Below are 922,746 nucleotides of genomic sequence, written 5' to 3'. Positions count from 1 at the left end.
ATATCCGGATGCCGGATTGAGGATCGGTTGGGTATGATCAGCATCCTGATAACCTGTAATGATGGGTTCGCCTGTAGCCTGCATGTCGTAACTGTCTACCAGTTCCTGCGTAGGGGTGGCCCCTACTTTAAACATTCCCGGCTTACTGGGTATACTGTTGATGATGCTGAATACCGGATCTATCTGGGGTTCAAATATTTCATAAATAGTTTCTTTATCTCTCGGTGAACTACTGATGTCAGTTTTACTTAAAAAGTAATCCCCATAATTATCCACCAAAGTATAACCTTGCGTAGTCAGCGCATTGATGGCACTTTGAGCGGCCAGCGATGCTGCTTCCCATTTACTTTTGTCGTTACCGCTATTCCATAAAGGGCTCGCATTGTACAGCAATGCCTGAGATTTTACAGCATAGGCAACCGCCTTGGTAAATCGTCCGCGCTCCGCTTCTATCGTGATACGTACAGGTATATTGTCGTTGGCAATGACTTCATCGCATTCTTTCACAATGAAATCAACACATTCCTGGAAGGTAGGACGCTTCAGGGAAGTATAATCAAAATCATTGGTAAATGGAGCAGTCACTATCGGCATTGGGCCATATTCTTTTATGAGTTCCCAGAAATAAAAAGCCCTTAACATTTGGGCTTCACCCCGAAAACGTGCCCGGTTGCCGGCGCTTGGGATATTGGCCGTTGCTACATTTTCAAGGAACATATTGGCATCCCGGATTCCGGCCCAGAAGGTGCCATAATGATAAGCACCTTTACCTCGCTCCTGGTGGGTATGTAAAGGGTTACCACCGGAATTCAGCACCCCGGCTGACCAACCCATTACTGCCCCGCTGTAAGCATAAGCTTCGTCAGAAAAAGGAGCCAGAAAATCAAAAAAGCCGTATTTCCAGAAGTAGCTGGGCATCTGTCCGTATACCCTGTTCAGGTATGCCTCGGTGCGTTTCTCATCTTTAAATATATCATCGAGTGTGGTCCTGCCATCGGGTGTGATGTTCAGGTAATTTTTAGTACAGCCTGTTGCCAGTAAGGCAAGCAACATAAAAATGCTTAAAATATGTTTCATCTTGGTTACTGATTAAAATGTGAAGTTTACGCCCCAATTATAGAGCCTTGTAATCGGGTAAACGCGACTGTTTGTCAGCTCCGGATCAAACTCTTTGGTAGGTAGTTTATCCCAGGTAAGGAGATTGAGACCGTTGGCGTAAATACGCAAACGTTTTGCGCCGATTGCCTTGCTCCATCTGGCAGGGAAAGTGTAGCCTATTTCCATATTTTTTAAGCGCAGGTAGCTTGCGTTGAGAATAAAAAAAGAATTTGGCCTTTCATTAGGATTAGCCTGTGTAGAAAGGCGGGGATAATTGATAGGCATTCCGCTGGCAGCACGTTCTGCAGTCCAGCTTTCCAGGTGCCTGGCTACATAATTTTTATCCCCAAAAACACCCTGATCGCTGTAGTAGTTGGAAACATTTGAAATGCCCTGGAACAGGACGCTAAAATCCAATCCTTTGTAGGTCAGGTTAAACGCCGCACCATATTGGTATTCCGGAACGTTGGAATAGCCGATAGGAGCTATATCGCGTTCGTTGATAACACCATCATTGTTCAGGTCTTTGTATTTAAAGTCACCGGGCCTGGATTCATGTCCGCCCACATTTTGTACCGGAGATTTGGCGATGTCGTTCTGATCAGCGAAATACCCGTCTACAATGTACCCGAACATCTGCCCGATCCGGTAGTCAGTTTCTCTGTACCGGTAGGCGTAGTCTTGCGGCAGCAAAGGCTCATCCGCATAAATTTGGCGGTTCGTTGCATAGTTCAGGTTGATACGGGCCAGCAATGACAGGTCTTTGCTAAAGGCTTTTTTGTAATTCAGTTCTATTTCATATCCTTTGTTTTCTACCACACCAATATTGACTGGTGGCAATACCTCCATTGGAAGGCCATTGAGTTCAGGGATGATACCTCTGTTGCGCAGGATATTATCTCTCTTCTCATAAAACACATCAGCCACCAGGTTAAACTGGTTAAATAAACCAACTTCTAAACCCAGGTTATATTTTTTGGCCACCTCCCATTGTAACTGCGCATTTTTCAGGAGGTTATAATTGATGGTCTGTCCATTGCCCAGGCTTCCGGAAAAGCCACCACCTACCACCTGGATATCATCGAGGTATAAGAACCTCCGGTTGCCGATACGGTCGTTGCCCACTTTACCAAAAGAACCTCTCAATTTCAGCAAATTGAATATTGAATTGTCATGCAGGAAGGATTCATTAGAAATGAGCCAACTGGCAGAAACGGCTGGAAAGAATCCAAAACGCTGTCCTGCTGCAAACTGTTCTGAACCATTGTACCCTGCATTAAATTCCAGGAAATACCTGGCATTATAGCCATAAGTAACACGGGCAGCCATCCCCATTAATTTGAAGGGCAATTCGTTATTGATAATATTATTTTGTTGCTGGTACAGTAACATACCCGACAAATCGTGCTTACCGATAGTTTTGGCATAATTTACAAACCCCTGAAAATTAGAGAGCGTTTCAAAGCTTCGTCCGCCGCCAATAGTTAAAGGGGTATTCTGGTCATTGTTGAATGGCCGGTAATAAACACTGTCCCTGCCATCAACTCCCTGCAGGTTAGGGTTAATGATCTGTATATACTTTTCGTATTTCCTGGTAGCTTCCAGATTATTCACGGTGCGGGCATCAAATGAAACGATCGCCTTTACAGATAATCCTTTGGTAATAAAATCAAGATTTTGTTCCATACCGTAGGTGGCCAATACGTTACTTCTTTTTTGCTGGGTATAACCGGAACGGTTAATCAGGCCATAGGCAGGATGATCAATATCCGAATAGGTAATAACCTGCCCATCGGGGGTAAGCGGTCCTGGCACCACTGCAGGCATACGGTTCATAAAGTAAATGATCCAGTCTATCGGGTTATCCCCCCCTACAGCATAAGGACTGTTGCGTTGCTCCAGGTAACCGGCCACATTTAGAAATGCTTTCAGATTTTTGTTAAGCTGAATATCAATATTAGATCTGAAATTGTAGCGGTTGAGTTTAAAGCTTGGATCATAGTTGAGATCTCTTTCAGTATTGAACTGTCCGCCCTGGTTCAGGTAGCCGGCATTTACAAAATACCTGGTGTTTTTACTTGCTCCCGAAACATTCAGGTTATAGCGTTGCTGATAAGAATAGTTTTTAACCAGCAGTTTACGCCAGTCTGTATTAGCATAACGTAAGAGATCTTCCTGACTTTTATAATATTTCAGCGCGTCTGCAGAATATTCAGCAGGCAGGCCATCGTTGGTCAATGCGAGATTTCTCAGGGAGGCAAAGTCGTAGGCATTGACCGGAGTGATGAAACGTGGAAAGTCTTGTGCGCCGGCTTCTGCAACAAAGTTGATTTCAGGCTCTTCGGAGGTACCCCGTTTTGTTGTCACCAGAATAACCCCATTGGCACCCCTCACCCCAAAAATGGCGGTAGAGGAGGCATCCTTTAAAATGGTAATAGACTCTACCTCATTAGGATCAATATACGTCAGGTCGCGTTCAATACCATCTACCAGGATGATCGGGCTTTGGGCATTTATTGTTCCCTGTCCCCTGATAAACAGCTGCGTGATATCCCGCCCTGGCTGACCACTCCGCTGAATGGAGGTTAGGCCGGGTAATCTTCCGGCCAGGGTTACGGCTAAGTTGGCTGCCGGGCTTTGTTTAATTTCTCTGGTCCGGATGGAAGCTATTGCGCCGGTAACCGTTTCTTTCTTTTGCGTACCATAAGCAATAACGACTACTTCATCCAGCCCACCGGGCACTGCGAGCAGCGATACATTGATTGGATTTTCCGAACCTACGGTAACTTCCTGCGTCTGGTAGCCGATATACCTAAACACCAATACAGATCCGGAGTTGGCCGCAATCGTATATTTTCCCTGCGCATCGGTAACGGTACCTGTCTGGGTTCCCTTTACCAAAATAGATACCCCGATCAGTATTTCGCCTTTTTCATCTGTTACACTACCGGTAATGCTTTTTTGCTGCACCTTTATAACCGGTTTATCTGCCGAGGGTTTGATGATCACAGTTTTGTCCTTGATCTGATAAATCAGGGGCTGCACGGCAAAAATCTTGTTGAGGGCCTCCTCTATGGTAGCCTCAATGAGCTCTTCCGTAACAGGTTTAGCCCTGCTGAGCACCTCTTTTTTAATATACAAAAAATTGTAGCCGCTTTGTTTTCTCAACTGTTCAATGACATCCTGCATATTGGCATTCTGTACCGACAGGTTGATCCGCTGTGCAACGCTTTTAGCACTTACCTGCATGAGCCCCATCAGCAATAGCAATACAGTTATCCTCATAACTGATAATATTTTTTTATATCGGCCAGTTATGTGCATAACTAGCTTGATAAAAGCATTTAAATTCATACTTTTGGTTGTTTGGGTTTATTCAAGATTTCTTTTCTAGTATTTTATACGGATAGAATCCAGGTATTGAATAGCCCAGGCCTATTAACGTGGAAGTGGTGACACACTTTCACGTTTTTTATTGCACTAAGCTTCCGTAAACAAAGTCACATAGCTTTTATTTTCATATCTCTTTAAAATTTTGGTTAATATATTTGGTTACTGGCTGACTATAATTTTGTTTTGGCTGACCTTGAATTTTACCAGTCCGGTAGATTGTAACATGTCTAATAACCGGGTGATGTCCTGATAACGTGAAACGGTACCTTCTAATCCGCTTTGTGGAATTTCTCCTTTGTATACTACCTCTACGTTGTACCAGCGTGCTACTTTGCGCATGATGCTCTGGATATTTTCGTCCCTGAATTTAAAGAAGCCCATTTTCCAGGCGATGGCTTCCTCGATGTCTGCCTGCTGCACACTGAACACCTGATTGGTCAAAATAGCTTGTTGTCCGGGCTTTAGGATCACCTGTGCCGGGGTTTGGGTTGAGCTGAGGCTTTGCACCTTTACACTGCCTTCTATTAATGTTGTTTTTGTATGGTCTTCATTGTCATAAGCATTCACATTAAAATGCGTACCTAAAACCGCGATCTGCTGTGCTTTACTTTCTACAATAAAAGGGTGTTTCATATCTTTTGCAATCTCAAAATACGCCTCTCCGATCAGCTCCACCTTTCTATTGGCGCGATTGGCAAAGCTTACCGGATACTTAAGCGTAGAAGCCGAATTAAGCCAAACCTCACTCTGATCGGGTAACCGTATCCGATAAGTTTCTCCATTTGAGGTAGAAAGGGCATTCCATTGATCGGTGTTACCCGCTGCCCCCCCTATAATTTCGTAAATGATTTGCCCACCGGCAGATTTTGAGATCTTTACACCAGCCTCTTTTGCCAGCTCGCCATTTGCAGCATCAGAAAGGAAGATTTTTTTCCCATTGGCGAGGGTAAGCGTAGCACTATTTTTTCCGGGTACAATGGTATAGGCTGTATCAGCCTGATGTTGTGGCAAGGTATTACGCTGCAGGAAAAAGAATAGCCCCGTAGCTACGATGAGCAGGATGCTGGCTGCAGCAGCCAGGTATTTATAGGTACTGGATTTTTTATGGCTTGCTTTGCTATCAGGAAGTACACGCTGGGCAAGGATGTTATGGAGGATTTCCTGTTCATTACGGATCTGTAAAGCAGACTTATCTTCCGCCAACACTTCGGGCCATTGCTGGTCCCAATACATTTTAAGGGCTTCTTCCGCCTGTTCATCTTGTAACAACTGGTCAAACTCCCGCTGTTCTTCTTCAGAAGCGGTTTTTCGTTTGATTTTTTGGTATAGCAGTATAATTCTATTTGGTTCCATTACTTAAAAGACACCACCTAACATGGCATCGGGGGTATAGGACACAAAATAAATTTAAAGCGGGTTAAAAGAGTTTTAAGATGGTCAGTATGACTGTGATCCCGGTGTAGTTTCGCATGGTATTGCGCATGGTGTTCCGTACGGAGCGCAGGGCGATTTTCATGTAAGATTGTACAGTTAAAACAGAAATATTGAGCTTACTGGCAGCTTCTTCGTATTTAAGACCCTGGATCTGGCACAGGTTATATACCTCACGCTGCTGTGCAGGTAACCTGGCAATAGCCTCTTCCAGCAGGTTCCTGGCATCGTTTAAGAAGATACTTTCTTCGGTTTCATTGCTCCCTTCCTGCCAGTCTGCCGCTGCCATTTTATTTTTACCGGCTTCACGTCTTAACTGCCGCAATTGGTTGTAACAACGGTTTCTGCACATGACACGCAGGTAATTACCAACATGTTCTATCCGGAGCAGCTCATCCCCCATCATCCATATCTTCAACATGATTTCCTGCATCAGCTCCTCAGCCAATGCTTCCGAATCAAGAATACGGTAAGCAAAAAGATAAATTGTTTTGTTGTACCTATAATAGAACAGGGAAAAGGCATGCTCATCTCCTAGCGCTATCTTTTGAAGCAGCTCCATATCGCTATAGACCGGCTTTAAAAGCATACCAAATAATATGTGCTATCAATCAAATGCAAAGGCATAACGTGGGAGTGGCAGCATTGAACAATTCCTAAACGACAAACTTACACATTTTTAAACAATGATACATATTATTTGCCGCAAATTGGAGGAGGAGGAGTAATCAGCGTTTATACCGGCTTTGCAGCTTATATTATTATTTTTTTCACTCATTTATAAGGATAAGGTGCCCATTTTTATTTATTCCTCTCCCTTGATTTATATCATATTTCACCTCCTAAGGAAGTGTTAATTTTGTCCTATCTTTTTTGCATCATCCTATACCACACAAACCTGGTACTCTTTGCTGGTCAATGCTTTAAGCATATACACACGCAAGACTTCCGTTTGTGATTAGAAAAATCTAATGCCGGAATTGCCAAATAGTTTCTTAATTCGTGGAAGTGAAATAAACATGGCTTGATTTTGGCAGAATTACGGGCAGTAACCATTAAATAACAAACAACAGCTATATGAAACTTAAGCATTTATTATTTGTCGTGCCATTTTCTATGGTATTGTTTTCCTGCGTAAGTACGAAGAAGTTTAAGGCATCTGAAGCCAGATATGCCCAGCTGAACGGTAATTACTCGGATTTACAAGGCAAGTTGCGGGATTGCGAACAGAATGGAAGAGATGCTAAAAACTCTTATGAAGCACGTATCAAATCATTATTAGAGCAGATGGAAGCACTGAAGGGCAACAACAGTCAGATGCTCAATCAGCTGAAAGACCTTTCTGTGATCTCCAACTCACAGGCAGAAAGTATCAAGAAATCACTGGATAATATCGGCGCCAAGGATGCCTACATCCAGAACCTGCAATCAGCGATTGCCCGGAAAGATTCCCTGAATATGGCCCTGGTAATGAACCTGAAGGGTGCTATCGGTAACCTGGACGATCAGGATATCAACATCAAGGTAGAAAAGGGAGTGGTGTATATCGACATTTCCGACAAACTGCTGTTTAAAAGCGGTAGCTACAACATCACCGACCGCGCCAGTGAAGTATTGGGTAAGGTGGCCAAGGTGTTGAATAACCAACCGGATATTGAATTCATGGTAGAAGGTCATACCGACTCCAATCCTTACAAATCCGGCGTATTGCTGGACAACTGGGATCTGAGTGTAAAACGTGCTACTGCCATTACCCGGGTATTACAAAACCAGTATGGTATTGCTCCCGCCCGTATTACCGCTGCGGGTAGAAGTGAATACATCCCGGTAGCGAGCAATGATACACCGGAAGGCCGTGCAGCCAACCGTCGTACCCGCATTGTGATCCTTCCTCAGCTTGACCAGTTCTTCAAGTTGCTGGAAACAAAATAGTTGAAGCCAACATTTAGTGTTAAAGAGGGCTGATCCTAACTGGATTGGCCCTTTTTTTACTTAAACAAATGTGAAATTGCAGGAAATAATCACCGTTATATGCTCAGGTGACGTAATTTCGTATTCTGGAACCTGTTTGCCCTTTAGTCATAAAAATACCCATCTTAAAAATCGTTCGTTATGGACAAAAATCAGATCCGCGAAGCCTATAAATTATACCTGCTGGAACATGGTAAAAAACCTGTTTCCGTTTTTGCATTCTGCAAAACACTGGACCTTCCGGAATCCACTTTCTATGACTATTATGCTTCCTTTGAAGCCATAGAAAAAGATATCTGGTTAGCTATTTTCCAGGACACTGTAAATCAGTTGCAGGAAGATGAAACCTATCAGCAATATGCTGCACAGGAAAAGCTGCTGGCCTTCTATTTTTTATGGGTACAAAAGCTGAAGGAAAACAGGAGCTATATCCTGCAGCTGCATAGCAGGTCTGCTTTCCCCACCCTGCACCGCGAGAAACTGGAACTGTTTCGCCGGGCCTTCCTGGTATATGCCGGCAACCTGGTCAAAGAAGGTTATCTGTCTAACGAGATCAAGGAGCGCAAGTATGTATCTGACAAATACGTACACGGCTTCTGGCTGCAGGCGCTTTTTGTGCTCAAATACTGGATTGATGATACCAGCGAAGGTTTTGAAATGACAGATGCCGCCATTGAAAAAGCAGTAGCGCTCAGTTTTCAGCTTATCAGTTCCAATACGATAGACAGCTTGCTGGATTTCGGGAAGTTCATTTTTACCAGAAAATAAGGAGGATACCGACATGAAGGAACAATCGAACATTCCTACCACCAAGGTAGAGAGGGCGGGACGCTTTGTTACAACCGGACTGAAAGTAGGAACCAATTATATCAAACATTATACGCGCAAACTCATGGATCCCTCCATCAACAAGGATGCATTACATGAGGACAATGCCGCCGATATATACGACACCCTGAGCAGCCTGAAAGGCAGTGCCTTAAAAGTAGCGCAGATGCTGAGCATGGATAAAGGTATGCTTCCCAAAGCTTACTCTGATAAATTCGCCATGTCGCAATACAGTGCCCCTCCCTTATCCGGCCCACTGGTAATAAATACCTTCATGAAAACACTGGGGCAATCACCTACCCAGCTGTATGATAAATTTGAACTCAAAGCCGCCAATGCTGCCTCTATTGGCCAGGTACACAAAGCCTGGAAATGGGGCAACCCACTGGCCGTAAAAATACAATACCCCGGGGTAGCCAATAGTGTGAAGTCTGATCTCCGTCTTGTAAAACCTTTTGCCATCCGCATCGTAGGTATGAATGAAGTAGATATGGACAAATACTTTGACGAGATAGAAAGTAAACTGCTGGAAGAAACAGATTACAAACTGGAGCTGCAACGTTCCGTGGAACTGTCCGGGCAGTGTGCTCATATTCCCAACCTGGTGTTTCCCGGCTATTACCCTGCCCTATCCAGTGACCGTATCATTACGATGGACTGGCTGGAGGGACAGCATCTGAAAGAATTTTTATTGCAAAACCCTTCCCAGGAAGCGCGTAACAAAATAGGTCAGGCCCTCTGGGACTTTTACCAGTTCCAGGTACACCAGCTCAGAAAAGTACATGCCGATCCGCATCCCGGTAATTTCCTGATGCGGGAAGATGGTACCGTAGGTATTTTTGACTTTGGCTGTGTGAAAGAGATCCCGGAACACTTCTATGTGAATTACTTTAAACTGGTAGACAAGGAAATACTAAAAGACGAAGTGCAACGCCGGGAGATTTATACCAACCTGGAAATGATCCATCCCACTGATACAGAAAAAGAGATCACTTTCTTTTCCGGTCTTTTTCAGCAGATGATCGACCTGCTTACCCTGCCTTTTACCCAGGAACGTTTTGATTTTGGTAATGAAGCCTATTTCCGGGAAATCTACGATTATATGGATTATCTCTATGGGTTGAAAGAAATAAAAGAATCAAAGGTAGCCCGCGGCTCCCGCCATTCTTTATACATCAACAGGACCTATTTTGGGCTGTATTCAATTTTAAGCGATCTCAAAGCGGATATTATTACCGGTCCGCACCGCATAGCTGATCTGATGGCCGAACAAACACCTGCTACCGTATACTAAGCGGTATTAACGGACCATTATCACCCGCTGGCAGCAAAAGCCGTCAGCCTGTAACCAGTATATTTCTATCAAAGTATATCGGGATTATCTCCCCTCTTTTCCACGTCCCTTGTTGCCCCACTGTCCGGCATAAGCCTTGGCTTATTTCCCCCCATCCTACCCGTTTTTTTGCTATGGTTGTAAGTTTTTACCTTTTTATGCAACTAATAAAGCAAAACATAACTGCCTATGTATAATATTTGCATTATCACATTTACCATCGTACAGCGTGGTATCCTTGTTACTTTCCATAAAACAGCAGGACATGAGTGAACAGGATTTTTTACAGCTCCTTCATCAGCACCAGGCCATCCTGCATAAAATCTGCCGGCTGTACAGGGATCAGCAAGAAGACCGGGAGGATCTGTTCCAGGAAATCATCTTTCAACTGTGGAAGTCCTACCCTGGTTTCAAAGGGGCATCCAAGATAACCTCCTGGATGTACCGCATTGCCTTAAACACTGCCATGGCTGCTTTTCGGAAACGGAAGCCTCCCATCATTTACGGGGCCAGTTTGCCGGAAGATATTCCAGATACTTCCGGAGATAGCCTCCACCTCCAGCAGGAACAGTTTTTTAATGCCCTCCAGCAGCTGGATGATGGAGAAAAGGCCCTGATTACCTTGTACCTGGAAGACCTCAGTTACCAGGAAATGGCAGAGATCTCCGGCATCAATGAAAACTACATCGGCGTTAAACTGAACAGGATCAAAACTAAAATTAAAACCATCTTAAATCTCCCAACACATGAACGAAGATAATTTCAAATCTACCTGGAAAGGTATTCATACAGCGAGCACTACCCCGGAAGCACTGGGCAAAATGATACAGGAAAACCGTCACCCTGTTTTAAAAGGAATCAGACGTCAGCTGATCATTGAAACTATTGGCTGGGGCGCTTTCCTGCTGGTGTATTACGACTTTTTTGACGGTGATAAAAAACCATTTTATGCCAATGTATTGCTGGTAGCCGCTATTGGATTCATGCTGCTGCACAGTGTAGTGGGATATATGGTGCACCGGAATAAAATATCCGGTATCAACTTAAGCCAGTCCCTGCAACAATACCTGTCTGGTCTGAAGAACTATGCACGCATCTCCATCCTTTCCAGGGTGGTTAGCATAGGCGCATTTTTGTTGTTCTTCCTCATCACGGTACAATGGACCCCACACAAATACTGGCTCCTTGCTTTACTGGGTTTGCTCCCCGTGCAGGTATTCCTGTTATATAAAGTATGGGCCTCCCGCATCAGGCAGATCAGCCATAATATTGCCTCACTGAACAGCTGATTAAACAGGTGGAATGCTGTAATTTTACAGCACCCATCAAAACATTTGTACCATGAATTGGAGCAGTATACTGAAAGACCAGCTAAAAGTACAATACCCCGTGATCCAGGCACCTATGCTGGGTGTCACTACCCCGGCTATGGTAGCCGGAGTATCCAATGCAGGAGGTCTTGGATCATTACCGATAGGCGGACTCAGCAAGGAAGAAAGCAGCCAACTGATAAGCGCTACCCGCCGGCTTACCCAACAGCCATTTGCAGTGAACCTCTTTATGCACACGTTGCCCGCCAGTACTGCTGCGGAGATCAATACGATGAAAACATTGCTAACAGCAATAGCAGGTAAATATGGGATCAATGATGAAGCACTGATTAGCGAAGAAGCGCCCTTTTACACTTATCACGACCAGCTATCCTTATTACTTGAGCAACATGTTAATATTGTCAGCTTCACTTTCGGCATCCCGGATGATGCAAGTATCCGGCTATTAAAAGACGCCGGGGTATATCTTATTGGTACCGCTACCTGTGTAGAAGAAGCACTGATACTGGAGCAAAAAGGTATCAACGCCATTGTAGCCCAGGGTATTGAAGCTGGTGGGCACCGGGGTAGCTTTTTGCCAGGAAGCCCCTTGCCACAGGTAGGCAGTATGGCACTTATTCCGGAGATAACAGACCACGTATCCGTACCTGTTATTGCCGCCGGTGCCATCGCAGATGCACGTAGTATAATGGCAGCGCATATATTGGGTGCACAGGGATTTCAGCCAGGTAGTATCTTTCTGCGATGTGCAGAAAGCAAAGCAGCACAGCCCTATAAAGATGCGGTACAACGCAGCCGGGATACCGCCACACAACTCACCAATGTTTTTACAGGACGCTGGGCCAGGGGCATCTCCAATGATTTCATGCAAACGGTAGCGGCGGCCGGTATAAAGATTCCACCCTACCCCGTACAAAATATGCTGACGACCACCTTACGAAAACATGCTGCTGCCGCTAATAAAAGTGAGTTACTCTCCTTATGGGCAGGACAACGGGCAGCAATCGCCACAGATAAAACTGCGAAAGCAATATTTGAACAACTTATTGCAGATATGGAAGCACTGGCAAAAAAGGGGTAATATGATGCATGAATTGCCGGTCTGACAACAGCTACTCCTGCTATCCGAGTACTTATAAATAACAAAGGAGGGCTAGCACTCTCCTTTGTTATAAATTATCCTTTACAAATGTGCGGCTATAATCTTTGATCTGTTGTCTTACCTCCCGGAAAACATCCATGATCTCGTCCGGCGTACCGGTAGCTTTGGCCGGATCGGGGAAGTTTTCATGGAATCTTTTCGCTGCGGCCGGAAAGAAGGGGCACCTTTCTTTTGCATGATCACATACGGTAATTACAAAATCAAAGTCTACCTCCCGGTATCCGTCAATATGGTTAGAAGTATGCTGCGAGATATCTATCCCATCTTCCGCCATCACGGCGATGGCCTTAGGATTTACACCATGCGTTTCCACCCCCGCGCTATATACCTTTGCCTTAGTGCCGGCAAAATGTTGCAGATATCCTTCCGCCATCTGGCTGCGGCAACTGTTGCCGGTACATAATACTAATATACGTTTCACGCTTCAGGAGATTTGATGATAATTACTGAGGTCCCCCAATCAGCAACAGCCCGGAGGACAGCAGGCTGTAGGTTTTTGTGCAAATACCGTAATGCTGAAAATACCAGTACCTGAAGTACGGAAACCGGCTATTTCATCTGCACTTAAATATTGTTGCAGGATATCATCCGGAATGGTAATGATCTTTTCCTTTTGAATGGAGATATTTTCAAAACCATTTTTTTCTATCAGCGATAAGTATTCCGCTTTCAATATAGCACCACTCACACAGCCTGCATACATTTCTGCCGCCTGCTGTATAGCCGGAGGTAATGTTCCTTCCAGCACAATATCGGATATACTGAAGTGCCCACCAGGTTTAAGCACCCGGAAAATATCCTTTAGTACACCATCTTTATTGGGCACCAGGTTCAGCACACAATTACTGACTACAACATCCGCCATGTTAGCGCTTACCGGCATATTTTCAATATCACCCTGGCGGAATTCCACGTTGTGGAATTGTAGTTTCTCCGCGTTGGCACGTGCCTGTGCAATCATCGCCGGTGTGAAATCAATACCAATTACCTTTCCTGTTTCCCCGGTTTGATGACGGGCAATAAAACAGTCGTTACCGGCACCGGAGCCCAAGTCAATGACAGTATCTCCCTTTTTAATTTTTGCAAATTCAGTTGGCAGACCACAACCAAGCCCAAGGTCGGCAGCTGCATTATACCCTTCCATCTGGGTATAATCATCGCTCATGATATTATACACTTCTGTAGAGCAACCACCCGCGCCACAGCAGGAGGCCTGGTTCATGGCCCTATCCTGCAAGGCTATTTCACTATACTTCTGCATCACGATAGCCTTCTTTTGTTCATCGGTAGACATACGTTTTACTATTATTGTATTATTGCAATATTGCGATTAATCAAACTAAAAAAACTAGCAACACTTATTTTCCAGCGTCACCTCTTTAAAGAAGCTGTTAAACAGTTCTTTGTACTGTTTCCATACTTTGGGAGCTATACAATAACAAACACTGGCTCCTTCAACAGTGCCCTGTATAATACCCATGCTCTTCAATTCTTTCAGATGCTGTGAAGTGGTGGCCTGTGCCAGTCCCAGCTCCTCTACCAGGTCGCCACATACGCAGGCATTCTTTTTAACCAGGTATTGCAGGATGGCAATCCGCGCAGGATGTGCCAATGCTTTGGCCATAGCTGCTATTTCATTTTGCTCCCTGGTAAACAGGGCGGCTTTTGTTGCTCCCATTATCCATGCTTTTATTACATCGCAATATTACGATAGAAAGTTTATCTGACCAATTTTTTTTACATAGCAGACATAGCAGGCTAGTGCGCCCGGCTACGCTCCTCCTCATTACCCGTATTATGGGTGTTGGATTTCAGTGCATTGTTACCAAACTTGTAGGTGAGCGACAAGGTTACGTTACGATTTACCTGGAAGTTGGTAAATGTTTGCCGGATATTATTGACCGTTGTATACATTACGGAGGCGCTAGACCTTAGCAGATCGTTGGCATTCAGCGCAATGGCCAGTTGTTTTTGCAAGGCCAGCACCTTTATACCCAGATCCAGCTTGTAATAGGTATTGGATGTACTGATATGATTTACTTCGGGAAACTGGCACCAGAAATTCACAGCACCCGTAAAAGTTTTAGCCTCATTGAAAGTAATGGTATTGTTGGTAGAGATATAACAACCCCAGTCAGATAGCTCTTTTACATTAGGGATAGCTGACCGGGCATTGGTATAGTACACATTAACCATATTCATACTTTCCAGCCAGGACCATGGTGTAATACTGATGGTTTCACTAATGCCATAGCGGTAGCTGGTTAAAAAGTTGATAGGTCTTTTAAACACTACATTGGTATCACTGTTGGGCATCCAGATATTTTCAAAGCCGTTGTTGGTAATGTTTAGAAAAGCAGTGGTGGTGAGCAATGATTTGAAAGTATGTGAAAGCTCAAAGTTGCTGTTGTATTCCGGTTGCAGATAAGGATCTCCTTCAAAGTAACTGTAAGCGGTTAACAGGGATTTATAAGGATTCAGTGTCCAGAAAGTGGGGCGGTTGATCCTTTTGCCATAAGTGAAAGCGTAGGTATTATTGTCATCCTGCCTATAGCTTACAAACACCGAAGGGAATATTTTAAAATATTGGTTAGTGTTAGTTTGCAACAGTGTATGTGAATAACCGTTTGTTTGGGTAAATTCTCCACGAATGCCTGCCTGCATAGTCCATTTCCCCAGTTCTTTACTGGCACTGGCATATAGCGCCTGTGTATTTTCTTTGTAGGTAAATTCACTGCTTCTGGTACTGTCATATACATGTGTTTGCTCTAGGATCCGGTAATACAAAGCATTGCTGTAATTGTCAATGAACCCTATTTTTCCGCCAAGCATGAATTTTGCAAACGTAGTTGGCAGTTCTATATCTGCTTTGAAGGTGTAAATATTAATATTCTGTTTAGCAGTATTGTAGTACAGGTTTTTGCCCCAGGGAGTGATCTCTCCTTTGCCGGTATAACTATTGCTTTCAAAGTCGGATTGGTCTTCCCGGTGATAATTAAAAAAGTCGGCATCCATGGATAGCTTTTTGCCCTTATTATCCAGGTTGGTCAGGTAGTGCAGGTTGACTGCATTATTGACCCATACCGGCTGATATACCGCATAGGTGCGCAAGGTAGAATCCAGTTGACCGTTGAGATTATAGATAGGATTCTGTACATGATCAGAACCGTCATAACGGCCGGTGCCCCCCATATATACCATCCCGATAGAAGACTTTGAACTCAACTGATAGTCAGCTCCAAGGGTACCATGTACTTCTTTTATTTTATAATCACCCGTATCAGATTGCATCCAGGTTTGTGCAGGGTAATAAAGATCTGTTTTAAATCCTTCGAGGAAGCGGCCTTTAGTAGCTCCTAAATTACCATATAAAGACCAGTTGCCAGCGTTGTAATTCATGTTGCCCCCCAGCTCTCCTGTTCCATAATAATCCGCCTGTTTATATCCTCCCTGTATGGTACCGTTATATCCCTGTTTCCGGTTTCTCTTCAGCACAATATTGATCAGGCCCGCATTACCCGCCGCATCGTAACGTGCCGGGGGATTGGTCATTACTTCTATGCTCCCGATATCATTGGCAGAGAGAGATTGGAGATAGCGTGTCAGGTCTTCGCCGGAGAGTTGCAGCAAACGATCATTGACCATTACCTGAACAGCCCCTTTTCCTACCAGGCTGATGCTGTTGTCGGCCACTTTTACTCCCGGCGCTTTACTGATTGCCTCCAGGCCATTGCTGCCTATCGCTGAAATGCTCTGCCCTACATTAAACACCACCCGGTCTGTTTTTCGCTCTATCAAAGGTTTTTGCTGTACTACTTCCACTACGCCCAGCTGGCTGCGAACGATAGCCAGCAGCGGATTTATAGTTGTATCATGATGCAGATTGAATGCCTGTTTATAAGGTGCATACCCCATGGAGGCTATCGTGAGCGTATAAGTGGATGTTTTCAGCTGGCTGATCATAAACATCCCAGCACTGTCTGCCAGCGCAGTGGCTGCCACACTGCTATCAGCATTTGACAGGACAATGGTAGCAAACGGCACCTTGTTTTGATCCTGATCTCTTACCGTACCTTGTATCTTATGCTGACCCACACTATAATTTATCAGAAAGAAAAATGACAACAGCAAACATGGTATCCTTTTAGCAACAATATTCAGGTGCATTGCGATTGGGTTGTTAGATAGAAACGGTTAAAAACGGGGCGTAAAGTAATAAAGCGACCGCTTTTTTTCTGATTACTTATACAAACGGTAAAATATTTCCGTTCCTCTTCCCACATGATCTGCGCCAGGCAACTATTAACTTATCATGAATTCACCATATCATTTGCATCATTGTTGCATTTATTACTATCTTTGCCTCACAAATTCCTAAGCTTCATTAAATAAATCATATGTCAGACAATATCCTGGATGTAATCATTATTGGCGGCAGTTATGCCGGGCTTTCCGCAGCCATGACCTTGGGCCGGGCAGGCAGACAGGCATTGGTAATAGACAGTGGGTTGCCTTGTAACCGGCAAACACCTCACTCCCATAACTTCCTTACCCAGGATGGCAGCACTCCAGCGGCCATTGCTGCCCTGGCCAAAGAACAGGTATTGCGGTACCCTACCATCAGGTTGCTCTCCGATACCGTCACCGGGGCCAGCCGGCAAGCAGCCGGATTTAGTATCACAACGGCTTCCGGGCAATCACACACTGCTCATAAATTGTTATTTACCACCGGTATCCGTGATACCATGCCCCCTATACCAGGCTTTGCTGATTGCTGGGGGATTTCCGTACTGCATTGCCCCTATTGTCATGGCTATGAAGTAAAACAGCAACCCACCGGAATATTGGCCAGCGGAGATACTGCTTTTGAATTTGCCAAACTCATCCTCAACTGGACACCCGACCTGACGGTGTATACCAATGGTCCAACGGGATTTACCCATGAGCAGCAAGCCAGGCTGGCACAACATCAGATACGGGTCATCTCCAGCCCTGTGGCTCATTTTACCCACCACAATGGCTATATACAATCAATTACATTTGAGGATGGCAGCACCGCTTTCCTGAAAGCGTTATATGCACGGCTACCCTTTACACAGCACTCTCCGCTTCCCGCCTCACTGGGTTGTGACTTTAATGAAATGGGCTTTATTACGGTAGATGTACTTCAACAAACCACCGTACCCGGTATTTATGCAGCGGGAGATAATACCACCCCTTTCCGGGCGGTATCCGGAGCAGTGGCCGGTGGCTCCATGGCAGGAGCAGCTATTAACAAAGCGCTCATAGAGGAACAGTTTTAAAACGGTACAGGAGGTATGATAAATGTGGTGTATTGATTAAATTGCAGGTAATCAACACCCAAATTATGAAAATATCCACCCTGTTTTTGTTATTCGCTGGTGGCCTGGCTACTGGCTGTAATCAGCCCACAGCATCTCAATCCGGCGAAACGGACTCCGTGACAACCACTGCTACGACTACGGTTCCGGCCACAACGACCTGCTTTATTAAAGCCATCGGCCAGGATACTGTTTTATTACAGCTGGTGGTGAGCGACAGCCTGGTAAACGGTCACCTTTCCTACAACTTCTTTGAGAAGGACAAAAATACAGGTGAGATAAAAGGAAGTATCAAAAACAACATTATCCGGGCTACTTACCAGTTTATGAGTGAAGGTGTGGAAAGTACCCGAAACGTTGTATTCAGGTTATCCGGCAATCAGGTATTTGAAGGTGTTCCGGACAACTTCAGCAAGGAAGGCGCACCGATTTTTAACAGTGATGATGCTGCACTTAAATTTGATACCGTTCCCATGGAAACCAGGGCCTGCGAATAATATTTCACCGACCATACTATAAAAAAGCCCCGGAAGATTTACTTGCCGGGGCTTTACAATTTGCTACAGTAATTTTTCTATTTAACTAACCGGGCATCGGTACTATGCTGTCGTTTAATAATAATATCTGCCAGCTGATCGTACAACTTTCTCACCTCCACATCTTTACTCCGGAACATATCCAGCCATCCGGACCCTCCTTCGTAATAAGCTACGGGCAAGTTTTCCCACACCCCATAGTTTTGAAACTCCCTGATATAAGCACTGTACCGGCTACGGAATTCGGGCTGGTCTACTACCCTGCTGTCGAACTCCATTTCCAGCGCCATTTTATGCTTCTTTGCAAAATTAAGCGCCCCTGTCAGGATATCGTAAGGCGTTATGGTATTAAAGAAATAATTAGGCTGCTGGTAAGCGATGTCAAAACCCATTTCTTTCCACTGGCCTGCCCCTTCTGCACCATAGTAAGGAATCCAGTAAAAACGTTTATCCTTTTGATGAATAAACCTGGATACTTCCGGTAATATTTCTGCAGCCCCTGTGTTATGTTCTGCTACCCAGTAAAAACCCATTAATTCCAGGTGTTTAAAGTTAGCGGTTTTCCATTTCTCCAGCGCTGTTTCGATATACCATTTACAAGCATTCAGCCGGTGGCTGGCAGAGTCAAAATCAAGGCTGGAATGATTTATTCTTCCCCAATCCTTAAAGCCTACAATTGGCTCCGGCAACGTAAGCACTACCTTACGTTTACGGGCTGGTATCTGCTTCAATCTGGCCAGGCTGTCCAACACCCCATCCAATGCAGCAATCGCCTTGTCCTTTTCAAAATTTCTGTTCAGCAACCATTCCCATTCCACTTTTCCGGCCGGACGTTCTGCATAACCTTCTGCATATTCATGCCCCAGGTTATCTTTAAACTCTATAAACAGGAACCCGTCAAACAACCAGTCTATTTTGCCGGGAGTCTCACTCCGGTAAATATATGGCTGGAGCTGGTCTTTGTACCAGGGCAGGCGGTGTGTGCCGCCCTGGTAAAGTAAAGCCAGATCAGAAATGTAGGTGGTAGTGTCTTCACGTGGCGTATATACTTCCGGTTTATTCTGATTAATCGCTCTTTTACAGGCAGTGGTACCGGATACTACTCCTGTAAACAGGAGTAGCCCCAGGTAGTACCATTTATTTTTCATCATTATTTCCTTTTATTAAAATATAATCACCTGCTTTATGCATCAAGGCAACTTAAATAGCTGGATATCCTGTATACGGAAACCCTGTGCTCCCCAATCGGTGAAAGTCATGATCATCCCCAGTGATACTTGTGTGGGAGCATCCAGGGTAAATTGCGTGAAGGCAGTTTCCTTATCTACAAAAGAAGTGTAACTTAATGCATCAGTTACATTGGCCACATCGGGAAGTGTATTTCCCAATGCTGCTACCAGGAACCTGGGATTACTTCCGATCTTGTAACCATTAGGATTTCCGGCGGTAATAAAGCCGAATTCATAGTTGCCCGCAGGCAAGGTAATTGTTTGATAAGCCTTTCCGTTTTCAATGGAGGTTTCTCCGTCCCATTTTTCAAAGCAGAAAGCAGCATCCCCAGCCATATTATCATAGCCGCCATATCCTCCTCCGCGGTTCTTTGCAGCATCATTGATCACCCAATCTTTTAAAGTACCCCAGCGATTGCCATCCCATTCAGAACGCTCAAAAGGACGTTTATAGTTTTTTAAATACTGACTGGTCACATTTTCCTTTGCCCCTCTTACTACCAGCGGAGCATAAAATGTATCAATGGTCAGCGTATCAGGTTTGAAAAGGGTACGATATTCAAAAGTGGTACCACCCTTAAACTGTTCCAGTACTGTTTGGACACTGGTAGCCGGGGTCAATACTTTTTTCCGTTCCCCGCCAGTGTTGGTATAAGTTACTTCCATGCCTATCACCGTTTCTTCCTTTACCCCCCAATCAATGATCACATTACCGTCCTGCATTAGTTCGGCGTGATTCATTCCTCTATTTAACAGGGAGCCTGTATACTGATGCCCATATGACTTTCCCGTGATATATGCAGGAACAGAGCGGCTCCCTTCATTGTTCCAGGTATAGATGACAAAGTTATAGGTACCTTCCGCAAAATCGTTGAAAGTATATTTCATGGTATCTATCCCGGTTGATCTTTTTACAGGGATCACCACAGAGTCTCGGTTATTATTCCAGTAAACAGTAACCCCTGTTATTTTAGGATCCGCTATGAGAAGCCAACTTAATTCTATTCTTTGATTACCACTGTGGAGTTTAAGAGAATCTACCTTACCTGTATAGGAAATCTCTTTTCCGTTTGTAAATTTTTTGTAGTCATCCATTTTAGTACAGGCTACAATATTACCCAGGAGGAACAGTCCTAAAAATATGTATACGGTATTTACAATTTGTTTCATCGGAAAATTTTAGTGTTAAGCATTATAAGCCTATTGGGCATCTCCCCAGAAAGTGATTTCAGAAAAACACAGGTTACCATCCCCTTTCCAGTTTTCCAGGCAGCGTATCCTGATATACCTGAATTCGGGCATTCCCGGAGGGAAGTTAGCCTGATCTCCCTTGAGCCATTCCACAGCATCGGCGTCATTGTATTGTTCACCTGGTAAGCCAGACGGTTTGATCTGTTCGTAAGTAAGGATTTTGGTCCATCCATTCCAGCTACCATCTGCAGGCGGATTTACAGCACCCCAGATTTCATATTTCCGCATCGCCACATTGATGTATTTATAATAGTTGTTTAACCTGAACCTGCTGATATGAACGGTTACACCGAGGTCCATGGTAATATGCATGGGAGTACCATCAAAGGCACCATCGGTGGATACGTTTAGCCAGTTGTTGCCATTACCATCATATGGGTAGTTAAAGTCTGACGACCATCTGCCATCCCAGATATTGCGCAGTGCAATATTCCATTGTGAAGTATTGATAGGTGCATCACCCGGGAATCTTACTTCTCTGAATTTGGATTTATCCAGCATCTTTTCATATAGGGGTGTCAGTTCTGCAAATGTGGTATCTGAAGTATTCCCGAATTTATCCTTGATAAATACGCCAAACCTTCTCTTTTCGGCGGCCAGTCCGCGAAAGGTATAGTTACCCGATTTCAGGTTGGTATAATAATTATCGATCAGCAATGGTACCCCCAGGGAATCTCCGCAAAGGCCAATTACCAGATCTGCCAGATCGGGATTTTCAAATTTCAGATTTACCCCTCCAAAATCACCCATTAATTCAAATGACTTGAATACCTTTGAAAAGGGTGGTTCCATGGGATGGATAGTTACCACCACCGGTTCGGAACGTTTTTCACTTTTATTAACAGAATACAATTTTACCTCATACGGATCTGTATCACTCAGGCCATCAATTACCAGGCTATTGGTATAATAAGACGCTTTAAAATCTCTCAGCTGGCCACGTTTGTTTTTTACCTCGGCCATCACATATAGCAGATTAGCACTGCCCGGCAAGGCATAAGTTATTTTGGCACCGCCTGGCATAGGCAGCACCACCGGATTAAGAATTTGTCCCGGAGGTGTAGGATCATTTTCCAGTGGAAGTAAATGATCTTCTTTGCAGGCATTAACGGCTGCCAATAAAATGAAGAGGAAGAGTGTTTTTATATATCGCATCATGATAGTAATGATTAGGATAAAGAATTATTTACCATCCGGGATTTTGCACCAGGTTAGGATTAATGGTGAGATCATATTCTTTTAATGGCCAGAGATAATCCCTTGGGGCCACAAAAGTTTGGTTGAACAATGTTCTGGGACGATAATATTCTGTGGTCAGTCGCTGAAATACATCCCATCCCTGCACCGGTCTGTTTTGCAACACTACGGCTTCTTTCCAGCGGCGCAGATCCCAGAGTCTGGAACCTTCAAAAGCCAATTCGATCTGTCTTTCCTGCCGGATAATTTCCCGCAGACCCTCTTTGTTGCTAAACTTCTGCGGGCGATTGGAGTAAGCGCTCCAGGAAGCTTTCACTCCTTTCAGACCTGCTCTTTTACGGACACGGTCCAGCCATTCAATAGCATCATTGCCCCTTCCTATTTCATTCAATGACTCAGCATACAACAGATAAAGATCTGCCAGGCGCATTTCCGGCCAGGGATATCTTTCTGTACTCCAGCCGTCCGATGTTTGTTCAAACTTCCAGTTAACAAGTTTTTTAGCCCAGTATCCCGTTGCAGAGTAAAATTCATCTCTTTGCTTCCCTTGTGGCTGACCCATTTTGGCTTGTATATAGAATCCATTTTCATCCGATTTACCCGGGGAGCTATTCAGATACCATACCGCACCATCAAAAGCCATACTGGCATAGAACCTGTTTTCACGGTTAAAGTGCAGTCTCGCGGTAGTATAACCTTCTTTTACATTTAAGCGTTCTTCGTGCGTAGCTGTGCGCAGATCAAACCTGCGGGCATAATCCCAGGATTTATCTTCATTAATAGGCACCCCATTTTCACTATAGAATGTTTCCGCCATCCTGAGTGTGGGAGCCAGATAGGAACCCCAATAAGTTGCTTTTGAATTATTTGGGTCGATCCGGTCGGCCATCATGTACTGTTGCAGGGTCAGGTTATCGCCAGCCTCATCCCCCGGAATTCCCCATATCAACTCCGAATTCCACTTTTCCGTGACGCTGCCCCGAATGCTCAATTGAATGGCAGTAGCAGGAGAAATCGCGGCAAATGCGTCTACAAATTCATGTAGTTTAATACCTGCTCTTTCAGTCACTTCCAATGCATCATTACAGGCGGCAGCAGCTTTTTCCCATTTTTGTTGTTCAAAAGAAGGATTAAACAATAACTGTCCATCTTTATCCTTAAAACCAGCATAATCAGAATTCCCATTGAACAAAGGGCTGGCGGCCATTACGAGCAGCCTGGCCTTCAGCATCAATGCCGCTGGCTTCGTTACTCTTCCCAGTTCTGTATTTCTTTTGGGCACATCATCCGGCAATAATGCAGCAGCCTCATCCAGCTGGCCGGAGATATAATCTACCACCTTATCAAACGGATCGCGCTTTACTTTTACCTCTTCCGGACTAGCGGAAATAGGGAGATTTTTATCTGTAATCGGAATAGGTCCATACATCCGTAACAGGTAAAAATGGTAGTATGCTTTGAGAAACAGGGCTTCACCTATCCACCTTTTTTGCATATCAGGACTCAAGTCGGTAATACGTTTGTATCCCTCTCCTGTCTTCATATTTTCCAGGAAAATATTACAATCCCGGATAGCCCGGAAGAATGGTCTTCCATGGTTGTCTCCGTCCCAGAAATTCACATAGGGGTTTACAATATTCTGTTCTCCCAATGCGATTTTCCAGGGCGACTGATAGGAATAATTATTAAAATAATAGGTCCACATATCATCAGATCCAATAAAAAGAATATTGGATACAGGCCCCATAGTAGGCAGGTAGGAGTAGCAGGTATATAAAAATTTTTCTGCTTCCACTCTGTTGGAGAATGCATTATCAATAGTAGGTATATTATCCGGTACAATATCCAGGAAACTCTTTTTACACGAGGCAGCACCTGTAAGTAAAAAAGCCGTCGCGATCAGGGCTCCCATTCCTCTTCTGCATTTCCCCAGCCACCGCATATTGTTTAAAAAGGTATATTTCATTTCAACATCGATTAATCGTTAATACAAATTAAAACCCAAGGCTGATCCCTGCATTGATGACACGCTGAACAGGGTAATTCAATCCGTTACCTCCCATTTCCACATCCCACATTTTGAACTTGCTGATAGCAAAAAGATTCATACCGCTCAGATAAATACGGCAGGTAGTTAAACGTAATTTTTCCATTTGTCTGACAGGCATATTGTATCCCAGTTCTAATGTTTTCAGGCGGAGAAAAGCACCATCACGCATCCACCAGGTAGAAGTTTTCAGGTTATTTTCAACAGGCTGTGCAGACAAGCGGGGCCAAAAAGCATAGAGGTCACGGTTATTTTCTGACCAGTGATCGTTAGCAACCACATTCAGTAATCCATTTTCATTGATAAATGGTGTGATTTCGCCCGGGCTGATGAACAGAGAAGAGCGTGCACTACCCTGGAAAAACGCACTGATATCAAATGCATGGAATCCAAAGGAGAAACCAAATCCATATATAATTTCGGGCATGAGAGGATAACCGATTGGTACTTTATCCTGATCGGTGATTTGTCCATCCCCATTCATGTCCCGGTATTTGATATCCCCCGCCATGTATTTGCCGTAATTTTGTTTTGGCGAGTTGGCGACTTCATGTTCATCTATAAAATAACGTTCTGCAATAAGTCCTGTTATCTGTGAAACAGATAGGCCCAAACCAGATAAATAGCGCAGGTGTGCTGGATAATCCGGTTCCTCTTTGGCAATTACCTTACTGGTAGCATAGGTAAAATTACCACGAACGGTCAGCCATACATCTTTATTGAATGACTTTTTGTAATCAAGTGACATATCCATTCCCTTTCCTTCTGCTATCCCTACATTAGCCTGTATAGGAGCAGACAACCCCATTGTAGTAGGAACAAAGTTCCTGGTCATCAGAATATTGGTTCTGCGTTCCTTAAAGATGTCTACTTCAATATTCACATCATTAAACAACCCTATTTCCAATCCTACGTTGGCTTTGTATGCCTTTTCCCAGGTAATGTCTTTATTTTCATACCGGCTTACACTAATCCCCGGTTTACGCTGGTTAAAGTTTTCACCAAAAGTGTAGGCTTTTCCCCAATCTGACATATTAACGTTTGACAGATAGAAAAAGCGATCCCAATCATTACCAATCTGATCATTACCCACCAAGCCATAGGTACCTCTCATTTTCAAATTGGATATGGTATTCTTTACTGGTTCCCAGAACTGCTCCTTACTAATATTCCATGCGGCTCCGATGGAAGGGAAAAAACCATACCGGTGGGTGGTATGAAAGCGTTCGGATCCGTTATAGCCAAAATTAAATTCTGCCATATAACGGCTTTGAAAGTTGTACGTCAACCGGCCTGAAACCCCTTGGTTACGATGTGGCAGAGAGCTTTGCAAATCGCGTACATTGGGATTGATACTGTTGCTCATAATAGTAATCAGCATTCCGGTAATTTCATGCTTTTCCTTAATGACCTTGTTATAATTTACAGCAGCTTCCAAATAGGTATATGTATTCAGCGACTTATCACCCGGGTAAAAACCCAGATATTCTGTAGCACTTCCTTCATTCAACAAAGAAAGCCCTCTGGCACCTTCCTCCGGATCTACACTTACTGCATAGAAAAACGGATTGTATTTACGGCTCATATCGAAAGAAGAATAGCGCTTAGTATAAGTCATTAACCTCGCGCTCAAGCCTGGTGTAAAAAACTTCAGGTCCTGCTTTAACTCAATTTGGGCAATCAGTGTAGAATTACTTTCCTGCTGAAAACCCGACACTACATTTGCAAAAGGGTTGGAATACAGCCCTGTATTTTTACGGGCATTACCAAACAATGGATGTTTTACATCCGGTAACATATTTTGAGGGAAAAGAATCGGGAATGCAACAGGGTTGGACCACATCACCTGTTTGAATACGTTTCCACCACCACCGATAGGGCCATTATAATCGCTGAAGCGTCCGGAAGTTCTTATCACTGCATCTGTAGTGGGGGTGAGTTTAATATTTACGTTAGAGCGAATCTCGTAATTATTGGACCTCACATTACTATTAAAATTGCTCCCTGAAATGGTTTTCAAGATACCATTATCAATATTGTAGGTACCAGCAATGTAGTATTGCGCGCGGTCATTTCCCCCATTCAGGTTCAGGTTAAAGCGCTGGTTGGAAGTATTTTCCTTGAACATCAATTTCATCCAGTTATTATCAGGATATAATAACGGATCAGCCCCCGCAGCAGTGCGGTCAATTTTACTTTGAGGATAGGGCACCGGAACTAATGGATCCCGTGTAATGGATGCCTCATTGGCCAGATTCATATAAGTAATATTATCTGCCAGTTTAAAGTTCCTGGTATTGGAAGACATCGAATTTTCCACGCGGAATGTGAATTTCGTTTTCCCTTTGGTACCTGATTTAGTAGACACCAGCACTACCCCGTTTGCGCCTCTGGCCCCATATAAAGAGGATGCAGTGGCATCTTTCAGGATAGAAAACCCGGCCACATCATCGGGCTGAATCCGGGCAAGATCTGCTGTGGAACTTTCCATCCCATCGATCAGGATGAGTGGGTTCACTTTACCGGTACCAAAAGAGGTAACCCCCCGGATAAAGAACTCCGCGTTGTCTTTTCCGGGTTCACCACTGCGCTGGTATGCAATTACACCCGATATTCTTCCGGCCAGCATGGTGGTCATATTACTGGTGGGGCCTTTCAGTTCTTTAGGATTGATGGTAGTAACAGATCCTACCATGCTGGTTTTCTTTTGGGTGCCGAAGGCCACTACCGCCACTTCTCCCAGTTGGCTATCTGAAGAAGACAACACCACATTCTTTACATTTTTACCATCCAACGGCACTTCTTTTTTCTCATAGCCAATAAAGCTAAATACGAGTATTCCTCCTTTAGAAGGTACTTTAAACGTATACCGTCCGTTAGCATCTGTTTGCACCCCTTTTTTGGGATCAGATTTTAATATAACAGATACGCCGGGTAATGCCGTTCCCAGCGAATCTGACACTTTTCCCGTAATAGTAATACTGGTATCCGCCACTGGTGCGTTGATAACGGGAACGATGGGGGATTCTTTTTCTTTAATAACAATAGTCTTATCAATAATGGTATAGGAAAAAGGGAGATCATCGAGGCAAGCCCCCAAAGCAGCATCCAGGGAGCTATTATTAATATTGATATTGATACCGCCTGTACTTTGCAGCATTTGCCGGTCGCCCACAAAATGAGCGCCTGTTTGCTTCCGGATGGCTCTGAGCACCTCCAGGAGCGTGGCATTTTTCTTGTTCAGCGTTACTTTCTGGGCATGAACGCCCGCAGTAACGTGGAGCATGGCTGTAAGTAACAGGACTAGCGTCAATTTCATAAACAGCGGAATTTTAGCGGGCAGGCAGCACACCCATAGGCCAACTTTGGCCTTTAGTTTTAAATTCATAATTTTGATCAGCTTGGTTTAATTGTTAAGGTTTCATTCACTCCAATGATTGAATAGATTAATCCAGGCATAGAACCACCGGGCGCGTTGCAACCGCGCCTGGTTTTTTTCATTGTCCCAGGATTTTTACAGGCTTATTCCCGCCACTTTTTGTGTATTACATTTTGGTTGACATGTTGACTAATGATCTGTTTTATGGCATTACGACAATCTTTCTGTTTTCTATTTTAAAATGGATTTTACCGGTTAGTTCCAACATCTTTAATACTTCTTCTACCCTTTCTGTCCGTGAAATATCACCTATAAATGCCTTGTTGCTGATATTCCCTGCATATTCTACTGTTACATCATACCACCGGGCTATCTGGCGCATGATACCTTGTATATTATCATTGAATACAAAACGGCCATCTTTCCAGGCTACGTCCTGCTCTACATCTACTGTTCTTATATCAAAAACATGTTCCCCTTTGGTTAAAAGTGCCTGTTGTCCGGGGAGCAGCTGTTTTACTACAGCCCCTTTGGACACCATAACGGCCCCTTCTATCAGTGTTGTACGTGTATTAAATTCGTCCGGATAGGCCATTACATTAAACTGGGTACCTAAAACGGTGATATCCATATCATTTACAGCTATAGTGAATGGCTGTTGGGTATTTTGAGCTACTTCAAAATATACCTCTCCCGTCATTTCCACATTTCGCTCCTTGCCGGTAAAAGCAGTAGGAAAGCGTAAAGAAGATGCTGCATTCAGTATGGCTTTTGTACCATCCGGCAATACCAGTTCATACTGGCCTCCACGGGGGGTATGTAAGGTATTCCAGGAGGGCGTGGCTCCTTTCGTACTGGCTCCCGCATTGTAGCTCAGCTGGCCCGTATTTAATTTTATAATACTGGTATTTCCCTGTTGTGCCAGGGGCCCATTGGCCACACTATCCAGTTCGATGGTAGAACCATCTGCCAACTGTAATACTGCACGTGCCCCACCCGGTTGGATCGCTTTCACCACCTGCTGATTAGCAGGCTGGGGGGGTTGTTGCTGCTGATACCAATAAGTACCTCCGGCAAATAATAACAAGACAGCAGCAGCGGCATAAGCCAGTCTTCTTTTCCAGGAGTACACCGGTACTACTTTAGGGGCAGGCATTTTCTCCTTTTCTTCCAAGCTGTTCACGATACGCTGAAACAGCTGTTTATCAGCCGGCAAATGCACCGGATGTTTTTCCAGCAAAGCCGTATACTCATCCAGCAGGGGCTGTATATCCTCCATGGGCTGCTCCAATAACCATTCCTGGAAAGCCTGATGACTGGCCTCCGAATAGTTATTCTCCGCGTATTTTTCTACAAACTCCCTGGCTTCGTTTTTATTCATAAAGAAGAAGATAATTTAATTCCCCCGTCTATATAAGACACGGCAGTTTAAGTATTAGACAGGTGGGTGTTAAAATATTTTTAAAATTAAGGTTGATATCGGCCGGAAACGGCTTACTGGTCGAATAATGTGAGGAAAATAAATAATGTAACAGTGATCTCTCCGTGTTTCTGCAGGTAACTACGTATGAAGTCGGAAGCGGCGTATAGGTGCTGTTTCACCGCCGAGGAAGAAATGCCCAGCTGACTGGCTATCTGATGCATATCCAGGCCCTGTTCCAGGTTGAGTTTAAACACTTCTTTTCTGCGGGTAGGCAATTTATCAATCGCATCTTTGGCAATGGCATAATACTGCTTAAACAATAACTGTTCATTCAGGTCATCCATATCTCTGCCTTCTCCGGTGGCCAGCTGATGGTGCACCCTCATTTTCACTTTTGTATTCCGTAAATAGTTGAGCACCTGATTGCGGGACGCCCTGAACAGGTAACTGCGAAGAGATATGATGTCTGGAAGCGTATCATTCTTTAACCAGATATTCGTGAAAACATTTTGCAGGATATCCTCTGTATCTTCCTTTGAACGGACGAACAGATAAATATACCGGTACAGCTCTCCGGCATACTGTTCATATATTTGCTGAAAGGCAAGTTTTTCCCCTTCACCCGCACGCTGCAAAACCTCTATCTCTGAAGATAAATAACTCATATCCGGTACAACGCTTTTAGGGAGAACGCTGGTGTATTCTCCTGCCTTTAATCATTGGTTTTAATAATATCAAGGGCTAAATTTAACTAAAAGCGGCAAAAAACCAAATTCAATGAAAGGAGCGATCAATTAATTGTATAAAAGACATATTGCTGTATGCAAGACATATTAAGATAATCTGGCTTTTATTTCCAGCATTTTTTGTTTCAGTGTATCAGAAGCATGTGGATTGTTCAACACCGCATCAGCCAGTTGCATTTGTTCATCATTGCTCATCTTCGTTATCCTGGTTTCCTCATTATTAAGGATTTTTTGTAATACCGGATCAGTGAGGATCAGCTGCATCAATTCTGTTTCGAGCATTTCATCTTCCATTTCTTCTTCCGGTTTTCTCAGGCCAAGGATCAATTTAAGAAATGGAAAGAAAATTTTATCACGGGGTTGTTTTTCCAGCGTATCTGGTCCAGCCACCGGGATATCCAGCATTTTTCTTGCCTGCAGGATGCCATTACCAAAAAACTTTTCACAATCACTTGCCTCGTAAGGTGGCGCTATTTCCTTTTTGGCGGTATCAAACAAAGCCTTGCGGATAGCCTCTACTCTCATCCATGGTTCCGGTAATGCCTCCAGTGCATCATAATTTTTAATATAATAAAGCGCAGCTGCTGCTGCTATCTGGGGAGTAGCAGAAGAGGTACCATCACCACGGATCCCCACTACCCCGGGGTATTTGTAGGTGGCCCAGATAACATTAGGCGTGAACGCAGCGACAGCAGTGCCCATCAGTGAAGTAGGACCATAGTTCCCTTCCATGATACGCAAACCTCCTTCCCCATGCGGCTTGGCATAAGGTGTTTTGTCGTACGTAACCCCGCAGGCGGCTACTACCCGGTTAAACCGTGCAGGATATACCATGGTACGGGCTGGCAGTTTGCCAAAGTTATTCCCTGCTGCCGTGACCATAAAGATGCCCTTTTCATAAACCTCATTCACCATTTGCGCCCAGGCTTTGGAGGGCAATCCTCCCATACTCATCGTGATCACATGTATGCGGGTTTCTTCCTTCGCATTTAGCTCATTGATAATATAATCCAGCGCCTTTACAAACCCGGAGGATTTAAACAGTACCACACTTTTAGCAATGCGGATAGGTACTATTTCAATCATGTCATGCAGCCCCAGGTAATCATCAAAACCATATTGCGGGATAGCAACTTTGGTACCGGCCAGGATACTGAGTGTACCAGTACCATGACCAGGCATCTTCAAAGTACCATCTACCAGCGCATCTTCCGCATTGTTGATATGTTCCTCTTCTCCTTCTGCAAAGTTGCGTTGCAGTTCTGTGTTGATAATATCTTTAGGGAAAGAAATATGTTTGGAAAAGTAACCTGTATCCAGGTGAGCTATCCTTACCTTTTTCTTAGCGCCGGATGCCCGCAGCAATTCCCGCGCAGCGCGAAGGCCGGAGTAGTCATCTTCCAGGTGCCAGAGCTCCGGTTTTTCCGGATGAGGCCAGTAATCAATATAGGAATAATACGCACTCTCTGCCTCTCCCAGTGTTTGTTGTTCTGCTGCCATCGACTGCTCCATATATGTATCCTGGGAAAGTACATCCGGTTCTGCAAAGTCTACTTCCGCATCATTTTTTACCAGTGCATGCGCCTGGTCCCATAAGTGGCGTTGTGTATCTGCCGTATCAACAATCTGCAACGGAACAGGATTATCATCACTTAAATTCTGTGCATGATCCATCCCTCTTCTTTTTTGGAGTACCTGTTTGTTTTTTAATTGTACGATCAATTTTGGGGTAGTGGCTGTCATAACTTTTTAGATAAGAAGATGATTGAATAATTATTGTACCAGCTTTGCATTGGGATAAGCATACACCGTATAAGCCAGCCAGGTAGGATCACCAGCATCTTTAATCTCCCGTCTTGCCTCCTGTGCTGCCCTGGCTACTGTTGCTCCTGCCAGCATTCCTTCATAGAATTTTATGGCAAACTGATACGCTGCCTTATCATAGATAGACCAGTAAGCTCCGATAAATCCGGATGCGCCCACCTCCAGAAATTTTTGTGCCCAGCCCCCAATACCGGTAAGCCCCATAGCACTCTGCCCTATCTGACAGGCATTGTAAAATATAAAGGGCTGAGACTGTCCCAGTATTTTTACCAGGTTAATATTTTCCGGGGTAAAGCGTTGCCCCTCTTCCAGGATCATACATGTTTTTTCCGGGTTTCCTCCTTCCATTACCGCACCATGACCGGTAAAATGCCAAAGGGTGTTGGTACCTTTCTTAAAATTGTTGACCAGCTCCAAAAAGGAGGCCCGCACATTCATCACCATGCAGCCCTGCCTCTTGAGCATCGTGGTGAGATCATCTCTTTCATCATTGGCATAAGGTAATTTGGAATCCGCCGGCACCACCAGCGCCGCCTTGCTGAAGCTGATGCTTTCTTTAGGAGAATTAGTGCCTGTAAGCCACCTGGAAGTTTCAAATATTTCACAAAAGAATCCCCCCTCCTCATTCGCTTCTCCTTCTGCAGAAAAATAACAAACCTCCCAGGGAATCCAGGGCTCTTCCGAATTAATAATCACCGTTTTAATCCGGTCTTTCAGTCCCCACAGATGCTTACGTAATGCTTCCGGGATCAGGGCAGCATATAGCTCCATGCCTTTGGACTTCAGCTGTAGTTGTGCTATTTCCTTTTGTTCTTTAGTGGCCAGGTCCAGCGCTTCAATATCTTTAAAGAAGTCCTGGAAGTACTTAACGGGGTCCTTTTCCAGTATTACCGGACCAAACTTGTTAAAGTACAGTCCGGGTGATTTAATTCTGAAATACAGTTGTTTTTGCCCATTCACAGCTGTTTCTTCTGTAATCAGCAAGGTAATGTCCGGTTCCGTTTGTGGTTTTGCTAATGCAATACCTTTGCTGGCAGAAGTAGTTACCTCATCATTATCCACTGGTAGTTTTTCCGCAGATACCTGTACCAGCAAGTCCATCCTGGCAATTTCCATCCCATCCAGAAAAGCAAACACTGCAATATGTGCTTCTCCCGCAGTAGTAGCTGTCAGTTTAAAATAACATTTTTTGCTTTCCTCCTCCCCGGTTACCTTAATGACTGCATGGTCTCTTCCATTAATCAGGAATCCACTTTTGGGGGAGACTACAATTTCCACTTCTGCCCCTGTTACCAACAACAGTGCAGGCGCTGCTGCAGTAGTACTTTTTCTGTCTATACTGACAAACAGGGATATTTCTTCTTCCAGGGCAGCTTTATCCTTACAGGAAGCATTCAGATAATAAGTAGATGGTCCTGGTGTATCACCCGGAGGCTCACCAGGAGGCGTTCCACTGCCACCACCTGCAGGCGCACCACTGCCGGTTTCAACCCCCCTGGAAGGCATTCCCTTTTCTGAACCAACGTGGATTGGTGGAGCCGGTGCAGTAACCCTGGGAGGTATATCCGGAATATTTGCCGCACCGCGTGACCCACCGGACATCTCCCGCATCATCTTTTCTACTATAGACTCTTCCAGTGTACCACCCCTATGAATGCTGCCAGGCAATACCGGATTAACAATACAAATCACCTTTCCCTCTTCTACTACTAAAGCCTCTTTTTTAAATCCTTTAATAACACCTTTTATACCGATAACAGGTGCTTGTTCCAGATCCATTGCCTGCAGAAAAGGTCTTAAATCATCTGTACCCAACATACCTTTTAGTGCAGGTAAAGCCTCCTGGCTCTGCTGCAGATAATATTTCTTTTTCTTGGGATCTTCTATCACCAGGTAGTCTGGACGATCGGACTTTATAAACTCAATGACCGTCTTCACAGCTGTATTGATATCAATACTTGCAAAGTTTTGATTGACGAACTCATTTTTAGGTATCATAATATCGATGATATTTAGGAATAAGGGGAAAGCGCACGAGTAACATCGTTTCTTTTTGGAGTGTTTGGGATTACCAGTATTTACCTATCTGTTATGTTTATTGCCTGATGGCCATGTCCGGACGAAATGCTCTTGTATACCAAGTTAAGCATAAGCCATGAGAACTTCAAATTTTGCCTGTATGGTCTTACCGGGGACTGCATAAAAACGGTATGGGGCAAGCAATATTACTATTGCCAGCCCCATACCGTTCAGGGAGTAAAATGGATCAATTAAAAGCTATCATCATCTGCACTGGGGCCATAGCTACCTGGGATAGGCACATCCAATAAACGCAGGAATACCCCCAGTTGCGCACGATGATGCACGATCTGGCAATAAGCCATCCTGATCACTTCGCCTTTTGAAGAAGTGCTGTATATCTGATCTCCGTTACGCAGTACCCAGGTACCTTCCAGCTGTTCATCGGTGGCCTTTTCCAGTTCTGCCCTACCTGCTGCCAGGGATTGCTCAAAAAATGCCAGCAGGTCTTTTGTGTTGGTAACAGGCCTGGAGTCATAAGGATTCTCAGCAAAATCCAGTCCCTCTGTGGTTAATGCCATTTGTACCCAGGAAGGCAACTCCGCAATATGTGTAGCTAACTGCTTAATGCTCATACTTTTAGGATGAGGCTGCCAATCGTACTTATCATCAGGCACACGTTCCAGCATTTTACGGGTAGTTTGCGCTTCTTGTGCCATTTCTTTCAGGAGGATGTTTGTCAATGTCATAGTAGTATGTTTTTAGTTTGTATTGTAAAGTACACACCATGAAGTGACAACCTTATGTCAGGAGGATTTAAGCATATGAAAAAAAGTTTTCTGTGAAACATTTGTTAAAGCACCCGATTTCTTTATGGAAATCTGCTATCCCTTCATCTAACCTCAAAACCATTCATTCACCCAAAAGAATTTCCTCATGCCGCAGCTCATTCCTTTCCTTGGCAGTATAGCTATTTGTGCTTTTTTTGCATCGTGCGTATCATCAGGTGCCCGCTCTCCCGGTAACAATTCCGGTAATGGCATTCCTCTACAGCCTGTTAGTACAACTGACCCACAAAACAACTTTCCACCTGGTGAATTTGATGCCAGCAAACTGGTCAACTGGTATGCCAAACCTGGTAATGCCTGGGTATTGCAAAACAACCCGGGAGAGATATATCTGTACATCAATATACAGAGTGGGCAACCTGCTACAGAACAGCCACGTGTACCGCTTAACATTTCCCTGGTACTCGACAGGAGCGGCTCTATGGAGGGAGAAAAAATTGACTATGCCAGGCGCGCTGCCAAATTCCTGGTAGATCAATTGAGTCAGGACGATTATCTTTCCCTTGTTAATTATGACGACCGGGTGGAAGTTACCAGTCCTTCCCAACCTGTTAAAAACAAGGAAGCCCTGAAACATGCCATAGACAAAATCACTGACCGGGGCAGTACTAACCTCAGCGGAGGTATGCTGGAAGGATATTCGCAAGCAAAGCAAACACGTAAAGACGGTTATGTCAACAGGGTATTGTTACTTACCGACGGACTAGCCAATGATGGTATTACAGATCCCCTGGAGCTGAAACGCCTGGTGGAGAAAAAATATAACGCGGAAGGGATAGCGTTATCCACTTTCGGGCTGGGGGCTGACTACAACGAGGATCTGCTAACAATGCTGGCGGAATCCGGCCGTGCTAATTATTACTTTATAGACAGTGCAGATAAAATACCTGCTTTATTTGCCCGGGAACTAAAAGGACTGTTGAGTGTGGTAGCTCAGAATGCCCTGGCACAGATAAGCATTCCGGAAGGCATGCAATGTGAAAAAGTATATGGCTATCCATTTGAAGTAAAAAACGGACAGGTACAGGTACGGTTTAACGATATCTACGCGAATGATGAAAAAGCTATCCTGATCAGATTAACATCAAAAACACCTGTGCAGAAAGACCTCCGGTTTAAGTGTACCCTTAGCTATATTGATGCCCAGAAATTTGATCCGGTAAATCTGGAAAAACAGGTCACTATAAAAGTAACTGATAATAAAACATTGATCGAAAAAGGACAAGACAGCACTGTGCAGGAAATGCTGGCACTTTTTGAATCAACGGAACAATTTGATGAGATGATGGCGCGGGTGGATAAAGGAGATTATGATGCAGCCCGTAGCAGTGGCAAGGCAGCCATTGCTGTGCTTAAACAAAAGGAACAATTATATAAATCTCCCAAACTAAAAGAACAGTTTAACAAAATGTCGTCTTATCTGAACAATATAGATAGTGTAAAAACTATGGAAGCAGCTGAAAGAAAGCTCTTCCAGAAATCCAGCAAATCAGTTAACTACGAAGTTAAAAAGCAAAAAAAAATTTAGACAGATCATATCCTAAAGCCTTAATTTAGGTACTCAATTTCAGCAGTATGACACGCAAAGCAGCTACAGCCACAATCAGCAGGTGCCACTGGTGTGGCACAGACCCACTATATATAAAATATCATGACGAAGAATGGGGACAGGAAGTACATGATGACCGTATCCTGTTTGAATTCCTGTTACTGGAATCTGCACAGGCCGGGTTAAGCTGGATTACCATATTACGCAAGAGAGCCAACTATAAAAAAGCCTTCGCCGGATTTGACCCCGCGAAAGTGGCCCGATTTACCGAGAAAGATGTAGCCCGCCTGATGCAAGATGAAGGGATTATACGGAACCGGTTAAAAATCCTGGCTGCTATCAGCAATGCCCAACATTTCCTCGAAGTGCAAAAGGAATTCGGCTCTTTTGACACATACCTCTATTCCTTTATGCCAGCAGGTAAACCGATAAGGAACGCTCCCAAAACACCTAAAGAGATACCTGCATCCTCCGGTATCTCGGACGCTATCTCCAAAGACATGAAAAAGCGTGGTTTCAAATTTTTTGGCACCACGATATGTTATGCTCACATGCAGGCTACCGGCATGATTAATGATCATCTCACCACCTGTCACCGGCATTAAAGATCGTGAAAGACAAAAAAGCACTTTAAATAGCTGCCGCTGATAGAATTTTGAGATATCTTTATGGCAAAACAACTTATATGCAACGTTTAGCAACTTTAGCTTTCTTTGGAGCAACATTTGTGCTGATGTCATTTAGCGCTCCAGTGCTTAAGAAAGATAAACATGAACCAACCACCTTATCCCCCACCCGTGCTACTACTTTTGTTGTAGACAATCAGCAAAGCAAACTTACCTGGACCGCCAAAAAAGTAACAGGCGAACATAGTGGTACCATCAATGTTGCAGAAGGTACTATTCACGTCGAAAATAAAGCAATAAAAGGTGGTAATTTTTCGTTGGATACCCGTAGTATTGCTGTAACGGATATTAAAGACCCGGGAATGAATGGCAGACTGGTAGGACACCTGAAAAGTGATGACTTCTTTTCTGTTGAAAAGTTTCCGGCGGCCAACTTTATTATTTCCAGTGTTACCTCAAAAAGTAGCGGCGAATATGAAGTAACCGGCAAACTGACCATCAAAGGCATTACCAATCCCATCACTTTTCCGGCTACCGTTGCTATAGATGGAAATAAACTGACTGCAAAAGCAGCTATCAAAATAGATCGCACCAAATATGATATCAAATTCCGCTCAAAAAGCTTTTTTGAAAATCTGGGCGATAAAACCATCTATGACGATTTTGACCTGAACGTATTACTGATAGCAAATGCCAAATAACGTGTTTATTACTTACCCATTATATTCAAAAGCACCGGGGCCGGCCTTTCAGGCTGGCCCTGATGCTTTTAAATAACTGTTAGCTTAATACGGCGAATGCTTAAAGTGAAAATATGCATAGCTTTAGAAAGCTTTTACAATGCATTAACTATCTGCTTTAACTACTTCATTTCCAGCTTATAATCAGCTGGCTTCGCCACAAATGCCGTTTTGCACTCCTGGGAACAGAAGCCAAGCACCTCATTTTTATAATGTGCAGTATCATGCACTCCCATCCTTACCGGCATCCGGCAAACAGGGTCTTTCTTATTAGCTACCAAGGCAGTATCATAAGTGATCTCCGCTTCACTTGTCATCATACCGGCAGTATCCATCGCTGCTTGTTGTTGCTCTCCGTGATTACTGTTGTTGCTTTGGCTGTTACAGGCCAATACGACCATTGCCACCATCATAATTCCCAAAAGTCTGTTCATATCCATTGTTTATTTTAGAATAAATAAGTCAGATGTACCATGCCCCTGTTCCCTGCTTTAACACGCATATCCGCCATTTTTTGTGATACAGGAGGCTGAAAATTACCACCAATAGAAAAACTGTTCCAGGTAATCTCTACTCCTGTAGTAGCTAAGAGGGAATAGCCACCCGAAACATCCACCGGGAATTTTTTGTCTTCCTGATCCTTCGCCGCAGTTTCATACAATACCCCTGCATTTGGCGCTACCGTTACTTTCTCTGCTATCCTGATTTTGTAGTATGCCAGCACATTGGCTGTAAACTTATTCCCATAACGGTAATCGTATTTATTAGCCGTATTCAGCTTATAGCTCACATTGGCATTCACACCAAAATCCATCAACCGGATATCATACATCGCATTCAGGGTAAAATCAGTACTGGCTGTACCCAATTGAAAGCTATTCGGCGTTTCTTCGTTTTCTTTTCTTTCTTCCTGCTCATACTTACCGGAGGGTAGTTTTATCCCTCCTCCTATCCACAATGACTGTACCAATAGTTTACTATTCAGGATAGTCTGTTGTTTATCCAATAGCTGATAATATCCTACCACTGCAATATCGCCAATTCCCTGTTTGCTGTTACGGATTCCCTGGTTGCTCCGTTCATTAAAATTCACCGGCACAAAGCCCAATACGCGAAAGCGTTTGCCAATGTTCCAACCACCCCAGAGCTCTGCAGTCTGATAAGTTTCATCTGTAGTCAGATAAGACGTCGTTCCTCCCGGTCCTAAATGCGTACGCAGTGTTTTATACTGGTAACGCAAACCTACGAACCGTTTTTTGAAATCCGGCAGAATCCCGATATAATAACTCCCAACGCCACAACCACAAATATCACATGCCCGGGATTCATAGATTCCTATCGCCAAAAAAATGATTAACACAAGTGCTTTTTTCATATCCCTCTTTAAGTAAATGATAAAATATTACTGCGCCTGTTCTGAAAATCTGCGGTCAGTAATAAATTCCTTGTCATTCAATGTATTCAGAAAAGCAAGCAGCTGTTTCTTTTCCTCCGCAGTTAAACTGATACCCAATTTTCCATTTTGTTTTAACAACGGGTCCAGCGTGGGCATATCCTGTACTTCTGCAGTATAATGTTCTAGTACGCCATCCAGGGTATAAAATCGCCCATCATGCATATAGGGCGCAGTATAAGCCAGGTTGCGCAAGCTGGGCACTTTAAACTTATACTTATCTCCCGCATTTAAGGTAATAGCATATCGTCCTTCGTCGTTATTAGGACCAGCACCAATCCCATTATTCCTGAAGGAATAATCACTGAATAATGGTTCTTTATGACAAGCATTGCATTTCTCCTGAAACAATTTATACCCTGCCTGTTCTGCTGCTGTGAAAGTTTCTCCTTCCTTACGCATCACCTTATCATATTTAGCATGGTCGCTTACCAGCATCACCATAAATTGCGATAAGGCTTTCATCATCCGGGCGGTAGAGATTTCTTCTGATCCAAAGGCTTTTTTAAAAAGTGCAGGGTACTGTGGATGTTCCCTGAGCTTCTTCAGTACATTATCCAATGTTTCATCCATTTCCACCTCATTTGTAATAGGAGCTATGGGCTGAAGGTCCAGGTCAAATACACCTCCATCCAGCATAAAGGTAGAGTGCCATGCCAGATTCATCATAGGAGGTGCATTTCTGCTACCCAACCTGTCATCAATACCGTGGCTCACGTCATGTCCGTGATGCGTAAAAGCAGCTGTTTGTATGTGGCAATCACCGCAGGAAATAGTATTGTTGCGGGACAGGCGCGGTTCGTAAAATAATTTCCGGCCTAGCTCAAATCCCGCCTGCGTAATCTGGTTCCCTGCAAGATTATATGCTGGCGCCGGGAAGTTGGATGGCTGCTTAAATCCTATAAAAGCAGCCACCACCTCACTTTTACTGCAAGCATATAATCCCGCGGCCAGCAGCAGTAATATGATCCGGTATTTTTTAGTCATAATTTATCATTAAAAGCCAGCCGGCTTAATTTTCTGTATGGTCATGTGAAAACATATTGGCATAGTTGTTAGCCAGAATAGTACTAAGTTCACCGAACATCACGGTAGGGTTTTTGGCAATGCTGAGATTGGTGGTTCCGTTCATCATTTTTAAAATATCTACCATCAGATGTATGTTTGCTTCCCTACCCTGTCTCACTCTTGGCATTCCTCCTGCCTTCAGATCTATCTTAATAGTTTTGATATTATTGATAGTAGGGGCATTATATCCACCAAATCCACCGATGTGATACCGGAATTTATGCTGGCCACTCGGATCTTTAGGTGCCACCGCTGCAATACCTTCCATTTTAAAGAAAATATATCCACTGTTCCAAACCCAATACATACCCGTGCCCAATTCAGTAGAAGGGTCCAATACCCCCTTACGATCACGGATATCCATCGTACTGCGTAAACTGTCTACGCCTAATACAAAACTGATGGAAGCATATTCCCCTTCAGGTACTTTTACTTTCACAAACTGGGAAGCACCATCCGCTTCTGATATCAGGAAATAACTGCTATCCTGGGGTACTACATATTCTTTTCCTGCCACAGAGGTCAGCTTAATATTACTGATATAATATTTTAATAAATCAACGCTAAACTGTTCTCCGCTGGCATTCACATAACTACCGGTATTCAGCTGAAGATTTTTCCCTCCCATGATATTATCAAACTGGATGGATAAAGTAGCTTTAACGCCTGTATTTTCAGAAGGTGTTGTATCATCCTTTTTACACGATGCCATCAACAATATGATTGTGGTAGATAAGAGAAGAAACTGTTTCATAATTTGTATAATTCGAAAATGAATAATTCAGATAGAAATGTTATTGAATAATGCCGGAAAGTAAAGGCAATAAGAAGCTTGCTCTCCCTACACCGGAAAAGTTGTATTTGAAAACTAAATAGCTATTGATTACCGCGATACAGGTATGACCATGCAGCCAGCTTTTATACAAAGCCAGTGCGTCATAAGTTACGCAATGCGACAGGTATGCTGCTATTGTTAAATACTATTACAGTAATAACCATAACAATACCTCCAAAGTAATTTCAGAATAAAAATGTGTCTTTAAGGCGCTTAAACGGCCGGTGGATGGAAGATTACAGCAGGTTGGTCTATCGGGGTTCCAATACAATCAGGATGAGTATATATGGTATTTATAGTTTCAGGTTGAGGAACGGTCCTGTTCTCTGTGATCAGTGGATAAAAAATCTCACTTCTGTTTTCAGCCTTACGTTCAGGATTTTCCTGATTCTTTCTGTCTTCTTCATTTAACTTCTTTTTCAAGCTACACTTACCATTACAGTGCATTTGCGGTTTGTCCCTGTTAATACAAAGATTCTTGGCAATGTAATTCTGGTTAATGTAAAAGTCCAGCATCACAAAATAACGGCCTGACAGCTGGCAAAGCCAGATCAGCATTAGTAGTACCGTTATTGATTGTTTCCGCATTGCTTAAAACGCTGTTAAAGTTCCTGCAAAGCTATCAATAAAACATCAATTCTTCATTATTAATTCCTATTAATTCGCGAGCGGGAGTGATATATAGAAAGTACTGCCGATCCCCTTGTTGCTTTCAAACCATATTTTACCACCCTGTGCTTCTGTATATTCCTTACAGAGGAACAGTCCCAGTCCTACCCCCTTTTCATTATTGGTGCCGAAAGTTGACTGCATTTTTAATGAAAAGATATCTGGTTTATTAGTTTCCTCAATACCATTTCCATTATCTCTAACTACTATCAGACAATCGTTTTCTGAACGCATCGCCTTAATATAAATGTTTCCTCCCGATGGGGTAAATTTGATAGCGTTCCCAATGATATTCCTGACAATAAGCTGGAGCATATTTATATCTGCATTCACTGATATGGAAGGATCAATGTCATCTTCCAGTTCAATAGTCTTTTTCAGCATCAGCATTTTTTTAACTTCTACTACAGGTTGAATGACTCTGGCAACATTGGTGGGCACAATATTCACTTTCACTCCATCCATCTGATTTTTTGACCAGGATAACATATTGTACAACATCTCCTGTGTACCATTTACCATACTCAGCAACTCCAGCTCTATCCGGTCTTTATCTTCCTGATCCAGTGCGGCCTCTCTCATCAGTTCCAGATACCCCTGGATGGAATGCAGCGGGCTTCGTAAGTCATGGGAGATAATAGAAAAGAGCTTGCTTTTTTCGGCATTCATTTTTTCAAGTGCCGCTGTTTTTTCCTGTACTGTTTTCTTTTCTGTATTATACGCTCTTTTGATATACAAGGTACCGATAAAAATAACGGCAACGTTGATCAGGTAGGTAGAAGTCATGTCCACAAAAAGCTCCTGCCTGGAGCCATACATCGTCACCACCAAATCTGCATTATAATATTCGGCAACAATAATTCCGATAACGATCACCAGGTTCAAAATAAGCCACCAGACGTAATAACGTACCGGAGATGCTACCATGATCAGAAAAAAGGTAAGTGTGAAGGAAAGCAGGGAGGCTCCCCTGATTCCTGAACTGAAGAAATAATTGATGGCAAAAAGCAGGCTGGCTGATATCGCGGCAATGCTGATGGCAAGTGTTAGTTTATGTTTAAAGCGCGACCAATAATACATCATGCCAAACACTGTCAGAAACACCATGAATATCAGGGAGGTTTCTTTAAGCCCTACCAGATAATTGAAAGGAACATTATAGCCTAATACTACCAACAGAATTACACATATCGCATTAAAAACACGATGTTCCAATGTAAACTGCTCCGGGTTTCCAATAAGAAAATAAAAGGTCCTTCTCATTGCATCAACAATATTTCCCATGTAAAGGCATCGTAAATGTGCAAAATTACGGCATATAAACATGTTAAAACACATAATATTTCAAACGGTTTATCTCCTGCTGACGTAGTGAAAGTCCTGTTTTTTTATTTTATATTAGAGTAATGCTACTCCTATCGATTTAAATATTCCCGTTATGACAGCCAACACATTCTCTATAAATGGCGCAGGTACAAAAGACAACACATTTGATGTTATTGTTATTGGTTCTGGCATCAGTGGCGGATGGGCTGCCAAAGAACTCTGTGACCATGGCCTGAAAACATTGGTATTGGAAAGAGGCCGGCACGTAGAGCATGTCAAGGATTATCCGACTGCCACTAAAGCGCCCTGGGAATTCAAGCACCGGGGCCAGATGACCAGGGAATTCCTGCAGGAAAATCCATTGATCAGTAAAGCGGCTGGCTTTGGAGAAGATACTGCCCATTTTTTCATTAAAGACAAGGATCATCCTTATATACAGGAAAAACCCTTTGACTGGATACGAGGCTATCAGGTAGGTGGCAAATCACTTACCTGGGGACGTGCCTGCCAACGATGGAGCCCATATGAATTTACCGCTCCCACCCGCTATGGCTACGGAATAGGATGGCCCATCGACTATAATACGGTAGCTCCCTGGTATACACACGTGGAAAAGTTTATTGGTGTATGCGGTACCCGCGATGGTATTGAAGCCATGCCGGATGGAGATTTTTTACCTCCATTTGAGTTTAACTGCGCGGAAACACATATCCAGGAAAAGATCCGGGCACATTATAAAGACCGGCACATGGTACACGCAAGATGGGCGCATCTGACTGTTCCCAAAGACATCCATATACAGCAAGGCCGGGTGAAATGCCAGGCTAGGAACCTTTGTATGCGTGGCTGCCCTTTCGGTGGTTATTTCAGCTCCGTTTCCTCCACCCTGCCTTGGGCGATGAAAACCGGACATCTCACCGTACGCCCTTTTTCTGTGGTACATTCTATCATCTATGACGAGCAAAAAGAAAAAGCAGTGGGTGTAAGAGTGATTGATGCCAATACCAAACAAATCACTGACTTTTTTGCCAGGGTCATTTTCGTAAACGCTTCTGCCCTGAACAGCAACCTGATATTACTGAATTCCACTTCTTCCCGCTTTCCTCAGGGACTTGGTAATGACAATGGCTTGCTGGGAAAATATGTTGCCTTCCACAATTACCGGGCTTCCGTAAGTGCAGACCTGGATGGAATGGAAGATAAATACTATTATGGACGTAACCCTACAGAACCGATTATTGCCAATTACAGAAATCTGCGGCAGCAAGACACTGACTACGTAGGTGGTTTTACTACCTTCATGGGAGCACACCGCTACCGTACAAACGAAACTGCACTTACAGATGAATCCATAGGCGCTGCATATAAAACGGCAATTACAGAACCCGGCGGCTGGCAAACATATATGTACATGCAGGGGGAAACCATCCCTAAAGAAAGTAACCATGTAAGGTTAAGCACGGATAAAAAAGACCAATGGGGTATCCCGCTATTAATCATGTCTGTGGATTATGACGACAATGATGAAAAAATGATCCGGGATTTCCTCACACAAAGTGCTGAAATGCTAGATAAAGCAGGATGCAGAAATATACAGCAGCATGATAACAAACAGGCGCCGGGACTGGATATTCATGAAATGGGGGGATGCAGGATGGGATCTGATCCTAAACAATCTTTACTAAATGAATGGAACCAGCTGCATCATTGTAAAAATGTATTTGTAACTGATGGCGCCTGCATGGCCAGCACCGGTAATCAAAGCCCCTCCATCCTTTACATGGCCCTGACTGCCAGGGCTGCTAACTATACTGTCAGTGAAATGAAAAAAGGTAACCTGTAAAGAGGAATATCGCCTGTTTGCACTGCTTTTTCTGAAAAACATGTATGTCGACGGCTGTATTTCCGGACACCTGAACATCGGAAATCCAGCCATCAGCACCACACCCTTTTACAAGGGCACCTCCTATCTTCATGATCGCTACCAGACTACATTACACCACATTTCTCTATTCCTCCGGCCGCCGCAGATGATAACTGTTTTTAAAAAAATCCTATACTTTGAACGTCGTATTTTCCCCAGGATAATGTTTGGTACAAGCAGTTGTTTGTCGTAGAATGCTGATTATTTATTACACTGCCATGAATAAAAATGTGTTAACAAATGTTCCGGTTATCAGGCCAATCAAGAATGGGCATTTGCTGTATGAGCATCTTGGCATATTTACAGCAGACTGGCATGAACATACCCAGGGGCAATTAATTTATGCCGAAAATGGCCTGCTCCACTTGTATGTAGCGGATTATCGTTTATTAATCCCAGCCCGGTATTGTGCATGGGTACCAGCACATACCAGGCATAAATTAATATCTTATTCGGCCGACCTCCTGATCAATACTATCTTTCTGGAAGTGGCGCAGGAAGATCATCCTTTTTATAAACAAACCGGTATATACCAGGTCCACCCATTACTGGATGAACAACTCCGCTATGCCAAACACCGGCAATACCATACACCGGATGAACAAACAGAAAGTTGTTTTTATCATCAGCTTAAAAAGCTGCTACCCATCCTGTGTACGGAAAAGTTATTGTTGGCATTACCTGCTCCCCAATCTATCCAACTATCCAAAATAATAACTTACCTGTCTGAAAACATTTTGCTCAGGCATTCCACATCAGAGGTGGCCCGGCAATTTGGCATTTCAGAGCGTACCCTCTCCCGCTTATTTCAAAAAGAAATGGGGATGTCTATGTGCTTTTTTTTAAAGACCTTCAAAGTGATGAAAGCACTGGAATTGCTGGATGCCGGAAAAGACAATATATGCCAGGTAAGTTATAAACTGGGATATGATAGTGTTGCTGATTGCTGTAATTTTTTCCAGGAAATACTAGGGTATTCTCCACAAATTCACCTGCAAAAGAAATTACCGGTATTACAATAAGTAAGTCCATCCTACATGCACTTAAATAATTTAATGTTATATTTATTACAGGTAGTTTACCTGTTTTACAGATAAGCCATATCTGGATTAACTCCGGTATTTAAACCCAGACGTTGGTGCTATTACTTTAAATATTTGCATCTTTGGCTACTTCCAACAAATCGATTTATACTGCGCTGACCGCTAATTTGTTAATAGCAGTCATTAAATTCATTTCGGGAATAACTACCAGCAGCTCCGCTATGATCTCTGAAGGAGTACACTCCCTGGTTGATACTGCCAATCAGTTACTGCTACTGCTGGGTATCCGGCTAAGTAAAAAATCACCTGATGCCAGACGCCCTTTTGGTTATGGCAAAGAACTCTACTTCTGGTCCTTTATTGTTTCCATACTTATCTTCGGAATAGGAGGCAGTATTTCTATTTACCAGGGGATCATTCATTTAAGGAACCCACCGCCATTAGAAGATCCTACCTGGAATTACATTGTATTGGTTTGCTCCCTGTTTTTTGAAGGCACTTCTTTATATGTTGCTGCCAGGGAGTTTAATAAAGTTCGTGGAGATCAGTCATGGTGGGGCGCTATTAGGTTAAGCAAAGATCCTCCTAGCTTCCTGGTGCTTTTTGAAGACAGCGCAGCAGTACTGGGACTGATCATAGTAGGTACCCTGATCTACCTCGGGCATCACTTCAATAATCCTTATCTTGATGGGATAGCCTCCTTGCTGGTAGGTATCTTGCTGACCATCGTTTCCATACTCCTGGCCCGCGAAAGCAGAAGTTTACTAATGGGAGAAGGTATTGACCCTGCTACTCACAAAAAAATCGCTCAACTGGTTGGAAAAGATCCGGCTGTAAAAAAGGTAATCAATCTATTTTCTACCTATCAATCCCCGGAAGAGGTGATGCTGCTTATTGTAGTCGCTTTTAATGAACTGGATACTGATGAAATAAATGAGGCTATCAGCCGGATACGTGCTTCGATACAGGAAGTATATCCCCTGGTACATTATATTATTATTCAGCCGGCTCCGGCTTAAAAAACATCCTCTGCCTCCTGCCCTTTACCAGCGGGTAATGTCAGGGTAAAAATGCTGCCCTTCGACACCTCACTTTCTATTATTATTCTCCCACTGTTTTGCAAGGCAAATTCATGACAGAGTAACAGCCCTAATCCTGCCCCCCGCTCTCCTGCAGTTCCATATGCCGGTGCTCCTTTAAAATTAAACAGGGAAGCTATTTTATCTGCAGCGATCCCCACCCCATTATCCGCTATACTGAATACAATATCCTCTCCCTGATCACTACCTTTCATCTGTATCATTCCTCCGCCGTGGCTAAATTTGATAGCATTGCCCAGCAGATTACGGATAATCACCACCACCTGATCTTTATCAGCATATAGCTGCAGGTTTTCCGGAAGATCCATATTCACTGTCAGTTTTTTTTCCAGGATATTCGATTCAAATAATTGCAGTACTTCTAAAACAAGCGGGGACAAAGAAAAAATGACGGGCTTGGTGGCAATGCCCTTCATCTGCGTAGCACTCCAATGCAGCAGGTTATCCAGCGAGCCTCCCACCTGCTTTACTTTTTCATTTAATGAGGCAGCTGCAATTTTCATTTCAGCCTCTCCATACTCCCCTTTCCGGAACATTTCCAGCAATACCTCCAGCGTAGCCAAAGGGCTGCGGATATCATGGGCAATGATGGAAAACAGCTTTTCCTTATCCCGGTTCATCGCATCCAAAGCCTTCCGCTGTATTTCTGTCTGCTCCTGGTAATCCTCATGTACCTTCTTAAAATAAGTCAGGGCGATAATAATAAACAATATGGCGATAATAACATTCACGGCAATTCTCGATGCCGGCACTGGTACTGCCGGCCCCCAGTTGACAGGAAAAAAGTGTGCATACATAAAACAGGCTACCAGTACTATCGCACCTCCTGTCAATAACCACTTATTGTCATAGATTAAAAAGATCAGGATAAGAACCGTCAGCAGAAAAAATTCTACCCCATTATGAAAGTACAGGGCGGATACTGTATACAGGACAAGATTATAAACAATCAGCCACACCCTGGCGCTCAGGTAATACCGCTTCTTGTTAAAATAAAATACCGCCAGGCTCCCGCACATCGTCATTAAATTAATCAGCGACAACAGGAATCTTCCCTGGCAAATATTCAATACTAAAAAATACGCAGTGAAAGGTACACCTGGCAATGACATCAGGTTTAATACCTTGGTACGTCGTGCCTCTATAAATGGCATCCCGGGGTATACCCCTATATTAATAATACGGTTCCAATAGTCGGAAATGGTACTCAGGATCTTACGAACATAATGTTGGGCCATAGCAGCGGCAAAGATATATAATCTGAAATTTTCCAAAGCTTCTTCTTGTTTTCTATCCTGTTCAGTGCCAGGGCCTCAGATCATACCTTATCCCCCATAATGGCGCTTTTTTAAAAATATTTTACCCGAAAAGCTTGCTTACTTAAACGTTTAAGCATACTTTTAATCCATGAAGAAGGTTTCGTTGAAAGATATAGCTACCGAGGCGGGGGTTTCAACTGCACTGGTATCTTACGTGCTGACCAATAAGGAGAAAGAAGCGAGGATAGGCAAAGAGATGGCGGAAAAGATCCGGGAAATAGCCAGAAAACTGAACTATCAGCCTAATCATATTGCCCGCAGCCTTAAAAGCGGCCGCTCTTATACGATCGGATTGATTGTGGCGGATATCTCCAACCCTTTCTTCGGCAACATTGCCCGCACTATTGAAGATGAGGCAAAACGCAACAATTACACGGTCATCTTCGGCAGTTCAGATGAGAATGTAGATAAATCAAGAGACCTGATCAGTGTATTGTTAAACCGGCAGGTAGACGGGCTGATCATCACACCTACAGAGGGATCGGAGCAACAGATAGCGCAACTGAAAACCATGAATGTTCCTTTTGTGCTGATAGACCGCTATTTTCCTGAAATCCCTGTCAGTTACATCACAATTAATAACTACCAATCGGCCTACGATGCGGTATCCCATCTTATTAAAATGGGAAAGAAACAGATCGGAATGGTAGCATATAAAACATCCTTACAGCATATCAATGAACGTAAACGTGGGTACCATGAAGCCTTACGTGATCATGATCTGCTGCCAAAGAACAGCCTGCTTAAACTGGCCCGGTATGCTCATCTGAAGGAAGACCTGAAAACAGCAATAGATCAGCTGCGTAATGCCAAAAAGCCGGCAGATGCCCTGTTCTTTGCTACCAATACCCTGGCTATTGAAGGATTGAAATATATTAATACACTTGGTATACGCGTGCCGGAAGATCTTGCCATAGTCACCTTTGATGAAGGAGAAGCACTGGATCTGTTCTACTCTCCTGTCACATTTGTAAGACAACCGATTATGGATATGGGAAAAGCAGCGGTGCGGGTGTTGCTTGACCAAATCATAGCGGCTAAAAAAGAAACCGCTGTTATTTGTATGGATACGGAGCTGGTGATTAGAAAATCTTGTGGGAACCACTAAGGAATCCCCATTTATCCACGTATGACTCAGGCAAAGGCGGCATTGGTGGCCCTTTTGCTTAAACGATAAAGCCAATTGAAAAAAAAACGTTATGCCCGATTACTGATCACTCAGGTCCAGAAAAAATATCAGTAATATACCTCGGAATTGTACCGGGTAATTGGGATCATGAATTTTATAAACTAAACACTTTATGAAAAAACTGCTCCTACTCACTTTAGCTTCCTGTTTCAGCTGGGCTGCCTATGCCCAACAGCCATTCAATGGTCTTGATATGAACATGGGTAACCTCTACCGCATGTCTGATGCCAAAACCCGCTCCATCAGCCCTGAAAACTTTACCGGTGAACCCGGCAAGGGAGGCATGGCTACCCTGGACCAGGGCACTGCCCGTGGTGCCGCCAGAGAGCTGGGACAAGGCTGGAAAGTAAACCCCTATATTCATATTGAACCCGGAAAAACAATTACCCTGGCAGAAATTACCGGACCAGGAGCCATACAGCATATCTGGATGACTCCTACCGGCGTTTGGCGCTACTCTATCCTCCGTTTTTACTGGGACGATGAAACAACTCCTTCTGTAGAAGTACCTGTGGGCGACTTCTTTGGAATGGGATGGGGAGAATATGCCCCCTTGAATTCACTGCCAGTATGTGTCAATCCCGGCAGCGCTTTTAATTGCTACTGGGCGATGCCTTTCCGTAAGAAATGTAAGATCACCATGGAAAACATCAATACAGAAAGAATGACCCTTTACTACCAGGTAGACTATACGCTTACCAATGTGCCTGAAGATGCGGGTTACTTCCACGCGCAGTTCCGCCGGAATAATCCGGTGAAAGGTGCGGAATTTACGATGGTAGATGGGATTAAAGGCAAAGGCCAGTACGTAGGTACCTATATGGCCTGGGGGGTGAACAATAATGGCTGGTGGGGTGAAGGAGAAATTAAATTCTTCATGGATGGAGATACGAAATACCCTACCATTTGCGGCACCGGTACGGAAGACTATTTCTGCGGTTCTTATAATTTTGACAACAAGGGGCGTTACCAGGAGTTTTCCACACCATATACCGGCTTACACCAGGTAATACGGCCCGACGGATTATATAAATCACAACAGCGTTTTGGCTTATACCGCTGGCACATCATGGATCCGGTCCGCTTTGAGAAAGAACTGAAAATCACCATACAGGATCTGGGCTGGCGCAGTGGCGGCCGTTACCTTCCACAACAATCAGATATCAGCAGTGTTGTTTTCTGGTACCAGCGGGAGCCGCATGCCCCCTTCCCAAAACTGCCGGTGATGAATGACCTGGAGGTTAATTAAACATTGCCAAACTATATACACTTTATAAATAAAATATCGGAGCGATGAGTCAAACGGAGTTAATAGGATCACAGATCATTGGAAATGATTTTTCCGGCAAAGGCAGCCAAACCTTTAAAGCATTTAATCCACAGCAGCAGCAATGGCTACCACAGGAATTTAAAGAGGCGGCACCGGAAGAAATAGATGCAGCGGTAAATCTGGCCGCACAAGCATTTACACAGTACAAAAAAGTACCTGCACTGCAACGGGCTGCATTCCTGAATGCTATTGCAGAAGCGCTTGTTGCGCTGGGCGATGAACTGCCTCAGGTAGCATCGTCAGAAAGTGGTTTACCACTGGCACGCCTGCAGGGAGAACGCGACCGCACCACCGGCCAGTTACGCCTGTTTGCCAACCTGATCACGGAAGGCTCCTGGGTAAATGCCCGGATTGATAAAGCCACCCCGGACATCAGGCAAATGCAGATACCCGTTGGCGTGATAGGCATCTTTGGTGCCAGCAACTTCCCCCTGGCATTTTCAGTGGCTGGTGGGGATACGGCTGCGGCACTGGCTGCAGGATGTACAGTTGTATTTAAAGCCCATCCCGCACATCCGCATACTTCCCACCTGGTGGCTAATGCTATCCGCAAGGCGGCCATCAGTACCAATATGCCGGAAGGGGTATTTTCAATGATCCACGGTGCATCACATGAAACCGGACAACACCTCGCCCAGCATCCGCAACTGGCAGCTATTGCATTTACCGGTTCCTTCAGAGGAGGCAAGGCACTATATGATACTGCTACACGCAGAGCGGTTCCCATTCCTGTTTTTGCAGAAATGGGCAGCGTAAACCCGGTATTCTTTCTACCTGGCCTGCTAAAAGAAAAAGCAGCGGCACTGGCTACACAATTCCTGCAATCCATTACAATGGGCGTAGGACAATTTTGTACCAACCCCGGTATGTTCATCACACCGGATAAAACAACAGCTGCGGCTTTTGTATCAGCTTTACAGGAGGGAATTGCCGGACTGCCTACCGGTTATATGCTCACACCAGGTATTCTGGAAGCATATAATAGCGGTATTGCCCACCTGCGCAGTCAGGGTGCCAAGTTGTTGGGAGCAGCAGGTACTGCGGACCATCAGGCAACTCCTTATCTCCTGCAGGTAAGTGCGGCGCAGGCTATTGAAAATCCGGCTATCTGTCATGAAGTATTCGGCCCATCCTCTCTCCATATCAATGCGGATACCAAAGAAGAATTATACAACCTGGCACGTGGATTGGAAGGTCAGCTAACGGTTACCATCCATGGTACTGAAGAAGACCTGCAACAACATAAAGACCTGATAGATATCCTGCGGGAAAAAGCCGGCCGGCTTATTATCAATGGATTCCCTACAGGCGTTGCCGTTAATCATGCCATGGTACATGGTGGTCCGTGGCCGGCAACGACACCTGCAGCAGGTACTTCGGTGGGGTCTGCAGCTATTTACCGCTTCTGCCGACCAGTATGTTTCCAGGACTTCCCCGGTTACCTGCTCCCTGCGGAACTGCAGGACCAGAATCCGCTGAACATCTGGCGCTTATTAAATGGTAATTTCTCAAAAGATGCGATATAATCTCTGGCTAACAGCTCATCCCTATACCATACCAACACCGGATGAATGCAGCATGGATAAAACCGCAATTCTATCATAGCAACTTATAAAATATCGCACATTTTATGGATCTGGGTTTAAAAGATAAGATCATCATCGTAACGGGAGGGGCCAAAGGCATTGGGGCGGCTATTTCAGCAGTACTTGCGCAGGAAGGGGCTTTTCCGGTGATTATTGGCCGTAATGAAAAAGACAACCTGCAACACCTGGCCCTCATCGAAAAAGCCGGTGGAAAAGGCTGGCAGGTAGCTGCGGAACTTACCAATCCGGCTGCCTGTGAGCAGGCAGTGGCGGCAATTGCGGCCCAATTTGGCCGCATCGACGGGCTGGTAAATAATGCTGGCATCAATGATGGAATAGGCCTGGAAAAAGGCTCCTACGAGCAATTCATGCAATCCCTGCACCGCAACCTCGTGCACTATTACCTGATAGCACATCACGCGCTTCCCTATCTGAAAACCAGTAAAGGGGCGATTGTAAATATTACATCCAAAACAGCAGAAACCGGGCAGGGTAATACTTCAGCATATGCGGCTGCCAACGGCGGACGAAATGCACTTACCCGTGAATGGGCTGTAGAACTACTCCCCTACAGCATCCGGGTAAATGCCATCGTGGTGGCAGAATCATGGACGCCGCTCTATGAAAACTGGATCAACACTTTTGCCGATAAGGAAGCGAAACTGGCCAGTATTGTAGCGCGTATTCCACTGGAAAAACGGATGACCACACCGGAAGAAATTGCACAGATGACCGCATTCCTGTTATCTGAAAAATCAAGCCATACCACCGGACAACTGATCCACGTGGATGGCGGATACGTGCACCTCGACAGAGCCCTGGTTTAATATCATTCAATCATTATTCATTATATCAAAAAATGAGTCAGACAATCTTAAAGATACATTCAGACGATAACGTATGGGTGGCTTTGCAGGATATTGCTGCAGGGACCAGCCTTACCTGTGATGGTGAAACAGTTACTGCCATACAGAAAATAGCGGCCAAACATAAAGTGGCCGGGCGCACTCTTCCTAAAGATACACCGGTGATCATGTATGGTGTGCTGGTAGGTATTGCCAATGAAGATATCGCTGCCGGTGATCTTATCACCACAAAAAATATTCGTCATGCATCGGGACAATTTGCGGTGCAGGAAGAACGCCGTACCCAATGGGCTGCTCCGGATGTAACGCCCTGGAAGAACCGGAGCTTTATGGGGTATCATCGTGCAGATGGCCGCGTGGGTACAGGCAATTACTGGGTGATCATCCCCCTGGTATTCTGCGAAAACAGGAACGTACAGCTATTACACGAAGTACTGACCAAAGAATTAGGCTACAAGAAGTACAATGCCTATGAAACAATGCTGCAACAGCTGCTACAGGGTTTCAAAGAAAATGGCGGTACTGCTGATCCCGCTGCAGCAGCTGATAAAAATACCGTTACGCTTAATACCCGTGCCTTTCCCAATGTGGACGGCATCAAACTATTGACACATACGCTGGGTTGTGGTGGTACCAAACAGGATGCACGTACCCTTTGCGGCTTGCTGGCAGGCTATATCACACATCCCAATGTGGCGGGTGCTACTGTACTCAGCCTGGGCTGCCAGAATGCCCAGATAGATATGCTGAAGGAAGAAATTGAAAACAGGGTGCCAGGCTTTGACCGGACTGTTATCTACCTGGAACAGCAAAAAATTGGTTCAGAAAAAGAACTGATGAGCCAGGCATTGCAACAAACTTTTGAAGGACTGGCAAAAGCCAATACCATGCAACGCCAGCCAGCTCCGCTGAGCAAATTGTGCATTGGTATGGAATGCGGTGGCTCCGATGGGTTCTCCGGCATCTCTGCCAACCCCGCTGTTGGCCGTGTATCTGATATGCTGGTAGCGCTGGGTGGTTCTGTCATATTATCAGAATTCCCAGAACTATGCGGAGTAGAACAGGAACTGAGTGATCGCTGTGTGAATACGGATCTGGCTGCACGTTATTTACAACTCATGCGTGACTACGCCAGCAGAGCGGAAGCCGTTGGATCCGGATTCGATTCCAATCCTTCTGCCGGGAATATCCGCGATGGACTTATCACAGATGCCATTAAATCCGCAGGAGCAGCCAAAAAAGGAGGCTCTTCACCAGTTACAGATGTAATAGACTACCCTGGCTGGGTACAACATCCGGGCCTGGCATTATTATGTACACCTGGCAGCGATGTGGAATCTACTACGGCTGAAGTTGGGGCCGGCGCCAACGTTGTGCTCTTTACTACCGGCCTGGGCACCCCCACCGGTAACCCCGTTACGCCGGTAATTAAACTTTCTACCAACAGCATCCTTGCTGACAAAATGAAAGATATCATCGACCTGGATACCGGTACGATTATCAATGGGGAAGAATCCATCAATGAAGTAGCCAACCGTATCCTGGAACTGGTGATCAATACGGCCAGCGGGCATTATACGGCAAAGGCACAACTGCTGGAACAGGACGATTTTATTCCGTGGAAGAGAGGGGTATCATTATAAGTATATCATTTTTCATTATAATCCACAGTTATGAAGTATAACATTATTGTTGGTAGTCTGATAGCAGGTCTGATAGCTTGTAACGGCGCCGGAACTCCACAAGAACAAAATAATAGTAAACCCATGAACTTTGGTGAAGATGTATCCTTTCTGCAAAAACATTTGCAAAATGTAGTCGTACTGCAACGCAACGGCGATAGCAGTGGCCTGGTGGTAACCGGCGACTACCAGGCGCGTGTTATGACCAGCACCACCGGTGGCAGCCAGGGAAAAAGCTACGGCTGGATCAATTACGACCTGATTGCTTCCGGAAAACTGGTACCGCATATCAATGCCTTTGGTGGTGAAGAACGTTTCTGGCTGGGGCCGGAAGGCGGCCAATATGCGCTGTACTTTCCACCGGGAAAACCATTCAACTTTGATAACTGGCAAACACCGGCGCTGATAGATACTGTACATTTTGCTGTAAAGTCACAATCTGATACAGAGATCACTTACCAACAGGCGGGTACTTTACAAAACTACAAAGGCACTGTTTTTAACATTGATATCAACAGAACTATCCGGCTACTGGACAATAATACAGTGGCTGCGCGGCTGGGCTTTACCTTACCTCCGGGGCTTAAACAGGTGGCTTATGAAACAGAAAACACCGTGATCAACAAAGGTGACAGTGCCTGGCAGGAAGAAAACGGCCTGCTCAGCATCTGGCTGCTCGGCATGTTTAAACCTTCTGATCAGACGGCAATTATTGCTCCTTTTAAAGGGATCACCAATGCCCGCCAGCATATCACGGACGACTATTTTGGTAAGATTCCTGCAAAAGACCTGCTGGTAAAAGACAGTATGCTCCTGTTCAGAGCCGATGGTAAGTCGCGCGGCAAATTAGGCCTGGCTCCGCAAGTAGCCAAAGCCGGTGCAGGCAGTGTAGACCTGGAGAACAATACCATTACCGTACTCCTTTATGAAATAGTGCCCCAGGGCCGCTATGTAAATTCAAAATGGGAAATACAAAAAGAACCCTTCAAAGGTGATGCGGTCAACTGCTATAATGATGGGCCACTGGCCGATGGTTCGCAAATGGGACCCTTCTATGAAGTAGAATCCTCCTCCGATGCACGGGCATTAAAACCAGGTGAATCCCTTACCTACCGTCAGGTAACCATGCACTTTGAAGGCGATCATCATGCACTACAGACGCTTGCCCAACAACTGTGGCAGCTGCCCCTGGAAGAAGTACAACATTTTCTCAGCAACAAATAAACACTACATGGAAATTATCCGTATTTATAAAACATCCGGCGTTCTGGTAATAGCATACCAGGAACAGTACTACAGTATTAATGCCAACTGGAACGACTTTGTAAACAGAAAAGGGTTGTTCAATCAGGTAGTGGCCGATCTGAAAGGATTGTCACCTATGGAAAAAAAGACAGCGGAAGCATTACTGGCTAATCAGTTGGTAGCTCCTATTGGTACCCAGGAAGTTTGGGCGGCAGGCGTTACCTACTACCGTAGCCGCACTGCCCGCATGGAAGAATCAGAAATTTCCGGTGGCGCTACTTTTTATGATAAAGTATATGTGGCTGAAAGACCTGAACTCTTTTTTAAGGCTACGCCACACCGCGTATCCGGTCATGGACAAACCGTATACATCCGGGAAGATTCTTCCTGGGATGTTCCGGAGCCGGAACTGACACTGTTCATCAGCAGTGAAGGTACGATTGAAGGTTATACGGTAGGTAACGATATGAGTTCCCGCAGTATTGAAGGGGAAAACCCATTATACCTGCCACAGGCAAAAGTTTATGAGAAATGTGCAGGCCTGGGCCCTTGCCTCATGGTAACTGATACGCCTATCCCACCGGATACGATGATTAATATGTCTATCTTCCGCAATAATGAGATTCAGTATAATGACAGTGTGCCGATCAGCCAGATGAAACGCGGGCACCAGGAACTGGTTGGTTTCCTCTACAGGGGCTGTGCCTTTCCGGAAGGTTGTTTCCTGATGACCGGCACCTGCCTGGTACCAGACAATAGCTTTACGCTGCAGGATAATGACCGTGTAGAAATCAGCATAGACCACATAGGCAAGCTGACCAACCATGTACAAACTTACCGTTCATAAAAACCGTTTTAAACGGTACTACCCAACAATTGCTTACTGATCTGCTGCTTTCTTCATAAAAGGCGCTAAAGATCAGTAAGCAGTTGTGCTGGTGTTCTACGGGAGAGCCCGAAATACACTTTCTGCCCCGGCGCATAACTTTCTCTTAACTCAAAATTTTCAAACGAAGGACCACCGGGAATATTGATATAATCTGCTGCATTCCGGCTACCACCACTCCAGTATTTAGCCCTGCCATTGACCCGTACCTGTAAAGAGGCCTGACGCCCTGCATCATCTTTACGCCAGTATTGTGTAAGCATATAAAAAGGCCGGTACCGCCAGTTCCATCTCGCCAGATAGGCCGGTTCCTGCGGCCAGGAGGCCAGCTCTGCGAAAGTTTCCCCTGCTGTGGCCATCGCTACAAAACCTCCCTGCCTGGTACGTGCAAGTACCTCCGCAGCATAAGGCGCTTTTTCTATAAAATCAATATCCTGATATCCTGCATATAATTCCCTCGCATCTATTACTTTATCTTTCAGGTAAAGCTGCCTTAACCTTCCATAATTTCCCATCGTGGCGGTAATGCCACAACGTTCCATGGGTGCACTATCAGCGTGATGAAATACTTCAATAACCAGTTCTTCCGGCCGGGACCTCCGGATACTGAGCCGTAAATAAGGGTGAGCGCCGTTGGAGAACTTCTCCATAAAAACATACCAGCTCAGTGTCTCATCAGTGGGATCATCCAGCTCCTGTAGCACTCCGCGGGTACCTGCGGCTGGTGTAAAATGTCCGGTACGCACCGTATCTCCCGCCCACATAAATTTTCCCCATTTACCATCTACCTCAGAAGGAGATATTTCGCTAAACTCCATCTTCCCTTTTACAACAGGTTCTATCGCTATGTAATTAATATGGTAGATCATCCCCATAAACTCATAGCCTATACGCAACAAACCCCTGGGGCCTCCATCCGATCCTTTTTTACCAGGTTCAATGGCAGCGGGCCATATTCCTGCTACAATCCCATTCCGGATACCCCATATACCAGGGCTTTTTTCATCTGCCGGCCTGATCCACGACGCGTTGGTACTTTTATCCTGGCCCCTGACCCTATTACCCATGCCCAGCAGGCAACATATTATACCTGCTGTAAAAAGACCACGATACATTCGGTTAATACACGTGCTCATCCCCTTGTTTTTTTATACGCTGCGATCCAGGCTGATGCTTTTACCCGACACCATCGCTTTTTCAGCTGGTATGCTACCATACACTACATCGAGTGAGGGTATCCCCTTCCGTAAACTGACGGTACCAAAACCCTTATTGGTGGAAATAAAGCTGGTAAAGTCCCCCACCTGGGAATCAATGTAAAGTGTTTTATCTACCGCATCATAACGCACACCTGTTAATCCCTGCAACATGCCATAACTCGACATAGCTCTCGCATACCAGTGACCGCATTCATATTCATTAAACGGATTGCGTACGCTACCATCATAGCGGTTCCTGCATGCCCTTACAATATCAAGCCCTTTAGCTACTTCTCCCATAAACATCAAATGAGAGGCTACCTGGTATTCAATGCCTGTCCACACTTCATTACTGTATACAAAAGGCAGGGATAACATGCCTCCTTGGGGCCAGGAGCACAACAGCAGTCCTGCTTCATTTCCTAAAGCATAGGTAGAACGCTGCGGATTAACATGCATACTCAGGTCCTGCTTAAGGTTATACTTATGCACTGCCAGCAAATGGCTTTTAGTTTTCCGGGCATCTACCGGCTCTTCCATTCCACACACCCGTGCTATCCACGAGCCCAGGATACCATCTGAAAGACACCCTGTGCCATATTGATACTTCGGTCCCTCTTTTTTCAACAGGGCTATTGCTTCTGCTGAATATTGAGTATGAAATGACTGCGACTTTACCGGATCCGGGGCGTTTAATCCGGTCCATTGGATTTTTTGTGTGAAATATTCTCCGTTGTAAAGGGTGGTTTCCAGGTATTGTTTTCCTTTCTGATAAAGGGTGTCATATACCGCTACCTCCTTATCCAGGAATTTACCCATCTGTGCTATCGCACGCAGTGCGCCCAGGTAAAAACTGGTACACATACTGGTAGGTCCCCAGAATTCGATATCATAGGTATTATGATGTGGTTCTTCAACAATCCCTTTTTGATGAGGGTCCCACGTACGGATACAATAATCCATACTCGTTTTTACCGAAGGATACAATTGTTTTAGCCATTCATTGTCACCACTGATACGCCATTCCCGGTATACTTTCATGATCCCTCCCAGCTGCCCGTCGGCTGCAGCATGAAAATTATGTACCAAAGGAGAAATGGGGATATTGGCCCGGAATCCCTGATGCCCTTCCGCATTCTGGTTTTCATTGAACTCTGTGTTCCGCAAACTTCTTTCCAGCGCCGGAAACAGGTGTGGTACGGCCTGCGCGTAGTTCCACACATGTGTACAGGAACCATGACAGCTTCCCCAGTTATCCCCCGAGCCTTCCCAACACCAGAACCGCCCGTCATATTGCCGCATTACTGTAGCTGATTTTAATATTGTCAGGTTAGCGGCTACTGCTTCCACCACTTCGGGAGGCAGCGAGCTTTTATAGAAAGCATTACTGAAAAGCAGTGATTTTTTGAACAGGTCATCATAGTTGCCCGTCCAGTAATCCGCTACCGCTCCTATGCTGTTGAACTTGCTGCTGTACCAGGGCCGGTGATACCTGGATGCCGGGTCATTCTTTCCGGAGGTATCATCTCCAATACGTAGTTTGGAATCAGGCACATACCACGCCATCATCAGGCGGATCACTTTTTTTTCGCCAGGTTCCAGCCGGAAGGGTACAAATAATGAACCACCGGGAGCATCTTTTTCCACCGGTTCATTGCTTTTTAATGTGCCATCCTTTATCGTATTCCATATCATGGTTAAGGGATCAAACCATCCCCCTCTGAACCAGCAATGATCTACTACCGTAGCAGGATCTGTAGTATAGATGGCAAAGTGCCCTTGTTTCTCTGCCGCATCCGGGGTGGCTTCCTGTGTTAATACAAATCCGTTTTTAATGGGCTTGATAGTATGCAATACTTCTGCCTGCTTCATAAAATTGCGGGCATTGTAAGAAAAAATGTAGTCCTCCGCTTTTTTGCCGGTATTGGTAAAATGATATTCCAGTGCGCCTACCGGCAGGCTTGAGTTATCTTCATCCGTAGGAATAAAAGGACTCCATCCTTTGATCTGCACAGCTACAGGTAATGCAGCATCATGCAGCTTAATATCGGCAAAAGGAAAACGTGCCGTAAATTCAGCCGCTGCAAAACGGGGTAGCCCCCAGGTAGCGCCACCCGTTCCTCCCAGACCGGCATCCCGCTGTCCAAACTTCTTCCATTCCGGCACATTCCTTTCCAGCACCCTGGCACCATGAGCCATTCCCTTAATGCTGATGGCTGCAAACATAGCCGGCTCGAAAAACATCTCCGGATTATGGCGGATAGACATATGTGAGATGGCACCTGTTCCCTCCAGGCAAAACATACCCGCTCCTATCCCTCCCACCGGGAAAGCGATGCGGTTATTATACTGTCCTTTATATGCCTGATTATAGCCACGCTCCCGTGCGGGAGCTGCAGCCTGCTGTACTCCTCCCCCAACGTCCGTTGCCGGTGCATCCGGCTGCCTGGCCAATGCAATCCCAGGCAATGCAGAAGCGCCCAGACATCCTAACGTGATATTCTTCAGAAAAAACCGGCGGTTGCTGTTTTGTTTCATGATTTTATACATTTGAATAGCAATAACACACCCAGACCAGGTGTTCTATAATAAAAAAGAGATTGGCTGAAACGGTTCAGTTTAACGTGGAAAATATGGTATCCTGCATGTCATGTATCACCATCTGCTTACAAACACCATCTGCTGCTATGCATTAATTATCCCAGACCTGTCAGATTATTTATACGCCCTGCAAAAAGTAATCCTGCCGGGTAGTATTACGTGGAAACACTTACTCTTAAACGTTTAAGCAAACAAGTACAAAAGCAAAAAACATTACTTAACTGAAAGTAAAATATTTTATCCTGGGATCCAAATTTTTTATACCTGTTGTCCGGAAGTGCACCGGTTACTTATCTTTATCCTGCCAAGGTACCACGTCGCTCTCCTCCACTTCTTCCTGAAAACAGGAAGGATCTAATAAAAAGGAAATACTCCTTTCTATTAAATCCTCCATTATAATGAAGCCAACGTGTGCGTCAGTATTATTCCATCAGTGTGCCCAGCTTTTATTTATACAAAGCATACAACTTCCCCTCTCCCGGGAGGAAAGTATCGGCCAACTGACTTCCAGCTGTATAACTGGTTCCTTCTTCCTTTCCGTTCACTTTAGAAATCCGTTTTACGGTCTTCACCGTATTACTGATATTAAAGGTAAACGTATGATTATCGGACAATGACTTGTTCACAACCATAATATATTCCCGTTTACTTTCAGGGTCTGTGAAATGGGTGATCAGCATCGCTGCATTTTCATCCGCAGCTTTCCATACAAAACCAGCCGGTGGCAACTGCATCCCATCAGGAATAGCCTTTCCCGTATGATACACCGCAATAGCATCCAGCCTGATCAATACTTTGCCCAGCTGTTTCATTTCCAGGTTCACTACTCTGAAAGGTTCATATAAATCTGTTTTATCCCCTTCCGGCGTTACAATAGCATGTGTAAACTTTTCACTGGATCCTATGGGCGACCAGTACGTAAACCATACCGGCAGCTTGATACCATAAGCCAGGTTGGTATAGGCGCTATACCGCAGCTCGTTGGCATTGGGTCTTCTAAGACCGATGGAACTGCCGATGGACTGTAAGTAAGCAGAGGTTGGAATTTTATATTTCAGGCCTGCCTTCCGGATGATCTCCAGATTTTTATAATAAGGTGCTTCCCGGAGGGTGCCATCTTCCATAAACGGATAGTTATCAAAAGAAAGGTATTTCAGATTGCCTGCTCCTACCATCGCAATCCATTTTTCTACATATTCTTTTTCATAATCAATATTGGGTAATGCGCCCGTAGCATAGTTAGGCAGCAGATTTACATGCGGCACTTTATCCGGGTCCAGTGTCAGAATCCGTTTATACTGTGTTGCTACCCGCTCCAGATCAGCTATTACAGGTTCATCCCGGATATAATAACCTGCAGTAGCATCCAGGAATTGGTAATCATTCACCATATCCGCCATTTGCTTATCTGTGCCATTTACCCGCTCATCTGCCACAAACATTTTCAGCCCATATTTGGCGGCCATCTTCAGCATGGATATTTTATCTGCAGGCGCTATATGCAGGGAAATATCCTGAATAAGGTCCACATTCGCTTCCATGATGGTACGGTAGTATTCATCTTTTGTATAGTTCAGTCCCGGTGCTACGTAAATACCTATCTGCATGCCGGCACCTGGCTTAACAGTGACCGTATCTTCTATAACCGGTACTTCCTGTTTTTTTACATCTTTACTGCAATTCGTCATACCTGCCATTAACAGACAGGAAAATATTGCGGGTATTATTGACATCCTGATTTTAAATTGCATGGTGAATAAATTATACTGATACTATCATTGCGGTAGTACTTTTCTGATCCGTTGGTTAAACCTGTCTAATACATAGATAGCTCCTCCACTTCCCAACGCGATGCCAGTAGGTACGGTAAACCTGGCAAGGTTACCCGCACCGTCCACATATCCCTGGGAAAGTCCGGCTATGGTGGTCACCTTATTAGTGCCCGCTTCAATCCTCCGGATACTGGATGCAGAATCTGCAATAGTAGGAGCATCAAATAAATGACCACATCCGGCTACATAGATATTATCACTAGCATCCACGGCAACACCCCAGGGGTGTTCAAAACGGGCTGCGCTGCCTACCCCATCCGTCTGGCCCGTTTGGCCGGACAATCCGGCTACCGGTGTAACCACCCAGGTGCTTGTATTTACTTTATAAATAGAAGAACTGCCATTATCTGCGATCACCAGGTTGCCCTGGCTATCCATAGCAATACCACCGGAAAGCACCGGCACACTTAACGTTCTGGTGGTCATCACCCCTGCGGGAGACACTTCATACAATTTGTTCTGGCTTACAGCCGGCAATGCGCTGACAGCATATAGCTTACCGTTGTTTTTGTCAACCGTGATTCCCTGAGGGAAAGGAAGTACCCAGGTAATGACCGTAGTTACCACTCCTGCCGGCGTGATCTTTCTGATCCCCCAGTTCCAGGTATCTGCCACGAATACATTATTATTGGCATCTACAGCTACTGCAGAAGGATGATCAAATAAGGCAGCTGTACCAGTACCATCTGTTTTTCCGGCTACCCCCGGATTACCTGCCAGGGTACTGACCAGTCCGGCGGGTGTAATCTTTCTGATACAATGGTTATTCACATCTGCTACATAGATATTGCCGTTGGCATCTGTGGCCATGCCAGTATTGGTGGTAAAATTAAATTTCGCTGCAGTGCCTTGTCCATCATTAAACCCTGCGATACCAGCTCCTGCCAGGGTGCTGACCATCGTAGTGAAAGGGGCTTTTTCCAGCGCATATAATTTACCTTCTCCAGGCAAAAAAGTATCCGACATGGTATGAGTGGCCAGTACAAAATTAGTAGCCTCTTCCAGCGAAGTTACTTTGGATACCACCTTTACATTAGCTACGGTACTGGCTATTGTAAAAGCAAAAGTATTATTGCTGGTAAATGATTTGTTGACCACCATGATATATTCCTTACCTGATACCGGATCAGTAAGCTGGCTGATGATCATAGCCTGGCTGGCATTCTGCGGCTGCCAGACAAAATTGGCCGGTGGCCTGACCGTACCAGCAGGTATGGCAGTACCGCTATGATACACTTTAATGGCATCCAGCCCTACCAATGTTTTCCCCAGCTGTTTCATTTCAAAATTCAGTGCCTGAAATGGTACATACAGGTCTGTTTTGTTGCCGGAAGCATCTACAATAGCATTGGTATAAGTTTCCGAGCCTCCGGTAGGGGTCCAGTAAGTAAACCATACCGGCCTTTTCACACCATAGGCCAGGTGAGTATAAGCACTGTAACGCAGTTCGTTGGCATCAGGTCTTCTCAACCCGATAGAACTGCCGATGGATTGCAGATAGGCGGAAGTTTTAATATGGTACTTCAGCCCCACTCTACGGAGCACATCCAGGTCATTGAAATAAGGTACTTCCCTGAAGGTACCGTTGGATAAAAAAGGATAATTATCCAGCGACAGGTATCGCAGATTGGCAGGTTCTACTTTCTGTATCCACGCTTCAATATAGTCCTGTTCATAATTGATACTTCCCAAAGCGCCGGTAGCATAGCTGGGCAACAGGTTTACATGCGGATCATGGTTATTATCCAGTGTCAGTAATTTCTGGTAACGGTTAGCTGCATCCTGCAACTGGCTGACCACAGGTTCATCTCTCACGTAATAACCTGCCAGGGCAGGGTGATTCACATAATCATTCACCAGTGCGGTAATATCTGCGTTGGTGCCGTTTATCCGGTCATCTGCCACCACCATTTTTAAGCCATGGTTTGCTGCCATATCCAGCATGGTCAGTTTATCTACCGGTGCTATCCATCCGGCAATATCCTGAATGATATCTATGTTGGCATCCCTGATGTACTGGTATTGCACATCCAGTGTATAGTTAAAAGGCGGTGCCACATAGATCCCGATAGGCATATCATTGCCAGCACCGGTGAGCAACGCCCCGGCATGGGGCATCTCCTTTCCTGCCATCAGCAGTTTGGTTTCCAGTTTATGACATCCCGTTATAACGGCAAATACTATACTCAAAAGCGATACGATAAAGGCACTTCTTTTTACGTTGCATTTTGTGTTCATAATACTGGAATTAAAGGTTTACGGATAAGGCAAATAACCCGGAAAGCCAGTTGCATACCAGGCAGGCAGCACCTGGCTTTCCGGCATCAGATCAGGCTTATATTATTCAGATATGATTTTACGTATCCTGTGGTTGGCTTTATCCAACACATAGAGTATCCCATCTTTTCCTACAGCAATTCCGGTGGGTACGGAAAAACGGGCCACTCCACCCAAGCCATCTGCATAACCCTGTACATCCCCTCCTGCAATAGTGGTTACCTTGCCGGTATTAGCCGCAATCATGCGGATATTGGAAGCGGTGGCGCTGATGGTAGGCGCATCAAACAAGTGACCGCAACCAGCCACATAAATATTATCTGCTGCATCTATCGCTACTCCCCAGGGGTGGTCAAAGCGGGCCACTTCTCCGGCCCCGTCTACCCAGCCCTGCTCTCCTGCTGCACCAGCTATCAATGTAGTGGTCCAGTTTGCCGTATTTACCTGGTAGATAGCAGAGCTGCCATTGTCTGCAATTACCAGGTTGCCTTTACTGTCTATCGCAATACCTCCGGCAATGATCTTTACATCCAGCTGGTGTTCCGTCATCACACCGGCTGGAGACACTTCATAGATCTTTCCCTGTGTAACCGCAGGCAATGCGCTGACCAGGTACATTTTGCCGGTTTTATCATCGATCGTCATGCCTTGCGGAAAGGGCAATACCCAGCCCAGCACAGTGGATACTGTTCCGCCAGGGGTAATCTTACGTAAAGCCCAGTTCCACGTATCTGTTACTAAAACATTATTGTCTTTATCCACCACCAGACCTGTAGGATGATCGAATAAGGCTGCAGTACCCTGCCCATTCACATTGCCTGCCACCCCAGGCTTTCCGGCCAGGGTGGTTACCGTACCATCAGGTGTTATTTTCCGGATACAGTGGTTGTTGATATCCGCTACATAGAGGTTCCCGTCGGAATCTGTATCCATGCCGGCGTTGGTAATAAAATTAAACTGTGCAGCAGCACCTTTGCCATCTGCATATCCCGCTACACCGGAACCAGCTAATGTGCTGACGGTCCTGCTGGGTACGTATTCAAATGCTTCCTTACTCTGGATGCTTTGTCCGCCTATGGTTACTTCAATATTACCGGTGCCGGCTCCTTTAGGAATCTTTACCAGTATCCTTTTTCTGTTGGAGCCTATTACGGTAGCGTCTATCCCGTTTACTTTTACAGTAACCGATTTGGGGTCTGTACTGTAATTATCTCCATAAATAATTACCTCTGTGGCCTCACTACCCACTGCAGGGGCAAATCTTTCCAGCAGCATAGGTAATCCGGCATTATGTATATAGCTATCGTCCAGCTGTTTAAAAGCACCCTCTTTACAGGATATCACAGTAGTGGCGATGAGTAGGATGAATATATAGCAAGCGCTATGCAGGAATCGTGATGTTGTTTTCATATAAGTTCCTTTAATCAGTTATAACCAGCGTTTTGAGTCAATGCTGCATTTCTGTTCCGTTCAGACTGCGGGATAGGGAAAAGGTCAAATGCAGGCTGGTATATCCTCGCTTCTATCACAAAAGGTGTGTAGGTGTAGGTGTTCTCTCCTGTTTTTTCAGCACGCATCCCTCTTGCTTCTTTCATCACGGATGTGCCAATTCTCCATCTGCGGATATCCCAGAAACGATGCCCTTCAAAGGCCAGTTCTATCCTGCGTTCATGGCGGATCCGGTCTCTCATCTGGCTTTTAGACAATCCGGTGGGCAATTGCGGCATATTCACGCTGGCGCGGGTACGTACATCGTTCACCGCTTTGTATACTACTGCGTCTGGTGCAGCAAGTACTTCATTCAAAGCCTCTGCATAGTTCAGCAACGCTTCTTCATACCGCATAAAGATCCAGTAATGATCTCCCGGACGGTTGTCTGGCGAAACACTGCCATTTTCATCGATCAGCTTGCGGAGATAATAACCGGTTTGAGTAAGTGCCCCTTCTGCAGAAGTAAGCCCATCATCTCCACCTACGTAAGTTCCTATCGTTGCACCTTTCCACTGGCTACCGTTATAGATTATTGAAGCTGCGAGCCGGGGGTCTCTGTTGGCATAAGGGTTGCTGATATCATACCCTGAACCGTCTTCCGTAATCTTTTTACCATTTTTCATTTCATAATCATCCACCAGGTTTTGCAAAGGTTGTATCCAGGCCAGGCCATTCTGACTAGGTACAAACATTTGTTTGAGCCAGGTGGTATTGTTTACGGTAGACTGGAAGATAACGTTAGGCGTGTTGCGTTTATGGAATAATCCGTTATAATCACCATCTACCTGGTATACATCCAGATCTATGACCGCTTTTGCAGCATCAGCCGCTTGCTTCCATTTAGCGGCATCATTAGCCGGGTTATGCAGCAGGCTGGCAGCATACAGCAATGTTCTGGCTTTCAGCATGAGGGCAGCCCCCTTGGTAGCACGACCGGTATTCACGGTATTGTTCACCGGTAATAACAGGCTGGCGGCCAGGTCGCAATCGTCTGTAATAAATTTCAGCACTTCCGCTTCTGTATTCCGTGGCAGCTGCAGGTTGTCTGAAATCTGTAACACTTTATCCAATACCGGTACTTCACCATAACGCTTATACAGTTCACTGAAAAACCAGGCCCTTAAAAAGTACCCTTCCCCTTTCATCCTGCTTTTGCCACTTACCTGGGTAGCATTTACAGTAGGTACTTCATCGATCTTTGAAATAAAGAAGTTTACTTTCCGGATAGCGGCATACATGCTGGCCCAGCTATCAATAGGATTAAACGTGGGAGATAATAATCCTCTGGTATATACCTGGGGGCCATTAAAATATACTACCGGGCATTTCGCCTCATCAGCAGCCGCTGCATAGGTAAAACTCTGGTTAGGCATCCATTCATTTGAGATAGACGCGTAGATATTAGCGAGATAACTTTCTGTTTGTACATAATCTCCAAATACCTGTTTCTCGGTAAGCCCACCTGTTTCTGCCTTGTCCAAATAGCTATCGAATTTAGAACATGCCGTAAAACTGGTAATGGCAACGATGTATATAATTATTATTCTGAACTTCATTTGAATACTTTTAGAGGAGGATTAAAAAGTAACGGATGCACCAAAATTCACTACCTTCTGTGCAGGATAGATGTTGCCAATGGTATTAGCGGCCCAATACTCCGGATCTAACAAAGCCTGTGCTCTGGACCAGGTATACAGGTTATTGGCATTAGCATAGATCCGGCAATTGGTAAACCCGGTTTTTTTGGTGATATGCACATTCTTAAAAGTATATCCGAGCTCAATATTCTTCAGCCTGATGTAACTGTTATCCTCCAGAAATAAAGAGGATACACGGTGGTTGTTACTGTTGCCTCCATAATGCAGCGCTGGCCAGGTAGCGGTGGCAGCGGTTTCCGGTGTCCAGCGGTTCAGGTGTTCTTCCCGTACCTTTCCACCTTCATAGAATTCCCAGGCCATACCACCTACCATCGTACGGCTGCTGTTGCCAGCTCCCTGGAACAGAAAACTGAAATCAATATTTTTCCAACTTACAGATCCGGAAATACCAAAGAACAGTTCCGGTATATTACTTCTGCCAATAGGTCCTATATCATTGTCATCAATTACCCCGTCATTATTTCTGTCCAGGTATTTTACGTCACCGGGGATCAGTTTACCATATTGTGCCGGGCTTAACCGGATATCTGTTTCATCTTTAAAGAAGCCTATTGCTGTAAGCCCCATTACCTGACCCAGGGGGTGGCCTGTTTGATACATATAGTCATAGGCTTTATTTTCTTCATCCTGGAATATGATCTTGTTCCTTGCATAAGACAGATTACCACTCAGCATATAGGTTACCTTATTGATCATATAACGATGGGATACCTCTACTTCAAATCCCTGGTTATTCACCTTTCCGAAATTGGCTGGTGGCAGTTCATTGTCGGTCATTCCAATCATGGAGGGTACAGAGTTACGGGTAATGAGGATATCATTACGTTTTTCTGTAAACACATCTGCTGTAATCGCAAACAGGTTCTTCCATAATTGCAGTTCAAATCCAATGTTGGCTTTGCGGGCAGTTTCCCAGGTAACAGCCGGGTTAGCCATTGCTCCTTCTTTGATACCACCAATACCATACAGCTGATCGCCATATAAGTAACCGGGTGCATTTTCCCGCGTAAATTCTGAAGTAAACAACCATCTGCGTCCTGGCAACTGGTCGCTACCAGTGAGTCCATAAGATCCTCTCACTTTCAGGAAATCAACGGCATGACTTCCTTTCAGGAAAGATTCTTCAGACAATACCCAACCTGCGGATACTGCCGGAAAAAAGCCATACCTTTTTTCCCTGGCAAAGTTATCTGTACCATTATAGCCGGCATTAAACTCCGCAAAGTATTTTGATTTATAGCTATAGGCCAAACGGGATACCAATCCTTGTGATACATAAGGGATTAAGTTGCCTAATACTTTTTGCGTACGGTTTACCAGTAATAATCCCGTCACCTCATGTGGTCCAAAGGTTTTGTTATAGTTCAGGGAAGCATCCATCCAGATATCCCGGCGCTGGCTATAGGAAGAGGAAGGCGCTGTTAACGGCACATCATTACCCAGGTAGGTATAGCTGTTCATATCATTATAATCGCCCGAACCTTTGTACACTGCTCTCCTCACTTGTTTGTCCCTTCTGAAACTATTCTGAAAATAGCCATCAAAAGAATAGTTTCCTTTCACTGACAAGCCATCTGTAATAAAATTCAACTTCCTGGTGAGGGATAACATACCGGATAAAGAGGAGTTAAATGCTTCTTTGAAACCGGTTTGATTCAATAAGCGGGCAGGATTCAGGAAAACGCCATTCTCTCCGTAAATGCCGGTGGGATACATCACAGGAAATGCGTTGGGCGGTACCTGGTTCAAAGTCCAGAACAGGTCTGCAACAGACACATTAGGGTCCCGTTTATTTTCTATGGCACCAAATAAGTTGAGTCCCAGGGAAAAATTCTCGTCAAAATCGATATCTATATTTGAGCGGAAGTTATAGCGTTTGAAATCTGATTTAGGATTGTATTGATCATTCTTTGTTGTTTTATAAATCCCTCCCTGGTCAGTATATCCAACGTTTACAAAGTAGCGCGCCTGGGTACTACCACCACTGATATTGAAGTTGGCCTGCGTTTGTACAGCAGGTTTCATCATTTCTCCCAACCAGTCCACATTAGGGTATTTCAACGGATCGGACCCGGTACGGTAGGCTTCCAGTGTAGTAGCATCATAAGGTGCTACACCGCCCGGATGATCATTCAGGTATGCCTCATTGGCTAACATGGCATACTCATAAGAGCCCAGGTATTTGGGAAGCCGGGTACTGTTCTGTACCGCTCTTTGTGCGGTGATGGAAATAACGGGCTTGCCTACTTTTCCACGCCGGGTAGTAACGATGATTACCCCGTTGGCCCCTTTTACACCATACAATGCAGTGGCGGAAGCATCCTTCAATACGGTGATGTTTTCAATTTCATTCACATCCAGCAAGGCAATAGCACTATAGTCTTTTTGAACACCATCAATAGTAATCAATGGTTCCTGGCCATTGAGTGTAGCCCTGCCACGAATCAACAGCTGTGATTTATCGTTACCAGGCTCACCACTGATCTGTATCGCAGTAAGACCAGGCAGACGGCCTGCCAGCGCATTCGTAATATTGGCTACTGGGCTTTGTTTTAATTCTTTGGTAGATATAGAAACAGTAGAACCAGTTTGCGCTATTTTCTTCTGTGTTTGTCCAAAACCCAATACCACTACCTCATTCAATCCCTGTCCATCTGCAGGCGTCAGGACTACCGTTAAGGATTTCCGTTCGCCCACAGGAAGGACCAGGGTATTGTAACCCATGAAGGAGAATGACAGGCTGTCTTTACTGCTTACGGTCAGACTAAACATACCATCTGCATTAGTAGTGGTACCCCGTGCAGTACCCATCACTTTGATGGATACACCGGGCAAAGCCACCCCATCATTCTTTGCTGTAACCTTGCCGGTAATAGTAGCGGCAGCTGTAGTATCCTGCATCTGCTGACGCGGAGTACTGTTCTCTGCAGGTTTTCCCGGTACAATAAAGATCTTGTTATTATCGATCTTATAACCAAATGGCTGCCCGTTAAACGACTGCTGCAAGGCTGTTTCCAAAGAAGCATTCTTCAGGTCTACATTTACCTTCTTCGCGTTTTTCACGACACTGGCACTATAGATCACATGAAAATTACTTTGCTGTTGTATCGCAGCAAAGAGTTGTTCAATGGGTGCATTTTTAAGCGACAGGTTAAACTTTGCCGCTTGTGCATGTACCTGTACACTCAGCAATAATAATGCGGCTGGTAATACCAGCAGGTGGAAAGAACAGGCAATAGTTTTCCTGGCCCGCCGCCAGGCGTGTGAGATTCTCTTCATATGTGGTTTGTATGGTATTGGCTGATAAATGGCCTGCGGTCAACGCACGCGGCCGTTAATAGAACTGATGATTACTTATATGGCAATATGGTTACGATATTATCTTTTATACTAAATCTGGCCAGGCCAGTTATTTCCATCATTTCCAGCAATTGACGGATAGGAATGTTACGTTCCACCTGTCCGGTAAAGTAATTGCTGTAGGCATGCATACCAGGGGCATATACCACTTCTACGTTATACCACCTGGACAGTACGGCGAACAGCTCTCCAAAGCTGGCCTGGTGAAAAACAAAGTTGCCGTTTTTCCAGGCGGTGATCGCTTCCAGGTCGGCAGCCGACTCTTTTACCTGGCTACCATTGATCGTCAGCATTTTTCCCGGCTGCAGCACTACCCCGTTTTTACCGGCGCCTACTTTGATAGCACCATTCACCAGGGCGGCTTCCCATTGTACTTCTTCGGGGTATGCTTTTACATTAAACGCAGTCCCCATTACCTGGATCTCTTTATCTCTTACTGCCACAATAAATGGTTTGGCGGCATCCTTTGCTACATCAAAATACACTTCTCCGGTGACCGTTACCCGGCGTTCCTTTCCGGTAAAACGGGTGGGAAAATGAATAGAAGATGCTGCGTTGAGCCATACTTTTGTCCCGTCATCCAGTTGCATATGGTATTCACCACCTTTGGGCGTAACCAGTGCCAGCTGCTGTACAGCGTTGTTATCATGAACACTGTTGCCGTAAGAGAATACCCCTTTTTGCTGATGTATCTGTGTATTATCCACCAGGGTAAAAGACGTATCTGTACCCGTGCCCAGCGCTACACTGCTACCATTGGCCATTACCAGCTGAGCTTTTTGTGTACCCGGTAGTATCTGTTGGCGAACAGGCTTTTTATTATCAGCCAACTCTGCTTTTTCTCCGTTAGTCATTTGCATCACCATCAGCACCCCCGCGATGAGTAGTGCAATGGCAGCTGCGATACTATACGCCACCATTCCGGTCCTTTTCCTGCTGCGGTGTTCAACAGTACGTTTTACTCTTTCATAAGCAGCATGGCTGTTCACGTAGGGGTGTGCGTCCGGTTGTCCTTTTCGGGCCACGAGTTCTTCAAATAACTGTTTATTACCTTCACTGGCAGCAATCCATTGCTGCAATGTTTCCCGGTCTTTTTCAGGCAGCCTGTTTTCCAGGTATGCGCTGATCAAACCGGCTATTTCCAGTGAATGTATAAGTTGCTCTTTCGCCATGAACGCTACTGTTAATAATTAAAACTTGTAAATAAGGCTGCTTAATGCACTTGCTTACGTAGTATTAACTGGCTCCTATCTGATAAAAACGACACGAAATCAATTTCATCTCAAAAAAAGCCAATTATTTTTTTAGTGCCGGTGCAGCCAATAGAGCAGGAGTATTTCCAATGCGCCACCAGTAAGTAATTTGCGCAGCAATGCGAGTCCTCTCGCCTGTTGATTCCGGACGGTGCTTACCGGCATACCGGTAATTGCGGCGATCTCCCCGGCTTTCAGGCCCTCATCAAAAGCCATTTGGATCACGCTGTTATAGCGGGCAGGTAGTTGCTGGATGGCATGGGATATTTCACGCTGCACCTCTCCTTTTATGATCGTATGCAGGATTTCTTCTTCCGTGGAACTGGTAAGATATAACAAGTCTTTATAATGCTGCCGGCCACGTTTCTGCTTTTTCAGATGGTCCAGGCAACTGTTGCGGGTAGCGATGTACAGGAAGGCTTTTACCGACTGAAAGCTGTCGAAACGGGCCGTCCGTTCCCATAATTTTACAAATACATCCTCTGCTATTTCTTCTGCGGTACAGGAATCCTGCACCAGGCGGTTGGCGAAATTAAACAGTACAGGATAGAAATCATGGAAGAGCATCGCAAACATATCTTCATTCCCTTGTTGCAATGCATCTATTGAAAAACCGGCTGGTGCTGACTTCAAATCATCCATAACGTAAAATATTAATGAAATCCGGCAATCATTTGTTGCCAATTGTTTCGGTTGATTTTAAAGCCAGTATATTATCAAATAAGTGTGGGTGTACCCTAAAGCATTAAGCAGCTATGAACAAAAATAAAAAAATATTGGATTATACCAAGGTATTTTTAGGAGAGTCGTTTTGGGGGGTAACAATGATACTATCGCATGATAACTAATCCTAATAGACTTTTAATCATGCGATAGTATCAGTATACATTATTTCTTTAATGCTTCCAATTGTTTAGCCTGTTCAGCTATTACCTGCTGCTGCGCTGTTACTTTTTTATCAAGCTGAATGAGGTGTAAGGTCAGCTCCTCAATCTTTTGTAATAATTGCGTTTGATGTTCCCCGAGGTCCACACCTTCTTTTTGCATTTGTGCTGCAGGTGCGATACCGGGTAAATGACGATGTTGCAGAATATACATTTCCAGTTCCTGCAACGCAGGTAATTTATAATCCGGCTCAAATACAAAGTCCGCGCCGGTAGTATTTACCACTATCTTATTAGCACGTATATTGCCGTTCACGTCCAGCTTATAACTGGTATTGGTTTGAGAGGTTTTTCCAATCAGTACATTCCCATTATCTGAATTAATATATAGCCTGGCCCCGCCCCACAAACTATCAGACTTTCTCCATCCCCCAATTGCAAAATCACGTGCATGATAAGTGATGGCCAGTATATTCGGTGTCGCACTCCATCCGCCGGTGGAGAAGGCCCCCCGTCCTATAAACCCGATCTTATCCGTTCCCTCCCACATCCCCAACATTTTTCCTTTTATTGCCCCGTTCACATCCAGCGTTGATGTAGGGCTGTTGGTACCTATCCCTACACTACCATCCGCCTTTACCAATACCAGGTTTTGATTCGCATTATTAATCGCCAGTATATTATTATTAACCAGCTTGGTACCAGTTTTACTTCTTCCATCCAGCATCACTGCGCCATACGATATATCTAATCCCGATGGTGTAATATCTTCTACTTCTGCAATCAAGGTTAAGGCAAATGGCCTGCTTGCATTACTCCTACCTACGATAGACGGTACAAATGTGTTGGGATCAGCAACATTGCTTTTGATATTCAGATAAGCATCTCCAAATGGAATATTTGACTGTGTAAACCTGGCCACTGTACTATTGGGTACTGCATTCACATGCAGTAAACTTTGCGGACTGGTGGTGCCAAGCCCTACATTACCTGTATTGGTATTATATATACCAGTTCCACTGGTTGCCCACTGTGCCTTGGATACTGTACTGGCAGCCATCATGAAAAGGATTAACGAAACAGTTTTAAACTTACGATTCATAAAATAGGGTTTAGGGAGTATAAGATTTCATTACTTACTTTGCTTTACTGCTGAGATGCTCGATAGTTTTCTTCATTTGATCCATCTGCTTTTGCTGCTCAATCAGATACAATGTCAGCTCCTCAACTTTCTGTACCAGCTTCTTATTCATTTCTGCCACGTCCAGCCCGTCGGCAGCCACTTCTTTAGCAGAAGGCATGTCGGGTAAATGCTGATGATCTGCAATATACTTTTCAATATATTCCAGGCGGGGTAATTCATAACCTGGGGTAAATACATAATCCGGCCAGGCAGTCTTTATCTTCACTTTGATCTTTTCTGCGATCATACTACCACCTATTGCCAGGAGATATCCTTTAGTATCTGTTGCTCCTATTCCTACACTCCCATCTGCTTTTACTATCATCAGGTTTTGTGTGTAATTATTAACCGCCAGTATATTATTGTTATTTAGCTTAGATCCCACTTTACTCCTTCCATCTAGTACAATGGCAGCAAAGACCGCGTCTGCTCCTGCTGGTATAACATCTACAGTTTCTGCTGTTATAGATAACCCAACTGGTCTGGGCGTATTACTACGGGCAGCAATAAGTGGCATTAATATTCCACTGGCACCGGTTGAATTACCAATACTTAAATAAGCATCTCCGGCAGGTACATTGGATTGTGTAAACCGGGCAAAGGCGGTGCCTTGCGCTGCATCTACATGCAACTTTGCGGCAGAGGCATTATTCCCTACTGCCAAGCTTCCTTGAATTAAAACAGGTTCATTGGGGGTAAACGGCGTTACATTAGTAGCCTCCCCATTCGTAATAATCAGCAATGATTCATTATTCGCATATCCGGTGAAAGAGAAATTCGTCATTCTGAAACCACTGATTATTTCCACAGCCATATAGGCGGTATCATTATATGTTAGGGTAACTAACCGGGCAGGTTCATTGTAACTAATAATGCTACCCCGGTTGGCATCATAAGCGGAAGAAGTATTTACCTCTACCGTCCACTTTCTGTTAAATGCAGCAGCACTTCCGCGAACACCGGAAATCTTTCCCATTACATGCCGGTCTATCGACAATGTACCAGTATATATCTTGTGCAGCAACATATAATTAATACCCTGCGCATCCAACGTTTGCCCTGGAATTGCCTTGTTCACATAATAATTACGGCCATTGTCTACTACATGGAGTTTACCAAGCGGGCTGCTGGTGCCAATACCTACTGCTCCGGTGGCCGGCCAGGGGGATGTATTATTCTGCCCCCAAACAATACTGCCTGAAATAAACTGAAAGAGAATTCCCCAAACCAGGAATTTAAAATGTACTGACATAAATAGAATTTATAGGTAATAAGGGATAGATCGTTATGTTGGTGATAGGTTAACATCCATCTAGCTACGCAATAAATATACAAACTATTTTAAATTTCATACAATAAATCAGGGAGGCTACAACAAAGTAACTCCTGCCCAACAGCCATCGCTGTCAGACAGGAGTTTTCATGTTCCGTTTATTCTGTAGACAAGTGTTAAAACAGCATTACATAAAGAAATGCTCTTCCACGATCTTCCCGTCTTTCACCTGGTATACACATAATTCCCCCATTTGTCCACGGGGTTGCCCTTTCATGGTCATATCCATGTTCATCACAAAAGCAATACTATTGCCGGCTACCAGGGGTTGGGATACATCACAGCTATGCATTGTTTCTACCATCCCTTCAAATTTGTGTCCTTTCTCAATAATAGCCTGCAGGCCTTTGGTTTCCTTGGCAAAGGCCGGTGATGCTTCCGGCTCAATACTCACAGCATTATCTGCATACAATTCTTTTTGTGCAGCTTCAAACTGACCATTGCGGCAATACTCCGCCAAACGGGTAGCAATTTCTGGTGTAGTCATCGTTTTGAGGTTTTACAGATTACCCCACAATTCCCTTGCCAGCTTTACCTATTTCCCTGGATCAAAACACACCTGATTGCGATACAAATTAATCCCCGCTTCCTGATGCACCGGGATCACGGTAAACATCCATTTGGGTGGCAATTACCAGATAGTTAAAAATAGAGAGGACACTGCATATAGTTCCGCTATTTAGTCACCTCTCCCCAAAACTTAATGTGATTCAAGATCTTACTAAAAAATAAAATATCTTTTTTACAGATACCTGCACTTAACTGCTTTTCCCCTTCAGGTCCCTCCCAGGTATTTATACCGCAAATCCTGCCATGGGCCTATGTTTCGCTAGAGATATCCCGTATATATTCCGTAGATGTTCCGTATATATCCCGTAGATGTTCCGACAATGGAATTAGTCGGGATATCTACGGAACATCTATGGAATATCTGTGGATTATTTTCGGATCAGTCTTAAACCATTTATATTTTTTTGTAGTGATTTATCAGTATATTGCTTATGTAAAAGTTGAATTGCTAACCATTTAAACTTAACTCCAAAAATGGCTATCCTAAAGAATGCCTTGCAGTTCACTGGAGGAATCAGTGGCCTGTCTGCTTATACTATGAAAGGCAGTGATAAGATCATCTTGCGTACAAAGGGTGGGCCTACCAAGGCACAGATCAAAAAATCGCCCAACCATTCAAATACCCGGCTATACATCAGTGAATTTGGTGGTGCTTCAAAAGCAGCGAGCTGGATTCGTTATGCTATTACTCCGGTCAAGCACCTCAACGATTATCGTTATGGAGCTGCATTAACAGCTTTGTGCAAACATTTACAGCGTCTGGATAAAGTGAGTGTACTGGGGGAACGTGGTATTGCGGTTTCGCAGCATCGTTATCTGCTGGAAGGATTTCATTTAAACAAGCAGCATACCCTGGATCATGTGATCCGGCATCCACTCACGTATGCGATACAACGTGATACTGGTGCTGCTACCATACATATACCACAACTACAACCAGGTATTAATCTGCATATTCCCTGGCAACAAACACATTATCGGTTTATCATCAGCCTGGGAGTAGTCAGGGATTGTACCTATAGAGCGGACCATGCATATAATTCCCCGGATTCATTTCCGGCGCTTTCTACAGCACATCTCCATTCCTCCTGGCATAGTGCAGAACAGCCGTTGGAGGCACAGTCATTCACGCTACAGCTCAATCGTCCGGAACCCCTCCAGGATAATATGTCTGTCGTTTTAGCCTTTGGTATAGAGATGGGGCCTGTTTTGTATCCCAACAAACGCAGGAAAGACATACCAGGATGTGCTAAGATTATTGCGGTGGGGTAAACAAATCATAAAAAAATCAGCCGGATATACTACCCGGCTGATCTGTATTATTCTATGTTGCAATAACTATTTATCTTCTTTCAGTGATACCTGGTATCCCGCTGCTACATAGGCTTCGGCAGTAGCCGTGGTGATTACCTGGAGATAGGAATTGCCGGGTGCAGGATCCGTGAGTTTATAATGAATCTCCGCCTGTCCTTTTGCCGGAAAAACAATGCTGGTGATCATGATCTGGTAACCAGAGTTAGGTTTTTCGCCTCTGGATAACACCACCCGGTTCACGCTGTCATTTACCGGGGTAGACTGGAAAGTTACTTCATCTTCCGTTTGGGGAACAGCCGCTTCCACTGGCTTATGTGCTTTAATAAAAGCTACTGCTTTCTTTACCATGGTAGCTGCCTCCAGCTCCGTGATCAGTGCTTTGGGACGGTAACTTCCCTTCTCCAAAGTCACTACGTTAAACTTCACCAGCGTTTGTACTGCATTCAATGCGTCTGGGGAGAACGCTGCTTCATCTTTAATAATCAGCCAGTTTAATGTGACCGGATAGTTTCCTGTGGCCAGGATGGCTTCGTGTAACCGCGTCGCAAACTGTTCTCTGGTCATCTTTGTTTCCATCCGCATATCACGGTCCAGCTTGATCCCGTTATTGGCAGCAATGATGATCGACTTCGCATAAGCAGCTTTATTATTGGCATGCACGCAATAGTCGGTAGCCTTAGGCTCCTTGACAAACCGGATATGGTCTATGTTTAGCCCTATCCCCTTTATGATCATGTCAATACCCTGCGAAAAAGCAATGCTCTTTTTAGGCTTAGCATGTTCCCCCGTAAAAACCAGGACACCAGGAGTATGTTCAGCAACCTCGCTGATGAAGGTTAATGGGGTATGCAATTCTTTAGCGGGTAATGCCTGGCTGGACATCGCCAGTAAACAGGCTGGTAATACTAATGCAGCAGGTAAATTCATATAGATGGATTTAACGATACTGCGAATGTAACTATTCCGGTTTAAATCAGACGTTTTGGAGGTTATATTGTTTTAATCCGGATTTTAAAAAAAGTAGTTCCACAATGAGCAATATCGATACTGCCATTGTGGAACTGCTGATTAACTATCCCTCTATTTTGTACTGATCAGGAAGTTTAACAATGCATAAAAATCCTGTTCCGTGATCGTTTTCCTGAACTGATCCGGCATGAGTGTATATTTGGACACTTTCTTTTCTTTAATCTCATGCTGCCCTACTGAAAATTCCTTGCCGGTAAGATCAGCAAACACGAGGGCTTCCCCTTCTGTTCTGCGATACAAGCCCGTCAGCATTTTTCCGTTCTTCAGCGTAATGTTATAGTTACGGAAGGATTCAGAGATATTCCGGTTAGGGTCCAGTATCTTTTCAGTGAGTGCTTTAGGTCCCCAGTTGCCGATACCATCCAGTTGAGGGCCTACCACGCCGCCATTACCTTTTATCTGGTGGCACATGCTGCAATTTTGTATAAAGATATTTCTGCCGCCGCTGCTGAGGGCAGTATCCACCTTAAATCCATCAATGCGGGCAGTGATCAGTTTTTGCCTTTCTTCCCGTTCATTGACGCTGCCAGCGGTAAGTGCATTTAACTGTTCCTGCTGACGCTTCTGGCTGTTAGCTGCCAGCCGTTCTTTTACCGGCAGTTCATCCAGTACATCTGCATTTACATCGCCGGCTTTCAGTGCCCGTAATAAATAATCTATCCCATTAGTTGAATTGGCCAATACGGTAGCAATCACCACCTGGCCATTGCGGGCACTACCGGAAAATCCTTTTTCCAGGATATCATAGACTGCCGGTGAAGGGGCCTGTCCTAATGCAGTAGCCAATTTCTCTTTTACAACGGGCAGCTCTCCCATCGACTGGAATACCTTCCCAAGTATATTCATATTCCTTTGAGGCGAAAGGTTCATCAACGCACTTGCAGCCGCGATACGTACTTTATAATCTTCCCATGGAGCAGCTACCAGTTGCCGCAAAGCAGGCTCCAGACTGGTTATTTTAAAATCACCGGCCAGTTCTGCTGCCTGCACTCTTCTTTCTGCTATTTCCGACGGGCTTTTTACAGGTATTTCCAGTATTGCCGGCTCCAGCTTGCCGATACCAACAGAACCGGTATGTGTGCTATCTATTACCTCTATATATCCCAATTTGCCCTGACAGGCAGACAAGTCAAAATCTACTTTTTTGATCAGGTCTTTCCATTGTGCCGTTTGATCCATTTTTAAACGATACTCTCCCACTATCTGCCCGCTACCGGATAACCTTATACGTACTACATTCTTTGACACTCCTTTCTTTTCTTTACTGTTATCCACATCGTTATCAAAAACGTTCATGCTTAAATGCGCCGGCAGTTTAACCGGGATGGAATAAAGAATACCGGTAGGATCATACCCTTGTTTTTCGCTAAAGATAATCCTGAACGCAGGCATAACATCTGTCAGAAAACTTTCTGAAATAATCCAGGGGCTAACCGGCTCTCCGGTTCTTTGAAGTGGTTTATTTTTCCAGGTATCTCCTGTTTCGGAAATATTTTCCAGGAACCGGTGGGCCATCGCTACTCCCCATTGCTGCATCCGGCTGGTCAGATGTCCCCCGCTTTGTGTAACACCGCTCCGGATGATATTGAATAACCGGAACTGCGTATCCATATCACCGGAAAACTTTTTCTGGATCAGTGCGATTAGCGGGTCCTGGCTGGCAGCACCACCATAACGGCCAATATATTCCAGACTAGCTAATAGCTGCGGAGGAGGTAATTCGTGGGTACGGAGGTAATTTAAAACAAATGTGGCGGCTTCCTGACCAGGAGCATCCAGCATGGCTTTGGTAAGTACCTCCAGTTGTTTGTCGTCCCATTTACGGGTAGCTACCTGTTGCATCACCTGTTTATTACGCAGGTTATCACGTATACCTAACAGTGCCGTATACTTTAAATGCGTATCTGCATCCCCTGTCTGATTGTATAAAGCCAGCAGCGGAGTAAGCTGGTCAATCCCGGTAAAGCGGGTTAGTATTTCCGCAGCCATACGCTGTATATGCGGATTTTTATTGGTGGTAGCAGCTATGATTACATTACGCTGCTGCTCATTAATGTTACCAGTTTCTTCCAGGATACGGAAAGCATGTACCTGTATCATAGGATCACTATGCTGCAGGGCATTGTCCAATAACCCAGCAGGCAAGGCATGCAACCGGTGTAATATCCACAAGCCCTGTATAAAAGCATGGGTATCCGGCTTGCCGGTAGTCATCATCGCCGTAACGGGCGCTACTGCTTTTTCCTTCCATACATCTACCAGCCGGTCTGCTATTTTCATCCGTACATTTAGTTGCGGATGTTGCAGTCCTTTGATGAGTTCCTCCATAGAAGCCTTTGCCCAGTTTTTAACCTGCAGGTCTTCATGTGGCTGGTCACCCCGGTAAGTAATTCTCCAGATACGTCCACTTACCCGGTCTCTTCCCGGATGATCCAAAGGCACTTCATAATGCCCGATAATCCGGTTATAGAAATCGGCCACATACATGGCGCCATCCGGCCCTATTTTTATGTCTACCGGCCGGAACCAGGGATCATCACTTACCAGAAAATCTTCTTCCCGTTTTGTTTCAGGAGTACTCCCATGCAGTGTCATGGTATTCCTGTTGATCCGGCAGGTCACCACATCCCCGGAATAAAAACTGTTGCGGTATGCTTCCGGAAATTGTACGCCAATGTAATAGGCCAGTCCGGCGATAGCGGTAGAACCCAGTTCGTAATGCATCATTTCGGGTGCAAAACCAATGCCCGGAGATTTTTTCCCGAAGTGCGGGTATTCCCCGCCGCGGATCAGCTGATAAATTGGTTTGGAATGACAGTCTGCCGAATAGAGGTACCCCCATTCATCAAAAGCATGGCCAAAGGGATTAACCCTTCCGAACGACGTTTGTTCTACCCGACTGCCATCCGGGCGGAAGCGGAAGGTATTCCCCGACACCATCCTGATAGAATCACCATCGGTACCCGCTATTGTAGAAGCATTGGTAAATCCGTGGCAGGCATAGATCCAGCCGTCAAAACCACGGACCAGGTTATTGACCATCCCATGGGTATCCTGGTGCCCAAATTCGCCAAACAATACGGCCTTTTTATCCGCTTTTCCATCATCATTACTATCCGTATAGCGGAAGAGGTTAGGTACACTATAAGCAATAGCGCCATCCGCCATCGGCATGATACCGATGGGGATGTTGGCACTATCGGCAAAATGGGTAAACTTGTCGGCCTTGCCGTCACCATCGGTATCCTCCAATATGGAAATACGGTCCTGTCCCTTGCCGGGAGCCGCTGCCATAGGATATGCGGATGACTGGGAGACCCATAATCTTCCTCTGTCGTCAAATTCTATATTAATAGGTTTGCTGATATCAGGTTCGGCGGCGAAAAGGGTGACTTCAAACCCGGGCGGAAGTGTAAACCCTGCCTGTTCTTCGGCAGGTGTCTGAAACTCCGTAGTACGCACATGCTCTGCAAATTTTTCCTTGGGTGTATCGTGGTGCTTTTTCTTTTGAAAGCCGGCGCATCCCACCATAAAACATACATACAGCGGGAGCACCAGCCCTTGAAAGAACCTGTGAGTCATAAGTGGAAATATTTTAATGATGACAGCTAACCGCTGTTATGTGATAAATTGGATAAAGAAGGTTATGTAAAAATCAAAGCGCTGCTGATTCCAGTTCTGGTCGATATAAACGGAAAATAAACATTTACTGTTTAGATACTGTCCTATACTTACCCATTAGGTGGGGCAACAGCCATCCTGTATTTTAATTCCTGATTGTGAAGCTATATTACTTTGCTTTCAGACCGTTTAGATCAGACAGTTTTTGCTCCAGCTGCTGCGTTTTACGGGATAGTTCGTTCACCGTTTGGCTTAATTCAATGATATATAATAACTGTTCCTCTACTTTCTGTAATAAGAGCTTATTCATTTCACCGAGGTCCAGGCCCTTTTCTTTCACTTCCTTTTCAGAAGGAATACCAGGCAAATGTTTATGGTGCTGAACAAAAAGTGATACCTCCTGCAAGGAAGGAAGTTTATAATCAGGATGAAAGACAAAGTCGGCCCAGGTTTCCTGTGTTACTTTCACTTTTCGCGCACCAATCGTTCCTTCAACAGCCAACTTATAACCAGCGGGATTAGGCGTACCGATGGCCACGTTACCATTACCCTCTATGCTGAATAAAGTACCATTTGCGTTTACTAATGTCATCAATCGCCAGCCAGTACTGAGTCCATTGTCAAGATACAATCCTCTTTTATTCGTACCCGATGTTTCTGAAGAAGTACCTGGGCCTAAAAAAGTGACAGGGCCGTTCGACCTGGTGATCCCGTTTACATCCAACGAAACTTTTGGGTCATTCGTTCCTATCCCCACATTACCAGTTAATGGCAAATGATTGACTTGAGCATAAGTACTAACAAAAGATAAAAGAATAATAGCAGTAATAAAAAGCGTTTTCATGATTTTAATTTATAGGTTATCAGGGAAATTGTTTCAACAGTAAAGGGTACAGATTAACAATCGGGTTTTACTCCTGCAATCTAAATATTAGGCGGAATAAATCAAAGCAGCCCGCGTATTTCCCCCTGAATAGGACAGCACAGGATACCTTCCCGTGAGGATAATGATAATTTGTATGATCAATAGCTATTTGATCAATCAAAAAAAATTTATTTACACAGCCACGTAGTGTAAAAAACAGCTAAGTATTACAGCATATACGTTATGAGTACCATCCACTGCATCAGGCCATACAGTGTGTTGGGTATAAAACATTCAAACCCATCAAATTTTTAATCCTATGCGAAATAAACAATTCTCGCGAAAGCTTCTTTTTGGGGTACTACTGATCAGCGGATTCGGCTTTTCAGTGGCGGCTTCAAATCACGATTCCCAGGCTGTTGCAAGCAGCACAAATGGGGCTATAAAAAACGATTCCCTGCCTGTAAAACAAAAAGGTGCCGGGGCAAATGATCAGTACTACCGGGATATCTATGCGGATACCTGGGTAGGATCTGATGCCTTGGGAAGAACGATGCCTGACTTTCAGAAAGTGGGGGCAGTAAAAAAAGACCAGCGTCGCGTAGTGGGGATGTTCTATATCACCTGGCACAGTGATAATAATGCCCTACCTAAACGAGATTATGCTGCCGACGTTACCAAAGTGCTGGCCAAAGACCCGGCTGCCCGCCTGGATGCCAAACACCCGCTGTGGACAGAAGGCTCTTATCACTGGGGAGAACCAGAAATGGGCTACTTCTTAAGTAAAGATGAATACGTTATCCGGAAGGATATGTCTATGCTGGCAGATGCAGGCGTAGATGTACTGGTAATGGATGTGACCAACGCTGTCAGATACTGGGATGAATGGGAAGTATTGTTTACCACCATGCAGAAAATGAAAGCAGAAGGCAACAAGGTACCCCAGTTCTGCTTCTGGGCCTTTAATGGTCCGGTAATCACCGTCGTACAGGATCTTTACGACCGCATCTATAAAAACAACCGCTTTAATGACCTTTGGTTTTATTGGGATGGTAAACCATTACTGCTTTACAATGGCAATCCCAAATATGATGCAAACGGACAGGATGCCAAACAACCCAATCCCCATTATGACTCTCTGGCTAAAACAGATGCCAGTCATCCGCATTACAATGATCCTGATTATACTGAAGCATTTTATAAAGATTATACCAAGGAAGTAAAGCGTTTCTTTACGCTACGCACCATGTGGTGGGGGTATCATAAATGGGCAGGAAAACGTTTTATCGGCACGGAAGATAACTGGAGCTTTGGTTACGACCTGGGTAATGAAAAAGTGAAAGCCATGCATCCCGACAGCCTGGTATCTTTACATAAGGGGAAAAGAGAAGAAGCCGCTGTAACACCGGCCCAACATCCTTCCAGTCTGGTGGGAAAATCATGGACGCGGGAAAAAGGTGAGCCTCAGCTTAATCAATACGATCTCCCCGAGCCCACTTATGTACCCTGGCTCAAAAAAACAGTGAGCAACCCGGAAGGATATGGTATTTATTTTCAGGACCGGTGGGAAGAAGCGCTAAAATCAGATCCACAGTTCCTCTATATCAATGACTGGAATGAATGGACGGCTGGGAAATATCAACCGGAAGGCGGGAAAACTTTTTCCTTTATGCGCAGGAACAGCCCTTATTTTTTTGTTGACCAGTACAATGCCGAATTTAACCGGGCTATCCAGCCTATGAAAAACGGCTATACCGACAACTACTATATGCAGATGGCGCAGAATATCCGCCGGTATAAAGGAATACGTCCTATCCCGCAGTTAAAGGGATTATCCAACGTAAAAATAGACGGGAATTTTGCTGATTGGAAAAAGGCGCAGACAGAATACCGGGATACCAAAGGAGATATCTTTCACCGGAATTACAAAGGATATGGGGGAATTGATTATACAAATAATTCCGGAAGGAATGATATCATTACCGGCAAGGTAATGGTAGATCCTCAAAACATCAATTTCTATGTTCAAACAGCTGACCCTCTTACTGCTCACACAGATAATAACTGGATGCTCCTGTTCATTGACGCCGACAATAATCCGTCAACAGGCTGGCATGGATATGATTTTATCCTGAACAAGGAGGTGAAAGATGACAACACCACTACCCTGATGCGTTACGATGCTGCTAATACCAATGCTCCCTGGCAGCAGGTAGCAACTGTAAAATTCCGCTATGCAGGCAATGAGCTGGAAGTAGCTATACCACGTACTTTGCTGGGACTTACCGGCAATCAGTTTGTATTTGATTTCAAGTGGAGTGATAACGCAGCCGGTTTAAAAGACCCGATATCCTTGTGTATAGATGGAGATACCGCACCTAACAGAAGATTTAACTACCGCTGTATCTGGAAGAAGTAAACAATTGTTTTGGGTATAAAAAAGGGGGACCGGTACTGGTCCCCCTTTTACAAACTTCGATACCAAACTTACTTATTCAATATACCCTCCTTTCATACGTTGTTTAATAGGCTTACCGGATGGTGCAGTCAGCTTTATTACCGTCATATACTTATCTTCTTCCTGATCCGGTATATTCAACGTAAACCACCCATAACATCCGGGTATGCCTCCACTTTTTGCCGGCACCAGAGTACCACTGCCTATAATGCTTGCCGTTATATTCCTGTCAACACCATTTAAGTTGACCACTTTATTACCATGCGGCACAAATACAAACAAAGCTGCTGAATCTTTGGAATAAGTGGTCGGGAATCCGCATACTTCAAAGCCTATCCCTTCTTTTGTACCATAGATAGCCTCCTGATGCTTGTTGATCCAGCCTCCGATCTCTTCCAGGCACTTTGTTTGAGCAGGAATAATTTCTCCGTTGCCATCTGGTCCTACATCAAATAAAAAATTACCTCCCTGAGCAAGCACACGGGCAAACAATGTAATCAATGTGCCTGGGTCTGACGCTTCGTTCATACCTGCCCGGTATCCCCATTTCCCTTCCGTTACCGGTATAGCAAATTCCCAGTATTTGTCTGCAGGGCGTGCAGCAAAGAGGTCCTGTTCCGGATTGTTATAGTCTCCATGCTCTGCCAGCCTGCTGTTGATAACCACATGCGGGTTTTCTTCCAGCAACATCTTACGGGTAGCTGCCGCCTGCATCATGTCCGCATTATACTCCGGCATATCAAACCATAACAGATCAGGTTTATATCCCTTCATCAATTCCTGCAGCTGTCCTTTGTAAAACGAAATAAACCTGGCCCATCTGTCGGGCACCCGGGCAGGGTCATACCTTACACTATCTTTAGTATAACGCGGGTAATCAGGATAGCTCCAGTCGGGGTTTGAAAAATAAGCCCCGCACTTAATCCCTTCTTTCCTCAGTGCGTTAAACAAAGGTGCAATGATGTCCTTCTTATAAGGCGAATGAGCGGGGATACTCAATGCCCTGGCTTGTCTGGTATTCCATAAAGCCACACCATCGTGATGCTTGGTGGTCATTACCACATACTTTGCTCCTAATGTCTTAAATAACGCTGCCCATTTTTCAGGGTTATAATTCCGGGGATTAAACCGGTTGAGCTGTGTCATATAGGCTTTGGCCTGCTTTACACCATCCTGCATGGGCCAGGATTCTACGGTGCCATCCACTGCATAAATCCCCCAATGAATAAACACCCCTACTTTGGCATCCGTAAACCATTCTTTCATTTTATCATCCACCTGTTCTGGTGGAAGTATTTTCCGGGCCATTCCAAACTGTCCCAAAGCGGTCAGGCTACACATACTGAGTATGGCAGATAAAAAAAACTTAGACATATCATCTCTTTAAATAAATACTCAATACCCCTCATTCTGGATGATCTGGGATGTTTTTATTTCATTTTGCGGAATAGGCCACAAATAATCCCGTTGTTCATTAAACTTACGGGTTTGCACCACTACTGCTTTTCCGGTAGCCGGGTTAGTAGCGCCTTCCACACTGCCACGCATTACCAGGGCACCTATTTTCCATCTGCGGATATCGAACAGCCGGGCACCTTCCAGTGCAAGCTCTACCCTTCTTTCCCTTTGATAGAGCTGACGTAACTTCTCCTGTGTGTTGTATACTGCCACGTTTACATTGGGCATACCAGCACGGTTTCGGATATCATTCAGGTATTGTATTACTGCCGGATCCTGCCAGTCATTACTTTCTACTTTAGCTTCTATATAGGTCAGTAAGATCTCTGCATAACGAATAATCATAAAATCAAGGGTGCTGCTTTCTGTAGCTCCCTTGTCCTGTGGATCCAGGTATTTCCTCATCCAGAAGCCGGTAGCCGAACCGGTAGGGCCACCAATCCGGTCAGAATTGTTGGGATCAGCATTGAAAGGTTCCAGTTTTCTTCCTTCAAATACTTCGTTTGGATAAAGCAAGGTGTACTGTAATCTGGGGTCTCTGTTGTTTTTGTAATTTGGTTCTTTCTTGTAAATATCCATACTGTCGTTGCCAAGTTCTGCCAGTGTTTTCCCCTGCAGTGTTTCATAACTGTTTGCCAGCGCCTCTGTAGGGTTGGTAGCTGCCTGTGCGGGGCCGGGCGGCACCCCAGAAGGTGCATTCCTGAACCAGATATCATTGAGCCCATTGGTCCGCATAAAGATCCGCTCCCGGTTAATCTTCCCGTTGTAGGAAAACAGATCTGCATAGCTGTTTCTGTCAGGAGCGCCACTGTTATGCAATCTATATACGGCAGCCCCATTCTCATCTTTCAGGTCTATCACCTGCCGGGCAGCAGTAGCAGCTTCGCTGTACATACGTGCGTTCAGGAAAGCAATAGCTCTCATTGACAAACAGGCCCCTTTGGTAATTCTTTTAGCCTGATCATTATTGTATGATACCGGCAATTTAGCCGCGCAGATTTCCAGCTCGGAAGTGATAAAATTGACTACTTCCTGAATCGAACTCCTTTTAAGACCTCCCGATTCAACAGGCGTCACAGCTTTGGTTATAATTGGGATAGCTCCGAAATACAGGTACAGGTCCAAATGATACCAGGCCCGCATGGCCCTTGCTTCATAGATATAACGGGTTCTTAAAGTAGAATCCATATAAGCCCGTTCTGCATTTTCAATGAATCGTGAAGCCATTCTGATGCGGGCATAATTATTTTCCCACACACCTGAATAAGGCCATCCCAGGCTGGGATTTCCGTCGCCGAGTGCTACTGTATTCAATGAACCATAAAAATTTCCGTTCCAGTAAGCATCATCCGTCATGGTAGAAAAAAAGATACGGCCATTGGGATTGCCTGCATATCCCCCCTGTGGTACGGAAGCATAAATGTAGTCCAGCGCCCCATCCAGTTGTGCCTGTGTGCGCCACCAGCTTTCATCTGTGGTGGAAGTTGGATTATTTCTGGTCAGATAATCCTTGTTACAGGCCGATAAGACCAGGATTACAGGTAATATAAGATGAATGATAGATTGCTTCATGATACTGATTTTAAAATACTGCCCTGTTTTAGAATCTTGCACTAACACCAAAAGTATAAACACGCATAAGCGGATAGGTGGTTTCTCCTCCTTTGCTTTCCGGATCCAGGAATCCCATTTTGGTAAATGTGAAAGGGTTTTGTGCATTCGCATAAATGCGGAAACCACTTAACCTGAAGCGTTGCAGTAAATTTGTGTTGAAGTTGTAGCCCAACTGGATAAAACGGATCCTGGCATAAGCGGCATTCTCAAACCAGAAATCTGAAAACCTGGTTACGTTGGAACTGGTGAGGCTATTAGGGACTATCCTTGGAAAACGTGCATTTGTATTAGTAGGGGTCCAGTAATTTGTTTGAAATTCCATAGGCTTGGCACCAGGATCTGCCACATCCAATGGCGCTGCTATGCGTCCACGATACACCGCAGTATGCGCCCCATATCCATTCAATTGTACCTCCAGGTCAAAGCCTTTAAAACTTCCTCCCAGGTTAATAAAATAATTCACTCTCGGCTCAGGATTACCTATGATGGTACGATCGTCATCATTCAGTACCCCATTACCATCATAGTCTACATATTTAATATCCCCCGGCTGTTGTCCTGAAAAAACAGGTACACCCGCGTCCAGGTCTTTTTGCTGGAGCAGCCCATTTGTCTTAAATCCATAATACATGCCCAGCGGATCACCTTCTCTATGAATGGCATTGGTAGGGTAATATGGTCCACCCCAAAGAGAAAGAATCGTGTTCTTATAAGCGGAGAATCCTGTTCGGGTAAAGATAGTTGCCTGCTTACCTATTTTCCGGTTAACGTCCAGTGCAAATTCCCATCCCCGGTTGCGCACCTTCCCTGCATTCAGTGAAATGGCTTTTAAACCGGAGGCAGCAGCAACTGGTGGTGCCAGCAAAATATCATCCGTTGTTTTATCATACCAGTCAATAGTCAGATGCAGGTTATTATTAAAGAATCCAAGATCCGTTCCGATATCCAGCATCTTCACCTTTTCCCAGGTAATATCCGGATTACCAAAAGTGTTTTCCACCCCATTACCTGTATTAATGGTAGTTTGATATTGGTAATTACCTACGTTCTGGTTATTTCCCAGCATGCCGTAAGAAGCTCTCAGCTTCCAGTTGTCCAGGGCTTTCATCCCTTTCAGAAAATGCTCATTGCTGATATTCCATCCCAATGCGACAGAAGGGAAACTGCCCCATTTATTACCAGGACCAAAGCGGGAAGAACCATCACCACGAAGGGCTGCTTCGAGTAAATACTTGTCGTTATAGGAATAGTACAACTTAGCGAATACGGAACGGAGTGTACTGATATTCACGGCATCCGGGCTGTCAAACTCCTGCGAAGCGCCACCGAGCAGGAATATACGATGCTTGTCGATATTCCGCTCATAGTCCAATGTACCGCTGAGGTAGTTATAGGTACTTCTGTCTGAAGAGGTCCCTGAATTGGCTCCAAATACATACATCAGGTTGCTGTCAAAATAATTCAGGAAATTAAAAGCATCCCGTGAAGTAGTGGTGGTAGTGCTTCTGATCCGGAAGTTATATTGCATCTTTAAATTCAGCCCAGGTACGATTTCCCACTTGGGTTGAAAATTTACCTGTACATTGTCGGTCATATTTTTCTGCACACCGCCTACTTCCAGGTGAGCCAGCGGGTTCCTCATTTCACCAAATTGTCCGTAAGTCACCAATCCATCCTCCCTTACCGGATATTTGGCCATCACGTTTGGAGGAATACCATAAGTCATATACAGCATCCAGTCCATGTTTCCCCGGCCATCGGCATAGGGCAGCGTCTGGTTGCCACGGGTAGTATTAAGGTCCAGGAACATGATAATGTTCTTCCGCAGGGTAACACTCGTATTGGCACGCAGCATAAACCTGTCGAAACTGGTATTATCCATGATACCATCCTGTTTGAGATAAGTAGCGGTTACTGCAAAACGAGCCACACTGTTTCCACCGCTTACCCCCAGGGTATGATTGGTGATAAGTGCACTCTTCTTCAACATAATGTTAGTCCAGTCCGTATTAGGATAATGTAAGGGATCGCTGCCATTACGCGTGGTCGCTATTGCCTCATCCGTATACTGTTTATCACGGCCCACATTACTATTTGCCTCGTTTACGATTTCCATGTACCTGGCAGCATCTACAAACTTGGGGACATAAGTAGGATTTTGCATACCTACATACCCATCATAGGTAACCTGTACTTTACCAGGTACTCCCCTTCGGGTAGTTACCAGGATCACCCCATTGGCCGCTCTGGCCCCATAAATACTTGCTGCAGCCGCGTCTTTAAGAATCGTGATATTTTCTACCGTAGTAGGATCTACGTTGTTAATATCAAAGGGCACACCATCTACCAGGATCAAAGGGCTGGTATAGCCCAGGGTATTGATACCCCTTATTTTGATGGTAGCCGCATCGCCTCCCGGCAAGCCGGAGCCCTGCTGTACGGTGAGGCCGGTAACACCACCCTGCAATGCCTGGGACAATTGCGTGATGGGTTTTGCCTGGATATTGGCAGGGTTAACTGTTGCCAGTGAACTCGCCAGGTTCTTTACCTTTTGGGAAGAGTAACCTGTTACCACCACCTGTTCCAGGGCGCTTACATTCTGCTGCAGGGAAATAGTAATGTTATCCTGTTTTCCAACAACATATTCCACCTGCTTATATCCCATGAAGGAGAAAACAAGGACTTCTCCCGGGCTGGCCTTTATTTCAAAAGAGCCATCCGATTCTGTAGCGGTACCCCGGCTGGTACCTTTTACAGCCACACTTACCCCGGGTAGCGGAGCCGGAGGATCTGCCTGATCAAAAACCCTTCCCCGGATACGTACAGGCGCGTCCATCTCATTGCCGGAAGTGCCAGCGATGTTCTGTGTAATGATAATATGATTACCGGATGCTTTCCATTTAAAATGGCGGGGTAATAATAACCTGTTTAATACGTCTTCCAACGTTGCATCCCGCTCTACCAGGGTAATATCTTTTTCTCCGTTTACCTGACTGCTGGAATAAACGAATTGCGCTCCACTGGCAGATGCTATCATATGGAATATCTGCTTAAGATCCTGATTGTATGCCGTGATACTGATCTTTTCTGTGGTAATTCGCTGCCCATCAGCTTCTGAAGCCAGCACTATTGTAAAGCTGGCACAAATAAAGCATGTAAAGAATAATGAACACCTCATTATAAACTGTAGTTTCGGATGAAGACCATACCGGAAAAGCAAAAAAAGTCGCCACTTCCCGGCGATCGCTGGAAGAAAATGCATAAATTCGTCTTGTTTTAAATGTTTGACGTTTAATTCGAATCATTCACCGCTCCGTCTTAGACCCGGAGCGGTTTTTTTGTGGAATAAAAAGGCGCATAATGCTGCCCCCCGCGCTAAAAATCGCAGTAAACTTGCCTGATCATCTTTGTAAATTTTGGTTGTTAATTATTACAATGCTTTCCCTTAAAAACAACTGATTTATTGACCGCATCCAGGTCGTATTGTACATTACTTACCTGGCGCAGTATATCCAGTAAATCTTTTAGTGGAATGGTGTTTTCAAAGCTTGCGGAATACCGGCATTTTTTCAGCTGGTCATATTCAAAACTAAATTTGTACCCATACCATCTTTCCAGTGTGGTAGCAATTTGTTCCATAGAACAATCATCAAATTGCAGCTTACCTTCTTTCCAGGCGCCCAGGGCATCGGCCGACACCTGTGCGGTAACTACCTTTCCGCTGGTCCGGTAATAACTCAATTGCTGGTCCGGTGCCAATACCCCCAGCACCTTACCGGATGATGATATGGCTACTTTGCCGGTTAACAGGGTGATGGCCATCGTGTCCAGCTCTCTATAAGCATTTACATTAAAAGAGGTGCCTAACACACGAGTGGTAATCTCCTGACAATGGACTAAGAAAGGCCGTTTGCTTTCCGGCCTGATTTCAAAGAATCCCTCTCCGCTGAGGAAAACTTCCCTTGCGGTATCAGAAAAATCAGGCAGATATTGTATTTCACTGTGGGAGTTTAGCCATACAACAGAGCTATCAGGCAATAGCACCTGCCGTACCTGGCCAGCGGCATTCTTTACAATGATACGGGCACTCACCCGGGGCGTATATAGAAAAAAATAAGTAGCTACCCCTGCAAACAATAACACCACTGCCGCCGCGGCTATCCTGGTCCACCCCATACGCCGCTTCATTTGTACAGGTTGCCGGGCAGGAGCTGCGGAGAGCTGCTGCCGGATAAGGGCCAGGCTTTTTTGCGCAGAAGCAGCGATCTTAGCTGCATCGCCATTATAGAAGTTTGCGGTGTAATCATCGAAACCGGCATACCACTGCTCTACTTTTTCCCTTTCCTCTTGTGTAGCCGTACCTTCCAGGTATCTTTCAATTAACTCCGTCAGTTGTTGTTCATTCATGTTTGCAAGTATTGCCTGTGAGATAATATTGCAGTAAAAACAATTGTCCCCCACCCCATTCCTGGCTTTTTTCTAAAATGTTAAAAAAAGATCAGGAAATATCAAATAACCATGATTCAAAAAATATCGGGCACGATACTCAGAAATATCCTGTAAAGACGATACTTTTAGTTTGCGGGAAGCAAATACAGTTACTTTATTCAGACTAAAATCTATTGCTATAATACCATACCAGGCATATACAGACCATGATCTCCTGAAGCGGATCCAAGCCGATGATGAGCGTGCATATGAAACATTGTACTACCGTTACTATAGCTACTTATGTAATAAGGCCTATAAGCGGATTCCTACAGAAACAATTGTGGAAGAGCTGGTACAGGATGTTTTCATCAACTGCTGGCATAAAAGGCATAGCCTGGACGTGAGTGGGAATATTGCTGCATGGCTCTTTGCCACCCTGCGCAATAAAGTACTTCATGAGCTTCGCAGCAGCTATCACCGCAATATGCATACTGCAAAACTGAAAGCCTTATCCGAGGGTTGTACCGAAAATGAAGTGCCTGATTACCTGGATGCTAAAAGCCTGGAAGCTAAAATCATGGATATTATCAACACCCTGCCGCCGCAGTGCCAGGAGGCCTTCCGGCTAAGCCGTTTTGAAGGGATTACCTACAAGGAAATTGCAGTACGCATGAATATCTCCGCAAAAACGGTAGAGAAACATATCAGCAGGGCGTTGCTGGTATTAAAAAACGAATTGCATGAATACAATCTCGGGCTTATCCTGTTATTTTGGGCATTAAGCTAAGCATTTGCTTTCACCGGTATCTCCCGGAGTATATGCAGCAAATAGTCATAGAACCTGCCCACGGAAGATATTTGTACCCGCTCATCCGGAGAATGTGCCCCATGAATAGTAGGACCAAACGAGATCATATCCAGTCCTCCCGCAAAGTGAGCGCCCAGGATCCCACATTCCAGGCCCGCATGACAAGCCCCCACTTTAGGAGTATGTTTAAAATGGTCCTTATACAAATCCAGCAACAATCTTAATACTGCGGAATCTGCATCTGGTTTCCATCCGGGATAATCCCCTCCCTGTACTACTTCGCACCCGATATTTTCAAATGCTGCTTTCACCCCATTCGCCACATCTTCCTTGGTACTTTCCACACTGCTCCGCTGAAGGGACTGTGTAACAAAAACGCCCTCTTTAACAATCACCTTTGCCAGGTTAGTAGAGGCTTCTACCAGGTCATCTATATCAGGGCTCATCCGGAATACGCCATTAGGCGCAGCATAGATAGCACGCAGTATTTTAATGAAATAACCAGCTTCCATCACTTTAGCAGGGGTAGCAACAGCACGTAATTCCAGCTTAAGCCCTGGCTCAATTGTCTTATACTCTTCTTCGAGGGTAGCCATAAATGTTTTTACAAAAGCGGCAAACGCGGCCTGGTCTTTTTCCGGTATGATCACCTGTGCCACGGATTCTCTGGGTATAGCATTCCGGAGACTGCCCCCATCGAGGCTGGCCAGCTGTATATCAAAAGATTGCACCGCCTTATACAGGCACCTGTTCATGAGCTTATTCGCATTGCCTCTTCCTTTATGGATATCCATGCCGGAATGCCCACCCATCAGTCCGCTAAGCTTCAGCTCAAAAGAAACAAATCCATCCCCCACCGGTACTTCTGTGTATTGTCCACTTGTATTGGTATCCAATCCTCCGGCACATCCGATGGTCAGTTCATCCTCCTCTTCTGTATCCAGGTTCAGGAGAATGGTACCCGAGAAATTGGCCGGGTCCAGTTCTTTAGCGCCCGTCATTCCGGTTTCTTCATCTATTGTAAACATGGCTTCAATAGCAGGGTGCTGCAGCGTCTTATCTGATAATATCGTCATAATAGCAGCTACCCCAATCCCATTATCCGCTCCCAGCGTGGTGCCTTTTGCTTTTACCCAGTCGCCGTCCACATACATCTCAATTCCCTGTGTATTAAAATCAAATACAGTATCCCCGTTTTTCTGGTGCACCATATCCAGATGGGATTGTAATATCACCGTCTGACGGTTTTCCATTCCTGGGGTAGCCGGCTTCTTAATCACCACATTGCCGATAGCATCTTTTTTTGTTTCCAGGCCTAAGCTTTTACCAAAGTCCATTACAAAACCAATCACCTGTTCTTCCTTTTTGGAAGCCCTGGGCACCGCATTCAAAGCGGCAAAATGTTTCCACAGCTGCTGTGGGGCCAAGTCTTTTAGTTCCATACCATTATTTATTAAATGTTGGTCATCATTTGCAGTGATAATAAGTGTTTCCTGTACTATAGTATCCACAATCAGTAATGACTTATTATCTTCGTCAAAGTAATAGCAATCATTCCAAACTGACAAAACTTCCTGGCAGATGCCGATGCTTACCCGGATGTATCAACTGATCAAACAGGATTCCCGGTTCATTAAGATCCTGCTGGAAGATTAATTATTCCAGGATCAACCGGATTTCATTGTTCCTGCGCATATCCGTACTGAGGTTCAGTGTTTTTGTTTTCCGGCCATACCTGATCTGTAGTTCTGCTGTATTGGGAGGAATTGATCCGAGATTATCTGCTGTAAATAATAGTATATTCTCCCCCTTTTTTAACCTGATAGCAATTGTCTGTACGGCACTTTTAACAGGAAATCCCCTGGCTATCCATTCGCCGTTCAAACAAAGGGAAATACTATCCGCATCCTGTATCCTGGCATCTCTGAGGGCTAATATGACATCCCGTGTATTCACCGGAATAGTGGCAACGGGAATGGAAGTACGCTGGATAATGTTGCTGATCACTGTATCATTCCCCGCCGGAGCGCGATAAATATTTGCGACCAGGAAAGTAGCATACCCGTTAGGGCGGTCACTGAAATCAAAACCGTAAGGCTTGTTGTTAATCGTAGACTTCAAGAAGCCCGTATTAGGTGGCAGCCCGCCATAATTGTCGGCAAAGAAAACAAAGAGATTCCGGCCGGTATCGAGTGGCACACTCAACTGCCGGTTCTGATCATTGATCTGTTCCCGGGTAAACAATGGTTTGCCATTATGTAAGAGGGTAACGGTGTCTTTATCGTATTTTTCCTGGTCTTCCAGTAGCAGAGGAATGATACTATCTTTCGTTACAATACGCTCATACATACCAAAATATATGTTGATACTATCCTGGCGTAGTATTCTTTGCAGGCTGGAATCCGGAAGTGGTTTATTACCTGATCTTGTCAGTGAGAGGGCATCCCTGTATAACACATCGCGCAAGGTGACTTTTGAGTGTACATAAATTTCATCTTCATCATAAAGGCCGTACATCCATATATTAAACCGGTCTATCCACATCCGGTTTACGGATATCCGTGTATCCTGATAGTCCAGGGTACCATTGAGGTACCACATCCAGGGTCCCAGTTTATAAGGTGTTTCCTTTACAGGATATTTATTGCGGCCTATTCCCAGCTGATGCTCATTTTTCTTTGCCAGCAGCATTTCATAGATACCTGTAAATTCTCCGTATTGCAATTTTAAGACAGCAGGATATAAGACTCCTTGTACCGGGTCGCCGATATGCCATTCAAAGTTAATAACTGAGGATTGGGGCCATGGCTTTACAGACGTCCGCCAGATGCCTGTCCATTTGTCCGCCTGTGCCATTACAGCCGTTGCGGTACAAGTTAACCATACAAACAATATGAGTATCCTGCCATTCAATGCTACAAAAATAGCAGCTAATACGGTACCATTTACTTTTTGCGGTTATTTATTGTTGTCCGGGAAGATTCCAGGTTAAACTGGTTGACCGCAGTAACAGCAAAGCTGTCTGATTTTTTCACAGGTGTACTGATCAAAAACCTGCTCTCCGGCAAGATCACCGGGATGGCATTATCACCATTGAGATCAAACGTCTGGTATTCGCCCGACTCCGGAAAACGGCCAATCAGTTGTTTGTTTCTATACACATTAAAGTATTTGATAGGAGATTCTACATCCCCGTATACCTGCCAGGTGAGATAGGCAGTGTCGGCAGTGCCTGCGTACATTTTCAACGCCACCGGTGCAGGAGGTGGCGTTTTATCTGCTACCGTACCGGTAGTCACATATTCTTTCCATGTGGCAGCAGTAGTAGCATCAGGCAACAGGCACATGCCTTCCCGGCTTTTTTTATATGCTGTTAACTTATACACCTGGTTGGTCAGTGTATCGCCTAACCAGGCGCGGGTAGTATCCATATCTTTCAACAGGGACGAGCCTTGTTCGGGCAGTCGTTGTGCCAGTACGGCCTCAAAGAAAGGGATCGCCATATAACGCACATAGCTGAGGTTATGTGTTTGCCCCGGTGTATAGGCCAGGCTGGCAAAACTATTCAATGCCCTGAATTTCAGAAAAGCATGTGTGGCAGTGGGCCAGCAATCAATCACATCCTCAGCCCCTGCATGCCGGAGTATCACCGGTATCTTCCCCGTTTCAGGAGGATAGGCGATGTTAGGATCAAATGCCGCAGAGTAGCAAAAAGCGCCCATAATACGGGAAGGATAGGCCCCCATCATTTTAAGCACCCAATGTCCACCACCGGAATGGCCCCACAGTAACCAGGGAACGTTATTCAGTTCCGGATGGTCTGTGAGTCCTGCAAAATTCCGTAGCGCATCCAGGAGCGCTGCCCCCGAGCCATCCTCCGGGCTGATCCAATCTCCGCAACTGGAACCTTTTTGCGGATACAGATCGGGGCCTATTACTGCGAGGTGCCATTTCCTGGCAAAAGCCTGGTATTGCAGATCATGTGCAGTAGCGGCGCCTGTACCTTCCATCGTACAGCCATGCTGATGTATCAGAATTCCTTTGATGTATGGCACGCCATCCGGTATAAAAATGGAGTAGTTGGCATGTTCAAATTTATAGGCAGGGTTTTTAATAACCGTACGGTAAATGCGTCCAGCGGTAACCGCATATGAAGGATCTATCTCCAGGCTCCGGGTTGTTTGTGCTATTACCCCGCTCCATTGGAGTACCATAAGCAATACTGCTACGCCATATATTCTTGTACATCTCATATTAAGGAACTTAAAAGCAGTTTACCACTTATCTGTTCTGAATGGCATCAGTGGCAAACCATTTACATCAAATATATTAGGCATCGCAGCATTGGAAAAACAGTAACGTACCGCCACTGGTTCAGGCACTACCCTGGAAGTAACAGAAATATTACCATTCTTTTCAATCCTCGCCTGCGCAGGGTGGAATACTTTGTCTTTCCCTGCTATTTCAAAGTTGATAATCTCTTTATTGTTGCTGGCGAGCTTGCCCACGGCAGCCGTATAAATCACCGCGGTTTGTTTATTAATTTCCATCTTAGCGAAACGGGGAGAATAGGGTTGCAGGGTTTCCACGCCGTATTGTTCTTTCAGCACCACATTTGCCAGGCGTTTGCCTACACCTGCTTTCAATCTCGGGTGAATATCTTTCAGTGAATCAACCAGGTCACCAATGGTAATTACACCGGTATTGGGCAGTACCAATGCCGTTTCCTGCTGTTCCCGCAGGTATGCCGCCGCATCTTTAGGATAATAGCCGTCAAAAGGTGCAATCTGCACGATATAAAAAGGCATTTCCTTTTTAAATGCAGTACGCCAGCCATTGATCATTCCTCTCAGCATTTTTCCATAAACTCTTGCTTCCTGATCTACGCAGGCATTTGTTTCACCCTGATACCAGATTACGCCAGACAGTGTATAAGGTGCCAGCGGATGAATCATACCATTATATAAGACAGAAGTACCCTGCGGCACCCAGGAAGCACCAATATTTTTGCTTACCCTGGCCAGCTCTGCATCGTTTTCTATAGCGTACTTAGGCATCCAGGGTTGAATACGGGTAGCCCCCATATACGCACCAATCATGCCCATAGGCACATGTAGTTGTTTTTGCAGCGTATTGCCAAAGAAATAGCCCACTGCACTGAACCAGGCCATTGTTTCCGGCTGGCATACTACCCACTGGCCTTTACAATCAGACCTCAGATTGGTATCATATACAAACTCCGGTACAAAAAAACGCATTTCATTATTGCGTGGCGCTTTCAGTGCATCACCGCCATCGAGGATATCTGCACTGCAAGACAAAGCCATATTGGATTGTCCCCCGCATAACCACACTTCTCCGATTAAAATATCCTGGATGGTCACTACATTGGTACCATTGATAAACTGGATGGTATATGGCCCACCTGCTTTAGGCGTACGTATTGCCGCCGACCAGGTACACTCATCTGCTACCAGTGCTCTCACCGTATCCTGTGGCGCCCAGCTGGCCACAATCTTTATTTTCTTGGTAGCCGGCCCCCATCCCCATAATTTCACGTCTGCCGATTGCTGTAATACAGCATGATCACTGATAATGGAAGGCAATTTGATAGGCATATCCTGTGCATACAGCGCGGTAGAAAATGCCGTCAGTATTACAACTATAATTCTTTTCATGCGGATGTTATTATATAGGTTCCTGCTTTGAGCTCAAATTTGTAAATCCCCTCCTTATTTACTACCGGAGAAAAAGTGTTACCCGTATTCACCTGTTTTACCTGCAATTTGCGGGCATACTTAGCGGGCAACTGGAAAGTACCTACGCTGCCAGCCGGTACTGTGATATTAAAGGTGCTGGTATTGCCTTTCTTATCCCAATTGGCCACAATGGTACCCTGGGGCGACTCATAATTACATCTCACCTGAGAGAGACCAGCGGGTAATACAGGAGCAATCATAAACTGCTTAAAACCGGGTGTAACCGGCCGGACCCCTGCCAGCCATTTATAAAACCATCCGGATACAGAACCAAACATCGGATGACAGTTGGAATAAACATCATCACTTTCCTTCCAGGTTTCCCATTGTGTGGTGGCCCCTCTTTTTACCATAAAACCCCATCCCGGATATGCGGTACTGTTTACGATATCAAATACCTTATCTGCATGTCCATACATGGAAAGTGCTTCCAGTACATACCTGGTTCCAAAAATACCGGTGGTGAGGTGCCCAGCCGGAGCCTCATCTACAGCTTTCAGCAATAGGTTTACCACCTTCTTTTTATCTTTTTCCGGAATGATATTGCAGGATAACAGCAATGCATAATAGGTCTGTTTGTTAAACGCTTCTTTTGTGTTGTTGAGCCTTATGATAGCTGCTTCCTTCTCTTTTTCGGGGAGGGTATTGATATATATCATGGAGGCCTCCCTTGATTGCCTGTCGATCAGATCACCGGGAGCGTTCCCCGACCAGTACATATCCCTTAAGCTGTGCCGGATCTTTTCTTCCAATGCAGCAAAACGTTGTTCATTGTCCTTCTGATGCAGGATAGCAGAAAAGTCCTTCATCACCTGTGCTGCTTTGAGATAAGCAGCGGTACCCATTAACTGCACGGGTACATTGACCAGGGATTCATGATCGCTCAGCCCTTTGTCCACTATACCGGAAGGATGGATACGAGCCGCCTTGTCCATCCATTGCAGGTTAAAATCGTATAATTCCCGTATCAGGGCAGTATCTCCATAATATTGATACAGGAACTCCTGTAAATCAAAAATGGCAGATTCCCAGTTGAGGCCGCAGTATTTTAAGCCTACATAGGGAGCCGCATCAACAAATACAGAATCCTGGTAAGCATCTACCCAGTCGTACAATGTTTTCTTATAAAAGGACTGCATCTGGTAGTTGTAAATGAAAGCTTCGCTGGTAGCTTTCATATCTCCCGCGTAGCTGAACTTTTCCCGTCCCGGGCAATCTGACTGTACACTCATCAGGTTGCTCAGGAAAGTGCGGCTGATCATCTGCTGAATGGAGTTGATCAGGCTATTGGAAGTAGTAAAACTATTTTTCCGGTCTACATTGGAACTCAATGCCAGGCCTTCAATATCTTTCGGATCCGGTGCATTGCGGAGTCCTGTGATTTCCATGTACCGGTATACCCTATAGGAAAACACCGGGCTGTATTCTACCACACCTTCCTTTCCGAAGATGTACATGCCGCCCTGTGCCGCCAATGCAGGCGCTCCGGGGCCACCCCTGCCCTTTTTCTTGATCTGGCCAGCCACCGCAGTCATCGGGTTCAGGGTGTTATTATCATAGATTCTTTCACCAAAACGGAACCTGACCGTATCTCCTTCCTTACCATACAATTTAATTTTGAAGGTGCCGGTAAAGTTAACGCCCATATCCACTACGTAGGTGCCTTTAGGCGCTTCCGTTATTTTCACAGGATGTTTTACATCAATGACCTGTATCGGTTCAAAAAATGCAGCCTGTAATTTTCCACCCGGGCCTTCTTTCTCCACAGCAGCCTTCCACTGGGTATCATTAAAGCCGGGCAGTGCATTTCCCTTTACCTCTTTGCGGGCATCATATACTTCGCCCAGGTACACATTATTACGCATAACAGGCCCTGTAGCATACTTCCAACTATTATTGGTCACTACTTCAGCGGTTTGCCCGTTTGTGTATACTATTTTGATTTTTGCGGTAAACATTGGCCTGCCTGTAGCCAACGCTTCCCGCAGGTTATATTGTCCCCAGAATTTCATGGGCAGGGAATTATAAAAGCCATTACCCAGCATCACGCTGATACAGTTCTTTCCCTGCTGCAACTGTTCTTTAATATCATAGGTGGTATAATACACCCGCTTCCTGAAATCCGTCCAGGCAGGATCACAATAGTTATCCGCCAGCGTTTTCCCGTTAATAGTAGCGCTGTAATATCCCGCCGCAGTAATATAAAGTGTAGCAGACCTGATGGTTTGGTCTGCTACAAATTCTTTCCTGAATATGGGTGCCGGATCATCTTCATACATCAATGAATCCACGGTAGGTGTTGTCCTGGCATCTCCGATCCATGCTGCCGTCCATGGGTCTTCCCTGCCAGTATTAATATTCATCGCTGTTCCCTGACCCCGTGCACTGCCGATGCCAACACCCCAGCAAAAAATCAATATCCATCCTGATTTCTTCCAATTATTCATATAATACCTGCTTAAAAATACATTTAGCTAGTCCACGCCTGCTTAAATATCCATATGTGCTTAGTAAGGATTAAAACAGAACAAACGGCCCTCTCCGGGAGCAAAAGTCAGTGTAACCTGCCAGCCCGGGATTGCCACTGCACTCTCCGTACCATTTGTTTTGGAAATTTCTCCCATATAAGTGATCCATCCTGCCACATTAAAAGTAATCGTCTTACTCTGTGTAAGTGATTTATTAACGATCATGGCATAATTCCTTCCGCTTCCTTCATACCAGTTTTTACACCTGGTGATCAACAAATCGTTATTCGCGTTCACAGGTTGCAGGAAGTAATCACCCGGCAGTGTAGCCACACCGCTTGGCGTATTAGGCCCTGTATGATACACATCATACACTGCCAGTTTTGCCAGGCGCTTTCCCAGGTTCTTCATCTCCTTGTTTAACTGTACAAAAGGATTATACAGGTCTGTGGTATCTCCCGTTGGCGTTATAATCGCATTTGTAAATGTTTCAGAAACGCTGTTCGGGGGAGTAAAATACGTAAACCATACCGGATATTTAACCCCATATGCCAACATAGAATACACATTGTAGGTAAGCTCGTTGGCATTAGGCCGCCGGTAAGCCCCCGGGATCCCAATTGACTGCAGGTAAGCAGAGGTTTTTATATTAGAATTGGCCAATGCTACCCTTCTTAACCGATCAAGCTCAGGATAATACCTGTTATCAAATGCCCCACTAGCCTGGAATGGATAAATATCCGTAGCCAGGTACTTCAGATTAGCACTACCCACGGTATTGACCCACCGCTGCATATAGTCTGTTTCATAATTCACCCCCGCAAAAACGCTCGCAATACTAGGTAACAAATTTACATGCGGTAGGTGTACAGCGTCATAGGATAATATTTTATTGTATATCCTGGCTGCCCAATTCAGGGTATCCGGAAACGGTTCATCTTTGATGTAATATCCGCCCAAACCTGGATTGGTGTGGTAAGCATTCACCATATCGGAGATATCGGTATCCGACCCGTACACCCTGGCATCAAAAATGATTGCCTTCAGATTATTAGCCGCACATTTACCCAGTATGGTGAGGTTCTGGCTTTCCGTATAGGTAATAACGTACTGCAACATATCTACACCTGTTCTGCCAAGCCGCTGGAACTGCAGATCATTAACATAGTCCCAGGTTGGAGGCCAGAAAACGCCTATCGAAATATTAGCGGTATCTAAACTCAATATGTTAAGCATTGATGCAGCTGTTCTGTCTATCCCCGCACCTTCCATCTTCTCCTTCAGCAACAGGTTGTTTTTGGTACAAGCCATTGCAATTATGCAAATGACAAAAGCTGTTAAGGCTGTTTTATATTTAGACATAATGATCAGGATTAATTAGTTAAAAATCGTTGATACATATAACTAAGCAGCAGGCGGGACCAGCATTATTTGAGCATTATTTTTCCGGAATCATATAGATGGCAGCATCACCCGGTTCTACCTCCATGGTACTGGTATAAAAGCTGGCAGGTACTACCGTGCCATCCTTCAATACCTTTTTCAGGTTTTCATCCCCAAAGATGGTCAGCTGCATGCTTTTCTTAAAGCTGCTGTTCACCACTACCACAAAGGTGTTTTTGCCATTCTGCAGGGTAGATACAGCGGCACTTGCCCCATTGGTGTCCAGTACTTTGATCCCCTCCGGCAGCTTACTCAGGCGCCGAGTACCTTTTGGTGTGGCTTCACCGGTATGGCGTACAGAAAGCACTTTGGAGCCATAAAACACACCGGACAGGTTCTTCACCTCTTCATTCATTTGTTTGAGTCTATCATAAGTGACAGTGCGTTTACCATCCAATCCGATAGGGCCTTTATAAAAATCCCATACGTTATTTTCCTCCGGACCTGGTGTCCAGTAGGTAAAGTATTGGACACCCTGGGCGCCATAGGCCAGGATACTATAAATTTGTAAACGTAATTCGGCTAATGTAGGAGGAGGGAAATTTACCGGTAAAGAAGAGCCGGTAGTAAGCCCGAATGCCCAGAAATCCTTGCCCACCTGTTTACATTCATCCGCCATAATTTCCAGGTTTTCATAGTAGTTGGCTCGCAGACTATCCCCGATGATACAATAGGCATCATAGCTGATAAATTGCATAGGCACCTCTTTGATAAACGTTTTCAGGTATTCCCGGTAAGTCAGGGAAGTTAGTGTATCCTGTTCCGTGGCTGTTTCAAACTGCCAGTTTTCTGCATAGATAGGCAGTGTATTAACGTAACAGAAATGTTTATCGTCTACCGACTGTACTCTTTTGGCCCATTTAGCCAGGTCAGCAAATTCACTTCTGGAAGGTTCATCCCGCAGAAAATAGCCGGCGATGGCAGGATGGTTCATAAACTTCTTCACCGTTTTTTCCGGTTCCGTTCTTAATTCCGGACAGGACAGCACTACTTTTATCCCTACCTTTTGTGCCATGTTCAATGACTGTTCTGCATCTGCCATGGACTGAAAAAAAGAAAAGTTAATGGTAATACCCGCTTCTTTCAACTCTTCGTACCGCTGTAAATTAGTTTCCTTAGCGGGCACACTGTACCATGCCAATCTGGGAATGGTGCCCTTTGAGGGGAGCTTTTCAGCTCCCCCTCTTTTGGCGGGCGGGTCATTATTAATAACAAAGGATATCAACCCCACCCAGATCAGTGGTAATATGCATAGTATATAGTACTTCTTCATTTTTAATTAATTAGGTCAGCCAATCGTTACTTGTATCCAGGGTTTTCCACCAGGTTAGGATTTTGCTGGGTTCTGGCATTAGTGATTGGTAAATAGTAATTGAACGATTCAAATACCGGCTTCACATTTGCACCCCCATCTACATTCTGTAATATCTCCAGCTCCAGTTTACCGGAAGCGAAGTCGCGGACATATCTTAAACCGGTTTGGCGTTTAGTCAGCTCAGTGGTAGCAATCCTCCAGCGTCTTACATCCCAGTAGCGATGTCCTTCAAAAGCCAGCTCTGCTTTCCTTTCCTTTTGAATCAATGGGAAAGTAATAGCAGTTCTGGTCTGAACACCTGCCCTGCTGCGGATAGCATTCACTGCTGCAAGCGCTTCATCAGGTTTGTTCAGCTTGAAAGCAGCCTCTGCATGGTTCAATAGCACTTCTGCAAAACGGAATACCATCCAGTCCTGGCTGGACGCGAAATCGTACACCATGTTATTGTGTTTCTCATCCAGGTATTTCAGCACACCAAAGCTGGTAAACGGACCTGATTTTTGTCCTTGCAGCCCTATATGTGGCACCCCCTGGTAAGCACCGTTAGGATCCGTCAGGTACTGGCCATTCACTTTTAAAGCCTTATGCCAGTCGATCGGTGCTCCCAGCCAGGTAGTACCATTTGTATAGATAGTAGCGTAAAAACGGGGTTCCATACCGGCCCAGATCTCATTATCATTCCACAGCTTCCCTGTTAAAGTAGCCTCGCTCAGGTCGGGCAGGGTACCATCCGCCTTTTCATAGGTGGAAGCAATAAATGATAAATAGGGCATGTTCTGGTTACCATTGTACCATGCGTTAGGCATAGGCCCCTGCATGAAGTCGTAATACCAGCCGTTACCACCCGCAGAAATCATATCCTTGTCATTGTGGGCCACTACAAATATGGCTTCCACACTGTTTTTTGCCAGGAAGAGATCTCTGAAGTTTTTGGCTTTATTGGCATCTACATTATAAAGGCTGTTTACCCCATCATCAATGATGATTTTGGAGGCATCATAACTTTTCTGGTAGTATGCCTTTGCTTCCCCGGCAGGGATACCCAGTAGTCCACCCAGCTGTACTGTACCATACTCTGCAATACTGCCCGCATATAATGCAGCACGTGATTTTAAGGTAAGCGCCGCATATTTGGAGGCCCGTCCGGAAATTGCTTTAGGCGGGAGATCGTTATAAACCGCATCCATTTCACTGATCACAAAATCATACAGCTCCTTTTCAGAATTCCTTTTGGGATACAACTTTTCATATGGCTCATTAATGGATTGTGCATTTAAAATCAATGGCACGCCACCATAACGTTTCACCATAGAGAAGTAATTAAAAGCTCTTAAAAAACGGGCTTCTGCCAGTAAGCTCTTTTTCGATTCTTCATCGATGGGTGATTGTGGTACTTTTTCAATAAAATCATTCAGCTGACGCAAAATGATATAGGCATTTTCCCACCACTCCAGTAATCCACCGTTAATGGTAATCCCGCTGCTTCTGAAATTGCTCCATTGCGGGTACATGCCCCAGGTAGCTTCATCCGTAATATTATTGATCAGGGTTACGCCCACCTGTGCTTCCAGGGTCCATCCCACACCAGGCCTGATACCGATATATTTATCCGGTGTTTCATTTTCCAGCACACTCATCATACTGTAGCTACCAGCCAGGTTTGCCTGAATAGCCTTGATGTCCTTCCACACAATATTATCTGCAATTCTATCTAAAGGTTGTTTATTCAATATATCTTTTTGACAGGAAGTAGACAGAAGCACTCCTGATAAGAAAAGGATCGCTATTCTTTTCATGTTCATGCAATTTTTATAATGAGATGTTTACACCCAGCATGATCGTTTTCATCTGCGGGTAATAAGAAGTGGTAGGCTGACCATCCTGAACGGAGAAAGGAGATTCCGGATCGATGTTAAACTTATTCAGTCCGGAAATGGTAAACAGGTTACTACCACCCACATAAAACCTGACATTCTGTAAATTGATTCTTTGCAGCAATGCTTTAGGTAAGGTATATCCGATAGCGAAGGTTTTTAATCTTGCATAGTCTGCTTTCCGGTAGTTGCGACCAGACAACAGGCCATTGGTTCCTGTTCCGCCCAGGCGGGGAATGAGTGCACTGCCATCATTCGTTTCTTCAGTCCAACGGTTGTCGAAGAAAGTTTTTGTAAAGGAACCTAATGTTACCAGTTTGTAATATCCAAATGCACCTTGCACCAATGCAGACAGGTCAAAATTCTTGTAGGTGAGGTTGATATTCAAACCACCCATCCATTGCGGCACCTGTCCTTTACCGATCTCTATCTGATCTTTCCAGTCCAGCACACCATCCTTGTTATTATCCACATAACGTACATCTCCCATTTTCAATACCGGGTTGCCGGGATAGGTGAATCCCAGTTTATCTATCTGGTCCTGGCTGGTAAACAACCCATCAGATATATATCCCATGGTACGGTCTACCCATTGACCGGATAACTGGTACAATCTTTTTGAGTCAGGATCAGTGTAAGTAATTTCTTCCACGTGTCCCCACTTAGCTCTCTGCCAGGAAATATTAGCGCTCACATCCCATTTCCAGTCTCTGCTGGCTCCCATGGTACCTACCTTCAATTCAAAGCCCCTATTGTTCTGGCTGTTCAGGTTTTCCAAAGGCAGTTCCGCACCAAAGCTGGAGGGCAGGCTTACTGTCTTCTTTGCAGGCATACCATCTCTTTTACGGTAAAACACTTCTGCTTCCCCGTATAATGCCCGGTTAAAAAAGGAATAGTCCAATCCAATATTATAGATGGTGATTCTTTCCCATGACAAAGTAGGATTGGCCATACCCAGTGGCGCAATACCCATCACTGGTGTGCCACCCCACAATGCAGGCATTAAAGTAGCACCATAACCTGCCAGGTATTGGAAATTACCGATACCATCATTTCCGGAAGCACCGTAGCTGGCACGCAGCTTCAACTCATCCAGGTTATTGTATTTTTTCATGAAGTTTTCTTCATTCAAGCGCCAGCCGAGCGATACACTAGGGAAATATCCCCATCTGGAATCAGCCGGGAATTTAGCAGAAGCATCTGCACGAAGGATAGCGCCCAACAGGTACTTTCCTTTGTATCCATAGTTTAAACGGCCTACATAACTGGTACGGCTCATTTCACTGGCAGAGCCATTATTGCTCACGGTACTCAGGCTACCTGCAAACATCTGATCCAGTGTGGGGAAAGTGAAGTTGGCCCTTCCCGCAGAAATAAAATCGGTCTTCAAGGTATACACTTCATACAGGGCCATGGCATTTATCTGGTGGTCCTCGTTGATCGTGCGGTTGTAATTCACAGAAAACTGTCCGGTTAAGGTAGTGGACACAGATTTCTGTTGTGTCAGTTGTGTATTGGAATTATACTGAGAAGCTAATGTGTATTCTTTTGTATCAATGTTATAAGTGTACAGGTCTACTGGTCTAGCGTAGGATTTTTGGTTATCGTTTATCTGTATATAGTTGCCAAAAGCTTTTAAGGAAAGTCCTTTTACCTCTTTAACATCATAGGTGAGAGAAGCGGTTTGGTTAAGCGTCTGGAAATGCTCATCGGAGTATCCGCCCAGGTCTCTGTTTGACTGCACCAATGCACCACCTGTAGCAGAACCGCTATAAGGGATTTTAGATGGATCAGGCAGGCTGGCAGGGTACATGGGTTTATTATTGTACAGGTCGGCAAACAGGTAACCACCGCCATTCTGAGGTCTGTTGGTGGAATTGATCCGGTCTACGATACTGGACATGGTAATGCTCATCGTCAGGTTATCCAGGATATTTGCGTCCACATTTGACTGGAAGTTGTAGCGTTTATAGTCGCCGCCGTTGCTTTTCCAGAAAGAGCCCTGATTGAGTGTACCCAGAAAAGCGTAGTATCTGATCTTTTCACTACCACCGCGGATAGATGCATTATAATTCTGCATAGGTGCCCAATCGCGTACAATCAGGCTTTGCCAGTTAGTGTTATAGTATCCGGGTTCTGTAGCTGCATAATATTTAGCGATCTGCTCTTTCGTATAAGGCACGCCGTTGGCAGGTTGTCCGGATTGCAGATATTCTTCTGATACCAGGGTAGTATACTGGCCGGAAGAAAGCATTTTCTGGAAATAGGTAGGACGTTGTAACGTGGTGGTCGCATTTACTGTGATCACCGGTTTGCCTACCTTCCCTCTTTTGGTGGTGATCAGTACCACCCCGTTACCAGCCCTGGAGCCATAAATGGAAGCAGAGCCATCTTTAAGGATGGTTACATCTTCAATCTGGCTGGCATCAATATTCTGGAAGTTGGCTTCTACCCCATCCACGATGATCAGGGCATTACCGAAACCACGGATGTTCAGGCTGGAAGCATCCGCACCTGGCTGTCCGCTGGCCTGCATCGCAATCAAACCGGGCAGCTTACCTACCAGGGCATTGGTTACAGAAGAAACAGGCACTTTGGCCAGGTCGTCTGATTTGATGGTAGAGAGCGCACCGGTCACGTCTTTCTTTCTAACGGTACCATATCCCACTACAACGATATCATTCAGTCCGGACACCGCTTCTTCCATCACCACATTAATGGTTTGCTGGCTACCTATCCGGATGGTTTGTGTTTTATAGCCAATAAAAGAAATAATCAGTTCGGCATCCTGCCCTCCGGTCACGGTCAGTTTAAACGCCCCCTCTCCATCGGTAGAGGTACTTACCTGTGTTCCTTTCACCACAACCGTTGCACCGGGCAGGGGTTTACCTGCCGCATCCGTTACCTTACCGGTAATGGTGGCAGCCACTTCCGCCAGTGCCACGTTTCCTGAAAGTGAAGGCGGTATTGTGTATTTCTTTTTCCGGATCCTGATGATACCGTTTCCCATAGTATATTCCAGGGGATATCCTTTCAGGCATTCATCCAGCACTTGTTCCAGGCGTGCTTTTCTGACGTCCATACTTACAGGAGAAGCGCTTTTCAGATCACTGTCATTATACAGGATGGAAATATTGGCCTGTTTGGAAATCTTTTTAAAGACACTCTTCAGTGGTTCGTTTTTTACGGAGAGGGTGATCTCCTGGGATAAGCCGGTAGCACTTACATGCATACAGGCGATAAGCATGAAAACTGAAATCATTCTCATAATCCGCAGTATTTTTCTTCGGTTCTCTGATACATCCGCAAATGTGCTCGCGCTTAGTTTGGCCGATAAGCGTTCTGCCCGGCACAGAACTTTGCTGGTAAAGTCAAATTGCATACTTTTATAAGGTTTGGTGATTCTTAAATAATCGATGGATTGATTAAACAGGAACTTGCCAGACTATAGCCAGGGGTGTTGGACGCACTCCTGGTTTTTTTATTGGCATCCTGCAACAGGTGTATACGATTGTATATGCTTATATTTTGGTTGCTTTGGTCATGTGCGTCATTTACGCCTGCCCCTCCTCCTACAGGGGCGCTGTTCGTGGAATTATCCGGTGTATTATTAATTGCTTTGAAAGATTATCTGGGTAACACGATCACCTGCTTCCCTTCTACCTTGAATTGCACTTCATTTCCTGCCAGTGCCTGTAACACATCCTGCAGGCGCAGATTACGGCTGATGCGCCCGCTTAAAGCCTCTGAGCGGACATTAGCTTTATACACGATTTCCACATCATACCACCTGGCAAGTTGTCTTAAGATGGTAGACAGGTCTGTACCATCCAGCTCAAAAAAGTCGGTCCTCCAGGCAGAAACCATATCAATATCCGCCTGCTGTACAGACAGCTGATCTGTTTTATTATCCAGGATTGCCTGCTGTCCGGGCTTCAGCCGTTGTTGCTGCCCGCCTTTTACAATATTAACCGCTCCCTCCAGCAAAGTAGTATTGACACTGCTTTCATCACTATAAGCCATGACATCAAAGTGGGTACCTAGCACCTGTACTTCTACCCCATTAGCTTTTACTTTAAATGGTTGATTGGCATGTTGTGCTATTTCAAAGTATCCTTGTCCTTCCAGTTCCACTACCCTTTCCTTTCCAACAAATGCGGTGGGATAGCGCAATCTGGAAGCAGCATTGAGCCACACCGTTGTACCATCCGGCAGGGCCAGCTTATACTGTGTACCACGTGGTACGGTGAGTGTATTATAACTAAGGGTAGTTTCATTTCCTTCCAATGTATATTGGAGTTGTCCGTTATGCTGATGTACCGCAACATTCCCCTGGCGGATCACCTGGTTGCCTGCACTATCCAATGTGATAGTAGCCCCGTCTGCCAGCGTCAATGTAGCTTTGTTATTGGGCTGGGTATTGGGTTGACGCACCACAACAGGTGCTTCATGCGTTGTTTTCCTCATCAGGAAATAAGCGCCGGTACCTAAGATCAAAACCACCGCCGCAGCCGCCCGCAGCCATCCGCTACGAAGAAAACGTATCCGGGGCGCAGTAGTAGTACCATCCTCATGCACTGCATCCACACTGATGATCTTTTCAAAAGCAGCATCCTCCATAGCATCGCTGATATACCGGGGCTGTTCCGCTTCCCGGGCTATCAGTTCGGCCATCAGTCTTTCTATCAGTTCACTATCTTCATGGACCTTCAATTCTTCCAGCTCCTGGAGTTCCTTCGCGGTAAGCGTTCCTTCCAGTTCTCGTTCTAACAAATAAGATATTCTTTGTTGGTCCATATAGTATTTTATTGTTGCCGCTGCAGGCAATCAGGGTTTGTATTTATTATATGATCCCGCAACTTCAAAAACGTCACAGGCAAAACAAATATTTCTGTAAAAAAAGAGAAGCAAGTAATGATTATAGAGAAGATATCATGCCTCCGGGGAAAAGAGATTCACGGATCTCCTTATTGGCAGCAGATAAATGGTTCTTTACGGTACCCACCGGCATAGATAATACCCTGGCTATTTCCGCAGGTTTTCTACCTTCTTCCCGGTTCATGCGGTAAATGGTTTTTCTTTGTGGGGACATGCGCTGTAACACACTCCCTATTGCTCTTTTTATTTCTTCGAGTTGCAGAAAATCAAATGGCGTACTCACATTATTATCCCGCAATTCAATCCCCTTTTCCAACTTCTTCTGTTCGTTCTTTTTTTTCCGGAAATGCTGCAGGCAAATTTTGGCAGTAATGGTATAAATCCAGGCCTGTATATTATCAATAGCGGGGATTTTATCTCTGGAAAGCCAGATACGCATGAAACTGGTTTGCAGGATATCTTCTGTATCTGCTTCTGACTGGGTGGTTTTCCAAACATATGCACGAAGTTTCGGAGCGTACTTCTTGTAAAAAGTATAAAACGCCCTCTCATCTCCTTCTGCCACAAGCATCAATAGTTCCTTTTCAGAAAAAGGAACACTATCCATGCCTGAAGAAAGCATTTCAACATGATTGGTTACAGGCAACAGCAAGCAGGCATCTGGCATCTCAAAACATTAGCTATTAATATAATCTTATCCAGTATCTGTTCAGCGTTGATTCCATTGTGCAGTGGTCTTTCCTCCAAATTATTCCGGAATTATTCCGCCTGCGTGCATGCACCGGACACCTTTTATGCATCCGTTTACATGCTTACGTGGAACCGCTACTCATTATATGATCCCGCATCGCTCAAAACGTCACGGTTAAAATGAACTTTTTCTTATAAAATTGTTAAGATAAGGAAATTATGGGCAAAATGCGGGATTTACGGGAACAGGTTAAAGCAACTATTCCAGGTACCGTAAATTATACAGGGCGCTTCCCCTCCAGAAAAAACCGCTTATACCGGAGCGGATTCATTTGATAATGATGCAGGAACTGCCGGTTGAAATTCGAAATATTATTATAGCCGCAGGCGTAGCAGACCTCAGTAACGGACAGCTCACTTTCTACCAATAGTTTAGCCGCCTTCTGCAAACGTAACTCCTGGACAAACCCTGAGAAGGTTTTCCTGGTACGCAATGAAAAAAAACGGGAAAAGGCGTTTTCATTCATCTCTGCCACTTTCGCGGCTTCCGACAAGCGGATATCATTTTCAAAGTTGGTCACTATCCAGTCTAATACATTACACAGCCGGCCGGATTCTTTTTCATTATAACCAATATGGGGAGATTTCGTAATGGGCACCAGCGTTTTTGACTCGGCCATATCCAGTAATATCTCTACCAGGCAGATCCAACGTCTTAAGCCCGACAGTCCCACGATATCATGCAGTTTTTTACTGACTTTCCGGTTAGTGGTATCCAGGACGTCCAGGCCGCATAAAGACCGTTCAAATAGTTTATTCAGCCGGGCCGCTTCCGGTAACTGCAGAAAATCTTGTCCCAGGGAGGCTTCAGAAAAATGGATGACAATAGAACGGGCCCTCAGGGTAGCTCCTTCTTCCAGGTATTTATCATCATTCCTGTAATAGTGTGGAATATTAGGCCCTAAAAATGCCAGATTACCGGGCTGAAAATCGGCTATATTATCTCCTACAAAACGTTTCCCGGTGCTCTCTGTTACCAGTACAATTTCATATTCCGGGTGATAGTGCCAGGGCGTTGGATAGTAGTTGTAATCAAAGTCCCTGACCACAAAAGAATGGTCCTGTTCTTTAGGTAAATGTTCCAACGCCGGCTTCATCCTCTAAATGATTCTATCATGTTCTTAAGTTAGCATATATCCCTCATATTTTGCTATTAAAGTATAGGATTCATCGGTTAAAATGGTGGTTTTACTTTACTCCGACAGTTAGCTTTGTCATACCACATCACAGACTGCCAACATCAACTCATTAAACATATAAATACATCAATAAAAGTTTTCAATTATGATTCGATGCGGACTCGTTACCGGGGCTATTATTATTTATAGTATGCTTGCGTTGGCGCAACCTAAAAAACAAGCGGCCACTCATACTTATCCCAACGCTATTGCACCTGTGGGAGTAATTAAAGGGCTCAGCGATGAAGCGTTGCTGGAAACGGTACAAAAACAAACCTTCCGGTACTTCTGGCATGGTGCACATCCGGTAAGCGGGCTGGCATTGGAGCGGAGTAATACCGTACTGGCAGAACACTACTGGGATTACATCAATGAAGCGTGGGGCGAGCCTAATTTCAGCAAAACAAAATTTGGTCCGGATGCCGGTGCTATCGGTGGAACAGGTTTTGGTATCATGGGTACTATTGTGGCTGTAGAAAGAGGTTGGATAGGCAGGGATACTGCGGTAAAAAGGCTGATCCAGATCGCAGACTTTCTGATTAATGCCGATTGTTATCATGGCATTTATCCACACTTCATGGATGGCCGTACCGGCAAAACCATCCGGTTTGACCGGCTGGATGATGCCGCTGATATTGTGGAAACATCTTACCTCCTTATGGGCTTTCTTTGTGCACGGGAATATTTCACGAATGATACTCCCCGTGAAAAATACCTGCGTAAACGGGTAGACCAGATGTGGGGAGCCGCCAACTGGAACTGGTTCACCAACAATCAAGACACCCTCTTCTGGCACTGGAGTCCCAACAATGGTTTTGATATGAACTTCCCGGTTTGGGGGTGGAATGAATGTCTGATCACCTATATTATGGCAGCGGCATCTCCCCGCCACGGCATCTCAAAAGAAGTATACAATGGCTCCTGGGCAGGCAGCAAGGGATTCAGGAATGGCAACACCTATTATGGCTACAAATTACCACTTGGAAATTTTGACAAAGGTGGCCCTTTGTTCTTTGAACAATATACTTTCCAGGGCATAGACCCCAATGGCTTAAAAGATTCCCTTGGGATTGACTATATGGAACAGGCACGTAATCATACACTCATCAACCGGGCTTACTGCATAGAGAATCCCAAAAAATATAAAGGATATAGTGAACAATGCTGGGGACTTACTGCCGGCGACAGCCATAAAGGTTATGCCGCCCATTGCCCGGATACCGACCTTGGCGTAATTCAACCTACTGCAGCCATTTCTTCTATGCCATATACCCCTAAGGAAAGTATGCAGGCATTGCGTTATTTTTATGAAGAAATGGGAGATAAATTATGGAGTAAATATGGTTTTATTGATGGGTTCAGCCTTCATTATAACTGGTATGCGCCATCTCATCTCGCTATTGACCAAGGACCTATTATAGTAATGCTAGAGAATTATCGCACCGGATTACTCTGGAAACTTTTCATGAAAATCCCGGACATTCAGCAGGGAATGAAAAAGCTAGGTTTTCAAAGTCCATGGATAAAATAAAAGTATCATAAACACTACTTATTATGGCAAACTTTCAGTTAACCGCCAGTCAGATAGCTGACTACCACAGAGACGGGTACATCATTGTAAAGGGTTACCTAAACGTTGCGGAAGTGCAAAAGCTGCAGGAAATTGCTTTTGCAGATGGGATAATGCGGCAGCATGCGTTTGACCTGAATGATCAGTCCGGAAAAAAAACAAAGCTTACCTTGTGGTATACACCAGGGAATGATGCCTATGGCTTACTGACCAAGAGTAACCGGATGGTAGCATCAGCCCATGAATTGATGGAAGGTACCAGTGCTGTTTGTCATTTTCATAGTAAACTCATGCAGAAAGAGCCTAAGGTGGGCGGCGCCTGGGAATGGCATCAGGATTATGGTTACTGGTATAAAAATGAGTTTTTATTTCCAGATCAGATGCTGTCTGTCATGGTGGCCATTACCGATGCCAATAAAGAAAACGGATGTCTGCAGGTAATCAGGGGCACTCATAAAATGGGTCGTATAGAACATGGATTTGCCGGGGAGCAGGTAGGTGCTGCTATGCATTATGTATCACTGGCGCTGAAAACGATGCCATTGATATATGTAGAACTAAAAGCCGGAGATGCCTTGTTCTTTCATCCCAACCTCCTGCATCGTTCGGAAGCCAATGAGTCTGACCTGGCCCGCTGGTCATTGATCGCTGTATACAACAGGGCAGATAATGTGCCGTATAATGAGCCATCCCAATCAAGTACCATCCCTATAAAAATGGTACCGGATGAAGCCTTACTGGAATGGGAGGCAGAAAGTTTATCTGACAATGCCAGCTTCCTTGATAAAGAAAAAGATGAAGCATTGAAATAGATACTTAGTTTCATGGGTCAGCTCACTAAACCAACTATTCGTTGAATAATTTTCAGCAATATCATGATGACCAACTGGTTCAACTGATCAGAGATGATGATAATATAGCTGCTTTTGAAGTATTATACAACCGCTATTGGGAAAAACTGCTAATCCAGGCAAAATGGAAGACCGGCTCTGAAGAGGATGCAGAAGAAATTGTACAACAGGTATTCATGAATATCTGGAAAACAAGAAAGAATCTTCACCTGACGCACTCCTTCTACACCTATATTGCTTCCTGTGTAAAATATGAGATCATGGCTACTATTGCCAGGAAGCAAAAACAAAAAACAGCACATCACAATTTCTATACCGCCACCGGGCAGGAAGCGGATAATAATACAGCTGAATGGATAGATTATGAGTCTACACGGCGACAATTGGAAGACACTATACAGCAGCTGCCAGAAAAGTGCCGGTTGGTATTTCGCCTTAGCCGGGAAAACGGATTTACAGAAAAACAGATTGCTGAAAAACTAAGCATTTCAAAGAAAACGGTGGAAGCACATATGACGCGGGCACTGAAAGCACTACGCCTCATTCTTCATCAGCGCATTCCATTTTTTTAAAGCCCACCTTCCGTTTCTACTATAAAGTTGCAGTATAAAAAATTATCCGGGTCCACCCCTTTTATACCTGCCAGTTTTTCGGAAGCCAGCTGCATAGGAATGGTACCAATAACAGGACATAACAAATGAGGTAATGGAGGCATCTCTATTTTATGGCCTTTCAGTTCCAAAGGTAAATTACTGCCGACAGCTATTACATTCACCTGTTTTTCTACCAGGTCATTCACCAGTTTACAATCATAATTGCGGGCAGTTTCATTTCCTATCCAGATAGCTATATGAATACCATTATTAATAATTTCCTGTGGTCCATGCCGGAAAGCCCCCGTGGTCAGCGCCGTAGCCGGCTGTTTGGCCGCTTCCTCCCACAATAGCCTGCTTTCATGTGCACAGGCCACCTCAGCCCCCCGTGCCATAAAATAGGTAGCCTTGCTGCTGTTTAACCAGCCGGCAGATGCGATCACTGACTGCCATACCGGTATACTGCTGTTAATTGTCTGTATTGTATTCGCAAACACATCCACTGAAGCTGTTCCGGTATCCAATGGTTTGATCAATTGTGCCAGCAGTACCCCCGTCAGGATAATGGAGGAATAGGTACTTACAGAAATGCTGTTATCAAATCTTACATTGGTGAACAAACATACAGTAGAATACCTGGCCAGTTCACTAGATGGCGCATTGGTAATACTGACAATAACAGCATTTGCAGCCTTGCACTTCGGTATTGCATTTACAATTTCTATGCTCTTGCCACTGCGGGATAAAAAGATGACCACCGCCCTGGGAGGAATCCTGGTAAAGTAAAGAAAATCTGCTGCATCACATAAAACGGCTTGTACACCTGCTTCATTGAAAGCTACCTGAACCGCCATCCCTGCACACCAACTTGCACCGATAGCCACAATAAAAACATTTTCAGCCGGCCTGATTAAGTCTGCCGCTTGTTTCATGAACCTGCTCCCCTCATGCAAACTATAATCCATGGAATGCAGCAGTTGATCCGGTTGATCCAGAATATCTTTCAGGAATCGCGTCATAACTTCAGGTCTGTTTTATTTACAATTTGTTTGGCTATCCCACCTAATCCGGTTAAACTGGAGACTGCACACCGGAATGCATTTTCAATACAGCTGCTTTCTGCTGCACCTGACAACCAGGAGAAGATAAAACCCGCATCAAAATTATCACCTGCACCGGTAGTGTCAACAATATGAAGCGCTGCAGTAAGCGAAGCAGGGAGTGGATAATAATTTTCATTCCCCTGCTTAAAAACCATGGCCCCCTGTTCACCCATTTTGATCACTACCAGCGGGCATACTTCTGCCAAAAACAGGCCAGCCTCCGTAATATTCTTTTTTCCACTGATTGCCATCGCTTCTGCTTCATTGGGCAGGAAAATATCTATCATTGGCAAAAGGGCATATACATTCTCCCATTTCCCTGAAGGATCCCAGTTGGTATCCAGTGAAATACTTACCCCCTGCGCTTTGAGCGTTTGTACCCATACCGGCCAGGTATGGATTAACTCCCGGAGTAAGAAATACCCTCCAATATGCCAGTGTTTTGCCTTATGTGACAGTGCTGCCGAGAAAATGGCAGGAATGCTTTGGTCCATTACACCAAGGCAGGTAAGCATGGCACGGTCTCCCTTACAAAACAGGTTTAATCCCATCGCTGTTTTTTCCCCATCATAAACAGAGATCAAACTGGTTTCCACACCTGCACCTTTCAATCTATCGATTATAATCTGTCCGGGAATATCCTTACCTACATTTCCAAGTAAAGCAATAGTGCCACCCAGTTTGGCAAACTGGCATGCAAAAATGCCAACAGATCCGCCCAGATCAATTATATAATCATCCACCAACAGCTCCACCTGGTTGAACTGAGGTGCATCAGGCCCGCTGATGATAATATCAAAACACAGATCGGCCATTGCCAATATATCAAATCTGAATGTTGGGGAAGACACAGGCATATTACCATTCATTGTAAACACATTTAACTACGGGTTTGTAAAACTTTCCGGGATACTTCAGCTAACAAATCTTCTAACAGGGATATACAGCTCTCACATCCGGTACCTGCATTTGTCATCTTTTTTACTTCATCCAGGCGGGTGAGATTATTTTCCAGGATATCTGCTACAATCGTTCCTTTGCAAACGCCCTCACACAAACAGATGATGGTATTATCCGGGAAGTCTGTAATTTTCTCTTCATTTGTTTCAGTTTTTGGAGCAATCAATTCAGCAGGTAGTCCGGTAATCTTAATCCTGTTTCTCAGCATATGAAAAAGCGTTGCATAACACCCGGCCTCTCCCACCAATATCCCCCCCAGCACATATTGCTGATCCGGAGAAATATTTATTCTTTTGTAAACGCCCGTTTCCTCATGCCGATATACAAGCGGGATGTGAGGATGTTTTCCCAATGCATCCCCAAAGGAAACAACTTTTACTTCCAGCACTTTGAGTTTTGTCAGCAATACATTTGCACTAAAAACTTTATAGATCTTTGCCAGCCGTGCAGCTACAACCTCTGCCATCTCATAACATGGTGCTGCCAGCCCCCATATCCTATCAGCAGCAAGGGCACATTCCCCTATAGCGAAGATGTTTTCATCTGATGTAAGATTGTAATTATTTACCACAATACCACCGTTAGTTCCGATTTGCAAGCCGCAACGCACTCCCAGTTCATCACGTGGACGTATCCCTGCAGAAATAATTACTACATCAGCCGTTAAACAGGTGCCATCTGCACAGGTAATACCCTTTACTTCTTCCGTTCCCAATATTTTTGTCACCTGCTTACTGCAATATACTGACAATCCCAATTGTTCCACCTGTTGCTGCAAGATGGCAGCCCCTTCTACATCCAGCTGCCTTGGCATCAGGTGTGGAGCTATTTCTATGACTGTAGTCTGCAGTCCGGCATACAACAATGCCCTTGCCGCTTCCAGCCCCAGGATACCGCCACCAATGACGATCGCCTTATGTTCTGGTTGAATATACGACTGAATAGCAGTAATATCATCTATGGTCCTATATACAAATACACCAGGTAGCTCCCTGTTCTCTAATGAGGGAATAAAAGGGGCTGATCCTGTAGCCAGAATAAGTTTATCATATTGCTCCACTGCCCCGTTGCTGGTTTTAATCAATCTTTGCTTCCGGTCTATCTCTACTACCTGCTGTCCTGTTTTAAGGGTGATCTTATTTTGTGTATACCAGGAAACAGGTGCGAGGACCAACTTTTCTATTACACTGTCTTCAAAATGCCGGGTCAGGTTGATCCTGTCATACGCAGGATAATGCTCTTCCCCGTATACTACCAGGTCAAACTGTTTTTCCAATCTGTACTTTACAAACTTCTCACAGAATTTAAACCCGGCAGGGCCATTCCCTATTACTACCAACTTACTTTTTTTTACCGGGGCGACCGCTGTTCTTTTCATACTACTGATTTTTCATCACTCCCTTACGCATCCTGTTAAGATACCAGGTATGAAAGTTTACCACATCCTCTTCAGAGGGCGCCATGGGACCTGGCTCATATCTGACAGAGCGTATCCCTTTCTGATTATTTTCACAAAGGTGCCAGTCCTGCTCCCCTGTAATTTTCCAGAACTCAGTAAGTCTTTCTATATCATAGTCTACTCCTTCCACCGCTTTACCATCTACCAGCCAGGTGAGATCCACCACAGCGCGCAAAGCATCAATAGGCGTAATACGCATGCACCAGATATAATCACTTACCCCATCCATCCAGAAATTGGGATAGTTAATCAGCCCCACGACCCCATTATCGTATTGTTTATACTGCCCCATCGGCAGGGCCGCAGGTTTTCCATCCAATGTATAACTTTCCATACCTGGACGAAGCGGATAACGGGTAGCATAATGACTGGCATCTCCTGTATTTTCAATTGTATCAACCGCTAGTCCCTGCTGCTGCCAGAGGACTTTACTTTCCGCCACTACCGCCTCCCGGTCTTCGACCAGGTTGGCACCAACCACCACACTGCAGTACTCAATGTGTACCGGGCCGCAATGATAACATTCCCTGAAATTTTCACCGATCAGTTTCCAGTTGGCCTCCAGTTCATAACGATCCCGGTAAGCCACCTTCGCATTATCCAGCTGATAAGGCCGCAGATAAGGAGAAAGCGCTGCTATCTCCTGAGAAAAGTCCGGTGGCTTATCTGCCAGGGAAATAAAGATGGCGCCTTCTATCATTGCAACATGAACAGGATGTAAGCCTAACTGGCTTTTATCAAGATCATCCGGCATTAAACGCGCACTCCGCAGGCTACCATTTTTATCATATACCCAGCTATGATAGGGGCATTTTAGTTTGTCTTCATGGCCTCTTTCTTCCAGGCAGATTGCAGAACCTCTGTGCCTGCAGGAATTATGATGCGCATATATCTGTCCATCGTCATCCCGGATTATAATTACAGACTGGTCCAATACCATATAGGTCAGATAATCACCTGATTCAGGAATTTCACAGGAGAATCCTGCAAATAACCAATGCTGTTTCCAGATATATGTCATTTCCTGCTCAAATACCTCCTGGCTGGTGTAAAATTCCCGTTCCAGGCTCCACCCCTTTTTATATTGTTCCAGCAATAGTTGCAGCGTATTCATATAATAATAATTTTAAGCACTATAATGATGAAATATTCAGGCTACATTTTGTACCATCAATGGTTTCGTTTTGGAAGGCTTTACAAAAAGCAGCAAAGAGAAGATTCCTGTAATAAAAACCACTATGCTGAATATGCCGAATATCTGCCTCATAGGCATTGTTTCATAAAGGCTGCCTATGAGTACATTGCCAGCCACTGCACCAGCACCAAAATACATAGCCCATAGCAGTGACTGTCCAGTGGTTCTCCATTGAGCAGGTACTTTTTCATTCACAAATTCTACAGAGGAGATCCATAGTAAAGTCCAGGTGATCCCATTGAGGCTCTCTATACTGATTACCATATAGGGGTTGCCATTAAGATAATACAGTAAAAACCGGAGTGCGGTACCCCATATTGCAATGACCAGCACTTTCCCCGCGTTTGTTTTCCGTAACAACCAGGCAGCTATGAAATAAAAGGGTAATTCACTGAGTGACTGTACCCCTATGGCAGTCCCGGTAATGGAAGCAGCTGCTCCAATTTCACGCATATACACTGTCAGGAAAAAAGAGCTGGCCGATTGGGTGATGGATACCAGCATAACCACCAACAAAAAGCTGAACAGGATACCGTTGTTAAGTGTTTGCCCCAGCCCCTTAAAGCTAAGATCCGCAGCAGCTACCACGGCGGGAGGAGGTTCCAGTTTGCGCGCTATCAGCCAGGCACTAAGCAAAAAAGCAGCAGTCAGATAAAACGACACGTCACTGCCATAGGTTGTTGAAAGTATCCCGGTAAGCCATGCCCCCAATCCAAATCCGGGAGCCCCCCAAAATCTTAACCTGCTATAAGATATGGTATGATCCATTGCAGCATGATCCAATGTGATGCTATCCAGCAAAGGCAGCACAGGTGTTTGAAATACAGCAAAACAGCATGTCATTATCCCAATCCACATGCTGGCTTTAGCTAATAAAGGAAAAATTCCAAATAACAATGCTGCCAACAATACAGACAGCCGGAAACAATATATTTTACCTGTTTTATCTGCCAATATTCCCCAGAAGGGTTGTACCAGCAGCATCACTAACCAGGGAATAGCAGCCAGGAATCCCATTGCTGTTCCTCCCATTCCCTGATCTTGCAGCCATATATTAAAACCAGGCATCCAGCTTCCCAGTGAAGCAAAACTGCACAGGAATACCAGCCGGAAACGATTATTTTCCGTTCGCAGCTTTTGCCACCAGGAGATGCGTTGATCTGAAATTGTGTTCATACTATACCACTACCGGCCAGGGAAAAGAAGATACGAGGTCAATTCGTTTACCAGTACGTTGTGATTCCCGGGAAGCTTCTATGATCTCCAATACGTGTAAGGAATGTTCCACATTGATCAACGGCTTTTTGCCGGTAGCCATATGTTCACAAATCACAGAAGCCCCCTCCTGCCAGACATAGGTACCTGCATCACGCACAAAACGCTGTGTCTGGGGATTGGCGCTGGTAGCCATGTCTACCCCTGCAGGCATCCAGTCGTACCCTACCATATGCATATTTCCTTTAGACCCGTATACAGAAATTGTGGGGCGCTCCTGCCCTGTCCCCTGGTGTCCATAAGGATCGAAATAATTGAAGCCGCACTGGATATGTGACAGTACCCCGCTTTTATGCTCAAAAAGTACCTGGGCATTATCTTCCGCCACAACCGGAATCGTACCTTTATCATCTACGGTACGGGTAGGGGTAATCACATTCGTCATCGCCACTACGGATTTAGCAGGGCCAAATAAACCGGTCAACGTAGCAATATTATAGACGCCCAGGTCTGGCAGACTCCCTCCATTTTCTTCATAGAAAAAAGCAGACCAACCAGGTCCTTCATGCCCATAATGCCCATGCGCAGCGGCAATTCTTCCCAGGTTACCTTCATTTATCTGTTTGGCCATGAAAGCAAACTGAGGGCTATTGACTACTGCCGGAGCCCCCCAGATCTTTACCCCTTTTGCTTTTGCCATATCCAGAATTTCACGTCCTTCGCGGTAAGTGTTAGCCAGTGGTTTTTCGCACCAAACATTTTTTCCTGCAGCAATGGCAATTTTGTTCAGCCTCCCATGTTCCTGCATGTTAGTAGTGTTTACCAACAGATCAAACGGTACTCCCGCCATCATTTTATCGATATGCGGATACCAGTTGGCACCATTAATTTTTTTTGCCGCTTTCTGGGCACGCTCCGGTTTAATGTCACAGAGGCTTACCACTTCAGCATAAGGGCAAGTAGCCAGATGTGGCAGATAAACACCAGACACACTACCACAACCGATCAGCCCTACTCTTATTTTTTTATTTACAGGAAGGATGGCCGGACCTGTTTGGGCCTTAGACCCCGTTGATCCTAATACGGCAGGAGATATAAAAGCAGCAGCACCTAACACCCCAAAATTGCTGATGAAACTTTTTCTGGTCATCTTTTTCATGAATACAAGTTTTAACACCTGGATTTCCAGGTATGATGATGATTTAAAAGCGTATATTTTTGTTTACAGGATCAGTTAATACCCCGGATTTTGTTTCAGTTTGTTATTTGCGTCGATAGCCGCCTGTGGAATAGCATACAGCAGATACTTGGGATCACTGGTATTAGGCTTGAATGGAGGTCTGGGCAAAAGGAATTTATTATACCGGATCATATCCTGCCGGGTAAACCCTTCCCAGGCGAGTTCAAACCTTCTTTCTTTATAGATATCCTCCAGTGTTACAGCAGTGTATAATTTTGAGGGGTCTGCAAATGCCCTTGCACGGATCGTATTCACCAGGCTGGTAGCTTCACCGTTGCTGCCCCCACTGCGGAGCAACGCTTCTGCTTTCATCAGGTACACATCCGCCAGGCGGAAGATGTGGAAGTCATTTTCCATACTGGTACTCAACCCTGGCTCAAACTGCCATTTTTTAATCCTGGCACCCTCTTCCTGGTTAATCCATCCCCAGCCATCCGGACCTACTTCATTCAGTACCATATCTATCGTGTGGATCAATGGGCGGCCATGTGGGGTCATGATAATTTCTCCCGCAGGATTTTTCATGGGTCCGATTAAAAAAGAGGCAGCAAACCGGGTATCTGCCGGATCAAATTCTTTAACATAAGGTGGGTTTGCAGCAATACCATTCCAGGGAGCAATGTTTAAACCAAGTGCAATCGGATCAAAATAATGCAGGGTATTAAGTGCTATATTATTTTGCCGGCCACTGCCACCAGCTCTGAAAACAGCTGAAAAGATCGCTTCCCGCGAGATATTATTGTTGGAAACAAAGTTGATATCCCATTTTTCCAGCTGATAAGGCATGGCCAACACCGTATCGCATGCCTTCACACAATCTTCCCATTTATTACCTCCTGCCGGATTCCATACAGCCGCATTGAGATACATTTTAGCCAATAAGGTATACGCAGCACCGCGGGTCATTTTACCATAGCTGGCAGGCGTTGCCACATCATTCCGTAGCTTGTCCTTGATGTCATTCAGTTCATTAACGATGAAGGTGAATACTTCCTGCCGCGTTTTTGTTTCGGGTTGCGATTTGTCCAGAAAATCTGTGACAATAGGTACATTACCATAGTGATCACAAAGGATATAATACCAGAATGCACGCACTCCCCTGATCTCAGCCAGAATCTGGTCTTTTAATTCGGGCACGATGGCTTTGTTAATATCAATCTGGTAATAAATCTGATTACACAATGATATACTGGCAGAAGGTTCAAAGTAAGAGGCATTAAATCCGCTGCTGCTGGCATTCCATTTATGCTGCATGGTTTCCTTGTACATCGGCTCACTCCAGTCGCCTCCTTTAAAACCCGGAATAGCAATCATATCCGAAGACAACCCATCCATTGTCAGGTAAGTATCCCAGTCAATGCAATGCAATTTCAAACTGCTGTAAATAGAACCAACCAATGCATTGATCTGTTCTTCACTTTTCCCGAAATCATCCACCGGCACCTGTGTATAGAGTGTTTCATCCAGCCTGGTACAAGCGGGTCCCATGGAAATCATCAGCAATACAATCAGTATAGAAGCTTTGAAATTTTTCATAATCCTTGATTGTTTCAGTTTAGAAATTAATATCAACACCAAATGAATAAGTACGTGCTCTGGGCACAAATACATTTTCCATTACTCCTGGTGCCAGGCCGCTCATATTCACTTCCGGATCAAGCCCTTTAAAGTTGGTAATCACAAACAGATTTTGTGCGGATACATACAGGCGCAGTCCGTTAATTCCCTTAAAGCCTTTCTCAATCAGATTATAGGAAAGACTGAGGTTGTCCAACCTGAGAAAAGAACCTTTCTCAATATAATAGCTGGAATACTTAGGATCATCGTTAATACCGTTAGTCAATGCTTCTTTCATAACGTTGGATCCCGGTAGCCACTTTTTATTACCATATTGTAATCTTGGATTGTTCAATACATCATTGCCATATACTCCCCTGAAAAAGACGGAAAAATTAAAGCGCTTGTAAGTAACTGCATTATAGATACCATATGTAAAACGTGGCATAGCCTGTCCGATGTAAGTATAATCAAGACTGTTAATCTCCCCATCCTTATTGATGTCTTCAAAAATGTACTTCCCGTTATTATCCAGTCCTAGTGATCTCCAGCCATAAAACGTACCTACCTCCCGGCCTTCCTCAATAATATGGCTGGTAAGATTACCGGAACCACGCAGGCTGATACCCCCGGTTTTAATACTCTCCGTCTGATACAGCTCATTAGACAACCTGTTCACCACATTTTTATTGGTAGCAAAGTTCAGGGAAGTGGTCCATTTCAGGTCTTTGGTACGGATGTTTTCTGTATTGATGGTCAGCTCAAAACCTTTGTTAGTCATATCCCCTACATTGGCCAGCGTAGTAGGATATAAGTTGGGAGGTACCGGCACATTATATACATACAGCAGATCACTTGTTTTCTTCACGTAATAATCCATAGCACCAGACAAGCGGCCACCAAAGAGCATATAATCAAATCCCACGTTCATAGTAGCAGTTTCTTCCCATTTCAGATTGGGGTTATCATTCTGCGCATATTTATACGTATTTCTCCATCTGCCATTGTCATAGTATTCATCTCCTTTTCCATATAATGCAATAGAGCTGTAAGGGCCAATACCTTCCTGGTTTCCTACTATTCCGTAACCTGCTCTGAATTTCAGTTCATCGATCACTTTACTTTCCCGCAGAAAGGCTTCATCTGAAATGGTCCAGGCAGCAGATGCGGAGGGAAAAAGTCCCCATTTGTTCTGGTTACCGAATTTTGAAGAACCATCTCTGCGTAAGGTTCCACTAACGGTATATTTGCCATCAAAGCTATAATTTGCCCTTCCGAAAAAGGAGATCAGTTTACTGAGTTCCTTCATAGAACCTACATCACCCGGAAAGAGATTTTCGCCTCCTCCCAGGTTATTGTATTCAAACTGGTCCGTGATAAAGCCCCTGTTGGCCGCCCTCATATACTGCGTATAGTTCTCTTCATATGAATACCCTGCGAGTAGTTTCAGGTTATGCTTGCCAAAACTTTTGTCATAATCTCCTGTTATCTCCATCAGATTTTTATCCCACACGCTATTTGCGCGGAAAGCATATCCCCGGTCTGTCCTGCCAGCCTGCGTAGTGATTGCATTGTAACGGCTGCTATCCTGTGTAGACCGTTGCTTGAACAGGTTAATGCCGGCTGTAAATCCGTCAAACAGTTTCGCTTTAATATTACCGTTTCCGTACAATTGGCTTGATTTAACAAGGTTCCGGTTTTCTGCGATGTTATGTACCGGGTTGCCCTGTTCCCAATCAAATTTTTCAAACCAGGTACCATCGGGGTTTTTAATATTGTAAACCGGCAGCATGGTATAAGCCAGTACAGTATTAAAACTGTTTGTAGGAGAGAAATCGCTTTGTACCGCACCTCCTACCAGTGATAAGGTTACCTTACCATCCAGTATTTTCTGATTAACAGCAAAGAGCAGATTGAGCCGCTTCACGTCATTGTCTCTCATAATACCTTCCCTGTTCAGATAGTTTACTGAAGCCCGGTAATTACCTTTATCCGAGCCGCCAGACAGGGACAGGCTATGATTATGGGAAACACCGGTACGCATAATTTCCCTGAACCAATCAGTATTACCTCCTACATCCAGCCCGGTTACATCCATGCCATTGTCTTTCGTATATGCACGCCATTCACCTGCTGTCAGTAACCTTGGTTTATTAGACACCTGATCTACTGCTATGTAGCTGTTCAGCTGGATTTTTTGTTGTCCGGCTTTTCCCTTTTTTGTGGTAATCAATATCACACCACTAGCCGATCTGGAACCATAGATGGCGGTGGCAGCCGCATCTTTGAGAACACTGATAGATTCAATGTCCTGTGGCGCCACTGAATTCATGTCCATGCCCGGCACCCCGTCTATCACTACAAATGGTGCACTTGATCCTGTAAGGGAGGAAGTACCCCTTAACCGGATTGTTTGTTTAGCTGTTACATCCCCCGTTTCCGTTGTTATCGTTAACCCGGCAACCTTACCTTGCAGCAAGTCCGCCACTGTTTGCGTAACCCCTTTGTTAAAATCCTTTTCCCCAACCACGGCAACAGATCCCGAAATGTCTTTTTTCAATTGCGAACCATATCCAATTACCACCAGTTCGTTCAGTTTGGTTTCCAACCTCGCCATCTGAATATTCACCACTGTTTTGTTATTCACAGCAATTTCCTGTGGCGCAAACCCGGTATATGAAAATACCAGGGTACTATTTTGAGGTACCGTAATTACATACTTTCCTGAAGCATCTGAGCTGGTACCTGTTTTCGTCCCTTTGAGCTGAATACTCACTCCTGGCAAAGGGGCACCTGTTTCATCCACTACTGTTCCCCTTACCTGAATAGGATCTGCCTCCATGTTTGTCTGTATCATATTTCCACCATCCCTGGGTATCACTACAATCGTTTTCTCCACTATTTTATACGTTACAGGCTGTTCTTTAAAACAAAGGTTAAGCACATAATCAAGGGAGGCATTCTTTACGTTAATCGTTACATTCCTGGTATTTTCCAGTTGTTTGCTGCTACATATAAACAAGTATCCGCTTTGTTTCTTTATCTCTGCAAATATCTGCGCCAGAGATGCATCCTTATAGGAAAACGTAAGTTGTTGTGAATAGCTAACAGCACTCACCTGGAGGGTTGATACCAACAGCAAAGCAAAAATGATTCTTTGAACATGCAAGGCAGGGATACGCCGCATCCGCCGGCATGGAACGCCATGGCGAGAGGTGTCAATTTTCATAATGTGGGAATTATTGGTTTACGTGGTAACTGTCATTTCAAAACGTGTCATCATTATCAGAAAGGATATACAACGATTTTTTCCCCTTCCTGTCTGAACCTTACTTCCTTTGTCATTGATAGCATTTCCAGCACTTTTGCCAAATCGGTATTTCTCGATATTGTTCCGGAAAAACGTATGTCCTCCAGGTCTTTTTCAAACCGGACCTCCACATCGTACCATCGGGCCAGTTGTGCCATTACGGTGTGTACATCCGAATTATCCATCTTGAATAATCCGTGCTTCCAGGCCATCACCGCTTCCAGATCGGGCATTTTATTAAGCAGGATAATTCCAACAGGCTTCACCTCTGCCTGCTGTCCCGGTTGCAGTAATTGTTCCTGCGCAGCAGGATTGCTTACCCGCACCGCCCCTTCCAACAGGGTCACCAATACTTCCTCCGGTTTTTCATAGGTATTTACATTAAAATGGGTACCCAGTACCTCTGTTGTAGCCCCTTCCGTTTCTACCAGGAACTTCCTCGAAGCATCCTTGCTTACTTCAAAATAGGCCTCTCCGGTAACCCGGACTTTTCTTTCCTTGCTGGAGAATGCAACAGGAAAACGTAAGGTACTTTCCACGTTCAGCCATACTTTACTGCCATCAGACAGCATAACAGATGATAATCCGCTCCCCCTGGGTATAGTAAGGGTATTGTACAGTTCTCCTGTTTCGTTTGAACCTGGTTCATACACAATCTCTCCATCTTCATTTTTATATACCGAAGTACTACCCTGTAAAACGATCTGGTCCGTTTTCATGCTATCTAACTGAATAACGGTACCATCAGACAGGGTAAGAGTTGCCTTTGTCTTACCTGTCATTATTGCTCCGGTGCTGATACCCGCAACAGGCATTTGCCTGGTAGTTGTCTTATTATTGCTGATATAGAAATAGATAACCGTACTGCCTAACAACATCAGTACCGCTGCTGCCACAGATACCCTCTGCCTCCATTTAGAGCGACGAGGCATGTCAATAACCGGGGCTTCTTCCGGTATTGCCGGTGTTGTTTCCAATCTGGAAATGATAGACAGAAAGATTTTTTTGCGTAATTCATCTGCTGTTTCATCCTTTAGCCATTCTATGCTAAGTCCTGGCTGGCGGTTATACCAGTCTTCGAACTGCTGTTTTTCTGCAGGGGTAATGGTACCATTTAACCATTTTTCCGCCAGGGAACTGATATCTGGTTGATCCTCCATGTGAAATTGTTAGGCTTATACAGATATAGAGGGAATTTTTCTTCCCTACCCTTAGTGGTCAAAAAAAAATTTCAGGTACTGCCTGGTCAATGGCTATAAAGAAGAAAGACAAAGGAAACTGATGGATATAATAAAAATCTACAGATATGGTTGTTAACCGTAACACTATTGTTTATCCAGGTATGGTTGATTTTCATCTGGTGTTGTTCCAAATCTCAGGATATGACCATCAGGGTCCTGTACATGCATTTCCAAAGCCCAGGAATAGTTCTGAGGCGGGGTTCTGATAGTTACCTCTTTTAATAATAAGGCTTGATACAAGGCAAAAATATCTCCTGAAAAGCCAACCCACAGCCATGTTCCTGGCACACCTTGTGCCCCCTTGCATAAATAGATACAAAAACCATCCCTGGAAATACAGGTAAAAATATCATCCCCCCATTCGTCTTCCTCAAAACCAAGTAGCTTTACATAGAAATTCCGGCTCACCGCCATATCCTTAACATACAGGATGGGATTTATGGATTCAATTTGAAAGGGAGTATCAGACATGGTGCATAGTTTAAATAGTTTGATAAACAACAGCTTAAAGAAGGAAATCAGCAGGGGAGCTACGTACGGACAGTCTATTATTCATTTTTGGGAGTCTTGCTGCCATTACCTGAAACAAAATTAAATAAAATCCCAACATTTTACGATGGCTCCTGACATAAGGTTGTCACCTGGGCTATTTACTTTTAGGGGTATAAATCGCTTATCAGATGCAGGCTGAAATATTAACCATCTATGATTCATCACTGTGTTCCGTGCATAATTTTCTGTGCCGTTGTCAGGATTGCAGTGTATCTGAAAAAGAATACCAGGAAAATTTTTCCATTGCTTATATCCGTAAGGGTAACTTTAAGTTCAATGTATTCCGGAACGATCTCGATGCATATAGTGGGCTGTTTCTGATCTGTAAGCCCGGCTATGAATATCATGTGGGCCATATCCATAATATGCCGGACGAATGCACGATCTTCTCCTTTTCACCCCATAGTACCTCCTTATTGCTCGCGCAGACAGACGCCTTTTCATTCTTTTTTAATAATCCGGATATGCAGTCTCTCCTGGTAAAGGCCACCCCTGAAATGGAATACCTGCATTTTTGTATTTTCAACCTGTTATCCACCTCCCGTTGTCCGCAATTGTATGTTGAGCAATTAATGGTGGAACTCTTTATAATGATATTATCTGCAGGATCAACAACACACCACAAAACGCATCTTACAGAAAAACAAAAAAGATATTATCTCCCGGTCATTGAAACCGTAAAGGAATTTATCAACGGGCATTATACAGAAGAGATTTCTTTGCCTCAGCTGGCTGCTCTTGGCCATATGAGTCCTTTTCATTTTAACCGGCTATTCAGACAATTCACCTTATCCTCTCCTTATGGTTATCTGCGGCAAATCAGGTTAAAAGAGGCACAGTTACAGATCAGCCATACGAAATCCTCCATCACTGCAATTGCTTTTGCTACAGGCTTTAATAGCCTGGAACACTTTTCAGCTGCCTATAAAAAACATTTTGGGCAATCTCCGGTAGCCATGCGGTCCTGAAAAACAGCAATTTTCCTTAAACCTCCCATAGTAAGGCAAGCTAGTTTTGTGCTATCAAACTTTTATACAATGAAAACACAAATCTTAGCTACACTGGAAAATGCAAAGCAATATACCCTGGCAGTAGCGGACGGAATGCCAGCTGAGCATTACCATTTTAAACCTGCAAGCGAGGTATGGGATTTTAACGAGCTGATGCATCACATTGGGTATGGCATTTACTGGTGGGAAGAAAACCTGATCCGGCAGCAGGAGTCCGACTGGCAGCCACCCAAAGTAACTTCCAGTAAAAAGCAAACTATTGCCTACCTGGAAAAGGCTTTCGACTTTTTAAAGCAGCAAGTGGAAACCATGGCAGGGGATAAAACTGCAATACAGGGGTTCCATGCCACCATCGACCATATCACCCATCACAGGGGCCAGGCTACCATACACCTGCGATGCAAAGGTATTGAACCACCAGCGTACAGATATTAGCTGATGGGGTAGGCGATTTCATGCTATAATCCCTGTATACAGCCGCCGCACTGATAAAGCTGATATCGTCCAGCTTTATCAGTGCCTTTTTTATATCATCGTGAACAGAAAGTTGTACCGGCTCCGGTGCGTTTCATTTTCATTTTCCTTTTGTTAACCCGCCCCTCCCCATCTGCCAGATTATAAAAATCGTTATCTTCGCACCCGTAATCATAATATATTTCAGGTATAAAATTTCCCCCTAATAAGTAGGCTGGTATGGCCTATGCATATAGAGAGAATAACAATCAAATACGCCCAATTATACATGCGTAATGCAAATATCAAAAAAGCAGCTATTAAGGCATTAAAGATTTTCTCCATATCGATTGCTTCCATTATTCTTTTGTTATTTTTATTGCCGGTTCTCTTTCCCAAAACGGTATCTGACAAGATAAAAACATGGACAAACAATAGTATCACGGGTGACCTTAACTTCTCAAGTGCGCGGCTATCTTTTTTCAACCATTTTCCTGCACTGACACTCACCTTATACGATTTCAGCCTGAAAGGAGCAGCCCCTTTTAAAGAAGACACCCTAATATCGGCCAATGAAGTAGCATTAGGTATCAACCTATCCAGTGTTTTCTCAAACGCTATCCATATTGACGAGATCTATCTGACCAAGGGGAATATTCATGTGTTGATAGATACCGCCGGGCATCCTAACTATAATGTTTACCAATCCAGCCCACCATCAACACAGAGCCAGCCCGACAGTGGCAGTGCATCTCTGAAAATAGAACGTATTCAGCTGGAACATTGCAATATTATATACGATGATCAGTCGCTCCCTATGTTTATCCAGGCCAAAGAAGTGAATTACCTGGGTAAAGGAGATCTTAGCAAAGCACAATTTGATCTATACTCGAAAATACGTATAGGCTCCTTTGACCTCAGTTATGATAATACCCAGTATATTTTATCCAAACAACTGAATGGAGAACTGATCACAAAAATCAATACTAATTCCCTGGATTTCATTTTTGAAAAAAATGATTTAAAGATAAATGAGTTACCCGTACGGCTGAACGGTGCATTTGGGTTCCTTAAGAATGGTTATAAAATGGACTTCCGGCTCAGCTCAATGGAATCAGCACTCCATGCCATCTTTGGCGCTTTGCCTCCTGAGTACGCAAAATGGGCAGCACACATGAATATCAGTGGTACAGCTGATGTAAATGCAACACTCATCGGGCAGTATATCGCTGAAAGCAATACCATGCCAGACCTAACCTTCAATATGAAAGTCAGAAATGGTATCATCACCCATGACAAGGCCCCTGCTCCTGTAAAAAACCTGTTCCTTAACTTTCAGTCAACATTGGCGCAGCTAAATACAGACAGCCTGTATATCAACGTAGATTCTATTTATTTCAATATCGACAAAGATTATTTCAGTTCTGTAATCCGTATCAAAGGCCTTAAAACACCGGACATTCACGTTAAGATGAATACGGATATAGACCTCGAAAAATGGAGTAAAGCAACAGGGCTTAACTCGCTCGAACTGAAAGGAAGACTACAGGCGCATCTTCAGGCTGATGGGAAATACGCTACAAGTGTGGTTTATAAAGGATTACGCAAACAGGCTGATACCATCATCAGTAGCATCCCTGTCTTTAATTTCCAATCCACCCTCCGAAACGGTTATTTTAAGTTAGCTGCAATGCCCGAAGCGGTAAACAATGTCAGTTTTAATGCACAGGCATCCTGTCCGGATGGTAATTATACTCATACACATTTCAATATAACTGATATCAATGCTAATATGCTGAGCAATTATATCAAAGGCTACTTACGGGTCAGCAATGCCCAACAGCCGTTGATTGATGCCAAGCTGGAATCTGTGCTGCATATGAGTGATATTCAAAAAGTGTATCCAATGGACAGCCTGAATATGACAGGTGACCTCGCCATCAATGTAGTTACAAAAGGCACCTATCTTCCGGCCAAACGGTTGTTTCCTGTTACTACCGGCAAGCTAACCATGAATAACGGAACGGTACAAACCAAATACTATCCCCACCCCCTAGAGAAAATAAATATTGACGCTACCATTACTAATACTACCGGTACGATGCGTTCCCTTAAGGTTGATCTTAAACCGGTATCCTTCGAATTTGAAGGCGCCCCTTTTGTGCTGAAAGCCAACCTGAATAACTTCGATAATCTGCAATATAATATTGCTTCCAACGGGATAATCAATCTTGGACGTATCTATCAGGTATTTGCGGTAAAAGGGTATGACCTGAAGGGGCTAATAAAAACAAACTTACTGCTGCGTGGCACACAAAACGATGCCACCACCGGACAGTATAACAAACTAAGCAACAGCGGTACCTTAATCGTAAAAGACATTGCCCTGACATCTGAATTATTCCCCCTCCCCTTCTTAATAAATAATGGGGTTTTCCGTTTTGACCAGGATAAAATGTGGTTTGATCAGTTTAAGGCCAGCTATGGAAAATCACTTATTAACCTGAATGGATATCTGAGTAATGTAATTGGCTATGCTACACAACCCCATCAATCTCTCCAGGGCACTTTTGATCTGAAAAGTGGCTACATTCTGGTTGATGAGATGATGATCAACGGAGATAAGGATAACAACTCTTCCGCCCCAGGTACCTCTGCTGCCTCTTCCGGTGTTGTGATGATACCAGGCAATCTGGCACTTACCCTTAATGCCTCCGCAGATAAGATCCGGTTCAAAGATATTGACATCAACGACTTCCACGGACAACTGGTAGTTGATAGCAGCAAGCTGAAATTAAACAAAACAGGCTTTACTATTATCGGTGCACCGGTAGAAATGGATGCCACCTACATTAGCCTGCAGCCGGAAAAGGCAACATTTGATTATCATATCAGCGCAAAAGAATTTGATATCAAAAGAGCTTATAATGAAATAAAGCTCTTTCATGATATGGCCTCCTCTGCCTCTTATGCCAGCGGCATTGTTGGACTGGATTATAGCCTGAGCGGAAGGCTTGATAAAAATATGAATCCGGTATATCCATCTCTGAAAGGAGGCGGTGTACTGTCTGTTAAAAAGATAAAACTGAAAGGTTTTAAGCTGTTAAATGCGGTAAGCAGCAGCACCGGTAAAGGAGACCTCAAAGATCCTGACCTTTCAGAAGTGAATATCAAAACTACTATCAATAATAACATCATCACCATTGACAGAACCAAAATGCGCATTGCTGGTTTCCGGCCGCGCTTTGAGGGGCAGGTAAGCCTTGATGGAAAGCTGAACCTAAAAGGCCGGCTGGGACTTCCCCCCTTTGGTTTATTCGGCATTCCCTTCAATGTAACCGGTACACAGAACAATCCTACTGTAAAACTACGCAGGGGAAGCGATAAAGATAAGCTGGAAGAAACAGCCGATCCGGATGAGGAAGATAAAACACCTTAATAACAAAGCCTTCACCCATCTTTTCCGGTATAAGATTTCCTGATTGCGCAAGTACTTTTCCCGATCAGAGCATCCACCTGTCTTATAAGCATTCATCTTTGTGGCAATTTTTATATAAATACTGACACAACCATGAATCTAATATTGCGGTGCATATCGCTCCTTTGCTTAACAGGACCAGCCGTTTTTGCGCAAAGCACCAACCCAAAAGACAACGACTATTCCTATCAAACAAGTGATTCTACCAGGTTATTAAAAGAGTTGATGGTATATGGTCAAAAACGCCAGATCGCCTCTATCAACAAAACACTGACTCCATTAATAGATCTGCCCATTTCTGTACAGCTCATTGATAAAAAACTAATCGAACAACAACAGATAACGGATATACGGGATGCTATTAAAAATGTAAGCGGTATTACTGTTACCGGCACTTACGGTGATGGTTATGCCATGTTTAACGGCCGGGGATTTGGGATGAACTTTAATTCCAACTTCAGATGGAATGGCATACTGATGCAAACTATCGGCAGATTATATGGCGATAATATTGAGAGAATAGAAGTTCTCAAAGGGCCGGCATCCATACAATATGGGGATGTGGCGCCGGGAGCGGTCATGAACTTTGTATCTAAAAAGCCACTCGATTACGATTATCGCAGATTTGAACTAAAGGTAGGAGAATATGGTTTTCTAAGGCCTACACTGGATCTTAGCGGTGCTTTAACATCTAAAAAGCAACTCCTGTACCGTTTAAATGCTTCTTATGAATCCGGCAATCATTTTATCGATAAAATAAATAGCAAAAGCTATTTGTTTGCACCTAGTATCACCTGGAAAATCACGACGGCATTGGAATGGAATGTTGAAATGACGGCGAAAAATGATAACCGCACCTTTGCGCCGGGCCTGGTATCCCCGGATGGTACTTTTGAAGGGCTGAAAAAGATTCCAAGGGGTCTTTTTCTTGGGGAACCGGACAACAGGCACCGAAGCGATGAGCTAAGCGGCTACTCCACGCTAAGTTATAAAATCAATAACAATCTATCTATCCGTAACGTTTCCTATTACTCCAAAGCACGGGAACAGGAAGAAGCTGTATTTTTCCCCGATCGCAAAGCAGACGAAAATGGTAATCTGAACAGGACCACAGAATTCTTTCAGACCTTCACCAAAATTGCCGGCACGACTTTGGACCTGGTAGGTAAATTCTCTACATTTGGTGTTCATCACGATTTTGTGATAGGCGCAGATTACACCCAACGGTACTATACCATGTTTTATAATGACCCCGTTGAACTGAAGCCTTTTAACATGTATCGCCCGGTATATGGTGAAAATGTTTTACCTAAAATTATTGGGTACGATGGAGATCCTGATAAACCCAGACAATATATAACCAGATATGGACTATATGCACAGGATCAGCTGAAAATGTGGGATGAAAGAATACATCTTATGCTAGGACTACGTTTCAATAAAACAGTGCAGGGAACTAAATATACTGCTGCAAATCCGGTACCTGCAAATTACAAAGATGATGTAAAACAGCCTGTTTCTCCCCGCATTGCCCTCTTGATAAAGCCCTTAAAAGATTTATCCGTATACGCTTCCTATACCCAATCCTATGAACAAAACGGCTGGGATGAACTTACAAACATCATGTTGCAGTCTACCGATGCCAAACAGATTGAGTTTGGTGCAAAGTCTAATATCTTCAGTGGCAAGCTGGGCATTGGGTTATCCGTATTCCAGATAGATAAGAAGAATATTGTTGGTTATGTGTTTGGATTAGACGCAGCGCCGGAATGGCCTCACCTCGCATATAACGAATATTATAAATGGGCTATGTACCAGGGGGGCCATCATCGAAGCCGGGGGGTAGAACTGGACATCAATGGAAAAATCACGCCACAGCTGAGCATCAATGTGGCTACCTCTTATATCAATGCCACCGTAATAAATGATCCTGCCTTTAAAACAGGCAATCAACTGGAAGGAAATGCAAAACAAACATTTAATATCTGGGCCAATTACGCGTTGGATAAAGGCACACTAAAAGGATTAGAATTGGGCTATGGCTTTTTCTACAAAGGTAAATTCTATGCTTCCACGGAGAATCTACCAGATGAAGTAGTAAAATCTTACTGGAGTATGGATGCCAGCATAGGCTATACTTACCGTAATTTCTTTACCAGGTTTAATGTGTCCAACTTTACCAATAATATTGGCTACCTGGCGAGAAGAGGAATGTATGAGCCATTATGGGTACGCAGATCTATGCTGAGTATAGGCGTAAGGTTTTAGGTCTTATCCGGGATAGATTATAATATGCAAGTTCTTACCGTTATATTTATAGGACGTGACAGCTGCCATAACACTGCTCTTATGATATAATATGCAATGATGAAACAAACTGTAAAGATTTCAATTGTATGCTTTCTGGTAACGTTTGCCCTGCACACTACGGGCATACAGGCACAGTCCAGCCAGTCGGTAAAGGAACCTACCTATCAAAATCCGTTGCCGGTAGAGTTTGGGGACCCATATGTTATGCATGTAAAAGGAGATAAATATTACATGTATGGAACCGGAGGCATTGCAAAAAATGGTTTTGCAGCTTATTCCTCTACCGATCTGGTAAACTGGAAAGATGAGGGACAAGTATATTATGCCAGTAACAGCGGTGGCTGGAGTGATTCCACCGCTGCATGGAATGGCGCCTACTGGGCACCGGAAGTGTATGAATACAAAGGCCGGTTTTATATGTTCTACAGCGCCCAATGGAAAGAGAACCCCAATAATGAACTTGAAAATTTCCGTATCGGGGTAGCTGTAGCAGACCGCCCTACCGGGCCATTTATTGACATTAATAACGGGCCTGTTTTTGATCCCGGCTACCCTATCATCGATGCCAATGTGCTGTTCGAAAAAAATGGCAAATGCTATCTTTATTACTCCCGTTGCTGCTACAAGCACCCGGTAGAAAGTGAAGTAGCTACCTGGGCAAAACAAAAAGGATGGTTTGACACTATCGAAGAAAGCTGGGTATATGGGGTTGAGTTGAAACCCGATTTCAGTGGGGTAATAGGAGAACCGGTACTATTGTTACGTCCCCCTGTAAAAATGAATGATCAACAGGCTGAATGGGAAAGTCGCTCAGTTACGTCCAAGGAAGTTAACCGCAGGTGGACAGAAGGGTCTGTTGCTTTTAAAAAGGGGAACACTTACTATATGATGTACTCTGCCAATTACTTCGGTGGCAAGAATTATGCAGTAGGCTATGCCACCTCCAAAAGCCCGTTAGGGCCGTTTATCAAAGCAGCGAATAATCCTGTATTGCAAAAAAATATTGAAACAGGTGGTGTAGTGACCGGAACAGGGCATAATAGTATTACCTACTCCCCTGACGGAAAAGAAATGTTTTGTGTATATCATGCCCGGACTTCTTTGACGGGTGAAAAACGCGTTGTTTTTATTGACAGGATGAAAATATTAAAAGACCACAGGCTTGTTGTAGAGGGCCCTACGACCACACCACAAAGCGTACCAACAAGCAAATGATATTAGGTGGGTTGATATAAAGCTTACCCGGTAAGCTGGCATAAAAGTGCTGCCCCATTTAAGAAAACATTCCGTAAAATATTATTTACGGAATGTTTTCTTTTTAAAGAAGGTGAACACCTAATAAGCTGCTCTTTAGTTCCAGTTATCAATTTTGATATCAATAGGATTAGGTTTGCCTTTTCCCGTTTCTATCAGCGACTTGAGGCTCATTAGAAATATAGCCCACTTGGTACTGCAATGGTGCATGAACTCTATAGGTTCCTTCCAGTTCAGATGCCTGAATAGTACGATAACATAATCGCCATCCTGCTTAAGTTCAAAATTTATGATGGTGCCTATCCATTCCTCCGGACCATCTGCTACTTCCCATTCTACCAGATCAGGCGCATTGAGTTTCCGGACTTTCATATCGAACCCTCCAGCACCAAACCGGAACGCTATGATATTCCCCACCTGGGTACCTTCTCCTTTAGTATCGGTAGTCCACCAGTCAGCTAGACCGTCTTGGGTAGTCAAGGCACGGTATACTTCATCAATAGACGAAGTTTTGATTCCTACCCGATGTAAGATGTTTGCCATAATTGATTATTTTTTTCAAAGGTACCGGCTTACGCAAACTTTCATAGTGTGCAGAATGGACAATTTCAGAGGCGATCCGGACAATCTGCTAGACTTTCAGTTCCTGGCGCGCATCAGTGAGGATGATGCAATATCCACATCAGCAAATTGCCATGCTTTGTCGAATGCTGACTTAACTTTTTGCGCTTCACTATGTTTGTTTTGAGGCATTAACGAATTATATAATCCTATCAATGCCCAGCCGTTATTTCTCCATGTTTGTAAATCCTCCCGATAAATACTTTCCGCTTCACTGTGTTTTCCGGCATCCAGCAATGCTGCTCCCAGATAATGCCTTACAGAAAAAAACCAGTCGGGTGGTTCATTATAATTCAGTTTGTCTTCTAAAGCGACAGCTTCCCGGAGCAAGGGAATGGAGACATCTAAATGATTTTGTTTTGCAGCTACTTCGGCAGACAATACCTTTAAGGCTATTAGTGCAAGATCGGCTGTGGTATTTATGTTCCAGACAGTAAGCTGTTGAAGTGAAGAGTCGGCCGCCAATATTTTCAGACTGTCCAGTTCTTTTTGTGCATCGGAGATCTTGTTTTTACCTCCCAAAGCCATCCCCCTCGCATAACGCCACATTGCCTGCAAATACACCAGATCTTCTGCTGGTTGAGGAATAGAAAGAATAGTATCCCACATACCAAATTTTACAGCAATATAATAAGGTATCGTATAATAATGTTGCAAAGTACCCCATCCAGGCAAACGCATAATATCCTCTGCGGTATCATCCTGAAGTTTTTTTGCAGAATTCCATGCCAATGCAGAATTCCCCTCCAGTGTTGCCATTGCTGCCAGGAAATGGTAATTATGCGGGTAATAGGCAAGTGGGTATGCCCCTTGGGCATGACAGGCAGTTACGTAACTGCTGTCTACCTGCACTGCACGGATATTGCCAAGTACACCAAGATGATAATCACCTGTATTGATATAAATATGGGAAGGCATATGTACCAAATGCCCGGCTCCGGGCACCAATGTATCCAGTGAGCGCGCACTTGCCAGGGCTTTTTCAGGTGTAGCGGATGCCTCTACTGCATGAATATAGAAATGATGTGCTCCAGGATGTACCGGATTAATTTTGATCAGGTGCTCCAACACCGCCAGTAATTCCGGCGTCCAGGCCCTGGGCTTTTTTGTCTTCTTCTCATACAAGTCCCATGGATGGACATCCATCAATGCCTCTGCATACAAGGCCCCAATATCAGGGTCTGTCGGATATTGGGCATATACTTTCTTCATAGCTGCTGCATAGGCACTATCCAGGGCGCTACGGTCCGACGGCGCAGGCATTTCATAACGGTAAGTCAATGCATCAATCAATGCTTTTTCCTTTTGCGTACACTTTGCCCGCAATGACTTTGCCTTTGCAGTTGCCTCATAAGCCCGCTGAAAATTGTCTTCTTCCATGCCTGCATTATAATTAGGCCCCAGTACATAAGCAAAACCCCAATACGCCATCGCACAGGTAGTATCCAACCGGGCTGCCTCGTAAAAAGACCGTGCTGCTTCTGCATGATTAAATCCATAAAGCAACATCATTCCCTGGTTAAAATATTCCTGCACTTCCTTATTACTCGTTGAAATCCTGAAGTTTATACCTTGCAGGCCTTCAAACTTAGGCGCCTTTTTACCTGAGGCATACCAGTCCTTGTCTGTTATTCTTCCGGAATAACAGCGCATATCCTGTGATTTTTTAGTGGTTTCCTTTGTCCCCCTTGTTTTAGAGCTGTTATTGCATGCAAGGAGTAATAAAATTGAGATAAATGTCAGATAGTTTTGTTTCATCAGCAGCTTATTTAATTGATTAGTATTTAATAAGCTCTGCATTACTTTTAACGTATTACCAAAGAATTGGTATCGCGTATTTTTTAGCCCATCCTAATTTACAAAAAAAACCGGAAAGACGGTTAAATAGTAGCATACAAATATCCGTAACCGTACTAACCCCGATGCCCAAAGAAAACTGTTGAAAAAGTTAAACGGGAATATCCAAACGTAAAAATTATTGTTCCGGGCCACGGAGAATACGGCAACAAAAAATTGCTGGATTATACGATTCATTTATTTAAAACTAAATAATCGACCAGCTGCTGCGGGAGTATATCTACCCCATCCTAGCATTCATTTACTGGAAAAGATTGGTGTTGCCATAAAAGTGGTTTGTATATTACCTTTGCGACGACATAAATAAGAAACATGAGTCAATTTCCGCATATAAACCTGCCATTAAAAGATAAACTGACATTCACTGCCAATCCGGTAAATGTAGTATCATTACCCGATGGAGAGATTCTGATGAACTTTGCAAGTCAGCCGCTGATTACCAAGCTCAATGCAAATCTTGAAATTGTTTGGGAAAAAATCATCCAGGGGGAGCATACGAACTATGTAAGCAGTAAACTCGCAGCCTCTTCTGATGGCCGCCTGATTGCTATTGCAGGTATGACCGATATTCGTATTCTCGATGCAGAAGGCACTGAAGTATTACATTCCGTAGCTCATCGCTCCTGGGGCTGGTTTCTGGGTGCAGCCTGTTATTTCAGCAGGGATAATAAAACGATCTGGTATGTATTACCAGGTGATGAAAATGAAATGGATGAACTACAGGTAATGGATGTCACTACTTTTGAAGTAATTGCCTCTTACCCGCTGCTGGAAAGCCATCAGTACACCTATGCATTTCATGCTACCCCCTGCAATCACATTATCCTGCTGGAAGCCTCGGCGGGCCAGGAGGAATCCAGGTTGATGCAGTTACAGCTGACTGATGGTATTGTTTCCCTTACTAAACTTACCCAATGTGATAATATGATCATGGGCAATTTTGCACCATCCGGAAAAGAGTTTACTATGGCTCCTCATTATGATGAACCATTAGCGATCTACTCCTTCCCTGAAATTGCCAGGATAGCGGAGCAGGATCAGGTAGCTATTTTCGATGGTAGTAAAGATTTTCCTGCTACTGAACCGGATAATATCAACTACAGTGTATTTTTTGTAGATGATAATAACCTCCTGATAGTTTCCCAGTTCGGGAGGTTGTTATTGCTGGACAGCAAAGATTTACATTGTAAGGCAGAAGTAATGCCAGAGGGTATCGCATTTACCGCATATGACCTGGATGGCAATCCTACTACCAACCCGGATTATACCTATGATTACAGCAGTAATATTATCAACGTAATAATGGTACATGACAAGCTGTTGCTGACAACCGGTGATGGCCAGTTACGCTGTTATGATCTGCCTGTATGATAACATTTACCACATTCGTTTTAGGGATACCAGTATAAGTTTGAAAAGATAAATTTACTTTTGAAAAAAGAAGGATTTTATGTAATATTATCTTGAGCTTTACATTGTTATACCCATATGAAACCTATTTATTTAAAAACCCTTACAGCACTTATAATTTTATCACAGTACTGCAATGGGCAACAGACTAATACGGAAGCAGTAATCAAGAGCAACAACCCCTTAAAAACGCCGCTTGACAGCCTGGTACAGCGGGCAGCTGAGCATTACATGCAATCTCCGGCAACCTTTGATTTGTCTATCGGTGTAATTAAAAACGGGATACCCCATCAGTATACCTTCCATCGTGGAACGGGTGCTTTAAGCCAAAATACTACCTTTTTTGGTCTAGGTTCCATCGCAAAAACTTTTGTTGGGATAATGCTTGCCCAGGCAGTCATTGAAAAGAAAGTACAACTAACCGATGACATCCGTAAGTATTTACCTAGTGACTACCCTAATTTACAATATCAGGGGCATCCCGTTCGCTTGGTAGATCTGGCAAATCATACCTCAGCTTTACCCGCCATGTCAAGGGACTACGATGATAAATATCTTGACAGCATTACCAAATTGAAACCCGAAGCGTTCCGGGATTTTTATCGCGTTTATACGGTTGATAGCTTGTTCAGGGATATGCACCAGTTTACACTTGACACTATTCCAGGAACTAAATACCGTTATAATGGAAATGCGATGATGGTACTTATCGCTATATTACAACGTGTCTACCATATGCCTTACCATCAGCTTGTTACTTCATTTCTGAAAAAGCAGATCGGAATAGTAAACACCACTCCTCAGTTGACTGCAAGAGAAGAAAAACAACTTATTGCCGGCCACGATGAAAATGGCAAAGTATTAACTTTTATTCCTGATAATGGTTTCAGAGCAGCGCCTTCCATGTATTCGACACCAGCAGATATGCTTACCTATGCTACGGCTAACCTAAACAAGAAAAATCCTGCTATTAACCTAAGTCATAAAATTACCTTTACAAAACCTGATGGCATGAGTATGGGGCTAAGCTGGATGTTGGATAAGGAAGACAATGGTTTACCTTTTATTATGCATACAGGCAGGGATGGATGTGGCTTTATTTCCCTGTGCTACCTTTATCCTGATAATGAAGCCGCCATTATTATATTGGTAAATGACAGCAGTGGCCAGGAAAGGGTGGCTGATTTAAAGCATGAACTTATTTCCAATCTGTTGCAATTGTAGTATCTTCTTCAAACTCCTTGAATTATTTATATTGAACAAAAAACGGGGTTGAATTTCTACCTGGAAGGTTCCAGCAGGATTAAGGAAAAAATCCCAATACACTACTACTAGGCGATAATAAATTATCATCACCAATAGATTGGCAAAAATTGGCAATGATAACAAGCAACAGCCTTGATACTATCGTGAAATTTCAGCGAGTACCTGGTCTCTGCGATTCGACAAAGTGCCACTTACTTCAATCGCCTCTATGCTTAAATCTCCAATCCAATCATACAACAAATCATTAACCCGGCTTCTGAGCTTTGGCTGATCTGTCTGATGACCGGATATCAGGTCTGGCTCTTCTATAGGAACAAACACCAGCAGATCGATTTCAGCAATTATTTTTTGGGCTGTTTCAAATAGTAATTGAATATTCCTGCCTGGATCAATAACATGAAGATATGCCAGGATATCAATAACACATCTGTCGAATATTACATTGCCTTCGCTTTTGGAAACCAATTTGACCGAACAATTAAACTGTTCTATAAAATCCTCTACAGTAGGAATTTCTGAAAATTCATACCCTGAAGCTTCCAATTGATAATATGGTTCCATTTCGAGTGTATAGCCTGGAAGATGCTCCAGGAGTTCTTCCGCCAATGTCGTTTTACCAACCTTGTGAGCACCTACTATCGCTATTCTCATATTTCAGTTCGATTTGTGATATGACAAAAGTAAAACAGGTTCGTGAATTCGAACCTGTTTTATTTTGTGATCCCGCTGGGACTATATCAAAGGCTTAATTGCCGCTGCTTTCCGAGGAGTTATTGGCTACTGTAGACGATTTTGTAGACTCGTGAAATAGCTTACTTTGTGGGGATTTGAAAGAACTTGTAAACAGTACGAAGATACGAAAAGCCTTGCTAAATAATCACAAAACATAGCAGAGCAGATAAAAAACCCTTCTTAGTAATTCAATCTTTTCTAAAGCTAACATTATTAATGTGACAGCATTTATTAGTTTAGTTTAACATACGTACTGCATTTTCTATTTAGTTTTCAATATAAATTTTAAATTTATATTGAAAAACACGTTATTCTGTACTAAAACCCACTATACTAGTCTATATGGCAAGCAAAAATACTAAGGCCCAAAGCAAATTTCGTGACGATCTAGTTAAAAGTTGGGAGAATACTGACGGAGTGAATTTTGCTATAGCGTTAGCACGAATGACAGGTTGGCTTCTTCATGTAGATTGGTGGGGAACTGATAATACCCAAACTGAAAATAATATGGTTCCCTTAAGAGTTTATGTTGGAACAGATCGCGACATTATTTACGACTTTACAGGGAAGCGACGTATTGAAGCATTCAATCAGTACGTGATTTTACCGATTGCAAAAAAAAGGGCCCATCCTCCTATTGGCGCTGTTATAACAAGATTCTATAGTGAAGAAAAGCTTTTGAGCCTACCGTTAAGGGTTAAGGCCTCTGAAATTGAAATTACTAAGGCCGAAGATGCAATTAAAAATAATAAGAGTTTTTTAGATAAAATTATTGTACGACTAAATCCTCATATTCCAGCTGAATGGGCTGCACAATTTTCATTTGGATGGTGTACAGTCTATGCAGCTGCATTAGAAGATGTAAGAGGGTATCAGGCAACCGCCATTATAGTGTCAAGATATACTGAACAATTTCAGAATACAAAACCCGGTTTTTGCCATTGTGTTATTGTTCATCCTGATGGTGAAATGGAAGATTCCTGGGGAAAACAACCGGTCCAAAACGTCCTTGAGAGATTTGGCATCGAAGGGTATAGCCTAAGTAGGGAGGAGTATCAAAAAGCGTTAGAAAGCATCAAGATAAATTCCCATGAAAGATATGATGCAGCATACACAAAAGCATCAAACTTTCTTAAAGTTTTATAAGCTACTATAATTAAACCAACGCAATCAAATGGAAATAATTGCAGCGATAGAGCCCCTTTATAATGACCTGAAAGAATTAGGATTTCCCAAACTACTTAATGAAAATGAATTCGTAAGAATTACTAATAAGTTGAATCTGACCAATGAATTTTCGGAAGCATCTCAGGGCATCAAAAAGAGCAATGACCCTTTTGACTTCATGAATTTTTTCAACAAATCGGAAGATGAAGTCCTAGCTCGTTTCCTAAATAAGCAACTAACCATCTCCCGGGACCATTTTTTTAAGACCATAACCAATCTACTCGAAAATACAATTCCTCTTTTACAGTATATTCCGTCAATTGACGCTGTAATAGAGGACCTAGAGTCCATTGGTATTCAGACAGAATATATTCAAAGACTTCGATCTGCTTGGCAGAAAAAGGATGCAGACTATAAACAGAAAACTCACTACTTCACATCCCTACTAATAACAAGGTCTCAAAACATACCCGTTCAAGAATCTCATTACACGAAACTAAGACAAGATTTGTTAAATCATTCAGTGCTTTCCCCTCATGTCCCCGATTACATTATAAATAGCCCAGAGCTACAACATTTTTGGGAATTTATAAAATGCCAAGGCGGCTACCGTCCCCGAAGGGAATACCTTAACGATACTTTAAGTGCTCTCATTTCAGAATCCGATCAGCTAAGTGCCGTTCTGGCACATGACTTACTACAAAAGATCAAAGTCGAAATTAATCTAAACTATATAAATGAGTCATGGAGTAAATCGTTAATTAGATTAAATGCCGATCCCGATGGTGCAATAACATCAGCAAGATCCCTCTTAGAGACGGTTTGTAAGCACATTTTAGAAAATCTAAATATCGAATACGATGAGAATTTAGAATTAAACAAGTTATATAAGCAAACTGCAACAAACTTAAACCTATCACCAGAACAACATACGGAACAGATATTTAAACAAATTTTAGGAGGGTGCCAAACGGTGGTTGATGGATTAGCTGGGATTAGAAACAAGCACGGAGACGCTCATGGCTCAAATAGCAAAAAACTTAAGCCGTCGTCAAGACACGCTGAACTTGCTGTGAATTTATCTGGATCAATGTGTAAATTTTTACTAGAAACCTTCTCAGCAAGGAATAATAATCTATCCTTAAAAGTATAGAGTAGCGCTTTATACATGCCTAATATGGGTTTCAAACTGCCATCACGTTTAAACAAGAAAATCTCTTGCCAGATTCAGATCGATGCCAGCAAATTGACAAAACTCAACCACTGTTACCATATCTCCCTTTTTCTTACCTGTTGTCTGCCTTATCTGCTGCAGTATCTTCCTAGCTGTGCACTCACTTCTGCCAGTGATATTCATCACATCTTTTGCATAAATCACTATGCGGTTAGGTACTATTTTCTGCGAAAATGGCATAATCGGAATGGAAATTTTTCTGGGTTAAAATGCCGGCTTAGGTTTGGGGTGGTTACCGCAAATGTACTGCATCCTGCGCAGATGTGAGCCTAACGGGCTTGGCTATGTAAACAGCCCATTCTATCATTCAATTGTTTCTATATGGCAAGACAAAGTGGAATCATTCCCCTGAAAGGAACAATCGGCAATATCACCTTTTACAAAACGAAAGCCGGACACCTGGCACGTGAGAAAGGCGGCGTAGATGCCAGCCGGATTGCAACAGATCCGGCGTTTATCCGGACCCGTGAAAACGGCGCGGAATTCGGTCGTGCCGGCAAAGCCGGTAAGCTGTTACGTACAGCCTTCCGGGCGCTGCTCCTGAACATCGGGGATAGCTATATGTCATCCCGCCTGACCCGTGAAATGGTGAAGGTGATCCAGGCAGATGCAACCAATGTACGCGGTCAGCGCAACGTTATTGACGGTGAGGCGGAACTGCTCAAAGGTTTTGAGTTCAACAGTAATGCCCGATTGGGCGGTACGTTATACGCCCCGTTCACCACGGCCATTGATCGCGCTGCCGGTACCCTGGTTGCCGATATTCCGCCGTTCGTTCCTGTCAACATGGTGGCCGCTCCTGCAGGTGCCACCCATTTCAAAGTTTTGGCAGCTGGTGCGGAAATCGACTTCGAGGCAGAAACGTTCATCAACGGCAGTGCAGCAAGTGCTGAATTGCCCATCGATGCCACGGCTACTGCTGTCATGGCTTTGACAGTAAACGTGACAGACAACACTACTAAGCCGTTGTTCCTGGCTTTGGGTGTAGAGTTTTACCAGCAAGTTAACGGGGCTTTATATAGCCTTAAAAACGGCGCTTACAACGCGCTGGCACTGGTAGACATCTCCGGTATACCGGCAGCACCAAACCCATAATAACCGGCCTGTATGGGCCGGCTTTTCTTCACTTCTAAAATTGTGCGTATGAAACTTGCACAACGACTCACCGCATCGACACCACCTTTTTTCAGTAAGGTGCGCAATATAGGTTTGATCCTGACAGCGATTAGCGGCGCCCTGATGGGTATTCCCGCCATCCCCGCCATCATCGTGAAAATTGCCGGTTATATCGCTGTTGCCGGTACTGTCATGAGCGGGGTCAGTCAGACAGCAGTGTCAAAAGAAGGCGGTTAGACCGCTGTTAAATCGTTTCCCGGCTAAGGTGTGGTTACCTTTGGGATTTGTTTGGTTGTAAAGGCTTCCGCGCAAGCGGGAGCCTTTATCTTTTGCCCTGTAATTTCTCTTTAGCTTCAAATGCTTCAATTACAGCCATAACGTATTCTCTATTGATCGGTGAAAGTTGTTTGATTTTCTCTGCTAGTACGTCTTCTCGGTTAATATCTCTTATCAAAAAGTCCAGTGAACTATCCAGGACTTCCGCAATTCTGGCGGCTATTTCAATTGAGGGTTTTGATTCATCGCGTTCATACTTTCCTATAATATCCCGCGATGTGCCAGTCGCATCGGCCAGCTCCGTCTGTGTTAACTTTTTTTGTTTTCTGGCTATGGTAACTTTTTCACCAAACGTCATAATGGATGATTTTCGCGCTAAACTACTGATTTAAAATTTAATATGAAGTAGAGGCATCATGACGAACTAGCAAAGCCGGAAAAGTAGATTATTATCAACTTTTTATGACAATAAAATGACCCAAAACTCTACAAAACACGACATTTAAAGACTACTATTATCTACATTTTAGTTATATTTGTAGAAAATTATCAACTTTATGAAAAACCAGCCAAATGAAAGAAAAGCCAAACTGCATTATAAAAGTTCGGAGCGGCTCTGTCACTGGATAAAAGTGCCATGGTTAAACCTATCCGGCATATGGCTGCAAAGAGCCGGCTTTGATATTGGAGATAGCATCTCTATTGCTATCGAAAACCGAAAACTGATCATTACAATTACCCGCAAAGCGCCTCCAGAAAAACCATTTTGGCAGAAATAGGACAGCTCCACCTGAACACCAGGTGACTGAGGGCGGACTGTATCATGAACCGCCGCCCACAGGAACCCGGCAATTAACTGTTAACCCAAAACCATATTTAATGAAACACCGCAAAGCGCCGACTTAGTCCGGCAGCGAAAACCGTATTCTAATAGTTACCCCAACAGAATACAAACCAGGAATGCAACATTGTTTTTAACCTCTCCAACCATTTTTATGATTCATGTTTATACTGACACCTCAGTTATTGGAGGTTGTTTTGATAAGGAATTTAAAGAACACAGCAATGCGCTGCTTAATGAGTTCAGATTAGGTATAAAAAAGCTGCTTTTGTCTGATATAGTGATGATGGAGCTGGACCCTGCGAAAGATGAAGTAAAGGCCAAATTGACAGAAATTCCGAACCGTTATAAGATTGAGATCAAAGGCCATCCCAAAGCGATTAAACTGGCGGAAACCTATATTGCGGAAGGAGCTTTGAGCAATAAATGTTATAACGATGCACTACATATAGCGCTGGCTACGCTGCACGGTGCTGATATCCTCGCCAGCTGGAACTTTAAACATATTGTAAACCTTGACCGGATTAAACTCTATAATTCTATAAATTTGCGTATGGGGTACCGCATAATTGAAATCAGGACCCCGCGCGAAATCTTAAAGCCAAATGACCATGAAAAAAAGTAAAAAGTATGACGCAGTGGCTGAAGTAAGAAAAATCAGGGAAGAGTTAAGCCTGAAGTACTGGGGCCATCCTGATTTATTGTTGAAAGACCTGAAAGAAGCCAGGGAAAAATTTCACCTGGAACAAAAAGCCCTAAAAAGGCGCTAACCCTCCCCACCTCCTTTTTCCCAAATTCACAACAGCATTAGTAAAGGCTTGCCGGTATGGCAGATCGGCAATATTTTGCTGTGCCGGTAGGCTTTATGATAATTCACCTGTTTAGCCAGGTGCGGGGGCCGTGTGTTGGCGAGGCCGGGGCCGATCCATTGGGGGGACCACTGCGGTCTGGAGGCTGCCGAGCGTGAAAGAACCGCTTTTTCAAAGGAAGTAAACAGATAGGCCCGGGATAATCCCGGGCCTATCTGTTTACGGCATTAGTTTTATGCTGTTTACGGCTGCAAAGTACACTGTGACGACCTGCCGGCAGGTCAACTCCGGAAACTCCCGGGCAACGGCTTCCTGCTCGCGTGTGGTGAGCAAACGGCTGGCGCCATTAGCACAATTGTAGATGGCCCAGTAGGTAACAAACTTTTTAATGTAAAACATAATGGTTGTGTTTAGGGGGTTAAAAGGTTGGTGTTCAACGCTCCGGGGGGCAGCTTTTAAAAGAAAAAAGGGAAAAAAAGAAAGCCCTCTTCGCACCCAGCGCAGGTGGATCTACCAAAAGGAAACGGAATAAATGCGTGGGTGATGTCGTCCGATGGCTTGGTGTCGCTGGTGCAGGATAAAATGCTGAGAATATATTCTAAAGCTTTATGCCGTAGTCTTTTGGTAGATCCACCTGGTGCTGGGTATTTTTGCTTTCTTCTTTTTCGCTTTTTTCATTTAAATGCTGTCCCATTATGATCTCCGCTTTATTCTCCCCGTTCATCTCCCAGCTGTTGATCAGGGTACAAATGTTGGGCAGCTATAATCTCCCGCTAAATAGGATTACTGTCGCCCCGCCCCCGCCGCCCTTCCACCCCCGGCCGCTGCGGCGGCAGCCAGAGCGCAGGCCCTGGAGCGCAGCGGAAGGGCCAAGCGAGGGCGAGCCGCAGCTGGCCGCGCCTTCGACCTATGTCTGGCCGGGAGCGCCAGCGGACGGCAAAATCAAAAATGAAAGGCCGGGGGTGGCGGGCGGGGGGCGGACAAAATGGGCAGCGGAGGGATGGCAGGCATAAAGGCCACCAATTGTAAAAACAGCCCTTAGCCAGACCGGGAGCTGCCCGAACGAAGGCGGAGGGAGCGCGAAAAGGGTGACAGGACGGAGCGCAGCCCCTGTAGCGCAGCGGAAGGGGCAAGCGAGGGCCTGGCGCCCTTTTTGCCGACTGACGCCGGAGTGAGACCTTATTTCCCCTATTAATCTATTGGATATATATTCAGTATAAATTTGTATATTGTTCAAGCATAATGTTGTGAACATTAGCTTCATTTTTCAGTTATTTCATATATCAGATTGTGAACATGGACCTGTGAATTAGCCTTTTGTACAAATTAAATCAGGGATAGTTCCTATATTATTGAGATTTACCCTATATATCAATATTATACCCCTCTATTGAACATAGGTTATCTGAAAGCTGGTTTAATCACACCGTAGATATCTGGCAACAAAAAAGTAAAATAAAAAATTCCTCGAATGCCCATTTTATACTTTGATAATTTTAGAGGTTTTCAATCTACCTTTCTATCTCTGAAAGAGGTTAATTTTTTTATTGGAGAAAATAGTACCGGAAAAACTTCCGTTTTAAAATTACTAACTATCCTCTCTTCTCCCGGATTTTGGTACTACCAAAAATTCAACAACACAGAGATAAGTTTAGGTAGTTTTTCTGAAATTATTAGTTCTGATACTAATAAAGAGTTTTTTCAATTGGGTATCTTTAGTGAGGAAATCAATGACAATAATATTGCTATTAAGTTAAAGTTCATTGATGAAAACAATTTGCCAAGTCTTAAAGAAATTCGATTTAGAAATGATACCATTGACTTGCAAGCCTCAATTGATGGTCGTTTCCTCAAGTATCGATATGCTATTATAGCGGATGAAAAATTTAAAGGCTTAACTGTCGAGCAGTACTTTAAGAGTTGGATTGATAATAACGAATTGGATAATGATTTATTTTACCGGGAAGAAATTCAATTTACAGGAATTGAATCTATATTATCTACACTTCAAACAATAATTACTCGCAGAATAGAAAATGAAAAATCAACAAAATTATCATCGTCATTAGTTAAAATTACTAAACCCCAATTTTTAAATCCGATTGCCTATACTGCTCCTGTTCGTGCAGAACCTAGAAAAACCTATGATGACTTCACTCTGTCTTTTAGCTCAAGAGGAGAACACATTCCATATGTCTTAAGTGAGATTTTAGTTACTGGAGGTCCGGTAGAAGACATTCTTAAAAAATTCGGCTATGATAGCGGTCTTTTCGAAGACGTAAAAATAAATTTGCTTAATAGCAGTTCTGATAAGGGTATGTCTATTGAAATACTCATAGGGATTGGTGGGCGATTCGTTAATATAGCTAATGTTGGATTTGGAGTATCTCAAATATTACCCATACTTATCGAAATTATTGCGAGACCTAAGGAAACATATTTTGCCATTCAACAAACAGAGGTACATCTACATCCTAGAGCACAAGCCGCTTTGGGTGATTTTTTATTTAAGTCTAATAATCGTGATCATCAGAAATTCATTATTGAAACACATAGTGATTACACAATTGATAGATTTAGGCTTCGGGTAAATAGGGAATATCGAGAGAATTCATCAGCCACTATAGGTGACATTTCACAGGTTGTCTTCTTTAAGAGAGTAGGCGTAAATAACACATTGGATGTTATTGAGATTAGAAGCGATGGTTCATATTCAGAAGAACAACCTAAAGAATTTAGGGAATTTTTTATAAAAGAGCAACTAGACCTTTTAACAATTTAACCTTTATGTGCATTGTAGTAGATACAAATACATTAGCAAGTGTCTTTTCTCGTAATTCTGACAACCACGAAGAATTTGAACCTGTATTTACCTGGTTGATGGAAGGAAGGGGGAAAGTGGTATATGGAGGATCGAAATATGTTAAAGAGTTAAAGGAAAACTATTTGCGGCTGTTTGTTACTTTGAGAAGTATTCACAAGGCCGTGTATATAAGCAATGCTAAAGTCGATGCTTTAGAAGCGAACGTTTCACAGCAAATCGAACATCCTGATTTTGATGATCAACATTTAGTTGGCTTATTGATTGCCTCTGGATGCAAATTGGTCTGTTCGTTAGATAAACGAGCATACCCGTATTTTAAGCACAGTCTATTTTTTTCAAATACATCCAGCAGGCCTAAGATATATAGGTCACGTAATAATAAAGCTCTCTTGTCAGATGCGAATATTGCTGAGATTTGTAAGCCATGTATATCTACAACTAATGCTCAGCGAGAAAAACTTACAGCAGCACAAAAAATATTTGAGAAAAAATAAAATATAAAAACTATGGGAAGTACAGGTAGCGGATCTTTTAGCGATTACTCTCGGCATAAGCCGACCAACTCAGAAGGAGCTAACGGGGGATCAAGTGGAAAAGACAAATGTGGTGAAGCATTCAGTTGCTCATTGGAAGAAGTGGGACGATGTTTTTATTTTATTAACTATGGAAATGTCCCGCCAGTTGAAACAGAGGTTTTTGTTTCCTTTAATGGGGTTCGATTAGTTGTTGAAAATAAATTGAAGGAAGAGATTGGCTACCTCCCAACAAAATTTAATTATATTAAGTATTGTCTGGACGACAAATTTAAGTACGGAGGAACTGTAACAGCCTCATCAATTACTTCGACGCCTTCAGTGAATGTTGATATAGTTCCATTATTATGACAAGAAAAAAGATTTGCCTTATTGGAGATATTCTTGTTGATGTTACCTTAAAGACATTGACAACAGATGTTAAGCTTCGAATGGGAGGGATTGTACATGCTGCAAGGACTTTGTGGAGCTTGGATATTCCTTTCGGGGTTGCCTATTTTGCGCCATCTTATTTAGACAATTCTGTTTTTAAGTATCTGAATTCCCTTGGTTGCCAAGAAATAACTAAGCTAGGTAACGTGGTTGGATCGCCATATGTTTTTTTAATTTCAGAAGCTAAAGAAACAGGAGATCAGGGATACGAGTTTTTGTTGCGAGATGAGATTCAAATCGAATATGATGAGTCCGCATATGAAAAGATAAGAAGTGCAGATTATACAGATTATTTATTGATATCAGGTAATTATGATATGATAAATTTGATCGGGGCTTTGAATGGTCAAATCCATGTAGATGTCGCAAACAATATCGGTGACATTTCATTTTTCAATAAACTTTCTAAAAAGCTGAGCTCTATTTTTGTCTCTACCTCTTCGAATTTGTTTAAAAGTTTATTTGAAAATAATTTGGATGATTTCTTTAATCAGTTTCAAGATTATACGGATACGATAATTTTGAAGGAAAACAGGGGAGGTAGCCGTGGATTGGATTTTATTAGGAAAGAAAGTGCCTTTGCACCATCTCAAACTCGTCCAATCATGCATTCTGTTGGTGTAGGTGATGCTTATTTCGCAGCCTGTGTAGTAAAGCATAATCCTAGCAAGCTAAAAGAAGCAATGATTTTATCTTCATGGATTGCAGCAGAATATGCGGGAACAACATTTCCAGATGATTTTAAGAATAATGTAACGAGAATTCTCAAATCCAATTTGGTGGATCTGACTAATTTAGGTGGTACTTTCCTTCCTTGGGAAATTAGAAAAAAAATCAATATTTATATAGCAGCTCCTGATTTTGATTTCATAGATACAACTCCCATAAATAAATTAGTAGAAAATCTCATTTATCATAATTTCACACCTCGTAGACCTATAAAAGAAAATGGTCAAATGGAAGTGAATGCTACAAAAGCGCGAAGACAAGAACTTTTTGCCAAAGATATGGTTATGCTAAGTGAATGTTCTGTTCTAATCGGAGTACTGTTATATGATGATCCTGGCACTCTTCTAGAAATAGGCTGGGCGGCTGCGAAAGGTATACCAAGTATAGTTTATGATCCGTTTAATAGAGCTACAAACTGCATGTTAACAGAATTACCAGATGTAATTTCAAGCGATTTAGACGTAATAATTTCAGAAGTATTTATAAAAAGTAGTAATATATTTCGGTATGGGAAATAAAAATGGAGTCCTTTTAGCGTCTGGCGGGCTAGACTCAACGACTATGGCATATTGGCTGCTAGCCCAAGAAATTGACTTTGTTCCGCTATTTATTAATTACGGACAACATTGCGCCGAAACTGAGTTTGAAACATTAAGGAAGGTTATGCCCATTAACAAAATAGAAGAAATAGAATCAATTGATATTCAATCAGTTTATAAAAAATCAAAATCTAAATTTATCAAAGCCGCCGATCTCTGGAATGACGAAATTTCTGCGGACGATCTTTATATTCCTTATCGAAATTTATTATTATTAACAATTGGTGCTACATTTGCGCGCAATATTGGCTATTCTTATGTGTACTCGGCATTCATAAATAGTAATCATGCCAAAGAAATAGACTGTTCGAATGAATTTTTTGAAAAAATGGATGGCTTATTGAGTGATTACGGGTCAGTAAAAATAAGCATGCCATTCAGGTATAAATCAAAATATGAAGTTGCTAAACTTGGTATTGAATTGGGTGCTCCAATAGGAATTACATTTTCATGCCAGGCGTCCGCAATAATTCCGTGTGGAGCTTGCCCAAACTGCGTAGATAGACTAGAAGCTATAAGACAGATTGAACAAGAATATTAAAATAAAACAATATGAATTGCGCAAAAGATGCTAGAAAACTAGCTAACTTTATCACAGATTTAGGCGAAGAATTTACTGTATATAAAAAGAGTAATAACCTTTGCTACAATCACATTGGCGCACTTTATACCGACATTATATTACAATCGAGTTTGAATTACAAAACTGTTGTAAAGCCTAGAGTTGAAAGAGTACTAACCTTGTATCCTAATGCAAACACCGTAAATAAATTTGGAAAGCTTATTACCTCAGAAGGATTAGAAAACATTATAGTATGGAAAAATTCCACGAAATTGAATAGAATTAAGAGCGTCCTGGTATTTTCCCAAAAAAACAAAATAAATACGTGTACTGATCTAAAGCACTATCTAACCTTCCCTGAAAATCAGTTGAAGTTTCTGGAATTGAATGGAATTGGTCCCAAAACGTTAGACTACCTATTAAAATTACTTGACTTTGATACTGTGGCAGTTGATAGACATATATACTCTTTTGTTGAAATGGCGGAAGTAACAATAAACGACTACTACTCCACCAAAAAAGTAGTTGAATATGCCGCAGATTTTCTTGAAATTTCAAGATCCTCTTTGGACTACAGCATATGGCATTTTATGTCAACTAAATCTTCTATTAAAAAATCACAACTTGAACTTGAATTGGCCTAAACTTATCGAATACCAATTACAGGCAAACTATTACATTTCCCCGTAATTGGTATCATTTTAGAACCTAAAATTCATCAATAATTTCAACTACCTCCTGGGCAAATGGACTCTTATCAATTTGCATTTGGAGAACCCTCCTGAAATTATTTAATTCTCTTTGCTCAATGATCTCCTGCATCTTAGATCTTCCTTGATAATTTTTCTGCAAAATCATTTCTATTGCATCGTCTATTCCAGTCAAGGTACTGGGCATATCATAAAGGAAGGCATGCGGAGCATTTGAGAGATCAAGTTGAAACCAAGCCGGGTGCTTTCTAAACTTAGTTTCTATTGCATTTTCGACCAATCGATGACGTTTGTAAAATTGATGAGCTTTTTCTCGAATATTGCCCTTCAAATCACTCGGAATAACAACTCGTAATTTAAAATCTGTAAATTCCTTACCATCAAACCTCAATGGATTAGCAGAGCTAACACTGTCTACAAGACCTTTAACAAAGTTCTTATAGTAACCAATTGCCAGGGCCGTTGTAGGATACAAACTTAGATGTCCAAGTGCATAGTGCTCTTCGATTTTCTTAGCATATTCAGAGCACGCCGCTTTAATACTCGCCTCATCTTTCGGATTAAATCTAGGCATGTATATGCCATTAAAGTCAGTTGGCAACTTTATTCCCTCTTCGACCAACAAAAATGACTTATCGCGTCCCATCGCCCCTAAAAACAATGTCATTTCTAGTATTACATTATCTCTTGCTTCAAAAACCAAGCTACTATTAGTCAACGTCAAATCGTCCGCGGTAGCGACAAAAACACCAAAGTCAAAATACCCAACCATTCTGAGTAAGTTGTCAAATGTACTCCTGTTGACTTCCCAGACACCTGGATCTTGCCATAAGATGCAATCTCCGACGTTACTCAATTCGTCTCGAACAAGTTCTGCTACCTTATATGCACCCTTAGATGATCCTATAAAAATTTTTGGCTTATGATTCATAAAACTGTACTAATATGTGACTAAAGCATTTTTAACCGACCAACTACCTCGAATTTCTTTCGAAGCGTCTTCTATAAGTGTATCCAAATCCTCCTTCAACAACCTCAAATCTTTGACAATCATAGAATCTCCAAATGGTTTTTCACAACCATTTGGACTTTGAATACTAGTCCGATAATCAGGGTTATTAATAATAACATTGAGATGTCCAGATACTGCCTGCGCAATATCTATATCCTTCCCAGGACGATAATAAAGTAGGTTATTATCCATAGAATGAATAACTGAGGTAAGCTGAAAGCCTTTCAACAATTCCAAATCATTATCAGAGTCAGCTTTTAAAGTTTTGAGTAATCTGATTGCTCTCCTCGCCCCATCCATTGTCGCATCTCCCTTTTGATTTACCTGGTACAAATGCGCAAATGGATAGTCTGGCGTCAGGCTGGAGGCTTTAAACTTAATACCTCTATAATATTCATTACTAGTCCTTTCATATTCTTCGGTGTTATACCAGAAACAGAAAACGACATCAATCTTTCTCCATAAAGCTTTGTTGAAGACAGTAATACATTTTTCGTTAGAATCATCTACCTCATCATATATATCTCTCAAAATCTCCAATGCCTGCTTCCTCAATAGTTTTATATCATCCGGCGGACTCGAAAATGTATATGGGTTTGTATTAGGACGGCTGGGGTCCTGATAAACGTATCTATCAATAATGGTAAGCAGATCAATATCGCTATGCGCCTTGATATTAGTTCGTGTCGGCACAGAGCCCTGTTTTCTATACGCCCTCCCAAAGTGCAATCCAAACCCATCCTCCAAGTGCTTCATTATCCTATCAGCCGCCAATATTGTTCTGTCATTATACTTCTTATCGATAGGCTTCATTGACTCTAAGAAATATTTAATATTATCGGGAAGCCCGCTCGTTGAAAAGGACTTTGAGATAATTGACTCATTCAATTCTCTATCATACCTTCTGCTTTGGAGGTTTGATAACCTCTTTGAGTAATTCAAAATAGCCATAATTCTTTGTTGTGTTACGGGCATAGTAATCCTATATTACCTAAATAGTGAGTTTCACATTTAGCATAACATTACCTGAACCAATAATATTGGTACCCCGAAAGTTGTTAGTAATAAAAAAATGATGAAAAATAGATTGGCAAATAATCTAAGAATAGATTTACTGCGCAATGTAATATGCACCCATTATTTGAAGTTAAGTTTTGAGTCGAATGGGTGACAAAAGAGAACATTCACTAACCGCTTAATATCTTCATTCAATACATTTTTCGTCACTTCAACCTTTAGCGTCGGCATTGAAAATTTCCGGACAACTTGCGATTAAACAAAAAAAATGTATCTTGTCGCAAAAACCACCTTCAAACATACCATGTATAACATACATGGACTGCCTTCCCAAGCAATTTGAAGATTCGGAAAGCGGAGATTGTTGTCACATCTTCGCTTTTTTCATATAGCTAGAGTCTTTTTTTTATTAAATCTATTACCACTTTTAGTTCCTTTATAGTATCCTGTAATTCCTCACCCGCTTTCAGATACTCTAAAGGGAAATCCTTCTTAAGATATTCCATAAGTAGAAAATAAATTGGTCTCAGCATTGTTTTAAAATCAACTCTAGACTCTTCAAACAAAGACAAACACGCGCTATATCTTTCTTTGGCAATCAATAAAAACATATAGTTTGAGACCTGGTTGAGGACTGAATTAACAGATGAAGACAAATCTTTATCCTCATTATCAGTTTCAGTTATAACCTTCGATAATTCCTTATAAGTATTTTGAAAATAATGCAAGGCCTCTTCTTCCCGATCATTCCACAGCAGAATGCGTGCATACAACAATTTATCGGACAGATCCAGCTCTTCGAATGGAGGAAGATGTTTTTTAAATAAGTGTAGGGCATACTCTTTTTTATTCGCCCGGCCACTTGCATAAATACTACCTATAAAACAAGTGACTCCGTTTCCACTCTCAAGTTCTAACGACTTTTCAAACATTTCATCTGACGCTTCGTAATTTTTATTATCGCTATATATGTGTGCCAATTGATGTGCTGATTCAGCATCTTTATGCTGAACACCCAATTCAAACATTTCTATTGCCTTTCTTGCATCCTTCAATTCCTCCATATATAGATCCCCTAAAAGACAGTAGGCTTTTACAATCCCCGCATCAATAGCCTTTTTGAAATAGAACTCGGCCTTGGAGAAATTTGGGCGCCTCCTAACACGGTACCAGATACCCATATTTATGAGAGCATCTTTTTCATTCAATCTTATAGCCTCATTGAAATACTTTTTAGCATTCTTTGTATCATTAATTGTTGCATATAAAATACCCAGCTTTGAATTCGCACTCTCAACTTTTGCAATAATAGCCTCAGAATACAGTTTTTGGGCCTTGTCAAATTCTTTCTCACGAAGAAATATATCCCCAAGAAAAATCAGAGAAGACTTGAAATTCTTTTTAATTGCCTGTCTATGATACTGCTCCGCCTCTACAAGATCATGCCTGTACTTATAAGCTATATTCCCCATTCTACTTGCAGCGTACGGATGAATAGTCTTCTGCTGAAGGCTATTTTTAAGATAATACTCGGCTTTTTCAATATCACGTATATGATCCTCATAAATAATCCCCAGTATAAGAGCAGCACTAGCATCGTTCTCATCAAAAGATAATACATACTCTGCGGCCTGTACACTTTTACTATAGTTTCCTGTGACCAAAAAAAGCCATGTTGCAATTCTATAATACTGTATATCTTTCGTTGTTACCTGCTCCAATAGTTCAAGAGCCTGATCAAATTTCTTCTCTTCCGTAAGTGATTGAATTTTTTGATAAATAAAATCACCAGGGGCAAATGACTTAGCCAACCTTTCTGGAAGTTTAGATTTAGTCTCTTTGTATAGGAGCATTTTTAGCTCTTGAGGAACATTTTCACAAGATAGAAAGGTATTTCCCATATCAATTGCGGCATTAACATCGAATTCTCCCCCCTTCAAATTATCTATGTGCGCAGCGACCCTTTTAGCTAGCTCGGTCTCATCACACCAGGCATCGAAGAATCTAACAAGCCAGATAATACTATCTTTATCATGCTTCCTACCAAAACGCATGAGATACCATATATTCATAAAGCGTTCACGGATTCGATACAAATGATTCTTTGTATTTGTACGTACAATTTCTATCATTTGATTTTTCTCTAAGGCAGCAAGAATAGATGATACATTCTTACTTTCGAAACGTGTAAGCCTGGTTATCTCTTTTACAGACACGGCATCCCATTTTCTGGCAATGACATCAACTACTTTTTGTTGCTGGGGTGACAACTGGTCTAATTCTGCTTTATATAAAAAAGTAAGAGTATCTATCAATATGTATAGATCATTTATCGCCTTACCATTTTCGTTGTCAAGAAAAATCTGGAATAGATATGAAATAGTTCTCGGAACTCCTCCGGTCAACCTTCTCAGAGCCTCAACTCTACCTGGATGATTCTCGATTATATAACGTATATCCTCCTCTGCTCCATATTGGCTTCCAATTCTGAGTAGCATAACCTCACATTCTTCACGACTTAGGCCAGCCAATGTTGTTATATCAAAATAGTTGTAAGGAGGTTCCTCATAATTGATATATCCATCAAAATAAGAAGTCGAAGAAGCCAATAAATGAAAATTTAAATTGGTTGTGAATACCTCTTTAAATTTTTCTCTCGCCTGTTGATCTAATTTCCTCAAGAAAATGCTTATATTCTCAATAAATAAAACAACGTTCCTGTCTTCTTTTTTTAACCGCTTATCCAATAGATCAAACACTAAAGGTTCATAACCTTTAGCGTTGTTAGTGAGAATTTTCTCAATTTCCCTATAGAAACCAATCCAGCCAAAATTATCCTCAAGTACGCTTGCAACTGTCTCCCACAGATTCACCAGTTCTGACAAATTATATTGTTCTTCAGTTAGCATGATGGGAAACAACCTACCCTTTAAATCCTGATCGGACTCGATTTGATATTTCAATCTATATAAAAGTGTTGTTTTACCGGCACCACGTTGTCCTATTACCAAATTCGGCCGCAGCTTAACATTTCCTCCCCCCAACCGTTTGATATTGTTGTATATCTGTTCAAACTCCTTGATTCGAATTACAAACCCCTCTACAAGAATTTCCCTTGACTTATTTCCGGTGTTGTTTCTAAAAAGCAAATCCTCTTTCTTGGCCTTAGCAATCATATGACGATTATTTTCTCGTCAAAGGTAATGACGATTATTTTCTTGTCAAAATATTTTGACATTTTTTTTATCGTCAAAATAAAATATACAATTAACATAAATTATAATTTATTTATTTTAAACAAATTATCTCTTATCTTTTGAAATAGTGTCAAATGACAGGAGATTAAACATCGCCCGCATCCTGCTCCTCAACCTATTCCCATATACCTCCTCCAACTCCTGGCTATTCAGATTCGTTGTGATATGAGTGAGCATCTTATTGGAAATAAACAGGTCATACCGCGACAGCAATATCTCCCCCATCACATTACAGTTATTCCCCCAGTAGTTCACCGTCTGCGCCACGCCCAGGTCATCAAAGCAGTGTACCCGCGGCACATTGGTATACGGAAAAAACGCGTTGGTGCTATACCGGCTGATAACATCGTACCCGATTTTGCTGAACTCAAAGCTGATCTGCCGGCAGGATACCATATGCGGCCGGTATGACTCCGATGCCAGGGCTCTCATGAGCGTCATGAGGGAGGTTTTACCGCATCCGATCTTGCCGGTAAGGAGTATGCCTTTATGCAGGTCGATCCCTTCCGCAGCGGCTATTGCTTCGTCCTGCAGAAAGTAAGCCAGTAGTTTGACCACCACCGGCCGGTCCACATCATCGAGCCAGAACCGGGGACCATAAATATTCTTTCCATGTTCCTCCAGCTGCTGGAAGAGCTGATAGTAATCATAGGGGCTCTGAGTAGCTTTTGTCTTCATTGGTGTGGAGCCTTCCTGCCCCGGTTGATGGTCTGATATGTTTGTCATGATGATCGGGTTTGGGTGGGTGAATGTTGAGAATCCATTTGTGGGCGGCGGCCTGCCAGTCGGTGATCAGCGTTTTACCGCCCTGCCGCCAGCCATTGGCCTGGTAGTGATGGAAGAATTTGCCGGCTTCCACCTCCGGGTACCGGCAGGCGGTAAAGAATTCCTGCACCTCGGACAGCGAGGGAAGAATCCGCGCGGCGCCGGGTAGATTTTCCGCGCCGGGTGCATCCGGATCGTGCTGGAGGTTTTTAGTTTCATTTTTAATTTTTTTAGTTGGGGGCGGGAGCCTGTTTTCTCTCCCACGTTTACTATTGTTTATATGTTTATTAAAGTGGCCCACTTTTGGGCCTGTATGTGGCCCGGAATTGGGCCATGTGTCAGGCTCAATATTGGGCCTCCTATGTGGCCCAGTTTTGCGCGGGTGCTGTGGCTCACTTTTGGGCCTCATGGAGGCGGCTTTAGGGTCTTGGAACAGAAACAGCTGTTCAGGGTGGGGATCGGCGATAAAATCGGCCAGGGGAATGATGGACACGTAACTGGCGGCATAAGCCTGCCGGGCCTGTGCGTAGATGACGTAGCGGCAATGGTCCAGGTGCTTCAGGCAACGTACATAGGTGCTCCGGGAGCCGATGCAGGAAAGGCTCATGACTTCTTCGCGCAGGATGGGAAAGGGATTCTGGAAACGGTGATAGTTCCAGACCTGAAACAATGCCAGGTAGAGGCTTACATGATTAGCCTGTAAGCGGGTTTCTTTCCGCACCTGTGCGAAGAAAGCATTGAGGTGTCTGATGTAATTGGTATGAGCTGCTGGCGCCGGCATCAGGAACGCTTAACAGATTTCCGGGTGCCTTCCATGAGCTGGAGGATGTCGTCGTAGTCGTAGAAGATTAAGCCGCCGATTTTGGTGAAGGACAGCGTACCGTTGATACGCATGTTTTGAAGGGTGCCGGGAGAAATGCCCAGCATGTCGCGGACTTCGTAAGTTTTAAGCCATTTCTTGGGTTGGAGGGCCGGGGCGTTGACGAGCTCCCGTAATTCCCGGAATAATTCTGTTTTGAAGATCGCCAGATCTTCGCGGGTGAGAATTTCTGCTGCCATAAGGTTTGGGTTTGTTTGTTATGGCAGCAAAAGAAAAATTATTACACACGCAAGAATAGTTACAGGGGTTTTACAACCCCTTGTAACTATTTGATTTTCAAAAGAAAGAATTTTATATAATTATTTTTACAATATTGGAATCGGTGCACGATATACAAAATCAGAATTGTTGCAGGAGACAATCGAGGATTAGGTAGGCTACGACGCTTAGCCCTTTATTTGACTGGTTGACCAGCTGCATCAGGATATCGCGTACAGACTTTGACACGGCGGCATTGTCGTTGTAAAAGTTGTTCCGGAGGCTACTGGGAGAAATACTGTCTTGCTTTACGGAAGTGAAGAAATAGGAAAAGAAGTCCAGGACTTCCGCCCTGTTTTTGTTGACATAAATACCGCTATCCAGCAGCAGCTTTAGAATGTGGCCAATCTGGGAAACAGAAAAAATGGTCTGCACCTTAAAGTCTTTCCAGCGACTTAATTCCTCCGGCAGGTGCGCTGCGCCCGATGAGGCGTTGATTTCCTTATGGTAGGCAATTTCTTCTGCCAGCCACGATTGCATTTTATATTGAAGCGGAGAACGCCGGGAATTGAATACAAACGCGGGTTTCTGGGAGGCCTGGCTAGTTTTCTTCTGAAGAAACATGAGCCGTTCCAGCTTTTCCCGGAAGGTAGAATAGGTTTTCAGTTCTTCGGTAATCATAGCGCACCAGTATTCAAAATAATGGACGCTGTTAAAATTGATAAACAGTAACAGGTCGTGCAGCTTTTGCGGGAATATGGATTGCTCTCCACTGACATCGAGCAACTGAAATAACCGTTTATTCATTTCCGTTAGATAATGCAGCTGCCGGTAGGTGATCGGGAAACTGGTATGGTTGTTCTTTATTAGCTCTACGAAAGGCATAAATACAACATTTTGCAGTTGCTCATCTACGCCGGAAGATAGAAAGCCGACTTTCAGTAATGGTACGTCTTCCCGGAATTTCGTCTGGGCTTTTAAATGGTAGGATGGCGGGACTTTGCAGTCAATGTCGAGATACCGTTCAAATTTTTGCTCAAGATGTGCCAGTAGTTCGGCCAGATGGAGATAAAGGATTTGGTAGAGGTTTGACCAGGTGTTCTTCCCTGTGGACATGGCATCATCGACAAGACTCTCTGCCGGCAGGCTTTTGGCTACGCTATTCATCAGCGCGACCAGCTGTCGCTGGCTTTGTTGTATGAACCTTCCAATCTGCTTTTCCTTTCGGAGGTCGTACAGGTACTTGCCGGTGCATTCCAGGATCTTGTTTTTTTCGTTGATGATGTCTTTAACGGCTTGCGTGTAAAACTGTTCGTCGGGGTGTTTTTGTTCGGTTGAGGCCTGTTGCAAATCAACATGAATAAATTTTTCAAAAAAGGATAATGGATAATACTGTTGCATATTGTAGGTTTTAGAATGCGCGCGAGTATGGTTCTGGTTGTGTAATGGCCATTCAAATATCACATGATCGGGGTTGTGATACACTGAGTATCAACAGGGGCTGCAATAAATAATTTTAGGAGGATAGAAACCGTTAATCAATTGTTAATGTCGAATTTGTAATAGTCGGGAACCCGCTCTGGTCCCCGACCTTGACAAGTTAGATTCACGCTACAGCCTTGCTCAGCATGGATTCCGGCAATTTAAGGTTAAACCGTTGCTTCAGTACCTGCATATCTTCACTTACTTTACTAGCTACTATCTTAGCATATATCTGCGTAGTGCGTATGGATTTATGCCCCAGCATAGCGCTTACTGTTTCGAGTGGTACACCATTGGCCAGCGTAACAGTGGTGGCAAAGGTGTGCCGCGCGGTGTGCGTGGTAAGGTTCTTATCTATGCCGCAGAGATCAGCTATTTCCTTGAGGTATCCGTTAAAGCGTTGATTACTTTTGATGGGCAGCAACACATTGTTGGCAACGCAGTACGGATGCTCGCGATATTTCCGCAATATCTCTTTGGCTAACGGTAACAAGGGAACGTTTTCACGGCACCAGGTCTTTTCCCTGTTCTTCACAATCCAGTCTTCCCCGTCGAAATATTTAGCGATGCTGTCGGGAGTGAGCAGCTGGGCATCTTTATAGGCGTAGCCGGTAAGCGTCATGAACACATAGGCGTCTTTTGCTTCCTGCAGGCGGGGAATGGTGAATTCTTTATGATACAGTGCGCTGAGTTCTGCCACGGTGAGTATATCCCGCTCCGGGTTAATATAGGAACACACATAATCCTGCAAGGGGTTACATTGCAACCATTTCCGCTGGACTGCCAGTTTTAACAGCTGCTTGGTGTTCTTCAGGTATTTCATAGCGGTGTTATCCTGGATACCTTCCGTAAGGGTGAGATAGTCGAAGAAATCTTCCGCAAAGGAAAACTCAATTCTTTCGAGGGGGATATCTTTCATTTTGAGAACACCAGAAAGAAAGGCGGTAATCTTATCCTTGGTAGTGAGCCATTTTTTGTAGGTGCTGTTTTCCCGCTTTCCCTTGTCTACTTTTTCTTTAAACTTCCCATTGTGAAAATCTACGACCTGCAGTAGTGTTTGTTTTTCCTGATGAACACCCAGGTAAGCATTTTTAATCATAGTGGGGGTAACGGTTGATCCCTGCTTCTTCAACAGGTTGTAGTGACGGAGCAGTTCACCTTTAACGTGTTGAATCTGGTTATTGATTTCAATGACCTCCGCTGATCTGCCAATTACAGCGCTGGCTCTCTTATCAAATTTGGAAGGGTCAACCTGATAGCCGATAGAAAAGCCATCTTTAGGTAATCCGGTAACAGTCATACGGACGCAGATAGTTGCTTTGCCGTTTGGATTCAAAGTGTCGTACCGGAGATAAAAGAGGATTGATAAATCTTGACTTACTTTCATAGTCTACTAAGTTTTGGTTACCGATTTTTGGTGTTGTTTGGTGTTTTTTGGATTGGTTTACAAGTCGCCAAACCCTTTGCCGGTAAGCATCTCCGAAAAAATCGTCTACAGTAAATTAAAAAATTTTACTGTAGACGATTTTGTAGACTCTCAAAATCGTTTGATATGATTTATCTTTTCATACCAAAAGCAGAAAAGCCGCTTAAATCCTACGATTCAAGCGGCTTTAATTTCCTTTGATATTCTTGTGGTGATCCCGTTGGGACTCGAACCCAAGACCCATACATTAAAAGTGTATTGCTCTACCAACTGAGCTACGGAATCTTACCATTTATTTTTTTGTCTTTTTTTGACACCCCGTTTGTTATTGGGAGTGCAAAGATATGAATTATTCTATTCCAGCCAAATATTCTATCAATATTTTTTAATTATTAGGTATTTTTATTTTCTGCACATGGTTATTTACCAGCCAAAAACACTGTCTTATAGCGGATTCCAGGATCATCACTTTCTTTCGGATCAAAAACATGTAATAAATAATATTTCCCATTTACCCAGTCTGTGATGCTATTATCATAATACGGACTCCCAGGGTTACCACTCTGTCCGCCGGGATAAATACCATAAGCTTCCGTTTTATCAGCAAGCTCTATGATCATTCTCCAGGAAGGGCCATGCGTTTGTTTTGTAGCATTTACAATATGTTGGCCCCCACCGGTATATAAGTGCATATGGCTGAAAGCAGGCAGGCTACGGGTAAGATGCCGGATATCGGTCCCTCTGTATCTGCCCCAGGCCAGCTTTCCTTCCTTGTCAAGTGCAGCTGCATTGTTAGCAGCATATACAAATGCAGCCCGTACTAATTGTGAAAGGGTTTCTTTTTCAGGTGTATGTATATCATCGATAAAATGCATAGCCGAATCGCGTACCAACCATAGTAAGGTTGTTTTAGACTGGGGATATTCCAGTACGGCACTATCAGCAGGATGCAAATCATCATTCCACAGCAGGTATTCCAATTGTGTCCAGCAGTTGTCAAATATGGTAGCAGCTTTACTGTCCGGATTGTTTTCACAGTTCCAGTCAGACAATATCTTCCAGTACTGTTGTTGTGTTGCACTAAGGGATGCAGTATCCAGATGTTTGCGGAGTAATGGCATCGCGGTTTGTGCAAAAAGATTTTTATTATCGTTCTGCAATTGCTTCATGTCCTGTGTAGTGATCTGGCTCATGCGGGACAGCTCTTCATTGATGCGCTTTCCTCTGAAAAGATCATAATAGCCAAAATAATGATACGGATACGTACTATCGGTAGGCTGTTGATTGGCAGAGCTTACAAAGCCCCTGTCAGGGTTTTTAATATGCGCATTTTCCGCCCAGGGTATAAATCCCTGCCAGGCATAGGTACTGTCGCCGCCCGGCATTACCCACTTGCCCTGATCTTTCCAGCGCAAGGGATATTGCCCGTTATGCCAGATACCGATATCTCCGCTTTTAGCTGCAAAAACAAAGTTCTGGGCAGGACAGGTATAATGTTGCAATGCAGCCAGGTAATCATCGTAATTACGTGCATGATTCAGCTTATAAAAAGCGAGTAATTCATTGGAAGGGTCCAGTGCTTTCCAGCGCATGGATAAAAAGGAGTTGCCCGAGGTTTTATCCGGGAAACTATTATCAAATATGGTAGGTCCCCATACGGTATAGGCTACGGTATCATAAAATGTTTTCCCACCTCTTACTTTGATGGGCTCAATCCGCAGATCAGCATCCCGGTAAGCACCATTAAAAAGATATTGCTGCCGGCCGTTTCTGAACTGCATGCGGTAATAATCCTTTACATCTTCAGAGCCATTCGTTACTCCCCATGCTATCGCATCATTAAATCCGATGATCACACCGGGCGCACCAGGCAAAGACACCCCATATACATTCATATCGGGTGTATGCAATTGAATTTCGTACCAGAGCGAGGGCAGACTTAGTCCCAAATGGGGATCACTGCAAAGGATAGGTGCACCGGAGCGGGTTTTACTACCACTTACCGCCCAGTTGTTACTCCCATTGTCCGGATCTGGTTTTTCCATTTTAAATTTCATGAATGCTTCATCCGCCTGCAGGATACTATCCGGAGGAGGTACTGCTTTCATGGAAGCCGCCTCAAAATGTGTTCCTCTTGGGATCACCGGGTCCAGGCTATCGGAAAAATCGGGATACATGAGATTAAAATCGCGCAGTCCGAATATGCGGCGTGCATTCGTATATTCCAGGTCGTTAGCAGCACCTGCCAGATCATGCGACATATACTTCAGCAGCAACCCTGTTTTCACCACTGTCCATTGTTCCGGGCGGTAATCCAGCAGTTTATATTCCAGTGGCAAGCTGGCAGTGCTCAGGGTATTAATGTAGGCATTAATGCCATCCCTGTATGCTTCTACAGCTATTTTGGTAACAGGATCAGCTTCCATTTCCTTTGCAGCTACTTCTGCTGCATAAATCATCCCTCTGCGTCGCTGCAGACGGTCGTATTCCAGCATATTAGGGCCCAATATTTCTGACAAACGGCCTGCCGCAGCAAAAACCTGCAGCTCCATTTGCCACAGCCGGTCGCGCGCATGCAAATATCCCTGTACATAAAAGGCATCCGCTTCATTGGCTGCAAATACATGCGGTACCATCCGGTCATCCAGCCATACCTCCACCTTTCCCTTTAAACCGGGTACTTGTAGTTGTGCTGGCGGCTCCTCTCCTATAGGTTCCGCATTTTGCCAAAAACCTTCCTGCGGGCTTAATAGCCGGCCTACAGGCGGTAATGCCCCCCATTTCTTATTGAGGGCTACAATCAGCAGCAATGTAATGGAGGCGGTGATAGCAAAGGGTATAATTCTCATTGTGCAAGGCTAATGGAAGGTAAATATTAATTGCTACCTGTAATATACTAATTCAATCACGGATGCACAAATATGAAAACATGATTCTCCAGACCCCTGTTCTGATTATGGAGCGCCGGACTATCCTGATAAAACCGGGTTACAATAACAGGAATTATTCCAGTAATACCGCTACCAGCTGGTCTACCTCTTCAATCGTATTAAAGCTATGCATTACAATACGCAGGCGTTCTTGTCCTCTGGGTACGGTAGGATGTAAAATAGGGCGCACATCCAGTCCGGACTGTTGCAGCTTGGCTGCGGCGGCCCGTGTTATTTCATTGCCGGGCGTAAGCAGTACCTGTATAGGTGTTTCGCTGGGCAGCAATAATAACCTGCTTACCCCACTTCTGAAATGTTTTACCAACGCTGTCAGTTGTGCCCGGGCTTCCTCCATATACGGAAAAAGACTGTAGCTGGCTACAATAGCGGCAAGCGACGTAGGGGGTAATGCGGTAGTATAAATAAAGGAGCGGGAAAAATTAATCAGAAAATCACGTAATACGGCAGTACCTACGATAAGTGCACCATGACATCCGGCTCCTTTCCCGTAGGTATACACCCTAGCAAAACAACTTTCAGCCAGGCCCAGCAATTGGACCAATCCCTGCCCTTTCGGACCTATTACTGCGGTAGCGTGTGCTTCATCCACGATCAGGTGAGCACCGGTTTGGCCGCATAGCGCAGCTATTGCCTGTAAGGGCGCCATATCCCCATCCATAGAATATACAGATTCTACCGCCACGAAGATATTGCCGGTAACATGCTGTATTTTCTTTTTCAGGTCATCCACATCATTGTGCAGGAAAGAAAATGCCTGTGCCTTTGATAGGCGTATCCCATCACGGATAGAAGCATGTATGAGCTGGTCATAAATGACGGTATCTCCTTTCTGGGGCACACAGGAAAACAGCCCCAGGTTTGCATCATAGCCGGAATTATAGATCAGTCCGGCCGGCGCTTCGTGAAATACCGCGAGGTCTCTTTCCACCTCTTCTATCCAGGCATAATTACCTGCCAGCAACCGGGAGCCGGTGCTGCCATGCATATACGGCCGCTCCTGTAACAGGCGGTGAACCGCCTCCTGCATAGCTGCACTACGTGCCAGGCCCAGGTAATCATTAGAACAAAAATCTACTTTATCTTCCGGCAATTTTAAGGTGCGGAATGCATGCTGAGCTTTACGCTGTTCCAGCAATTGTTGCAGAAAATCTTCCTTTTGCATACACAAAACTAAGTAACTTTGCCGAATGCCAAACATGGAACCTCCCGGAAAAAGAGGTCCTGTTACATCAAAAGTATTTATATAAGATGAGTAAAGTTGCGATACTTGGTTTGAAATTACCCAGTGATCCCCGTTGGGTGAACCTGGCGGCCATTTCCCTGGAAGATGTGCTGACGGATCATGCTTTTTGTGAACAGAAAGCGGCTACTTCCTGTATTTCGCTGATCCAGCGTTATCCGGAAAAAGACCGCCTTGTTCAGGAGCTGGCACCTATCGTTACGGAAGAATGGGGGCATTTCCGGCAGGTACTTGCAGAAATGAAGAAACGTGGTTTTACATTGGGCAAGCAGCGCAAGGATGTTTATGTAAATGCTTTGAAAGAACACCAGGTAAAAGGGGGCAGTGAAGAAGATGTGCTGCTGGACCGCCTCCTGGTTTTTGCATTGATTGAGGCCCGCAGCTGCGAGCGGTTCCGGCTATTGAGTGAAGGATTGGAAGACGATTATTTAAAAGAATTTTACCGCAAGTTCATGATCTCTGAAGCAGGGCATTACCGCCTGTTCATTGACCTTGCCCATGAATATATACCTGAAGAAAAAGTAAAACCCCGCTGGCAATACTGGCTTAAAACCGAAGCCGCAATATTAAAAGAGATGGAAATCAGGGGAGACCGGATCCACTAAAAGTTAAATCCAATATTTACGTATGCTTTCAACCTGCCTGCCTGGTCGCTATACATCAGGGAACCTTCTATAGGGCCCAGCCTGGTAGAATAACCTACTGTCAGCCCGTACCCGCTCAGGTATTTATACTGACTTTCCACGCTGCCGTTAAAGTCATACATCGCTACGTTTATACGTGGTATAGCAAAAATATTCCGGAGTACTTCCTGCTGGTACCCAACCTGTACAATTGCGGCACTGGAAGTAATGATCTCCCCTTCATACAAGCCAGCAAATGGGAGTTGGTTGCGTGCGACATCCGTCATCCCTCCTATCATAAAATCATTTACAATAGACTGGTTGTAATTGAAATTGATGCCGCCACGCCCATGAAACTGCACGGAAGACTTACGACCCACCGGCAAATAGTAGCTCATTTTAAGCAGAGCACGCTGGTAATTTCTGAAATGTACCCCCAGGCTGTCAGGCCTTATAATAGTACCATTAGCCGCTATTTTAAAATCAGGACGCTGGCTGTGTATCCATCCTGTTTCAAATTGCAGATCCATTCCATGATTGGGATAAATCTTCCGGTCCAGGGAATTAATACCAAAATAGAGATAAGAATTCAGCTGTTTGGTATTTCCATTTATTTCTACCGACTGGGTAATTTGTGGCTTCAAGCGTATATATTCCCAGCGGGTACCCATTCCCATTGCCATATCATGCCCTATGCTATATTGTACTGTCATTCCCACAGCAGCATATTTATTCCGGTAACGTTGCAGTTCCTTAAAATCTTCATACAGGGAAAAAACGTTATTCTCATAATTAGCGTTTAGACCAAAACCAAAGTTACGCTTTGGCCCCAGGTATTTGAAGTACTCTGCTTTAAGCCGTGGGTTTTCACTAATCCCTACGGAAACAAAGGAACGGGAATTGGGAACGATAAAATTGCGTTGCGTAATATTGGCAATCAGGCTGGCATTGGTAAACGTATTATAGTTGAGGGCTACCTTTACATAAGTAAGAGGATTTTCTTCTACAGCAACCTTCATTCTGAACTTACCATATCCTTCTGGTACCAGGTCATAGGTGATCAATTTATAAAACCGGGTACCATAAACATTCAGGATGGCTTCATTCAGGTGCTGGATGTTATAGCAGCCTCCTTTTTTTAACGCCAGCCTGCCCCGGAAGAATTTCTCATCAGAATGGACCAGCCCTTCCACGTCAATATCCGATAGCTCTACGTCAGTAGGAAAAGGCAGCCTGTTTGCCGGTAGCGGTCCGGTGCCTTGTATCGCATGTAAGGAATCCGCCAGTTTTTTAAACTGTGGATACAGTTCCCTTCCTTTCCGTTTGCCTATTTCAATAATAGAATCCGCACTACCAAACGCAGCTGCAGAATACTTTTCGAGCTCATCCACAAAAGGAATATAAATATTACACAGTTCCCTTGCCTTCTTAAAATCTTCTGCATCTTTATAAAATCCCAACTGATAAAGGATGTCAATAGGTGTTACCAGCTGATCCGCTTTGCGTAATCCACCACTCACATTGGAGCCGATAACCAGATCGGCCCCCATTTCCTTGGCAGTAGAAACGGGAAAGTTACGGACTACACCTCCATCCACCAGTTTTCTGTCGCCGATCTTTACAGCAGTAAAGATGGAAGGAATGGCCATACTAGCACGCATACTCGTAACTATTTCCCCCTTATCCAGGGTTACAATATCGCCGGTAGCCACATCTGTGGCAATACATTTAAAGGGAATACTAAACCTGGAGAAGTCTTTTACATTCTTTACCGGCCAGCTAAGACGGGCAAGTTCCAGCCACAATTGCTCCCCGGATATTACACCGGAAGCCAGTTTGGGTTTACCGTATTCAAAAGGAATCTCTATAATGTATTTGTTATACTCTGCCTTTTCTTCATAAGAAACATCAGTAAGTACAGGCTGATTAGAGAATAAGTTGTTCCAGTCCAGTTCACGGGCCAATACCTCAATACTGTCTCCCGAATACCCCATCGCATACAATGCCCCTACAATGCTTCCCATGCTCGTACCCGTAACATAATCTATTTTAAGGCCGGCGCTGTCCAATGCTTCCAAAATGCCTATATGTGCAAGTCCTCTGGCCCCTCCACCACTTAGAGTAAGCCCAACCTTGGTTCGCTTGTCCCCCGACTGTTGTGCATGTAACTGGTCATTGAGGAAAAGGAGGCATATCAATAAGCAGAAAGCCTTTGTGCGGATGTATAACTGTCCAGAAACCATATTAAAAAGCAGTAAGCTAAAGATAACGGATTTTAACCAGTATGCGGACCTGATTCCTGACAGAAAAAGGCGGCTCACGATAAATACAGCAGTACAATAAGGAACAGCATATAAATAATTTGACTTTCTTTATTATCTTATGCCGCTAAATCTTTATAAACCCACGTATGCAAAACACAAAGGCTGCACAAAACATCTGGCAGGTGATCATGGCTTCGTCCGCCGGCACTTTAATTGAATGGTACGATTTTTACATTTTCGGCAGCTTGTCTGTCATCATTTCAGAGAAATTCTTTCCGGCCAGTAACCCTGACCTGGCTTATATAGCTACACTGGCAACATTTGCGGTAGGGTTTATTGTACGTCCGTTTGGTGCCATTGTATTTGGCCGGCTGGGCGACATTACCGGGCGTAAATATACCTTTATGCTAACCCTCCTCATTATGGGAGGCTCTACTTTTGCCATCGGATTGATACCGAGTTACAGCAGTATAGGCTACACCGCTCCTATTCTCGTACTGTTATTAAGGTTATTACAGGGGCTGGCCCTGGGAGGTGAATATGGAGGTGCCGCCACCTATGTAGCAGAACATTCTCCTGCACACCGGCGAGGTTACTATACCAGTTTTATCCAAACCACGGCTACCCTGGGGCTGTTTGTATCCCTGGCAGTGATCCTGGTTACCCGCACAATGATGTCGCCGGAGAGCTTTAATGACTGGGGCTGGCGTATTCCTTTCATATTGTCCGTATTACTGGTGATCCTGTCTTACTACATCCGGATCCGTATGGAAGAATCTCCTTTATTTGCCCAGTTGAAAGCAGAGGGTAAAACATCCAAAAATCCTATCCGGGAGAGCTTTGGTAAAAAGGAAAACCTCCGCCTGGTACTACTGGCACTCTTTGGTGCTGCGATGGGTCAGGGAGTTGTATGGTATACCGGCCAGTTTTATGCATTGTCCTTTTTACAAAAGACCATGCATATTGAATTTGTACAGTCTAACGTCATCATTGCGATTGCGCTGCTGTTGGGTACCCCTTTGTTTATTTACTTTGGCCACCTGTCTGATAAAATAGGCCGTAAAAAAATAATGATGGCGGGCATGCTGATTGCCGCCCTGGCTTATTATCCTATTTATAGTGTCATGGACCGTACAGCCAATATCAGCCTGAAACAGGAAATTACGGACCAGTATAAAATTGAGAGTAATATCGTTCACAATGAGGGGGTTACTGTTACCACTACCTCCCGCGTACATACTTACACGGATGGTACGGTACTGAAGGAAACCGAAGTCCCCGTGAAAGATGGTCAGCCGGAAATTAAAAAAGAGCTGACCGTAAGTACACCAGCCGTAGCGCTGCTGGTATTCCTCGTATTTCTGCAGGTAGTGTTCGTTACGATGGTGTATGCACCTATTGCTGCTTTCCTGGTAGAGTTGTTCCCTACCCGCATCAGATACACTTCCATGTCACTTCCTTATCACATTGGTAATGGTATATTCGGCGGGCTGCTGCCTACGATTGCCACGATCCTGGTGACCAGTTCCGGTAATCACCTGGCAGGGCTTATTTATCCAATTGCCCTGGCCCTGATCTGCTTTGTAATAGGGATGGTGTATATCCGGGAAAAGCCTATCGGAGAACTTACAGCGTAGTATTTCCCACACCTTGCTCAGGCAGAGATTCAAAATATTTCAGCGCAGCATCCAGCCTCAGGTTTGGATGCTGTTGCATTAAAAGCCTTACCTTCATTGCATACACTTGCAGGAACTGCTGATGTCCGGGCGTTTGTGGATGAAATGGCCGGTGCTGCATGGCCCGGTTAACATCCGCCACAGCTTTCAGCAACTGCTGGCCTTCGGGGTGAATACAGTATTTTGCAAATTGCTCCCATACATAATTTACAGCTGCCGCTGATGGATGCACCAGATCATCTTTATAAAAGCGGTAATCCCGTAAATCGTCTATCACCAGCTCATAGGCAGGAAAATAATACAGCCTGTTGAACTTGTTCACCATATGATGAACCGCCTGTATCAGGATGGCCTTACTCAGGTTATTAGCTACTACCCCATCCCGGGCATAACGTACCGGGCTGATCGTAAACAGGATGTTTACTTTCTTATTTCTGAAAAACAGGCGGTGCATTACATTATCCAATGCTGTAATTACTTCTTCCAGGGTCAGCAATCGTTTATAGAAAGCATCTGCTGCTACTTTATGGCAATTGCCTACCAACCGGTTATTTTCTTTCAACACATAGGCATGTGCTGAGCCTAAGGTAATGATTACCCAATCTGCGGTTTCCAGGGTTTTCACAGCAGCTTCCTGCGCTGCGTTGATACCTGCCAGTGCAGCTTCCGGTGTTAAGGCAGAAAAGCGGCTATGATGGTCCCAGCTATGCCACAGGTCTTCATGCATAAACAGGTCCTCTTTCTGATATACCTTACCATCCAGGTAGCTGTGCATTGCCTGGGTGATGCTCAGTGGATTATATAAAATGCCATGGGGGTTTACCTGGGCATTCAGGTGATGTTGTTGTAATTGCGCTCCTATCTCTTCTGCAAAGCAGGACCCCATCAGCAATAACTGATCCTGGTACTGCATGGCAGGCGTCAGGGGTTCAATAGGAAATGTTAAACGAAAATCCATATCAATGAGGAATTGTCTGTCAAAAAGAGATCAGTAAAATATGCTATCTGCTATTTGCTGTGCAGTTTGTAAAGCCTGGAAATTTAATGGTAATGGCTCCCCTTTAGCCTGGCAGAAAGCCAGCAGGTTTTCAGTTGCCAGGTTGCCTACCAGCTCATCCTTAGCCATAGGGCAGCCACCTATCCCTTTAATGGCACTGTCAAAACGTTTACATCCCTGCACATAGGCAGCGGCTACTTTTTCTTCCCAATTATGGGGAGCAGAATGGAAGTGTGCCCCGAACTCCACCTTAGGATAGGCAGGTATTAATTGTGAAAAGAGCCAGGAAATATTTTCCGGATTAGCCACACCTACCGTGTCTGCCAGGGAAATCGTGTGTATTTCCACTTTCGTCAGTTCCTCCACCCATTGCATCACAATATCTGCATTGTACGGATCGCCATAGGGATTACCAAATCCCATGGAAATATATACTACCAGTGTTTTCCGGTTTTTGATACATAATTCCTGCATGGTATGCACCTGTTCCAATGATTCAGCGATCGTTTTATTGGTGTTTCTGAGCTGGAATGTTTCTGAGATGGAAAACGGGAAGCCCAGGCAGTCTATTTCATCAAATGCGACCGCTTCTTCAGCACCGCGTACATTAGCAACGATGGCCAGTAATTTACTTGTGGAACCGGATAGCTGCAGTTGCGGGATCAGCGCTTTGGTATCGGCCATTTGCGGGATAGCCTTAGCCGATACAAAACTGCCAAAATCTATGGTATCAAACCCTACCTGCAACAGGGCGTTCAGGTAGTTAATTTTTTCTTCCGTACTGATCAGCCTGTGCCAACCCTGCATAGCATCGCGCGGGCATTCTATGAGTTTAAGCATCTTTATCCGGTTAGATTCTTCGGGTATTAATGATTTCTTTGCTTCATAGCTTCATACAAAATAATTCCTGCCGCTACTGATACATTAAATGACTCAAAATTATTTTGCATAGGAATATGAAAATGTACGTCTGCTGCTTTCATCAGTGCAGGATAAACGCCTTTATCTTCTGACCCCATGATCACTGCTACCGGCTCACTGAAATCACAATCGTAAAGTCTGGTAGTTGTTTCCATTTCGCTGGCCATCACCTTAATACCGTTCAGGTGCAAAGTATCAATCGCTTTCAGCAGGCTGTTGACCCGGCATACTGCAATCTTTTCCAATGCTCCTGCCGAGGCTTTCACCGCTTCTTCATTCAGGGAAGCAATGCCTTTATCCGGAATAATAATGGCCTGTGCACCACAGCATACGGCGCTACGTGCAATAGCGCCTATATTACGCACATCAGTAATACTGTCCAATATTAAAAACAAAGGTACCTGCCCCTGCTCAGTAACATGTGAAATAACATCCTGCAAATCCAGGTAAGTAATATTGCCGGCAATAGCGATACATCCCTGGTGGTTGGCCTGGGTAAGCCCATTCAGTTTTTCCACCGGCACCAGGTTAATCGGTATCTGCAGCTGCATGGCCTGCTCTTTTATCTGCGGGATAATATCGCCGGTGGCAGTGCGGAGCATAAAAATACGCTCTATCGCCTTTCCACTTTTCATGGCTTCCATTACCGGCTGACGCCCAATAATAAGCGAGGATTGTTTGGGCCGGGGATTAGATGGCCTTCTGGAAGCACCGCTTCCCCCTTTTCTTTCGCCCTGGAAAGATTTAAATTTTCTTTCATTCATCCCTGCAAAGAACGGAATAAATCAGCTAATCAGCTAATTTCTTCCCGGCATTTCCCCTTCCAGCATCATCAGCCTGATCTTTTGTATGGCTGCGATGGAAAGTGAATCGGTTATCTTAAAATCTTTTACCAGCTGATAGGCTTTTTCAAATGGCACTTTCCGCACCAGGAGTTGTTCTGTTTCTTCCGGCGCTGCGGTGCGTTGTTCCAGACCGGTGGCCAGGTACACAATCCCGGCTTCATCGGATACGGAATTAGAAAGATGCATGCGTACGATAGGGGTCCAATAACGTGCTACCAGTCCTGTTTCTTCCAGCAGTTCCCTTTTGGCCGCATCCAGGGTATCTTCGTCCAGCGGACCTCCCCCTTCCGGTATCTCCCAACTGAATTGCTCCAGCGGGAAACGGTACTGCCCCACCAGGTAAATGTGTTGCGCCTCATCCATCGCTACAATACCTACCGCTACATTCTTAAAATGCACTACGCCATAAATGCCGGGTCCTCCATTAGGGTTCAATACTTCATGTTGGGTAACCTGTATCCATTTATTCTGATACTTTACCTCACTACCTAATATTTTCCACGGGTTTTCAGTTGTTTCCATCTGGCAAAGAAAAGAAAAATGCGTGACGGATAAATGATGTGCAGATAAGGTATTGTTAAATTATACTTCCCGGTAGTAATAGTAGCAGGTGGTATCTCTTACATACCCTTTCTTTTCATACAAAGCCTGCGCATTGGTATTGGTAATATCGGTCTGCAATAAGATCCAGCCTGCCCCGGTATCTTCAGCCAACCGGGCAGCCTTATCCAGTAATGCACTGGCAGCACCTTTACCCCGGTGTGCCTCGAGTACATACAAATCATTTAACAACCAGCTTTTTTTCATACGTACAGAAGAAAAAATGGGGTATAACTGGGTAAATCCCACGATCTCTTCTCCCTCCATGGCAATATAGATCACACTATCCTGCAACCGTAGCCTGTCGTCTATATATGCCAGTGCTCCGTGAAAATCGGGCTCCTGATGATACCAGGTACGGTAGGCATCAAATAACACGGCTACCTCATTTAAATGCATTGCTGTTGCCTGTACTATTTCCATATATCAATATTAGCGTATTTCTCTCAATCGGCGGCCATGTTGCCCAGCTCCATTTCCATTTGTATGTTACAGCGGTCGTATTTACCCGCTTCTACTTCCACCTCTTTAAAGCCCATTTTTCTGTACAACTGAATAGCCGGGGTGAGTGCAGTATTGGAATACAGGATCATTTTGGAAAATCCCATTTTCCTGGCCGTTTCTATAATAGCCTGTCCCAGTACCCAACCAATTTTCCGGCCCTGGTAAGCTTCATCTACCGCCATTTTGGTCATTTCCACCGTATCATCATCCACTTTCCTGATGGCTACTGTACCTACTATACGCTGTCTGATAGCCGCAAAGATAATCTGTCCTCCGGGATCAATAATATGTGGTTCCGGATGTTCCAGCACTTCAATATCAATGGGTTCTAACCGGAAATATTTTTCTATCCAGACTTTATTCAGCCGTTCAAAGTGAGGCTGATAAGATGAGTGATATTCAAGTATATGTATTTCGTCAGGCATTGTTCAAGGCTTTTTTACTTTTATTAAACGCATTATTTACCAGATACACTCCCAAAATGGTGACCAGGCAGGAAAAGCCCATCATCCAGTTTAATTTTTCACGGAGCAATATCCATCCCAGCAATACTGCTACAATCGGATTAATGTAGGCATAAATGGCTACCAGCGATGAAGGCAGTTTATTCAATGCAAATATGTAGGCAGAGTAAGTGAGTATGGAACCTATCAAGATCAGATATAAGAGGCTTCCTAATAACTCACCGGTAAAATTTCCTACGGGCAGATGTTCGCCCATTAAAAAAGAGATGATCAGCATCATGATACCACTGAATACCATTTGGAACCCCGCACCATACAGTACATTAATACTTAATGCCCACTTGGCCGTAAGCACGGATCCTAATGCCCAGAGTATACTGCCAATGACAGCCAGTATAATACCAAAGCGAAAATCGGGGTTCATCAGACTGGACAAATAATCGTAGAAGATGCCGCCTACTCCGATAAATCCCAATGCCATTCCGATGATCAGCTGCACGCTGAACTTTGTTTTTTGTACCAGGAAATAACTGAAAAGCGTGATCCAGATAGGTACTGTAGCCGCTATAATAGCTCCCAGCCCGCTGGGAATGTACCGCATAGCCATAGTGAGCAATCCGTTACTACCGCAAAGCATGATCATACCGATGACAAACAAACGCGACAACACCACCTTCTCCGGCAGCTTATACCCTTTCAATAAAAAGAATCCTGTTAATAACGTCCCTGCTATAGTTTGACGGATACCCGCCAATACCAAACCATGTACATGTCTTACTCCAATACTGGCTGCGAGATAGGTGGTGCCCCAGAAAATACTGACTATCACCAATGCCATGTAGGCATTTGTATTTGGCTTCCGCATATATTATGTTATAAAATTCAATGACTGCAAATAGCGTTACCAGCAGCTATACCGGTTACGCCTGTACATTTATGGTTTCAAATACAGCTTCCATTTCTTCAAAAGCCACTGTTACATCTTCTTCTACCGTACGCCAGTTGACCAATGCCGCGCGTATTGCGGGCGTTCCATTGTAAACGGTTGCTGTCATATAAACGACTCCTCCCGCATTCAGCTTTTCCAGAAACGCCTGTACTGTTTCGGCATGTGCTGCCTGTGGTACATCCAGCGTAAAGCATACCACACAAAGCCTTACCGGCGCCAGCAGTTTAAAGTGTTTACTTTTTTCAATCAGCTGCCCCAGCTGCTGTGCCAGGCGGATATTATTTTCCACGATATCCCGGTACCCTGCTGCCCCATATGCCATCAGGGAAAACCAGGCAGGCAGGGCACGAAGCCGGCGGGAATTTTCCGGCACATAATTAATAAAGTTGAAATCTTTGGCAGGATCGCCGAGGTAGGCTGCCCCTGCGTTCTGAAATACCGCCGACTGTAGTGCCGGGTGACGGCAAAAAACCATGGCGCTGTCATAGGGTACATTCAACCATTTATGCGCATCTATGGTGATACTGTCTGCCAGTTCCCATCCGGACAACAGGTGCCGGTAAGTATCGCTACAGGCAGCAAATCCACCAAAGGCAGCATCCACATGCAACCAGAAACGGTGTGTTTGTTTCAATGCTGCCAGCGCAGCTATATCATCAAAATCCACTGTATTTACTGTGCCTGCGTTGGCCACATAAATAAAAGGGCCTTCATTCGTTTCCAGCCAGGCTTTTAGTGCGTTGATATCTACCGCCTCCCGGTCTGGCAATGCAGGTATTTTCACCCAGGCCTCCCTTCCCAGTCCCAACATGGACAATGCTTTTAATACACTGGAATGCGGAGCTGCGGACAACACTTTTATGGGGCCCAATGCGGCCAGTCCGGCTTTTCCAATATCCACTCCCCGTTCCATACCTACCCATTGACGGCCAATAGCCAGCCCGGTAAAGTTGGACATTGTAGCTCCACTGATGAAAAAGCCGGAGAAGGCCGTGGGTAATCCCAATAAATTGCGTAATAAAGCAATGGTTTCCGTTTCTATATGATAAGACACCCCACTCTTATCGGCTGCATTCATATCTACTGCCGTAGCCAGCCAATCGCCGGTAATAGCAGCAGGTGTGACGCCCCCCGTTACAAAACCCCAATAACGGGGTCCTGCACTGGCCGACAGGTAAGGTGCATATTGCTTTAAAAAATAAGCCCAGGTATCAGCACCACCCATACCTTCTGCAGGTAAAACAGCCTGCGGAAATGCCGGCGTTGCTTTACTTACCGGCATAGTATCGATGGCAGATAAGAAAGAAACACTTACATCTTTTGCCGATTCTAATAAATAAGGAATTTCTTCGTGATCTTTTTTTAACCGGAAGTACATGGATACAGCTGTTTTACTATCGTGAATGTATCTGCAAAATTGATACAAATAAACGAGCAAAAACAGATTCAGTTTTATAATTTTAGAGCATATCAGATTAAAAAGAGCGGGGTTATCTGATCTGCTTCCGGGGTAACAAAATCATATGCTTCAGGTCAGAACAGTTGCTGTTCGCCATATTTTACTTTCCGTTCGTGTTCCAGCAGCCATTTCTTGCGCCACAGACCACCAGCATAACCCGTAAGGCTGCCATCACTACCAATTACCCGGTGACAAGGTACTATAATAGCCAGCTGGTTCTTTCCGTTTGTAGTGCCCACCGCACGTATACTTTTAGGGTTATTCAGGTCTTTAGCCAGTTGCATATAAGAAATGGTACGTCCATAAGGGATAGTGACCAGCTGGTTCCATACACTTTGCTGGAAAACAGTACCTGGCTGTGCGATAGCAAAATCAAAAACCTGCCTGTTGCCGGTAAAGTATTCTTCCAGTTGCGTGATACAGGTTTGCATCAAGGCAGGCACTGTTTCATCAGCGGTTACTGCGTGGTCAATAAAATTTACTTCGCTTATAAAATCGGCAGTACCCTTTATGACCAATGTGCCTATCGGGGTTTCCATATTACATTGATAAAACTGTAATTCTTCCATAGTACCTTGTTGTTTGCTTTAAATAATCGGGTATTGTTTTTATCAACTTCCATATAACGATCTCCACAGATAAAAAGTAGCATACGCCGCGTGCTGCTGCCAATGTGCCGTATACGCCTTCACATCCGAAAGCCCGGGTTTTATTGTCAGCTGTAACTGTTTTTTAATAGCATTATGTAAACCTGCATCTTCCAGCGGCAATGCCTGGGGGAAGCGACTGAACTTCATCAATACATAATTGGCCGACCAGTTACCGATCCCTTTTAAAGACACCAGCTTTTCGCGGGCAGCTTCATAATCCATTTGCTGCAATGCCCTCTCTTCCAGATTACCCATTGCCATTTGCCGGGCTGTTTCAATAATATACACCGCCTTACTTCGAGAAAACTGCATGGGGATCAGCTGTTCCGGCGATAGCGCTGCCACTACAGCGGGGTGTGGGTATAAATAATAATCTTTCCCTGCAATGACCGTATGGTATCCGAATGCCTGTACAAACCGTTGTCTTAAAGTATAAGCAAATGACAGATTGATCTGTTGTCCGATAATACTCCAGGTAAGCGCTTCAAATAATTCAGGGATACCTATCAGGCGGAGCCCGCGGTACTGTTTTGTTAAGGGAGCCAGCATCGGATCTTTAGCAGCAAAACGGTAAAAGTCGCCCAGGTCTGTTTGCAAGTGTAGCCAATGTGATACATATTGCCGGACCACCGTCTCATCTACCGGCTGTCCGTTTACAGGTGTTGCAGCTGCTACCAACGCCTTTTTTTGCGGATCTTCACTGATTTCCAGCAATACCGGCTGTTCTGCTATGGCAATCATTCTTTGCAGCTTTCCCTCTTGGATATAATGCATGCACTCTTTATCAGAACGTCCGAGGAAAAGCAGGCATTCTGCAAAAGTAAAGTGCTTATAATCTGATACCGGAATTGTAATCATGCAAATGGTAATTATGGGGTACAACGTTTACAGGCCCGGTAATTATTCCGGAGCGCCTCTTCGCGGTTGAGATAAAAAATGACGTTATCCGGCCTGGGATTAGCCGGACAGAAAGGGCGGCAAAAAATGCCCGTGGTTTTTACAGCAATATAAAACAGGGTATCAAAATCCTTGTCCTTACTCAACATAGCCTGCAGCATTACCGGATAAGTAAGGGGATCTCCCTTTTTGTAGGTGCTATGCTCCAGGAATACACCATGGTCATTATCCAGGGAGGCTCTGTCCTGATCCAGGTAAGCCTGCAACCACTCCCGCATAGCATAAAAAGCTGCTTTGTTAAGATACCCGTAACGCTCACGTCCTGCCTGATAAATTTTGATCCAGGCACATGCTTCCAGGATATTGAGGTGCTTTGACACCGCCTGCCGGCTGATATCCCCGAAATGTTCATTAATCTGATTTACATTCAGCGGCTGTTTCAGCAAGAGCTCCAGCATCTGTCTGCGCACAGGATCTGCCACTCCTTTAAATAGCTCATCCATATTTATGCAACTATTGAGTTGCTAAATTAAATGCAATTATTAAGTTGCACAAATGTTTTTTTTTGAGCTACCAGCTGCATTAGACAAACAGCTGTATTTTTATTACTTTTGACCATATCAGATAATAGCCATCATGTTAAAAACTGCAGATCATTTATACTTACAGGTAGCCGATAAGATAGCGCAACTGATTGAAAAAGATGTCCTTAAAATAGGTGAAAAACTGCCTTCTGTCCGCACATTAAGTAAAGCGCAGGGGATCAGCCTGAGCACTGCCTTCCAGGCTTATTATCACCTGGAAGCCAAAGGGCTCGTGGAATCCAGACCTAAATCAGGGTATTACGTAAGATTTTGTGCTAATAAACTGGCAGAGATACCTGAAACTTCCCTGCCGGTGAAAAAGGCAACGGAAGTGACGGTCCATGAAATGATCGCAGATGTGTTTCAGCATATTACCAATGAGCATATTCTCAAATTCTCTATTGCCACCCCACCGGATAGTATCCTGCCAGCAGCCAAGATATCCAAGGCCATGATACATGCGATGCGCAATACTCCTGCCAATGGTATCGGCTATGAGCATGTACAGGGCAACCTGCTCCTGCGCAGGCAGATAGCCCGCATGAGTATGCACTGGGGCGGCGCAATCAGTGAAGACGATGTAGTAACTACTGCTGGTTGTATGGATGCACTGACGTTAAGTTTATACGCCACTACCAAACCCGGTGATACCATCGCACTGGAAAGCCCCGCTTATTATGGGGCATTGCAACTGGCAGAAAGCCTTGGCCTTAAAGTACTGGAAGTGCCTACCCATCCTATTACGGGGGTAGACCTTGACTACCTGGACAAAGCGATACCCCGGTTCAGGATAAAAGCATGTCTGTTTGTTACCAACTTCAACAATCCGCTGGGGGCATGTATGCCAGACCTTCACAAACAAAAGCTGGTAAGCATCCTTGAAAAATACGATATCCCGCTTATTGAAGACGACATTTATGGCGATATCTACTTTGGGAAACAACGTCCTGCGGCCTGTAAAACTTTTGATAAAAAGGGGCTGGTATTACTTTGTAACTCTATCTCCAAATCACTGGCACCCGGTTACCGGGTAGGTTGGGTAATACCCGGACGATACAAAGAAAAAGTGCTGCGCATGAAACAGCACCATTCTATAGCCTGCGCCTCTCTCCCACACGCCGCTATTGGTTACTTCCTGGAAAACGGGCGTTATGAAAATCACTTACGCAATATGCGCAATATGCTTCATACCCAATCCCTGCGTTATCTGCAGGCCATTGCGGATTATTTTCCGGAAGACACCCGTGTATCCCGCCCACAAGGAGGTCTGGTGTTATGGATCGTTTTAAACGAAAACATTAATACCTACGAACTGTATGAGCTGGCACTCAAGCACAAGATCAGCTTTGCTCCCGGCCGCATATTTTCCTTGCAGAACTGCTACAACAATTGCCTGCGACTTAGCTATGGAAATCCATGGAGCAAACAGGTAGAAGATGGTATTAAAACCCTGGGCAAACTAATCCGGAAAATGAATGCCTGACCAGGCGTTATCATAAGACAAAAGCCGGAATATGACTATCCCGGCTATTGCTAAACCTACAACTGTTACACTGTTACAAAAACAGCACTATTTAAAAAAGGTTCTGCTGCTATTACACATTGTTTTTATACTGTTTTGCGATAATTCCGGATGGCTATCAAATTCATTACTATGGCAGCCCCCAACATGGCCAGCAAGCTGAACTGGATATCCACCCAGCCGCTTCCTTTCAACATTACCATCCTTATGATTTTTACGAAATAGGCAATGGGATTAAACCAGGTAATCACCTGTGCCCAGTGAGGCATACTTTCTACCGGTGTAAACAAACCGCTCATCAACATAAAGATGATCACAAAAAACCAGGAGATAAACATAGCCTGTTGTTGTGTATCTGTTACGGTAGAAATAAGCAGTCCCATCCCCAGCATCACCCAGAGATAAATGGCCGCAAACAGAAATACCCAACCAATATTTCCGGCTACCGGAATATGGAATAAAAGTTTACCCACCAGCAGGCCAAATGCCAGTTCAAACAATGCCAGGATCCAGAACGGCAGGAGCTTACCTAATATAAAATGATGCTTACGTATGGGGGTTACATTCAATTGTTCTATAGTACCCATCTCTTTTTCTCTTACAATGTTCATTCCGGAAAGAAAAGCGGCAATCATCGTCACCAATACCACCAGGATACCTGGCACCATAAATACTTTATAATCCATGCGCGCATTAAACCAATTGGTGGAAGTAACTGCTATTACGGAAGGGCCTTCCAGTTTATCCAGCGCCAGCCATTCCACCCTAATCTGCTGATTAAAATCCCGGATAATGCTGGCAGCATATCCATTCGCCAATCCCGCCTTGCTCCCATTAATAGCATTTACTACCAGCTGTATAGCCGCCTCTCCTTCTCTCACCAGGTTACGCTCAAAATGAGCAGGGATCGTTAAGATGAGGTCTGCTTTATCCGCCTTTATATCTTCATACGCTTCCCGCTGGCTGAACGTTTGCCGGTTTAGCCTGAAATAACCGGACGACAATAATTTGTTTACCAACCGTTGTGACCAGGGCGACATATCCTGGTTCACCACATCAATGGCGATGTTCTTAATTTCATAATTAGCTGCATTAGCCAATACGATCAACTGCACGATCGGTACCACCAGTATGATCCGCAGCATTGCCTTGTTGCGGAAAATCTGGATAAACTCCTTTTGTAATATGAATAGAATCGTCCGCATTAGCCTAACCTGATTTTAAAGTTCCGGATACTCAGCACAAGAAATACAAATGCCATTCCTGCCAGCACCACTGTTTGCAGCCATAGATCCCGTAGTCCTGACCCTTTGAGCATAATGTCTTTCAGGATAATAATAAACCACTTTGCGGGAAGTATATTAGACAGGATTTGTAAGGGTTGAGGCATGCTTTCCAATGGGAACACAAAACCAGACAACAACACGGTAGGCATCAGTAGCCCCATCATAGAAGCCATCATGGCAGTTTGCTGGCTATTAGTGAGCGAGGAAATAAAAATTCCTAATGATAAGGCAGTAAGTACAAACAGGATGCATTCCATCAATAACAATACAATGCTTCCTTTTACCGGCATACCAAAAATCCATACCCCCATACTCAATATCACAATAGCGTTGATAAATGACAGTAAAATATAGGGCACTACTTTTCCTGCAATAATCATTACCGGGGGCAATGGAGATACCAGCAATATCTCCATAGTACCGATCTCTTTTTCTCTGGCAATCGTAATAGAGGTCATCATAGCTGATACGAGCAATAATATCAGCGTCATTACCCCCGGCACAAAAAGGTATACACTTTTTAAAGCCGGGTTGTAAAGCATCCGCACCGAAGTATCAATTGTAAGCGGTAGTTTGGTTTGCCGGTTCAGGTCCTGCTGATAGGTCCCAATAATAGCATTCGCATAATTCAGTAAAGTAGTAGCCGTATTAGGATCACCTGCATCTGCCAGTAATTGCAATGGTGCTTTTTTAAGATGGAAAAAAGACTGCCCGAACTCAGGCGGTATTACTATCGCCATCTTAATATCGCCTTCCTTAAATGTGGGTTCAATCTGATCATTATGCTGGAGATAATGGGTCACTTTAAAATATCCGGAGGCAGTCATACGCTGGATCAGTTGCCTGCTATATACATCTCCCGATTGATCCAGTACCGCTATACTTGCATTTTTTATTTCGTTGGTGATAGCAAACCCGAACAGGATGATCTGCACAATGGGCATCCCAAACAGGATAAGCAGTGTACGCTTATCCCGGAAAATGTGGTAAAATTCTTTCTGTGCAAAAACCAGGAATTGCTTCATTTCCATTAAAAATTAACCATGATGAATTACAACCATTGCGGTATTACTTTCCTCTTGCCAATTGCAAAAACACATCGTTCATGGTAGCAGCCCCGAATTGATCTTTCAATACCCTCGGCGCCCCCAGTGCCGCTATTTTACCATCTACCATGATCGATACCCTGTTACAGTATTCTGCCTCATCCATGTAATGTGTGGTTACAAAAACGGTAACACCTCTGTCGGCCGCCTCATAGATCAGGTCCCAGAACTGCCGGCGGGTAATCGGATCTACCCCACCCGTTGGCTCATCCAGGAATACGATAGACGGGTTGTGTATAATTGCGATAGAAAAAGCCAGCTTCTGCTTCCAGCCCAATGGCAATGCACTTACCAGCTGATTAGCCACCTGTGGAATACCCAGCTTCTCCAGTAATTGTCCTGTCTTATCCTTTATCTCCTGATTACGCAAACCGTAGATACCTCCATAAAAACGGATATTTTCCTTCACCGTCAGGTCTTCATACAAGGAAAATTTCTGGCTCATATAACCAATACTCTTTTTCACCTGTTCCGTTTGGGTGTACACATCGTATCCCGCTACCTGTGCGGTGCCGCTCGTAGGCTTCAGCAGTCCGCACAGCATGCGCATGGCCGTCGTTTTACCGGCACCATTGGCCCCCAGGAATCCAAAGATTTCTCCCTGTTTCACTTCAAATGTGATGGCATTGGTAGCGATAAAATCGCCGAATTTTTTAGTAAGTGCTTTGGTAACTATCGGATCCATGCTGATAACTAAATAAGTAATGATCAAATAATGTACTTAACGGCTTTCCATCATTTCGATAAAACAATCTTCAATACCCGCAGCAATTGGAAAGATGTCCAGATCTTCATGCTGCTTCCCTTTCAGATAATCCCGCAGCAGCTGTTCATCCGCCTGATCATTTTGCAGGGTCAGGTGCAGGTATTCTCCAAATGCATAGCAGCTGTGGGTATGTTCAAACCCGCGCAGCTCCTGCAGCAAATGATACATGTTTTTAGCCCGTAATGCCCACATGGGTTTGGAGAACTGTGCCGTAATATGCTGAGGTGTATCAATCCCCATTATTTCCCCTTTTTGTATCAGGGCTACACGGTCGCATAAGATGGCTTCATCCATATAAGGCGTAGATACGAGGATAGGAATACCTTTTTGCTTCAGCCGTTGCAGCATCTCCCAGAACTCTTTACGGGAAACGGGGTCCACCCCGGTAGTAGGTTCATCCAGGAATAATACTACCGGTTTATGAATCAGTGCACAACATAATGCCAGTTTTTGTTTCATTCCTCCCGATAACTTCCCGGCAGGCCTGTTTTTAAAAGGTTCAATCTGCACATAGATGTCGCGGATCAGGTCATAATTGGCAACAATGGTGGTATTAAAAATGGTAGCAAAAAAGTGCAGGTTTTCTTCCACCGTAAGATCCTGGTAAAGAGAAAACCGCCCCGGCATATACCCTACTATCTTTCTGATTGCTTTATAATCTTTTACCACATCCAGGCCATTTACCGTAGCATTACCTTTATCCGCCAAAAGTAAAGTGGTGAGTATGCGGAATAAGGTAGATTTCCCTGCACCATCCGGCCCTATCAATCCAAACAATTCCCCCGGCTGTACATCAAAAGAAATATCCTTTAGTGCCTGTACAGCGTCAAATTTTTTATATACACCGGTTACTTGAATAGGAGTTCCCATGGTATTATGGTTTTGAGAATTGTAGTTCTCCCGGCATGCCTATTTTGATACTGCCATCATTCTTTACTTTTACCTTAACAGCATATACCAGGTTGGTCCTTTCTTCTTTGGTCTGTATTACTTTAGGCGTAAATTCTGCTGCAGCAGACACCCAGGTGATGGTCCCCTTCCATTCCCGGTATTTCCCTTCCGGCGCATCCGTCAGCACTGTTACAGGCGCTCCTATTTTTACCTGTCCCAATTGTTCTTCACCTACATAGGCTCTCAAAATAATTTCGGACAGGTCAGCTATTTTATAAAGTGCTTTACCATAGTTTACCACCTCTCCTTTTTCCACATATTTAGTCAGCACTGTTCCGTGGAGGGGATTGGTGATGCGGGTTTGTGACAGTTGGTCATTTACCTGTGCCACCTGTGCCTGTAAAGGTTGCGTTTCGGAAGTAAGTCCGGTGGTTTGTGTTTGCAAAGAAGAGGCCAGGGAGGTATATTGTTTTTCCAGCACTGCTATCTGTGCATTGATATCATCCAGTTGTTTTGATGTTGCAGCGCGGGCATTGAGCAGGTTGGTAATACGTTGCTGTTCTCTTTTCTGTGTAGCGATCTGTTCGCGGATTACCTGCAGTTGCGGACCTGCATCTGGTCTTTTGCTGAGTACTGCTTTAATATTTGCCTGCAGCTGCGTCTTTTTCAGGTGCAGCTGTGTAGAATCAATCCAGCCTACAATAGTATCTGCAGGTAATATCATGCCTTCTTCCACACCAAACACTAATATTTTGCCGGTACCTTCTGCGGAAACAATGGTTTCTACTGCCTCAAAATTCCCGTAGGCATCTGCTTCATGTTTATTGGACTTGCAGGCCATTAAGGCAGTAGCCAGTAGTATTCCCGTAAATGTTGTTTTCATGATGACGTGTTTTTACAAAAACAGTGAGTGCTTAATATCCCTGAATAAGCTGGTAGTTGATATGTGCCATAGCCAGCTGTATTTCGTGTGTGCTTTGATTGATGTGGGCCTGTGTTTCCGCATTCAGGTCCGACAGGTAATCGTGTACGGTGATCACGCCATTATCCAGCTGAGCTGCCGCAGCTTCCTTTACCCTGACACGCAGCGTAATGATCTCCCGGTCTTTATCCAGTATTTGTTTCAGCTGGTCTATTTCTGCCGCCTGCTGTGCCAGCTGCACCCTGGTATTGAGCGTAAAAGTAGCTGTCTGGCTGGCAATATTCTTTTGCTGTAATGCCAGCACCTGTTGTTCATTCCGCTGATACCGCCAGTTCCATAATGTCCAGTTGAGCCGTACACCACCCGTATAAAAAGCTGCAAAATCAGTATTCAGCATATTTAATCCGGGACGGCCGTATCCTCCCTGTACAAAGGCGCTGATACGCGGCAACTGCTTGCTACCCGTTAATGCAGATTGTTGTTTGAGTACATCTGATTGTAAGCGATACAATTGCAGTTCCGGCCGGTTGAGTGTATCCGCAGGTGTAGCTATTACTACTCCGGGCATTACCAGTTTTATTGCAGACACTACCTGCTGGCCGATAAGCAGCTTTAGCACTTCTATCGAGGAGCCTTTGGAGGATTGCGCTGCAATCTCCTGCTGGTTTATCTTTAATAATTCTGCCTGTAAAAGGTCTACATTAGAAGGCAACACAGTACCATTATTGACGCCTGCAGTCAGCTTTTCTATTCTTTGTTGCACATCTGCCTGCGCCTGACGGGAAGCAGCGATATACTCTTCCGCCAATAATGCACTGAAGTACACCTGCGTTACCTGTTGTTTCAGGCGATATAGTTCCACTTCTACTTTCTGTTGCTCTGATTTTTGCTGCAGGGATTGTAATGCTTTTTGTTCACGGGTAAATCCGCCGTCATACAGCAGCTGCTTTATATCTATGGTGGCTCTGTACTGGTCTTTAGGCAATACAGGAATCGTCATGTTAGGAAGTTTGATGGGGATCTGTGTTACATCAGACTGATAAGTAGCTTGTCCGTTTAATTCTGCCTGTGGCAGATAGGCCGTGTTGCTGTTTTTGTTTTGCCATTGCAGGATCTGGTCCAGCACCGTTTGCTGCTTCAGCAATGGGTAGTTTTCCCTGGCCAGTTGCTGGCATTGCTCCAGCGTAAAAACAGTGCTATCCTGAGCGCTGGTTTGAGTAGCTACTAACAATAAGCACCAAACGAACTTTTTCATTATCAACTATTTTATTTAACTAAATGGTTAATAAGCAAATAAAAAAAACTACGGCCTCAACGCCGCCAGAATAAACTCTACCAATACCCGTTTGCGATCTTCCATTATCATACGGAACTGCACATCATCTATCTCAGCCACTGCCTGAAACAGCGGTTTGGCAACAAATGGAAATACGCTCATGGAGAGGATATTCATCACCAGCTGCACCGGACTTATTTTCCGGATAGTGCCCTTTTCACCTTCTTCCACAATTTCTCTCATAAAAGCAGCTACATTAGGAAATCCTACCCTGGCTTTCAATTCCCTGATGAACATTTCCGGATTCTGCGTGATTTCATGCAGAACAAATAAGGGGAGTTGCGGATTAGCCGTTAAAGCTGTTATGTAATTCTCTATAATTGCCTTAATCTTTTCCGGAAAAGGCATCTTCGCTGCCAGGATAGTATTCAGATTGGTCATGACCTTATTGATCGCTTCGTTAAATACTATTTCAAACAGCTTATCCTTGCTCCGGTAGTAATAATGCAGCATTGCTTTATTAATCCCGGCCTCATCTGCAATATCCTGCATACGCGCACCTGCCAATCCTTTTTTTGTAAAGATCTTCTTGGCTGCTTCAATAATCTGTTCTTCCGTATTTTTTTCCGCGTTCATATCAACTAATATGTTTAACCATTTGGTTAATACAAAAGTAATACTAATTCCTAATCTGCCAACTTTTTTTTGAAAGGGCTATTCAGGGATTAGAAATTGGGCACATTTATGATGTAATAATTAAAAAAACTACCAGTCAACACAATAATATCGCAGGTACCCACTAATTGTTTTTTAAATATTTAAGGTTAAATTTGCGATATCCTTATACTGTATTTGAACAACCTGTAAACAGGTCATTTAAAAGACCATACTATTATTCCATGAAGTATTACCAACTTTTGCCAATTATCTTGATTTGCCTTGCCGCTTGCCATCAGCCCGATCAGTCAGCACAGGAAAATGCCACAGACGTTCCGCTGGCAGCACAAAGTACCGCTGCGTCAGGAACTTCCAATATAATTACCATTACTACTCCCTGTGCTATTTTCTGTACACCGGACAGTACAAAAATTGAAGCCATAGAAAAAACAAATACAGACGAAGCTTTTTATACGCTGGCTGATGACAATCTCAATTACATGGCTGCCGACAAAGAATTGCTGGAAAGCAAAGGCATTAAAATCATAGATGTTACGAATAATAACACTTTACATTTTAAATTGTCGGATGGCACCTCTCATAAAATAGATATGAATGATCCGAAGTATGGCTGGGAAATATTTTTGTTTGACGGAAAAACAATGCCTTTCAGGGCTAATATCAATGATATTCCAGCCAGCCTGAACAGCTATAATATGGAATAGGATCTTAAAAATTAATGATATTTAAAAAGTCCGGTAGCATTTTCATCTACCGGACTTTTTATTTTAATCAATACATCAGGCTCCTTAAGTCCTCTGCTCTCCTTTTATGAATTACCTGCTACACCTGCTTTTATCATGGATTATTATTAGTCCATAAAATTTATAGACTATTATTTGGAAAATAAAATAACCCCACCTATCTTTGCACTACCACTCTAATTAATCACCACCATTAATTAGTTAATTTATACAGAAGAAGGGAGAGTCAGGCTCTGCGAACTTCTAGCAACTTTCCTACCCTGGAATAAGTGCTAACCTGGTAACGATATGTAAAATATAAATTGACTAACCATGAACAACAATCATTACCACCGCAACTGCCACCGATGTTGCATTTACTTCACCCGGCCAGGGAGCGCTTGTTGCTAAAAAGCCTTTCTCCGTTTATTCAGGATGTGTGAGCATGCAGGAATGCTTGTGTCCTATCTATTTGCCATTCCGCATCAGGAATGAACGGAGTAGCTATGGCCACAATCTACTCCCCTGAAAACCAAAGTCATTTAATCCAATTAAAAAATCAACTATGAAAATTAGTAACCGTCTTGCTGTAGCAAGCCTGCTGGCTGCTTCCGTATGGAGTACCGCCGCACTGGCTTCCCCCAAAAAGCCCTTTATAAAAGAAGGTATCTGGCGTGGGGTATTTACCATTAGTGAATCTGAAGTTCCCTTTAATTTTGAATTAAAAGGGAAAGATCCTGAGCATGCTGTATTTACCCTGCTGAACGGATCCCGTCGGGATGAGTTCCATGTAAAGCGCATTGGTGATGATTCACTCTTCATTAAAATGAATACATATGATGCCGCACTGGTAGCCAGGATAGCATCTGATGGAAAAATCACAGGGGAATACCGCAGCCTGGTGCCCAACTTCCGGGGCAATGCATTGCCTTTCACCGCAGAGTATGGCAAGTCTTACCGCTTTGCTGAACCAGGCACAGCCAACCCGCCTGCGTATGACCTGTCTGGTAAATGGGACCTGAAAATATATAGTAAAGAAGCCACTCCAAACAGAATAGGGTTATTAAAACAAAATGGTAATAAGCTCACCGGGGTGATCCTGTCTGTGGTAGGCGACAGCCGTGAACTGGAAGGTACGGTACAGGGAGACGAATTTGTATTATCCGGCTTTACCGGCCCCAGCCCCATCTATATTAAAGGAAAGATTAATGATGATAAATCCCTTTCAGGGGAATTAAGCCTGGGTATTTACAACAATATCAAATTTGATGGTGAAAAAAATGCTGCTGCCGAACTTCCTGATCCCTACAAACTTACCTACCTCAAAGAAGGGTATAAAAAACTTGACTTCACTTTACCCGACCTGAATGGGAATAATGTATCTCTCAGTGATGAAAAGTATCAGGGAAAAGTAGTCATTGTGGAAATCATAGGTACCTGGTGCCCTAACTGTACCGATCAGACCTCCTTCCTGGCGCCCTGGTTTCATAAAAACAAAGACCGTGGCGTAGAAGCCATTGCCATTGGGTTTGAACAAAAGGATGATCTGGAATATGCCCGTTACACCTTGGGTAAACTGAAAGAAAAATACAATATAGAATATGATATTTTGTTTGGCGGTATTGCTGATAAGAAAGTGGCTTCAGAAAAGCTCCCCGCGCTCAACCGTATGATGGCGTTTCCAACCACGATCATTATTGACCGCAAGGGAGAAGTACGTCAGATCCATACGGGCTATACCGGAGAAGTTACCGGCACCTATTATAAAGAATATGTAGCCAAATGGAATAAAGATCTGGATGCGCTGCTGGCAGAACCCATACCTGCAGAAAAAACAGTAGTGGCCAGCAATGGACATTAATGCGAAAGCGCCCCTGATCTGTCTGGTAGTTTCCTTTTTCCAAATCCTGTAAGGCTGTTCCGATAGCCTTACAGGTACTAGCAACACCAACATTCATTCGATAATATTTATATCACCACCAGCTAACAATACCATATATGCAACGCTTAAATTCTCTTGCCCTGATTGCTGTAATATTTGTTTTAATGGCTTTTACCGTTCAGATATCCCGGCAACCAGCTGCACATAAAAGCACCGTTAACAATCCCGCTCCTGCTAAAATCACTACTTTCCTGGTAAACAACCAGCAGAGCAAACTTACGTGGACAGGCAAAAAAGTGACCGGCGAACACTCCGGTAACATCAACATCAACGGAGGTACATTACAGGTAGAAAACAATGCCCTTAAAAGCGGCACCTTTACCCTGGATACCCGCACTATTACCAATACAGATATTACAGACCCGGAAACCAGGAGTAAATTGCTTACCCATCTGAAAAGTGATGACTTTTTCTCCGTAGAAAAATTTCCTGTTGCCGAATTCACTATCACCGGTGTTACTGCAAAAGGTACGGGAAAATACGACGTTGCCGGTAAGCTTACGATTAAAGGTATTACCAACAACATCACTTTTCCGGCAACTATTGCTGTGGCCAACAACAAACTTTCCGCAAAAGCGAATATTAAAATAGACCGTACCAAATACGATATCAAATTCCGTTCAAAAAGCTTTTTTGAGAACCTGGGCGACAAAGTTATCTATGACGATTTTGACCTGGATGTTGTACTGGTAGCAAGCGCACAATAAACACTGTATAAAAACCAACCATTATCTAAGCAGGTTGTTATCATACCCCTGGAGTAACATATCATTCCAGGGGATATGCTAACACATCCGGAATCCCCCTGAAGCAACTTCCATTTTACATCCTGTTTAACAGGCAGGATATACCTGCCCTAAAAGGCTGCAAAGCCTTTAACAGGAATCGTATTGCCTGAACTCATCAACCATTGCTAAGCATGATCATAAGAAGAATGATATTTCTATTGCTGGGTGGCCTATCAATAGCCACACTATTGGCAGGTTTTCAAACAAGCCGGAACAACAATACGCCGGTTACCAAAGCTCAGTTGGGAGAACAATTGTTTTTTGACAACATCCTCTCTAAAGACAAAACGCTCAGCTGTGCCTCCTGTCATTTGCCGCAATATGCTTTTGCAGATACGGTTGCCTTCAGTAAGGGAATTAATGGTACACCCACTACCCGCAACACACCTGCTATTACCAATTTATCCGGCAGGCCTAACTATTTCTGGGATGGCAGGGCAGCTACCCTGGAAGAACAGGCATTACAACCTATCATTTCTCCTGCAGAGATGGGCTTACCTATACAGGAAGCAGTTGACCGGCTCAATGCAGATGTAGTTTACCAGCAAGCTTTCCGGCAGGTATTCAATACCCCCGTTACAGAAAAGAACCTGCTCCAAGCTATTGCAGCATTTGAACGTACCCTGGAAACTGCCAACAGTCCGTATGACAGGTATATCAACGGGGACGATCATGCGATGTCCCCCGAAGCCATCCGGGGCAGGTTATTGTTTATTGGTAAGGCCAACTGTAACAACTGTCATTCCGGTGAAGATTTTACCGCAGACCGCTTTAAAAACATCGGTTTGTATAATGGTAAAAACCTACTGGATGCAGGCAGATTTGATGCCACCAGGGATACTGCACACATGGGCTTTTTTAAGGTACCCGGCTTAAGGAATGTAGCTGTTACAGCACCATACATGCATAATGGCATGTTTAAAACACTCCGGGAAGTGATTGCATATTACAATAAACCGGATGTAGTTGTTCATGATGGCATTAACCGCGACCTGTCACTTAATGCACCACTAAATCTCAGTGAGCAGGAAGTCAGTGATCTGGAAGCATTCCTGGTAGCACTTACAGATGACCGTTTTGTGAAGAGGGTCGCTCATTAAACCCAGGAAACATCAGGCATTGCCAACAAAACATCATTGCTCATAGCTAGCAGCTCTAAAAAAGATACACATGAAACAAAAAATACACCTCCTTTTTTATACGCTATTATTCATCATACCAGCTATTGCACAGGAAAAGGTTATCACCGGTGTGGTAGTATCTGCACGGGACAATACACCACTGGCTGGTGTTTCGATCGTAGTAAAAGGTACGGGGCAGGGAGTAAGCTCCCGTAATGATGGCACCTTCCAATTAAATGCCCCTAAGGATAGTGTGCTTATTTTCTCCTTTATCGGATACCATTCCCAGGAGGTCATTACCGGTAATAACAAAAGACTCTCTGTATCCTTACAGGAAAACAGTAAGGCCCTCAGTGAAGTACAGATTGTGGGGTCTCGCAGTGCTAACCGCACCAAGCTCAATTCTCCGGTACCGGTAGACATTATAGATATCAGGACATTACAGGAAACAGCCCCACAAACCAGTATTACACAGTTATTGCAGTATGTATCACCTTCCTTTCATTCCGTAAATGGTAGCAACGCCGGTGATGCCGGTTCAGCACTCAATCTGGTACAATTAAAAGGGCTGGGAGTAGATCAGTTATTAGTACTGGTAAATGGTAAAAGAAGGCATAAAAGTTCCAATGTAAACTGGGGTGGATTAGGTAATGGCGCTACCGGTTACGATCTGAATGCTATTCCTGCAGGTGCCATAGAGCGTATAGAAATATTAAGGGATGGCGCAGCAGCGCAATACGGTTCTGATGCCATTGCTGGTGTGATCAATATTGTGCTCCGGAAAAAGACAGATGAGCTGACAGTAAGTAGTACTGCCAGTACCCGCCGACGGGGAGATGGATTAAGCACGCGTACCAGCGCCAATTACGGTGTAAAAATCGGAAACAATGGCGGGTACCTGAATACTACTGCAGAATTTGCTACCCAGGCAATATCACTGCAGCCCGGCCGCGATGATGCGGGTCTTTATAACGGACCGATATATGGCGGCGGAGCTAATACCAGGCCTTACGATGCAATCTATACCCGCGAAATAGACGAAGCCATCCTGAAGGCAAGAGGAATAGACCGGCATCATTTTGATCAACGTGGCGGTGGCTCTAATAAAGCTAAAGATGCTTTGCTGTTTTTCAATGCAGTGGTACCAGTTAAAGCAGACTTTGAAATATATGCCTTTGGAGGGATCAGTCATCGTAATTCCCAGTTTACCGCAGTATACCGCTTACCGGGATGGACGGAACGGAATAATTCCTTTCTTTATCCGGACGGCTTTTTACCTGCTATGGACAATGACATTACAGATAAATCGCTGGCCCTTGGCATACGCGGAAAAATTGGCCGCTGGCAGGTAGACCTTTCCAACGTATATGGCAAAAATAATTTTGGTAACGTCATCTCCAATTCATTGAACGCCAGCCTGGGATTAAAGAGTCCCACTACCTTTGACGCCGGAAAGTACAATGCCTCCCAGAACACCGCCAGCCTGGATTTCAGCCGTTACTTCGACAAGACACTTCATGGCGTAAATGTGGCTTTTGGCGGACAATACCGTGTAGAAACGTACCAGATCATTGCAGGAGAAGAGGCTTCCTATATTAAAGCCGACCTGCGTCCCATTTACAAAATAGATACCTCAGCCGCAGGCATTCCCTATCAGTCTGATGCAGGTTTTCTTGCATTGAACGGACTTTCTCCGGGGTCGCAAATCCACGCGGGGTTTCGTCCGGGCAATGAAGTAAATGTAAACCGTGCTATTGTAGCAGGTTATGTGGATATAGAAGCCAATATCACTAAAAACTGGCTGGTATCTGCGGCGGTACGTGCTGAAAACTTTTCAGACTTTGGCAACGTTACCACCGGAAAAATCGCCACCCGGTACAGCTTTGCAAAATGGCTGGGGATCAGAGGAGCAGTCAACTCCGGTTTCCGGGCGCCAGACCTGGCACAGTTCTATTATACGGAAACCTCTACCAGCTTTCAGCAAGGCAGGGCAATTGATCAGGTAACGGCCTCTAATAAAAGTGCAGCTACACGTGCCCTTGGTATTCCGTTGCTCAGGCCGGAAAAGTCGCGTGGCTATACGGCCGGCCTCACTTCCCAGCCAGCTGCCAATGTGGAACTGACCGTTGATGCCTACCTGATAGACATCGACAACCGGGTAGGCAACACCGGCAATTTCTCCGCTACAGATGCTAACCTGCCGGCAGAAGTAAGGAATCTCCTTTTACAAACAGGTACCACACAGGCGAAATTCTTCTACAATGCTTTCAGTACAAGCACCAAAGGAATAGAATTTACCGGCAGTTACAAGATACCCATACGTACCGGTAGTATCCATTTCATCGCCGGAGGTAATTTTGTAAAAAATGAGGTTACCCAGGTCAATACCCCTAAAGAGCTGGAGAAATACCGTTATGTTATTTTCAGTGAAGCAGAAAAGGCCCGGGTAACGACTAACATCCCCCGGCAAAAGATTACGCTCCAGGCATTGTATAACGGACGCCGGTTTAACTACCTGTTACGTACGGTATATTTTGGATCAGTTACGACAGCCACTGCACAGAATGCCACTTTCCCCCAACCTGATTATTACTTTCAAAAACTACATGCCATATGGGTAACGGATATCTCTGCTGGTTACCGCATCACGCCTGAAATACAGGTAACACTAGGCGTAAACAATGTATTTAACGTGCTGGGCGACTATTCCAGTCCGATAATCTCAGGGCTGAGAAATCCGACAGTAGTGGGTATTCAGAATGGCAGCGCCGGCATTCAACCTTTTGCAAGATTATTAGCCCGCTTTTAAACTTATATGAACCATGAAACAAATCAACGATATCATCACCTATCTGCCTGCCAAAACAGGCATCCGTTATAGCAAGCTCTTATTATTCAGCAGTTTATCAGGGCTGTTACTAACAGCCTGTAACAAAAATGAATACCTGGATGTTAATGCAGCAGAAAGGCCGCCACTCAGCGCTAAAGTGAGTTTTGTAAATGCCAGGCCAGTCAATGCCTCCCTGCAGTTTCTCACTTTTACAACAGTGGTAACCACGAAACCTGTTGAGATCAACCAGGCCTCCCCCTATTTGCCTGCTACTTTCGGCAACGTACAGATTAATTTTACGGAGGGCAACAGTACCAGTTATAAAGTATCCCGGCAATTTGGTAATCAGGCCACTTTTTCTGCTTCCGGAGGGCCTAATGGCCCTATACCGGGCTATTATCATTCCGTATTTGCGGCACGCAAAAAAGAGGATCTCTCCCAGGATACCCTGATCCTGTTTTATGATAACCTGGAAGCCCCGGCAGCAGGCAAAACAAAGCTCCGGTTGGTACATCTGGCAGCCGGTATACCTGCCGTCAGTGTCACACAAAAAGGTCCTGAGAAAGATCATCTGCTATTTACCAGCATTGCATATGGCAGTGCCGGAGGCGCCGTACTTTCCGGCGACAAGCTAAATGCCTTTTCCATTGGTCCTTTTTTCTCTATTGATGCAGGGATAACCACCCTGGTGATTAAAAAAGCAGCAGATCAAACGATTATTCCGATTGCCTCAGATGCTTTGTCGCATCTGGATTTACAAGCAGGAAAGATATATACGATCTTTTTGAATACACTTCCTGGCAATAAACAAACAGTAGGCGCTTACGTAATAACACATAATTAAAAAATCAACTTTGCAATCATGAATAGCAGCGCTACTGATAAACGGTGAGCCAGGTATTATTCACTGTTATAGGTTTATAAAATGCAACTAAAAAAGCTCGGCCTATTTTAATATTTTTATCTCCAAATAAGGAGATGAAGTGAACAAACCGATATTAGTAATAAAATTTGGGACTGCTTCCATTACCCGCGAAAACGGGGAATTGGATGAGGGAGTTATGGCGGATATAGCCCGGCAGGTAGCTGCAATACATGCCAACTACCAGGTAGTACTGGTGTCTTCCGGAGCAGTGGCAGCAGGTAAAAAGCTACTGCATCATTACAGCGGAAGTATCAGCGAGCGTAAGGCTGCGGCTGCTATTGGCAATCCTTTATTGTTGAATAAATATTCCCAATATTTTGCGCCCTATGGCATTTCTATTGCGCAAAGCCTGTGCGAGCGCCAGCATTTTTCCAATCGTGATCAGTTTTTGCAGCTCAAGAAGACTTATGAAGAGTTATGGGCCAATAACATTATCCCCATTGCCAATGAAAATGACGTGGTGAGCAGCCTGGAACTGAAATTTTCTGATAATGATGAACTGGCTACCCTCATTGCAGTAGGGTTTGGCGCCTCTCTCCTGCTCTTCAGCACCTCTGTTGCAGGCGTATTAGATAAATCGGGTCAGGTAGTTCCCCAAATAGATGTAATTGATAAAGAGGCCCTGGGCCTGGCAGACAAAGAGAAATCAGCACTGGGCTTAGGCGGTATGGTTTCCAAGCTTACTTTTGCCCGGCTTGCTACCCGTATGGGTATTAAAGTGGTGATCTTCGGTATCCGGACAGCAGATGGTATTTTAAATGCTATTGCAGAAAAGACCGGTACCCTCTGTTTGCCGCAGCCCTGTAGTATGCCCGCCCGTAAGAAATGGCTGGCCAGCGGCAGCCTGGTGACAGGCAGATTGCAGGTGGATGCTGGCGCCAACAATGCCTTGCAAAAACGCCACAGCCTGCTGGCAGTAGGCGTAAAGGCTGTGCTGGAGAAATTTGAGTGCGGAGAGGTATTTGAAATACTCGATGAAGAGAATAATGCCATCGCAGTAGCCAGGGCTAAAATATCCTCCGATACACTTGCTGCCAGCAGCAAGGCCCAGAATGTAGAAGTAGCACATGCAGATGATATCGTGCTGCTCTGATCCCTAACATTTAAATCACAGGTAAATGGAATCCATACAACCTTTATTGGAACAGGCACAACGGGCGTCACAATCCGTAAAGGCACTGCCTGATATACAAAAACAAGCACTGCTGGAAAGACTAGCTGTGATGCTGGCAGCTAATACTACAGCAATTATTGCCGCCAATCAGCAGGACCTTGATCAAATGTCTGATCAGGATCCAAAAAAAGACCGGCTGTTGCTCAATGAGGCCAGAATCCAGGACCTCTGTACCAGCCTCCATGATATTGCCCGACTTCCTGATCCGGCCAACCAGCTGATCCTGGAAAACAAGCTAAAAAACGGCCTACTGGTGCAAAAGAAAACAGTGCCTTTGGGAGTAGTGGGTGTGATCTATGAGTCAAGGCCCAATGTAACGATAGATGTGGCAGCGTTATGTATACGCTCCGGTAATGTATGCGTGCTTCGCGGAGGTACAGATGCATTTTTCACCAATACCTGCCTGGTCGGTATTATACAGGAGGCGCTGAAGGAATTTAATGTATCCGTGCATGCTGTGCAGCTACTGCCACCCGACCGGAGCCTGATTGCAGAAATGCTGACCGCTGTAAAATATATTGACATTATCATTCCCAGAGGGTCGCAGCAGTTAATAGAGTATGTACGCGAAAACTCCAGGGTACCTGTTATTGAAACCGGTGCTGGTGTTTGTCATACCTATGTGGAAAAAACAGCCAATCTTCAGCAGGCAGCGGCCATTGTCACCAATGCCAAGGTATCACGCCCTTCTGTATGCAATGCCTTAGATACGGTATTGGTAGATGCGCCGGTAGCCAATGATTTTCTGCCGCTACTGGTACCTGCTTTATCGGCCTACCAGGTAGAAATATACGCAGACCCTGTTGCATTTGATATCCTGGAAAAAGCGGCTTATCCTTACCTGTTTAAAGCCACGCCGGAAGACTTTGGCCGGGAATTCCTCGATTTCAAATGCTCCGTTAAAATAGTAGCGGATGCAGATACCGCTTTAGAACATATACGGGTATTTTCTTCCAAACATTCGGAAGCCATTATATCAGAAAACACCGCTATCAGTGAACGTTTTTTACAGGAAGTAGATGCTGCAGCCGTGTACGTGAATGCGTCTACGCGCTTTACCGACGGTGGTGTATTCGGGCTGGGAGCTGAGATAGGGATTTCTACACAAAAACTACATGCCAGAGGGCCTTTTGCGCTGGAAAAATTAGTAACGGAAAAATGGTTCATTCATGGAAACGGGCAGGTGAGATAACAGCAGGAATATCCTTCAATTCAAGCAGGATAAATTCCTCTCCATCCGTATTTCCCGTTTCCAGCTGCTGCCAGCCATTTTGCCGGTAAAAGGCCAGTGCAGCTTCATTCCGTACCAAACATTTCAACCGGTAAGGCAGGGGAAGCCAGGCCAGCAAGCTGTTTATCAACCGCTGTCCTATCCCCTGCCGCTGATATGCCGGCAGTATAAACAGGTGGTGAATAAAACAGGCATTCACCCAAACAGCTATAAAACCAACCACCTCCCCGGTAGGGCTCGCTGCCAGGAACACCCGCTCTCCTTCCGTTTGCGCACTAAAATCTGACAGAGAAAAACTACCTGGATCCATCCAGTCAAAAGTACTTTGGCGGGCAACCAGAAATATATTGGCCAGCACCGGGCTGTCGGCAGGGGTCGCTTCGCGGATAATTATCTCTCCGGCATGCTTCATTCGTCTTCTTGCTTTGATGTAAAGTAGGAATATAATGAATATTTTTGCAGATGTTATCATACCGCAGACAGCTACAATATTAAATAAATGAGTAAACCCACCGGCATAGTCTATGTTTTATTAGTGATAAATGCGCTGCTGTTTTTAGCCCTTTCTATCCTGCATATTTACTGGGCATTTGGAGGCAAATGGGCGATGGCCAATGCAGTGCCTCAAAAAGCAGGAAAGGACCAGAAAGCCTTTATACCAGGCAAGGGAGCTACCCTCCTGGTAGCAGCAGGATTACTGGGGTTTGCCCTACTCCATGCAGCCCACCTCTTTACCATTGATCAACTACTGCTCCGCAATATTTCCCGGTACGGACTTCTTGTTGTTGGATGCATCTTTTTACTCCGGGTTATTGGCGATTTCAACTATGTTGGTTTAACCAAAAGCGTCCGTTATACTGCGTTTGCCAGACTGGATAACAATGTTTACATCCCATTATGTGCTTACCTGAGTATCTCCAGCCTGTTTTGTTACTGGTGCTTATTCTGCTAAACCCCTTTTTTCCATTTTGACGTAATGCCGCTGCATAACTGTCGTATATACATATACCGGGCACTTTTTTCATCAAGACAACTAGAATTGCATCGCACTGCATTCAAGCCCTTATCCCGCTATAAATCCATGATCATTTTATGCCGCAAAAGCTTGGCTTTCCGCAGCATTTTTTGTACTTTTACACCCTATTTCAATGTCCATTTCCGGACATCATTTTTCATCAAAAAAAGCCTGGTTTCCTGACGCTCCACATCATCTTTCCGACGCTTTTTCACCACCTGATTTAACAGGAAAAAAGTATTCATTTAATGAGAATGAGGGTCCTTTTTATTGCCATGGATCAGCTATCCATTGGGGAACCAGGCAGCAATTACTATGGAAGAAAAAGTTGTGAAGCCCACCTTCAGGGAAGCCTTTATGTTTTGGTGCAGATTAGGCTGGATTAGTTTTGGTGGTACTACAGGACATATTGCCATTATGCATGATTTTTTAGTGGATCAGAAAAAATGGATCAGCAACAGCAAGTTTCTCCATGCCCTGAATCACTGCATGGTACTGCCTGGCCCGGAAGCACAACAATTAGCCATTTATATCGGATGGAAATTACATGGCAAAAAGGGAGGTATTACAGCAGGTACCTTATTTGTGCTCCCCTCCATGTTTATCTTACTTGCCTTAAGCATGATATATGTACTTTATGGGAATATCCCCTGGGTACTTGCTATGTTCAGTGGTATGAAACCCGCTGTTATTGCCATCATATTGATTGCCACTTATAAAGTGGGGCAAAAGGCGCTGCATGGGGTGCTTCATTATTTTGTGGCCGCTATGGCATTTGTTGCTACCTACTTTTTCCATCTCTCCATGATTCCGATTATTGCCGGCACTATCACGCTTGCTATCATCATCAGATATCTCCATCCATCCCTTTTGCATGTAAAAAACAAACATATTCAGGAGGATAAAAACGAACACCTGTATTACCTCAATAAACATTCGTCAGATGCCGGTCATGTCTTTAAAACAAAGACCGTATTAAAACAATTAGGTGTTTTTGTGCTGATCTGGCTGCTCCCGTTTGGCCTGTTTATACTCTTCCTAACAGACTTCCATTTCTGGAGGGATATGGGCCTGTTCTTTACGCAGACCGCCTTTGTAACTATAGGTGGGTCCTACACTGTCATTCCCTATGTGGCGCAGTTCAGTGTGACTAAATTGCAATGGCTAAGCAAGGTACAGATGATTGATGGCTTTGCATTGGCGGAAACGACACCAGGCCCCCTGATCATTGTTCTGTCCTATGTAGGTTTCATGGCCGGATACAATCATTTTAATGAATCACTCCTAATGGGTACTGCTGGTTTGCTCGCTACTACCTATTTTACTTTTCTACCCAGCTTCATGTTCATTTTTGTTGGAGCACCATTTATAGAGAAAACGCAGGGAAAGCTGACCATTGAAAGCATATTGTCTTTAGTAACGGCTACCGTAGTAGGCGTTATCATGAATCTGACATTTTACCTTGGAAAAGATATCCTGTTTCCACACGGCGTAGCCCTTTCCAAACTGGACCTGATAGCGTTGATATGGGTTATTATTTCGCTGGTATTAATCCAACGATTTAAAATCAATATTTTGCTGCTCATACTGCTTAGCATCGTATATGGCCTGGTACACCATTTTCTTATCTAAAGCCTTACATAAGTAGCAATTTGTGCTATATGAAAAGTAGTGCGTACACTTCCTGCCCCCGAAACAAACTGGTTCAGGTATCCGCCTTCCACATCAAACTTGGGGCTGAACCGGTAGCCTAAAGCCAGATAAGCCCGGTTTTGATCAAAAGCTTTACCATTTGTCCGGGTAGGGTCTCCAAAATTGAGGAACAATTCATTCTGTACCGCTGCGAAGGCTCCTTTTTCGAATGTTTTAGCGCCATCAGCAGGAATTATTCCCCTTAAAAAGTAGCGGAAGCGGTTGGCCAGTTCAAATCCGTCATTCTGTAATCCGTTGCCATGCACAACACTTTTAGGCATAAAACGCTGTTCTACCCTGAACCGGTGCTGCAATGGGACAAAAGCTACCTTATGGTTGATGATAAACTGCTCCCATATACGATGCTCCGACAGGTAATCATAATCGATCTGGTTGGCCGTATTTGAATAAATGGAGCGTAAATTTACCCAGGCGTAGCCTACGGTAGCAATCATATTTCCACTTAAATGGTAATTGATGCCGGGACGTACGATAAATGTCTGAAAAGCTTCGAACTTATCAGCAGAACGTACCGCTGCATCCAGATGCACGCTGAATTTGGAAGAAGGAATACGGAAAGTATTAAATGCAGCAAACCAGCCCGCAGATTGTTGCTGTTGCGCATATACCTTCAGCATGGTAAAAAGGAAAATACCGGTAGTCAATATATATTGCCTCATAAAGATCATTTCTTTTTATACTGGTCCAAAAATAAAGACCAGCCCGCACTATTCAAATAAATAATGCAAAATTTCACTTGCCAGTCCCTGCTGAGGAAATCCGACAAAGCAACCACACTGCAATCAGTAAGCAGCAATTATATAAAAACGGGGAATCATTTTTTAGCTCGCGGATTGGGCATGTAATAAAAATGCCCGTCCTCTGCTCCCACCAGCAGGTCTCGAATACCATCCTTGTTCCAGTCTACAGTAGTAGGACTGGTGTCATGACCGGCCAATTCAATGGCTGATACAGGTTTGGCATTCGTATTAATTTGCACCATCCCATCTGTTATCCCGGTATTTCTCAACACATTTACGTTCAAACTATTTACCAGGATATCAGGTCTTCCATCCCCATCCCAATCCGCAATGGTGAACTTCCTTCTGCCGCTGGCACCAAACGGTCTTGTATTTAACCTGAGTGTATCCGGTGTTGTTACAGTAGGCCAGTGATTGGGGTCAAAGCCGCCAATTTCACTGCCATAGAATATTCTTTTACCTGGTTTTAATATTTTTTCCTTTCCTTTTTTAAAGCCTTCAAAATAGGCCAGGTAGCCATCATGATCCAGCATAACAAGGTCCATGACACCATCCTTATTCCAGTCAATCGCATGGGGTGTAGTTCTCCATTCCGTAGCCAGCATTCCAGGCATCGGTTTCCACCACATCCAGGATGGTTTGGGGATAGCAGCATTGCCCCAGTCTACTTTAACATATGCTTGTTTGGCCAATTTTGGTGCACGTTTGCTACCGGTGTTTTTAAACCACACCACCTGTCCCCAAATAGAGTTTACGATCACATCCTTTAGGCCATCGCCATCCCAATCTGCCACGGATAATGTTGTATATCCCCATTTAGCCTCTGCCGGGCCCTGTATGGAGCCATTATTGCCAGCCTGGATCCTGATAACCTTTCCTTCACTTTCCAGTAATTTTGGCGCGGCCCATTTGGGTGTTGCTCCGTTTCCACCCAGGTTCTCAATAAAAGCAATGTATCCGGCAGAATTCCCGGTGATAAGATCTTCATCCCCATCACCGTCCCAGTCTACGCTTACCGGAGTAGCCAGCGCTCCAAACTTTACATTATCTGCCTCCTGCTTAAAATATACCGGCGACTCAAATACCGGCATTCCCTGCTTAAACTTACCAGTATGTCTGATGAGTGCTACTCTCCCATCTTCATCTCCTACCACCAGATCAGTAAAACCATCCTTATCCCAGTCTACCGCCACCGGAACAATCATTTCCAGGTCCATCTTAATAATTCCAGATGCGTTTTCCAACAGCCTGCCTTTAGCATATACAGGTTTACTGCGGGTACCTATATTCTCGAAGTAAGTGAACTTATCCAGAAACTCTCCGCAAATAAGGTCCAGGTCACCATCTCCATCAAAATCTGCAAAGTTCGGGGAGGGGGCACCGTATACATCAATATCCTCACCGGCTGCCTGTATTTTCTTTTTAGGGAGATACTTTCCATCTTTATTTTCAATCAGGAAAACATACCCATGCAATGGACCATTTGTCCATTGCCCTTCACTATTATATGCATTATCCCAACCGTAATCAGACCAATCATCAATTCCTATAATAATATCTTCATCCCCATCATTATCATAGTCTACCAGTTTCCATTGATTAAAGCGTGGTTTCTTCTTTAATCCTTCCAATACAGCATCAACAGCCAGCAATTGTTTTTCTTCTTCTCCAAAAGTGGTGGTAAAGTTGATGATTTCAGCACCTGGCACCAATATCCTGGCTTTACCATTTACATAAGATACCTGCGCATCCTTCAGCGATTTCCCCAATCTTACAGGAGGTGCAAATACCGGATTTTTATCTCCGCTTTTATTTTCAAAAAAGTAAACACCGTTGAATGGTTTATCCGGACAGGAAACCAGCAGATCCATATCACCATCATTATCAAAATCCATAGGAATAGGCCAGGCCCAAAGCCCAACACCTAAATCTACGACAAGGCCAGGATGATTATATTTAAGAATCTGCAGCTCCGGGTTAGCAGGCTGTGCCATCACAAGTGTCCGTTTGCAGATAATTGTTGCCACCATCATGCAGCAGATAGCCAGTGTTTTACTATAAACATGGGTCATTATAACGTAGCATTTGTTTTTTAAATAGATAACATACTTTTTAGTGCGGTATACTTTTCTCTCAGTGCATCCACCTGCTGCTTAACCTCACTGGTAAATCTATTCGCCTTACCAGTCCTCGCAAATGTAGAAATTTTTAATCCACCTTGCTGCAAATAATACTTAGCCGACATAGGATAGATATGGTGCATCGATGGTGCCTCCGTAATGAAAAACTGCTGGGCTTTATTTACTTCCTCCGCTAAACGGGCGTTATTATAATTTTTACAAAGCCATACTGTGAGCTCCGGGAAAAAATTACCCTCAATGGGAGATAATCCTGCGGACCCTGCCTTTAATGATGCCACCGCATGCGCCATATACACATCATACAGACCAAAATCTTTATGCGTAGCACAAACCTTATTCTTCGCCTTGATGGCATCCAGGTCCAGGCTGGTATCCTTATGATAAATGATTCTTCCGGTATCAACAAAACGGCCCAATTGTTCAGCAGAAAGTACTCTTTTATAAGGCACCGGGCATTCATAAAAGCCCAATGGAATTTGCCCGGTCAGTTCCAGCAAACGAAAGATATTCCGGTCCAATACTTCATCTGATTCATTCTTTTGGGCCAGGATACCTGTTATCATGATTACTGCAGCGACCCCTTTATCATACATCCGTTTCATGAATCCAGCCTGTTCTTCAGGCGGGCTTTTAAAAGTACCGGTAGCCACTACCGTTACCCTGCCATTCACCACTTTAACAACATGTTCTACCAGCTGTAATCTTTCTTCACTGGTCAGGTTATACATTTCACTGGACAGACAATTGGCAAACAATCCGGATGCACCCGATGCCAGATAATATTCTGTTAATTCCGTAAGTCCGTCAAAATCTATTGCTCCATTATCCTTAAATGGTGTCAGCATTACCGGGATAAATCCCTTTCCTTTTTCGATCATGGATATAGCTCATATTTATCTCCTACGAAGTTATCAGCTAACAGGCCGTTTTTTTTATACCATTTTGACCACACATTGTACGATGTTATCGGAGAATCCTCACATGAAGATAAATTTCGTTTTCCCCCGCCGGAGAATATTCCCGAGCTGGCCATAGACATTCACAGAAAATTCTCCCACCACTACCCATAAATATTTTATTACTTTTAGCGCATCCCGATGCGGGCCCAACAACTGACAAACTATGAAACTGAAACCATTATTAATTGCAATACCGCTATTGGCTGGTCTTGCAGTAAAAGCAACGGAACCACCACAGCAAGTAGATATTTGTGTATATGGTGGTACTTCTGCAGGTGTCATCGCCGCCTATACTGCCAAAAAACTGCATAAGACGGTGTTACTCATCTCGCCCGACAAACAGCTTGGGGGCCTTACCACCGGAGGACTGGGATATACCGATATTGGTAATAAATCTGCCATCACCGGTATTTCCAGGGATTTTTACCGGAAGATAGGTACCCACTACGGGCGCTTCGAACAGTGGATTTTTGAACCACATGTGGCTACGCAAACCTTTGATCAGTATATCAAAGCTGCCGGTCTGCCAATAATGTACGGGTACCAGCTGGATAAGGTGGAAAAAAACAACGGCGCAATTACCTCCATAACATTAACTGGAAAGCACACACGCATTATCCGCGCAAAAATGTTCATCGATTGCTCTTATGAAGGAGATTTGATGGCGAAAGCCGGTGTAGAATATACAGTAGGCCGTGAAGCCAATAGCTTATATAACGAAACTTACAATGGCGTACAACTGAAAGATAAACACCAGTTCCCCGATGGTATTGACCCTTACAAAGTACCTGGTAAGCCAGAGAGTGGGCTGCTCTGGGGTATCAGTCCGGCAAAACTGGATGAGCAGGGTGCAGGCGACAAAAAGTTGCAATCCTACAACTTCCGGATCTGTCTGTCTAATGTACCGGAAAACAGCATCCCCATTACCCGGCCTACAGACTACCAGCCAGAGCGGTATGAGTTACTTATCCGGGTGCTGGAGAAGATCCATGCGAAAAACCTGAATGCCATCCTGAAAATAGATCATATGCCCAATGGCAAAACAGATATCAACAATAATGGCGCTTTCTCCACGGATATGATAGGTGAGAATTATGACTACCCGGATGGGGATGCCGCTACACGGAAGCAGATTATCCAGCGTCACGAAAGTTACACAAAAGGGTTGTTGTACTTCATTGGTCATGATCCCCGCGTACCGGAACATCTCCGTAAGGAAATGCTGCAATGGGGTTATCCAAAGGATGAATATACCGCTAACGGACACTGGTCACCACAGCTATATGTACGGGAAGTACGCCGCATGGTAGGCGCATATGTGATGACGCAGGCCAACTGTGAAGGCAAGGAAAAAGTGACTGATGGCATAGGTATGGCAGCATATACGATGGACTCTCACAACTGTCAGCGTTTAGTCGTAAATGGTATGGTTAAAAATGAAGGAGACGTACAAATCGGAGGCTTTGGGCCATATCCGGTTTCCTATCGCGCTATCATACCTAAAAAGGAACAATGCAGCAACCTCCTGGTACCGGTTTGCCTGTCGGCCTCGCATATCGCCTATGGCTCTATCCGTATGGAACCTGTTTTCATGGTGCTGGCGCAGTCTGCCGCCACCGCTGCTACGGTAGCCATCAATGACGGTGCTACGGTACAGCAGACTGATGTGGCCAAAGTGCAGCGGATGTTAGCGGAAAACCCGCTTGCAGATAACAGTACTCCCGAGATCCTGGTAGATGACAACGACCCCACACGGGTAACCATAACAGGAGATTGGCAGACGGAACGCCACGGTGGCTATGGCCCTTCTATGCTGGTGGACCATAGCGGCGGTGAAAAGCGTGTACACTATGCACCGGAAATAAAGAAAGCAGGCAGGTACAAAGTATATACTTACGTACCGCGTGTACAAGGCCAGGCCCCACATACGGCAGTAACCATTTATGACGGGAAAACATCTCATGATACCAGTATTGATGCGGGTAGTATTAAAGTAGAAGGGCAAACCTCCGGAGAATGGGTACAGCTGGGTACTTATGAGCTGACAGCTGGAGCCTGGGTAGAATTTCGCACGGGTAAATCACCTGGCACCGTAGTGGCAGATGCGGTATTGTTTGTACCGGTAACACGGAATTAAGAAAAAAGATGTTTCTCGTAATTATACCAGCACGGGAAACATCCTTTTTTTCAACGATCCCCCGGAATTTATAATCTTCAGCAGGATTTTGCTACTTTAGCAACAGGGGTTTTCCGGCATGCATGCGCAATCATACGACGATAAAGAATTATTTCAGGCCATCTCTGAAGGAGATGAAACCGCTTTCCGGCGGCTCTTTCATAAATATGTGCCTCAACTCCGTGCACTAGCTCTGCATATCACTAAAACAGCTGCTGTTACCGAAGATATTATCCAGGAAACATTTCTGCGGCTATGGATCAGCCGCGACAAACTGCCCGAAATAGCCCAACCACGATCCTGGCTACTCCGTATCGTTTTCTACCAGTCATTTACCTATCTGAGGAAACAGGCAGTCCATCATAAAGCGATGGATACTCTGACACCCACCGAACCGGCCTTCAGTATAGAAGAGAACATGGTCTTTACTTCCATGATTAAACAGGTAGCTATTGCCGTTGCCCAACTTCCACCACGGGCAAAACAAATATACCTGCTCAGCAGGGAAAAGGGCCTGAAGATACCTGAGATCGCCACGGAACTGTCTCTCTCCTCCAATACCGTTAAAAACTCCCTGGTACGGTCATTACAGTTCATCCGCAAGCAACTGGAAGCTGCAGGTCACCTGATACCCGCCCTGATACTGTGGTTGCTGAAGCTATAATTTTTTTTTTAGTCCAATAGGTCCTAAATAATTGTTGGCGCGTCTGTATGTATAGAGGGGACCTTTTCACGTTATAAAATACTACGTCCACGTTCGAAAAACTATAAAAAACAACCAAATTGTTTATCCAGGACCGTCTTACGTACCTGCTCCGGCAGGCATTGAACCACTCCGCTACTGACACTGAGTTGCAGGAATTATCCAACCTGGTCAAAGAAGACCAGACAGGTGATATTTCCCGGCAACTGGAAGAGCTGTTAATGGAAGAACTTTCCACAACACCCACCAGCGCCTATGACAGCGAATATTGGGATGATATTGCAGGAAAGATACTGTCATCAGATCATGTGGAGGTAACGCCCCAGGCACCAGCTGCTCCTGTTATCCGGCGTTTCAGTTTACGGTGGATACCAGCAGCTGCCGCGGTATTACTGCTTTTATCAGCCGGATTATATTGGCTCTTACGCTCTGCGGAGCCATCACCCATGGTTACCACCACCACAGCGGCTATCGAAAACGACGTTGCGCCAGGTAGTAACAAAGCAGTACTTATATTGGCAGATGGTACACAGCTACCACTCGATAGCGCCGGTAGTGAGCTACTCACGCAGCAAGGCAATACCCGGATCAGCCGGCCCACAGGCGGGCAACTGATGTACTCCGCACTCCCTGGTGCGCGCCCCTTGAGCACTGCACCATCTTATAACACCTTACGGACGCCAAGAGGCGGGCAATTCCAGGTAACCCTGCCAGATGGCACCAAAGTATGGCTGAATGCAGCCAGCTCCCTGACATACCCCGTTGCCTTTAATGGCCCTATCAGGCAGGTACAGCTTACCGGAGAGGCCTATTTTGAAGTGGCACAACATGCTGACATGCCTTTTAAAGTAAAGGTGCAGACCGGAGCTGATAGCCTGGAGGTGTTAGTGTTAGGTACGCAATTTAATATCATGGCCTACGAAGATGAAGCCACCGTAAATACCACACTGCTGCAGGGTGCTGTGAAAGTAAACAGCAACAATAACAGTAAACAGCTGTCGCCCGGACAAGGGGCTTACCTGAACAAACAGGATCATATACTGTCTGTCATACCACATGTAAATACAGAAGAAGCAGTAGCCTGGAAGAATGGATTCTTACAACTCGAAGGGAATGACATTGCAGCTACCATGCGCCTGATAGCACGCTGGTACAACATGGAGGTGGTGTACAAAGCTCCTGTTGCTGTACATTTCCGCGGCCTCATACCGAGGAACGTACCAATATCAAAAGTGTTGAAAATGATGGAAATGACAGGGGAAGTACATTTCGAAATCAGGGGAAAACAGATCATCGTATCGCCCTGAGTTTTTACCTATACATCTAAAAAAACTGATACTATGAGTCCTTAAATTCCACTTATCTCTTTACACATACAGGACTAAAAAAACCGGAAGCGTTTGCACCGCTCCCGGAAAAGCCTGAGTCTGTATGTACAATCGCTGACAGCAATTATTCATTATTTACCCAAACCATACAAATGTATGCAATTGATGCTTTTTTCCCAAGGCAGGCTTATGTGCGCTGCATGGGGCAAAAATTTCCCGCGATTATCTACCAAAACGTTACTGATCATGAAATTAACGGTACTTTTGATGACCATTACCCTGCTACAGGTACATGCAGCCGGGTATGCACAAACAGTTACCCTTTCACAACGTAACTCTTCCCTGGACAAAGTTTTTCAGGAAATACGAAAACAGACCGGTTACACATTTCTCTATACAGACGAACAACTGCTGCAAGAGCGCAAAGTAAGTCTGCAATTAAAGGATGTCCCCCTGGAACAGGCACTGGAAGCCTGCTTTCTGAACCAGCCGCTGACCTGGTCCATATCAGACAAGGTAATCATTGTAAAAAGGAAGCCCGCCACAGACCAGCTCCCTGCAACAATTGAAAAAGAAGTAAGTGGCAAGGTATACAACGAAAAAGGGGAGTTACTGCCAGGAGTTACCATTCAGGTAAAAGGCACCAGCAAAGGCGTGGTGACCAATGAAAAGGGCGAGTATAACATTACTGTACCAGATGATAATGCCATTCTGATAATTTCTTCCCTTGGTTATAACAAAATGGAAATACCGGTAGGTAGCAGAAAAGAAATAACCGTCACCCTCCAGCCCTCTGCCTCCAATATAAATGAACTGGTAGTAGTGGGATATGGTGAACAGCGAAAGGGAAGCCTCAGCAGTGCTATTTCCTCTATCTCTTCCAGGGATTTCCAGGACGCCCCGGTGAACCGCCTGGATCAGGTATTACAGGGGCGGGCAACAGGTGTACAGGTCACTAATTCTGCCGGTTCTCCCGGTGGTGGCGTGCGTATTCGCATACGTGGCTCCAACTCCATCAATGGCAGCAACGATCCGCTCTATGTAGTGGATGGTTTCGTAGGTGCAGAATTCTTTGCCATTAATCCGGATGATATCGAATCCATCCAGGTATTGAAAGATGCTGCCGCCACAGCTATTTATGGCAGCAGAGGTGCTAATGGGGTAATTCTGGTGACTACTAAAAAAGGGAATAAAGGTGGATTGAAAGTAAATTTCACTACCCGTCTATCTTCCTCCACCGTCCTGAAAAAACTGGACCTGCTGAATGCGGCCGACTTTGCAGAAACTGCCAATGCACATGCGGTAGCTGTAGGCACCACCCCCAAGTTCACAGATGCTCAGATCGCGGAATTCCGTGCCAAGGGCGGTACCAACTGGCAGGATGAAATATTCAGAACAGCTCCCAGCCAGGAGTATTTGCTCAACCTGTCCGGTGGAAGCGACAAATCCAGCTACTTTATCTCCGGCAACTATCAGAACCAGGATGGTATCATCAATAACTCTTTCTACAAAAGATACACCCTGCGTTCCAATATTAATTCCAACCTGTCTGACAGGGTATCTACTTTTCTGAATATCACGGCTTCTTACAGTACTGCTCAGAATGTGGATATTCCCCCTGATGGTCCCAGCAGTCCACTGGCACAGGCAATCACCTGGGCGCCCACTACACCGGTGTATAATGCAGATGGCAGCTTTGTTATCAGTGACCCGGTTGGTTCCATTTCTTACAATCCCGTTGCGCTAACGGTCAACAGGCTCGCGGTAAAAGACCGGATGCTGGCCAATATGATAGGTGGCTTCAAGTTCCGTATCATACCAGGGCTTACCTTCAACCTGCAGTATGGCGCCAACTACCTGGCCTCCGATGATAAAAGCTTTGCTGGTAAGATCACCAACAACAATACTTCCACAACGGGTATCCGGTCTGGCAAGGAAATCGTGCTGCAGAATACCAATACCCTGAACTACCGGAAAGTATTTAATAAGGTGCACAGCTTGGATCTCACTGCTGTAATGGAATATCAGCAATCTACCTATAACTATTCGTCTGCCGGCGCCTCCAATCTTACCTATGAAAATTTCCAATGGTATAACCTGTCACTGGCCACACCTGGCACACCTGCTTCCGGTTATTCCAAATGGGCACTGTTTTCATTGGTAGGACGCGCCAATTACGCCTATAACGATAAATATCTGCTATCGGCTGCGCTTCGCCGTGATGGCTCTTCCAAATTCCAGGGCAACAATAAGTACAGCTATTTCCCTTCTGTTTCGGCGGGATGGGTGCTGAGCAATGAACCATTCATGCAGCAGGTGCCCGCCATCAGCAACCTGAAACTTCGTGGCAGCTGGGGCCTCACGGGCAACCAGGCCATCAGCCCCTACAGTACACTTTCCTCCTATTCTAATATACCAGCATCATTTAACAACAATAGCCATCTGGTGGGGCTGGCAATGGGCAACATCGGCAACCCCAACCTTAAATGGGAAACCACGGAACAAAAAGATGTAGGTATAGACATTGGATTGTTTAAAGGCAGGATAAATGTTACCGCTGATTATTTTATCAAAGACACACGTGACCTGCTTTTAAAGGAAACTGTACCGATGTACCTGGGCAGTAACAGCATTACCAGAAACGTAGGATCTGTACAGAACAAAGGCTGGGAATTTGCTATCGAAGGCGATGTACTCAACGGACGTGCTGTTACCTGGAATACAGGATTCAATGTGTCTTTCAATACCAACAAGGTCATCTCCCTTGGTGAAGGTAAAACCAGGATCTTTGATCCTAACAACTGGAAAATAGGTGGGGGTATGTCGCCCCAGTCCGAATTCGTTGTAATGCCTGGTCAGTCTATCGGTGCTATCTGGGGGCTTACCTACCTCGGCACCTGGAAACCCGGTGATGAGAAGGCCAGCGAATACGGCGCCAAAGCAGGCGATTCCCGTTACCTCGACCTGAACAACAGTGGAACAATAGATGCCAACGACTACCATGTGATCGGCACAGGTATTCCCAAAACATCCATCGGGTGGAATAACACCGTTGCCTATAAAGCCTTTACCCTGAACCTGCTGTTCCAGGGGCTCTTCGGATTTGACAGGCTCAACTACAACAATGCGGCAGCCATGTACTATGGTGGCGATGCCCGGGAAGCAACGTTATCGGAGATCAAAAACCGGTATATCCCGGGTGTAAATGAAACCTCCGATATACCTGCCTTCAGCACCACCAACCGGAATTTCACACAAAGCAGCCGCTTTCTGGAGAAAGGGGATTTCATCCGCCTGAAAAATATCAGTCTGGCATACACCCTACCCAAATCAGCATTAAAGAATACGGTAGGTATAAAGCTATTTGTGAGCGCTACCAACCTGCTGACGATCACCGACTATTCCGGCCTGGATCCTGAAAGCAACTCCTCTGCCGGAGATATCCGACAGGGTATTGATTTTGGCACCTATCCAAATGCAAAAACCATTACCGGGGGAGTTACCCTGAGCTTTTAAAACCTAACTGCTATGAACAAACGACACTACATAAAACATGCAATATATCTTGTACTCTGCCTGGCCTTGTTGGCAGCATGCAGTAAAGAACTGACGGAAGAGCCCCGTGGCCTGGTAGTCGGCAAAGAAGCCCTGAGTAGCCAGGCAGGACTGGAAACCGTTCTCTCCGGGGCATACGGCAGCCTACTGGTGCCATGGACAAGCGGCTTTACCACCGTGGCACAGATCGCCATGACCATGGGCGCTGATGACCTCACCACACACCCCGGTTCTAATAAGGAAGAATTCAGGGAATTTGACCGCTTTACCGTATCATCGCTGAATAGCAGGATGCCCCCGATCTGGCTGGGATGTTACAAAACCATACAAGCCACTACCAACATCATCAACAATTATACTTCGGTGCAGGGCGGTAATCCGGACTCCATCCGTATCATGGTGGGCGAAGCCAGCTATCTCCGCGGACTTTGTTACTATTGGCTCACCAGATTGTGGGGAGAAGTACCTATTATCCCTTCCGAAATATACTCTCCGGATTATCTGACACTTAAAAAGAGTAAACCCGCAGAAGTGTACACTTTGATAGAAGCAGACCTGAAAAGAGCAGAAGAGTGGCTACCCAATGCCCGTCGTAGTTCAGGGAGGTCCAATAAAGGCGCTGCAAAAGCGCTGCTGGCAGACGTATATCTTACTGAAGCCGGATGGCCGCTGAAAGACCAGACCAAATTTGCCCTGGCAGCTGCCAAGGCTAAAGAAGTAATAGATAACAAGGCAGCTTATGGTTTTGATCTTTACCAGGGCGACTATCTGAAGATATTTGCCGGTGGTACCGTAGAAGATGTGTTCGCCCTCTTTACCCGCGGACAGTGGATCACCTACAATTCTTTCTACGGACTTTCTACAATGCCGGAAGACGAAGGCGGCTGGAGCGATTTCTTTCCTGAACTGAACTTCTTCAACAACTTTCCGGCAGGTCCCCGGAAGGACGCGACCTTCAGCACAACATTCACGGGTAGCAATGGTACCATCTCCTGGCAGCAAACGACTACCAAACATCCCTATTACAAAAAGTTCACTATTCAATCAGGAGCCAAAACGGTGTATATGTCCGCTAACCCTGTGATCATGATGCGATATGCCCATGTATTACTGATCTATGCAGAAGCGCAGGCACGCGCTACCGGGACACCTGATAATAACGCCTATGTGGCTATCAATGCAGTCCGCAAGCGTGCAGGACTACAGGACCTGCCAACAGGATTATCCGGTAAGGATTTCGCCACTGCGGTAGTGAATGAGCGCGCCTGGGAATTTGCTGGAGAATGGAACCGCTGGTTTGACCTGGTAAGATTGGAACAGGTAGAAGCTGCCAACGCCAATAAAAACCCTGGCGACCTGCAACCCGGCAACATCACCAAGGCCAATTACTGGATGCCCATACCCGGCGCAGATGCCGTGATAAACCCGAATCTCTGACCGTACTCATACTGGTGTTGTGCATGTTGTTATGCAACCATACGAGGAAATGTATTACGGCAGCAGAAAACAAATACCACTCAGCATACCGCCCTGAAACAAGGGCGGTATGCTGTTTTTCAAGCAGTAATACACTACTTGGCGATTAGAATTTTATATCAAACCATTTTTTTAACGGTAAACAATCTCCCGTTACCTGAAAAGAGTAAGGTATACCCATTGCTTTCTGTGACATGTTAAGCCGGAAGGTAACCGTATTGTCATTTAGCTCTGTTCCTGAAACAGTCCCCCCCAGCGCTTTCAGTCTAATGGATCCAATTTGCGCCCTTTCACTTGCAGGATTCCATGGTGCAAACAATTTCACCTTTACTTCCAATTGCTTTGCTTTATCCTGTTGCATGGTAACAATAGGCAATGGGGGGCAAGCAGGAAAAGGAAAAAGTACTGCTGAAACAGGGTTCTCTAACCGGATGAAAAGGCCGTCATTATTTCTGCTAATCTTTATTGCTTTCATAGAGGTAGTCGCAATATCAAATTCAAAAGCATATTGAATTTCCGGTGGTAATTCCGGCAACCTGACCAGCACACCTCCCGCTGCCAGCGGCGTAGCATCCTCATGTCCACCAGTCAGCAACCAGTAGTTGCTATCTTTCCATAAATGCCCCATCCACTTGGGGTCATTCAGCGCAACGGGATCCCAATCTGTAACATTTCCAGCAGTCAGTGCAGAAGCAAAAGAAGGGTAAAGCTCATGCCAGCGTAATATCTGCCCTGGCCCCTCCGGATAATCTTGAGGCCGCGAAGTGCCCACATGTGCCCAGGCCCAGTTTTGCCTGTGGCTTTCCAATTTGCTCATAACAGCCCCTGTAATGGCTGCTTCTGCGGCACCTGCGTGGTATGACAATGCCAGATAAGATGGCATTGCCACCTTCATCACATCTAACTCATCTCCGCTGGCATCCATGACCAATGCCCCGTTTGTATAAGTATGAAAATAATCCATAAAAAACTCTGTGGAAATGACGATGTCTGGATTGATCCTATCTACTGCTTCCCTTACCCTGCGCAGATACTCCCGCATCCAGCGATGGCAATCATAAGGACTCTCATGATGATGATCCTGGTTAAAACATGGCCTGAAAGGAAATCCCAGTTCATCCAGCCGTATTTCATCCACACCAGCACCAGCCAGCATAGTACATACCCTGACAATATTATCCTGCCAGGGCTTATACCCCGGGCAGGTAAAAATCCCGAATACCTCGTCATCTTTTTCCCCTCTGTATTCAAAACTGATTTCTCCCTGTGGGTTTTTCATAATGGCCCATTTTTTCCAGTCATCCCCTTTAAATAAAGGACTGGTTGTTCTGATACCATATCCGGCAACATACATCGCTACTTTCCGCCCTTCACGATGTACATTCTTTACTCCTTTTACAAATGCCTCACGTCCTCCCAGATCTGACCGGAAATCAAGGAATCCTGAAGACATCCAGGGGCCATAGGTTTCCGGCCACAGATTTACGCCTTCATTCCACATAGCTATTTCCAGACAATCTATGTAACCACCTGCGAAAATCTTCGGGAGTGCTTCAAAAGAAGTAATGACGCCAGCCCCTTTCCCTGATTGCGCTTGTGCTACCAAATCTTTAGTGGGTAGCCACGTGCTGGATCGCATCGCAACCTCCTTCGTATACCATGCAGGCACTGCCCTTGGCTGCATATTTTCATTTACCCATGAACGGTATTCCATTGCTGCTGTACGCCAGTTACCATTAAACACAATGACCCTAGCTGCTGGCCATTCACGTGTCTGGTTCTTACGAATAGTTTCTTTGTCAAAATACAATGATTGCATACCGCCACCAGGAAAACAAGTAAGGATCTTATTACGGTAAGTCGTATCCATTGTAATAAAAGCAAGACCTTCTTTTAATGTAGGTTCATAAACACACTGCCACTGCATCTGTACATCCCGTCCATAAACACCACCACTATTGGCTTCCCAGGCTTTTATGCCTGGATATCCTCTATCCCACATATTCAACGCCAGATTGGTAGTGGGGTTTTCACCTAAACTAATGCCCGACAGATAAGGAAAGGAAGAATAAACGGTATAAGGCGTATTCTTTTTATTGGTAACCGCCATTTTACAGTCAAAATAGAATGCTGTATCTGGCAGTGTTATTGTCAATGCTATCGCCAGCGATTGTTCTGCTATTATTTTTAAGGTCAATACTTGTGTTTGCTCTCCGACCGCTAAAGAAAAATCTTTTAACACACAGGATGAGGCATCTATCAGCTGTCCACCATAGCTATTATTATGCGGGCCAGCTGATAGTGCCGGCATGGCTGTTGTGTTTACATATAATCGGAACAGATTACCCCCGGATGGGTTTTTAAGATAGTTGTCCCCTGTGATTTTATTGACAATGCTGCTCAGCATGCCTGTTTTTTTATTGAATGCCAGCGTAAGCTGTTTATTCCCTATAACAATGTTATCAGTTTCCTGGCTAATCGATGTACCTGAAACAGAAAGATGGAAAAGCAGGCTACAACAAACCGTACACAATAAGAATAATTTTTTTATACCTAGCATGAATGTTTTATTTTATCAACTTTGAGCATCCGGGGAGTTCACTATCTCCCCGGATGCTATCTGAAAATTTAGTCTCTAACATAACGTGCAGACAATCCCACACAACCTGGCCAGTTATTCCACCGGCCGGTTCCATCGCCAGGAGGGAAAAACCGATAATACGGACTGGAACCAGGTCCTGCATTATCATCAATGGCTGTCCAGTAGAAGCCCATACTTTGAAAATCCTGAAAAGCACCTCCACACCACTGTTTACCCCCGGGATGTAAATTAAATTCCATAGCATCCGTATCTTCTCCCGGCCACAGGTTCGACTTTAGTTTTCCATTTGTTCCTCCTCTCCATTCAACACCATCCGCTTCCGACCTTGACATACCGGTGAGCATTTCCAGCTGTTTCCATTCTTCGTCTGTAGCCAGGTGCCATCCTTCCGGCGCTACCGCAACAGCTTTGTCATAAGTATACAAGCAACCGTAATCCCTGTAATACTTACTCTTTTTCGCTGCTGCCGCATCATTACCATTGTAATCCTGCAGCCATATTTCCGTACCGAAGCCAGTAGCCGGGATGTGGCGTAAGTTCTGTGTCATCCATACTGCATTACCATATTGCCTGATTGTATACTCCTCTCCATCACGTGGATCAGTGAATGTAGGTGGCAGAAATATGACTACCAGCTGTTCACTGTAAGCTGTACCAAAACGATTAATAGCATATGCTCTCACATAGTACTTTACAAACGAAGGAAACGGAGGGAGGGTATCTGTAAAGGTACCTTGTCCGGTACCGAGGCTGACCTTACTATCCGATATCTCTGGATTTTCATGGGTGCTCCATACAAATCCCCGTTCTGTTACTACATCTCCGCCTACAGCTGTTACTTCTCCGGTGATTACTGCTGCAGAATCCCCCAGGTTAATATAGCTTTTGGCCAAAACAGCTACCGGAGGTACCAGTTTGGATGAACGGAATAATACAGATTCACCAAATGTTATCCCGGCTTCATTAGCAGCATATGCTTTTACAAAATAGGTGGTATCAGTAGCCAATCCGTTGATGACTGCCTGAAAATCTCCTTTTGTCAACGCTTCTACCTTTGCTCCGTTTTTTACCACAAGGCTATCTACTACCTTCATATTGAGTTCCCCCCTTGTATTATACATAGCAGGAGAAACGATTATTGTATAGAATCCCTGGCTGCTGATGCTTTTTCCCCCTGTAAGAGATGTACCTGTCAATGTAGCTGATGTGGCAGTAACATTCACCGGATAATTGGTCACTACAGCCGGTGTTACACCTGGATTATATTTTATCTTATCCTTACCACATGCACAGATGAGCATGATTACGCCAGATAATAGGATGTGTATATTTTTCATTTTGCTTTTATAAGAGGTAAATATTATTGCTGCCATTTATCACCAGCATTTTTATACATGTGGCTTTTATATAGCCACCTTTACTCTGAAGCCAATATTTTTTGCAGTAGTCTGAGGGATCTTGTGGTAACGCCGTGTGGTACTGATCGCAGGCTCCAGGTAAGATCCTCCACGCAACACCTTCTCCGTACCTGAAGATGCACCTTCCGGGTTTTTAATTCCACTGCCACCATAGTAATTGGCACCATACCAATCCTCGCACCACTCCCATAGATTCCCGTTCATATCATAAGCACCAATTTCATTGGTACCTTTTCCAGCCCCCTGGTGTAACTTATTTGCAGCATTATCTACAAACCAACCTATATCGCCAGGAGTATTACTTCCAGCATACTCATAGCCTTTCGACGTTATCCCACCTCGTGCCGCAAACTCCCATTCCGCTTCCGTGGGGAGCGTTCCCCCAATCCAGTTGCAATAGGCCTTTGCCCCATACCACGATACACTTACGGCAGGGTAATTCTCAAATCCGGCGATAGGAGTAAACTGGCTGCCATTGTGAGCAATCAGCGTTTCCGGATTTCCAATATCAATATATTTCAGATTGCCGCTGGCACCATCTGTCCCCACTTCTATGGTATTGAGGAATTTACAGTACTCGATATTGGTTACTTCTTTAGCAGAAATAAAATAGTTGTCCAGCGTAACCATATGTACAGGCTTCTCATCATCATCTCCCAGTATATTCCCCATTTGAAAATCTCCTCCTTCAACAAAAACGAATCCATCCAGGATCTTAGGGGTACGAACAAGTACGGGGTAACTATATTTCACACCATTGCTGTTTTTTGCATAGAAAGAAGCAAAATAAGCGGTATCAGGTACCAATCCACGGATACGAACATTTACAAGTCCGGTATTTCCATCCAATTGCATCGTATCATTTTCAACAGTTGGCCATTGCATTACCTCTGCTGAGCCAGCTGTATTTTTCAATACCCAGCAAACACCTCTCTGTTCAATAGGTGTACCGCCCTCCACATATACCCTACCTTGTAAATCTGCATAAGTGGGGCCTACGCCTTTCAGATATGTTTTCGAAATCATTGGAAGGGTTGTATCTTTTTTCGTACATCCTCCTATGATAAAAAAAATGAACCCAATAAATGATAATCTTATTAAAAGATGATTGTTAAACATCGCAGAAGCTTTAAAATAATGAAGGAATGTCCACTCACAAAGACTGATAAATTAAGTACACCCTGGTTTAATAATATCCCGGATTCTGCACCATATTCGGATTGGAATTGATCTCACTCTGGGGAATAGGCCATAGATAATCTCTGGCAGGATTAAACTGTCTGTTATCAATCACCAGTGATTCATATTTCCAGAAATTGGAAGTACCCATTCCGTCTCCAGGATAGGTGATCAGCTTAGTATTATCATATCCATGGACGTTCACCATTACTTCCGGTCCTATTCTCCAACGCCAGATATCCGGCAGCCGCAGCCCTTCAAATGCGAGTTCAACACGCCGTTCGTTTCTGACAACTTTACGCATTTCTTCTTTCGACATGCCTGGCATGGCTTGCGTCAAAGTAGTCATGGCCACTCTCCTTCTGAGTTGGTCAATAGCTCCATAGGCATTGGCAGGACCATTTGCTTCATTCTCTGCTTCGGCATAAGTCAGCAATACTTCCGCATATCTTAAAAAGTACTTATTACGGCCTTCTTTCGTTGCTGCTGTTAATGTTCCGTCAAAATGTTTTTTTGCCCGGAAGCCGCTTACATTCAACAGCCAGGTGGGTATCAGAATGGAATCCTTTGATACAGCAGGATCAGGCGCTTTGATCATAAAGTTCAGGTACCTACATCCAGGATAAAAAACAGTGGCATTCAATCGCGGATCCCTGTTCATGTGTGGATTCTTTGGATCATAACCAGACTTTGCATTGTCAATCGGCAACCCATTTTTCATGTAATAGGCATTCACCAATTCCAGCGTAGGAGAAAAAGCAGGGTATTCGCCAATCGGATAATATAAGAAGGAAGGCATAATATCCGGTGTATAAAAAACCTGCAGCATTATTTCCTGATCAACGGAAGCCTCATTCTTTTCTAGAAACAATCCCTGGTAGTCAGGGTATAAACTATATACTCCTAAATCCATCACTGCTTTAGCAGCAGCCGCTGCTTTTTCCCATTGGGAATTGTACAACAAGACCCTTGCTTTAAAGCCCATTGCCGCTCCCTTTGTAATCCTCCCCCTGTCACGATCATTATCATACTTAAGCGGCAGTACTTCGATCGCCTCATCAAGATCTTTTAATATCTGCGCTACCACTTGTACTTTTGGTGTCCGGGAGGGTTGACTGTTACTTAAATCACCAGGAAGCAATATCAAGGGAATATCTCCGTAATAAGTAGCTAGGTCATTATAAAACCAGGCGCGAAGGAATTTTGCTTCTCCGGCATAACGTTTGGTATTATTGGATTTTAGGTCCACCTTAGCGATAGAGGTTAGAAATACATTCGCCCTGGCAACTCCCTGATAATTGAGATCCCACTTCCACCTGGCCCATGGGCTGTTTGGATTCCCCTGTCCTCTCGCCCATTCCGTAGTATTATGCCAAGGTTGCGCATCAAACACATCATCAGACATTGTATCGAAATGCACCGGAAACATCCGTTGGTTTTCATTGGTAGTGCCTATGAAGTCCAGGCAATTGTACACCCCATTCAACAAAATTTCTGCCTGTGCTTCATTGGTCAGATAGTTATCAGGAGAGATAAAATCTTCCGGTACTCTTTTTAAAAAATCTTTACTGCAGGATATCAATAGTAGCAGTGCGCTCATCAGCACTATATGTGGTATTAATTTCATGTTCATGGCGTTTAAAATTTAACATTTACACCCATTGAATAAATACGTGTCTGGGGGTATTGCAACGTATTTACAATCGTAGAAGGTTTTTCCGGATCAAAACCAAACCTCATCTTTGTCCATGTTATTGCATTCTGGATATTTCCGTAGATTCTCACGCTTGAGCTTCCCGTATTCAGGCCAACTTTTCTTAACCACAAGGCTGGTAGTGTATATCCCAGCTCCACATTTTTCAAACGTAGATAAGAAGCGTCTTCCATGTAGTAGTCAGACACAATAGAAAATCTGGAAGGATCACTATATACCCGTTGAATTGTTTTACTTGGATTAGCTTCCGTCCACCCATCCTTATACCAGGCACCGGTATTGGCTTCTCCGCCAAGGAAGGGCGCAGTAACCATACCTTGGTTGAGCGAATTAATCCCATAAACCCCCTGAAAGAATAAGGACAGATCCACCCCTTTCCAATCAAAGGCAAACGTGGTAGAAAAAGTCCAGTCGGGATAAGATTTTCCCATCAGCACTTTATCTTTCTCATTAATAATACCGTCTCTCGAATCTGGAATGCCATCCCCATTAGTATCTTCCGTTATCTGGTCTTTAAACCTGATATCACCTGGTACTGCAATTAATCCTGCATAAGCATTTACAGGGTCCCCATCTTTAGTTTTAGAGATCAGGTGATGATTGATTTCATCCTTTGATTGGTATATTCCTTCGGTCTGATAACCATAAAACGAATTATATGCGTAGCCTTCTTTCCATATAAGATCACCATTAATGATAGGATTACGTCCAGCCAGGTCTGATACCCTGTTCTTCACATGGGATGCCATTACAGCGGCAGTCATCCCTATAGGGCCTATATTTCCGTTGTATTTCAGATTCATTTCAACACCCTGGTTCTTCATTTTTCCAACATTTTGGAAAGGTGTAGTCGAAAGGCCCAATGTACTGGAAACAGGTATTTGCATTAAAATATCATAGGTATGCTTGATAAAGTAGTCTACACTTCCGGAAAACTTACTATTCAGTACATCAAAATCAAGCCCCCAGTTATACTGTTCTGCTGTTTCCCAGGAGGTATTGCGATTGGCAAGTTTAGTTACCCCACCAGCAGACACCAGCTGATTGTTGAAATTCATCAGTAAATTCAGATTAAGCTCATCAGAAGCAGCGTAAGATTGTCCAATACTTTCATTTCCCAAACGCCCCCAGGAAGTACGGAATTTCAGGTTATTAATGATACCCAGGTGCCTTTTCATGAAAGGCTCTTCCGATATCCTCCAACCTGCTGACACAGATGGAAACAATCCCCATTTTTTCTCAAACCTGGAGCTGCCATCATAACGTAAATTAGTTTCTAACAGGTATTTTCCTTTGTAGTTATATCCCAGCCTGGTAAATTCTGAAAGCCATGCCAGGGACGATGCACCGCTGTTATTCAATTGCGTAGTAGGATCTCCAAAACCGAACTGGGGGATATTAACGGATAAATTTGTACGCGAGAGGCTGTGGTCTGCATCGCTAAATTCCCTGGATTCAAAACCCACCATAGCAGAAACATTATGACCTCCACGGATACTTTTTGAATAGTTGGTATATACGTTAAATGTTTTCGTGATGGCATCGTAGCGGCTCAGTGACAGGTCAGAAACACGGGGAGTGGGTAATACCACGGAACCATCATCATTTAATGCCATGAGCTGCACAGTAGGACGGAATATCTTTTGCTCACTAAATGATTTATAGATACCATAAGATACGTTCACTTCCAGGCCTTTTACTACATTCAGCGCCACGGCTCCTCTAAGGTTAATCGGGCCGGATTTGATCTTATTCATCCCACCTGCAGCTTTAGCACCATAACTATATCCAAAGTTGCTATAGCCCACTCCTGGTATTTCCAACCTGATCGTGGGAGGGGCAACATAAGCGGCATAGATTGCAGAACTCATACCATCCACCAGGTCGTCAATCGTTTGCTCATGGCCAGATACTTGTATATTTATCCGTAAACGATCCTCCCAAAAATGGGAAGATAAGTTAGAACGGAAAGTAAGCTTCTTAGTATTATTACCGATAGCAATACCATCCTGGTTGAGATAACCAATGGAAGTGGCATGCTGAAAGTTTTTTGAACCACCGGAAACGGATACGTAATGGTCCATCATCGCAGCTGGCTTGAAAAGTGCACTTACCCAGTTAACATCCAATGGAAACATGATAGGGTCCACATTATTCCTGAAATTATCCATGTATTGATCGGTATACCAGGTAGGCGAACGTCCGTTGGTGTTTTTGTATGCGGCAGCCTTTAACTCAAGATAATCAAGCCCCTGTAGTACCTTTGGCATGGAAGTTACCTGTTGGCTCGCATAATATCCTGTGTATTCCACATTCAATTTATCCACCTTTCCACGTTTTGTAGTAATCAAAATCACACCATTGGCAGCTCTGTTACCATATATCGCTGCAGAGGCAGCATCTTTCAATACCGAAATGGTGGCTATATCTTTGGGGTTCACATCATTCAAACTTGCATCGATACCATCAATAATAACCAGGGGGGATGCATTATTGAAAGTACCGATACCCCTGATACGAATCTGAGCATTATCGTAGCCGGGCTGTCCTGAATTCTGTGAGATAAAGGCTCCGGCGACCTTACCCTGCAATGCTGCACTGGAATTAGAGAGCGGCCTGCTTTTAATATCATCCAGGTCCAGTGTTTCAATAGCTCCCGTGAGGTTTACCTTCTTCTGGGTACCATATCCTACTACCACTACCTGGTCAAGGTTACTTTCCGCTGCCTGGAGGATGACATCAATCACCGGCTTTCCGGCTACAGGGACCTCCTTTGTCTGATAGCCAATAAAGGAAAATACCAAAACATCATCCTCTGCGGCTTCAATAGTGTACTTTCCGTTGACATCTGTTCCGGTACCTGTTTTACTGTTCTTCACCTTTACGGTAGCACCTATCAGCGGTTGTCCCGATGCATCAGACACCTTTCCGGTAATTGTAGTTGCTATAGGTACAGACAAAGGTTCTTCCGTTCTCCTGATAATAATATTTTTATCAACGATGGTGTAGGCCAGCGGTTGATCCTTTAGCGATAGTTTTAATACCTCCTCAAGGGTGGCTCCTTTTACCTGGAGACTTACCTTACCGGTATTATCCAACATCTTCCTGCTATAGAGAAACAGGTATCCTGTTTGGGTACGTATATCCCTGAAAACTGTTTCCAGGGGTACCTCTTTTACGGATAAGGAGATCCGTTGTGCATAAACGCTGGCACTTACCTGCAAGGTAGCAGCCAGCAAAAGAACAACCGTTAGCTTCATTCTCAACAGTGTTTGGGCATTTGGAAACCACCTTGCCTGGAGCAGGTATTTCCAAAGAACAGTTAATTGCATACTTTTGCTTTGTTTGAGTTCAATAAATTCAATCCCGTTCCGATAGTCATCAGAATATGGGAGAGCAGTCCTGGTTGATTGTTTTAATGCATTGACTCAAATATTTCCCGGGTCCGACCCCCATCGGATCCGGTTTTTATTTCAGCCAATGAGTTTATTCATACCTGCGCATAGCATTGGCACAAAAAATTCATACGTGTACTGTTTTTTATGGTGAGTTACCCTGATGTCTTTATCAGGGGATGATATGGATGGTATTATTCTCCATGCGAAAACGGACCAGGTGGGTAAGTTCCAGCATGCTCAATACTTTGGAGACATTTTCCTGTCGCGAGATAGCACCGGAAAACCTAATGTCCGGTATTTTTCCATCATAGACCACCGCTACATTGTACCATCGTTGAATTTGTTGCATCACAGAGGTGATGGAGTTATCCTCAAACTCAAACCGGCCATTTTTCCAGGCTGTAGCAACATCCAGGTTAGCTTTTTTAATGAGTGTCATTTCTCCCGCTTTATCTACCTGTGCCTGTTGTCCGGGGCTTAACAACAAAGACTGATGTTCTCCTGTTACTTTCACTGCACCTTCCACAAGTGTGGTCCTGATACTACTTTCGTCTGTATAGGCATTGATATTAAAATGTGTTCCCAATACGGCTACTTCTATACCATTAACAATTACCTTAAAAGGTTTCCCGGGATCTCCGGCCACTTCAAAGTAGGCTTCTCCTGTCAGCTCCACTCTTCTTTCATCCCCATTAAATGCAGTTGGGAAACGCAACGACGAAGCTGCATTGATCCATACCTTACTGCCATCTGCCAGTTGGAGAGCATATTCTCCCCCACGGGGTGTTGCAATAATATTATACAGCACTTCTTTTGCTCCTGGTGCTCCCGTATTATAAGCCAGCTGACCATCTTCCGGCTTGGAAATATCGACGGTTCCCTGCCTGATCAGGGTACCGTTCTTTGCACTATCAAGTACAATTGTACTACCATCTGCAAGCGTTAACACCGCCTTACTCCCACCAGGAGGTACATCATTGAGCTGCAAATGCGTGTTGCCGGATATTTTTGCAGCATCAACAGATGGTGACCGCTGGCTGAAGTAAAAGTAGCTTCCACATACCAGTAAAGCGATACCGGCAGCAGCAACCCAGCGGTATACAGATAAAAGCCTCACTCTAGCAGGCTTTGCCAGGGGCTCTTGCCGCTGGATAGATGCCTCTATACCTGCCCTCATATCTTCCCGAAGCTTCAACCATTGATCAGGTACCTCAGAGGGTATCTCTACTTCATCATCATTGAAAGACCTGAACCAGTCATTAACCTGCTGTTTTTCCAATGGCGTAGCAATACCGGCCAGGTAATTATCCACTGCCTTTTTTAAGTGTTCGGGAATCTGCATAGTCCTTGTTGTATAATGTAAGTGATACAAACAACGTTTTACACGTATGTCATCCTGAACTTTTTTTTAAAATAGTATCATAACCAGCAAAAAAAGTGGGCCATCTTGCTCTTAAATGACTTCCGCAGGTGACGTAAGGCTTTGTAGATCTGTGTTTCAACAGTACGGGGGGATATTTGGAGTTGATCGGCTATTTCAGCAACCGTCATACTATCTTCACGGCTGTATTTAAATATAAGCCGGCATTTTTCAGGAAGCTGGTTGGTTTCTTCCTGCAATAACTGAAGCAAGTACTTATAATGAAGGTCGTACTCTATAGTACTTGTGGTGGCAGGCATCTTAGTAGTCTCATTGCAGAATGTATCCACACGGTCTGCTTTACGCAGATATGCCAGCGAAAGGTACTTAATAGCAGTAGCAAGATAGTTTTTTAACGAGCGTAAGACTATTTTATTCCGGTTGAGCCACAAACTGGTAAATAAATCCTGTACAATATCCTGGGCAGCTGGCACCTCCTTCACCCTGTTGTATGCAATAGCAAAAAGCATTTCACAATACCGATTATAGATCTCGGTAAAGGCAGCATCATCGCCCTTTTGTAAGCGCACTAGTAATTCATCATCTGAGCTTGCTTGGTATTTACCCATTATATATGAAATTCTTAAATACCGGATACTGACAATAGATGGACTCTTTTTAACTATTAACTATTGATATGCCAGCGATATAAATCGCTATTAGTAAGCGTAGATTTTAGTTGACACAAGTATAATGCAATAGTTTCAGATATCAAAACACCTCTGGAGAATTAAACAACATGATCAACCAGGCTGTTTTTTGGGTAAAATACTTTTTTGAATTTTCACGTGAGAAACTATACCATCAAAGATTATTCCCCCCAATCTATACTACAGTCAGAAGCACCTGCGGGAATACTTACTTTCTTTTTACAAAAAACAGTACAAGCGTTCCTAACACCAGAAATGCGACTACAAAAAAGGCCCACAGATTTGTTTTTTTAGACGACGCCTCCATGGTATAATCCCCATTTAGCAGCCTGTAAGCATCTATTCTCCAACTCAATGTATCCTGAGACAGGATACCATCCGATGTAATAATATCGCCTGGCATCACCAGTTTGTAGTCGATAATCACACTAAAATAATCTGACAGATGCTTATACGTTTCCGGCTCATTGATCTGTGCTACCAGGCTATCGTTACCTGCTTTGGCAAAGTTGCCAAATGCCTGTGTTTTAAATGCCTTATCCAATATTGGCATCAAATCATATTTAGCCTGCTCACTGGTATACTCAGAAAAATACAAGGCAAAGACACTATCCTTTTGGGTATCCATGGTGGCTTTAGCAGGATGGTTGGCAATTAATTCCAGGTGCTTTAACAACTCACTGTATTGCATCTCAAACAAATTGTGGATTAACCATTTTCCGGCTCTTTTCTCAATGTTGTTCAATACATCTACTGCCTCTACCCCATTCATACCTTTCAGGATATCAGGCTTACCAGTCAGCCAATAGCCTGCTTCCTCAGCACTCAGATACCTGCTCACGGGTATGACTTGCGTTATTGGTAGTTTGGAAAATGATTCTTTATAGTCATAGTAAGTATAAAAAAAGCGGAACCTTTCTTCCAACACCGGCTTTATTCTTATATCGCTCCAGGCATTTGATGGTTTTATCCGGAATTCTTCTGCCATTTGTTTTACAGAGTTATAGTGCTTATGGGCTATTGCGGTAATAGTTGCGGCACTATCCGGCGGGTCTTTCTTCCAGTCTTTTACAGGCCAGTCATTTCTTATTTTTTCTCCTTTAAATTTCCATTTAATATCCCAGCCATTAAGATCCATAATAAACGGATGTTCGGTGGTGTCTCCCTGTATAAACTTTTCATTTACCGTGGCAACTAATACCCTATCGCAACTTCCATTGCTGTTGAGAACAGTAGTCATATTCGCATTAGGGCTGCAGGCTGCCAGCAGGGCACTGGCCAGTATTACTATATTTCTGATTGTTGTTTTCATGATATTACTTTTTTCCTGACATTTGATGATATTGTTCTCTGAAACCGGCTATAGTACTTTTATCTTTTTGGAGCTGCCAATAATGGTCCAGCAGTTCACTCATGGATTTCGTTGGAGGTAAGCTGCCCTGATTCCTGGCAATCTTTTTATAATAAGGATTATAAATAACCCCTGATTGATGTTCATCTGATTCAGCAACCTGTTGATACAAAAGAAAAACAAGCAACAGGATGGCAGCTGCAGCAGAAATAGTTTTAGCCATACTAAGCAGCTTACCACGGGTTTTGCTTACTTGCTTTTTATTTGCAATACCAGCCATAATGCTGTTTGTAAGTTTAGCCGCATCCTCTTCATTCAATGCAGGCTGAAGCGCCTGTAATGCAGCCAATATTTGCGCTGTTTTTTCATCACTTTTCATAGATCTTCATTTTGCGTAATACTTCCTTTATACCTTTCTTTGCCAGATACAGGTTGCTTTTCACTTTTTCCGCACTCAGTTTCGTAATCATGGTTATTTCTGCTGTTTCCAGACCTTCCAGATATTTTAGCGTAAACACCAGTCGCTGTTTGGGAGTAAGGTTATGTGTAAGCTGTGCAATAACAGCAGCGATATTCCTGTTCAGCAACTGTTGTTCGAGGTCGGAGTTAACCAACTGGTCACTCAGCAGGATCATATTTTCTTCCGCATGCAGTATTAAAGGTTTTTTTGCATGCAGGTAGTCATAGCTGCAATTGGTAGCAATAGTATACAGCCAGGTACTGAACCGGAACTTCAGGTCATAGGTTTTACAATAAACCCATGCCTTTAAAAAAGTTTCCTGTACCACGTCCTTTGCATCAGCGTCATTGCCCACCAGTCTGAATACATAAGCAAAAATCCTGGGCTGATATACAGCTACTATCTGCCCGAATGCAACCGCATCACCTTGCTGACATTGTACTATCCATTCGTTAAGGTTATGCTCGTGCATGAACTTATCCATTTGTAATATTATACTGCGATATTCTGGAAAAAGTCGAAAAAAAACACAAAATAGTTTCCTGTTCAAATAACGGGGATGCTCTTACGCAACTTTTTCCTTTAGCTGCTGTAGTGGGAATCTATCAGCAGAACGTTGCTCAAAATAAAAAGAACCTGCACTTTAAAGGCTGGTTGAGTGCCTTTTGGTTATCGGGGCGAGTAATGAACTTTATAGCAGTATCAGGCAAACATAAAAATTGGGATTGAACATCACCTTGATGATCAGTCCCAATCTGAGGCATTATACTTTGCTTTTTCTAAGAGGTTACAATTAAGTGGGCCTTATTTCTGATCCGGCAAAATCAACTATTCAGCGATCCCATATGTCGGTAAGTATTCAGGAGTACGCCCGTTGGGGTAACTTTAGTACTGACAAATTCGAGCTTGCGGGCATCAAAACCGTCTGACAAAAGCCGTCTGCCGCGGCCCAGTAATACGGGGTATACTATCAGGATAACATCATCTGCCAATCCCGCATCAAGTAACAAAGATGTGAGAGAAATACTTCCCGAGAGCACCAGGTCAGGGCCGTCTGTTGATTTAAGATGACGTATCTCCCCGATGACATCCCCTCCCAGCGCTTTCACCGGCCCCCATGGGAGGTGCTCTGGTCGGTGGGTGACTACATATTTGGTGGCAGTATTTATAGCGTTTGCCATCGGGAAGTCCCCGGCATTTGGCCAGTAGCCCAACCACTCGTCGTATGTGCGGCGGCCAATCAGCAGGTCAAAGTTGTGGCCATATACATCAAGCAGCATGGCCATCCCTTCAGGGGTCCGGTATGGAGTAGTCCATGCCGGATATGCATAATTTTTGTCGTGCTCGATCACGCCGTCAAGTGATGCGTGTTCGAAGATCCTGATCTTTCTCATTTATTTTCTATTTAGTTTAATGACTGTTCAAAATTAAAGAGACCAGGCTAATTGTATGGGGGGCAATCACGACATTATCAGGGTGTTTTTAACATGTCTTGCAGACCAGCTCGCTGCCTCCTGGGCATCCCTAACGACGGTAATAGATGTCATTAAAAAACTTAGTATAACCAATTGTATGCGTTTACTCTTTTCCAAATAATTTTTCCAGGTAATCATGGAGATCTCCCCCTCTAAGGTTTTTGGCAATGATTAATCCGTCTGGATCCAGCAAAAAGTTCTGAGGAATGGCCCCTACATTATAGGCAGCTACTACCGGCGATTTGCTTCCCTTTAAATCGCTTACCTGCTGCCAGATACCAGTTTCGTCCTTTTCAACCGCTTTCAGCCAATTCTCCTTACCCTTATATTGATTCGCATCATCCAAAGAAATACTGAGGATATCAAAACCGTTATCCCTGTATTTGGCAAATGCGGACTTTAAATGAGGTGCCTCCAATCGGCAGGGGCCACAGCCCGAACTCCAGAACTCCAGTAATACATACTTACCGCGGTAATTTTTCAGGTCAACCAGCTGTCCCTTTATATTAGGCAGTTGAAACACCGGAGCCGTTGATCCCACCTGCACATTCCTCATATTACTTAAACGCTTCGCAATGCTGGTACCACCCGTCGACTCTCTGATGTTTTGATCCAACTGCAAAAAAAGGTTATTCATCTTAACAAAGTCTGCCCCCATTTCCTGCATTCTCCTCCTCAATGCATACAGGCTGATCCAGGAAGAGGGATTTTTGTCAATAAATGTTTCATAGGCATCGTAGAGCCCTTGCCGGGCAGCTTGAAACCGCTTTATTCCAAACTGCTGGTACTCTTTCGTGTTCAAAATGTCGGGGGGTACTTTTTTAGTTTCCGCTATATATCTAAGATGGATATCATCAGCGTATTTCCTCCCCGGCGCAGTCATTTCATTTAAGCGCAGGTGATCATAATTGATGGGCGAATTAAATATGCGTGCATTTTTTAAAGAATCTTCACACAGTAGCAGGATGGAGTCGGGAGCAACAAATAGTTCTACAGTGCTCGTCCAAATCCAATTCCCTTTTTGGTCTTTTAGCCTCAGATAAGCAAAGCTGGGTTCTTTATCTTCCTTTAGATGGAACTGAAAACCGCCATCCTTTATCAGCGCAGAATCGGAAGTCAGAAATTGGTGATTAACCATATCGTACCGGAGTAAATAAACCTTACTAAACTCGCTTACCGGTCCTTCAAATTTAGCCGTCAATAATTGGGCCATCGAAACCGTCGACAAAAGAATGCAAATGCAGGTGATAACAATATGTTTTTTCATCAGATTTGTTTGAAGTTAAAAATTCAGCGGTCGTAATAAACCAGCACCGCTGTTGGCCGGTATTCTTCCGCCACCGCTATTCCCAATGCATCCAGAGATCCAAACAGGGCATTCAAATAATTTCTACCTGAATGGCCCCCGATATGACTTTCAACCGCCATGTCCACCAAAGTATTATCATCAGACTCCACCACACAGGGCAGTGGCCGGTAGCCTTCCACATCGGATAATAAACCCCGGTCCGTTAAGGTGCCGGCGATATCTTTTAATACGTTCTTTACCGGCGTATTCGTAAATCTTGTAGTATAACCGGTGTTTTTGTCAGGAAACTGCTTGTTCTTTTTCCCGCCTTTCGACAGTGGTAATGCCGCAGGATTTTTAATCCGAAAAACCCGGGTCAGACGTGGCCGTGTTTCTATACGGGCGTTGATCCCCAGCTTTTGCCCGATATACTGGTTCAGCTCCTGCCACATGATCGATGGCAGGACGGCCTCCTGCGATAACGGCAATTCTATTTCGTAACAAAACCGATTCCGCCGGTAGTATCCATCTATCTCCCCTTCGTTATCCGGCATCAAAAAATATTGCGGGTAAGCCATCTCAAACACCGTTACCCAGGGCTTTGCATCTTGTCCGAAAATTTTCTGACCCAGCTGCAGTGTACTGTAAAAAAGTTGGTCGTAACTGTAATTCATAAAGCTGTAACGCACCGTGCCACGCGAGGAATCAACCACCCGCCCCGACTGAAGACCGTATATATTAGCACCTTCCCCAGTGTAGATCGTTGAAAAAATGCTGTGATCTGTGGAGTCTGACTGACGTTTATCCAATACCGTTCTAAGTTTTACAGTTTTAAGATTATGGAAAAAAGAAGAAGCCATGATGATATCCAGTTCACCGGTTTCGATCATTTTTTCGATGACCTTACTGTTGGTGTTATGCGGAACGGATATCCCGATTACCTTGCCCTTTCGATCGATCCAAACCTGCTGGCCCAGTGTGGGAAAAGGGAACAGGCTATCCCACCTGTTATCGCCAATAATCGAGGGCAGGTCTGGCAGGTATACTCTTTGGGCAATGGATGGGTGGGTCGTCCGCCGCTTCATTTCTTCCTTCGTTTCGTAAGGGTTTAGCATAATCGCCTGAAAATCTTTTTCAAAGCGTTTTTGCAGCCCTACGAGCCGTTTGAACCCGGAATAGCAGGATATACAGCCGGAAGCCCAGAAATCGAGCAACAGGTATTTACCCCTGAACTCACTCATTTTTACATCTTGCTTCGTATAATTTTCGATATCCTTTATCAGCAGATCAGGTAACTGATCCCCCACCTTCAGTGGCCGGAGTGGGCTTTGATGGGTTTGGGCTATGGCGGAAGACTTCACTAGTCCCATCACCACAATACATGACAAAACAAGACACGTGCAACGCATCCAAAAATACTTCAACATAACTACCGGATTATTTTAAGTTATTCTGTTCGATTCCTGTTAAATCGATTACAGTTTTTGGTATAGGCAAAGCATACCGGTTGCTGCCAGGGCGGAGTGTTGCTGTGAATGTTTGCCCATTGACCGTAATCGTTCGTTCCAATGTAACAGCAAATCTCGGATCGTTCCCCAGCCGCCGTAGGTCCATGGCGCGGAGTCCGCGAAAAGGCAATTCCTTTTTTCTTTCGGTTATTACTTGCATCAGTGCATCATCCGCACCCGATGCAGTACGGAGTTGAAAGTGCTCTTTTTTGTACCGGTGTTGCAAGAGATCATTCAAATCTTTCATGGCTTTATCCGCATCTCCTCCCCTGGCCCAGCACTCGGCCCTTATCAACAACATTTCAGGAACTGTGGTACCGACAAACATTGCCGCACTAACCCATCCGGTGTAACTCCCTTTAAACACGATATTATCGGGTGCATTGACGGTAAAAAGACCTGTTTTTCTTAAATCGTCCTCATCATAGCTTTGATAAAACGCCGGGGTCACCAGCGACTTTCTTGGGTCCGAAAACATAGGTCCAACTCCACTATGCGGAATGATGATTTCTTCCATGTTATAATTAAAAGGCAGCGGCAGTCCAAGGTCCCGGGTATTATAATCATCCACATAAGATGTAACACTGAGCACCTCGCTGGCGTGGTCCCGCGCTTTATCATATTCTCCTCTTACCAGGTAAATGCGGGCCAGGACAGCATGGGCGGCCAGTTTATCGGGCCGGGTCAACAGCGGTTCCCGGGCTGGCAATAAACGCACGGCCTCATCAAGATCCTCCAATATACTTTTATACGACCCGGCTACCGTAGACCGTACGGTTTTGTCGCCTTCTGCCGGATTCTTTTTAATGGGTATCCCAGGATCCTTATCTGCCGTTTCTTTATTGTAGGGCATGGAAAAATGTTCCAACAGCATAAAATGTGTAAACCCCCTGTAATACAAAGCATGCCCTTTTAATTGTAGCCCCCGTTGGGTAAGGCCATCCTTAACCGTTGGCAGCAGGTCGAGCACCACATTGCAGCTGAATATTTTTTTGTAGGCACTGGTCCAGGTACTCGAAACGGTAAGATCTTCCGGCTGCACATTGAACAGGTATTCATTTCGTTCTTCATCCGACAATGCGGCAAAAGCATCAGGTGTAAGGATACTGTAATCGGATATCCGCTCCTGCTGTGCAGGTATGCTATTCAAAGCCACAACTGCCGGATTGTCCATGATAGCTTCCAGCTCGCTAACCCGGTTAGGAATGATGGTGGAGCTGGAGTTCTTGACATCCAGGTATTTATCGCAACCTGCCAACAGCAATGCCGGCAGTAGTACGGCAGTGCTCAGTATATTTAATAATCGTTGTTTCATGAGTGTCTTTTTAAAAATTTGCACTAATTCCCAGCGAATAATTTCTGCCGGGCGGCGTATTCCTGTAATCTGCATCCAGGTGCTCATCGTTTGCAGTCCATAACAGCGCTGCATTGCCCATAGTACCATAAAGCTGTACCTGCATGGCTTTACCTGAACTTCTGATTTTTATCGGTCTACTGTAAGACAGTCTGATGTCCCGCAGTTTGATCTGATCACCTTTCCTGACATTATCTTCCGAGCGCTGGTAAAAAGATTCCCTGTTGGAAACCGCTGGATAGATCATGGAAGGTACCCGGGTATTGCGCTCATCTCCGGGTTGCTGCCAGCGTTTATTAAAATCGGGGTGCCCCTTGTAATTCGCGAACAGCATGCTATAGTTCAGTCCTTCCCGCTGGAAATAGTAGTTGAATTTATAAGTAAAATTTGCTGATAATGCGAAGCCACGCCAGGAAACATCTTGCCGCAAGAAACCGTACAGCCGGGGTAGCGCCGATCCATGGTAGACCAGATCACTCAACGACCCCCTGAAAATATTAGTATAGTCTTCACTTACCTTATCACCGATATATCCCCTGGGATTGCCGTTTTCCGGATTTAGCCCTGCCGATCGATAGCTAAAAACAGGATACAGCTGGTACCCTTCCATAGGATACATACCACTTCCGTCTGCTCCAGCCAGGAAATCAATATTGTATTTAGACCCGTAATATTTATGCACTACATCCTTTACATGCGAAAGCGACCAGGTGGCCGACCACCGTACGGCCCTGCGAAGAATATCTGCACTAATCTGAATATCTACCCCCTTCCCTGTTAAGGTGGCTATATTCTTATCCAATTGCACAAATCCATTGGTGGGATCAACCATGGACGACGAGATCAAATCGGTCGATTTTTTACTGAAATATTCCAGCGAGCCGCTTAACCGTCTGTTCCATAAACTAAAATCAACCCCCATATTGAACATGCCAACCAGCTCCCACCGCAAGTCCGGATTGGGAGGCCCCATCACCAGCCCAATGGGCGTATTAGTATACTCGGAAACCGAATTATACATGATGATCTTGGTTTTGGCCGACATACCTCCTGAGTTGCCACTGTGGCCATAAGTAACCCGCAGCTTAAGATTATCAAAAGCCGATTGCTGTAGAAACCGTTCCTCGGAGAGGATCCAGGAAAGCCCCCCAGACCAAAGCGGTTTCCATTTATTATTGGTGCTTACACCAAATATATTGGCGGCATCACGGCGGGCGCTTGCCGTAACAATGTAGCGGCTTTTGTAGGTATAAGACAAGTTGGAGAAAAATGAGACGCTGCGGTTGCGTAGTTCATTAAACCCCTGTCCGCTGGAAATTTTACCGATACTTGATACACCATCCGATATGGGATAATAATTCACCGCATCCACCACGCCTGCAATCTTAAGATCAGGATCATACCCATAGTAATTGTTTGACGTGGAATTGCTTTGGTTATCACTAGTTTCACCTCCTCCTATAAAGTCGATCCGGTGAAGGCCCTTCCAGCTCAGATTATAGCTGAGCTGCCCCCGGATATTATTACCACGCATCCGGTCATGCTGATATTCCAGGATACTACCGCGCGGAACAATATAAGTGACCTTATCGTCCTTCAATTGGGTAAACCGGTTGATCATATTCCGGGTGCTATAAGCCTCTTCGCGTTTCAGGAACTCCGTGGTACCGTTTAGCCTTTCATGCTTGTAAATAATACTTAGCTCCAGGTTTTTAACCGGCTTGTACCCGATCTTCACCAGGATATTATTGTGAAGAGAACGTACATCCCTGGTGCTGTTGAACAGCTCGTCGTATGGACGTAACCGCCAGTCGAGGAAACGGCCTCCACCCAGTGTATCGATATAGTCGGGATTATAGGTCATAGGAACAGCAAGCGCGTTGCCACCGTCATCCACCAATTGCGCGTAGGGCCAAATAGATCCCATACCTCCGCCAACTGTAATCGGATGACTGTAAAAGGAACCTGAAGTGGCATTGGCGGATAACAAACTCATTTCCGCTGATACCTCCAGGTTTTTTAACGGGCGAAAAGAGAGTAACGATCGGAGATTCATACGCTGATTATCGGCATTCACCATTTCTGACAAACCGCGCACCAAACCACCAGACACCATAAAGCTGTGTTTACTACCTCCGCCGGACAAATTCAGACTGTATTGCTGCGTGACTGCATTCCTGTAAAAATATTTTTCATAATCCTGCCGTACATCCTGCTGCTCCCAGGCAGCGATTTGCGCATCGGCCGCTTCCTGTGTGATCTGGTTATTGCGGAGTTGGTTCAACAACTGCACCTGCGGCGACAGGATAATCGTTTTCTTGTTGGGATTAGTCAACCTGGCATCATAATGGCCCTTATCAAACAACCAGCGCTCCACCCCCATCAGCTCGGGTACTGTCATGTTCTTTTTATAGTACAGATCGATAGGTTCCTGTATCGTTACATTGCTGTTAAAATCTACCCGAAACGGTTGGCCTATGGTCGATTTTTTCCGGGTAATCACAATTACACCGTTCCCGGCTTTGGCCCCCCAGATACTGGCTGCGGCAGCATCTTTCAATAAGGTAACACTTTCAATATCGTTCGGGTCAAGGTCATTTACCTCACCGTAGTAGGGAAAATTGTCGACCACTACCAGGGGTTGTGTAAACGTAAAAGAATTATAACCCCTGATATTGAATCGTTGATTTGGCGTTCGTTTGTCGAACTGTATTCCGTTGGCATTGCCATCCAGCAGCTCGATAACGCTGGTGCCTACCCGGCGGTTGAGCTCTTTATTACTTAAATAAACAAAACTACCCGTTGCCCGCTCCTTTGGTATTTTCTGATACCCTGTATTCACCACCACTACCGCGGCCTCCAGCACATGCACATCCGCCAGCAATCGAATGGTAATGGTTTGCCGGCTTAATACATCTGCCGTTACCTTTATACTTTGTGATTCATAGCCCACAAAAGAAATAAATAGTACATCCGCTTCTTTCACATTGATTGAAAACTCCCCGTTGTCATTCGCAGTTGTGCCAATATGGGTGCCTGTTATTTTTACCGAGGCACCGGCCAGGGGGGCGCCTGTACTGTCTATGATGCGCCCCTGTAATTCGATCTGCTGTATCTGCGGAGCATCCTCCTGGGATTGGCTGTTGGTTGCCGGCGGTACTGCGGCCTTTGACAATATGATCGTTCGCTTGCGGATATTGTATTGTATGGGCTGGCCGGCAAACAGCTTTGTCAGAAATGATTGTAAAGGCATGTTTTGCGCCTCAATTGTTACGGGTAGTGCTGATCGTAACAGTTCTTCATTACCAAAGATTGTATATCCCGTCTGTTTTTTGATCACCTGAAACACCTGCTCCAGCTTCACGTCATGCCCTGCATAGGTGATCGTTTGTGAAGATACCCTGGCGCTTACCTGTAAGCAAAAGATGAATAGTATGGCTGTTGTAAGTTTCATCACACGGACAATCAAGTTCTTTTCCTGAAAAGCATTCATTCCGGCTCCTCGCCTCAGCGGGATACTAATCCCGACGTATTTTGGTTGTTGCAAGTCATTTCCGTACACAGAAATGCAGGCTTTACTAAATGCAAAATTTTGCATACTTTTATAGTCTGATTTTGTTTTGATAAAACAGTAAATTCCTTCAAGTATTTCATTGTGAGATCAATTCAAAATAGCCGCCGGCAGTGTTCCTAGCACTTCCGGCTTTTTTTTGAAATCCCTTCATTTCTATTTCATGACATCATATGAGCTGGTTTTTGGAAGTGAATAATGTATGCTTTAATCAATTGTTACTATTTTACCTTCCAGGCGGCAACGAATTCCTGCATCTTTTAGGCTCTGCAGTACTTCCTGTAGGCTCAGATCCCGTCCCATCTCTCCGAATAAACGGGCAGTGGGTTTCCCGGATTGGTATTCCACCTTTACGTCGTACCAATTTTCAATCTGGCCCATTACCTCGTCTATGCCCAGCTGATCAAAATTGAACACCCCGTTTTTCCAAGCCATGACCTGGTCGAGGTTGGGAGAAGCATTTACTTTCATACTTCCTTTTCCTGCCACGGCCTGCTGACCAGGCGCAATAACAACCGTTCCATCCTTATTTCCCGTTCTTACCGCCCCTTCCAATAAGGTTACTTTAATTACTTGTTCATTGCTATATGCATTCACATTAAAATGCGTACCCAGTACTTCTGTTCTAACGCCATCAGACGAAACAATAAATTTCGCCGCTTTGTCTTTGGCCACCTCAAAGTATCCCTCTCCATGCAATTCCACCTTACGCTCATTCCCTGTAAATGCTACCGGATAAGTAATAGATGAACCGGCATTCAGCCACACCTGGCTTCCATCCGACAACCGGATATCTATTACTTTGCTGCCCCGGGGATTACTCAGTGTATTGTACTGTAATTCTTTTACTATCTGCCCTTCGGAAGTTTGATAAGCAATCTGTCCGCTGGCCAGCTTTACCAGTTTCATGGCTCCCTGCTGTGCTAATTGACCATTACCCGCGCTATCCAAATCCACCCTTCGCCCATCTGCCAGGGTAATTGTCGCACGGTTCCCGGTTGGCGCAGGAATATCTGTGATAGGAACGTTTGCTATCGGGCCTGTATCGGGCCCGCGCATATTAAACCACCAAAGTAAGGTTCCCAATGCCAATAAAAAACAAGCTGCTGCGACCAGCCGCCATCTTCTGAGCATCCTGAAACCAACAACCCTTTCTTCCTCTTTTTGCAAGATGGACCTCAAAACCGGCTCCCATTTTTCTTTTGTAAATTCAGCATCGGGAGCGCTGTTTCTAAACACCTCTTCCAGATAAGGATACCAATCCATATCTGGATGGGAGTTATTCAGCGCTAGTAACTCCTTTACCTCTTCCGGCGTACTTTCATCATCCAGATATTGCTGTAGCAGCTTTTCTATGTCCTGTTTAGATTTCAATAGTTACAGTTTTAACACTACGATTTCAGGTGTTATTCAAGATAAGACACACAACTTTGTTGCAGGTACTGTTCAACCGAAAAAAAAATTACAGGTATTTCAAAAGAATCAGTGCTATATAAACACCAAAATCCTTTTGGACTGTTTCCTGGATGAAACGCAGGGCAATTCGCAATTGGTCTTTAACTGTATTTTCGGATATATTAAGATATGCTGCAATTTCAGCGCGGGACAGCCCTTCTTCCCGGCTTAGCTGGTAGATTTTTCTTCGCTGGTTGGGTAAGGCACCCACTGCTTTATTAATCAATTCCCTTAAATCTTTTACAGCAACAGCATCTTCCTGGTTGATAGTGTCATCCGGAGAATAAAGGTATAGCTGTCTAATGGCATGGTCTCCATTCTTCTCCTTACGTAGCTCATTAAATGCAATATTCGTGGCTGCTCTATAGATATAGCCGGAAAGGTTGGATATTTCCGGAAGACGGGCCCTGTTAAGCCATAGCTTTAAAAAAACCTCTGCAATGACATCTTCTGTAACAGCAGCGCTTTTTACAATTTTTAAAATAACCGGATTTATGATTGCCCCATAATGATAAAAGAGGCTGGAAAATGCATCTTCATCACCTTTGGCTATTAGCGCAGCAATTTTAAAATCATCAAAAACTTCCAAGGTACTCAATTACAAACAGATTTCTTCTCCTTGCAAAATAAACAATCAACCGCAATTAATTTCTGTTGTATTTCAAATCACCTGTTTAATAAATAAGATAGGATGATAGCACTTTGTTGAGAAAACACCTGAGCCCGCAGTATAAGGTGTTAGAATTTCCTTCAGGTATACAAACAAAAATTCCCGGTTAATAACCGGGATAATTTCAGCGGGGCCCGGTATATTAAGCGATCGCTCTTAATAAACCGACCACTACAAACCAATAATATAAATATATTTTTTCAAAAAATATTAAATTTCTCCATGCAATTTTCATTATAACTTAGCTTTTCTTTTCGGCTTTTTATATTTTTCAACTGAAAATATTACTTAAGAAAAGTGAACATCATACACATCACTGATGAGAAGGAACTGTTGCGCAGATTGCGGGATGGTGATGAACCTGCGTTTAAGACACTGTATGAGCACTATGCACCTCGACTGGCTGCCAGGCTAATCCAATTACTACGGTCAGAAGAATTGGCAGAAGATGTTCTGCAGGATCTGTTTATAAAAATTTGGGAGATAAGGCTGACGATCAATCCCGAGCTTAGTTTTGGTGCTTTATTATATAAAATAGCAGCCAATCTTTCAAAGAATGTATATAGAAGAAGTGTCTATGATCAGCTGATGCGTAAGCAGATCAATCCGGATGAAGGTCATAATCCCATAGAAACATCTCACGACCAATCCGAAGCCAAAGAATTGCTGCAGGCAGCTTTAAGTAAGCTTACTCCAAGACAAAGGGAGGTATATGTCATGGCCAAGATAGATGGCCTTAGCTACCAGGAAATAAGCAAGCGTTTAAATATTAGTACCTCCGCCATCAACCATCACATACAAGAGGCTAATAAACAATTGAGAAATATATTAAAACGCAACCACATATATATCCTCGCAGTATTAATTCCCATTTTTTTTGAAAAATAATGCCTGAAGGGGTGCTATTTTTTATTTCTCGTGTGTATTTATTGTAATCAGGCATTAACAGGACTATTGCTAAGATGGAAAACACTCATATAGAAGAACTTTTTAAAAAATATTTGTTAGGCATAATAACTGAACAGGAATTGGCCTATCTGTATGATTTTTTTCAGCAACAGGAAAACCAGCAGGAACTGGATGCCTTATTCATTAACTTTTTTTCAGAAGAGTTAGTCGAATCACCACCCTTGGCTACCAAAGCCACAATAGTTAAAGATCTCGCCTGGCAAGGCATTGAGAAGCGACTGGGCATGACGACATCTGGTCAAAAATTTAGACGGATGTCCTGGTGGAAAGGAGTTGCAGCGGCAGCAGGATTATTGCTTGTATTGTCAAGCGGATTTTACTTTTATAGGGAATATGCAGGTAACCGTACTGCTACAACGAGATTTGCAAACCTTGATATCCCACCAGGTACAAACCGGGCTACGCTCACCACATCTAATGGAACGGTATATCAGTTGAATGGTGAGAAAGAAGAAATTGTCATAGACAAAGAAAGTATTCGCTACAAAGATGGAGATATACTGCCTGTAAAAGATGTTATCCAGCTGGTAACATTAAATACTCCAAAAGGAGGACAATACCGCGTAACATTAAGTGATGGCACAAGGGTTTGGCTGAATGCAGCTTCTTCATTGTCATATCCAACCTCATTTAATGGGAAAGACCGTGAGGTAACACTGCATGGCGAAGCTTATTTTGAAGTATCACAGCATGCTTCCCAACCATTCATTGTGCATACACCAAAACAGGATATTAAAGTACTGGGCACTGAATTTAATATTAATTGTTACCAGGACGAGGGGAAAACAGTGACCACATTGGTAACCGGCAGCGTGAGATTAGAAAGCAGCGGAGGCCTGCCGTTACAAATGCGTCCTGGTGAACAGGCTTTGCTGGATAAGGAAGATTTTAATGTAGCAATGGTAGATGTATCATTATACACAGCATGGAAAGATGGAGATTTCAGGTTCAGGGCCACACCATTGATAGAAGTATTACACCAGCTGGAACGTTGGTATGACCTGGATATAGACTATAATGGTATTCCTGAAGATATTAAAATTCATGCATCCATCAGGAGAGATAAAAAATTGTCAACTGTGCTTCATGCACTGGAAAAAATAGGGGATATAAAATTTGACGTAAACGACAGGAGTATTAGAGTAATCCATTAGTAAAACTACTAAAATCATTTATTGGGTTTCCGCTTGTAGCAACGTGTGATGTATACGTTAGCCGTGGGGAACTTTATACCTATAATCAACCAAAAACCAACCCTTTCATTTATGGGCTATTTCCTTTCTCTTAGGAACAAAGGAAGGTATGTGTTGTACTGTGAGCATTTCGCAAAGAACAATGATGGTACCACATTTTCACTTCCGTACAGATTTTTAGTTATTCTTATTCCAATGATGGTGCTGCAACTGTTTGCAAAGGCGCAGACAGTCACTTTGGATGTAAAAAATGCCCCTTTTGTACAGGTGGCAGAAGAGATCAGCAAGCAGACAAAGTATGATTTCTCTTACAATGACCGCATTCTGAAAAAGACAAAGCCGGTCACACTCAAACTGGTGAAGGAGCCACTTTCCAGTGCTCTGCAGAAGCTCCTTTCAGAACAGCCGCTCAGCTTTGAAATCAGGGATGGTTTGATCATTATTACAGAAAAGGTTGCAGCTGTTGCTGACCAGAACGTTAATTTACAATCAGACGTTAACGGTCGTATCACTAACGAAGCTGGTCTACCGCTGGAGGCTGTAGCTATCAAAGTGAAGAATAAAAATTTTGGTACCAGAACAAACAAAAACGGTGAATTCTCTATTCCAGGCAGATATGCCAATGACATGCTGCAGATACATCTGCTGGGGTATGCAGACATGGAAATAGGTGCCCAGCGGGCCCGTGTAGTAACCCTCACATTGTCTACTGCTGATCTGAACGAAGTGAACGTGGTTGTCAACACAGGTTACCTGAAAATAGACAGGCGCCATCTGACCAGCGCCGTCACCACCATCAAAATGGATGATATAAGAACCCCTGGTGTCAATACCATTGACAGGTTACTGGAAGGAAGGGTACCCGGCATGATGTTCATGCAGAACTCTGGCCAGGTGGGTGCTGCACCTAAACTAAGAATAAGGGGTACATCCACCGTTCTTGGTAACCGGGAGCCACTGTGGGTACTTGATGGTATTGTACTGACCGACCCTGTTAATGTGGATCCTCAACAGATCAACGACCTGGATTTTGTGAACCTGTTGGGTAATGCCATAGCTGGTCTGAATCCTGAAGATATAGAGCAGATAGATGTGCTGAAGGATGCTTCTGCCACTGCCCTATATGGTGCAAAAGCAGGTAATGGCGTAATTGTGATCACTACGAGAAAAGGTAAACCGGGAAAACCCATGATATCATATACCCTGTCGTCCGGCTATACCCGGCGGCCAAGGTATTCAGACAGAAGCATGTATATGATGAACTCCCGGGAGCGCATGGATGTATCCAAAGAAATGGTGGAACGTGGGATGCAGTATAATAACATCACCCAATGGTCAGGCTATGAAAGAGCTTTGCAGGATTACTACGGTGGTAAGATCGATTACAGCGAGTTCAAACGTTTGAGTGATTATTATGCTAATGTGAATACCGACTGGATGGGGTTGCTCACCCAGGATGCCTTTACGCAGAACCACACATTGAACCTGTCTGGTGGATCCAATGATATTAAATATTACTCGTCTATCGGTTACCTTAACGAAACCGGCGTGATCAAAGGAGAAGGTAACAAGCGGTATTCTTCTATGCTGAATGTAACTGCTGACTATAAAAAATTCATGGCGCAGATCGCATTCAATGGAAGCTACCAGGTAAGGAACTATTCACCTTCCGATCTTGGAGTGATGAACTATGCTTACAACACCAGCCGTACATTACCTGCTTATAATACGGATGGCAGCTTATTCTATTATCCACAGGTCAATGGAGCACTAAAGTATGATTACAATATCCTGAATGAGCGTAACAATAGTAATGATCATACAGATCTTATTGCAGCCAATATCAGGGCCTTACTGAGATTGCGGGTCATGAGGGGGCTGGATGTAGAAGGTACTTTTGCCGTGGGGGTGAGCAGCAACTCCAGGGAATTATACTATACAAAAGACTCCTACTACATATTTAAACTGCGTGCAGACCAGACAACCAGGTGGGACCTGGCACCTGTAGGCGGTGAGCTGCAAAAAGAAGATACACGCAACAGGAATTATACCGGTCGTTTACAGGTAAACTACCTGACCACAATGGGACCATCAGGCAAGCATTCTTTAACTGCTACTGGTGGAGTTGAAGTCAAATCCAATGCTTACAATGGATTCAACATTACCAGGAGAGGCTATTTTACTGAAATGGGCGGGTATTTTGATATTATACCCACTACCTACACCGGCTACTATCAGCAGTGGATGACCACAAAAGCTGCTTTAGGTTATTTTAACCGCCAGCTTACAAACGATTTTGCCTGGTTCAGCACAGCTGGTTACTCCTATGATAACAGGTATATGCTGAACGTACACATCAGGGGTGAACAATCCAATCTTTTTGGTGCCAGAACCAACAATCGCTTCCTGCCTATATGGGCAGTGTCCGGTCGCTGGAATATGAAAAATGATGTATTCCACAATGTTTCCTGGATCAATGATATGGCATTGAAAGGTTCTTGGGGCTGGCAAGGGAATATGTTGCCTGGTCAGTCCGCGAATATGGTGATCCGCCAGAATCTGGCTACCAATCCCTACTATAATGAAACCTCATCCAACATCGTAAATTATCCTAATCCTGATCTGAAATGGGAAAGAACTTCATCATTTAATGCAGGAGTGGAATTTTCGATCCTGAAAGGTAAACTGAATGGTTCATTTGCCTATTTCTATAAAAAAACAAAAGATGCATTCCTGGACAAAACAGTGTCGGAGGTCAATGGCGTAGAAAAATATGTTATTAACAGTGGCAACCTGGAGAACAAAGGTATAGAAGTGTCCTTGTCAATCCGGGCTATTGATAATACCTCCCTGGGCAGTACAAAACGCGGTTTCGTATGGCGCATAGACCCTCAGTTAGGTCAGGTACTGAACAAAGTATTGAACAGGGCTATCAATAACAGGAACAATGTACTGGTGGACAACATCACTTACAACAACTTCCTGGATGGTTCAGTACAACTGTCCGGAAAACCGCTCAATACTTTTTACTCCTATAAATTTAAAGGGCTGAGCCCCGTGGATGGTTCTCCAATCTTTTATGGAGCAGAACCAGAAATGTCAGAAGAATATAATAAGAAGTATTCCCAGATGAAAAGAGAGGATGTATATCTCGCCGTCATGAGTGAGTCTGGCAGAAGAGAACCTTTTATACAGGGAGGCATCTCCAACTACTTTGGCTGGCGCAACTTTGGTCTGTCCTTCAACGTAACTTATTCCCTGGGTAACAAGATCAGGATGCTAAAAATAGCCTCCGGGTATGCATCTACAATTGCCTATCCGCAACAGAACCTGCGCAAAGAATTTGTACGCAGATGGCGGCGCCCGGGTGATGAAAATGATACCAACATTCCCGGGCTACAGGTCAACACCACCCAGAATACCCCATGGTGGAATATGTATCCTGCCAGTGCGTATTCATTTGGAGGTAGCATATATGACATGTATGACAACTCGGATATAAGGCTGGTAAGTGCCAACTATCTGAAGCTACAATCGGCTTCATTCAAATACAACTTTGATGAGAAAATGATCCGGAGGTTAGGCTTTGCATCTGCCTATGTCAGCATCACAGGCACAAACCTGTTTACGATCACCAACAGGTTGCTGAAAGGACAGGACCCTGCACAATCAGGCCAATCTCCAAATATCAACCTATCAGTAAGACCTGCCTACACAGGTAGCATTAACGTATCATTTTAAAATATAAGCACCATGAAAAATTTAATTGCGCTGCTTACATGCTTACTGTTGCTGTCATCATGCAGTAAATTTCTGGAGGAATATACAACAGATCAAAAATATGCTTCTACCACAGCTGACCTGGAAGGGCTGATGATCGGCGAAGCCTTTATGCCAAATGTTCAACTCTCTATTTATAGCCAGTCTACCATGTCAGATGTGTCTTCAGAGTCGGCTGTCTTCGCACCATGGCTTCACCTGATGGATGACGATAGTGAAGCATTTGTAGCGGATTTTGTAGAAACAAGCCAGGCTACCCCGCTTTACAAATTATCCGGATTTCATGACTGGAGCCAGGCACCTGCTGTAGATGTCCTGAACGCCTCCTGGGAGGAAACTGCCTGGAGAAAACTATACAAACGTATCGGGGCTTTAAATGCAATACTTTTCCAGGCAGCCAGACTGGCGGACAGCGCAGCGCCCAACCCGCAATTGAAACATATACGCGGGGAAGCCTATTTCCTTAGGGGATACTACTATTTTATGTTGCAGAACATCTATGGATCTCCGTATCGGAAAAGCAGCGCTGCCACAGATGAAGGTGTACCCGTAAAAGTCTCTGAAAAGATTGACGATAAGTATTTCACCCGTGATAATAATGAGAAGGTCTACAACCAGATCATTGCAGATCTGGATCAGGCTGCTATCTACCTGGAAGGTTATAACCCTGACAACAATATCAGGGTAGGTATCGCAGCTGTGAAAGCATTGCAAAGCCGGGTATACCTGTTCACAGAACAATATGACAAAGTAGTGTCGGTGTTGAAGAACTTTGAAACGATGGGCTACAGTCTCACAGACCTTAACCAATATGTAACAGGCAACAGCTTCAGTTACCGTGGTGCCAGTGAATCCATTTTTACCATGGGCTCCTATGTCATCCCTGGCATTTTCATGAACGACTCTCTTTCAAGCTGGGCTGGCAATGATAACAGGGTTTCCGCTTTCAAAGCAACCAATGACCTGATAGCCACTTATGACACGGCCGACCTGAGAAGGGTTGCGTTTTTTCAAAGGGCGAGTAAAAGCAGATCCTGGTTACCTGCCAAATACCGTACATGGAATATGTATAATGATCCGGCCCAGGTGTCCTGCATCTTCTACTTCCGATATGCCGAAGTAGTCCTGAACCGTGCAGAAGCGTTGGCCATGATGGGTGCAGATGGGGAATCACGGGTAGAACTGGAGAACCTGCGAATGAAAAGGTTCAGGAATGCCAGTGCAGATCAGCTTCCTTCGTCAAATAAGGCGCTGGTTGACTTCATCCGTGCAGAGCGCCGTCGTGAACTGTGCTTTGAAGGGCATCGCTGGTTTGATCTCAGGCGTTATGCAGTCAATTCGAAATATCCCTTATCATCCGCTTTCACTATCAGGCACCCAGTCTATAGCTATGACGCACAATCAAACACCCATACCCAGGTTGGCAATTACGTGCTGAAATCCATCACAGTAGATGGCCCGGCATGGCAGGTACCAATCCCTAATTATGCCATAGAATTCAATCGTGGGTCCTTAACAAATCCGATTCGTCCTGCTCGTCAGGTCCAAGCACTATAAAACCATTGCAAATGAACATCAATATATACCTGTTCGCCTTTGCCTTATTTGCTATGGCAACATCCTGCAGGAAGGAAGAAGAAACGGTTTTCCCTGATTACGACAGGAACTGGCTCGTAGTAGAGGATAATCCCAATGATCCTGCCATCCATGCCAATTACCTGTTTTACAAAGAAACGGGTATACCGGTATACATGAACGATACCATTGGCTCACAGCAGCGCAAGGACGTGTTTGGGAAGGAATATACCTACTATGAGGTGTTGTCCATGAATTATTCCTTAGGCGGTGTGCAGAGTGGAACACCAAATGTACAGTCATTTACATATTGCACTGAAGCAGACGTACCTGCGGCGCTGGCTTTTCTGAGAGAAGAGATCTTGCCTATACTGCCAGCAGGTGTGCATGTGCCCAGTATATTACTGGTGGATACGCTGAATAGCGATGCATTTGGCAAATATGCATTCAAGGGATTTAATACAATTGTGATAGGTGCTGTGCCCCAGATATCACAGATGGACGCAACCACCCGTGCAGCTTACAAGGGAGCCATCCTGCGGGCATTCCTTACCAATGCAGTACTCGATGAAAAGTATAACAATATCCTGGAGAAATTTTACAACACTTCCAGGAAGTATGTAACCTCACGGGATATCTATAGTATTTACATATTCCAGCTTTCCAGCCAGGTGACCGGTCTGCCGCCAGGGATCACAGCTACACCACAGGCGGTTGGATTCCTGGGTACAGATCCAAGAAACAGTTATTATACCCCGATGTCAACCTGGATGGATGTATGCATGTACCTGGAGGCAACACTTGGAAATTCAGAAGAACAGTTTAAACAGCTGTATGGTAACCAGCCCAATATTATGACCAAATATGGCTATATCAGACAGATACTGGCTGATATAAATGTTCCGGTTCAATAACAAGACAATCAAAACAAGCAACAGCGTATTTCAAATTATAACTAAACATCAAAATGAAGAAAACGGTATTATCTATGCTGATGCTGGCCCTCTCTGCTATAGGCTGGGCACAGCAAGCAACGATCAATGGGAAATTTATAAAAGAGAATACCAGTACGGTAAATACCGGCCAGATATATCTCTTCAAGGCAGAAAACGGTGGCATGGTTCCATTGACTATGATCCCGTTGGCCAGGCATGACCACTCCTTCCAGGTACAGGTGGCAGACAGTGATCTGAATGTGATTAGGTATATTGGTTTTCCAGATGAGATTTACCCGGTATACCTGCGTAAAGGTGATACGCTGACGCTCAATGCAGGTTTGGGTGAGATCACGTATGGAGGTAAGGTGAATGCAGAAAATAAAGTTTTTGCTGAATGGAACAAAATAGTGACGCCGCTCAGGAAATACAGCTATACCAAAGATGGTTTTAAACGGTCAGCAGACTATTTTGCTGGTACTCTGGATTCCCTGGTAAAACCTATGGAAGCATTTGTAAACGTTATCAAAACCGGCAATGCAAAATTTGACAGCTATGTTAAATTCATGCTACCTTATTGTTTTAGAAAGGATGCACTGGGGCCATTTAACATGGGGCTGGGATATGCTGAGCGTGAGCAATACCCTGCTTTCATGTCAAATATGTTAAATACGGAGAAATTTTCAAATCCGCAGATCTGGACGCTACCTTTTGGTTACAGTTACATACAGGGTACCATATTTGTAAAGCACTATATCTATAATCACGAGAATGGGTTCCTGGAGGATATCATTGCCACAGAGATCACGAATCCTAAGATGAGAGCTGACTACATACTCTCCTTGTTAGAACGCCAAGAATACCAGAACATGGCTGCTTTTGTAAAAAACAACAAACAGTACATGGTCACAACTCAGCAGAAGAACAGGATGAAGATCCTTGAAAAAAGAGCCAACTTAAAGGAACCTGGCGCAGAGTCTGTTGATTTTGCATATCCTGATATGAATGGTAAGGTATATCATCTCAAAGACTTCCGTGGAAAAGTGGTACTGGTAGATGTGTGGGCTACATGGTGTAAACCTTGTCTTGCTGAACAGCCTGCACTGGAGGCACTCGAAAAATCTTTTGAAGGCGCAGATATTGTTTTCCTTAGTGTTTCAATAGACACGGAAAAAGATAAATGGAAGAATATGGTGGAGACTAAGAAGCTGTCAGGCCTGCATTTATACTCCAATAACCAGGGAAGTTTAATCCAGGATTACGAAGTGACTGAAGTACCACGGTTTATTCTGTTTGATAAGAACGGTAAGATAGTAAGTTATGACGCTATCAGACCTTCTGATCCAAAGTTAAAAGAGTTAATCCAGTCAAAAATCTAATATGAAAGTATTCATTGTTTCTCTATTTATAGCAATAGGTGTATTATGTTCACATAATACACTTATTGCACAGGGTATTGTTTTCCAGGAGTTGACGCTTAAACAGGCCATTACGAAAGCTAATGACCCGGCAGATCCAAAGTTGATCTTTGTGGATTGTTACACCAGCTGGTGCGGCCCATGCATTGAAATGGCCAAACAGGAATTTCCTAAAAAAGTAGCAGGCGACTTTTTCAACCCAAAGTTCGTCTCTGTTAAATTTGACATTGAAAAAGGAGAAGGCATCGATATTGGTAAAAAGTATGATGTCAAAATGTTCCCAACATTCCTTATCCTGGATGCAAAAGGAGAAGAGATCAACCGTGTGATAGGCAAGGCCGGTGCAGAAGAATTCATTGAAAAAGTGAAAGTGGCTATGAAACCTGATAATTCAATGGTAAACCTGAAGGCTGCTTATGAGAAGGATAAGAGCATGCTTACTGCATTGCCTTATGCCAAGGCGCTGGCTGACAATGCTAAAGATCCAACTGCTGTGCTGAATGAGGTTTTTGACATTGCATATGACTTTGAACGGTTCAGTGTTGATTACCTGAACCTCGCATTGAGTACAGCGGAATTTGGCAGCCCTTTTTTCAGGAAGTTAATGTGGAGTAAAAGAAAAATCGATCTGACATTGGGTGAGGAAGTAGCCAACCAGCTCATCTTTGATAAAGTACGCAAACACATGTACCTGATCGCCAATGAAAATGGGGCCAAATACAATGTTTACTACACGCCTCAACAAGTGGAGGATATCGTATATACCATTTCATTGCTGAAGATGGATCCAATGATTCAGGAGGTGCATTTGTGCAGGATCGCACTATATGTGGTCAACAAAGACCTGGATGGAATGATCGATTACTATAAGCGCTACATAATGAATTTGCCAAACAACGATGTGTTTAAAGGAATAATGGAAGGGATTCTGTCAAGCAAGATCCCGAAGGCCACTGCTGCCCAGAAAGCTGCCATTATGGAATATTATCAGCTGGGGCAAAAGAGCTTTGAAAGACAGGCAAAGCATTACCAGGACATATCAGCGTCTCTTAGTAAATAAGCAGGGATAAACGTGATGCCAATACTTCAAATAACAGGGAAATGAGTTTTTTTTCAAAAATATATACAATCAAATTAACCGTTCTAGTGGCAATGAACCTTGTGTTTATAGCTGGTATGGCGGTTGGACAAGGGTTCACAAATGATGCAAAGATAGCTGCCGATTTCCTGCATTCCTTTGATTCCCTATCTGCAAGAGGTGAAATCATCAGTGCAGCAGAAGTACAAACACAACTGCTTGCAGAGCGGAGTGGCGTAAGCCTTAACCTGACAAAGCCGGTTTTAAAGGAGCTAACAGGGCATGAGTTGTATGAAAAAGCAAAAAGTGCAACAGTGATAATCGGGGTCGCTTACCAGTGCCCCAGATGCGCCATTATACACATGAACGAAACGACAGGTTATGTGATCGATCCGAAAGGGATCATTGTCACTAACTATCATGTTTCAGCGTTATATGCCTTTATGAAAGACGGGAATAAACCAAAAGGGTTTGTAGTACGTATGGCGAATGGCCGTACATATGCCATTAAGGCTGTCCTTGCATCATCTAAGAAAAATGACCTGTCCGTGCTGCAGTTAGATACTCATGGTGATATATTGCCTTCGCTTTCCCTTGCCGATTCGGCTCAGGTTGGAGACAAAATCTATATTATCGGACACCCTAAAGGCATTCACTACTTTTTTTCACAGGGAAATGTGAATAACAGGTATATGGAAGAAGTTGGAGAAGGAGATAATAAATTCTTCCGGGAAATGCTGTCTGTATCTGCTGATTACGCAACTGGTTCCAGTGGAGGACCTGTAATGGATATATACGGTAACGTAGTGGGTACAGTGGCCAATACGCGTATGTTCCTACATAGTGATATGAATCCCGGTGTGCAGATGGTGCTAAAAAACATCATTCCTGTTGAATCACTTTGGAAACTGATACGGAATTAGTTACTGCGGATATGGCATCTTTTATATTATCTGCGCCTTCAGATCTTCGATCTGGAGGCGTTTTCATAACTCGCCATCCTTAAACAAAGAAAAACCGAGCAATGCACGGGTTTCAAAACTTGTCAGAGAAAGATCGATTCGCCTCCCCGGACCTGTACAGTCAAAATCATTCAAGCCATGACTGGCCAAGCCGATCTCAAATCTTTTATAAATGAAAAAAGCCTTCAGATGATATCCATCCGAAGGCTTTCATTTTCTTCCAAAACTTTGCGGAGAGTGAGGGATTCGAACCCCCGGACCTGTAACAGTCAACGGTTTTCAAGACCGCCGCATTCGACCGCTCTGCCAACTCTCCGGCGCAAAAGTATAAAACGAAATCAAATTTCAAAAAAATAATTTCAGAAACTATAAAATTAAGCGGTTGTAATACAATCAAATAAGCAGCAGGCTTTAGATTTTTTATAAGAATTAGTATAACAACCCCTCCGCTTGCTATTCTTATCAATGATATCCCTTTTGCTTTCCACTTGCCTTTCTTTTGCATGAATCCGTAAAATCTTTTATTTTAGCTCTCATGTTGATATGCAGATATCTGAAAGTTACCCCTGCTTGAAGTCAACACTATACTTAATGAGGAAATTAATATTGGTTTTATCCCTACTACTGCTAGCTACCACAAGTACTTATGGGCAATATGCAAATGATGGCACTGGTGTACTTCGTGATCAGATCTGGTGGTTTGACTGGAATGGCTTTGTTTTAGCAGATGGCGCATCCAGAACCTTTACTACTGCAGACGGATTAGTAGTTATCATCACCTTTTCCAAGGTATCCGGGAGCATTCCCGAGCCTAGCCCTATGACTACATGGACCGGGGCTGTATTACATTTTCTGTATAATTTTACGGATCCCAGTATTTATCCTGCATTATATACCAACGGCAATAGTACGAACGCTTATTTTACATTAACTGTTACGGCTACAAGGGCAGGTGTTCCCAGCCCTTATACCTTTGTAGCTGCAGATGCAGAGGGTAGTTCTCTCGGAGAAAAAACCACACTGAAAACCAATGGCAGCAATTGGACCACCCTTGAATTCTTCAGAAATTCCGGGCAGACGTCCAATCCGCTGACAGGCTGTGGTACCCAGACACTCACTATTGAAGAAACACATGGAGGCGCTGTAATAGGTGAAGGTAAAGGCCAGAATCCCATAATGGCGACTAATGCCTTGGCTAATACCCCATTGATAATCGATGTTACGCTGGATAAAAACAATATCAGGGGAGGTATGGCCATGACATTCGGCATTTTTGCTCCGATTGACAGAGGGGATTTGCCTGCTGATTACGGATTTGCACAGCATCAAATAAATTACGATAATATCAATGGCTGTAATTACCTCCCCCCCATGCCAGCTATCATACAATCACAAGCATTAAAGATGGGCGCGCTTCCTGGAGATGCTGATGGTCAGGAAACAACAGATGACAATGCTAACGGAGCAGATGAGGATGGGGTATTATCATTTACTGAGTATGATGGAAGCGGCACTTACAGTGTAGATGTAGCCGTAACCAATACTACCGGCAGCAATGCTTTTTTAACCGGCTGGTTTGATTTCAATGGCGATAAAACATTTAATACAGGGGAATCAGTAACTGTCACAGTACCGCCCGATGCTTCGCAGGCAACATTATCTTGGACGGGATTACCGGCTACCTTACCTGCCGGAAGCAGTATTATAAATTACTTCGGCTTCCGGTTCCGCCTGTCTTCCGATCTGTTATCCACTCAAAGGGCTACAGGCTTTGCAAAAGATGGCGAAGTTGAAGATTACCTCGTTCCTTTTACCATCCCTTGTAACTATACTATTACCACCAATAGCAATACACCTGTTTGTGAAGGCACCTCCCTCCAACTAAATACTACAGGAGGTGGCGTCAAACATACCTGGAGTCCAGCTACAGGACTTTCAGATCCTTCAATTGCCAATCCCGTAGCCACGCCCGCCACTACTACTACGTATACCGTTACTGGATATGATACAAGAGGATGTCTGAGTGAGGCTACAGTAGAGATTACTGTACTCCCGCTGCCTGTCATTACCAAAAGTCAGGATGCATCCATTTGTCAGAGCCAGGATATCAGGCTCTCAGCTACAGCACCTGATGCAGCATCATACACCTGGACACCATCAGAAGGACTTAGCGCTCCGGATGTCAACAATCCTTTAGCAGCTCCTCAAACAACAACCAGATACACCGTAAAAGTATCAGGACGCAACGGTTGCAGCAGTGAAGAGGTCGTTAATGTTACTGTCACACCATCCCCCTCCTTTGACATTAAGGCGGCAACACCAATCATTTGTAAAGGTGAAAAAGCGCTGTTAAGTGCATCAGGTGGTGATACTTACTCCTGGTATACAGATAACAATACTCCTTTTGCCACTGCAGCGGATGTAGAAGTGCAACCTGCTGTAAGCACTACCTACAAAGTATTAATCACTGATAATACCTGTAATGTAAACAAAGAGATGCAAGTACCTGTAATGGTAAATAATCTGCCCGTTACTACCGTATCCAGCACAAATCTCATTGATTGCAGTCATAATAAAACCCAACTGATTGCCACCGGCGGTTCTGCTTATCAATGGGAGCCTGCTCCAGGCATCACCCAGTTATCATCCCCCGCTATTTGGGCTACCCCATTACAAACCACGACCTATTATGTGAATATCACTGATAACAATAAGTGTACAGTCCGGGATTCTGTAAAAGTGGAGGTAGACCTGAATACTGCATTAAGTAATTACCCCATTCCAAATGCATTCAGTCCCAATAATGATGGGAAAAACGATTGCTTTGGGCTGAAATACTGGGGTCCGGTCATCGAATTGGAGTTTGCCATCTTTAACCGCTGGGGAGAAAATGTGTTCCGTACCAAAAATCCAACAGCATGCTGGGATGGCACCTATAAGGGTGTTCCACAGCCCGTTGGAACCTATGTATATTATATCAGTGCCAAAACAATATGTGGAACCGCCTTTCGGAAAGGTGCACTTTCATTGATCAGATAAAAAGAACATCCTGCCAGGAAGCTTTACATTTTTTACTGGATATATTATATTTATAGGAGCTATCTATTATCACCTAAATCTACAATCTACTCCGATGAAAAAGTATCCCGTTACTTTTATGAAGCATGCTGTCATTATCCTGGTACTGCTTTGTACTGCATTACACGTAGCTGCACAATCCGAAAAACCTTTGAAAATAGCGGTGGCGGGCTTAAGCCACGATCACGTAACCGGGTTGATAGACCGGTATAAGAAAGGCGACGTTGACATTGTGGGCATTGCAGAAAGCGATACCGCTCTCGTTCAGCGTTACCAGGAAAGATATGAACTGCCAGCTTCCCTTTTTTACAAATCGCTGCCAGCTCTTTTAAAACGGCATAAGCCGGAAGCTGTAGTAGCCTATAATGCGATTGCCGATCATCTGTCGGTAGTGCAAACCTGTGCTCCTTTAGGCATTCATGTAATGGTAGAAAAACCTTTGGCTACCACCCTGGCAGACGCCAACAAAATTGCCGCATTGGCACAAAAACACCGCATTCATGTACTAACGAACTATGAAACCACGTGGTATCCCAGCAACCAGCAACTGTTTACCATGCTGCAAACCAGCCCGGGCCTTGGTGAAATCAGGAAGATGGTAGTACATGACGGACATGAAGGCCCCAAAGAAATAGGGGTAAGCAATGAATTCCTGGCATGGCTCACCGATCCTGTTAAAAACGGGGGCGGCGCCCTGATCGACTTCGGCTGTTATGGGGCCAACCTGATGACCTGGCTCATGAAGGGGATCAAACCTACCTCCGTTACTGCCATTACCCGGCAAATCAAACCGGATATCTACCCCCATGTAGATGATGATGCTACCATCTTACTTGAATACCCACAGGCCACCGGTATTATTGAGGCTTCGTGGAACTGGCCTTTCAGCATCAAAGACCTGGAGGTGTTTGGTAAATCAGGCTATATACAGGCAGTAAATGCCCATTCCATCCGTATCAGGGACAATGGTAATAACAGCTATGCGCATATGGAAGCCAACATCCTTCCGCCGGAATACCAGGACAACCTCAGCTACCTGGAGGCAGTACTCCGCAACAGGATCAAACCAGGAGCGGATCTTTCCTCCCTCAAAAACAACCTGATCGTGGTGGAAATCCTGGAAGCTGCCCGGCAATCTGCCAGTACCGGAAAAAAGGTGTTGCTGCCCAAATAACCCTGCTTCTTTCATTAACTACTTTAAGCCGTTTCAGTACTGAAACGGCTTTTTTATGCCCATTCCACGCCAAAGGCATGGCAAAACCCACTTATCCGGTACTCCTGCTCTTGTATCAACCTGCAATAAACCACAGTTATTCCAAAGATATCCCGGAGATATTCCATAGATATCCCGACCAGTACTATTGTCGGGATATCTACGGGATATATACGGGACATATACGGGATATCTACGGGATATCCCTAACGAAACGTAGGCCCATGGCAGGGTTTAGGTCTAATCCTGGTATAGGTTTACACCTTTTAGTTAATAAATCCTGGATCTGGTTTACAATCAGGGTGATTTAATCCTGTCTTTGGTTGACGGTTGTTTTTTCACTCCTTTGCCAGCTGTTGACGCATTTGGCCCATTTTGCCACACTTATGCATCTCCCTCCCACGAATAACAAATGGTACTAACCCGGGCAACAGGATTGCTTATGTTTGCTATATGAACAAAAGATATCTTATGATACGGTACATGGCTATCACCTCACTGGTCATCCTGAGCCTGATAGCATGTAAGGGAAAACACCAGTCTGAGGAATTAAATGATTACCTGAAAGCATTTGATACCCTTAGCCTTCCGGATGCAAAAGCCAGGCTTACTGAAGAAAGTGAGCAACTGGAAGCTTATCTTAATTTTTTCACAAAAGGGATGGGCAACAGCGATGAAAAACGACGTTCCTATAAGCAGGAAGATGAGCGGTATACTACGGCGTTTACAATGCCCAATCCGGAAGAAATGCTCCTCCAATATAATGCCCTCCTGCCCAACCTGCAGCTACAGCAGGAAATTATCCATCCTTTCTCCCAGATTACGGTAAATACCCCGGATGGCTATAAAACCCGGCTGGTCAACGATGATAAAACCAACCGGCTTATCTACACGGCATTAGCTACCTACTACCACGATGGTACAGTAGATAAAACCGCCAGGAAGATCACGGAAGACGACTCCTGGAAAACTTCCAAAGTAATTGATAGCGTTTTGCTGAAAGCCTCCTATAGCTACATTACTAAAATGAGCCCCCATCAACTGGACAAGGCGCATTCATCAGTAAAAATAAACGGTGGCGAGATTACACTGAAAGATATTGACAAGAATACAGTACAGCTGGTCATTTCCCGGGAAGCTAACAAAAATTTCCTGATGGTACAGGCCTTGAATAAAGCAGGAAAAATCCTGGATGAAAAAGGATACCAAACGGGTAATCTACCTCCCGGAGAAATGGAAAGTGCCGTAAAAGACCTCAGTGATAAACTGAAAAGCATTGTTAAAAACCTGCAAAAAGATAAGTACAAAACAACGGCGGAACTCGCGGCCGATATGCGTAATCAATTGTCCGGCTTACTATATTTTGAGGACTCCGGCTTCCGCTATGTGGAAAATTATTATGCGGGCAATGTAGCTTCAATAGTAATATATACTGCGGATGAACGCCAGGAGAAAGAGGCAACAATAATGGTACAAAATGAATCTCCGAACCATGCCCGGCTGGTATTTGTCAAAGACAGTGAAACCGGCAAATATGGATTCCTGGATAGCACCGGTAATTTTGCCATCGCCCCTACCTATGACGACATGAAGCAGATTAATGCCTATTATTTTGAAGGTGTGAATGATAAAGATGAAACCCAGTATTTAAAGCTGAATGAGGCAACTGGCAGCCTGGAACCGTTTAATGAATATACGCATATACGCGCCCTGAATAATGACCTGGCGATCGTAGAAAACGAAGAGGTACTGGAAGGGGTTATTGACGGCCATGGTAAGGTAGTAGTGCCTGTGACATATGAAGAGATCACTTTTGAACCTGCTGCGCAATGCCTCCTGGTAAAAAACACCAGCAGCCTCAAAGGGTTGTTAAGCCTGGAGGGAAAAACAATACTGCCAGTGAAGTATAGCCATATTGAGTACTTTAAAGACGGCAGAGCGCTGGTTACAGCCAATCGGGAGGCATATTACGGGTTTATTGATGCAAAAGGAAAGCTGGTCATTGACCTGCGGGGCTACGACCGGGTGCAGTCATTTACAGAAGGACTGGCCGAAGTAGAAAAAGGCGGGCTTCACGGGTTCATTGATGTAAATGGGAAAACAGTGATCCCGCTACAATACCAAACGGCTTACCCTTTTGAACAGGGAATCACCGCCGTACAAAATAAAGCCGGAGAATATGCACTGATCAATACTAAAAATGAAATAGTAATACCATTCAAAGCTATCAGCAGCGTTAGTATAGGAACTGGCGAGGGCAATCGCTCGTATAACTTTGATGGTCAGGAATATGACGCCAAAGGCCAACCAGTAAAAAAGAAGGATTAAAACCATTGTTACCTACAACCGGATACCCCAACGGAGAGGAACCATTTACTGGTTCCTCTTTTTTTTCCATATCAGGTATTTGCTTTTAGCACCCTGCGCTCCACTTCTTTTCTAAACACGCTGTTGTATAAGAGGATTCCCGCCACGGCACATATAATGCCGGCTATTACATCCAGTACATAATGGTGACTGGTGTATACCGCTGCAAACCAGATCCCGGCAACAATCACTGCAAAAAGGATATTCAGCCAGCCCATCTTATTGCGCCAGCCATATACCAGCACAATCAGCGGATAAGCAGAATGCAGCGAAGGCATTGCTGCAAATACATTGGAACTCTTGGTATAAAGCGACTGGAAGATATCTACATGAAAGAAGGCATCAAACCGTGCCAGACCAGCAGTATTACCCCGTGTAGCAGGATAAAAATCAAATCCATGTAACTGTACATACCATGGTGGGGCCGCAGGATACACATAATAGATCACAAAACCAATCAGGTTGACCAGCAAAAAAGTAAGGGAAAAATGAAAGAACTGTACCCTGTTGCGGAAAAAGAGAATCCCTGCAAATAACAAAGGTACCGGTACCCAGGTAAGATAAAATGCCCCCGACATAATATCCAGCCACCGGTTCTGGTGTATCAGCCAGAACTCATTAGGGGTAATAAGCTTATCCCCTTCTCTGATCCCAAACCAATGCATTTCCGCATCATACAGGCTTTTGATATGCACCTCATTATAGTGAAAATTGGGAAAAGCCTTCATATAGTCAAACAGCACCCAGAAGATAATAAAGATGGAAAAACCCTGGATGAATTTGCGGGTACCCCATGACACGTAATAAAAAGTATTAAATATCGCTACCAGTACCAGCTGATCTGTTTTAAAACCTACCAGCGCCCATGATAATAACAGGTATGCTATACTGAGTATACCTGTAAACAATAATGTTTTGCCATTAAAAAGCGTAACACCCCTTGCGGTGAAAGTGTTATTCATATTAATGCTTTGAATAGTCCGGCCTGAAATGTCCATGCTGAAAATAATTATTGATATCATCCTCAGAGCAGGTAGCTGCATGGGCATGACGGAAATGTTTTTTTCTTAGCAGCACCCAGCGGGGATGCTTAATATCGAGTTGGTGTAAAGCATAATGTCCCAGATCATATACCAGGTATCCCGCTAAAAAGCCCGGATAAAAAGCATACAGGTAATCATCCGGCAGCACCATCGCAAACAAATAATAGGCCCCTATTGCCAATGGAATGCTCACAAAAGGAGATATCATCACCCTCCTACCATCTTCCGGTGCCTGATAATGCAGGCCTTGCAACAAGGTATGCATACCTCTGATGATAGCAGATGTGTTTTTAAAATGTGACACGGTTTGATGCCACACATATGCCGTAAGCATCCATAAAAGTACGCCGGCAGCAGAGAATCCTGCAAAAACCGGTATGGTGAGCTCCATCTGCAGGAATGCCTGCTCACTGAAAAAGTAAATGATCCTTACATAAATAAATAATGGTACCGCAAAGTGTACGCTGGATAACCGTTCCAGGAAATCATGCTTAAAGAGCCGGGGGGATCCCGGCCCGCTTCTTTCAAACCTATGTTTCATCTTTCCTCCTGTATTTATGGCTTAAATCGTTCTATTATCTCCGCACCCGTTACCGGGTTTACTCCTTTTAATTCCACATATACTACATTAGGTACCCAGAAAGTGCCGCCTTCAATTTTCAGATAAATACGTTTCAGAACAGCCATTTCGTCCTTGATCTTCGTGTATACCTGGTAGTTTCCGCCCCCTGTGCCTGCCAGGTAAAGCGGATGTTTGTCATAGGCTACTGAACGCAACTCGTATTTATTATTACCTATTGATTTTGCCTTCAGGCCGTATGCAAATTTTTTCTGTATATAATTCAGCTTCTTTTTAGAGCCATCTTCTGCGTATCTTACCCAATACGCATTTACCGGTTCTCCCACATTAAGCGTGCCATCCTCAGCGAGGTTCAGATCATACACAATCGTGTTGATATTGGAAGTACGCTGTATATAAAACAATAAATGGGGAATGCCCGCTGGTACGGGAAAAGTATCTGTTTCATTCTTCCCCGGCAAATCCGGCCCTATAGCCATTACCGGTTTAGTACCCATGCCCAGCAGCAGCACCAGCGCTATTACTACCGGTAGCCCGCCAGGCATACCTGATCCATTCCCTTTTTTTGCTTTATCTTCTCTTTCCAACGCTGCCCCTGCATCTCTCAACCGGTTAATTGCCGTAATATTTGTCAGTACTGCCATAATAGTAATAGGAATGGTAAAAATGGAGATCGTTTCGAATACGTGAAACGGAATCCCCGGAATAAATAATTTATAGTCCCCTCCAATACACGCTGCTACTATGCCACAGGCAATGGCAGATACTGCCAGGATCACCACCCGCTCCGGACGCTGCATCAGGCCACCTTTACACTCAATACCCAACCCTTCTGCACGTGCCCTGGTATAACTTACCATCATAGACCCAATCAGCGCGATAAAGGCAAAAAGAGAACTCAGGAAATAATGATGCGCCACCAGGTAATAACAAATGCCCAGAAAGAGTACTAATTCACTGTAACGGTCCAGCACAGAATCATATAAAGCCCCAAAACGGGAACTCATATTCCCTAAACGGGCCACCTGTCCATCCAGCATATCAAATAAACCTGCAAAGAGAATCAATCCACCTGCCCATCCTATATAAGAAAGATCTGCCCGGTTGCCATCTTCTGCACCTATGATAAAAATAACCGCTACCCCTATATTTAAAATAAGACCAATGGTGGTTACCGCATTAGGGGTAAGCCCCATCTTTATCAGGCCGCGTACCAGCGGATTAATGACTACGTAAATACCTTGCTGCAGCTTATCTCTGAAAGCCATTGTTTTCATTTATTAATATTTTTTTCACGGGCACGCTTTTAAAAGTCTAATTTGAACCGGCCCCGGATGCCGTATTCAGATACCCCCGGATGCTCCAGGTAACTAAAGCGTTTTACCAGGTCTATCCGGAACAATTTAAATATATTGGCAATCCCTATACTGCCCTCTATGTAAGGCTTCTTATCCAGCGAAAAAGTAGTTGTAAAACCATGCTCGTCCACCGGGAACTTATACAGCGACGGATCATTTTCCGGCCTGTTCTCCGGCCTTACCCCTCCGTACAATACTTTTACGGCCGCTACCTCACGTAATTTCAGCTTCTTTAGTAAAGGCACCTTATTGAAAATAAAGCCGTTAAAGTTATGATCAATATTTAATCCTACATAATGATCGCTCACAAATTCCAGGAAGTTCATCATATTATAGGACTGCAACTGGTAAGAATAACTTTGGTTAGCCCGGTGTATAGTGAGCAATGGAAAGGGTAGCTTGCCGAACACATAACCGCCTTCCAGCACGATTTCGCTGAAACCTAACTGTGACAGATAAGCCATTTTATAGATGTTCAGGGTCAGGTTCTGGTAATTATACTCCCCGCCAAACAATCCCTTTACCCCCGCAATACCCCGCAATGTGAAAATAGGATACTTGTTAGGGATAGGAATGCGGTATACCTTACCCTGGTAAAACTGCTCATGTGGCGCCCATCTCAGCTCCAGGGAAAGCTCACTGGTAGTGAGCGCCGGTACATTGAGGCCGGTAACCGGCCCGCCTTTAAAGTAGGTAAGTCCACCCGCTGGCTGTTGTTTCCAGTTTTTAAAGCCCACCTTAAATGAGGCATGGTTATTAAACTCGTGGAGGTAATCCACATTGTAAATATCATTATACAACCACTTATTGTTATCCCCTCTCTTAAACGATAGCAGGAAGTTGTCTTCCTGCACAAACTGCAGCTCCTGGCCCGGTATTTTAGTATCCCGCTGAAAATTGGCCCGCAGCGCCCTTACCGGGAATTCAAACTGTGCCCGGTTGGTGAAGGAATAGGTACCTCCCAGGTAATATTTCCATTTCTCATCCTTAAACCCGTAAGCAGCATATGTTTCCAGGTAGATGTTCTTGTTAAACTTAGGAGTAGTACGGCCGCCTAATCTGAGCCGGAACCCTTCCACAGGGTTAAAGCTGTAAAAAGTGTTCACCGGCCCCACTTCCACCGGTCCAAACCCTTTATATCCGGCCAGTAGTAAAGTAGCTATGTCCATTGTTCTTCTGAAGGAACGCATATGTTGCAGGCTGTCAATATTGGCATACACCTTTGATTCCGCCACCGTAAGGCTGTCATGGCGGTTAGCCACCCAGAAGCTATCCCCTGCCAGGCCCGCGCTTTCGGGCTTTACCAATGCCGGACCTTTATAAAAATCGTCCGGTTGTGGCTCGTTAATCACAAAATCCTTTACAGACACGGTACGTTCGCCAAAGATACCTCCACGGCCTTTGAAGATCCCAAAATCGGCCTGCATGGTAGTTTTGCTCATGTAGTACTTGCCATCTTTGCTTTTATCAAAATCGAGGAATACCCTGAACTCACGTACCCAGTTCAGGTTCACTTCTTTATTGGCGGTGAAGTCCGCTTTCTGAATACCATAGTTACCGTCCAGTGTGATATACAATTTACCCTGCAGCAGGAAATCGGCTTTATTCCTGGGCATAAAGTCCAGTACGATCAGCTTCTCCTGCGTATCTGTAGTGATCGTATCTGTAATAAAGTACTTATAAAAAGTAGGCGCCGAATTAGCAATCGGACTTAAAAACTGGTTGGTAAACAACATCATGTTGTTATCATAAATATCAATGTTCTGATAAATATGATTCAGATAGGCACTCATGCCCTGGTTGTCAATATATTCTTCAAAGCTCACTTTCTTATCCGCCTTTACGATCGTTTTTTTCTTTTCGGGATTACGGCGATAGTAGACATCGGAGAGCGTTTCTTCCAGGTAAATGGGTAGCAGGGATTTCCCTTCCATTTTGGTGGTATCCTGGTTATCAAATATGAACTTGTATTTACGTGTCAACCGGTTATTTTTCACCTTTTCTGAAAGGTTACTCAGCGCAAACTCCAGTTTTTCGTATTGGTTATACCGGAGGTAATCGTAATGATCAATCCGGTTAGATGCTTTGTGGTCAATGACCAGCCGGATCAGTTCTACGGCCGGGTTGTCCTTATTGCGGTACCGTTCTTTCTTCCCGGCTTTCACCACTACTTCAGACAGGCTCCTGGCAGCAGTTTGTAATCGTACGTTCATCACCTGTTGAGGCGCATCAGATACCCCTAGCGTAACGGTTTTGTATCCCAGGTAGGCAAACCGGAGGCTATCTCTGGCAGTGGTCATCCGGATAGTATATTTTCCGTTGGCATCTGTTTGTGTGCCTGTTGATGTGCCGGGGATAAAAACATTTACAAACGGCAATGGTGTTTTGCCATCCACTTCCACTACGGTACCCTTTACAACTATTTCCTGTGCAAACGATATGCCTGCCCGGCATATTAATAACAATATGACTGCAAATATTCTTACGCCATTCCTATGGTACTTATTCCAACTCATTTAAAAACAAATTTCTTTTGCAATACATAATTGTATCCTGCACCTACCACCAATGATATGAATACCTTGGAAATGATGTAGCTCCATCCCACGTAGTGAGTAACCAGGAATACGCCACCAGCGTTGAGGCCCAGGTTTCCTATCCATACCAGCACATATTTCATGGCCTGCCATCTCACGGGTCCGTTTTCCGCATTAAACACCCAACGCCTGCAAATAATAAAATTGCAAACTCCTCCTGTAAATGTTCCTGTTGCACTTGCTGCAACATACCAGCATCCGAAAACTTCCACCAGCAAAATGGTCATCAGGAAATCGGAAGCCGTAGCCGTTAATGAAGCTGCCTGTGCTTTAATAAATGTGAACATTTTGTCAAAACAGGTTATAGCTGATCACTAACTGTAATAATATATTAGCATAAATACCCGCCACTACATCATCTATCATTACCCCCCATCCTCCGGGCAACTGCTCTGTTTTCCGGATAAACAGCGGCTTTACAATATCAAAAAACCGGAACAGCACTAAGGCCGTGATCACATATTTCAGCTGCATCGGAATCAATAGCAGACTTACGCACATACCTGCCATTTCATCTATCACCACTTTTTTATCATCCTTTCCCCAGCCCGCTTCCACTTTATTGCCCGACCAGATACCCAATGCCGTTATCAGTAAGGTGATGGTGAGCTGTGTGCCCAGGTGAATTTCCCGGCCTACCTGGATAAGGTACCAGGCAATAGCGGTAACTACCGCAGCTACGGTGCCCCCGCCTTTTCCTATGTACCCTATCCCCAGGCATGTAGCCATTATCCTATGAAACCTGATCATGCATTTTCTTCTGGTGTTTCATAATAATCCAATCCCAGGTGAGTGATCAGATCTTCACCCATCATATGGCGCAACGTGTTTTCCAGTTTGATGAGCTGTTTGAAAATATCATGCTCCGGACGTAATCCTGGCGCTGTTTGTGGTGATTTAAAGTAGAATGACAGCCATTCCTGAATGCCACTCATGCCAGCACGTTGTGCCAGGTCCATAAATAATGCCAGATCCAGCACAATTGGTGCTGCCAGAATAGAATCGCGGCAAAGGAAATTGATCTTTATCTGCATGGGATAGCCCAGCCATCCATTGATATCGATATTATCCCAGCTCTCTTTATTATCTCCACGTGGAGGATAATAGTTGATACGGATCTTATGATACAGCTCTCCATACAATTCCGGGTTCAGATCTGGTCTCAGAATATCTTCCAGCACACCCAGTTTGGATACTTCTTTAGTCCTGAAATTATCAGGATCATCCAGCACCAGCCCATCCCGGTTACCCAGGATATTCGTAGAAAACCATCCCTGCACACCCAATGCACGCGCTTGCAAGCCTGGTGCCAGGATTGTTTTCATCAGTGTCTGACCGGTTTTAAAGTCTTTGCCGCCAATAGGCGTTTTGGTTTCCTTCGCCAACTCCATTAATGCGGGGATATCACAAGTAAGATTAGGAGCTCCATTTGCAAAAGGTATGCCCAGTTTAAGCGCTGCATAGGCATAGATCATGCTGGGGGCAATACGGAGATCATTATCTACCAGTGCCTGCTCAAACTTTTCCAGGCTTTCGTGAATATCTACCGGCTCATTGTATATTTCAGTAGATCCACACCATACCATCACGATGCGGCTGCAGTTGTTTTTTTCCTTAAACAGGCGGATATCTTCCATCACTGCTAGCGCCAGGTTATACCTGCTTTTCTGTTCCTTGATGTGGGTACCGTCCAGGTTTTTTACAAAATTCTTATCAAATGCCGCTTTCATTGGCACGATAGCTTCCAGCTCCGGCTGGATGGCTTTCAGCAGATGTGTATCCAATACACCCGCTTTTACGGCAGCTTCATAAACATTGTCCTCATATACATCCCATCCACCAAATACGATATCATTCAGGTTCGCCAGTGGAACAAAATCCTTGATTTTAGGCAGTCTGTTTTCCGTTCTTTTACCTAAACGGATATTACCCGTTTGAGTAAGCGAGCCAATGGGTTGGGATAAACCTTTTTTAACTGCTTCCACGCCAGCTATCATGGTAGTAGCCACGGCTCCCAATCCAGGCATTAAGATGCCTAATTTTCCTTGTGCTTGTTCAATTTGCTGTTTCATAATTTATACTTTTCTATGTGACGATGTTATTTATAACCAATTATTGGATTTATACCATTGTAGTGTTTGTGACAGCCCTGTTTCCAGGTTATATTGCGGAACAAAAGACAGTTCCCTTCCAATCTTCTCAATGCTGCAATGCCAGTTAGCGGCAGTTAATTCCTGTAGTTTCTCCCTGCTCAGCACCGGGCTTTTTTCGCTCCACCGGGTAGCGGTTTCCATCATACCTGCCAGCAGCTTTATCACCCCATGCGGAATATGTAGCTTCATCGTTTTTTTATGTAACAGTGCCTTGGTAATCTGTGCCAAGGCATACCGGTCATAAGCATATCCATCTGAAATATGATAAATGCTGTTGGCAACAGGTGCCCTCATGGCTTTAATCACTGCCTGTGCCAGGTCTTTTACATAAATAAAGCTCAACCACTGGGGAGCACGCCCTATATAAGGCTCCCACCCCTTTCCTATCGTTTTAAACATGATCAGGATATCTCTTTCCCGGGGTCCGTACACAGCAGTGGGGCGAAGGATGATATATGGCAAACCTGTAGTACTCATCAAATATTGTTCCGCTAACAATTTGCTTTGCCCGTAGCTGGTAACCGGCTGCGGATGATTATCTTCTGTAATAGGCTCCAATGCGGTGTAATTGACTGGCCCTACTGCTGCCAGACTACTGATATGAATAAACTTTTTCAGCATGCCAGCTGCTTGCGCTGCCTGTGCCAGTTGTTTGGTATAATCCGCATTTACCGCATCATATGCTGCGCGGTTACGCGCCCTGGTAATGCCGGCTGCATGAATGATATAATCATACTGCTGGCGTTCCAGTTCCCTTCTGAGGCCCTCCTGATCATTATAATCGGGATAAACATATTTAACATTAAAAACACTCATATGTTCAATACTGCTGGATTTCCTCACGGCAGCATGCACCTCCATGCCTGCTGCCAATGCAGCATCCACGAGGTGAAAACCTACAAAACCACTGGCCCCCGTTATCAACACCTTCTCCCTCATCCTATTGCCTTTTGATAGATCCTGTATTTGCGGTAAACCCGTCCATTAATATTGATCAGTGCCCTGTTCATCATATCATTCTGTTCCAGTATCCAGGAAGCTTCTGCGCTATGAAAACCTTTTTCTCTTGCTTTTTGTATCAGGCTGCCATAAAAACAGGCCTCTATACCCATTTTGCGGTAAGGCTCCAATACACCCAGGGCAATTACCCGCATTGACTTTATCTTCTTTCTGCCTAAAAGCAATTTGAAAATCCCGGTAGGAAACAGCCGTCCCTTCCTGATCTTAATAAACACTTCATTGATGTCCGGGATACCTAATGAAAAGCCTACCACCTTCCCATTATGCTCTGCCACCATACAAAAATCGGGGTCCAGTATCAGCTTCAGGTCCTTAGCGAGGTACTCAAACTCCTTGTCTGTCATGGGCACAAAACCCATATTCTTGTTCCAGGCTTCGTTATATACCTTCCGCACACCCACCACCTCTGCATCAAAATTTTTCATATTGATCTTCCGGATAGTAATACCCCGCTGTTCCAGCCGTTGCATCAGGGTGGTCATCACCTTATAAGGTTTATCATCCACCTCTTCTGTCAGCAGCTTATAGGCCAGCAGATCTGTTTTTTTGGTAAATCCCGCCTGTTCATACAGGTTGATATAATAGGGGCTGTTATACGTCATCATCGTTACCGGTGGTGCATCAAAACCAGCGATCAGCAAACCACAGGTTTCGTTGGTGGAGAAGTTGACCGGTCCGATAATCGTATCTGCCCCTTTATTTCTCAGCCATGCTTCAGCCGTATCAAAAAGCGCAGCTGCCACAGCAGCATCCTCAACACTGTCGAAGAAGCCAAAGAAGCCGTCCTGTGCCTGATTAAAGGCATTATGATTCCCGTTCAGCACTGCTGCAATACGGCCTACTACCTTATTGCCTTTGTAAGCCAGGAAAGGCTGTACCTTACCATGTTCATGAAACGGATGTTTGCCAGGCGTGAGCAGGTCCCGCTGGGCAATAAATAATTCCGGTACATAGTTAGGGTCTGTGGCGTACAACTCATGCGGGAAATCGATGAATTGCCGGAGTTGATCTTTGGTTGTTACCCGTTCCACCTGTATCATATCTTTTCTTTTAAGTTACTGATTCTGGCTTTCCGGAATGTTTTAATAAGTTTATCCACTGCTTCTTCAATTTGTTTTAAGGTATGGGTAGCCATCAGGGAAAAGCGGATCAGGGTAGCATCCGGCGGAACAGCCGGAGGTACTACAGGGTTTACGAATACGCCTTCCTGCAGCAGCATTTGAGTAACCCGGAATGTTTTTTCATTATCTCTGACATAGATCGGGATGATGGGGGTTTCGGTAGGGCCTGTTTCAAAGCCAGCCTCCTGTAGTAATGCCATAGCATAGTGGGTATTTCGCCAGAGGTTGGCGACATGTTCCGGTTCTGATTGAATGATATCTAATGCTGCGATGGTACTGGCCGCAGCAGCCGGCGTCATGCTGGCACTGAAAATAAGCGACCGGGCTTTATGTTTCAGGTATTCGATGCTGTCTTCATCCCCGGCAATAAAACCTCCCAGAGAAGCCAGTGATTTACTGAAAGTGCCCATGATAAGGTCCACTTCCTGGTCCAATCCAAAATGGGAGGCAGTGCCAGCCCCCTGTTCACCTATTACGCCTAAGCCGTGTGCATCATCCACCATGATATTAGCACCATAGGTGTCTGCCAGGGCGGTTATTTCAGGTAATCTGGCAATATCTCCTTCCATACTGAAAACACCATCCACCGCAATAAGTTTAACCGCATTTTCTGGCAGATCCTGCAGTTTACGTTCCAGGTCGGCCATATTATTATGGCGGTATTTTAATACCCTGGAAAACGAAAGCCTGCTTCCATCGATCATAGAAGCATGATCATATTCATCCATAATAATATAATCATTGCGGCCTGTAAAACTGGAGAGGGCGCCCAGGTTTGCCTGGAATCCCGTGCTGAATACGATGGCCGCTTCTTTATTGACATAGCTGGCAAGACGCTTCTCCAATTCGAGATGCAGGTCCAGCGTACCATTTAAAAAACGGGATCCGGCACAACCTGTTCCATATTTTTCAATTGCCTGCCGGGCAGCCGCCTTGATCACCGGATGATTGGTAAGCCCCAGGTAAGAGTTGGAACCAAACATCAATACCTCTTTCCCTCCTATCATTACTACTGTATCCTGGGCGGATGATATCGGTCTGAAATACGGGTATATTCCTTTTTCCTTTGCAGTAGTTACCTCTGTTAGCCATGATACCTTATCATGCAGCTTCTTATGCATAAATCCTAATATGTAAATAAGTAAAACGTCGTGACAGTTAGCTCACAGAGTGCAGTAGATAGGCTTAGATAATTTTCGACCGAAATCGTATTATGGTCAAATTTACGACACTTCTTTCTGATTTAACAAATAATTTATTTACAAATGTGCGATGCTGAACAGCAAACACTTTACAAATCATTAAACTGCTTTTTCTATAGGTAAACCACTCCCCCAAAAAATGCATTCATCACAACTTCTTGGTTTTTTGTTCTAATTTTAGCGTGATTTCAAAATAAGGACCTACAATGAATGATACACTGCCCAAGGACGAGTTGGTCATGCAGGAGATAGTGGCTGCAGCAAAAAAACTATTTGCAAAACATGGCTTGAAAAAGACCACCATGGAGGATATTGCCCAAGCGGTAGGCAAAGGTAAAAGCACCATCTATTATTATTATCCCGGTAAAAACGAACTCTTTGAAGCGGTTATAGACGAGGAAATGAAAAACCTGATACGGGTAACCCGCCAGGAAGTGAATCGCGCCACCACTGCAAAAGCCAAGCTAAAAGCCTATCTCAATGCCCGGTTATCTGCGGTCAGGAACTATCATAACCTCAGCAAAGTAGTGTACGACTCCATACTGGATCATATGTGTGCCATTACCAGGATCAAGCAGCAGCACGACGAAACCCAGATCAATCTGGTAAAGGAAATCATTATCGGAGGCATACAGGCTGGTGAGTTCAAAGCATTACATGAGGAGGAGATAGTCATGTTCGGGTACCTGATAGTAGCCTCTTTCCGGGGCCTGGAGCAATCTTTATCCATTCCTCCGGCAGCATACCAGTTTGATGCCCTGGTAGACATTATTGTAGAAGGCATTGGTCAATAACCTGTTATTCCCACCTGGTTATTCGTCCTGTATTAGTTCCATCAATTCCCTGGCAGATAACCTGGCAGCCTGATCTGTACCTTCCAGTAAATGGCCGGCCAAGTCCCTTTTGGTATGATGCAGGGCTATAATTTTTTCCTCAATGGTATGTTTCGCAATCAGCCGGTAAACAGTCACCGGCCGGGTTTGCCCCAGACGGTAGGCACGATCGGCCGCCTGATCTTCAACAGCAGGGTTCCACCAGGGATCCAGGTGGATCACATAATCTGCCGCAGTAAGATTTAATCCCAGCCCACCTGCTTTCAAACTGATCAGAAAGAGCGGAGCCTCACCTGCCTGGAATTGTCTGACCAGCGCATCCCGCTGTGCAATGGGGGTAGCACCATCCAGGTACAGATAAGAAATTCCCTGCCTGTCCAATGCGGCCTTTATCAGGCTCAAATGCCTTACAAACTGGCTGAACACCAGGGCACAATGATGATTGGCGATTAATTCCGCTACGATTTCCAGCAATACCGTTTCCTTGGAAGATGCGATATCTGTACCGGCATCGATCAGCTGTGGATGGCAGGCAGCCATCCGTAGTTTGCCAATTTCTGCTAATGCCTTTACATGCTTATGATGATACATCTGGTCAGCATCGGGCGCCTGCATCACCTCCAGCGCTTTCCGGCGCATGGCTTCATAAAAGGCCGCTTCATCGGGCGACAAGGCCACCAGCTTTACAATTTCGGTTTTAGCGGGCAGCTCATCAGCTACTACTGTTTTAGTACGCCGTAAAATAAATGGTGCAATCAGCTTTTTAAGATGCAGCTTGACCGTGCTATCCGGGTATCTCCGCAAAGGGTCCGTAAACTGTTTATTAAAATGCTGAATAGTGCCCAATAACCCCGGATTAATAAAGTGAAACAGGTTCCATATCTCTCCCAGGTGGTTTTGTATAGGCGTGCCGGTTAAAATAAGTTTAAAACCTCCCTTTAATGCCATCACCGCCTTTGAGGTTTTAGTCTGATAATTTTTAATTGTGTGTGCTTCATCTAATACGATGGTAGCCCATTTAACTGCCGCAAAATTGCTTTCTTCGGACTGCAGCATTCCGTAGGTAGTGATCACCACGTCAAATGCTGCTGCCGCCTGAAGTGTTTTAGCACGGTGCGCCCCATTTAAAAGCACCACCTGCAGAGAAGGTGCAAACCGGGTCAGTTCGCTGGTCCAGTTAGGTACCAGGGAAGCCGGACATACTACCAATGCTGGCCCTTCACTGGCACGGTGCAACAGGATGGCAATGGCCTGAATGGTTTTACCCAGGCCCATATCATCGGCCAGGCAGGCCCCCGCCCCCCAGCCTGCCAGATGCACCATCCAACGGAATCCTTCTTCCTGGTAGGGACGTAAAGTAGTTTGTAAGGTAGCAGGCACCTTGGGGGATAATTCCTGCGCAGCCTCCCACTTTTGCCGGAATGATTGCCAGGTTTTATCTGTTGTCATACTCCCTGCCTGCGCTAATAATTCCTCTGCCAGCGGAGCAGCAAACTGGTGTATCTTTATACCGTTGTGGGTAGTTACAGCAATGCTGGCCAGCTCCTGCAGTCTTCTACGCAGTTCACCGCTCAAAGCCAGATAATCACCATTCCCCAGCGGTACAAACCGGCTGCTGCTTGTGCTGATAACATCCAGCAGTTCCTTAATAGACAGCACAGTTACTTCATCCACCTGCAATGTTCCCTCACAGGTAAACCAGTAATCATTTGCCTTTAGAGAAATATGTAAATGTTCAAATCCCGCCTGCTGCCTGATTTTAAAGCGTTCGCCTTCCGGCCATTCTGCCACCACCAATTCGGGATACCGTTTAATCACTTCCAACAAGTGCAAACAATCCAGTGGGTCTTCAAAAATCAGGTGATCTTCTCTTACTTCCTGCACTACCTGTTCCTGAATGTAGGCTATCAGCTGGTGGGCATTTGCGGTTTCTTTTTCCAGGTCCCTCGTTGCCTGATAACGTACGCCATTCACCGTACCGATAATATTTCTTGCTCCTATACCAGGTTTGCAATAAGGAGGTACACTGCTGAAAGGCCGCACAAAAAGCTCCGCTTTCAGGGTATCTCCCAGTGGCAGCAGCTTTATGCAGATGCGGGCATCTGCTTCCAGCATTTTTATACTCCCGCTGCTACCGCCCAGATCGGAGTGTACCGTAATATGCGCTCCAATATTACGCAGTACCTCCAGGAGTTTATCCTTACCCGTTACCGGTACTACCGGAATCTGCCGGATAGTTTGCAGTAAAGTCCGCTGGCGGGCAGTCAGCTTAATCACTTTTGCCCTGGTATCCGTTTCTTTTACCAGCAACAAGCCATTCGTATTTTCATGGATGTTGGTACTGAAAATATATCCTTTGTCTGTTTTGTTCACAAAAAGCTCCGGCGCAGCCTTCACCACCTCTACCGGCACAGCAGGGTCGCTCATTAAAAACAGATAGGGGTGCCCTGCCAGCTCCTGCCATACGTTTTCTTCAAATGAATATGTTTCCGTGCTGTAATTAAAACTATTATCCCGCTGAACAGTTGCTGCTATCCTGACATCCTGTTCTGTCATCCCTTCCACTTTGCCTTCTTTCAGTTTTTTCAATGCCACGCCTTTTCCCGTGGCCCAGCCGCTATCCCCCAGGGCTACCTGTGAAGCCGGCTGTATACTCCAGCGGTCAAGGTCTACCAGGTAGATCACCCTGCATACCGCCAACTCTTTTTCTTTTTTGGTTTTTCCTTCACTGGTAATCAGCAGCGTATTCAGCAGCCGCTCCCAGTCAGGTGTTTTTTGCATACGGGAAAACACCGGGCTTTTGCCCATTGAACTGGCTATTGCAGCAAATACCTGTTCATAACCAAGGTAGTCATCTGCTGCAAAAAGATACAGGTATTCATACGTCAGCAGCCTGTATTCATGCGTAATAGCCAGGTTCAGCAATACCTTTGCGGTGGTGTTATATATCAGCAGCAACTTACTTTTGGGATGCAGCAGTTGTAATCCTATCAGCGATAAATAACCTAACAGGTTATGCTCTGCATGTTTTTGGTTGGCATCCAGTATTACCTGCAACAGATTTTCCGCCTTCTCCTTTCTGCCATTATGCAAATGCAATAAACTGATCGCAGGAGTAATCTGCGGAAACAGTTTACGTTCATAAGCAGCCACAATTTTTGCGATGAGCACGTTACCCTTCTCTTCTGGCAACAAGGTAAGGGTGAGTGCGTAGTAAAAAGCGAATACCGGGGATACCGGTATGCTGTTCTTCTTATCTGTACGCCGTTGTACTTTAATCCCCTGCTCAAAGGCTGTCAATGCCTGATCTGTTGCACCATCATATAAAAAAACTACTGCACGGGCATAAAAGCTATCGGGCATATCAGTACCAGCCTGCACGGGTATTTGTTGAAAAGCCTCTTTCAATACCGGCAGTTCTGCTACCTGTAGCTCCTGTCCATTTATATAACCGGACGCTATGGCCTGAAACTGCTCCAGTATAGCAATGGGTGGCATCTTTAGCAGATTGTACCGCACTGCGCCCTGATAGAGTTTCAGCATACTTTGCTCACTAAAAAGGCGGAGTAATGGTGCATAAACGGGATAATACAGGAGATAAAACAGGAAAGGCTCATATTCTTCCAATTCCAGCTCCATTTTCTGTATCGGCTGGAGCAATAAGTCCCGGTTGCCGGTAAAAAAAGTAGTCAGCAGATGTTGTATTTCCAACAACCGGTTGCTGTTACTATATATAGATCCCCGCCTGCTGCGTGACTGGTCCAGCACAGGAAGATATTCCTCCCGTTTTACATTCAGGGGAAACAGGATAAACACCAGTTCAGGCGCCAGCACGTAATTGCCCACTACATTCACACTTACGAGCCTGGCGCCTGCTAAATGCTGCATAATTTCCGAGATCATCTTAGGCGTAAGATCCCGGAATGCTATTACTGTATTGTATAGGGTGGACCTGTCCAGTGGAGACACATATATGGATAATATATCCATCACCAGTCTGGCAGGTTCATCCTGTGTTTCGTATTGTTTTAAGTAAAAAGCTTCGTTATACATTACCCAATAGCTGCATGAGCTGTAAAAATAGGTATTCTGCCATCATCCCCTTTTCAAATATTTCATCTTCTGTACATTTAATAATACGATAGCTAAAAGCATGACTACAATCCCCAGCCACTGTACTACTCCCACTTCTTCACTCAGTACAAAATGTGAGCAGATCACAGCCACTGGCAATTCTGCCGTCATCAGGATAGCACTTACCCCCACACCTGCTTTAGGAATTCCTCTGGCAAACAATACTGGAGGGATTACAGTACCAAATATGGCCAGGAACACCGCCCATTTTATTAGGCTCACATCAGTATGTGTGCTGGTGGCCAGACTGCTGGCATTTACCACAAAAATACCTATGGAAGAGCCCATCATCATCACGGCACTCTTTTTTAAAGGGGACACCTGGCTACTCAAACGGCTATTGGCTACTATATAAACAGCGTAGAGCAGCGCAGCTCCCAGCGCATATAATATTCCCGTAGTGGAAAGATTCCCTGCCCGGGTATTTAGCCATCCCCCCGCCATGAGTGTGCCACTCAAGATCACAACAGTTACAACTAACTGGCTGGCTACAGGCTTTTTATTAAAAAAACACCACTCCAGCAACATACTGATCCAGGTAAACTGCATCAGTATTACGATAGCTACGGAGGCCGGGATATAATGAACAGCTACATAGTACACATAAGTTGTCCATCCTATAGCTGCCCCGGTGAGCAGCAACGGCCACCAAGGGATAGCTATTATCTGATCCGCAGCCATGCCGGACCTACGGCGTTCCTGTATAAAAACCAAGAGCCATAATATGCCCATGCCAATAAAAGCCTGGGAAAATGAGATCTCCGCAGGGGTATACCCTTCGCGGTAAGCTAATTTCACAAAAGTGGACAGTATACCGAAACTACATGCTCCGGTAAATACCATCAATATATATTTATTCATTGTTTCCGGTTGTTAGTATAAATAATGCAACAATGGTCAGGTAAATAACCTGCCAACAATTTGGTGCAAACGAAAACAACCGGATCTGATTGACCTGAGCAGGAACACGGGATTACGCCCCTGTTTACAAGGGCTTATTATCTGCAGCTGGAAATTGCCGGTTATTTTGTCTGCAAAACAACTGGCGGAGGAGTATTAGAGAAAAAACGAAAGTTCATGTCTGTATTTACTTGACCTGCAAGATATAAAAAAAGAGCAACATACTTAAATGAGAGAATAATTAGTATTATTGTTACTTGTTTTACCCATAGCCCGTATGCCCATCGAGATAAAATCAAACGCTTATACGAGAAACCTGTTAGTGATACTAATACTTATCCTCTGTTTTGCAGGGAATATATTATATCATTTCATGTTTAGAAATGCGATCACCCAACCAGCGTTGCCTGCTAAATATGCTGCTTACAAATCATTAGATGAACCTATAGCATCGGCTAACTATGAAATAAAACGCCTGTTTCCTCATAATATCGACAATGTTACCTTTGCCCCTCCCCACTATTACCCAAAGGAGCAAATTACCATGGTTTATTCCACCACAGATGAAAACCAGCCAGCTCATATCAACACCTATTACAGGTTTGATACTTCAGGTCATCTTATTGATTCTATGGCTTCATCAAATGAATATCTACAGTTAAGCAACGGCTACCTCATTCACCCACATTATTATTATTCCTGGATATTAAATGGCGATACAGCCAGGCAATCCTACATCCCCATTAACAATGATCTTAAATTAGATAGCCTTACGCTACAAAGCCGGTTCTATCAACTTACTGAAACAGCCAGCCAGGTACATTTTGTGAGATACAGCCGCTTATGGGAGCATAACAGCGACGCCTACCAGCATAAAACAGATGAGGTTTTATTCCTTAAAAACAATAAGTGGTATGCGTTGTTTGGCAAGGACCTGTATCGCTATAAAACGGATGAATTGCCCGAAACTAACCTGCTGCCCAATATGGTACCACCAGATACCGGGTTTGATAAATCAGGCCAGACTATTTACCTGGATAAATTCTATAAACAATACCAGCTGGGCAGCCCTGACTCCTGGTTTGGAACCGGCTATATAAACCTTATCATAAAAACAGATACCCTCAGGATAAAAGGGAATGTGCTAATGATGGGTGATAATTTAAAAGGCACCAAACGTTATAACAATCAACTGAATTATTATACAAACAGTCAGCTTCAATTTGGCATATTGACAGATAGCCTGAGAAAATATTACGTTGTTCAACCTAAAATAAAGTAATGCGTCCTTTATCATTTAAAAAAGCGGCTTTCATCGGGTTTATAACAACCATCGTATACCTATTCACCATTTTCTCGCGGAAAGATATGGGTGGTTATGGCGGCATGTTTATGCTTAGCTTCCTCCCTTTGGTATTTTTGGTGGCTATCCTGTTATGCTATCTTGTAACCTACCTGGAACGAAAGGCCTGGATAGTACCGCATGTACTATTCCGTTTTCTCACTACTTTTCTGCTGCTTTCCTTAATAGCATGGCTCTCCGTTTCTCAGTTTTATATAGAAGATTATCAGGGCTACTCATTCAACATATTTATGAAAGGCGTGTATGAATTTTCAATAGACTTTATGCTGCCTATAGGCATTGCCACTGCATTGATCAGTATATTATTATCCGTTGATATTGCGGGTAATAAAAAAGTGAGGGAAGAAAGTGAGTCGATGGTTAAACAATAAATTACACCTTAATTAATATACCCTATATATACTTCAACTTATGAAAAAAATTGTTGCAATCCAGCTCTTTTTATTATCCTTTGTGCTGATAGTTAATGGTCAGGACTATATTAACAACCAGAATGCAACAGCACAGGCAGCTGTTTTCAGAATTAATAATACGGGGCTAGCCAACCTGCTTGGCACCACTGCAGGTACAGGAGCCGGCAATACCGCTCATACACTTTATTATGGTGGGAGTACCGCACCTGCTACACCTTCCAATGCTAACAGACGATGGGCAACCGGCCTGACAGGCGCAGAAACCGGAACCGGCAATACCGGAAGTAATTTTTTTATTGGACGGTATGATGATGCAGGAACGCTTAATAGTTTGCCGTTCACCATTAACAGATCTACCGGATTAGTGAATATGGGCAATGGGTTCAGAGGGGCAAACCTATCTGGCATAACCGGGACAGGCACAGGTGTTACGAACCAAGCTTACCTGGGCTTCTATGAATCTGATGGAACCACCAGGATAGGGTATATAGGAAAATCCAACACTGGTGACAGTGACCTATATATGACATCTGCAAATGGCAGCACGCATTTAATGGCGGGTACTACTACCCGTTTATCACTTTCTGCCAGTGCCCTGGAAAGTAATACAGGTTTATTCAACCTGAGTAACAGCACTTCCAACCTGATCTCTTTCAACGCAACTGCTGGTATCGGCGCACCGGCTTTCACAACAAGAAGTGTTGGTACAAAAATCAGTTTATATTCCGCTGTTTCAGCAACCAGTGTTGATTTTGGAATGGGGATGGAGAATGGCGCCATTTGGCATAGTGTACCCAGCAACTCTATTACGCAAAGCTTTAAATGGTATGGAGGCATTACGCAGGTAGCCAAATTAGATGGCATGGGTAATCTGGAGCTTGCCGCTCAGGGTAGGTTTAAGGGCTGGGCAACCGGAGCCGGCACTACTGCAACCGGCCCTGCTGCAGAACTGGGTGTATCCGGGGGCAATGCCCATGTTATGGGATATAACAGAACCACCAATACATTTATACCTCTCATACTCAGTGGCGGAACTGCTGCGAATAATCAAACAGCTGTTACTATCAATGAAAAAGGAGTTGGTATCGGTACCGCAAATCCGCAATCTAAACTGTCTGTAAAAGGTGAAATCCTGGCACAAAAAGTAAGGGTAACAATGGATGCAGCTTCATGGCCTGATTATGTATTTGCTCAAAACTATCAACTCCCGCAACTATCGGATATTGAAGCATACATCAAGGACCATCAGCATCTCCCCAATATCCCTTCCGCACAGGAAATCGAAAAAAACGGGCTAGATCTTGGAGAAATGAATAAAAAGTTATTACAGAAAATTGAAGAGCTGACATTACATTTAATTCAGCAGCAAAAAGAGATAACAGCTTTAAAAGAATGGAAAGAAAAAGCAACTACCAAATAGCGTTACCAGCAATTGGGGCTATTTCGCTAATTCCCATCCTTTAGCTAATATACCCCACTTTAAAGCCAATTTCTTCATGCTGCCCCTCGGGTGGTTAGCGTATTTTGGGCTAAATTAAAGGTGTGTACCCTATTAAAATAGGGTACACTTATATTTTAAATCCCGTTTATGATAAAAAGAACCACCCAACTGGCCATATGTGCAGTATCGTTTATACTCGCCTTTAATGCCTGTAAAACAACATCCGCACCGGAAAAGAAACATGATAGCGAAGTGATTTATCATGTTTTTCAGCGTAGTTTTTATGACAGCAACGGCGACCAGCATGGCGACCTGAATGGTTTGCGCGAAAAACTGGATTACCTGCAGGAACTTGGCGTTACGTCTATATTGATGGTACCGTTATACGAATCCGTTTATTACCACAATTACTTTGCCAGTGACTTTAAAAAAATAGATCCCCGCTATGGCACTATGGAAGATTATCTTAACCTGGTAAAAGATATCCATAAACGTGGCATGAAGATCTATATGGATATGGAAACCCAGTATGTCACGGAAGATCATTTATGGTACAAGGACTCTTACAATAACCCATCATCCAAATACAGCAATTACATTTTGTACCAGGATTCTGCACAAACCAAGCCTTCTACGATTGTGATGGAGCTAACGGGACTAAAAGGATATGATGGCGTAACCCGCCGTATCACTACCGTGAACCTGCGCAACAAAGAAGTGCTTGAATACAATTACGATCTTTTTAAATACTGGGTAGATCCTAACGGCGACGGTAAATTTGACGATGGTGTAGATGGCTTCCGTTCTGATCACATGATGGATCACCTGGATAACAAACCACAATTAACAGACCTGTTTAAAGAGTTCTGGACGCCATTGATCACGCGCCTGAAACAGGTAAACCCGGATCTTAACATTGTAGCAGAACAGGCTAGCTGGGGTGCTTATGGCATTGATTATTTAACAGACGGTGGTGTGGACAGGGTGTTTGGATTTCGCCTGGCATTTGCCATACGCAATTTCAATAAGCAGGAGATTAACAACATGGCTGATACGATCTTCGGTCTTACTCCTGAAAATAAACAGCAGGTAATATTTATTGAAAATCATGACATGCCCAGGTTTGCCCAGGTGGTTAAAAACAATGTAGCAAAAGAAAAGGTGGGTGCTGCATTAAATCTCCTGATAGGTGGCGTGCCTGCTATTTACTATGGTCAGGAAATAGGCATGACAGGAGGCGCTAAACCTGGTGAATATGGCATGACTGATGCTAATGAAATTCCGGTACGTGAAGCGTTTGAATGGTATAAAGCGGATAGCGGCAAAGGAATGGCCCTATGGTATAAAGATAGTGGCCCCTGGTGGGATACCAGGAACATGAAAGCCAATGATGGCATTTCCCTGGAAGAACAAAAAGACGATCCTAACTCTTTATGGAATTACTACAAAACATTAATCCATTTAAGGAATACCCATGTGGCACTTGGGCTGGGTAAATATCAGACCCTGAAAAATGATAATGACCAGGTAGTATCCTTTCTCCGTTATAAAGACAACCATGCGGCAGTAGTAGCAGTGAATCTATCAGATAGTGCACAGCATGCCACTCTCCATACAACGGATGCCAAAGTAAGGGTTACGGGGAAAAACATATTTAGCATTCATGGCAATGCTGCCCTGCAGGCAGATACAGATGAAGTGATCATTGACTTGCCAGCAAATGGTGTGGCAGTATTTGAAGTGAAGTTATAAAAACAAACGAGGGTGTATCAAAAGTTGATACACCCTCGTTTTATGTAAGTACCTGATGAAGGTTCAAATTTCGCAACACCTTATTTCAACAGCGCCTGCTTTAAATAAACCGCACTTTGTGCAATGCTTTGATAAGGATCTATTTTAAAGTTCTCCTGCTCTACAAAAGCATAATCCAGTCCCGCCAGTTTTGCATTTGCAAAGATCTTTCTGAAGTTGATGCTTCCAGTACCTATTTCCGTATTTAATTTAGGATTTGCTTTGTCCATATCCTTTACATGCCAAAGCGCAAAGCGCCCCGGGTGTTTTTTAAACAAGGTAACAGGATCTGTCCCTCCCCTAACTATCCAGTAAATATCCATTTCCATTTTCACCAACTTAGGATCTGTTTCTTTTAAGAGAATATCATAACCGGTTTGTCCGCCAAAATCTTTGAACTCAAAATCATGGTTATGATAAGCCATTTGAATACCCGCCTTTTTCGTCAGCTCTCCTGCCTCATTCAGTCTTTGTGCCACCCATTTGTAATCATCGGCCGTTGTCCGCCATTCTTCAAACAGCCAGGGCATCACCAGATATCGCTGTCCAACAATAGTAGCCGCTTCTATAAAATGTTTCAGGTCTTCAAAGTTTCCTTTCAGGTCTATTCCGTATAGTCCACTGGGAGAAGTAAGCCCATTGGCCACCAGCACCTGTTTAAAGGAAGGCGCATCCAGCCCCCAGAATTTACCTGCATCCGTATAGCCGGAGGTTTCTACCAGTTGGTATCCCGCTGCGGCCACACGCTGCAGGCCGCCTTTCACATCCTTGCCCAGATCCCCTAAAGTATATAACTGGATCCCTGCTTGTTTGTGTTGTGGAAAAGCCATTGCAGGAAACGCTATCAGACCGGCCCCCCATATACCTGCCTGCTGTAAAAAAGTGCGTCTGTTTATCATCTCTGTCATTTTACAATTAGCTTAATGCCCATGCCCCTTCTCCCTTTTTGTAGGGAATACAGGGTTCAAACTTTCCTGGCACGGCTACATAGCGCAATGCCTTGGTGCTACCAGCTTCCGAAGTAAAATATCCCAGCAGTGTTAATTCTTTGTACATCCTGAAATAATGCCCCGGATCTTCCGGCTTTTTCTCACTGGTATATTTTTTTTGTTCGGCATCCAGTGTGATCAGAAAAGCAGTACGTTCTTGCGGTGAGCAATCCATAAATTGTTTCCCCTGCTGTTTGTGGCAGGCCTCATCCAGCTTTTTCAGCCCGGCAATAAATACTTCCTGATCTTTAGGCTCATAACAATCTGTGACCATATTGTTCATAAAAGGAGCGACATCTGCTTCCTTTGCACCTGGTGTGGCTGTAGCAGGCAAGATGATTTCAGCTATTTCATTCAAAAATGCCAGCTGGTCCTTATCCAGTAACCCTGGTCCTTTAGGAGCGGAGGATTTACAGCCCGACAGAAAAGCATTTGCTCCGATCACGGCTCCTCCTAATAATACAGCTACCCTTATTATGGCTTCTCTTCTATCCATTGTATTTTATTTTACAGGTCGCCTTTTTTCAGTGCCTTCACTGCATAATCAGCAGCTCTGGCTGTAAGCGCCATATAGGTCAGGGAAGGGTTCTGGCAAGCCGAAGAAGTCATCGCAGCACCATCTGTAACAAATACATTTTTAGCATCCCATACCTGGTTCCATTCATTCAGCACCGACGTTTTAGGATCCCTCCCCATGCGGGCAGTCCCCATTTCATGTATAGCAGATCCGAAATTATACCCCGGCTCAAAAGAAGCCACGTCTTTCAGCTTTGCCACCTCCAGCATTTCTACGGCATCATTCACCATATCCTTGCGCATCTTTTGTTCATTTTCTTTTATCTCCGCATCTATTGCCAATACCGGCAATCCCCATTTATCCTTTTTATTCTTATCGAGGAATGTCCTGTTATCATGATAGGGCAATGTTTCTCCAAAAGCCGCCATTCCAAACACCCATTTTCCTGGTTCCACCAGCGCATCCTTAAAAGCCCCGCCAATATTCATCTCTGCAATTTCGCGGCTCCACCCTTCCCGGCTGGCCATGCCCTGATAGCCAAAGCCCCGCAGGTAATCGCGGCGCTCTCCGCCTATATTGCGGTATCGTGGTATATAAATACCATTGGGGCGGCGACCGAAATAATATTTATCATCATAACCTTCTATTACCCCATATGCACCGGCACGATAATGATGGTCCATCAGATTATGCCCCAATTCCCCATTGCTGCTACCCAATCCTTCCGGCCATATATCCGTGGCAGAGTTCATCAATACCCATGCGCTATTTAACGTTGAGGCACATACAAACACCACCTTAGCATAGTATTCATAAGTTTGATTTGTCACCGCATCAATGATCTCTACCCCTGTTGCCTTCCTGGTATCTTTATCATACAGGATACGTGTCACAATAGCATTGGGGCGTAGCGTTAAATTACCTGTTGCCGTGGCAGCAGGTAATGTACTGGATTGTGTACTGAAATAACCTCCAAAGGGGCATCCCAAAGCGCATTTATTACGGTATTGGCACCTGGTACGGCCCGGTACTTCTTTTGACAAATTAGCGGTACGGCCGATAATAAAATGCCTGGCGCCTTTATAATAACTGTTGATATGATCTGCTACATGCTGTTCTCCACAATTCATTTCCATGGGTGGCAGGTAATGTCCATCCGGCAACTGCGGGATGCCATCTCTGGCCCCACTGATACCGGCAAATTTCTCTACATGATCATACCAGGGAGCAAGATCCTTATACCGGATTGGCCAATCGACCGCTATCCCTTCCTTTGCATTGGCTTCAAAATCCAGATCACTCAGCCGGTAACTCTGCCGCCCCCACATCAGTGAGCGGCCCCCTACCTGGTAGCCGCGCCACCAGTCAAATCGTTTTATCTCTGTATAAGGACTCTCCTTTTCGTTTACCCAATAGTCCAGATTGGTTTCGTTCAAAAACATATCCCTGCCCAATACAGGATAGTCCTTTCTCATCTGACGCGTAGCTCCTCCATGATGAGGATATTCCCAGGGAGCTTTGGTAGCATTCACATAATCTTTTACATGCACTACATTACGCCCCCGCTCCAGCATAATTGTTTTCAACCCTTTTTCAGTCAGCTCTTTAGCGGCCCATCCTCCACTAATACCTGAGCCGATCACAATTGCATCATATTTATTGTCAGCCATATCAGATCATCCGTTTTCGTTAAAATTGATTATTGCTCATCCAGGCTTATGATTACTTTCCTTTTTTCCCGGATAAACATAACAGACAGTGCGCCTAAAAGCATAAATATTCCTGCCATCACAAGCGCATAAATAGCTTCATTATGGAACACATTTTTGATAAGCAATCCTCCAAAAAAGCCAATCACCATTTGCGGGAGCGTAATAAAAAAGTTAAAGATACCCATGTACACGCCCATCTTTCTGGCAGGGATAGCAGCAGATAAAATCGCATATGGCATAGCCAGTATGCTGCCCCAGGCCATGCCAATGCCTATCATGGAATAAATAAGCGTGTGAGGATCATCTATCAGATAAATAGATAATAGTCCGGCGCCTCCTGCTATCAATGAAATAGCATGCGCCGTTTTTTTACTGGTCCATCTGGCAATAGCCGGCAGGCATAAAGCGTACACTGCCGCTACTGCATTATAGATACTGAACAGTATGCCTACCCAGTTGCCGGCATCTGCATATTTTTCGGATACCGTATCTCCTGGAGCTAATTTGTAAACATGCTCTACCACTGCTGGTGTCATAAAAATCCACATCGCAAATAATCCGAACCAGGAAAAGAACTGTACAATACCCAATTGGGCCATCGTGCGCGGCATTTTCCCGAAATCAGTAAATATGGATAATATGCCTTTTCTTTCCTGCTCCTCCTTTTCTTCCGGATGAAAGGCAGCATGCTCCTGGGGAGTATACTCCCTGGTAGTCACTACTGTCCATATCAGGGTAACCAACATTAAGAAAGCACCGGCATAAAATGAAAAAAGCACGTTGTCTGGTATAGCGCCTTGTGCCGCTGTTTTAGCAACACCAAAGTAGTTGGCCAGCAGATAAGGAAACAAAGAACCGAGGATAGCCCCTGCACTTATCAGAAAGGTTTGTACGGAAAAGCCCTTGCTTAACTGGCTTTCCGGCAAATTGTCCGCAATCAGCGCACGGAAAGGCTCCATCGCAATATTAAAGGAAGCATCCATCAGCATCAGCATACCTGCCCCGATTAACACAGGTGGCAGCAGTGCTGCAAACAAAGAAGAGTTGGGCATCAAAATCAACGAGAGTGCTGCCAGAAATGCCCCAAACAAAAAGAAAGGCCGCCGCCGGCCCATCCGCGTCCAGGTACGGTCACTGTAATACCCAATCAATGGCTGGATGAGCATCCCTGTAATAGGTGCCGCCAGCCAGAAAAGGGGTAACTGCTCCACATCAGCACCAAAGGTTTGCAGAATACGGGAAGCATTTCCTGTTTGCAATGCAAACCCAAACTGAATACCCAGAAATCCCATACTCATATTCCATATGCTGACAGCCGACACCCTTGGCTTTTCAACCTTTGCCTTCCTTTCCGGTGTATTAACCTCCGCTTCTTTCAACATCTGTTTATTCCTGTTTTTAATGAGCAAAGCTCACATCAGTGGCAACCTTTTGCACTGATCCGGCTTTTAAATGATAGGCATTTCCATACACATGAATGCATACCTCTTTGTCGGACCGGTTACTTAACACCACCCCGTTCTTACTGGTTTTTATATTTAGCACCGCCTCCCTGAATAATATATTAAATGAAAATGATTCCCACTTCACCGGCAGAAAAGGGGTAAAATGCAAATCACCATTGCGTACGCGCATTCCACCAAAACCTTCCACTACACTCATCCAGGTACCGGCCATAGAAGTGATGTGCAATCCATCATCCGTATCGTTATTATAGTCATCCAGATCTAACCGGGAAGTGCGCAGGTAAAACCCGTATGCCCTCTGCTCCTCGCCCAGCTTAGCAGCTAATATGGCGTGAATACAGGGCGACAGGGAGCTTTCATGTACGGTACGTGGTTCATAAAAATCGAAATTTCGCCGGATCACATCTTCCGCATACTTCTCTTCAAACAAATAAATTCCCTGCAACACATCCGCCTGCTTGATATAGCAGGACCTCAGTATTCTGTCCCAGCTCCATTGCTGGTTTAACGGCCGGTCTTTCTCCGGCAACGCTTTTACCAGTACCTGCTCCTTATCCATATAGCCATCCTGCTGCAGAAAAACGCCCAGGGTTGCTTCCTCCGGATAATACATCTGTTCAACGATATGTTTCCATTTGGTTGTTTCGGGCACCTCATGGAAACGGAGTTTTTCCGCAAGGGCCACATAAACTTCCGGCCGCTGCTGTTTCAGCCATCCAATTGTTTCAAGCGTATATTCCAGACACCATACTGCCAATGTATTGGTATACCAGTTGTTATTCACATTATTCTCATATTCATTAGGCCCTGTCACCCCCAGCATCACATATTGGTTACGCTGTTCGCTCCAGTTGACCCGCTGGCTCCAGAAACGGGCAATCCCTATTAGTACTTCCAGCCCATATGCCGCCAGGTAATCCTGATCACCTGTATACCGTACATAATTGTAAATAGCAAAAGCTACCGCACCGTTGCGGTGAATTTCTTCAAAAGTGATCTCCCACTCATTATGACATTCTTCCCCATTCATGGTCACCATCGGGAATAAGGCAGCCCCGTTATCAAACCCCAGTTTGGCGGCATTTTCAATGGCTTTTCCCAATTGATGATAACGGTACAGCAAAAGATTCCTGGTTACTTTCGGGGAAGCCGTTGCCAGATAGAAAGGTACACAATATGCTTCGGTATCCCAGTGGGTGGCCCCCCCGTATTTTTCGCCGGTAAATCCTTTAGGGCCGATATTCAGCTGAGGATCTTCTCCTGTATAAGTCTGATAGAGCTGAAAGATGTTAAAACGGATGGCCTGTTGCGCAGTCACATCTCCTTCAATCACAATATCGCTTTCCTTCCATTTCTGTGCCCATGCCCTGGCCTGTTCTTCCAGCATCTGCTCAAACCCTTTCGCTGCCACTTTATTGATACTTGCCTTGGCTACTGCTGTGAGTTCCTCTTTAGGTGTATTGGCCGAAGAGATATTGACCCCATACTTATAAATAGTGATCTCTTCCCCTTTTTTAGCCCACAGGGTGGTTTCCCTTCCAATAAACTTTTCCTTTTCAATAAACCGGGATGCTGTATTGCCCGCCTCACCAGGTTGAACAATATTAACCTGCATCCCGGTACAAACTTCAAAGTTGGTTTTTCGCGTACGCAGTGTTATAAACGCACGATCGTTATCACTTTCGCGGGATACCTCTTCCCAGAATTTCTCACCGTAGTTAGCATCCTGATTGCTTACATCCCCATCAATAAAGGGAGTAATGACCAGGTTGTCTTCAAAGTTTAAAGGTGTGATGCGATACCGTATAGCGCCGGCCACATCATCTACGATACTATAAAAGCGCCGGGCATTTACGCTCACCTGTCTGCCATCTTTCAGCGCTGCAATAAAAGATCTTTCCAGATAACCTTCCTGCATGTTCAATACCCTCCGGAAGGCCGTTACTTTACAGTAATGCAGGTCCAAGGTTGCTGCTCCTATCTTAATATCAATCCCTATCCAATTGGCAGCGTTCAGCACTTTGGCAGCATATTCCGGATAGCCATTCTTCCACCAGCCTACCCGGGTTTTATCTGTATAATATACTCCGGCAACATAATTGCCTTGCAAAGTATTGCCGGAGTAAGTTTCCTCAAAATTGGCACGATGTCCCATACGGCCGTTGCCAAGGCTAAAAACACTCTCTGCGAATTTATTTAAGGTGGGATCGAACCCCTCTTCAATAATCTGCCATTCATCTATCTTAAAACGATCTTTCATACTTGTTTAAGCCTTAATTATAGCCTTCATTTTGTTTCAGGTTAGGATTAGCAATCATATCAGCAGCAGGTAAAGGGAAAAGGGTACGATAGGCTTCCACTCCCTTTCCTTCTTTCACATTACCCTTCCATGGCCATACATAATTGCTGCCGGTATATTTACCGAACCTGATCAGGTCTGTTCTCCGTTGTGCTTCCCACATCAGTTCTCGGCCCCTTTCATCCAGCATAAAATCCAGTGTTAACTGTCCGGCAGTGATATTGCCAGACGTATTGCCATAAGCGCGTTGTCTTAACTTATTGATGTATTCCAAAGCAGTAGCGCTGCTACCACCGGTACCTCCCCTGAGCACTGCTTCCGCATACATTAAATACACATCTCCTAAACGGAACACCGGAAAATCAGTGTCTACAAAAAGTTTATCTGATCCTCCCGCACCGGTGGAGGTGATGTTTCTCCATTTGGTAACCGGGTATCCATCTGCAAAGTTGGCGATACTGTTCATCTCCAGGTTCTGGCCACTGGAATGGAACATAGCACGGCTATCTGTTTGTCCGGTGATATCAGTAAAGAGGTGCACAATATTCTTAGTAGTGCGGAGACCATACCAACCACCATCAATTCCAAAATCCTTCGTTGCATCCATATTGCCACCTACCGCAGCGTGGATCAGAAAAGTAGTGCCGTTATATGTTTTCATCTTCTGCCCGTCATAAGCGATGGTAAAGATGATTTCATTCTTCAGCTTATCATTATCTGCCAGGAAAAGGTTTTGAAACCGGGGTTCCAGCGTATATCCTGCTTCAATAATCTTATTGCAGTAAGTGATCGCATCGGTATAACGGGGTGTACCGGTGTATACCTCTGCATTCAGGTATAATTTTGCCAGCAACATCCAGGCAGCAGCTTTATCCGCACGTGGATATTCATTGGTACGCGGTGCCATCAGATCGGCCTCTATTGCTTTCAATTCACTTTCTACGTAGGCAAACAGCTCTTTCCTGCTGGTTTGTTTAGGAAAGAAAGCTCCCACCGGATCGTTTTCTGTTACAAAAGGTACATTGCCAAACATATCAATAGCATGCCAGTAACTGAATGCGCGTAAAAAGCGCATCTCAGCCCGGTATATTTTGGTAGTGGCAGCATTCTCTCCGCTAATGCCATTCTCACTTAATTTTCCATCTGTAGTCTGACGCAAAAATTCATTGCAATACATCACCTGCAGGAAAATACGGTTGTACATAGCCCCTAAAAGCAGGTTTTGTGAGGTCCAGTCCATCCCATGCATAGGCAACAGGTACTGGTCATTCCAGGCTACCCGCGCTTCATCAGTACTTAACTCCTGCATTTGCCAGAATCCTCTTACATATCCCACATCCACACCGCCAATATCAGCATTACCATCACCGGTTACCTGCCCAGTTAAAGCAAGGCCCCCATAACATTTTGCCAATACATTCTTGTAATTCTTAAAATCCGTAAATACACTTGCCGTAGTTACATCGTAATATGGCTTACGGTCCAGGTCCTTCTGGCAGGATACCGTCAACAGCGCCAATGCAAGCGATAACAAGCCGATATTTATATTGTTAAACTTCATAGTATGCATGCTTTAAAGGTTAGAGACCCAGGTTAATACCTAATGAATAAATACGGGGCCGGGGATAAAAGTTGTTGTCGATCCCTTTATACACCTCCGGATCAAGTCCGGAATAACCCGTTACCACAAATACATTCTGCACATTCGCAGAAAGCGTCAGATCCGTCAGCTTACCTACTTTACCAAAGCTATAAGCCAGGTTGAGATTATCCATCCGCAGGAAGGAAGCTTTCTCTATGTAATAATCTGACACCTGCTGATTATGTAAAAAGCCTGATTTATTGATACTTGAGGAAGCATTCGCCAGGAAGTTGGCAAAAGATAAGGCATCACCATATCCCGTATTAGCTGCAATGCTATTATAGTTGTAAGCGCCCAGGTTAGCACGCATGGTAAAGCCCAGACTCCACTTTTTGTAGTTGAGGTTAGAGCTCATCCCTAACAATACCGTAGGATTTGGTGATTTATGATGATAAAAATCGGTTTCTTCTACCGTACCATTGCCATTCACGTCTTCATAAGCACCTTCAATTGGCTTACCCTTGTCATCATACTTTTGTTTTTTAACATAGTAAGTGAACGGAGGATATCCCACCTTATGATACTGCAGGCTGGTACCGGTAAAGCTGGTAGATCCTGCTGGTGTACCAGGCGATTTCGGATCATCAATACCTGATAAAGTAAGGTTCGTGATCTTGTTATTGTAATGCGTAGCATTAAAGTTCAGATCCCAGTTAAAGTCTTTTGATTGTACCGGGATGAGGTTCAGATTAAATTCTATCCCTTTACTCTCCATATCTCCAACGTTCGTTAAAATGAAGTTGGAAAAGTTGGACCCTGTTGACGTTACCACCCTGCTTATCAGGTCATTGGTTTTCCTGATAAAGTAATCAACACTACCATTAACCCTGCCATTCACAAAACCGAAATCGATACCGGTATTAAACGTAGTGGTTTCTTCCCATTTAATATTCTGATCATAGGCATTAGGACGCAGCAGGTTATAGTAAGTGTTTCCAAAAGGATAAGTAGTAGCATCATCACTTCTGTTATAACCAGCCAGATAAGGATAATCATTATCTGTCACATCCTGTTGCCCGGTTTTACCGTAACCTACTCTCAGTTTCAACTGTGATACTGCTTTGGATGCTTTAATAAAAGGTTCCTGTTTGATATCCCATGCCACAGCACCGGAGGGGAAAACACCCCAGCGGTTTTCCGGAGAGAACCTGGACGAACCATCGGTACGGATTGTTCCTGTTAATACATAACGATCCATAAAGGTATAGTTCAGGCGTCCAAAATATGAGATGAGCGTGTTTTGCGTTTTGGTAGGATTCCTTTTGGGATCATTTCCAAGTCCGCTTACATATTCCACCGCAGGTTCATCTCTTATCCAATCCTGGTAAGAATATCCCGCAGTAGCATCAATACGGCTGCTGATACGGGTAATGTCCTTCACATAGTTAAAATAGAAGTCCATTAATTTGTTTTGTTTGTTTTGCCAGTATTTGGAAGTAGTTCCTTTCAGGGTATATACAGATGCCATGGTAGGCGGCAGTATATCAGTGCCATGGCTTTTGGACACATCATACCCCACATTCAGATTAGCATGTAATTCCGGCAGGAAATGAAACTTATAGTCCAGTTGTACATTACCGATGCTCCTGTTGGCATATCCGGTGTTATTTTCCTGTTCCAGGATACTAAGCGGATTTTTACCTGCCAGTTGTAAAGGCACTCCTTTATCATCTACCCATTCAAAATAGCCTCCCAGATTAGTGTTAGTACCAGACAATGGCTGATCAGGATTATACGCTGCCACATGTACTGGCTGCGTAGGATTAAATGAAGTAGCCGCCCCAACAGCTGCGGTGTTGGCAAAACGGGATTTAGTGAGTGTTCCTTTGAAATTGGCATTTACACTTAAGTGATTATCGAAAAATTTAGGACTTAAGTTCAAAGCACCTGTCACCCTGTCGAAATTGGATGTTTTCAGAATACCATTTTCATTTAAGTAACCTATGGATAACCGGTAAGGTAATCCTTTTATGCCTCCGCTCAGGCTTACCGTATTATCTGTTTTAAAAGCAGCCTGATAGATTTCATTTTGCCAATTGGTATTGGCGGTACCCATTAAGCCCAGCTTCGCTTGCCTGGCAGCAGGATCTGTTTCCGTTTTATCCAGATATTGTGTGAAGGCCGTCCTGTATTCATCTCCTGTTAATACATCCACGATACCTGTTTTATTGGATACGGATTGTATGGAGTTAATGTTCACTTTTAGTTTCCCTCCTGCTGATCCTTTTTTGGTAGTAATGATAATGACCCCGTTCGAAGCCCGGCTACCATAGATAGCTGCAGCAGAAGCATCTTTTAATATGCTGAACGATTCAATATCATTAGGATTGATTACGCTGAGCGGATTACTCACCCCTGCAATGCCCCTGTTATCCACAGGTACCCCATCAATCACAATCAATGGATCATTACTGGAATTCAGGGAGGCACCGCCTCTGATACGGATGGTATTGCCTGCACCTGGAGCGCCGCCACTTGAAATGATCTGTACCCCGGCTACTTTACCGGAAATCAGTTGTTCCGGAGTAGTAAGAGAACCCTTATTAAACTCCTTGGCGGTAACGGTAGCCACAGAGCCTGTCAGGTCTTTCTTGCGTTGGGTACCATAGCCTATTACTACTACCTCGCCTAAAGCGGTAGTTTCTGTTTTCAGGCTAAAGTTGATGGCAACGTTCCCGGTACTTACATTAATAGAAGTTTGTTGTGTAACGTATCCAACAAACTGAGCTCTTACGGTATAGGTGCCCGGAGCAATCCCGGTGATCTTAAAGTCACCGTTGCCATCTGTAGTGGTGCCCTGTGAAGTGCCTTCCAGCATAATCGTAACGCCTGGGAGTGCCTGTTTATCTTCATCAGTAGCCCTTCCGCTAATGCTCCCGCTTTGTGCAAATCCCATCAACGCCGAAAGCATTATCAAACATAGAAGTCCATACTTCCTGTGGTAATTTTTTTTCATAACGTGCTTATTAAATTTAATTGTAGCGTATAGCTGGTGATCTGTTTTAACAGCTTAACATTTTATCATCAGTTAGTATGTTGGTTTATAATAGCGCCGGCCACTCATGCGCACCGGCGCTATTTTCAAATCTTTATTGATTGAATCAATTGTTATCGGGAGGGAACTTTGGCTGATGGATGATTGGTTGGTTGCTGTCTTATTGAGTTGGTTTAAAATACCTGATTATAAAATAGCTGGATTTAATGCGGAATCTGCCGGCCCGCCAACAGGTTTCCCCATTAACCATTTCTGATGGTCAGCTTCCTGCCATTTATGCTTAGGCGCACTGATGGTAGCTCCGTCTGCAAAATAAATGATGGTCATTACTTCCCGCATCTTATCAGATTTATTAGCAGGTGCATTGTGTATTGTAAACCCATGGTGCCAGGTGGCATCTCCAGCTTTCATGGAAGATGGCCTGGAAATAGCAAAACCATTTTCTTTTACATAGTTATCAAATGCGTCTTCAGATTCATCAGAAATAACATGATCAAATATATTCCCTTTTGATTGTGATCCGGAAGCAAAAGTGAGCATTCCCATGTCCAGATCAGGAATATCTACCAATGGCATCCACATTGTGATGGTTTTATTGGTATCCAGTGGCCAGTAATTCTGATCCTGGTGCCAGGGAGTAGGCCCGCCACCCGGTTCTTTAAACAATGCCTGATCATGATACAACCTCACATTTTCCACTCCCAGTAAATCAGCGGCTATTTTTGCAAACCGTTTGGCCAGTACAAACTTTTTCACCCGCTCATCATCCTGCCACAGGTTCATGATCTGCAAAAATGCTTTGCCATAAGTATCACGATCGGCCAGCTTTCTTTTTTCACTATTAAACTTCTCTGCAGCCTCTACAATTACTTTCCGGTAAGCTGCTACTTCATCTGCATTAAGTATGCCAGGAATCAGAATATGTCCTGACTCCGCAAACTGTGCTTTCTGTGTATCCGAAATCGCTTTAAAATCATTCAGATCCGGTAACGTGGTGATATTCGTATCCATTATATTTTAGTTTTATTCAAATGTAAATGCCTTAAAAAGGATGGAAAATCAAAAAAGTGGAATTAAAATGTATTAATTATTACTGCTTCGCTCTGATCAAAAATACTACTCCTTTAAATGTTACAGATTGCATAAATTGTACTAAACATGGGGTATATTGTCAAATTTGAAATAAAAACGATAAATTTATATTAAAAAAAGTATGTTGAAGGCATCATGTGAAGTTCTGAATCCAACCAGTGGACAATCTTTTTTATTAAGGAAATTTAATGAATCGGCCTTTGATGCGCCGTATCATTTTCATACAGAATATGAACTCACCACTATTCTGAAAGGAAGTGGCAAACGTTTTATTGGTAATCACATGGCAGATTATGAGGCTGGAGATCTTATACTATTAGGGCCTAAACTGCCTCATTGCTGGAAACTTAATCCGGATACCAGCACCAAACAGGTGGGTAGTGCTATTGTGGTCCAGTTTACCAGCGACTTTATGGGTGAAGATTTTTTTAACAAAATTGAATTCGTTAATATTAAAAATTTACTACAAAATAGCAGCTGCGGAATAAGCTTCAGTCCTGCTACCCAACAAGTAGTGCAACAACAACTGCTGAAGCTGGCAGAAGAGCCCAATAATTTCAGGATCTTTCTTGGCCTGATGGATATTTTGCAAAATCTTGCTGTAGCCACGGATTATGTTTTGCTGGACAAACAAAATACCATTGCTGAACGATCGGCAAGCGAACAGGAAAGAATTAATGCTGTATACGCCTACCTGGTAGAAAATTTCAGAGAACAGGTATCCCTCGAAAAAGCCGCTGAAATCGTACATATGACCCCGAATGCTTTCTGTAAGTACTTCAAGAAACTCACCCGTAAAACATTCATGGAAACGGTGATTCATTACCGGCTCAATTACGCCACACAACAGTTAATCCAAACCGACAAATCCATTTCTGAAATATCTTTTGACAGTGGCTTTGGAGATGTTTCCCATTTCTACAAAATGTTCCGTTCCAAGATGCAGCTGAGCCCATTAAACTATCGTAAAAAATTTATTGGCAACATACAATAGTTAAATCAGGCACACCGCTATAACAGCGTATTGAAAAATTGCAGGGTGTGCCTCACGTTCTTTTCCCAGTACGTCCATTCATGTCCTCCCTCAAATTCTTCATACAGGTGGTCAATATTATTTTCATTGAGTGTCTGATGCAGCTGCCGGTTGTAGTCAATCAGTAAATCATCCTTCCCGCAATCAAAACGCAGGGGAGGAAGTTCCTGCCGGTACTTTAACAAGGTACTTATAACGCATTCATCTGTTTGATCCGGCTGTTTGTACCCTGCTACTTCTTCTTCTACAAATAACTTCATTTGATCCAGGGCGGTGATGGAGGAATGCCCGGAAATGCCCTTAAACCGCTGATGATACTTGGCGCCTATATGTAATGCACCCCAACCTCCCATCGATAAGCCGGAGATATAAAAAGGTGATTGAGCAGATAGTTGCGGGAATATTTCTATTAAAACATCCGGTACATCTCTGGCGATCCATTGTTCAAAATCAAACTGGTGATGTGGAAGATAAGCGGAACCATCTCCCCAAAGGCCGTCTGATGGCATAGCCAGTAGCATGGGCTTTATCTCTTGCTTATCGATCATTTCCTTTGCCTGCAGATGTACCCCCGAACAAAATGGCCAACTCCAGGCACTGCCATATACACCATGCAATAAAATACAAACAGGCAGATCTGTTAAATGAGCCGTTCCGGGAGGCACAAATACACAGATGTCGCCCCGCCCTTTCAATGACGGTGTTTTTACGGTGATAAACCGGAGATGCTGTTGCTCAAATGCCGGATTTGATACTTCTACCGTCCTGAATTTTGACATAAATCCAAATAAATAACGACTTTAACAATAGGCCAGCGGGTCATGATTCCCCGGCATTTCTAACTATACTTTTCTTATCAGAAAACGATTACCCCTTTTGCATTTTTCCCTTGCAGCATATCATTAAATGCCTGCTTCAGGTCGGATAGCGCATACCTGCGGGTAATCATTTCTTCCAGCAGGAAGCTGCCATCGTTGTACAATCCAATGATGGCCGGGAAATCAATTTTGGGACGGCATTTTCCATACAGCGGGTTGATATAAACTTTATCCCATTCAAACAGGTTCATATCAAATACAATCTCCTGTTCTATACCACTTACCTGTACAGCAGTTCCTGCATTACGTACCATAGCCAGCGGAGCAGCACCCAACTGGGGAATAGCGGTGCATTCAAAAGCATAATCCGCACCACGTTTGCCTGTCATCTCTTTTACCGTCCTGGCAGCATTTAATAGCCCCTCATCTGCTTTATCAGCTACGATAATGTCTGTGGCTCCGAAAGCCAAAGCCATTTCCAGCCTTTTAGGATTGATGTCAATGGCAATAATCCTGGCAGCACCAGCCACCTTTGCCCCCTGGATCACACTTAGCCCTACCCCTCCGGTACCTAATACCACCACACTACTCCCCTGCTTCACCTTCGCAGCATTTACAACAGAACCGTACCCTGTCATTACACCACAACCAATGATGCTGGCAGCCTCAAACGACAACTTAGGCGATGTATTTAAGATAGCCGCAGCTGCTTTTACCAGTGTATACTCCGCAAGGGTACCCAGATTAAAGGAACGTGGCAGATCCACTCCATTTAAGGTAGTACCTGTTTCATGCGCATGCCCGCCATTGGGACCATGCATACCACCAGTCACGGGCGAATTATTTTCGCAGATATGCTGATTGCCATCTTCACACTGAAAACAATGCCCGCAAGGCATCGCCCAGTTTAGTATTACCGGATCTCCTACCTTCAAATCATGTACTGCACTTCCTGTTTTGGCTACAATACCGGCGCCCTCATGACCAATCACCATAGTTTTGCCCCAACTTAGTGAATCATAATCCGTATGGCATAATCCTGCGGCCTTTATCTGTACCAGTATCTCATCAGGAGCCGGATCTGCTACCTGGATTGTTTCAATAAAAAAATCTCCTTTACCGTTGGTGACTGCTGCTTTACAATTGATAGACATCTCATTCTTTTTAAATAAAATAACCTGCGTACTATTTCCCAAATAGAAAAGTAAGGGGGATAGCCAGCCTTTTGGCCCAGGCATATTCATTGTGCTTATCATCAGGAAAATACAGGTACTTCAGCTGAATCAATTTATTCTGTTCCAGGATTCCTTTCATTTGCTCATTTGCGGGTAAAAAATCCTTATCCAGGTCCAATCCGCCACAATCCAGGTACAGTTTACTGCCATTCAGCCTTTTCGTTGATTTGACTGCTTCTTTTAAAATATTTCCATCATCAAAATAAAATCCACTGGACAAACAAGCTGCTTTAGAAAATACTTCAGGATACAGCCATACCATATAGAAAGAGATAAGCCCTCCCATTGAAGAGCCTATCGCCGCTGTATTGGCTTTGTCTTTTTTAGTACGATAGTGGGTATCTATAAATGGTTTAAGTTCTGTGGCAATAAACTTCACATAATTATTGCCCTCCGGTGTTCCGGAATATTCTACCCAGCGGTCTTTTGTATTGGCAATCCCAACAATGATAAATTCTTCAGTTCTGCCACTTCTCATCAGGCTGTCGGCTACCTCATCCATATGCCATTCTTCTCCTGCACCGTTGGTGTGATCAAAAAGGTTTTGTCCATCATGCGCATATAAAACAGGATATCTTTTTTGCGGGGCCTTAAAATAGGATGGCGGCAACCATACCACTACGTTGCGGGTATTTTTCAACAGCGGACTGCTAAAGTTGTGATGGTATCTTACGGTGCCGGTGATACTGCGTTGATAAATATCATTCCAGCTACTTGGCCTGATCACCACAGTAGTGTCTTTAGTTAGGCGGAAGGAGAAAGCCAATGGTATCTCCCCTTTATTATTGTACAAAGCTTCTGTATAATAAGAGCCGCGCGTTATCTTAAAACTTACATTAGTACCCACGGGAAAGCTGCTTTCCTGTATCCAGGTGGCATCGTTCGCTTTATGCATGCGAACACTGCGTGGATAGATCCAATCTCCCCAGATGGCCTTATCCCCAATCACCAATAACGTATCCGCAAGAGGCGTATTTGCCGGTGGTATTACCTGAATAGTCAGTTTAACGTCCTGCGCAAACGCACCCGTGGTGCAAAAAATGATTCCAAGTAAAAAGGATAAAATAAACCTGTTGGTCATCGTAATTTGTTCTTTTAAGGCCCTTACCTATTATAAGGAGCAGGCTATCATCAAATTAAGACCTAAAATAGGGTAACAACAATGTAGAAATTGGCTTTATTAAGGCGTATTTTATCCAGCATTCTTGTAATATCTGTTCCATGGATTAGATTTTCCCGATCCGGGCTATCCTTTAGATGTAATTGCTTAAAGGAAAACCTGGTTGCCTGAGATTATTTTCAATAAGGCAGCATCCTGTCGCAAAATGACCTGCTTTTGTCGCTTTCCCCCATTTCAGTTTTTAATGACTCATCTTATGTTTGCATTATCAACGTCACGACATAATTTTACTTTATTACACTAAAAACAAACAATATGAATACCACTGACAAGACAAAAATTACTGTAGCCGCCACTGTAAACGCACCTGTTGAAAAAGTATGGGAATTCTGGACTTCTCCTGAACATATCACCCGGTGGAACAATGCTTCTGATGATTGGCATACGCCGCGTGCAGATAATGACTTGCGTGTAGGTGGAAAGTTCAACACCCGTATGGAAGCAAAAGATGGCAGCTTTGGTTTTGACTTTTGGGGAGTATACGATGAAGTTAAAACCAATGAACTGATTGCCTATACGCTTGGAGATGATAGGAAAGTAAGTATTACCTTCAAGAGCAATGGTAATACGGCTGATGTAACAGAAACCTTTGAAGCAGAATCTACCAACCCCGTTGAAATGCAAAAAGGGGGATGGCAGGCTATCATGGACAATTTTAAAAAGTATACCGAATCGAACTGAGCATCCTGCTTCGGGTATATCCTTTAAAGTGGTCTACACACGCTATATAAGCCATTTCAATATCAGCCTTTATCATCTGCCGCAAAAGCAGGTTCCAGTGGCGGGTATTGAAATGGTTTTCTATTAATACCCCCAGCTTATCCCTCCCACTCAACAAGCTTCGCTTAAACTACTCCAGCGCCAGACGCCCCAGAAGAAGGCATATAATTTTCATGGAAATATGCTATACAAGGTTGATAACATCGTACAGAAAAGGCGCTTCTATTCCATTTATATTTGGTTAATTCCTGGAAACCATGCGCTACTGACCGGAGATAAAACTGGAAGCATTACTTCTTTAAGATACAAAACTGGCTACCATACAACACTAAATAAGCAATTTAAAAATTATGCAGCGGATTCTCTTTATCCCATCCCTGGTTATCTTGCTCCTCGCCATTGTGCGACCCGCAGCAGGCCAAAAAGGCAATGATCAGTTTCTTATCAGTATTTACTCTCCCCCACCGGCTACATTTATAAATGACGAGCAATACCAGCTGATGAAAGCTGCCCACATAGACTATATCTTAAATATAGGCCCGGGGGTTACAACTGATAAAGCCGGTAATCTCAAAACACTGGATATGGCATTAAAACATGGCCTGAAAGTTTATGTTTATGATGCCAGAATAAATGGCAATAACGATAGTATCAAGGCGCTGGTTGGTGATTATAAGGCACATCCCGCTTTAGCTGGTTATTATATTACTGACGAGCCCGATTCCGGTCGTCTCCAAAAGGCCATTGATATCCATAAACTGGTAACCGCTCTGGATAATAAAGGAGATGCTTACGTAAATCATCTGCCTGACTGGGCGGTTCCTGGCTATGAAGCCTTTCTGGAAAGGTGGATTAATGGTGTTGGAAAAGAAAACCTTAACTATCTTGCATATGATAATTATCCCTATAAGCGGAAACAATCCCTGGAAAAAACGTATTTCAACAACCTGAATATTATCCGCACCATGGGTTTGAAGTACCAGATAAAAACATCTTCCTGTTTGCAATCATTCGGAATGTATTTCAGTGGTGTTGAAGAACTAAGGCGGCCAAATCCAGATGAAATGAGAATGAATGTTTATTCCAACCTGGCATATGGTGTAAAAAACGCGGTTTGGTATCCATATTGGAGTACTATCAGGCATGGAGATGTGATCACCATGTCGCCCTGTATCGTAGATACTAATGGTACTAAAACTGATCTGTATGCACCATTCAAAGTTTTAAATGGCGCCATGAAGCAATTGGGTAAAACCCTGATCCACCTGGATGCACAGGAAGTATATCACACAGGTGATAGCTTATGGATAGGCACTACCCATCCACCGGAAAATTTCTTATGGAAGGTATTGGATAAAGGAGCTGATGTTATCCTGAGTCATATGGTCAATCCTAAAACAGGGAAGGAATACATCATGGTCGTAAACAAGTCCTTTAAGGTACCCAAACAATTTACGTTCCAGCTTAAAAATACATTTAAAAAAGTGATGGAAATATCCCAAACTACGGGAAAGCCAGTGAAATCAACCTTTGACCGGAGTACCCATCAACTTAAAGCTGCTTTCCTTCCTGGTGAAGGAAAATTATATGAGTTATCAGAATAGGTATAATTATACACCTGCGCTATTATAATAATTAATAAAAGTAAAATGATGCGTTTATTAGTACTGGCAATTTTTGCAGCCAATATACTCTCGGCCTGCTCACAAAAAAGCCATCTTATAAAAGATGGTCACAGTGATTATAAAATCTTTGTTTCTGACAAAGCCATTGCTCCTGAGCAACATGCTGCGGAAGAACTGCAAACCTATTTGTATAAAGTGAGTGGCTGCAAAATGGAAATCACTCACCAGCAAGGGAACGGAGAAAAACTGATCTACATCGGTTTCAAAGATGCTCCCGCCACTATTACCGGTAATCTGAATCCTGCTGATTTTGGCAAAGAAGAATACATTATCCGTTCGGATGGAAAAAACCTCCTGATTGCGGGAGGAGAAACCAGAGGCACGCTGTATGGCGTTATGGGCTACCTCTCTGATTATGTAGGATGCCGATGGTATACCCGTGAAATAACAAAAATACCATCTACTACAACACTTTCATTAACCAAAATTGAAGATCGCCAAAAACCGGCTTTAGACTACCGTGACATGGACTGGCGTGAATCCCTGGATACTGCCTGGACTATCCATAACAGACTTAACGGGATGAAGGTGGGGGAAGCTTTAGGTGGAAGCTATATTACTTTTCCCTTTGTGCATACTTTCAACGCATTGGTTCCACCAGAGAAATATTTCAAAACACATCCGGAATATTTTTCGGAAGTGAACGGAAAACGTACAGCCACATTGGCGCAGCTGTGCCTTACTAACCCGGAGGTGGTAAAAATAGCTACCGCTACTGTATTTGACTGGATCAAAACCCATCCGGATGTCAGCGTATTTTCTATAGATCAGAATGATTTTGGAGGCCGTTGTGAATGTAAAAATTGTACTGCACTGGACAACCAGGAAGGAAGCCCATCCGGTTCCTTACTGACCTTTGTGAATCAAATCGCTGATACAGTAGGTAAAGTTTATCCCACAGTAAAGCTGCAAACGCTGGCTTATGACTACACAGTAGTGCCACCTAAGAACATTCGTCCGGCAGATAATCTTATCATCAGGCTATGCCACTATGATTATTGTGCAGCACATCCACTCACCGGTTGTATAAAGAACAAACCTTTCCTCGAACAACTGGAACAATGGAAGAAAATTACAAAAGCAGGTATAACCATTTGGGATTATTATACAAACTTCAGGAACTACCTGATGCCCTACCCCAACTTTGCTTCATTTGGCCAGGATGTAAAGTTTTATGCAGATAATGGTGTGATGGGGTTATTTGCAGAAGGCAATGCCAATGGTGGGGCTGGTGAATTTGCTGAGTTAAGATCCTGGGTAATAGCACAACTGATGTGGAACCCTAACCAGGATGCCTCCAAATTGGTAGACGAATATGTTGATAATGTATATGGTAAAGCGGCAAAACATATTGCTGCATACATCAAGCTATTGCATGATCACGTAACGCCAGACACTCATTTTGGGATATGGCCGGAGCCGTTTGATGTCAATTATCTGGATCAGTCTACTATACAGCAAGCAGATAGCCTCTTTGATCTGGCTAAAAAGGCGGCGGCTGGCGACACAGCTTTAACTGCCCGTATAGCACTGGATCATCTGCCGCTTTTATATACCAAACTGTATTATTTCGCGCAGGGTGGTACTGCTTATATTTCCAAAGCAGCATTACCGGATGCATTATCCCGGTATAATGATTTTATCACAAAATATCATATTACAGGATTAGGTGCAGATACAGAAACCTTTGGAAATGTAGGTAAGTTCCTCGAAAAAATTCAGGCAGCGGCAAAGGCAACATTCTATACTGATTGGCTGATAAGCGGCCCGTTTGATAATACAGACCATAAAGGGCACGATAAGGTATATCCACCGGAACAAGGATTTGATTCCACCCAAACCTGGAAAAAGTATAACGATAATACCACCGGGTATATTGATCTCAATAAAGTATATGGCCCCTCAGAGAATGTAGTTGCCTATGCCCGCCGGGTTATTACCCTTCCGGAAGCAAAGACAGTAACGTTTGGCGTTGGCAATAATGATGGTATCAAAGTATGGATGAATGGGAAATTAGTGTATGATCTTGCCGGAGCAGCTCCCGGGCCTAACCAACATGCTTTTACTGCAACACTGAATAAAGGAGAGAACATCCTATTGGTAAAAACAGATCAGTTAAAACGCGGCTGGGGTTTTTACTTTGCGGAGTATTGAACCACAACCACTAAAGGTTAGCCACAATACCAACTCAAAATAAAGCGGGTGTTTCAAAAGTAAAATTGAGACACCCGCTTTATTTCCCCCAGGTTGACAGCGCTATAGGGATTGAAAAATTTAGCTAACTTTCGGGGATAAACCCAGTAAAATCCCCTTCCAGGTGAAAAAGTATAAAGCATCTATTTTAACAGCGTTACTACTGGCCGCCATTACCACTTGGGGGCAGGCGCAGCAAAAGGCATTGACTGACACCTCTTTTATGCAGGTATATTGTGCCTGTAGCTACGACCAGATTGACGGTTTCTTTGATAAGGGAAGAACACCTGCCAGAACAACCCTGGATCTGCCTACCTTAGTATATGCCTATCCGGATAAAAAAGCAATGATCATAGATACCATCGCGCCTTTTACCAATGTGACACTCTTAAAAGAAGGAATTGACACCAGCTTAAATATCCAATGGATAGAAGCAGCGTATGGATTTAGTCAAAATGGTGTTTACAAGGAAAACACCGGCTATATAATAGACACTTTGCTCAGTATAGGCAATGTAAAAGGTAATACCAGTGCAGGTGGTTTAGACCTTATTTTAGGAAGAAGCCCTTTACTCGATAAAGATTTTAAACAACCCAGGTTCAGATTGCATGCAGTGAGCAGGGCTAATAACAGCAATCATAGCAAATTGCTAAAAGTTCAATCCTATGATTTGAATATCGGTGCGGTTGACTACTATAATCACTTTTATCTGACCAGTGTTTACAATAATGCTTTACAACAGATGCCTAATTTATTACGACTGTATTGGCATCATGGTGAAAGCTGTCCTGAAAGCGAGGGCCATGTTTTCATTTTTGCAGGTAATGGTAAAATGAGTGAACTCATTAGCGCCAGTACTACCGGAGAAGCAGGCTTTTACGAATTTACCAAGGTTTACATTCCGCTGAAATTTAATAATGGGAAAGTGCTGCTAGTTGAAAACGGGGATAGCGAACACATGTTCAATACATGGGATGCCACCTTAAAGACGATTCCTTATCCCAAAGATTGTAATATTCCTATAACGGAGTTGATAGTATCGGTTGAAGAAAGTGGGGAAGAAAAAACAGATGCCCAGGGCAATAGTGTCATTGATAAAAATGGTAGTGCGGTGATGTCAATTACCCATAAAATTATCCGCTATTACCGCTGGAATGGTTCACAATTAAAAGAGGTAAAGAAAATAGTAATAAAGCAGGGAAATTAGGGATAACGCTCTTTAGCCATCAGCATAAAGACGCTAAAAACTAGGGCTAATTTTTCCCATAAGTGTTATTAGGCCAACGAATTTCAGCAACCGTATTTAACCCGGAATCCGACCTGAATCTTATTGCAGCATTTAACTTTGCAGCAAGCTCCGTCACCAATTGAAGACCTAATCCTGAAGCTCCTGTTCCTGGAGCTGCATTATTCAGAATGGATTCATAATTCTGCTGAGAAAAACCATTCCCTTCATTAGTAACCGTTAAAATAGGTTGACCATCGTTATTATAAAAATCAAAATGGATTGTTCCATTTTTCGGAGAGGCTTTTATGGCATTTTGAAAGAGATTACGGACAATCGTTTGCAAGAAATAGGAATCCGTAATCACAACATCCTCTTCTTTCACGCAATTCACTACGTGGATACTTTTTGAATCAAGATCAAGCTGCAACAGTTCCCGACATTGGTTAATGATGGGCAATATTGCTGTTTCCTCCGGAACTATATTGAATCGTTGCATTTGAGTCTTGCTCCAGAGCAAAAGATCTTCCATTGTATATAGTAATGAACCTGTTGCTTCCTGTATCTTTAGGCTCAACTTAGCTCTTTCCTCCGGATCTCCCCGCTCCACCATTTGATGAAGTCTTAAAAACTGATGGACCTGATTTATCGGCGACCGAAGATCATGGCCAATGATGCTAAATAACTTCACCTTTGTTTGATTTGCATGTTCCAGGTCTGTATTCAGCATGGCAAGCGCCTTATTCTTCTCATCCAGCATATCTGCTGTGCGCTTCTTATTCCTATAAATCACCAGCGCCAGGCCTGTAATGACAAGTAAGAGTACGAGGCCGCCTGTAAGCCAAAGCCGCTGTTTACGCGCGTCACTTAATTGCAACTGCTGCACTTTGAGTTGTTGTATCTTTTGAGTATTCTGGTACTTTCCCTCTACCTCTACAAAATTCTTATTGGCAGCGGCACGTTGTAACGTATCCTTCAATTCGCTATACTTTTCCAGATAGTGATAGGCATCCTTCCATTGTCCTAAAGCTGCATACGATTGGGCCAGTGTATTTTGGATACCTGAAAGCGTCACCTTATCAAAATCAAACGGAGCGTCTAATACAGGTCTTAAAAATTCAATAGACTCCTTATATTTCCCTTCTCTGCAAAGCACTTCTCCCGATAACACCTTCGCTGCTATCAAATCATCTATCTCCCGGGATTTTTGAGCAGAAGACAGGGCAAGCTTCGCATGGCGATCAGCTCTCTTTACGTCTCCTTTATTCAGATAAAAATCACCGTATAGCTTATTGGCCGTACTCAAGACATGATAAAGCGTGTCGCCAGGAGCCATCTCCTTGTAAATCCGATGATAGTAAACATCCGCACTATCTATCTTTGCCATGGCAAGATAAGCCGCTACATATCCCAAATATAAAGATTCCTCCCCTTCCCGCAAGGCAATATCACCAACGTATTCTCTGGCTTCATCCAGATACTGAATCGCTTTTTCATTTCTACCCAATTCATTATACAGGTTTGCCAGATTAGTGAGAAAATAACCTACATTCCTGGTACTGGTGATCAACGTATCTGTCTTTAAAAGCTGCTTATACAATTCAATTGCTTCCAGTTTAAATTCAATTGCTTTTTCGTAATCACTAATTCCACTATAGTATCCGCCTAGTGCTTCCAATGTCAGTTGTCTGACATTGGGTTTATCCGAAGTAGCCGCAATTCTCTTCATTCTGTCCAGCGTATAATTGCGCATCCGCACGTCCCGCATGTAATCATAGACAAGGTTTAGCCTGCTCAGGCCAGTAATTTCATAGTTGGTTGCATCCACCTTCTTTGCCAACGCCACCGATTTTTCCAGATAATAAGCTGCACTATCAAATTGTTTGAGCTTCTCAAATGCACACCCTGTAAATAAAAAAAACATGGAATGAAGCTTATACTCACCGGGAAGACATAATCCCAACCCATATTTAGCTTCCTGGATCAACAGCTTACTGTGGGCCTTCCTGGACTCATTATAGCCTAACAATTCATTGAGGTATTCTCTCCAAACATCTATTTTATCCTCACGTTTAGGAATCTTTGAAAGATCAGGCCGGGTTTGTCCCGCAACTTCATTTATAACGCAACAAGCAATAACTATAAAAAGGATGTATCTTAAATTGATCCCAATACGGTTGTCAAGATTTCGTGTTCCCATTTAATGATTTGATCTGTGCCAATGAAATACGATACGTCTTACCTACAGGCAGATTGACATTGTTAATTCCAATAGTATTACGTGTTATTAAACTGACTTTGGCTTTAGCTACAGCATAGCTACGATGAATGCGCACAAATTTTTCAGACGGAAGATTTTCTAAAAAAGAACCAAGTGTAGCCAGGGTTAGATAATCCTTTTTAGGAGTAACAATTTTGGTGTAATCTCCAAATGCTTCCAGATAGCTGATATCATTTAAAGTAAGATGGATTTCATCATGTCCTTCTTTGAATACAATTTTCTCATTTTCTACCATAGCAACATACGCTTCTGCTCTTTGTTTCATCGCCAAAAAATCTCTTAACCGCTTCAATGCGTGATTAAATCTTTCGGTCGTTAATGGCTTCAGTATGTAATCGAAAACGTTGAGTGCAAAACCGTCCAAGGCATACTCCGGATGTGAGGAAACAATAATACAGGCCGGCGCCTGGCTACCAAGCCCTTTTAGCAACTGCAATCCGTTAATGTCCGGCATGTTTACATCGAGCAATAAAAGATCTGGTTGTTGCTTTTTTATCGGCCCGATTGCTTCTAAGGCTGAAGCGAAACTGCCGATTAGCCGTATGGAATCCCTCCCCTCCAATTCAGACGCAATAGCCAATCTATCCAGGTAATTATCATCCAAGATAACGCATGACAGGGGTGTAGACATAAGATTGGGATCATTTATCTTCAAATATAGAAAAAAAAGCTATTCCATTCATTTATCGATTATTCCCTATCGCTCACCGATTGTCTTCCTCTCCATAAACACCCGCCTCGTAGTTTTATGATACATAACAAGAAAAAAAATAAATCATCATGAAAAAGCATTTGATATTTGCAACAGCTGCAGTTATCACCTTATTATCGGTGTATTGTGGTGACAAAAAAAGTGAGGCAGAAGAACTGGACTTCAAAAACACCTACGATGGTACGATTAACGCCACACTTACGGCGGGTGGAAAAGAGTTTAAAGTAGTAGGCGCTTGTGGCACTTTAGAAGCCGGATACGGAGACAAAAAAATAAAAAAAATAGCCGGCAACCATGGGGCGGTACCTACGCGCGCTATGACCATATCTTTCGTCAACAATGAGCTCCCGGCAAAAACAACCAAGTATACTATCGTAAAAGCTAAAAAAATTGGCGAGGCACCAGATCCTGATCCCACACATGTAACGATCTGGGTAGGTGAAATAATAAACAAGTATGAAAACGGCCAGATCGTTAGTACGACAAATACCAGCTGGACTTCAGACAATAACTCCGGACAGATTACTATCAATGTCAACGGCAATAAAATGACGGTCAACCTGGAAGGAATTACCCTTAAGCCAAGAACAGCAGCCGATAATCCATTTCCAAGCAAGCTGGATGTTTTAGGCAACACCGGTGCTTTTGCCAGTAATGGTAAACTAAGTGGTACCATTGATATCTCTAAATAATTCCCGGCCCCTTTCATATGCAGCTTTTACCCCAAAAAACAATCCAAATGAAAACATTTAAAAGCCTGGTCCTGTTGGCTTTGATATGCTATCTAAGTAATGCTTCAGCCCAAAGAATAGATGTAAAAGAAAAAGCCAGGAATGCAGCCACCAATAGAGCCGACCAAAAAGTGGATAATACTATTGACAAAAGTTTGGATAAAATAGAAGAGGGTATCGGAGGCTTGTTCAAAAAGAAAAATAAATCAACCAAGGAAACTGGCAAAGATAAGAGTCAGAAAAGAAACGATGTAGCTGCTGAAGATCAGCAACAGCCCTCTTTTGCCACCTATAATAAGTTTGATTTTATACCTGGAGATAAAATCCTCGCATTTGACGATTTCAAACAGGATGCCCTGGGTGATCTCCCGGCCAAATGGAATAGTACGGGTGCGGCAGAAATTGCTAAAATCAATGGCTCTGAATTCAATTGGGTACAATTAAGTGGGGGTGACGCCTATTTTAATCCCCAGTATATTACCCAAATGCCTGATAACTGTACAGTGGATTTCGATATGGTGATCAATTACAGCAAAGTAGCATATGCTTATTACCAGCTCAGGTTTGGTATCGAGATTATATCATCTGCAACAGCCAAAGCACAAACCGAAAACGCTAATGTAAGTGCCAATACCGGGCTCACTTTTAACATCCACCCTTATTCTGATCAGGAAATACATGCTATCAGCTATTTAAAGGGGGAAACTCAGCTGGAAACCAAAGCCCAATTTCCGGCACTGAGCAGTCCCGCCCCCATACATATCTCCATCATGCGTCAACAGCAACGTGTAAAGATCTATTTTAATGATAAAAAAGTGTATGACCTGCCTCAGGGCTTGCCCCCAGCCCAGCACTATTATCTTCGCTTCAGTGCACTAATTGATGCGTGGAATGACAATCAGAATATCGCCAAAATGTATGTTTCCAACCTGAGATATGCTGCCGGCAAACCTGATATGCGTAATAAATTATTGTCTGAAGGGAAACTGGTAACCCGCGGTATCCTCTTCGATCCCGGCTCAGCAATTGTCAAACCTGAATCGGCTGGTGTACTCAAAGAGATTGCAGCAATTTTGAATGAACACAAAGAGTTAAGGGTAAAAATCATTGGTCATACGGATAGTGACGGTGATAATGCTAAGAATCAACAATTATCTGAAGCAAGAGCAATGGCCATCAAAAGTATTTTGGTTGAACAGTACCAGGTGAATGAAGACTATATGACTGCCGAGGGCAAAGGCGAAACACAGCCTGTAGATGGAAATGCCACAACAGCTGGTAAAGCCAATAACCGCAGGGTAGAGTTTGTTAAATTATAAAAGTGGTGCCCATCCAGGCTGATTTCACCTCCAAAAGTCTAAAAATCATGAACGTAAAATTGATATTAGCAACTGTCATGGCGGGGATGCTTATTTCCTGCTCTAAGAGCAAGGAGGCTGTTCCCCCGGCAGCCGATAAGGATAAAGAATGGTACTTTATGAATATGGTAAATATTCACCCCTCAAAAAATGCAAATGGATTGGATTTCTATCAACACAAAGGGAATCAGGTCAGAATTTTACAATTTGAATTCGATGACTATACAACACTGTATTATTTGGATAGCTTAACGTTAAAGTCTAATGACCTACGTTTTCCTATCAGCTCATTTGATGGCTATATATCAATAGACAATCAGTTTTTCGATAAAAAAGCAAACAAGGTATTTACTCCCGGTAATGTTAAATGGGCAAAGGGTGATGCTCCCTATTTCAGTAGTTCCGGTAGTTTCGAAACTGTATATAATGCTATGCCTGCAGCCGACAAACATGCTGCCAACTATGCCGCCTGTCTATATTCCTTTGAAAAACCGGCAGCTACTTCAACTGCACAAAAGACCTATCTGTTTCTTGATTTCAAAAACAATAGTTCCTTTTACTATGTACCAGGAAATACGCAATACAATAAAAAGACAGGCACGATAGCCGAGTTATTTCCAAATGGGAATGATATAGACTGGACAAAAATAGATGCAGCTTGTAGCAATACTGAGATAGGCTATACTGGCAGTGATGACATTTACTTCTTCGATTTCGATACAAAAAAAGTCTATCTCTCTGCCCGGATTGACAAAAACACCGGGAATGCAAAGATGGCACAAGTAGATAAAGCTACAGATTTTAGCCAGGTGTTTAACAAGAACACAGGTAACTCCGGCAATAAAGAAGCTTTCGATTTTAGTAAGTAGTAAAGGACAACTTTTTTTAATTTATTACAAGACAAATATGAAACCGGTAAAATTAATATATGCAATGCTTATAACAGGAGCTGTGGCATGCTCTAATGATGAAGGCAGTGAGCCTACCCCTATTGTAAAAAATGTGTACGTAGCAGGATATGAGTACGTCAGCAATGGCGTGGCTAAATTATGGAAGGATGGTAAAGTCACCGACCTCACCGATGGCAAATTTAACGCAAGAGCAGCTGCTGTATATATCAATAATAACGACATCTATGTCGTAGGATCACAATTGGAAACCGGGGATATTAACGTAGCAAAATTGTGGAAAAATGGTATTGTCAGTAATGTATCCGGTAGTAATAACCCCACAGATGCCTATTCTGTCTTTGTTAATGACAACAATATATATGTGGCCGGTACGGAAGAATTTGGAGTAACAGAGGTAGCTACACTTTGGAAAAATGGGCATGCAAATAATCTAACCACTACCAATATCGTAGGAGCCGCGAGGGATGTATTTTGCAGCGACAAAAATGAATATGTAGCCGGCTATATCCGTAAAGGGAATAAAAGCATAGCCCGGTTATGGAAAAATGGCTCAGGTACTGATCTTACAAATGGAAGTTTCAATGCAACAGCCTATGCAGTCTATGTCCGGGGTACGGACGTTTATGTAGCCGGTCAGGAAGAAAATAACAATGAGGATGGTATAGCCAAATTATGGAAAAACGGAGTAGCCACCACTTTAAGCAAAAAAGAATCCTGGGCGCTGGCTGTCCTGGCCACCAGCGATGCAGTGTATGTAGCTGGCATTGAAGATGGAGCTGCGACGTTATGGAAAAATGGGGTACCTGTCAGGTTATCAAAAAATGATAATGGCGGAGCAGCCTATTCCATTTTCGTTGATGGAACGGATGTTTATGTTACAGGATACGAAAACATCGGGGGTAGCCAAAAAGCAGTAGTATGGAAAAATGGTATAGCTACCATTTTGTCTAATAGTCCGAATGCCTCCAGAGGTTTGGAGGTCTTTGTAAAATAGTTTTTTTGTAATGCTGACACTTGAGATGGGAAAAATAAAGGGCTCATAAAATGCTTTTATGAGCCCCGATATTCTGATAAAACACTTCTGCAGAGAGCATTAAAACTTCCGCTTTTGATAGGGTGTTCCCTCACCATCTTCACAGTAGCTTTTAAGGCTTAACAGGAACATGGCCCAGTTGTAATTACACCACCGGTAAAATTCGGTCAGTTCCCGCCAATCGAAATGCTTGAGCACAACTGCTGTTACACCGTTCTTCTCTGTCAGGTCAAAAGAAATGCCTGTTCCAACCCACTCCGGGTCTGTAGCCACACATTCCCATAGCACGCTTTTATTTTCGGATAACTCCACTACCTTCATTTTCGTGGCATAATTGTCGCCGAAATCAAACTCGTTGATAAATCCCAATTCTGGCTTAACAATCAATTCTGTTGTCCAAACAGCTCCAAGACCTGTTTGCGTTGTTAATGCTGTATAAACATCCGCAATGGGTGCTTTAATATAATTGATATGCTCGATTTTTTCCATGTTCAGCGATTTGTTATGCTTGTAAATATAATGTTCGCAAGTTTATTCATTCGGAAAAACTGATCAGGATTGTATTTATCGCGCCCCTATGATGAAGGAGATTTTTACAGGTAACGCTGTTAGTGAAAGTGAATGACTTGCGGATTAATAAAAAAGGGATGATTTTACAATCATCCCTCACAGCGGAGAGTGAGGGATTCGAACCCCCGGACCTGTAACAGTCAACGGTTTTCAAGACCGCCGCATTCGACCGCTCTGCCAACTCTCCGGCGCAAAAGTATAAAACGGGAATCAATAAAAAAAAATAATTCTTTAAAAGCTTGAAAAAAGGCTACCACAGCCAATTTCAAAAAAGTAAATGCCGGACCGGAGCAACATTCAACCATTGCATACCCCGTATCCGGCATTAAAAACACACAACAACAAAAACTAACCTATTTCCATCCGCCACCTAAGGAGCGGTATAAATCTACCATTGCGCTCAGCTGCTGGCGGTCAATATCCACCTGGCTAAGCTCCGCCTGTAATGCCCTGCTTTGGGCCGTAATTACTTCCAGGTAATTGGCCATACCACTACGGAAAAGCATCTGCGCCTGCTGTACTGCCACATGTAAAGTACTTACCTGGCTATCTGCAATCTGCTGCTGCGTTTTCAGTTTATCCAGTTTTATCAAGGCATCCGTTACCTCTCCTACTGCTGTTAATGCAGATTGACGGAACCTGATCACGGCTTCTTCCCTTTGGATCTTGGCTACTTCCAGTTGGGTTTTCAGCGTACGCCGCTGAAATACTGGCTGTGCAAGACTACCCGCCACGGTACCAAACAGGGAAGCAGGCATATTAAACCAGTTACTGGCTTTAAATGAATTCAAACCACCGGTAGCGGTAAGACTTAATGCTGGATACATATTACCCTGTGCCACCCCTACCTGGGCATTCGCTGCTACTAAAGCCATTTCTTCACTACGTACGTCCGGACGGCGGCTGATCATGGCTGCCGGTATCCCCGTAGGCAGGGAATCCCATATGCGCTGATCAGCCAGCCTACTGCTGCGGGCAAGACTGCCAGGCAGCTCACCCGTTAAAATACGGATGGCATTTTCCTGTATAGCAATCCCCTGTTCCAGCTGTGGCAGCAGTAATTCGGCCGTTTGTTTTTGTGAAATCGCCTGTTGCACGGCCAGCTCAGTTACCTCTCCGGCGGTTTTCTGCAACCGCATCATTTGCACAATGGTGTCACTCAAAGCCACATTGCTATGTGCAATTTTCAGCTGTCCATCCAGCATCAGCAGGTTAAAATAACTATTGGCAATCGTTCCTACCAGGGCGGTTTGCACGGCTCTGGCACCTTCGTAAGACTGCAGATAAGTAGCCAGCGCTGCTTCCTTCTGACGCCGGATTTTACCCCACACATCAATTTCCCAGGATACGCCTACATTAACACTATAGTCTTCCAGGTGTTCCGCTCCATCCATGAAATTACCCAGGCTTAATCCATTCAAACTATTCTTAGAGGGAAAAGTAGTAGAGGCTGCTACCTGCGCGTTCACCGCGGGCAGCCAGGCAGCCTTGGCTTGTTTCAGATAGGCCTGTGCAGATGCTACCCTTTTTAAAGCCAGCTGCATATCGTAGTTACCGGAAAGCGCCTTTCCTATCAGTTCCTGCAACACTGCATCCGAGAAAAACTGTTTCCATTCCATCCCGGCAATACTGGTATCTGAAGGGGCTGTATTACCAAACTGTGCGGGTAGCGCCAGCGCGGGCTGCTGATAATTGCGGCCCACGCGGCAAGATGCTAACCACATCACTGCGGGTAAAAACAATAAATAAAAGGCGATATATTTTTTTTGCATTATTATATCAATTTCAAATGATCAATTTCAAATTCATGTACACCAGGTATATTCTTAAAACTCTACCTGTACACGCTTACGGCTTATCTTTTCCTGCAGGAACTGGAAGATCACAAACAATACCGGCACCACAAAAATGCCCAATAATACGCCTGTCAACATTCCACCTGCTGCACCGGTACTGATAGATTTGTTACCCAGTGCAGACGATCCTGTAGCTCTCATCAACGGTATCAAACCCGCTATAAAGGCAAAGGATGTCATCAGGATAGGCCGCAACCGCAGCTTCGCGGCTTCCAGTGCTGATGCCAGCAAGCCCATACCACTCCGGCGGCGCTGTACGGCATATTCTACAATCAGGATCGCATTCTTTGCCAGCAACCCGATCAGCATAATCAACCCTACCTGTACATAAATATTGTTATCAATACCGAACATCTTAATGAATACAAACACTCCGAAGATTCCTAATGGAATAGACAGGATTACAGAGAAAGGCAAAAGATAGCTCTCATATTGCCCTGCAAGCAGGAAGTATACAAACACCAGACAAAGCATGAATATAAGTCCGGCCTGACCGCCTGCACTGATTTCTTCCTTGGTCATACCTACCCATTCGTAGCTGTAACCACGGGGCAGATACTGACTGGCCACCTCTTCTACGGCTTTGATGGCATCCCCGGAACTGTACCCTGGTTTAGCCTGTCCATTGATGGTAACAGAATTAAACAGGTTATTACGTGTTACCGTTTCCGGTCCGTATACCCGCTTTAATGCTACCACACTGTTGACCGGTACCATTTCACCCAGGTTATTTTTTACATATACACCATTCAATGATTCCGGTTGTGCACGCAATGGTGCATCTGCCTGCACAATCACCCGGTAGTATTTCCCAAACCGGTTAAAGTCAGAAGCGAACATACTACCATAATACACCTGCAGCGTTTGTAGGATCTCACTCACGGAAACGCCCAGCTGTTTACTTTTCTTTTCATCTACTTCAAGCGTATACTGCGGGTTGCCGGTGTTGAAAGTGGTGAACGCAAAAGCTATTTCCTTCCGCTTCATCAGCTCGCCAATGAGTCCGTAAGCGGTTTCTCCCAGCTTATCCAGTTTGCCACCCGTACGGTCCTGAACAATCACCTCAAATCCGTCCATGTTACTGAACCCTGGAACGGTAGGCATATTAAAGAGGAAGATATTCGCTTCTTTTATTCCTGCCAGTCGCTCGTTCATCTGCCCCATAATGGCGTGCAGATCTTTTACAGCTCCCCGTTCCACATGTGGTTTCATCTTCACAAAACCTACTGCATAAGAGGAACTGATGGAGTTGGTCATAATATTTAAACCGGATACGCTCAGGTACTGGTTTACAGATTCCATGTCTTTCATGATACCTTCCACCTTGCGTACTACTTCTGTGGTACGTTCCAGGGAGGCACCCGGGGGCATTGTAATGGAATACACGATAAATCCCTGGTCTTCCGTAGGAATAAATCCGGTGGGTGTGGTTTTCAGCATCCAGAAAGTAGCGCCGCCTATCAACACCAGGCCCCCCAATGCCACCCACTTACGACGTACCAGGAACTGCAGGCTGCGTACATACTTGCCCGTCATTGCTTCGAAGCCTGTATTAAAGGCGGTAAAGAATCTTTTACCAAATCCTTTGGTAGCTACCTTAACACCATGTGCTTCCTCTCCATGCGTATTTTTCAATAACAGCGCACACAAAGCAGGGCTCAGTGTTAATGCGTTTACCGCAGAGATCAGGATGGCAATCGCCATCGTGAAGGCAAACTGCCGGTAAAACACCCCTGCCGGGCCTTCCATGAAACCCACCGGTATAAACACTGCGGCCATCACCATGGTAATAGATATGATAGCACCGGAGATCTCCTGCATAGAGGATATAGTGGCATCCCTGGGCGACATATTGATACGCTGCATTTTGGCGTGCACCGCCTCCACCACCACAATGGCATCATCCACCACAATACCAATCGCCAGTACCAGGGCAAACAATGTCAGCAGGTTGATCGTAAAACCAAACAACTGCATGAAAAAGAAAGTACCAATGATCGCTACCGGTACCGCAATAGCTGGTATCAGCGTAGAACGGAAATCCTGCAGGAATATAAACACCACTATAAATACCAGGATAAAAGCTTCTATCAGCGTATGTTTTACCTGATCAATCGATTCGTCCAGGTACTCTTTGGTACTATAGATGTTCGCATATTTCACCCCGGCAGGAAATGACTTACTGGCTTTTTCCATCAGCTTATTCACAGCTACCTGGATTTCATTGGCGTTGGAACCGGCAGTCTGATACAGTGCCATCCCAATACCTTTCTTACCGTTTACTTTGGTGTCATTGCTATAAGTAAAGGCGCCAAACTCTACGCGGGCCACATCTTTCAGGCGCAATACAGATCCGTCTGCATTCGCTTTCAGGATAATGTCTTCATATTGTTCATGCTGGTTCAGCTTACCTTTATACTTGATCACATATTCAAATGCTTCACTGCTGCTTTCTCCAAAACGGCCCGGTGCAGCCTCTACGTTCTGCTCCCTGATTGCCGTTAACACATCCTGCGGCGATAATTTATTAGCTGCCAGACGTTCCGGTTTCAGCCATATCCGCATGGAATAGTCTTTGGCACCAAATACCATCGCCTGCCCTACTCCGTTCACACGCTGCATTTCCGGGATGATATTTATTTTAGCATAGTTCTGCAGAAAGGTTTCATCATAAGCCTCTACATCACTGAAGAGGTTTACCACCATGATCATACTATTCTGCTGCTTCTGGGTAGAGATCCCCGCCTGCACTACTTCGGTAGGAAGCAGGCTCACGGCTTTAGATACACGATTCTGTACGTTTACCGCAGCCAGATCCGGGTCTGTTCCCAGCTTGAAATAGATATTCAATGACATGGAGCCATCGTTATTGGAAGTAGAGGTCATATAGGTCATGTTCTCTACCCCATTCACGGCTTCTTCAATAGGAGTGGCTACAGAGCGGGCCACTACTTCCGCATTGGCACCTGGATAGGTAGCTGTTACAGCTACGCTGGGTGGTGCAATTTCCGGAAACTGGGTAACCGGAAGCGTAAATAATGAAAGTCCGCCCAGCAATACCAGTATGATGGATACTACCGTAGCTAATACGGGTCTTTCTATGAATTTTCTTAACATTTTCAATAAGATTTTAAGCCTGGCTGTTTACAATACCGCCAGTGCATCAGGCAATCAACATTTTCTGGTTTACTGCAATAGATACTACAGGGGTTTTACTTTCAGCAGGCTGTCCATAGACATCGGCTGCGGGGTAATCACTGCCCCATCCTGTAAACGGTCAAGTCCGGTATATACTATACGGTCGCCCGCTTTCACCCCTTTCTCCACGAAGTAGTAAGCACCGCTTTTACCTGCTACCGTGATAGGTTTGCTGGCTACTTTATTGCTGTCTGCCACTACAAATACAAACACCTTATCCTGCAGCTCAAAAGTGGCGGATTGCGGTACTACCAATGCTGCTGCAAACTCTTCCGGAATCCTTATTTTACCGGTATTGCCTGAGCGGAGTAAACCTGCTGCATTAGGGAATGTAGCCCGGAAACTGATGGTGCCGATATTTTTGTCAAACTGGCCCTGCATCGTTTCTATTTTCCCTTTTTGAGGATATACACTATTATCAGAAAGTACCAGATCTACCGGCGGCATTTGTTTTACTTTATCCGCAATGGTATTCCCGGCTGTTTCATTTTTAAACTGCAGGAAGTCTGTTTCACTCATCGCAAAGTAAGCGTACACTTCATTTACATCAGACAACAAAGTAAGTGGCTGCGTTTCTGCCCTTCCTACCAGGCTGCCCGCTTTGTAAGGAATCCTGCCTATATATCCGCTAACCGGTGCATTGATCTGGGTAAAGCCCAGGTTGATACGTGCACTGCCTACCATGGCCTGTGCCTGTGCTACGCTTGCTTTGGCCGACTGGTAAACAGATTGTGCTGTTTTCAACTGCACCTCCGCTACTACATTATTCTGTACCAGCGGGGTAAGCCGGTCTACTTCCAGCTGTGCCTTCTGCATATTGGCCTGTGCTGCCTGTAAAGTAGCATTGGCATTGCTTAGTTGTTCTTCATAAGGGCGGTCATGGATCTTGAACAACGGTTGTCCCGCTTTTACAAAAGCGCCCTCATCTACATAAATCTTATCAAGCACACCTTCTACCTGCGGACGTATCTCTACGTTTACTTTACCTTCCAGGGTAGCTGTATACTCCCGGTAAGTAGTAGCTGGTACTGTGCTGATGTTTAATACCGGCAAGGCAGTAACAGGTTGCTTCGTTTCTGTATTGGCCACTGATGCACCGCAACCTGACAATAACGCCATGATGACAACACTATAGATAAAGCCTCCCGGCATGTTTGCAAAAATTGGTTTTGACAAAGGTTTCATGTTTGTGTGTGTTTATTTATTGAACTAAAAGATGTCTGTCTAGGCAAAAGCATAGCTTTACCGCTTACTTTGCAGTATTAGTTTCTAAGACAGCTAATTGGGTTGTAGATTACAGAACAGGTACTAAATATGTACCCGGGGGGCACGCATCGCTACTTATACGTACAACTACAGTGCTTTGTTACTTCACTGTAAGTAAAAAGTTCCTAAGGAATAGCAGATTTCCGCAAATTAATTCTTCATTTCTCTGTTTTTCGAACAGTATGATTCAACATACCGCTACAGCAAAAGCCTGAATAAACCCGGTAAACTTTTCCGGTACTCATGATGCAAAAGTAAATAATTGAATATTACCGGAGGTTTAAATAATTACGGTATTAGTTGTACTTTTCACGGAAGCCACTATTTTCTTTACTTTCGTTTGACATTAGCGTGCCAGCAGGTGCAACCACAGGGCAATATCTCCTCCGATAGGTGGCCGGTAAATAAAGCGACTGTGTAGAAAAAAGATACATATTCAAATATTTAGTGCAAAATTGTCTTTTAAATATGATTAGTAAAAATCTAATTGATCAATAGCTACTGCAAAATGATGAATGCAATATGTCATATTTATCATAACCATTTAAAATTTACCCGGTAACTTTCCTTTGAAAACGGGGACTGGAACGCAATGAAACAAGTATTTTACAATAGCTGGCTGGCTAATATCTTTCTTCTGGCACTTACGCTGCTATTGAATTATCTGATCACCAAACACTACGGGCCTCCGGAAAATAATCTTAAATACCTGGCGTATAATACCACCCTGGTAACCCTGGTATACTGCCTCACCGTTATACACAATGTATTTATATTAAGACAGCTGACGGACCAGCAGCGGTACTGGAGATATGCTTTGTTACTGCTGACTTACCTGATCACTTCTACCCTGTTGTTGTCGCTGATCCGGACCAACATATTCCATTATACGGATGACGGATCGTCCTGGATAGATGACCTGGCTTTTAATACCGTATTCCTGTTTGTGGGAATTGGCGTGTTGTATTTATACCGGCAAACCACCCAACAGACCAAAGAACTGAAAAACTCGCTATTACTACGGGAAAAGGAAATTCAATACCTGCAAAGCCAGCTAAACCCCCATTTCTTCTTTAATACCCTGAACAACCTCTATGGGGTGAGCCTGCGCTTTCCCAAAAAAACACCGGAGCTGATACTCAGTATCTCCGAGCTGATGCGCTACCAGCTGGAAAGCTCCCAGAAACAACGGGTACCCCTTACAGATGAACTGCAGTTTATACGGAACTACATGCACCTGGAAAGGGCCCGTATCCGGCAGCGCTGCCGCGTGAACTTCAAAAAGAGAGGGGATGAACAGGGCCTGTTTATTGCACCCCTGATATTAATCGCTTTCATTGAAAATGCCTTTAAATATGCACCTGCCTGCATACAAGGTTCCTATATCAAAGTAGAACTGCAGGTAAAGGATAAGACACTCTTCATGAAGATCAGCAACACCGTACCGGAAAGCCGGCAACTGGTGTCATCTACCCGGGTGGGACTCAGCAACGTACAGCAGCGGCTGGAATTAATGTATGCGAATACCCACACCCTGTCATCATACGAAGAAAATAAAGTATATTATACTTCTTTAAGTTTAGTATTGGATACACATGAATAAATTAAACTGCCTGATTGTAGACGATGAGTTAGGCGCACATTATGTGCTGGAAGCACATATTGCAAAAGTACAGGCACTGAAAATAATCGGTAATTGTTACAATGCCCTGGAAGCTGCCAATATGCTGCACCGGGAGCGGGTGGATATCCTTTTCCTGGATATTAATATGCCAGAACTTACCGGATTTGACCTGCTGAAAACATTACCCAACAGGCCACAGGTTATTGTTACTACGGCCTATAGCGAGTTTGCACTGGAAAGCTATGAGTATGATGTGGTGGATTATCTGTTAAAGCCCATCAGCTTTTCCCGCTTCCTGAAAGCAGTGAATAAAGTAATCCAGCAGGGGGATACTACCACGGCACCTACTGCTGCTACGCTGGAATTAAAAACCGGTAATACACAAACTACCGTAGAGGCAGACGACATCTATTATATACAAAGCCTGGGTAATTATGTGAAGGTATTCCTGGAAAACAGGTCGCTGGTGGTAAATGCGACTACTGCTGAAATGGAGAAGCTATTGCCCGCCCAACGTTTCATCCGTATTCATAAATCCTATATTATCGCTGCAGAAAAAGTAGAAACAATTGGTGTGCGCCACGTCATTATACAGGGGGCTACGCTTCCTGTAGGACAAACCTTCAAAATGAACCTCCTTAAACTAAAGGATAAGCTGTAAAGCCGGTTGTAATATCCAGGAAACAGGCCGTCTTATTGATAACTATCCCGGCTGTTTTTCTGGAAAGTAGCTGGCGTAAAACCGGTATGCTTTTTAAAGAACCGGTTAAAATAAGCATCATCTTCAAATTTCAGCTGCCAGCAAATCTCTTTAATGGAGTGCTGTCCCCAATAGAGCAGGCGTTTAGCCTCTGTTACCCTTTTGGAGTCAATCACCTGCTTGGCGCTTCTGTCAAATATGGCTTTTACGGTATCATTGAGATGGCCGGGGGTTACAAACAGCAGTTCTGCATAATCACTTACCTGCACTTTTTCCCGGAAATGAGTATCCACCAGCATTTTAAATTGTCTGGCCATTGTATGCTGGGCCGACTCATTATTCAGCATCAGCTCTGCGGGTTGAGCGATACGCCCGCAGGCAATAATAAAGGCGCTTAACAGGTTGCGGATCACGGCTTCTTTCCGGATCTTATCACTTTTGAATTCAGCATCTATCAGCCTGGCATAAGCCATCACTTCCTGCATCTCATGATCATTGAGTTTTAATACACCGGAAGAGCTGAATACACACTGCCAGCAACTGACCACCCCGATGGTTTCCGGTACCAGGAAGTCGCGTGAAAAGTTAATATGGATCACCTCACAGTCGGCATTCAGATCATGCTGATGCACCTGGTCCGGTTCCAACAGCATGATTGCAGGGGCTGTAATAGTTTCCTCTTTAAAGTCTACCGTTTGTCTGATACTGCCCCGGATAAGGATACCAATACTATAACCATCATGCCGGTGCGGAATAGCAATTTTCTGCAGTATCGGATCTGAGCCAAACATTCTGTGAATGTGAAACTGAGAGCCTTCCACATTATTTACCCGGTATACCGGTGCACGTAATCTTTTAGCTACCTCCATGATCAATTCAAATTAAGTATGATTCAAACATGCTGAACGCTGCCGGCGGTAGATTTATTGCCGGAGCATTTCTTATCCTACTTTCTCTTTGGGCTTTTCTGTTACAACAATCAGGTCGCTCAGCTTTACATTGATAGGAATATTTCCCAGCTGCACAATAGCCCTCTTGTCGCGGATTTCCAGGAGCTTTCCTACCTGGTTATTACTTTTAATTTTTACCTGGTCGCCTACCTTACAATTACCACCCACTTCCTGGAACTTATCCTGCACCTTCTTCTGGATCTTATCGTTGATCTGTTTTTCTCTTTTGCGGAACAACAGGGCTTCTGCCTGCTTCATTACCTTTTCCTTATCGTCTGCACGTTTCCATTCAATTACGATCTGCTTCAATTTCCGTTCCATATCCTTCAGGTAGTCCAGGTCATCTTCCTTAATCTGGTTCTGCAGCCGCAGCAACATATATTGCTGATGCTTCCGTTCCTTGTCTGCGAGCACTTCATACTCCTTTTTCATCCGCTCATTTTCTTTCAGGAGCTTCTGCAATTCCTTTTCTTTAGATTCTACCTTCTGCAGGTCCTGTTCTGCTTTGTTCAGCAGCTTATCCAGCTGAAAATGCCCTTCATCTACCAGTTGTTTGGCCTTGTTGATCAGCGCAGGATTCAGGCCTATACGCTCTGCAATAGAGAAGGTGTAAGAGCTCCCGGGCTTGCCTACCAGGAGCTTATACATAGGCAGCAGGTTTTGCTCATCAAAACCCATAGCACCGTTAATAATGCCCTTTACTTTGTTGGCCATTACTTTCAGGTTCAGGTAGTGTGTGGTAACAATACCATATGCGTGCTTTTTAGCCAGCTCCTCCATAATCACTTCCGCAAAAGCACCGCCCAGGTTTGGATCGGAACCGCTTCCCAATTCATCTATAAAAAACAGCGTTTTCCCATTTGCATTTTCCATGAAGTACTTCATGTTTTTCAGATGGGAGCTGTATGTACTCAATTCAAATTCCAGCGACTGTGTATCCCCGATATGGATCATCAGCTGTTTAAAGATCCCTATCTGGGAACTGGGATGCACCGGCACCAGCAATCCGGCCTGTAGCATGATCTGTATCAGCCCCACCGTTTTCATTGTCACCGTTTTACCACCGGCATTGGGGCCGCTGATCACCAGGATATGCTGATCCCTGTTTAATGACAGGTTAATGGGGATGGTAGGCTTTTTATTACGGCGGTTATACAACAGTAACAAAGGGTGATAGGCCTCTGTGAGGTGGAGCTGTGCATGTGGTACCAGCATAGGATAATTACCATCCATGTCCAGTGCCAGCTTCGCTTTCCCTCTAATAAAGTCGTAGATACCCAGGATGCTGTGATAGTTATTCAGCAAATCGGAATAACTGCTGAGGGATGCGGTTAGTTCCTTCAGGATCTTATATACTTCCCTGGCTTCTTCTCTTTCCAGTGAAAATATATCGTTATTCAGCTCTATCGTTTCTTCCGGTTCTATGAAAGCGGTTTTCCGGGTGTCTGATTCCCCATGGATAATCCCTTTCACCATCCGTTTATTCTCTGCAAAAATAGCTACTACCCTTCTGCCGTTTAAGAATGCTTCTTCAATGTCGGCCAGGTAACCCTGTTTCTGCATCTTTTGCAGCATGCGGTCAAAAGCACGGCGCAGGTCATTCCGCTTGCGGAACAGCTGCATCCTGATCCTGGCCAGCTCCGGGGTAGCATTGTCACGTATCTGACCTACTTCATCCAGCACCTGATCTATCATCACCGTGATCTTCTTTTCAAAATACGTGTGAGCAATCACTTCGTGCAAACCGGCATATTGTATTTTACGGTCGCTGTCAAAAAAGCGGAAAATACTTCCCATGCTTTCTGCCAGCTTGCGCAGGTGCATCACCTGCTCTCCGCTCAGGATAGCTCCCTGTATGCCCAGCAAGCGCAGTTCACTCTTCAGGTTCAGGATATAATCATTCGGGAAATGTTCCTGTAAAAGCGTAAGTTGTTTATACTCATGCGCTTGTTGCAGCGCCGTTTTCACATAGTCTATATGTGTATGCAAACGCAGATCGGCTGCCATTTGCTTCCCAAGTTCAGTTTTGCAATGCTCTTGCAGCAATGCCTGAATTTTATCAAATTCCAACTGCACCAATGCAGAATCAGGAAAGTATTTCAAAATTATTGTCGTTTAAAGCCTGGTAAACCCTACTAACCGGTTTACACTTAATATGTTATTTATCCTGCGCATGTGATCCTGTCACATGCTTTCATCACCCCGGAATAGCCACCTCCTTATGGGCCGGTGGTATCCCCGTTGTCAGCGCAAAGTTCCGTCAAAATTTCTTTCCGTTTTCATATATTTATAATTCCTCATACAGAAGGATTGTCCTGGCATAGTAACGATGTGCTTCCCTACCGGTAATGATTGCCATTTTCACTGCCGCAATAGCTGCCTGCTTCATTAACCCGGCATGCAGCGGATCGCAAAAGAATGTTAAAGTTACTTAACTTGTAGAACCAAAGCATGCAAATACCCGTAATTTATGATGAATTACATTCGTCCCAACGTACCAAAATGATCAATGTGGTTCATCATAACAGTCAAAACCGGAGAAGATGTTAAAATATTCATTATTAAGCTGCCTGCTGGTATTTTCACTGGGGGCCTGCGCAGAAAGCAAAAAAGATAAAGTACCTGACGATATGGAAATAACGGACACTACAAAAACAGAAAAAGCCACTTTTGGAGCAGGATGCTTCTGGTGCACCGAAGCACAATTCCAACAATTAGATGGAGTATTGAAAGTAGAATCCGGCTATGCAGGCGGTACCGTACCTAATCCCAGCTATGAAGCAGTATGTACCGGTACCACCGGGCATGCGGAAGTTACACAGATTACCTACGATCCTTCCAAAATAACGTATGAAGCTTTACTGGAAGCCTTCTGGCTCAGTCATGACCCTACCCAGCTCAACCGGCAGGGAAATGATGTGGGCACCCAATACCGGTCGGTGATATTCTACCATAATGAGGATCAACATAAAAAGGCGGAGTTTTATAAAAAGAAAGTACAGGAATCCGGTGCATACGACAAACCTATCGTAACCGAAATATCTCCTTTACCTACTTTTTATAAAGCGGAAGACTACCACCAGAACTATTATAACCAGAACGGTTCCCAGCCTTATTGCACGTTTGTGATAAAGCCTAAACTTGATAAATTCAAAAAAGCATTTAAAGATCATCTTAAAAAAGACTAGCAACTGCGCAGGAGCCGGAGCTGTATCAAAAGTCAGCTCCTCTCCGGCAATACTAAGGTTGTGCCGTTATCTTTTTATAAATAAGGTAAGAGTATAAAACGGGTATAAGTGTAGTGATTGCTAATACAGTGATAAATATATACTGTACCTGTTTGCCATCAGCCAGCAGCGTGGCCAGGAACCCGGCAGTACCACAGATAAAAAATACAATACCACCGATACGGTGTGTTTTACGCCATACCGTTTCATTCCGTAAAGTCCACGGGGTACGGATTCCCAGGTAAAGATTAGGTTTCACACTGTACAACAGGTTCCCGCACACCGCCAGGAATACCAATACAAACTGCGGGATCATTTTTCCTGCATTGAGGCCGCCAGGTGCCAGTAAAATACAAAGCGGTCCGATAGAAATGATTACATGCGTAGCTACCCATAAAACAATATAGGGCTTGCCAGACAAAGGCCGCGCGCCCTCCGTATGATACATCCTGGAATAAAGCCGGTATACAAACAGGTTAAACAACAGCAATACGAAAACACCACCGGTATAAGCCAGCATGGCAGCGCTGCCACCGGTAATTTTACCAGCTGCTACCAGCATGGTATACACCGGGATCCCGTTTAACAACAAGAGGATCCCTACTTTTAAAACATAAAAAACAGGCCCAATGGCAATGGTCTGTTGCTTAGCTGCAACGCCCAACCGCTGCAAAACTGCCGGCAGGCTCAATGCCCCGTATACAATAACCGATCCCAGCAACATGGAGATGACAAAGCTCAGCGGACCTGATTGCCCGTCCACCACCCATTTGCCCGCTGCATCCACGGTGTAATGGGTAGGTAATAAATCAGGTAACAAATGTTTTAAATACAGGTATACTAACCCCGGACAACAGATCAGTATTACCAGTGGCGCTTCTTTCAGCCATTTACTTTCTTTCATATTTGATAACGGGTTTCTTTTTGAGAGGCAGGGCATCTGTAAACTGCAACATCCACTTCAGTAATTCATCCATTACGGTAATGTTGAGGGAATAATAAATGAATTGCCCCTTCTTCACACTGGTCAATAACTCCGCCTGCTTCAGCAAGTCCAGATGGTGTGAAATAGTAGGCTTGGAAAAATTAAAATGATCCGCTATCTGACCAGCAGTCATATCCTCCTTTTTAAGCAATTCCAATATATCCCTGCGCGTTTGATCATTCAGCGCTTTAAAAACAGTATTCACGTGTATATATTTAGACAACTATCTAAATACTAAGGTAAATAAGAAGGGCTTCCCCTCCAAATTATATTTAAACAGGAAAAGGCAACACTTCCTCCAAAGGCCCTATTCCTGCTACCCTGGGGGTTTTCTAAAATAACGCGGTATATTGGAAAAAGACTTACCTTTGTACTGTAATTATTTTAATTACAGTACAATCAAGTAAAACACCGGGAGTTTTATGACATCGCCGGTGCTGTATATAACAGGCATATCAGCAAGGATATATCAATGATATGGACCGTAAAGATTTTCTCAAATCAATAGCACTTTTACCTTTAGGAGGATACACTATGCAACTGCATGAACTTAAAAATATCACCGGCGATTTTACCAACACGGCAGCCATGCCGGTACTCTTCATCGGACATGGCAGCCCTATGAATGGCATCAGCGACAATGCCTTTACCCGTGCGTTGGGTAATATGGGTACTGCCCTGCAGCCACCGGCAGCTATACTTGTAATCTCTGCCCATTGGCTCACAAAAGGAACGCATGTTTTAACAGCACCACAACCTAAAACCATTCATGATTTTGGTGGTTTTCCACAGGCACTGTATGATGTACAATACCCTGCTCCCGGAGCACCTGAAATGGCTGCCGCCACCAAAGCAATGGTCACTTCTGCCACAGTGGTAGCAGATGATCAATGGGGCCTGGACCATGGTGCCTGGACCATCCTGAAACATATGTACCCGAAAGCCAACATTCCGGTATTCCAGATGAGTATTGATTACCATCAGCCTCCGGCATATCATTTTAAACTGGCGGCAGAATTAAAAGGCTTACGCAACAAAGGGGTGCTGATCATTGGCAGCGGGAATATTGTACATAACCTTTACCAGGTAGACTTTTCTGCCAATCCCAAACCGTACGACTGGGCACTTGAATTTGATGCACTGGTAAAAACAAAGCTGGAACAGGGCGCCTTTACCGACCTGGTCAATTACCATACCCTGGGCAGGGCGGCACAACTGTCTATCCCTACCAATGATCATTATCTTCCGATGATTTACAGTATGGGGCTGACAGATAAAAATGAAGCCTTGAAATTTACTTACGAAGAAATACAAAACGGTAGTATCAGCATGCGCTGCTTTCAGGCCGGATAATATATTACAAAAGCCATCTTAAAAAAGATGGCCCTGTTATCATCACTTCCGAACACCGGCTTCCGCAAACACGGAAGCCGGTAAAGTTTTTACCTTCCTATTTCAATAGTTCATCATACAGTAAAAAGCCATTGAGTGCAATAATGATCACGGTAATGATCGTTACAAGTACTTTCAGGATCCTGCCATTTACAAAGGGCCCCATTTTATTTTTATCACTGGTAAACAATACCAGTGGCACTACCGCAAAACTCAGCTGCATGGATAAGATCACCTGACTTAATACCAGCAGGTTGGCAGTTCCTTTTTCTCCATACAACCACGCTACTATAAAGGCCGGTACAATAGCTACCAACCGGGTAATCAGCCTGCGCAACCAGGGTTTCAAACGAATATTCAGAAAACCTTCCATTACAATCTGTCCTGCCAGGGTTCCGGTTAATGTAGAATTCTGGCCCGATGCCAGCAAGGCCACGGCAAATAAAGTACTGGCCAGCGTAGTGCCCAGCAGGGGCGTCAGTAGTTCATGTGCATCCGTTATATCGGCTACATCCTGGTGACCGGAAGTATGAAAGGCCGCGGCGGCCACAATGAGAATAGCTGCATTGATAAAAAAAGCAAACATTAAAGACACCGTGCTATCAATAGTAGCAAACTTAATCGCCATCTTCTTCCCTGCCGTATTGCGGGGATAATCACGTGTTTGTACTATACTGGAATGCAGGTACAGGTTGTGCGGCATTACCGTGGCCCCCAGGATACCAATAGCGATATATAGCATGGAAGGGTTGGTCACGATTTCCATTTTAGGCAATAACCCACTCAGCAAGGGAAATATTTCCGGTTTGGAAGCAATCATCTCAAAGATAAAACAGCCTGTAATCACCAATATAAAAGCTGCTACTACACTCTCAATAAAACGGAAGCCCTTGTACTGAAAAAACAGGATAATCAGTACGTCCAATGCCGTGATCACTACTCCCCAGGTTAAGGGAATACCAAACAGCAGGTTCAGCGCAATGGCCGAACCAATCACCTCTGCCAGGTCGCAGGCAGCTATGGCTATTTCACAAAGGATCCACAATATGAAACTTACCGCAGGAGAATAATGATCCCGGCAGGCCTGCGCCAGGTCCCGCTCTGCTACCACCCCCAGCTTTACAGACAAGTGCTGTAATACCATGGCAAACAGATTGGAGATCAGTATCACGGACAACAGGGTATAACCAAATTGTGCCCCTCCTGCTATGTCCGTAGCCCAATTGCCCGGATCCATATACCCTACTGCTACCATTAATCCCGGCCCTGCAAAAGCCAGGAGTTTTTTCCAGAAACTGCCATTAACCGGCACCCTTACGCTGGAAAATACTTCCGACAGGGAGTCATGGGTCTTTTCCTTCCGCCATCCCGGAGCAACTGCCTTGCTTTTATTCAATAACTTTAACATAGATCTGCTGCGCTGTTTCCTTTGAAATGATATGCTGATCCGCTCCCCCTGCCAATATTTCGATAGAAAAATTATAATCTATCACAGACAGTACTTTCACAGGAACGCCTATCAATAAATTGAGCTTTTCCACATATTGCAGGAATGCTTTTCCCGTATCCCGGTATCCAAACACAATAGCCTCCTGCCCTATTTTAAGATCATACACCTCGGGATAGTCCGTTGCCGGCACATTACCCTCCCCATCCGGAATTGCCTCGCCATGAGGATCGTAAGTGGGATTTCCCAGGTACTCCGACAGCTTATCAATGAGTTCGTCCGACTGGATACTTTGCAGTTTTGTAGCAATGGTGTGCACCTCTTTCCAGTCGATCCCCAGTTTTTCTGCCAGGAATAATTCCCATAGCCGGTGCCGCCGGATCACCTGCAATGCAGCTCCTTTACCTTTATCAGACAGGCAGCAGCCCCGGTATGGATTATAGATAACCCATTCTTTGCCGGCCAACCGCTTCACCATATCCGTTACAGAAGCAGACCGGGCATTTACCTGGATAGCCAGCTGCTTGGTATGTATCATATCGCCGCTTGCCTGGGTATACAGATAAATCTGCTTTAAATATTCCTGCTCTGAAGCTGTCATCTGGTTACTTTAACGATTGTAATGCCGGTAATACCTGTATGGGCATTTTGATTCAGCGCATAAAAATAAGAATACTTATCTAATATTTCAAATTAGTCTCGCCTAATTATATAATAATTATAATATAAGGAGGTAAAACAACTGCTCAGGACAACCCTGGATAATGGCGCTGCATTATGTCAAAAAAGTCAACATAGGGGGTATTTAAGACAGAATTCGTAAATTGGCGGAATAACCTCAGACCCATGACACAACTCTCTATCTTACTTACACATCAACACCGCCTCATTAGCATTGCAGCGGTCCTGGATGTATTTGAGTCGGTCAACAACTTCTATAAGCTCCGTCAGCAGGCACCATTTTTTGATATTCAGCTGGTGTGTCTGGATACCCCGGAAAATGATCATACCATCTATGGTTATCATCCACGTTGTATTACCACTGTTCACGAAACCGACCTCGTGTTAATTCCTGCTTTCAGTACAGCAGATCTTCAACAGGCTATCGCCGCCAACCAGGGTTTCCTCCCCTGGCTACGGCAGCAGTACCAGCAGGGGGCTGAAATAGGCAGTTTCTGTACCGGTGCTTTTTTACTGGCAGCTTCCGGCTTGCTGAATAATAAAAAAGCTACCACGCATATTATGTCCAGCGAGGAATTTGCGAAGGCCTTCCCGGAAGTGTTGCTTTATGAGGATAAAGTAATCACGATAGATCACGGCATTTATACCAGCGGAGGCGCCACCAATAGCTTTCACCTGCTGCTGTTTCTCCTCGAAAAATACTGCGGACGGGAAATAGCTGTTCAAACGGCAAAGATGTTTTCGATTGATATGGACCGGGAATCCCAGTCGCATTTTTCTTCTTTTTTACCTCCTAAAAATCACCAGGACAATCTGGTAATAGAAGCCCAGCAACTGATAGAAAGCAAGTATCATCAGGCCAATACAGTAGAAGAGATCATTGTGAATATGCCTTCCAGCCGCAGAAACTTTGTACGCCGCTTTAAGCATGCCACCGGTATCACCCCCATTGTATACCTGCAAAGGACCCGTATAGAAGCTGCCCGTAAACTGCTGGAGCAAACGAATCAAAGTGTAACGGAAGTAATGCTCAACGCAGGCTACAATGATATCAAAGCATTCAGGACACTCTTCAGAAAAAACCTGGGACTTAGCCCCCGCGAATACCGCGAAAAATTTAACAAACGCTCCGTGGCCAGTAAATTAGGCGTATAGTACTATCGTAACGCCACTTAAAACATTAAGAACAATTAGTACGTTTACCACTGTAAATCAGCGGCGCACTCCTTTTGATGTTAATAAACTCTTGCGGTGTAATGATTGTAGTGCGCGTTCCTATCTGCAACCATTGCCCGGTCATTACTCAGCCTATTCCGGTACCTTTCATTCTTTTTTCGTCTTTTTGCTCATCTGGCAACAGGTGATGCAATGCAAGCACGGCTACTTTCAGCTCTTTGTAATTGTGCCGTTCCAATGCTCTTTCTCCTACTCCGATATACCGGGCAGCTTTCTTTTCGTCTGTAAATTGTGTTAATGGCAACGTAGTATAATGATGGAAAATATTAATCCAGGTATAGTCCTGGTCTTTTTTCATATCCCATGCCAGCTTCTTAAGCGCCGCTACTTTTGTCTTGATAGTATAGGCACTTTGAGAAGCCAGGGATACCTTTTCTGCTGTCATGATTTCATCCAGCTTCAGCTGCCAGGCAGGTTCAGCTGATTCTTTGATAAGGGCTTCGCAATAGTTCCTGTACTCATAATATTGCTCTACCAGGTGTACCAGTTGCTGTTCTTTTCCAACAGCATCCAGTTGTTGTGCCAGCTTTCGCTTGTTTTCTTCCAGCTGGTATTTTTTATCGGTTACATCATCCTCTCCCTGGCCCTGCAATACCATGATAGCTTTATTAATCTCGCTTTCCAGGTATTGCAGGGAAGCAGCCAGTTCGTACTCCTGGCTGTTTTCATATTGTTTCAACAGCTTTAAGGCCTGCCGGTGCAATACGGTCAGTTCTTCCCGGAGCTTATTCATGTTCACATACCGTACGGAAGGATTAAATACATCAGAAAATGCCTGATCATTCAGCAGCAGCGTAGCAGTAATAGTAAGGTCCCTGCTTTCACTCATTTCCAGGGTAATTTCAATATCCGATCCCTTTACCAGATCTGACGCCAGCTCTCTGGCAGTAATTTCTATTACCCCTACCGGCACACAACTCAGCGGTACGGCATAACGGCTGCCTTCCACCACATTGATCATCAGGCTGTCATCACTCCCACGCATAATCGTTTTAACCAGCTCGCGTGTGATTGTTTTTCGTAGTGGTAAAATTGCATTCTTTTCAAAAATGACTTCCAGGCGGGTAATATTATTTTCAATATCATCTACTTCAATACAGATATCATCCGGTAGTGGCTGCCCTTGTACACTGAATTTACCATGCGTGATTTCAATCACTGTTTTTTGCACGGGCACGGGCTGATGCTCCTCATCAAAAACGGTCAGTTCAAACCTGTTGCAGGTATCCGGCGCCAGTAACAGCACTTCGGAAATCCGTTCTTTTAATCTTTTGATCCCGCTGTCGTATCCCCCATCCGCACGTACAATACGGTAGGTGCAACCGTCCAGGTCCCCGCTTACTATCGCTGTAAAATACGCTGACAGGTCCTGCGTGATTTTCTGATAGGCTGTTTTAAATCTGATGTTCCGTACGGATACGAGGCCCTTTTCACCAGCGGGGCTTACTGTATCCGGCAACAGTTGTTTTACTTTGCCGCCAGCATAATAAGCAGCTCCCATTACCACAGCAGTAGTAGGATCCACTGTGCAGTTGACCGCAATCCCCAGCTCCTTCGCTACCAGTTGTTTTACAAGTGGAATATAGGTACTGCCTCCGATGAGTACCACTTCCCGCACTTCCCGGCCGCTCACCTGATTACGTGACAGGATCTTTTTTACCAGTTCTGTGGAGTATATCACTTTATTATAAATGCACCCTTCAAAATCTTCACGGGTTATGGTAAAGCAGATATCATGCAGGGTTCCATCCTGGTCGGTGATTTCAAATTCCAGTTCAGCAAAGAGATCAGTGGTCAATTGTACTTTTACCTCTTCTGCTTTTTTAATCAGGCTATAATAAAGCGTATTATACTTCCCCTTTGCTCCTTTGAGTTCCCTGGAAAAATCAGGTAGTTTGTACCGTTTTTCGAGATAAGGGATCACCAGGTGATCAATAACAGCCATATCAAAATCAACTCCGCCCAGGTAGTTATCCCCTTCGTGGTCAATGACCTTCATTTCCCCTTCCGCAAAGCGTACCAGCGCAACATCAAAAGTACCTCCACCCAGATCATATACCAGCCATTGTCCCTTCATTTTCGTTTGTGCCTCCTGTTTATTGGCAAAAGCCAGGCAGGCCGCAATAGGCTCATGCAACAGGGCCACCTCTTTAAAGCCGGCTTCATAGCCCGCTTTTTTGGTAGCATTGCATTGTATGGTATCAAATGATGCCGGAATAGTAATCACTACCGCATCCGGTGTTTCTCCGGTATGAACAAAGTTTTTTAACTCTTTGAGTACCTGGGCGGATAACGCAGCAGGTGTTTTAAAATCGCCCAGATTGGGTACGAAGAAACTTTCCGCGGTACCCATTTTTCTCTTAAAGGAAGCAAACACATTTTCCGGGTCCTTTTCTATCAGCGCCCTTGCTTTATCCCCCACTATGATGCGGTCTTTACGGAAAGCGACGACAGAAGGCAGTGTTAATTTCTGGCCATAGGGATTCTTAAAGATCTCAACTTTGCCATCCTGGAACTTTGCTATCAATGAGTTAGTGGTGCCTAAATCAATGCCAAAGTTTATATTGTTATTCATAGAAGTGGTTATCGCATGCCGCAGTCAGTAGCGCCTTTAGTACAATCATTCCTAATGTCCGGGTTGCTGTCGCTATGAGTAACGAAATAACAACAAAGAATTATCTTATCAAAATTTAGTTTAATATATCTAGCCTATACGAAATGATAAAAAAGTCAACTTTATTGGTTAACTTAATAGTATCAACCAATCCCAATGCAATTTTCCCATCACATCCAAAACTAAGTTTATGAAACGCATGTTGCACTGTGGTACGTATGCGCTGCTATTATTAGCTGCCCTTGCCTTCGTATCCTGTTCTAAAAGTGGAGATGCCGGCCCTGCCGGAGCAGCGGGTCCCGCAGGACCTGCAGGACCATCGGGCCCTGCCGGTGGTAAGGGAGATCCCGGTACTGCAAACGTTATTTACTCCGGCTGGCTGGACGTAGGCTTTGTTAAAGATTCTCCCCCACCTAATATTGACACTACTTATTACGCTTCCCTGGATGCTCCCAAACTGGATAAAAACATCCTGACAACAGGTGTGGTAAAAGTGTATGTAAACCTGAACAATGCAGATGACCCCGTTATTATGTCGCTGCCGTATTTTGATGGCGGCCTGTTGATCAACATGGTATCCTATGTGGGAGGTATTGATATCTCCAGCAATGGAAACGTAGGTACCCTGATAGACCAAAACAACGTAAAATACCAGCAATACCGGTATGTACTGATTCCCGGAGGTGCGGCCGCCCGGCAGTCGGCAGGCATAGACTGGAACGATTATAAGCAGGTGAAACAATACCTGAAACTGAAAGATTAAATAAGTACCCTCGCTGCCCTGAAACGGTACAGGCCTCACAAGGGCTTGTGCCGTTTTTTTTATGCCCATTTCTCCCATTATTACGCCAACAACTGGCATAATTCTCTATAACTATATATTAATCAACTAAAAAAGCATAATACCAATATGTTATAATAATGATACGCCTATGTTTCCTTAGGGATATCCCGTATATGCCCCGTATATGTCCCGTAGATATCCCGTAGATATCCCGACAATGTGTATAGTCGGGATATCTACGGGACATCCCTGGAATATCTCCGGAATACTTCCGGCTTATCGTTGACTTCTTCTTAATTTGTCCATCGCTTTGCATGGCGTTAAAACCGGACAATTCCTGTGCTAAAAGCGGACAGTCTAACCACTTCACAAAACTGTAAAGCATTTATTTTCAACGGCTTGAATACCTGGCATATTTATTAATAGGCATAGTATCACCAGTCATATTACGGTTATGATCAGCAACTACTTTAAAATCGCATGGAGAAACCTGTTGAGGAACAAAACCTTTTCCCTGATCAACATCCTGGGATGGGCTATCGGGCTGTGCAGTTTCCTGCTCATTACACTTTATGTACTGGACGAGCTGAGTTATGACCGCTATAATGATAAGGCGGGCCGTATTTATCGTATTAACATGGATGCCCGCATGGGGGGCATGGATATCCACCTGCCATTCACCCCTGATCAAATGGGGGCTTTATTAAAGCAGGATTATCCCCAGGTGGAGACTTACACCCGGATCTTCAATAATGAGGGCACCAGGCTGGTTAAAAAGGGGCAGGAATACCTTACAGAGCCCAGGGCTACCAACGTGGATTCCACCTTCTTCCAGGTATTTACCCTGCCAGCCATTGAGGGTAATACACAAACCGCTTTAAACGCCCCCAATACGGTGGTCATTACCGCTTCTACCGCCATCAAGTATTTTGGTACTACCCATGTAGTGGGCCAAACGCTGGAAGTAAAAAAGGCCGAGCAGGAAACACCCTATAAGATAACCGCCGTTATAAAAGACATTCCTGCCAATTCGCATTTCCAGTTTGACATGCTCTTTTCCATGAAAAATGTGGATTATGCCTGGGGAAATATCGGGAGCCATAACTTTTACACTTACCTCGTGCTACAACCCGGCACGGATTATAAAGTGTTTGAAAAGAAGTTTACCGAATATATTCAACGGTATCTCTTCCCCGATATCATGAAGCGGTCTAACATAAAAAGCTGGGAAGAATTTGAAAGAGCGGGTAATATGGCCCGTTACTCCCTGATACCGGTTACGGATATACACCTGCGTTCTGACCGTATGTCGGAGCTCCTTCCTTCCGGCAACATACAGTATGTATATATTTTTGCAGCAGTAGCAGCATTTATTCTCCTGATTGCCTGTATCAATTTCATGAACCTCACTACTGCCCGCGCCGCAGGCAGAGCTAAAGAAGTGGGCATCAGAAAGGCATTGGGTACGGGACGTAAAGAACTGATTACACAATTCCTGACCGAATCCACCTTTACGGCGATACTATCCCTGATCCTTGCCATAGGGTTAGCCTACCTGGTACTGCCCCTGTTTAATGAACTGGCGGGAAAAACCATGCACATGGGCAAACTGTTTTCCCCCGGCATTTTACCTTTGCTGATCGCATTGCCATTTATTACCGGATTGCTGGCCGGTAGTTATCCGGCATTTTTTCTTTCTGCATTCAAGCCGGTGGAAGTATTAAAGGGGAAACTGAAAACGGGTAATAAGCGGATAAGCTTAAGAAGTGTGCTGGTAGTATTTCAGTTTGCCACCTCCATCATACTCATCATAGGTACCCTGGTTATATATCAGCAACTATATTACATCCAGCATAAAAACATTGGTTTTAACAAAGATCAGGTACTGATCATTAATGAAACCCGTCCGCTGGGTGATAATGCCACTGTTTTTAAAAATGAGGTATTACAGTTGCCAGGGATAAAAAGCGGTACTGTCAGCAGCTTTGTACCGGTGTCTAATTCTGCCCGCAATTCCAATGCTGTTTCCCGGGATGCGGTAGTAGATGCCAAAAGCATGTTGAACATGCAGAACTGGAATATTGACTATGATTACCTGGAAACGATGGGGATGCAATTGGTAAAGGGGCGGAACTTTTCGCGCAGCTACGGCAATGACGAAGCAGCCGTGATGATCAATGAATCGGCAGCTAAATTACTGGGATATGATGATGCCGTAGGCAAAGTGCTGTATACCATGAACGGTCCTGGTGTTACCACTCCCCGTACCATCATCGGGGTAGTAAAGAACTTTCATTATGAAAGCCTCCACCGGGAAATCGGGCCTGTGATTTTTATGCTGCAAAACAGCCCCGGGTTGGTATCTTTCCGGGTCACTACCACCCACCTCCAGACTTTGATTGCACAGATAAAAGATAAATGGAACACTATCGCCCCTGGCCTTCCATTCAGTTACCGTTTTATGGACGAATCTTTCAATGCCATGTACAGTGCAGAGCAGCGGATAGGAAAACTGGCCATCCTCTTCTCCTCCCTTGCTATCATCATTGCCTGTATGGGTATATTCGGGTTAGCCACCTTTATTGCGCAACAGCGCATGAAAGAAATCGGGATCCGCAAAACATTGGGGGCAAGTGTGCAAAGTATTGTGCAACTACTTTCCAAAGATTTCCTGAAGCTGGTCATGATTGCATTTATTATTGCCGCACCGGTAGCCTGGTGGATCATGCATCACTGGCTACAGGATTTTGCATTCCGCATCAGCATCAGCTGGTGGGTATTTGTGGTGGCAGGAGCAGCAGCAATACTGATTGCACTCATTACAGTGAGCTTCCAATCTGTTAAAGCAGCATTGATGAATCCCCTAAAGAGTTTAAATACTGAGTAAACTATTGTTTGGATATAATAATTTACAGCCGGGTATTTTTACCTGGCTTTTTTATGCAAAAAAAATCCCGGTCATCGAATGATAACCGGGAATATCTTTATAACTGTGCCTCCATTCAGGAGCCATCAGTTATTTTGTTTATTGTTTTTTAGCGCTTAAGTTAAAGCCCACTTCTACATCTTTGCTGATCATCCAGTTTTCAGGGCTACCTTCTGTTTTGTAGTTGATACCCCATGCAGTACGGTCAATCGTGAATTTTGCTTTAGCAACTACATTATCGCCGGTCACTTCTACCTGAGCAGGGAAAGTGATGTTCAGGGTACTGTCTTTCAAAGTAAGGTTACCGCTGATCAGGTTAGTAGCTCCTGGTAATAAACTCTTTTGTTGAGTGCTATCATATGGTGCAACAGAGGTGATCACAAATTTTGCGGTAGGGTGTTTGTCTGCGTCAAAGAAATCAGCGCTTTTCAGGTGTCCTTCCAGGTCGGTATATTTTTTATCTGCTTCTGTAACAGAAGTAGGATCTACCTGTAATCCGTGCAGGCTTACTTCAAAGTTGCCAGCTGTAATAGCACCGTTTTCGGCAGAAAGTGTGCCGTTAATCACTTTAATAGTACCAAAGCGGGGTGCAAGTCCACCTTTGTGCGTTGCCTGCCAGTTAACAGTAGTAGCTACCGTGTCAATGCTGTAATTGGCTCCGCTGGCTGCTGCCGCTTCTTTCTTTTCTTCAGTTTTAGCTTGATCGCTTGCGCTTCCGCCACATGCTGCTAACGAAAGGAGCAGGGCCATTGCAGGAAATGTGTGTTTCATAAAATATTTTAAAAAAATAAAAATTGTCCGTAAAACTAGGGGAATAAATTGAACTAAGGTGAGCCCTGTAATTTTATTGCAGTTCCATGATGATCATTTCATCTCCGGATATCACTTATATTTTCCATTTCAGATAGCCGTACCAGGAAAGATATATGGGTAATTTTAAGCACTTATTGCACCAGGAATCGCAATCTCTCCTTAAATTTGCCCACTTATTAGCCGTTTTATACATCATACTTATGCAGATGAAAAAAAATTACTTTGCCACCACAAGGTTGTTGGTGGGATACGCGATTGTTATGTTATTGTTAACTACCGCCTGTTCAAAAAACAAATCCAATCCCGAACCTGAAATCACGGAAGAAGAAAAACTGGACGAAAGCATTAAAGCGGTTGTTCCGGAAATAAGTATTCAGATAGAGGGTAACCAGGAGGTAAAAGAAAAAGAAGTTTATCTTACCGCCACCGTATCTATAAAAGGGAATGGTGTTTATCCTGACCTGGCCCCCATTAAAACCCGCATCAAAGGAAGAGGCAACAGTACCTGGGAGCTGCCTAAAAAGCCTTATAAACTGAAGCTGGATAACAAAGCTTCTCTCCTCGGATTAGGAGCTGCCAAAGAATGGGTACTGTTGGCCAACTACCAGGATTACACCCTGATGACAAATGCCATCGCCATGAAAATCGGACAGCAACTGGCCATGCCTTTTACCAATACCATCATCCCGGCAGATCTGATTGTAAACGGCACCTACAGAGGCAGCTATAACCTGACGCAACAGATAGAGGTAAAAGAAAATCGTGTGGATCTTGGTAAAGACGATCTGCTGCTGGAATTAGACAGCAATTTTGATGAAGCATACAAGTTCAAATCAAAAGGACTGAACCTGCCAGTGATGGTAAAAAACCCTGATATTACCGCTCCTGCCACCCTGGATGAAATCAAGGCCGGTTTTGAAGCATTTGAACAGTTATTGCTGGATTCAAAATTTCCTGGTAACAATTATGGCGATTATATTGATAAGCAGCAACTGGTTAACTTCCTGGTGGTAAATAACCTGACCGGCAACTTTGAAGTGAATCACCCTAAAAGCGTATTTATCCATAAGGCTACCGGTGGCAAATATACGATGGGCCCCATCTGGGATTTTGACTGGGGTTTTGGAATGGATGAGGATTCCCATAAATATTTTTCCTGGACCAACGTACCACTGCTGAAAGACGGCGACACCCGGCTGGGAGCTAAGTTCCTTTCTATATTTATGAAAGATCCTGAGATCCGCTCCCTCTACAAACAAACCTGGAAGAATTACAAAAACGGCAAATTTGAAGCACTGCTGAGCTATATAGAAACCTATGCTGCCACCATCAGGGATTCCCAGAAAAAAGATTACGAACGCTGGAAGGTAGGCGATAATAATTTGCCAAAATCAAAAGCTGATATGAAAATATATTTAAGAAAAAGAGCTGCCTACATAGATGCTTATGTGAATGGTTTATAGTTAAACCTGTCAGAAGATTATACAAAATAAAAATGGTTGTGCTGATAGCACAACCATTTTAGTAATATAAACAAGGAAATGAAAAGCGATACTAAACAATTTCCTGTTTGATGTGTCCCGGATTGGATTCGAACCAATGACCTACTGCTTAGAAGGCAGTTGCTCTATCCAGCTGAGCTACCGAGACATGTTCTGTGTCATTCCCATCAGAAATAAATACTTATATTTATCTTTTCGTTTTGGGAGTGCAAATTTATATAATTTTCCGGTAATAAATCAAATTTAGTTGTTTTTAAATTATTGACCTGCTATGGACGTAAAAATTGAGGCTAGTTGGAAAGAAGTTTTAAAGGAAGAATTTCAGAAATCATACTTCGAACAGATTGTCATGTTTTTAAAACACGAAAAGGCGTTGGGTAAAACAATTTACCCTCCGGGAGCGATGATGTTTAATGCATTTGAGAAAACGCCTTTTGATAAAGTAAAAGTGGTGATCATCGGGCAAGACCCTTACCATGGCCCCGGACAGGCGCATGGTTTGTGTTTTTCCGTACAGGATGGCGTAAAGCCTCCCCCCTCCCTGGTCAACATCTTTAAAGAGCTGCATACTGATCTGGGCTTACCAATACCTACTTCCGGCAACCTGACCAAGTGGGCCGAAAACGGGGTATTGCTCCTCAATGCCATGCTTACAGTAAGAGCAGGTGAACCTGCCTCGCACAGTAAAATAGGCTGGGAAAATTTTACAGATGCGGTGATCAGAAAAATTTCTGCACAGAAACAGGATATCGTTTTCCTGCTGTGGGGAAGATTTGCCCAGGACAAACAAATATTGATTGATGCTACCAAACACCATATTCTAAAGGCAGCCCATCCCTCCCCTTTTAGTGTAGATAAAGGGTTTTACGGTTGCCGCCATTTTTCCAAAACCAATGAATTGCTCATGAAAGCAGGTAAAGAACCTATTGACTGGAGCCTGTAATACCCGTTTACTTTCTTACATGACCCGTAATGTATCAGCATGGCGTTCATACATTTAACATATTTTATTGAATGGAATAAATAATTAATGTGTTAATATTGCAGGTGAATACCATGCGCCTGCCATTACGGGTCATGGAGGTGTACTACTGACTTTCGAATCTATGAACTGGTTAAAAAATATACTGGGCCGACTTTTTGCCGTATATGGCTTCCTGTTATTTACAGTAACCTTCCTTATTTTATTTATACCAATATGGATCGCCAATTTTATGCCTGATCCACAAAAAACCCGTTATTTTCTGTCATTGAGCCGGGGCTGGATGGCCGTATATATGCCTATGATCTTTTGTCCGGTAAGAAAAAAGGGTGTGGAATATTTTGCTCCCGGGCAAACCTATGTAGTAGTAAGTAATCATAATTCGCTGGTTGATGTACCGGTAACCACACCAGGGGTACCCGGTGTTAATAAAACACTATCTAAAAAAGAAATGGGGGAAGTGCCCTTATTCGGAATGATGTATAAGGTGGGCAGTGTGATGGTAGACCGTAAAGACGAAGCCAGCCGCCGTAAATGTTATGACGATATGCGCAAGGTGCTGGATATGGGCATCCACATGCTGCTGTATCCGGAAGGTACCCGCAACAGAACAGCTGATCCGCTAAAGCCATTTTATGATGGCGCCTTTGCGCTGGCTATAGAAGCACAACTCCCTATTATGCCTTCCCTCCTCTTCCATACTAAAAAAATACTCCCCCCGGGAAAGTTGTTTTTTGCACTTCCTCATCGCATTGACTATCACTTCCTGCCTCCTGTTTCTACTACCGGCATGACGCTGGAAGATGTACCCATGCTAAAGGAAAAGGTATTTAAACTGATGACGGAATATTATATAACTCATCAATAACCTGCTGTAACCTATTGCTGTATCCCCGTCAGCTATGCGCCACAAAAACATTCTTCCACGCTTGTTTTATAATTTCTGCCTACTTTTAACGATCTTGTAAAACAGAACAATATCCTTTAATTTATTTATAGCGCATGTCAGCCACTCTCTTATTTTCGATTGTCCTTTTATATTTTGCCGTTCTGCTCATCGTTGCATGGCGTACCAGCCGGAACTCCAACAACGAGTCGTTCTTTATTGGTAACCGTAACAGCAACTGGATGCTGGTGGCTTTTGGTATGATTGGTACCTCTCTCAGCGGGGTTACATTTGTGAGTGTGCCAGGTACAGTAGGTGCCAGTAATTTTGCTTACTTGCAGGTGGTTATAGGCTATTTTATCGGATATTTTATTGTGGCTTATATCTTACTGCCTTTATATTACCGGCTCAACCTGACCTCTATTTATCACTATCTGGAGCAGCGCTTTGGTCCCGTAGCACATAAAACAGGTTCGCTCTTCTTTATCATTTCCCGTACCCTGGGTGCTACCGCCCGCTTATATCTCGTGATCAATGTATTGCAACTGTTTATACTCGACAGCCTCCATGTGCCCTTCTGGCTTACTACCTTTATCATCCTCCTGATGATATTGCTGTATACTTTTGAAGGTGGGGTAAAGACCATTGTATTTACAGACACCCTGCAAACCTCTTTCATGCTGCTGGGGCTGGTAATCTGCATCTTCTATATCATGGATGCCCTCCATTTCTCTTTTTCAGATACTATGGCAGCCTTAAACGCCAAAGGATATACCGAGGTATTTAATACTGATGTGAACAGCGGGGGCTTCTGGCTTAAACAGATACTGGGAGGTGCTTTTATTACGGTGGGGATGACAGGTCTTGACCAGGAAATGATGCAAAAGAACATCAGCGTAAAAAACCTGAAGGATTCCCAGAAAAACATGATGACCTTTAGTACGGTAATGGTATTGGTAAACTTGTTGTTCCTCATGCTGGGCGGCCTGTTGTACGTATTTGCAGAAAGCAACCAGATAGGTATCCGGGGAGATGACCTGTTTCCTACTATCGCACTGAGCTATCTGCCACCTGCTATCTCTATTATTTTTATCATTGGGCTGATATCTGCTTTATTTCCTAGTGCAGATGGTGCACTTACTGCGCTCACCTCTTCCTTCTGTATTGATATGCTGGGACTGAAAAAAAGAACTGACCTCACAGAAAAGCAACAAAAGCGGACCAGGATGAGCGTGCATTTAACGCTTACCGTCATCTTCTTTTTATGCGTGATGATCTTTAAATGGATCGATAATAAATCCATTATTGATATCATTTTAAAGATAGCCGCTTATACCTACGGACCATTACTGGGATTATTTGCTTTTGGCATCCTCACCAAACGAATCGTAAGGCAGGGCATTGCCACACTGATTGTTTGTCTGGCTGCACCAGTACTGTGCTACATTCTCAGTGAAAATGCCGTCCATTGGTTTGGTGGCTTCCAGATAGGGATTGAGCTGCTGATCATCAATGCAGGCATTACCTTCCTGGGCTTATGGCTCATTTCCAAAGAGGGGCCTGCTGTTACTACCAGATAATAAAACATAGTCATAAACAAAACGTCCGGGAGGTATGATACTTCCCGGACGTTTTGTTTATATATTTTATCTGCCCCGCTACAAATCCTGGAATTGCCGCGTTCGGTTGATACGAAGGTCGCGCAGGATACCTGCTTTGGGGTTAATGGTGATACTAAACTGGCGGAAAGACCCAAAAGGAATCAGGTTAATAGACATTTGCCAGCAGTGCAGATCCCTGGAGATATACATGTTGGTATAGGCTATTTGTTTGTTAATAAAGTCAAAACCGCTGTTCAGCCCCACCTTCCATTTGGGCGTAAGACTGAAATCGCCGTTAAAGCTGAGGTATTGGTTAAAAGAGGTCACCACTCCACCGGAATCCGGAATAATTGATTTGCTGTAGGACAAGCTATAAGAAAGATCAATGCGCCATGGAATATCAAAATCCACATATTCGCCGGGATTATTCCGTACCATCTGCAATTGCCGCTGCTGGGCCTGGAAGGCAGCATCTCCCCCCTGCTCCTGCTCAATATCTGTTTTCTGCTTTTCCTTTTCCTTGCTTTTCTTGTCTGACGACTGGAAAGAAGTACTCATAGAGATGGAAGCATTCGTTAAGCGGCCCAGGCTGAACTTACCGCTCTGCCAGGCATATTTATCCAGTACCTTACCACGCGCATCTACCTGGTACGGATCAATGGTACCATTAGCAGAGATATTCAGTTTATCAAACAGGTTGGTACGTGCATAAATACTGAAAACGGAAAGTTTGAATGAATCTGCCACCAGGTTATACTGCCCTGTGATACCAAAACCATCCAGCACTTTGATTTTCTTTTCATGGTTGGCCGTGGTATCCTTTTTGGAGAATACTTTCATTTCCAGGTTATTGTCCAGGCCGAAGTTAATACCCCCAAAAGTAGTAGCAGAAGGCACGCCTATACCCGATACCCCGTCAAAAACGGAAGCACGGGTTCTGTCACCGTTTTTATTGTACTGGTATTCATAGTAATACTGGCTGGCCAGGTCAGGTGAATAGTTGGCACTGATAGTAGGGCGCATTACGTGCCTGACAGCCTTTATCTTCATCCCCTTCTTAAACGTATACATACCATACAGCCCGGTAGACAAAGAAACACTGGCACTCATACTTCTGGCAGCATAAAAACCAGGGGTATAGGTAGTATCTATTTTATTCTGTGCATCATTCCAATTCTTCACGATCTTCTTGGTATACCAATATTCTGAATAATTGATCCCTGGCTGCAAGGTAAATGAGGAGATCGGAATGGAGAACGAAACGGGTATATTATGCTGCATACCCGTTTGCAGGGCATCAAACATCTTTGGTTTTAAAAACACGGAGTCTTTAAACTGGGCGCTGTTACGCAATACGGTATTATAGGAAATCCCTACTTTCTGGTACCATTTAGGAGTACCCACCATTTCCTTTGGCTGGAAAGGATACACTGTATTCACCGTAAAAGCCGCATCCGGGAAGGAGATAGACACATCCCTGGTACTCAGGTTTTGCGAGTGGTTTAAGCTCATGGTAAAGTTATAGGGTTTTCCCTGCCAGGTTTTAGAGAAGGAGATGGAAGATCCTATCTGGTTATTCACCCTGGAATTATAGTCAAATACGTTAAAGCGGTTGTAGGAAGAGGTCCCAAAGTTTACGTTGGCGCCAAAGTTGACCCCTGGTCTGGCTTTGCTGTCCATGCTATGGTTCCAGGTAACCCGGAAGTCGCGCGAGCGGCTGAACTCCGATTTTACCGTAGGATCTCCAAAGCGGGTATTGGCAAAGCTAAGGTTCATGCCCCCGTTATAGTGGTACCGTTTTCGATAGGTAGGACTGACCGTAAGCCCCCAGCTACCATAGGAATATACATCTCCCCGGAGGGTAAGGTCAAAATACTCCCCCAGGCCCACGTAGTAGCCTCCATTTTCCAGTCCCATCCCCTTTTGTTGGTTCACCACATATTGTGGCGGGAGGATCCCTGAGCGTTGGCCCTGTGTGATTGGGAAAATGGCAAAAGGAATAAAGAGCGGTGTAGGCACCCCTTCAATTTCCAGGTTGGCCGGACCGGAAATAACCAGTTTATCCGGTATTACTTTTATTTTACGTGCGCGGAAAGCAAAGTGTGGGGTATCCAGGTTACAGGTAGTATAAGCATTCTTAAACCCGAAAATGGCATTATCCGGCCCTTTTTTGGTTTGCTGGCTCATAATGAACCCCTCTCCGTATTGTGAGCGTGTATTATAGATCTTTGCTTTCTGTGTGGAAAAATTATACCGGAGTGTATCAGAATCAAAACTTTGTCCGCCGTCATTCAGGACAGGGCGTCCGATTGGTTTTCCACTGGTATCTGTAGCAGTAGTAGCTTCCAGAATACCGGTAGCCTGGTCAAAATTCATCCGTTCGGCGTTCAGCTCCACCTCTTTATATTTGGTGGCAGCGGTACCATATAAAAAGAACCGTTTATCAGGCACCATTAATATAATGGAGTCTTTCGCCTTGTACGTAACCGGCGCATCCAGACTATCTTTGGATAACTTCGGTAAAGAAAGGGAATCGACAGTTGTAACAGATCCTGTGTCTGCAACGGTTTTAGAAGAATCTATTATCTTACCGGGGAGCAGGGTATCCGTTTTTTTCCGGTTGGTATCCTGGGGAAGCGGTACCGTATCCCTTGAAACAGGCAATATATCTGTGAAACTTTTGTTAAAATAAGATATATTTTGTGGCACAGTGCCAGCAAATGCATCTATAATAAAAGGAAACACTATTAGGATACCTATTATTAACAGGTATAACTGCCGGAAAAACTTTTTATAATTATTTTTGTAGCTAGAGCTCATGAGTTAAGGCGGGCACAAACCTACAAGTTTTTATACAAATTATTACAATCCGTGCATACAAAGGTAAGTCCCTTACACATGAACTATCGATGTAATACGCATTGTACAAGTAAATTAATTACTATTCAGTTAAACTATTTTTTTATTTTTCAGTGATAACTGACCCATTAAAATGAGAATCATGAGCTGGAAGCGATTTTGGATCTTAGGACTAGGAGCCATAACGATTGGAACATTATTTATTCATGCCAGTAACAAACCGGTGGTTCCCAGGCAGGAGAAGCCGTTACGAACAATTGTAATTGATGCCGGGCACGGAGGTGCAGACGTAGGTGCCCGGGGTAGCTATTCGACCGAAAAGGAACTGACTTTACAGGTAGCCCTGAAGCTGGGTAAGTTACTGGAAGAGAATATGCCCGATGTAAAGGTGGTGTACACACGTAAAGTAGACCGTTTTGATGATCCCCGGTTGAAAGCACAGATTGCCAATGATGCCAAAGGCGATCTTTTTGTATCTATTCACTGTAATGCTGCTCCTAAAACACGTTATGTAACCGGGTATAAAAACGTGGTTCGTAAAAAGGGGAAAAAGAAGGTAACTGTAAAGCAGCCTATTTATGGTTATGCCGCCAGCACTGCCAAGGGCACAGAAACTTATATCTGGGCAACCACCAAGAACAATGCTAAAATGGAAACCCTCAAGCAGAATTCAGTAATCGTACTGGATGCCAACTCTGAGGAAACCAAACAAATGATGGATGCCACTGATCCTGAAACATTTATCCTGCTTAATACCTTACGCAACGCATTTTTTGACCAGAGCCTCCGGCTTTCTACCCTGGTAGAAGATGAATTTACCAAGGTGGGCCGTATCAGCCGTGGCGCCCGCCAACGAAATGAAAAAGGTATCTGGGTATTATCCGCCACTGCCATGCCAAGTGTACTGGTAGAGCTGGGATTTATCAGCAATCCGGAAGAAGAAGACTACCTGAACTCTGCATCCGGGCAGGCAGAAACCGCCAACTGTCTTTATAAAGCTATTAAAAAATATAAGGACGAGCTGGAACGCTTTGGCAACTATGATAATAGTACCCCTCCCTCCTCTGCCCGAAACCGGCAAAGGAATGCGCCCGCAGTATCCGTCAGTAAAAAAACAACTATTTCACCTAAAGGCACAACTCCGGCTCCCGCAAAGCCGGAGTTGGCATTTAGGGTACAGCTGCTGGTGAGCGAAAAATATTATACCCCCAGGTCTGCTATCTTCAAAAAACTACCGGGACCGGTAGAACGGGAAGCCATTATCCTGAATAAAAAGAAAAGACATAAATATATCTGGGGCAACTTCCCCACCGAAGCAAAAGCTGCCGCTGCCGTCCGGAAAGCCAAACAGCTAGGCTTTAAAGACGCTTTTATCATTGATCCCCAGAACAGTTTACGCCCCAACGCACAGTTATAATCTTCCTATTTATCCCCAACATTTTTCCCCGTTTACTCCCCGCACCCTCTTTTTGATTATTTTTGCAGCAACGTATACGTATCTCATGCTCAAAGTATCTAATGAAACCAAAGTAGGCGTTTTAACTGCCTTGGGAATTACCTTGTTGGTATTAGGCTTTAATGTACTGAAAGGAAGGAGCTTCTTTTCTACCAGTAAAACCATCTATGCAGTATATCCACAGGTAAACGGATTACAACCTGCTAATAGCGTTCAGGTAAATGGCCTCGTGGTAGGAAATGTAGCTGAACTTGATGTAATGGATAAAAATGCCGGACAAATACTGGTTACTTTAAGGATCAATAAAAAAATTGATATCCCCAGGAATTCTGTAGCCCGTATCACCGGCGACCTGCTCGGTACCAAAGCCGTACAGATCGACTTTGGCAACGCCAGCGACTATCTTAAAAGTGGCGACACCGTATATGCTGCGGTAGATGGCTCCTTTACCGATGCGCTGAAAGAACAATTAAGCCCACTGGTGAAGAAGCTGGAAGCTACCCTCACTACGGTAGATACCGTACTGCTTACCGTAAATTCCATCTTTGATACTACTACCAAAGGAAATTTAAGGGATGCTATTGGTCACCTGAACCACACCATGAACAATTTTTCACATGCCACCTCCTCTTTAAACGGGATGCTGGACCCCAACAAAGGGAATATCCAGGGCACTTTCAATAACCTGGAAGCGCTGACGGCTAATCTGAAAAATAACAACGACAAGATAACCGGGATCTTAAGCAATGCGGAAAAAGCTACCGGCGCCCTGGCCAATGGTAAACTGGACCAGACACTGGCAGAACTCCAGCAAACTATTGCACACATGAATAGTTTAGTAGGGAAGCTGAATAGTACAGATGGTACGCTGGGCTTAATGATGAACGATAAAAAGGTGTACAACAACCTGCAATACTCGCTCAACAGCCTGAATAAGCTGCTGGAAGACCTCCGCGTAAATCCTAAACGTTACGTACATTTTTCCTTGTTTGGCAAAAAAGATAAAGTAAAGCCCATTCCATCCGACACAGCAACGGCACAATGATTCTGAAAATGCAGCAATTACTAAGATATGGGCTTATCCTCGGCGGAATTTGCCTCGCAGGCGTATTGCCCGCGCAGGCACAACAACCAACGCCACAAAAAACCGGTACTGTTATTGAAATTATCCAGGCAGATGTACTGAATAATATCACCAAAGACACCGTTCAGCTCACCAAATTTATTGGTAATGCGATTTTCAAACAGGGCAATACCCTCTTTTATTGTGACAGTGCCTTCAAAAATGGGCTGACCAACCAGGTGGATGCTTACGGCCGGGTACACATCAACCAGGCAGATAGTATTCATATTTATGGCAACTACCTCCATTACGAGGGCAATACAAGACATGCTACCCTCCGGGGAGATGCCCGCCTGACAGATGGAAAAGTAACTATATCCGGCCCGGAACTGCAATATGACATGAATGCCAAAATCGGCACCTATACCCAATCAGGTAAACTTGTCAACAGCAGTACCGTACTTACCAGCCAGGAAGGCTACTACTATGCAGATACCAAAGACATGTACTTCAAAAAGAATGTACTGCTGGTAGATCCGGAATATACGCTAACCACCGACACACTTTTATATAATACAGAAACCAAAGTAGCTACCATCGTGGCCCCTACCACTATTAATGACGGGAAAACCATTATGTATGCCACCAATGGTTTTTATGATACCGACAAGGGACAGGGCAGCTTTGGTAACCGGCCTACCATTGAAGACAGCACCGCCACGATAACCGCAGATAATATTATCATGGACAAAAAAACCGGACTGGCCTATGCTACCGGCAACATGGTATATCGTGATACTACCCGGAAAATGTCTTTACTGGCCAACCATGGCACGGTAAATCAAACAGAAAAAACCATCCTGGCTACACAAAAGCCCCTGCTGATCCTGGAAAGGAGTAAAGATACCCTCTACCTGACAGCAGATACGTTGTTTTCCGGAGTGATAAAACCCAATGACAGTATCACTGTCATTACCAATAACAATAAATCCAGGACCGCCCCCGCCAAACCAGGCGCACTAAAACCGCTACCCGGACAAGATACTTTGCGAACCTCGCTGAAAGACAGTGTCGTCCATAAGGTTACGGATACCCTCCCGCATTTGCTGAAAGACAGTTCTTCTGCCCCCATAGTGCACAAGATAGATTCAATGGCCGCAAAGGTAAAAGCCATCGTACCGCCCCCTGTCCTGCAACAGCCGGAGATACACGTGCCCCAGCAGGTAAAGGTATTACAGCCACCATTGATCAACAGGGCTGATACACTGGGCAGAACAGATACCTTAAAAAGAACGGATTCCCTCCACCGGGCCGACAGCCTGCTGCCGGGAAAAGCGCTGGCAGAAATAAAACCGGCAGATACCACGGCGGCCCCTAAAGACACTACAGAAAAAAGATACATCCTGGCCTATCACCATGTAAAGATCTTTTCTGATTCTCTCCAGGGCGTGGCCGATAGCGTGTATTATTCTACCCGTGACTCCGTATTCCGTTTATTCCGGGATCCCGTTTTATGGGCCAACAATAATCAGCTTACCGGCGACACCATTCTGCTATATACTAAAAACCAGACTGCCGACAGGATCGTATTGAACCAGAACGCCCTGATCATCAATGAAGCTGGTCCGGATATGTATAACCAGGTAAAAGGGAATATCATTACAGGATACTTTGCCGGTGAATCACTGGACTGGATGCACGTAGATGGTAATGCGGAAAGTATCTATTACATCAAGGATGACGAAGGTGCCTACCTGAGTGTAAATAAATCATTGAGTGCCATTATTAATATTTACTTCCGGAAAAGTGAACTACACCATATTGTATTGGTGAAAGATCCGGAAGGAACCGTGTATCCGTTTACACAAAGACCGAAGGACCAGATGCTGTTTGAAAACTTTCATTGGGAAATAAAACGTAAGCCGAAGAGCAAGTTTGAATTGATGCAATAACATTTCTCTTTTACCTGTTTAAAACCGTAGCTGTGATAAAAGATTCTATTAAAAAAATCAGGACATTCAGGAAAAAACTACTATCTCCCCTGCACGAATTCTTAAAGGATAGCCGGGCTGTAGGTATTATCCTGATTGTATGTACAATAGTATCACTTATCCTGGCTAATTCCCCCTGGCAGGAACCCTATCTGCATTTCTGGGAAATGGAATTTCATTTCCCGGTAGCAGCGCTGCACCTCCCCCATACTTTCCTGCACTGGATCAATGACGGGCTGATGGCACTGTTCTTTTTCCTGGTAGGTATGGAAATCAAACGGGAACTTACCATCGGTGAATTATCTTCCATCCGCAAGTCCATGCTGCCGGTATTGGCAGCTATCGGAGGTATGTTATGTCCTGCGCTGATCTTTGCTATTTTTAATGGCAACACCCCTTATGCACATGGCTGGGGTATTCCAATGGCCACAGACATCGCTTTTTCATTAGGGGTATTATCCTTGCTGGGCAACCGGGTACCGGTAAGCCTGAAGATTTTGCTGATGGCATTGGCCATTATTGATGACCTGGGCGCTATTCTGACTATTGCTATTTTCTATACCGCCGATTTACAGCTCACCTATTTGTTTGCCGGTGCAGCCGCGCTGGTATTACTGGTGATCCTGAACCTGGCAAAAGTACAACGGCTGATTCTTTATTTCATACCAGGTATCATATTATGGTATTGTATCTTAAACTCCGGGGTACATGCTACCATTGCAGGCGTATTGCTGGCTTTCTGTATTCCGCTGTCTAAAATATCATCCCTGGAACATAGCCTGCATGACCCGGTTAATTTCATTATCATGCCGGTATTTGCGCTGGCAAATACCGCGATTGTATTTCCACCGGATATATTGCATGTATTTACCTCCACCATCAGTTATGGCATTATAGCGGGGCTATTGATAGGCAAGCCACTGGGGATCTTTTTCTTCTCCTGGCTGGCTACCAGGTTGAAACTGGCAGCACTCCCCAGTCAAACCAGCTGGTTGCAGATAGTTGGGGTGGGGTTAATTGCCGGTATCGGGTTTACGATGTCCATTTTCATCTCTACATTGGCCTATACTGAAAATGAGCTGCAGGTAATTTCAAAAATGTCGGTAATCGTTGCTTCTTTGCTCGCAGGTTTAGCAGGCTTTATTTTCCTTAAAATATTAAAACCACAACAATAAAAATAACGTTACTGCCAGCATGATGCCCAATGTAGCTTTTGTATCCCTGTAAGCCGGTAAATAAAACTGGCGTCCTCATAGCGCTGCTATTATAGTCTACCTTGGCATTGTTATTGTAAAGCTATCCTTATAAATGAAACAGGCCACTATTTTATCTATGCTGCTTTTGGTTGCAACTACTGCAATAAAAGCCCAATCCATAAAAGGGAATCCGCAACTGGGCGTCAGACTGGGCTTACCGTTAGGTCCTACCGGCAGATATTTTTTCGATGATGCCAATGCCGTAGAAGGAATTGTGGGGTTATATAACCGTACTTTTTCTGTGACTGCTTTATATGAGCATCATTTTGATCTGTCTGCTCTTACTACAGCAGGATTTGGCTGGTATGCCGGCGGTGGAGGCCATTTGGGCAGCAGGGTAATTGATGGCAGCACCAAATTCCTGGCAGGGATAGACGGGATTGCAGGGCTGGATTATACTTTTCCCAAAGTGCCGATCAATCTCAGCCTTGACTGGAAACCTGCTATCCATTTCACTACCTCTTCCGAACTGGCAGATTTCGCTATCTCTGTGAGGTATGTATTGGGTAGATAAATTCTTTTTTTCGATTCACTCAAATAGACATTTATGAAAAAAGTCGTGTTATTTATGAGCTTGTTTGCGCTGGTAGCCATTCAGGCAAACGCGCAACGCAAACCAGTAAAGAGAAGTAGTTACAGCAATTCTTCAGTAGCAGATTATCATACCGCATTAGGTATGCGGGTAAACCCCTGGATCGTAGGTTTTACCATTAAACATTTCATCAAGGGGCCTCATGCCATTGAAGGGATTGTTTCAACAAACCATGAACGCAACAACAACGTTACGATGACCGGCTTATATGAATACCACTGGAATGTATTCGGTAAATCCGAATTCAATATGTATGCCGGTGGTGGTGTACACGTAGGCATTTACGACCGTTTTGACTATGACCGCGACCGTTGGGTACGGGATGGCAAGGGCACTTATGCTACTGCTGGTTTAGATGGTATTTTTGGCCTGGAGTATACCTTTAAGAAGATTCCGTTGAACCTGAGCGCTGACCTGAAACCTTATTTCCATTTCAGCGGGCAGACGAACTTCTTCGGAGAAGAGATTGGTGGTATTTCTGCCAGATATACCTTCAAATAGTTCCAAAGCCGGGCCTTATCACCGCCCGGTGTCCGAGATCATTTAATACCCCGGTCATCTTTGGCCGGGGTTTTGTATTTTTAGGTACCAATGACGGCAGTCCGCTGCTATCCTGGTATAAAAGCCAGGGAACCCATTGGACACTATATTATCGCCTATCATGAACCGGCAACTATTATGAAAATCTTCTCTTCCGCACAAATCAAAGCCGCTGATGCATATACCATCGCTCAGGAGCCGGTTAGCAGCCTGCAACTGATGGAAAGAGCAGCGGAAAAGTGTGCAGCATGGCTGGACCTGCATTTTACCCCACAAACACCTTTTCACATCTTTTGTGGTATGGGTAATAATGGTGGAGATGGTTGGGTGATTGCCCGCCTGCTTTTAAAGAAGGGATATACGGTTACTGCCTATCTGCTACACCACACCACCCGGCAAAGTGCCGACAATGCCGCTAACCAGCAGGTATTCCGGGAGCAGTACCCCCAGCATGTGCGTGATATATATGAAGTGGGAGATTTTCCGGTACTGGCAAGTCCTTGTGTTATCGTGGATGCTATTTTTGGAACGGGGCTTAACAGAGCAATAGACGGCTGGGTGGCCGGGATTATTCACAAAATAAATGATCAGCGTAATGGCAATACGATTGTAGCCATTGACATTCCTTCGGGGATGCTGGCAGATGCCAGTTCACTGCATATCCCCACCGTAAAAGCACATCATACCTTAAGTTTTGAGTTTTACAAACTGGCTTTTTTAATGCCGGAAAATGCAGCTATCGCCGGGGAGGTGCATGTTTTACCAATAGGCCTGCATCCGGAGTATATAACCCACACGCCAGTACGGTTTCATCTTACTGATCCCGAAATGATACATACGATTTATCAGCCCAGGGATCCCTTTGCCCATAAAGGCACCTATGGCCATGCCCTGCTGATAGCCGGCAGTTATGGCAAAATGGGCGCCGCGGTTTTATCAGCCAAAGCCTGTTTGCATACCGGCGCAGGACTGGTATCCAGTTACATCCCCGAATGCGGTTATAATATTATGCAGATAGCGGAGCCATGCGCCATGTGTATCACGGATATACATCCTCATTACAACAGTCATTTCCAGGAAGTATTCCGCAACAATGAAACGACGGATCAATATAAATGTATTGGCATAGGCCCGGGGTTAGGCACAGAAACAGCTACCGCCAAGGCTTTGGAAAAGCTCCTGGAGCTGTATAACCGTCCTATGGTCATAGATGCAGATGCATTAAATATACTGGCATCCTATCCCTATCTGCTGCGAAAAGTGCCACCGGGCAGTATCTTAACCCCTCATCCAAAGGAATTTACCCGTTTATTTGGTCCCAGCGCTAATCATTTTGACCGGCTGGAGTTATTATCGCAGAAAGCGGTGTCCACACAGTTATACATCCTGCTGAAAGGCCGGTATACTGCCATGGCCTGCCCTGATGGCGCTGTTTACTTTAATCCTACCGGCAATCCAGGCATGGCCACGGGCGGAAGCGGAGATGTATTGACCGGCATACTTACCAGCTTGCTGGCCCAGGGCTATTCCCCCAAAGCCGCACTATTGCTGGGCACCTATCTTCATGGCATGGCCGGGGATCTGGCGGCTGCAAAATATTCGCAGGAGGCGATGGCCGCTACGGATATTATTACCTGTTTAGGTCAGGCTTTTTTGTATATTAAAGGTTTGTAACGGGGAAGAAAATCCTTTTCTACGGACGGGGAAAACACCCTTTAAAAGGCCTGGGGCCACCTTTAAAACACTTTAATAATGACTAAAGACCTAAAAATTCCAACACCTACCAACTACAACAACACTGTACTGTCAGGCATTTCAGCAAGCACTACACTCCTTTACGGGTTTATTTTCCAAGATTTTTTTGCATAGTAGTAAAATAAACCCGAATACATTATTTTTGTCAACCTTGTATATATTTTAAAATTGCTTACATGAGTATTGTCTATCTCGTTCCATGTTTTGGATTAATAGCCTTGTTGTTTACGGCCGTCAGAAGTGCCTGGGTATCCCGTCAGGATGCAGGTAATGAAAGAATGACAGAAATTGCCAGATATATCGCTGAAGGCGCTATGGCATTTTTAAAAGCAGAATATAAAATACTCACCTATTTTGTAATCATAGCTGCCCTGTTGCTCGCTTATATGGGCGCATCCCATGAAAACTCTCATTGGAGTATTGCACTGGCATTTATTGTAGGTGCTGTATTTTCGGCCACAGCCGGATTCATAGGAATGAGAATTGCCACAAAAGCTAATGTGCGTACTGCACAAGCTGCCCGTAACAGCCTGGCACAAGCCCTTAAAGTATCCTTCACCGGAGGTTCGGTAATGGGTATGGGAGTAGCCGGTTTGGCAGTACTTGGGTTAGGTGCCCTGTTTATCATATTAAAAACTTACTTCGGTGCGGAAGCACATACCAGCGAAATGATCAAGACCATTGAGGTATTGACCGGTTTTTCGCTTGGCGCTGAAAGTATTGCATTATTTGCCCGTGTAGGTGGTGGTATCTACACCAAAGCAGCAGACGTAGGAGCTGACCTGGTAGGTAAAGTAGAAGCCGGCATTCCGGAAGATGATCCGCGTAATCCTGCCACCATTGCCGATAACGTAGGTGATAACGTGGGCGACGTAGCAGGTATGGGAGCTGACCTTTTTGGTTCTTATGTAGCTACCGTACTGGCTACAATGGTACTGGGAGCAGAAACCATGTCTACCGACAATTTTGGCGGCTTATCCCCTATCTTATTACCCATGTTGATTGCCGGTATGGGCATCATCTTCTCCATCATAGGTACTTTCTTTGTAAGAGTAAGCGACAGTGCAGGTTTAAACACCAGCATCGTACAAAAAGCCCTGAATATGGGCAACTGGGGTTCCATCGTATTAACCGCTGTAGCTTCTTTTTTCCTGGTAAACTGGCTGATGCCGGAGAATATGAGCCTGCGTGACCATGGCTTCACTAAAAATGGCGTATTTGGCGCTATCATGGTAGGGCTTGTAGTAGGTACCCTGATGAGTCTTATTACTGAATATTATACAGCGATGGGCAAACGCCCTGTGCGCTCCATCATCCGTCAGTCGTCTACCGGTCATGCCACCAATATCATCGGTGGTTTGGCAGTAGGGATGGAATCTACCGCATTGCCTATCCTGGTATTAGCAGGCGGTATCTATGGTTCTTATGCTTTTGCCGGATTATATGGTGTAGCTATCGCAGCAGCCGGTATGATGGCCACCACTGCCATGCAGCTGGCGATTGATGCATTTGGGCCTATTGCCGATAACGCCGGTGGTATTGCTGAAATGAGCGAGCTCCCCAAAGAAGTAAGAGAAAGAACAGATATCCTGGATGCAGTAGGTAATACGACCGCTGCCACCGGTAAGGGTTTTGCTATTGCTTCTGCCGCATTAACTGCATTAGCCCTGTTTGCTGCTTTTGTTGGTATTGCTGGTATTGAAGGTATTGATATCTACAAAGCAGATGTACTGGCTGGTTTGTTCATCGGTGGTATGATCCCCCTGATCTTCTCTTCCCTGGCCATCCGCGCAGTAGGTGAAGCCGCTATGAGCATGGTGGAAGAAGTACGCCGCCAGTTCAGAAGCATTCCTGGTATTATGGAAGGTACGGGCAAACCGGAATATGACAAGTGCGTAGCGATCTCTACAGAAGCCTCTATCAGAAAAATGATGCTGCCAGGGGCTATCACACTGATCTCTCCTTTATTGATCGGTTTTATATTCGGCCCTGAAGTATTGGGTGGTTTCCTGGCAGGTGCTACGGTGAGTGGTGTACTCATGGGTATGTTCCAGAATAATGCCGGAGGCGCCTGGGATAATGCCAAGAAATCATTTGAAAAAGGGGTAGAGATAAATGGTGAAATGTTCTATAAAAAATCTGAGCCGCACAAAGCTTCTGTAACAGGTGACACGGTGGGAGATCCTTTTAAAGATACCTCCGGCCCTTCTATGAACATATTGATCAAACTGATGTCTATTGTGTCGCTGGTAATTGCGCCTACGCTGGCAGAAAGATTCCAGACCAAGGCTCCAAAGACAGCTACAGCCAAAGTACAGGAAGTTACGCCTGCTGTAAAGAAGGCTACTCCGGCTACTACCGTTGCCGTAAAATTCTAAACGATTCTTTTCAGAATAAGAGGCTGACCATTAATTTGGCCAGCCTTTTTTTATGTGGGCACCTGAAGGGCGTCTGTTAGTCTTTAAGGGTGCACAGTAATGCTCCCTTTTGTAACCTTGTCATGCTGTTGCCTGCTGTCCTTGTTTATTTATATATGCTGCTGAAAAATAAATTTGCCTGTTTATAAAAAGTCCCTACCTTTGTACTGTAATTTATTTCATTACAGAATGATCAAAAGCAAATTCGCCATATCAGTACATATACTCACCCTGCTTAGCAGCAGTGAGGACTGGTTGTCATCAGAGTACATTGCAGGCTCTTTAAATACGAACCCTGCCATTGTACGTAAAGAACTGAGCGGATTGCGGCAGGCTGGTCTGGTAGAAAGTAAAGAAGGTAAAAACGGTGGCAGCCGGCTGAGCAAACCTGCTGCTGAGATTAAACTGGCAGATGTATTTGCGGCTGTAAAAGAAGATCATGTATTTGGCTTCTCTCCTAACCTGCCTAATCCCAAATGTCCCGTAGGTGCACACATCAATAATGCACTGGAAACGTTATTTACCGCCATAGACGAATCTGTTTATAATAAACTGAAAGGCCAGACATTAGCCGAATTCAGTGCCCAGTTTGCTTAGCTTTTTTTTAACTTAAACTGTAATAATTTTAATAACAATTATATCAAACATCCTGGTCCCAACGGGTTAAATAAGCGCAACACATAACATAAAAAACTAAAAACATACAATATGAAAGTAAGTATCATTGGTGCATCCGGCTTTATTGGTTCCGCTATTTTGCAGGAAGCCTTAAACAGGGGGCATGAAGTAACCGCCATTGTGCGTCATCCGGAGAAAATAACATTACAAAACCCACATTTAACCGTTAAAAAGGGAGATGTGCAAAGTGCGGCTGAAGTAGCCGGACTGGTGAAGGGAACAGCTGCCGTGATCAGTGCTTTTAATGCACATGATACCAACACTTATATAAAAGCCATACATGCCATCATTGATGGTACTAAACAGGCAGGCATTAAACGGCTGCTGGTAGTAAGTGGAGCTGGTAGCCTGGAAGTGGCTCCTGGCGTACAAGCGGTGGATACACCGGAGTTTCCGGAAGCGTGGAAAGCAGGTGCATTAGCCACCCGTGAAGCCTTTTATGTAGTAAAGCAGGAAAAAGAACTGGAATGGACTGTTTTAAGTCCCGCTGCAACGATAGCTCCCGGAGAGCGTACCGGTAAATTCCGTCTTGGTAAAGATCAGCTACTTACCAATGATAAAGGGGAAAGTACTATTTCAACAGCAGACTATGCGGTGGCTATGATAGATGAGCTGGAGCAGCCACAGCACGTACGTGAAAGATTTACATTAGCCTATTGAACAAGAGGCTGATCTGAAATTAACAGTAATCATCAATAACCAGGATGAAGTGGTTTGGTTACTATTGCTTTCAGATCAGCCTGTCTATGAATAGTTATTATCTCATTTTACCGGGACTTACCCCAAACTTTCTGCGGAAGGCGTTACTAAAATGCTGCGGAGAGGAATAGCCCATGTCATCAGCAATTTGCGCAAGCGGCAGCATACCTTGTAACACCAGTTGCCTGGCTTGTTCCAGCCGGTGATCGTTCAGATAGCCGAAAACGGTATTGTTAAATATTTTTTTGAAGCCTGCTTTAAGCTTGAATTCGTTCAGTCCGGCTTGCCTTGCTAAAGCACAAAGCATTGGCGGATTTTGTGCATTGGCTATTAATATCTCTCTGGCAAAATAGATTCTTTCCACATCCGCAGGCAATAATGCCAGTGACTTAACGGTGGCCATTTCTGCACGTTCATACTGTTCACATTGCAATGCCAGTATTTCCATCGCCTTGGATTGCAGGAACAATTTTTTCAATCCCCCCTGAAACTGGCAGTTACGCACCTCTCCCATTACCATCTGCATGCGGGGGGTAATCAGCTGGTTTTTCTTGTTATTTAAAAATGTGGCTTTATTGCCGGCAATATTATTGGCCAGCTTATCCAATACGGGGCCACTATTTTCGGCCAATTGCAGGAATTTTTCTGTTGTAAAGCTGAACCCAAAAAACTGCATCCCGTTTTGTTTCTCCACATCAGCAGTTTCTCTTTCATTAGGATTATAAAGCAGGTTATGTTCCAGGGAGGAAAACCTGAAATCATCTACTACGCCATCTATATTAGTCACCAGGTTGCCCTGTTCCACAAAAAGCAATCCCACAAGTCCTGTTCCACCGCCACCTCCGCTATGTTCAATATGTATATTCTGGTTCACCTGAGCAGCGCCATATGCAATATGAATGCCCTCAAAATATACCTCCCGGACACTGGCTTCTCCAAAACTATGCTTCACTTCCTGGCTTTTTTCTACTATAGCGCCAGAAGATATTCTATCTCTGAAATGTGTTATTTCTTCCTGAAACAACACATCATTTGAGTCATTTGTGATTACTACAGCCATAAAAAAATCCGTTTCATGTAAGTTTTAATCCCTTTTATGCAACAGTTATAAGGCGAAACAATGGCAACTTTGCACAAAAATATTCCGAAATATTTAAAATTATGCTATGATTGGGATATTCCGAACAAACATTAACACTTTACAGGATAAGAATAGGGTTATCAATGCCATTTTTGCCCAATTTACCGTAGCTGCCTGCAGTGTGGATATTGAAGACTGTGATAGGGTACTTCGAATCATCAGCCAGCAGTCAGTAGCAGAACAAACAATTATTGAATTTGTAAAACGCTTAGGATTCAAATGTGACCTGCTGGACTAACTGGACTAAAATGTGTTCAACAAGTTTTTTATATTATTTTGCACCCCAAATGGCCCGTCAGGGGAAGATTTTCCATAACATTTTCCCCTGGCATGCTTTTCTGATCAGCTTGCTTTAATAGCATATTTATTCATTAAACTACCTGGAATCAACACTTTCTCTTCCAAATCAAAAAAATATTATTGGGAAAGTAGGGGTAATCCTAACCCCCTACGTCATATATGCAATGAATACATCGCAGCGCGGTTTGCAATACGATGGCATACATGTAGCACACTATTTGTCAAAACCTTAAACATTCGGTTAAAACCAAGTTTACACCTTTATGAAAACAAGGATTATTCTGCTTATGTCCTTTTTGGTACTTATGCTAAAAGGGCAGGCATTAAAAGCACAACAGCAACAACGATATACGGTAAGCGGTTATGTTAAAGATAAAAAGAACGGAGAAAGCCTGATTGGCATCTCTGTATCCAAACTAGGTACCAGTATCGGTACCGTTACCAATGAATATGGTTTTTATTCCCTGACCCTCCCTGCAGGTGATCATGAGCTGCAGTTTTCCTATATGGGTTATGCACCTGTTAAAATGCAGGTAAAGCTGAATAGCAGCAAAACCATGGATATTAAACTGGAAAGCACCAGTAGCCAGCTCAGTGAAATAACCATCAGTGGTAAAAAGCAGGAAAAAAGCGTTAATACTTTAAGTACAAGCATTAATAAACTGGATATTGCCCAACTGAAAAAACTTCCCACTTTCATGGGAGAAGTAGATGTACTGCGGGCCATACAAACCTTACCAGGTGTGAATACAGTGGGTGAAGGTGCTTCAGGGTTTAACGTACGTGGCGGCAACAGTGATGAGAACCTCATCATCATGGACGAAGCACCGGTATATAATTCTACCCATATGTTGGGGTTCTTCTCCGTATTTAATCCGGATGCTGTTAAAAACATCAATCTTATTAAAGGAGGTTTTCCGGCAGAATATGGCGGGCGCACTTCCTCTGTACTGGATATACGCCTGAAGGATGGAAATGACCAGAAATTCAACATGAACGGAGGAATCGGGAATATATTCAGCAGGCTGTCCATAGAAGCACCTATTGTAAAAGATAAATCCTCCTTTATCGTAGCCGCCAGAAGATCTTATGCAGATATCCTGATGAAGCCCTTTTTAAAAGGGGATCAAAAGGATACTAAACTTAACTTCTATGATATTACCGCCAAAGCCAACTACAAATTTGATAAGAACAATACCCTGTTCGTAAGTGGTTATTTTGGCAGGGATGTATTTGGTTTCGGAACAGATGTAAATATGAACTGGGGCAACAGCACGGCTACCGTCCGGTGGAACCATGTGTTTAACAACCGGTTGTTCCTCAATCTTACCACCTATTACAGCAAATATGATTACAGCCTTAAATTCAGCAATGAAAGCAAGAAAAAGGGAAATGATGATCTGCAAAGCTATAAGTGGACCTCTGAAATCACCAATTATGGCTTAAAACCAGCATTTACCTACTATCTTAACTCCAGCAACAGTTTACATTTTGGAGGCCAGGCCATCTATTACGGGTTTAAGCCTGGTACCGGTGTGAGCATAGAGGGCATCAAGGAAAACAGTAAAATACTGACAGATAAACATGGCCTTGAATCTGCCCTGTATATAGATCATGAATACAAGCCGAATAAAAAATTTGGTATCCAATATGGCGCCAGGCTTTCCGCCTATCAGTTCCTGGGTAAAGGTACCGCCTACTATTACGCAGATACCATTCCGGGCATACGCAAAAGAAATATTGGACAAAAAACCTATGATGGTACCGAAGTAATAAAAGGCTATTATTACCTGGAACCCAGGTTAAGCGCCCGGTATGCATTTTCCGACCAGCATGCAGCAAAAGTAGCTTTTAGCCGTACTACCCAGTTTATGCATCAGCTTTCCAATACGGCCTCTCCTACCCCGTTGGATATCTGGACTCCCAGTACCAATAATATAGCACCGCAGGTAGCAGATCAGTATACGTTGGGATATTTTTATAATGCTCCGGCAGATGCCTTTGAGATCTCGGCGGAAGTATATTATAAAACCATGGATCATCAATTGGATTATATAGACAATGCTGACCTGCAACTGAATCAGCACATAGAAGCAGATCTGCTGCCATCAAAAGGCCGGGCTTACGGACTTGAACTATATGCTAAAAAGGATATCGGAAAAACTACTGGCTGGATCAGTTATACACTATCCCGTACAGAGCGCCAAACAAAAGGTATTAGCAAAGATGAGTGGTTCCTGAACCGCTATGATCGTACGCATAATGTAAACCTGGTATTAACACACGAATTTACCAAGCGCTCCTCCATGTCGGCCAACTGGGTATATGCATCCGGTACACCAGGTACCTTTGCAGACAGTCGTCTTGAATTCCAGGATTGGGATATTCCTTACAACAGTACAGACAAACGTAACAATTACCGGTTGCCCTCTTTTCACCGACTTGACCTTTCCTTCACCCTTAAAGGCAAGCAGCTGAAACGCTGGAAAGGAGAATGGGTATTTTCACTGTACAATGTATACGGACGCAGAAATGCATACTCTATCTATTTCAGGCAAAACCCGGATGATCCTACCAAGAGAGAAGCGGTGCGTTTGTCGATCATCGGTTCTGTTATTCCAGGGATTACGTACAATTTCAAATTCTAATTACCTTCAAATTTCAAATACATGCAAAAGTTATCACTTCTCATATTGTTCACTATCATCACAGTGCTAAGCGCATGCGAAGATGCCATAGACCTGAAAGTGGATCAGGGACAATCATATCCGGTGGTAGATGCCTGGATTACAGATGAAGCCATTCCGCAAAAAATTGTACTCACCCAATCTGTTGCGTATACAACTCCCGGTAAGGCGCCGGCGATATCAGATGCAACCGTTACCTTATACGATGTAACTGCCGGCAAAACTTACCCTTTTGCCTTTCAGGATAATGCTTACAGGTATGATGCAGGTGCCGGACAGGCAATTGGTGTAGTCAATCATGTATACAAATTGTCTATCACCTACAAAGGAGAAATATTTGAAGCATATGACACACTTAAAAGAGTGCCACCTATTGATTCAATTTCTTATGAGTTTAAGACCAAAGAAGAGTCTGTCAGTAACAAGGAAGGCTATTATGCAAAATTCCATGCTACGGATCTTCCCAATGGCATGGACTATTACTGGATCCGTTCTTACAGAAATAATCTCACGCAGAGATTAGAAGATGGTTTTTCTGTTAATGGTTCGTATGATGAAGACATCGCGATAGATGGTGGCAAATTTATCCTCCCGATAGCTGAAAATATTACCGATTATCTCAAGCCCTTTCAGAAAGATGAAACAGTTATTGTCCGCCTGATGTCCGTAACAAAAGGTACGCATCAGTTCCTGGTGCAGGTAAATGAACAAATGACACCAGGTGGTTTGTTTGCCAAAGTGCTGGAGAATGTAAAGAGTAATTTACGTAATACGGAGAAGGATGGTAAATACAGATTACTTGGTTGGTTTGCCACATCAGGAGTAAGTCAAAGTGAAAAAATAGTGAAGTAATATAGCTTTACCTACAGCTTAAATACGGTGTGCACCGTCTGCAAAAGCCCCTTGTTTTTAAAAACAAGGGGCTTTTTTTATGCTGTAATCTGATCAGATAAATACTGTATACCCGCCCCCTGCGGTGCAATGTATATCGTCCGTTAATAAATTTGATAATAACAACAGGAATATCATACCTATAAAATATACCCCCCGTTTCCTGCGGGACGATGGTGACTGTCTGCCGGCATACAGCAGTATTGTTCACCAACAAGATGGTTGCATACCACTTGTAACATGGCATTGCTGCTGCTTCACCTGAACGGTTCACGTGATCAGCAGCATGCCTGTTTAAGGTAATCCTATTTTTATCATGTAAATTAAAAAGTGTAAATTAGGTAAAGATCATAACGCTATGTTCCCTGACCTTATTCATTACGCTATTCCTGGTTTTGTGTTGCTCCTGACGCTGGAAGTTATTTTTTCAGTTATTGAAAAGAAGGAACTATATACCACAAAAGATGCAGCCAGCAGTATCGCTATGGGATTAGGTAATGTTGCCACGGGGCTGTTTACAAAGGCCATCATCTTCGCAGTTTACAGTTTTGCCTGGAAATTCCGGCTGTTTACATTAGGTTTCGAATGGTGGGTATGGGTACTTTGTTTTTTTGCGGACGATTTCAGTTATTACTGGTTTCATCGTACCAGTCATAGTGTTCGCTTTTTCTGGGCCTCTCATGTTATTCATCATTCTTCTCAAAAATACAATCTGGCCACCGCGCTACGTCAAACCTGGACAGGTAACTTTACCGGGACCTTTCTTTTCTGGGTATGGATGCCTTTATTAGGTTTTCATCCTGCTATGGTCATGTCTATGCAGGCCATTAGCCTTATTTATCAATTCTGGATTCATACAGAAGCGATCCAGAAACTGCCCAAAGCTATTGAGCTTATCTTTAATACCCCCTCCCATCACCGGGTGCACCATGGCTCCGATATCAAATACCTGGATAAGAACCATGCAGGGGTACTTATTATCTGGGATCGTCTTTTCGGTACTTTCCAGGAAGAGGAAGAGCGGCCTGCCTATGGTCTTACCAAAAACATTAATACCTATAATCCTTTACTTATTGCCACCCATGAATGGATTGATATCTGGAAAGATATACGGCATGCCCGCTCTTTTAAAGCAGCCTGGCATTATCTGTTTGATGCACCCGGCTGGAGCCATGATGGAAGCCGCAAAACAACCCGGCAATTACGGCAGGAACAATCAGAACAGGAAGATGCCTTAGCGGTACCCTCAACGCTTAAATAGAGGTTATTAGGGCTAACCATGACATGGCATAGCTAAAGCCAGGATACAATCCATTCCTCCGCAGGAGCAATCAATAAAACTCCCCCAGTGCTATCTGCCATTCATCACATTAAAACCGCTTTTCTCAAAAAATATTTTGTCAGTACGAAAAGTATCGTACATTTGTTTACGAAGATATTCGTAGATCAATTAGCCTTGTTAAAAAATGCATATGAACAGTATTAAACCAACGAAACCAACGGAGAGCGAGTTAGATATTTTGAGTATTCTATGGGAAAAAGGCCCATGTACAGTCCGGGATGTTCATGATATCCTGGCGCAGAACAAGGAAGCTGGCTATACAACTACCCTCAAACTCATGCAGATTATGCACGAAAAAGGGTTGCTCGCCCGCGATACAAGTAGTAAGACACATGTTTATACAGCATTAGTTTCACAGGAGCATACACAGAAGCAGCTATTGGATAAGATGATTGATACCGTGTTTAATGGGTCTGCTTCTCAGCTGGTATTGCAAGCCCTGGGTCACCACCAATCTTCTCCGGAGGAGCTGGACAAAATAAAAAAGTATTTATCTGAAATGGAAAAACTACAAAAATAATCATCCTCAGCAACTAATAAACCACTGATCATGACACCCTTGTTCCCTTTTACAGCTGATTTGATACGTGCGTTTGGATGGACGATTATACACTCTGTATGGCAGGCATTTTTCGTTTATGCTTGTCTTCGCATAGTGCTTACGCTATGGCCTATGGCTAATGCGAGAATCAAGTATAACCTTTCCTTTCTGTCATTAGCCGGTATTTTTACCTGGTTTATAATCACACTTTACCAGCAGATAGCGGCTGTACAGCACACTGCAATCCCTTTATCAGCTACTGAATTTCAGTTGTTAACAAGTTCTGCTGCCTGGCAACCTGCCCCTACTGTATACCAGAATGAAGCAGAGCTGGTAGGCTTGTTTCCCAATCTTGAAATGTGCTTTCCCATATTAGTAGCATTATATATTGCCGGTATTAGTATCATGATCATTAAGCTGGTCATTGATGTGCATCAATTACGGCAAATCCGGAAAAAGCAGGTGGTTCCAATAGATGCCTTATGGGAAAAACATCTTGCACAGCTCACCAAACAGTTAGGCATTCCCCGTAAAGTAAGGTTAATGGTTTCCAAGTCATTACAGGTACCAGTAATGATAGGCTTCCTGAAACCACTGATACTGTTGCCTATGGCGATGGTCAACAATATGAACGAAGATCAGTTGGAGGCTATCTTATTACATGAGCTGGCCCATATCAAACGTAATGACTATCTGCTGAATATCTTCCAATCTATTGCAGAAACCATACTTTTCTTTAATCCTTTTATCTGGTGGATTTCCAAAAATATTCGCCAGGAAAGAGAACATTGTTGCGATGACGTGGTAATAGCCAGTAGTGTTCAACCACTGCATTATGCCAGAGCTCTTGTTGCACTGGAGGAACACAGGTTGAACTCCAATCCACTTGCCATGGCCGCAGCAGACAACAAACAATATTTGTTTTATCGCATTAAACGTATCATGGAAATGAAAACTAAAAATCTTAATTATAGCCAAAAAATTTTAGCAGTGCTGATCATCGCTACCGGCCTCATTTCTATTGCATGGCTCAATCCAGCCCATCAAAAAGATAACTGTTTACCACAGCAAACACCTACTCAAGAGACCCTTTTAATATCGCAGCCAATTACCACACCGGCTCCTGTTATTGGTATAATGTCTGTTATTCCAAATGTTCAGGCTGAACCGCTGGCTTTCAAAACAATAGCAACACCGCCCGCTGCTATATTACCAGTTCCTAAAATACCTGCGATACATAACGTCATCGCTCCTGTTCCTCCAATACCACAGGATACCATACCTCCTGCTACAGAAAAGAGTCCGGTTGCCCCCAGCAATGAAGATGAACAAAAGCTTGCAGCAGCACGGGAAAAAATGCGACAGGCTCAAAACCAGATGAGAGAAGCAGAGGAAACAATGCGGGAAATTAACTGGAAGAATATAAGGGAGGCCCAACAGGAAGCGATGAAAAACATTGACTGGGAGAAAATGAGCAAAGCACAGCAGGAAGCGATGAAGAACATTGACTGGAAAAAGATGAGCAAGGCACAGCAGGAAGCGATGAAGAACATTGACTGGAAAAAAATGAATAAAGATATCGCACTCGCCATGCAGAATATTGACTGGAAGGAAATAAGCAAGGCACAACAGGAAGCGATGAAGAATATTGACTGGAAGAAAATACAACGGGATGTGCAGGCAGCACAGCAAAATGTCAACTGGGATGAGTTAAGGACCAATGTAAAAGAAGGTATGAAACAAGCAAAAGCTGGTGTTGAGCAAGCACAAAAAGAACGGCTTATCATACTCAAAGAGCTGCAGGATACACAGCGGGAAATGAGAAAGTCTTTAACCGAAAGCACTACATTGCAGCAAGGAAAAGCGGAAAGAGATAACTACCAGCAATTTATTAACAAGATGGCAGCAGATAAACTGTTGGATACCAATCAGCCTTTTATAATAGAGAAGAAAAATAATGACCTCTATATCAATGGCATTATGCAACTTCCCTCAGTAACCGAAAAATATAGCAAATACCTGAATAAAACTCAGAAAATGACCATTCGGGGAGAAAACAACAATCTGGAAATCAATATCGATAACAATTGATTTAATAATAATATTATACGCCATTCTTCAGCGCCACTGCAATTTATAGCAGTGGCGTTGCCATTTTTAACAGTTCCCTTATCTTTATTGATAAAACAACCGATAGTTATATGAACATATTACACCTGGCCACTTTACGGACAACTGTTAATAATCAAATAAAAAGAGGGTTATTGCTTCTTATGATGTTATGCGTGCTTGGAGTGGTAAGCATACAGGCCCAGGACGGCGCTTTAACTATAATACGGAATAATGCTGCTACGGCTGTAAAAAATCAGGCAAGAACGGGTACCTGTTGGTGCTTTTCCACTACTTCACTCATTGAATCGGAGTGCTTGCGGAAGGGACTACCAGCAATCGATTTATCTGAAATGTTTACAGTGCGTAATATTTATAAAGAGAAAGCACAAAATTATATCCGCCGCCAGGGTGCCACCCGCTTTGACGAAGGAGGATTGGGACATGATGTGATCCATGCAATAGCCGCTTATGGAGCCATGCCAGAAAGTGCATACAGCGGCCTTATAGGACAAGCGACCACTCATGACCATAGCCAGATGGTTCCTGCATTAAAAAACTATCTCGATAGCTTGTTAAAGCTATCTCCGGTACCTGAAAACTGGCTTTCAGGTTTTACGACTATTATGGATAGTTATATAGGTCCGCCCCCGGCTACCTTTGAATATAATGGCCACAATTATACTCCTTTATCCTTTGCGAAGGAGGTGTTAAAGTTCAATCCGGACGATTATGCTTTCTTCACGTCATTTACACACCATCCTTTTTATCAAAGCTTTATTATAGAGGTTCCGGATAATGTATCTAATGGCGCCTATTATAATATTCCATTAACTGAATTGGTTAACATTACTAAAACTGCTGTACAAAAGGGGTATACCGTAATGTGGGATGCAGATGTGAGCAATAATGGATGGCTTACCTCAAAAGGCTATGCCTTCTCCCCTGCTGCTGATAGTATCCCAATGGCCAAAGACATTGATCCTGATATACCTGAAAAAGCATATACACAGACATATCGCCAAAGTTTGTATGAACAGCTTATCACACAAGATGATCATCTGATGCATATTACTGGTATGAAAAAAACGGCTAAAGGGAAATACTTCTTTGTAGTAAAAAATTCCTGGAGTCAAAAAGCGGGACCTTTCGGAGGATACATAAATGTTTCCGAGCCATACTTTGCGATTAATACAGTAACTATTATAGTCCCTAAGGCTGCTTTAGACAAAGATATTAAGCATAAAATGCTGGCTGTCAAATAAGCCTTCTACTTAAAATACCTTATAATCAAACAGGCTGTTTCAATCTCTTGAAACAGCCTGTTTGATTATAAACATCTTGAACAAAATCTATTACGGCCTATCCTATCTGCCGATATTAAAAAACTCATAATATTGCAATGGTCCGGTTACAATAAGTATTTCAGTTACCCTGGCTGTTGAAGGCCCATGGCGGCACCATGCAATGAATTGTTCCATATCGCTTACTGCCCCTTCTGCACCAATCCATACATCTCCATTGGGTAAATTTTTCACTTCTCCTTTTATATGCAGTCTATTAGCCTCAAGCAGTGTGCTCATACGGAAACCAACGCCTTGTACACGGCCTTTTACTGTAATCTCTTTACGTATCTTCTCCATCGTACTGAAATATAAAAACGTCTTATAAATATACTATAAAATGAACTCTTCTTCTCCTGGAACAAACTTCATGTCTGCGATCTAAAATGCGGGGGTTCTTAGTAGAAAATAAAGGATGGGAATCTGGAAAGGGGCGGTTCTTTTATAAATTTTCTCCGGCTATGGTTTTCGGTATAACCTGTTCAGGGGGATTAACATTATGGTTGAAACAGCTAAAATAACAGGCTACCTAAACCATAACCGGGGAAAAGTGATAGCAGTACTATTCATACTACTGATATATAAACCTGGATGAAAGAAAACGCTTTTATTGGAGCAGCTAAATCGTACTTAGTCAAAATAAAAAATCTTTGAACATAAAAACCACATTTAAACCATCTGTATAACTTAAGTGCTAAGCTGCATGATTAAACAGAGAGCCTTCAATATGCTCCATATCTCCAAAAAGAAACTCACGGACTAATTCATACTTTCCGCCACTGGCAGGCCTTCTGAGTAGCCTGAATGATTTACAATTAAAGCTCCGGACAAACAACTGGTTATCAAACCGTTGGTACACCTTTTCAAATTCAGGTGTACTAATAGCTCTGGCGAGTGTAATATGTGGCTTGAATGCATGCGGTTTCAATTCAAATGCCTGCAATATCTTTTTATGAAGCTCCGCCAAAGGTTTTGGATTAGCCACATTTACATAAATAGTGCGTTTGGTATCTCCATGATTAAAATGATCAAACCTTGCTGTATACACAGCAAAGGGACCTTGTTTTAACGCAATCATTTCCAATACGGTAACAAAATCGTCCTGAAATCTTTCCGGAAATTCAGACCTGAACAAGGAGATATGTGCCGGTGAATAAAGGCTATTATAGGGGCCAAGCTCATTTGCAATTTGCTGCTTAAACTTTTTAACATCTGCTGCAATTTGTCCATCGGGGTTAATGACCAGCAGATAATCATACAATGTTTCCTGTGTGAGAATAATATCAGTATTCGTATTTGTATGCATAACCAAACAATTTTATTATTTCCTGTTTGAATGACAACACGAATATACATTCTTTTTTTGGATTTACTAACTTTTTTAGCATTTTTTACTAAAAAAATGCGCAACCTATTTAACATTGCGCATTTTTTATAGTTAATTAAGCTAATTTCTCAACAATAGCTACAAAATCTTTTGCTACCAGTGAAGCTCCACCAATCAAGCCCCCATCTACATCAGGGCAGGCAAAAAGCTCTTCAGCATTACCAGGTTTAGCACTTCCACCATATAAGATGGTGAGATGCAATGCAGCCTCTCTGCCATACTTACTGGCTATCTGAGATCTGATAAAAGCATGCATATCCTGCGCCTGAGCTGCACTGGCGGTAAGGCCCGTACCAATCGCCCATATTGGTTCATAGGCAATGACTACCTGTTTCAATTGTTCAGCAGTAAGATGAAAAAGGCTATCCTCCAATTGTGCCGCTACGTATGTATTCTGTGTACCTGCTTCTCTTACCAACAAGGGTTCCCCGCAGCAAAAGATTGGTTTTAAACCATTAGCCAGTACCTGGTCTATTTTCTTAGCCAGCATATCATTGCCTTCCTGAAAATATTCTCTTCTTTCAGAGTGGCCCAATATCACATAATCCACCCCTACTGACTGCAGCATCTCAGCAGATACTTCTCCGGTAAAAGCTCCTGATTTTTCAGTGTAACAGTTTTGTGCAGCCACATAAAAACCCGGATAATTTTTTACTAATGATTTTGCTTTCATTAAATAAGGGAAAGGTGTAGCTATTACTACCTCCTGCCCTTCACCCAGCTTTAAACCGGCTTGTAAAATATCATTAATCAGTTGTTCGCCCTGCGCGAGGGTCAGGTTCATTTTCCAATTGCCAGCTACAATTTTTTTTCTCATAAAGACTATTATATATTAATAAGTTCAAAAGGTGATACTTGTTCTATCTGTTCCGTTATACCCTATTCGCAATCAATTCAAAAACCTCACGCAGGATGTCTTTATCTGTTTCCTCCATCTCTTTGTCCTTCAGACGCATCCATGCTCCGGCATCCTTCAGCGCATCCTCCAGGCGATACTGCATATTTTTTCCCCAGGTAAAGGACGGCAGGAATTTAGAGGGAAAATCTCCTCCAAAAACATTGCAGGAAACCCCAATTACAGTACCTGTATTCAACATGGTATTAATACCACACCTGCTGTAATCCCCCATTAATACCCCACACTTATAACCCACTCCCCATGCCTCTTGCCTGGCTTCCATCCATACCGTTACCTCACTCACATTATTCTTCAGATTAGAACAGGTAGTATTGGCCCCCAGATTACACCATTCTCCTATAACCGCATCCCCCAGATAACCATCATGTGCCTTGTTAGAATAGCCAAACAATACTGTATTCTTGATCTCTCCTCCCCCTGTACAAAAAGGTCCTATTGTAGTAGCGCCATACACCTTGGTACCCATTTTCAATACCGCACGTTCTCCTATAGCCAGGCTCCCTCTTATCAGGCACCCTTCCATAACCAGGGCATCTTTACCAATATAAACAGGCCCTGTGCTTGCATTGATCGTACAATATTCCACCCTGGCACCTTCTTCCAGGAATATATTTTCTGCACCTATTATCTGGTTGGAAACCGGTATGGGAGCAGACGTCCTGCCTCTGGTTAACAGATTAAAATCTTCTCTGATTGCCCGGTCATTCAATAATGCTATTTCCCAGGGTTTGTATATCGCACATATATCCTCTTTGTAATTCTTCCTTTCCTGTACGGATGGTACATGAAAATCTCCTCCGCGTAACACTTTTACCAGTAAACGATCGTCCTTATACAGCTCCTCACCAGGATTTAGTGCTGCAATGGCTTGCACCAATGCCTCAGTTGGTAAGACATGTCCATTAATCAGCACACTTATCACTTCATCAGCCACTCGTTTCAACGGATACTTTTCCTGCAAATAAGGCATTGTAAAATGACTTACCCTCTTTCCCAGCCAATGTTCCCACTTTTCCTGGATGGTGAGAATGCCCACCCTGCAGGCCGCCACGGGTCTTGTATGTGTAAAGGGATATAACAAATCACGTTCGGGCGTGTCAAAAAGGATATAGTTACGCTCCATAGGGGTTAAAAATAAAAAATCCCATCGACAAGCCGATGGGATTCTTTGAAAATATTTATAAACGGGCTTGAATTAAGCCTTCTTAGCGTAACGCTTCTTAAATTTATCAATACGGCCGGCAGTATCAACCAATACATTCTTCCCTGTGTAGAAAGGGTGAGATGTATTGGAAATTTCCAGCTTAATCAATGGATATTCATTGCCATCTTCCCACTTTACAGTTTCTTTGGAAGGAGCAGTGGAACGGCTTAAAAAGCTCACTCCATTAGACATATCTTTAAATACCACAAATCTGTAACTTTCCGGATGTATTCCCTGTTTCATATCAATATTATTGTAAATACAGGGCGCAAAGATAGCATTATTTTCTTTACGGCCCAATTGTTTAATAAAAAAATAAAAAAAATAGTAAGCTCCCAGGATCCAATGATTTATAGCTTGCGCTTAAAACCAGCTATTGCCCTGCCTAACTTTTCATATTCACATATTGCAAAGGTAAGCCTAAATTAGCTTCCCTGCACTTTTGGATAACTTCCTGTAAATCATCTATTTTCTTAGCCGTTACGCGCACAATGTCGTCCATAATGGCGGCCTGGACCTTTAAGCCGGAATCCTTGATCAGTTTTACTATTTTTTTGGCATCTTCCTGTTTGATACCATTTCTCACAGGAATCTCCTTCTTATACACTTTACCGCTCTGGTAGGCTTCCTTACTTCCCATGTCATAAATGGTAGCATCCAGCCCCTGGCGCATACTACGGGTAATCAATACATCCAATACCTGGTCCAGCTTCATTTCGCTTTCAACCTCCACCTTTACCCCCATCTCCTTCTTATCCAATTCAATATTTACATGGGAACCTTTAAAGTCAAAACGCGTAGTAATCTCTTTTTTTACGGTATTAATGGCGTTATCCAACGTTTGCAAATCCACTTTGCTAACAATATCAAAGGATGGCATGATAAAAATATTTAATTCGTCTATAGTTAATTCGTAAATGCAAATATAAAAAGAAAAAGCAGGTAGAAAGCTACCTGCCGATCACTAAATATCCAAATCAAACATAGTAGGGTTATTTTGGGCCCCTATTAAAAAGCGCTGATGTCAGTTTTATATTAAAAAACTCCTAGATGCTTATTTAACTAACTTTTGATATTCTCCCGGATCCGCTAACCCGTTGATCAACACTACCAGGCGTTCCCTTATATTTAACAGACCCTGATCCTGATACCTTAACGTCCAGTTTTTTATTAGCAGTTACATTAGCATTACCTGACCCTGATATTTTCACTTCCACATCATCACCTACCAGGTCAAATGCAGCAATATCTGCAGATCCGGAGATTTTATATTCTGCTTCAGTGGCACTTCCTTTTAATTTTATATTACTGGAGCCTGAAAGCGACACTTCCATTTTCCGGGTATCCACGTCCAGGTCAGCGCCTGTTGAACCACTGCATGACAACTCTATTTCATCGCTCTTGAGTGTCCCTTTACTATAAAATCCTCCGGCTCCACTTGCTTTAAGCGCTGCGATCTGCTGTAGGGTCACATTTACGGTGATTGTTTTTGTAGGATTAATATTATAACCCCGTTTAGTATAAATCTTCAGTTCATCACCTTGAATTTCTGTTATTATATAAGGTAATAAGTTCTCCTCTGCTTCCAGTTGTATACTATGATTATTCCCTTGCTGAATCACCACTTTATAATTACCTGAAGTACTGATTTCTTTAAATGGTTCTGCAGGTCTTGTTTCTTCTTTTAGCTGTCCATTTCCTCTTACTTTCTCATTTCTTTGATAAAAAGATGATAATATTAGTACAGACAACAGCAGGGGCAAGTACAGATACCAGGATTTTCGGGTTGTTTTCATGATGATGATTTTAGCGGTTTAATTGAAACAATTATATAGGTTTTAGAATAGCCGAAAAACAATCAAAGGCTCTTAAGCCCCACACTGCTGTAGGATCCCTGTACCCGTATTACAGGCGACTGCTCATTACCATTTTCAGTAACTCCGGTCATGATAAGCTGTGTGTTTTTCTTAATAGTATTTTTATTCTTTAACTCCAGCCCTCCCAGGCGTAAATCGCCATAAGAAAGTACGGCATCCAGTTGCAAGGCTTGCCGCTGTGGTACACCCAGTTTAATATCGGAATAGGTTAACCGGAAGTCAGCACCAGTAAAGCCAGTTGTCAAAGCCCTGATATCCGCATTTCCGTAAGTAAGTGTCATATTAACTTCCCCCTGTAATTCATTAATTTTAAAGTCAGTATAGTTGGATCTACTAAACACCTTCCCTGCATCATTAATCCTGTAGTTATCATAATTAGACTGTACTTCTATTTTCCCTACACTTTTAATGTCATAATCACTATAATTCGAACGTACCACCAGCTCGTCAATCCGGTCGCTATTCATGCTGCTGTATCCAGCCTTCAGCACTACTTTCCCTGCTTTCCCGATTTTCCCCTTCTGGCAATAGTTTATATTCATCATCAAGGCGCCGGATATCTCTCTTATATCATAAAAACAGTAATTAAGTCTCATATCAGCAGCAAATGGTAGTTTATCTGCGATAACATCTCCAAATTGGTTCTCAACAATCAATTTCGAAAGCGATTGTGGTACATATACTTCATAGTCTATTTTCACATAGTCTTTGGAGTCCTTTTTGTTCCCCCAGGAGAAAAGCCATTTGCTTCCTGAACGGGGATTATAACTGGTAGCCAATCTCACAGCTCCCGGGCTATTAATGCTTTCCACATCAACCATGCCTGCAATATCTTCTGCTTCAGATGTACTTTTACCATAACCAGTAATAACAATAGTCGCTTTCACTTCATTTTTACTCCAGGTACGCAATACTATCTTACCATATTTATTCAGAATGTCTAATGTGGCCCCATTATTAACAGTAAAGTTTTTTTCAATGGTCTTTTTAAATTCAGTATCTCCTTTATCAGCCAGTACTGCCATGGGCAACAGTAAAAGAAAGAGTATATTATATTTCAGCATCATAATGTCTTATCTTTTTAGGTGCATGTTTTTCATCCAGTTCTTCCAGGATTTTTTCCAGTAAATCCAGCTTTAGCTGATAATAGCGAACCATAGCGGCACGTATCCTTTCATTACCCGGATTATTTTGTAGTTCTTTCTCCAGCATTTCATAAGTGCTGTTATGAAGCTCCAGTTCCTTTCTTGCTGAACTGTCCAATCCAATTTCTGCTGCAGGATATGCTTTAATAGCCGACAATTTTTGCTCAATTTGTGTAGTATAGTAGGCCTTGGCATCCTGCAACTCTGGTGAAATAAATCCAATACTCTGCTGTTGCCTGAACTGTAAATAACGATACACAAAAATGGTATTTATTACAAGGACTAACACTACTGCCACCTTTAACCATTGGCGGCCTAATTGCCTGACCAGTCCAATTTTAGGTGGGGCTGGCAATTGCTGTTCCAATGCATCCCAAAGACCTGGTGAAGGCCCCTGCGCCTCAAAATCTGCCTTATGCTTTCGCATAAAACTTTCTAAACTGTTGTCTGGCATTACCTGGCTGTATTTTGTTGTTTTACAATTTGCCTCACTTTTTCTTTTGCCCGCATATACTGCGTTTTGGCAGTAGATTCAGAAATCTTCAACATTTCGGCAATTTCTCTGTGTGAGTATTCTTCAAATATATATAAGTTCAATACTGTACGATATCCATGGGGCAATGTATGAATCGCTGATTTGATAGCTTCTACGGTCCAGGTAAATCCTACCTCATCCAGCCCTTGCTCCTCCTCTACTTCTATCTGATCCACCTCTTCAAAATATATCTTCTTTTTACGCAGATAATTTAAGCAGTGGTTTACCACTATCCTTTTAATCCAGGCACTGACACTGGCAGCTCTTTCTAACTGCCCGATATTTTTATAGATCTGCAAAAATGATTCCTGCAAGGTATCTTCCGCATCACTCACATTTCCAGTCATCCTCAAACAAATATTGTACATGGCGCCAGAATAGGCATCGTACAATTCACGAAACGCTCGTACGTCCCCCCTCCTGCAGCGGACTACCAGGTTATCTGTTATTTGCGTTTGATTCAAGATATTGGATGCTTTCATATTAAAGACAATAGTTGTTAAGAAAGTTGCATTTGCTGAACAAAAAAATTCCAATTCACCATTAACCATCTTTTTATCAACTACTTACAAATTTTCATTTTTAAATCTTTGTATCTTCAAAATGAAACGCAGCCTAAAAAGGCCGCGTCTCTATCCATCCTTATATACCTAAAAAAGCGCTCAGGTGATTATATGCGGTAACCGGATGGGGAGTTACTGCCATTTATTTTAATTATTTCCTTCCTTCACGCGGCGTTGTTCATCCAATAACCCTGTTTGGCGGTTGCGGGCAGCTTTAACGTTGCTATTACCAAAGCGATATGTAAAATTGAGTCTTACTTGCTGGCTTTCCCATTTGCTCCGTACTGATGTAAAGCGGGTACCATTTTCAAACGCGCCCTGGAAATGTTGGGTGTTAAACACATCTGTCACATTCAGCTTCAGGGTACCTTTTTTGTCCAGTATCGATTTTTGTACCCCCAGATCCAATGCATACATTGGCTTCATTCTAAATAACCCCTGATCAGCTATCTGTGAGGATATATACATAAACGCGACTTCTGTGCTAAGCCCCTTACCCAAAGTGAAAGTGTGTTGTGTACGACCAAAAAATCCACCAGAGGAAAGGCTGATCTGATTATTATTTACCACTGTTTGATACCTGGTATAAGACCCTGACATAGTGGTAAAGCTATTCCACCATTTAGTAATTGGAAAAGGAATGGAAACGTTAATATTAAAAACATCCGACTTTGCCACGTTCAAATATTTATAGCGCATAATTGAAGTATCCCCGGTAACAGGATCTTTATCGACCTCTAATATTTGAGTAATCTGGTCCTTGGTATGTGTATAGCCAATAGAAGTAATCAGAAATTGTTTAAAAGTATGGGTCACTTCTATATTATGCGAGTATTGTGGCTTCAGATAAGGGTTCCCAGCCATTTTAGTATATCTGTCCAGATAAATTTCAAATGGGTTCAGATCTTCGTAACTAGGTCTTTGTATTCTGCGGCTATATGAAAAGCCCAATTGATTATCCTTATTCGCGGCATAACTTACAAATACTGTAGGAAACAAGTTAAAATAAGTGGTATCAGTAATACGTGCGGTAGTGATTGAATTACCTCTGACATTGGATTGTTCTCCACGTAAACCTAATTGAAGGCCAACTTTTTTAAACTGCTTACTAAAATTAATGTAAGCAGCATTGATGTTTTCTTTATACAAAAATTGATTAGAACGCTGGTCATCGTAAATCCAGGTATTCCCCTTCAGCGAGTCAAAGCGGGCATTATTATCCGTTTCCACAAGACTAAACTTGAGTCCCGCTTCAATTTTAGCACCTTTTTTCAATGGATGTACATAATCAACTTTGGCTGTTTTGATGTCAATCGTAGATGGCTGAAGGTTACGGGTTGTATCACTGTGCATGCTCCCCTTTCCATTACCATTTAACATATTCGCGTAAATATTTGAATAAGACTTATCAGTATTACGCGCGTAGTCAAGATCAATGTTTAACTCTTTTCCGGTAGTATCCAGGATGCCTTTGTAATTAACATTATAGGCCCAGCGATTCCAATCAGAAATATTCCTGGTATTCGTTTTTAACACAGAATCTACCATCTTTCCATTTCCGATATGTGTTATAGCATCAGTAGGTACATCGTGATCTCTGTAGGAAACATCTACCATTACCCCAACAGTATGATTTTTATTAATGAAATAATCTGCACCTGCCTTTCCTGCGTAGTAGTTGGTACTGTTATTCACTGTATTCTGTTGATCATATACGGTAGTCTTCCCATTTTCTATACCACTGCGAAATAACCCTAATTGCTGATCATTTTCCCGGTGATTGTAATTAAAGGAACCAAAGAGGTTTACCTTTTCATTACGATTATTCAGATTCAGTCCACCATTCCATTTGGGAGTACGCCCATAGCCTGCGCCAAGGTTAACATTACCATTTGTCCCATAATTTTTGTTCTTCTTAAGTTTAATATTAATAATCCCGGCGTTGCCAGCTGCATCATACTTGGCGGAAGGATTCGAGATCAGTTCTATCTGGTCGATATTACTGCTTGGCATACTTTTCAGCAGCTCGGCAACATCCTGGGAACTCATATTAGTCGGCTTGCCGTCTATCATAATCACTACTCCACCTTTCCCCTTCATGGCAATATTATCATCCTTATCTACGGTAACACCCGGTGATTTCTGCAGTACTTCCAATGCAGTCCCCCCTGCAGCCACTATGCTGTTTTCAACATTTACAACCATTTTATCAGCTTTTTGCTCAATAAATGGCCGCTTGGCCGTAATGTCTACTACATTCAGTTTTTTAGTAGCTGTGAGCAAATCAATAGGATTTAGTTTTATACTACTTCCATTTACCTCAAAAGACTTACTATATCCTTTGGTCATGCCTACATAAGCAGCTGCTACCAGGTATTTTCCCTGCTTTATATTTTCAAATTCATACTTACCATTAATATCAGCTATCGCGCCTTTTACCAAAGTGGAATCCTGTGCTTTTAATAAAGTAACAGTGGCAAATTCAACCGGCTTACTGCCTGACTGGGTAATGTGTCCGGTAATTTTTGGAGTACTGTTTTGTGCCATGGATGGAAGCATCATGCCCAAAATGCTGATTGACAAGGCTAACGCTTTATAAACAACTTTCATATAAGGATGATTTTAACAGATTTTTTAGGTTTATGCTTTTGTACAGTTCCTTACTTTAACAACTACAATGCAAACGTAAGTATTATGCATTACATAGTACATAGTTTTACACAAGCGGTCTGCTGACAGGGACGATTGGTAAAAATAAATGGAACATCAGGAAGACGATCCTGCTGGCTATTTGTTACAACTTGCTTGCTAAACGCTTGAAATGCAGGGTGCTTAACTATAGCAGTAAAAATACATTGCTGATTTACTGCTATCAAGTTGAATTAGATAAAGTGCAGATTTTAAGCGGTAAGAGGCCACTTTTAGATAAGTTGCCGGTAAAAAGGGAAAGAAAATATATAAAAAGGGGCCTTTAAGGCCCCTTTTTATAACAAGATTATATTTAATAATAACTAATTCAGGGTTTCATCTATTCTGATTGTGGCTTCTTTCAGTGTCTTTTCCCGCTTTTTCCTGAAAAATCTCGTTAAAAAACTTGCACCGGCAATTACAGCAGCTGCAATGACCTTCCAGAATTTAAGCAAAACAATAAAAAAACCCGCTTTCGCCAATACCTTACCCGCTACCAAGCCTCCAATAGTCCATACAGCAATATTATCTGCCTGGGGGTTAAAATCAGCGTACCGGTGCCCCTCTGTAAAGGTTGCACTCTTTACAATCAGCGGTATCTTCGTCTTTATCAACGGTAATTGCGACATCTGACCTATGGCATTCAATCTTAGTACTCCTTTTCTTCCCAGGATTCTTACATCATAGTTTAATGTATTATGATCGTCGTGATCAAATTTCAACTCTTTAGCCCAATGCAGCACTTTATTCTCCTGATCATAATACGGAGGTGATGCCCAACCTACCAACTCTACTGCTGAAAATCCTTCTTTCACCCTTACTTCATTTTCCTTTGCCACATCGCTTTTCATTTCCTTCAGTAAATCATTGAAATTCGTTTTATGCGCATCCTCATCCTTAATATACCCCAACCCATCAAAGGATATTTCAAAAGCCCAGGCCGATTCGTCCAAAGGCCCTAAATTATCAGGAAAAAGCATTCCCATTGTCTTATTATTCTCCGGATTTCCCCATAATTCTTCCAACACTTTTTTACTCTGGGCATTATCCAAAAACCGGAATCCGGCAGGAACATGTATTACAGCGCCATTACTTAATGTAATATCTCCCGTCTTGTAGGTAAAAGTGGCGTTTACTGAATCTATAATGAATTTATAATTCTCCTGTTTAAGGCTATCTGTTTTTATATTGGAAAATGACCATAATGGTAAGCATACACATAATAACAGGATGTTGGGGAGGGTGAAAATTCGCATACAGGTAATAGATTTGGATAAATATATTTAAGGACGACAATGGCACAACAGCTTCTGAGAGGCATAAAAAAAATGACCTACTTATATATTTTCAAATATATAAATAAATCATTTAATAATGTAATAACTATTACCCCTAAACTGATAAGTCTTTGCTTTATTTCTCCAGCCGGAGCTCGTCGAGTAAAAAAGGAAGTTTTTCCTGCAGTTTTTCAAAAAAACTGCGCTCCTCTTTACGTATATGAGCTTCCAGATGAGTAGCCAGTATATCCATAGCTGTTACTAAGTCAGTATTATCCACTAAGCCACTATACATTCTGGATATCAGCTGATGCTCCATTATCAACTCCTCCATCATCTCATCTATCTCCTCATTTTTGCCACGGCACACCTCGAAGAGATACTCTTCCTTTTGAATATGAGGCACCATTATTTCCTGGAAAACCTTTACAATATAGGCTAGCTTAGCCTGTGTATCCAAAGGAAACCCTTCGTAAGCAGCTGCATCTTTTTTGAGATACCTGCAAACAAACAATAATCGCTGATGCTCATGCGACAAAGGCACTAAAGTAGGATGACGCTGCATAATCAGGATACTGTCTTTTTAGCTGCAAAAGATTTGCGGCAATACCAAATAAGTACAGCACCTCCTATCACCATCAATGCGGCTATTATCTCTGCCTGTGTAGGATGCAGCCATATATCATATTTAGTATTCACCCGTATCTTTTCAATAAAGAACCTTTCTATACCATTCATGACAAGATAGATACCGAAAATTACTCCTGGTGTACTAATCCTTTTGCGTATCCCCCATAATATACCAAACAAGATAAGACAAGCTATGATTTCATAAAGGGGAGTGGGATATACCGGTAATTCCAGCATATGGCAGTACTTTCCTTCGCACCCTGGAATGGGAATACCTTCATTGATTACATTATGAGGATAACGATAAGCCCAGGCCCAATCCGGTAACCACGCAAAAGGATTTGGATGTGTATTCACAATCCCCCAATCACCATCACCGGAAAACTGACACCCCATACGGCCAACACCATACGACAACATTAGCGCCGGAGCTGCACTATCTACCAGATGCCATACATTAATCTGTTTTTTCCGGGCGTAGTTAATAATAACAACTGCTGCTACAATAAGTCCCCCATAAAAGGTAAGACCACTAAAGGAAATGAGTGAACCCCACGGATCCTGTTTAAAATCATTCCAGTTTTCCAGATTGTGGAATATCTTAGCCCCTATAAGTCCGGCAATAGCTGCCATTACTGTAAAATCAGGTACGCGCTGATGAGGCATCACCAATACCATTTCCTCTTTGGGCTTCTCTGATGCATGTTTCTTTTTATCCTTATACTTCAGATAGACAAATAAGGCACCTAATGCTATACCTGCAGGCCAGCTACCTGCTCCTGAAAATATAAAACCCTGAAAATCCTGAGAAGCGACAGACCATTGGAGGAAAAGGCCTACCAATTTATATCCCAGCAAGAAGCCAAGTATGCCATTCAAGATGAGTTCGCCGGTAGAAGCTGGCTTACCTACTACTATCTTTTCCTTAATGCCATATAACCATCCCAGCTTTTCCCGCCGTCTTAACTCTATCGTTAAAACATAGGCTGCCGCCAGGAAAGCAATAGCTACAAAAAAACCAAAGGTTTGAAAAACTTTAAGAAAAGGGAGTTCTAAGCCAAACAAATCTTGAAATGCGTAATATAAATTAGGATACATAGCCAATAAAAAATTTGGTGATCTGAGTTTTCCTATGAACAAAGCCGAATTAATCAAAAGGAAAATCAAACCACCAAAGTACGATTCAGAATTGAATTACGAAATTTGTATTTCGTAATTTGTCGTTAACAATATTGCTCAAATGCATCTACCAGGTTGGCTGCAATCATTTGTGCAGGTCGTCCTTCAATCATATGACGCTCAATAATGTGCACCAGCTGTCCATCTTTAAATAAGGCAATAGCTGGAGAAGAAGGAGGATAAGGCAATAAATGCGTACGGATTTGCTTCACTGCGTCACTATCAAAACCAGCAAAACTGGTTGTCAATCTATCTGGTTTCTTCTCGCTGTTGGCTACTGCCATCAATACTCCAGGACGTGCAGTACCTGCAGAACAACCACATACGGAATTAATGAACACCAGGGTAGTGCCCTCTTTTTTAAGTGTTTCTTCTACTTTCTCAGTTGTTAACAACTCTTCAAAACCTTTATCAGTTAACTCAGCCTTCATTGGCATTACTAATTCTGCTGGATACATATTATTATAGTTTTTTCAGTTTTAATTTGAATACAAAGTTACTTATATCAGAGCACAAATTAAAAAATACAGTGTACATAGTGACCTTTTGACATCAACCAAACACAAAACACGACACAATGTCATTATTAATATATCTTTTCCTAACAAAATTTCAGCTTTATGGCATTGGTATCCCATTTGATCTGTTATCCATGTTCTTAAAAAACATGTTTAAACTAAAAAATATAAAGTATGACACTGGTAAAATTGAATCACAGCCCGCTTCCTAAAACTTTTGGTGGAATTATGGAAGACATTTTTAACAATGCCGGATTGAATAAATTATGGAAAGATGATTTTGCTACTGCAGACTTCTTTGGTGCACACCCACCGGTTAATGTTCATGAAACGAAGGAAGCCTACCTTTTAGATGTAATGGCACCTGGCTTCTCAAAAGAAGACTTTAAGATCAGTGTGGAAGACAAAACACTTACGATCAGCGCTGAAAAGAAAACTGAAACAAAGGATGAAAATGAAAAGCAGATTCGCAAAGAATTCAGCTTCCGTTCTTTCAAACGTGCTTTCACCTTGCATGAAAGCGTAGATGCATCAAAGATTAATGCTAAATACGACAATGGTGTACTGAAAGTAAATCTTCCTAAAAAAGAAAATAAACAAGACGCACCGAAAGCAATTACAGTAGAATAACAAGATTTTTCATGAGGGATTTAAGAAGAGGGCCTTTTCAGGCCCTTTTTTCATGCTCCTTACCTACACGTAAGTGTGAGGCCGGTTACATCCTTACCTCAATATTGCCATGGTACAGCTTACAAAAGGGATTATATGCTCACAACTTACAACAGACACTTATATTAAATACATATAGATTTATAATAAAGCTTATGTATCATTTCAGGTAGGAATATTAGCTGCATTATGCTCCCTGAGGCAGGTCATAATATGATAACAAAAATTACAACTTTCAGGTACTGTATTTTTTATGGCACTACTATATATTCGTGCCCTCAAAGTTCATGAATACTACTATTGTCCTTATACGTTGAATATCTCCATCTTAACCTATGTCATGAAGGGGGCTTTCAGTAAACTGGAAGCCTTTCCTGATTAAACAGCAACATCTTATATAAATAATTGGAGTCCGGCTACAGAAGATACTTATAGGAGTACTGCTTCTAAAAAAGCAAACCCCTCGAAAAATCGAGGGGTTTTCAGGTGGATTACTAACCCATTTTTTTAATAACCCAAAATCTTCAACATACTTTGAGCGCTTTGCTCCTTTGCGTATAACCAATCTTTTAGTTGCCCGTTCTTGTCATAACCTACTATCACATGTTTCGGAGATGGAATAAGGCAGTGCTTAATTCCACCATATCCGCTCAACTGATCTTGATAGGCTCCGGTATGGAAAAACCCAATATATAAGGGCTCTCCATTTGAGCTATGTTTTGGCAGGAACACCGCATTTATATGCTCTTCAGATGTATAAAAATCATATCCATCGCAGGTAAGCCCACCCAGGTGTACCTCCTGGTACTCCTGATCCCACTTATTGATAGGTAGCATCAAAAATTTCTCTCCAATTCCCCAGGTGTCTGGCAAAGTAGTTATAAAAGAGCTATCAATCATATACCAGGATTCACGGTCATTCTGCATCTTCTCACCTATCACACTATAAATAACCGCTCCGCTTTCTCCTACTGTAAAGGAACCAAATTCTGTGTAAATATCAGGTACCGGAACCTTATTTTTTTTACACATACTCTTAATATTGGCTACGATCTCATTAATAATGTAACTATAATCGTAATCAAACCCCAGAGAGTGCTTGATAGGAAATCCACCACCAACATTAATACTATCCAGTTCAGGACATATTTTCTTAAGCTGACAGTACAGGTTAATTACCCTGTTAAATTGGCTCCAGTAGTAAATATCGTCCTTAATCCCTTTATTCATAAAGAAGTGTAGCATTTTCAGCTCAAACTTCTCATTTCCTTTGATCTTATCCACATAATACTCCAAAATGTCTCTTGGAGGTATACCCAGACGAGAGGTATAAAAATCAAAACTCGGTTCTTCTTCTGCAGCCACTCGGATGCCCAGCTTCACCTTATCCTTGATTCTGATAAATTTTTTATAATCGTCCAGCTCTTCCTTGTTATCCAGTACAGGAATTACATTTTTAAAACCACTGTTGACAAGACGCGCTATTGCTCTTGTATAAGCTTTGGTTTTAAAACCATTACAAATAACTGAAGTCTCTTTATTGATCTTCTTCCGCTCATACAGCTTATTAACAATGTCAATATCGTATGCGAAAGAAGTCTCAATATGCACACCGTGTTTCAATGTTTCCTCCATAATAAAGGAGAAATGCGAACTCTTCGTGCAATAACAATAATAATAACTTCCGTCGTACCTGTTCTTCTTAAAAGCGTCATGGAACATCTTTTTGGCCTTATTTACCTGCATACCTATTTTAGGCAAATAAGTAAGCTTAAAAGGTGTTCCGTACTTGTCTATCAATGCCTTTATATCCAAACCATTAAATTCCAGGTAGTTATCTTTTACTTCAAAGCCCTCCTGGGGGAATTCAAATGTTTGTTTAACGAGGTCTGTGTAGGTGTTATTCATTTAAAACTGCGAATGAATTTCAGGATTAGTAATAAAATTTATACTACAGGATAAATGCTCCTTTTCCCCTCGCTGGAAAACTACTGGTTTACACACCTACGTCAGTTCGAAACCCAGCAAAATTGGTTGCAAAGCTATATATTTTGTTCTATTGCTAAAGTAATTTTTTTTTCCGCAAATGCAATTAACCGGCAAAGTAAATTAAACAATTATTCAACTAATTATATATCAATATGTTAAAACAATTTACCGAACATTTAAATTTACTTTTTAATCACTTCCAGTGCATGCTTCCCTTCACAAAAAAGCAGATCCAGGATACTCAGGTCAGACAAAAACCCAACTCTTTCCTGAAACACTTGAGTATAAGGACCTTGCAGGTCATGGCTGGGGGGCACAAGATTTGTAGGCCGGATATGCTCACGTGCGTCAGTTATATCCGGAACAGTATCATATTTCATAATAAAACTCTCTGTGGTTGTAATATCATAGGAAATCCCTAACGTTTGGTTAGCCCATTCAAAGCAAGCCATATTCCAATCCAACAAAAAACTATAAGGCTTTTCATACAACTTTTGCAAATCATCCTCATAATACTCAAACCAGGGAGACCGCCGGTAAGCAGAAATAATTGTCTTCCAATGCAGCCCCTGCCAATTTTCTTCATTGCTTATCCTAACGTCCTTCATCACGGTTCGCTGATTTTTTCCTTTCGTTAATGGCACACTCAGCAACATTCTCCCATTTGGTCCGGCGATGTATGTACGGTTACGATAACTAAGCTTTTGGTAGTGCTCATATATCTCGATCTGTAATACATTGTGTTTAATTAAAGTCTTGTAGTAAGAGATTGGTGGAAAATATTGAGATTCAATTAATAAAGTTCCTGATTTTTCATCAACTGACATATCGTCAAAATTTAAAAATGGTCATTGAAAATAGCATGATTTCGTTCTGCTGTTTTGTTAATGCAAATTACTTAACAATTAATATTAAGTAATTGAAAAACAATTTATAGAAAGATAAAAAATATGCTATTATTTTTAGTAAAGTGACATTTAAAGTAAAATTTCAAATAATAGCAAAATTACTAAACTTATTAGTATCTTTTGCATTCATTTTTAAGGAGTTATGCTGCAAAAGTACAATATTAAATAGTAGTAATGTGATGTATTTTGCTAAATTAAAAAAAGAGGTATTAATGATGCTTTTTCTAAAAGCCCCCTCCCCCTGCCGTTAAATGTTTCCTAATTCCTACCTGTGCTTTTGTTAAGTAAAGGGTTTCTTGTAGGTTTACGTAAAATTTAAAATCACTGGTGGCTATCATGAGAAATATCCGTTTGTTAGTTTTGGTACTTATTACCTGGGGGACGATGAGCGCCTGTGAAAAAATGAAGGATCTGGAATTTGTAAACGTAGCAGGATTTAGCTTTGATGAAATGGGGTTCTCAAAAAGTATCGTGCGGATGACCCTGGCATATTACAATCCTAATAATTTTAATCTTAAACTGAAGGATGCCAATTTTGACCTTTTCTTTGATGATACACAAGTTGGGCATTCTATTCAGGACACCCTCATTTATATACCCGCGAAAGACACTTTTTACTTTCCTGTAAAACTGGAGGTAAATATGGAAAATGTGCTTAAAAATGCCTGGAGCGCTTTAGCTAATAAAGAGGTGACCATTAAAGCTACCGGCAATTGTAAAGTAGGCAAAGGAGGGGTTTTCCTCCCTTTCCCTATCAAATGTGAAACCAAACAGGCCCTGAAGTTCTTTTAAACTCTCTTATTTTCAATCAGTTATACAAACAACGAAAGCATCTTATGTACCCCATAAAATGTTTCCAATTTCCTTTTCAGCTGTATTACTCACCAATATTTAACTGGTCGTCTATAGCCTTCCAGATGGCTTTGGCAATTTCAATGCCTTCCGTAGTCTGGATCCGCTCGTCCATTTTCATTTGTCCGTCCTCATCAAATTCGAGATTATCAGGGATAAAATCCTCCAGTTCCTCCTCATTAGCGTTATTAATGACCCGGTAGGTAGTCATGTCTTTAGACCGGTCAATATCTATGGACAACTTGTAAGGCTTGCTGTTCAGGTATACGGTAATAATTCGCTTTTCCATAATAAATGCTGTCGCAATAGATATGCCAATTAAAATCCCGGTGGCCTCTGTTTAACAATTTTCTTGCTCAACTATCTGGCCTACCGGGATCGTTTCCACCCCAAACTCAGAAATTATACATAATACCGAAATTAACCCGCTGTGCACCTTTACCCTTTGAAATTCCATCTGCATAGTCCAGTATTTTCTTCCCCCATAAATACTCCGCCCCAACTGTCAGACCAGGTAGAACATCAACCATCAGATTAGCTCCTGCGTAGAAGTTTTGCATAGTATTCCAGCTGGTTGTCATCAATGTAGCTGTTCTTTAAAGATCCTTTTTAACAAATGGCGTTCCTTACAGGCATAAAAAAAGCCACACTTTCGTGTGGCTTCAATACTTCTGCAGTTTTACCTGCTTTTATAGCGATTTATTGCTTTTTTTCCATTCCGCCGCCATCTTCAGGCTTTTTACAACATAATGGCAGCTTTTCATAAGATTCTGTATTGGCAGTTACATTATCTGCATCATATCCCACATTGGCAATAGCTGCCTTTACATTTTCTATATTGGTACGGTCACTATAAAATTTCACCGTTGTAATGTGCTTTTTATAATCCACTTTGGTGGATTGTACACCTTCCTCCTTTTGCATAAACCGCTCTATCCGGTTTTTGCAGGATTCACATTGTACCGTAGGTGTGCTTATTTTAGCCGTAACAAGGGTCCCCTTTTTGCTCTGAGCCATTGTAACACCAATGCTACCCAGCATCATCAGCAATACTAACTTAACAATACGCATAGTTTATAATTTAACAACCCGAATATACAAAAAATAAATAATAGTTGGCTATTTCCCCCATTGATCAGGCGCACTTCTCCATGCCTGAAGGGCAGCTTCTTCCCCTGCAGTAACCATGCCTTTTTCTACAGCCAGGGCTATCATAGCACTATAATTACTCAAAGAATAAAACGGTACGCCTGCTGCTGCAAAAGCTTTTACTGCCACATCAAAACCGTAATTGAATATAGACACCAGGCCTATCACTTCTCCTCCTGCTGCACGGATAGCCTGTACCGCTTCCAGACTGCTTTTCCCTGTTGATATCAGGTCCTCTATTACAACCACCGGCTGGCCTGGTTGAAGTACCCCTTCAATCTGGTTGCCCATTCCATGCTCTTTCGGCTTGGAACGAACATAAATAAAAGGCAGTTTCAGCTGATCGGCTACCAGGGCACCATGCGGTATGCCTGCAGTAGCAACTCCCGCTATTATAGCAGCTTCAGGAAACGTTTCATATACCATATTGCTCAGTTCCGATTTAATATAGTCGCGTACATAAGGAAAAGACAATACTTTACGGTTGTCGCAATAAATAGGCGATTTCCAACCGGAGGCCCATGTAAAAGGCTCAGCAGGACTTAATTTTACGGCCTGCACCTGCAGCAATCTTTCTGCAACTTGTTTTTCACTGACTGTATTCATACGGACGCAAAAGTAATATTCATTTATCATTCGTCCGCATCCATTTATCATTTATCATGGATCATTAAATATCTGTAATTCGTAATTTCGCCTTCATGCAAGAAAATATAGTTATTTATCTCAACGAAAGACCACTTATCCTTTGTGCTACTCCGCAGGTAATACCAGCAGCGTACGAAGATGCAGATATGTTTACCTCCCCTGATCCTGTAACGATCAGGGAAACGCTTCAAAAACTGGAAGAGGACCAGTTACCTGCTGCTGTATTTATACAAGCAGATGTAGCACGCCTCTTTAAACTGGTAGAGAAAAATTTCACCACGCTGGTGGCAGCAGGGGGGCTGATTACTAACCAGGAGGGTGATATCCTGCTAATGTTCCGCCGGGGTAAATGGGATTTACCTAAAGGCAAACAGGATGATGGGGAAAGCCTGGAAACCTGTGCTGTACGTGAGGTGTCAGAAGAAACAGGACTACATCATATCACGCTTGAGCATAAGATCATTGAAACATTTCACTACTATCCCATGAAAGGGAAAAAAGTATTGAAGCATACCTATTGGTATAAAATGGCTTTTACCGGCACAGAACTCACCGTACCTCAGATTGAAGAAGATATCATGGATATTCAATGGATAAAACCGGAGAATATCGCTAAATACCTGAAATTCTCTTACCAGAATATCATAGACGTATTTAAACAGGAAGGGTATAACGTATAAACCTTATCGCTTCGCCAGTATAGCCATTGTTAAGCGGCTTACACATACCAGTTTATGGTCATCATCTGTAATGCGGATATCCCATACATGTGAAGTAGCACCAATATGCAATGGCTTGGCGATAGCATGCACATAACCATTTCTTACACCCCGTACATGGTTGGCATTAATTTCCATTCCTACACAAATTTGCTTCTCCTGATCAATGATCAGGGCGGAAGCGATGCTACCAACTGTTTCTGCCAGGGCAGCAGAAGCACCTCCATGTAATAGTCCGTAGGGCTGCCTGGTCCGGTGGTCTACCGGCATCATCATGCGGATATAGTCCGGTCCGATTTCTGTAAATTCCATTCCAAGGTATTCGCCCATTGTACCTTTGCCTATTTCATTCAACTGGTCCAATGATATATCCAGAGAATGCCAGATTGTTTTCATAAGGGTAAATTATTGTTGAATAACCAAAATATCCTGTTTAATCCGTTGGGATTATTGCTGTTCCTTTAATGTACGTAAAACTGCTGCTGGTAAAAACTGTGTTACATCTCCTCCATTACGGTAAATATCCCTTACCAATGTGGAAGCAATCGAAGAATATTGAGGGGTACAAGCCAAAAAGATAGTCTCAATTGTTCTATCCATCATCCTGTTGGCATCCGCTATCGTTTTTTCATACTCAAAATCATTCACATAACGTATTCCCCTCAGGATAAAACGGGCCCCGATCTTCTTACAATAATTAACTGTCAACCCTTCATAAGACGCTGCTTTTATCTTGGGCTGATCTTTATAAATTTCCTGGATCCATGCTATTCTTTGCTCCACCGCAAACATAGGTACCTTACTGTTATTAATACCAATCCCGATAACCAGTTCATCAAACAGATCCAGTGCCCGGTCAATGATATCAGTATGCCCTAAAGTAATAGGATCAAATGTGCCTGGGAATAAACAAATACGAGACATAATTCAGCGTTTAGCGTACATTTTTGGTATACCGTAACTCTGGCAACTACTGTTACCCATAGCTATTTCTTCAATGCTTCCCGGTTAATAAACAGGGAAAATATAGTGGTACCGTATTTCTTTTCTGTTCGGTAATAGGGATATTCTTTGTAATTATTGCGGGGAGTATGTTCTAATACAAACCATCCTTCCGGATTCAGTAACTCCCGCTCAAAGACGATTAAGGGTAGTTGATCAATAGTTTCCAGGGCATAGGGAGGTCCTGCAAAAATAAAATTAAATTTTTCTGTACACTGCTGCAAATACTTAAATACATCCATGCGGAACAATTTCAGCCCTATTCCCATAGCCTCCGCAGTTTTTGATATATAATTAGCCATAGCCGGGTCTTTCTCCACAATGGTAAGATCTGTTGCTCCCCTGGATGCCAGTTCATAACTGATACTTCCTGTTCCCCCAAAAATATCCAGGGTTTTCAGCGTGGCAATGTCCAGATTGTTTTCAATAACATTAAACAATCCTGTTTTTGCAATATCTGTTGTGGGCCTGGTGTGCGGCATATTTGCAGGCGGCTGAAAGCGTCGTCCTCCATATTCTCCTCCGATTACACGCATAACGCTAAAGCATATAAATTGTGAAAATAATATCCTGGTATTTCCTGCATCTGGGTAATATATTTAAACCCGGACAAACGTTGTGTCCATTCAAGCCGCGGGATAAACTTGAACACTTCCTGATACACCTGGGAATCCGTTGCCAGAGCACCGGACAATTTTACTTTTATCTTTTGCTCATCTACTCCAAGCTGGCGTAAGGTATTCACCAGATGATATACTATATCCAGCCCTTCCTGGTATTCGTGTTGCTGTTGTATCAATAAATTACCTGAAGTATAGACAGTAAGTGTAAACCGGTTACGCTGCACTTCCACAAAAGCTACGCCGTCTCCACTTTGATAATCCAGGTCCATCGGGTAAGATTGCAGCAAGGCAGTATGTGCATGGATAATACGGTCTGTTGAAAACTCTTTCCGTAAAAAACCCAGCAGGTCCTTATCTACAGCAAATACATTCACAATGGATAATGCCGGCATTGTATCTGCCAGCACCGCCTCCTGCAACTTCTCCTGATGTACTGCATGCAGATAATCCTTCTTTAACCGGGGTACGTAATGCGTTTCCGGAATCAGTGAACATTCCGGTGTATCAAATGCCAGCAATACTGACTTAAAAGCAGTCAGTAACAACTTATCTACATCAAAAACCTGCTCTATCATTTCCAGATCAGCAACTGCCATTTTCTGAGGCTGGTAGCTGTATGATTTCAATGCCAGGAATTTTTGTATAGCAGGATCAAATACCGCATAGCTAAAAGTGCCCTTCCCTATCAAAACCAATAAATGACAGGTGGTCAGGTCCGTTTCCAGCAATGTTGCATCATCTACCGCATACGATGGATGAATGTTATAAGCCACGGGCATATTTTACATTTCTAATGAGCCACAATAATAACCAATTTTCGTAAAATGTTGCCAGCCCTGCCGTCTGACAAATCCCATACGTCATTTATTCCTTGTAAAACCATCCCAAATAATGAACTTAGCGCCCCATGATACTGGAAGTAACAAACAGGCAGATTATAAAAATAGCGGCCCCCATATGCCTGGCATTGGTACTGCCGCAAATTAACCATATGACCAATATGGCCTTTCTCGGCCGGTTGGGCGAACTGGAGCTGGCAGCAAATGGTATTGCGGGGATCTACTACCTGGTGATGTATATGATTGCCTACGGACTTAACAACGGGCTGGAAGTATTGATTGCACGCCGCGCCGGGCAGCAGAACCACATGGGTATAGGGCAGTTGTTTTCAAACGGCCTCTCGCTGGGTATTATGTTTGCCCTGGCGGGTATTCTTATCACTCTTTCCCTGGCGCCATACTTTTTTTCCAAAAGCCTGCATGATCATACCATTTACGAGGCGGCAACCGCGTTCATCCGTATACGTATATGGGGACTGTTACCATTAATGCTCCTGGGGATGGCTAATGCTTTTTACATCGGTACCGGCCACTCTAAAGTGTTGGCAGTTACGGCTATATGTCAGGAATTCATGAACATCTTCTTTGATTATACCCTGATATTTGGTAAATGGGGATTTCCCGCCATGGGTCTGAATGGTGCGGCATATGCTTCTGTTATTGCTGAAACGACCGGACTGATCGTAGCCTATAGCATTATTTATACCAGGGGATACAGTAAACGATTCCAGCTCTTCGCTTTCCTGAAACCCAACTGGCAGATCTCCAGGAGTATCCTGGCGGTTTCCACCCCGCTGATTGTCCAGTTTTTGTTCAGCATAGGCAGCTGGTTTGTATTCTTTATATTTATTGAACACCTGGGGCAACGGCCACTGGCCATTTCCAATATGCTGCGCAGTGTGTTTGGTTTCTTTGGGATTTTTACCTGGGCATTAGCGGCTACCTGCAATACCATGGTCAGCAATGTAATAGGTCAGGGTAAGTCAGAACAGGTTTTCAGGGTCATCCGCAAAACAGTTACCTTCAATATCATCTGCGCTGCAGTAGTATGTATATTAATCAACCTGTTCCCGGATGTATTATTACATATTTATACCAATGATGCGGAATTGATCCGGGAAGCCATTCCTTCTATCCGTATTATTACCCTCAGTACACTGCTGATGGCTATTGCTGCGGTGGTATTCAATGGCGTTACCGGTACCGGAGATACCCGCGTCAATCTGCTGATAGAGTTTATGGCGGTAATAGGATACCTGATATATTGTGATATAGTGATCGAACGCTGGCATAGCCCGCTTCATCTGGCCTGGGGGGCTGACTTTATTTATTGGACTATCATACTGGCCTTGTGTATCTGGTATCTGCGAAGCGGGAAATGGAAAGGGAAAAATATCTGATCACTCCAGCTCTTCCAGCATCTTCTTACAATCTGCCTTAATTGCAGCGTCATCCTGGTATATATTGCGAAGCGTAAGGGCTTTCTTCAGTACTTCTATTGTTTTTTCCTGCTGCTCATCCTGCTTATATGCCTTTGCCAGGTCATAATAGTTTAATAAAAAAGAAGGTTCCAGTTTACGACACTTTTCATAATTATTGATCGCTTCCTGCAGCGACCCTTCCGGTACACCACCAAACAGTACTTTAGCTGCTCCCTTTTCAAAAGCGCTAAGATTAGCCACCTCATAATTCCATTTACCTAATACATGATAAGCTTTCGCAAAACCAGGATTAAACTTCAATGCCAGCTGCGCATATTTTTGCACTTCCTTGGAAGCAGCTACCTTGTCCTTGGCACCAGAGATAAGTGCTATACGCCCCATCGCCACTGACATGGCATAATTAGCCTCCGCACTGTTTGCATCCAGTGCAAGTGCTGATGCAGCATAGGTTTTGGCAGTATTAAAATATTTTGATTTTTCCTCCTTATTTTTCTGACGGTTGCCTTCCCGGGAACATAATTCACTGGCTCCGGTAAGTGCCTGCAGCTGATCCGGCTGGATCTTTAAAACCTCCCTGTATTTTTCCAATGCCTCCACTTCCTTCATCTGCTTTTCCAGTTGCCTTGCCTGCTCCACCATCTCCTCTACACTTTGTGCGTGTATATCACCAATAAAAAACACTGATAAGGCTAATACGAATATCCGTTTTAACATAGGAAAGGAGTTCAGCTTGAATGAATCATTAATTACAATTATAAAAATACGAAATATAATCAGTTCCCGAAGGATTTCAGGAGTAAAAAATAACCAGATTAGAAAATTCTAATACCTGTAACCTAACTATTAGCAACTACTAATATTGTTTTTCCAGGGTTACCATGGAGTTCCGGATACTGGCGCCCATAGGTGGGTTCATTTTGCGGAGTGTTACCGTACTTTGCTGTACAGCAGGATACGTTTGTTTTATTTCCCGGCTTATATCAAACACTACTTCTTCCAGTAAAGCCCGGGGAGTTTTCATTAAGGCAGCAGCAATTTCATAAAGCCCTTGATAATTAACTGTTTCTGAAAGATCATCGATAGGGGTAGTAGCAGGAATACGGACATAGATGTCCACTATAAAATCGTTACCGATAATAGTTTCCTCCGGGAAAAAACCATGATATGCATGAAAATGCACTTGCTCCAAAGCAATAGTCAGCATATATGCTTAATTATCAATTAAAAAGTAGCTGCAATATACAAAAGCATAAAGCTGAAAGCCTGTTAAAAACGAAAAAGATCGTTTCCCTGATACTTCCAGCTCTATGCGCTTATCTTATGTTTTCAGCTAATATTAAGCGTGTTCCTTAGCAGATAAATATCTTTCTGCATCCAGTGCAGCCATACACCCGCTTCCGGCGGCAGTTACTGCCTGACGGTATATTTTATCCTGTACATCCCCACAGGCAAATACACCTTCTACAGAGGTACGGGAAGTTCCTGGTACCGTTTTAATATAATCCTGTTCATCCAGTTCCAGCTGTCCTTTAAAAATGCCGGAGTTAGGCTGATGACCGATAGCCACAAAAAATGCACTTACCGGTACTACAGTTTCGGCTTGTGTTTTATTGTTCAGCAATTTTACGCCCTCTACTTTGCCATCTCCCAATACTTCCAGTGTTTCACTATTCCAGTATACGATAATATTGGACGTTTTTAATACACGGTCCTGCATTACCTTGGACGCACGCATTTCACCCCTACGCACAATCATATGTACGGTAGTACACATTTTCGACAGGTATAAGGCCTCTTCAGCTGCAGTATCTCCTGCTCCCACGATCGCCACCTCTTTTCCACGGAAAAAGAACCCGTCGCAAACAGCACACGCAGATACCCCGCTACCATTCAGGCGTTGCTCTGATGGTAAGCCTAACCACTTGGCAGAAGCGCCGGTGGCAATGATCAGTGCATCCGCTGTAATTACCTTTTCTTCGTCAATAGTTACTTTATAAGGCTGACTGCTTAAATCTACGGCTGATGCCATACCGTAACGGATATCCGCACCCATCCGGCTGGCTTGTTTTTCAAAATCTACCATCATTTCCGGTCCCTGGATGCCCTCCGGATAACCTGGATAATTTTCTACCTCAGTAGTAATAGTTAATTGTCCGCCAGGCTGTATCCCCTGATATAAAACAGGCTTCAGATTAGCCCTGGATGCATAAATAGCTGCAGTATAACCGGCCGGACCTGAACCGATAATCAGTAAATGTACATGCTCCTGCTGTTGATTGTTCTCCATACTTGTTACTATATAAATTATTTTGGTATAATAATCGTTTTATGCTGCACCGTGTATCCCCCCCAGTATCCTAAAGCACCACTTACATTACTTAATATTTGTGTAGGTGAGGAAAACGGGTTGCCGGTACTGCTGAATGCAAAATCAAGTGTACGCCAGAAATCATAAGTCGCTTTATCGATATTACAAAACTTCAGTGTAACGGTATCGCCCCTCTCAAAATAACCGGAAGCTTCAAAATCAATCTTTTTATTCCTGTCCACACCAGCGTCTACTCCCATGTCAAAAGTAGTGCCGTTCGTTAATTCGTCATTTATCACAGAATTAAGTCCGGGGTAATAAGGCTCCCTGTTACGCTTAGTGAAATACCTGGCATAATTCCCTAAATCCGGCGGATCTATGATCCGCACTATTAAGCGGGCTTTCGTGCTGTCCTCTTTTGACCGCGCTTTCTGCCAAAACATATCGTCCAGCAATAACGTGATGGGAGGAATTGTGGTGACTGCCTCATATGACTTATTGTCAGCAACTATCTTTAAAGTATAGGTCATATTCACCTCTCCCCGGAAAGCATTCCCCAACTGCATACTGTCTGCCGAATAAAAGAACAAAGGAGTACCACCACCTGCATTGCCGGCATATTCTTTCAGCGTAATGGTTTTGCTGCCATTAGATACCGTTACCACTGCACCATGCACAAAAGAATTCAGTAGTTGTGCCGGATCTATCCTGGAAAAATAATCCAGGCTGCGGGTAAGTACTACCTGTGGGTACCGGCCACTTTCTATTTTACCTTCCACCACCAGCTTATCCACCTGCTGATGCAGGTTTACGCTGATATCCTTTTCGCACGAAGCGAATAAGACACCGGTAAGGAAGAAAAGAGTGACGATACGCATAATATCCTGCAAAAATAAGGGCTGGACACATAACAAAAACACCGGCCATGTATTTACAAGACCGGTGTTTTTATAGAATAAATAGATTAGATCCAGCATCTGGAAATATTCCCATCGTTGTTCAGTCAAATCATTATCCCAGGTAGGACTTCAATGCTCCACTATAACGGGCTTTTTGCAGCCGCTTGATAGCACGTTCTTTGATTTGTCTAATCCTTTCTTTAGTCAGATCATATTTCTGACCAATTTGTTCGATTGTTGCTCCGTTCTCACCATCCAGACCAAAATAGGCGTTTACGATTTCAGCTTCGCGCGGACTCAGGGATTTCAGTACCCTGCGGATCTCTTCACGAAGAGAATCTCTCATGACATCATCATCGGTAATGTCACCACCTTCCAGTAAATCGCCCATGGCTACATCTTCCGCTTCGTGCACAGGGGCATCCAGCGACATATGACGGGTATTGCTTTGGAAAATGTTGTTGATTTCCGATTCGGACATTTCCAGGATCTCGGCCAGTTCCTCTGTAGAAGGTTCCCGCTCATTCTCCTGTTCAAATGCCATGTAAGCTTTATTAGCTTTATTGTATGTGCCAATTTTATTCTGTGGCAGGCGAACTAAACGACCTTGTTCTGCCAAAGCCTGGAGAATCGATTGACGTATCCACCACACAGCATAAGAAATAAATTTGAAACCTTTGGTTTCATCGAAACGTTGCGCTGCTTTAATCAAGCCCAAATTGCCCTCATTAATAAGGTCGCTGAGGCTAAGCCCCTGATGCTGATATTGCTTCGCCACAGAAACAACGAACCGTAGGTTTCCTGTAGTCAATCTTTCAAGAGCCTTTTGATCGCCCATTTTTATACGCTGCGCCAAAACGGTCTCTTCCTCAGGTGTTAACAAAGGGATCTTCGAGATTTCCTGCAGGTACTTTTCTACCGCCTGCGAATCACGGTTGGTGATCTGGGTGGCAATTTTAAGTTGCCTCATATGAAAAATTGTATTGGTTTACTAATAAATAACATAACAAGAATTATTTTGTTTGAATTTGGGAAAATATTTATCTTACAAAATTTCTCGTCCACAAATTAGCGTGCAAAGATCGTGCTAATACATCACTCTTCCAAATACATGTTAATAATACCTGCTCTATAACAAAGTACTCTATATAAACGAATTCTAATAGTGCTTTAGTCCTTCTTTTTCACGCTTTAATTAAATTTTAACAATTGATAAGTAATCATTATTAAATTAGCATCTTCACTAATTTATCCTAAAATACATTGCAAATTTTTCAACAAAATGATTGACTTCAGAAGCGACACTTTTACACGCCCCACCCCTGGCATGTTACAGGCGATGCTCCAGGCTCAGGTAGGCGATGATGTTTTTGGTGAAGACCCCGATGTAAATAAACTGGAAGCCATGATGGCAGCTTTTTTTGGCAAAGCGGCAGCCCTGTACTGCCCTTCCGGCACAATGAGCAACCAGATCGCAATTAAAGTCCATACCCAACCGGGTGATGAAGTGATTTGCAGCCACCTCGCACACGTATACATATATGAAGGAGGGGGCATCGCTTTTAATGCGGGCGCCCAGGTAAGGGCCCTCGAAGGAGACCGCGGCATGATTACAGCCCCTGCCGTGGCGGCAGCCATTAACCCGGATGATGTACATAAAGCCCGTACCAGCCTCGTTTGCCTCGAAAACACCTCCAACCGGGGCGGTGGGTGCTGCTACAACTGGGAGGAAATTGTCAGCATCCGCGAAGTATGCCAGCAACACCGCCTGCCACTGCACCTTGACGGCGCCCGCCTGTTTAATGCCCTCGTAGCTACCGGACAAGACCCAAAAGACTTTGGTCAGGCGTTCGATAGTATCTCCGTATGCCTCAATAAAGGAATGGGATGCCCCATGGGTTCCGTACTGCTAGGAAGCGAAAACTTTATCAAAGCTGCGCGCAGAATCCGTAAAAAACTGGGAGGCGGCCTCCGGCAAGCCGGATACATGGCGGCTACCGGCATCTATGCCATGGAAAACCATATCCAAAGGCTGACAGAAGATCATTTACATGCCAAACAAATCGCCCAGACCCTCCTCGAAAAACCCTTTATTGGTCATATGCTCCCCGTGGAAACCAATATCCTCATCTTTGAAGTAAAAGGCGACTGGACACCACAATTCTTTGCTGATTTCCTCAAAAAGGAAGACATCCTGGTGATGCCCATCTCTCCTACCCAGGTGAGAATGGTGACCCACCTCGATATCACACCGGATATGGTGGAAAAAACCTGCCAGATTATCAGCGAAATGCAATAGAATTTCCTCCCACCGCAAAGTTCCTCCAGGTTAGATTTCCTTCTATGGCTAATCTCCTTTATTTTTGCAACCTTACATTATGAACAGCATGGAACTTTCGAAAAATTATCTGCCTGCTGCGGCGGAAGAAAAATGGTACCAGCATTGGATGGACAAAGGATATTTCAGTAGTAAGCCCGATCACCGGCAGCCTTTTACTATTGTTATCCCTCCGCCTAATGTAACGGGGGTACTGCATATGGGACATACCCTGAACGAAACCGTACAGGATATATTGGTCCGCCGGGCACGTATGAGTGGTTTTAATGCTTGCTGGGTGCCTGGGTCTGATCACGCTTCCATTGCTACTGAAGCCAAAGTGGTAGACATGCTCAAAAAGGAAAAAGGGATTGATAAATCCCAGCTTACCCGCGAAGACTTCCTTAAACATGCCTACGAATGGAAAGATAAATATGGTGGTATCATTTACCACCAGGTAAAAAAGCTCGGCTGTTCCTGCGACTGGGACCGGGTAACTTTTACCATGGACGACCATTATTATGAGGCTGTTATCAAGGTTTTTACGGATCTCTACGCTAAAGGACTGATATACCGTGGTGCCCGTATGATCAACTGGGATCCCAAAGCCAAAACGGCACTCAGTGATGAAGAAGTAGAATACAAAGACCTCCAGGGAAAACTTTACCACGTAAAATATGCTGTTGTAGATAAAAATGATACGCCTACAGGCGAATTCATTACCATCGCTACACAGCGCCCGGAAACAATCATGGGGGATACTGCCATCTGCGTTAATCCGGAAGATGAAAGGTATGCTCACCTGGCCAACCATTTTGCCATCGTACCGCTGGTAAACAGAAAAGTACCGGTTATTTTTGATACATATGTAGATAAAGAATTTGGTACGGGTGCGCTGAAAGTAACACCGGCACACGATATCAATGACTATAACCTGGGGCTGAAACATAACCTGGAAGTAGTAGATACGCTCAACGATGATGGTACTCTCAGCGCGGCGGCAGAGGTTTTTGTAGGAGAAGACCGCTTCGTGGCACGCAAAAAAGTAGTAGCAGCCTTACAGGAACTGGGACTGCTGGAAAAAGAACAGGAATATACCACCCGGCTTGGCTACAGTCAGCGTAACCCGGATACCGTGATAGAACCACGTATCTCTACCCAATGGTTTGTAAAAATGGCAGAGCTGGCAAAACCAGCACTGGATGCGGTAGTAAGTGGAGATGTACAGATCCATCCCGGCGACCGCTTCCTGGCTACCTATAAATACTGGATGGAAAATGTTAAGGACTGGTGTATTTCCCGCCAATTGTGGTGGGGACAACGGATTCCTGCCTATTACGCGCCGGATGGTACTTTCGAAGTAGCTACCTCTGCAGCCCTGGCACTTGCACAGTTTAAAGCAAACACACCGGATTGTACCTGGCAGCTTTCAGATCTGAAACAGGATGAGGATTGCCTGGATACCTGGTTCTCTTCCTGGCTGTGGCCAATGGAAGTATTTAAAGGTATTTCCAATCCGGATAATGAGGATATTAATTACTACTACCCTACCTCCGTACTGGTAACGGGGCAGGATATCATTTTCTTCTGGGTGGCCCGTATGATCATGGCCGGTATGGAATACAAACACGAAAAACCTTTCAGTGATGTATACTTTACCGGTATGGTGCGCGATAAGCAAGGCCGGAAAATGAGTAAATCCCTTGGCAACTCGCCAGACCTCCTCGAACTGATTGATCGCTTTGGCGCGGATGCAGTGCGTTTTGGTATTATGATCTCCTCTCCTGCTGGCAACGACCTCCTGTTTGATGATGCCAGCTGTGATCAGGGACGCAGCTTTGCCAATAAAATATGGAATGCGCTTAAACTGGTAAAAATGTGGGAAGGCAGACAGGCAGATCAGACTGCTGCTACAGACAACTTTGCCATCCAATGGTTTGAAAGCAGGCTGAATGAAGTGGAAATACAACTGGCTGAACTGTTCAGGGACTTCCGCCTGAGTGAAGGACTGAAAACCATTTACAGCCTGATCTGGGACGACTTCTGCAGCTGGTACCTGGAATGGGTAAAACCTGGTTTTGAACAACCGGTTGACAAAGCTGTTTACCAGCAAACAGTGGCTTTCTTCGAAAGATTAATGCAATTGCTACACCCTTATATGCCTTTCGTTACAGAAGAAATATACCAGCAGCTGCAACCCCGTACTGCCGGTGATGACCTGATTGTAAAACAATACGCTCCATCCGGCACACCGCATCATACTACTCTCGTGGAAGGTGCGCTGGCCAAGGAAGTAATTACCAGCATCAGGGATGCCCGCAATAAACACCAGATCAAACCTAAAGATCCGATTGTTCTGCATATCGAAACCAAACACGAAAATGCGTTTAAACAAATAGAAAGCATGCTGGCCAAACAGGTGAATGCTTCAGCTATCGCCTATACGCAGGTGCCTGTACCCGGTTGTATCAACCTGGTGGTCCAAAAAGATAAGTTCTACCTGGAAACAGCGACCGTATTGGATACAGCAGCTCAAAAGGCAGAATTGCTAAAGGACCTGGAATACCAGCAGGGCTTTTTACTTTCTGTAGAAAAAAAGCTGGGCAATGAACGTTTTGTACAAAATGCCAAACCAGAAGTAGTAGAAGCAGAACGCCGGAAAAAGGCAGATGCGGAAGCCAAAATAAATATGATTACGGAAAGTCTGAAATCATTATAATTTTTACAATCGCCCGGCGTTACTATACCGGGCGATTGTTTTATCCCTGTTTTATTTATGCGAAAACTCCTTTTACTTCATATATTGCTTATTACGGGTGCCTGTTTGCCAATATATGCCCAAACAGGTAAAGGAAAGACTACCGGCAAATCAACAGCTCCTGCTCAAAAAAAGCCATCTCCCAAACTCCGCGCTACATGGGGTATCTTCTTAAGTGATACACTCCCCAGACCAGAAGTACTTAAACTCCTGGATTCCACCATTGTGGTCAGGGACCAAAACAATAAAAAGTATCCGGTAATTGCATTTCAATTTACCTATGAACAAAACGAACCTTACCTGAATGACACTACCGGAAAACCAGGGGTGTACAAGGAATTTAACGGCGATAACTTTAAATCCAATAAGTTACCACTCATCTGGAGCAATGAGCTTAAAAAAACACTGCAAAAAGGAGATGTTATTTACTTCGATAGTATTATTGTCGAATATGCAGAAAAGGACTACTACCTGGCCCCTAAACTAAAGTTTGAAGTACGGTAAGCCTGCTGCTAATAGCTGAATAGTTGCTGTAGCGGTATAATAAAATCAACCCTGTTTTGCGTATTGTCGGAAGGATCTTTATCCAGCAAATGGCTGAAGCGCATCCCGAAAGTAAACGGAATAGTATTCCCGATTTTCGTATCAAAGAACAGCTCTCCCCCTGTTGATGCATAACGTGTACTTGCTTTAGACCTGAAATCATAAGCCATACTATAATCATAGAACAGGTTTCCCCTTACACGCATAAAATATAATAACTGCGCAAAGCCCCAGTCAGGATACGCAATCGGGAAATGATAATTGGCGCCTACTTTATAAATATGTTCGTAAAAAGGAGTGTTATAGCCACGTGCATAAGAAAAATTATCACTGAATAAATAACGTTGCAACGTATCCTTTTGCTGCCAGGCTCCCTGCAGTACAAGGCTATGATTAGTATGTAACCCTGGCAGATATAGGTCCATCCGGCCATAGTACTGCGTAGCAGGAGCCGCACTGATCGACTTGGTATATTTAAACTGAAGTGTTTGCCCGAAATGAGAAAACAGATGCTGACGGGCTTTGATACGCTGATTATTAAATACTATACTACTACTGATATATTGTATCCCCTCATCCTTGAATTTAAAATTGCTTTGCGGATAAGTAATGGCATAATAATATTTGCTGCTGATGGATAAACTCCGCCCGTATAAGCCGGATGATAATTGCAACGGTATGGTAAAGCCTGCATTCCAGTTCAGCTCATTCCAGTACACACGCCCTTTGTTGGTCAACCCCGAACGGTTAAATGTATATTCTGTACCGGCACTCAGGTAGGGAAACCAGGCGCCATAAAGAAAGTTAGCACTCAGCGCTGAACTTCCTTCATTACGGTTATAGGTATAACCAATGTTGGTAGCAGCGGTATTCAGGATGTTATCTGCATATACCGTAAAACTATACTCCGGATCATTCAAGGTAGGTACCCAGCTGTGAAAGTTAAACAGACGGTATGCTTTGGGATATTTTTTAACGGCATAAGTATGTGCCGGTATTTTACCAAGGATGTCCCCGCCCTCCTTAAAATCAGGTCTTAACCATTTGCTATGCTGGTTTTCTCCGATAACAATACCTCTCCATGCATCCTTGTTTAAAGCAGTACTACGCAAGGTATAACCATCTGCACTAAACTCACTGAACAACAAACGGTTGATTGCCGGGTCAACCGCCACATGCAGGGCACTATTGCCCCGGCTGGTTACCTGGTACAACTGCTTATCGGATAAGGTAAATGCATACACGTCATTTACATCCTTAATGGCAGCTGTAAAATAAAGGGTATCCTTGCTGACAACGGGTGCGCCATAAGCAGTCTGGCTGAACGGAATTAATACAGTGCTTTCACCGGTAGTGATGGATTGCTGCACCAGCGCCATCTGGCCTTGCTGATTACGGACAGCACTGATCACATACTGATCATCCGCCGTAAACCTCGGATAAGTATAATACCAGTTGTCCGGATTAGGCAATATCTTTTGGAGATGCCCTGTTTGGGCATCTATTACATGAAGACGGTATTCCAGAGAGGGGGATGTAACCGTGGCTACCAGCTGTTGTCCGTTGTGCGCAATGTCTGGTGAAAAATACCGGTTACGGGGGGTGATCTTACGGGTATGCCCGGTACTCAGATCATACATCTTAATAACAGTATAATCCTTCCAGGTCCATCGGGCATCATAACGTGCTTCCGCCCAGACCACCTTCCCGTTTTTATAGCTGAAAAAGTTGTCAAAATTGATCCCCGGACGTACCAGCAATGTCTCTTTACCGGTACTATCCAGCAGGTAAATACCTGGAATGCGGCGGTAGCTGTTCTTTAATACGATCCAGTTATTATTACCGGCAGGATAAACATAATTGTAATTGGTAACCGTTTTCACGGGTGCACCTACCGGCACGGCTGCAGTAGTATCTTTACGGCTGGCATACGCTTTCCATATTGGCGCATACTCTGACAACATAGCCCGGTAAAAACCGGTTACATTCTTGCCCGTCCGTTTTTTCAGGCTGTGTGAAAAAGGATAAAACAGGCCCCTGAAACGTACGGCATCTGTCGTTACTTCTTTCCAGAAAGTTTGTCCGTAATGCTCCCGGCCATAAGTGGCCATCAGGTACCCCAACGGATAATGGTTAGGTATATAGTCAACATAGGAGCCATTACGGATCTTCATATAGGTATACCGTTTGTCCGACAACGTTAATCCTCTGAAACCATCAAAAAATGCAGGAAGCCTCCCCCGGCCTTCTGCGCTTAACGCAGTTTCCATCACCACGGCATCCCCTTCCCAGAACCAGTTGGGGACGGCAATATTTGTAATAGCTGCCTGCCCCAGTTCTCCTCCCAGATAATAAAATACTTTGGAAATACCCTGCCGGAAATTCATATTCTGCAAAGCATGCCGGTATTCATGCAGGGACAACTGATCTACCCAGTTAAGCCCGCCAAGATCAAAAGAAGAAGGTGGCGGTGTAAGATAAAATTCAGACCTGAAAGGTCCCAGTTGTACATAACCGTTAGACTCTAATGTCTGGTTCTGCAGCACGATACTCATCTTCTGCTGCCGGTTACCGATCGAAGAACGGGTATAGTGGTTCAGGTACTGTACAATATTGGCCACACGCTGGCCTTCCTTTACCATTCCCCTGGGAAATATTATCCTGACCGTATCTGTATTGATCTGGTCCCATTTCAGGGAAGAAGGATTGCCCCCAAACTGCTGCGCTGATAAAGCCAGCGGCGCCACTAAAAGTATAAAGAGAAATAACTTGCAACAGGTAACAGGTAGTTTACAGCAGGCAGGGGGAAGTTTGCAGTGGTTAAGCATGCTTTAAAGAAAACTTAATGATGTTGTAATATAATCTTTAATCTGATAAAACACCGGCAACAACCACAGTAAACACTCCGCTGCGATATGGTTACTCCTGAACACCATAGGGCTAGCCTGACACTAACACTCCGGCAAACTGATAGGGATATTCACCGCCAGCCCGCCATCAGAGGTTTCCTTGTATTTGGAATTCATATCCAACGCTGTTTCCCACATCGTTTTCACCACCGCATCCAAAGATACCTTAGCTAATTCCGGATTACTCTGAAGCGCCAGTTGTGATGCAGTAATAGCTTTTATCGCCCCCATCGTATTTCTTTCAATACAGGGTACCTGCACCAACCCGCCAATAGGATCGCAGGTAAGCCCCAGGTGATGCTCCATCGCTATTTCTGCCGCCATTAATACCTGTCGCTGGGAGCCGCCCAAACATTCTGTTAATGCGGCAGCGGCCATAGCTGAAGACACCCCGATCTCTGCCTGGCATCCTCCCATAGCAGCGGAAATGGTGGATCGCTTTTTAAAAATGCTGCCTATTTCCGAAGCGGTTAATAAGAACTGTAAAATCTGGGTGTCCTTAAACCCATTACAAAAGGTAATATAATACTGTAATACTGCCGGGATTACCCCTGCTGCACCATTGGTTGGCGCCGTTACCACCCGGCCAAAGGAAGCATTTTCCTCATTAACAGCTAATGCAAAACAGCTCACCCAATCCAATGTATAGGCAAAATCATTACCGCCTTCCCGGATAGCTGTGATCCAGGAGCTATAATCCTGGTAAGGCTTGCCTTTTAAAAGCCTTTTATTCAGCGCTGCGGCCCTGCGGGCTACTCTCAACCCGCCAGGCAGCTCTCCGGTAGTATGGCATCCCCGGTAAGTACACTCCTTCATCACCTGCCATATTTTCATCACGCCTTCCCGTGTAACCTCCTCCGGACGCCATGCACCCTCATTTTCCATTACCAGCTCTGAAATGCTATACCCTGTTTTAATACACCATTGCAATAATTGCCGGGCGGTATCAATAGGAAAAGGGAGATCCACACCGGCACTTCCGGCATGTGTTTCACCTTCCTGCACTACAAAACCCCCGCCTATTGAATAATAGGTGAATGCCTGCTGATCTCCGTCTGTAAAGGAAACCAGAAAAGTAAGTGCATTTGGATGAAATGGCAACGATTCCTCAAACAGGAAATCAATATCCTCCAGGGGATCAAATACGATTTCATATTGACCCGACAAGAGGATTTTCTTATGACGGCGGATGTCATCTATCTTAGAAGTGATCTGGTTTACATCAAATGTGACAGGGTCATCCCCACACAACCCCAGCTGTACCGCTATGTCTGTTCCGTGGCCATGCCCGGTTTTTGCCAGGCTGCCGTACAGCAACACTTTTACGTTGGTTACCATTGATAATTTGCCGGAAGCATCCACAGCATGCAAAAACTGCTGTGCAGCACGCCAGGGGCCTAAGGTATGGGAGCTGGACGGTCCAATGCCTATCTTGAAGATGTCGAAAACGGAAATAGGTTCGTGTGCCACTACGTTAAATATTTATATCAAAATTAATGGAAACAGGAACAGCAACCATTTTTTATAGCTGGTTGGCCATAAACAAAATGCCCCGCCGGTATATCGGCGGGGCATTTTGTTTATCTTTTTACGCAGTAATCAATAATTAACATCCCGCACCTTCACATTGAAGATCAACACAGAGTTAGCCGGGATTTTAGCACTCGCTTCATTCTGATATCCCCAGGGAGAAGGAATAAACAACTGGATCGTTCCACCTTTAGTTATCTTGGGCAAACCAATACGCCATCCTACAATTACCCCTCTTAAATAGAACTCCAGCGGGTCAGTAGGCTTAGATTCTTCTACCACTGTACCATCCAGTAAAGACAGTTTATAATCTGCTTTTACTTTAGAAGTCTGGTACACACTGTCTACCCCGTTACCTGGTTCAATGATTTTGTAGTAAACACCGGTAGTATCACGCTTTACATCGGTAATATTTTTTTCTTTGATGTAAGCCAATATCTTCAGGGTATCTGCTTTCAGGTTGCCATCAAAATCATACGGCGGTGTTTTGTCTTTTTTGCAGGCAGCTAATAAAACAAAAAAAACGGCTCCCAGTGCTAGTAATTTCCTCATGCTCAGAAATGCAATTTTATATGAATGAATATTGAATACTATTTAAAATCTATCAGCTCCACTTCGCTGATCAGAATAGAATTGGCCGGGATTAGGTTACCGATCGACTGTGGGCCAAAAGCCAGTGCGGAAGGTATAAAAAGTAAGATACTCCCTCCTTTGCTTATCTTTCTTAACCCAATCTGCCACCCCAAAATATGGTCTTTCAATTGACGGCCATCAAAATCAATACCGCCAAATGAGGATGCCACCACCTTGTCATTCAATAACTTATTGGTATACGCTAAGGTAGGTATAGAGGTGGGCTGCATAACAGACAGGCTATCTCCAAAATACAATATCTTGTAATACAGCCCCGAAGGGTCTCTTACTGCCTCAATATTATGCTTGACAAGATATTCATTAATCCGGGCATCATCATTCCCGCTATTACCTGTTCTTAATGCATCCATTTCGGCAAGGGACAGGTCATTCTTAGCACACCCCGTTAATAGCACCAATACCAGTAAAACCACGTAATAACCGGTATGTATGAATAGTTTCATATAATTTACACTTACGGTTCCGGCAATACAGCCACTTCGCCATTAAAACGGATAAAAGTTCCGCAAAGTTACACCTCCTTCACAATATTATCCCTTGTTTATAGTTACCGTCAAACAAAAAAACTCCCGTTTGCAGTCAGCAAACGGGAGTTCAGGAATATATGCGGGAGAAATCCGGTAATGATACTGGTTTTCCCTGCCTGGAATATTAGTAATCCATGCCCATACCATGTCCGCCACCTGGCATAGCAGGAGCAGCAGCCTTAGGTTCTGGTCTGTCAGCGATCACACATTCGGTGGTCAGCAACATACCGGCAATAGAAGCAGCATTTTCCAATGCAATACGGGTTACTTTGGTAGGATCAATAACACCTGCACCCAGTAATTTCTCATACTTTTCAGTGCGTGCGTTGAAACCAAAATCACCTTTACCTTCTTTTACTTTCTGTACCACGATAGAACCTTCGATACCTGCGTTAGCAGTGATCTGACGTAAAGGCTCTTCAACAGCGCGTTTTACGATAGCAATACCGGTTTGTTCATCTTCGTTATCACCTTTCAGTTTGTCCAGAGATTCGATAGCACGGATGTAAGCAACACCACCACCAGGTACGATACCTTCTTCAACAGCAGCGCGGGTAGCGTGTAAAGCATCATCCACACGGTCTTTCTTCTCTTTCATTTCTACTTCGGTAGCAGCACCTACGTACAATACAGCCACACCACCGCTTAATTTAGCCAGGCGCTCCTGTAATTTTTCACGATCGTAGTCAGAAGTAGTTACTTCAATCTGGGATTTGATCTGGCCGATACGGGCTTTGATCTCATCTTTCTTGCCTTTACCACCTACTACAGTAGTGTTGTCTTTATCGATCGTTACAGACTCTGCTCTACCCAGGTAAGTCAGGTCAGCATTTTCCAGTTTGTAACCCTGGTCTTCGCTGATTACGATACCACCGGTTAAAGTAGCAATGTCCTGCAGCATTTCTTTTCTTCTGTCGCCAAAGCCAGGAGCTTTAACAGCAGCTACTTTCAAAGTGCCACGTAATTTGTTCACTACCAGGGTAGCCAGTGCTTCTCCTTCCAGATCTTCAGAGATGATCACCAGTGGAGCGCCTTGCTGAGCTACTTTTTCCAGGATGTGCAGGATGTCCTTCATCGTGCTGATCTTTTTGTCATAGATCAGGATATAAGGGCTCTGCAGTTCAGCCTGCATTTTTTCGCTGTTGGTAATGAAGTATGGAGACAGGTAACCACGGTCAAACTGCATACCTTCTACTACTTCTACAGTAGTATCAGTACCTTTTGCTTCTTCTACCGTGATAACGCCATCTTTAGTAACTTTCTGCATAGCTTGTGCAATCAGCTTTCCGATTTCTGCATCATTGTTGGCAGAAATAGCAGCTACCTGCTCAATCTTCTTATTATCGTTACCTACTTTTTCAGATTGTTTTCTCAGGTTTTCAACAATAACTTTAACCGCTTTGTCGATACCACGCTTCAGGTCCATTGGATTTGCACCTGCAGCTACGTTTTTCAAACCTTCGCCTATGATAGCCTGAGCCAGTACAGTTGCAGTAGTAGTACCATCACCTGCAATATCAGCAGTTTTGGAAGCTACTTCCTTCACCATCTGAGCACCCATGTTCTCGATAGCATCTTCCAGCTCAATTTCTTTCGCTACAGTAACACCATCTTTAGTAACTCCGGGAGCACCAAATTTCTTTTCTATTACTACGTTGCGGCCTTTTGGACCCAGGGTTACCTTCACAGCATCCGCCAGGGTATCAACACCCTTCTTCATTTTGTTGCGGGCATCGGTACTGAAAAATATTTGCTTTGCCATAATTGTTAAATGATTTTAATGTTTAATAAGTGGAATGGTTAAAAAAGCTGTTAGCTATTGGCTATTAGCAGTTAGCCTAAACAAAACATCTTCAGCTAAAGGCTAAGAGCTAAAGGCTAAAAACTGTTTTAAACGATCGCCAGAATGTCAGACTCGCGCATGATCAATAAATCCTGGCCTTCAACGCTGATTTCAGTACCGGCATATTTACCATACAATACAGTATCACCTACCTTTACAGTTACAGGCTCATCTTTTTTACCAGGGCCAGCAGCTACTACAGTACCTTTTTGAGGTTTTTCTTTTGCTGTGTCCGGGATAATGATACCACCAGCTGTTTTTTCTTCTGCTGCTGCGGGTTTTACGATTACCCTGTCAGCTAAAGGTTTAATACTTAATTTTTTAGCCATATCGCTTTTATTTTTAAAGAAGTAAGATTTTAGACGCATGATCCGTCCACGAGAATTATGCCAAGACGTATTTCGGTCAAATTTTCAGGCTGTAAATGTACACAAGTGCCGGGGCACTGACAACAAATGTCAAATTTTCAGTGGAAACGGCTTTCTGCCTGACACATGGCAGTCTTTCCCTCCCTGATCCTGGTAGCTCCACCACCTCCCGTCGGCTACCAACCACCCCGCCTCACAATTTTGTAAGGATCCTCCTGTCTGAGTTTTTTGTCAAATCGGCCAAAATAACTAATTTTGCGCGCTCATACCAGTTCTTTATACAGATGATCAGTAGACGAAATATCCGGGTAAAAGTAATGCAAACACTCTATGCCCTGGAAACGATGGAGGTAGGCACAATCAAGCCAGGCACGGCCACCAGACTTTTAAATGAAAAGCTGGATCAAACCTGCCAGATCTTTACTTACTTGCTTTATTCAGTGGTACAGGTAGCGCAATATGCCGAAAAGGATGCGCATACCCGCGCTTCCAAACACCTTCCCTCTGCCGAGGACCTGCAGGTGAATACCAAAATTGCAGGAAATGAATTTATCTTTCAGATTACGAATGATCCCGGCTTCCAGGTAAACCTGGAACAATGGAAAATGAAATACCTGACTGATCCTGAACTGATCCGCAAATTGTACAATTTGCTGGTAGCTACGGATACCTATAAAACCTATACCCAGGAACCTTCCCGCTCTAAAAACGCGGAGAAAGAAATACTGGAATTCATTTTCAAGGAAATACTCCATAAAAACGAAGAATTTCTGCAGCATGTGGAAGATAACTTCCTCCACTGGGGAGATGATGAAGATATGATGGGTATATTGATCAGTAACTTCTTCAATAAACCACACCTGTTCAACTTTTTACAACTGATCAGCAAGGAAAAACTGGACTATGCCCGGGAACTCCTCCTCACTGTCATCGACAAAAAAACATATTGCCTGGAGCTGATTACTCCCAAGTTGCAAAACTGGGATCCGGAAAGAATCGCCTCCGTAGATATGCTGCTCATGGAAATGGGGGTATGTGAGTTCTTATACTTCCCTACTATTCCTACCAAAGTAACGATCAACGAATACATTGACCTGGCTAAAGCTTACAGCACGCCACAAAGTGGCCAGTTTGTAAATGGTATCCTGGACAATATCCTGAAAGATCTGGAAAAAGAACAACTGATCCAGAAGGTAGACCGTAATAAAAATTAGACTGCCCACATCAGCTGGAAAGACTATTTTTAGGGTAAATTATCTATTTTCACGCCGGATATACTCAATTAAAAATTTTCCCAACATGAAAACACTGTTCTATATGCTTGTCAGCGGCTGTTTCTTAATGGCTGCCTGCAACAGTAAAGCAGCTAAAGAGGGCAATCAGCAAACGCAGGATACCACTGCCGTCAGTGCTGCTAATGGCCAGCATCCGGTGATGACCTTTGATAAGCCTACTCATAATTTTGGAGATATTACGCAAGGCGAAAAAGTGGAGTATTCTTTTAAATTCACCAATACTGGTAATAAAGACCTCCTCATTATGGATGCTACCTCCACCTGCGGATGTACGGTACCAGAATGGCCCAAAGAACCCATCAAACCCGGTCAAAGCGGTTATATGAAAGTGATTTTTGATAGCCATGGTAAAGAAGGATATACCGAAAAAGCCATCACCATCAGGGCCAATACAGAAAATGAAATCGTAGAAGGACCAAAAATCCAGTGTAATATCCTGAAACCCTGATCTTTAACAGGGGATATGCACCTAATAAAAAACACTATTCAACCTGCTTTCCCGGATTCCGGCAGGCAGCAAACAACTTAATAAACAAACAAAGATGTACATGAACATGCTGAACATTTTACTGGCGGCCTCACCACAGGGAGGTGCACAAGGTGGCTCCTCTATGGTCTCTTTCATATTTTTTGGAGGTATGATCCTGGTAATGTGGTTATTTATGATCCGCCCTCAGACCAAGAAAGCCAAACTGCAAAAACAATTCATTGATAACCTGCGCGAAGGAGATAAAATAGTAACTATTGCCGGTATCCACGGTAAAGTGAAAAAAATTAATGATAACAATACCCTGCAGGTAGAAGTAAGTCCTGGTACCTACTTCGTAATCGAACGCTCCGCTGTTAGCATGGAATATACCAGCAACCAGCAGAAAACAGAAGAAAAGAAATAATATAAATACCCGTTTTTTACAGGAAGATCCCGGATGCCGGTGCTGTCAGGCACCCGTTTCCGGGATCTTCTTTTGGCAGCCACCCTGCTGGGAAAATTGCTGCATAACCACTAACTTGCTGGCTACTGAAAAACGGGGTACTGCATTAGTTCTCCTTTCTTCCATCATAGGCATAAACACGGAATCGGCAATTATGTTAAAGATTGGCATTACAGGCGGTATTGGATCTGGCAAAACCACGGTTTGCAAAATATTTGAACTATTAGGCATTCCGGTGTACTATGCCGATGCTGCCGCTAAAGATATTATGACAAGGGACCCGGAACTGGCCGCACAGATCCGGCAGCATTTTGGGGAAGCGGCCTATGATACCGCCGGTACCCTCAACCGTAAATTTATCGCAGATATTGTGTTTAATGATAAAAACAAACTCCTGCTGCTGAATTCACTCGTACATCCGGCTACCATCCGCGACTCCAACCAGTGGGCAGAACGCCAGCAGGCACCATATGTGCTGAAAGAAGCTGCCCTGATGTTTGAAAGTGAATCCTTCCACTACCTGGATAAGGTGATCGGCGTATATGCGCCGCAACCACTCCGGGTACACCGGGTGATGAAACGGGACAATATCAGCAGAAATGAGGTACTGGCCCGTATCCACAAACAAATGGACGAAACCATCAAAATGCGCTTATGCGATTACGTTATTCATAATGATGAACAGCAGATGGTGATACCACAGGTACTGGCCTTACATGAAAAACTGCTGCAACTCTCCACAGGTACCGGTATGCCGGACTAAAACCAGCCCTCCTAACGGAAGGTGCCTGGTTACCATATCAAAATAATGAATACAGGGAAAAAAGATCAGCAACATAAAACAGTAGTTATTCCTGCTGCCGGCAACAAGAATAAGGTAACGCCTGCCCTGTTGCTGGAACTGGACCATACCCAACACCCGCAGATACGGATCAGCGGGGCACTGATCAGCTTTCCCGACGGAGATCGCAGGGTACAGCGGATGCCACTGATCGACAAACGCTCTCTCTCCATCTTCAATTCCTTGCCGGCAGGGGTGCAGCACTTACTGATTCCCTGCACACAGGAGGCTATGATCACTAAAGAACTGCAGCTCAAAGAGCGTTACCTCCAGGATCCTCTTCCGGGTATCTCCCTGGAAAGGTTCATTCAGCAAGGGTTGCAAATGAATTTATATACTATTCTGCAACAGCTCAGGCCCCTGGCTTCTCTCCTCCCCTGGTTCTGCCAGCTGGCGGAAGGCCCCTTGCCTACCGACCGGGTAATTCGCACTACTGCTATCAATAATTATACGCCTTTATTGTCTTTTGAACTGAAACATACGGAGGCGAAAATATTGAGATTGCTGGCCTTTGCCACTATTAACGGCACGGTATTGCCCTTATCAGACTTTGAACGCTATGATTTTGCGCTGCGCAGGCAGGGCGAAATTTTCCTGCTGCCGCCAAAAGATATTCCTGCCATACAGAAGTTTACCCGCGGATATGTGGAAGCACTGCTGGGCCAGGAAGCTCCCTTCATTAAAAACATGGTAGAGCCCCTCGCGGCCAGCTATCCGGTAAATAAAGCCATCCTGCTGCGTAAAGAGCGTATCACCGAAACGCCTCAATGTAATATATGGCTCAGTGAACTAAACAAGAGTTTCCTGATGCTGCGCATACAATGGCAATACGGCGACTTTCTGCTGGAGGAAGATACAGCGCCGGTGGCTTATCAAACAGTCGATGACACAGCATATGAGATCCACCGGGAGGTAGCCTTTGAAAAAGAAACCACCGCTTTTGTGCGGGCGCTTCACAGCAAATTTGCCTCCCAGCGGAATGGTTACTTCTACCTGCCTTTTGCTGATGCCGAAAAGGCACAATGGTTCGTAAAGTGCTACCGGAAATTAACGGACCGGAACATAGCCGTTTACGGAATGGACCAATTACAGCATTTCCGGTATAATACCCACATACCTGTTATGGATATACGGGTTAAAAAAGAAGCAGCGGATGCCCTGGAACTCCAGGTAAAAATAACCTATGGCGACCAGGAAATAACCTTACAGGAAATACAAAAAGCCATCCTGCATCATCAGCCCCACCTGTTGCTGAAAGATGGTACCATAGGGGTTATTCCGGAAGAATGGCAGGTAAAATATAACCTGCTCATGAAACTCGGACAGGTACAAAAAGACAAACTGCAGCTATCTCCGCTTCACTGGACGCTTACACAGGAATTACTGAATAATGCCGGGTCCGCTGATAAATCAGTCTATCAAAGTAAACTGGAGCGCCTGCAGGCACCGGAAAACAACCCCTTCCCCGTACCGGCTGCCATACAGGCGCAATTGAGGGATTATCAGAAAGCAGGCTTTCAGTGGATGTGCCTGCTCGACGAAATGAAATGGGGGGGCTGCCTGGCGGATGATATGGGACTGGGTAAAACCCTGCAAACCATCACCTTCCTGCAATACATTGTAGATAAATACCCGGCAGAAACCCACCTGGTAGTATGCCCTACCTCCCTGATCTATAACTGGGAAAGTGAGCTGAATAAATTTGCACCACAGCTGCCCTTCACCGTTTATCACGGGACCAACCGGGTATATGAAGAAGAGAACTGGCGCAAACCACAACTCATTATTACCAGCTATGGTACGGTACGAAGTGATCTTACCATTTTCTCCGGCCATTCATTTGGCTATGTGATACTGGATGAAAGCCAGGTAATTAAAAACCCGGCATCCCTGACTACTAAAGCAGTACAGGCCCTCCCTGCCAGAAACAGGATCATCCTCAGCGGTACGCCTATCCAGAACAATACAATGGATCTTTATGCACAGATGAATTTCGTGAACCCAGGTTTGTTAGGCAATCCTTCTTTCTTTAAGTCTGAATTTGCACAACCTATCGACAAGCAGGGCGACAACAGCAAGGCAGCACAGCTGCGTAAACTGATCTATCCATTTATGCTGCGCCGTACCAAGGAACAGATTGCCAGAGACCTGCCAGACAAAACAGAAATTATTATGTGGTGCGAAATGGGGACCGCACAGCGGGAAGTTTATAACCGTGTTAAAGCGGAATACCGGGATAAACTACTGCAGCGTATTGATGAAAACGGGGTGGGCAACAATGCTATCTATATCCTGGAAGGCCTTACCCGTCTGAGACAGATCTGTAATGCTCCCCAGCTGGTGGAAAAAGAAACAGACAACCATGCAGGTGCTGTCAAACTGGATGAGCTGCTCCGTGAAATTGAAGAAAATACCGGTGCACATAAGGTATTGGTGTTCTCCCAGTTTACCGGTATGCTCGGATTGATAGCGCAGGAGATGGAAAGCAAGGCAATTCCTTTCCTGTACCTCGATGGCAGTACACCGGCAGCAGCCCGGCAACAACTCGTAAGCCGGTTTCAGGAAGAGGAGGAAATGCGGGTATTCCTGATCAGCCTTAAAGCAGGGGGTGTAGGACTTACCCTTACGGCGGCAGACTATGTATACCTCGTAGATCCCTGGTGGAACCCTGCCGCAGAACAGCAGGCCATTGACAGAACACATCGCATAGGCCAGCAAAACAAAGTATTTGCTTACAAAATGATCTGTAAAGACTCTGTGGAAGAAAAGATCCTCCTCCTCCAGGAACGTAAAAAAATCATCGCTGCAGATATTATCAGCGAAGAAACCGGGTTTATGAAAAAACTATCTGCAGATGATGTTGCCTTCCTGTTCAGCTAACCAGGCCACTCATCAATTATTAACTTTTTTTTAATGTAAAACATAATAATTTAGGAGCTATATCATGCTATAGCTGATGTATAAACTATTATCCTGTTTGTTGATACTATGCACTACTGCCTCCATACTTTATGGACAACAGCAGTTGCAGGGCCACGTTTATGGAAAGGATTCCCTGGCGCTTGCCAGTGTTTCCATTCAAAACAAAAGTACCGGGTATGGCACTATCAGTAGCCCTTCCGGATATTTTGAACTTACTGCTCACAACGGAGATACCCTCCTGTTATCGGCGGTAGGCTACGTGTCCATGTTACGTATCGTTACCAAAGATCATCTCCGGGGCCAGATGCGACTGTATTTAAAACAACAGGTATTTGAGCTGAACACCTTTCAGATAGAACAACGTAATCACAAAAAAGATTCCCTGGCTACCCGGGAGGAATATGACCGGATCTTCAACTATCGCCTGCCTAAAGTAGGAGAAGTTATTGCCATTATGCCTGTTGGTATAGCTGTAAATATTAACCAACTGTATAAATTATTATCCTTTAAAAAGAACCGGGATAAGTTCCGGTTCAAAGACCGCCTGATCCAACATGAACGGGAGGCCTATGTAGACCACCGTTACACCCCTGAAGTAGTAGAACGGTGGACTGGCCTCCGGGGCGACAGTCTCGCAGAATTTATCCGCCTGTACCGTCCCAGCTATCAATTTCTGGCCAATGCCCCCGAATACGACCTGCTGTATTTTATTAAAACAGCTTATAAGCAGTACAGTGATAGCTTACAACGGCTTGCACATTAGCACGGGGCCCCTCCTTTTTACATCAACGGCCACTTTCGTATCTTTGATAAAATATTATGCCATGGAAACGGTTATGAATGCACCGTTAAAATTAACGGCGGGCGCGGTTGCAGAATTGAAAAGACTGTTACAGGAGCCTACAGAAGCGCCTTATTTACGCGTGGGTGTAAAAGGGGGCGGTTGCTCCGGTATGTCTTATATACTTGGATTTGATGCCAGACTGGAAGATGATGAACTATTTGATATTTCCGGGATCCCGGTAATTATGAAAAAGGCGCATACCATTTACCTGGCCGGAATGGAGATTGATTTTAAAGACGGATTAAATGCCCGTGGGTTTGTGTTCCAGAACCCGAATGCGTCTTCTTCCTGTGGCTGCGGCAGCTCATTTGCAGTATAAACAGCTTTTTTGCCAATGATATTCCATAAAAAAGGTCCTGCATCAGCAGGACCTTTTTAGTATCAAACATTATTCAGTAGTGACTTAAGCTTTTGAATTCAGCGGAGTAGCTTTTTCAACAGGTACCGCCTCTGTTTCATTGCTCAGCTGATTCTTGTGGTCAAAGTCAACCAGGATAGGTGCTGCCACAAAAATAGAAGAGTAAGTACCGGTGATCACACCAATCATCATTGCAAATGCAAATCCACGAACTACTTCACCTCCAAAGATGAACAGGATCAGGATGGTCAGGAATACAGTAAAGGAAGTCATTACTGTACGGCTCAGGGTATCGTTGATCGCTTTGTTGATCACGGTATTCCTGTCTGTTCCCTTATTACCGTTCCGGAAGTACTCACGGATACGGTCAAATACGATCACCGTATCGTTCATGGAGAACCCGATCACTGTCAGGATCGCCGCAATAAAGTGCTGGTCGATCTCCAGGGTGAATGGTACAATTTCACGGCAGAAAGAGAATACAGCCAATGTTACCATTACGTCATGCAACAGAGAGAAGATAGTACCGATAGAATACTGCCATTTGTTAAAACGTAACAGGATATAAAGGAAGATCGCTATCAGTGATAATACGGTCGCCTTCATCGCACCTGCACGCAGGTCGTCGGAAATGGTAGCCGATACACTCTGTGATCCTACAATGTATTTGCTGGAGAATGCTTCCAGTGTTACACCCGGCTCATAGTATTTCTTTAAACCTTCATATAATTTTCCGGTTACTTCAGCATCTGCCTGTAAGCTTTGTTCATCTACTTTATAAGAAGTAGTGATGTTCAGCTGGTTGGTAGTTTTTACAGTTTTCACCACTGGTTCGGAACCGAACACTTCTTTCAGCTGCTCTCTTACTTCGTCAGTTTTCATTGGTTTTTCAAAACGGACAGTAAAGCTACGTCCACCTTTGAAGTCTACCCCATAATCAAAACCATGGAAGAAGGAAGCCACACCCAGTATCATTACAATAGCAGAGATGATGTATGCATACTTTCTTTTGCCTACGAAGTCAAAAGCAGCATGTTTGAAAATCCTGCTGGATAATGGAGTAAAGTATTTAAAGTGTCTTTTCTTATTGGTCCAGTAGTCAGTTACCAAACGGGATACCATGATACCGCAGAATAATGACAGCAGCAAACCGATGATCTGCGTGGTAGCAAAACCTTTCACAGGGCCTAAACCGTAGTAAAACAGGATGATGGCCGTTAACAGGGAGGTGATGTGACCATCCAGTACCGGCGCATAAGAGCGTCTGTAACCGTCTGTTACCGCCTGTTGATAACTCTTGCCATGTGTAAGTTCATCCTTGATCCTTTCAAAAATTACCACGTTGGAATCCACCGCCATACCAATGGTCAGTACCAGACCGGCAATACCAGGCATGGTCAGTGTAGCACCCAGGGATGCCAGAATACCTACGGTAAACAGCAGGTTCAGGATCAGGGCAATATTAGCAATCCAGCCGGCGGTGTTATAGTACACCAGCATCAGCACGAAAATAATAGCAAAGGAGATCGCAAAAGACATCGCACCACCTTCAATCGCTTCTTTACCCAGGGTTGGTCCTACGATCTGCTCCTGTACAATTTTAGCAGGTGCAGGCATTTTACCGGACTTCAGGATATTGGCAAGGTCATTTGCTTCTTCCAGGGTAAAGCTACCGGAGATCTGGGAACGTCCGCCACCAATTTCAGACAGGATGGAAGGAGCAGAATAAACGATATTATCCAGCACTACAGCTACATAGTTGTAGGTAGAACGATCTTGTTCGTTGGTAGGTTTCAGTTCACCGGTCAGCTTTTTCCAGTCACGGGCACCAATGTTGTCCATGGTCATGCTGATCTCAGGCTCGCCATTCTGGCCAAAATCCTGACGCGCGTCAATTACCCTTTCTCCGCCTACTCTTGGAGTAGGATTAGCCGGGTTAATTTTCAGCACATATACTTCCAGCGGACCGTTTCTGTCTGTTTTATTTTCAGGACCGTAAACAAATACGGCATCCTTAGGTAAAATACTTTTCACGGAAGGAATTTCACGGTAACGGCTAAAGGTAGCGGTATCTTTTGGCTGGATATAACCAATTACCGGGCTGGGAATCAACTGCCCTTCCTGTGTCATGTTAGGCATCAGGATGGTAAACAGCGGATTCTGTTTGGCAGCTTCCTGTTGCAGCTCTGATTTGGATTTTGCTGAATCAGCTTTTTTGCCGGCAGCGCTGTCTTTAGACAGATAATCTGTTAAACTACCTGTAGCAGAAGTATCAGTTGCTGCAGGTGCAGCAGCTGCCTGGGCTGGTGTAGAATCCTTTGCAGCAGCCGGAGTAGTTCCGCTCATGGCCAGCTTCAGGGCTTCGTTCATAGGTTGTAAAACACCTGTAAAGAATTCCTGGCTGTTTTTGTACGTTTCACGGAATTCGAGGTTAGCGCTGGCTTGCAGGTATTTCCGGATACGTTCAGGGTTATCTTCTACCCCTGCCAGTTCCACGGAAATAATACCCTTATTTTCATCCAGGCTGATATTAGGTTGGGTTACCCCAAACTTGTCAATCCTTTTCTGCAATACCAGGTAAGTATTCTTGATAGCCGCACGGGATTCCTTGCGGATTACATCCAATACCTGCTGATTAGAGGAATTAAAAGAAAGTTCTTTCTGGTAGGCATTAGCAAAAATGGTGGCCAGAGAACCTTTTCCCTGAGTCACCTCATCATAAGCTTGTCCGAACAATGTTACATAATCAGACTGGCTGGATTTTCTACGTTCTTTAGCCAGTTCCAGGGCTTTGTTAAAAGCACCGTCTTTAGAGTGGCCGGATAAAGCACGGATCACATCCTCCACGCTAACTTCCAGTACTACGTTCATCCCCCCTTGCAGGTCAAGCCCAAGGTTTAACTCTCTTTCCTTAGCTTTGGAAAAAGTTACATACCAGGGGAAACCAGCAATTTCTTTATTGCCTACGCTGTCTGCAATTTCCTGTCTTCTTTGTTTGATAAAGTCTTTCAGCGTATCACTATAGAAGGCTTGTAATTCCTTGTTACCGGGATACTTCTGTTCAGCTGTAGGGTGCTGTTTGGTCACATCGGCTTGCGCCTGCTGGTCTATCTTCTTCTCATAGTTCCGCACCAAGAATGTGAAGGACAATTGATACAAAGAGATAAGGATCAGTGCGATGGCAAAAAATCTTACCAGTCCTTTAAGTTGCATATTGTTTCGGATTTATAATAAAAATTTTTTAAGAGTTGCAAAGATAGAATTTAAATTGATATATTAAAGTCCTGTTCTAAAGGAGCTTAAATCCAACGTCTACCGGCCTTTTCTTGCTATGTTGGCATAAAATTTTCTAATATGAGACTTTGGTTATTTCTTGCTTTAATGCTATTATTTTGTTTTACTGCTTGTAATACCAACAAATATATGCAAACCCGACATTATCCTCCAACAGATAATTTCCTGGAAATGCTGTTAAAAGCAAATGCAGCCAGGCTGGGTGCTGTATTTCAGCACCCGAATGAATACCGGTTGCAGGTGGTATATACCCGGATTGACCGTGATCAGCAAAACAAGCCTCATTTTCAGGACTTTTACTATCGGGTGGATACCAATAGCTATTTTTATCCGGCATCCACAGTAAAGCTCCCTGGCGCCATTCTGGCCCTGGAAAAGCTGAACGATCTCCATATACCGGGTGTGGATAAATTTACTCCCATGCTTACCGACAGCCTGGCCAATATCAGCCCGGCGGTCACCTCCGACAGCTCCGCTGTCAATAAATTGCCCTCCATCGCCCACTACATAAAAAAAATATTCCTGACCAGCGATAATGACGCCTTTAACCGCCTGTATGAGTTTTTAGGGCAACAGGAATTTAATACCCGCCTCTGGGAAAAAGGATATACCCAGGCACAGATCAGACACCGGGTAGGCATCCCGCTTAATATTGTGGATAACCTGCAAACCAATGCCATCCGGTTCCAGCAGGGACACCACCTCCTGTATCTCCAGCCTGCTAAAATCAGCCACCTTAATTTCTCTCCCCGGCACGACAGCATAGGCAAGGCCCATTATAATTACCTGGGCAAACTGCAAAATGGCCCTATGGATTTTTCCTTCCGGAACAGGATCTCCCTCCCGGCACTCCATAATATAATGCGCAGCATAATTTTTCCGGAAGCTGTAACAAATTCTCAAAGATTCCGTTTAACGGAAAGTGACTACCAGTTTTTATACAAGTGTATGTCGCAATTACCATCGGAAACAGCTGATCCTGCGTACGATACCAGTCAGTTTCAGGACGCTTATGTAAAATTTCTGCTATATGGAGGAGAGAAAACAGCACATATCCCACCCCATATCCGCATTTTCAATAAGCCAGGCTGGGCATATGGGTTTTTGACAGATGTGGCATATATTGTGGATTTTGCCAACCAGGTAGAATTCCTATTATCGGCCACCGTATATGTAAATAAAGACGGAATTTTGGGAGACGACCAATATGAATTTGATCAGACAGGGAAACCATTTCTAAAAGTATTAGGACAACTGATCTATGAAACAGAGTTACAACGTAAAAAGAAATACCCGGCAGACCTCTCCAGGTACAAAATTATTTACGATAAGTAACAGTTATTCAATACATTGTAAAATTTCACTCACAACAAATAAAATTTGAGAGCGCATGTTGACTAAAAAAAATCGCGTATGGGCTATGGCAGCCGTAGTAGTGGCAGTGGCCGGATTCAGTGCTTGTTTGAAAACCCCCGATCCTGGTCCTCCAGCAAGACCCGTAGCTAGTGTAGTAGTGTTAAATGCTTCTACATTTGGTGCAGGTTTCGACTTATATGATAACGGACAGAAGTTGGGTGATGGCAAAACTGCCCTGGGACTTGGCTTTACTTCTCCCTACCCTGCTTATGGTGGTGCACACGTATTTACCTTTAAGAAATCCGGCGCAGACAGTACCGTAGGTACCACCAGCATCATGCTGGATTCCCTGAGCTACTACACTGTAATGGCTTATGGCCAGAGTCCGGTAAAAGTAGTGTCTTTCAGTGATGATGTCTCTAATGTAAAAGACAACAAAGTATACTACCGCGTGTTCCACTTGAGCCCAAATGCTGGCCCGGTAGATATCTATATCGATAACAAGAAGATAGATAGCAGCAGGACTTATGAAGATAAATTCCCAAGAGGATTTACCGCGCTGGACTTGACCAGTGCTGCTGAACTGATCGTAAAAGAAGCAGGTAAGGACGCCGTATTGGCCAAAGCTTCTAATTCCAGCCTGAAAATACCATTGAGCCAGGGAGGTGTATACACCATTTACATTGCAGGGCTGAAAGATAATTTAGACGCCAAGAAACTCTTTGTAAATACCACCTACGGCGCAGTGAACCTGAACCGCTAATTTATTAACATATTACTGTTGTCAAAAGGCCAGCCATCCGGTTGGCCTTTTTTATGCCCTAAAGACCTGCCAGTGGGCTTCTTACTACCTATTTCAGAGTTAAACCCAATACCAGACTATATTACATCATAGATAAGGTAGACATAAGGTAGACATAAAGTAGTGATAAAGCAGAGATAAGGTAGACAGATAGACGTCTACCTTATCTCTGCTTTATCTATCGTTTATTACTATTTCATCTATGTCTTACATAAGGATTGTCCGGAGTACTCCCTTATATTTCCTCTTTTTCAACTTTTTGCAGTAGGTTTGTCCGGGTCAATCCGTAATTATTTTTATTATGATGCAATTAGCAGAAAGGCTATCGAGGATATCCGAGCCACAAACCATTAAAATGGCCAAACTCAGCAGGGAGCTGAAAGCCCAGGGAATAGATATTGTTGACCTTAGTATTGGAGAACCGGACTTTGACACCCCCGTGCATATCCGGGACGCCGCAAAAAAAGCCATTGATGATGGCTATACCCACTATACCCCCGTTGCGGGATATGCCGACTTAAAACAGGCAGTTACCTATAAGTTGAAAAGAGATAATGGACTGGATTACACCCCCGATCAGATTGTGGTGTCTACCGGTGCCAAGCAAAGCCTGGCCAATGCCGTACTGGCAATTATTAATCCCGGAGATGAAGTGATCATCCCTACGCCTTACTGGGTAACTTACTCCGAGCAGGTAAAACTTTGCCAGGGGGTAGTAGTATTTGTACCCTGTGGGATTGAAAATAATTACAAAATCACACCGGCACAGCTGGAGGCAGCGATTACTCCAAAAACCCGGATGTTCATGTTCTCCTCTCCCTGCAACCCTACCGGCTCCGTGTACTCAAGTGCGGAACTGGAAGCGCTGGCAGCAGTATTTGCGAAACATCCCCAGATCTTTATCCTGTCGGACGAGATCTATGAGTATATCAACTATGTAGCTCCGCATGCCAGTATTGCCAGTTTTGGCGACCTGAAAAACCGGACCATCATCATTAACGGACTTAGTAAAGGCTTTGCGATGACTGGCTGGCGCCTGGGTTACCTGGCGGCTCCGTTGGAAGTAGCCAAAGCCTGTGATAAGATACAAAGCCAGTTTACCTCTGCTACCTGCTCTATTTCCCAGCGGGCAGCGGTTACTGCCCTGAATGGCGATCTCACCACGGCACATGCTATGGTGACCGAATTCAAAAGAAGACGTGCCTTCATTTATGAAGCATTGAAAAATATCCGCGGCTTAAAGGTGAATAATCCCGATGGCGCTTTTTATATGTTCCCGGATATCAGCGCATTCTTTGGCAAGTCTTATGAAGGCACGGTAGTTAATAACGCTGATGACCTTTGTATGTACCTGCTCCATCAGGCCAATGTAAGTACAGTGACCGGCGCTGCATTCGGACAGCCCAACTGCATCCGGCTTTCCTATGCTACCAGTATGGAAAAACTGGAAGAAGGCGCCCGCAGATTAAAAACCTGGCTGGAAAAATTACAATAATATATAACATAAAAAACAACTATATTTGTGCGCTAAAAGTCAGCTATAATGCCTTCTTCCAGAGACTTATTGTACATTCTTCTTGCTATTGGCGCAATTTACATGGTGTATATCACCGTAAGGGACCTCCTACGGAAACCCAAGGGAGTACCGCCTGCGCCGGCAACACCTTCTTCTGCTAATAACACGGTGTTGCCGCTGCAATTACAGGCTTATGAGCGGCTGGCATTGTTTACTGAACGGATCCGCCCCCAAAGCCTGATAGGCCGGGTGTACCAACCGGTACTTTCTGCGGTGGACATGCAAATTGCTTTGATACAAACGATCAGGAATGAGTTTGATCATAACGTAACCCAACAAATCTATGTATCTGCTGCGGCATGGGATGCTGTTAAAACTTTAAAGGAACAAACGATCAGCATCATCAACCAGGTAGCCAGTCACCTGCCGGCAGATGCTCCTGCTAAAGAGCTGAACCGTCAGTTGCTGGAAGTATTTTTGCAGGCAGGCGAATCACCTGCTGATCTCACAGCTCAGATCATCAACCTGGAAGCAAAGAAAGTAATGCACTAAATTACGACCTTACAATAATTCAGGGGCTGGCCAGTACTATTGGTCAGCCCTTGTTGTCTTGCATCAGGCTATTGGTGTTTATCCCTGATGATTTCATTTTGGAGATATCCCCTACCGTTAAACAGGATGTAGAGCGGTTCTCCATTGTACCAAGGTTTTCCTTCCGGTGGTTTGGCATGTACCTGTATATGCAGGTGTGGCTCCGAACTGAACCCGGAATTACCTACTGTGCCTAAAGCCTCTCCTGCGTGCACCCATTGGCCATCTTCCACCACCACACTGTTCATTTTCAAATGTGCCAGGAAGATATAACAGGAATCGGTTTCCAGGAGTACCTGGTTGGTATTTTTAGGGCCTCTGGCCATATTGGGAGGGATATTATCCGGATTGTTACTATAAGCATGCACTACCCTTGCATCACAGGGGCTGTAAATCGTATCGTTAAAAATAGTGTATGCAGATAATCGCCTGGAAAAAACAGTGCTGGCCCTGCCTCCCCAATTATTCAGCTTTACAATATCCATTGCATAGATAGCTCCCCGCAAACTGTAATGAAAGATATTGGTAGGCAATCCTTTGCCTCCCTGCAATACAAAATAGTTGCCTTTTTTAAACGGAAATGCCAGGGCTACTGTCCGGGGTTTTCCTGTAGTACCTGTAAAATACAGCCATGTTCCCAGCAGGAATAATATACTGAACAATACGGCTATACCCTGTTTCCATAAAGCAGGTAACGCCGCGGGCGCTGCCTTTTTTTTGAATAAAACCGCAAGCAGGCATAACATAAAAAGCACTCCAAATACGTGTTTGGCGTAGATCGTAAGGTATACCCATGTGCCGTACAGGTAGATAAATGGTCCCAGACTGAGGCCGGTTACCAGCCGGGGCCAGCTTACCGGCAATGGCTGCCCTCCTGCCTTCCACAATAAATAAAGACTCAAAAAAGCCAATCCAAGGGTAGTGAGTAACAAAGCATATATAATCATACGGCAGCGCTGAACTTTAACGTAAAATATCAATATTTTTCCCCTTCACGAAGTCCCATAATAATTATGTAACATTGCAACGTTAGTTAAAGTTTTATGGAAAAAACTATTCAAACAGACGCTGGTATCAATATACAGCCCCTGTATACCCAACCGGTTCCCATGGATGAACTGCCTGGGGAGTTTCCCTTTACCCGGGGGATACACGCTTCTATGTACAGGGACAAGCTATGGACCATGCGGCAATATGCCGGTTTCAGTACCGCGGAAGAGTCTAATAAACGTTATCATTACCTGCTCAGCCAGGGAGTAATGGGGCTCAGTGTAGCTTTTGACCTACCCACCCAAATAGGCTACGACTCTGATCATCCTATGTCTGAAGGAGAAGTGGGAAAAGTAGGGGTAGCTATTGACTCACTGGAAGATATGGAGATCCTGTTCAAGGGTATTTCACTCGATCAGATCTCTACTTCTATGACCATTAATGCTACAGGATTTATCCTGCTGGCTTTATATATTGCGCTCGCGAAAAAACAGGGTGTAGATATAAAAAAAATATCCGGTACCATACAAAATGATATCCTGAAAGAATATGCGGCCAGGGGCACTTTTATTTATCCGCCTAAGCCCTCTATGCGTCTTATCACGGATATTTTTGACTATTGCAGCCGGGAAGTTCCGAAATGGAATACCATTTCCATTTCGGGATATCATATCCGGGAAGCGGGCGCCAATGCGGTGCAGGAGCTGGCTTTTACCCTGTCTAACGGGAAGGCATACTTGCAGGCGGCCCTGGAAAAAGGACTGGACATCAACGTATTTGCCAAACGCCTGTCCTTCTTCTTCAATGCACATAATCACCTGTTTGAAGAAGTAGCCAAGTTCCGGGCAGCAAGACGCATGTGGGCACATATTACCCAATCGCTGGGCGCCACAGATCCCAAAGCTCAGATGCTCCGCTTTCACACACAAACAGGAGGCAGTACGTTAACTGCCCAGCAACCACAAAACAATATCGTACGGGTGGCCATACAAACACTGGCGGCTACACTGGGAGGTACCCAATCTCTTCATACCAATGGATATGATGAGGCCTTATCACTCCCTACAGAGGCTGCTGCCCGTATTGCCCTCCGTACTCAGCAGATTGTGGGCTATGAGAGTGGTGTTCCGGATACAGTAGACCCATTGGCAGGCTCTTTTTATGTAGAAGCGTTAACGAATGAAGTGGAAACCAAAGCCTGGGAGCTGATCGCTAAAATTGACGCCATGGGTGGTGCCGTAAGTGCTATTGAACAGGGATTTGTACAGGAAGAGATAGCCCGCAGTGCCTATAAATATCAGCAACAGATAGAAAACGGGGAAAAGATCATTGTGGGTGTAAACAAATTCACGGCTGCGGAAACATCTCAGCCGGAAGCCTTCCGTATAGACGACAGTATCCGGCAGGTACAATCAGAGCGCCTGCAGGCGTTACGCGCCCGCCGTAATAATGCAGTGGCCCAGGCGCTGCTGGAAAAAATAGCAGCTACGGCACGCACTTCAGAAAACCTGATGCCCGTTGTAGTAGAAGCCGTAGAAAACTACTGCACCCTCGGCGAAATAGCCGATGCCCTCCGTAAGGTATGGGGAGAGCATAAATAGCTAACAGCCATTAGCTGTTAGCCATTAGCCTTATGCGTAATGCTTGCTTATGCGCAAATAGCAGTAGTTCAAAACAAAAAGTAGTGCATAACATCAATGCTAAAAGCTAAATGCTAACAGCTAATAGCTTTTTAAGTATTTTCGATCTTTAAACACTTTTCTCGCATACATGAGCCTGATCTATTATAACAGCTGTCCACTTTGTGGTTCATCCACCATTCACCAGGTATTCACCGCTGTAGACTATACCGTTTCTAAAGAAAAATTTGAAATATGGCATTGTGGTCACTGTAGTGGGCGATTCACACAAAACATCCCTACCAGCAGCCGCATAGGCCGTTATTACCAGTCGCAGGAATACATTTCCCATTCCGAAACACGTAAGGGATTGATCAATCGCTTATACCACAACGTCCGGAAAATCACGCTCCGCTCCAAACAAAACTGGGTAAAAGCAGCTTCCGGCGTAAAACAGGGTAACCTCCTGGATATAGGGAGCGGCACCGGTGCCTTTTTACACTATATGCAGCAAAATGGTTGGCAGGTAACCGGCCTGGAGCCGGATGAAAATGCACGCCGCAATGCAAAGGAAATTTATGGTATCGACAGCAAACCGGTAGAAGAGCTGTTTGCCCTGCCGAAGGAACAATATGATGCAATTACCATGTGGCATGTACTGGAACATGTACATGAAATACATGCCTATCTGCAAAACATACGTTCCTTACTAAAACCCAATGGCACCCTGCTGATTGCAGTACCTAACTATACTTCGCTGGATGCCGAAATATACCGGGAATACTGGGCGGCCTATGACGTGCCCCGCCATCTCTACCACTTTTCTCCTGCTGCGATGGAACAGCTCTTGCAACAGCATAAGATTAAACTGGTAAAGAAACATCCGATGGTATTTGACGGCTTTTATGTAAGCCTGCTGAGCGAAAAATGTAAAACCGGCCATACCCGTTTAATACCAGGCTTTTTCAACGGATTACGGTCCTACCGCACAGGCTTAAAAGATGTAAACAGATGCAGCTCTATTGTATATGAGTGTAAGGCTTAACTGCACTTACTGCTATCATAAAAAACGCTCCGCAGCTGATGCCCGGAGCGTTTTTTTTGCTTCTATATAACCTGTCGTTATTTCACCAGTTTCATTTCATTTACCAGGTGGGTGGCACCTGCAAATTTGTCTACGATAAACAATACGTAGCGGATATCCACCATAATATTACGGCAGATAGCAGCATCATAATTAATATCACTCATGGTCCCTTCCCAGGTTCGGTCAAAGTTTAAGCCTACCAGGTTGCCATAGGCATCCAGTGCAGGGCTACCGGAATTACCACCGGTAGTATGGTTGGAGGCAATAAAACATACCGGCATCTTCCCATTTACGCCATAACGGCCATAATCTTTTTTCTGATGCAGTTCAATCAGTTTTGCCGGCACATCAAATTCATAATCTCCCGGCTTGTATTTCTCCATCACCCCATCCAGGTATGTATAATAATCATAGTTCACTGCATCACGGGGTTTATACCCGTCTACCTTACCATAGGTAATACGCAGCGTGCTGTTGGCATCCGGGTAAAAACGTTTGGTACTACCCAATACGTCCATTTGCGCCTGCATATAAATGCGTTGTAAATGGTTAATATTAGCCTGTGTTTCATTCAGCGTTTTGCTCACATTTTCACTAAACCCTTTGCGCAAAGCCATACCCAACCGTGTTGCAGGGTCTTTCCACATTTGCGCTACCACAGTAGTGTAAGGGTTGGCTAACAGCGCTTCCAGCTTTTCCAGCGATACCAGGCTGGATTCCTGATATAACCTGTCGGCCGTAGCACGTCCGTCCTTGTTGGTTTCCATCCATATCTGGTAAGCTTCTCCCCCAATATACCGGGAATGCACTCCTTGGAAATAAATATCCAGCAGCTGTACGCTTACATCATGATCTACTTCCGCATTATAGTTCTGGTAAAAGGATTTCATATCCTCCAGAAACCTGGTACGAAGCTGATCATATTGTGCAGTGCCTTTTTCATGCACCTCATTCAAAAAGCTGATCAGCTTATCGTTGATGGCAAACAGTTCTACATTACGCACCAGCTCACTGTAATAATCACGGGCCTGGGCATATGGTGTGATAATGCGGTATTGTTCATTCAGTGAATCCAGTACCTGTCCGTAGGTTTGTTTCCAGCTGGCATTGGCGTTCACCAGTTCCCGGAATTTTGCTTCACCCGCTATTTTCTTTTCTATACCACCGGTTTGTTTTACCCCCTGCATCTCTCCCATCCACTTTTTCCAGTAGTTGGCAGTAGAAGCATATTTGGAAGCGTACTGGATTTTTATCTGTTCGTCTTTACGCATATAGCCGTCCATCACTTTCAGGGCAGCATCCCGCATCGCCACTTTAGCCGAATCCAGCACATCTACGGTAAGTTTCACTGCTTCGGAAGGCAGATATTCGGTAGTACGGCCAGGAAAGCCAAATACCATTGTAAAATCGTTTGCTTTCAATCCTTTCAGTGAGATAGGCAGAAAATGCTTGGGTTTCAGCGGCACATTATCTTTTGAATAAGGAGCAGGACGGTTGTCCTTGCCTGCATAGATACGGAACATAGAAAAATCACCGGTATGACGGGGCCATACCCAATTATCAGTGTCTGATCCGAACTTGCCGATAGAAGAAGGTGGCGTACCCACCAGGCGCACATCTTTATACGTTTCGGTTACAAACAGATAATACTGGTTACCTTCAAAAAAGGGCCTGATCATCACATCTTCCCAGGCTTCCTTCTTAACGTTTTTCTTTATTTCGTTCAGCTGTTTATCAATTGCTGATTGCCGTTCCCGTTCGCTCATGTTGGCCGTTACATTTAATAACGCCTGTTTGGTCACATCTTCAATGCGTACAATGAAAGTGGCCGTAAGATCTTCATTAGGCAGTTCTTCTGCCTGATTTCTGGCCCAGAAACCGTTTTCAAGATAGTTATTGGTGATGGAAGAATGGCTTTGGATAGCGCCATACCCGCAGTGGTGGTTGGTAAGTAAAAGCCCCTGGGAGGAAATAACTTCGGCAGTACAAAACCCGCCGAAACTAACAATCGCATCTTTCAGGCTGCCTTTGTTGATGCTGTAAATATCAGCCGCACTGATCTTCATACCCATCGCCTTCATTTCCTTTTCGTTCAGCTTGCTGAGCAACTGGGGCAACCACATGCCTTCGGTGGCATAGGAAAACTGCTGTTGTAACAGGAATAACAATATCAGTGAATACTTCACAAAACGTTGCGTCATATCAACTTTTTTTAGTGACCTTGAAATTAGGTTAAAAGCTATAAAAAAGCCGGCTGTCTGCACAGCCGGCCTGAAAATAGTTATCATTGTCTGTTAAGGCCAGGGCATTCCCTGTTTACACATTTATCATCTGCACTGCTGCCTGCCGGACCTTTTTGCTTACAGGTGAATTGCTTCGCCATAAGCCACTTCTATCGCGTCTTTTACAGATTCGCTCATAGTGGGGTGTGGGTGGATAGAATCCAGCACTTCCTGGTAAGTAGTTTCCAGCTTGCGGGCTACTACTGTTTCAGCAATGATCTCCGTTACGTTGTAACCGATCATGTGGGTACCTAGCCATTCGCCGTATTTGGCATCAAAGATCACTTTTACGAAGCCTTCCGGTGCTCCTGCAGCAGATGCCTTACCAGAAGCGGAGAAGGGGAATTTACCTACTTTCACTTCGTATCCTGCTTCTTTGGCTGCCTTTTCGGTATAACCAACAGAGGCAATTTCAGGTACGCAATAAGTACAGCCAGGGATATTCATATGATCCAGCGGCTCAGGCTTATGCGCATATTTCTTTTCGTTGTATGCAATGTTTTCTACGCAAACGATCCCTTCTTTGGAAGCTACGTGCGCCAATGCAGGGCCAGGAATGATATCACCAATAGCGTAGATACCTGGTACGTTGGTTTGCAGGTATTTATCTACCAGCACTTTTCCTTTATCAGTTTTAACACCCAGGGTTTCCAGACCAATATTTTCGATATTGGAGGAAATACCTACTGCGCTTAATACGATATCTGCTTCCAGGAAGATTTCGCCGGTTTGTGTTTTCACTTTCGCTTTCACACCATTGGCGGTAGTTTCCACGCTTTCCACAGAAGCATTGGTCATTACTTCAATGCCTTTCTTCTTGTAGATCTTTTCCAGTTCTTTGGAAATATCTTCATCTTCAACAGGCACGATACGTGGTAAGAACTCTACCACAGTAACTTTGGTTCCAATACTGTTGTAGAAATAAGCGAACTCAACACCAATTGCACCGGAACCTACTACGATAATAGATTTAGGCTGTTGTGGGAGCGACATGGCTTCCCGGTAGCCAATGATCTTTTTACCATCTGGTTTCAGGTTAGGCAGTTCACGGGAACGGGCGCCGGTAGCCAGGATGATATGCTTTGCTTCATGCACGGTAGCTTTGCCATCCTTACCGGTTACTTCCACCTGTCCTTTAGCTTTCAGCTTACCAACACCTGCGAGTACATCAATCTTGTTCTTTTTCATCAGGAACTGAACGCCCCTGCTCATTTTATCAGCAACGCCACGACTGCGTTTGATAATGTTTTCAAATTCAGGTTTAGCATCACCTACAGAAATGCCGTAATCCTTTGAATGTTGTATGTATTCAAAAACCTGTGCTGATTTCAATAACGCCTTGGTGGGAATACAACCCCAGTTCAAACAAATACCACCCAGGTTGTCTCTTTCCACTACTGCTGTTTTAAATCCCAGCTGAGAAGCACGAATAGCAGCCACATATCCACCGGGACCACTACCAATTACGATTACGTCGTATGCCATATAGTTTATTTTTATTTGAAACTTGCCAAAGGTAGTAAGAAAATAGGAAAATCCTGCCTACCATCCATGCCGGATATAAATGATTTTTTTTACCTATATCATCCCCTTTGTCTGGTAATAAAAAAACCGCCCTTCCAGGCGGTTTTATAAATATGTTGTATAAATGATTATCTCAGGTCTACTACTTCTACGCCGGGGTATTTCTTGGCATCAAAGGTAAAGGTAGCATCATCCACCTTGGCATTAGGAGAGAAATTAGTGATCTCGTAAGTGTAGTGGTTGCCATTCTTTTCAAACACTTTCATCTTGGAGATATTCTGATTCTTTTTATCCACAGATACCAACACTTTAAAGATGTTCTTCGACTTATCCGTTGGTGTCATTTCTATATTCTGCAACACTTTACCTTTTTCTGTAGATTCTCCTTCCAGGCGGTATAAAAAGTCTTTATCGTAGAAATTGGTAAACAATTTGGCAGGGGTAAGTGCCCCGCTGTTCTGGTCTACGTTGTTGATCGTTACTTCGTTCACATCCTTGGCATACGTCCAGGAAGTCTTATTATCACTGATCATCTCCTGCCCTTCCATTGTTACCTTATACTTGGATCCTTTCAGATAAACCGTTCCTTTTTTAGAATCACTTACGCTATTATTGGCCCCTTCTACCTTTAAAACAAAATTAGCTACTACTGTTTTCAGGGTTTTAAACTTTTTACTTACCCCGTCCAGCACTGTCTTTGCTTTAGGGTCATTTTGTCCCAATGAGCCTTTGGACTGTGCGGTACCGTTAAATACTACTCCACCAATCAATATTCCCATTAATACAATTTTCTTCATCGTTGTTTTTTTTGGTTTTCTTATCAACATAAGACAAATGTTATGCCGATCCGTTTAAGTTGGTCTGTTAAAGAAATGCGAAATTCGTGTTTTTCCGGGAAAGCTGCATCAAAAACAGCAGGCGCCGTTATATTATAACAAATCATTAAGAATCATCTCCAGGTCCATTTCTGTCTTCACATTCACATCTCTGGCCTTACTTCCCATATTGGGCCCTACAATACCGGCTGCTTCCAGCTGGTCCATCAATCGTCCGGCCCTGTTATACCCCAGTTTCATCCGCCGTTGCAACAGAGAGGTAGATCCCTGCTGATTTTGAACAATGATCCTGGCAGCTTCTTCAAAAAGCGGATCTCTGTCGGCCAGGCTGATCTCCTTACCTTCCAGGTCCTTATCATCCACATACTCCGGCAGCAGGAAGGCATCTGAATAGCCTCTTTGCTGGCCTATAAACTCTGCCACACTTTCTACCTCCGGTGTATCCACAAAGGCACACTGCAAACGCACCAGCTCCCCGTTAAACGACACCAGCATATCCCCCTGCCCGATCAGCTGTTCTGCCCCTCCGATATCGAGGATCGTACGGGAGTCTATTTTGGAAGACACCTTAAAGGCAATACGTGCCGGGAAGTTAGCCTTAATGGTACCGGTAATAATGTTTACCGAAGGACGCTGCGTGGCAATGATCAGGTGTATCCCTACCGCACGCGCCAGCTGTGCCAGACGGGCAATCGGCATTTCCACCTCTTTTCCGGCCGTCATGATGAGATCTGCAAACTCATCTATTACCAGTACTACAAATGGCAGATATCGATGTCCTTTCTGCGGATTCAGCTTCCGCTGTACAAACTTGTTATTATACTCTTTGATATTACGGGTACCCGCTTCTTTCAGCAGATCGTAGCGCAGATCCATCTCAATACACAATGCATTCAGTGTATGCACTACCTTTTTGGTATCTGTGATAATCGCATCCTCTTCTCCCGGTAATTTGGCCAGGAAATGCTTTTCGATCAGTTTATACAGGGAAAGCTCCACCTTTTTAGGATCCACCAGTACAAACTTGAGCTCTGCCGGGTGCTTTTTATACAGTAAGGAAACCAATAAAGTATTGATACCCACTGATTTACCTTGTCCGGTAGCCCCTGCCATCAACAAGTGGGGCATTTTAGCCAGATCCGCTATAAAGTTCTCATTATCAATCTTTTTCCCAATTGCAATAGGCAGATCCATGGTACTGGTCTGGAATTTCTCCGATGCCAGCATATTTTTAAGCGAAACAATGCTCTTTTTAACATTGGGCACCTCAATACCAATCGTTCCTTTCCCTGGAATGGGGGCAATGATACGGATACCCAGGGCCGACAAACTGAGGGCAATATCATCTTCCAGGTTCTTGATCCGGGAAATCCTTACCCCCGCAGCAGGCACAATTTCATACAGCGTAACGGTAGGGCCTACTGTAGCGCTGATTTTCTGAATCGAAATATCATAGTTTTTCAGCGTATCCAGGATCTGGTTCTTATTCTTTTCCAGTTCTGAAGCGTCCTGTACTATTTTATCCGTGCTATGGTTGGCCAGCAGATCCAGGGAAGGGTATTTATAATCCCTCAGATCCAGGGAGGGGTCATAAGGGTCCACCGGAGCGGCGGGCCTGTTGGGTACTACTATTTCTTCGGCTTCTTCTTCCTCATCCTTGAAAGTAGACTTTATCTCAAAAGCTACTTCTTCGTCTGTTTTAGGCCTCTTTTTGCCCGGTGCTGTATCGGTGATTGTTTCCTCGATATAGAGCAGCGGACCATCTGCTGCTTCCGTTTCCATTTCTTCTTCCTCCTCTTCTTCGGATAGTGCACTTTCTTCCGACATTACCAGTGGGGTATGATGTACCACAGGTGGAACGTAGGTGATCAGCGAAGGAGCGGCGGGTGTTTCCTCTTCTTCCTCTTTTTCTATTAATTCAAGCGGTAATAAGTCTTCCTCCTCGGCAGGCGGGATTACCACGATACCGCCTCCATCCTGCCGGAGGCCGTTTTTACGGGCAGCATCCTGGGGGGTAGCCGTAATAGCCGGCGAAGCTGCAACCGGGGCAGCTGTAGTTGCTGCAGTAGCTGCAGTAACAGGTGGTACAGGTACAGGTGGCGCTACCAGTTTAGGCTTAGGTTCAGGCCATTTAAAGTCGAAATTAAATTTCCAGATACACCAGGCAAGTCCGCCTACAAGTAACAGTAACGCCGTACCCAGCTTACCCACAAAACCGGTAGTCCATTTGTTGATCGCATCTCCCAGCGCACCGCCCCATGCAAAGCCACCACTGCCTGCTAAAAATGCCATGGCTGTGCTGATAAACAGCAAGCCAAACAAAATATACTTCACATTGCGCATAATGCGGAATACGCGTCTGCCTACAATGAAGTTCACACCTATGATAAAAAAGAAATAACAAAAGAGGTAAGAGGCCACACCAAAGCCTTTGAAAAAGAACCAGTGGGATACAAACGCGCCTAACCGGCCCAGCAGGTTATCAACCTTCACATCTTCCATAAACAATACACTGGAAGAATAACGGAACACTTTGTCCTGGTCTTCTTCCCAGGTAAACAGGTAAGAGGTGAAAGCAATAAAGCAGTACAATGACAGTAAAAGAAAGATCACGCCCATTACCTTATGGGTGCGTTCATCCTTTACCAGTTCTTTTACCCGCACCTCAGGCTCCTTATCCTGCTTTAACACATTGGGGTTATCCTTGCTCCGAGGTTTCTTGCTTTCCGGTTTTTCTGTTTTCAGTTTATTCTTGGACATAATTCGCTTCAAAATTAACCCCGGCAAATGACATATTCATAAATTCCACCCTAAATTATTCCATTAGTGCTCTTTTTGAGTGTGTGACAATAATGTTGGTTGTGTGCAATTATCCCGCCTTTGCCGGTAAATGTTGTATCCAATGGGTTATAAATTCCAGCACCATTGGAGAGATGGTTTGTTCCAGGTCTCCATATTCAGCCAGTGTACAGGTATTACAACGCTGAAACAGGTGATTTAGTCCGTCAAACTTACGTATTGTTACCTGCATATTACCATTTTCCATCAATGCACGCTCTATCGCGGGCAAATTTACATTGGCATCTACCTGTACATCATGCGTTCCGTTAATGCCCAGGAAAGGGCATTTCACCTGCTGCAGGTATGGAAGCGGCTTATACCTCATCATGGATAACGCTGCTTTTTGCAGGTTCGAACCAAGTATCTGGTCCACAAAATCTTCTTCAGATATGCTGGCTTTCACAGAATCCGGGGAAGCCTGATAAATTTTTTGCAGGGCTGCAGTCGCTTTGGGTACCAGTACTGCCATATCCTTCTCGGTGGCCAGCAGATCAAAATAGTCTTTAAATTGTTCCTGCTTCTGTTTTACCTCACTATCGGAAGCCCCGGTACTTTTACCAGCTATTTCCCATTGCAGGTCTATCAATTGCCGGCCCGAAATGCCAGTACCCGCCATAGATACTACAAATGCTACTGCTTTGTTGCCTGCTGCTACAATTTGCGCCACATTAGCGCCCTGGCTATGACCTAACAGGCCCACAAAAGCGGTATCCACATCCTTCCGGGTTTTAATAAACTTTATAGCCGCACGTATATCCTCTGCAAAATCGAATATGTCTGCATGCTCATAATCTCCGGTTGATTTCCCGGCACCCCGGCTATCATACCGCAATACGGCAATCCCGTTGCGTGTCAGGTAGTCGGCCAGCACGAGGAAAGGCTTATGCCCTGCTACCTCATTGTTGCGATCGCGCGGACCAGCCCCCGTAATCATTATTACTACCGGGTATTGGGCTGTCACATAATCCGGCCGGGTAAAAGTGCCCGCCAGGGTATTCCCGCTTACAGGATTTACAAACGTAACCTCTTCTGTATGATAACTAAAAGGAGGCCTGGGCTCCTGCGGGCGTGTATAAAGGTCTTCTTTCCTGATCTCTTTCCGCGAAAGGGTGAGTGGTGTTGCTTCATCAAACATGACCAGCTGACCGTTGAATTCTTTTTTCACGGCGTCCCACCTGCTGGCATAAGTATTTCCATCTCCTATGCTGAACCGCAGGCTATCCCCCCGGTACTCCACTTCTTCCAGGGCAATAGGGGGCGCATCGGCATCTGTTACTTTCAGCCACCCTTTGTAGGTGCTGTTATTCTCTTTCTCCAGGATCACTTCCAGCCGCTGTTTTTCACCCACAGGGGTTTTAAAAACACCGTACCAGGTTTCTTTGTAACCAGTCTTCCCCTGGGCATACGTATTGCCATACAGGCATATCCCGAGCAACAATGCCCCCAAACACTTTAAATTCATAATAATATTTAAAACCGCTTTATTTAGCCTTCAATACAGCCAGGAGCAAACACACCCATCCTGCGATGAAAAACACTCCTCCGATAGGCGTAATAGCCCCTATGCCCCGCAGTCCTACTGTATCTGTCATTTTCAACATCGTCAGCAGGTACAACGATCCTGAAAAAAGGATGGTACCAATAATAAAGCAACGGCCTGCCCACACCAGCTGGGTACCAGGGATATGTGCAAATAAAATCCCTACTGCCAGCAGGGCAAATACATGGTAAAACTGGTAGGTAACCCCTGTCTGAAAAGTGCTGACCGTTTCGGCTGGTACCAATTCTTTTAATTTATGTGCGCCAAAGGCACCAAAGATGACAGCCAGGGCTCCTAACACAGCCGCCCACACGAGAAAGTTCTTATGCATGTTCTATTTTTTCGGCAAAAGTATCCAATGAAATATTATCGGAGGTGATGATATGCTGCGCCTGCTCATAAAAAGGCAACCGCTCCGCCATTTTCTTTTCTACAAAATCTACCAGGTCCTCATCATCCAGATCCTGGATCAGCGGGCGTTTATATTTTTTACGCTGCAGCCGGTCTACCATAGCTGCCACAGATGGATTGATCCAGACCGTAATCCCATGCGCATTCATAAAATCCATATTCTCCTGAAAACAGGGCGTTCCTCCTCCGCAGGAAATCAGGAACTTTTCTTCCTCTGCCAGCTCGCGCAACACCACCCGCTCCCGCTCCCGGAAATAATCCTCACCCTTGGTGGCAAAAATATCGCTGATCGCCATCTCTTCTTCCTCTACTATCACCTCATCCAGATCATAATAAGGTAACTGCCATAGCTCGGCCAGTTGTTTCCCCCAGTAAGATTTTCCGGCTCCCATGAAGCCCAGTAAAAAGATTTTCAAGGTATAAAAGTTTATTGGTCCATGACTAACAGCCCATGCACCATGGTTATTGAGTACGGTTCCACAGCTTATAAGGCCATGGTTTGAACGGTCCATGTCAGACAAAGTTCGTTTTCCATTATGTATTGCAAATATAACCGTGCTTTCTTATCCTCCTTCATAAAATCACAGGTTATATGGCCGGCAGGCTGAAAGGGAAAGGGATGCAGGTGCATATGTGCTTTAAAATCAACCTTTCCCAGCCCATACCACTTGAAAACAGCCTCTTTGGCGCTCCAGCAAACCGTTTTATGGGCCAGGGGCTGCTCCCCGCTGATAAATGCCTGCTCTTCCCGGCTCAGGAACTTATGGGATACCCTTTCTATCGTACTGCTGGGTTCCTCTATGTCAATACCTACCGCCGTGCTTTTGCTCACTATGGCGGCAGCATAATCCCCGCAATGTGAAATGGAAAAATGAAAACTATTACAACCCAGATAAGGCTTACGGCTATCCATTATCCGGATATCTCCTACCGGAAAGTCCGGGAATAAAGCCAGCAACAAACACCTGCCGGCAAAATGCTGTAACCTTTTATGAGGGTGATGAATCGCTGCCGAAATATTCACCCTGGTACGGAAAAAGTCTTCTTCCTCTGTAATCTTCCACACGCCCAGCCTCGTTTCCGGATCCACTTGTATAGTACGTATTAATGGCATATCTTGCCAAATTAAAAGTTTGGCAGCGATTTGACAAATAAATAGCTTTGCACCGCAAGCTGCAGGATACAGGTTTGGGGCTATAACGTTACCAGCCGCCGGTAACCGGCACATCATTATAAATTGTTAAAGTTTCATTATTCATTTACTAACTATACTAACTACCCATCATGATTCTGTCAGATAAACGGATATTGGAGGAAATTGAAAAAGGTACAATCGTGATTGCACCTTACGACCGGAAATACCTGGGCACCAATTCCTACGATGTGCATTTAGGGAAACACCTGGCTACCTACCAGGACCGCATACTCGATGCCCGCAAGCATAACCAGATCGAACATTTTGAAATCCCTGAAGAAGGTTATGTACTCCAACCCGGCACCTTGTACCTGGGAGTTACCCTGGAATACACCGAAACACATGCGCATGTTCCGTTCCTGGAAGGCAAATCCAGCACCGGCCGCTTAGGTATAGATATCCATGCTACCGCCGGCAAAGGTGATGTAGGATTCTGTAATACCTGGACACTGGAAATCTCCTGTGCACAACCCGTACGCATCTATGCAGGAATGCCCATCGGCCAGCTGATCTATTTTGTGGTAGAAGGAGAAGTAGAAACATTCTACAACAAAAAAGGAAATGCAAAATACAACGGCCGTACGATTAAGCCGGTAGAAAGCATGATGTGGAAAAATGAATTCTGATACTGTTGTAAAACATATTGATCAATAGGGCGCCGGATGCGCCCTTTTTTTATGCTGTTCCCCTCCTCCCGTGGCCAATTCACCTACCTAAAAAATCCATACTGATCTGGAAATAACATACACTTACCCAAGCCAGCGTCCTCCTTTGGCCCGATCCTTGTAAAACTTTCAACAGCAAGCAATCATTTTAACCTTCAAAACTGTGGCTGTATGAAAAACCGTAATACCTCTCTTATATTGGCTTTGCCTGCTCGTTTTAATACCGGCATCAATATGCTTATCCTGGCAAATATCCTGGTGTTTATGACCTATACTATCCTGCATTTAACCGGGTTTTATGCCATCGACGAATGGCTGCATCACCGGCTGATCCTGTCATCCGCCCTGCACGAATGGGCGCCCAATGTATGGAGTATCCTCACCTGCCAGTTCGTACATATTAATACAGCAGAATTATTGATCAGTATGAGTATGCTGTGGCTCTTCGGGAATATATTACAACAGCGGATAGGTATTAAAAGAATATTGCTGCTATACCTGCTGTGCAGTGTTGCGGCAGCAGTCACCTTCCTGTTATCACATACCATATTTCCGGTATTCTCTGGTTATCATGGCATGTTTGAAGGTTCCTTTGGTGCGGTAGCGGGTGTCATGACGGCAACTATTACACTCTTCCCCCGTCATCGTATAAAAGTGGGAACACAGTACAAGATCCCCTTATTATACATCTATGCGGGGATGGTATGCATCGGCATGCTCTTTATCTGCAAGCACAACATGGCATATGTGCTGGCGTACATTGCCTGCCTGTATACAGGTTTTAAATACGGAGAGCATATAAAAAAACAACGGAAAGTGGTTCCTGTTAAAACAAATGGTTACTAAACTGCAGACACAACCAGGTGGATTTACCGGTACCTCCTTACTTCCCCCGGAAGATATCCAAAATGCTTTTTAAATGCACGGGAAAAATTATAGGGCTCCGTATATCCCACAGTGTAAGCCACTTCATATACAGTACAGGAAGTATCCAGCAGCATTTTCCTGGCGTAGTTCATTTTCAGCTCATGCAGGTATCCAAAAACAGTTACCCCGAACAGTTCTTTAAACCCTTTTTTCAGGCTGAACTCATTCAGGCCGGTTTGTCTGGAAATGCCCTGCAATGTCAGGGGATCAAACAAGTGCTGTTGAATCAAATGCCGGGCAGCATGCAACCGGTCAATATGGTGTGCCTTTATTTTTACCGGCTGAGTATTTTTCAGTCCTTCTGCCTGCTCTACCTGGTGTAAGAATAACTCGATGATCCTGGATTCAAAAAACAATTCCTTCATTTGCCCGCTATATACACATTGCATCATGTCCCGGATCACCAGCAACTGCCTGGAGGTAGCCTGCATAGGCCGGGGAGAAATAAAGGCAGGCCGCCCTGTATGCGCATCCTCCCAAAAACGTTGCAGACATTCCACTTCATTGGAATAAAACCGCCGGTAAAAGGACTCTTCCATACAAATACCGAAATTGCGGATTTCCCGACTGATTAACTCATAATGGCCATTAAAGTAAGGGGTAAAGCCCAGAACATGTTCATTATCGTCCAGGTAAATATGCTTTGATTTGTCTTCCTCCACGGCACCACAGGAGCCTTTCAGGGAAAAGTACATGTTCAGCGAGGGTATCTTACGCTGATCTTTCATCACTACTTCACGCTCCTGCCTGCTGCTGGCAAAAAACACTTCCACTCCTTCCATTCTGAATTCATTAAAGGTCACATGGCTGGCAGCTCCCTTTTCATCAACATAGTACATCTCCTGATTGTAAGCAATGTCAGGACAGGCTGTTAAACTTATTTCCTTATTCGTCATATGGGAGGCTTGAGAAGCGATCTGCGGATCCGAGATTCGAACTTGAAAGTTAATAAAGATTTTGGGGTTATAAACATATGATGGGGAATTATCCTTTTGGGAGGGTAGAAACTCCTTTTCGCAGGGTAGAAAAATTTCGGTTTAGTTCAATTTTGTGCCCTACAAATTGCCATATGATGACTGTAAACAGGGAAAAAACTGCCAGAAAAACAACGGCGGAAAACCATGCTATTCCGGACACTGCCCGCTTAAAGACGTATCAAACCACATCTTCCGATCCCAACCAGATAGCTGTGTTCTGTACCAATGTTGTCCGTCGGGAAGATGCGGATAAACTCTTACAATTATGCGCGGTTCACTTCCCGGATTGTGCCTGCAATTTTGATCTGGAAGATTGTGACAGGATCTTTCGTATCCGAAGCCAGGAAGATATCTCCGCAGCGGTTATTTCACTGTTCCGTCAATATCACTTTCAATGCGATATTCTTATATGATCACTATCCGGCAGACATCCCAATAAAGAAAGCCAGACCTTCTAAAGAAAAGCGGGTATATCAACTTGTGATATACCCGCTTTCTTTTTTTTAAATACCAATGTTCTTTATCCGCGCACAGCGTATACTACCTCATGTGCTTCTGTTAAAGTAGGCACTTCCAGTTTCTGTATCAGCCTTTCCATGGCCGCCGCGGGGACAATAGCCTCCCGCGACCTGTTTTGCTGCAACAGTTCCTGACAAGGCACTTCTATATACACAATGGTTACCCGCGCCTGATAAGTTAAAAACAACCCTATCAGCTGCTCCCGCATTTGCCGGGTAATGTTGGTAGCATTCCATACAAAATCCTTTTGCTGACGCAGGTATCCTTTGGCCATTTCCTTTGCAGCCTGAATCACCTGTCCATTACCACTCTTATCTGTAGGCTTGATCTTCATGCTCACCCGGATATCATCCAGGGATATTACAGGCCACTGTTTGTAGTGACGTTGCACATAAGTGTCCTTCCCTGCACCAGGCAAGCCACTCATCAGCACAACAGACACCTGTGGCTTTTCAAATGGCACATATTCCGGCGATACCTCCTCTCTTTGCAGGTAATGCATTTTTGCGGTGTCTGTAGCAAATGGATAGGCCGCTCCCCAGCAATTATTTTCCCGGCATAGTTCTTCAAAACAGTCTATGCGGTATAACAGCTCTGCCTGATCTTCACATATCCGCCCCAAGGCATCTGCCCTGGCCAGCAATGCCAGCCACTGCGTATTTACTTCCATACTGGCCAGTATCAACGCCCGCTGCGGGTCTGGCTTCTCAAATATCCATAAGGGCAGGCCATGATACCTCACCAGTTTGGCAATCTGTTCCCTGATCTCAAAGGGGGTAGCAATATCCCGGTACAGGATCTGCCTCGCCCTTGTTTCTCCTTTGCGGGCATGCCCTTTTGAGGTGATACTGCCATCTGGTTCCAGTACGGTTGTACTATACTTTTCCACATCATGCAGCAAGGCTGCTGCCCATAATACTTCCTGTGCTGCTGGTGCTAATGCTGCAAAGCCCGGCAGTGCTTTTAATGCAGCCAGCACCATTTGTGTATGTATCGCCACATTTCCTTCTGCATGATGACGTTCATCCTGCGGCACCTCCTGCATTACACGTACCCAGTCAAAACACCCTTCCAGGTACGCCCAGTCCTGTTGTTTACTTATCGTCCACATGTGTACCTCCTTCATATTTTAAACGGGCACGACGCCAGTTGCGGGTCCAGTGTTCATCTGTTTTCACATGCCCCTTGCGTACATACTTGAATACATGAGAGGCAAAATCTGCTACCGCATAACTGCCGGCATCGCGGGTTACAATCCCTTCCATCGTTACCGGCAATCCGGTATACGCGTCATGAGGATCCAGTGCGCCGCTGCCACCCGTTATCTGTAATATGTCTTTTTCAAATGCCCCTTGCTCCAGGGGAGTATCTATTATTTTTATCTCCGGCACCACCGGCAAATCAAGCATTCCCGCATAAAACCGGGTCTCCTCCCAACTCAGCCACCGCTCTCCTTCCCGGATCGCAAACACATAAAAATGATGCTCCAGGTTATGGTATTCTATAGAATGTATGGCATACAGGTTCTCTACAAAGATTTCCAGATCCCCGATATCATGCCTGATGCTTTGCCAATAGCTACGGATGCCAGCCGTCCATGGAGAAGTAGTAGGGGCTGCATGTGAACGTGCAAACACCCCATGTCTTGATAAACAATTGTTTTCTCCATCCAGCTTTTCTGTATGCACTAATGTGGGTATACGGGAAATGCATTCCCAGTAATCATGCCGGATACGGTCATCACTGGTAGTACCCGGGGAAAACGGATAATGATAGGTACGGCCATATTTTTGTGAAATAGCCATGTAATAAAGGTTTTATTTAAACAAAAAGATTCACAGGCCTCTCCGCCAGGGGAAGGCTTCATCAGAATTTAGTATGCCTGTGAGATTACATGGCGCAAGTTTTTTGCAGTTTTAATTGAAGGGCAAAGGTAAGCAATAAAAAAAATTTCGCCGCATCACTACTGAAAAAATTTTTCTGGTAGTAATACGGCGAAGTTATGATGTTGGTAAGGATCCTAATATCCTGTGTTCTGATCCAGTTTATCCAGGTTTACTTCCCGCTGCGGAATAGGTAACAGCAGCTTGTTATCCGTTACTTCATAGGCGTTACCCGGTAAATAGGTCTTAGTAGCCTTTTCCCGCTTGCCATGTGCATTCATCACTGTAACGGCCCTGCCAGTACGTACCAGATCAAACCACCGGTGATTCTCAAAAGCGAGCTCTACCTGCCGCTCCTGCTCAATGGCCAGGCGGAAAGCTGCCTGATCAGGTACTGTAACCGCCTTTTTATCTCCCAGGTCAGCACGATGTCTTACCCGGTTCAATAAATTAAATGCTTCTCCATTGGCTGCATACCCTTCCTCATTCAAACATTCTGCCAGCATCAGCAATACATCTGCAAAACGCAATACCGGAAAGTTATCATCCGTACGCCCTGCATCTGCAAAACCATTTACATACTTGCGGATATAAGGTACCTTTACAAAAACATTATTCTCATCTGTATACCCCTCGCTTACTGAGATTGCTTTCCGCTTATCACCTGGTTCATAAGCATTCAGCATATCTTCTGTAGGGATGTTCCAACCTGCACCACCGCCCAGAATCCTGTTATTCGGATCTTTGGTGATAATATTACCGGAAGTAAAAGGCACGAACTGGTACATAAAATTACTGGCCAGCTCCGGCACACTTCCCAAAAACTGCACCTCAAAGATAGACTCCTGATTATTCTTATTAACAGGCTTAAACAGATCGGCATATTGAGGCAGCAGGTCATATCCTAAAGTCATTACTTCCCTTAATACCGGGATAGCAGCCTTGTAATTTTTCTTCAGCATATACAATTTTGCCAGCAAGGTTTTAGCGGCGCCTTTGGTAGCCCGCCCCGCCTGATCGGATGAATACTTAGGTGGCAGTTTTTCTGCAGCATCTTTCAGATCGCTTTCCAAAGCATCATACACCTCAGCTACAGTAGCTCTTCCCTTGGAACGTGCGTCTTCCGGGCCATTCACCGGCTCCAGCCGCAAGGGAACGCCGCCATACAACTGCACCAGGTTATAGTAGTAATAAGCCCGCATAAATTTTGCCTCCCCTATATACTGATCCTTTTTGGCAGCATCCATTTCTACAGGTATGATCTTTGCCAGTATATCATTACACCTGGAAATACCTGTATAGGCACCTGACCACAACTGCCCTATCTGCTCCGCTGCGGCAGTCACCAGAAACTCATCTATAAATTCCCGCTGCTCCGATCCCCTGTCTTTATTATTGTATTGAAAAGCAGTATTATCCGAACGCATTTCCAGAAAGATCCAGGTAAATGATTTAGTCAGATCACGCATAGGTACATATGCACCTGACACAGCCTGGTTAATCTGATTTTCATCCTTAAAATAACTGTCTGCATTTACATCTGTCTTCGGATCTATTTTCAGAAAATCTTTACCACATCCGCTGGTCATTATCACCAGCACTACGAGCATGCTATATATTTTTTGATTAAACGTGTTCATTCTTCCGCAATTTAAATGGTCATTAAAATGAAAAGTTGGCGCCCAATGTATACACTCTTGCTACCGGATAATTGGTAAAATCCATTCCCGGTGTAAGTACTGTACTGCCATTCCTGCTTACTTCCGGATTGGCACCACTGTAAGGGGTAAACATAAAGGCATTTTGTACACCTCCGTAAATCCTGGTAGAACGGATGAAACGTGTTTTACCTAACAGCTTCTCCGGGAAAGTATATCCCAGTGTAATATTCCGGATACTCACAAAAGAAGCATCTTCTACCCAGTCAGAATTAATATCCCGGTAAATCACCCTTGCGCCATTTGTTGTGGGTGTTCTGCCATCTCCGGGCTGTTCGGGCGACCGCCACCGGTTCAATACTCTCCGGTCTACGTTGAAAATGCCATCAATGTTGTTCAGGTATTGATTGGCGGTTTTCAGTACCTGTCCTCCCTGTGAACCATTAATCAATATGCTCAGGTCAAAACGTTTGAACTTAAAATCATTGGTCAGCCCCCAGATAAAATCAGGCTGTGCATTACCGATCACTTCAAAATCTTTTACTGCTTCAATGACACCATTGCCATCCACGTCTTTGTATTTTATAGATCCAACCACCGAAGTCACATGCTTAGGTGATTTATCCAGATCAGCCTGATCCTTGTAAATCCCTTCTATCACATACCCGTAGAATTGTCCTAAAGGCTTTCCTACTTCTGTTTTATGTGTGAAAGAACCTTCTCCGCTGCGTCCACTGTAAATGGGGTCATTGTTTTCGTTTAATGCCAATACTTTGTTCCGGTTAAAGGCGATATTAAAATTGGTATTCCATTCAAAGGCGCCCTTCGTATTTTGGGAAGTAATACCCAGTTCCACCCCGTGATTCAGCACTTCACCGGAATTAATCGTGGTACTGGCAAATCCGGAAGATTGCGGAATCTCACTCACATACAACATAGAGCGCGTAATCCTTCTATAGTAATCCAGCACTATGTTCACCCTGGATTTAAACAATGCAAGATCAATCCCTGCATCCCATTGAGAAGATTCTTCCCAGGTAAGATCATAGTTTTGCAGAGAGGAACGGCCTTTACCCGATGCCAGTTGCCCGCCAAATACATAATTTGACTTTACGGCCAATGGTAAAAAAGTGTAGTTCCCGATATTGTTGTTACCGGACAATCCATAGCTCACCCGCAGTTTCATATCATCAATCCATGAAATACCTTTCATGAAATCCTCCTGTGAAACACGCCAGGCAAATGCCCCGGAAGGGAAATAACCATATTTGTTATTAGGCCCGAACCTGGAGGAACCATCAGCGCGGAAAGTAGCCGTAAACAAATACCTGTCCTTAAATGTATAATTCAAACGTGCCAGGTAAGATAATAAAGACCACTCCTGCACAGCTTGTCCCCATCCCGAAACGATAGTGGCATTATTGATGGTCTGTGCAATATCATCCGGGTAGTTTTCCACATTTATATTGATGCCATCGTATAATTCCTTCTGGGCGGTATAACCTACCAATGCACTCATGCGATGATCCTTTCCAAAACTTTTATCATATGACAATAATGCTTCCGACAACCAGTTAAAACTATAACTGCGTCCTGTAGCGGAGTTGGCCCGCACTGGCGGAGGTGTGTTTGCACCACCCACTGAAGTGGGATTATAAGTAAACGATGAAAAATTGGCGTAGTCAGCACCTAAACTATATTTAAACTTCAGGCCTTTGGTAATTTCATATTCTATGAAGCTGGTAGCCAGCGCTCTGATACTCTTTCCTTTAGTAGGCGCATCCCTTAAACTGATGAGCGGATTGGGCGCTTCATACATCCCCGGAGATTTAATATATTGTGTCAGGTTACCGTTCTTATCATATTTTGGAACCAAAGGACTTAGCCACAAACTGCGGGTCACTACATCCACAAAATCGCTCTCAAAATAATTGGTCACCTGGTTAGAAAATGAGGGCGCTATATGTACCCCTATTTTTATTTTGGAGCCTATATTGGCTTCCACATTAGCCCTTCCCGTTACTCTTTCATATCCTGTATAACGTACTGTACCGTCCTGTTTCAGGTAGCCCAGCGAAAAGAATCCTTTGTAGTTTTCATTGCCGGTACTTACGGATACATGATAATTCTGTTGTGGAGCTACCCGTAATATTTCATTATACCAGTTAGTACCTTCCCCATATTGCTCCGGGTTTCGATATTCAACCGGAATATCCGCATCTGTGGGCACCTGGCCCCTGGAAGCAAACTCATCAAAAATAATATCCTTCCGGTACTGTGCAAACTCCCTTGCATTCAGCATCTGAGGGCGCCCCTTATTTGGTGTTTGTTGTAATCCGTAATACATATTAAAGTTTACAACAGGTGCTTTGCTGTTTCCTTTTTTTGTATTGATCAGCACCACCCCATTGGCACCACGGGAACCATAGATAGCAGTAGAGGAAGCATCTTTCAATACAGTAATGGATTCAATATCATCTGAATTGAGGAAAGAAAGTGGATTGGAAATCTGCCCGAAAGAATTAGACAAGGCAAATCCATCTACTACAAACAGCGGTTGATCGCCGGCTCCAATAGAACCGGATCCTCTTATCTTAATAGCAGTACCGCCGCCAGGGGTGCCGGTGATATTACTCACCTGTACCCCCGCTACCTGTCCGGCCAGCTTTTGGTCAATACTGGTTACTGGCAGGTCCTGCACACTTTTGGCAGGCAAAGAAGTAACTGATCCTGTAAGATCTTTTTTCTCCTGGCTACCATAAGCCACTACCACTACCTCATTCAGGCTCGTATTGTCAGCTTCCAGCAGTACATTTAAAGTAGTACTACCCGCTTTTATTTCCTGTGTTTTATAGCCAATATAGGAGAACACCAATATGGCATCCTTACCTACACTTAGCTGATAAGCACCGGTAGCATCTGTAGAAGTCCCCTTGGAAGTGCCTTTGATGGAAACGGTTACACCAGGCAGGGCATTTCCTTCCTTCACATCTGTAACAATACCTTTTACATTAATTTGTTGCGCATAGACTGGGTTAATCATTGCATGCAGCAGCCACATTACCAGGCATGCCTTTAGCAGCCCGGCATTGTGCCGGAGTAAGTAGTTCTTCATAACAAAACGGTTTAAATAAGCAAGGCTATTCTATGCGAGCATGAATAACAAGAAAATAATGGTTAAATGAAAAAATATGATACGTGAATAAACATGAATAACGTGAAACTAATATGGTAAACAAATATGGTAACGTGGACATGGGCCCGGAAGGTATAAATGTATACACTACTCTTTTAACGAGTATCCTATAGTATCCTACCCCTATTACGCATAAATTGTTAACTTAGGTGCTTATTCAACCAATCTGTTACAACAATGAGAAAATACCTGCTTTATGGATTTGCAGCTGTAACACTGGCAGCATGCAATAATACCGGTACCGGAAAATCATCGGGCACCGACAGCTCAGCCAATACCTCCTTCAGTGCTTATGAACAACAGTTTATTGATGACCTGTGGAAACAAAATCCCGACTGGGCCACTTCTGTAGGGTTCCATAAATACGATTCTGTACTCGTGATCCCTGATAGTGCAGCCATACAGTCTTCCCTGGCATTTACACAACGTCATCTCGATTCCCTGAAAAGATATGACGTGAATGCACTCACCGATGCCTACCAGACAGATTATCACCTGATCAAAAATCAGCTGGAATCTACGAGATGGGGAATCGAACAATTAAAAAGCAATGAATGGGATCCCTCCAACTTTAATATCAGTAACACGTTTGCTTTTATCCTGAATGAAAACTACGAACCGCTGGAAAACCGTTTACGCAGTTTTTATATCAGGATGAATAATATCCCTGCTTATTATGAGGCTGCCAAAAAACAGATCAAGGATCCCGTTACAGAACTGACCGCTTTGGCAGCGGATCAGAACCTGGGTGGTCTTTCCATCTTTGAAAAGGATTTTGCTGATTCTCTGCGCAAAACAACCATTCCTGCCGCAGAAAAAACAGCCATGCTGGCACGTGCAAAAACAGCCGCCAAGGCCATCCGTGATTATGCTGCCTGGCTGAAAGCATTAAAAAATGAACATCCCAGGGATTTCCGGTTGGGCAAAGCGCTGTACGATCAGAAATTTGCTTACCAGATCCAGTCGTCCTTTACCGCTTCGCAGTTGTATGATTCTGCAGTAGCCCGTAAAGCATACCTCCACCTGCAAATGGCCAGCATCTCCCAAACATTGTGGGAAAAATATTTTCCTAAACAACCCATGCCGGCCACACCGCTTGAACTGATTGGCAAAATGATAGATACGCTCTCCGTAAAACATGTGAAACCGGAAGAGTTCCAGTTGGCTATTGAAAAACAAATCCCGGAACTGGTGGCTTTCATTAAGGAAAAAGACTTGTTATACCTTGATCCTTCCAAGCCTCTTGTAGTACGTAAGGAACCTGCTTACATGGCAGGCGTGGCAGGCGCTTCTATCAGCTCTCCCGGCCCGTATGACAAAGGTGGCAACACCTATTACAATGTAGGCAGCCTGGAAGGATGGCCCAAAGAACAAGCAGAAAGTTATTTAAGGGAATACAATCATTACATCCTTCAGATACTGAATATTCATGAAGCAATTCCTGGCCATTACACACAACTGGTATATGCCAACCAATCCCCCAGCCTGATAAAATCACTGCTGGGCAATGGCGCCATGATTGAAGGATGGGCTGTATATACCGAACAAATGATGCTGGAAAACGGATATGGTAATAATGACCCGGAGATGTGGCTGATGTGGTACAAATGGAACCTGCGCACCGTATGCAATACCATCCTGGATTATAGTGTGCATGTAAAAAACATGTCTAAAGAAGATGCCATTCATCTGCTGACGAAAGAAGCATTCCAGCAACAGGCAGAAGCAGAAGGTAAATGGAAAAGGGTGAGTGTTACCAGTGTACAGCTCACCAGCTACTTCAACGGCTATAAAGAAATTATTGATCTGCGGGAAGCTTATAAACAAAAAATGGGCGCTTCCTACAACCTGAAAACTTTCAATGAAAAGTTCCTCAGCTATGGCAGCGCTCCTGTAAAATATATCAGTCAGCTGATGCTGAAATAATAAAAAAGGAAATTATCTTTTGCAAGGGCTGGTCAAAAAGTTTTGACCAGCCCTTATGTTTCAAGGTCGCCGGCAAGGCTTCCGCTTTAAATTGATTTCATTTTTGATTTACAATTATTATATTTGTTTGATACAGAACGATACTATACTTATAATGTTCCATGTTATAGCTGCAGCACCATTGCTTACAATTATTTAATATGCAATGTCTGCAGGTCGTATTACTTTTGGGAGGTATGACAGACAACCAGTCTGCCTTAAATGGGCCAGTATGCACCAATTCACATATGCCAGCCAGTTAAATGAATTAAATGATGAACACCTGTTGGAGCTATTCCAGCAGGGTAATACCCACGCATTTGAGGAATTGTACAAAAGATTCTGGGGCGTATTATATCTTCAGGCATACCGTATACTGGAGCAGGAACAGGATGCACAGGACGTTGTTCAGGAAGTATTTACCACGCTGTGGACCAAAGCTGCAGGCATATCGCTTTCCGGCTCACTGGCCGCTTACCTGTATGTGGCTACGCGCAACAGGGTATTAAACCTGCTCGCCTCCAAACGTACTTACCAGGGGCATCTTTCTTCTTTAAAGCAGTTTATCTCAGGTACAGAGAATACTTCACTGCAATACATCACCGAAAAAGAAATTACCGCACGCATAGAACGCGAGATCCATGCACTGCCTGTTAAAATGAGGGAAGTATTTGAATTAAGCCGCAAAACCGCCCTTACCCACAAGGAAATAGCCCACAAACTGCAGCTGTCGCAGGAAACAGTAAAGAAACAAATCAGCAACGCGATCCGCACACTACGCCATAAAATGGCGCATTTCTCCTTTTTCCTGTAATCTTTTCCGGTTAATATTAAATTAATCTTCCTCCATCTACCCCTGTTATCATTTTCAACTGTCTTTATTGTTATGGAAGGTATATGCCTTTTATTATGCCCATGCATGACATCAAAAAATTATTGGAAAAATACGTTGCCGGCACCTGTACCCCGGCAGAACGGTCATTGATTGAACAATGGTATCAGCAGGAAAGCGACCGCAGTAAGGTGGATACCACAAAAATCAGTTTTGACCGGCTGGAAGCCGATATATGGCAACAGGTGCAGCTAACCGTGGCGCCGCCCGCGAAAGGGCTGACAATGACCCGCGGCAGACTGCTGAAGATCGCGGCCTCCTTCCTGCTCCTCCTGGGTGCTGCTACCATGCTATGGCTGGTGTGGCCTGCAAAAGAAGCATGGCAGGAAGTGATTGCAGCTAAAGGGAAACCGCTGCAATTCATGCTGGAAGATGGTACCCGTGTATGGTTGAATGCAGGCAGCCAGCTCCGCTATCCTGCGCATTTTAAGGGTGCTTCCCGGCAAATAGAACTCATTACGGGGGAAATATGCCTGGATGTAAAACAGGACCCTGAGCATCCGTTTTTCATCAAATCAGGTCATGTCAATACACGGGTACTGGGCACCATTTTTAATGTACGGGCCTACTCACAGCTGGCTTATTTACAGGTAACCGTACAGCAGGGAAAGGTGGCGGTGCAATGCGATAATAAGTTGCCTCAGCTTGCCGGACAGGAAGTCATTGTACTTCCCGGCGAACAGGTAACGGTACATACCCAATCGCAGGAAATCAGTAAAACCACGGTAGACGCAACGGCTGTCAACGGATGGACTACAGGCCAGCTACTTTTTAACAATGAACGGCTGGATATGATATCCCTCATGCTGGAGAATAAGTTTAATGTAACTATTGCATTTGCCGACCCTGCCCTGCAGGCCTATCGTATTACTGCCGGTATAGAGGCTACAGATACCCTGGAAGATGTGCTGACCGCTTTATGCCTCGCCAATAAGTTAAACTATTCCACACAAAATCATAAAATCACTTTCAGTAAACAAATACACTAAAACTTATTGCCTATGCAGTTCACTCAGTACAAATAAAAAAACCGGTAAGGGGATACCCCCACCGGCTGTTTAACGGGAAAGATCAATCCGTAACGCCAATCACTTATTGATCCTCCTCCCTGGATTTTATTAACGATTTAATCAATTATTAAAACCCGTATAAAGGTATGAAAATTTATACCAGGATTGTCGTGTCCGTAATTCAACAAATCATGAAAACTGGATGCAGGTTATTTATCCTTATTCTTATGGGCACCCAGCTATTACTGGGTGCCTCTACCAATGGCCAGTCGCATGCCGGCAATGAAACCATTGACTGCACCTTCCATCGCCAGTCGCTAAAAGAAGCTTTTGCTATCATCCAGCAAAAAACAGACTACCTGTTTATCTACAATGAAGCACTGGTAGCTCCTTACACAGCGGTTACCCTGCAGGCCAGACAAAAAACCGTAGCATGGGCGGTGAATGAATTACTGCGTAACACGAAGCTTACCTATAAAATACAAAACAAAAAGATCATTATACTGGAGAAGGAACCTGCTGCTCCAGTACCTGCCCCGGTAAAAACGGTGGCGCCGGCCGAAAGAGTAAAGGGGAAAGTAACTGATGCGCAGGGTATGCCATTGCCAGGCGTAACAGTAGTCGTAAAAAACAGTAACCGTGGCAACATTACGGATGGTGAAGGTCTTTTTACCGTGGAAGCTGGTATAGGCGACATATTGATCTTCTCCATGTCGGGATATACCCGCCGGGAAGTGGAAGTAACCAGCCTCTCTCCTGCCACCATTGTATTGCAGGAAGATGTTAAGGGACTGGAAGAAGTAGTGGTAGTAGGTTACGGTACACAAAAGAAACGTGATATCACGGGTTCCATCACTTCTGTAAGAGGTAGTGAAATAGCCGAACAACCTACCACCAATGCGGCGCAGGCGCTGAAAGGTAAAGTAGCCGGGCTGGATGTATTCAGTAGCGGAAACGAACCTGGTGCCGGGGCAAATATCCTTTTACGCGGACAACGCTCCATCAAAAATGATAACAGCCCGCTGATCGTACTGGATGGTATTCCTATGGTGGGTGGTTTCAATGAAATCAATCCTAATGATATTGCTTCCGTGGAAGTGCTGAAAGATGCTTCCTCTACTGCCATCTATGGTTCCCGCGCAGCCAACGGGGTATTGCTGATCACTACTAAAAGAGGAAAGGCCGGTAAAACCAATGTTACGTATGATGCTTACTATGGCGTTACTGCCATTACCCGTAAGCTGGACCTGATGAATGGCCAGGAATTTGCACAATTACGCCGGGAAGCCGCCAGAACTGCAGACCCCAACAACCAATATCCGGCTGATGCTACCCTCTTTGATGATATCGCCCTAAAATCCCTGGCTATCGGAAGATCTACAGACTGGCAGGATATTATTTATCATGGTGGCGCCAAACAAAACCATCAGCTATCAGTAACAGGCGGCAAGGAGAAAACACAATTTGCCGTTTCTTTTAACTACTTCAAGGAAAAAGGGATCATAGACAAAACAGATTTTACCAGAGGCGCTTTACGCATTAACCTGGATCACCAGGTCAATGACCGTATCCGCATGGGCGTATCTACCCTGGCCAGTATGTCTACTCAAAATGTAACAGACAACACCGTGTTTGATAATGCCCTCCGCCTGAACCCACTGGGTATTCCCTATGATAGTGCGGGCAACCTGCTGTTCCGCCCCAATAATGATGAAGGCCAGCGCGTAAACCCTTTGTCCGTGATAAAAAACACCATCAACCAGCGGTATAAAACCCGCGTGTTTGCCAGTATGTACGGCGAATGGGATATTACCAAAGACCTGACCTACCGTTTAAACATCGGGCCGGAAATGGAAGCATCCAAAGAAGGGTTTTTCAAAGGCAGCGAAACAGATGATAACCAGGGAGGTAATGCTACTGCAGGCCTGACTAACTCGGATATGTTCTCTATAACGATAGAGAATATACTGAAATACAACCGGCAACTGTCAAGGGATCACCGCTTCGGGGTTACGCTCCTGCAAAGCTCCCAGCAGCAAACGATCAACAGCTCCGGTATCAGGGCCAACAAATTACCGTACGAAGCACAAAGCTATCATTTCCTGGAAACAGCAGGTGAAGTAACCGGTATCAGCAGTGACTTCCGTAAATCCTTACTCTTGTCTTATATGGCACGGGTAAACTATGATTATAAAAACCGGTACCTCTTTACCGTTACCGGAAGAGCCGATGGCTCCTCTGTTTTTGCTACCGGGCATAAATGGGGGTATTTCCCTTCTGCGGCCTTTGCATGGCGAATAGATGCTGAACCATTTATGCAGTCGCTCCGCAAAATCAATACCCTGAAACTGCGCCTAAGCTATGGTAGCACCGGCTTCAATGGTATCGTACCTTATGGTACCTTCAGTACCCTGAAAAAGAGTGCCTACGCCTTTGGTGAAACCGGTATGAATGGTTTCCTCCCAGCTACTATCTCTAATCCCAACCTGAAATGGGAATCTACCGCTTCCTTAAATGCAGGGCTTGATTTTGGCCTGTTTGATGACCGTATCACAGGTACGATAGAACATTATATTGCCAATACCAAGAATATCCTCCTCAGAAGAAGTATCCCTGGCAGCACCGGCTATACGGAAGTACTTGAAAACATTGGTGCTACCCGCAACAAAGGCTGGGAAGTGACCTTGTCTACTATCAACATTGCGAATAACAACGGCTTTCAATGGACCACCGATCTCAATTTCTCTACCAATAAAAATGAAATTGTGCAGTTATACGGAGATGGAAAAGATGATGTAGGTAACCAGTGGTTTATAGGCCAGCCTATCAAAGTATTCTACGACTACCAGAAAGTAGGGGTATGGCAAACCAGTGAAGCACAAACAGCTGCTGCATATGGTGCTAAACCCGGACAGATCAAACTGGCAGACGTGAATGATGATAAGCAGTACAGCGATCAGGACCGTGTGATCCTTGGCTCCCAGATGCCCGACTGGATAGCAGGTATGACAAACCGTTTTTCCTACAAAGGCATGGAGTTAAATGTGGTGCTCAATACCCGGCAGAAATACCTGATCTATTCCAGATGGTTTGAAAACAATAACCGTCTGGCCGGCAGGTACAACAACCTGCAGGTAGACTACTGGACACCGGAAAATCCAACAAACGAAAATCCAAGACCAGATAAAAACCAGGAAAGTGTATACCTCGGTTCTACCCTGGCCTACAAAGATGCCAGTTTTGTAAGGATAAAGAATCTCTCTTTCGCCTGGTCACTGCCACAGGCATGGCTGCAACGGGCAACTATTAAAAACTTAAAGATCAGCCTGAGTGCCGAAAATCCTTTTACCATTACAGGATACAAAGGGCAGGATCCTGAATTTGAATCCGATGGTACACGTGCGATGTATCCTACGGTAAAAATGTATGCCATCGGCATCAATGCTGCTTTTTAATGCTTAAAACAACAGGTCATGCTATTTAACAAACCACTTTATATACTTACTGCGATATCCGTTTTCTGCACTACATTATCATCGTGCAGCCTGGAAGAAAATGAACTGTACAAACCGGTGCCGGAAGCTATTTACAGCAATGCGGCAGGTATTTCCAATGGGGTAACCGGTGTATACAGCAAGCTGAGAGGACTATACGGCTCCCAGAAAGGATTCACCGCCACCACCATGGGTACCGATATTTTCCAGCACGGAAAAGACGGCGGATATAAATACATGGATGATTATTCCGCAGCATTAAATCCCTCCAATGATTACCTCAATGGCATCTGGAATGATTGTTATGAAGGTATCAATGCCGCTAATACCGTACTCGACAAAATCGATAATGTGACCATGAGCGATCAGCTCAAAGTCCAGTATAAGGCAGAAACACGCTTTTTACGCGCTCATTTCTACTATTGGCTTACGCTTCAGTTTGGAGATGTGGTATATAGCGAACATGAAACCAAAGGGGTGGTAACTGATGCCGGGAGAACTGCTAAAACAGAGATCTGGAAAAAGATGCTGGATGATACCCAGTATGCCGCAGATCAGCTTAACTGGACCTCCTCCGAATATGGGCGCATTACCAAAGGAGCCGCTTTGCACCAGCTGGCAAAGGTCAAGCTTCTGCTGAAAGACTATGAAGGAGCAGCCACAGCAGCAGTAAAAGTGATCAAGGAAGGTCCTTATAAACTGGTTAAGGCTTATGGCGATGTATTTGATTACAACAATCAAAGAAATACCGAAATCATTTTTGCAGTGCAATACCTGAATAATGCCCTGTTTAATGAGGATGGCAACCAGGGACATGCCTTTTTCACACCTGCCTATGACCAGTATGCGGGTTTAAAAAGAGACCTCTTGCAAGGAGGACGCCCCTATACCAGGTTCCGGCCTACAGAATTCTACCGCAACCTGTTTGATGCCAATGATGCCCGCTTTGATGTTACCTTCCGGTATATCTGGACATACAATAATACAGCTACCCTCCCTGCCGGAAAAAAGATAGGGGATACCGTAGTATGGCAGATTTCACCAGGGGTAACTTCTACCATTGCGCCGAATAATGACAACATGCATTGGGGCATTAAAAAACATGATGATGCTACCCGCGCAAGTGTACAGGACCTGAAAGGATTCCGGGACTTCTTTGTATACCGTTTTTCAGAAACCTACCTGCTGGCTGCAGAAGCGCTTATGCTGGCAGGAAAAGCAGATCAGGCCATTCCTTACTTTAATGAAGTAAGAATCCGGGCGGCCAAACCCAATACACAAATACCGTTATTGACTGCCGGCCAGCTGAATATCGACCAGATCCTCGATGAGCGTGCCAGGGAACTGGGTGGTGAAGAAGAACGCTGGATGGACCTGGTACGTACCGGCAAACTGGTAGAACGGGTAAAAAAATATAACCCTAATGCGGTGAATATCAAGGATTATCATGTACTGCGACCTATCCCTCAGGCACAAATAGATTTGTCAACTATTAAATTTCCGCAAAACGAAGGTTATTTTTAAACTCAAATACTGAATAATGAAGCAATATTGTTTTCTACTACTTTTTCTTTGCAGTTCCTGGTTATCCCTTGATGCGCAGGTGGTGGCCAAACCTGCCAAGGTTAACCTGAAGCAGATATTAAAGGATTTTCATCAGCGCCCGGACTATGTAATGGTGGCCGCCCATCGTGCTGCCCACAACAAATACCCGGAAAATTCCCTGGCGGCTATCCGTGAAACCATCCGGATAGGGGCAGACATTGTAGAACTGGATGTACGCGAAACCAAAGACAGCGTACTGGTGATCATGCATGACCGTACCATTACCCGTACTACCGGACAGCCGGGAGAGGTAAGCAGCTATACGTATGCAGAACTGCAAAAATTCCCATTGCTGCACAACGGACAACCTACTGCGGAAAGAATACCTACTTTTAAAGAAGCCTTGTTGCTGGCCAAAGGCCATATTATCGTAGATATAGATTTTAAAGCAGACAGCCGGGAAGCCGCTCAGAAAACCTATGCGTTACTTAAAGAAACACAAACCATCCAACAAGTGTTATTCTTTATTTATGACCATCAGGATGCCCCGTTTCTGCAAGGTCTTGACAAACAGCTGCCCATTATGCCCAGGGCGCATAATGCCGCTGAAACAGATACCATTCTCCAAATGGGCAAGTTTCCGGTGGTACATGCCGACCCCTCCTTTTACACCGACAGCCTGATGCTCCAGATACGCAAAGCAGGCTCACGGGTATGGATGAATGCGCTGGGTAAATTTGATGCCATGGAAAAAGCAACACCGGATGCAGGATTCACAGCATTGTTAGATCAGTTTAAATATACCAATGTGATCCAGACAGATTTTCCGGAAGAGCTGCTCCGGTATCTGAGAAAAAGAGGATTACACCGGTAATACCAGTTTTGATATTTTCCCTGTAGGGCTGGCCTTTTTGGTCAGCCCTTTCTGTTGCTCCCCGCCGGCCTGTACTAATAACAATTGGCAATACATCCCCTCCTCCCCCCTAAAGTGAAAAGTGCCGTTTAAGGGGCTGCAATCTCTTTTCACATTTTAGCCGTACATTTAAATATGTGAAGCGGCCCCCCCTACCTTGGAATAATCGTTTTATGTTTTTAACTATAAAACCGGAATAAACAGGTATGCTGAAAAAAGCTTTTCTGATCTGTTGTGTACTTCCCTTATCGTGCAGCCTGTATGCACAAAACGGGATAACCCTGAAACAGGCCTTGCATGCAGCCCAACAAAACAATCCATTTTTACAGCCGGAAAAACTGAACCTGAATATAGCCCAAAGCGATGTGGTTACTGCCGGGTTACGGCCCAATCCTGTTTTGAACAACCAAACCCTGCAACTGATGAACGACCGGTATTTTGCAACCGGCACAAAGTTTCAGAATGCGCACAACAGACAGGTATGGTGGCAGGTAACCAAACAGTTCCAGCTGGCCAACCAACGTAAATATAAACAGGAGGTAGCCGGCAAAAATGTAAGTGTCACGGAAAAAAATTATGCCACTACCGAGGTAATGGTATTACTGGAAACCGGCAACAAATGGGTGGATGTATGGTATAATAAAATGAACCTTGATCTGGTACAGGAAGCTAAAACCAATATCGACAGCCTGGTGGCCATCCAACAGATAAGACTCCGCAACCAGGTGATCAGCGAAAGTGACCTGGCCAGAACCCAACTCCTGGCAGAGCAATACCAGCTGCAACTACAGCAGGCCAGCCAGGCCTATCAGAATGAAATACAAAACCTGCAACTGCTCACAGGCAGCATGGCACCTGTATCCATCGATACCAGCGATCCCGTTATAACGCTGGTTGTAACAGAACAGCTGGATAGCCTCCTGGCCATTTCCTATACCCGGCGCCCGGATATACAGGTAGCTACCCACACCATAGCAGCCGCCAAAAGTAATGTGAAGTTGCAAAAGGCACTGGCCATCCCCAATCCGGAACTCGGACTGATCTATAACCCCCAGAATACCGTTCCATACTTCGGCTTCTTTGGTACCATCGATCTTCCTTTTTTCAGCCGTAACCAGGGAGAGATTAAAAAGTCCAGGTTTCAGCTGCAGCAATCGGAACAAGCGCTTTCCGCGATCAGACAACAGGTACAAACGGATGTACAAACCACCTTCCATACCTATGAGCTGAATAAGGAAGCTATCAGGAAGTACGATGCTATTCTATCTAAATCTACCCAGGTGCTGACGGCCGTCAAATACGCTTATGCCCGTGGCGGTACCACCATCATCGATTTTCTGGAAGCAGAACGCACCTGGTTTGATACACAGAAAATGTATTACACCGCCTTATACGATTATCGCAGGAGCTATCTCCAATTATTATACGTAACCGGATTAATCAATCAACTCTAATTATTCAGATGAAAAGAATAATAAATAGTGTACTGATCGCCACCATAACAGCGGGTGTGATGATTTCCTGCGGATCACGGGAACAAAAACAAGCGGCGCCGGTGTCGGATAAACCTACCCTGCAGGACAGTGGACGTAGCATCCTGTTTCCCCCCGATAGCCTTACCCTGAGTTATTTTAAAACCGTTCCGGCAGGAAAAAGTGACCTTAATGCCATGCTTACAGCACCGGCCAGAGTAGTGGCTACCGTGGTAAAGGCCATCGATGCTTCCGGGCAGAACCTGGTGTTGTTTGATAATGCCGACCTCACGGCCAACTATACAGAACTACTTCAGCATATTATCAATATCCGGCAAAAAGCGGGTATTATCCAGCAAAAGAATGCCATCGTCAATCAGAAAAAGATTGAGCTGGCGCGGTTCCAGGACCTGGCCAATCACGGCGCCGGTACGGGCAAAGACGTATCTGATGCCAAAACAGATGTGATCAGCGCACAAACAGATATGGAAGTAGCTCAAACCGAACTGGCCAATGAAAAAACAGCTATCATAGAGCATGAATCAAGATTAAAACTGGCAGGCTTTGACCCGCAGGCGCTGGCACACGCTCCCCTGAACAAAGTATGGGTGATATGCGACATGCCGGAAAACCAGGTTACCAAAGTTAAAGAAGGCAACAACTGTACCCTGCATTTCACCTCCTACCCCAACCAATCCTTTACCGGTACAATCGAAGATATAGGTGAAGTAGTGGACAACATCACCAGAATGGTAAAATTACGTATAGGTATAAACGATAACAATAAACAGTTACGTGCCGGGATGTATGCCATGGTGAAATTTGGTGTAAATGAAGGCAATAGTTTATCAGTACCCAAAGAGGCAGTGATCACCGTACAGGGAAAAAACTACGTCTTTGTAAAGAGTGGCGACCGCCAGTTCAGCCGCCGGGAAGTACTGACCGGCGCACAGATAAATGACCGGTTTATTGTTTACAACGGCATACAGGAAGGCGACCAGGTAGTAATTGAGGGCGCCATGGAACTGAAAGGAATTTCATTCGGATATTAAAATGCTGCATTATGCTACAGGCACAGATCTTTATCGACAAAAACGATCTGCAGGAGGATCGCCCCTTATACGAATACATTATGCAATTCCTGCTGCTGCACCAGATCAAGGGAGCTACTGCATATAAAGGCATGATGGGATTTGGCGCCAACCAGCAAATGAAGCGGCCCGACCTGATCTTTTCATTTGATGACCCACCGATCATGATCACCTTTATAGATGATGCCGCCAAAGTGCTGGACGTATTGAAACAACTCCGGGTTACCTACAAAGGTGGTTTTATAATTACTCACGAAGTAGATTCTTTTGAAGCATGATCCGTAATCTCCTTTTGTTTTCTTTACGTAACCGCTGGGCAGTTATTATAGCAGCCATTGTATTATCCGTACTCGGCTACTGGTGCTTTACCCAGTTGAAGATTGAAGCCTATCCGGATATTGCCGATACCAACGTAATTATAGTAGCCCCTTACGATGGCAGGGCGGCTGAAGAAGTAGAGCAACAGGTAACCATCCCTTTGGAAAGGGCACTCAATAACGTACCACGGGTATTAGACAGGCGAAGCCGTACCATCTTTGGTTTATCTGTAGTACAGCTCACCTTCCAGGATGGCACAGACGACTATTTTGCCAGGCAGCAGGTGATAGAACGGTTGTCTTCCGTAGAGCTGCCGGATGGCGTTACCCCACAGCTGGCCCCTCTTACCACTGCAGTGGGGGAAATATACCGTTATGTGGTAGAAGCACCTCCCAATTTCACCCTTATGCAGCTCCGGGACTTACAGGACTGGGTAATCAGACCAGCCATCTTACAGGTACCAGGCATCGCAGATGTGACCAATTTTGGCGGCCCGCTTAAACAATTCCACATCCTAACGTCCCCGGATAAACTACGTAAATACAACCTTACGCTGCAGGCGGTGATGGATGCTGTAGGCAAGAACAACCAGAACACCGGTGGAAATGTTATAGCACGCGGTGGACAAGGATTTGCCGTACGTGGGCTGGGCAGTGTTAAATCTGAAAAAGATATCCAGAACATTGTGCTAACCGCCGTCAACGGTACGCCGGTATACATTCGCGATGTAGCTACCGTAGAAATAACACCTCCACCACCCGCAGGCGTACTTGGCTATGCCGTTCCTGATGCAGGTATTGACAAAATAGGATCACCGGAAGGCATCATCCTGCTGCGCAGGGGCGAAAACCCAAGTGAAGTATTAAAAACTTTAAAGGCCAAAATTGAAGATATTACCAGCACATCCCTACCCGAAGGCGTTACCCTGCGGGTATTATACGACCGGAGCTTCCTGATAGACCACTCGCTGGAAACGGTGTCGCACACCCTTTTCATGGGAGTCAGTATCGTGATCATCATCCTGGTGTTCTTCCTGGGCAGTATCCGCTCCGCACTGGTAGTAACTGCCACGATCCCTTTTGCCCTGCTTTTTGCATTTATCCTGATGCGGCTCACGGGCATTCCTGCCAACCTGTTATCGTTGGGGGCGATCGACTTCGGTATTATCGTGGATGGGGCCTGTGTAATGGCGGAACACCTGATCCGCCGGTACCGGAATGCCACCGAACTGGAAAAAAAGAGTGGTATCATCGGTATTACTATGTCGGCCGCACAGGAAGTGGGCAGGGAAATCTTTTTCTCCGTGACCATTATTATACTGGCCTATACTCCTATCCTGCTGATGACAAGGGTGGAAGGCAAGCTCTTTTCCCCGATGGCACTCACCCTGGCCTTTGCAGTAATAGGGTCTATGATCTGCGCCTTATCGCTCATTCCCGTACTGATTTCCTTTGCTTATAAAAAAGCGCTTTCAGCCGACAAACCGATGAAAGCTCACCGGAATCCCATCCTTGATTTTTTTGAACGGTGGTATAAAAATTCACTAAACTTCTTTCTGCGTTTTCATAAACAAACGGTGCTGATTGCGGGCATCTTTGTACTACTGCTCATTTCGCTGGGAGCCAAACTGGGCACAGAATTCCTGCCGGAGCTGGATGAGGGGTCCATCTTTATGCGGGCCTTTCTGCCCGCAGGGGTTACCATACAGGAAAACGCCAAAATAGCACCGAAGATCCGTGAGATCGCCTCCCGGTATCCGCCAGTAAAATTTATCATTACCCAAACGGGGCGCAACGATGATGGTACAGACCCCTTCCCTACCAACCGTACAGAAATACTGATCGGGCTAAAAGATTATAAACAGTGGAGCGATACCATCTCCAAAAAAGAACTGGTAAGTAGGATACAAAGCGATCTGGAAAGAAATATTCCGGGAGCCTCCTTCAATTCCGGTCAGCCGATCATAGACCAGGTCATGGAAATAGTAACCGGTAGCGCCGCTGATCTGGCCATCTCCGTGGTGGGGGATGATCTGGCCATGATGCGCCGGAAAGCCGACAGTATTGCCACCATCGTAAAAGCTACCTCCGGTGCAGCTTCAGTGAATATAGAACAGGAAGGTACGCAGGCACAACTGGCTATCAATATTAACCGGGAAAATGCCGCACGCTTCGGCATCAACGTGAGCGACATACAAGGCATGATCGAAGCTGCCATCGGCGGCAAAACCATTGGCACGCTCTACGACGGCACCAAACGTTACGACATCGTGATCCGTTACCTGCCGGATTACCGGAACACACCGGAAGCCATCAGCAACCTGCAGATACCTTCTTCCACTGGTGCATTAATCCCTATGGAACAACTGGCAGACATCCGGTTCATAGACGGCCAAACAAATATCTACCGTATCGATGGCAAACGGATGATCACGGTGCGCACCAACGTTCGCGGACGCGACCAGGGCTCTTTTGTTGCCGAACTACAGAAAAAGATAAACCGGCAGATCCGCATCCCTAAAGGATATGACATTATTTACGGTGGCCAGTATGAAAACCTGGAACGGGCAGGCAAACAACTGTCGCTCACTATTCCGCTCACCATCGTGATCGTATTTGTGTTCCTGTTTATGCTTTTTAAAAGCATGAAACAAACCTTTGTTACCATGAGCTGTATCCTGGTGGCCCTGGCAGGAGGCATCACCGCTTTATTTATCAGGGGATATCATTTTAATGTTTCCGGTGGCGTTGGATTCGTGTCTATCTTCGGTATTTCTGTAATGGCGGGGGTATTACTTGTTTCTGCGCTGAACCGGGAAATGTATAAATCGCCCCTCACCCTGCGGGCCTCGGTGCAAAAAGTAGCGGTAGACCAGTTCCGGGCCATCATGATGATGCTCGTGGTAGCCATCATTGGCCTTGTTCCGGCGGCACTGAGCACCGGTATCGGTTCTGATGTGCAAAGACCGCTGGCTACTGTAATCATAGGAGGATTAACATTTACCCTATTATTTACACCGGTAGTGATCCCACCGCTGTATTACTGGCTGGAAAAAAGATCACAGGCCAACAGCGATCATATGCATGGCACACCACCGCAGCTAACACCTGCAGATGATGATCAATAAATAAAGATGGGCTTCCCCCTTGATCAGGTATCACAGGACACCTCATCCCATGGCTGCTCATGATAACTGATCAGCCAGTTGAGAGCATAATGCCTTTCATAAACAATGCCTGGATGTAACACTTCTATCCCGGTACCTTTGATACGGGCATCCACACAGGCCCAGTCGGCCCGGTAATACAGATCATTTGCATCCAGGATCTCTGCACTGCTGCGCATATCTCCCGCAGCAGCTATATAAGCCGCCGGATTGCCTTCCAGCCCCCGGAAAGGATAATCTTCCGCCGCTATCATGTCCAGGTTAGCCAATGCATCCATAGCCCCGATAGCAGATAATTTTTTCAATGCCCACAATAACACCCAGATGCCTTCACACTTCCAGGTTTCCCGCATTTTATCGGCTTCTTTAGGATGCTCCAGGAATATTTTTTCTTTAGGTGTGGTAAGCTCCCATAAATTATTTTTTTGGAGGTAGGTGGTTATTTCAGCCCCGGAAAAATGATTAAACGCTACACTGTTCACGGCCGACAATACCACCAGCCGTTCTGCAATTTCCCGGGCACTGCGTATCACCACAGTAGCTTCATTGGTAACCACCGGCAAAAAGCGGTTGGTCTTTACTTCCATCGCTTTCAGTTGCGCTTCACTACGTGCTTTGCGGGCAGTTGCATCCGGAGCAGGCGTATTTACCGCTGCATGATCATCAAAATATGCTGACGCAATATTTACAGTAAGTGTTGCGGCAGTAGAGGCCCCGGTAGTATCCAGCAACAAATCTCCCTGCTGGTCCCAGAACCCCTGTGTTTCGGTTTTGAAAACACCATTATTGCCGGAAAATAAAAATGCATCCATTTCCTTTGCCAGCTGCATAATCACCGCAGCATGCTGTGCTGTAAAAGCAGGATCTGCAATAAGAGTAAGCTCTGTATTAATAGTCGCAATCTTGGCCAGCAGCAATTCCTGTAATCCTGTGTTAGCGGCCTGGATACCTGCCACATAATTATACATGCCCCGGAGGTTCTCTGCAATAGCTTCTCCGGAAGGAGGCAACTGATACCCCGGCACTGTCCGCTGCCGGTACCGGAGCGTAAGTGTTTGTCCTGGCTTCCAGAGTTTTTTACCAGTGGTCACCACCACGCTTTCCCATTGCTCAGCTGTTCCATTTACCTTAATGGCCGACTGGTCAAAATGCGATTGTAAAACAGTCAGCACTTTGTCCATATTCACATCATGACTATAAATGGTACAGTTTTCCATACACTATGTTTACGATAGATTCAGATAATAAGCCCTGTAAAGTAACAGATTGCAGCTGCAAAATAAATTATAATAAGTCAAAAGTGCTAATCTTACCTTTGTAGCTTAACCTCCAGCAATCATGTCAGCTACACTAGCCCGGCGCATACAGCAAATTTTTCCACTATCTGCCCCTGCACAGGCATTGTTGCTGGCATCTGCACAATTGCTACGCTTAAAACGGAAACAGTTCTTTTTACAGGAAGGAAAAATCTGCCGGCACATCGGGTTTATTGAAATCGGGAGTCTGCGCGCTTATGCGCTAATGGATGGCAAAGAAATAAATACTGCCTTTTACCTGGAAAACAACTTTGCTACCAATCTTAAAAGCCTCAGGAATATAACGCCATCAGAACAATATATCCAGGCTATGGAAGATACCCACCTATGGTTGTTAGCTAAAGAAGACCTGGTATTGCTGTACAAACAGTACGCTGAACTCGAATCCTTTGGCAGACACCTGCTGGAAGGGCTGGTCATCGAACAGGAAGAGCAGGCCCAACTGTTCCGGCTATACACCCCGGAAGAAAGATATCTGTACATGGAAACCCATTATCCCGCATTATTGCAAAGAATATCCCAATCCCAGTTAGCCAGCTATCTGGGTATTGCCAGGGAAACCATCAGCCGTATCCGCAGGCGGCGATGAGCTTTTGTGACCCACGTCACAGATTCCCCTTCTGAAAGCGGCTAGTTTTGTGGTGTAATCAAAATGAACAAGATGACCACCAATGCTATCAAACAGCTTATCAACAGCTACATTTCCACGATATGGAATGAGGGGGCCGTGGAAAAAGTAACCAGTTTCCTCCATCCTGATTTTACTGACCACACCCTTCCTACTACGCTCCCTAACGGTGTGGAAGGATTACTTCAATGGATTGCGCTGACCAGCAGCTCTTTTAAACACCGTACTATTATTGAAGATCAGGTAACAGAGGGAGATAAAAGTATTATCCGGATACGGATGGAGATGACACATATTGGTTTATGGAGAGGTATTGCCCCTACCGGCATCATAGCCACCACCGGCGGATACCGGTTCTTCCGCATAGCGGATGGAAAGATCAGGGAACAATGGGGGCAGATAGATGGTGCTGCACTGGAAGCAGCATTAACCGGATCAGCTCATGCCTGTAGACTACCCCAATAACAGGAGAGCCTCAAAAGGGAACATCCCATCAGCGGCCAAAATGCAAGCGGGCGTATCATACGTTGATACACCCGCTTGTTTTATATACTTTATGCACAGCCGATTTTATAACCCGCTATACTTTATTTTTTCTTTTGCAATTTCTTCAGGATGCGGTCCAGCTTCGCAGGATCATCCATATAAGGTTCCAGGTTAAATAATTCCACTTTACGGAACTCTACCGGGTGGCTCTCACTTTGCAGGGAAATAGAGCCTTCACGAAGCAGCTTGCCATCCTGTTTTACTGCAGGGTCATAGTTAGACACAGCCCCGCCGCCTATCTGCGGTTGTTGATATACCAACACCGTATCGGTGCCAGCAATGTGTTTGATCACAGAATCCCGCAGTACCAGTGCAGCGACTCTTACCCACTGATCACCATGATAGGTTTTGGAAGTAGAGGAGATACAATGATCGGTAATCAGTTTACCATTCATCACCACATTGGTACCAGGGGTACAGAGGTTGGCAGTATTGCGTGGATTCTTTCCATTACCACCCAGCAATTGCTCTTCCAGGGAAATAGGAAAATCCTGGTCTTTACCCATGCTGGCAGCTGTTTGTCCGTGCAGCATCACGCCACTGTTACGGTAAGCCCATCCCGGACCACCCGCTACCTGTTCGCCGGTAAAGCGGTATTCTACCACCAGCAGGTAGGCAGAGAAATTTTGTTTGTAGAAAATATGCCCGTACTGCTCATCAAAGTTGGTATACTGGTCATAACGCACTTTCAACAGGCCATCCTCTACCCGGAAGGTATTCCCAAAATTATCATTCAGCTCATGCCCCTTAATCTTGATATCCCAGTCCTTCAGATCTTTTCCATTAAACAGTTGTATCCATTTACCTTCTTTCTGCGCCATGCCGCTAACGGCGATCAGTAACAAAAGACCTGTAAGTAATTGTTTCATGTAAATAGGTGGTTTTAAATTTTGAACAGGTTAAAATATAACAACCCTTTCAAATTTCATATTTATTGTGATAAAAGGGGAGTAATAAGTTAATATACACGTCGCTATCGTTCCCTGTTATGATGCGTATTTCTACGCATTTTAATAAAACCCTTGAAATACTGATGATTGTTTACAAAAACGTATATAGTTTTGCATCATCATCCAAAGGAACGGGCAACTAACCATTGCCTGTTTACGACCCCCAAAAACGAATGCATGTTGTGTACATTTAAACTTGTTACGTTGCTGTTATACAGCACTTATCTCTGCAGCAGCTGCAGTAGTAATACCCCGGAAAGGGCGCTGACAATGGAACCTGTCAGCATAACAACACCCATTGTGATGGCATCCCATATAGTGCCATTTAACACCCATGTAACGCCATTTTATTTTTTACTGGCTGCACATACCAATACCTTCCTGGTAAATAGCGAAAGAGAAAAACAACTCTTCCAACGTACGTTGTCACTGGCACAGGCTTTAAAGCCATAGCAGGTTACTTCGTGTATGCCAACTAAAAGGTATTCCTAACCAGGAACCATTCTTTATTATACCCAATTCCTTCCATCCCCGGAAAGAATGACAGGTGCGGGCTTTGCCTGCGCCTGTTTCTTATTAAGCCTTTTCACCGCAATTTCGATACCCGGGTCTTATGTAATAGTCCTGCATTTACCATTGAGATAACGGCCAACTGGAAAGTGCAGCAACGTATAAAATGGGATGGCAAAGTACCTGCCATCATCACTTTATAGGGCTGCTGCTTTTAGGTAGTTGCTACCAGGAATACTTCCCCGCTTGCAGGCAAGAGATCATCAGCCCTGTTCTTAAAATACAGCGCTGTCATATCCTTGGTGGAAATGGTTTGAATTGTTTTTAAGCCTGCTTCCTCTGCCAGCTTCACTATTTCTTCAATCGAAAAGAAACTTACAAATGGCGTTCCTGAAGCGGCGGCTCCTTTGATCGACATTTCCATCAGGGGGCGATCCTCTTCCTCAAGTAAGGCTACCGGCAGATAAAAGGATATGGCAATGGTAGTACCTGGTGCCAGCAAGGTCATTTTCTTCAGCGTATCTGTAATTGCTGCTGTAGTGAGATAAAGCGTGACGCCAATACAGGAAACAAATGCTTGTTGGCCGATATCAAAGCCCTTGCGCAATAACGCTTCCCACCAGGATGCCACTTCAAAATCAACAGGTACAAAATGAAGATTACCGGGAATGTCATACCCGTTTTCAAGGAGCCTTTTTTCTTTCCACGCCAGGGTATCGGGTTGGTCAATTTCGTAAATATCTACCTGTGAACTGATGCCCCTATTTCTTTGAGCAAAACTATCCAGCCCTGCACCGAGTAAAACATATTGTTTAACGCCCTTTTCAATTTGCGAGATGGCTAAGTCTTCAATAAAACGGGAACGGGCTACAATAGATGCCCTGAGCCGTTTGGTATATTTCATATCCGGGCGTTCCTGCCAATCGTCGGGCGGCGCAATTAATTTTAAACCAACTTCATCCGCAAGTATAGCAGGTTTCGCATCTGCCTGAACGTGTAAGGCCCTCCATAATGCGGTTCTTACTGCTGTATTATCAGGCTGTGTGGGTTTGCTTGTTTCCATTGCTATTTTTTTAAAATTAAACTTACTGAAAGCGGCTAACATTCTCAATACTTAATGAGATGTTTCGGGATTGGCTTGCTTTACAGGCTGCCAGGCAGATAAATACCGGGCGATTATTAATATGCCTGTTAGTGTAAGCACCGCCTCCAATACAAAAGCAGCACCGGGAAAATAAAACGGGGCATCTGCTTTTGTAAAAAATGCAAAGATGTTGGACATCAGTACCGGGCCTATGATCGCACAAATACTAAATGTACTGCCCATCACCCCTTGCAGTTCTCCCTGTTCGGTGGCTGGTATCTGATTGCTCATGATCCCCTGTAAGGCAGGGGTAGACATAAAGCTCAATGCGTCAGGGATCAGGATTACAAACAACATCCATCCCTGGGAGGCCAGGGCGATTAACATCGCCGCCAATACCCGCAGGCTTAATCCGATGTATACCGTATTTTTCGGGCCCAGCCGTGGTATGATGATGCGTATCAGCCAGCCCTGCACTACCGCAATCCCTATTCCGGCAGCAGCCAGTGAATAACCGATCATCCGCTCACTCCATTTAAATTTCTCAATCGTGTAATAGGTCCAGGTGGTTTCTACTGCATTATGCCCGATATAAATCAGGGTAAGCGCCAGGACCAGCCCGGCTACTACAGGATACTTTTGTATTTGTTTAAAGGAGCCCACCGGATTAGCCCGCTTCCAATCAAAGGAACGGCGGTTTTCCATTGATAACGACTCTGGCAGTACGAAATAACCATACAGGCAGTTCACGAGTGATAATCCGGCAGCAATCAGGAAGGGCGCCCGCAGGCCCCAGTCACTGCTCAAGCCGCCAATCACCGGGCCTATGATAAACCCCAGTCCGAATGCGGCACCGGTAATACCGAAGCTCTGCGCCCGTTTTTCCGGCGGACTAACATCTGCAATATATGCGGCACCGGTAGTAAAACTGGCACCGGTAATCCCGGAAATCAACCGGCCTATGAATAACCAGAAAATACTGGGTGCAAATGCCAGGAACAGGTAGTCCAGCCCCAACCCAAATAAAGATAACAGCAATACCGGCCGGCGCCCGTAACGGTCGCTCAGGCCTCCCAATACAGGCGCAAAAATAAATTGCATCACCGCATAGGCAAAAGCCAGCCAGCCTCCATATTGGGAAGCCCTGCTGATACCTTCTCCTGTTAATTGCTCAATTAACCGGGGCATTACCGGCAGGATAATACCAAAACCCGTAAAATCTATCAATAACGTAATAAAAATAAATGGCAATGCCGCCTGCTTGTTCTTTAGCATATGGTAAGGATCAAAATAATGAATGCCCACTAAGGGGGTATAGTGGCAAATATAGCAGGGTATCTACCCGGAAAATTGTAAAAACACGACATCAATGCCAGTTTCCTCCGCGCAAAAGTGTGTAATTTTATACGCACCGTATCCCCTGTTCCACAACAACATCCTTATTGAACATTTTAGCGCCGGGTAATGTTTACTGATTATCAACCCCTTACCCCCGCTTTCAAAGTAAGCAGGGTTTTAGAGATATTTCAGTAAAAAACGCAATTATGGATACTTACGCACCATCTCATTCCCACCTTCCCCCTACCGGAGGCATTTTGTATGATCACTCCACGATTATCAATGTAACACAGGAAGGCCGTCTGGTTTCTATTCTGGCAGGCGCCTGGGCTATCGGCTCAGCGATCAGCAAAGTAGATAAAAAACCGGTAAACAGCCTTATTAAACTGCTGGCAGGAGGATATTTATTGTACCGGGGTATATCGGGCAACTGTTTATTCAATGCCATGACCGGCGTAAGGCAGGCAGACAGGCATTCCAGGGCTATTAATATCAGAACTTCCCAGATTATCAATAATCCCAAAGAAGAGGTATATTATTTCTGGCGCCAGCTCAGCAATCTCCCGGTTTTTATGAAGCACCTGGAATCTGTGCAGGAAACGGATAATAAAAACTCCCATTGGGTTGCCAAAGGCCCCGGCGGTATTGGTACGGTAGCATGGGATGCGCAGATTGTGAAAGAAGTACCCGGCGAATTCCTGGGGTGGAGATCAGTAACCGGCTCTGAAATAGCTACTGCCGGAAGGGTGAGCTTTAAAGCACTGACACCGGATACTACGGAAATAAATGTGATGATCTCCTACCGCCCACCGGCCGGATATGTAGGTACCGGACTTGCGTGGTTACTTAATACTGCTTTTGAAAGAATGATCTACAACGATATCAAAAGCTTTAAAAGCTATATGGAAACCGGTGAAATTATTTCCTGAGCCGGTGTTTATTCCAACAAAAAATTCCTTTGTTTATACAACTGGTTAAGTACCTGCTGTTAACAAAGGAATTTTTGCTTTTCGCGATAACCGAATGAAGCTGAAACGAGGCCTTATGATAAAGCCTCATTTTTAAATTTATTGTAAGTACCCTGGCTTTCTTCGATCAGCCTCAGTACACGTTCACGTACATCATCCTTCAAGCCGGTTACCTCATTTTCAAATACATGTTTTAACTCAGACAAATCATCTGCACCTTTCCCTACCAGTTTATTCAATCTATGGCGCCAGTTATCTGCGGTATGTCTGATCTTTTTTCTGGTCTCTTCACCACTATCAGGGGCGGTCAACATACCTATTACAATTCCTGTGGTCAACCCGGCGATAGCTCCTGCTAAAAATTTTGTGGTACTCATAGTTACAAGATTTATTGGTTTAACAACTGTTGAAAGCACTTGGTTCTGCGTGCTGTGAACAATTTTCCAAATATCAGGCCAAGAATACCTCTGTAGTTTCTTCAATACCTTCTGCCGGGGACTTTAACAATTTACTAACGCCACCCGGATTTATAACAAAGCCTGGTAAGCCAGGATACGGAACTTATGAATAAACTCCACGGAATAAGTGTAAGGATATACATTGGTAAATACCAACATGATCAGTTCTTCTTTTGGGTCGATAGTATGCTCAGAGCAATAAGCCCCGCCCCAGGTAAGACTGCCCGGCGTAGCCTGATCACCATAACGGCTGTTTTCCGTAATGATCTGAAAGCCTAAGCCAAACTTATCCTGGCGGTCCCATACCCAGGCATCTCCTATCTGGTTACGGGTGATCAGGTCTACCGTTTTACGGCTCAGCAACCGTACGCCGTTAAACTCCCCTCCATTCAGGATCAGCTGGCAGATACGGGCATAATCAGCAGCCGTGCTCACTAATCCCGCACCACCCAGGTATAAGGTTTGGGCGCCGCTGATGGGAAACTTCCGGGCTACCGAATCCGGACATAAGCTTAATTTACTGTTGGTACCCGTCAAAGCATACAATTCTACCAAACGGCTGGCTTTGGATGGCGGCAGATAAAAATAGGTGTCCTTCATGCCCAGTGGTGCAAAAATTTTCTGCTGGAAATAATCCTTCAGGCTCATGCCCGAAAGTATTTCAACTAACCTGCCAGCCACATCGGTATTAAAGCCATATGTGAATTTTTCCCCAGGCTCGTGTACCAATGGCCGTTGGGCCACTTTAGCGATCAGGTCTTCCAGCCGGTCGTTCTTCAATGAGCCAAATAAACCAATCCCCTTTCCAAATAATACACTATCCAACGGATGATCGTAGGGAATACCGGAAGAATGTGATAACAGCTGACGGATAGTAACAGGTGTAGCCGCAGGCTTCGTTTCATAAGTACCTTTTGCCCGGTCATAGCTGACCAGTACTTTCGCATTCCCGAAAGCCGGCATATACTTGTACAAAGGATCATCCAGGAAAAACTTCCCTTCTTCATACAACATCATCAGCGCAATAGTAGTGATCAGTTTGGTCTGTGAGGCGATCCTGAAAATATCATCCTTTCGGACAGGCTCCTGCCGCTCCAGGTTGCGGTAACCATATGCTTTGTAATGCACAATTTTACCCTTATGCGCGATAAAGGTCACCGCATTCGGGGCCATCCCCTTATCCACCATCTCCTGAAAGAAGGTATCCAGCTTTTGCAGTCTTTCTGCAGAAAACCCTGCGGACGCAGGACTGGCAGCCTGCATAAATTGTTGAGGACGGCTTTGTGCATACGCCGCCCCCCAAAGGCATAGGTGGGCCGACAGCAGCCATACAGTTTTCTTCATATAATAACAATTGGTACTACAAAATAAGCGCTCGCCTCCAAATTTCATAACAACTGCAATATGGCACATAATCACCCTTAGCCCAGGCTAACGGCTAATCAATGGCTATCATTACTTATTTATCATCCGTACATAAACCGGAGATATTCCGGAGATGTCCCATAGATATTCCGACTAGCACCATTGTCGGGATATATACGGGATATATATGGGACATATACGGGACATATACGGGATATCCCTATGCAAACGTAGGCCCATGGCAGGATTATCCCTGATTTTATGATAAGGTCTAGTCCTGCCACAGGTTTACACCTTTTATTAATAAATCCTGATAAGCGTTTACACACAGGCGGGATGTGAGTCATCCATAGATAAGACCTCGTTTCAATGGGAAAATGAGTATTCCGGTCAATAAAAAAGGGAGTGGCCCGCCAATGCGGACCATTCCCTTTTTTATGCTTTATAGACCTGATCCTATTGCTCCTGCAACAGCCCGTCTACCAGTTTTATAAAGTTAGTTTTGAATGTTTCGTAATGTTCTCCGGTACCCGGACCAGCAAAGCCGGTATGTACTTCCTTCACATTACCCTTTTTATCCACAAAAATGGTGGTGGGAAATCCACTGATACTGCTCAGCTGTGGAAGTGTTTTTTCGCCCTTTTGCGGGTCATTAGGCGTCACGCCGGTGATGAGTACCGGGTATTGCACATCAAAGCGTTTTAAGAAGCCGGAGAGGCTTTTCCTGGAGGTTTCAAAATCAGGGGTCCTTTCGTAGGAAAGGCCTATTACTTCCACCCCACGGTCTTTATTCGCCTTATACCATTCGCTCAGGTAATTGGTTTCATCCATACAGTTCGGACACCAGGAACCCATCAGGGTAATTACCACCACTTTGTTCTTAAACCGGTCGTCTTTGATAGATACCATTTTGCCGGTCATATCCGGAAAACGGAAGTTCAGTTGGGCAGAATCCTTTTTCAGGGTGGCCAGGGTAGACGCATCAGGCAATGCCGCTGTAGCATCCTTACGGGCCAGCCATTGCTGTTTGCCGGTACCGATACCCGCATAGAAAGTGCCTTCCAGTGCGGCATCGTTGCGCAGCAATGCGGTAAACAGATAAGCGTGAGAACCATCAAATGTTGACAATCTGAGGGAATCCCCATCCAATACCCCATCCAGGAAACGGTAATCCCCTGTAGGCGTTAAAAAAGTACCATGTACAATATTGCCTTCCTGCTTAAATTCTCCTACTGCAAAAGAGGTATCCTTTCCTTCTGCCTTGAAGCGGGTAGCCCAGCGGCCGCTTACATTCCCCTTAGCGGGAGTATTTACCTTAAACCGTTCCGCAACACCCTGTACAGCGGAAAAAGGGATATCCACATCTTTATCAGCCAGATGCCGGACCCACTTTCCCTGTATATTACCATCGGCCTGAAAAGCGGCCTTGAACTCAGAGTCAAAGAAAGGCATTTTAATCAGCAGCGAATCGCCCTGTACCTGTATATCATCCACCAGCATCCGTTCCGTAGCATTGATGATATACAGTACTTTTTTGCCCAGGGAGTCTTTTACCTCAAAATTGAATACGATAGCTGCACCATCCTGGCGATGCAGCTTTGCCTGCCATATACCGGCCACCAGCTCCTTTTTACTGCTGCCGGTGTTACAGGCAGTGAAACCGATGCCCACCAGGCATATTATCCATAAATACTTCATATGCGGTGTGATTAGTGTTTTCATTGTATGGTATTCCCTAAAGCCTTGCACCGAACAGAAGGCTGCCTATCCTGACCATGGTACTCCCTTCCTGCAATGCCAGCAGGTAGTCGCCGCTCATGCCAACAGACAGTTCTTTAAAATAGTCGTGCTCCCTGAAATAAGTTTCTTTTATGGAAGTATGCAGTGCTTTAAGATGATGAAACTCTTTACGGATCTGCGTTTCATTATCAGTATTGGTAGCCATGCCCATCAACCCTGCAATACGTATATGGGGGAAGGTATTTTCTGCGGCTTTCCAGGCATCGAGCAGTTGTAACAGCTCCTGCTCATCCATGCCAAATTTTGTTTCTTCTGCTGCGATATACACCTGCAGCAGGCAATGAATTACCCGCTGGTGTTTGCCCGCTTGTTTATTAATCTCCTGCAGCAACTTAATACTGTCTACTGCATGGATGGTATCCACAAAAGGTGCGATGTATTTTACTTTATTGGATTGCAGGTGGCCTATAAAATGCCAGGCAATATCTGCCGGCAAACGGGGTTGCTTATCTGCCAGCTCCTGTACATAGTTTTCACCAAAAATACGTTGGCCCGCGTCGTATAATGCCTGTATATCTGCTACCGGTTTTATCTTGGATACTGCTACCAACTTTGCCTGAAAAGGGGCTAATGCCGCTTTTACCTGCTCAAATGCGGATAAATTAATTGCCATTAGGCAAAAGTAGCAAAATTAGCTGTTAGCTATTAGCTGTTAGCTGTTAGGGATTATGTTTTGTTGTCTGGCATCATGTTATTGTAAACAACAAAACACCGAAGCTAATAGCTAAAGGCTAACAGCTAACAGCTTAACTTAATATCGCCCTGCTGATTACAATCCGTTGTACTTCAGAAGTACCTTCATAGATCTGGGTAATTTTAGCATCACGCATGAGGCGTTCCACATGGTATTCTTTTACATAGCCATAGCCACCATGTACCTGTACCGCTTCTGTAGTAACCCACATGGCTGTTTCTGAAGCAAATACCTTTGCCATAGAGCCACTGAGGGTATAGTCCATCTTATTATCCTTTTCCCAGGCAGCTTTGAGGCACAGCAGGCGTGCAGCTTCTATCTGGGTGGCCATATCCGCCAGTTTAAACTGGATAGCCTGGTGCTGAGAAATTTCTTTACCAAATGCTTTTCGCTCTTTGGAATATTTTAATGCCAGCTCATAAGCGCCACTAGCAATGCCCAATGCCTGGGAAGCAATACCAATACGGCCACCACCCAGCGTTTTCATGGCAAACTTGAACCCAAAACCATCCTCTCCTATCCTGTTTTCCTTGGGTACTTTCACATCCTGGAACATGATACTGTGGGTATCACTCCCCCGTATGCCCAGCTTATTTTCCTTAGCCCCCACCGTTACACCAGGAGAATCCTTTTCAATGATCAGGGCATTGATCCCTTTGCTCCCTTTTTCCGGATGCGTTTGTACAATTACCAGGTATATGCTGGCAGAATTGCCATTCGTGATCCAGTTTTTGGTACCATTTACCAGGTAATGATCTCCTTTATCTTCGCCCAGGGTACGCTGGGAAGTAGCATCAGAACCCGCTTCCGGCTCGCTGAGCAGGAAAGCGCCTATTAATTCTCCCTTGGCCAGCGGTACCAGGTACTTTTGTTTTTGTTCTTCCGTACCATAGGCTTCCAGTCCCCAGCAAACCAGGGAGTTATTCACACTCATACATACAGAAGTGGAGGCATCTATCTTGGAGATCTCTTCCATGGCCAGCACGTAAGAGATGGTATCCAGCCCGGCACCACCGTATTTAGGATCTACCATCATGCCTAAAAAACCCAGTTCACCCAGTTTTTTGACCTGTTCCTTTGGAAATTGCTGCTTTTCATCCCTTTCAATAACGCCCGGCAGTAGTTCATTAATAGCAAAATCACGTGCTGCTTTCTGGATCATCAGGTGTTCTTCCGTAAGTTGATAGTTCATAATTTGAGTTTAAATGACTGGTTGCTTGGTGTGTTGATGATAACAAACCTATTTATAAATGAGGAGCTAAAAAAATACAGTGTACAAAATTCATGGTTGTCAATAAATATTAACTCTTTATTGAATAAAACTTTACGATAACGTACGGGTTTTTGAATTGGTTCAGTTTTTTCAGGGGTCCTTTTTATCTTATCATAATGGGGTGATGGCGGCTTAATATAAAATCCTGTAGCTTGCCATATATGAAGAATATCAAGATTATAGAAGTAAAATCTGAAATAGGGGCCGGTACCCGGGGGGCCAGCCTGGGGGTGGAAGCGATTAAAATTGCAGCGCTTGACTTCATGAGTAACTTTTTTGTGCATTTTCCTACCGAAACCATTGAAACAGAAAATAAGCTCCTGTTTGAACCTATTGAATCTCCTTATGCCAAACGGATCAAGGGAACGAACATCATGTATGAAAGGATCAGCAAAAGCGTGTATGAAACCGTAAAAGCCAACTGGTTCCCGGTATTGCTGTCTGGTGACCACAGCACTGCCGGCGCCACGATTGCCGGTTTAAAGATGGCCCACCCCAAAGCCAAACTGGGCGTTATCTGGATAGATGCACATGCCGATCTCCATACGCCCTACACCACCCCTTCCGGCAATATGCACGGGATGCCGCTGGCTACCGCTATTGCAGAAGATAACCTGGATTGTAAGGTGCATGAGCTGGATGAAAACACCAAACGGATGTGGAACGGCCTGAAAAACATCGGAAAAATAGCCCCCAAGGTATTACCGGAAGATATTGTGTTTATTTCCCTGCGCGACTATGAAAAGGAAGAAGACCACCTGATCAAAAAGTATGGTATGAAAGTGATCACTACCAGCGAGGTAAGGCGTAAAGGGGCTGAAAACATCTCCCGCTCTGTATTCCGCTACCTCAGCGACTGTGAATATATTTATGTTTCTTTTGACGTAGACAGCCTGGATGCATCTATCTCCAAGGGTACAGGTACCCCCGTGAGCAATGGGCTAAGGGAGCGGGAAGCGGAAGACCTCATTTCCAAGTTTATGCAGCACCGCAAAATATGCTGCTTCGAAATTACGGAAGTAAATCCCACCCTGGACCGGGAAAACCTCATGGCCGAAATTGCTTTTAATATCCTGCAAAGGAGTGTGAATGTGCTGATGATGAACTGATTTTTTGAGCTTTTAGCTGTTGGCTATTAGCCTTTAGGTATTATGTTTTGTTATTAGATAATTAAACAACAAAACGCCAAAGCTAAAAGCTAAAGGCTAATAGCTAACACCTATTTTAAAATATGCAATCAGCCAGCCTACCACTTCACTATAGCTCTCTATTCCTTTTTCCTGGTTATTGGCTTTCAGGTATTGGTCATACAACAGGCGGGAGTAATCATCCACGGGGCCACTGTAGGCTTTATAGAAATTAATAATGCTTTTATAATCTGCTTTTACGCCGGGTACGGTCCTACTCCAGATATCTTTTGTGAGGGAGCTGTCGCGCCGGGCCAGTTGTCCTACGGTGTGCAGCAGCATTTCAAAATGCGCCGCATAGCGGAAGCGGCTTTCCGGCAGTTGGGTAGCTACCAGGTACCCAACAAAGTTGGCCTCTTCCTCTGGCGCATATCCCAGTTGATGAGCTATTTCATGGCAGGTCACAAAAGGATGCAGCAGCTGGGGCGTGGTGGTATTTACCTGTGCCTCGCCGGTAAAGGGATTCAGATAACCTGTTACCCCTATGTAGTTGAGCCAGTGGCCAAAGAGGGTCCGTTTGATAGCAGGGGCTTGATAGTGGAGGGCAGGCCAGTGTTTGGCAGCAAGCCCGTAAGCCGTTATTGCCTGGTCAAATACCCTGGCACTGTCCGGGTTGGGAGATATGGTATGCAGGGTATCACCCAGGTTGGTCTTTTCCTGATTGACCAACTGCAACAAGGTATCCGCCAGCTGGTATAGCTGGGGAGTAGTATAGGGTTTTACCTCCAGCCGGAGATCGCTGGCCAGGGCATTACGTTCATAATTGTATCCCCATAATATCAGGAATGTGAAGTAGATCGCCAACAGGGAATGTATCCCTTGTAATACCACATAAGCAGCATCTTCCCAGTGCATCCGCACCAGTTTATAACATAGTTTTAACAAATAGATGATACCTGTTATAACCCAGCCTGCATATATTACATCACCAATACTGAATGATATATTTCCCAATACTTGTCGTAAAACGATGCTGATCCAAACATACCACCTATGAAAATAAAAGTGTTCAAACGCCGGACTTAGTATAAATAGTCCTTTTAACAGCAATATAGCCAGCACTGTTATTACGATCCTTACAATCTTCTTCTTAATTTTGTTATTTGTTTCCATAATAACCGGCGAAACATGATAGATGAAATTTTACTCAGCAGAATAGGCGCAGCACTTTCCGATGAATTAAAGGTGAAAATACTGATTAATCAGGCAGAAAAAATACATGGGGGGGATATTAATGAAACCTACCGTATTCAAACCAATGAAGGGTATTTTTTCTTAAAGCTGAATGATGCGATCCGTTTTCCGGATATGTTTGCAGCCGAGTATGCCGGTCTTACTACCCTGGGTGCAACGCAGACCATTGCGGTGCCCAGGCCTGTATGTTATGGTGCGGTACAGCAGCAGGCATTTCTGGTAACCACCTTTGTGGAAAAGGGCAGTGCCATGCGGGATTTCTGGGAAGATTTTGCAGCCATGCTGGCAAAGCTGCATCAGCAGCGGCACCCTCATTTTGGCTATGACAGTCCTAATTACATAGGTACCCTTCGTCAATACAATACCCCTTACAGCAGCTGGCCGGTATTTTATGCGTTTAACCGGCTGATGCCCCTTACCCGGATGGCTTATGATCAGCACATCATAGAAAAGGTGATGGTACATCAAATGGAAAAACTGTGCCGGCAATTGCCGGAAATATTTCCACAGGAGCCTCCTGCCCTGTTGCATGGTGATTTATGGTCCGGCAATTTTATGGTAGGCAGTAATGGCAGGGCATGTATTTATGATCCGGCGGTGTATTACGGGCACCGGGAAATGGACATGGCGATGACCCGGTTATTTGGTGGCTTTGACACAAAGTTTTATTATGCCTACCAGGCCGTACATCCGTTGGCCCCTGGCTGGCAGCAGCGTATAGGCATCTGTCAGCTATATCCCCTGCTGGTACATATGCTGTTATTTGGAGGCAGTTATTACAATAGTATCCGGGAAATATTACAGCAGCATTAGGTTAGCCATCCTCCCGTGTATCCATAAAGACACGCATCTTCTCGTGTTCTTCCTTTATGACGGGATAAAATTCATCTACCGCAATAGCTACTTCATTAAAGAGTTGAACGATCTGTTCCTGTTCTTCCTGTCCGTTGCGCAGGTTATTTTCCAGTTCCTGCATTTTGGCAGCAATCCAGGTTAGCCCTACCATGGACAGGTTGGGTTTTATTTTATGTACCTGGAACTTCAGTTTTTCCCAATCAGCATTGCTGACTGTTGTGCGCAATTTTTCTATTTCCTCTTTAATGGTACGAAGAAATATTTCAAAGAGGTCTACCGCATATGAAATGTTGTTATCATATAACCCGTCCAGGTACTTAACATCCAAAGCCTCATTAAATTCAAAACCGCCTATGTTCTTTACTACGTCCATTATTAAATCAGTTTCATCCTCGTTTAAATACTTATTGAGCACCTGTAATAGCTGATCAGGTGTATAGGGCTTAGTTAATATATCAGTGATACCAATTTCCCTGGCGGCTGCAGCGGTGCTTTCCATGGCCACCGCAGTGGTAGCGATAATGGGAGTAGCCACATTGGGTTGTTCTTCATCCGCACGGATCGTCTTAGCCAGTTCAAACCCGTCCATGCCAGGAATCCGGATATCCAGCAAAATTAGATCATATTGCCTGTTGTCCAAAAAATACCGGGCATCCGGCCCGTTGGTAGCCAGCTGGTAATTGAGCTTATATTTTTCCAGCAGGCTGATTACATAGCGGAGGTTCATAGGGTTGTCTTCCACCACCAGCAATTTAGCGTCTTCAAAGGTGATCTGCCTGTTTGGTTTCCCGGTACGGTGGCTCCCCACGCCAGCCGGTTTACAGGTATCCATAAAAGGCAGGTTAAAGCTAAAGCAGGTATTAAAGCCGGGTATTTCTTCCACCGCTATCTGTCCCCCCTGCAGCTCTACCAGTTGTTTAGCAATGGCCAGTCCCAGTCCGGTCCCCCCATATTTATCACGGATATCTTTTTCTGCTTGTTTGTAGTTTCTGAAAATCAGTTCCAGCTTATCTTTTTTGATCCCTATCCCGGTATCACAAACACGGAACCGGATCCAGAGCTGGTTTTCCTGCCAGCTTTCCAGGCTTACTTTGAGGGCTATTTCTCCTTCTTTGGTAAACTTCTCTGCATTTCCTAACAAATTCAATAATATTTGGTTCAGCAGGCCATCATCTCCTACCAGCCATCTTTTTAGCTGGGCGTCCAGTTCTGCCGTTATCCTTACCGGCCTGCGGCCCAGTTTCAGTTCAAATGTATGCCGCAGCGACTGGATCAGTTCCGGCAGGTTAAATTCCCGCTGGTTTACCTGCAATTCCCCCGCCTCTATCCTGGAGATGTCCAGAATATCGCTGATGATCCCAAGCAGGATGCCTGAAGAATGTTTCAGGATATTGACATATTCCTTTTGCTGGGCATCCATATTGGTTTCTTCCAGCAAATGGGCCATGCCGATGATGGCATTCAGGGGGGTGCGTATTTCGTGGCTCATACTGGCCAGGAAGTCTTTCTGGCTGTGCTGGGCCTCTTCTGCCAGCTGGCGGGCCAGTTCCAGCTCTTTTTGCAAAGTTTGCTGGGCATTAATACTTTTCGTCACGTCCACAATCTGCCATATGGCGCCTTGAAATACCCCTTTGTCGTATACCGGCATATAGCTGATTTCCCGCGTGCTGCCGTTCTGAAAGCGCAGTTCCCAGCCAAAGAAAGGTTTCTTACGGCGGCGGAGTTCTTTCATTTTCTGAGCAAAGAAGGGAGGATCAGCCATAAATGGCTGGAGGAAGGTGATACCGGCCTGGAATGACTTATTAATCACTGCGGAAGCTATATCGGGGGTATCAAAGTGATCCATGAATACCTGGTTCACCCATATAAACCTGTATTTTTCGTCTGTTATCAGCAATCCGGCATTGGTATGTTGCAGATATGCAGCCAGTGGCAGGGAGAGGATAGCAGGAATTGCTATCGTACCGGATTTTAATATTTTTGCTGGAATAGGGGACATTAAAGGGATTTTCACGGATCTTTGTCTGTAACCCTGCATTGCTGGCAGCATTGCATCAGCAAATATTTATCTTTTTCCTTCGGGGCAAACAGATAAATATTTGATTTGGCTTTCTTTATTTATATATAAATATAATATTGATTGTCTACAAATTTAGGAAAATTTTGCAATTGAAAATATTTAATTACCTTTGCATCCCTCTAAAAGTGAGGATTTTGATATGAAACAACTCCGCGAATTTGACATTGCATTTGTGGGTCTAACGCCCGGAGTACACTCGTTTCAGTACCAAATTACGGATAGTTTCTTTGAAAACTACGGACCGCAGGACTTTACGAATTGCAATGCTACTGTAAAGCTTCAGTTGGATAAAAAGAGTAATTTTTTTCTGCTGAAGTTTGAAATAGGTGGAACAGCGACGGTAAACTGTGACCGGTGTGGAGAAGCATTTGAGCTGCAATTATGGGACGATTTCAACCAGGTAGTGAAAATGGTGGAAAATCCGGAAGAAATGCCGGAAGATGAGGACCCGGAGGTAAGCTATATTTCCAAAACGGAATCCCACTTACATGTGGCCGGCTGGATATATGAGTTTATCAATCTCAGCATCCCGATGCAACGTATACACCCTAATGATAGCAATGGCAACAGCGGTTGCAATCCGAAGGTGCTGGAAATGCTGGAAAAAATGCACCAGCAGGTAAAAGATAGTGATAATCCGATCTGGAAAGGATTGGAAAAATTTAAGGACAATTAAAAATTAAATAAAATGCCAAATCCAAAACGCAGACATTCTCAGCAAAGATCAGCGAAGAGAAGAACGCATTACAAGGCGGTTGCGGATACGTTAAGTACTGATAGTGCAACCGGAGAAGTGCACCTGAGACACCGCGCTCATTGGGTAGAAAACAAACTGTTCTACAAAGGAAAAGTAGTGTTGGAAAAACAAAGCAACGCTAAATAATTTTGCTATTTTTACCCGAGCTAACAGACAAATTAAAGTTACATGAGAATCGGGCTTGATATGATGGGTGGCGACTATGCGCCCCTGGAAGCAGTAAAAGGAGTAAAATTATTTTTAGACACCGTTGCAGATGTGCACCTGGTGCTGATAGGAGACGAGCAAGCCTTGGCTCCTTTATTAGCAGATGCCCGGTTGGACCAATCAAAATATTCAGTTGTTCATTCATCCCAGATAATCGGGATGAATGAACATCCTACCAAGGCGCTGAAGGAAAAGCCGGAATCTTCGATCTCCATTGGTTTTCACCTGCTGAAGAATGGAAAAATTGATGCCTTTATCAGTGCCGGTAACACCGGTGCCATGATGGTGGGCACTTTTTATTCCATCAAAGCTATTGATGGGGTGCAACGGCCTACTATTTCTACTCCTGTGCCCCGTGAAAACGGCACATTTGGTGTATTGCTGGATGTAGGCATCAATGCTGACTGCAAACCGGAAAACCTGGTACAGTTTGCCATTTTAGGCTCCCTCTACTCCCAATATATTCTGAAAATAGACAACCCTAAAGTAGGTTTGCTAAACATCGGAGAAGAGGAAGGCAAAGGCAATCTGCTGGCACAGGCTACTTATCCGCTTTTAAAAGAAACCAAACAAATCAATTTTGTTGGCAACATAGAAGGTAGAGATATCTTTACCGATAAAGCGGATGTAATCGTTTGTGAAGGATTCACCGGCAACGTTGTATTGAAAATGGCGGAATCATTCCATGAAGTTGCGGTAAGACGCAATATCAAGGATGATTATATGGACAAATTCAATTTTGAATCATATGGCGGTACCCCTGTACTCGGGGTTTCCCATCCTGTAATTATCGGCCACGGCATATCCCAAGCCACTGCCTTTAAAAACATGATCGTACTGGCACAACAAATGATACAAAGTAAATTGCTGGAAAAAGTAAAAGAAAGCTTTGTAGCAAAAGAAGCATAAAGGAAACACATTATAAGAAAAAAGGAGCTTCTGTCGAAGCTCCTTTTTTTTAGCTATTAGCTTTTAGCTCTTATAAGGCAGGATTTGTTTATAAAAGCTAACAGCTAACAGCTTATTCCTCTACCAACGGGAGTTTTACGTAAAACGTGGTCCCCTCCCCTGCAGTCGTTTCAAACCAGATCTCCCCATGCGCCTGCTCTACAATATTCTTACACATCGCAAGCCCCAACCCGGTACCGGAAGATTTGGTCGTAAAATTGGGTACAAATATCTTGGGTTTCACTTCCGGTGAAATACCACTGCCATTATCCGTTACGCTCACAATCACCCAACCATCGGCCTGAGCACTGATCCGCAATAATACCTCTCCTTTCCGGTATTCAGGAATAGCCTGTATCGCATTCTGTAACAGGTTGGTGAATAAGCGGTTCATCTGCGTCTTATCCGCAAATATATGCAGCCCCTGCGCGGCTTCCTCATAGCGGATATCACAATCCGGCTGCCCCTGGTATAATCCTGTCAGTGAGTACAGCATCTCATTGAGCAGCAGTACTTCATTATTAGGCTCTCCGATACGCGCAAATGCCGAAAAATCAGAAGCAATATTTGCCAGGTGCTCTATCTGTTCTACCAGCGTACCCGCCACACTGCGCGACAACTCTTTTACATTGGGAGAATCCCCGTCAATGGCACGTTGCAGGTACTGGATACTTAACTTCATCGGGGTGAGCGGATTCTTGATCTCATGTGCTACCTGTCGGGCCATTTCACGCCATGCCCCTTCCCGCTCACTTTTTGCCAGCTTTGCCGCACTTACCTCCAGCTTTCGCACCATTTTATTATACTCCTTTACCAACACCCCGATCTCATCGTCCTTGTTCCATTCTATTTCATCATTATGCTGCCCGAGGTTAACGTGGCGCAGCTTTTCCGTTACCAGTGAGAAAGACTTCGTAATGGAATTGGTGATCAGCAATGCCAGGATACCCGCTATCAGGAATATAAACGCATTGAAATTGATCAATGCCACCAGGAAATTAGAGATCTGCCGGTTCAGTTCGGTCTGGGTGGCAAAGTAAGGCACGTTCAGGTACGCATATACTTCCCCGTTATTACGCAGGGGTACATACCCGGAAAGATAGCCCATACTGCCTATCTTCTCTTTTTGTATAAACTGGATCCTGTTGAGCCGGAACAACTGATAATACGCCTTGGGATCTATTTTCTTTGACAACAACCCTTTTTCATTAATCAGGGGTTGCGTAGTTAACTGCAGGTTACCGTCCTGATCATATACATTGATATCCAGCGCACGGTCGTCGGCAATACCGGAAACCGCCATAGACAGTTCGTCCAGGAATATAGGATCATAGATGTATTCCAGATCGTCGGAACGATACTGGTTGCTGAACACCTTTTCCACATCATGTGCTACTTCTCCGATGGTTTTACTCAGCCGTTCCCGGTTCTGTGATTCAGACCGGTCTATAAAAAACAGGATGGTGGTAAGCCCGAGGATCACAAACGCAAATACTACGATAAATACGATGGTACCATGTACTTTCTTCCGGATACTGATGTTCACCAGCGTTTTCATGTTGCTGATACGCATACGGGCTTTGATCAGCAGGTCCAACCCTTTATACACCGTAATGATCAACAGGAAAAGGCAGAACATGTAGGCAAACAGCGTGATGAATTCGATAAAATTGCGGCTTTCCTTTACCACGATCACCACCTTTTCTTTCGAAGCCTTATAGATAAGTTCCGAATATCCCCGCTCAGATTTTACCGTCACATCTTCAGCCGGAATATCATGTGCATATAGTTTAATAGGAAAAGGGAAGTCGTTGTTATTATTTACCAGGATACCATTATCATATACCGCATATGAGTAAATGGCTGATGTTTCCTTATTAGGGTCATACATATCCCCGCTTACCAGCAGTTCCGGATACAGCCTGTCTGTATTAAACAAAGCCGGAGTCAGTTCATACACCATGTATCCGATAGCAGGCTCCACCTCTGCCCCCAGATCAATAGCGCTGCCATCCGGATTTTTGGGGAGATTGGTATGGTGTGCAGTATCTGTAGCCCCCTGCCGGTAGAAAGTGCGGCGGCCTATATACCGGTAGTCTTTGAAGCTGCGCTCATGGTAATACAGGTCATTGCCACTCAGCCGGCTTTCTGGAGCTGTAAAGATCCGGTTAAAGGTAAACAGGCTGGTAGTATCCGACCTGTACAGCGGTGCCCCGTTGCCATCAAACAGGTAAAAATTGATATTAAAACGGTTCAGGTATCCTTTAAAATACTTTTGTTTCAGTTCATTTTCGAGGTCTTCCTTGCTGATCCTGTTATGGCTGTCCTGGAAAAAGAACTGCATAAACTCGTCCTTATCCATGCGCTTACCCACATCGTTCAGTAACATTTCCAGATAAGGATCTTTTTGTTTGGACAGCTCTTCCGCCATCCGCTCCCTGGAAGTAAGTTCTTTTTGTGTGTTGTAGTATACCAGTACCCCGGAAGTGGTAATGGTCAGCAGGAATAACCAGAATAAAAAGGGCACTGTGGCAATACTGTTTTCAAAACGATCGGACAGTGCATCCAGCAGCATCACGTATACCACCAGCCAGATCACCATGGCTATGGAGTAGGTAATTTCCGGGTGATTGATCCGCAGCAGCAGCCATACAATCCCTGCGCCTGCCAGAAAGAAGTATTTGGTACGGTACCGGAAGCTGGTCAGTTCATTCAGCAGATAGTTGATGATCTGGGAGAAGAACAGAAAGCTGAATGCAATAAACCCAAGTACGATAAACCCGATGATACTGTATTCGTTCAGCAGGCTAAAAAAGTCGGTAACGTCAAAGGATATTTTTGAGTCGATCACCAGGCTCTGGATCAGTTCTGACAGGAATTGCCCTACGATGTACATGACAAAGCTGGCGATAATCGTAATGATCCACTGCTGTCTTTTTCCTTTTATCACGGGGGGATTGATGGTTTTTACATGTTCCCTGAAGAAAAGGATAAGCCAGAAAGCCAGCAGAATGTTTATGAACAAGTCGCCCAGTGAGCGGAATATTTCATCTTTTGCGTAGATCTGCGGCGCAAACAGGTCGAGTGCACGCAGATTGAAAGGGAATGGATACAGGTAACTCAGCGTCCTGAAAATGATCACGATCACTGCCAGAAAGAAAAATCCGTATAAAGGGTTTTTATTCTTCGCCAGTAAGGTAGCAAAGAGGTTAATAAAAATAAGCACACAGATACATCCTAAAATTCGGAGGCTTACGCTCAGCATGTTAGGCGGATGTGCATGCCTTCCGGCATCATAATGTAAATAAAAGAGGATCGCCTTGTCCCTGCTCATCACGGGGATACCCGGCGGGCGCAGGTTAATGGTATATTCCGGCCCCAGTTCGGGTTTATCATAAAAATGATTAACAAGGTAATTGTTGTTGATACTATAATCCATCATGACAGGGATCAGCCCTACCAGAAATTGCTGATGCCCGGCATTATCCGCCAGCTTTTTGCAGATGATTTCATAGTAGCCATTTTTGAGTTTCTGAAAAGAGATACCTTCCTGCAGCGGATTCGGTAATTCATCCGGCTGCACCAGGTTGGTACTCCAGAAAGTAAGCCACCTGCCAGAGGTACTGCTGTCATAAGCAAATACATGGTAATCCGGTTTATACAGCTTGTTCAGGACTTCCTGGGTATAGTTGCGGGTCAACAGGCTGTTTACTACGGTAGTGTCTGCCGACAACCGGTCAAATGCCCGTTCTCTTTCATGAATACTTTTTTCCAGGCTGCGTTTTACACCCGTTGGAGAGGAATAGTACGACCAGTAATTGCTGAATAAAAAAGCAAAGGTGAAGAGCCAGGCAGCAATAATCAGCAAATAACCATGCCTTAGAAAAAATAAACGTATTTCTTTACTGTCTATCAATACAATTACGAATTATCAATTAGCAATGATTCCGGGGGGTATTTACTGCAGTTCTGTTTTTTTCGCCTGGTTCCACAGTTCATCCATTTCCGTTAAAGTCATTTCATCCAGGTGTTTGCCGGCAGCTTTTGCCATTTCTTCCATTTCCCGGAACCTGCGGATAAACTTTTTGTTGGTCCGTTCCAGTGCATTTTCCGCATCAATTTTCAGGAAGCGGGAATAGTTCACCAATGAAAACAGCACATCGCCAAATTCAGCTTCTATGTCATTGATGGTGCCGGCATTGACCGCTTCTTCCATCTCCGTCATTTCTTCCTTTACCTTATCCCATACCTGTTGTTTATTATCCCATTCAAACCCCACCTGTTTAGCCTTTTCCTGCAGGCGCATGGCCTTTATCAATGCCGGCAATGAAAGCGGCACCCCGCTGAGAACAGATGTTTTCCCTTCTTTGAGTTTGAGTTTTTCCCAGTTTTGTTTTACCTCTTCTTCATTTTCCACTTTCACATCTCCGTAAATATGCGGATGGCGGGAGATCAGCTTATCACAAATACCGTTGATCACATCATTGATATTAAACTGTTGTTGCTCCGTACCTATTTTGGCATAAAACACCACATGCAGCAGGAGGTCGCCCAGTTCTTCCCGGATAGCTTTCCAGTTTTCCTCCGTAATCGCATCTGTCAGCTCGTACAGTTCTTCAATAGTTTGCTGGCGTAATGACTGGATAGTTTGTTTTTTATCCCAGGGGCATTTTTCCCGCAAATCATCCATTATCCCTAATAAACGTTGAAAAGATGTGTTATTCTCCATTTGTCAAAAATAGTGCAAACTGCTGTGAATTTCTTTTTCTTGGGGGAAAGGCCATTTTAGTTACATTTGCGACCTGAAAAACCAGGCTGCCGGCCCATAGCTGCCAGTCATAGGCTTATCACCATTGAAATTTATGCTAAAAGCCAGCGGCTAACTGCTAATAGCTTAAAAAGTATTAAGTTATGAATACAAAACACATTGCGCTCATTTCATCTGAGCTGGGTATCTCTGCCCGGCAGGCGGAAAACACCATGAACCTCCTGGCAGAGGGGTCTACGGTACCCTTCATCAGCCGTTACCGTAAGGAAGTTACCGGTAGTTTGGATGAAGTACAGATAGGTCGTATTGAGGACCTTCAGAAACGTTATAAAGAGGTGGATGACCGTCGTGAGTTTATTATCAAAACCATTACGGAGCAGGAGAAAATGACCCCCGAATTGCTGGCCAAGATTGAAGCCTCCTGGGTATTGGCAGAGCTGGAGGATATTTACCTGCCTTACAAACCCAAGCGTAAAACCCGCGCTACCACCGCCATTGAAAAAGGGCTGGAACCACTGGCCAAACTTATCTTTGAACAGCAGGAAAGTGCCCCGGACGCAGCAGCAGCCAGCTTTGTGAACGACAAGGTAGCCTCTTCCGAAGAAGCATTAAAAGGAGCCAGGGATATCATTGCGGAGTGGATCAATGAAAATGCAGAGCTGCGCGATAAGCTGCGTAAGCTGTTTACCAATACTGCGGTACTTACTTCCAAAGTAGTAGAAGGCAAAGAAGAAGAAGGGAATAAGTACAAAGATTATTTTGATTTTAAAGAAGATTTGCATGCCATCCCCTCTCACCGGGTGCTGGCCATCCTGCGGGCAGAAACGGAAGGGTTTCTGTTTGGTACGATCACACCGGAAGAAGAAGATGCATTAGGTATTATCAATAAACAGTTTGTAACTGGTAGTAATGCCAGCAGCGAACAGGTAACCAAGGCAGGAACAGATGCTTACAAACGCTTACTGCGCCCCTCCCTGGAAAATGAGTTCCGCACTACCGCCAAAGAAAGGGCAGATGCGGAAGCCATTGAAGTATTTGCAGAAAACCTGCGCCAGCTACTCCTGGCAGCACCATTAGGCCCCAAGGCTGTTATTGCGATAGATCCGGGTTACAGAACTGGTTGTAAAGTAGTAGCCCTGGATAACCAGGGTAATATGCTGGACAATGATGTGATATTTCCGCTGGAAAAAAACTATAAAAGAGATGATGCAGAAGCGTTGCTGAAAAAATGGGCGCAAAAGTATAATATCTCCGCCATTGCAGTAGGTAATGGTACCGCGGGACGGGAAACCGAAGAGTTTGCCAAAAAGATTGATTTCGGACAGAAGATCAATGTTTTCATGGTCAATGAAAGCGGGGCATCTGTTTACTCTGCTTCGGAAGTAGCGCGGGAAGAATTTCCTGACCATGATGTAACCGTACGTGGTGCAGTATCCATTGGCCGCAGGCTGATAGATCCGCTTGCCGAACTGGTAAAAATAGATCCTAAATCTATTGGCGTAGGGCAATATCAGCATGACGTGAATCAGTCGCAGTTAAAACAAAGCCTGGACCGTATTGTAGTAAGCTGCGTAAACATGGTGGGGGTAAATCTTAATACCGCTTCCAAACACCTGCTCGCCTACATTTCCGGCCTTGGACCTTCCCTGGCCGAAAATATCGTAAAATACCGCAAGGAGAATGGCGCTTTCAGCAACCGTATGCAACTGAAAAAAGTACACCGCCTGGGAGAAAAAGCGTTCGAACAATGCGCCGGCTTCCTCCGTATTGAAAATGGAGATAATCCGCTGGACAACTCCGCTGTACACCCGGAACGTTATGCGCTGGTAGAAGAGATGGCTGGCAAACAGCATTGTACGATACAGGAACTGATGGCCAAAGAAGAAGTACGTAAAAAGATCAATCCTAAAGAATATGTAAATGAAGAAGTAGGGCTACTTACTTTGGAAGACATCTTAAAAGAGCTGGACAAACCCAGCCGTGATCCCCGTGACGAAATCTCCATCTTTGAATATGCCGATGGCATTCATAAAATGGAAGATGTAAAACCAGGCATGGTACTGCCGGGTGTAGTTACCAATATCACTGCCTTTGGCGCCTTTGTAGACATTGGCGTAAAGCAGGACGGCCTGGTGCATATCTCTCACCTGTCCAATAAATTCATCAACAATCCCAATGAAGCGGTAAAGCTCAACCAGAAAGTTACGGTAACCGTACTGGAGGTAGATGTGCCCCGGAAACGTATTTCATTATCGATGAAAGATAATGAGGCACCGGGCCACAGTAATGCTGCACCACGTAACAGGGATAGAAAAGATAAACCGGCGAAAGCTGCACCGGCGCCATTGAACGACTTCCAGGCGAAGTTGCTGGCATTGAAGAAAAAATTTGATTAACTGAAAAATGAAAAGTAAAAAGGCATCGATTTTCATCGATGCCTTTTTACTTTTGCGGAGAGGTGGATAAGTCAATCTTGTAAATCCTTGAATCCTTGTTGTTTCTCGTTACGTGCTTCCTTAATAAGATTTATAATTTTCTGCGGTAGTTTTTTTGCCTTTTCATCTTGCCAGGCTCTTTCATCATCAATTGATTTACCAGCTTGCCTGACGGCCTTTAGGGCATATAAGGCAGCTCCCACGCTATGGTCGGCCATGTGAGCAGTTGAAACAGCCTGGCCAATTGATCGGGCTATAGATTTCAATATCGGATTTGCTGTATCCCGAGCCGAAGCATGGGCTTCCCAGGCAGCTTTCATTGCTGAACCGGTTTTCACATTTCCTTTTCCCCATTCTTTTGCGATATAAAGGGCGTGGATTAACCGATTATCAACCGACTGGTTTGGCGCGAGTAGTAAAGCATGTTCCGCACATGCTATTGCCCAATTTATTAGCCCCCGGTGATCGTCTGAAGTGAGGTGGCCACCCCGGTGTTCTGCTACAAACTGTTTGTTTCTCATTTGTGTCTTATCATCATAAATTTAGCAAATCAAACTTTAAATGTGAAGTTTGTTGCATAACAGGGAAGCTAGGCAAGAGAATCAATCTTTCTGTTTTAATTGTCGGGGTGTTTGTCATTGGTGCCAGCTGATTTGCGGTGTGATGAATTTAATACGAAGTGGGAGCATTTGCACTCGGAGCTAATAAATAGAGTGTTCGAGAATTATCTGGTGTATAATGGAGCATGTTATCGAACACCTAAACCCGTTATTCGGGCCTTAAGTCATTGGTATTCAAATAAAAATGGCTCCTCTATTCGAGGAGCCATTTTTATTTTCCGGAATTACGTCCGACCAGTACCGGGGATGGGAATTGAACCCACACTCGCATTGCTGCGAACAGGATTTTAAGTCCTGCGTGTCTACCAGTTCCACCACCCCGGTGGACCATTAATTAAGCTACTAAAATTTAGTAACCTAAGTAAAGAACTTTAAACAAAAATTCCAAACCGCCGGAGCAATTTGGAATTTGCTGTAGAGCGGAAGACCGGGCTCGAACCGGCCACCCCGACCTTGGCAAGGTCGTGCTCTACCAAATGAGCTACTTCCGCATGATTTTTAAGATCTGTTTTTTTTTCGTTGGGATTGCAAAGATAGGAATTGTTTTTTAATTACAAAGTTTTTTTTGCGTTCATCCTAAGAAATTTACACATCATGAAATTACTAACGTGTTATTGCTGGAGATCGTACTTGTATTTAACAATGCCTAAAAGCTCTTTCCCCTTACCATAACATTCTTCTTTGTCGGGCAGCCCGTTGGCCAGGTAGGTATATTTCCAGATTGTGTAGCTGGCAGTTTCTGAATTGACAGTGGTCATTTTGCTCACTTTGTTCTGGTCATTGTATTCAAAGATGTAATCGGGCAGCATCTTTTTTCTGGCGGCATGGTAACGGAATACATCTGTCAGCCTGCCATGTTCATCATAGTTATAAAATATACGTTGGCTACGGATGCTTTTACCCGTTTCCAGCTCCTCGGTCACCTGTCCCTTGTCATTTGTCTTAAAAGTGACAATCGTGCTGTCTGAAGGGCTAATTCCCTTTTTATGGACCATCCTGCTTACATGCCCCAGAGAGTCGTAGGTATAAGTCCTGGTTTCATCAAAACGGAACTTCCCTTCCCTTGCCTGAGACACTGCGTTGATATGCAGGAGCTGGCCCTGATCATTATATTGATACTGTACAGTAGTAATACTGCTATTGGTGCTGTCAGTGGTTTTGGTAAGATTACCCCGCATGGAAAAGCTGGAAGTCATAACAGACAGCCCGGTAGCGCCGGAACGGGTGATGGAACGCATCTGGCGATAACCGGGGCCCAGCAGCCGCTGACAGGTAAAGTCGTTATCCATTTCCTGGTTGGCATCCAGGCTTTGCACAAACTGGGCCTTTACCTTGTTCTCCTTCAGCAACGCCATATTGTCGATGGTTTGCTTCGTATTGTAGATATCCTGGTAATAGTATTGGGCAAAAATATTGTTTACCGCTAGTAGCAGCAACCCTGACAGTATTATTATTCTTTTCATATTCATATGGTAAATCACTGCAAATGAACCATGATCCGTTTTGCAGCTGTAAAAATACTAACGTAAAGATGATTTTAATATTTTAAAAATGTATGATCTGAAGGTATATTTTTAAGAATGGTTTTCTCTATCTTTAACCTACTTTAACCTGCATTCCTTGAACACACAACCACTGCGTGACGATAAACATTGCCTGAACTGCGGAACAATTGTTCCGGAAAGATACTGTACACACTGCGGACAGGAAAATACCGTGCCACATGAATCATTTGGCCACCTGGTGAAGCACTTTGTTGCAGATATCGTGCATTTCGACTCTAAAACACTCAACACCTTAAAGTATTTGCTGTTCCGCCCTGGTTTATTAACGACCGAATATATCAAAGGGAAACGGGCGAGTTATGTAAACCCTATCAAACTGTACATATTTATCTCTTTTGTTTTCTTCCTGGCCTATTTTTCTATTCCAGGTACCATAGAATCCGTAAAGATAGAAGCATCCAATTCAAGTGAAAGTGTTCGCCAGGCATTGGGAAAAGACAGTGCTATACTTAAGGAAAAGAATTTTGTGGCAGGAGGTCAGCTGCTGAATGAAATGACCAAATATCAATCCCTGCGAGACTATGATTCTGTACAAAATGCACTGCCTGCTGCACAAAAAGACGGCTGGTGGAAGCGGAAAGCTTTTCAGCGTAATCTGTATCTGAGCGAAAAGTATGGTGATAAAGTGATAGCGGCATTGAGTGAACATGTTAAACACAACATTCCTAAAATGATGTTCCTGCTACTGCCATTGTTTGCGCTGTACCTGAAGATCCTTTATGATAAAAAACGCTGGTACTATACAGATCATGCGATCTTCTCCATCCATATGCACTCCTTTACCTTCATCCTTTTCCTGATCATGCTGATAGGTGATTGGCTATTGGATTCAGATTGGTTTTCCAATCTGGGAATGATCGCATTGCTGGTATATCTGGTATCAGCATTGAAACATACCTATCAGCAGTCCTGGGCAAAATCTGTAGTGAAGGGATTGGTATTGTGGCTGGGATATATGGCCACTTTGGTAATAGTACTGATAGGGATGCTGTTCCTGGTACTGGCAATAATTCTGTAAATTTAGATCATGCAACCGGAATACATCATCATACACCAGCAGGTAGCAACACATGTTGCGCATATTCAGTTAAACCGTCCCAAGGAATTAAATGCATTGAATCTTCAGTTGATGGGAGAACTGCGGGATGCTTTAAAAATACTGGATGCCGATGAACAGGTGAGGGCTATCGTGATCAGTGGCAATGAAAAGGCTTTTGCTGCCGGGGCAGATATTAAACAAATGGCCGACAAAACAGCCATGGATATGTTTAATATTGACCAGTTCAGCACCTGGGACACCATCAAAAAAACGAAGAAACCCATTGTCGCGGCAGTGAGTGGATTTGCATTAGGAGGGGGTTGCGAACTGGTAATGTTATGTGATATGATCGTGGCCAGTGAAACGGCACGTTTCGGACAACCGGAAATAAAAATAGGGGTAATGCCCGGAGCAGGTGGTACCCAGCGGTTAACCCGCGCAGTTGGAAAAGCACTGGCGATGGAAATGGTGCTAACCGGCCGCTTTATTACCGCGGAGGAAGCCCGGCAGGCCGGATTGATCAACCGGGTAGTTCCGGTAGAACTGTATCTGCAGGAAGCAGTCAGATTAGCCGCAGAAGTGGCTGCAATGAGCCCCCTGGCGGTTAAAATGGCCAAAGAAGCTGTACTGAAAGCTTTTGACAGTTCCTTGGAAGAAGGCTTGCACTTTGAACGAAAAAACTTCTATCTCCTATTTGCTTCCGAAGATCAGAAAGAAGGGATGCAGGCTTTTATGGAAAAACGTCCACCCGTATTTAAAGGAAAATAAAACAGCATACATTACCCAATGCCAGCTAACCTATGGCATAAATATTGACTTACAGATATTTTATTTGTAGCAACTTTCTTGTTTGTCCCCTTTTTTGAAACCGATTAATGCACCTTTTTAACCATGAACTTTGGAAAAATCATGCCTTCCTTACTGGTCACTGCCATGTATACCGTGGCCTGTACCGGAACGGCCGTAAAAAATCACAAGCATAAGCCGCCTGATAGCATTGCTGCACTGCCAACAGATACGATGATCGTAGGGGAGGATAATGTAAACCCTGGTCAACTTACTTCCTGGAGCCAGCTGCTGAACTACAATGGAAAGTACGCGGATGAAACCAATCTGCTGGGAACCGAACCGCTCGCATCCCGTCTGAAGCAGTTGTTGGGCAAGGCCGAAAAAACATTTTTGGAAAGATACCAGGTAATACCACCGGTGGAAATAAAAGATGGTATCCTGTATAATGAAGGCTGTAAGCCGCATTATTGCCTGTCGGATGAGGCCGTAATTGCGATTGATATGAACCGGGATGTTATTTATGCCGGTATTGCAGTAGATAGCGTGGTTACTTTATACAGTGAGAATAGTGAGGCTGTTTTTCCGCAAAAATTATTGCAGTGGAAACAGAAGTTTGAACAACGCTGATCGTAATATAATGTAGCAGTGTACTACATAAAAAAGGCTGTTCCTTTCAACAGGAACAGCCTTTTTACTTTTCATTTTTTCTTTTAATCAAAAATGATATAAAAACACGACATCACCTGTGTAAGCCGGTTTGGGTTTATCTTTAATGATGAGCGTTGCGCCAATAACTACTTTCGTCACGCCCCTTAGATCAACTATAGTATTAAGTTTCGCTTTTAATTGCACTTCATCGTTCACAAGCACTGCCTGCCCAAACTTAAGTTGTTCTATACCGTAGTTTATTTCCATTTTAACATTGCGGATGTCTGCAATCTGTTTCCACAAATAAGGGATTAGCGCCAACGTCAGATAACCATGGGCAATGGTACTTTTGAAAGGTCCTTCATTTTTTGCTCTTTCCTCATCGGTATGGATCCATTGATGATCTAACGTTGCATCTGCAAACTTATTGATCTGCTCCTGATCAATTTTATGCCATTCAGAACTACCTATTTCTTTACCCTCGTATGCTTTATATTCCGCGAAGCTATTGATGATTACCATAATTGTTTTATTTATTCTTCAAATTAAAAAGTCCCCTGGCGGCTCAATATACCTTTATATTCCGTTTATCCCTTAAATATTTTCTGACAGGGATATCGTAAACCACCATCACCAGGTATGCTGCACCAAGTAGCAGGATTATCCCGGTTATGATGATAAAAGCCAGCTGCATATGGTCAGGCTTATGGCTGGTATAATAATTACCGAACATCCACAAAACAGCGTAATGCGTCATGTACAATGGGTAAGAGATCTTCCCTGAAAATATGCAGATCTTCTTTAAGCTGGGTTTTAAGGTAGCCCCCGCCCCCAAAGCTATCAGCAAAGGGAAGTAAAACAGCACTACCAAAGATTCGGATAACCAATTCCATTTTGAGGATGGCATTAAAAAGGCCAGGAACAATAATATGGCCAGCCCCACGAACCCTAGCTTGTTTTTTATGATCCAGTTAGAACGGTAAATAAGCAGTCCCGCTAAGAAGGAGTATGATATCCGGACGCCTCCGTCCCAAAAAGTTGGACCACTCCAACCTCCTAATAAATTGCCGGAGCGGTAACACACTATGCCAATCGCCACCGCTGAAATGAAGGTTAACAGTATCAGGTAGCCACGTTTGATCTTACAAAGTACAAATGCGTAAATGATATTGGCGACATATTCCCAAAACAATGACCATGACGGCGCATTGAGGCCGAATAGATTAAAGCTACGGTCGGCCATTACAGGTAAGGGGATCAGCAATGCCGAGCACAAAAATACCAGGATGATCTTACCAGTACTATACAATTGGGCATCCCCGCCAAACGGGTCGAACAAAAATGCCAGCAACCCTAAGACAGTTCCCAGTATAACCAGTGGATGCAGCCGGATAGCCCTCGATTTAAAAAACGCTATAACACCCATTTTGGCTATACGATCGTCGTAGGCATATCCGATCACAAATCCTGAAAGACAGAAGAAGAAATCAACGGCTAAAAATCCATGTCCGATAAAGTTCTCATTCAAATCAGTGTATACCCATTCCATAAAATGAAATATCACGACAGCCAGGGAAGCAATCCCTCTTAATCCATCAAGAATTTCGAAATGCTGTTTTGTTTGCAGTATTGTCGCGGAGGTTTTGTTCGTATCCATTTATAATCCTATCAGGTTTAATGTAGTAATAACTCCTGATGCGGGGCCAAGATATCTAAAATTGAAAGTCCATCCAAATGGATAAAGGAGAAATACAAATCTCAAGGGTGCAAAATCTCACCCCGCAGTGACGGCAATGCTGCCGTTACGAAGAATCAACTTGCTGGCACGCTAATCCAGCATTCATTATTCATTGACCTGTAAAAACAGGCCAACTGCTTTTTAAATACTTACAATTCAATATTGAAAGCCAGTTTCTCACTGGCTTTCAATTTCATCCTATTATTAGCAATCGTACCTGTTGAAACAGACGATTGGGCAATACGACCTTTGTACGCTATCAACAAGTTCGGCTAAATGAAGAAGCCTTTTTCAAGGCTCCTTGTTTATTAAGAGATATCTTTTGAAATAAAAAACAGCTAAGCGCGAAACCGTTTCTTCAACCAACCAACAATGTCATTCGGAAAGAGCCTTTGATACACCCATTCATCTTCCATCCATTCAATTTCCTTCCAGCATTTTTCTCCGGATGCCCCCATGATACTATCAAAGAAAATGGCTAATACCTCTGTCGTGTGTGCCAATGAGTCAAATGGGGTCCTCAGAACGGTTAACATCTGTCGAGGTAAAAGATCAATAGACTTAAGTTGTTGATCCGACAACCGGATGTCCAGACATATCTGACCACTAATAAGTAATACAATATCCCTTTCCTTTTCAGGGAATGCCCGGACATCAAAAGTGGTGGAAGAGCCCTTAATAATCATCGAAGTAGTTTGTACCATAAAAGGATGACCAGGAAAATCAACAACATCAAAAAAAGCCTCTCCAATCAGCCGCACTTCCCTATTGCTCTTTGCAAAGTGTGGGTCCAGCAATAGAAAACTATCTGCGTTCAGCTTCACAGAAGACCCATCAGCGAGCATAAATGTTCTGCGCTCACCATTACCGGTAACCAGTACCGTACCGGAAGAAAATCCATTGCTGCTCATAAGACCTTATATTTAAAATCTTTCTGTCAACATTTACAACCTTATTTAATGAATTATCACAATGACATACTATTGCATTTTGGTCATATCGTATTTCAGTACGATAGCTTTCGAAATCCGGTGTAAAAATGGGAGTATTGTATTAACAATATAAAGTTACTTCTTTACGTAAACCCAGGTATTGTACATTTTAATGATTCTCTTGCAAATATTATAGCAATCCCCCGCCAAATCGACGCCAGCCTATCTGACATCTCCCTATTTTCAAATTATAATTCGATATTTACCCCCATTATATGAACCCCGCTATAATTTATTCTAATTCAGTATGGATATCATTAATACAATTAATACAATGCATTCACCCCTTGAATCTCGATATACAGCAGAAGAAAAAGAATGGCACATTATCCGTCAAAAGCTGATTCAGCAAAACCAGGAGCTGGAAGAATTATATTATTTCAAAAGCAGGTTACTTTCCATTGTTGTACACGATCTAAGAGCACCTCTTAATAATTCCCTGCTGAGCATGCGTCTTTTTAATGAAGGTACACTTACTGAACAAGAAGCAAAACAAGCCGCTTTACTGATAGTTGAAAACATCACGCAGATAAAAAAAATGCTGGATAATTTACTAACCCAATTCCCAAAAACACTTCATGGTTTTCACCCGGAAATTATTCCTATAAAGCCTGTACTGGAAGAAACCTTTAGCCTCTACCAGGCACTCTTAGCGGAGAAATCTATCAGCGTCGAGTTGAATACGAGCATGGCCAATCTTGTTGTTACCAACAATAGTTATCTTTCTTTGGTATTACGTAATATTATCGACAACGCTGTAAAATTTACTCCCCCAAACGGTCGTATTATTGCTGGTGTAGCAGAGTGGGAATATGATTACGAAATTTATATATCCAATACCCATGAGGATATTTCCATGGATAAAGCTACAAATATACTTTCTGGAAAGAAATTTGCTTTAAGGCCAGGAATGGAAACGGAGTCAGGTATGGGATTAGGATTATTCTTTTGCAGGGAATATCTTAAATCAATGAATAGTCATCTAAGCATCAGCCAAACCAACGATGAAATAATTTTTAGTTTCCGCCTCACCAGGCATCGCGTCCAGACTGTTCCAGACTGAATTATACATCAAGAAAAATAAAAAAAACCTGTGCTAATAACAAAATATCTGAACGCGGAAGCGAGATTCACAGGTACTGTCCGGTACTTTCCCGTGGCAGGGGCCAGTGTAATCGAAAACTACCGGTCTCCTGATTTTTATGTTTTTCTACTTTTTGAAAAGTGTAGCGGTATTCATACGGTTGATTTTATAGATTATCAGCAAAAGGATCTCCAGTTGCATATCTCTTTTCCAGGCCAGATTCATTCATGGAATAGCGGCTCTGACACAATTGGGCATAAATTGCTTGTTAGCAAAAGCTTAATTGAGACCTCCTTGTTTGTAACCCAGTTCGCTCATTTAAAATCTAACGGGTATCCGGTTATTGATATCAGCCATGAGGTATTTAATCATTTGGTGAGGGAGTTTAGCGCCATAGGGCATGAGTTAGGCTTACCCACCCCCTCCTGGGATGTAATACATCTAAGAACACAACTAGTTACAGCTATCACCAATCGGCTTCTAGAGGAAGTTACGGATGTCACCAGTATACAAAAGATTACCCACCCGGTGTTAGTAAAGTTTCAATTCCTTGTGGAAGAATATTTTCGGGAAATGCGATCAGTAGCCGAATATGCAGAAAAGTTGTTTGTTTCTGCCAACTATCTCAGTGCACTTTGCAGGAAATTTAAGGGTGTACCGCCAAAGAAAATTATCGATCAGCGGATTATTCTCGAAACAAAGCGCCTGCTCTACGGAACAGATATGTCTATAAAGGACCTGGCAAATAATCTTGGATTTCCTGACCCCGCATCTTTTTCCAATTTCTTTAAGTCAAATACGGGGATGTACCCGAAGAAATATAAAAATGGAGGGTCTTCTCTAAAATGACCAATAATTTATCCAATGGACATTACTATTGATAGCCTAATATTACTTTATGACAACATCTCGAATTGAGCCCTCCACCCAGGAGGCAAAGCCGGCAATAAGGGTTGGTGATAATGAAATTATCTATCATCAAATTAACGGGCAGGACAATTATAATAAGTCGCTCAAATGCACTTATTTTATTATCGTACTATTTAACAATGGTAGTGGCATTCATGCTATCGATGGTGTGAATCATTCTATTGGTAAACAACAGCTCCACTTCCTGTTTCCAGGTCAGCACCATCACTGGGAAACTGGAGCCGATACCTACGCGCAAAGAATTACAATTGGCCGGAAATTATTTGAAACCTTTTCCAGCATGGAAGTATTTCATTTTATCCGTTATAATCCCCACCCTGTATTTAAACTGGAGAACGATGTTTTTCAGGCGCTGGATCTGGAATTAAAAGCTATTAGCGAACATATTCATGCCGGTAATCAGGATGATAAATCCTGGAAAGAAATCTTGTCTATCAGAATGGATATTCTTATGTTGCTGATCAATCGTGAAGTAGAGCATTACATTCTGACAACCGTCCTTAAGAAGGCAAGTTTGTTGGTGCAGGAGTTCTGGCAATTAATTAGTAAGTATTATGCTCAGCAGAAAGGAGTGTCCTGGTATGCGGATCAATTACAGGTAAATCCAAGTTATTTAAATGCATCAACTAAAAAGCATTTTAACATGACGGCTAAGCAATTGATCGGACAACGGGTGTTATTAGCTGCCAAACAACAGCTTCGACTGCCCCACAGGTCGATAAAGGAGATTGCTATTGAACTTGGTTTTGCTGAGGTTGCCGGGTTTACTAACTATTTTAAAAAACAATGTGGTTTTTCACCGAGTGAATACAGGCTGTAACATTGACTTTCACCTTCTTAAAAGGGCTACTTCTTTTGAAGCAGCCCTTTTCCAGTTTATTTACTTACCACCGGAAACTGTGATATCCGCAGGTTCGTACATCCATATGGTACCAGTGTAATCTCTTCTTCTTCCTTTGCAGCCTCAAATCTGTAGGTCATACTGAATGGTAATGGTCCGGCCATTTCGTTGTATAATTGCCAGGAAGGAATACGTTTTGCCCGGGTTGTGATACTAATTGGTGCATGCTCCAGGTTCCAGGGATAGTTGTTCACTTTATCCTTCTTCTTCACCTGGTATGCTGTTTCCATCTTGTCATCATCCGTCCGGATCAGGCCGTAATTCCATGGCGTGGTAGGACGCACCTCATAAAATTCATCTCCACCATAAGACCCTGGCGGGTTTGTATTTTTTACCAACTTCATTTCTTCCCCTATCTTCAGCCCATAGGTAATAGGCCCTCTTTCAACAGAGATGGAGCCTTCATACCAGGTATTCCGGAAGATATGCATAGGCAGCAGCAGCTCTACTACATCACCGGATTTCCATTTGCGGTTGATCTTCACTATCTGGTTGCCTGCTGACTGTTTCCAGATTTCGCCATTAATTTTTACTGTTGCATTGTTACACCAGGCAGGTATCCTGAGGTGAAAAGGAAAAGTTACACCAGCAGATTTTTTCTCCATCGTAAGCGTGAACCGGATATCTTCACTGAAAGGATAATTCGTTGTTTCTTTAACAACGACTGTCTTTCCATCAGCTACGGAGGTCTTTACTTCGCTGGGAGAATATACCAGGGCAGCCAGGCCACTGTCTGCAGTAGCATACCACAGGTTCTGCGTAAATTTCGGCCAGCCCTGATGCATATTGGCCGTGCAGCAGGGGAATCCGGTAAGCAGGCCATAACAAACATCGGTACCATCATGATTGGTTTCAAAATTCCGCATTTTATTTGTTGCCATCACCTGGTTGGCCTGCTGGAAATACTGACGGCACATAAAATCGTCTGTAGCCTGTGCAGGCAAGGCATTGAAGGCAATCTTCTCCAGATGGTCTGCAAAATCTACCTGGCCGGTGATCTCCAGCATACTCTCCAGGGAAAACATCATTTCCACTGCGGTACAAAATTCTGATCCCTGCGTCGGGTTGTTACCGTGCAATGTTTCATCTCCCCCATATAGTCCATGAGCCATGCCATTGAACTGGCGGATATCCGCAAAACCGGTTTTCACCGCATCAAGATATTTCGGTTCAGGATGATGCTGATAATAAATAACCGGCTCCTTGATCCCCTGCGCCAGGTTCACACAATGAATGCTTCCCTGTGTAGACAGCATCTTTCTTTCCAGGAAGGCAGTGGTATAATCAAAGGTTTGCCGGTGAATGAGGTCTCCCAGTTCCAGCAGAAAAGCATCGTGGGTGATATTATACAGCCAGTAAACTATTATGAGATTATCGCCGCCACGATATTTCGCCCAGAAGGTCCAGTTATCCAGCGGTTTTGCGGGCAGTTCCTTCAACTGATAACGGAAGTAGCGTGTCATGAGGTCAATAACCCGCTGATCACCGGTAGCTGCATAGTATTGCTTCAATACTTTCAACATCACCATCTTGGGCCACCAATCATGGCTGTTATCCCTTTGTACCCCGGACTCGGGGCCATAATCTTTCGATGGACCAAAGTAACCATCGGGCTGCTGGCTGTTGAGTGCCCATTCTATCCATGGTTTTGTTTTGGCGATCAGTTCCTTATCATCCAGGATATAAGCAAGTGGCAACAGGCCGTCAATCCAGTAAGGCCCCCGCTCCCATTGGTCACCATCACCACCCAGCCAGCCATTGCGCTGGCCCATCACCTGGGGATAGAGTTTATCAAGCTGACCTGTAGCGCCGCTCTTCTGGCGTAATAACATTTCCTTCAGCCATCCGTCAGCCCTGATAGCTCCCAGTGGAAGCTCCCGGTAAGGGTTCTGCCTCAAAAGTGTCTGACTGCCAACGGCTGTGCCGGTTCCTGTCTTTTTTTGCTGGGCTGTAGCCTGCAGCATATATCCTGCGCAAGCAACAGCCAGCATGAATAATAGCCTCATATGCTGAATTTTAGTATAACAAACAAGCTCACTGTAATTTAGGATTGGAGTTAACCGCTGCCTGTGGAATCATAAATACAGTCCTTCCATCCTGCTGCGGTTTATGCGAAAGCCAGCTTTTTTTGGTGAATATGCCGAAGCGGATATTATCTCTGCGCCGTTGTGCCTCCCAGGCAAATTCCCAACCCAGCTCATCCATAAAACCACCGTATTGTACGACATCTGTATTACCGCGGTCTGTCATTACATATTTTTCTACGTAACCATAGCGATAACGGGTATTACCTGTCAGCGCTGCAGCTGTAACAACTGCCTTCGCGGGATCGCTGAAATTGCGTTTGCGCACATCAGATACGATCTGTGCAGCACTTCCCGCATCGCCGGTGCGCATCAGGCATTCGGCTTTCATCATCAGCACCTGCGCATAACGAAAGAATGGAAAATCATTGCCTAAGTCAAAACGTGCGCCTACCTTGACCTCAAATTTATTTTGCCGGTACCCTTCAGATTCCCCGGTAAACAAGCCATCCGGCAGGTCTTTCGTAAATATAAGATTTTGCCCCGCCTTATCATATGAACCTTTTAATGGTGTTACACCATCCAGGGCAAACTGCTGCCCCATCAACCAGGTATCTGTCAACCGTTTATCAGCCGGATCATACGTGTCGATAAACTGTGATACCCCCATTGCCGCACCTGATCCCCAAGGCGTTACCTGCATAGCACGTTTATCACGCAAGGCAGCATGCCAGGAAAACATATCTACAAAAAAACCGCCGCCGCGATTTTCATCGAAGGGAATGGCAAATACGATCTCCGGCGAATTTTCATTCTGGGTAACAAACACATTACGGTAAACAGCTTCCAGCGAGTATTTATTGGCACTGATGATATCATTACATTCACGCAGGCAGTCCTGCCATTTTGCTTCCCCGGTGTAAACCTGCGCATTGAGATAGATATTGGCCAACAACGCTTTTGCTGCCCATTTATTAAAGCGGCCATATAGCTGCTTTCCTGTTTCTGCACTCAGGGAAGGCATTGCTGCGGTTAATTCAGACACGATAAAATCATAAAGCTGTTTACGGGTTGCTTTATCCGGCAGGTCAGTAGTCGTAGTAATTACCAACGGTGCATTGCCGAAATTATCACAGATCAGCCAGTAGAAAAAAGCCCTGGCAGCTTTCATTTCAGCAATAAGCGACTCCTTCGTAACACCTGCAGGTGTAGGCACTTTACCGGATTCCAGCTGTGCTATTACCCGGTTAGAATTGGTTACACCGCGGTACAGTGCATTCCACATATTGAGCAATTGTGGGTTTTCTGAATTCCAGGTATGCAGGTGCAGCCTTTTATAGATCCCCCCATCGTCCCATCCCGAAGGGTTTGCCGGCATCACGAGTTCATCAGAAGTCGTTTCCTGAATCATGTAAAAATTAGTGTGTCCAAACAGGTTTCTCATATTCGCATACACTATCCCCATGGCTGCAGTAGCACTTTCATAGGTATAGCTCTGCTCGGTTACGTCCGAATATACTATTTCGTTCAGGTCATTGTTGCAGGCGCTCCACATTACCGGGGCAATGGCAATAGCCAGTATATATTGTTTGATTGATTTCATAACCATTATCATTTATAAGGTGAAAGAAACGCCCAGTGTAAATGTGGTGGTGGCAGGATAACGGTTCCTGTCGTCCAGTCCTGGTGTAAGACCTGTAACCCCTATCTCCGGATCCACGCCGGAGTATTTGGTAAACGTGGCCAGGTTGGAACCGGAAGTATATACCCTCAATGCTTTTACAGTGGTATTCTTCAGCGGAACATTATACCCTATTGTAATGTTGTCGATCTTCCAGTAATCTCCCTGTTCGATGTAATAGCTCACATAATTGAGCGATTGGTCATCAGCCAGCGGGCGCTTTCCGTAAATGTTATCATATGCAGATTTCAGCAGATTACCGCGGGTAAGCATTACCGGCGCCGCATAGAACATGCGGGGGGTATTGAGGATCTGGAATCCGAAGGCACCACGCATTGTGATGTTCAGATCAAAATTTTTGTAGCTGATACTGTTATTAAAGTTCAGGTAATGTTTGGGTAAACCGTTGCCAAGAATCTGTTTATCATCTGCCTGCTGATCAGCAATAGGCTTAGGTTTACCATCTTTTCCTTCAATAATCCAGTAGCCATTCTTGTCGATATCAACAGATTTAAAACCCCAGAAATTCCCAATCGGCTGTCCGATCTGGATACGTGCAATTGGCTGTTGGATGGGTTCTTCCGTGGTACCTGCATCAAAATAGCCTGCCGCCAGCTGAAAGTTTTTATCAGACAACGAAAGCAGTTTATTCCGGTTAGTGGAATAGTTCAGCGAGGTGGTCCATTTCAATGTTTTCCGGTCGATGGCTGCAAAATTCACCTGAAACTCGATCCCCTTATTTTCCATAGAGGCAGCATTGGCACGGATAGTATTATACAGGTACGGCGGTGTTGGTACGGAGTAGTCCATTAGCAGATCGCGGGTAACACGCCGGTAGAGGTCCAGTGAACCGGTGATACGGTTGTTCCACAGTCCGTAATCCACCCCGATGTTTGTTTCTTCCTTCTTCTCCCAACGCAGGTCAGGATTGGCATTGGTAGCAGGATTGACCACCTGTATCCATTCTCCGTTAATCAGCGTATAGGTATCAAAGTTAAGGCGATTCAGCGACATGTAGGGATCATTGGGTTCGGTTCCGGTGATCCCGAAGCCACCACGCAGTTTCAACGCGCTGATAACCTTTGACGTTTTCAGAAAATTTTCATTCCTGATATTCCAACCTGCGGAGATCGCAGGGAAGTTACCATATTTGTTATTGCGTCCAAATTTGGAAGAACCTTCCCTCCGGAAGCTAGCCATCAGCAAGTATTTATTCTGGAAGCTGTAGTTCAGGCGAAAAAAATAGCCAATAAGTTTATTACGGCTCTGATAAGATCTTTCAGGCGCCTCTCCGCGTGCCAGCGCAAGGCCCGCACCGATGTTGTTGTACGAAAAATCGTCTGTGGGGAAGTCCCAGTTTTGCATCCAGTAATCCTGATAATTGGTTTCCCGCCAGCTATAACCACCAAGAAGGGTAAAATCATGTTCATTGATCTGCTTCTGATAGTTGGCCGTCAGTTCCAACAGGTTTTCTTCCGTGCGGGTAGTACCTCTGGAAGCATAACCGTTTCTCCCATCACGGAGTGTAGAGTAATTGCGTTTAGTTTCGTAGTAACCACGTACACTGTTGTAAAGATCACGGGAGCCCAGCAGCATCACATCCAATCCTTTTACAGGAGTATAAGTAACGGTTCCCAGCGTCCGCAGATTGCTGTTCTGATTCTTTCCATCCGTTTCCATGAGCAGAGACACGGGGTTGGCATAAGCCGTTTTATCGGTATGTTCCGTCCAGTTGCCATTCTTGTCTTTTACCGGATCGGTAGGATTATAGGTCAGGCCATTACGGTATACATCACCACGATAACTATCTCCATCTGTACCGGCAAAAAATGTTTGTTGATAGCCACTGAGATTTGCATTCAACCGCAGCTTGCCACCAAACATCCGGTGGGTAACCTCAATGCGTGGGTACAGGATTTTGTTATCTGAACGCAGGATCAACCCTTCCATATTACGGTAGTTCAGGTTAGCTATATAGCTGGTATTTTGCGAGCCCCCCCGGAGGCTGATGTTATACACCTGTGAAACGGGTTTACGGGTGATCTCGTCCAGCCAGTTAGTGGTGGCCCCATAATCGAATGCGCCGGGTTTACCCTGGGCTACCAGTTGACGGTACTCTTCTGCATTCATAAAGTTGAGCCGTTTGGTGATCTTTTGGGTGGTAACATAGCTGTTTACCTCTACCGTAGCCGGCGTTTCACCATGTACTTTCCTGGTAGTAATGAGGATCACGCCATTCGTTCCTCTGGTACCATAAATAGCCGCAGCAGATCCATCTTTCAAGACATCAATTGACTCGATATCCTCCGGTGCCACGGTGGTGAGCGTACCAGGCACACCATCTATCAGCACCAGTGGAGATGTACCGGAGGTAAGGGTGGTAATACCACGCAGGTTGATCTGCGCAGTATTGGTAGGGTTGGCATCTGGTGTGATAACGTTCAGACCAGCCACTTTTCCGCGTACCAGCTGTGCCGCATCCTGTACGGCGCCTTTTACGAAATTTTCCGATTTCACACTGGCTATAGCGGTAGTAACGCGTTCCCGTTTCTGCGTGCCGTAACCAACTACCACGACTGCGTTCAGCGAGGTTTCCACAGCCACCAGGCGTATATTAAGGGTGGTCCTGTTACCAGCTACCACTTCCTGTGTAGTATAGCCAATAAAGCTGAAAACAAGGGTGGCTGAATTGTCAGGGATACTGATGTTGTATTTGCCACTGGCATCCGTAACACTACCATTGGTTGCCCCCTTTATACGTATGGCTACGCCGGGTAGCGGTGTACCGGATTCATCTGTTACAATACCGGAAATTTTCGCCTGGCGGTATAGGCTGCCGGGAATACCGGCAGATGGTCTGTTTCCTGTTTTTCCTGATGCAGCCGTGCTTTCCAGGCATAAAGCTGCTACAACGATTAGCTGGAACAGTGCGGCAGCAGTGTTCATTTTAATCCAACCAGGAGGGATAGGTAAGTTTCTTTTCATAACGGTCAGCGATTTAGTAGTTAATTGAAAAGTTGAGCAGGACGATCAGGGAGCATATTCACAACGTGTATCCGTGAAACAGGCAGCATTGATATCTTGCGCGATTTTTGGTTGTCTGACTGATCTGATTTGAATCAGGCGAAGCAAAATAAGGTGATAAAAAAGTAGCGGGCTTAACACTGCGTATCAAAATTCTCTCAATTTGTATCACTGCTACCAGCTTCTGGCTTTTTGCGGGTGTTTTCTCTATTTTTGGGGAGATCATTTACAGTGCAGGATGAGATATTACATCATTTTATACTTATTACTGCCATGGTATGCCAGCATTGCCAGTGGACAACCTGTGTATTTCCGCCATTACCAAGTAGAGGATGGCCTGGCTAACAATACTGTGTTTTCCATTTTCCAGGACTCCAGGGGCTTCATGTGGTTTGGCACCAAGGAAGGGCTTAATCGCTTTGACGGAGTGAGCTTCAAGACATTCGACATGAAGCAGGGGCAACAGGATGTGAAGGAGTTTGTTTATTGCATCAGCGAAGGAATTCACCAGACGCTATGGATGGGCACGCGCAAAGGACTCTATGAATTTGATCCACGCACTGAAAAATTTGCTTTGCTTGACAGTACTAAAGGTGGGGAAATTCTCGATGTTAAATCTGATGGAAAAGGGAAGATATGGTTCACCTCCGACTTGCGATTATATTGTTATGATGAAGGGAAACGCAGGCTGCGTCACTATCCCCTGGAATCGTTTAAAATAGCGGCTATTTGTCTGGAGAAAGGCCAACCGGTGTGGGCCTGTTCCCTGAATGGGTATCTTTTCCGTTATGATCCGGAGCAGGATACCTTCCATTGCATCAACCGCACATTGCTGCCTGATGAACAAAGACCGAATGAAATAAACCGGGTTTACAGTACGGCAGCCGGACCGCTGCTCATCGGTTCCATCGGGGGACTCACCGCTTATGATCCTGCACGCAATACTTACCGGCCATTGCTGGGACTTCCGGTACAACAAAAGCCGGTGTATGTACGGGATATTCTTCCCTTCTCAGAAAATGAATACTGGATTGCTTCGGAATCCGGGATATACAGCATTGATCTCAAAACAGGTCAAACAGTGCATATGCAGCAACAGGATGGCGACCCTTATGCTATTTCTGACAACGCCGCCTATACGCTTTTTAAAGATAAAGAAGGGGGCGTCTGGTGTGGAACCTATTTCGGCGGACTCAACTATTACCACAGCCGTCACAGCTACTTCAAAAAGTATTTTCGCAGCAGTGATCCGCATAGTCTGAGTGGAAACGCTGTCAGGGAATTATGTGCCGATGGGGAAGGTCATCTATGGATAGGGACGGAAGACGCAGGGCTGAACAGGCTCAACATGCAAACTGGGGAAGTAACCCGATTTTCCGGGACTGAAACGGTCTCTTCTACTAATATACATGCTCTTCTCATTGATGGCAATGAGTTATGGGTGGGAACCTTTCAGCAGGGACTTGATGTGCTGGATCGCCATACAGGTAAACGGTTACGGCATTACAATGCCGCCCCCACTGTTAACGGACTGCAATCCAACTTTATCATCTCCGCCTGCAGAACGCGAACCGGGGAGATGCTGTTTGGTACAAGTCATGGTATTTATCGTTATCAGCGCCGCACGGATCGTTTTGAGCTGGCCAAAGGGTTCCCGGAAAGCATTTATGTGTTCTGTCTGTATGAAGACCAGGCAGGTGTCATTTGGGCCGGTACGATCGGACATGGTCTGTATTTTTATAATCCCAAGACAGGAGCCACCGGAAATTTTGTTTATGATGCCCGTAATCCTCAGGGACTAAGCAGTAACAGTGTATCCGGTATTTCGGAGGACAGTGAACAACAGTTATGGATTTCGACAGAAGGTGGTGGCGTATGCAAGTTAGACAAAGACCGGTATCATTTCACCCGGTTTAATACAGACTCCGGTTTACCGGGTAATATGGTATATAAGGTGCTGGAAGATAAAAATAAACAGCTCTGGATCAGCACTTCCAGAGGGCTGGCGCGGTACAATCCGGCCAGGAACAGCTGGAAGATATACACCCAGGCCCATGGCCTGCTCACGGATCAGTTCAACTACAGCTCAGGCTACCGGGATTCCTCCGGCACACTATACTTTGGCAGTGTAAGAGGGCTGATCAGTTTTAATCCAGGTTTTGCAGCAACCAATAAAATAAATCCATCTGTATATATTACCAGTTTCCAGGTGCAGAACCAGGAGCTGCCCGTTGGCAGCGCAATGCTGCCACGCGCTATTTCTTTCATGGATACGATCAGGCTTAAATATGATCAATCATCCTTTGCTATAGGCTTTGCCGCACTTACCTATATTGCGTCGGACATGACGCCCTATGCCTGTCAGCTGGCGGGAGTAGACAAAGACTGGATCTATCTGCCAGGCAACCGTAAAGTTTATTATACTGATCTTTCTCCCGGAGATTACCTCTTCAGCGTAAGGACTGCCAATAGCGAAGGTGACTGGTTAAATGAGGAAAGGCAATTACTGATCCGGATTGCTCCGCCCTGGTGGCTCAGCTCCATTGCTTACGGCTTCTATTTGCTTCTGGCGCTCACCTTAATTTATGCAGGGGTTAGTGCTTATCACCGGCGTCAGAAAGAAAAGCACCGGCGAAAACTTGCGCTTTTCGAGCAGGAAAAGGAAAAAGAAATTTACAAAGCAAAGATTGAATTCTTCACCAATGTAGCCCATGAGATACGTACACCATTAACATTGATCAAAGGGCCGCTGGAAATGGTGATAGATGAAGCAGGCGAGCAGCCAAAGATCAAAAAAAGTTTGAAAAGCATTGAGCGAAATACAGAGCGGCTTGTGGCGCTGACAGACCAGCTGCTTGATTTCCGTAAAACAGAAAACCAGGACTTTTCGCTCAGTTTTGTGCAGGTAAATGTACCCAGACTGGTGCAGGCCAACTATCATGCATTTACGCACGCCACTCAGCAAAAATCATTAACATTTAACCTGGAGCTGCCAGAGAAAAGTTTTTATGCTTTCGTTGATACAGAAGCTTTTCATAAGATCCTCAGCAACCTGATAAGCAATGCGGTAAAATATGCAGCAGGAAAAGTGGTGATAGCGATAGCCATGCCATCTGCGGATACTTTCCGCATAGCCATCAGTAATGATGGCCCATTGATTCCATGGGCACTCCGGGAAAAGATCTTTGAACCTTTCTTCCGTATCGCTGCCACAGATCAGCCTGGATCAGGAATAGGCCTATCACTGGCCCTGGCACTTACCCAACTGCACAATGGTACGCTGGAATTGCAACAGGATGCCGGTGGTATGAATCTCTTTGTACTATCTCTCCCCATACACCAGCAAATAGAATTCAAGCTTAATTCCGTACAAAAAAAAACCACGTGAAGCCATGCAACCAGCCCTGCTGATAGTAGACGACAACAAAGAGATCCTGGAATTTGTGGATGAAATCCTGGGCGGGGATTATCATATTATCCAGGCAACGAATGCTAAACAGGCACTGGAAATACTATCCACTACTCCTGTACAACTGGTGATCAGCGATGTGATGATGCCGGAAACAGATGGATTTGAGCTCTGTAAAATCATCAAGTCGACCCCAGCATACCGTCATATCCCGGTTGTACTACTCACTGCAAAAAACACCTTGATGTCCAGGATAGAGGGACTGGAAACCGGTGCGGATGCTTATATCGACAAACCATTTTCACCACGGCATCTGAAAGTGCAGATTGCTAATCTCATTGCCAACCGGAATATAATCAGGGATTATTTTGTCAGTGTACCTTTGCTACATATTGCAACAGTAGCAGAAAACAAGGCAGATGAACAATTCCTGGAACAGCTGAAGGCTATTATCCTGCAACACCTGGACAATCCTCAGTTGGATGGCGAGTTTATTGCAGACGCGCTTAATATAAGCAGGCCCACGTTATACAGGAAAATCAAAGCAGTATCTGAATTGACTATTCATGAGCTGATTAATTTAACCAGGTTGAAGAAGGCCGCGGAATTGCTTGCTGAAGGAAAGTACCGTGTGTTTGAAGTTTCTTATATAACAGGGTTTAGTTCACCTAACCATTTTAACCGTAGCTTTTTCAAGCAGTTTGGCGTGTCGCCAACAGGATATGTGAAGAAGAGTGGCAAATCCGGAGCGCAATGAATTCCCGGCGCCCTTAAGCAGGCGCCGGGGATGCTGTAACAATAAGAGGAAATATTTAGAGGTGAATGACCATTTAAATATGCTTATAGAAAAAATTAGAAAAATACTATTGTTTCCTGAAGAGCGGTCTGAGCTTTACCGGCTGGATCAAACCTGAAACCGCAAGGGGCCAGGATCCATAAGACGCATCCTTGTAGGCTGTATTCACAATATTAATATCTTTAAATATTCTCCATTTTATTCCCTGTTGATCGAAATACCGGATACGGTTAAACGGTAGATTTGTGACATCTACTTCTATGATATTGCTACCATTCTTCAGGAATTTGCCAATCCGCATCCTGTACGGTATACTCCAGACTGTGCCTGCATCCTGCCCATTAACAAACACGTGTGCGCTCTCTGCCAGCGAACCAAAGTCCAGCTCCCACTCATCAGCGGTATCTGGCAGTGAGAATGTAAGCGTATACCTTGCTGTACCCGCATATGCGTCGGCGCCAGTTACAGCAAGCGTTGTCCACGGAACAGGACTACCTGGCATATCATACTCTCCCTTTATAATAGGATCACCATCGGTAAATCTAAGCTTCCATGCCCCCTCAAGGCTAAATGCAGGGGCACTATATTGAAATGCGGGAAGCATCGGAATGGCAACATCATTATCAGAAAATGTTTTCAGTATCACAGATTCGCCAGGTAATAATTGTAAATAAACGGCCGTTATACCATTCTCGCTGCGAATAGCAGCTTTCCCATATTCGCCCGTTAAGGGATCAAAGCGCAGTACAGCTCTGGCTTTTACCCCCAGGGGTACCCAGCTATCCACGCTCCTGTTCTGTAACATTGTCATAAAATAAATATGGCCTTTATCATATTTGCGACGGATATAATCCAGGCCGAACTCAGCCTTTGCCTTTTCTGCTTTAGCCCCAGTAAACAGCAAAAGGCTGTCGGAATCCAGGCTTGTCATTATACGCCCCTTATAAAAGCGTGTTTGTGTTGTTGCACCAAAGTGCTTAACAGGGTCCGGAAGCTGTGCTTTCAGCGCCCGCAACCGCTCCCGTCTGCCTATGAGCTGATTGAATCCGGGCACATCTGCAGGCAATTCGCCCAGGAACGCAATAGTGGCACCTTCCTTTGCAAGCAAAAGTAGTTTTTCCAATGTTTCTAACGGTATCAACTGGCACCTCGGTACAATGAGGGTCTTATATTTTCCTCCTGGCAATACAATTTGCCCATTCTCAACAGCGGCCTGTCTGATAAACCTGTCTGATATATAATCAGCATCGTAACCTCCGGTGGAAATAGCCCTGACAACAGAGTCAAATGCAGGAGAAAGTTTTTTACCGATATCGAAAGGAAGAAAAAGTCCACCCTCTTTATGCCACACGTCGTACATTGGAAAATAGACCAGCAATTCATTATCCGGCTGCCCTTGCTGGAGGAATGACTGGCATTTTGTAATATAGTCATTCATGCTTTTGAGGTCCTTCCAGATAGTATTAAAAGGAGAAAAGTTTACTGAGGCATAGAAAAGCCACCCCGGCCAAGCAGCATCCTTTGGCGTATATGGGGTGCCGTGAAAATATACATGATTGACCCCTGCAACAAACAGCATATCCAACATCGGCTTGCACTGGGATAGAGCGGTACGGAAATGCTCTGTAAGCCAGGTAAATGTTTCAGAAGAAGTATATGGTTTCCCGGTCAGGTGGGCAGCAGAAGAGGCAAATTTAAGGCCAACAGTACCAGGCTGCTGTGGAGTCATACCACTATCGTACCGTAACCCGGGTATATTAAACCAGGTGCTCCACGCTTCGCATTCAGGAATGTCAGCAGCTGCATACAAGTCTATGACATTTCCAGGTGATCCATGTGCCTGGTTGCGCGTAATACTTCCTTTATCATGTACCCATTGGTTCCATGGCTCGGTAAAGTTGTGTAGCAGCATATCCGACAATGTTTCCCGGTAATCAGCGACCACTCTCGCACACAGGCTGGTATCACTCCCCTGACGTAACAGCTCTGGTAAATAATCCTGTAATCTATACCCCCGTCTTTGTTCAAATTCACTGAACATATTTTCAGACCAGTCTGCGCCATATACCTCATAGGAATCATTAAAAAAAGTATGAGGATACTTACTTCCGGTGGACGAAAACATGCTATCGAACCGCCAGAGGTAATCTGTTAAAGCTTTCCTGGAAAAATGGTTAATGACCAGCCCTTCTCCTCCCGGAGCAGCTCTTTTTACAGTTTGCATTGTTTTACCGTTGAAAACAGCGATAATCTTCCACTTGCCACCAGCAGGAGGTATCCAGTGCAGTGTATTGTCCGGCAAAAAGGAAGCCGTAACATCCAGACGTTGGCCATCCGGACCATAAGCCATCACAACCGATAATTCAGCCGGTTCCTTCGTACCAGGAGTTATTTTTAAATCTGCCTGCCGGTTACCATCAATTGTATAGGTATGAAACACCGCCTTTACGGCAGCATCCTCAATTTTCACTCCCGGCCCTCCAAACGGCCAGCCGGTACCGTTATTCAAATCGGTCATCATCCCCAACCGTTCCGCCTCTTTCATGGTATAGGAATACATATCCATCCACTTCGGTGAAAGGAATTGAATTTCGTTATTTTCTCTCCCTTGCACACCGTATATGGGTGTTATTTCCGTTCCGCCAAATCCTGCTTTTTGCATCTCGGAGAGGTTCCAGGAGATATGCTGTTTCTCTACATCATTACCCAGCCACCACCAGCGCGTCCACGGCTTCGCTGTTAACGTTGGGTGTGGCCATGTCCGTTCCGCCCGGCTAACTCTGTATGAACAAGCCGGCAATAACATCAGCACAATGCCCCAACAGGCTATTACTTTGTATAATCTGTATTTCATCTTTTTTCAACAGGCATGTACGTATGCCCATTATTGTCAGACTTTCTAAATAAGGATCGGGCTGCTATTTGATCACAGGAGGATGAATGGGTCTGGAATGTGCATTTTCTGCGTGATAGATTTCCGTCAGCTCATTAAATGCTGCTTTAAGCACTTCTCCTTCCAGCCTACCTCCACGCTTATACATTTCCTGGTCAATAAGTGCGCGTAAATATAATATGCGCCAACGCCATGACTTCGCTACCTGCGGGGTGATCTTTTTCTCTGCCTGCACTATCAATTTAAATGCTTCTATCGCACTTGCTTTAATTTGCTTACGAACATGGTTGGATTCCAGTATCTCTATCGCCTTTGTTACTTCATCCACAACATCCTGACCATATTCATAGGCCACATATTCCTTGATGATCCCTGTAGTGGAAACTTTCTCCTTCCCCCAATAAAGCTGGGCACAAATCACTTTATTCATATCATCATAAATGCCTTCCGAATATGGGAACCCTCCGGATAATTTATTGCTGGTTTGATCCCACAGTCTTTGTAATCGGTGTACCAAAGGATTTGTTCCAAAGCCTCCCCAGGGATGCTGTCCCCACATACTGATTTCCGGAAAATTTACTAACGGCAAATTACCGGGTACGCCTTTGTCCAACGGGTACCTGGGAAAATCTTCATGAGCATCCGCCATTATATAGTCCAGCCAGCTGTTATCTTTTTTCAGAAGATTGGTCAGCCCTTCCCATTCACCTGCCTCAGGAGTATCATACATCCATGTTCCCAATACTATTTTAGCAGCAGGAAATTGTACCTTCGCCATCTCCGTCAGTTCCCTGCATATTTTGGGATACCCTTTCGCCCCCCAGGGCCAGCATTTATCACAACCACAACCTCCTTCATCATAAGGGAAGAAGGCGACAACGTCCAGGCCCATATCTTTAAACTGTTCCAGTAAGTAGTGCCAGTTTTCTTTCAATAGTTTATTAGCTCCTTCATTCGATGGATCAAGATTTACACCAAAATGCCCTCTTCTGCCCAGCTCATCCGGCACCGGCGTATTGAGAAATTCATTCCTGGTATATTTAAATCCCTGATTAGGCACCTGTAACAATCCCACCTTCATACCACAGGCCCTGGCTATTCCCATAATCTCCCTGAACCTGGTAAGCGCCTGCTGTGCATCCGCATCATAATAGGAAGTATACTGCCAATGTGCAAAATGAATCACGATATAATTCACTCCCCAAAGCGCCAATTCTTCCACATAGTTCTGCACTTCTCCAATAGGTGCTGCTTCATAAAAGTTATTAAAGTGGGTAGCCAGGTAGATGCCCCTTACTTTTCCGGAAGGAGCGGAAGATCCACGCCATGTTCCAGGAGTAAAACTATTTTGATCAAACCGGGAAGTCCGTAGAAATTTCCCTGTCCCATACAATATTCCAGGATCATCAGCGCCTGTTATCTGAATATGTCTTTTACCCTTATCCTGGATACTGAAAGATTCTGCGCCCCCGGTTCCTCCACGGCCTAACTCAATAGTGAGTTCAGCCGTAGTATCATTTACAATTTTTACACCGGATCTGTTTTTAAGTTGTTTAATGAGAATCGCCTTTGTAGTGTCCATCATGGCACTGCGCTCTTTCGGCAATATCACTCTGACAGAACGGACCTGGCAATTTGCTCCCAGGGAAATACACAATAAAAGAACCAGGCTTACAAATTTTAACATAATATGCGTCATATTTATTTCATACAAATTGTGGATACCAATACTTTATTCCCAGCCGTGGTTTTGTTTCAGTGCCGGATTTAAAGATATCTCCTGAGAGGGTATCGGATACAGGTACAGCTTATCATTCCATTTTCGCTCAAAGCCTGGATAAATTACCCGGTAGCTTGCAGTAGCCGGATCAAGTGCACCATACTGCGTTTTTGGATTTTCCAGTAATTTTCCTGCTTTCCATCTTACCAGGTCATCAAATCGTATTGCTTCCTCACAGCATTCTACCCTGCGTTCTCTCCGTATTTCATTGATCAAGGGAGATACAGCCACTTCCCATTTAGGCCAGTTGGGGTCAACAAAACCAACTGCCACCATAAGCGGGGGCATTCCCACCCTGCTTCTTAACAGATTTATCGATTTATCCAAAACGTCCTGGGTGCATTCGCCCAATTCAGCTTTGGCTTCGGCATAGCTCACCAGGATGACTCCATAACGGTAAACAAAATGATCAATCACTCCCTGGTTTTCCTGACGGTCTTTTTCATAAGGGGAATACCCTTTAATGATATTATAGCTGGTTGGACAAAAAAGCAGGTCAAACTGCGGCATGGGCTTATACATTACAGATCCGTCATCATAGATCCTGTAAGGCCTGTCGCTATTATAAACAGTTTGCGCCATTCTTGGATCCCTGTCCACAAACTCGTCTTCAAAACGCGCATCCCCTTTATACAATTTACTCAAAGAAATGGGTAATCCGTCTTTACATAAATAGGATTCCACAAAATCTTTTGTAAATCCTGTTTGCGCCTCTCCTATTTTGCGCACGTCGTTATTCATCCTTTTATTGGTAATATACCGATCAACCAATATACCTTCAGGGTTTCCTTTTAACTCATACTGAACAAAAAGATTAAAATAGTCCTCATTAGGCTTCCCCGTGGTATACAAACTGAATATACCAGTTTTCATAATCTCTTCGCAGGAGTTAGCCGCCTGCCGTAAAAGTTCTTCAAAATCACCGAGACCGTGATATTTACGGAACGTTCCCTCAAACAGACAGGTCTCTGCTTTTAATGCAAGTGCGGCATATTTGGTTAACCTGTCGGTTGGTGAAGTAGGCGGAAGATGTTGAACAGCATAATCCAGATCGGATAAAATATTGGCTACGACCACTTTCCTGGCATCCCTTCCTTTATACAATTCTTCCGAGTTTGTTTGCAGATCTTTATCAAACCAGGGAACGTCACCAAACCGTTTTACTTTTTCCAGGTAATAATACGACTTAAAAAAGCGCAATTCTGCTTCGGCAACATCCAGTTCGGATGTCCTTGCCATCCGGGCTACCCGTTGCAAGGCATAGTTACATCCCCTGATACGTTCCCAGTCCGTTTTTCCCCAACCTCCACCTGTTACAGGCACTACGCTTTCCCCCCATATATAGGCATTACGGTTATTAGGCGCATTATTATCAGTGTAATTATCATATTGCCAGATATACTCCTTCGTAAAAGATGAATAAAACTGGTTGGCATACATCGTTACTTCTGAAGCAGCATTCCAGAAGTTCATATCGTTGATCTTATCCTGCGGATATTTCTCGAGCATATCTTTGCTGCAGGCAACTGTAAAAAGCGTAACCGCGGCGATAAGCAAATATTTAGTTTTCATCTTTGCAAATATTAATTATACTTAAAAAGTGAAGTTTGCACCTACAGAGAGACTCCGGTTAAGCGGGTAGTATAAAGAGCCGCCTTGTTCCGGATCGGAAATTTTAATCATCCGGGTAAGCGTTGCAATATTATTTCCTGAAAGGTAAAGCCTTACATACTGGATCTTAAGCCGGCGGAGAATCGGTTCAGGAATAGTATATCCCAGTGTCAGTTGTTTTAACCTGAGATAAGCCCCGTTTTGCAAATACCTTGTTTGTGGTGCAGTAACATCAGGCGCCTGTCCTACCCAGGGGCGTGGATATAGTGCCTCTCTGTTTTCGGGCGACCAATAATCCAGCCCGTCTTTAAATAATGGACTCCAATGAGGATTATTCCAGGCATTCAGATAAAAAGTGTTATCCAGCACCACCTGTCTTTTGGCTACACCTTGCAGAAATATTTCCAGATCGAAGCCCTTCCATGCAAATTCCGTTCTTACTCCATAGCTATAACGAGGAGTATTATTACCAATCACTTTCTGATCTCCCGGATTGCTTAAGGTATTATCCCCCCTGGTAATTTTCCCATCGTCATTCAGGTCTTTGAACCACAGATCACCAGCTGCACGCTTGCGTCCGCTGATCTGCGTCTGATCCAATGCGGCAGCTGCTTCATCAGTTTGAAAAATCCCACCGGTTTCAAAACCCCATATTTCACCTAAGTTCTTTCCTACATAATAATCTGCAATCAGGCCACGGGGATTATCAAACCTCGTAATCTGGGAAGTATAGTCGGACAAAAGGAGTGTAATCCCGTATGAAAAGTCATTGATCTTGTCTTTCCATCCCAGCGTTATATCGAAGCCAGTGGTTTTCAAGTCGGCGGCATTTTCCCTCGGCTCATCCACTGCCAGTACAGCAGGTAATGTTTTGGATTTTGTAAGCATATCCTTTGTATCCCTGCGATAAATGTCCGCACTACCCGTAAACTTATTATCGAACATTGCAAAATCAAGCCCTATGTTCTTTTGCGTCACTTTCTCCCAGGTAAGGGTAGCACTCACCAGCCCCGGAGGTGTAACCGTCATCTGTCTTTCTCCATTCAAAAGGTAGTTGGCCTGACCTGATCCATAAGTAGCGATATACGGATAATCCCCCTGTACATTCTGATTACCCAAGCTTCCATAGGACCCCCTTATTTTAAGCATATCCACTACATTGCTCAATCCGCCAAAGAAACGTTCCCTGTCAATACGCCATCCAAGGGAGAAAGAAGGGAAAATCGCGAACCGCCTGTTTTTCGGAAACCGGGAAGTACCATCATACCTGCCATTAATCTCAAGCAGATACCTGTCATCATAACTGTAGTTAATTCTACCAAATACGCCTAATATGGAGGCCTCGGAAATACCGTCCCTCACTTCCATATCCCCCGTAGCCAGGCTCATATAAGGAATGCTTCCTATTATCAGGTTTTTACGGCTGGCATTGGCGATATTGGTAACAGACTGTTCATGATTCACACCGGCCATTGCTTTAAAATAATGTTTGGAGGCAAAGTTGTTTTCATAATCCGCATATGCGTTAAACACAATGTTTTTATCATCGGTATTAGTCCGAAGCACAGCACTTGGATTTGAAAAAGGGTAATAACCTGCCAGTCCTCCCTTATCATATTTGGGCAGCTGTCTCATATAATCCAGCTCTTTTCTTGTATTGGTGCTATAGGAGTAGTCCATATTTATGCTTACCTTATCGACCGGTGTCATTCTCACATTTCCTGTAAGCCATATATTATTAACATCCCGGGTCCTGTACCCACCCTCCTTACGCATTTGCACCATATTAGGTATTGAACCGTACTGGTACCAGTTTCCATCAGGGGTATAAATGGGGACACTGGGTATCGCATAGATCATAAAACCGGTATAATCCTCCGGGAATTGATTGATAGCGTTATTCGGGGGGTATTTTTTACTGGTAATGTTCACCGATAACTTTGAGCCAACAGTAATCCATTTCGCTACTTTATAGTTAATGTTACTCATAACATTATACCTGTCAAAGTTTTCATTAAAATGTTTAGCGATCCCCTTTTGATTAAAATAGGAAAGAGACGTATAGTAATTAACCTTATCAGTTCCTCCGGAAATACTTGCAGTATATTGCTGCATCGGGAAGTTATCCCGCAGTAGTTCTCTTGCCCAATCTGTGTTGGCCGAAGGGGTCCATACACTCGGATTATTGGGATGTGTAAATAATTCCGGCTGGGACGGGTCCAGGTAATGTGCAGTAATAGCCGCTTCCCCATACTTGTCAAACTCTCCCCAAACCTGACCGCTGGAATTTATGTTTCCCGTATTCATGTATCGCATACGCTCCATTGCGTCCATCATTTCCAGCTTCACTACAGGTGTATTTACAGCATAGTTAGCAGAGAAAGATACTTTTGGTTTCTGCTCCTTCGATCCGCTTTTTGTTGTAACCAGTACAACCCCATACGCAGCACGGGCTCCGTAGATAGCAGCTGCTGCCGCATCTTTAAGCACTGTTACATTTTCAATATCAGCCGGGTTGATCAGGTTAATGTCCATCGGTATGCCGTTTACCAATACAAGTGGTCCACCTCCGTTAATCGAAGTAAACCCGCGTACATTAAAAGTAGCTCCCTTACCGGGGGCTCCACTTCCAGGAGTAATATTCAGATTAGATACCATTCCCTGCAATGCCTCTCCGATGTTTGTAACCGGGCGATTCTCCAAAACTTTTGAGTTAACAGTAGCCACTGCCCCCGTCAAGTTTACCTTCTTTTGTGTACCGTACCCTACCACCACAATGTCGCTCAACACTACATTTTTAGGAATCAGCTTTATAACACCTATCATTGCCTCATTGGCCACCGTTATTTCCTGCGTCCCATAATTAACGGAGGAAAAAACAAGCACATCACCTGTGCCAGCCACTATGGCAAATTTCCCCTCCTTACTGGTAACTGTTCCCTTTGACCCGTTTTTCACACTGACCGATACTCCTTCCAAAGGAGTATTATCTTCCGCTACAACTACTCCGTTTACTGTTTTCTTCTGCTGAGAAAACGAAAACTGTGCATGAAGCATAAGTAAAGCAACTATCAATATTTTTGCACGCAGCAAAAAACATGACGACAATCGAACAAGCATAAGAATAGGTGTTAATAAATTAATAAAAGAGGCCTCATAATCTGTGGAATATTATTCAGCGCCCGTGGAATACTAGTTTTAAAAAGAGATTTCAGTTGTAGCATACAGTATATAAAGCCGGACTCGTTGGCCTATGATTTTAAATGGCAGTTGAAGCAGACGGAGTGCCCTACTATTCAACTTACCTGCATGCTGTTTATGTAAAGTTGCATTAAAACATTCCCAAAAAAAACGACTTAAAATACATTTTATGACACGCTATTTGCATATTTCCTGTCCCGGAGATGATTACTTCTTTATGGTATCTTATCCATGCACTATCTGCATTAGCGCTTCCGTGATCCGGCGTGGGCTTGCATGCTGTATGATATTCCTTCCATATACTATTCCAGCGGCCCCTTGTTGCATAAGTTCAACGGTTCTTTCCTTGATCTCTTCATCCGTTGTTTTTCCACCCCCACGTACCAATACCGGTATATTTCCTGCCACCGCTATCACCTTGTGATATGCAGATAAATCAGTGCAGGGATCAGCCTTAATAATGTCTGCCCCCAATTCAACAGCCTGGCGTACCAATGGCATAATTTTTTTGATATCCCCATCTACCATATATCCCCCCTTCTCAGTGTTGGGCCGGAATACCAACGGTTCAATCATCAACGGCATCTGATAATAATCTGCCTCCAGTTTAAGCCTGATAATATTGTCGATGCATTGGCCGGTAACCTCGGGCGCACCAGGAATGACAAACAAATTGATACACATACATGCAGCATCCAGCCGGACTGCCTGCAATGCAGCCTGATCAATTACTTTGCTGAAGGAAGCGGCTGATAACGCGCTTCCATACACATTCGCCACATCAGTCCTTAATACCAATGCAGGCCTTTGCTTTCCTGGTATTGCCTGTAAATACTTTGCCTGTCCAACCGTTAATTGTACGGCATCAGGCCCCGCACCCGCAACCAGCTCTACAGCCGCTTTGATGTCTTCTATTCCCTCCAGAAAAGTGTATTCATTGAAAAATCCGTGATCAATAGCCACATTAAAACATTTTCCGGAAGCAGGATTAAATAACCTGTTAAGTCTGTATGCCTTCATACCTGATAATTATATTTAAAGCCACATTTCATTCATTAGTGAAACTGTTTCCTCCACCAGTACCTTGCCGCCAACCGGCCCTACATTATTTGCCATAGCACTGTAACCTCCGCCGTCCAGTGCTCTTTGGGTAGGCAAATACCCTCCTGAATCTCCGGCAAACTGAACAATAAACACCTGGCTGGCCCTGCTTCTTGCCGTGATGGCAAAACCGTAATCTACAAACAACTCAAATGGATTGCTGGCGATAGCAATATCATTGATACGGATCACATGCAATTCATATTCATAATTTAGGGGCCGCTGTTTATCCTCATATTGCGCTACCACTATCTCCATAGGTCTTAGCCATCCATAGTCTGACTTTTTATTATCCCATGGCCCATAAGGATATACTTTCTCGTTGTCCTTCACTTCTTTCAAAAAACGGTTCCATGCTGTCTGGTCCGAAGCAGGATCTCCCGGCTCATTGGCTTTTATGCTATTTACTATTGCTACCGACCTGCGATATTCCTCCCCAGAAATAACACGTGACGGTATTTGAATATGCTTTATCTTATGAATAAAGACAGCATTGGCGGTTATTTTTTCACGTGCAGATGGATATACATTGGCTATTACCAGATCTATGCGCCTCCCTATTTCAACAATTCCCAGCACATCCCACATATCAGGTTCACCAGCCCTGTATCTTGTTGTCAAATCCCGCGGAGCAATATCTCCGGCTGCCCCACATTGCGGAAGTATAAAAACATCCTTTCCGAACCTTTCTTCTGTTTTCTTTCGTACCTCACTCCAGAAATCGGAGGATACATAATACCTGGATTCAGTTACCTGTGCCGGACAGGAAACATTCACCCATATCCCTGTCAATCTTTTATCCAGGCTCCAGGTAAAAAGTAAATCAATTCCGGGATCAGCAGGCCCTTCAATCATCAGAAAGTCTTCCCTGTTGGTATCCCCATACATTTCGGTGCTACCATCTGCATACATCACCCTCCGGTTATGTCCGATAACTGCGTAATCAAACCCTGTACTGACAGCTCCGGGCATTCTTGCATCCCAGGCAGTTCGTATGGCCCTGCAAATGCCATTCAGCAATAATTCACCAAATGCATTTTTAACTTCCGGATATGGAGCGGAATGAGTATGGGTTGCATTGAGCACAATCTTATCAGGGTTTAATCCCGGCACTTCCTCCTTTATCCGGCTACGCACGGCATCCTGCATTTCCTTTAAAGCATAAATCACGTCCATTGAAACCATAACGGCCTGTTCCACGAAACCGTCCGGCTTTATTTGTTCCATAGCGCATACAGTCACTGTAAGATCGCTTTGCACATACTCAGAGATACGTTCGTAATATTGTCCGTATAGCGACACCGGGCCTACCGGTGTTACATTTTCCGTTGCCCATCCGATACATAATGTACCATCCGTCAGTTGTTCTTTTAAGCTCATGTCTGTAAACTTTTCCTTTGAGAATTTTGTCCGCACGGCAGCTGGCTACCGGTATCCAAATTGTTTTTCTGTTGCTGTAATCGCATCTTCAATAATATCCATTCCAAGCGCCGCATATTTTTCGTCCATAATCAGCGGAGGCGACATACGGAGGATATGCCCCGCAGGTATCCAGGCCAGCCCTTTTTTAAATGCCTTTTGATATACAGCTACACCTGCTTCCGGAAATGGTTCTTTTGTTTTTTTATCCTTTACCAGCTCAATACCCAGCAGAAAGCCCTTCCCTTTGACATCTCCGATAATAGGATGATCCTGCTTCATCTGTTGCATCCTTCTCATAAAATAACTACCCACCGCTCTCACATTCTCCAGGAGCTGTTCCTCTTCAATAACTTCTATCGAAGCCAGGGCCGCAGCACATGCCATTGGGTTTCCACCATAGCTGGAAGAAGCAGAGATTTTCTCAAGGGCTTCCCCATTCTCTTCGCTTACTACCATTGCAGTTACAGGAAATCCATTACCGAATGATTTACCGAAAGTCACAATATCCGGTACTACCCCCCAGTGGTTCAGTGTTAACCACTCGCCGGTTCTTCCCATACCTGCCAGTACTTCATCATCGTACAACAATATATTATGCTTTTCACAAAGAGCTTTCAATTTAGGAAAAAAATCATCTGGAGGAAAGATACTACCCGCCCAGCCCTGAGCGGGCTCCAGTACAAAGGCCGCCACATTCCCAACTGTTCCTTCTTTAATAAAGTTTTCGTAAAACTTTATGTAAGTATCTGTGTCAATCGAGCCATCATTCTTTTCCCATAAAGGACGGTAAGGATCCGGTCTCGGCACCATATAAAAACCCGCAGCTCTGGTAGGGCCATAACTAAAGGTTTCACTTCTGTACATTTGCGCACAACTTACCGCACTCATACTTTTGCCATGAAAGTCGCGATAAGCAGAAATAAATTCATGTTTATTGCTGATAGCCCGTGCAGCCCGTATGGCAGCTTCCACTGCTGTGGTACCATCAGAATACAACTGCACTGCATTTAATTTTCCGGGAAGTATTTCCGCCATCTTTTCCATCAGCTTTTCTTTCACCGGTGTGGTAAAATCATGCGCGTTCATCAGCTTCTTTGCCCAATATGCTACCGCTTCAGAAATCTTTGGATGGCAGTGCCCCAATGAGGTAACATAAATACCGGAGGAAAAATCCAGGTATTTATTCCCATCTACATCCGTTAAAGTAATCCCGGATCCTTCTTCAAAACAAACGGGAAATAACTTCACCTGAGAACTCAAGCCCTTCATATATCTGGCAGTATTGGCATGCATCTGTTGCGAACGTGGACCAGGTGTTTCTGTGATTAAACGGGGGATTCCTTCAGCAGCATTCCGCCACCATGCTTTATCAACGGTTAAGGAGTTGTTCATAAATTTTAAGCTGTTTTTATCGTCAGCAATTACTGTTGCTTGCTGCGCTTATAATCAGATCGGTTACATTTCTTACATCATTAGCTACCCGCTTCAGTTCTTTTGTCATCGCAGCCCAATCCGCCATTTCTCTATACACGTCATTGCAATAAAGATTGTTCCGGCCTGCAACAGCTGCATACTTCATCGCAGCACCGGGAGATTCACCATTTAAAATGGCAGTCAAAAATGCCGCTACAGCTGTATCTCCCGCACCTGATGTGCTTTTTACTTTCTCTTCTGCCACGGGATATGCATTGCACCAAAGTTGTCTGTTATTCCATTCTGCCGGAGAAAGATGTAATGTGTTTTTCTTATTAACTGAAGCAACATCGCCGGTCCACAAAAACACTCCTCTGTGAGCTGCTTTAATTAATACAATATTGGCGCCATAGGCAACCAATGTTTCGCCCAATTCCTTAATCAAATCCAGTGGCACTTTATCTACGAAATCGCCATCTTCAGCCTCTATAATTGTATACTCATAAGGAAAAATCATTTTTAAGGCTTCTTCCAGGCTTGGCGCAAAAATATCCGTGTAGGGTAATGTCTTTTTAAGGATTTCCAGCCAGTTCACTCTCCCTGATTCACTATCAGCATCCGGCAAACTAAAATCCAGGGAAGTAACTACCCCAAGATCATTTATCTTTTTAAAAAGGGCAATCAACTGCTTTCCTTTCTGGCGGTAAAATTTATGTAACAAGGGAGGGTAACCAAAATGGAACAGCCTGCTATCGGCCACTGCCTCATAATTAATATGCTCTACATCAAATAATTCGCTGCAACCTGGGGCTTCCAGAAACATCCGGTCAACACCGGGAGGAGCTATCACCAGACCAAAAGCTGTTCCTACTCCATTTACCGTACGTATTCCTTCAGACAGCTCATACTTATCCAAAGCCGCTCTGGCAATTACCCCTATAAAATCTGAACCAATCAGGCCATTTAAATAAACCTGTTTAGAAAATTTCTTCATCGCCATTCCGGTATTTGCCACCACTCCTCCCAATGTTGATTCCATGCCTGCAATTTCAACCAGTTTACCCGGCCTCAACAAATCAGATACTTCACTAACCTGAATATTACTTTTGAATGTTGGAATAAGGTCTACACAAATATATCCTGCTATTACTGCATCATATTTTCTCATGAAAGCGTTTTAAACAACATTTATGTTTTTCAGATAACAGAAATCTCTTAATAAATCGGTTTGATCACCATAAACAGCAATATAATGCTGGCCTGAAATATTATCTGCAAAATCCGCTACAGGTTTATCAAGTGTAATTTCAAAACTTGGCAGTTGCGGGGCAGGTTGTTGCCATCCCGCCTCCTCCCACCTTCTGGGTTTTGCTGTTCCGGTTACCACATGCATGGTATAAGTAGTCCCGGTATTGGACAACCTGAGTAATGTCATTTTTCCCGGCTTAACATCAGAAATATTCAGCAATCCTCCACTAATCCCTCCAAAAGCAGCACTTGTTACTTTTACCTTTCCTTCTACCACTTCTGCGGGAACATAATCCGGTACTCCCATCAATACACTTTCCTCAAAAAATTCGTAGAACTCAAAATATGCGCCACACTGGCCAGTAAGTTGTTTTACTATCAATTGCGTAACAGATCCCATAACATCATTTTCAGGAATGGTGCAAAAGCCAGCCTCATCTGCCAAAAGCATAAATATGAATGCCGGAGGAAAATTCAGCAGTTTCTTCATTCCGTCTACATCTTTAAGAGAAATGGCATTCAGCCGGTTAGTCGCTGCCATCTTGCGTATTGCCAGATAGTAGCTGATTCCCCTGGACAGAAATCCGTCATCCACAGGTTTGACAAAATGCCACTCAGCTCTTATTTTCCGTATCAACGGTTCGATCTGACTTTTGTCTATACCTTCCATTTCCTGTTGCATCTCCAGCATTTCAAAAAACTCAACATCAATTCCATAGTCCCGTTTAAGGGACATCCCTTCATATAAGGTATTATACAGTTTCATATCCCTGAAACCCATCATCCCTACCTTTGCCTGTGTCAGGGATTTCTCTGCAAACCCGGCTTTTATGAAATTCGCTATTTTGACAAGGGGGGATGGCTTTCCAATTATATTATAGACATATCTGAACCTGTAACCCAAGTCGGAAAATACTTTTCTTAATGCTGTGGTACCTGCCTGTGCTGCAGCCGTAACGATACGACCATCCTCCATATCTCCAGCAAGCCCCCATAACAGCATCGGCTTTTGAACGTAATTACTGGTTATTGCAATGACCGCATGTGAAGGAATCCATCCTGCAAGGCATATGATCAACACTTCAAAATCATCTTTTCCAAGATCCGACAAAGCCCTGGCAACATCTTTTCCTGCCGCATCATCCGTTACAGGTCCGGTAGTGACCAGTGTATATCCAAGTGATTCAATCTCTTCACGTGCTTTCCGGCACTTTTCATTAATTAATTCGGAAGGAGAATTGATCTCTCCAAATCCAACAAAACCAACTTTCATTGTAATACGTTTTATTTTATAATAAAATTGAGGTTCCTTATATAAATCCGGATAACAACAGGAAAGCTCACTTACAAACAATAGCCTGCTGGTCTGCTTTTACCGGATCACTGTTTATATCATTTGATTTTGTGTTGTTCTCCCAGAACGAAGTAATCGCTTCCAGGCTCAGCCCCTTTGTTTCAGGTACCATTTTCCAACAGAAAACAACACAGGACAGGCAAATCATGGCAAAAACCATATACATTCCGGCTGTATTGTTATACTTTCCGGCAAACCAGCTGGTAAGCATCGGAAAACACTGCGCAGTTATAAAAGAAGACAGGTACAGAAAGAAACAAACGATAGCCAGTGCTTTGCCACGGCTGCGGTTAGGGAATATTTCAGCCACAATTATCCAACTTAGCGGCGCCAGTCCAAGGGTAAAAGCGCCTGTTGCCAGCAGCATAGGAAACAAAGTATATATCGGAGGCCAATGAAGATAAAGGTTAATAGCCATTAATAAATGAGCAACACACATTCCACACACGCTGGTAATTAGCAGCCCTCTTCTGCTAAAACGCTTTATTAATCCAAAAGCCGCAATTGTACAAATGAAAATAAACACATAAATAGGAATGGAACTCAGAATAGCATGTGATCCAACAGAAACGCCTGCCTCGGCCAGTATGCTGGGAGCATACAGTAACATCATATTCACTCCATTTATCTGGGAAAAGACCATGATAATAATACCAACCAGTAAAGCTCTTCGCAAACCGGGCTGCATCAGGTTATGTAACCCGCCCGTTTCCGTTTCCAGCGTTTTCTGCATTGCATCTAATTCTGCCGCAGCTACTTCGGGTGTATTTATTCTCTTAAGCACTTTTAGTGCCTCTGGCAATCTCTTTTTAGCAGCCAGCCAACGGGGGCTTTCCGGGATCATCATCAGGCCCATCATTAAAAACAAGACGGGCACTGCTTGTGCGGCAAACATCCACCTCCAGCCCATATCATCAAATGAAAAAAAGTAACTTACGATAACAGCGAGATTAATGCCGATTACATTAGAAAGCTGGTTAACATTTACCAGAACACCTCGCTTTTCCGGAGGAGAAAGCTCGGCAATATAAATGGGGGATGACATCATTGCAAGACCGATGCCGATTCCTCCCATAAAACGCCACAGTCCAAAATCCAGAATACCTCTGGCAAAAGCAGTACCAGCAGTGGACAACATAAAGAAAACAGCGGCTACCATCATCGTTTTTTTTCTTCCAATCCTGTCTGTAAACCACAGTCCAAATAATGGGCCTGCAATGGCTCCCAATATAGCACTGCTTACTGCAAACCCCTTTAGCGCCGGTGTAAGGTGAAAGTCCTTTTCCAGAAATGGCAGGGCCCCGGCAATAATCACCAGGTCAAACCCAAACAAAAATCCTCCCACAGAGGCCACCAATGTTACCCCAAATACAAACCGGTTCCTTTTATCGAAATTATTGAGTGCTTTCATTTCCTGGTATCAATAAAATGTATGCAACAAATTGGCAAGCCGCCATATTCTAAAACGTCATACCCTGATTTTCAATAGCAAGATTATTATTATATCCGTTTAATAAATACGTCTAAATTTTCTATTAATAACACTACCTTTTCATTAAAAATTTGTATCATTCATTTTATTTACAACGAAACTGTATAACATGCAGCCTACGCTTGAGAAAATCCCAACGCAATTTTCGTCGTCTATAACCGTGAAACGGGAAATCACTCCCTATATGGATTATCCCTGGCATTATCATCCGGAACATGAAATCATTTTTGTGGAAAAAAGCTATGGGATCAGGTTTATGGGCAACCATATAGGCAACTTTACAGATGGAGACCTCATGTTTATCAGCTCCAACCTACCACATGTATGGAAAAATGACAATGATTTTTACCAGGGTAACAAAGAGCTTTTTGTGGATGTGTATGTGATCCATTTTAAGGAAGATGTTTTAGGGCAAGGTTTTTTTAGTCTTCCGGAATGCGCACGCATCAAAAAGTTATTTCAAAAAGGCCAGCAAGGTGTTTTAATAAAAGGAACTGATCATAAAAAAATAGCTCAGCTTGTTAAAGATGTAGTGGCAGCCACAGAAATGGACCGGCTTGTTTTGTTTTTAAAAGTACTGGAAACCATTGCCCGTACAGAGGAGTTTGAATTGCTTTCCAGCGTTGGTTATGTCAATTCCGTTAATACAGCTGATACGGAGCGTATTAATGAAGTCATGAATTACATTATGAAGAATTACGCGAATGATATTACCGTAGAAGAAATTGCCAGGCTGTCCAACCTTACCGTATCATCTTTTTGCAGGTATTTTAAATCCCGTACACAAAAAACCTTCTCTGAATTTCTGAATGAAGTCCGCATATTAAACGCCTGCAAACTACTTGTAAAGAACGAAATGACGATAACCGAAATCTGCTATGAAACAGGCTATAACAATATTTCTCATTTTAATCGCCAGTTTAAATTAATAACGGGTTTAACTGCCAAGGAATATACAAGAAAGTACAAACAGAATATTTTGTAAGTACTAGGTATTTAAAAGAAGATATCAACTGTCGGTGGCTTGCTGAAAGCATAACAAAGGGCCAAAGAAAAACCGGCTCAATATTACTTTTAAGCCGGTTTTTAAATAATTGAACAGACGGAGAGGTATTATCATCTTACATACTCCTCCTGCGTGTATTAAAGCAACTTTCTTACAGACACCTGTGGTGTTTCTCCCTTTGGAACAATAAAAATAGCATCGTTTTCTACCTTTTGTCCCGGATCAAAAAAATACCCCGCCGGAACTGTTATTTCATTGTTTACCAATTTCCCATCATTATTCTTTGCCAGGTAGGTTACTTTTAGCTGATGCGTAGCCATATTTACGTCTAGCTTCTTCGATGTAAGCCTTGCTCCTGTAGCATTCTGACAATTTAATTCTACAATTTTACCCCCTCCAATGCTGCCCACATCCGGGTAGGTCTTTAAGCGGATATTAAACGACTTACCCGTATTATTTTGAGCAGCAGCTACCACTTTATACCTGTCATAGCTTTGGCCTTTTACCTCTACCGTTTCCTTATTCATCACATTAAAGGTAACAGCAATACCATCCAGGTCCAGTGTTTCGCCATCTTTAATTTGCTGGGCATGCAAAACAGCAGTAAGACTTAAAAGGGATAATGTCAGGGTTACTTTACGGAAATTCATAATGGTGTTTTTAGGGCCAAAAGGTACCTAATTCTTATGAAAAACCATGCAATGACAGTGAATTTATCCCCCCCAATCATATCCTATCAATTGCGGGAACCAGATTCTATAACGTGAAGCCGGAGAAAAGGTATTACCTGCCGATGAAAAGTCACTGAAGGTCAGATTTACGGGTATAGCTTCTTCCCCTAATCTCCATGAACCAACCAGACAGGGGATGGTAACTGATATCCAGGTATTCCCCTGCACACCCTGCTTTATAACTTCCATGGGTACTGTGCCATCCTTTGCTAAAACCGGGGTAATTGTTTCGTCAACATCCGTGTTGCCTGCCCATCTTGTGTCCCGTGCAAGTACGAGGGGACCACGCATAATGGCTTTGTAAACAGGGGCTCCTTCCATCTCTTCTATTCTGCCTCTCATGTCGAGTTCCAGTTCGATCTTATCTCCTGATATCCATTTTCTGTTTACCGAAATATAATTACCGCCTTTAGCAACAGTGACAGGTTGCCCATTCACTATTAATGAGTTTTGTGTACTCCATGCTGGTATCCGGATTTTAAGCGCGAATTCCTGTGCAACCGGCATTTGTAACTTTATGTTCACCTTTCCATTTACCGGATAATCTGTTTCCTGTGTTATTTCCACCAATTTTCTATCGGGCATCTCCACCTTGTAAAGACCATCCGCAAAGAAATTAATGGCTATCCCGTTTTCACCACTCATTACTGCCAATGGTAACATAGCGAACAGGCCTCTTGGCCCGTTCGCTGTACAACAATTTAGTCCCATTCCGCACTGATCGGAACCTAACGACCTCATGCCCATTGCAGGGGTATACATTCCCCAGTTAGACCCGTCAGGAGTCATTGCTCCAAGCAACGCATTATAATAAGAGCGTTCAATAGCATCCGCATATTTAGCTTCTCCCGTAAGCTTAAGTAATTGTTCACTCAGCATTAACCAGGTTACAGTTACACAGGTTTCATTCGCATGCTTGGTTACAAATTGCTGAAACCGCTTTCCATCATACCAGCATTCAGATGCCGAGCCGGAACCAACAATATTAATTTCGTTGTCCAGAATGTTCTGCCAAACCTTTTCCACTGTGGTCTTATACACTTTATTTCCTGTAAGGCGATATAACTCCAGCAAACCATCATAACAGGACATCATCTCGTAGGCCTTTTGTCCCTGCTTATGCCATTCTCCTATAGCAGGAAAGGGAAATCTTTTACTTACATTTACACCTGCTTTTGATATCAATTTTGGTCCGGCAGGCAATTCCCACTGCCGTACTATCTCTTCCGCAAAATCAAGATATTTCTTTTCATTTGTTCTTTCATAGAGCATAGTGACAGGCTTCAAAATAGAAGTAGCCGCCATCCCAAAATAGTTTCCTTGCAGCGCTATAGACTTTTTACGCAGGGCCAACTCGTTTATTAAATAATCTGCCATTTTACAAGCAGCGGTTAAAGCGGGCTTATTGCGTGTTAAATCATAATAGGCCAGCAGCCCGAGCAGGGTATACTTTTGTCCCCAGATATCCCATTGCTCAAGCCGGTGCTCATCAGCATAGTTGCCAATATATCCATCTGCTGTTTGTGTTTTTAGCAGTTGTGGTACCGTATTGTCTAAAATTGCTTTTAGCCGCTGCTGAGGCAGGTAGCTATATGCCTGAACCGCCGAAGTAAACCACTTTCCCCAGAACTCGGTCTGCCACCTGTAATTTTCTGTTCTGCTCCGGAAAGGCGCAATAAGATGGTCATCATTCTGAGACAGGATACGGTTTTGATAAGCCGCATCCAGTTTTGTTCCCAGATGGCCGTTGATATGCAACGGCTGTCCATCCCGGAGTTCGTCTCTCACTGCCGGATTTACCTTTGACTGTGAAAAGACAGGTGCTATAAAAAGGATATTCGCTAATAATAATACTACCGGGAATATCGAAAGTTTGTTAATTTTTTCATGTATAATCATCACATAGGAATTGTTCTCCGGAATATTTATTCAATGATATATAATGCCGCTCCACCTGGCGGCAATGAGATTGCAATCGACGTTGTACTATTTGACAACAGCGTTGTCGCTCCCGTACTCTTGTTAAATTCACTCACCTTTTTAAGGCTCTTTAAGGTGATATTACCGGTTTTGGCAGCAGAGAAACTTTTGTTAGTAACTAAAAGTGTTTTTGCCGTGCCTGTATCACCAAACACACCAATTATCAGGTCATTAGGTGCTGTATTCAGCAAAGTGGATAAGCTGAACTGATCCAGGTAATACCGGGCCCTGTTTAGGGTTGACACACCGGTATGATAGAGTTTTTCTGATTGCTTGTTCAATAAAAAATTACCTATGTTTTTCACTTCCGTATTCAACGCTTTTAAATCATTAAACATGGGAGTCTTTTCATAAGTTACAGGATCGATCAGGGCCCGGTGACTGGTATAATAACTTAATCCTTTTACTCCATAAGCAAGTGCAGCAAACATCTGTACCCGTATTCTTTCCAGGTTCATAATACTTACTACATCAGGTGATATACTAACAGCCTGGAAATAATACCATAGTGGTTTATTACTTAACAGCGCTTTCCCTCGGATATAACCAAAATCTTTCCAGAGATCATTCGTGCTCAATGTAGTTGATGTCAGGTTTTCCCGAAACGGATAATAATTAAATGATATCACGTCAGGATTAATAGTAGATAAATAGTTATTTACATAACCAGGGTAAGTACTATCTGACCATACATATGGTCCATAACTGGGAAGCATCACTGTAAACGCCAACCGGCTGGGGTCATGCTCTTTAAACAGATCATTCAACTCTTTTGCCTGGGTCAGGTTCGGTATAAACGGTTCATCCCAGACATAATAGCCTTCCAGCATCTGGTAAGCGCTTAACCTGCTGATATTATTGATAACTGTATCTTCCGTAAAAGAAGGTGCCTGGGTTTGGAATCCGCTGAAAGCATCCAGATCCTGTGCAAGAATTTTAATACCTTCCGATTCTGCTATGTCCAGTGCCATATTTACAATTACCCTGTTTTGAAAGGTAATCTCTACCAGGTTGAGGCCGGCTTCTTTTGTTTGCTTTAGTATTTTTCTATAAATGGCAGTATCTCCGATATTGTTTATGGCATAAAAAGTGGAAAGCATGAATTCCTTTTGTGTCCATACCGAGTCCCTCAGTAATGTTTTTCCCATTTCATGTGTAACAGCAGGCTTAACCTCATGTAAGGGCACCATTTTTTTTATACAGCTCCCTAATGTAATAGAGAACATAGTTATGGCAATAGCTATTCTATTATATGCACGCATATATTAATTTTTTGATGATGATTAAATAATGATTATCGGCTTAATGATGATTACCACCCTGGGTTCTGCCATGTAGCCCCCAATACCGCTATCTCTGTTTCCGGAATTGGGAATAAAAGGAATTTGTCCGCCCAGGACTGTCTTTCTCCAACTACAAACCGGGTATAGCTAAACGTATTTTCCCCCGTTTTAGTGATTTTCATACCTGTTACCAGTTTATCAGTTTTATCCAATATCTTCCATCTTCTCACATCCCATACCCTTTGTTCTTCCAATGCAAGCTCTACGCTTCTTTCTTTTTGCAGATAGGCCCGCATTTCCTCCTTAGAAGAAATACCAGCAGGTATAGCCGGCATATGTGCCCTGGTCCGTATTGGTTCCATTGCTTTTCTCACCGCTTCCGTAGGACCGTTAAGTTCGTTTTCTGCTTCTGCCAGATTCAGATAGAATTCAGCAAACCGCATTCTTTTCCAATAAGTACCTGGATTAATTTGCACATCCTGGTTAATAAACTTGCGCAGGTAATATCCGGTCCTGGTATGACGCCTGTCTGTAGATTTTAAACCAGAGGCCCCACCAATATATGTTTCAACAAAAACAGCCGGACCGGGAGAATATGCACCGTTATACAAAACAGTGGCGTAAAAGCGTGGATCCCTTCCTGCATATGGGTTTAGCGGATCATAACCGGAGCCAGTATAATAGCTGGGTTGCAGATGCTTATTATCCAGATATGGTTTTGCAGGTTCTAATACCGGTAATCCTGTTGCCTGCATATCAAACATGTCTACCAATTCCTGTGTTGGGCAACTGCCCGCCTTTTCAGAAATACCGCGTTGAGGGAAACCATTCATCAGCGTTGCAAAACCGTTAACCATAGATTCTGTTGTCTGATTTTCCATAATAGTCTCCTTATCCCGGGGGAAAGCGCTAAAATCCTGATTGGTAAGAAAATAGTTTTCAAATGAACTCTCCCCCAATGAGGCGTCATGATATAGCTGGTATTTGCCATTCGTTGAAAGCAGTTCAATTCCTTCTTTAGTATAATCCCTGGCTTTTTCCCATTTGCCCAGATCATTTTCCTTATTATACAAAGGACTTGCAGCAAACAATTGCGCCTGGGAACGCAATAACAACATTACAGCCTTGGTCATCCTTCCTTTTTCTGTTGCGAGGGTAATACGCCAGGGCAATTCCTGCACATTCTTCATCTCCTGCCATTCCTCATTCATATAATCTGCTATCTCCTGGAAAGAAGAAGGGCGTTTTAATTTTGCAAACTCTGCCTGAATTTCTATTGGTTCCTTAACAACAGGCATAGGTCCGTATTTACGGCAAAGCTGCATATAATACCAGGCTCTAAGCACTTTTGCTTCTGCCTTAAAGCGTGCCCTGTCACCAGGATAATCCACTGCGGCATGATCAATGTTTTTCAGAAACACATTACATGAACGGATGCCTGCCCAGTAGGCGGTATAAACATCCCCATTCCTAGTGGCTGCAAAATGATGAGTAGGATCATAAGAAGGAGTAAGACTTCCCCTGTACCACATATTAGCTACCAGAGGGTCTGGTTCAAGATCATCAGAATCATGAAACAGATCTGTAATACCTTCGAGGAATGCATAGGTAAAATAACGTTCTCCTCCCTGATTTACCGTCATTGCCTGATAGGCTGTATTCAGATATGCAGCCGTCATTTTAGGATCAGACCAGACATTACCCATTGTAATACGGCCATCTGGTGTAATGTCAAGATATTTCCGGCATCCTCCTGTTCCCAGCAGGATGAAAGTTCCGATAAGCGTATAGATAATTTGTTTTTTCATGCTTGCGTAGAATGTTAGAAGATTACATTAATACCGAAATTAAACACCCGTTGGATGGGATAGGCCAATACCCAGCTGATTTCAGGATCATATGCCTTTGTTGGCATCCTGTCCCATGTAATTGGATTAAGTGCATTGGCATAAACACGTAGCTGTTGCAATTTCATCCGGGCAATGGCTTTTGTTGACAAGGAATAACCGATCTCAAAGTTTTTCAGCCTGAGATAAGAAGCATCCCAAATGAAAAACTGGTTAGCTACATGATTGGAATTCATACTGGATCCTAATGCAGGATAGGTTATTTTCTGACCATTAGCCGCCCGTTCCGGTGTCCAGGCATTCCGGTGTATATCATAAAACACATTGGTTCCGCCCGCAATCTCAAAAATGCCATTGCCTGTATATGTTTTACTAACATTGGATACCCCCTGAAACAGAAGAGAGATATCAAAATTCCTGTAATTGACGCTGATCGCCCCACCAAACGTATGTTGCGGTACCGGAGAATAAAGGATGGGGGCCATGTCCTTTTCATCAATTACCTTATCATTATTTACATCAATATATTTCAGATCACCTGGTCTGGGTTGCCCCGCTCCTACCTGGTAAGTGAGCCCTGAAGCTGCGATCTCTTCCGCATTATTCCAGAAGCCATCTATTAAATAACCAAATTGCTGCCCTATCGGATACCCCTGCTGACGATAGCGGTATGCAAATGCTTCCGATCTCATGGGCTCATCATTGAAGATGAGTTTATTAGCAGCGTAGTTATAGTTTGCATTTACCAAAAGAGAGAGATTCTGGTTAAACCGCTTTCTGTATTTTGCTTCTATCTCATACCCATGATTGTCTACAATACCCATATTCACTGGCGGTGTACCCGATAAGCCAAGTATTTTCGGGATCTGTTGACGGTTGATCAACATATTGTCCGTTTTTTCCTTGAAAACATCTACCACAAAATCCAATTGATTAAACAATCCAAATTCAAGCCCTACATTTGTTTTGCGACTCACTTCCCAACGAAGAGCAGGATTTCCTACCAATGCTTCATTAATCCGCTGTCCATTATATAAACTCTGATTATATCCTCCTCCACCAAGATTGATATTATCCAGGTAAAGGAAGCGGGCCCCTCCTAACCTGTCATTCCCTACCTTTCCATAGGAGCCCCTTATTTTGAGGAAATGAATTACCTGATTGCTTTGCAGAAACTTCTCCTTGCTGATCACCCAGCTTGCGGAAAAAGAAGGGAAGAAGCCAAACCTGTTTTGCCGGGCAAACTGTTCAGAACCATTATAGCCGCCATTAAATTCTGCGAAATACTTGTTCCTGAATCCGTAGGTAATACGGTTTGCAATTCCCATCACCCTATATGGCAGGCGGTCTCCTGCCTGTGTTTGGTTATCCTGCTGATAAAGCAAGAGTCCTGTTACAGCATGATCTCCAAAGGAGCGGTTATAATTCAGAAAACCCTGCACATTAAAATAGGAGAAGAAACGCGCCCTGTCACTCATATTAAGCGGCGTATTTTCCTGCTGATCTCTTCTACTGTAAACAGGTTGCTCTACACCGTTTTCATCTGGAACAACATCCATAATCCATTGCTGAAATGATTGGCGGGCATCAATATTATAAATGGTTCGTACATCAAAGGAAGCCATTATCTTGGCAGATAACCCTTGCGTAATAAAATCAAGCTTTTGGTCCATTCCGTAAGAAGCAGTAACATTCGTTCTTTTCTCCTGGGTATAGCCCGACCTGTTAATAAATGCCCATGGTGGATTAGATTCAGATTGTGTGGTAAGCACCTGACCATCCGGCGTAAGTGGGCCGGGCATGGTGGCAGGATAGATATAGGTATAATATAACAATTGCGCACTGCTTCTGTCAGGATTAGGCGCATTTGCCTGCTCCATGTATCCGGCTACATTTAAAAATGCGGTCAACGTTTTATTCAGATCAATATCAATATTGGAACGAAAGTTATACCGCTTTAAAGAACTGCTTGCGTTATAATCCTTCTGCTCTGTTTTCCACAATCCGTTTTGGGAAAGGTGCCCCACATTCACGAAGTATCGCATTGCTTTAGAACGCCCGCTCACATTCAGATTAAACCGTTGTTGCATGGTATTCTTCCGAGAAAGCATTCCCAGCCAGTCATTATCAGGATATATATCAGGCCTATCCTGTTTACGATAATGCTCAATAGCCTGTTCCGAAAACCTTGAATAAGCAGGTTGCCCATCATTTACCCATGCCTGGTTGGTCATTTCGGCCAGCTCCCATGAATGTACAGGATCAGGTAATCTATTAAATTGCTGAATGCCCGTTTCACTTGAAAAAGATATTTGTGGTTTTTCAGAAGTACCTCTCCTGGTGGTAACCAGAATAACACCATTGGCTCCCCTTACACCAAATACAGCTGTAGAAGATGCATCTTTTAAAATAGTAACACTTTCAACTTCATTGGGGTCAATATAAGTAAGATCTCTGGGTACCCCATCTACCATGATCAGCGGAGCTTGTCCATTCAGCGTTCGTTGTCCTCTTAAATACAAATTTGTAACATCCTGACCGGGTTCCCCGCTATTTTGTACCGTAGTTAATCCTGGCAAACGTCCTGCCAGATTCACGGCCAGATTGGCTGCCGGACTTTGTTTGATTTCTTTAGTGGAAATAGCCGATATAGCCCCGGTAACGGTTTCTTTTCGCTGGGTGCCATACGCTACAACTACCACTTCTCCCAAAGCTTCTTTTTTTTGTTCCAGTATTATGTTTATAACCTGTCCCTCTTCTTTGACGATTATTTCCTTATCCAGATATCCAATATAAGATATCACCAATACCTGACCCGGGGTGGCTTTAATGGAATACTTTCCATTATTGTCTGTATTGGTACCTATGGCAGTACCTTTTATTTTAATTGAAGCACCAGGTAAGGGTGTATTATTATCTGCGGCGAAGATAGTGCCGGTTACAGGCCCCTGATAGACAACTGGTATACCACGGGGTAAAGTTGTTTTACTTTTCTCTGTGATAACAATCATTTTGTTCGTAATCTCATACCCTAATGGCTCATTCAGGAGTACCTGCTCCAGAAAATCCACCAGCTTCATATTACGGGCTGTCAGGGTAACAGGCATTGCATGTTCTAACAGGTCATTGTTATAAAAGACAACCATACCAGTTTGTTCTTCAATAGCAGTAAATACCTTTTTTAGTCCGACTCCTTTACCTGAAAACGTGATGGTCTGCGAAACCCCTTTGGCGCTTACATTAAAAAGGAAAACTGTGAGAAAGAATGTTGTTAGTTTCATCGCTTTCAAAATTGTTTTGCCGATGTTGCCGGAACGCTGCGACCACTGCTCCTTTTTTGTAATAAACAGCGTTCCCAATCGAACACCCATAGATTTGGTTGAGAACCAGTATCCGGCATAGCTCATCTTTAGAGCAGGCGCACGAAATCCCTGGTTACAAAAAACATTTTTCATAACTTTACTTTGGTTTGGTAGTTGTAATAAATTAGTTGGATGTGATCTTTTGACTATTTTTTCATAGCTTAACCTAACTACTTGCCGAAGATGGTCGAAACATCTTCGGCTTTCATTTTAGAGGATATTGTTTTTACTGGTGATAGAGATTTATTTTAAAACTATTGTGTAACTATTACTTTTCGCCCTTCTTCTATCCTAAAGTGTACTTTTGATTGCTCCAGTACCCTTAGTAATTGAGACAAACTCAGGTTCCTGACCATCTTTCCCCCAAATCTCATTTCAGGCACCTTCCCTTCATATATTACCTCAATGTCATACCAACGTGAAAGCTGCCGCATCATTTCCTGCAGGCTGACATCATCGAAATTAAAAAGACCATCTTTCCACGCCACGACCTGTTCAGTATTAATATTGGTTATCAGGCTGATTCCTCCGGCACTATTTACCTGTGCTTGTTGTCCTGGTTTAAGTAATTGCAATTGACCATTCGTCTTTACCCTAACAGCACCTTCTAATAACGTAGTGTTCACAGTTGCCTCATCTTTATATCCATTGATATTAAAATGTGTTCCCAGTACTTCTACCTCCATCTGTTCATTGATCTTAACTTTAAATGGCATTTGGGCATTACCAGCCACTTCAAAATATGCTTCACCGGTAATTTCCACCTTTCTTTCTTTACCGTTAAAAGTGGTCGGATAACGAATAGAAGAGGATGCATTTAACCATACATGGGTGCCATCAGCTAATGTAATTTCATATTCACCGCCCACAGGTGTGGTCAACAGGTTATAAGCAAGAGTATTGCGTCCATCATTATTATAGATCAACTGCCCCTTCTTTTGTTTTATTTCGGTACCATTCCCCTCTGTAAAAGTGGTATCCTTGCCAACACCTAAGGAGACTACATTGCCATTTGCCAGCACCAACTGCGCCTTCCGGCCACCAGGAGGGATATCATTCGTATACTGTGCAGTCCTGCCCGGCGATGTTCGTGCTCCATCTAACACTAATTTCATTCCTACTCCTCCCAGTAGTAACAATATAGCCGCCGCAGCTATAAGTCTTATAAACCGCAGGCGCTTTATTTTCTGGTCAGCTGCTGCTTTATTTAAAATAGCCGCCAGCACCTGTTCACCATTATGCTGCTGCAGGTTTTCCCATTCAGTCTGCCGGATTGCTGTATTCATCAGCTCTTCCACCATCACACGGTTTTCCGGGCTGGCATCTATCCAACTTTGCAGTTCCTGGGTTTCTGTGGTGTTTAATTCCCCTTTTATGTGACGCCCAATCAAGGCTGCCATCCTTAATGATGTCTGTATTTGACTATACTGCATACAATGGGTTAATAGTTCTCTACTATAGAACAAGTAAAACAGTCATTTCATCTATCGGGAAGCAAAAAAATAATTTCGGGGAGAATATTATAAGAAAGTTCCATATTGTAATATGAATACCAGCATTTCAAATGCTTTACCAGATAATCCTTTTTTCAGCAAAAGCAATCCTTTTGCCTTCTGGTTCCTGACCGTATTTACTGAAGTGCCTAATTTATCTGCTATTTCCTGGGCCTTCAGGCCTTCCAGGGTGAATTTAATGACTTTTTTAATCTGGTCCGGGAGTGCTTCAATAGCTCCATATACTTCCTGCAGCGCCTCAAGGCGGATAATATGATGCAGTGCTGCCTCCTCTGTTGCTGTTGCGGTTAGCTGAGAGAGCTCATTTTCATTTTTTTTACGACGTTTCACCTCTTCGAGGTAGTTCAGGGAAGTATTTCGCGCTACAACATAAAGAAATGCCTTCATGGCGCCAATATTATCAAAGTTGTGAAAACGTTCCCATAACTTCATGAACACATCACCTGCTATTTCTTCCGCCACACCCGCATCATCCACTATCCTCCTGGTAAAAGAAAAGATCAGGGGAAAATTTTCCCTGAAGATATGGGAGAAAGCGGCTGATTCCATCGTGGTAATTTATCCGCTAAAAGTAGAAAAATTTTATGATTATCAAATTAACCTGAAGGTTCCCCTCCTTCGGTACTGATTTTTTAAAGCTATAATCAATAAATTTGCGAAGGCCATTTTCCTGCCTGGAATCAGTCAAAACACAAAGCATATGCCTCATTTTGTAATAGAATGCTCAAAAAATGTTTTAGAGCTACAACCTGCTGATGTAATCATGAATACAGTATATGATGCAGCAGAAACGACAGGGTTATTTGCAGAGAATGATATCAAAGTCCGTATTAACAGCTACGAATATTATAAATTGGGAGAAGGGAAACATAGTTTTCTGCACATCTTCGGGAGTATTATGGAAGGCCGGACAACAGCCCAAAAAGCCAACCTGTCGAGGTTGATTACAGAAAGATTAGCACCACTGTTCACTGACATTTCATTCTTATCCATAAACATCAGTGATTTTGAACAAGCTACCTATTGTAATAAGTCATTGATCAATCCGCTAAATACAGAAGGGAACCGGCATTTCTAAAAGAGATCCCTGGAAGTATTAGTAACTGATACTTCCAGGGCGTCCCATCTAATAAGCCAGAGCGGTCAAAGCCTCCTTTCTTACCTGCTGGAAAATAGAAACATTGGTCTGATAACTGCTGAAACTCCAGGCGATCTGCCCAGCCAACAAATCTGCTTTAGCTGCATCTTTTTCTTTCAGCCTGCTTAGCAACTCATAGTCCATGATCCCTTCACGCATTTGTTCGTACCGGATAGATTTATAGAATTTGTTATATCCCGGATAAACAATAAAAGCGTCACCACCAGGTAACCAGGTGCCGGACGTTTCTGTAAACACATCCGCCGCACCAATAATTGGATAATTAAATAAAGACCAATGCAGATACCCCGTTATTCCAAACTTAAAATTGATCCAGTGCAGAATACGCATGTACGAAAGCTGCTGCTCTACAAACCTGTTCGCATAGGATCCTGTAGGTTCGTTACAGGTATAGAACCACACCTCCGAGCCATTTGCCTGCTTTGACTGATAAGTGGAATAATTCCCGTGAAGATGATCCATTTTGGGCACATAAACATCCACCAGGTTGCCCAGATTGGGAGTCATTACCGCTTCCAGTATTTTCATATCCGGCACGGCATTTTTCACCATTGTTCCAATAGAGATATAGGATGAGGCATTTCCAGGCACTGGCTCATCCGCTACATGCTGATAATAATCATTGAACCAGTTCTTTTGTTTCAGGTGTAGTGTGAGTGCTGTCATGAACTGGCTTAAAAAGCTCTGGGCCCCTGCATCAGTAGCAGGGAACAAAGTATTTTCATATCCTGTGGTACGCGTGGCATTAGGTACCCAGATACCATAAGGGCTGTCCATAGCACCTGTAAGCCGGGAGGCAATGGCCTCCCCCTCGATACGTTTAAGTGTGCCTGTTTGTTTAAACAGGTTGACCATCTGATCAAAACGGGAAAAATCAAAGCTATAGGTAGATCCTGTTTTGGTGATCTGGGTAAGTACCAACGGGCTAAGGTGAATTACATTCTGCTTATATTCGGACATCATATTTGCCACCATAGCAGTCAGCTCCCAGAATTTGGTAGAATACATCGTTACCGGTATCCCATTATTCAGGAAAGCATAATTTTCCGGAGTATGATAAAACCAATTTGAAACAAACAACCTCGAACTTGTCATAGTAACAGGAAATACGCGGACCACAAACTCCCGCTCCACGGAATACGGCGTACCGGATTTGATGGCAGTTACCTTGAAGGTTGCTTTATATACACCAGCCCCGAGTGTAGTGCTGATAGGGATAGTGGCCCAAAACGATTGTAAGTTGCCGGCAGCTACAGTGGCAGGAGCATCGTTGATAATAGCATCCGGAAAAGTTCTGTCGGCAGAGTATAATCCACCCACCAACCCCGGTACAGCATGACTGGCCCCTACCTGCCTCACCCACCCCACCTGCGATGGTGTAAGGATACCTGTAGGGTCAATAATACTAGCCTGCACATTAGAAAGCGCTTCTCCTGCAGATAATACAAAGTGCAGATTCACATATCCACCCCGATAAGTAAAAGTAGTATCTGTCCCCCAATTCGGGTCAAGAGTTCCGGTCTTAAATACTTTTAACAGTGGATCAATCTGTTTAAGAGACATGAAGGAAGGATCTGCATTAGCTGTTGTAACAAGCTCCTCCTTTTTCGTTTTGTCTGAAGATTCCAGTAAAGTTTGCCGGCAGGAACCCGTCAGTAATGCGCATACGGATAACACTGAAAAAAATACATTTTTCATACACGTAGTTTTTGAGTGAAAGTTTAGGGTGCTTTGTTTTGTGTGTTTATATGCCCACTTATTATTTATCAGCGAGCCACTTCTTTACCTTTTCGTTGAATGCAAGTTCATAAATATACATCCAGTCACTATTGGCAGTAGCTGCTGCCAGGTGATTGGGCACATTCTTATCTTCCAGATAATCTACCGGATTACCTAACATCCGCGTTTTCCCGAAAACAGCTTCAAACTGCTCCCGCAGCGTTGGGAAATGCTGCATGATTGTACCTATTTCTGTAATGTATTTTTTCTTTTCCCCAGCAGGAGCCACGTCATACCGCTCCAATGCCAACAGCAAAGAAGCAGGGTATATCTGCAATTCATTGATCGCCTGCCATAGCTGCAAAGCATACAGATTTCTGCGAGCTGAGCCAGTCGCTTTACCAATGGCTGTTTTTATCTGTTTATAGTTTACGACAGCAACCCTGGCTTTCTGTAATTTTTCAGCGTATTTTTTACTCCATTCCCTATTACTTTCTACCGGCAATGTTACGAGATCCATGCTGCGCGGAGCATTGTTCCGGGTTCCCTTATTCAGTAATGCTGTTTCCCAAAAAGGCATTGCCTCTTCCAGTTTATCCTGGAAGTTGCCAGATTCACCATTGTAATGACCATAGAAACGTGCCGCATAATTTTGGTGCACCGCTGTTACTGTAAGTTCCTGATAGTGCCAGCTCAGTCCTCCGAAAGTATGAATACCACGCATAAAAGTTTCGTAATGCGGTGAGCTGTCATCCCAGGCTGCACATAATATACCGGTCAACTTTTGTGCTATTGCAATCCGGCAAAAATTCCGGATTGGCTCAAAATTAGATTGGCGTCTTGGCATCATAGGCCAGAATGTTTGTACAGCCGTAGAAGCCATCACAGGTAATTTATTCTTCCGGTACCAGTTAATAGCATTGATATTCCCTTCCACTTCCGGGGTATCATAGTTCCAGCGCATGTACACACAGGAATCAGGGAAAAGATGCACGTTACTATCCAGTAGAGGCAGATTAGCCCGCCACAGGCTGTCTACCAAACCGGCAGGCATATCCTTGTCATAAGTGCTTTTATAAAGGCCTGCTAAATCAAATACCATATCATCCCAAAAAACAGGAATCCTCCCTTTACTTACCACGTAGTTGCAAACTTCATTCAGCCAGTGCATCTGCAATTCAAAAGCATTCATCCCGGAAGCCTTTGCACGGGAAGAAGCCCCTAGCTCCCCCACCTCATCTCCACCTACATGTAAAAAACGTCCGTATGGCGTAGCAGCGATTGCATCATCGTAAAGCGCGAACTGCACCTTGTAGGTATCAGGATGCAGGGGATCAAAAACCCATTCTGACCGGGGATTATCCCTCAACGATTCATACGCTTTATGCTTCAGAATAAATGATGCATGTCCCAGCCCCTGTACCAGTGGGCTTATCTCAATATGCCGTTCTTTAGCATAACGGCTAAGCATCGCAAATTCTTCAATTGCAACAGCGTGGCTGGCACCTACCAATGGTGCTTTACGATAACGTAATTTATCTTCAAACTCTACAATCAGGTGATTGATCTTCCAGCCCGCCAGTCTGTCAATAAGCTGGTAATAATAATGCATCCCATCCAGGTGATGCTTCAGATCCAGATGTAATGCCCTCACTGCCAGATCAGGGTAATCCACGATACGGCACGCCGGTATGGGAATCCCCAGGTCGCGCGCATCTTCTCCCAACTGCAGCAAGGTCTGGTAACCATAAAACAATCCTACTTCTTTTCTGGCTTTGACCTTCACACTGTCCCTCCCCACTTCCAGCACATATCCCTCTTCCTGCTCAGGCAGTGCAGCCTCTGCTGACTGCTCAAACACAATAACACCTGGCCCGGTTTCCTGTGAAACCGGCAAATGAGAAAACATGCCTGTTAATACGGGTTGTTGTTGCACATTTCTCCAGTGTATTGCCTTCAGCTGGTCAATCCGGGTACCGGGGCCAGCCACAGCACTCACCTGCTGTGGCATAGGCCATAACCGGAACGGATACAATGGATATGTGTTCTCTGCACAGACCGGGCCTGTAGCAGAGAGCATTATCCATAACAATATGTACCTAAAAACTATTTTCATTTTTTCTGCAGCTTACCAGCCAGGGTTTTGGCCAAGTGACGGATTCAACGTTGTTTCCTGTGTAGGTAAGGGTAGCAGATAGTCCCTGTTGGTTTTAAAATTATAGCCGTTGATCAGCGTTGCTACATGCTGGTAAAGATCTATGTAGCCGTTATCATCTACCGGATATGCGTCCAGGTATATGGGATCTATCTCACCATTCCATTGCGCTTTCTTCGCGCCTTTAGGTTTCCAGCCTTTAATCAGACGACCAGCTTCTGCCCAGCGGAAAATATCATCATGCCGGAACCCTTCACAGGCCAGTTCCACCCTTCTTTCTCTCCTGATCTCATTCAGCAATGGGGATAAATTGGGAAAGAGCCAATTGGGGTCATGGATAATAGCATTCACCTGCAAAGCAGGCATCCATACCCGCCCACGCAACAGATTAATGCTCTTATCTGCATCTGCCTGTGTAAAAGTTCCCAGCTCGGCTTTTGCTTCTGCATAGTTGAGGAGTACTTCCGCATACCTGATCAGGATAAGGCCAGTATATCCTGAACTTTGTGATATCTGTTGGTCATAGTCCGTAGTATGCCCTTTGTACAACTGATATCCGGTAGCACACTTATTCTCTGCCGCCCCTGCAAATAAGGGTTGCCAGAATTGGTCTACAACTTCTCCATTCCTTACCATCCTGGCATCACCGGGTTTATAGATCAACTGCGCCAGACGAGGATCACGCTCTCCCACAACGGACCATATTCTGTCGTCTCCCTGGTAAAGTTTGCTCACTGCTCTGGGTTTGCCATCAAAACAGAGATAATCATCTACCAGGCTTTTGGTAACACCACGACCAGCCCCCCACGCTGTATAACGTGGCCAGTTATGGAATACATTCATATCCACACTGTATCTCCTCCAGAACATGATCTCATTGCTCCCGCTATAATCCGTCTGGTTAAACAGCTTCCAGTATCCCATATCCTGTGCTACATTGTCAAGGCCCTGAACACCCGAACTCATCAGCGTTTCAGCAACGCTGGCAGCAGCTTCAAAAAATTTCTTACCATTTTGCCCTGTTACTCCAAAAGGGGTACCCGCATGATATTTTTCCCAGGTGCCCTCATATAATGCCACACGGGTCAGAAATGCCATGGCAATTTCTTTGGTCACCCGCTGCTGAGGTGCGCTTATTTTGGAAGGTAATCCCTCAATAGCAATAGTAAGGTCATGAATAATAGAATCTGCAATAATGCTTCTTGATACACGGGGAGCAGTCAGTGCTTCATCATCTACATTCAGGGTTTTGTTGATCCATGGCAGATCACCAAATTTTTTCAGCATCTGAAAATAGAACCATGCCCTGAAAAACAATGCTTCTCCGCGATAGGCCGCGATATCGTCTGCTTTCCCACTTACCCGGCCGTAATTATCCAGGAAATAATTGATGTTCCTCAACTGGCTCCAATCCCAACCACCACCACTGGCCGGCATGGTACGTTCTCCGTTCAATGCAGTGTTATAATCCATACCAATCATATTATCACTTCCCTGATCTGCATCCTGCCCATATATTCCGGTACTGCCATATGCATAGTCTGGTATCATTTGATTATAGAAGCTATTACAATACAGCTTCAGATCGTTTACACTGGTCCAGTATTCCGCATCACTGATCCTGTCCTGCGGTGTGCGCTCCAGAAACTCTTTCTGGCAGGAAGACACCAGGCCTATGCCAACAAGCACTATAAAAAGTTTAATGATTTTCATTCCTTTGTTTTTTATCTTTTTTGAATCGGAAGAACCGCTCAAAGTGAAATACACTTTTCTGTTCAATGCTGCTATACAGGGTTATGTATCGCATCCCTACCTATGATCAGATTAAAGACTTGCATTTATACCGAAGGAAAAGGTGCGCTGTAAAGGATACAGTCTGCCATTCCCTATAGACAATTCCGGGTCCATGGTCCTGATCTGTTTGGTGAAAGTGGCTAAATTGTCTATAGACACATACACTCTAAGTTTTTCAAAATCCAATCGTTGCAGGATGGTTTTAGGAAGTGTATAACCCAGCTGCATATTCTTGATACGCATATAAGCAGCATTCTGCAGATAACGTGTTTGTACCTGTGTATTTTTGTCATTTTGCTCATTCATATAGAACTTGGGGAAATACCCTCCAGGATTGTCTTGTGTCCATCTATCCTGGTGAACTGTAAATGGAGAACTATTCCATTCATGACCTATAATACCCCAAAAGTAGTTGGAAGATACCCATGCATCTCTTTTAGCCACACCCTGCAGGAAAGTAGAAAAATCGAAGCCTGCATATTGCAATGATAATGTCAGGCTATATGCATAGCGGGGAGACTCGTTACCAATAATGGCCAGATCGCCCGGATTAGCACGGGTATAATCTCCCCGGTCGATTTTTTTATCCCCGTTAAGATCCGCATAATGCACATCTCCTGCACCCCAGTTGCCATAAAGAAAAGACTGGGATGGAGCATTGGCTACTTCCGCATCATCTTTAAACAGCCCGATAGTACGATAGCCCCAGATATCACCCAGCTGCTGACCTTCATACCAGTCACTCAGGATACCTGTTTTGTTCGGGTATTTCAGGATTTTTCCTTTATAGTCACTTAATACCCCACGTACCTGGTATTGTAATTTGCCAATCTTATCCTTCCATTCCAATGTAAGCTCAAAGCCCCTGGTTTGCATCCGGGAATTATTTTCCCTGGGAGCCGCAATACCCAGTACACCTGGCAGGGATTTGGCCGGCCCTACCAGATCATTTACAGTGCGCACAAAATAATCCAGGTTCGCATTTAACCGCCAGTCAAGAAATGCCATATCCACACCAAGGTTCAATGATACCGGCTTTTGCCAGGTCAGATTATTCGGCACCAGTTTTTCCGGAGAGGTAACAGCAGCCTGTTTGTCGCCAGAACCAAAAAGCCAGTTCGTATTCGGAGGGGTAGTCGTTCTCAGTGCAGGATAAAAAGGATAATAATAGTAGGGAGGTGTCCATTCCAGAAAACTTTCCTGATCACCTAAAGCGGCATAGGAACCTCTGAATTTCAGGTAATTCACTGTCTTTTCAATTCCCTTCCAGAAATCTTCTTTGGAAGGCACGTAGCCGGCAGAGATACCAGGGAAGAAAGCCCACCGGTCATTACTCAGGAAACGTGAGGTGGCATCATAACGTCCATTCAGTTCCAGCAATAATTTTTGCTTATAGTTATAGTTGATACGGCCAAAGAAGCCCTCCAATCCAAAATCATTCAATACATCTGATACCACTGGTTGTGGAAAATATGTTAAAGCAAGGGAGGGTAAGTTTTGAGAATAGGTAAAGCTGTTCTTGCCATAAAGTTCTTTGTAATTATACTCCTGCCTGATATATCCGCCCATTACTTTTACATAATGATCGCTCAGTTGCTTTTCATAGGAAGAGAAAAAATTAATCACATGTGTATTGGCAGCTGAAAAAGTACGATTTACTTCATCCGGGTATTGTCCTCCGCGTAATTCTCCATCTTTAGGAAGTGGCAGATAAAAGGTTTTCCCTTGCCGCTCATCGTTAAATCCGGTAGTCGTGAGTGTATAGTTGGCCGTAATATCCCATCCCTTCAGTGGGTTGACAATCAGCTCACCTGTAAGGCTAAGATTATCACGGGTATTTTTGTTACGTCCACCCTGTTCAAAGAAAGGTACAAATGAATCGTAAGAATAATTACCATCAGGATTGCGTAAGGGAACAGTAGGAAACCGCCTTGCTATCTGTTCCATCATCCAGATACCTGAGTTACCATAAAAAAAAGGCACATCGTTATTTTCCCGGTTGAAGGAAGAGCGGAAAGCGAATTTCATCCAGGAGGTAACATCACCATTGATGTTAGCCCGTAAGTTATACTGCCGGTACTTTTCGTCTGCATAGTTAAACATGCCGTTTCTCGCATTTAAACCAGCCCCCAGATAATAGGTAATCTTATCGCTTCCTCCACGTACGTCAATATTATGTTGCTGACTGTTGCTCAGATCTTTCAGATAAATATTAAACCAGTCATTATTCGCATTGGCAGCATTCCATTGCATCCAGGCAAACCCATCCGGCGTAAGTACTGTTTCATCCTTCAGTTTACCGGATTGATAATCTTTTATACGGCCAATCGTTTCATTATCGAACCACTGGGACCTGCCGGCATTCAGGAAAGCCTCGTTGTAGAGGTTCGCGAAGTCCAGCGAGTTCATCATACGTGGTACATTAATCGCCTGTGCAAAAGAGATGTTATTATTGTAACTTACTCTGGCACGTTGGTTTCTTTTGCCTTGTTTGGTGGTAATGAGGATGACCCCGTAGGCACCCGTTGCGCCATAAATAGCACTTGATGCCGCATCTTTCAGTACAGAGATATCTTCTACATCATTCGGATTAATCGTATTAATATCCCCACCCGGGATACCATCAATCACTACCAGTGGCGGCGCCATATTCCCCAATCCTGTAAACCCCCTGACATTCAGGTTCTGTTTGGCACCAGGAGCTCCCCCCTCTGTGGAAGTCACTACATTGAGGTTGCCTATCTGTCCTTGCAAAGCCTGAGACAGCCGCGGCACAGGGCGGTTCCTTAACACTTCGCCGCCTATACGGTCAACTGCCCCTGTGAGGTTCGCCTTTTTCTGTGTACCATACCCTACCACTACGGCCTCTTCCAGTGCGGCTGGCAGCTGTTTTAAAATGATATCCAACTCACCGGATTTACTTACTCCTGCTTCCTGCGGAACATACCCGATATAGCTAAACAACAAAGTAGTGGGTGCATTTGCCCGGATAGTGTACCCCCCATCCGTATTTGTAACAGTACCCGCACTGGTACCTTTCACCCGGATACTCACACCAATCAGTGGCTGGCCGTTTTCATCAGTCACTTTACCTGTAATAGGAAGCTGCACAGTATCCGACAGGCTGGCCGGACTTACAGGCTGAGTGTTTCCCGAAGGCTTAGGTTTTATAAATATGGTTGTTTTCCGGATCGTATAGGTAAGCGGCTGATACTTAAAAACCGTATCCAGAAAATCACGTAACGAACGGCGGTTAGCCGCAACAGAAACAGGAAGTGCATTTGCCATATCTCCTCTGTCGTATAAGGAGATAAATCCCGTTTGTTTTTCAATAGTGGTCAGTACTGTTTCAAGTTTAAGATGTGTTCCTGAAAGTGTCACTGTTTGTGAAACCGATCTTCCTGACAAATGCAATCCAAAAAACAGTAGCATGAAAGAAGTTAATTTCATAACCTTCTTAATTGTTTTACAAGTAACGTGAAGAGACGTTGCAGTGGCTGGCGGTATTACCTGCGATGACGTGACTCTGAACCGGACGCGGCTATCCATGCCCATCCGGTCACAAAGAGGAATAAAATTCATACTTTTGTAACGATTTTGGATTTTTTAGTTAAAGCTGTTTGCGCTTAGAGAAAGCATTAATTGTTTTAAGATCAGCCAAGACTTTCCGCCGGAAGTGGTTCCAAGCACTTCCGGCTTTTTAGCAGGCTATCTACATTCTTTTAATATCACATGTCTGTTTGTTTTTGCCCGTAAATCAGTTTTTCATTATTCTATTATCAATGTTTTGCCTTCCAGTTTATATTGGATACCAAAATCATTAAGTGCAGCCAGTATTTCATACAGATCCAGGTCACGGCCAAGTTTTCCCTGAAAACTCTTGTCTGGTACTTTTCCTTTGTAAACAACTTTTATATCATACCATCGGGCAAGTTGACGCATAAATTCGTCCAGTGTAGCCCCATCAAAATTAAATTGTCCGTTTTTCCAGGCCACTGCACCATCCACATTAGCATGTTTGTCAACAGTGATGCCATTTTGTATAATCGCCTGTTGCCCTGGTTGCAATATAGCACTTGCTTTTCCCTGTAATACCCTCACCCGTCCTTCCACCAGGGTGGTTCTGACTACCGGTTCATCTGTATAGGAATTGATGTTGAACTGTGTACCCAACACCTCTATTTCTGTTTGGTCATTCACTATTACCCGGAAAGGTTGATGTTCATTTTTTGCTACTTCCAGATACCCCTCACCAGTCAGCTCCACTCTTCTTTCTGTTCCTGTAAAAGCAGTAGGATAACGGATGGAAGAAGCAGCATTCAGCCACACGCGGCTGCCATCAGGCAGCACCACTTTAAATTGGCCTCCGGAGGGTGTAGTAAGCGTATTATAACTGACCGTTTTGTTATTTCTATCCGCCTCGTACAGCAATTGCCCACCCTGTTGGCGCACAGCAGTCCCCCCCTGGTCAATCAGCTGATTCCCTGTGCTATCCAATGCTACTTTAGAGCCATCGGCCAATGTGAGCATTGCTTTCGTAGTGCCTGGTGCGAACGTGGTCATTTCTACTTTATCCGGCTGCAGGCCAGGTTGGTATTGATACCAGAAGTAAGTACCCGCCAAACAGAAAAGCAGTACAGCCGCAGCAGCCCAATGCCACCATGGACGTACATATGTAGCGGTCATTCTTCTCTTATCCAGCGATACGATTCTTGCCACCGCAGCCCGTGCCGCCTGCTGATCTATTGCTTCGCCCGGATCATCCTGTTGGGACAATTGCAGGCTGATAGCATCCTCCCAGGCAGCGGTGTCTGGTTGTTGTATCAAGGCCTCAAGCTCCTGGCGCTCCGCATCATCCAGTGTCCCTGCCAGATGCTTTTCCAATAAATGAGAAATGCGTTGTTGTTCCATGCTTATTAGTATAATGCAGCTAAATGCAAAACGTCACAAATATTTTTTGCGTTGTTAAAAAAGAGGAGCGATAACCAGGCTAACAAGTGGTATAAGCTGGTAACCATCATTTATTAAGTGTTCCCGTATAGATCGTACGGCTGCACTGAGGTGGTTTTTTACAGTTCCTACCGGCATTTGCAATGCCAACGCGATAGCAGCAGGCTTCAGCCCCTGTTCCCTGTTTTGAAGATAAATTTTTTGCCGGATGGCGGGCAATTTTTCAATGGCAGTTTGAATTGCAGCGTTCAGCTCCTGCCATTTTACAATTTCTTCCGGGGTAGATACCGTAGCAGTGATGTGGTAATCCACCATCTTGTCTACCTGTTTTTGCCAGCCTGCTTGTTTACGCAACCATTGCAGACACTCCCTGGCTACTACTTTATATATCCATGCCTGCAATTGTGTTATTTGTGGAAGTTTTTCCCTGTGCAACCAGATCTTCAGAAAACTTTCCTGCAAGATTTCCTCAGTATCTGCCACTGAGTGGGTGAATTTAAAAGCATACGCCTTTAGCCTAGGTGCATACAGCGCATATAAGTCGGCAAATGCAATTTCATCCCCATCTGCTATCTTCTCAGACAACAGTTTTTCATAATATGAAAGCTGATCTAACAATATTTTTTAAAGTTGGTCAGGCTAAAATAGTTAATTAGGCGGGGTAATTTATTGCGAATCTTTTATACTGGAATTATAATTCTGCAAAATAAAAGCCCCAACCGCCTTTAAGCTGATCCACTTTTACAAGGATGGTGTTTGCTCCTTCCTTTAGATTTACGTTAATAATGTCCTGATTAGGTTGCGCTTTGCGGGCAACAGGCCTGTCGAGTACTACTTTTCCATTTATCCATACTTTGACGCCATCATTACTTCCTACACCAAATTTCATGGACCGGGCAGTGGCAGCGGTAATGGTTCGCTGGGCATAGGCTACTACATTTTCGGTCTGCGTAAATATCTTGGTAAAATCAATATAACCGGATGATTTGTTATCATATTTAAGCCAACCTGTATTGTTACCATTCACCTGGTAAGTTTGTTTTAAGTCCAATGATTTTTCAGGCGGGAAAGGTGTTTGCAATCCTTTAGCATCCGGGTTATTAAAAGGCCCCATCACCCACCAATCGTTGTAAAAAGTAGCAGCACTTTCTACATTCCTCATAAATCCCGCCAGGCTTCCATAAGACTTCTCATCTTCACTGATCGCCCTAATCCGGTGGCGGGCAATAATTTTCTTAAAGCGATCATATGCGGCAGGTACCTCTTCTTTACTGATGTAAGCGACGCCTCCTGTAGAGTAAAAAAAGAGTTTGATATATAAAACCGGCAAATACGCCAGCTCTACCCGTTTAGTTAAAGCGCTATCTCCTTCAGCTGCTTTCATTGCCTGCCCAAACAGGCTATCGGCTTTTTGTATCACAGGAACACTTAAGTATTTAACTTCTTCTGGCCTTAACCATATACTGAAATCAAGGCTGTCCGCTTTAACCTGATCATGGAGCAGCTTGATGTAACCTCCTATAAATGGAGCCGCACTACCATATACGTTATTTACAAACTCGTCTACCAATGCCTGCGGATCCCGGTTGGCATCCCACAATAGTTGGGAAATTACCCAGGCACGTAATTCTGAGAATTCTCCGCCCCCATTATCAGGGACATTGTTCCCCTGCGCAAAAATGCCTTCTACTCCCCTGTCCGCATACCATTTAATATCATGCTTGAAACTTTCAAAATTAGGGAAAGGCATAAGAAACTGGGCAAAATCAGTATAGTAGTCCCAAATAGTTATACGTTTTGCAATTTTTTTCCAGGCATTAAAACGTGCTACAAAGGGTTTATGATTATCGCAACCTGTAAGAGGATGGGCAGAGCAGTAGTCGTAATGGCATAAACGGATGGTAACATTATCTGCGGGACGGATCGTTTTCGGAGGTGCTTCTGTATAGGCATAAGCAAAGGTCCGCAGGGTAATATCAGGATATACCTTTCCAACAGTATCGGCAATCTTGTTTACAAAAGTTAACAATGTACCGGAGGGACTTCCCTCCGCATCATCAATTTTTTTACACACTTTACAGGTACAATTCCCTTCTCCATCATTCTGGTCAATGGAAAAGACACTTACTTCCGGATGCGCTTTTATCCATTTAAAGACCTGATCCGTTGCTATCCTTAACACTTCAGGATTAGTGAGGCAAAGCTGGGGATGTTCGGCATAAAGCCGCTTTCCGTTAACTTCTGCAAAATATTCCGGATGGGTAGCAAAATATTGCTTAGAAGATACCAGCTGGCTGAAAGTATGTGCAAAAGGGAAAGCAATATAACTCCCGCCTATTGAATCGGCCAGTGGGGTTATCGTAGGATTTAACCTGTTATGCAGCGCCCATTCAGGATCATATGCTTCGCGATACCAGGCTTCACGATATAAAAAAACAGGATGCTGGCGGTCTTCAATTTTGCCTAACGTTATCGTACGCTGTTCAGGAGTTTTAATTACCTCACGCGTGTACCAACGGCAGTTAAGATGATCAGACAAATATCCGATCACTCCATATAAGGTTCCCCTGGGAGCACCACCGGCAATCAATAACTGGCCCTCAGCTGAGCGGATAATATACTCTTCCTTCCCAAAATCCTTGGGCTGCAGGTTCTTAAGCAAGCTTTCAGGTGCTCCTTTGAACCCCACATAAATCAATTTGGCAGCAGGCTTTGCTTCATGTGTAATTTCCAGCAAACAGCCACTCACCTTTTCAAGATATTTTTGCAGCTCTTTTGCCGCATACTGCTCCGGCGCAGCGGCGCTATCTGCAACAAAGATTTTGTAATCACTTTTTCCTTCCTCAATTAATTTATTTGCGGATGGAGAACAGGCAGCCAACAGGCCTATGACCAGGAATAGATATTTCATGAATTATTGTTTCAATTAATTTATCCAATGACATTCATTCAAAATAAGACACAGATATAAGCTGCAAGAGGTCCCGGAATTTTCTTATCTGCGGTTTCATGCCTGTATTCCGGAGGTATAGGATCTATGAGCTCCCTACAAGATATAAAATCTCCGGAAAACAAACAGACTAATATCCATATAGCAACAATACCCGGAACCTTCTTCCTACCAGCAAAACAGCACAATGCTGTTCCCGCCTGCCGGGCATTTCTACTGACAATCTCTCCCTCCGTTTATCCAACAGGCAAATAATTTCTCGGTATCTGTTCCTACTTTTGCTGAAATTACCTCATATTGCAACCACATCTAGCGTATACACATTGAAACCAACAACCGAAAAAACAGCAACACAGGGGCTTAAAAGGGGATTACAAAACAGGCATATCCAGCTGATAGCGCTTGGCGGAGCCATAGGAACAGGTTTATTCCTGGGAATAGGCCCAGCCGCTGTACTGGCAGGGCCGTCCGTAATTTTAGGCTATGCACTGGCAGGTATTATCGCCTTCTTCATCATGCGCCAGTTGGGCGAAATGGTAGTTGAAGAACCGGTGTCGGGTAGTTTTAGCCATTTTGCCTACAGGTACTGGGGCACGTTTGCCGGCTTCGCTTCGGGCTGGAACTATTGGGTACTTTATATCCTGGTAAGTATGTCTGAATTGACAGCTATCGGCATGTACGTGCATTTCTGGTGGCCAGAGATTCCCCTGTGGGCATCCAGCCTTTTCTTTTTTATTGCTATCAATGCATTAAACCTAAGCTCTGTTAAGGTATATGGAGAAGCTGAATTCTGGTTTTCCATCATAAAAGTAATAGCTATCATCGCTATGATTGCTTTTGGTATCTATTTGCTGATCAGTGGTTCCGGGGGAGCACAGGCCAGTATCACCAACCTCTGGAATGACGGCGGCTTCTTTCCAAAAGGATTACTTGAATCAGACGGCAAGGGCGGTTTTCAGGGTTTATTTGCGGCCATTGCCCTGATCATGTTTTCTTTTGGTGGGCTGGAACTGATAGGCATTACTGCCGCCGAAGCTGACCAACCGGAAAAAACAATTCCCAAAGCTACCAATCAGGTCATTTACCGTATTCTGATCTTTTATGTAGGTGCCCTGATCATCTTGTTTGCCTTATCCCCCTGGAAAGGTATCACTACGGACAGCAGCCCCTTTGTAATGGTTTTTGAAAGCTTAAAGGGTTTTCAGTTCAGCGTTTTGGGCAAAACCATTTATTTTACCAGCCTGATCGCCAATGTATTAAATCTGATCGTTTTAACAGCAGCACTTTCTGTATATAACAGTTGCGTATATAGTAACAGCCGAATGCTCTACGGCCTGGCAGAACAGGGAAATGCACCTGCTTTTTTATCAAAATTGAATAAAAACCATGTGCCTGTAAAAGCAACCCTGGTATCCGGATTATTTGCTGCCATTTGTATCGTTATCAACAAACTGATTCCTGAAAAAGCATTAGGGGTATTAATGTCATTGGTAGTATCTTCATTGATCATTAACTGGCTGATGATCAGTGTGGTGCATTTAAAATTCAAGAAGCATAAGAGAGAGGAACAGATCAAAACCAAATTCCCCTCTTTTATCTATCCTCTCTCCAACTACATCTGTCTGGTATTCCTTGTTGGTATTCTGGCCCTGATGTGGATTACAGGATTGAAGCTACCGGTAGAACTCATACCAGGCTGGATTATATTCTTATATCTCTGTTATCTCCTCGTTAAAAGAAAAAAACAGCAGGCTTAAATTCCAAAACATTTACAGCGCTTAAATATTGTATTTGTAAAACTATAAAAGCCGTTCTTACAAGAACGGCTTTTATAGTTTTACAGGATAGTATATGAATCAACTGGTAAGACGCTGCCGGTACCCATTGATACCATAGAATATAATATAGCAATAGCATAACAAAGGAACACAAAATGCCATAGACCAACTGAAATGATCCTTAACAAACCCCAGTGAAAAAGCAATCACTGCACCGCCTACAATTGCAGTAGATAATATCCCTGAAGCCATCGTCGTATACTTCCCTAAACCAGCTACAGCCAAAGAAAAAATGATCGCAAACATTACTGAATTAAACAAACCTACAGCAACAAGCGACCAAACTGCCAAATGACTGGTAGTAGTCATGGCAGTCAAAATCAACAATACCGACAGACATGCACAACCGGTCAGCATCACTGATGGTTTAACCGCCCGGAGGAAAAAACCGCCCACAATACGTCCTACCAACATCCCTCCCCAGTAATAAGCAACGTAGTGGTTAGCTGCAGTTTCTGATATCAAAAGTGTATCTGCCACATAGTTTGTCAAAAAAGTACCTATTGCCACTTCTGCACCTACGTAAAAGAACAAAGCCCACACGCCAAAGCTAAGGTTCCGAAACCTGAATAAGGCCCGGAATCCATCATTCCGTTCGTTTTCATCCGGGATAGCTGTTTGTATTACCGGAAGTTTCAACTGCGAGAGTATCAGCACAATTACAATCAACAATAATGCAATCCCAATATATGGGTACTTGACTGCATCACTGGAAGAACCTGCTTCTTCCAGTCGGGCAAGAATGAAATGCGCTCCGAAAAGCGGGGCCACGGTAGTACCTATGGACCCTACTCCTTGTACAAGTGTAAGTCTTGATGACGCTGTTTCCGCCGGACCAAGTACAGTAATGTATGGATTGGCTGCCACCTGCAGCAAAACAATACCTATTGCCAGCACAAACAATGCACCTAAAAAAAGCGCATACTGATGATACACCGCTGCCGGAAAAAACAGGCATGCACCTATCGCTGCAATCGCAAATCCCATCATCATCCCCTTCTGATACCCTATCCGCTGGACTATTTTTCCTGCAGGAACAGACATCAGGCCATAGGTCAGGAAAAAATAGAATTGCACCAGAGAAGAAGAAGTATAGTTCAGGTCAAAGCCTTTCTTAAAAAAAGGAACTAAGGTATCGTTCAGACAGGTAATAAACCCCATCATAAAATAAAGGACACCCAACGAAAACAGTGCCGGAACATAATAATTAACCTTTTCATTAATTGTATGATCCGGTTTAACTAAATCATGCGATGAAGAAATTCCTGCCATAAAATTATTTTTGCAATACGGTACTTTCTTTTTTCATTTTAATATCCTCCAAAGTTTTCCATCCCTGATACAAAGTACGGGGTACATGAAAACAACCTTTCCATTTCCCTCCCTTCAAGGGAAGTAAAACCCTGCCTTCCCGGTTAAGATAACCAAACCATTCTCCATTGGCAGTGTCAGGGAAATGCCTCCAGGTATAATCATGTAATTGTTCAAACCATTTCCAGCATGCAGGGTTACCTGTCAAAGCATAGCCTTTAAGCATACAAACAATAGCCTCCGCATGTACCCACCATAATTTCTGATCCCACTCAAGCTGCTGAGGGGGTTTGTTCTGCTGGTCCAGGAAATAGAATATCCCGCCATGTGCCTTGTCCCATCCATATTCAACAATCTGTAAAGCAATAGACACTGCCTTATTGATCAGCGTCACATCGTTATCGCGCACAGCGAGGTCCATAATAAACCAGAGCGCTTCCAATCCATGACCGGGGTTGATTGTCCGGCCTTCAAAAGTATCAGAAAAACTTCCATCCATATGCACATTCTCCAGAATGAGGTTCAGGTCCTCCTGGTAAAAAACATTCATCACGAGATGTATTGCCTGCTTGATCGTATCATCTACAATAACAGGATCCAGCAAATGTTCTATCTCCAGCACAAGATTTGACAAAATCATTGGCAATGAAAAACCCTGCAGATTTCTCGTGCCGGGAAAAGCCTTGGAATATATTCCTTTAGGATCACTACTCCTTTTAAGAATATTATGAAATGTAGCTACCGCTATTTCACCATATGCTTTATTGCCGGTGGCTTTATATAATTGACCATAAGCCATTGCAGCAAAACAATCAGAAAAAATATTATAAGGCTGCACCAGCGGTTTTCCTTGTTGATTAAGAGAAAAATACCAGTTACCCTCTTTATCACGGCCGTTCTTTGTCAAAAATGCTGCGCCTTTTATTGCAATATCCAGCCATTCCTGTTTTTTCTCTACCCGGTTATATAACATTGAAAATGTCCAGACCTGTCTGCATTGCAGCCAAACAAATTTATCGGTATCATACACATTGCCAACGGTATCAAGGCAAGTAAAATAGCCTCCATATTCTTCATCAATGGAATTTTTCATCCAGAAAGGAATGACATCCTCTAATAAACTATTCCGGTAAAGGCTAATATAATTATCCAGATTCATATTAAGGTGATTATTTTTTTGTTCCATTACTTTTTACATTATGAAGTATTAATACCATGGGTACCATGCCCCGGATGAGCAGCATGATACCCATCTAGCTGTTTGCTAAAGATTTGCTATTGAAGCATCCAGCGTGATTCTTTAAGAGAAGCAGTCATATCCACCTGTTTGGTAGCCTCCCAATAACTTTGTTTTTTTTCCACCAATACCTGGGTAGCTACTATCCATGTTTGTATCCATCCGGTTAAGGTTGACCAGGCCCCCCATCCATTATCAGCATTTGAAGCCCAGTAATCCCATCGTCCAAAATCAAATGCTCTGAACCAGGCGCCATCCACATCCTTATGTCTGTCACTGCGGGATTGAATGCGGATCAGGAAATCAGAGAGCCGTACCAGCGCATCCTTATAATCAGGATTTCCGGTTGCATGTGCTGCTTCATTTAATCCAAAAAACAGGAAATTGCAGGTATATAACATATCCGCAACCGGATCGCCATTAACAGCAATAAGAGAAGCTTCGTTCGTGCCATAGGCTTTATTGGAGGTAACAAGAATTTTATGTTTATCAGATCCGGCGTTGCCGAGTTCTTCCCGGATAGCGCCGAAGGGCTCCTGATATTCGAGCAGCTTACGGATCACAGCGTCCAGCCATTTACGATGAAGCGGCGTATCTTCCACTCTTACCAGCCAGGCCAATGGCAGTACCATTCTCGCCCTTTCCTGTTGTATACCATTCTGGGAATTCCATTTATCAGGGTAAGCTTCCATCATCAGTTTTATACCAGATTTGGCCTTATCCAGCAATGGTTGGAATTTCGTCTTATCATACAACCACAGATAACAGGCCCACATCCATGATTCAAAGTGCGGGTGCAGGTTCACAAAATCCCGGTTGTTGAAATGCCGCCATCCCTCCTTTTCAATTACAGCCTGTTCCAGTGCATTACCCTGAAAGCCCTGTTTGCTGGATGTCCTCAGATTTCCCAGTATATTCTCAACAACAAATCTGTTCCACCTTTCATTCTTCATAAAAGCACTGGCCCCTACTACCCCCAGTATACACCTCGCATTGTCGTCATTAAAAAAAGTACCTAAATGTGTGTTAGCCCAACTAATGAGCCCATAAGAAGCACTATCTCTGTTGTTACGGGCCCCACCTCTGAAACCTGAAGTATAGAAAAGATAATCAAGCAGTTTTTCTGCTGTCGCCATATACTTTTTCTCCCCCAACAATTCTCCGGAAGCTGCTAAGAGGAACGCCGATTCTCCCTGTACATCTGCTCTTATAAAGTAGCGGTAGTCCTGTGTGCCATCCCATAAAATATTGGATCCATGCCCTTCCATAATTCCCCTGCTGCCATCTCCGGCCAGCATATCCGCCGTAACCGGGGGACCGAAGAATAAATTCGGATCTCCATTCTTAGGTTGATATTTCGCCATCACTTCCTGCTCCCAGGCCGGATGAATAAATAATCGTGCATTCCACAGCCATTCAGTGCCTTTTCTGACAGCTGTTGCACCTGCGTTTTCAGGCAATTTTTCATTTTTACTATATGCCGGTGCCGGGTCCTGTTCCCATTTATTTAATACGATAGTGTTTTTACCCGACAACCAGGAGAGGATTCCTTCCCAAACAATCTTCCAGGAAGCAGCAGGTCCAAAACGGGCCGTTTCATAATTGGTTAATGCAGCGGTGGCTATCATCATATTATCCTTCAAAAATAGTAGTGGATAGCTTTTCGTATCTGATAAACCAAACTGCGCCTTATCAAATCCAGCTACCCTTGCCATGCTAAGAATAGGTTGCTTCACCACTACCGGAAGCAGATAACATCCATTCACACCCAAAATGCTCATTTCGGGTAGTTTTTCTCCAAAAAAACGGGAAGTAACCACCCCTCGTTCTAATTTGTTATAATGGGTAGTATCCGGCAGTGCCATACCTGGTATGGCTGCCGGAAATTCTATAAATAACCGTATCCGTTTGGTTTTTGCTTTTGCAAAATCTTCCGGGTCGATTTGTGTTCTATGGTGCGGGTAACCGGTAGCGGCAACAATTAGCGGATGTCCCTTATCTGTTTCGTCCAGCGCTCTTTTGATATTATCAAAGTAGCGCACCTGGAAACCTTCTTTTTTCAATTGTACGTATAAATCATTTTTTTCAGGACCACAATAGTTAAACAGCTGCTGGGCAGTCACTGCTTCTGAAAACAGCAGTAAACTTATCAACAGTAAATGAACAAAGTGCCTTGTCTTTCTATACGACTTGTTAGTGAAAACCTGCATCATATCGGTCTCTTCTAAATAATTATTTATTAAACTCCTGTTTGTCCGGAGATACTTTTTAATACAATTCTTAATGGTCATACAAGCTATATATACCACCTATTTCATTCATAGCTCCCGAAAAATAACCTGTATACAGCTGGTCTGCCCGTATCCGTTCATAAAAAGTGGGGCTTTCCGGCTTTCCTGCACTATTCAGTTGCAGTATACGCAGGTCGCAGGAGTAGCCACCAAATTTGGCATTGCCACTCCCTCCGGGATAAGCTCCAACGATATAGTTGTGACATAAAGTAACCCGCCCCGGAACCGGAGGATCATTTGTAAGGGCATCATCACCGGGAGAGATGTAACCATAGGGGTCTACCGGGGCATCATAATCCCAGGCTACCGGGATCAGGCACCAACTAATAATGTTACTATCATTCACTACCCTGTCATTCACCCAGTTCATCAATAAATTACGACCATAGTTAGTAGTACCGCCATAGCTAACCGGGGTCTCCCACAAAGTGTTGGTCAGTCCCTGGCATTCGGCAGACCAGGTATCCTGCACACCACGACGTATGTTAGGATTTAATGATTCCCCTGGCTGGAGACCAATACGGACTATCTTATTACCTATTCTTGTTTTGATAATACCTAACTGTGTGTTTTGTGCAGTACCAGGCCCCTGGCGATTATGATAGATATCATATACCCCAAATTCATCCGCATTGATATTAGTGATACACCATTCTGCAAAATCAGGTATCTCAGTATCAGTAAAATTTGTAGCCGCAGGACTTGCATAATCTTCCAATACTACTACCGGCACTACTTTCATGCCCATGCTTTCCGCATGGGTTTTCCAGTACTGAAGCACTGTTTTAGCATCACTGATTTCAAACTGCCGGTGGTAAATAACATACAGGGTAAGGCCGTGATAAGTAAAGCGGCAACGGGAAGCAGCTCCCCAGATCTGTGCGCTGGTAGGCAAACTATCTGCAGGGCGGTCAGCTTTATGAAACCAATATCCCCTACCGTTGTTTGACCTTACATCAATATCAATCCAATAGGATATTTCAAACCCGCCACCTGCTAATCTTGGAACTATCCGGTCACCTGTACCCTTGGGGTCAGGCATTCCGGCTGTTTCAGGTGTTGACAGCTGCTTGGTACAGGAAACAGTGACAATTGCGCAGGAGAAAAAGAGCAATGCCAGTAAAACAATAACAGGTTTTTTCATTTTAAAGAATTTAGTATTTGAATAATTATATTCATCGTCTATCCTTCCTTAATCTTTTCACTGATGGTTATAGAAACATCCTATTTATCATATTGTGCATATACTGTTGCTACTTGTTGCATGGCTTCTGCAAAATATCCGGTGTAGGTTTGATTCGCCTTTATCTGTTCATAAAAACTGGGGCTTTCCGGTTTACCGGCACTATTGGCATCCAGGATATGCAGATCACAGGAGAAGCCTCCAAACTTTTGTTTTTTTATACCTTCCGGGTATCCTTTAAGAATAGTGGTTGCACATTTGCTGATACGACCTGCAATTGGAGGATCATTTATCAATGCATCATCACCAGGGCATACATACCCATAAGGATCTACCGGTGCTTCATAATCCCAGGCCACTGGTATGAGGCACCAGGTGATGCGTTTTCCATGGTTTACCACCCTGTCGGCAACCCAGTTTTCCAGCAGCTTGCGGCCATAGTTATCAGAGTCTTTATAATTCACAGGGTTTTCCCACAGCTCATTTGTCAGCCCCTGGCATTCAGCAGTCCAGGCATCCTGTACTGCACGGAAAACACTTACGTTCAGGGTTTCTCCCGGCTGTACACCTACTCTTACAATTTTGTTCCCTATTCTTCCATGAATCACTGCCAGCTGTCCATCCTGTGGCGTTTTAGGCTCCTGCCGGTTGTGGTAAATATCATATACTCCAAACTCTCTGGTATTAATATTATCAACACACCACCTGGCAAAATCTGAAATTTCCTTCTCTGTAAAATTCAATGCTGCTGGTGTAGCATAATCTTCCAATACCACTACTGGCACTATTACCATTCCCAGCTTTTCTGCATGCTGTTTCCAGTATTTCAATACTGTTTTAGCATCTTCTATCTCAAACTGCCGGTGATAGGTAACATATAAAGTACGGCCATGATAATCGTCACGGCACCTTGTAACAGCATTTTTGATTTCGGCAGAAGTAGGTAATTTATCTGTAGGGCGATCTGCCACATGATGCCAGTATCCCCTGCCATTATTAGCTCTCAGATCTATATCGATCCAATAAGACAACTCAAAGCTACCGGCCGGCACGGGTGTTTGCAGGTTGGGAGTATCTGCCTTACTGTGTCCGCAGGCATTACCAACTATGGCATAGATAACGATAGCTATTGCCACAATGAATTTCGATTGCTTCATAATAAACGGTTATATTATTTACATAAGATGGTCACTACACTTGTTACAGCAGTGCAGACAATGATGATTTTGATACTTTCCGACTGGATTTTTAAGGCGTCAGTCTTACTGCTTTTGCATAGTTAAACTTGGCCTCAGGCACATCTATCAATGCACCCACTCTGAAGAAATAGGGTTTACCAGTAGTCAATGAAGGAGTAGCTGCAATATCCAGCTCCAGTGTAAAAACCTGGTTGGAGTCTGCCACAGCATTAATATTCTTTTCTACCAGTGCAGTATGCAGGCTTGCTCCCACACTCATATCAGGATGGGCATAAATACCTACCCTACTCACCGGTTTACCGATTGTTTGCTGTAATTTAAAGGTGGCCACGATCCTGGTACCCTCCTTTCTAATATCCAGGTCTTTTACACGGATGTAGGGAAGTACCGCAAAATCCAGCTTGGTTTGTCCACTGATGTTTATCTCCTGAGGTGCTATAGCTGCAAAGTTTCCTCTTACCGGTGTAACCTCATAATGGTTGGGGAATAACATCGTGTTACGGTAAGTGCCATCATTCTTCACTACCATATATTCTTTAGCCTTTGCTGCATATCCTGCTTCCACATATTCTATTGTTGTACCCCGGATAATGTCCTGCTCTACCAGACCTCCCCGTTCAGCATCTATAAAAGCTCCATACAGCGTAGCACTTGGTGCATCATAATTATCCAGCTTACAGGCGCTTATTATTAATAGCGCTGATAATGTAACTATATATAGTTTATAACTTTTCATGCCAGTATCTTTTGATAATTAATATTGCGGATTTTGCACCAGACCATTAGCTCCTATTCCTGGTATAGGTCTATAATATTGTTTCGGATCAAATGTGGCAAGTACAGCTCTTGCTACATTAGCCCTGATGAAAATGTATTGCGCAGGCTGTACCCGTAAATCAAGTACCGGCAACAGTGCATGTCTCATTTTATTGTTAAAGAGTGTATGATATTCTCTCCTTCTGATCAGATCCCAGATCCTTTTATTTTCAAAGGCCAGTTCTACTACTCTCTCCCGTTGCACATTTTCTACACTCAGGGGAATATCAACGGTATGACCAGCCCGGCGGCGTATATCATTAATAGCTTTGGTAGCCTTCAGCTGGGCATTATCAGCAGTATACCCACTCTCCACCACTGCTTCTGCGTAGTTCAGCAGTATTTCAGCAAAGCGGAAATCCATATAATCTGTCACCGATTGATTCCAGGTCGGGGCAACCGGGTTCTTCTGATTCAGGAACTTTTTGAAGGAAGCACCTGTTCTCGTATAGTCCCCTCCATTAGGATCAAATCCCGAATAAAGGGCAGCATCCGCTGCACCATAGGTGTAATATGTTTTACCATTATGGGTAAATGGGTCGCCGGACAATATCTGGGGCGTTCCATCCGGTTTAATAAATCCTGCCTGAATAATGATTTCCTGTCCTTTCCACTGTGTACCCGGCAAAACGGCTGTTCCCCATAACCGTGCATCTTTTCCCACAAATATGCCGTATGGCTTGTCAAATCTTTTATATTGCTTTGACGGGTTAAAGCCATTATAGTCATTGGCGTCATTCCCACTTATAGTAGTAATGATAGGTGCGCTTTGTCCCGGAGTAGCATAGTTTTCATAAGTATCCATCAGTTCAAGGGTTGGATCCAACCGCCCCGGAAAAGGCCAACCTCCTGTTGTTTGTGCAGGTTGATACCAGATATCATAATTATGTCCTGTAATATCTCCGGGGCTTGCAAATCCTTTGATAAAGATCGCCTCATTCAATGCAAGAGATGGGTCTTCAAACATTTTCCTGTAGTTTTCAGCTGCTTCTTCCGGAGATGCAGGCGAAGGACTGTACAAACCGTATTTCCCCGCCCCCATAATAGCTTCACTCGCTTTTATACAGGCTTCATAATAGCCATTGGCAGCAGCCTTATCAATACCTACCAACTTTTGTGAAACTGCATCACCGGATAAAGGTGCTCTTTCTCCGAATTTCGCAAGAGATGCTGCATACAGCGCTGCTCTTGACTTGAGTGCATACGCCGCCCATTTGGAAGCCCTTCTCCCTCCCGGCCAGGTATCGGGCAAATTGTTAATGGCCGAATCGCATTCCTGCAAAATAAAATCCCAGGTTGCCTTTTCTGAACTTCTGGGAACCTTTAACGCTTCTACATTTCCCTCATATTTTTGTACAGCTGTAATCAATGGTACACCTCCATATCGCTTTGCCAGTGCAAAATAAGCGTAGGCCCGTATAAATGCACTTTCTCCTGTTAATGCATTCATCTGATCTTCAGGGACATTAAGTCCGGGTATCATCCCTATCAGTATATTCACATCCCTGATCAGCTTATACCCCTGGTCCCACCAGGAAAAATCGTTCACTTGCAAAAAATCAGCATATTCGGAATGAATAGCCTCATCCGTAAGCATAGCTGGCACCAGGTTTTCCCCATCACGGATATTAAATCCGCTCCTGAAGAATGTAAAGTCCTCCACAGGTAATTGATAATACAGGTTAGCCATATATACCTTCACGCCCTCCGGATCAGAAAATAAAGCTTCGCCCGTCAGCTTGTCCAGTGGTTTTTTATCCAGAATATTTTTACCACAACCAGCAAAGGCAAGCATCCCTATAAATAGTATCGTTTTTTGAATTAGTTTCATGTTTACCTGGTTTTAAAAATTCATATTAATGCCTGCGTTAAAACTCCTCATCAAAGGATATCCCAGACCCGCACTGTACTCACCTTCTATCTTTTCAGGGTCAAACTGCTTTACAAAAGCATCTGCCCAGGTATACACATTATGGGCGTTTGCAAATACCCTGATACTGGTGATCCCCCGTTTCTGCAGCGCCTGCGGGTTAAAAGTGTATCCAAGCTCTACGCTCTTTAAACGCATATAAGAAGCATCTTTCCGCCATACAATGCTTTCGGCATACATAGACCCAACATTAGAAATAAAGCGTGTAGCAGGCCATTTACCAGGTACCCATTCACTATTGGGATCATAAGGATCTGCTTTATGCCATCTGTCAAAAAAGTATGCCGGCGTATTCAGTCCAAATGCAAACACTTCTGCATATACTTCCCTGAACCTCACAGAATATTTCCCTGCACCTTGAAATAATGCATTGAAATCAAACCCTTTCCAGGAAGCATTAAGTGTAAGGCCATAATATAATTTAGGGTTACCGCCCCAAAACAGGGGAACAATATCTTTTCCATCTATGACACCATCTTCATTCATATCCTTATAACGATAATCTCCTGGCAGCTCCCGGGTATTCCCCAGATCTCCACCCTGCATTGGGGCGTAGTAGATTTCTTCATTGTTCTGAAACTGCCCCTCCAGTTTGTAGCCCCATACCACATCACTCCACCTGTCTGATGCGCCACTGCGCCATCTGTCCATACTATTCAGAAAAGCGCCCCTTTCAACATAGCGATTCATGGTGCGTGCAAAGTTGAAATTGCCTTTAATACCATAATGGAAGGCACCGGTATTATGCTGATAGCCGATTGAAAAATCGATCCCCCGTACCAGGTCACTGTTAATATTCTCTTCCGGGAGCGTACTACCGAAAGTATTCGGCAGGGAAACATTTCTCCTGGCCAATAGTCCTTTCCGGTATCGCTGATACACATCCAATTCAAAGTTGATTTTACCCAACAGGGAAAGCTCTATCCCTATATCGCTGATAGTAGATTTAAACCAGGTTAGGTTTTCGTTTGTAACAGCCGGAGAAGAAGCCCCTGTGGTATAAGTACCATCTGCAAATTCATAACCACCCCCACCACTGGTAGAGAAACCCGGAACATACTGGAAAGGTAATCCGGCATCTTCACCCACTAAACCATACGACGCACGCAGTTTAAGATGCGAAATAAAAGATACCGGCTTCATAAACTGTTCTTCTGATACGCGCCAGCCCCCTGAAACGACAGGAAAGAATCCCCATCTTCTGTCCGGATGATAACGGTAAGAGCCATCGTACCTGAAAGCGTACTCCAGAAAGTACCGGCCTTTGTAATCATAATTAAAGCGGCCAATGTAAGACTTACTGGCAGTTTCATTCTCATAGCCATTTGCCTTCTGATTATTCAGATCGGCCTGATTGATCTGATCATTGGTGAAGAAAGTATACTCACGAGCCAGAGAAGAAACCCTACTCCAGTTTTGTTGCTGTTCATATACCAATGTTACCCCGATCTTATGTTTATCTGCAATCAGGCGATCATACAGCAGATGTGCCTGGAATGTAAGACGATCGTTGTAAGATGTATAATTGGATATCCTGGAAGGTTTGCTTTGTACATATCCATTATACTTATCGTTTGCAGCATCATAGGTATAAAGATTGTAACTTTTGTTCAGGGTCTTATTGCTGTAATTGTTGTTATCATAAGCGGCCAGTCCCTTCAATCGAAGGCCTTTTACACCAGGCACTTCATAGATAAGGGCCGCAGAAGATTGAAATACTCTGTTAACATCTTCCACATAACCGGTAAGATCACGCTCCGACAATGCTACCGGATTCAAATAGGGTTGTAATGCCAGGTAATCCGGGTTATTATTTGCATATACCGGTTCATTTGGCAGAGCAGTTCGGGTGCCTGCAAAGATGCCGTAAAAGTTCTGGCCTGGTGCCTCCTTCTTGTCATAAAAACCTGAGAGATTAATTTCTGTTTTAAGATGCTTTGAAAGTGTTGCACTCAGGTTGGTTCTGAAATTATATTTTTTGTAAGACAAGTCATTACTCTTAAGTAGCCCTTCTTCACTAACATAACCCAGATTTGCAAAATAGGCTACGGCATCATTACCTCCCATGGCAGAGATATTATGTTGTTGCTGAAAGCCTGCCTTCTTCATCGTTTCATCATACCAGTCTGTAGAAGGCCCTGTCAGGTTTTGCTCCAGGTTTTCTTTAGTAAAGTAAGGAAGACCACCTGCGTTAATAGCAGCATCATTTCTTAGCTGTGCCCATTCTGCCCTGTTGGCCATTCTGGGTACATCCGTAGGTCGTTGTGCGCCTACCACGCCAGTGTAATTAAATGTGGTCTTCCCTTTTCCTCCTTTTTTGGTGGTAACAATAATAACACCGTTGGCCGCTCTGAGGCCGTAAATGGCTGCCGAAGCATCTTTTATCACAGAGATGCTCTCAATTTCCTCGGGGTTTAATCGTTGAAAGAAACTTCCATCATCACGGGGGATCCCATCAATAACATATAATGGTGCGCCAAAACCGCGGATATTAATCATAGAATTAAAATCGCCGGGGCCACCCGCATTCTGACGTATTTGAAGGCCCGGTATTTTACCTTGCAGCATTTGCGACAGGCTGGTGTTAGTGGTAGTCTTAATCTCTTTTGAATTGATACTATTGATCGCACCGGTGATAGTTTCTCTCTTTTTGGCACCATATCCTACTACCACTACATCCTGTAAGGAAGCACTCGCCGGCTTAAGAGAAATGTTAACTACCATATTCCCCTTTACGGTCCGCTCTACTTTTTCAAAACCAATATTTGAATAAACAAGTACCCCTTCATTCCCTGCTATAGTAATTTTGTAAACCCCATTTGCAGCAGTTTGTGTTCCTCTTTTTGTATCTTTTACCTGTATCGTTACACCAGGGATAGGTTCTCCCTTTTCATCCTTTACAATACCTGTAATGGTAATCGTTGTGTCAGCCAGCGGTAATGGTAAGCTGGTTATTTTTGCCATATTAATAACAACAATGTTATTAGGTTCTATGGTATAAATAATGGGTTGGTTTTTCACACACATATCCAGCACCTCGCGTACAGGTACATTCTTTACTTCAATCGTAACCGGCAAAGTGTTTGCCAGCATGTGCTCATCATAGATAATGGAGACACCGGTTTGCGTGACGATTTCTGTAAAAACCTGTTGCAGCGGCTTATTCTTAGCAAATAAGGAGATCTTTTGCGTGAAACCGGTAGCACTCACATGAAGAAAGGAAATGAGCAGAATGATAGCCGTCATTTTCATAACCAGGCACAGTTTGGCTGATAGCCCGCATACCCGCGGGACTTTCGCAGTTGGATAAAAAAACATACATTTGTGGTGTTTGGTTTTACTTTAAATAGTCTTCCAGAGATTATTATGCATACCAGACTTGTTACCGGGGATGCGTCACCATCTCCGGTTTCTGTTGATACCCATATTTAAAAATTAATGTACAGAGATTTGCTTATCGTTCACTGACCTATCCTTTGCTAATATTTTTATTTGTTGTTATTGTACTGGCAAAACAATTACCTTTCTACCAGCTATTTTAAAACGGTTAATCCCATTAGCTTCCAGAAAATGTAATATTTCAGATAATTGCAGTTGTCTGCTGATACCTCCTCCATACAGCTTCCCGTTGGGTACCACTTCATAAACAATTTCTACATCATACCATCTGGAAATTTCTCTGAGAATAGTAGGCAAATCCATATTGTTAAAAACAAAAAGCCCCTCTTTCCATGCCACCACTTTATTAACAGCCACCTCATGTACTGATAATAGCTGGCTTTCCTTGTTTAATACTGCCTGCTGCCCAGGCTTCAGCAGTTGTGTTTCTCCTCCGCTAAGTATCTGTACTGCACCTTCCAACAAGGTAGTACTTATCATTTTCTCATCGGAATAAGCCATTATATCAAAATGAGTACCCAGTACATTCACTTCCATATTGTTGACCTTTACCTTAAACGGCAGCCCGGCATGCTTGGCAACCTCGAAATATCCCTGTCCGTGCAGCTCTACAATTCTTTCTTTTCCGGTAAATACAGCAGGATATTTGAGCGAGGAGGCAGAATTAAGCCAAACTTTAGTACCATCAGACAAGGTCACTCTGTACTGTGCACCCCTTGGGGTGCTCAAGGTATTATAACCAGCATCTGCCGCATTTCCTCCCGCCTGGTACTGTAGTTGTCCATTAGATTGTTGAATAGCGGTATTACCTTGCTGAATTACCCTGTTTCCGGTACTATCCAGCACCACACTGGATCCATTGGCCAGCAGAAGAGTGGCCTTATTGCCTCCGGGTGCTACATCCTGCAGCAGTACCAGGTTATCCTTTACTTTATTGCTCTTTTCCAGGAAGGCAAAAACACCAGCTCCCAAGATAAAAAGTACCACTGCGGCAGCCCATCCCCACCTTCGCATAAAATGCACCTTATTAACAACAGGTGCGCCGGCAACCTGACTAATAAGACGTTTTTTGTTGCTTTCTTTCGTTAGTTCAATAGAATGCCACTGATGAAGCAGGTCCTTCAGCCCCGCAGGATCATTAACCTGATTATATAATTCCAGGTTTTCCGGCCTGCTTTTTTTCCAGCTTTCCAGCTTGTCGCCTTCTGCTGTCGTCAATACCTCTCCTCTCAACTGCTTCTGCAGCAGTAGTACAATCTGATCAAATTGCTCAATATCTATTATAGTATACTCCTCTTTGCTCATGAATGGATTATAATAGTAAAACGAGTGAGTTAATAAGAGCGTGACAACCTATTTTATAAAAAGAACAGTGTGATAGTAAGGTGGCTGATTCCCTTTTTCACCAATTCAACACGCAGGTGCTTAATAGCCCGCCCTTTGCGTTGCCGTAGATTTTCCATACTTATCCCCAGTTTATCAGCTGCTTCGGCAGAGGTAAGATCATTCAGATAGAGTAATTCCAATACTTCCCTGTAGGCATCAGGTAAGGATTTGATCTCTGCATATATAAGCCGCATAAGATCTGAGGCTACCAGGTTAGCTTCAATTTCGCCTTCTGATAGCTGTGCTTCCTGTAAAAGGGTCTCCTGTGCCCTGGCTTTCACATTGCCATGTTTCAGATAATCCAGACAGGCGTTTCTGGCAAGGGTAAACAGATATCCTCTTAATTTACCCATGCTTGCTATCTCTTCCCTTTTTTGCCATAACTTAACAAAAGACTCGAGAGCAATGTCCTCTGCCTGCTGCCGGTCCTTTATAAGACTGTGGGAAAAAAATACTACCGAATTATAATACTTATTATATAAGTATACTAGTGATGAAGTAGTACCCTCTCTAAAAGTCAAAAGCAGTTCCGCCTCAGAAGGTGTTTCTTCAATACGCATGCTGGCCATTTAAACGTGTAATAACAGGTATGAGGATGTATTGCGCATCCATTGATATTAATAATTTCTAAAATTTGACAAGATTCGGTTGTTGTTAAGTATAACTGCAAGAGTCTAATACTCTGCGTCAAAAATTAAAATAAGTGAACAAACTTAACCAAAAAATTATAACATTTTTAAGAAACCCAACCCGCAAATCATACCTGATAATCCCCCTAAAATAGCATACCCCCATTTATCCATTATGCAGAATCAATCCCTGTTCTTTTCTCAGTCGCTCCAACAAACCATCCACTGCCTTTTGAATACTACCGGGTAAATCCTTAAAGGAGGCATCATACTGCAGCTTACGGCAGTAATCCAGTATACATTCTATATCCCTGAAGCTGCAATAATTGGTGGCAAACCAAAAAATGTAACAACCATCACACAGGCAGCAATAAAATAATTCTTCTTTATGATCATACCAGAAGGCGTCTTTTATAAGGAACGGTTTAATGAATGAGGTTAATGGGATTTTTTTTACGTACCGGCTTCTTTTTTTCAACATAATCCTGTTCTTTCTCATCCCACACATAATGATGTGATGCAACTTCAACCATTTCGTTTTTTACAAGTCGATAAGTGGTCACAGACCGTTCTCTTCCTCCACAGCATGCATTTGATTCCGTAATAGTTTTTGATACAGGGTCAAAGACCAGGGATATCCCATAGATGTTACTTTTGAAATATTTCTTTTTCGTGGGATTATACAAAAAGTATAAACTGGATTCATTGGCGCCCGCATAAGCTTCCTCAAAAATTGAAAAGTCCTCATACCCATCAAAATTGTAATCATCAACAGCTATACTATAGATCCCTCGCTGTTGGCAATCAACTGGTATTTGTTGCAGCAGGATCCCGGTTTTTTTGTCCAGAATTTTAACCCCTCTCACTGCAGCATAATACTCTCCACTATCTTTAGACAGTACGGTTTTAAAGTATCGCCCTTTTAATGAAATTGCCTGAATAACATCTTTATTGGTCCATGCGGTATCCTTTCCCCCTGTCATATCATAGTCCCTGCTTACCTGAACGGGCAGTGTTTTACCTGAGATCAAATCTTTCCAGATACCTGTTAGTGTTTTACTGTTTTCATCAAAAGGATCGAATATAATACTTGCCACCCTTGTCCCTGTTTTGTTTGCCTCAGAAAGTATCAAAACGCTGTCTTTTAATTTATAATCCAGCAATATTGGCGTATTATTCTTTTTATACAGATAGATACTACTCCACTCGTAGGGAATTAATTGCAACTCAATAGGATATTTATCAATAAACCCTGTGTAGTGCGTTTGCCCTACTGCATCGCATGTAAAAAGGAACAACAGTAATACAATAGCTAAGCGCATTGGTATCCGGAATTTAACATCTCATGCATTTAAAACAATTGCAATTTAATGCAATTCAATATATGTAAGCCGTATTTACGTACATCTCCTTTACTTTCAAATTCAACATTAACTTTCACCAAAAACGCTCCCCTGTTTAAAAACTTTCTCCAACCTGATATGGTAAAGTTACTATCGAATCAAAAAAGCATCGACAAGAATCGATGCTTTTAGTTTTATCTCTCAAACTTCAATAGCTGTTTATATTAATCCCAGGGCAGTAAAATCAGTATCCCCATTTTTTCATCACATCCAGGTCTTGTTTTACGCTTTCCAGCGGTGATAACCCCTGGTAGGATTCCTGTTCTATTATAAAATGCCTGGTTCCTCCAGATTTTTTCCCGAGATCTATTACTTCCTTTACAGGAATGATTCCCTTCCCCAGCACGGTACTTTCATAACCTCCTCCCATCTCTCCTTTGTCGGCTGCTTTAATTTCATCCTTTACATGCATCAGCTCAAACCGGCCAGGATATTTTTTAATGATATCAAGTGCAATACCTCCAGCATGATACATATTGCCTATATCCAGCTGTTGGGCTACCAGTGCCGGATCTGTGCTCTCCAGGATAAGGTCAAATATCTTTTTCCCATTAAGCTCCTGGCTAAACTCGAAATCATGATTATGGTAACCAAACTTCATCCCGGATTTTTTGCATAGTTCACCACTTTTATTAAATACATCCATGTAATTTTTAAAATCGTCGTAGTTGGTACGCATGCTTTCATCCAACCATGGACTGATAACAAACCGCTGCCCCATCACAGCAGCATCTTCTACGGTATATTTCCATTCATCCGTAAAATCTTTCTTTCCCGCATCCCAATGTTGTTTGCCCATCACCGTATGCCCACTCGGCATAGACAGTCCAAGATCACCAAGTACCCGTTTAAAATCCTTCGCTGCATATCCGTAGAACTTTCTGTTACCATAACCAGCATGCTCCACATTTTTATATCCCATATCTGCCAGCTGCCTTAAGGTGCCCAGCGGGTCCGTTTTCATATCATCCCTGATAGAATATAATTGGATACCTAAAACTTCTTTCTTTTTAGCTATTGCGGAAAGTTGTCTTGAAAACAGGGTTGTACCGGCCAATGCCAGGGTACCTTTCATCAGAAAACTCCTTCGGGAAATATTCATGGTAGTAATTATTTAATAAAGTGGCAGAAACGTACAATTCCTACCTAAAGTACTAAAATAAATTGGTTTTAGGGGTATAGTTATATGCGCTTTCTTAGGGTTACAATATATAAAAGAGGCGTCGCAGTGGGATACTGCTACGCCTCTATAATTTATAATTTGAACGCTACCGCTAATCTATCCATCCTGGGTTTTGCCAGTCTTTACCTGAAAGATCTATCATTTTATTTACTTCACTCTGATCTATCGGATACATTAAGAACTTATCAGAAGAAGATGCTCTGTCGGCAAATTTAAAACGGGTATAAGTCAAAATTGCACCATTCTTGGTGATCCTCATCCCGGTAACAAACTTATCGGTTTGAGACAGGATCTTCCAGCGACGCACGTCAAAGAAACGGTGTTCTTCAAAGGCCAGCTCAATACAGCGCTCATTTCGGTACTTTTTCTCAAAATCCACTTTGGACATGCCGGTAGGAAATGCTGGCATACCAGCTCTTGCACGTACCGCACTTACCGCTTCCCTGGCACTCAGGGACATATTACCAGCATTGATCGCAGCATCAGGTCCTACAGCTTGGTAAGCTGCTTCCGCAAAATTCAGGTACAATTCTGCCAATCGGAATAATCTGATACTACCGTCTGCATTTCCATTCGGCCCGGACTTGTAATTATTATATTTCCGCAGATAGTATCCTGTTCTGGTAAATTTGCGATTACTCGCAGATATGCCATCTTCCCCATTCACAAAACTCTCCACCTTTTTTCCATTAGGCTGATCCAGATTTCTGACTGCCCCATTATAATAAATAGAAGCATAAAAGCGGGGGTCTCTTCCTTCATAGGGCTTTTGTGGATCATAGCCTGAAGCAGGATTTAATATCGGCACCAGCCGGCTTGCATCTGAATATCCTAAAATCGGTGCTTCTCCATTTGCCATTTCATACCGGTCTACCAGATCCTGCGTAGGATTAGGCCCGGCCTTCTCCATCCCCTGATTAGTGGGCAAACCTGCATATCGCCATACCTGCATCTGCGCTCCGATGTTAAGGATCGTTTCCTTGTCCCTGGTGCGTTGATCATTCGATGATGTAAAATGATACAGTGCATAAGCATTCTGAGCCGTGCCGGCATCTGGTTGTTCATCAAACAACTTGTAGTCATTGGCCAAACATTGAGATAATGCCTCACTGGTTATTTCCTTGGCTTTATCCCAGGTATAGGTACCATCAGTCCATAACGGGCTGGCTGCATAAAGAACAGCCTCTGATTTTATAGCATAAGCTACAGCACGGGACATAATCCCATACTGATTATCATAAATCTGCCATGGGAATCCGGGCCTGCTTGCTGGCACCTTCAATGCCGAGTCACAATCATTCAATATAAAAGTAACCACCTCATTAAATGTTGCTTTCACATCTTTTGAGAAATCGTGGTTTACCGGTAGTGACTTATCAAAAACAGGTACTCCTCCATACCGCTTAATCAATTGCAGATAATAGAGTGCACGAAGTGTATGGGCCTGTGCTTTCCATGATGCTTTCTCTTCTTCAGTCGCAATTGTTTTTGAAGCACCTATATTCTCCAGAAACACATTACACTTGCGGATACCGGTATATAAGTTACCCCATGGACTACCATCCGCTGAATACTGGGAGTAACTCTGAGAAGTAATGCCTCCGGTATACCAAAAACTGTATGGTGATGCAGGGCTAATATCATCTGCATCCTGGGCCTCATCCGTAAATGAAGAACGGTCCATATAAGGAGCAGGACAATAGCCATAACAGGAGTTCAGATATCCCCTGGTCCGGTCATAGTTGTTAAATACCTCGTTCAGGGAAATCCGGCCGTCACTGGGCAAATCCAGTTGTTTCTGGCAGGATACAGCAACTCCGGCACCGATTAGTAATATGATAATATATTTTTTCATACCAGTAATGTTCTTTTGTAAATAATCAAAGACTAAAAACCTACACTTACACCTATATTATACACCCTGTACACCGGGAATGCATTGTATCCACCTCCTTCCGGGCCAAAGTCTTTGGATTTCATCTTGTCCCAGGTAATTAAATTCTGCCCACTCAGCAACACCCTGATTTTATCAGCAGAAATCTTTTTAGCAACAGACAGTGGAAGTGTATAAGCTATTTCCAGATTTTTAAGCCGGATATATGACCGGTTGTAACTGAAAAAGTCATTGGCTTCATGATTCACTGTTTTGCTTAATGAAAGTGCCGGATAGGATATGGGCGCTCCCTGTGCATACCTTTCCGGTGTCCAGGCATTAGCGTGCAATGCACCAAATACACCATCATAATCGGTTTCCCAGATACCTTGCCCTCCATAGATGGAAGAATACTCACCCACTCCCTGGAATATAAAGTTGAGATCAAAAGCCTTATAGCGGACCCCACCATTTATAGCATATGTCTGGCGCGGAATGATCCCATTACCAATAGGAGCTTTATCTCTGTCGTCTATAATTTTATCTCCGTTCAAATCCTGGTACTTAAGATCTCCCACTCTGGGAGTACCAATGCCATAAGTTAGCTGGCTGCTGGTGATTTCAGCCTGGGAATTAAAAAAACCATTCCCGTTGCTATAATCCACCAGATAACCAAACTCCTGCCCAAAGGAATATCCTTCTTCTCTTTTCCGGTATGCATAATCTTCTGCCCTAAGCGCTTCATTCCAATTGATAATGGTATTCTTCGCATAGCTGTACATTCCGCCAATGGAGATATCCAGGTCGCGATTAATGCTTTTAGAATAATTGATCACCACCTCATAGCCTTTATTTTCAAAAATGCCGGCATTTTTCTTAGGGTAATTATTTAAAGGCACCCCCTGATACAAAGGTATTTTTGAGAGTGCGCCCACTACCATATTCTCCATGCGTTCTTTGAATACATCCACTGAAACAGAGAGTGCATTAAACAAACCAAGGTCTAACCCAAAGTTTTGTTTCGTAGAGATTTCGGCCTGTATATCCGGATTCCCCACCTGGTTTTCTGTAATAATGTATTGCAGGTATCCCAACGGTCCACCGCCACTTACTGTTACATTATCCAGGTAAGCAAAACGATTCAATCCACTCTGATCGTTAGCTGTTTTACCCCATGATGCACGTAGCTTAAGCTGGCTTAACCAGGTTGCCTCTTTCATAAAACTCTCGTTCGACAAGGCCCATGCTACCGATATTGCCGGTGTTGCTATATAACGGCTGCTTCTTGCATATTGCTCAGACCCGGAATAACCCACATCCAACTTTACAAAATAACGGTTATCATACCCATATGCGGCCTCAGCCCCTGAACTCACTCTATTATAGGGTAAAGACCATGGTGCCCCCAAATCCGCTTTGGTTAAATTCTGGAAAAACATATAGGCTAATCCGCTTACACTATGTTTATTGAACTCCCTCTTATAGTTCAGCACCCCATTATAGGTAAGATGATAATAATAAGAATGCGTTTTTGAGTAACCCAGCGGGGTATTGATGTCTGTTCCTTTCTTTGAGAATTTAAGCTCCGTGGCATCATCTGTCCTCAGATAACGTTCATAATTCTGCGTGGTTCCCAGACTGCCTACTGAATTGGTCTGGTAAGCAAACGTACCGGTTAAGCTTAATCCTTTGGTGAGAAAACCCATATCGAGTTCCAGCCCAACCTGCGAAGTAATATTCGTTACGGTATGTCTGTAATAACCAGAGCGGTTCAACATCCCATAGGTAGGTGCTCCTACTCTTTCTGTGGTAATAACTTGTCCACCGGGATCTATCACCTTATTAGTAGCCGGGTCTATAACAGCGGGTGTAACCGGCCCATAAGTAGTGGGCGGCATTTGAAACAAACTTCCATAAATAGTAGCATTACCTGATCCTGGCGTGCGCTCTCTTTTGATATTTCCGCTTAACCGCACAAATCCTTTCAGGTACTTATTCAGGTTCATATCCAGATTAGAACGGTAGTTTACCCATACGTTGTTGGCATTGGGGTTATACCTCGTTTGATCTGTTTTAAACTGCCCACCCTGATGCATAACATTGATATTGGAAAAGAACTGTACCCTATCATTCCCACCAGTCAGGTTTACACCTACACGCTGCATAGCAGCCAAATCCTTCATATACTCATCATACCAGTTATTATTAGGATATAATGCTCTATCCTGTCCGGAACGATAACCTGCCATCTGTTCATCCGTAAATATTTTATCCTTCCCATCATTTAATGCCGCCTGGTTTCTCATGGTAGCATATTCTGCGGAATTATAGAATGTTGGTTTGGTAGTTACCTGTTGAAAGGATTGGTCCATGCGCACATTTACCCGCAATGCTCCTTTCTTACCCCGCTTAGTAGTAATTACCAGCAATCCATTGGCACCCTGTATACCATACAATGCCTGGGTAGAAGCATCTTTCAATAAGGTAATGGATTCAATTTCGTTGGCCGTGATATACTCCAGCGTCTGGTTGCTATTGTAAGCGCAGATAATGCCATCAATAATCACCAGTGGACCGTTCTGACGTGCCGCCGACAAACCTCTTACAAATAAGTTGGTATTAGCCCTGGACAATTCAGAAAATGTTTCCATCGTAGTAAGCCCTGGCAAACGGCCGGCCAGTGTCTGGGTCAGATTGGCCACCGGTGCTCTTTCCAGTGTTTCACCTGTTACGGTAGCTACTGCACCGGAAATTTCCCTTCTTGTTTGGGAACTATATCCTAACTGTATTACCTCGTCCAGGTGATGCGCATCCGGCTGCAATGTTACAGTAGTAAGTTCACTGCTGTTCCTGGCGAGCTTCCGTACGGCATATCCGGCGGTATAGAATATCAGGTATTCGCTATCATCATCTACAGATAAAGTATACTCACCATCCACATTTGTGGAAGTCCCGTTTTTCTTGTTTTGCGTATTAACAGTAACGCCGTTCAGCGGTCGTTCATATTGATCTACTACCTTCCCTTTAACAATAGTAGGGCTCACCTGCGCATAGAGCGTGCCGGCAAGTGTACTCATCAGTACAATTGCAAATGTGAGCGTAGATATTATAGTGGCTTTATAGTTCATTTGGATTTGTATTTACAAGCATTTACAAAATTTCAATATTACCAACCTGCATTTTGCCAACTGGTACCTGTAATTGCCATCAGGCGATTAGCTTCCGCTAGCGGGATGGGAACAAAAAGAAACTTATTCGTATAATTCTTACGTTCCGTGTCCCTTACGGTGCGTCGCTGATATGTAAATGTGCCATCCGGTTTTCTGGTAATTTCCATGGCAGTAATCCATCTGTCTGTTTTCGAAAGATCTCCACTGGGCGCCGTCCAACGGCGTATATCGAAATACCTGTTTTCTTCCATTGCCAGTTCTACCCTGCGTTCGTTACGGATGCGCCGGATCAGTTCATCTTTTGGTAAAGATGTGGGCAGGTCCGGCATTCCAGCCCTGGCTCTGATTTCATTTACAGCTGTAATAGCCTCACCCAGCTGACCTGCTTCTGCAGCAGCTTCTGCAAAATTGAGAATCACTTCTCCCAGCCGGAATAATTTCCAATTGGCACCTGCCACGGGATTGTCATTGCCACAATTGGGATGAAGGAATTTGCGCTCAAAATAACCGGTACGGGTAGCCTTTCTTGTTGTGGGATGAATACCCGTTTGTGGCTCTCCTACATAGGTGCTGATAACTCTTGCCCTGTTACCAATGCCTCCGGGATAGTTCTCATAAGATTGTGGTGTTTCCGCAAATGTCCACCAGCATTTCCGTTTTGATCCATTATAATAAATAGAGGCATAGAAACGGGGATCCCGGTTCTTATAAGGATCATTCGGGTCATACATTTTATTGGCAGTATTATAGTTAGGTTGTAAATGCTTATCATCTGCATAGGGATTAGCCAGGTTAAGTACCGGTTCCCCATTGATTGTTTCATAAGCATCTACCAATTCCTGTGAAGGGCAGGTACCTGATTTATAGCCATCCTGTGCGCCTATCCCATCAATGTCCCAAATATTTCCCTGGTTTTCCCTGCATTGATAGATCGTTTCCTTGTCAATCGGATTCGCTGCATACTGGGCAGTTTGGGTAAAATATTCATTGTATAAAGCGGTATGTACATTCTTATCAGGTCCGAGGTAAGCATCATCTGAAAGATAAATATGAGGCAGATTCACTTTATTATACAACTCAAAACCATTGGCTCTGAGGTGGGCAAGTGAGGTCTTATTTACTTCATACGCTTCCTGCCAGTGGTTTTGCCCACTACTATACAAGGGACTGGCTGCAAAAAGAATCATTTTCGATTTAATAGCTTCTGCCATTGCTCTGTTCACACGGCCAAACTCTCCGCTTGAAACGATTCTCCAGGGCAATTCATTGATAGCTAGTGCGGCATCACAATCCTCCATAATAAATTTCACAACATCATAATAGCTCTCCTTCTTTATTTTAGAGAAATCGTCTGTAAATGCATAAGGTGTTTTAGCGATAGGTAAAACTGGCCCAAACCATTTTAATAACTCTGAATAGTAATAAGCTCTGAGTAAATGTGCTTCCGCTTTCCAGCGCTTTCTGTCATCCGGATTAGACACAGTGGCACTATCAATTCTGCTCAGAAAAACAGAGCAATTACTGATGGCATTCCAGTACCTGCCCCAATAATCATACTTACCATCCTCAAAATCACGGTTGGTTACAGGATGATTGCCAGCAGAAGCATCTCCATTATACATGCGGCCAGACATAATCCAGGGTTCCGCTTCCGCATCAGTATCCCAGGCTTCATCACTCCATTCCACCGGCCCACGGCTCCAGAAAAAATACTTGGTTCCCTTTATAGGCATATTATCATAGCAGGAATTTAAAAATGCGGCAACTTTCGTATTATCTGAAAAAACATCATTTAGTGAAATTTTCCCGTCCGGTGCCATGTCCAACGCCTTCTTACAAGCTCCCATGGCTAGTACCGACAGCACAAACAAATACACGTATATTGTTTTCATAATTTTTTGTTATAAGATTAGAAGGTAACATTGCATCCAAAGTTCATCATCCGTGTTACGGGATACCCAAGAGAACTATTGTTTTCCGGATCCAGGTGATCCATCCTCAGCTTATCCCAGGTAAACATATTCTGACCACTGATATAAACTCTTGTTGACTTAACACCAATTTTATCCAGGGTTTTTGGAGGCAGGGTATACGCTAATTCTATGTTCTTAAGACGTACAAATGATCTGTCCATAATAAAAAAGTCATTAGGAACATGGTTGGTATTACTATGTGTACTTAACGCCGGATAAGTAATTTTCTCTCCGTTGGCATATCTTTCCGGGGTCCAGGCTGTTTTATGATAACCAAAATAAGTTCCCAGGATAGTATATTCATTAACACCCTGGTTGGCATAATAGGAAGAGTATTTACCTACCCCCTGAAAAAACACGGTAAGATCAAATCCTTTGAATCCTACGGAGGCAGTGGCTCCATAAACGATACCGGGTATGCTGGAATTTTTGATAGGTGCTATATCTTTGGCATCCACTACACCATCTCCTGTTAGATCCTGGTAAATAAAGTCTCCCACTCTGGGGCTTCCAAAACCGTAGGTGGTATGTTGCAGGTACTTGTCCAGCTCTTCCTGGGAATTAAAAAAACCGTTTCCGTTGCTGTAATCAATTTTATATCCTCTGGCTTGCCCGAGCGGGAATCCTGTAGCAGAATAACGGTAGGCATATGACTCATCGTTGATGGCTTCATCCATGAACTTGACAATATTATGGTTATATCCATAATTTCCTCTGAATAAGAGATACAGATCTTTATTCAGTTGTTTTCTGTAAGTCAGCTCTATCTCAAAACCTTTGTTATCCACCACACCCATATTCACCTTAGGAATATTGCTTAATGGTGTTCCCTGCAGTGCAGGAATAGTACCCCGTTCAATCAGGATAGAACTCCTGTTTTCGATGAAGTAGTCAAAAGTAAGTGACAAATCCTTGAAAAGTCCGATGTCAATACCATAGTTTTGTTTCTTTGCTTCTTCCCATGTTACGTCCGGGTTGCCCAGCAGTCCCTGCTTTACACTTTGTCCTCCGGCTCCCGGAGAAGGTGCACCTAGACTGGGCAATACTCCACCGCCCATGCTAATATTACTTAAGTACAGGAAGCGCGCACTGGCGATTTTATCATTACCCACTTTACCATAGGAGGCTCTTAACTTCAGGTTGGTAATAAAGGAATGATCCTTTAAAAACCGCTCATTACTCACTACCCACCCTATGGAAGCGGCTGGAAAGAAACCATACCGCTTGCCAGGTGCAAATTGCTCAGAACCATTGTAACCTGCATTAATTTCTGCCAGATAACGGTTGTCGTATCCATAAGTCACCCTTGCAGAGGCACCTACCACATTAAAGGGAATTTCTCCCAAAGTCGTTTCCCAGTAATCACGCTGTGCCAATATCATTCCGCCTACATCATGCTTCCCACCAAATGTCCTGGCATAGTTCAGGCTTCCCTGCATATTGACATTATAACGGGATTCCGCTGTTTTTCCAATAGACAGCGGCTCTTCCCCGGAACGCTTCAATGCATAGGTCATTTCATCTGTATCATAATTTATCTGTGCCAGATACAAGCGTTCTGTCTTATTACCTTCCATAGTAGTATTTGCTCTTGTATCATAGGAAATCATTCCTTTAATACTAAGTCCTTGCGTAACCAGCTTACCTAAATCCCATTCCAGGCCTAATGTAGTATTCAGGCTGGACCTCACTTCATTGCGGAATCCCCGCCGGTTCATGATTTCAAAGGCGGAGCGGTCCAGATATCCGGGATCTACAATCTGTCCGGCCGGCACGCCAAATCCATCGATGGTAGTAGGACCAGGCGTAATAGGCAATACAGTCTGCGCCTGATAGATCAGATCTGAGATCATCCAATCCGTAGAACCGCCATACATGCCCCCAACAGCCGGCATATTCAACTTTTCAATATAGCTGCCGATATTCAGAATCGCCTTTAAAGAAGGAGTGATTTTGTAATCAAGATTAGTCCGGAAATTGTAACGATCCATTTTCACAAAGGGATCATATCCCAGAACAGATTCCGGCTCTGTTTTAAGGTTTCCTCCCTGATGGAGATAGGAGGCATTGGCAAAGTAAGAAACTTTATCAGTGCCGCCGTTAATATTCATATTCACCCTTGTTTGAGGAGAATAACGGGATATAAATTCGCGGTAATAATCATGATCAGGATACATATATCTCCTGAGGTTTGCTTTCTTTTCATAGTCCGGATCATTGGGATCAAGCCCCAACAGTGGATTGGCATACTTATCCATTACAGCCTGGCTAAAAGGTGGGGTAGTCATCCCATCATTTTTAGCAGCTTCATTTCTTAGTGCCATATACTCCAATGAATGCAGCCGTTCAGGCTCCCTCGTAAATGACGAATAACTCTGGTCCACGCTTAGGTTCAGCTCCGCTTTACCAGGTTGTCCTCTCTTTGTGGTAATCAGGATGACTCCATTTGCCCCCCTTACTCCAAATACAGCGGTAGCAGAAGCATCTTTCAGAATGGTAATGGTGGCTACTTCATTTGGATCAATCGTCCGGATGTTATCACGCGGTACACCATCAATCAATACCAGTGGGTCGGTATTATTAACTGTGGCTGCACCCCGCAGGTACATTCTGGCATCATCACGTCCGGGTTGCCCTCCACCGGACTGTATTGCAGTCAATCCCGGTAAACGGCCCGCCAAAGTCGCAGTCATACTGGCGGCTGAGCTTTGCTTTATTTCTTTGGTATCGATTGTAGAAACGGCCCCGGTAACAGATATTTTCTTCTGCTTTCCATATCCTACCACCACTACCTCTGATAATTTCTCATCAGTTGCGGAAAGCCCGATGTTAATGCTGGCACGCCCATTGACCGGTACTGTTTTCTTCGTAAATCCGATATAGGCAAAAACCAATACGGCATCAGGTGCAGCATTAAGCGTATACTTCCCGATTACATCCGTCTGGGCACCGGTATTGGTGCCCTGTACCATAACGGTGACCCCTGGCAACGGGCTCCCGCTTGTTGAATCAATAACCGTTCCCGTTATTTTTATCTTTTCCTGCGAGAAGGAATTTAATGAACAGCACATGGCTACCAGGAGCATAGTAAAGGCTGTCCAGTGACGTTTACAGTTTCTTTTCATAGTGTGGTCGTTTTAAGGCTTTTAACGATAACCTGATTTTGGTTTAGTAAAATTTGCATCATATTATTAATCTATGGATCCGAACAGAATAAGATGAACGCTACATCCTTTTCATCCTTCACTTACAGGCATAGCATACCCGGTGCTCTCAGTAGTGCCTACTGACGCTCAAATAATAAATAGCAATAGATATCTGATACGTAAAGCGTTATCGCTATAACCCACAACGGGAGTATATCAATAATCTAACGAACGGTTTTTCTGCGTATGACATCCAGTCTACGTAATACAACAGAACATTTGTCCTCTTAAGGATTAATTTTTCAGATTGGAAGCATACTAAGTTGTAATTAACATGGAACTATTACGAACCTCTTGAATCTGTAATGATCTTCAATATTACCGTGAGCAGCACGCTTCATATATTGGTTTTTCTCTGGCATATGCCTGTGCCCGTGCCTAACAATTAACCTCAGGCTAAAAGCTGGTTGATAAACGATCATACACATTACAGACTCCTCAACTCATTTTCAAAAAATGAGCCCGTATCCGGACAATTATTGTCATTTACTCATACCGTGGAATATTGGTTTAACAGATTGCCCGCACCAATAATTGTCGTTTCGTAATACAATTTAACAAGGTATCTTTAACCAGGCATCCTACGGTATCCTATCCGACCACTTGTATCTAAACTTTGGGCAACACCCAGGGCTTCCTGTAGCTAGGTGTAATCAGTGCATTTGCTGCAGGTACGTTTCCGAAATTTTTACTGGATGAGTTCCATACAAGGCGTGAATTTGTCCGGAGGGCAATGTTACCGGCGTGTGCATATTTTGCCACCAGACTACCATTCTCAATAGTACAGGCAGGGTCTTTTCCTGTTTTAATGCATTCAATAAAGTTCTTCATATGTAAGTCATGAGAATCAGTTCCAGACTGCTTTTCGATCAAAGGCACCTTATGTTTGTTTTGCTGATGATCCCATTCCGGGAAAAGCTCCCATCCTTCCCGGTCAATTACCAGTGTCGCATCATTTCCAATAAATGCAAGCCCATAGGAACGGCCATAAGGGCCCTTTTCCGTGCCAGCTGTATGTTCCCAGTTAATAATATAATCTTTTAACTGATAACTTACATTCATGGTATCAAAGGTTTCATGTGCATGATCCGGATAGGAGAAATTTCCACCGGCAGCAGTAACGGCAAGGGGCAACGTTTCAATATCCTTTGCCCATAATGCCATATCAATTAAATGCACTCCCCAATCGGTCATCAAACCTCCTCCGTAATCCCAGAACATGCGCCAGGACCCATGAAATCTTGCACTATTGAAACTACGTGCAGGGGCAGGCCCCAGCCACATATCAAAATCAATACCTGCTGGCACTGCGGTATCCGGCACCACCCGTTGTCCAATACCATAGTTAAAGTTGCCCCATATATTAACTTTACGCAACTGTCCTATTTTTCCGGATTTGATGAAATCCATTGCTGCTATCCAGTGCTGGCCACTACGTTGCTGTTGTCCCACCTGCACAATACGTTTATATCTCCTGGCGGCTTTCACCATAATATCACATTCCGCTATGCTATTCGCCAGTGGCTTTTCCACATAAATATCTTTCCCCGCTTCACAGGCATATACAAAGGGCAAACAATGCCAGTGATCCGGTGTACCAATGATAACAGCATCAATGTCTTTGTTCTCAATCAGTTTTCTAAAATCTTTATACTGCACCGGAGCTTTTCCCTGTAGCTTTTCTACTTCTTTACTCCTGCTGTTCAAAATATGCTCGTCAATATCGCAGAGTGCCGCACATTCAACACCAGGGAGCTTCAATGCATTTTGCAGGTCGCCAAAACCCATATTTTTACAGCCAATTAAACCAACACGTATTTTTTCATTCGGCGCATTGCTTTTGCCCCATACAATTAAAGGTGATGTAATGCTATTAACAATGGCAGTTCCTGCAATCAGCTTTACAGTACTATTTAAAAACTTGCGGCGGGAGGTTGACATAAGATTTAAATTTTGGGTGATTAACAGTAAGATATTAAAAAATAATACCAATAGCTACCCCTCCCTGCAAATTATCTTCCGCCGAAAAAAGTAAATACCTGCACTTTTCAGTACTCCTCAAAAAGTGCAGGTATACTTCCTCATCATTTTAGCGCGGTAAAAGACCACTCCCCGGCAGGTACCTTAAAGCAGATATGATCTTTATTGTCATTATTGACACCTGCAACGGTAGCCTGCTTTTTAAAACTACCTTTTTCCCATACCACCTTATTGCCCAATAATATCTTACGCCATCCCCTATCCGGGATACCCACCACAGCAGTTGTATTATCGGGGGCAGCTATTGTTAGGGTAAATTTATCCGGCAGGTTGACAAAAGCACTGCTGATCTTTCCGGCTACAGAAGCAATTGTGGCAGCAGCACTTTTAACCGGGCCAGGCTGCGGCATCACCTGAAATTCTTTATAAGCTGGTATCAATGGGGCAATACCACATAAATATTGAGATAAAATGGTCAGTCCACCCCCACTCCAGGCATGATTTACGGTACCTCCGCCAAAACCTTCCTTTCCTATTCCCCATCCTTCAAAAAGTGTAGTAAAACCCGGATAATTAACCATTCCGGTAAATCGCTTTTCATGACGCGCTAAAGCTTCTTTCACATATCCCATCCGGAACATTGCTTCAAATACATACTTTTCCATGTATGGACTGGCATGTTCGGCTGTCTGAAATACTTTCAGCAACGAAGGATATTTCTCCTTTCCTGCTACACCAGCTACGACCGCCAACGCTTGCGCCCGGTCATCCGTTTGTCCTTTATACGCAGGATCCCTGTAAGCGCTGCCTGTCCAGAACTGCTGATTAAAGGAAGTCGTAAACTCCTCCATCCAGGTGGCATATTTTGCTGCGTCGGCAGTGTTGCCCAACGTCAATGCCATATGATGCATTCCTTTTACTGCGAGGTAATACCACAGGTTAAATAACAGCAGCATGTCGCGTTCCTCTCCCCAGTCCCCCCATGTCCAATCACCGGTACGGAATTTCATCGTTCCTCTCCCATCCGGTACCCAGCTGTCCAGATACCGCTTAACCCCACTATACAATGCAGCTACAGTAGCCTTATCTCCTGTATGTAAATAATAGTTCCATAAGCCATAATAGCCCACACTGGCTGCTACCTGCCCTGGTAATTCTCCATTCCAGTTTCCTGCAGGTACAGGGGCATACAAACTGCTGTCCTCCCGCTGCCAGCTGACCAGCTCAAATAACCATTTCTTACTCAGTGCATGACTGGAAGGAGAAAGTGCATAAAAAGCCTGTCCCGATTCATTTACTGCATCACCGGTCCACTGTGCACGTTCCCGTTCCGGGCAATCCATATAAGTATCCCGCATATTGATATACAAGGTTCTCCTGGCTTTTTCCCATAACTTATTAAGAAATGGTTCAGAGCTGGTAAAACTACCTTCAAATGCAGCGTCATATCCTGTTTCCCGGTACTTCAGCCCAACTACCTTAATTCCCTTGGGTATAAAGTAATATACTTTGTGCCCGTTCATCCAGCCCGGACATTCAAACTGCTGCAAACCATCTCTGGTAATATACTCTGCTCTGACACTGATCTCGGGGCAATAGAACAGGTAATTATCTGTTGCCATCATGATACGTTGCCCTGCAGTTGCTTCTACCTCCAGATAAGGAGTCACCTGTGCATTATAGGGAAGTTCACATACAATGGTATCTCCGGTGCTGACTACCGGAAACTGCCGGGGATTTACATAGGAGGTAAGCCCGTGATCTTTCCACATGGGAATAGGCCGCAAATGCAGTTTATTCCAGGGGTATGCACCTGCTTTTCCTAACTCCATAGCTTCAAGCATCCACTTATCATCATAGTTGTTCTCCTGCCATTGTAATAACGCTTTACGGGCATCATACAGGATACTTGATTCCGACAACCTGAAATTAGGCAGGGGGGCACCTGCTGTTTGATAAGCCGGCTGTATAGCACATTTCCATGTCTTGTCACTGACAATCTCTGTACCGTTCACATCACAATCAAACAACAGCCCTGCACGGCCACTGCTCTTATGCGAAAAACCATCTTTACCAAAATACCATACCAATACAGCGATGGTGTTATTACCTGTTTTCAGATAGGCTGCAATATCTACTTCATCATAGTAGGTATCCATGGGATTAGGCCCCCGCTTCAATCCCCCTTCAAAAACCACCAGCTTACCGTTTATCCATAGCCAGTATTTACTGTCGGCAGCTATCCTGGCCATGGCATGAGCTGGTACCTGCCCCACATTTACCTGTTTACGATATGCCAGCCAGGTATTGGTGGCACTTTGATTTTCCATTGTGGCAATCCATTTTCCTTTCCATTCCTGTGCATGGACTTCACTGGTACCTAACACAATGGCTAATACCAGCATTACTATTCTACTCATTAATACTCCTTTTATTTACTTTTTGATGAACACTTTCACTTTACTAATTGCCTCACTGCTTGATCAGCCAGCAGGTTTGTTTAGTTTTTCTATTACTTACCTCCAGCAGATAATTCCCTGGCACGTAATGTTCTCCTATCTGATAGGTACCGTTCGCATTTCTTTTATTTAGCTGCTCTACTAATTGGCCCGCTGCATTCATGATCTTTATATTTACCGGCTCATTACCACTGCTGCTTACTTTTATTGTAAAAAAAGTACCAGATGGATTAGGGAATGTGCTTAAGGTAAATAATCCTTCCTGCTTCTGGCCAGGCGTTTCCTTTTGTACTATTGCAGGTGCTGCCTTACGGGCAGAGAAGGCGCATACCTGGTCCAGATCAGCATCTATCACTTCTCCTGAAAAATTGCTCATAAATCCTTCCGGCACCAATAATATAGGTGCCTGATGTGGCATGCTTCCCTGGTAAACAAAAGAACAACCCGTTACTTTATATACTTCCGCGTGCCCATATTCCTGCAAATAAGACCCATCAAAAAGTTGGTCATACATAAACAACCTGTTATACTGCTTCGTCATCACCCAATAAAAATCATCCATCCGGTCGCCGTAATAATCTGTCCAGGTGCTATCCATGGCTGCATTATCCAATGTATTGGTGGGCCTGATATAAGAGGGTTCTACTGCAGTATGTTCCCATGATTCATTAAAGCTGTTCAGCCATACACTGGCAGGGTTATGCTGCAATACTCTCAGCCATTGGCTACGGTATAACTCTCCCTGCTCACGTGGTGACCCTGAGCCTCCATTCCAGAACCCAGGCATCACGTCCATCACCTCATTGCCTGCAGGGTTACCGAATTTATTATAGATAGGCCAGCCATATGCATTACTGTAAATGGTATCATTATAGATAGCATTATACATCCAGCGGATCGTAAACTTATTGTAGTTGGGATGTGGCGTGCTGCCGGTATAATTGATAATCGCATTGCTGTTGGTCGTCCACTCTACAAAATGAACCAGCAATGGTTTCCCGTTCAGCTGATAATAGTCGTCCTGATTAGGCAGATAAAAATCGTTCCATGCCCATTGAGATTCCGATTCTATTACTGCCATTGCGGCATCTGTATTGGGTGCTGTACGGCTGCCTCCCATCGACACGCAGAAATACATCTTATGCTTACCTGGCCCAAGGTTGGCATTCCAGCGCTTGATACGCTGTATAAATTGTTTGGCCCGGTTATCTACCCACGCATTCACGCCATTGGTGAGATCAAACATAATATAAGTAAATCCCGCGTCGTGGATCATTTTCAGCTGTATGTCATTGATGGTGCTGTCGCCCGAATCATATGTACCTGTATGTCCTGGCAGCTGCGGTTCATAATCATTCCCCCATACCGTCCAGGTATCTGCATAAACCGCATCTCCCGTAGCTCCTTTATTACTGTTTCCCAGGCAAAGCCATTCCCCGTTAGACACAATACCTGCTTCTGTAATGCTGCCCGACATACTAGCCAGCAATTTTGCTGCAGGACCGGGCACAGCCCCTTTGGCATTTGCAGCACGATTGTTTACTACCCACCTGTGATTATAGGTATCGAAAACGGTACCGGTTGAATAATTGGTCCACCATTCACCGCCATCATAATAAACAATATCTGATTTACCATCTCTGTCCACATCATATACAAATCCCTGTTCCTTACCCGCACCAAAACCAGTACGCCAGGTACCACTCAAGGTAAACCCTGTTCCGCTGGATAACGCTACATTCCAGGCTCCGGTGGATTTCGTATAATGTATGGCATCCGCCTTTCCATCTCCATTTACATCTCCCAACATACGCTGGTTAGAGGAAGCATTGCCAAATCCAGTTATCCAGGGGCTAAAGCCTCCAAATCCATTTACGCCATTGGAAAGCCCTACATACCAATATCCGGGTAAGCCGGTATGGAAATAGATCACTGCATCATCTTTACCATCTCCGTTTACATCTGCCAGGAACTGATCTACGGAGCCCACGCCATTACCTATAGACCATTGAACAGGAGATATAAATGTGGTATCATTGGATAAAGCTACTTTCCAGCTGCCATCCGAAGGATTAAAATAAACTGCATCCTGCTTGTCATCTCCGTTCATATCTCCCATCATCGGTATAATTCCGGCAGGCACTGTATACGCCAGATATTTCCGGGGCGTTCCGAAATTTGTTCCATCAGATACTGCTACATACCAATCGCCGTTGCTGAAGTATGCTACTGCATCATCCTTTCCATCTCCGTTTACATCCTTCATAAAAAAATGCGATGCGCCGGTGCCAAAGCCCGACAAGCGCTTGTAAGGAGCTGACTTTGCAAATAAAGTAGAATAAAATATACCGGCATTTTTTTGTGCCGTTGCAATAAGCGGTGCGCCTATCCCCGCATACAGGCAGATAAATAGTATAACTGTTCTCATATGGAAGATTTGTTTAGTACATATTGGATCAGAAAGTTGTCTGTTGTATTGCTGCATAACTACTAACATCATCATCTCCGGCAGCTGAATAGTATATGGTATTTGGAAGTGCTACGTGGAATCAATAATCTTTATAACCTGTATCAACTAAGTTACAGTAGAATCGCCAGGAAAGGCAGCATTCCTTTTGCCATTTATAATACAATATTTACGTTATGCCGTGCAGGGAGCACAGCAAAGTTTTTGGAGTAAGTGCTAACGGGGATATGCTAATAAATCATGGCTTCTCTACAGACTTAAATCTACCTTACCTCCGGTTTTGACAGCCTGGTAAATAGCATCAATAATCTTCAGATCTTTCACTCCTTCTTCTCCGTTTACGGGTACCACCGGTTGTTTTCCTTCTAAAATAATGCCGGCCATTTCTTCCATCTGTACCGTTTGATGCGTAACATGAGGATGGGTCAACTCTCCTTTGTTGGTGCGTCCTTTGATAGGGCCATATCCTGTTGAAGGTTGCAATTCCGCAAATCCCTTCTCTCCGTTTAAGAAAAAACGGTCCAGGTTATTCATATTGTAAGTGGACAAACAAGAGGCAACAGCTCCTCCCGGAAAACCCAATTGAAACTGGATTGTTTCATCCACGCCTTCTTTGAACTTCACCAGGTCTGTTTTGGTTTCCTGTGCAGTAACCCAGACAGGTTCTTCTCCCACCATATACCGGGAGCCATTAATAGCATATATGCCTATATCCATCAGGGAACCTCCACCAGCTAATTGTTTATTCAATCGCCACTGATTAGGATCTCCTATTCTAAAACCACATAGTCCCTGAAAAAACAGGATCTTCCCAAAGTCCCCGCTTTTTCTCATCCGGATAATTTCCAGGGTTTTAGGTTCAAAATGCATACGATAACCTACCAGCAACTGTACATTCGCTTTCTTACAGGCGGCTACCATTTCCATTCCCTCCCTGGCATTCAATGCCATCGGCTTTTCGCAAATAACATGTTTTCCTGCTGCGGCTACCCGTATTACCTGATCATGATGTAATGCATTGGGTGTGGTAATATATACCACATCAATGTCTTTATTATCTTTTATCTGATCAAAGTTTTCATAATTGTAACAATTCTTTTCAGGAATAGAGAACCTGGATTGCCAGTCTTTAATCTTTGCCGGCGTGCCACTGATCACACCTGTCAATTTAGCCTTCACGCAGGCCCGCATAGCTTCTGCTACCATAGTGCCGTAACCACCCAATCCCATAATGGCTACCCGCAATACCGGGCCATGAGGCATATCCCGGCTATTGCTGCCATGGGCCCATCCGGCAAGTGGCAATAAAGGCAATGCTATTGCGGTAGCGGCAAGTTGCTGTAAAAAATCGCGGCGTGAATTCATAACGGGCAATTTGGTTATTTAAATTTAACTAATATTGTTAAAAGGAAGATGCCGTATATGTTTTATTATCCTCAATAAAACATATACGGCATCTTCTGCTTTTGTATAAAACACCTCCTGCCTACCAGGCATATATTACTTTACCACCTGAAAAAGTATTTGTTTCTTGTAAACACTATCCTTTTTCACTGCAGGGTCCAGCAAATGGAACACAGGCGTTAAACGCACTGCTGTCCCTTTTACCTGCCATACTTTCTCCGAAATCCGTGCTATCTCCGGCTGGCCTTTAAAAGTGGTTTCTGATGTACCGGAATATCCCAGTAATAAAGGACCGTAAGTAACATTATAATAGCCTGGGCGGGCATGCAGTACATTGGCCATCGGCATTAAGCGGGGCTGCATATCAAAGGTATATTCCAGCTGTGTGCCTTTACCCAACTTCGCATTTACCACTACAAAACCATTTTCCTGTTTAAAAGATACTGGTTTTCCGTTCATGCTTACCTGTAGATTAGTAGCCCAGTCTGGTGCAAACAATTCCAGCTGCACAGGGGCTTTTACATCTGATGCAACGACAGTAAAAGATACCTTGCCGGCAAAGGGATAACTGCTTTCCTGCCGGATGGTTACCTTTTGCTTACCAAAAGCGCTGGTTACTTCACTGGTGTTAAAAAAAGGAATCACCAACCGGTTATCTCCTGTAAAATAATTATACCGGATAGCCTGCGCCATGCCTTCTCCTCCACGCATGGTACAGCACCAGTAAGCCTCATCTTCAAACACTTTTAAGGTATTGCTTACAGGACCGGGGCAATTGTCGAGTCCAAAACCACCATTGTGCCGCTGTGTATGCGCTAATGCATTGTAATACATGGCATGGGCATCCTGCAAGAATAGCGATTCTCCGGTTAGCTGCCACAGCTGTGTGGCCACCATATAGGCATCAACAATAGCACAAGGTTCTGTCCAATCCGGACGTTCAAACCAGTTAAAGTTTTCGTAGTTCGCTGTTGTGGCTTCCTCCCGGTATAACTTATAGCGCTTTACTGCTTCGGTAAGCAGATAAGGATCTTTGTTGATCTCATAATAACGCAGCATTCCTCTTAAACCGGTTAAGGTGGCATGCGTTTGTGCATTGATCGCTACCAGGTCCATCTGTAAAAACCTGGCGATCATTTCATCTATCAATGCTTTTAACTCCGCAGACGGAAAAAGGCTGTAAGCTTGTATTACACCATCCATGAAAATAAAATCACAACCAATATCGGAAGATAACTGCCACCTGCCTATCGCATTCTGCTGGGTACCGGCTGCTTCCCCTACATGTTTTATTCTGGCAGCCGGATCAATAGGATATACACTATGCGCTCCTTTGGTAGGCAAGGCAAGGTTTTGGATGATATCCGATATATACCGCTTTACCGCCGGATCTTTTTTCCACTGATAGTATTCACATAAAGCACGTAAAAACCAGCCATGTCCGGACAGTTGCTGCTCAGCAATGGAATCAGTCATTACGGGCCCCAGATACCCTTTGCTGTTTAACTGCCTGGGCAGCATCTTCATCAGATCAGCCAGGTATTGCGGCTCCCGGTGGGTAGCCTGTGCCTGTAAAGTAAGTGCCAATATAATACGACCTTCATAATCGCCAGGCCAGCCGGCCGACGGACCAGCATGCTTTTCCGGAAAAACATTTGCTGGTGTATAGATGTCAGACTCAAGCCTGTCATAGTTTTTCAGCGCACGGGTAGCCAGCTCCCCTTTCATGTGGATTGCTGTATAAGGTACAGGCTTTATCTCTTCTTCGCCTGTTTTACCAGTGTTGTTTACCTTGCTGACACGCCCTATTGATTGCAATGCGGTGTTAATCACTTTTCCTTTAAAGCTGCCGATAAATCCTTTTGGCACCAATAAAACAGGGGCCATATGAGGCTTATTACGCCCGCATTTATCGATGGATTGGTCATTCACCACATAAATATCATTGCTGCCATCCTCCTGTAAATAACAGTCTTTAAAAAGCTCTCCGTACATATAAAGGCGATTATATTGTTTCGTCATGATCCAATAAAAATCGTCCATACGATGCCCGTAATAGTCTGTCCAGGTACTTACAAAGTTGGTGGTATTGGGAGCCGGTACTACATGCGAAGGCTCCACACTGGTATGCTCCCAGGTTTCATTAAAACTATTCAGCCAAATGCTTTGTGGTTTATGTTGTAACACCCGCAACCATTGATGGCGGTATAGTTCCCCTTGTTCCCGGCTGGCGCCTACCAATCCATTCCAGAAGCCCGGACTAACATTCATCACTTCGTTGCCTGCAGGATTACCATGCTTCTCCAATATAGGCCAGCCATATGCATTCACATTCTCCGGCCGGTCTTTTATTTCATTGTACATCCAACGCACGGTGAACTTGCTGAAGTAAGGCAGCTTACTTTCAAAAGTTTTGATATCCTCACTGTGCACAGGCTGCTCCACAAAATGGATCAGCAGAGGTTTCCCGTTCATGTTATAGTAATGCTCCTTATAAGGCACGTAAAATTCGTCCCAGGTACGTTTGGATTCTGCTTCACAGATATCAGCTGCAGCCTGACCTTTATTGCCCCGGCTGCCACCCATGGAAATACAGAAATACATCTTGTGCTGGTTACCGCTCAATTGGCTGTTCCAATGACCTATTCTCTCAACAAACCTTTTTGCACGGTCATCTACCCAGGCATTCCTTCCATTGGTAATGTCCAGCATGATATAGGTAAATCCGGCATCATGCATCATCTTTATCTGCAGGTCATTGATAACCGGATCACTGGCATCATAGGTACCAATATGCCCTGGTAACTGCGGGATATATTCATTCCCCCAGGCGGTCCAGGTATCTGTCAGCGGGGCATCCACCGTCGTTGTTTTACTGGTATTTTCCAGCACCAGCCACTCCCCTGCGGACACCACACATGCACCGGCAGCACTGCCGGAAAGATTGCCCGTTAAAATGGCTTCCGGTGCCGGACGGTTCCCTCTGGAAATCATTGTGGCAGGCCGGTGCCCCGACATCCAGCGTTGTTTGCTTTTTTCATCAAATGTTTGACCGGTACTATAACATACCCACCATGCTGCCTTGTCATAGTAAAGGATATCTGCCTTACCGTTTTTATCAATGTCATACACCAGCCCTTTCTCTGCTCCGGTACCAAAGCCGGTTTTCCAAACGGATGCGCTTGCAAATTTTTCACCTCCTGATAAAGCTACCTTCCAGGTACCTGTTTTATTATCAAAACACAAAACATCCGCTTTCCCATCACCATTTACATCTGCCAGCAAATGCTGGTTGGCGTCCTGCCCTAGTCCTGTTGCCCAGGGAGTAAATGCCTTAAATGTTTTTGTTCCATCAGACAGTCCCACATACCAGGCTCCTTTGCCCGGCTCATAAAAAACGGCGTCCTGCTTCCCATCTCCGTCCACATCTGCAAGGAAAGGTGTCGTTGTACCACCTCCCGCTGTGGTTGCCCACAACACCGGCGCTGCAAAGGCAGTACCCACCGATAATGCACAATACCAGTTGCCCTTTCCGGGATCAAAAAAAACGGCATCCTGCTTTCCATCTCCGTTTACATCCCCCATTAGTGGTTGCCACTTTTTAACATCGCCGCCGTCCGCAGGCTGGTACACCAGGTAGTCCTCCGGATTAACAAAACGTACGCCATCCGAAAGGGCTATCTGCCACCGGCCATTGTTATAGTAAGCTACTGCGTCGTCTTTACCATCTCCATTCACGTCTTTCAAAAACCAGGCGCTGGCATCTTTACCTAACCCTACCGCTCTTGAATAAGGGGCGGTTTTGGCAAAAATGGTCGTATAAAAAATACCGGCATTTACCTGCGCATAACTGTATTGTGTTGCTACCAGCAACAGACATATATACATGCCCGTGGCCAGACTCTTTATTTTTCCCATATTCACTCATTAATAATCATCAATCGAAAATATTCTTATACTGATACAATTTCACATAACGTAATCTGAACCATTGAAAATCCTGTATCAGGTTAGCTACAATCCCCACCGAAACAGCTTGCTCCTTATCCACAGTGAATGATAAGGAAGGGGCTGCAAAGGGGGTATGTCCCAATGCTCCCGAGATATCAGCTACATCCGGCAAAGTGTTAGCTGCAGCTGCTGCTAAATAAGCTACATCGTTCACGCCAAAACTTTCAAATTCTGCGGTAAATACGTACCGGGCAGCAGGCAATGTAACGGTCTGGTATATTTTACCATTAGGAATAGCGGGAGAACCATAACGCTCCATCCCCATAAAACCACCGCCACCATAGTCATCAAAACCTCCCAGTGTACCTCCCTCAAAATTCTTGACACTGTTGCTGGTTGTCCATACCGCCAGTAGTCCCCGGCGCCCGGTATTATTATCCGAACGGGTAAAAGGATTGCCTGCATTTTTGATATACTGTGCCGTAACATCTGTTTTAGCGCCCAGTAATACCAGATCTACATCTACCACAATGTTTAATGTAGACAATTTTTCATTGATTATATATTGGGAAGGGTTACTAATCCTGACAGACAGCACCAGGAGTTTTCCCAGATAAGGCTCCAGCTTATTAGCATCAAATACCACTTCAAAGCCTGCCTTTTCTCCTCCGGCTGTAAATGTTGGCGGTATAGTATATACACCTGCCGGAGCTACCAACCCCTTGTCTGTGTTTACTGTTCCTTTATCTATCAGTTTTTGTGCAGTGGTATCATCGGCAGTAACGGTTACGGTATAACCACTTTGTGGTTGTAGCCCTGAACGGGAAAGATATACCGGTATACGCAATTGTTTAGTGCTCTTCTCTGCTATATAATTCTTGCTGCTGCCTGGCACCAGGTAAGTAGTGGCCGTAGCTGCGGTAAGGTAGATATTCGCGGTGCCATCCGGCGATTCCGGCATTTTTTTGCAGGCGGTCATGCCTGCAGTCAATAGAATAATAATACCAGTGACGATATTGCTGAAATATTGTTTCATCTTCAATAAGATTGATCATTGAGAAATATTAATAACCTGGGTTCTGCCCGTTGCTCCAGCCATCTGGCCCGCCATTCTGCGCCTTTATAGCCGGATTGGCATCTATCCAGCCCTGGAATATCGGGAACAGGTAATTCCTCGCTGCAAACTGTTTGGTATGTACCAGTACTTTGGTATTGTAATTCAATGCCCCTCCCTGTTCTGTAATTTCCACACCGTAAACCGGTTGATTCAACACAGTTTCAGCTGTTCTCCAACGGATCAGATCCCAGTATCTTTTATTCTCAAACGCCAGCTCTACTCTCCTTTCACGGCGTACCAATGCTTTCAGCTCCTGCTGATTCAAGGTGCGGTGATAGGTATCTGCAATAGTAGGTAAGCCACTCCGCTGCCTTACCTGGTTAATAGCGTTGATTACTTTCTGTCCGGTCTGTCCCAGCTCAATGCTGGCTTCTGCAAAATTCAGCAGTACTTCTGCATAACGGAAGAATACATAATTGGCGCCGTCCAGATTGGTTTGTCCTTTTAATCGCTCATCAATTCCCTTCCTCCGGAAATAACCGGTATTATTTTCTGCACCAGGGTTCAGCGCAAACTCGCCGCCCTTCTTCATATCAAATTTTTTACCGGCAAACGTAGCACCATGATACAGGATAGACTGATAAAAACGTGGTTCCCTGTTTTCATAAGGCTTCGCTTCATTATATCCGGACCCCTGATCGGTGATCGCCAGCCCATTAGCCATTGCATAAGCATCTACTAATCCCTGTGTAGGCTGCATCTGCCCCCATCCGCCGTATTCACCTTTAGGACCGAAGTAAGTAGATTTGGAAGAGGCCCGGAGAGGCAATACATGCTGATAGGAAAAAATGGCTTCTTCCTTATTATTATTCTCTGCCAGGAACTGCGCATTATAGTCGGCAAATAAGCGGTAAGGGTTACCATTGCCCATTTCATCAATGATCTTTTCATTGGTTGCTGCGGCTGCTTCATACTTACCTGCAAACAACTCCACCCAGCCCTTCAAAGTGAGTGCTGCGCCCTTTGTAGCCCGGCCTCCTCCCAGTTCACTGGGCAGGTCTGTAGCTGCAGCTGCCAGCTCATCTACCAGGAACTGATAGGTTTCCGCAGCAGTGCTACGGGGCTGAAAGATATCCTCTCCTTGTGTGGTCCGGTTCAATGGTTCCGTAATGATCGGTACTCCGCCATATGCCATCCAGGCCAGGTGATAATAGTAAGCACGCAGAAAACGTGCTTCTGCGATACGTCTTTTCTGCCAGTCTTCCGGATAATTAGCGGCATTCTTTTCTACCTGCTGTATAAACAGATTACACTTTCTGATACGTACATACATGTGATTGTACATAAAAGGCATAGCGGGATAATCATGATTATACAAACCAGGATTAAGACTGCTGGCGCCATAGTTACGGGCAATCGATAACTGCCACGACATGGCCCACTGGAACCCGCTTACAGAATTATCTCCATAGTTCTCCAATGGATCATAGTTATAACTGCCTGCATCTGCGTCCGGTAATCCATTATAGATATCATTCATAAAGAGGTCGCCTCCGGACTCATCCTTAAAAATAGACTCCGCCGAAAGTTGATCTTTGGGCGTGATCTCCAGAAACTCTTTTTTACAGGCAAACAGTATACACGTGAGCAGCACCAACATCATGTAACGGCTGCAGCTTTTTATAGTAATCATTTGCATTTCTTTTTAATGGTTTCAGAATGTAACATTTAAACCGGCAGAGAACACCTGTTGCTGAGGATAATACCAGCCCCTGGTATGTTCACTCTGGCCACCTTGTCCCATTTCAGGATCAATGAAGTCACTGAGCTTACTCCAGGAAAGCAGGTTTTGGCCCGACAGATAAAAACGTACCTGTTGCATCTTCAATGTCTGCAACACGGAGGCAGGCAGGGAATATCCCAGCTCTGCATGCTTCAGCCTGATATATGATCCATCATACAACCACCAGGAAGACATTTGCTGATTGTTGGCATTGCCTCCCTGACCAAAAAGCCGGGGATATCTTGCATTGGGGTTTTCCGGTGTCCAGAAATCATTGGCAACTGCCTGCGTGGCATTAGCGCCAGTGAAGAAAGGCCATACCAGCTCTCCCCGGAACATAGGCACGTTCGACTGCGTAGCTCCCTGTATTAAAAAAGTGAGATCAAAATTTTTGTAGGAAATACGTGGATTCAATCCATAAATTACCTGCGGTAATATGGAGTAACCAATGTAGGTTTCATCGTTACCATCAATTTTGCCGTCGCCGTTAATGTCAGCATACATAATATCTCCCGGTGCTACTGCTCCAAAAGTAGGCTGCGGCAATCCTTTCAGCTGATTGTTTTCATCAAAGTCACTTGTCTGGTATAAACGCAATGCTTTTAATCCAAACTGGGAATTTAATGCTCTTCCTGTACGGGAACGGTTTACATTATCACGGGTTACCGGATTCTCAAATGTTTCTACCACCTTGTTCTTCGCGTAGGTAAAGGTAGCGCCGATATCCAGCCGGATGCCATTTCCAAAGGTGTGATAACTGCGAAGGGCCAGATCTACACCATGGTTCTTCATAATACCCGCGTTTTCCTGCGCCAGGCCGATTCCGTATTCAGTAGGCACCACATTGCCGGGTGATACCAGCATATTGTTACGCTGTTCTGAAAAGTAATCTGCTTCCAGTCCCAGCAATCCCTTCAACACCGTGAACTCTACACCTACGTTTGTTTTAGTGGCTACTTCCCAGGTGATGTTCGGATTGCTTTCCAGCCTTTCGAAAGCTCCCTGCAACACTGCACCGTTAATTACATAGGCTCCGCCATATACGCCCATCGCACTGGAATACTGAAAGGGGCCTCCTGCCAGGTTACCGGATTTACCCCACGAACCTCTTACTTTCAGATTATCTACCCAGGTAAGATTTTGTTTGATAAAATCTTCTTCAGATAACCGCCATCCTAAGGAGAAGGCAGGGAAAAATCCATACTTTTTACCAGGGGCAAAGTAATAATGCCCGTCATAACGGCCGGATGCTTCTACCATATATTTACCTGAATAGGCATACGTTGCACGGTAGATATACCCTACCTGGCTGGTAGTGCTGGAACCTCCGCCATTACCCATATGCTCCGGATCAGAACTACCCAGGTCCAGTTCATCAATATTCAGTTCATAATTGGATCTGCTGGCAGAAAAACGATCATACTTTGTATTCCGCACCTCCATTACCAGCAAACCGGAAATGTCATGTTTGCCAAACGTACGCTGGTAATTCAAAAAGCCCTGATAGGTAAATTCTTTCCAGCGCTCATTAGACTGCGACAGGGAAGCCTTCCCTGCATTGGGCACTTCTGTATACTCGTAAGGTGTTACGGTTGTATTAATATTGTAGGTAGAAGGTCCTGGCTGATTCCAGTTCTTCTGAAAATAAGTAGTAGGATCATAACTGATGGCAAACCTTGCATCCAGGCCTTTCACAGGTAATTCCTGTTTGATGGATAAAGTAGCATTTACTTTGGTTTCATCACTGGTACGGGCACCGGTTGACAGCAAGGGTAAAATGGAAGGCTTTCCATTATTGTTGGCCAGCAATCCATTAGAATATTTTAAGGCATTGATGGGACTCCAGGCCTGTGCATTGTTAAATATGGCATTAGGATCTGCGCCAGGGCGTTTGATCACATTATTAAATCCGTTTAATGACAATCCGATAGTAGTCGTATTGGTAGGTTTGGCTTCGATATTGGCTACCAGATTATAGCGGCTGGCATTGGTGGTAGACCACATACCGCCCTGGTAAAGGTATCCCAGGCCTACATAATAGGTAACACCCTGCGAACCGCCTGAAACAGAAACATTATGAGAAGTAATCGGTGTATTACGGTTACGGATAGCATCCATGGTATTGGTATTGGGATACTTGTCATAGTCGGCATCAGGTGCCCCTTCTGATGACTTTTTATACCCTGCCACCTGTTCGTTTGAAAAAGGAGGTGCCTGTCCGGCGTTGACATCTGCAATATTGCGCAACCGCACATAGTCGTATGCGTTAAGCATATCTACAATCACCGTCGGATTTTGTATAGCTACAAAACCATTATAAGATAAGGTAGGCTTACCCGTCTTCCCCTTTTTGGTAGTAACCAGTACCACCCCATTGGCACCTGCCATACCATAAGGAGCTACTGCTGCAGCATCCTTCAATACTGTAATCGACTCAATGGCATTGGGGTCCAATTTAGAAAAATCACGTACCACACCATCTACTACATACAATGGTGCGCTGTTCCCATTTGTTCCTACACCACGTATATGCACCTCCGAGCCATCACGTCCCGGCTCTCCGCTGTTCTGTGCCGTGATCACACCAGATACACGTCCGGCAATAGAGTTAGTGATATTACCTACCGGTGCATTTTTTACTTCATCTACTTTTAAACTGCTGACCGATGCAGTAGTAGAGGTTTTCTTTTGTGTACCATAAGCTACTACCACTACCTGTCCGAGGTCTGTGGCAAGATTCTTTAATACTACATTCACCACACGGCGGTCGCCTATAGTGATCTCCTGCATGGTAAACCCAATGTTGGTAAATACCAATACCGGATCCGCCCCTGTTAATGAGATGGTATACTTACCGCTCCCATCTGTTACCACACCGGTGGCTGTGTTCTTCACTTTTACGGTAACACCTGGTACGGGAGTGCCTTTTTCATCGGTTACTACCCCAGTAACGGTTTTACCTGTTTGTGCAAATAATGCGGAAGACAGTACTAAGAAAAAAGAAAAGCAGATAAGCATACGGGCATGCTTGCTATCCAGCGCCTTTCTGAAAAAAAGTTGCCCATAGCGCATCATGCCGCGGCATTTTTTACGCGAGATCGTTTTCATAACCTGGAATTGAAAAAATTAAAAATAAATGACCCGAACATTACCTGCAAAAGCAGGCATGTTATGCTGAAATATTGATTTTATGTTGATATAGGACTTTACTAAAAAGTAATTGTCAGTCCTCCGTCCACTGTAATTACTGAACCTGTCATATAACTGGCATCTGCGCCAGCCAGGAAATATACTACTCCGGCTACCTCTTCCGGTTCTCCTGATCGTTTTAAGGGAAGATGATTGTATTTTATATAGTTATCTTTAAACCAGGTAGTATCCAGTTCATTCCTGCCATCTGCTTTTACAGACATAGGCGTATTAATAAAACCGGGTGCGATGGTATTGGCCAGAATATTTCTGGGTGCCAGCTCCATCGCCAGCGAACGGGTGAATTGCGTGATAGCTGCTTTAGCCATTCCATACGCCGAACTGCCTTTCTCTACCCGGTTGTGGTGTATCGATGTAATATGTATGATCCTGCCACCATCGGGCATCAAAGGCACCAGCTCCCGGCAACTGTTTACCGTACCATACAACATCACCTGCAACGTATTGTCCCATTGTTTAAAATCGCTATTCAATACTTCCGCACCCTCTGATACGCCCACACTATTTACGAGCACATCAAAAGTAGTATACGCAGCTGCCACCTGCTCCCGGAAACGCCTGATCGCTTCCAGGCTGCGAACGTCTACCTCAAATGCCTCATGACCTTCCCCACACAGCGTGGCCAGCACTTTCCTGCCATTATTAAGATCAGAAGAACCAATTAATACTCTCCAGCCTTCCTTTGCAAATCTTTGTGCCGTAGCCTTTCCGATACCGGATGAGCCCCCTAAAACAATTACATTCTTTTGTGATGCGGAAACATTTCCCATTATCATGATCTTTATAAACTTAATAAGTGGCTCTTCCGCCTGAGAGGTCAAAAACAAAACCGGTGGTGAAGCTGGCTTCTCCGGATACAATCCAGGTGGAAATAGCGGCTACCTCTTCTACCGTACCTAATCTTTTCATAGGAATTTTACTGGTCATATAAGCCAGCTGCTCCGGGGCTGTATTATCATTCATCGCTGTTTTGATTACAGCGGGCGCCAGACCATTTACCGTAATCCCTGTTTCTGCATACTCTTTACCAATACCTTTTACCAGGCCTATTACGCCTGCTTTCATGGAAGAATATCCGGCCATAAAAGGATTCCCTTCTTTACCTGCAATGGAAGCAATCAGCAAAATACGGCCATAACCTTTCTGCTCCATAATAGCAATAGCATGCTTGGTAACCAGGAAGGCGCCTCTCAGGTTAATCCCATATATCTTATCATATTCGGCTACAGGATAATCCGTAATCTTCGTATTGGTAGGTCCTACTATACCTGCGGCATTGACCATGATATCTATTTTACCATAGGTATTCCCGATTTGTTCAAATACCTGTTTTACGGCCGCTTCCTGCGAAATATCCGCCGGATAACCTGCTACATCCAATCCGGCATTCTTCATTTCCTGTACGGTGCGCTCCAGCAAACCGGCATTTATATCCAATAAAATAACCTTACCTCCTTCCGCTGCAATCCGTCGGGCAATACCTTTTCCTAACCCATCAGCGCCGCCGGTGATAACGGCTACCTGGTTTTCAAACCTGTTGTTCATAATATATTTTTTTGCATTTGCCTGACCGCATATCCATTGCCAACGGCAGGTTTCTAATAGATCTTTTTTCTCCGGCAGTCATTATGCTGCCATTTATAACGTGAAATTCCCCAATTAATTCCCAATGCTAAAATAGCTTACCTGTACGCAGTTTAGAAATATCCTATTTGCCAATTGTTGTACAATATTTACATTACAAACAAATTATGCGCATTTATTGTAATTAGCTCATTATATTGCTTACATGAAAAGCATCTTTCAACACCAGGCCGCGACAGATAACATGAGTTTTGTAGTAAAAGAATACTACCAGCCTCATTTTACTTCTCCTTTTCATTTTCATGATTCTTATGAACTGATCCTGATTGCCAAAAGCTATGGAAAACTCTATGCGGGCAATAAAGTATTAAACTTTAATGATGGGGAAGTATATCTTTTCGGACCAGGTTTTGCCCACTGCTTTTACAATGAACAATCCTTTATCAAATCCGGCGAAATTGCGCATGCCATCGTTATCTTTTTCAAGGAAGACTTTTTGGGGAGAGAGTTTTTCTCCAAAGGCGAACTGGCCAAAGTATGGGAACTGCTGAGTAAGGCGGACCGTGGCATACAGCTGCAGGCGAATGACCTGATCCGTTCTTTCTTTTATCAGATTACCGGCAGTAAAGGATTACAAACGTTGATCCTGCTATTGCAATTACTGAATCATTTATCAGGACTGAAGAAAGAAGAGATCACCTTTATCAATAAAACCATTCCTAAACTCTTTTCCAAAGATAGTAATACGAATAAGCTGGAGGCGGTTTTCAAATATGTGATCGAGAATTTCAAAGAAGAAGTCAGCAGTAAAGATGCCGCTTCGCTGGCTTGCCTGAGCGAAGCGGCTTTTTGCCGGTACTTTAAACGGCGTACGGAGAAAACATTCTCCCAGTTTGTCAATCATGTTCGTATCACCCACTCTACCCGCCTGCTATTGGAACAAGACATGAGTATTGCCAATGTATGCTTCGAATGTGGCTTTGGAAATATCTCTTACTTTAACCGGCAGTTCAAAAAGATCATGGGCCAAACGCCTTTTGAATATCGCAGCGCCCATGCTCCTAAAGAAGCCGACCTCTTGGAATAAACACGCTTTAATGCGAATCCCTTACCACATCCCCGCCTGAACAACCATTCAGGAAATCAAAGTCGGCTCCCAGATGTGCCTGCTGTACATGCTGCTGATACAAATGCACATAGCCGCGCTCTACTATATTCACCGTGCTTTTCCATTTAGCTTTCCGCTGCTGGATCTCCTCATCAGAAACCTTCAGTTCCAGTTTCCTGTTAGCTACATCCAGGACAATCACATCTCCGCTTTCCACAATCCCCAAAGTACCGCCTACGGCAGCCTCCGGCGATACATGCAATACCACGGTACCAAAACCGGTGCCGCTCATTCTGCCATCAGAGATACGTACCATATCCGTCACCCCTTTTTCCAGCAGTTTGGTAGGGATGCCCATATTACCTACTTCCGGCATACCAGGATATCCTTTAGGCCCTACATTCTTCAATACTAATACACTATTTTCATCTACGTCCAACGCCGGATCATCAATGCGGTGCTTGTAATCCTCAATATTTTCAAATACTACTGCACGACCTTCATGCTGCAGTAATGCCGGCGTGGCGGCTGATGGTTTTATCACAGCGCCATGCTCGCATAAATTGCCCTTTAATACAATTACACCGGATATCTGGTTAAAAGGTTTATCTATTGTGGCAATCACCTCCCGGTTATAACACTCCCGCTGCTCGTAATTCTCCTGCACCGTCTTTCCGTTTACCGTCAGACAGTCGTTGTTCAATACCCCTTTCAGCTCTTTTAATACAGCGGGGATCCCGCCAGCATAATAGAGGTCTTCCATGAAATATTTTCCTGAAGGCTGCAGGTTTACCAGCAAAGGAATCTTTGCTGCTACACGTTCAAAATCTTCCATACTGAGCTTTACACCTATCCTCCCGGCAATGGCCAGCAGGTGTATCACAAAATTGGTAGAGCCTCCTATAGCAGCATTCGCCATAATAGCATTTTCAAATGCTTCTTTGGTGAGAATATCTGATAACTTCCTGTTTTCTTTTACCATTTCAACAATACGCATACCGGACAAATGCGCCAATACTTTCCTGCGGGCATCTGCTGCCGGAATAGCTGCATTTTCGGGCAGCGACAAGCCCAATGATTCTACCATGGAAGCCATCGTGGAAGCAGTTCCCATCACAGCGCAATGCCCGCTGCTCCGGCACATTCCTGCTTCTGCCATCAGCATTTCCTCCTGTGTCATCTTCCCGGCCCGGTGCTGCTCACTGAAACGCCATATATCAGAGGTGCCAATATCCCTGCCCTTGTGCTTACCCGTAAGCATCGGCCCTCCGGATACGACAATCGTAGGTAGGTTCACACTGCTGGCCCCCATCACCAGGGCCGGAGTGGTTTTATCACAACCACAGAGTAATACCACACCATCCATCGGATTAGCCCTGATAGACTCCTCCACATCCATGCTCACCAGATTACGGTACAACATCGCGGTGGGTTTCATCAGTGTTTCTCCCAATGACATTACCGGAAACTCTACCGGATATCCTCCGGCTTCATAGATCCCATTCTTTACAGCTACGGCCAGCTCCCGGAAATGTGCATTACATGGTGTTAACTCCGACCAGGTATTACAAATGCCAATCACGGGTTTGCCCTGAAACTGGTGAGGGGGAACACCTTGATTTTTCATCCAGGCGCGGTATATAAATCCATCTTTTCCCTCCCGTCCAAACCAGTTTTGACTTCTCTGTTTATTTGCTTCCATCTTATATGATAAATTATTGCAGTGTTGAAAAACTTCCTGCTTCCTTTTAAACTGTTATTGGTGAATGACAATACAATATTTACCTGTTCCTCACAACATATGGCTAAAAGCAGCTTACCAGAAAACCGTATAAAGGGCTACCAGTATGCCACAGATGATCAGCGAGCCTGCTATAAAACCAGGCGTAGGGCGGAACATACGCTTGTCTACCTCCAATCCCTGTGGCTGCTCACCCCGGCGATGCGCCCTTACACTCATGATATACATCACCCCCACACAAAGTAAAAAAACAATCGCCATTCTATCCAGGAAAGGAATCTCATAAACTCCTCCGCCTACGTCTTTCGAAAAGCCCAACGGTGCCAGGAATGACAGGTTTACCACCAGCGGCAAGAACTTTAAACACACGGATAATATAAACCCTCCAATGGTGGCAAACAAAGCAGCGTTGGCCGTCGTTTTCTTCCAGAAGAATCCGAGTATGAACATAGCAAAAATACCCGGTGATACAAAGCCCGTATATTCCTGTATGTACTGGAATCCTCCTTTTTTGTCAATGCCCAGATGTGGTGCAATGACTACCGCGATCAACATACCTGCTACTACAGTGAGTTTCCCTATCCATACCATATGCTTTTCTGTAGCATCCGGCCGCATCACTTTTTTATAAATATCCAGAGTAAATATTGTAGCAATACTATTGATTTTACCTGCCAGAGAGGCTACTACCGCTGCTGTTAATGCGGCAAAAGACAACCCTTTTAAACCCGTAGGCAGCAGGTTCAGCAATACCGGGTATGCCCTGTCCGGGTTTACTTCCCCTCCCTGCATCATTTGCGTCTGAAATACATCCTGGTTATACAATACATACGCGGCAATACCTGGCAATACCACAATAAGCGGCATTAGCAGTTTTAAAAACGCTGCAAATAAAATCCCATTGCGGGCAGTACGCAGATCTGCGCCCAACGCCCGCTGGGTAATATACTGATTACAGCCCCAGTAATTCAGATTGGCAATCCAAAGCCCTCCCAGCAATACACTTAACCCTGGCAGGTCCATATAGTTGGGATTATCCTTATCAAATATCATGTGGAAATGATCGCCCGCTTTCGTTGTCATCATGGTAAATCCCTGGAACACACCACTTCCTCCTTCCTGTTCTGCTACCAGACTCAATGCCAGGTAAGTGGTAACCAACCCTCCCAGCATCAGGAAAAAGACCTGTATCACATCCGTATACCCGATTACCTTCATGCCTCCCAGGGCGATTACGATAGCAAAGAAGGCCAGCCCCAGCATACACTGGTGCAGGTTGATCCCTGAAATACTGTTGATGGCCAACGCTCCCAGGTACAGAATAGAAGTGAGGTTTACTACTACATACAGCAACAACCAGAACACCGCCATGATCATACTCACCGTATCATTATACCGCCTGCTGAGAAACTGCGGCATGGTATAAATCTTGTTTTTAAGATACACCGGGATAAAAAATACAGCAACCACTATCAGGGTAAGCGCCGACATCCATTCATAAGAAGCAATGGCCAGCCCCATTTTAAAGCCGGAACCACTCATACCGATAAATTGCTCCGCAGAAATATTGGAAGCAATCAAAGAGGCGCCAATAGCCCACCAGGTAAGCGACCCTTCTGCTAAAAAATAATCCTTTACTCCCGTGGCGGCCGACTGCTTTCTCCGGTATACCCACCAGCCATATAAAGCGACAATCAAAAAATAAATCAGAAAAACGATATAATCCTGCCTAGCAAGCACCTGCATTACCTGAAAATTTATAATAACTAATACTGTTGCATATCTGTAAGGCGCCGGATCACGTGGAATTATCTGTGCAGGATGCCTACGATATCATGTACTAAGATATTATAAGGGGGAACAGGAAGGAAATAGATTATTTGCCTTTTGTGGTACAATATTTACACTATCGCTATACTTACAGGTGAGATAAGATTATTAAATGCCATCCACAATCTGCAAGATGTATCCTTTATTACGTTTTGCTTCGATAAGCACATGCTTGTCTTTGCTAAAACGCTTGCGAAGCCGGGATATATACACATCCAATGAACGTCCCGAAAAAAAATCAGCAGCACCCCATACTGTTACCAGGATGTCCTCCCTGCTGATCAGCCTGTTCTTGTTTTCGGCCAGCAGTTGCAATAACCTGGCTTCTTTGGGGAATATGGTTTCTATATGCTCTCCCTGCGTGATCGTAAACCATTTCATATCCAGCGTATAATCCCTGAACTTATAAGTGGTGGAAATATCAAACTGTTGGCCTTTAGAACGTTTAAGAAAAATATTCATCCTCAGCCGCAACTCCTCAAAACTAAATGGCTTTACCAGGTAATCATCTCCTCCCTGCTTAAACCCCATTATCCGGTCGGACTCCAGGTACCTGGAACTGATAAAAATAATAGGTACATCCTGGTTTACCTCTCTGATTAACACACTTAAGGAAAATCCATCCATCTTTGGCATCACAACGTCCAGCAGGCAAATGTCAAATTGTTCCTGCTTGAAAAGCTCCCAGGCACTTTGACCATCTGCTGCCAGGTGTACCTCAAATCTATCTACTCTTTCCAAAAAACATTTCACTGTTTTGGAAAAAAAATAGTCATCCTCCACTAAAAGTACTTTGTCTTTTTTCATTGCAACAGGCTCCATGTATAACTGTGTTTTACTGATCAATAAATTACATTTCACTTGCCGGAACTGATCTTTAACTGAATACACCACTTACGTTGCAATAAAACATATACACCTGTTACCACGAACAGCACAGATATATCAGGTTGGGTAGCTACTAACAGGGGAATCATAATGCCAATAAAAAACAGTTTCTTTTTCATACCGCAGATTTGATATGACAAAGAAACCCACTTCACGGGAGCATATGCCGTTTATTAATAAGTTTTAACTTTCGCAACGTTCCACCAATAAACATTGGTTGCTGTAAACTAAGGAACGATTACTATCTGGCGGTTAATTAGATGTTAATACATAGAAGATACTGGCATGGATAACAGCTAACAATTATGGATATAACAAATACTTCGTTCTCATTTTCTTATAATTGCTCAAACCTGGCTCCCAGCTTTTACGGATTTCTTCCTCGCTTTTGCCGGCAATGATCTGTTCTTTAAACAAAGTAGTGCCTGCTAATATGTCAATATTCAGCATCTGCTTGCTGAGCTTAAAATCAAAGAATTTCTCTTTAAAGGGGTAAACCTTATACATATCCATCATCAGCTTAATGTCTACTTTCCCTGCTTTCCGGGTGGGAGCCGTATCGTAATTTCTCAGATCCAGGCCATAACATACCTGGTTCTGGTGCAGGGGAGTTTCAGATTTTCCTGGGATGCTCACCGGCGTAAAAGAGAAGCTGTAAATACCCTTCAGGTCGGGGCTGCCCAATACGGTAAATGGCATATAAGTTCCCCTGCCCTGACTTACAATCGTGCCTTCAAATAAACATAAAGCGGGATAGAGTAATACAGATTGCTGCGTATTTAAATTAGGAGAAGGTCCTACCGGCAACGTATAATCCATATCATGTGCATAATGCTTTACCGGGATGATTTTAATCCTGCATTTCAGTTTTCCCGGAATCCATCCTTCTCCATTGATCATTTGTGCAAACTCACCGATGGTCATACCATGCGTAATAGGAATCGGGAATTTCCCAATGCCTGATTTCAACTTCATGTCCAGTATAGGCCCATCCACATAGCCATTGGGGTTAGGGCGGTCCAGTATTACCAGCTCTTTGCCAAATTCTGCACAGGCTTCCATTACATCGCAGAGGGTATTGATATTGGTATAAAAACGGCAGCCTACATCTTGGATATCAAATACCATGATATCAATGGCATCCATCTCTTTTTTAGTAGGCTTCTTCTTTTTACCATATAAAGAAATAATAGGAATACCTGTTGCGGCATCGATCTCATCTACTACCTTCGCCCCATTACTCGCGTTAGATCGGAAACCATGCTCCGGGCCAAATATCAGTTTGATATCTACTTTTAATGCCAGTAAACTATCTACAATTGATTTATTACCGATAATGGAAGTCTGATTAACCAGCATCCCTACTTTCTTACCTTTTAAATAGGGTACATACAGCGCTGTTTGATCAGCACCTGTCAGAATAGGTTGTTTATAAACAGCAGTAACATCGCCGGTATAACCCGACACCAGGAACGGAAGGGCAATAAACAAGGTAAGCATAATCACGTATCGTAACTTCATAATGGCACCTGTTAAATTAAGTAAGTGGCTTTTGCCTAACACAATATAGCCAAAAATAACCAGGATAGTGATGGGTATACGAAACGCAGTACTGTGACCAGGATCAGGAGATGGCGCCCGCATTTTTCGACTGCGGCATACGATAGAGGTCTTCCGGAATACTGGCCAGCACAGAAGTATCCACTTTTTGCCCCAGGCCGTAAAACTCCTGAAAGCTCATAATCAGCGGCCGCCATTTATCCGGATCTACCCGGTTGGGATAACCATCCATTAAGATAGCAGCATCCAGGTGTACTTTTAAAATTTGCAGTTCCAGGCTCACCAAACGTCCCCGTTGCTGTTCATCCTCCTCCCCCATCCTGTGTATTGCCACCACCCGCGCTTCCAGCTGCACGGGGCATGTACCGGCTCTGGGGGCGCTCACTGCAAGCGATGGTACCGGTTCCAATCCTGCCGTTTCAAATTTGTTGGGTACAAAACGATATCCCCGCTTTTGTTTGGAAGCAGGTACAGGATCAGCACCGGTGGTTAAGGCCAGCCGGTTCACCACATCTGCCTGATGTACAGCTGGCAGGTTCAGCACACATTCCCGCGTACGGATCAGATTGGCCGTCGTCTTCGATGCGCTTCCCAATCCTATCATACAACGCCAGCCCAGCCAGAAAATGGAAGACATCGGGGCAAGGTTAAAGGTATGGTCTTCATTGACAGTGCTGATCAGTACCACCGGGGTACCGAAATAAAGAATCGCAGGTTCGCTGAGCTGATGCATATTTTAATCGTATAAATGAATAAAGATGATCCTTCACAAAAGTCCATGCTTACAACCTCCCGGCAAACCCGGTTCTTGCGTTTATGAAAAACATTACCTGACACATGCAGATTAATGTAACTTTATTCCCCAATCCTATATCCGTAGAAATGACAGGTCCTTTTGCTTACTTCACCAGCTTATGCCTATCCGTTGCACTGCTTTCGGGACATTTTAAATGCATGGCCCAGACAAATTTTAAAGAAGTGCAGCTCACCCATGACAATGGCGGGCATACCCTGCATAACACCCAGTGTTTTTCCAAAGATGATCAGTGGCTGGTATTTGATACCCGTAACCAGGACGACCAGATTATCAGTACTAGCAGTATCAGGATGGTCCATGTACATAACGGAACCATAAAAACGTTATACCAGACGCAGCAGCCCACCCCATATGGACCAGGCGTGGGAGCGGCTACCTTTTCTCCTGTTGCGGATACTGTACTGTTTATTCATGGTATCAGCAATGCAGATCAGCAACAACCCTACGGTATTACCCGCCGCAGTGGTGTTGCGATTGCTGTAAAAAACCCTTTTCACCCGGTACATATGGATGCACGGGATATTGATCCTCCTTTTACTCAGGGAGCGTTACGGGGAGGTACCCATGCCCATACCTGGAGCGGAGACGGACAATGGATCAGCTTTACTTATAATGATTTCCTGCTGGAACAGCCAGACAGACCTGATACTGCCATTCACGACCTGCGCACCGTAGGCATCATGGTACCCGGACAAAAAGTAACTGTCCCCAACGCAGATGCTATCGAGAATTTTTCCGGTGAAAGATTTACTGTACTGGTTACCAAAGTAACAGATCATCCCCTGCCTGGTAGTGACGAGATCAATAAAGCCTTTGATGAATGCTGGATAGGTACAGCAGGGTACAAAAAAGCCAATGGTGTACCACAAAAACGGGCGATTGCCTTTCAGGGCAATGTGCTGGATAAAAAGGGAAACAGCAAAACAGAAGTCTTTGTGGCCGACCTTCCGGAAAATATCACCCGCGCACTACCGGGTTTACCCCTGGCAGGTACGCCAGGTACCCGCCCCAATGTGCCGGAGGGCATAGTACAACGCAGGATTACCTTTACCCAACATGGTATTCAGGGCCCCAGGCATTGGCTCCGGTCCACCCCGGATGGCGCCCTCATAGGCTTCCTGGCAAAGGATAGCAATCAGATAGTACAGATCTTTGCCGTTTCTCCCAATGGAGGTACTATCCGGCAGATTACCTTTGGTAAAATGCCGGTGGAAGGTCCCTTTAACTTCAGCCCCGACGGCAATTGGGTAGCCTACCTGGCAGGTAATAATGTCCATATTCACCAGGTATTTACCCGGAAAACCCAACAACTGACAAACTACCCGGCCAATGGTAATAAGGCAACAGGCGGCGTTGTATGGGCGCATAATGGCCAGTCACTGGCTTATAACCGCTATGTCAAAACTGGGACAGCCGCTTTTTTGCAGATATTTTTATTGGAAGCTGTTAGCCGCTAGCTTAATGCAGAAGAGCTGTTAGTTTAATGTAGTAGCACTATTATCACCTTAAAGCGTAGTTAAAGGCATAGTTAAGCGTTCACTTTCCACCTTTCCCTATGCTTGAAGCATAGTTAAAGCATGGTTAAAGCATAGTTAAAGCATAGATAGAGTATGAATAGAGCATAAAAGGCTATGAAATGGGTTTAACAAAAACATCTTGTGGGGCAAAATTACCACACAGGCAACAGATCATTAGCATATAACTATCATTGAACCTTCCGCTGCATTGAGCTAAAAGCTAACTGCTAATAGCTAACAGCTAAAAAAAAGCAACAATCTTTCCGCTCCTCCTGAAGGACTGATAATGGCCTGCTGAACAAATCCACACCTTTCCAGCAACCGGATACAACGTACATTCTCTTCGGTGGTAATGGCATAAATCCCCCCGAACCTGTACTTTTCGCGCACATAGGCCAGGGTGGCCATACAGCTCTCATAGGCATATCCTTTACCTTCATATTCCGGTAAAAAAGCAAAACCGAGGTCCGGCCATTCCAGGTATTCCCGCTTGAACAGCCCACACATACCAATCGGTGTTCCCGTAGCTTTCAGTATAACCGCACAAGGGCCATAACCATTTATTTCATAACTCTTTAAAGGACTATCTATTAAGTAATTCAGCGCCTCATCTTCATGGTAAATACCCCTGTCGCCGATAAACTGTATCCAGGTAGGACTGTTGAGTAGTTTGAATACAAACGATGCGTCATTGACATTGAACTGCCGTAATACCAGGTGAGCTGATTCATAAAAGATGGCTTCCATGGCGTTGTTTTGGTTTTATAGTATAAGGATCGTAGTTGTCTGTTTTTGCCGGGATGCACTTGATTGCCTAATGCAACAATAACATATCTTTTTTATATTCCCTGGGGGTCTTCCCCTTTATTTTTTTAAAAAACCTGTTAAAGTGTGTGGTGTTATTATAGCCTGCTCTGCGGGATAACTCTTCTACCGGTAAATGCTTTTCCTGCATCAGCTTACAGGCATATCCTATCCTCAGTTCATTAACAAAATGCGTAAATGGTTTCTGGGTTCTGCTCTTAAAAAACCGGCAAAAGGAATGCACATTAATCCCTGCTACCCCGGCTATCTCAGACAAGGGAATGTCCCGCCTGAAGTTTTGAAAGATGTGCTTAAAAACATCATTCATGCGCGACTGGTCTTTGTCACTGTACAGGTTTACATAATTGTTGCCCGCCAGTAATCTGAATGTCTTGGTGGCGGTCATCTGCTGCAATAGCGTAATAAAGGAAATGATCTGCTCCATTCGCTGCTGTACCAGCATGGCCTTCATCAGCGCAACTATATCGTTTTTCACCTTGCCATGAAACTGAATACCCCGCTGCGCCATTTTGAGCCAGGAACGAAGCGCGCTGATATCACCAAAAGGTGACAGGTGGGCTGTCAGGAGATGAGGTGAAATATATAATGCCAGCGAACGGGCTACCAGCTGATCCTCACCGGTAAAATACCGTTGCTCATTATGCCATACATGCGGAGTGCCCGAACCAACAAAGATCAACTCCCCACTTTCAAAATATTCTACACTATCCCCAATAATACGCCGGCCCGCACTTTCTACCACATACACCAGCTGACATTCCTCATGAAAATGAAATTCCGTGGAAAAATACGGCTGGCTGATCTCCTTGATCTGGAAAACATTTTCCTTTAAAGTAGTATCTCCCGGTGTGGCAAAAAACGGCTTCATATTACCAACGAAATTACCACTTTGCACAAAAAAAGTCAATATACTGTTGAAATAAGTCAAACAAGCGGGAGAAGCATGGGCAATCTACCAGTATATTTGATCACAGTTCAACAACCGGATCATTCCACAAAAACCTGATGAAAACCCGGCAGTCAACCAACACTAAAAAAAGCTAAAATGATACTACAGGGAAAAGTGATCATGATCAGCGGCGGCGCTTCCGGCATCGGACAAGCCTGCGCTTTGGCATATGCACAGGAAGGTGCAATAGTAGTTATCATCGATAAAGATACTACCGCGCTTCATACTATGCAGGCATTGCTGCCGGGGCCACACAGCCTGCTCCAGGCTGATGTGGCAAAAGGTGCGGAGGTAGAGCAGGCGATGAAAACCATCCTGCAAAACCACGGCAGGCTGGATGCGATTCATAATAATGCCGGGGTGGCGCAACCCTCCAAACCACTGCACGAAACCACAGAAGAAGAGTGGGAACTGGTGATGCAGGTAAACGTGAAAAGCATTTATCACACCACCCGCTACGGCATAGCAGCGCTCAGAGATAGCCGTGGCTGTATCCTGAATACCAGCAGCCTGGTAGGAGAAATAGGCCAGGATAATCATGCGGCGTATGCTGGCAGCAAAGGGGCGGTAAATGCACTCACCAAAGCCATGGCTCTCGATTATGCCAGCTGGGGCATCCGCGTAAATGCAGTAGCACCTGCGGGTGTATGGACACCAATGCTCCGCCAATGGAGCACAGAACAACCCAACACAGCACAAATAGAACAATACCTGGATCAGATTCACGCCCTGGGCTATTGCCCTGGTACAGCAGAGATTGCGGACGTATGCTCCTTTCTGCTATCCGAAAAAGCCCGCTTTATTACCGGCTGTATTATGCCGGTAAGTGGTGGTGCAGAACTAGGCTATAAACACCTTGCTTAAAAGAAACATAATGAAGAAAATCGTAGTTACACTGGGCCTGTTATTAACCCTGTATACCCTGCATGCACAAACAAACGCACAACTGGACCCGAAAATCCTGACCAGCAAAAAAATAATGGACCAGTTTATGGGACTGCGCTTCGGCATGTTCATCCACTGGGGACCTGTAGCGCTCAGAGGTACGGAAATAGGCTGGTCACGGCACCGGGAAGTGCCTGCATCAGATTATGATACCCTGTATAAGGCTTTTAATCCTACAAAATTCAATGCAGAAGAATGGGTAAAAACGGCCAGAGATGCCGGTATGAAATACCTGACCATCACCGCAAAACATCACGATGGTTTTTGCCTCTGGCCCTCCGCATACACCGACTATGATATCATGTCTACTCCTTATAAAAAAGATGTAGTAGGCCAGCTGGCAAAAGCCTGCAAAAAGTATGGCATCCGGTTCTGTATATACTACTCTGTGCTGGACTGGCATCATCCACAATATCCGGTAGATAATCCATATGATACTACGGCAAAGGGTAAACGGCCCGATGCTCATATGGACCAATATGTACAATACATGAAAAACCAGCTGAAAGAACTGATCACCCATTACGATCCCTATATGCTCTGGTTTGATGGCCCCTGGGAAGCACCGTGGACAAAAGAAATGGCGCTCGACATGTATGCTTACCTCAAATCTGTGAAGAAGGACGTGATTATCAACAACCGGTTGGGAAAACAATTTGCAGGAACAGGCAGCAGCGCTGCTGTTTTCCTGGGCGACTATGACACTCCTGAACAACGCATTGGCGAACTGAACATGGACATTCTCTGGGAAACCTGCATGACGATCTGCGAACAATGGGCCTGGAAACCAAACGATCAGATGAAATCATTGCAAACCTGTATACAAACCCTGGCCAAAACTGCGGCAGCTAATGGCAACCTCCTGTTCAATGTAGGACCTATGCCGGACGGTACGATAGAACCGGCACAGGTAACCCGGTTGCATGAAATGGGACAATGGCTGAAAAAATATGGAGCAGCCATTTACAACACCCAGGCAGGCCCTTACTTGCCTGCAAAAAATTATGCTGCTACCAGAAAAGATAAAAAGATCTTCATCCACATTTTCGAAAACCCCGGCCCAACATTCACCTTGCCTGCTTTGCCAGGAGTGAACGTCAGCAAAGTATCCTTTTTAAATGGCCCTTCACTACCCTTTAAACAAAATGCAACGGCCATCAACATCACACTGCCCGCTGTATTACCTGACTTAAATGATACCGTGATTGTACTGGAAACAGATACGCCCACTATGCGCATTCCCCTTTTGAAAAAAGACCAGCAATGATTAAAAAGATAGTAGTAGAAGATGCAAGATTCCCGCTGACCGGAGGTGCAGGCAGTGATGCCATCCACCAAAACCCGGTGTATTCCTATACCGTTACCCGCTTGTATGATGATAAAGGCAACTGCGGTACCGGACTGGCATTCACCCTGGGGGCAGGTAATGAATTAGTATGTGCAGCTGCCAGATATTATGGCAATATGCTGGCAGGAAAAGAACTGAAGGCTGTCATGTCCGAATACGGTTCCTGGTTTAAAGCCATGTCCGACGAGCAACAGCTTCGCTGGCTAGGCCCGCATAAAGGGATCGTGCACCTGGCACTCGCTTCGGTGACCAATGCCTGCTATGACCTCTGGGCCAGACAACAACAGGTGCCCTTATGGCAATTGCTGCTGGACCTGCAGCCGGAACAACTGGTACAAACACTGGACCTCTCTTACCTGGAAGAAGTATTACCACGTGAAGAAGCAATCCGCATGTTAACAGACCTGCAGGCTTCCCGGAAAGAAAGGGAAAATGTTTTACAAAAAGGCTATCCGGCCTACGATACTTCTGCGGGATGGTTTAATTACGCCGACAGTCAGCTGGAAGAAAACTGTAAGCGTGCAGTTGAAAAAGGATTTGGTGCACTCAAACTCAAAGTAGGTGCTAAAGATCCGGCAACGGACATACGCAGGGCGCATATTGTCAGAAATACTGTAGGTAATGATATTAAGGTGATGGTAGATGCAAATCAGCAATGGCACCTGCCACAGGCCATCACTGTTTGTAAGGAGCTGGCGGCCATTAACCCCTACTGGATTGAAGAACCTACCCACCCCGACGATGTGCTTGCGCATAAAACACTTGCGGATGCCGTGGCGCCGCTTAAACTGGCACTGGGAGAACATGTTCCCAATAAAGTGATCTTTAAAAATTATCTGCAAACCGGATGTGCCGGATTTATACAGGTAGACGCCGTAAGAGTAGGCGGCGTTAGTGAGTTTCTGACCATCAGCCTGCTATGCAAAAAATTTGGGGTGCCGGTAGTTCCCCATGTGGGTGATATGGGGCAACTCCACCAGCACCTGGTTTTATTCAATCATATCGGCATGGGACATGAAGCCCTGTTCCTCGAACATATTCCGCACCTGCGCGCCCATTTTACAGAACCTACCATCATTGACGGTGGTTTTTACAAAACGCCACAATTGCCGGGTAGCAGCTGTGATTTAATCGTTACTAAAAATCCTGTAGGATGATTGCTACCGTGGATATCATCATCAGTAGCTGTTATGTAGCCTTCATCGTACTATTAGGCTTCTGGGCAGGCTTGTCCGGCAAAAAGGATCAAAGCCAGGCCAACCAATATTTCCTGGCCGGCAAATCCTTACGCTGGCCCATGATAGGTATGGCATTATTTGCTACCAATATTTCCTGCCTGCACCTGGTGAGCCTGGCACAAAGCGGGTTCGATACCGGGCTGATCAGTGGCAATTTTGAATGGATGGCTTCCTTTACACTCATCCTGCTGGCCATCTTTTTTGTGCCCTTTTACATACGCTCCGGTGTTGCTACTTTACCGGATTTCCTGGAACGCCGGTATAACCGCGCCTGCCGCGACTGGCTGGCAGTAGTGTCTGTGGTATCTGCAATAATCATCCATATCGCATTTTCCTTTCTGGCGGGTGGCATTGTGCTGGAAACACTGTTTGGAATCAATATGTTTACCAGCATCATCCTGATTGCGATAGTTACCGGTGCATATACCATTATAGGTGGTCTACGTGCCGTAGTGATCACAGAATCCGTACAAACCATCGTATTGCTTACAGGGGCGGTTATCATTACCATACTGTCCTGGATAAAGGTGGGTGGCTGGCAACCCATGGTACAGGTACTGCAGGAACACCAGCAAATGGACAAACTGTCCATGCTGCGTCCGGCAGGGGATCCCAGCCAGTTGCCCTGGTATGCCGTCTTCCTCGGCTATCCGGTACTGGGGATCTGGTATTGGTGTGCCGACCAGACAATTGTGCAACGGGTACTGGGTGCTAAAGATGAAAACCAGGCACGTACCGGTGTACTGTTCTGCGGGTTTATTAAAATACTGCCCGTATTTATTTTTATTCTGCCGGGATTGTTTGCCTATGTACTGTACAAACAGGGGGCGCTGGACCTGAGCGGATTACAACAGGCAGGTACAGATGGACTGAACACAAAAGGTATTTATTCCCTGATGATCACTAAACTGGTACCATCCGGACTGGTAGGCGTGCTGGTGGCGGCCTTGTTATCCGGACTGATGAGCCAGATTTCCGGTGCATTGAATGCTATTGCTGCCCTGGTGAGTTATGATCTGTATAAACGCATGAAGCCTGCTGCCACCGACAAACAACTGGTACAAACCGGACGCATTGGTGCCAGCCTGGCATTGTTGGTTGCTATCGCCTTACTGCCGTTACTCAACAAATACGAAAGCCTTTTTAATGGTATCAATGATATCATTGCTCATATCGCCCCGCCTATTACCTGCGTATTTTTGCTGGGGGTGTTCTGGAAAAAAGCTTCTGCCCGTGCGGCGCAATACACACTCTGGATAGGCTCTGCACTGGGAACGGTGGTATATATCATCAGTAAAGTGTTCCCTGCTTCCTTAATAGGTACCGTTCCTTTTATGATGATGACGTTCTATCTGTTTTGCGCATGTGTATTACTGCAGGTAATATTATCTTACAAATACCCGGTGGTACATACTGTCGTAAGTGATAAGCTCTACTGGTCACATCCCCTGGCTGCTTTTGAAATAAAGGGATGGCCCGGTATTGCCAACTATAAAGTATTGTCCGCAATATTGCTACTGGTCATGGTATTATTATATTGGTATTTCAGATAAAAATAACGGTATGAAAAAGTACTTACTGGGGTTCCTCCTGCTGAGCCATATAGGCTGCTTATCCTCCCACCAGGAAAAAACACCGGGGCAGCGATATGCTGCCATTACCGGGATAAAGCCTGATAAGATAGCCTATTACAAGTCTTTACATTCAACCCCATGGCCCGCTGTATTACGCCACCTGGAGGCATGTAATATTCATAATTATTCTATTTACCTGCGACAGATAGATACGGCCTGGTACCTCTTTAGCTACTTTGAATATACCGGAAAAGACTTTTCTGCCGACATGAAAAAAATGGGAGCTGACACCACTACGCAACGCTGGTGGAAGGAAACAGCTCCCTGTCAGCTGCCATTACCTGATGCACTGGAAAAAAACGAAACCTGGGCGCCTATGGAGGAAGTGTTTCATACAGATTGATCCGGACATCGCCTGCTGACCCAAAAATACATTTGACTATCTTACTTACGTTATGAAAAGAATAATCCTGTTGCCTGTATTGCTGTTTACTTTCGCCAATGCGTTTGCTCAAACCTCTCCGCATGATCTTCATTTTGATTCCCTGGCATCCCGCTGGGATGAAGCCATCCCGCTAGGTAATGGCATGCTGGGAGCACTGGTTTGGCAAAAAGACCAGCAGCTGCGCTTTTCGCTCGACAGGGCAGACCTGTGGGATATGCGTCCTACCAAAGGCCTGCATCGTCCGGAGTTCAGTTATCAGTGGGTAAAAAAACAGGTAGATCAAAAGGATTATAAAATTGTGCAGCAATATTTTGATGTACCTTATGACAAAGAAGCCGCACCATCAAGAATTCCGGGAGGAGCACTAGAATTTGACACCAAATCCTGGGGCGCCGTCAGCGGCGTACACCTCTCTGTAGAAAATGCGGTATGCGAAGTGAAATGGGCCAACGGCATTACCCTGAAAACATTTGTACATGCCACCCTGCCCATCGGACATTTTAAATTTGAGAATATCCCTGCAGAGATCCTACCCCAATTGATTGCACCCCAATACCAGGGTGAGGTGAAAACAAATGGCGATCCGGTGGGGGGAGATGACCTTTCCAGATTGGGGTACAAACAGGGCACTATTCAAAGGGAAGGCAACAGTATTACTTATCAGCAGGAAGGCTGGGGTGGTTTTACCTATCAGATCAATGTGCGTTGGAAAAAAACAGATCGTCATACGATGGAAGGGGTATGGAGTATTTCTTCCCGTTATCCTGAAAAACAACCAGCGCCTGCTGCAAATGTACTCACTGCCGGAGCACTGAAAAAAGGCTATGATATAAATTACAGCGCTCATCATACCTGGTGGAAGGGTTTCTGGAGCAAATCCAGCATTCATGTACCGGATAGTATCATAGAAAAACAATGGTACCTGGAGCAATATAAATTTGGGGCTGCTGCCAGAAGAGGCGCACCTCCCATCTCTTTGCAGGCCGTGTGGACAGCAGATAACGGCCGGTTACCTCCCTGGAAAGGCGACTACCATCACGACCTGAATACACAATTAAGCTACTGGCCCAGCTACTCCGGGAATCATCTGGAAGAAGGACTGTCTTACCTGGATCACCTGGACGAAAACAAAAACAATTACCTGCGCTATACCAAAATGTATTTTGATAAACCAGGACTGGCAGTACCTGGCGTAACTACCCTGGATGGTACCGAGATGGGAGGATGGATTCAATACTCCTTATCCCCTACCGTATCTGCCTGGTTAGCGCATCACTACTACCTGCAATGGCGTTATAGCATGGACAAAAACTTCCTGAAGAAAAGGGCTTATCCATGGATCAAAGCTGCGGCTGCTTTTATAGAAAATATTACCGTGAAAGATCATGCCGGGCATCGGCAACTGCCCATCAGTTCCAGCCCGGAGATCAATGACAACAGTATAGATGCCTGGTTTCCACAAAATACCAATCACGACCTGGCATTAATGAAATTCGTTACACAGGCTGCTGCTGAACTGGCTGCCGCCCTGGGATTACAACAGGAAGCTGTCCACTGGAAAAAACTAGCTGCGGAGTTTGGCGATTATGCTTTAACCTCCAATAATGAACTGATGTTTGCTCCTACCATGGCCTACAATCAATCTCAGCGGCATCTTTCCCATATGATGGCAATATATCCGCTGGGACTGGTAAAATGGGAAGATGGCGCAAGGGCACAGGCTATTATCGGCAACTCCATTCACCTGCTGGATTCAATAGGCCCGGCTAACTGGTGCGGCTATTCGTATACCTGGCTCGCCAATATGAAAGCACGTGCCAAAGATGGTGCAGGTGCTGCGAAAAGCCTAAGCATTTTCGCAAATGCATTTTGCTCTCCCAATAGTTTTCATCTGAACGGCGACCAGACAAAGTCCGGATATTCCAACTTCACCTACCGTCCTTTTACCCTCGAAGGCAATTTTGCTTTTGCGGCAGGGCTGCAGGAAATGCTGCTGCAAAGTTATGCGGGCTTTATAGAAATAATGCCGGCAGTGCCTGCCAGCTGGCAAGACCTCTCTTTTCACCAGCTGCGGGCAGAAGGTGCATTCCTGGTAGATGCTGAAAAAACAAACGGACAAGTGAAAGCAATAACCATTACTGCAGAACAGGGAGGTACCACCCGGTTAAAACTTCCCTTCCCTACCTGGCTGGTGGCATCACAGAAAGGGGTTAAGGTGGATAGTGCCACCCCTGGTTTTTTAACATTAACCTGCAAAAAAGGAGGCACTATTGTTTTAAAAAATGGGTATGAGTGAGCTAGAACCTCCGCTCTCCTACCTGCTGCCGCCACATCGCATAGTATAATCCTTTTTGCTGTAACAGTTCATCATGTGAACCTGTTTCTGCAATCAGCCCTTTTTCAAGTACGTAGATAACGTCTGCATGCATAATGGTCGATAAGCGATGCGCAATTAAGATAGTCATCTGTTCGCGGCTGTCGGATATCTCCCGGATAGTACGGGTAATATCTTCTTCTGTCAAAGAGTCCAGCGCAGAAGTAGCCTCATCAAAAATCAGTAACCGGGGTTGGCGTAATAGTGCTCTTGCAATGGAGATTCTTTGCTTTTCACCGCCAGACAACTTCATACCACTCTCGCCCAATACCGTATTTATACCATGTGAAGCTTTGGCAATTAACCCCGAGGCAGAGGCTTTCCGGAGTGCTTCCATAATCTCTTCATCTGTGGCAGCAGGCTTAACAAAGAGCATATTTTCCCGGATAGTGCCTGCATACAGCTGCGTATCCTGTGTTACAAAACCGATCTGTCTTCTTAACGGATTATACCGGATTTCCGTAGAGTAAACATCATTAAAATAAATCGTTCCGCTCACAGGGGTGTAAAGCCCTACCAGTAATTTTACCAATGTGGACTTTCCCGAGCCGGATGGCCCAACAAAGGCAATGGTTTGCCCGGTGGCTATCTCAAAAGAAATATCATCTATCGCATTATATCCGGCCGTCTTGTGCCGGAATACAACATGTTCAAACCTCAGGCTGTCCAGCGCACCTATTTCTACCGGATGCTCCGGCCGTTCTTCTACCGGCTTACTCATCAGCCGGTCAAAGTTTTTGATGGAAGCATCTACTTCCCGGTACTGCAGGATCATATTGCCCAGGTCCTGCAAAGGCACAAATATAGCAGTAGAAATAAATTGCATGGCAATCAGCTCACCGGTGCTGAGTACCTTGCGGAAGATGAGCCACAGTAAAATAAATAAGATGGATTGTTTTAACAGATTGAGTGTCGCCCCTTGTAAAAAGGATAGCATACTCACTTTCCTGGCCTTAAACATCTCCAATTCAAAAATCTTCAATGTTTGCTGATTCAACCGCCGTATTTCAGGAAAGGTGAGCCCCAGGCTTTTTACCAGCTCTATATTGCGCAGGCTTTCCGTAATTACACCGGCCTGTGCATCTGTTTGCCGGTTGATAGAACGTTGTACCGTTTTTATTTTACGGGATAATAACCCGGTCAGTGAACCTAATACCAGCACGCCAATGAAAAACACCGGGATCAGCATCCAGTTCTTGGTAATACTGTACCAGAGCAAAAAACCAGTGCCTACCAGTGAAGAAAAAAGTACGTTAATAAAAGAATTTACAAAACGCTCTGCATCTGTTTTAACCTTCTGCAAAACAGAAAGGGTGGTGCCGCTTCTGTTTTCTTCAAACTCCTGAAAAGAAAGCCGCAGGGTTTGTTTTAAGCCATCATTAAAGATATGCATCCCAAATTGCGCAACTGCCTTCCTGGTCAGAAATTCCTGGCACGATTTGAAAAACCTGGACAATAAAGCCACCGCAACAGCCAGCCCCAACCAGTAAAGCACACTTTGTATCAACGCTTTTTCAGATAGCCCGTGTGGATTAGTAGCATAATTATCCACAATCTTTCCGAAGATCAATGGGTCTACCAGGCTCAGCAATTGTGCGGCACCTGCCAGCAACAATGACCAGAAAATCAATTGCTGATGCGGCTTCAGATATTTCCATAGTGTCTTCATCGGTAGAAGATTTTAAGTAAGTACTATTCCCGCCGGATAACCAGCCGTTATACTGAAAAATACGATTAGTAATCCAATTAAACAGATCAGCAGCTGCCCCGGTACAGCAATGAATAATACTTTTTATACATGATCTGCCGGCAAACAGGCAACATTTCAAAAAAATATTGTCTTAAAGCTGTATTTTTATCTCATCTGGTCAACATATGGGGGGAAAAAGCGTACATACCGGGAATGATGATGCCATGTTGCTGAGCAAGCTAAAAGAAGGCAGTAGCGAAGCTTTCAATGCCCTCTATGACAAATACTGGCAGATAGTGTATGCCAGCGCCTTCAAACGCCTGGGCAATGTAGACCAGGCAAAAGATATTACCCAGGATTTCTTCCTGCAGCTATGGCTGAAACGCAAAGAACTACAGATCCTCCACCTTCCTGCCTATATCTACACCGCCGTACGCAACCGGGTACTGAATATACTGGAAGCAGAACAAAAATTTATCCCGGTAGCAGCACTGCTTTTGCAGGAACTACCTGCTGGTGACCAGGCAGATGCCCTCACCCTGAAAAATGAATTACTCCAAAGTTATAATACACTGGTAGATACCCTCCCTCCTGCGCGCCAGGCTATTTTCCGGCTGCGGTATAATGAAGGAGCTTCCTCAGAAGAAATTGCCCAACAGCTGAACATATCCCGAAAAACCGTGCAAAACCAACTGGGAAAAGCTCTTGCACGCCTGCGGGCCTCCCTTGCACAGGTCATTGCCTGGACCATTCTCCCCTGATCATAAAAATATTTTTATACCGGATGGGGCTTTTGTCTGCCCGGCTGTCTTATATATAAGAAGCTCAACTATCAGCTATGGACAAAGTCTATTTTCTGGACCTGTTAAAAAAATTCCGGGAGGGTACCACAACACCCGCCGAAGAACAATTTATACAGGCCTATTATGCCGCATTTGAATCACAACCGGATGTAGTGTCGTTACTGACAGCGGCAGAAAAACAACGCTTGAAAAACAATCTTCACGCCGGTATTCTGGAACAGATTGCTGCACAGGAAGATCATTTTCCTGCCGCCACAACACCTGTACGCCTATGGCTGAAAATAGCCGCTGCCATTATGATACTTGCAGGTGCCGCCACTGCGGGCTTCTTACTGCTTCGTACGCCTCCTGCAGTAAAAACTGTGGTACAATCACGTAAAGTACAACCCGCATCAGAAAACAATTTTATACAACTACCGGATGGCAGTACCGTGATCGTAAGCCCTGGCAGCAAACTGGAATACCCGGCCTCTTTTGACGGACAACCCAAAAGGGAAGTCTACCTGGAAGGAAAAGCCCTTTTCCAGGTAGACCATCAATCTGTACAGCCCTTTGTTGTACATACCGGCAACGTGCAAACAACTGTGCTGGGCACCTCTTTCGAAATCAGGGCCATGCCAGGGATGAAAGACATCACTGTAACAGTGATAAAAGGAAAAGTACAGGTAGCCCATGACGCCAAAACGCTGGGCATCCTTTCTGCCAATGAACAAATAATATATAACACCAGCAATAAAGAACATCACCAGCTACAACTAGATGCTAAGGCACAGGTTGCCTGGCAGGCAGAAGATCTCTTTTTTGATGATGTGACCATGCAATATGCTGCCAGACTACTGGAAGAACGGTTTCAGGTAACCGTATCTATCACTGATGAAAAGCTGCAATCCAGCAGGTTTTCTACCACCTTCGCCAAAGAAGAAAGTCTGGAACAGGTGTTGAATAGTATCTGTACGTTTAATAACGCAGCATACCGCATCGATAAAGCACAGAAAACAGTTATTATTTATTCGAGATAAGTACAACCAAAGTCATGTTAAGAAATAATATCAACCAACCGCCGTAAACAAAAAACCTCTGCAGCCGGCCTTATAAGGGAATATAAGGAACACCGCAGAGGCAACCGTCTTTTTCAACGGGAATTGAAAAAGACTGGTTTAAAGTTTCAAAAGCCCGCAGTAACGGGAGCTTTCTTCACCTTGCAACAACTAAATTATGAATTTTTCTGCACTCGCGGCAGAAAGCGGACGTGCTTTCTATACGCTGGTCTCTGCACCTTTCTTTTATCGATGTATGCGTATTTCACTAATCATCTGCTGCGTTGTAACACTCTCTGCCCAGCTGCTATCAGCTGCTTCCGCAGAAGCCCAGCATATTGACAGGCAGGTAGTACAGCTGGAGCTGGAAAATGAATCGCTGCTGGACGCTTTTAAGAAAATTGAAAGTCAAACTCATTTCCGCTTCATGTACCGGAAAGCTGATATCAGCCATATCCGGCACCTTTCCCTGCCTGCCGGCAGCCAGTATTTGTCTGCAGTGCTGGAACAACTGCTCGCTCCGGCTTCCCTCTCCTTTCGCCAGGTAGAGAATAAAATTCTGATTCAGCCGATAGATCCGGCTATAGCCACTTTTCCTGTGGCAGATACGCTGCCGTCCATTTCCGGCCGGGTAACAGGGGATGATGGCAATCCTGTAATCGGTGCGTCTGTGGTAGTAAAAGGTACCAGGAAGGGCGCCATCACCAATACAGATGGACAGTTCTTTATCCGGGAAATACCTGCTGATGCCGTACTGATCATTACCTCCTTAGGCTACCAGCAAACAGAGCAGGCGGTGAATAACCGGAATAATCTGACCATACAACTCCCGCTGCAAACCGGGGGAGCCAGACTGAACGAAGTAGTGGTGGTAGGTTATGGTACCCAACAGAAAAAAGAAATTTCCGGCTCTATCTCCAAAGTAGGCGCCCTGAAACCGGAAGAGAATGTGGTCAGCAACCCTATCAGTGCACTGCAAGGCCGGGTGGCCGGGCTGTCAGTTACCAACACTGGTGCTTCTCCCGGTGCTATGCCCAACTTCTACATCCGTGGGTTGCAAACCACACAAAGTAATGTGACCGGCAGTGGCTCCAACCCCCTGATTGTAGTAGACGGATTAGTGATCGATGCGGGCCCGGAAGGGGATGATGCCAACTTCAGCATGCTTAACATGAACCCACAGGATATTGCATCCATAGAGGTATTGAAAGATGCTGCGTCTGCTGCTATCTATGGTGCCAGAGGTGCACAGGGCGTCATTCTGATTACTACCAAAAGAGGAACTTTCGGTGCGAAGCCTGTTGTAACCGTCAACAGCTACTGGGGAGCTGCTACCGCCCGCTTAAGTTATAAACCACTGAACAAGGCCCAATACGCGATGATGTTTACCGAAGCAAGGCAAAACCGCATTGGCGATATCAACCGCCTCCTGGCTACTAATGGCCTGCCTCCCAACCGGATCGCTGAGCTGAATGGTGAAAAGGAATTACTGGATCTCCAGATTAATCAACTGGAAATGGGTCCCGATGATATCAACTGGCTTAACAGAATGGTACCCAACCATGGTGCTATCAGCAATATACAAGCCAGTGTGAGCGGTGGTAGTAATCAAACTACCTACTACCTCTCCTTCGGAAAATACGGGGAAGCTGCTGCTAACGGTATCGGACGTATGGACCGCTACTCCACCAAACTGGCGCTTACCCAAAAAGTAAACCGGTGGCTTAAAGCAGGGGCGGACATCAGTATCTCCAAAGTCCTGAAAAAAGATATCATGGAAGCAATCAATGCGGGTATTACTGCCCGCCCTGATACGCCCGATTCTTTAAAAATCAATCCGGATGGTACCTGGGGATACTGGTATGGCTACCAGGAACACCCTTACGGCGCGCTTCATATGTATCATAAAAATGAGAAGGACAACTGGAACTATACCGGAAATGCCTTTGGTGAAGCAACGATCAGTAAAAACTTTTCCTTTCGCTCTATGATCGCCGGCTCCAGAAGCGAAACAGTGCAGGAGTATTTCATGTCACCTTTCAGCTATGGCGGACAGTCCGTACAAGGTGATTATGTTAATCAGGGAAGCAGTGGTATCCGCTACACCCTCAACAACCTCCTCACCTACCGTTTCAGCTATGAAAAGCTCCGGGCAGATGTTTTACTGGGACAGGAATTTACCGGCAACCAATACAGAACCACTGCCAATAACTACCAGAATTTCCCACTGGTGGAAAGATTGTGGGAACCTGGTAACGGCAGCGTAGCTACGAACTACTATATGGGTAGTAACCGCTTTTATGAGGATTACTCAGAATCCTACTTCCTCCGTTCCAATATGACCTATCAGGACAAATACCTGTTGAGCTTCAGCCTCCGCCGGGATGGTTCTTCAAAATTGAAAAACAACCGTTATGCCTGGTTCCCTGCAGTGTCTGGTGGATGGATCGTTTCGGAATCTCCTTTCCTTAAAGACAATCCACTGCTGAGTTACCTGAAAATCAGGACCAGTTATGGTATTACCGGTAATATACGCCCACTGGGACTTTATGATACCTATGACCTGGTAAACAGCGTCCAGTATCTCAACCGCCCTGCATTAAGACTGCATACTTTTCTGGGCAACCCTGATATTAAATGGGAACGTACCCGTCAGAATGATATCGGGCTGGAAACACGGCTGTTTAAAGATAAACTCAGCCTGACCGTAGAATACTATATCAAAAAAACAGATGGCCTCCTCACCAGCCGCCAGATTCCCTATTCCAGCGGTGGTTATCTTTCACAACGGGTAAACCTCGGTGCAATGGAAAACAAAGGTGTGGATATTGCCATTTCTTACAGCAATCAGCCGGCCACAAACAATGCGCTTAAATGGGAAGTAAGCGCAGTAGCGAATATCAACCGTAATAAAGTAACACAGCTGCGCGACAGCATCATGGGATTTGGGGTATACTATCCCGGGAGCCCACAGGGATACATAAAGATAGGACAGCCATTAGGCTTGCTGCAACTGTTTAACTCCCTTGGGGTGGATCCGCAAACCGGTGATCTGATCTACGAAGACAGAAACAAAGACGGGATTATTAATCAGCAGGACATGATCTATGTACCTGTGGCGCAACCCAAGGTAACCGGTGGATTCACCGTAGACCTTAGCTGGAAAGGCTTTAACCTGAACAGCCAGCTGGCATTTAACCTGGGCAACAAGATCTATAATTTCAGTGAGCAGGCTGCACGTACTTACGATTTTGATATTAATACCGGTGTAATGAATAATAAACCCGACTGGGTACTGGATCGCTGGCAAAAGCCGGGAGATAACAGTTACTATCCCCGTGCAGTGGTAGGGCCACATGGTGCCGGACAAACCAACAGCTGGAATGTGGAGCCATCCACACATTACCTTTTCAGTGGCTCCTATCTGCGCCTGCGGAATGTCACCTTTGCCTACAACCTGCCATCTTTTATCATCAAAAGAGCAGGCATGTCACAGGTACGCCTGTATGTAGCCGCACAGAATCTGCTCACTATCAAGGATAAACGGCTGCGGGCAGATGATCCGGAACAAGCATTGGAAACAGGGGTACAACAAAACGTATCTCCGCTGCCGCGCTCTTTTTCCGCAGGTTTTGATGTAAGATTTTAGTTCACCACAAATTACGCACACATGTTTCTCGACTATAAAAAGATCATACTATTTGCAGGCCTGACAGGTTTGTTTGCCTGCGGAAAATACCTCGACCGGCCCACTCCTGACCAGGCTATCGGAAAAGGGCAGATAACCGCCGGAGATATTCCATTATTACTGAATGGCGCCTACAAGAGTTTGCCAGGCACCTGGCCTCCGCAGTCCTATCCGATGATGGATATTTACAGTGATGATATTATCTCCGTCCAGGGAGGTAATCCGGCACAATTTAACCCGCAGGCATATGAGGCCTGCAATCCTCTCCCCTCCGATGGGTTTGGGATTGGCAGAAATTACAGTGCTGCTTACACCGCTATTGGCAATGCCAATTTGATTATCAGTTTCATTCGCAGCCATCCTTCCCCTTCTCTGAATCAGGCTATGGGCGAAGCATTGACTATCCGGGCCAATGGCTATCTGGTACTGGTGGAAATGCATGGAGGCGTAGTTATTACCCTGGAGAATGAAACAGATATTGATAAGATCCGTAAGCCAAAGAGTACTGAACAGGAAGTGTATGATGCTATCATCAATGACCTCACAGCCGCTATTCCGTTGCTGAATGATTTCAGTACCCCTGAGGCTGCTTCCAAACAGGCAGCAGAGCAATTGCTGGCCAGAGTATACCTCCAAAGGGGGAAATATAAGGAAGCCGGAGACCTGGCCATAAAGGTAATAGGCGCCGGCAACCGTACGCTTTCACAGGGCACCTTCTCCAACATCTTCCGATTCAACAGCCCTACGCAGGAAATGATCTGGTATATGGCAGAAGGCCCGCTGACCTCCGCATACGACCGGTACGGACTATTCTCCCTGTACAGCCCGGGGGCGCCTTTCAGGGGTAATGGTACCGGCTTTACCTGGATGGATGACAACCTGGCTGATGCATATGAGGCTACTGATACCCGCAGACAGGTAGTACGCAAACAAATGAATAATGCGATTGGCCGTGAAGTGAATTACCTCCTGAAATATTCTACCGATACCCTTCAGGCGGCAGGGAATGCTTTTGCTATTTATCCACTGCTACGTATCAGTGAAGCATACCTGATTGCAGCAGAAGCTGCTGCCCGGCAAGGGAGCGTAGACCTTACTTATTTTAATGCCCTTCGCAAAGCCAGGAACGCAAGTGTTAAAACCAATACAGATTTTCCTACGCCTGCTGCCTTCCTGAAAGGCATCGAACAGGAAAGACGGCTGGAACTGGTAGGCGAAGGTCGCCGCTGGCAGGATATGCGCAGATTTAATACCGCCCTTGGATTCCTTCAGTCAAAAGGCAGAGATAAAACAAGATTGTACTTCCCGTTTACTACAACAGAATTGTTGCGCAACAATAAACTGGTACAAAATGAAGGCTATTAAGATCCTTGTCATACTCCTCGTTTGTAGGAATGCCCATGCACAGGAGTATACACTAAACGCATTTATTGACGGGCTAACGGATGGGCCGGTATACCTCTACCGGGATGATAAAACAGATACCTCCTTTTCAAAGCATGGACACTTTACTTTTAAAGGGAAGGTACCACATCCGCAGGAAGCTTTCCTGGGCTTTACGGATAAAAGCAACTTTTCCTTCTTTCTTGAAAATCAGCCTATCCGTATAACAGGCCAAAAGAAAGCTTTGGAGCAATTGAAAATTACTGGTGGAAAAACCCAGCAGGAATACAATGCTTACAAGCAATTACTTCAACCGGTAACTGATAAGATAGCTCCTTTATACGATCTCCTGCAAAAGGAAAAGGAAAAAAAGGACAGCATTTTTGAAGTAGTGCAGCGCATCATGGATACAGCATATTATCCACTTTCCACTGCTTTTGTCAAACAACATCCCGACAGTTATGTGAGCTTGTATAAACTGAAAGAGTTGCTCTACAGCAAACCCGTATCTGAAATAGAACCAGCCTTTGCCGGATTATCATCCCGGCTGCGGAATTCCGCAGCCGGCCGGCAGATGCAACATGAATTTGATCAGATACATCTGACAGCACCCGGAAAACCAGCCATTGATTTTACCATGAATACCCCCGAAGGGAAGCCGGTAACACTCTCTTCCTTCCGGGGGAGTTATGTATTGCTGGATTTCTGGGCCAGCTGGTGCGGCCCCTGCAGGAAAGAAAATCCTGCCTTAAAAAAAGCGTATGAGCGCTTCCGTGGTAGTAATTTTCAGATACTGGCTGTATCGCTGGACAAAGATTCCAGCGCCTGGGTAAAAGCAATTACAATAGATCAATTACCCTGGCACCACGTGGCAGATCTTAAAATATGGAAAAATGCAGCCGCACAGCTATATAACGTAAAAAGTATTCCGGCCAACTTCCTGATCAGCCCGGATGGCATTATCCTGGCAAAAAACCTGAATGGGGAAGCCCTGGAAGAAAAGCTGGCAACATTGATCAAATAATGATTTCCCAATGTATAAAGGTGCCGGCAAAAGCATTTGCTTTACCGGCACCTTTACAATTTATCCACCGCCCATTCGCTTTATCACGCATTCAATCCACCGTCCATCAGGATATTTTCACCATTGATATATGCTCCTGCTGTGGAAGCCAATAGCACCACCAACCCTTTAATATCATCTGTATTGGCCATACGGCCCAAAGGTACCTTCTTGCAATAATTCTCCAGAAAACGTGCCGGCTGATGATTAAAAAATCCACCCGGACTGATACAGTTTACCCGTATCTGCTTTCCTGCCAATACCCTTGCCATATAACGGGTGAGGTTAATCAACCCTGCATTATGAAAAAAGTAATCAGGCGGAGGGGTTCCCATATCCGTGCCTTCATAATTAGAAAGGTCAGGGCCAAACATCCCCATCATAGAAGCGATATTGATGATACTGCCACCATTGCCTTGTTGCATTAAATCAGCCATTTCCCGTAAAATATCCATCATCCCCGTGGCATTTACCTGCATCGATTCACTGAAGTGTGCTAACGGAGCATCATAGCTGCGCATAGGCCGTGCCACAGCATTATTGACAAAAATATCCAGTTGCCCGAATGTGTCCTGTATCTTTCTTTTAAGCGCCATCACAGAGGCGGTATTACCCTGGTCTACCTGCAGGGCATGCACCTCTAATCCCTTCTCCTTAAAAACTGCTGCGGTAGCTGTCCCAACCACAATATCACGGGAGGCAGTAATTACTGTAGCTCCTGCTTCCGCAAGCCCTTCCACCATGCATTTACCATAATTGCCCGATCCACCGGTTACCAGTGCCACTTTACCATTAAGACTAAACAGTTCCCTGATATGCATACAATATTTTTTTACAGATAAATAGTTTTCCCTTCACTTTCCAGGCTTTCGCGGGCAGCTATCAAAGTACGGATAATACGCTCCGTTTTTTCAAATGCCAGACGGGAACTTCCCTGCTGCACCGAACGTACAAATTCAATAATGTTATTTCTGAACATCGCATACCAGTTCTTATATTCAATCAGACGCCATCCATCCTTTCCGAACAAAGAAAGCTGGAAGGTGAGCGAAATATCCATGTACATATGTATCATCACCTGAAAGTCATTTTCAAAGGTGATCTGCACACTATCCTTTCCTTCCTTGCCAATATGTTTCACTGCTACCGGGCGAGGGTCATCCAACAATGCAAACAAGGCCTCCAGCATATGTACGCCATATTTAGGCCAGTCTTTTTTCCCTACAGCCGTTGCAAATTGCAATGCCCCCAGCGCTGCCATCTCCATTTTTACCGCTCCTGCTTCGCTGCTATAACGCATGGAAGAACAAGACATAATGAATCTGCCCATGGCGTGCTGTGCTGCAAACCAATCCATATCTGCAGTAGTTATTGCAAGTGGCTTATCAATAAAGATGGGAATACCAGCATCCAGGAATGGCCGTGCCATCGCTACATGCTGCTCCGGATCATCACGGGATAAAATCACCGCATCTACTTTCCCTATCATATCTTCCAGCTGAGGTACTACATGGGCAATACCGGTAGCTGCGGCAATACTCTCCGCAATTTGCACATCCTGTGCCCATACGTGTGTTACCTGTGCATTATCTATCCCCAATGTATTCTTGTTGGCCTGCAGGTAAGCCGTAACTCCGGGATATCCTACACGTATGATCTCGGCGCCATCAAAAAAACCATTGATGATAGCCGACCAGGAATAAGGGTGGGCGTTTCCCGGACTCATACCTATGATGCCTATTTTTGTGGTCATATTGTTTTATTTATGGTAGCCAGCCCATTTGATGCCAATGATGCAGATTCAGGAATTCAGGATCAGGGTAGGCCAGTTCCCTGGCCCGGTCTATAATAGCTGCAGGAGGTACCGGCCCTGCTGCTGTCTTCACCGCCTGCTGCAGATAAATACTACGGTCAATGCCTACCAATATGGAAGACACCGCATCAAAAGACAATGCAAATCGGGTAGCTAATCCCGGCAGGTCCATCGCACTATCTTTAAGCAGCTCATTATATCCGGCAATGTGATGGGCCACTTTATCCAATGCCGGATGTAATTGTTTGGCCCGGTCGCTCAACAGCCCTTTACACAAAACAGAACGTACCACTATTGCAGTTCCCTGTTCCTCCGCTGCTGCAAAATGTACTGCCTGCCGCTGGTCCAAAAGGTTAAAAGGCAATTGTATTACTTCCCAGATACCGGCTTTAAGTGCCAGCGCTGTTTCTTTCGGGGTATAAACAGAAAGCCCTATGGCACGTACCACACCCGACTGCTGCAATCCGGAAAAAACGGCTGCAATCGTTGGATTAGCCAGGATCTCTGCATCCCCATAATGCAGCATATATACGTCCAGATAATCTGTTTGCAAAGATGCCAGGCTCTCTTGCAGTGAGGTATGAATAAGTTGTTTCAATACATTGTCGGGAGGTAGCTTGCCTGCCACATCCCGCAAATGCCGACACTTGGAACACAGTACTACCGACTGGCGCCTGTCATGGAAAGCCTTCCCCATAATCTGTTCACTATTGCCATACATACGTGCGGTATCAAAAAAATTAATCCCTCCATCCAACGCTTCATGCAATAGTGCTATCGCTGCTGTTTCCGGCAGCATATCCGCTTCAGAATTTACCCCTATACCATAAGGCATCCCTATCTCCACACCTCCAAAGGCTATTTCCGAAACCTGGATCCCTGTAGACCCCAATGCCTTTTTTTTCATGTCCGTTTGTACATTCCGGTTATTTACTGTTGTGCCTTGCTGCTGCAAATTTTTCCTGCAGCTCATTACAATACTGGCTCATCCCCACTACATCCGCACCTACATTTACAAACTGATAGCCCATAGCGATAAAATCAGGCAAATGTTGTATCCCGCCAGAGGTAGCGGCAAACTTGCCATATTTACGGGCCACTTCTGCTACCTTCTTACGGGCAGCGATCAGATCCGGATGCGTCCAGTTGCCCGGCGCTCCTATACTCTGACTAAAATCACCTGGCCCGAAAAAAAGCATGTCATACCCCTCCAATGCAGCAATCTCTTCCAATTCATCCATGGCTGCTACATCTTCTATCTGCAGGGCTATAAATTTCTGTTCATTGGAGTGACGCAAATAATCCTGGAAATCCATCCTGGTATAGGCACCATCGGCGCTGCCACCATCAATAGCACGCTGCCCCAACGGATGGAAGCGTGCCATTTCAACCACTTTCCTGGCATCTTCCACTCCCATCACATGTGGTACCAATATACCGGTAGCATCCATTTCCAGCGGCTTTATATAATCGCTGTAGCTACCTCTCGGCACCCTCACCATCAGGTCGGTATTTTGCGCTTTAGTAGCCCAGGTATGTGCGGCTACTACAGACCAATCCTGCGCCAGGTGCTCCCGGTCTACCCAAAGACAGTCAAATCCTGACATAGCGGCCAATTCTGATGCCTGTGCATCTCCAAAATTTATCTTCAGACAACTTACCACTTCTCCGGCCCGCAACTTTTGCAGTACCCGGCTGTTTCTCATTTTCATATGGAATACATTTATACTTATTACTGGTATCTGCGATTACACCTACCGTCCTTCCCGTGATAATATCCTCCTCTTTGCATTCGCTGCTGCTACCTGCACATCCAGCACTTCGTCGGCCAACAACTGCTTTAATAAAAGCTGGTCATCCTTCATCGAGCCACGTAGGGATAATGCTTCTGCTACTTCATAACGCATACCTGCGGCACCTGCCAATGCAGTTAAAAGTACCTTCCTCGCAGCTGTACTATCTTCTGGCAATGCATGCACATACCAGGCACTCCATACATACACACTGTTTGCATCATTCGCGGGAATGCGACTAGCGCATTTTTTCAATAACTCATAAGTAGATGGCCGGATCTTATCCATAAAACGTAGTGCATACCCGGCATAACGGTATGCCAGCGGATCAGCTGCATTCAGCATAGTAGCTAATGCAGCCTCATCCTCTGCTGTTCCGGAATTGGATAATGTCCACAATGCCATCAGCTTAAAGCCCGTCTCTCCATCCAACGCCAACTTACGGATTTCTGGTAATGGCTTTTTGTATCCCAGCTTAGCCAGGCTTTCCAATGCTACCAATCGCTCAATAGTACTATCTGCCGTTAAAAACAGCTTTACAATCTGGTCTAAAAAGGGAGCCTGCCGCTCCTTATCCTGCTGATATAATTTTGCCAGTACTCTGGCAGCACCTATCTGCTCTCTACCAGTGCCTCCTTCAAATACCGGTAAAAAAACAGTGGCTATTCCTTCCGGATAGTTATTATTTATTAACGCTTCGGCAGCATGTACCTTTACAAAAAAAGAACCGGCCTCCTGCATCGCATTTCTTAATAAGTTAACACATGTTTCATCTGCTGCCGTTTGTACTACAGCAGGAAAAGGAGGATACACCTCCATACCTGCAGGACTGAGATTACCTGATAACATCATACTTAAAAAAACAGTACCCATTCCTGGAATAATCATGAGCAATAACTTTGAACAATTAAATATCCGATTTCCTTAACTATCCCGGTATTTAGGTTTCAGTATAAACAATAATACCGCACAAATGATCATCGTTAAAGCAGCACAGCGGAAAATCAATCCCATATCAACATGCGTGTCCCGTAAAGCTCCCCCGGCATAGATACCCAGCCCACCTATCAGGCAGCCAAACAGATTAAGGATGCCATAGCCGGTAGCCCGGTAGCGGGCATCACTGATCATGCATAAGATAGGCATCATATTGGCATCAGTGAAAGTGCGGGTAAGGGCATATACCATAAAACATCCGATGGCCAGCGCAAGGATATCCGTACCACTGGCTATAAAAATGCAGGGGACTCCTATGCACAAACCAATGGCTGGTACCAGGATGCGTGCCCGTGGATTGGTACGGCTCCACCTGTCGGCCCAATATCCGCCTATCAATACACCAGCCAGGCTGGCCATATGAAAATAACCGGTGGCATAAAAACCTGCCACACTTTGCGACAGGTGAAAATGCTCTTTATAATAAGATGGGAGCCATACCAGTATCAACCAGCTTACTACCCCTACCAATCCCCAATAAGCCAACACTACCCAGTAACTTTTTTCTCCAAACAACTGACGGATGCCATCAAAAAAACTGATGGGCTTTTCTGCCGTTGCCGTTACAGACAATTCATTTTCTTCCTTTGGAGCATCCCGCAATAAAAGTGCTAACACAACGGCATACACAATACCTACCATGCCAAAAACGCTGAACGCACCACTCCATCCATGGCGCTCTGCAATCCATCCTCCCATAAAACCCAGACTCTGGCCAATCATAATTCCTCCCATATGCACACCGGTAGCCAATGACCGGGTACTACCCCGGTGATAATCGGCTATCAGGGCCAATGCTGCCGGAATATAACAGGCTTCACTGATTCCCATTAATGCACGGGTAATCAGCAACTCATTGAACGTAGTGGCGTGGGCTGTCAACCAGGTAACAGCAGACCATACAAACAAACTTACAATGATCACCCGGCTACGGTTAAACCGGTCGGCCAGGTAACCTGCAAATGGGCTTAACACACCATATGTCCAGAGGAATACAGAAGTGAGTAATCCAAACTGCGCATCCGTCATAGGAATTGCCTCCGTTAACGAGGTTCGCATAGTGGTGATCATCATGCGATCCAGGTAATTCAAACACCCTACTACACAGAGCAGGCCAACTACCAGCCACGCACGTGCTGGTAGTTTTGAAACAATAGTGGTGTTAATGGAAGTAATTGCCATGCGCTTTTTCTAATGATATTATGAGCCGTTGTGATGATAACCGCTGCCTATAAATCAAGTGTACTCACCGGCTGAGGTGTATCAAACGGAACATTACCCGCTTTAGCTGGTTTCTTAAAACGCAACGCTCTCACTGCGCTTTGTTTTCCTTCTTCATAATAAATGATCAGTATGGAGCCATCCTTCAATTCCACCGTAGCGGGATAAGCCCCCCATTTTTTATCTATCAGATATGGACCTTCCCAGGATTTACCTTCATTGCGGCTGATACGCAACCCGGTATAACCGGTCTTTGTTTCATGATCATCTGTAAATGCCCGGTAAGACATTAATATTTCACCAGACCGCAAGCGGGTAAAGGAAGGGGAATGCCCCTGAAATCCAATATCCTGTACCGTTGTCCAGGTTTTACCCAAATCCTTACTGGTGGCATAATGCATATTCACTTTTGTCTTGATATCGCCACGCAATGCCGCAAACAATACTTTTTTCTTTAGTAATACAACATCCGTTTCTGCCGGCAGGAATAGATTAGCATCCTCACCGATCGACACTTCCTTTTCCCAGGTCTTCCCTTTATCAGTAGACCGGATTACACCACCCCAGGCTTTATAGTTCCCATTTTTACTATCCTGATGATATACCGGCAGCAGGCAACTGCCATCCGGCATTTCTCTTACCTCAGCAGAACAAAACCAATTTGGCGTATTGGTAGCAATTACAGTAGCCTGCTGATCCCAGGTTTTTCCATTATCTGATGAGCGGATCACACTGGGATTACTGCCTTTCCATTCTTTACTCCCGGCCGTTTCAAACACCAGAGAAAAAAAGCTGCAGATGAGCGTTCCATCACTGAGCTGTGCAATATGAGGATCCCGGTTATCATTTACATCGTCATATATGGTAACGGGGGAAGTCCATGTTTTCCCTTCGTCCGCAGAACGCACCATGCAGATACGGCCAGCCTTAGGATAATTGGTGCTGTTGTAGGTAACATGACCATCTCCGGCATAAAACACCGCTACAATTTCTCCGTTCTTTAAGCGGCAGGCATCAGGAAAAGCCTGATAATCGCCGGCATCTCCTCCTTTGGAAATTATCTTAAAGGGTAACGCAGCATCCTGCGCATAGCCTGCTGTAATAATCCCTGTCAACAGCAGCGTTCCTAATAAAAAACGTAATGTATTCATACACTTAAATTAATAGTTTATCTTCTTGTTTGAAAATATATGCACACTATTGATAGCCTTCGTTCTGCTTTACCTTGGGTTCAAGACTTAAGGTGGTGCTCGAAATGGGAAACAATAACAGGTAGTCTTTCCCCTTTCTGTCCTTCAGCGACGGCACCAGGTCAAATGCTTTGCCAAAACGGACCAGGTCCCACCATCTTTTCCCTTCAAATGCCAGTTCAAATAACCGCTCCTTCAAAATCGCCTCGTCATTCTGTATCTTACTGCCACTAACAAAAACGTGATTGCTGTATTCTTCGCCATAAGCTCTTTGGCGTACTGCATTAATTTCTGCAGCAGGGTCCATATCCAGTGCATTCTTCGCCTCTGCTTTCATCAGCAATACATCTGCGTACCTGTAAAGCACCACATCATCCACAAAGGCTCTTACGCCTTTATCTACCGTCCCTCTGCACTTTAACACAATGGAACCAAAATAAGCAGTAGTACCTCCCTGATCCTTCGTATATATTTCCAGAAAAGAAGCCGCTTTTCTTTTATCATCATCGGTAAACTGTCCCCTCACCACAGCGGAAGGCGTCCAGATAATATTCCCTCCCGCTGTGCCAATAGTACTCACCGCAGCCGGATCAGCAGTGCCAGGTATAACGGATGCCGGAATATACATATCCTGGTAACCATTATTGGGAGACTCCAGCAACTGAAATCTTACAGCCATCAGGATCTCTTTATTGCCTTTGTTGGCATAGTCAAATATGGCAGGGTAACTGGACAGCAAAGTCACATCCGCTTTCTGAGCTTCTTCCAATGCCTCCAGTGCCAGCGTAAAGTCTGCTTTTCCTCCGTTCAACACTTTGCCTGTCCACAAACAAACATCTGCCTTCAGCGTATAGGCCGCAGCTTTGGACCAGTAAAATCTTCCGGTGCTAAAATTATTATTGGGATACAATGCCAGCGCTTTATCCAGGTCTTCCCGGATAAGTTTAAATACTTCCGCTTTGGGCGACCGCTCTTTCTGTGTAGTTTCTGCACTATACCCTTCCGTTGGCGTGATACGTATTACCAGGTCACCCCATGTCCTGGTCATTACAAAATAAGCATAAGCACGCATGGTGTAGGCTTGTGCCAGGATATTATTTTTAGTGTCTTCTGATTTAAACGTAATTCCCGGTACATATTTCAACAACAGATTAGCTGCATTTACAATGGCATAATAATCTGACCAGCTGGGTCCTGCGGTGGTAGCATCCAGCGTATTCATATAAAACCGGTCATAACCGGCAGTACCTACTATGCCTCCCCAATCCATTGTTTCTCCCCTCCCTTCTCCTAATTGAAACAAAGTAAGCTGGGCTACATTCCGCAATTTCACATACATACCATTCAGACCGCCAACAGCATCATTTTCTGTTTTCCAGAAAGAGTTATTGGTGATCACACTGGTTGGATCTACCTCCAGACTATTGGTACAGGCAGAAAAAAGCATCAGCAAACCAAGTGGCAGAGATACAAAGCATTTATATGATAACTTCATGATGTGCTGCTTTTAGATTAGAAAGAAATATTTGCACCAAATATGATATTACGGGGAATCGGATAATGTCCGTTATCCTGTCCGCCCTCTTCCGGGTTAGGCCCCTTATACTTCGTAAAATAATACAGGTTATTGCCTGTTACGTGTACCCTTATGCCATTGATCTTTAACCGCTGTAATACTGTTTTGGGCATATTATAACTTAAGGTCACTTCCCTGATTGCCAGAAAATCGCCTTTCTCATAGTATTGAGAATTACCTCTCCATAAATTAAAAAGTGTCTGGTCATTCCAGTAATAACGGGGATAGTCTGTAATATCACCCGACTTCTTCCACGATTTTTCGGCCATCTCTTTTGTCATGATAATATCTCCCTGCCAGTTACCATCCATAAAGGCCCTGGCATAGTTATAAATAGTGTGCCCGGTGGTGTAATCCAGCCGTACCGTAAAGTCAAAGTTTTTATAGCTGAGTGCACTGGTAAAACCACCTGTCCACACCGGAAACTGATTACCTACATATACCCGGTCCCGCTCATCAATCAGACCATTGCCGTCTGTATCCTGCCAGTTTACGTCACCACCGGCTTTGGTTTTATCTGTGCCCGGTATGATCATATCCACTGGTCCGGCCTTGGCATCTGCATCTGTAGCGTATATTCCTACCTGTTTGTAAGCGTAGAAATCTCCCAGCCGGCCCCCCTCCTGCAAACCACCCAGCCACGCATAATCTTTCCTGGCGGGATCCCATACATAAAAACCTCCTACCCGGTTATTTTCTGTACCATTAGCGGGCAGCTTCATAATCTTATTGACCGTTTTGGACGCATTAAATCCAATCATCCACTGCAAGGCAGCAGTAGCTGGCAGTACCTGCGCATTCAATTCTATTTCAATTCCTTTATTTTGTAAACTGCCAAGATTGGTAAGAATACTTCCAAAGCCGGTAGAAGGAGGTAAACTAAGACTGGTAATCAGGTTATCCGTTATCCGGCGGTAATAATCAAACAGAATGTTGACCCTGCTTTTAAAAAGACCTATATCTGCTCCTACATCAAATGTCTTCGATTGTTCCCATCTGAGCGCATCATTTGGTATTACTGAATTCTGAATAGCAGCATTACCACCATACCGGGCGCCTACATTATATTCTCCCATCGCCTGAAAGTCTGACAAGCCGGTAATATTCCCGTTTACCCCATAACTACCTCTTAATTTTAAACGCAGCAGATCTTGGGGTAATGCTTTCCAGAATTCTTCCTGGTGCAGGTTCCATCCCACAGAAACACCTGGAAAGAATCCCCATTTATGCTGGGCGCCCAGGTTGGAGGCTCCGTCGTAACGGACATTAAGAGAAAAAAGATAACGTTGCTTGTAATCGTAGTTGATCCTGGAAAAATATCCGATGATAACCTGATTGCTTACTGAGCCGCTCACAGAAACCGGCTCGGCCGAGGCATTGAGCGTAGGAATCAGATCGGTAGAGGCGCCTTGTCCGTTTGCATTAAGGCCTGTGGTTTCCCGGCCATAGTAAGAAAACCCTGCTTTAGCTTCCAGGTTATGTGCTGCATTAAAAGATTTGTTATAGGAGAGTACCGCATCTGCTTGTGTTTGAAGCAGCTTTCCGGCATTACCGGATGCACTGCGGGTAGCTACAAAATTAGTAGGGCCATTCAGATATCCGGGTTGAAAACTATATCCATCACTGGATTCTTTATATAAGGATACCTGTGGATCAAAGGACAAACCAGGCAACAGGTCCCAATGTGCACCCACTGCCAATGTAAGTTTGTCGGCAGCATTCTTTATTTTACGGTTATTCAGATGATATACGGGGTTACCGATACTCCTGTTTTGTCCTGGTGCAAGTGTCCCATCTTCGAAGGTATATTTAGCCGTGGGGGGTAAGCCCAGCGACCGGTAAAAGATTTCTGTAATACCAAATACCTCATTGCTCTGAGAACTGGAATACATGGCACGGCCAAAAAAGCTCAGGTTCTCTTTCGCTTTTAACTCTCCGTTCATATTAAAGGTGAGTCGCTTAAACTGCGTGGTGATCGTAGTGCCTTCTGCAGTGAGGTAACCTACTCCTGCATTAAAAGTAGCTTTCTCTGTACCTCCGGATACCGCAATATGATGATCATGGGATAGTGCAGTACGGTATAACAGTGCCTGGAAATCCGTTTCCTTGAAGATGATCGTCTTCGAAGGATCAAGCGGATCAGGCATGCTTTCCCATCCTTCTTTCAGCTTATGCTCATTAGCAGGAGTAAGATATTGTGTAGTATAGGCAGTATTGTTAGTCAGGTCATTGCCAGTACCATAACCCAGTGGTAGCGTTAACCTGTTCTTCGCTGCAGGATTCCTTTCTGCTGCAGCCATGGTACCTGATCTTCCCAGGTTAATATAATCCCTCGCTGAAGCCAGCTCATAGGTTCTGCCTACTTTAGATACGGAAAGATCATAAGAATAGGTAACCCGCATCTTACCTTCCTTCCCTGTTCTGGTAGTGATGATTACTACGCCGTTAGAACCACGCGCACCATAGATAGCGGTAGCTGCGGCATCTTTCAGCACCTGCAAAGACTCAATATCATCTGCGCTGATGTCATTCATGTTACTGCGGATAATACCATCAACAATATATAATGGAGAAGCCCCATTCGGATTATTAATAGAAGTACCACCCCGGAGAATTACACGTGGTGCCGCTCCTGGCTGCCCGGAAGTACTTTGTACGCGTAAACCAGGTATCGCTCCCTGCAATGCAGATGCTACATTCGTATATGGAATATTTTCCAGGACCTTATTATCCAGTTTGGAAACAGCCGTAGTAACAGCCTCTCTTGATTGTTTACCATACCCAATCACCACCACTTCTCCTAACTGTGCTTCATCCTCTTCCAGGGTAATCTTTAAAAAGGTATTACTGCCCAATAGCTGTTCCTGACTTTTATAACCAATAAAGCTGAATACCAGCACGGGGGATGGTTGGTTTACTTCCAGTAGAAAATTACCATCAGTTGTGGTACTGGTACCTTTGCTGGTGCCTTTTATTATTACACTTACTCCAGGCAATGGCTCATTGCCCGCATTCACTACCTTTCCTCTTACCTGCCTGGATTCCTGTGCCCAAGTGGCAAGACTACAGCATATCAGCGGAATCATTAAAATGACCCGGTTCAAACAGGATAATCTATGTAACACTTTTAGCAACATGTGATTTAATTTTTAACTGTTAGGATGTTATATTTCAATTACAGGTAAATGGGAAGACAAATACATCTCTTCCCGGCACTTTTTAATAAAGTGCCCGGTGGCTGACTTCAATAGATAAAACCATGATTATTTCTTAGTGAGGGTTTTTCCTGGTTGATATTGTTACGAATATTATTCTCACTTACTATTTCAAAAATAAGCTTCTGTCTAACTAATTTCTCCTCATTTATTTTACATTTATAATACTATTTTTCAGAACTGCGCTTCATTTAATTACAGGCATTTACCAACTACTCCAACCCCCATCTACAAACAGGTTTTGTCCGGTGATATAAGCAGCTGCATCGGATAACAGAAACGCCACTGCACCAGCTATCTCCGCAGGCTGACCTACCCTGTTCATGGGAACTTTCCTTCTCAGACGGTCTACAAAACCAGTATGCTCCTCCTGTACACGGGGATTCGGAAATGGCCCCGGTGAAATACAATTACAACGTATCTGCGCTTTTCCCCAATGTACAGCCAGGTATCTTGTAAGCTGGATAATACCCGCTTTCCCTACACCGTATTCTACCGGATTTTTATTCATGGGGGCTTCATACACTGCAGGATCAGGTGATACCGATCCATAAATACTGGAAAATAATACCAAACTGCCCCTGCCTGCTTTTACCATCTCCCTCCCTACTTCCCTGGCCAGTAAAAAAGTAGCAGTAAGTCCTCCGTGATTTGCATCATCAAAATCCTGTCCCGTAAGCTCTTCCATACTTTTTGCGGTAGACGTATAAGTAAGGTTAACAAGTCCGTGAGGTACCCCTCTGCTATTTACCTGATGTGCTACAAATTGTTTAATCGCATTTTCATCCCGTACATCCAGTGTGGCCGGTGTTACATTATTTTCCAGTGCTGCTGTTTTCAAAAAGCTATCCGCCCGTTGTTCCAGGTCAGCACAGAGCACCTTTGCACCTCCGGCAGCCAATAGTGATACTGTTGCCTGTCCCAGATAACCAGCTCCCCCAATCACCCATATTTCTTTGTCCTGTACGCCAAACAAATTATGATATGCATGTTCCATAACGTCCCTATTTAGTTTTCATTGGATGTACTTCACGCATTGGTATCTGTGCCAGGTAAATACCTGCCTTACCTTCATGGCTGGAATAATAAGATACCCATAAGGTATCTCCCAAAACAAGCATACCCGGATAACTGTTATCTCCTCCACTTGGCAAACTGATTAATGGGGCATGATTACCGGACGCATCTACAGATAAAATGCCGGTATATGGCTGCTGTTTTTCGTTGTAGCACCTGGTACCCAGCAGCAGTGCATCCTCCGCTGTACGTATCATATTAGGCCCTCCCAGCCGGATACCCATATCTGCCCATTCCCAATGTGTATAAGGGGGCTTGCTGCGTCCCATCTTACCACTGGTGGCACTGGCACTATCTCTTCTTACTACTATCAGCATTTCTTTATCCGGCTGCATCAATACAGTGGACTCATTCGGAAATCCATTTACCTCCAGCGGTGTTACCAATGAATAACGGATACCATCTGTGGTTTTCATCAGGAAAAGCCTGGCTGTACGCGGACCCGCATTTTGCTGCATCTGATACATCACCCCATATCCTGCTTTCCCTTGCCAGGTAACCCGCCAAAGCCAGTTGTTGCCTGCTGCCACTGATTTATCCAGCTGGACCGCTACAGGTTTTGAAAAGTTTTTGCCGGCTTTATCAAGAAAGGCTACATAATTATGCTGACTAACAAACTTACCATCCTCATAAACAGAAGCGCCTATCAATACTGTTAGTTTTCCCTTACGGGTCACAAACAGTTTAGGGTCCCGGTAGTCATACCCATTTTCAGATAATAAAGCCAGGGAAGTCCATTGTTCTCCATTCTCTGAAACCAGCACGCGAATCTTACCATCCTCTTCCCGCTTCCTTGGAACATGTGCGGCACTTTCCCTGAACACACAATAAAATTTTCCTTTGAACCGGATAAGGTCGGTAAATGCATTATGTGGGGCTTCATTCCATATCCTGGTAACTTTTATTACAGGTTCATTCGCAAACGTGGTAGTCTGTAGGAAGCATAAAATAATAATAACAAAGAAGCGCTTTTTCATAACATGAATTAAAGGTGAATATATTATGCCAGCTGCTGTATCATTTGCAGTAGTCTTTTTCTGATGATATCTTCCGCCGCTATTTCCAGACAACTGATCCTGCATCGCCAGGTTTCATAACCTCCCTTTGCCATTTCATGTGCTGGTGGAACATAACCCGCATTACCATTGGCCAGACTGATGGTAAAATACCTTATCGGGCTTTGCGCCTTTAACCATAATCCGGTGGATGCAAAAAACTCTCCGGCTAAACCTCCAATTACACCACTGCCTATACGTAAGGCCTGTACCTGACAACCCAGCTGATCAGGATACTCATTCAGCAATACCTGTTCCCTGGCGTAAATACTTTTCAGGCCTTCTCCATTCGCTTCAATATTTTCATAAGCAGTTTGTGCTACCCGGCGTTTTGCCTCTTCCAGTTCGGCAGCAGCAGGCTTTCGTGCGGTTACAGGTACAGTATCATACAATGCTGCCAACACCGGATCATCCTCCCATATTATTTCACTTACCGAATGGAATACCTTTTGGGCCAGGGCGTTTCCTATCATTTCACTTTTCTTAAAATGCGCTTTGGGATAACGCGTATCATCCAGGAAATCCCAGATATTCACATCCCCGCTGGTGCCGTTGCTCATCATGGCTATAAAATTATCATCAGCCTGTAGCAACTCCCGCATATGACGGGAAAATACGCCAAAGTAGTCAGCGGATAATGTCCCATTTTCCCAATCTCCCACATAATGCAATCCATAGTTTCCTAACAGAGCGATCCAGCTACTATCTGTTCCCTGTATAGCCAGATAACTCAGCTGTGGGTCAGGTACAGCTACCCGGTTCATGATCATTTTCTCATCACCCACTGGGTTGGTTTTCACCTCATCTGCCATGCCCGTTACAGGGTTATATGCGAGATAACCTTCCTGCATCCGGTACCTGCGGCACACCATATGTTCCGGTGCATCCACATCACCCCAGCCCAATTTAGCAGGACGCAGTTTCTCGCAGGCAGCTACTACCGCCTGTACAATCAGGCCCGGCAACTGTTGACGATATCCCAGGTCAGCTCCACTAAGATGCACATCCGTAACCGATCCTGCCGCATGTGTATGTGTGCTTGAAATAAGGATGTTTTCAACTGGAATGCCCGTACGTTGAAAAATAACCGCTTTAATATCATCCAGAAAAGGGGCTGTCATGGCACAAATATCTACCACTACTATAGCCACCATTGCATTGGGCTGCTTTAATACCAGCGCTTTTGCATAAAGCGGGTCATGTACATACCGCGCATAATGTGCAATAAAATCTCCGTTGATCAATGTGCCCAGCGGAGGCGTAACCTCTACTGCCGCTGCTCCTGCATAAAATGATGATGCCCTCATTCTTTTCTATTTTTCAATAAATGGTTCCCGCTGTATCAGCTCCAGGCCTTCCGAAGAAACCTCAGCCAGTTGTTGTGAAAGATGTTATCAATGTCCGTTTGTGTATAACCCCGGTTCACTAAAATAGCTTCATACTTTTGCAGATCGGCAATAGTGTTCATGTCCCAGGGTGCCTGCTCCGTGCCGAAGATCCCGTCCAGGTCACTGCCAATAGCCACATGCAAACTATTACCAGCCAGCTGGCAAATATGATCCCAGTGATCTACCAGGTTTTCCAGCCTTATATTCAACTGCCAGGGATCTGATACGGTATCGATAAAACGCAGGTCCATTGCCCAGCAATCCAGCATACCACCTACTACAGCTCCTCTTGTTATCAGCTGCTTAATTTGCTCATCTGTAAGCTGTCGCTGCGTAGGTACTATCTTCCTTACATTATGATGGCTGGCCCATACAGGCCCGTCATATATATCCAATGCCTGCTGAAACCCTTCATCTGTGAGGTGGGTAACATCCAATATGATGTTAAGGCCGCGCATTTCTTTTAGTAATGTCACGCCCAATGATGTCAGCGGACCGGTTGCTTTTGTTCCCGGAGCATACCTCCCAGGCCCGAAATGCGACAGCCCTATTGCACGCACCCCATAGGCATAGGCACGATGTATATAAGAAGGATCTACCAGGGAGTCTGCTCCTTCCAGGCTCAAAATATAACCCACTGGTTTCTGTTCATCAGCGATGGTAAGATCTTCCCACAAAGCAAGATGAGCATCCAGTCGCGCGCTGTCAGTGATTTGTATCATCTCTCCCAGCGCTTCCATTTCCCGGTACCATGCCAGCTGTGCCTGGGTATTTGCCCATGCCTGCTGTGGAGAGTGCCATCCCTGTAAACTACTGCCAGGTGGTGTAAAACGCGACAATTGCGTAGCCACCACCAGCCCTATCCGTCCTTTCCTCAGTTCAGGCAAACACACGGTGCCTTTTCCTCTGTCAGGTTTATCCTTCATATGCATTTCCCGGTCACGGATCTCCGCCAATGGGCGTGTCAGATCCCTGTTCCATTCCATGGCATTCATTGCCAGGTCCAGATGTGCATCTATAATGAGCCTTCGCTTCATAAGGATTTTACTTTAGTATCTATCTGCTGCTTTTCCTGTTTATAATTAAAAGGGTACCGTTCTATAATCGCTTTTATCTGATAGCTGAAGCGACGGAACAACATTTCCCATCGCGCGGCCTGCGCCGGAGTATATTTATAAAACCCCTTTCCATTTACCATTCCTTCCCCTTGCGCTGCGATAATCTCTTTAAAAAAAACAGGTACTTCCTGTTCTTTTGCCAACTCCCGGTTCAATTCTTTCATCACTACCCCGTAAGCATAGGTGCCCATCAGATCCATATACCGGTAATTGCCCGCAAAAGGGAGATAATATCCAGCGTCATTCCTGCAGGCCCGGTCAATATCTTCTACGGAAGCATATCCATTCTCCACCAGATAAAATGCTTCCCTTGTCATAGCACTTATTAGTCGTGCCCTGATACCAGTATCCCCTGCAATAATATAAGGATCTTTTTTCCAATTTACTTTTGCCAGTTCATAAAAGCGGTCAATATACCTGCTGTCACATTGCCCGTTTGCAATCAACTCCAGGAAGTAAGTAGTATGTACCGGCTCTGCCCAGTTGGCCCCAAGTATCCGTGCCGGATAGCGCGTGCCTTCCTGCAAGCTGCTCAAGGGGATACTTTCCGTGTTAATGGTAATGATCCCATCCTGGTGCACACATTGTTCCAAACCTGCGATGCACTGCTGCTTCTCCTCCACGTTTTCACCCGTAATGCCTATGGCCAGTTGCAGTGCCGCCCCATATGGCCACGCTTCTGCCAACTGAAGTGCATCGGGAACAACATTACTCCCTGTCCACTTTCGCAAATCAGCCAGATGTAATAGTATCTGTTCCCAGGCGCTGACCGGATCACCAGTATACAAGATTACCGGATGTCCGGCCTGCAAAAGACATACTGCCATACTGTATGCCATCCGTCCCTTTCCAGCTATCAGTACCCGTTCTTTATTAAACATCATCTTACACTTAATTAAAGGTATGCTACAGTTGTAACCCCCTGTGATTGCCTGAAAAACAAGTACTATATTTTACGAAGCACCGCTGCTGCAGTGGCGACAGCCTGTTTAATATCTTCCTCCGTATGTGCGGCACTGATATACCATAGCCCTCTGCCAATAATACGGATACCGCTATCATGCATGCCTGCTATAAACCTTCCCAATTTTACCTTGTCATAGCTAAGGCTGTCCCTGTAATCTTTCACACTGGTCAGGTGAGTAAACCCGGTATGAAACATGGGACCGGGCCCCTGTACCAGCAAATGATGCCCCGCAGCTGTGGCTGCCTCCCGCAACCCCTCCATCAACTGCTGTCCATAGCGGAACAACCGCTCATGTACCTGGTCTCTTTCCAGTATACGGATAGTGGCTAATGCAGCGGCAACAGTAGCATTTCCTGCATTCATTGTCCCCGCATGAATTACCTGTCCCGTTGCCACCAGTTCCATCCAGGCCTGTTTTCCTACGATAGCGCTGATAGGATAGCCACTGCCGATGGCCTTGGCGAAGATGGCCAGATCGGGCACTACCTGATAATAGGCTTGTGCACCACCCAGTGATAAGCGGAAGCCGGTAATCACCTCATCAAAAATCAGCGTAATGCCATATTTGTCACAGAGCCTACGTATTCCTTCTAAAAAGCCTTCCTCCGGCAAAATACACCCGCTGTTACACATCACAGGCTCCGTAATAATAGCCGCTATCTCCGTGTATTTTTCTGCCAATGTTCTTTCAAGTAAAGCCAGATCATTCCAGGGTAAAACAATACTTTCTGCTTTCGACAATGCGGATAGCCCATCTGACCAGGGATGTACTACCGGTGCTTCCCTGCTGCCCAAAGCGTCCAAAGATGGGCTTCCGATTCCCCAGCATACATTATCCAGCCACCCGTGATAGTGCCCTTCAAAACGCAGGAATTTTTGCCGCCCGGTTTTAGCCCTGGCTATCCTGAATGCAGTATGCACTGCTTCAGAGCCATCGAGGCAAAACCGCATGCGTGCGGCAGCAGGAATCAGTTGCTGCAGTTTTTCTGCCAGTTCTATTTCCTGGAGATGCTGACCGGCAAACAACTGCCCCTGAGCGGTATATTCCGAAATAGCCTGTAATACCTCCGGATGTGAATGCCCCAGAATTAAGGGCCCCTGACTGAGTGTAAAGTCCAGATACTCATTCCCGTCTACATCATAAATTCTGCTCCCATTACCATGTGTATAAAAGATCGCATGGGGATGATTGTATTTTCTGAATTCGGACGACACTCCTCCTGCCAGCACTTTGGCCGCTCTTTCCAATAATACAGCCGACTGCGTATAATTATTTGTGGCCATGCACCAACATTTTAAACCGTTTACAATGATTGACCATTACTTTCTGTTGCATGTAACTCCTCTTCCGGATATAAAGCCGCCAGCTGGCAGATGTCCCGGTTAAACAATGCAAATGCAGCTTCCCATTCCCTGGCTTCAGCTGCGGTATACTCATACAATCCTTTCTGATTATGAATACCTTTGGCATGAATATCTACCATTCGTTGCATCAGCATAGGCACCTCCTCACTATTACTAAGTGTAGGAAAAATAGTACGGAATATGGCTGCATAGTCTGAAATACCATTAAAGTCCATACGGCGGAAAATTCCCATCAATGTTATCCATGAACCGGTATCATAACGGAAAGATTTATCTACATCTTCCAATGTTGCGCGTTGATCAGCTACCAGGGATAGCGCCTCCCGGTATACTGCATACATCAAACGGTTTGTAATAAAACCACGGATATCCTTCCGGAGCAAAGTAGCTTCTTTACCCCAACAGCGTGAAAGCTCATATACCCAATCTGCGTATTTTGCCGCGGTTTGTACACCACAGGTAATTTCCAGGAAACGGGTAGCATAAGCCGGTTCTGCCCAGTGAATCCCCAGAAAACGTTCCGGATGAAGCACCTGTTCCTGCAGCACACTAATCGGTATGGCAGAAGTATTACTGCTGATAACCGCATCATCACTTACTACATCGGTTATACGCCTATAGACCAGTGCTTTAATATCCTGCTTCTCAATCACACATTCCAGCACTAATCTGCAATCCTTTAACTGATGATAATCTCCCGAAATAATTAATCGTGCCTGATAATCTTCGATGGGGGCCTCCAACAAACCAGCAGCAGCGCAATGCTGCAACTGTGCCAATATACGTGCTGGTGCCTCCGCTTCTTCTGCTGGCAAAGGAGCAATCGCTTTTACAGGATGCCCTGCTGCCAATAAGGCTACAACAATGCTGCTGCCCATCAGGCCCAAGCCTACTACTCCAATACAAATATCAGCGGGTATATATTTTGCTCTCATTATCTAAATAATCAGACAGGCATTTTAACAATACAATCAATCTCTACTTTTATATTTTCGGCCAGTACCGACTGTACCGTAGTGCGGGCAGGCTTTATGCCCGGAAAATACGTTGCATACACCTGGTTATACCGGTCAAATTCCTTTATATCTGCCAGGTGAACAGTACATTTTACCACATGCTCCATCGTAGCACCCGCGGCGACTACAATGGCCTGTATATTACGCATTGTTAAATGCGTTTCCTCTTCAATAGTGCCTGATACAAAGCGGGAAGTTTTAAAATCAACGGCTGCCTGTCCGCTCACAAAAAGAAATCCATCTATTATCACGCCATCAGAATAAGCGCCGGTTACAAAAGAAGGGTCGCGGTCAGGATGATGTACTTTTACTTTATTCATACTTCCAGGTATTATGTTGATTGTTAACAAAAGTACCTTTCCTCTCTTTCGTATCTTCCTACTTTTATTTACATTTATAATACTATTTTTCAGAGATAGGCCCATCACTAAGTTTAGCTGTCAGGATTTTTTATTATTGTATTATCAACCTTTGCATGCCATGAAAGCTATAGAACAGCGACTACCACAGGATTTCGACAAATCGTTTGTCGTTTTCAGAGAAACAGGCGTTTTTTTTCCCTGTCCCTGGCACTATCATCCGGAATATGAATTAGTATTAGTTACTAAAAGTACCGGCAGGCGTATGGTAGGTGACCATATCGGTTATTTCGAAGAGGAAGACCTGGTATTTATGGGCCCCATGCTCCCACATGTATGGGTAAACGATCCTGAGTATATCAACGGTACATCAGACGCTAAAGCAGATGCAGTGGTTATCCACTTTTCCGAACATTTCCTGGGAGAAAGTTTCATGGGTATCCCCGAAATGGAGCCGTTTCAGAAATTCCTGAAGCCTGCCAACCAGGGCATAGTTATTAAAGGAGATACCAGAAACCGTATTAATGCCTTGATGAAAGCAATGCTGTCCATGAATGGCCTGCAAAGATTATCTGCGCTATTCACCATCTTCGATCTCCTGGCTAATACAACAGAATACGAATTACTGGCCAGCCCAGGGTTTGTACAGGCCAATCATTTTAATGTTTCGGACCGCTTCAGTAAAGTAACGGAATATATCATGCGCAACTTTGACCGGGATATTACATTGCCGGAAATTGCCGGGCTGGCCAATATGGCGCTCACCACCTTCTGCAATTTCTTTAAAGAACATTACAGAGTTACTTTTGTAGAATATCTCACTAATGTGAGAATTGGATATGCCTGTAAACTGATCTCGGAAAAGGACCAAAGCATTGCTGAAGTAGCTTATGAATGCGGGTTTAATAATCTGGCCAACTTCAACCGCCAGTTCAAGAAATTGAAAAAAATGACCCCAAGGGAATACAAACAAACACTGAATGCTTAATACGGGCTTACCCCTTAAAGGCAAAAGGAAGATGTCCTGTAAATCCGGTGTTTTTAATTACAAATAATGATCCTGCCAATGGTTGTTCTTTTAGCTGCTGTGCGTTAAGCCCGGTCTTGGCAGAGGTAATATACAGGTCCCTTAGCCCTGGTCCTCCGAATGTGCAGGAAGTGATCTTCGCCGCTGGCAATAAAATATCCTGTAATAATTTCCCGGTAGAAGGGTCCCATCTCGATACTCTCCATCCATCCCAGCAGGCTACCCATAGCATACCGTCTGTATCAATGGTCATCCCATCCGGATATCCACTTGATGCGGGGATAGTAATCACCACCCGCTTATTGCGGATATCGCCACTCTCAGGATCATAATCATACGCTACCACCTGCTGTGTGGGGGTGTCTATATAGTAGAGCGTGCGATGATCTGCACTCCAGGCCAGCCCGTTAGAACAGCTTACGCCCTCTATCCTGGTTACTACCGACATGTCTGTATGCAATGTATACAAACTGCCTGCCCCTTTTTTACCACTGATATAATCCATTGTTCCGGCCCAGAATCTTCCGGCAGGATCGCATTTACCATCATTAAAACGGTTGTCCGGCAAATGTATCTCCGGGTCTATTATCGGATGAAGGGTTTGTTTTTCCATATCCACGGTGGCAAAACTTCCCTGCAACGCTGCTATCAGTCCACCGGAAGCTCTTGGTGCAATAGCACCCACCATTTGCCCTATCTTCATCGTTTTATGCACTTTCTGCTCCGGAGAAAACCGGTGTATCTCTCCCTGTTCAATATCTACCCAAAGAATACTTTGAGAAGCTGCATCCCATACAGGCCCTTCTCCCAACAAACAAGTGTGATCCAATACCACTTTCCATTTTTGCTGCTCCATGATGTTGCTATTAAGGTGATTTAAGCAAAAAGATAATAATAGTTTTTCAGATATTATGCATACCGGATATAGAAGTACAATACCAGCGCAGTAATAATAGCCCACCATATAAATGGGTTACGTAGTCCGCGCTGCTGTGTCCGCTGTTCTGCCGGGAGGGATAAACTGCTCTTATTCCAGATCAGCCCTTCCAGTTCTGCTGCAGGTTTAGGTTTGGTTAGCAAACTCACTACTACACACACTGCCATACATGTCCAGAACACAATGCCGGTACGGTTAAAGAAAGGCATTGCAGGAAAGATAAACTCTATTACAAGCGATAATGGGATCGTTAAAATACCCGCCGCTAATGCCCCGGCATGGGTAGTACGTTTCCAGAGTATTCCCAGTAAAAACATGGTAGCAATACCCGGTGTGAATAAACCATACGCATTCATCAGATAGATGAATATGGGCTTTTCTGAATACAAGGCCAGCAAACTGGTGCAGAAAATGCCCAGCAGGATAATCACCACACCACTTAATCTCCCGAAGCGGACAGACTGTTTTTCGGTAGCCTGGGGTTTTATATAAGGCAGATACACATCAATGGTCAGGATAGTAGTACAGGAATTGATAGCACCTGACAGATGAGACATCACTGCTGCTATCAGCCCGGCCATCACCAGGCCCACCAGCCCTGCAGGCAGCAGGTTTTCCACCAGTGTGGCAAAGAGCAGATCCGGCTTATCCAGATGCGGAAATAATTTAGGCGCCACCAATGCAGGCACTATAATCAACAACGGAATCAGGAATTTAAGATAGTCTGCAAAGATCACTCCCATCCTGGCATGCCACTCATTTTTTGCAGCCAGTGTCCGCTGCACAATAAACTGGTTGGTAGCATTGTAAAATACACTGATACATAACAACCCTCCCAGGTACATCGTCCAGGGAAAATCAGGATTATCGGCAGGCAGCATCAATTTCCAATCTTTGCTCGTTTCGAGTACCGCATCTACTCCGCCTGCAGCATGAATGGTGGTAAAGGATAAAACGATCATGCCCATCATCAATACCGCCAGTTGCACCATTTCTGTCCAGATCACTGCCTTTAATCCGCCCGCTATGGTATATATACTTGTACTCACGGCCAGTACCAACACACTGGTAACCACCGGAATGCCTAACAGGGAATGTAATGAAATAGCACCGAGATAAAGTACCGCGCTGATCTCCACAAAAACATAGGTCAGCAATACCAGCACCGAATAGGTAGTACGTGCCGCCCCCCCAAAACGTTTCTGTAAAAATTCCGGCATCGTATAAAAACCATTGCGGAGATAAAAAGGCAGGAAGATCCACAGCAAAGCATTAAAGCCGATGAGGATTGCGCCCCATTCTATAACAATAGCTACAAAACCGGCACTGAATGCAACGCCCATCACACCTACCAGCTGATGACTACTGATATTGGCAGCAATAATACTTCCCCCTATCATCCACCAGGGCAATTTATCCCCTGCCAGAAAATAATCCCTTTTAGACTGACTGGCTTTGCGGGAGGCGAAGATGCCCAATGCTACAATTCCTAATATATAGATGCCGAAAACAGCCGCATCCAGGGTTGTTAAATTTGAATTCATTTGAAGATAGTGTTAGGCATGCGTTTTTGTCATCATTTCCTTCACAACGGCCATTGTTTTTTGGGTCAGCAATTCCAGTGAACCGGCGGCAAAAGGTGTTTGCCAAACGCTGTAAATATCCTGGCTGTATAATGCTGCAGGTGGCAAGTAGCCGATATGCCCATTCACCACATTCATAACGCCTACCGCCTGTTCCGGAAACTCCCGGCGCAGGTCACGCTGGAACACAGAATAAGTTTCATTAGGCTGGCCTATCAGCAACGCATCTCCCAAACGCCATACCCAAAGGCCGATGCGGGCTTCCTGCCCATCACCCAAAGCCTTTCTGATACCGCATTTTCGCCGGAGCCGTTCTTTTAACACATGATCTTCACACTCCCGCCATTCCTGCTCTATTACTGACAAAGGAGGTAATGGCTTAAGCGACAGATGCACTTCTACCTTTTCCGCAGCCAGTACAGCCGACGGAACATAAGCTGATGGTGTCCACATGGCAAGCGGTGCCCCTGATTCCACCACCCCACTAAAAGATAGTTGTGTTTTAGCAGGTAACATTCCTTCCAGGGTAGCTAATACGGCATACCCCAATTGCCGGCCATAGGTTTCTGCCAATGCCGTATCGCCTACATACTGTGCCGCAGGCGCCAGCTCTCCGGAAGCACCTTGCAGGAACAAACAGGAAGCGCCCGTCTGTACTTCTACCACATCCCGCATAGCACCTATATAGTCGGGAGAGATCAACCGGTTTTCCCATGCCAGTGTAGTGGGGTGACAGGCATAATTTACGAGCGTGCCTAAAATACGTCCCTGCCTATCCGTTACCCTGCCTACCAGTAAAGTATCATCAGCTGTTTCCTCCGGATTAAATCCTACTACTAACCGTTGCCGTTCCGGCTGGGGCAAATCCCGGTTGGTTGCTAAATTACACTTCCCGTAATGCCAGGTGAGTGTAGCCAATGCCGCATTAGCAAGTGCCTGCCGGATAGCCTCAATGGCATGATCCGCCAGCTCCTGCAGGTAACCGGCTATCAGTTCACCACCCGGATGCGCAGCGTCGTCCCGGCTGATAACAGGTCCGGCATGAGTATGCGACAAGCAAAACATCAGGTGTGATGCTGGCAGGTCCAATGCTTTTAACAATTGGCTTCTGAGTATCCATTCATCTTCCGCACTTTTCCACCATCCCAGATCAGCCCCTATCAATACCAGTGGTGTTGATTCCGCATCCGGCTGAAAAGTGATACAGGTAAGCATCAGCGGCTGATGTACTCCTTCTGCCACATCATGCCTGGCAGCTCCCCAGTTGCGGGAATAAATGCCCATAGGAGGGGTAATATCCACCTGTGCTACGCCAATCCTCCCCTGGAATGATGCGTTCCGTAATTTAAAATCCTTTATATCCATAATAACAGCACCTTCTTTTATTTACTCAGGAAAGCAGGGAAAGTCCTCCATCCATCAACAGCGTCATACCTGTCATATGCTCCTGTTGCGGATGACATAAATAGAGGATTTGCTCAGCTACCGTCTTTGCAGTCATTATCTTTTTAACAGGCACTCTTGCTATAGCCTCTTCCAGTTTTCCGGGTTGTTCTTCCCATATGCGGCCACTTAAACCTGCCGCTACATATCCCGGCGCAATTTCATTTACCAGGATCTGGTGTGGTGCCAGCTCCAGTGCCATGCATTTGCATAACATCCGTACCCCTGCTTTGGAAACAGAATATGCCGGAATATGTGCATGCACGGATGCTGCGGCCCAGCTTCCTACAAATACTACCCGGCCGGGGAGTTGTTTTTCCACCAGCCGTGCTGTAGCATATTGCGTTAAATAAAAGGCCCCGTTCAGGTTCACCGCCAGTTCCGCCGTCCATTGCTCAGGTGTCAACGCGTGCATCCCTGCCAGTGTAACAATAGCTGCATTGGCTATAATAATTCCCGGTATGCCAAGTGCCTGCTCCGTTTCATCCACCCATTGCTGTACCGCTTGGGCAGCTGTTACATCTACCTGGCTGTACCGGCAGGATACCCCGCAGGCACTTAGTTGTTCCAGCAATGCACTGGCTTTCGCGGCTGGATGAATATCACACAACGCTACCGCCGCTCCCTGCTGCGCAAACTCCAATGCAGTGGCACGCCCGATGTCTCCCAGTCCTCCACTGATGAGCACTGTCTGATTCTCAAATAATTTATTCATCGCTCCTGTTATTAGCATTACCAATCCCCCACACTGCCATCTTTGTAGAATGTTCTTTGCAGTACTTCCTGCTCAAAAGGATGTTTCCTTGCTTCCGCTTCATTAATTTCAATCCCCAGTCCCGGACGCTTATTAGGCAGCACAATCCTTCCTTTCTTTTCTATTGTAAAACCTTCTTTCACCACCTCATCTCTCCAGGGCACATCATTATGCACACTTTCACAAATTATATAAGATGGCGCAGAAAATCCAAATTCTAGGGATGCGGCAGTACTTACCGGACCCTGCGGATTATGCGGGGCTACTGCCACGCGATAGGCTTCTGCCAGTACCGCAATACGCCGTACTTCACTCAATCCTCCGCAATGTGTAATATCCGGCTGGATAACACTGGCCGCCCGCTTTTCAAACAGATCCCGGAAAGCATGGATGCCGATCAGCCGCTCACCAGTAGCGATCGGTGTTTTAACAGCACGCTGTATCAGGGCAATATCCTCCAGCGACTCCGGCCAGCAAGGTTCTTCAAAAAAGTACAGCCCATATGGCTCCAGTGCTTTTGCAAACTGTAATCCCATACGCGGGCTGGGCCTTGCATGACAGTCTACCATAATATCGATGTCATCTCCTACGGCTTCCCGCATAGCTTCTACACACGCGGCTGCGTAATGTACTGGTTTTAATCCTTCCAATGGCATTGTTTCCGGTACTGCCATCGACTTAAATGCCGTAAAGCCATCTGCTACGGCGCTTGCCGCCAGCTCGCCAAAACGTTTCGCATCATCCGGTTTTGTCTGATAGAAATCTTCCATCCTACCGCCACCTAAATGACAATACAAGCGGACATAATCACGCACCCTGCCGCCCAACAGTTCATGGCAGGGCACGTTATGAATCTTTCCTGCAATATCCCAAAGCGCAATATCAATCCCGGATATTGCAGTGCCTCTCACAATACCGTTGCCATGCCAGAAATGCTGCCGGTACATCATTTGCCAGAGATGTTCTATACGCCGGGGATCTTCTCCTATCAGCAGCTGGGACAAATCTTCAATGGCCCCTACCACAGCTCTCGTATGCCATTCAAGGGTGGCTTCGCCCCAGCCCCAAAGACCGGGTTGGTCTGTTACCACCTTCACGAAAATCCAGTTACGCATCCGCGCATGGCATACCACCGTTTCTATCGAAGTGATTTTCATATACTATTTGTAGTATTAAGATTGCTGGAATAAGGCACGTACTACCGCCCGGGTTTTCTCAATGGTTGTTTCAATATCCTCTACACTGTGTGCAAAGGAGATACTGCCCTGCTTGATTGGTAATGGAAAATTAAAAATCCCTTTTTCAATCAGGCCTAGCCGGTATGCTTTGTCAAAGGCAAAATCATGATGAGCCATAATATCATGAAAATCAACAGGCGCATGGTCCATAAAATAAACACAAAACGCTGAGCCCTGACGGGCTACATAAAAAGGCCGGTCATATTGCCCGAAAATATCTTTCAGCCCGTTTTCCAACAGCTGCCCTAACTGCTCCACGCGGTTATACACATCATGTGTGGGGGATGCCAGCTTCTGAAGCGTGGCAATGGCAGCGGCGGTGGTTAACGGATGTGCATTAAAGGTACCGGCTATCAATACACGCCGGGATTTATCCGGGTCAATGAAATAATCCATGTATTGCTGTTTTCCGCCTATCACGCCCATCGGGTATCCATTGGCCACAGCCTTTCCAAATGTGCTCAGGTCCGGTGTTACACCACAAATACTTTGATACCCTCCCAGTGCATGACGGAAACCTGTTTTCACTTCGTCAAATACCAGCAGAAAACCATGCTCATCTGCCAGCTTTCTCAGCCCCTGTAAATACCCTTCCTGAGGTTTTACCATCCCGATATTCTGTAACAGCGGCTCTAATACGATACAAGCCACCGGATACCGCTTTACTATGTATAAAACGGAATCCAGGTCGTTATAGTTAATCACATGAATTAAAGACTGATGGTTGGCAGGAATACCAGCCGACAAGGCATCAAAAGGATATTCTCCGGGACTTACCCGTGCGCCTACATCTGCCAGACTGCTGATAACGTTACCAGCTACATCATTATGCCAGCCATTATACCCACCTTGCATAATGATGATATGATCCCTTCCTGTAGCTGCCCTGGCAATACGGATGGCATGATAGGTAGCTTCCGATCCCGTGGTAGTTAATTGTATCTTCTCTACAGTAGGGACACACTTGCAAAACAATTTAGCCAGCTGTCCTTCCAGCTCAGTAGGGCCTGCGCCCATCAATACTGTTTCATCGTCTATTGACTGACGGACTGCTGCATTCACATCCGGGTCATTATGCCCCAGGAAGGCAGCTGCAAATCCCGCCTGGTAATCGATATACTCATTCCCTTCCACATCCCAGGCGCGGCTGCCATAACCCCGCGAAAAACAAATATTCGGGGATGATTTACGGTTCAGCGATACTACCCCACCGGGAATAAATATTTCATTCTCCTTTAATAATTCCAAGGATTTTGGCCAGTTATTCATGCGCATTTTATTGTGGGATGACACCCCATTAACAATATGATTCTCCAAACACTATTTATCAAAACTGGGAATCTTCATAAGTTCTCCTCCCTTGAGTGCAGACTGATGGGCTACTATTCCCGGAGCGGTATAAGCAATGGCTTCATACACATTTACCTCAGGCTGCCGGTTGTTTACCAATGCATCTATAAATTCATGTGTGATAAAGGTATGCGAGCCTTCATGTCCGCTGTCATGCCGCATCGGTTCAGGCAGCATATCTGTCTTCCACCACTGAGGTACTTCATAAGCTTCTATGGTATTGGCTTTATGTTGGAAACCGGCATCATCATGCCCGATTTTATCGGCTACTTTAACCAACGTAAACTGGTGGCTACCTGCCTGTGGATAATAGAAACTCATATTATCTCCTCTCCATTCTCCCCGCTCTGCTTCCTGCAAAGCTCCTTTCCAGTTTACTTCTACCCGGAACGGATTACCCTTGCTGGTTTTAAAGAATGCAGTTTCATTCCAGAATGGATTGTTATAAGGATTGCCCTTCAGCATCGGGCTGTCATCTCCCCATCCTATACAGCTTACTTCTTTTAAACGCTCCCCGGTAAGCCCTACCAGAAAAGCAGTGCAATGGGTAGGATAATGCATGGGAGGTAAACCATGACGCCAGGTGGGTTTACCATTTTCAAAATACAGCACTTCCAGTCCGGGGTGATTATATTCAGCCGCAGCACTGAATATTTTACCGAACTTCCCTTCCTTGTAAAATTTCTTGGCTGATATCATCCCTTGTCTGTACATGGTGGTTTCAGCCATCATGTAGGTAAGACCGGTGCGTTGTACAGTATCTCTGATATCTGCACATTCTTTTAATGTCATAGCAGCCGGCACAGCACAAAGTACATGCTTGCCTGCTTTCAGCGAGGCGATCACATGTCTGGCATGATCCGGTGCCGGAGTGGCAATAAACACCGCCTCTACCTTGGGATCTTTCAGGAGTTTTTCAAGTGATTCATAACTCTTGGAACACTTATACACCTTCATTAAAATATCTCGCCTGTCGGCCCGCAGATCACTTACCGCTTCTACAATACAATTGGGATGCTCATGAAAATGGAATCCTGCTCCAAATCCTCCACCTACAATACCCATACGGATTTTGCGGTCTTTACCTTGCTCAGCAGCAAATGCAAAACGTGGAGATACCATCAGTGCAGCAGCGCTGATGCCTGCCATACTAATAAACTTACGCCGGTTGAATACCTGATCATTTTTATTCATTATCAATGGGTTTTAGTGGTACCTGATAAATTTTCAATTACTTTAAACTAATGTTATTTACCTGAATGTTTTTCCTGTTCTTAATAATTAGGGTTTTGCTTCAGCAATGGTTTCCCATTTACAACACTCAGATCTATCTGCGCCTGCGGAATAGGATATAATTCGTTCTTCCCTTTCGTAAATTTAGCTCCTACCATATAAGCAAAATTGTATCCGGGGATAGTGGTTTCATGTTTGATATAAGCATTCAATACATCTGCCATATAACCGGTACCGTTATCATAACGCTGCAAATCAAAGAAACGGTGATTCTCCATAGCCAGTTCCAGCTTGCGTTCAAACCGTACCGACTCCCGTGCAAAACTCTTTCCTTTCTGTGTAAACTCCCCGTTGTAAAGCCCCACTTTGTAATTGGCAGCGGGTGTATTCGTGAATCCTTTCATAGGATTATTGTTATCAATATAGGTGTATACCCATCCGGCCGGATTAGCTGCCCGTGCTCTTACCCGGTTCACATATTTTTCGGCCTGGTCCAGGCTACCCACTTCCACCTCTATTTCTGCTGCCCATAACAATACATCTGCAAAACGGATCATACAGTAATTAACAGAAGTACTGTTATTTTCCCTCGCCTCCGGTTCCGACTGCGGGTTTGCATTCTTAATATGCACATAAGGGCCGGCCACACTTTGTTGTCTTACCCACGCCTGCCCCGGCATCACGCCCCAATCCAGTAAAGGGATACCTCTTCTGCCAACTGTCCAGTCCAAACGGGAATCAAGGGTACCGGTGTAAGGGGTAAATGGTTCTGATGATGCCAGTCCCTGATCATTTTTCACATCCGAATTATTAAATGTTTCCAGAAGCGGCAACCCGGTAACCGGATCTGTTTTATAAGAATTAACCAGGCTGAATGAAGGCTGATAAAATCCATAACTTGGATAAGGACCGCCGTAAGGACCTGCATTCCCCTCTCCGTTGGAATTGTTTCCATTTGCACCACCGGCACCATCATTTACAGACATTTGCACGGCAAATACAGATTCAGGACCATTCTTTTTGGAAGGCACAAAGTTGTCGTGATAATTAGCCATTAAGTCGTACTTCTTTCCATTCGCCGTCATCCCCTTGTTGATAATATCTGTTACCAGTGGTTTCGCTTCGTTAAACTTATGCTGGAAAAGATACAACTTCACCAAAAACGCCTTGGCGGCCCAGCTGTTGGCTCTTCCCGGTGCAGGTTTGGTTTCTGTTAAATTATCTGCTGCAAATTTAAAATCAGTTTCCAGCTGCGCCCACACCGGCCCGTCATTTCCTACCATATAATTATTGTTCGCAAAACTGATACTTTCGTCTATGTAAGGAATGTTTCTCCACATTAAGGCAGCCTCAAAATGATACACGGCACGCAGAAAGACTGCTTCTGCCTTGATTTGCAGGGCTTGTTCATCTGTAATAGCGTTCTTTGGTATTTTCGGAAGTATCCGGAGTACGTCATTAGAGCGCTGAATAGCAGAATAGAAAAAACGCCATTTATCATTTAAAGGATATAATGTGGCATCTGCTGTATAACTCTCAAACGCAGGCACAGGCTGCAAGGCACCGGCTTCTGTACCGGTATGTGCATCATCAGAAGCTACGCCTCCAAAGATCCACTTGCCGGAAGGCCATCCTCCTCCTACCGTTCCGCCATTATTCAATAAAGAATAGGCGCCTATCAACAAAGCATCTGCGCCTGCTTTCGTAGCTAAAATATTTTCGCTGGTAGAACCTATTGCCTGCCTTTCCAGATAACTCTGCTTGCACGCAGGAAGGAACACCATCGCCATCATACCACTGGCTAGCATTAATTTACAAACTGAATTCTTCATGATATGCTATATTATAAGTGATAAATGTTAAAAGGAAAGATTAATACCTACAAGAACTGACTTCTGATTATTAGGATAGTTACCATAATCAATACCAAAACTGGCGCTGCTGCCACCTAATTCAGGATCCAATCCGGAGTATTTGGTGATGGTAAAGAGGTTGGTAGCCTGGCAGTACATTCTTAATCTGTCAATGCCAAACCGTTTTAACATGCCCGGATTTAAAGTATACCCCAGGGATAACGACCTCAAACGGAGGTACGAACCATCTTCCACAAAAAAGCTGTTTAATACACCGGAAGTACTGAAGTTATTGGCACTCTCTACTTTTGGAATAGTAGCGGTAGGATTTTCCGGTGTCCAGGCATTTAACAGGTCTTTACTTTTACCACCTACATAAGTACCAAAGAAATGAGTATTTACCTTCAGTGCATTTACCAGCTTATTGCCCTGGGAACCATAAAAGATGGCGGAAAGATCAAACCCTTTGTAATTCAAGCCCAGGTTTAAACCATAAGTAAAATCAGGGTTCGGGCTACCCAGGAAAGTACGGTCTGCCGCATCAATCTTGCCATCTTCAACAATATCCTTATACCTGAAACGACCAGGAGCGGCGCCTGTTTGCGTGGGTGCCTTATTCACTTCTTCATCATCCCTGAACAGGTGTACCACTTCATATCCATAAAAAGAACTTACCGGATGTCCTTCCTGGTTACGTACCATATTGCCAAGTTGCTGCTGCCCGCCGGCATCAAAATAACCAGTGCCGGGAATGTCTGTTACGGTATTCTTGTAGGTCGTAATATTGGCTCTTACGGTCAATTGCATTTCATCCGTGATAGGCTGTCTGAGGCCCACTGTAATATCAAAACCGGTATTCTGGATATCCCCAACATTCACGGTAGGCGGTGTTGCTCCTCCCACTGTAGCTGGCAGCTCCTGGGAAAACAATAATCCCTTGATTGTCTTCTTATAGTATTCCAGCGAGAAGTCCAGCCTGTTATCTAATATGGTTGCATCAAAACCTACATTGGTAATAATATCCTGTTCCCAGCTGGTACGCGGATTACCAATTCTTGTCTGGAAAAAGCCCTGTTGTACACTATTCCCACTGCCGGTTATATCATAATAGGCATTGCTATAACTACCTCCATATAAACTATACGCATTTTCAGGACTCACATTATTTTCAGAACCCAGGATACCATAGCTGGCCCTGATCTTCAGATCATTTATCCAGCTGAGTGACTTCATAAAGTTTTCCTGGCTAAGCCGCCATCCCAGGGAAACAGACGGGAATACGCCATATCTTTTTTCGTTACCAAATCTGGAGGAACCATCCCGGCGCAGCGTAGCCCCCAGGAGATATTTATCATCATAGGTATAATCCAGCCGGCCAAAAAGTGAAAACAAAGTGTTGATATAGGCACTGCTGGAATTGGTTACATTGGCGGTACCATTATTCAGCACCAGATAATCAAAATCTGTTGAGAAAAATTTCTGTGCTCCGCCGTTTACGCCTCTCCCATAGTTTCTGATGGCTTCAGATCCTGCCAATACACTTACCTGATGTTTTTGAAATGTGTTCTTATAGGATAAGGTATTTGTCCACATGGAAGAGCTATTGTAACTGGCTCCCTCGCTGTAACTATTAGGTAAATTATATCCTTGTTTATCATTGTAGGCAACGAAGTTAAAACTCTGGGAATACAGGTTGCTCACCGTTCCGCCAAAGCTGGTTCTTGCAGTAAAATTCTTCAGGAAGTCTATTTCTGCATACACATTTCCTACTATATCCCATTCATTGGCCCGGTTATTTTTCATTCTGTACTGTGTAGCCACAGGGTTAGCATCACTTCCCAGTTCAGGTCCGCCAAACGTGCCGCCATAATTCCCCATGATATCATAAACGGGTACAATAGGCATCATTTTGTAAAGATTAGCCATAGGACTAAACTCCCCCTGGTTACTGAATCCCGGACTTTGTTTATAGAAAACATATGCATTTTCACCTATGCGGATATTGTCCTTCAGTTTAAAAGAGGTATTGATCCTGGCTGAATACCTTTTCAGATAAGTTTCTATCACAGATCCCTGCTGATTCAGGTATCCCAGGGAAAACAGGTAATTTGATTTTTCTGTTCCACCACTTACTGTAATATTATGGCTGGTAGTAGGAGCCCGTTTGAACATGGCATGATACCAGTCGGTTCCATTTTTATTGACTTGCTGGATCAGGTAATTATTGCCGCTGTTAACCGGATCAAGATTATATTTCGCAGGATCTACTGCAGGGTCGCCGGTCATGCCGGTACCGGTACCACCAGGGCCGCCATAAACAAAATCAGGCAACCCGTTTGCAAATAATTTAGTACCCGGAAATGCCTGTTTGGTTAATCTTGCGAAGTCTGAAGAATTCAATTGATTCAATGGATCTCCGGAGAAGGGAAACTGCAATCCGTAATAAGCATCATAGGTAAGCACAGGTGCACCACTTTTTCCTTTCTTTGTGGTAATAACAATTACACCATTGGCACCCCGTACACCATAAATTGCTGCCGCCCCTGCATCTTTTAATACCTGCATGGATTCAATATCATCAGCACTCACATTGTTCAGGTCTGTCTGTACACCATCCACAAGCACCAGCGGCGCTGTACTGCCAAAGGTGCTGATACCACGGATATTAATTTTACTGGCTGCCCCCGGTACTCCGGTGCTCACCACATTTACACCGGAGGCCTGTCCCTGTAAGGCCTGCATAGCAGAACCTGCCGGTATTGACTTCAGTGCTTTCATCTCTACCACTGCCACTGATCCGGTGATGTCTTTCTTCTTCTGGGCAGAATACCCGGTTACTACTACCTCATTTAAGGCCTTATTATCAGGCATCATTCCTACATCCACCACCTTTCGTCCATTTATCAATACTTCCTGCTTCAAAAAACCAATGTAGGTAAATACCAACACCCCCTGCGGATCCGGGCATTCAAGTGTATATTTTCCTTGTTCATTAGTGCCAATCCCTATTGAAGTTCCTTTTACGCTTACACTTACGCCCTGCAATGCGGCGCCGGTATCGTCTTTTACCGTACCGGTAATTTTTATCTGTGCGGAAGCACCAAGAGAAAATGCTGATAAAACGAGCAACAGGAGAAAACATTGCTTTTTGGGGAAGAATAGTTTTATTATATGATGCGCAAAGCATCGCGTTTCAGCATTTCTGGTAAAATAACTTTTCATAATCTGCTTACAATTTTGGTTTGAATAAGAACAGTGTGCTGTGGAACTACTAAAAACGATTTGGTCGATAATTCTGCTGATGTCATGACATCCTCATGTTCTAACAAATGTAGCAGCACTTTACTGCATTCATTTTATGTAATTTGTCCAATACTTAAACTATTTTGTCCTTATCCGGTTACATACCCTCCCAATGGCAGCTATATACCTTTAAAAACACGTATACCATGAGGGGAAAGCTATCAGGAGATTACATCCTGACGAAAAGCAGATCACGAAAACAAGTAGCGTTCCCTATCGGAGGGCCAGCAGTTTGGTGCGATATGCTGAAGGGGTCACTTTTGTAAAATGTCTGAACGTTTTATTAAAGCTGGTAAAATTGTTAAACCCACATTGAAAACAAATATGGGAAATGTCCAGATCTTCATTCAGTAATAATTCACAGGCATATCCGATCCGGATCTCATTGACAAAATAAGTGAAGGTTTTATGGGTTTTGCTCTTAAAGTATTTACAGAATGCAGAAGGGGTCATATGTGCAATGGCGGCTACATCATCCAGGGATATCTTATCGGTAAAGTTCTCCATCACGTATTTATATACCTCATGGATCTTTTTAATATTACTCTCATTATAAGTGTTGGAATATCCCGGACTGGCCAGGCAGGTATAATCATTGGACAATGCTATTTCATACAGCAGCTGAAAGAGCAGGATAAACGATTTCAAACCATCTGCCTCCTTCATCCTCAACAGATAGTTCACCACTGCTGTATGGGTATTTCCGGTGATCCTGACTCCTCTTTTCAGATGGTTCAGCAACTCCCTGATAGGGGTAAAATCCGTAGAGTTAATATGCTGATCCGTGATCCAGTCGGGCTGGAAATAAACCACCAGGGCATGTACTTTCGTACTGGTTTCTTTGATATGGTATTTCTTGTCAGAATAAGACGCATGAGGAAGATTGGGAGCCAGTAAGGTTAAATCACCATTGGTAAAATTGTCTACGCTGTCGCCTACAATTCTCCTTCCATTCCCTTTCAGGATCAGGGCGATCTCAAAAGCATTGTGAAAATGGAACTGATCACTTAAATGCCGGGATTTTATTTCCCTGATATGTATGGAATTCTTTAATAATGATTTTACATCAAAGAGTAATGGCTTCATCTGAATACATTATTAATAGGTGATCCTGTCATTTTCCTGATACTTTCTCTCAATCCTCCTCCACTTATGCGTCGTTTGTTATTTACATCCTATCATAACTAAATGCTGATCTTCATGCTTTTTTTCGTGCAACGTTTCATCATGTCATCAATGCTTACTGTTGCACCATTTTTCATCCTGCTTTCCTGTGCAGCTTCCATAAAGGCGTAGATACCGATGGTTTCGGCAGGGTCAGCAGGTGGTTTACCTGTTTCGAAGAAATTAATAATCGGTGGCATCAGCGGTGCATATCCGGTGAAATTACCCAGCGGCATGTGTCCTTTTTCGCCAAAGGCATGCCCGCCAAAATCCCAGGTACCATTCCTGTTGCCACGGAGTGTACCAATGCGGCCACCTTCCCAGGTACCTACCACCAGGTCAGTATCCGGTGTGTAAACGCGGGAAACGCTCTTACAATCCGGGCCTAACATGGTAAATAACATTTCCACACCATGAATACCATACCAGTACAGATCAGGATGTGTAGGCTCCATTGGCGCCGGTGTAAAAATATCTACTCCCTTCACCTTACCGATCTTTCCTCCAGCCACTTCCTGCACGCTTTCTATATAACGCAGTGTAGAAGAAGAGAATACCGGTACATTATAATGTTTTGCAGCGCGGTAGATAGTCAGCACATCCACCAAAGAGGCTGCTACGGGTTTGTCAATGAATACAGGTTTTCCTGCTTTGAATACCTGTAAAGCTTGTTGCAGATGTTCTCGCCCATCATTGGTTTCCAGCATTACCAAGTCTACTTCTTTCAGCAGGTCTTCAATAGAATCCACGATCTTTACACCCTGCTTTTTAATAGATTCTGTATGTCCGGGAATACTATCCACACTGGATTTAATGCTCCGGCTGCCATATGGGTAAGCTGCCACCACTTTAAGTCCGCCATATTTATCACCCGCATTGGGGTCATTTAATATTCTGGCAAAATGAGGACCGTGCTCTGTATCCAGACCAATTACACCTATACGGCCACCCTTCAGGGATGAGTTGGCCAATGCTTTCGAAAGCGGGCCAGACAATGCAATGCCAAGTCCTGACAGCGCTGCCGTTTTGATAAATGCCCTACGATGGTATCCTGTTTGTTTCATAATAAAAGTTTGATATTTATACCTGTCTTTTTATTTTCCTGTTGCATGGTATGGATGTTTGTAAAATACATTACATCAGGCTGCTTTGCAAGCTTTTTCCTGATAAGGCGTATACACCAACGATCCCGGCCTCTTTGTAAAAGCCAGGATCGTTACCATGTTATATTAATTTTCTGATTGCTGCCACATGTTTATAAGGGCAGAGAATCTTTCTTGGGTTTTGGATGCTCTTCTTCAGAGAGGGAGAGTATATAATGCACCATCTCCTGTGCATCGTCATTACTCATACCTGGATGTCCGGGCATTTGCCGGGTGCCCCAGTTACCGCTTCCGCCATCAATGATCTTTTTTACCAGCTGGTCTACCACGCCGGCTTTACCTTCATAATGCTTGGCTACTGCTATAAAGCTGGGCCCTACAGATGTTTGCGTTACAGAATGACAGGATTTACAATCCAGGGTAGATACCATTTGCTGGCCTTTTGCATATTTCCCGGTATAGGCTGGCTGACTTGTTGTTTTCGCTGCCGCAGAGGTATCTGCTGCAGGTACAACAGGGGCTTTCCTGTCGGGATGATACTCAATACGTACCAGTTTGGCGTCTGTATTGCCGGCAAACCAGTTAGTCCCATATTCCAGTACATATAATGCGCCGTCAGGACCAAACTTCATATCTATTGGTGCCGCAAACTTCATATGATCCAGGAAGGGTTCCATCCTTAAATAACGACCTTCTTCATCCAGGGTAACTACCATGATCCAATGTCTGATCCATTCATAAATGAATAACTTGCCATCATAGTACTTTGATAATTTATATGGCGCATTCGGAAACAGCTCGCTGTAATATACTGGTCCGCTCATGGCGCTGGCGCCACCGTTTCCTACCAGTGGAAAATGTTTGGAATGCTCCCTGCCATACCAGATCATAGCTGGTTGTGCAGGTGGCAGTTCCCGCAGCCCGGTATTGTTACGGGAGTCATTCATAGGATGTGCAGGATCTTTCCTCGGTCCTTCCTGCTTGGTTTCAAAGTTCCATAGCGGATAGGCATCATTATCTCCCAGGAAATAAGGCCACCCGTAGAAACCCGGCTTTTTGGCCATATTAAACTCATCAAAGCTCATAAACTCACCGTCCTTACTCATCACCCTGGTATCCGGTCCTACTTCTCCCCAATACAGGATATCTGTTTTCTGGTCAATGGAAAAACGGAAAGGATTCCTCAGGCCCATAATATAAATCTCCGGTCTTGTTTTAGGAGTGCCTTTGGCAAACAGGTTGCCTTCAGGAATAGAGTAAGTACCATCCGGTTCCGGTTTAATACGTAAGATCTTTCCCCGGAGGTCATTGGTATTGGCAGCAGTGGCCTGGTCATCTGCCAGCTCATGCCCCGGTCTTTCATCCACCGGCACATAGGTTTCTGCTGCTTCTGCATTCGTATTGTCGCCTACCGAAATGTACAACAGTCCATCAGGACCAAAGGCCATCCCTCCGGCAGAATGACAGCAAAATGTTCTTTGCGTAGGTACGTTCATCAATACCTTTTCAGAACTCATGATCAGGCTGTCCCCTTTTAATTCAAACCTGGACAACCGGTCTACAGAGTCAATCCCTGCAGGGGCATAATAAAAATACGCCCAGTTATTTTTCTTGAAATCAGGATCCAGTACCACTCCCAGTAATCCATCCTCAATTCCACTGAATACATCCAGATGGGCTATTTTTTTCACTTTTTTGGTGACAGCATCGTATAGCTTTACCCCACCTCTCCTTTCTACAAACAGTACATTGTTGTTGGGAAGGATTTCCATCTGCAGTGGTTCATCCAGCACTTCTGTCAACACAGTACGGGTATATTGACTGCTATCCGGTATGGGTAATGTTGTAGCTTTTTTATACTGAGGCAGCTCATTACGGCCAATAGCATACGAAATAGCTGCTGCCAACTGGTCTGGTGTATATGTTTTTTCAAGAATATATACCTGCCCGTTATCCTGCTTTTGTTCCTTTCCGGTTTCCATTTTGTCCCATGCCTGCAACCATGGCCAGCCTCTCTGTGATAAAACAGTATCCTTTACAGCTACTACACCACCACCACCGGCTTCCAGATACCGCTTAAGCGTATTCAGATCATGATAATCCAGGCGGTTCAACCTTGAAAAGGTGATTACCACTGCGCTGTGCTGTTTCAAAAAATCCTCTTCCCAATAGCCTTTACTGTTATCTTCCACAATCTGCCAGCCATTCTTTTCTGCTGCCTGTGCCAGTGTGGCCTGTAGTTCCTTATTGCCTGTAAAATCAAGTACTACCTGTTTTTCCCTTTGTTTTGTACATGCCAGCAATAGGGTACTGATGAGTAAAACACCAGTCGCCCAACTGCACACACTCTTCTGTAAATATTTCATGCGAGTAAGATAGAAAAGTTTTTTTTCGCTTTATACTTTTTAATGTGCAACCGGTTTCGTACCATATACCACGTAGGATAGGGATAACAGCTCATAATCCGGGTTAGGATTGTTCACTACTATTTTCACTTCATGTGCGGTATCAGGCATCTGATATTTCCAACAAAAATCCCTGCGGCGTGTAGTGATATTAGTGGGCAACTTTACCGTTTCTGTTTTCTTTCCATCGATATACACATCTACCAGGAAAACATGGTCCGGGGTCCCGGCTTTCACCGCTTTTGTTGTACCTCTCCATACAAAACCGGTTCCTTTAAATCTGAGGCTGGCGGTATCCTTTACATCTCTCCACAGATCTACCCTGTCTGTAGGATACATGCCCGGAAAGCTTTTCTCGTACTTCACAGGTTTAGGCCGCTGAGTAGCAATCTGCACCTCATTCTCTCCTACTTTGCCACCGTACTTTCTTATCATGTCCAGTGCCAGCTGAAAGCTGATATCATATACTTTATTGAGCGACAGGGTCGTATATTTAAAGTCAATATCCTCTGCTTCCTGCAATCCCATTTTCCAGTAAGCAGGAATATGGTCATACCCCAGCAAGGTGCCCAGGATCCCTCCCGCAGTGGATGGATTGCAATCAGAGTCTTGTCCTGCACGGGTGGAAATCTCCAGGGTTTTTCCATAATCACCGTTGCCATACAGCAACCCCAGTACCACATAGGCAGCATTCATTTTGGCATCAATATCAAATTCCCGGAAAACGCCATCGGGGCAATAATCATTGGCCCATTTCTCTTCCAGCTTCGACCAGGTTTTGCGCCAGTCGTTGGGATATTCCTGATGCCATTGGATCACATCTGCGATACATTTATAAAAATCACTTTTTACAGGAACTGTTTTCAGGGCCTCTTTCACAATCAGGTGCACATCATCATACAGGAAGGCCAATGTATACATCGCCCCCACATATACCCCGCCATACCAGCCGTCTCCATAGTTCATAATATGCCCAACCTTATCACTGATAGCGCTTGCAGCGTTGGGCATACCCGGGCTCATGAGTCCTGCAAAATCTGATTCTATCTGGTAATCGATATCATCTGCGTGCGGATTATTGATCCAATGCCCTGCCTCATGTGCGCCCATACCGGCCAGGATATTGTAACGGGCCGCCTGGTTAGCCTGATCCAATGGAAATGCAGCATGGGCAAATGCCTGTGCAAAAGAATCTACCGGAGCTTTCAGGCCAAGCCGATGATATACATCTACAAATGCCAGGTCCATATACAGATCATCGTATAAACCCGGTACATCAATCATAGTCTTTTTAATATATCCATCATACCATTTAATAGGAATGGAGTCATGGATCGTAACACCACAGTACTGAAATTCTGTAGGACCACCATAAGTTACACCAATGGTTTGCCCTGCCCAGCCACCTTTAATCTTATCCTTCAGCCTTTCTTTGGTGATACTTACTTTTCCCTTCTTTAATGTTTGCTGCGCATGTGCAGGCATAGAAAGCCCCAGGCCAAGGAATATCCCCAGCCCTAAGGTGTAAATAGCTCTTTTCATGTGTATTTTTTTGTGGGTCTCGTTTTACAGACCGGTACATCCACCGGTTACTCCACTGTAGTCTTGGTCTGATTAGCCACTTCAAGGGCTGGATATCCCTTGAACAGCCACAGTTCGGGTGTATCTTTCAGCTTACTAACCATCACTTCAAATTTTCCGGCCGGGAAACTGGCAGCTTTCAAAATGATCCTGTTACCATCCACAGTAGCGCTTGTTATGTTGACGGTCGTGAGTTTACCATCTTTCAGAAACTGGTAATTATTTTTTTCTCCTGCGGTAGTAGCATCCATCCTTTTACTGAAGGATAATACCAGGCTGTCATTACCTCTTCTTACTGCACGTTTCAGGCTGGGCGCTTCTGTATACATATATCCACCGATGTGGTACTCATATAAGGTAGTGGTGCTATACCCATACTTAGGAGCTGCTTCCTCAAATGCTTTCACCCATTCTCCTGATTTCACCATCTCTTTTCCGGAACCGATATCTCCCTGTAATCCGATCTTTACTTTGGGGTCTGCTGCTTTCACTTCGTCCACAAAGCGTTTGTAGTTCTTCATATAATCAGGTGGCAGCTGGGAAGCGGGTTTGATCCAGTCCGGCCAGTGTGTCTGTATAAAGTGTATATCCGGTTTCACCAGTTTCACCATCGCGCCGGCATCCAATCCCTGAAACTCCCGGAGCAGGTTGACAGAATTAGTACCGGCATCAATACCCAGGCTCCAGGTAGCAATCAGTGCATCCGGCCTTACTGCGCGGATACCACCGGCTCCGTTCGCTACTTCATTCAGGTAAGCATTGACAGCGTTCACCCGGCAATCCATCCATTTCTGATATACATCCGGCAGCTTTTTATAATAATTGGCGGCAGCAGGATTATTAAAGTCAGGCACATCCAATCCATACTCACTTTTAAAGGCTGCCTGTGCATTAGGCCCTACATCTCCATAAGTGCCTTTGGTGATGGCATCCCATTCCGGAAAATAAGGCTCTGTCAATTCTACCCCATCAAAAGGATAGGTGGTCATTAACTTCGATAACTGTTCTTTTTTCCATTTCACAAACGACTTGTTAAACGGAGAAAGGAAGATATAACCATCTTTCCCGTTGACCGAGTTATTCAACTCCATTTTCCAGGAAGGCCAATCGGCAGGATAACCATTTGTTTCATAGGTAACACTTCCGGATGCCTGCAGCCACACCTTTATGCCCTGTGCATGGAAAGCATGAATCAGATCCGCGTTCACTGCCGACTCATTCAACACCAGGTAACGTACCGTTTTATATCCAGCCACGGCTATTTCATCTGCTATACTTTCCACACTACGGTTCTTGTAATACGGGAAGTTAGCATCTACCTGGATAGTAGCTTCAAAGTTCACGTTACCACTGTTATCTGTAGTATCTACCGGCGGATTTACAACATTTCCAGGTGCACCGCTTTTCTTGCCGCACCCATTGGCTGCTGCCAGTCCGAAGACGGCAGCAGCCAAAATAATGCCCTTCATCAGGCTCCTTTTATAATTCATCATTCCTTTCATCAATATCGCTTTTAAAACATGTCAGTTAATGATACATCAGGACGGCAACCCGAATGCTTATTACTGTGGTGTATAAATCATCCGGTAAGCCATTACCCCGGAAGTAGCAGCATCAGTATTCGCTAAAGAAGCGTAAATATATACTTCATTTCCTTTTACGTCCACTACAATATCTCCCCACTTATTATAGTTGGTACCTCCATAAATGTCTGAAGAGAACAGCATAAAATCCTTATATCCTGCATCTGATGGCACCATGTTGAGCTTACCTTCATCGGTAATTTCAAATACTTTAACAGAAGTAGCATCCCATGCCCAGAATCCTTGCTGCAGGATAGCCAGGAACTTATCACCTTTTACTGTAAACACATCAAAATCCAGGATCTTGTAATCATGATTTTCTTTCTTCAGCTGGGTAATATCCTGTGTAGCAGATAAGATATCAAAACGGCTGCCTTTCTTCAGATCGGTGTCTGCTCCATCATAATGACAATAAGAAATATACAGGCTGGCATTTTCTTCTATTGACATGCGTTTTACAATACCATATGACCAGGCGCCGCCTGCACCGCCATAAGTAACAGATTTAGGTATATTACTTACCGGCACCCCATTCATAAACTCCCAATACAGGTAAGTATTGGTACCTTCCGCAGCAGCATACACATATGCTTTACCTTCTTTAAGATTTCCTGTGATGGACATTTTCTTGCCCAGCTCTACCGGACAGCCATCGCTGGCGGCATAGTTCAGGATCAGTTTGGGTGCACTGTTAATATCCTCATAGTAATACAGCATAAAACCCGCACCATAAATGTTATAACGGTTTACAGCAAAATGGCCCGCATCATCCGCACAAACCTGTGCCGTAAAAGTAGTAGGTGCCGGAACGATCTTTTTAAATGCACCGGTCAGCTTATCATAAACTCTCACCCCACTGCCGGCGTCTCCTGCATCCCATACGTTAAAATCAGCTACCAGCATGTTATCTCCCAGCACTGTCATACCGGAAATATTGGTACGTAAAACTCCCAGTGCCTGTGCATTCTTAAACCATACCTTTTTAAACAGGGTTTTAGGCAATGTAGGGAGTACTTTGATATAATTTTTCTGTGTAACTCCTTTTCCGTTAACTACTGTTACTTCAACAGGTGTTGTAAAGTCCAGGATCCCTGGCAGCCCGGGGGTCATATGACTGTTATTAGCCAGGCTCGCAGCTGGTTTCAGACGGGTTACATCTACCGGCTCTTCCTCAGAAGTAGGTACATTAATAAATAAGGTATCTCCGTCATGGTAAGGACCCGCAGTATTGGCGCTGTAGGCAGCAGATTCACCGGGAATAGATACGGAAAAGTTCAGTAAACCATCCGGGCCTCCACTACCTTCTATCGGATCCGGCTTTTTACAGGAAAAAACCAATAAGAGTAAAAGAGGCAGCCAGCCGGTATATAAATTATATTTTTTCATTTTGATCACAGTTTAGGTTTACTTCCATTCAGGAAATTGTTCACAAAGCGGATTTCTTTGAATCTCAACCGTTGGAATAGGAAAGCGGTCATACTTTTCAGGATATACCCTTTTTTTGCCGTTATCACAATCTATCTTTTCGTAGTTCCAGTCGGTACCGGTTTTGGTAATCTTAATACCAGTGCAGTTGGTATTGTTCAATACCGTTTTTGCAAGCCCCCATCTGCGGAGATCCCAGAAGCGATGTCCTTCAAACGCCAGCTCTACCATTCTTTCATGACGCAGTAAGCGCATAAATTCATCTTTACTGCCAGCAGTTACCGGGGTGGTAAATCCAGCCCTGGCTCTTACTTTGTTGAGCGCAGTGAGTGCTTTGTCAATAGAGCCCTGCTCCGCCATTGCCTCTGCATAGATCAACAGCACTTCCGCATAGCGCATGAAATAATAGGTGAGATCACCCGGAAGGAATCCGTCCGTTTGTGTTTTTTTGCTGCCATCAAACAGTTTACGCATGTAATACCCGGTGCAGGTAGTACCACCACCAAAAGCAAATCCATCTACGCCACCTTCAAATGTTTCTACGGTACGGCCTTTCCAGGCGGCGCCATTATACAGGACAGATGCATAGAACCTGGGTTCACGGCCTTCATAAGGTTTGGCAGCCATTGTCGCATTATCCCAGCTAAAATCTGTACCGTCTGCCATCTGATAGGCTCCCACCAGGTTTTCGGTAGGACTTACCTGTGCATATCCTTTATCTCCGGGAGGGCAATAGAAATAATCAAAAGAATAACCAAAATCAGGAGAAGAAAAACCAAACTCTACGATACTTTCCTTATTCACCTCATTACCGGCACGTCTTAGTGTAAACAATTCACCATAATTGGGATACAGGTCATACTGTTTCAATGCATCCAGTGCTTCCACGGCATCAGATGCTTTTTTCCAGCGTTTGGCATACAGCATTGCCCTGGCCTTCAGTCCGTATGCAGCCCCTTTGGTCAGCTTGCCTTTTTCTCCTGCCAGTACTGTTACCGGCAGATGAGCAGCTGCAGAGTCCAGGTCTTTTTCAATAAAATTCCAGCATTCGTCCGGTGTTCCCAGCTTAAAGTTGGGATCCATGGTCAGCTTGTCTTTCAAAAGTAAAGTAGCGCCATATCGCTTGGCCATTTCAAAATATACATACGCCCTGAACCATTTTACTTCTGCTCCTGCCCGTGCTACTGCATCAGCAGGCAGGTCTCCTCCGTACTTTTCCAATCCTTCCAGGAATTCATTACAGTTCTTTACCCAGCTATAACCCCAGTCCCAGTTGCCCAGCATATTGTTGGAAGGGCTGATCGTCACTGAGCCAAAGATGGCCTGGTTCACATTATCTACCGGCGTGTTCATTTTGAGCAGGTCGGCGTATGCATCCATTTCTACTGCACTGGTATAATAACTTTGCCCGATCAAGGGATAAAAGCTATTGAGATATAATTGTAAATTCTTTTCACTGGTCCATGCCACATCTGCCCCGTACCTATCCGTTAGTTTGGGGTCTACCCGGCAATTTGATAAACTAAATACCAAAATGCTCATTAACCCTATGATGTTTATCCTTAGATTTCTCATTTCCGAACAATTAAAAAGTTAAGTTCAATCCAAATTCAAACAGCCTTTGCTGGGGATAATATCCCTGGTTTACATCCGGCATTTCAGGATCGAAATACTTCAGGTGAGATAATGTAAACAGATTGCTGCCAGACACATACAACCGTATTTTCTGAATATTGGCACGCTGCATTAACGGCGCTGGTAAAGAGTAGCCTATCTGAACACTCTTTAAGCGCAGATAAGAACTGTTTACTACCCACCAGGAAGACATAGCTCCTCCGTTGGAGCGGGACTCCAAACCTAATCTTGGGTATTTTGCATTGGTATTATCAGGACGCCAGGCATTTTCTACCAGGTAATAAGGCGCATTACCATCAGACCAGAAAGGTTTGGTATAGAAAGTGTTGTCATAGAATCCACGGTCTGAGTAAAGTCCTGCCAGCCAAACATCTGACAGTGCTGCGCCCTGAAGGAAGATGTTCAGATCAAATCCTTTATAGGATCCGCCCAGGTTCATACCAAACATCATTTCCGGTGTACTGCTACGGCCGGTTACTACCCAGTCCTGGTCAAAAGTGATCTTACCATCACCGTTAATATCTTTTAACTTAACATCTCCGGGTAAGGTAGGTCCAAATACAGGGCTGTTCTCCACTTCTTCGGCCGACTGAAAAAGCCCTTCTGCAATGAAGCCATACTTCTGTCCCATCGGACGACCCACCTGCCGCATATAGTCGGGTACGTTAGTAGCCTCTGTAGATCTGATCACCTTATTTCTTGCCCAGGATACATTACCCCGGATATTGTAATTAAAGTCGCCTATATGATTGTTGTGTGTTAATACCAGCTCAAAACCGCGGTTATCCACAATACCGGAGTTGATTACTGAAGGGAAATAACCTCCCAGAGAAGGTGGCATATCTGCACGTCCCTGCAAAATATCATTGGTGACTTTATAGAACACATCCAGCTCTACGCCCAGCAAACCCTTCCACATGATGGCTTCGAATCCGCCATTATAAGAACTGGTCGTTTCCCAGGTAATACCCAGATTCGGTACTCTGTCCATAGTCAGCGGGCGGGATAATTTATCACCTATCATCACCACGGGGTCTTTACCCAGGCTCATTGTTTTCAGAAATGCCTGTCCGCCAATGTTATCATTTGCCAGCTTACCTGCTGAGGCACGCAATTTCAGGTCATCAATAAAAGACACCTGGTCTTTAAAGAAGGGCTCCTGTGAAATACGCCATCCTAATGCCACTGCCGGGAAAAAGCCCCATCTTTGATCACTTGGAAAAAACGAAGACCCATCTACCCTACCTGTAAATTCAAAGAGGTATTTTTCATCGTAATTATAACTCAGCCGGCTTACATACCCTGCACGGTGAAAATAAGAATGGCTGCCTTTTACCAGATCTGCAATTACCTCTTCCCCATAATTCAGGTCCATAATATCCGTAATGGGAAAACTTCTTCTGCCAGCAGACATACCAGTACCCTGATCTCTGATATATTCATACAGGAACAATCCACTCACGGCGTGCTTGCCAAACTGGTTATTATAACCGATGGAAGGTTGTACTGTTGTTCTCCAGGATTCTGCAAACCATTGGTTAATTACTGCATCGCCGGTCAGCGCGTGCCGTGCATAGGAAGGACTGTAAGTTTCAGAAGAAGGATTGAAGATCATAAGCTGATAAGGCATCAGTGTCGATTTCTTTACAGAATAATTCCTGTCATAGGCGGTATTCATTTTCAGCTCTAAGCCTTTCACAAAAGGTACACTGTATTTCAGGGCCATGCTTCCTTCAAACATTGCTGCCCTGTTATTTTGGTCACCGGAAAGGTCTCTGGCAGCCAGTGGGTTCTGGTTACCGTTACCCGGATTCTGGCTACCTACCGGCTTTCCATCCAGGTAAGCAGGCAGATAAGGATAAGACATCAGTGCCTGGCTGAAAATAGAACCATAGCTATTGCCTAAACCTGCACTTAACCCGGGTTGTTTGGTTTCATTGGTTTGCCCTGCAAGATTCACCGACAAATTCAGGTTCTTAGCCACTTTAGCATCTATGTTGGCACGGATACTGTAACGATCATAACCTGTTCTGTCAATAATACCCCGCTGGTTATACGAACCGAGAGAAACAAAATATTTGATATCATCATTACCACCTCTTAAAGAAATATTGTTCACATAGGTAGGAGCAGTGGATTTAAACAACATATCAAACCAATCCGTATTGGCATAAACGCCTTTCGGATCACCATTTTTGATGCGGTCTATCTGGTCTTGCGTAAACCGGCGGCCACTTTCGGGCACACCATCCATTTCCTGTGCTTTATCATACCAGTAGGCATAATCAGCACCATTCAGGAATTTAGGAAAATTAGTATTGGTACTAAGGGATAAAGAGGAATGTACATCTATGGTAGATTTTTGTTTCAGACCTCTCTTTGTGGTCACCAGTATCACCCCGTTAGCAGCCTGTACACCATATACCGCACCCGAAGAAGCATCCTTCAGGATAGTGATACTTTCTACTTCATCCGGGTTGATATTGGGAAAAGGCCTTGGGATACCATCCACTACTACTAATGGGGAGTTGCTGGTAGGACTGTTCAAACCTCTCACCAACAAAGATGCTCCATCTGAACCGGGTTGGCCGCTGGGTTGTTTGGTAACCAAACCAGGCAACCGTCCCTGCAACATAGAAGAAAGATTACCGGTAGGTGAAGTCTGTAATTCTTTTCCACTTACCTGCGATACCGCTCCCAATACATTGGCTTTACGCTGGGTACCATAACCTACTACCACCACCTGGTTGAGGGAAGAAAGCTGCTCTTTCATCACCATGTTGGCAATATTATTCTGGGACACCACCACTTCTTCGGTATTAAAACCGATATAGCTAAAAACCAGTACCGGGTTGTTAACACTCACATTTAACGAGAATTTCCCGTTTACATCTGTCATGGTACCTGTGTTGGTGCCTTTCAGTTTAACACTTACACCAGGTAATCCCTGTCCTTTTTCATCAGTAACGGTACCGCTTACCTGCCTGGCCTGCAAAGGGGATTCAATATCGGCAGTCAGGTTTGCACCCACCTTTTTTATCACTACCGTTTTATTCCGGATGGTGAAAGTCAGGTCTGACCCTTTTAAACATTTTTCGATCACATTTACCAGTTCTTCATCCTTTACCTGTAAACTTACTTTTGTATGCTGCACTACCTGTGCACTATACAAAAAGTCGTACCCACTTTGCAGCTTCAGTTGTCTGAATACTTCTTCCAGTGAAGCATTCCTAACCGACAAACTGACCTTCTGCGCATAGGTAGCGGCATTTACCTGTACCAGGCAGGCTAAAAGAAGGATAAATAAAAATTTCATTCTCAACAACGGGCGGACATAAGCGCGGCAATGCTTCCTCCGTCTAAATAACGCGAACTGCTTATTCATTTTGGTTGTTTGGTTATAGATTAAAGATTTGTGGAATAGTATATCCGCCAGATATTGTACCTGTAGCTATCAGGCAATACCCGCAAACATGAGTGGCAATTACTGGTTTATAAGATGATTAATTTATTATGGCATGACAATCACTTTATTTCCGTCCATTTTAAAATGTACAATTCCTGTTAGTTCCAACGTGCTTAACAATTCGGCCAGGCTACTAAAGCGAGCAACTGATCCACCGAAATTTTTATTACTGATATCTGTTCTGTATTCTACTTCCACATCGTAGTACCTGACGATCTTCTTCATAATGCTTTCCAGGTTTTCGTTATTAAAAACAAAATACCCGTTTTTCCAGGCCACGTCTTCTGTGGTATTTGTTTGCCGCACCTGTATATCACTACGGCCGTTGTTCAGAATGGCCGCCTGTCCTGGTTGCAGTACCACGGCTGCCTGTTCTTTTGACACCTTTACCGCCCCCTGCAACAGGGTGGTTTTCACAAACGCCTCATCTGCATATGCCATTATATTAAACTGGGTACCCAGTACATTCACATCCACGTCATTGGCACTTACTACAAAAGGCTGCTGTGCATTCGCTGCAATTTCAAAATAGCCTTCCCCACTTAAGTATACTCTTCGTTCCTTACCCTGGAAAGAAGTCGGGTATTTAAGCTCAGAAGCCGCATTCAGCCATACCCCGGTACCATCCGGCAGGGTGAGCCGGTATTGTGCTCCCCGGGGGGTTTTCAGTGTATTGAATGCCATACCGTTGCCCTTTCCCTTCTCTTTATATTCCAGCAATCCTTTTTGCTGGTATACAGTCACATTGCCCTGCCTGATCACCTGGTGGCCGGTACTATCCAGTGGTACCACCACGCCATTGGCCAAAGTAAGGGTAGCTTTATTATATCCTGGTATCTGTCCTTCCGGTTGATTTACGGCACCTACCTCTTTAGGTACAACGGACCGCTGCTGCATAAAAAAATACCCCCCTGCCGCCACCAGGATGCCCAATACTGCCGCTGCCGCCGCATACTGCCACCATGCTCTGCCCCTGGTCACCAATACCGGTACTTCCGGCGCAGCTTCCTGTACCGCATGATGAATCCTATGCAGCATCCTTTCCCGTAATGCCTCTTCCTCAGCAGGCGCCAGCCGGGCCATTGCGTCCTTCTCCAACCGGTTGTAATATGCATCCACCAGCTGGCGTTCTTCCGCTGTGGCAGTACCCTCCAGGCACCTTTTGATCAATTGTCTGAAAATTTCTTTTTCCATCACTCCATAGTAAGTACCAAAAAGGGAGGTATACCCTACGGTAAAAACAATATTTTTTTTTTGAATGACCTTAAAGGCCAGTTGGGGAATTGAATACTAATGGATCCGGGTGAGCATAAATAGTAACAATACCTCACTTAAACCGGTACGGAAGTACTTGAGTGAGAAGGACATTTTTTTCTCTACTGTTTTAACAGAAATCTGCAGCCTGGAAGCTATTTCATGGTAGGTAAGCCCTTCTTCCCTGCTCAGACGGAAAATTTCCCGGCAATCTTCCGGTAAATCCGCTGCCAGCCGGGTAAATATGGCCTGCATTTCTTTTCCCAGTAAAGGATCTTCTTTTATAATAGTAGCAGTAATACGTTGCAAACGTTCATAAAACAGGTGGTCTGCTTTATTATCACGGATGGTTTTTAATACCTGGAACTTTACGGCTTTAGACAGATAGGCTTTCAGATGAGTGATTTCCAGTTCATCACGCCTGCGCCAGAGGGATATAAATACTTCCTGTACGATATCCTCCGCCAGGGGAGCCTGCTGCAACACATTGACAGCGGTATAATAGAGTGGTTGCCAATACCGGTTATAGATACCGGTAAATGCTTCCTCATCATTGTTCTTTAGTCCCTGTAATAACGCTATATCCGTCGGTTCCCCCATATTTTTTTACCTGCTCACTGTAGAAAAATCAGGTTGATTTGTTCCAAATATAAAGATATATCCGGTGAAATAGTAGCGCACCTGTACTTCCCAATTAAAAAGCTGCTTCAACCTAAGTGGTGAAACAGCTTTTTAGTAGCATATCCGGTAAATAATAATATCGCTTAATTTGTAATAACACCTTTTTTTATCATGTCATCCACCACGGTTCTGGTGAATTCTGCAGCTAGTGCCTGTGCTGATCCCGGGTCAAATGTTTTGGTCTGGGCAGAATATTCCAAAGCATCCGCACCTGCTGCCAGGTTAAAGAAGTTGGCTTCCAGTACATAATTGGTAGAAGTAGTATAATAACCAGGGGTATAAACACGGTCGTACAAGGTGTAATAATGCCGCCAATAACGGCTGTAACCTATGGCATAGGGAGAATAATACATAGACCCCGGGGTATAGTTTTTTTCTTTGGACCGGTCTAATAATACAATTGTAAAAGCACCATCAAAACCATCCGCTGTCACCTTTTGTGCAGCTTCTTTTTCAGATAATCCTTCAAATGCTTTAGGCCCATAAGTCTGATATGCGGAAAAAGCATTCAGACCTTTTGCCTTCAAACTTTGTACCAGGGCATTTTCAATATTCTCCCGCAATTCCCGGTCTTTGGCCCCCATCATCCCACCTATTAATATTTTATTAAATTTTCTGGCAGTAGCCTCCGGCGACTTCCAGGAGGTTAATAATTGTGTACTGGAACAGGAAAACAATAAACTGATACAAATACCCAGTGACAACATTGTTTTCATAGCAGCATAATTTTAGCGGTTAGCAATGGAAACTGATATATTACACCATCATTCACAACAGGTTTTAGCACCTGACTTCTCCATATTAACGCCCGTAGATAAAGAAATGTTTAAAGCTTTTAAAACACCTGCAACGCTGGTTCCCCTCTCTGGCCGGAAGGATGCTTAAAAACGCCTGAAAGCTATTTTCTTAAAGACAACACACCCCTAAAACGCCCCATGATGGCCAATCTACTAAAAATGGCATGGTTTTCGTAATTATCCGGGTAAAGCGATTGTATTTAAAAAATTTTAGCCATGAAACACTTATTGATAGCCTTAGCAACAACCGTGGCACTTTTTTCCTGTCAGAGTAAAGCAGATACTGCCGCAGCGATAGAACAAGCCAGGAAAGCAACGATAGATTCCATCAATGCGGTGAATGTGGCAAAGCAGCAGGTCATCGATTCCATGAACCGGGTAAAAACCCAAAGGGCCAGAAGAGCTGCCGCTGCTTATAGTGGTAACAGCTACAATGCCGGTGAAAATACTGCATATGATAATACTACTGCTGCTACCCCGGCAGCTCCTGCTAAAAAGAAAGGCTGGAAAAGCTGGAGCCATACCGCTAAAGGTGCGGTAGTTGGAGCTGGTGCAGGTGCCGTAACTGGTGCCATCGTGAATAAGGACCGCTTAAAAGGAGCTGCTATAGGTACGCTGATCGGAGCTGGTACAGGGGCTGCTACCGGTGCCATTGTAGATCATCAGAAAAAGAAAAAAGCACAGCAGTAACCCCATTACTGCCCTCATGATATGATCAGGACCGTGGAAACACAAATATAAATAGGACCGGTGGTACCGGTCCTATTTGCTTTTCAGGCATATCCAATGAACTTCTTCCAATAAATACCTCCCATCTCCTCTGATTGTAAACCCAATACAGGATTTATTAACAAAAGGTGTAAACCTATACCAGGACTAGACCATTTTCATAGCAATTACTGCCATGGGCCTACGTTTGCATAGGGATATCCCGTATATGTCCCGTATATGTCCCGTATATATCCCGTAGATATCCCGACAATGTGTATAGTCGGGATATCTACGGGATATCTATGGAATATCTGCAGAACATGTATGGTTTATTCATAATCAATCGTAGTAATTGCTAACTGTATGGCTTATGCTATAACCGGGTAATCCGGAGAGGAAAAGCAACAAAAAACCCCTGGTGAAACTTACCAGGGGCTTTTTTATTTATGGGTACAGGGATACTATTCAATAATGCTTCCTTCTGCAATATCATTAGTAGGATGCAGCAGGATCTTTTCGTTACCTTCCAGCTTACCAAACACCTGGGTACTATCATTGCCGGTAATGCCTTCTTTTACGTGCATAAACCTGGTTTTATTCCCATCATCTACTGCTACCAGGTATTTCCCGGTGGTAGCATTTACGATAGCAGATGCCGGTACTACAAACGAGCTGGCATTTACTTTTAAGGGTAGTTTCACTTCTGCAAACATGCCTGGTTTCACCTGTCCGTTCTCGGCTATCAGGTCCATTTCATAGGCTTCGGAACGTAATCCGGTGTTGATAGCGCCTGCAAATCGGGTGATCCGTGCCTGGTAGATTTTGCCTGGGTTTCCGGTTACTTCGTAAGCTACCATCCCGTGCTCATCCACACTGCCCGACAAGGATTCCGGTACATATACCACCAGCCTCAGCTTTTTTTCCTGCTGCAGTACCAGCATAGGTTTATCGCTGCTTTTTATCTCCGGCCCTACCAGTGCTCCCGGGTGTACATTCCTTTCGGTGATAATGCCATCAAATGGCGCGGTCACGGTCAGGTATCCTTTGGAGGTTTCAAAAGCAGCTACATTGGCCTGCTCTGCATCGCGGGTAGCAGCATCCGCAGTCATCTTTGCTTTGGCACTTTCCAGTTCAAAAGGAGAGACTGCCCCGGGTGTGACCGCCGCCTTTGTTAGCCTGTCGTACCGGTCTTTACTGCTCAGATAAACCGCATTTGCCTGTGCATATTTAGCTTTGGCCGCCTGTAAGCGCTGTTCTACCTCCGGTGCTTCTAATGTGATCAATACATCTCCCTGCCTTACAAACGTGCCCATATCTACCGGTATGGTCTTTATAAATCCGCTTATTTTGGGATAGATAGACACCATCTCAAAAGGTTTGAATTCGCCGGGTAATTTCACCACCGACACCAATGGCCTTTTTACCACACTGGTAAAATCATATCCGGTGTTTTTAGCGGTATTACTGGTGGTCATATCAACGGGCTTGCGGGCATTACCACAAGCATTGGCCAACAATGCTATCCCGATGAGTATAATCGTTACATTTTTCATTTCCATGTGTTGTTTTCTTTTTTTACCAGGTAATAGTGAAGGGCTTTCCAGAGATGATTTGCGTTGTAATACCGCAAATGCCAGGGGCAGAATAAACAAGGCTGCCAGCGTGGAGGCAATCAGCCCACCTATCACTGCTCTGCCCAAAGGTGCACTTTGTTCTCCGGCCTCTCCCAGTCCTGCTGCCATTGGGATCATCCCTGCTATCATTGCAAAGCTGGTCATTAAAATAGGCCGCAAGCGAACAGCAGCAGCTGTTACCGCCGCTTGTTTTGCATCCTTATATACCAGCCGCAAACTTTCCGCATTGGTCACAATCAGAATGGCATTAGCTACTGAAACACCGATAGACATAATGATACCCATATACGATTGCAGATTCAGCGTAGAGCCAAATTGCAGCAACATCAGCAATGCTCCCAGGATCACTGCGGGCACCGTGATCAAAACTACCAGTGAAAGTTTCACCGACTGATAATTGGCCGCCAGCAATAAGAAGATCACCAGTACCGCAAACAGCAATCCCGTTTGCAGGCCTTTCATGGTTTCGGTAAACAGGCTGGATACCCCGTGAACTTCTGTCACAATGCCTTTGGGAGGCTGTCCTAATTCATGCAGGATCTGCTGTACCTCCCGTGTTGCAGTACCCAGATCCTTGTCCTTGATATTGGCATTGATCGTGAGGTACCGGCGGGGCCCCATTCTGTCATATTCGCCAGGCACCTCTTTCATGGAGAAGTCTGCCACATCTGCCAGCACAGGTCGGGCACTACCTTTGGTCAACGGAATTTCCTTTAACTCATCCATCGTACTCATCACGTATTCCGGTACCTGTACCTGCACCTGGTACGTATAGGCTACCTTTTCATCCAGCCACTGGATCTTTTGGGTAAAACGGCTGGAAGAAGTACTGGCCGTAACAGATCTGGCAATACCATCTACCGTCACTCCCCAGCGGGCAGCCTTCTCCCGGTCTATGTTAATAGCGATGGTAGGAAATTTTAATGGCTGGGCAATCTGCACATCCCGGAAATAAGGTACGGCGCGCATCTTTTGAAGAATGGTATCTGCATAAGCAGTGATCTGCTCCATATCTTTTCCGGCTACTCTTATTTCAATCGGTGTAGCCGCCCCCTGGCTCATGATCTTTTCCGTCATGTCAATAGGCTCAAAAGATAATCGCACACCCGGCATCCGGCTGTTGATATTTTTGCGTAACACATCTTTCAGGTCATCCATCTTTACCTTGTAATGTTCGTCCAGCTGCACCTGCAATACCGCTTCATGTGTACCGGCATTAAAGATGTACAGGTTACTGGTTCCATAACTGGAAGGCACCAGCCCTACATAAGCAGAGCTCATCGATACATGATGCTGTACCGTAGTATCTATAATAGCCAGTGCCTGTTTTAATAATGCTTCGGTACGTTCCAGCCTGGTACCGTCCGGGGCTTTGATCCTTACCTGGAATTGGCTGCCGTTTGTTCTTGGCATCAGGTCTTTGCCGATATCTACAAAACAAAAACCGGATAATAACAATACCAGGATGAGGTAAATACTGATAGCAGTTTTCCTCCAGGGCATCATCTTCTCCAGTATGCGGATAAATCCAAGTTTTAACCTTTCAAATCCATCATTCTTTTCCGGCTCTCTTTGTTCCTGCTGTAGATGTGTGCTGATTTGCCCGATTTCTTCCTCATCCAGGGCTTCTCCTGCATGGGCATGGAATTGTCCGTGTTTATAACGGAATTTTTCTTCCTTCAGCAACCAGTTACAGATCACAGGCACCAGACTTTGCGCCAGTAGATAAGAAACGATCATCGCAAAGCCGATAGATAAAGACAACGGCAGGAACATCGCTCTAGGAATCCCATTCATCATAAAGGATGGTGCAAAAACAGCCAGTATACAAAGGAGGATCAGTAACAGCGGAAAAGCAATTTCCTTACAGGCATCATAGATCGCCTGCTCTTTGGGTTTTCCCATTTCCAGGTGCTGATGTATATTTTCAATCGTTACCGTGGCCTGATCCACCAGAATACCTACTGCCAGTGCCAACCCGCTCAGGGTCATGATATTGATGGTCTGGTCAAATAATTTCAGTAATAACAGCGCAGACAAAATAGATACAGGGATGGTAATGATCACTACCAGGCTGCTTCTCAGGTCTCTTAAAAACAGGAATACCATCAGTCCCGTCAGCAGTGCCCCTAAAGTACCTTCAAAGATGAGGCTCTTCACAGAATTAGCCACGAAGACAGACTGATCAAATTCGTAAGATAACTTTACATCGTCCGGCAACAGGCTTTGCATCTCAGGGATGCGGGCTTTCAGGTCCTGTACCACCTGCCAGGTGGAGGCATCTGCCGTTTTTACAACCGGGATATATACAGAACGTTTGCCGTTCACCAAAGCATAGTCTACCGTAACATCCATCCCGTCCTTCACCTTTGCCACATCACTAACATAAATGGTGCCTCCCTGTTTTGTTTTCAATGGAATGCGGTTAAATTCTTCCACTGTTTGCTGCAGGGTATTGATAGTGGTCAGGTACATGGTGTTATTCATCCGCAGGTTGCCCGATGGCGACATCACATTCGACCTGGTAATCGCTTCTACTACATCATCCGGTGCTATTCCGAAACTTCTTAGCTTATCAGGGTCTACATTAATCAGCAATGACCTGGAGTTAGCACCAAAAGGAGGTGGCGCACTCAGTCCCCTTACGGAAGCAAACATAGGTCGTACACGTGTTGCCGCCAGGTCGTAGATCTCTTTCAGGGAACGGCCCTTACTCGAAAACACCAACTGCCCCACCGGAAGAGAAGAAGCATCAAACCGCACCACCTGGGGAGGCAGCGCACCCGGTGGGAAAAATTTCATGGCCCTGTTTACCTGCAAGGCCACCTGTGCAGAAGCCTCTGCCATATCTGTGCTTTCGTAAAAGCTCAGCTTGATCATGGTAAGGCCCTGAATGCTTTTGCTTTCTATGTTTTTGATACCGTTTACATACAGGAACTGATCCTGCAAGCGGGTAGCAAAAAAACCTTCCATCTGCTGGGCAGACATTCCTCCGTAAGATTCAATGACGTAGATAGTAGGGAGGTTTAGTCTGGGGAATATATCAATGGGTATTTTAGGGATAGCTATGAGGGAAAATATGAGCATACCCAGGACCAGTATAATTACCGTAATGGGTCTTTTAAGTGCACCTGTAACGAGATCCATCAGTCATAATTTTTGTTGTTAAAAATGCCGGATAATGACTCACTCAGTTCCGGAGTAGCTTTGTAAATAAAGACAGGTCGCCTGCTGCTGCGGATTGTAACAATACCGCTCTCCAGACATTGTTATACGCCGTCAGTTGATCGGCAGTGGCCCTGTTTAAAGTATAAAGCGCCTGGTATAATTCCGGCATTGTAGATAACCCTGATCTGTAGCGTGCCTGCGATTGCTTATACGCCTGCAGTGCAGCATCATATTGCAGGGGAGCCTGTTCCAGCTGCTGAAGTGCCGTGGTGAGCTGTAACTTGGCAGTGGCCAGTTGGGTATTTGTTTTTAAGGTGGCTTCATTGTACAGTTCTTTAGCATATGCTACCCGTTGCAGCTCACTGTTGTACTGGCGTTTTACCAATGGCACCGAAAGGATGTTCCAGCGAAAAGCCACTCCCACCATATAGTTTAGCGCACGGGGTTGTATCCCTTCCCATATCGCACTGTTCAGATGCCCGGTGATATTGTCAATCCCGCTGCCGCGTGCCCAGCCGGCAGACAAGAAGCTCAGGGAAGGATAAACTGTACGTTTGGTAGCGCTGGCCTTTGACTCCTGCAGGTCTATCATTGATTTATAATAGCGGATAAAGGGAGCATGCAGGGAATCTACTGCATCCGGTGCAGCGCCGAGTGCAGGTAAAGTATTGGTTAATCCGGCAGTATCTATTTCAAGTGCCTGTTGTGGCAGGCCCATATTTTCTGACAATCTTAATTCCTGTACCTTGGCTTCCTGCACCGCTTGTTGCAGCATCAGCCTGGCTTTGGCTACTTCCGCATTGGCCAGGGAAGAATCTACTCCCGGCCTTAACCCGCTGAGGGTATTGGCCAGTATAGCCGACCGGAACATTTCCGCCCGTTCCAGGTTTTGTTGCTGTACCCCTACAAATTGCTGCATGGCAATCAGCAGCAGATAGGCATCTGCTACCTTTACCTGCTGACGGAAGATTTCATTTTCATATTCCAGCCTGCTCTTCTGCTGCGCTTGTTCTGCCACCTGTACATTGGCTTTCACTTTTCCGAAATTGAAAAATTTCCAGTCTATCAGCATCGTAGCATAGCTGGTCCATACGCCCTGATAAACATTGTGATCACGTGTACCACCGGTAACAGAAAGGGTCGTTCCTCCGTTGGAATAAGCCGCGCCCTGTACATTATTCGTACTGGCATACAGGTATTGGTCCTGCACAATCAGTTGTGGTAAATATTCCATTCTGGCTACCGACACATCGCTTTTGGCGGCTTCAGTTAATGCTGCTTTGGCTTTAATGGCGGGATAATGCGAGCGTGTAATGGATAATGCTGTATTTAAATCAATTTTGTGTATCGTATCCTGTGGTATAGGCACCGCTGCGCGCACAGGCATACCGGCTATTCCCAATGTCAGGGTCACCAGACACCATATTCCAGTATTCATAATTTTCTCCGTAAAAACATAGTAATACTGCATGAAACCATTTCATGCAGCGTGAAGTATTCAACTACTTAGAAAAAAGCAGGATCACCTCAGGAGGGAGCAATATTGCAGGAAAATACGTTCGGGTACAAAGGGGATCCGCAGATAAATGCGGTTGTTTATTTTGGGTGAAACAACCTGTAGGAAACATTGTTTTATAACAAATACTAACCTGCTCAGAAAGGCGGTGAGTTTTCTGACACCCGTTGCGCATACCAGCGCTTCTCCGGTATTAAAGACATCTTCAATAGACAGGTCATCACTTTTCTTACGTTGCTTGCATACATGCTGCTGCCATTTCACGTCCATGTTTTGCAGCTGTTCCAGGCAAATATTATGACTGGACAATGCGAACAGCATTCCCATTATCATCGATTTAAAAACAATCGCGGATAATAAAAAATAGCTATGCAGGCAACGCCAGTTCTTAATCATAATCAAATGTCATTTAATCCAAACCTAAATAAAAGGATTTTGAATTAAAATAGTATTAAAATTTTGACCAGTGGTACTTAAAGCCAGGGGGCTACCAACAGATGATATCAGCAGACTAGCTACCCTCCAGGGCAATTCCACACCGGTTTTAACAAAAGATAACTCACCAATAATCATTTTTTTGCTGCACCCTATCCATATTTTACTATTTTGAGTAGCTGTTGTGGTTGAAGGTGTTTTCAACGCACCTACGCAGCACAGCTATAACTGTCATCATTAAAACGGTCATTTCCACGTGACCAATAGCACTAAACCCTCTTTTGGATTAATTATGGATACAAGACGCGACTTTCTCAGGAAATCAATGTTATTATCCGGTGCAGCCGGACTTTCCACGGTAATGCCCGCTTCCATACAACGGGCACTGGCCATCAATCCTGCACCCGGCTCTACCTATGAGGATGCCGAACACATCGTGATATTAATGCAGGAGAACCGCTCCTTTGATCATTGTTTTGGCACCTTAAAAGGTGTTCGCGGATTTAATGACCCCAGGGCCATTACTTTACCGGACAATAAACCTGTTTGGCTGCAAACCAATGCTCAGGGCGAAACTTACGCACCTTTCCGCCTGGACATGAAGGACACAAAGATTACCTGGATGGGTGATCTGCCACATTCCCGTCCCAGCCAGGTAGATGCCTATAACAATGGTAAATATGACAAATGGCTGCTCGCTAAAAAACCGGGCAACCCACAATATGCTGCCATGCCGCTTACACTGGGTTATTATACCCGGGAGGATCTTCCTTTCAGTTATGCGATGGCAGATGCTTTTACTATCTGTGATCAGAACTTCTGTTCTGCCATGACCAGTACAACGCCTAACCGGTCTTTCTTCTGGACAGGTAAAATCACCCATCCTGAAGAAGGGCGTCCAAAAGCCAATATCAGGAACGATGATTACAGTTATGGCAAACAGCCCTGGACCAGCTTTCCGGAGCTACTGGAAGCCAATAATATCTCCTGGAAGTTTTATCAGAACGAGATCAGCTGTGGAGGCGGCTTTAAAGATGAAGAAAGATCCTGGCTCTCCAACTTTGGTTGTAATGTACTGGAATATTTCGCCCCCTTCCAGGTAAAATTCAGCGCCCGCTATGTACAAAGCCTGCAAAACCAGGCAGATACCTTACCCGGAGAAATTAATAAGCTGCAGGAAGCCAGCCCTTCTTCAGAAGAAGCGGCCAAAAAGATAAAGGCCGATATCGCCAAAAAGCAACAGGTATTAGATCATGCCACTGCAGAACTGGCCAAATGGAATAAAGTTAAATTTGCACAGCTCTCTCAAAAAGAAAAAAATCTTCATCAACGTGCCTTTACCGTTAATTCGGGTGATCCTGCTTTCAGATCGGTGACTACGATGAATTATAACGATGGCAACGAAGCCAGGGAAGTTACCATTCCTGCAGGCGACATTTTGCATCAGCTGCGGAAAGATGCCGATGAAGGTATACTGCCTACCGTATCCTGGCTGGCCAGTCCGCAAAACTTTTCCGATCACCCCAGTGCCCCCTGGTATGGTACCTGGTATGTATCGGAAATATTGGATATCCTCACCAAAAACCCGGAAGTATGGAAAAAAACCATTTTTATTGTTACCTATGACGAAAATGACGGGTACTTTGATCACGTACCTCCTTTTTCCATTCCGGACAATGCCAAGCCTGGTACCGGCAAATGTTCTTCCGGTATTGAAACAGAGATAGAACACGTGCGCCTCGAAAATGAAATAAAACAAGGAGTTCCGGCAAAGCAAGCCAGAGAAGCTCCTATTGGATTAGGATTCCGGGTACCGATGATCATCGCCTCTCCCTGGAGCAGAGGAGGTAAAGTATGTTCTCAGCTATTTGATCATACTTCCACCTTGCAATTCCTGGAAGTTTTCCTGAATAAGAAGTTCAGGAAAAACATCAAACTGGATAATATCAGTACCTGGAGGCGTACGATCTGTGGAGACCTTACCGCAGCATTCAGTCCCTTTAATAATACTTCCCCACGTAACGTCCCTTTCCTTCAGCGAGATGCATTTGTAAAGGATATCTATAATGCTAAATTCAAGCAGGTACCTGCGGGATACAAACAACTTACACCGGAGGATATTACGCAGATAAAAAATAATCCGGCAGATACTACCTTCCTGGCCGGACAGGAAAAGGGCGTACGCCCCTCTGCAGCATTACCTTACGAATTATATGCAGATGGCCAATGGAACAGGGAGAAAAAAAGCTTTGAGATCACGATGAGCGCAGGTAACCGTGTTTTTGGAAAAAGATCTTCCGGAGCGCCATTCAGTGTATACGCACCCGTTTCATTCCGTGACGAGGATGGCAGTACAGAAGTTTCGCGCAACTGGTCTTTTGCAGTGATTCCCGGCGATAAATTATCTTACCAATGGCCTGGAGATGGTTTTGAAAATAAGCAATACCACCTGCGGCTGCATGGCCCTAATGGCTTTTTCCGGGAGTTTAAAGGAGGTGATAACGATCCTGCATTGGAGATCACCTGTGAATATGATCTGGGTGCCAGTGCTAAAGCACCAGGCAATGCCCTACTGCTAAGGCTGCATAATCCCGGAGATACCTCCATTACCATCACCATCAGGGATCATGTCTATCAGCAAAAAGCCATTACCCGTACCATTGCCAAAGGCAGCCGGGAAAATATTAAACTCCCCCTAAGCAAAAGCCATGGCTGGTACGACTTCAGTATACTGGCAGATGGATTCCATGATTTTGAGAAAAGATATGCCGGACGGGTAGAAACGGGCAAAGAAGGATCCAGCGATCCATATATGGGAAGGGTGTAAAAATTGCGCTTACAATAAAAAAGCAGGTACATTCACTAGTACCTGCTTTTTTTTACTATTTATCCAGCCATTGTTTAAAGGCCGGTGCTTTTTCCTTGCTGATCAGCACCTCCCGCTCCGGATCTCTTTTCAGTATTATTTTCAACTTACCATTAAAATAATTATGGATGCTTCCAATGCTATGTATACTGATCAGATGCTGACGATTGGCCCGGAAAAACAGGGAGGGGTTAAACTGTTCTTCCAGTTCATCCATTGTTTGTGTAACGGTTTCCTCCGTACGATCTTTTAATGCCAGGTGCGCTGTTTTAAAAGCAGAATACACAAAATCGATATCTTCCACCAGTACTGTTTTATAACCATCCCGGTAAGGAAGCAGAAACCTGGTACGGTAGCTGACATCCTGCTGCTTAAAAAAGTCCAGCAGTTGTTGTACCGGCTCTGCAGGCATTTTATAAGTCTGCGGTGTACTTACCCGTTCCAATGCCTGTTGCAGATCGTCTTTTTCTATTGGTTTCAGCAGATAATCAATACTATTTACTTTAAATGCCCGGATGGCATATTCATCATAGGCAGTAGTAAAAATAACCGGGCATTGTAGTGTGGTACGGGAAAAAATATCGAAAGACAATCCATCCGCCAGTCTGATATCCATTAATACCACATCAGGATGCATATGCTGCTTAAACCAGTCTACACTTTCCGCAATGGTGTCAAGTACTGCCACCACCGCTATCTCCGGAGATATTTCAGCGATAATATGCTTCAGGCGGGTAGCATTAGGCTTCTCATCTTCAATAATCACGACACGCATACGCTTAGTTTTTAAAATCAAGTAAGGGGAGCTTCACTTCAAATGTTTCATTGACTGTACTGATTTCCGGTTCCTGTTCCGAGAGTATCCTGAACCGGTTCCGGATATTTTCCAGCCCCAGCCTTGTAGAGGGAATATTATACGGGATCAGTTGAATGTTATTGCTCACGGTTAGTTTTTGTTGTTCATCCACATACAGGTGTATATGCAATGGCTGAGCACTGGAAGCCACATTATGTTTAATCGCATTTTCAATAAGTAACTGCAGGGTAATGGGTGGTATCCCTTTTTCTGTAAGTTCTTCCGGAATATCAATATGGATATCCACATTCTCTCCATGCCTGATCTTAATCAGGTAAATATAGGCCTGTATAAATTTAAGTTCTTCCTTCAGGGTAATCACATCTTTGTTAAGGTTGATGATCATATAGCGGTATACCCTGGAAAGGTTTTCCAGGAAAGACATGGCCCCTTCTTTATCATCAGTAATCAGTGCTGCCAGCGTGCTGAAATTATTAAACATAAAATGCGGGTCCAGCTGTAACTTCAAAGACTGCAGCTGTGCCTGCATGGCTATTTCATTCAGCTCCGCCGCTTTCAGTTTTAATGCTGCCGCCTCCAGCATAGAAGTTTTCCAGCGTTGCAGAAAGTAATTACCGGTATGTACCGCACTGATCAGTATGGACATCATGACGCATACAAAAATGAATTGCCATTCATCCAGTTTCTCCAGTGTGGTAACAGGTTCTTTCTCTCTCGGTCCGAAGATAAAAGAGAGCACCACATCGAGGATACTCAGGAATATAAAAACGGAAATGATCTGACAGCACAATTGCGCAACAAACCTCCTTACCGGCCATCGCTCCCAGGGCATTAATTTGTCCATCCACCGTGCCCACAAAAGGCTTATTTCCGTGATCAGCCAGCAGATGATCATTAATACCACTACATGTACCCCTAATTCATTCCAGGTAGCCTCAGGAATCTTTTTCCAATATTCACTGTATGGGTTTACCATGTATGACAGCAGGTAATACAGGACAAATATCATGGGGATAATAAAGATCCTGTAATACCTGTTAAATAGTTGCTCTTGTGCAGTTTTATGCTTCATTACCTATTTTTAAACCATTGCAGGCGCCTGGTTAAATATAAATATTTTCGGTGTGATCCGGCCATACCTTTATTTCCAGCCACCTCCCAGTGCGCGATAAAGCGCTACGGTTGCTTCCAGCTGTTCGCGATGGATAGCTGCCAGGTCTAATTCGCTTTGCAAAGTATTGCTTTGAGCAGTGATCACTTCCAGGTAAGTAGCCATGCCACTCTGGAAAAGCATACCGGCATTTCTCACGGCACTCTGCGATTTATCCACCTTTACCTGTGTCATTTCCCGTTGCGCCTGCAGCTTATCTACTTTTACCAGTGCATCGGATACTTCTCCCACAGCAGTGAGTACTGCTTTCTGAAATTCCAGGATGCTCTTTTCCCGTTCTATTTTGGCTTTCTCCCAGGCCGTTTTCAACTTCCGCTGCTGAAAAACCGGTTGTGCAATACTGGCCCCTACCATTTCAAAAAGACTACCGGGTACATTCAGCCAGTTGTATGCTTTAAAAGAATTTACCCCCACGCTGGCGGTAATATTCAATGCCGGGTACATACTGGCCTGCGCTATACCTGCCCGCGCATTCGCCTCCTTTACAGCCAGTTCGCTGGCATGTACATCAGGTCGTTGTGTCAGCAATGCCGCTGGTATGCCGGTAGCAAAATGTGCACCTGGGTTTATATCCGTCAGTCGGGCATGGCGCGTTATTGCGCCGGGTAAGTTGCCGGTGAGTATGCGCAGTGCATTTTCCTGCAGCACAATCTGTTGTTCCACTTTGGGGATCAGTGCAGCGGCCGTTTGCCGCTGTGTTTCCGTTTGTTCTATTGCCAGGGTATTGATTTGTCCTGCATGATACTGCAATCGCATCATTTGCAGCGTACTGTCATTTAACCGCAGGTTTTGCTGCGCAATTTCCAGTTGTGCATCCAGCATCAACAGATTATAATATCCCTGGGCCACTTCGCTCACCACCCTCGATTGCACCGCCCGGGATACATCTTCCGTTTGCAGGTAAGCAGCCAGTTCCGCTTCTTTCATCCGGCTGATCTTACCCCATGCCATCACCTCCCAGGTAAGCCCAAGATTAGCATTGTAATCGTCCATATATGCGGTTCCCATGAACTGTTCCGACAATGAACCATTCAAACTGTTCTTTGAAGACCAGTTCCGGTTACCCTGCACCTGTAAATTCAGTTCAGGCAATCCGGCCATCCTGGCACTTTTAAGCGTTTGTGCGGCCGCGGCTACGTTTTTCAGTCCTATCTGCAGATCATAATTTTTTACAATGGCACTATCGATAAGCGCCTGTAATACAGGATCGGTAAAAAACACCTTCCACGATAAACTCCCTATATTACTGCTATCTGCCGGTGCAGCTGCATGCCGGTATTGTTCCGGCAATACCGCTGCTGGCCTTGTAAAATCCTTGCCTACCCTGCAGGCCGTAAAGACACTGCAGAGCAAGGATAATCCTATCAATAAATTTTTATGCTTAGTCATACTAATATTCATTTTAAAGATGTGTTGTTATTACACAACAGGGGAGAGCATTTCATGCTCCTTTGTCACCAGGACCTTCTTTTTACGGGATACCCTCTCATGTAAAAACTGAAATACGATAAACAGTACAGGTATAATGAATACCCCCAGTATTACCCCCGACAACATCCCTCCTGCTGTACCGATGCTGATAGAATGGTTCCCAATGGCAGAAGCTCCTTTTACGGTCATCAACGGTACCAGCCCTGCCACAAATGCGAGGGAAGTCATGATAATAGGACGTAACCGCAACTTTGCCGCTTCCAGGGAAGCAGATAATAATGTTTTACCCGCCTTTCTTCTTTGTACGGCAAATTCTACAATCAGGATCGCATTCTTGGCCAGCAACCCTATCAGCATTACCAATCCCACCTGCACATAAATATTGTTATCAATACCCGCTATATTGATCGCCAGGAATACGCCCAGGATACCTGTAGGAATAGATAATAATACTGCCAGCGGAAGGATATAACTTTCATATTGTGCCGCCAGCAGGAAATACACAAATACCAGTGCCAGCCCAAATATCAATACCATCTGATTGCCCGATGTCTTTTCTTCTTTACTAAGGCCAGTCCATTCGTAGCTATATCCCACCGGCAGCTTTTGAGCGGCCACTTCTTCTACTGCTTTCATAGCATCCCCTGTACTGAATCCTGGCTTAGGCATTGCATTAATGGTGATGGCATTAAAAAGGTTATACCGGTTCATCATTTCAGGGCCATATATTCTCTTCAGCGTTACAATGCTCGTGACCGGTACCATTTCTCCCTGGTCATTCTTCACAAAAATACCGTCCATACTTTCAGGCGTATTGCGTGCACTTGCATCTGCCTGTACCATTACCCGGTAGTATTTACCGAAGCGGTTAAAATCAGATGCCTGGTTACTGCCATAATAGGTTTGTAATGTCATCATCAGTTCGCTGACACTCACTCCCAATTGTTTGGCTTTTATTGCATCTACCTGTACTTCAAACTGTGGGAAGTCTGCCTTGAACATGGTAAAAGCTACCCCAATCTCTGGCCGCTGCATCAGTTCACCAATAAAATTATTCGCCGTTGCGCTAAACTGTTCTACCTGCCCGCCGGTACGATCCTGCAATACCAGCTCTAATCCGTTGAAAGTACCAAACCCGGGCACGGTAGGAAAAGTAAATACACTGAAAGTGCCTTCTTTTATACTGCTGAGCTGTTCTCCCAATTCCACTGTAATAGCATCAATATTCTGTACTTTCCCCCGTTCTTTAATCGGCTTCAGTTTCATGAATCCCATAGCGTAAGCAGGGCTGGCACCATTACTAAGGATATTATATCCGGAGATAGTAGTGCTGGACGCCACTGCAGGATATTGCTTTAAAATACTATCTGCCCGGTGCAATACTTCAGAAGTACGATCCAATCCGGCACCTGGCGGCAACGCTAATGAGAAGGCCACAAAACTGCCGTCCTCGTTCGGAATAAATCCTTTAGGAGTAGTATTCATCAGTACTACCGTACTTACTATGATGAGTGCCAGGCCTCCCAGGCTTACCCACTTATAGGTAATCAACCATTTTACTGCACGTGTATACTTCCCCGTCATAGCCTGAAAGCTGGTATTAAACGCCGTAAAAAAGCGGGCTGAAAATCCTTTGGTGGTATTTACCTTTCCATTCTCATTCCCTTCACCAGCATGTGTATTTTTCAGGAATAACGCACATAAAGCCGGGCTTAAGGTAAGCGCATTGAGCGCTGAAATGAGAATAGCCACAGCCAGGGTAAATGCAAACTGCCGGTAAAACACCCCCGTAGGCCCTTCCATAAATCCTACCGGAAAGAATACGGCTGCCATTACAAGTGTAATAGAAACGATAGCTCCGGTAATCTCTCCCATTGCAGACATCGTAGCCGCATGCGCCGGAAGATGTGTTCGCTCCATTTTGCTATGCACGGCCTCCACTACCACGATGGCATCGTCTACTACGATACCGATTGCCAGTACCAATGCAAACAGGGTGAGCATATTTATAGAAAAGCCCATCATCTGCAGGAAGAAGAAGGTACCTAACAAGGAAACAGGTACGGCAATAGCAGGAATCAACGTAGATCTGAAATCCTGCAGGAAGAGGAATACGATCACAAACACCAGGATAAAAGCCTCTATCAGCGTAGTTTTCACTTGCGTAATCGATTCGTCCAGTTGTTCTTTGGTGCTCATGGTAACCTGATACTTCACCCCTTTTGGGAAGGTCTTCGCAGCATTATCCATCACTTCTCCTACAGTCGTCTGGATCTCATTGGCATTAGAGCCATTGGTCTGGAAGATGGCCATTGTTACCGCATCCTTTCCATTTACCCTATTGTCTGTATTATAGCTGGCAGACCCAAGTTCTATGCGCGCCACATCTTTCAGGAATAATACGGAGCCATCCGGTGCCACACGAATTACAATATTTTCAAACTGCTCCGGTTGATTAAACTTCCCTTTATAGTTAATCACATAAGACAATGCTTCATCCGAGCCTTCTCCAAACTTCCCGGGTGCAGCTTCCAGACTCTGGTCCTGGATAGCGGCCATCACCTCCTTTGGTGTCACCTGGTAGGCTGCCAGTTGTGCTGGTTTCAACCATATCCGCATAGCATAGTCCCTGGCACCAAAAATCTGTGCCTGCCCTACACCCGGTATACGCTTGATCTCTGGTATAACATTGATCTTCGCAAAGTTTTGCAGAAAAGCTTCATCGTACTTGCTGTTATCGTCACTGTATACATCCAGGATCATAATCATACCACTTTGTTGTTTAGTAGTAGTGATCCCTGCCTGTACTACCTCAGGAGGCAGCTGGCTGGTTACCTGCGCCACCCGGTTCTGCACGTTTACTGCCGCCTGGTCAGGGTCTGTTCCCAGCTTAAAATAAACCGTCACCATCGCAGCCCCGTCATTAGAAGCATTAGATGATATATAGGTCATATTTTCCACTCCATTGATCGCTTCTTCCAGGGGCGTTACTACCGCACGCAACACCGTAGCAGCATTACCACCCGGAAAACTGGCAGACACCATGACACTGGGTGGTGCAATATCGGGGAACTGTGTTACAGGCAAGCGGGACAACCCTACTAACCCGAGTATGACCAGGATAACGGATATTACCGTAGCGAGTACTGGTCTTTGAATAATTTTATTTAACATGACTCATTATCTTTTTATCAGCAGTGAGGAATCGCTATTTCGGATTTACTGTAGCAGTATCCCCAGCAGTTTTCTTTTGATCAGATTCAGGTATAATGGCAGTCCCCTCCATAAGGGTTTCAATACCAGCTGTTACTACCCTGTCGCCGCGTTTCAACCCTTCTTTCACAATAAACCGGTTGTTGTTACTTCCTGCAATCTGGATAATCTGGCGTTTCACGATGTTACTGTCGCCCACTACATACACGAAGGTTTTATTCTGCATTTCCAGTGTAGCCGCCTGCGGTACCAGCAAAGCCCCAGGGTATTCCTGATCTCTTCTTACCTTACCGGTATTACCGGAGCGCAACACGGAGGCCGGATTAGGAAATGTAGCGCGTAAGCTGATCGCCGCTGTCGTTTTATTAAACTGGCCATCTACCATTTCAATACGGCCTTTGTGCGGATAGCTGTCACCATTTGACAATAACAGGGTAACAGGGTGCAGTTGCTGTAGTTTTTGTGCCAGATTACTGCCGGAGGCACCCTGGCTAAAGTCTATAAAATCATTTTCACTCATAGAGAAATAAGCATACACCTCACTGATATCAGACAAGGTGGTAAGCGGCACCGCATCGCCTTTCCCTACCAGGTTGCCTACTCTTTTGGGGATACGTCCTATATACCCGCTAACCGGGGCTTTCACCAGGGTAAAACCAACATTGATACGTGCAGCAGCAACGGCAGCCCTGGCCTGTTCCACGTTGGCTTTTGCCGTTTGCCATGCCGCCTGTGCAATTTTCAACTGCATTTCTGCCACTACTTTATTTTCTACCAGTGGTTTTATTTTTTCCACTTCCAGCTCAGCTGTTGTAAGCGCAGATTCCATGGCATGCAAACTGGCCAGATCCCTGTTCAGCTGCTCCTTAAACGGGCTTGCATTTATCTGGAATAATGGCTGTCCCGCTTTTACATAACTGCCTTCATCAATAAATATCTTATCCAGATACCCATCTACCTGTGTCCGGACATCTACGTTTACTTTTCCCTCCAATACCGCAGCATAATCACGCGTGGTAAATGTGGTGGCGGTGTCTACAGTCATTACAGGTAAGGTTGCGGCCGGAGGTACAGCTTCTCCTCCAGCTACACCCGTAGCAGCGGTATTATTACAAGCATATACAACCATTATTAATGCGGTTACTGCCAGCAACCCCGGAAATTTATAGTTTGTTGTACGTCTGATGTGCTTCATTACTTACTGATTAATTGTTTTGCATATAAAAAGCAAAAGTCAGTATTGAAGCGGTTGCATAAGAGAGTTAAATGACCGAAACGGCCATTTTAGCAACCGAAGCACCTGATCCGGGCACCGGAATTATCGGTTATTATGGAATAAAAAGCGGTGGTGGGGATTAATTAAGTAACATCTAATGTTATTAAAGCAGGTCAAAAAGTACAAATTTCAGATCAGTTAGTATAACAAGCTTTTCTACGCGACAAGTAATTTTGGTTAGTGGAATAATCCAAAAACACCTATTGCTTGCTGTTTTGTTAAAAATACATTAAGATGAAATATATACTAACGGGCATTTTCTTTCTTACTTGTATGGTATCTAACGCGCAGGACTGGCAAGCTCAATGGATATCAACTTTCGAGCATAAAAAAGACACCAATACCTGGCAGGTATTTCGCAAAACTGTTGATGTAGCTTCAAATCCTCAAAAAGCAATTGTCCGTATAGCAGTGGACTCAAAATACTGGTTATGGATAAACGGTAAAATGATCGTTTATGAAGGAGGGCTTAAAAGAGGTCCAAATCCCAATGATACCTATTTCGATATTGTTGATATTTCAAAACACCTGCATAAGGGAAAGAACAGTTTTGCAATTCTTTCCTGGTATTGGGGTAAAGATGGTTTTTCTCACAAAAGCAGCGGAAAGTCGGGGCTGGTTGCCGAGATAAATGTAGATGGCAAAATTCAGGGTACCGACAAAACCTGGAAAGCATTACGCCATCCGGCTTTTGGCAAAACCGGAGCTCCACACCCTAATTACCGCATGCCCGATGACAACATTCATTTTGATGCCCGAAAAGATATAGGGCAGTGGATGCAACCGGGTTATGATGATACTTCATGGCCGGATGCTTTAGAACTGGGTAAGCCGCCGGTAGCACCATGGAATAACCTGGTTGAACGACCTATCCCACTTTGGAGAGTAGCAGCACCAAAGCGCTATGAGAATGATAAACAACTTCCCAGGGTGAGCGATGGGAAACCTATTGAAGCCAGACTTCCCCGGAATATTACTATTTCTCCCTACCTGAAAGTGAATGCCCCTGCCGGACTCATAATAGACATGCGTACCGATAACTATAAAGGCGGAAGCGAATACAACTACCGCTCGGAATATGTAACGAAAGACGGTGTGCAGGAGTTTGAGAGCCTGGCATATCTAAACGGGCATGCTATGATTTATACCATTCCGGCCGGTGTGGAAATTCTGGATCTTCGTTACCGAGAAACACGTTATAATACCGAATTTTCCGGAAGTTTTGATTGTGATGATCCTTTTCTCAACTCGTTATGGATCAAATCAAGAAATACCATGAATGTGAACATGCGTGATGCTATCCAGGACCCTGACCGCGAACGTGCGCAATGGTGGGGAGATGCAGCTATACTGATAGGTGAAATTTTTCATTCCTGTGACCCTCGTGCATATCAGCTTATAAAGAAAGCAATTCTTAACCTGGCCGACTGGCAAAAGCCTGATGGTGTATTGTATTCTCCGGTACCAACTGGTAGCTGGGACAGGGAACTTCCGGGACAAATGCTTTCCAGCATCGGAGCATACGGATTCTGGTATTATTACCTGTATACAGGAGATGTTGCAACTATCAAACATGTGTACCCTGCGGTCAAACGTTATTTGAATCTATGGCAACTTGGACCTGATGGCCTTTTGATTCATCGTGAAGGTGGTTGGGATTGGGGCGACTGGGGCGAAAATATTGACAGGCCAGTGTTAGACAATGCACTACTATACCAGGCTCTCAAAGCAGCAGGCCAGATGGCTGGTGTTACTGGTGATACCGCAGATATTCACCGTTATAGAACGATGATGAGGCACATTAAAGATAACTACAATCGTGTATTCTGGACGGGATCCGAGTACCGGTCGCCCGGATACACCGGCGTTACTGATGAACGCGGTCACGGGCTGGCTGTTTTATTTGATCTGGCCGAACCACAACAATACCCTGCCATAAAACAGGTATTCAACCACTCGTTCAATGCCAGCCCATATATGGAAAAATATGTACTGGAAGCGCTGTTTAAAATGGGCGATGCTACAGCAGCCTTAAGCAGGATGAAATCAAGGTACCAGAAAATGGTAAATAGCCCTCTTTCAACACTATGGGAAGGATGGGGCATTGGAGCTGAAGGTTATGGAGGGGGTAGCTATAATCATGGCTGGTCTGGTGGGCCACTTACACTGTTAATGGAATATGTGTGCGGAGTTACGCCAATTGACACCGGGTTTTCCAGGTTCAAAATATTACCACAGCCAGGAAATTTGAACAGGGCTTCGGCTTCTTTTGAAACTGTGAAAGGAACTGTCCGGTCATCATTCCAAAAATCGGCCAATAATATGCAAATCAATGTAACCGTTCCGCCATTGACCAGTGCCATAGTTGGTGTACCTGCCAGGAATGTAAAATATATCAAGCTCAACGGAAAAGTAGTCTGGAAAAAGGGCCAGTACATAAAACAAAGAGGGACTCTATTAGCACTCCCTACAGATCGGATCGGATTTGAAATCTCTTCAGGGAAGTGGCGTTTTAAAGCGAAGTATTAATTTCCGGCACGCTTTAGTTCATCCGCCGAGCCGGTTTGCCTTTCTCTGGCAGCCTCTATTTTATTATTTCCAAAGCGATAACTAAAGGAAAGATTTACTGTTCTGTTTTGCCAGCGGTTATTCACATTCAGATATACATTATTATAATTGGCAACACCTCTGAAACGGTTGGAAGCAAAGATGTCATTCACATTCAGCTTAAGGGTCCCTTTTTTCTGTAAAACGGTTTTCTGTATCCCTGCGTTAACCGCCCACATAGATCTGGCAACAAAAATGCCATATACATTAGCGGATTCATACCAGCCACTTAATTCCAGTTTAAAGTCGTGTGGTAGGGTGAATGTGTTGGTACTGTTAAAACTATAAGCCAGCTTTTCCGTGGTAAAATTTTTAACAGTATCTCTTATCCGGTATTGATTATAATAAACGGATAAATTGTTACTGGTATTCCACCATTTCACCGGATCGAATGGCAAGGTAAGATTGAGCGAATATGTATTTTGTTTACCCAGATTCTTATTGGTACTGATGGTAATCCTGGTTTCATCATTTACGGCCAGGTATTCATCTATCAGGTCATTGGTGCGGCTGTATCCCAGGGTAGCAATATACTTCTGCTTAAACATATAGGACAGTTCCGTATTGTGGGTATATTCAGGCGTAAGAAATGAATTTCCCCGGAAGTAGGTATACTTATCAAGGAAGAAAAGGAAGGGGTTCAGTTGGCCATATCCCGGACGGTTGATCCGTTTAGAATAAGCCAGGGAAAGTTTATGATTTTCAGAGAACTTATGGTCTACTGTCACATTAGGAAAATAGTCGAGGTACGTTTTTTTTATCTTACTTTTCAATGAAATGGAATGGCCATCAGAAGTAGTTTGTTCCAGACGTAGCCCCAATACAAAGTCAGTATTTTTTATTTGTTTCTTATAAGCGAGGTAGCCCGCAATCACCTGTTCTTTATAGATAAACTGGTCATATTGGGAAAGCACCGGCACATAGGTATGATCTACCAGGGAGTCGTACCGCATCATATTATCTGTACTGACCATACTGGCTTTAAAACCGGCTTCCAGTTTAGTGGTTTTGTTAAGTACTTTTACCAGATCTGCTTTTATACTTTTAATGGTAATGTCAGTATTTGGCAGTGTTCTGAGCGTACCTTGCTGCAGTACTGTCCCTGAATGCACATTGCGCAAACTATCACTAAGTTCCGTGTTCATCTGGTTCTTAAACTTTGCGTAATCAGCATCTATTGTAAACTCTCCTCCGCTGGTATCCAGTTTCAATTTATAGTTGAGGTTCAGCGATATATTTTTAAAACGGTTATTCGCATTCACAGCTGTATATAAAACAGAATCAGTAGTACCTCCCTGATTTGCAATCTGCGTGGCGCTAGGTGCTTCCCGCCAGAATGCATTACTATACCCATTTACCAACACTCCAATCGTTTGTGTGGAAGAGATAGAATAGTCTATGCCAGCCTTAACAGACCTGTTCAGAAAATCATTGGTCTGATATACATCCTGACGGAACTGTAAAGGAATATTGCCACCAGTAGTACGGAACAATAAGCGGGTATTGTAACTCTGCCGGTCGCCCAGATTAAAATTGCCGAATACATTCAGTCGTTTTGTTCTCCAGTTGATGTTTCCACCTGCATTATAAAAAAGGTATTTACCTCCTCCAAAACCGGCATTTGCAGTGCCGTTCAGTCCTACTAACTGTCCTTTCTTGGTTTTGATATTTATTATTCCTGATGTGCCGGCAGCATCATACTTGGCACCCGGACTGGTGATGATTTCAATCTGGGAAATGCTTTCTGCCTGCATACTTTTAAGCAATTCAGCCAGCGACTCATTTGACAGATAAGTAAGCTTACCGTCGAGCATTACCGTTACCCCCTGCTTTCCTTTCAGCAGCAGGTTATCGTCTTTATCCACACTCACTCCTGGCGCCCTTCTTAAGATATCCATGGCAGTATTACCTGCCGCAGCAATACTACTTTCTACATTCAGGATGGTTTTTCCTTCACTCCTTTCAATAAACGGCTTTTGTGCCGTCACTTCCACGCCCTGCAGATTTTTCGGAGCCAGCTGTAATGTGATTGTTTTCAGATCTATGCGGGTATGTGTGCCATCCACCCGGAATACCTCACTCTGATGAGCAGTATAGCCCATTTGTGAGGCCTGGATAAAGTAAGTACCAGCAGCTATTTTCTCAAAAGCACATTTGCCGTCGGTATCACTTAGCTGTCCTTTTACCAGCGAAGTATCAGCGGCTTTACGTACTGCTACACTTGCATAGGGGAGCGGGTTACCGGTAGCATCCGCAATTTTTACCTGGATGCTGCCGGCGGGATCTTTTTGGGCGAAAACTGTGGTTATCGCACCTAACAATGGTATTCCCATTAATAAAATGAGCTTGTTCATACAACTTTTTTGTTCCACAAGTGATGGAGTCCGTATTAATAAAGACGAGTGGGCTTTATAAAGGTTGCATGAACTATAAAAATATTACCTCAGGAAGTGCTTGTTGGCTGCGACTCCTTTTTAAGCATGCTGAACGCTATTGCACTTATTATACATATGGCCACCAGCACGCTCCACAACACAACGTACCCCCATTGCTCTACCAGCAAAGCGCCACCACCCGGCCCGGCTATCTGCGCCACAGACCATGATAAAGCATATGCAGCAGCATATTTACCTCTGTCATGCTCATTAGCCCCGCTCATAATAATGGTATTAATAAAAGGATAGGCCATCATCTCCCCGATTGTAATAAACAATACCGACCCTAAAGCCATTACCAGCACGGTCATTCCTGGCATTACCAGAAATCCATATCCTATAGCTGTCATAAATACACCGGCTATTATATAATACATATTTGTTCTCCTGTTTTCCCAGTACCGCACCAGGACCATTTCAAACAAGGCAATAATAATTCCGTTTAAACCCATCAATAAACCGATTACCCATTCCTCCATATGCCACGACTCTTTCCAATATACCGGTACTAACCGGAACATTAAAATAAAGCAGCTGCTATACACGGCTACCAGTATTAAAAAACGTAGGAGAAAAGGATCCCGCCAGGGTGAACGTCCGGCAACCGGCTGCTGTTGTATGCGGGATGCTTTAGTTGATTGTTGCTGTGAAGGCAACAAGATAACAATGAGCCCCCCTACAATCATGTAAACAATACCCTCTACCCAAAACAACAGGTGGTAATTAATAGCGGCCAGGATACCTCCCAATGAACTACCTACGCCCCAGCCCAGATTCATGGCCAGCCTGTTCAGAGAATAAGACCTGGTTAAATTATGAGGTGCTGAATAAGCAGCAATAGCCGCCATATTGGCCGGCCTGAATGCTTCTGCCACAAAACTCAGGGCTACCGTCATGATACATAGTACCAGGAAATTATCAATCTGGCCAAAAAGCAGGAACAGTATTCCGCCTATCACAGAAGAAAAGAGCTGTACCGACCTGAACCCCATTTTATCAATAAAGTAGCCCCCTGCTGCCGAGCCCAATACGGACCCTACCCCAAATAAGGTAATGATCAGGCCCGCATCGGCCACACTCCGGTGCATGCTTTGTGTAATATACATACTCATAAAGGGCACTACCATCGTACTTGATCTGTTGATCAACATAACAATGCTCAGCAACCAGGTTTCCTTACTCAACCCGCTAAAAGAAGACTTATAGGTGTGCGCGATCTTAACTAACATCTTTACCTCCTGAAAATGCCTGACTGTTGCCAGCATATTTTAATGACGCAAATCTCCCTTTTTCCCTCCATAAACAAATAGTCCAGATTGGGAAAAATAGATATACCAGCCTATGCCCTTTTTATTTGTGTATTAATAAGTAACTTAATAGCAGATAAAAAATAATCCATGGCAAACCAGTCTACCAGCAGCAAATCAGGGAATATCTTCCTGCGCATGCATCCCTTACATCGTATCCTGATAAGTTTAGGACTGGCACTGATTGCGCTGCTGGCGGTGAGCAACAGCGGACTAAATACGTTGTTCAAAACGATACTGGTTTGGGATGTGTTTGCATTGACTTATGTTATCTTGTGCTGGATCGTAATTTTTACCCGCTCTGCCCCGCAGATCAGATTGCATGCGCAAAAAGAAGATGGCAGCAGGATTTTTGTGTCTGCCATTATTGTCATTGCTTCTTTTGCCAGCATGCTTACGGTACTGTTGCTGATTCTGTCTCAGGAAACTTCAGACACCTCAAAGATGATCTATGTTCCATTAGCCGTAAGTGGGATGCTCTTGTCCTGGTTTATGGTACATACCATATTTAGCTTTCATTATGCCCATATGTATTATGGTGATGATGAAGAGCATCCTGAAAAACATGCGGAAGGGCTTAGTTTCCCCAAAGAAAAAGCGCCGGATTACCTTGATTTTGCCTATTTCGCTTTTGTTATCGGCATGACTTTCCAGGTATCTGATGTAGAAATAACCTCCCGCAGCATCAGGCGGCAGGCGCTGGCACATGGCTTGCTTTCCTTCGGTCTCAACACGTTTGTAGTAGCACTGACCATTAACCTGATAGCGGGGTTAAAGGGTTAAGCCCCCTGTCTGGTATTGTGAATAACCAGTTTCCTGCAGCGGGATAGTATGTATTATATTTTCCGCTTTATTGCTACACCATGCTTCTCTGCGATGATAGCTTCCTGCGCCATATTATAAAAGAGGGATGTTTCCAGGATACCCGGAATAGCCTTTAGCGCAGGATTAATATGTGCTAAAGGAGGAAATGAGGAAAACCATATATCTATTAACAGGTTGCCATTTTCTGTGATAACAGCGCCGTCCTTTTTATTGCTTAACCGGATAACCGGATTGGCGGCATCAAACCTGCTTTTTATCTGTTTCATTACAAAATGTACCGCTTCGGGGATCACCTCCACTACCACCGGGAAGGTGGTATACAACTGCGCTACATATTTCGATCCATCCCCAACAATAATAAACCGGGTGGCCATGGCTGCCAGCAGCTTTTCCCTGGTATGAATGCCACCCCCGCTTTTTAATGCGTTCAGCTGGTGGTCAAACTGGTCACAACCATCAAAATAAATATCGAGGCCGGAACAGACGCCAATTTCCATTATCTTAAACCCATACTCCTGCAATAACAAATGAGTGTTAAAAGACGAAGTAACAGCGGTGATACTCTGGGCCAATACTTTATCCTCCTGCAGATAATGAATCATATGCGCAATGGTACTACCTGCGCCAAAACCAATGACACTTCCACTTGTTATCAACGTTACCGCTTCTTTTGCAGCGGCCTGTTTTAATGCCTCCATATGCGGGATTTTATGTCAATAAAGATAACTTATAAAAAGAAGGCCCTTCAATATGCCTGCTTATTCTGCTGTAATTTCCAGTACTACACTCGTCAATTCATTACCGGAAGAAACCGGCAGCCCGATCTTCATAAGGTAATCTCCGGAAAATACCTGATTGTTTCCTGCTATCTGTGAAGATGCTCCTTCCGGCAGGTTAATCTCTTCAATTTTATACTGCTTCTGCCCATCCAGCCCTTCGAGTTTTACTACTGGAAACCTTTCACCATACCTGGTATGCAGGGTATAAGCAAATAATACTGCTTTACTTTTCTCCGGGCTTACATACATTAAAACTGCCCGGTTTTCCTTGTAAGGGGAAATGATGCGATACAGGTCTCCTCCCGCTATCACCGTATTGAGGCGCTTATAGTTTTTTACTGCGTTGCGGCTAAACTGCATTTCTTCAGTACTTAATTTTTCGAGGTCGATATCATATCCCATGCGGCCCATCATGGCCACATCCGTACGGAATTTAAGTGATTGTTTTCCCCAGGAAGTAACATGGCTGGAGATCGTGAAAGAAGGGAAGAAATAAGAATACCCCCATTGGATATACACCCTTTCCAATCCATCTGTATTATCACTGGGCCAGAATTCTGTAAAATAGCGCAAAGCGCCGTAATCAGCACGACCGCCACCACCGGAGCAAAGCATCATAGGTAAATGTGGATATTTGAGCCTTAAGCGGTCCAGTACTTTATAAAGGCTCCGGGTATATTCAATATAAAGTGCAGACTGATTATTTTTAAGGTAGGGGGAATATGCATTGGTCATCATCCTGTTGCAATCCCACTTGATATAAGCAATACCCGGTGCACTGGTCAGTAATTGGTCCAGCGTATTAAATACAAAATCCTGCACTTTAGGATTTACCAGATCCAGTACCAGCTGGTTACGATAATAGTGTTCCTCACGGTTGGGTAGTTTCAGGATCCAGTCGGGATGCTTTTCGTACAGCTCGCTTTTAGGATTCACCATCTCCGGCTCTACCCATATGCCAAACTTCACGCCTTTATCCGTAGCTTCTTTTACCAGGTGTCCAATACCATTAGGGAGTTTTTTCTTATTCACCTCCCAGTCGCCCAGCCCCGCATGGTCATCATTTCTCGGATATTTATTGGCAAACCAGCCATCATCCAGCAGGAACAGATCAGCGCCCAGGTCATGTGCATGGTCAAACAGTGTACCCAGTTGCTGTTCATTGAAATCAAAACCGGTAGCTTCCCAGTTATTGAGCAGTACCATCCTGGGCTTATTACCATCCAGCACCCCATAATTTCTGGCCCATTGGTGAAAGTTACGGCTTACCTGTCCTTTGCCCTGTTTAGAATAAGTAAAGATCAATGCAGGTGTTATAAAAGGTTTTCCCGGCAACAAAGCATAAGCCGAGGCATAGGAGTTCATTCCTCCTATTACCCTTAATGCATGTTGTTCATCTATTTCAAAAGCAAAGCGGAAATTCCCGGTCCATGCCAGTGTTCCCGCAATTACTTCACCGGCGGTTTCTCCGGAAGGTTCATTCAGGGAAAGGAAGAAAAAAGGCGCCTGGTACATATTAGCGCGGGTACCTAATTTGCTGTCCAGTATTTTCATGCCACTGGTCAGTTCTTCCTCGTCCATACGCATTTCTTTTGCCCAATCGCCATGAAAATGCGTAAGCCAGTATTTATTGGCATCAAAATGCAGCATAGCCGAAGCAAAACTTGTGAGTGTAACCGGCTTTGACTCCTCGTGCCTGATCTCTGTCCAGCTTTTCAGTATGTCTTCCTGGTAATAAGCTGCAATGTGCAGAATAACGGTTACCGGATATTTGGGATCCTTCAATGTAAAAGAGGTAATCTCCACGTTCTTATCTTCCCGGCTGGTATTTACCTGATCAAATTTCAGCTCCAGGGAAGGGTTGCCGTCTGCATGAGTAAGGCTGATAGCGGGTTCAAAAAGATCATGGGTACCTGCCCCTATAAAAGCTTCCTGCTTTCCCTGATCAATCCGGGGATAATCCGATTTATTCACCAGCTTTTCCCCCAGGTATCGCTGATATAGTTTACCATCCTTATTTACAGTAAATAACAACTGGAGATGTTGGGTTTCCACAGCGATCAATTGCTGTGCAATGGCGGCTGTTCCCGGATAGCATAAAAATAGAACCAACCCGATAATAATACGTTTATACATCTGATCCTGTTTTTGAGATGAAGGAGCCTGGCAGGTAATGCCACAGGAAAACAAGATAATATAAATTTTAACTGTATAGAATACAATTATGGATCATTAAAAGCAGAGAGGGCCACATGGTTCAATACATGTAGGCCCTCTCCACTCCTCAAAAGCTGTTTTAGAGGCAATTAGCGTGCAGCAATTTCTATCAGGCAGATGCCCTTGGCAGGCAGTGCATAGTTGATCCGTACTTTTCCTTTGGAATAAGTACCCAGTTGTTTTCTACCCGCTTCATTAACAAGATAGATCTTACCTGAGGCAGGAAGACCATAATCTGCTGATCTGAAATCCATCTTTACATCATACACCTTATCATAGATACTGGCAACAGCAATTCCCAGCATATTGTCTGCCGACTTCCAGGAAGAGCTATATACCACAGGGTATTTTTTATGGAAAGTTGTAACGTTTTCTTTCTGCCCGGCATAAATAGACAGCTTGGAAATGCTTAGTTCTTCTTCCGGTATAGTCATTTCAGGTGCCCGCCGGAATTCCCCATGCAACAAATACTTCAAACCCTTATTTCTCACCCTGGACAGTGTTAACAGATAATCAATCTCCTCTTTTCTTTCAGTGGCCAGCAAGGGCAGATAATTGGCAATCATGGGTTGCATCCCCCAGGTAAACGACCTGGCCTGTTCCATCAGAAATTGTTTATTAAACATTTTATCCAGTGGCTGTAAAGTTGTAGCCGGTTTATGCTCTTCCGGCCACAGCTCGTCGTAGGGAGGCGTAAGCAGGGAAGAATAATTACCATAGGCAAGACTGTAGGGATGATACACCACCTGGAAAAATGGAATAGGTTGCCATCCCTGGGTACCCGCATAACGCTCCCTGCTTACCTGCAGAACCAGAAAAGCATCTACATACGGCATCCACGCTTCTCCAACTCCTTCACCTGCCAGGGCAATCTGTTTATTATGCAATACTTTTGACCGGATACCCTCCGTGATCTTACCTGAATTTTTCACCCAGTAATTACCGCCGCCCAGGGGATGGCCATGGGTTTTGTCATAACACATCCTGCTCAGGCAGGTTTGGTCCATATAAACACCATTTACCTGGTAATCATTCACCACACTATCAGCCAGCGAAACATACTTATTGCGCCATCCTTCAGCACCTACGCACATATTCGTCAGGGCTTTGCCGGTAAAGATATTGTAGACATGAGAACTGATCTTTTCATCTTTATCCTTTACTGCCAGCAAACTGGCATGTTCCTTTTCCCAACTTGCAGTAGCGTTTCCCCACTGGATCTGGTTCATATACACCAGGGATTTCACCCCATGCTCCTGTGACCATTTCACACTTTCAATAAATGGGGTTTTACCTTCCCTTGGTGGTAAATATTCAGGGAACCCATCATCATAGGAGCACCCATGCCACCAATGCCATAAAACATTGACAGGAAGTCCTAAACGTTCTTTCAGGTCCACTGCCGGTTTGAGTACCTGATCTGATTTCCCCCTGTTCCATACCCAAAGGGCTGTGCTATCCAGCCATGCCGGTGTAGCATTATTTTTAAGACGGCTGTCGCTGCACCAGGCCTGTTGTGTACCCCACTCGCGGTATTGTTCCGCAGCAGTGATCCAGTCTCCATGAAAGGATCCTATCACTGCATTATAGGGCAACTGATAAGCAAGCCGGTTGGCTTCCAGTGGAGGGAAGTTTTCCATTTGATACGCCAGCGTACCGGATGGTTCCAATACTACTGCCAGATTCTTCCGGTAAGCAGCGGCATCATCACAGGCCGCATAAAATCCTCTGCCCTGCTTATTATATAAGGCCAGCAATTGCATGGAAAGGTGGCCGGGATAAAACCAATCAAATTGCTGAGGTGTATTTTTTAACGCCGCCAGTTGTGCTCCCGGATCCTGTAGCAACTCTCCCATCCAATGAGGAACTGCCAGGTATTCATCAGCCGAGTTGGGCAATCCTCCTACTCTTGGGAATACTACCTTGGATAATTGCCTCCCTTTTAGCCCTTCTACTTTAATATTCCAGGCAGACAACGCCTTACCCTTTTCCAGTGTTACGGTAACTGTTACTTTAGTATCATTATCACCGGATTCACGCCATCCTTTCCAGATCAGAGTAAGTGCATCCGGTTTGTTATTCTCAAAACTAAATTCCTTAAAGCTGCTGATATCTGCACGTTGGCTTGCACCCGCTTTATCAATATACAATTCCCAGGGCGTCTGTATCCCGGAGCTTCCTGTTTTACTGATCATCTCTTTTTTGACCAGGTCTTCCATTGAAACAAAACCACCGGTACTCTTATTAAATGTAAGTCGTATCCGGCCATTGTTCAACTGTATAAAATCATGCTGTGGTGTTTGCCCTGCATAGGATATCGGTAATATCAGCATCATCCATACAGTCAGAAATAATTTGATCATGTTACGAAAGAAGTGGGTGCCAGCGCACGTTGTTGTCATGAAATACCATTTTATTGTTTACCCGGGTGTGTTACAGGTACTACCCTTAAAAGACGGGTGGTACCTGGCTGCATCTCCAGTGGAACGATTTTCGCAAAATTAACAATTGTTTCTTTTGTAACGGGATCCGTTACACGTGCATAAAAAGGAAGCTTCACTTGTTTAGCTCCTCCTTTAGCTGTATGTACACTTACCCATCCACGACCGGCATATACTACGTCTTCTGTATCCAGGTACCGGTGCACACCTGCACGGTCCCAAAGTTCTCCCAAAGCGGTAGCCGACCATTGCAGTTGATTGATAACAGTGGGCTGTGTTAATTTCTTCCTGTCATAAATTGTTGTAGCATATCCATCAGTATGTATCACCATCCTGCCTTCCGCAGCCCACTGTGTTATCCACATCTGCTCCTGTTTATTGGGTTCCATCACTCCCATGAGCCAGATCACTTTGTATTTTCCTGCCGGTACTTTGTTCAGGTCGGTACGCAGGTACAGGTCATAGGGAGCTCCTGTTTTTCCCAGTGCATACCTGTTGCCCGTAATGGTTGCCGTAAGGCCGCCATAATCCTTATCCCAGCTTTGCAATCTCTCATCTACCACTACCGCTACCTGTGGCTGCATAGCCGGGAATAGGGTATCCGGGTATTGATAAAAAAATTGCTGCCCCTGTTTTAATACGGCTAATAATGCCGGATCACTGAACCAGCCCCCCCACATATCAAACCACCACCCACCATATCCATAGGCCAGCATCCTGGCAAGATTCTTCTGAAGCAGAGCAACGGATGTTTCCATCTTATCCGGCCCAATCCATACGCCATTGGTGTACCAATCACCTGCCGGCGCTACTGCCGGAGCACGGTCCCTCAATAAGGTGGTCAGGGTGGTACGGGTATCATTCTCTGCCAGCCATAGCTTACCATGCAGCTGCACCGACTTAATAGCCGCCATAGGTGCCCAATCCTCGCCTACCACACGGTTATAATCATTAGGACTGGAAAGATAATCCAGGTAAGGACAGTTCAATAACTTCGCCAGCGCGCCGTGTCCTCTCCTGGGATCAGGAACAAAATAGTGATAACCATAGAAAGCGCCTGTCAGCAAACAATTATTACTGGTCTCTTTTACTATTTTGCAGAACCAGGCAATATGGTCGGCCATAGTAGTAGCCTGAAAATCAAAGGTATCAAAATAGCGTTGGTCAGTGGCCGTACTACGCCATTCCCTTTTTCTTTCTGCCCCGCTGATATCAGCTGGCTGCACCTGGTCAAAGCTGATGGCAGGATCATTCCAGGCTTTCCTGAGCGCGGCAGTGTTATTGGCATAACGTTGCTTCATCCAATCGCGAAAGGCTGTTTTACGCACATTGCTTTCATCATAAAACAGGTCCTTGTAGTGATAAAACCATTCCTCTGTAAAGCCACCGGCCACATGAATTCCTACTAAGTGTGCCCCATAAGGAGAATTCATCACCCATTTGATGGCCTTTTTTAATACTTCTCCTGCTTCCTGCTGCCACTTTCTGGAAGCATAGCTGGTACGATACCCACTACCATCCGGAAGCCTGCACACCGCATCCGGGTTTTCTTTTTCCCACCATACCGGTGGATCCAGGTGAAACCGAATGATCACTTTTGCTTCCGGATCTGCCCGTAATAATTTTTCGAAGTCCTGAATAATACTGGAATAGTCATACTCCCCCTTTCCCTTCCATACCGCTGTTCTGAATGGTTTAATACCTGAGGTAGAATTAATACCTCTGTCTCCCAGATAAGCCGGAATATTATAAAGATGAAGCCCCGCAGCGGCTACTTCCCTATAATATTTTTCTTCCCCCAGATAAGACATATACGCATATGGCGGATAAGCCTTTCCGTTAATATACAAAGCAGGAACGCCCGCTTTTATTTTCACGGTAGCACAAGCCTGCTGCTGTGCCTGTGCATCAAAGGAAATACACAGCGCAAGAAAAATGGTAATGCGTATATGCGTCCTGATCTTATTCATCAACAATTACTTATCAATAGCCAGGATTTTGCTCTGCCTGGCTGATTTCCGGATTAGTGTCTATTTCCTGTTGCGGAATAGGCCATAGCAGGTGTACATCCTGTACATCTTTTCCTAAATTGGCTTTGATCACTTCCTTTACCTTACCTGTACGTTTCAGATCCAGCCACCTTTTGCCTTCCATAAACAATTCGTGCCCACGTTCCTGCAATACGGTGTCCCGGAATGCATTCAAAGTCCATCCACCAGTAGGATAGTCAACAGCGGAAGCTGCATTGGCCGGAAACCCATAAGCTCTTCTATGGATCATATTCAGGCGTTCAACTGCTAAAGCTGGCACACTATTTTCTGCCATGGCAGCTGCTTCTGCATAAATAAGCAATACATCTGCAAATCTCAGAAAAGGATAGTCATTGGCATGTCCGGTAGTAGTTGGTGCTCCCGGATCTCTCCACTTACTGAAAAGTACCGGTGTGGAAGCCGGCAATTTTTCCAGCACCCCTGTTTTCCGGTTAATATATTCTGTGAAGATATCCCATTGTTTGCGTAAATCCTGGTTATCCCATGCATTCAGGAAACGGTTGTCCAGAGTTGAATAGATCACATAATTCCCAAAAGGAGAAAAGGTGGTTTCACTCCATAACAAGTTGTGTGGCCATTCCCATCCATCCAGATGATTAAATTTAATATAGAATACTTCTTCCGGAGAACCATTTACAGTAGGTCCGAAAACATTTTCCCAATCATCCGTTTTAGTTATATTGGTCAGTGAAAACTCACCGGATTTAATGATTTCATCGGCTTTATCCCTGGCCGTTCCCCAATTACCAGTAGTAAGACTTACATCTGCCAGCAAGGCTTTGGCAGCACCTATACCAGGCCTCCCATACTGTGCCGCTTTAGGAGGCAGATTTTTCTCTGCAAATTCAAGATCTGCCACAATAGCTTTATACACATCAGCTACGGGAGTACGTGCTGTACTCTCAGGAGTGGTGCTCAGATATAAAGGCACTGCCCCCCAGTTTCTAACCAGGTGGTAGTAGCTGAATGCCCGCATAAACCGTGCTTCCGCTACCAGGGCATTCTTGTCCGACTCACTCACAGATGCAATACCCGGAATATTCTCAATTGCAATATTAGCATTCCTGATACTACGGTAAAAGCCATCCCAGATTAAAGCTACCCGCTGAATATTCACAATATCCAATCCTTTGTACTCACCAATAATAGCTGTAGAGCCTCTACCCTCTGCATAATCTGCCATAATTTCCACCTGTAAAAAATAAGGCCCTCTGAAAATACCTGCTCTTACCGGTGCATAAATAGCATTTACAGCAGAACGTGCATCATCCAGGCTTTTGTAAAAGTTACCTTCTGCCAGCCTGTCTTCCGGTACTTCATCCAGGAACTTGCTGCAGGAAATACAGCAAAAGAAAAATAACAATAGGAGATAATTATATGATTTTGTCATTGTTGCCCTGTTTAAATGAGTTAGCATTAAAATTTCACCCGTAATCCAAGCATGAATGAACGTGCATCAGGATAGCCAAACTGATCAATTCCCCTGGAAATCCCTGCACCCCTCGTATTGATCTCAGGGGTATAAAAAGAATAATTAGTAAACGTAAATGGATTCTGCACAGCTACATATATCTGGGAGCCCGCCAACACCAGTTTGTCTTTTTTAAGTGTGTAAGACAGCTGTATGTTTTTAACACGTATATAGGATCCATCTTCTATAAAACGATCAGAACCCAGGTACCTGGTATTTTTACTGATCTTAGGGTACTTCGCATTGGGATTAGGCTTGTCGGCAGTCCAGTAATTACCTAAAATATCCCTTACCTGGTTAATACCAAAGCTGAACCCATCTGCCACATTTGATAAATTATAGTTTAATACATCTACTCCCTGTATACTGGTTACCAATATCGTAAGGTCAAAATTCTTATAACTCATATGCGAGTTCAATCCTATAATGTAAGCCGGATTAGGATCACCGATAATGGTACGGTCCAGGCTGTTGATCGTGCCATTATTATCCAGATCTTTATACTTTATTTCTCCATTGTTATCCAAGCCATCTTCCAGGTAGCCGTAGAAAACGCCAATAGGATGTCCTTCCCTTACCAAACTCATCGCCGGCAGGGTATTACCCAGAATTTCCCCGAAAATATCTGTACCGCCACTTAATGAAATTACTTTGTTGCGATTCCTTGAAAGGTTTACGCCCAGGTCCCATTTAAATGGGCCTTGCTCAAGGATATAGGCCGTAAGCGCCGCCTCTATCCCTTTATTCTCTACAGTTCCCAGGTTTTTAATGGTAGTAGAATACCCGGTAGAAGAAGAAACAGGTACCGAGCTTAACAGGTCATTTGTTCTTTTGGAGTAATAATCAAAGGAGAGCATTAGCCGGCTATTCAACAGGCCAACATCAACACCTGCATCTATCTGGGTGGTCGTTTCCCATTTCAACTCAGGGTTAGGTTTAATACTCCCTGGTGCAAAGCCTATATAAAGATTTTTATCCAGTACCGTTTGTACGCTGGATAAAATAGAAAGCGACTGATAGGCAGATACCGCTGTATTACCTGTTACCCCCCAGCTTCCTCTTAATTTCAGGTCATTGATTACCGGCTTTATACCCTCCCAGAATTTTTCCTCACTTACTCTCCACGCCAGCGCTGTAGATGGGAAATACCCCCATCTGTTTGCCTTTCCAAACCGGGAAGAACCGTCTGCTCTGATGCTTGCAGTAAGCAAATACTTTCCTTTGTAAGAGTAGTTCACCCTTCCCAGCCCTGATAAGATCGCATATTTACTCATGCTGGAAGTAGGAATTCCCGGAGAGGTGCCAGACTGCAAGCTTTTATTCTCCAATATGTTGGTCAGGAAACCGGTAGCGCTGGCGCCAAGATTCTGCCCTGTATTTTTTTCCGAGGTAATCCCTCCTAATAAGGTGATATGATGGTCATTGTTCACTGTTTTGGAATACGTCAGTGTGTTTTCATTCACGATATTCACCCATTCTCCATAATTAATGGAAGCACTACCTGTAGCAGAAGGTTGAAAAATAGTAGGCGAATAAAAGTCTACCCGTGAATTTTCATATTGCACACCAATAGAAGAGCGTAATACCAGGTCTGGCAGCAGCTTTCCTTCTATAAACAAATTGGTCAGCAACGCATTTCGGGTAGTAACATTTTTTCTTTCCAATGCCATTGCCACGGGATTCTCCGCAATATCCGGGCTAAACGGATACTTTCTTACATTACTGTAATTGCCATTAGCATCGTAAACCGGTACCGTTGGAGGAGATATCAGTGCGCCGCTTAATACCCCCGCTCCTCTTTCTGTATTATTACTGTAGAGGAAATTATTTTTTGTACGGCTAACGATATTATTAAAAGTTATTTTCCAGTTGTTATTAATATTATGTTCAAGATTAGCTCTTAATTGCGCCTGATTGTTATAAGAATTAAGAATTACTCCTTTCTGATCAAAATAATTGCCCGTCAGGTTAAAGCGGGTTTTATCATTTCCACCCGAAACGGACAGGGAATGATTCTGAATAGGAGCAGTACGGAATATTTCATCCTGCCAGTCAATGCCTTTGCCAAACGCTTTAATCTCTGCATCTGTAAAGAAAGGGGCAATATTGTCATTCGCTGCACGTACATTGGCAATGGTTGCAAATTCCTGGGCATTCAGCATATCAATCTTTTTGGTCACCTGCTGTAAACCATAATACACATCGTACTCCACTTGTGTGCGGCCGGCTTTTCCCTTTTTGGTAGTTACCATTACTACACCGTTTGCACCACGGGAACCATAGATAGCCGTTGCAGAAGCATCTTTTAATACTTCAATGGAAAGGATATCATTGGGGTTGATATTATCCAATGTACCTGTGATGGGAAATCCGTCAATTACATACATCGGCTCATTGCCACCAATGAGTGAGTTGCCACCTCTTACCCGTACACTTAATGCACTACCGGGCTCTCCGGAATTCTGCAGCACCTGCACACCAGGGGCAACGCCTGTTAAAGCCTGTACAGGATTACTGATGGCCTGCCCGGTTAGTTGGTCTCCTCTTACGGATGATACCGCACCTGTCAGATCAGATCGCTTTTGCGTACCATATCCTACTACGATCACTTCGCTCAGTTTGGAAAGCTCCTCTTTCAATACCACATTTAATGCCTTTCCCGGAACAATCTGCTCTTCATGTGCTTCAAAGCCAATCATTCTAAACACGAGTATAGCATTGGCCGGTACATCCTGCATCCGGAATCTTCCTTTTTCATCTGTCACCGTCCCTTTTGTAGTTCCCTTTATCCCTACCGCAACTCCCGGAACAGGGATGCCCGCTGCATTAGTTACCGTACCTCCCAATGTATCGAGGGGGGCAATACTGGCAGCCGCTTTTTCAGTGGCAGCATGTTTTAATTTAATAACGATGGTTTTGTTGACCAGCTCATAGGTAAATGGCTGCCCTTCCAGACATCTTTGCAGCACTTCTTCCAAGGGCGCATCTTTGATCTCTACTGTAACAGGTTTTGCCTGTCTCATCAACTCCGAATCATATAAAAACAGGTAGCCACTCTGCTGCTTTATCTTTTTCAGCACTACATCCAGCACAGCATTTTTTTCGGACAGGCTGAACCGTTGTGAGAATGCCGAAGCACTCACTTGCAAACACAAAACAGTAAGGGCAATAGCTGTAAGTTTCATGATCCGGGAAAGTTTAAGTTGAACGGAAATATTCACATTAACTACTGAAATACATCGCATAAGGATCCTCTTGCGTAGCGCATTTACATTCATACATTCGCGGAATTAGATGACAATTAATATTCTGGTTGACTATTCTGTTATTTTCTCTGCTCTCTTATTGATGACTTTAATGGTTTTATCTACCACCTCAAACCGGATATCCCCTGCCATTTCCAACATTTTTAATACTTCGGACAAGTTGGAGTTTCTGAATACCATACCATTGTAGCGTTTATCAGGCAGGCTGGCATAATCTATTTTCACATCATACCAACGTTCTACCTGTCGCATGATATTTTTCAGGTGAGTATCATTGAATTGGAAAATTCCATTTTTCCAGGCTACCGCATCTACTGTATCGATGCTGCGGATCTGCATTCCCTGGTCAGACAGCTGCACTTGTTTACCCGGACGTATCGTTTCGCTTCTGTTATCTTTACTGACTTTAATCGCTCCTTCCAGCAGGGTGGTTTCCATAACGGGCTCATTGGTATAAGCCATCACATTAAAGTGGGTACCCAACACTTCTATATCTGCACCTTTTGATTGGACATGAAAAGGTTTACGTTTATCCTTCGCCACTTCAAAATAGGCTTCCCCGCTTAACTGTACCACCCTTTCCTTCGCATTGAATGCGGTGGGGAAATGTAAAGAAGACTGCGCATTAAGCCATACCTTGGTGCCATCAGGCAAAATAATTACATATTGCCCTCCTTTGGGTGTGCTAAGTGTATTGATAGCATCCGGAGCGATATCATCTGTACCGGCTGTTTGCTTGCTGATATCAAATATCAGCTGGCCGCTTTGCGATTTAATAATGGCCGTGTTTCCCTGTGTGGCCAGTACGCCGTTATTGGCACTATCTAATACGATTTGTGCACCATTAGCAAGCGTTAACATTGCCTTATTGCCACCAGGTGTGATGTCAGCTTCCGCCACAGCACCTGCTTTTCCTGTCGTGGCTGGCATTATTGTCCTCTCAGCCCAGAAGTAGGTGCCTACAGCAATAATACCCAGGATCACTGCTGCCGCAGCTACCCATTTAGGCCAGGCTATTCCTCTCCTCTGTTCAGGTACTTCCATTTGGATTTCTTCCCGGATCTTCCGGAGCAGTCGCTGACGATGTACTTCTTCACTGGCAGCAAAGCTTTCCGGCACCTGCAATGGCTTATCCAGCCCGGCATTATACCAATCGGCAAACTCCTTTTCTTCTTCGGGAGTAATACTGCCATCCAGCCACTTAGCCGCTAATTCCTGGTAACGAAGCTCATTATTATCGGACTGCATTTGAAGTACCTTTATCTATAAGTACCTTCAGCGAACACAATCCCTTAGTGGAGAAAAAAAAATTATAGCAGAAAGGATGACAAAAACTGGTTCAAACCAGTGCGTAAGGTCTTTAAAGCCTTTCCGAGGTGGGCTTCTACGGTTTTTTCAGAAATATTCAATTCCCGGGCAATTTGTTTTTGGGAGTATCCTTTTTCCCGGCTGAGGCGATATACCAACTGGCATTTTTCAGGCAACCCTGCCACCAGTTTTCCTAAACGCGCTTTCAATTCCTCAAATTCCAGCCATTGCTGCGTAGAATCATCTACCATTCCCATTACGTCCAGGCTATCTTTATATTTACGTTTTTGATATCGTTTACCCAGTATTTTAATCACCCGGTATTTCACAGATACTGCCAGATATACTTCCAGTCCGGAAGTGATATCCAGTTCTTCTCTCCTTCTCCATAAGGATACAAAAATCTCCTGCACAATCTCCTCCGCTTCGTCCATATCCTGTATCCTGGCGGCTGCCACCGCGAAAAGCTTATGCCAGTACCGGTTATAGATTTCGGTGAACGCACTTTCACTACCCGCCTTTAATAGCCGTAATAATTCACTATCCGTATAATTATTATTAACATGCATAATAATGTAATATAAGGCTCAACAACACTAATATAATAATTACCGGCGTTAATCTGTTATCGGTTTATCATCCCCTGCTGCCAGGCTATCACGTTTACACCATCGGAATAATGCACCATTTCAATATTCTCTGCTGATAAACTTAACGCTCCTATATTATAAGACAAATGCAAATTAGCCGTCTTCAGATTAAACAGGTTCCATTCTTTATGATGTATAGCATATCTGTAAAGCCGGTTGCCTTTCTCAAGATAGAGGTAATAACGTTCCGTAAGCCATCTATCCAGTTCCGTTTTTGTCTTAGGCTGTTCCTCCATTCTGTAATCCACTTTCAGATAATTTCCTGTCTGACTATTATCAGCATCATAGGCACTTAAATAGCCTGATTTTCTTTGTATACTGGCCTTTTCATAAGGCAATCCCGAAAGACGCCTGGATAGAATGGCTGATAATTGCTTTTGCGCCTCTATTGATAGAAAATAAACACCATGATGTTCTCCGTCAGTAACGTAAGTACGCAAGTTTATTTCATGAAAATCTGAGATCAGTGACACGGAGGGTAGGTATCTGGGACGAATCTTTTCCATTGTAAATGCTACCAGTGATACCCAGGCTGTATTATTATATACATCCAGTTGAATACCTTCCGGAATAAAGCTTTTCAATATTTCCGGATCTACCTTCCAATGAAAAAACAATGCCCTGTTCCACTCCTGGTACCATACCCATCTCTCACCCGGCACTTGCCAGGTAGGTCTGTGATGAATGATATCCAGTAATTTATTCGCCTCAAAGTTGTTCATCCGCCGGAAAGTATATTATGCCATTCAAATATAGAAAGAAATAGGTTCCTATCCTGATTTGCCATGACTGCCCTATTAAATCTTTTATATTTATATTTGTTTAGCAAACAACTATTATGTCAGCTATCGCACTCAATAATATAGACCCTGAAGACATAGATGACCTATTAATTAGAGTAACACATTCATTTAATATAACTCTTGAACCTAATGAATGCAAGGGTATTTCAACATTCGGCGAACTGTCTGATCTTATCATAAAGAAAACCCAAGGAATTAATATAAATGATTGTACCACACAGCAAGCATTTTACAAAATAAGAAGCGCTATTGTCAATACCCTTTCCCTGGATAATACCATGATCACTCCTAAAACTTTACTGGAAAATATCTTCCCTAGAAAAGGGAGAATCCGTCAGATAAGAACCATGGAAAAAACATTAGGTTTTAAATTACGTGTTTTACGACCTGCTCATTTAACATCAGCAGTACTGCTGATTATTTTATTTGCTTCTATTATCCTTCTTTTTACCAGCTGGTTACTTGGACTTACCATGTTACTAATTACCACTGCCGGTTTTTACATCGCAACAAAAACTGGTAAGGAATTGAATTTAAAAACCGTTGGGGAGATTGTTGCTGTGATGGCGCAGGAAGAATATAAAAAATCAAGAAGGTATCCACAAACAGTTAATAAAAAAGAGATTGAAAAACTGCTTATTGACTGGTTTAGCCGAGAGTTAGATATAAGTAAATCTAAATTAACCAAAGACGCAACATTTTAAATCCAATTTCCACTTTAACGTAATAGCTCCCTCCCAACTAAACCGGATCACTATGACTGACTAATTACCCTCCTTCTTATCTGTCGCAATTAGCCCCCAAGATTGTCGTTTCTGCACCGTATTCAAGCCAGATACTTAAAGTAAGTTTGTATTACAAAATTGTTGACAAGGCAACCCTAAACGGAGTGTTTTGTAATGAAGGAAACATGTAATACCACGAACTCCAATAAGTTTAATTTAAAACAATTACTATGCAAAAGGTCACCCCTTTCTTATGGTTCGATGGCAGAGCCGAGGAAGCCATGAATTTTTATACCACTGTTTTTAAAAATGCAAAAGTAGGCAACGTAAGCCGTTATGGCGAAGCGGGGCCGGGCACCAAAGGGAGTGTCATGTCGGCCACCTTTGAACTGGAAGGGCAACAATTCTATGCACTAAATGGCGGGCCTCAATTTTCTTTCACGCCTGCTGTTTCCTTTTACGTAGACTGCAAAACACAGGAGGAAGTGGACTATTACTGGGAAAAGCTCTCCGAAGGAGGACGTAAAGACCGCTGCGGTTGGTTGCAGGACAAATTTGGCTTATCCTGGCAAATTGTTCCCTCTATTCTGAGTGAGTTACTCCATGGTATGAATATGGAGAAATCCCAGAAAGTAATGAAAGCTATGATGCAAATGGATAAGCTTAATATCCAGCAATTAAAAGACGCATATGGCGAATAAATAACCTGCTCCTTTCCGCCTAATCTGCCCTCACCGGTAACTTCAACTCCCCGGATCAGCCTGTGGGTACCAATACGGTGAGGGTACTATTTTTATATGTAATCACCAATTTAATCCAATAAAATGGGAAAAATAACGGCATTCAATTTTATCTCATTGGATGGTTATTATGAAGCATCTCCGGGAGATATCAGCTGGCATCAGCATGATGCAGAAGGAAACAAATTTTCTGAAGAGATGCTCGCTGCCAACAATACCCTGCTATTTGGGCGGGTTACCTATGAACTAATGGTTAGCTACTGGCCTACACCTTATGCTTTGGAAAACGACCCCATAGTAGCAGCAGGTATGAATAAGGCGGAGAAAATTGTATTCTCACAAACCCTAAAAGAAGCCAGTTGGAACAATACCTCCCTGATGAAGCACAACATCCTGGAAGAAATAAAATCACTCAAACAAAAGGATGGTAAAAATATGGCCATACTGGGTAGCGGCAGTATTATAACCCAGTTTGCGCAAGCCGGTTTAATCGATGAATACCAGCTACTCATTGACCCTATAGCCATAGGTGGTGGCACCTCCATATTCAGGGGAATCAAAAACAAATTACCACTCAAGCTAAAAAAGACAAAGGTATTTAAGAATGGTAGTGTGCTGCTTTGCTATGAACCAGCTACCGAGTGAAGGTAGATCTCCCCAGGACATTATTACATACTTTTCTTGGTTCCCTGATAATACATACACACGGGGTTCATCAGGCATTCACCACACTTAGGAGTAGGTCTGCATATTTCCCGGCCCAGAAAAGACATCGCCATTCCTGCATCCCAATCTGCAGGTGGTAATACTTCCATGATTTGTTTTTCTATTTTTTTGGGGTCTGTACCTGAAGCAATACCCAGCCGGGGGGCTACACGTACTACATGCAGGTCTACAATCACGCCCTCCGGTTTTACACCGGCTTCCCGCATAATTACATTAGCTGATTTCCGGCCTATCCCCGGCAGCTCAGTAAGGGTATCCTGTGTAAGGGGAATATTACTGTCTTTCTTAATTTTCTGCGCCATTTCCACCAGCCAGTTCGCTTTATTGCCAAAGTTGCGCACCTTACCTATGTACGGAAAAAGATCTTCCGGTGTAGCGCCTGAAAGCGCCTGCATATTAGGGAAAGCCTTAAAAAAATCCGGCCCCAGCTGATTGATGTGCCGGTCTGAATCCTGTGCAGATAGTACCACTCCTACTACCAGCTGGTAAGTATTTTCATAATCCAGGGGATGCTTTTTCCCCTTATATTTTTTGAGCAGGGGTTGTATGGCTTTGGGCCAGTTGATTGCAGTAGACATGGCGGCGTATTTTAGAGAATAAATCTAACAATAATCTACGAGAATAGTATACGCCGCTTAACTGATATTAGTAACTTCATTCAAATTCAAACACCCCAAACGCAGAGGGAATGTGGAAATCCGGTGTTGCACTTTTAGGCGTAATCCAGGAATGCCACTCCACATCATTTTCATCAGCGCCGAAATAATCCCCGCAGAATACACCAGTATATAATTTAAAAGGTTTTGTATCTCCGGCAGCTTGTCCGGCGATCTGACGTAGAGCAGCCAAAGGGATACGGCCTTCCACAGTGTACCCTCCCTTTTTAACACGGGCGGATAACACTAATCCTGGTAAATCCCAACTATTATCAAATACCCGGTAATGCTTCGCACGGTATGACAATACTTTATCTGCCGGACTCATTTCCAGGCAATAATAATTTTTAAGATCCGGCTTATCAGAGAAAAATAGCTCCACCCTATCCCCCTTAGCCACATCAGTTTCCTCCTGTGAAACATACAGCATAAGTGTAGTATCTGTCACTTCAAATCCGAAATAAAAATACTGGCGATCCGTAAAAGAACGGTAGTTCGCAATATGATCTGTTCTTTTTACCCAGGGTGATCTTAAATCCACCGGGGTAACCTCCGTCCATTCTTTTTCAGACAACTGGCCATCCAGTTTCACATCACTTTGCGTCAGGGATTTGATCTGCAGGGTATTGCCTGCTGGCACCTGTGCGCAACCAGCGCCATAAAAGAGAAAAGATAATAAGACAAATGCTATTGATTTCATAACCTGAGATATTTAAAGCAGCTGGCTGAAAGGGCCACAAAAGTTACTCATCAGCCAGCCGCTTATCTTATTTAAATTATGGTTTATAGTGCTTTAAAAAGTCGCCATACTCGTTGATAAATGAAATATCCTGATACTTATTCGCATAGTCCTGGTCAATATATACAGCAAAGCTCACAATCTGCCGGATACCTCTTTTTGCGTAAGCTTCCACATCCTGCTGAAAAATTTCCTTCTTCCAGGGAAGTTTTACAGCTGGTTTCTTCCAGTCACTGAACAGGGAATCATCCAGCCAGTATTCCAATACCTCTGCTGTTTCTACCGGGAATACCTTCAGATTATTTTCCAGGTGCTCAATATAATCAGCATTTTTGATATCTACATCCTCTCTTTTAGCAGTAGGATGGGTAATCGGAAAGTTCCAGGTACGCTGAAACGGCGCAAACTGCAGAAAAATCCCCTCTTCGGGCTTAACTTTCTCCGGTGCTTTGATCGTACGCTGATAGGCCAGGTGTGCCAGGGTATTACGCTTGTCTTCCTGTTTTAGCGCTTTCACAATTTCATTTTCGATGATCAGTGCCTGATCACTGTCGGAGTAGTCTTTGCAAAGCGGGCAAAAACAACGTTCTCCTCCATCATCCAGCCAAAAGAAATAACGACCGGTAGTAGACTTGTTTAATTCCATGTCCTTCACTACATTTTCCCGGATGATTTTCAACGCCGGTGCGGAATGAGCGCAACAATTATAATCCGGTACACGTTCCCCTTTTTCATTCATCCGGAACATTTCCGGATTCTTTTCAAACAAATTGCGGGGCAACAGCTGTCCCATGGCATGCTGATCATGCTCTATCTCAATGTTGTATTTACGGCAGTCTTTTAAGAACTTTTGCCATTTCTCCGACGACTTCACACCTTCTGCTACCGTAATGCCTAAGGTAGTAAGCCCTGCTTTATGTGCCAGGGATGCCCAATCCAGGGTAAGATCTTCCCAGGCTATTATTACCTTCCTAGTTTTGATAAAGGGAGTACTGTCTGATACTTCTTCCTTCCCTTTTGAACTACAGGCAAATAATCCTGGCTGGGTGAGCAATATTGCCGAAAGCCCGGCCTTCTTTATAAAATCACGTCTTGAATTCATATCTCTTTACTTTTAGCTTATTTTTTCCCGGTAAGGCAGCGTATCTCTACCATCCGGGGTTCTGTTCCATATTGGGATTCTTATCCAACTCTGTTTGCGGAATAGGAAACAGATAATGTTTCTTTTTGTCAAACACCCGGTTTTGAAATACCGGATAGGTAAATACGTTATTTTCATCTATCATCACCTTATGCACCGCACGGTTATCTACGATTTCCGCAATTTTCCACCGGCGCACATCCCAGAAACGATGATCTTCAAACGCCAGTTCTATCCTTCGCTCATGACGGATACGTTCCCGCATGTCTTCTTTAGGCAGCCCTGTGGGAACATCGGGCATCCCTACCCGGTTGCGGATTTCATGCAATGCATTAAAAGCAGCACCGGCAGCGCCATTGACTTCATTCTCCGCTTCTGCATAGTTCAGATACAATTCTGCTAACCGGAAAAGTGCAAACCTTCTGTAAACGTTACCAGAATTAGTATAAAGATTATGTCCCTCAAAGCTGTATTTACGGCAGAAATAATTTACCCTTGGAATACCAAAAGTATTATTATCACCGCCACCAGGTCTGATATCAATAGTACGCCCCTGCCAATTTGCTCCAGGGTACAGGATACTCTGATAAAAACGGGGATCACGATCCACATAAGGATGCTGGGGGTCATATCCTGAAGCAGGGTTTACGATCTGTGTATTATCTGCATTGTATCCCAGTACAGGTAATTGCCCGTTTTTCATTTCATAGGCATCTACCATTTCCTGTAATGGCCCTTGCACATACCAACCTCCATTACCTAACGGAAATGCATAATAGTTCCACCAGATGCTCTCATTATTATTAGGCGTATTTCTGGCCCATATCACTTCCGGGTTGTCCAGCTCCAGGAAAATACGTTCATATGCCTGTGCATTATTTTTTTCTCCCTTAGACAACGTATAACCATTGGCCAGTGCATAGTCTAACGCCTCCTTGGCAGCAGTAGCGGCTTCTTTCCAGCGGTTCTGATCATTACCGGGATTCAACAGCGGGCTGGCATAAAAAAGGGTAACCCTGGACAATAATGCTCTTACAATGGTACCGGTAACACGACCATATTCACTATCATTAAATTTAGGCTGCAGGAACTCTTTTGCCTTGGCAATATCCCGTTTAATCAGGTCTACCACTTCCTCCGGCGTGTTACGGGCGAGGTGAATATTCTCTCCGCTGTTCGGATCCAATGTATGTTCCAGGACAGGTACCCCTCCCCACATTTTGAGTAATTCAAAATAATAGAATGCTCTTAAACCATAGGCTTCTCCTTTCAGTCTTTTCTTTCTGTCAGACGCCCCACTGCTAACCTCTTCGGGTATCAGATCATAGTTTTCGAGAAACATGTTAATACGGCGGATAGTAGCATAGTAGGCTTTCCACAAACGCCGCTGCGGGAATGATACCGAATTCCAGTTACCCAGGTTAAAGTCATACGGCGTTTCTGTTACAAAAGCGCTCTGCTGATAGCCCATTTCATCAGTGCCACCTCCCAGATGGTAACGCCCGCCACCATCTTCTGTGGTACGCTGAAAATCAGGCAACTCATTGTAAGCATTATTTAAAAAGGCAGTGGCATTATCAATATTGGAAAACACTTCTTCTCCACTGATGTAGTCACTTGGTGCTCTCTCCAGAAAATCTTTCTTACAGGACACACATAGCCATATCAATAAAAGTGCGGCGGTGGCATATTTCTTACCAGGCAATATTTTTTGCATAACAAGGCTTTTAATGCGGAAACACATTTTTTAGAATTTTACATTTACACCAATATTCATTACCCGCTGCAGCGGATAATTAATCACCGAATTCCCAAATGATTCAGGATCGCGGTCTTTCAACCACATTGAATCCCAGATCAGCAGATTTTGCCCATTCAGATAAATACGCACATACTGGATCCTGAACGGCCGTAATATACTGGCTGGTAATTCATACCCCATTTCCGCATTACGTAACTTCAGGTAATCGGTTTTTTGTACTAACAGATCAGATAAAGGGCTGTTGTTGCCCGAAGCATGTGCAACCGGTACACGGGCATTATCACCCAGTTCAGGTGTCCAGCGTTGTAACTGTAACAAGCTGCCTGCATACATGACTACACTGCCGGAACCACCGGTAGCACCATTCAGCAGCAAACTGATATCAAACCCTTTATAACTGGCTCCCATAGACAATCCGCCCACATAACGTGGCACATTTTGCAACTGAATAGGTACCCGGTCAAAAGCGTTGATCACTCCATCATTATTCACATCTTCATACTTGATATCTCCGGGAATCACCTTGCTGAAGTTTTGTGCAGGACTTTTGGCAATATCTGCTGCATCCTTAAAGAATCCGATAGCACGATACCCCAAAGCATAACCATACTCATATCCTTTCAGATCCTGATAAGGAAATGCAGGTGCTGGTTCATCATTTTCCAGTATTTTATTTCGGGCATAGGTCAACTGTATGTTGGCAAATACTTTTACCTGCCCAAACTGTTTATTCAAACGCAGCTCACCTTCAAAACCACGGTTCTGCATTACACCAGTATTCCTGGCAGCCAGCCCCGTGATACCCACAAAGTCAGGCACTGTACCTGGCTTCGTCAAAATACTGGTACGCTTTTCCCGGAACACATCAAAACTCAGCTGTACTTCTCCCTGCCGGAAAAATGAAAGGTCTATTCCTGCATTACTTTTTGCTGCACGTTCCCAGGTCACGAAGCTGTTACCCACAATATTTTCGCTATATCCTGGTGCATCATTGGGTGAGGTACCAAACCGAAAACCACCACCTGGCGCAAAATCACTGATAAACTGCCATCTGCCGCCTCCTATTTTATCATTCCCTGCAATACCATGCGACATTCGCAGCTTCATAAAATCGAGCCAGCCTGCCTGCTTCAGGAAATTTTCTTCACTCACTACCCACGCAGCAGAAAAGGCTGGAAACATACCATAACGTTTTCCCTTGGGGAAGTTTTCAGATCCATTATAACCCACATTTACTTCCGCAAAATATTTCAGCTTGTAATTGTAAGTAAAGTGGCCACTCACCCCCTGATACGTATAAGGCAGATCATTATCTATTACACGCAGGGTCCTGTTGCCCAGTATCTGCCCGGTTATACCATGCACACCGAAAGTGCGGTTGTAATTCAGCCGCAGGTCCAGATAATTGTAACGTACAATAGAACTTCCACCGCTGGTGGCTAAACGGGAAGCAATCCCTATCTTCTTATAAGGCTCCGGATCATTTTCTCCTCTGTACCAGTAAGAATCGAAGGATTGTAATCTTTGGGTTGTTTTATAGTTATCGTTTTCAAAAGAGAAGAATAACTGTGCACTCAGACCATTTGTGATAAAATCCAGGTCATGCTTGGCCGACAAGGTACCGTACATCACATTGGTATAGTTGGTATAATAGCCGCTATTGGTGATCATCCCATAAGGGTTCTGGTGATATGGAATTTCCAGTCCGCTACCAGCCCCCAGCGTACCATCCGGATTAAATACCGGCAACGCAGAAGGTGACCTGCCGGTAATTTCACTAAACACTTCACTGAAACCGGGGCCAGGGCCTGTACGGTTTTCCAGCCGGCCGGCCAGATCTACCCGCAAATGAAGCATGGACGTGGCATCCAGGTCAATATTGGAACGGAAGTTATACCGGTCAAACTTACTCTTCACGCCATAGTTATCATTGAAAATATCGTCATATTTCAACAGTGTTCCCTGTTTGATATAACTACCGGATACAAAATAGCGGATCATATTGGTGCTGCCGGATACATTCAGATTATACTGGCTCTGCATGGATGTTTTCTTCAGCAACTCATCAAACCAATTCACATTGGGATACAGGTAAGGATCACTGCCATCTTTTATTTTCTGTAATACTTCGTCTGTATAACGTACCGGCTGCTCCCCGTTAATATCGGATTCCCTGAAGTAAAGTGCCTGGTTGTAGGCATCCATCATACGGGGCAAACGTACCGGTTGCTGCACGGCCTGCTGTACAGTAAAGTTGAGGGCTGGCTTTTGATTGGAAGATCCTCTTTTGGTGGTCACCACAATCACCCCGTTGGCACCTTGTATACCATATAGTGCGGAAGAGGTGGCATCTTTCAGAATAGATACCGATTCGATCTCGTTGGCGTCCAGCTGATTAAAATCTGCCTGTGCACGGGGTAAGCCATCAATTACTACCAATGGTGCAGAGTTGCCATACGTACCAATACCTCTGATATACAGCTTGGCTGCATCTTCTCCGGGCTCACCGGAGTTCTGCACCGTGATCAGCCCCGGCAGCCTTCCCGCAAGGGCATTACTTAAATTGGCTACCGGACTTTGTTTAAGTTCCTTGGTCTGAATAGTAGCCACTGCACCTGTAATAGAGCGCTTAGTCTGACGGTTGCTCATACCCACTACGACTACTTCGTCCATAGAACGGGCGCCTGCCTTGAGTTGTACATTTATTACAGCACGGCCATTCACGGCAATTTCCAGCTTATCATATCCAACGTATGTAAATACCAGCGTATCATTGGCCTTATGTGCCTGCAGGCTGTACTTACCGTCCACCGTAGTAGCTGCACCGGTAGTAGTGCCTTTCAGCAATACGGTAACACCCGGTAGCTTTTCGCCTATTTCATTGGTCACTACTCCGCTTACAGTAAACCCATCCTTTACCTGCTCCTCCGTGCTTTCCTTTAGCCGGGGCTTCAGCGCAATAGTTTGCTGTATAATCGTATAGGTAAATGGCTGATCCCGGAAACAGGCATCCAGTACAGAGGCCAGCGGCGCCTTCGCCACCGAGATACTCACCTTTTTGGTTTGTTGCAGCCAGTCGTCATTATATACAAAGTTGTATCCCGTTTGCTGGCGGATTTCATTAAACACCCGTTCAAGCGGTACATTTTTCAGTGATAGGGATACCTGCTGTGATAAGGAACTGGCACTGATATGCAGGCAAAACACAGTTAGAAAAAAAGCTGTCATTCTCATGACGCGTAAAATTTTGGCTGATAAAAGCCTCCTTTCCCGGAAGGCTATAACATGATGATCCAATTGCATACATTTGCATTGTTTGGGTTTGGTAATCAATAATCTTAGCGGATTCGTTGGTACGGTATAACCCGGACGTTGCCAGGGGCGGTTCCAGCGCTCCTGGTTTTTTATAGGTCATACGTAGCCCTGCTATGGACCTTTGGTCATAGTTGCCTGTTGATTTTGGTTTGAATAAATAAGAATTACAATACGACAATCTTCTTCCCGGCTATCCTGAAATGTGCGCCGTTGGATGCCAATAATTTAAGTACTTCCGATACATTAATATTTCTGCTGATCATTCCGGACAACCGTATATCCGGCTGTCCTTCATATATAATATCCATGTCATACCAGCGGGCAATCTGCCGCATTACGCTTGGCAGATCTGCTTTCTGGAAATGAAACAGGCCATTTTTCCATGCGGCAGCATCTGCAGCATGGATGTCTTTACGCACTGCGATTTCTCCGGTAGCACTTACCTGTGCCTGTTGATCAGGCGCCAGCTGACGTTCTGTATTTCCTTGTGCTACTTTTACTGCACCTGCTATCAGGGTAGTGTTGATTGTTTTTTCATCGCGATAGGCCATAATGTTAAACCGTGTACCCAGTACTGTTACTTCCATAGGCACCCCATCTGCGCTGGCGGCAGCCACGCTCACCTTAAATGGCTGTGCAGCGTTTCCTGCCACTTCAAAATATGCTTCTCCTTCCAGGATCACTTTCCTTTCATTACCAGTAAAAGCAGTAGGATATTTTAATGAACTGGCGGCATTGAGCCATACCCTGGTGCCATCCGGCAGGGTTACGCCATAGGATCCTCCCCGCGGGGTTTTCAGGGTATTAAATTGTACGGTTGCACCACGTGCCTGCAATGCATTGGCTTCATAAGCCAGCTGGCCGCTATCTACCTTCATTACCTTTATTCCTCCCTGTTGCGCCAATGCGCCGTTCTGTGCACTATCCAACGTTATATGAGTACCGTCTGCCAGTGTCAGCACTGCCCTATTACCGCCGGGGGCTGCATCATTTACCAATGCGGCAGTGAGTGGAGATGGAGGTAACACCTCCTTTTTATGAAGTAACCACCAGGCGCCACCGCCCAATGTCAATATCAACACCGCTGCGGCGGCAATCCGTAACCAACGGGTACGGGATACAGGTACTACCGGTATTTCCCGCGCCTGGAAACCAAGACTGGCATCGATTTTTGCTTTCAGCTGTTCTCCACGGGCTGCCCTGCCGGCTTCATCCAGTCCCCAGGCATACTCTTCTTCCAATGCCTGATACCATGATTTCACACGCTCCTCTTCTTCCGGTGTACATTGGCCCGCCAGATAACGTTCCAGTAATAACCTGGCTTCCTGCCTATCCATACTGCTTTGTTTTAATTAAAATGATCGTGTAGGGTACAAGCCCTACTTATATGTGACCTGAAAAAGGTGAAGGTGGTAGAGCGGGAGGTACTTTTTTTTAAAAAAGTATGAGGTGGTAGTTTTACTTCCAGAACAGGGTGGTCAGATAAAAGGCTAATCCTACGGGTATATCTCCTATCCGGCTTCTGATCAGCTTTAACGCATAATACACCTGTTTCTTTACTGTTTCTTCTGATATCTGCATCTTTTCAGCGATCTCCCGGTGAGAGAGATGATGTTTACGGCTAAGCTGAAATACTTCCCGCATTTTATGCGGCATCTCTGCGATGGCAGCATCAATCTGCTGTTCCAGTTCCTGCACATATAGCCCGGATTCGATAGTGGGTAGGGCTGTGCCTTCAAAGTGGTCTGCCAGCCGTTTCAGATAATTAGAACGGGTAAGGTGCCGGGTGATATAACGGATGCTCATATAACGGGCACTGCTGAATAAATAAGCTGGAAGGGCCCCTTCCACCTGCAACTCACTGCGCCGCTTCCACAAGGATTCAAACAACTCCTGCACAATATCCTCTGCATCACTCTCCGAACGTACCGTCTTCATTACAGCTACCAGCAACTGGTACCAGTAACGCCCGTATATTTCGTTAAATGCGGCCTCCTGGCTGTTTTTTAACGCTTGCAGCAGTTCTATATCACTCAGCTCATGCATGCCTGATCCCTGGCCTTTATGGTGGTAAATAATGGTTGACAGTACCGGCTAAAGTAATAAAAATTACTTATTTACTGTAATGCTTCCCTATCTCCACAAAAAGGCCTGCTTTGCCCTGCCGGTCCTTTCAGGTTCCGGAAAATCAGGTACAAAGCAGGCCTATAGCTCTTTTGCGCAATAAATACTATGGTAGCGGAGGAAAATGCCCTACTCTCCATATAAAATACTGGCTGGGTACATCTATTCCATCATTACGGGCATTATGTTGTTTCACCAGGTTTGTTACCGCTTCCAGGTCTGCTGCTTTCCTGGTGGCAAAATAAGTAAAGTACAGCTGCATGCTCTCTACATAATCACCTATCCGCGCTATCCTGGTTTTAAGGGAGGTATCATTTACAGTCTTTTCCAGGTTCCTGATTTCTGTCAGAATAGGTTTTGCAGCAGCCGCAGCATACCGGCTCCTGATTTCCTGTACCCCTCTGTTGGGATCTTCCATGGAAAAGAAATCTCCCTTTTGCATCTCATATAAGATCTTATTGTAGATAGCTTGTACCTTATCTGCACTACCGGCATAATAACCGGCACAAAAAGCCTTCAATCGCTCCTGCGTATCTACACCTTCCTGCCAGAGGCCCTGACTCAGCAACCAATAATTTAAAGAACTTCTCCACCACATCTGAATAGGCAGATACAAGGATACCACACCACGGAAACCTGCTTTTACCATGTAATCAGCCGACCATAAGGCAAAATCCGGCCGCAGCCACACCTGTCCGGGCGAGCGCCAGTGGTCCGCCAGGTAGTATTCAAACTTATACACGCCATTTGCTTTGGCGGCGCCTTTTATCCAGCCCGCTTCCAGCTTGGGCTTGTCTTTTAAATCAGGACAATACAACACCGCCATATTATCTTCCAGTGGTTTCACCGGCGCTTCATAGGTTTCCGGTGTATAGGCAAGGTGCTCTACGATCACATCGGGGCGTACCGCTTTTACTTTCCGGGCTACATACGATATCGCGTTGTAAATGGTCTGATCCGATTTACAGTCATCACACTGACAATATCCTCCTGCGCCATCCAAAGGCCAGGTACCAATTATTTTTACCCAGGGCCTGTCCTTCACCCAATTGGTTAACTGGGTAGCATAATAGTCCAGCCCCTCTTTGTTGCTGTAACACATCTGCCCCTTCTGCCGCTTGCCTTTTATCAGTGCAAACCATTCAGGATGCAGAGGAAACAGTTTATTCCTGTCTAAATATTCATGCGTGTTGTGTTCGCCCATATTGATGATAAAATCACGTTTGGTCAGTTCCGGCAACACCGCTTTTTCAATAGCACCCTTGAAATAAACTTCCTGTGCCAGCCCCCCCGTGCCATCTGTAGGCCGGTCCTGCGATAACAGCACATAATTAAACCGCTGCTTCGCCATCCAGTCTACAATCTGCTGGGTGAGTACCGTCTGATCATCACGGATGCCATATAAAGCCAATCCTCTCCACTCCAAACGTGGCGTATGTGCAATACTTACCAGCGGAGCTGTTGCAATAACAGGAATCTGCTCCCACAGTTTGTCATCCGGATACACAAACCAGCAACCACAAGCCTCCAGGTATTGATATACTGCATATAAAATACCGCGGGGGTGAGAAGCTCTGATGATCATCCCTTCTTCCAGCGGCGTAATCGTATACCCGTCCCATTTAATCCCGTATGCTGTATCCAGTGATAAATAAATATTTCCCTTCTTCAACTTTCCGGCAACTGTTTTTCCTTTTACAATGGATAAAGATAATCCCGTCATCTTTTGCCAGTATTTCACCAGTTCTTCGGCGGCAAAGACTACCGTTGCATTTTCACTTCCCTGCTGAATACAAACAGTTTTTATTCTCTTTACCGGTACACTTGTCCCATTGCTGGCCTGCATAACAACAGGCCATAGTAACAGGCATAGCATTCCCATATAAATGATCCATTTATTCATGACATGTGATATTAAGTTTTAAAAGTTCAATGCGCAGGTTCTACCACCCTGTATTTTGCTTGCACAAGGTATTGGTCTGTATTTCCTTGGCTGGAATAGGCAAGTAATAATGCCGTTTATTAAAGTTGGCAAAACGGGTAGGATCCTGCGCTTTCAATTCCTGTTCCAGCAGCCCCCATCTTCTCAGATCATAAAACCGCTCTCCTTCTTTAAAGAATTCAATAGCCCGCTGATGCATGAGTTCTTTTTTTACAGTTACCGCATCTTTGGCGCCGGTATATGGCAACAAGTTCCCGCCACGGGTACGGATCTGATCAATATAGGTTACTGCACCCGCCGGATTATTCAAGCCTAACTCACACTCTGCCAGCAATAACACCACATCGGCAAACCGCATGGCGCGCTCATTGATATATGATCCGATATCACCCGCCTCTTCTGTACGGGTACGCGAATTTGAATTTTTAATGATCCAATAGCTTTTTATTTCTGTAGCATTCAGCACCTCCCGGATGGGCTTCATATAATACATACATCCCGGATAATCCCAGGCTATTGCTGTAGTGGCACGATAGTCAAAGCCACCACTGGCAGATTTTTCCTGCAGAAAAATATCCATCATCTTTTTGGTTGGCCAGGCTTCAAACCATCCCTTTACACTTCCTGCGGCATACTCTACTGCAATGGTAGTCGTTTGTGCAGAGTTGGCTCCTTCTCCATTATCCCATTGATCTGTACCTCCTACCGGCTCATACAGGATTTCAAAAATGCTTTCTGCATTATTCTCATGTGCCTCATCAAAATTCCAGGCATAGTCGTCTACCAGCCGGTAAGTATAAGGGGCTTTAGTAAGCGGTGCCAATACTTCCTTTGCATCTTTCCAGCGTTCATTATATACATATAGTTTACCCAGGTAAGCATAAGCGGTACCACTGGTAGGCTTTCCTATTTTATTGGCAACCGGCAACAGCACAGCTGCTTCTTTAAAATCCTTTTCTGCCTGCGCATAGATGTCTGCCTGAGGCGATTTGGCCAGCATAAAAGTAGCCGGGTCCTGAGAGGCTGTTAATCTGAGTGGGGCATCTCCAAACTCTTTGGCCAGCATAAAGAAATACAGTCCGCGTATAAACAGGGCTTCTGCACGTATACTTTTCACAAACTCGGCAGAGAACTGCTTTCCTTCAATATTATCCAGGATACTGTTAGCTCTGTATATGGCATTATAAAACTGGTAAAACATATTATTGGCCCCCGCGTTATTGGGGTCATTGGTGAATCGGTGCATGGCATAGATCTCGTTGATATCATTCCTGAATTCAATATCATCTGCACGGGAAATACGCGCCATTAACCCACGGGTACCATAATACCCACCATTCCAGTTTTTAAGTGGTGTATAGCAGGAGGTAATGGCCTGCTTAAAATCTTTTTCACTTTTCCAGAAAGTTTCGCTGGTTACCTTGTTGGGGTTTGTCAGATCCAGACGGCCCTGACAGCTACTCAACACTACAGCAGCAAAGTATACGATAGCTAATTTAAATGTATTCATCATTGTACTGCTTTTTAGAATCCAAGATTAAGACCGATCATAAATACCCTGTTTACCGGGAAAACAAAATTGTCAAACCCGCGGGAAGTAGCATTACCACTGTTAATATCAGGGGTATAACCACTGTAGTTGGTAATGGTAAACAGGTTTTCCACATTGGCGTATACCCGTACCTTTTGCAGTTTATCGTTGAAAATATGTTTAGGTAAAGTGTAACCTACCTGGATATTCCTTACCCGGAAAAAGGAACCACTCTCCAGGTACCGGTCTGATTGCGGACGGCTGTTCTGGTTAGGATCATCCCACACCAGCCGGGGATGCGTGGCCCCTGTATTTGTTTCACTCCAGTAATCCAGGGTAGAGGTCAGAAAGTTACTTCCTTTGGTCACACCTTCCAGCTCCAGACGGGTGGCATTATAGATCTTATTTCCAAATACACCCTGCAACCCTAATAATACATCTATGCCCTTGTAAGAAAAATTAGTGTTTAATCCCATTGTCAAAGTAGGGAAAGGGCTGCCACAATATTCCCGGTCATCATCAGTGATTTTACCATCATTATTCTTATCTCTGAAGCGGATATCACCTGGTTTTGCATTGGGTTGGATGAGTTTTCCATCTTTATTATAATCATCAATCTCTTTCTGGTTCTGAAACAATCCCTCCGTTTTAATCAGCCAGAATCCACCTATCGGAAATCCTGCCAGTGTTTTGGTTGTAGATACATTGGTACGGTTAGCCCCTCCATTTATTACCTGGTTTGCTTCTCCCATCGCAATGACCTCATTCTTCATGGCATTACCGGTCAGGGTCACTCCCCAGCTGAAGTCTTTAGAGGTAGCTTCATTCCATCCCAGCGTTACTTCCACTCCGGTATTCTTGATCCTGCCCGCATTACGTACCGGATCATTGGCGCCACCTGTAGAAATAGGAATAGGTACGGTGAGTAAGATATCTTTTGTATGCTTATAGTACCAGTCACCTGTAAACGTTAATTTGTTTTTGAACAAAGAAAGGTCCACACCGATATTGGTCATTGCAGTTTCTTCCCATTTAATGAGCGGATTGGCAAACTCTTTGGGGAAAGCGCCATTCACTATGCCACCAGCGCCATCAGGGTAGTTAATATTGGAAGTAATGGTACTGGTATACATGTAATTATCTATTTCCTGGTTACCCAGTACCCCATATCCCCCACGGATCTTGAACTGATCCAGCCAGCTCACGCCCTTCATAAATTGTTCTTCCGCTACATTCCAGCCCAGGGAAACAGAAGGGAAGTTGCCGTAACGATTGTTCCGGGCAAACTTGGAAGAACCATCCCTGCGGTAAGTTAAAGTGATAAGATAACGGTAATCATAAGAATAGAACAGCCTGGAAATAACGGAAGTCAATGCACTTTCATAAGAGGTCGTATTGTTCAGCCGGTCTTGCGTAGCAGCACCTACTTCATAAATACCATCGGGCATACCTTTGCCGGAAGCCATGATATAACGGTTCTTATAATTCTGGAAAGAATAGCCTAATAAAGCACTCACTTTATGCTTGCCCATTGTTTTCTCGTAAGAAAGCAGGTTTTCTATCAACAGGTTATTATTAGTAGTACGGTCTTCCGTCATACTGGAGATATCCCTGGAGGTTAGCCCGAAATCGTAGGCGTTGTTGTAATCAGAAGAGCGGGTGATAGAGAAATCGGGTGTTGCATTCAGTCTGTACTTTAATCCAAAAGGTAATTTCAACTCCGCATACAGGTTAATAAAAGCGCTGTAATCATTCCAGGTTCTTTTGGTCAGCCTTTCATCAATCAGTCCTAAAGGATTGGGTACATCCACAGCATCACCATATACTTTTCCATAACCACCACCCGGATTCGTTGGATCATAGGCACTCAGGGTAGGAATAGACTGGAGGATGATGCCGAGGTAACCACCACGGGCAAAATTAAACATGGGTTTATTCTGTTGTGCGCTGAATACCACGTTGTTTCCTACAGTAAGCCAGCCACGTTTGTATTCTGATTTAAACTGTGCATTATACCGCTTGTAGTTCGTGCCTTTCACCACGCCTTCCTGGTCCATATATCCTAGTCCGGTGTAATAGGTAAAATATTTACTGCCACCTTTGATAGTGATATTATGATTCTGCATCAATGCAGGTCGCAGCATCATATCCTGCCAGTTATTGTTTTCCTTTTGGTCCAGGTTTTGTGCCATTTCCAATGCAGGCTTGCCGATAGCAGCTCTGGACAGCGTAGTAAGCGTAGCCCATTGGTTAGCATCCAGCATCTTAAGATACCTGGAAGGTGTTTGTACGCCAAAGTTGGTAGAAAATTCAAATACAGGCTTGCCATCTGTATTGGAGCCGGACTTGGTAGTAACAATGATCACCCCATTCGCAGCACGGGAACCATAAATAGCGGCAGAAGAAGCATCTTTCAATACATCGATGCTTTCAATATCGTTGGGATTAATGTGATCCATGCCATTCATGTACATGCCATCCACTATATATAAGGGATTCGCATTATTGAGGGTACCAATCCCCCGGATCATAATACGGCTGCCGGCACCCGGAGCGCCCCCCTGAGATACAATATCCACACCGGCAATCTTCCCCTGCAAGGCCTGCCCTATGTTTACATTACTTTGTGTATTCAGCTTGCTGGCACTGATATTTGAAACAGCTCCGGTCAGGTCTGCTTTGCGTTGCACACCATACCCAATGGCCACTACTGCATCCAGTCCTATAGATTCATTTTCCATTACGATGTTAAAAGATGCCTGGCCATTTACCGGTACTTCCTTTGTTTTCATACCCATAAAGGAAAATATCAGTGTACCAGCTGCAGGTACTGCTGGCAATTGAAAAACACCAGCCCCATTGGTAGTGGTGCCACTGCCACTCCCTTTCACCATCACCGTAACGCCCGGAATGGCTTCCCCCGATGGCACCGTTACTTTACCAGCCACCGCAATATTATGCCGGGTAGTATCCGGCATAGCAAAAGTGTCATCCAGCAGCTGCCTGGGTTTTCTTTTCGGCTTTATCTTCACTACATTATCTTCTATTACATAATATACCGGCTGCTCTTTCAGGCATTTGTCCAGTACCGTTTGCACAGATGCATTTTTCAGGTCTATGCTTACCGGAAAGGTTCCCTGTAGTATGGCTTCATTGTAAACAATCGTCACATCAGATTGCAGGATAATTTCTGCAAATACCTTTTGTAAAGGAGCATTCTTTAAGGCCAGTGTTACCTTCTGAGAGTAACCAGCGGCACTCAACTGTAAAAAAGAAACGAGGAGCAAAAAGGTTGTCATTTTCATAACCAGGCACGTTTTACTTCGTGGATAATGCCGTAGAGCTTTTTCTGTGAAATTACGCATGGCAATATTAACAGATAGCCATCGCATCAGTGGAATTTTACCCATAAAATTTAAATACATTAAGGTTGAATGTTCGTTTATTCTATAAAATCCCCTCCACCAGCCTGCTAGTATAGCTGGTGTCTTTCCGGGGTATTGGCTGACTTATCAGTTTACGTGTACAGTACGATGCTGTTTTGTTATTTGTTGACTGGTTGATTATTTATTGTCCCCATACATCAGGGTAATATGATTACTTTTCTGCCTTCAATGCTGAAATGGTTGTTGCCGTTCTCTTCCAGTACTTTCAATACTGCAGCAAGACTGAGGCTACGGCTGATACCCCCTCCATACTTCTCTTTACCTGGTTTTACGCGATACTCCAGTGTTACATCATACCAGCGGGCTACCTCTCTGAGAATTGTTTCGAGGTCCATATTATTGAATATGAAGCGCCCGTTTTTCCAGGCGATGATCCGGTTTACATCTGCAGGCTGTATATCGATCGTAGCGGTATGTTCATCCAGTATGGCCTGCTGACCAGGTTTCAGTACTTTTTCCACATTTCCCCGCAATACTTTTACACCGCCTTCCAATAAGGTAGTATTTACCGTACTTTCTTCCTCATAGGCCATGATATCAAAGCTGGTACCCAGCACCTGCACTTCCATATCATTCACTTTTACTTTAAATGGCTGATGTGCATTCTGTGCAATTTCAAAATAGCCCTGCCCGTGTAATTCTACTACCCGCTCTTTGCCATTGAAGGTAGCAGGATACCGGAGGCTGCTGGCGGAGTTAAGCCAGGCTACCGATCCATCCGGCAATACTATTTTAAATTTTCCGCCACGCGGCGTAGTTAAGGTATTATAAACTGTTTCTGTAGAAGCAGCACTGCCCTTATATTGTAGCTGGCCATTATGCTGATGGATGGCAACACTACCCTGCTGAATCACCTGACTACCTGTACTATCCAGTATTACGGTAGTGCCATTGGCCAGTGTCAGCAATGCCTTATTGCTGCCAGGGGCAATATCCTGCACACCCGCCTGCAGTGCACCACTATTGACAAGCTGCGTTGTCTGGTAGCGGTAAATAAAGTAACCACCGGCTATTGCAATAAGCAGCAACACTGCCGCAGCGGCGGCCATCATCGGTCCCCAAAAACCTCCCCGTATATGTCTGGAAGGCTGGGTATTTTCCAATATATGCCGGTACATTTCCTCACTCTGCCGGGGTGGTAAGGTGAAGTTACCTGGCTGAAACTGTTCCCAGGCAGCTGTCAGTAATGCTTTCAGTTGTTCATCATACTCGGATTGATCAATCAGCTGAAAAAGCTCTTCTTCCTCTTCAGCAGTAGTCAACCTGTTCCGGTAACGCTCAAACAACCATGTAAGCCTCGTATTACTCATACCTGTTGCATAATTTGGATAGTTGGCAATGAAGACAACATATATAAAGACAACACTTCTTTAAAAAAGGGGATATAGGGCAGGAAAATTTTTTCAGAACTTCCGCTGTTCCATCAGGATCAGCAATACAACTGCGTGAGACTTAACAAATTCGGCAATGGATTTTAGCGCCAGATGGATATATTTTTTTACGGACTCCTTACTTAGTCCCATTTTCTCTGCAATCTCTGCATACTTCATACCATGTTCACGGCTTAACAGGTAAGCCTGTTGCTGCTGGGCTGGCAACTGCGCTACCGCACGCTCTATCAAGGCAAGACGGTCGGTCCGGGTTTCACCCTGATCAGGTATAGCGGCTGACTCATAAATAAACTGGTGATACTGTTGTGCTTTCCGGCGGTCCCTCGCCATCTTTTTCAGACAATTCAGGGTATAATTCCGGGTGAGGATAAAAAGGTAAGCAGTAAACTTGTCTACTTTATGAAGCTCATCCCGGCTCATCCAGAGCTTCACATACACATCCTGTACAATTTCAATGGCCATCTCCTGCGAGGGGATGACTGTCAATACATACGCCACTAACTGATGATGATAAGCATTAAAAAGTGCAGCAAGTGCCTTTTCACTACCCGCTATCAATTCAGTTACCAATAACGCTTCATTATGAACTGCTCTTATTGACAATGTTTTCCCCAGCCAGATTTAGCACTAAAAGTAAGTAAAAGCCGCTAATATCCCAATAGCACACTTTGCTTAGAAAAGGGGACAAACCATCCGTTTTCATCGTCAGGGGGTCACAACTGTAAACAGGATTTTTGCATACCCATCAGCTTCATACAGCACACCTATTTTGTTTCCGGGCAACAGCACAATATCTGAATAAGCAGCATACCCGTCTTTTCCCTTTCCACTGCTTGCCACTACTTGTTTCACCGGCCAGGTTTTACCTTCATCTTTACTTAAACGCAGGGTAAGGTGGTCGCGTAACGTTGTATCTACCGCATTCGAGAATGCCAATATAGCCCGATTCTTCTTCCATCCTATATTCAGGATACTTCCCTGGCATACCGGGTCAGGTAGTTGCCGGTCTATATATGTTTTATCCCAGGTAGCTCCGCCATCATTGCTGATGGCTACTATCCTTGCTTTTATATCTCCCCGCTGGTTACGTGCATTCAATAGCAGCCTGCCACCGGAAAGTTCCGCTGCGGTGGCTTCATTAGATCCGGGGATGTTCACACTTTGTCCGAGGTGAAAGGTTTTACCATGATCATCCGTATAGAAGCCATGGGCAAAATAATCTTCAAATCCTTTTTTCGGCGGGCCCTGGGAATGATTGGCGGCAACGTAGATACGTCCTTTGTATTTACCCTTGCTGAATTGTAAAGCATGCCCCGGTGTATTGGCATAACTGCGCCAATCTTCGCTGAAATGATAATCAGCATTTACAGCTGGCTGGTCCGGACGGTGCACCTGCGTGGTGATATTCACTGCATCCGACCAGGTGATCCCTCCATCTGCAGATGTTTTATACCACACCTCCCGTAGTCCTTTTCCCTTACGTACCTCTCCTTCATGATTATTGCCGGTATTATAAAACAGGAAAATCCTTCCACCTGGAAATGCCGGATCACTTAAGTCAACCACAGGCGCAGGATTCCCCGCCTGTAAACTATCAGCATCTACTACATTCTCCAATGGCTGCCACGACTTACCACCATCCCTGCTGCGCTTCAGCACAATATTAATATCACCAAAATCACCAGCTCCATGCACCCTGCCTTCTGCAAAAGCCAGGAGCTGCCCATCCGGCAAACTAATTACCGCAGGTATCCGGTAGCTTTTATGCCCCTCTGTACCGGATACAAACACCGGCACCTTTTCCTGTTGTGCAGATACTGTTATGCACCACGTAAATAACCACCCCAATAACAATAGTTTTTTATACATAAACTGTTTTTATGGATCATTCCCTGATATACGACGCTATACAAAATAACTTATCTTTTCAATATTTAATATTCCCTTTCAACGGTTGTACACCAACACAGATCGGAAGGCTCAATTCTCTGAATTTTATACGACCTTTGTTACCCTACTTTAAGATATGATGAAGGTTTGTATTGCAGAAAAACCCAGTGTGGCAAGGGATATTGCAGAAGTACTCGGTGCTAAGCAACGCAAAGAGGGCTATTATGAAGGTAATGGTTATCAGGTAACCTGGACATTTGGCCACTTCTGTACACTGAAAGAACCACATGATTACTTTGACCAATGGAAATTCTGGCGGCTGGAAGACCTGCCGATGATCCCCTCCAGCTTTGGTATCAAACTCATTGAAAACAATGGGGTACAAAAACAGTTCAGGATTATTGAACAACTGGTCCAGGCATGTGAAGAAGTCATTAACTGCGGGGATGCCGGGCAGGAAGGTGAACTGATTCAGCGCTGGGTACTACTCAAAGCCAAATGTACCGCTCCGGTAAAAAGACTCTGGATTTCTTCCTTAACGGAAGAGGCTATCCGGGATGGATTTCAGCAATTAAAAGACAGCACCCAATACAATAATCTCTATGCTGCAGGCAGCGCCCGTGCTATCGGCGACTGGCTCCTGGGCATGAATGCCACCCGCCTGTTTACCAAAAAATTCGGGCAAGGTAAAGTCGTATTGTCAATCGGTCGTGTACAAACACCTACGCTGGCCATGATCGTACAACGCCAGAAGGAAATCAATGCCTTCGTTTCGGAAGAATACTGGGAATTAAAAACCATCTACCGGGAAACGGAATTTACCGCCACAATCGACCGGCTCCGCAACCTGGAAAAAGCTAATAAAGGGCTCAGTTATCTCAAAGAACATCCTTTTGAAATTACTTCCTTTGAAAAGAAAGATGGTAAGGAAGGGAATCCCCGTTTGTTTGATCTGACCGGCCTACAGGTGGAAGCCAATAAAAAATATGCCTATACAGCAGATGATACCCTGAAACATGTGCAGAACCTGTACGAAAAAAAACTGGTAACCTACCCTAGAGTAGATACTACTTATCTTTCTGAAGATCTGCACCCTAAGATTGCAGGCATCCTGCAGGACCTTACTCCGTACAGTGCACTAACGGCGCCGGTGCTGGCCAATCCCGTTCCCAAGCTGAAAACAGTATTCGATGATAAAAAAGTGACAGATCACCATGCCATCATCCCTACTGGTATGCACCCCGGCGGCATCAGCCTGGAAGAAAAAAGAGTGTATGATCTGATTGCCCGCCGTTTTATTGCTGCCTTTTATCCTGAATGTAAAATAGCAACTACTACCGTGCTGGGGAAAGTAGGCCAGGTGCCTTTTAAAGTAACCGGCAAGCAGATCATAGAACCAGGCTGGAAAGAAGTATATGCCAATGACCAGAGTATCAAAAAAGAGGGAGAGGAAGAAGAAAAAATATTACCGCTTTTTGTAGTGGGGGAAAGCGGCCCTCACGAGCCCAGGATCCACCAGGGAAAAACAACCCCTCCCAAAGCTTTTACGGAGGCCACACTCCTCAGAGCTATGGAAACAGCAGGCAAACAGGTAGAAGATGAAGAAATGCGGGAACTGCTGAAAGATAACGGGATAGGCCGTCCCTCTACCCGTGCCAATATTATCGAAACCCTGTTCCGCAGAAAATATATCGAGAAAAAAAGAAAGAACATCTATGCTACCCAAACCGGCATAGACCTGATTGATACCATTGAATCCGAATTACTGAAAAGTGCAGAACTAACGGGCAACTGGGAACGTAAACTCCGCCTGATAGAAAAAGGAGAGTATACACTGGATACTTTTAAACAGGAGCTGATCCAGATGGTGGTAGAATTGACCAGAGATGTAAAAAACAATAGCCACAAAACAATTACAATTGCTCCGGAGCCTCCTCCGGAACCTGTGGCCCCGCCTAAAAAAGCACCTAAGCCTAAAACACCGAAAAAAGAAACCGACATCGCAACACTTACCTGCCCAAAATGTAAAACACATTTGCTGAAGAAAGGTAATACTGCCTATGGCTGCGCTAACTTCAACGTCTGCGGATTTAAGATCCCTTTTGAAATATTAGGAAAGCAACTTACCGACAAACATGTTACAGACCTTCTCAGCAAAGGAAAAACCGGAAAAATAAAAGGGCTGCAAGTGCCGGGCAGTGATACCCCTGTGGATGGAAAACTGGTGATGAATAGTAGTTTTAACCTGGAGATAGGATAATGGAAAGGCTAATGATAACCTTTATCCCCAAATGGCTGTAAGGCTGCAATAACCATTTCCTCCAGTATCTTCACCTCCGTTTTATAGTCAGTGGCAGGGTCTGCGGTATCTTTTAATTCTTCTACAATTTCATATACAAACTGACTCGCACCCTGCTCCCGCCATTCCTTTTGTAATGCCTTGTTAAGGTGTATGCCATTGTCCAGCCTTACCCGCTGCCCATTCCATGCCCGTTCCAGGTCTGTGCTGCTTCCTATAAATACTTTATTGCTGGTGATATTCCTGATCTGATATACCCCCATTTTAAAGACCATCTCCCGGAATATTTGTTTCAGTTCCTTTCGTGATTTCATACACCTCCTTTTAGCTGTTGATCAATAAAACCGGTGGCTGCTTTCAGAAAAGCATTATACGAATCGGGTGTACGCCGGTTTAAATACAATACTAATAATCCGGTGGTACCATATAGCAATGCCGCTTTTTTGGCAGCAACCTCTCCTGCTGTCATCACCTGTTTTTCCACACAATACTCCCATTCCCGCTGACAAAGGTGCTCCAGGAAAGATACCACTAATGCCGGTGTACCTTGCTTATTATCTATGTCCGATAACTTTTCAATAAAAAACAGTTCAAAAATACCCGGATACTGAATAAAGTATTCCAGGTAAGCAGCGATGATTGCTTTTAACCGCTTCTGCCCCCGGGGTACTTTCTCTGTCTTATTTTCCACATATGCCCTGCACTCTTCCCGAAAATCCTCCACACATAGAAACACCAGGTCCTTTACGTCCTTAAAATAATTGTATAACGTGGCAAAAGAATACCCTGCGCGATCAGCAATGTTCCTGACACTGATACTCTTTACCCCCTCACTCCGTAAAATATCTTTTGTTGCAGCTATAAAATATCCCCTCATCCGCTGCTCTTGTATCGCTTTCTTATCCATTTCACTTCATGTTAACAACGCAAATATAATGAACACTGTTCATTAAAACAAACACTGTTCATAACTAAACTATCTTCAGGGGCTGTCATACAAACGCATCTATGCGTATCTTGCAATACCAATGGCAGTGGTATGAAACAACAACCCATATTAAACATACACGATACGGTTAAACTATATACTTCCGAAGAAGACCAGGAACAGCTGCCTTTATCCAATTTTACCAGCTCGTTTAACAAGGCAGACCTGCTGATCATGGATAACGAACGAAGTAAAAAGGAAGGCACCCCTATCCGCACGGATTATTACGCACTGATCCTATGCCTGCAGGGCAGCTGCCGGAAAATAGTGGACCATCACAGCTTTGAAGTATTACCACAAACCATCCACCTGGTGGCACCAGGCCAGCTCAGCTCTTATAGCGATACGTCTGCCAACCTCAAGCTAAAAATGCTTTTTTTTAAACGAACCTTCCTGGACGACCTGCAAATGTCGCAGGAAATAATAGAGCAGCTATTACTGATGAACCCGGATTATCCCCCCATTTTTGACCTGGATCCCTCCAATAGTGAAAATATCCTGCAGCTATTACTCGATATTGAACAGGAGCAGCAGTTGCAACCACCATTTTATCTGCAGGTGATCAGGTGCCGCATGATAGAATTATTGTTCCGTATGCGCCGGGCTTGCGAAAATTGTTTGTCCAATTCGCCCAAAGCATCTGACCGGAAATTCCAGCTGCTGCATCAGTTCCGGAAACTGGTAGACAAACATTTTAATGAGTATACCAAAGTGGAAGCATATGCCCGGTTACTGAATATCACCCCTAAACATCTGAGCGACCTGGTAAAACAAGCCTCCGGCGATACAGCCCTTACCGTTATTCACCAGCGCATCCTGCGGGAAGCACAATTCCTCCTGGAATACTCTGCCGCAAGTATTAAAGAAATTGCCGGATTCCTCAACTTCGACTCCAGTTCCCATTTTGGTCGTTTTTTTAAACATAAAACAGGCCTTAACCCTAATGAGTTCCGCAAAAAAGGAAAAATTGGTTAGTCCTTCCGTGTTATTGGTTCTCTATTGCCCCTGTTGAACTGTAATTTTGTGTAACTAAATAAAAGATCCATGTTACACGATAAATTTCCTTTTGAATTGCCGGCACTTCCTTATGCTGCTGATGCACTGGAACCTGCTATTGACAAAGCCACGATGGAGCTGCACCACGACAAGCACCATCAGGCATATGTAACCAATCTGAACAATGCCCTGAAAGGTACGCCCGGTGAACAGGCAGACCTGGCAGGTATATTAGCCAATATATCCAGCTATCCTGCTGCAGTACGCAACAATGGTGGCGGGCACTATAACCACTCCCTCTTCTGGTCGCTGCTGGCACCTGCCAATGGTCAAACACCTACTGCTCCGGTACTGGCAGCAATAGAAGCCCGTTGGGGATCGCTCAATGATTTCCAGGAAGCATTCAGCAAAGAAGCGTTGTCAAGATTTGGCTCCGGCTGGGCCTGGTTAATTGTTAAACCAAATGGCTCGCTGGAGATCACCTCCACCTCCAACCAGGATAATCCTTTGATGAATATTATTGAAGCCGGCAGAGGCACACCTATCCTGGCATTAGATGTATGGGAGCATGCCTATTACCTGAAATACCAGAACAGACGCGTAGAATATATTAACAGTTTCTGGAAAATCGTCAACTGGGAAGCGGTACATCAATTATATACAAAGGCAGTAAAATGAAGGTAGTTATTGTAAATGGCGCACTGGAAGGAAGAACGGGACAGGAATTATCAAAATACTTCGGGCAAAGATTCAACACAATTGGCATAGATACAGCTACTTTTTCCGTGGCTGCTTCCAACGTGCCGCCATTTAATATGCAAGGGGACCCGGCGCCGGACACTGTACAAAATATGATTCACTTATTTCAACAGGCCGATCTCCATGTATGGCTGGCACCTTTATATCATGGAAGCATTCCCGGCATGATGAAAAATTGCCTGGACTGGCTGGAGTTGTCCCGCCAATCAGCTACCCCTTATCTCACAGACAAACTGATTGGTATGGTTTGCTGGGCCGATGGCTTACATGCGCTTAACGGAATCCACACAATGGATACGGTAGCCAAGTCGCTCCGCGCCTGGACATTACCCTTTACCATTCCCATCATAAAAAATCAATTGTATGACCCAACGCATCCCGGACACATCTCTCTGGTTTATAAAAATAAGTTTGATCAGATGATCCTGCTGATGCAGCAAGCCATGCAAAAATTTAATAAAGATATAGTTACTAACAGTGTAACAGTTGTAGGTTAAGAGAGACCGGAATAATCTTATTCCGGTTTTTACTTTTACGTTTGCCCCCAATGACCTCCTACACTTCCCCCTTTCCGATAGCCATTACTTTAGGATATCCCATATAGATAAGGCCGTTTTTGAGCCTGCACTATATTATTTCATTTATAACATAATTGGGCCCAAATTTGCAATATCAAACGTCCATCAGTTATTTATCATATTCAATAAAAACAAAACAATGGATCTTCAGTTAAAAGGAAAAACAGCTTTTATAAGCGGGTCTACCCAGGGAATAGGATTTGCTATTGCACAGCAATTACTGGAAGAGGGAGCGATTGTAATTGTAAATGGCAGAACCACGCAAAGAATAAATGAAACCATAAACAAATTAAAACAGCTGGTACCTGGTGCACAGGTATCGGGCGTAGCTGCCGATTTTTCCAATGCAGCCTCCGTAAATCAGCTGTTGCAGGCGCTCCCGGATATAGATATCCTGGTTAACAATGCTGGTATTTTTGAACCTAAAGCTTTTGCCAACATTACAGATGAAGAATGGTTCCGCTTCTTTGAAGTAAATGTGCTCAGCGGAGTGCGCTTATCCCGCCACTTCTTCCCAAAAATGCTGGCAAAGAACTGGGGAAGGATCATCTTTATTTCCAGTGAATCTGCTACCATGATTCCGGATGAAATGATCCACTATGGTACTACCAAAACGGCCCAATTAGCCGTCAGCCGCGGCCTGGCAGAGCTGACAAAAGGAACGCAGGTAACAGTCAATTCCATTTTACCTGGCCCTACCAAATCAGAAGGGGTGGCAGCATTCTTAAAGGAATTAGCTACCTCCAAAAATATCACACCACAGGAAGCAGAAGATGACTTCTTCAAAACCATGCGTCCTTCCTCTCTCATCCAGCGCTTTGCCGATGTAGGAGAAATCGCCAACCTGGTTACCTACGTTGCCAGCCCCCGCTCTGCTGCTACCAATGGCGCAGCACTTCGTGCAGAAGGAGGTTTGGTCAGAAGTATTCTCTAAACCTTAATCACTCTATAATTCAAGTAGGTGCCGTATTCCTGGCAGCAGTGCTTGTGCTAACAGTAGTGAGCAACCAACTGACAAAAAATAAGGGCTGACCAATGGTCAGCCCGCTTCTTTGGGGGTAGAATAGTATGTTTAACTGTTGATCTAGTATTTAAATTTATATGCCAGCGTAGCTACAAAAGCAGTGGGAGCTATCGGATTTACACTGTAGTTTTCATGCACCATATAGTTCAAAGTATTGGTGATGTTGGATACCTTGGCCAGGATAGAGAACTGTTTGTAAGTATATCCTGCAGACAGGTCCAATGTAGTAAATGCACTCACCGGGATCAGCCTGTCATATGTTTGTGTCTGATCCTTCGTGTTGTTCCAGCCCGCATTACGCTCTCCCATGTAATAAGCAGAAACACCCAGTTTCAATCCTTTCAGTGTAGAAGTCTGCAAGGTATAGAACACACTTGCATTAGCAGTATGATTAGGGGTACCTACCAGGCGTTCTCCTTCAACATAGCTGCCTTTGGTAGCCGGAGTTTTGGTATAACGCATGTTGTTGTAGCTGTATCCTGCCAGTACAGACAGTCCAGGCAACGGATGCCCTGCGATATCCAATTCTACGCCATCGCTGGTGGTTTCACCTACCAGTTCTTTGTATGCGGCATCAGCATTTGGTGTACCATCTGCCTTGAACGGTGCAGTTTGTGCCAGGTTATTATTCTTAATACGATATGCGGTTACATTCGCAGATAAACGGCCATCAAAGAAATCATTTTTTACACCTAATTCAAACTGATCTATGATAGAGGGTTTCAATCTATTCAGGTAGATATCTGTAGCCGTATTTACCACAAACGAATTAGAGTAGCTGGCAAATAATGCAGTAGTGCTGATCGGTTTGTACACTAACCCTAAACGTGGAGAGAAGGCCTGATCATAGTTATCATTCTTCTTGGTAACAGTATTGGTTTTAGGATCAGTTACCTTCGCACTGCCGCTTTCCAGGTAGGAATAGCGTACGCCTGCTAAAAACTTGATCTTTTCAGAAATACTGATTAAATCCTGTACATAAACACCTGTTCTTTGTGTAATAGTAACACTGGTGGTAGTAGGTGAAAAAACAGGGATATCTGTACGTTGTTTATATTTATTAGGATCCAGGATATTAATAATATCATAATTACCCAAACCGCTATAGGCATCTGCATTGGTGTTGTACCTGTCTGCATCTATCCCTGCCAGTAAGGTATGTTCCAGGCTACCTGTTTTAAACTTACCGGTCAGGTCTACCTGTCCGATAAAATAATCTTCGTCTGTATAGGATTTACCTAACGGGCGTTCCCAATCTCCATCTGCTTTTGCCTGGATTCTTTCTAAGGAAAAATAATCCCGCTTGTAATTCTGGTAAGAAACAGTTCCTTTAATGCTCCAGTTGTCATTAAAATCATGTTTAATAGCAGCAGTACCGGTGGCTTGTTTTGTTTTGGAATACTGCCAGTTGGCTCCCATGAAACGGGAACGGGGTACATCCGGGATCACTTTATTATCGAGGGTACCAATACCAAAATCCGGTGTAAAATCATGCTGCAGGTAATCACCCTGTACCAGCAATTCGGTACGTCTTCCCAATTTGAACAACAGGGAAGGATTTACATAATAACGCTGAGAACCTACATGGCTGCGGAAACTGTTAGCAGATTCATAAGTACCATTTACACGGTAAGCTACATTGCCGCTGATAGGACCGTAGATATCAAAAGCAGGTTTGAACAGATCAAAGCTACCTGTTCTCATAGATATTTCTCCACCACCTTCAAACTTAGGTTGTTTGGTTACCATGTTTAAGATACCACCTGGCGCCACATTACCATACAGAATAGCTGCGCTTCCTTTCAGTACTTCCACACTTTCCAGGGAGCTCATTTCCGGCATCACACCCGTATTGACCCGGGAACCATTTTTGAACATATTACTGCTGGAAAAACCGTATCCACGGGCAGAGAAAGATTCCTGCGTGCTGGCACGGGTGGAGGTCAGGTATACACCATTCACATTCTTGATCACATCACTTAAGCGCTGCGCCTGCTGATCACGAAGTACTTCCTGACCAATAATGGTAACACTTTGCGGTAAATCCATCGCTGCAACAGGTAATTTACCGATAGTTACCGGCTTCCTGTTCTGGCTTCTTTTACCATCTACCACTATTTCAGACAGCTGGCTGGAAGTTTCTTCCAGAGAGAAAGACAGGTCCAGTGTTTTGTTTTTGGTAATATGTATTGTTCTTTCCTGCGATTTCAGGCCCATGTGGGAAACAATCAGGATATAATCCCCTTCTTTTATATTCTTTACGATAAAACGGCCATCCTCATCGGTAAGGGCACCTTTTGTAGTAGATTTCAGGATAACATTTACATATGCTGCCGGCTGGCCATCAGCCGTAGTGATGACACCTTTAATCACCCCTCCGTTTTCCAGCTCACCATCTGTTGCAAAAAGGATACTTCCCGTCGAAACAATCAATAAAATAAGTAAAAGTATGCGCTTCACGTCCTTAATAATTTTTTGCAAAGGAACAGCTAACACAATTATGGAAGGTATCGGATCGGGAAAAGCATTTACGCAAAGCGGAATTTTTTAAACATTTTATGGATAAAGTTTCCTTTTTGCGTAAACGGTGAACGGATATTTTAAAAACACAACTTATTGATAATCAACAAAAACATTTATCAATAACGGAAAAAACAGGTTAAATATCCAGGTGGGTAATCTCCACTTGCTGGTTCTTCAGCAAGCGGATCATTCCTTTTTCCGCCAGTTTTTTCAGCAGGCGGGAAATCACTTCCCGGGAAGAATTGAGTTCCTGGGCTATTTCGGTGGGACTAATGGTAAAAATATTGGCCTGCAAGGTATGCTGCTGGCGTTTCAGGTAAAACAGCAGGCGTTCGTCCATATTCCTGAACACCACATGGTCCAGGGTGAGCAGCACTTCTTCAAAGCGGCTGCGATAGGTTTCCAGCACAAAGTAGTACCAGGTCTTGTACTGCAACATCCATTGGTCCATAAATTCCAGGGGTATGGCCAGTACTTCCAGGTCTGTTTCCGCTTTGGCCATTACCTGGCTGGTTTGCTGGCGGGTAGCACAGATCATAGAAAGCGCACAGGCCTGGCCTGGCTGCAGATAATACATCAAAAACTCATTCCCTTCCTGATCCTCCCGGTATACTTTGATCCTTCCTTTTAACACCAGAATAGTAGAACGGAAATACTGGCCCGTGCTCATCAGCACATCTCCCGGATGGAAGGTCTTAAATGCTCCTTCGGTCAAAAGTGCGGTGATCAGCTCCGGCTCAAAACCGGGAAAAGTAGTTTTTATCAGCTCCTGCATAGCATGCCAGGTTAGTGAATGACAAATTTATTCATTCTCCCTGGTATACCTATTATCCTCTTGCCAGGTATTTCCGGGCGGCATCCGCCGTTACTACCACGGCGCCTCCCATCATAATAAAGTCTTTGATCACCAGCCTTCCTGCGGCAGAGAGGTAAGGAAAACCATGTTCTCCGTCGCCCAGGGCGGGTACCCATGTTTCAGGGGTGGTAATCAGAAAGGAAAGGGTGCCTATCGACATGATGAATACCAAAATCCCACCTGCCGCACCGGCCAGCGGGGATACCCGGTTAAACAACAATAATACGCCCATGCTTACCAGCAGCGTACCCAGGCCATAGGAAAAGCCATAGGTATTGTTAGCTTTGTGCCATTCCCGATTCGCGGGTACCAACTCCCCTTCTTTATTCCGGTGTGTTTTATATTCTTCCGGATGATTATAAAAAAAGCTCATCAGCGGGCTATTGGCCACAAAAGGGGTGATGCCATCTGCTTCATAGGGAAAGAATTTAAGCCCCCCTATCCATATCAGAATCACCGCAATAGCGATGCGTAATAAACGGATGCCAGCTTTATCCAGTGTGCTGATTGCTTTCATCATATGCCGTAGTGTTCCCATATTTGCCGTTTTTATCGTTGCAACAAAATTACCTGGCATCGCTACGGGTTAAAATGGATAAATGTCACCAATACCCGGACAAAAAGCCCTTTCAGTCCTATTCCAGTAAAATAACACCCACTTTCTGGCGAAACTCGGTAGGGGTAACTCCTGTATACTTCCTGAAAAGACGGCTGAAATAATAGGGGTCTTCAAAATGCAGTTGGGCAGCAATTTCCTTGATACTCAGATTGGTAAAGTGCAGGGCACGTTTAGCCTCCTGGATAATCCTTTCTGTGATCAGCTCTGAAGGGGTTTTGGAGAGGTATTTACCAGTAAGCCGGGATAATGCCTTTACCGACAGGAACATGGCAGCAGCATAGTCTGCCGGCTTATGCCAGGTAAGAAAATGAGTTTCTATGAGGCGGTGCAGCTCCTGTAGTTGGGGGCGGGTACTTTCCGGCAACAATAATTGGGCATCGGCCAGTTGTTTTATTTTGAGGCGGGTTGCAATGATCAGTAGTATTTTCAGATGAGCTACCACCATATCTTCCCTGGAGGCGTCCTCATAGCGGCGCATATCTTCCCGTAACAAGCGGATATAGTTACTTACAGCGGTGGCATTCTCCTCATCCAGCAGCACCTGGGGCGGGTCATATACGTTGTTAAACAGAATTCCGTTACAGGCTACTTCCTTTTTATGGCGTTCAATGCAGTAAAAGTCCCCATGAAAATATAAACGCTCTCCTGTAAATCCTGTAGTGGAGGTAAAGGTATAGTGCTGATAAGGTGCAAAAAATAGCAGAGCGGGTGCTTTTATGCCATAAACGGCTTTACCGGTATGACAATTACAACTGCCGGTAGCCAGCCAGATCACTACATACATATTCATACGCTGCCATTCCGTATGCTCATCAATCGCTTTTAAGAGCACCAAAGGCTCATTATCAGTATCACGTGCAATCGTAAAAGTCGGTTCCATGCTGAAAGAATTAATGCCGGTACTAAAATACATTAAATCCGCTACTGCCCGGAAACTGACTGCCTGAGCACCTCCGGATGGTAACCATATAACGGGATCAATCCTCCCGCTACGATGATTCCGGGTAATCCCCCCTACACCTGCCTTTCCCTATGCTTGAAGCATGGTTAAAGCATAGTTAGAGTATGAAGAGAGTATAAAAGGGTATGAAATAAGATATGGCAAAAAACATACTATGATACAATATTAACCATCATAAGATTAAAATACTCAAAATAAATCAATATCAAATCATTCGCTACATCAGGCTAACAGCTAAAGTCTAAAAGCTAATAGCTCAAAAAATAACGTGTGCATTTATGCAATTTGAATCTTCTGTGCATCCTGAAAGAAAAACAGCCATATGATACGATTCATCCATTCATCCGTTTTACTCCTCCTCCTGCTGGTGGGAGGCACCAATAGCATGGCCCAGCTGCCCAGGCTTAAAAGCACTGATACCGGCGGTAAAGAAGATAAGCAGGCAGTGAAGCTGCAATCGCTCGACATTGATGTGCAGGTAACAGGTACCATTGCCACTACGGTGATGACCATGACTTTCCATAACGCCAGCCACCGGGTACTGGAAGGTGAGCTTACCTTTCCTCTGCCGGAAGGTGCAAGTGTAAGCCGCTATGCGCTGGATATCAACGGGCGTCTGAGAGAAGCCGTTCCGGTGGAAAAGGCGAAAGCCACAGAGGTATTTGAGAGTATTGAACGGCGGCGGGTAGATCCGGGCATGCTGGAAAAGGTGGAAGGGAATAATTTCCGTACCCGTATTTATCCACTGCCTGCCGGTGGCAACCGTACCATCCTGGTGGCTTACGAGGAAGAATTAAAGCCTGATGGACAGCAGGCCTTACGTTATCACCTTCCCCTGGCATATAATACCGCTATCCCCTCCTTTAAGCTCAAAACCACCGTATTTGAGAGTGTGGAAAAACCGGAACTGACAGAACAGCCCGACGGAAGTTTCAGCTTCCGCAACAATGGACGGAATTATATGGCTACCATGCATAAAACCAACTATCAGCCAGATAAATCGCTTACCATTAACCTGCCCAAAACCAGTGATATGCCCGAAGCACTGATGCAGGCCGCAGGCGACAGCTATTACTTTTTAATCAATGCCTACCCCCAGGCGCAACACCGGCCACGTAAATGGGCCAACCGGATAGGTATTATCTGGGATGCTTCCCTGAGCAGCCTGCACCGGGATACTAAAAAAGAACTGGCTTTGCTCGACAAGATCATCACCCAGCAACAAAATCTGACCATCGAGCTGGGAATACTAAATACCCGGTTTGTAAAGGCAGGTACTTTTACCATCACCAATGGTAACTGGCAGGCTTTAAAAACTGCGCTGGAGAACATCACCTACGACGGAGGCACTAATTTCAGCACCATCTCCAACCGGGTATTAAATGCGGAGGAATACCTTTTCTTCACAGACGGTCTTTCTACATTTGGGAAAGACCAGATCACCCTGCAAAAACCAGTGCATTGCATCAATACTGCTGCCAAAGCAGATTATAGTGTACTGAAATTTATCAGTATGCAAACAGGTGGTCAATTCATCAACCTGAATAATACTTCTCTGGAACAGGCCGCCAAACAACTGGGGCAACAATCCCTGCAATTCCTTGGTATAAAAAGTAACCGCCAGTTATCAGAAGTATATCCTTCACTGCCTGTTGTAGTAAACGGCCATGTGTCTGTTGCCGGTATCGTTGCCTCCGCCGATGCGCCGGTAACCCTGCAATTTGGATATGCACCGCGCGAGGTGGTGATGGAAAAGACCGTACAACTGAAAGCAGACAAAAACCAGACAGCCATCAACATTAGCCGGGTATGGGCGCAGAAGAAGATTGCAGAAATGGATATACAATATGAAAAACATAAAGAAGATATCAGCCTGCTGGGCAAACAGTTTGGTATCGTTACCCGCAATACCAGCCTGATTGTACTGGAAACAGTAGCCGATTATGTGCGTTACGATATCACACCGCCGGAAGAACTACTGCCTGAATACAATCAGCTGCGTAAAGAAGCCCTGGCAGAAAAAGAAGAACGGGTAAATGATTTACTGGACCGTGCCAGGAACAAAGCCACAGAGCTGAATACCTGGTGGAGCCAGGTATTTACTCCCCGGAAAATCTACCCCCAGCCTAATAAACCAGGTGCGCCTGTACCGGTACAGTATACAGATAGTACTGCACCAGCTATATTGTACAGCGAATCCGCGGCTGCCAGCCCGGTAGCTAACTATGCGCCCCCTGCAGCAGCTGACAGAAGGATGGAGCGGGAAATGGCGCTGGGCGCATCTGAGAGCAAACTGGCAGACGTAGTTGTTGTGGGAAATGCAGGTAGTGCCCTGCAAAGCAGAGCAGCAGGTGTGGTAGTTCAACCCGCTGCCAGACGTAAAGCTGGCAGGGATGATATGGCAGATAATAGCATCGCACAACGGCCATCAGCCATTGAAACACCGGTATTCAAAAGCGACAATGCCTATATGAAAAAACTGACAGATGTTAGTCCTGCCGAAGCTTATAAAACATATCTCCGGATCAGGGAGGAATATATCAGTACACCGCTTTTTTATTATGATATCGCCAGTTGGTTTTATCAGCAAAAACGCCCTGATACAGCCCTGTTGATCCTTAGCAACATTGCTGATCTGGAGCTGGAAAATGCGGCGTTGTTTAAACTGCTGGCCTATAAACTTAAAGAAGCCGGTGCTTTTGATGAAGCAGTGTTTATCACCAAAAAAGTATTGGACTGGCGACCAATGGATGCCCAGAGCTACCGGGATTATGCCTTGGCACTGGCTGATTGCGGCAATTACCAGCTGGCTTTAGATACTTTATACAGTGTGCTTACCCAATCCTATACACAGGCGGCAGCGGCACGTGACCATGGTATTGAGGAAATTATCATCACAGAAATAAACAACCTGATATCCCGGCACAAGCATAAAGTAAATACCAGCCGTATAGACAAAGCACTGATCCGGCCCATGCCTGTTGATGTAAGAGTAGTGCTGAACTGGAATAAAAATGATACGGATATTGACCTGTGGGTAACCGATCCTAATGGAGAGAAATGTTTTTACAACAATAAAACTACCAGTGCGGGAGGCCGTATCAGCCAGGATATTACGCAGGGATTCGGACCGGAACAGTTTATGCTGAAAAAAGCGTCTAAGGGAAAATATAAGATAGCAGTAAATTATTATGGTGATACCCAGGTAAGTATTACCGGCCCTACCACCGTGATGGCTGAAATCTATACCAATTATTCAAATGGAACGGAAGAGCGGAAAGTGATAACCCTGCAAATGCCGAAGGCAGGTAAGGAAGGGGTATTGATAGGGACGTTCAGTTTTTAAGGCAGGGTACAAAAAATAATGCACAAATGCTGTAGTGCGTAAAGCCATGCAGCATTTGTGCATTGTTGGCTGTACTAGTTGTTTACCAGCTGTGGTTTAGTTGATAATTTACGCACATAAATAAGTGCATAACGATAATTGCTCCACTCAGCACTGTTGCAATCCAGTGGTGACAATGTTTCTAAAATAAGCTGCAATTTGTTGATGTAGCGCTCAATGATAAATCCGTTCTTTTTTTCCGCAGTCATATCTTTCACGGATGTTGTCAGTATGCTTTCCACTTGTCCGTAATCCTTCGCGCTTTTCAGCTGCTCGAAGATCAGCAATGCATAGTCATCTGTTGTCATGATAATAATATTTACTGAATGCTATTTGTTTTAGAGTTCATCTTACAGCTCCCCTGCCGGTCTATCTTTTAATCCACATTTTGAGCAGCAGATCGATAGAAGCATCTACCACCTGATAGCTGGGCGGCACTTCATTTTCCAGGCTATGAAATGTTACCAGGCGTGTTCCACTGGGCTTATTATCCAGTGCTTTAAACAGAAAACGCGAGTAGTATACATACAAGCTGGCAGAATATTCGATCTGATGATCTATCCGGTCGTTATCGTCCAGATTCTCAAAAAAGGAATTGTAAAAGTAGAAATTATCATACTCATCCAGATCAATCTGCGTAAAATTACCATGGATAAAATCCACATTGGTCACCTTAGCAGCTTCTTTGGCAGCAAGTGCATGATTATATAATTCCTTTCGTTGTTCTACTCCGTAAAAAGTAGCTTCCGGATAATAATGTGCGCCGATCAGGCAAAATTTGCCGACCCCGCTTCCAATATCCAATATCTTTTTGCCGGGCGCATTTGCCAGGAAATGCGCAGATTTTCTGGCCACCCCCATAGGAGTCCAATGTCTTTTTGATAATTGCTGTATCCTTTCCGGATAGAGCCAGTCAAAAGTAGCATCGTTCCTGTAGCAGGCAGGCCTTAATAAAGAACTGTTTTGCATAAATCAGGATACTTTTGCACTCAAATTTTTCTGATACGCCTCAGGCAAAAGAAGGTTATCTCTGCTTCGGAATTTGGATGGCGTGACGAAGAAAATCCATCCCTGGTCCTGCGGACTCTGAAGAATTAAGTTCAGGTTGGTCTTCAATTTGGCATTAGGGCCTAAAAATTTACAACTTACTGGTGCATGAATAGGGATGACAGTATTATCAGCATATATTTCTGCCATTAAAGTGCCTTTCACAACAGTGCCCTTGGGGGCCAGCCATTTAATACTATCTATTTTACTGATCTCTTTCAACCTGAAGAGGGAAATACCTACAAAACCCACGGTACCGTTAAAATCTATCCACTCGTGTTCATGAGTAAAATACATTCCCGGCCTTGAAATAGTTGATACTTTCATAACACAAAGGTACCTTTAGTATTTGGTCTTTGCGCTAAAAGTTATCAATTGAAATATTGATTAATATCAATTTTTCTACAAAACACTTTTTTTACATATGAGTTTAATCGGCCTTTTTCCTATAGATAAATGGAGTTTTAAGTCGGAATCCATACTAAATAACCTGCCTGAAGAGGAATTTAATAGTCTATGTGCCCATATGTCCGAACAAAAATACAACAAGGGAGATATTCTTTTCAGAGCAGGAAGTGTGCCCGCAGGCATCTTTTTTGTCAAAAAAGGGAAGGTAAAGAAGTATAAAGCCGATCATGAAGGCAAAGAACATATCCTTTATGTAGCCAATGAGGGAGAATTATTGGGATATCATGCCATTCTTTCTGAAGAACGTTATCCGGATTCTGCCGCTACCATTGAAGATAGCACAGTGGCTTTCATTCCCAGGGAAGATTTCCTCCAAACATTACAAAATTCCAATATTTTATCCCACCGGCTGCTCAAAACCCTCAGTCATGAATTTGCCGTATTAACCAACAGTATTACAGTATTTGCGCAAAGGTCTGTACGGGAACGGCTGGCCATCACCCTGATTGTACTGCGGGAAAAATTTAAAACAGCAGATACAACTCCACAATCTGTCGTAATCAATATTTCCCGGACCGACCTGGCCAACATGGTAGGTACTGCGAAAGAAAATGTGGTCCGCTTCCTGAAAGAATTTAAAACTTCCGGTATCCTGAGTACCCAGGGCAGGAAGATCATGATACATGATATCAAAAAGCTGGTGGAAATTTCCAACTACGGTAATATCTGATCATCATTATGGCACCTGTTCCTTCCATCCGGCAACTTTATCAGCCTGTTCAGCCTACAGTAAAACAAACAGTGGCGCAGGTCAGCTATGTGGAGTTACTACCCGACCCTGCCCTTCAGAATTACATTTACTGCTACTGGCAACTGCACACCAGCAGTCCGCTGCAGGAAACCTTTCATTATCGGGTAGTGGCCGATGGCTGTATGGATATCTTCTTTGAACTGCATCAGCCACAGGAAAGTTTTGTAATGGGGTTTTCCAGTGCCTATACTGCTTTTCCATTAAGCCCCACATTTCACTATATAGGCATACGTTTCTTTCCGGCTGCATTTCCTTTGTTGTTTAATATTGCAGCGGCCGAACTTACGAATCGCTTTGAAACACTATCTGTTGTTTTGCCTGATACAGCCCGGTTTATTGCCAGTCATTTTCACCCGGCACTTACCACTGCTGAAATAAAACATCAACTGGACCAGCATTTTCTGCCTATTCTCTTACAAAAGACACTACAACAGGATCGCCGCTTTTTTAATGCCCTGCATACGATACTGGAACAACAGGGCATTGTAAATATTGAAAAAGAACTTGCTACAGGCATCAGCAACCGCCAGCTGCGCCGGCTGTTTGAACATTATATTGGCGACAGTGCCAAAACATTCAGCAAAGTGGTTCGGTTCCAGCATATCCTGCATAGTAATCCCTCTCCTGCCTATCTGCGCAAGCATAAAATCTTTTTTGATGCAGGTTACTACGACCAGGCCCACTTCATCAAGGAATTCAAGACCCTGTTTGGCCTCACCCCTACCCAGGCATTTGAACAATAAAAGTTGTCCGATTTTTACAATGTATGCCATCCTGTAATGATGACCTTTGTATCGTTAAATCAATGATCATGAAACGGGCATTACTGCTGACCATTACGATCTTACTGGCCTTACATGGCTTTTCACAAAAAAATAAACCAACAACAATGAAACTCAACGCCGGGATTGTTACCAAAAAACTAGCTGAAAGCAAGGCTTTCTACACCAATAACCTGGGATTTGGCGTCATCTTCGAAAATGACTTTTACCTGCTGCTGCATACCCCTGACGGCACCACAGCGATCAGCTTTTTACTGCCTGAACATCCTTCCCAGCAGCCCATTTTTCAAAAGCCCTTCAACGGACAGGGCATGTACCTAACGATTGAAGTAGAGGATGTGGATGCTTTATACGATGTAATCAAAAAGAAAGGATTAAAAATAACCATTGAACTCAGGGATGAACCCTGGGGCGACCGCCACTTTGCGATAACAGATCCGAATGGCATTGGTATTGATCTGGTAAAATACGCGCCACCAGTGCAGGAGTAAGGGCAATGGTCCTTCCCCTTTCTGATTAATATAAAAGCCCTGCAAACAGGTGTTTGCAGGGCTTTATTTAAACAATTATTTACAAACTGATAGTACTCACTCTTCTCAACTACCTGATGTTAGTTTTTCTATATCATCTAGATCCTTGTGACGACCTGCAGCTTTCTTAGCTTGAATAAGATTATTAAGATGTATAAACCTGATTACTAACCCTTCTTCGCTAAATGTCTGAGCTTGTGCAAATGCTTCATCAAAGTTGACACCTTTTAGTTTCGTAATAATATCTATGCTGACAGGAGGGCGACCATAAGAGAAAACATCGGCAGTGTCTGTATCCAGGAATTTTTCTTCTGTCATTTCAAAAACTGAAAGACCAAATTCAGCGAAAGCACGAGACAACTTTACATAATTCTCTTTTGTTCTATTAACCCATATATCCATATCACCGGTTACCCGTCTATAACCATGGAGTATTACAGCATATCCGCCCACTAAAATATATTGTACATGCTGGTTATTCAATGCCTGAATAAAATCCCGGAAATCACTATTAAAAATAGTCCCCATTATTTATTAAGTTTCCGGCTTATAAAATACCCCCTGTCAAGCTTAGGTTGTGCATCCATGGTAAACCCATATGCCTGCGAAATAAGATAGTATGCCTGACGCAAACGTTCCTCATAAGAAACATCCTTATGAAATACATTTGCATTATCTGCTTCCTGAAAAGACATCATTTTAAAAGCAGTTCTATCAAACTTAAAATCTCCCATAATCAAGTTTAATTATAAATGTACGAATAAGCAGAGAAGGAGACAACCAATTATGTAAATCTCACATTTACAAACTGATAGTGCCTCCCAGTGTCATCCACCTGCCAGGCATTGGTACAGCACCCGCTTCGATGTAAGTAACGTCCAGGATATTGGTCGCATCAGCATATACCTGGAAGCGATGATGCTTATAAGACACACGCGCATCCACCACTGTATAATCCTTATAGTTGATCCGCATACAATAACGTGCAGCAGCCGACACATTGAAATGCTGCCATATGCCTACCTGCGCGCCGGCATTAAACTGATGCCGCAAGCTTTCCAATACATACCTGGAGATTTTATTTAATCCGGTATTGTTTTTAAAATCAGGCGACAGATAGTTATACCCTACATTAATACCCAGGCGGTTAAACACGCCCTGTTCAGATAAAAGTGTATTATAACCGGCACTCAAGGTAAATCCTTTGGTATCTGCCCGTTGAAAATTCTGTGGCTGCCACGGCTGTGGTACACTATCTTTTACATAATCAATAAAACGGGAAATCTGCCTGTAAAACACACTGGTAGAAAAGGAATATTTACCGCTGAACTTACGGATTCCCGCTTCCATATAAGTGGCTTTTTCCGGTTCCAGCTTATCATTTCCCAGGATACTGGGGCTTTTGTAATACAGATCTGTATAAGTAGGCAGGCGCTGTGCAGTACCCACGTTAGCAAATGCTTTCAGGTTTGGCAGGATGTTGTATCCCACATCTGCACCGGGAAACAGCTGCCAGCCATAGAAAGAATTATAGTTGAGATAACTGCCCAGGGTAAAGCTGAACGGGCCGGTTGTCTTTAATCTGTACTCTCCGTAAATGCCCAGGTTTACCCGTTCATGATTGCCCAGGTTACTGCTGCCGATATGTTCAAATCGTGCTTCCAGCCCTGCACCAAAATAACCTATACGCGTATCAAAAGTATTATTCAGTTCTGCATCCACAATATGGGTATTATGCAGGTTGCGCGACTTATCCGGCGTTTGCCGGATATAACGGTAATCATCCTTTGTATACCGGTAGCTGATACGGGGTAAAATGGTCCAGTGCTGGTTTACCCTGGAGCTCATACTTACTGCGGTGAGCAGGGTTTGTACTTTTTCTTCCGCCTCCTTATCGCCCGGTGCAGCATAAAAACCGTTAGCACCATATTGATTGCTGACGTATCCTGCCAATACATTCCATTGCTGCGCCGTATCTGTGTCAAAGCTGGCCTGGTAAAATGCTTTGTAGTTCTCATAGGCCGTATTATACCGGTAGCCATTGCCAGCTTGTCCGCTTACAGACAATGCCTGGTTGCTGTTGGGTTTTACCAGTCCGGCCGTAGCGCCGGCACTGTAACTATTGTACAATTGTTCCTTTTCATTCTTCCTGAAACTGGATCCTCCGGCAGCGCTGATATTCACGCCACTTTGCGGCAGCTTGCGGGTAATGATGTTGATAGCCCCGTTCAGTGCATTGATTCCATAAATACGGGCAGCCGCTCCGCGCAATACTTCTATATGATCAATATCAGACAAGGCCACCGGCAGGTTCATGATATTATGACCAGTTTGCGGGTCTGTAATTTTTATACCATTAAGCAGCACCAGTGTCTGATCAAAAGTGCCTCCGTCAATACCGATATCGGCCTGCATTCCCCCTGGGCCACGCTGGCGAACATCCAGTCCCGGTACATGCGAGAGCATCTCATTAATAGAGGTAGCTGCAGTTGCTTCAATTTCCTTTCTGCCAATGATCGTAATATTTCTATTTAATGCTTTCAGCGGTGCGGAGAACCGGTTTTCCCTGACCACTACTTCTTCCAGGTGATGGGTAGTAGTAGCCCCGGCAGTATCAGCAGGTGCGGTTAATTGCTGTCCTTGTATCACTGCTATATTTGTCAATAACAACAATAAAAAGAAACATATCCTGTAGATACCCTGGTAAATAGCTAGTTTCATCAATGATAACACGATTGATTTTAAAGAGCGCAAAGATAATAAGAAAGCAACTGCAGTGGGGTAAAATGTTTTCCTGAATGCGTAAATCATTTTACCGATCCCGTAAATACTTTCAGGCAGCATTACTTAACTTTACAACATTACCGCGTTGATACCCATAAACTGATGACGATGCAAAACATGACGATTAACGATATACAGGATAACCTCATCACCGAGTTTTCTATACACCAGGATAATAATGCATTGGAACAACATCTCGTTCAATTAGGTAATCAGTTGCCACTGATGTCTGCGGATTATAAACATGATTATTACCGGATAAAAGACTGGCCCTTCCCATTGTGGTTAAAAGCTGAACTGCAAAAAGACCGGGTATGGTTCCGGGCAGATAGTGAAGATCCGCTAACCCGCGCACTGGTAAGTATGCTCATTAAAATACTGGGCGGGCACAGCCCCAAAGAAATTGCAGATGCAGATCTGTATTTCATCAGCGAAACAGGACTACTGCGCCGCTTAATTCCTGATCATGCTTCCAAATGGTTATCCATTCTGAGAAGGATGAAATCCTTTGCAGTATCTTATCAGTTGCAATTACTGCAACAGGAATCTTATCAGTATCAAACCAGCTAAACTGTTTGTATAGCGAAAGCGGGGCTGACCAAAAAGCCCCCCCTCTCGGGTAGGTGATGGAGACAAAACTGCGTTTATGCAATTCTCAGTGTCTTCATTTTACTTTTTGGTCAGCCCCGCTTCAGGTTGTCCTTGCAGCGTAAGCATCCATGGATGCTCATTACACCTTATTGACATTTTGCCCACCCGGCCCGGAAGCTCTGCAACATTCTACCGGGCCTCTGCCCGCGGTTATCTGTATGATTATTTTTTCCATGTTTTACACTTTATTCATTCTTACTATTTTAGGCATAAACTTTCCCTGAACTGTTACCAGGTCTTTTTGCGCATCTATTACCTTTTCGATGTCTTTATAGGCCAGTGGGTTTTCTTCCACACTACCACCTATCAATGTAACATCCGCATTGGCGAGCATCTTCTTTAATGCAGAAGCAGTCATATTCTCCCGCGCTCTTTTCCGACTCATAGCCCTGCCGGCACCATGTGATGCAGAATACAAGGCATTATCCACACCCTCACCACGCACGAGATAGGCCGCTGTAGTCATGCTACCCGGAATAATCCCAAGCTCTCCTTCATGTGCCGGAGTAGCACCTTTGCGATGGATAATCACCTTTCTCCCATCTGCCAGAGTATCTTCCCAGGCAAAATTGTGATGGTTTTCAATCGTCGCCAGCGCTTGTACCCCCAATGCCTTTATGAGGTTGGCATGTATCCTGTCGTGACAAGCCTTTGCGTAATCACCGGCTAACTGCATCCCTATCCAGTACTCCTGTCCTGCTTCACTGTTTAAGTCCAGCCAGGCCAGCTGTTGTGCTTCTCTGGGCAACTTACAGGTATCCATGGCCACCTTTGTATAGTGCTGGGCAATAGTAGCGCCCAAACCACGGCTGCCGGAATGAGATAATAAAGCCAGGTAATCTTTTGGAGGAAGCTGCAAGGCATTATTTTCTTGCAGGGTAATGATTCCAAACTCCACAAAATGATTGCCGCTGCCGGAAGAACCTAACTGCCTGGCGGCCTTTGCCTGTAACCTTTTCAACCATTCGGTAGACTGGAAATACGGACTATCCAACACTTCATGCTCCTGTGGAAAATCCAGCCCGCCTTCCATACCAAAATGCGTATACGTTTTCAGCGCAACTTTCATTTGATGCGCATAGCGTTTAATATAACTGTTTCCCTCATCCAGGATCGATAACGCCATCCGGCAACCTATATCTACCCCCACTGCATACGGCAGTACCACCTGCGCTGTTGCTAATACGCCTCCAATAGGCAATCCATATCCCGTATGTGCATCTGGCATCAATGCTCCCTGTATAGTAACTGGTAATGACATCGCCAGCTCCATCTGCTTCTTTGTAGAATGCGCTATCTCCTGTCCTCCATAAATCTTTAACAGACCAGTTTCCTGCAGTAAAGTAAATGCCTTGTACCGGCATACTTCTTCTCCCGCAATAAAAGTGGCCGCTATTTTTCCCAGTACTTCATCATTAACATAATCTGCGGGTGCATTTTTGATAGCCGTTAACAGTATTATCAGTGCTTCCTTACTGTGATGTTTGAAATGCCTGGAAATGGTATTTATCACCAGACTCCTGGTCTGGTCATTTGTATATCCTATTTTACTTAACTCTTTTGTTCTTAAACTTCCCATAACTGGTGCTCTTCTTATTGTAATGCAACAAAACATTTCCCTTTTGCGAATAATCTTCTGTTGCAATCACTTACTGATATAATTATTGCTTTTTTAATGGGCACACCTTCCCCACCAGCATTAAAAATGCCTGATGCAAACTTTATGGCAAACGGATTATGCAGTACTAATTAAATGTTAACTAATACAAGTATTCCAGATAATGAAAAAAAGGAAAACGAATCCCGTGTGCCAGGTTAGGCAGTGAGAGAAAGGGGCGATATGTGAGTACGTTCTGTCATGATTCCTTTTGCTTTAAAAGTGATGTAATAAGGAATTCGGAAGCAAAGGTATATTTATTTTTAGAATAACAAATAAAATTATGCATTTCACTACATAGGGGTAAAGCAAAATGAAGTCGTCATAGCTCCAAAAGAAATTGAAATGCATGTGACCTATCTTCCGCTATATGCTGCATTATATTTACTCAGCCTGCTGCTTTCCTATATAGTCAGGCAGGTGGATCAGTTCATCTACTTTCTCCTGTGTAAGGTACTCCGGTACCGTTACCAGGTAGTGTTGCAAAACCTCTCCCGTTCCTTTCCGGAAAAAACATATGGAGAAATAAAAGAGATCAGTTGCGCATTTTACCGGCACTTCGGCCGCATGCTTACCGAGATTATACAAATGGTATCTATTTCAGAAAAGCAGATCATGTCACGTGTGAAGGTGCTCAATCCGGAGTTGTTGGAGTATTATCATCTCCAGCATAGGAGCATTATCATTATGCTGGGGCATCAGGGTAATTGGGAGTATCTGAGTGTATTACCTAAATATCTCTCGTTTGATGTGCATGGCATTTATAAGCCTTTATCCAATTCCTTCTTTAACTTACTGATCAAACGCCTGCGTACCCGTTTTGGGTTAAAATTACTACCGATGGATCAGGCAGCACGCTATATGCTGCTTCATAAAAATAATCCACAGGCTTACCTTTTTCTGGCCGACCAGGCGCCTGGTGTTCAAAGTAAATGCCAGGTAGCGTTTATGCATCAGCCCACGCGTATGTTTACCGGCGCCGAAAGGCTGGCAATAGCAACAGATGCGGTAGTCATCTATGCGCAATTCAATAAAGCAGCAGAAGAAAAACAGTGGAAACTCTCTTTTTCTTTGTTAACTGATACCCCACGGGCTACTGCTCCTCATGAGATTACCACTACATTTGGCAGATACCTGGAGGAGAGTATTCAGCAGGCACCACAGTACTGGCTATGGACACATAAACGCTGGAAACATTCCCACTAATCTTTCTTTTGTTATTGGTGAACCAATTTATGGATCTGTTCCAATTCTGCTCCTGGTAATGTTATGTAATCCGGTTGAATACCTTTCTGCTCCCATGTTTTATCAGTACCAGGTAAAACCGGAGCTGCAGTAGATATTGATACAAAAATCTCCGGATTCACGGCATAATAGGTATTCCAGTTAGCTGCACCGGCAGTCGGTTGCCCGATAACCTTTGCTCTTTTATGTGCCTGTAGTACATAGGCAAAAGCCTCGGCAGCAGAAGCCGTCCTTTTATTCACCGCGATAAAAAGTGGTTGTTTATACTGTTGCTGCTGCAGCCATGAAACTGTTTTATCCACCTCCACATGTCCCTTCCTGTCTTTAAACTCCAGCAAAGGAGTGTTGGCAGGCAGGAAAAAACTTTCAAACACCGCACCGATATCCGTTCCACCACCACCGTTATACCTTAGGTCAATAATCAATGCTGTTGTATTAGCTATCAACTGCATCGCGGCACTAAGTACCGGCAGGCTTTTACCGGAGATATTTATTTCTGAAAGTTTTATATAGCCAATATTTCCTTCCAGGATTCGTATTTCCTGGAAGCCATAGTTTTTCTTTGCTGCATCAGCGCCGTAGTAAAAGAGGTCTTCCCCTTCGGGAGTAGCCGCGTCCTTCTCCGCGGCCAGAATATTATTTACAATGGCAGTATCATGGCGAACAAACAAATGCCCGTCATGACTATAAGCCTGCAGCGTAGTCGTCATCAGTGAATCAAATACCCGGTTATCAGTGGCTTTATTAAAAGCGCCGTCCTGGTATGTTTTCACCAGATGCTGTGCAATGGCAGCGCCTTTCTCCACCGATACATAATGGGTTTTAATCAGGTTGGCTATTTTATGAACAATGGCCTCCTGCTCTTTAGAAGATAAGCCACCAGGCTGTGCTGCTGTATGGCGGCAAAAAAGAGAGATGGTCAGCAACAAAACAAAAATAGTTTTCAGGTATCGTATCATCAGTACACAATTTATCAGATTCCTGATACAAAGGTCTTACCGCAGCGGTACAAAGAATTGTATGAAATTAGTGTGCCTACATTTTTTTGTATTCTCCCGGCAAAAAGCCTGTTGCAGTGCGGAACGTCCTGATAAAATGGCTCTGGTCCGTGAATCCGCACCGGTAAGCTATTTCTGTCAGGCTACTCCCAGGCTCCTTAATATAAGCCACGGCTTTTTCTACTTTTATCCTGCGTATGTATTCCCCCAGGGTACAGGAAAAGTACACAGGAAAATATTTGGAGATCGTTACCGGATGTACCTGGAGGATAGCAGCCAGCTGGGTTAAAGAGGGCGTATCATCCCAGGTATCATGCAAAAGCTGTTGCAGGCGGATGGCCCACTGAGGAATACGTGTTGTCTTTCCGGGTGTTTGCGCTATATTAAAAAGTTCCAGCAACAAGGCATGTATGGAGGATACGGTATGCACATCGTTGACACAGCATTCCCGGTATATTTTTAACAGCCCTGCTTTATAACCAGGTGATGAGGTACCACCCTGATAAAGCGATGAAAAATCCAGCTCATATCTGTCTAAAAAGCTGCTTTCTATTTCAAAATTGATGTTCCGGGACGGATGCTGTGTATTTTTGTTTCTATGCCGTTCTCCGCTATGGTACAGTAGCACCTCCCCGGGACGCACTTCCTGCTCCCGGTGTTTCCGCTGTTCCTGGTTACCTCCCTCTATGATAAATGTAATATGGGGATGCTGATGACTGTGCCAGCCCTCAAATACTTTCCGGTGATAAGCTGTTTCACTGATCAGTATCCCATCAGCATAATAACTATGGGTATTGGTACCAAGATATGTTGCTTTTTCCAGCTCCATAACAAATTGGGTTTAGCCACTGCCTACTTCAAAAGTATTCTAATTTCTGCAAGTAACCCTGGTTTATCCACCTTATAAAAAAGGTAAGACCTGCTGATAACAGCAGGTCTTACCTTTTTACAATGATATATATTGTTATTTCAATGAGTTAATCCAGGTAGCAATTTTAATAGCATCAGCCTGTGGCACATTAGGAAAAGGGGGCATAGGCGTAGCATAACCTGGCCAGTTTTCCGGCTGCGGATTGCGCAACAACTTAATAATCTTATCCACAGAATAATGGCGTTTGGCCACCTCATTAAAACCAGGGCCTACCTGCTTTTTATTCGCATTGTGGCAGGAGGAACAGGTATACTTGGCCAGTAAAGGTTTTACTTCTTCGTAGGAGATCGTTTTGCTGGCACCAGGCTTCACAGCTGCCTTCACCGCAGCAGGTACCGGCGCAGGTATCAGGGCAGAATTTTTAGTACTTACCTCACTCATCGCCAACCTGGTCCCTTCCGGAATATTATTCAGTGTATAATAAACATCCGGATGTACCAGCGAATAGGATTTTTCCTCATCACGGATACCGGTTAATGCCAGTTTATAGATATAATACTTGCGCAGGTTATCCACAATGATTCTCACCTTCATGCCATCTTCAGATACTTTCACGCCTTTTACGGCACTCTTTTCTTCATTTACAACCGGGCTTCCATATACCGGGTGGTATTTATAGATAAAACTTTCTACTGAATAGGAAGCAATGTCGGCCGCATGCTTTTTGTCTACCGGTTTCGTAAAAGTAATTTCAAAACCATCCGGCATAGCACTGACTGTTCTCATCTCAAAAGGCACTTTATTGTTCCATATCAACCGTTGCAACCCTTCATTCGCATCTCCGGCAGAACCCCATCCCCGGTTTGTTTCTCCCACAAACAGCGAGCCGTCTTTAGCCCATGCCATACGCAGCACACCTGATTGGAATCCGCTTCTGAAATCCCAGGCTGCTCCCTGGTATTCACCGTTTATTTTTTCCAGAAATACCCGCATAATCTTGCTTTGTCCCTGGTCGCCTACCAACACCTGTCCGCCAAAAGGGCCAAAAACATCTTGCGGAATATTTATAATCTGTGAGTTGGAAATACCCAGTACGCCATGTGGCAACCAAACGGCAGGTACCTGTACTTCCGGGAAATACTGCTTCATATCAAACAGTGTCACAAATTTTTCATTCACCACATTCTCGGGTTTGATGTATCTGCCATTCGCATCTTTACGATAACGGGGATCCACCTTTTTATAAAGTTCTTCTGTAGTCAGTTTTACAGGGGAATTAGGTAGCCCTGTCCATTTTAACCCGGCCGGATGCCCGGCAAAGCTGCCTTTTTTCAGGTGTGTAAGTGCCCCTGACCCCATCCAGTCGCCCTGGTTTTCGGTATAAAAAAGCTCACCGTCAATCATTCCCAGCCCACAAGGAGAACGCATACCAGTAGCCCAGGGCTCCATTTTACCATCCTCAGAAATATGCATCACCCAGCCTCTCCAGGGAACACGGCTTTCACCACGCCACCATTCTTCATCTCCGAAAGCCACATTGCCGGATACAAAGAAAGAGCCATCCGATGCGATCTCAGGTCCAAAACTATATTCATGATAATGACCGGAAATAGGCCATGCATACACGGTTTTAAACACATCAATCTTGCCGTCCATATTAGCATCCACCAATTTGGTCAGCTCTCCGCGCTGCGCACAGTATAATGCTCCGTTCTTATAGGAAAGGCCTAATATTTCATGCAGCCCGGATGCCACCTTCCTGAAATAAGGACGGTTACTGGTAGGGTTTTCTACAATAAATACATCTCCCCTGCGGGTAGCTACGCCTAAATCACCATTAGGCAGCGTACATAATCCTCCTACTTCCAGTAAAGTTCCCTCCGGCGCACTCACCCTCGCTATGCGGAAAAAATCCTCTTCCTTGGCCGACTCCTGTGCACTTAATAAAGTGGGGCAGCCTGCAATGGCCAGTGTACTATAAAACAAACAGGAAATAACCCTGGTGGTAATACTTTTATAATTCAGTTTCATAATAATTCATAATTGCTTTGACTAAAACAGCTTACTCTTTGACAAATACTTTCCTGCTACTCTACTACTAGAATAATACAGCGTAGCTTAATGCACTGCCTTTTACCGGCACAATCAACTCTTTATGTCCGTCCTGCTCCCGGATCACACCACCTGTATTATCCATTTTTATGTAATAGGACTTATCTCCTATCACATAGATGCCATCAGACTGCTGTTCAATCTTATCTGCAACAGCTACCCGCACATATAAATTTTCTGCCGGCTGCTGTAGGCTTATCTTACGGTATACTCCCTGACTTTGGGGCAGTACCCGGATGCTGTCACTTACAGCAATACCATAAATGGTATAGTGAAAAACCGGGCGGCCGGCCTCATCTATTACATAACCATCCGGCTGATAGCCCGTACCGGTAGTATCATTTGACCAGGATGCCTGGGGAGAAGACAACCTTGCAATAGCCAGGGAAGGCTTTCCAAAACCTTGTACCGTACCTTGCGGAACAGCAGTACCATTGCCCCTGTCGTGCCACATGGACGTGGTGTTCAGGAAGTCGCCCCGCCATACCTGTACCATGGCACCTTTATCCAGGTCATAAGTATAATGTACTTTTTCAGGGTTCCCTACGGATACCGCATGTACTACTTTAGCCCCTCCTTCGGGGAGGTCCATAAAACTGCGTAATACGGTGGGTGCATTTGCATTTACCAGAATAGGATCTACCGGATCATCTCCTGGTATATTGGTATCTGTTATTACAAACTGTCTGAATCCTGCTTCTCTCACACTTAAAGTAAGCGAAGGTTTAGCCCAGTCTTCTCTTTTTACATACAGCAGTTCCAATGGATAATCTCCCGGCTGCAGGCTGATGTTCCCATCACTTCCTCCTGCCGGAATCACAGATTTATCACCAATGGTCAGCCGGCCGCCACCACCTGGTGTATTCAGGTTAAAGCCATAATCTCCGGCCTCCTTTACCTGTAAGGTAGCAGTATAACGTACCAGGAAATCATTAGCCGGCAATCCATTGATATTGGAGCTGATCTGTGTAGCAATACCTTCTCCGATAGGTTTCAGTATTTTAAAATCAGGCGTTTTATCCATCCTGTCTTTATACACACTGTATTTCACCTCTTTTACTATAGGTTTGGCCTTACTGTAGTTATTGATTACTATGTTCCGGAAAGCCACTGCGCCATGATCACCCTGAATCCGGAGCGGGCCGGAAGGTACTTCATTATGGTCCAGTCCGCCACGGGTAGGGCCTGCCAATGTTACCTGCTCATGAATAACCACCCCGTTTAATACTATTTTCAGGATTTTGGCATTTTCCGTTTTCCTGCCATTGGCATCAAAACGGGGCGCCTGGAAAGAAATGCTGAGATGTTGCCATAGTCCTGGTGCACGGCTTGCATTTTGGCGGGGGGCATATCCTTCATATCCTTGCTGCCCTTCACCACGACTTTCATCCCAACGTTCATAGATGCCACCGTTATCGCCGGCACGGGGATTGAGTACCCCCCAGCTATCCAGCAACTGTATTTCGTACCGTCCTTGCAGGTAGATGCCCGAATTGGAACCAAGCGCCATCATATAGTCCAGCTCTATATCCAGATCACCATGCTGGAAATTGCTCAATAGATCCTTACCTGGCTTATTCACCAATACACCTGTACCATCAGTTGTAATGAGTACATCCTTCTTTTTGAGGTCAGCTTTTACATCACCGGCTATGCGCCATCCCGGACCAGGGTGCTGGAATGCTGACAGATCATTTAAAGGTATTCTCTGCTGTGCCTGCAAAGTGGTGCATAAACCTGCACCTAAAAGTAAGACCAAAGTTCCCGGATAACTAAATGAGCTTAACCGGTTAAACCTTGAACGAAATCCATTCCACCTGCGCATAATTTTGAATTTTGCCTAAAGATGTATGTAATTTATTAGTAATTATAAAAAAACTGATAAACGGCGATTTCCTATTATTTTTGCCCCATGGAATACCTTTTTACCGTAGACGCGTTAGTCAGTCTCTTAACATTAACTGTCCTGGAAATAGTACTGGGCATAGACAATATTGTATTCATCTCCATCCTTGCAGGCAAGCTGCCAGCTGATAAACAAAAAAGAGCCCGCCGCCTTGGACTTGGCCTCGCCATGTTTGTACGCATCCTGCTCCTACTATCCCTTGGCTGGATCATGTCGCTTACACAGCCCCTGTTCAATATGGGAGAATGGATAGGCCTGGACAATCCTGATTTCCTGAAAGTAACCGCTATCTCCGGCCGGGACCTGATCCTGTTAATCGGAGGGCTGTTCCTGATCTATAAAAGCACGGCAGAAATCCATGAAAAACTGGAGGGCGGTGAACATGAACAAGCCAAGGTAAAAGCTGTAACATTCAGCCAGGTACTGATTCAGATACTCCTGCTGGACATCGTATTTTCGCTGGACTCTGTTATCACCGCCGTAGGCATGGCTGATCATGTGGAGATCATGATTGCAGCGGTAGTACTTGCCGTTGCGGTAATGATGCTGGCGGCTGAATCTATCAGTGGTTTTGTAAATAAACACCCTACTGTTAAAATGCTGGCCCTGTCTTTCCTCCTGCTCATCGGTGTTTCCCTGCTGGCCGAAGGCTTTGACCAACACATCCCTAAAGGATATATCTATTTTGCGATGGCATTTTCTGTATTCATAGAAATACTGAACCTGAAAGTAAAATCCAAAAACAGACATACAGTTAAACTCAATCAACCTTCTTTTGACAAGGAAGATAAACCTGCATAAAAATATTCGTTGCATAAAAAAAGCCCGGTATACCGGGCTTTTTTTATGCAACGATGCCGGGCTACCCCTTATGTGTTCCAAATAAACGGTCCCATATACTGGTATAAAACCCAAAGTTATAAGCAATTTCCTGATGATGACGGTGGTGGAAGGTGGAAGTTCCCAGGTATCTGAGCACCGGCAAATTACGGATCTTTAACGGCAGCGGCTCCATCCCCAGGTGTCCGGTTAAACCAAAAACAACATTCACCACCAGGTAAATAACAATTGCATAGATGTTAAATGTTGCCAGCAATAATAACAGCAACCATAATGCACCAAAACTCACCGTTTCTACCGGATGTAATATAAACAGATCAATAGGTTTAGGATCCACCGCTTCATGATGTAATTGATGCACCGCCTTATACAACCATGTTTTGTGGATAATAAAATGAAACACATACATCAGTAAGTCCATCGCAAAAAACAGGATTAAAAAATCCCATAAAATCTGTACAGACACCCCGGTACTGATCACAATAAATCCATTTTTCCATAGCCAGAAACCGATATAGGTAATTACCGTATTCAATATATTGGTGACACCGCAGATAAACCACTCCCGTTGTGTATACTTATAGGGTGGTGGCTGCTGTCCGGAGAAGTAATGATGGAGCAACTTACCCAACCATAATACAAGTATTGTAATGATTACATTTTCTACCAGGAAGATGAGTCCTATCGCCGGTGTTGATAATCGCAATAAATAATCCAGTACGTCCATTAAAAAGCTATTGACTTAAATTATCACCGTCCTGCTATCCGTGGAGAAATTCCACTATCCTGCTGATGACCAACTTATCTTTAATTATCTTAAAATGCCCTTCCCCTCTGATCTTCAGTGATTGTGCCACATGATATTGTTCTACAAAGGCAGTAATATCCTGGTGTTTTACCAATGCATCATTCTCATCATACACTACCAGAATGTCTTTTGCTTTTATCCGGCTAATATGCTTGAACAGATCCAGCTGTTGCAAATCACTTTGCAGGTTCCGGGCAATCAATTGCTGTACAACAGGCATTACCGCCGGATGAATGTTAAACTGCCGGAAAGTATCTTCAAAAATACCGGGGGCGCTCACCGAACTTCCTATCATAACCAATTTAGGAATGTGTACCTCTTTCAGCACAAGTGCCAATGCCGCACTCAGGCCGCCCAGTGAATGTCCCACCACAGCATAAAAATCACCATGTTGTGCCATAAACTGTTGCAGCATATGCATCCATTGTACGATGTTGGTTCTTTTCCCTGCAGAAAACCCATGAGCAGGCGCATCGAAGGCAACTACCTCATACCCGCTTTCTACCAGTGCCTGGATCATATATTTAAAGTCAACCGGACTACCTCCCCAACCATGCATTAACAGTACCTTTTTTCCCGTGTTTCCCCATTTATAGGTAGTCAGTGTCAGTAAACGCTGATCAAATGGATATTGGCTATAGGTAACGGTACCCGTTACTGCACTTTCTTTTACGGATAGTTGTGCCGGCTTGAACTTACGTTTAGGAGGAGTAGAATAAAAACGTAAAAAAATCCTGGCCGTTAGTCCGGGAAAAGGCTTCCCTAATTTAGACATCAGAAATCCTGATGCTCTTAAAGACCAAGGTAATACCCGGTTTTGCATGATAGGTCCGTTTGGGTTATTGGCAAATATAAAGCGTGCTAAATATAAAGCATTTCCCGCTTCCGGACGGTCACCTGCATGTAATGATCCCATTTACATTATCCCCTGTTATTACGGATAAATGCCACTGCCCTTCTTTCCGACCAGTATTGGGTACCATTGAATGTAACAAAACCTACATGACCACCATACTTTGGCGTTTCCAGGTAAAAGCAGTCATTCTTTGCTGCCTCTTCATAAGGGAAACATGCTTTGCCTAAAAAGGGATCATCCAGGGCATTGATCAGCAATACCGGTATCCTGATCTTTTCCAGAAACTGCCGGCAACTGGATTGCTCCCAGTAATCCGCTGCATTTTTAAACCCATGCATGGGTGCAGTGTAACGATCGTCAAACTGACGGAATGTTTTAATGCTGCTGTAGCCGTCCAGGTTAATATACTCCGGATATAATTCCTTTTTGTGCCGTAGTTTAATTTCCAACTCCCGGATAAAGCGTTTCATATAAATCACATTCTGTTTTCTTTCAAGTGCTGCAGCACTGTCCTTCAGATCGCAGGGTACAGAAACAGCCACTGCCGACTTAATGCAGTTGTCAATATTGCCCGCCTTTTCACCGATGTATTTCAACATCACATTACCGCCTAAGGAAAATCCGGCCAGGTGGATTGTTTCATATTTCCCCAGGTGCTTCACATACTGCACTACGGTATCCAGGTCTTCCGTTTCCCCGCTATGGTAGAAACGTAACCTTTTATTGGGCGCACCACTACAGCCCCGGAAGTTCATCGCTACAGTATCAAAGTTGTTTTTATTAAATGCTGCCGCCATCCCCAGCATATATTTCCTATAGGAATTTCCTTCCAGCCCGTGCAAAATAATGACAATATGCCTGCTGCCTGTTGTACTGAAATCCAGGTCAATAAAATCATCATCTGCTGTGGTAATACGACTTCTCTGATAATCCACGCCACTTACTTTCCGGAATAAGGAAGGATAAATAGTAAGCAAATGCCGGTTCCGGAATAAGAAAGGTGCACGATAATCTGATTGGTTCAATACTGGCATATCTGCTTATACTACGATGAATGCTCTCCGGCATTCGCACCGGCGATGCAAAATTAGTAAAAAACAATTCACACACTGCCGGTAGAGCCACACATCTTTAATAACGGTAAAGTATTAAATTTGGGAATAACGGAAAACGCCGTGAATTAAACCCACCAGTGTGTATGCTGCCTACTTTTGGTATTGAGAAAATCTTTAATCTTCCTTTTAAAAAGGAAGATTTTAAGGTAATGCATCATCATCCTATTAATATGCCGGTAATCACCGAGCCGCATAAGCACGACTTTTTCATGCTGCTGATTGTCAGCAAGGGAACAGGCACGCATACTATAGACTTCAGGGATCACCCCGTAAAAAACAGGATGGTATTTTTCCTGGCGCCCGGCCAGGCACACCAATGGCAACTTTCCAAAAACACACAGGGATTTCAGGTAATGTTTTCTCCCGGTTTTCTCCCTTCCCCTCATGCTACCTGGTCATTTTTTCCACCCACCGGTAAGCCGTTCCTGCAACTTGACACAACACAATATCAGCAACTAGAGCAGGAACTTATTCAGTTAGAAAAGGAAGCTAACCATCCGCAGCTCTTATCCGGTAATCTCCTGCAACATCGTTTGCAGATCATCTTGTTATTATTAAAACGCTGGTACACCCATGCTTTCCCGGAACAGGCACCTGCTGCTACCAACCGGCTGATCAACCGTTTCCTGCTACTGTTAGAACAGCATTATGCCACACAAAGCGATGTTGGGTTTTATGCGGCACAGCTCCATATTACCCCCAGCTATCTCAACCTGGTGTGCAAAAAAGCATCCAACCGTACCGCCGGTGAATATATCCGGGAACGGCTGCTGCTGGAAGCCAAAAGAATGTTAACGCTCACCGCCGTGGATGTTAAAGAGATAGCCTATGGGCTGGGCTTCAATGATACGTCCTATTTCTCCAGGTTTTTCAGAAAGCATACCGGCAAAACACCATTGGACTTCCGTAAAAAGATATAATGAGTCCCTGCAATGTGATAACCTGTACCATTTTAACCTGCTCTTCCTTGCTACCTTCGTATGGATATAAAATATACCTGTATGCATTCTTTACGCATCTCTTTTATAGTGATACTGCTGGCTGCTATCAATATCAGCCATAGCAGTTGTGCACAAGAAAAAAAGACCATGAAACAAGATCCATCCGGCATCTTTGCTGCCATACAAAAAAATGATACTGCTGCCATCAGACAATGGATTAACCAGGGCAACAACCTGGAAGTACGTAATGACAAGGGTGAAACACCCCTGATGGCTGCTACCTATAACAATAATATCCCGGTAGCACAAATGTTGATTGCCGCACGTGCTGATGTAAACGCACAGGACCATATGCAGAACAGCCCCTTTTTATATGCAGGTGCCAGCGGCTATCTCGATATTTTAAAACTGTGTATGAAAGCCGGCGCCAGGTATGATGTGTACAACAGGTATGGTGGCACCGCCCTGATTCCCGCCTGTGAAAGAGGGCATGTGGCGATTGTAGCTGAATTGCTGAAAGACAAAACATTTCCAATAGATCATATTAACAAACTGGGCTGGACTGGCATGCTGGAAGCAATCATATTAAGCGACGGCAATAATAAACAAGTGCAAATTGTACAGATGCTGATAGATGCCGGCAGCAATGTTAACATTGCTGACAAAGATGGGGTAACTCCTTTGGCTCACGCACGCAACAGAAAATTCAGTCACATGGTGGGCATACTCGAAAAAGCAGGGGCCAGATAACAAATTACACATCAACCATTCCTATATAAAAAGCCCCTGTAAAGGAATTTGTTCCATATACAGGGGCATCATTTTATAAACAGGGTTATCAATTTAATTCAGAAAAAGCTGGTCTTTATCTGCTACAAACATCCGGGTACTTTCAGTATATTCCCCGCCGTTAGGGTCCTTATATTTCAGGTCCAGGTAAAATGCCCTGAAGCCTGCTTCCGGAAAACTGATCGTTTCCTTTACTTCTGCTGTTTTTTTCATACCAAGGCTTTCTCCCTTCCATTCCTTGTCGGTGAATACCATATCCGGAGAATCTGCATACCAGATCACTGCATCTACCAGTGTTTTTGGAGTTGCTTTCACTACCAGCGTTGCCTTCTTTTCCTTGGTTATTATATCCCAGGTACATACAGGATAAGGCGTTTTTTCCAGCGTCATCCCAAAGAAAGCGCTCAAAGCACGCATGGCCTGTTTGCCATCTCCCAGGTTGTGCCCGGCATTGGGTACGTAATGAATCAGATTTTGTCCGGGAATACTATCGTAATAGTGCTTGATAGCATCCACTGTCCAGTATTCATCATTCGTACCCATAATGATCAGTTTGGGCATGGTTAGTTTGTTACGGTAAGCATAAGGATCTACCATAGCTGTGATCGCATTACCATCAGGTGTATGTACTGCCTGAGGAATACCAAGGTTTACATAATCTTCAATCTGCACACTATATCCTTTCCATACTTTCATCTGGTAGTCCAGATTTACCGGCATATTCAGGATATCGATCACCATAGGGGCAATGGCAACTACGCGTTCATCATTAGCGCCGGTAAGCCAGGTAGTCCATCCGCGTTTGGAAGCACCGGTAACCACAAAGCCATTCACTGTATGATGCAGTTGTTGTTTAGCAAACTGTTGTACAGCATCCATAGCCCGTACGGCGCTTTTAACCATCGGAAAAAGCAGTGGCCAGGTATAATCTCCATCCTTTTTAAAATTATGCAGGGTGAAAGAAATGAGGGCATCCTCTGTAAGATCATTGTACAAAGGTTGATTAGGTGTTTGCCTCAACACAGATACGATGGCTTTATTCTTCGTTGCCAGCAGGCTAATGGATTGGATAAACTGGTCATCATTTCCTTTCCAGTTAGGCAATCCGTTTTTAATAGAGCCGCCGGTAATAAATAGTAGTGCGCCGTCATGTTTGTTCTCTTCCGGCACCAATACCGTTAGCTGGTGTGTCCACACATGTTCCCGCCACTTTTGCGAAGTAAGCAATAGGTTATATGCTTTCACCGTACCGATATCAAAGGAGTCTTTCAATTCCCAGCGGAAAGTATTATCTCCATTTTCCAGATAATGGGTGAGCGCAGTTGCTGGTGTAACATTATCCTGTGCCTGTGTTTTGCATGCAAAATTAAATTGCACCAGGAAAATTATGGCAAGTTTTAAAAGAAGTGGCTTCATGGGTTTTAACATTTTATTGAGCTAATATTTTCAGTATTTCTTGTTTAAATTATTTACCAGGGTTTGGCAGTGCCCTTCACTAACCATGGTTTGGACCAGGGGCTGTTTTTACCATCTGCCTCTGAATAAGTAGTCACTTCCAGCTTATTCATGGCAGCCTCTGTATTAGTCCTGTTTAGATTTCTTTCTTCCAGCATATAGTAAAATCTCACCGGTAATACTTTTCGCATGGCATCTGGTCCGGCTTTTAATTTGGGGAACCCTGTTCTCCTGAAATCAAACCAGGATTCTGTAGCTGCCGTCCAGCTGGCAATCCATTTCTGCTGTATAAGCTGTTCCAGTGTACCATTAAAAGCAACTCCCGGCACTGCAATATACGCATCATAAGTGCCCCCTACGCCCCAGGTATTCAAAGAAGCCTGAATAGCTGCCTCATAGTGTGTTTTGGCATCTCCAACCGCCCAGCCTTTCAGGGCAGCTTCTGCCAGGATAAAATGCACCTCTGCTGCGGATAATAGCCTGGCCTTCAGCAAAGGCCCCTTTGCTTCTTTATATATATCATTTAACCAGGACACGTGTGGATTTCTGGCAGCCTGTGAAGGGTCTGGCCCCATATTATACACTGCCGCCCCATTCAGACCGGGTGGAATTCCTACATACTCCGGATCTGTATTTACCTCCAGACCTGCTACTTTATCCGGGGAAAGGTAACGCTTCCCGTTTTCAATCTTATCTGTACCTGCCGGAAGATTTGGATCTACCACCAGGGGAATCTGTATTTTATTGGCCCAGACGCCCAGGCGGGGATCATGCAATGCCCGCATTACTTTTACTAAAGTAGCGCACATTTTCAATCGCCTGTAATTACTGGCATCTGCATCATAGGTAACATTGGCAGGCCAGGAATCCCCATTGCTATTACCGGCAAAAGGCATGGCGGCATCTTCTGTAAAGCTGCTGATAATAGGATATTGCGCTGCATTTCCCACTATTTTTTCTATACCTGCTTTAGCAATGTCTGGCAATTTATCTGAAATCCTCATGTAATAACGTAGTGCGAGAGAATTGGCCAACTTTCTCCATTTACTAGGTTCTCCCTTATAGTACACATCTATAATATCCGCTGTACTATTGTATTCATTTTTTCCTTTGGACAATAACGTATTTGCTGTTTCCAGATCTGCCAATATTCCTTTGTAAATAGTTTCCTGATCATCATAAGCCGGGAATACATGCTCCGCTCCTCCTTCTATTCCTTTCAGTGCGGCTGTATAGGGAGCATCCCCCCACAGATCCGTAATTAATCCAAATACCATACATTTCATGACCAGTGCCATCCCCTGTTGCAATTCGTATTGCAATGCCACCGAACGCTGATATACATATTCATTGTTTCTCAGAATATCATAATATTCCGCCCAGCTCTGGGAACCTCCCCATTCATAATTATTATGGGTAGTACTCCATCCATCTTTCTGCGTGTGTTGCATCACGCCGGCAATATCCTGGTAGCCCAGGTTTACAAATGCCTTCCCCGTTTCTGTGAGCACAGTGGAAAGTACCAGGTTAGGATTCGCTGTTCCCTGATTCACCCCATTCGGGTCTTCATTCCACTTAGTCAGGTCTTTACTGCAGGAACTGATGCAGCAACAGGACACTACCAGGCACGCTATAAGTATATTGGTTGTTTTCATCTTTTAAACTTTACAGATCCTTAAAAAGTTACATTGATTTTAAAGCCAACAGGAATACTCCAGGGGGTAACATTATACCTTTCAATTCCCTGTTTGAACTGTATACCTGATTTTTGCAGGCCGGATTCTACCTGAAATGCGGTTTCCGGATCTATCCCTATTTTGGCTTTTGTCCACAGCATAATATTTCTGCTGTAAACGGATATACTGGCATGCTGCAGTTTCATTGACCGGATTAGTTTATCCGGCAGATCATACCCTAAGGATACTTCCCGCAGTTTGAGATAAGAAGCGTCATAGGTAAAAGCCCGTGTAAACGACCAGGCGGTAGCGCCAGCATAAGGTAATGCACGGGTATCAGGCCCGCCCAGGTTTTCAATATAACCGGTGATATTACCTGCGCCATCATATTTGGCAATTACGCCGGGCACAATCACACCTCCATATGGTAAAGTATAGGGACCGTATTTGAATGGTACGGTTCCATAGTCCGGAGTGGGCCCACCCACCAGTGGGAAATAATTACCATGTACTTTAATATACTGGTCTTCATGTGCTACCAGCCAGTCGCGGAGCTCCTGCCCTTCCATTCCGTTGGGGTTAATCAGCTTATCCAGGAACAACTGCGATTTACCATCCTCTTCTCCATAGCGGTAAGTTTGAGAAACAAAATCACCGCCATGCCGCCAGTCGAATGTCATGTTTAAACTAAAACCTTTGTACGACAGCGAGGTTTGTGCCCCCAACATAAAATCAGGGTTAAAATTGCCAATCTTATTCTTGGTATTGATCGCATCTATAGATTGCCATTTGCCGGTCTGGTCTAAAAGCGGATAACCAAAATAGGGCGATTTTTCGTCTGTTACCGTTACTAACTGAGCATCATAGATATCACCAATCTGATCGCCTACATAAGTCCAGGCACCCCCTTTCGCATCTGTCCATAAAGTGAAATACGGCAACTCATCTGATAGTTCTATAATGCGGGTCCTGTTGCGGCTCAGGTTAACATTCACATCCCATGTCCAGTTGGCTGTTTGTACCGGCGTTCCGCCAAGTGATAATTCAATGCCCTTACTTTCCAGTAACCCTGCGTTAATGTTCTTGGAAGTATATCCTGAAGAAGGAGGTAGCTGTACGCTAAAGATCTGGTTCTTGTTTTTTGCTACATAATAAGTGCCTGCAAACCGTAAGCGGTTATTGAACAGATTTACATCTAATCCCGTTTCATAGGAAGTAGCTATTTCTGGTTTCAGATCCGGTGTAAGCAGTGTACCGGAAGTAGTTAGCCTGGGAATACCATCCCAGGTACCTGCATTGCTCAGTGTGCTAAGCAGCATGTACGGATTGGCATCATTCCCCGCCTGCGCAATACCTCCTCTCAGTTTCAGCAGATTGACCGCCGGAGATAAATGCAGCATTTCATTGAGCAGCAAACTCAATGATGCAGAGGGGTAAAAGTAAGAGCGGTTTTTCACCGGTAAAGTACTGGACCAGTCATTCCTACCTGTAACATCGAGATATGCCATCCCTTTATAACCTATGTTTAAAAGCCCAAAGGCACTGAACACTCCTTTCTGATACCAGCTGCTAACATAATCCAGGTTTGCCGGGGCAATATTCTGTACATTATAAACACCTGGTACAATCAGTCCGGTACCATTGCGGGTAGCATTGGTAAAATTGCTGCCCTTCTGATAACGGGCATTTCCACCTGCCGAAACCAGTAAACTAAAGTCATGGATGTTCCGCTGATAGGTAGCCATGATATCTGCATTTCTTTCATACACACTCAGGTCAATAATACCGTATGAGCCCCGGGGATCTTCTGTATAACTATTGGCAATTTTTGTTTCCCTTCTTTCTTTGTAGGTGTCCAGTGCATACCTTGCCATCAGGCTTAATTCCGGGGTGATCTGCCAGTCTGCCTTTACATTACCAAATACCCGATCGCGCGTGAAACTGTTATTCACTTCATAAGCCAGGAAGTAGGGATTATTGAATACATCTTTTGCCTGGGAGCGCTGTTGCAGTCCTTCCTGACCAGGTAACCAATATTCCTTCAGATCCCTGATATCCGTATGAGGAGATACGCCATAGGCCCACTGCAAAGGGTTGGTACCCCGGTTGCCTGCCGGCCGGTTATTGGAATTATTCCGGCTAAAGTCCAGGTTGCTGCTAATCCTTAGTTTATTATTCAGTTTAAAGGATGAATTCAGGCTGAGTGAATTTCTGAACAGGTCGGAATTAGGAACGATCCCCCGGTTGGTCATATTGGAGTAAGACATCCGGTAACTAATCTGATCGTTGCTGTTGGCCAGAGAAACACCATTGGTGGTAGTAATCCCTGTTTGCACAAAGTTCTTCACATTATTAGGATGAGAAACCAGCTCCATCGGAATAGGTTTTCCATCTGCATCCAAAGGGCTGTTCCATTGTACCTCTTTATAGCCTTTGTCTAATGCAGCACCGAAAGCAGGCCCCACTTCTTCCTGTATCAGTTTGCCAAAAGGATTGGTCAGCGGGTTGCCACTTACATCAACAGGAGTAGCTGAAAACTGGCCGGAACCAAATTTTGTTTGCCACTTCAGGAACTTATAAGGAATATCAAAAACGGTATTGGAAGTAACTGTTACCGTCATTTTCTTAGAGCGGCTTCCGCTTTTAGTCGTGATCAGCACCACGCCGTTGCCCGCCCTGGAACCATACAAAGCAGCGGCACTGGGGCCTTTCAGGATAGAGATATTTTCTATGTCATCCGGGTTAATATCTGATATCGCATTCCCATAGTCTACCCGGTTATCATTACCTACCTGACTTACATTATTCAGTGTACTGGCTACAGGCACCCCATCTACTACAAAAAGCGGCTGGTTATCGGTACTGAGTGATTTAGCACCCCGTATGACCATGCTTACGGAAGAGCCTGTTCCCCCAGTAGCGCTGATGGTTACGCCTGGCACCTTGCCGGCAATGGCATTCAGCATATTTTCCTGTGCCACCCGGTTAAACTCTTTTCCATCCAGCTCACCTACCGAATAGCCCAATGACTTTTTCTCTCTCTTAATACCCAATGCAGTCACCACCACATTGGAAAGTTCCTGAACAGCAGGTTCCAGTACAATGTTTAATACCGTGCGGCCCGACAAAGCAGTATGCAGTGTTTTATATCCCACAGAACTAAATACCAGCGAAACATCCAGGCCGGATACCAACAGCCGGAAGCTGCCATCTGCCGCAGTAGCAGTAGCGTTGGACTTTCCTCTTTCCGCTACTGTTACACCTGCCAGCGGACCATCTGCTCCACGTACCACTCCCCTTACTTCCACCCGCTGCGGGTTTTGCCACACCGCATCCGGAGAAGCAATATGGGCAGAGATGGTAAACAAACCTGCTTTATGCGCTGCCTGTGCTTCCGGGGAAAACAATAACCCATAGCATATTGGCAACAGCCAACCAGGAGAACCGTTAAAAAAAGTAACCCTTTTTTTCATACCCGTATTTGTTAAGTATTAGACAATCAATTTCTGATCGCAGCAGATGTGCAGCGGATGGGATCATTTCAAAGGCATACTCCACATTGAAAATGAAGTGTTACTTCTCAGCAGCCGGGGATTCACAGTTGCTTGGGGCTACTACTGCTTTCGGTATCAGGACAATTTACAATGATGGTAGCGGACAGATGGCTCACACAGTTCACGAATCATTTTTTCATTCAGCGGATCCTGCACAATTTTACACTTTATAGTGTATGCGCTCCTGTTCACTTTTCTGAAATAACATTTATTTAATAGCTATTGATTTAATGCGGACAATTACCTTCTGCTGAACAATGCAGCACTACTTTATTTTGGTTGAATATCAGGCATAGCATTAATACTAAAATAACTGTAATTTTTTAACTTTCAAAATAACTTTTCACCGTGCGATCTCATGCCTGGCCGGTAATCCCGCTTCAGATCCCCTTCAAGTGGAATGATTTTTGATTATACACATCAGGCATCAAACCAGCATTTACGTGACCATGATGTAATAAACCAAATATGCGTCCCAATAATTCCAGCGAAACAACAGGTCTTTTTAATACAATATATTAGCCGTTAAGTAATGAATCCAGCGCAGAAGACCGGGACAGATGTTCCCATGAATGATCAAACAACGAATCAGTATGAAAGCATTCCCCCATTCACAGCAGATACACCACTGCCGCAAATAGGGGAACTAATTCAACACAATGAGTCTCATTATAAACAGTTACTGCAACACCTCCCGGTGGCTGTATATACCTGCGATATGGCAGGAAAGATCACTTTTTTTAATCTCGCAGCCACCCTGCTCTGGGGGAGAACCCCGGAATTAGGTAAAGATATGTGGTGCGGCTCTGCCAGAATTTATCGCCCCAATGGCACCCGATTACCACTGGATGATTGTCCTATGGCCAGAACGCTAAAAGAAGGACGGCCTATCCCCGGTGAAGAAATTATTATTGAACGCCCAGATGGTATGCGCGTATTTGTCAATCCGTTTCCTCAACCTGTTTTTGATAGTACCGGAACAATGACCGGTGCCGTAAATTTGCTGATAGATATCACTACACGTAAACAGAATGAAGAGAAACTCGCCAATCACGCGGCGATTGTATCCTCTTCGGACGATGCTATTATCAGTAAAACGCTGGAAGGCATTATTACTAGTTGGAACATTGGCGCCCAAAGAATATTTGGATACACAGCGCAGGAAATGATTGGCCAGCCTATCAATAAGCTAATTCCGGCCGACCGCCAGAATGAGGAACCTGCTATCATAGAGCGCCTTAAAAGAGGGGAAAGAGTAGACCATTTTGAAACAAAACGCATCACGAAAGATCATCGTTTACTCGATATTTCTCTCACCATTTCTCCCATCAAAGACAAGTATGGCAATATACTGGGTGCGTCAAAGATTGCACGGGATATTACCGCACAAAGAAATGCAGAACGATCCCTGCGTGATGAAGAAGAGCGGCTAAGAATGGCAGTAGAATCCACCAAACTTGGCACCTGGGAATATGATGCTTATAATCACACATTAGGTTGCTCTGAAGAAAGCAGAAAGATATGGGGGATACCTGCAGGTATTCCTATGGATAAATCCCTGTTAATAAAATTGCTTTATCCTGCTGACCTCGATAGGGTACTCCAAAAGATCAGGCAACTTACCAACCCTGTCAATGCCGGAAAATTTGATATACAATGCCGTATCCACCGGTATGATGATAACGATATCCGGTGGATCGCCATTCAGGGAAAAGTACATTTTGATGCACATCATATTGCGGAGAAATACTTAGGTACCATACTGGATATTACGGATGAAAAAATGGCAAAAGAAAGACTGGAGAATATGGTACTGCTCCGTACCAAAGAGCTTACAGCGATGAATGAGCAATTGAAAAAATCTAATCACGCACTGGAACAGTTTGCCTACATTGCCAGCCATGATCTTCAGGAACCCCTTCGTAAAATACAGGTATTTTCAGAGCTGATCCAGAATAAGTTGCCTTTAGAAGATTCCCTGCAACACTATTTTAACAAGGTAACTTCTTCTGCCCAACGCATGTCCAGGCTCATCCGGGATGTACTGGAATATTCCCGCCTTTCTGCAGTGGAAACTCCCTTCGTTAGTACTGATCTGAATCTGATCGTAAAAGATGTACTGGCAGAATTTGAGGTCATGATAGATCAGAAAAAAGCAGTGATCCGCTATGATACACTCCCCGTAATTAAGGGGAATCCCTTACAACTGAACCAGCTCTTCAGAAACCTTATCGGCAATTCCCTGAAGTTCTGTATTTCCGATCCTGAAATTACAATCTCTACCGGCTTATACCCCGCCACACAAATTCCGGGTTATGTGCCGATCAATAAAAAGGATGAATACTTTACAGGAATTATTTTTAAAGACAACGGTATTGGCTTTTCCCCGCAATATGCAGAACAGATTTTCAGCATCTTTCAACGGTTGAATACCCACCAGGCTTTTAGTGGTACGGGTATTGGGCTGGCATTATGTAAGAAGATCGTGGAAAACCACCACGGTATCATTTCAGCCAAAAGTGAATTAGGAGCCGGCGCCACTTTTAGCATATTTATACCCACCACACCTTACAACGCATAGCTGCGGTCCTGTTAGTTTATTCGGGGATTTTCAAACCAAGTACCTTACTGGTCCATGCACGGGTACGGTCACACAGCACTTTATTTTCGGCCAGCGCGTTTCCAAAAGAAGGGATCATTTCTTTTAAGCGAGCCTGCCAGGCTGCGGAAGCCATCTGGTCCTTAAAACACACCTGCAGCAATTGCAGCATGATAGACACTGCTGTAGAGGCCCCGGGAGAGGCGCCCAACAAGGCCGCTATACTGCCATCTGCAGCACTGACCACTTCGGTTCCAAATTCAAGTATTCCCCCCTTTTCCGCATCTTTTTTGATCACCTGTACCCGCTGACCCGCAATTTCCAATTCCCAATCCGCCATTACCGCCGTGGGCATATAAGCACGGAGTGCCGTGAGCCGGTCTTCAGGCGACTGCCGGACCTGTTCAATCAGGTATTTTGTAAGTGCCATATTATCCAGTCCTGCTGCCAGCATAGGCCGTATATTATTGATCTTAACAGACAAAGGCAGGTCCATAAGAGAGCCGCTTTTCAGAAACCGGGTGGAAAAACCCGCATACGGACCGAAAAGTAATTCCTTTTCCCCCTTAATAAACCGGGTATCCAGATGTGGTACAGACATAGGCGGTGCACCTACCGTAGCTTTCCCATATACTTTGGCGTGGTGCTTTTCGATCACTGCCCGGTTAGTACATTTTAACCATTGCCCGCTAACCGGGAATCCTCCATATCCCCAACCTTCAGGAATATCCGCCTTTTCCAATAGTGGTAAGGACCCTCCGCCCGCACCAATAAAAACAAAACGACCTTTTACCCATTCCTTATCTTCGGTAAACAGATTTTTTACTTTTACCAGCCATCCTTTCTCCGGATCCCTACTAAAATCCTTCACCTCATGGTTAAAATATAGGCTTACGCCTTCCATTTCCATCAGCTGGCCAAACATCGACCGCGTCAATGCCCCAAAGTTGACATCGGTACCTAATGCCATCCGGGTAGCCGCCAGCTTTTCGCCCTTGCCCCGTCCTTCCATTACCAATGGCATCCACTGCTCCATCTGTGCAGTATCTTCCGTATACTCCATATCCTGAAACAGGTAACATTGACGAAGCGCTTCATAACGTTCCTTCAGGAAAGCAACATTTTCATCTCCCCATACAAAACTCATATGTGGTACACTTTGGATAAAAGTATCCGGTAGCTTTATCCGTTGCTGCTCAATCAGGTAAGCCCAGAATTGTTTGGATATCTCAAAAGACTCTGCAATTTTCACCGCTTTATTGATATCTACAGTGCCATCGGGTTGTTCCGGTGTATAATTCAGCTCACAAAAAGCAGAATGCCCTGTACCCGCATTATTCCAGGCATCAGAACTTTCTGCCGCCGCTACTTCCAGCCGCTCATATATCGCGATCGTACAATCCGGCTGCAGCTCCTTTAATAACATGCCAAGTGTGGCACTCATGATACCCGCACCTATCAAAATTATATCCACCTCCTGTCGCTTTGCGTCCATATGTTTTTCTTTTAAAACTAACTAAAAAGTGCCGGACCACGGTATTAATTGTTCCCTTTTCAAACACAAGAGTCACCTCTCAACTAATTTATTATCAATAATTTAAGAAATTACAGCTATCCCTTGAAAAATATTTTAAAAATCCGTAGGGGTAAATGGGCCACCAACAGTCATATTTAAAAAATAGCATTTGGCAGAAGCAGTTATCTTTGCACCAAATTTTTATCCGGTAACAGTGGAATTAACTGACAGTCGTACTATCACATTACTGGCCGAGGGCAGCGAAGCAGCCTTTGAGGAGGCGTTTAAAACCTACTTCAAGAGCCTGCACGCCTATGCCTGCACCATTTTAAGGGATGAAGTAGCTGCAGAAGAGATGGTGCAAAATGTATTCTGCAAAATATGGGAGAAAAGGGAGCAGATCAATGTACATACCTCGTTAAAGTCTTACCTATACAGGTCAGTACACAATGAAAGCATGGACTATCTGAAAAGGCAGAAAGCAAAGGCAGCTCATCAAACCTACACTATGCATCATTCAAAACACGAAACGGATACCAACAACACTGCCCGCAAGCTGTTGTTGGGTGAATTGGAAAAGAAACTGCACCATGCATTGAATGAGTTACCGCAGCAATGCAGAACCATTTTCCAGATGAGCAGATTTGAAGAACTGAAATACCAGGAAATAGCCAATCAACTGGGCATCTCTGTTAAAACGGTAGAGAATCAAATGGGGAAAGCCCTGAAACTGATGCGGCTGAAACTGATTAACTTTTTGCCATTGGTGGCATTTTCATTCCTTCACTTCTAAACGCAGCGGATTGAAAGAACATCTACAAGATATGAACGATGACCTGTTAGTGAAGCACCTTATAGGAGAAGCTACCAGCGAGGAAAACAGGCAGGTAGCAGCCTGGCTGGCCGAAGATGCCGCCAACCGGCATTATTATGCCCATTTTAAACTCATCTGGGAAGAGAGCCTCCAGCTGGCAGCCAAAAGCACCGTAAACGAAAACGATGCCTGGGTACGTATGCAGCAACGCCTGCAGCACGGACCGGCTACCTCCGCTACCGTTACTCCCATGTACCGGCGCATGGCCTGGCTGCGCATGGCGGCGGTGATCCTGGTAATTGTGGGCGCCGCCTGGCTGGCCTGGACAATGCTGTCCCCTGCTACCGACGCTTCATTATATGCTACCATTTATTCAAATGATAAAGTAGTGAAAGACACACTTCCCGATGGCTCTGTCGTTACTTTAAATAAACATGCTACTTTTTCCTACCCTAAAAAATTTACCGGCAATACCCGGAGCATCACATTGGAAGGAGAAGCATTCTTTGATATCGCACACGATGAAAGCAAACCCTTTATCATTCATACTAATGATGTAACCATTAAGGTACTGGGTACCTCCTTTAATGTGAAAAGCTCAGCAGAAAAAACGGAAGTAATTGTAGAAACCGGTGTCGTGGAAGTGGCCAGGAAAAATCATGCGATCCAACTCCGTCAGCATGAAAAAACAACTATCCTGAAAGATGAGCAAACACCGGTAAAACAAGAAAATACAGATGAACTGTATAATTACTACCGCACCAATACACTGGTTTGTAATGGGACACCCTTATCCAGGCTGGTGGAAATTCTGAATGAAGCCTATAATGCAGATATTGTTATTGCAAATGATAAATTGAAAGCATTACCCATCAATACCACCTTCAATAACGAATCATTGGACACCATATTAAACCTGATCAGCAAAACATTTGAAACTTACAACATCCAGATAGAACACCATGGTCAGCAAATAATTTTGAAATAACTGTCGTAACTTCCATTATGCGTTTAACAGCCGGCTTGCTAAAAGCATGCTTCCCTATTGTAGCATTTATTTTATTTTCTTCCTACTGCAGCTATGCCCAACACATTTTGGGCAAACCTATTTCTATAGAGGTAAACCGGCAACCATTGCCGGATGTACTGAAACTCATCAGCCAGAAAGGAGGCTTTTACTTTTCCTATAACAATAATATTATCAAGGCGGATAGCCTGGTCAGCATCTCTGCTAATAACCAAACGGTAAAACAGGTACTGGATCTGCTGCTGGAAGGTAATTACCAGTATAAAGAAACGGGTAATTATATCATCCTGCAACGCAATGCCGTAGGCCAGCAATACGCGATATATGGCTATGTAGTGGATAAGGGCAGCGGGCAACGTATTGCTAACGCCAGTGTATACGAAAAACATCAGCTGATATCCACACTTACCAACGAACAGGGGTATTTCCGGCTACGGTTGAAAGATAAAGAACGCTACCCCTCCGCTATGATCACGGTAAGTAAAGATCTCTATACCGATACATCTCTGATCATCAAACCAGGGTATGATCAGGAAATCAGTATAGCTATTTTACCGGCAAAATCCATTACGCTTACGCCGGTAGTCATCACCCAATATTCACAGGTAGAAAAAACATGGCTGGGCAGGCTGTTCCTCTCATCCCGCCAGCGGATGCAGAGTTTAAACCTGAGTAAGTTTTTCACAGAACAACCGGTACAAACATCCGTAACACCCGGACTGGGTTCCCACGGTAAACTGGGGGCACAGGTGATCAATAAATTTTCGCTGAATATGATTGGTGGCTACACCGCAGGACTGGACGGCGTAGAGATAGGTACCATATTTAACATTGACAAAAAGGACGTGCAGTATGTGCAGGTGGCGGGCGGTTTTAATGTGGTAGGTGGCCGCTTTAAAGGCGTACAGGTAGGCGGGTTACATAACAATGTACTGGATTCTATCCAGGGTGTGGAAGGGGTACAGATCAGTGGCTTTAGCAACCTGGTAAAAGGCCCCTTTATAGGGGCACAAGTAGGAGGTATATATAATAAAACAGGCACTTCTCTCGAAGGTGTGCAAATTTCAGGATTTATTAACCGGATAAAAGGTGATATAAAAGGCGCACAGGTGGGAGGTATCTATAACCAGGTAAATGGCCACATGGAAGGAGCACAGACTTCCGGATTTATCAACGTAACGAAAGAAAACCTGAATGGCGCACAAATTGCAGGCATCTATAATCAAACCGACGGCACTATGGAAGGTGTACAGATTGCAGCTGCATTCAATATTGCCCGTAAAGGTGCCGATGGCTGGCAGCTGGCCGGGTTAGGCAATATCAATAAAGGTGAAACTAAAAAAGTACAAACGGGCCTATTATTTAATTATACAAAAAAACTCAGCGGGGTGCAATTGGGGCTGGTCAATATTGCAGATAGCTCTTCCGGTTATAGCATCGGACTGATTAACATTATAAAAAAAGGAGGCTATCATAAATTAGTTATTTCCGCCAATGAAGTATTGCCACTCAATGTAGCTATCAAAACCGGCAGCAGCAAACTGTACAGTATTTTAACTGCTGGTATGACCGTCAGTGCACATCATAAAGCATACGCTTTTGGATTTGGTATAGGGAAAGCATTTTCCCTGTCCCAAAAGCTGGAGCTTACTACAGAATTCACCTCTCAATCCCTTTACCTGGGCGACTGGGGGCATATTACTGCCATGTCCCGTCTGGAGCCCAACCTGCATTTAAAACTGAACAGGATGGTCTCCTTGTTTACAGGCCCTTCCATTGCTTTTTACTCACAGGAATTACCTGCACCGGTAAAGGATTACAAGTATCATATCCCAGGCCCAAATTATCCAGCTATTTCAATCAATGATGCCAGGCTCTGGATAGGTTGGAATGTTGGTATCAGCTTCTTCTGACGTTTTTTTAATAAGGTAAATTTAACAACCACATAGGGGTAAGGCTTTATTGAGTCGTCATACTTTCAAACAAACAATCATGACACTCTTGAAGATGAAGCTCCTGGCAGCGTCCTTTTTATTAACACAGATAGCCAATACTGCCACCGCCACTTCCATTACCCTTCCCTCAAATGATACTACCGGTATAAACCGTAACATGCCCGGACAGGTTTCCTTCGTGCCCGGAATAGGTACCAATGGCAAATATGCGCCGGGCAGTACCAATCATTTTTCCTTTAATGTAATAGGTGGTGATAACGGTGGTGTAGACGGGTTTGAGCTGGGCACTATCTTCAATATTAACCGTCAGCATGTACAATCCGCACAGATCGCCGGCATCTTTAACCAGGTGGGTGGCCGTGTGCAGGGGTTCCAGATAGCAGGGATTTTTAATCGCGTACAACAATCCATGACAGCAGTACAATTAGCTGGTATCACTAACCTGGTAGGTGGGCCGGTGAAAGGGGTACAAGTAGCTGGCGTTTTTAATGAGGTGCAACAATCTGTAAATGGTGCGCAAATAAGTGGTGTGGCAAACATCGCCAAAGGCCCGCTTACCGGCATACAGATCACCGGGGTATACAACCAGCTAACAGACAGCTTAAACGGTACACAGGTGGCAGGGATCACCAATATTGTTAACGGACCAGTGAAAGGTATCCAGATCAGCGGTATTGCCAGCGTGGCCCGGAAAGAAGTAAATGGCGTGCAGATAGCAGGTATCGTCAACTACGCAAAAAATTTAAAAGGCGTGCAGATAGGCCTTGTCAATATTGCAGATAGTACTTCCGGCTATAGCATCGGACTGATTAACATTTCTCCGCAATCATTTTACCGGGTAGCTGTATACGCGAATGAAATGATGAATACCAATGTGGCTTTCAAATCCGGCACTCCCAGAATATACGGGATACTGCTGAGTGGCGCCAACTTCAGTAACGATAAAAAAATGTACTCCTTTGGTGCAGGTATCGGAAAGGAATTTTCATTAGGTAAAAGTAAAATGTTTACACTTAACCCGGAGCTCACCTCCCAATACCTTTATACCGGCACATGGACGTTTGAGAATACACTCAACCGCATACAGGCCAATGTACATGTAAAACTGGGTAAGTATGTTTCTGTATTTGCAGGACCAGCCTTCTCCGTACTGCATTCCGATCAGGATGTGGCTACTACAGGATACAAACTGCATCCCGTTTCCAGCAACTATCACGTATTCAAATTATGGGATAATACCACCGCCTGGTTTGGCTGGAATGCAGGGATCACTATTTTTTAATCAACATAGTTCATTACCGGGAACCAGTCTTGTGGCAGGTTCCTTCAAAAACCACCACCATGTTCCATATTATGTTAATGATTTCGCTGATGATGCACCCATCTCCTCCGGTCGACTCTCCGGAAGCTGCCAAAGCATTACACATACTGCTGGACCAGAAAGATTTTTTCCGGCTCAGGTCTGCCATCGAAACTAACAGCCCTGCCATCAGCCCAAGGGAAACCCTCTACTTTGCTGCATTTGTAAATAATGCATTTAACCAACACCAGCAATCCATACAAAATATCAATCTCCTGCTGGAGCAATATCCTCAATCCCTGAATGATACTGTTATTGCCAGGTTATTAACTTTACAGAAAGATAATTACGCGAAAACATTTCAGTATGGCCTTGCCGGTAAAACCAACCGGTTATTACTGGATAAATACCATCGTGTGCTCGACAGCACACAAACTGCAGATGCTGCCAATGACAGCTATATCTGGCGTACCCTTGCTGATATCCCACCCCAGGAAGTACATATCCCTAAAGCGACTTCCATTCCCTGGAAAACAGACAAGGTAAAACTGATCAATATTCCTGTAAAAACAGGTGGTCAGGAACACAACTTTATTTTTGACACTGGTGCCAACATCAGTACAGTAAGTCAAAGCTTTGCTAAACAACTGGGACTTCGGATGCTCAACCCACCTGGCAAAAATGAAGTAGTTCCTTCCTGGTACTCTCAACTGGCAGTAGCGGATAGCTTGTATATAGGCGAGGCATTAGTGCAGCATGTGGTATTTCTCGTACTGCCCGACAATCAGCTGGCATTTCCCGGCATAGACTACGCTATCAATGGTATTATCGGTTATCCTGTAATTGCGGGCTTAAAGGAGATCCGGTTATTTCAGAATGGTACACTCACGATACCACAACAATCGGCTAAAAGCAATCTGAACAACCTGGCGCTGGATGGGCTTAATCCCATTGTAGCCTTTGCTACCGACCAGGATACCCTTTGCTTTGAATTTGATCCCGGGGCCAATCACACCGACCTGTTCTACACTTATTTACTCAAGCATAAACAACTCATACAGCAACAGGCGCAGCTAACCACTATTGAAAGTGGTTGTGCAGACGAGGTCGTGAATACAGAAGTATATATCCTCCCTGACTTTAACCTGCATGTAGGTGATAAAAAAGTAACCCTGCACCAGGTAAAAGTACAAACCAGGCCGGTAGAAGGCACCAAAGAAAAATGCTATGGCAATATAGGGCAGGATTTTATCCGGAACTTTGGAGAAATGACCTTGAACTTTGAGCATATGTATGTAAGTTTCCGGTAAATACCGGCATAAAAAAAAGCAGCATACCACTTACCTGGTATGCTGCTTTTTTATAGGAATAATGCCCTTACAATTCTCTTATCCAGATATTGCGGAAACTGAGTGGCTCACTTTTATCACCATGCGCCTGTAATTTAATCGGGCAGGCACCATGTTGTTTTCTATAAGCAGCTTTACCAATATACTGGGTAGGCCCTTGCAGCTCCGTATCGTTCTGGATCAGCACACCATTTTGCAAAACAGTAACACGTGCGGGAGTTTTAACCGTACCATCTTCATTAAAGCGGGGAGCAGTCCAGGTAACATCATACGTTTGCCATTCTCCCGGCTTACGGCAGGCATTTACCAGTGGAGGGGTTTGTTTATAAATACTGCCCGCCTGTCCGTTTACGTAAGTAGGATTGTTATAGGAATCCAGTATCTGCAATTCATATCCATCATCACCGCTACCCGTAGATGCCAGAAACAGGCCACTGTTGCCACGTCCCTGTCCTTCCCCGGTAATATTAGCAGGCACCTGCCACTCAATATGCAGCTGGTAATCCGTAAATGATTTTTTAGTTTGAATATTGCCTGCTTTTTTATTTACAGTAAACACCCCTTTGCCTACTATCCAGTTGGCCGGAGCCTGTGGATCATTTACACTGGCCCATTGATCCAGGTTTTTGCCATCAAATAAAACGATAGCATCGGAAGGCATTTCCGTACTTGCTTTACCGGGAGTTACTACCTTAGGAACAGGTGTCCAGACTTCTGTATCTGCTGGTTTATCCTGAGCAAAAGATAAGGAAGAGCATAGCAACGCAGTAGCTGCAAAAACGATTTTCTTATACATATTAACGCGGATTATTTTAAATGATCATAAAAAACAGGTAAGCACTTTACCCGACAGATGTACCATAATTTTCAAAATTACAACGCAGATATGACAAATTATAGTCCGTTTATCATATTTCAAGACAAGTATCAGGCCAGGTGATAACATAGGCTTAACAGCTCGTAATGGCCGGTATAGCTGTTTACAGGATCTTTTCCAGCAACACCATGTGCTTGCAGGCAATCCCGTTTTCATAGATCGGATCAGGGTAATGCCGGGTAAAAAAGTCCTTCACAATAGCAGTCATTTCAAATCCCTGTTGCTGATAAAGATATAACTGCCCTACACTGGAGTTACCGGTTCCAATCCTTATCCTGGACCATCCTTTTTCCTTTGCCATCCGGCATGCATGGTGTAAAAGGTACTTTCCTATTCCCTTTCCCTGGTATTGTTCCGGCACTGCTATATTCTTTATTTCTGCTATATGCGCCTGCTCCTGCAACACATACACTCCTACCGCCGTCTGATCCAGGTAGGCAATATAGCAGGTACTGTCAAAAATATAACTATCAATGAGTTCCCTGGAAGGATCTGCCAGGAGCAGCAATTCATAGGGAACAGCTCCCCCTTTTTCCAATAACCTCATTTGCAAATGTGCTGTCAATTGATCCATACTGATATGTAAAAAAGCTACTGGTGTAAATGTATAACTTCCCTCCCACTCCACCCCATTAGTATATTAAAATAGTATTAAACCCAGGGCAACCTACCGGATTACTTGCATTTCCGTGGAATATGCTCTTACTTAGCAGTGTTATTACTCCTGGAAACCGTGATTTTTCAAAAAACACACATATGAACTTTAGAGTTAATGCAATGTTGTGGGTACTATTATCAGGAGTAGCCAGTCAATTGTTTGCACAGGAGAAACCGGAGCGGATTACCTATGCCATAAAAGGTACAGACACCCTATGGATGGACCATTACGCTCCTGTAGGGCAGTCAAATGGCAGTACTGTTTTATTTGTTCATGGAGGGGCTTTTGTAAGTGGGCATCCGGATAATCAGCGGCCTTTTGCAGAAGGAATGCGCCGGAAAGGATACAACATTTTTGTAATATCCTACCGTTTATACCTGAAAGGGAAAGATTTTGGCTGTACTACAGCTACGCCGGAAAAGCTGAAAGCTATCCGGATAGCAGTAGAGGATGCTGCTGATGCCACTAAATATGTAACCAACCACGCCGCCAGCTTGCAGGTAGATACCAGTAAATTCTTTATTGCAGGTAGCAGTGCCGGGGCAGAAACCATTTTGCAGTTATTATACAATCCTTTTGCCAGCAGTGACCAGGACAGGTATCAGTATTTCAATCAGTTCCATTTTAAAGGAGCGATGGTATTTGCCGGTGCACTGATTGATATGAATCCGCTGAAACAGGACAATTGGATACCAATGTTATTAATGCATGGCACCAAAGACCAGCTGGTACCTTTTGGCACTGCCGCACATCGCTTTTGCCGTGCTGTTGATGCAGGGTGGCTCATGATGTTTGGTGCCCATACTATTTATGAGCAGGGAAAAGCATGGCACAAACCGGTAGTACTTTATACTTATGAGGGTAAAGGACATGATGTAAGCAATTATATGTTCCGGGAATTTGATAAAATGGATCAGTTTATGAAGCAGGTGATTTCTGGAAAGAAAATAAAAGCACAGGAAATTAAATTATAAACTACCACCCAAGAAAAGGCAGCAGGGTAGCTATCCTATGAAAACCTTTACATTACTGATTACAGTAAACCGGTTAAACCGGATCATATATTTCAATTACAAATTATCATTATTAAAGGGTCATTTTCTGGCATAGTGTAAATCACTCCCGCTAGTGCCTGGTACATAATAGGAGTTACCAGGCTAAGCGAGAGTGGTTTTTTATCAGGAATATGGCTCTCCGGTGTATTCCTCCTGAAGTACCGCTTTTCCCTTGCATTAAATAATCAGCATGGCTAACACTTTAATTCATGGGTAAGGATTTGTTACATACAGGGAGTGGTTATAAAAACAGGACCTTTGTTATTACCTGGGGCAGCTGTCTTTATAGGTGTTTCACTTTATCGTTTTATGTTTTATTAATAGCGCAAAACTCAGCAATTAGATTCAATAATCTAAGTACTTTCTTCCATTTCCCCTAAAAATGAGTAGTAATACCTATGTTTATAGGTGGTAACACTTATTTTGAGAATACGTAGGAGAGGAACATCTACTGGCTGATTAATTTGATGCATCTTTACAGGAATAAACCGTCGTGTAGAATATTGAACCTCCCTGTTTTTGTGGCCACCAAAACTGCATGATTTTATTCTGGAACTATATTCAATTTACGAAAAAAGAGAACGGACAGACGATATTAAATAATAAAAAAAGTAAAATACTATGCATGCATAAAATCAGGGAGCGACATATTCCAACATCATTATTCACTTTAAGGTCATTACATGGCTGCCATACACCAGCCGACCGGTTTGTCAATACCTGTTGTATATGTTAAACTAACCTGGAGTTACCTATTAAATCATATCCTGATGCCGATACACTTTCAGCGTGCGCTCAATGCCGCTTCCCGACCACCTATGCTCAACTGGCAATGCCACCTTTCTAACGGCAGGCGAAGATTATTATCAGCAACCAACTTCCGGTGAATAAGTTATCCCGCTTATACTACCGAATAAAACGCCTCCATTACAAATCATGACAAACTTAAATTATAAAATATTACTCATTGAGGAAGATCCAGTGATTACCAGAGAGGTTAAGAAATTGCTGCACCTGGATAATTACCAGGTGTATACTACTGCCTATTCGGGGGAAGGGATCAAAATGTGCCGGCACTACAAACCCGACCTGATCATCTGCAACACCAACCTGCGTGATGAAAGCGGGTATCATTTTTTAATAGCGCTGAGAAACGATCTTAAACTCAAACATATCCCCTTCATTTTCATTAATGGCAAAGACAGTAAAGATGATATCCGTATGGGTATGAACCTGGGGGCAGACGATTACCTGACGGCCCCGTTCAAAAGCAAGGAACTACTCCTGAGCATAAAATCACGCCTGGACAGGTTTGATATTTTTAATACCAGGTCAACACATGAAAACAAACACACCACCATTATTTCTGTTCCGGTTATTCCACAGGAAATAAACAATAAACTGAGCAAAACAGAGTTTAAAATTATTACCATGATCGCGGAAGGAATGAGTACAAAAGAAATAGCCGGATCACTCAACATCAGTCTTAAAACTGTAGAAAATCACCGGCACAACATTTCAAAAAAACTAAACCTGTCAGGGCATAACTCTCTGGTAAGGTATGCCATCAAAAATATTAAACAGGAGTTTAAAATACTGGGGTAGTCCCCCGTTTCGGCCAATTAAACGGGGGACAAAGGAAAATATGATATCACATTAATTTTACAATAATTACCGTTTCCCCTCCTTCCCATAATCAGCTAGTTTTGTATCTTCGTATCAGACATTTAAATAATAACTGATTTTATGATGACGGAAAGAATCATGCATGATATTTACATGCAGGAAAAAAACGAAGGAGGGAAAACGGCGCCTCCTGCCACAAAACAAATGCCTCCCGCGGAGATCGATGAAATTATTTCAGATGGTTCAGGAGGTGCTTTTGAACAAACAGAAGAAGTATCAGATACCCGTGAAATAACAGATCACGAGGAAGATGAACAAACAACACCCCCCAAAAGGCAGTATTACTAGTCAATCATTGCCTTATCCGCAGGCAATGATTGTTTTACCCCCCTTCTTTTTAACAGCTTCCATATTTCAAACCAGATTACTGCTATTCCCCCTGTTAAAACCGATACGCCTAATTCCTGCAAACCAGGTTTTTCAAATTTAAAAAAGGTGGTTACCGGTGATACATACAAAATAACAGCCAGCATCGCGATGGTAGCAATAAGCATTGCACGCAGCAAGGCGTTATTATAACGGATGGTCACAAAGATGGAATAATAGAAAGACCTATTTACCAGCATCAGGAAAATATTGGCGGTAAGCAACGTGGTAAATACCATGGTACGGGTCAGGTTTTCATCATAGCCTTTTTGTACAGCGTACTGATAAATAAATAGTGTACCCAAGGTAATGATCAGCCCCTGTACAATACTGATTCCCAGTTCACCCAGCGACAAAAAGGTTTTGGAATAAGGCCGTGGTGGTTGCAGCATGGTATTCTTCTCCGGCGGTTCGTTCTCATACACAATAGAGCAGGTAGGCCCCATGATAAGTTCCAGGAAGATGACATGCACGGGGGTGAAAATATTGGGATACACCCAACCCAGCAGCAAGGGAATGGTAACCGTTAAAATAATGGGAATGTGAATAGACAGGATATATTGAATCGCCTTTTTCAGGTTGCTGTAAATTTTGCGGCCCATTTTGATCGCATCCACCATTTTAGACAGGTCATCGTCTGCCAGTACCAATGCTGCTGCCCGCTTCGCTATTTCCGTCCCTTTATGCCCCATAGCGATTCCGATATGGGCCGCCTTTAATGCAGGCGCATCATTCACACCATCTCCTGTCATCGCTACTATCTGTTGATTTTCTTTCAAGGCGTTTATAATACGTAGTTTGGCTTCGGGAAACATGCGGGTAAAAACATTCACCTCCTGAACGGTACGCTGCAAATCCTGGGGCGACAACCGTAATAATTCTTCTCCGGTAAGTGCTTGCTCTGTACCGGCCAATCCGGCCTGCCTGGCAATGGCCAGGGTAGTAGCAGTGCTATCCCCTGTAATGATTTTTACCGCTATACCGGCATCATAAAACTGGCGGAATACGGTGGTGATATTGGCTTTAGGCGGATCATAAAATGCTACCAACCCCATGAAAACAAATGGCAATTCCTGCTGGGTAGCCGGGAAATCAGTTCCTTCAAAAGGGCTTTGTGCCACGCCTAACAAGCGGTAACCATTTCCGGCCAGCTCTTCTGCCACTGCGATAACATGCTGCCGCTCTTCTTCCGGCAAATGGCAGCATTGCAGGATAGCTTCCGGTGCGCCTTTCGCAGCAATGATCCTTTTCCCTGTTTTATCAGCAAATATGTGGGTCATCATAGGAGGTTTTCCTCCCAGCGGATATTCATGTACCATCGCATAAGCGGGTCTTTCATCCTCCGTAGCCAGCGCACTGTAAGCTTCATGCAACGCTTTTTCCATCGGGTCAAAGGGAATAGGCTCGCTGGCCCACATGGCGGTGGTGATCAGCTGTCCCGCCGTTTCGTTTGTCCATTGCTGATGTTCCAGCACTTGCCGGGTGGCGGCAATGTAAACTGCTGCCAGCTGCATCCTGTTTTCCGTAATCGTTCCCGTTTTATCTGAGCAAATAACGCTGGCACTCCCCAGTGTTTCCACTGTTTGGGTTTGCTTTACAATAATGCCCATTTTCATCAACCTCCAGGCGCCAATGGCTACAAAGGTGGTAAAGGCCACGGGAATCTCTTCCGGTAATACAGACATCGCCAGGGTAAGACCTTTTAACAGGCTATCCAGCACATCATGAGAATCAAAATAATTAATGCCCCATACCAGGAGGAATATTACACCACCAGCAATCGCCATCATAGTTACAAAACGGCTGATCTTCTGTTGCAGAGGTGATTTCTCCTCCTTGATGTCCTGCAGGGCATGCCCTATCTTTCCTAGTGCAGTATGATTTCCGGTATGTGTTACCCGGCAGATAGCCAGTCCGCTTACTACCGCAGTGCCCTGGTATACCGTAGCATTTTCCTGGTGCTCATCTTTATTTACAGCAAAGGCCTCTCCTGTTAGCACCGATTCATTCACAGCAAAATCATTTGCCTGCAGGATCAGCGCATCTGCAGGTACCTGCACGCCTTCTTCCAGGATAATAATATCTCCGATTACCAGTTCTTTGGCCGTTATTTCTACCTGCTGTCCGTTACGGATCACTTTTACGAGGGGAGCAGTCAGTTGTTTCAGGGCATCCAGCGCGTTACGGCTTCTGGAGTTCTGGTAAAAGGAAATGGCAGATACTACTAATATGGCCACCAACATAAAAATACCTTCCCCGGTTTCGCCCAACAGGAAATAAATAATCCCCGCTGCCAGTAATAGAATAAACATCGGCTCGGTAATCGTTTCTTCCAACGCTGCCGCGACCGCGCTCTTTTCTTTATGGTCCATTACATTACTACCGGAACGGCGTCTTTCCTGCAATACTTCATCATTGGTTAAACCGGAAAATCTGGAAGGAATAGCTTTTTGCATAGTTCTAATTTAGGGTATTCATCACCATTTAACAATGATAAAATGCAGGTTAAAGAAATGGCATAAAAAAAGCCAGGTGGCTGCTCACTGGCACCACCTGGCTAATAATTCATTTTATATTTTTAGCTTTTAGCTTCATTAAACAATCCTTTCCATACTATAGCGGCTACAATACCACCTGCAATCGGTGCTACTATAAACAACCACAATTGCTGCAATGCTTTTCCGCCAGCAAAAATAGCAGGCCCAAAACTACGTGCAGGGTTTACTGAAGTACCTGTGATCGGGATAGCCACCAGGTGTATCAGCATCAGTGTAACACCGATGGCCAGGCCTGCCATGGTACTGTTACCCCATTTGGAAGTAACCGCAAAAATTACAAACAGGAACAGAAAGGTTAATACCGCTTCTGCAATAAATGCAGCGGTTGTATTAAAATTACCTAAGTATCCCTCACCCCATCCATTTGCACCCAAAGCCCATTCCCCCATCTCAAAGCCTGACTTGCCGGATAATATAAGGTATAATACACCGGCACCTAACACCGCACCAATGAATTGTGCAACAATATACCCCACTGCATCGCCTGCTTTAATTTTACCAGCTACCAGCATGGCAATCGTAATAGCAGGATTAATATGGCAGCCCGAAATGCCGCCAATGGCATAAGCCATCGCTACTACTGAAAAGCCAAATGCAATAGCAATACCTAATAGTCCTACTCCTGCTGGTCCGGCAGTACTGATACCAGAAACTGCCGCAGCGCCGCAACCAAATAATACCAAAGAAAAAGTACCGATGAGTTCAGCAATGTACTTCTGCATAATTGTAGATTTTGATGTTAAAATTGGGTGTTAAGAATGTGGTGTTTTCTATTCCAACATGACGGGAGGCAGCGGGAGGATATTTTTATTACCCAGACATACTGCCCTTTACAAATCAATGCTATCTACAATATAAGCTTATTTTATGATTTTGTGTATGGCCTGCGGCAATTTTTACTACAGGATCCGGAAGGTAGTTACGAGTGCAGCATGGTCTGATGGATAATGCGCAGGATGCGTAGTGATCGTAAAAGATTGTAGCGGCTGTAACTTTCCTTTGTAATAAATATAATCAATGCGGTCTTGAAATGCATTGGGGAATTGTGGTGTCCAGGTAATGCCACGTTCTTTCAGCGGATCAGGATGTACCTCACGGAAGGAATCTTTGAACCCTGCCGCCATCATTAGTTTGCCAGCGGGAAAAGCAGCTACATGTCCTCCGTTCAGATGACGGGTACTTTCTACCCAATCAAGGTGAGAGCCACTGTTAAAATCCCCGCAAAAGATAACAGGCAGCTGATCTGCACGGTCTACTACAGGCGATATCTTATCCAGGATCTGGCGTAGCTTGCTGCCATTCACCGCTTCCATCTGTTGCAACATGGAGTCGGTAGAAAAGGATTGCCCTTTCTCCAGCATATCCCAATAGTCAAAAGGATAGTTAAGCCAATTGGTATAAAAAGCTATTTCTTTTTGCGCATTCAGTTTAATACGGGCGCCACCGTTATAAAACGGATGCTCTCCCGGTAATGTTTCCACAATAGGGTACTTACTCATTATGCTCAGGTTGGACCCTCTCAGGTAAAAATAATACCCCAGTGCATCGGCAATAACAGCACCGGAACCATATGTTTCCTGCATAGAAACAATATCTGCCCCCGACTGGCGGATCACGTCTACCACTCTTTGCGGCCCTACTTCCTTCCCGGTTTCATTACCTCCATGATAGATATTAAAGTTCATCACTTTCAGCTGGTTTCCTGCCTGCAATGGCGGACGTTTTTTGGTGGGCATATATTTGGTGCAGGCCTGCTGTATCTGTTCGGCAGATAATGCCGACTGATAAAGGCCCACTTCATCTACACAGCCGTTGAAAGCCTCCCACTGTTCCAGGTCCCCCTGCTTCCGGCCGCCTATATCCAGTGTAGCTGCTTCCTGCACACCGGATATACCCGGAGTATAATAAATCGCTACCTGCTGCCCGTCGTAATACATGCTGCATTCCATCTTGGCAGTATCATAAGAAAATGCAAGCAGATGCCATTTATCATCCTTTATACTTTGCCGTTGTACAGTAGGCTGGTACTCATATGTTTGATTGCCCTGCATGATTTTCCAGTACCAGGCACCATTAGCCTGCAAGCCAATGGTCCAGCCTTTCTGTGTATCTTCTTTACCGGATACGGCTTCCAGTATGGCATAACTGTTTTGTGCAGTTTTGGCGGCTTTTGCCCAGCACATCACTGTAAAAGAGCCCTTATATCCTTTCAGGGCGTAAGGCACCTGCATGATTTTTCTGCTGGGAGCAGAAGCTTCCAGGTTCAATGCCTTTCCGCTGATGCCTTTGGCAGTAACCTGGGCCGGCTGGTCTTCAAATGTACATTGATAAACTGGCTGCTGTGCGGAGACGTAATGTCCTCCTAATAATAAGATCAGTAGAGAGATAGTAAACTGGTGCATGATAACCGCTTTTAAAACTGCGGGACGTAAATATAACAGCCGATTTTAATAATACATAGTGCCGGGCTTACCGTTCATGTATTACCGTGAGATGTCTGAGCGAAGTATAATTCATATAAAAGAATAACAGCCACCTCTTTTATATAAAGGAGGTGGCTGCTATTTAAAAACGTGCTGTTGTTACCTTTCCGGTAACGGTTACAAATGGTCTGATATTGGTTTCTTCATAGGATATAGTCTACATTATATAGTACATGTGCGGTATATAGTTCATTGCTCATGCACGAATCAGGTAAACTATATTATTTTTCCAACCAACTCCAAAAGGCATCATTGCCGCTCTGGAGAAAAAGTACGGCACAAATAACGGCCAGTACAATCATAATTACGGCGATGGTACGGTCTTCCTGCCTGGATCGGGATACAGGAGACAAAGGCGTTGTTTCGGCTGCATTATTTGCATTTCCATATTTTGTTCCAGGATGTAGTAATAGGCTAAGCATTTTCATTTTTCACGTAATTAATCAGTAATGGAATTAAGGTTTCATCCTGTTCTTCAAAATGTGGTTAAAATTATTTGGTTGTTGTATTCAGTTATAACGTGTTTTTGTGATTTACTAAATTTAGTATATCCTGTGTATCAATATACTACACTTTTGTGTGATTTCTATGCACAACTGTTCATGAAAAAAAATTTACAAACACTGTAAAAAAAGTCAACAATTTATTTGTCAGTTTCAAACAGTTTCTTACTTTTGCAATCCCAACGAAACAACATAGTTCTTACAAATCATGCGGAAGTAGCTCATTTGGTAGAGCACGACCTTGCCAAGGTCGGGGTGGCCGGTTCGAGCCCGGTCTTCCGCTCCATAAAAAAGTCTGATTGATCATTTCAATCAGACTTTTTTTTTGCACATACCCCTGCACACATTTCCCAACTATCATTTTATTTACTGATAACAAAGGCTATCAAACAAAAAGCCCCGGCTCATGGCCAGGGCTTTAATATCTGTGAAAGCTGATCAGCTTACTTATACTTTGGACTATACAAGGTACTTTCCGGTACAGCTACTTCTGGTTTACCTTTGTAGTGATGCTTATAGAGGTTGTAGCAACCACCTAATGCAAAAGCTATCACACAAGCAAAAGTTACGTAAAAAATGAACCGGGAGGACGCAACCCTGTCAAGGGTGATGTCGTTCTTATTTTCAAGCGTATTTTGTTCCATAATCAGTTTTTTTCGCATTGCAAACTTACATCAAGTCAAATAATAATCAAAGTATTATTTAAAAAGTTTACAATTGGCCCAGCTTCTGAAGGAGCTTATACCTTGGTGTATCGCACTTTGGGTATTATTATGCCTTAAAACTCCGGGAGATATATGCCTTATTTGTTAAGGTCTGAAAACTTCTTTCTGTTAAGAAAATAATAGCGCCAGATCATAATGCCGTGAAACACCCCACTGATAGCCAGTAATTTCTTCTCCGGCAAAGTATCTTTTTTCACATATTTACGTCGCCATTTATAATAATCGCGATACGCCCTGAAGATGGCCATCATGTCTTTAGGCTTACCTGCTGCCAGGCTTTTTACAGCAGCCAGCAGATCCAGGAAAAACCGCTGGGATAACACGATCCACCTGTCTTCCGAATGCAGGTTTTTCCACAGCATCATCAGGTTATTCCGGAAATTGAGGTATAACTTCCGGGGATTACCCTGGGGTAAACTCCCCCCTCCCACATGGAATACCACTGATTCCGGACAATACATCACCCGGTAGCCAGCCCGCTGCAAGCGCCAGCACAGATCCACTTCCTCCATATGTGCAAAAAAATCATCATCAAATCCACCTACTTCCCGGAAACAGGCCGATCTGATAAATAAAGCAGCCCCGGTAGCCCAGAAAATGTCCTGGGCATCGTTATACTGACCATGATCCACTTCAGTGGTATACAGTATCCGCCCCCGGCAAAAAGTATATCCCAGGATATCCATCCAGCCTCCGGCAGCGCCCGCATACTCAAAACGCTCCTGGTCATGGTAAGCCCTCATTTTAGGCTGACAGGCAGCTATGTTGGGGTCCTGCTGCATTTGCGCTATTACCGGTTCTATCCAGCCCGGCGCCACTTCCACATCCTGGTTCAGCAACACATAGATATCCGCTTCCACTTCCTTTAAGGCTGCATTGTAGCCTCCTGCAAATCCATTATTATACTTATTCTGAATAAGTTTTATCTGTGGATAATGTGCTTTTACAAAAGCAACACTGTCATCCGTAGACGCATTATCCGCAACATATAAATCCAAATTACCATAAGTAGAACTGCATACGGAGGGCAGGAACTTTTCAAGAAAAGCCTTCCCGTTCCAATTTAGAATAACTACAGCTACTGATGGCAATACTGACAAAGGATATTTCGTTTATGCGTTAACTGATATTTTGCGTTGCAAATATGCAACAAAATGCTATATAACTTACATTATAAATGGCTTCCGTCAGGCAGGTTTAACAGTTTATAAACAGGTATACCCGGTTTTATGGGGCACAGGCAGCAAATACTGCTGCCAAAGCACCACAAACCTTATACCATCAATTATTTATGCTTAATTTAGGCACGACAAGTATTCCGTATGTTTAAACAGTATGTAGGATGGAAGTTTGTACTGGCAGCCATGGCGCTGATCATTATTGCCACTACGATCTGGTTCGTCAGCAACTTATCCCAGAAAATCCAGCAGGAAGAACGGAAAAAGGTGGCTACCTGGGTAGAGGCTAACCGGGAACTGCTGCAGGCTTCTTCTGAAGCCAACCTGAACCTGGCCATCGAAATAGTGACGACCAATACTACTATCCCGCTGATCCTCACTGATGAGCTGGGGAATATCATCGACAGCCGTAACCTGGATTCGGCCAAAATTGCCCAGCACAAAGGCTACCTGAAAGCCCAGCTGGACATCTATAAAAAGCAGCACCCTCCCTTTATCATGGAAGTAGATGCCAGACAAAAAGTCTATAACTATATCTACTACGGCGACTCCCTCATCCTGAAACAGATCAGGTACTACCCCTACATACAGCTTATCGTGGTAACCCTGTTCATTGGGGTGGTATTATTTGCACTGTCCAGTGCCAACAGGGCTACACAAAACATGGTGTGGGTGGGGCTCACCAAAGAAACCGCCCACCAGCTGGGCACTCCCCTATCTTCTATGGAAGCCTGGATGGAACTGCTCAAAGAAAATGAGGCCAACACCCCTATCGTAACAGAACTGGGTAAAGATATAGACCGCCTCAAACTGATCACCGACCGCTTCTCCAAAATAGGCAGTGTGCCCAAACTGGAAGAAAGGAACATCGTGGAACAGATTGAAAGCATGACCAGCTATATCCGTAAGCGGGCATCACAAAAGGTACACCTGACTGTACATTCCCCCGAACAGGAAATCCCTGCCATGATCAGCCCCCCGCTTTTTGACTGGGTAGTGGAAAATCTGCTGAAAAACGCCCTGGATGCTATGGAAGGGAAAGGAGATATCGATCTATATATAGAGAACCATCCGGCTCATATCATCATCGATGTTTCAGATACCGGCAAAGGTATCCCCAAAAGCAACTTTGAGAAAGTGTTCAAACCCGGTTTCAGTACCAAGAAAAGAGGCTGGGGCCTGGGCCTCTCCCTCGCTAAAAGGATCATCGAAGACTATCACAAAGGACGGCTCACTGTAAAATCCTCCGAGCTCAACAAAGGAAGTACCTTCCGGATCTGGCTGAGAAAATAATGCAGGGAATAACGGGAAATTGCGCTCTTAAATCCCCTGTGGCAGTGCTATAGTGACATTATTTATAATTAAATTTGCTTATTTTCAAAAACAAACTATTTTTGCACTCCTTCTACCAGATGCGGAGGTGGCGAAATTGGTAGACGCGCTACTTTGAGGTGGTAGTGCCTGAAAGGGCTTGGGAGTTCGAATCTCCTCTTCCGCACTTAAGGAAACGATCAGTTTTGGTCGTTTCCTTTTTTTATGCAATTAACAGGCTGATTTGCATTGTTTTATTGTTCCATTTCTGGATCAATAATTGTGTTCGAGTTTTTCAGAAACGTTTAAGCGCCGATTTGTTATGTAGCCAGATTGCAATCTACAGGCTGACATCCTGTGTTCGATTCAATCATTAGGTTTCAGACCCTGTGAAGCCATCTCTCTCTTTTGCGTTTTATATGTCCGCGCAATTAAATAAAGAAAATCCAGTATTATTTCGGCTTTTTCCCTGTTCACACTTATGCCGTTCCGGGATAGTAATCTAATAGCTTGATTAACAAATACCTTTCTACCTGAAAAACTACTCTGATTTTTATAATGAAATTCACTCATGTTCAATTGTATTAAAGGATTAAAAAAGTATGCGAGATGCAACACATCCTATTTACGGCATTCCACAATCAGAGCTATTACTTCATTAATTTTTAGGGAGTCAAAATTTACTGTGACAGGGTTTATTGCGGCTGGTGTAAACAGGCTTATGATATCGCGTTTTCCTTTTGTATCCTGCTCTCTATAAGATTGAGAGACATTGAAATTGGTGTCGGGCCACAAATTATCATTACGATCACAACCGGTTAACTTTTGGGTAATACTCTTTAACTGATGATTCAACTGGCATAATATCTCAATGTGTTCCTTTTTCAATTTACTGAAGTCATCAAGGTCGATCCGTCCATCAAGAAAGTACTTCCTGGCCTTTGAAATATGAAGTTCTTGCTTTGAGATAGTATCCAGTATTCTTTTGCGTTCATCTATATACTCTCTTCGGCAAGTAAAAATGTTCTCGTCTTCTAATACTAGACCAAGAAGTTCATACACTTCAGGCCGGAGGTATATTTCCTTTAATTTTTCTTCATAACTGCTATTTAGCACTTCAGCCTTAAATCTACCTTTGCATTTGTATCCCATGCAGTGATAATAGGAGTATTTTAGGTACTTTCCATGTGATACGCTTCCGGTTATTCTGCCGCCACACCATGGACAAGACAGGAAACCTCTTAAAGGAAACAACGATCTTAAGGCATCTTTATTCCCTCTTTTGTTACGGTCCTTAGTAATTATAAGTTGAACCTGGTGGAATAAGCGTTCTGAAATTAATGGCTCATGGATACCCTTTACAATTTGTTCTTCCTCTTTCCGGTTTGCCCGGATTCTAATAAAGCCACAATAGATTGGATTATGTACAAGTTTCCAAAAGTTATTCTTACTACATTGAAATCCATTTACGCAAGCCATTTTTCTAACTTGGCTAATCGTAAGAGTCCCGGTTGCCAGTTGTTGGAATGACCATTTAATATAATCAGCCTCTGGCTGTTTAGGCAGGATAATTTCTTTACCGTCAGGAGTTGTACTGTTCATATAACCCATAGGCGCTCTTCCTGGCCATCGCCCCATTTTTCTCGCTCTACGCATGCCGTCTGATGTGGTCAGGCTGCGCCTACTATTCTCCGCCTCAGGTATGGATAAATAAACAGCAAGCATTACAATACTTTCCGGTATCTCAAGATCGATCGGTTGATCTACTGCCATAGGCTGAACATTCAGCTCTCTTAACATTCGTATCATTTGATAAGCATATTCAATATTCCTGCTAAAGCGATCCCATTTTATGAATAAGATATTTTCAGGTGACCCGTGGGTATTTTTTTGGATTTTTTTAATGAGCTTTTTCCATTCAGGACGGTTAAAATCTTTTGCGGAATAGTCCTCCCGGTATATTCCCTTAATCCGGATACCATATATTTCGCAATGTTTTATAAGGCGATCTTCCTGTTCTTCAAGGGAGTGGCCTTTTCTTTTTTGTTCATCGGTACTTACCCGAACATACAAATAGGCTGATTTCATAATTACGTTTTTATTTTTAGACAAGATTTAGATAGAATAAATACGTATAGCTGGGGAAAGCGAGTGTTTTAGCTACCCATAATCGTGTGTTTTCCCTCGCGGATAGGATAAAGGAGTTGAGTACATTGTGGCCATTTTGTTGACATCATTCGCACTAACATGTTTGTAATGTTGACCACTTCGGAAATTGCATTTTCATATTCAATTTTTTATTGTTAAATTGTCGAATAGAAAATTTAGCCCATATCCCCAAAAGAGAGGCCCAAAACGAATTGATTATTAAAGAAATATAACATTGTAATGGTTATCCTTCATACCGCCGACTGGCATATTGGCCAGTTGTTCCACGAATATGATCGTACTTATGAACATTCTCAGTTTTTAAATTGGCTGTTGGCAACGCTTATAACCGAGCACGTCAATGTTTTGCTGATCAGTGGAGACGTGTTTGATTTATCCAATCCTTCAGCGGCATCCATCAAAATGTTCTATTCTTTCCTGAACAGAGCTGTAAGGACTAATCCTGATTTGCAGATCATTATAACAGCAGGCAATCATGATTCCGCAACAAGATTGGAATCACCAAAGCCTTTATTGGAATCATCCAACATACATATCATTGGCCTTGTTGAAAAGAAAACGGATGGTAGCATTGATTATGAAAAGCTAATCATACCACTGAAAGATAAAGCAGGGGCTATCAAAGCCTGGTGCATGGCCATTCCTTTTTTGCGAATGGGCGATTATCCTATCATTACAGACGCTGAAAATCCTTATGAAGCAGGCGTTGCATCGTTTTATGCCGAAGCTTATAACTGCGCCTGTGTTAAAAAACAGGCAAACGACCCCATAATCTGTATGGGCCACCTACATGCGCAGCAAACGGATATGACCGATGTTGACAAATTGGTGGAAAGGGCCATCATGGGAGGTGTAGAATGCATTGGCGCTACAGCTTTTCCAGAAGATATCCGCTACGTAGCATTGGGACATATCCACAAAGCCCAGCGCATTGGTGGTAAAGAGCATGTAAGGTATTGTGGTAGCCCAATTCCCATGTCGTTTTCAGAATTTAATTATAAACACCAGGTCATTGTGTTCGACCTGGAAGAACAAGACATCATCAACCTGAGATCTATAGAAATCCCTGTATCAGTGGCATTGCAACGGGTGCCCTCTGTACACAGTTCACTAGCCGAAGTGATCAATGCTTTGCAACAACTACCTGCCACCGGTATCAATCCGCAGTTAGCGCCGTACCTGGAAGTACGTGTTTTGCTGCATGGGCCCGAACCCGGCCTAAGGCACAAAATAGAAACAGCCCTAAGCGGCAAAGATGTTCGCCTGGCAAAGATCGATGTGAAGTACCCAGTGGTTACAGTTGCAGACAATACAACAGAAATAGTTGCTGAAGACAATCTTCATGAGTTACAACCGCAGGATGTGTTTGCGAAAGTGTACCAAGCTAAGTATAATAATGCCGTTCCGGCGGAACTGCTCCAATTATTTAACCAGGTAACCCAGGAGGTAGCCCAATTCGAGACCGTATGAAGATACTCAGCATCCGCATAAAAAACCTGGCCTCACTTGAAGGTGTAACCGAAATTGATTTTACACAGGAGCCGTTATTATCCGCAGGCATTTTTGCTATAACCGGCCCTACCGGTGCGGGAAAGTCTACCATCCTGGATGCGCTTTGCCTGGCCTTATACTGCAAAACGCCCAGATACTTGCAGGCAAAAGAATCCGGGATCGAAATAACGGATGCTCAAGGAAGTGCCATAAGCCAAGGTGATGTGCGGGGCATATTAAGAGACGGTACCGGCGAAGGATTTGCAGAAGTAGATTTTGCAGGTGTAGACGGACAACGCTATAGGGCTACCTGGCGGGTGCGAAGAGCAAGGGATAAGGCCGAAGGAAGCCTGCAGCAATATAGCATTGCGCTAAAAAACATTGATACCAATACAGATATTCCCGGAAGGAAGAATGAAATGCTGGAAGAGGTAGAACGCTTGGTAGGCCTGAATTTTGAACAGTTCACCCGATCCGTATTACTTGCCCAGGGTGATTTTACAGCCTTTCTCAAAGCACCTAAAGAGGATAAATCTGCCCTGTTGGAAAAGCTTACGGGTACCCGTATTTATTCTGAAATATCCAGGCAGATATTTGTTAATTATAGTAAAGAGAAAAGGGAGCTGGAAGACCTAAACCTGAAACGGGAAGGCATTTCCACACTTACACCGGAAGAACTGGAAGAGCTGGAGCGGCAAAAAACAACCATGGAACAAAGCATAGCCATACAGGAAAAAGAAGCAGAACTTTTAAATAAGGAAATTGGCTGGCATACCCGGCTTACGTTATTACAAACCAATCTCAGTACAGCACATACTGTGCAGGAACAGGCCATTGGGGCCAGGCGAAATGCAGTAGGCCGTGAGCAGGAATTAAAGCAGGTGGAACAAGTGCAACCCACACGGACCTGGGTGGATGGGCAACAAGCGACAGAAAAACAACTTGCGGAAAAGACGGCAACGCAGCAACACTTACAAACAACCCTTGACAGCCTGCAACAGCAGCAGGAAACATTAGATAGGCAACTACAAACCGCCAATGAAGCAGCCACGGCTGCTATTCAAAAACAGGAACAAGCCCTGCCACTCTTAGAAGAAGCAAGGGCATTGGATGTACAGATCAAGGAAAAAACAGAACAGGTAAACCAGGCCGCAACAGAAGTAAAGACTGTTGAAGACAACCATCAGAAACTGAAGCAGCAGCTACAACAACAGCAGCAGCAATCCGAACAGTTGCTCACTTCCATTACACAATTACAACAATGGAAGAAAGAGAATAGTACCCGACAGCCCATTGCTGAAAATCATGGCCTCATCAGCTCAAAGCTTGGTGATGCACAGGCGCTGCTGGATGCTGCACAATCATTGTTACCAGAGCTGGAACGTATACAAACTGCTATAGCCGAAGCGAAACAGGCAAAAGCTGAGCTGGAAGCAATATCAGGAACTATTGTACAGCACCTGCAGGCTGAAAAGGAGCTGCATACCACTGCTTCTGGGGCATTGTCAGCGATACCCAGTGATGCTACAGAGAAAGAAAAAGCAGCTATCGACTCCCGCATAGAAGATATGATTGCAGCAGAAGCACACTGGAAAATATTATCCCATAGCGGGGCGGACCTCAATGCATTAAAACAAAAGCTGGCCGGCAATAAAAGCGAATTAAGCAATAAAACACCATTACTGGCACAGGCCTCAGCACAATTGGTGGTTGCTGCCGCAGAGCGGGATGCATCGCTCCGCATGTTGGATAAAGCACGGCTTGCTGCTGCAGAGAATGTGGCATCCCTACGCTCACAGTTAATACCCGAAAAGCCTTGCCCCGTTTGTGGCAGCGCAGTGCATCCGTATGTTACCGAACAGCCCCAATTGAATCATGTGTTAGCGGAACTGGAAGCTACACACCAGCAAAATGATAAAGCTTATACAACCTGCCTGCAAACAGAAAGTAGTCTGCAGGAAATGATCAACTGGTTAAAAGAAACGATCGCCCTGCAGGAGCAGGAAACAAGTACAAAAGAAACTGCACTTGCAGCGCATCAAAAAACCTGGGAAGGCTTTGCTATCTACCCCCATGCTGCTGAAATACCCAATGAGCAAAAAACAACATGGCTGGCACAGCAATTACAGGATGCAAAGGCACAACAAAAAATCCTGCAACAGCAAATACAGTTGTACGCTGCAAAAAAACAGGAGCTGGATGCTCTGCAGCAAAGAATAATTGCTTTGGAACGGCAGCAGCACGAAAACAGCAATGCCGTAAAAGATACCCACAGGCGTATGCAATCCTTGCAGGAACAAGAGGCGCAATACCATAAGGAACAGCAAAATAGCAACCAGGCACTTGCTGCAATAGAACAAAGCTTATCTGCTTACTTTATCGCACCCGGCTGGTTTGCCAATTGGAAAGCTGATTCTGCGGCATTCCTGCATCGTATCGGCGACTTTGCTGAACAATGGAAAGCCAATATTCAAAAGCAGGAAGAAGATGCCCGGCAGCATGGTATATTGAAGGCAACACTCGAAGCGACAAGGGGGCAGCTGGAAAATGCTTCAATGGAGGTACAAAAAAAGCAAGCCGCACTTACCTCGGTAACACAACAACAGGATATACTTACCCAAAAACGAAAGGCCATCTTTAACGGCGAAGCTGCCACAACCATAGAGCAAGGGTTAAAACAGTTCGTAGCAGCAGTGCAGCAGGCATTGGAAAAAATGAAGACCGATCGGGAAGATTTACAAACAAACCTTACCCGTACCGGCACACAAAAAGAGCAGGCCGAAAAAGACATACTACTCTTACAGCAACAAGCCGAAATCTTCCATCAAAAGATACGGGACTGGCTTATAGCATTCAATAGCCGCAATAGCCTGGCATTAGATGAAGAGCGATTATTACAATTGCTGGCTTATGATATCGGCTGGATAGAAACAGAACGTACCGCATTGAGAGCGATAGACGATGCCATAACACAAGCTAGATCCGTATTGCAGGAACGCAGCACCCAACTGCAGCAACATGAACAGCAACGGCTTTCTGAGCGAAGCGCCGAAGCGTTACATGAATTACAGAACACCGTAAAAGTAAACCTGCAACAACAGGTACAGCAAAAGAACGAGATCGGTTTCCAACTGCAGCAGGACCTTGCCAACAAGCAAAAGATCGGCGATCTGCTGGGCATCATTGAAGCCCAGGGGCTGACTACTGAAAACTGGGCAAAGCTGAACGACATTATTGGTTCGGCAGATGGCAAAAAATTCCGGCTCATAGCACAGGAATATACCCTAGATGTATTGCTCAGCTATGCCAATGTACACCTCGGCATACTCAGCAACCGCTACCTGCTGCAGCGTATCCCCAATACACTGGGCCTGCAAGTGGTCGATCAACACATGGGCGATGAAGTGCGCACCGTCTACTCACTCTCCGGCGGCGAATCATTCCTTGCTTCACTAGCTCTTGCATTGGGGCTGGCCTCGCTATCCAGCAGTCGCATGCGAGTAGAATCATTATTTATTGATGAAGGCTTTGGTTCTCTCGACCCCACTACCTTAAATATTGCTATGGATGCACTGGAACGCTTACATAATCAGGGGCGTAAGGTAGGCGTGATCTCTCATGTGCAGGAAATGACGGAACGGATACCAGTGCAGATCAAAGTAAGTAAACAGCAGAGCGGGAGGAGTAAGGTAGAAGTGGTATGAATGCGAATCCTTAATCTGCTTATAAAATACTTTTACTAAAAGACTCATAATATGCTTGAATCAATTGCAATTAGAAGCGTTGCCACTTATGATACAACTGGCATTGAGATAAATGGTTTGAAAAAAATCAATTTTATCTATGGCACAAATGGTTGTGGAAAAACAACCCTTTCCAAATTAATATTTAATCCAACGGATTCAGTATATGCTAAATGTCATTTAGGGTGGAGAGGCCATCTCCCTCTGAATGCTCTTGTATACAATAAAGATTTTCGTGACAGAAATTTTGGGAAAGGAAAGATAGACGGTGTCTTCACTTTAGGGCAGGCAACAAAAGAACAAATTGAAGCGATCGGAAAAATGCAATCTGAGTTAGAAGAGATCAAGGAAAATGGTTTGAAAAAGAAGAGCACACTTGAGGGACAGGAAGCAACAAAACTTCAAGAAGATAACGACTTTAAGGAAGCTATATGGCATGATATATATAAGGAGAACGAGGATGATTTCAAAGAAACTTTTAAGGGATACATGAGAAAAGATGCATTCAGAGATAAAATATTGCAGGAATTTACAAGTAATGAAGATGCGTTGTTGACAATTGAAGAATTACGAGAAAGGGCAAAGACAATATTTGGTGAAGTCCCTAATATTTTGCCCTCGATTTCAGCCATTGAATTTAAAGGGATATTAGCGATTGAATCTGATAAAATCTGGGGTAAGAAAATTATTGGCAAGGCAGATGTTCAAATTTCAGCATTAATTCAAAAGCTAAACCTTAATGATTGGGTTAATGAAGGACGAAATTATATTGATGAGGATAAAGTTTGTCCATTTTGCCAACAGCAAACAATTACTGCAAACTTTAAACAGCAACTTGAAAATTATTTTGACGAATCATTTACTCAAGATACTGCAAGGGCAAAAGAACTCTCCGAAGAGTATCATAGACTATCGGAAAACCTTCAATATATTCTGGAACAAATAGAGCTACAGCAAAAAAGAAATCAAGATTCCAAACTTAATGTTGAACCGTTTGCAGCTTTTCTAAAAACGTTGATAAGTCAATTTGTTGCTAATAAAGAACTGTTAGGGAATAAAATAAAAGAGCCGAGCAGAAGTGTAAATCTGACTTCAACAAAAGAACAGCTGGAAAGTATCCAAAAAATAATTGGAGAGTCTAATAGCGAGATTAAGAAGCACAATGATATCGTCAACGATTTTACCAATCAGAAAGCTAAGCTCATTAAAGCAGTCTGGAAGTATTTAGTAGAAAGTCATCGAGGAACTATTGCGGCCTTCGTAAGTAAGCAAGATGGTTTAGGTAAGGGAATTGACGCTTTACAAAAACAAGTAAAAGCATTACAGGATAAATACAAGGAACAACAAAAGAAAATAAGAGATGCCAATAAAAACGTTACCAGTGTGCAACCTTCTGTTGATGAAATAAATAGAATACTAAGATCTTACGGCTTCCTAAACTTTGAAATAGTTCCCTCCAAGACAGAGTCAAATCAATACCAGATACATAGAGAAGACGGATCAATTGCAGAATCGACATTAAGTGAAGGCGAGGCTACTTTTATTACTTTTCTATATTACCTACAATTGGCTAAAGGAAGCCTAAACGAAGAGTCCATTACAACAGAGCGGATTTTAGTTGTTGACGATCCTATTTCCAGTTTAGATAGTAATGTTCTTTTTGTGGTAAGCTCACTTATAAAAGAGATAATCAAATCGATAAAGAGTAACGTAGGCAGCGTTAAGCAAATTATTTTGCTTACTCACAATGTTTATTTCCATAAGGAAGTCTCTTTTGTTGATGGGAGAACTCCCCGGAACGGAGACACCAACTATTGGATATTGAGGAAGAAAAATAACACTTCGTCTGTACAACCTTTTGGACAAGAAAATCCTATTCAAAGTTCTTATGAATTGCTTTGGAAGGAATTAAGTAATTCAACAAAAAACTCGGGCATTACTATTCAGAATACTATGAGAAGAATTATAGAGAATTATTTCAAAATATTAGGTAAGTATGCTGATGACGATTTGATCAAAAGTTTTGACAATCAGCAAGAACAAGAAATTTGTCGATCACTTGTTTGCTGGATAAATGATGGCTCTCATGGTCTCCCTGATGATCTTTATGTGGAACAGCAAGATGCTGTAATTGATCGCTATTTCGAAGTGTTTAAAGAAATATTTATTAGAATGGGACATGAAGAGCATTACAAAATGATGCATAAAGAGCAGAAGGAAAACGAGGTTGCCGTCGCTTAGTTATTTAAAAATAATACAGATGAAAGCAGGAAATGTAAAAGGAGCCTTACTTGAGTATATCGTTCGTGAGCTTTTAAGAAATTGTGGATTTACGAATGTCAAAGCAGATGGTCTTTTTTCATTTGAACAACAAGGATTATTTTTCGTAAATGGAAGAGGCACCGCACATGATGCCGATATAATCATGAATCCGCCTATTCAAATGCCTTTTGCTTATCCTACACAGTTATTATTCGAATGCAAAGCATACGCAACTGTTGGAAACTTACCCTTTGTTAGAAATGCTTTAGGATTGCGAAACGACCTAAATGAATTTGAGATTGTTACCAGAGATACACTTCTGAAAAGGAAGAATAATAAAAGGGCTACTTATGCAATAGATACAAGAACCAGATTCTTATATCAGGTAGGAGTGGCTTCTGTAAATGAATTTACGAATCCTGCAGTGGAGTATGCTACAAACAACAAGATCCCTTTACTATCATTAAGCTGGTTTCTTGATTCAACAAGCATACAAAAGTTTAATTCAATTGACCAAGCAATGATTAATGGTTTTAATCCGGTCGGAATTAAAAACCTATATGATTTCTTTAAGGACAGGAGCGGAGCATTGGATTTACCTAAATACGCTGAAGCAAATAGATTACTCGAAGAAGATAATAGTATTGCTGATATTGTAAAATTTTCAAATGATGTACTACAATATTCCTATGTAGGGCTTTTAGAATCTGGGGATATGGTCTTTCTCTTTGCCCGGTCACAGACAAAAGATAATATTTTAAAGCGCCGACAGGGGGATGGTAGAATTTCGCTATTTAAAGCCGAAATACATTGGTTCTCGAGCAAGCCAAATGTTTGGCGACTTACAGTTATGAACCAATGGAACAGAGAACAAAATACAGAGTTTGATTTTTATCTTCCCAAGCGAATTTTTAGTCATTGGAAAGAATTTAATCTAGATAAATCTGTTGCATTGGATATTAAGCAAGAATTTTTTTCAAAAATATTTGTATTTAATCAGCGCAATAATCCTGAAGCGCCTTTTTCAATTATCAACATTGATAAACAGTGGTTTGACAATATAAGACAAGAACAACTTAACCAAGAATAGATTCTTAGCACTGAATTATGGCCTACTCCTCTTCAGCAACGCAATCCGCTCATTCTTTGCCTTAAGCTACAAAGCAGCTTTAGTAAGAATTATATTAAACTCTGATATAGTCTATGATTAAAGATATTCATATAGATAAGCCAGCCTCCTTGCAATCTGAAGATTGCTTCCAGCGCTACGAATTTTCAAAGCGTATTGCATCCATCATTGCTACGCCTAAAATTGACAAATCCTTAATCGTGGGGTTGTATGGTAAATGGGGTGAAGGAAAAACATCGGTAATGAATTTTGTGCAGCAAGAGCTTCCCGAGGAAACGGTAATCGTTAACTTCAACCCCTGGATGTTTGCGGACGAACAGCATTTACTCAAATCCTTTTTCTCAATTTTAGCGGATGCATTAGGAGAAAAAATTAATAATGGAAAGGAGCAATGGGGGAAGATATTCGCTGATTATGGTGATGCAATTGGCGATGCAGCAGAGTATATACCAAAAGTAGGTCGTTCCATTAAATGGTTGGGAAAGTTGGGACAGAAATTAAGTACTGTTTCTGTCGAAAAGCTTAAAAGTCGGGTTGATAAGATAATTCGAGAATCGGGCAAAAACATCGTTGTCTTTGTCGATGATATTGACCGGCTGGATATTCAGGAAATTCAATACGTTTTTAAACTTGTAAAATTGGTAGGCGACTTTCCCCGGACAGCTTATGTGCTTTCTTTTGATGACGAAATGGTTTCTGCTGCCTTAGCGCTCAAGTATGGAGGTGATAAGAAAGCAGCCGGTTATAATTTCCTGGAAAAGATCATACAGGTCCCCTTAAAAATACCTAAAGCAAGTAAGAAAGCTCTGTATAAATATACTGCCGACTTACTTAACAGCGTAATGACCGATGCCGGAATCGAATTAAACAAAGAAGAGGTAAACGATTTTATAGAAGCTTTCAATACCGCATTTCTGCCATTCATGGATAATCCAAGAATGGCTATCCGGTATGCTAACACACTTGCTTTTTCTCTGCCTTTATTGAATGGGGAAGTGAATACAGGAAACTTAATTATTATTGAAGGGATAAAGATATTTTACCCGGAGCTTTACGATTTCATAAGATCAAATGCTTACCTGTTTACACAAAGAACCGGAAACCGGGAATATGATCATGAACAGCCAGAGAAGGAGCAAGTAAGGAATAAACTATCAAGCGCTATTGATATATATACAATGGATAAGCGAACTGCCATTATTGAGATACTGCAACAATTATTTCCTCAATTGAAGGCGGTTTATGATAATACAAGCTTTCCTGATAGTGCCTATACACGATGGAAGAAGGAGCGGAAAATATGCTCGGCAAAATACTTTGACCGGTATTTTTCTTACACGGTGCAGGAAGGAGACTTACCCGATAACTATTTCGACCAACTACTGGCAGACCTTCAAAACAATACAGTTGAAAGTTTGGTCACAAAACTCTCGCAGGCAGTGGGGCAATATGGTGCATTTGATATAGTTCAAAAATTCAGGATGCAGGAGGAAGAACTAAATGAAATACAATCTGAAAACCTTGCTATGGTTTTAGCACAAATTGGCCAATCATTTCCCGTGGAAGAGGATATCCATTTTGCGACAACATATGCACAGTCCGCGAATCTCATAGCCAGGTTGATTAGAAATATCACCGCAGCCAAAAGGCTTAGCCTTGTTTTAAAATTGCTAACAGCATCTCCGTCCTTAGAATATGCTATGGAGATTAATTATTGGTTAATGTACCGGGAAAAAAATTATCCCACAACCGCCATTTTCTCGGAACAGGACGAAGTTGCAATTCAGCAACATCTTGTTACATTATTTAAAGAAAAGATGACATATGATAATTTCTTTACCCTTGTTTCGGATGGCAATCTTTGGAGAATACTGGCTTGGTGGAGCAAGTGGGATGATCAGAAGGGCGCTCTAAAAACATTTTGGAGCGAACATTTGGGCCGAGGAAATAACCATGAATTTGCACTCAAACTTATAAAAGTATTCACTCCTACAATAAATGCTTCTTCTTATAATCCCCAGAATAAACAGGTGAATAGTAGTTCTTATAAATCGGGATTTTATGATGCCAACTTCGATGCCTTAAGCGAAGTTATTGATGTGGATCTACTAAGTAAAAATCTGATCGCGTTTTATGGAGATAACCCACATAAAGAAGGACCATCCGTTATTTCGGCCCGAGATCCAATAGATGATAAAACTTTGGTGTCTATTTTTCAATGGTTTATGAAGAATAAGTTGGTAGAAAGTAAACTCAAAGAATAAATCTTCCATTTTCTGATCATGAAAGAAATTGATCTTTATTCCGAAGCCAAGCTCCGCTATCATCAGCTTATTCCCAATAAGGAAGACGGGCTCGTCATTCTTGCGCTGTATCAAAAATACGGGCAGCAGGAATTTACGGAAGACCAGATCATCCAGGTGATCAATAAGGTGCTGAGCGATCTGGGCAGTTCGGGACTACGGGAAGAGAGTAACCGCAACAATAACGTTATCCTGCGCCTACAGGAGTTCTTTCTCTGGCGCGACAGGAAAAGGAAGCTATATGGGTTTAAAAGCTATGGGATAGAGTTTTGTGAAAAAGTATCCAGGCGTCTTTCCGAGAGCTACCATCCGGCCAAGATAGAGCGCTTGTTTAAACACCTGCTGGAAACCTTGAACGCAAGCCTTGAAAAGGGGCCGGCCGACCTATTGATATGGAAGGAAGATCATTTCCAACAGCGCAGCGTTGAGCTAGCCAAGCAGATAGAGATATTGGACCAGCAGGTAAGCCAGTCGGTAACTGATTTCCGTTTCCAGATCAAACAGCCTCAGGAAAACATTCTGCAGGTAATCGATACCATTAGCGCGGGCCTGGATGCTATCAAGCAGCACGTAGAAGAGCTTAAGGCCGGTTTTCAGATCACCTACGACATAGACGATGTCTTGGATCCGATGCTGAAAGATCCTGAATGTTTTGAGCTGCTGGACAGCATCAGCGAGGTAATGCGGTATAACGAACATGTGCGCAGCCATCTGGACCAGGTGAGTGTGCGCATTGATAAGATAAAGCCTGGTATACGGGAGTTTATTTTTGAGTTTAACCAAAGGGAGCTGGACCGTAAAACGGATCAATTTATTCACTACCTGCTCGACCATACAACTTATACACGCCAGGAAGGACAAACCAAAAAACTTACATTGCCGGAGGAGGTGATGCCACTCGTCATCAAAATGCCAGAAGCAGTCCCAAGGTTTTGTATACTTACAGAAAAGGATCTCAGCAGAAAAGCGCCGCTTCCCGCCACTGAACGGTCTGTAGATATGGAGCAGACAAGGGTGGCTATGGCCAAGAACCACGAGAAGCTGGCGCAAAGGAAGCGTATTCAGGATTGGACTCAAAAGGCTTTGCTGCAGATAGAACAAGAAGGCCAGCTGGAATTTTCGCCTTTCTTCTTCCACATACTGGCCGCCGAGCAGGACGACCTGAATATCCCTGTAAGGGTTGCACAAAGGCTGGTGAAACAATGCAATGGCCGGCAATACACGGTAAGGGTGGCCCAGCAAGAATATCATGATCCCGACTATCAAAATCTTTCCTTATGGAGTATGACGATACTGAAAAAGATCTAAACCTGCGTTATGCATTTATGACGGACAGGGCTGCCAAAGGCGCCTTTGCCAAACTTGACTATCAGCTTAGGTCGGGCACGCATATACAGCGCAATTTCCCGAAGCCTGCCGCGCTTTATACCTTCCTGGATAAATACTATGACAGCCTTCAGTCTTACTATGAGGATTTTTTTGACATGCTGCTCAAAAAGGAGGGCGAAGGATGGAACGCTTATTTCTATCTAGATTTTCATGAAAGTTCACGGGGAAAAATACCTTCTGATCCTTCCTTTAAAGGATATCTCAAGACTGAATATGTCCTGATAGGGCTGCTCTTTTTCAAGGTATTCAAACTCGACGGCAATATTGAATTGTCCAAAATATCCGATTTTGTTAACCTGCTGTACCAGGAGTACGACGACCTGCTCCATAAGCTGCAACGTGTGGTATCGTCTATCGAAAGCGACGCCGGTTCGGATATGAACGAAGGAAAACTGAATAGCCTGGTTCATAAAGCCTTTACCGAATTTCACCAGTTGGGCTGGATAGAAAAAGATGCAAACGATAGCGATTATTTTACTTATCAGCCCTCGTTTGAAAGGTTAAGAAGGATTTACTATCCGCAGATTGAAACGATTGATGAAATCATAAAGCACAAAGAGCATGGCTAAGTTTCAACCCAAGATATATAGCTTGTCTACACTCAATATAAGGCAGCATTTCAATTGTGATTATCGTTTTCATGATTTTCGTACAGATTTTAGCGGGGAAAGCGGAAGCGGCAAAAGTCTGATCGCCGATTTTATACAGTTGCTATTAGCGGGCTCCGGTGTTTTTAAGTCAGGAACAGAGGGGGTAAAAAACAGGGATACCAGTGGGCTGGTATTGAAAAGCGCGCGAGGTGGCTACGGGCGTGGTTACATTCTCATCAATGTGGAGGTGCAACCTCGCCAATACATTGCACTCGGCGGCTACCTGGAATCCTCCAGCACGCAGATGCTGTTTTTTATTGTCCAGGCAGGTTACGATTTCGAGAAAACACTTGTACCGATGAACTCGCCGGTCTTTTACAAGGATCTGTTGGTAGAAGGCCAGATAGAGACTTTAGAAAACCTGGAGAAAAATCCTTTGGGAAAGGGCTATCTCAAAAGGGTTAGCAATAAGAAGTACCACCATCTGCTTTTTAATAACGGTATATTAGCTGTAGATCTTAGTCAAAACGAGCAAAGCCTGAAAAGCTATGCGGCCATTATCCGCTCTTTTTCCAGAGGCAAAGGCTTTCACACCCATTCTGATGCTTTGAAAACCTTTCTGTTTGGCGATGCAGATCAGAAGCGGCTGCTGGAAAAGTACAACGAAGAACTACAATATATTCATACAGACCATCAGCAGCAGCAGCGCCTGCAAGATGAGATTGCACTGATCAAAGACAAGGAGCAAAAGATAGAGCGTGTAATGCAAGATTTTAACGTTTACCATCTTTTGAAAAAGCAGTACAGCCAAGAAAGCGCAAGCTTTTGGTTCTACGAAAATGTCCATGCCGTCAAAGAATGGGAACAAGCGGAGCAAGCCTATCAGGTAAGCCGCGCCCGGAAATTTTTGGTTGTGAAAAGGTTGGCTGCCAGGAAAAAAACAGACATTGCAGACAAGTATGACGCTATAAAGGAATTAAGAAATAAGCGCCAACAGGCGGAACAGGATAAAGCAACGCTTGAAACGCAAAAAGCCAAGGCGAAAAAGCTGCTAGACGATAGCACGAGGTATAAGGACCTTATTGACAAAGTAAACCTTTGGTTGACCGGGGATCGGCAAGACCTGGAGTCCATCCGGAAATGGCATTCGGAAGAACGCAGCAAGCTAACGGATGCGGAAACACTTAAAGAGTTTGAGGCTTATCTTCAAACTCACCGGTTAGAAGGCAAGCTCAAACAATCGGATTGGTATCAGGAAGATTATGCAACGGCGCGAGAACGGACTTTGCAAAAGCTGAAGAAGCTGGAGGATGTTATCGAAGAGAAGGAAGTTCAGTTACTATTTTCAGACCTCGAAAACCCGGCATCGTTGGCCCATTGGGCCATAGCGCAGCTGGCGTTGCCTCTGAGTATAGAACAGGAAAGTTTGTTGTTCCATTTTCAGCCCCTGTCAAGGATCGCTCCCATTCCGCCACAAGGACAATACTTGCCATTTCCGGAAAGGTTATTTAAAAATCCGATTATTGTCAAAGCAGATGAGGGGGGATTCTGGCTCGAACTAAATGGTCTCTATGAATATATAGCCTATGTATCGGAGCAGCATCTCAACGTGCCGGCCGATCAAATCAAGCTGGATCGCTTGCCGTTAAAAGCGCTGAAGCACCAGCTGGATATTTTAAAACAGGAATATAGGCAATTAAAGAACCTGAAAGAAAAACTGGAAAGTTATCCGGCATTAGACAAGGCGATTGCTTTATACAATGCCAACCCCAGCGAGTTATTTGCAGCAATAGACGATATAGCACATATAACGCCGCCGGAATTAGAGCGGTATCTTTCGGCCTTTCAAAATTCGGAACAACACCTGGCAGACTATGAGAAGGCGGAGAAGGCTTATGGTATTTCGCTTGATAATTATACACTAATAAGACGGGCTGATATGGATGCTAAAGAGAAGATTGAAGAAGCCGAATGTTATATGATTGAACAATATGGTGGTACTGATTTCGAACAGTTGTTGCAGGAAGTAGAAGGCGATTTGCTACTTGCTGGAAATGCGCTGGATGAGCTTATAATAACCAAAACTGTTTCGCTGCAGCGAATACAAAAATTGGAAACAGATCTTTTCAGCACTAATCCTGCTATGAACAAATTACACGAGATGAATACCAATACAGAAGCTGAATATTACGGAGCTGCAAGACTTCGGGACCAGAAAAAGGAGCGATGCATATCAAGCCTGAATAAGCTTAATGAAGCAAAAATAAAATTTTTGGCCGAACATCATCGCGAGTTCGTGGCCGATCAGGATGCTGTTAAAATAGACCAAGAGCCAGACGAAAACCAAAGCAACAGGGCGGAAATTAAATTTATGGAATCCTATGATTTGGCCAGCAATGAAATTGAAGATAAGACTATCTTGAAAGATTATTCGGTAGGCGTGCTGGCGCACAAATTATTACCCACCGTTTTTCCTACACAGCAACTCCGGGCAGAACTTATCGGCGAGCAAATTGAGAAAAGGCTTACAGAACTAGCCAAGGATCTGCAGAGTATCGGGTCAAGAAAGATAGAAATTCTCCACAATGTATTTAGCGAAGTACATAAAGCTTACAATGAATACTTGACCAAAGTGCAACGTATAGCCCGATATTTATCCAGTAATGAAATCACAGGTGGCAACTATGCCACCTTACAACATAAGCCCGCGCCGGGATACCCAGAAGATTGGATGAAGGTTTTCAGGAAGCGCCTGACCCACGAAATGCAGGAGGGGGGGCTTTTTGCATCTGCCCATAAGCAGGATATTAGCGAGATCATGCTCAGCGTTTTTCGGGATGCCAATGGCGACAGGAATGCTAAAGTAGAAGACCTGCTGAATCCACGCTCTTATTTTGACCTGCTTTTTGAGATCAAGCTGGAAGACGGACAGAGCAATTCGGGCAGCAATGGGCAGACCTATACAGCCAATGCGCTGCTTTGCCTGGCCCGGTTGTCGCTCATCGAAGATAAAGAGCATGCAGGCATACGCGTGATGCCGATTGATGAAGCGGAGGGGTTGGGTGGTAATTATGAAATGTTGCATGCCCTGGCAAAAAAAGAGGGTTACCAGATCATAACCATGTCTATCGATACCGCCGGTGATATCAACAACGACGGGCAGTATATTTATATTATGCATGACAACAAGGATGCTACGGGGCAAACTTATGTACCACCGTTGGGCATTTTCCATGATGGTCAATTAACAGAAAATATAAATGAAATCTTTGAAGAAACTACCTAGCAACAAGGACTTTACATGGCCTTTACTGAAGGCTTTGCATGACTTGTATGAGAAAAAGAGGACCGCAGCTAGAATCCAGGACAAGGACTTCATACGTTACTTGATGTCGCAGACAGATCTTATTGCGCAAAAGAAAGGCAATAACAATATCCTGGTGGCACAAGATGGTTATGAGGCATATTATGAAGAAAATTTTCAATCCGCTTATCAATATTATTACGACTTTCTTACCCGGGTAGACATCCGCCCGGATGGTGGTAAGAATTTCACCGAAGAAGATATTCGTACTTTGATGGTCATCTACGAAAGCAAGGATGAATTGAAGCGAAACCTGTTAAATATTGAAGATTTTTCTAGTAAAATATTCGATTATGCTGGTTCCAAATATTTGAAGTTCAAGGATAGTGTGCGTAATGCAGTACTGAAAATTTTAGAGATAGAAGAATTTACGCAAACTTCAAAAGATCTACAATTCAGACTTGTCGTTGATTACCCTAAGCCCAAAGCGATCATTCTTTGTGAGAATAAATCTTTCTTGAAGCAGCCTTGGAATGCAAAGGAACTTGAGGTTAAACTATGGCATGTTGGTGGTAATAATATCAGCATCTTAAAAGATATCGATGAAATGGAATTGTCCTATCCTATCTATTATAGCTGTGACTGGGACTTTGACGGGCTGAGAATATTTCAACGCATCAAAGGAAGGTTAAAAGAAAGAGGCGCAAACATTCAAATTCTTACCCCACCGCCTCCACATCAGTATTTGCCTACTGACTCATTTATGCACATGAGCAAATGGAATTATAAAGACGATTTTTCCGGACTTGATAAAACGGCATTTTCGGCAAACGAGCAAGCACTGATAGCTAAACTTGTAAAGGATGATTTATGGATAGAGGAAGAAACAATTGTTTTCAAAGAGATGTATCATTACAATCTCTCACAATAACAGTTTGTAAGAAGTCTTGCCTAAAATATGTCATCTTGGCTGTCTATTATTGCGTGTATTGAGGTTAAAAATTAGGTTTGGGATACTTGATAAGCATAGGTCATCTTAGTTGTCTATTTATTGTTTGTCTTGAAACTCAATATCTGGATGATATTATTGTAGGCCATTTCCTTTTCGTAATCTTAATTTTACGTTGTTTTCACCTTTATTTATTTGATTATCAATATTTTGAATTGGCGAAAGCGCTTTTAAAACAGGCCTCAGGTGTTCTAACTCATTCCCATGTTCCGCACACACTTAAAACAAAGGAGCTATTTCTTAAAGAAATAGCTCCTTTTTGTTGGCTACCCAACAATAGCCATTTTGTTTATTTAATTACCAAACAGGGAATTTGTCTTTCCTCCTGGGTCAATAAGAATCCCGTTTTTTTCAGCGCAACTTTTAATTCTTCGTAATTCGAACCTCCGGTAAATTTATACTTATAGCCGTTTGAAGATTCATTTATCACTGGTGGCCTCTCTCCGTTAAGATCAAGCATAAATGCAAAATTTGCGATCGTTTGTCCATCCTCACTCCGTACGGCTGCCTTTGCCTCAGGATCATCTTTAATTACCCAGCACATTACCGGCCTGGGCTCCAGCGCAGTTTTAACGCCCAATTTCAACTCCATATCCTTAATCATAGCTTTCATATTTGTCTTTGTATCAGCATGCAGATCAAAATTAGCCTCATAGCTGATCCCATACTTACGTTTCCAGAGCTCCCGGTATTTAGATCTTTCTTTATCAAATATAAAACGTTCCTTGTCCGGTCTTTCAACAATAATTCGGCTATCTTTAATATATGGAAGTTCCACGATCTTACCATAGCAGTATAAGAAAGCCGGTACGATCTCGGCATTCACGATGCACTCGCGGATCATATTATTTACACTGTCTGCATACCTGTCAAATTTAGTATAGGCACCTTCGATAAATCCCGTCAGAAAAGAAAACTTCCCTAGGTTATTTTCCATCAGTGGACGTGAAAAGTCAAATGTTAAAAAATCGTTCTTTACCGGAAGATCAAGTTTTCCATCCTTTAAAACACTATCAATCATATCCTGATCAACAAATTCGCTAAAGGTAATCGCAATTACCTTCCCCTTATAAACCCAAACCATATGTGAAACCGTTTGGTGCGGGAAATACCTGGTCCAAATCGAGTCTTCTACCACAAAATCAAGTTTGTTTGCCTTAAAGACCTCATTTTTCTTCTTCAAGGCCTGGGCCCTGGCCGTTTCCTCGTAGGACACTGATATAATCTTCAACACATTGCTATTGGCGTTTTGCAAGTTATTCAAGCGGGGCAAAGCAGCAATACAACTGGTACATGCGGTAGTCATAAAATCCAGTATGACAAGGTCCTGCGGTAGCGCATTTATCGCCGGAATAGATTTTCCATCTACAGTCTTTCCCAAGACATCAGCAGGTACCTCCATCCCTATTCTGATACCTTTTGGAACGTTTACCTGCGGAGCATTACTTGCCTGGGCTAAAAGAAGAATGGGAAAAAAGTATAGTATTATATTCAATAGATATTTCATTATCGTTCAGTTTGTGGTAAAGAAGAATTACTAATTATTTCCAGTGGGATCAACATAGTGTAAAACCCGCTATTCGGCAGCAATTGATACTGCTTACCTGCGATCGTTCTGGTCAGGGTCGTTGCAGTCTTAGGTGCTAAATTCAGGCGTTTTAGATCCGGCCAACGCCGCTGCCGCATAACCAGTTCTTTTCTGCGCTCCTCCAGGATTTCATTTAGCAATAGATCGGGCTCCGAAGTTACTATTGGCTGAAAAGTGCCTTTTTTATAGCGCTTTTCACGTAAATAGTTGATCGATTCTTTTGCCTTATCGACCTGTTTTAACCTGACCAAGCATTCAGCCTGGGTCAACACCAGTTCATCTACAGCAAGACCACTGAAAGGCGACTGGTTCAATTCACCATCATAATTACCCTTAAAAGAGAATGTATTATCACCATTATCCATAAAAAGCAAATATTTTCTCAGGTCATTATCCGCATAACTTTCGTATAGCTGGGGATCAACCTTCCATATTGTACGATAAAAAGTAAATGATCCGGTAGAGATTGCCTGAAAAATAACTTCATCATTAAATTGTTTAAAAGGGCTCTCCTCATCCACCTGTAGCGTATTGTAATCTACCAATGCGTTATTTAGCTCAAGCGCTTTTGTGGTATAGGTCAATGCCTTTTCATAGTCTTGCAGATATAGATATATTCTTGACAACAATGCAACTACTGCAATGCTATTCGGTCTGGAGGGAAGTCCATTAGATTGCTGTAATAATTTTTCGGCCTGCTCCAGATCGGATATTAACTTGGAGAAAAATTCTCCAAGCGGTATCCGAACACTCTTGTCTTCCACATTCGGGGAGGTGCGGTAGGGCAATGCGGTAACCGCTGCATTACTTCCATCCTTTAACAACACAGGAGCAAATATCTCAGCCAAACTGAACAATGCATAGGCCCGGTAGAAATAGGCCGCTCCCGCCATTTGCTGACGCCGGGGACCTTCTGGCAAATTTTCGAGAATAGACAGCACCTGGTTTGCGATATACACTGTCTGATACGGCGATGCCCATTGTGCCTGCGGCGGCGTGATCTTGTCGTCCCAGATATAGAGCATGCGGTCTTCATAATCACTGATACTGGCCCAAATATCCGTGACAATTGAAAAATTGTCTGTACACAGCTCACCCACATACGGATAGCCCATATTTACTGTTGAATATCCATCCAGCAGCGCCTGGCAATCTTCAAAAGTGTTGGGTATCGCCAGTTTCGTATCCGGCTTGGTCTCCAAAAATTTGTTGCATGCCTGGCAACAGAGCAATACAATGCCCAGCAGGAAGTAATTATATACTGAATAACTTTTCATGATCTTGTTGTTTTAAAATGTAGCTTTCATACCCAGTGTATACAGTCTTGGCGTTGGAACCAGGTAATTGAAATCGGGATCATTATTGTAATCCGATTTTTTCCATAAAATAAGGTTCAGGTTATCGGCATTGGCGTAAAACGTCAGTGATCTTATTCCTTTCAGCCTGGCATCCAGGGTATATTGCAGGTTGATGTCTTTTAGCCGGATATGATCTGCCGGTTCGATCAGAACATCCGAATTCTCATAGAACCGCTCCCGCAGGGAATTAATGGGATAGATAAATGCCGGCACCGTGGTGTTCAGTTCATCTCCGGGCTGTTTCCACCTCCGGTCAAAATCTTCATGCATCATCCAGTACTGCGCCAGTCCATTGTAATTGATACTTTGTCTACGGTAGAAATATTTGAGCTTGTATTGGAGATTTGCACGAAGGGACCACGATTTCCAGGAAAATGTGTTGGCTAAAAAGCCTGCATACAGTGGAATACTCGGGCCTATATAGGATACATCGTCAATTCCTACGGACATTATTTCCGTATAGTTACTTGAAACCTGCCCTTTATAGTATCCCAAAGGTGCTCCTGTCTCATGATCCAATCCGGCAAATTTAAAAGCATACAGACCATACAGGTGTTTACCAACTACTGGATTAGGCGCGGTAGCAGCCCACATATAGCTTTCCACTCTCGCATGTTGATAGTTATACTTCGTCACTATGCTTTTGCTGTAGGTGAATAGCAGGTTTGAGTTCCACTTAAAGTTACCGCTGCTTACATTTGTACTTTGCAGATTTAGTTCTACTCCCTTATTTTTAAAATTGGCAATGTTAATAGCCTGCGTATAGAATCCCGTTGTTGGATCAATGTTTGCCTGAGCAACAAGATCTGACGCATCTTTCACAAAAAAATCTATCCCGGCACTCACACGCCTATTCGCCATAGCCAGATCTGCCCCCACATTAACTATCCGTACCCGCTCAGCCCGATAATCGGGGTTTGGAGGATTGACCATATAGGCGTTTGTATAACCAGTATAAGGGAAAACACCGTCGTAGGCAATGGTAGGATAAGCTGATATCTGGGTCGTGATATTTCCATTTACACCATATGTTGCCCTGAGTTTAAAATAGGAAAACACGCTTTGGGAAAAGAAGTTTTCTTTGCTCAGTTCCCATGCAGCACCCGCAGACCAGAGCGGCTGCCATTTGTTATTGGTAGCAACACCAAAGAGGTTGGCTGCATCACGACGCACACTACCTGACAATATATACTTGTTATTTAGGGTATATGAACCATTCATAAACACCGAAAAGAACCGCTGTTTATACTCTTCAAGTTTGTTGCCGTTCGGAATTTGATTTCGCCCTTGCAGGCCATTGAGCAAAGGAAAACTTGTTTTATAGTCCACTGGCGTAAACTCGATCCGATCCGTATTGTAGCCGTATAATTTGTACCCTTCAATGCGATTGTCCATGCTCTTTATCTCCACACCAGCCAACGCATTCAGCACACCAGGGCCCAATTCTTTATCAAAGGTGGCAGTCCCACGCAGATAATGTGAAAACAGATCCCCTATGCGTCGTGAATAGATGTCACCCACCGGCACATTATAGGTCAAGGTACCTGGTGTAAACTGCGTAAAAAGATTGATATGGTTCTGCGTAAAATAGGAATCAAGGGATTCATTGTTGGTAGTCTTGTTCAGCGAGCGCTGGAATTGATAGGAAGTATTAAACTGCAATGCCTTGCTTAATTTGTAATTCGCAGCGATACTTATTGTAGCATCACTAATACGCACCTGATTTTCGCTGGCATATAATTCATTCAGCATATTATAGCGAGCCGGAAAAAGCCGTCCCCCAGCCAGAGTATCGATGTAAGACTTCTGAAACGTTACAGTTTCCAAATCGATCCCATTACCATTATCATCCGCAAGACGGACATATGGATAAAAAGTTTTACCTGCGCCTGAATAGAGTGAACCATATCCAACCCTCGAATCATTTCCCTGCGTCTTCCTCCCATTATCAGAAAAACCAACATGTAAATCTACGGAAAAGCGATCTGAGGGCCGGATAGACGTCACGAATCTAGCACTAATACGGTCAGAGTTATTGTTCTTTATGTTTTCCAGCGAACGGTCATATCCTAAGCTTCCCCTAAAATCAATTTTTTTGCTACCATAGGCCAGACTTGTATAATATTGTTGGGTTAGGCTATTTCGATATACATATTTCATATAGTCATCACGCACATCATATTTCTGAAATTCACTTTTCTGCTTTTGATAAGTACCCATATCAATTTTCCCATCACGTAGTTGCCCCAGCAGCTTGACAATTGGAGATATCGTATAATCCGGATAATTGAGCATCCAATCGTAATATTTATTTTCGAACAGGATTTCTTCGGACTCGATAAAACTTTTGCTCGACATAAAACGCAGTTTATAGATATCAGGTCTCTGCCCCAATTGAAGATTGGAGCTCATCTCCAATTGTATGCGATCCAGTTTTGCACCCGACTTTGTAGTCAATACAATCACCCCATTTCCCGATCGCGTACCCCAAATTGATGCGGCAGCAGCATCTTTGAGGATAGTAATATTTTCAATGTCGTTCGGATTGATATTAGTAAGATCCCCTTCATAGGGAAAATTATCCAAGATGATCAATGGACTCCATGCACCGAGATAGGTTGAATTTCCTCGTTGATAGATCTGCTCTTCTGGTTTAAGATTGGGAACACGTTTTTCAAAACGCAACGAAGGGGACAGTCCTTCCAGTCTATTGATAAAATGAGAAGATTTACTAACATTGATCTGCTCATTCGTCAAAAGCTCAAAACTCCCGGTTGCCCGCTCCTTTGGAATTTTTTGGTATCCGGTGGAAACAATGGAAACACCTTCCAACTTAGCAACGGAAGGCCTTAGCGTAACTACAAGATTATTAGCAGCAGTAATATTTTTTATAACAACAGCCTGTTTTTCATACCCAATGAAGGTAATTTCAAGCACATCTCCCTCGGAAACAGTAAGGCTAATATATCCTTCAGCGTCCGTCATGCCAAAAAATTTGATCTTTCTATTCAATACTGATGCACCATGTAACGGCTGGCCCAGCGAATCAACGACCCTGATGCTGATAGGGGGAGCAGCCTGCTCTACAGGCTCAATCGCTGGTGAAGAAACAATATTACTTTTCCTAAAAAGAAAAATCGTTTTATCCTCAATTTCGTACAATACGTTTTTTTTATTCTTCAACAGTATATTTAAAAAGTCCCTGAGGGGTAGGTCTTTGACTGATACTGAAAACTTTCTCTGTTCTAAATTGGTATTCCTGGTGAAAACAGTGGCGTATCCAGTCTGTTTGTTGATGGCAGTAACCACCTGTTTGAATGACAGGCTTTCTCCTGAAAGCGTAATGTTTTGTGCAGCGCCGGTAGCATAAACATTCATCAGCGCGACGCATAGTAAAAAAGCGGTCAGTCTCATTATTAACAAGATTTTGGTAATCTCCTGACACCTCCCGCTCCCAAAGAAGGGCCAATAGCATTTTTTTTGCATAACTTGCAATAGTTTGGTTGTGAGTAAATTGGTTGTAAGCCGTTTATATAATCATCCAAACATTTGCCGGTGGCGGGTCCAATCGCTGCCGGCTTTCTTTTGGATGATCTTTTTTCATTCCTGAAGTCGCAGTTGTCTAATGCATGTTTATTCCATCATAAGGTATCGATATGGTTTGGTGAATATTAGGGTAAAATTGTCAGCTTTCTTCCCTCCAGCCTATAATGAATGTCCGCTTTATCAAAAAAGCGCAACACTCTCTCTAAAGACACCTGTTTGCTCATTGTGCCTGCCAGCTGAATGTCCGGCAGTCCATTATCAATGTCTATTTCAATATCATACCATCGCTCCAGTTGCCGCATAATTTCTTCAAATGTTAGCCCATTAAAATCGAATAACCCATTTTTCCACGCCAGCACCTTTTCTATGTCGGCGTTATTAACCACCGTAATTCCGGGTTGTGCCTGCTGATCAACCTGAACTTGTGCCTGCTGCCCGGGTTGGAGAATTTTTTTTTGGTGGATGTTTGCGGACACGGCTACGGCAACTGAACCTTCCAGCAACGTGGTATTAATACTATTTTCATTCTCGTAGGCATTCACATTAAAATGAGTACCTAGTACCTCCACTTCTGTTTTTCTGTTCACATTCACCAGGAAAGGTTTTTCGGAATCTTTCACTACCTCAAAGTAGACTTCACCGGTTACTTCCACCAATCGTTTATTCCCCGTAAAAGTAGTGGGATAGCGGATGGAGCTAGCTGCGTTCAGCCATACCTGTGTGCCATCGGGAAGTATAAGCTGGAATTGACGGCCTTTCGGTGTGGTTGTAGTATTATAGCCCATCATATCACCTTTGCCTTCATAGACCAGCGAGCCATTCACCACTTTCACCCTAATGCCGCCCTGTAGGGCTATGGTCGCATTTTTAAAGGTATCCAGGGAAACCTGTGAGCCATCTGCCAGTGTGAGAATAGCGCCGTTTTTTCCCGCTGGAATATCCTTTATGGGTGCATCCACCACGAAGGCCACCTGTGTGGTGCTGTTATTCCAAAAATAAATACCCGCCATCAGCAAGATCAATACCGACGCGGCAGCCATCCACCGCCGCCAACGCACAACTTTCTCCGGTTGCCGTTCTCCTTTCACAACCCCTTTATTCACCATTCGCTGCCAGCCCTTTTCCCGGTCGATCGCGGCCATGCGGCGCATCTTTTCTTCCATTCGCGTTGCGTTTTTCCATTCTTCAAACCACAGCCTGTTTTCGGGAGAAGCCTGCAGCCAGCTATCCAGCAAATGTTTCTCTTCGGGAGTCAGGTGACCTTGAAGATATTTGTATACCAGTTCATCAATGTTTACAGACATAGCAGTATTATATTATGGCAGATACACCTAATAGAACGACGCGTTTTCTGTTTTCTCTAAAGGAAATAATAAAAAAGTAGTAAAAACAGGTTTTTGTCTACGAAGGAGAGTTTGAGCAACTGGATGGCGCGTGCTTTCTGGTTGAATACAGTACTGGGGGTTATTTGTAGCGCAGCTGCAATTTCCTGCGTGCTTTTACCTTGCAGATAGGACATGGTAAAAACATCACGGCATTTCGGTGGGAGCTGCGCAATAGCCTCGTAGATACGGTTTAAAAGCTCCGCTTCATACATCGCGAGATGGGACGCCGGCTCCGGTTCGGCGGCTTCATACCAGGCATCGAAAGCTTCTTTTTCACGCGTCCGCTGCCGGGACTTCAGCTTTATTACATCCAGACAAGCATTTCGGGTGCTGACGTATAAAAAGTTTTTAAGCGTGATGAGCGTTGTAAATTCCCGGTTTCCAAGCGACTGCCAGAGCCGGGTAAATACAGTTACTACTACATCTTCCGCTTCTTCAAGGCTGATATAATCATTGGCAAAATAGACCAGCGGGGCATAGAACCGGTCATAGCAGTACCGGAACACTTTTTCGTCTCTTGCAGCGAGACGGGAAAGCAGCTCTTGCTCATTGTATGACTGATTGATTTGTAAAATCCGTTCCTCCATGTAATCGCCTGCAAACTAGGGTAAAATTTCTAAAACTTTCTAATTTCTGCCAATACTCGCATTGGGTGCTTCAAATTTCTGCAACAGACTGCACCGATGACTTTCTACAGTTTGTACAGTAATAAAAAGTTTAGCGCCACATGTGCGCCCTAGCGCTATCAGGTTCATAAAAAGGCTGCTCGGCAACTATTTGGTCAGCCCCGCGTTTTAATTCCTTTCTTATTGAAAATCTATTTCGAGGAAGCTCGTACCTTCTAAAAATTCTTGAATTTTGAGGGGATCAGATTCTGCCAATGTTTTCACCTTATATGGAATCGACTATCATACATTGCTATCCTCTGTTATATATTGTCCAGGTAACATTCAAAAAATGGTCGCTCTCTGTGAATCACTACTTCTTTATAGTCGTCAGGGTATTCAGAAAATGCGATTTTATGGCTTCTTAATTCGCCTGATTTCAAAACATAACTATGATTTATTATTTCTCCAATGTCATCAGCTGAATAACCATCCGGCATTTGAAAAAACGCCCAATGAAAAGTTGAACCGAAACTAAAGTATTTTCCATCTTTCATTTTTGCTGCAAATCCTGTCCAGCCCATTGTTGTTTCACCACGAATTTGCATTTGTATGTTTAAAGGAAACGCAAATCTACTTTTCTCAACGCTAGCAATATCATAGTCATTAATACAATTCCCTTTGGCTACAAAAGTCTTGATAATTTCATAGTATCCGAGCCCTGAAGAACGGTTAAAAATACTTTTTCCAACTCGCTCTTCTTTAAATCGTCTGATAGCTAAATTTACAATAGGCTTCGTATTGCGAAAAATGACACAAGGCAAAAAAGTTCCGTCTGTCAAATACACCGATGCCCTATAACTAGGCCCATAAACATTATCTTCCAAAGGTTGAATATTATCCTTTAAAAACTTAATGATATCTTCTGTTTGTTGCCGCTTCATTACATTATGACTGATGTTTTTTAACAATATTTTGTTAAGCGAAATTACGTTTTCATTCCCCATTCGGCAACGCCAGCATACTCATGCAATTTTTCAAGCTAAAAACTCCTTAATATAAAGTAACTTAGACCGCTGTTCCCTGAAAACTAAAATCTTAAGCTATTTCTACCCCTGTAACACACCCTAAACATACCTTTTATGAAAAAAATGATTTTATACTGTTTCCTGCTAAGTAGTGTGGGTGCATTCGCGCAAAGCATAGAAAAGAAAACTCCAAACAAGTCCGATGGGAGTACCACTATTTCAACAACAAGAGAAGGATTATACCTCCAATTAGGCGATGCCTGGATGGCAGTTACAGGACATACTGTAATAACACCCGAAGATTCAACTGCCTCGTTTCGCCTGGAATTTGAGGTAAGAGGCATGTGTAAAGCCAGCATTTCTCCGGATAAAAGCAGTGCTACCCTGCTGACTGATAAAGGAGAGCGGATTAAACTCTTTTATATTGGAAAACATAAGTCATTTACGCCTAATGACTTGTCTATTCAAATAAATTTCAACATTACTCAGGAACAACTGGAAATGTTATCCCAATCTAAGGTAACTGATATAAAAGTGGTAACAGACAAACTAACAGATTACCCTTTAAAAGCTAACAAACAGCAAACGATTCCCAATATTGCTAAACTGTTAATTAAAGCATCTAAAAACACCTAGACAAATTTTATTTCAGACGCTTTTACGGAGACGTATCGGGGAGATAATAAATGTCTATCATTGCTAGTTGCACGTTCCTATGCCTCCTTCATCAATCCCAGGGCGATTGCTTTTTTCACCAGGACTACTGCATTGGGTACTTCAAATTTCTGCAGCAGATTATAACGATGGCTTTCTACCGTTTGTACGGTAATAAAAAGTTTGGCTGCGATAGCCGATGTGGTCAATCCTTCTCCGATCCAATAAAGAATTTCCTTTTCACGGGCGGTAAGGCGGGGAGAACGTAAGGAGTTGTCCGGGGCGGAAAAAATAATACTACGTACCTCTTCACTCATCACACACTGTCCCTGCATCACTAATTCAATGGCATTTTCCAGGTCCTGCATAGAGGCATTTTTCAGGAGGTAACCATTGGCACCATTGCTCAGTACATCGTTGATAATATCTCTTTCTGTATGGTTACTCAGGGCAATCACCTTTGTTTCCGGATGCAGCCGGTGGATAGCACTGCATATTTCTATGCCGGACATCCCTCCGGGCAGACTGATATCCAAAAAAACAATATCCACATATTGCTGCTGCAGAAAATCCAGCGCTTCCCTTCCGGAACCAAAGGAGCCAATCACCTTCGCATGACCGCTTTTCCGGAGCACGCTCAACAGCCCTTCTATAAAAATGCTGTGATCTTCTATCAATACAATACTATAGTGCTTTTTCTCCTGTAACATTGATCTCAATATTAATGATAGTGCCTTGCTCCGGCCTGGCGTCTACTTCTATCTTTCCTTGCAGGTAGTGCACCCTGGAACGGATGTTAGTCCATCCTAATCCTTCTTCATAAGGTTCGTCCGGGCCAGGCATTCCTTTGCCGTTATCTTCAATTGTAATATAAAACCTGTTGTCACGCCCGCTGCACTGTAAAAATATATCTGTTGCGCCGGAGTGGCGTACAGCATTGGCCAGCAATTCCTGTACGATCCTGTAAATATCCACTTTTTCGGAATGAGGAATGTTTTCCGGCAGGTTCAGCAAGGCATAATCTACCCGCAGGTGCTTATTACCCATCGACCGGCAAAGTTCTTCCAGCGCACGCTTAAGCCCTGAACGCAGGAGCGCTTCCGGCATCATATTGCGGGCAATCCTCCTGAGCTCACGAACAGAATCATCCAGCTGCCCGATTACCTTTTCCAGGTCTTCCTGCTGACTGTCCTCTTTACTATGACTCACCGCAGATAAATTCAGTTTTACCCCTGCCAGCATTCCCCCCAGGCCATCATGCAGATCGCGGGCAAGCCGCTTCCGTTCCCGCTCCTCTCCTTCCAGCTGTGCACGGGCAATCTGTATTTCCTGGTCCTGCTGCAGGGCATACATGCGCTGCCTTTCCCGCTTCTTCCGCTGCTGGTAAACATACACAAAAAAAGCGGCCGACAATGCCACCACAATCCCACCAAAATAAAGCAATAACTGCTGTACCTGATTTCTGTTCTGTAACTGCAACAGCTTTTTTTCATGTGCTGCCATCTGGTATTTTGCTTCCAGCTCCACTATTTCCTTGCCCGTTTTTTGAGTAAAAAAGCTGTCCGACAACTGCGTATAGGCCATCAACCTTTTGAACGCGGCCGGATGATTACCCAATGCAGCTTCTGTTTGGGCCAGCTCATACAGGATCATCCTGCCATTCTGTGCAATGGGATATTCCTCATACACTTTATACACAGCTTCCAACGCCAGCTTAGCCTTATCCAGTTTACCCTGCCGCTTATACATCTCATACAACTCATACTGTATGCTCATGGCATCATAAGGGCGATGCTGTTCACTGGCGAGTGTTAATCCTTTTTCCAGAGCTTCCAAAGCCTCATTCCACCGGTGCATCCGGGTATAAGACATCCCCCTGATCTGATAATATAAGGGCAGGTACGATGAATCATTTACGGCTGTCAGAATATGATAGGCGGCTTGCAGCGGTGCATTGGCCGAGTCTGCATGCTCCTGTAAGGTATATGCTTTTGCCTGATTGATATAACATTCTGCCAGTACCGGCGTGTTATTATATTGGTTATTCAGCAGGATCTCTATGGCTTTTTTGTAATATTCGCCCGCTTTTACATAGTCTTTATAATTCATGAAAACAGCACCGAGGTCCATATAATTCCAGGCTACCCGTTCTACATCTCCTGCCGCCTGTGCAAAGGGAATGGCCTTTGTAAGCAGGATATCTACAAAAGACCGGCTATCATCCATTTGCTGATCCAGTGCCCCGTAATTATGCCATGCACGGGAGCGATACTGCAAGGCGGCAGTTGTGGTAAAGGGTGCCAGCAACTTATCTGCTTCCATGTACTCCTGCTGACTGATACCCCTATCAAAGCTATAGTAAGCGCCTGCCAGGTAAAAGTGTGCCAGTCCACGCTGGTAAGACTTATCTGTGGTATATTGAAATGATCTTTTGGCAAAATCTACTGCCTGAGCACTGTCCCTGTCGGCCCAATGATCAGAAAGCATAAACAGGATATGCGCCCTGGTACTGTCCTGTTCGCTGGTACCCAGTACTTTCAGCAGGCTATCTGTATAGGGGTCCTGTTGTAAGGATACATCATCACCTGTAATGCTGTTGAGTATCAGAAAAGATATGATAATAAAAGTCTTCAAGTCGCTTAAACCTAATTGAAAATAAAAATACAGGTAATATTGCTATTTGCCATCAGCCTGAAAGGTGCCACATTTTACTGGTATAATTATTTCCGCCACACAAAATCACCTACTACCGTTATCCCCAGCCCTCTTGAATCCGGAGTGGCTCCCTTGACTGTAGGATGTATCACACTGCTATTCTCTCCCGGATACGTTTTATACACCTTGCCATCGGCAGGGATAAAACACAGGTGATAGGCATTACCTCCGATATCACCATCACCCGGCGCCCGGGGATTGGCCTTCATAGCAATATACCTGCTATCAGGAGAAAAGCAGGGGGCCACTTCCGAAAAAGTGCTTTCCGTGACCTGATGAAAATCACTGCCATCGGCATTCATCAACCAGATATGCTTACCGGCCGACAAGGCAATTTTCTTTCCGTCAGGACTGGCGCTAACATACCCTTTCCAATCGTCAAAAGGAATGTCCCTTACTTTTGTTGCACGGTTAAAGTCTGCTGAAGTACGCCAAAGGCCTCCATCTTTTTTGAACAGAATAGTGCCTCCGGGTTCCCAGCTGATAGGGTCCAGGTACTTAAACTCATGTGTATTGCCATATCCCTCAATATTCCGGAGTACCTTTCCCTCCATATTCAGGATCACCAACCCATCATCAAAGGTGGGCATTAAAGCCAGCAGTGTACCATCCGGCGAAATATACGGCAGCCCGCCATGATTGTCATTTGGTTCGTAAAAGATCTCTTTTATCGTTGAGCCGTTGGAGGTATTAAAGATAATATAACGGGTATCAAAGCTGGCTTTATCTACCTGCTTTACTCCCTTGGTGCCATCCCAGCTGATATCCCAACCAGCGCCCAGCCAGTTGGGCAATACACCCGCCAATACACCGGTAGACATATTAAAACGGGTGATCCCTTCTGTTCCCTGTTTAATATATACCGAGCCAGGGCCATAGTTGTAATTGTTATTGTTGCCATTCCCTGGACCAGGGTTATCACCTTTCTTACAGGCGACCAACAGGAAAGTAAATACTACTACTGCTGCTACAAGATGAAATTGTTTCTTCATAATGAATATTTTTAAATTACTTATCGCCATAACACTCCTCCATCGCTGGCCTCGGGGGTATTTTCTCCTTTCTTAATCAGGGGAATCACCTTTTGGTCAGCCCCTGCATCTACATTATATTTCTTTCCGTCGGCAGGTATCACTACCAGCCGCCAGATATGCCCAAAGGGTCCGGTGGTGTGATAATCGGTGCCCAGTACTATCCATTTCCCATCCGGCGAAAACTCCGGCGCTACTTCTACCTGGCTGCTGGTGGATACCTGTACCGGCGTGCCGCCTTTGGCATCCATCATCCAGATATGATTACCGGCAGCAAAGGCCAGTTTCAGTCCATCCCGGCTTACGGACAGATCGCCCCAATCCGCAAAATTCAGTTCCTTTACTACCGATGCCTGGGTGAAGTCTGCGGTGGTCCGGCAAATCTTATTACCTATGCTAAAAAGCAGGGTATTGTCCGGCATCCAGTTCACATTGCCTTTATCGATCTTCTTGCCCTGAAAACTGGTCAGGTTATGCAATACCTTACCCTGCAGGCTCAGTACCATTAGTCCATCATCGAAGGTGGGTGGCACCGCAATCAGCTTCATGTCATGCGATAGTTTGGGAAAAGTATGATTGGCATAACCCGACTGCTTTTCAAAACGGCTGATCACCGTTCCATCTGCCAGGTTGGTGAGGGTGTAGATTTCCGTGTCATAGTTCCCGCCGCTCTTATCTTCCGCCTGCAGATATTTTGTACCATCTATGCTGATATCCCATCCATTACGGCTCACATCATCCTGCTGTGTAGTAGCTACCGTGGCGGTAGCCAGATTAAACCGCAGAATACCTTCATTTGCCCAGTCGTAATAGATAACACCCGTACCAAGTGGAGTAGGTATGCCGCCATTATCCGGCCCCGGGGAATCTTTGCTTTTGCTGCAGGAGATTAACAATACGGCAATCAACAATGGTTTAAGTACATGGTTTTTCATATGTGCAGTCATGATGCGTTTTAATACGGTATCACTTCAACAAAATAAAGCCTTTACAGCGGGCAGGGCAATCGGAGAAAACCTTACTTTTTTTCTCAGGGTTTTCCATGAGAACCCAGGTAGGGCGGGCCTGTTTTCTCTTCTGGCAGGACTGCCATAAGATTAAAAAACGTTATTTTCAACTATAAGGGTTAACTTTCACCTGTAGTATCAATTACACAATCCCGAAAGTTCACCATTACAACAATACCGGTTTATTGATCTTTACATCATTTTTTTATGCAAAAGACGGAAAAGATAGCAAAAACGGAAAGTACTACCCAAAGCCGCGCAGAAGATATCGTACATCAGTATTTTGATCTTTTAGATGCGCATCTGGATGATATTGTGCACGGCCGTGCTGTTCAAATGATGCAATTAAAACAGATTGCATCGCTGCTCTTTGTATCCCATTATCATCTTACTGATGTGGTTAAACAAACCACCGGGCATCATCCCTGTTATTTCTATGATCGTAAGATTATCGAAATAGCACAAAAAATGCTGGCAGAAACAGCACTTCCCATTTCAGAGATAGCGATCACCCTTACTTACGATCCATCCAACTTTTCGAAGTTCTTCAAAAAAATGACCGGACAAACACCGGGCCATTTCAGAAGCAGACAGCGAAATGGCTGACACCATAAAAATTCCCTAAAGTTCACCATAAAGAAACCCCGGCATCTTTCAACCTTTGCAATATTGTTCATCTACAAATACTTGCAGTATGGTAAAAAATGATCTGAGCGGTAAAGTAGTTTTAATTGCAGGCGGGGCTAAAAATCTGGGGGGCTTATTAAGCAGGAACCTGGCCGCCAAAGGTGCCAGAATAGCTATTCACTACAACAGCGACAGCACCGAAACCGATGCGGCAGCAACGCTGGCGGCTATCAAACAAGCAGGCGGAGAAGCTTTTATTTTTAAAGCAGACCTCACCCGGGTGGAAAACATTACCAGGTTGTTTGACGAAACCATTAAATTATTCGGAGGTATTGATATTGCCATCAATACAGTGGGAAAGGTATTGAAAAAACCTTATGTAGAAACTTCTGAAGCGGAGTACGACAGCATGTCAGATATCAACTCCAAAGTAGCTTATTTTTTCATCCAGGAAGCCGGCAAAAAACTGAATGACAATGGCAGGATATGTACCATCGTAACATCCCTCCTGGCTGCATTTACCGGGTATTATTCTACTTATGAAGGGCTAAAAGCTCCGGTAGAACATTTTACCCGCGCGGCCTCCAAAGAATTCGGCAACCGGGGTATCTCCGTAACAGCAGTGGCGCCCGGTCCCATGGATACGCCCTTCTTTTATGGACAGGAATCAGAAGATGCTGTGGCCTACCATAAATCAGCTTCAGCATTGGGTGGCTTAACAGATATCAAAAACATTGCACCATTGGTAGAATTCCTCGTGAGTGATGGCTGGTGGATCACCGGGCAAACCATCTTCGCAAACGGAGGTTATACTACCAGGTAATTTCAGGGAAAATTACACACACTATGATACTAAAAATCATCAACAGCCTGTTAATACTGGTGGCTGTATTCATGGGTTTCAAACAGGGTTATGCCATGTTTTCCGGCAAACCCGAAATGATGGACATGTTCAGTAAGTGGGGTTTTACCAAAACAGGATTAATGGCACTGGGTGCTACTACTATGCTATCGGCAGCACTGATCCTTTTTCCTAAAACCTTTGTATGGGGCAACTTCCTGATGGCAGCAGGCATCCTGCTGATTATCTGCTTCCATCTGCAGGACAAAGACCTGAAGGGAATGGCTATTGAACTGCCTTTTCTCCTCATGAACCTGGTTATCATTTACCTGCAACATCCATTAAAAACTAACTGATGAACAACAGGTGGCTATTAGTATCACTGTGTGTGTCCCTATGTGTTACCCTTTGCGGACAAACGCGTACATCATCATCGTCTACTGAACATCAACAAACTATGGACCTGAGCAAAATAACAAACGATACTGTGAAAAAAGCGGTGGAAGCACTACAGGCGGGAGATAAAGCCTGGTATACCTTCTTCACAGCTAATCCGGCAATGACCGATGACGGCACCAAAGTGGATTTCAATGATTTCTTTTCGAATGCACTGGGTAAAGAGAAGTTTCTGAGTATTGACAAAGTAGAAAATGACGGGAAAGAGGTATATGGGAAATTTCAGGCAGGCAGCTGGGGTATTTTTAAAGTATTCTTCAAATTCCATCAAAACGCACAGGGGAAATTTGATCGCCTCGACATCGGGCAAGCCAGATATTAATCCATATCTGGCTGCTGCGATCCCTGCTTTTTCCACCCACCAGCAGCTATACAAAACGGTGCCTTCTTCATAGCGTAGGTGGGATGCGTTATTTTCCTGACAACTGCCGCACCTGTTCAAAAAAGGCCTTAAACAACCGGGCCTCTGCTTCCTGATTAATCGCTACTTCTTCACTGCCCATCATACTGGCTGCCTTACCATTTACCGGAGGTACCTGGAACACAAAGGAATTGCCATAAATCGTTTTGAATTTATACAAGCCCGACAGAAAGGTTTTACCTGCTTTTTTAAAGGTTTTGGTATTGATCAGAATGGGAGCGCCATAACTACGCAGATCAGCATCTACCGGTACCAGCACTACGTCAATATTAACCGGGTCAGGTTTATAGCCTACTACATAATTATAAAAGGTATGACGGCTTCCTCCCGACAGGCTGGGGCCCGCTTTCATATGCTTTCCATATGCCAGCTGATACCCGTCAAGGGCATCTGCCTGCAATGACTGCATAAAGAGAGCTGCCATACGTTCCTTCGCTAAAGCATTCTCTGCCGCCGATGCCTGTAAAGCATTTTTAAGTTTCCCTAACAAACTCATAGATGAAAGATGGGTGGGTTAAACAGTCTGTGCAACATCCACAGTTTCCTGCTTTTCTGCTGCGGGTTGTTTCTTATCAAAATCTGATCTGAAAATAAGGTCCCAGAGCGGAGAACTTACGCCATATCCTTTCGTAGGCTCACTATAGTGATGCAGCATATGATGCTTCTTGAGATTTTTCCAGAACCTGGATTTGAAATTAGCATGATGCAATGCATAATGCACCATATCATAGACCAGGTACCCGATAATGAATCCGGTGAAAAATGCGTAAATCATATTTTCGGGCAAAAGGGCATCAAAGAAAAAATACAGGATCAATGCCATGGGAATGCTGGCAGAAGGCGGCATTACCAGGCGCTTGGCATCACGCGGGTAGTCATGATGTACCCCATGAAAAATAAAATGAATGCGCAAGGCCCACTTCGCCTTTGGTACAAAATGAAATACAAAACGATGCAGTACATATTCGGATAAAGTCCATATCAGCAGCCCTGCCAGCAGGAATTCCAGGAACACCCAGCCTCCTACCTTGATATCAAACAGCGCTTTCCAGGAAAGGAAAATAATCAGTGGAATATATACTAAGAGTGGTACGTAAAAGCTAACTTTTGAAAATGATTCTAAGAGATCACTTTTAAACATCCTTACAGAATCGGTCGAGTTGGAAACAAAATACTTTTTCATCTTACCAAAAAATTAATGTCTTTATCTTCCTTACGTTTAGCCTGGCTATCTATATCCTAAATGATGCCTGCAATTATTTCATCCAATAAATTTAATGAGAATAATGTCAGGTTATCCTATTCAGCTATTTTTTTTACAATTCATAAACGTTTGAGAAACCCGTAAGAACCGCCCGGTACCATCCGTATCACAGCGCTTAGTTCAATGGGAGTTTCAACGTAACCCCGCTATACTGCGGTGCATAGAATGGCTCCAGGGCAATACCCTTCTTTTTATCCTTATTGCGGTGCCATTCCGGGATCAGGATACCGGAGGCTGCACCTATCACAAATCCCGTGAGCACATCTGTTTTAAAATGCCTTCCGGCCTTCATCCGGTATAATCCTACCATAGCTGGCGGCACCGAAGCAGCCCCGTAAAGCAATAATCTTTTCCAGCCTTTTATCTGATGATAGTCGGTATATACTTTCACCAGGAAGAAGGTAGCCGTGGAGCTGAACGAAACATGCCCGCTGAAGAAGGAATTGCTTTTCCCTAATCCTATCCTGTCGGCCAGCGGTGCGTTAGTGTTGTACGTTAGTGGCCTTGCCCTTCTTACCGGAAATGTGACTGCAAAGTATACCGTATTATCCACCGCATGGGTAACCAGGTACAGGGAGAGCAGGTCCAGCCAGTCTTTCCGGACTTTTTTATCCAATGCCAGCAGTAAAGGACTGAGCACAGAAGCATTTAAGAAAAGATTGGAGGTTTTGTGCGCTGTCTGAAAGCCGGCAGGATCCCGGAAGATAATTGGCCGGTCAAAAGCATTGACATCCTGCGGATTCAGGCCCTTCAGGTCATCGGCAGTAAAGGAGGCTACCTTATCCAGCTCTTTGAACAGGAAGGAAGAACCTATCATGAAAACTGTTCCCGCTGGCAGCTCATACTTCCATTTCACGTGATATACCTTTTCCGGAACGGTATCCTGCAAAGTAAGTGCGGGGGGTAAAGTAGTATCCACCGGTAACAGTCCCCGGGGTGCTGCCATCGATTTGGCGCAAAACAAACACCCACCTGCAAATAAGATGAGCCTTAATATCGTATACATTAAATGCAATGTCAATTTAAGATAGCTAAAATTACCGGAAAAAACGGGATTCCCCAGCTTTTACCTTTTTTTAAGCCGGTTTTTCCTCCTGCCATACGCTTTTTGATTTTTGTCCCGATCCCCCCCTTAATATGGCAGTTCTGCACGTTATAATTTACAATCACTTTGCTGACCTTTATACTAAAATAAACAGGTTATGGAAAATTCATCCTCAATCATTGCAGCCCCCGGCATCCAGCCACACCAGATAGTATCCAGAGAAGCGTGGATTAAAGCGCATACGCAACATAGAGAACGTGAGCTGGAACTGACCCGGTTCAGGGAAAAGATCAGCCAGGAACGGCGCGATTTGCCCTGGGTACAGATCACCGAAAATTATGTATTTGATGGACCCGGTGGCCAGGTAAGCCTTGCCGATCTTTTTGATGGACGCAGCCAGCTTTTCGTATACCATTTTATGTTTGATCCGGCTTGGGAAGAAGGCTGTACCGGCTGCTCTTTTGTAGCCGATCATGTAGATGACTCCCGCATCCATTTTGAACAGGCCGACCTCTCCTTTGCTGCCATCTCACGTGCGCCCATAGAAAAACTGGAAGCCTTTAAGAAAAGAATGGGCTGGACCTTCAACTGGGTATCTTCCTTCCATAATAACTTCAATTACGATTTTCATGTGTCTTATAGGCAGGAAGATCTGGACAAAGGGCCGGTATACCATGATTTCAAAATGCGCAACATCAGGAGCAAAGAGCACCCTGCTGCCAGCATATTTATCAAAGATGAAGCCGGCAACATCTATCACACATTTTCAACCTTTTCGCGTGGTGTGGAAATACTGCTGGGCGCCTTCAATTTCCTGGACTGGGTACCCAAAGGAAGAAATGAACCCGGAGATATCATGGCCTGGGTAAAACATCATGACAAATACAACAATGCCAATGATGCAGCAAAAACCTGCTGCCACTAAATAATAACCAGACGTTCCCTCATAAGTACCCTGCCCCCATAAGGGACAAGACCAGGTACTCAACGGGGTGCTGCCTTCACAGGTGGCACCCCGTTGGCGTTTTACCCCCCTACTGACCCTTTATTGCACTTTTCTCCTATGTTTTTTTATGACAACTCCAGCCATAGGCCTATGTTTCAATAGGGATATCCCGTAGATATTCCGTATATGTCCCGTATATATTCCGTAGATATCCCGACAATAGTGTTAGTCGGGATATCTACGGAACATCTCTGGGTTATGTATGGTTCATACATGGAAAAGCCTGGAGATAACGCCGGCTTTAATCCGGGAATGCCATTACTTAACCATTAGTTAACCCCGACTTAATATCCGGCTAACAAGTGGTTACGATATTCATAGTCAGCAATGACAGGCCCCCGAAAAGCGTAACACCAGGAAAAAATCCGGCATTGTTTGTTAGCCCATTTCCTGCTTCCCTACAAGCCAACTAATCCCTTACCTTTACACGCTGTAAATACATTGCGTACTACAGGCATATTTTTAGCAGCACAATTCAGTTTTGACTATGGGAACATCAATCACCTGTCCTAGTTGCAAACACCAGTTTGTCATGGAGGATGCCTTTGCAGCAGATATAGAGAAGGAAATGCGGGGCAAAATGGAGTCGGAATGGCGGAAGCGCATGGAGTCTTTACAGGCGGAAAAAAACACCCTGCAAACAGAAAAAAACAGGATACTTCAGGAAAGACAACAAATAGAGCAACAGAAACTCCAGCAGGAGGATGAACTGGCTAAACGTCTGCAAGCGGAAAAGCTGAAGATGGAGGAAAGCCTTTCAGAGAGTATCCGCAAAAACCTGGCTGGCGACTTTGAAAACCAGCTGCGTCATCTGCAGGAGGCCAACCAGGAACAGGAAGAAAAACTGAAAGAGGCCCGCCGCCAGGAGCTGGATTTTTTACGTAAGGAACAGGAGCTGCAAAATAAAGAGCAGGAACTCGAAATTTCCCTGCAGAAAAAGCTGCTGGAAGCACGTGGCCAGCTTGCGGAAACCATCCGCAAGGAAGAAGCTGAAAGAAGTACCCTCAAGGAAACAGAATACCAGATGCGCCTGAAAGAGATGGAAAAACAACTGGAAGATCAGCGTAAACTGGCAGAGGAAATGAAGCGTAAAGCCGAACAAGGCTCTATGCAGCTACAAGGAGAAGTACAGGAACTGGTACTGGAAGAAATGCTGCGGCTGGCATTTCCTTTTGATGAAGTAGTACCGGTAGGAAAAGGCGTACGTGGTGCGGATTGTGTACAGCTGATCCGTAACCAGTTTGGACAGGAATGTGGAAAGATCATCTATGAGAGCAAGCGTACCAAAGACTTCTCCAAAGATTGGGTAGAAAAGCTCAAAGCAGATATGCGCAGCCAGGGGGTAGATGTAGCCATCCTTGTTACACAGGCTATGCCGAAAGACATGGAACGCTTTGGTGAAAAAGAAGGTGTATGGATCTGCACTTTTGCCGAAGTAAAGGCACTGGCTTATGTGCTCCGTGATGGTATTGTAAAAATATCCGGGGCGGTAAAAACACAGGAAAACAAGGGCGACAAGATGCATATGCTCTATGCCTATCTCACCAGTGGCGAATTTGCAGAACAATGGAAAGCAATCCGGGAAGGATTTATGTCTATGAAACTATCTATCCAACGGGAAAGAGATACGATGGAAAAACTCTGGAAAGCCAGGGAAAAACAACTGGAAAAAGTACTGCTCAATGCTGCCCATATCAAAGGCTCCATAGAAGGAATTGCCGGTACTGACTCTGTAGACCTGAAGCTGCTGGAAGATAGTGCAGACGAACTGTTGGACTAATATCTCCCCGGCAAACAGCAGGGGATTTTTAGATGTTGTTTGCCGGGCTGTTACAATTTAGCTTCTTTTTTAATTTGTTTATAGTACTTTAGAGGTATGGAAAACCTGGTATGCAAATCCTATTCTACTATCATATTTGACCTGGGCGCCGTTTTAATAGACTGGAATCCCCGGTATTTGTTCAATAAAATATTCAGTACCCCCGAGGAAACAGAGTATTTCCTGGAACATATCTGTACGCCAGACTGGAACGAGGAGCAGGACGCAGGCAGGAGCTTACAGGATGCAACGGAAATGCTGGTCAATGCCTATCCGGCTTATGAGGCGCCTATACGTGCCTACTACGGAAGATGGAAAGAAATGCTGGGTGGCACGATTGATGATTCCGTTCAGATCCTTTATCAACTGAAAGAAACCGGCCAGTACAGATTGTATGCTTTAACCAACTGGTCTAATGAAACTTTTCCCATCGCACTGGTACAATACCCTTTCTTACAGTGGTTTGATGGCATCGTGGTATCCGGCAGGGAAAAACAACGCAAGCCTGATACTGCATTTTATCAGTTGCTGCTTGACCGTTACAACATCAATGCTGCAGAAGCATTGTTTATTGATGACAACCTACGTAATGTAACTGCCGCCCGGAATTACGGCATTGACAGTATTCATTTCACTTCTCCGGAACAATTAAAAAACGCCTTATCTACGATAGATATTCAATGCTGATACTCTGCATTCCGCCGTTTCGTTTATAGCTACCTATTAATTGCCCCAATTCTCATAACATCACATAAGTTGCTGATATATAACCCACTGTACCTACAACCCTTAACAAAACCTTAGGAATATCTTAACATTTTCCCTGTAAACCTTTTGTAACATCAGACACTCTAAAGCGTTGAATAATAGAATACGCCAATGCGTTGAATATTACGGGGAAACCATCCATCATAAAAGTATGCCGATTGGCCGGCCGTTTCAAAAACCGGCATGTTTAGTGTGGTGATGTTTCCGGATAGTTTTAATAGCCCTTATAAAAAATGATAGATATGAAAAGAAGATTATTTTTAGCGAGTACAGTAGTTGCGGCATTAGCGGTACTGTCTGTGAGCAGTTGCCGTAAGGATCCATTAAAGGATATGACCGCAGAAGAATCCCGTATATACGTCACTAACTATGATAATAATGTAGACTTTAAGTCATACCATACTTTCAGTATCGTAGATTCAGTGGCTGTACTCAGCAACAGCAAGGATCCTAAAAAAGAATCAACCGACTATGACAAGGCTTTGATTGCAGCAGTAAAGAAAGGCATGCAGAATAAAGGATTTACCCTGGTAGATAAAAGTGCCAAACCTGAACTGGCTATTAACCTGAGCCGCATTGATAACACTTTCAGCAGTATTTATTACAACCCTGGTTATTGGAGCGGTGGTCTTGGTTACTGGGATACCGGTTATTGGGGATACCCCGGATATGGTTATTTCTGGCCTTCCTATTATACTGTTTACAGCAGGGAAAGATCAGTAGCCATTGATATGGTAGACCTGAAAAACAAGCAGGACAACAAACTTACTGCTATCTGGAACGCCATGTTCCGTGGTACAGGTGTGTGGAATACAGAAAATGTGGATAGTATGACCCAGGCAGTATTTGATCAGTCCCCTTATCTGAAGCACTAATTAACGTAATGGTTTCACTAAAATGAGTTGATGATGAAAAGTATAAAAAATTGGGTACTAATATTGGTAGGCTGCCTTGGCGTACAGGCCGCGTCTGCTCAAATGCGCTCCCCCTTATCTGTAAATATTGATTATTCTATAGCGCAACCCCTGGGATCAGTAAAAGATTACAGCAATAAAACCAGCTTCCGTGGATGGAAAGCAGGTGTACAATATATGTTGAATGATCAGTTTTCCGTAGGTGCCCGTGTAGGGTTCCAGGATTACTATGAGAAGCTACCGCGTGCCGTATATTCCAGTAAAGGAAGTGATATTTCTGCGGTACAGTCACGTACGCTGCAAACGATTCCTATTCAGGCTACCGCACACTATCAGTTTACCAAACCCAGCTCTGCAGTTATTCCATATGCTGGTGTAGGCGTAGGTGTTGCCAACATGAATTACGAAAAATATTATGGAGAATTTGTGGACAGCAACAACAGCTGGCAGTTTATGGTAAGCCCCGAAGTAGGAATCAATATTCCTTTTGGTAAAGCATCTCCTGTATTGTTCAACGCAAGTGTGCAATACAATTATGCACCATACAAATTTGCGGAGATTAACAACTTTAGTGCTGTGCAGGGAAACATTGGCGTGAGAGTTCATCTGCACTAAAGGGTTTTGTCCATATTCTGAAAGAGGAAATGTGAGGGTGTCAGGGTCCCGCTTTAAACAGGCGGGACCTTTTGTTTGCCGTTATTGCAAAAATGGTGCAAAGCCAGGTGTGTATTTTTCATCAATACTGCCATCGGCCGATTTATAAATAAAATAAGCTTCCAGCTGTAATTCCGGATGCTGCTGTAAAAATGCCATTCCTTTTTCCACCCCCATTAGTATCAGCGGGTTATCAAAGGCATCTGCCGTAATACCATCTTTCGCGATCACAGTTACACTAATAATATTGCTTTGCAATGCCTGACCGGTAGCCGGGTCCATCGTATGTGCAAAACGTTTGCCTCCCTGATCAAAGAAACGGCGGTAGTTGCCACTGGTAGTAATTGCCTGATCAGACAAATGTACGATGGCCTGTTCCGGAGCATAGAAAGTAGTATCGCCCGGAGCCGGTCTTTCAATGCCCACACTCCACACTTTGTTGTGCTGGTTATGTCCTTTGGCACATAATTCCCCACCCACATCTACCAGGTAATTGCTGATGCCCCGCTGTGCCAGGAAGTTTGCGATCACATCTGAAGTATATCCCTGTGCAATACCATTACAATCTATTTCTACGCCCGGTTTCTTTTTTATCAGCCAGTTGCCTTTCATGCGGAGGTATTTATAGCCCACCTTTTCCAGCACTTTCCGGATACTGTCTGCCGGAGGCACCTGTTGTACCGCGGGTTTTATCACCCCAAAACCCCATACATCCATCAATGGCTTCACCGTAATATCAAATGCACCGCCGGTGATTCTGCTGGTAAACAATGCCTTTGTCACCACCGCTTTTAAATGCGCATCCATTTTTACTTTACGGCCGGCATTAAACTGGTTAATCAGTGTGCCGGGTTTATAAAGCGATAAAGACTGATCAATTACCTGGAAGATAGAATCAATGCCCTGCTGCAACCCCAGGGTATCTGTAGCCAGGCATTTTACAATGTAATAGGTACCCTGTGCCTTTCCTTCCCAGGTAGCCAGGTATGGCGTTTGTGCGGAGGCGTGGCTGCATATACCTGCTAATGCGGCCAGCAGTAATAAGCGCTTTTTACGTGTCGTTACTTTTATAAATGCACGAATACGATCTGTCATTTCCATACTAATAAAAACAATGTCCTTTCATTTGATAATGCCCTGCTGCCTGTAATAAAACGTGCTTGCTGTCGCTATTACTTAAATGCATCGAGTCCGGTGATATCCATTCCTGTAATAAGCAGGTGTATTTCATGGGTACCCTCATAAGTAATGACACTTTCGAGGTTCATCATATGACGCATTACCGGAAACTCGCCGGTAATCCCCATACCACCCAATATCTGCCGGGCATCGCGGGCAATCTGTGTGGCTATTTCACAGGAATTACGTTTAGCCATTGATATTTGTGCCGGTGTAGCTTTGCCTTCATTTTTCAATACGCCCAGCCGCCAGTTTAATAATTGTGCCTTGGTGATCTCTGTGATCATTTCTGCCAGCTTTTTTTGTATCAGCTGAAAACCACCGATGGGCCGGTCAAACTGTACCCTTTCTTTTGAATACCGTAATGCCGTATCATAGCAATCCATCGCTGCCCCGATAACACCCCAGGCAATACCGTATCTGGCAGATGACAAACAGCTTAAAGGTCCTTTCAGTCCTTTTACGCCAGGCAGGATATTTTCCTTGGGTACTTTCACATGATCAAATACCAGCTCACCGGTAGCGCTGGCCCGCAGACTCCACTTTCCTTTTGTTTCCGGTGTGGTAAATCCTTCCATACCCCGCTCTACGATAATGCCTTTAATATCGCCGTTATCATCCTTTGCCCATACCACTGCAATGTCGGCAAACGGTGCATTGGAAATCCACATTTTCGCTCCGTTCAGGATTACATGATCACCAGCTGATTTAAAGTTAGTCAGCATACCTGCCGGGTTAGATCCATGATCCGGCTCTGTTAATCCAAAGCAGCCCATCATTTCACCGGTAGCCAGCTTAGGCAGGTATTTTTTCTTTTGTGCTTCGCTCCCAAAAGTAAAAATGGGATACATCACCAGCGATCCCTGTACGGAAGCAGTGGAGCGGATACCGCTGTCTCCCCGTTCCAGCTCCTGCATCATCAGTCCGTAGGCAATATGGTCCATCCCACCACCACCATAAGCTATCGGGATCGTAGGACCAAAACAACCCAGCTCACCTAATTTGCTGATAATTTGTGTGGGAAATTTTGCCTGCTGGCAGCAATCTTCAATGATGGGGGATACATCTTTCTTTACCCATTGCCTTACCGATTCTCTTACTAACAAGTGTTCTTCGGTTAACAACTCATCTATTGAAAAATAATCCGGTGACTGGAACAGATCTTTTAACATGTTGACCACTTTTTAATTGTAAACAGCAATATACAAAAATATCAACGGAATGATTGATACAACGGGGCATCAGCAGCGGATAACGGCCACAATAAAGTTTTCTTGTTAACACCTTAATTGCGAACAAGTTATTACCTTGATGTCAAATTTCTCGGGTTATGACAAGTAAAGTGTTTCCTGCGCTGTTGCTCCTGGGCTTTCTTATTGTTGTGATCGCATCTTTCCAGTCCAGCCCGCTGCAATCTATCGGATTAAGTGCACTTCCCGGTCCCAGACATCAACCGGATAATACCAAAGACAGTACGCCGGAAATGAACCTCAAAAGATACTGGATGGTATTACTTAAAAAAGGTCCTAACCGCCAGCACAGCAAAGCGGACGCCGCCAAAATACAGGCCGCACATATGGCCAACCTGGAACGTATTGCTGAAACCGGCAAACTAACATTGGCCGGGCCTTTTGGGGATAGCGGAGCGCTACGCGGCATTCTTATCCTGGACAGCCAGGATAGTATGGAAGTAGCTTCACTGGTGAAAGCCGATAGTGCCGTGGTGACCGGCCGGCTTACCTTCGAAATCAAGCCCTGGTGGACAGAAAAAAACTGCCTGTTTAATTAATCAACCTCTCCCCTTCCGGCAGGAATGTGCTGCCATTTTCCCCTTACCATAAAAGTTGCCTGTTTTTGCAGGTTTTTGACAATATTCTGCCTTTAAACTTATCTAATTGCTATTTTCTGCTTGTTCGTTTGCTGTTTTATGCCGATATTAGGTTAACCAAAATCTTTTTCGCCATGCTGAAAAAGGAACGTCAGACGTATTTACTGCACCAGATCAATTTGCACAACCGTGTGCTGTCTTCAGACCTGAGTCAGGAAATAAAGGTATCAGAAGACACTATCCGCAGGGATCTGGCAGAACTGGCAGATCAGGGCCGGATCATAAAGGTACATGGAGGAGCCTTGTCTAAATCATATCATCTTTCCCTTCCTTCCAACCAGGTATATGCGCTGGATGAAAAAAAGATCATCGCGCAAAAAGCCGCAAGGCTGATACAGGATGGTATGTTTGTAATCACCACCGGAGGTACCACCATTATAGAACTGGCAAAGGCATTACCACCCAGCCTGAAGGCTACATTTTTTACGGTAAGCCTTACCGCTGCCATTGAATACATGCATCATCCGGGTATTGAAATTATACTGATAGGGGATAAACTCTCAAAGAACGCACAGATCACCGTGGGAGGAGAAGCCCAAGCCAAAATAAGACAGATCAAGGCAGATCTTTGTTTTCTGGGAACCAACGCCATTGATATTGAGCACGGACTTACGGAAAATGATTGGGAAGTGATGCAGATAAAAAGAGCTATGATAGAGAGTTCACAACAAGTGATCTCTCTGGCAATTACAGAAAAAATAAACACCGCACAGCGCATCAAAGTTTGTGGCATCAGGGAGATCAATACGATTGTTACGGAACTGCCCCCCCATCATTCACTCTTAAAACCATATACGGCACAAGGACTACAGATATTATAAGGTATTCAACAACGGACATCATCAAAGGACAGACAGCACCATTACTTGTTATCATTTTTGTTATTCATACTACGGGCATTCAGCCATCAGCAAAAAATTAATACTTAAGCAGGGTCATCACGTACTATTTATTTTGTTATTCAACTTACCGGCATTCACACAACAGCATAAAAATTAATACTTACGTATAGCCATCACTTTTATTAACCTCTGTTATTCACATCAAAAACCTGTTTATGAACACACAGTTATTCAAACCGTGGAAATGGCCACTTCTTTTCCTCGTGTTGCTGACCGGCACTCTCAGTGCCCAGATAGCTGCCGGGCAAGTTCGCATCAGCGGAAGCGTTACCGGCCCCGACGGCAAAGGATTACCCGGCATTACCGTGCAGGTAAAAACCACCAGTCAGGGTACTGCCACAGATGCGGAAGGGAAGTACAACCTGAATGCTGTATTAAAACCCGGCGCTTACATCCTCCGGTTTTCCAGCGTGGGTTTTGGTACCCGTGAAGTGCCCTTGCAGGTAGGCGATGCCACCACGTATACCGTCAGCACTTCCCTGAAAGAAGATGCCCTGGGCCTGGATGAAATTGTTGTAACCGGTACCAGTGAAGGTACCACCCGTAAACAACTGGGCAGTTACATCAGTACCGTTAAATCGGACCAGCTCACCAAAGGAGCTACCGGCAATGCCTTAGCCGCACTGCAAGGCAAAACTGCCGGAGCACAGATATCCCAGAACTCCGGTGATCCTGCAGGTGGAATTTCCGTAAAACTCAGGGGTACCAACACCATCCTCGGATCTACCGATCCATTGTATATTGTGGATGGTATTATTGTCAACAATGCTACCAACCGGGTAACCAATACCTCCAATTCTTATGACGGCCCTGGTGGAGCTATCAACGGCGGTAATAATTTTGTAGGTACCCTGGGGCAAAGCAGGATGGTGGATATCAACCCTGCCGACATTGAAAGAATAGAAGTATTGAATGGTGCAGCGGCGGCAGCTATCTATGGTTCCCGTGCCAATGCCGGGGTGATACAGATCTTCACCAAAAGAGGCAGCAGCGGTGCACCGGTAGTGAGCTTTTCTACCAATTTCAATGTGAACCAGCTCCGGAAAAAACTGAAGGTAAACCGCGCGCCCATCAAATTTGGTGGTTCTGTAGATACACAAACACAGGATATCCTGGACCCCTCCCTGACCACTACCACCCCCGTAACCCGGTATGATTACCAGGATTACATCTTCCGTACCGGCGTAGGTACAGATAATAATGTATCCGTAAGCGGAGGAAAGGATAAAACGAAGTACTATGCTTCTGCTTCCTACATGTATAATCAGGGGATTATCAAAAACACCGATTTTCAGCGCTATGCCTTCCGTATTAACCTGGATCAGACACTGAACGATAAACTGAGTTTCCGTGCAGGGCTAAACTATGTAAACAGCGGGGCTAATGAAAAGCCGGATGGCAACTCCTTTTATTCGCCCATCAATTCCATTACCATTCTGGGCAACTTCCATGATATTTTTGCACGGGATGCTGTGGGCAATCTGAAAGCAGTAGGAGAACGCGGCAGGGTAAACCCCGTGTCCGTGATAGAAGACCTGAAACAAAAACAGGAAACCAACCGCGTACTGGCCAATGCCGGACTTAAATACCGGCCCATTAAAAACCTTACCCTGGATTACAACCTGGGTATAGATAATTACAGCCAGCGGGGATCTACTTTTATGCCACCCTACGCATATAACGTCAGCAATGCCTTCTTTGGTGGTGGTCCTACCCTGGATGCTACCCAGAATGGATATGCCAGTGCAGCCACTGATCTTTTTTTCCAGATCAACCATGAAATAAATGCCACTTACAACTGGGATATTACCTCAGACCTCACCTCTACTACACAGGTAGGTTATTCACAACAATACGAAAAGAACCAGTACACCCTGGCACAGGGACGTGGACTGGCCCCTTTTGTAGAAACAGTGAACAGCGCCAGTACAATACTGCCCAGTGCAGACAGCAGAACCGAAATATCCATATCAGGTGCCTATATCCAGGAAAACCTGAAGTATAAAAACCAGCTGTTCCTGACCGGTGCGTTGCGTATGGATGGCTCCTCTGTATTTGGCGAGAAAGAACGTAACCAGCTATATGTAAAAGCCAGTGGTAGTTATGTTTTGTCTGAAGCCGATTACTGGAAAAACGCCAGTATTAACAACTGGTGGAACCTGATGAAGTTAAGGGTAGCCTATGGAGAATCCGGAAACCTTACCGCTATCGGTGCATACGAACGGTTTAACTCTTACCTCACCAATGCCTTCAATGGAAAAATATCCCTGACGGGCAGTCCTACTTTAGCTAATCTTGCGATGGGACCGGAAGGACAGAAAGAACTGGAACTTGGTACCGATATGACTTTTGCAGACAACCGCATTTCCCTGCAATTTAACTACTACATCAAAAAGGTACAGGACCTCCTGATCAACCGTATTGTAGCGCCCACTACCGGCTATTCCAATTACCGCAATAATCTGGGATCATTGGAAAACAAAGGGTTTGAAGTAGTGTTAAATCTGGTACCTGTACGGAATAAAGACTTTCAATGGAATGCCACTGCCATCTTTAACCGGAACAGGAATAAAGCGGTAAAAATAGGACAGGCACTCACCCTGTTTAATACCAATGGCGGAGCACCGGTAGCCATCCTGGAAGGATATCCGATCGGTGTATTCTACGGTACCTTTTTTGCCAGGGATGCTAACGGCAATATACTGACCAACAAGGCAGGCATACCGCAATTGGAAAAAGGTATACAAAACAGCGCACTCTCGTATACCCCTCAGCGTGATGCCGATGGATTACCCACCGGTACTACCCTTCGCAGAATTATCGGCGACCCTAATCCGGATTTCACCGCTTCGCTTACCAATGAGTTCTCCTACAAGAAGCTGAACGTTCGTATACAACTGGATGCGGTAAGAGGCAATGACGTGTTCAATGCCGATTTTAAAACCCGTCAGGGTGTGGGCAATGGTACGGTAGCAGAACAGGAAGATCTTGGACAACTGCCCAGAGGATATATTGCCGGTGTATATAATACAGAAGAATGGAGGATAGACAATGGTTCTTTCATTAAGCTAAGAGAAGTATACCTTGGTTACAGCCTGGGCCGTATAAAGGGGTTCAGTGATCTTACCTTCAGTTTAAGTGGCAGGAACCTGATCTCCTGGGATAAATACAAGGGATATGATCCCGAAATTAATGCAGCCGGGCAGAGCGCTATTTTAAGAGGAATTGATTTTGGAGCTGTACCAGCCCCCAGAACATTTAGTGTAGGCATTGCTGCTAAATTTTAACTGTAAAAAAAGTAATGTATGAAACGATCATTCAAAAGGATCTCTGCTATATTTATCATTGCAGCCATACTGCCCGCCGCCTCCTGCAAAAAGGATTATACAGATCCTTCCACGGTGCGGGACGACCTGGCGCTGTCCAGTCCGCAGGCAGTAACCGGTATTGCGGTAGGGTTACAAAAAAAGTACGCTACCAACCGGGCAGGTACTTATTACAACCTGGTAGCCGCCAATGGATTTACCACCTTTGAGCTCCGGTTGCTCAATGTGGGCAACCTGCCGGAAAACCAGCTCAACACAGGTGGTGGCAGTGTGGACGGCACCAATACCATTCTGTTAAATGTATGGTCTGCCAGCAACAAAATTGTTTTTGATGCCAACAATGTGATCAGTTATGCACAAAAACTGACTGATAAAGGTTATGCCAGTGGTTTGTTGGCTTACACCAGTATTTTTAAAGCGCTGTCCATAGGAACCATGTCTATGTTCTGGCCGGAAGTACCGGAAGGGATTGGGCAAAATGTAGGATTTATTGACAGGAAAGAAGGATTTAAGCAGGCCATTGCCTTACTCGACGAGGCGATTGCCGCAGTAAATGCCAATGCTATCAGCCCGGCCTTCCTGACCAATATTCCGGCAGGGATTGATATCCCCAATACCCTCCTGGCATTAAAAGCCCGTTATGCACTTTATATTGGGGATTATACCCAGGCATTGGCCACCGCCGATAAAGTGGACCTTACCAAAAAGTCTGTTTTCAATTTTGATCCGGTATTCCTGAATCCAATTTTTGAAACCGCTACTTCCACCAATAACGTATTTCAACCACTGGACTCTACGTTGGGACTGCCCGTAGGCATCCAGCCTGATCTGAGCGACAAGCGTGTTCCTTTTTACACTACGCTCAATACAACTATTGCCCCACGGTACCGGATCAACGGGTTTGGAGCAGCCAACCTGGCACCTATTCCCATTTATTTACCCGGTGAAATGCTGCTGATCAAAGCAGAGTGTTATGCCAGACAACATGATGTGGATAATGGGCTAAAGACCCTGAACCTGGTAGTTACCAAACAAGCATCCGCGGATATATTTGGTGTGGGGGCCGGCTTACCGGAAATCACCGGTCCGATTAATGAAAACGATCTGCTGGTACAGATCTACCGGAACCGATGCATTGAGTTGTTTATGTCCGGTTTAAAACTGGAAGATATGCGCCGGTTTGATCGTCCGCTGACGGAACGTAAAAGGAACCTGTTTCCCTATCCGTTTGCTGAAAGGGATAACAATCCCAATACGCCCAAGGACCCGGACTTTTAATCAGCTGACGTTACAACAATCCCTATAAAAGAAAAGCAGTTGGTGCCTGGATCATTGCTCCGGTAACCAACTGCTTCTTATTTTTAGAAGGTGTTATTATTGTTTTACGGCAAGTTTTTCGGCCAGGTATGCAGCCATTTCCTGCTGGTATTCCTGTGCAGCACGGCGGGCATCCTGTGCAAAATCTTCTCCGTTGCCCGCATAGATCACTGCCCGGCTGGCATTTACCAGCAGCCCGCAATCCGCATTCATGGCAACAGCAGAGATATCTTTCAGGCTACCACCTTGTGCCCCTACACCTGGTACGAGGAAAAAATGATGCGGTACCAGTTTACGGATTTCTCCCAGTTGTGCGGTTTGGGTGGCCCCTATCACAAACATGAGATTATCTGGTGTGCCCCACTCCATGGTAGTTTTCAGCACTTTTTCATACAGGTATCCTTCCCCTACCCGCTGCATCTGAAAGTCTTTACTGCCTTCATTCGAGGTAAGCCCCAGCACGATTGCCCATTTTTCGCTGAAAGCGAGGAATGGTTCCACACTGTCTTTTCCCATATATGGCGCTACCGTCACCGCATCAAAGCGGTAGGTTTCAAAAAATGTTTTCGCGTATTGGGTGGCAGTATTGCCGATATCGCCACGTTTGGCATCAGCAATGGTAAAAATGCCGGAAGGGATATAATCTACAGTACGTTGTAAACTCTCCCATCCACGGATACCCATGCATTCGTAAAAAGCCGTGTTGATCTTATAGGCTACACATAAATCCCTGGTAGCATCGATAATTGCCTTGTTGAAAGCAAATATCGGATCGGGGTGTGAAAGCAGGTGCTTAGGAATCTTATGAATGTCTGTATCTAAGCCCACACATAAATAAGATTGCTTTTCCCTGATAAGATTCACCAATTCCTGTCGGTTCATAATCGGTTAAATTTGGGGCGCAAAGTTAAGGAAACTTAAGCAATGCCAGGTGACTGAAACATATTGAAATAAATGAGCATAGATAATTCAGGGCTGCCGGCGGTCATTTATTTTACCGGGATAGCCAGCAATATGCTACCTATTGGCAGGTGATCTATTTTGACTCCAGGCTAAAGTTCAGGTATTTTCTTTGATTTTTCAGATTAAGTCACTAACTTTTCGGGCACAATTCTTATTTAGCCAATTTATTATTCCCGTGTATGAAAAGTTGTCTCTTTTTACTCTTATGCCTGACGTTCTCTCCCTTTTTGCAATCGAATGCACAAAGTAAGATACCTGCACTTGGCATCTGCTCTTCTTATGAAAACGATAGTCTGGTACATGCTACAGGCCTGGAGTATATAGAAGAAACCGTTAGAAAAATGCTGGCGCCTTCGGTGAGTGAGGACGTATTCAACAGCCGGCTGTCTATTTTAAAAAATGCCGCCACCAAAATACAGACCTGCAACCTGTTTATTCCGGCCGAAATCAAGGTAATCGGGCCGGATGTAAATGAAAAACGGGTACTTGGATATGTAGACTCTGTGATGCAACGGGCCAAAATAGCCGGCATCCGGCTGATTGTGCTGGGTAGCGGAGGCGCCCGTAAAATACCTGACGGCGTAGACCACGCCACAGCCAAAAAAGCTTTTATCAAACTGGCCCGCAAAATGGCAGTAGTTGCAGCAAAATATGACTGTATGATCGCCATGGAAAACCTTAACGCTTCCGAAACGAACTTCGTCAACTCCATCGAAGAAGGAAATGAGATCGTAAATGCGGTGCGCCATCCTAATTTTAAACTCACCGTAGATATCTATCATATGCTCCGGGAAAATGAACCTGCTGCCCATATAGAAAAGGCCAGGGGCAACATTGTACATTGCCATATTGCGGAAAAAGAGAAAAGGACCGCGCCTGGCGTAATGGGAGATGATTTTAAACCCTACCTGGCCGCCCTTAAAAAGATCAATTTTCAGGGACGTATCATGATGGAATGCCGGTGGGGCACCTTAGCTACCGAAATACAGCCCGCTACGGCATATTTAAAAGCCCAGCTGGAAGAAGTATATGGTAAATAGCTGATACTTCCGGGATACCTGTTCAAATCCGTTAAAACCTTTAAACTTAAAATAGCATGACATTACCTAAAAAATCGCGCAGGGAGTTTCTGCAGCAGTCTTTGCTGGCAGGAGCCGGCATTACGCTTAGTGCCATGGGCATGCCCGCCAGTAGCTATGCCCGTATCATGGGTGCTAATGACCGTGTAAACGTAGGGCTGGTAGGATTTTCTGACCGTGCACGGCAGGCACTCCTTCCTTGCTTTTTTAATAACAACAAGGAACTCAACTTCGACCTCATTGCAGTGTCTGACATATGGAACCGCCGCCGTAATGAAGGGAAAGCCTTTCTGGAACAAAAAACAGGACATAGCGTACAGGCCTGCGTAAACAATGACGAGCTGTACCGTATTAAAAACCTGGATGCAGTGATCATTGCCTCCGCCGATTTCCAACATGCTTATCATACCATTGAAGCAGTAAAAAATAAATGCGACGTATACAGCGAAAAGCCCTTTGCAGAAACCATGGAAGATGCCCGCAATGCATTCAAAGCGGTAAAAGCTTCCGGCAAGATCATGCAGGTGGGTACCCAGCGCCGTAGCGGACCAAGCTATCATGCTGCTGCCAAATTCATCCAGGAAGGTAAATTCGGGCCTATCACGATGGTGGAAATGACCTGGAACGTGAACCAACCCGGAAGATGGCGCCGCCCGGAACTGGTAGGCTCCATTAAAGAATCTGACACCGACTGGAAGCGCTTCCTGGCCGGACGTCCGAAAGATAGCTGGGATCCCCGCAAATACCTGGAATACCGCCTCTTCTGGCCTTATTCTTCCGGTATCTTCGGCCAGTGGATGACTCACCAGATTGATACCGTACACTGGTTCAGCGGCTTAAAACATCCCCGCAGCGCAGTGGCCAATGGTGGTATCTACATGTGGAAAGATGGCCGTGCCAATCCGGATACGCTCACCGCTGTATTTGAATATGGTCCTGAAAATGATCCTAAAAGCGGATTCCAGGTAATGTACAGCTCCCGCTTCCATAATTCTGCCGGTGGTACCAAGGAAGTGTATTTCTCCAATGGCGGTACAATAGATATGGCTAACAATAAAATAAGTCCTACCGGTGGATTAACAGAAAAAGAAGCTAAGGAAATGGGCATGCATGCCAATCTATTACCTGAAATGATGCTTTCTTCAGAAGAATCAAAAGCTGCAACCAGCGCCAATACAGGTGGCGACAGCCTCACGAATGCGCATGTACGCAACTGGATGGAAAGTGTACGTTCCCGCAAACAGCCCAATGCACCTATCGAAGCAGCTTATTCACATTCTATTGCGCTGATCATGGGTAATGCAGCTTATCGTACCGGCATGAAGGCCACCTTTGATGAAGCAACACAGGAAGTAATGGTGGGAGGTAAAGTATTTACCCTCTAAGCGGTTATTTTCTTTATAAAAAACGGGGTACACTTCAGTTAAAGTGTACCCCGTTTTATTCCGGTACCTGATATTTATAACTTTCTCCGTTTTTCCATTTCTGCAGCTATCTGCAATGCATTTTCCCCTCCCGCTTCTTTCAGGTGTGTAACCACACTGGCATAATCCCGGTCGTTTCTGTTCTGGCTCAGCTTATACCGTGCATTCACTTCCGTAATGGTCAGTTCAAACCCAACAATAGCTTTCAGGTTATTATGCAGGGTTTTGTCATCAATATCCCGCATATGCACCGGATGGGCAGAGGCAGCCTCATACCGGTTCATCAGTTGCTCCAGTGAATGCTGCAGTTCTGCTGTTTCCTGAATACGGATCTGGCCATATACATGTATGGCTATATAATTCCACGTAGGGATCTTATCTTTTTCATACCAGGAGGAGGAAATATAGGCATGCGGTGCAGTAAAAACCACCAGCGTAGTGCCGGTTGTAAAGGATTCCCACTGTGGATTAATCTTTGCAATATGCCCTTGCAATACAAATTCTCCGGCCGTTTTCTCTACCAGTTCCACGGGCAGATGTGTGGCCAGTGGTACCCCATCCGGGGCTGTATTCACCAGCATCGCAAAACTGTTTTCCCGGATAAATGCAGCAATGGTATTCCAATCTTTTTCCTGATTATATTTAGGTGTATACATAGCAGGGATATTAATTCCAGTTCTTATTATCTTTTTTTACCTGCAGGTACAACAGGCCGTCACAACCTGCCAAACCCACATATTGTACTTTATTGGCTTTAAAGGTCACCATTTTTCCGGTAAAATTACCTGCAATAAAATAAGGCCCTAATACCCGGAAAGCCGCCTGATCTTCCTGATAACGCATAGGCAATAATAGTGTATCTATGCCTTTATTAGCATCGCTGCGGTTGATGATCCTGGCATGCAATGCGGTACTGTCGGGGATATACAGTTGCATGGCCCGCAGCGCCACGCCCCTGTTTTGCAGGATACGTGCAAAACCACCGCTGGCATCCGCCACCGCTGCCTCATAGATCCCCCCCAAAGCGGTTACCTCCTTTTCATAGAGTGGCTGTAGTTTTTCTGTACGTATCACCGCTGCCAGCTCACTGCCGGCAGGCATAAAAACAAAATTTACGGGCAGGCAACGGCTGATCTTTTCAGCGATCTGTACCGTATCCATCGTAGTATCGTCCCAGGCAGCAGGCGCTTCCGGTTGCTGTATAGAATCCACAGAAGCCACAAAAGGGAGAGAACTGTCCATGTGCCCGCTGTTGCCCTTTTGCCCGGATGGCTGACAAGCCATCAGCAGTAATAAAAAACCGGTGGCTACCCGGCAATAGATCTGTAACATAGGATATATGCAACATTTAATACGTCTAAAAACATCATCTGCCAGCATTAAAAAAAGCCGTAAAAAAAATAATGGGGACATTACTATCTTTTACGGCTTTTAAAATATCAGGCAAACATTATACCATCATTTCCACAATTTTGGTAGGCTGCAGATTGGCATTACGCATGGCAATGCTGCGGGCCGCACTTCCTGCAAAGTCCAGGAAAGCTTTCTTGGTAATTTCATCATTACCTGCCATCACCGGCACCCCATCATCTCCTCCTTCACGGATGCTCTGCACCAGTGGTATTTGTCCGAGGAAAGGAATTTCAAGGTCTTCTGCCAGGCGCTTACCGCCTTCTTTACCAAAAATGTAGTATTTATTTTCCGGAAGTTCTGCCGGAGTGAAGTAGGCCATGTTTTCCACCAGTCCGAGTACAGGTACCCTGATCTGTGCACCATTGAACATGGCAATACCTCTTTTGGCATCCGCCAGTGCTACATCCTGTGGTGTGGTAACAATAATAGCCCCGGTTACCGGTACTGTTTGTACCAATGTTAAGTGAATATCCCCGGTACCTGGCGGCATATCAATCACCAGGTAATCCAGTTCATCCCAGTATACATCAGAAATAAACTGTTTCAGTGCACTGCTGGCCATAGGGCCACGCCATACAACTGCCTGCTTATCATCTACCAGCAATCCGATAGACATCAGTTTGATGCCAAATTTTTCCATCGGCATAATCATGCCTTTGCCTGCTACATTCACCATCATAGGCCTTTCACCACGTACACCAAACATAATAGGCACAGAAGGACCATAGATATCTGCATCCATCAGGCCCACTTTAGCACCATCCTTTGCCAGTGCCAGTGCCAGATTGGCTGCCACGGTAGATTTACCTACACCACCCTTACCAGAAGCTACAACAATGATATTCTTTACATTAGGCAAAGTAGCTTGCGCATCCTTCCTGTTACTGCTCACATTAGCTGTCATATTTACCTGTACTTCTATATCCTTGCTTACCAGCAGGTGAATGGCAGCAATACAGGCATTTTTTATCATTTCTTTTAACGGGCATGCAGGGGTTGTCAGTACGACGGTAAACTTCACTTTATTTCCATCAATTTCCACGTCTTTCACCATGTTCAGTGTCACCAGATCCTTCCCTAAATCCGGCTCTTCCACATTGCTCAAAGCCTGTAAAATCTGCTCTTTTGTGATCATAAATTACTGTTAAAGTTTAATTCCTGACAGCAAAGTTAACCCAATTGGGACTTAATTTGTTTTATTATAATTATTGTTTTTCTCAATACGCGGATAGTGTAGGTGACATAACAATAAAATTTCGTTTATCTTAGGGCCGGCATGCATATTAAGAAAATCTACATACTGTTCACATTCCTATTCGTTCCTTTTCTGTTAAAAGCGCAAATAACGCAGTTTAAGGACAGCATTATCCAGTTATCCGGTATTACTATGACGGCCGACAGCCTGAGGGCCATTCCTGCAGTGAGTATTATGGTAAAAGGGCAAGGCCGGGGAACGATTTCCAATAGCCAGGGGGTATTTTCCATTGTAGCCTTTAAAGGGGATACCCTTTCCTTCACAGCAGTGGGTTTTAAGAAAAAAGATTATCGTATTGATCCTACCCTTCCTGGTAATAACTATTCCATGATTCAGCTGATGGTAGAAGATACCACGTATCTGCCGGTTACTATCATTAAACCATACCCCACACGGGAAGAATTTGAACGCGCTTTTGTAAGCTCCGATATTCCGGATGATGCTTATGAAATAGCCCGTAAAAACACCCAGGCAGCACGACTGCGTGCACTGGCCCGTTATACGCCTATTGACGGACGGGAAGGCGTAAATATGTTCCTCAATAAACAAGCACAATCACTCTACTACGCCGGACAACAACCACCTCAAAACATCTTCAATCCGCTGGCATGGGCACAGTTTATACAGGCCTGGAAGCGGGGCGACTTCAAGCGAAAAGACGATTAATCACCAGAAATCAACATACACCATGCAAAAAATAGCAGTTATAGGTGCAGGTACTATGGGCAATGGTATTGCGCACGTATTTGCTCAAAACGGATATGCTGTAAACCTGATTGATGTTTCAGCAGCAGCATTGGAAAAGGCAGTGCAAACCATCACCAAAAACCTGGATCGCCAGCTGGCAAAAGAAAGTATTACAGCGGCCATTAAAAATGAAACTCTTCAGCACATTACTACGTATACGGATATCCCTTCCGGCGTAAAAGAGGTGCAACTGGTGGTGGAAGCAGCCACGGAAAATGTGACGCTGAAACTGAAAATATTCCAGGAGCTGGATCAGCATGCTGCGCCGGATACCATCCTGGCTACGAACACTTCCTCTATTTCTATTACCCGTATTGCTGCTGCTACCAAACGCCCCGGGCAGGTAATAGGCATGCACTTCATGAATCCTGTCCCGGTGATGAAACTGGTAGAGATCATTAACGGATATGCTACAGAAAAATCAGTGACCACTGCTATTGTTGCGTTGTCTGAAAAGCTGGGCAAAGTACCCTGTGTGGTAAATGATTATCCCGGTTTTATTGCCAACCGCATCCTCATGCCCATGATCAATGAAGCCATCTGCTCCCTCTATGAAGGAGTAGCGGGCGTAAACGAAATTGATACGGTCATGAAACTGGGTATGGCCCATCCTATGGGGCCATTACAGCTGGCCGACTTTATCGGGCTGGATGTATGTCTGTCTATCCTTCAGGTGTTGCACGACGGGTTTGGTAATCCGAAATATGCCCCCTGTCCACTGCTGGTAAATATGGTTACTGCCGGCTACCTGGGTGTTAAAAGCGGAGAAGGCTTCTATAAGTATACCGCTGGCAGCAAGGATTTGGTGGTAAGCCAACGTTTCCTGTAAAAATAAGTGTCAAATATACTTTTATTCCTTGCCGGACTTTTTTATCTTACTGAAAATAAAAGTTCCGCGTCATGTTGTATACTCTTAAACGTACTGCAATAGCAGTCTGCGTCCTGATGGGGATGTGCGGTGGGCAGGCCAATGCCCAGTCATTCCGGGCACCGGCCTATCCGCTCATCACCCACGATCCTTATTTCAGCATCTGGTCATTTACGGATGAGCTTTCCCAGGAGCCTACCCGTCACTGGACCGGCAAAACACATACACTTGCAGGCTTTGCACGTGTTGATGGTAAAGCTTACCGCTTCCTCGGCAATACTGCTCCGTTATATCAAACCCTGCTGGCAACTGCAGCCGCAGCGCCTGCCAATTACCGTTATACCACAGTGGCTCCTGCCGGCGAATGGCAACAAAATAATTATCCCGACAAAACCTGGAAACTGGCTACCGGCGCATTCTCTGACAATCCTTCACCGGGACAGCAAAGCTGGAAAACACCGGAACTATGGGTACGCCGGACTTTTACACTTACAGAAAAGCCATCGGGTGAAGTATTCCTCCACATGTTTCACGATGATAATGTGGAAGTATATATCAACGGGGTAAAAGCGTATAACCGGGAAGGCTGGACAGGAGAATACAAAGACATTCCCTTGTCAGCCACAGCAGTAGCAGCCCTTCAGAAAGGAAAAAATACCATCGCCGTATATATTAAAAATACAGCCGGCGGTGCGTATCTCGACTTTGGCCTGCATGCGCCCAAGAAACAACCGGCTATCCAGGAAAGTACGGCCACACAAACAGGGGTAACGATCACGGCTACCCAAACAAAATACAACTTTACCTGTGGGCCTGTAAAGCTGGATGTTACCTTCACTTCTCCTCTCCTGCTGGATAAACCGGACATACTGAGCCGGCCTGCTTCTTATATCACCTTTGCCGCTGCCAGCCAGGATGGTAAAGCCCATCAGGTAGAAATCATGTTGGGTGCAGGCAGTGATATCGCGGTAAATATACCCGCTCAACCTGTAGTAACCCAGGTACTGCAACAAGGTAATCTGGATGTACTGAAAGCAGGTAGCAGGCAGCAGCGGATGCTGGGTACCAAAGGTGATGATGTACGGATAGACTGGGGTTATCTCTACACAGCTGTACAACACGGTGCAGGACAACAACAATACATTATTCCTGCAGCTATCGGTGCACAGCAGTTTATCCGCACCGGCCGTATACAACCTATGAAAACATTACCTGCCAATATGGGCCCATTATTACTGACCAATACGTGGGACTTGGGCAAGGTAGATGCTGCCGTGGTGAAAAAACATATGGTACTGGCCTATGATGATATCTACAGCGTGGAATATTTTGGTAAACCACTCCGGGCATGGTGGAGAAAAGATCCTGGTATGACAGCAGAAAAAATGCTGGAAATGTCGATGGAGCAATACCAGCAGCTGATAACAGCCTGCAATGCCTTTGATGCCTCCTTTGCCAGAGAAATGCTGGCCGCCGGCGGCGAGAAATATGCAGCACTTACTACCCTTTCTTACCGACAGGCCATTGCTGCCCATAAAACCGTGGCAGCTCCGGATGGCAGATTACTGTTCTTTTCCAAAGAAAACTTCAGCAATGGTTCCATCGGTACAGTAGATATCACCTACCCCTCTTCACCTTTATTCCTGCTATACAATCCGGTTTTCCTTAAAGGAATGATGGAACCTATTTTCGAGTATTCAGAAAGCGGCAGGTGGACCAAACCATTTGCAGCACATGACGTAGGTACTTATCCGATAGCCAACGGGCAAACTTATCCCGAAGACATGCCGGTAGAAGAAGGCGGGAATATGCTACTGCTCACCACTGCGATTGCAACGGCAGAGGGGAATGCGAATTACGCAAAGACGCATTGGAATACGTTGACCACCTGGGTACAATACCTGGAAAAAGAAGGGCTTGATCCTGCCAACCAGCTTTGTACAGATGACTTTGCAGGCCACCTGGCACACAACGCCAACCTGTCGGTAAAAGCGATCCTGGGTCTTGCCGGTTATGGTAAGCTGGCCGGGCAACTGGGTAAAAAGGAAATTGCAGACAAGTATACCACATTGGCTAAAAGCATGGCACAGCAATGGATGAAGATGGCAGAGGATGGCGATCATTACAGCCTCACCTTTGACAAGAAAAATACCTGGAGCCAGAAATACAACCTGGTATGGGATGAACTACTGCAACTCAACATCTTTCCAAAAGAAGTAGCTGCCAGAGAAATCAGGTATTACGTAACGAAACAACAGCCTTTTGGATTACCACTGGATAGCCGTAAAACGTATACAAAATCTGACTGGATCCTTTGGACGGCGACTATGACCAAAAACACAGCCGACTTCAACGCCTTGCTGGAACCGGTATACCACTTTGTTACTACCGGGCCTTCCAGGATACCACTGAGCGACTGGCACGAAACTACGGATGGTGCATCAGTAGGTTTCCGCGCCAGATCAGTAGTAGGCGGTTATTTTATGCCTGCACTAAAAGTAAAACTGGAAAAGTAAAAATAAACGTGTGCTACCCGGCATAAGCAGGGCTGACCAGTACAAAATGCTGGCCAGCCCTGTTTTTATTATATCCTGATCAGGCTTTACATCTGTGCTTGCCGACCACTATTTTACTGCTTTAATATCGAGGTTATGGATATCCTGCAGCCGCAGCAGGCAAAGCTCTTTATTGGCTTTTGGAATACCGATCTCCATTTCGCAAAACAGCTGCAGCTCCTGGGATAATACAGTGCAGTTGGTTTGTTTAATGATCATCATTACATCGTTCATGATGGTGTAGTCAAAGCTCAGCCTGTACTTCAGCTCCACATTTTTCTGTACAGCAGGTATCAGCTGCAACACCATGGCAGTAGCCATTTTATAGGCATTGATCAAACCAGGCACACCCAGTAAGGTACCTCCAAAATAACGTACTACCACTACCAGTACATCGGTCAGCTGTTTGCTATCGATCTGCCCTAAGATGGGCTTACCTGCCGAACCGGATGGCTCGCCGTCATCATTGGCCCTATATTGCAGCTCACCCATTCCCAGCCGGTAAGCATAACAGTGATGGGTAGCTTTGGGGTGCTCCTTTTTCACTTCCTGTAAACACTCTTTTACCTGTTCCGGAGTTTTAACTGGAAATGCGTACGCCAGAAACTTGCTGCCACGATCTTTAAATTCAGCAGTTGCTGTTTTTTCTATAGTAAAATAAACCTCCATCAACGATAAAATTGCTTGTTACATAATCCTGCCAGCTACCAGGCTGGCATATTCTTTCCTGCATGATTGCGATAGTATACAATCCGGTCCTCTTCCAGGCATATGGTGTTTTCCACATTTCCCGCAGGTAACACTGGGGCACCTGTCCCTTCGGGCAACAAATTGCCTCCGGTAATCACCCTGGCCTCATCCCATATATCCGCTGTGATAAACTGCTGTAATACGTGAGGACCGCCTTCGACCAGCACACTTTGTATATTTTGTTCATACAGCCATTTCAGTAACTGGTCTATTACCGGCAGGTTAAAATCTATTTCCAGTATTTCCGTCAGCCCGCTCACCGTGGTATCCGTAGCCGTAATAAAGACAGTGCGAACACTACCATCCCACAGATGGTGCGTGCGCGGTATTTTCAATGTTTGGTCAATTACCAGGCGTATGGGGTGTTTCCCTGTCCACAAGCGGTTATTAAGCCGGGGATTATCATTCACAGCAGTATGGGTCCCTACCAGGATGCTCATTTCTTCGCTCCGCCATTGATGCACCAGCCTGTCGCTGTAGCTGTTAGAGATCCGCACTGGTGCTCCGCTGGTAGTAGCCATGATGCCATTCAGGCTTTGGGCCCATTTAAGAACAATATAGGGGCGTTTCTTTTCATGGAAAGTAAAAAACCGGCGGTTGATATCACGGCAGGCCGCTTCCAGTACACCTGTACGCACCTGGACGCCCGCCTTTTCCAGCTTTTCAATGCCTTTGCCAGCTACTGCGGAAAAAGTATCCTTACAGCCAATCACTACTTCCCGGATACACTCCGATACGATCAGATCAGCACAGGGAGGCGTTTTACCATGATGTGCACAAGGCTCCAGGCTTACGTACATGGTAGCCTGCGGGATCAGGGCTTTATCCGTATCCGCAACGCTGTGCACACAGTTCACTTCCGCATGCGCCTGCCCATATTGCCGGTGCCAGCCCTCTCCTATAATGCGGTCCTGATGTACCAGCACTGCACCTACCATAGGATTAGGCGCTACCTGCCCTGCTCCCAGCTGTGCCAGCTGCAGACAACGCTGCATAAAAAATTCATCCCTGCTACTGTCCATGATAACAAACGAAATGATATGTTTGCAAAAATATTGTTTCAGCGCCGATTTTCCCTTTAATAACAACTTTTGCATATATCTTCATGACCATACAAGCCGCGTTTACACATATTATTCAAACAATCAGCCCCCTTTATGAAGAGCGGGAAGCTGCCAGCGTAGCCCATATGGTAATGGAGCATATCACCGGATTAAGCAAGCTGGACCGCATTATACACAAAACACGAGCACTCACACCGGAGCAGCAGCTACAGCTGGAACAGGCGCTGGAAGCCTTACAACAGCACCAGCCCATACAATACATCCTTGGCAAAGCCTGGTTTTATAATATGGAGCTGCTTGTGAATGAGCAGGTATTAATCCCCCGCCCTGAAACGGAAGAACTGGTAGCATGGATCGTAACAGATATACAGGCAGCCCATCAGCCCAGCCCACGCCTGCTGGATATCGGTACAGGTAGCGGCTGTATTCCGCTGGCATTAAAAAAAGAGTTGCCCGCCGCTACCGTATGGGGAATTGATGTAAGTCCCGGCGCCATTGCAGTAGCTGACAGCAATGCCGCACAACAAAAACTGGCCGTGCAATTCACGGTCATGGATGTACTGGATACACAGGTGGTACAAACCTTACCCACCTTTACTACCATTGTAAGTAACCCTCCGTATATCAAACAAAGTGAAAGTGCTGCCATGCAGCAGCAGGTAGTGGCATTTGAGCCTGCTCTCGCATTATTTGTTCCGGATGAAGATCCTTTGCGCTTTTATCGTCATATCAGCCAGCTGGCAAAAACAAAACTAACACCCGGTGGTACCTTATATTTTGAGATCAACGAAGCCCTGGGAAAAGAAGTAGTAGCCCTGATGGAGCAGGAAGGATTTACCGCTGTTACTTTAAAGCAGGATCTCTTTGGTAAAGACAGGATGGTAAAAGGCAACCGAACCATATAAAAAAGTAAAGCCGGAATATGAATATTCCGGCCAGTTCCTAAACCTACAACTGTTACACTGTTATGCAACAAAAAATATATAGCAGACCATGCCTGTTTTAGTGCATAGCCGACGGATCCAGTTTCTTTTGTTGTTTTCCTCCCTTCACCATTAACACGATGGGTACACATACCAGGAACATAATGCCCAGGTAGAGGCATACATCCATATAAGACAATACAGAGGCCTGTTTGAATACAGAATAATCCAATGCCTGGTAACCACTTTTCAAAGCCGTGGTGGCATCCATGCCTTTACTCATAAAACCAGCCTGCAAACTGTGCACCCTTTGCTGCACTTCCGGATTATTAATATCCAGCTGGCTTACCAGATCGCTGCGGTGTACCATATTCTGGCGCGACATAAAAGTGGTGATCGCCGCTACGCCAAAGGAACCACCCAACTGCCGCATCATCCCGGTAAATGCCGCTCCCTGTCCTATCTGCTGTCCTTTAAGAGAGGATAATGCCAGGGTAGTAATCGGAATAAACAACATGCCCATACCTATACCTCTTACAATCAGCATCCAGAAAAATGCATCTGCACCGGTATCAGCAGGCGTTAAGATTTTATATCCCCAGAAACTGTATACAAAGAACAGGAACATTCCCAGCGCTACCAGGTATTGTTGCGGTACCCCCCGCTCCAATAGCTTTCCGATGATAGGCATCATAAAAGCGGTGGTTAACGCTGCCGGGATCATCAGCATACCCGACTGCGTAGCAGTCCATCCTAATGTGCTTTGTGTATATAAGGGAATAATAAAAGTAGAGCCGTACAAACCAAATCCCAGGATGAAAGAGAGCACAGTACCCGCTCTCAGGTTACCATTCTTTAATACCCTGAGTTCCACAATGGGATTTTTATAAGTCAGTTCCCGCCATACAAAGAAGAATAAACTCAGCGCAGCAACTACCACCAGGGTAGTGATGCTGCTACTGTTAAACCAGTCATCTTCCTGTCCACGTTCCAGTACATATTGCAGCGAACCTACTGTGGCCGCCAGCAAACCGATACCCAGCCAGTCAATTTCATTGGCAGATTTTTTCTCGGCAAATTTGGGGCTGCGTACAAATTGCAGCGTCAGCAGTGTAGCGATCACCCCAATGGGTATATTGATATAAAAAATATAGGGCCAGGAGAAGTGATCCACAATATAACCACCCAATGGAGGGCCGAGTGTGGGTCCTATAATTACGCCTAATCCATAAATAGCTTGTGAAGTGCCACGTTTTTCAGGAGGATAACTTTCTGTGATGATCGTTTGTGAAGTTACCAGCAATGCGCCACCACCTAATCCCTGGATAAACCGGAAAGCTACCAGTTCCCAGATACCTACGGCATTACCGCAAAGAAAAGAAGAAACGGTAAAGATGATAATGGAAGCAGCGAAATAATTACGGCGGCCAAATTGCTGTGACAACCAGCTGGTCATAGGCACCACAATTACATTCCCGATAGCGTAGGCAGTGATTACCCAGCCTATTTCAGGCAGGGTGGCCCCCATATTACCACGCATATCATTCAGTGCCACGTTCACAATAGTAGTATCTACTATTTCCAACAGTGCACAGAATATAGCCGTAATTGTTATAATTACCCTGCGGGCACCATATTCAACCAATGAGTCTTGCTGCATGGTATTTACTAAGCTTTGAACAATTAATCGTTAGCTGTCAGTAATATAGCGTAAAGCATAAGCCATCAGCAGTGTGCTGATAGCCGGTTGCTTAGTTCAGGTGTACGTCCACCATCACACTCAATCCTGGCCGCAATTGTTTTACATGTTTATCTTCCGGATGCAGGAATTCTATTTTAACCGGTAAGCGCTGTACTACCTTTACGAAGTTGCCGGATGCATTATCAGGCGGCAACAGTGCAAAACGGGCGCCGGTAGCCGGAGAAAAGGAAGACACCTTTGCTTCCAGGGCTTCGCCCGGATAAGCATCTACGTGCACAGTAACCGGTTGACCGATCGCCATTTTATCCAGCTGTGTTTCTTTAAAATTGGCCACTACCCAGATGTTATTATCCATCACCACGCTGAACAGGGATTGCCCCGCCTGCACATACTGCCCAGGAGTTACGTATACCTTAGATACTAATCCATCTTCCGGCGCGGTGATAACAGTATAGGACAGGTTGAGCCGGGCATCGTTCACATCCGTTTGGCGTTGGCTGATAGTAGCGTTGGCCATGTTGATTTGTTTGGAAGTAGCGCTGCTCTGAGAAGCCACCGCATCTGTCTGACGGGCAGCTGCATTACGCTGTTTTACCAGCACCTCCAGCTGGCGTTCTGCCGTTTGTTTAGCTGCCAGCGCCTGTTCATATTGCTGCTGTGTAATAGAATGATCCTTGATCAGGTTATTATAGCGCTCATAATCCTGGGTGGCTCTCCACACGTTTACTTTTCCCGCTTCAATCTGCGCATCCATGGTAGCAATATTAGCCCTGGAAGAAGCCACATTTACCTCAGAAGCCTGTGTACTTGCCTGTGCCACCCCCAGATTAACCTGTGCGGTCATCAGGGCAGTTTCGGCCTGTTCTACTTTAATTCTCAGATCACGGTCGTCCAGTATCACAAGGGTATCCCCTTTTTTTACGGACTGGTTATCACTCACCTTTACTGCTTTCACATAGCCGGATACCCTGGGAATTACGGGGCTTACATTCGCTTCTATCTGTGCATTATCTGTTTCTTCATGGTGAAGCGCATGAATGTATTTAGTGATCCCAAAAGCGCCACCACCTATTACCAACACTGCGAGCACTATAATGAATCTTAAGTTGCGCTTTTTAGGCGCGGGTTTTTCCTGCATATTTTTACCAGATTGAACGTGAGTATTTTTTATTTCGTTGGTTTGCGTTTCCATTTGTTTACCTGTTTATTGGTTTACGGGTAATGACGTTGTGATTATTTATAATCCGTTGCCAGTACACCTGCTGTTTGCAGCAGTTTCTTATAGGCCAGCAGTGCATCTGCTTTAGCAAAAGTGTAATTCAGCTTTGCCTGCAGATCTGCCACATCCGCTTCCAGGAGATCGGTAGTAGTAGCCAGGTTATTCACCTGTTTGTTCTTAACGATCCGGTAGTTTTCGTCCGCCTGCTCTATGGCTTTAGCGTAAGTATCGATACGCTTTTTACTCAGCACATAGTTTTGATAAGATTGGTTTATCTGCAGGTGTATTTCATCTACCAGCATTTCTTCGTTAGCCTGTACCTGCTCCAGGCGGGCCTTGGCTCCGTTTACCTTGGATCCGGTTTTCCACAGGGAAGAAGGGCTGTATTTAAGACCTATGCCAGCATTTACAGCATTGGTAATGGTCATTACCTCCGGAATATGTGCAGCAATATATCCCCCGGTTACTGCCACAGCAGGATAGTACTCCCCTTTGGCTGCTTTTATACCAGCATTCGCTGCTTTTTCACGGGCAGCCAGGGCAGCAGCATCTTTACGGCTTGCCAATGCCAGCTGTTCCCATTCATCTACCGCCCTGTTATCCACAACAGGATCCTGCTGAAAGGTAGCTGCATCCACTTCCAGTTCTACATCTTCCGGCAGGCCCAGCAGGAGGTCCATATTAATGTTGGCTATTTTAAGGCTGCTTTCTGCATCCAGCAGGGATAATTCGATATTGGATTCCTGCAGTTGTGCTTTGAGCAAGTCGTTCCTTGCCAACAGGCCATTTTTTTCCAGGTTGGTAAAATCCTTTACTCTTTGCAGGGATTCTTTCTGGTTTTCTTTTACCAGGGCTACTGCTGCTTTGGCTTTATATAAATTACAATAGGCCGCAATTGTATTCTGGATCACATCTTCCCGGTTTTTGTCGGCATCCAGTTTGGCCGCTTCTGCCAGGTAACGTGCAGATGCTTTCCCGCTTTGTATCATAAATCCGGAAAAGATGGGCAGGGATACATTCGCCATAGCATAAGCTGCCTGGTTTACATTAGGAGAACCGCCCCCCTTATTGCCGCTGCTGTCATTTCCCATTTTCAGTTTAAGATCTATATTAGGTTGCAGCAGCCGCAGGTAAGAGCCGGAAATACTCACATCCGGCAGTTGACGCTCATAAGCTTCTTTAAGGGAAGCTCCGGCCTCCGCTATCTTAGCCTGGCTCAGCTTTAACTGTTTGCTATGCTGTATACTTAATGAGATCGCCTCGTTCAGGGTTAATTTTTTGGTGGTTTGTGCATAAGCAGCTCCCTGTAAAGCCAATGTAATTACCGCACCGGATACAAACGCATACAAGAACTGCTTGTAAATGCTTCCTTTATAATTCATGTGTGAGGATTGCTTTAAATACTTTTTTTAAATGATTGCTTAATCTTTTGGATAAATATGCTTTGAACTCCTCTGCAGGCATGCCTTCCAACCCTGCCAGCCTTCTGTGAAAGTCCTGGCCCGAAACAGCATGATTCAGTGTACCAAATAAGGTGGTGCCCATCATCAGCATATCTACGTCCTTATTAAAATCCCCATTACGCTGTCCTTCCATGATCAACTCGCGGATAAGATCGGACACCTCTTTTTTGTTTTCCGCAATCATATTACGCACCACAGTATCCCCTTCCCGGTTCAGCTGCTCCCTCACCATGATGCAATGCAAACGCTGGTTATCAAATACCTTATCAACAAAATTGTCAATCAGCCTGTACACCTTTTCCAATGGGGCTAATGTTTCATTTTTCAACAATCCTTCTACCACATCCTTGGAAGCCTGCATCTTTTGTTTCATAATAGCTTCCAGCAGTTTGTCCTTAGAACCAAAGTAATAGGATATCATTGCCACGTTTACATCCGCTTCCAGCGAAATATCCCTTACAGAGGTGCCATGAAACCCCTTTTCTGCGAATAGCTTTTCTGCCACATTGATGATAGATAACTGCTTCTCCGTGTATATGACCATGTCGTTCACAATGTTGAGGGAGCAAAACTAAACAAACGTTTAATTAAATCAAACGATTGTTTAAATAATTATTATTTACAATCATAATTGATTGTAAATAATAATTATACATATTGTACAGATTGTAAAATAAGGGCTTGGGGTACCAGAAAGGTATTGAAAGTTTATTAAGCGCTTAACTATTGGCTTAATGCAGGGAAGAAAAGCTGTGAGCTGCTGCGGGCAAAATGCAGCAAAACGCTACAAAAGCTGTTTAAAATGTTGCAGATAAGGTCATCCCGAAGTATTCGCTGCATTTATGCTAATAGCTAAAGACTAGCAGCTAACAGCCTAAAAAATTATCGTTTGCCGCTTTGCGGATTAGCAGTAGCCAGTACTACCCGGGCATTCAATTCGCGGGCTACCTCCATTACGCTCACTACATCTTCTACCGGCACCGACTTTTCTGCATTGATTACAATGGTAGGATCTACATGTTCATTGGTAATAGCGGGTACCAGCATTTGTTTCAGTCCTTCAAATGCTACTTTGTTAGTACCCACAAAAAATTCTCTTTTATCATTGATGCTCACCACTACCGTTTGTTTGGATTTGGTATTGCTCTTGGCCTTGGGCAGGGTAAGTTTGATAACATTAGGGTTAGCCAGTGTGGATACGATCAGGAAAAACAGCAGCAGAATGAACAATATGTCATTCAATGCTGAGTTATGCATTTCCACCTGTCTTTTATTTCGCCTGCGTAAATTCATAATAAGATTTGTTAAACATCCGGAACAACGATTTCATCTCACCAACCATCCATAGACGATCGGGAATTATTTTGTTGGCTCCTGTAAAATATCAATGAATTCGGACGATGCGTTTTCCATTTTGTGGATCACCTTGTCGATCTGTGCATTCAGGAAACTGTATCCGATAAATGCGATCAGACCAATGATCAGACCGGTAGCAGAGGTAATCATTTTTACATAGATACCACCGGCAATAGTACCCAGGGTAATATCAGAAGTGATGGAAATGTTAAAAAATGTCTGAATCATACCCGCAATGGTACCCAGGAACCCGAACATCGGGGCTATCCCTGCAATAATCGACAGGATCACCAGGTTTTTCTCCATACGGTATATTTCCAGCTTGCCCACATTTTCCATTGACTTTTCAATATTGTCAATAGGCTTGCCAATACGCTGAATACCTTTATCGATCATACGGGCAATAGGGCTGTTGGTGTTCTTTGCCAGAGAGCGGGCTGCAGCCATATTACCAGTAGTGATATGGTCCCGTATCATCGGCATGAAGTTATCTTCCAGCTTACCCGCTTTGGAAATGGTCATGTATCTTTCTACAAATACAAATACTGCAATCACGGAAAGAATCCCTAACGGGATCATCAGTACGCCCCCTTTCATCAGCATATCCATCAAACTGATCTGCTGGCTGGCTTCTCCTGCCGCATTAAGCGCAGTAGCCACTGTATCTGCTTTGGGGAGTCGTAAAGTATCCTGCAATAGTGTAATTAGTCCTAACAGCATGTAAGTAATTTTAAGCGATGCAAAAGTATTAATCTAAAACCAATAAACGGTTAAAGTAATAATAAAATTGCTAATTTCAATATTCTTTACTTAGCTGCGTTGCTCCCACACCTGTGCCAGATACACAATAGTTTGCACCGCTTTTTGCATATCCTGGATACTTACATATTCATGTTTGCCATGGAGGGCCATTTCGCCTGTAAAAATATTGGGGCAGGGTAATCCCATAAAAGACAGGCGGGAACCGTCTGTACCTCCCCGGATACTCATTTTAACAGGGGATACACCTACCTTGCGGATAGCCTCCTCTGCATATGCCATCACCTGCGGGTACTGATCAAGCACCTCTTTCATATTGCGGTACTGCTCAGCTACTTTTAAGGTAGCCCTTGCTCCCGGATAGGTAGCTACTACTTTCTCCATAATACGGCGCAGGTATCCTTCATGTCCTTCCAATGCTGCCGTAGTAAAATCACGTATGATAAAGTCGATTTCCGCTTTTTCTACCGTGCCCTGCATACGTACCGGATGGATAAATCCTTCCCGGTCTTCCGTAGTTTCGGGCGACAACATATCTTTTGGTAATGCTGCCAGCAGATCACCGGCTACTTTCATGGCACTTACCAGCTTATTCTTGGCAGATCCGGGATGAATACTGATACCATAGATCGTAATCTTTACGGCATCTGCAGAAAACGTTTCATCTTCTACGGCGCCCAGTTCTCCGCCATCCATTGTATAGGCAAACTGCGCACCCAACTTATCCAGATTTACCTTTTCTACGCCCTTGCCTATTTCTTCATCGGGTGTAAACAGGATACGGATATCACCATGCTTTACTTCGGGATGCTGCAACAGAAAATCCGCTGCTTCCACGATCTCTGCAATACCTGCTTTATCATCTGCTCCCAGCAAAGTAGTGCCGCTGGCAGTAATAATATCGTCTCCTTTCTTTTCTTTGAGATAAGGATGCTCCGCTACACGGATCACAATAGCCGGATCATCGGGCAACTGAATATCACCGCCATCATAATTTTTATGCACAATAGGTTTCACATTCGCACCGCTGCAATCGCTGGACGTATCCATATGTGAACAGAAGCAGATTACCGGAACTTTTTTATCTGTATTGGATGGAATCGTGGCATATACATATCCATGTTCGTCCAGCTCCGCATCCTTAATGCCTATTTCCTGCAATTCCTTTACGAGCAAACGACCCAGGTCTTTTTGCTTTGCAGTGGAAGGAAATGTTTCACTCATCGGATCAGACTCCGTATCTATTTGCGCATAACGTATAAAGCGCTCCGCTACCTTGAATTGATATTGCTTAAACATATTGCAAACGTAAGGAATTTTTAAAAGCGCCCGTTTCCCTACCTCTTACCTCTTAAAACGCTCCATACTACAAAGAGCTGCCGTAATATTTTCTGTTTATCTGCTTCACAAGGCATGCAAACAGCAAAATATGCCAAACAGCTATGCTGCTGTAGGATAATATACCAAACTTTCCATTCCACAGACAATATCTGTTCCACTTATCTACTTTTACACAGCACAAAAGCAATAAAACAAGCATATAAAATAGTATTTTATGCTGGAAACAGGCAAAAAAACAGGTTTATCCGCCTGATAATGGTTTCCATACAACTTACAGCTGTTACGGCAATGTTGAGGAGAAACTTACTTATATTTGCTCCGGTTCTTTATAACACAATTGCTGTTTGCGGTGTCCGGCTGTTATGCCGGAATTAAAAAGGAACCGTGTGTAAATCACGGGCTGACGCGCAACTGTAAGTAACCTTTGAAAAGGTTATGGTCAATGAACAATGTCCATTGTCGGGATACATTATCCGGATGAGAAGGACGACCATAACTGTTACAAGCCAGGAAACTTGCCACAAACAAATTGCTGTATGCTTTCGCGAAACAAAGCGCTTACAGGGCATTGAATACACTGCTGCTTCCCTCCGGGTGAAGTATGCCCCTTCATATCTCTGCATCTTTCTTCGCGAAAACATACCCGCTGTAAAGCACTTTACATTTTTAGTATCCTTTAAAAACATGCAAGTATGTTTACGAACATTCCAGGCTACCCGCGTATTGGTAGCAACAGAGAATTGAAGAAAGCCTGCGAAAGCTATTGGACAGGCAAGATCTCTTTAGAAAAGCTGGAGCTTACCGCCCGGCTGCTGCGTCAGCAAAACTGGGAACACCTCCAACAGGCAGGTATTGACCTGATCCCCTCCAACGATTTTTCTTTTTATGATCAGATGCTGGATATGTGCCTGGCCATGGGTGTGATCCCCGCACGTTTCAGACCACTGCAACAAAAGCTGGCCGACCCAGCCTGCCTGGAACTGTATTTTGCCATGGGCAGAGGCTATCAGAAAAATGGACTGGATATCACCGCGATGGAAATGACCAAATGGTTTGATACCAACTATCATTACCTGGTACCCGAATTTGATACACAGCAGCAATTTACCTTACTCTCTAAAAAATGTGTGCTTGAATTTGAAGAAGCTAAAAGACTGGGTATCCACACCAAACCGGTATTAATAGGGCCACTGAGCTTTTTGATACTGGGTAAAATAAAAGACCCTGCACTGAACAACGGTATCCTGCTGCAACAACTCCTGCCGGTTTATATCCAATTGCTCGCTGAACTGCAAAGAGCCGGTGCTACCTGGGTACAAATAGATGAGCCCTGCCTGGTAACAGATCTGGTAGCCGCGGATAAAGAACTATATGCAGATGCCTACACGAAAATAAATGCGGCAGTTCCTGATTTAAAGATATTGCTGACCACCTATTTCGGCGGGCTACAGGACAATACAGGATTGGCGCTGCAATTGCCTGTGCAGGCCCTGCACATTGATCTGGTACGGGCACCGGAACAACTGGACAGTATCCTCCCACAGCTTCCTTCACACATGCAATTATCGCTAGGTGTGGTAGACGGACGGAATATCTGGAAAAACAATTATGACGATAGTTTATCACTGATACAAAAAGCTGTGCAGGCATTAGGCGCCGCACGAATCATGCTCAGCACTTCCTGTTCTCTGCTCCACACGCCATACGACCTGGATCTGGAAACAGACGAGCAGGTGCTTTCCCCGGCAATCAAACAATGGATGGCATTTGCCAAACAGAAAGTAGCAGAGGTAATCGCACTAAAAAATATACTGGCAGGAGACAACAGTTTACTGGATGCCAACAGGCAGGCCATGCAAAACCGGAAAACTTCTCCCCTGATTCATAAACAGGCAATAAAAGAGCGGGTAAAAAATATTACAGCAGCAGATGCACAACGACTCCATCCTTTTCCTATAAGGCAGCAGATCCAGGAAGCCGTACTGCAGCTCCCGCTGTTTCCTACTACTACAATAGGCTCTTTTCCACAAACGGCGGAGATCCGCAAGTTAAGAGCCGATCTGAAAAAAGGTAGTATCACACCTGCGGACTATGATGCACAGATAAAAGCAGCGATCCGGGAAGCCGTGCAGTGGCAGGAAGATATAAGGCTGGATGTATTGGTACATGGTGAATTTGAGCGGAATGACATGGTAGAATATTTTGGGGAACAGCTGGATGGTTTTGTATTCACCCAAAATGGCTGGGTACAGAGCTATGGATCCCGATGTGTGAAACCACCCATCATTTTTGGCGATATACAACGCCCTGCTCCTATGACGGTACAATGGAGCAGCTATGCACAGTCGCTTACCAACAAACCCATGAAAGGTATGCTTACCGGACCGGTCACCATTCTCCAATGGTCCTTTGTACGTAATGATCAGCCCCGTGCTACTACCACTTTGCAAATTGCATTAGCCATCCGGGATGAAGTCGTTGATCTGGAAAAAGCAGGGATACAGATAATACAGGTAGATGAGCCTGCTATCCGGGAAGGGCTTCCCTTGCGCAAGGCTGATTGGGAGCAGTATCTGCAATGGGCAGTGCAGGCGTTCAAAGTAGCGGTAGCAGGGGTACAGGATGCCACCCAGATACACACGCACATGTGCTATGCAGAATTTAATGATATTATTACCAGCATTGCAGCCATGGATGCCGATGTGATCACCATTGAAACATCCCGTTCCCAAATGGAGCTGCTGGAAGCATTCGCGAAATTCAGTTACCCGAATGAAATAGGACCAGGTGTGTATGATATCCATTCTCCTCGCGTGCCCACCGCCGCAGAAATGGAGGCACTGCTGGAGAAAGCAGTACAGCTACTCCCTGCAAGAAACATCTGGGTAAACCCGGACTGCGGCCTGAAAACCAGGAAGTGGGAAGAAACTGCACTGGCATTGCGCAATATGGTAACTGCTGCCAGGAACAGCAGAGAGATATTAACAGCTGCACAATAAAATTGTGCATAACAGATAGTATTTGTGCAACGGAGGATAGGTGATAATTCGTACATTGCAAGTATGGCTTGTCACGAAACCGTATCCTGTCCCCGTTGCAATAAATGCTTCGAATGCCGCGTAGGCAGCATCCTGCGCTGCCAATGCCAGGCCGTAACGCTTACTGAAGAAGAACGGCAACATATAAACGAAAACTACAGCAGCTGCCTTTGTGCAAATTGCCTGAGGGCAATGAAAGCGGACTATAAACAACACCGGTTCCGCCAGCGGATCAACCGCTTATTTTCTTTATTCGGTAAACGATAACCAGCTTGTTATGACATTAGAAGAACAGAAAGCATTTGCGGTAACCCGCATTTTCAAAGCCGTATTTCCCAATACAGTAAATCATTATGATACCTTGTTTGGCGGTACTGCCATGCATGCCATGGATGAAGTAGCATTTATTACTGCTACCCGCTTCAGCCGGATGCGGATGGTAACCGTATCATCCGACCGGATCGATTTCAAGAAACCTATTCCGCATGGTACTATTATCGAACTGGTAGGTGAAATCGTACATGTGGGAAAAACCAGCCTGAAAGTACAAGTCACTGTTTTTGTAGAACAGATGTACGCCAATCATCGCGAAAAAGCAATAGAAGGCACTTTCACCTTTGTGGCTATTGATGACCAGAAAAGGCCTACCAGCATCGTATTACCAGGTAATTAAGAAAGATAGCTGCAGTGCGGGTATACAGCACCTGCATCAGGATGGGGAAAGAGTCACTTTTAGAAAGTCCATAGTCCATAGAAGTACCGTCATCGGCATTCTTCTATGGACTATTTAAATGGTGGACAATCTTATGTTATAGACTAAGCTATTTCTACCAGTTCGATATCAAAAACCAGCGCTTCGCCAGCCAAAGGATGGTTAGCATCCAGGGTAATAAATTCACTACCAATAGCAGCAACTTTCACCGGGAATACCTGTCCTTCAGGATTGCTCATCTGCAATTCCATACCCACTTCAGGGTTCAGGTCAGCAGGAATGTTTCCTTTAGGGAAATCCATGATCAATTCCTCATTTTTGGGACCATATGCCTGATCAACAGGAATATTCAAAGTTTTCTTCTCACCAACTTTCATATCTACCACACCATTATCAAAACCTTTGATAACCATACCAGCACCTACCTGAAACTCCAGTGGAGGTCTGCCCTCAGAAGAATCAAAAGTAGTACCATTGGTTAAACGGCCATGATAATGCACTTTCACGGTATCCCCGTTTTTAACAGATTGCATAAAAATAAATTATAAAGTGATAACTAGAATATAGTTGCAAGGTAAGCAAAAGAAGCAAAAGGGTATGTTTTTGGACACTTTTTTCTATTCCTGTGCTATTTGCAGGTATTAAACTATCAAACCGTAATTTTACAGCTATCAAGTATGAATGTTATGAACAGGATCCTTACTTTATGCTTCGCCCTATTACTGCCTTGTTTTGTTATAGCGCAATCCACCGGCAGTGCAGCACCCGTTACCGGTGCTGAACAAACCAGCGCTTACCTGCCCCTGCTAAAAGGAAAAGGGGTGGCCTTACTGGTAAATCAGACGGCTACTATCGGGAATACCCACCTGGTAGACTCCCTGGTAAAACTCAATATCACAATCCGGAAAATATTCAGCCCCGAACATGGGTTTCGTGGAGATGCAGATGCCGGTGAAAAAGTAGGCAACAGTACCGACCCCCAAACAGGTATCCCCATTGTATCGCTTTATGGCCAGCATCGTAAAGCCACCGCTGCCGATCTGCAGGATGTGGATGTCCTGATCTTTGATATACAGGATGTAGGTGCTCGTTTCTATACATATATTTCCTCCCTGCAGGAACTCATGGAGTCTGCTGCGGAAAACAATAAACTGCTGATCGTACTGGATCGTCCCAATCCCAACGGACACTATGTGGATGGTCCTGTATTGGAACCGGCATTCAAATCATTTGTAGGGATGCAACCCATTCCACTGGTTCATGGCATGACAGTAGGAGAATATGCCGGCCTTTTAAATGGCGAAAAATGGCTCAGTAAGGGGGTTACCTGCCAGCTGAAAGTGATCCCCTGTAAAAATTATACGCATCAAACCGTGTATCATTTACCGATAAAGCCCTCTCCTAACCTTCCTAACATGGCATCCATCTACCTGTATCCTTCCATCTGCCTGTTTGAAGGCACAGCATTAAGTCTGGGCAGGGGTACAGATAAACCCTTCCAGGTAATAGGACATCCCGGATTCCCAAAAAATCTGTATCAATTTACACCGCATAGCACCGCGGGGGCCAAGAATCCGGTATTAAAAGACCAAACCTGCTATGGATATGACCTGTCTGGCAGCCCGGAAACAGTGCTGCAGGAAACCGGCAATCAGCTGCAATTAAAGTGGCTGATAAAAGCCTGGCAGCTGTTTCCCGAAAAAGATAAATTCTTCACGCCCTTTTTCAATAAACTGGCAGGTAATAGCCTGCTGATGCAGCAAATCAAGAATGGTACACCGGAGGCTGCTATCCGCAAAAGCTGGGAGCCTGGCCTGAAACGTTTTAAACAGCTCAGAAAAAAGTACCTGCTATATGCTGAATAAAAGAGGTTGCGATAAACAACCATCTGTGTATACCTGCAAGGCATTGGTGCAGTAGCAAAGCTCATGTCCAGCTATTACAGCTACCTGTACAGTTGCTGAAGTCCTCATAATTATAGAATTTTGCGGCTATGTCTACAAAAGATTTAAGAATTGTTTTTATGGGAACCCCTGACTTTGCAGTGGCTTCCCTGGATATATTGGTTCAGCACGGATATAACATTGTGGGTGTAATTACTGCTCCCGACAAGCCCGCCGGCAGAGGATTACAGGTGCAGGAAAGCGCAATAAAAAAATATGCTGCCGGCAAAGGGCTGCCCGTTTTACAGCCGGAAAAACTAAAGCACCCTGATTTTTTAGCAGCACTACAGGCTTTAAAAGCCGATTTACAGGTAGTAGTAGCTTTTCGTATGCTGCCGGAAGCAGTATGGAACATGCCTCCCATGGGTACTATTAATGTACACGCCTCCCTGCTTCCCAACTACCGGGGAGCAGCTCCTATCAACTGGGCTATCATCAATGGTGAAAAAGTATCCGGTGTGACCACCTTCAAGCTCCAACATGCTATTGATACGGGAGATATCCTCTTCAGTGAAAGTGTCAGCATCGGGGAGGAGGAAACCGCCGGAGAACTGCATGACAAGCTCATGCAAACCGGAGCTGGCTTATTGTTGAAAACTGTACAGGCCATCGCACAAAACCAGGTACAGGAAATACCACAAGCCCATCTGCCGGAAGCGGAGATCAAACACGCCCCCAAAATATTCAAGGAAAATTGCCAGATCAACTGGCAGCAGCCTTTAGACAAAATCCATAACCTGGTAAGAGGCTTAAGCCCTTATCCTACCGCCTGGACATTGTTAAAAGGGAAGAACCTGAAAATATTCAAAGCAGTAAAAGAACATACCACACCTGCCGTTGCTCCCGGCGAAGTGATTACGGATCATAAAACTTACCTGAAATTTGCGGCAACAGACGGCTACCTGGTATTACAGGAAATACAGCTGGAAGGCAAGAAGAAAATGGAAATTGAAGCCTTTCTGAGAGGGTACCGGTTTGAATAGATCAGCACAATAACTACCATAAAAAATGGTCAATTACGGGTAGATATACCACTGTAATTGACCATTTTTATTATAATGCTATCAATACTAGTTCTCGTAGCTCAGCTCACAGTAGAAGCGGGCTTCATTAGCACCCAGTGCCTGCTGTGCCCCATCGCTCAGTTTTACGATCAGGCCGGCATTCTGTTTCATCTGAGGGATGACATCCAGCACTTTGGCGTAGATAGATTTACCATTCAGCGGATTGGTCACTTTTACGATCGTACCACGGGGAGCTGTATTATGCAGGGCATAATATTTTCCGGCAGCATTACTTTTAAACCAGGTACCTGGTCCTTTTTCTGAAGTAACGTCCTTGCCATTTTTAGTTTGCTGCTGGTAGATCTGCTCAAAAGTGCCGGAAGATGGCGGTGTAGTTACCACGGAAGGCGTTGAAACTACCGCAGGTGGCGGAGGTGGTGGCACATTCGCTACTTCTTTCTCTACCGGAGCAGGTGTTTCCTTCTCTACTGGTGCAGGCGTTTCTTTTACTACTGCCGGTGCAGGTGGTGGCGCCGCAGCAGGTTCATTCTTTACTACAGGTGCCGGAGCAGCCGCCGCAGGAGCGCCACTACTTTTTACCCATCCAATAATAATCAGCCCATCTTTTTTCAGGCCATCTCCTGTAAAATTATTCCACTTACGGATATTATCCAGTGGTACCTTATTGTGATTCACACTTACCCGGTACAACGTTTCTTTATCGGTTACTTTATGCACTACCGGATGGTATCCTCCCGCAGTTCCGGCATCTGCCTTCTGCGAAAAATTGTTTTTGTTAAGCGGGATACGGATGGTATGCCCCAATTGTAACCCCTGATCCGGAGAAATATTATTGGAGGCAGCTATTTCTTTGGGAGACAGGCCAAAAGCGCGTCCCAGGCTATATAAAGTTTCTCCTTTTGTTACGGTGTGTGATAAATAAAGGTCAGGAGAAGTTCCCTGTACCTGGTATGCATCCTGCGCCTGAAGGCCTCCAGCACATAAAGCGAATACAACAACAGAAATAATCGATTTTACCATACTAACTCAATTTATACTTTTCGGGCAACGAATATATGTGTTAAAATTGATAATTTTATTTAATAACTCAAACGGTAAAAGCTGCTTTTTGTTGTTCAGACCTACATAGCAAATCGCGCACTGGTACATTAACAAGCAACCATCAGGAATAAATAGCAGTTACATTTGTCGTGTTTTGGTTATAAACAGGACAATGATTTATATTTCTGCAAAAGTAAGTGATGCGGATTAAAAAAGGTACATGTAGCAGCACGTTGTTTGATTATAACTGCTTTATTTCAGCTACCAGCTCCTGCATCATCTTCTTGGCATCCCCGAAAAGCATGGAAGTTTTGGGCTGAAAAAACAGGTCATTTTCAATACCGGCATACCCCGGCTTCATACTACGTTTATTCACAATCGTTAAGCGGGCATTTTCCACTTCCAGTATAGGCATTCCATAAATAGGACTATCGGGATCATTTTTAGCCGCTGGGTTAACCACGTCATTAGCGCCCAGCACCAACACCGCATCTGTAGTAGGAAACTCCTCATTAGCCTGCTCCATTTCCAGTAATTTCTCATACGGCACATCTGCTTCTGCCAACAGTACATTCATGTGTCCAGGCATACGCCCTGCTACCGGGTGAATGGCATATTTTACTTCTACCCCTTTTTCCTCCAGCAATTTTTCCAGTTCATGACAAGCATGCTGGGCTTGCGCTACTGCCAGTCCATATCCGGGTACTATCATCACTTTATGCGCATATGCCAGTACCACAGCTGCATCAGACACGCTGATCTCTTTATAGGATCCCTGTGGGCCTTTTGCACCCGCACCAGCTTTAGCGCCGCCGAATGAACCTATTAATACATTCTTCAGCGAACGGTTCATCGCCTTGCACATCAAGATAGTCAGAATAGTACCCGCAGAACCTACCAATATCCCACCTGTCAGCATTACCGGATTATTATACAGGAATCCGCCACAAGCTGCTGCCACCCCGGTAAAAGAGTTCAACAGAGAAATGACTACCGGCATATCTGCCCCCCCGATAGGCTGCACAAAAAATACCCCGTACAGCAAGGACAAAGCCAGCACCACGTAAAAGAGGATATGAACAACAGGCGCAACCTGCACGAAGTACTTGGGCAAACTATAGTCAATCGTTACAGTATGCCCTATAGTAGCCACCAGGTAAACCGCAGCAATCAGCAATACTCCTAGTATCAACAGATTGATAATATGCTGCCCCTTGAAAGCATAATCCTTAATACTGCCATTGAGTTTTCCCCAGGCAATTACACTCCCCGCAAAGGAAACGGACCCAATAATCAACCCCAGTAAAATGATCAGTAATTTGCCGGCATCGGCGTAAGCTACCGGCCCGTCAAAAGGAGGAACGGAAATCCAACCGCCTGCCCCCGGTGCAACGTGCGGCAACGTAATAAGATGATGGAATTCTACAATTGAAATTAACGCTGCACAAGCCCCTCCCATCCCGTTGAACATACTCACCATTTCAGGCATGGCCGTCATTTGTACTTTCTTGGCGGCCATTACCCCCACAATCCCTCCTATCAGTAAACCGCTAAAAATCCAGCCGTAATTGCGCAGATGCTGCCCCTCCGTTTCATACAAAAAAATAGTTCCCAAAATAGCCAGCACCATTCCCCCTGCCGCCACCAGGTTACCTTTCCGTGCAGTAGCCGGATGGCTTAACATTTTTAAACCAACAATAAAAGTAACAGAGCCTATCAGGTAAACGAGTGATAAAATGCCGGATCCCATAAGTTGCGGTTATTAAAATGTATTCAGCTGCCGATACTGTTGGTACCTGCTGCTATTTCGATTTTTTCCCTTTAAACATTTCCAGCATACGGTCGGTTACCACAAAGCCCCCTACCACATTCAGCGTACCTAATATCACGGCCAGAAAACCTAATATCAACGCCACATAATTATCCGGTTCTGCACTGCCCATCACAATAATGGCCCCGATGACCACCACCCCATGAATGGCATTGGCTCCACTCATTAACGGCGTATGTAAAACAGATGGCACGCGGGATATTACTTCCACTCCCAGAAATATAGACAGGATAACAATGTAGATCAGTTCTATGTGCAAGTGCAGAAAAGCAATAATGGATGCCATCTCAGGTATAAATTAATGAGTGATCAATTAACATTTATAGCCGGTGAACCAACATGAACCACACTACCTACACACTTTCCAACACCCGTTTTACGCGTTCATTCATCACTTCACCATTATGCGTAATACAGGCTCCTTGTACAATATCGTCCTCAAAATTCAGTTGTAATGCACCTTCTTTTGTCAGTATTAATTTGAGAAAGTTGAATACGTTCTTCGCATAAAGTTTACTGGCATCTGCCGGCATAGCCGCCGGGAGATTGGAATTGCCAATAATATGCACGCCTTTATACTCAACAGTAGTATCATTCCGGGTTACTTCGGTATTGCCGCCGGTAGCAGCAGCGAGGTCAATAATCACCGCTCCGGGCCGCATCTGATCCAGCATGGTTTTGGTGATCAACACGGGGGCTGCTTTGCCGGGGATCTGTGCTGTGGTAATGATAATATCTGCTTTGGCTGCACTTTCCGCGATCCGCTCCTGCTGTTTGAGTTGATAGGATTCGTTCTGTTCTACTGCATAACCACCGGCACCTGAAGCATCCGCCGCGCCTTCCACTTCTACAAACCGTGCTCCCAGGCTCATCACCTCTTCTTTTACAGCTGGGCGGGTATCAAATACTTCCACTACTGCTCCCAGTCTTCTGGCTGTAGCAATCGCCTGCAGGCCTGCTACCCCGGCGCCTAAGATCAACACTTTAGCGGGTGCAATGCTTCCTGCTGCAGTCATAAACATGGGAAAATAACGCGGATAAGCATACGCGGCCAGCAGTACCGCCTTATAACCGGCGATATTGGCCTGGGAACTCAATACATCCATGCTTTGTGCGCGTGTGGTGCGGGGAATGGCATCCAGACTGAAAATAGTAAATCCCCTGCCGGCCCACTGTGCTACCTGCTGTGTATGATACAGCGGTTGAAAAACACCTATCAGCACTTTCCCCGCCGGTATCTGCTCCCATAAATCTTTTTCAGGTAATTGAAGGCTGAAGAGGATGTCAGCCTGTGTTATAATTTCCATCGCAGTTTTGATGACTGCGCCGGCTTGTATATAGGCGTCATCTGTATAAAAAGCGCTGGCTCCGGCCCCTTGCTCCACCCATACTGTTACCGACATTTGACTGAGTTGCTTTACTACTTCCGGAACTAACGACACTCTCGTTTCGCCTGGTTTCTCTTTGAGTACGCCTGCAATCATCTGATGGAAATTTATAATGGAATTTAAAGAAAAAACGCCAACTATAATTTAATTCCTGCAATTATTTTTTCATCAATTCCATCGCCAATGTTCTCGCATGTTGTAATAATGCCGGAATAGCCACGCCACAAAGGTAATTCCCACTGATGTGTAAACCAGGGAATTTTTGCTGGAACGTGTCTACCGCTTTGCGTATAGCTGCATGCCCCACATTCAGTTGCGGTATAGCATGCTCCCATACACTGAAATGCTGCATAACCGGCTTATCCGATAATTGCAACAATTCACGGAACTCCCGCAGCACATTTTCCTGTAACGCTGCCTGGCTCATGACATCAAACAATTTTTCCTGACGGGCACCTCCTATAAAGACAGTAAATAAGATTTTACCTTCCGGTGCTTTGGACGGGAAAATAGCAGAATTACAAATGGATCCTAAGAAATGCTTTTTTTCTGCAGCGGGTACCAAAAATCCAAATCCTTCCAGAGGTGCCTTCAGCGCCGCAGCATCAAACCCCAGATGCAATACCCCCATACGTGGATAAGGCACTTTGTTCAGTTTAGCAGCTGTTGTCGGATCCAGCTGATGGATATTGGCAGCGGTAGCATAGGCTGGTGTGGCAAAAACAACACGGCGGGCAGTTAATTCAGCTGGCTGTCCGTTGTCCGTATATTTAACGAGATACCCATCCGGAGCCGGCTCCAGGTGACTCACAGTACAATTAAACCGGACCGGCGTTTGCAGGCGCTCCCGCAAACGTTTTACCAGCAAGCCATTCCCTCCCTTAAAGTTAATGATCTTCCGGCCTGCCATAGCGCCTTTTTCCTTCATCAGCCCTTTGGTAACGCTGCCATATTGCTTTTCCCACTTAGGTAAAGCTGGTAATACTTCTTCTACACTCAGCAGGTCCAGGTTGCCCGCATAAATACCGGATAATATCGGATCCAGTAAGTAATCAGCTATTTCTTTTCCAAAACGGCGGTTGATAAAGTTAGCGACAGATTCTTCTCCCACAGGAATAACAGGTTTACGGAAACTTTCCGTAAACAGCCTCCATTTGGCATTTCTGCTTAAATAACCAGTGGTCAGTATTTTCAGCGGATTGGGAGAAATGGTATGCAGCTGGCTATTTCTTACCAGGTACCTTTTTTTGCTGGCGGCTGTGGCTTCCAGCATCTGATCCGTCAGGCCCAGCTCCTGAATAAATGCCAGGGTTTCTGTCGTAGCTGCCAGGGTATTGGGCCCCGCATCCAGCTCAAAACCATCTTTATGAAAAGATTGTATAACGCCCCCTGCATCCGGGCCAGCTTCCAGCACGGTATATGGAATCTGCTGCTTTTGCAGCTCATATGCGATACTCAAGCCGGAAATCCCGGCACCTACGATTAAAACGGGCTGTTCCTTCATATATTAAGCTTGTTACTCCTAGTTATACACCATGCCTGCAAATGGCTTGCTGCACGGTGTGCTGCACTTCCAGCCGGATCAGGCCATTCCTCCTTACTGCTTCACCAGCATCTTCTCATCTCCGGCCACAATACCTTTACACCACTTTACCACCGACTGTACCCACAAAGGGTGGATGTTCATACAGGGGATCATGGTAAAACTGTCGCCTCCGCTATGGATAAACAGCTCTTTTCCTGCAATCGCAATTTCTTCCAGCGTTTCCAGACAATCAGATACAAATGCCGGGCATACAATCAGCAATTTCTTCACGCCTTCTTTAGGCAAATGTTCCAGACGGTCTACCGTTGCCGGTTTCAGCCACTCTTCACGCCCCAGCCTTGACTGGAAAGAGATCGCCCATTTTTCACGGGGCAGCCCCAGCTTTTCTGCTACCAACTCGGTAGTACGGGTTACCTGATGACGGTAACAAAAGTTATGTGCAGGGGATGCTACATGGCAACAATCTTCCACCTTCAGGCAATGTTTGCCGGTAGGATCTCCTTTACGTATGTGCCTGGCCGGTAGTCCGTGGTAGCTGAATAACACCTGGTCAAACTCCTGCTGAAGATAAGGCCGCATGCTTTCCGCCATCGCATTGATATAATCCGGCTCCTCGTAAAAAGGCTTTACTATTGTTAATTTAAACTTGCAATTTTTCTTCCTGTGCTGTAATTGTGCATATTCTACTGCTGTTTCGAAAGAAGACATCGCATAATGTGGATACAAAGGCAGTAAAATCACCTCTTTCAGGTGGGGGTTTTGTTGTAATAGCTTGTCGTACGCATCAGCAGGAGAAGGATTACCATAGCGCATGGCTATTTCCACAGGCATTTCCATATCATGCTGTACCGCTTTTTGCAGTTGCTGGGTCAATACCACCAATGGTGAACCCTCTTCCCACCAGATAGAGCGATAGGCTTCTGCCGATTTAGCAGCCCGGCCCGGTACAATGATCCCACCCACCAGCAACCAACGCAGCAGATAAGGATAATCAATTACCTTTTCGTCCATCAGGAATTCCATCAGGTAACGTTTTACATCCGGCACTGCCGTAGAATCAGGCGATCCCAGATTCATCAAAACTATTCCAACATCAGATTTTGACACTATCATTTTTTTAGATTACTGCACAAAAGTAAATCTTATTAACGCCTTCACCTGCATGAAATGTCATATAATTGTTGAATCAACAGATATAACGGATATGCACCTTATCTATTTAAAAACCTGATAAAAATCATTTTTTCGCATGGGATATTACCAGGTATAGAAATGACACACTAATGACAGCTAAGGCCTTTTGTTTGCAGCCATTGCAAGTACTTTTGCACCGGAAGCTTATAAAATAGAAATGCAGGTCAGTCAGACAAAAGATATAACCAATTTTCATATTGTTGGGATCAACTATAAGAAAACAGATGCTGCTATCAGGGGACTATTTGCCATTAATCCGGCGCAATACGAACAACTCCTGGAGCATGCAGGTGCTGTGCAATTAAAGGATCTCTTTATACTTTCCACCTGCAACCGGACAGAGATATACGGCTTTGCCGCCAGTACCACGCAATTAATGGAACTGCTTTGCAAAGAAACCAGCGGAGATATGGAGATGTTTCGTGAGCTGGCCTATACCAAATCCGGTGAGGAGGCCATCCGGCACCTCTATCAGGTGGGCACAGGGCTGGATTCACAGATCCTGGGAGATTATGAGATCGTAGGACAGATCCGCAATGCTGCTAAATTTGCTAAAAGCCATGGCTGCCTCGGCAGTTTCCTGGAAAGGCTCATCAATAGCGTACTACAGGTATCCAAACTTATCAAAACAGAAACAGACCTCAGCGCAGGCACCGTTTCTGTAGCCTTTGCGGCGGTAAGACACCTGGAAAAAAAAGTGCCTGATATAAAAAATAAAAAGATTGTTTTACTGGGCGTAGGCAAAATAGGCCGCAATACCTGCAAAAACATTATAGAATACCTGGGTGTAAAAAATATCACCCTGATTAACCGTACCATGCAGGTGGCGGAAGACTTTGCCTGCCAGCATGGATTACAATATGCACCTTATCAAAACCTGATCACAGAACTGCAGGAAGCAGATGTGATCCTGGTAGCATCCAATGCACCTCACCCCACCGTACTGGCACAGTACCTGGAGTTTTCATCCCCTAAGTTCATTATTGATCTTTCCATACCATTTAACGTAGAAGCAGAAGTAGGATATTTACCTCATGTGGAACTGGTAAATGTAGATGAATTATCCAAAGTACAGGACGAAACTCTGCAAAAGCGCCTCAATGAAGTACCAAAGGCTACCGCCATTATTGAAGAATACATGGCCGAATTTCTTTATTGGTATAAGATGCGCAAACACGCTGTGGTACTGAAAGCTGTAAAAGATAAACTGCACGAAATACATAGCCGGGAAATACAGCAGCAAAAAAACGGTGCCCACTACAAACAGGAAGATATTGAAGAAGTATCCTCCCGCATTATACAGAAGATGATTAACCTGATGGCAGGTAAAGTGCGTAAAGACACCAGCAAGAGCGAGCAGTATATTGCGATGATCAACGATATTTTTGAGACCGGCGTTAATCAGGACTAATTCATGGACAAGGAAATAAGGATAGGTACAAGGGAAAGCCAGTTAGCCTTATGGCAGGCCAACCGTGTAAAAGATTTACTGGCACAGCAGGGACATCAGGCTATACTGGTGCCCATTAAAAGCGAAGGAGATATTGATCTCGTTACGCCGCTGTATGAAATAGGTGTACAGGGCATTTTTACCAAAAGCCTGGACATCGCACTCCTGAATGGCCGTATTGATATTGCGGTACATTCCCTGAAAGACGTTCCTACACAATTACCGCAACAAATTACTTATGCTGCTATCTTAGAACGCGGCCCTGTAAAAGATTTGCTGGTATATAAAAATAACCTGGACTGGCTGGACCAACCTGGCTATATCGCCCATATTGCTACCAGCAGTGTACGGCGGAAAGCTCAATGGCTGCGCCGCTACCCGGCTCACCAGATACATAACCTTCGTGGAAATGTAAATACCCGCCTGCAAAAGCTGGCGGCGGAAACCTGGGATGCTGCTATATTTGCAGCTGCCGGACTGGAAAGGATAGGTGTAAGACCAGGCACCTCCGTTGAACTGGACTGGATGCTACCAGCTCCTGCACAAGGTGCTGTAGTGGCTGTTTGCCGGGAAGACGACACCTTTTGCCTGGAAGCCTGTGCACCGCTGAATCATACCTCCACTGCGCTTTGTACACAAATTGAACGCGATTTTCTGCGCACCCTGATGGGCGGTTGCACCACCCCTATCAGCGCACATGCTTATATTCAAAACGATACCGTATACTTTCAGGGAGAATTATGCAGCCTCGATGGGCAGGCATTTTTCACCACCTCCCACCAGGCTCCTGTTTCAGCTGCTGCTGCGATGGGACAAACCGCTGCCCGTGAAATCCTGGCACAGGGTGGCGATAAAATTGTAGCACAGATAAGAAATGCCAAATGAAAATTATAGCATATTATCCACCAAACCATTAGCTGACAGCTTAATTGCTGAAGCCAACAGGTATGGTGTGCATATCCGCTGCGAGGCATTTATAAAAACTCTTCCGGTGATCAATGCTGCCATGCAGCAAAAAATAAAAGCGTTGGCCAATACCAGCGCCTATGTAGTATTTACCAGCACCAGCGGCGTTTTGGCGGTTGCGAATCACTACCTGCCAGCTGATTCAAAAGGCAGCAAAGCTCCCGGATGGAAAATATTCTGCCTGGAAACAGCCACCCTGCAAGAAGTACAGGAACATTTTTCCAAAGAACAGGTACTTGCTACTGCCGGCTATGGTAAACACCTGGCTCAGCACATCATACAACACGGCAAAGTGGATAAAGTCCTTTTCTTTTGTGGCAACCAGCGCCGGGATGAACTCCCTGGCATGTTACGGGAAAATGGTATTACTGTTGAAGAATATGTGGTATATGAAACCATTGCTACCCCGGTTAAAGACACCACCCATTACGATGGCATCCTGTTCTTTAGCCCCAGCGCTGTAAAGAGCTTTTTTTCGCAGAACACCCTGGCACCGTCCACTGTTTGTTTTGCCATAGGCACCACTACTGCAGATGCACTCCGTGCATTTACCAGCAATAAGATTATTATAAGCACGGCTACCAGTGCCGAACAAATGGTACAAACGACCGTTTCATACTTTGAACAATATTAATTACAACAATGAGCGTACTTAAGAACGATTTGCTGCTAAAAGCCCTGAGAGGTGAACAAACTTCGCGTACTCCCGTATGGATGATGCGTCAGGCCGGCCGTTATTTACCGGATTATATCAAACTGCGGGAAAAATATTCCTTCTTTGAGCGCTGCCAAAACCCTGAACTGGCTACAGAAATAACCGTTATGCCGGTAGATCAGGTGGGCGTAGATGCAGCCATCATCTTTTCCGATATCCTCGTAGTACCTCAGGCCATGGGCATGGAAGTGCAGCTGGTGGAAAAGGTAGGCCCGTTATTACCTTCCCCTATCAAGGGTGCAGCAGATCTTCAACGTTTATCTGTTCCTGATGTAAACGATTCACTGCATTATGTATTTGACGCATTGAGCCTGACTAAAAAAACACTGGACGGTAAAGTACCACTGATAGGTTTTGCAGGTGCGCCATGGACACTGCTGTGCTATATGGTACAGGGCAAAGGCTCTAAAACATTTGATGAAGCCAAAGCGTTTTGTTTTCAGCAACCCGCTGTGGCGCATCAGTTGCTGCAAATGATCACAGACACCACCATCGCTTATCTGAAAGCACAGGTAAAAGCAGGGGCGGATTGTGTACAGATATTTGACTCCTGGGGGGGCTTACTCAGCCCGCAGGACTTTGAAACTTTTTCGCTTCAGTATATCCGTCAGATAGTAGCAGCCCTGAAAACGGTGTGCCCTACCATTGTATTTGCCAAAGGAGCCTGGTTTGCCCTGGAAGATATGGCAGCTACCGGTGCTCATGGCCTGGGCGTGGATTGGTGCATTCCTCCTCACCTGGCCAGACAATTTGCGGGGGAAAACGTCACCCTACAGGGAAATTTTGATCCTGCCAGATTATTATCTCCGATACCGGAAATTGAAAAAGCAGTGAAAACAATGATGAAAGGCTTCGGTAATCAACGCTATATTGCTAACCTGGGCCATGGCATTTTACCAAATGTTCCGGTAGATCATGCCCGCGCATTTGTAGATACTGTAAAAGCAAACGGATAAATTATGTCTATCAAAGACGATTTTATAGCATTGATCCACCGCCTGCAGGATGAAATTTGCGGGGCGCTGGAAAACATTGACGGAAAAGCCACTTTTAAGGAAGACCGCTGGGAAAGACCTGGCGGCGGCGGTGGCCGCTCCCGGGTAATTGCAAACGGAAACGTGTTTGAAAAAGGAGGTGTCAATACTTCTATTGTACATGGTGCTTTACCTCCGGTGATGGCGCAACAGTTTGGCGTAAGCGACTGCAACTTTATGGCTTGTGGTATTTCACTGGTGATACACCCGCTGAACCCTTTTGTGCCCACCGTACACGCCAACTTCCGCTATTTTGAACTATATGACCAGCAAGGCGCTTTAAAGGATAGCTGGTTTGGTGGTGGTGCTGATCTTACCCCATACTACCTGCAGGAAGAAGATGGCCGGCATTTTCACCTCACTTTCAAAAATGCCTGTGATCCTTTTGGCACACACCTCTATCCAATGTATAAAAAACATTGTGATGAGTATTTTATTAATAAACACCGGGATAATGAAGCCAGGGGTATAGGCGGTATTTTTTATGATTACCTGCGTCCGGATGACAAACGGAATGCCACCGAATTGTTTAATTTTTCCAAAGCAAATGGGGAGGCATTCCTGAAGGCTTACCTGCCCATTGTTGAAAAAAGAAAAGATCTCCCCTATACATCTGCGCAGGTAGACTGGCAGGCGTACAGACGCGGACGTTATGTAGAGTTCAATCTTATACACGACCGGGGAACACTTTTCGGACTAAAAACAAATGGCCGTACGGAGTCTATTTTAATGAGCCTCCCGCCACATGCCCGTTGGGAATATGATTACCATCCCGCAGCTGGAAGCCCGGAAGCCATGCTGCTGGAATATCTTAAACCCCGGGAATGGGTATGATACAGTAATATCGGTGCAGCCGAATGAACTTAAAAAAATTCAGATATGATCAGAAGAAACAGAATATTGAGAACTTCTCCTGCCATTCGTGCAATGGTGGCGGAAACCATATTGAAACCGGGTGATTTTATTGCGCCGCTGTTTATTGAGGAGGGTGAAAATGTTCAGGAAGAAATATCATCCATGCCCGGCTATTTCAGACGGTCATTGGACCTTACTGTAAAAGAAACGAAAGAGTTGTGGGCACTGGGTATTAAAAGTGTATTGTTGTTTGTAAAATGCCCGGACAACTTAAAAGATAATAAAGGTACCGAAGCGGTGAATCCGGAAGGTTTGATGCAGCGTGCTATCAGGGCCATCAAACAAGCCATTCCGGAAATGGTAGTTATGACAGACGTGGCATTGGACCCTTACTCTACCTACGGACATGATGGTATCGTGGAAGGAAGTGATATTGTAAACGATGCTACCGTGGAAGTACTGGCCCGGATGAGCCTGAGCCATGCACAGGCTGGTGCCGACTTTGTAGCGCCCAGCGATATGATGGACGGTCGTATACTGGCCATCCGTAACATACTGGAAGCAAACAACTTCACTAAAGTGGGAATCATGGCGTATAGTGCCAAATATGCTTCCTGCTTTTATGGTCCTTTCCGCGACGCATTGGATTCTGCACCTGGTTTTGGCGATAAGAAAACCTACCAGATGGATTATGCCAATACCAGGGAAGCACTGAAAGAAACTTTAATGGACATTGAAGAAGGTGCGGATATTGTAATGGTAAAACCTGCAATGGCTTATCTGGATATTATACATTTAATCAAACAAAATGTACACGTACCGGTAAGTGCCTATCATGTAAGTGGTGAATACGCAATGATTAAAGCGGCGGCAAAAATGGGCTGGCTCAATGAAGAAAAAGCCATCGTGGAAAGCCTTACCAGCATCAAACGTGCCGGAGCTGACCTGATCGCCACCTACTTTGCAAAGGACATGGCTAAACTGCTGCAGTAAGCAGCACCTGACTGTTTATAATCAAATTACACGAACTTCACGACAGGAAACCAGCTGTTATAAACAAATCACTGCATAACATTGTTTTCTCTGATGGTGAACTGTAGACCATAAAATTATATTGCATGTATACCACTAGCGAAACCTTATTTGAGAAAGCCCGGCAGGTAATTCCGGGAGGCGTTAACTCTCCGGTACGTGCATTCAAGGGAGTAGGCGGCACACCGGTATTTATGAAAAATGCCAAAGGGGCCTACATGAACGATGCGGATGGCAACCGGTACATTGATTATATCAATTCCTGGGGCCCTATGATACTAGGACATGCCTATGACCCGGTAGTAAAAGCCATTCAGGAATACGCTACCTATTCCACTTCATTTGGGGCACCTACTGAAATGGAAACCAAAGTAGCGGAACTGATTGTAAGCATGGTACCTAATATTGATATGGTACGCATGGTTAATTCAGGTACAGAAGCCTGTATGTCAGCATTACGCCTGGCCAGAGGGTATACCGGCCGGAATAAGTTTATCAAATTTGAAGGTAATTATCATGGCCACGCAGATGCATTTCTGGTAAATGCCGGTAGCGGAGTAGCCACCTTGGATATCCAGGCAGTGCCCGGAGTTACTAAAAGTGTGGCGGAAGATACACTCTCCGTACCCTATAATAACCTGCCTGCAGTAGAACAGCTGGTAGCTGAACAGGGACGGGATATTGCGGCTATTATCGTAGAGCCGGTAGCAGGTAATATGGGTTGTATCTTACCACAGCCAGGATTCCTGGAAGGGTTACGCAGTATCTGCGATGCCAATGGTATCCTGCTCATTTTTGATGAAGTAATGACCGGCTTTCGTTTAGCCCGTGGCGGTGCACAGGAACTGTTAGGTATTAAAGCAGACCTGGTTACTTTCGGTAAGATTATTGGTGGTGGTATGCCTGTAGGGGCATTTGCAGGCCGGAAGGAATTGATGGAACACATTGCCCCTGTAGGGAAAGTATATCAGGCAGGCACTTTAAGTGGTAACCCTATTGCCATGATTGCCGGTTATACCTTACTCCATACGCTGAATGAAAACCCGGTAATATACCAACAGCTGGATGAAAAAGCCAACTACCTAGTAAATGGCCTGCGGGAGGCATTAGGCGCTGCCGGTGTAGTACACCAGATCAATCACCTGGGCTCTATGATGAGTGTACACTTTGCTGAATATCCGATCGTTGATTTCAGTGCGGCTTCCGGTGCCAATAATGAACTGTTCCGCCGCTTCTTCCATGGTATGCTGGAACGTGGGGTGTATTTACCTCCTTCTGCTTTTGAAAGCTGGTTCTTAAGCAATGCGCTGACCACAGAAGATCTCGACTTTACCATCAATGCAGCCAAAGCAACCATGCAGGCTATTAAATAGTTAACAAATCAAATCGTGCTGAGTGGTACGCCCCGTCTTGATGGCGGGGCGTTTTTATTTTCATCACTTACTTATTGTTTCTTGTGTGAAAAAAGCCAGGGTAGTAAGGTAGGTTCTGCAAATGCATTATCCCAGCTATTATGCCCTACGCCGGGGTATTCTGTATATTTCACATCTGCATTCATTTCCTTCAACGCTTTGTAAAAAGCGCGTGAAAAATCAACCGGTACTACATTATCAGCCCCTCCGTGAAAAATCCACATGGCCACCTTTTTCCCATATTTGGAAGCAGCGGTTACATCTCCGGCGCCACAAATAGGGAAAGCTGCTGCAAACACATCCGGATAACGGGCCAGCATATCAAACGTACCCATTCCACCCAGCGACAATCCTCCCAGGTATACCTGTTTAGGATCAATCTTTCCGGTGGCCAGCAAACTATCCAGCACCTGTTTTACCAGGGCTGCGGGTTGGGTAGGCTCTGGCGTAAGCCCAAACTTTACATCTGTTATTTTGCCGTCCTTATCGCGTATCAGCTTCATGGGTGCCCAGGTCTGGTCTTTAGGGCATTGCGGAAAGAGTACAAAGGCAGGAAATGCCTTACGAAGAGAATCCTTCACAAACAACGCTCCACCGTGCAATAGCTGTGCATTATTATCACTGCCTCTCTCTCCGGAGCCATGCAGGAATATGATAATGGGGTAAGCTTTATGAATATCGTAATTGGCCGGGGTCAGCAAGCGGTATCGAAGGGTATCATTATTTTTGATAAAGAGCTCATTGCTATAGGCATTGCTCACCTCCTGGGCGCCCGCCTTAAAACCAGTACCAATGGTAATCAGTAATAAAAGGAAAAGAATGGTTGTTTTCATAACACCGGTATATTTTCTCTAAGATACCACCTAAATCATGCCGGTACAAGAAATATACACCACCGGCCGCCTAATATTTCAGCACAAAATGCTGTTTTATCTTAAAATCTTTACGGAAAAATACCAACCCGATAAAAAAGAGGTCAATCGTAAGGGTTACCTGCTCATTTGCCTGAATGGTATGCCAGGCTTCTTCCATATCCGGTGTCCAGTGGATATCGTCAAAGATGAAGATCGAATCTTCCTGTACATGCGCCAGACATTGGCGGAAGTATTCCAGCGTGGGGGCTTTTCGGTGGTTGCCATCAATATACACCCAGTCTAACCGGGGTATTTGTTGCAGTACCTGTGGCAATACGGTATCAAAATTACCCACTAACTGGGTAATATTAGGAATATGCAGTGCGCCAAAATTCTGGCCGGCTTTCCGGGCTATATTGGGGCATCCTTCTATGGTGTAAACAGTACTGTCTGCCTGGGCTTTTGCCATATAGGCTGTTGATAAGCCCATAGAAGTACCCAGCTCCAGTAAATACCTGGGTTTGAAGTACTGCGCCAGTCTGTAAAACAATTGGCCAAACTTAGCCGGCTTGGCGGCATGCCTGGTAATATCTCTTACTTTACGCTGTGCGCCGTCTGATACCAGTGATCCGGCACCTAAATCCGTTACCTGTAATGTTTCCTCACTCTGCAGCAGGCTTTTACGGTACAATTCTATCTCTGCAAAGTCTGCCTTCGCCGTTTTGTCGCGCAGTACTTCCTCTATCAGTGCATATACAAAGGGAGAATGTACATCATGACGGTTGCCTGCTGTAAAATAATAATGCAGGTACTTTTTGGCTAACGTATACTGGTGCTGTAAACTCACTGGTTTTATCTGGTAAATGGTGGATTAATAGATTTTACTTTTGATGATCCCCCATTTGTGCAAACGATGCTGCAGGGAAACACGCAGTACACCTAATCCGTAGATACTGCTACGCTTGAAATTAATGCTGGAAGCCTCTTCAAAATACTTGGTAGGACAGGTAACTTCCGCAATTTCATAGCCTTTCATAAATATCTGTGAGATCATTTCATTGTCAAAAATGAAATCATCATTATCCGCCATATAGTTAATGTTCCTGAGTACTTCTGCCGAAAAAGAACGGTAACCGGTATGATATTCACTGAGTTTCTGCCCGATTAAAATATTCTGGGTAAGTGTCAGCATCCGGTTAAAAATGTATTTATACATGGGCATGCCTCCTTTCAACGCTCCTTTGCCCAAAATCCGCGATCCAAATACTACCGGATACAATCCATTAGCAATAATACTGCTCATGGCAGTGATCAATAGCGGCGTATACTGATAGTCGGGATGCAGCATAATCACAATATCCGCATTCAATTCCAAGGCCTTATTATAACATGATTTCTGGTTGCCGCCATATCCCTTATTCTTGTCATGACGGATAATATGCTTAATCCCCAGTCTTTGCCCTACCCCTACCGTATCATCTTTACTGGCATCATCCACCAATACCACATCATCCACAATATCAAAAGGTATTTCATTGTAGGTTTTTTCCAATGTTAGTGCTGCATTGTAGGCTGGCAGTACCACCACTATCTTTTTGTTATTGAGCATGAAATGCGAATATTTTGGCAGCAAAGGTAAGCTACACGGCCGGAATACAAAATTTATAACGCCCTAAAAGATACAATCCCTTTACTGCGTGCACTTATACTACAAAAATAATATATTAATTACGTTCATTATTGAATAGAAATACTATTAAGTATTATTAATTATTATCTTTGTCACCAAAAGTTTTTGGCATTATATTTTCTTAAGGTTTTGTTAATTAAAGCAAATACAGCATGTTCAGACTTTTACCAGCGGCAATGAAAGTAAACAGAAGCGCTACTGTAACTCACGGAGTAGCATTCCCGTTAGTACATATACTTGCAGATAAACTAATGACTATGAGATTTATGAGATTTGTGTCCATGCCGGTTGTTTTAATGATGAGCTTTCAGGTAGCGAAAGCCCAGGATCCCGAAATTAAAAAAGTACCTGTACCCGATCAGGAACTGAAGGGTCCTACCATTAAAAACGCAGATACAACTATCAAAAAAATACTGGACGAATTACAACGCGTTACTGATAATGACAAACAAAATTCCAATGCCATCCAGGCGTTATTGCAAGGCAGGGAAATTGACAACATTACCAAGTACGAACTGATTAAAAGCAATATTGTTAATGCCAGCGAAACCTACTATTTGCTGAACAAAAAAATAATCGACTTAAAATCACGTACCACTACCAATAACCTGGATGTGTTCATCACCTCCCTGAATAACCCCGAAAGTAAGGCGTTGGGGTTTTCATTAAGCGACCGCGTAGTGGAACTGGTGGAAAAGATCATTCTCAAAGGGAAGGCTGACAAAAGCGGCAGAAACGGTAAAATAGTAGAATCCACTAAATCTATTATCAACAGCCCGATCTTCCAGAGCTTTACCTCCCTGACACCTCCATTGGCTATCGCCAACTCTGTGATGAACTTCCTGCATAGTGTGAGTGTGAATAACAAGCAGATTAACCAGAAGGCACTGCAGGACTTTGAAAAAGAACTGAATAAATACGTCATCTATTATACCTCGCTGAATGATGCGAACCAGAAGTTTGAGTTTGGGCTTAACTTTAATAAAGACCAGCTCAGCCTGCTGCAGGACAACCTTTATGAACACCTGCGCTTTACCGCTTCTGCCCTTAAATTCCCATTGCCACAACGGGATAATAAATCCATAGGTGAAACGCTCAACAGCTTTTTCTTCGACTTTAAAAAGGAAAAAGTAATTGATTTCTTTAACGCGATGGAGGCTAAGTATACCAAGAACAAAAGAATTGACTACGAATTATTGCTGAGAGAAAATCCTAACCTGAAAGAAGCTAACAACCAGCTGGAGGATCTTATCCTGCAAACCAAGCGTTTTGAGAACCTCTATAACGAATACTTTACCCTGCTGGATTCTTACTATGGCAAGGTGAATAGCTCCCTGAAAATTGCCCTGGACAATGGCCTCTCTGAAAAAGGTATCATTGAAACCAAACAAAACGAATTCAGAAACCTGAAAACAGAAGCAGTAAGTGAAATACAGTCTTCTATCAACATCAAGGAACTGTATAACAACACAGAAAAAATCAAATACCGTTACAGAATATTCTAACGATATACTTGTATAAATAAGCAGGGCTGACCAAAAGTGGTCAGCCCTGCTTATTTACATCCCTGATGTTATTTAAGCAAAACAACTTATTTTTCAGAAGGATTTTTCTTTCCCGCTTTCAACTTCTCCAAAGCTGCCAGCACCCTGCTGCTCCGGGTTTCTTCCTTTTTAGCACCTGTAATCCAGGCTACATATTCCTTCTTGTTGGTAAAGGAAAGTGCCTGAAAGAAGGATAAAGCTGTTTTATGTTTATTCAGTAAAGCCTGGAGATCTGTCGGCGGAATAACCGTGCGCTGCTCAAAATCTACACCAGGTATTACCACGGGTGCTGCTTTTGAAAATCCACGGGTCCTGTTAGGAATGCTTGCTACCGGTTTAAACCTGGCCGCCGACCAGGTACTATCCAATGCAACTAATCTTACCCCTTCCCAGCCAGCTTCAGTTAAAACCATCCAGCCTTCATCTCTCGTCAGGTCTGTTTTTATGCCTGATGATATTTTAGGATAGGCAATCCAGCACCTGGCCTCCGGGGTTAATAACGGGGCTATTTTACGCCACCATTGCTGTAACTGCTGGCTGCTGGTGGCAAATAATAAAACAAAATCCACCTGCGCATTTTTATCTACAGGAAGGGTGCTCCTGCATTGTGCTCCCTGAAACACAGCTTCCAGGCTGGCTGGTAATTCCAGACAATAATAAATACTATCGCCCTCCTTATACTGTAGTTTTCTGGCTATAGCCTGGTCCATTTTCCGAATTTATTAATGTTGTTATGAAAGTAACCAATTATATAGATTTTGTCAATAACCTAAACCGTTTTATTTTTGGTTATGACGACGGTTCAATTAGAGTATATAGTTGCGGTAGATACCTATAGAAGTTTTGTAATGGCAGCAGAAAAATGCTTCGTTACACAGCCTACCCTGAGCATGCAGATTCAAAAGCTGGAAGACGAATTAGGAATCAAAATATTTGACCGGAGTAAACTTCCGGTAGTACCCACAGAAATTGGCGCTGTAGTAGTAGCACAATCCCGCATTATTCTTAAAGAAAATGCGCGTATCAAAGAAATCATTGCCGACCAGAAAAAAGAAGTGCAGGGCAACCTGAGAGTAGGTATTATCCCTACCCTGGCTCCCTATCTGCTTCCAAGGATATTAACCGGCTTTATGAAAAAATATCCTAAGGTAAAGCTGGAAATATGGGAATATCCTACGGAACAGATCATGCAACAACTCAAGCAGGAATTACTTGACTGTGGTATATTGGCTACTCCACTTCATAACCCTCACCTGGAAGAACATCCGCTTTTTTATGAGTCTTTTGTAGTGTACACCGCCAAAAGCAATAACCTCTTTGATAAAAAAGTGATCAAACCGGAAGACCTGGACGTGCGGGAGGTATGGTTGTTAAACGAAGGGCATTGCATGCGCAACCAGGTACTGAATATCTGCCGGGATAAATTCACTATGGGGGAATATAAAAACCTGGAATATAATACCGGCAGTGTAGAAACACTGAAAAGGATGGTAGAGCTGAATGAAGGATATACCATTCTACCGGAGCTCTCCTTACAGGACCTTTCCACCCGCCAGCTAAATATGGTTCGCTATTTTAAAACGCCGGAACCGGTAAGGGAAATCAGCCTGGTTACCCATCGCTATTTCATAAAACAAGCCCTCATAGAAGCTTTTAAAAAGGAAATACTGGCCCACATTCCGGAAAAAATGAAGGTGCAAAAAAGCCGGAAAGTAATTGATATTGATGTAGTAGCGGAAAAAGCGCACTAGACATAAGAAAACAGCTATCGCTGTAGTGCATTGCTAAAACTACTGGGCCTTCCTTTCAGCTTCACTGCATAAACGAGGATGATCCAAAACTCAAATGAAAGTGTCAGGGTGCGCTTAAAACAATACAGGTTACCATCAGGTACCCCAATAAACAAGGGCTGACCAAAGCAATGGTCAGCCCTCGTTAATTATTTAGGTGTAGTGTTTATTTTACAGGGGTATAGTATTTCATAGCTTCCGGCATCAGCTGCTGTAACTGTGCTACGCGGCGCTCGTCACTGGGGTGCGTGCTTAACAGTTCCGGTGGTTTGCCACCGCCTGATTTAGCCGCCATACGCTGCCAGAATGGAATAGATTCCTGAGGATTATAACCTGCCATCGCCATAAATATTACTCCCAGATGATCCGCTTCCAGTTCATTCTGACGGGAATAGGCCATGATACCTAATGGTCCGCCGATATTAAAAGCCTGCATAAATAAGTTCTGTGCCTGTGGATTACGGTTTAATGCCACCGCTCCTGCTACCTGTATCCCCTGGGCTACCAGTCCCTGGCTCATACGCTCATTACCATGACGGGCAATAGCATGCGCAATTTCATGCCCCATTACACAGGCCAGCGCGGTTTCATTCTGCGTTACCGGCAATAAACCGGAGTATACCACTACTTTACCACCAGGCATACACCAGGCGTTTACTTCGTTACTGTTTACCAGGTTAAATTCCCACTTATAATTAGCTACTTCGCTTCCCATATTTTTGCTGGTCATGTAGCGGGTAACAGCATTAGCGATCCGCTTTCCCACCCGCTGTACCATCTCTGCATCCTTACTACCGCTGGCAGATACCGCTTTATTCTGTGACAAAAACGACTGATACTCCTGCAAGGCCATTGATTGCATCGTGCTCTCAGGAATCAGGTTCAACTGCTTACGGCCTGTGATGGGCACCTGCGTACATGCCACGATAAAGCCTAAACCAGCTGTTAATAATAGTGCTGTCTTTTTCATTTAAATGTTTGTTTTATATAAGGGTCTGACTGGAAACTTAAATATATCCTTTTCATTCGGTTGTTCCTGCAATAGTGCTGCTTAATCAACAATTATAGTAGCCAAAAAGTTAATTATGTTATATAAAGCAA

The 922,746-nt window shown here is 44.2% G+C and carries 696 protein-coding genes, 8 tRNA genes, 1 pseudogene and 2 riboswitches (1 of these 707 running past the window's edge); of the genes and pseudogenes, 264 read left to right on the top strand and 441 right to left on the bottom strand.

Going from position 1 to position 922,746, the window contains the following annotated elements:
• The 4 genes from ABR189_RS03990 to ABR189_RS03975 all read right to left on the bottom strand — a co-directional run.
• On the bottom strand, window positions 1–1,077 hold the 5' portion of the coding sequence (locus ABR189_RS03990) for a RagB/SusD family nutrient uptake outer membrane protein (RefSeq protein ID WP_354659151.1). Its footprint begins 657 nt before the window's first position; the window shows 1,077 of its 1,734 coding nt (coding positions 1–1,077); the start codon lies at window positions 1,075–1,077; the stop codon falls past the left edge of the window.
• A gap of 12 nt (window positions 1,078–1,089) precedes the next feature.
• Complete coding sequence (locus ABR189_RS03985) at window positions 1,090–4,383, bottom strand: SusC/RagA family TonB-linked outer membrane protein (protein ID WP_354659150.1); 3,294 nt, start codon at window positions 4,381–4,383, stop codon at window positions 1,090–1,092.
• A 267-nt stretch (window positions 4,384–4,650) separates the two neighbouring features.
• Window positions 4,651–5,844 carry a FecR domain-containing protein gene (locus ABR189_RS03980; RefSeq protein ID WP_354659149.1) on the bottom strand — a complete coding sequence of 398 codons (1,194 nt, stop codon included), beginning with the start codon at window positions 5,842–5,844 and terminating at the stop codon, window positions 4,651–4,653.
• 64 nt (window positions 5,845–5,908) lie between these two features.
• Window positions 5,909–6,484, bottom strand: a complete 576-nt coding sequence (locus ABR189_RS03975; protein ID WP_354659148.1) for an RNA polymerase sigma factor — start codon at window positions 6,482–6,484, stop codon at window positions 5,909–5,911.
• A 515-nt stretch (window positions 6,485–6,999) separates the two neighbouring features.
• Here ABR189_RS03975 and ABR189_RS03970 point away from each other — a divergent pair.
• The 6 genes from ABR189_RS03970 (at window position 7,000) to ABR189_RS03945 (ending at window position 12,466) form a co-directional block, all read left to right on the top strand.
• Window positions 7,000–7,854 (top strand): OmpA/MotB family protein, encoded by an 855-nt coding sequence (locus ABR189_RS03970; RefSeq protein ID WP_354659147.1) that lies wholly within the window; start codon window positions 7,000–7,002, stop codon window positions 7,852–7,854.
• Window positions 7,855–8,034: 180 nt separating this feature from the next.
• A complete protein-coding gene (locus ABR189_RS03965; protein ID WP_354659146.1) occupies window positions 8,035–8,661 on the top strand; it encodes a TetR/AcrR family transcriptional regulator in 627 nt (208 codons plus the stop codon).
• A gap of 13 nt (window positions 8,662–8,674) precedes the next feature.
• Complete coding sequence (locus tag ABR189_RS03960; RefSeq protein ID WP_354659145.1) at window positions 8,675–10,015, top strand: ABC1 kinase family protein; 1,341 nt, start codon at window positions 8,675–8,677, stop codon at window positions 10,013–10,015.
• Between the two features lie 304 nt (window positions 10,016–10,319).
• A complete protein-coding gene (locus ABR189_RS03955) occupies window positions 10,320–10,814 on the top strand; it encodes an RNA polymerase sigma factor (RefSeq protein ID WP_354659144.1) in 495 nt (164 codons plus the stop codon).
• Window positions 10,801–11,343 carry a hypothetical protein gene (locus tag ABR189_RS03950; RefSeq protein WP_354659143.1) on the top strand — a complete coding sequence of 181 codons (543 nt, stop codon included), beginning with the start codon at window positions 10,801–10,803 and terminating at the stop codon, window positions 11,341–11,343. Before ABR189_RS03955 ends, ABR189_RS03950 begins: the two co-directional genes overlap by 14 nt.
• A 52-nt stretch (window positions 11,344–11,395) precedes the next feature.
• On the top strand, window positions 11,396–12,466 hold the full coding sequence (locus ABR189_RS03945; protein WP_354659142.1) for an NAD(P)H-dependent flavin oxidoreductase: 1,071 nt from the start codon (window positions 11,396–11,398) through the stop codon (window positions 12,464–12,466).
• Between the two features lie 88 nt (window positions 12,467–12,554).
• Here the strand turns inward: ABR189_RS03945 and ABR189_RS03940 are convergent, their stop codons facing one another.
• The 4 genes from ABR189_RS03940 to ABR189_RS03925 form a co-directional block, all read right to left on the bottom strand.
• Window positions 12,555–12,968, bottom strand: a complete 414-nt coding sequence (locus ABR189_RS03940; RefSeq protein ID WP_354659141.1) for an arsenate reductase ArsC — start codon at window positions 12,966–12,968, stop codon at window positions 12,555–12,557.
• Between the two features lie 39 nt (window positions 12,969–13,007).
• Window positions 13,008–13,841 (bottom strand): arsenite methyltransferase, encoded by an 834-nt coding sequence (locus ABR189_RS03935; RefSeq protein WP_354659140.1) that lies wholly within the window; start codon window positions 13,839–13,841, stop codon window positions 13,008–13,010.
• Between the two features lie 54 nt (window positions 13,842–13,895).
• Entirely contained in the window at window positions 13,896–14,225 is a 330-nt protein-coding gene (locus tag ABR189_RS03930) for an ArsR/SmtB family transcription factor (protein ID WP_354659139.1), read from the bottom strand.
• Between the two features lie 80 nt (window positions 14,226–14,305).
• A complete protein-coding gene (locus ABR189_RS03925; protein ID WP_354659138.1) occupies window positions 14,306–16,714 on the bottom strand; it encodes an outer membrane beta-barrel protein in 2,409 nt (802 codons plus the stop codon).
• A gap of 230 nt (window positions 16,715–16,944) precedes the next feature.
• Here ABR189_RS03925 and ABR189_RS03920 point away from each other — a divergent pair, with 230 nt between their 5' ends.
• Together ABR189_RS03920 and ABR189_RS03915 are read left to right on the top strand one after the other, a co-directional pair.
• Complete coding sequence (locus ABR189_RS03920; protein WP_354659137.1) at window positions 16,945–17,850, top strand: NAD(P)/FAD-dependent oxidoreductase; 906 nt, start codon at window positions 16,945–16,947, stop codon at window positions 17,848–17,850.
• A gap of 65 nt (window positions 17,851–17,915) precedes the next feature.
• A complete protein-coding gene (locus ABR189_RS03915; protein WP_354659136.1) occupies window positions 17,916–18,386 on the top strand; it encodes a hypothetical protein in 471 nt (156 codons plus the stop codon).
• A gap of 77 nt (window positions 18,387–18,463) precedes the next feature.
• Here ABR189_RS03915 and ABR189_RS03910 read toward each other — a convergent pair whose 3' ends face one another.
• The 10 genes from ABR189_RS03910 to ABR189_RS03865 all read right to left on the bottom strand — a co-directional run bounded on the left by ABR189_RS03910 (window position 18,464) and on the right by ABR189_RS03865 (window position 34,289).
• A complete protein-coding gene (locus tag ABR189_RS03910; RefSeq protein ID WP_354659135.1) occupies window positions 18,464–19,576 on the bottom strand; it encodes a DUF4855 domain-containing protein in 1,113 nt (370 codons plus the stop codon).
• Window positions 19,577–19,615: 39 nt separating this feature from the next.
• Window positions 19,616–20,824 carry a DUF4998 domain-containing protein gene (locus ABR189_RS03905; protein WP_354659134.1) on the bottom strand — a complete coding sequence of 403 codons (1,209 nt, stop codon included), beginning with the start codon at window positions 20,822–20,824 and terminating at the stop codon, window positions 19,616–19,618.
• 30 nt (window positions 20,825–20,854) lie between these two features.
• Entirely contained in the window at window positions 20,855–22,063 is a 1,209-nt protein-coding gene (locus tag ABR189_RS03900) for a DUF5000 domain-containing lipoprotein (RefSeq protein ID WP_354659133.1), read from the bottom strand.
• 28 nt (window positions 22,064–22,091) lie between these two features.
• Complete coding sequence (locus ABR189_RS03895) at window positions 22,092–24,068, bottom strand: RagB/SusD family nutrient uptake outer membrane protein (RefSeq protein ID WP_354659132.1); 1,977 nt, start codon at window positions 24,066–24,068, stop codon at window positions 22,092–22,094.
• 28 nt (window positions 24,069–24,096) lie between these two features.
• Window positions 24,097–27,468: a SusC/RagA family TonB-linked outer membrane protein gene (locus tag ABR189_RS03890; RefSeq protein ID WP_354659131.1), complete on the bottom strand. Its 3,372-nt coding sequence runs from the start codon at window positions 27,466–27,468 to the stop codon at window positions 24,097–24,099.
• A gap of 262 nt (window positions 27,469–27,730) precedes the next feature.
• Window positions 27,731–28,909 carry a FecR family protein gene (locus tag ABR189_RS03885; RefSeq protein WP_354659130.1) on the bottom strand — a complete coding sequence of 393 codons (1,179 nt, stop codon included), beginning with the start codon at window positions 28,907–28,909 and terminating at the stop codon, window positions 27,731–27,733.
• A 113-nt stretch (window positions 28,910–29,022) separates the two neighbouring features.
• Window positions 29,023–29,616 (bottom strand): RNA polymerase sigma factor, encoded by a 594-nt coding sequence (locus ABR189_RS03880; protein ID WP_354659129.1) that lies wholly within the window; start codon window positions 29,614–29,616, stop codon window positions 29,023–29,025.
• A 168-nt stretch (window positions 29,617–29,784) separates the two neighbouring features.
• Entirely contained in the window at window positions 29,785–31,440 is a 1,656-nt protein-coding gene (locus ABR189_RS03875; RefSeq protein WP_354659128.1) for a S8/S53 family peptidase, read from the bottom strand.
• Between the two features lie 30 nt (window positions 31,441–31,470).
• Window positions 31,471–33,519: a CHAT domain-containing protein gene (locus ABR189_RS03870; protein ID WP_354659127.1), complete on the bottom strand. Its 2,049-nt coding sequence runs from the start codon at window positions 33,517–33,519 to the stop codon at window positions 31,471–31,473.
• A gap of 272 nt (window positions 33,520–33,791) precedes the next feature.
• Window positions 33,792–34,289 (bottom strand): DinB family protein, encoded by a 498-nt coding sequence (locus ABR189_RS03865; protein ID WP_354659126.1) that lies wholly within the window; start codon window positions 34,287–34,289, stop codon window positions 33,792–33,794.
• A gap of 187 nt (window positions 34,290–34,476) precedes the next feature.
• Between ABR189_RS03865 and ABR189_RS03860 the strand changes: the two genes are divergently transcribed.
• From ABR189_RS03860 to ABR189_RS03850, 3 genes are all read left to right on the top strand, one after another.
• Complete coding sequence (locus tag ABR189_RS03860) at window positions 34,477–35,916, top strand: vWA domain-containing protein (protein WP_354659125.1); 1,440 nt, start codon at window positions 34,477–34,479, stop codon at window positions 35,914–35,916.
• A gap of 47 nt (window positions 35,917–35,963) precedes the next feature.
• Window positions 35,964–36,542 (top strand): DNA-3-methyladenine glycosylase I, encoded by a 579-nt coding sequence (locus tag ABR189_RS03855; RefSeq protein WP_354659124.1) that lies wholly within the window; start codon window positions 35,964–35,966, stop codon window positions 36,540–36,542.
• Window positions 36,543–36,622: 80 nt separating this feature from the next.
• On the top strand, window positions 36,623–37,264 hold the full coding sequence (locus ABR189_RS03850) for a YceI family protein (protein WP_354659123.1): 642 nt from the start codon (window positions 36,623–36,625) through the stop codon (window positions 37,262–37,264).
• 161 nt (window positions 37,265–37,425) lie between these two features.
• Here ABR189_RS03850 and ABR189_RS03845 read toward each other — a convergent pair whose 3' ends face one another.
• The 6 genes from ABR189_RS03845 to ABR189_RS03820 all read right to left on the bottom strand — a co-directional run bounded on the left by ABR189_RS03845 (window position 37,426) and on the right by ABR189_RS03820 (window position 42,591).
• The gene (locus ABR189_RS03845) at window positions 37,426–37,737 is read right to left on the bottom strand and encodes a hypothetical protein (RefSeq protein ID WP_354659122.1); all 312 of its coding nucleotides are present in this window, start codon (window positions 37,735–37,737) and stop codon (window positions 37,426–37,428) included.
• Window positions 37,738–37,751: 14 nt separating this feature from the next.
• On the bottom strand, window positions 37,752–38,678 hold the full coding sequence (locus ABR189_RS03840) for a transporter family protein (RefSeq protein WP_354659121.1): 927 nt from the start codon (window positions 38,676–38,678) through the stop codon (window positions 37,752–37,754).
• A gap of 27 nt (window positions 38,679–38,705) precedes the next feature.
• Entirely contained in the window at window positions 38,706–39,743 is a 1,038-nt protein-coding gene (locus ABR189_RS03835) for a cytochrome-c peroxidase (RefSeq protein ID WP_354659120.1), read from the bottom strand.
• A gap of 25 nt (window positions 39,744–39,768) precedes the next feature.
• Window positions 39,769–40,578, bottom strand: a complete 810-nt coding sequence (locus ABR189_RS03830; RefSeq protein WP_354659119.1) for an MbnP family protein — start codon at window positions 40,576–40,578, stop codon at window positions 39,769–39,771.
• Between the two features lie 294 nt (window positions 40,579–40,872).
• Window positions 40,873–41,247, bottom strand: a complete 375-nt coding sequence (locus ABR189_RS03825; protein WP_354659118.1) for a hypothetical protein — start codon at window positions 41,245–41,247, stop codon at window positions 40,873–40,875.
• Between the two features lie 69 nt (window positions 41,248–41,316).
• Entirely contained in the window at window positions 41,317–42,591 is a 1,275-nt protein-coding gene (locus tag ABR189_RS03820) for a sensor histidine kinase (protein ID WP_354659117.1), read from the bottom strand.
• 175 nt (window positions 42,592–42,766) lie between these two features.
• On the opposite strand from ABR189_RS03820, the gene ABR189_RS03815 reads away from it, so the two are divergent.
• The 3 genes from ABR189_RS03815 (at window position 42,767) to ABR189_RS03805 (ending at window position 46,640) form a co-directional block, all read left to right on the top strand.
• A complete protein-coding gene (locus tag ABR189_RS03815; RefSeq protein WP_354659116.1) occupies window positions 42,767–44,497 on the top strand; it encodes a GMC oxidoreductase in 1,731 nt (576 codons plus the stop codon).
• A 299-nt stretch (window positions 44,498–44,796) separates the two neighbouring features.
• Window positions 44,797–45,600: a helix-turn-helix domain-containing protein gene (locus ABR189_RS03810; RefSeq protein ID WP_354659115.1), complete on the top strand. Its 804-nt coding sequence runs from the start codon at window positions 44,797–44,799 to the stop codon at window positions 45,598–45,600.
• Between the two features lie 143 nt (window positions 45,601–45,743).
• On the top strand, window positions 45,744–46,640 hold the full coding sequence (locus tag ABR189_RS03805) for a cation diffusion facilitator family transporter (RefSeq protein WP_354659114.1): 897 nt from the start codon (window positions 45,744–45,746) through the stop codon (window positions 46,638–46,640).
• Here the strand turns inward: ABR189_RS03805 and ABR189_RS03800 are convergent.
• A complete protein-coding gene (locus ABR189_RS03800; protein ID WP_354659113.1) occupies window positions 46,637–47,995 on the bottom strand; it encodes a sensor histidine kinase in 1,359 nt (452 codons plus the stop codon). The two genes, ABR189_RS03805 and ABR189_RS03800, sit on opposite strands and share 4 nt — an antisense overlap.
• 133 nt (window positions 47,996–48,128) lie before the next feature.
• Here ABR189_RS03800 and ABR189_RS03795 point away from each other — a divergent pair, with 133 nt between their 5' ends.
• The 7 genes from ABR189_RS03795 to ABR189_RS03765 all read left to right on the top strand — a co-directional run bounded on the left by ABR189_RS03795 (window position 48,129) and on the right by ABR189_RS03765 (window position 56,785).
• Window positions 48,129–49,148 (top strand): LacI family DNA-binding transcriptional regulator, encoded by a 1,020-nt coding sequence (locus ABR189_RS03795; protein WP_354659112.1) that lies wholly within the window; start codon window positions 48,129–48,131, stop codon window positions 49,146–49,148.
• 193 nt (window positions 49,149–49,341) lie between these two features.
• Entirely contained in the window at window positions 49,342–50,478 is a 1,137-nt protein-coding gene (locus ABR189_RS03790) for a glycoside hydrolase family 172 protein (RefSeq protein WP_354659111.1), read from the top strand.
• A gap of 44 nt (window positions 50,479–50,522) precedes the next feature.
• Entirely contained in the window at window positions 50,523–52,085 is a 1,563-nt protein-coding gene (locus tag ABR189_RS03785) for an aldehyde dehydrogenase (NADP(+)) (protein WP_354659110.1), read from the top strand.
• A 104-nt stretch (window positions 52,086–52,189) separates the two neighbouring features.
• Window positions 52,190–52,972 (top strand): L-fucose dehydrogenase, encoded by a 783-nt coding sequence (locus tag ABR189_RS03780; RefSeq protein WP_354659109.1) that lies wholly within the window; start codon window positions 52,190–52,192, stop codon window positions 52,970–52,972.
• A gap of 32 nt (window positions 52,973–53,004) precedes the next feature.
• The gene (locus ABR189_RS03775) at window positions 53,005–54,654 is read left to right on the top strand and encodes a UxaA family hydrolase (protein WP_354659108.1); all 1,650 of its coding nucleotides are present in this window, start codon (window positions 53,005–53,007) and stop codon (window positions 54,652–54,654) included.
• A gap of 30 nt (window positions 54,655–54,684) precedes the next feature.
• Window positions 54,685–55,917, top strand: a complete 1,233-nt coding sequence (locus ABR189_RS03770; RefSeq protein ID WP_354659107.1) for a DUF6786 family protein — start codon at window positions 54,685–54,687, stop codon at window positions 55,915–55,917.
• A gap of 7 nt (window positions 55,918–55,924) precedes the next feature.
• The gene (locus ABR189_RS03765) at window positions 55,925–56,785 is read left to right on the top strand and encodes a fumarylacetoacetate hydrolase family protein (protein ID WP_354659106.1); all 861 of its coding nucleotides are present in this window, start codon (window positions 55,925–55,927) and stop codon (window positions 56,783–56,785) included.
• Window positions 56,786–56,850: 65 nt separating this feature from the next.
• On the opposite strand, the gene ABR189_RS03760 is transcribed toward ABR189_RS03765, so the two are convergent.
• The 12 genes from ABR189_RS03760 to ABR189_RS03705 all read right to left on the bottom strand — a co-directional run bounded on the left by ABR189_RS03760 (window position 56,851) and on the right by ABR189_RS03705 (window position 76,382).
• Window positions 56,851–57,960: a hypothetical protein gene (locus ABR189_RS03760; RefSeq protein ID WP_354659105.1), complete on the bottom strand. Its 1,110-nt coding sequence runs from the start codon at window positions 57,958–57,960 to the stop codon at window positions 56,851–56,853.
• Between the two features lie 12 nt (window positions 57,961–57,972).
• Window positions 57,973–60,561 (bottom strand): GH116 family glycosyl hydrolase, encoded by a 2,589-nt coding sequence (locus ABR189_RS03755; protein ID WP_354659104.1) that lies wholly within the window; start codon window positions 60,559–60,561, stop codon window positions 57,973–57,975.
• A 509-nt stretch (window positions 60,562–61,070) separates the two neighbouring features.
• Entirely contained in the window at window positions 61,071–62,312 is a 1,242-nt protein-coding gene (locus tag ABR189_RS03750; protein WP_354659103.1) for a hypothetical protein, read from the bottom strand.
• Between the two features lie 87 nt (window positions 62,313–62,399).
• Complete coding sequence (locus tag ABR189_RS03745; RefSeq protein ID WP_354659102.1) at window positions 62,400–64,694, bottom strand: NHL repeat-containing protein; 2,295 nt, start codon at window positions 64,692–64,694, stop codon at window positions 62,400–62,402.
• Window positions 64,695–64,796: 102 nt separating this feature from the next.
• Window positions 64,797–66,143, bottom strand: a complete 1,347-nt coding sequence (locus ABR189_RS03740; protein ID WP_354659101.1) for an IPT/TIG domain-containing protein — start codon at window positions 66,141–66,143, stop codon at window positions 64,797–64,799.
• A gap of 14 nt (window positions 66,144–66,157) precedes the next feature.
• Window positions 66,158–67,780, bottom strand: coding sequence for a RagB/SusD family nutrient uptake outer membrane protein (locus ABR189_RS03735; RefSeq protein WP_354659100.1), 1,623 nt, complete (start codon window positions 67,778–67,780; stop codon window positions 66,158–66,160).
• Window positions 67,781–67,801: 21 nt separating this feature from the next.
• Window positions 67,802–71,161, bottom strand: coding sequence for a TonB-dependent receptor (locus ABR189_RS03730; protein WP_354659099.1), 3,360 nt, complete (start codon window positions 71,159–71,161; stop codon window positions 67,802–67,804).
• Between the two features lie 71 nt (window positions 71,162–71,232).
• Window positions 71,233–72,414: a FecR family protein gene (locus ABR189_RS03725; RefSeq protein ID WP_354659098.1), complete on the bottom strand. Its 1,182-nt coding sequence runs from the start codon at window positions 72,412–72,414 to the stop codon at window positions 71,233–71,235.
• Window positions 72,415–72,546: 132 nt separating this feature from the next.
• Window positions 72,547–73,137: an RNA polymerase sigma factor gene (locus tag ABR189_RS03720; protein WP_354659097.1), complete on the bottom strand. Its 591-nt coding sequence runs from the start codon at window positions 73,135–73,137 to the stop codon at window positions 72,547–72,549.
• A gap of 246 nt (window positions 73,138–73,383) precedes the next feature.
• Complete coding sequence (locus tag ABR189_RS03715; protein ID WP_354659096.1) at window positions 73,384–74,481, bottom strand: hypothetical protein; 1,098 nt, start codon at window positions 74,479–74,481, stop codon at window positions 73,384–73,386.
• Window positions 74,482–74,515: 34 nt separating this feature from the next.
• Window positions 74,516–75,814 (bottom strand): hypothetical protein, encoded by a 1,299-nt coding sequence (locus tag ABR189_RS03710; RefSeq protein WP_354659095.1) that lies wholly within the window; start codon window positions 75,812–75,814, stop codon window positions 74,516–74,518.
• A 208-nt stretch (window positions 75,815–76,022) separates the two neighbouring features.
• Window positions 76,023–76,382 (bottom strand): SnoaL-like domain-containing protein, encoded by a 360-nt coding sequence (locus tag ABR189_RS03705; RefSeq protein WP_354659094.1) that lies wholly within the window; start codon window positions 76,380–76,382, stop codon window positions 76,023–76,025.
• 557 nt (window positions 76,383–76,939) lie between these two features.
• On the opposite strand from ABR189_RS03705, the gene ABR189_RS03700 reads away from it, so the two are divergent.
• Complete coding sequence (locus ABR189_RS03700) at window positions 76,940–77,737, top strand: hypothetical protein (RefSeq protein WP_354659093.1); 798 nt, start codon at window positions 76,940–76,942, stop codon at window positions 77,735–77,737.
• A gap of 66 nt (window positions 77,738–77,803) precedes the next feature.
• Here ABR189_RS03700 and ABR189_RS03695 read toward each other — a convergent pair whose 3' ends face one another.
• From ABR189_RS03695 to ABR189_RS03685, 3 genes are all read right to left on the bottom strand, one after another.
• Complete coding sequence (locus tag ABR189_RS03695) at window positions 77,804–78,706, bottom strand: protease complex subunit PrcB family protein (RefSeq protein ID WP_354659092.1); 903 nt, start codon at window positions 78,704–78,706, stop codon at window positions 77,804–77,806.
• A gap of 153 nt (window positions 78,707–78,859) precedes the next feature.
• Window positions 78,860–82,390: a PVC-type heme-binding CxxCH protein gene (locus tag ABR189_RS03690; RefSeq protein ID WP_354659091.1), complete on the bottom strand. Its 3,531-nt coding sequence runs from the start codon at window positions 82,388–82,390 to the stop codon at window positions 78,860–78,862.
• Between the two features lie 208 nt (window positions 82,391–82,598).
• The gene (locus tag ABR189_RS03685; protein ID WP_354659090.1) at window positions 82,599–83,273 is read right to left on the bottom strand and encodes a hypothetical protein; all 675 of its coding nucleotides are present in this window, start codon (window positions 83,271–83,273) and stop codon (window positions 82,599–82,601) included.
• Between the two features lie 340 nt (window positions 83,274–83,613).
• On the opposite strand from ABR189_RS03685, the gene ABR189_RS03680 reads away from it, so the two are divergent.
• A complete protein-coding gene (locus tag ABR189_RS03680) occupies window positions 83,614–85,713 on the top strand; it encodes a glycoside hydrolase family 71/99 protein (protein ID WP_354659089.1) in 2,100 nt (699 codons plus the stop codon).
• Between the two features lie 72 nt (window positions 85,714–85,785).
• Here the strand turns inward: ABR189_RS03680 and ABR189_RS03675 are convergent, their stop codons facing one another.
• The 4 genes from ABR189_RS03675 to ABR189_RS03660 form a co-directional block, all read right to left on the bottom strand.
• Window positions 85,786–87,126: an alpha-L-fucosidase gene (locus ABR189_RS03675; protein ID WP_354659088.1), complete on the bottom strand. Its 1,341-nt coding sequence runs from the start codon at window positions 87,124–87,126 to the stop codon at window positions 85,786–85,788.
• 21 nt (window positions 87,127–87,147) lie between these two features.
• On the bottom strand, window positions 87,148–88,782 hold the full coding sequence (locus tag ABR189_RS03670) for a RagB/SusD family nutrient uptake outer membrane protein (RefSeq protein ID WP_354659087.1): 1,635 nt from the start codon (window positions 88,780–88,782) through the stop codon (window positions 87,148–87,150).
• A gap of 28 nt (window positions 88,783–88,810) precedes the next feature.
• A complete protein-coding gene (locus tag ABR189_RS03665) occupies window positions 88,811–92,002 on the bottom strand; it encodes a TonB-dependent receptor (protein ID WP_354659086.1) in 3,192 nt (1,063 codons plus the stop codon).
• A gap of 245 nt (window positions 92,003–92,247) precedes the next feature.
• Window positions 92,248–93,231 carry a FecR family protein gene (locus tag ABR189_RS03660; RefSeq protein WP_354659085.1) on the bottom strand — a complete coding sequence of 328 codons (984 nt, stop codon included), beginning with the start codon at window positions 93,229–93,231 and terminating at the stop codon, window positions 92,248–92,250.
• Between the two features lie 172 nt (window positions 93,232–93,403).
• Here ABR189_RS03660 and ABR189_RS03655 point away from each other — a divergent pair, with 172 nt between their 5' ends.
• Entirely contained in the window at window positions 93,404–94,042 is a 639-nt protein-coding gene (locus tag ABR189_RS03655) for an RNA polymerase sigma-70 factor (protein ID WP_354659084.1), read from the top strand.
• Here ABR189_RS03655 and ABR189_RS03650 read toward each other — a convergent pair.
• From ABR189_RS03650 to ABR189_RS03595, 12 genes are all read right to left on the bottom strand, one after another.
• A complete protein-coding gene (locus ABR189_RS03650) occupies window positions 94,039–95,505 on the bottom strand; it encodes an aminoacyl-histidine dipeptidase (RefSeq protein ID WP_354659083.1) in 1,467 nt (488 codons plus the stop codon). The genes ABR189_RS03655 and ABR189_RS03650 overlap by 4 nt on opposite strands.
• Before the next feature lie 214 nt (window positions 95,506–95,719).
• Window positions 95,720–96,919 (bottom strand): hypothetical protein, encoded by a 1,200-nt coding sequence (locus ABR189_RS03645; RefSeq protein ID WP_354659082.1) that lies wholly within the window; start codon window positions 96,917–96,919, stop codon window positions 95,720–95,722.
• A gap of 89 nt (window positions 96,920–97,008) precedes the next feature.
• The gene (locus tag ABR189_RS03640; protein WP_354659081.1) at window positions 97,009–98,316 is read right to left on the bottom strand and encodes an alpha/beta hydrolase family protein; all 1,308 of its coding nucleotides are present in this window, start codon (window positions 98,314–98,316) and stop codon (window positions 97,009–97,011) included.
• Window positions 98,317–98,337: 21 nt separating this feature from the next.
• The gene (locus ABR189_RS03635; protein ID WP_354659080.1) at window positions 98,338–99,741 is read right to left on the bottom strand and encodes a sialate O-acetylesterase; all 1,404 of its coding nucleotides are present in this window, start codon (window positions 99,739–99,741) and stop codon (window positions 98,338–98,340) included.
• Window positions 99,738–102,269, bottom strand: coding sequence for a family 78 glycoside hydrolase catalytic domain (locus tag ABR189_RS03630; RefSeq protein ID WP_354659079.1), 2,532 nt, complete (start codon window positions 102,267–102,269; stop codon window positions 99,738–99,740). The genes ABR189_RS03635 and ABR189_RS03630 overlap by 4 nt, the downstream gene beginning before the upstream one ends.
• 60 nt (window positions 102,270–102,329) lie before the next feature.
• A complete protein-coding gene (locus ABR189_RS03625; protein WP_354659078.1) occupies window positions 102,330–103,652 on the bottom strand; it encodes a hypothetical protein in 1,323 nt (440 codons plus the stop codon).
• Between the two features lie 76 nt (window positions 103,653–103,728).
• Window positions 103,729–105,006 carry a hypothetical protein gene (locus ABR189_RS03620; protein ID WP_354659077.1) on the bottom strand — a complete coding sequence of 426 codons (1,278 nt, stop codon included), beginning with the start codon at window positions 105,004–105,006 and terminating at the stop codon, window positions 103,729–103,731.
• Between the two features lie 26 nt (window positions 105,007–105,032).
• The gene (locus tag ABR189_RS03615; RefSeq protein ID WP_354659076.1) at window positions 105,033–106,844 is read right to left on the bottom strand and encodes a RagB/SusD family nutrient uptake outer membrane protein; all 1,812 of its coding nucleotides are present in this window, start codon (window positions 106,842–106,844) and stop codon (window positions 105,033–105,035) included.
• 13 nt (window positions 106,845–106,857) lie between these two features.
• Entirely contained in the window at window positions 106,858–110,190 is a 3,333-nt protein-coding gene (locus tag ABR189_RS03610) for a TonB-dependent receptor (RefSeq protein ID WP_354659075.1), read from the bottom strand.
• 359 nt (window positions 110,191–110,549) lie between these two features.
• Entirely contained in the window at window positions 110,550–111,719 is a 1,170-nt protein-coding gene (locus ABR189_RS03605; protein ID WP_354659074.1) for a FecR family protein, read from the bottom strand.
• Window positions 111,720–111,840: 121 nt separating this feature from the next.
• A complete protein-coding gene (locus tag ABR189_RS03600; protein WP_354659073.1) occupies window positions 111,841–112,467 on the bottom strand; it encodes an RNA polymerase sigma factor in 627 nt (208 codons plus the stop codon).
• A 301-nt stretch (window positions 112,468–112,768) separates the two neighbouring features.
• Window positions 112,769–113,647 (bottom strand): AraC family transcriptional regulator, encoded by an 879-nt coding sequence (locus tag ABR189_RS03595; protein WP_354659072.1) that lies wholly within the window; start codon window positions 113,645–113,647, stop codon window positions 112,769–112,771.
• Window positions 113,648–113,834: 187 nt separating this feature from the next.
• On the opposite strand from ABR189_RS03595, the gene ABR189_RS03590 reads away from it, so the two are divergent.
• Genes ABR189_RS03590 through ABR189_RS03580 form a run of 3 tightly spaced genes read left to right on the top strand, consistent with a single transcriptional unit; the run spans window position 113,835 to window position 116,721 of the window.
• Window positions 113,835–115,259, top strand: a complete 1,425-nt coding sequence (locus tag ABR189_RS03590) for a glucoamylase family protein (RefSeq protein ID WP_354659071.1) — start codon at window positions 113,835–113,837, stop codon at window positions 115,257–115,259.
• Window positions 115,260–115,282: 23 nt separating this feature from the next.
• A complete protein-coding gene (locus ABR189_RS03585; RefSeq protein WP_354659070.1) occupies window positions 115,283–116,110 on the top strand; it encodes a phytanoyl-CoA dioxygenase family protein in 828 nt (275 codons plus the stop codon).
• A gap of 41 nt (window positions 116,111–116,151) precedes the next feature.
• Complete coding sequence (locus ABR189_RS03580; RefSeq protein WP_354659069.1) at window positions 116,152–116,721, top strand: RNA polymerase sigma-70 factor; 570 nt, start codon at window positions 116,152–116,154, stop codon at window positions 116,719–116,721.
• Here ABR189_RS03580 and ABR189_RS03575 read toward each other — a convergent pair.
• From ABR189_RS03575 to ABR189_RS03530, 10 genes are all read right to left on the bottom strand, one after another.
• Window positions 116,718–117,761 (bottom strand): SIS domain-containing protein, encoded by a 1,044-nt coding sequence (locus ABR189_RS03575; RefSeq protein WP_354659068.1) that lies wholly within the window; start codon window positions 117,759–117,761, stop codon window positions 116,718–116,720. The two genes, ABR189_RS03580 and ABR189_RS03575, sit on opposite strands and share 4 nt — an antisense overlap.
• Window positions 117,758–118,714 carry a carbohydrate kinase family protein gene (locus tag ABR189_RS03570; RefSeq protein WP_354659067.1) on the bottom strand — a complete coding sequence of 319 codons (957 nt, stop codon included), beginning with the start codon at window positions 118,712–118,714 and terminating at the stop codon, window positions 117,758–117,760. Before ABR189_RS03570 ends, ABR189_RS03575 begins: the two co-directional genes overlap by 4 nt.
• An 11-nt stretch (window positions 118,715–118,725) precedes the next feature.
• The gene (locus ABR189_RS03565; protein ID WP_354659066.1) at window positions 118,726–120,183 is read right to left on the bottom strand and encodes an FAD-dependent oxidoreductase; all 1,458 of its coding nucleotides are present in this window, start codon (window positions 120,181–120,183) and stop codon (window positions 118,726–118,728) included.
• Window position 120,184: 1 nt separating this feature from the next.
• The gene (locus ABR189_RS03560; RefSeq protein WP_354659065.1) at window positions 120,185–121,378 is read right to left on the bottom strand and encodes an aromatic ring-hydroxylating oxygenase subunit alpha; all 1,194 of its coding nucleotides are present in this window, start codon (window positions 121,376–121,378) and stop codon (window positions 120,185–120,187) included.
• Window positions 121,379–121,414: 36 nt separating this feature from the next.
• Window positions 121,415–122,635 (bottom strand): MFS transporter, encoded by a 1,221-nt coding sequence (locus ABR189_RS03555; protein WP_354659064.1) that lies wholly within the window; start codon window positions 122,633–122,635, stop codon window positions 121,415–121,417.
• A gap of 1 nt (window position 122,636) precedes the next feature.
• Window positions 122,637–123,833, bottom strand: coding sequence for a Gfo/Idh/MocA family protein (locus ABR189_RS03550; protein WP_354659063.1), 1,197 nt, complete (start codon window positions 123,831–123,833; stop codon window positions 122,637–122,639).
• Between the two features lie 75 nt (window positions 123,834–123,908).
• Window positions 123,909–125,450, bottom strand: coding sequence for a RagB/SusD family nutrient uptake outer membrane protein (locus ABR189_RS03545; RefSeq protein ID WP_354659062.1), 1,542 nt, complete (start codon window positions 125,448–125,450; stop codon window positions 123,909–123,911).
• Between the two features lie 19 nt (window positions 125,451–125,469).
• Window positions 125,470–128,700: a TonB-dependent receptor gene (locus ABR189_RS03540; RefSeq protein ID WP_354659061.1), complete on the bottom strand. Its 3,231-nt coding sequence runs from the start codon at window positions 128,698–128,700 to the stop codon at window positions 125,470–125,472.
• Between the two features lie 56 nt (window positions 128,701–128,756).
• The gene (locus ABR189_RS03535) at window positions 128,757–129,941 is read right to left on the bottom strand and encodes a FecR domain-containing protein (RefSeq protein ID WP_354659060.1); all 1,185 of its coding nucleotides are present in this window, start codon (window positions 129,939–129,941) and stop codon (window positions 128,757–128,759) included.
• Between the two features lie 165 nt (window positions 129,942–130,106).
• Complete coding sequence (locus tag ABR189_RS03530; protein ID WP_354659059.1) at window positions 130,107–130,493, bottom strand: glyoxalase superfamily protein; 387 nt, start codon at window positions 130,491–130,493, stop codon at window positions 130,107–130,109.
• Between the two features lie 209 nt (window positions 130,494–130,702).
• Between ABR189_RS03530 and ABR189_RS03525 the strand changes: the two genes are divergently transcribed.
• The 5 genes from ABR189_RS03525 (at window position 130,703) to ABR189_RS03505 (ending at window position 139,040) form a co-directional block, all read left to right on the top strand.
• Entirely contained in the window at window positions 130,703–131,542 is an 840-nt protein-coding gene (locus ABR189_RS03525) for a helix-turn-helix domain-containing protein (protein ID WP_354659058.1), read from the top strand.
• A 69-nt stretch (window positions 131,543–131,611) separates the two neighbouring features.
• Window positions 131,612–132,019: a DinB family protein gene (locus ABR189_RS03520; RefSeq protein ID WP_354659057.1), complete on the top strand. Its 408-nt coding sequence runs from the start codon at window positions 131,612–131,614 to the stop codon at window positions 132,017–132,019.
• A 307-nt stretch (window positions 132,020–132,326) separates the two neighbouring features.
• A complete protein-coding gene (locus ABR189_RS03515; protein ID WP_354659056.1) occupies window positions 132,327–135,476 on the top strand; it encodes an AsmA family protein in 3,150 nt (1,049 codons plus the stop codon).
• Between the two features lie 132 nt (window positions 135,477–135,608).
• Window positions 135,609–137,783 carry a TonB-dependent siderophore receptor gene (locus tag ABR189_RS03510; RefSeq protein WP_354659055.1) on the top strand — a complete coding sequence of 725 codons (2,175 nt, stop codon included), beginning with the start codon at window positions 135,609–135,611 and terminating at the stop codon, window positions 137,781–137,783.
• 96 nt (window positions 137,784–137,879) lie between these two features.
• On the top strand, window positions 137,880–139,040 hold the full coding sequence (locus ABR189_RS03505) for a glycoside hydrolase family 43 protein (protein ID WP_354659054.1): 1,161 nt from the start codon (window positions 137,880–137,882) through the stop codon (window positions 139,038–139,040).
• 135 nt (window positions 139,041–139,175) lie between these two features.
• On the opposite strand, the gene ABR189_RS03500 is transcribed toward ABR189_RS03505, so the two are convergent.
• A complete protein-coding gene (locus tag ABR189_RS03500; RefSeq protein WP_354659053.1) occupies window positions 139,176–139,622 on the bottom strand; it encodes an SRPBCC family protein in 447 nt (148 codons plus the stop codon).
• Between the two features lie 96 nt (window positions 139,623–139,718).
• Window positions 139,719–141,458 carry a hypothetical protein gene (locus ABR189_RS03495; RefSeq protein ID WP_354659052.1) on the bottom strand — a complete coding sequence of 580 codons (1,740 nt, stop codon included), beginning with the start codon at window positions 141,456–141,458 and terminating at the stop codon, window positions 139,719–139,721.
• Between the two features lie 177 nt (window positions 141,459–141,635).
• Here ABR189_RS03495 and ABR189_RS03490 point away from each other — a divergent pair.
• The 3 genes and pseudogenes from ABR189_RS03490 to ABR189_RS03480 all read left to right on the top strand — a co-directional run.
• Window positions 141,636–141,752: pseudogene (locus tag ABR189_RS03490) on the top strand (subclass B1 metallo-beta-lactamase); the annotation flags it as partial.
• Between the two features lie 117 nt (window positions 141,753–141,869).
• The gene (locus tag ABR189_RS03485; protein ID WP_354659051.1) at window positions 141,870–142,928 is read left to right on the top strand and encodes a WD40 repeat domain-containing protein; all 1,059 of its coding nucleotides are present in this window, start codon (window positions 141,870–141,872) and stop codon (window positions 142,926–142,928) included.
• Window positions 142,929–143,045: 117 nt separating this feature from the next.
• Window positions 143,046–144,191 carry a serine hydrolase domain-containing protein gene (locus ABR189_RS03480; RefSeq protein ID WP_354659050.1) on the top strand — a complete coding sequence of 382 codons (1,146 nt, stop codon included), beginning with the start codon at window positions 143,046–143,048 and terminating at the stop codon, window positions 144,189–144,191.
• Between the two features lie 180 nt (window positions 144,192–144,371).
• Here ABR189_RS03480 and ABR189_RS03475 read toward each other — a convergent pair whose 3' ends face one another.
• Complete coding sequence (locus tag ABR189_RS03475) at window positions 144,372–144,884, bottom strand: AAA family ATPase (protein WP_354659049.1); 513 nt, start codon at window positions 144,882–144,884, stop codon at window positions 144,372–144,374.
• A gap of 423 nt (window positions 144,885–145,307) precedes the next feature.
• Between ABR189_RS03475 and ABR189_RS03470 the strand changes: the two genes are divergently transcribed.
• Both ABR189_RS03470 and ABR189_RS03465 read left to right on the top strand, forming a co-directional pair.
• Complete coding sequence (locus ABR189_RS03470) at window positions 145,308–146,111, top strand: hypothetical protein (RefSeq protein ID WP_354659048.1); 804 nt, start codon at window positions 145,308–145,310, stop codon at window positions 146,109–146,111.
• A gap of 28 nt (window positions 146,112–146,139) precedes the next feature.
• On the top strand, window positions 146,140–147,285 hold the full coding sequence (locus ABR189_RS03465; RefSeq protein ID WP_354659047.1) for an abortive infection family protein: 1,146 nt from the start codon (window positions 146,140–146,142) through the stop codon (window positions 147,283–147,285).
• A gap of 48 nt (window positions 147,286–147,333) precedes the next feature.
• On the opposite strand, the gene ABR189_RS03460 is transcribed toward ABR189_RS03465, so the two are convergent.
• A complete protein-coding gene (locus tag ABR189_RS03460; RefSeq protein WP_354659046.1) occupies window positions 147,334–147,546 on the bottom strand; it encodes a hypothetical protein in 213 nt (70 codons plus the stop codon).
• A gap of 141 nt (window positions 147,547–147,687) precedes the next feature.
• On the opposite strand from ABR189_RS03460, the gene ABR189_RS03455 reads away from it, so the two are divergent.
• Both ABR189_RS03455 and ABR189_RS03450 read left to right on the top strand, forming a co-directional pair.
• The gene (locus ABR189_RS03455) at window positions 147,688–148,461 is read left to right on the top strand and encodes a hypothetical protein (protein ID WP_354659045.1); all 774 of its coding nucleotides are present in this window, start codon (window positions 147,688–147,690) and stop codon (window positions 148,459–148,461) included.
• A gap of 48 nt (window positions 148,462–148,509) precedes the next feature.
• The gene (locus tag ABR189_RS03450) at window positions 148,510–148,719 is read left to right on the top strand and encodes a hypothetical protein (RefSeq protein WP_145670804.1); all 210 of its coding nucleotides are present in this window, start codon (window positions 148,510–148,512) and stop codon (window positions 148,717–148,719) included.
• A gap of 85 nt (window positions 148,720–148,804) precedes the next feature.
• On the opposite strand, the gene ABR189_RS03445 is transcribed toward ABR189_RS03450, so the two are convergent.
• Window positions 148,805–149,116, bottom strand: a complete 312-nt coding sequence (locus tag ABR189_RS03445) for a helix-turn-helix domain-containing protein (RefSeq protein ID WP_354659044.1) — start codon at window positions 149,114–149,116, stop codon at window positions 148,805–148,807.
• A gap of 199 nt (window positions 149,117–149,315) precedes the next feature.
• On the opposite strand from ABR189_RS03445, the gene ABR189_RS03440 reads away from it, so the two are divergent.
• The 3 genes from ABR189_RS03440 (at window position 149,316) to ABR189_RS03430 (ending at window position 150,369) form a co-directional block, all read left to right on the top strand.
• Window positions 149,316–149,537, top strand: coding sequence for a SymE family type I addiction module toxin (locus tag ABR189_RS03440; RefSeq protein ID WP_145670806.1), 222 nt, complete (start codon window positions 149,316–149,318; stop codon window positions 149,535–149,537).
• A 216-nt stretch (window positions 149,538–149,753) separates the two neighbouring features.
• Entirely contained in the window at window positions 149,754–150,224 is a 471-nt protein-coding gene (locus ABR189_RS03435) for a PIN domain-containing protein (protein WP_211977237.1), read from the top strand.
• A complete protein-coding gene (locus ABR189_RS03430) occupies window positions 150,211–150,369 on the top strand; it encodes a hypothetical protein (protein ID WP_168764094.1) in 159 nt (52 codons plus the stop codon). The genes ABR189_RS03435 and ABR189_RS03430 overlap by 14 nt, the downstream gene beginning before the upstream one ends.
• A gap of 258 nt (window positions 150,370–150,627) precedes the next feature.
• Here ABR189_RS03430 and ABR189_RS03425 read toward each other — a convergent pair whose 3' ends face one another.
• Window positions 150,628–150,807, bottom strand: coding sequence for a hypothetical protein (locus ABR189_RS03425; RefSeq protein WP_354659043.1), 180 nt, complete (start codon window positions 150,805–150,807; stop codon window positions 150,628–150,630).
• 1,072 nt (window positions 150,808–151,879) lie between these two features.
• Here ABR189_RS03425 and ABR189_RS03420 point away from each other — a divergent pair.
• The 6 genes from ABR189_RS03420 to ABR189_RS03395 are packed head-to-tail and all read left to right on the top strand — an operon-like array spanning window position 151,880 to window position 156,731.
• Window positions 151,880–153,190 carry an AAA family ATPase gene (locus ABR189_RS03420; RefSeq protein WP_354659042.1) on the top strand — a complete coding sequence of 437 codons (1,311 nt, stop codon included), beginning with the start codon at window positions 151,880–151,882 and terminating at the stop codon, window positions 153,188–153,190.
• Between the two features lie 5 nt (window positions 153,191–153,195).
• Window positions 153,196–153,726 carry a PIN domain-containing protein gene (locus ABR189_RS03415; protein ID WP_354659041.1) on the top strand — a complete coding sequence of 177 codons (531 nt, stop codon included), beginning with the start codon at window positions 153,196–153,198 and terminating at the stop codon, window positions 153,724–153,726.
• A gap of 12 nt (window positions 153,727–153,738) precedes the next feature.
• Entirely contained in the window at window positions 153,739–154,116 is a 378-nt protein-coding gene (locus ABR189_RS03410) for a hypothetical protein (RefSeq protein WP_354659040.1), read from the top strand.
• On the top strand, window positions 154,113–155,444 hold the full coding sequence (locus ABR189_RS03405) for a nucleoside 2-deoxyribosyltransferase (protein ID WP_354659039.1): 1,332 nt from the start codon (window positions 154,113–154,115) through the stop codon (window positions 155,442–155,444). The genes ABR189_RS03410 and ABR189_RS03405 overlap by 4 nt, the downstream gene beginning before the upstream one ends.
• Window positions 155,434–156,066: a 7-cyano-7-deazaguanine synthase gene (locus tag ABR189_RS03400; RefSeq protein ID WP_354659038.1), complete on the top strand. Its 633-nt coding sequence runs from the start codon at window positions 155,434–155,436 to the stop codon at window positions 156,064–156,066. Before ABR189_RS03405 ends, ABR189_RS03400 begins: the two co-directional genes overlap by 11 nt.
• Window positions 156,067–156,077: 11 nt before the next feature.
• Window positions 156,078–156,731 (top strand): hypothetical protein, encoded by a 654-nt coding sequence (locus tag ABR189_RS03395; RefSeq protein ID WP_354659037.1) that lies wholly within the window; start codon window positions 156,078–156,080, stop codon window positions 156,729–156,731.
• Window positions 156,732–156,795: 64 nt separating this feature from the next.
• Here ABR189_RS03395 and ABR189_RS03390 read toward each other — a convergent pair whose 3' ends face one another.
• The 11 genes from ABR189_RS03390 to ABR189_RS03340 all read right to left on the bottom strand — a co-directional run bounded on the left by ABR189_RS03390 (window position 156,796) and on the right by ABR189_RS03340 (window position 170,947).
• A complete protein-coding gene (locus ABR189_RS03390) occupies window positions 156,796–157,728 on the bottom strand; it encodes an STING domain-containing protein (RefSeq protein WP_354659036.1) in 933 nt (310 codons plus the stop codon).
• 9 nt (window positions 157,729–157,737) lie between these two features.
• Window positions 157,738–158,784 (bottom strand): nucleotidyltransferase family protein, encoded by a 1,047-nt coding sequence (locus tag ABR189_RS03385; RefSeq protein WP_354659035.1) that lies wholly within the window; start codon window positions 158,782–158,784, stop codon window positions 157,738–157,740.
• A 434-nt stretch (window positions 158,785–159,218) separates the two neighbouring features.
• Window positions 159,219–162,002 (bottom strand): tetratricopeptide repeat protein, encoded by a 2,784-nt coding sequence (locus ABR189_RS03380; RefSeq protein ID WP_354659034.1) that lies wholly within the window; start codon window positions 162,000–162,002, stop codon window positions 159,219–159,221.
• 126 nt (window positions 162,003–162,128) lie between these two features.
• Window positions 162,129–162,809 carry a hypothetical protein gene (locus tag ABR189_RS03375; RefSeq protein ID WP_354659033.1) on the bottom strand — a complete coding sequence of 227 codons (681 nt, stop codon included), beginning with the start codon at window positions 162,807–162,809 and terminating at the stop codon, window positions 162,129–162,131.
• Complete coding sequence (locus tag ABR189_RS03370) at window positions 162,730–163,629, bottom strand: hypothetical protein (protein ID WP_354659032.1); 900 nt, start codon at window positions 163,627–163,629, stop codon at window positions 162,730–162,732. Before ABR189_RS03370 ends, ABR189_RS03375 begins: the two co-directional genes overlap by 80 nt.
• Window positions 163,629–163,907 carry a helix-turn-helix domain-containing protein gene (locus ABR189_RS03365; protein ID WP_354659031.1) on the bottom strand — a complete coding sequence of 93 codons (279 nt, stop codon included), beginning with the start codon at window positions 163,905–163,907 and terminating at the stop codon, window positions 163,629–163,631. The genes ABR189_RS03370 and ABR189_RS03365 overlap by 1 nt, the downstream gene beginning before the upstream one ends.
• Before the next feature lie 160 nt (window positions 163,908–164,067).
• Window positions 164,068–165,327, bottom strand: coding sequence for a hypothetical protein (locus ABR189_RS03360; protein WP_354659030.1), 1,260 nt, complete (start codon window positions 165,325–165,327; stop codon window positions 164,068–164,070).
• 205 nt (window positions 165,328–165,532) lie between these two features.
• On the bottom strand, window positions 165,533–166,795 hold the full coding sequence (locus ABR189_RS03355; protein WP_354659029.1) for a site-specific integrase: 1,263 nt from the start codon (window positions 166,793–166,795) through the stop codon (window positions 165,533–165,535).
• A gap of 248 nt (window positions 166,796–167,043) precedes the next feature.
• A tRNA-Lys gene (locus ABR189_RS03350) sits at window positions 167,044–167,119 on the bottom strand.
• Between the two features lie 134 nt (window positions 167,120–167,253).
• A complete protein-coding gene (locus ABR189_RS03345) occupies window positions 167,254–169,683 on the bottom strand; it encodes a penicillin acylase family protein (protein ID WP_354659028.1) in 2,430 nt (809 codons plus the stop codon).
• 154 nt (window positions 169,684–169,837) lie between these two features.
• Complete coding sequence (locus ABR189_RS03340) at window positions 169,838–170,947, bottom strand: aminotransferase class I/II-fold pyridoxal phosphate-dependent enzyme (protein ID WP_354659027.1); 1,110 nt, start codon at window positions 170,945–170,947, stop codon at window positions 169,838–169,840.
• Between the two features lie 86 nt (window positions 170,948–171,033).
• On the opposite strand from ABR189_RS03340, the gene ABR189_RS03335 reads away from it, so the two are divergent.
• On the top strand, window positions 171,034–171,630 hold the full coding sequence (locus tag ABR189_RS03335; RefSeq protein WP_354659026.1) for a MiaE family protein: 597 nt from the start codon (window positions 171,034–171,036) through the stop codon (window positions 171,628–171,630).
• Here ABR189_RS03335 and ABR189_RS03330 read toward each other — a convergent pair.
• Entirely contained in the window at window positions 171,627–173,891 is a 2,265-nt protein-coding gene (locus ABR189_RS03330; protein ID WP_354659025.1) for a patatin-like phospholipase family protein, read from the bottom strand. The two genes, ABR189_RS03335 and ABR189_RS03330, sit on opposite strands and share 4 nt — an antisense overlap.
• A gap of 167 nt (window positions 173,892–174,058) precedes the next feature.
• Here ABR189_RS03330 and ABR189_RS03325 point away from each other — a divergent pair, with 167 nt between their 5' ends.
• A complete protein-coding gene (locus tag ABR189_RS03325; RefSeq protein WP_354659024.1) occupies window positions 174,059–175,549 on the top strand; it encodes an MFS transporter in 1,491 nt (496 codons plus the stop codon).
• Here ABR189_RS03325 and ABR189_RS03320 read toward each other — a convergent pair.
• The 11 genes from ABR189_RS03320 to ABR189_RS03270 form a co-directional block, all read right to left on the bottom strand.
• The gene (locus ABR189_RS03320; RefSeq protein ID WP_354659023.1) at window positions 175,539–176,546 is read right to left on the bottom strand and encodes a GSCFA domain-containing protein; all 1,008 of its coding nucleotides are present in this window, start codon (window positions 176,544–176,546) and stop codon (window positions 175,539–175,541) included. The genes ABR189_RS03325 and ABR189_RS03320 overlap by 11 nt on opposite strands.
• A gap of 30 nt (window positions 176,547–176,576) precedes the next feature.
• Window positions 176,577–177,425 carry a hydroxymethylglutaryl-CoA lyase gene (locus ABR189_RS03315; RefSeq protein ID WP_354659022.1) on the bottom strand — a complete coding sequence of 283 codons (849 nt, stop codon included), beginning with the start codon at window positions 177,423–177,425 and terminating at the stop codon, window positions 176,577–176,579.
• A gap of 26 nt (window positions 177,426–177,451) precedes the next feature.
• Window positions 177,452–178,270 (bottom strand): 23S rRNA (guanosine(2251)-2'-O)-methyltransferase RlmB, encoded by an 819-nt coding sequence (rlmB, locus tag ABR189_RS03310; protein ID WP_354659021.1) that lies wholly within the window; start codon window positions 178,268–178,270, stop codon window positions 177,452–177,454.
• 33 nt (window positions 178,271–178,303) lie between these two features.
• Entirely contained in the window at window positions 178,304–178,873 is a 570-nt protein-coding gene (locus ABR189_RS03305; protein ID WP_354659020.1) for an NUDIX domain-containing protein, read from the bottom strand.
• Between the two features lie 60 nt (window positions 178,874–178,933).
• The gene (locus tag ABR189_RS03300; protein ID WP_354659019.1) at window positions 178,934–179,374 is read right to left on the bottom strand and encodes a GNAT family N-acetyltransferase; all 441 of its coding nucleotides are present in this window, start codon (window positions 179,372–179,374) and stop codon (window positions 178,934–178,936) included.
• 23 nt (window positions 179,375–179,397) lie between these two features.
• The gene (locus ABR189_RS03295; RefSeq protein ID WP_354659018.1) at window positions 179,398–179,880 is read right to left on the bottom strand and encodes a GNAT family N-acetyltransferase; all 483 of its coding nucleotides are present in this window, start codon (window positions 179,878–179,880) and stop codon (window positions 179,398–179,400) included.
• A complete protein-coding gene (locus ABR189_RS03290) occupies window positions 179,873–180,784 on the bottom strand; it encodes an EamA family transporter (protein ID WP_354659017.1) in 912 nt (303 codons plus the stop codon). The genes ABR189_RS03295 and ABR189_RS03290 overlap by 8 nt, the downstream gene beginning before the upstream one ends.
• A gap of 55 nt (window positions 180,785–180,839) precedes the next feature.
• Complete coding sequence (locus ABR189_RS03285; RefSeq protein ID WP_354659016.1) at window positions 180,840–182,246, bottom strand: pyridoxal phosphate-dependent decarboxylase family protein; 1,407 nt, start codon at window positions 182,244–182,246, stop codon at window positions 180,840–180,842.
• 155 nt (window positions 182,247–182,401) lie between these two features.
• Window positions 182,402–182,896 (bottom strand): methylated-DNA--[protein]-cysteine S-methyltransferase, encoded by a 495-nt coding sequence (locus ABR189_RS03280; RefSeq protein WP_354659015.1) that lies wholly within the window; start codon window positions 182,894–182,896, stop codon window positions 182,402–182,404.
• 42 nt (window positions 182,897–182,938) lie between these two features.
• A complete protein-coding gene (locus ABR189_RS03275; protein WP_354659014.1) occupies window positions 182,939–183,835 on the bottom strand; it encodes a DNA-3-methyladenine glycosylase family protein in 897 nt (298 codons plus the stop codon).
• Window positions 183,836–183,846: 11 nt separating this feature from the next.
• Window positions 183,847–184,377, bottom strand: a complete 531-nt coding sequence (locus ABR189_RS03270) for an ArsR/SmtB family transcription factor (RefSeq protein ID WP_354659013.1) — start codon at window positions 184,375–184,377, stop codon at window positions 183,847–183,849.
• 133 nt (window positions 184,378–184,510) lie between these two features.
• Here ABR189_RS03270 and ABR189_RS03265 point away from each other — a divergent pair, with 133 nt between their 5' ends.
• Window positions 184,511–185,941 carry an aminotransferase-like domain-containing protein gene (locus ABR189_RS03265; protein ID WP_354659012.1) on the top strand — a complete coding sequence of 477 codons (1,431 nt, stop codon included), beginning with the start codon at window positions 184,511–184,513 and terminating at the stop codon, window positions 185,939–185,941.
• Window positions 185,942–186,066: 125 nt separating this feature from the next.
• Here ABR189_RS03265 and ABR189_RS03260 read toward each other — a convergent pair whose 3' ends face one another.
• From ABR189_RS03260 to ABR189_RS03230, 7 genes are read right to left on the bottom strand one after another with little or no spacing between them, the layout of a single operon-like run.
• Entirely contained in the window at window positions 186,067–187,185 is a 1,119-nt protein-coding gene (locus ABR189_RS03260) for an ABC transporter permease (RefSeq protein ID WP_354659011.1), read from the bottom strand.
• Window positions 187,185–188,291, bottom strand: coding sequence for an ABC transporter permease (locus ABR189_RS03255; RefSeq protein WP_354659010.1), 1,107 nt, complete (start codon window positions 188,289–188,291; stop codon window positions 187,185–187,187). Before ABR189_RS03255 ends, ABR189_RS03260 begins: the two co-directional genes overlap by 1 nt.
• A gap of 43 nt (window positions 188,292–188,334) precedes the next feature.
• Window positions 188,335–189,057, bottom strand: a complete 723-nt coding sequence (locus ABR189_RS03250; RefSeq protein ID WP_354659009.1) for an ABC transporter ATP-binding protein — start codon at window positions 189,055–189,057, stop codon at window positions 188,335–188,337.
• Between the two features lie 36 nt (window positions 189,058–189,093).
• A complete protein-coding gene (locus ABR189_RS03245; protein ID WP_354659008.1) occupies window positions 189,094–190,008 on the bottom strand; it encodes an ABC transporter ATP-binding protein in 915 nt (304 codons plus the stop codon).
• Between the two features lie 4 nt (window positions 190,009–190,012).
• Window positions 190,013–190,912: an HlyD family secretion protein gene (locus ABR189_RS03240; RefSeq protein ID WP_354659007.1), complete on the bottom strand. Its 900-nt coding sequence runs from the start codon at window positions 190,910–190,912 to the stop codon at window positions 190,013–190,015.
• A gap of 31 nt (window positions 190,913–190,943) precedes the next feature.
• On the bottom strand, window positions 190,944–192,206 hold the full coding sequence (locus tag ABR189_RS03235) for a TolC family protein (protein WP_354659006.1): 1,263 nt from the start codon (window positions 192,204–192,206) through the stop codon (window positions 190,944–190,946).
• A 48-nt stretch (window positions 192,207–192,254) separates the two neighbouring features.
• Window positions 192,255–192,863, bottom strand: a complete 609-nt coding sequence (locus tag ABR189_RS03230; RefSeq protein WP_354659005.1) for a TetR/AcrR family transcriptional regulator — start codon at window positions 192,861–192,863, stop codon at window positions 192,255–192,257.
• 263 nt (window positions 192,864–193,126) lie between these two features.
• Between ABR189_RS03230 and ABR189_RS03225 the strand changes: the two genes are divergently transcribed.
• From ABR189_RS03225 to ABR189_RS03190, 8 genes are all read left to right on the top strand, one after another.
• A complete protein-coding gene (locus ABR189_RS03225; protein ID WP_354659004.1) occupies window positions 193,127–193,609 on the top strand; it encodes a hypothetical protein in 483 nt (160 codons plus the stop codon).
• Window positions 193,610–193,851: 242 nt separating this feature from the next.
• Window positions 193,852–193,952, top strand: a riboswitch (SAM riboswitch).
• Between the two features lie 240 nt (window positions 193,953–194,192).
• Window positions 194,193–195,488, top strand: a complete 1,296-nt coding sequence (locus ABR189_RS03220; protein WP_354659003.1) for a peroxiredoxin family protein — start codon at window positions 194,193–194,195, stop codon at window positions 195,486–195,488.
• A 137-nt stretch (window positions 195,489–195,625) separates the two neighbouring features.
• Window positions 195,626–196,276 (top strand): YceI family protein, encoded by a 651-nt coding sequence (locus tag ABR189_RS03215; RefSeq protein WP_354659002.1) that lies wholly within the window; start codon window positions 195,626–195,628, stop codon window positions 196,274–196,276.
• 212 nt (window positions 196,277–196,488) lie between these two features.
• Window positions 196,489–197,457: a cytochrome-c peroxidase gene (locus tag ABR189_RS03210; RefSeq protein WP_354659001.1), complete on the top strand. Its 969-nt coding sequence runs from the start codon at window positions 196,489–196,491 to the stop codon at window positions 197,455–197,457.
• A gap of 70 nt (window positions 197,458–197,527) precedes the next feature.
• The gene (locus ABR189_RS03205; protein WP_354659000.1) at window positions 197,528–200,287 is read left to right on the top strand and encodes a TonB-dependent receptor; all 2,760 of its coding nucleotides are present in this window, start codon (window positions 197,528–197,530) and stop codon (window positions 200,285–200,287) included.
• A gap of 13 nt (window positions 200,288–200,300) precedes the next feature.
• Complete coding sequence (locus ABR189_RS03200; RefSeq protein ID WP_354658999.1) at window positions 200,301–201,152, top strand: DUF4397 domain-containing protein; 852 nt, start codon at window positions 200,301–200,303, stop codon at window positions 201,150–201,152.
• A 139-nt stretch (window positions 201,153–201,291) separates the two neighbouring features.
• The gene (proB, locus tag ABR189_RS03195) at window positions 201,292–202,326 is read left to right on the top strand and encodes a glutamate 5-kinase (protein WP_354658998.1); all 1,035 of its coding nucleotides are present in this window, start codon (window positions 201,292–201,294) and stop codon (window positions 202,324–202,326) included.
• 25 nt (window positions 202,327–202,351) lie between these two features.
• Window positions 202,352–203,599, top strand: coding sequence for a glutamate-5-semialdehyde dehydrogenase (locus ABR189_RS03190; protein WP_354658997.1), 1,248 nt, complete (start codon window positions 202,352–202,354; stop codon window positions 203,597–203,599).
• Here the strand turns inward: ABR189_RS03190 and ABR189_RS03185 are convergent.
• On the bottom strand, window positions 203,571–204,050 hold the full coding sequence (locus tag ABR189_RS03185; RefSeq protein ID WP_354658996.1) for a GNAT family N-acetyltransferase: 480 nt from the start codon (window positions 204,048–204,050) through the stop codon (window positions 203,571–203,573). The genes ABR189_RS03190 and ABR189_RS03185 overlap by 29 nt on opposite strands.
• Before the next feature lie 87 nt (window positions 204,051–204,137).
• Between ABR189_RS03185 and ABR189_RS03180 the strand changes: the two genes are divergently transcribed.
• Together ABR189_RS03180 and chrA are read left to right on the top strand one after the other, a co-directional pair.
• Window positions 204,138–204,590, top strand: a complete 453-nt coding sequence (locus ABR189_RS03180) for a DUF3995 domain-containing protein (RefSeq protein ID WP_354658995.1) — start codon at window positions 204,138–204,140, stop codon at window positions 204,588–204,590.
• Window positions 204,591–204,968: 378 nt separating this feature from the next.
• Window positions 204,969–206,285 carry a chromate efflux transporter gene (gene chrA, locus ABR189_RS03175; RefSeq protein ID WP_354658994.1) on the top strand — a complete coding sequence of 439 codons (1,317 nt, stop codon included), beginning with the start codon at window positions 204,969–204,971 and terminating at the stop codon, window positions 206,283–206,285.
• Here the strand turns inward: chrA and ABR189_RS03170 are convergent.
• The 3 genes from ABR189_RS03170 to ABR189_RS03160 all read right to left on the bottom strand — a co-directional run bounded on the left by ABR189_RS03170 (window position 206,282) and on the right by ABR189_RS03160 (window position 210,125).
• Window positions 206,282–207,025, bottom strand: coding sequence for a DUF2490 domain-containing protein (locus ABR189_RS03170; RefSeq protein WP_354658993.1), 744 nt, complete (start codon window positions 207,023–207,025; stop codon window positions 206,282–206,284). The two genes, chrA and ABR189_RS03170, sit on opposite strands and share 4 nt — an antisense overlap.
• A 155-nt stretch (window positions 207,026–207,180) precedes the next feature.
• Window positions 207,181–209,178, bottom strand: a complete 1,998-nt coding sequence (locus ABR189_RS03165; RefSeq protein WP_354658992.1) for an FG-GAP repeat domain-containing protein — start codon at window positions 209,176–209,178, stop codon at window positions 207,181–207,183.
• A gap of 20 nt (window positions 209,179–209,198) precedes the next feature.
• Window positions 209,199–210,125, bottom strand: coding sequence for a dihydrodipicolinate synthase family protein (locus tag ABR189_RS03160; RefSeq protein ID WP_354658991.1), 927 nt, complete (start codon window positions 210,123–210,125; stop codon window positions 209,199–209,201).
• Between the two features lie 244 nt (window positions 210,126–210,369).
• On the opposite strand from ABR189_RS03160, the gene ABR189_RS03155 reads away from it, so the two are divergent.
• From ABR189_RS03155 to ABR189_RS03135, 5 genes are all read left to right on the top strand, one after another.
• The gene (locus tag ABR189_RS03155) at window positions 210,370–212,343 is read left to right on the top strand and encodes an FAD-dependent oxidoreductase (RefSeq protein WP_354658990.1); all 1,974 of its coding nucleotides are present in this window, start codon (window positions 210,370–210,372) and stop codon (window positions 212,341–212,343) included.
• Between the two features lie 118 nt (window positions 212,344–212,461).
• Window positions 212,462–213,046 (top strand): RNA polymerase sigma factor, encoded by a 585-nt coding sequence (locus tag ABR189_RS03150; RefSeq protein ID WP_354658989.1) that lies wholly within the window; start codon window positions 212,462–212,464, stop codon window positions 213,044–213,046.
• A 119-nt stretch (window positions 213,047–213,165) separates the two neighbouring features.
• Window positions 213,166–214,392, top strand: a complete 1,227-nt coding sequence (locus ABR189_RS03145; RefSeq protein WP_354658988.1) for a FecR family protein — start codon at window positions 213,166–213,168, stop codon at window positions 214,390–214,392.
• 267 nt (window positions 214,393–214,659) lie between these two features.
• Window positions 214,660–217,929 carry a TonB-dependent receptor gene (locus ABR189_RS03140; RefSeq protein WP_354658987.1) on the top strand — a complete coding sequence of 1,090 codons (3,270 nt, stop codon included), beginning with the start codon at window positions 214,660–214,662 and terminating at the stop codon, window positions 217,927–217,929.
• A 12-nt stretch (window positions 217,930–217,941) separates the two neighbouring features.
• Window positions 217,942–219,405: a RagB/SusD family nutrient uptake outer membrane protein gene (locus tag ABR189_RS03135; protein WP_354658986.1), complete on the top strand. Its 1,464-nt coding sequence runs from the start codon at window positions 217,942–217,944 to the stop codon at window positions 219,403–219,405.
• A gap of 145 nt (window positions 219,406–219,550) precedes the next feature.
• Here ABR189_RS03135 and ABR189_RS03130 read toward each other — a convergent pair whose 3' ends face one another.
• The 17 genes from ABR189_RS03130 to ABR189_RS03050 form a co-directional block, all read right to left on the bottom strand.
• Window positions 219,551–221,755, bottom strand: a complete 2,205-nt coding sequence (locus ABR189_RS03130; RefSeq protein WP_354658985.1) for a DUF6259 domain-containing protein — start codon at window positions 221,753–221,755, stop codon at window positions 219,551–219,553.
• 317 nt (window positions 221,756–222,072) lie between these two features.
• Window positions 222,073–223,383, bottom strand: coding sequence for a fibrobacter succinogenes major paralogous domain-containing protein (locus tag ABR189_RS03125; protein WP_354658984.1), 1,311 nt, complete (start codon window positions 223,381–223,383; stop codon window positions 222,073–222,075).
• Between the two features lie 66 nt (window positions 223,384–223,449).
• The gene (locus ABR189_RS03120; protein WP_354658983.1) at window positions 223,450–224,490 is read right to left on the bottom strand and encodes a formylglycine-generating enzyme family protein; all 1,041 of its coding nucleotides are present in this window, start codon (window positions 224,488–224,490) and stop codon (window positions 223,450–223,452) included.
• Between the two features lie 160 nt (window positions 224,491–224,650).
• Window positions 224,651–226,276 carry a RagB/SusD family nutrient uptake outer membrane protein gene (locus ABR189_RS03115; protein WP_354658982.1) on the bottom strand — a complete coding sequence of 542 codons (1,626 nt, stop codon included), beginning with the start codon at window positions 226,274–226,276 and terminating at the stop codon, window positions 224,651–224,653.
• A gap of 5 nt (window positions 226,277–226,281) precedes the next feature.
• Window positions 226,282–229,689, bottom strand: coding sequence for a TonB-dependent receptor (locus ABR189_RS03110; RefSeq protein ID WP_354658981.1), 3,408 nt, complete (start codon window positions 229,687–229,689; stop codon window positions 226,282–226,284).
• A 235-nt stretch (window positions 229,690–229,924) separates the two neighbouring features.
• Window positions 229,925–231,097 carry a FecR domain-containing protein gene (locus tag ABR189_RS03105; protein ID WP_354658980.1) on the bottom strand — a complete coding sequence of 391 codons (1,173 nt, stop codon included), beginning with the start codon at window positions 231,095–231,097 and terminating at the stop codon, window positions 229,925–229,927.
• Between the two features lie 77 nt (window positions 231,098–231,174).
• Window positions 231,175–231,744, bottom strand: coding sequence for an RNA polymerase sigma factor (locus ABR189_RS03100; protein WP_354658979.1), 570 nt, complete (start codon window positions 231,742–231,744; stop codon window positions 231,175–231,177).
• A 289-nt stretch (window positions 231,745–232,033) separates the two neighbouring features.
• Window positions 232,034–233,137, bottom strand: coding sequence for a hypothetical protein (locus ABR189_RS03095; protein ID WP_354658978.1), 1,104 nt, complete (start codon window positions 233,135–233,137; stop codon window positions 232,034–232,036).
• Window positions 233,138–233,141: 4 nt separating this feature from the next.
• Complete coding sequence (locus ABR189_RS03090; protein ID WP_354658977.1) at window positions 233,142–233,555, bottom strand: hypothetical protein; 414 nt, start codon at window positions 233,553–233,555, stop codon at window positions 233,142–233,144.
• On the bottom strand, window positions 233,545–234,120 hold the full coding sequence (locus ABR189_RS03085; RefSeq protein WP_354658976.1) for an RNA polymerase sigma factor: 576 nt from the start codon (window positions 234,118–234,120) through the stop codon (window positions 233,545–233,547). The genes ABR189_RS03090 and ABR189_RS03085 overlap by 11 nt, the downstream gene beginning before the upstream one ends.
• 340 nt (window positions 234,121–234,460) lie before the next feature.
• The gene (locus ABR189_RS03080; RefSeq protein ID WP_354658975.1) at window positions 234,461–235,030 is read right to left on the bottom strand and encodes a dihydrofolate reductase family protein; all 570 of its coding nucleotides are present in this window, start codon (window positions 235,028–235,030) and stop codon (window positions 234,461–234,463) included.
• Between the two features lie 184 nt (window positions 235,031–235,214).
• Complete coding sequence (locus ABR189_RS03075; protein WP_354658974.1) at window positions 235,215–236,378, bottom strand: redoxin domain-containing protein; 1,164 nt, start codon at window positions 236,376–236,378, stop codon at window positions 235,215–235,217.
• A 23-nt stretch (window positions 236,379–236,401) separates the two neighbouring features.
• Entirely contained in the window at window positions 236,402–237,826 is a 1,425-nt protein-coding gene (locus ABR189_RS03070) for a TlpA family protein disulfide reductase (RefSeq protein ID WP_354658973.1), read from the bottom strand.
• Window positions 237,827–237,836: 10 nt separating this feature from the next.
• On the bottom strand, window positions 237,837–239,222 hold the full coding sequence (locus ABR189_RS03065) for a RagB/SusD family nutrient uptake outer membrane protein (RefSeq protein WP_354658972.1): 1,386 nt from the start codon (window positions 239,220–239,222) through the stop codon (window positions 237,837–237,839).
• Window positions 239,223–239,232: 10 nt separating this feature from the next.
• Window positions 239,233–242,715 carry a SusC/RagA family TonB-linked outer membrane protein gene (locus ABR189_RS03060; protein ID WP_354658971.1) on the bottom strand — a complete coding sequence of 1,161 codons (3,483 nt, stop codon included), beginning with the start codon at window positions 242,713–242,715 and terminating at the stop codon, window positions 239,233–239,235.
• A gap of 324 nt (window positions 242,716–243,039) precedes the next feature.
• Window positions 243,040–244,206: a FecR domain-containing protein gene (locus ABR189_RS03055; protein ID WP_354658970.1), complete on the bottom strand. Its 1,167-nt coding sequence runs from the start codon at window positions 244,204–244,206 to the stop codon at window positions 243,040–243,042.
• A gap of 88 nt (window positions 244,207–244,294) precedes the next feature.
• A complete protein-coding gene (locus tag ABR189_RS03050) occupies window positions 244,295–244,885 on the bottom strand; it encodes an RNA polymerase sigma factor (RefSeq protein WP_354658969.1) in 591 nt (196 codons plus the stop codon).
• A 369-nt stretch (window positions 244,886–245,254) separates the two neighbouring features.
• Between ABR189_RS03050 and ABR189_RS03045 the strand changes: the two genes are divergently transcribed.
• The 8 genes from ABR189_RS03045 (at window position 245,255) to ABR189_RS03010 (ending at window position 256,828) form a co-directional block, all read left to right on the top strand.
• The gene (locus tag ABR189_RS03045) at window positions 245,255–245,845 is read left to right on the top strand and encodes an RNA polymerase sigma factor (protein WP_354658968.1); all 591 of its coding nucleotides are present in this window, start codon (window positions 245,255–245,257) and stop codon (window positions 245,843–245,845) included.
• Window positions 245,846–245,919: 74 nt separating this feature from the next.
• Window positions 245,920–247,080, top strand: coding sequence for a FecR family protein (locus ABR189_RS03040; protein ID WP_354658967.1), 1,161 nt, complete (start codon window positions 245,920–245,922; stop codon window positions 247,078–247,080).
• 234 nt (window positions 247,081–247,314) lie between these two features.
• Window positions 247,315–250,860 (top strand): SusC/RagA family TonB-linked outer membrane protein, encoded by a 3,546-nt coding sequence (locus tag ABR189_RS03035; protein ID WP_354658966.1) that lies wholly within the window; start codon window positions 247,315–247,317, stop codon window positions 250,858–250,860.
• Between the two features lie 12 nt (window positions 250,861–250,872).
• Window positions 250,873–252,456: a RagB/SusD family nutrient uptake outer membrane protein gene (locus ABR189_RS03030; RefSeq protein WP_354658965.1), complete on the top strand. Its 1,584-nt coding sequence runs from the start codon at window positions 250,873–250,875 to the stop codon at window positions 252,454–252,456.
• An 11-nt stretch (window positions 252,457–252,467) separates the two neighbouring features.
• Window positions 252,468–253,388 carry a hypothetical protein gene (locus ABR189_RS03025; RefSeq protein ID WP_354658964.1) on the top strand — a complete coding sequence of 307 codons (921 nt, stop codon included), beginning with the start codon at window positions 252,468–252,470 and terminating at the stop codon, window positions 253,386–253,388.
• Window positions 253,389–253,441: 53 nt separating this feature from the next.
• Window positions 253,442–254,788, top strand: coding sequence for a TlpA family protein disulfide reductase (locus ABR189_RS03020; protein ID WP_354658963.1), 1,347 nt, complete (start codon window positions 253,442–253,444; stop codon window positions 254,786–254,788).
• A gap of 1 nt (window position 254,789) precedes the next feature.
• Window positions 254,790–255,887 (top strand): thioredoxin family protein, encoded by a 1,098-nt coding sequence (locus ABR189_RS03015; RefSeq protein WP_354658962.1) that lies wholly within the window; start codon window positions 254,790–254,792, stop codon window positions 255,885–255,887.
• A gap of 92 nt (window positions 255,888–255,979) precedes the next feature.
• The gene (locus ABR189_RS03010; RefSeq protein ID WP_354658961.1) at window positions 255,980–256,828 is read left to right on the top strand and encodes a S1 family peptidase; all 849 of its coding nucleotides are present in this window, start codon (window positions 255,980–255,982) and stop codon (window positions 256,826–256,828) included.
• A gap of 270 nt (window positions 256,829–257,098) precedes the next feature.
• On the opposite strand, the gene ABR189_RS03005 is transcribed toward ABR189_RS03010, so the two are convergent.
• Window positions 257,099–257,183 (bottom strand) — tRNA-Ser (locus ABR189_RS03005).
• Between the two features lie 275 nt (window positions 257,184–257,458).
• On the opposite strand from ABR189_RS03005, the gene ABR189_RS03000 reads away from it, so the two are divergent.
• The 3 genes from ABR189_RS03000 to ABR189_RS02990 all read left to right on the top strand — a co-directional run bounded on the left by ABR189_RS03000 (window position 257,459) and on the right by ABR189_RS02990 (window position 263,486).
• Window positions 257,459–259,906, top strand: coding sequence for a CshA/CshB family fibrillar adhesin-related protein (locus ABR189_RS03000; protein ID WP_354658960.1), 2,448 nt, complete (start codon window positions 257,459–257,461; stop codon window positions 259,904–259,906).
• Between the two features lie 94 nt (window positions 259,907–260,000).
• Window positions 260,001–261,119: a Gfo/Idh/MocA family protein gene (locus ABR189_RS02995; RefSeq protein WP_354658959.1), complete on the top strand. Its 1,119-nt coding sequence runs from the start codon at window positions 260,001–260,003 to the stop codon at window positions 261,117–261,119.
• Between the two features lie 510 nt (window positions 261,120–261,629).
• Window positions 261,630–263,486, top strand: coding sequence for a WG repeat-containing protein (locus ABR189_RS02990; RefSeq protein WP_354658958.1), 1,857 nt, complete (start codon window positions 261,630–261,632; stop codon window positions 263,484–263,486).
• A 71-nt stretch (window positions 263,487–263,557) separates the two neighbouring features.
• Here the strand turns inward: ABR189_RS02990 and ABR189_RS02985 are convergent, their stop codons facing one another.
• Genes ABR189_RS02985 through spt form a run of 10 tightly spaced genes read right to left on the bottom strand, consistent with a single transcriptional unit; the run spans window position 263,558 to window position 274,518 of the window.
• Window positions 263,558–264,487: a phosphatase PAP2 family protein gene (locus ABR189_RS02985; RefSeq protein ID WP_354658957.1), complete on the bottom strand. Its 930-nt coding sequence runs from the start codon at window positions 264,485–264,487 to the stop codon at window positions 263,558–263,560.
• 1 nt (window position 264,488) lies between these two features.
• Window positions 264,489–265,109 carry a sterol desaturase family protein gene (locus ABR189_RS02980; protein WP_354658956.1) on the bottom strand — a complete coding sequence of 207 codons (621 nt, stop codon included), beginning with the start codon at window positions 265,107–265,109 and terminating at the stop codon, window positions 264,489–264,491.
• A gap of 14 nt (window positions 265,110–265,123) precedes the next feature.
• Window positions 265,124–266,425 carry a DUF4833 domain-containing protein gene (locus ABR189_RS02975; protein ID WP_354658955.1) on the bottom strand — a complete coding sequence of 434 codons (1,302 nt, stop codon included), beginning with the start codon at window positions 266,423–266,425 and terminating at the stop codon, window positions 265,124–265,126.
• 29 nt (window positions 266,426–266,454) lie between these two features.
• Window positions 266,455–269,022 carry a DUF5686 and carboxypeptidase-like regulatory domain-containing protein gene (locus tag ABR189_RS02970; protein ID WP_354658954.1) on the bottom strand — a complete coding sequence of 856 codons (2,568 nt, stop codon included), beginning with the start codon at window positions 269,020–269,022 and terminating at the stop codon, window positions 266,455–266,457.
• The gene (locus ABR189_RS02965; RefSeq protein WP_354658953.1) at window positions 269,019–269,390 is read right to left on the bottom strand and encodes a GtrA family protein; all 372 of its coding nucleotides are present in this window, start codon (window positions 269,388–269,390) and stop codon (window positions 269,019–269,021) included. The genes ABR189_RS02970 and ABR189_RS02965 overlap by 4 nt, the downstream gene beginning before the upstream one ends.
• Window positions 269,391–269,394: 4 nt before the next feature.
• The gene (locus ABR189_RS02960) at window positions 269,395–269,853 is read right to left on the bottom strand and encodes a phosphatidylglycerophosphatase A family protein (protein ID WP_354658952.1); all 459 of its coding nucleotides are present in this window, start codon (window positions 269,851–269,853) and stop codon (window positions 269,395–269,397) included.
• Entirely contained in the window at window positions 269,850–271,175 is a 1,326-nt protein-coding gene (locus tag ABR189_RS02955; protein ID WP_354658951.1) for an inositol-3-phosphate synthase, read from the bottom strand. The genes ABR189_RS02960 and ABR189_RS02955 overlap by 4 nt, the downstream gene beginning before the upstream one ends.
• Before the next feature lie 30 nt (window positions 271,176–271,205).
• Complete coding sequence (locus tag ABR189_RS02950; protein ID WP_354658950.1) at window positions 271,206–272,195, bottom strand: NAD-dependent epimerase/dehydratase family protein; 990 nt, start codon at window positions 272,193–272,195, stop codon at window positions 271,206–271,208.
• Window positions 272,192–273,316 carry a GNAT family N-acetyltransferase gene (locus ABR189_RS02945; protein ID WP_354658949.1) on the bottom strand — a complete coding sequence of 375 codons (1,125 nt, stop codon included), beginning with the start codon at window positions 273,314–273,316 and terminating at the stop codon, window positions 272,192–272,194. Before ABR189_RS02945 ends, ABR189_RS02950 begins: the two co-directional genes overlap by 4 nt.
• Entirely contained in the window at window positions 273,313–274,518 is a 1,206-nt protein-coding gene (spt, locus tag ABR189_RS02940; RefSeq protein WP_354658948.1) for a serine palmitoyltransferase, read from the bottom strand. The genes ABR189_RS02945 and spt overlap by 4 nt, the downstream gene beginning before the upstream one ends.
• Before the next feature lie 287 nt (window positions 274,519–274,805).
• On the opposite strand from spt, the gene ABR189_RS02935 reads away from it, so the two are divergent.
• Entirely contained in the window at window positions 274,806–275,393 is a 588-nt protein-coding gene (locus tag ABR189_RS02935; RefSeq protein WP_354658947.1) for a TetR/AcrR family transcriptional regulator, read from the top strand.
• An 18-nt stretch (window positions 275,394–275,411) separates the two neighbouring features.
• On the opposite strand, the gene ABR189_RS02930 is transcribed toward ABR189_RS02935, so the two are convergent.
• Together ABR189_RS02930 and ABR189_RS02925 are read right to left on the bottom strand one after the other, a co-directional pair.
• Complete coding sequence (locus tag ABR189_RS02930) at window positions 275,412–279,485, bottom strand: DEAD/DEAH box helicase (protein WP_354658946.1); 4,074 nt, start codon at window positions 279,483–279,485, stop codon at window positions 275,412–275,414.
• A 42-nt stretch (window positions 279,486–279,527) separates the two neighbouring features.
• The gene (locus ABR189_RS02925) at window positions 279,528–280,427 is read right to left on the bottom strand and encodes an EamA family transporter (RefSeq protein ID WP_354658945.1); all 900 of its coding nucleotides are present in this window, start codon (window positions 280,425–280,427) and stop codon (window positions 279,528–279,530) included.
• Window positions 280,428–280,839: 412 nt separating this feature from the next.
• Between ABR189_RS02925 and ABR189_RS02920 the strand changes: the two genes are divergently transcribed.
• The 4 genes from ABR189_RS02920 (at window position 280,840) to ABR189_RS02905 (ending at window position 285,435) form a co-directional block, all read left to right on the top strand.
• On the top strand, window positions 280,840–281,748 hold the full coding sequence (locus ABR189_RS02920; RefSeq protein WP_354658944.1) for a hypothetical protein: 909 nt from the start codon (window positions 280,840–280,842) through the stop codon (window positions 281,746–281,748).
• On the top strand, window positions 281,748–282,200 hold the full coding sequence (locus ABR189_RS02915; RefSeq protein ID WP_354658943.1) for a hypothetical protein: 453 nt from the start codon (window positions 281,748–281,750) through the stop codon (window positions 282,198–282,200). Before ABR189_RS02920 ends, ABR189_RS02915 begins: the two co-directional genes overlap by 1 nt.
• A gap of 40 nt (window positions 282,201–282,240) precedes the next feature.
• Window positions 282,241–283,662, top strand: coding sequence for a hypothetical protein (locus tag ABR189_RS02910; protein WP_354658942.1), 1,422 nt, complete (start codon window positions 282,241–282,243; stop codon window positions 283,660–283,662).
• 168 nt (window positions 283,663–283,830) lie between these two features.
• Window positions 283,831–285,435, top strand: a complete 1,605-nt coding sequence (locus tag ABR189_RS02905) for an alpha-amylase family glycosyl hydrolase (protein WP_354658941.1) — start codon at window positions 283,831–283,833, stop codon at window positions 285,433–285,435.
• Between the two features lie 80 nt (window positions 285,436–285,515).
• Here the strand turns inward: ABR189_RS02905 and ABR189_RS02900 are convergent, their stop codons facing one another.
• The 8 genes from ABR189_RS02900 to ABR189_RS02865 form a co-directional block, all read right to left on the bottom strand.
• Window positions 285,516–286,373, bottom strand: a complete 858-nt coding sequence (locus ABR189_RS02900; RefSeq protein WP_354658940.1) for a sugar phosphate isomerase/epimerase family protein — start codon at window positions 286,371–286,373, stop codon at window positions 285,516–285,518.
• Between the two features lie 16 nt (window positions 286,374–286,389).
• On the bottom strand, window positions 286,390–286,959 hold the full coding sequence (locus ABR189_RS02895; protein ID WP_354658939.1) for a gluconate 2-dehydrogenase subunit 3 family protein: 570 nt from the start codon (window positions 286,957–286,959) through the stop codon (window positions 286,390–286,392).
• Window positions 286,960–286,970: 11 nt separating this feature from the next.
• Window positions 286,971–288,650 carry a GMC oxidoreductase gene (locus ABR189_RS02890; protein WP_354658938.1) on the bottom strand — a complete coding sequence of 560 codons (1,680 nt, stop codon included), beginning with the start codon at window positions 288,648–288,650 and terminating at the stop codon, window positions 286,971–286,973.
• Window positions 288,651–288,679: 29 nt separating this feature from the next.
• Complete coding sequence (locus ABR189_RS02885; protein ID WP_354658937.1) at window positions 288,680–290,074, bottom strand: MFS transporter; 1,395 nt, start codon at window positions 290,072–290,074, stop codon at window positions 288,680–288,682.
• Between the two features lie 16 nt (window positions 290,075–290,090).
• Window positions 290,091–292,418, bottom strand: a complete 2,328-nt coding sequence (locus ABR189_RS02880) for a glycoside hydrolase family 65 protein (RefSeq protein WP_354658936.1) — start codon at window positions 292,416–292,418, stop codon at window positions 290,091–290,093.
• A gap of 13 nt (window positions 292,419–292,431) precedes the next feature.
• Complete coding sequence (locus ABR189_RS02875; RefSeq protein ID WP_354658935.1) at window positions 292,432–294,018, bottom strand: RagB/SusD family nutrient uptake outer membrane protein; 1,587 nt, start codon at window positions 294,016–294,018, stop codon at window positions 292,432–292,434.
• 19 nt (window positions 294,019–294,037) lie between these two features.
• Window positions 294,038–297,055, bottom strand: a complete 3,018-nt coding sequence (locus ABR189_RS02870; RefSeq protein WP_354658934.1) for a SusC/RagA family TonB-linked outer membrane protein — start codon at window positions 297,053–297,055, stop codon at window positions 294,038–294,040.
• Window positions 297,056–297,280: 225 nt separating this feature from the next.
• Window positions 297,281–298,105, bottom strand: coding sequence for a phytanoyl-CoA dioxygenase family protein (locus ABR189_RS02865; protein WP_354658933.1), 825 nt, complete (start codon window positions 298,103–298,105; stop codon window positions 297,281–297,283).
• A gap of 202 nt (window positions 298,106–298,307) precedes the next feature.
• Between ABR189_RS02865 and ABR189_RS02860 the strand changes: the two genes are divergently transcribed.
• Entirely contained in the window at window positions 298,308–299,180 is an 873-nt protein-coding gene (locus tag ABR189_RS02860; protein WP_354658932.1) for an AraC family transcriptional regulator, read from the top strand.
• Between the two features lie 17 nt (window positions 299,181–299,197).
• Here the strand turns inward: ABR189_RS02860 and ABR189_RS02855 are convergent, their stop codons facing one another.
• From ABR189_RS02855 to ABR189_RS02845, 3 genes are all read right to left on the bottom strand, one after another.
• A complete protein-coding gene (locus tag ABR189_RS02855) occupies window positions 299,198–299,998 on the bottom strand; it encodes an alpha/beta hydrolase (protein ID WP_354658931.1) in 801 nt (266 codons plus the stop codon).
• A gap of 77 nt (window positions 299,999–300,075) precedes the next feature.
• Entirely contained in the window at window positions 300,076–301,191 is a 1,116-nt protein-coding gene (locus tag ABR189_RS02850) for a zinc-binding dehydrogenase (RefSeq protein WP_354658930.1), read from the bottom strand.
• Between the two features lie 31 nt (window positions 301,192–301,222).
• Window positions 301,223–302,353, bottom strand: coding sequence for an alpha/beta hydrolase (locus ABR189_RS02845; RefSeq protein WP_354658929.1), 1,131 nt, complete (start codon window positions 302,351–302,353; stop codon window positions 301,223–301,225).
• Between the two features lie 354 nt (window positions 302,354–302,707).
• Between ABR189_RS02845 and ABR189_RS02840 the strand changes: the two genes are divergently transcribed.
• The 4 genes from ABR189_RS02840 to ABR189_RS02825 all read left to right on the top strand — a co-directional run bounded on the left by ABR189_RS02840 (window position 302,708) and on the right by ABR189_RS02825 (window position 308,257).
• Window positions 302,708–303,133 carry an SRPBCC family protein gene (locus ABR189_RS02840; protein WP_354658928.1) on the top strand — a complete coding sequence of 142 codons (426 nt, stop codon included), beginning with the start codon at window positions 302,708–302,710 and terminating at the stop codon, window positions 303,131–303,133.
• A gap of 389 nt (window positions 303,134–303,522) precedes the next feature.
• A complete protein-coding gene (locus tag ABR189_RS02835; RefSeq protein ID WP_354658927.1) occupies window positions 303,523–304,776 on the top strand; it encodes a hypothetical protein in 1,254 nt (417 codons plus the stop codon).
• A 45-nt stretch (window positions 304,777–304,821) separates the two neighbouring features.
• On the top strand, window positions 304,822–307,011 hold the full coding sequence (locus ABR189_RS02830; protein ID WP_354658926.1) for a glycoside hydrolase family 20 protein: 2,190 nt from the start codon (window positions 304,822–304,824) through the stop codon (window positions 307,009–307,011).
• Window positions 307,012–307,174: 163 nt separating this feature from the next.
• Window positions 307,175–308,257, top strand: a complete 1,083-nt coding sequence (locus ABR189_RS02825) for a hypothetical protein (RefSeq protein WP_354658925.1) — start codon at window positions 307,175–307,177, stop codon at window positions 308,255–308,257.
• A gap of 46 nt (window positions 308,258–308,303) precedes the next feature.
• Here the strand turns inward: ABR189_RS02825 and ABR189_RS02820 are convergent, their stop codons facing one another.
• The gene (locus ABR189_RS02820; protein WP_354658924.1) at window positions 308,304–310,475 is read right to left on the bottom strand and encodes a tetratricopeptide repeat-containing sensor histidine kinase; all 2,172 of its coding nucleotides are present in this window, start codon (window positions 310,473–310,475) and stop codon (window positions 308,304–308,306) included.
• Window positions 310,456–311,187, bottom strand: a complete 732-nt coding sequence (locus ABR189_RS02815) for a LytR/AlgR family response regulator transcription factor (RefSeq protein ID WP_354658923.1) — start codon at window positions 311,185–311,187, stop codon at window positions 310,456–310,458. Before ABR189_RS02815 ends, ABR189_RS02820 begins: the two co-directional genes overlap by 20 nt.
• Window positions 311,188–311,336: 149 nt before the next feature.
• Between ABR189_RS02815 and ABR189_RS02810 the strand changes: the two genes are divergently transcribed.
• The 4 genes from ABR189_RS02810 (at window position 311,337) to ABR189_RS02795 (ending at window position 315,262) form a co-directional block, all read left to right on the top strand.
• On the top strand, window positions 311,337–311,960 hold the full coding sequence (locus ABR189_RS02810; RefSeq protein WP_354658922.1) for a hypothetical protein: 624 nt from the start codon (window positions 311,337–311,339) through the stop codon (window positions 311,958–311,960).
• Window positions 311,961–312,007: 47 nt separating this feature from the next.
• Window positions 312,008–313,318: an OmpA family protein gene (locus ABR189_RS02805; protein WP_354658921.1), complete on the top strand. Its 1,311-nt coding sequence runs from the start codon at window positions 312,008–312,010 to the stop codon at window positions 313,316–313,318.
• 47 nt (window positions 313,319–313,365) lie between these two features.
• Entirely contained in the window at window positions 313,366–314,226 is an 861-nt protein-coding gene (locus ABR189_RS02800; RefSeq protein WP_354658920.1) for a hypothetical protein, read from the top strand.
• Between the two features lie 64 nt (window positions 314,227–314,290).
• Entirely contained in the window at window positions 314,291–315,262 is a 972-nt protein-coding gene (locus ABR189_RS02795; protein ID WP_354658919.1) for a hypothetical protein, read from the top strand.
• Between the two features lie 99 nt (window positions 315,263–315,361).
• Here ABR189_RS02795 and ABR189_RS02790 read toward each other — a convergent pair whose 3' ends face one another.
• From ABR189_RS02790 to ABR189_RS02770, 5 genes are all read right to left on the bottom strand, one after another.
• On the bottom strand, window positions 315,362–315,790 hold the full coding sequence (locus tag ABR189_RS02790; RefSeq protein ID WP_354658918.1) for an SRPBCC family protein: 429 nt from the start codon (window positions 315,788–315,790) through the stop codon (window positions 315,362–315,364).
• Window positions 315,791–315,973: 183 nt separating this feature from the next.
• Window positions 315,974–316,058, bottom strand: a tRNA-Ser gene (locus tag ABR189_RS02785).
• A 166-nt stretch (window positions 316,059–316,224) separates the two neighbouring features.
• On the bottom strand, window positions 316,225–317,643 hold the full coding sequence (locus ABR189_RS02780; protein WP_354658917.1) for an efflux transporter outer membrane subunit: 1,419 nt from the start codon (window positions 317,641–317,643) through the stop codon (window positions 316,225–316,227).
• Between the two features lie 54 nt (window positions 317,644–317,697).
• The gene (locus ABR189_RS02775; protein ID WP_354658916.1) at window positions 317,698–320,844 is read right to left on the bottom strand and encodes an efflux RND transporter permease subunit; all 3,147 of its coding nucleotides are present in this window, start codon (window positions 320,842–320,844) and stop codon (window positions 317,698–317,700) included.
• An 84-nt stretch (window positions 320,845–320,928) separates the two neighbouring features.
• Complete coding sequence (locus tag ABR189_RS02770; RefSeq protein ID WP_354658915.1) at window positions 320,929–322,110, bottom strand: efflux RND transporter periplasmic adaptor subunit; 1,182 nt, start codon at window positions 322,108–322,110, stop codon at window positions 320,929–320,931.
• A 673-nt stretch (window positions 322,111–322,783) separates the two neighbouring features.
• Between ABR189_RS02770 and ABR189_RS02765 the strand changes: the two genes are divergently transcribed.
• Together ABR189_RS02765 and ABR189_RS02760 are read left to right on the top strand one after the other, a co-directional pair.
• On the top strand, window positions 322,784–323,794 hold the full coding sequence (locus ABR189_RS02765) for a sensor histidine kinase (protein WP_354658914.1): 1,011 nt from the start codon (window positions 322,784–322,786) through the stop codon (window positions 323,792–323,794).
• Entirely contained in the window at window positions 323,787–324,476 is a 690-nt protein-coding gene (locus ABR189_RS02760) for a LytR/AlgR family response regulator transcription factor (RefSeq protein ID WP_354658913.1), read from the top strand. Before ABR189_RS02765 ends, ABR189_RS02760 begins: the two co-directional genes overlap by 8 nt.
• Before the next feature lie 32 nt (window positions 324,477–324,508).
• Here ABR189_RS02760 and ABR189_RS02755 read toward each other — a convergent pair whose 3' ends face one another.
• Window positions 324,509–325,384, bottom strand: a complete 876-nt coding sequence (locus ABR189_RS02755; protein WP_354658912.1) for a helix-turn-helix domain-containing protein — start codon at window positions 325,382–325,384, stop codon at window positions 324,509–324,511.
• A gap of 72 nt (window positions 325,385–325,456) precedes the next feature.
• Window positions 325,457–327,568, bottom strand: a complete 2,112-nt coding sequence (locus ABR189_RS02750; RefSeq protein ID WP_354658911.1) for an endonuclease MutS2 — start codon at window positions 327,566–327,568, stop codon at window positions 325,457–325,459.
• 440 nt (window positions 327,569–328,008) lie between these two features.
• Here ABR189_RS02750 and msrA point away from each other — a divergent pair, with 440 nt between their 5' ends.
• Window positions 328,009–328,653, top strand: coding sequence for a peptide-methionine (S)-S-oxide reductase MsrA (msrA, locus tag ABR189_RS02745; protein ID WP_435575315.1), 645 nt, complete (start codon window positions 328,009–328,011; stop codon window positions 328,651–328,653).
• Between the two features lie 52 nt (window positions 328,654–328,705).
• Here the strand turns inward: msrA and ABR189_RS02740 are convergent, their stop codons facing one another.
• Both ABR189_RS02740 and ABR189_RS02735 read right to left on the bottom strand, forming a co-directional pair.
• Window positions 328,706–329,596: an SdpI family protein gene (locus ABR189_RS02740; RefSeq protein WP_354658910.1), complete on the bottom strand. Its 891-nt coding sequence runs from the start codon at window positions 329,594–329,596 to the stop codon at window positions 328,706–328,708.
• Window positions 329,583–329,882, bottom strand: coding sequence for an autorepressor SdpR family transcription factor (locus tag ABR189_RS02735; protein WP_354658909.1), 300 nt, complete (start codon window positions 329,880–329,882; stop codon window positions 329,583–329,585). Before ABR189_RS02735 ends, ABR189_RS02740 begins: the two co-directional genes overlap by 14 nt.
• Window positions 329,883–330,154: 272 nt before the next feature.
• On the opposite strand from ABR189_RS02735, the gene ygiD reads away from it, so the two are divergent.
• A complete protein-coding gene (gene ygiD / locus ABR189_RS02730; protein WP_354658908.1) occupies window positions 330,155–331,030 on the top strand; it encodes a 4,5-DOPA-extradiol-dioxygenase in 876 nt (291 codons plus the stop codon).
• Between the two features lie 97 nt (window positions 331,031–331,127).
• On the opposite strand, the gene ABR189_RS02725 is transcribed toward ygiD, so the two are convergent.
• Together ABR189_RS02725 and ABR189_RS02720 are read right to left on the bottom strand one after the other, a co-directional pair.
• Window positions 331,128–332,477 carry an Nramp family divalent metal transporter gene (locus tag ABR189_RS02725; protein WP_354658907.1) on the bottom strand — a complete coding sequence of 450 codons (1,350 nt, stop codon included), beginning with the start codon at window positions 332,475–332,477 and terminating at the stop codon, window positions 331,128–331,130.
• The gene (locus ABR189_RS02720; protein ID WP_354658906.1) at window positions 332,458–333,117 is read right to left on the bottom strand and encodes a metal-dependent transcriptional regulator; all 660 of its coding nucleotides are present in this window, start codon (window positions 333,115–333,117) and stop codon (window positions 332,458–332,460) included. Before ABR189_RS02720 ends, ABR189_RS02725 begins: the two co-directional genes overlap by 20 nt.
• Before the next feature lie 245 nt (window positions 333,118–333,362).
• On the opposite strand from ABR189_RS02720, the gene ABR189_RS02715 reads away from it, so the two are divergent.
• Window positions 333,363–334,352: a GlxA family transcriptional regulator gene (locus ABR189_RS02715; protein WP_354658905.1), complete on the top strand. Its 990-nt coding sequence runs from the start codon at window positions 333,363–333,365 to the stop codon at window positions 334,350–334,352.
• Between the two features lie 148 nt (window positions 334,353–334,500).
• On the opposite strand, the gene ABR189_RS02710 is transcribed toward ABR189_RS02715, so the two are convergent.
• On the bottom strand, window positions 334,501–337,008 hold the full coding sequence (locus tag ABR189_RS02710) for an Hsp70 family protein (RefSeq protein WP_354658904.1): 2,508 nt from the start codon (window positions 337,006–337,008) through the stop codon (window positions 334,501–334,503).
• Window positions 337,009–337,237: 229 nt separating this feature from the next.
• Here ABR189_RS02710 and ABR189_RS02705 point away from each other — a divergent pair, with 229 nt between their 5' ends.
• Window positions 337,238–337,810 (top strand): hypothetical protein, encoded by a 573-nt coding sequence (locus tag ABR189_RS02705; protein ID WP_354658903.1) that lies wholly within the window; start codon window positions 337,238–337,240, stop codon window positions 337,808–337,810.
• Window positions 337,811–338,285: 475 nt separating this feature from the next.
• The gene (locus ABR189_RS02700; protein WP_354658902.1) at window positions 338,286–340,718 is read left to right on the top strand and encodes an ABC transporter permease; all 2,433 of its coding nucleotides are present in this window, start codon (window positions 338,286–338,288) and stop codon (window positions 340,716–340,718) included.
• A 138-nt stretch (window positions 340,719–340,856) separates the two neighbouring features.
• Here the strand turns inward: ABR189_RS02700 and ABR189_RS02695 are convergent, their stop codons facing one another.
• The gene (locus ABR189_RS02695) at window positions 340,857–341,528 is read right to left on the bottom strand and encodes a YceI family protein (protein WP_354658901.1); all 672 of its coding nucleotides are present in this window, start codon (window positions 341,526–341,528) and stop codon (window positions 340,857–340,859) included.
• Between the two features lie 242 nt (window positions 341,529–341,770).
• Between ABR189_RS02695 and ABR189_RS02690 the strand changes: the two genes are divergently transcribed.
• Window positions 341,771–343,033, top strand: coding sequence for a CotH kinase family protein (locus ABR189_RS02690; RefSeq protein ID WP_354658900.1), 1,263 nt, complete (start codon window positions 341,771–341,773; stop codon window positions 343,031–343,033).
• A 113-nt stretch (window positions 343,034–343,146) separates the two neighbouring features.
• Here ABR189_RS02690 and ABR189_RS02685 read toward each other — a convergent pair.
• Window positions 343,147–343,220, bottom strand: a tRNA-Arg gene (locus tag ABR189_RS02685).
• A gap of 123 nt (window positions 343,221–343,343) precedes the next feature.
• Here ABR189_RS02685 and ung point away from each other — a divergent pair.
• The 3 genes from ung (at window position 343,344) to ABR189_RS02670 (ending at window position 346,520) form a co-directional block, all read left to right on the top strand.
• Window positions 343,344–344,015: a uracil-DNA glycosylase gene (ung, locus tag ABR189_RS02680; RefSeq protein ID WP_354658899.1), complete on the top strand. Its 672-nt coding sequence runs from the start codon at window positions 343,344–343,346 to the stop codon at window positions 344,013–344,015.
• Between the two features lie 163 nt (window positions 344,016–344,178).
• Entirely contained in the window at window positions 344,179–344,922 is a 744-nt protein-coding gene (locus ABR189_RS02675; protein WP_354658898.1) for a lysophospholipid acyltransferase family protein, read from the top strand.
• 134 nt (window positions 344,923–345,056) lie between these two features.
• Window positions 345,057–346,520: a sodium:solute symporter gene (locus ABR189_RS02670; protein ID WP_354658897.1), complete on the top strand. Its 1,464-nt coding sequence runs from the start codon at window positions 345,057–345,059 to the stop codon at window positions 346,518–346,520.
• A gap of 78 nt (window positions 346,521–346,598) precedes the next feature.
• On the opposite strand, the gene ABR189_RS02665 is transcribed toward ABR189_RS02670, so the two are convergent.
• Entirely contained in the window at window positions 346,599–349,205 is a 2,607-nt protein-coding gene (locus tag ABR189_RS02665; RefSeq protein WP_354658896.1) for a putative LPS assembly protein LptD, read from the bottom strand.
• Between the two features lie 337 nt (window positions 349,206–349,542).
• On the opposite strand from ABR189_RS02665, the gene ABR189_RS02660 reads away from it, so the two are divergent.
• The 10 genes from ABR189_RS02660 (at window position 349,543) to ABR189_RS02615 (ending at window position 361,808) form a co-directional block, all read left to right on the top strand.
• Window positions 349,543–350,817, top strand: coding sequence for an N-acetylmuramoyl-L-alanine amidase family protein (locus tag ABR189_RS02660; protein WP_354658895.1), 1,275 nt, complete (start codon window positions 349,543–349,545; stop codon window positions 350,815–350,817).
• Between the two features lie 85 nt (window positions 350,818–350,902).
• The gene (locus tag ABR189_RS02655; RefSeq protein WP_354658894.1) at window positions 350,903–351,901 is read left to right on the top strand and encodes an MlaD family protein; all 999 of its coding nucleotides are present in this window, start codon (window positions 350,903–350,905) and stop codon (window positions 351,899–351,901) included.
• 8 nt (window positions 351,902–351,909) lie between these two features.
• The gene (locus ABR189_RS02650) at window positions 351,910–353,871 is read left to right on the top strand and encodes an OstA-like protein (protein WP_354658893.1); all 1,962 of its coding nucleotides are present in this window, start codon (window positions 351,910–351,912) and stop codon (window positions 353,869–353,871) included.
• Between the two features lie 32 nt (window positions 353,872–353,903).
• Entirely contained in the window at window positions 353,904–355,085 is a 1,182-nt protein-coding gene (nhaA, locus tag ABR189_RS02645; RefSeq protein WP_354658892.1) for a Na+/H+ antiporter NhaA, read from the top strand.
• A 133-nt stretch (window positions 355,086–355,218) separates the two neighbouring features.
• On the top strand, window positions 355,219–355,680 hold the full coding sequence (locus ABR189_RS02640; RefSeq protein WP_354658891.1) for a hypothetical protein: 462 nt from the start codon (window positions 355,219–355,221) through the stop codon (window positions 355,678–355,680).
• A gap of 33 nt (window positions 355,681–355,713) precedes the next feature.
• Window positions 355,714–356,259 (top strand): hypothetical protein, encoded by a 546-nt coding sequence (locus ABR189_RS02635; RefSeq protein ID WP_354658890.1) that lies wholly within the window; start codon window positions 355,714–355,716, stop codon window positions 356,257–356,259.
• A 90-nt stretch (window positions 356,260–356,349) separates the two neighbouring features.
• Window positions 356,350–357,972 (top strand): NAD(P)H-hydrate dehydratase, encoded by a 1,623-nt coding sequence (locus ABR189_RS02630; protein ID WP_354658889.1) that lies wholly within the window; start codon window positions 356,350–356,352, stop codon window positions 357,970–357,972.
• A gap of 257 nt (window positions 357,973–358,229) precedes the next feature.
• Window positions 358,230–360,431: a sodium-translocating pyrophosphatase gene (locus ABR189_RS02625; RefSeq protein WP_354658888.1), complete on the top strand. Its 2,202-nt coding sequence runs from the start codon at window positions 358,230–358,232 to the stop codon at window positions 360,429–360,431.
• 228 nt (window positions 360,432–360,659) lie between these two features.
• Window positions 360,660–361,067: an Rrf2 family transcriptional regulator gene (locus ABR189_RS02620; RefSeq protein WP_354658887.1), complete on the top strand. Its 408-nt coding sequence runs from the start codon at window positions 360,660–360,662 to the stop codon at window positions 361,065–361,067.
• A 111-nt stretch (window positions 361,068–361,178) separates the two neighbouring features.
• The gene (locus tag ABR189_RS02615; protein WP_354658886.1) at window positions 361,179–361,808 is read left to right on the top strand and encodes an NAD(P)-dependent oxidoreductase; all 630 of its coding nucleotides are present in this window, start codon (window positions 361,179–361,181) and stop codon (window positions 361,806–361,808) included.
• A gap of 97 nt (window positions 361,809–361,905) precedes the next feature.
• Here the strand turns inward: ABR189_RS02615 and ABR189_RS02610 are convergent, their stop codons facing one another.
• A complete protein-coding gene (locus ABR189_RS02610) occupies window positions 361,906–362,907 on the bottom strand; it encodes a helix-turn-helix transcriptional regulator (protein WP_354658885.1) in 1,002 nt (333 codons plus the stop codon).
• 106 nt (window positions 362,908–363,013) lie between these two features.
• Between ABR189_RS02610 and ABR189_RS02605 the strand changes: the two genes are divergently transcribed.
• The 7 genes from ABR189_RS02605 (at window position 363,014) to ABR189_RS02575 (ending at window position 372,123) form a co-directional block, all read left to right on the top strand.
• On the top strand, window positions 363,014–363,226 hold the full coding sequence (locus tag ABR189_RS02605) for a hypothetical protein (protein WP_354658884.1): 213 nt from the start codon (window positions 363,014–363,016) through the stop codon (window positions 363,224–363,226).
• 325 nt (window positions 363,227–363,551) lie between these two features.
• Window positions 363,552–365,936: a TonB-dependent receptor gene (locus ABR189_RS02600; RefSeq protein WP_354658883.1), complete on the top strand. Its 2,385-nt coding sequence runs from the start codon at window positions 363,552–363,554 to the stop codon at window positions 365,934–365,936.
• A gap of 21 nt (window positions 365,937–365,957) precedes the next feature.
• A complete protein-coding gene (locus ABR189_RS02595; RefSeq protein WP_354658882.1) occupies window positions 365,958–366,827 on the top strand; it encodes a DUF4249 domain-containing protein in 870 nt (289 codons plus the stop codon).
• A 397-nt stretch (window positions 366,828–367,224) separates the two neighbouring features.
• Window positions 367,225–368,127, top strand: a complete 903-nt coding sequence (locus ABR189_RS02590; protein ID WP_354658881.1) for a sterol desaturase family protein — start codon at window positions 367,225–367,227, stop codon at window positions 368,125–368,127.
• 211 nt (window positions 368,128–368,338) lie between these two features.
• A complete protein-coding gene (locus ABR189_RS02585) occupies window positions 368,339–368,728 on the top strand; it encodes a BlaI/MecI/CopY family transcriptional regulator (RefSeq protein ID WP_354658880.1) in 390 nt (129 codons plus the stop codon).
• Window positions 368,729–368,758: 30 nt separating this feature from the next.
• Window positions 368,759–370,840, top strand: coding sequence for a M56 family metallopeptidase (locus ABR189_RS02580; protein WP_354658879.1), 2,082 nt, complete (start codon window positions 368,759–368,761; stop codon window positions 370,838–370,840).
• A 110-nt stretch (window positions 370,841–370,950) separates the two neighbouring features.
• On the top strand, window positions 370,951–372,123 hold the full coding sequence (locus ABR189_RS02575; RefSeq protein WP_354658878.1) for a C1 family peptidase: 1,173 nt from the start codon (window positions 370,951–370,953) through the stop codon (window positions 372,121–372,123).
• Window positions 372,124–372,225: 102 nt separating this feature from the next.
• Here ABR189_RS02575 and ABR189_RS02570 read toward each other — a convergent pair whose 3' ends face one another.
• From ABR189_RS02570 to ABR189_RS02500, 15 genes are all read right to left on the bottom strand, one after another.
• Window positions 372,226–372,501, bottom strand: a complete 276-nt coding sequence (locus tag ABR189_RS02570) for an acylphosphatase (RefSeq protein ID WP_354658877.1) — start codon at window positions 372,499–372,501, stop codon at window positions 372,226–372,228.
• 394 nt (window positions 372,502–372,895) lie between these two features.
• Window positions 372,896–373,507, bottom strand: coding sequence for a 2'-5' RNA ligase family protein (locus tag ABR189_RS02565; protein WP_354658876.1), 612 nt, complete (start codon window positions 373,505–373,507; stop codon window positions 372,896–372,898).
• Between the two features lie 136 nt (window positions 373,508–373,643).
• Window positions 373,644–374,405: a triose-phosphate isomerase gene (gene tpiA / locus ABR189_RS02560; protein ID WP_354658875.1), complete on the bottom strand. Its 762-nt coding sequence runs from the start codon at window positions 374,403–374,405 to the stop codon at window positions 373,644–373,646.
• Between the two features lie 55 nt (window positions 374,406–374,460).
• Entirely contained in the window at window positions 374,461–375,630 is a 1,170-nt protein-coding gene (locus ABR189_RS02555) for a putative sugar nucleotidyl transferase (RefSeq protein ID WP_354658874.1), read from the bottom strand.
• A 72-nt stretch (window positions 375,631–375,702) separates the two neighbouring features.
• Window positions 375,703–375,954 (bottom strand): type B 50S ribosomal protein L31, encoded by a 252-nt coding sequence (locus tag ABR189_RS02550; protein WP_354658873.1) that lies wholly within the window; start codon window positions 375,952–375,954, stop codon window positions 375,703–375,705.
• Window positions 375,955–376,096: 142 nt separating this feature from the next.
• The gene (locus ABR189_RS02545) at window positions 376,097–376,591 is read right to left on the bottom strand and encodes a YajQ family cyclic di-GMP-binding protein (protein ID WP_354658872.1); all 495 of its coding nucleotides are present in this window, start codon (window positions 376,589–376,591) and stop codon (window positions 376,097–376,099) included.
• Between the two features lie 178 nt (window positions 376,592–376,769).
• Window positions 376,770–377,507, bottom strand: coding sequence for a head GIN domain-containing protein (locus ABR189_RS02540; RefSeq protein WP_354658871.1), 738 nt, complete (start codon window positions 377,505–377,507; stop codon window positions 376,770–376,772).
• A gap of 62 nt (window positions 377,508–377,569) precedes the next feature.
• Window positions 377,570–378,655 (bottom strand): hypothetical protein, encoded by a 1,086-nt coding sequence (locus ABR189_RS02535; protein WP_354658870.1) that lies wholly within the window; start codon window positions 378,653–378,655, stop codon window positions 377,570–377,572.
• Entirely contained in the window at window positions 378,639–379,160 is a 522-nt protein-coding gene (locus ABR189_RS02530; protein ID WP_354658869.1) for a hypothetical protein, read from the bottom strand. The genes ABR189_RS02535 and ABR189_RS02530 overlap by 17 nt, the downstream gene beginning before the upstream one ends.
• A gap of 26 nt (window positions 379,161–379,186) precedes the next feature.
• The gene (locus tag ABR189_RS02525) at window positions 379,187–379,750 is read right to left on the bottom strand and encodes an RNA polymerase sigma factor (RefSeq protein WP_354658868.1); all 564 of its coding nucleotides are present in this window, start codon (window positions 379,748–379,750) and stop codon (window positions 379,187–379,189) included.
• A gap of 228 nt (window positions 379,751–379,978) precedes the next feature.
• The gene (locus ABR189_RS02520; RefSeq protein WP_354658867.1) at window positions 379,979–382,441 is read right to left on the bottom strand and encodes a TonB-dependent receptor; all 2,463 of its coding nucleotides are present in this window, start codon (window positions 382,439–382,441) and stop codon (window positions 379,979–379,981) included.
• A gap of 401 nt (window positions 382,442–382,842) precedes the next feature.
• The gene (locus tag ABR189_RS02515) at window positions 382,843–383,775 is read right to left on the bottom strand and encodes a DUF2167 domain-containing protein (RefSeq protein WP_354658866.1); all 933 of its coding nucleotides are present in this window, start codon (window positions 383,773–383,775) and stop codon (window positions 382,843–382,845) included.
• A 157-nt stretch (window positions 383,776–383,932) separates the two neighbouring features.
• Entirely contained in the window at window positions 383,933–384,361 is a 429-nt protein-coding gene (locus tag ABR189_RS02510) for a hemerythrin domain-containing protein (RefSeq protein ID WP_354658865.1), read from the bottom strand.
• 2 nt (window positions 384,362–384,363) lie between these two features.
• Window positions 384,364–385,524 (bottom strand): prolipoprotein diacylglyceryl transferase, encoded by a 1,161-nt coding sequence (locus ABR189_RS02505; RefSeq protein ID WP_354658864.1) that lies wholly within the window; start codon window positions 385,522–385,524, stop codon window positions 384,364–384,366.
• Window positions 385,525–385,649: 125 nt separating this feature from the next.
• Window positions 385,650–386,063 carry a BrxA/BrxB family bacilliredoxin gene (locus ABR189_RS02500; RefSeq protein WP_354658863.1) on the bottom strand — a complete coding sequence of 138 codons (414 nt, stop codon included), beginning with the start codon at window positions 386,061–386,063 and terminating at the stop codon, window positions 385,650–385,652.
• Between the two features lie 234 nt (window positions 386,064–386,297).
• On the opposite strand from ABR189_RS02500, the gene ABR189_RS02495 reads away from it, so the two are divergent.
• Window positions 386,298–386,753, top strand: coding sequence for an Hsp20/alpha crystallin family protein (locus ABR189_RS02495; protein WP_354658862.1), 456 nt, complete (start codon window positions 386,298–386,300; stop codon window positions 386,751–386,753).
• Window positions 386,754–387,045: 292 nt separating this feature from the next.
• A complete protein-coding gene (locus ABR189_RS02490; protein WP_354658861.1) occupies window positions 387,046–387,174 on the top strand; it encodes a hypothetical protein in 129 nt (42 codons plus the stop codon).
• Window positions 387,175–387,299: 125 nt separating this feature from the next.
• On the opposite strand, the gene ABR189_RS02485 is transcribed toward ABR189_RS02490, so the two are convergent.
• Together ABR189_RS02485 and ABR189_RS02480 are read right to left on the bottom strand one after the other, a co-directional pair.
• Window positions 387,300–388,700 (bottom strand): type III PLP-dependent enzyme domain-containing protein, encoded by a 1,401-nt coding sequence (locus ABR189_RS02485; RefSeq protein WP_354658860.1) that lies wholly within the window; start codon window positions 388,698–388,700, stop codon window positions 387,300–387,302.
• 263 nt (window positions 388,701–388,963) lie between these two features.
• A complete protein-coding gene (locus ABR189_RS02480) occupies window positions 388,964–389,608 on the bottom strand; it encodes a WbqC family protein (protein WP_354658859.1) in 645 nt (214 codons plus the stop codon).
• 417 nt (window positions 389,609–390,025) lie between these two features.
• On the opposite strand from ABR189_RS02480, the gene ABR189_RS02475 reads away from it, so the two are divergent.
• Window positions 390,026–390,481, top strand: a complete 456-nt coding sequence (locus tag ABR189_RS02475) for an LEA/WHy family protein (RefSeq protein ID WP_354658858.1) — start codon at window positions 390,026–390,028, stop codon at window positions 390,479–390,481.
• Between the two features lie 85 nt (window positions 390,482–390,566).
• Here ABR189_RS02475 and ABR189_RS02470 read toward each other — a convergent pair whose 3' ends face one another.
• From ABR189_RS02470 to pyrE, 4 genes are all read right to left on the bottom strand, one after another.
• Window positions 390,567–390,830, bottom strand: a complete 264-nt coding sequence (locus tag ABR189_RS02470) for a hypothetical protein (RefSeq protein WP_354658857.1) — start codon at window positions 390,828–390,830, stop codon at window positions 390,567–390,569.
• 106 nt (window positions 390,831–390,936) lie between these two features.
• Window positions 390,937–391,101, bottom strand: coding sequence for a hypothetical protein (locus ABR189_RS02465; protein WP_354658856.1), 165 nt, complete (start codon window positions 391,099–391,101; stop codon window positions 390,937–390,939).
• Window positions 391,102–391,240: 139 nt separating this feature from the next.
• On the bottom strand, window positions 391,241–391,612 hold the full coding sequence (locus ABR189_RS02460) for a heavy-metal-associated domain-containing protein (protein WP_354658855.1): 372 nt from the start codon (window positions 391,610–391,612) through the stop codon (window positions 391,241–391,243).
• Between the two features lie 48 nt (window positions 391,613–391,660).
• Window positions 391,661–392,296: an orotate phosphoribosyltransferase gene (gene pyrE / locus ABR189_RS02455; protein ID WP_354658854.1), complete on the bottom strand. Its 636-nt coding sequence runs from the start codon at window positions 392,294–392,296 to the stop codon at window positions 391,661–391,663.
• A 95-nt stretch (window positions 392,297–392,391) separates the two neighbouring features.
• On the opposite strand from pyrE, the gene ABR189_RS02450 reads away from it, so the two are divergent.
• A complete protein-coding gene (locus ABR189_RS02450) occupies window positions 392,392–393,018 on the top strand; it encodes an NUDIX hydrolase (protein WP_354658853.1) in 627 nt (208 codons plus the stop codon).
• Between the two features lie 3 nt (window positions 393,019–393,021).
• On the opposite strand, the gene ABR189_RS02445 is transcribed toward ABR189_RS02450, so the two are convergent.
• The 4 genes from ABR189_RS02445 to ABR189_RS02430 form a co-directional block, all read right to left on the bottom strand.
• On the bottom strand, window positions 393,022–393,453 hold the full coding sequence (locus ABR189_RS02445) for a hotdog fold thioesterase (protein ID WP_354658852.1): 432 nt from the start codon (window positions 393,451–393,453) through the stop codon (window positions 393,022–393,024).
• 51 nt (window positions 393,454–393,504) lie between these two features.
• The gene (gene coaD, locus ABR189_RS02440) at window positions 393,505–393,981 is read right to left on the bottom strand and encodes a pantetheine-phosphate adenylyltransferase (RefSeq protein ID WP_354658851.1); all 477 of its coding nucleotides are present in this window, start codon (window positions 393,979–393,981) and stop codon (window positions 393,505–393,507) included.
• A 62-nt stretch (window positions 393,982–394,043) separates the two neighbouring features.
• Window positions 394,044–394,595, bottom strand: a complete 552-nt coding sequence (locus ABR189_RS02435) for an RsmD family RNA methyltransferase (protein WP_354658850.1) — start codon at window positions 394,593–394,595, stop codon at window positions 394,044–394,046.
• Window positions 394,586–395,455 carry a DUF3822 family protein gene (locus ABR189_RS02430; RefSeq protein ID WP_354658849.1) on the bottom strand — a complete coding sequence of 290 codons (870 nt, stop codon included), beginning with the start codon at window positions 395,453–395,455 and terminating at the stop codon, window positions 394,586–394,588. The genes ABR189_RS02435 and ABR189_RS02430 overlap by 10 nt, the downstream gene beginning before the upstream one ends.
• 134 nt (window positions 395,456–395,589) lie before the next feature.
• On the opposite strand from ABR189_RS02430, the gene ABR189_RS02425 reads away from it, so the two are divergent.
• A complete protein-coding gene (locus ABR189_RS02425) occupies window positions 395,590–396,921 on the top strand; it encodes an MATE family efflux transporter (RefSeq protein WP_354658848.1) in 1,332 nt (443 codons plus the stop codon).
• Here the strand turns inward: ABR189_RS02425 and ABR189_RS02420 are convergent, their stop codons facing one another.
• The 5 genes from ABR189_RS02420 to ABR189_RS02400 all read right to left on the bottom strand — a co-directional run bounded on the left by ABR189_RS02420 (window position 396,922) and on the right by ABR189_RS02400 (window position 401,140).
• Window positions 396,922–397,677, bottom strand: a complete 756-nt coding sequence (locus ABR189_RS02420) for a tetratricopeptide repeat protein (RefSeq protein WP_354658847.1) — start codon at window positions 397,675–397,677, stop codon at window positions 396,922–396,924.
• 139 nt (window positions 397,678–397,816) lie between these two features.
• Window positions 397,817–398,167 carry a dihydroneopterin aldolase gene (gene folB, locus ABR189_RS02415; protein ID WP_354658846.1) on the bottom strand — a complete coding sequence of 117 codons (351 nt, stop codon included), beginning with the start codon at window positions 398,165–398,167 and terminating at the stop codon, window positions 397,817–397,819.
• A 132-nt stretch (window positions 398,168–398,299) separates the two neighbouring features.
• Entirely contained in the window at window positions 398,300–399,250 is a 951-nt protein-coding gene (gene trxB / locus ABR189_RS02410; protein WP_354658845.1) for a thioredoxin-disulfide reductase, read from the bottom strand.
• 17 nt (window positions 399,251–399,267) lie between these two features.
• A complete protein-coding gene (locus ABR189_RS02405) occupies window positions 399,268–400,149 on the bottom strand; it encodes a DUF4249 domain-containing protein (RefSeq protein ID WP_354658844.1) in 882 nt (293 codons plus the stop codon).
• Between the two features lie 133 nt (window positions 400,150–400,282).
• Window positions 400,283–401,140 carry a sigma-70 family RNA polymerase sigma factor gene (locus ABR189_RS02400; protein ID WP_012793808.1) on the bottom strand — a complete coding sequence of 286 codons (858 nt, stop codon included), beginning with the start codon at window positions 401,138–401,140 and terminating at the stop codon, window positions 400,283–400,285.
• Window positions 401,141–401,452: 312 nt separating this feature from the next.
• On the opposite strand from ABR189_RS02400, the gene ABR189_RS02395 reads away from it, so the two are divergent.
• The 3 genes from ABR189_RS02395 to ABR189_RS02385 all read left to right on the top strand — a co-directional run bounded on the left by ABR189_RS02395 (window position 401,453) and on the right by ABR189_RS02385 (window position 405,749).
• Window positions 401,453–402,469 (top strand): threonine aldolase family protein, encoded by a 1,017-nt coding sequence (locus tag ABR189_RS02395; protein WP_354658843.1) that lies wholly within the window; start codon window positions 401,453–401,455, stop codon window positions 402,467–402,469.
• Between the two features lie 88 nt (window positions 402,470–402,557).
• Window positions 402,558–405,206 (top strand): valine--tRNA ligase, encoded by a 2,649-nt coding sequence (locus ABR189_RS02390; RefSeq protein WP_354658842.1) that lies wholly within the window; start codon window positions 402,558–402,560, stop codon window positions 405,204–405,206.
• A gap of 57 nt (window positions 405,207–405,263) precedes the next feature.
• Complete coding sequence (locus ABR189_RS02385; RefSeq protein WP_354658841.1) at window positions 405,264–405,749, top strand: hypothetical protein; 486 nt, start codon at window positions 405,264–405,266, stop codon at window positions 405,747–405,749.
• Window positions 405,750–405,757: 8 nt separating this feature from the next.
• On the opposite strand, the gene ABR189_RS02380 is transcribed toward ABR189_RS02385, so the two are convergent.
• The 6 genes from ABR189_RS02380 to ABR189_RS02355 all read right to left on the bottom strand — a co-directional run bounded on the left by ABR189_RS02380 (window position 405,758) and on the right by ABR189_RS02355 (window position 413,580).
• Entirely contained in the window at window positions 405,758–408,616 is a 2,859-nt protein-coding gene (locus ABR189_RS02380) for a TolB family protein (protein WP_354658840.1), read from the bottom strand.
• A gap of 123 nt (window positions 408,617–408,739) precedes the next feature.
• A complete protein-coding gene (locus ABR189_RS02375; RefSeq protein WP_354658839.1) occupies window positions 408,740–410,167 on the bottom strand; it encodes an L-serine ammonia-lyase in 1,428 nt (475 codons plus the stop codon).
• 129 nt (window positions 410,168–410,296) lie between these two features.
• Entirely contained in the window at window positions 410,297–410,779 is a 483-nt protein-coding gene (locus tag ABR189_RS02370; RefSeq protein ID WP_354658838.1) for an FKBP-type peptidyl-prolyl cis-trans isomerase, read from the bottom strand.
• Between the two features lie 38 nt (window positions 410,780–410,817).
• Window positions 410,818–411,324: an FKBP-type peptidyl-prolyl cis-trans isomerase gene (locus ABR189_RS02365; protein WP_354658837.1), complete on the bottom strand. Its 507-nt coding sequence runs from the start codon at window positions 411,322–411,324 to the stop codon at window positions 410,818–410,820.
• A 208-nt stretch (window positions 411,325–411,532) separates the two neighbouring features.
• A complete protein-coding gene (gene groL / locus ABR189_RS02360; RefSeq protein ID WP_354658836.1) occupies window positions 411,533–413,170 on the bottom strand; it encodes a chaperonin GroEL in 1,638 nt (545 codons plus the stop codon).
• 128 nt (window positions 413,171–413,298) lie between these two features.
• Window positions 413,299–413,580: a co-chaperone GroES gene (locus tag ABR189_RS02355; RefSeq protein ID WP_354658835.1), complete on the bottom strand. Its 282-nt coding sequence runs from the start codon at window positions 413,578–413,580 to the stop codon at window positions 413,299–413,301.
• Window positions 413,581–413,903: 323 nt separating this feature from the next.
• Here ABR189_RS02355 and nusB point away from each other — a divergent pair, with 323 nt between their 5' ends.
• The 7 genes from nusB to ABR189_RS02320 all read left to right on the top strand — a co-directional run bounded on the left by nusB (window position 413,904) and on the right by ABR189_RS02320 (window position 420,772).
• Complete coding sequence (gene nusB / locus ABR189_RS02350) at window positions 413,904–414,833, top strand: transcription antitermination factor NusB (RefSeq protein ID WP_354658834.1); 930 nt, start codon at window positions 413,904–413,906, stop codon at window positions 414,831–414,833.
• A gap of 85 nt (window positions 414,834–414,918) precedes the next feature.
• Window positions 414,919–415,362: a DUF1573 domain-containing protein gene (locus ABR189_RS02345; protein WP_354658833.1), complete on the top strand. Its 444-nt coding sequence runs from the start codon at window positions 414,919–414,921 to the stop codon at window positions 415,360–415,362.
• Window positions 415,363–415,462: 100 nt separating this feature from the next.
• The gene (gene yajC, locus ABR189_RS02340; protein ID WP_354658832.1) at window positions 415,463–415,807 is read left to right on the top strand and encodes a preprotein translocase subunit YajC; all 345 of its coding nucleotides are present in this window, start codon (window positions 415,463–415,465) and stop codon (window positions 415,805–415,807) included.
• Window positions 415,808–416,000: 193 nt separating this feature from the next.
• On the top strand, window positions 416,001–416,609 hold the full coding sequence (coaE, locus tag ABR189_RS02335; RefSeq protein WP_354658831.1) for a dephospho-CoA kinase: 609 nt from the start codon (window positions 416,001–416,003) through the stop codon (window positions 416,607–416,609).
• 45 nt (window positions 416,610–416,654) lie between these two features.
• On the top strand, window positions 416,655–419,567 hold the full coding sequence (locus ABR189_RS02330; protein WP_354658830.1) for a DEAD/DEAH box helicase: 2,913 nt from the start codon (window positions 416,655–416,657) through the stop codon (window positions 419,565–419,567).
• Between the two features lie 97 nt (window positions 419,568–419,664).
• Complete coding sequence (locus tag ABR189_RS02325) at window positions 419,665–420,372, top strand: peptidase associated/transthyretin-like domain-containing protein (protein WP_354658829.1); 708 nt, start codon at window positions 419,665–419,667, stop codon at window positions 420,370–420,372.
• A gap of 61 nt (window positions 420,373–420,433) precedes the next feature.
• The gene (locus ABR189_RS02320) at window positions 420,434–420,772 is read left to right on the top strand and encodes a HesB/IscA family protein (protein ID WP_354658828.1); all 339 of its coding nucleotides are present in this window, start codon (window positions 420,434–420,436) and stop codon (window positions 420,770–420,772) included.
• A gap of 84 nt (window positions 420,773–420,856) precedes the next feature.
• Here the strand turns inward: ABR189_RS02320 and secDF are convergent, their stop codons facing one another.
• Window positions 420,857–424,024, bottom strand: coding sequence for a protein translocase subunit SecDF (secDF, locus tag ABR189_RS02315; protein WP_354658827.1), 3,168 nt, complete (start codon window positions 424,022–424,024; stop codon window positions 420,857–420,859).
• Window positions 424,025–424,234: 210 nt separating this feature from the next.
• On the opposite strand from secDF, the gene ABR189_RS02310 reads away from it, so the two are divergent.
• The 4 genes from ABR189_RS02310 to ABR189_RS02295 all read left to right on the top strand — a co-directional run bounded on the left by ABR189_RS02310 (window position 424,235) and on the right by ABR189_RS02295 (window position 428,331).
• On the top strand, window positions 424,235–425,440 hold the full coding sequence (locus tag ABR189_RS02310; RefSeq protein ID WP_354658826.1) for a serine hydrolase: 1,206 nt from the start codon (window positions 424,235–424,237) through the stop codon (window positions 425,438–425,440).
• Between the two features lie 55 nt (window positions 425,441–425,495).
• Window positions 425,496–426,224 carry a DUF4397 domain-containing protein gene (locus ABR189_RS02305; RefSeq protein ID WP_354658825.1) on the top strand — a complete coding sequence of 243 codons (729 nt, stop codon included), beginning with the start codon at window positions 425,496–425,498 and terminating at the stop codon, window positions 426,222–426,224.
• Window positions 426,225–426,564: 340 nt separating this feature from the next.
• The gene (locus ABR189_RS02300; protein ID WP_354658824.1) at window positions 426,565–427,758 is read left to right on the top strand and encodes a pyridoxal phosphate-dependent aminotransferase; all 1,194 of its coding nucleotides are present in this window, start codon (window positions 426,565–426,567) and stop codon (window positions 427,756–427,758) included.
• Window positions 427,759–427,806: 48 nt separating this feature from the next.
• Window positions 427,807–428,331 (top strand): DUF7935 family protein, encoded by a 525-nt coding sequence (locus ABR189_RS02295; RefSeq protein WP_354658823.1) that lies wholly within the window; start codon window positions 427,807–427,809, stop codon window positions 428,329–428,331.
• 68 nt (window positions 428,332–428,399) lie between these two features.
• Here ABR189_RS02295 and ABR189_RS02290 read toward each other — a convergent pair whose 3' ends face one another.
• Window positions 428,400–429,317 carry a M23 family metallopeptidase gene (locus ABR189_RS02290; protein WP_354658822.1) on the bottom strand — a complete coding sequence of 306 codons (918 nt, stop codon included), beginning with the start codon at window positions 429,315–429,317 and terminating at the stop codon, window positions 428,400–428,402.
• Between the two features lie 96 nt (window positions 429,318–429,413).
• Between ABR189_RS02290 and ABR189_RS02285 the strand changes: the two genes are divergently transcribed.
• Window positions 429,414–430,961, top strand: coding sequence for an acyl-CoA mutase large subunit family protein (locus ABR189_RS02285; RefSeq protein ID WP_354658821.1), 1,548 nt, complete (start codon window positions 429,414–429,416; stop codon window positions 430,959–430,961).
• Window positions 430,962–431,130: 169 nt separating this feature from the next.
• Complete coding sequence (locus tag ABR189_RS02280) at window positions 431,131–432,024, top strand: class I SAM-dependent methyltransferase (protein ID WP_354658820.1); 894 nt, start codon at window positions 431,131–431,133, stop codon at window positions 432,022–432,024.
• 77 nt (window positions 432,025–432,101) lie between these two features.
• Here ABR189_RS02280 and ABR189_RS02275 read toward each other — a convergent pair whose 3' ends face one another.
• From ABR189_RS02275 to ABR189_RS02240, 8 genes are all read right to left on the bottom strand, one after another.
• Entirely contained in the window at window positions 432,102–434,267 is a 2,166-nt protein-coding gene (locus ABR189_RS02275) for a S46 family peptidase (protein WP_354658819.1), read from the bottom strand.
• A gap of 159 nt (window positions 434,268–434,426) precedes the next feature.
• Complete coding sequence (gene lpdA / locus ABR189_RS02270) at window positions 434,427–435,833, bottom strand: dihydrolipoyl dehydrogenase (RefSeq protein WP_354658818.1); 1,407 nt, start codon at window positions 435,831–435,833, stop codon at window positions 434,427–434,429.
• Between the two features lie 167 nt (window positions 435,834–436,000).
• Window positions 436,001–436,669, bottom strand: coding sequence for an outer membrane lipoprotein periplasmic chaperone LolA1 (lolA1, locus tag ABR189_RS02265; RefSeq protein WP_354658817.1), 669 nt, complete (start codon window positions 436,667–436,669; stop codon window positions 436,001–436,003).
• A 132-nt stretch (window positions 436,670–436,801) separates the two neighbouring features.
• Window positions 436,802–439,468, bottom strand: a complete 2,667-nt coding sequence (locus ABR189_RS02260) for an FtsK/SpoIIIE family DNA translocase (RefSeq protein WP_354658816.1) — start codon at window positions 439,466–439,468, stop codon at window positions 436,802–436,804.
• A gap of 109 nt (window positions 439,469–439,577) precedes the next feature.
• Window positions 439,578–441,011: an alpha/beta hydrolase family protein gene (locus ABR189_RS02255; RefSeq protein ID WP_354658815.1), complete on the bottom strand. Its 1,434-nt coding sequence runs from the start codon at window positions 441,009–441,011 to the stop codon at window positions 439,578–439,580.
• Window positions 441,012–441,030: 19 nt separating this feature from the next.
• Window positions 441,031–441,420 carry a DUF423 domain-containing protein gene (locus ABR189_RS02250; protein ID WP_354658814.1) on the bottom strand — a complete coding sequence of 130 codons (390 nt, stop codon included), beginning with the start codon at window positions 441,418–441,420 and terminating at the stop codon, window positions 441,031–441,033.
• Window positions 441,413–441,916 carry a shikimate kinase gene (locus ABR189_RS02245; protein ID WP_354658813.1) on the bottom strand — a complete coding sequence of 168 codons (504 nt, stop codon included), beginning with the start codon at window positions 441,914–441,916 and terminating at the stop codon, window positions 441,413–441,415. Before ABR189_RS02245 ends, ABR189_RS02250 begins: the two co-directional genes overlap by 8 nt.
• 68 nt (window positions 441,917–441,984) lie before the next feature.
• Window positions 441,985–442,614 carry a 4'-phosphopantetheinyl transferase family protein gene (locus tag ABR189_RS02240; RefSeq protein WP_354658812.1) on the bottom strand — a complete coding sequence of 210 codons (630 nt, stop codon included), beginning with the start codon at window positions 442,612–442,614 and terminating at the stop codon, window positions 441,985–441,987.
• Window positions 442,615–442,784: 170 nt separating this feature from the next.
• Between ABR189_RS02240 and dcd the strand changes: the two genes are divergently transcribed.
• Window positions 442,785–443,321: a dCTP deaminase gene (gene dcd, locus ABR189_RS02235; protein ID WP_354658811.1), complete on the top strand. Its 537-nt coding sequence runs from the start codon at window positions 442,785–442,787 to the stop codon at window positions 443,319–443,321.
• 210 nt (window positions 443,322–443,531) lie between these two features.
• Window positions 443,532–444,206 carry a rhomboid family intramembrane serine protease gene (locus tag ABR189_RS02230; protein ID WP_354658810.1) on the top strand — a complete coding sequence of 225 codons (675 nt, stop codon included), beginning with the start codon at window positions 443,532–443,534 and terminating at the stop codon, window positions 444,204–444,206.
• 23 nt (window positions 444,207–444,229) lie between these two features.
• Here the strand turns inward: ABR189_RS02230 and ABR189_RS02225 are convergent, their stop codons facing one another.
• On the bottom strand, window positions 444,230–445,183 hold the full coding sequence (locus ABR189_RS02225) for a helix-turn-helix domain-containing protein (protein WP_354658809.1): 954 nt from the start codon (window positions 445,181–445,183) through the stop codon (window positions 444,230–444,232).
• Window positions 445,184–445,356: 173 nt separating this feature from the next.
• On the opposite strand from ABR189_RS02225, the gene ABR189_RS02220 reads away from it, so the two are divergent.
• The gene (locus ABR189_RS02220; protein WP_354658808.1) at window positions 445,357–445,677 is read left to right on the top strand and encodes a hypothetical protein; all 321 of its coding nucleotides are present in this window, start codon (window positions 445,357–445,359) and stop codon (window positions 445,675–445,677) included.
• Window positions 445,678–445,784: 107 nt separating this feature from the next.
• Here the strand turns inward: ABR189_RS02220 and ABR189_RS02215 are convergent, their stop codons facing one another.
• The 4 genes from ABR189_RS02215 to ABR189_RS02200 all read right to left on the bottom strand — a co-directional run bounded on the left by ABR189_RS02215 (window position 445,785) and on the right by ABR189_RS02200 (window position 452,439).
• Window positions 445,785–446,909 (bottom strand): AAA family ATPase, encoded by a 1,125-nt coding sequence (locus ABR189_RS02215; protein ID WP_354658807.1) that lies wholly within the window; start codon window positions 446,907–446,909, stop codon window positions 445,785–445,787.
• Window positions 446,878–447,588: an RNA ligase family protein gene (locus ABR189_RS02210; RefSeq protein ID WP_354658806.1), complete on the bottom strand. Its 711-nt coding sequence runs from the start codon at window positions 447,586–447,588 to the stop codon at window positions 446,878–446,880. The genes ABR189_RS02215 and ABR189_RS02210 overlap by 32 nt, the downstream gene beginning before the upstream one ends.
• 215 nt (window positions 447,589–447,803) lie before the next feature.
• The gene (locus ABR189_RS02205; RefSeq protein ID WP_354658805.1) at window positions 447,804–449,306 is read right to left on the bottom strand and encodes a RagB/SusD family nutrient uptake outer membrane protein; all 1,503 of its coding nucleotides are present in this window, start codon (window positions 449,304–449,306) and stop codon (window positions 447,804–447,806) included.
• A 22-nt stretch (window positions 449,307–449,328) separates the two neighbouring features.
• Complete coding sequence (locus ABR189_RS02200) at window positions 449,329–452,439, bottom strand: SusC/RagA family TonB-linked outer membrane protein (RefSeq protein ID WP_354658804.1); 3,111 nt, start codon at window positions 452,437–452,439, stop codon at window positions 449,329–449,331.
• 258 nt (window positions 452,440–452,697) lie between these two features.
• On the opposite strand from ABR189_RS02200, the gene ABR189_RS02195 reads away from it, so the two are divergent.
• The 6 genes from ABR189_RS02195 (at window position 452,698) to ABR189_RS02170 (ending at window position 462,300) form a co-directional block, all read left to right on the top strand.
• A complete protein-coding gene (locus ABR189_RS02195; protein WP_354658803.1) occupies window positions 452,698–454,446 on the top strand; it encodes a DUF885 domain-containing protein in 1,749 nt (582 codons plus the stop codon).
• Between the two features lie 271 nt (window positions 454,447–454,717).
• Window positions 454,718–455,299, top strand: coding sequence for an RNA polymerase sigma factor (locus tag ABR189_RS02190; RefSeq protein WP_354658802.1), 582 nt, complete (start codon window positions 454,718–454,720; stop codon window positions 455,297–455,299).
• A 95-nt stretch (window positions 455,300–455,394) separates the two neighbouring features.
• The gene (locus ABR189_RS02185) at window positions 455,395–456,366 is read left to right on the top strand and encodes a FecR family protein (RefSeq protein ID WP_354658801.1); all 972 of its coding nucleotides are present in this window, start codon (window positions 455,395–455,397) and stop codon (window positions 456,364–456,366) included.
• A 212-nt stretch (window positions 456,367–456,578) separates the two neighbouring features.
• The gene (locus tag ABR189_RS02180) at window positions 456,579–459,842 is read left to right on the top strand and encodes a TonB-dependent receptor (protein ID WP_354658800.1); all 3,264 of its coding nucleotides are present in this window, start codon (window positions 456,579–456,581) and stop codon (window positions 459,840–459,842) included.
• Window positions 459,843–459,860: 18 nt separating this feature from the next.
• On the top strand, window positions 459,861–461,405 hold the full coding sequence (locus tag ABR189_RS02175) for a RagB/SusD family nutrient uptake outer membrane protein (protein ID WP_354658799.1): 1,545 nt from the start codon (window positions 459,861–459,863) through the stop codon (window positions 461,403–461,405).
• A gap of 16 nt (window positions 461,406–461,421) precedes the next feature.
• Window positions 461,422–462,300 (top strand): glycerophosphodiester phosphodiesterase family protein, encoded by an 879-nt coding sequence (locus ABR189_RS02170; RefSeq protein ID WP_354658798.1) that lies wholly within the window; start codon window positions 461,422–461,424, stop codon window positions 462,298–462,300.
• On the opposite strand, the gene ABR189_RS02165 is transcribed toward ABR189_RS02170, so the two are convergent.
• A complete protein-coding gene (locus ABR189_RS02165; protein WP_354658797.1) occupies window positions 462,289–462,453 on the bottom strand; it encodes a hypothetical protein in 165 nt (54 codons plus the stop codon). The two genes, ABR189_RS02170 and ABR189_RS02165, sit on opposite strands and share 12 nt — an antisense overlap.
• 92 nt (window positions 462,454–462,545) lie before the next feature.
• Here ABR189_RS02165 and ABR189_RS02160 point away from each other — a divergent pair, with 92 nt between their 5' ends.
• From ABR189_RS02160 to ABR189_RS02145, 4 genes are read left to right on the top strand one after another with little or no spacing between them, the layout of a single operon-like run.
• A complete protein-coding gene (locus tag ABR189_RS02160; protein WP_354658796.1) occupies window positions 462,546–463,793 on the top strand; it encodes a TolC family protein in 1,248 nt (415 codons plus the stop codon).
• Between the two features lie 8 nt (window positions 463,794–463,801).
• Window positions 463,802–464,863 (top strand): efflux RND transporter periplasmic adaptor subunit, encoded by a 1,062-nt coding sequence (locus tag ABR189_RS02155; RefSeq protein WP_354658795.1) that lies wholly within the window; start codon window positions 463,802–463,804, stop codon window positions 464,861–464,863.
• 11 nt (window positions 464,864–464,874) lie between these two features.
• Window positions 464,875–465,180, top strand: coding sequence for a DUF190 domain-containing protein (locus tag ABR189_RS02150; RefSeq protein ID WP_354658794.1), 306 nt, complete (start codon window positions 464,875–464,877; stop codon window positions 465,178–465,180).
• The gene (locus tag ABR189_RS02145) at window positions 465,177–468,347 is read left to right on the top strand and encodes an efflux RND transporter permease subunit (RefSeq protein ID WP_354658793.1); all 3,171 of its coding nucleotides are present in this window, start codon (window positions 465,177–465,179) and stop codon (window positions 468,345–468,347) included. Before ABR189_RS02150 ends, ABR189_RS02145 begins: the two co-directional genes overlap by 4 nt.
• Before the next feature lie 23 nt (window positions 468,348–468,370).
• Here the strand turns inward: ABR189_RS02145 and ABR189_RS02140 are convergent, their stop codons facing one another.
• Window positions 468,371–469,603, bottom strand: a complete 1,233-nt coding sequence (locus ABR189_RS02140) for a DUF4272 domain-containing protein (protein WP_354658792.1) — start codon at window positions 469,601–469,603, stop codon at window positions 468,371–468,373.
• 121 nt (window positions 469,604–469,724) lie between these two features.
• Here ABR189_RS02140 and ABR189_RS02135 point away from each other — a divergent pair, with 121 nt between their 5' ends.
• Together ABR189_RS02135 and ABR189_RS02130 are read left to right on the top strand one after the other, a co-directional pair.
• Window positions 469,725–470,291, top strand: a complete 567-nt coding sequence (locus tag ABR189_RS02135) for a Crp/Fnr family transcriptional regulator (protein WP_354658791.1) — start codon at window positions 469,725–469,727, stop codon at window positions 470,289–470,291.
• A 72-nt stretch (window positions 470,292–470,363) separates the two neighbouring features.
• Window positions 470,364–470,795: an ester cyclase gene (locus tag ABR189_RS02130; protein ID WP_354658790.1), complete on the top strand. Its 432-nt coding sequence runs from the start codon at window positions 470,364–470,366 to the stop codon at window positions 470,793–470,795.
• A 122-nt stretch (window positions 470,796–470,917) separates the two neighbouring features.
• Here ABR189_RS02130 and ABR189_RS02125 read toward each other — a convergent pair whose 3' ends face one another.
• Window positions 470,918–471,745, bottom strand: a complete 828-nt coding sequence (locus tag ABR189_RS02125) for a 3-keto-disaccharide hydrolase (RefSeq protein WP_354658789.1) — start codon at window positions 471,743–471,745, stop codon at window positions 470,918–470,920.
• A 258-nt stretch (window positions 471,746–472,003) separates the two neighbouring features.
• Between ABR189_RS02125 and ABR189_RS02120 the strand changes: the two genes are divergently transcribed.
• Window positions 472,004–472,279: a hypothetical protein gene (locus ABR189_RS02120; protein WP_354658788.1), complete on the top strand. Its 276-nt coding sequence runs from the start codon at window positions 472,004–472,006 to the stop codon at window positions 472,277–472,279.
• Between the two features lie 271 nt (window positions 472,280–472,550).
• Here ABR189_RS02120 and ABR189_RS02115 read toward each other — a convergent pair whose 3' ends face one another.
• Complete coding sequence (locus ABR189_RS02115; protein ID WP_354658787.1) at window positions 472,551–473,399, bottom strand: class I SAM-dependent methyltransferase; 849 nt, start codon at window positions 473,397–473,399, stop codon at window positions 472,551–472,553.
• A gap of 51 nt (window positions 473,400–473,450) precedes the next feature.
• A complete protein-coding gene (locus ABR189_RS02110; protein WP_354658786.1) occupies window positions 473,451–474,695 on the bottom strand; it encodes a TCR/Tet family MFS transporter in 1,245 nt (414 codons plus the stop codon).
• Between the two features lie 269 nt (window positions 474,696–474,964).
• Between ABR189_RS02110 and ABR189_RS02105 the strand changes: the two genes are divergently transcribed.
• Window positions 474,965–475,687 carry an SRPBCC family protein gene (locus tag ABR189_RS02105; protein ID WP_354658785.1) on the top strand — a complete coding sequence of 241 codons (723 nt, stop codon included), beginning with the start codon at window positions 474,965–474,967 and terminating at the stop codon, window positions 475,685–475,687.
• A 113-nt stretch (window positions 475,688–475,800) separates the two neighbouring features.
• Here ABR189_RS02105 and ABR189_RS02100 read toward each other — a convergent pair whose 3' ends face one another.
• The 5 genes from ABR189_RS02100 to ABR189_RS02080 form a co-directional block, all read right to left on the bottom strand.
• Entirely contained in the window at window positions 475,801–476,103 is a 303-nt protein-coding gene (locus tag ABR189_RS02100) for a YtxH domain-containing protein (RefSeq protein WP_354658784.1), read from the bottom strand.
• Window positions 476,104–476,253: 150 nt separating this feature from the next.
• The gene (locus tag ABR189_RS02095) at window positions 476,254–477,528 is read right to left on the bottom strand and encodes a serine hydrolase domain-containing protein (RefSeq protein WP_354658783.1); all 1,275 of its coding nucleotides are present in this window, start codon (window positions 477,526–477,528) and stop codon (window positions 476,254–476,256) included.
• 477 nt (window positions 477,529–478,005) lie between these two features.
• Window positions 478,006–479,247 (bottom strand): TlpA disulfide reductase family protein, encoded by a 1,242-nt coding sequence (locus ABR189_RS02090; protein WP_354658782.1) that lies wholly within the window; start codon window positions 479,245–479,247, stop codon window positions 478,006–478,008.
• 37 nt (window positions 479,248–479,284) lie between these two features.
• Window positions 479,285–479,962, bottom strand: coding sequence for a YggS family pyridoxal phosphate-dependent enzyme (locus tag ABR189_RS02085; RefSeq protein ID WP_354658781.1), 678 nt, complete (start codon window positions 479,960–479,962; stop codon window positions 479,285–479,287).
• Between the two features lie 133 nt (window positions 479,963–480,095).
• Window positions 480,096–481,235: an acyl-CoA dehydrogenase gene (locus ABR189_RS02080; protein ID WP_354658780.1), complete on the bottom strand. Its 1,140-nt coding sequence runs from the start codon at window positions 481,233–481,235 to the stop codon at window positions 480,096–480,098.
• Window positions 481,236–481,477: 242 nt separating this feature from the next.
• On the opposite strand from ABR189_RS02080, the gene ABR189_RS02075 reads away from it, so the two are divergent.
• Entirely contained in the window at window positions 481,478–482,425 is a 948-nt protein-coding gene (locus ABR189_RS02075; protein ID WP_354658779.1) for an arginase, read from the top strand.
• A 96-nt stretch (window positions 482,426–482,521) separates the two neighbouring features.
• On the opposite strand, the gene ABR189_RS02070 is transcribed toward ABR189_RS02075, so the two are convergent.
• Window positions 482,522–483,616 (bottom strand): DUF3810 domain-containing protein, encoded by a 1,095-nt coding sequence (locus tag ABR189_RS02070; protein WP_354658778.1) that lies wholly within the window; start codon window positions 483,614–483,616, stop codon window positions 482,522–482,524.
• Window positions 483,617–483,631: 15 nt separating this feature from the next.
• Here ABR189_RS02070 and ABR189_RS02065 point away from each other — a divergent pair, with 15 nt between their 5' ends.
• Window positions 483,632–484,510, top strand: coding sequence for a fructosamine kinase family protein (locus ABR189_RS02065; protein WP_354658777.1), 879 nt, complete (start codon window positions 483,632–483,634; stop codon window positions 484,508–484,510).
• Window position 484,511: 1 nt separating this feature from the next.
• Here ABR189_RS02065 and ABR189_RS02060 read toward each other — a convergent pair whose 3' ends face one another.
• Entirely contained in the window at window positions 484,512–486,551 is a 2,040-nt protein-coding gene (locus ABR189_RS02060; protein WP_354658776.1) for a response regulator, read from the bottom strand.
• Window positions 486,552–486,771: 220 nt separating this feature from the next.
• On the opposite strand from ABR189_RS02060, the gene ABR189_RS02055 reads away from it, so the two are divergent.
• Genes ABR189_RS02055 through plsX form a run of 3 tightly spaced genes read left to right on the top strand, consistent with a single transcriptional unit; the run spans window position 486,772 to window position 488,505 of the window.
• Window positions 486,772–487,308, top strand: coding sequence for a YceD family protein (locus ABR189_RS02055; RefSeq protein WP_354658775.1), 537 nt, complete (start codon window positions 486,772–486,774; stop codon window positions 487,306–487,308).
• Window positions 487,309–487,320: 12 nt separating this feature from the next.
• Complete coding sequence (gene rpmF / locus ABR189_RS02050) at window positions 487,321–487,515, top strand: 50S ribosomal protein L32 (RefSeq protein WP_354658774.1); 195 nt, start codon at window positions 487,321–487,323, stop codon at window positions 487,513–487,515.
• 42 nt (window positions 487,516–487,557) lie between these two features.
• Window positions 487,558–488,505, top strand: a complete 948-nt coding sequence (gene plsX / locus ABR189_RS02045) for a phosphate acyltransferase PlsX (RefSeq protein ID WP_354658773.1) — start codon at window positions 487,558–487,560, stop codon at window positions 488,503–488,505.
• Between the two features lie 112 nt (window positions 488,506–488,617).
• Here plsX and ABR189_RS02040 read toward each other — a convergent pair whose 3' ends face one another.
• Both ABR189_RS02040 and mazG read right to left on the bottom strand, forming a co-directional pair.
• Complete coding sequence (locus tag ABR189_RS02040; RefSeq protein ID WP_354658772.1) at window positions 488,618–492,412, bottom strand: ATP-binding protein; 3,795 nt, start codon at window positions 492,410–492,412, stop codon at window positions 488,618–488,620.
• A 90-nt stretch (window positions 492,413–492,502) separates the two neighbouring features.
• On the bottom strand, window positions 492,503–493,273 hold the full coding sequence (mazG, locus tag ABR189_RS02035; RefSeq protein ID WP_354658771.1) for a nucleoside triphosphate pyrophosphohydrolase: 771 nt from the start codon (window positions 493,271–493,273) through the stop codon (window positions 492,503–492,505).
• Between the two features lie 182 nt (window positions 493,274–493,455).
• On the opposite strand from mazG, the gene ABR189_RS02030 reads away from it, so the two are divergent.
• The gene (locus tag ABR189_RS02030; RefSeq protein WP_354658770.1) at window positions 493,456–495,708 is read left to right on the top strand and encodes a Tex family protein; all 2,253 of its coding nucleotides are present in this window, start codon (window positions 493,456–493,458) and stop codon (window positions 495,706–495,708) included.
• 71 nt (window positions 495,709–495,779) lie between these two features.
• On the opposite strand, the gene ABR189_RS02025 is transcribed toward ABR189_RS02030, so the two are convergent.
• From ABR189_RS02025 to ABR189_RS02010, 4 genes are all read right to left on the bottom strand, one after another.
• Window positions 495,780–496,268: a putative immunity protein gene (locus tag ABR189_RS02025; RefSeq protein WP_354658769.1), complete on the bottom strand. Its 489-nt coding sequence runs from the start codon at window positions 496,266–496,268 to the stop codon at window positions 495,780–495,782.
• A 337-nt stretch (window positions 496,269–496,605) separates the two neighbouring features.
• A tRNA-Leu gene (locus tag ABR189_RS02020) sits at window positions 496,606–496,691 on the bottom strand.
• A gap of 94 nt (window positions 496,692–496,785) precedes the next feature.
• Window positions 496,786–496,858: transfer RNA gene (locus ABR189_RS02015), tRNA-Gly, on the bottom strand.
• A gap of 120 nt (window positions 496,859–496,978) precedes the next feature.
• Entirely contained in the window at window positions 496,979–497,830 is an 852-nt protein-coding gene (locus tag ABR189_RS02010) for a hypothetical protein (RefSeq protein WP_354658768.1), read from the bottom strand.
• 157 nt (window positions 497,831–497,987) lie between these two features.
• Between ABR189_RS02010 and ABR189_RS02005 the strand changes: the two genes are divergently transcribed.
• The 3 genes from ABR189_RS02005 (at window position 497,988) to ABR189_RS01995 (ending at window position 500,387) form a co-directional block, all read left to right on the top strand.
• Complete coding sequence (locus tag ABR189_RS02005; protein WP_354658767.1) at window positions 497,988–498,950, top strand: DUF3667 domain-containing protein; 963 nt, start codon at window positions 497,988–497,990, stop codon at window positions 498,948–498,950.
• 9 nt (window positions 498,951–498,959) lie between these two features.
• Window positions 498,960–499,739 carry an enoyl-CoA hydratase-related protein gene (locus tag ABR189_RS02000; protein ID WP_354658766.1) on the top strand — a complete coding sequence of 260 codons (780 nt, stop codon included), beginning with the start codon at window positions 498,960–498,962 and terminating at the stop codon, window positions 499,737–499,739.
• Window positions 499,740–499,862: 123 nt separating this feature from the next.
• Window positions 499,863–500,387 (top strand): Ivy family c-type lysozyme inhibitor, encoded by a 525-nt coding sequence (locus ABR189_RS01995; protein ID WP_354658765.1) that lies wholly within the window; start codon window positions 499,863–499,865, stop codon window positions 500,385–500,387.
• 87 nt (window positions 500,388–500,474) lie between these two features.
• Here the strand turns inward: ABR189_RS01995 and ABR189_RS01990 are convergent, their stop codons facing one another.
• The 3 genes from ABR189_RS01990 to ABR189_RS01980 form a co-directional block, all read right to left on the bottom strand.
• Window positions 500,475–500,930, bottom strand: a complete 456-nt coding sequence (locus ABR189_RS01990; protein WP_354658764.1) for a MaoC family dehydratase — start codon at window positions 500,928–500,930, stop codon at window positions 500,475–500,477.
• A 43-nt stretch (window positions 500,931–500,973) separates the two neighbouring features.
• Window positions 500,974–502,065 (bottom strand): acyltransferase family protein, encoded by a 1,092-nt coding sequence (locus ABR189_RS01985; protein WP_354658763.1) that lies wholly within the window; start codon window positions 502,063–502,065, stop codon window positions 500,974–500,976.
• A 419-nt stretch (window positions 502,066–502,484) separates the two neighbouring features.
• Entirely contained in the window at window positions 502,485–503,057 is a 573-nt protein-coding gene (locus ABR189_RS01980) for a FecR family protein (protein ID WP_354658762.1), read from the bottom strand.
• Window positions 503,058–503,385: 328 nt separating this feature from the next.
• On the opposite strand from ABR189_RS01980, the gene ABR189_RS01975 reads away from it, so the two are divergent.
• The 3 genes from ABR189_RS01975 to ABR189_RS01965 are packed head-to-tail and all read left to right on the top strand — an operon-like array spanning window position 503,386 to window position 505,972.
• Window positions 503,386–504,201, top strand: a complete 816-nt coding sequence (locus ABR189_RS01975) for a sensor histidine kinase (RefSeq protein ID WP_354658761.1) — start codon at window positions 503,386–503,388, stop codon at window positions 504,199–504,201.
• A 30-nt stretch (window positions 504,202–504,231) separates the two neighbouring features.
• A complete protein-coding gene (locus tag ABR189_RS01970) occupies window positions 504,232–505,071 on the top strand; it encodes a helix-turn-helix domain-containing protein (RefSeq protein ID WP_354658760.1) in 840 nt (279 codons plus the stop codon).
• Window positions 505,072–505,120: 49 nt separating this feature from the next.
• Complete coding sequence (locus tag ABR189_RS01965; RefSeq protein ID WP_354658759.1) at window positions 505,121–505,972, top strand: helix-turn-helix domain-containing protein; 852 nt, start codon at window positions 505,121–505,123, stop codon at window positions 505,970–505,972.
• A 56-nt stretch (window positions 505,973–506,028) separates the two neighbouring features.
• Here the strand turns inward: ABR189_RS01965 and ABR189_RS01960 are convergent, their stop codons facing one another.
• The 3 genes from ABR189_RS01960 to ABR189_RS01950 are packed head-to-tail and all read right to left on the bottom strand — an operon-like array spanning window position 506,029 to window position 512,743.
• A complete protein-coding gene (locus ABR189_RS01960) occupies window positions 506,029–508,059 on the bottom strand; it encodes a beta-L-arabinofuranosidase domain-containing protein (protein WP_354658758.1) in 2,031 nt (676 codons plus the stop codon).
• Between the two features lie 28 nt (window positions 508,060–508,087).
• Entirely contained in the window at window positions 508,088–509,680 is a 1,593-nt protein-coding gene (locus ABR189_RS01955; RefSeq protein ID WP_354658757.1) for a RagB/SusD family nutrient uptake outer membrane protein, read from the bottom strand.
• A gap of 12 nt (window positions 509,681–509,692) precedes the next feature.
• Window positions 509,693–512,743, bottom strand: coding sequence for a SusC/RagA family TonB-linked outer membrane protein (locus tag ABR189_RS01950; RefSeq protein ID WP_354658756.1), 3,051 nt, complete (start codon window positions 512,741–512,743; stop codon window positions 509,693–509,695).
• Window positions 512,744–513,020: 277 nt separating this feature from the next.
• On the opposite strand from ABR189_RS01950, the gene ABR189_RS01945 reads away from it, so the two are divergent.
• Entirely contained in the window at window positions 513,021–516,170 is a 3,150-nt protein-coding gene (locus tag ABR189_RS01945; RefSeq protein ID WP_354658755.1) for a ligand-binding sensor domain-containing protein, read from the top strand.
• A 4-nt stretch (window positions 516,171–516,174) separates the two neighbouring features.
• Window positions 516,175–516,948: a response regulator gene (locus ABR189_RS01940; protein ID WP_354658754.1), complete on the top strand. Its 774-nt coding sequence runs from the start codon at window positions 516,175–516,177 to the stop codon at window positions 516,946–516,948.
• A 106-nt stretch (window positions 516,949–517,054) separates the two neighbouring features.
• Here ABR189_RS01940 and ABR189_RS01935 read toward each other — a convergent pair whose 3' ends face one another.
• From ABR189_RS01935 to ABR189_RS01890, 10 genes are all read right to left on the bottom strand, one after another.
• Entirely contained in the window at window positions 517,055–519,841 is a 2,787-nt protein-coding gene (locus ABR189_RS01935) for a glycosyl hydrolase (protein ID WP_354658753.1), read from the bottom strand.
• Window positions 519,842–519,905: 64 nt separating this feature from the next.
• On the bottom strand, window positions 519,906–521,567 hold the full coding sequence (locus ABR189_RS01930; protein WP_354658752.1) for a hypothetical protein: 1,662 nt from the start codon (window positions 521,565–521,567) through the stop codon (window positions 519,906–519,908).
• A gap of 45 nt (window positions 521,568–521,612) precedes the next feature.
• On the bottom strand, window positions 521,613–523,232 hold the full coding sequence (locus ABR189_RS01925; protein WP_354658751.1) for a RagB/SusD family nutrient uptake outer membrane protein: 1,620 nt from the start codon (window positions 523,230–523,232) through the stop codon (window positions 521,613–521,615).
• A gap of 21 nt (window positions 523,233–523,253) precedes the next feature.
• A complete protein-coding gene (locus ABR189_RS01920; RefSeq protein ID WP_354658750.1) occupies window positions 523,254–526,328 on the bottom strand; it encodes a SusC/RagA family TonB-linked outer membrane protein in 3,075 nt (1,024 codons plus the stop codon).
• Between the two features lie 369 nt (window positions 526,329–526,697).
• A complete protein-coding gene (locus tag ABR189_RS01915; protein ID WP_354658749.1) occupies window positions 526,698–527,492 on the bottom strand; it encodes a class I fructose-bisphosphate aldolase in 795 nt (264 codons plus the stop codon).
• A 15-nt stretch (window positions 527,493–527,507) separates the two neighbouring features.
• Window positions 527,508–528,953, bottom strand: coding sequence for a hypothetical protein (locus ABR189_RS01910; protein WP_354658748.1), 1,446 nt, complete (start codon window positions 528,951–528,953; stop codon window positions 527,508–527,510).
• A 45-nt stretch (window positions 528,954–528,998) separates the two neighbouring features.
• The gene (locus ABR189_RS01905; RefSeq protein ID WP_354658747.1) at window positions 528,999–530,387 is read right to left on the bottom strand and encodes an aspartate aminotransferase family protein; all 1,389 of its coding nucleotides are present in this window, start codon (window positions 530,385–530,387) and stop codon (window positions 528,999–529,001) included.
• A gap of 22 nt (window positions 530,388–530,409) precedes the next feature.
• Window positions 530,410–531,576 (bottom strand): carbohydrate kinase family protein, encoded by a 1,167-nt coding sequence (locus ABR189_RS01900; RefSeq protein WP_354658746.1) that lies wholly within the window; start codon window positions 531,574–531,576, stop codon window positions 530,410–530,412.
• A 9-nt stretch (window positions 531,577–531,585) separates the two neighbouring features.
• The gene (locus ABR189_RS01895) at window positions 531,586–532,929 is read right to left on the bottom strand and encodes a hypothetical protein (protein ID WP_354658745.1); all 1,344 of its coding nucleotides are present in this window, start codon (window positions 532,927–532,929) and stop codon (window positions 531,586–531,588) included.
• A gap of 67 nt (window positions 532,930–532,996) precedes the next feature.
• Window positions 532,997–534,421: a sugar porter family MFS transporter gene (locus ABR189_RS01890; protein WP_354658744.1), complete on the bottom strand. Its 1,425-nt coding sequence runs from the start codon at window positions 534,419–534,421 to the stop codon at window positions 532,997–532,999.
• Between the two features lie 190 nt (window positions 534,422–534,611).
• On the opposite strand from ABR189_RS01890, the gene ABR189_RS01885 reads away from it, so the two are divergent.
• A complete protein-coding gene (locus ABR189_RS01885) occupies window positions 534,612–535,487 on the top strand; it encodes an AraC family transcriptional regulator (protein WP_354658743.1) in 876 nt (291 codons plus the stop codon).
• Window positions 535,488–535,645: 158 nt separating this feature from the next.
• Here ABR189_RS01885 and ABR189_RS01880 read toward each other — a convergent pair whose 3' ends face one another.
• The 7 genes from ABR189_RS01880 to ABR189_RS01850 all read right to left on the bottom strand — a co-directional run bounded on the left by ABR189_RS01880 (window position 535,646) and on the right by ABR189_RS01850 (window position 546,774).
• Window positions 535,646–536,158: a hypothetical protein gene (locus ABR189_RS01880; protein ID WP_354658742.1), complete on the bottom strand. Its 513-nt coding sequence runs from the start codon at window positions 536,156–536,158 to the stop codon at window positions 535,646–535,648.
• 63 nt (window positions 536,159–536,221) lie between these two features.
• Complete coding sequence (locus tag ABR189_RS01875) at window positions 536,222–538,138, bottom strand: glycoside hydrolase family 127 protein (protein WP_354658741.1); 1,917 nt, start codon at window positions 538,136–538,138, stop codon at window positions 536,222–536,224.
• 26 nt (window positions 538,139–538,164) lie between these two features.
• Window positions 538,165–539,481 carry a hypothetical protein gene (locus tag ABR189_RS01870; RefSeq protein WP_354658740.1) on the bottom strand — a complete coding sequence of 439 codons (1,317 nt, stop codon included), beginning with the start codon at window positions 539,479–539,481 and terminating at the stop codon, window positions 538,165–538,167.
• Between the two features lie 50 nt (window positions 539,482–539,531).
• Entirely contained in the window at window positions 539,532–541,310 is a 1,779-nt protein-coding gene (locus ABR189_RS01865) for a RagB/SusD family nutrient uptake outer membrane protein (RefSeq protein WP_354658739.1), read from the bottom strand.
• Window positions 541,311–541,324: 14 nt separating this feature from the next.
• On the bottom strand, window positions 541,325–544,804 hold the full coding sequence (locus tag ABR189_RS01860; RefSeq protein ID WP_354658738.1) for a TonB-dependent receptor: 3,480 nt from the start codon (window positions 544,802–544,804) through the stop codon (window positions 541,325–541,327).
• 161 nt (window positions 544,805–544,965) lie between these two features.
• On the bottom strand, window positions 544,966–546,144 hold the full coding sequence (locus ABR189_RS01855; RefSeq protein WP_354658737.1) for a FecR family protein: 1,179 nt from the start codon (window positions 546,142–546,144) through the stop codon (window positions 544,966–544,968).
• An 87-nt stretch (window positions 546,145–546,231) separates the two neighbouring features.
• On the bottom strand, window positions 546,232–546,774 hold the full coding sequence (locus tag ABR189_RS01850; protein WP_354658736.1) for a sigma-70 family RNA polymerase sigma factor: 543 nt from the start codon (window positions 546,772–546,774) through the stop codon (window positions 546,232–546,234).
• 151 nt (window positions 546,775–546,925) lie between these two features.
• On the opposite strand from ABR189_RS01850, the gene ABR189_RS01845 reads away from it, so the two are divergent.
• Window positions 546,926–547,303, top strand: a complete 378-nt coding sequence (locus ABR189_RS01845) for a 5-carboxymethyl-2-hydroxymuconate Delta-isomerase (protein ID WP_354658735.1) — start codon at window positions 546,926–546,928, stop codon at window positions 547,301–547,303.
• 48 nt (window positions 547,304–547,351) lie between these two features.
• Here the strand turns inward: ABR189_RS01845 and ABR189_RS01840 are convergent, their stop codons facing one another.
• The 7 genes from ABR189_RS01840 to ABR189_RS01810 all read right to left on the bottom strand — a co-directional run bounded on the left by ABR189_RS01840 (window position 547,352) and on the right by ABR189_RS01810 (window position 560,913).
• Window positions 547,352–549,082 carry a DUF4091 domain-containing protein gene (locus ABR189_RS01840; protein ID WP_354658734.1) on the bottom strand — a complete coding sequence of 577 codons (1,731 nt, stop codon included), beginning with the start codon at window positions 549,080–549,082 and terminating at the stop codon, window positions 547,352–547,354.
• A 61-nt stretch (window positions 549,083–549,143) separates the two neighbouring features.
• Window positions 549,144–551,219 (bottom strand): glycoside hydrolase family 20 zincin-like fold domain-containing protein, encoded by a 2,076-nt coding sequence (locus ABR189_RS01835; RefSeq protein ID WP_354658733.1) that lies wholly within the window; start codon window positions 551,217–551,219, stop codon window positions 549,144–549,146.
• Between the two features lie 12 nt (window positions 551,220–551,231).
• A complete protein-coding gene (locus ABR189_RS01830) occupies window positions 551,232–552,971 on the bottom strand; it encodes a RagB/SusD family nutrient uptake outer membrane protein (RefSeq protein ID WP_354658732.1) in 1,740 nt (579 codons plus the stop codon).
• A 111-nt stretch (window positions 552,972–553,082) separates the two neighbouring features.
• On the bottom strand, window positions 553,083–556,502 hold the full coding sequence (locus ABR189_RS01825; RefSeq protein WP_354658731.1) for a TonB-dependent receptor: 3,420 nt from the start codon (window positions 556,500–556,502) through the stop codon (window positions 553,083–553,085).
• A gap of 318 nt (window positions 556,503–556,820) precedes the next feature.
• Window positions 556,821–557,963, bottom strand: coding sequence for a FecR domain-containing protein (locus ABR189_RS01820; RefSeq protein WP_354658730.1), 1,143 nt, complete (start codon window positions 557,961–557,963; stop codon window positions 556,821–556,823).
• Window positions 557,964–558,017: 54 nt separating this feature from the next.
• Complete coding sequence (locus ABR189_RS01815; protein ID WP_354658729.1) at window positions 558,018–558,620, bottom strand: RNA polymerase sigma factor; 603 nt, start codon at window positions 558,618–558,620, stop codon at window positions 558,018–558,020.
• 73 nt (window positions 558,621–558,693) lie between these two features.
• Complete coding sequence (locus tag ABR189_RS01810; RefSeq protein ID WP_354658728.1) at window positions 558,694–560,913, bottom strand: glycoside hydrolase family 20 protein; 2,220 nt, start codon at window positions 560,911–560,913, stop codon at window positions 558,694–558,696.
• A gap of 362 nt (window positions 560,914–561,275) precedes the next feature.
• Here ABR189_RS01810 and ABR189_RS01805 point away from each other — a divergent pair, with 362 nt between their 5' ends.
• Window positions 561,276–562,709, top strand: coding sequence for an amino acid permease (locus tag ABR189_RS01805; protein WP_354658727.1), 1,434 nt, complete (start codon window positions 561,276–561,278; stop codon window positions 562,707–562,709).
• A 99-nt stretch (window positions 562,710–562,808) separates the two neighbouring features.
• Here ABR189_RS01805 and ABR189_RS01800 read toward each other — a convergent pair whose 3' ends face one another.
• The 26 genes from ABR189_RS01800 to ABR189_RS01675 form a co-directional block, all read right to left on the bottom strand.
• Entirely contained in the window at window positions 562,809–564,062 is a 1,254-nt protein-coding gene (locus ABR189_RS01800; protein WP_354658726.1) for a sugar MFS transporter, read from the bottom strand.
• Between the two features lie 4 nt (window positions 564,063–564,066).
• Window positions 564,067–565,260, bottom strand: a complete 1,194-nt coding sequence (locus ABR189_RS01795; RefSeq protein ID WP_354658725.1) for a n-acyl-d-glucosamine 2-epimerase — start codon at window positions 565,258–565,260, stop codon at window positions 564,067–564,069.
• A gap of 116 nt (window positions 565,261–565,376) precedes the next feature.
• Entirely contained in the window at window positions 565,377–567,551 is a 2,175-nt protein-coding gene (locus ABR189_RS01790) for a hypothetical protein (RefSeq protein ID WP_354658724.1), read from the bottom strand.
• Window positions 567,552–567,618: 67 nt separating this feature from the next.
• Window positions 567,619–568,773, bottom strand: a complete 1,155-nt coding sequence (locus ABR189_RS01785; protein ID WP_354658723.1) for a hypothetical protein — start codon at window positions 568,771–568,773, stop codon at window positions 567,619–567,621.
• A gap of 80 nt (window positions 568,774–568,853) precedes the next feature.
• On the bottom strand, window positions 568,854–569,969 hold the full coding sequence (locus ABR189_RS01780; RefSeq protein ID WP_354658722.1) for a hypothetical protein: 1,116 nt from the start codon (window positions 569,967–569,969) through the stop codon (window positions 568,854–568,856).
• Between the two features lie 91 nt (window positions 569,970–570,060).
• Entirely contained in the window at window positions 570,061–570,747 is a 687-nt protein-coding gene (locus ABR189_RS01775) for a DUF3823 domain-containing protein (RefSeq protein ID WP_354658721.1), read from the bottom strand.
• Between the two features lie 18 nt (window positions 570,748–570,765).
• Window positions 570,766–572,658, bottom strand: a complete 1,893-nt coding sequence (locus ABR189_RS01770) for a RagB/SusD family nutrient uptake outer membrane protein (RefSeq protein WP_354658720.1) — start codon at window positions 572,656–572,658, stop codon at window positions 570,766–570,768.
• A 12-nt stretch (window positions 572,659–572,670) separates the two neighbouring features.
• Window positions 572,671–576,009, bottom strand: a complete 3,339-nt coding sequence (locus ABR189_RS01765; protein WP_354658719.1) for a TonB-dependent receptor — start codon at window positions 576,007–576,009, stop codon at window positions 572,671–572,673.
• 246 nt (window positions 576,010–576,255) lie between these two features.
• Window positions 576,256–577,461: a FecR family protein gene (locus ABR189_RS01760; protein WP_354658718.1), complete on the bottom strand. Its 1,206-nt coding sequence runs from the start codon at window positions 577,459–577,461 to the stop codon at window positions 576,256–576,258.
• Between the two features lie 53 nt (window positions 577,462–577,514).
• Complete coding sequence (locus tag ABR189_RS01755; RefSeq protein ID WP_354658717.1) at window positions 577,515–578,102, bottom strand: RNA polymerase sigma factor; 588 nt, start codon at window positions 578,100–578,102, stop codon at window positions 577,515–577,517.
• Between the two features lie 494 nt (window positions 578,103–578,596).
• Window positions 578,597–579,334 (bottom strand): XAC2610-related protein, encoded by a 738-nt coding sequence (locus ABR189_RS01750; RefSeq protein WP_354658716.1) that lies wholly within the window; start codon window positions 579,332–579,334, stop codon window positions 578,597–578,599.
• Between the two features lie 424 nt (window positions 579,335–579,758).
• The gene (locus tag ABR189_RS01745) at window positions 579,759–580,676 is read right to left on the bottom strand and encodes a sugar phosphate isomerase/epimerase family protein (protein WP_354658715.1); all 918 of its coding nucleotides are present in this window, start codon (window positions 580,674–580,676) and stop codon (window positions 579,759–579,761) included.
• A 172-nt stretch (window positions 580,677–580,848) separates the two neighbouring features.
• Window positions 580,849–582,612, bottom strand: a complete 1,764-nt coding sequence (locus ABR189_RS01740; RefSeq protein WP_354658714.1) for a RagB/SusD family nutrient uptake outer membrane protein — start codon at window positions 582,610–582,612, stop codon at window positions 580,849–580,851.
• A 32-nt stretch (window positions 582,613–582,644) separates the two neighbouring features.
• Window positions 582,645–585,758 (bottom strand): SusC/RagA family TonB-linked outer membrane protein, encoded by a 3,114-nt coding sequence (locus ABR189_RS01735; protein ID WP_354658713.1) that lies wholly within the window; start codon window positions 585,756–585,758, stop codon window positions 582,645–582,647.
• 38 nt (window positions 585,759–585,796) lie between these two features.
• A complete protein-coding gene (locus ABR189_RS01730; RefSeq protein ID WP_354658712.1) occupies window positions 585,797–587,692 on the bottom strand; it encodes a RagB/SusD family nutrient uptake outer membrane protein in 1,896 nt (631 codons plus the stop codon).
• A 17-nt stretch (window positions 587,693–587,709) separates the two neighbouring features.
• Window positions 587,710–590,898 carry a SusC/RagA family TonB-linked outer membrane protein gene (locus tag ABR189_RS01725; RefSeq protein WP_354658711.1) on the bottom strand — a complete coding sequence of 1,063 codons (3,189 nt, stop codon included), beginning with the start codon at window positions 590,896–590,898 and terminating at the stop codon, window positions 587,710–587,712.
• 690 nt (window positions 590,899–591,588) lie between these two features.
• Entirely contained in the window at window positions 591,589–592,920 is a 1,332-nt protein-coding gene (locus ABR189_RS01720; RefSeq protein ID WP_354658710.1) for a Gfo/Idh/MocA family protein, read from the bottom strand.
• Between the two features lie 143 nt (window positions 592,921–593,063).
• Window positions 593,064–595,379, bottom strand: a complete 2,316-nt coding sequence (locus ABR189_RS01715) for an alpha-L-rhamnosidase-related protein (RefSeq protein ID WP_354658709.1) — start codon at window positions 595,377–595,379, stop codon at window positions 593,064–593,066.
• 52 nt (window positions 595,380–595,431) lie between these two features.
• Complete coding sequence (locus ABR189_RS01710) at window positions 595,432–597,846, bottom strand: T9SS type A sorting domain-containing protein (protein ID WP_354658708.1); 2,415 nt, start codon at window positions 597,844–597,846, stop codon at window positions 595,432–595,434.
• A gap of 288 nt (window positions 597,847–598,134) precedes the next feature.
• Window positions 598,135–599,250: a Gfo/Idh/MocA family protein gene (locus ABR189_RS01705; protein ID WP_354658707.1), complete on the bottom strand. Its 1,116-nt coding sequence runs from the start codon at window positions 599,248–599,250 to the stop codon at window positions 598,135–598,137.
• A 135-nt stretch (window positions 599,251–599,385) separates the two neighbouring features.
• Window positions 599,386–603,207, bottom strand: coding sequence for an FG-GAP-like repeat-containing protein (locus tag ABR189_RS01700; protein WP_354658706.1), 3,822 nt, complete (start codon window positions 603,205–603,207; stop codon window positions 599,386–599,388).
• A gap of 19 nt (window positions 603,208–603,226) precedes the next feature.
• Window positions 603,227–604,276 (bottom strand): DUF5013 domain-containing protein, encoded by a 1,050-nt coding sequence (locus ABR189_RS01695; RefSeq protein WP_354658705.1) that lies wholly within the window; start codon window positions 604,274–604,276, stop codon window positions 603,227–603,229.
• 28 nt (window positions 604,277–604,304) lie between these two features.
• Window positions 604,305–605,990: a RagB/SusD family nutrient uptake outer membrane protein gene (locus tag ABR189_RS01690; RefSeq protein WP_354658704.1), complete on the bottom strand. Its 1,686-nt coding sequence runs from the start codon at window positions 605,988–605,990 to the stop codon at window positions 604,305–604,307.
• A gap of 21 nt (window positions 605,991–606,011) precedes the next feature.
• A complete protein-coding gene (locus ABR189_RS01685; protein ID WP_354658703.1) occupies window positions 606,012–609,188 on the bottom strand; it encodes a SusC/RagA family TonB-linked outer membrane protein in 3,177 nt (1,058 codons plus the stop codon).
• A 101-nt stretch (window positions 609,189–609,289) separates the two neighbouring features.
• On the bottom strand, window positions 609,290–610,060 hold the full coding sequence (locus tag ABR189_RS01680) for an SDR family NAD(P)-dependent oxidoreductase (protein WP_354658702.1): 771 nt from the start codon (window positions 610,058–610,060) through the stop codon (window positions 609,290–609,292).
• Window positions 610,061–610,079: 19 nt separating this feature from the next.
• Window positions 610,080–610,835, bottom strand: a complete 756-nt coding sequence (locus tag ABR189_RS01675) for an SDR family NAD(P)-dependent oxidoreductase (protein ID WP_354658701.1) — start codon at window positions 610,833–610,835, stop codon at window positions 610,080–610,082.
• 244 nt (window positions 610,836–611,079) lie between these two features.
• Here ABR189_RS01675 and ABR189_RS01670 point away from each other — a divergent pair, with 244 nt between their 5' ends.
• Complete coding sequence (locus tag ABR189_RS01670) at window positions 611,080–611,961, top strand: AraC family transcriptional regulator (protein ID WP_354658700.1); 882 nt, start codon at window positions 611,080–611,082, stop codon at window positions 611,959–611,961.
• A 7-nt stretch (window positions 611,962–611,968) separates the two neighbouring features.
• Here the strand turns inward: ABR189_RS01670 and ABR189_RS01665 are convergent, their stop codons facing one another.
• The 6 genes from ABR189_RS01665 to ABR189_RS01640 form a co-directional block, all read right to left on the bottom strand.
• Entirely contained in the window at window positions 611,969–613,684 is a 1,716-nt protein-coding gene (locus tag ABR189_RS01665) for an IlvD/Edd family dehydratase (RefSeq protein ID WP_354658699.1), read from the bottom strand.
• A gap of 114 nt (window positions 613,685–613,798) precedes the next feature.
• On the bottom strand, window positions 613,799–615,469 hold the full coding sequence (locus ABR189_RS01660) for a sodium/sugar symporter (RefSeq protein WP_354658698.1): 1,671 nt from the start codon (window positions 615,467–615,469) through the stop codon (window positions 613,799–613,801).
• A 192-nt stretch (window positions 615,470–615,661) separates the two neighbouring features.
• Window positions 615,662–616,375, bottom strand: a complete 714-nt coding sequence (locus ABR189_RS01655; RefSeq protein WP_354658697.1) for a response regulator transcription factor — start codon at window positions 616,373–616,375, stop codon at window positions 615,662–615,664.
• Window positions 616,376–616,410: 35 nt separating this feature from the next.
• Window positions 616,411–616,560 (bottom strand): hypothetical protein, encoded by a 150-nt coding sequence (locus tag ABR189_RS01650; RefSeq protein ID WP_354658696.1) that lies wholly within the window; start codon window positions 616,558–616,560, stop codon window positions 616,411–616,413.
• 184 nt (window positions 616,561–616,744) lie between these two features.
• Complete coding sequence (locus ABR189_RS01645; protein WP_354658695.1) at window positions 616,745–617,962, bottom strand: exo-beta-N-acetylmuramidase NamZ family protein; 1,218 nt, start codon at window positions 617,960–617,962, stop codon at window positions 616,745–616,747.
• 103 nt (window positions 617,963–618,065) lie between these two features.
• On the bottom strand, window positions 618,066–618,734 hold the full coding sequence (locus tag ABR189_RS01640) for a flavin reductase family protein (protein WP_354658694.1): 669 nt from the start codon (window positions 618,732–618,734) through the stop codon (window positions 618,066–618,068).
• A 104-nt stretch (window positions 618,735–618,838) separates the two neighbouring features.
• Here ABR189_RS01640 and ABR189_RS01635 point away from each other — a divergent pair, with 104 nt between their 5' ends.
• Window positions 618,839–620,275 carry a DUF3748 domain-containing protein gene (locus ABR189_RS01635; RefSeq protein ID WP_354658693.1) on the top strand — a complete coding sequence of 479 codons (1,437 nt, stop codon included), beginning with the start codon at window positions 618,839–618,841 and terminating at the stop codon, window positions 620,273–620,275.
• A 294-nt stretch (window positions 620,276–620,569) separates the two neighbouring features.
• Here the strand turns inward: ABR189_RS01635 and ABR189_RS01630 are convergent, their stop codons facing one another.
• Window positions 620,570–621,082, bottom strand: a complete 513-nt coding sequence (locus tag ABR189_RS01630) for a GNAT family N-acetyltransferase (protein ID WP_354658692.1) — start codon at window positions 621,080–621,082, stop codon at window positions 620,570–620,572.
• 67 nt (window positions 621,083–621,149) lie between these two features.
• On the bottom strand, window positions 621,150–622,028 hold the full coding sequence (locus ABR189_RS01625; protein WP_354658691.1) for an AraC family transcriptional regulator: 879 nt from the start codon (window positions 622,026–622,028) through the stop codon (window positions 621,150–621,152).
• Window positions 622,029–622,205: 177 nt separating this feature from the next.
• On the opposite strand from ABR189_RS01625, the gene ABR189_RS01620 reads away from it, so the two are divergent.
• The 6 genes from ABR189_RS01620 to ABR189_RS01595 are packed head-to-tail and all read left to right on the top strand — an operon-like array spanning window position 622,206 to window position 629,955.
• Window positions 622,206–622,973 carry an SDR family NAD(P)-dependent oxidoreductase gene (locus tag ABR189_RS01620; RefSeq protein WP_354658690.1) on the top strand — a complete coding sequence of 256 codons (768 nt, stop codon included), beginning with the start codon at window positions 622,206–622,208 and terminating at the stop codon, window positions 622,971–622,973.
• A 10-nt stretch (window positions 622,974–622,983) separates the two neighbouring features.
• Window positions 622,984–624,321: an alpha-L-fucosidase gene (locus ABR189_RS01615; RefSeq protein ID WP_354658689.1), complete on the top strand. Its 1,338-nt coding sequence runs from the start codon at window positions 622,984–622,986 to the stop codon at window positions 624,319–624,321.
• Window positions 624,318–625,559, top strand: a complete 1,242-nt coding sequence (locus ABR189_RS01610) for an enolase C-terminal domain-like protein (protein ID WP_354658688.1) — start codon at window positions 624,318–624,320, stop codon at window positions 625,557–625,559. The genes ABR189_RS01615 and ABR189_RS01610 overlap by 4 nt, the downstream gene beginning before the upstream one ends.
• On the top strand, window positions 625,556–627,193 hold the full coding sequence (locus ABR189_RS01605; RefSeq protein WP_354658687.1) for a sodium:solute symporter: 1,638 nt from the start codon (window positions 625,556–625,558) through the stop codon (window positions 627,191–627,193). Before ABR189_RS01610 ends, ABR189_RS01605 begins: the two co-directional genes overlap by 4 nt.
• Before the next feature lie 10 nt (window positions 627,194–627,203).
• The gene (locus ABR189_RS01600; RefSeq protein ID WP_354658686.1) at window positions 627,204–627,617 is read left to right on the top strand and encodes an L-rhamnose mutarotase; all 414 of its coding nucleotides are present in this window, start codon (window positions 627,204–627,206) and stop codon (window positions 627,615–627,617) included.
• Between the two features lie 52 nt (window positions 627,618–627,669).
• The gene (locus ABR189_RS01595) at window positions 627,670–629,955 is read left to right on the top strand and encodes a glycosyl hydrolase family 95 catalytic domain-containing protein (RefSeq protein WP_354658685.1); all 2,286 of its coding nucleotides are present in this window, start codon (window positions 627,670–627,672) and stop codon (window positions 629,953–629,955) included.
• A gap of 1 nt (window position 629,956) precedes the next feature.
• On the opposite strand, the gene ABR189_RS01590 is transcribed toward ABR189_RS01595, so the two are convergent.
• Complete coding sequence (locus ABR189_RS01590; RefSeq protein ID WP_354658684.1) at window positions 629,957–631,702, bottom strand: ABC transporter ATP-binding protein; 1,746 nt, start codon at window positions 631,700–631,702, stop codon at window positions 629,957–629,959.
• A 206-nt stretch (window positions 631,703–631,908) separates the two neighbouring features.
• On the opposite strand from ABR189_RS01590, the gene ABR189_RS01585 reads away from it, so the two are divergent.
• The 5 genes from ABR189_RS01585 to ABR189_RS01565 all read left to right on the top strand — a co-directional run bounded on the left by ABR189_RS01585 (window position 631,909) and on the right by ABR189_RS01565 (window position 639,658).
• Entirely contained in the window at window positions 631,909–632,484 is a 576-nt protein-coding gene (locus ABR189_RS01585) for an RNA polymerase sigma factor (RefSeq protein ID WP_354658683.1), read from the top strand.
• A gap of 77 nt (window positions 632,485–632,561) precedes the next feature.
• The gene (locus tag ABR189_RS01580; protein ID WP_354658682.1) at window positions 632,562–633,545 is read left to right on the top strand and encodes a FecR family protein; all 984 of its coding nucleotides are present in this window, start codon (window positions 632,562–632,564) and stop codon (window positions 633,543–633,545) included.
• 196 nt (window positions 633,546–633,741) lie between these two features.
• Window positions 633,742–637,212, top strand: a complete 3,471-nt coding sequence (locus tag ABR189_RS01575; RefSeq protein WP_354658681.1) for a SusC/RagA family TonB-linked outer membrane protein — start codon at window positions 633,742–633,744, stop codon at window positions 637,210–637,212.
• Window positions 637,213–637,233: 21 nt separating this feature from the next.
• Window positions 637,234–638,616, top strand: a complete 1,383-nt coding sequence (locus ABR189_RS01570; RefSeq protein ID WP_354658680.1) for a RagB/SusD family nutrient uptake outer membrane protein — start codon at window positions 637,234–637,236, stop codon at window positions 638,614–638,616.
• Window positions 638,603–639,658 (top strand): redoxin domain-containing protein, encoded by a 1,056-nt coding sequence (locus ABR189_RS01565; RefSeq protein ID WP_354658679.1) that lies wholly within the window; start codon window positions 638,603–638,605, stop codon window positions 639,656–639,658. Before ABR189_RS01570 ends, ABR189_RS01565 begins: the two co-directional genes overlap by 14 nt.
• A gap of 83 nt (window positions 639,659–639,741) precedes the next feature.
• Here the strand turns inward: ABR189_RS01565 and ABR189_RS01560 are convergent, their stop codons facing one another.
• From ABR189_RS01560 to ABR189_RS01480, 17 genes are all read right to left on the bottom strand, one after another.
• Window positions 639,742–640,518, bottom strand: coding sequence for an SDR family oxidoreductase (locus ABR189_RS01560; RefSeq protein ID WP_354658678.1), 777 nt, complete (start codon window positions 640,516–640,518; stop codon window positions 639,742–639,744).
• Window positions 640,519–640,529: 11 nt separating this feature from the next.
• On the bottom strand, window positions 640,530–641,450 hold the full coding sequence (locus ABR189_RS01555; protein ID WP_354658677.1) for a Gfo/Idh/MocA family oxidoreductase: 921 nt from the start codon (window positions 641,448–641,450) through the stop codon (window positions 640,530–640,532).
• 10 nt (window positions 641,451–641,460) lie between these two features.
• Window positions 641,461–642,417, bottom strand: coding sequence for an aldo/keto reductase (locus tag ABR189_RS01550; RefSeq protein WP_354658676.1), 957 nt, complete (start codon window positions 642,415–642,417; stop codon window positions 641,461–641,463).
• A 19-nt stretch (window positions 642,418–642,436) separates the two neighbouring features.
• Complete coding sequence (locus ABR189_RS01545; protein WP_354658675.1) at window positions 642,437–643,222, bottom strand: HpcH/HpaI aldolase family protein; 786 nt, start codon at window positions 643,220–643,222, stop codon at window positions 642,437–642,439.
• A gap of 42 nt (window positions 643,223–643,264) precedes the next feature.
• On the bottom strand, window positions 643,265–644,191 hold the full coding sequence (locus ABR189_RS01540) for a HEAT repeat domain-containing protein (protein WP_354658673.1): 927 nt from the start codon (window positions 644,189–644,191) through the stop codon (window positions 643,265–643,267).
• 36 nt (window positions 644,192–644,227) lie between these two features.
• A complete protein-coding gene (locus ABR189_RS01535) occupies window positions 644,228–645,481 on the bottom strand; it encodes an MFS transporter (RefSeq protein ID WP_354658672.1) in 1,254 nt (417 codons plus the stop codon).
• A gap of 47 nt (window positions 645,482–645,528) precedes the next feature.
• Complete coding sequence (locus ABR189_RS01530) at window positions 645,529–646,671, bottom strand: sialidase family protein (protein ID WP_354658671.1); 1,143 nt, start codon at window positions 646,669–646,671, stop codon at window positions 645,529–645,531.
• A 46-nt stretch (window positions 646,672–646,717) separates the two neighbouring features.
• A complete protein-coding gene (locus tag ABR189_RS01525) occupies window positions 646,718–648,205 on the bottom strand; it encodes a RagB/SusD family nutrient uptake outer membrane protein (protein WP_354658670.1) in 1,488 nt (495 codons plus the stop codon).
• A gap of 17 nt (window positions 648,206–648,222) precedes the next feature.
• Window positions 648,223–651,411, bottom strand: coding sequence for a SusC/RagA family TonB-linked outer membrane protein (locus ABR189_RS01520; RefSeq protein WP_354658669.1), 3,189 nt, complete (start codon window positions 651,409–651,411; stop codon window positions 648,223–648,225).
• Between the two features lie 295 nt (window positions 651,412–651,706).
• Window positions 651,707–652,498 (bottom strand): SDR family oxidoreductase, encoded by a 792-nt coding sequence (locus tag ABR189_RS01515; protein ID WP_354658668.1) that lies wholly within the window; start codon window positions 652,496–652,498, stop codon window positions 651,707–651,709.
• 7 nt (window positions 652,499–652,505) lie between these two features.
• Entirely contained in the window at window positions 652,506–653,555 is a 1,050-nt protein-coding gene (locus tag ABR189_RS01510; protein ID WP_354658667.1) for a hypothetical protein, read from the bottom strand.
• A 23-nt stretch (window positions 653,556–653,578) separates the two neighbouring features.
• A complete protein-coding gene (locus tag ABR189_RS01505) occupies window positions 653,579–654,940 on the bottom strand; it encodes a hypothetical protein (protein WP_354658666.1) in 1,362 nt (453 codons plus the stop codon).
• Window positions 654,941–654,975: 35 nt separating this feature from the next.
• Window positions 654,976–656,058 (bottom strand): dipeptidase, encoded by a 1,083-nt coding sequence (locus ABR189_RS01500; RefSeq protein WP_354658665.1) that lies wholly within the window; start codon window positions 656,056–656,058, stop codon window positions 654,976–654,978.
• Window positions 656,055–657,023: a 3-hydroxyacyl-CoA dehydrogenase family protein gene (locus ABR189_RS01495; protein WP_354658664.1), complete on the bottom strand. Its 969-nt coding sequence runs from the start codon at window positions 657,021–657,023 to the stop codon at window positions 656,055–656,057. Before ABR189_RS01495 ends, ABR189_RS01500 begins: the two co-directional genes overlap by 4 nt.
• Window positions 657,024–657,085: 62 nt before the next feature.
• Window positions 657,086–658,390, bottom strand: a complete 1,305-nt coding sequence (locus tag ABR189_RS01490; RefSeq protein ID WP_354658663.1) for an aspartate aminotransferase family protein — start codon at window positions 658,388–658,390, stop codon at window positions 657,086–657,088.
• A 20-nt stretch (window positions 658,391–658,410) separates the two neighbouring features.
• Window positions 658,411–659,406 carry a 3-hydroxyacyl-CoA dehydrogenase family protein gene (locus tag ABR189_RS01485; RefSeq protein ID WP_354658662.1) on the bottom strand — a complete coding sequence of 332 codons (996 nt, stop codon included), beginning with the start codon at window positions 659,404–659,406 and terminating at the stop codon, window positions 658,411–658,413.
• Window positions 659,407–659,417: 11 nt separating this feature from the next.
• Window positions 659,418–659,807 carry a RidA family protein gene (locus ABR189_RS01480; protein WP_354658661.1) on the bottom strand — a complete coding sequence of 130 codons (390 nt, stop codon included), beginning with the start codon at window positions 659,805–659,807 and terminating at the stop codon, window positions 659,418–659,420.
• Between the two features lie 160 nt (window positions 659,808–659,967).
• On the opposite strand from ABR189_RS01480, the gene ABR189_RS01475 reads away from it, so the two are divergent.
• Window positions 659,968–660,834 carry an AraC family transcriptional regulator gene (locus ABR189_RS01475; protein ID WP_354658660.1) on the top strand — a complete coding sequence of 289 codons (867 nt, stop codon included), beginning with the start codon at window positions 659,968–659,970 and terminating at the stop codon, window positions 660,832–660,834.
• A 7-nt stretch (window positions 660,835–660,841) separates the two neighbouring features.
• Here the strand turns inward: ABR189_RS01475 and ABR189_RS01470 are convergent, their stop codons facing one another.
• From ABR189_RS01470 to ABR189_RS01375, 20 genes are all read right to left on the bottom strand, one after another.
• On the bottom strand, window positions 660,842–661,729 hold the full coding sequence (locus ABR189_RS01470; RefSeq protein ID WP_354658659.1) for an SMP-30/gluconolactonase/LRE family protein: 888 nt from the start codon (window positions 661,727–661,729) through the stop codon (window positions 660,842–660,844).
• 53 nt (window positions 661,730–661,782) lie between these two features.
• Window positions 661,783–663,354 (bottom strand): SLC5 family protein, encoded by a 1,572-nt coding sequence (locus ABR189_RS01465; RefSeq protein WP_354658658.1) that lies wholly within the window; start codon window positions 663,352–663,354, stop codon window positions 661,783–661,785.
• 12 nt (window positions 663,355–663,366) lie between these two features.
• Window positions 663,367–664,758 carry a hypothetical protein gene (locus ABR189_RS01460; RefSeq protein ID WP_354658657.1) on the bottom strand — a complete coding sequence of 464 codons (1,392 nt, stop codon included), beginning with the start codon at window positions 664,756–664,758 and terminating at the stop codon, window positions 663,367–663,369.
• A 25-nt stretch (window positions 664,759–664,783) separates the two neighbouring features.
• A complete protein-coding gene (locus tag ABR189_RS01455; protein WP_354658656.1) occupies window positions 664,784–665,551 on the bottom strand; it encodes an SDR family NAD(P)-dependent oxidoreductase in 768 nt (255 codons plus the stop codon).
• A gap of 17 nt (window positions 665,552–665,568) precedes the next feature.
• On the bottom strand, window positions 665,569–666,747 hold the full coding sequence (gene dgoD, locus ABR189_RS01450) for a galactonate dehydratase (protein WP_354658655.1): 1,179 nt from the start codon (window positions 666,745–666,747) through the stop codon (window positions 665,569–665,571).
• A gap of 15 nt (window positions 666,748–666,762) precedes the next feature.
• A complete protein-coding gene (locus tag ABR189_RS01445) occupies window positions 666,763–668,097 on the bottom strand; it encodes an aspartate aminotransferase family protein (RefSeq protein WP_354658654.1) in 1,335 nt (444 codons plus the stop codon).
• A 51-nt stretch (window positions 668,098–668,148) separates the two neighbouring features.
• Window positions 668,149–669,372 carry a Gfo/Idh/MocA family protein gene (locus tag ABR189_RS01440; protein ID WP_354658653.1) on the bottom strand — a complete coding sequence of 408 codons (1,224 nt, stop codon included), beginning with the start codon at window positions 669,370–669,372 and terminating at the stop codon, window positions 668,149–668,151.
• 80 nt (window positions 669,373–669,452) lie between these two features.
• A complete protein-coding gene (locus ABR189_RS01435) occupies window positions 669,453–671,243 on the bottom strand; it encodes a RagB/SusD family nutrient uptake outer membrane protein (RefSeq protein ID WP_354658652.1) in 1,791 nt (596 codons plus the stop codon).
• 27 nt (window positions 671,244–671,270) lie between these two features.
• Complete coding sequence (locus ABR189_RS01430) at window positions 671,271–674,486, bottom strand: SusC/RagA family TonB-linked outer membrane protein (protein ID WP_354658651.1); 3,216 nt, start codon at window positions 674,484–674,486, stop codon at window positions 671,271–671,273.
• Between the two features lie 294 nt (window positions 674,487–674,780).
• Window positions 674,781–675,653, bottom strand: coding sequence for an AraC family transcriptional regulator (locus ABR189_RS01425; protein ID WP_354658650.1), 873 nt, complete (start codon window positions 675,651–675,653; stop codon window positions 674,781–674,783).
• Between the two features lie 98 nt (window positions 675,654–675,751).
• The gene (locus ABR189_RS01420; protein WP_354658649.1) at window positions 675,752–676,795 is read right to left on the bottom strand and encodes a Gfo/Idh/MocA family protein; all 1,044 of its coding nucleotides are present in this window, start codon (window positions 676,793–676,795) and stop codon (window positions 675,752–675,754) included.
• Between the two features lie 191 nt (window positions 676,796–676,986).
• A complete protein-coding gene (locus tag ABR189_RS01415) occupies window positions 676,987–679,200 on the bottom strand; it encodes a PQQ-dependent sugar dehydrogenase (RefSeq protein WP_354658648.1) in 2,214 nt (737 codons plus the stop codon).
• 39 nt (window positions 679,201–679,239) lie between these two features.
• Entirely contained in the window at window positions 679,240–680,781 is a 1,542-nt protein-coding gene (locus ABR189_RS01410) for an ADP-ribosylglycohydrolase family protein (RefSeq protein ID WP_354658647.1), read from the bottom strand.
• Between the two features lie 47 nt (window positions 680,782–680,828).
• On the bottom strand, window positions 680,829–682,289 hold the full coding sequence (locus ABR189_RS01405) for a hypothetical protein (protein WP_354658646.1): 1,461 nt from the start codon (window positions 682,287–682,289) through the stop codon (window positions 680,829–680,831).
• Between the two features lie 93 nt (window positions 682,290–682,382).
• Window positions 682,383–683,789 carry a DUF5018 family protein gene (locus ABR189_RS01400; protein WP_354658645.1) on the bottom strand — a complete coding sequence of 469 codons (1,407 nt, stop codon included), beginning with the start codon at window positions 683,787–683,789 and terminating at the stop codon, window positions 682,383–682,385.
• Window positions 683,790–683,807: 18 nt separating this feature from the next.
• Window positions 683,808–685,370: a RagB/SusD family nutrient uptake outer membrane protein gene (locus tag ABR189_RS01395; protein ID WP_354658644.1), complete on the bottom strand. Its 1,563-nt coding sequence runs from the start codon at window positions 685,368–685,370 to the stop codon at window positions 683,808–683,810.
• A gap of 43 nt (window positions 685,371–685,413) precedes the next feature.
• Window positions 685,414–688,848 carry a TonB-dependent receptor gene (locus ABR189_RS01390; RefSeq protein WP_354658643.1) on the bottom strand — a complete coding sequence of 1,145 codons (3,435 nt, stop codon included), beginning with the start codon at window positions 688,846–688,848 and terminating at the stop codon, window positions 685,414–685,416.
• 126 nt (window positions 688,849–688,974) lie between these two features.
• Complete coding sequence (locus tag ABR189_RS01385) at window positions 688,975–690,123, bottom strand: FecR family protein (RefSeq protein WP_354658642.1); 1,149 nt, start codon at window positions 690,121–690,123, stop codon at window positions 688,975–688,977.
• Between the two features lie 96 nt (window positions 690,124–690,219).
• Entirely contained in the window at window positions 690,220–690,783 is a 564-nt protein-coding gene (locus ABR189_RS01380; protein ID WP_354658641.1) for an RNA polymerase sigma-70 factor, read from the bottom strand.
• 164 nt (window positions 690,784–690,947) lie between these two features.
• Entirely contained in the window at window positions 690,948–691,580 is a 633-nt protein-coding gene (locus ABR189_RS01375; protein ID WP_354658640.1) for a hypothetical protein, read from the bottom strand.
• A gap of 297 nt (window positions 691,581–691,877) precedes the next feature.
• Here ABR189_RS01375 and ABR189_RS01370 point away from each other — a divergent pair, with 297 nt between their 5' ends.
• Window positions 691,878–692,351, top strand: coding sequence for a YMGG-like glycine zipper-containing protein (locus ABR189_RS01370; protein ID WP_354658639.1), 474 nt, complete (start codon window positions 691,878–691,880; stop codon window positions 692,349–692,351).
• Between the two features lie 482 nt (window positions 692,352–692,833).
• On the opposite strand, the gene ABR189_RS01365 is transcribed toward ABR189_RS01370, so the two are convergent.
• From ABR189_RS01365 to ABR189_RS01355, 3 genes are all read right to left on the bottom strand, one after another.
• On the bottom strand, window positions 692,834–697,153 hold the full coding sequence (locus ABR189_RS01365; RefSeq protein WP_354658638.1) for an efflux RND transporter permease subunit: 4,320 nt from the start codon (window positions 697,151–697,153) through the stop codon (window positions 692,834–692,836).
• Window positions 697,154–697,196: 43 nt separating this feature from the next.
• Window positions 697,197–698,612: a TolC family protein gene (locus ABR189_RS01360; protein ID WP_354658637.1), complete on the bottom strand. Its 1,416-nt coding sequence runs from the start codon at window positions 698,610–698,612 to the stop codon at window positions 697,197–697,199.
• Window positions 698,613–698,696: 84 nt separating this feature from the next.
• On the bottom strand, window positions 698,697–699,017 hold the full coding sequence (locus ABR189_RS01355; RefSeq protein WP_354658636.1) for a hypothetical protein: 321 nt from the start codon (window positions 699,015–699,017) through the stop codon (window positions 698,697–698,699).
• A 400-nt stretch (window positions 699,018–699,417) separates the two neighbouring features.
• Here ABR189_RS01355 and ABR189_RS01350 point away from each other — a divergent pair, with 400 nt between their 5' ends.
• The gene (locus ABR189_RS01350) at window positions 699,418–701,952 is read left to right on the top strand and encodes a phosphocholine-specific phospholipase C (RefSeq protein WP_354658635.1); all 2,535 of its coding nucleotides are present in this window, start codon (window positions 699,418–699,420) and stop codon (window positions 701,950–701,952) included.
• Between the two features lie 55 nt (window positions 701,953–702,007).
• Here ABR189_RS01350 and ABR189_RS01345 read toward each other — a convergent pair whose 3' ends face one another.
• The 5 genes from ABR189_RS01345 to ABR189_RS01325 all read right to left on the bottom strand — a co-directional run bounded on the left by ABR189_RS01345 (window position 702,008) and on the right by ABR189_RS01325 (window position 709,818).
• A complete protein-coding gene (locus ABR189_RS01345) occupies window positions 702,008–702,766 on the bottom strand; it encodes a LytR/AlgR family response regulator transcription factor (RefSeq protein ID WP_354658634.1) in 759 nt (252 codons plus the stop codon).
• A 4-nt stretch (window positions 702,767–702,770) separates the two neighbouring features.
• Window positions 702,771–703,880, bottom strand: coding sequence for a sensor histidine kinase (locus tag ABR189_RS01340; RefSeq protein ID WP_354658633.1), 1,110 nt, complete (start codon window positions 703,878–703,880; stop codon window positions 702,771–702,773).
• Window positions 703,881–703,949: 69 nt separating this feature from the next.
• On the bottom strand, window positions 703,950–705,368 hold the full coding sequence (locus ABR189_RS01335; protein WP_354658632.1) for an efflux transporter outer membrane subunit: 1,419 nt from the start codon (window positions 705,366–705,368) through the stop codon (window positions 703,950–703,952).
• Window positions 705,369–705,398: 30 nt separating this feature from the next.
• On the bottom strand, window positions 705,399–708,584 hold the full coding sequence (locus ABR189_RS01330) for an efflux RND transporter permease subunit (protein WP_354658631.1): 3,186 nt from the start codon (window positions 708,582–708,584) through the stop codon (window positions 705,399–705,401).
• Window positions 708,585–708,618: 34 nt separating this feature from the next.
• Window positions 708,619–709,818, bottom strand: coding sequence for an efflux RND transporter periplasmic adaptor subunit (locus ABR189_RS01325; RefSeq protein ID WP_354658630.1), 1,200 nt, complete (start codon window positions 709,816–709,818; stop codon window positions 708,619–708,621).
• A 315-nt stretch (window positions 709,819–710,133) separates the two neighbouring features.
• On the opposite strand from ABR189_RS01325, the gene ABR189_RS01320 reads away from it, so the two are divergent.
• Window positions 710,134–712,428, top strand: coding sequence for an alpha-L-rhamnosidase-related protein (locus ABR189_RS01320; protein WP_354658629.1), 2,295 nt, complete (start codon window positions 710,134–710,136; stop codon window positions 712,426–712,428).
• Here the strand turns inward: ABR189_RS01320 and ABR189_RS01315 are convergent.
• Entirely contained in the window at window positions 712,425–714,860 is a 2,436-nt protein-coding gene (locus tag ABR189_RS01315; RefSeq protein ID WP_354658628.1) for a TonB-dependent receptor domain-containing protein, read from the bottom strand. The genes ABR189_RS01320 and ABR189_RS01315 overlap by 4 nt on opposite strands.
• An 89-nt stretch (window positions 714,861–714,949) precedes the next feature.
• A complete protein-coding gene (locus ABR189_RS01310; protein WP_354658627.1) occupies window positions 714,950–716,206 on the bottom strand; it encodes an MFS transporter in 1,257 nt (418 codons plus the stop codon).
• Window positions 716,207–716,338: 132 nt separating this feature from the next.
• On the opposite strand from ABR189_RS01310, the gene ABR189_RS01305 reads away from it, so the two are divergent.
• Complete coding sequence (locus ABR189_RS01305; protein WP_354658626.1) at window positions 716,339–717,031, top strand: DUF1345 domain-containing protein; 693 nt, start codon at window positions 716,339–716,341, stop codon at window positions 717,029–717,031.
• Between the two features lie 53 nt (window positions 717,032–717,084).
• Here the strand turns inward: ABR189_RS01305 and rpiA are convergent, their stop codons facing one another.
• The 9 genes from rpiA to ABR189_RS01260 form a co-directional block, all read right to left on the bottom strand.
• Window positions 717,085–717,771: a ribose-5-phosphate isomerase RpiA gene (gene rpiA / locus ABR189_RS01300; protein ID WP_354658625.1), complete on the bottom strand. Its 687-nt coding sequence runs from the start codon at window positions 717,769–717,771 to the stop codon at window positions 717,085–717,087.
• A gap of 60 nt (window positions 717,772–717,831) precedes the next feature.
• Window positions 717,832–719,988, bottom strand: coding sequence for an alpha-galactosidase (locus ABR189_RS01295; RefSeq protein WP_354658624.1), 2,157 nt, complete (start codon window positions 719,986–719,988; stop codon window positions 717,832–717,834).
• A 170-nt stretch (window positions 719,989–720,158) separates the two neighbouring features.
• Complete coding sequence (locus tag ABR189_RS01290; protein ID WP_354658623.1) at window positions 720,159–722,471, bottom strand: DUF6259 domain-containing protein; 2,313 nt, start codon at window positions 722,469–722,471, stop codon at window positions 720,159–720,161.
• Window positions 722,472–722,482: 11 nt separating this feature from the next.
• Window positions 722,483–724,480, bottom strand: coding sequence for an alpha-amylase family protein (locus ABR189_RS01285; protein ID WP_354658622.1), 1,998 nt, complete (start codon window positions 724,478–724,480; stop codon window positions 722,483–722,485).
• Window positions 724,481–724,493: 13 nt separating this feature from the next.
• Entirely contained in the window at window positions 724,494–725,951 is a 1,458-nt protein-coding gene (locus tag ABR189_RS01280; RefSeq protein ID WP_354658621.1) for a RagB/SusD family nutrient uptake outer membrane protein, read from the bottom strand.
• 26 nt (window positions 725,952–725,977) lie between these two features.
• Entirely contained in the window at window positions 725,978–729,217 is a 3,240-nt protein-coding gene (locus tag ABR189_RS01275) for a TonB-dependent receptor (protein ID WP_354658620.1), read from the bottom strand.
• A gap of 132 nt (window positions 729,218–729,349) precedes the next feature.
• Window positions 729,350–730,546, bottom strand: coding sequence for a FecR family protein (locus ABR189_RS01270; protein ID WP_354658619.1), 1,197 nt, complete (start codon window positions 730,544–730,546; stop codon window positions 729,350–729,352).
• Window positions 730,547–730,608: 62 nt separating this feature from the next.
• On the bottom strand, window positions 730,609–731,175 hold the full coding sequence (locus ABR189_RS01265; protein WP_354658618.1) for an RNA polymerase sigma-70 factor: 567 nt from the start codon (window positions 731,173–731,175) through the stop codon (window positions 730,609–730,611).
• A 56-nt stretch (window positions 731,176–731,231) separates the two neighbouring features.
• Window positions 731,232–731,978: a YqjF family protein gene (locus ABR189_RS01260; protein ID WP_354658617.1), complete on the bottom strand. Its 747-nt coding sequence runs from the start codon at window positions 731,976–731,978 to the stop codon at window positions 731,232–731,234.
• A 116-nt stretch (window positions 731,979–732,094) separates the two neighbouring features.
• Here ABR189_RS01260 and ABR189_RS01255 point away from each other — a divergent pair, with 116 nt between their 5' ends.
• From ABR189_RS01255 to ABR189_RS01245, 3 genes are all read left to right on the top strand, one after another.
• On the top strand, window positions 732,095–732,763 hold the full coding sequence (locus ABR189_RS01255; protein WP_354658616.1) for a hypothetical protein: 669 nt from the start codon (window positions 732,095–732,097) through the stop codon (window positions 732,761–732,763).
• A gap of 251 nt (window positions 732,764–733,014) precedes the next feature.
• Window positions 733,015–733,485: a VOC family protein gene (locus ABR189_RS01250; RefSeq protein ID WP_354658615.1), complete on the top strand. Its 471-nt coding sequence runs from the start codon at window positions 733,015–733,017 to the stop codon at window positions 733,483–733,485.
• A gap of 123 nt (window positions 733,486–733,608) precedes the next feature.
• Window positions 733,609–734,169: a dihydrofolate reductase family protein gene (locus ABR189_RS01245; protein WP_354658614.1), complete on the top strand. Its 561-nt coding sequence runs from the start codon at window positions 733,609–733,611 to the stop codon at window positions 734,167–734,169.
• A 23-nt stretch (window positions 734,170–734,192) separates the two neighbouring features.
• On the opposite strand, the gene ABR189_RS01240 is transcribed toward ABR189_RS01245, so the two are convergent.
• The 13 genes from ABR189_RS01240 to ABR189_RS01180 all read right to left on the bottom strand — a co-directional run bounded on the left by ABR189_RS01240 (window position 734,193) and on the right by ABR189_RS01180 (window position 754,166).
• Window positions 734,193–734,828 carry an endonuclease III domain-containing protein gene (locus ABR189_RS01240; RefSeq protein WP_354658613.1) on the bottom strand — a complete coding sequence of 212 codons (636 nt, stop codon included), beginning with the start codon at window positions 734,826–734,828 and terminating at the stop codon, window positions 734,193–734,195.
• Between the two features lie 76 nt (window positions 734,829–734,904).
• Entirely contained in the window at window positions 734,905–735,606 is a 702-nt protein-coding gene (locus tag ABR189_RS01235) for a carbohydrate-binding family 9-like protein (protein WP_354658612.1), read from the bottom strand.
• Window positions 735,607–735,682: 76 nt separating this feature from the next.
• On the bottom strand, window positions 735,683–736,747 hold the full coding sequence (locus ABR189_RS01230; RefSeq protein ID WP_354658611.1) for a DUF4838 domain-containing protein: 1,065 nt from the start codon (window positions 736,745–736,747) through the stop codon (window positions 735,683–735,685).
• 46 nt (window positions 736,748–736,793) lie between these two features.
• Window positions 736,794–738,503, bottom strand: a complete 1,710-nt coding sequence (locus ABR189_RS01225; protein WP_354658610.1) for a RagB/SusD family nutrient uptake outer membrane protein — start codon at window positions 738,501–738,503, stop codon at window positions 736,794–736,796.
• Between the two features lie 30 nt (window positions 738,504–738,533).
• Complete coding sequence (locus ABR189_RS01220) at window positions 738,534–741,782, bottom strand: TonB-dependent receptor (protein WP_354658609.1); 3,249 nt, start codon at window positions 741,780–741,782, stop codon at window positions 738,534–738,536.
• A gap of 245 nt (window positions 741,783–742,027) precedes the next feature.
• Window positions 742,028–743,200: a FecR domain-containing protein gene (locus ABR189_RS01215; protein WP_354658608.1), complete on the bottom strand. Its 1,173-nt coding sequence runs from the start codon at window positions 743,198–743,200 to the stop codon at window positions 742,028–742,030.
• 121 nt (window positions 743,201–743,321) lie between these two features.
• Window positions 743,322–743,909, bottom strand: a complete 588-nt coding sequence (locus ABR189_RS01210) for an RNA polymerase sigma factor (protein ID WP_354658607.1) — start codon at window positions 743,907–743,909, stop codon at window positions 743,322–743,324.
• Between the two features lie 184 nt (window positions 743,910–744,093).
• Window positions 744,094–745,890 carry a DUF4838 domain-containing protein gene (locus tag ABR189_RS01205; RefSeq protein WP_354658606.1) on the bottom strand — a complete coding sequence of 599 codons (1,797 nt, stop codon included), beginning with the start codon at window positions 745,888–745,890 and terminating at the stop codon, window positions 744,094–744,096.
• Between the two features lie 40 nt (window positions 745,891–745,930).
• Window positions 745,931–747,442: a RagB/SusD family nutrient uptake outer membrane protein gene (locus ABR189_RS01200; RefSeq protein ID WP_354658605.1), complete on the bottom strand. Its 1,512-nt coding sequence runs from the start codon at window positions 747,440–747,442 to the stop codon at window positions 745,931–745,933.
• 11 nt (window positions 747,443–747,453) lie between these two features.
• Window positions 747,454–750,765, bottom strand: coding sequence for a TonB-dependent receptor (locus tag ABR189_RS01195; protein ID WP_354658604.1), 3,312 nt, complete (start codon window positions 750,763–750,765; stop codon window positions 747,454–747,456).
• 278 nt (window positions 750,766–751,043) lie between these two features.
• Window positions 751,044–752,216 carry a FecR family protein gene (locus ABR189_RS01190; RefSeq protein ID WP_354658603.1) on the bottom strand — a complete coding sequence of 391 codons (1,173 nt, stop codon included), beginning with the start codon at window positions 752,214–752,216 and terminating at the stop codon, window positions 751,044–751,046.
• Between the two features lie 93 nt (window positions 752,217–752,309).
• A complete protein-coding gene (locus ABR189_RS01185) occupies window positions 752,310–752,900 on the bottom strand; it encodes an RNA polymerase sigma factor (RefSeq protein ID WP_354658602.1) in 591 nt (196 codons plus the stop codon).
• 102 nt (window positions 752,901–753,002) lie between these two features.
• Complete coding sequence (locus ABR189_RS01180) at window positions 753,003–754,166, bottom strand: sialidase family protein (protein WP_354658601.1); 1,164 nt, start codon at window positions 754,164–754,166, stop codon at window positions 753,003–753,005.
• A 157-nt stretch (window positions 754,167–754,323) separates the two neighbouring features.
• Between ABR189_RS01180 and ABR189_RS01175 the strand changes: the two genes are divergently transcribed.
• On the top strand, window positions 754,324–756,447 hold the full coding sequence (locus ABR189_RS01175) for a type IA DNA topoisomerase (RefSeq protein WP_354658600.1): 2,124 nt from the start codon (window positions 754,324–754,326) through the stop codon (window positions 756,445–756,447).
• Between the two features lie 8 nt (window positions 756,448–756,455).
• On the opposite strand, the gene ABR189_RS01170 is transcribed toward ABR189_RS01175, so the two are convergent.
• Together ABR189_RS01170 and ABR189_RS01165 are read right to left on the bottom strand one after the other, a co-directional pair.
• Window positions 756,456–756,800: a GIY-YIG nuclease family protein gene (locus tag ABR189_RS01170; RefSeq protein WP_354658599.1), complete on the bottom strand. Its 345-nt coding sequence runs from the start codon at window positions 756,798–756,800 to the stop codon at window positions 756,456–756,458.
• Entirely contained in the window at window positions 756,797–757,393 is a 597-nt protein-coding gene (locus ABR189_RS01165) for a TetR/AcrR family transcriptional regulator (RefSeq protein WP_354658598.1), read from the bottom strand. The genes ABR189_RS01170 and ABR189_RS01165 overlap by 4 nt, the downstream gene beginning before the upstream one ends.
• A gap of 132 nt (window positions 757,394–757,525) precedes the next feature.
• On the opposite strand from ABR189_RS01165, the gene ABR189_RS01160 reads away from it, so the two are divergent.
• The 4 genes from ABR189_RS01160 to ABR189_RS01145 all read left to right on the top strand — a co-directional run bounded on the left by ABR189_RS01160 (window position 757,526) and on the right by ABR189_RS01145 (window position 760,741).
• Window positions 757,526–758,449, top strand: a complete 924-nt coding sequence (locus ABR189_RS01160; protein WP_354658597.1) for an AraC family transcriptional regulator — start codon at window positions 757,526–757,528, stop codon at window positions 758,447–758,449.
• 69 nt (window positions 758,450–758,518) lie between these two features.
• A complete protein-coding gene (locus tag ABR189_RS01155; RefSeq protein ID WP_354658596.1) occupies window positions 758,519–759,148 on the top strand; it encodes a superoxide dismutase in 630 nt (209 codons plus the stop codon).
• Window positions 759,145–759,726 carry an NADPH-dependent FMN reductase gene (locus ABR189_RS01150; RefSeq protein ID WP_354658595.1) on the top strand — a complete coding sequence of 194 codons (582 nt, stop codon included), beginning with the start codon at window positions 759,145–759,147 and terminating at the stop codon, window positions 759,724–759,726. The genes ABR189_RS01155 and ABR189_RS01150 overlap by 4 nt, the downstream gene beginning before the upstream one ends.
• A gap of 220 nt (window positions 759,727–759,946) precedes the next feature.
• Complete coding sequence (locus ABR189_RS01145; protein ID WP_354658594.1) at window positions 759,947–760,741, top strand: SDR family NAD(P)-dependent oxidoreductase; 795 nt, start codon at window positions 759,947–759,949, stop codon at window positions 760,739–760,741.
• 150 nt (window positions 760,742–760,891) lie between these two features.
• On the opposite strand, the gene ABR189_RS01140 is transcribed toward ABR189_RS01145, so the two are convergent.
• From ABR189_RS01140 to ABR189_RS01125, 4 genes are all read right to left on the bottom strand, one after another.
• Window positions 760,892–763,291 (bottom strand): TonB-dependent siderophore receptor, encoded by a 2,400-nt coding sequence (locus tag ABR189_RS01140; protein ID WP_354658593.1) that lies wholly within the window; start codon window positions 763,289–763,291, stop codon window positions 760,892–760,894.
• 199 nt (window positions 763,292–763,490) lie between these two features.
• Complete coding sequence (locus ABR189_RS01135) at window positions 763,491–764,129, bottom strand: Crp/Fnr family transcriptional regulator (RefSeq protein WP_354658592.1); 639 nt, start codon at window positions 764,127–764,129, stop codon at window positions 763,491–763,493.
• 52 nt (window positions 764,130–764,181) lie between these two features.
• A complete protein-coding gene (gene rclC, locus ABR189_RS01130; RefSeq protein WP_354658591.1) occupies window positions 764,182–764,748 on the bottom strand; it encodes a reactive chlorine resistance membrane protein RclC in 567 nt (188 codons plus the stop codon).
• A gap of 97 nt (window positions 764,749–764,845) precedes the next feature.
• Window positions 764,846–765,709 carry a helix-turn-helix domain-containing protein gene (locus ABR189_RS01125; protein ID WP_354658590.1) on the bottom strand — a complete coding sequence of 288 codons (864 nt, stop codon included), beginning with the start codon at window positions 765,707–765,709 and terminating at the stop codon, window positions 764,846–764,848.
• 403 nt (window positions 765,710–766,112) lie between these two features.
• On the opposite strand from ABR189_RS01125, the gene ABR189_RS01120 reads away from it, so the two are divergent.
• A complete protein-coding gene (locus ABR189_RS01120; RefSeq protein ID WP_354658589.1) occupies window positions 766,113–769,136 on the top strand; it encodes a DUF2135 domain-containing protein in 3,024 nt (1,007 codons plus the stop codon).
• A gap of 74 nt (window positions 769,137–769,210) precedes the next feature.
• On the opposite strand, the gene ABR189_RS01115 is transcribed toward ABR189_RS01120, so the two are convergent.
• From ABR189_RS01115 to ABR189_RS01105, 3 genes are all read right to left on the bottom strand, one after another.
• On the bottom strand, window positions 769,211–769,483 hold the full coding sequence (locus tag ABR189_RS01115) for a hypothetical protein (RefSeq protein ID WP_354658588.1): 273 nt from the start codon (window positions 769,481–769,483) through the stop codon (window positions 769,211–769,213).
• 61 nt (window positions 769,484–769,544) lie between these two features.
• On the bottom strand, window positions 769,545–770,144 hold the full coding sequence (locus ABR189_RS01110) for a class I SAM-dependent methyltransferase (RefSeq protein ID WP_354658587.1): 600 nt from the start codon (window positions 770,142–770,144) through the stop codon (window positions 769,545–769,547).
• Window positions 770,145–770,147: 3 nt separating this feature from the next.
• Window positions 770,148–770,549: a glycine cleavage system protein H gene (locus ABR189_RS01105; protein WP_354658586.1), complete on the bottom strand. Its 402-nt coding sequence runs from the start codon at window positions 770,547–770,549 to the stop codon at window positions 770,148–770,150.
• Window positions 770,550–770,748: 199 nt separating this feature from the next.
• On the opposite strand from ABR189_RS01105, the gene ABR189_RS01100 reads away from it, so the two are divergent.
• From ABR189_RS01100 to ABR189_RS01090, 3 genes are all read left to right on the top strand, one after another.
• Window positions 770,749–771,360 carry a Crp/Fnr family transcriptional regulator gene (locus tag ABR189_RS01100; RefSeq protein ID WP_354658585.1) on the top strand — a complete coding sequence of 204 codons (612 nt, stop codon included), beginning with the start codon at window positions 770,749–770,751 and terminating at the stop codon, window positions 771,358–771,360.
• An 8-nt stretch (window positions 771,361–771,368) separates the two neighbouring features.
• Complete coding sequence (locus tag ABR189_RS01095; RefSeq protein WP_354658584.1) at window positions 771,369–772,184, top strand: AraC family transcriptional regulator; 816 nt, start codon at window positions 771,369–771,371, stop codon at window positions 772,182–772,184.
• A 68-nt stretch (window positions 772,185–772,252) separates the two neighbouring features.
• The gene (locus ABR189_RS01090; RefSeq protein ID WP_354658583.1) at window positions 772,253–772,714 is read left to right on the top strand and encodes a VOC family protein; all 462 of its coding nucleotides are present in this window, start codon (window positions 772,253–772,255) and stop codon (window positions 772,712–772,714) included.
• Between the two features lie 105 nt (window positions 772,715–772,819).
• On the opposite strand, the gene ABR189_RS01085 is transcribed toward ABR189_RS01090, so the two are convergent.
• The 3 genes from ABR189_RS01085 to ABR189_RS01075 form a co-directional block, all read right to left on the bottom strand.
• Entirely contained in the window at window positions 772,820–773,281 is a 462-nt protein-coding gene (locus ABR189_RS01085) for a hypothetical protein (protein ID WP_354658582.1), read from the bottom strand.
• A complete protein-coding gene (locus tag ABR189_RS01080; RefSeq protein ID WP_354658581.1) occupies window positions 773,281–773,487 on the bottom strand; it encodes a hypothetical protein in 207 nt (68 codons plus the stop codon). The genes ABR189_RS01085 and ABR189_RS01080 overlap by 1 nt, the downstream gene beginning before the upstream one ends.
• 67 nt (window positions 773,488–773,554) lie before the next feature.
• Window positions 773,555–775,474: a TonB-dependent receptor plug domain-containing protein gene (locus tag ABR189_RS01075; protein ID WP_354658580.1), complete on the bottom strand. Its 1,920-nt coding sequence runs from the start codon at window positions 775,472–775,474 to the stop codon at window positions 773,555–773,557.
• A 165-nt stretch (window positions 775,475–775,639) separates the two neighbouring features.
• Between ABR189_RS01075 and ABR189_RS01070 the strand changes: the two genes are divergently transcribed.
• Window positions 775,640–776,107 (top strand): SufE family protein, encoded by a 468-nt coding sequence (locus ABR189_RS01070; RefSeq protein WP_354658579.1) that lies wholly within the window; start codon window positions 775,640–775,642, stop codon window positions 776,105–776,107.
• Window positions 776,108–776,366: 259 nt separating this feature from the next.
• Here the strand turns inward: ABR189_RS01070 and ABR189_RS01065 are convergent, their stop codons facing one another.
• The gene (locus ABR189_RS01065) at window positions 776,367–777,767 is read right to left on the bottom strand and encodes an RtcB family protein (protein WP_354658578.1); all 1,401 of its coding nucleotides are present in this window, start codon (window positions 777,765–777,767) and stop codon (window positions 776,367–776,369) included.
• A 423-nt stretch (window positions 777,768–778,190) separates the two neighbouring features.
• On the opposite strand from ABR189_RS01065, the gene ABR189_RS01060 reads away from it, so the two are divergent.
• The gene (locus ABR189_RS01060) at window positions 778,191–779,051 is read left to right on the top strand and encodes a lysophospholipid acyltransferase family protein (protein ID WP_354658577.1); all 861 of its coding nucleotides are present in this window, start codon (window positions 778,191–778,193) and stop codon (window positions 779,049–779,051) included.
• An 11-nt stretch (window positions 779,052–779,062) separates the two neighbouring features.
• Here the strand turns inward: ABR189_RS01060 and ABR189_RS01055 are convergent, their stop codons facing one another.
• The 4 genes from ABR189_RS01055 to ABR189_RS01040 form a co-directional block, all read right to left on the bottom strand.
• Window positions 779,063–780,049, bottom strand: coding sequence for a S41 family peptidase (locus ABR189_RS01055; RefSeq protein ID WP_354658576.1), 987 nt, complete (start codon window positions 780,047–780,049; stop codon window positions 779,063–779,065).
• Between the two features lie 76 nt (window positions 780,050–780,125).
• The gene (locus tag ABR189_RS01050) at window positions 780,126–780,917 is read right to left on the bottom strand and encodes a helix-turn-helix transcriptional regulator (RefSeq protein ID WP_354658575.1); all 792 of its coding nucleotides are present in this window, start codon (window positions 780,915–780,917) and stop codon (window positions 780,126–780,128) included.
• Window positions 780,918–781,052: 135 nt separating this feature from the next.
• On the bottom strand, window positions 781,053–782,990 hold the full coding sequence (locus ABR189_RS01045) for a hypothetical protein (RefSeq protein ID WP_354658574.1): 1,938 nt from the start codon (window positions 782,988–782,990) through the stop codon (window positions 781,053–781,055).
• A 67-nt stretch (window positions 782,991–783,057) separates the two neighbouring features.
• Window positions 783,058–784,896: a 3-keto-alpha-glucoside-1,2-lyase-like domain-containing protein gene (locus tag ABR189_RS01040; protein ID WP_354658573.1), complete on the bottom strand. Its 1,839-nt coding sequence runs from the start codon at window positions 784,894–784,896 to the stop codon at window positions 783,058–783,060.
• Between the two features lie 87 nt (window positions 784,897–784,983).
• Here ABR189_RS01040 and ABR189_RS01035 point away from each other — a divergent pair, with 87 nt between their 5' ends.
• Window positions 784,984–785,778, top strand: a complete 795-nt coding sequence (locus ABR189_RS01035; protein ID WP_354658572.1) for a TerC family protein — start codon at window positions 784,984–784,986, stop codon at window positions 785,776–785,778.
• Window positions 785,779–785,839: 61 nt separating this feature from the next.
• On the opposite strand, the gene ABR189_RS01030 is transcribed toward ABR189_RS01035, so the two are convergent.
• Genes ABR189_RS01030 through ABR189_RS01020 form a run of 3 tightly spaced genes read right to left on the bottom strand, consistent with a single transcriptional unit; the run spans window position 785,840 to window position 788,515 of the window.
• Complete coding sequence (locus tag ABR189_RS01030) at window positions 785,840–786,544, bottom strand: sterol desaturase family protein (protein WP_354658571.1); 705 nt, start codon at window positions 786,542–786,544, stop codon at window positions 785,840–785,842.
• Between the two features lie 34 nt (window positions 786,545–786,578).
• Window positions 786,579–787,541, bottom strand: a complete 963-nt coding sequence (locus ABR189_RS01025; RefSeq protein ID WP_354658570.1) for an alpha/beta hydrolase — start codon at window positions 787,539–787,541, stop codon at window positions 786,579–786,581.
• A gap of 5 nt (window positions 787,542–787,546) precedes the next feature.
• Window positions 787,547–788,515: a YheT family hydrolase gene (locus ABR189_RS01020; RefSeq protein ID WP_354658569.1), complete on the bottom strand. Its 969-nt coding sequence runs from the start codon at window positions 788,513–788,515 to the stop codon at window positions 787,547–787,549.
• 164 nt (window positions 788,516–788,679) lie between these two features.
• Here ABR189_RS01020 and ABR189_RS01015 point away from each other — a divergent pair, with 164 nt between their 5' ends.
• Both ABR189_RS01015 and ABR189_RS01010 read left to right on the top strand, forming a co-directional pair.
• Window positions 788,680–789,516: a helix-turn-helix domain-containing protein gene (locus tag ABR189_RS01015; RefSeq protein ID WP_354658568.1), complete on the top strand. Its 837-nt coding sequence runs from the start codon at window positions 788,680–788,682 to the stop codon at window positions 789,514–789,516.
• Window positions 789,517–789,597: 81 nt separating this feature from the next.
• On the top strand, window positions 789,598–790,287 hold the full coding sequence (locus tag ABR189_RS01010; protein ID WP_354658567.1) for an ankyrin repeat domain-containing protein: 690 nt from the start codon (window positions 789,598–789,600) through the stop codon (window positions 790,285–790,287).
• 93 nt (window positions 790,288–790,380) lie between these two features.
• On the opposite strand, the gene ABR189_RS01005 is transcribed toward ABR189_RS01010, so the two are convergent.
• From ABR189_RS01005 to ABR189_RS00995, 3 genes are read right to left on the bottom strand one after another with little or no spacing between them, the layout of a single operon-like run.
• Entirely contained in the window at window positions 790,381–791,742 is a 1,362-nt protein-coding gene (locus tag ABR189_RS01005; protein WP_354658566.1) for a PhoPQ-activated pathogenicity-related family protein, read from the bottom strand.
• A 53-nt stretch (window positions 791,743–791,795) separates the two neighbouring features.
• Window positions 791,796–793,436, bottom strand: coding sequence for a SusD/RagB family nutrient-binding outer membrane lipoprotein (locus ABR189_RS01000; RefSeq protein WP_354658565.1), 1,641 nt, complete (start codon window positions 793,434–793,436; stop codon window positions 791,796–791,798).
• 20 nt (window positions 793,437–793,456) lie between these two features.
• Window positions 793,457–796,930, bottom strand: coding sequence for a SusC/RagA family TonB-linked outer membrane protein (locus ABR189_RS00995; protein WP_354658564.1), 3,474 nt, complete (start codon window positions 796,928–796,930; stop codon window positions 793,457–793,459).
• A 613-nt stretch (window positions 796,931–797,543) separates the two neighbouring features.
• Between ABR189_RS00995 and ABR189_RS00990 the strand changes: the two genes are divergently transcribed.
• Window positions 797,544–799,592 (top strand): PAS domain S-box protein, encoded by a 2,049-nt coding sequence (locus tag ABR189_RS00990; RefSeq protein WP_354658563.1) that lies wholly within the window; start codon window positions 797,544–797,546, stop codon window positions 799,590–799,592.
• Between the two features lie 16 nt (window positions 799,593–799,608).
• Here the strand turns inward: ABR189_RS00990 and ABR189_RS00985 are convergent, their stop codons facing one another.
• A complete protein-coding gene (locus tag ABR189_RS00985) occupies window positions 799,609–801,105 on the bottom strand; it encodes a malate:quinone oxidoreductase (RefSeq protein ID WP_354658562.1) in 1,497 nt (498 codons plus the stop codon).
• 190 nt (window positions 801,106–801,295) lie between these two features.
• On the opposite strand from ABR189_RS00985, the gene ABR189_RS00980 reads away from it, so the two are divergent.
• From ABR189_RS00980 to ABR189_RS00960, 5 genes are all read left to right on the top strand, one after another.
• The gene (locus ABR189_RS00980) at window positions 801,296–801,919 is read left to right on the top strand and encodes an RNA polymerase sigma-70 factor (RefSeq protein ID WP_354658561.1); all 624 of its coding nucleotides are present in this window, start codon (window positions 801,296–801,298) and stop codon (window positions 801,917–801,919) included.
• A gap of 10 nt (window positions 801,920–801,929) precedes the next feature.
• Complete coding sequence (locus ABR189_RS00975; protein WP_354658560.1) at window positions 801,930–802,928, top strand: FecR domain-containing protein; 999 nt, start codon at window positions 801,930–801,932, stop codon at window positions 802,926–802,928.
• Between the two features lie 17 nt (window positions 802,929–802,945).
• Window positions 802,946–804,880 carry an STN and carboxypeptidase regulatory-like domain-containing protein gene (locus tag ABR189_RS00970; RefSeq protein WP_354658559.1) on the top strand — a complete coding sequence of 645 codons (1,935 nt, stop codon included), beginning with the start codon at window positions 802,946–802,948 and terminating at the stop codon, window positions 804,878–804,880.
• 79 nt (window positions 804,881–804,959) lie between these two features.
• Complete coding sequence (locus ABR189_RS00965; RefSeq protein ID WP_354658558.1) at window positions 804,960–806,204, top strand: LA_2272 family surface repeat-containing protein; 1,245 nt, start codon at window positions 804,960–804,962, stop codon at window positions 806,202–806,204.
• Window positions 806,205–806,263: 59 nt separating this feature from the next.
• The gene (locus ABR189_RS00960; RefSeq protein WP_354658557.1) at window positions 806,264–807,532 is read left to right on the top strand and encodes a retropepsin-like aspartic protease; all 1,269 of its coding nucleotides are present in this window, start codon (window positions 806,264–806,266) and stop codon (window positions 807,530–807,532) included.
• A gap of 67 nt (window positions 807,533–807,599) precedes the next feature.
• On the opposite strand, the gene ABR189_RS00955 is transcribed toward ABR189_RS00960, so the two are convergent.
• Window positions 807,600–808,367, bottom strand: a complete 768-nt coding sequence (locus tag ABR189_RS00955; RefSeq protein ID WP_354658556.1) for a 3-keto-disaccharide hydrolase — start codon at window positions 808,365–808,367, stop codon at window positions 807,600–807,602.
• 184 nt (window positions 808,368–808,551) lie between these two features.
• Window positions 808,552–809,022, bottom strand: a complete 471-nt coding sequence (locus tag ABR189_RS00950) for a GNAT family N-acetyltransferase (protein ID WP_354658555.1) — start codon at window positions 809,020–809,022, stop codon at window positions 808,552–808,554.
• Window positions 809,023–809,204: 182 nt separating this feature from the next.
• Here ABR189_RS00950 and ABR189_RS00945 point away from each other — a divergent pair, with 182 nt between their 5' ends.
• From ABR189_RS00945 to ABR189_RS00935, 3 genes are all read left to right on the top strand, one after another.
• Complete coding sequence (locus ABR189_RS00945; RefSeq protein WP_354658554.1) at window positions 809,205–810,080, top strand: alpha/beta hydrolase; 876 nt, start codon at window positions 809,205–809,207, stop codon at window positions 810,078–810,080.
• Window positions 810,081–811,097: 1,017 nt separating this feature from the next.
• Entirely contained in the window at window positions 811,098–811,766 is a 669-nt protein-coding gene (locus tag ABR189_RS00940) for a response regulator transcription factor (RefSeq protein ID WP_354658553.1), read from the top strand.
• A 141-nt stretch (window positions 811,767–811,907) separates the two neighbouring features.
• Window positions 811,908–812,135 carry a hypothetical protein gene (locus ABR189_RS00935; protein ID WP_354658552.1) on the top strand — a complete coding sequence of 76 codons (228 nt, stop codon included), beginning with the start codon at window positions 811,908–811,910 and terminating at the stop codon, window positions 812,133–812,135.
• On the opposite strand, the gene ABR189_RS00930 is transcribed toward ABR189_RS00935, so the two are convergent.
• From ABR189_RS00930 to ABR189_RS00915, 4 genes are all read right to left on the bottom strand, one after another.
• A complete protein-coding gene (locus tag ABR189_RS00930; protein ID WP_354658551.1) occupies window positions 812,132–814,669 on the bottom strand; it encodes a cation-translocating P-type ATPase in 2,538 nt (845 codons plus the stop codon). The genes ABR189_RS00935 and ABR189_RS00930 overlap by 4 nt on opposite strands.
• Before the next feature lie 122 nt (window positions 814,670–814,791).
• Complete coding sequence (gene aqpZ, locus ABR189_RS00925; protein WP_354661076.1) at window positions 814,792–815,517, bottom strand: aquaporin Z; 726 nt, start codon at window positions 815,515–815,517, stop codon at window positions 814,792–814,794.
• Window positions 815,518–815,670: 153 nt separating this feature from the next.
• Window positions 815,671–817,173 (bottom strand): endonuclease/exonuclease/phosphatase family protein, encoded by a 1,503-nt coding sequence (locus tag ABR189_RS00920; RefSeq protein ID WP_354658550.1) that lies wholly within the window; start codon window positions 817,171–817,173, stop codon window positions 815,671–815,673.
• 302 nt (window positions 817,174–817,475) lie between these two features.
• Entirely contained in the window at window positions 817,476–817,682 is a 207-nt protein-coding gene (locus tag ABR189_RS00915; protein WP_354658549.1) for a hypothetical protein, read from the bottom strand.
• Between the two features lie 285 nt (window positions 817,683–817,967).
• Here ABR189_RS00915 and ABR189_RS00910 point away from each other — a divergent pair.
• A tRNA-Gly gene (locus ABR189_RS00910) sits at window positions 817,968–818,043 on the top strand.
• A gap of 157 nt (window positions 818,044–818,200) precedes the next feature.
• On the opposite strand, the gene ABR189_RS00905 is transcribed toward ABR189_RS00910, so the two are convergent.
• Window positions 818,201–818,401: a hypothetical protein gene (locus ABR189_RS00905; RefSeq protein ID WP_354658548.1), complete on the bottom strand. Its 201-nt coding sequence runs from the start codon at window positions 818,399–818,401 to the stop codon at window positions 818,201–818,203.
• 158 nt (window positions 818,402–818,559) lie between these two features.
• On the bottom strand, window positions 818,560–819,573 hold the full coding sequence (locus ABR189_RS00900) for a glycosyltransferase family 2 protein (protein WP_354661075.1): 1,014 nt from the start codon (window positions 819,571–819,573) through the stop codon (window positions 818,560–818,562).
• Between the two features lie 231 nt (window positions 819,574–819,804).
• On the opposite strand from ABR189_RS00900, the gene ABR189_RS00895 reads away from it, so the two are divergent.
• Both ABR189_RS00895 and ABR189_RS00890 read left to right on the top strand, forming a co-directional pair.
• Window positions 819,805–820,953, top strand: coding sequence for a sensor histidine kinase (locus ABR189_RS00895; RefSeq protein WP_354658547.1), 1,149 nt, complete (start codon window positions 819,805–819,807; stop codon window positions 820,951–820,953).
• Window positions 820,954–821,074: 121 nt separating this feature from the next.
• A tRNA-Leu gene (locus tag ABR189_RS00890) sits at window positions 821,075–821,158 on the top strand.
• Window positions 821,159–821,592: 434 nt separating this feature from the next.
• On the opposite strand, the gene ABR189_RS00885 is transcribed toward ABR189_RS00890, so the two are convergent.
• Window positions 821,593–823,059, bottom strand: coding sequence for a recombinase family protein (locus ABR189_RS00885; protein ID WP_354658546.1), 1,467 nt, complete (start codon window positions 823,057–823,059; stop codon window positions 821,593–821,595).
• Between the two features lie 300 nt (window positions 823,060–823,359).
• Here ABR189_RS00885 and ABR189_RS00880 point away from each other — a divergent pair, with 300 nt between their 5' ends.
• From ABR189_RS00880 to ABR189_RS00840, 9 genes are all read left to right on the top strand, one after another.
• A complete protein-coding gene (locus tag ABR189_RS00880; protein WP_354658545.1) occupies window positions 823,360–824,610 on the top strand; it encodes an exonuclease SbcCD subunit D C-terminal domain-containing protein in 1,251 nt (416 codons plus the stop codon).
• The gene (locus ABR189_RS00875) at window positions 824,607–828,335 is read left to right on the top strand and encodes an AAA family ATPase (RefSeq protein WP_354658544.1); all 3,729 of its coding nucleotides are present in this window, start codon (window positions 824,607–824,609) and stop codon (window positions 828,333–828,335) included. The genes ABR189_RS00880 and ABR189_RS00875 overlap by 4 nt, the downstream gene beginning before the upstream one ends.
• A 51-nt stretch (window positions 828,336–828,386) precedes the next feature.
• Window positions 828,387–830,615: an AAA family ATPase gene (locus ABR189_RS00870; protein ID WP_354658543.1), complete on the top strand. Its 2,229-nt coding sequence runs from the start codon at window positions 828,387–828,389 to the stop codon at window positions 830,613–830,615.
• A 19-nt stretch (window positions 830,616–830,634) separates the two neighbouring features.
• Window positions 830,635–831,726, top strand: coding sequence for a hypothetical protein (locus tag ABR189_RS00865; RefSeq protein ID WP_354658542.1), 1,092 nt, complete (start codon window positions 830,635–830,637; stop codon window positions 831,724–831,726).
• 113 nt (window positions 831,727–831,839) lie between these two features.
• Window positions 831,840–834,029, top strand: coding sequence for a P-loop NTPase fold protein (locus ABR189_RS00860; RefSeq protein ID WP_354658541.1), 2,190 nt, complete (start codon window positions 831,840–831,842; stop codon window positions 834,027–834,029).
• A gap of 18 nt (window positions 834,030–834,047) precedes the next feature.
• The gene (locus tag ABR189_RS00855; RefSeq protein ID WP_354658540.1) at window positions 834,048–835,376 is read left to right on the top strand and encodes a hypothetical protein; all 1,329 of its coding nucleotides are present in this window, start codon (window positions 834,048–834,050) and stop codon (window positions 835,374–835,376) included.
• Window positions 835,346–836,026 carry a condensin complex protein MksE gene (locus ABR189_RS00850; protein WP_354658539.1) on the top strand — a complete coding sequence of 227 codons (681 nt, stop codon included), beginning with the start codon at window positions 835,346–835,348 and terminating at the stop codon, window positions 836,024–836,026. The genes ABR189_RS00855 and ABR189_RS00850 overlap by 31 nt, the downstream gene beginning before the upstream one ends.
• A complete protein-coding gene (locus ABR189_RS00845; RefSeq protein WP_354658538.1) occupies window positions 836,019–839,333 on the top strand; it encodes a hypothetical protein in 3,315 nt (1,104 codons plus the stop codon). Before ABR189_RS00850 ends, ABR189_RS00845 begins: the two co-directional genes overlap by 8 nt.
• Window positions 839,317–840,282 carry a hypothetical protein gene (locus ABR189_RS00840; protein ID WP_354658537.1) on the top strand — a complete coding sequence of 322 codons (966 nt, stop codon included), beginning with the start codon at window positions 839,317–839,319 and terminating at the stop codon, window positions 840,280–840,282. The genes ABR189_RS00845 and ABR189_RS00840 overlap by 17 nt, the downstream gene beginning before the upstream one ends.
• Before the next feature lie 367 nt (window positions 840,283–840,649).
• Here the strand turns inward: ABR189_RS00840 and ABR189_RS00835 are convergent, their stop codons facing one another.
• The 6 genes from ABR189_RS00835 to ABR189_RS00810 form a co-directional block, all read right to left on the bottom strand.
• Window positions 840,650–841,867, bottom strand: coding sequence for a TlpA family protein disulfide reductase (locus ABR189_RS00835; RefSeq protein ID WP_354658536.1), 1,218 nt, complete (start codon window positions 841,865–841,867; stop codon window positions 840,650–840,652).
• Complete coding sequence (locus ABR189_RS00830; protein ID WP_354658535.1) at window positions 841,867–843,225, bottom strand: RagB/SusD family nutrient uptake outer membrane protein; 1,359 nt, start codon at window positions 843,223–843,225, stop codon at window positions 841,867–841,869. Before ABR189_RS00830 ends, ABR189_RS00835 begins: the two co-directional genes overlap by 1 nt.
• Window positions 843,226–843,237: 12 nt before the next feature.
• Window positions 843,238–846,792: a SusC/RagA family TonB-linked outer membrane protein gene (locus ABR189_RS00825; protein WP_354658534.1), complete on the bottom strand. Its 3,555-nt coding sequence runs from the start codon at window positions 846,790–846,792 to the stop codon at window positions 843,238–843,240.
• Between the two features lie 185 nt (window positions 846,793–846,977).
• On the bottom strand, window positions 846,978–848,156 hold the full coding sequence (locus ABR189_RS00820; RefSeq protein WP_354658533.1) for a FecR domain-containing protein: 1,179 nt from the start codon (window positions 848,154–848,156) through the stop codon (window positions 846,978–846,980).
• 56 nt (window positions 848,157–848,212) lie between these two features.
• Window positions 848,213–848,824, bottom strand: coding sequence for a sigma-70 family RNA polymerase sigma factor (locus ABR189_RS00815; RefSeq protein WP_354658532.1), 612 nt, complete (start codon window positions 848,822–848,824; stop codon window positions 848,213–848,215).
• Between the two features lie 341 nt (window positions 848,825–849,165).
• A complete protein-coding gene (locus ABR189_RS00810) occupies window positions 849,166–849,786 on the bottom strand; it encodes a hypothetical protein (RefSeq protein ID WP_354658531.1) in 621 nt (206 codons plus the stop codon).
• A 198-nt stretch (window positions 849,787–849,984) separates the two neighbouring features.
• Here ABR189_RS00810 and ABR189_RS00805 point away from each other — a divergent pair, with 198 nt between their 5' ends.
• Window positions 849,985–850,506, top strand: a complete 522-nt coding sequence (locus ABR189_RS00805; protein ID WP_354658530.1) for a hypothetical protein — start codon at window positions 849,985–849,987, stop codon at window positions 850,504–850,506.
• 77 nt (window positions 850,507–850,583) lie between these two features.
• Here the strand turns inward: ABR189_RS00805 and ABR189_RS00800 are convergent, their stop codons facing one another.
• The 4 genes from ABR189_RS00800 to ABR189_RS00785 form a co-directional block, all read right to left on the bottom strand.
• Window positions 850,584–851,234, bottom strand: coding sequence for a response regulator (locus ABR189_RS00800; RefSeq protein ID WP_354658529.1), 651 nt, complete (start codon window positions 851,232–851,234; stop codon window positions 850,584–850,586).
• Window positions 851,209–853,158 (bottom strand): tetratricopeptide repeat-containing sensor histidine kinase, encoded by a 1,950-nt coding sequence (locus tag ABR189_RS00795; protein WP_354658528.1) that lies wholly within the window; start codon window positions 853,156–853,158, stop codon window positions 851,209–851,211. Before ABR189_RS00795 ends, ABR189_RS00800 begins: the two co-directional genes overlap by 26 nt.
• Before the next feature lie 86 nt (window positions 853,159–853,244).
• A complete protein-coding gene (locus ABR189_RS00790) occupies window positions 853,245–854,231 on the bottom strand; it encodes a TolB family protein (protein ID WP_354658527.1) in 987 nt (328 codons plus the stop codon).
• 20 nt (window positions 854,232–854,251) lie between these two features.
• A complete protein-coding gene (locus tag ABR189_RS00785) occupies window positions 854,252–855,217 on the bottom strand; it encodes a TolB family protein (protein ID WP_354658526.1) in 966 nt (321 codons plus the stop codon).
• 267 nt (window positions 855,218–855,484) lie between these two features.
• On the opposite strand from ABR189_RS00785, the gene ABR189_RS00780 reads away from it, so the two are divergent.
• From ABR189_RS00780 to ABR189_RS00765, 4 genes are all read left to right on the top strand, one after another.
• Window positions 855,485–855,883, top strand: coding sequence for a helix-turn-helix domain-containing protein (locus ABR189_RS00780; protein WP_354658525.1), 399 nt, complete (start codon window positions 855,485–855,487; stop codon window positions 855,881–855,883).
• 88 nt (window positions 855,884–855,971) lie between these two features.
• A complete protein-coding gene (locus ABR189_RS00775) occupies window positions 855,972–856,727 on the top strand; it encodes an SDR family oxidoreductase (protein WP_354658524.1) in 756 nt (251 codons plus the stop codon).
• Window positions 856,728–856,750: 23 nt separating this feature from the next.
• A complete protein-coding gene (locus ABR189_RS00770; protein WP_354658523.1) occupies window positions 856,751–857,101 on the top strand; it encodes a DoxX family protein in 351 nt (116 codons plus the stop codon).
• The gene (locus ABR189_RS00765; protein WP_354658522.1) at window positions 857,101–857,523 is read left to right on the top strand and encodes a hypothetical protein; all 423 of its coding nucleotides are present in this window, start codon (window positions 857,101–857,103) and stop codon (window positions 857,521–857,523) included. The genes ABR189_RS00770 and ABR189_RS00765 overlap by 1 nt, the downstream gene beginning before the upstream one ends.
• A gap of 88 nt (window positions 857,524–857,611) precedes the next feature.
• Here ABR189_RS00765 and ABR189_RS00760 read toward each other — a convergent pair whose 3' ends face one another.
• The 3 genes from ABR189_RS00760 to ABR189_RS00750 form a co-directional block, all read right to left on the bottom strand.
• On the bottom strand, window positions 857,612–858,118 hold the full coding sequence (locus tag ABR189_RS00760) for a hypothetical protein (RefSeq protein WP_354658521.1): 507 nt from the start codon (window positions 858,116–858,118) through the stop codon (window positions 857,612–857,614).
• An 18-nt stretch (window positions 858,119–858,136) separates the two neighbouring features.
• On the bottom strand, window positions 858,137–858,805 hold the full coding sequence (locus tag ABR189_RS00755) for a sterol desaturase family protein (RefSeq protein WP_354658520.1): 669 nt from the start codon (window positions 858,803–858,805) through the stop codon (window positions 858,137–858,139).
• A 196-nt stretch (window positions 858,806–859,001) separates the two neighbouring features.
• Window positions 859,002–859,892, bottom strand: coding sequence for a phosphatase PAP2 family protein (locus ABR189_RS00750; RefSeq protein ID WP_354658519.1), 891 nt, complete (start codon window positions 859,890–859,892; stop codon window positions 859,002–859,004).
• Window positions 859,893–860,088: 196 nt separating this feature from the next.
• On the opposite strand from ABR189_RS00750, the gene ABR189_RS00745 reads away from it, so the two are divergent.
• The 5 genes from ABR189_RS00745 (at window position 860,089) to ABR189_RS00725 (ending at window position 865,053) form a co-directional block, all read left to right on the top strand.
• On the top strand, window positions 860,089–860,856 hold the full coding sequence (locus tag ABR189_RS00745; RefSeq protein ID WP_354658518.1) for a DUF899 domain-containing protein: 768 nt from the start codon (window positions 860,089–860,091) through the stop codon (window positions 860,854–860,856).
• A 613-nt stretch (window positions 860,857–861,469) separates the two neighbouring features.
• On the top strand, window positions 861,470–862,717 hold the full coding sequence (locus tag ABR189_RS00740) for a DUF2130 domain-containing protein (protein ID WP_354658517.1): 1,248 nt from the start codon (window positions 861,470–861,472) through the stop codon (window positions 862,715–862,717).
• Between the two features lie 96 nt (window positions 862,718–862,813).
• Window positions 862,814–863,443, top strand: a complete 630-nt coding sequence (locus ABR189_RS00735) for an HAD family hydrolase (protein WP_354658516.1) — start codon at window positions 862,814–862,816, stop codon at window positions 863,441–863,443.
• Window positions 863,444–863,766: 323 nt separating this feature from the next.
• Entirely contained in the window at window positions 863,767–864,399 is a 633-nt protein-coding gene (locus tag ABR189_RS00730; RefSeq protein WP_354658515.1) for a DUF4136 domain-containing protein, read from the top strand.
• A 30-nt stretch (window positions 864,400–864,429) separates the two neighbouring features.
• Window positions 864,430–865,053, top strand: a complete 624-nt coding sequence (locus tag ABR189_RS00725; protein ID WP_354658514.1) for an outer membrane beta-barrel protein — start codon at window positions 864,430–864,432, stop codon at window positions 865,051–865,053.
• A gap of 81 nt (window positions 865,054–865,134) precedes the next feature.
• On the opposite strand, the gene ABR189_RS00720 is transcribed toward ABR189_RS00725, so the two are convergent.
• Together ABR189_RS00720 and ABR189_RS00715 are read right to left on the bottom strand one after the other, a co-directional pair.
• Window positions 865,135–866,187: an FAD:protein FMN transferase gene (locus tag ABR189_RS00720; protein WP_354658513.1), complete on the bottom strand. Its 1,053-nt coding sequence runs from the start codon at window positions 866,185–866,187 to the stop codon at window positions 865,135–865,137.
• A 77-nt stretch (window positions 866,188–866,264) separates the two neighbouring features.
• The gene (locus tag ABR189_RS00715) at window positions 866,265–867,443 is read right to left on the bottom strand and encodes an acyl-CoA dehydrogenase family protein (protein ID WP_354658512.1); all 1,179 of its coding nucleotides are present in this window, start codon (window positions 867,441–867,443) and stop codon (window positions 866,265–866,267) included.
• A gap of 158 nt (window positions 867,444–867,601) precedes the next feature.
• On the opposite strand from ABR189_RS00715, the gene ABR189_RS00710 reads away from it, so the two are divergent.
• From ABR189_RS00710 to ABR189_RS00695, 4 genes are all read left to right on the top strand, one after another.
• The gene (locus ABR189_RS00710) at window positions 867,602–868,060 is read left to right on the top strand and encodes a YciI family protein (RefSeq protein ID WP_354658511.1); all 459 of its coding nucleotides are present in this window, start codon (window positions 867,602–867,604) and stop codon (window positions 868,058–868,060) included.
• 173 nt (window positions 868,061–868,233) lie between these two features.
• Window positions 868,234–868,980, top strand: a complete 747-nt coding sequence (locus ABR189_RS00705) for a DeoR/GlpR family DNA-binding transcription regulator (RefSeq protein ID WP_354658510.1) — start codon at window positions 868,234–868,236, stop codon at window positions 868,978–868,980.
• A 236-nt stretch (window positions 868,981–869,216) separates the two neighbouring features.
• Window positions 869,217–872,348 (top strand): SusC/RagA family TonB-linked outer membrane protein, encoded by a 3,132-nt coding sequence (locus ABR189_RS00700; RefSeq protein ID WP_354658509.1) that lies wholly within the window; start codon window positions 869,217–869,219, stop codon window positions 872,346–872,348.
• Window positions 872,349–872,366: 18 nt separating this feature from the next.
• Window positions 872,367–873,665, top strand: coding sequence for a RagB/SusD family nutrient uptake outer membrane protein (locus ABR189_RS00695; protein WP_354658508.1), 1,299 nt, complete (start codon window positions 872,367–872,369; stop codon window positions 873,663–873,665).
• A 96-nt stretch (window positions 873,666–873,761) separates the two neighbouring features.
• Here the strand turns inward: ABR189_RS00695 and pyrF are convergent, their stop codons facing one another.
• Window positions 873,762–874,586, bottom strand: a complete 825-nt coding sequence (pyrF, locus tag ABR189_RS00690) for an orotidine-5'-phosphate decarboxylase (RefSeq protein ID WP_354658507.1) — start codon at window positions 874,584–874,586, stop codon at window positions 873,762–873,764.
• 260 nt (window positions 874,587–874,846) lie between these two features.
• Here pyrF and ABR189_RS00685 point away from each other — a divergent pair, with 260 nt between their 5' ends.
• Window positions 874,847–875,707, top strand: a complete 861-nt coding sequence (locus ABR189_RS00685; protein WP_354658506.1) for a sugar phosphate isomerase/epimerase family protein — start codon at window positions 874,847–874,849, stop codon at window positions 875,705–875,707.
• A 56-nt stretch (window positions 875,708–875,763) separates the two neighbouring features.
• Window positions 875,764–877,131: a Gfo/Idh/MocA family protein gene (locus ABR189_RS00680; RefSeq protein WP_354658505.1), complete on the top strand. Its 1,368-nt coding sequence runs from the start codon at window positions 875,764–875,766 to the stop codon at window positions 877,129–877,131.
• A 74-nt stretch (window positions 877,132–877,205) separates the two neighbouring features.
• On the opposite strand, the gene ABR189_RS00675 is transcribed toward ABR189_RS00680, so the two are convergent.
• From ABR189_RS00675 to ABR189_RS00665, 3 genes are all read right to left on the bottom strand, one after another.
• Window positions 877,206–877,826, bottom strand: coding sequence for an FMN-binding negative transcriptional regulator (locus tag ABR189_RS00675; RefSeq protein WP_354658504.1), 621 nt, complete (start codon window positions 877,824–877,826; stop codon window positions 877,206–877,208).
• A 10-nt stretch (window positions 877,827–877,836) separates the two neighbouring features.
• On the bottom strand, window positions 877,837–878,502 hold the full coding sequence (locus ABR189_RS00670; protein ID WP_354658503.1) for a hypothetical protein: 666 nt from the start codon (window positions 878,500–878,502) through the stop codon (window positions 877,837–877,839).
• A 118-nt stretch (window positions 878,503–878,620) separates the two neighbouring features.
• Window positions 878,621–879,718 carry an Mrp/NBP35 family ATP-binding protein gene (locus tag ABR189_RS00665; protein WP_354658502.1) on the bottom strand — a complete coding sequence of 366 codons (1,098 nt, stop codon included), beginning with the start codon at window positions 879,716–879,718 and terminating at the stop codon, window positions 878,621–878,623.
• A 141-nt stretch (window positions 879,719–879,859) separates the two neighbouring features.
• Here ABR189_RS00665 and ABR189_RS00660 point away from each other — a divergent pair, with 141 nt between their 5' ends.
• From ABR189_RS00660 to ABR189_RS00650, 3 genes are all read left to right on the top strand, one after another.
• Window positions 879,860–880,504 (top strand): carboxypeptidase-like regulatory domain-containing protein, encoded by a 645-nt coding sequence (locus ABR189_RS00660; RefSeq protein ID WP_354658501.1) that lies wholly within the window; start codon window positions 879,860–879,862, stop codon window positions 880,502–880,504.
• A 22-nt stretch (window positions 880,505–880,526) separates the two neighbouring features.
• Window positions 880,527–881,414, top strand: a complete 888-nt coding sequence (locus ABR189_RS00655) for a 3-hydroxybutyryl-CoA dehydrogenase (protein ID WP_354658500.1) — start codon at window positions 880,527–880,529, stop codon at window positions 881,412–881,414.
• Between the two features lie 71 nt (window positions 881,415–881,485).
• A complete protein-coding gene (locus ABR189_RS00650) occupies window positions 881,486–883,969 on the top strand; it encodes a glutaminase family protein (protein WP_354658499.1) in 2,484 nt (827 codons plus the stop codon).
• Between the two features lie 108 nt (window positions 883,970–884,077).
• On the opposite strand, the gene ABR189_RS00645 is transcribed toward ABR189_RS00650, so the two are convergent.
• The gene (locus ABR189_RS00645) at window positions 884,078–884,677 is read right to left on the bottom strand and encodes an IMPACT family protein (RefSeq protein ID WP_354658498.1); all 600 of its coding nucleotides are present in this window, start codon (window positions 884,675–884,677) and stop codon (window positions 884,078–884,080) included.
• Between the two features lie 35 nt (window positions 884,678–884,712).
• Window positions 884,713–885,780: a bifunctional diaminohydroxyphosphoribosylaminopyrimidine deaminase/5-amino-6-(5-phosphoribosylamino)uracil reductase RibD gene (ribD, locus tag ABR189_RS00640; protein ID WP_354658497.1), complete on the bottom strand. Its 1,068-nt coding sequence runs from the start codon at window positions 885,778–885,780 to the stop codon at window positions 884,713–884,715.
• Between the two features lie 83 nt (window positions 885,781–885,863).
• On the opposite strand from ribD, the gene prmC reads away from it, so the two are divergent.
• Window positions 885,864–886,727: a peptide chain release factor N(5)-glutamine methyltransferase gene (gene prmC, locus ABR189_RS00635; protein ID WP_354658496.1), complete on the top strand. Its 864-nt coding sequence runs from the start codon at window positions 885,864–885,866 to the stop codon at window positions 886,725–886,727.
• A 97-nt stretch (window positions 886,728–886,824) separates the two neighbouring features.
• Here the strand turns inward: prmC and ABR189_RS00630 are convergent, their stop codons facing one another.
• The 7 genes from ABR189_RS00630 to pepT all read right to left on the bottom strand — a co-directional run bounded on the left by ABR189_RS00630 (window position 886,825) and on the right by pepT (window position 894,543).
• A complete protein-coding gene (locus ABR189_RS00630; RefSeq protein WP_354658495.1) occupies window positions 886,825–888,405 on the bottom strand; it encodes a DHA2 family efflux MFS transporter permease subunit in 1,581 nt (526 codons plus the stop codon).
• Window positions 888,406–888,496: 91 nt separating this feature from the next.
• Complete coding sequence (locus ABR189_RS00625; RefSeq protein ID WP_354658494.1) at window positions 888,497–889,639, bottom strand: HlyD family secretion protein; 1,143 nt, start codon at window positions 889,637–889,639, stop codon at window positions 888,497–888,499.
• Window positions 889,640–889,680: 41 nt separating this feature from the next.
• Window positions 889,681–891,048 carry a TolC family protein gene (locus tag ABR189_RS00620; RefSeq protein WP_354658493.1) on the bottom strand — a complete coding sequence of 456 codons (1,368 nt, stop codon included), beginning with the start codon at window positions 891,046–891,048 and terminating at the stop codon, window positions 889,681–889,683.
• Complete coding sequence (locus ABR189_RS00615; RefSeq protein WP_354658492.1) at window positions 891,038–891,673, bottom strand: TetR/AcrR family transcriptional regulator; 636 nt, start codon at window positions 891,671–891,673, stop codon at window positions 891,038–891,040. Before ABR189_RS00615 ends, ABR189_RS00620 begins: the two co-directional genes overlap by 11 nt.
• 338 nt (window positions 891,674–892,011) lie before the next feature.
• A complete protein-coding gene (locus ABR189_RS00610; RefSeq protein ID WP_354658491.1) occupies window positions 892,012–892,422 on the bottom strand; it encodes an ExbD/TolR family protein in 411 nt (136 codons plus the stop codon).
• A gap of 66 nt (window positions 892,423–892,488) precedes the next feature.
• Complete coding sequence (locus ABR189_RS00605; protein WP_354658490.1) at window positions 892,489–893,205, bottom strand: MotA/TolQ/ExbB proton channel family protein; 717 nt, start codon at window positions 893,203–893,205, stop codon at window positions 892,489–892,491.
• A gap of 90 nt (window positions 893,206–893,295) precedes the next feature.
• Window positions 893,296–894,543, bottom strand: a complete 1,248-nt coding sequence (gene pepT, locus ABR189_RS00600; RefSeq protein WP_354658489.1) for a peptidase T — start codon at window positions 894,541–894,543, stop codon at window positions 893,296–893,298.
• A 372-nt stretch (window positions 894,544–894,915) separates the two neighbouring features.
• Window positions 894,916–895,122: riboswitch (cobalamin riboswitch) on the top strand.
• A gap of 155 nt (window positions 895,123–895,277) precedes the next feature.
• On the opposite strand from pepT, the gene metE reads away from it, so the two are divergent.
• From metE to ABR189_RS00585, 3 genes are all read left to right on the top strand, one after another.
• Window positions 895,278–897,584, top strand: coding sequence for a 5-methyltetrahydropteroyltriglutamate--homocysteine S-methyltransferase (gene metE / locus ABR189_RS00595; protein ID WP_354658488.1), 2,307 nt, complete (start codon window positions 895,278–895,280; stop codon window positions 897,582–897,584).
• Between the two features lie 63 nt (window positions 897,585–897,647).
• Window positions 897,648–897,890, top strand: coding sequence for a cysteine-rich CWC family protein (locus ABR189_RS00590; RefSeq protein WP_354658487.1), 243 nt, complete (start codon window positions 897,648–897,650; stop codon window positions 897,888–897,890).
• 10 nt (window positions 897,891–897,900) lie between these two features.
• A complete protein-coding gene (locus tag ABR189_RS00585) occupies window positions 897,901–898,296 on the top strand; it encodes an acyl-CoA thioesterase (protein ID WP_354658486.1) in 396 nt (131 codons plus the stop codon).
• A 143-nt stretch (window positions 898,297–898,439) separates the two neighbouring features.
• On the opposite strand, the gene ABR189_RS00580 is transcribed toward ABR189_RS00585, so the two are convergent.
• Window positions 898,440–898,868: an FKBP-type peptidyl-prolyl cis-trans isomerase gene (locus ABR189_RS00580; protein ID WP_354658485.1), complete on the bottom strand. Its 429-nt coding sequence runs from the start codon at window positions 898,866–898,868 to the stop codon at window positions 898,440–898,442.
• A 153-nt stretch (window positions 898,869–899,021) separates the two neighbouring features.
• Here ABR189_RS00580 and ABR189_RS00575 point away from each other — a divergent pair, with 153 nt between their 5' ends.
• Both ABR189_RS00575 and fmt read left to right on the top strand, forming a co-directional pair.
• On the top strand, window positions 899,022–900,200 hold the full coding sequence (locus tag ABR189_RS00575) for an exo-beta-N-acetylmuramidase NamZ family protein (protein WP_354658484.1): 1,179 nt from the start codon (window positions 899,022–899,024) through the stop codon (window positions 900,198–900,200).
• Between the two features lie 128 nt (window positions 900,201–900,328).
• A complete protein-coding gene (gene fmt, locus ABR189_RS00570) occupies window positions 900,329–901,261 on the top strand; it encodes a methionyl-tRNA formyltransferase (RefSeq protein WP_354658483.1) in 933 nt (310 codons plus the stop codon).
• 87 nt (window positions 901,262–901,348) lie between these two features.
• Here the strand turns inward: fmt and ABR189_RS00565 are convergent, their stop codons facing one another.
• From ABR189_RS00565 to hemH, 6 genes are all read right to left on the bottom strand, one after another.
• Window positions 901,349–902,323: a LysM peptidoglycan-binding domain-containing protein gene (locus ABR189_RS00565; protein ID WP_354658482.1), complete on the bottom strand. Its 975-nt coding sequence runs from the start codon at window positions 902,321–902,323 to the stop codon at window positions 901,349–901,351.
• Between the two features lie 262 nt (window positions 902,324–902,585).
• Entirely contained in the window at window positions 902,586–904,094 is a 1,509-nt protein-coding gene (locus ABR189_RS00560) for an NAD(P)(+) transhydrogenase (Re/Si-specific) subunit beta (RefSeq protein ID WP_354658481.1), read from the bottom strand.
• Between the two features lie 52 nt (window positions 904,095–904,146).
• Window positions 904,147–904,461, bottom strand: coding sequence for an NAD(P) transhydrogenase subunit alpha part 2 (locus ABR189_RS00555; RefSeq protein ID WP_354658480.1), 315 nt, complete (start codon window positions 904,459–904,461; stop codon window positions 904,147–904,149).
• Window positions 904,462–904,528: 67 nt separating this feature from the next.
• The gene (locus ABR189_RS00550) at window positions 904,529–905,659 is read right to left on the bottom strand and encodes a Re/Si-specific NAD(P)(+) transhydrogenase subunit alpha (protein WP_354658479.1); all 1,131 of its coding nucleotides are present in this window, start codon (window positions 905,657–905,659) and stop codon (window positions 904,529–904,531) included.
• Between the two features lie 61 nt (window positions 905,660–905,720).
• Window positions 905,721–907,067 (bottom strand): protoporphyrinogen oxidase, encoded by a 1,347-nt coding sequence (gene hemG, locus ABR189_RS00545; RefSeq protein ID WP_354658478.1) that lies wholly within the window; start codon window positions 907,065–907,067, stop codon window positions 905,721–905,723.
• Window positions 907,068–907,160: 93 nt separating this feature from the next.
• The gene (gene hemH, locus ABR189_RS00540; protein ID WP_435575314.1) at window positions 907,161–908,216 is read right to left on the bottom strand and encodes a ferrochelatase; all 1,056 of its coding nucleotides are present in this window, start codon (window positions 908,214–908,216) and stop codon (window positions 907,161–907,163) included.
• 193 nt (window positions 908,217–908,409) lie between these two features.
• Here hemH and hemA point away from each other — a divergent pair, with 193 nt between their 5' ends.
• The 7 genes from hemA (at window position 908,410) to hemL (ending at window position 915,728) form a co-directional block, all read left to right on the top strand.
• The gene (hemA, locus tag ABR189_RS00535) at window positions 908,410–909,714 is read left to right on the top strand and encodes a glutamyl-tRNA reductase (RefSeq protein ID WP_354658476.1); all 1,305 of its coding nucleotides are present in this window, start codon (window positions 908,410–908,412) and stop codon (window positions 909,712–909,714) included.
• Window positions 909,715–909,717: 3 nt separating this feature from the next.
• The gene (gene hemC, locus ABR189_RS00530; RefSeq protein WP_354658475.1) at window positions 909,718–910,638 is read left to right on the top strand and encodes a hydroxymethylbilane synthase; all 921 of its coding nucleotides are present in this window, start codon (window positions 909,718–909,720) and stop codon (window positions 910,636–910,638) included.
• Window positions 910,628–911,353 carry a uroporphyrinogen-III synthase gene (locus ABR189_RS00525; protein ID WP_354658474.1) on the top strand — a complete coding sequence of 242 codons (726 nt, stop codon included), beginning with the start codon at window positions 910,628–910,630 and terminating at the stop codon, window positions 911,351–911,353. Before hemC ends, ABR189_RS00525 begins: the two co-directional genes overlap by 11 nt.
• A gap of 8 nt (window positions 911,354–911,361) precedes the next feature.
• Window positions 911,362–912,390 (top strand): uroporphyrinogen decarboxylase, encoded by a 1,029-nt coding sequence (gene hemE / locus ABR189_RS00520; RefSeq protein ID WP_354658473.1) that lies wholly within the window; start codon window positions 911,362–911,364, stop codon window positions 912,388–912,390.
• A gap of 3 nt (window positions 912,391–912,393) precedes the next feature.
• Window positions 912,394–913,302: an oxygen-dependent coproporphyrinogen oxidase gene (hemF, locus tag ABR189_RS00515; RefSeq protein WP_354658472.1), complete on the top strand. Its 909-nt coding sequence runs from the start codon at window positions 912,394–912,396 to the stop codon at window positions 913,300–913,302.
• A 45-nt stretch (window positions 913,303–913,347) separates the two neighbouring features.
• Window positions 913,348–914,316, top strand: a complete 969-nt coding sequence (gene hemB / locus ABR189_RS00510) for a porphobilinogen synthase (protein WP_354658471.1) — start codon at window positions 913,348–913,350, stop codon at window positions 914,314–914,316.
• 125 nt (window positions 914,317–914,441) lie between these two features.
• Window positions 914,442–915,728: a glutamate-1-semialdehyde 2,1-aminomutase gene (hemL, locus tag ABR189_RS00505; protein ID WP_354658470.1), complete on the top strand. Its 1,287-nt coding sequence runs from the start codon at window positions 914,442–914,444 to the stop codon at window positions 915,726–915,728.
• Window positions 915,729–915,799: 71 nt separating this feature from the next.
• On the opposite strand, the gene ABR189_RS00500 is transcribed toward hemL, so the two are convergent.
• From ABR189_RS00500 to ABR189_RS00490, 3 genes are all read right to left on the bottom strand, one after another.
• A complete protein-coding gene (locus tag ABR189_RS00500) occupies window positions 915,800–916,600 on the bottom strand; it encodes a carboxylesterase family protein (protein WP_354658469.1) in 801 nt (266 codons plus the stop codon).
• A 70-nt stretch (window positions 916,601–916,670) separates the two neighbouring features.
• Complete coding sequence (locus ABR189_RS00495; RefSeq protein ID WP_354658468.1) at window positions 916,671–917,468, bottom strand: O-methyltransferase; 798 nt, start codon at window positions 917,466–917,468, stop codon at window positions 916,671–916,673.
• Between the two features lie 24 nt (window positions 917,469–917,492).
• Window positions 917,493–918,230 (bottom strand): glycosyltransferase family 2 protein, encoded by a 738-nt coding sequence (locus ABR189_RS00490; protein ID WP_354658467.1) that lies wholly within the window; start codon window positions 918,228–918,230, stop codon window positions 917,493–917,495.
• Window positions 918,231–918,568: 338 nt separating this feature from the next.
• Here ABR189_RS00490 and ABR189_RS00485 point away from each other — a divergent pair, with 338 nt between their 5' ends.
• Window positions 918,569–919,816: a DUF1659 domain-containing protein gene (locus ABR189_RS00485; RefSeq protein ID WP_354658466.1), complete on the top strand. Its 1,248-nt coding sequence runs from the start codon at window positions 918,569–918,571 to the stop codon at window positions 919,814–919,816.
• 86 nt (window positions 919,817–919,902) lie between these two features.
• On the opposite strand, the gene ABR189_RS00480 is transcribed toward ABR189_RS00485, so the two are convergent.
• Window positions 919,903–920,565 carry a YdeI/OmpD-associated family protein gene (locus tag ABR189_RS00480; protein WP_354658465.1) on the bottom strand — a complete coding sequence of 221 codons (663 nt, stop codon included), beginning with the start codon at window positions 920,563–920,565 and terminating at the stop codon, window positions 919,903–919,905.
• Between the two features lie 81 nt (window positions 920,566–920,646).
• Here ABR189_RS00480 and ABR189_RS00475 point away from each other — a divergent pair, with 81 nt between their 5' ends.
• On the top strand, window positions 920,647–921,606 hold the full coding sequence (locus ABR189_RS00475) for a hydrogen peroxide-inducible genes activator (RefSeq protein WP_354658464.1): 960 nt from the start codon (window positions 920,647–920,649) through the stop codon (window positions 921,604–921,606).
• A 205-nt stretch (window positions 921,607–921,811) separates the two neighbouring features.
• Here ABR189_RS00475 and ABR189_RS00470 read toward each other — a convergent pair whose 3' ends face one another.
• On the bottom strand, window positions 921,812–922,615 hold the full coding sequence (locus tag ABR189_RS00470) for a M48 family metallopeptidase (protein WP_354658463.1): 804 nt from the start codon (window positions 922,613–922,615) through the stop codon (window positions 921,812–921,814).
• Window positions 922,616–922,746: the final 131 nt, after the last annotated feature.

It is taken from the genome of Chitinophaga sp. H8 (assembly GCF_040567655.1).
Taxonomy (GTDB): Bacteria; Bacteroidota; Bacteroidia; order Chitinophagales; family Chitinophagaceae; genus Chitinophaga; species Chitinophaga defluvii.
Note: the sequence above shows the minus strand (reverse complement) of the source record. Positions and strands in the feature narration are given on the sequence as shown.

Bases quoted from the DNA above. Each gene is read 5' to 3' on its own strand.
- ABR189_RS03985 (WP_354659150.1), bottom strand. From the start codon at position 4,383: ATGAGGATAACTGTATTGCTATTGCTGATGGGGCTCATGCAGGTAAGT.
- ABR189_RS03980 (WP_354659149.1), bottom strand. From the start codon at position 5,844: ATGGAACCAAATAGAATTATACTGCTATACCAAAAAATCAAACGAAAA.
- ABR189_RS03975 (WP_354659148.1), bottom strand. From the start codon at position 6,484: ATGGAGCTGCTTCAAAAGATAGCGCTAGGAGATGAGCATGCCTTTTCC.
- ABR189_RS03970 (WP_354659147.1), top strand. From the start codon at position 7,000: ATGAAACTTAAGCATTTATTATTTGTCGTGCCATTTTCTATGGTATTG.
- ABR189_RS03965 (WP_354659146.1), top strand. From the start codon at position 8,035: ATGGACAAAAATCAGATCCGCGAAGCCTATAAATTATACCTGCTGGAA.
- ABR189_RS03960 (WP_354659145.1), top strand. From the start codon at position 8,675: ATGAAGGAACAATCGAACATTCCTACCACCAAGGTAGAGAGGGCGGGA.
- ABR189_RS03955 (WP_354659144.1), top strand. From the start codon at position 10,320: ATGAGTGAACAGGATTTTTTACAGCTCCTTCATCAGCACCAGGCCATC.
- ABR189_RS03950 (WP_354659143.1), top strand. From the start codon at position 10,801: ATGAACGAAGATAATTTCAAATCTACCTGGAAAGGTATTCATACAGCG.
- ABR189_RS03945 (WP_354659142.1), top strand. From the start codon at position 11,396: ATGAATTGGAGCAGTATACTGAAAGACCAGCTAAAAGTACAATACCCC.
- ABR189_RS03935 (WP_354659140.1), bottom strand. From the start codon at position 13,841: ATGTCTACCGATGAACAAAAGAAGGCTATCGTGATGCAGAAGTATAGT.
- ABR189_RS03930 (WP_354659139.1), bottom strand. From the start codon at position 14,225: ATGGGAGCAACAAAAGCCGCCCTGTTTACCAGGGAGCAAAATGAAATA.
- ABR189_RS03925 (WP_354659138.1), bottom strand. From the start codon at position 16,714: ATGCACCTGAATATTGTTGCTAAAAGGATACCATGTTTGCTGTTGTCA.
- ABR189_RS03920 (WP_354659137.1), top strand. From the start codon at position 16,945: ATGTCAGACAATATCCTGGATGTAATCATTATTGGCGGCAGTTATGCC.
- ABR189_RS03915 (WP_354659136.1), top strand. From the start codon at position 17,916: ATGAAAATATCCACCCTGTTTTTGTTATTCGCTGGTGGCCTGGCTACT.
- ABR189_RS03910 (WP_354659135.1), bottom strand. From the start codon at position 19,576: ATGATGAAAAATAAATGGTACTACCTGGGGCTACTCCTGTTTACAGGA.
- ABR189_RS03905 (WP_354659134.1), bottom strand. From the start codon at position 20,824: ATGAAACAAATTGTAAATACCGTATACATATTTTTAGGACTGTTCCTC.
- ABR189_RS03900 (WP_354659133.1), bottom strand. From the start codon at position 22,063: ATGATGCGATATATAAAAACACTCTTCCTCTTCATTTTATTGGCAGCC.
- ABR189_RS03895 (WP_354659132.1), bottom strand. From the start codon at position 24,068: ATGAAATATACCTTTTTAAACAATATGCGGTGGCTGGGGAAATGCAGA.
- ABR189_RS03890 (WP_354659131.1), bottom strand. From the start codon at position 27,468: ATGAAATTGACGCTAGTCCTGTTACTTACAGCCATGCTCCACGTTACT.
- ABR189_RS03885 (WP_354659130.1), bottom strand. From the start codon at position 28,909: ATGAATAAAAACGAAGCCAGGGAGTTTGTAGAAAAATACGCGGAGAAT.
- ABR189_RS03880 (WP_354659129.1), bottom strand. From the start codon at position 29,616: ATGAGTTATTTATCTTCAGAGATAGAGGTTTTGCAGCGTGCGGGTGAA.
- ABR189_RS03875 (WP_354659128.1), bottom strand. From the start codon at position 31,440: ATGACAGCCACTACCCCAAAATTGATCGTACAATTAAAAAACAAACAG.
- ABR189_RS03870 (WP_354659127.1), bottom strand. From the start codon at position 33,519: ATGATACCTAAAAATGAGTTCGTCAATCAAAACTTTGCAAGTATTGAT.
- ABR189_RS03865 (WP_354659126.1), bottom strand. From the start codon at position 34,289: ATGACATTGACAAACATCCTCCTGAAAGAAATGGCACAAGAAGCGCAA.
- ABR189_RS03860 (WP_354659125.1), top strand. From the start codon at position 34,477: ATGCCGCAGCTCATTCCTTTCCTTGGCAGTATAGCTATTTGTGCTTTT.
- ABR189_RS03855 (WP_354659124.1), top strand. From the start codon at position 35,964: ATGACACGCAAAGCAGCTACAGCCACAATCAGCAGGTGCCACTGGTGT.
- ABR189_RS03850 (WP_354659123.1), top strand. From the start codon at position 36,623: ATGCAACGTTTAGCAACTTTAGCTTTCTTTGGAGCAACATTTGTGCTG.
- ABR189_RS03845 (WP_354659122.1), bottom strand. From the start codon at position 37,737: ATGAACAGACTTTTGGGAATTATGATGGTGGCAATGGTCGTATTGGCC.
- ABR189_RS03840 (WP_354659121.1), bottom strand. From the start codon at position 38,678: ATGAAAAAAGCACTTGTGTTAATCATTTTTTTGGCGATAGGAATCTAT.
- ABR189_RS03835 (WP_354659120.1), bottom strand. From the start codon at position 39,743: ATGACTAAAAAATACCGGATCATATTACTGCTGCTGGCCGCGGGATTA.
- ABR189_RS03830 (WP_354659119.1), bottom strand. From the start codon at position 40,578: ATGAAACAGTTTCTTCTCTTATCTACCACAATCATATTGTTGATGGCA.
- ABR189_RS03825 (WP_354659118.1), bottom strand. From the start codon at position 41,247: ATGCGGAAACAATCAATAACGGTACTACTAATGCTGATCTGGCTTTGC.
- ABR189_RS03820 (WP_354659117.1), bottom strand. From the start codon at position 42,591: ATGAGAAGGACCTTTTATTTTCTTATTGGAAACCCGGAGCAGTTTACA.
- ABR189_RS03815 (WP_354659116.1), top strand. From the start codon at position 42,767: ATGACAGCCAACACATTCTCTATAAATGGCGCAGGTACAAAAGACAAC.
- ABR189_RS03810 (WP_354659115.1), top strand. From the start codon at position 44,797: ATGAATAAAAATGTGTTAACAAATGTTCCGGTTATCAGGCCAATCAAG.
- ABR189_RS03795 (WP_354659112.1), top strand. From the start codon at position 48,129: ATGAAGAAGGTTTCGTTGAAAGATATAGCTACCGAGGCGGGGGTTTCA.
- ABR189_RS03790 (WP_354659111.1), top strand. From the start codon at position 49,342: ATGAAAAAACTGCTCCTACTCACTTTAGCTTCCTGTTTCAGCTGGGCT.
- ABR189_RS03785 (WP_354659110.1), top strand. From the start codon at position 50,523: ATGAGTCAAACGGAGTTAATAGGATCACAGATCATTGGAAATGATTTT.
- ABR189_RS03780 (WP_354659109.1), top strand. From the start codon at position 52,190: ATGGATCTGGGTTTAAAAGATAAGATCATCATCGTAACGGGAGGGGCC.
- ABR189_RS03775 (WP_354659108.1), top strand. From the start codon at position 53,005: ATGAGTCAGACAATCTTAAAGATACATTCAGACGATAACGTATGGGTG.
- ABR189_RS03770 (WP_354659107.1), top strand. From the start codon at position 54,685: ATGAAGTATAACATTATTGTTGGTAGTCTGATAGCAGGTCTGATAGCT.
- ABR189_RS03765 (WP_354659106.1), top strand. From the start codon at position 55,925: ATGGAAATTATCCGTATTTATAAAACATCCGGCGTTCTGGTAATAGCA.
- ABR189_RS03760 (WP_354659105.1), bottom strand. From the start codon at position 57,960: ATGAGCACGTGTATTAACCGAATGTATCGTGGTCTTTTTACAGCAGGT.
- ABR189_RS03755 (WP_354659104.1), bottom strand. From the start codon at position 60,561: ATGAAACAAAACAGCAACCGCCGGTTTTTTCTGAAGAATATCACGTTA.
- ABR189_RS03750 (WP_354659103.1), bottom strand. From the start codon at position 62,312: ATGACGAATTGCAGTAAAGATGTAAAAAAACAGGAAGTACCGGTTATA.
- ABR189_RS03745 (WP_354659102.1), bottom strand. From the start codon at position 64,694: ATGAACACAAAATGCAACGTAAAAAGAAGTGCCTTTATCGTATCGCTT.
- ABR189_RS03740 (WP_354659101.1), bottom strand. From the start codon at position 66,143: ATGAAAACAACATCACGATTCCTGCATAGCGCTTGCTATATATTCATC.
- ABR189_RS03735 (WP_354659100.1), bottom strand. From the start codon at position 67,780: ATGAAGTTCAGAATAATAATTATATACATCGTTGCCATTACCAGTTTT.
- ABR189_RS03730 (WP_354659099.1), bottom strand. From the start codon at position 71,161: ATGAAGAGAATCTCACACGCCTGGCGGCGGGCCAGGAAAACTATTGCC.
- ABR189_RS03725 (WP_354659098.1), bottom strand. From the start codon at position 72,414: ATGGCGAAAGAGCAACTTATACATTCACTGGAAATAGCCGGTTTGATC.
- ABR189_RS03720 (WP_354659097.1), bottom strand. From the start codon at position 73,137: ATGGATGATTTGAAGTCAGCACCAGCCGGTTTTTCAATAGATGCATTG.
- ABR189_RS03715 (WP_354659096.1), bottom strand. From the start codon at position 74,481: ATGAATCGTAAGTTTAAAACTGTTTCGTTAATCCTTTTCATGATGGCT.
- ABR189_RS03710 (WP_354659095.1), bottom strand. From the start codon at position 75,814: ATGTCAGTACATTTTAAATTCCTGGTTTGGGGAATTCTCTTTCAGTTT.
- ABR189_RS03705 (WP_354659094.1), bottom strand. From the start codon at position 76,382: ATGACTACACCAGAAATTGCTACCCGTTTGGCGGAGTATTGCCGCAAT.
- ABR189_RS03700 (WP_354659093.1), top strand. From the start codon at position 76,940: ATGGCTATCCTAAAGAATGCCTTGCAGTTCACTGGAGGAATCAGTGGC.
- ABR189_RS03695 (WP_354659092.1), bottom strand. From the start codon at position 78,706: ATGAATTTACCTGCTGCATTAGTATTACCAGCCTGTTTACTGGCGATG.
- ABR189_RS03690 (WP_354659091.1), bottom strand. From the start codon at position 82,390: ATGACTCACAGGTTCTTTCAAGGGCTGGTGCTCCCGCTGTATGTATGT.
- ABR189_RS03685 (WP_354659090.1), bottom strand. From the start codon at position 83,273: ATGAAAACGCTTTTTATTACTGCTATTATTCTTTTATCTTTTGTTAGT.
- ABR189_RS03680 (WP_354659089.1), top strand. From the start codon at position 83,614: ATGCGAAATAAACAATTCTCGCGAAAGCTTCTTTTTGGGGTACTACTG.
- ABR189_RS03675 (WP_354659088.1), bottom strand. From the start codon at position 87,126: ATGTCTAAGTTTTTTTTATCTGCCATACTCAGTATGTGTAGCCTGACC.
- ABR189_RS03670 (WP_354659087.1), bottom strand. From the start codon at position 88,782: ATGAAGCAATCTATCATTCATCTTATATTACCTGTAATCCTGGTCTTA.
- ABR189_RS03665 (WP_354659086.1), bottom strand. From the start codon at position 92,002: ATGAGGTGTTCATTATTCTTTACATGCTTTATTTGTGCCAGCTTTACA.
- ABR189_RS03660 (WP_354659085.1), bottom strand. From the start codon at position 93,231: ATGAATGAACAACAACTGACGGAGTTAATTGAAAGATACCTGGAAGGT.
- ABR189_RS03650 (WP_354659083.1), bottom strand. From the start codon at position 95,505: ATGGAACTAAAAGACTTGGCCCCACAGCAGCTGTGGAAACATTTTGCC.
- ABR189_RS03645 (WP_354659082.1), bottom strand. From the start codon at position 96,919: ATGGCACAGGCGGACAAATGGACAGGCATCTGGCGGACGTCTGTAAAG.
- ABR189_RS03640 (WP_354659081.1), bottom strand. From the start codon at position 98,316: ATGAGATGTACAAGAATATATGGCGTAGCAGTATTGCTTATGGTACTC.
- ABR189_RS03635 (WP_354659080.1), bottom strand. From the start codon at position 99,741: ATGAAAAGAATTATAGTTGTAATACTGACGGCATTTTCTACCGCGCTG.
- ABR189_RS03630 (WP_354659079.1), bottom strand. From the start codon at position 102,269: ATGAATAATTGGAAGAAATCAGGATGGATATTGATTTTTTGCTGGGGT.
- ABR189_RS03625 (WP_354659078.1), bottom strand. From the start codon at position 103,652: ATGTCTAAATATAAAACAGCCTTAACAGCTTTTGTCATTTGCATAATT.
- ABR189_RS03620 (WP_354659077.1), bottom strand. From the start codon at position 105,006: ATGAAGAAGTACTATATACTATGCATATTACCACTGATCTGGGTGGGG.
- ABR189_RS03615 (WP_354659076.1), bottom strand. From the start codon at position 106,844: ATGAAAAGAATAGCGATCCTTTTCTTATCAGGAGTGCTTCTGTCTACT.
- ABR189_RS03610 (WP_354659075.1), bottom strand. From the start codon at position 110,190: ATGAGAATGATTTCAGTTTTCATGCTTATCGCCTGTATGCATGTAAGT.
- ABR189_RS03605 (WP_354659074.1), bottom strand. From the start codon at position 111,719: ATGGACCAACAAAGAATATCTTATTTGTTAGAACGAGAACTGGAAGGA.
- ABR189_RS03600 (WP_354659073.1), bottom strand. From the start codon at position 112,467: ATGCCAGATGCCTGCTTGCTGTTGCCTGTAACCAATCATGTTGAAATG.
- ABR189_RS03595 (WP_354659072.1), bottom strand. From the start codon at position 113,647: ATGAAGCCGGCGTTGGAACATTTACCTAAAGAACAGGACCATTCTTTT.
- ABR189_RS03590 (WP_354659071.1), top strand. From the start codon at position 113,835: ATGATTCGATGCGGACTCGTTACCGGGGCTATTATTATTTATAGTATG.
- ABR189_RS03585 (WP_354659070.1), top strand. From the start codon at position 115,283: ATGGCAAACTTTCAGTTAACCGCCAGTCAGATAGCTGACTACCACAGA.
- ABR189_RS03575 (WP_354659068.1), bottom strand. From the start codon at position 117,761: ATGACGCGATTCCTGAAAGATATTCTGGATCAACCGGATCAACTGCTG.
- ABR189_RS03570 (WP_354659067.1), bottom strand. From the start codon at position 118,714: ATGAATGGTAATATGCCTGTGTCTTCCCCAACATTCAGATTTGATATA.
- ABR189_RS03565 (WP_354659066.1), bottom strand. From the start codon at position 120,183: ATGAAAAGAACAGCGGTCGCCCCGGTAAAAAAAAGTAAGTTGGTAGTA.
- ABR189_RS03560 (WP_354659065.1), bottom strand. From the start codon at position 121,378: ATGAATACGCTGCAACTATTGCTGGAACAATATAAAAAGGGGTGGAGC.
- ABR189_RS03555 (WP_354659064.1), bottom strand. From the start codon at position 122,635: ATGAACACAATTTCAGATCAACGCATCTCCTGGTGGCAAAAGCTGCGA.
- ABR189_RS03550 (WP_354659063.1), bottom strand. From the start codon at position 123,833: ATGAAAAAGATGACCAGAAAAAGTTTCATCAGCAATTTTGGGGTGTTA.
- ABR189_RS03545 (WP_354659062.1), bottom strand. From the start codon at position 125,450: ATGAAAAATTTCAAAGCTTCTATACTGATTGTATTGCTGATGATTTCC.
- ABR189_RS03540 (WP_354659061.1), bottom strand. From the start codon at position 128,700: ATGAAAATTGACACCTCTCGCCATGGCGTTCCATGCCGGCGGATGCGG.
- ABR189_RS03535 (WP_354659060.1), bottom strand. From the start codon at position 129,941: ATGGAGGATCAACCAGATATCAGTTCCCTGGCGGAAAAATGGTTAAAT.
- ABR189_RS03530 (WP_354659059.1), bottom strand. From the start codon at position 130,493: ATGTCTGATACTCCCTTTCAAATTGAATCCATAAATCCCATCCTGTAT.
- ABR189_RS03525 (WP_354659058.1), top strand. From the start codon at position 130,703: ATGCAGGCTGAAATATTAACCATCTATGATTCATCACTGTGTTCCGTG.
- ABR189_RS03520 (WP_354659057.1), top strand. From the start codon at position 131,612: ATGAAAACACAAATCTTAGCTACACTGGAAAATGCAAAGCAATATACC.
- ABR189_RS03515 (WP_354659056.1), top strand. From the start codon at position 132,327: ATGCGTAATGCAAATATCAAAAAAGCAGCTATTAAGGCATTAAAGATT.
- ABR189_RS03510 (WP_354659055.1), top strand. From the start codon at position 135,609: ATGAATCTAATATTGCGGTGCATATCGCTCCTTTGCTTAACAGGACCA.
- ABR189_RS03505 (WP_354659054.1), top strand. From the start codon at position 137,880: ATGATGAAACAAACTGTAAAGATTTCAATTGTATGCTTTCTGGTAACG.
- ABR189_RS03500 (WP_354659053.1), bottom strand. From the start codon at position 139,622: ATGGCAAACATCTTACATCGGGTAGGAATCAAAACTTCGTCTATTGAT.
- ABR189_RS03495 (WP_354659052.1), bottom strand. From the start codon at position 141,458: ATGAAACAAAACTATCTGACATTTATCTCAATTTTATTACTCCTTGCA.
- ABR189_RS03485 (WP_354659051.1), top strand. From the start codon at position 141,870: ATGAGTCAATTTCCGCATATAAACCTGCCATTAAAAGATAAACTGACA.
- ABR189_RS03480 (WP_354659050.1), top strand. From the start codon at position 143,046: ATGAAACCTATTTATTTAAAAACCCTTACAGCACTTATAATTTTATCA.
- ABR189_RS03475 (WP_354659049.1), bottom strand. From the start codon at position 144,884: ATGAGAATAGCGATAGTAGGTGCTCACAAGGTTGGTAAAACGACATTG.
- ABR189_RS03470 (WP_354659048.1), top strand. From the start codon at position 145,308: ATGGCAAGCAAAAATACTAAGGCCCAAAGCAAATTTCGTGACGATCTA.
- ABR189_RS03465 (WP_354659047.1), top strand. From the start codon at position 146,140: ATGGAAATAATTGCAGCGATAGAGCCCCTTTATAATGACCTGAAAGAA.
- ABR189_RS03460 (WP_354659046.1), bottom strand. From the start codon at position 147,546: ATGCCATTTTCGCAGAAAATAGTACCTAACCGCATAGTGATTTATGCA.
- ABR189_RS03455 (WP_354659045.1), top strand. From the start codon at position 147,688: ATGGCAAGACAAAGTGGAATCATTCCCCTGAAAGGAACAATCGGCAAT.
- ABR189_RS03450 (WP_145670804.1), top strand. From the start codon at position 148,510: ATGAAACTTGCACAACGACTCACCGCATCGACACCACCTTTTTTCAGT.
- ABR189_RS03445 (WP_354659044.1), bottom strand. From the start codon at position 149,116: ATGACGTTTGGTGAAAAAGTTACCATAGCCAGAAAACAAAAAAAGTTA.
- ABR189_RS03440 (WP_145670806.1), top strand. From the start codon at position 149,316: ATGAAAAACCAGCCAAATGAAAGAAAAGCCAAACTGCATTATAAAAGT.
- ABR189_RS03435 (WP_211977237.1), top strand. From the start codon at position 149,754: ATGATTCATGTTTATACTGACACCTCAGTTATTGGAGGTTGTTTTGAT.
- ABR189_RS03430 (WP_168764094.1), top strand. From the start codon at position 150,211: ATGAAAAAAAGTAAAAAGTATGACGCAGTGGCTGAAGTAAGAAAAATC.
- ABR189_RS03425 (WP_354659043.1), bottom strand. From the start codon at position 150,807: ATGTTTTACATTAAAAAGTTTGTTACCTACTGGGCCATCTACAATTGT.
- ABR189_RS03420 (WP_354659042.1), top strand. From the start codon at position 151,880: ATGCCCATTTTATACTTTGATAATTTTAGAGGTTTTCAATCTACCTTT.
- ABR189_RS03415 (WP_354659041.1), top strand. From the start codon at position 153,196: ATGTGCATTGTAGTAGATACAAATACATTAGCAAGTGTCTTTTCTCGT.
- ABR189_RS03410 (WP_354659040.1), top strand. From the start codon at position 153,739: ATGGGAAGTACAGGTAGCGGATCTTTTAGCGATTACTCTCGGCATAAG.
- ABR189_RS03405 (WP_354659039.1), top strand. From the start codon at position 154,113: ATGACAAGAAAAAAGATTTGCCTTATTGGAGATATTCTTGTTGATGTT.
- ABR189_RS03400 (WP_354659038.1), top strand. From the start codon at position 155,434: ATGGGAAATAAAAATGGAGTCCTTTTAGCGTCTGGCGGGCTAGACTCA.
- ABR189_RS03395 (WP_354659037.1), top strand. From the start codon at position 156,078: ATGAATTGCGCAAAAGATGCTAGAAAACTAGCTAACTTTATCACAGAT.
- ABR189_RS03390 (WP_354659036.1), bottom strand. From the start codon at position 157,728: ATGAATCATAAGCCAAAAATTTTTATAGGATCATCTAAGGGTGCATAT.
- ABR189_RS03385 (WP_354659035.1), bottom strand. From the start codon at position 158,784: ATGCCCGTAACACAACAAAGAATTATGGCTATTTTGAATTACTCAAAG.
- ABR189_RS03380 (WP_354659034.1), bottom strand. From the start codon at position 162,002: ATGATTGCTAAGGCCAAGAAAGAGGATTTGCTTTTTAGAAACAACACC.
- ABR189_RS03375 (WP_354659033.1), bottom strand. From the start codon at position 162,809: ATGACAAACATATCAGACCATCAACCGGGGCAGGAAGGCTCCACACCA.
- ABR189_RS03370 (WP_354659032.1), bottom strand. From the start codon at position 163,629: ATGCCGGCGCCAGCAGCTCATACCAATTACATCAGACACCTCAATGCT.
- ABR189_RS03365 (WP_354659031.1), bottom strand. From the start codon at position 163,907: ATGGCAGCAGAAATTCTCACCCGCGAAGATCTGGCGATCTTCAAAACA.
- ABR189_RS03360 (WP_354659030.1), bottom strand. From the start codon at position 165,327: ATGCAACAGTATTATCCATTATCCTTTTTTGAAAAATTTATTCATGTT.
- ABR189_RS03355 (WP_354659029.1), bottom strand. From the start codon at position 166,795: ATGAAAGTAAGTCAAGATTTATCAATCCTCTTTTATCTCCGGTACGAC.
- ABR189_RS03345 (WP_354659028.1), bottom strand. From the start codon at position 169,683: ATGAGAATTATACCCTTTGCTATCACCGCCTCCATTACATTGCTGCTG.
- ABR189_RS03340 (WP_354659027.1), bottom strand. From the start codon at position 170,947: ATGCAAAAGGAAGATTTTCTGCAACAATTGCTGGAACAGCGTAAAGCT.
- ABR189_RS03335 (WP_354659026.1), top strand. From the start codon at position 171,034: ATGAGTAAAGTTGCGATACTTGGTTTGAAATTACCCAGTGATCCCCGT.
- ABR189_RS03330 (WP_354659025.1), bottom strand. From the start codon at position 173,891: ATGGTTTCTGGACAGTTATACATCCGCACAAAGGCTTTCTGCTTATTG.
- ABR189_RS03325 (WP_354659024.1), top strand. From the start codon at position 174,059: ATGCAAAACACAAAGGCTGCACAAAACATCTGGCAGGTGATCATGGCT.
- ABR189_RS03320 (WP_354659023.1), bottom strand. From the start codon at position 176,546: ATGGATTTTCGTTTAACATTTCCTATTGAACCCCTGACGCCTGCCATG.
- ABR189_RS03315 (WP_354659022.1), bottom strand. From the start codon at position 177,425: ATGCTTAAACTCATAGAATGCCCGCGCGATGCTATGCAGGGTTGGCAC.
- rlmB (WP_354659021.1), bottom strand. From the start codon at position 178,270: ATGAATGAAAGAAAATTTAAATCTTTCCAGGGCGAAAGAAAAGGGGGA.
- ABR189_RS03305 (WP_354659020.1), bottom strand. From the start codon at position 178,873: ATGGAAACAACTGAAAACCCGTGGAAAATATTAGGTAGTGAGGTAAAG.
- ABR189_RS03300 (WP_354659019.1), bottom strand. From the start codon at position 179,374: ATGGAAATAGTACAGGCAACAGCAATGCATTTAAATGAGGTAGCCGTG.
- ABR189_RS03295 (WP_354659018.1), bottom strand. From the start codon at position 179,880: ATGCCTGACGAAATACATATACTTGAATATCACTCATCTTATCAGCCT.
- ABR189_RS03290 (WP_354659017.1), bottom strand. From the start codon at position 180,784: ATGCGGAAGCCAAATACAAATGCCTACATGGCATTGGTGATAGTCAGT.
- ABR189_RS03285 (WP_354659016.1), bottom strand. From the start codon at position 182,246: ATGTACTTCCGGTTAAAAAAAGATCACGAAGAAATTCCTTATTTATTA.
- ABR189_RS03280 (WP_354659015.1), bottom strand. From the start codon at position 182,896: ATGGAAGAATTACAGTTTTATCAATGTAATATGGAAACCCCGATAGGC.
- ABR189_RS03275 (WP_354659014.1), bottom strand. From the start codon at position 183,835: ATGATTACAATTCCGGTATCAGATTATAAGCACTTTACTTTTGCAGAA.
- ABR189_RS03270 (WP_354659013.1), bottom strand. From the start codon at position 184,377: ATGGATGAGCTATTTAAAGGAGTGGCAGATCCTGTGCGCAGACAGATG.
- ABR189_RS03265 (WP_354659012.1), top strand. From the start codon at position 184,511: ATGTTAAAAACTGCAGATCATTTATACTTACAGGTAGCCGATAAGATA.
- ABR189_RS03260 (WP_354659011.1), bottom strand. From the start codon at position 187,185: ATGCGGACGATTCTATTCATATTACAAAAGGAGTTTATCCAGATTTTC.
- ABR189_RS03255 (WP_354659010.1), bottom strand. From the start codon at position 188,291: ATGAAGCAATTCCTGGTTTTTGCACAGAAAGAATTTTACCACATTTTC.
- ABR189_RS03250 (WP_354659009.1), bottom strand. From the start codon at position 189,057: ATGGATCCGATAGTTACCAAAGCACTTACTAAAAAATTCGGCGATTTT.
- ABR189_RS03245 (WP_354659008.1), bottom strand. From the start codon at position 190,008: ATGGGAACTCCTATTCAAGTAACCGGTGTATATAAAAAATTTGACGCT.
- ABR189_RS03240 (WP_354659007.1), bottom strand. From the start codon at position 190,912: ATGAAAACAACATTTACGGGAATACTACTGGCTACTGCCTTAATGGCC.
- ABR189_RS03235 (WP_354659006.1), bottom strand. From the start codon at position 192,206: ATGAAAAAGTTCGTTTGGTGCTTATTGTTAGTAGCTACTCAAACCAGC.
- ABR189_RS03230 (WP_354659005.1), bottom strand. From the start codon at position 192,863: ATGAACGCGGAAAAAAATACGGAAGAACAGATTATTGAAGCAGCCAAG.
- ABR189_RS03225 (WP_354659004.1), top strand. From the start codon at position 193,127: ATGAAGTATTACCAACTTTTGCCAATTATCTTGATTTGCCTTGCCGCT.
- ABR189_RS03220 (WP_354659003.1), top strand. From the start codon at position 194,193: ATGAAAATTAGTAACCGTCTTGCTGTAGCAAGCCTGCTGGCTGCTTCC.
- ABR189_RS03215 (WP_354659002.1), top strand. From the start codon at position 195,626: ATGCAACGCTTAAATTCTCTTGCCCTGATTGCTGTAATATTTGTTTTA.
- ABR189_RS03210 (WP_354659001.1), top strand. From the start codon at position 196,489: ATGATCATAAGAAGAATGATATTTCTATTGCTGGGTGGCCTATCAATA.
- ABR189_RS03205 (WP_354659000.1), top strand. From the start codon at position 197,528: ATGAAACAAAAAATACACCTCCTTTTTTATACGCTATTATTCATCATA.
- ABR189_RS03200 (WP_354658999.1), top strand. From the start codon at position 200,301: ATGAAACAAATCAACGATATCATCACCTATCTGCCTGCCAAAACAGGC.
- ABR189_RS03190 (WP_354658997.1), top strand. From the start codon at position 202,352: ATGGAATCCATACAACCTTTATTGGAACAGGCACAACGGGCGTCACAA.
- ABR189_RS03185 (WP_354658996.1), bottom strand. From the start codon at position 204,050: ATGAAGCATGCCGGAGAGATAATTATCCGCGAAGCGACCCCTGCCGAC.
- ABR189_RS03180 (WP_354658995.1), top strand. From the start codon at position 204,138: ATGAGTAAACCCACCGGCATAGTCTATGTTTTATTAGTGATAAATGCG.
- chrA (WP_354658994.1), top strand. From the start codon at position 204,969: ATGGAAGAAAAAGTTGTGAAGCCCACCTTCAGGGAAGCCTTTATGTTT.
- ABR189_RS03170 (WP_354658993.1), bottom strand. From the start codon at position 207,025: ATGAGGCAATATATATTGACTACCGGTATTTTCCTTTTTACCATGCTG.
- ABR189_RS03165 (WP_354658992.1), bottom strand. From the start codon at position 209,178: ATGACCCATGTTTATAGTAAAACACTGGCTATCTGCTGCATGATGGTG.
- ABR189_RS03160 (WP_354658991.1), bottom strand. From the start codon at position 210,125: ATGATCGAAAAAGGAAAGGGATTTATCCCGGTAATGCTGACACCATTT.
- ABR189_RS03155 (WP_354658990.1), top strand. From the start codon at position 210,370: ATGAAACTGAAACCATTATTAATTGCAATACCGCTATTGGCTGGTCTT.
- ABR189_RS03150 (WP_354658989.1), top strand. From the start codon at position 212,462: ATGCATGCGCAATCATACGACGATAAAGAATTATTTCAGGCCATCTCT.
- ABR189_RS03140 (WP_354658987.1), top strand. From the start codon at position 214,660: ATGAAATTAACGGTACTTTTGATGACCATTACCCTGCTACAGGTACAT.
- ABR189_RS03135 (WP_354658986.1), top strand. From the start codon at position 217,942: ATGAACAAACGACACTACATAAAACATGCAATATATCTTGTACTCTGC.
- ABR189_RS03130 (WP_354658985.1), bottom strand. From the start codon at position 221,755: ATGCCGGCACTATCAGCTGGCCCGCATAATAATAGCTATGGTGGACAG.
- ABR189_RS03125 (WP_354658984.1), bottom strand. From the start codon at position 223,383: ATGAAAAATATACACATCCTATTATCTGGCGTAATCATGCTCATCTGT.
- ABR189_RS03120 (WP_354658983.1), bottom strand. From the start codon at position 224,490: ATGATTTCGAAAACATATCTGAAAGGCGTAGGCCCCACTTATGCAGAT.
- ABR189_RS03115 (WP_354658982.1), bottom strand. From the start codon at position 226,276: ATGAACATGAAATTAATACCACATATAGTGCTGATGAGCGCACTGCTA.
- ABR189_RS03110 (WP_354658981.1), bottom strand. From the start codon at position 229,689: ATGCAATTAACTGTTCTTTGGAAATACCTGCTCCAGGCAAGGTGGTTT.
- ABR189_RS03105 (WP_354658980.1), bottom strand. From the start codon at position 231,097: ATGCAGATTCCCGAACACTTAAAAAAGGCAGTGGATAATTACCTGGCC.
- ABR189_RS03100 (WP_354658979.1), bottom strand. From the start codon at position 231,744: ATGGGTAAATACCAAGCAAGCTCAGATGATGAATTACTAGTGCGCTTA.
- ABR189_RS03095 (WP_354658978.1), bottom strand. From the start codon at position 233,137: ATGAAAACAACAATCAGAAATATAGTAATACTGGCCAGTGCCCTGCTG.
- ABR189_RS03090 (WP_354658977.1), bottom strand. From the start codon at position 233,555: ATGAAAAGTGATGAAAAAACAGCGCAAATATTGGCTGCATTACAGGCG.
- ABR189_RS03085 (WP_354658976.1), bottom strand. From the start codon at position 234,120: ATGGATAAGTTCATGCACGAGCATAACCTTAACGAATGGATAGTACAA.
- ABR189_RS03080 (WP_354658975.1), bottom strand. From the start codon at position 235,030: ATGAGAAAGATCAGGATCTTCGAACACGCATCACTTGACGGCGTGATC.
- ABR189_RS03075 (WP_354658974.1), bottom strand. From the start codon at position 236,378: ATGAAAAAACATATTGTTATCACCTGCATTTGCATTCTTTTGTCGACG.
- ABR189_RS03070 (WP_354658973.1), bottom strand. From the start codon at position 237,826: ATGTTGAAGTATTTTTGGATGCGTTGCACGTGTCTTGTTTTGTCATGT.
- ABR189_RS03065 (WP_354658972.1), bottom strand. From the start codon at position 239,222: ATGAAACAACGATTATTAAATATACTGAGCACTGCCGTACTACTGCCG.
- ABR189_RS03060 (WP_354658971.1), bottom strand. From the start codon at position 242,715: ATGAAACTTACAACAGCCATACTATTCATCTTTTGCTTACAGGTAAGC.
- ABR189_RS03040 (WP_354658967.1), top strand. From the start codon at position 245,920: ATGGAAAACACTCATATAGAAGAACTTTTTAAAAAATATTTGTTAGGC.
- ABR189_RS03035 (WP_354658966.1), top strand. From the start codon at position 247,315: ATGATGGTGCTGCAACTGTTTGCAAAGGCGCAGACAGTCACTTTGGAT.
- ABR189_RS03030 (WP_354658965.1), top strand. From the start codon at position 250,873: ATGAAAAATTTAATTGCGCTGCTTACATGCTTACTGTTGCTGTCATCA.
- ABR189_RS03025 (WP_354658964.1), top strand. From the start codon at position 252,468: ATGAACATCAATATATACCTGTTCGCCTTTGCCTTATTTGCTATGGCA.
- ABR189_RS03020 (WP_354658963.1), top strand. From the start codon at position 253,442: ATGAAGAAAACGGTATTATCTATGCTGATGCTGGCCCTCTCTGCTATA.
- ABR189_RS03015 (WP_354658962.1), top strand. From the start codon at position 254,790: ATGAAAGTATTCATTGTTTCTCTATTTATAGCAATAGGTGTATTATGT.
- ABR189_RS03010 (WP_354658961.1), top strand. From the start codon at position 255,980: ATGAACCTTGTGTTTATAGCTGGTATGGCGGTTGGACAAGGGTTCACA.
- ABR189_RS03000 (WP_354658960.1), top strand. From the start codon at position 257,459: ATGAGGAAATTAATATTGGTTTTATCCCTACTACTGCTAGCTACCACA.
- ABR189_RS02995 (WP_354658959.1), top strand. From the start codon at position 260,001: ATGAAAAAGTATCCCGTTACTTTTATGAAGCATGCTGTCATTATCCTG.
- ABR189_RS02990 (WP_354658958.1), top strand. From the start codon at position 261,630: ATGATACGGTACATGGCTATCACCTCACTGGTCATCCTGAGCCTGATA.
- ABR189_RS02985 (WP_354658957.1), bottom strand. From the start codon at position 264,487: ATGAATAACACTTTCACCGCAAGGGGTGTTACGCTTTTTAATGGCAAA.
- ABR189_RS02980 (WP_354658956.1), bottom strand. From the start codon at position 265,109: ATGAAACATAGGTTTGAAAGAAGCGGGCCGGGATCCCCCCGGCTCTTT.
- ABR189_RS02975 (WP_354658955.1), bottom strand. From the start codon at position 266,425: ATGAAAACAATGGCTTTCAGAGATAAGCTGCAGCAAGGTATTTACGTA.
- ABR189_RS02970 (WP_354658954.1), bottom strand. From the start codon at position 269,022: ATGAGTTGGAATAAGTACCATAGGAATGGCGTAAGAATATTTGCAGTC.
- ABR189_RS02965 (WP_354658953.1), bottom strand. From the start codon at position 269,390: ATGTTCACATTTATTAAAGCACAGGCAGCTTCATTAACGGCTACGGCT.
- ABR189_RS02960 (WP_354658952.1), bottom strand. From the start codon at position 269,853: ATGATCAGGTTTCATAGGATAATGGCTACATGCCTGGGGATAGGGTAC.
- ABR189_RS02955 (WP_354658951.1), bottom strand. From the start codon at position 271,175: ATGAAACAGCAAATTGAACAAGCACAAGGAAAATTAGGCATCTTAATG.
- ABR189_RS02950 (WP_354658950.1), bottom strand. From the start codon at position 272,195: ATGAGGGAGAAGGTGTTGATAACGGGGGCCAGTGGTTTTGTAGGTTTT.
- ABR189_RS02945 (WP_354658949.1), bottom strand. From the start codon at position 273,316: ATGATACAGGTGGAACGGGTAACAACCAAAGATCAACTCCGGCAATTC.
- spt (WP_354658948.1), bottom strand. From the start codon at position 274,518: ATGCATAAGAAGCTGCATGATAAGGTATCATGGCTAACAGAGGTAACT.
- ABR189_RS02935 (WP_354658947.1), top strand. From the start codon at position 274,806: ATGAATGATACACTGCCCAAGGACGAGTTGGTCATGCAGGAGATAGTG.
- ABR189_RS02930 (WP_354658946.1), bottom strand. From the start codon at position 279,485: ATGTATAACGAAGCTTTTTACTTAAAACAATACGAAACACAGGATGAA.
- ABR189_RS02925 (WP_354658945.1), bottom strand. From the start codon at position 280,427: ATGAATAAATATATATTGATGGTATTTACCGGAGCATGTAGTTTCGGT.
- ABR189_RS02920 (WP_354658944.1), top strand. From the start codon at position 280,840: ATGTTTAGAAATGCGATCACCCAACCAGCGTTGCCTGCTAAATATGCT.
- ABR189_RS02915 (WP_354658943.1), top strand. From the start codon at position 281,748: ATGCGTCCTTTATCATTTAAAAAAGCGGCTTTCATCGGGTTTATAACA.
- ABR189_RS02910 (WP_354658942.1), top strand. From the start codon at position 282,241: ATGAAAAAAATTGTTGCAATCCAGCTCTTTTTATTATCCTTTGTGCTG.
- ABR189_RS02905 (WP_354658941.1), top strand. From the start codon at position 283,831: ATGATAAAAAGAACCACCCAACTGGCCATATGTGCAGTATCGTTTATA.
- ABR189_RS02900 (WP_354658940.1), bottom strand. From the start codon at position 286,373: ATGATAAACAGACGCACTTTTTTACAGCAGGCAGGTATATGGGGGGCC.
- ABR189_RS02895 (WP_354658939.1), bottom strand. From the start codon at position 286,959: ATGGATAGAAGAGAAGCCATAATAAGGGTAGCTGTATTATTAGGAGGA.
- ABR189_RS02890 (WP_354658938.1), bottom strand. From the start codon at position 288,650: ATGGCTGACAATAAATATGATGCAATTGTGATCGGCTCAGGTATTAGT.
- ABR189_RS02885 (WP_354658937.1), bottom strand. From the start codon at position 290,074: ATGTTGAAAGAAGCGGAGGTTAATACACCGGAAAGGAAGGCAAAGGTT.
- ABR189_RS02880 (WP_354658936.1), bottom strand. From the start codon at position 292,418: ATGAAAGATCGTTTTAAGATAGATGAATGGCAGATTATTGAAGAGGGG.
- ABR189_RS02875 (WP_354658935.1), bottom strand. From the start codon at position 294,018: ATGAAGTTTAACAATATAAATATCGGCTTGTTATCGCTTGCATTGGCG.
- ABR189_RS02870 (WP_354658934.1), bottom strand. From the start codon at position 297,055: ATGAAAAAAAATTACCACAGGAAGTATGGACTTCTATGTTTGATAATG.
- ABR189_RS02865 (WP_354658933.1), bottom strand. From the start codon at position 298,105: ATGGATACGAATATCACCACGTTACCGGATCTGAATGATTTTAAAGCG.
- ABR189_RS02860 (WP_354658932.1), top strand. From the start codon at position 298,308: ATGTTGAAGGCATCATGTGAAGTTCTGAATCCAACCAGTGGACAATCT.
- ABR189_RS02855 (WP_354658931.1), bottom strand. From the start codon at position 299,998: ATGTCAAAATTCAGGACGGTAGAAGTATCAAATCCGGCATTTGAGCAA.
- ABR189_RS02850 (WP_354658930.1), bottom strand. From the start codon at position 301,191: ATGTCTATCAATTGTAAAGCAGCAGTCACCAACGGTAAAGGAGATTTT.
- ABR189_RS02845 (WP_354658929.1), bottom strand. From the start codon at position 302,353: ATGACCAACAGGTTTATTTTATCCTTTTTACTTGGAATCATTTTTTGC.
- ABR189_RS02840 (WP_354658928.1), top strand. From the start codon at position 302,708: ATGAATACCACTGACAAGACAAAAATTACTGTAGCCGCCACTGTAAAC.
- ABR189_RS02835 (WP_354658927.1), top strand. From the start codon at position 303,523: ATGCAGCGGATTCTCTTTATCCCATCCCTGGTTATCTTGCTCCTCGCC.
- ABR189_RS02830 (WP_354658926.1), top strand. From the start codon at position 304,822: ATGATGCGTTTATTAGTACTGGCAATTTTTGCAGCCAATATACTCTCG.
- ABR189_RS02820 (WP_354658924.1), bottom strand. From the start codon at position 310,475: ATGGGAACACGAAATCTTGACAACCGTATTGGGATCAATTTAAGATAC.
- ABR189_RS02815 (WP_354658923.1), bottom strand. From the start codon at position 311,187: ATGTCTACACCCCTGTCATGCGTTATCTTGGATGATAATTACCTGGAT.
- ABR189_RS02810 (WP_354658922.1), top strand. From the start codon at position 311,337: ATGAAAAAGCATTTGATATTTGCAACAGCTGCAGTTATCACCTTATTA.
- ABR189_RS02805 (WP_354658921.1), top strand. From the start codon at position 312,008: ATGAAAACATTTAAAAGCCTGGTCCTGTTGGCTTTGATATGCTATCTA.
- ABR189_RS02800 (WP_354658920.1), top strand. From the start codon at position 313,366: ATGAACGTAAAATTGATATTAGCAACTGTCATGGCGGGGATGCTTATT.
- ABR189_RS02795 (WP_354658919.1), top strand. From the start codon at position 314,291: ATGCTTATAACAGGAGCTGTGGCATGCTCTAATGATGAAGGCAGTGAG.
- ABR189_RS02790 (WP_354658918.1), bottom strand. From the start codon at position 315,790: ATGGAAAAAATCGAGCATATCAATTATATTAAAGCACCCATTGCGGAT.
- ABR189_RS02780 (WP_354658917.1), bottom strand. From the start codon at position 317,643: ATGCAAAAAAAATATATCGCCTTTTATTTATTGTTTTTACCCGCAGTG.
- ABR189_RS02775 (WP_354658916.1), bottom strand. From the start codon at position 320,844: ATGTTAAGAAAATTCATAGAAAGACCCGTATTAGCTACGGTAGTATCC.
- ABR189_RS02770 (WP_354658915.1), bottom strand. From the start codon at position 322,110: ATGAAACCTTTGTCAAAACCAATTTTTGCAAACATGCCGGGAGGCTTT.
- ABR189_RS02765 (WP_354658914.1), top strand. From the start codon at position 322,784: ATGAAACAAGTATTTTACAATAGCTGGCTGGCTAATATCTTTCTTCTG.
- ABR189_RS02760 (WP_354658913.1), top strand. From the start codon at position 323,787: ATGAATAAATTAAACTGCCTGATTGTAGACGATGAGTTAGGCGCACAT.
- ABR189_RS02755 (WP_354658912.1), bottom strand. From the start codon at position 325,384: ATGGAGGTAGCTAAAAGATTACGTGCACCGGTATACCGGGTAAATAAT.
- msrA (WP_435575315.1), top strand. From the start codon at position 328,009: ATGTTAAAATATTCATTATTAAGCTGCCTGCTGGTATTTTCACTGGGG.
- ABR189_RS02740 (WP_354658910.1), bottom strand. From the start codon at position 329,596: ATGAAAGAAAGTAAATGGCTGAAAGAAGCGCCACTGGTAATACTGATC.
- ygiD (WP_354658908.1), top strand. From the start codon at position 330,155: ATGGACCGTAAAGATTTTCTCAAATCAATAGCACTTTTACCTTTAGGA.
- ABR189_RS02725 (WP_354658907.1), bottom strand. From the start codon at position 332,477: ATGTTAAAGTTATTGAATAAAAGCAAGGCAGTTGCTCCGGGATGGCGG.
- ABR189_RS02720 (WP_354658906.1), bottom strand. From the start codon at position 333,117: ATGACAGCTTCAGAGCAGGAATATTTAAAGCAGATTTATCTGTATACC.
- ABR189_RS02715 (WP_354658905.1), top strand. From the start codon at position 333,363: ATGACACAACTCTCTATCTTACTTACACATCAACACCGCCTCATTAGC.
- ABR189_RS02710 (WP_354658904.1), bottom strand. From the start codon at position 337,008: ATGAATAACAATATAAACTTTGGCATTGATTTAGGCACCACTAACTCA.
- ABR189_RS02705 (WP_354658903.1), top strand. From the start codon at position 337,238: ATGAAACGCATGTTGCACTGTGGTACGTATGCGCTGCTATTATTAGCT.
- ABR189_RS02700 (WP_354658902.1), top strand. From the start codon at position 338,286: ATGATCAGCAACTACTTTAAAATCGCATGGAGAAACCTGTTGAGGAAC.
- ABR189_RS02695 (WP_354658901.1), bottom strand. From the start codon at position 341,528: ATGAAACACACATTTCCTGCAATGGCCCTGCTCCTTTCGTTAGCAGCA.
- ABR189_RS02690 (WP_354658900.1), top strand. From the start codon at position 341,771: ATGCAGATGAAAAAAAATTACTTTGCCACCACAAGGTTGTTGGTGGGA.
- ung (WP_354658899.1), top strand. From the start codon at position 343,344: ATGGACGTAAAAATTGAGGCTAGTTGGAAAGAAGTTTTAAAGGAAGAA.
- ABR189_RS02675 (WP_354658898.1), top strand. From the start codon at position 344,179: ATGAACTGGTTAAAAAATATACTGGGCCGACTTTTTGCCGTATATGGC.
- ABR189_RS02670 (WP_354658897.1), top strand. From the start codon at position 345,057: ATGTCAGCCACTCTCTTATTTTCGATTGTCCTTTTATATTTTGCCGTT.
- ABR189_RS02660 (WP_354658895.1), top strand. From the start codon at position 349,543: ATGAGCTGGAAGCGATTTTGGATCTTAGGACTAGGAGCCATAACGATT.
- ABR189_RS02655 (WP_354658894.1), top strand. From the start codon at position 350,903: ATGCTCAAAGTATCTAATGAAACCAAAGTAGGCGTTTTAACTGCCTTG.
- ABR189_RS02650 (WP_354658893.1), top strand. From the start codon at position 351,910: ATGCAGCAATTACTAAGATATGGGCTTATCCTCGGCGGAATTTGCCTC.
- ABR189_RS02640 (WP_354658891.1), top strand. From the start codon at position 355,219: ATGAAACAGGCCACTATTTTATCTATGCTGCTTTTGGTTGCAACTACT.
- ABR189_RS02635 (WP_354658890.1), top strand. From the start codon at position 355,714: ATGAAAAAAGTCGTGTTATTTATGAGCTTGTTTGCGCTGGTAGCCATT.
- ABR189_RS02630 (WP_354658889.1), top strand. From the start codon at position 356,350: ATGACGGCAGTCCGCTGCTATCCTGGTATAAAAGCCAGGGAACCCATT.
- ABR189_RS02625 (WP_354658888.1), top strand. From the start codon at position 358,230: ATGAGTATTGTCTATCTCGTTCCATGTTTTGGATTAATAGCCTTGTTG.
- ABR189_RS02620 (WP_354658887.1), top strand. From the start codon at position 360,660: ATGATCAAAAGCAAATTCGCCATATCAGTACATATACTCACCCTGCTT.
- ABR189_RS02615 (WP_354658886.1), top strand. From the start codon at position 361,179: ATGAAAGTAAGTATCATTGGTGCATCCGGCTTTATTGGTTCCGCTATT.
- ABR189_RS02610 (WP_354658885.1), bottom strand. From the start codon at position 362,907: ATGGCTGTAGTAATCACAAATGACTCAAATGATGTGTTGTTTCAGGAA.
- ABR189_RS02605 (WP_354658884.1), top strand. From the start codon at position 363,014: ATGATTGGGATATTCCGAACAAACATTAACACTTTACAGGATAAGAAT.
- ABR189_RS02600 (WP_354658883.1), top strand. From the start codon at position 363,552: ATGAAAACAAGGATTATTCTGCTTATGTCCTTTTTGGTACTTATGCTA.
- ABR189_RS02595 (WP_354658882.1), top strand. From the start codon at position 365,958: ATGCAAAAGTTATCACTTCTCATATTGTTCACTATCATCACAGTGCTA.
- ABR189_RS02590 (WP_354658881.1), top strand. From the start codon at position 367,225: ATGTTCCCTGACCTTATTCATTACGCTATTCCTGGTTTTGTGTTGCTC.
- ABR189_RS02585 (WP_354658880.1), top strand. From the start codon at position 368,339: ATGAACAGTATTAAACCAACGAAACCAACGGAGAGCGAGTTAGATATT.
- ABR189_RS02580 (WP_354658879.1), top strand. From the start codon at position 368,759: ATGACACCCTTGTTCCCTTTTACAGCTGATTTGATACGTGCGTTTGGA.
- ABR189_RS02575 (WP_354658878.1), top strand. From the start codon at position 370,951: ATGAACATATTACACCTGGCCACTTTACGGACAACTGTTAATAATCAA.
- ABR189_RS02570 (WP_354658877.1), bottom strand. From the start codon at position 372,501: ATGGAGAAGATACGTAAAGAGATTACAGTAAAAGGCCGTGTACAAGGC.
- ABR189_RS02565 (WP_354658876.1), bottom strand. From the start codon at position 373,507: ATGCATACAAATACGAATACTGATATTATTCTCACACAGGAAACATTG.
- tpiA (WP_354658875.1), bottom strand. From the start codon at position 374,405: ATGAGAAAAAAAATTGTAGCTGGCAATTGGAAAATGAACCTGACCCTC.
- ABR189_RS02555 (WP_354658874.1), bottom strand. From the start codon at position 375,630: ATGGAGCGTAACTATATCCTTTTTGACACGCCCGAACGTGATTTGTTA.
- ABR189_RS02550 (WP_354658873.1), bottom strand. From the start codon at position 375,954: ATGAAACAGGGAATACATCCGGAAAGTTACAGATTTGTGGTATTTAAA.
- ABR189_RS02545 (WP_354658872.1), bottom strand. From the start codon at position 376,591: ATGCCATCCTTTGATATTGTTAGCAAAGTGGATTTGCAAACGTTGGAT.
- ABR189_RS02540 (WP_354658871.1), bottom strand. From the start codon at position 377,507: ATGAAAACAACCCGAAAATCCTGGTATCTGTACTTGCCCCTGCTGTTG.
- ABR189_RS02535 (WP_354658870.1), bottom strand. From the start codon at position 378,655: ATGATGCTGAAATATAATATACTCTTTCTTTTACTGTTGCCCATGGCA.
- ABR189_RS02530 (WP_354658869.1), bottom strand. From the start codon at position 379,160: ATGCGAAAGCATAAGGCAGATTTTGAGGCGCAGGGGCCTTCACCAGGT.
- ABR189_RS02525 (WP_354658868.1), bottom strand. From the start codon at position 379,750: ATGAAAGCATCCAATATCTTGAATCAAACGCAAATAACAGATAACCTG.
- ABR189_RS02520 (WP_354658867.1), bottom strand. From the start codon at position 382,441: ATGAAAGTTGTTTATAAAGCGTTAGCCTTGTCAATCAGCATTTTGGGC.
- ABR189_RS02515 (WP_354658866.1), bottom strand. From the start codon at position 383,775: ATGCGAATTTTCACCCTCCCCAACATCCTGTTATTATGTGTATGCTTA.
- ABR189_RS02510 (WP_354658865.1), bottom strand. From the start codon at position 384,361: ATGCAGCGTCATCCTACTTTAGTGCCTTTGTCGCATGAGCATCAGCGA.
- ABR189_RS02505 (WP_354658864.1), bottom strand. From the start codon at position 385,524: ATGTATCCTAATTTATATTACGCATTTCAAGATTTGTTTGGCTTAGAA.
- ABR189_RS02500 (WP_354658863.1), bottom strand. From the start codon at position 386,063: ATGTATCCAGCAGAATTAGTAATGCCAATGAAGGCTGAGTTAACTGAT.
- ABR189_RS02495 (WP_354658862.1), top strand. From the start codon at position 386,298: ATGACACTGGTAAAATTGAATCACAGCCCGCTTCCTAAAACTTTTGGT.
- ABR189_RS02490 (WP_354658861.1), top strand. From the start codon at position 387,046: ATGGCACTACTATATATTCGTGCCCTCAAAGTTCATGAATACTACTAT.
- ABR189_RS02485 (WP_354658860.1), bottom strand. From the start codon at position 388,700: ATGAATAACACCTACACAGACCTCGTTAAACAAACATTTGAATTCCCC.
- ABR189_RS02480 (WP_354658859.1), bottom strand. From the start codon at position 389,608: ATGTCAGTTGATGAAAAATCAGGAACTTTATTAATTGAATCTCAATAT.
- ABR189_RS02475 (WP_354658858.1), top strand. From the start codon at position 390,026: ATGAGAAATATCCGTTTGTTAGTTTTGGTACTTATTACCTGGGGGACG.
- ABR189_RS02470 (WP_354658857.1), bottom strand. From the start codon at position 390,830: ATGGAAAAGCGAATTATTACCGTATACCTGAACAGCAAGCCTTACAAG.
- ABR189_RS02465 (WP_354658856.1), bottom strand. From the start codon at position 391,101: ATGCAAAACTTCTACGCAGGAGCTAATCTGATGGTTGATGTTCTACCT.
- ABR189_RS02460 (WP_354658855.1), bottom strand. From the start codon at position 391,612: ATGCGTATTGTTAAGTTAGTATTGCTGATGATGCTGGGTAGCATTGGT.
- pyrE (WP_354658854.1), bottom strand. From the start codon at position 392,296: ATGAATACAGTCAGTGAAAAACAAGTTGCAGAAAGATTGCTGCAGGTG.
- ABR189_RS02450 (WP_354658853.1), top strand. From the start codon at position 392,392: ATGCAAGAAAATATAGTTATTTATCTCAACGAAAGACCACTTATCCTT.
- ABR189_RS02445 (WP_354658852.1), bottom strand. From the start codon at position 393,453: ATGAAAACAATCTGGCATTCTCTGGATATATCATTGGACCAGTTGAAT.
- coaD (WP_354658851.1), bottom strand. From the start codon at position 393,981: ATGTCTCGTATTTGTTTATTCCCAGGCACATTTGATCCTATTACTTTA.
- ABR189_RS02435 (WP_354658850.1), bottom strand. From the start codon at position 394,595: ATGCGTGTAATCGGAGGAGAATATGGAGGACGACGCTTTCAGCCGCCT.
- ABR189_RS02425 (WP_354658848.1), top strand. From the start codon at position 395,590: ATGATACTGGAAGTAACAAACAGGCAGATTATAAAAATAGCGGCCCCC.
- ABR189_RS02420 (WP_354658847.1), bottom strand. From the start codon at position 397,677: ATGTTAAAACGGATATTCGTATTAGCCTTATCAGTGTTTTTTATTGGT.
- folB (WP_354658846.1), bottom strand. From the start codon at position 398,167: ATGCTGACTATTGCTTTGGAGCAAGTGCATTTTCATGCATATCATGGT.
- trxB (WP_354658845.1), bottom strand. From the start codon at position 399,250: ATGGAGAACAATCAACAGCAGGAGCATGTACATTTACTGATTATCGGT.
- ABR189_RS02405 (WP_354658844.1), bottom strand. From the start codon at position 400,149: ATGCGTATCGTCACTCTTTTCTTCCTTACCGGTGTCTTATTCGCTTCG.
- ABR189_RS02400 (WP_012793808.1), bottom strand. From the start codon at position 401,140: ATGAGGCAACTTAAAATTGCCACCCAGATCACCAACCGTGATTCGCAG.
- ABR189_RS02395 (WP_354658843.1), top strand. From the start codon at position 401,453: ATGATTGACTTCAGAAGCGACACTTTTACACGCCCCACCCCTGGCATG.
- ABR189_RS02390 (WP_354658842.1), top strand. From the start codon at position 402,558: ATGGAACTTTCGAAAAATTATCTGCCTGCTGCGGCGGAAGAAAAATGG.
- ABR189_RS02385 (WP_354658841.1), top strand. From the start codon at position 405,264: ATGCGAAAACTCCTTTTACTTCATATATTGCTTATTACGGGTGCCTGT.
- ABR189_RS02380 (WP_354658840.1), bottom strand. From the start codon at position 408,616: ATGCTTAACCACTGCAAACTTCCCCCTGCCTGCTGTAAACTACCTGTT.
- ABR189_RS02370 (WP_354658838.1), bottom strand. From the start codon at position 410,779: ATGAGGAAATTACTAGCACTGGGAGCCGTTTTTTTTGTTTTATTAGCT.
- ABR189_RS02365 (WP_354658837.1), bottom strand. From the start codon at position 411,324: ATGAAACTATTCATACATACCGGTTATTACGTGGTTTTACTGGTATTG.
- groL (WP_354658836.1), bottom strand. From the start codon at position 413,170: ATGGCAAAGCAAATATTTTTCAGTACCGATGCCCGCAACAAAATGAAG.
- ABR189_RS02355 (WP_354658835.1), bottom strand. From the start codon at position 413,580: ATGGCTAAAAAATTAAGTATTAAACCTTTAGCTGACAGGGTAATCGTA.
- nusB (WP_354658834.1), top strand. From the start codon at position 413,904: ATGATCAGTAGACGAAATATCCGGGTAAAAGTAATGCAAACACTCTAT.
- ABR189_RS02345 (WP_354658833.1), top strand. From the start codon at position 414,919: ATGAAAACACTGTTCTATATGCTTGTCAGCGGCTGTTTCTTAATGGCT.
- yajC (WP_354658832.1), top strand. From the start codon at position 415,463: ATGAACATGCTGAACATTTTACTGGCGGCCTCACCACAGGGAGGTGCA.
- coaE (WP_354658831.1), top strand. From the start codon at position 416,001: ATGTTAAAGATTGGCATTACAGGCGGTATTGGATCTGGCAAAACCACG.
- ABR189_RS02330 (WP_354658830.1), top strand. From the start codon at position 416,655: ATGAATACAGGGAAAAAAGATCAGCAACATAAAACAGTAGTTATTCCT.
- ABR189_RS02320 (WP_354658828.1), top strand. From the start codon at position 420,434: ATGGAAACGGTTATGAATGCACCGTTAAAATTAACGGCGGGCGCGGTT.
- secDF (WP_354658827.1), bottom strand. From the start codon at position 424,024: ATGCAACTTAAAGGACTGGTAAGATTTTTTGCCATCGCACTGATCCTT.
- ABR189_RS02310 (WP_354658826.1), top strand. From the start codon at position 424,235: ATGCAAACCCGACATTATCCTCCAACAGATAATTTCCTGGAAATGCTG.
- ABR189_RS02305 (WP_354658825.1), top strand. From the start codon at position 425,496: ATGTTGACTAAAAAAAATCGCGTATGGGCTATGGCAGCCGTAGTAGTG.
- ABR189_RS02300 (WP_354658824.1), top strand. From the start codon at position 426,565: ATGATGCAATTAGCAGAAAGGCTATCGAGGATATCCGAGCCACAAACC.
- ABR189_RS02295 (WP_354658823.1), top strand. From the start codon at position 427,807: ATGCCTTCTTCCAGAGACTTATTGTACATTCTTCTTGCTATTGGCGCA.
- ABR189_RS02290 (WP_354658822.1), bottom strand. From the start codon at position 429,317: ATGATTATATATGCTTTGTTACTCACTACCCTTGGATTGGCTTTTTTG.
- ABR189_RS02285 (WP_354658821.1), top strand. From the start codon at position 429,414: ATGGAAAAAACTATTCAAACAGACGCTGGTATCAATATACAGCCCCTG.
- ABR189_RS02280 (WP_354658820.1), top strand. From the start codon at position 431,131: ATGAGCCTGATCTATTATAACAGCTGTCCACTTTGTGGTTCATCCACC.
- ABR189_RS02275 (WP_354658819.1), bottom strand. From the start codon at position 434,267: ATGACGCAACGTTTTGTGAAGTATTCACTGATATTGTTATTCCTGTTA.
- lpdA (WP_354658818.1), bottom strand. From the start codon at position 435,833: ATGGCATACGACGTAATCGTAATTGGTAGTGGTCCCGGTGGATATGTG.
- lolA1 (WP_354658817.1), bottom strand. From the start codon at position 436,669: ATGAAGAAAATTGTATTAATGGGAATATTGATTGGTGGAGTAGTATTT.
- ABR189_RS02260 (WP_354658816.1), bottom strand. From the start codon at position 439,468: ATGTCCAAGAATAAACTGAAAACAGAAAAACCGGAAAGCAAGAAACCT.
- ABR189_RS02255 (WP_354658815.1), bottom strand. From the start codon at position 441,011: ATGAATTTAAAGTGTTTGGGGGCATTGTTGCTCGGGATATGCCTGTAT.
- ABR189_RS02250 (WP_354658814.1), bottom strand. From the start codon at position 441,420: ATGCATAAGAACTTTCTCGTGTGGGCGGCTGTGTTAGGAGCCCTGGCT.
- ABR189_RS02240 (WP_354658812.1), bottom strand. From the start codon at position 442,614: ATGCCATTAATACGTACTATACAAGTGGATCCGGAAACGAGGCTGGGC.
- dcd (WP_354658811.1), top strand. From the start codon at position 442,785: ATGATTCTGTCAGATAAACGGATATTGGAGGAAATTGAAAAAGGTACA.
- ABR189_RS02230 (WP_354658810.1), top strand. From the start codon at position 443,532: ATGAAAAACCGTAATACCTCTCTTATATTGGCTTTGCCTGCTCGTTTT.
- ABR189_RS02225 (WP_354658809.1), bottom strand. From the start codon at position 445,183: ATGACGAATAAGGAAATAAGTTTAACAGCCTGTCCTGACATTGCTTAC.
- ABR189_RS02220 (WP_354658808.1), top strand. From the start codon at position 445,357: ATGATGACTGTAAACAGGGAAAAAACTGCCAGAAAAACAACGGCGGAA.
- ABR189_RS02215 (WP_354658807.1), bottom strand. From the start codon at position 446,909: ATGAAGGAGGTACACATGTGGACGATAAGTAAACAACAGGACTGGGCG.
- ABR189_RS02210 (WP_354658806.1), bottom strand. From the start codon at position 447,588: ATGGCTATTTCACAAAAATATGGCCGTACCTATCATTATCCGTTTTCC.
- ABR189_RS02205 (WP_354658805.1), bottom strand. From the start codon at position 449,306: ATGAACACGTTTAATCAAAAAATATATAGCATGCTCGTAGTGCTGGTG.
- ABR189_RS02200 (WP_354658804.1), bottom strand. From the start codon at position 452,439: ATGAAGAACTACTTACTCCGGCACAATGCCGGGCTGCTAAAGGCATGC.
- ABR189_RS02195 (WP_354658803.1), top strand. From the start codon at position 452,698: ATGAGAAAATACCTGCTTTATGGATTTGCAGCTGTAACACTGGCAGCA.
- ABR189_RS02190 (WP_354658802.1), top strand. From the start codon at position 454,718: ATGCACCAATTCACATATGCCAGCCAGTTAAATGAATTAAATGATGAA.
- ABR189_RS02185 (WP_354658801.1), top strand. From the start codon at position 455,395: ATGCCCATGCATGACATCAAAAAATTATTGGAAAAATACGTTGCCGGC.
- ABR189_RS02180 (WP_354658800.1), top strand. From the start codon at position 456,579: ATGAAAACTGGATGCAGGTTATTTATCCTTATTCTTATGGGCACCCAG.
- ABR189_RS02175 (WP_354658799.1), top strand. From the start codon at position 459,861: ATGCTATTTAACAAACCACTTTATATACTTACTGCGATATCCGTTTTC.
- ABR189_RS02170 (WP_354658798.1), top strand. From the start codon at position 461,422: ATGAAGCAATATTGTTTTCTACTACTTTTTCTTTGCAGTTCCTGGTTA.
- ABR189_RS02160 (WP_354658796.1), top strand. From the start codon at position 462,546: ATGCTGAAAAAAGCTTTTCTGATCTGTTGTGTACTTCCCTTATCGTGC.
- ABR189_RS02155 (WP_354658795.1), top strand. From the start codon at position 463,802: ATGAAAAGAATAATAAATAGTGTACTGATCGCCACCATAACAGCGGGT.
- ABR189_RS02150 (WP_354658794.1), top strand. From the start codon at position 464,875: ATGCTACAGGCACAGATCTTTATCGACAAAAACGATCTGCAGGAGGAT.
- ABR189_RS02145 (WP_354658793.1), top strand. From the start codon at position 465,177: ATGATCCGTAATCTCCTTTTGTTTTCTTTACGTAACCGCTGGGCAGTT.
- ABR189_RS02140 (WP_354658792.1), bottom strand. From the start codon at position 469,603: ATGGAAAACTGTACCATTTATAGTCATGATGTGAATATGGACAAAGTG.
- ABR189_RS02135 (WP_354658791.1), top strand. From the start codon at position 469,725: ATGTCAGCTACACTAGCCCGGCGCATACAGCAAATTTTTCCACTATCT.
- ABR189_RS02130 (WP_354658790.1), top strand. From the start codon at position 470,364: ATGACCACCAATGCTATCAAACAGCTTATCAACAGCTACATTTCCACG.
- ABR189_RS02125 (WP_354658789.1), bottom strand. From the start codon at position 471,745: ATGAAACAATTACTTACAGGTCTTTTGTTACTGATCGCCGTTAGCGGC.
- ABR189_RS02120 (WP_354658788.1), top strand. From the start codon at position 472,004: ATGTTGTGTACATTTAAACTTGTTACGTTGCTGTTATACAGCACTTAT.
- ABR189_RS02115 (WP_354658787.1), bottom strand. From the start codon at position 473,399: ATGGAAACAAGCAAACCCACACAGCCTGATAATACAGCAGTAAGAACC.
- ABR189_RS02110 (WP_354658786.1), bottom strand. From the start codon at position 474,695: ATGCTAAAGAACAAGCAGGCGGCATTGCCATTTATTTTTATTACGTTA.
- ABR189_RS02105 (WP_354658785.1), top strand. From the start codon at position 474,965: ATGGATACTTACGCACCATCTCATTCCCACCTTCCCCCTACCGGAGGC.
- ABR189_RS02100 (WP_354658784.1), bottom strand. From the start codon at position 476,103: ATGAGTACCACAAAATTTTTAGCAGGAGCTATCGCCGGGTTGACCACA.
- ABR189_RS02095 (WP_354658783.1), bottom strand. From the start codon at position 477,528: ATGAAGAAAACTGTATGGCTGCTGTCGGCCCACCTATGCCTTTGGGGG.
- ABR189_RS02090 (WP_354658782.1), bottom strand. From the start codon at position 479,247: ATGAAGTATTTATGGATAATATGCCTGGTGGGCATCGGTTTCACTGCC.
- ABR189_RS02085 (WP_354658781.1), bottom strand. From the start codon at position 479,962: ATGGCAATTAATTTATCCGCATTTGAGCAGGTAAAAGCGGCATTAGCC.
- ABR189_RS02080 (WP_354658780.1), bottom strand. From the start codon at position 481,235: ATGAACTATCAACTTACGGAAGAACACCTGATGATCCAGAAAGCAGCA.
- ABR189_RS02075 (WP_354658779.1), top strand. From the start codon at position 481,478: ATGAAGAATATCAAGATTATAGAAGTAAAATCTGAAATAGGGGCCGGT.
- ABR189_RS02070 (WP_354658778.1), bottom strand. From the start codon at position 483,616: ATGGAAACAAATAACAAAATTAAGAAGAAGATTGTAAGGATCGTAATA.
- ABR189_RS02065 (WP_354658777.1), top strand. From the start codon at position 483,632: ATGATAGATGAAATTTTACTCAGCAGAATAGGCGCAGCACTTTCCGAT.
- ABR189_RS02060 (WP_354658776.1), bottom strand. From the start codon at position 486,551: ATGTCCCCTATTCCAGCAAAAATATTAAAATCCGGTACGATAGCAATT.
- ABR189_RS02055 (WP_354658775.1), top strand. From the start codon at position 486,772: ATGAAACAACTCCGCGAATTTGACATTGCATTTGTGGGTCTAACGCCC.
- rpmF (WP_354658774.1), top strand. From the start codon at position 487,321: ATGCCAAATCCAAAACGCAGACATTCTCAGCAAAGATCAGCGAAGAGA.
- plsX (WP_354658773.1), top strand. From the start codon at position 487,558: ATGAGAATCGGGCTTGATATGATGGGTGGCGACTATGCGCCCCTGGAA.
- mazG (WP_354658771.1), bottom strand. From the start codon at position 493,273: ATGGAGAATAACACATCTTTTCAACGTTTATTAGGGATAATGGATGAT.
- ABR189_RS02030 (WP_354658770.1), top strand. From the start codon at position 493,456: ATGAATACAAAACACATTGCGCTCATTTCATCTGAGCTGGGTATCTCT.
- ABR189_RS02025 (WP_354658769.1), bottom strand. From the start codon at position 496,268: ATGAGAAACAAACAGTTTGTAGCAGAACACCGGGGTGGCCACCTCACT.
- ABR189_RS02010 (WP_354658768.1), bottom strand. From the start codon at position 497,830: ATGAAAAGAATAATAATACTGTCAGGGTTGCTGCTACTAGCGGTAAAC.
- ABR189_RS02000 (WP_354658766.1), top strand. From the start codon at position 498,960: ATGCAACCGGAATACATCATCATACACCAGCAGGTAGCAACACATGTT.
- ABR189_RS01995 (WP_354658765.1), top strand. From the start codon at position 499,863: ATGAACTTTGGAAAAATCATGCCTTCCTTACTGGTCACTGCCATGTAT.
- ABR189_RS01990 (WP_354658764.1), bottom strand. From the start codon at position 500,930: ATGGTAATCATCAATAGCTTCGCGGAATATAAAGCATACGAGGGTAAA.
- ABR189_RS01985 (WP_354658763.1), bottom strand. From the start codon at position 502,065: ATGGATACGAACAAAACCTCCGCGACAATACTGCAAACAAAACAGCAT.
- ABR189_RS01980 (WP_354658762.1), bottom strand. From the start codon at position 503,057: ATGAGCAGCAATGGATTTTCTTCCGGTACGGTACTGGTTACCGGTAAT.
- ABR189_RS01975 (WP_354658761.1), top strand. From the start codon at position 503,386: ATGGATATCATTAATACAATTAATACAATGCATTCACCCCTTGAATCT.
- ABR189_RS01965 (WP_354658759.1), top strand. From the start codon at position 505,121: ATGACAACATCTCGAATTGAGCCCTCCACCCAGGAGGCAAAGCCGGCA.
- ABR189_RS01960 (WP_354658758.1), bottom strand. From the start codon at position 508,059: ATGAGGCTATTATTCATGCTGGCTGTTGCTTGCGCAGGATATATGCTG.
- ABR189_RS01955 (WP_354658757.1), bottom strand. From the start codon at position 509,680: ATGAAATCAATCAAACAATATATACTGGCTATTGCCATTGCCCCGGTA.
- ABR189_RS01950 (WP_354658756.1), bottom strand. From the start codon at position 512,743: ATGAAAAGAAACTTACCTATCCCTCCTGGTTGGATTAAAATGAACACT.
- ABR189_RS01945 (WP_354658755.1), top strand. From the start codon at position 513,021: ATGAGATATTACATCATTTTATACTTATTACTGCCATGGTATGCCAGC.
- ABR189_RS01940 (WP_354658754.1), top strand. From the start codon at position 516,175: ATGCAACCAGCCCTGCTGATAGTAGACGACAACAAAGAGATCCTGGAA.
- ABR189_RS01935 (WP_354658753.1), bottom strand. From the start codon at position 519,841: ATGAAATACAGATTATACAAAGTAATAGCCTGTTGGGGCATTGTGCTG.
- ABR189_RS01930 (WP_354658752.1), bottom strand. From the start codon at position 521,567: ATGTTAAAATTTGTAAGCCTGGTTCTTTTATTGTGTATTTCCCTGGGA.
- ABR189_RS01925 (WP_354658751.1), bottom strand. From the start codon at position 523,232: ATGAAAACTAAATATTTGCTTATCGCCGCGGTTACGCTTTTTACAGTT.
- ABR189_RS01920 (WP_354658750.1), bottom strand. From the start codon at position 526,328: ATGCTTCATGCACAGTTTTCGTTTTCTCAGCAGAAGAAAACAGTAAAC.
- ABR189_RS01915 (WP_354658749.1), bottom strand. From the start codon at position 527,492: ATGAAGGCATACAGACTTAACAGGTTATTTAATCCTGCTTCCGGAAAA.
- ABR189_RS01910 (WP_354658748.1), bottom strand. From the start codon at position 528,953: ATGAGCTTAAAAGAACAACTGACGGATGGTACATTATGTATCGGATGG.
- ABR189_RS01905 (WP_354658747.1), bottom strand. From the start codon at position 530,387: ATGAACAACTCCTTAACCGTTGATAAAGCATGGTGGCGGAATGCTGCT.
- ABR189_RS01900 (WP_354658746.1), bottom strand. From the start codon at position 531,576: ATGAGAAAATATGATGCAGTAATAGCAGGATATATTTGTGTAGACCTT.
- ABR189_RS01895 (WP_354658745.1), bottom strand. From the start codon at position 532,929: ATGAAAGTTGGTTTTGTTGGATTTGGAGAGATCAATTCTCCTTCCGAA.
- ABR189_RS01890 (WP_354658744.1), bottom strand. From the start codon at position 534,421: ATGAAAGCACTCAATAATTTCGATAAAAGGAACCGGTTTGTATTTGGG.
- ABR189_RS01885 (WP_354658743.1), top strand. From the start codon at position 534,612: ATGCAGCCTACGCTTGAGAAAATCCCAACGCAATTTTCGTCGTCTATA.
- ABR189_RS01880 (WP_354658742.1), bottom strand. From the start codon at position 536,158: ATGAATTTCCGTAAAGTAACCCTGACATTATCCCTTTTAAGTCTTACT.
- ABR189_RS01875 (WP_354658741.1), bottom strand. From the start codon at position 538,138: ATGATTATACATGAAAAAATTAACAAACTTTCGATATTCCCGGTAGTA.
- ABR189_RS01870 (WP_354658740.1), bottom strand. From the start codon at position 539,481: ATGCGTGCATATAATAGAATAGCTATTGCCATAACTATGTTCTCTATT.
- ABR189_RS01865 (WP_354658739.1), bottom strand. From the start codon at position 541,310: ATGAAAAAACAAATTATCTATACGCTTATCGGAACTTTCATCCTGCTG.
- ABR189_RS01860 (WP_354658738.1), bottom strand. From the start codon at position 544,804: ATGAAAAATGTTTTTTGTAACCAGGGATTTCGTGCGCCTGCTCTAAAG.
- ABR189_RS01855 (WP_354658737.1), bottom strand. From the start codon at position 546,144: ATGCAGTATAGTCAAATACAGACATCATTAAGGATGGCAGCCTTGATT.
- ABR189_RS01850 (WP_354658736.1), bottom strand. From the start codon at position 546,774: ATGGAATCAGCCGCTTTCTCCCATATCTTCAGGGAAAATTTTCCCCTG.
- ABR189_RS01845 (WP_354658735.1), top strand. From the start codon at position 546,926: ATGCCTCATTTTGTAATAGAATGCTCAAAAAATGTTTTAGAGCTACAA.
- ABR189_RS01840 (WP_354658734.1), bottom strand. From the start codon at position 549,082: ATGAAAAATGTATTTTTTTCAGTGTTATCCGTATGCGCATTACTGACG.
- ABR189_RS01835 (WP_354658733.1), bottom strand. From the start codon at position 551,219: ATGAAAATAGTTTTTAGGTACATATTGTTATGGATAATGCTCTCTGCT.
- ABR189_RS01830 (WP_354658732.1), bottom strand. From the start codon at position 552,971: ATGAAAATCATTAAACTTTTTATAGTGCTTGTTGGCATAGGCCTGGTG.
- ABR189_RS01825 (WP_354658731.1), bottom strand. From the start codon at position 556,502: ATGAAATTAACTTCTTTCATGCTACTGTTTTTTGGATTGCATTTGTCA.
- ABR189_RS01820 (WP_354658730.1), bottom strand. From the start codon at position 557,963: ATGGAACAACAACGCATTTCTCATTTATTGGAAAAGCATCTGGCAGGG.
- ABR189_RS01810 (WP_354658728.1), bottom strand. From the start codon at position 560,913: ATGAAATATCTATTCCTGGTCATAGGCCTGTTGGCTGCCTGTTCTCCA.
- ABR189_RS01800 (WP_354658726.1), bottom strand. From the start codon at position 564,062: ATGGCAGGAATTTCTTCATCGCATGATTTAGTTAAACCGGATCATACA.
- ABR189_RS01795 (WP_354658725.1), bottom strand. From the start codon at position 565,260: ATGAATCTGGATAATTATATTAGCCTTTACCGGAATAGTTTATTAGAG.
- ABR189_RS01790 (WP_354658724.1), bottom strand. From the start codon at position 567,551: ATGATGCAGGTTTTCACTAACAAGTCGTATAGAAAGACAAGGCACTTT.
- ABR189_RS01785 (WP_354658723.1), bottom strand. From the start codon at position 568,773: ATGAAAAAACCTGTTATTGTTTTACTGGCATTGCTCTTTTTCTCCTGC.
- ABR189_RS01780 (WP_354658722.1), bottom strand. From the start codon at position 569,969: ATGAAGCAATCGAAATTCATTGTGGCAATAGCTATCGTTATCTATGCC.
- ABR189_RS01775 (WP_354658721.1), bottom strand. From the start codon at position 570,747: ATGAAAAGTTATAAACTATATATAGTTACATTATCAGCGCTATTAATA.
- ABR189_RS01770 (WP_354658720.1), bottom strand. From the start codon at position 572,658: ATGAAACTAATTCAAAAAACGATACTATTTATAGGGATGCTTGCCTTT.
- ABR189_RS01765 (WP_354658719.1), bottom strand. From the start codon at position 576,009: ATGAAAATGACGGCTATCATTCTGCTCATTTCCTTTCTTCATGTGAGT.
- ABR189_RS01760 (WP_354658718.1), bottom strand. From the start codon at position 577,461: ATGAGCAAAGAGGAGTATACTATAATAGATATTGAGCAATTTGATCAG.
- ABR189_RS01755 (WP_354658717.1), bottom strand. From the start codon at position 578,102: ATGCGTATTGAAGAAACACCTTCTGAGGCGGAACTGCTTTTGACTTTT.
- ABR189_RS01745 (WP_354658715.1), bottom strand. From the start codon at position 580,676: ATGAATATTTCCCGAAGGAGTTTTCTGATGAAAGGTACCCTGGCATTG.
- ABR189_RS01740 (WP_354658714.1), bottom strand. From the start codon at position 582,612: ATGAAAAAATATATTATCATATTACTAATCGGTGCCGGAGTTGCTGTA.
- ABR189_RS01735 (WP_354658713.1), bottom strand. From the start codon at position 585,758: ATGAACTATAAAGCCACTATAATATCTACGCTCACATTTGCAATTGTA.
- ABR189_RS01730 (WP_354658712.1), bottom strand. From the start codon at position 587,692: ATGAAAACAATATACGTGTATTTGTTTGTGCTGTCGGTACTAGCCATG.
- ABR189_RS01725 (WP_354658711.1), bottom strand. From the start codon at position 590,898: ATGAAAAGAAACTGTAAACGTCACTGGACAGCCTTTACTATGCTCCTG.
- ABR189_RS01720 (WP_354658710.1), bottom strand. From the start codon at position 592,920: ATGTCAACCTCCCGCCGCAAGTTTTTAAATAGTACTGTAAAGCTGATT.
- ABR189_RS01715 (WP_354658709.1), bottom strand. From the start codon at position 595,379: ATGAGTAGAATAGTAATGCTGGTATTAGCCATTGTGTTAGGTACCAGT.
- ABR189_RS01710 (WP_354658708.1), bottom strand. From the start codon at position 597,846: ATGAGAACAGTTATACTATTTATCTGCCTGTATGCGGGGATAGGCGCA.
- ABR189_RS01705 (WP_354658707.1), bottom strand. From the start codon at position 599,250: ATGAATTCACGCCGCGATTTTTTACAGCAACTTGCCGCTACCGCAATA.
- ABR189_RS01700 (WP_354658706.1), bottom strand. From the start codon at position 603,207: ATGGGAAAAATAAAGAGTCTGGCCACGGGCATGTATATATGTCTGTTG.
- ABR189_RS01695 (WP_354658705.1), bottom strand. From the start codon at position 604,276: ATGAAACAATATTTCAGCAATATCGTCACTGGTATTATTATTCTATTG.
- ABR189_RS01690 (WP_354658704.1), bottom strand. From the start codon at position 605,990: ATGATTACTATAAAAAGCTGCAGCCGTTACATGATGTTGGTGCTGCTC.
- ABR189_RS01685 (WP_354658703.1), bottom strand. From the start codon at position 609,188: ATGAAAACGATCTCGCGTAAAAAATGCCGCGGCATGATGCGCTATGGG.
- ABR189_RS01680 (WP_354658702.1), bottom strand. From the start codon at position 610,060: ATGGGAAATGTTTCCGCATCACAAAAGAATGTAATTGTTTTAGGGGGC.
- ABR189_RS01675 (WP_354658701.1), bottom strand. From the start codon at position 610,835: ATGAACAACAGGTTTGAAAACCAGGTAGCCGTTATCACCGGCGGCGCT.
- ABR189_RS01670 (WP_354658700.1), top strand. From the start codon at position 611,080: ATGAAAAGCATCTTTCAACACCAGGCCGCGACAGATAACATGAGTTTT.
- ABR189_RS01665 (WP_354658699.1), bottom strand. From the start codon at position 613,684: ATGGAAGCAAATAAACAGAGAAGTCAAAACTGGTTTGGACGGGAGGGA.
- ABR189_RS01660 (WP_354658698.1), bottom strand. From the start codon at position 615,469: ATGCAGGTGCTTGCTAGGCAGGATTATATCGTTTTTCTGATTTATTTT.
- ABR189_RS01655 (WP_354658697.1), bottom strand. From the start codon at position 616,375: ATGGAGCCTGTTGCAATGAAAAAAGACAAAGTACTTTTAGTGGAGGAT.
- ABR189_RS01650 (WP_354658696.1), bottom strand. From the start codon at position 616,560: ATGAAAAAGAAACTGTTTTTTATTGGCATTATGATTCCCCTGTTAGTA.
- ABR189_RS01645 (WP_354658695.1), bottom strand. From the start codon at position 617,962: ATGAAGTTACGATACGTGATTATGCTTACCTTGTTTATTGCCCTTCCG.
- ABR189_RS01640 (WP_354658694.1), bottom strand. From the start codon at position 618,734: ATGCATCAGCTCAGCGAACCTGCGATTCTTTATTTCGGTACCCCGGTG.
- ABR189_RS01635 (WP_354658693.1), top strand. From the start codon at position 618,839: ATGCAGATTAATGTAACTTTATTCCCCAATCCTATATCCGTAGAAATG.
- ABR189_RS01630 (WP_354658692.1), bottom strand. From the start codon at position 621,082: ATGGAAGCCATCTTTTATGAATCAGCTCACCTGGTATTACGGCAGTTC.
- ABR189_RS01625 (WP_354658691.1), bottom strand. From the start codon at position 622,028: ATGAAGCCGTTTTTTGCCACACCGGGAGATACTACTTTAAAGGAAAAT.
- ABR189_RS01620 (WP_354658690.1), top strand. From the start codon at position 622,206: ATGATACTACAGGGAAAAGTGATCATGATCAGCGGCGGCGCTTCCGGC.
- ABR189_RS01615 (WP_354658689.1), top strand. From the start codon at position 622,984: ATGAAGAAAATCGTAGTTACACTGGGCCTGTTATTAACCCTGTATACC.
- ABR189_RS01610 (WP_354658688.1), top strand. From the start codon at position 624,318: ATGATTAAAAAGATAGTAGTAGAAGATGCAAGATTCCCGCTGACCGGA.
- ABR189_RS01605 (WP_354658687.1), top strand. From the start codon at position 625,556: ATGATTGCTACCGTGGATATCATCATCAGTAGCTGTTATGTAGCCTTC.
- ABR189_RS01600 (WP_354658686.1), top strand. From the start codon at position 627,204: ATGAAAAAGTACTTACTGGGGTTCCTCCTGCTGAGCCATATAGGCTGC.
- ABR189_RS01595 (WP_354658685.1), top strand. From the start codon at position 627,670: ATGAAAAGAATAATCCTGTTGCCTGTATTGCTGTTTACTTTCGCCAAT.
- ABR189_RS01590 (WP_354658684.1), bottom strand. From the start codon at position 631,702: ATGAAGACACTATGGAAATATCTGAAGCCGCATCAGCAATTGATTTTC.
- ABR189_RS01585 (WP_354658683.1), top strand. From the start codon at position 631,909: ATGGGGGGAAAAAGCGTACATACCGGGAATGATGATGCCATGTTGCTG.
- ABR189_RS01580 (WP_354658682.1), top strand. From the start codon at position 632,562: ATGGACAAAGTCTATTTTCTGGACCTGTTAAAAAAATTCCGGGAGGGT.
- ABR189_RS01575 (WP_354658681.1), top strand. From the start codon at position 633,742: ATGAATTTTTCTGCACTCGCGGCAGAAAGCGGACGTGCTTTCTATACG.
- ABR189_RS01570 (WP_354658680.1), top strand. From the start codon at position 637,234: ATGTTTCTCGACTATAAAAAGATCATACTATTTGCAGGCCTGACAGGT.
- ABR189_RS01565 (WP_354658679.1), top strand. From the start codon at position 638,603: ATGAAGGCTATTAAGATCCTTGTCATACTCCTCGTTTGTAGGAATGCC.
- ABR189_RS01560 (WP_354658678.1), bottom strand. From the start codon at position 640,518: ATGCATATCAGGGAACTGTTTAGTCTTAATGGTAAAGTGGCACTGGTA.
- ABR189_RS01555 (WP_354658677.1), bottom strand. From the start codon at position 641,450: ATGACCACAAAAATAGGCATCATAGGTATGAGTCCGGGAAACGCCCAC.
- ABR189_RS01550 (WP_354658676.1), bottom strand. From the start codon at position 642,417: ATGAAAAAAAAGGCATTGGGGTCTACAGGGATCCAGGTTTCGGAAATA.
- ABR189_RS01545 (WP_354658675.1), bottom strand. From the start codon at position 643,222: ATGAAAATGAGAAACAGCCGGGTACTGCAAAAGTTGCGGGCCGGAGAA.
- ABR189_RS01540 (WP_354658673.1), bottom strand. From the start codon at position 644,191: ATGATTATTCCAGGAATGGGTACTGTTTTTTTAAGTATGATGTTATCA.
- ABR189_RS01535 (WP_354658672.1), bottom strand. From the start codon at position 645,481: ATGGCAATTACTTCCATTAACACCACTATTGTTTCAAAACTACCAGCA.
- ABR189_RS01530 (WP_354658671.1), bottom strand. From the start codon at position 646,671: ATGAATACATTACGTTTTTTATTAGGAACGCTGCTGTTGACAGGGATT.
- ABR189_RS01525 (WP_354658670.1), bottom strand. From the start codon at position 648,205: ATGAAGTTATCATATAAATGCTTTGTATCTCTGCCACTTGGTTTGCTG.
- ABR189_RS01515 (WP_354658668.1), bottom strand. From the start codon at position 652,498: ATGGAACATGCATATCATAATTTGTTTGGCGTACAGGACAAAGAAATA.
- ABR189_RS01510 (WP_354658667.1), bottom strand. From the start codon at position 653,555: ATGAAAAAGCGCTTCTTTGTTATTATTATTTTATGCTTCCTACAGACT.
- ABR189_RS01505 (WP_354658666.1), bottom strand. From the start codon at position 654,940: ATGAGGGCATCATCATTTTATGCAGGAGCAGCGGCAGTAGAGGTTACG.
- ABR189_RS01500 (WP_354658665.1), bottom strand. From the start codon at position 656,058: ATGAAGCGAAGGCTCATTATAGATGCACATCTGGACCTGGCAATGAAT.
- ABR189_RS01495 (WP_354658664.1), bottom strand. From the start codon at position 657,023: ATGATGTTTAATAAAGAACGGGTACTGATAGCTGGAAAGGGACGGATG.
- ABR189_RS01490 (WP_354658663.1), bottom strand. From the start codon at position 658,390: ATGGCCACAAATAATTATACGCAGTCGGCTGTATTATTGGAAAGAGCG.
- ABR189_RS01485 (WP_354658662.1), bottom strand. From the start codon at position 659,406: ATGAGAGCAAAATATATACCCGCTGATATTTGTATTGGAGTAGTAGGC.
- ABR189_RS01480 (WP_354658661.1), bottom strand. From the start codon at position 659,807: ATGAATAAAGTAAAAGTACATCATCCTGACCGCGACCCTTCTTTTGTA.
- ABR189_RS01475 (WP_354658660.1), top strand. From the start codon at position 659,968: ATGAAAGCTATAGAACAGCGACTACCACAGGATTTCGACAAATCGTTT.
- ABR189_RS01470 (WP_354658659.1), bottom strand. From the start codon at position 661,729: ATGGAGCAGCAAAAATGGAAAGTGGTATTGGATCACACTTGTTTGTTG.
- ABR189_RS01465 (WP_354658658.1), bottom strand. From the start codon at position 663,354: ATGAATTCAAATTTAACAACCCTGGATGCGGCTGTTTTCGGCATCTAT.
- ABR189_RS01460 (WP_354658657.1), bottom strand. From the start codon at position 664,758: ATGGATATAAAGGATTTTAAATTACGGAACGCATCATTCCAGGGGAGG.
- ABR189_RS01455 (WP_354658656.1), bottom strand. From the start codon at position 665,551: ATGAATAAATTATTTGAGAATCAGACAGTGCTCATCAGTGGAGGACTG.
- dgoD (WP_354658655.1), bottom strand. From the start codon at position 666,747: ATGAAAATCACTTCGATAGAAACGGTGGTATGCCATGCGCGGATGCGT.
- ABR189_RS01445 (WP_354658654.1), bottom strand. From the start codon at position 668,097: ATGAATAACTGGCCAAAATCCTTGGAATTATTAAAGGAGAATGAAATA.
- ABR189_RS01440 (WP_354658653.1), bottom strand. From the start codon at position 669,372: ATGAATAAAAATGATCAGGTATTCAACCGGCGTAAGTTTATTAGTATG.
- ABR189_RS01435 (WP_354658652.1), bottom strand. From the start codon at position 671,243: ATGAAGAATTCAGTTTGTAAATTAATGCTAGCCAGTGGTATGATGGCG.
- ABR189_RS01430 (WP_354658651.1), bottom strand. From the start codon at position 674,486: ATGAAAAGTTATTTTACCAGAAATGCTGAAACGCGATGCTTTGCGCAT.
- ABR189_RS01425 (WP_354658650.1), bottom strand. From the start codon at position 675,653: ATGAAGCCATTACTCTTTGATGTAAAATCATTATTAAAGAATTCCATA.
- ABR189_RS01420 (WP_354658649.1), bottom strand. From the start codon at position 676,795: ATGAAACAAACAGGATACCATCGTAGGGCATTTATCAAAACGGCAGCG.
- ABR189_RS01415 (WP_354658648.1), bottom strand. From the start codon at position 679,200: ATGAAATATTTACAGAAGAGTGTGTGCAGTTGGGCGACTGGTGTTTTA.
- ABR189_RS01410 (WP_354658647.1), bottom strand. From the start codon at position 680,781: ATGAAAAGAGCTATTTACACCTTAGGGCTGGGGATATTCCTTGGCCTG.
- ABR189_RS01405 (WP_354658646.1), bottom strand. From the start codon at position 682,289: ATGAAGGGCATTATTTTGGCTGCTGCCGTCTTCGGACTGGCAGCAGCC.
- ABR189_RS01400 (WP_354658645.1), bottom strand. From the start codon at position 683,789: ATGAAAAAATATAATTTATATACCGGCTGGCTGCCTCTTTTACTCTTA.
- ABR189_RS01395 (WP_354658644.1), bottom strand. From the start codon at position 685,370: ATGAGCATTTTGGTATTTAGTTTATCAAATTGCCGGGTAGACCCCAAA.
- ABR189_RS01390 (WP_354658643.1), bottom strand. From the start codon at position 688,848: ATGAATAAGCAGTTCGCGTTATTTAGACGGAGGAAGCATTGCCGCGCT.
- ABR189_RS01385 (WP_354658642.1), bottom strand. From the start codon at position 690,123: ATGGAAAAAGAAATTTTCAGACAATTGATCAAAAGGTGCCTGGAGGGT.
- ABR189_RS01380 (WP_354658641.1), bottom strand. From the start codon at position 690,783: ATGGGGGAACCGACGGATATAGCGTTATTACAGGGACTAAAGAACAAT.
- ABR189_RS01375 (WP_354658640.1), bottom strand. From the start codon at position 691,580: ATGAAAACAATGTTGTCACTGGGTATTTGTATCAGTTTATTGTTTTCC.
- ABR189_RS01370 (WP_354658639.1), top strand. From the start codon at position 691,878: ATGAAACACTTATTGATAGCCTTAGCAACAACCGTGGCACTTTTTTCC.
- ABR189_RS01365 (WP_354658638.1), bottom strand. From the start codon at position 697,153: ATGGATCTCGTTACAGGTGCACTTAAAAGACCCATTACGGTAATTATA.
- ABR189_RS01360 (WP_354658637.1), bottom strand. From the start codon at position 698,612: ATGAATACTGGAATATGGTGTCTGGTGACCCTGACATTGGGAATAGCC.
- ABR189_RS01355 (WP_354658636.1), bottom strand. From the start codon at position 699,017: ATGGGAATGCTGTTCGCATTGTCCAGTCATAATATTTGCCTGGAACAG.
- ABR189_RS01350 (WP_354658635.1), top strand. From the start codon at position 699,418: ATGGATACAAGACGCGACTTTCTCAGGAAATCAATGTTATTATCCGGT.
- ABR189_RS01345 (WP_354658634.1), bottom strand. From the start codon at position 702,766: ATGCGTGTCGTGATTATTGAAGATGAGAAGCCTAATGCTACCCGCCTG.
- ABR189_RS01340 (WP_354658633.1), bottom strand. From the start codon at position 703,880: ATGAAGCATAAAACTGCACAAGAGCAACTATTTAACAGGTATTACAGG.
- ABR189_RS01335 (WP_354658632.1), bottom strand. From the start codon at position 705,368: ATGACTAAGCATAAAAATTTATTGATAGGATTATCCTTGCTCTGCAGT.
- ABR189_RS01330 (WP_354658631.1), bottom strand. From the start codon at position 708,584: ATGTTAAATAAAATTATTCAAAGACCAGTACTCGCTACGGTAATATCC.
- ABR189_RS01325 (WP_354658630.1), bottom strand. From the start codon at position 709,818: ATGAAGCACATCAGACGTACAACAAACTATAAATTTCCGGGGTTGCTG.
- ABR189_RS01320 (WP_354658629.1), top strand. From the start codon at position 710,134: ATGAAATATATACTAACGGGCATTTTCTTTCTTACTTGTATGGTATCT.
- ABR189_RS01315 (WP_354658628.1), bottom strand. From the start codon at position 714,860: ATGAACAAGCTCATTTTATTAATGGGAATACCATTGTTAGGTGCGATA.
- ABR189_RS01310 (WP_354658627.1), bottom strand. From the start codon at position 716,206: ATGCTGGCAACAGTCAGGCATTTTCAGGAGGTAAAGATGTTAGTTAAG.
- ABR189_RS01305 (WP_354658626.1), top strand. From the start codon at position 716,339: ATGGCAAACCAGTCTACCAGCAGCAAATCAGGGAATATCTTCCTGCGC.
- rpiA (WP_354658625.1), bottom strand. From the start codon at position 717,771: ATGGAGGCATTAAAACAGGCCGCTGCAAAAGAAGCGGTAACGTTGATA.
- ABR189_RS01295 (WP_354658624.1), bottom strand. From the start codon at position 719,988: ATGTATAAACGTATTATTATCGGGTTGGTTCTATTTTTATGCTATCCG.
- ABR189_RS01290 (WP_354658623.1), bottom strand. From the start codon at position 722,471: ATGACAACAACGTGCGCTGGCACCCACTTCTTTCGTAACATGATCAAA.
- ABR189_RS01285 (WP_354658622.1), bottom strand. From the start codon at position 724,480: ATGAATAAGATCAGGACGCATATACGCATTACCATTTTTCTTGCGCTG.
- ABR189_RS01280 (WP_354658621.1), bottom strand. From the start codon at position 725,951: ATGACAAAATCATATAATTATCTCCTATTGTTATTTTTCTTTTGCTGT.
- ABR189_RS01275 (WP_354658620.1), bottom strand. From the start codon at position 729,217: ATGAAACTTACAGCTATTGCCCTTACTGTTTTGTGTTTGCAAGTGAGT.
- ABR189_RS01270 (WP_354658619.1), bottom strand. From the start codon at position 730,546: ATGCAGTCCGATAATAATGAGCTTCGTTACCAGGAATTAGCGGCTAAG.
- ABR189_RS01265 (WP_354658618.1), bottom strand. From the start codon at position 731,175: ATGCATGTTAATAATAATTATACGGATAGTGAATTATTACGGCTATTA.
- ABR189_RS01260 (WP_354658617.1), bottom strand. From the start codon at position 731,978: ATGAACAACTTTGAGGCGAATAAATTACTGGATATCATTCATCACAGA.
- ABR189_RS01255 (WP_354658616.1), top strand. From the start codon at position 732,095: ATGTCAGCTATCGCACTCAATAATATAGACCCTGAAGACATAGATGAC.
- ABR189_RS01250 (WP_354658615.1), top strand. From the start codon at position 733,015: ATGCAAAAGGTCACCCCTTTCTTATGGTTCGATGGCAGAGCCGAGGAA.
- ABR189_RS01245 (WP_354658614.1), top strand. From the start codon at position 733,609: ATGGGAAAAATAACGGCATTCAATTTTATCTCATTGGATGGTTATTAT.
- ABR189_RS01240 (WP_354658613.1), bottom strand. From the start codon at position 734,828: ATGTCTACTGCAATCAACTGGCCCAAAGCCATACAACCCCTGCTCAAA.
- ABR189_RS01235 (WP_354658612.1), bottom strand. From the start codon at position 735,606: ATGAAATCAATAGCATTTGTCTTATTATCTTTTCTCTTTTATGGCGCT.
- ABR189_RS01230 (WP_354658611.1), bottom strand. From the start codon at position 736,747: ATGAATTCAAGACGTGATTTTATAAAGAAGGCCGGGCTTTCGGCAATA.
- ABR189_RS01225 (WP_354658610.1), bottom strand. From the start codon at position 738,503: ATGCAAAAAATATTGCCTGGTAAGAAATATGCCACCGCCGCACTTTTA.
- ABR189_RS01220 (WP_354658609.1), bottom strand. From the start codon at position 741,782: ATGAGAATGACAGCTTTTTTTCTAACTGTGTTTTGCCTGCATATCAGT.
- ABR189_RS01215 (WP_354658608.1), bottom strand. From the start codon at position 743,200: ATGGATAGGCAGGAAGCCAGGTTATTACTGGAACGTTATCTGGCGGGC.
- ABR189_RS01210 (WP_354658607.1), bottom strand. From the start codon at position 743,909: ATGCATGAGCTGAGTGATATAGAACTGCTGCAAGCGTTAAAAAACAGC.
- ABR189_RS01205 (WP_354658606.1), bottom strand. From the start codon at position 745,890: ATGAATAAATGGATCATTTATATGGGAATGCTATGCCTGTTACTATGG.
- ABR189_RS01200 (WP_354658605.1), bottom strand. From the start codon at position 747,442: ATGATGAATACATTTAAATTAGCTATCGTATACTTTGCTGCTGTAGTG.
- ABR189_RS01195 (WP_354658604.1), bottom strand. From the start codon at position 750,765: ATGAAAATGACAACCTTTTTGCTCCTCGTTTCTTTTTTACAGTTGAGT.
- ABR189_RS01190 (WP_354658603.1), bottom strand. From the start codon at position 752,216: ATGAGTAATACGAGGCTTACATGGTTGTTTGAGCGTTACCGGAACAGG.
- ABR189_RS01180 (WP_354658601.1), bottom strand. From the start codon at position 754,166: ATGTATAAAAAACTATTGTTATTGGGGTGGTTATTTACGTGGTGCATA.
- ABR189_RS01175 (WP_354658600.1), top strand. From the start codon at position 754,324: ATGATGAAGGTTTGTATTGCAGAAAAACCCAGTGTGGCAAGGGATATT.
- ABR189_RS01170 (WP_354658599.1), bottom strand. From the start codon at position 756,800: ATGAAATCACGAAAGGAACTGAAACAAATATTCCGGGAGATGGTCTTT.
- ABR189_RS01165 (WP_354658598.1), bottom strand. From the start codon at position 757,393: ATGGATAAGAAAGCGATACAAGAGCAGCGGATGAGGGGATATTTTATA.
- ABR189_RS01160 (WP_354658597.1), top strand. From the start codon at position 757,526: ATGAAACAACAACCCATATTAAACATACACGATACGGTTAAACTATAT.
- ABR189_RS01155 (WP_354658596.1), top strand. From the start codon at position 758,519: ATGTTACACGATAAATTTCCTTTTGAATTGCCGGCACTTCCTTATGCT.
- ABR189_RS01150 (WP_354658595.1), top strand. From the start codon at position 759,145: ATGAAGGTAGTTATTGTAAATGGCGCACTGGAAGGAAGAACGGGACAG.
- ABR189_RS01145 (WP_354658594.1), top strand. From the start codon at position 759,947: ATGGATCTTCAGTTAAAAGGAAAAACAGCTTTTATAAGCGGGTCTACC.
- ABR189_RS01135 (WP_354658592.1), bottom strand. From the start codon at position 764,129: ATGCAGGAGCTGATAAAAACTACTTTTCCCGGTTTTGAGCCGGAGCTG.
- rclC (WP_354658591.1), bottom strand. From the start codon at position 764,748: ATGGGAACACTACGGCATATGATGAAAGCAATCAGCACACTGGATAAA.
- ABR189_RS01125 (WP_354658590.1), bottom strand. From the start codon at position 765,709: ATGGAACCGACTTTTACGATTGCACGTGATACTGATAATGAGCCTTTG.
- ABR189_RS01120 (WP_354658589.1), top strand. From the start codon at position 766,113: ATGATACGATTCATCCATTCATCCGTTTTACTCCTCCTCCTGCTGGTG.
- ABR189_RS01115 (WP_354658588.1), bottom strand. From the start codon at position 769,483: ATGACAACAGATGACTATGCATTGCTGATCTTCGAGCAGCTGAAAAGC.
- ABR189_RS01110 (WP_354658587.1), bottom strand. From the start codon at position 770,144: ATGCAAAACAGTTCTTTATTAAGGCCTGCCTGCTACAGGAACGATGCT.
- ABR189_RS01105 (WP_354658586.1), bottom strand. From the start codon at position 770,549: ATGAAAGTATCAACTATTTCAAGGCCGGGAATGTATTTTACTCATGAA.
- ABR189_RS01100 (WP_354658585.1), top strand. From the start codon at position 770,749: ATGTCCGAACAAAAATACAACAAGGGAGATATTCTTTTCAGAGCAGGA.
- ABR189_RS01095 (WP_354658584.1), top strand. From the start codon at position 771,369: ATGGCACCTGTTCCTTCCATCCGGCAACTTTATCAGCCTGTTCAGCCT.
- ABR189_RS01090 (WP_354658583.1), top strand. From the start codon at position 772,253: ATGAAACGGGCATTACTGCTGACCATTACGATCTTACTGGCCTTACAT.
- ABR189_RS01085 (WP_354658582.1), bottom strand. From the start codon at position 773,281: ATGGGGACTATTTTTAATAGTGATTTCCGGGATTTTATTCAGGCATTG.
- ABR189_RS01080 (WP_354658581.1), bottom strand. From the start codon at position 773,487: ATGGGAGATTTTAAGTTTGATAGAACTGCTTTTAAAATGATGTCTTTT.
- ABR189_RS01075 (WP_354658580.1), bottom strand. From the start codon at position 775,474: ATGAAACTAGCTATTTACCAGGGTATCTACAGGATATGTTTCTTTTTA.
- ABR189_RS01070 (WP_354658579.1), top strand. From the start codon at position 775,640: ATGACGATGCAAAACATGACGATTAACGATATACAGGATAACCTCATC.
- ABR189_RS01065 (WP_354658578.1), bottom strand. From the start codon at position 777,767: ATGGGAAGTTTAAGAACAAAAGAGTTAAGTAAAATAGGATATACAAAT.
- ABR189_RS01060 (WP_354658577.1), top strand. From the start codon at position 778,191: ATGCATGTGACCTATCTTCCGCTATATGCTGCATTATATTTACTCAGC.
- ABR189_RS01055 (WP_354658576.1), bottom strand. From the start codon at position 780,049: ATGATACGATACCTGAAAACTATTTTTGTTTTGTTGCTGACCATCTCT.
- ABR189_RS01050 (WP_354658575.1), bottom strand. From the start codon at position 780,917: ATGGAGCTGGAAAAAGCAACATATCTTGGTACCAATACCCATAGTTAT.
- ABR189_RS01045 (WP_354658574.1), bottom strand. From the start codon at position 782,990: ATGAAACTGAATTATAAAAGTATTACCACCAGGGTTATTTCCTGTTTG.
- ABR189_RS01040 (WP_354658573.1), bottom strand. From the start codon at position 784,896: ATGCGCAGGTGGAATGGATTTCGTTCAAGGTTTAACCGGTTAAGCTCA.
- ABR189_RS01035 (WP_354658572.1), top strand. From the start codon at position 784,984: ATGGAATACCTTTTTACCGTAGACGCGTTAGTCAGTCTCTTAACATTA.
- ABR189_RS01030 (WP_354658571.1), bottom strand. From the start codon at position 786,544: ATGGACGTACTGGATTATTTATTGCGATTATCAACACCGGCGATAGGA.
- ABR189_RS01025 (WP_354658570.1), bottom strand. From the start codon at position 787,541: ATGGGATCATTACATGCAGGTGACCGTCCGGAAGCGGGAAATGCTTTA.
- ABR189_RS01020 (WP_354658569.1), bottom strand. From the start codon at position 788,515: ATGCCAGTATTGAACCAATCAGATTATCGTGCACCTTTCTTATTCCGG.
- ABR189_RS01015 (WP_354658568.1), top strand. From the start codon at position 788,680: ATGCTGCCTACTTTTGGTATTGAGAAAATCTTTAATCTTCCTTTTAAA.
- ABR189_RS01010 (WP_354658567.1), top strand. From the start codon at position 789,598: ATGCATTCTTTACGCATCTCTTTTATAGTGATACTGCTGGCTGCTATC.
- ABR189_RS01005 (WP_354658566.1), bottom strand. From the start codon at position 791,742: ATGAAGCCACTTCTTTTAAAACTTGCCATAATTTTCCTGGTGCAATTT.
- ABR189_RS01000 (WP_354658565.1), bottom strand. From the start codon at position 793,436: ATGAAAACAACCAATATACTTATAGCGTGCCTGGTAGTGTCCTGTTGC.
- ABR189_RS00995 (WP_354658564.1), bottom strand. From the start codon at position 796,930: ATGAAAAAAAGGGTTACTTTTTTTAACGGTTCTCCTGGTTGGCTGTTG.
- ABR189_RS00990 (WP_354658563.1), top strand. From the start codon at position 797,544: ATGAATCCAGCGCAGAAGACCGGGACAGATGTTCCCATGAATGATCAA.
- ABR189_RS00985 (WP_354658562.1), bottom strand. From the start codon at position 801,105: ATGGACGCAAAGCGACAGGAGGTGGATATAATTTTGATAGGTGCGGGT.
- ABR189_RS00970 (WP_354658559.1), top strand. From the start codon at position 802,946: ATGCGTTTAACAGCCGGCTTGCTAAAAGCATGCTTCCCTATTGTAGCA.
- ABR189_RS00965 (WP_354658558.1), top strand. From the start codon at position 804,960: ATGACACTCTTGAAGATGAAGCTCCTGGCAGCGTCCTTTTTATTAACA.
- ABR189_RS00960 (WP_354658557.1), top strand. From the start codon at position 806,264: ATGTTCCATATTATGTTAATGATTTCGCTGATGATGCACCCATCTCCT.
- ABR189_RS00955 (WP_354658556.1), bottom strand. From the start codon at position 808,367: ATGTATAAGAAAATCGTTTTTGCAGCTACTGCGTTGCTATGCTCTTCC.
- ABR189_RS00950 (WP_354658555.1), bottom strand. From the start codon at position 809,022: ATGGATCAATTGACAGCACATTTGCAAATGAGGTTATTGGAAAAAGGG.
- ABR189_RS00945 (WP_354658554.1), top strand. From the start codon at position 809,205: ATGAACTTTAGAGTTAATGCAATGTTGTGGGTACTATTATCAGGAGTA.
- ABR189_RS00940 (WP_354658553.1), top strand. From the start codon at position 811,098: ATGACAAACTTAAATTATAAAATATTACTCATTGAGGAAGATCCAGTG.
- ABR189_RS00935 (WP_354658552.1), top strand. From the start codon at position 811,908: ATGATGACGGAAAGAATCATGCATGATATTTACATGCAGGAAAAAAAC.
- ABR189_RS00930 (WP_354658551.1), bottom strand. From the start codon at position 814,669: ATGCAAAAAGCTATTCCTTCCAGATTTTCCGGTTTAACCAATGATGAA.
- ABR189_RS00920 (WP_354658550.1), bottom strand. From the start codon at position 817,173: ATGCACCAGTTTACTATCTCTCTACTGATCTTATTATTAGGAGGACAT.
- ABR189_RS00915 (WP_354658549.1), bottom strand. From the start codon at position 817,682: ATGAAAATGCTTAGCCTATTACTACATCCTGGAACAAAATATGGAAAT.
- ABR189_RS00905 (WP_354658548.1), bottom strand. From the start codon at position 818,401: ATGGAACAAAATACGCTTGAAAATAAGAACGACATCACCCTTGACAGG.
- ABR189_RS00895 (WP_354658547.1), top strand. From the start codon at position 819,805: ATGTTTAAACAGTATGTAGGATGGAAGTTTGTACTGGCAGCCATGGCG.
- ABR189_RS00885 (WP_354658546.1), bottom strand. From the start codon at position 823,059: ATGAAATCAGCCTATTTGTATGTTCGGGTAAGTACCGATGAACAAAAA.
- ABR189_RS00880 (WP_354658545.1), top strand. From the start codon at position 823,360: ATGGTTATCCTTCATACCGCCGACTGGCATATTGGCCAGTTGTTCCAC.
- ABR189_RS00875 (WP_354658544.1), top strand. From the start codon at position 824,607: ATGAAGATACTCAGCATCCGCATAAAAAACCTGGCCTCACTTGAAGGT.
- ABR189_RS00870 (WP_354658543.1), top strand. From the start codon at position 828,387: ATGCTTGAATCAATTGCAATTAGAAGCGTTGCCACTTATGATACAACT.
- ABR189_RS00865 (WP_354658542.1), top strand. From the start codon at position 830,635: ATGAAAGCAGGAAATGTAAAAGGAGCCTTACTTGAGTATATCGTTCGT.
- ABR189_RS00860 (WP_354658541.1), top strand. From the start codon at position 831,840: ATGATTAAAGATATTCATATAGATAAGCCAGCCTCCTTGCAATCTGAA.
- ABR189_RS00855 (WP_354658540.1), top strand. From the start codon at position 834,048: ATGAAAGAAATTGATCTTTATTCCGAAGCCAAGCTCCGCTATCATCAG.
- ABR189_RS00850 (WP_354658539.1), top strand. From the start codon at position 835,346: ATGGAGTATGACGATACTGAAAAAGATCTAAACCTGCGTTATGCATTT.
- ABR189_RS00845 (WP_354658538.1), top strand. From the start codon at position 836,019: ATGGCTAAGTTTCAACCCAAGATATATAGCTTGTCTACACTCAATATA.
- ABR189_RS00835 (WP_354658536.1), bottom strand. From the start codon at position 841,867: ATGAAATATCTATTGAATATAATACTATACTTTTTTCCCATTCTTCTT.
- ABR189_RS00830 (WP_354658535.1), bottom strand. From the start codon at position 843,225: ATGAAAAGTTATTCAGTATATAATTACTTCCTGCTGGGCATTGTATTG.
- ABR189_RS00825 (WP_354658534.1), bottom strand. From the start codon at position 846,792: ATGCAAAAAAAATGCTATTGGCCCTTCTTTGGGAGCGGGAGGTGTCAG.
- ABR189_RS00820 (WP_354658533.1), bottom strand. From the start codon at position 848,156: ATGTCTGTAAACATTGATGAACTGGTATACAAATATCTTCAAGGTCAC.
- ABR189_RS00815 (WP_354658532.1), bottom strand. From the start codon at position 848,824: ATGGAGGAACGGATTTTACAAATCAATCAGTCATACAATGAGCAAGAG.
- ABR189_RS00810 (WP_354658531.1), bottom strand. From the start codon at position 849,786: ATGAAGCGGCAACAAACAGAAGATATCATTAAGTTTTTAAAGGATAAT.
- ABR189_RS00805 (WP_354658530.1), top strand. From the start codon at position 849,985: ATGAAAAAAATGATTTTATACTGTTTCCTGCTAAGTAGTGTGGGTGCA.
- ABR189_RS00800 (WP_354658529.1), bottom strand. From the start codon at position 851,234: ATGTTACAGGAGAAAAAGCACTATAGTATTGTATTGATAGAAGATCAC.
- ABR189_RS00790 (WP_354658527.1), bottom strand. From the start codon at position 854,231: ATGAAGAAACAATTTCATCTTGTAGCAGCAGTAGTAGTATTTACTTTC.
- ABR189_RS00785 (WP_354658526.1), bottom strand. From the start codon at position 855,217: ATGACTGCACATATGAAAAACCATGTACTTAAACCATTGTTGATTGCC.
- ABR189_RS00780 (WP_354658525.1), top strand. From the start codon at position 855,485: ATGCAAAAGACGGAAAAGATAGCAAAAACGGAAAGTACTACCCAAAGC.
- ABR189_RS00775 (WP_354658524.1), top strand. From the start codon at position 855,972: ATGGTAAAAAATGATCTGAGCGGTAAAGTAGTTTTAATTGCAGGCGGG.
- ABR189_RS00770 (WP_354658523.1), top strand. From the start codon at position 856,751: ATGATACTAAAAATCATCAACAGCCTGTTAATACTGGTGGCTGTATTC.
- ABR189_RS00765 (WP_354658522.1), top strand. From the start codon at position 857,101: ATGAACAACAGGTGGCTATTAGTATCACTGTGTGTGTCCCTATGTGTT.
- ABR189_RS00760 (WP_354658521.1), bottom strand. From the start codon at position 858,118: ATGAGTTTGTTAGGGAAACTTAAAAATGCTTTACAGGCATCGGCGGCA.
- ABR189_RS00755 (WP_354658520.1), bottom strand. From the start codon at position 858,805: ATGAAAAAGTATTTTGTTTCCAACTCGACCGATTCTGTAAGGATGTTT.
- ABR189_RS00750 (WP_354658519.1), bottom strand. From the start codon at position 859,892: ATGTATACGATATTAAGGCTCATCTTATTTGCAGGTGGGTGTTTGTTT.
- ABR189_RS00745 (WP_354658518.1), top strand. From the start codon at position 860,089: ATGGAAAATTCATCCTCAATCATTGCAGCCCCCGGCATCCAGCCACAC.
- ABR189_RS00740 (WP_354658517.1), top strand. From the start codon at position 861,470: ATGGAGGATGCCTTTGCAGCAGATATAGAGAAGGAAATGCGGGGCAAA.
- ABR189_RS00735 (WP_354658516.1), top strand. From the start codon at position 862,814: ATGGAAAACCTGGTATGCAAATCCTATTCTACTATCATATTTGACCTG.
- ABR189_RS00730 (WP_354658515.1), top strand. From the start codon at position 863,767: ATGAAAAGAAGATTATTTTTAGCGAGTACAGTAGTTGCGGCATTAGCG.
- ABR189_RS00725 (WP_354658514.1), top strand. From the start codon at position 864,430: ATGATGAAAAGTATAAAAAATTGGGTACTAATATTGGTAGGCTGCCTT.
- ABR189_RS00720 (WP_354658513.1), bottom strand. From the start codon at position 866,187: ATGACAGATCGTATTCGTGCATTTATAAAAGTAACGACACGTAAAAAG.
- ABR189_RS00715 (WP_354658512.1), bottom strand. From the start codon at position 867,443: ATGTTAAAAGATCTGTTCCAGTCACCGGATTATTTTTCAATAGATGAG.
- ABR189_RS00710 (WP_354658511.1), top strand. From the start codon at position 867,602: ATGACAAGTAAAGTGTTTCCTGCGCTGTTGCTCCTGGGCTTTCTTATT.
- ABR189_RS00705 (WP_354658510.1), top strand. From the start codon at position 868,234: ATGCTGAAAAAGGAACGTCAGACGTATTTACTGCACCAGATCAATTTG.
- ABR189_RS00700 (WP_354658509.1), top strand. From the start codon at position 869,217: ATGAACACACAGTTATTCAAACCGTGGAAATGGCCACTTCTTTTCCTC.
- ABR189_RS00695 (WP_354658508.1), top strand. From the start codon at position 872,367: ATGAAACGATCATTCAAAAGGATCTCTGCTATATTTATCATTGCAGCC.
- pyrF (WP_354658507.1), bottom strand. From the start codon at position 874,586: ATGAACCGACAGGAATTGGTGAATCTTATCAGGGAAAAGCAATCTTAT.
- ABR189_RS00685 (WP_354658506.1), top strand. From the start codon at position 874,847: ATGAAAAGTTGTCTCTTTTTACTCTTATGCCTGACGTTCTCTCCCTTT.
- ABR189_RS00680 (WP_354658505.1), top strand. From the start codon at position 875,764: ATGACATTACCTAAAAAATCGCGCAGGGAGTTTCTGCAGCAGTCTTTG.
- ABR189_RS00675 (WP_354658504.1), bottom strand. From the start codon at position 877,826: ATGTATACACCTAAATATAATCAGGAAAAAGATTGGAATACCATTGCT.
- ABR189_RS00670 (WP_354658503.1), bottom strand. From the start codon at position 878,502: ATGTTACAGATCTATTGCCGGGTAGCCACCGGTTTTTTATTACTGCTG.
- ABR189_RS00665 (WP_354658502.1), bottom strand. From the start codon at position 879,718: ATGATCACAAAAGAGCAGATTTTACAGGCTTTGAGCAATGTGGAAGAG.
- ABR189_RS00660 (WP_354658501.1), top strand. From the start codon at position 879,860: ATGCATATTAAGAAAATCTACATACTGTTCACATTCCTATTCGTTCCT.
- ABR189_RS00655 (WP_354658500.1), top strand. From the start codon at position 880,527: ATGCAAAAAATAGCAGTTATAGGTGCAGGTACTATGGGCAATGGTATT.
- ABR189_RS00650 (WP_354658499.1), top strand. From the start codon at position 881,486: ATGTTGTATACTCTTAAACGTACTGCAATAGCAGTCTGCGTCCTGATG.
- ABR189_RS00645 (WP_354658498.1), bottom strand. From the start codon at position 884,677: ATGGAGGTTTATTTTACTATAGAAAAAACAGCAACTGCTGAATTTAAA.
- ribD (WP_354658497.1), bottom strand. From the start codon at position 885,780: ATGGACAGTAGCAGGGATGAATTTTTTATGCAGCGTTGTCTGCAGCTG.
- prmC (WP_354658496.1), top strand. From the start codon at position 885,864: ATGACCATACAAGCCGCGTTTACACATATTATTCAAACAATCAGCCCC.
- ABR189_RS00630 (WP_354658495.1), bottom strand. From the start codon at position 888,405: ATGCAGCAAGACTCATTGGTTGAATATGGTGCCCGCAGGGTAATTATA.
- ABR189_RS00625 (WP_354658494.1), bottom strand. From the start codon at position 889,639: ATGGAAACGCAAACCAACGAAATAAAAAATACTCACGTTCAATCTGGT.
- ABR189_RS00620 (WP_354658493.1), bottom strand. From the start codon at position 891,048: ATGAATTATAAAGGAAGCATTTACAAGCAGTTCTTGTATGCGTTTGTA.
- ABR189_RS00615 (WP_354658492.1), bottom strand. From the start codon at position 891,673: ATGGTCATATACACGGAGAAGCAGTTATCTATCATCAATGTGGCAGAA.
- ABR189_RS00610 (WP_354658491.1), bottom strand. From the start codon at position 892,422: ATGAATTTACGCAGGCGAAATAAAAGACAGGTGGAAATGCATAACTCA.
- ABR189_RS00605 (WP_354658490.1), bottom strand. From the start codon at position 893,205: ATGCTGTTAGGACTAATTACACTATTGCAGGATACTTTACGACTCCCC.
- pepT (WP_354658489.1), bottom strand. From the start codon at position 894,543: ATGTTTAAGCAATATCAATTCAAGGTAGCGGAGCGCTTTATACGTTAT.
- metE (WP_354658488.1), top strand. From the start codon at position 895,278: ATGTTTACGAACATTCCAGGCTACCCGCGTATTGGTAGCAACAGAGAA.
- ABR189_RS00590 (WP_354658487.1), top strand. From the start codon at position 897,648: ATGGCTTGTCACGAAACCGTATCCTGTCCCCGTTGCAATAAATGCTTC.
- ABR189_RS00585 (WP_354658486.1), top strand. From the start codon at position 897,901: ATGACATTAGAAGAACAGAAAGCATTTGCGGTAACCCGCATTTTCAAA.
- ABR189_RS00580 (WP_354658485.1), bottom strand. From the start codon at position 898,868: ATGCAATCTGTTAAAAACGGGGATACCGTGAAAGTGCATTATCATGGC.
- ABR189_RS00575 (WP_354658484.1), top strand. From the start codon at position 899,022: ATGAACAGGATCCTTACTTTATGCTTCGCCCTATTACTGCCTTGTTTT.
- fmt (WP_354658483.1), top strand. From the start codon at position 900,329: ATGTCTACAAAAGATTTAAGAATTGTTTTTATGGGAACCCCTGACTTT.
- ABR189_RS00565 (WP_354658482.1), bottom strand. From the start codon at position 902,323: ATGGTAAAATCGATTATTTCTGTTGTTGTATTCGCTTTATGTGCTGGA.
- ABR189_RS00560 (WP_354658481.1), bottom strand. From the start codon at position 904,094: ATGGGATCCGGCATTTTATCACTCGTTTACCTGATAGGCTCTGTTACT.
- ABR189_RS00555 (WP_354658480.1), bottom strand. From the start codon at position 904,461: ATGGCATCCATTATTGCTTTTCTGCACTTGCACATAGAACTGATCTAC.
- ABR189_RS00550 (WP_354658479.1), bottom strand. From the start codon at position 905,659: ATGATTGCAGGCGTACTCAAAGAGAAACCAGGCGAAACGAGAGTGTCG.
- hemG (WP_354658478.1), bottom strand. From the start codon at position 907,067: ATGAAGGAACAGCCCGTTTTAATCGTAGGTGCCGGGATTTCCGGCTTG.
- hemC (WP_354658475.1), top strand. From the start codon at position 909,718: ATGGACAAGGAAATAAGGATAGGTACAAGGGAAAGCCAGTTAGCCTTA.
- ABR189_RS00525 (WP_354658474.1), top strand. From the start codon at position 910,628: ATGCCAAATGAAAATTATAGCATATTATCCACCAAACCATTAGCTGAC.
- hemE (WP_354658473.1), top strand. From the start codon at position 911,362: ATGAGCGTACTTAAGAACGATTTGCTGCTAAAAGCCCTGAGAGGTGAA.
- hemF (WP_354658472.1), top strand. From the start codon at position 912,394: ATGTCTATCAAAGACGATTTTATAGCATTGATCCACCGCCTGCAGGAT.
- hemB (WP_354658471.1), top strand. From the start codon at position 913,348: ATGATCAGAAGAAACAGAATATTGAGAACTTCTCCTGCCATTCGTGCA.
- hemL (WP_354658470.1), top strand. From the start codon at position 914,442: ATGTATACCACTAGCGAAACCTTATTTGAGAAAGCCCGGCAGGTAATT.
- ABR189_RS00500 (WP_354658469.1), bottom strand. From the start codon at position 916,600: ATGAAAACAACCATTCTTTTCCTTTTATTACTGATTACCATTGGTACT.
- ABR189_RS00490 (WP_354658467.1), bottom strand. From the start codon at position 918,230: ATGCTCAATAACAAAAAGATAGTGGTGGTACTGCCAGCCTACAATGCA.
- ABR189_RS00485 (WP_354658466.1), top strand. From the start codon at position 918,569: ATGAGATTTATGAGATTTGTGTCCATGCCGGTTGTTTTAATGATGAGC.
- ABR189_RS00480 (WP_354658465.1), bottom strand. From the start codon at position 920,565: ATGGACCAGGCTATAGCCAGAAAACTACAGTATAAGGAGGGCGATAGT.
- ABR189_RS00475 (WP_354658464.1), top strand. From the start codon at position 920,647: ATGACGACGGTTCAATTAGAGTATATAGTTGCGGTAGATACCTATAGA.
- ABR189_RS00470 (WP_354658463.1), bottom strand. From the start codon at position 922,615: ATGAAAAAGACAGCACTATTATTAACAGCTGGTTTAGGCTTTATCGTG.